Here is a 908,531-nt window from a genome sequence, read left to right as displayed (position 1 = left end):
GGTCATAGTTTCGGGGGGCAAACCTTGCGAAAGTAATCCCGATATTGTCAGGGAGCTTTTCGACCAGATATCCCAAAACGACTTCGGCTCATTCGGTATTGATTAAGCGACGCTCAACCTAGCTGGGTTTTGCTCACAAACCCTATAGACACCCACCCCCAACACTGCTAAACGCTCCCAATCTTGCGGCCTCGGATTCGTTCCGGGGCCTCTGATATTTGTAACCGGGGACCTTCGGGGCCCTATACCCTTGGCACCTACGGGGGCCTATCACATAGCGGGGAAACCCCCTGCACTTGCTAAACGGAAGACAGAAAGCATGGCACTCAAGTCGTACAAGCCGACGACGCCGGGCCAGCGCGGGCTGGTGCTGATCGACCGTTCGGAGCTTTGGAAAGGACGTCCGGTCAAGTCTCTCACTGAGGGTTTGACCAAATCGGGCGGCCGGAACAACACCGGACGGATCACTTCACGCCGCCGCGGCGGTGGCGCAAAGCGTCTCTACCGGATCGTTGACTTCAAACGGAACAAATTTGATGTCGCGGCAACCGTCGAGCGGATCGAATATGACCCGAACCGGACCGCATTCATCGCACTGGTAAAATACGAAGACGGCGAGCAGGCATATATCCTCGCTCCGCAGCGTCTGGCTGTTGGTGACAAAGTCGTGGCATCCGCCAAGGCCGACATCAAGCCGGGCAACGCAATGCCGTTCTCGGGCATGCCCATCGGTACCATCGTCCACAACATCGAGATGAAGCCTGGCAAAGGCGGTCAGATCGCACGGGCGGCCGGTACTTACGCGCAATTCGTTGGTCGCGATGGCGGCTACGCTCAGATCCGTCTGAGCTCGGGCGAGCTGCGCATGGTCCGTCAGGAATGCATGGCCACCGTCGGTGCCGTGTCCAACCCCGACAACAGCAACCAAAACCTCGGTAAAGCCGGTCGTATGCGCCACAAGGGCGTGCGTCCGTCGGTTCGTGGTGTTGCAATGAACCCGATCGATCACCCGCACGGTGGTGGTGAAGGTCGTACCTCGGGTGGCCGTACACCGGTTACGCCTTGGGGTAAGGACACCAAGGGTAAGCGTACCCGCAACAAGAACAAAGCGTCCCAGAAGCTGATCATCCGCTCGCGGCACGCCAAGAAGAAGGGACGTTGATCCATGTCTCGCTCTGTTTGGAAGGGTCCTTTCGTCGATGCTTACGTGCTGAAAAAAGCCGAAGCAGCGCGCGAGTCGGGCCGCAACGAAGTCATCAAAATCTGGTCGCGTCGTTCCACCATTCTGCCCCAGTTCGTGGGTCTGACCTTTGGTGTGTACAACGGCCAGAAACATATCCCCGTCAACGTCTCGGAAGACATGATCGGTCAGAAGTTCGGTGAATACTCGCCGACCCGGACCTATTATGGCCACGCCGCAGACAAAAAAGCGAAGCGGAAGTAAGTCATGGGCAAGGAAAAGAACCCCCGCCGCGTGGCTGAAAACGAAGCAATGGCGAAAACGCGCATGCTTCGCACCAGCCCGCAGAAACTGAACCTGGTTGCGCAAATGATCCGCGGCAAGAAAGTTGAGAAGGCTCTGACCGACCTGACTTTCAGCAACAAGCGTGTCGCGCAGGACGTCAAGAAGTGCCTGCAGTCCGCAATCGCGAATGCCGAAAACAACCATAACCTGGACGTTGACGAGCTGATCGTCGCCGAAGCATGGGTTGGCAAGAACCTGGTCATGAAGCGCGGTCGCCCGCGTGCACGTGGCCGTTTCGGCAAGATCATGAAGCCGTTCTCGGAGATCACCATCAAGGTGCGTCAAGTTGAGGAGCAAGCCTAATGGGTCATAAAGTAAATCCGATCGGCATGCGCCTGCAGGTCAACCGCACCTGGGACAGCCGCTGGTACGCCGACACCAAGGACTACGGTGATCTTCTGCTGGAAGACCTCAAGATCCGTGAGTTCATCAACAAAGAGTGCAAGCAGGCCGGTATCGCCCGTGTGATCATCGAACGTCCGCACAAAAAGTGCCGCGTTACGATCCACACAGCACGTCCGGGTGTCATCATCGGCAAGAAAGGCGCGGACATTGAAGTTCTGCGCAAGAAGATCGCCCTGATGACAGACAGCGAACTGCACCTGAACATCGTCGAAGTGCGCAAGCCCGAGCTTGACGCGCAGCTGGTTGCCGAGTCCATCGCTCAGCAGCTGGAACGTCGTGTTTCGTTCCGTCGCGCCATGAAGCGCTCGGTTCAGAACGCCATGCGCATGGGCGCCCTGGGTATCCGGGTGAACGTCGCTGGTCGTCTGGGCGGCGCCGAAATCGCACGGACCGAGTGGTACCGCGAAGGCCGCGTGCCTCTGCACACTCTGCGTGCCGACATCGATTACGCACATGCCGAAGCGATGACCCCCTACGGGATCATCGGGATCAAGGTCTGGATCTTCAAAGGTGAGATCATGGAACACGATCCGCAGGCACGTGACCGTAAAGCACAGGAACTCCAGGACGGCCCTGCACCTCGTGGTGCTGGTGGCGGTCGTCGCTAAGGAGGGAAAGATATGCTTCAACCAAAGCGTACTAAATTCCGCAAGATGCACAAAGGCCGGATCAAGGGTCTCGCCAAAGGCGGCTCTGATCTGAACTTTGGCACCTACGGCCTGAAAGCTCTTGAGCCTGAGCGTGTAACTGCACGCCAGATCGAAGCTGCACGTCGTGCCATGACGCGTCACATGAAGCGTCAGGGCCGTGTTTGGATCCGCATCTTCCCCGACACTCCGGTCACGGCCAAGCCGATCGAAGTTCGTATGGGTAAAGGTAAAGGTTCGGTCGATCGCTGGGCATGCAAAGTCAAGCCTGGCCGCGTGATGTTCGAGATCGACGGCGTCAATGACGACATCGCCCGCGAGGCCCTGCGCCTGGCTGCGATGAAGCTGCCAATCAAGACCCGCGTCGTGGTTCGCGAAGACTGGTAAGCGATCCGGGGCTTAGGCCCTGTTCGTGATAAGATTGACCCCCGTCGGGAAACCGGCGGGGGTTTTCTGTTGCGCTTGTGAAATTAAGGGCCGCAAAAACCGTCGACCTCTTCTCACTGCGCCCCTAGGCTGCCCGATAGAAATGGGAGGGCCCTATGGTTCAGTTGCGCAAAAAAATGTTCGTCAAGGAAATCATAACCACCGATCAGTTGGGCCAGCCCTGCGATCCGATCAGCCGAGTTGCTGCGCTGGCGGTGTTCACGAACCCTCTGGCCAGCTGTCAGGCGGATGATCTTTCAGAGTTGTTTGAGATTGGTGCGCTTCTTGGCCCGGACCTCGCATCCGAAGCGATATCTCAACTGGACGGTGCGCCTGTATCCTACGGCAAGGCAGCGATCATCGGCATAAACGGCGATCTTGAACAGGGCGGGGCGGTGATCCATCCCAAGCTTGGCGCGCCCATGCGCGCGGCAGCTGGCGGAGGAGACGCCGTGATCCCTTCGAACGCCAAGCTGGGCGCGCCGGGTTGCGCGATTGATCTGCCGCTGGGGCACAAGGACAACCCTTGGTCGTTCGACCATTTCGACACGATGACGTTGAACATCCCGGACGCACCTAAACCGGATGAGATCGTTCTGTGTCTTGCCTATGCCGATGGCGGTCGCCCGATCCCACGCTGTGGCAAAGGGCCCGTCAAAAGCTAATCGACTGGCCTTGCCGAAACCACTGGGGTATGCCCGGCCCATGGCACAGATTGAATCACTCTTCGTAACCCGTCTCTACCGCGCGTCCTTGTCCGAGTTCGATCCTAAGATCGACGCGGAAGAATTGGAAAGCTCTTGCCTTGTCATCGCCGAGGATGATGAGGCCGGGCAGGACTGGTGTGAAGAGAACGGCTATCCCGGCTATACCAGCTATGCTTCGCTGACCGATTTGCCGTGGCGGTTCCCGATTTTTGCCGATCTGGTCAAGTCGCTGGATCAACATGTTGCGGCCTTCGCCAAAGATCTGGAGTTCGATCTGGGCGAGGGCGCGTTGAAGCTGGAAGACCTGTGGATCAACATCCTGCCCGAGGGCGGAATGCACTCCAGCCACTTGCACCCGCACAGCGTGATCTCGGGCACGACCTATGTGGCTATGCCCGAAGGCGCGAGCGCACTGAAACTGGAAGACCCCCGCTCAGGCCGGATGATGGCCGCGCCAACGCGGGTCAAAGGCGGGCGGCGTGATTTGCAGCCGTTCATCTATATGAAGCCGCAAGTCGGGGACGTGCTGCTTTGGGAAAGCTGGCTGCGCCATGAGGTGCCGATGAACATGGCCGAGGAAGAACGCATCAGCGTCAGCTTCAACTACAAGTGGGAATAACGTCGAAAGCGTGACATCCCGCGCTTATTGAAACAGGGGCTCGTCTGATTGGGCGGCTGTTTTCAGTTCTCCGATCATACGGTCGACGAAGGCGACTTGGGTATGGGGTGACAAAAAGGTTTTGCGGCCAATTCCGATGACGTCAAACTCAACGTGCACGGGGCTGCCGTCCCGAAACACCAATCCGGTCTCTAAAATCTGGCGGCGGATATTATCTGAAACGTTGACGATGGAATCAACGTAATGACCATGAGTGGCGATGCCAAAAATTCCACGTCCGAAATAGGTGATCATCGGCGCATGATCGCAAAGTGCGTCTGAGATGCACTCAGCGATGTCGGTCACTTCGTCAATAAATTCCTGTGATGTGCATCTTTCGTAGATGGACGCAATATTTGTAACTGTCAGGATTTGCAGCTTGGTCGCCCGGAACTTCAGCCTGCCAAGATGCGTCAGGTAGTTTTCAAAAGAATGTACTTTTAGAACCCCATCTACATCGTCGATTGTTATTGCGTCGCTGAGAGCAACGGCTTTGGTCATGCTTTGCGAAGTCGTGTCAAGTCGTTCAACACGCGCCGATGACTGCAATGCGTGCTTGATGCGTAGTTGCAGGTCATCGAAGTCCACCGGCTTGTTTACATAGTCTGTTGCCCCTGCGGCAAAGGCATCGTCCACATGTTTCTTGTCCGACATCGCAGTGACCATAATGATCGGCGCATAGCGATAGCCAGGCAAAGAACGAATCCGGCGGCATAGCTCGACCCCGGTCATTTTGGGCATTTGAATGTCCAGAAGGAACAAATCAAACGGACGGTCTGCGTGAGCGATTTTTTCCAAGCCCTGAATCGCGGACGATGCTGTCTCTATAGTGAAACCTCCCTTCGAGGCCAGCCCAAGCGAAAGCACCCTCAAGATGTCCATATCGTCGTCGACTAAAAGAACTCTCATTGCAAACCTCCTGTATGGTTGGCGGTCTTTGGCTGAACTCAAATATTGTTAGTTCTATGTGGTCACAAATGGATGCGACGCTGAATGCTGTTTTGAAAGTTTGTGCAACTTAAAGTGTTGTCGCCTCAAGATGGTATCGTCAAAATTGCCAGACTGAAAAGATGTATTTTAGACATAGCACCTGCCATTGGGGATTTTCTTATCACTATCGGGTGAAAAGGCCATGCATATCGCCGTCGCGACAGACAGGGTGAGTGGGAGATTGAGCTTTCCCTTGCAAGCCATCCGCTAATGCATTGCGCGGCAGCATACTGCGATCTCTTGATGTTATCATGCATCCGCTATCTCCAAGGTGGCATGCTCAGGGGTCGTCTGGTCTTTAAGGTTAAAAGGCAGGCCGTTAGGCCTGCCTTTGGTGTTTATTCGGCGATGATCTCGCCCGAAGGGCGCGGGGTCGTCGCCGTCTCGGCCGGCAGCACCGGATAAGTTACTTCAGGCAAAGTGCCGGTCAGGCTTTCCAGAAAGGCAACGATCTGGTTGGCTTCGTTGTCGCCCAGTTCCTCACCCAGTTGCGACTCGGCCATGATCTGAACCGCGACTTTCAGGTCCCATACTTTGCCCGAGTGGAAATAGGGCGCAGTCAATGCGACGTTCCGCAAAGGTGCTGCGCGGAACACATATTCGTCGTCCACAGTCTCGGTCACGGCAAAGCGGCCTTTATCGCCGACGGGCAGAACATCCGCGCCGGGTTTTTCGATCAGACCGAAGGGGTAGTACCCGCTGCCGCCGACATTGACGCCCGAGTGACAGGCGGCGCAGCCCATGTCCATGAATTGGGACAGACCGGCCAGCTGCTCTTCGGTCATGGCGTTGTCGTCACCGTTCAACCAGGCGTCGAAAGGGGCAGGGGTGATAAGGGTGGCTTCGAATGCTTCGATGGCCTTGGCAAAATTGTCAAAGCTTACCGGGTCTTCTTCACCTTCGAAGGATTCAGAGAACCACTCCACATATTGCGGCATCGAATTTAGCGTTTGCACCAGATTATCCGGTGTGTTGGCCATTTCGACACCGGCCTGAACCGGGCCTTTCGCCTGTGCCGCCAAGTCTTCGGCGCGCCCATCCCAGAACTGCGCTTCGTTGAAAACCGAGTTCAGGGCCGTGGGGGAGTTGCGCGGGCCACGTTGCCAGCCGTGCCCGATCGAGGTTTCAAGGTTGTCGTCCCCGCCAGTCGCCAGATTGTGGCATGAGTTGCATGAGATCACACCCGATGCGGACATGCGCGGATCGAAGAACAAGGCTTTGCCCAACTCGATCTTTTCAACAGTGATCGGGTTATCATTCACTGCAGGTACGGTCGAAGGCAGGGGTTCGAAAATATCAAGCGCTTCGTTGCGCAAGTCATTCGCCTGAGCACCTGTAGCCAGGACCGCGATCATTGCTGCATGAGTGAGGCCGGATTTCAGTTTCATTGTTAGCTCCAATAACTGTAATCTCCCTGCTGAACTATTTAGTTTACTTTGAGTCAGACACTTTGACTTAGATCAATTCTAAATTGGCTGCGGGGCAGAATTTTAGACTTCTTCTAATTTGCTCTGTTGTTTTCTTAGAAACGGGGAAATACCGGTGTCGTGTTCGCCGGTATTCGGGTAGCCCGAACGTGTTAGTTGGGTTAAGGACTCGCCGAAGTCTGACAACTGTCGATAGCTCAAACTTCCTCTTGCCACCTATCCCCCAAACCCTTATACGGCGGCATCCTGCGATCTCCCGGCGTTGTCGGGCGATTCGCATGTCTATCATTCATCCACCAGGTCCAAGGTGACCCTATCAGGGGGCCTTCTGGTGTTTTGAGCAAAGGAAAAAGGCGATGAACGCCCAAGAACTGCGTGACAAGACCCCGGACCAGCTCCGCGAGGAACTGGCCAACCTGAAGAAAGAAAGCTTTAACCTGCGCTTTCAACAGGCCACCGGTCAGCTGGAAAACACAGCCGGCATCAAAGCGGCCCGCCGCAATGCTGCCCGCGTCAAAACCATTCTGAACGAAAAGGCCGCTGCTGCGGCATCCGAGGAGTAATCAGATGCCCAAGCGTATCCTGTCCGGCACCGTAACCAGCGACGCCAACGAACAGACCGTAACCGTATCCGTCGAGCGCCGCTTTACGCATCCGGTTCTGAAGAAAACCATCCGTAAGTCCAAGAAATACCGGGCTCACGATGAGAAGAACGCCTTCAAGGTCGGCGACACAGTTCGCATCATCGAATGCGCGCCGAAATCGAAGACGAAACGTTGGGAAGTTCTGGAAGCGTAAGCCTCCGGGATTTTCCCATTTGTCGAAACCCTGGGGGATCTAATCAGACCAGCCCCCACAGGTCGGGAGAAACCACATGATCCAGATGCAGACCAATCTGGATGTCGCTGACAACTCCGGCGCACGCCGAGTTCAGTGCATCAAGGTCCTGGGTGGTTCCAAGCGTAAATACGCCTCCGTTGGCGACATCATTGTCGTCTCGGTGAAGGAAGCCATCCCGCGCGGCCGCGTAAAGAAAGGTGACGTCCGCAAGGCCGTCGTCGTACGCACCGCCAAAGAAGTCCGTCGCGAAGACGGCACCGCGATCCGTTTCGATCGTAACGCCGCCGTCATCCTGAACAACAACAACGAGCCAGTCGGTACCCGTATCTTTGGCCCCGTTGTTCGCGAACTGCGCGGCAAGAACTTCATGAAAATCATCTCGCTGGCTCCGGAGGTGCTGTAATCATGGCTGCTAAACTCCGCAAAGGCGACAAGGTCGTCGTGCTCGCCGGCAAGGACAAGGGCAAAGAGGGAACCATTTCCTCGGTTGACCCCAAAGCCGGTAAAGCTGTTGTCGAAGGCATCAACATTGCCATCCGTCACACCCGTCAGTCGCAAACTTCTCAAGGTGGTCGTCTGCCTCAGGCAAACCCGATCGAGCTGTCGAACCTGGCGCTGCTGGACAAGAACGGTAAAGCAACCCGCGTTGGCTTCCGCATGGAAGGTGACAAGAAGGTCCGCTTCGCCAAGACCACAGGGGACGTGATCGATGCTTGATTCCGCAAACTACACCCCGCGTCTGAAAGCTCAGTACGCCGAAACCATCCGTGCCGCTCTGAAAGAAGAGTTCGGCTACAAGAACGACATGCAGCTGCCCAAGCTGGAGAAAATCGTTCTGAACATCGGTTGTGGTGCTGAGGCGGTCAAAGACTCGAAGAAAGCGAAAGCTGCTGTCGAAGATCTGACTGCGATTGCTGGTCAAAAGGCCGTTGCAACCAAGGCGAAGAAGTCGATCGCGGGTTTCCGCGTCCGTGAAGACATGCCGCTGGGCGCGAAAGTGACCCTGCGCGGTGACCGGATGTACGAATTCCTGGATCGCCTGATCACCATCGCGCTGCCGCGCGTTCGTGACTTCCGCGGTGTTAAGCCGTCTTTCGATGGTCAGGGCAACTTTGCCATGGGCATGAAAGAGCACATCGTGTTCCCGGAAATCGACTTCGACAAGGTCGACGAGGTCTGGGGCCTGGATATCGTAATTGCCACCACAGCGAAAACCGACGCTGAAGCAAAGAGCCTGTTGAAAGCTTTCAACATGCCCTTCAACGCTTAAGCGCCGCGAGGATTGAGACATGGCTAAAAAAGCAATGATCGAACGCGAAAAGAAGCGTGAACGCCTGGTGGCCAAATATGCCGCAAAGCGTGCCGAGCTGAAAGAAATCGCGAATGACGAGAGCCGCCCGATGGAAGAGCGTTTCAAAGCGCGTCTGAAACTGGCGAAACTGCCGCGCAACAGCTCGGCTACCCGTCTGCACAACCGTTGTCAGCTGACCGGTCGTCCCCACGCTTACTACCGTAAGCTGAAGGTCAGCCGTATCGCGCTGCGCGAGCTGGGTTCTGCTGGTCAGATCCCCGGCATGGTGAAATCGAGCTGGTAAGGGAGACATAGATATGAATGATCCTATCGGCGATATGCTCACCCGTATCCGCAACGCGCAAATGCGCGGCAAGTCCACCGTTTCCACCCCGGCTTCCAAGCTGCGCGGTTGGGTTCTGGACGTGCTGGCGGACGAAGGTTATATCCGTGGCTATGAAAAGACGACCGGTGAAAACGGTCATCCGGCCATCGAAATCAGCCTGAAATACTACGAAGGCACCCCTGTCATTCGCGAACTGAAGCGGGTCTCAAAGCCCGGTCGTCGCGTCTACATGGGCGTCAATGACATCCCGCAGGTCCGTCAGGGTCTGGGCGTGTCGATTGTCAGCACTCCGAAAGGTGTGATGTCGGACCAGAACGCACGCTCCAACAATGTTGGCGGCGAAGTGCTCTGCACCGTCTTCTAAGGAGGTCTGCAATGTCTCGTATTGGTAAAAAACCGGTCGAGCTGCCCAGCGGCGTAACCGCCTCTGTGTCGGGTCAGACCATCGAAGTCAAAGGTCCGAAAGGCACCCGCAGCTTCACCGCCACCGACGACGTTACGCTGTCGGTTGAAGACAACGTGGTCAAGATCGACCCCCGTGGCATGTCCAAGCGTGCCCGCCAGCAGTGGGGCATGAGCCGCACCATGGTTGCCAATCTGGTAACCGGTGTGACCGAAGGCTTCAAAAAAGAGCTGGAGATCCAGGGTGTTGGTTACCGGGCTCAGATGCAGGGCAACACCCTGAAGCTGAACCTGGGCTACAGCCACGATGTTGATTTCACTGCTCCGGAAGGTGTCACCATCACCGCGCCGAAGCAGACCGAGATCGTTGTGGAAGGTATCGACCAGCAGCAGGTGGGCGAAGTCGCGGCCAAAATCCGCGAATGGCGCCGTCCCGAGCCGTACAAAGGCAAGGGCATCCGCTATAAGGGCGAGTTCATCTTCCGCAAGGAAGGCAAGAAGAAGTAAGGACGCAGACAATGGCAAACAGCAAAAGAACCCTGTTTCTGAAGCGCCGCCTGCGCGTTCGGAACAAACTTCGCAAAGTCAACGCGGGCCGCGTACGCCTGTCGGTTCACCGTTCGAACAAGAACATCAGCGTTCAGCTGATCGACGACGTTCGTGGCGTGACCCTGGCCGCAGCCTCGACCCTGGAAAAAGATCTGGGTGTTGTTGGCAAGAACAACGTCGAAGCGGCCACCAAAGTGGGCGCGGCCATCGCCGAGCGTGCCAAGAAGGCAGGCGTCGAAGAGGCCTATTTCGATCGTGGTGGCTTCCTGTTCCACGGCAAGGTGAAGGCAGTTGCCGACGCCGCGCGTGAAGGTGGTCTGAAGATCTAAGACCAAGCGCATCCCGAAAAGTGGGAACCGGTTTTCGGATTATGATGCGCGACAAAAGAACGAGGGCAGCTTGACGGCTGCCCCGATGATCCGGGGGCCCTGACGTTAGTCGGGGCTCACTTGGATTGAAGAAAACGGCGCCGTATGCGCCACATGAGAAAAGGGATGCCAAATGGCAGAACGTGAAAACCGTCGGGGCCGTGGCCGCGACCGTGAAGAAGCACCGGAATTTGCAGATCGTCTGGTCGCAATCAACCGCGTGTCGAAAACCGTAAAAGGTGGTAAGCGCTTTGGCTTCGCCGCTCTGGTGGTTGTCGGCGATCAGAAAGGCCGCGTGGGCTTTGGCAAGGGTAAAGCGAAAGAAGTACCTGAGGCCATCCGCAAGGCGACTGAGCAAGCCAAGCGTCAGATGATCCGCGTGCAACTGCGCGAAGGTCGGACCCTGCACCACGACATCGAGGGCCGTCATGGCGCTGGTAAAGTGGTTATGCGCACCGCACCTGAAGGTACCGGTATCATCGCCGGTGGTCCGATGCGTGCCGTGTTCGAAATGCTGGGCGTGAAGGACGTTGTGTCCAAGTCGCTGGGCTCGCAGAACCCGTACAACATGATCCGCGCCACCATCAACGGCCTGCAGAAAGAGCAGAGCCCGCGTTCGGTTGCCGCACGTCGTGGCAAAAAAGTTGCTGACATCCTGCCCAAGCGGGACGAAGCACCGGCCGAAGCCGAAGCGTAAGGAGAGCGAACCATGGCAAAAACCATCGTCGTCAAGCAGATCGGTTCCCCGATCCGCCGCCCCGCCGAACAGCGCGCAACCCTGATCGGTCTGGGCCTGAACAAGATGCACAAAACCCGTGAGCTGGAGGACACTCCTTCGGTGCGCGGCATGGTCAACAAGATCCCGCATCTGGTTGAGATCATCGAAGAGCGCGGCTAAGCGCGACTCTTTCAAAACTTCTTGAAACGCCCTCGACAGTGTCGGGGGCGTTTTCTTTATTTAATGATTGTTTGCTTTACACCCGGACCCTCTGCACCAAAAAACCTGAAAATCTCTGATACTTCCGACCTTTAGTTGTCGTTGATGCAACTATTGTGAGTGCCTGAAAGATAGGCATTTGGAGATAAGTATCAAAGTGATGCGCAGTGTATTGATTGGATTGAGCTGTGTGGCTGGCACTCTCGTGCTATTCGGGTTTTTTGGCCAGCTTCACAGAGTTCCCGACACAATTTCGATAGGACGGCCGATTTTCGGCCTTTGCTGTGTTGCCGGTATGTTCGCTGCAAGGCCATTTTGGCTTAAGATGGCCTTCGCGTGTGTTGTAGCCGCAGCGTTCTTTACGACGGTAAGGCTTCTTTTACCTCAACAGCCGGGCGACGACCTAAAGGTTTACGCGAAGAATCTGTGGTTCGCTAATACCGAAATTCCGGCTTTGGTGGACGATATCGAAGCAACGGGTGCGGACGCTGTAATGCTGCAGGAGGTTTCTGATAGAAATATAGAAGTTCTAAGGCTGCTGGAAAAAAGTTACCCGTATCAACACCTCTGCAGGTTTTCGAGTTGGAGCGGGATCGCTTTGGTGTCACGTCATCCGATCCAAGGCGAGCCTATTTGCTCGAACTCGCGTGCTATTGCAGCCGTGCCAGTTGTAATTGAGAATTCAAAGGTTTGGTTAGTGTCTGTTCATATCCCTTGGCCCTGGCCCCATGACAGCCTCAATAACGAAGCAGATGCCGAAAGAGTTCTGGCCGAGCTCGATGGCGCTCTCGTCATTGCTGGTGATTTCAACTCCATGCCATGGTCTGGACGTGTTGGACGGATAGCATCGCTAACGAACACACGGCTTACTGGGCCAATTCGACCCACTTTTCAACTTGGACAGATACCGCTGCCGCTTGATTTTGTTTTGGCACCGGGAGGTGGGTCTCAGGAAATACGGCCTTTATTCGGTTCTGACCACGCCGGAGTGTTGGCGAAAATCAGACTTTGGGTACCTTAGATGCTCCATGGAACTAAATTTATTGCAAGACAGGATTGTCATACGCGGGACCGGCTATTCACGGAGAATTTGGAAAAAAGCTGCACGGCCATTCCGCCAACGCATAACGGATAGACCGAAACATCCGTTGTTAGCGATATCCACTCTCCTTATCTGAGCGCTGTCCCAAACAGGAACGCAAACAGTATCCCGAGGAATTCGCCTTGGGCTCAGAAAGGAATCGAACGATGGCTAACACAGCAACCTTTACCCGCGAAGGCTTTGGCCTTAGCGCCCGCATCGCAACACTCGTCGCCCGCGTCAAAGAGGCATATGCCCTGCGCGCCGAGTACAACCGCACCTATACCGAGCTTCAGGGTCTGAGCGACCGTGAATTGAACGACATCGGTGTGCGTCGTTGTGACATCAAGGATATCGCACGCGAACACGCGTATTGTTCCTAACCAAAACGCGAAAGCGCGAAGGCTTTGATCAGGAGGCGCCGGTAGGCGCCTCTTTGCGTTTGGGTGATCAGTTTGACACGATGGCGTTGAATTCGGACTTCGTGCGTTGCAGCCCGCGCAATGATCCGCCAAACACGTTGCGAATTAGGGACGAATGAAGGGCTGTACAGGGTGACGGAATTCCAGATTGGCATGCTGTGGGTCGATGGCCCGCTAAGCTACCTAGAGCAGCTCTGCATCAAGTCTTTCTTGGATGTTGGGCAACCCGTCCGTCTTTACACCTACGGGACAGTTTCAAATATCCCTGACGGGGTCGAGCAACGTGATGCGCGTGAAGTTCTGCACGATCGCGAATTCGTTACCCACGCTCGAACCGGCAGTCCTGCACCTCATGCTGACAAATTTCGCTACAGAATGCTGGCGCAGGAACCTGACCTGATTTGGGCTGACACGGATGCGTATTGCATCAAACCCTTCGAAACAGAGACCGGGCATTACTACGCGTATCTTGAAGGAACGATGGGAATTGGCGTCCTCAAATTGCCGCCAGACAGCGAGGCGCTGGCGTTGCTGAACGAATTCACGCAGGATCCTTTTCTCATCCCGCCCTGGTTACCAAAACGACACAGACAAACGTTGCAGGCCGCACTGGACAGTGGCTCTCCAATAAATGTACCCGAGGAATATTGGGGCGCTTGGGGGCCGGGTGCTGTTTTATGGGCGCTGCACACCTCTGGAGAAATCCGTTACGCACTGCCAGAGCATGTTTTTTACCCGGTCAATTTTACCCGGAGGCGGGCTCTTGCCCGACCAGGTGTTGATCTGTCGCCCTATCTCAAGGACGATACGGTTTCGATCCATTTTTACGGCAGGCGGATGAGGTCGATTTTGCGTAACCGTTTCGGAGGAGTGCCTGATCCGAACAGTTTAGTTGGCCAGTTGGTTGAAAAACACGGCATCGACCCGGCGGCAGCGCCCATTTTAGACACGTGAAATACGGGTTAACCTGACAACAAACTTGCATAGATCGGCGCAACGCTGTATCGGGCTGCGGTGGCCTTGTGGCCATGAGAATCAAAACCAAGAAACGCCGCGTTTGGCCCATCACGCTTCGGGGGTCACATCCGGCTAAGGAGAAGCGAAATGAAACTGAATGAATTGCGCGACAATCCCGGCGCCGCACCGAAACGGACCCGCGTTGGCCGTGGTCCGGGTTCCGGCAAAGGTAAAATGGGTGGCCGTGGTATCAAAGGCCAGAAATCCCGCTCGGGTGTGGCCATCAACGGCTACGAAGGCGGCCAAATGCCTTTGTATCAGCGTCTGCCCAAGCGTGGCTTCAACAAGCCGAACCGTAAGGAATTCGCCGTTATCAACCTGGGCCTGATCCAGAAATTCGTTGACGCCGGCAAGCTGGACGCATCGGCTGCGATCACCGAGGATGCGTTGGTCGCATCCGGTCTGGTTCGTCGCAAGCTGGACGGCATCCGCGTACTGGCCAAAGGCGAAATCAGCGCCAAAGTGAACCTGGAAGTAACCGGTGCTTCGAAATCTGCCGTTGCGGCAGTCGAAAAAGCGGGCGGCTCACTGACGGTCACAAAAGCCGCTGCGGCAGAGTAAGCGCTTGTGAGCGGGCAAAGACCCGCTTACATAGACCTCAGAGTTTTCCAAGACGCCGCCCGAGCCGGAAAACGGTTCCGGGCGGTGTTTTCATAAGAGAGACCGATTTATGGTATCAGCAGCAGAACAAATGGCAGCCAACACAAGCTGGTCTGCCCTTGGGAAAGCCACCGATCTGCGCAACCGCATCCTGTTCACGCTTGCATTGCTGATCGTCTACCGTCTGGGCACCTTCATTCCGGTTCCGGGCATCGACGGCCAAGCACTGCGCGAGTTCATGGAGCAAGCGGGGCAGGGCATCGGCGGTATGGTTTCGATGTTTACTGGCGGGGCGCTGGGGCGGATGGGGATTTTTGCCCTTGGCATCATGCCCTACATTTCAGCTTCGATCATCGTGCAGCTGCTGACATCTATGGTTCCCGCTCTCGAACAGCTCAAGAAAGAGGGCGAGCAGGGCCGCAAGAAAATCAACCAATATACCCGTTTCGGCACCGTGGCGTTGGCCACCGTTCAGGCTTATGGTCTGGCAGTGTCGCTTGAATCGGGCGATCTGGCGACCGATCCGGGCCTGTTCTTCCGCCTGTCGACCATGATCACGCTGGTTGGTGGTACAATGTTCCTGATGTGGCTGGGTGAGCAGATCACCGCACGCGGCATCGGCAACGGTATCTCTCTGATCATTTTCGTGGGCATCATCGCCGAAGTTCCGGCTGCTCTGGCACAGTTCTTTGCTTCGGGCCGCTCGGGCGCGATCAGCCCTGCTGTGATCATCGGTGTGATCGTGATGGTGATTGCCGTGATTACCTTTGTGGTCTTCATGGAACGCGCTTTGCGCAAAATCCATATCCAGTACCCGCGCCGTCAGGCCGGTATGAAGATCTATGAGGGCGGCTCCAGCCACCTGCCGGTCAAAGTGAACCCTGCGGGCGTGATCCCGGCGATCTTTGCAAGCTCGCTGCTGCTGCTGCCGGTGACGATCTCGACCTTCTCGTCGGGCGCAACCAACGGGCCGGTGATGTCGTGGCTGCTGGCCAACTTTGGCCCCGGCCAGCCGCTGTATCTGCTGTTCTTCGCCTCGATGATCGTGTTCTTTGCCTATTTCTACACGTTCAACGTGTCGTTCAAACCGGACGATGTGGCGGATAACCTGAAAAAGCAGAACGGTTTTGTGCCGGGTATCCGTCCGGGCAAGAAAACCGCCGAGTATCTAGAATACGTGGTCAACCGCGTGCTGGTTCTGGGTTCGGCCTATCTGGCGGCGGTCTGTCTGTTGCCTGAAATTCTTCGGGGCCAGTTTGCCATCCCGTTCTATTTCGGCGGCACCTCGGTTCTGATTATCGTCTCTGTGACCATGGACACGATCCAACAGGTCCAGAGCCACCTGCTAGCGCACCAATACGAAGGGCTGATCGAAAAGTCCCAACTGCGCGGCAAAGGCAAGAAACGTGGCAGGAAGGGACCCGCTCGTCGATGAACATCATTCTTCTCGGCCCCCCGGGGGCAGGTAAAGGAACGCAAGCGCGTCACCTGGTTGAAACCCGCGGCATGGTCCAGTTGAGCACTGGCGACATGCTGCGCGAGGCCAAGGACAGCGGCACCGAAATGGGCAACCGCGTGGCCGAGGTGATGGCTAAGGGCCAGCTTGTGACCGATGAGATCGTGATCGGCCTGATCCGCGAAAAGTTGGAACAAGGCGCTGAAGGCGGGTTCATCTTTGACGGTTTCCCACGCACTCTGGCCCAAGCCGATGCGCTGGGTGAGCTTCTGGACAGCACCGGCGAGACCTTGGACGCGGTCATCGCGATGGAAGTGAACGACGACGCTCTGGTCGCGCGTATCACGGCTCGGTCAACCTGCGGCGGTTGCGGTGAAGTCTATAACGACATCACCAAACCGATCCCGGCGGACGGCAAATGCTCGAACTGCGGCAAGGAAGGTGACTTCAAGCGCCGTGCGGACGACAATGAGGAAAGCCTCAAGACCCGTCTGATGGAGTATTACAAGAAAACCTCGATGCTGATCGGCTATTACCACGCCAAGGGCAACCTGTCCTGGGTCGATGGTCTGGGCGAGATTGACGAGGTTCAGGGCGCGATTGCAGCCGCATTGGACGCCTGACCTGACCCGCATTTGAATATGGGCTTGACGGCATCGCCAAAAGCCCATATCGACCCCCATCCCCAAGGGGAATCAAGACCGCGTGCGGGATTCGTCCCAACCGCCCCGACCACCTCGAATAATGCTGAACCCTCTGGCGACACTGCCACGGTAAAGCGTTGTGAAAAAAGGTTCTGGAGTTACGGAACCGCAACGAAAAGGAAAGTGACACGTGGCACGTATTGCCGGCGTAAACATCCCGACTGCAAAGCGGGTACCAATCGCCCTCACATATATCACCGGAATCGGCAACACCTCGGCCAAAGCGATCTGCGAAGCCGTGGGCATTGAAGCGACCCGTCGCGTCAACGAACTGTCCGACGCCGAAGTTCTGAAAATTCGCGAGTACATCGACGAAAACTTCACCGTCGAAGGCGACCTGCGCCGCGAAGTTCAGATGAACGTCAAACGCCTGATGGACCTGGGCTGCTATCGCGGTCTGCGTCACCGCCGCAACCTGCCGGTTCGCGGTCAGCGTACCCACACCAACGCTCGTACCCGCAAAGGCCCCGCAAAGGCCATTGCTGGTAAGAAGAAATAAGGGAGGGTCTGACTGATGGCACGTGATAAGACTCGCGTTAAGCGCAAAGAGCGTAAGAACATCGCATCGGGCGTTGCCCATGTGAACTCGACCTTCAACAACACCAAGATCCTGATCTCGGACGTACAGGGCAACGCCATTGCATGGTCGTCTGCCGGTACCATGGGCTTCAAAGGGTCGCGGAAATCGACACCCTACGCCGCTCAGATGGCTGCAGAAGATGCAGGCAAAAAGGCGCAGGAACATGGCGTCAAGACGCTGGAAGTCGAAGTTCAGGGCCCCGGTTCGGGTCGTGAATCGGCTCTGCGCGCGCTGGCTGCTGTGGGCTTCAACATTACGTCGATCCGCGACGTGACGCCGATTGCTCACAATGGCTGCCGCCCGCCGAAACGTCGCCGCGTCTAAGCGATTTTGAATTGAGCTGGGGCTGTGTTTTTGCACGGCCCCAGCACGTCATTTTGAACCTCGGGCGTCTGCACCTTGTTGGTCATGGGGCGCGGACAGGAATGGAGGGATTACATGATCCACAAGAATTGGGCAGAATTGATCAAGCCAACCCAGCTGGATGCCAAGCCGGGAAACGATCCTGCGCGTCAGGCAACGCTGGTTGCTGAGCCGCTGGAGCGTGGCTTTGGTTTGACTCTGGGTAACGCACTGCGCCGCGTTCTGATGAGCTCGCTGCAAGGTGCGGCCATCACCAGCGTCCAGATCGACAACGTTCTGCATGAGTTTTCGTCGGTCGCAGGTGTCCGCGAAGACGTCACCGACATCATCCTGAACCTTAAAGGCGTGTCGCTGCGCATGGAAGTCGAAGGCCCCAAGCGCCTGTCGATCAATGCCAAAGGCCCCGCCGTTGTCACCGCAGGTGACATCAGTGAAAGCGCCGGTATCGAGGTTCTGAACCGCGACCACGTCATCTGCCACCTGGATGATGGCGCCGACCTGTTCATGGAACTGACCGTGAACACCGGTAAGGGTTACGTCTCGGCTGAGAAGAATAAGCCCGAAGATGCACCCATCGGCCTGATCCCGATCGACGCGATCTATTCACCGGTCAAAAAGGTAGCCTATGACGTTCAACCGACCCGTGAAGGTCAGGTTCTGGACTATGACAAGCTGACCCTGAAGATCGAAACCGACGGTTCGATCACACCCGAGGACGCGCTGGCCTATGCGGCTCGTATCCTGCAGGATCAGCTGTCGATCTTCGTCAACTTTGACGAGCCGGAATCGGCTGGCCGCCAGGACGAGGACGATGGTCTGGAGTTCAACCCGCTGCTGCTGAAGAAAGTGGACGAGCTGGAACTGTCGGTCCGTTCGGCAAACTGCCTGAAGAACGACAACATCGTTTACATCGGCGATCTGATCCAGAAGACCGAAGCCGAGATGCTGCGCACCCCGAATTTCGGCCGCAAATCGCTGAACGAGATCAAAGAAGTGCTGTCCGGCATGGGTCTGCACCTCGGCATGGATGTCGAGGACTGGCCGCCCGACAACATCGAAGATCTGGCGAAAAAATTCGAAGACGCGTTCTAAGCGCGTCTTCCCCAATGCCCGGGCTGCCGGGGACTGTATGGGCGATGATGCCCCAAGGAGAGCCGGTGACACGCATCGCCGGCCAGACAAAGCAAAAACGCAAGATAGGAATTGAACAATGCGTCACGCACGTGGTTACCGCCGCCTGAACCGTACTCATGAGCACCGCAAGGCTCTGTTTGCAAACATGGCTGGCTCGCTCATCGAGCATGAGCAAATCAAAACAACTCTGCCCAAGGCAAAAGAACTGCGCCCGATCATCGAAAAGCTGGTCACTCTGGGCAAGCGCGGCGACCTGCACGCCCGTCGTCAGGCCGCAGCTCAGCTGAAAGAAGACAAAGACGTCGCCAAGCTGTTCGAAGTTCTGGGCCCCCGCTACGCCGAGCGTCCGGGCGGTTATGTCCGCATCCTGAAAGCCGGTTTCCGTTATGGTGACATGGCTCCGATGGCGATCATCGAATTCGTGGATCGCGACGTCGACGCCAAAGGCGCAGCCGACAAGGCTCGCGTTGCCGCCGAAGAGGCCGCAGACGAAGAATAAGAAAGCTTCGCTTTCTGACTTTGGCCCCTGCGTCCCAGACGCGGGGGTTTTTCTTTTTATTGCGCGATAAACCTAGCAGGTTTGCTTCCTGCGCTAAAACCGGAGCTTTTCGTGTCCGTTCGCATGTCCGTATTTGATGTTCAGGGCCTTGCCTTTGGTATCGTCATGACAAGCCTTAGCGTCGTTTTTCTTAAAGCGGCTGGTTTGGTGACAGGGCAAACTGCGGGTCTTGCGCTTTTGCTTTCTTATGTTTTGCCGATTGGATTTGGCCCTTTGTTCTTCTTAATCGGTATCCCGTTTCTGATACTGGCTTGGGTAAAACGCGGCCCAGTTTTTGCTATTCGGACGATTGTCGTGGTGATCGGGATTTCGACGCTTTCACAACTGTTGGGAAAGATAGTCATCTTCGAACGGCTTGACCCGTTGATCGCCGCTGTTCTTGGGGGTGCGTGTAGCGGCATGGGATTGATTGCTATTTTCCGCCACAATGCCTCGGCGGGCGGGATGACTATTTTGGGGATTATTCTGGAACATAAGACCGGCCTGAAGGCTGGGTGGTTCCAACTTTCGGTCGATGTGATGGTATTTTTGGCCTCGGCCTTTGTGCTTAGCCCGTCGCAACTGCTGTATTCCTTCCTTGGGGCTGTGATCACCAATATGGCAATCGTATGGAACTTCGACGTGGCCCAAAGCGGCACCGGGCGTCCCGGTTATGGTCGGTCTGCAAACTCATAGCGATCTTGCAAACGGTCGGTGTTGCGGACATATCAATCCGTAAACATCCATGAGGGTCACATGCTCCGCGCGCTTTTGCTTTGTCTGCCTTTTGCCCTGTTGCAAACCCCCGCCCATGCTGAAACCAAAGTGCCGCAATCGCAGGCCGAAATCAGCTTGGGCTTTGCGCCGGTAGTCAAAGAGGCGGCGCCTGCGGTGGTCAATATCTATGCCAAGATCGTGCGGCAGGGGCGGGCGAACCCGTTTTTCTCGGACCCGTTCTTTCAGGATTTTTTTGGCGGCGGGTTCAACGAGCCACGACAACGGGTACAGAACTCGCTGGGGTCGGGGGTGATCCTGTCTGATGATGGCTATGTGGTGTCAAATTACCACGTGGTCGGCACGGCGACGGAAATCCGGGTTGTCACCACCGATCGGCGAGAGTTTTCGGCGCAGGTGGTGCTGGGTGACAAGGAAAGCGACATCGCCATTTTGCGGTTGGAGGACGCCGAGCGGCTGCCCTACCTGTCGCTGCGCGACTCCGATCAGGTTGAGGTGGGCGAGCTTGCGCTCGCCATCGGCAACCCGTTTGGCGTGGGGCAGACGGTGTCTTCGGGCATCATCTCGGGTCTGGCGCGGACGGGCACGGCCACCGGCAATGCGCGGGGCTATTTCATTCAGACCGATGCGGCGATCAATCCGGGCAATTCAGGTGGGGCGCTGATTGATGTGAATGGCGATCTGATCGGGATCAATACCTCGATCCTGACGCGTTCGGGCGGGTCAAATGGCATCGGCTTTGCGATCCCGGCCAATCTGGTGGCTGAATTCCTGCGGCAGGCGCAGGCAGGTAATGACCAGTTCGTCAGCCCTTGGGCTGGGATCTCGGGTCAACACATGAGCGCAGATATCGCGGAATCTCTGGGTATGGCGATCCCACTGGGCGTGGTGATTTCCAACCTTCACCCGCTCAGCCCCTTGGCTGAGGGCGGGTTGCGTGTAGGCGACGTGGTGACGCATGTGGACGGGGATGAGGTCAATTCCCCTGCCGAGATGAAGTTCCGCATGGCTGTGGCCGGCGTTGGCGGCACCTCGGTTTTGACCCTGTTGCGCGGTGAGGCGCAGGATGAGGTCGAGGTTGCCCTGATCCCGGCGCCTGATATGCCGCCGGCGGACGAAACCACTTTGGATGACCGGACGGTGATGCCGGGGCTTGTGGTTTCACGCATCAACCCGGCGGTGATTTCCAAGATGGGCCTGCGGCTGACGGAAACCGGAGTGGTTGTGTTGGATGCCGGACGGTATGGGGGGCGCTCGGGGCTGCGCGTGGGGGATGTTCTTCACAGCATCAACGGCGATGCGATTGACCATCCCGACGATGTCACACGCGCGCTAACCGATCCCGGCCGCCGGGTTCAGTTTGAATTGCTGCGTGGTGGGCGCTCGGTGTCCCTGCGGTTCCGGCTATGAGCGATCTGTTCGACACCGGGGCCGACCGACCTGCGCCAACTGCGCATCGCCCTTTGGCTGACCGGCTGCGCCCGCAGACACTGGCCGAGGTGATTGGGCAGGAACAGGTGTTGGGCCCTGATGCGCCTTTGGGGGTGATGCTGGCCTCGGGCAGCTTGTCCAGTCTGGTGTTCTGGGGGCCGCCGGGCGTGGGCAAGACCACCATCGCGCGGCTTTTGGCGCAGGAAACCGATCTGCATTTCGTTCAGATCAGTGCGATTTTTACCGGCGTTCCCGATCTGCGAAAGGTGTTCGAGGCCGCGAAAATCCGCCATCAGAACGGGCAGGGTACGCTGCTGTTCGTGGATGAGATTCATCGTTTCAACAAGGCCCAGCAGGATGGCTTCCTGCCTCATATGGAGGACGGTACGATCCTGCTGGTGGGGGCGACAACCGAGAACCCCTCGTTCGAGTTGAACGCCGCTGTGTTGAGCCGCGCGCAAGTGTTGGTGCTGGAACGCCTTGATTTGGCCGACCTGGAACGTCTGACGCAGCGCGCTGAAAAAGAGCTGGGCAAGGCGCTACCTTTGACCGGCCCTGCACGTGAGGCGTTGCACGAGATGGCTGATGGCGACGGGCGGGCGTTGTTGAACCTGATCGAACAGATTGCGGCGTGGAAAGTCGATGCTCCGCTGGATCGTGAGGTGCTGGCAACCCGCCTGATGCGGCGCGCGACGAAATACGACAAGTCGGGGGACGAGCACTACAACCTGATCTCGGCCCTGCACAAATCGGTGCGTGGCTCAGACCCGGATGCGGCGCTGTATTGGTTTGCCCGAATGCTGGAAGGGGGCGAAGACCCTCGCTATATCGCGCGGCGCCTGACCATCATGGCGGTCGAGGATATCAGCCTGGCCGATCCGCAGGCACAGGCTTTGGCGCTTCATGCGTGGGAAGTCTATGAACGGATTGGCAGTCCCGAAGGCGAATTGGCGCTGGCGCAGGCGGTGGTCTATTTGGCCTTGGCACCCAAATCGAACGGGGCCTATGCGGGCTACAAGGCTGCTCGCGAACTGGCGCGAAAATCGGGGAGTGAGCCTCCACCCAAACATATCCTGAACGCGCCGACTTCGTTGATGAAAGAACAGGGCTATGGTGCGGGCTATGCCTATGACCACGACGCCGAGGATGGGTTTTCGGGGCAGAACTACTTCCCGGACGGAATGGACCGCCCGGACCTGTACCAACCGGTTGAGCGGGGGTTCGAGCGCGAGTTGAAGAAGCGGCTGGACTATTTCGCCAAGCTGCGGGCGCAGCGCAACGGCTAGTGCCGCCGCGTCAGGGGCGACAGGGCGACAAAATCGCGCTTGGCTAAGGTCATGAGAGTTCAGGGAGGAAGCTCATGACCGTATCCATAGACAAAACCGATGACGTTTGGACCATCATCCATGACCGCCCCGAGGCCCGGAATGCCGTGGACACTGACCATGCCGAGGCGCTGGTCGATGCCTTTCTGGAATTTGAAGGCAGCCCGGCCAAGGCGGCTGTGTTCTGGGGCAAGGGCGGGAATTTCTGCGCTGGATGGGATCTGAAATTGGCAGCTACGCTCTCTGACCCGGACTTGCGTGAGGTATATTTTGACCGCCTGTCCTTTCCCATCGGCTCTGCGCCCTCGACGGTCGGGCCATTGGGGCCATCAAGGCTGGAGCTGTCCAAACCCGTCATAGGCGCGGTTGAGGGCGCGGCTGTGGCTGGCGGGATGGAGCTTGCGCTGTGGTGCGATATCCGCGTGATGGCCGAAACCGCATACCTGGGTGTCTATTGCCGTCGCTGGGGGATATCGCAGATGGATGGCGGCTCGGTCCGATTGCCGCGCCTTGTGGGGCAGGGCAAAGCGTTGGAAATCGCTCTAACCGGTCGCAAGGTTGAGGCGCAGGAGTGCTACAATATCGGATTGGCCGAAAAGATCGTGCCCCATGGACAAGTCCGTGCCGCAGCCGAGACCATGGCGCATGAAATCGCCCGCTTTCCGCAAGAGGCGGTGCGAGCCGATCGCCGCTCGATCATCGAAACGCGGGGGATGCCGGTGCGTGAGGCGCTCAAGGTCGAATGGACCAACGGGCTGGACGCGATCCGCCGCGAAGGCACCGCCGGGGCGGGCCGGTTCCGGGATGGGGCCGGGCGCGGGGGTGACTTTACCAATATCTGACCGGGTTGACTCTGCCGGTAAGTCACGCCACAGACGCGCATGTTTTCAATGGCACTGAATGGCACACAACCCGCGCGGATCCGGCGCGCGAAAGGGATATCGGCATGAGCGGCGTACAAATGATCACCGTGGCAGAGGGTGACGGCGACCAGCGGATCGACCGCTGGCTGCGCCGCCTGTTTCCGCATGTCAGCCAGGGCCGCATCGAAAAGATGTGCCGCAAGGGTGAGCTCCGCGTGGACGGCGGGCGGGTGAAGGCTGCGACCCGGCTTGAGATCGGACAGGTTGTGCGCGTGCCGCCGCTGCCGGATGCCGACCACAAACCGGCCGAGGTCAGGCACCGTATCTCGGATGCGGATGCCAAGATGATCCAGTCCTGTGTGATTTACCGCGACGATCACGTGCTGGCGCTGAACAAACCGCACGGTCTGCCGGTGCAGGGTGGCAGCGGCCAAACCCGCCATGTGGACAGCCTGTCCGAAGCGCTGCGCTTTGGCTATGATGAGAACCCGCGCCTTGTGCATCGTCTGGACAAGGACACATCCGGCGTTCTGTTGCTGGCCCGCACGCGCGAGGCCGCCAAGGGCCTGACCGCCGCGTTCCGTCACCGCGACACGCGCAAGATCTACTGGGCCTTGGTCGCCGGTGTGCCGACCCCCTATCTGGGTGAAATCAAAACCGGTCTGGTCAAGGCCGCCGGTCACGGCAAGCACGGCGAGGGTGAGAAAATGATCCCCGTCCATCTGAACGAGGTGAACGACACCCCCGGCGCGAAACGGGCGCATACGCATTATGCCACGCTTTACCGTGTGGCCGGGCGGGCGGCTTGGGTTGCGATGGAGCCGATCACCGGCCGCACGCATCAGCTGCGGGCGCATATGGCCGCGATTGGTCATCCGATCATTGGTGACGGCAAATACGGCGGCTCGGGTCAGGAGAATCTCGGCGATGGCTGGGGCGCGCAGCTAGGCGGGATCATCAGCAAAAAGCTGCACCTACACGCGCGGCAGGCCTCGTTCGAACACCCGGTGACGCGCAAGACGATTACCGTGAAAGCCCCCTTGCCGGATCACATGAAACACAGCTGGGACACGTTCGGCTGGACCGAAGATCTGGCCGCCGACGACCCGTTCGAGGAACTGCAATGAGCGCACCCCTGCGTCTGGTGCTGTTCGACGTGGATGGCACTCTGGTTGACAGTCAGGGCAGCATCGTTGCCGCGATGACGTCCAGTTTCGACGCGCTGTCCTTGCCGGTGCCGGATCGCTCGGCGATCCTGTCCATTGTTGGCCTGTCGCTGCCCAAGGCGATGGCGCAGCTTGCGCCGCAGCATTCGGATGCGGATCAGGTGCGGCTGGTCGAGGGGTATAAACAGGCGTACCACGCACATCGGCTGGAACAGGGTATGGCGGGATCGCCGCTCTATCCCGGTGCCCGCGAGGTGATTGAGGCGTTGCACGCCATCCCCGAAGTTCTGCTGGGCGTGGCCACCGGGAAGTCTCAGCGCGGATTGGATGCGTTGATCGAAGGGCACGGGCTGCAGGGTTATTTTGTCACGCGGCAGGTGGCGGATCATCACCCCTCGAAACCGCACCCGTCGATGATCGACACCGCGCGGGCCGAGACGGGGGTTGAGGCCGCCGATACCGTAATGATCGGCGACACCCGGTTTGACATGGACATGGCCACCGCTGCGGGCGTGCGCAGCGTTGGCGTCACCTGGGGTTATCACGCGCGCCCCGCGCTAGAGGCCGCGACAACCATCATTGAAACCTTTGACCAGTTGCCCAATGCGCTGGAACAAATCTGGACCTAAGACGATGAGCGACTGGAAACCCAAACGATTCTGGACCCAAAGCGCAGTGGTCGAGGCTGAAGGCGGCTTTACCGTCGAGTTGGATGGCCGCCGGGTGAAAACGCCTGCCAAGGCGGGTTTGATCGTGCCTACGCAGACCATGGCGCAGGAGATTGCCGCCGAGTGGGACGCGCAGGAAAAAGAAGTCGACCCGACCACCATGCCCTTCACCCGTTCTGCCAATGCGGCCATCGACAAGGTGCAGCATCAGCACGCCGAAGTTGCAGACATGTTGGCTGATTACGGCGATTCGGACCTGCTATGTTACCGTGCCACGCACCCGCAAGAGTTGCAGCAGCGGCAAGCCGAGCAATGGGACCCGGCGCTGGATTGGGCGGCAGAGAAACTCGCCGCGCGTTTGGTGCCCGTTGCTGGTGTCTTGCACAGACCTCAGGACACGTCGACCCTGCAGAGCTTGAGGCAGCGTGTCCATGATTTCAATGAGTTCCAGCTTGCAGCCTTCCACGATTTGGTCAGCCTGTCCGGGTCGCTGATCCTTGGGTTCGCCGTTTCGGCCAATTGGCGCGCGGTGGAAGACATCTGGGAAATTTCGCGGCTGGACGAACTTTGGCAAATTGAACAATGGGGCCATGACGACGAAGCGCATGCGGCGTCCGAAGTCAAACGCGCCGCGTTCCTACACGCCAAACGGTTCTTTGATCTCTCGGTTTGAGCCCTGACGCCTGAAATTCCGCCAAAGACGCGGACATCTGCAAGGTGATCCATCGTTTTCGCTGATCCGACCCTTGACGTTTGTTTATGAATGCGACCAAACTCAAGCCCACTAAAGGGGAGACACCTTTGGGGAAACCTTTCCGGTGCCAAAGGTGCCGGACAGAACCGTCTCTGGACAGGGGCGGAAAATCAGGAAGAGGTAAAAATGAAAAAATCCGTAATTTTGGGCGTGGCGACCGTTGCAGGCCTGGCTGCAGGCGCAGCGACAGCGGGGACTGTCGATGATGTCAAAGCGCGCGGTAAGCTGAACTGCGGTGTGACCACCGGTCTGGTTGGCTTCGCTGCACCCGATGCAAATGGTGAATGGAAAGGCTTTGACGTTGCGGTTTGCCGTGCTGTCGCTGCAGCCGTACTGGGCGATGCAAGCGCCGTCGAGTTTGTCCCGACAACTGGTAAGACCCGCTTTACTGCGCTGGCCTCGGGCGAGATCGACATGCTGGCCCGTAACACCACATGGACGTTCAGCCGCGACGTGGACCTGAAGTTCGAATTTGTGGGCGTAAACTACTACGACGGTCAGGGCTTCATGGTTCCCAAGGCGCTGGGCGTCAGCTCGGCCAAGGAGCTGGACGGCGCAACCGTCTGTATCCAGACCGGCACCACCACCGAGCTGAACCTGGCGGACTTCTTCCGCTCGAACAACATCAGCTACGAGCCGGTTCCGATTGAAACCAACGCTGAAGCGCAGCAGCAGTATCTGGCTGGCGCATGTGACGTTTACACCACCGACGCATCTGGTCTGGCCGCAACCCGCGCCACATTCGAAGATCCGTCGGCGCACGTCCTGCTGCCCGAAATCATCTCGAAAGAGCCGCTGGGCCCGCTGGTCCGTCACGGCGATCACGAGTGGGGCGACGTTGTCCGCTGGACTCTGAACGCGCTGATCTCGGCTGAAGAGCTGGGCGTGACCTCGGCCAACATCGACGAGATGGCCGCTGGCACCAACAACCCGGAAGTGAACCGTCTGCTGGGTACCGAAGGTACTCTGGGCGAGATGCTGGGTCTGGATGCTGACTGGGCTATGAAGGCGATCAAATCGGGCGGCAACTATGGCGAAGTCTTCGCGCAGAACATCGGCGAAGAAACTCCAATCGGTCTGGCACGCGGTCTGAACGCACAGTGGACCGATGGCGGCCTGCTGTACTCGCCGCCGTTCCGCTAAAATCCATTGAAAAGGGCGCGGGGTTAACCTGCGCCCTTTTTCCAAAACAGAATGCTACGGACTGCTCGGGAGCAGGGAAAACCCTGCCAGGAAGGAAGCGTCCGAAAAGCACGGGGATCCCATAATATGTCGACTATGACTGACCCACCGAAAGCTGACTTTCGGTTGTCTATGCTCATAAACGATACCCGCTATCGCTCACTTACTTTCCAGGTGATTGCGGCAATCGTTATTGCGCTTTGTATTTGGTATCTGGGTAATAACCTGATCCAGAACCTTCGGGCCGCGGGCCTGAATATCTCCTACACATTCTTAGGTGACTCGGCCGGGTATGACATCAACCAGAGACTGATCGAGTATGACAGCCAGTCTTCGCACGGAAGAGCGGCTGTTGTCGGTATTCTGAACACCCTTTTGGTTGCGTTTTTGGCATGTATTACGGCCACAGTGTTTGGCGTAATCGCAGGTGTGCTGCGTTTGTCGAACAACTGGCTCGTTTCCAAGCTGATGGCGGTGTATGTCGAGATATTCCGGAATATTCCGGTTCTCATCTGGATCATCATCATTTTCACCATCATGACGGCAGTTTTGCCGGGGCCGCGGGCTTTCCGAGGCGACAACCCGACTTCAAGTATGCTGTTTGATTTGTTCGCCTTCACCAACCGTGGCGTCTATATTCCCCGCCCAGAATTTGCGAACGGCTTGTTTGGCGCGACGGTCTTGAATTGGCTGCTGGTTGTCGTGGTTCTGATCGGATCCTGGTTCGGATCTCGTGAAATCGAGAAACGTGCCGCTTTGAAACAAGAGCAAACCGGCGAGCGTCCGAAAACCTTGGTCGTCAAGCTGGCAGTTTGGCTGGTACCGGTTGCTCTGTTGATGGTTTTGATGGGATTGACTTGGGATGTCCCGGCGCTGAAAGGCTTTAACTTCAGCGGAGGAATTAAGGTCGGTGGTCCGCTCATTGCGCTTTGGTTCGCATTGTCGATCTACACCGGTGCCTTCATCGCGGAAAACGTCCGGGCGGGTATCCAAGCGATATCGAAAGGTCAGACAGAGGCCGCCGCCGCGCTGGGTCTGCGTCAGGGTCGGATCATGAATCTGGTCATCCTGCCTCAGGCTTTGCGGGTCATCATCCCGCCGCTGATTTCGCAGTATCTCAACATCACCAAGAACTCGTCTCTGGCGATTGCGGTGGGTTACGCGGACATCACTGCGACGCTGGGCGGTATCACGTTGAACCAAACGGGCCGTGCGATTGAATGCGTCTTGCTGCTGATGCTGTTCTACCTGACGGCTTCGCTGACGATTTCGATGGTGATGAACATCTACAACGCATCCGTCAAGTTGAAGGAGCGCTGAGTAATGGCTGATCAAACAACGAACCCAATTGCCTTTGTGGCTGAGGGAACCATCCCTCCTTCTCCACCGCCGGCAAACCAGACGGGTGTTGTAAAATGGCTCCGCGAGAACTTGTTCTCGGGCGTCACGAACACGATACTGACAGTTCTATCCATCTTGCTAATTTATGTGCTTCTCAAGAACACGTTGCCATGGATTTTGAACGGCGTGTGGAACGCGGACTCGCTTGCTCAATGCCGCGAGATTCTGGATGGTAAAACCGGTGCGTGCTTTGCTGTTCTGACCGAACGCTGGCATCAGTTGATCTATGGGTTCAAATACCCTGCAGAAGCTTATTGGCGCCCAAATCTGGCCTTTGTGCTTATGCTGGTGGCGCTGGCGCCGGTTCTGTTCTTTGACCTGCCGCGCAAACTTCTGGTGTTCACGGCGCTGTATCCCTTCATCGCCTTCTGGCTGATTTGGGGTGGCAGCATTCTGGTTCCAATCGTGGCGCTGCTTGGTTTTGTTGCCGCGGGTGTCGTTTTCCAGAAACTTGGCCGCAACAGTTTCGCTGCCGGGTTCTTCGGCGCGATCATAGTGGCTCTGATTGTCTGGAAAATCGGAGGGGCTCTGATCCCGGAAGGTGCCAACGAAGGTGCTATGCTCAGCGCCGTTCCAAGCCGTGATCTGGGAGGCTTTATGCTGAACATGATGCTGGGCTTGACCTGCGTATCACTGTCAGTGCCGCTTGGGATCGCTCTGGCGCTGGGTCGTCAGTCGTCGATGCCGCTGATCAAGTGGGTCTGCGTCATTTTCATCGAGTTCATCCGTGGCGTGCCTCTGATCACGCTGCTGTTCGTGGCTTCGGTGATGCTGGCCTATTTCTTCCCGCCTGACAGCACGGTCGACCTGTTCCTACGCGTTGTGATCATGATCACCATGTTCTCGGCCGCCTATATCGCCGAGGTGATCCGGGGCGGTCTGGCAGCGCTTCCACGTGGGCAGTACGAGGCGGCAGACAGCCTTGGTTTGGATTACCCGCAGGCGATGCGTCTGATCATCCTGCCGCAGGCCCTGAAGATCTCGATCCCTGGTATCGTGAACGTGGCCGTTGGTCTGTTCAAGGACACCACACTGGTTTCGGTCATTTCGATGTTCGATCTGGTGGGCATGATCCGGGGCCCCATCCTGGCGTCGACCGAATGGAACGGCGTCTATTGGGAGCTTCTGGGCTTTGCCGCGCTTCTGTTCTTCGTCGTCTGTTACGGCATCTCTCAATATTCCCAGTGGCTCGAGCGTCGCCTTGCCACGGACCATCGTTAAGGAGTTCAACACATGTCTGAACTTGCAATTGAACGCGAAATCGACCGCTCGAAGATGCAGGTGAGCGACGAGGTCGCCATCGAAATCAACGGCATGAACAAGTGGTACGGGTCTTTCCACGTGCTGCGCGACATCAATCTAACCGTCAATCAGGGCGAGCGGATCGTGATCGCGGGGCCATCAGGCTCGGGCAAATCCACGCTGATCCGCTGCCTGAACGCGCTGGAGGAACACCAGCAGGGCACAATCGTCGTGGACGGGACCGAGCTGTCGAATGACCTGAAGAACATCGACAAGATCCGGTCCGAGGTTGGGATGGTGTTTCAGCACTTCAACCTGTTCCCGCATCTGACCATTCTGGAAAACTGCACGCTGGCTCCGATCTGGGTGCGCAAGACGCCCAAGAAAGAAGCCGAAGAGCGCGCGATGCATTTCCTGGAAAAGGTGAAAATCCCCGATCAGGCGCTGAAATACCCCGGCCAGTTGTCGGGTGGTCAGCAGCAGCGTGTGGCGATTGCGCGATCGCTTTGCATGATGCCGCGGATCATGTTGTTCGATGAACCGACATCGGCGCTGGACCCCGAGATGATCAAAGAGGTGCTCGACACCATGATCGAGCTGGCCGAGGAAGGCATGACCATGCTGTGTGTCACGCACGAGATGGGGTTTGCCCGTCAGGTCGCCAACCGCGTGATCTTTATGGATGCCGGTCAGATTGTGGAACAGAACGAACCCGAAGAGTTCTTCAACAACCCGCAGAGCGAACGGACCAAGCTGTTCCTCAGCCAGATTCTGGGCCACTGATCCAGTTGAAATTTGGGAAAGGGCGGGGCTTCGGCCTCGCCTTTTTCTATTCCAGCAATTCGCGCGGTGTGGTGAAGCCGACGACATCTCCACTACGCCAGTCGATATCGGCCCAGTCGTTGATGCTAAACTGGATCACGGTGGTTGCACATGTCGGATAATCCAAGAAACGTGGGTGATCTGGGGAATGACGAACGATCCGGCGGGCGAACTCGCATATGCCCGAGTTGTGGCCTAGCATCATGACCGTTGGCTGCGTCGCGCCCGACAGTTCAATCAGCATGTCTTCGGGTTCGGCCAAATATAGCGCGCGGTGAAAGCAAATCCTGTCGGCTTGCAGCCCCATGCGATCCCATGTTTCACGCGTCCGGATTGCCGTCGAGCTGAGCACTTCATCCGGCATCCATCCGTGTTCATTCAACCACCTGCCAATGGCGCGTGCAGATTTCCGACCGCGTTTGTTCAGGGGGCGGTCATGATCCTCGAGCGTTGGATCGCCCCAACTGGATTTTGCGTGGCGGGTAAGGATCAGAGTCAGGCTCATGATGGGTGGAACGCTTTCATATGATGGGCGGACTGCTCGGGGTCGCGATTTGCGCCGGCGCTGACAGGGCAGGACAGACGTGCAAGGCAGCCTCCGGTCATGCAGGTTTGGCCCTCGTCTGTGGACAGGTGCGCATGGCATGCGCCCACGTCATAGAATTCCTGATCGTTCAACGCGCCCACGGGGCAGGTTGAGGTGCAGGGCGCGGCGCAGGTGGCGCACGGCGAGGGTGCTATCGCCTCGGGTATCTCGAACTCCTGCGCGAAATGCAGCGCACCCCGGTATGAGATCAACATACCCACGGTGTCATGCACCAGCGCGCCCACTGGGCTGCTGAAGGTGCGCCCGGATTTCAGCGCCCAGTCGATGAAAGGTGCATAAGGTGGGTCGCCGAAAGGGAAATGCGCATCAGCCCCCAGATCAAGCGCCATTTGTCCAATCACGCGGGTTGACCAGCGATCGACAGGATCGGGTCCGTCCCATTCCGGGGCCGCTTTCAGAACCGGCCAAAAGCCCGGCCCCGCGCCCAACAGTACCAGAGTGCCACCGTCCAGCCCCTTGGCTCCGCTGGTACGGGGATGGGTCGCGCCCATGGTGATTAACCCGGCCTGATGCGCGACACGTCCCACCCAGCCATAGCTGATAGCCGCTTTATAGGCTGAGGCGGGGGCTTGTCGCGTCATTTCTTCTCCGCTGTGGGGGCTCAGTCGGGGCGGATCAGTGACCCTGCGCCGTGTTCGGTAAACAGTTCCAAAAGCACCGCGTTGGGCGCGCGACCGTCCAGAATGACCACCGCCCGTACGCCACTGTGCAAAGCATCCAGCGCCGTTTCAGTCTTGGGGATCATACCGCCTGCGATCGTACCTTCCATCGTCATCTCGCGGATCTGACCGGCCTTCAGTTCGGTTACGACTTCGCCCGCAGCGTTCTTGACGCCCGAAACATCGGTCAGCAGCAACAGGCGATCCGCTTTCAGTGCCGAGGCAATCGCGCCTGCGGCGGTATCGCCATTGACGTTCAGCGTCTCTCCGTTCCGGCCTGCACCCAGTGGCGCGATCACCGGGATCACATCATGCGAAAACAAGTCGTGCAGGATTTTCGGGTTCATGTCCGCCGGAGAGCCGACAAAGCCAAGAGCCGGATCGGCCTGATCGCAGACCATCAGATTGGCGTCCTTACCAGACAGGCCCACTGCCGTACCGCCCTGATCGTTGATCGCCTGGACGATGCGCTTGTTCACAAGGCCAGACAGGACCATCTCGACCACTTCGACGGTGGCTTTATCGGTCACGCGTTTGCCACCTACAAATTCGGACTGGATGTCCAACTTGCCTAGCATTGCGTTGATCATCGGGCCGCCACCGTGGACGACCACCGGATTGACACCGACCTGACGCATCAGCACGACGTCGCGGGCAAAGCTTTCCATCGCTTCGTCACTGCCCATGGCGTGTCCGCCCAACTTGATGACGACAATGGCATCGTCATAACGCTGCAGATACGGCAAAGCGCTGTTCAAGGTGGCGGCGGTGGCGATCCAGTCCCGGTTCATATCTCTTGTCTTCATGGCTGCTGTCCCTCTGGCATTCCGTGTTAGGGCCTTTGCCCGGTGCTGCCAAGGGGCAAGCTATTCCAGGTGCGCAATGATCGAGCGCAGCGTGGGAATCCCGTCGCCCTTTTCGGACGAGGTCAGCACGATTTCAGGGAAGGCGGCAGGGTGTTTCGACAGCGCTCCGCGTACCTGATCCAGAACCTTTTCGCGCTCGTTGGCCTTGACCTTATCGGCCTTGGTCATCACGCATTGAAAGGTCACGGCGCTGGTGTCCAGCAGCTTCATGATCTCGGCATCTACCGGTTTCACCCCATGGCGCGAGTCGATCAGAACAAAGGCCCTGCGCAGTGTTTGACGTCCGCTCAGGTATTGTTTCAGCAGCCGTTGCCATTTTTCGACAACCTTGACCGGCGCATTGGCATAGCCATAGCCGGGCAGGTCGACCAGATACAGCTCGGGGCCTTGGGTGAAAAAGTTGATCTCTTGCGTGCGGCCCGGCGTGTTCGAGGCACGCGCCAATCCCTTGGTGCCGGTCAGCGCGTTGATCAGGCTGGACTTGCCCACATTCGAACGCCCGGCAAAACACACCTCAAGCCGGTCTGGCGCGGGCAAGCCGTTCATGGCGACCACGCCTTTGACAAACTCGGACTCGCCGGCAAACAGTTTGCGGCCACGCTCTTGCGCGAACTCATCCGGTGTTTCGGCTAAGGGAAAGGGCAGGGTGGTCATAGCAGTTGAACCTTGTCACCGGTTTTGACCTCGCCACCCCTTATCACCTCGGCGTAAACACCGAAATCCTGATGATCCCAGGTATTGAGCGCCGCCAAAGTATCGGCATCACGCGCACCTGTATCGGGGTTGGCAGTCGTCGCAAGGCATCGGGTGATACGCTCGCGGACATGCAACACAGCCTGCCCGATCTGTACTTCGCTGCCCAGCCATTCGAATTCTTCCCACAGGGGCAGCCCGTCGAACCAGATATTGCCGCGCCAGCGTACCGGGGAAAGATCTTGCCCCAACTTCTGCTCGACCGCGCGATGCGTGGCCATGTTGCACAGGCTAATCGAAGGGAAATCGCTGTCCGTCATCCCTCGTCCAGGCACTCGGACGATGCGGGCCGAGGCCGCACGATCTGCAGGCATCAGCGGCTTGACCCAATCCAGAAAGGCATCTTGTTGCGTGTCGGGCTGAAAGTGCAGCTCGGGTCGTTCGGGATGGGTTAGTGTGACCGTATCACCTTTGGTACGGGCCGAGATTGCCATCAGCGATGGTGCTATGGCACCGCGGCTGAAATTGACACAAGGTGCCCATTCGGTTCCATCCGTTTTCGACGCTTCATGCGCGACGGCCCAAACACGATCCCCGGGCATGGTTTGCCCGGGGCTCAAAGTGACGGTCTGCACGGCCTCGCGGCCATGGCTTTTGATCGGATGGCGCCAGAGGTTGGTTACTTCACCTGTCATTTGTCATCCGTCTTCGGTGTTCGTTTGAAGCTTGACTTGATGTTTCCGAACACGTCCGGCTTGTAGCCCTGGCTGCGCATGATCAGGTATTGCTGGGTAAATGTAATCGTGTTGTTCGCAATCCAGTAGACCACCAGGCCACTGGCAAAGCTGCCAAGCATGAACATAAAGACCCACGGCATCCACGCAAAGATCATCGCCTGGGTCGCGTCAGTTGGTGCCGGGTTCAGCTTTTGCTGCAGCCACATTGAAACACCCAGCAACAGCGGCAGAATACCGATGAAGATCAGCGCCATCAGTGTATCGGGCTGCGGACCGGCCCACGGTAGCCAGCCAAAGAAGTTCAGTATCGAGGTTGGGTCGGGCGCGCTGAGGTCCTGGAATGGTCCAAACCATGGGGCCTGACGCAGTTCGATCGTGACAAAGATCACCTTGTACAGCGAGAAGAAGATCGGAATTTGCATCAGGATCGGCAAACAACCTGCGGCGGGGTTCACCTTTTCCTTCTTGTACAGCTCCATCATGCCTTGCTGCATCTTCTGTCGATCGTCGCCGGCGGCCTCTTTCAGGGCTTCCATCTGCGGCTGCAGTTCCTTCATCTTCGCCATCGAGACGTAGGATTTGAATGCCAGCGGGAAGAGGATCGCCTTGATGATCAGGGTCAGGCCGATAATGGACCAGCCCATGTTGCCGATCAGAACGTTGATGTTGTGCAGCAGCCAGAAGATCGGCTTGGTCAGGAAATAGAACCAACCCCAGTCGATGCTGTCGATAAACTTCTGTACGCCTTCGGCTTGATACTCACGGATGGTTTCCCATTCCTTCGCGCCTGCGAACAGTTGGGTGGTCACTTCTTCTGTCGCGCCGGGGGCGACGGTCAGTGTGGGCAGGACTGTCTCGGTCTGATAAATCTTGCGGCGGGCGTCGTATTTCGCAGCAGCCTTGAAGGTCGCACCTTCTTCGGGGATCAGAGTGGTCATCCAGTAGTGATCAGTGAAGCCGACCCAGCCGCCTTCTTTGACCTGAAACACCTCGGCTTGCGCGCGCTCGTTCGGGTCGATGTCAAAATCGCGGACGTCGCCATAGTCGATCTCGTCCAGCACGCCGTCGGCCATAACCATGACCCCTTCGTGGAGGATGAAGAAATTCTTCAGGTCGGGCAAGTCACCGTCTTCACCGATGCCGTGGCGGGCCAGAATGCCATAGGGGGCCATGCCCACCTCGGCCTGCGTGTTGTTTTCCACCGATTGGGTGACGTCGAACATATAGTTTTCGTCCACCGAGATTGTGCGGCGGAAGGTCAGGCCGTTGCCATTGTCCCATTTCAGCGTGACCGGCGTGTCGACGCCCAACGTCTCACCGCTTTCCAAAGTCCACAACGTGTTCGGGCCCGGGACATCGGTGCCCGCGACACCTGCGCCAGGCGCCCAGCCGTACAGCGCATAATAGGCCGAATCCGATCCGACCGGGGACAGCAGTTCCACAATCGGCGCGCCTTCTTCGATCGAGACTTTGTAGTCCTTCAGGAATAGCTCATCGATGCGGCCACCTGACAGGGAGAGGCTGCCCTCCAGACGAGGTGTGTCGATCACAATGCGTGGTGCTTCGGCATCGGGCAGCGTTTCTTCTGCAGCAGCTGTTGCCTCACCCGTCGTGCCCGCGTTTGTGGCGCTGGGCGTCTGAACCTCGGTCGCGTCGGTGGCGCTGACTTCAGCCTGATCTGGCAGCGCGGTTTGTTCCGGCGGTGGGAACAGCACGAACCAAACAAGGATCACGAGAAAGCTGAGCGCGGTTGCGAGGATGAGATTCTTATTCTGATCGTCCATCTGGGACAGCCACCTTAAGCAGTGAAACACACCCGGTGGGTTCAACAGAGTGCAGCCCCAAAGGTCAAGCGGATTCGCCCGTCAAACCGTCGCGGATTGGGTTTTTCATGCGGAATTGGCCGATCAAGAGCCAGTTTGCCGCCCTATCTTGGGAACTCCATTCACCTTGTTCTGATGCGCTGCGATCCAGTCCAGCGTTTTTTCGAATGGCATGGGTTTTCCGATCCCAAAACCCTGAACGTGATCGCATCCCAACTGGGCCATCAATGCGTGCTCTCCCGGAGTTTCCACACCTTCAGCCAGAGTTTCCAAATTCAGCCGTTCCGCCATTGTGAGAATGGCACTGACCATTTGCTGCTGGCTGGCGTCCTTGTCCGCCTTTGTCACGAAAGACCGATCAATCTTGATGCGCGAGACGTCAAAACGTTTGATCGAAGCGATCGAGGCATGACCTGTACCGAAATCGTCAAGGTCAATGCAACAGCCCAGCTTTGACATACTTGTCACGTTGCGGGTGATCACGTCATCCGGTCTGCGAGAAAACACTGTCTCAAGCACTTCTACGGCCAATCTGTCCGGGGTCAGATCATTCTGATCCAATTCCCATTTTAGCCGATCAATGAGTGTCGGATCCCGTAACTCGTCCGATGAAAAGTTGATCCCGATCCGCGGCACTATAACCCCGGCGCGATCCCATTTTTGCATCGCTGTGAACGCGTGGTGGCGCATGGCCTGACCAAACCGTTCCATCAGCTCGGCCTGCTCAGCGAAGGGCAAGAAGATATTCGGACCCAGCACGCCCTTTTGCGGATGCTCCCACCGGGCCAGCGCCTCGAATCCGGTCACGCGTCCCGTATCGGTCGAGACTTGCGGTTGGAACCATGGACGGATTTCTCCGCTGTCCAGAGCCGCGTCGAACTCTTTACGTAAATTTGCACGAATGCGCGATCGACGACGCGTTTCGTTGGAATAAGCGCGTATGGTCGAGGGCCCGTTTCTTTGCGCCTCTTCCAGCGCGGATGAGGCTGCGTCGATCCAAGTCTCGAATCCGTCATCGCGTAAAGAGGTTAGCAAGCTGAACCCGATCGAGCATGAGACGTAGATGCCAGAGCCATTGAGGGTCAAGGGCTCTTCAATGGCAGATTGGATACGACCGGACATCTGAATGCAAGCCTCAAGGTCAAGGTGCTTTGACGGCCGCAACCCGATGGCAATCTTGTGCGGATCCAGCTGCGTGGCAATATCCTGCGCACGGATGGCAGATAAAACGCGGGCACAGAATTGTTCTGCCATATGGTTGGCCGCCGCATTCCCGTGCAGATCAACAAATTCGTCGAAGTTGTCTAAAGCGACGATCAGGCAGGCGGATTCTTCGCGAGTATTGCGCGCCGTTTGATAGAACCCCTCGATTTCCGAGGCGAAACTGCCGATAGTTTTAAGGCCGTTGGCTTCGCTTCGGTCTGCGTGTGACTTAGCAGAATCTGCAGCCGTCAGGATGATTGCTACTAGAACCGGTAGGGACAGGGCCACGATGACCAGGGCGCGTTCCCCGCCGATCCAGAAGGCAGCGAGGCTGATCGCAGGGATGAAAGCCAAGGCCTGAGGGCCGCTGAGTACGGTTGTCAGGACATTCAGAACTCTGCTGACAGAGATATTTTTCCACATCAGATTACGGGCCTTTTTCTTGGGCGTCGCACGCTGTGGTCAACCCTAGAAAAGCAATCTGAGTCAGACGTTAACGCAGATGTGGAATTTCGTCAGCAATTTTGCCTTTTTCGCCGGGTTCTAAAGAAAGCCCTGCGAAATCAAACAATTTTGGGTCCAGAAGATGAGACGGCCGCGCGTTTGTCAGAGCGCGGAACATCACTTGTCGCCGACCGGGGCTGTTCTTTTCCCACTGGTCGAGAATCTGTTTCACCTGCTGACGCTGCAACCCGTCTTGACTGCCGCACAGATCGCAGGGGATGATTGGGTAGCTCATTGCGTTGGCGAATTTCTCGCAATCGGCTTCGGCCACATGGGCCAGCGGGCGGAACACGAACAGGTCGCCTTCTTCATTCACCAGTTTCGGCGGCATCGTGGCCAGACGTCCGCCGTGGAACAGGTTCATGAAGAACGTCTCGAGGATGTCGTCGCGGTGGTGTCCCAAAACGACGGCGGAACAGCCTTCCTCACGCGCAATACGATAGAGATTGCCACGGCGCAGACGCGAGCAAAGTGCACAATAGGTGCGGCCCTGTGGTACCTTGTCCATCACGACAGAATAGGTGTCTTGATATTCGATCCGGTGGGGTACGCCCATCCGGTCCAGAAACTCGGGCAGGACGGTGGCGGGAAAGCCGGGTTGGCCTTGATCCAGATTGCAGGCCAGCAGATCGACGGGCAGAAGGCCCCGCCATTTCAGCTCATACAGCACTGCCAGCAGGGTGTAGCTGTCCTTGCCGCCCGACAGACAGACCAACCAGCGTGGAGGCTTGCCGTCTTTGTCATGGGCCGACGGGTCCACCATCCCGTATTGCTCTATGGCTTCGCGAGTTTGGCGCACGATGCGCTTGCGCAGCTTCTTGAACTCGGTGGTCGAGGGCGCGCCGGCAAAGAGCGGGTGGATATCGTCAGCTTCGTCAAACATGCGCAGCCCCTACAATAGTTGGCGCAACCGGGCAAGGGTGACGCTTAGCCCAGCCGCGCGAGCAAGGCATCTGTGTCTAGCCCCCGGACCGATCCGGGTACGCGACCGCTGTCACCTGTCAGGCGCGTCACGATGAACCCGTCGGCCACGGCGGATGGGCCGTGGCGCAACAGCAGCGAAGCGGTCAGCAGCAGAGCGGTGCGTTCAGCAAACCAGCGCGCCTCGGGTTCTGAGGGCAGGCCGGGCCATTGGTCACGATAGGTTTGCAGTGCGGCGTCATAGGCGCGGTCTGCGTCGAGTGCGGCATCCAGTTCGGCCTGCAAAACTTTGGCGGCCAAAGGCTCGCGCGCCAGCGTTCGCAAGATATCAAGGCAGATCACATTGCCCGAGCCCTCCCAGATGCCATTTAGGGGTGCCTCGCGGTAGAGGAGGGGCAGGGGCGTATCCTCGACATACCCCGTGCCGCCCAGAACCTCCATCGCTTCGACCACGACCACGGGGCAGCGTTTGTTGTTGAGGAACTTGGCCAGCGCAACACCGATACGGGCAAAGGCGCGGTCGTCAGGGGTTTGCCCGTCAAACGCCTGAGCGACGCGCATCCCAAGGGTCAGTGCGCCCTCCCAATCCAGAACCAGATCACTCAGCACGGCACGCATCAGGGGCTGGTCGATCAAGCGGCGCTGAAAGGTGTTGCGGTGGCTGACCCAGTGATGCGCCGCAGACAGGGCGGCGCGCATCAGCCCGGCGGGGGCCATTGCGGTATCAAGCCGTGTGTGATGCACCATCTCAAGAATGGTGCGAATGCCCGCGCCTTCGTCGCCCAGTTGATAGGCCAGAGCGTCGTGATACTCGATCTCAGCCGAGGCGTTGGCGCGATTGCCCAGCTTGTCCTTCAGGCGCATCAGGTGGAAGGCATTGCGTTCGCCCTCTAACCAGCGTGGCACTAGGAAACAAGTCAGCCCGCCCGGTGCTTGCGCCAGCGTCAGGAACCCGTCCGACATCGGGGCCGAGCAGAACCACTTGTGCCCGCGCAATCGCCAATGATCACCGTCCCGCGCGGCCAAGGTGGTATTGGCGCGGATATCCGATCCACCTTGTTTTTCAGTCATCGCCATGCCCAGCGTGGCGCTGTGTTTCTGCTCGATGGGTTGGATTTCTGGATCGTAAGCACGCGCGGTCAGTTTAGGCACCCAGCGCTGGGCAATATTGGCGTCAGCTTTCAACGCAGGCACCGCCGCATAGGTCATCGTCAGAGGGCAGCAATGGCCGGGCTCGATCTGGCTGGCCATATAGACCATTGCGGCGTGGGTCGCGTGGCCGCCGGGCTGACGATCCCACGGCAGCGCGGCGTATCCGGCGCTTTGACTCAGCTGCATCATCTGGTCATAGGCGGGGTGAAAGCGAACCTCGTCCAGCCGCCGCCCTCCGGTATCAAACAGGCGGAGTTCCGGGGCATTCCGGTTCGCATCGCGCGCGGCCTTTTGCGATTGCGCCGACCCGAGTTCGCGACCATAGGCTGTCAGCGGGTCAGTGCGCCCCTTGGCACGGTTCACGCACCCTTGCAGTACCGGGTCCGAAGTCCAGAGGTCGATATCGCCGCGCTCGGGCGGTTGGTTCAGAACGTCATGTGTCGGCAGGGTGTCGCGGGCGCGTGTGGTCATGGGCCGAGTGTCAGGCCGGGGTCGCGCTCGGTCAACCCTCGTCGGTATTGTCGGGCACCGGGTCATAGCCCGTGCCACCCCACGGATGGCATCGGCCAATGCGGCGCGCGGTCAGCCATGCGCCCTTGATGGCGCCGTGCTTTTCCAACGCCTCCAACGCATAGGCAGAACAGGTAGGTTGATAGCGGCAATTATGCCCGACCCAAGGGCTGAAGATCAGACGGTAAGCCTTGACTGGCAGGGCAAAGACACGCGCCAGCAGGGTCATTTCCGGTCACTATGGATTTTGCGCAGCGCATAGCGCAGATCGCCCAGCAGCGCCTCAAAGGCGCGATCCGCCGTGACCTCGGCCCGGCCAATCAGGACGTAATCCCAACCGTCGTGACCTTGTACGGGTAGAACGGCGCGCGCAGCCTCGCGCAGGCGGCGTTTGGCACGGTTGCGGGCGACGGCATTGCCGACCTTCTTGGAGCAGGTGAAACCGACGCGAATCCCAGATCCTTCGTCCGGGGCGCGTTTGCGGGCCTGTACCATCATCGACGACGTCCCCTGCCGTCGCGCGCGGGCGGCCTTCAGGAAATCGGATCGCTTCTTGAGGATGATCAGAGGTTCAGGCACACAAACGGACGCCGCCGGAGGCTTGCTGGGTTGGGGTGAACCATCCTCAGGGGCCTCCGGCGGCGTCATGTTCATAACCTGAAAGGTCGAGCGGCTTACGCGCTCAGCGACTTGCGGCCGCGTGCGCGACGTGCGTTCAGGATTTTGCGGCCGGCCTTGGTGGCCATGCGCGCGCGGAAACCGTGGCGGCGTTTGCGAACCAGGTTCGAAGGCTGATAGGTGCGTTTCATCGCTCCGTCTCCAATCTATAGCGGTCGGGTGCGGCGCAGATTCGCCTTGCCCTAGTGTTCGAAGCCCGTCCTCTACTGGGTGGCGGGGGGTAAGTCAAACCCTTAGGTGGGGGTTTTGCCGCCTTTTGCAACAATTCTGTAACCGCCACAGTTGAAAAGTTTCAATTTGACGGTTTTGCCGCCTGAAACCCTCACATTCCCTTCCGTAAACATCAAGGCGGCGTGAGGCCCCTGTTGCAGCGCTGCGCGACGTCGCATGTTGAGCGTAGATGAAACGCACAAAACCGGACACAGACATGAGCGATACAACTCAGGCCCCGCGCAGCGGGCTTGCGCGCCATATTCCATTGTTGGTGATTCTTGCCGTAGCCGTGGCGGGGTTCTTCACTTTGGGCGACTACCTGACCTTTGAGACCCTGCGCGACAATCGCGAATCCCTGCTGGCGTGGCGGGATGCGAATTATTGGGCCATGGCAGGTGCATTCGTGGCGATCTATATCGTGATCGTCGCATTCTCATTGCCCGGTGCCGCCGTGGCTTCGATGACAGGCGGGTTCCTGTTTGGCCTGTTTGCGGGTACCGTGTTCAACGTTTTCGCGGCCACCATCGGCGCATCGGCGATCTTTCTGGCGGCGCGCTGGGGGTTGGGGGTGTCTCTGACAGCGAAACTGGAATCCTCGGAAGGAACGGTCAAAAAGCTGAAAGACGGGCTGCGCGAGAACGAAATCTCGGTTCTGTTCCTGTTGCGCCTTGTACCGGTGGTGCCGTTCTTTGTGGCCAATCTGGTGCCTGCGCTGGTGGGAGTGAAGTTCCGCAATTTCCTGTTCACCACCGCGCTGGGCATTATTCCGGGCGGCATCGTCTATACTTGGATCGGCGTTGGCCTGGGGGGTGTGTTTGACCGGGGCGAAACACCGGATGTGTCCTTGTTGTGGGAGCCGTTCGTGATTGGGCCTATCATTGGCTTGTGTGTACTGGCGGCATTGCCCATCGTGATCAAAGCTGTGCGCGGCAAAAAGGACGCCTGATCTTATGCAAGAATTGAAGACGGATATCCTGGTGATTGGCGCCGGGTCGGGTGGCCTGTCGGTTGCGGCCGGGGCCAGCCAGATGGGCGCGGATGTGATCCTGCTGGAGGGTCACAAGATGGGCGGCGACTGCCTGAACTTTGGCTGCGTGCCCTCGAAGGCGCTGATCGCCAGCGGTAAGGCGGCTTACGGGCAGGCGCATTCATCCACGCTGGGGGTGGCCGATGTGGTGCCGCAGGTGGACTATGCCGCCGCCAAGGATCACGTGCACGATGTGATCGCGCAGATCGAACCGATGGACAGTCAGGAACGGTTCGAAGGCTTCGGCGTCAAAGTGATCCGCGAATATGGTCAGTTCGTCTCACCCACGCAGGTGCAGGCGGGTGACAATCTGATTACTGCACGGCGGGTGGTGATTGCGACCGGCTCGTCGCCGCTGGTGCCGCCGATCCCCGGTTTGGATCAGGTGCCGTATTATACCAACGAGACGATCTTTGACCTGCGCGACAAACCCGAGCATCTGTTGATCATCGGCGGCGGCCCGATCGGGATGGAGATGGCGCAGGCCCATATCCGTCTGGGCTGCAAAGTCACCGTGATCGAGGGGATGCAGGCGCTGGGCAAGGACGACCCCGAGGCGGCAGAGATCGTGCTGGACTCGTTGCGCACTGAGGGTGTCGAGATTCACGAGCAAGCCATGGTCGCACAGATTCGCGGCGCGGACGGCAAGGTCGAGGTCGTGACCGAGACCGGCCAGATCCATTCGGGTTCGCACCTGTTGTTGGCCGCGGGGCGCAAAGCCAATACTGACCGGTTGAACCTTGAGGCGGCGGGGATCGAACCTACGCGCACCGGTATCAAGGTGGATGACGCGCTGCGCACCACAGACAAGAGAGTTTATGCCATCGGCGATGTGGCGGGCGGACTGCAATTCACTCATGTGGCGGGCTATCACGCGGGCATCATCATCCGCTCGGCGTTGTTCGGTCTGCCCTCCAAGGCGAAAACCGCGCATATACCATGGGCCACCTATACCGACCCCGAGCTGGCGCAGGTTGGTCTGACCGAGGCGCAGGCGCGCGCGCAGCACGGCGACAAGGTGGAAATCGCGCGCTTTGATTATCACCACAACGACCGCGCCATATCCGAACGCAAGACGAAAGGCTTCATTAAGGTCATGGTCGTAAAAGGGCGCCCGGTGGGTGCGACAATCGTGGGCCATCAGGCGGGTGAATTGATCAACTTGTGGTCTTTGGCATTGGTTAATAACCTCAAGATGGGACAGATAGCCGCGATGGTTTCGCCTTATCCGACGATCGGAGAGCTTAACAAACGCGTTGCGGGTGCCTATTTCTCGCCAAGGCTGTTTGAGAATCAGACAGTTAAACGAGTGGTCAGGTTCGTCCAGCGCTGGATGCCCTGACCGGGAGGAGAGTGCATAGTGAACTCGCTGTCGGGCCGATTTCTGATCCTGACCACGGTCTTCGTCATGTTGGCCGAGATCCTGATCTTTGTCCCCTCGATTGCGCGGTTCCGCGAGGACTTTCTGCTCAACCGGCTTGAACGCGCCCAAATTGCGTCTCTGGCGCTGCTGGCAGATGACATGCTTGCGGATGATCTTGAGGCCGAATTGTTGGCCAATGCGGGTGTCTACAACGTGGTATTGCGGCGCGACGAGGTGCGGCAACTGATGCTGTCCTCGCCAATCCCCCAACAGATCATCAAGACTTTTGATCTGCGTGACGCGACCCCCTGGGTTTTGATCCGCGACGCCGTGGCGCGCCTGTTCACGCCGGAAAACGAGATCATCCGAGTGATCGGAGAGCCTGTCAAAGGGGCGGGGTTGTTGATCGAGGTGACCACTGACAGCAAGCCGTTACACATGGCGATGACAGATTACGGCCTGCGGATACTTGGCCTGTCCTTTGTAATCTCAATCATTACTGCGTTTTTCTTGTTCCTTGCCGTGCGGGTGGTTCTGGTGCGTCCGATTAAGGGCGTCGTCGGATACATGCAGCGCTACGCAGGTGCGCCCGAAGATGCGCGGGGGATCATTTCCCCCAACTCCAAGGTAACCGAGCTGCGCGAGGCGGAAGAGGCGCTGCAACAGTTGCAGACCGAACTGACCCAGGCTCTGAAGCAACGCGAGCGCCTTGCTCAACTTGGCGGTGCGGTGGCCAAAGTCAGCCACGACCTGCGGAATATCCTGACGTCGGCTCAGTTGTTCACGGACAGGATCGAATCCAGTGATGACCCACTTGTGCGCCGTATGGCTCCTAAACTGGTAAATTCGATTACGCGTGCTGTCTCTCTCTGTGAAGGGACGCTCGCGTTTGGCCGGGCTGAGGAACCTGCGCCGACTTTGACGATGGTCCCCCTGCATAATATCGCCGATGACGTCGTGGCCAGCGAACAGCTGGCTGTGGCGGACGCTTGCGTTGAGATCCGAAACGACTTGCCCGAAGATTTGGTTGCGCGAGCAGACCCAGAACAGATTTTCCGAGTCATAATGAACCTAGTCCGCAATGCCCGTCAGGCACTTGTGGCGTCGGGCAAGCCCGGGAAAATCACGATTTCGGGCTGTGAGTATGAGAACAGCTGGTGCGTCGAGGTCAAAGATACCGGTCCCGGTCTTCCGCCCAAGGCCCGTGAAAACCTGTTTACACCCTTTCAGGGGGGCGTGCGCAAAGGAGGATCGGGGCTTGGTCTGGCGATTTCGCAGGAGCTGGTGCGCGGACACGGTGGAGATCTGCTGTTATCCGAAACCGGACCGATGGGAACGACCTTTGAAATCCGTCTCCCGCGGGGCGACGTGACTTTTTGATTTTTTTTTGCAGAATCGGCTTGCACGTATCTGACGCCGGGTCTAAACACCGCCTCACCAACGCGGACCGATAGCTCAGCTGGATAGAGTACTTGACTACGAATCAAGGGGTCGGGGGTTCGAATCCTCCTCGGTCCGCCACTGGTATCTTGTTGAACGTCACACGAACCTGACCCAACCGTCATAGTTGGACCAGAAAAGCAGTGAACGTTCGACATCAGAAGGCGCCCCCAAAAGTTGGACATCAGTTGAATTTGATCTTTGCGTCATCTGCTAACACGCCGCCCCCAATTTCATACTGCCGCAGACAGTTTGGTTTGATCTGACTTCCCTTTCGGAAAATCAGAGCTGATTTGTAGGTCAGACAGCGAAGCTGCCTGTTCCTGCTAATCTGCCACGTGGCGAACGCGGGAGGGGGCGAGGCAACGCTATTCGACAGGGGTGGTGCGGCCCGCAGGCACAGCCGAGGACACGGCCCTGTCTAAAAGGGTTGCCCGAGGGGGAGGGCCGTGTCCTCACCCTGACGGCCAGGGGCGTTTGGCTTGTCCAAATCCCGCTGGCCCACGAAAGGAAAGTGGTGGGGAAGAAAGCCCACCGCAATTTGCGATTGTATCATTCTGTCGAACTGAAAAAGTAACAGTCTGGCCACCAATCAGACCTTCACTGCGGTTGCGGCATCGGTACCCCTGAAGGTGGCCATGCGCAGGAAGCGGACTTTGCAAACGATTCCTCAGAATAAAACACTGCCGCTCTTACGCTGCCAAGTATGATTTGAGCTGAACCCTGTTGTCGAGGGCATCACCAAACATTCTCATCAATCCTATGGTTTTGCCCGCTAATTCATCCAAGTCACTTTTAGCGACGAAAGTATCTTCGCCGTGGGCAATAGCGTTGCGTCGCTTCAGTAGGATCGCGTCAATGAAACTCTCATGCTCATCAAATTCTTCGCTCGATATCTCGCAAACTAGGCAAATTTCACGGAGCACTTCCGAGTTCAAATTGGACTTTGTGTTCACTAGGTCATCATTCACACGAGAAAATTGTTTGCTCGAAGCCATTAGAATTTCATCCAACAACGCACATTTGGACGCCAAGTTACTCTTGCTTGTTGAAAGTGCCGACAATCTTGGCAGGAAATAGTTTTTCAGGAACTGCGGACTAAGGTTCGCGTACTGAAATTTGCGCAAGGCTATATGAGTTAAATACAACCTTGCCGAATTTCTAACATGTCCTTCCCAATGAGCGTACGAGACAGTTACCAATGCTCGAAGAAGTACTTTTTCTAGAGATTGGTCGGCTCGCCGGATTGCAGTCTTGAGGTCAGATATCTCCCGGATTCGCCATGTCCTGTCGGAAATGACAAGCTGTGAGAAGTCGTTGGCAGAATATGGTTTGCTCATGGTCTAAACCAATGGTTCCCGAATGGGACTGTCTTCTGAATCCTTGTTGTCCCGCGCATCCCTGGCGAGACAAAATCCGTAACCTCAGGCTGCGACCAAAAGGCTCGTGATTTATCTCGAACGAATTGAACAGGATCTTGTTCCTGAAGAATTTCTCCAAGATTGCGCGCAACACCTACTGCGATGGCTTCTAACCCAACCAAGCCGACGCGCCCGCTATATGCTCCTTGATCAAATCTTCGAAGCACATCACCTCCCGCGGCTTGATAAAGTAAATTAATGGTCGAGTTTATGGTCTCGGTGGCTTCAGCGATGTTTCCTGTCGTGGCGAGCGAAACAATTCCTTCGTCAATGTACTCGCCGACATCGAGTTTGCCATCGTAGTCTACGAACGTGTGAACCAGCAGTCTTACGGCCATTTCGATATGCCGTTGCTTCTCGGTTTGGCTTTCTTTGAGGCCCGTTACTGAAAGAAAATTGCTAGTCTCTGCCGCGGCTTTTAAACCCCGGAAGTAATCAGCATTGACCATCAGAATTATGCAATTTCTGATTTCTTGTTCGTTAGCCGCGGTGCCTCCAGCATTGAGTCTTTGAAACAAATCAAACTTTGTCATGCTGTCGCTCGGCCGCTTGAGGATTTCCACTCCGATCCGTGATCGCTTGATCGCTAGTTGAAGCCTTGTATCCAATTCAACTTGATCGCCGGGTGTGACTCCGTCAATCGCCTCACTTTTCGCCCACACTGCATTGTGCAAGGATGGTAGGTACTTGGTCGACTCTAGGACCGAAGGTGGGGTGACAACCCCGTTCTCATCCTTGAGCTTCCCCATAAATTCAAGGATGGAAGACAGTCTTTGCAGACCATCAACCAGCTCCCACTTCCCGCTTTCGAGCTCGTACACAAAAATGGATGGCAACGGGATACCGAGCAGAAGGGATTCAATAAGCTTGGATTTTTGGCTAATCTCCCAACGAAAGAGCCTTTGGAATTCAGGGGCAATAATAATATCACCGTCATCATAGAGGTTTACCAACTCTCCAATTGACATCTGGAAAGCATCTGTTCGTACATTCCGTTGGGCGGTATCAATTTCGTCTAAAAGCGTTTGCGTCACTTGTACTTTTCTCCTACGCGCAGACTACGTGAAGTTGCGCTTTTGGTGGAACTCTAGTGCAGCATTGAGGCTGATCCAATCACCTATGTGACACTCTACTTCGACAACTTGCGTCTCGGACCAGTTGCGTCATCTTGCGCGCGTAGCTCAACCCAAAATTGCAGCGAACATCATGAATTCGTCCAACCTAACAAATCGGAATGCCCACTTTGGGCTGTGGGTATGCTTAAACCCTCTTGGATATTGGTGGCGCTCGTGGAGCGGTTTTTCTTAAGCTCAGTTCAGCCTTCAAAGTCCTCAGCATCTTCGGCAATCGCATCTATCGATACATCTTCAGCAGTTGGTTTTTCCTGTTTGATCCTAGGCGCAGCCTTCTTCCAGATGGACAGATTTGCACCTACTTCGCCGTAAAATAGAGGAACGACTTCTTCCAAGTCAGATATGAAATTGGCCTGTTGTGTGAACCGACCACCGAGGCGCTTGGATAAAAATACATGGAAGCCGTGCGTAACCAAATGGTCCTTGCCTTCTTGGCAGATATCAATGTCTTCCCGGAGTTCTGAGACTAAGTGCTGCGTCGGCTCGCTGGCACCAGGCCAAAGCAAGCGAATATACAGCCCATCCATGTTGTCGACCTTGATCTGCCGAAGAAGCCAATTCAGTCTGGCTTTTGTCGATTTCTTATCTTCAGGTGCTCGGATGGTCATACCGACGTCGACGCACCGCCGCTTCAGGTCTGCAGTGACTTCGATAGGGGCTGCCGTATCCGGAACATCCAATGTGCATTGGAGCTGGTGGTGTTCGCGAAGCATCAACAGCTCATCCTTTTTTCGCTGAGCCGGATCATTGATGTGCTTGCGCGACAGTTTCTCACTGACGGATGTTTCCACCAATCGGCTCAAGATCAACGACAGGTCTCGGGTCTCCTGGTGCCAAGCATCGACTACGATCTGCGCCTCCGGCGATCGTGCTGGAACGACACCGCCAGACGACACCAGTTTGTTGAGATCGCCCCATTCTTTGGGCATCCTATGGAAGCCCTGCACACCAGCGCTCTCGTGGTTGAGGAAACGCCTAAGCTCATTCAGCAACAGTAGTTGGTCCTTGTCCTCGACCTGCTCATTGCTGATCAGCAACTCCGCAGTCGTGACCACATGCATCCAGGACCAGTGATACACGGGTATCTTGGACCTGCTTCTCCTGACTTCCTCAACAGGGTGCGCGGTCGGCGTAGTCGCGAATTGATTGGATATCGTGATGACGCAATCGACGCCGTTCTCTTTGGCAAGAGCACGGTATCTTTCAATTTGCTCAGCATCGAGGGTGTTGTTCCCAACTTTGGTTTCGACAAGAGCCTTCCACTCGCGGGAGCCAACCTTCAGGACAATCAATCCGTCGGGCCGATCCTTGATTGTCTTGGATTGGTTCTTGAACACAACCTCGGTGAAAGCATGAACCTGTGCCCGTTTCCCGCGCTTCTGGCCTATTGATTGCAGCAGCGCGGCTCCCAGCTCTTCAATCTGAACCATACAGGCCAGCACAATGGACGTTGTGCGGCCTTCCTTTGACGTGGTTGAGAGAACGGGGAACAAACGGGCAGCTTCGCCTTGAGCCAGGTAATCTGGCAACTTTTCAGTCATCTATGCGCCTACAACTTGAAATTGAATGTCATGTCTCAAATAGACAGCCGCCGCAGCTTTCCGTCAAGTTTTCAATGAGGTATCGTCCACAAAACGTTGAGGGATACCGCTTCTCGCGTCGTTGAGTGACTACAGTTTTCAAGGAGTAGCGTATTTCAATGAAGTTCCATTCTGATTGGAAACTCACGCAATGGCATTCAGTTGAAAGAGTTGCCAACAATGACTTAACGCGTGTCGTCGCGTTGGTGCCGATCATTGGGTATCTGATCCTGTTCAACGACCAAATCGCGGAAATAGCTTCATTTCGAATGATAGCTGGAGTTGAACCGGGTGTGGAAACACCGTTCTACCTAACTGGTATAGCCAAGATGAGGCTGGTCTTCTTTGGTAGTCTGCTTTTGCTGATTTCAAACTTAATTTTTAAGGCCTTTCGTCCACAGGTTTTAAGGCTTGCCAAAGGTGACATTGAGTTTGCCGCCAGAGTTGGAGAACGTTACAGCGTCCACGAGCTTGCGGACATGGAAGCACATGTTTTTTCCGACCATTGGAAGCCCAGATTACCTTTGTTCTGGAAAGTGCACGACAAGTTCAGGAGCAAGAAGCCGTTGGTTTCAGGTTACCGGCCAGATGTGCGAACGTTCATGTTCAACAAGCATGGCGACTACATCAGCTACCTTTCACGAGAATGGTGGACCGGTGAGATGCATACATTCCGTTTAGCGCGCTTCGTGTCACTAAGCCTGGGCGTCACCGGAACTTTCCTACTGGCAATTCCGACGCTAGATATCACGCAAGCCGTTTTCCGAGACGTTCTTCTGAAACTTTGGTGATTTGTTTGTCAGCTGGATCTGAAATCTGCTAAAAAACGAATGGCTGCTATTGGCTGCGAGCGGATCAATGCTAAGGCAGCAATGGGCTCTCACCCCCTCGCCGACGCACCCAACTGATGCTGACGGGATCTACTCCAGTTGCATTGCGGTGGTGGGCTAGCGTTCTCCTGCCACATCGGCCAAAGCCGCCTTTAGCACTTGGAAACAGACCTTGGCTGTATGTTGGTCAGGGGTGAAACCTGAGGCAAGCTGCTGGTACGGGTGGATGTAGTTACGGAAATCGCGAAGCCCGTGCCCAAACTTTTTGACATCGGTTTTTAGCACCCCAATCTCGCAGGCTACGTCGATGAACTGAGCAAGGCTCCATTCGTGAAACTTCTTCACGTTCCCCGCGCTGTTGGTCGGGCTGGCCTTTGCATTGTTAAACTTAGCCGGGCGTTTTTGCGCAGCGCCTAGAAGAACAGCCTCCAACACGCTGCCACAGAGGAAGATCACAGAGAGATTTGCTCCGACCTTTAATGCAGTGCGCGCTTCTGCAAGGCGCTTCTCGATGACAGGTATGACGGGCGCGTCGACAGGCAACTTACCGAGGTTTGGAATTGAATACTCAGCGTCTAGGAAGCTGCTCTCGGTCGGTGCTGCTCTTGGCTTAGCTTTTTTACCCAAGAGTCGATCAACGGCAACTCGCCCTTTTTCGAGTACGGGTTTGTCGATGTTGGCCCCGTCAAGCTCACAGGTTGCTACATAGGAATCCAACATCTCTGATAGGACCTTACCGACAATTGCATCCGGCTCTTGCTCCCAAAAAGCGCGCATCTTTTTGGCCTTTGATGTTCCGTAGGTCTGGTACTTCTGCCCATGGATGTTGATCCGATGCTTTTTGAAGAACTCGCCATAGGTGTTGTCGGAATAGTCCAAGACATACCCGCCACCCATGTCTAGCAAACGCTCCAGATATCGTTTTTCAATGTCCGTAAGACTGCTCATTGTCGCTTTTACTTTGCTTTGATTTCCAGAAATCAAAATCTGAAGTCGAGTGATTCTGCTTTGACTGGTTTGGTTAGATTAGAGAACTTCCTACCATCAGTCCTCACTTCTTAGGTGTTCGCTATTGCTTTTGCTTTGGCCCATGAAATCCGCAACCTTCTGCTCAATTCGTTAACTGAAGGACAGTCTTGAAGCGCTTTTTGAACTTCAGTGCAATCGAGTTGAATTGGAGGTCTTCCTGAGCGAATTGGAACTCCTCGATGCTTCAGGCCGTCAGAAAGTGTCGTTGTCTTCAGCCCATGGCGTTTTGCTATCTGCGCTAAAGGTATACGAGATTCATAGTCCTTGATTGCGCGTTCCCATGGATCCAAACCCAGCTGATCAAGCAGCCTCCAAAGAGACTTGCGAGAGCAATAGTACCTTGCACGTAGATCCTTGAGCGTTTCTACGGCATGAAAGTCTGAAATGAGATACTTAGACGAGAACTGAAAAGGCAACCCTCTAGTGTCTTTCAGCCAGACCGTCGTAAAGAGATCACCATCTTCGACCAAACGAATAACGGAGCGGTCTACCGCTGCCGGGTCAATTTTCCGGAAAGTTCTGTAGTTGTTCTGAACCTCCCACATGTCGTGGGCGAGCCTACAGGCGACTTTCTCCTTAGCTCGCATTTTCCATACCCATTCTTCCAAGAAGGTGCTTTTGCAATTTGGGGCAGCGTTTAAAAGATTTGACTGCCGTGCGCGCGATCAAATCTATTTGGGATAGTTGAAAAATCGACTCCATTCGCGAGGTCAATTCATGAGACACAACGATATCCCTATCGACCGAGCAAGGCACGCGCGGATCAAGTGTGAACTAGAAATCAGAGGGTTGAAGCTCACGGACCTAGCTCAACGGATCGGTGTCGGAGCCAGCGCCGTCAGCTCTGTGTCGCTTGGGAAAAGCCGTTCAGAGAAAATCGAAAAACACCTGGCTTCTGTGTTAAATCAGCCTGTTGAGGAGCTGTTTCCTGAGCGCTACGCCCAATCAGAGGTGGCTGAGGGGCAAAGCCCGGGAAGGTCGTAAATCCGAGATTCTGGAAAGGTTGTGGCGTCGCGATGGGACCCATTTGTGAGCCAGAAAGGACCGAAATCCTGTGTTTCAGGCAGAGGCCAGACAACGGTCTGCTGGGTGTGGGCTCGCCAGTTTACGCAAACTACTGAATTCGCGCATCGAGCAATCCTTAGTTGATGTCATCAATGCACTTGTCTCAGTGCTGTTCTAGCCACTTCAAAGAAAGGAGGATGACAGATGAGCCCCTAGAAAAAGCAAAGCCCCCGAGAGCTGGCACTCTCAAAGGGCTTGGTGCAAATGAATAGAACCCGTTTGCACCTCATTCATGACCCAAAATTTGTGACCCGTCAACCGCGCTGATCGTTTCAGCAGGCGGGTCGCCTTTTGTCTCCACAAATGAAGAGGAGCCGAATGGCGCGGACAAGACCCGCTGCCACGGCAAGAGATATGTCTAAAGATGACGACGACGATTTCTATCGTCCCCCCGAGCCTACCACGGCTGGGCTGATGTTTCCTGCACGTTCAAAATTCACTGTGCGCGGTTTTACCTTGGCCATGACCCCTGCCGAAATGTACTGGCGGCAGATTATTTTTGCCAGCCAACATGAGCGGGCAACCTGCCTTCTTGCGCTGGCAGATCCCAATCTTTGGAACCTGCATGATCAGCCTCGTCCCGTCAGCTACATTGACGCTGTTGGTCGACAGCGTTCGCACCGTTTTGACTACCTGGCCGAGTATCGGGACGGATCCAAGATTGCGATGGCCGTCAAACCTGCGGAACGGGTCGAAAAGCTAAACTTCCGAAGCACGCTGGCAGCTATCCGTCGTGATCTGCCGAAGGGATTTGCCGACAAAGTCTGCCTCATCACCGAGCGCAACCATCACCCAAAAGAAGTCCAAAACGCAGAGCTTTTGAACTTCTTTCGGCGCTGCCCGGACGATGAAGCCGATCTTCTAGTTGCCGAGTTTGTTTCGGGTCTCACTGACGAACTCTCGATCAGTGATCTCATAAATCCTCTGGGCCTTGTTGCGCGCGGGTTCCGCGCGGCTTTCCGAGCCATCTACGCGGGGCTTCTTAAGGCCAACACGCGTGAACTCATCTCCATCAACACAATCGTTGCCCCCGGAAAGGACATGCCATGAAAGATATCCAGTTTCAGCTTAACATTAGCCATGAAGACGCGGTGCTCGGAAAGGGTGAGCTTCACTTTGTTCAAAAGGTAGCGGACAACACCGTGACACTGCTTGCAAAGCAAGCGGGTGCTGTACCTCTGACGTTTACCCATGCGGAGCTCGCGAGTTTGCTCGAAGATGGGCATTTCTCAGTCCAATATGGCTACTTCTCCGATCGTCAGGCTGCACGCCGTGCGCGGGCTGGGCGTGCGCTGCTGTCGCGGTTGTCTCTCAAAACCCAGTTCAAGGCGTTTCTTGGCGAAGCCTGGTGTGAATCGATGAGTGAGGGTGAAGCCGAAGAGTGGTTCAACAGATCATCAAAGCGGTGGTCTGAATTTCTGCCGAAGCTGCAGGAGCGCGTACAGCAGAAGCTCCGCGATGGGCTGCTCAAAGGCATGAATGGCGAGGGGGTCGATCCCGCATTGCTCTCCTATGTGCCCGGTCGCAGCAGCATCATGAAAAAATACCGTGAGTGGGAAAAGACCAGAGATCCGATGATCTTTGTCAAAAAGTCGATCTTTAACGGTCAAAACGGAAAGCGCGTCCAGCCGCAGGTTGAAGCGATTATTCAGCTTGAGCTGTCAAACTACCTTCACCCCAACGAGATCTACCCTTCGCAAGTGTTGGAAGCCGTAAATGCTGAAGTGCGGCGAAAGAACACCGCCCTTGGCTTTGCTGGCGAAGATCTTCTTCTGGAAGCCTCACAGAGCACGATTGAACGGCGCATCAACGAGTTGGATCGGTTTGAAGTCGAGGCCGCGCGCAATGGCGTCGCGTATGCCAAGAACAAGCTGGGCGCCCATGCGGGGGGCATCAAACTTCACGCACCATTGCTGCGTGTCGAAATGGATGAGTGGGAAATTGATCTCATGTCGATCTTGCAAGCTGCAGGGGCCGATATCACCCATCCGAGCCTGCGCGATCTCGAACTTGGCCGCTACTGGGTATGCGCCGCCATTGATGTCGCCAGCCGCTCGATACTCGGTCTCAAACTTTCGACCAAGCCAAGTGCCGAAGATGCGAAAGCAGTTGTCCGGATGGCCATGCGAGACAAGACCATGCTCGCGTCCCAGTTGGGGTGCGAAACATCCTGGTCGCAGCATGGACATGTCTGTCACGTTGTCGTCGACAACGGACCGGCCTTTGTAAACGCAGACTTCAAGGCTGCGCTTTCCGATTTGGCGATCGACTATTCCGTTCTACCTGCTGGGGTTCCCAAATTGAGGGGAGTTATCGAGCGCTTGTTCCGCTCGATGGCGACTTTGTTGATGCCTTATCTGACCGGGCGCACCTTTTCCAATCCACGAGAAAGAGGGGATTATCCATCGGAGAAATATGCGGTGCATACCGCCGAGAGTATCTTGGAGTTGCTGGTGCGGTTCACGGTCGATGTCTACCACAATCGCAATCACCGGGGATTGGAGTACGCAACACCAAACAACATGTGGGGCAAGCTGGTCACCGAATTCGGCTGGTCTGCACCGATGAGCAAGCACAAGCTTCGTCATATCCTGGGGCTGAAATTCAATCGTGAGACTGGCCCACATGGCGTTTTGATGAACGGCGTGAACTATCATTCCAAACGTCTGGCGGAACACTTTCAAAAATACGGCCAGCAGAGTGTCGAAGTCAGTATCGATCCCGAAGATATGGGGCACATTTCTGTCTGGTTGGAGCGCGGCAAAGACAGTGGGTGGTCCACGCTGGGTGCAAGGATTGAGGGGCTCGAAGGGGTATCTTTCGCCTCCTGGGAGCGGTCAGTCTTTGAATTGCGTCAGAACAATCGCGCAGCGGCAAGCTTGACGCAGGGTGTGGTGGACCGCGCTATTCGGCGGATCAAGGAGATCGACGCTGAGCAATGCGCAGCGCGGCAGCTTGGCCCGATCAAGCTCACCAGCGATCAGATCAGACGTGCGCAGAAAGAGACGTTCTGGGGTCTGTCTTTAGGATCTGCACCGGACATTGCGTCTGACAAAAAGACAGCAATCTCTGATCCGGACGTTGGTTTCCTTTCAGATGAAATTCCCTACCTTCCCGGTCCGCTGCCCGAGGAGGAACCTGTGCTGCCGGAGGTGAATGAAGACGAGTGGTTCTTCAGCGATGAACTGGAGGATGAAGACGGCGACCACGGCATGGCCAGAGACGCAGATCAAGGCGAGGAGGAGGACGATGAGTAAGGACCCTCAAAACTTCCGGTCTGACAAAGACATCCGCAAAACCGTGCAAAACTTGAGAACTCTCCACATCCCGCGTCCGGAATTCAACAAGCTAGACGCGCGCTTTGGCAGTCTCCTTGAGCAGCGGCGTGCTGACGATGCCGACGGTGTCGTCTTCAAAGCCAGGAGCATTATGCTGGTGGGACAGTCGGGCAGTGGCAAGACCACAGCGGTAAGACATCTCGTTCACAAATATAGGCGTTTGATGGCCACAGACCCAGGTGAGGAAATCTGTGAGTATATCGGGCTTCAGGTGCCAAGCCCGGCTACGATGAAGTTCGTTGGTGCAGCTACGCTACGGGCGCTGGGATATCCCTATGCCGGCAACAAACAAGGACCGGCGATCTGGGATCAGGTCAAGGAACAACTCAAACGTCGCCATACGCTCTTTCTGGGCTTTGACGAAGCGCAGGATTTGGCTCGATACCAAACCGAGAAAGAGCGTCAGTCCGTCGTGAACACACTTAAGTCGATGATGGAAAACTCTGTCTGGCCTGTAAGTCTGCTGCTGTCTGGGATGCCGGGTCTCAAAGATATTGTAAACCAGGATGCTCAGTTGGCACGGCGGGTTGACCCGGTGGAAATCGGTCGATTGCATTCACTGCGCGATGTCGGTCCCGTCATCAAGATCGTTCAAAAATACGCTGATCGGGCGCAGATCAATGTAGCGGCCTCGGTTAAAAACGAAGCCTTTGCCATGCGGTTGATTCACGCAGCGGACTATCAGTTTGGGCTTTTGGCCGAGATTGTTGTCCTCGCGGTTTCACATGCGCTGTTTACAGAGGGGTTCGAAGCAAATCTGGGCATTCGGCATTTTGCAGCGATCTACAGCGAAAGGAATGGAGCAGAGACCTGGATGAATGTCTTCATCGCTGAGGACTACGGTCGCATCAATCCAAGAAAGCTCCTGGACGACGGAGACGGGCCTGAAGACGGAGAAGACGCATGAAGCCCCTGCTGAACCCAATTCTCCCCTTCACAGAAGGGGAGACCCCGTCAAGCTATGTTGCTCGGTTGGCTCGACTATACACGAGCACGCCCCGTGATTTCTGCTCGGATCTTGGAATGCGATGGCCACATATCTGCTCAGCGCATTTGAACCAGTTGGAGACGTTGTCCCTGCTAACCAGGGTGCCTCTGACCAAGCTGGAACATGGAGCGGCCAGGTTGATTGGCCCCTGTCGCTATCGCGTCGGGCTTTCATCAGCGACCAACGGTACGCTACGCCGTGCGACCATCCGCATTTGTCCACGATGTATTTTGGAGACCATGGAGGCTTCTGGTCCTGAGAACGCGTTTCAACTTGTTGAGTGGTTGGTGCTTCCGATTGGGACCTGCGCAAAACATGGCGTTCCGCTGCTCCAGCTTCCCAACGCGTCATACGTACATCGCACCTATGATGTGGTTGAACAAGTGACGCGTCACCAAGATCTGATCTTTGAAGCCGCTCAAGACGCGACATCGCTTGGGCGATCCTCGTTTGAAACCTACCTGAGCCGTCGTATTGAGTTTGGGGTCGCCGGTGATTGGTTGGACTCGCTGGAGCTAACGCATCTTCATCAGGCTGCTCTGACATTAGGTATGGCGATTGCCATGGATCGCGGCGTCGGCCGCTCGGATTTGGACTTCGAACAAGAGCGTACTTCCATGTCAGCTGGTTTCGAGGTTCTGAAGAGTGGGCCGGAAGCCCTGAAAACTGAGTTGGAGCGTGCAAGGCGCCGGTCTTCCTCAAAGCGGTCTTATTTCACGACCGATATGGGCGAATTCTATACCTGGCTGAAAGAAACTGAAGAGGACCCGGCGACAGCAGTGCTCAGGGCTTGTGTGCAGGATTTTGTACGGGAGAACTATCCGCTGCAGACCGGCGCGAAAGTTCTGGGTGCGGAAATCTCAGCACCCAAACTTATCACGCTTGAACGCGCGCGAGAGCTACATGGGGTCGGCGAGGTTCGGGTGCGAGGCATTCTCGCCCATCTTCGCGGTCAAAACGCGAGCGACCTGTCAGATATAAAAGATGTCAGCCATGAGGATCTGGCTGCCGTGCTCGACTTCTGGTCTGGGTTGCAGAATATCAAATCCACCGCGGTCCAGCTGAATATCCTTCCGGTCCATGTTAAGGCACTGATCCGGCATAATGTTCTGGAAGCCTATCGTTTTGGAACGTCTCTGCGCTATGTTCCATCCTCCTCGGTACAGACCTTGCTGATTAGGCTTGAAGGCCTACGCATTGCCTCTCGGGCACGTCATAGGTTGCCTCTCTCGGAGTACAGCCGACAGAGCGGGGTGGCCCTGGCTCGCGTTGTCGCCGATTGGGCGGCAGGCCGACTGACCGGCGTTTGCAGAGATCCGGACGTAGAGGGGTTGGCTGGAGTTCTTATCGACTGCGCTGAGATCCTGGAGAAATCGGAGCGCGTGTTTTCTGGTGATCTGTCGCTTCTGGATGCGGCGGCGCGCTTGAGAATTAGCATCGGGTCAATCCGGCTGTTGCGAGATGGTGGATACCTGAATCAGATAAAACTGCGAAACCCGGACACGCAGCATTATCGCTACTACATCACTGAAGAGAGTATTCAGGCTTTTGAAAAACACTATGTAACGCTGGGCCAAATGGCAGAGCAGTTTGAGATCGCCGCGATCCATTTGGCTCCGGCACTGGATCGCAGAGCAGTTGAGACAATCCCCTGCGAGGCTGGGTTTATTCGTGCCTACCCGATCGAGACACGAGACGTGGTTCGGGAACTAGCGACCAGAGTAACGAGTTAATCTGATCCGACGGTTTCAGTAGCCACAGCGCCGCGGTTGCTCCCCCAGGTCTTGTTAATAAAACCATGATGTACCGTTCCAGATGGCCGTCTTGATACTGTGAGAAACCCAATGAACCGTCTAACTTTCGCGTCCAGCGTTTCGCCTGAGAACGAGCAGGTCATCCAATCTAAGCTTACCGCTTTAGAAGCGGATCATGATGTCCGAGTGCTGTTCGCCATTGAAAGCGGTAGCCGTGCATGGGGTTTCCCGTCTCCCGACAGTGATTACGATGTACGCATCATCTATGTACATCGGCCAGACTGGTATCTGAGTATTGAGCCCGGTCGCGATGTCATCGAACTGCCCATCGAGGGCGATTGGGACATAAACGGGTGGGATATTCGCAAAGCGCTTGGTTTGTTGATCAAACCTAATCCAGTGATGTTGGAATGGTTATCCAGTCCTATCAGGTACAGATGGAATGATGCGATATGTGAACGGCTGATTGCCTTCGCAGCCAAGACGACCTTCGGCGAATCCTGTCTGCACCACTATCGCAGCCTGGCACAGAAACAGTGGGACAAGCATGTTGGTGAGAGCCTGGATGTGAGCTTCAAAACGTATTTCTACATCCTGAGACCCGCTTTGGCGATCTCGTGGATCCGGCAGATACCCGACACGCCACCGCCCATGAACCTGCATGATCTCATGAAAGATCAGGATCTGTCTCCCAACCTAGTAGGGCACATTGACAGGCTTTTGACTTTAAAAAGCAAAACCAAGGAAATGGGTCGTGGACAGCGCATAGCGGTCATTGATGAATTCATACACGATCAAATGGCGTGGGCATCCGTAGTGAAAAAGAACGAAGATCGCCACGACCTCATGACCGAGGGCAATAACTTGCTGCGGCACATAGTGAGAAAAGACGCGGGACTCGGTTCGTGATCTAACGATGGCCGCAACGGGCCAAACTGCTTCGGTCGTCTCAACGGCCACCTGAGCCAAAGTGCGCGGCAGAGTTATGGAATGCTTCCGCCGCACAAACTCACCAATAATAGTGGTGGGGCTTGCGCCCATCGGGCCAGACTAGGTCGTCAGGATCAGCGCCTTTCAGGATGCCGGACGCAAGAGCCTTGGATTTGCGTCTCGTTGGACGCGTGTGACAGGTGATGTCGTGATAGCGTGGCCAATTGCCAAGCCACCGGACATCATCCGGGTCTTTTCCGAGACGACGGCTCAGACCTAGGCGTGAGTACCCGTTCCCAAGCACGGTACGGGGACGTTTGCGTTTGTAATGGGCCATGTCATTGGCCTTTAATGCAGTTTCTGAACTACATGGCACCCTCCGTCGGTTGGCTCGCTGGTTTTGGGCTGGGCTCGGATAGACGGCCGAAAACGCAGCCGGTCTGAATATCGGACTGGGCGAACAAGATCAATGGGGCGGGAAAAAGCCGCTCAATGTGGTGTTAGGTGATTGGGCCGGTAGGCTGTGGACGGACGGACCACTCAACCGGAGAGCGCTTCACATAACACCCGTTCAGCGACGTTCTCGGTTCGTATCGGGAGCGCCAAACATCCTTGGGTTGGGAAATTCCCGGCGCTGTGACGGACCTTCAGCGCCCGGACTGACGTTAAATTTCTAACCGTCATCCTCCCTCTCGGCGAGTGACCTGTTCAAAGCCTCGAACAGGAGACGCTCCTCGCGGAGTGGCGTTTCACAGATGCTCCAGGCCCGCCTCGGGTCTGGCCAAAGCGTGTCGAACAGTTCTTCGGTCATTACGACGTGGGTCACCCTCCCAGCGTGGCGTAGGAATGTCGGACCCTCATCCGCCTGGTTCATCAGGCTAACGACGTTGTATTGGAGCGTTTCGATGTCGAAGCGTTTGCCTTGAATCGGGGGGAGATCTCGAAGTTTCATGTTTTCCTTTCATAAGCGCAACCCAACGGTCACGGAAACGCCCGCGTTGAGTGCGAATAGATGGAGAACATTCAGATCATGGCGTCAGCTAACACATCGACACTTCGCTGTCACCATCTTCACAGAAATCTGGAAACACGCCGTTCGATGCAGGTTAATGAGATCATCGCTATGCGGGACAAAGTGGAAGTTTGCGGTGTGGCTGCCAAAGTCTGCTATTGTTCCGGGCAATCAACAAACAATAACTTTGGATGGTGTTGCATTAGTCAAGAAATAGCATTCTCTGAGTTTTAGAGACGTTTTCCAGTAGGCTTGGCTACATTCTCTGACAAATGAAATCATTTCGCTTGAAAATAAGCTAAGCGCGCAGCGCCATCACCACTTGTTGATACAGCATCCAAAATCTGCCAGCATACTTTGAAATGTCCTACTTCGAACATCATGTGAGTATTTTTGCGAGTTTGATGTGTACAAAAACTCAAAGCGACTATTGACGATATTGGCGGCAGATGTTGCTGGGTTTACGAAGCTCGTTTCTGAGGATGAAGAGGCTACCCTACATCGTCTCGCAGAGCTTCGTTCGATTATGGATCCGATTATCAAGTCTTACGGAGGCAGGATCGCAAACACGGCAGGCGATAGCGTGCTGGCGTGTTTTGACAATCCCACCGGCGCGGTGGAAGCCGCTATTTCCATTCAAGAACAACACAATGCTAACAATGCTCAGCTTAGAACAAGCGACCGCATGAGGTACCGGATCGGTATCAATATTGGTGAGGTCGTTCAGCAACCCAACGGTGATTTGTTGGGTCACGGAGTAAATGTAGCATCCAGGCTTGAGACGATTTCGGAACCCGGTGGAATCTGTTTAGCCGAAAACGTTATTGAGCAAGTCAAAGGAAGCTTGGATTACCGCTTCACAAAAATCGGCGAGCATTTTGTCAAAAACCTTGATCAACCATTGAAGGTGTACAAAGTAGGTGAGGCCACCCTGCCAACCTACGAGAAAGCCGCGCGACGACTTCAGGCTTGGGTTCGTGGGCAGTACTTTTTGCCCCTCTTGTTCGCAGTTGTATTAATATCTATTGGCTTTTCAACCTTTGTCCTTCTGTCAAACAAATCCGACGAAGCCAAAAGTTTTGACCCTGAATACCTCGAGGACTTTCTGACCTTAGATCCATCTCCCGAAGAATTGCTCGAATTTTTTGATTTAGTAACCGTCGGCGAATACGAGGATTCGACTTACTACGTAATCAGAACGTGGGGCGCAGAATTTGAGATTCTTGAAAAGGTTTCCGAAGCCTTGGGTGGACACCTCGTTACCATCACTGACGGAGAAGAAAACGACTTTGTGTATCAACTGACGCTGGAAGATGATGGGCACTGGGCGTTTGAAGGAAACCTCGCTCTGGGACCATTAATTGGCTTGGTGCAGGACCCCGAAGGCGCGGAGCCTGATGGTGGCTGGGGATGGGCAAATAATGAGCCCATGAATTTCTCCAATTGGAAGCGGGGTAGTCCTGACAATAGCAGCGGCAATCAGGATTTCGGGAATTTTCAAGGTCCTAATGTTCCCAAAACCAGCCCTCTTTGGAACGACACAACAATATGGAAGCGTTCGTTTATAGTTGAGGTTCCCAAACCCTAATTCCGAGATGTACCAGTCACAGTTTTGCGGAAGGTTCATAATTCAAGCGTGGTGCTTGACTGAATCCAGAACACCTCACTAGCATCAGTGAAAAGTATTCTAGTGGAGTATTGGTGAAATGCGATCCTTTTTCGTTTTAATTTCAATATGTTGTGTTGGATTTTTGGACGCAAAACCCGTAATGGCCGATTTCGCAAACGCCCCAAAAAGACTGGAATTCTTCTCCGCGAATAGTTCCTACCGAAATGCCTGGTGCCCTGAACGTAAGCCTTCCAAATTCACAACCGCACCAATCACACAACCCTTCAAAACAGCATCCGGAAAAGACCGGCCTCCCGCTGTTTTCATGAATGAACTCGGCGCGGCAAATTCCCATCTACTCCGTACCGGTTCCAAGGCGGACGCCAGCCAGATCGCCGATCAGCTTGCGGCAGCCGCTCAGGCCAGATCATTCGAAAAACAAGGTTTGTACGATGGCGTGAAGATAGACGCAGCCTGGTGGCAAGCGAACATCCTGCTCAACTTGTCGATGGTGCACAGTTCACTAAGCGCACTTTTGGGAAAAAATGACCCAAGAGTTGTCGCAATTGCGGAGTGGGGAGATCGGCTTGCAGCAAGGGCAGGCTCAGTAGGCGGTTTCGAGCAGATGTACGGTAAAGAAGGCCATGCCGCCCGTGCGGCTGGGCTTTTGGCATGGGGTGCAGAAACAGGTAATCGAAAAGCGTTCAAAAAAGGTGAAAGAGATCTAGCATATCTAGCGCGGCAAATGCGCCCGAATGCCCCTTTGGCCGGTACATTTGACCAAGCTCGCAACAAACGTCCGGCCAAGCGGCAACTACACTACACGTTTATCACATACGGGTACCTCGTGCTTGCGATGGATGCATCGCGGCGTGGCGGTGGAAAAGGCTTTCGACATAAGAGCCGTCAGACAGATATCCATGGAGCATTGGTATGGCTTGTTCAGTCATCAGCTGCGCCGAATAACCCAGTTGGCTTAAGCGGTCCCCAAGATACATTTTTCTGGACTACGCGAAGCGATAGGTACCACAACCTTGCTTGGGCGGAGGTTTATCTTCGCAACTATCCCAGCACCGAAGCAGGACTGCTTTTGAAAAGAAAGCTCAAAGGCCAACGTTCGCGCGGTGTGTTTGCCGGGTGGTACGGTGGCAACCTGACCTGTTCTCTTGGCCCGGGCAGTTAGGGCCAACCAAATATCGTGAGTACCGCTTGTTTACGCTCGAATATGGGCGCGACAAAACGGGGAACCTATCATCACGTGCTATGTTCATTAAATTCATGGTGTAGCGTAGTGTGCAGGAAACACCGCCACCAGTGAGCTTGTGGTGCCAACCTCTCGGACAACGCGGTACAATGTTGATTGGTTTATTAGTCGTGGATGGAAACAAAGCCGACGTTCGTGCACCATGCAGTATCAGGCACTATGGGCTCTATTGAGACCTTAGCCGCAGCGTTGATGAAGGACCACTATTCAGATTGGGTCAGAAATGCTTGACGTTTGGGCCAGAATTAAATGACGCGATTTGCAGATTTATTGAGGTTTTGACTGTCGATTGAGTCAAATATCAGTGACGTTCCACAGTATCTTTGTCAGGCGACACATAGTTCTGCCACCAGCGACAGAACCTTGCCATTTTCGCCTCACTTCCTTCATCCAGAACCTAGACCGATTTCAATGATCCTGACTTCCCTTTTGGGAAAATCAGGGCTGATTGGCAGATCAGACGCCGAAGGCGCCTGTCCCTGCTGATCTGCCACGTGGCGAACGCGGATGGGGGCGAGGCAATGCTATTCGACAATGGTGGTGCGGCCCGCGGGCGTAGCTGAGGACACGGTGTTGTCTAATAGGGTTGCCCGAGGGGGAAGGCAGCGTCTTACCCCTGATGGCCGGGGGCGTTTGGCTTGTCCAAATCCCGCGGCCCAAAAACAAGTGCGGCAGTGCAGGCTGCGCCGGTATTTGTTGCGCCAGAACACGTTGCTTTTCAGAATATTGGGCGGGAATTCTACTGGTGACGGTCGCCGCCTGAATGGTCAGCGCGCCCGAGCCGCGGTTGTCTGCTTCGATCGCGTTCTGACGGCTCTGAACTGAGTCAGTGACTGTGACAGACAAATCCGTGCCGCTGCCAAAGATTAATGCGTTAATGCCAACAGAATTTGCGCTGGAGACTGCTGCAGTGTAGATGGTCAGGGCCCCGCTGCCCCGATTAGCCGTAGATATTCCATTATTTAGGGCATTGATGGTCCCGGATGAGGTGATCGAAAACGCGCCGCTTTCTCCGCCACTGTTGGCCGAAATGCCACTGCCACGGTCGCTTGCAATATCGCCCACATTTACGGTCAAATCCCCGCTGCCGCCATTGTAAGCGTTGATGCCATCATTGATGCTTGTGATAGCACCTGAAGCGATCATGGTGGCTCTTTTGGTTATCGCACCGGTGTTTGTGTTGTTTCTTGCGTCACAGAAATACGTGCGTTCGGGAACTCTGTCGGGGGCGGAAAAGGGCTAAACAACGCGATATGTGTGTCGCCAAGGGTGCTTTCGTTGATCCGCGCTATCCCTGTAGGCCGTGCTTCTTGATTTTGTTGTAAAGCGTGCGGGTGGTCATTCCAAGTTCCTGCGCAGTTTGTGCCCGACGGAAGCCGTTGCGCGCCAGCGCTTCAGCGATCCAGTCGCGCTCGGATGCCGGTGTGTTTGTCAGAGACTCCGGGATACTGATTTTCGAACCCGAGACGGGTTTCCGTCGCAGGAATTCGACATCTTTCAGATTGATTGTAGCTCCATCTGATTTGCGTACCGCCCGCTGGACCGCAAAGTACAGCTCTCTGACGTTGCCGGGCCAGTCATGTTCCAGCATCAGACGCAGCGCAGCGTTCGAGAATTTCGGCGTTTCACTGGTCACCTGTCGTCCGATATGCAGCGCGAGTTCAGGAATATCGTCGATGCGTTCGCGCAGGGGTGGCAGAGTGATCTCGTGACCAGAGATCCGGTGATACAAATCCGGACGAAAGGTTTTGTTCTCGACGGCGTCCAAAAGGTTTGGTGAGGACGTGGCAATGATCCTGGCCTCTGCCTTTCGCAGCGTGTGATCCCCGATCCGCTGGACCATCTTTTCATCGGTGAATTTCAGAATTTTGCCCTGATGATCCGGGCCAAGGGCCGTGATCTCGTCAAAGACAATGGTACTGCCGGACGCCTGCTCCAAAGCCCCGCGCTGACTGCTTGTGCCGCCAAATGTTCCCGCAGCCTTGCCAAGCAGATGAACGCCACCTTCCGGCCCGTCCAAGGCCGGGCAGTCCACGACCACAAGCTGCCTCCGGGCCGAGGGACCCGCCGCGTGCAAACGCTGAGCCGCCCGGCTTTTGCCGGTGCCGGTTTCGCCAATCAGCAAAACCGGGATGTCTTCATAAGCCAGATCGTCTAGTTCCTCGCGGATCATCTGCATCGTGTAGGAGGACCCAACCAGATCATGCGCGCTGCTTGAGGCGACGGTGGCGATGCGCGACAAGCTTGGAATAGCCGTAAAGCCCTTGGTCACTTCGTTGAGCGTTTGTTCGACCGGCAACCGATCCAGTGTCGATCCGGCCACGAAACCTTGCACGCCGCAAATCCGAGTGATCGCCAACGCCTCTTCGGGCGAGGTGATTGGCCCGCCGTGGCAGAGTTTGTCGACCGAAGCTGGAACACCCTCCAGCACACGCTCGATCTGTGCGGCCGCGGATTCCAGCGTCAGATGGGTGTTCACGCCAGTATCGCCGCTGGTAAAGCCGATATTCACGCAAATGGCAGTTGCTCCAACCTCGACCATTCTGCGGGCCTGCGCGTTGGTCTGAACGTAGACAAAGGACTCCATTCCGGCTTTTACGGCTTCTTCGACCAACGAAATTTCACGTTCAAGCCCCAGCCCTTCACGTTCGATCAACGCGCCCAAACGGCCATCAATCAAAGTGGTCGAAGGGAAATTACACACGCCGGCAAAGCCCAGATCACTGGTGCGCTGAACCAGCTCGGCGACATCCTGATTGGGATCACTTACGGAAAGACCCGCGAAAAGAGGTGCCGAACACCGCCCCAGCATTTCACGCTCGGCAAACTCAAAAACCCAGTCATTGGCGGCGCGTACCGGCAGGAAGCTGACCAGCGATGACGCGCCCTGCACCCGAAAACGGCCGGCATTGAGCGCCAGAAGATAATCCGCACCGGCTTTGTCAGCCGCTTTCGCTGTCAGCCCTGAACCAACAACCGCACCAAACAGGAAGCTTTTGGGGTGTTTCATGATGTGCCCGCCTCCAGCCAGACCAGACCGTCCACGGCCAGTGTGCTAAGCGGAACCGAATCTTCGTGCCAGGCAGAGGTGTAAGCAAGGATCGAAACGTCCTTGGCCTCGGCCCGGATTGCATCGATCAGACGCTGGAGCGACCCCAGCACCATGGCGCCACTTTCTTCACTCCTGACGTCAAGGATACCGGGATGTAACACCAACCGTGTCAGCCCTGCCCTAAGGGCGGTCCGGGCCTGATCCAATGAAAGAAAGAAAGCCATCGCCTGAAACCCGGCCTCCTGCGCCCGGGCGAGGAAATCATATTCGAATTCGGGGGATGCGGGGATCGTCGACATGGATTGCCGAAGTGTGCCGTCCAGTAAAATGGATGACGGCCAGTTTGTAACTCCCAGATACCCGATCTCGTGCAATCGCCCGAACATCGTCGCCTCGGAGCCAAAGGGATCGCTAGCGAGAAGAGCAGCCCAGTCGCCCTGTCGATGATTTTCGCGAACCTGGCGGTTGTGATCCATGCGGGGCATCACAAATGCCAAATCCGTCTGCGGAGGGGTCAGCCCATGCAGTGCCGGGCAGAAGATCCGGTTACTTTGATCTGGGGCTTCGGTTCTTGAACCAGTAAGTGCCATTTTGATCATGCGGTCATTTAGGAAGAAATCGCCGGAAATGAGAAGCATTTTCTGTTTTTTTCTTATTGAGGTGCGTACCTAGCGAATCGAAAAATTATAAAGCATTGATTATAAACATTTATTTTTTCGTGCTATCACTTATAGTATTGGCCGCTTTTCCGAAACTCATGTCATGGTTTCCGTCAACGGGAGGAATCATGACACTTTTTTTAATCGTCACCCTGAACGGGTTGACGCTTGCCGCGCTCTATTTTTTGGCGGCCAGCGGCTTCAGCCTGATCTTCGGGTTGATGCGAACCGTAAACATGGCGCATGGGGCTCTGCTTATGCTGGGTGGCTATGTCGGTTACAGCATCGTTGATGCGACAGGGTCGTGGGGCTTGGGCGTGGTCGGCGGAGGGCTGGCCGCCGCATTGGCCGGGGCCATCGTTCAGGCCGGAGTGCTGGGGTGGATGCAAGGCGATGAACTGCGTCAGACGCTCGCGTCTATAGCAATCTCGATCATCATGGCGGATTTGATGCTGTGGTATTGGGGTGGGCTGACATATCAGGTCGAACTCCCCGAGGCTCTGGCGGGCGGTCAACGCCTGCCGGTGCTGGGGGTGGGATACGCAAATATCCGACTGGCGCTGATGGCGTTTGCCTTGGCGACCGGATTGGCCCTTTGGTTCCTGATCCAGCGAACGCGTTTTGGCGCGGTGATCCGGGCGGGCGTGGATGATCAGGACATGCTGCGCGCGTTGGGATATCCGATCAACCGCATCTTTGTGCTGGTTTTCGCGCTGGGTGGGATGCTGGCCGGAATGGCAGGCGTCGTGGCGGCCAGCGCGTTGTCGATTGCGCCGGGTACGGATCTGCAGTTCCTGCTGTCCTCGCTGGTGGTGGTGATCGTCGGGGGCATGGGGTCGATCGGCGGGGCCGCTCTGGGTGCGCTGCTGGTGGGTCTGGCCGAGCAATACGGGCTGGCCTATGCGCCGACCTATGGCGTGGTCTTCACCTTTGCGATCATGGTTCTGGTGCTGGCGGTACGGCCGCAGGGCTTGCTGGGAAAGGCCGAGCTATGAGGCACGCGCTGATCCTGATCCCGCTGCTGGCTTTGCCCTTGGTGCTGAACGATTTCTGGCTGACGCAGGTGGCCACCCGGTCGCTGATCCTGGGCATCATGGCGCTGAGCCTGAGCTTTCTGGCCACCTATCTGGGTGTCGTGTCCTTTGCGCAGGCCACCATGGCCGGGATCGCGGGCTATACCATCGCCTATTTCGGCCCCAATAGCGTGGGGATTGGCGTGCAGCTGCCGTCCTGGGTCTCGATCCCGCTGGCGCTGTTGCTGGCCGTGCTGTCCGGGGGGCTGATCGGTCTGATCGCGCGCCGGTCGCGGGGGATCTATGCCATCATGATCACGTTGGCGATTGGGGTGGCGTTCTTCTACTTCACCCGCCAGAACTATACGCTGTTCAACGGTTGGACCGGGTTTTCCGGTGTCCGCGCACCCGAGATCGGCAGCCTCAGCTTGCGCGATCCGCTGGCTTTGTACCTGCTGTCGCTGGGTACGGCTGTGCTTGCGTTGGCGCTGGTCAGCAGCTTTGTCCGCTCGCCTCTGGGCCTGACCATTCAGGCGGTGCGTGATGCGCCGGGGCGGGTGCTGGCGCTGGGGATTTCCGTCACAACGCCCATCGTGGCCGCCTTTGCTTTTTCCGGTCTGCTCGCCGGGGCTGGGGGCATTCTGAACGTCTGGTATCAGGAGCGGATCTCATCCTTTTCGGTGGGTTTGGGGCCGATCATCGACATCCTCATCATCGCCGTCATCGGCGGTCTGCGCCACCCGGCAGGTGCGTTTATCGGCGCTGTGGTCTTTGTCCTGCTAGACACGTTCGCCGTCGACCTGATCGACCGGGAACGGTTCAACACGCTGATCGGCGTTGTGCTGCTGCTGATCGTGATCGTGGCCCCGGGGGGGCTGCAACAATTGGCAAGCGACTGGATGGCTCGGTTGTGCCGTCCAGAAGTCAAAGAAAAATCAACTGTCTGAGCACACTCATAGGGAGGAACCTAAGAAATGAATAAGCTCAAAATGGCTGCATCCGCGCTCGCGCTTTGCGCAATGGCGGTCCCGGCATCTGCCGAGGAAGTGAAAATCGGCGTGATCTCAATTCTCGAAGGCGCGTTTGCCGCCTTGGGTCAGGACGGGATCCGCGGTGCGGAACTGGCGGTTCTGGAAACCGGTGGAGAGGTCGACGGCAACACAATCGAAGTCATCACCATGTCGTCCGACGCCAGCCCCGACAGTGCCGTGAACGCAGCCCGCAAACTGATCGAGCAAGACGGGGTGGACATCATCGTTGGCCCGCTGTCCGGGTCCGAGGGTCTGGCCCTGCGCGATCTGTCGAAATCCTATCCCGGCGTGACTTTCCTGAACGGATCGAGCGCGGCACAGGATACAACCCTGCGCGACAGTTCTGACGACTTCTACCGCTTCGGCGGCGACGGCGCACAGTGGATGGTCGGCGTGGGCGACTATGCCTATAACGACATGGGCTATAAAACCGTGGCCGTGATCGCCGAGGATTATTCCTTTCCCTACACGCAGGTTCTGGGTTTCATGACCGAGTTCTGCGAGGCGGGCGGCAAGGTGCCCGAGAAATTCTGGACGCCGATTGGCAACAAGGACTATTCCTCGGTCGTCTACTCGATCCCGCAGGATGTCGATGCGCTGTTCGTGGCGCTAGGTGGCGCGGATGCGGTCAACTTCCTGACGCAATACAGCCAGGCGGGTGGCGACAAGCCGATCATCGGCGGCTCGATCACCATCGACCAGTCGATCCTGGAATCCAAAGGCCCGTTCAAGAAACTGCTGGTCGGCGCCCCCGCAGGCACCCCGACGGTCAGCGATTTTGAAGGCGACGAATGGAAGGCCTTTACCGCCAGCTATACCGAAGCCTTCCCCGATGGCTTCTCGGCCCCCTCGCTGTTTGCGCATCACTACTACATGAGCGCCAAGGCCGCGATGCTGGCTCTGGACGAGGTGGATGGCGACCTGTCCGACAATCAGGCGGCCTTCCGGGCGGCGCTGAACGACCTGACCTTTACCACTCCGACCGGCGGCACCATGCGGCTGGACAAGAACCGCAACGGCGTGATCGACAACTTTGTCACCGAGGTTTACGAGCGTGAAGACGGCACGCTGGGCAACCGCGTGGTCAAGGTTGTGCGCGACGTGGATCAGCTGCTGGGACAGGACGAAGAGACGTTCCTGGCATCCGGTCCGGTCAGCCGGGACAACCCTTCGTGCCCGTAAACCACTCACATACCAATGCCAATGCCCTGGAGGTCCGGGGCATTGGCAAACGCTTTGGCGGGTTCTGGGCGGTGCAGGATATCGACCTGACCGTCCGTCCCGGCGAACGGCGCGCGATCCTCGGGCCAAACGGGGCGGGCAAGACCAGCCTGTTCAACGTATTGACCGGGGATACCAGCGCCACGGCCGGCTCGATCACGCTGTTTGGCGACAGCGTCACGCGCGAGCCGATCAACAAAAGAATTCAACGCGGGCTGCGCCGCACCTATCAGCACGCCCATCTGTTCAATGGCCTGACCGTGCGCGACACGCTGTTTCTGGCGGTGGCCGGGGTACGCGGCGGATGGCGGCAGGTGCTGCCGCTGCGGGCGGGAGATGACCGGCTGGCCAGCGCCGAACAGCTGGCCGAAACCGCAGGTGTGACCGATGTGCTGGACCGCGAAGTGTCCGAGCTCAGCCACGGTCAGCGCCGCCAGCTGGAGATCGGCATCGCGCTGGCCGAGAACCCGAAAATCCTGCTGCTGGATGAACCGGCGGCGGGGCTGTCACCGGCCGAACGGCCGAAACTCAGCGCCTTGCTGATGTCGCTGCCCAGGGATGTGACCGTGGTGCTGATCGAACATGACATGGATATCGCGCTGCAAACCTCAGAAAGCGTTTCGGTACTGTATAACGGGCGCATGCTGGCCGAAGGCTCGCCCGATGACATTATGCGCAACGAAGAGGTGCACCGCGTCTATATTGGGGGTGCCCATGGCCACTGACGCTCTGCTGAAAATCCGCAGTCTGGACCTGCGCTATGGCTCCAGCCATGTGCTGCACGGGGTCGACCTGCAGCTTGGGGACCGGCCGCTTGGCATTCTGGGCCGCAACGGCATGGGCAAAACCAGCCTGTGCAACGCGGTGATGGGGCTGCATCCGCATTCGGCCGGGGAAATCCGCTTTGATGGCACCGATATCTCGGGGCTTGCGCCCGAACACCGGGCGCAGATGGGGATCGGATATGTGCCGCAGGGGCGGCGCGTGTTCCGGTCGCTGACGGTTGAGGAACATCTGAAGATCGTCGAACGCAAGGGCGGCGCGTGGTCGATTGACCGGGTGTACCAGACCTTTCCGCGCCTGAAGGAACGCCGCCGCAATCTGGGCGACCGGCTGTCGGGGGGCGAACAGCAGATGCTGGCGATTGGCCGCGCGCTGCTGCTGAACCCGCGCCTGATGGTGCTGGATGAACCGACCGAGGGGCTGGCCCCCGCCATCGTCTCGGATGTGATTGACCTGATCGAGCTGATCGCGGGCGAAGGCATTGCGGTGTTGCTGGTCGAACAGAACATGCATGCGGCGCTGGCCGCCGTGCAGGACGTGGCCATCATGGTCGGCGGAGAAGTTGTCGAGCGGATGACGGCAGAGGCGCTGGAAAACGATCCGGCGATGCAGAAACGCCATCTGGGGCTGGAACCCGGACAATCGGGCTGAGGGAGGGAGAGACGATGACAAAAAGAGCTTACATTGTCGGAACCGCCGATACCAAAAGGCCGGAACTGCGCTATGTGCGCGACCTGATCGATGCGGCGGGGATCGAAACCGTGCTGGTCAATGTCGGCACCAAAGGCGGCGAGGCCGGCGTGGATGTGACCGCCGCCAGTGTCGCCGCGTGTCATCCTGACGGTCCCGCGGCGGTGTTCGTGAATGATCGCGGGCAGGCCGTGACCGAGATGTCGCGCGCGCTCAGCGCCTTTGTGCTGGGCCGCGACGATCTGGGTGGCATCATTGGGCTGGGCGGCTCGGGCGGCTCGGGGATCATCGCGCCTGCCATGCAGGCTTTGCCCATCGGCGTGCCCAAGGTGCTGGTCTCGACGCTGGCCTCGGGCGACGTGTCGGCCTATGTGGGCGCGTCGGATGTGAACATGTTCCACCCGGTGACGGATGTATCGGGGCTGAACCGCGTCTCGCGCCGGTTGCTGGGCAACGCGGCGCACGCGCTGGCGGGGATGATGGCCAACCCGGTGCCCGAAGCCCCCGATGACCGGCCCGCTCTGGTCCTGTCCATGTTCGGGGTGACAACCCCGGCGGTGCAGGCGATCACCGACGGTCTGTCCGATGACTTTGACTGTCTGGTCTTTCACGCCACCGGCAGCGGTGGCCGCTCGATGGAGCAGCTGGTCGATCAGGGCGATGTGGCCGGGGTGCTGGACATCACCACCACCGAAATCTGCGACCTGATCGTGGGCGGTTTTCTCAGCGCGGGCGAGGACCGGCTCGACAGCATCGCACGCACGAAATTGCCCTATGTGGGTTCGTGCGGGGCACTGGACATGGCGAATTTCTGGGCGCCTGACTCGGTGCCCGCGCAGTTCAAGAACCGGAACTTCTATCACCACAACGCGCAGGTCACCCTGATGCGTTCGACGCCCGAAGAATGCGCGCAGATCGGCACGTGGATCGGCAACAAGCTGAACGCCTGTGACGGCCCGGTCCGGTTCCTACTGCCGCTGCGCGGGGTCTCGGCGCTGGATACCGAGGGTGGGGCCTTTCACGACCCAGCCGCAAACGAGGCGCTGTTTCAGGCGCTGCGCGATACGGTGAACCAGACCCCCAACCGGCAGCTGGTCGAGCTTGACATGCACATCAACGATCCCGCCTTTGCCGAGGCCGCGATCAGCAATTTCAAAGAAATCTACACCAAGAAGGATACCTGATATGGCAGTCACGGGACGCGCAGACATCCTCGGCCGCTTGCGGGCAAAGATCGCCGCTGGCAAGGTCATCACCGGCGGCGGGGCAGGCACCGGCCTGTCCGCCAAATGCGAAGAGGCCGGCGGCATCGACCTGATCGTCATCTACAACTCGGGCCGTTACCGCATGGCCGGGCGCGGATCGCTGGCGGGCTATATGTCTTACGGCAATGCCAACGAGATTGTCGTTGATATGGGGCGCGAGGTACTGCCCGTGGTCAAGAACACGCCTGTTCTGGCCGGGGTGAATGCCACTGATCCCTTCTGCATCATGGACAAGTTTCTGGACGATCTGGCCGCGATGGGCTTTGCCGGGGTGCAGAACTTTCCCACCGTCGGCATCATTGACGGCCGCTTTCGGCGCGAGCTTGAGGCGACCGGTATGTCTTATGACATGGAAGTCGAGATGATCGCCAAGGCGCATGAGCGCGACCTGCTGACCACACCCTATGTGTTCAGCGCAGACAACGCGGCAGAAATGGCCAAGGCGGGCGCGGATGTAATCGTGGCGCATTTCGGTCTGACAACCGGTGGGGCCATCGGGGCCGGAGACAGCGCACCTGACATTGCCGAATGCGCCCGGCTTTACAATGAATGGGCCGCCGCTGCGCGGGCCCATCGCGACGATCTGATCTTTATCTGCCACGGCGGTCCTTTGGCCGAGCCGGAAGATGCGCAGAAATTCCTGAACCTCTGCCCCGATTGCCACGGCTTCTATGGTGCGTCATCCATGGAGCGCCTGCCGACTGAACGCGCAATCACCGAACAAACCAAGGAGTTCGGAAGACTGACCCGTGGTGCCGTACGATCGGAAGGCGCCGCCTGAAGACCTGAACCTGCGCTGCGATCGCATAACTGAAAAACATCGGAGAACATTGATGACCGGAAAATTCATGCTGTCCGCGGACACGCCGCAAGAGGTGCTTGACTGGGGCAAATTGCGGTGGATGAGCAACCCGCCGTCAACAGGCGCGGGTCAGCTTACTGTGCTTGAAGTCAGCGTCGAACCCGGACAGGGCCACAATTTCCACAAACACCCAGATCAGGAAGAAGTCATCTATTGTGTCGCCGGAAAGGTTGAACAATGGCTGGGCGAAGAAAAGCGCGAAATGGGACCGGGGGATTCAGTTTTTATCGGTGCGGACGTGGTCCATGCGACGTTCAATATTGGCGACAGCGATGCGACGCTGTTGGCCATTTTGGGGCCATGCGTCGGAGAAATGGGGTATGAGATTGAAGATGTCGCCGATCAGGCCCCCTGGAACGGGTTGCGGTAGATATCCGCAACCGACGTGCCGTGCTCGTCCTTTTTCAGAATGAGCGCCTTCGGTCCTTCTTCCAGCCGGAAACACCTGGCAGAAAACTCCGGCTTACAGCACACCGGTTTTCAGGAGGCAGAGCAAACGAAACCCCACACCCTATAGCTCCGACGAAAGCAGATGCTTCGCGTTGTTACCCAATACAAATTGGGGTACATTTTTTCTTGCAGGGGAGTCCCACCGAGGGGACTGAGAGGCTGACGGGGCATTGCCCGGCGACGCGACCCTTTGAACCTGACCCAGTTGATACTGGCGTAGGAAGCTAGGGTACGCAGGCCAGGGATTCGGGCAGGCGTTCTCCGAATAAGGGGGCCATACACCCCCTCGTTTCCCCAAGCCACAACTCATCTGGTCTCTTTTTGAGTTGAATTGCTTGAGGAGCACCAACATGAATGGCCCCAACCCCAAAATCACTACGGGTGAATTGCCCGCTTCGAGAAAGATCTACGTGAATGGAGCGCTGCATCCGGAAATCCGCGTCCCCATGCGTGAAATCTCTGTCCACCCGACAGCGGGAGAACCGCCGCTGCCCGTCTATGACAGCTCGGGTCCTTACACCGATCCGAGCGTTGTCACCGACATTCGTCAGGGCCTGGCACCGCTGCGCCGCAAGTGGATCGAGGCACGCGGTGACGTCGAAGAATATGATGGCCGCGAGATTAAACCTGAGGATAACGGATTTGTCGAAGGAGACCGGCTGACTCCGGAATTTCCGGTGCGCACACGGCCTTTGCGGGCAACAGATAGCAAGGCGGTGACGCAGCTTGCGTATGCTCGCGCCGGTATCGTGACACCAGAGATGGAGTTTATTGCGATCCGTGAAAACCAGTTGCGCGAGGCTGTGGCTGAACAACGCGAAGGCAATGATTGGGGTGCCAATATCCCGAATTATGTGACCCCGGAATTTGTGCGGGATGAGGTCGCCGCAGGTCGTGCAATCATTCCCGCCAATATCAACCACCCCGAAAGCGAACCTATGATTATCGGGCGCAACTTTCTGGTCAAAATCAATGCCAATATGGGCACATCTGCAGTGACCTCCTCGATGGAAGAGGAGGTGGATAAGATGGTCTGGTCAATTCGCTGGGGTGCCGACACGGTGATGGACCTGTCGACTGGCCGCAACATCCATAACACCCGTGAATGGATCATCCGCAACTCGCCGGTTCCGATCGGCACAGTGCCGCTCTATCAGGCGCTGGAGAAGGTGAGCGGGATCGCCGAGGACCTGACGTGGGAGGTGTTCCGCGACACATTGATCGAGCAGGCCGAACAGGGCGTGGATTACTTTACCATTCATGCGGGCGTTCGTTTGCATATGGTTCCGATGACCGTGAACCGTGTGACTGGCATCGTCTCGCGTGGTGGGTCGATCATGGCCAAGTGGTGCTTGCATCATCACAAGGAAAGCTTCCTGTATGAGCATTTCGACGAAATCTGCGACATTTGCCGCACCTATGACGTATCGTTCAGCCTCGGGGACGGTCTGCGTCCCGGCTCTATCGCGGATGCCAATGACGCGGCGCAATTCGCCGAGTTGGAAACGCTGGGCGAGTTGACCAGGATCGCCTGGGCAAAGGATTGTCAGGTGATGATCGAAGGCCCCGGCCATGTGGCGATGCATAAGATCAAGGAGAACATGGACAAGCAACTGGAGTGTTGCCACGAGGCACCTTTTTACACGCTTGGGCCCCTGACCACCGACATCGCGCCGGGCTATGATCACATCACAAGCGGCATCGGCGCGGCAATGATCGGTTGGTTCGGTTGTGCGATGCTTTGCTATGTCACGCCCAAGGAACATCTGGGTCTGCCGGATCGGGATGATGTGAAAACCGGTGTCATCACCTACAAGATTGCTGCGCATGCGGCGGATCTGGCCAAAGGATTGCCAGGCGCGCAACGTCGCGATGACGCCTTGTCGCGCGCCCGGTTCGAATTCCGTTGGGAAGATCAGTTCAACCTGTCGCTCGACCCCGACACCGCGCGCGAATTCCACGACCAGACCTTGCCGAAACAAGCCCACAAGGTGGCGCATTTCTGTTCAATGTGCGGGCCAAAATTCTGCTCGATGCGCATCAGCCACGATATCCGCTTCGAAGCACAGAAAGAAGGGATGGAGGCAATGGCGGCGCGTTTCCGAGAAGGCGGTGATCTCTACGTTCCATTGGAACCTAAACAGAGCTGAAAACTGTCGCCGGAGCCGAGTCTAGGCTCCGGCGACACCTGCAAACTGCGGACCGAACCCGAGTCAATCTGGCGATGGTGTCGGCAAATGCGCATGGGGGCATAAATCATCATCGTCCAATACTTCAGTGGATTCTACAATCCTAGACGAGGGCACTCAGCCTTGAGCTGAAAAAGATTGGTTGCCCTTGGGATCTGTTCCAGCTGGGGCCCCAATGACACCTTAAGATCGGATGTCATCAGATTTTCACCTGTATTGGCTCTGTCGCTAACTTCGCGCCTACCTATTGCTGGCGGTGATCATCGCGGTGGGTCTGTCCGGCATCCGATCCAAAGCGGATCCAGGCAAGCACTGGGACATCGACATGTATGCCGAAGGCCGCAGTGTACACGTGGTGCCCAAACTGCCACCGTACACGCTAGACGCCCTGCGTGAATACGACAAGGACAAAGAATTGAAGGCGATGATGGAGGCCGAATTCTCATCCGCGCACCTGTATATGAAACATCTGGTATGGAATTCGTTCTTGTCGCATTATTCGCGTTGGGAAAAAGACAACACGCTGGACACTTGACCGAGCAGGGCGCCCTGTTTTTGCCCTGCTGCCGATGGGGTAGGGGTCTTTGGTGATGTCCGTCGCCTCTGGCCGACACCGCGATTCTGCAGATACCCCAAACCTCCTCTCGAAATTGATAGACGTGACCCGGCTGCCCTAAAGCATCTGGATCACTCCTTTGTGAGGATAGTACGAAATCGACAGATCAATGATCTAAATACGACATAAAATTGTCTTTACGTCAAAAACGCCTAATGAATTCGTAAAAATAAGTGGACAGAGTGAATATTTCGCAGTTCACTTCCTGACAGCCGCATTGGACACACACTCGCAGCCCACCCGCGATTTTGGTTTTGAAACCCTACGTCAGGAACTTGAACGATGAATACGATCACTTCGTTGCTTGAGTCTTTTTACGAAGAAACCACACCCAAACGGGGCTTGCCTGCGGCGGCCTACAAGGATGCGGAATTCTGGGAGGCGGAATGCGCCTCGGTCTTTACCCGCAACTGGGTCTGTGTCGGGTTTGTCCATGAATTGCAGGCCGCCGGGGATGCGGTGCCGGTCACGCTGGCCGGGCATCCGCTGCTTTTGGTCCGCAATATGACGGGCGAAATCCGGGCGTTTCACAATATCTGTCGCCATCGCTGCCTAACGCTGGTGGATGCGCCCAAGAATGTGGGCAAGCTGATCCGCTGCCCATATCACGCCTGGGCCTATGATTTGGACGGGAAACTGCGCGCCGCACCCCATTTCGGCGGTGTAAACGAGCATCAGGCTGAAGGGTTCGACGCGTCGCAAAACAGCCTTGTGCCGGTGCGCAGCCATGTCTGGAACGATTGGGTTTTTGTTAATCTCGACGGCAACGCACCGGATTTCAATGCCTATTCCGCCTCGATGCAGGCGCGTCTGGAGGGCATCGACTGGGACAAGGTCGATTGTATTGGAACGCTCGATTTCGGAGAGATCGCATGCAACTGGAAGTTCGTCATGGAGAACTTCATCGAACCCTATCACGTGCAGTTCGTCCATGCCTCGACCACGGATCAGCCGCTTGCCGACCACTATACCATCGTTGACGGCAACTGCCTTGGCAGTGCGGTCGATCTGGATGAAGAGATCGGGACATCCGGCAGTCTGGGGGTCAGCTCGCGCTATCTGACGCTGTATCCCAACTTCATTCTGGGTCGGTATTTTCCCGACCAGATGGGGGTTTACCTGAACATTCCAACTGGTCCGGGGACGATGGTCCAGAAAAGGGCGCTTTACACCACCGAGGGTCAGACCCTGACACCCGACGCGATCGAAGGCCTCAAAAAGCTGTGGTGGGACGTGCACAAGGAAGATCACGAGATGACCGAGCGACTGCAACTTGGTCGGTCATCGACCGTTTCCAAGGCCGGGGGCGTGTTGTCGCCCGCGTGGGAAGACAGCGTGCGCGCCTTTCAGGAACTGGTGGCGCAGGATGTGACCACACTCGAAAAACACTGAATCGAGGAGACCAAAGTGAGCGAGAATATCAGCAGCGGGTTCCGTCTGGCGCATACCATGATGCGAGTGATGGACATGGAGAAGTCGCTGGAATTTTACTGCGGCATTCTGGGCATGCAGGTCCTGCGACGCACCGATTACCCCGAGGGTAAATTCACCAACACCTTCATCGGCTACGGCCCCGAAGCCGAGTTCCCGACGTTGGAGCTGACGGCGAACTGGGATCAGGAAGACCCCTATGAAAAGGGCAATGGCTGGGGCCACATCTGCATCGAGACACCGGATGTCTACAAGGCCTGCGAAGAACTGGCGGCCGCAGGCGTGAATATCACCCGCCCGGCCGGTCCGATGAAGAACGGCACCCGCGTCATTGCGTTCTGCGAGGACCCGGACGGCTACAAGGTCGAGCTGAACGAAAGCATTCTGAAACATCTGGCCAAGGAAGGGTCGTGACCCATGAGCAATGCACCAAGACTTATGAAATGGGATCTGGTCGAGGATCGCTATAACGCAATCGGTGAAAGCGACAGCGACACCTATATCAAGCCCATGGTCACAAGCGAATTCAGCAAGACCATGTGCGGTGGGATCAACGTTCTCAAGAACATCAAGGTGCCGTGGGATCTGACCTGTGATGAGATCATCTATGTGCTGGAAGGTACGTTCCGGCTGGTCTGCGATGGGGAAACATACATCTGCAACCGCGGCGACGTGCTGTATATCCCCAAGGACAACCACATCTCTTACGAGGCGGATGAACGCTGCGTAATCTTCTATGCCGCCTATCCCCACAACTGGAAACAGCTGGCCGGTATCACACAGGTGCCCGGCATCGACCCCGACGACTTTGTGCCCGGCTAAGTGCCGGGGCCCCGGCCCGCTGACAGGAGGACGCCCAGATGCCAAAAGACAATCCCACTGCCAAAATCTATTACGACAGCTTTCACGATGCGGTCGAACGCAACCGGCCCAAGATCCCCGAGGTTAAAAAGCGCCTTGAGGATGCGGGTGTCAAATATGTGATGGGGGCTTGGATTGACCTGCACGGCATCCCAAAGACCAAACCCGTCCCCATGAGCGATTTTGAGGCGCTGTGTCTGGGCAAGGGGCCGCAATTCGCCGTGCATTCGATCTCTTACGTCCCCGAGCTGAGCCCCGCTGACAGCGATCAAGTGGTGGTTCCCGATTTGGACGCGGTCTATGTCTGCCCGTGGGACACATCGATGGCGATCATATTCTCGGACCTCTACTGGGAGGACGCACCCTACAACGTCTGCCCCCGTCAGGCCCTGAAACGCGCCATGCACGAGGCCGCGCAGGCAGGTTACATTGGCTATGCCGGGGTCGAGCCCGAGTTCATCGTGATGAAATACGATGAAAACGGTCAGCCGGTGAAAGCCTTCGATGACGACCCGGCACTGGGCCTGCGCCCGCGCCGTCAGGCCTTTGGCTATGACGTGGAATATTCGGTGGATTCGATGCCCTTCCTCAAGGACATGATCGACATTATCGAAGGGCTGGGCTGGAACCTGCACGACGTGGTGGCCGAGGGCGCTTATTCCCAGTTCGAGCTGGATTTCCACTATACTAACATGCTGGAAATGTCCGATCGGCTGGCCTTTCTGCGCATTGTTTTGAAAGAGGTTGCCAAGAAGCATGGCTGCTTCGTGACCTTTATGCCCAAGCCGACAGTGGGCGACTGGCGCTCGGGCGCGCATATCAACATGTCGATGCAACATGAAAGCCGCCCCGGTGAGAATATCTTTGAAACCTCCGAAGGCGACTGGTCGGATGAAAGCCGCTGGGCTGTGGGCGGCCTGATGCAGCACGCCGAGGCGATCACCGCCATCACCTGTCCGACGGTGAATTCTTATAACGGTCTGGTCCCGCGCGTGGGTGGGTTCGAGGGTGGCACCGTGACCTGGGCGCCGACCAATATCACCTATGGGTTCAACAACCGCTCGGCCCAGTTCCGTCTGCCGCAAAGCCGCCACTGCATCGAGAACCGCGCTTGCGATATGACCATGAATGTCTATCTTGCGATGGCGATGCATCTGAGCTGCGCGGTGAAGGGCATCAAGAACAAGATCGATCCGGGCCCTGCGACCGATTTCGACCTGTATTCTAAAACCGAAAGCGAACTGGCTGATCTTGGCATTCGACGCCTGCCGCGTACCTTGTGGAACGCTATTCAGGCGCTGCGTGGTGACGACATGGCCGCGCATGTGATGGGACCGGTGATGCGCAACTCGTATCTGGAATACAAAAACGACGAGTGGGAGCGATACCACCAATCCGTCACCGATTGGGAAGTGCAGGAATATCTACGGCTCTATTGATTTCCACCTCGGGCGGCCCTGGGGGCGCGAGGATCCAACACCCGGAGAAGGGCATGACGCAAGATTATCAGATCCTTGAGCTAGGCGATTTTCCACTGTTGTCCGGCGCAGTGCTGCGGGGTGCGAAGCTGGCCTATCAGACCTATGGAACGCTTGCGCCCGAACGTGACAATGTGATCGTTCTGCCCACCTTTTACACCGGCACCAATTCCCGGAATGAGGGGTTCTTCGGCCCCGGTCGCGCGATTGACCCGGCGCGGCATTTTATCGTCAGCCCGAACCTGTTTGGCAACGGGCGATCTTTGTCCCCGTCGAACGCGCACGTGCCACAGGACGGACCGCGTTTTCCGCTGGTTCAGATGTGGGACAATATCGCGGCGCAGCACCGGCTGATCCATGATCATCTGGGCATCAACCGGATTGCGCTAGTGGCCGGTTGGTCGATGGCCGGGTGCCAGTCTTATCAATGGGCGGCACAGTACCCCGACATGGTGCAGGCGATCCTGCCATTTTGCGCCTCGGCCCGGACCTCGCCGCATAATTTCGTCTTTCTCGAAGGGGTGAAGGCCGCTCTCTGTGCTGATCAGGCATGGAACGGGGGCGACTATGACAACCCGCCCAAAGCCGGACTAAAAGCCTTTGGCCGTGTTTATGCGGGCTGGGCGTTTTCGCAGGCCTTCTACCGCGAGGGGCTGTATAAACAGCTGGGGTTCGACACGCTCGAAGATCTGCTACTGGATTGGGAGGTTGATCATGTCGAAGGTTGGGATGCCAACAACCTGTTGGCCAAGCTGGCCACGTGGCAGGCGGGCGATATCGCGGCGGGGCCATTGTATAGAGGCGATTTCAAGGCCGCGTTAGGGGCCATAAAGGCACGCGCCATCCTGATGCCCTGCACGCAGGACCTCTATTTTCCGCCCGAAGACAACGAGATCGAGGCCCGGCACATGCCAAACGCCCGGTTTCGACCATATGACTCGCCCTGGGGCCATTGCGCGGCCAATCCTGGCAACGATGCCGGTTTTACGGCGGCTATTGATAACAATATCCGTGCGCTTTTACAGCAATAGGCGGGGATAGGATGCATCGTGCCGGAAATTGGTTTGCTGTCCCGGCAGGTTGGACCTTATGATCGAGGTTCACAAAACGGGCCGTTGGGCCGACAGACACAAGAAGGACGCGCTGTGAACTTATCGCGCAAATCAGAAGCGGATAGACCCTTGCGTCAGCGCAGCACGCATTCGGTGGATGAGCGTTTAAACAGTGAGATTGTCCGTATGCTTGAGGAAGACGGCCGCATGCCGTTTTCCGAGATTGCCCAAAAACTCGATGTGTCCGAGGGCACCGTGCGTAATCGCGTCAACGCGATGAAAGAGGCGGGCCTGCTTCGGATTGTGGCGATCACGGACCCGACGGCCTCGGAATACAAGGCAGATGCGATGGTCGGCCTGAAGGTGGCACCGGGTACGACCCCGCACACCGTGGCAGCGCGTTTGGGGGCCGTGCCCAGCGTTGTATATATCCTGTGGGTCACGGGGCGGTTCGATCTGATGGTGGAACTGGTTTGCGACGAACCGGATGATCTTGCGGCCTTCCTTGAAGAGTACATCCATGGGGTTGAGGACATTTTGGATTCGGAAGTGATGCTAGGCCTCAAGAACTTCAAAAACCAGTTCTTGCTCAAGCGAAACTGGGAACAGACAAGCAGAGACTGACTTATCTGTTCCTTGGCTTACGCCACTTCTGACCGTATCAAGCCGTCAATTCCCCTAATTACAAGCGCCAGTCGTTCCAACCGATCATATCGTCAAGTAGCTTCTACATCCTTGTCCGATCTGGTGGCCAATTAGCGGAACTTCGTCAATAGGTGTTTCCCGCAAGGTCTTGCAAGGATCGGGAGGCACGGATTTATGCCTCCCGAGAGTTGGTTTCTACTGCGACATTCCACCTTCGGTCGAGATTTGTTCTTCGACGTGAGACTGATTGGTTACGTCCGAACCCCGCGGAGGATAGTCCCTGAACGTAGAGAGGTGGTTTTGGACGATTTTGGCCGCCGGCCCAAAGGCCCACATCTTGTTGCCCATCCAACGTGTATACATCCCCGACTCTTCGGCCGCTTTTTCGTAGGGATCGCGACGTAGGTTGAACAGCAAAGGGGCGTTCAGCTCCTCTTTTGGCCCTGCCCAACCTTCGGTCTGGATCGTGAAATGTGCTTTCCAATCGCCATGGCGCACGGCTTGCAGATCGGGGCCCTCATAGTAGATGATCTCTTCCCGGTTACTCTCCCCCTCACCAGTAAGGAACGACAGTTGGTTGTACCCATCCAGGTGCACCTGATAGCCCTCGTAACCCTCCAGCAATGAACCAGTCAGATCATTGGGCCCGCCAGCAGCGGCAACAAGGGTGGGCATCCAGTCAAGACCGGCAAAAATACCGTTGCTCACAGTTCCGGCAGGGACTTTTCCGGGCCAACGGATGATGGCAGGGACGCGGAAGCCGCCTTCCCATGTTGTGCCCTTTTCACCATGGAACGGCGTTGTTCCTCCGTCCGGCCAGGTCATGGTTTCCGGTCCGTTGTCAGACGTAAAGACAACAATAGTGTTTTCTGAGACGCCCAATTCTTCCAACCGCGCCATGACTTTGCCCACGTTGTCGTCAAGCTCTTTCATCACGACATCCTGCAAACCGCGCCCGTCGCCCAGCATGGCCTCGTATTCGGGGCTTAGATGAGTCCAGACATGCGCGCGCGCCGGTGCCATCCAGACAAAGAACGGCGTTTCGCTGTCGACTGCGCGGTTGATGAAGTCCAGCGTGTGGGCTGTCACTTCGTCGTCCAGCGTTTTCTGCCGTTCGGGCGGAGCGGGGCCATCGTCAACAATACGTTGTTTGCCAACCAGACCCCAACGCGGGTCTACGGTTTCATCAACTGTATCAGCCGCATAAGCGTGAATAATGTTCCGAGGGCCAAAAGTCTCGTTGAATTTCTGATCTTTAGGCCAGTCCGGATCAGATGTGTATTCCATCGCGTTCAGGTGGTAGAGCCAGCCCCAGTACTCATCAAAACCTTTCACCGTCGGCAGGAATTTATTCATATCCCCCAGATGGTTCTTACCAAATTGCCCGGTCGTATAGCCCAGAGATTTCAGCATATTGGCCAGGGTTGGATCATCCTCGCTCAGACCTTTTTCAGGGTCCCCGGGCAGGCCGACCGTGTGCATTCCGGTACGTACCGGCAACTGTCCGGTGATGAAGGCGGATCGCCCGGCAGTGCAGCTTGGCTGCGCATAGTAATCCGTCAGACGCATACCGTCGGCGGCCAGTTGATCAAGATTTGGGGTTTGGATGCTTTTCACACCCTGATGATAGCTGCCAAGACTGGCCCAGCCGACATCGTCGGCCATGATGACAAGAATATTGGGCTGGTCGGTTTCGGCCAATACCGGCAGGGCACAAACCGCCGCCGTGGCTAGTGTGGCGGATACCGCAATAGATCGAAGAGCGAACATTGTTACCTCTGTGGACTTAGAAAAAGATCTCGATGGTGGAAATATCGAAGGGTCCGTCAGGGATAACGATTGAGACTTTGTTGTCGCAACAGAGCTTTACCATGATTTCATATTGTGAAATCTAAAACACGAAACTTGAAATGAAATTGGCCGCACGATGAACGAAAACGCATTGACCGCCTTTCTGGTATTGGCTGAAACCGGCAGCTTTCAAAATGCGGCTCGTTTGATGGGTGTCTCCAACGCGTCCTTGTCCCGCTATGTCGGGCAGGCTGAGGATCAAACGGGCCTTGTTTTGTTCCATCGCAGCCGCAACAGCAGCACATTGACACGCGCGGGGCAAGAATTTCTGCCAATTGCGCAGGCGCTCCGTGAAGATTTGAACCGCTATGCAACTCGCGTGGCTGGATTGCGTGAATCCGGGCCGGGCACTTTGCTAATTGGGTGTGGGCCGCTCACCACAAGAACTTTGATCCTGCCTGTCTTACGCGTCGTGCGACGGGCGATGCCTGACCTGCGTTTCCGAATTCTGGTTAGTGCCTATGCGCGTCCACTCGACTTATTGCAGGCGGGCGAATTCGACGTGTTCGTGGGCGATCTGACTTACACACCCGAAGCCGAAGATGTCGAGATCATGGTGATGGAGAAGCAACCCATTCAATTTGTCGCTCATCGAGATCACGAGATTCACCAGCGCGGTCCGCAAACCATGGCGGGCATATTAGATTATCCCTTTGCATCACCGCATCTGCACAAACACTGGAAAGCCGCTTTGACAAAAGCACTAGGTGGCGGCGCTGAGGCCGTCGAAAAGGTCAATTCACAGCCGCTTATCGAATGCGACGATTACAACCTCCTGACCGGGCTGTTGACGGGGCCTGACTTCGTTGTGGGAGGGATGCCCGACACATTCGCGGAGCTGATCCGGGCAAACACAGTCAAACCCGTGTTGATGAAGCAGAAGTTGACCTGGAACATCTGTGCGGCGCGCAAGTCGCAGAACGCGTCCGCCGCAGTTGAATTGTTTTGGAATAAGCTTGCCAATTATAAGGCGTGATCGGAGGTTGGAGGCACAAAGAGACCTGTAACTGAAGCAGTTCCTTACCCATATGAGAGTCGTTCTTTTATGCCCGGTAGATTTGCCGAGTTTCCGCTTGGGTCCCGAGAGCAGCTTTTGGATGAAAATGACCAATAACAGCGAATTCCGGTTTGCGTCAGTTTAGCCAGTCTCTGACATTGCGCTTGCAGCGAATGGCCGGAAAATAGGCTGAAAACGCAACATTCGAACAAAGCGCTAAAGGTCCGCTAAGGGCCGCGAGAAACAGCAAACCGACGCGCACAAAGTTGGAACTAAGTTCTAGCTCCAGCAACTGGTCTGCAGCTCAGGATCTAATTTCGTTTCCAATAGAAGAATTTTTTGGAGCGCCTTCCAGTGTCGAACGTTCGCCACTTTTCTGGTCCAACTATGACGATTGGTTCAGGTTCGTGTGACGTTCAACATTTACTGTGGAACGTCACTGATATTTGGCTCAATCGACAGCCAAAATCTCAATAAACCGGTTAATCACGTCATTCAATTCTAACCCTAACGTCAAGCATTTCTGACCCAATAGTGATAGCCGCCATTCATTGACACGGCGGCTAGGATCGGCTGCGAGCCCAACCCGGTCACGTCGATTTCATACTGCGCGCACTTGCAGCGAAAGAATTGCTGTGTGTGCGACGCGGGATACCTCTGTGTGGCAGAAGAACCAGCCATTGATGACTGGAGCAGAAAAGACCGATTGGGCAATTCACAGGTCGCGGACCAAACCGCACTTGTATGAATTAGCTCCAAGATGCGCTTTTGCGTTTGCTCAAGTGGTTTGTGGTGGTGCAACCTAAATGGACTTCGGCGACTGATAATTGGCTACAATTGTTTGATTGGGGCGAAAAGCAATGAAAGAACTAAGTTTTTCGGAACATCTCGACCTTCCATGCGGTGTGAGGTTGAAAAACCGCTTCTCGCGAAGTGCCATGACTGAAGCGCTCGCAGATGTTCATGATGCTCCAACCGAAGGCCATCAGACTCTCTATAAGCGTTGGTCTAATGGTGGCATGGCCATGCAAGTAACTGGCAATGTCATGGTCGACAAACGATACCTTGAGCGGCCCGGAAATGTCGTTGTTGAAGACGAGGGCACATTGGATTCTCTACGAGAATGGGCGACCGCCGCGAAATCCGGTGGCAGCCAAATCTGGATGCAAATCAGCCATCCGGGGCGCCAATGCCCTATTGTAGTGAATACACGGCCATTGTCCCCGTCCGCAGAAAAGCTGCGCATTCTAGGCCTGTTTGGAAAACCGAAGGCAATGAGGTCAGAAGATATTCTGGATGCGATCCAGCGCTATGCCAAGACCGCCGCGATCGCGAAGAAAGCAGGATTTGATGGCGTGCAGCTACATGCCGCGCACGGGTATCTCGTCAGTCAATTCCTGTCGCCTATCACCAACCGTCGCACGGACGAATGGGGCGGGTCGCTTGAAAACCGGGCGAGGTTTTTGAGGACGACTTACAAAGCGACGCGCGCCGCCGTTGGCAAGGACTATCCTATTGCAGTCAAGTTGAACTCTGCAGATTTCCAGAAAGGTGGTTTTACAATAGAAGAAAGCTGCCAAGTTGCGCGTTGGCTCGAACAAGACGGCATCGATCTCATAGAATTGTCCGGCGGAACCTACGAACAGATGAGCTTTGTCAATGGTACTGAGGAAAAGCAGCGCGACAGTACAGTTAAACGCGAGGCCTATTTTTTGGAGTACGCACGAGAGGTGCGCCGAGCGGTAACTGTACCCCTTATGGTGACAGGCGGATTTCGCAGCGTCGCTGCGATGAAACGCGCGATTATTGACGATGGGATCGACATGATCGGCCTTGCACGCCCCCTGTGTGTTCAGCCGAGTGCGGTGACGGGGATGCTGGACGGCTCCATCGAAAGGATTGGCATTGAAGAAGATGGTCTGGTTATCGGGCGCGGACGGTTCGGAGTAAATGCCCAAAACTGGTTCATTAATCTAGTCAACACTGTATCACGAGTCGAATATTATGCTTGGCAAATGAACCGGATGTCACGCGGCTCAATGCCTCAAACCGACGCCCGCAATAACGCAGTTGGTTACTTTTTGTGGTACCTCAACCGAACAACCTATCTAGGACTGCGCCGAAAGTTTGTTCGCCAATCCTAGGTTCCAGATAGAAGCGGCCTTGAAAGCTACCATTCAGTCGAGCAGATCCAATGCCCGCTCTGTCCCGTCCTGCCGCCATTAACTAGCTTTGCAGCTAAGGTCAGGAGCGAGCCCAATTCGACCGATGCTGCAGCTTGCACCAACGACCTCTTCCTAAGAGCGACCAATAACGTGCCAAAATCAACGGTGGTTTTGCCAAGGGTTTGGGGCACAAGATTTTCAACTGCTCCGGCGTCAGCAACGCCTTTGGCAAAAACGACCGTTTTGGCGCGAACAATGGGACAGCGACCACCCTAGGGTTGAAGATGTGCCTTTCTGGCAAAGTTCGGGTGGGAGCCCCAACCAGACTTCCAGCCACAAACCGCTTTCACCGCGTGACGGCGCTTGCTACCTTCAAGCGCATCCCGGAAGGAACGGCGAAATGGTTAGAAACACACCACTTATCGGTACATGGGAGCTGGTGGCCTGGTACAATGAAACGCATGGCGGCGAGCGCATTTACCCTCTCGGTGAGCGAGCAACTGGCTACATAAGCTATTCGAATGACGGCTTTGTTTTCGTACATCTCAGTGCGGCGGATCGGGCGCTCTACGTTTTGAATGATCCCTTCGGTGGCACCGCGGACGAAGACGCCGCGGCCATCAAATCTCAGATCACTTATGCTGGGCCGTTTGAATTTTTTGGTGACCACGTGATCCATCGAGTCACGCATTCCTCGTGTCCGAATTGGGTCGGAACCGAGCAGAGGCGCATGGTCGAGTTCAAGGGCGAGGGACTTCGCCTGAGTGCAGCAGGTGCCCTTTTTCAAGGTGAGGAAGTAACTGCAACTGTAGACTGGCAGCGTGCGACACAGTGAAAGCCAGGTTTCCCACAGGTTGAGTGCTCAAATTCGGGCGCAAACGATCGTTTTTGACATGGCGGTCATGTCTGACCGTTCTTTAGATTGATCCCGTAAGCAGCCATTGGCACCGTCGCTGCGAAAGCTCACTATGTCCCGCGATCGGTTAGTTTACCGACGTCTTGACTTCGCACTTGCAGCGAATGACCGCAAAGCGGGCTGCGACTGCAGCATCTTGAAGGTAGGTCGAAGGTCCGGAAAGGGCCGATGGCTAGGAAGTGGAATTCTGGGTAGGCGCTTATGCTGCGTCTGCTCCGAGGTAAGCAAAGAGCCCAAACTTCCCAAATTCTGCGCCAAAGACCAATAACCGCTTATTGGCAAGGAGCAGGCAGAGGTCAGTCTGTAACCTCCGCACTAAAGGATCACTTGTTGAAGAATTCAGCGGCAGCGTCACATGACGCTTTCACGGCTTCTGGCTTCCAGTAGAAGTCAACGTGGCTGAACTCATCGAAAGCCCGAACATCTGGGTTGTTCGTCAGCCGATCAATGAAGTTCGTAGAACAGATTGCAGTCGCTGCGCTTGTTCCATAGATGACCATCGTCGGTTGCGTGATCTTGTCTGCATAATGCTCGGCAATGGAAATCAGCGACTGCATGGGTTGATCACCAATATGTTCAGCGGTGAAGTTCTCGACCTTGCCATGGCCAGCAACGCCATCCTTGCCGTAGTAGTTATAGGTATCGTCTGACATTGGAATGCCCAATGCGTTGAACTCTTCCCGTGTCATGGTGTCGTTCAGGACAATTGGCCAAGTGTAGTCTGCCTCTCCCGTTTCATACATCTTCTGTTTCGAAGCATTGGCCGCCGCGATTGTCTGGTCGGCAATGCCACGATCCCCCCACTGGAACGCATCGGCTGCCATCATGCCGGACACTGTGACGATCTTCTTGATCCGATGATCGGTAACAGCGGCGGAGGAAATGATCGAACCGCCCTGACACACCCCGAGACCATAGATTTCATCGACGAATGGAAGGGTCCCAAGGTAGGAGACTGCATCCCATGTGTTCTCGATCAGCCGAAACATATATCGGCTTTTCTTGTACTCACCCGGCAGGGCCGGAGAGTCGCCCATACCCAAGTAGTCAAAGCCCAAATAAATGAAGCCGCGCGCTGCCATCTCCGGGCCGTAGGTCGCAGGGATTTGCCCTCTGACTTGAGGGAATGGGCTTGCGCCAACGAGCGTCATATATTTTTTGTTCGGATCAAAGTCTTCGGGAAGGTACAGGTCACCAACCAAATTCACACCGAATGATTTGAAGGTTACTTGGTTTTTGCCTGCGCTAAGAGTTTGGGTTGTCATGGTCTTGGTCCTGATCTGGGTTGAAGGCGGTTTGCCTTGCAAAAGTAAATCATACAGTTTACTTATTGATGGACGAAGATTTTGTAAACAACTCTTTTTACTTATTGAGGCGAAATCCGTGAAGCGTACTGAAAAGAAAAGAAAAGATATCATCGACGCAGCCATCGATGAATTCAGAGAACAGGGATTTCTGGGGGCGAAGACCACTTCCATCGCCAAAAAGGCGAACGTATCGAGTCGCACGCTCTACAATCACTTTGAAAGCAAAGAGGCTCTGTTCGACGCAATCTCAGAGATCATGTTAGAGCAGAACCGGAGCATGGAGCCGGTGTCCTACAACTCAGATCGAGACTTCGTTGAGCAATTGAAGGACGCTCTGTGGCGGTACATCGCGGTCATAACGGATGAAACGGCCATCGGCTTAAATCGCATGGTCTTGTCGGAACTGATCCGCGACCTTGACCGGTCCCGAAAGTTTTTCACAGAGACCGAAACCCACGATTACCCTATGACACGGTTGATCGGCGAAGCCATGGACGCAGGTGTGATCCGCAAAGCTGATCCGGTTTTTGCGACCAACCAGCTTCTGGGGCTCGTGAAAAACTTCTTCTTCTGGCCGGAGTTTTTTCTCGGCGAGAACACGACGCCCAAGGACGTACTGGACGATTGCGTCGCCATGTTTCTGGCGCACTACAAAGCGGGCGTTTGATTGGCGAAAACGAACGGCAGGAAAGTCCGCAGGACGTTAGTTCGTCGGCGACCAAATCTCGTAGTTGCAGCGAAAGTCTCTTTTGATGGGCCGCAACGCAGCAATAACTGGCTCCGACCAATGGCAGGTAAAACTATGGTCGGCGACAAAGCTCTCCGTGGGCCGATATCGCGTGGGACAGACACATTCATCCACTGGCGTGTTTCGCCGAACTGCCCTCCGGTTTTGCCCGCAATGCGTGTTGGAGGCTCGGGAGCGGTTCGAGGATCACGGGATTTATGAGTTGCTCGAATGAAAAGTGTTCAGCCTGCATCGCTGCGAAAGACACGGAACGATGCTACGAACACTTCCGCCAGCGGGTCACTCCCATGAAGCCTACGATTTTGCAACCCAAGCGCTCAGGCATTGGGCGTATATCGAGGCGACTGCTTCCGAAGGTAAGGTTCTGCCACCGACGCGCTACGAGTATTATGTGCGTGACCGCATCCGCAAGGGTGAACAAGATGACTGGCTCCGAGACGTTGATCTAGCTGCATTGAATGGAGCTTGTTTGTCGCTTGGAGCTGCCATTGATGGGTGCCGTGGAAAAACCGCCAACAGCCTTGCGCACCCGGAAGCAAATCAATTGGCTGAACTTGGCTTCTCCTACCTAACAGATGGGCCAGACGGGTTGTCACGAACACTTCACCTGCTTCACGAAGAGAGCAACAGCGACCGCCCATATTTCAGCACTGATCTGGGGCCATTTTATGATTGGCTGCATAAGGCGCAGGACGATCCAACTATGCGCGACATACTAACCAAAACACGTGACCACATCTTTGAGACGTACCCAGTTCCCTTGGATAAAGACGTCCTTGGGCAAACGCCGCCGCGTGAAATCTGGCTCACCATCGAGGAAGCCCGCAAGCGCTCGGGCTTCGGCGCTGTCTTCTTGAAAAAGCTGTTAGGGTACCTCGAAGGGATCAGTGCCGACGAAGCCATGAAACGCGCAGATATTCGCGTGTCCGAGCTTTCGCGGGTTCTTTCGTTTTGGTCGGGTCTCATGAACTTGTCACAAGCAGCGAAGGAGTTGTCCATTCGGGCTGAGCAGGTCAAGGCGCTTGCCGGCAGTTGCGGACGCAGCCTGCATGCTGCAATCGCAGCCCGCTTAAGGCGCCGCTCCCGCACTGCCGATCACTCAACGCGAAACTTCTCCTTGGCCAGATCAACGAAGGCGCGCACCTTCGGTGCCAAATACCGGGTTGAAGGGAATACAGCGTGTACTGGAACGGGGGACGGGCGCCATTCCGGCAGCACGATGTCCAGGGTGCGGTTGCGAACAGCTGCAGCAGCCATGAACGACGGAAGCAGGCAAACACCCATCCCTTCGATCGTCATCCCGAGGGCGGCTTGATTGTTGTCAACTTGATACTTTGGCTTTGGGGTAACGGTCTGTTTTTCCCGCTCGCGAAATACGGTCCATTGCGGCGCTCCACGAGGCGTGAAGGCCACGCTAGCGTGATCTTCCAAGTCTTCCAGATGAGCTATTGCACCTTTTTCCCGCAAGTAGCTAGGGCTCGCGTAGAAGTGGTACCCGACCTCTCCGAGCTTTCGCGCTGACAGCTCTGAATCAGAGAGACGTCCAACCCGAATGGCGACATCAATGCCTTCGTGAATAATGTCTGCAACACGATTGGAAAACTCAGCTTCCACGCGGACACCCGGATGTTCTCGGAGGTAACTCGAAATCCACGCGTTGACGACGAGTACCCCGAACTCCGGTCCGGCCGTCAGCTTGAGGGTTCCTGTCGGTTTCCCTTGCGACTGGGCCACGCTGTTTTCGGTCTCTTCGAGCGCCTGAAGAATCCCGGTGGCTCTTTCATAGACCTCGCGACCAATCTCTGTGACACTGAGGCGACGGGTTGATCGTTCCAGCAGTCGCGCGCCGAGCTTTTTCTCAAGACGCGTCACGATCCGGCTCACATGGGCCTTGTCTGTCCCGAGGGTCTCGGCCGCAGCTGTGAATGTCCCGCTGGTGACCACGGCGACCAATGTTCTCAACTCCAGGATTTCTATTGTTGTATCCATAGACAACATTTTGTCTCAAGCGAGCGTATTTTTCAATGCACCGTGTCGATGCATCTTAGGTTCATCAACTGAGACATGAACCAAGGAAAAGACATGACCGACACAAAGAACATCGCCGCCGTTTAGGGGTTTTTGGGCGCTCAATACGAGGGAGACTTCGACACGGCCTTTGCCAACTACGCGCAGCCAGCGTTTCGCTGGATCGTAGGAACCGCTGACAACGCTTCTGTTCTCCGAGTTTGAAGCACTGGAGTTCGATGCACAGCAATACACCGATGCCGGCGACAACGTCTTTGTCGAGGGCCGGTTCGTCTTTCGGCACCGCGAGACGGCGAAGATCGCCGTCAGTGACTTCATCGCGCGGTTCGACATGCGCGACGCGCGGATCACCGGCGGCCAATTCTATGAGAACACGGCCGGTGTCGCTGACGCGCGCCGCGCCGCCTAACCCCGAACACTATTAGAAGGAGAAAAGAGATGAAAATCGGGATCATTAACGCAGGAAACATTGGCGGGCGTCTTGCGCGTGCCTGGGCCAATGCCGGTCACGATATCATGCTGTCAAAGGATGGCGAGATCCACAAACTCGACCCGGTGCTGGCCGACATCGAAGCGGCGGGTCATGGCGGGTCCGTGAGTACCGGTTCCTTGCGCGAGGCCGCGGCCTTCGGGGATGTGGTACTTTTCTCAGTCTACTGGCCGCGCCTTGATGCGGTGCTGGCAGAGATCGGCGACGCCCTGGACGGCAAAACCGTAGTTGAGACGATGAACCCCCTTGGCGTCACGGAGGACTTCGTGCACTACCACGATACCGAGTTTATGACCGAGAATTCCACGACTGAGCAGCTTCAAGGCAAACTGCCGAACGCGCAGGTGGTCAAGGCGTTCAGCACCATCGCAGCCCCTGTTCTGGAAGCCGCTGCCTGGAGTAATCGCGGAGACCGACAAAGCGTCTTTTATGTCGGCGGCGACGCGGACGCCAAAACGGTGACGCGCACCCTGATCGAAGACGCTGGTTTCCGGCCCGTGAACGCGGGGCCCATCTCGGCAGCGCGCCAGCTCGAACAGATCGGCGTTCTGCTCCACCACGTAGCTCACAACGAGTTCGGTGGGGATGAGGACCTGATCCGCATCGGGTTCCGAATGGTCGAGTCAGACCCTGGCCCCATCGCCCGCGCGCGGGTGGCGTGAAGCAACCGCACCGGGCGGCTGCAAAAACCGCCCGGGCCTGCTTATGACAGAACGCGTAGACGGCGCAGGGCATGTGACCGCACGCAATGCGCCCGAGATCCACGCCCGCGCCGCCATCACCTTCCTGAAACAGGTCTATGCCAAGCAACTGCTGCCGAAGGTTCTGAGTGATCCCAAGTCGGTCGAAGCAGGCATGAAATTTGCTCTGCCGCTCGCGGCGTGAATTTAATCAGCGTTGGCGGCGTTGCGACGCCGTCAACCAATGAACTTAGCTGTTGGAGAGAACGATGCAGAACTCGATACTGATCGGCGCCGCGTTGGCCACTGGTGCATTGGTGCCATTTCAACTTGCGTTCAACGCGCAACTTGGAGCAGTGACGAAGAGCCTCTTTACCGCTGGACTGATCGTTTTTCTTGTTGGTGCCGCCGTGTTGGGGATCGTCGTAGCCGCGCTTCGCCAACCCCTGCCAGAATTCGGGGAACTCATCCGGGCGCCCAAAACCGTTTGGCTCGGAGGGCTCATCGCGACGCTTTAAATCTTGGCCATCGTTGTTGTCACATCGCGCCTTGGCATCAGGACAACTGCGCTTCTGGTGATCGCGGGGCAAATCCTGATGGCGATTGTGCTGGACCATTTTGGTGCCTTCGGATATCCGCAGATCGCCATCAATCCGCAGCGAGTGATCGGTGCAACCCTGGTGATTGGTGGTGTGTTTCTCATCCGCTTTCCGTAGGTTAGAGCTAGAAGCTTCCGGCCCCAACCTGCCGTTGATCAAGGCCCCCATCGCTGTAGTGCGGTCCGCCAAACCGGCCATTCACTGCACGAACAAAACGAACCGTTATACGAATTCACAGATCACGGGACTTTACCGTCATTCAAATTTCCGTCTTCGCTGGCGCAACATCCGCTCACTAATGCAGCATTGTTTCCATCGCGCTACGGCAAGTGCCACAACAGCGACCGTTCAAACGAGGTTCGACAATCCAAACGGAGATAAGTCCATACACGTTTACATTGCCATCGGTCATACCTGTCATCAAAAGGTAGTGAATTCGCCTACGACACTTTGCAATCTGTAAAAAACACTTGATAGACGTTGACTCGGACCCTCTCGGGTAACGCTAAAGCGGTTTTAACATACAGCAATAATAAAACGTGCCGGGGCCAGATACTTAACTTGGACTTTGAGAATACCGTACGCAGGCATCGGCTGGAGTTGATCGGCCTTGAACTTATCTCTGCCCTGACCCGCGCTGGGTTTTCGCGCAACAAGTGTATCATCGAGATTTACCTCAAGGTTTTTTCCGATGCGCCCTGGACGATCTCAAGCCTGGCTCATGCGTCACGGATGGATCGGGCGATTATCCGTGATCATATGAACCGCGGTCTGAAAAACGGCGAGTATGAGCGAACTGGAACTGGGATCACCCTGACCAGACACGGCCAGGTCATGTTCATGCGCAGAATGCGGCTGTGGCAGCGCAACATTCGTCCGGATATTCGCAGATTCCTCTATACGTTTTTCAAAGCAACCGGCGGCGATCGTTCCTGGCGTAACTACCTGATGTTCCTTCTGTCTTTGGACCGGACTGCGCGCCTTGTGAAGATGGAGTACTCGTACATCGCCGCCTATGTGGTGATTGAATGGGAGGCCGGCCCCAAAGGAGCGACGATACGGGACACGGCCAAGCGCACCGGGTTCTCCTATAGCGTCATACACAAGCAATTCTCAAAGCTGGTCGAAGACAAGATCATCGAACGTCGGGATGGCAGATATGTCATGACGCGTGCCGGTCGACGCTATAGCTTTTTTCAGTTCATTTGGTCGTGGCGTGCGGTCACCATGAAAGAATGGCGCATTGCGTCCAAAATGATGACGTTCCAGCCCTGAGATTCCACGATCCCCCACCCTGATCCGCGAGAATTCCACGATCCCCCAGGTTTCCTGCTCAAGAAATCAATCGACGCTGCTAGTCACAAACTAGGCGCGCCGGTGCAAAAGTTTTCCGTTTCTTTGTTACCGAGTTTGGATGCTCGGCGAGCCAAACAAACAAAAGCCTGCGCGTCCTTCAGGGGACGTCGAAAGGCAACAACGAAGCGAGCAGTCATACTTTGAAGTTGAGTGCCTTAGCGCGGCCAATGCATTTGGCCGTACCCGTTTTTGCATTCTGCGAAACGGGTCTGAGGCCCGGTAAAACAGCAACGGAGATGGCCGCGAAACAGTAAGTGCGAGCCGTGACCGTCAAAGACAAGCAGCAAGACCCACCGGCAGCGGAGGACCCGCTGAACCTGAACCGCAATGCCGGCGATAAAGACACTCAGGAGGTCAAGTTCTCGGCGTCTGCGGGGCTGGCGACACGGCTGTCCGGCCTCGGGACCGGGCTGACGTTCTCGTCCTACCAGTCGAACCTGCTGTACCTGGTGGGGATCAAGCCGGGCGGAGGGCTCAATATCCATCAAATGGCGATGCCGCGTCCGATGGGGGTGCATCGCCACGGGGCGCATGGCCTGTCGATTGCGGCCGATGACCAGATTTTGCACCTTCAAAACGTGCTGGACCCGCATGAGCGGATGAACCAGGTATTCGACGCGGGCTTCATGCCCCGCCGCAGCGAGTTTACCGGGCGTCTGGACCTGCACGATCTGGGCATTGACGCGGATGGGCGCTCGGTTTTCGTCAACACTCGGTTCAATTGTCTGGCGACACCTGACCCCCGCCACAGTTTCCGCGAAATCTGGCGACCGCCCTTTATCTCGGGCCTTGTGGATGAGGACCGCTGCCACCTGAACGGTCTGGCCATGCAGGACGGCCAGCCCCGCTATGTGACGGCGGTTAGCCGGTCCGACACGGTGGATGGCTGGCGCGACCGGCGTGCCGATGGCGGGATCGTCATGGATGTTCAGACCAACCGGATCGTCTGCACCGGCCTGTCGATGCCGCATTCGCCGCGTTGGCACGACGGGCGACTGTGGGTCCTGAACTCGGGCCGGGGTGAGCTGGGCGAGGTCGAGTTTGACGCCGAGGGCACGGGCCGCTTTGTCCCCCGCGTTTTTTGCCCCGGCTTTGCGCGCGGGCTTGCGATACAGGGCAAATACGCTTTCGTCGGGCTGTCGAAACCCCGCTACGAGCGGTTCGAAGGGCTGGAACTGGACGCGCGCCTGACCAAGGCCGACAGCGACCCATGGTGCGGCATCCAGATCATCGATCTGGACAACAAGACCTGCGTGGACTGGCTGCGCCTCGATGGCCCCGTTGCCGAACTTTACGATCTGGAACTTTTGCAGGGCCATCTTTGCCCGCTGGCCATCGCCCCGGGCACGCCCGAGGCGAGCGGCACAATCACACTCTCGAAGCCGGACCAACCGGACGAAACACCAAAATCAGAAGGACAGGAATAGAAACCATGACAACAGGTGAAATGAAATACGGCGCAGTGCTGCGCGGCGGTCGGATGACCAAGCACAAGGGGCAGGTCGCCAGCTTTGCGCCGATGATGGGATGGGCGCTGTCTTGCGCCTCGACCTTGGCGCTTGGGGTCGCGGCCAGTTTGGGCGGCAGCGCGGCGCAGGCGGGCAGTTGTACCGAACAACTCCCCAACACTTTCGTATGCTCGGGCCCAGCTATACAGGCAGGCCCGGCGGAGGACAGGACGCAGACCTTGACCGCCGCAGATATGCTGACCGTCTTTACGAACCCGGGGTTCGGGCTGATTGTCGATTCCAGCGACGGCCTGATCCTTAGCGGAGAAAGCGTCGAATTCACGGACACAAACGACTCAACGATCTTAACAAGAAATGGGACTGCCATTGGCGCACAAGGTCAGACCGGAGTGTTAATTCGGACCAACGGGACCGTCGGTGGCACGACAAACGGTATATACGCACAAACTCAGACCGGCGACGTGGTGATCTCGTCCACGAATGACACCTCTGGCTCGGTTACGGGCATATCGGCCAGAAACGTCGGCGGCAATGCGATTACTGTGATAGCAACCGGGTCGGTCACAGGTGGCACGACCGGGATTGATGCGGATAACAGGGGTTCAGGGGCGCTGACAATAGACGTTGAAGATGTCACCGGAACGACGGGATATGGCATCCTCGCCACGAATTACGGCACGGATTTATCCATTACATCTACGGGGAACGTCACCGGCCAGAGAACTGGCATTCGCGCACTCAACAACGGTTCGGGCGCGCTGATCATTGATGCGGCAACAGTCGATGGCGGGATTGATGCGCGCACCGGCTCTGATAACACAGACCTGTCGGTCACCGCGTCTGGTGCTATCACAGGCAGTACTACAGGTGTCAGTGCCAATAATCGCGGCAGTGGGAATCTGACCGTGGATGTGGCCAACGTCACCAGCACCACAAGTTCAGGAATTGCCGTCAGCAGCGCTAGAGGAAGCGGCGCGGCAACAATCACGTCGTCCGGTGATATCAATGCTAGGGGCAATGGAATCGCTGCGTCCAACCGGGGCATTGGGGCCCTGACCATCAACACCGTAAATATTTCAAGCGCAACGGATTCCGGCATTCTCGCATCGAACTCGAACAGTGGAACTGACCTGATCGTTACGGTAACAGGAACGATCCAAGGCAATATAGGAGGAATAGATGCAGAGAACGAGGGCTCGGGCGCTCTGCGCATAGATGCGGTGAGTGTAAACGCCACGGGAGACACCGGAATCGCAGCCGAAACCTCAGCCTTGGGTTCGGATCTGTCAATTACGGCGTCAGGTTCTGTCAACGGGGGACTCAGAGGCATCGTCGCATCCAGCGAAGGCAGCGGCACGGTGACCGTGGATGTTGCCGATGTCTCGGGCGGGCGATATCGAGGCATTCAGGCAACTGGTGGAGCTGCCGGGATGTCAATCACATCTTCGGGCTTGGTTCGCGGCCAAACTGATGGGATTTTCGCCTCAAACCAGTTCGGCGAGGCCCTGACTATCGACGTCGTGGATGTGCAGGGCGTTACGGGTGCAGGCATCAACGCACGCTCTGGTGCCGAGGTGGTTTCCATCACTACCACTGGCAATGTTGTCGGCGCGACCTACGGGATCAAAACCGAAACCAGCGGGGCGGGAACGCAGCAGATTACGGTCTCGGGTGAGGTATCCACCACGGGCGGCAATTTGGGTGAGGCGCCGTTTGCCGGCGTTGCCATTCAGATCGACACCTTCGGTCAATCAGGACAAACCGTGATCGATCTGCAAGACGGTGCGCAGATTCAAAACGAAAGAACCGATCTCGCCATCCGCGAACAGGGCGGCGGAGACACCTCGTTGATCCTGCGCGACGGGGCCGCTTTGGCAGGCCGCGTCGACCTTGGGTCGGGTGACGATAGTGTGACCATCGAAGGCGGCGCGGACATCTCGCTGGTCAGTCGAATTGAAGGCGGTTTCCTTGACGAGGATGCGCTGATTTTTTCGGGCTTTACCGGCGTGTTTAAGGCCGAGAAATTCGACAATTTCGAAAGCCTGACGGCGCAGGATGGCGGCAATCTGACGGTCAACAATGGTGACCTGGGCGGGTTCACCTCGATCCAGATCAATAGCGGTGCTGCGATCACGGCGCAGAACCCGGGGTTCTCGTTTGCCAATGATGTCTCAATCGGCGCGGGCGGGCGGTTCCTGGACGGAACCCTCGAACAGAACACCATTTCGCTGGGCGGCAATGTACTGAACGACGGGCTGATCTCGCTTGCGGATGGCGGCATCGGGGATGGTTTGACCGTTGGCGGCAACCTGTCGGGTTCGGGCACGATCGGACTGGACGTGAACCTGACCACCGGCACCCACGACCAAATACAGGTCAATGGCGACACCGCCGGGGCCACTCAGGGGCTGGACGTTGACGCCACCGGCAGCACGGTCGACACCGCACAGACTTTCACGCTGGTCACGGTCGCGGGCAACAGCACTCAAAGCGATTTCCAGCTGGTCAACGCCGATTTCGTCACCAATGACGGGGCGCAGGCGATCAGCGACGGAGACCTTGCCTATCGGCTGGTCTATGACGCCACAGCGGGCACCTATGTGTTGACGCCATTCAGCACTGATCCGGGCGCGGGTGATGGTGGTGATGTCACCGAAAACCCCGGCGGTGCGTTCTTTGCCGCTAGCGTGCAGCAGGTCGCGGATCAGTTGACCTTCGGCTCGACCCTGCAACGGGTCATGGGCGCAACCCAGCGCGGCGCGTCCGATGCCAACACGGTCAGCCGCGCGCTGAGCGAACTGACATCGACGACCCGCCCGCTGGTCTGGGTGCAGGGCGAAGGGCGGCGCGACAGCTATACCGTTGACGACCGCGACGTGGAAACCAACAGCGGCGGCCTGCGTTTTGGCGCGGCGCTGCCCCTGACCGAGTTGACTAACGGTACCCTGATCGGCGGTCTGGAATTCGGCATAAGCAGCCTGTCCACCGATGTGACCACATCGCTGACCGGGGCCGATATCAACTCAGATGCCTATGACGTGACACTCAGTGCTCTGTGGGTGGCGGACAGTCTTCTCTATGTAGACGGGCAGATGCGCTATGGCGATTTCGACAGCACGACTCGTCCCAATGGCGGGCAATCGGTGGACACAGACAGTGACGGCTATGGCCTGTCGATCGAGGTCGGCAAGCCCTTTGCCCTTGCCAACGGGCTGACTTTGGTGCCACAGGCGCAGCTGATGTACAGCGATATCGGCGCGGATAATGTGGTCGATCTGGCCGGTGGCGGTCAGACCGGATCGCTGGAGGACGGCGACACGCTGACCACCCGTCTGGGCCTGCGCGCCGAGCATACGCTGACGGGCAATGCGGTGCTGTTCGGGCAGGTGGACTACTACCACGCGTTTGACAATGAAACCGCGGTGGCCTTTGGCCAGAGCACCGTGCTGACCGAACGCGGGCAAAACACCGCCGGGCTGACCCTGGGCGGCAACGTGGCCCTGTCCGATCGCACCAATCTGTTTGGCGAACTGACCGGCGAGACCGGGTTCGGCAGCAATGCCAGCGACTATGCCTTTGGCGGCAATATCGGGTTCGAATTCCGTTTTTGATACAATAAAACACGTGACCCGCCGGTGAAACAGCGGGTCACAGTCTTGCGACAATCGTCACGGATTGTGATCCGAAACCACAGACAGGCGTCGGGCGTTTTTGAGCTACTCAGTATTGCAATCCAAGCTGCCATGTTCCGAAGCTTTGTCCATACGCGCCTCTCGCAGCAGCCGACAGAATGGGCTCCTTCCAAACTTCGGAGGCAACGCAGGATTTCTTCTTTTTTTCCTTTGGCCTCGCCGCTCGCGGCCCAGAGCCGACTTTGAGCATGGTTTTCGAATGCTGCGGGTGCAGTCCGCATAGCAGAACCGGGTTCTGCGTGTGCTGCTTTGTCTAGTGTTGGGTTTTGGTCTTGTGTCGGGCAGTGGCTAACGGAAATAATAAATGCCGTGTCTGGATAGTGAGAAGTACGCATGCAGCTTCATTTTGTGTCACACCTGTGTGTCACACCGCTCTAATGCTTGCTATCTAGTTGTATTGTTAGGTTTTGGTGGAGCCTAGGGGAGTCGAACCCCTGACCTCTTGCATGCCATGCAAGCGCTCTCCCAACTGAGCTAAGGCCCCATCTAGGGACTGCCGAAGCAGTGGACGGACGTTTATGAGACGGCGGCAGCGAGTGCAAGTCCAAAAATGGATTCGGGCAAAATCTTTCCGCTCATCGTCCGGGAAGGTTCGAGGCGGCGCTGGGCCGCCTCTGAACGGTATTAGTTTTCGTCTTCAGACGACATGTCTTTGATGTCGTCCAGAGAGACGTCATCGCTGTTGTCGTCATCATCATCCAGCAGGTCATCTTCCAGATCGACATCGACATTGTCGTCATCGTCCAGAACAATATCCTCGCCCGACGCATTCTCGCGCGCTTTGGCCGAGGCCGCATCTTCCGCGTCAGCCGCAATCATCCGGCTTTTGCCGGTGTCCAGCTCAACGATCTCGCCGGTATAGGGGCTGACGATCGGGTCCTTGTTCAGGTCGTAAAACCGCTTGCCGGTTGTCGGGCAAACGCGCTTAACGCCCCATTCTTCCTTGGGCATGTGAAATCCCCTTGATATCAGGTGAGTCGTAATAACGATTCAGGTCACGTGCCACATGCAGCGGGCACTGTCAAAGCCTTTGCACAGGAGAACATAACCAATGGGAGATCACGCACTGCCCGGCACACCCCGTGTGCGGCTGACATTGCGCAAATCAGCGCGTGCCAGGCGGATCAGCCTGCGGATTTCCCAATTGGATGGACGTGTTACACTAACTTACCCCAATGGTGTGCCTGAGTCTGAGGCGCTGAATTTTGCGCATCTCAAGGCCGACTGGATACGCCAACATCTGCAAGATCGTCCGGATCCTGCAGTTGTGCAATTTGGTCAGATGTTACCAATCGAAGGAACCGAACGGCGAATCGTCCCAGCAGAAGGGCGGCGTGTGCTTCTAAGAGGCGACGAAATCGCCGTGCCCGAGGGCGCCGAGGCAAAGCGTTTGGCCCGGTTTCTGAAAGAGCTCGCTCGCGACCGATTGACCGGTGCCTGCGATGACTACGCGGCGATGTTGGGGCGCGGTTACTCTGGCTTGACTATTCGCGATACGCGGTCGCGTTGGGGGTCATGCAGCTCGGCCGGTGGTTTGATGTTTTCATGGCGGCTGATCCTCGCGCCGTCGGAAGTTCTGCACTATGTCGCTGCACATGAGGTGGCCCATTTGGCCGAGATGAACCATTCCCGAGCGTTCTGGGCTCAGGTTGAGCGGATATTTGGTGACTACCGTGAACAGCGGCGTTGGTTGCGCGACAACGGGGCGCAGTTGCATCAGTACAGATTTGACGCTCCTGTGAGTTGACCCCAAATCAATTTGTGATCACATGGTCGAATGTTAAGCACGCGTCCTTCCGACTCGCAGACAGCTACGCATGACAGGGTGTATCGGACCCTGCGTGCGCGGATCATGCATGGGGAAATCGCCCCGGGGCATGCGTTGACCCTGCGTGGGATCGGTAAAGAATTCGGGGTGTCCATGACGCCCGCACGCGAAGCTGTGCGGCGTCTTGCGGCCGAAGGCGCCTTGTTCCTGTCCTCATCCGGGCGGGTGTCGACACCAGAGCTGACCAATGACCGTATCGAGGAACTTGCCGCTCTGCGCGCGCTTCTAGAGGTCGAGCTTGCCAGCCGGGCCCTGCCGCGCGCGCACATGGCCCTGATCGACCGATTGCAGAGCATCAACATGATCGTTGCCGAGATGGTTACCAAGCGCGATGCCGTCGGCTATATCCGCACAAATCTCGAATTCCACCGCACTTTGTACCTGAGGGCGCAGGCTCCAGCGATGCTGGCGATGGCCGAGACTGTGTGGCTGCAACTTGGGCCGACCATGCGAGCGCTTTATGGGCGGCTGCGGCGCACAGAACCCCCGCAGTATCACAAACTGATCATCGCCGCGCTCAAGGCCGGGGATGAGCCCGGTTTGCGTCTTGCGGTTCGTTCGGACGTGACGCAGGGTCTGCGGATGCTGGTAACTTAAGCGGCGATTTGCCGACATTGCCGCGTGTGTTTGTTTCGATACAGCAGTTCTGGCTTGGACGGATGGTCTGGGTTACTCTGATCCCAAATCACAACAAGAGCAGATTTTAAACATGATCAATCGTCGGGTATTTTCTGTCGGTCTTGGATCGACCCTCTTGGCTGCCTGTTCAGGGGGCACGCAAACCACAGCTCCGGCATCGCGGATGCGGCCGGTTCCGAATGCCGGGTGGGACGCTTGGGTGGCCGGTTTCAAAACCCGCGCCGCATCGCAGGGGATTTCGCAGACAACTCTCAACCGTGCGTTCCAGGGGGCAGGCTATTTGCCCGGAGTAATCGAACGTGACCGCAATCAGGTCGAGTTCAAGCGATCGCTCGAGGATTATCTGGCTATCGCAGCCTCGGATGAGCGGATCGAGACAGGCCAGCAGATGATGGTTCGGCACGCCGCAACTCTGTCGCAGATCGAGGCGCAATATGGTGTCGACAAAGAGGTTGTCGTCGCTGTCTGGGGGTTGGAGAGCCGATATGGCGCGCGGCGCGGGGATGTGCCGGTGGTTTCGGCAACGTCTACATTGGCCTATGACGGGCGACGCGGTGCGTTTTTCGAAAAACAGCTGATCGCGGCGCTTCAGATCATTCAGGCGGGGGATACGACCCCGGACAAGATGACCGGCAGTTGGGCCGGTGCAATGGGGCATACTCAGTTCATCCCGACCTCTTATCTGGCCTTTGCAGTGGATCACACCGGCGACGGGAGGCGTGACATCTGGTCCGAGGACCCCTCGGATTCGCTCGCGTCGACAGCGGCCTATCTGGCCCGTTCGGGATGGGAGCGTGGGCAGCCCTGGGGGGGTGAGGTCGGCACGGTTTCCGGTACGCCCGTCGCGGTGCTGCAGCCGCAGGTGCCGGGGCCGCGCATTGCCGTGTTCCGCAATTTTCAGGTGATCAAGCGGTACAACAACTCGGATAGCTACGCGATTGGCGTCGGACACCTGTCTGACCGGATCGCGGGGGGCGCGCCGTTTCAGGCCTCATTCGGGCCGGATGCGACCGGGCTGACGCTGGAGGACCGCAAAGAGCTGCAGCGCCGTCTGACCGCTGCGGGTTACGACACGCAAGGCGCGGATGGGGTGATTGGTAACAACACCAAATCCGCCATCAGCGGTTATCAGCGCGCCAATGGCCTTCCGGTGACCGGCGAACCCTCGGTCGCGCTGTTGCGCAGGTTGGGCGGCTAGGCGCTTTAGGCCGCCAGACCTTTCGAACCGATATCCAGAAATTTCTGGCGGCGGTCGCGTATCAGGGCTGCAGGGTCTTTGCCGTCGAGCTCTTGCAGCATCGCGGCAATCGCCGCACGCACCGATTCAACAGTGGCCGAGGGATCGCGATGGGCCCCGCCCTTGGGCTCGGTGATGATCCGGTCGCAGACGCCCAGCTTATACAGGTCTTGGGCGGTCAGACGCAGCGCCTCGGCGGCCTCGCGCATCTTTTCGGCATCTTTCCACAGGATCGAGGCACAGCCCTCGGGCGAGATCACCGAGTAGACCGAATGTTCCAGCATCGCGACACGGTTAGCCGTCGCGAACGCAACCGCACCGCCTGATCCGCCCTCACCGATGATCACGGAAACCAGCGGCACACCGATCTTCAGGCACATCTCGGTTGACCGCGCGATGGCCTCGGACTGGCCGCGTTCCTCGGCCCCTTTGCCGGGATAGGCACCAGCGGTGTCGATCAGGGTGATCACCGGCAGGCCAAAACGTCCCGCCATTTCCATCAGGCGAACGGCCTTGCGATAGCCTTCTGGGCGGGCCATGCCGAAATTGCGCTCGATCCGCGATTTGGTGTCTGATCCCTTTTCGTGGCCGATCACCATCACGGGCTGATCGTTGAACCGCGCCAACCCGCCGATCACCGCGAGATCGTCGGCAAAATTGCGGTCGCCGGCCAGAGGAGTGAATTCGGTAAACAGCTCTTTGACATAGTCCTGACAATGAGGGCGCATAGGGTGCCGCGCCACCTGGCATTTGCGCCACGGGGTCAGATCGCCATACAACTCATCCAGCAGCTTGGCGGCCTTGGCATCCAGCGCGGCGGCTTCTTCGGCCACGTCCATTTCTTCGTTGGCGCGGGCCAGCGCGCGCAGTTCCTCGGCCTTGCCTTCGATCTCGGCCAGCGGTTTTTCGAAATCCAGATACTGGGTCATGACGCCTCTCAACGCGGAAGTTCCCTGCTATATGACCTGACGTCGCCTGGGATGCAACTCAGCAAGATTTGTGGATCGGCAATATGCTTGTGTGAGGGGGCAAGGAAGAAGGACGAAACCGGATGGCAAACAGCTATGAAACCCGCATCCTGCGTGTGCTTGAATACATCCACGACAACCCCGCAGGGGATCTGTCATTGGATGCACTTGCGGATGTGGCGGCGATGTCGCGATTTCACTGGCACCGTGTGTTTCGGGCAATAACGGGCGAAACCTGTGCGCAGGCAGTGCGTCGGATCCGTTTGCACCGTGCCGCCAGCCGGTTGGTGCAGACCGACGTGCCGGTTGCGCAAGTGGCCAACGACGTGGGCTATCCGAACCTGAACTCCTTCGCGCGGGCGTTCTCTGACGCCTATGGCACCAGCCCAGCCGCCTTTCGAAAGGCCGGTATGTTCCTGCCAGCACATCCACATTTCAAAACAGGAGACTACCCGATGCACCCCGTTGAAACCCGTACCGAACCTGCCCGTCGGATTGTCGCGTTGAAGCACTGCGGCAACTATGCCGAGATCGGTAGGAGTTTTGAAACCTTCGGCGCGTTGTGCGAATCCCGTATGCTTTGGCCTCAATTAGGCCCGGTCATTGGTCTTTACCTTGACAGCCCCGACGAGGTACCCGAGCAGGACCTGCGCAGCTACGCGGGCGCGGAATATCGTGGAGACGCGGCCCCGGACGGGATGGAAGACCTCAGTATCCTCGGCGGTAAGACGGCAGTCTTGCGCTACAAAGGTCCGTATTCCGGTATTCACGCCGCCTATCACAGCCTGTTCGGCAATTGGCTGCCGGACTCAGGCGAAGAGCCTGCGGATCAACCCTGCTATGAGATTTACCTCAACGACCCACGCGATACGCCGCCCGATGAATTGCTGACGGAAATCTGCCTGCCGCTCAAGTAAATCAAGTGGGCCAAAGGACCGGATAGAGCGACGCAACCAGCAGCGTGGCCATGGTCCAATTGAAAACCAACAAGCGGCGCGGGTTCGTGAGGACTCGTGCCATTTGCTGTCCAAGTACCGTCCATGTGCTGACCGAAGGCAGATTGACGGCGCCAAAGATCAGCGCCACGAGCAAAATGGCCTCGGGCGTGCGGCCCGGTGAGTATGCCGTGGTCGCTGTCAGGGCCATGGCCCACGCTTTGGGATTAACCCATTGAAATGCGGCAGCTTGCAGAAACGTCATGGGCGTTCCAGCCTCGGCCGCTTGACCTGAAGGTGCGGCATTGGCGATTTTCCAGGCCAAGAATAGCAGATAGATTACGGATGCGATTTTCAGAACCGTGTAACTGGTTGGGTATTGGTCGAAGACAGCCGCCAAACCGAGCCCAACCAAAACAACCATGAAGGTGAACCCCAGCCCGATCCCAAGCATATGAGGGATTGACCGGCGGAACCCGAAATTTGCGCCCGAGGCCATCAGCATCAGGTTGTTCGGTCCCGGTGTAATTGAAGAGACAAAGGCAAAGGTGATCAGGGCCAGAAGCAAGTCATAGGTCATGGCGCGCAGCATTGCCCAGAAAACGGCAAATGAAATTGCAAAATTGTGCGTGTATCTTTATTTCTAGCAACAAATGTCGAAGATAGATCAAATAAACCAACATATATTGCGCGAATTGACCCGAGATGGCCGTATCAGCAACTTGGAATTGGCCGACCGCGTGGGCCTGTCCCCCTCGGCTTGTTTGCGCCGGGTGCAGGAGCTGGAGCGCTCAGGCGTAATTTCAGGTTACCGCGCAGTGTTGAACCCTGCGGCGTTAGGGGTGGGCTTTGTGGCCTATATCGGAGTGGGGCTGGGCGAGCATACAAAAGCGGCGCAGGAAGGGTTCGAGCGCGCACTGCAAAACGCACCCGAAGTGGTTGAATGCCACAACATCACCGGGACGATCGAGTACCTGTTGCGCGTAGAGTGCCAAGATCTTCCCGCCTACAAAACATTCCACACCGACGTTTTGGGAACACTGCCGCATGTCACCTCGATCACGTCATACGTGGTGATGGGTTCTCCCAAAGACATGCGCGGATGACTGCGAAAATGTGATTGTTAACTCTCTTGCCGGGTAATTTCCGACGTCCTAGTGTTGAACAAATGTCCCAACCAAAATGGGGAATAACCTCAAAGGGACCGTATCAGGGAGAAGACCATGAACCTCGTTCGAACCGGAGCACTTGCCGCTGCCTTGGCGATTTTCGCCGGGGGTGCGTTGGCTGCACCCTTGAAACTGCAACCGGCAAACCCGCAACCCAATCCCAAACCCGGATTGGATGTGAAATACGCATGGGAAGGGAATCCTCCTCGCAAAATTCAAAACTTGGCCAAAGTTGGTTTTCTTCTGAAGAAAGCCAAGTCAGGTAAACCACTGCGTGGCTTGGATTATCGTGATACGACCGAAGGCGATCCGGTTTTGACATTCAACGAGGCGTTCAACGTCGCAGCCGAAGTCACTGGGTATATCAAGTTCGATTCACCGGGTGTCTACGAGCTTGAGACTTGGTCGAATGACGGTATCGACGCTTGGGTCGGGGGGCAGCAGATCGGCTATGTCAATGGGCGGCAAGGCTGCGAAGCCAATCAGAGAACCGAGGTCGAAGTGCCACAAGCCGGGTGGTATCCGCTGAAGATCACATATTTTCAGAAATATGGCACATCCTGCCTGATGATGAAATCGGGCAAGAAGGGCGAGCGTTTTACATGGACGCCCAACGACGTCTTCGGTCGGTAAAGAAAAAGGCGCCCTGGGGGGCGCCTTGCTTCGTTAACCGTTGGCGGCGATCAGTTCGGCCTGTGCCACGATCACCTCGGCCTGTTTGATCGAGGCGATATCGACCAGACGCCCTTTGTACACGGTCGCGCCCTCGCCATTGGCTTTGGCCTGTTCCATTGCCGCCAGGATCTCGCGCGCCTCGGACACCGCTTCGTCCGACGGGGTGAAGACCTGATTGGCCAGCGCGATCTGCTTGGGGTGGATCGCCCATTTGCCCACCATACCCAGGGTGGCCGAGCGTTTGGCCTGTGCGATAAAGCCCTCATCATCCGAGAAATCGCCGAACGGACCGTCAACCGGCAGCACGCCATGAGTGCGGCAGGCGGCGACGATGGCGGCTTGCGCCCAATGCCACGGGTCGGACCAGTGCTTTTCGCCTTCGCGCAGCATATAGTAGTTTTCCTGCGTGCCGCCGATGCCGGTGGTCTGCATCCCCATCGAAGCGGCGAAATCCGCAGCGCCAAGGCTCATGGCCTGCAGGCGCGGGGACGCGGCGGCGATGGCCTCAACATGGGCGATACCGGCGGCGGATTCGATGATGACCTCAAAGCTGATGGGCTTGGTGCGACCCTTGGCGCGCTCGATCGCGGTGACCAGCGCGTCGACCGCGTAAACATCCTCGGCGCAGCCCACCTTGGGGATCATGATCTGGTCCAGACGGTCGCCGGCCTGCTCCAGCAGGTCAACCACGTCGCGATACCAGTAGGGCGTGTCCAGGCTGTTGATGCGGACGGACATGTATTTGCCGCCCCAGTCGATGGTGTTCAGCGCCTCGATCACATTGGCGCGGGCCACGTCCTTGTCAGTGGGGGCGACGGAATCCTCAAGGTCCAGGTTAATCACGTCTGCGGCCGAGGCTGCCATTTTCGGGAACAGCTTGGTGTTCGATCCGGGGCCGAACAGCTGACAGCGGTTGGGGCGGGCAGGGGCGGCGGGTTGAAGGCGAAAGCTCATCTGGACCTCGTGCGAGTAAGGAAATTGCGATTTTCTTGCCTCATTGGGTATTAAATTGCGCAAGCCTGCGCAAGCGCCTTTGTGCAGATGCGGCATTGCATTCGCAGCATTCACCAAAATACGCTGCGCCCCCGGTGGTTAAAGTTTAATCGGTTTATGAACATGAAAGATTTTTGCGGAAATTCGGATAGGTGTGCAAAAATTTCCCAACCAGCCTTATGTTGCCCAAGGAATTCGCGAAACTCTCGCCTGCCGGCTCCACTAGCCTGCGTCGGAATCAAAGGAGTGCACCGCAGTGATCGAGACACCGTATCTGTTGTTTTTGGGCGATGCGCCCGACCAGCTGGCCGCAAAAGTTGCCATCGGCATCCGGGACTGGCGTCCCGAGAACGCTGTGGGCCAGTACCGGATGGAGGGTTGCAAGGCGGATCTGGGCATGACTGACCTGACCCTGGCCGAGGCCAAAGCTGCCGGGGCGAAAACGCTAGTCATTGGCGTTGCCAACCGGGGCGGTGTGATCAGCGCGGCGTGGAAAAAGGTGCTGATCGAGGCGCTTGAGATGGGGTTTGATCTGGCCTCTGGCCTGCACAACCTGCTGCGTGATGAGGGCGATCTGGTTGCCGCTGCGCAGACCCATGGTTGCACGTTGCATGACGTGCGGGTGCCGACTGTTGGGTATCCGATTGCCAATGGTCGCAAGCGCGCAGGCAAGCGGTGTCTGGCCGTGGGAACCGATTGTTCGGCGGGTAAGATGTATACCGCCATGTCGATGGACGCCGAGATGCGCAAGCGGGGCATGAAGTCCACTTTCCGCGCCACGGGGCAGACGGGCATCCTGATCACCGGGCAGGGGGTTCCGCTCGACGCGGTCGTGGCCGATTTCATGGCCGGGGCGGTCGAATACCTGACGCCCGAGAATGACGCGGATCACTGGGATCACATCGAAGGGCAGGGATCGTTGTATCACGTGTCCTATTCCGGTGTGACCATGGCGCTGATCCATGGTGGCCAGCCCGATGCGCTGATCCTGTGTCACGAACCCACACGGACGCATATGCGCGGCCTGCCGGAATATTCGTTGCCATCGCTGCCGGATCTGCGCGACACGGCCCTTCCGCTGGCACGGATCGCCAATCCGGACTGCCAGGTTGTTGGCGTCTCGATCAACACGCAGAACCTGAGCGAAGAAGACGCGCGCGCCTATATCGTCGAGGTCGAGGCCGAAATGGGTCTGCCCGCAACAGACCCGTACCGCTTCGGCGCGGGTAAATTGGTCGACGCGCTAGCTGCGCTGTGATCAAACAGGGCCTGCCGAAGAAACCCTTCGGCGGGCACTATTGGACAAGAAAAAGGAGCAGGCACGTGCAGATTGATGTCTCTCGTGATGTGTTTCGGTTGGCGCAGGTGTTCACCATCTCGCGGGGGTCGCGGACCGAGGCCAAGGTGCTGACCGTTCGGGTCTCGGACGGGGTGCATCAGGGCTGGGGCGAATGCGTGCCCTATGCGCGGTATGATGAAACGCTCGAGTCGGTCGAGGCCGAGATCGCGGGTCTGCCGGCAGACATCACCCGGCAATCGCTTATGGACCTGCTGCCCGCCGGGGCGGCGCGAAATGCCGTAGATTGCGCGCTGTGGGATCTGGAGTGCAAACGTGCGGGCAAACGGGCGTGGGACTTTGCCGGTTTGCCAGTTCCGGGCCCCGAGATCACCGCATATACCCTGTCGCTGGACACGCCCGAGGCGATGCAGGCGCAAGCTGCGGCCAATGCGCATCGCCCGCTGCTAAAGATCAAGCTGGGCACACCGGACGACATGCCCCGTCTTGAAGCTGTGCGCGCGGGCGCGCCGAACGCGCGGATCATCGTCGACGCGAATGAGGGTTGGTTGGCCGCTGTTTATGCCGACCTTGCCCCGCATCTGGTGCGTTTGGGTGTGGCTCTGGTCGAGCAACCCTTGCCTGCCGGTGAAGATGACGCGTTGATCGGAATGGAGCGTCCGGTGCCCGTGTGCGCCGACGAGTCCTGTCATGATCGCAGCAGCTTGCCCGGCCTCAAGGGCAAATATGATGTGGTCAACATTAAGCTCGACAAAACCGGCGGTCTGACCGAGGCTCTGGCGCTGCGGCAGCAGGCGCTGGCCGAGGGCTATAAGGTCATGGTCGGTTGCATGGTCGGCAGCTCGCTTGCGATGGCCCCTGCGACCTTATTGGCGCAGAGTGCGATGGTCACAGACCTTGACGGCCCGCTTCTTCTGGCCGAAGACCGCACCAACCCGCTGATTTTTGATGACGCCGGAGTGCATCCGCCAAAAGCGGCGCTCTGGGGCTGAGGAGAGTGACATGACCCGCACCGTTTACGTGAACGGAGAGTATCTGCCCGAGACCGAGGCCAAGGTCTCGATCTTTGACCGTGGTTTCCTGATGGCCGACGCCGTTTATGAGGTGACCAGCGTATTGGACGGCAAGCTGATCGACTTTGAAGGCCACGCGGTGCGTCTGAAACGCTCGCTGGACGAGCTGCAGATGTCCGAACCTTGCAGCAAGGATGAACTCCTGGAGATTCACCGAAAGCTGGTCGAGCTGAACGGGATCGAAGAAGGTCTGATCTACCTACAGGTCTCGCGTGGCAGCGACGGGGATCGGGATTTCGTGTTCCCTGCGGCCGATACCAAGCCGACGCTGGTTCTGTTCACCCAGAACAAGCCGGGATTGGCCGACAGCCCGGCGGCGCAAAAGGGTGCCAAGATCATCTCGATTGACGACATTCGCTGGGGCCGCCGTGATATCAAGACAGTGCAGTTGCTGTACCCGTCGATGGGCAAGATGATGGCCAAGGCCGCCGGATGCGATGATGCGTGGATGATTGAGGATGGCTATGTCACTGAAGGCACCAGCAACAACGCCTATTTCGTAAAGGACGGCAAGATCGTGACCCGCCCGTTGTCCAATGACATCTTGCACGGGATCACCCGCAAGGCTGTGTTGCGTATGGCTGCCGAGGCGCAGATGGAAGTCGAAGAACGCCTGTTTACGATCGATGAGGCGAAAGAGGCGGATGAAGCGTTCACCACCTCGGCCAGCGCCTTTGTTATGCCAGTGGTCGAGATTGACGGTGTCGCGCTGGGCGATGGTACGCCGGGAGCGATTGCCAAACGCCTACGCGAGATTTATCTGGATGAAAGCCGCAAGGCGGCGATCTAAGGAAAAGGCCCGCCAAACCGGCGGGCCTTTTTGATTTCAGCGTTCAACCTTTTTTGGTGACGTTTTCGTCAAAGGCGACCTCGAAGGCGGCCTGTTTTTCGGGGCTGGCTTCGGTCTGATAATTGGCTTTCCACTCATCCATGGTCATGCCGTAGAAAATCTGACGGGCTTCGTCCTTGCCCATCTCGATGCCTTTTTCGTTTGCGGCTTCCTGATACCAGCGCGACAGGCAGTTGCGGCAGAACCCGGCCAGGTTCATCATGTCGATGTTCTGCACGTCGGTGCGGTCTTCCATCAGGTGCTTTTGCAACCGGCGGAAGGCTGCGGCCTGAAGTTCGATTTCGGTTTGCTTGTCCATGTGCTGACTCCGGATGACAGTATCGTTGTCCTTGACCTAGCGGCCCGGAGGCGATGTTTCAACAAACAGGACGTCAGGCCAGTTTCAAGGCCAGCCAAGGCACGATGCAAAAGATCAATGTGAGGACCTTGTAGTTGGCCAGATACCGGAAATACGCTCGTTTCACTTCCGACCGCTCCATCTGGAATAACTTGCTGTGAATGCCCGCAATCTGCTCCTGCAGCAGCAGGACCATTAATGTTGTGAACAATAGCACTGCGATGTTCAGCGCGGCCATCCAACCAAACACAGAGGTTGCGAATTCATGGGTCATGGCGATCCCCTTTCGACGAATATATGGGGATCAGGTGGTATCCTCACAATGGCGTGTGATCAAAGGTCGCTGGAATCCAGCGCGTCCTGTAGCACAACGGCCAAACGTTCCGCCCAAGCCCGTTGTCCCGCGTGATCGGCGATCAGATCATTGCGCAGCTCGATCAGAGCATTGGGGCGGCCAAAAGCGGTGCAGTGCTTGTCGATGGCATCTCCGGGCAGGACACCGGTATAGGGTTCGTTTACGCCGACGCACAGGTCGTCTTCTGCCTGCAACCGGGTGATCAGCGGGCGCGCAAAACGCTCGTCCGGGGTGTGCAGCACGCCAACATGCCACGGACGCGGCTCGCGCCCCCGCAGCTGTCGGGTAAAGGAGTGCATGGACACAATCACCGCATGGGGTAAGGCCGCCAGCTCGGCCAGAGCATTGTGATAGGGGCGATAACACATGTTCAGCCGCCGTTCCCGCTCGGCCGCATCGGCGTGACGATTGCCGGGGATGATCGACCCATCATACAGCTTCATCAGCAGGGTCGGGTCATCCTCGCCCCGGTTCGGGTCGATGACAAGACGCGAGAAATTGGCCGCCACCACAGGCGCGTTCAGGATTTCCCCAAGATGTTTCGAGACCTCGTACGCCCCCACGTCATAGGCGATGTGACGCTCCATATCCTCGCGCGGCAGGCCGAGGTCTCCGCCATTGATGTCGTGTGGGACGGTGTTGGTGGCGTGGTCACACGTGATCAGCCAACGCGAAGGGCGATCTGCGCCGTGGATAAAAAACGGAGAATACGTCATAAGCCTGTCATCTGGTTCGTCGCAGGTGTAGGGCAGTTGCTAATAAAAGGGAATTGCGCAATAAGCAGCTTGAAGCAATGTTTGCGGTAACATTTGCGCGACGCCCAGAGAATACGTGAGGAGAGCACCAACAATGCGACGCCTGAGAAATGTGAAAATCGTGGCGACGCTGGGTCCGGCGTCGAATGACTATGACATGATCCGAGCCCTGCACGAGGCTGGGTCCGATGTGTTCCGCTTGAACATGAGCCACGGTAGCCATGATGAAATCCGCGAGCGGCACCGGATTATCCGTCAGGTTGAAAAGGATCTGGACAGCCCGATTGCCATTCTGGCCGATTTGCAGGGACCGAAACTGCGTGTCGGCGTCTTTGCCAGCGACTCTGAGGAATTGGAAGAGGGGGCGGCGTTCCGGCTGGACCTTGATCCCGAGGCCGGAGACATCAATCGCGTTTGCCTGCCGCATCCCGAGATTTTCGCCGCGTTGGAACCCGGCGCACGCCTGCTTGTCAATGACGGTAAAATCCGCCTGATCGTGCAGGAGTGCGGTCAGGATTTCGCCAATTGTACCGTTGAGGTGGGTGGCACGATCTCTAACCGCAAAGGCGTAAATGTGCCTGATGTGGTGCTGCCGTTGGCGGCCCTGTCGGCCAAGGACCGCGACGATCTGGAATTTGTTTGCCAATTGGGTGTCGACTGGCTGGCGCTGAGCTTTGTGCAGCGCGCCAAGGACGTTTTCGAGGCGCGCGCGCTGGCCGATGGTCGGGCGGCGATCCTGTCCAAGATCGAAAAGCCCGCCGCAGTCGAGGCGTTTGACGACATTCTGGATGCGTCTGACGGGATCATGGTGGCGCGTGGCGATCTGGGGGTTGAACTGCCGGTTTCGGCCGTGCCGCCGATCCAGAAACGTCTGGTGCGCAAATGCCGGGGTGCGGCCAAACCGGTCATTGTCGCGACGCAGATGCTGGAAAGCATGATTGAAAGTCCAATGCCCACTCGGGCCGAGGTCTCGGATGTGGCCACCGCGATCTATGAGGGCACCGATGCTATCATGCTCAGTGCCGAGTCAGCTGCGGGTTCCTACCCGGTCGAAGCCGTGCAGACAATGAACAAGGTCGCCATCGAGGTCGAGGCGGACCCGACATATGGCCAGATCATTGCCTCGTCTCGTACGGCCAAGGGGACAACGATTGCCGATGGGATCGTTGCCGCTGCGCGCGAGATTGCAGAAAAGACTGATATCAAGGCGATCTGCTGCTTCACCCAAAGCGGGACTACTGCTTTGCTGACTGCCCGAGAAAGGCCCGAAGTGCCGATTATCGCCATGACCCCGGCCACCGGCACTGCGCGGCGACTATGCCTGAGCTGGGGGTGCCATTGCGTGATGACGCCCGAGCTGGAGCGTTTCAAGGGCGCGGTTGTGAATGCAGCCCGTGCAGCTCGTGCTGGGGGCTTTGCCGCTGAAACTGATCAGATCGTTGTGACTGCTGGTGTGCCGTTTAATGTGCCGGGCACCACCAATATCCTACGTATCGCGCCCTGTGATGAGCGTTTGATTTACAACACAGATCCGGGTTGAGGTCCTGAATTGCTCAATAAATAGGCAAAATATACACTTTAAAAACATATATATAGATGAAATTTGAGGGTAATCTGCAGTTTCCCCTCTGTTTTTCGCTGTTTTTCTCGGATACTGATTTTCACGGGTAGTCTATTGAATTCGTTCCAGACTCCGGCTGCCCGCCCGGGGGCACGGGCCCCGGTATAATCAACAATATTGGAGAAACGTCATGACAACCAAGATTGTCATCGGACTGGACGGGACAGAAACCGGAGAGCGCGCGATCGCCTTTGCCAAAGACCTGGCTGAGCGGATCGGAACGTGTGAATTACTTGTGGTTTACGTCATCGAATGGTCCCCTTTTACTTTTCAGACACCGGAAGAAAACGCCCAGCGACACAAGCGGCGCGAAGAAGAAGTTGCATTGGCGACTTCGCGCATCGTTACGCCTGCGGTTGATGCTTTGACCTCGGGCGGGTTCACGGCCCAGGGCATCGTGCGCCACGGCGACGTGGCTGAAACGCTGAACGCGATCACGGTCGAAAATGGCGGCACCCAGATCATCGTCGGGCGCGCCTCGGCGGATGGGTTCAAGAAACGGCTGTTCGGCAGTTCGACCCAGAATCTGGTCATGCATGCCGATGTACCGGTCACTGTCGTGAACTGAGGAGAGCGATGAAAATGAGTATCTATCAGAAAACAGCGCTGGCCGCCGCCGTGATGCTGGGCGCAAGCCCCGCAATGGCCCAAGAGGCCACGGGTCTGGACGACAGGATCAATCAGGCTTTTGCCGATTTTACCGGCCCGTTCGTCAGCTTTATCTTCGCGCCGTTTCCCGGCACGGATTTCCCATGGATCGTGGGGTGGCTGGTTGTCGCCGCGACGGTCTTTTCACTGTATTTCGCTTTTGTTCAGTTCCGGTTCTTTGGCCACGCCGTTAGCCTTGTAAAGGGCGACTATTCCGACCCCAATGATGCGGGTGAGGTCAGCCACTTTCAGGCGCTTGCAACCGCGCTGTCGGGAACTGTTGGTCTGGGCAATATCGCCGGTGTTGCGGTGGCCGTCGGGATTGGCGGGCCGGGAGCGACTTTCTGGATGATCGTCGCGGGCCTTCTGGGTATGGCCTCGAAATTCACCGAGTGTACGTTGGGCGTGAAATACCGCAACGAATACGAGGATGGCACCGTGTCCGGTGGTCCGATGTATTACATGTCCAAAGGGTTCAATGAGCTGGGTCTGCCGGGCGGTAAAATACTGGCCGTTCTGTTCTCGATCTTCTGTATTCTGGGCGCGCTGGGCGGGGGCAATATGTTCCAGGCCAATCAGGCGCATCAGCAGATTGCGGACATAACCGGAGACTATCCCGGCTGGATCACCGGTTTGGTTTTTGCTGGTATCGTGTTTGCGGTAATCGTCGGTGGCTTGAAATCCATCGCGCGCGTGACGGAAAAGGTCGTGCCGTTCATGGGTGTCATCTATGTGCTGGCTGCGCTGGCCATTATCCTAATGAACGCGGATCAGATCGGTTGGGCTTTCGGCCAGATATTCGAAGGTGCTTTTACGGGCCTCGGCGTCGCCGGCGGTATGGTCGGTGCACTGATCCAAGGTTTCAAGCGTGCCGCTTTTTCGAACGAAGCGGGGGTGGGCTCTGCAGCGATCGCACACTCTGCCGTGCGGACCAAAGAACCGATCACCGAGGGCTTCGTCTCGCTGCTTGAGCCGTTCATCGATACGGTCGTGATCTGTACCATGACCGCACTGGTGATCATCATCACCCAACAATTGATAATCGACCCGCAAACTGGCCTTTACATGCTGACAGAAGACGGCAGTGGCATTGCCACTGTTGATGGAAATGCAGGCGTCACCCTGACTTCGGCTGCCTTTTCCAGCACCTTTGGCTGGTTCAAGTATGTTCTGGCGATTGCTGTAATTTTGTTCGCTTTCTCGACCATGATCAGCTGGTCCTACTATGGCCTCAAAGCCTGGACCTATCTGTTCGGCGAAGGCCAGACCAAAGAGCTGATCTTCAAGATCATCTTCTGTGTGTTCGTGGTGATCGGTGCGGCGGCCAACCTTGACCCGGTCATCGATTTCTCGGACGCGGCGATCTTTGCCATGGCGGTTGTGAACGTCTTTGCGCTCTACTTCCTGATGAAAGTCGTGCGTGAGGAACTGGCCAGCTATGTGGCCCGGCTGAAAAGCGGTGAAATCCGCAAGTTCGGCCACTAACCCCCTACACCGGGGCGGCCTACGTCGCCCCGGTGCCTGACCCGCCTGCGAAAAGCGCAGATTCTGGTCAAAACCCCCTTGCCAGTATGGCCGAACTTGCGTAAACGGCGCTTCTGATCGCGTGACCGGCCGAGATGGCATGCCGAGTCGCGTCTGAAACCGAACCCTGGAAGGAGACGGAAATGCCTAAGATGAAGACCAAGTCGAGCGCCAAGAAGCGCTTTAAGGTGACTGCGACCGGTAAGGTCCTTGCTGGCCAGGCCGGCAAACGGCACGGCATGATCAAGCGGACCAAAAAGTTCATCCGCGACGCCCGTGGCAACACCACCCTGTCCGCCCCCGACGCCAAGATCGTCAAGGGCTACATGCCCTACGACCGCTAAGAGGAGATACCAACATGTCCCGCGTTAAAGGTGGAACCGTAACTCACGCCCGTCACAAGAAGGTCATCAAGGCCGCCAAAGGTTACTATGGCCGCCGCAAGAGCACCTTCAAGGTTGCCCGTCAGGCCGTCGACAAGGCCAACCAGTATGCAACCCGCGACCGCAAGAACCGCAAGCGTAACTTCCGCGCGCTGTGGATCCAGCGTATCAACGCTGCTGTCCGTTCGCATGACGAGGCTCTGACATATTCCCGCTTCATCAACGGCCTGAACCTGGCCGGTATCGAAGTGGACCGCAAAGTTCTGGCCGACCTGGCCGTGCACGAACCGGAAGCGTTCGGCGCGATTGTCGCCCAAGCTCAGGCCGCTCTGGCTGCCTGATCCTCTGAATACAGAGACAGTGAATGAAAGGCCGTCCCGCTTGGGGCGGCTTTTTATTTTCATCTATCGGTTGTAACTTACCATCGTTCTCAAAATTTGGTTTCGAATGGTTGTTATTTTTTTCATAGGCTACTTGGCTTTTTTCATCGCTTTTTCGGTTTCTTATTCGCTTGGAAAAGGCCGCCCGCTTAAAGGTGGGCTGTTCTTTCTGGGAATACTTTTAGCAGTTGTTGCGGGAGCAATAGCCTTTGGCATGACGCGTAGCGTTCCCAACGATCTCAGTACCCAAATTTCGCAGTTGGCCACGGCGTATTTTCTTTTGGTTCCCGTTTCTAGCGTTGGACTTGGAATGGCGGTTGCGAGTTTGGTTGGGTACTTTGAGGGAAGTAGAGTCACTCAGGTGGTCATTCTCTCCGTGGCTGCGTCCCTTCCGATTGGTGTGGGCTTGATAATGTATCAGCAGAACGAGAGCGTTGAACGCACGAAGGAGCGTTTCCGGGCTGAGATGGAGCTAACGACCGTGTCTGGAGCATTTGGTTCGAATGTAGTTACGATACCAGTATCCCCCATCGTTTCCATTGGAACGCGGTGCAAAGTCGCGCAGGGCCAAAGCCCTAACACTTGCAATGCCAGCTTTGGCCAGCCGAATACCTATGAGTTTTTCCAAGGATTTGAGGCGACGGACCTGGACTTTTCTTGGTTGGTCATTCGGAATCCCGGTAATGATTGTTGGGTCAAGGCCAATTGCGAGCAGTTCGAGGAATGGTGTTCGCGACGTACAGATTTGGCTGATAGCGCTTGGTGTTGGGGCGAGCGCGAAATCGCGGTAAAAATGCGAAGCGACCCTAAACAACAAAATGAGGAAGATCTCGATGTTCCGCTCTTAAAGCTGTCCAGCCCCATTCCTGACCTACGCGCTCGTTGCCGATACCACCCAAAAACCGTGAATTGCAAAGTTCACTTTCTAGTCGCGCATGATATCCGAACGATCCTGTCAAAAAGCGAAATTGTGCCGGGGCGTGAAGAGGCAGCTGTCCTAGAAGCAAAGGCTTATGTAGATCGTTTATGGTCGGAAATGACGGGTGAATAAAAAAACCGGCGCGAGATACGCCGGTTTTCAAGTATTCCGAACAGTAGGGTGTTACCCGAAAACCCGCCCGAGCGCACCGTCCACCGCGTCGGTGATTTGGTCAATATCGTCCGGAGTGGCAATCAGCGCGGGTGAGAAGCACAGCGTGTTGTTCTTGCCCGGGACCGAGCGATTGGTCACACCGATGATTACGCCCTGCGCCATGCAGTCGGCCACAACCGCTTGTGCCATCTTTTCGTTCACCGGCTCGCGGCTTGCGCGGTCCGAGACCAGCTCAGCACCAAGGAACAGGCCCTTGCCGCGCACGTCGCCGATGACCTTGTGCTTTTCCATCAGCTCTTGCAGGTTGCCCATCATGCGCGCACCCATGTCGGTGCAGTTTTGCAGCAGGTTTTCATCTTCAATGATCCGCATGTTCTCGATCGCCGCCGCCGGGCCGGCGGTGCAGCCACCAAAGGTCGAGATGTCGCGGAAATAATTCATCGGGTCGTCGACATTGTCTTTGAACATGTCAAAGATTTCCTCGGTCGTGACCATGCAGGCGATGGCGGCGTAACCCGAGGCGACGCCCTTGGCCATGGTCACAAAGTCAGGCTTCACGCCGTATTGCTGATAGCCAAACCATGTGCCGGTACGACCAATGCCACAGACAACTTCGTCGATATGCAGCAGGATGTCATACTTGTCGCAGATCTCCTGCACGCGCTGCCAATAGCCTTCGGGGGCCTCAATCACACCACCGCCAGCGGTCACGGGTTCGAGGCAAAGCGCGCCGACAGTATCGGGGCCTTCGCGCAGGATGACCTCTTCGATCTGGTCAGCCGCCCATTCGCCAAAGTTTTCTTCGGGGGCGCCGTCCAGCTCGTGCTTGCGGTATTCCATGCAATGCGGCACGCGCACGAAATCCGGCGCGAAGGGGCCGTATTGCGCGTTGCGTTCGTCCTGACCGCCCGCTGACATCGCCGCCAGGGTCGAGCCGTGATAATCCCGGTCGCGATACAGAATCTTGGTCTTCTTGCCGCCGTATTTCTTGTGGGCGATCTGGCGGACCATCTTAAAGGCTTTCTCATTCGCCTCAGAGCCTGAGTTCATATAGTAGACCCGGCTCATCCCCGGCATTTTGCTGATCAGCTTTTCCGCAAAGATCGAGCCCGGAATCGACCCGGCCGACTGGGCGAAATAACACAGCTTCATCAACTGGTCATAGACCGCCTTGCAGATCGATTCGCGGCCATAGCCCACGTTGACCGTCCAGACCCCGCCCGAGACGGCGTCCAGATGTTCCTTGCCGTTCTGGTCCCAAACGCGCATGCCTTTGCCTTCGACAATGATACGCGGATCATTGGTTTCAAACGGCTTATGCTGGATCAGATGATGCCAGATATGGGCGCGGTCGGCCTCGACCACGCGGGAAAGATCGTTTTCGTTGAACGTGCCGTCCATGACATGTCCTTTCACAAGGTATGGGTGCGCAAGGTGCGGGAACTGGGTCCCGGCCTGTGTGTTCTTGATGGCTCAGATCACCGCGAATGGCCATCCGTAGATAGGGCCAGATTGCATCATCGCGTATCGCCAGTCCATGACTGTGCGCGTATTTCTACGAATTTGTCTTGCCCGCAGGATTGTGATCAAGTCCCGTGCAACAAGGGAGGGGTAGCTGATGACCGAAGCCAATATCTATGAGCGTCACCTGGGGAGGAACCGGGCAAATTATACGCCCTTGTCGCCGCTGAGTTTCATAGAGCGGACTGCGCAGATTTATCCCGATTATCCATCCGTTGTTTACGGCGCGCGCCGGTACACATGGGCCGAGACATATACCCGGTCCCGCCAAATGGCTGGCGCTTTGGCCGCGCGCCGGATCGGCAAGGGCGACATCGTCTCGATCATCGCCGCCAACATCCCCGAGATGTACGAGGCGCATTTCGGTGTCCCAATGTCCGGGGCGGTGCTGAACGCCATCAACACGCGACTGGATGCACCGATCATCGCGTTTATCCTGAATCACGCAGAGTCCAAGGCCCTGCTGGTTGACCCAGAATTCTCGGGCGTCGTCAAAGAGGCGTTGAAACAGGTCGATCACGACGTGCTGGTGATTGACATAGAAGATGACAGCTTTGAAGGCGGTGAGAAGCTTGGGGCGCTGACCTATGACGCGCTGCTGGCTGAAGGCGATCCAGAGTTCGCGTGGTCTTTGCCAGATGACGAATGGAACGCAATCACCCTGAACTATACGTCGGGTACAACGGGCAATCCCAAGGGTGTTGTGTACCATCACCGGGGTGCGATGCTGAATGCGCAGTCGGATCTGTTGGATTGGGATATGCCCAAAGACTCGGTCTATCTGTGGACCCTGCCGATGTTTCACTGCAACGGTTGGTGTTTCCCGTGGGCGATGGCGGCGAATGCGGGGGTTTCGGTCTGCTTGCGCGCTGTGCGGGACGAGCCGATCTATGCCGCTTTCCGCGACGAAAAGGTCACGCATTTCTGCGGTGCGCCGATCGTTCTGAACATGCTGGCGAACGCGCCGGATCACCTCAAGGATTTCGATCACCAGATCAAAGTGATGACCGCTGGTGCTCCGCCACCTGCGGCAGTTATCGCGAATATGGAAGGGATGGGGATCGAGGTCACCCATGTCTATGGGCTGACCGAGACATACGGCCCTTCGGTTGTCTGCGCTTGGAAAGACGAGTGGAACACTAAAGATGCAGACGAACGCGCTGCGTTGAAGGTACGGCAGGGTGTGCGGTACACGGCCTTGTCTGGGCTGATGGTAGCCGACCCTGAAACGCTGGCCCCTGTGCCTGCCGATGGCGAGACCATGGGCGAGATATTCATGCAGGGCAATGTCGTGATGAAGGGGTATCTCAAAAACCCAGATGCGACCGACAAGGCGTTCAACGGCGGATGGTTCGCCTCGGGCGATCTGGGAGTGATGCACCCCGATGGTTATATTGCGCTCAAAGACCGGTCCAAAGACATCATCATCTCGGGGGGCGAGAACATTTCATCGGTCGAAGTGGAAGATATCCTGTATAAACACCCCGCCGTGATGGAGGCTGCCGTGGTCGCCCGGCCCGATGATAAATGGGGCGAGACGCCCTGTGCATTTGTCGAACTCAAGCCCGGCACGCAAACGAGTGAGGCAGACATCATTGCATTCTGTCGCGATCACATGGCCCATTTCAAAGCGCCCAAGACGGTGGTGTTCGGGCCGCTGCCCAAGACGTCGACCGGCAAGGTCCAAAAGTTCAAGCTGCGGGATCAGGCTAAAGCGCTGGGCTAAGCACCCATTCGGTCAAAGATCGACAGGTCCAGCTTCAGCATCTCGCCCATCCAGATGGCGCGATCCCGGTGGTCCTCAAGATGTTGGCCGGTTTCGGGATGCGTAAAGATGGTCAATCCTTGCCGGTTCACCATCAGCCATGGAATGACCTGATCGAAGGCGTCCGGGGCAAATGCCAATTGGCAACTCCACCGCGGATGCGGGCCGACATTTTTGGCGTGCATCCGACCTATCTCGACGGGGAACAGGCGACCTGCTTCTTGGCAAAGCTGTTGCGCGAGTGTTTGAGTATCAGCATCGAAATAGACATGGGCGTGATAGCCGGTGATCTCGGGCATAGGGGCCTCCATCCTTGCTGAGAAGACTTTATGCCACCGCGGTTCTATTTCCTACTAACGTGCGCACACAGACCCTGTGCGGTCATTCAGGCGCGTGCCGGTCCGGGTGCGCCTGTGTAAAAGCAGGCAGGTCTGCGCAGGCCGCGTCGACACTCAGGATACGGGGTAGCCCGGTCAGATCGACCTGCCAGCGACGTGCGTTGTATAGCTGAGGTATCAGACACAGATCGGCCAAACCGGGCTGTGCGCCTGTGCAGTAGGGGGATTGTTCAAAATCGCCCAAAAGGGTTTCGAACGCCAAAAGGCCGGGGCGGATGAAATGGCGCATCCAGTCGCCGGGCATATTGTCGGCATCGTGGCTCAGCGAGGTGGCGTGGCGCGCAACCGAAAGGTTGCAGACCGGGTGCAGATCCACCGCGATGGATTGGGCCAAGGCCAATGACTGTGCGCGGGCTGCGGGTTCAGCGGGCAACGGACCCAGCCCCCGCGTGTTGTCCAGATAATCTATGATCGCCAGCGATTGAGTCAGCCGCAGGCCGTCAATCTCAAGCACGGGAACCAACCCTTGCGGATTACGTGCCAGATGCGTGTCAGACTTTTGGTCACCACTGGCCAGATCGACAGAAACCGCGCGATAGGCGACCCCAGCCAAATTCAGCGCGATGCGCACGCGGTAACTGGCTGAAGAGCGCCAGAAATCATACAGTATGACGCTCATCCTTACCTCCTGTCAGTTTTGGTCGTCAGGTAATTCTGCCGTTTTCAAAGCTTGAGACAAGACGTCGGCGTCGCCGATATGGTTGGCCAACACCAGGACCAGTCGTGCGTTGAGCGCGTCGCTGTCTGGCTTGTCCAGCCCGTCATGCAGGGCCAGCAGGTTGGCATAAAAGTCGTCCGCATTGTCGAAATTCGGTGTGAGGATCAAGTCAGCCATCCTACTTACTCCTTTCCAGTGGCACGGCGCATCGCCTGCCGAAACGCGTTTTCTTCGAAAGTGTCCCGCCGGGCGGCCACATGCTGGTCGGGGCGGATCAAATAGACGGCGCTGTCCGCATCCCCCAGATAGCGACGCTTTAACTCCAGCGTCAGGTCATCCTTCACGGACAATGCCAAGCGCGTGGCCTGGATACCGCCTTCTTCCAGGCGCTCAGGCGCTTCGGCGTCTATCGTCAGCAGCGTAAATTTTCCGGCCAGTTTCGGCAGCAGGAATTCGTCGCCCAAAGGCGCGTCTGGACAGGCTGAACCCGGGCATGTGATATCTGGGCCATTCAGTGCGTCCGCCGAACTGAGCGATGATCCCTTGTACGTGCAGGGCGCGCTAAGACGCCCGGAATTCACCAGAGGGCGTGCGAATTCGTATTGCTCGCTCAGGTCCAGTACCGCGTCGCGCAGCAAACGGGACATTTCGGATTTGGGCGTTATAAAATCGGTCGAGCGGGTCGACATAGTGATGTTCTCATCTGCTGCCTGAACGCGCTCGCGGCTATAACTATCCAGTAGCAGTTCAGGTGCTTTCCCGTCGATCACCAGTTTCAGCTTCCAGCACAGGTTGTCGGTGTCCTGAATGCCCGAATTTGCCCCGCGCGCGCCGAACGGGCTGACCTGATGGGCGCTGTCCCCGGCAAATAGGACACGTCCATGGCGGAACCTCTCCATCCGGCGGCACTGGAATGTGTAGATCGAGACCCATTCGAGTTCGAACTCCACATCCTCGCCCAGCATCGCCTTGAGGCGGGGGATGACGTTTTCGGGGCGTTTCTCGCGCTCTTTGTCGATGTCCCATCCCAGTTGCAGGTCAATGCGCCATACATTGTCAGGCTGTTTGTGCAGCAGCGCGGACTGGCCCCGGTTGAAGGGCGGGTCGAACCAGAACCAGCGCTCGGACGGGAAATCGGCCTCCATCACTACATCGGCGATCAGGAAATTGTCTTCGAATACCCGGCCGTCGAAATCCAGCCCCAGCATCCGGCGGGTCGGAGAATGCGCGCCATCGCACGCAATCAGCCAGTCGGCTTCTACGTTATAGGGGCCTTCTGGCGTCTCGACCTCAAGCTTGACGTGGTCGTCATGGGTGCCGATCGCCTCGACCTTGTTGCGGCCGCGAATTTCGATCGGTGCACCTTCGGCCTGCAAAGCGCGGACACGGTCGACCAGAATTTTCTCAAGATGATATTGTTGCAGGTTCACGAAGGCGGGGTTGGCAAAGCCTTTTTCGGGCAGCAAGTCGAACTCATAGACTTTGCGGTCGTCGAAAAAGACCTTGCCCGCCTCCCATTGCACCCCGGTTTCGGCCATCGGATTGCCGCACCCCAACCGGTCGGCGATATCCAATGTGCGTTGCGAAAAACAGATCGCCCGGCTGCCAAAGCTGACCTTGTCGTTGTCGTCCAGAACAACGACCCCAACACCTTGCTGGGCCAGGTCGATGGCTGCGGTAAGGCCGACTGGACCGGCACCAACAACGATGACCTTGTGGCGTACAGGTGTCGCAGTGTCCTGATCCGGGCTGCGCCCATAAGCATAGAGCGGTGTTTCGAAGATCTTGTTCATGGTTTCTCTCCCCGATGCGTTGACGCAACTGCTTGCCTCTGGCGAGGCTAGGCCAAGGCCCTATGGGAATGGTTCCATCGAATACGCCGACGAAAAACGATCTGGATCAAATGCGACGGTTTGTCCTTAACCTTGCAGGGCCTCCCACATGTCCAGATCGCGTTGGGCGGTCCAGATGCGTGGCGTGTCAATACCGCGCGCCTCGTCATAGGCGCGGGCTACGTTGAAGGGCAGGCAGTGTTCATAGATCGCGTAATCCGCGAATTTGGGGTCACATTCGGCGCGCACGGCGTCCCATGCTTCTTTCAAAGAGCCACCACGTGCCGCAACCTTTGCTGCAGGGCGATATGTGCTGTCGACGAAATCACGGGTGCTTTCAATAGCTGCATTCACCATCTCTTTGCCGATCAGGGCGTCTCCGCGTCCCGGAGCGATGGCGTCGACGTCGAACAGGCTGATTGCATCCAAGGTATCGCCCCAATCGCCGAAGTGCCCGTCGCCGCAGTAGCAGGCCGAGTGGTATTCGACGATGTCGCCGGTGAACATGACGTTCTGATCGGGTACATGAATGACGATATCACCCGCCGTATGAGCGCGGCCCAGATGCATCAGGTCAACCCGGCGATTGCCCAGGTAGACCGTCATTGTATCGCTGAAGGTGGTGGTGGGCCATGTGAGGCCCGGAATGCTCTCGTGCCCTTCAAACAGGCGAGGGAAGCGTTGGAATTCGCTATCCCAATCCTCCTGCCCGCGTTCCACGACCATCGCACGGGCCATGTCCGACATCAGGATCTGCTGTGCTCCATACGCGCTGGCGCCCAGCACACGCACGGCGTGATAGTGGGTTAGCGCAACGTGGGTGATTGGCTTGTCAGTAACCGATCGGACGCAGTCGATGACTTTTTGTGCCAAACGCGGTGTCGCTTGGGCCTCGATAATCATGACGCTGTCATCGCCGATAATGACGCCGGAATTCGGGTCGCCTTCGGCGGTGAACGCATAGAGCCCGTCACCGATCTCGGTAAATGAAGTCTTCTTCTCGGACATGTCCCCCTGGGACGCGAATGCTTTGGCCATGTTGGGTTCCTTATCGTGCGAATGGGTTTTCTAGTGCGGGCAATACTGTTCCTACGCAATCGCCAAAGCCGATCGAATAACCGTCGCCTTTTGCCGCGCCGGTCAGGGTCATGGTGTCGCCGTCTTCGATAAAGCGGCGGGTCTCGCCCGTGTTCAGCGTCAGCGGTTCCTTCCCGCTCCAGCTGAGTTCCAATAGCGAGCCGCGTTCAGGTTTCCTTGGCCCCGAGATGGTGCCTGAGCCCAGCAAATCACCAGTATTCATTGGGCAGCCCGACGTCGTGTGATGCGCCAGTTGCTGCGCGGCAGAGTAATACATCTCACGGTAATTGGTGCGGGCGATGATGCTTGCTGGTTTTCCGGACGGAGCCATCGTGATGGAAAGGTCGATGTCGTACAACATTGGGCCGCAATCCTTGAGGTGATCTAACAGCTCATGCTCGCGCGCGGGTGTGTCACAGCGAAAGGGCTCAAGCGCTGCCTTGGTCACGATCCACGGGCTGATCGACGTGGCTGTAGCTTTGGCCTGAAACGGTCCGAGCGGTTGGTACTCCCACGCCTGGATATCGCGCGCGGACCAATCGTTTAGCAGAACATAACCAAAGATGTTGTCGTCCGCCTCTTGGACCGAGATCGGACCGTCCGATGGTGTTCCAACGATGGCGCCCATCTCAAGCTCAATGTCAAAGCGGCGGCTGGGCAGAAAGGCGGGACGGTCATGATCGGGCGATTTCAGCTGGCCCCAAGGACGGCGAATATCTGTCCCTGACACAACGACAGAAGAGGCGCGGCCATTATAGCCGATCGGAATGTGCAGCCAATTGGGGGGCAGGGCATTTCCTGACCCGCGGAACATGGTGCCGACATTTTGCGCGTGGTGACGACCTGCATAGAAGTCTGTGTACTCGCTGACCGCGAAGGGCATATGCAATACGGCGTCGCTCTGCGCCACAAGCAGGGGCTCAACCCTGTTTTGCTCTTCTGATCCCTCGGCCAAAAGGCTGGTCAGGCGCGCGCGAAGGGCAGCCCAGACGGCGGGTCCTTGCTCCATCAACGGGTTCCAGAAGGGCAGGTCGAACAGGGGTTCGTCAATCAGGTTAATCAGACCTTCGGCCTCGGCGCTGGTGATGTCGAAAATCATGTCCCCGATTGCAACGCCACAGCGCGGCTCGGCACCTTCTGTCGCGAAAACACCATAAGGTAAGTTGTTCAGCGGAAAGGGGTGGGTCGCGTTATTGGCCGAGGCGATCCAGGATTTCAAAAGGGTCATTGGCGTTCCTTGTCGTCTTTATCGGCGCGACTCGTTAAGGGGCGCGCCGTTTGTGCCTGTTTCTGTTGATCAGTCGCTCAAGTCGGTTCCGCCGGATGAGCCGTCCTGCCGGTGGCCGGGCATTGGATTGTGGTTGTAGTGGTCCCGCTTGCCGTTCCAGCGCGCACGCCGACTCCAAAGAAACAAGCATACAAAGCCCAGGAAAACAGCAATTACTATGTAACCAGCATCCATCACTTTTTCCCTGCCGTTCCGTCGAACTTTTTCTCAAGAGAGGTCCAACAGTCAATGTAGTCGTCCTGCAGGGGCGCTTCGTTTGCGGCAAACGGGGTCAGGTGCTGCGGAAAGCGGGTTTCGAACATGAAGGACATCGTATTGTCCAGCTTGTCCGGCCCGAGGTTTGCATTCGACGCCTTGTCAAAGGCTTCGCGGTCTGGCCCGTGTGGCAGCATCATGTTGTGCAGGCTCATCCCGCCGGGAACAAAGCCCTGCGGTTTGGCGTCGTATTGACCGTAGATATTGCCCATTAGCTCGGACATGATGTTCTTGTGATACCAGGGCGGGCGGAAGGTGTCCTCGGCCACCATCCAGCGTTCGCGGAACAGGACAAAGTCGATATTGGCCGTCCCCGGCTGACCTGATGGGGCCGTCAGCACGGTAAAGATCGACGGGTCGGGGTGATCAAACAGGATCGCGCCGACTGGGCAATAGGTGCGCAGGTCGTATTTGTAGGGCGCGTAATTTCCATGCCATGCGACCACGTCCAACGGGCTTTGGTCGATTTGCGTTTTATGGAACTGCCCGCACCATTTGACGGTGACGGTCGAGGGCACTTCTCTGTCTTCAAACGCCGCGACCGGGGCCTTGAAGTCACGCGGGTTGGCCATGCAGTTGGCGCCGATCGGGCCACGTCCCGGCAGTTCGAATTTCTGCCCGTAGTTTTCGCATACAAAGCCGCGCGCAGGACCGTCCAGCACTTCTACGCGATACACAAGACCGCGCGGTAGAATCGCGATCTCTTTGGGTTCCAAATCAATTATCCCCAGCTCAGTTGCGAAACGTAGGCGGCCTTCCTGTGGCACCACCAGCAGTTCGGAATCGGCCGAGAAGAAATACTCGTCCACCATGGAATCTGTGACCAGATAGATGTGGCTGGCCATGCCCACTTGCGTGTTTACGTCACCCGCCGAGGTCATGGTGCGCATACCTGACAGCCATGTCAGGCCCTCGTCGGAATGCGGCACTGCATCCCAGCGATACTGCCCCAGGCTGATCACATCGGGATCAACGCAAGGGGCAGATTTCCACAATGGCAGATCGACCTTCTCATACCTGTGTGAATGCTTGACCGAGGGCCGGATGCGATAGCACCACGTCCGTTCGGGCGGGTTTGCAGTAAAGGCCGTTCCGCTCAGCTGTTCGCCATAGAGGCCGTAGTTGCAGCGTTGTGGGCTGTTCATGCCTTGTGGCAACGCGCCGGGCAGGGCCTCGGTTTCAAAGTCGTTCCCGAAGCCGGGCATATAGCCTGCATGTGTGCCAATAGTGCTGCTGGCTTGCGTCATCTGGTGTGGATCAGTCGGACGGTTCATCCTGTACTCCTCCTCATTGCTGCTTGTGAATTAATAGTTGTTTTTGTAACTAACAAGCATGACCGACACTGACCCCGCAAAAAATGATGCATTTGATCTGCAGGATTTCCTTCCTTATCTGCTGAACAGAGCGGCCGAGGAGTGTTCGCTGGAGTTTCAACGGGTCTACAAAGAACGGTACGGGATGCTTCGCACCGAATGGCGGGTGTTGTTTCATTTGGGTAACTACGGTGAGATGACGGCCAAAGAAATTGGTGAGCGGGCTCGCATTCACAAAACCAAGATCAGTCGCGCCGTCAGCAAGCTTGAGCAACGGCGATACTTAACGCGCACACCCAGCCAGAACGATCGCCGGGTCGAGCACCTGACGCTGACCTCGACGGGGCAGTCGGTTTACCGGGACCTGCGCGAGGTCGCCAAGCGATACGACGCCAGATTGGCGAACATGATAGGGCTGGATGACGCCTCTCAGCTCCGCGGGATGTTGAGAAAGCTGGCGGATATGGGGTGACCTCTGGTAATTGTCGTCCATTGCCCCCAGATGACGTGCAGAGCGGACATAGGATAACAATAAATGACAGCCCCGGACCCCAACGCGGCGAAATCAACCGATTTGATCAACTGGATAGTGACACGCGGCCTTGAGGGCGCGGACAAGGAAGAATTGCTGGATGGGTATTGCACCCGTCTGGTCGAACTTGGCGTGCCATTGATGCGGTTTCACGCGGCCCAATCGGCCCTGCACCCTGTCTATGGCGGTACTGGCTATAGCTGGTATCAGGGACGAGGTGGAGATTATCAAAAATTCAAGTATTCCGAAGACGTCAGCGAGGATTGGCAGAACAGTCCTTTGTTCGCGATCCTCAATGACGACATCGACTATGTGCATGAACGCATCGTCGATCAGAACGAACCCAGCAAATACCCTCTGATCAATGAGCTTCGAGAAGTTGGTGCAACTGATTACTATGCCACCAGCGTGGCTTTTGACGTGCCAACGCACAACATGCCGCCCGATGCCAAAAAGACGGTGGACGGGGTGCTTTTGTCCTGGACGTCAAACGCGCCGGAAGGATTTCGAGACAGCGATCTGGAACTGATCCACACCGCGTTGCCTCATCTTGGGTTGGCGCTGAAATCGGCTTCGAATGCACGAGTCTCCAAAGATCTTATGCGTGTTTATCTGGGCCGCGATGCCGGCCGCCGCGTGCTGTCCGGCGAAATTCGACGCGGGTCATTGCAGCAAATCGACGCTGTGATTTGGAATTTCGACCTTGAAGGGTTCACCAGCCTGTCCGAAGAACTGCCGGGAAACGAGATCATCGACATGCTTAATGATTACCTCGCGGTTGCGGTGGGCGTGGTGCATGACAATGACGGAAATATCCTGAAGTTCATGGGCGACGGGTTGATGGCCATGTTTGATGTTGGCGATATTGACGCGGACGCGCGGGCTGCGCTTAAGGCTGTGCCGATGCTGCAATCCCGGATCGAAGAGTTGAATGCCGCGCGCGAAGCAGATGGTTTGCCGGTGGCCAATTACACGCTGGCCCTGCATTCCGGCGAAATTCTCTATGGCAATATCGGGTCGGAAAGCCGGTTGGATTTCACTGTCATTGGCCCGGCGGTGAACCAGACTGCGCGTATTGCCGGGATGCATCGGTCTTTGGGTCAGCGCATTTTGATCTCGGATGACGTGGCTCGGGCTGCTCAGCCTTGCGGCAAGGAATTGATCTCGGTCGGGCGCTACATGCTGCGTGGCGTGCCCGAACCGAAAGAGCTGTTTACGGTCTACCGGCCAGGAGATTAGGCGTCGGCTGCGAGCGCACCGCAGCCGGTTCCGCTTAACATCAGAAAACTGCTACTGACGAAAGGTTGTCAATGAAGGCGTCGATCCAGTCGATCTGCTGGCATGACAGTGAACGTCTCTTGGATGATTAGCGACGCATTCGATTATTGAAAACGGCCATCATCGAATTTCTCAATCGAGACACGTCTTCGTCTACTGAAGCGGATGGGTCGCATTCGAATGGCGGCAGAACCTCGACCCGGATCGTTCCACTTTTTGGGAGGTGTTTGCCGCGTGGCAACAGGCGGTCGGAATCGTGGATGACGATGGGTCGGATTGTCCGGCCCGTATTGCGCGCGGCCAATACAGCTCCCGCCTTGAACGTGCCAAGACTTTCGGACCGGGTGCGTGTGCCCTCAGGGAACAGCACGACAGAGCAGCGTGCGGGCATTGCTTGGATAGCAGCGGTAAGTGTTTCAAGCGCTACACTGCCGCTCTTGCGGTCAACCTCAACAAGCCCGGCCCCCTTGAACCCACGGCGTAAAAGGGCCGCGTCGCAGAGTTCTTTCTTGGCGGCAAAGGTGATCCACTTGGCCTCTGGCAGAGCATCCATCAGGGCGAAGCCATCCAGATGGCTGCGGTGGTTGATCACAATGATGCTGCCGGTGTCAGCGGATAACATTGCCACTTCTGCCTGTGTCATCTCGGTCCGGATGCTCAGCAACCATAAAAGCCGCGAACAAGCACGTTTGACCAGTCGCCAGTACCAGCCGCGAAAGCCCCGCCGTTTACTGCAGAGTAAGGGCACAAACGCAACGAAAAGGAAATAAACCGGGCCCAGCAGGAACAGCGCCATGCGCTTGATGATGCGCACGCCGGTTGAGTCTATTGCCGCAGGTGCGGCTCGTTCTTCCGGACGTTGGAGTGACATGGATTCCGTTGCAAGTGTTGCTGTCGTGGGGATGGCCACAAGGGTCCTTCGTCTGGCTTTCGCTGCCTGCCCTCTGGGCGCGTGGCCTGACAAACACCCAGCGCACTGCCTCTATGGGGCAATGGCGAAGACACATCAACAAAAAGTCGCGCACAGACTAGACTTCAATGATTGGTTCGGACTTCAAAAGCGGATACTTCGCCGGGCGCGAATGTCCATTAGTACAGTTTGTGACAGTTCGACCCGAGGGCTTGGGCGGCAGAAAACTCCGAAAATTTGACTTGCGAGAGGGACCTAAAAGTCGATTTCGACGCCCGGCAGGTTCAGCTCTTTCATCATGTCTCGCAGTTCCTGACGGGCCGCGATGTTCGAGATGTTGAGCTGTTTGACCCCGATATCCTTGAGGTCTAGCAAAGTCAGGCCGCGTGGGAAAAGTTCGCGAAAGACGACTCGCTCGGAAAAGCCCGAGGCCACGCGGAAGCCGATGCGTTGCGACAGCATCTCGATCGCGCGCTGCATTTTTTCCTTGTTGACCATGCGCTGGGTTCCGACACGGTTTCTTACGACGACCCAGTCAATGGGCTTCAAACCTGCCTGTGCCCGCAACTGGCGCGCGTTCCATACCATCTCGGAATAGACCGAGGGACCAAGGATTTTCTCGCCTTTCGAGTCAATGCGGGCCAGCAAGTCAAAGTCGATGAAACTGTCATTCAGCGGCGTGATCAGCGTATCGGCCAGAGAATGCGCAACCTGACTGAGGCGGGTATGCGAGCCTGGGCAGTCAATCAGGATGAAGTCACTGTCGCTTTCCAATTCTGCCACTGCAGCTGAAAGGCGGTGGTCATAAATGTTTTCGCCCGGTTTCAACTTGGTCGCGTCAATCTCGGGCAGGTCATGATGGCGGGGGCTGGGAAGAGACAGGTCCGAGTTTTTCAGGAAATTGGCACGGTTTTCGAAGTACCGGCCGAGGCTGCGTTGGCGCAAATCCAGATCCAGAGTGCTGACCTTGTGACCCAGCCGCGCCAGCGCAGTGGCCACATGCATCGAGACGGTCGATTTGCCCGCGCCGCCCTTCTCGTTCCCCACTACGATAATGTGTGCCATGCCTGTATTCCCAAGTCCCGCCGTGTTTGACCACACGTTGTTGAACACCACTATATGTTGTGGAAACGTGGAAGGGAAGAACCCGAAACGCCATTCTGAAAGCCTGTTGCGAATTCACAGACCCAAGAAAGGACGTGTTGCTTGCCAGTTTAGCACCCTTGTCTCACTGTGGGCCTGAGGCAGCAGCGGGAAGGGCTTGAGATGGAACAGATATTCCTGAATGTGCTGAATGTGGTGCTGCCTGTACTTATCTGCGCGGGGATCGGTTACGTTTTGGCCATCACTCGGGCACCTTTCGACAACACAGTTGTTGGCGGGATCGTTTCTCGGGTCGGGTATCCGACGCTGATTATCTCGCATCTGTCGACAACGAATATTGCCGTTGGCACATTTGTCGACGTCATGGCTGCCGCGGCTCTGGCGATTGCGGGCTTCGGCATCTTGGGATTGGTCGCGCTTAGGGCAATGCAGTTGCCGGTGCGGGCATTTCTGACGCCGTTGATGCATGGGAATGTCGGGAATATCGGTCTGCCGATTACTCTGCTGGCGCTGGGCGATGCCGGGATGGCCTATACGATGGCGTTCGTGGTCGTTGTGTTGATCAGTATCTTTACCGTAGGCATGTGGATACCGGCCGGAGCGTTCTCGGCCAAAAAGCTGGTAACCTCGCCTATTATCTACGCTGTCGCCATTTCGCTGGGCCTGATGGCGACTGGGTACAGCTTGCCTGCACCCGTGGCCAAATCGTTCAACATCCTGGGCGGCCTTTCGATCCCACTTATGCTTTTGACGCTGGGCCACACGCTGGCTGGTCTACGCGTTCAAAGCTTGGGCCGGTCAGTGGTTCTGACCATGCTGCACCTTGGGATGGCGGTACTGATTGCCTCAGTGTTGGTTTGGACCTTCGGGTTCACAAGGGCTGAACGTGGGGCGGTCATCCTGTGTTGTCTGATGCCGTCATCGGTCGCAACTTATCTGTTCATTGATCAGCACATGCCCGAATACAGACCGGACGTTGCGGGGTTCATTCTGGTTTCGACATTGGCAACCATTCTCGTTTTACCGCTGGCGTTGTCTTACTGGATCTGACCTTATGTCGAAGGATGAACTCTGCTAAGATTCTGATGTGGCGGGTAAATACCCAGCGGATACGAGGGCTTGGCGATGTCGGATGCGAAATCACCTCAGCACAAAGCGCGTGTTGTTTTGGCAATGACGGCGATTTGTATGATGGTGGTTGGTTTCAATACGACGGCTGTTGCCACGATCTTGCCCAACCTCAAAGCCGAGTTTGACCTTACTCCCGCAGGGCTTCAATGGGTGATGGCGACCTATACCGTCGCTAGTGCTTCGCTTGTTACAATTGTTAGCCGACTGGGCGATATAACGGGCAAAATGGGCGTGTTCTTCTTTGGAATGGTCGTGTTTGCCATTGGTTCAGCGACTGTTTTGTTCGCGCAAAATGGGACGATGCTGTTGATCGGACGCGCTGCGCAAGGTGCAGGGGCAGCGGCTTTGTTCGGAACGTCTCTGTCCTTACTTACGGCTGCAACGCCCGAAGATCAGAGGGCAAGCGTCACCGGGGCCTGGGGCGCAATTGTAGGGTTGGCGATTGGCGTGGGCCCTATCTTGGGTGGGGCATTTGCTCATTACATCAGCTGGAGAGCCGTTTTTGCCACCGACCTGATCTTGCTGGCCGGCGCTTTTGCCATAGGTCTAACGGTCAGCAGGCGGGGTTATGTACCGGACACGCGGCTTGCGGGCGCAAGATTTGACTACGTTGGCGCAAGCGCTGTTCTGTTGTTTCTTGGGCCGTTGTCTTTTGCACTCAGCAATGGCGAAAGCGCTGGATGGGATACGCCTTCGACATTGGTGCCGCTGGCGGTCTCCGCATTCGCAATGGTTTGTATTGTCATCGCTTCGCGCCGCAGCCAAGACCCTCTGATCGAACTGCGATACTTTCGCCATCCGCGTTACTTCATGGCTGCGGCTGGCATGTTTTTGACCGGGTTTACCCTGTTCGGATTTTTCGTCTATTTCAACACGTTCGTACAGTCACCCGACGCCTTCGGATATACGTCGGTCGAGGCCGGGTTGGCGATCATGCCGCTTAGTCTAAGCATGTTTGTCATCTCGGTCACCGCGCCGCGTTTCCTCGCGCCCTACAGTTTCCAATGGCCTGTTGCGATAGGGTTGGGGTTGATGGCGGTTGGGTTCCTTTCGCTGACCGCAACTACGAACACAACACAATACGCCGAGATTTGGTGGAAACTTATGATTGTCGGCATTGGTCTGGGCATCTGTTTTTCATTGCTGCCACGCCTTGGGTTGCGCCTGCTACCCGAAAAGCACGTGGGGCAAGGTTCCGGTGTGATCAATGCGTGTTTGTATTTCGGCGCTACGCTTGGTGCCGTCGTTTGTGGCCTGGCCGAAGCTCTCACGACCCGTAAGGGACTGTCAGAAGTAATCAATGCCTTGCCTGTCGGATCGGCCCCGCGCGAGGATCTGGCACATGCGCTCACCCATGGCTCACCCAGTCAGATCCAGCAGATTCTGGCGGATCTGAAGCCAAATGCCGGAAGCGCACTGGCCCAGGCCCTTCGGGATCTTCAGGACAATGCCTTTGACAGCGCCATGGTCTTTACTGCGATGGCAGCCTTGTTGGGGATGGCGTTGGCGCTGCTGTTGCTGCGTGGACCAATTCCACCACTGCACAGCGCTGCCGATCTGACAGCCAATTAGACTAGAGCCACTAGCGTCGAGGAGCACCCAAGTGGGATGTTCACTTGGGAAATAGGGATCAAACTAGGATGTGAGCATTGGCTGTTGAAGGCATTTCCCCTGCTGTTAGCTTTCCCGAAATTGGGACTGTAGAAAGCCCCGCTGTTTTCTATGACGGGCGGACTGTATTTTTGTCTTACGAAATTGCACCGGTGTCGGGCGGTGGGGTCGCGATACTGAAATTTGATGATGTGATCGAATTTCGGATAGACCCAATGAATGTCGACGGTTTGCGGGCCGCCGAGTTCCCTGTCAAACCATGGGACTTTCAAGAGGTCACGGGATCAGAAAAAACCGAACGCTGGAAGGCTTTGAAACCCCGCTTTTGGACGATCTCCTTCAACGATGAAACGATAGAAGTCGTCTTCAAGCAAGTTGAACTGATTAACCGAACACATGAAGCCACAGCTCCTGATGCGGCTTTGAGGAAGCTGCTCGCATCGAACAAGGCGGATCGATTCCTACCGTAGCCAGCGCCACATGCCGCTGAGACGATAAACAAAAAGGCCGCCCCTTGGGACGGCCTTTCGCATCTGAAATGGATCTGGCTTAGAAGCCCAGACCTTCGTATTTCTTCTTGAATTTCGACACGCGACCGCCGGCGTCCATCAGGCGGGCGCCGCCACCGGTCCATGCGGGGTGCACGGAGGGGTCGATTTCCAGGGCCAGCTGGTCGCCTTCGGCGCCCCAGGTGGATTTCATCTTGATCACGGTGCCATCGGTCAGTTTGACGTCGATGAAGTGATAGTCGGGATGGATGTCTTTTTTCATCTTTCCGCTCCTTACGCCTCGGCGCCAGCCTTGGGCTTGTAGTTGGTGACTTCGGCGATACGCGCGGACTTACCACGGCGCGAGCGCAGATAGTACAGTTTGGCGCGACGGACGCGGCCACGGCGGACAACGGTGATGCTGTCGATGTTGGTCGAATGCAGCGGGAACACACGCTCCACGCCTTCGCCGAACGAGATTTTGCGGACGGTGAACGAACCGGCGATGCCGCTGCCACCTTTGCGCGCGATGCAGACACCTTCGTAGTTCTGCACACGGGTACGCGACCCTTCGGTCACTTTAAAGCCGACACGGATGGTGTCACCGGCTTTGAAATCGGGGATGTCTTTCCCCAGGGCGGCAATCTGTTCCGCCTCAAGCTGTGCGATCAGGTCCATCGCATTCACTCCTATCTGCTCGTGGTTGGTCCACGAAGTTTGGGCACGGGCTGAGAGCTCTTGGTCTTCACCGGGTCCTGCATGCAGCCCGCCAGAGGTCAGATCGAATGTTCCTTAGTCCAGTTTGCTCCGCCGCGCCGTGGCCGAAGAAAGCCGGGCGTCACGACATGGACCAAACCAAAACACCGGAGTCGCATGACGCGGCACCGGATTGCGGTCGTATAAGGGCATTATGTGCAGGGATCAAGCCCAAAATGCTGCGAAACGGTGGGATTCCGCCGCCTCAAAACAGCATCGTTGCTTTGATCCGTCGATCAGGCATTCTGAGGGCAATTACAAGAGCAGTCATTTCAAACAGGAACAGATCATGCGCACTGCATTGGTGCTTGCTGTCGCGGCTTTTGCCATCCTGTCCTGCGGTCGCAGCAGCCCGCCGCCGCAACAGGTCGCGGCCAACGCGTTTCTGGACACGACCTCACCTTCGGTGATTTTCCCGGCTTTCAGCGATGCTGATCCGCACCCGTGGGAGGGGCGTCATCCGGGCCATTATCCGGTGCACGGGCTGGACGTGTCGCGTTGGCAAGGGCCGATTGACTGGCAAAAGGCCAAGGCATCTGGGGTTAGCTTTGTGTTCATCAAGGCGACCGAAGGTGGTGACGTTGCGGATCCGATGTTTGCAAGTCACAGCAGCGGAGCAAAGGCCGCCGGGGTGCCTTGGGGGGCATATCACTATTACTATTTCTGCCGCCCAGCGCGCGAACAAGCCCGGTGGTTCATCCAGAATGTTCCCAAAGGATCGGACCTTCCGCATGTTCTGGATATGGAATGGACGCCTTATTCCAAGACCTGTACTCTGCGCCCAGACGGTGCGGCCGTTCGTGCCGAAGCTCAACGGTTTCTCGATATTCTCGAACGTCACTATGGGCGGCGGCCGATTGTCTACACGACTGTGGACTTTTATGCTGACACAGACATCGGGCGCCTGCCCAAGACAGAGTTCTGGCTGAGGTCCGTCGCCGGGCATCCAAGGAACGTTTATCCCAATGCGATTTGGCGGTTCTGGCAATACACGGGCACGGGGCTTGTGCCCGGTGTGCAGGGACCCGTGGACATCAACACCTTCAACGGCCCTCCCGAGATTTGGGCGCGATGGAAGAACGGCTAGTCTTCGGACTTTGCTTTGGAGTAGGCGTCCCACAAGTCGGGGCGGCGTTCCTGTGTGATCCGCTCGGACATCTCATGCCGCCAATTGGCAATACGCCCGTGATGGCCAGACATCAGAATGTCCGGGATCGGGCGGCCCTTCCATTCGGCGGGGCGTGTGTATTGCGGGTGTTCCAGCAGGCCCGAGGAAAAGCTCTCCTCCTCAGCCGAAGCCTGATTGCCCAAAACGCCGGGGATCAGCCTTACGGTGGCGTCGATCAGAGCCTGCGCGGCAATCTCACCGCCGGTCATGACGAAGTCGCCCAAGGAGACCTCTTGCACACCGTAGTGCTCCAACACCCGCTCATCTACGCCTTCAAACCGGCCACACAGCAGGGTCATACCGTCGCAGCGCGCCAGATTCTGCATCATGCGCTGATCCATCCGGCGGCCACGCGGGCTGAGGTAGATCAGCGGCCAATTACCCCGCACCCCCGCCATCGTGTGTTCAATCGCCTCGCCCAGTACATCGGCGCGCAACACCATGCCCGCGCCGCCGCCGGCGGGCGTGTCATCCACATTGCGATGCTTACCGACGCCGAACTGGCGCAGATCGACGGTTTCCAACTGCCACAAACCCTCTTGCAGCGCCTTGCCGGTCAGGCTTTCGCCCAACACACCGGGAAAAGCTGAAGGGAACAGAGTGATGATCTTGGCCTTCCACACCCCATGCAGGTCGGGCGTTGGGGTCAGCAGCTCACGCGGTTTCAGGGTCGGGCGGATCGCCTTGCGCCCATGAGATTTCGATGGTTTTTCGGTCATGTCGCACCCATCAGCGCCTGCTGCGCCCGTTCAACTACGGCGGCCTTTTGCGCGACCAAGGCGGCTTCGTCCAGACGTGATCTGTTCAGGTCCAGCAATTCGACCAAAACGTCCTCGGGCAGTCGAGTGTTCGATTTGGAGGGCGGAACCAGCTGTTGCGCCTTGTCATGGGGCAAGTCCAGATACTCGGCAAAAGGCGCACCCGGCCCGAATTGACGCAATTGCAGCTCTTCCAGCCAGTCCGTGTTCACGGTGACGGTGGGCAGCTTGTCACGGATCTGGTCCACGGTCTCTTGCAACGAGGGCAAATGGTCGATGCTGTCGCGGAATGTATCGAAATCCTGCACTTGTCGCATTCGCTGCAAATCATGCGCCCATAGGCTGCGCAACCAACTGCCCCGCTGACGCAAAGACAGGTAAAGCGTGATCTCGACCTCTTGCCCGGAAAACCTCTGGTGGATCGAATCCACAAGACAGGCGGCCAGATCGGGGGCTGCGGCGTAGCCCTGTTCCAGATTGCGACTGGGACGGAGACCCGCGAAGTTTTCCTCGCTGAGGATCAAACCGCGCTTTTCCCCGAAATCCAGCGTGTCGAGGAAGTCGCGCATCTGGCTGCCGAACTCGGACAAGGTGCCGACGGTGCCATAAACGGAATGGTTGGTCGCTGCCCGCGACAGGCCCGAGTTGCGCGTGCGATAAGGCAGGACCAACGCGAAATGGGGCCAGATCAATTCGCGATTTTCATAAAGGAAAGATTGCGCCGCAGTGGTGCCGGTCTTGTGCAGGCCCAGATGCAGCAGGACGCGGCGCATCAGATCAGCCCTTCGGGCGGGTCGGCGATGATGCGGCCTTGATCCAGATCGACCGTGGGGACGGCCTCAAGCGTGAAGGGCAGCAGAACGGTGGCCTTCAGCCCCGGCCCGTGCAGTTCCAGAAGGTCCGCCGCGCCGTGGTTTTGCACAGACTTTACACGGCCCAGCAGGGTGCCGCCGGTGTCATAGACCTCAAGTCCGATAAGGTCGGTGTGATAGAATTCGTCATCGGGCAACGAGGGCAGTTGATCACGCCGCGCAAACAGACGCAGACCTTTCAGCGCGTCCGCCTGTTCTTTGGTTTCAACTCCGCCCAGACGCGCCGCAAAGCCGTTCTTGATCGACCGAGTCAGGACCAGTGGATAGCGTTCGCCGCCGGCCTCATCGGTCAGGGGGGAATAGGCTTCGATATCCTCGGGGATGGCGCAATAGCTTTTCAGCCGCACCTCACCGCGCACGCCATATGATCCCGCAATGCTGCCGACGCAGATCAGATCACTCATTTGCCCCATCCGTCACACATAGACCGTCATCCCATTGTCCGATCCCTTCGCACGCCTCGCGCTGGTTCGAGCGTTCGAAGAACACGCCGACAATAAAAGCGATCATCAGCAGGATGGGAAGGCGTAACAGTCCAAACATCTGCCTATCGCACCTCGATCGGCAGGCTGTCGTCGCGGTTTTCCCAACCGACCTGTTCCAGTTCAGGCGTGTCCGATTGCGTTTCCGGCAGGCCAACGCAGAAATAGCCGATCAGCCGCCAATCCTCGGGTACGTCCAGATCACGCGCCATCTGGTCTGGGTCCAGAATGGATACCCAACCCAACCCCAGACCCTCGGCCCGCAAAGCCAGCCAGAACAGGGTGATGGCCGAAACCACCGAATAGCGCCGCATCTCGGGCATCGTGCCCGCGCCCAGACCTTGCCCCTTGTCAGTGGCATCGTCGCAGAACACGGCCAGTTGCACTGGGGCCTCTTGCATCCCCGACAGTTTCAGGCGGCTGTAAAGCTGCGCCTTTTCGCCGGAATACCCGTCCAACGCCTGCGCATTGGCGGTTTGAAAATTTCGCAGCGCCGCGTCACTCGCGGGCTGACTTTCGACGCGGATCACGCGCCAGGGTTCGCTCAGCCCCACCGAAGGGGCCAGCCGAAACGCGTCGAGGCAGCGCGTCAGCACTGCCTCGTCAATCGCGTCGGTGCGGAACCGACGCACATCGCGCCGGAGCCGCAACAACAGGTCAAACTGCGCGCGAAAATCGTCAGTGAATGTCTGATCCCGCACGCGCTTGCCTGCTTATTCTTCTGCAGCCGCTTCTTCAGCCGGTGCAGCAGCAGCTTCTGCCGCCTCAGCAGCCTTGGCCGCTTTCTCTTCAGCGCGCTCCTGGGCTTTCTTGCCCGGAGTACCCTTGTTGGGGTTGTTGCGCTCGGCCTTGTCGCGGGCGCCAGCTGCTTCCAGCATACGTGCGATCCGGTCGGTGGGCTGGGCACCCTGGTCCAGCCAGTACTGGATACGCTCCATGTTCATTTTCACGCGCTCTTCGCTGTCTTTGGGCAGCAGCGGGTTGTAGGTGCCCAGTTTCTCGATGAAACGGCCGTCGCGGGGCATACGGCTGTCAGCCGCAACAATGCGATAGAAAGGACGTTTTTTCGAGCCGCCGCGGGCGAGACGAATTTTCATTGCCATGGTGGTATCTCCTTAAGATGGCGTGACCGGTCACGGACCGGGTATTCTATGGGTGGAAACGACGGGTTATTCCTGATGTTTCCGGTGGTGTCGGATGACTTCCTGAATGATGAAATTCAGAAAAGCCTTGGCGAAGTCGGGGTCCAGATCGGCCTCTTTCGCCAGGTCTTCAAGCCGAGCGATCTGCGCAGCTTCGCGCGTGGGATCGGACGGGGGAAGGTCGTGCTCGGCCTTGAGCTTGCCCACGGCCTGCGTGTGCTTGAACCGCTCGCCCAGCGTATAGACAAGGATCGCGTCCAGCCGGTCGATGCTTTCGCGATGCCCTTTCAGCAGCGTGGCGGCTTGTGCTACGGGGTCGGTCATTGGGCGGTCCTCTCAGCCGTCAAAGCAGGGTCGGAAATGTCGAGCTTCGGGTGACGCCAGACCTGGCAGGGTGTGCCAACGACTTCGCCTTCACGCTCATAAGTGGCACCAAGCCGTTTCGCCAGCGCGCGCGAGCGGTCGTTGTCATGGGCAATATACGAGATCGGAGCGTTCACGCCGTTGTGGCGCGCGGCATAGGCGCGGGCGGCAGATGCAGCCTCAAACGCGATGCCTTTGCCTTCGAACCCACCCAGAACGACCCAGCCGAGTTCGGGTTCATCCCAGCCAGGCGCGTTAATGATGCCAGTCCAGCCTGCAAACGCATTGCTGGCTTTGTCGACGATATGCCAGCCGCCATAGCCCAGAACCGCCCAGTGACCGAACCGACCCATGAACGAGCGCCAAGTTTCCAACGCCGTTTTCGGCCCACCGACCATATGGCTGCGCTCTGTTTCAAAGAACGCTGTCATGGCGGGCAGGTCATCAGCCTGCGGCGCACGCAGGATCAGGTTTTCCGTCTCGACAGTCGGGATCGTGTAGGAGGTCATGCGTAAGCCTCCATCCCGCCATTCACCAGATCGGCAGGGGCAGGGTGCCGCCAGACCTGCATCGCGCCAAAGGCTGGGTGGTCATAGGTGTAGTCAAACTTGGCGCCCAATCGGTCTGCGACGGACTTACTGGCAGTGTTTTCCGGGGCAATCATGGAAACGGCTGTTTCCCATCCCAAGACATCGTAGGCATGAGACCGAGCAGCCAGCGCCGCCTCGGTCGCATAACCTTTGCCGGTTGCGTCGTTCATCAAGGTCCAGCCGATTTCGGGTTCCGGCCAACTATGCGGAAACCACAGGCCAACGTGACCGACATATCTGCCCGTCTCTTTTTCTTCGACACCCCAGAACCCGTAGCCACGTATGACCCAATGCCCCAAAAGCTGAGCCAACAAGCGCCAGGTTTCATCCGGCCGCTTCGGTCCGCCCAGAAATTTCGACGCATCCGATGCGAAAAATTCCGCTTCGGCGTCGAAATCAGCCTCGGACGGTGCGCGCAATATAAGGCGCTCAGTCTCTAGCTTGGGGATATGAAGGGTCGGGGTTGTCACGTCATCGGTCTCTAGACTGCGGGGCATTCATCCAGACCAAAGACAAACGCACTGCGCGCGCCGCCCGGAATCTGCTCGATATCATCGCTCAGGATCGTCACATCCCGACAGCCTGTCACACGCCGCAACTCGGTGTCGGCCAGCGCGAACAGCTTGCCATATCCAATGCTGCTGCCGGTTTCGGTAAAGTTGACCTCAGCCTCATAGGCCCGAGCGGTGACGTCTGCAGGGATGCCGCTTAGCACGGTGCGATACTCGCCCCGTACAGGACCGTCCGGAGCAGTGTCCAGGTCAATGGTTACAAGATCTCCGCAGCCGGCAAGTGCGACACAGGCGATCAAAGGAATGTATTTCATAGTGCGGCTCATTTTTTCTTCCCGAACCCGCTAAGCCCCGGAGGCAGGGCCATGCCGCCGCCCATTCCGGGCATGCCGCCGGGCATCTTGCCCATAGCCTTTGCCGCCTGTTCCAGCGCTTTGGGGTCCATGCCTGCGGCCATGTCCTCAGGCGACGGGCCGCCTTTGCCGAACATGCCCTTCATGGCCTGTTTCAGCATCTTGCCTTTGCCCATCTTGCCCATCTTCTTCATCATGTCCGACATCTGCCGGTGCATCTTGAGCAGCTTGTTGAGGTCGCTGACCTCCATCCCTGAACCGGCCGCGATCCGTTTCTTACGGCTGGCCTGCAACAACTGAGGATTGGCGCGCTCACGTTTGGTCATAGACTGGATCAGGGCGATCTGCTGGCGCAGGATCTTGTCGTCCAGCCCGGCCTGATCCATCTGCTTGGCCATCTTGCCCATGCCCGGCATCATGCCCATCATGCCCTGCATGCCGCCCATCTGGATCATCTGTTCCAGCTGCATTTTCAGGTCGTTCATGTTGAACTGACCTTTGACCATGCGCTTCATCATGCGCTCGGTCTGTTCGATCTCCATCGTTTCCTGGGCTTTTTCGACCAGGGCAACAATGTCGCCCATGCCCAGAATACGTCCCGCAATCCGGTCCGGCTCGAAGGTCTCAAGCGCGTCCATCTTCTCGCCCAGACCGACAAAGCGGATGGGCTTGCCGGTGACTGCGCGCATCGACAGGGCCGCACCGCCGCGCCCGTCACCGTCCATCCGGGTCAGAACCACGCCTGAGATGCCGACCTTGGCGTCAAACTCCTCGGCGACCTCAACAGCGACCTGACCGGTCAGGCCGTCGACCACCAACAGGGTCTCACGCGGATCAACCACGTTGCGGACCTGCTCGACCTCGTCCATCAGGACTTCGTCGATATGCAGACGGCCCGCGGTGTCGAGCATATAGACGTCATAGCCGCCCAGCGTCGCCTGCTGCTTGGCGCGCTTGGCGATGTCGACCGGCTTCTGGCCGGGCACGATCGGCAGCGTGTCCACACCAACCTGCGTGCCCAGTACGGCCAGCTGATCCATCGCCGCCGGGCGATAGACGTCGAGCGAGGCCATCAGAACCTTCTTGCCCTCTTTCTCTTTGAGGCGTTTCGCCAGCTTACCGGTCGTGGTCGTCTTGCCCGAGCCCTGCAGGCCGACCATCAGGATCGGGGCAGGCGGGTTGTCGATCTTCAGCTTGCCGGGGTCTTCCTCGCCGCGCAAGGTATCGACCAATGCATCGTGTACGATCTTGACGACCTGCTGGCCCGGCGTGATCGATTTGGTGACGGCCTGACCGGTTGCCTGATCCTGCACTTTCTTGACGAAGGCGCGTGCCACCGGCAGCGAGACATCGGCCTCAAGCAGAGCAACGCGAACCTCGCGCAGGGCGGTTTTCACGTCTTCTTCGGACAGGGCGCCTTGCTTGGTCAGCCGATCAAAGACGCCGGAAAGGCGTTCGGATAGATTTTCAAACATGCCTTCGGCCTCCTTAGCCGGTTATCTGGTGGCGCCTCCTAGATAGGATGCGTCGGTTAAATGCACAAACGCCCCCTCCCACTGAATTAGACGTGGGGGTCATGCCAAATGGCATTGCCCCCACGGGCGAAACTCGCTGGTGGGGGGCGATCCCTGAACGAATCAAGGGACCGGAAGATCAGAGGCTTCCGGATGTTTGAAGGGGCTTTAGGCCGATTGGCTGTCAGAGTCAACCGCTCGCGCCGGAAGCCAGTCATTGACCGCATCCACCAGCCGCTGCGCCCCGTGCCCGCTTACATAGGCTTCGACAATCGGGTGTCGGCCTGCACTCATGCCCTTTTCCAGGATCAGAACGGGTCGGTGCATCTTGGACGTGGTTCTGTCGCGGGTCGATGTGGTGGTTTCCATCTCGGCATGGGACAGGTTCGACAACTCATGTTCCACGGTGTCATAGCCAAAGACGGATTGGCGGCGGATCAAAACGCTGTTGCTGGGTCGATCCAAAATCACCTGTACGCGCCGCACAAAGACGCAGAAAGCGCCGATGCCCATCCCGCCGCCAAACACAGCAAAGAACAGACCGAACAGAATGCCCTCGCCGCCTTCGGTTGCCATGAACAGACCAGCGCCGACAAAGGCAAGGATGAAGAGGATCAGTGAGATGCCGATGAACCAGGGTGTATTAGAAAGGATCAATTGGTTCGGAGTATTGCGCGTGACTTTCATGGCGGTACGGTAGCACTGAATTCCGACGCTGTCTGGCTTGAATTTGTCCGCACGTTGCGCGATGAGCACGCCAAACAGGAGATACCCATGGACGCATCATCCGCCTTTCAGGACACATTACCGCTGAGTTCCGACGCGCTGCTGGCGCAGCTGGACGATTGGGGCCTGACTTATACGCTGCACAACCATGTGCCGCTGCGCACGGTTGAGGATTCAAAGGCGGTCGAGGATCAGTTCATGGTGCCCGGCGAAAACGCGTTGCGGGTCAAGAACCTGTATCTGCGCGACAAGAAAAAGCGGAACTATCTTGTAACGCTGGAGCAGAACGCCGAGATCGACCTTAAGGCGTTGGGGGCTGAACTGGGTGTCGGTAACCTGTCCTTTGGGTCGGCGGATCGTTTGCTGCAGAACCTTGGTATCCGTCCCGGCGCGGTGAGCCCTTTGGCGATGATCAACGGGGTGCAGAACGAGGTACGGTTCTTCATGGACGGCGCAGCCAAGCAGGCGGATGTCATCTATATGCACCCGCTGGTCAATGACCGCACCGTTGCAATGCCACGGGACGATCTGCTGGCGTTTTGTGATCGTATCGGGGTCGAGATTAACTGGTTGCCCTGATCAGTCCCCTAGCGCTTGGGCCAAGGCGGCCGAGACATGTGCTGCGGAAGGGTTGATGAAAAGATGCCCGTCTGCCTCAAACACCGGATCGTCCAGATGATTGGGGAAGGCTAACGGCAGTTCGGTGCAGGCCAGCAGGATCGCGGTGCCAGTGCGCGCATGTTTGTTGCAGAACGCAAGCAAACGGGCATGCGCTTCGTCGGACGCCCCACCGTAAAAGTCGCTGTCGATCATCGCTTGCATCTCGGCGATCTCGGCGTCGGGCAGCCGCTTGTTGGCGACAACGCCATGTTCGGCCAGCTTTTCGGCATAGTTGGTCGCTTCCATCGTGACGGTTGTTCCCAGAACCAGCGCTTCAGAGGCTTTGGTGCGCGCTGTCACCTCTGCAGTGGCGTCGAAAATACTGAGAATCGGCATCGCCACGCCTTGTCGTATCGAATGAAGTCGAGCGTGGGGGGTGTTGGACGCGATGATGCCGAAATCACATCCGGCCCGCTCCAACGTCAGCAGTGCCTCGCGAAAGACTGCGTCGAAGGCCGACCAACTCTCCTCGTCCCCGGCGATACCGCGCAAAGCGCGCGTTTTGGCCTGCGTGACGGATTCGATGGTCATCGGAGGGATGGGCAGCGGAGATATATGACCCCGTTCAGCGAAATGGCGGCTCGCGCCCTCGGCAATGGCGCGGTAGTAGTCCACGGTCGAGGCCCAGCCCACACCGCCCAGAATTCCGATTTTTTTCATGCCCGGTGTCCAGTCTGCAATTGTCTGTTCAGGTGCAGACTGGACGTTTTAGGGCGTAACGGTCAATCAGGCCGCCAATTCCGAAACAGCCTTTTGCGCGTTGCTAAGGGTCGTTTCAGCGTCCAGTGCCATTTTATCGGCTGCGATGACGTCGACATTATGAATGCCGATGAAGCCCAGAACATGCTTGGCATAGTCGGTGGCAAAGTCGATCTCGGACCCGACTGCGGTGCCGCCAGAAGCGATGGCCAGAACTGCGCGTTTGCCATCCAACAGTCCCTTTGGGCCGTTTTCACTGTAGGAAAAGGTCAGTCCGGCGCGGGCGACAAGGTCGATCCACGCCTTGAACGCCGCAGGCACCGAGAAATTATAGATGGGCAGGCCGATCACGACCGTATCGGCCTCTTGCAGTTCCGACACCAGAGCGTCGGAAAGGGATAGAAGGTCACGCTGGACCGCGTCGCGCTGATCAGCGGGAGTGAAATTGGCATTGATCCACGCTTCGGTCAGTAGCGGTAGCGGAGTCGCTAGGTCGCGGCGGATGATACGGCTGGCACCGAGGTGCTTGACGATACGGTCAGAAAGGTCACGGGTCGTTGACCCTGTTCGGCGGGCCGAGGCGTCAATGTGCAGAACTGTCTTGGTCATGATGGCCTCCTTCAGGCGGTGAATTCTGTGTCTGGTCCCAATATGAATGTTGCGTTGATGAACAAAACTCTGATATCCCAACAGCAAGTGTTAAAATTTGCACAATGGACAAGATGCAATGGACAATTGGGATGAAGTGAGAACCGCGTATCAGGTGGCGCGCATGGGGACGGTCAGCGGTGCCGCCGAAGTGTTGGGCGTTCACCACGCCACCGTTATCCGCCATATCGACGCGATCGAGGCGCGGCTGGGGGTCAAACTGTTCCAGCGCCACGCCCGTGGATACACGCCGACCGAGGCGGGCGACGACCTTCTGCGCGTGGCGCAAGCGACCGAAGATCAGTTCAACCAGTTGGTTGGGCGCATGAAAGGCCGCGGAGATGACGTATCCGGAGAACTGGTGGTGACTTCTCTGTCCTCTTTGGCGCCGTTGGTTGTGCCGGTGCTGAGCACATTCCAGCGCCTGCATCCTGATCTGATCGTCCGCTATCTGACCGGTGACCGTCTGTTCCGGCTGGAATATGGTGAGGCACATGTGGCGATCCGCGCCGGGTCGGCGCCGGATCAGCCCGACAATGTTGTGCAGCCATTCATGAAACAAGAGGTCGGCTTATACGCGAGCACGGCTTACATCGAACGTCACGGCAAACCAGCCGGGGTCGAGGGTTTTGCCAGCCATTTCTTCGTCAGCACCGATGATGAAACCAGTCGCGCGCCGTTTTCGCGTTGGTTGCGCGAAACGGTCCCTGCTGATCGCATCACTTTTCGCTGCACCAACAATTTCTGCATCCGCGAGGCCGTTCTTTCTGGAGCAGGCATTGGTTTCATGGCGCGGTGGGAGGCTGCCCGTGACCCCAATCTGATCGAGGTGATCCCGCCGCTGTCCGAGTGGTTCGGCAACCTTTGGCTGGTGACGCATGTGGATTTGCACCGCACGACCAAGGTGCAGTCGTTCCTTTCCTATCTGAAAGAGCAATCCAAAGGCTGGCAGCCATGACCCCTCAGGCGCGTGGCCATTTGGCCATGCTGGTTTTTTCTGCCTTGGTCGCGGGCAGTTTCTCACTGGGCTCAATGATTGCCAACCAGATCTCGCCCGAGGCGGTCACTGCCGTGAGGTTTGCAATTGCGGCCATCGTGATCGGGGCAACAGCGTTGATGACCACAGGCTTGCCGCGCAGCGCTGCGCAAGCTCCTTGGCGTTACCTGGTGCTGGGCGGACTTTTTGCGACCTATTTTGTTCTTATGTTTCACGGGCTGAAAACCGCCCCTCCGGTCAGCGCGGCTGCGGTTTTCACCCTGACTCCGGTTTTGTCAGCGATCGCCGGATGGTTTCTGTTGCGTCAGGTCACCACGCCAAGGATGGCACTGGCGCTAAGCATTGGTGCCGTTGGGGCGCTTTGGGTGATCTTCCGGGCGGATTGGCAAGCGTTCATGGCTTTTCAAATCAACAAGGGCGAGGTCATTTATTTCTGGGGGTGTATAGCTCATGCTGTTTATACGCCGATGGTGCGTAAACTGAACCGCGGCGAACCCGCCGTGGTGTTCAGTTTCGGAACCATGGTGGCAGGTTGCCTGCTTTTGACGATCTATGCGTGGTCCGACATTCGCGACACCGACTGGGCCAACCTGCCCATGATTGTGTGGGTCGGGTTGCTGTATCTGTCGATCTTTGCGACCGCCGCCAGTTTTGTTCTGGTCCAGTTTTCGGCCCTGCGTCTGCCGTCGGCCAAGGTTATGGCCTATACTTATCTTGTCCCCAGTTGGGTAATACTCTGGGAAATCGCGCTGGGTAATGGAACCCCCACCGCGTTAGTTCTGATAGGTGTTGCCTTGACTTGCGTCGCTTTGCTGATGCTGCTCAGGCCCGAGGAGCAGCCAGAGGGAAATCAGAGCATTGAGGCAGATCAAAGCTAATACATGCAATTTTCCCTATGCTTAAGTAGAGGAGGGTTGGATCATGTACTCACACATCATGTTTCCTGTGGATCTGCATTTGCCGCCAGAGGTTCGCAAAGCTGCGGATGTCGCCGCAGAAGTTGCAAAATGGCAGGCCGCCAAGATCACGGTGGTCAGTGTTACGGGAACCCAGCCCGGCGATCTTGTACAAACGGACGCCACAGTAAACCAAGAACTCAAGGCTTTTGCCGAACAACTGTCGACAAACAGCGGATCCGAAGTCGCATTTCGCAACATTCATTCAGTTGACGTGGCGGCTGAGGTGGATGGTGACTTGGCCCGCGCAGCTGAAGAGATCGGTGCCGATCTGATTGTCGTGGGCACCCATGCGCCACGTATCACGGACTATATCTTTTCCAGTCACGCCGGGTATCTGGCCAATCACGCAAAAATGTCGGTCTTTGTAGTCAGGTAAGTTACGGCTCTTCAGAAGCGGGCAATTGGCTTTCCAGAAACCGTTCGAATGCATCCAGATTGACCGGCTCGAATTGTCCGAACCCCTGCATCCAGACCGAGGCCGACCGTAGCGCGTCGGGTTCCAGCTTGCACCATTTTACCCGGCCGCGTTTTTCCTGGCTGATCAGTCCAGCCTTTGTGAGGATCATCAGATGCTTCGAGATTGCGGCCAGTGACATCTCGAACGGTTCGGCAACATCGGTGACGGCCATGTCATCCTCCAGCAGCATCGCAAGGATGGCGCGGCGGGTGGGGTCGGCAAGGGCCGCGAAAACGGTATCGAGATCACTGGACATGCTTCCGCTCAATCACAGCGGTATGCTTTGGTCAACCATTTGGTTGAATATGGAAGATCCGGTCCATTCAAGCCCCCGCAGGATCAACGGGTGCGTCTACGGAGGGGCAGTGGAAAATTTTAGCAATTAAAATCAAGGCATTAAACATAATTTGAGTGCGACCTATACACCGTTGACTCTATGCCCGCATCGCCTTAGCACCCTACCCAAGACTGTGCGAGGGAAACGCCCGTGACCGATGATGACCAAAAGCAGCGTATGGCGCAGCTGGAGGCCAAGATCGACGCGGCAAAAAAGGCCAAACAGCCCCCCAAACGCGCAGACGGTGACATATCCGGTGGCGAGCTTGCCTGGAGGATGGTCATCGAAATGGTATCCGGTCTGGGGATCGGGTTTGGCATCGGATACGGGCTGGACAGCCTGTTCGGGACGATCCCGATCTTTCTGGTGCTGTTTACATTGCTGGGCCTTGTCGCGGGCGTGAAGGTAATGCTCCGCAGCGCGAAGGAGGCTCAAGAGAAACAAACGGCGGCGACGGCCGCCGAGAAGGACGAGAGGGACTGAACGTGGCAACTGAGACCACCGCAGCAGAAGGCAGCAGCCTGGTATTCCACCCGATGGACCAGTTCATCGTCAAACCGTTGTTCGGCGACGGTGCGGTGGGCATGTTCACCATTACCAACGTGACGCTGTGGCTGTTCTTTGCGATCGTTGCGATTGTTCTGCTGTTGATCGTTCCGACCTCGAAGCGTGCGATTGTTCCGACCCGGATGCAGTCGGTGGCCGAACTGGCCTACGGCTTCATCTACAAGATGCTGGAAGACATCTGCGGCAAGGAAGGCGTCAAGTTCTTCCCCTATGTCATGACCCTGTTCATGTTCATCGTGACCGCGAACTTCCTGGGCCTGATCCCGACCTCGTTCACCACCACATCGCATTTCGCCGTGACCATCCCGCTGGCGCTGGCTGTCTTCCTGACCGTCACCATCCTGGGCTTTGTAAAGAACGGCGCGGGCTTCCTGAGCCTGTTCTGGGTCTCCAGCGCGCCGATGGCGCTGCGTCCGATCCTGGCGATCATCGAGCTGATCTCGTACTTTGTGCGCCCGGTCAGCCACTCCATTCGTCTGGCCGGTAACGTCATGGCGGGCCACGCGGTGATCAAGGTGTTCGCAGGCTTTGCCGCGATTGCCGTGATCTCGCCCGTGTCGGTTCTGGCGATCACCGCTATGTACGGTCTCGAGGTCCTGGTGGCCTTCATTCAGGCCTACGTATTCACCATTCTGACCTGTGTTTACCTCAAGGACGCTCTGCATCCGCATCACTGATTGGGTCTTGCACCCAGCACAGGAACGATAACCCAACATCGAAACTTCCAATTCGTAAGGAGAAACATCATGGAAGGCGATCTCGCACACATCGGCGCAGGCCTGGCAGCAATCGGTTCCGGCGCAGCCGCAATCGGGGTGGGCAACGTGGCAGGCAACTTCCTGGCCGGCGCCCTGCGCAACCCTTCGGCGGCTGCTTCGCAGACCGCAACCTTGTTCATCGGTATCGCATTCGCAGAAGCTCTGGGGATCTTTGCATTCCTGGTCTCGCTGCTGCTGATGTTCGCCGTCTAATCTGCGGAACCTGATCCTTACGCGCAGGTGGGCCCAAGCCATAGCGGCCCACCTGTTGTAAAGACAACGTTCCGACGGAGGACATCATGGCGACTGAACCCCTAGCCAAAGAAGTAGCAGGCACCTGTGTTGACTCGTATGGGTCGGCCATCGGGATGCCGCAGCTCTGCTTTGATTGGTTCCCCAACCAGATTTTCTGGCTGGTCATCACGCTGGTCGTCATCTTTCTGGTCCTGTCCCGCGTGGCTCTGCCCCGCATCGCGGCAATCCTGGCTGAGCGTCAGGGGACCATTACAAATGACCTGGCTGCGGCCGAAGATCTGAAGGCCAAGGCGGTCGAGGCCGAAGAGGCCTATAACAAGGCGCTGGCCGATGCCCGTTCTGAGGCACAGCGTATCGCAGCGGAAGCCCGCGCCGAAATTCAGTCTGGTCTGGATGACGCGATTGCCAAGGCGGATGCTGAAATCGCTGCAAAAGCGGCTGAATCGGAAAAGGCAATTGCCGAAATCCGTGCCGGTGCGCTGGAAAGCATTCAAGTGGTTGCCAAGGATACGGCAGCTGAACTGGTTACAGCACTGGGTGGTGAGGCGGATGCCAAAGCCATCGACGGTGCCGTTGACGCGCAGACGAAAGGATAAGTGACATGCGGAATACTCTTGCCCTTATCCTGACCCTCGGCGCTGCCAGCCCCGCGCTGGCCGCAAGTGGCCCGTTCTTCTCGCTTGGCAACACCGACTTTGTGGTTCTGCTGGGCTTCATCGTGTTCATCGCGGTTCTGTTCTACTTCAAGGTGCCCGGCATGATCGGTGGCGCGCTGGACAAGCGGGCGGAAGGCATCAAGTCCGAACTGGACGAAGCCCGCGCCCTGCACGAAGAAGCGCGTAGCTTGCTGGCCTCATATGAGCGCAAGCAACGCGAAGTGCAGTCTCAGGCGGATGCCATTGTGGCCGCTGCCAAGGACGACGCGGTACTGGCGGCCGAACAAGCCAAGGTCGATCTGGAGAAGTCCATTGCCCGTCGTTTGGCGGCAGCACAGGACCAGATCGCATCGGCGGAGGCTTCTGCCGTGAAAGAGGTGCGCGATCAGGCCATCACCGTTGCTGTTTCCGCAGCCAACGCGGTTCTGGCAAAGCAGATGACGGCTACGCAGGCCAACAAGCTGATCGACGCGGCCATCGCGGATGTTGGCGAAAAGCTGCACTGACCGCTGAACATAATTCGAAACCTTGACCCGAAAGCCCGCTTTCGGGTCAAGGCGCTTTGAAAGACCCCTCGCCTGAATTGCTGGAATTTTGATGAACATTCTCGGCATTGTTCGAAATGGTGGAGAATCTCTGACCGCAACGCTCTTGCGCATTGAACAGCTGCGGGCACACCTTGAGAGCAGTCGCGTGATCATCGCGACCAACGATAATAAAGACAATACCGACGATATCCTACAAGACTACGCGGCTAAGAACGCGGGTGTTGATGTGCTCTTTCTGGACAGTATGTCGGACCTGTTCGATGAACGCGTCGAGCGTATTTCCGTCGCCAGAAATGCAGTTCTTGAACATCTTCTTGCCACTAATCCGGTCCATCGTTTGACACTGGTTCTTGATATGGACGGGCCCAATACGCAGATGGAACCAAGTCAGGTGTTGAACGCGGCGGCGCGTCAGGTGCCAGAATGGGACGCTGTGTTTGCCAACTCATTGCCTGCCTACTATGACCTATACGCGCTGCGATGTGCGGGCTGGTGCGATCAAGACCCATGGCGAGAGCTTACGGCGCTAAAGCGACCACGGATGTTGCGCAGTGTCTGGTGGCGACGGATGCAGCGGAAAATCATCTATAATCGTCAATACTCAATACCAACCGACGCGCCTCTGATTGAGGTGGAGAGTGCTTTCGGCGGGTTGGGCTTGTATAAGACCGAAGCTTTGCGCGGTGCGACGTACCAGCCACGGGATGAGACCGGTCAAATCACCTGCGAGCATACGACTCTGCATCATTCGCTGCGAAGCGCGGGAAAACGTCTTTTTATTGACCCCGGTCTTATGACTTTGGCACAGACCGAGCATATGGGCCCCGGCAGCGGAAAGCGCATTCCAAAGAAGCTGTTGCAATGATCAGATTGTCAGAAATGATGCAGTCGCACAGAAACCCTTTTGCTGCACCAATGTTGCTTGGTCTTGGGTGGTAGGATTACGCATGACGAATATGCCCAAGATAAGCCTGGTCGTTCCAAACCTGAACTGCGCCGAATTTCTTGAGCAGACCATTACGTCAATTGTCAGCCAGTCTTACCCCAATCTTGAGTTGATCTTGTCGGATGGGGGAAGCACAGACGGGTCGCTTGATATTGTCGAAAAATATCACGGGGCATTCACACACATCATATCCGAGCCGGATACAGGGCAGGCCAACGCGGTCAACAAGGGGTTTGCTCTCGCCACTGGCGAGGTCATGGGATGGATCAATTCCGATGATGTCCTAATGCCGGGTGGGCTCGGACTTGTTGGGTCTCTTTTTGCGCTAAAGTCAAAGTTGGACTGGGTGACGGGCAAGCTCACGACGATAGACGAGGCAGGACGTATCTTGGCCTCTCGACGCCCAAGACCAATTTCATATCAACGGTTTCTTGCGGGCGACTATCAGTGGGTGCAGCAAGAGTCGACATTTTGGCGACGCAGCCTTTGGGACAAAGCCGGAGGACAACTTGACGAGCGCCTGTCCTTGGCTGTGGATGGCGAACTTTGGCTGCGGTTCTCACGCTACGCTGAACTGATCCCCGTTCACGACAAGATCGGTGCGTTTCGGTTCCGCACAGGCCAACGTTCAGAAGCAATAGACGCCTATCATGCAGAAATGCTGGCTGTAATAGCCAATGAAAAGCAGAGTGCAGATAGCCTTGACGCCGTTACGAAATCCGTTCTGGCCGCGCCTACCAAGCTGCGGAGTTTGTCCGAAGCTGATAGCAGTTTTCCCGGACTGACCGATTGCGATCCAAAACCGATAAAGAACGTGAGTCTTTGGAAGCACAGGTTTGCACGAGCTATTCGCAAGCTGTGACCATTGCTGAAACTCAGGCGGTGCGGCGTACCAGGTCAGCGTGTTTCGTGATCCAGCCGTTGCCTTGCGATTTCTTCGTTCCGTAAGGCTTTTTGGTGATCCTGTGTGCATTGCTGAACGAAACTCAAGTGTCTTTGGACGGCTTCGCGGGCACCTTCTGGGTCACGCGCCTGTAGCGCGGTATTGATCGCTCGATGCTGGTCCAAGATGGCTTCTCGGGTTGTGCGCTGATTGAACATCATTTGGCGGTTGTAAAAGACGCCCTGTCGTAACAGATCGAACATCGACCGCATCATATGCAGCATCACGACGTTGTGGCTGGCCTCGATGATGGCCATGTGGAATTGGGCGTCCAGATTAGCCTCATCTTCCGGCGCATTGCGGGCATGGGCGGCCTCCATCTTTTCAAAGATCGTCTGGACGACTTTCAAGTCGCTTTCAGATCCCATTCTCGCTGCGCGCTCAGCTGCCAAGCCCTCCATATCCCGTCGGAATGAGAGATAATCGAAAACAGCCTCTTCATGGCTGCCGAACAATCGGATCAGAGCAGGGGAAAACGCCGAGCCCAAGACCTCGGCGACGTATATCCCCGAGCCTGCTTTGGCCGTCAGCAACCCTTGTTCTTGCAGTTCCGATATCGCATCCCGCAGCGACGGTCGCGACACGCCCAGCCGCTCGGCCATTTCACGCTCGGCAGGAAGTCGTTCACCCGGACGCAGGATACCCCGAAGGATCAGCAGTTCGATCTGTCGAACCACCGCGATCGATAGCTTTTCGGTCTGAATTTTTTGAAAGGGCATCGGGACACTTTTCCAGATTGGTCAAATCATATGACCACGGATTCAGGCCCGATTCAAGAATGCCTAGAAAGGACATAACATTACTAGGTCAGCAATATTGACATTAATGCATTATCTATTACGCTGCCTCTAAACGGAGGAGCCTTATGTCAACGCCAGATTTGTTTGCGACCAGGGCCTCACGGATGAAAGCCTCAGAGATTCGTGAATTGCTGAAGCTGCTGGATCAGCCGGGGATCATCTCGTTTGCCGGGGGTATTCCCGACCCGGCTTTGTTTCCTGCCGATGCCTTTGCCAATGCGTTCCAATCGTGCCTTGGGGATGGGTCTCATGCGCTCCAATACTCGGTCAGTGAAGGATATCTTCCCCTTCGTGAATGGCTTGTCGGACATATGCAGCAGATCGGAATCAAATGTTCCGCGGAAAACATCCTGATCACCTCGGGTTCGCAGCAAGCGCTGGATTATTTAGGAAAACTTTACCTGTCCCCCGGAGATACGGCTTTGGTTGGCTGGCCGACCTATCTGGGCGCAATCAATGCCTTCGACGCATATGAGCCCCGTTTTGATCGGTTGGACTTGAAGGCGAACCGCCGGGCGGCTGAATATGCGGCTGCATCCGGTGATGGTGACGTCAAATTCGCTTATTTGTCCCCAGATTTCGCAAACCCGACGGGTGAAACTGTTGACCGCGCTGCACGTGAGACGCTGCTTGATCTGGCTGAAGACCTGAATATCGCAGTGATCGAGGATGGCGCGTATCAGGCCTTGCGCTATGACGGTGAAGATATTCCGCCGGTTCTTGCCTTGGAGCTTGCCCGAAAGGGAACGATCGAGGCGTGCCGGACAGTCTATTGCGGCAGTTTTTCGAAGACACTGTCGCCCGGTTTGCGCGTGGGTTGGGTTGTTGCTTCGCGAGAGGTCATTTCGCAGTTGGTTTTGATCAAACAGGCGGCCGACCTGCATTCGCCAACGATCAATCAGATGTCGATTAACGAAGTAGCACGTGCTTGTTTCGACACGCACATCTTGCGTGTGCGCGCAACGTATCGCAGGCGGCGCGATGCGATGCTGGACGCTTTGCGGCGGGAAATGCCCGAAGGGGTGCAATGGACCAAGCCCGAAGGCGGAATGTTCGTCTGGTTGACCTTGCCCCAAGGACATGACGGAGCCGATCTTTTGTCACGGTCGTTGGAAACGGTACAGCTGGCTTTTGTACCTGGGCGCGCATTTTTTCCTGATGGCTCGGGTCGGAATACAATCCGGTTGAGTTTTTCCAACTCGGACGAGGCCACGATACGAGAGGGTATTAAACGTCTGGGTCAGGTTCTGCGCCACTAGTGGAAAGGGTTTGTTAACCATTCCACCTCACCATAGAGAACATGATCCGATACTTCGCCCTGCTGGTCCTTGCTGCATGTTCGGCGGGCACGCCTCATTTCCGCGATGTGCCCGCGACGCGTGTGGCGGTGAATGGTAGCGTCTTTGATGTGCGCGTGCGCGATGATCTGGCCGAAGCAGTACGGGTGAACATGCAATACGCCCCGCGGCTCGGGCCGATCCGTGGTCGCGCTGCTCAGGCGATGGCACAGGTGTCGGGGTGCCCAATTCTGGATGTGCTGGGCGATGCAGCTGTAACGGTTGGGGTGTTGGGTTGTGACCGAGAGGCGGGTGAGCGCTTGCTGCAGACTGCGGTGGCCATCCCGAACTACGAATGCGTGGACACAGGTATTTTCGATCACATCGGCGATGGCTACGGTTATCAGGTGTTCGAGTGTACTGCCTACTGACATACGCGAATTCCTGCGTATTTTGCCAAGATATTGTGGATAACTCGGGCTGATATCCCATATCCTGCGCAAGTTCGTTGACTCGACCCCAATCCGTTGCGCAGACTTCCAGCGTATAGGAATCACGGGACTCATTGCCTTTGCGTTTTAGCAAACTCAAACTCACCGGCTTCAAAAGCTTTGTCGATCCGACCGATCTGATTATCGCGGACGGGCTGACCGGTGTGGTGGGACCGAATGGTTGCGGCAAGTCCAACCTGTTAGAGGCGCTGCGCTGGGTGATGGGCGAAAACCGCCCCAAATCCATGCGCGGCGGCGCGATGGAAGATGTGATTTTCGCTGGGGCGGCCACGCGGCCCGCGCGCAACTTTGCCGAAGTGGTCCTGACCATGGACAACTCGGAACGGCTGGCGCCTTCGGGGTTCAATGACACCGATCAGTTGGAGATCATCCGCCGGATCACCCGCGATGTGGGCAGTGCCTACAAGACCAACGGCAAGGATGTGCGGGCGCGCGATGTTCAGATGCTGTTCGCGGATGCCTCAACGGGGGCGCATTCACCCGCGCTGGTAGGGCAGAACCGGATCGCCGAGCTGATCAACGCTAAACCTCGCGCTCGTCGCCGTATTCTGGAAGAGGCCGCCGGGATCTCGGGTCTCTATCAACGTCGGCATGAAGCCGAGCTGAAGCTGAAGGGCACGGAATCCAACCTGACTCGCGTTGATGACGTGTTGGAGCAATTGGGCACGCAGCTGGCGCAATTGGCGCGTCAGGCCCGTCAGGCTGCGCGCTATCGCGAGATTGGTGAGCTGTTGCGGCAGGCCGAAGGGATGCTGCTGTACCGCCGCTGGAAAGAGGCTGACATGGCCCGCCAGCAGGCCGAGGACAAGCTGCGCGACCGGATTACTGAGGCCTCGCGCGCCGAGGCCGAGGCGCGCGCCGCCGCCGCCAAACGTGCCGAGATTGAGGAAGCCCTGCCGCCCCTGCGCGAGGAAGAGGCCATCGCTGCGGCCGTGCTGCAACGTCAGCAGGTGCAGCGCGATCAGCTTTCCGATCAGGAAACCCGCGCGCGTCAGACGATCGAAACCCTGACCAACCGTATTCAACAACTTGGCAATGATATCGAGCGTGAAAGCGGTTTGAACCGTGACGCGGGCCAGATGATCGAACGGCTGGAATGGGAAGCCCGCGAGCTGGCCAAGGCGGCTGAAGGTCACGATGACAAGGTGGCCGAGGCGGCGGAAATCGCGCGTGAGGCGGCTTCGGTGCTGCAGGATCGCGAGGATCACCTCTCGCAGCAGACCGAGGATATGGCCCGTCTGGTCGCCCGTCACCAATCGGCGCAGCGTTTGGTCGAGGACAGCCGCAAAACGCTGGCCCGGTCCGAGGGCGAAGAAGAAAAGGCGCGCGGTGCCGTGAATGAGGCGCGTGAGGCGTTGACCCGCGCAGCCGAGGCGTTCGAGGCCGCGCAAGAGGGTGAAGAAGAAGCCCGCGAGGCGGCCGAGGTCGCCGAAGAAGCGCTGGCTGCCGCGGATGAGCTACGCAGCGAAACGCAGGCACGTGAGGCCGAGGCGCGCGCGCAACGGTCCGAGGCAGAGGGTGAGTTGGGGGCCATTCGGGCTGAGACCACCGCTTTGGCCAAGCTGGTTGAACGCGACACCGCTGAGGGCGGGCAGGTGATGGACCTGCTGCGCGTCGCTCCGGGCTATGAAAAGGCGCTGGGTGCCGCGCTGGCGGATGATCTGCGCGCGCCTTTGGTCGACGGTGACGGGCCGTCGGGCTGGGTGGAGGTCGTGGGTTACGACGCGGATCAGCCCTTGCCTGAAGGAGCTGAGCCTCTGGCGCTGCATGTGTCGGGGCCGGACCGCCTTAGCCGTCGGATCGCGCAGATCGGATTGGTTGACGGGGACCAAGGCGCGCGGTTGCAGGCCGCGTTGAAACCCGGCCAGCGGCTGGTGTCGCGCTCGGGCGATCTGTGGCGCTGGGACGGGTTCCGCGCCTGGGCCGAGGACGCGCCGAGTGCAGCCGCGCTGCGGCTTGAACAGCTAAACAAGCTGGAAGCGTTGAAACAGGAACTCACCCGGACCGAGGCGCAGGCCGATGGCGCGCGGGCGGCACATGAGGCCCTGTCGCAGCAACTGGCCGACGTGACCGAGGCTGACCGCCGTGCGCGCGACGCCCGACGGTCCGCCGATCAACGTATGGCCGAAACTGCACGCGCGCTCAGTCGGGCCGAGGCGGATCGCAACCTGGCGCAGGGCAAGCTGGAAACCCTGACGCTGGCCGTCGACCGCCACAAGGAAGACGCCATGTCCGCCCGCGCCCAATTGCGCGAGGCCGAGGGCGCGCTGGCTGGTTTGGGCGATCTGGACAGCGCCCGTGCGCAGGTCGAAGACATCAAACAAACGGTCGAAGCCGCTCGGATCACCATGCTGACCCATCGCTCGACCCATGACGAATTGCGCCGCGAGGGCGAAGCACGGACCCGTCGCAGCCAGGAGGTCAAGAAAGACCTCAGCGGCTGGAAGCACCGGTTGGAGACGGCGGAAAAACGCATCTCGGAACTGGCTGAACGCAAGGAAAGCTCTGAGGAGGAGCTGACCGACGCGATGGCCGCCCCCGGCGAAATCGCTGAGGCGCGCGAGGAACTGAACGAGCTGATCGAAACCGCCGAAGCGCGCCGGGCAGAGGCTGCTGACAAGCTGGCCCAAGCCGAGGCTCAGCAGCGCGAGTGGGTGATGGCCGAACGTGATGCGGAACGTCTGGCCTCGGAAGCGCGCGAAAGCCGGGCCGCCGCCGAGGCGCGCTGTGACGCCGCCAAGGAAAGCGTGACCGCCGCTGCGGAACGCATCGCCGAGGATCAGCAGCTGACCCCGAACCAGTTGTTGAATCAGCTGGACGTGAACCCGGACCAGATGCCCGCCGCCGATGCGCTGGAGGCCGAGGTCAACCGCCACAAGCGTCAGCGCGACGCGATGGGTGCCGTGAACCTGCGCGCCGAAGAGGATGCGAAAGAGGTTCAGGAAGAGTTCGACACTCTGAACACCGAAAAGGCCGATCTGGAAGAGGCGATCAAAGCCCTGCGCAGCGGCATCGCCAGTCTCAACCGTGAGGGGCGCGAGCGGTTGCTGACCGCATTTGAACAGGTGAACTCGAACTTTGCCATGCTGTTCAAACACCTGTTTGGTGGCGGTGAGGCCAATCTGGTCATGGTTGAAAGCGACGATCCGCTGGATGCGGGGCTTGAGATTATGTGTCAGCCACCGGGCAAGAAACTCTCGACGCTCAGCCTGCTCTCGGGCGGTGAACAGACTCTTACTGCAACCGCGCTGATCTTTGGTGTGTTCCTTGCCAACCCCGCGCCGATCTGTGTGCTGGACGAGGTCGATGCGCCTCTGGACGATGCTAACGTGACGCGTTTCTGCGACCTGCTGGATGAGATGTGCCGCCAGACCGACACGCGGTTCCTGATCATCACCCACCACGCGGTGACGATGGCGCGGATGGACCGGCTTTTCGGTGTGACCATGCAGGAACAGGGCGTTAGCCAGCTGGTTTCGGTCGACCTGAAAAAGGCCGAACAGATGGTCGCCTGATCTGTCACTGCAACGTTATGCCTGTTGCAGAGCAGTTCGGTCTAGACTGACTTTATGACGCGCTTTTTGATCCTCGCCTTGCTGAGTGCTGGCCCCGCCCTTGCCGCCGAATGGCCCACCAAACCCGGAGACGTCCCCCTGTCGCCCGAGGAACTGGACGCTTTGGCCGGACGCACGTTGACATTTTTTGATGACGGTCAGGCCAAATTCTCGGCCGGAGGGGCCTATTCCTACACCTACGCCAGCGGAGACGCCGCTTTTGGCACCTATTCCATCGCCGAGGACGGCAGCGTCTGCATCGCTTACCGCAACGGGTTCGGTCGCTGCGATCTGTACGTGCGCAGCGGCGACCGGCTGATCCTGATTGACGAAAAAGGGGATCGATATCCGGTCCGGCCGGAATGAACCGGATCGGGTGTATCCCTGTTCACATGCCTTTCGGCCACGAAACAAACGAACAAGACGCCCTTGGCGGATACTCGGTCTGAAGGAAATCGCTTCATAGGTATCGGTTGACCCGAAGCGCAGGGACTTTTTTCCAAGTCGTTAGTGCTTGTTGAACGAACCGCTGTCGGAGGCCCTGGTTTCCGCGCATTGCAGCTCCAAACCACGCTTTCAGCTGAGCATTATGCTTTTCAGCATAATTGGGTGGGTTTCAGGTGTGGATATGATGCGCGCTGTGTGTTGAATTGGCATTTCCCGCGCTGTTCTACTCAACAGGCTTTGCGAGAGCTAACCGTTTTTCTTAACTGGTTATATCTTCGCGGTAGTAAATGTCGCGCCCGATATCAATACAAACAAAGTCATCCGGAACCGGAATCATCGCGCGTAGAAACGAATGTGGGTAAGCGAAGAAATTGAAGTGTGGATTGAAAGTATACAGGTATTCTCGTTCGCGCGGAACGATTATAATCAGTCTCTTTCGCGTGATGCGACGTAGTTCGGCAATTGCTGCGCGGTAATCCAGAATATGTTCGATGACATGCGTGCAAACCACGTTGTCGAATTCACCGTCCTCAAAAGGCAGTTCCTCGATGCGAGCTGAAATGCCTTCGATCCCTTCCAATGCGGCGGCATCATCTACAACGAAATCTACGCCAACCTTACGGGTCAGGCCGGGGCGACGCTCAGCCAGTCTGGTCAGTAGCGCACCGGTGCCACATCCGACATCGCAGATTGATCCTTCGACCAGTTCTTGTGCAATCTTGTTGATACACTTGTCAGAGCAGTCAGTCTCGTCATGAACCCTTGGATGTTCGCGGTAGAGTGCTTCGTACTCATCATTGGTCAGAAAAGGGGCGCGACTACGGAAATCGGCAAGACGCGATATGTGCTTTCCCCAGGCTAATTCGGCCAGAATGCGGAACAAAGCGGAGTCTCGAACAAACGCGGGAAGGATGTCCTCGAGAACGAAGCGCAGTTTGTTGGTTGTTTCTCGTCGCATTGGGTTTCGGCTTGGATTTGGTCAATTACCACATCCGTTATACGTCCGATCCGAAGTGGGTCCAGAGGCTGGCGATCTTCATGGACAGAAGAGGAAGCGATCGAATGCATTTGCTGCGATTAGGCAACATTCTTCCGCGACGGGAGCCTGCTAGCGGCAAACGTCTTGCTGAACAGCATTGCCAGGCCCAACCTGCAACCGCATTTGGACACGGGACTTGTTGTTTTGAAAACTGTAGAACCCGAAAGGACTCTGCCTGCCAGCTTGCGAGTGGCGGTGATATTGCCAAGTTACAATGAAAGTGTGGCCATCGGTCCGACAGTGTCAGCATTTCAGGATGCTTTGCCAGATGCTACCATTTATGTCTTTGACAATAATTCTACTGACAACACGGCGCAGGTGGCCAGAGAAGCAGGCGCCGTTGTAGGGTTTGAAGCCAGTCCGGGGAAAGGAAGCGTTGTCCGCCGGATGTTGGCCGACATTGACGCGGACGTATATGTCATGGCTGATGGCGATGCCACCTATGACGCGGCCAGCGCACCGGCCCTGATAGAGCGGCTCGTGTCCGGGAATTTTGACATGATCACCGGAAATCGGAGCAGTACAGAGCAAGCGGCCTACCGTCCAGGTCATCGGTTCGGAAATCGAGTTTTAACAGGTTTGGTTGAATGGTTATTCAAATGTAAGGTCGGAGATCTGCTTTCAGGATACCGCGTGTTCAGTCGCCGCTTTGCAAAGACTTTTCCTGCTCATTCCCGTGGTTTCGACATCGAAACCGAATTAACGGTTTTTGCGTTGCAACTCAGGCTTCCGATTGATGAGATGGACACTCCCTATCGGGCTCGCATGGAGGGTTCGAACTCCAAACTATCCTCTGTTGCCGACGGTTTTAGGATTCTGCGAATGATCGGGCTGATGCTGAAGGAAGAAAAGCCTATGCAGTTCTTTTCAGTGATCGCAGCGTGTGCATTTCTGCCGTCTCTGGTGGTTTTTGCCTCGGTCTTCCGGGAGTTTCTGGAGACTGGCCTTGTCGAACGAATTCCGTCACTGTTTACGGCGCTTTCAGGTTTCGTGATCGCAGTTTTGTCCTTTGTTTGCGCTGTGCTTCTTGACACTGTTGCGCGGGGGCGAAGGGAAGCGCGACGCATTGCTTACCTTAGCTATCCGCCACCTTGGAATTCTTCTGCCTCGACGTGGTCGGACCTTACCGAAACAAGATCAGACGCGGGGCAATGAAATTGAACGCCAATGCTGAAATGGCGGCAGGTGTCAGGGGGAATTCTGGAAATAATAATTTAGTATCAATTTGTTGAGCCGTCATCCTGTAAGCGGAAAAACTGATGGCAAGGCCAAATGACATTGACCTAGGTGATAGCGCGTCAAATACCGCCTACCCTTGTGCGATGATCCGAACAGGTGAGGATATGCACGAAAAACAAAAAGCAACTGACGCCTCAGGTGTAATCGCATTTGTAGTGTTTTTTTCACTCGTTGCGGTGCGGCAGATATTGCGCGCGCCCGAAGCGACAGAGTTGTTGCTGGATCTCGACAACGATGCCGCCATGCGTCTTGTCATAGTGCGCGATTTTTTGGCAGGGCAGGGATGGTTTGATTTGGTGCAATACCGTCTTGGGGTTGATGGCGGTACGCTTATGCATTGGTCGCGCTTGGTCGACTTGCCGATTGCCGGATTGATTTTACTTTTCGAAGTTTTTTTTGATCGCGCCTATGCCGAGTACCTCGCTTTGCTCATTTGGCCACTTGTCACACTTGCGGCGGCTATGTTGGTATCCGCAAAGATCATGTTTGCTTTGGCTGGTGGTTCCGCGCTTTTTTATACTGCCGTTTTGTTCAGTATCATTATCGGCTTTGACGGAAGGTTCCAGCCGGGAAGTATCGACCACCACAACGTCCAGATGGTTCTATTGCTGACTGCACTTTTGGCAATGGTCTCACCATTTGGAAGTATCAGGCGTTTGATTGCCGGCGGCTTTGCGATTTCGGTCAGCCTAGCCATTGGTATCGAAAACCTTCCTCTGCTAGCCGTGATATGTTTTTGCATTGCCGGTGCTTGGGTTTACCACGGTAAATCCCGACAAAGGCAGGTCATGTACATATGTGCGGGAATTGGCTTGGGCATGTGCGTGATTTTCCTGCTGTCAGCTCCTGCTGCGGCTTATGCGGGCGGGTTTTGTGATGCGTTGTCGCGCGACCTTGCAGCCCCTGTCATTCTGAGCAGTGGTACTCTTTACATTCTTGCCTTTAAAACACCCGAACGTGCATGGCAAAGGGTGTTGTGTCTTGCTTTTGCCTTTGCAGCTGTAGGGTTAGTGTCAATCGCGTTTTTTCCAGCGTGCACACAAAACCCATTGGATGGGCTTGACCCAGACCTAAAAGTATTTTGGCTGGACCATGTCTCTGAAACAGGCGGCCTGCTCGATATTATCAACGGTGTCGCTGGGTATAACGATGTCTATACCGTGTATTACGTCGCAGGGTTCTTTGGTCTGCTGGCTAGTCTATTCCAAATCAAGGCGGATCGGACCAGGCGCACAGAGTGGATATCATTTTCTATCCTGCTCGGCGTAGCTTTGGCGATTACTGTGTATCAGATTCGTGGTTCTCTTGGCCTGTTGGTACTTTCGGTGTTCCCGTTGGTGAAATGTGTTACCCAAGCGCGTTGTGTCTTACGACGCCGTTTTGGCGAGTTTTCTCTTGTACTGATATGGGTTCCTTTGCTTGCGATCTTGCCGGGGGTTTGGGGGTACGGTTTTTCGGTTTACGTCCGACTTTTCCCGACCACTGATTATGCGTCAGTACCTGAATACGGTGGGAACGTTGCTTTGGGCGAATGCTGGACGCAGGAATCAGTCGCTGCACTAGCCGGATTGCCGAAAGGTACGGTCGCGGTCAGTTGGGACTTTGGAACCAACGTTCTGGTCAACACACCCCATAGGGTTTTGGCGGCACCATATCATCGAAACGGTTCGGGAATACTGGCACAAACCCGACTTTCGATTGCCAAGGATGCGGAAACAGCCAAAGAAATAATTGAAGAACATGGCGTGACCTACGTTGTGACATGTGGCCATGACTCGGTATTGTTAGGGCTGTCTCGAATTGGGTATTCGGGATTCAGCCTGGATTTAAAATCGGGAAGTATCCCAGACTTTCTGGAGCTGATCCGAATGCCGGAAACTTCTACGATGACTGTCTATCGCGTACGCTAGCACTGCCCGGTGGTCATTTTCAAACTCCTAGAACCGCTTCGACCTTGTCCAAAGTTGCTGTGCTGACAGCTACGCCATTTGCCTGCGCTGTGGCGCGGTTGGAGGCTCGGCCGTCTCCTGGAAGGTGAGCGCCGTCCTGGGATCGGATCGCGTCAACCAATTCGCCAAGACCAGAGGCAAATGCGCCTTGCGACGTAGCCGCTGGATCAATGGCGATGAAAAACTGCCCGGTTTTGGGTGGTCCGCCAACAGTACCTGAAAACGGAGATGCGTTAAGGCCAAGAGTGGCACCCGTAAGCGCGGCAGCCAAAACCTCGGTCAATAGGGCGACGCCCACACCCTTGTAACCTCCGGACGGTGCCATCGACCCTTTCAATCCAACTGCAGGGTCTGTTGTTGGATTGCCGTCTGCGTCCAGCGCCCAGCCTACCGGGATCGGTTTGCCTTCGCGGGCGTGTTTCATGACTTCGCTTTTCGCAATGGTGCTGGCGCTTTGGTCGATCACCAGCGTAGGTTGCCCGTTCTCGCCCGGAGCCGCGATCGAGAACGGATTAGTCCCGACCACAGGTTTTGATCCCCCGGAAGGAGCGATCGAGGCTGGCGCGTTGGTGAATCCCAACCCGACCAGACCAGCCTGTGCAATCCGGAAGGTGTGATACCCCAGAACACCGCAATTATAGCTGTTGCGAATGGCGAGCGCTGCTATTCCCTGTTCGCGGGCGGCGGGCAGCAGCGCCTCGAACCCCAAATCAATCGCGGGATGCGCAAATCCCGTGGCGGCGTCCACGTTCACAACGCCCGAACGTGGGTGTGACAGCACCGGTTGGGCGGCACCATCGACTTTCCCGCATTGAACATGCTCGCAGTAGATCGGGATGTAGGCAAGCCCGTGGCTGGAGACGCCGTCTGCTTCGGTTGCAGCAGTTGCAACCGCCAAGGGGCGCGCATTTGCTTCGGTCGTACCAGCGGCAACGAGGGCGCGAAAAGCCAAATCTTCGATCTGGGTCAATGTCAGGGTGCGGGTCTCGGTCATTTTGGGTCTCATCAATCGTTGTCAGACAGACCCGCTCCGGCCCCGCGCAGGCGGGAGTCTTCGGTTGCGGGGGCATAGGTGAAGTGGGCAAGGCGATTCAGCTCGGACCAGTCTGCAGGGTCGGGCGTGGCACGTGTGCACTGAGGATGGGTTTGGATCATTATCCCGCCCCGCTTTATTGTGATCTGGCTTGCCTGTTCGGGGACCGAAAAGGCCGTGGTGAGGGCAAACCCATCGGTCACAAACTGTGTCTTATCCATTGTCACGGAAACGGGGGTATCCAAAAACCGCGCCACGTTGGCTGCGAAGGGCAAAAGTAAAACCGGGAAAACAATGTCCCGCAACGCGATGTCTTCTTTGCGCAACTCAGCAGCTTGGTCCGAAAGGTGTGCTCCGGCGGCAATTGGGCAGTCTGCTGCGGGCAAACTTGGTTGCGCGCTTTGTAGTTTCGCCAGTTTTGCTAACGCCCCGATCCCGTCCATGCCCTGAGCACAAAGCCAGCGAGTAGCCTTGGCGGCCTCTTCCGCGGGACCCCAGCTATGTCCGACACCGCGCATTGCCCGTTTGGCAGTGGCTTCGACCTCGTTCAGTGACAGGCTCATTGTAGCGCCTCGGGGTAAACCCAAAGATCTGCGTTTTCTGTGTTCAGTTCGTCCGGGTAGGGCGCGCCCGAATACATGCAGATGCGAACCCACCGGTCCGAGCGCGGGTCGAACTGTGTTGCTCCAAAGAATGATAGTTTTGCCCTTAGCATGTCGATGGGCAACACGTTTGCACTGATTGTGTTGTCGCGGATTTCTCCGTACGGGGCGACGCGACCGATCTGCGCGCGTCTTATGGTGTGGCGATGTTCCGGATGGCGCAGGAGAAACGCAGCGATCTTGTCTGTGTCCGCCCAACCCTCAAGGGTGCGATAAGCAGCGGCTGCATCCCGTGCAGGGGCCAGAGGTTGTTCGTACTCCGCGATGGGCTCTTCGAAACGTTCGCCAAGGCGGGGTTCCAGCTTTTCTTCGGACACGTACCACGCGCGGGCGCAATTGGCTTGTGCCTGCCAGTCAAGATCAAGCGCCCAGTCAAAACTCTGCCGGATCAGTGCGCGCACCTGTGCGACGCTCATACTGCCGTCGATCATCTGCGCGCCTGCGTTGCTGTCGGCCATGCAATCGACCAGACCGTCGACTAAATCGCCATAAGGTTCCAGAATCAGCGAGGCCAGCAATTCTTGCCCCTCTTCACTTAGATGATCTTCGGACCAGCGGATAAGAGCGTCCCATGGGTGGTGTTCGGTCAGGTTGCGCTGGGCCAGCTCGGCAGTGAGTGTGTCCAGATCAGTTCTGAGCGCGGCCAGTTTGTCGATTTGAACCAGATGATCCGAGCGCCACCACGACACTGACAGCTTACTGCGTTCGAAAATCGCGCGGAACTGTGCGATGCGGTCAGGTGTGGCTTGCGGCACGGACCGCACCCGCGCGATGGCCTCTTCGCGCACCATGATCCAGTTGTTGAACAGCACGGGATGGTTGACGATGAAGGGCGCCATTCCCAGACCGGTCGAATTGCCGATGCCCAGCCATTGCGCAATCGTCGGGTCCAGACTGGCGGTTTGGTCCCCCCCTTTGGCCTGCGCCATGTGCTGCACCAGATCGCGCACGAAGGTGCGAGTCAGATAGACCGACAGCATCTCGGTCTGGAAAGGCGCGCTTAGTTCCGGGCGGTCGGCGGTTACCTCACGATCAGCCGCCCCGAACTTGCCCGAGCCATATACGGCCGTGGTGCGCATCAGGTAGCCCACCTGATAGATCTGCTCGGGGTCCGGCTGTTTGCCTGCTGCCAGAGCGTCGACCACATGCGCCCAAAGCCGGACCGAACGGTTGGCGCGGGACAGCGACAACTCGTTTTCGCTGATCCGCCCGGCCTCTTGCAACGGGACGTTTTGGGACAGGCGGTCAATGTCTTCGGCCGTGGGGATGCCATCGAACAGGGTAAATGTGGCGTCCCAAGCCTCGGCTATCACGCGGTCGGAGCGTTGCTCGGGCGGCAGATCATGGGCGAAAGCCACCAGCGAATAAGCGCGTTCAGGGCCCTGCGCGGTATAGACCGCATGACCCACCCCGTTCGTGTCGATGTCAAAAATGGGCCGGGTAAAACGCCAGTTCTCGCGGGCCATCCGCCGGGTCAATTGCCGCATGAAACTGAGGCGACATTGGTGCAGCGACCCCAACCGCGACAGTCGCATGACCTGCGCGGGGTCTCGGCGTGCAATATCGCGCTGCAGATTGGTCATGCGCGTGGTCCGAAGTTTTCAGCAAAGAAACGATACCAGTTGCCGCCCATGATACCTGAAACCTCATCTTCGTTCATACCCACTGAACGTAGTCCGGATTCGATATTCCCAAAATCGCGGTTGTCCTGAAACCAGCTGGGCATGGGTGGAAATCCGGGGGCCGAAGCCGAACCTTCGCCATAGTCGATCTCTTTCGTCCAACGGCCCACGCGCATCCATTCGACCACGCTGTCGGGTTGATCCTGACACAGATCGGTGCCGATCCCCAGATGCTGAACACCGTATTTGTCGGCAGTGCGGGCGATCATCTGACAGAAACTATCCAGCGTGCAGGCGGATTTGTCCTTCAGATGATGCGGGTAGACCGAAAAGCCGAGCATCCCGCCATTTTCCGTCACCGCGCGGATCACTGCGTCGCGCTTGTTGCGCAGCGCAGGCGACCAGTCATGCGGATTGGCGTGAGTGATGGCGATGGGACGCTCGGACAGTTCAGCGGCCTCGATTGTGGATCGGTCAGCCGAGTGACTCATATCCACGACAAAGCCGACGCGGTTCATCTCTTTGATCACCTGCTTGCCCATGCGGGTGATGCCGGTATCTTCGGCTTCATAGCAGCCGGTGGCCAGCAGGGATTGGTTGTTATAGGTCAACTGCATGAATCGGGCGCCCAGATCGTGCAGGATTTCGACCAGACCGATGTCGTCTTCGATGGGCGAGGGGTTCTGAAAGCCGAAGAACACAGCCGTGCGCCCGGTTTCGCGTGCTTTGTCGATGTCGCTGGCCCAACGGCCTTTCATGATCAGGTCGGGGAATTGCTCGAACCAGCGGTTCCACTTTTCAAAGTTCAGGACGGTTTCGCGGAAGTTCTCATGATATGAGATGGTGACGTGGATCGCATCCACGCCACCTTCGCGCAGTTGCCGGAAAATCTTTTCCGACCAGTTGGCATATTGCAGCCCGTCGACACGCATCAGACCGGCGTCCCGGCGCTGATGTACGCGGTTTTGACAGTGGTGTAGAACTCAGCTGCCGCCGTACCCTGCTCGCGCGGCCCGTAAGAGCTGTCCCCGCGTCCGCCGAAGGGCACGTGATAGTCGGTGCCAGCTGTCGGCAAGTTCACGGTGACCACGCCAGTGCGAGCATTTCGGCGGAAATGGGTGGCACGGGCGAGGCTTTGGGTCACGATGCCCGAAGTCAGGCCGAAGTTGGTGTCGTTGACGATGCTCAGCGCCTCCTCATAGCTGCCGACCTTGATGACGCTGGTCAGCGGCGCGAACATTTCTTCGCGGTTGATGCGCATATCGTTGGTGGTGTTCAGGAACACACCCGGCGACATGTAGAACCCGTCATGAGGCAACTCCAGCCGCGCGCCGCCACAGGCCAACTCGGCGCCCTCAGATTTGCCCAGATCTACATAGGCGAGGTTTTCCTGCAATTGCTGCTCGCTGACGACCGGCCCCATCTGGGTGCCATCTTCCAGCGCGTGACCGACTTTCATCGCTTGCGCACCTGCGACCAGTTTCTCGACGAACGCATCATGGATACCCGCATGAACAACCAGCCGCGACGAGGCAGTGCATTTTTGTCCGGTGCCGCCAAACGCACCACCCAGCGCCAGCGTCACCGCCAAATCAAGATCGGCGTCGTCCATCACGGCCAGCGCGTTCTTGGACCCCATCTCCATCTGTACCTTGGTCAGGTTCTGGATGGCCGCTGCCGCAATCCCTTTGCCCACCGGCACCGATCCGGTGAATGAAATCGCGTTCACCTTGGGGCTTTCCACCAAACGCTGACCGATGCTGCGCCCCGATCCCATCACCAAACTGAACAGGCCCTTGGGGATATCCTGCCGTTCAATGATCTCGGTTAAAGCTACAGCCGATGCAGGGGTGATGTTCGCAGGTTTCCACACCACCGCGTTGCCGTAGCACAGCGCCGGTGCGATTTTCCATGAGGCGGTCGCGGTGGGAAAGTTCCATGGGCTGATGATGGCGACGACGCCCACGGGTTCGCGCCGTACGTCAATCTCAACGCCGGGGCGGACAGAGTCGGCATTCTCACCGATCTGACGCAGACACTCGGCTGCGTAATAGGTAAAGAACTGTCCCGCGCGATAAACCTCGCCTTTGCCTTCGGCCAGCGGTTTGCCTTCCTCACGCGACAGCAGCGTGCCCAACTCCTCGGCGCGGGCCATCAGCTCGTTGCCGATGGCGTTCAGAACAGCTTGCTTGCGTTCAGGCAGATACGTTGCCCACTCAGCCTGCGCAATGCGCGCGTGCGCTAGCGTTGCGTCCAGCTGGTCCACGCTGGCTTGGGCGAACATGTCGACAAGATCGGTCAGATCCGACGGGTTGCGGTTCTCAATTTCGGATTCACCCGCCAGCCATTCGCCAGCGATCAAGTTCAGTTTGGTCACACCACGCCTCAGAGATAACAAGAGTTACACAAAGCATGGCTTTTTCGTTTACCATCAGTCAAATTCAAACAGGTGAAGAAAACTTCAGGGAATTTGAAGTATGGCGATTAAGATCGAAACCCTGCGATGTTTTTGTACCGTGGTTCAATCCGGAAACTTGACCGAGGCTGCGGACCGACTGGGGCGAACTCAGTCAGCCGTTTCCATGACGCTTAAGCAACTGGAAGGCCATTTGGGTCGCAAACTGTTCGAAGGCGAACGCAAGAATCGTCTTTCCCCTTTGGGAGAGCAAGTTTTTGAGCTTGCGTTGAGGCAGGTGCGTCAGTTCGATCAAGCCGTAGGTGACATTGAAGCCGTAGCGTCGGCCGAGCAGGGGTTGCTGCGAATCGCATCGGTGCCATCAGTCGCCGCGCTGGTGTTTCCGCGTGTTCTGAGGCACCTGATACAACGCTTTCCTGGGGCGAAGGTTGATCTGCGGGACACTGACACGCAGCAGGTCCTGGATGCATTGGTCGAAGGGAAGGCGGATATCGGAATTGCCTCGGGGCATCACGCGCTGAACGGTTTTCATACCAAGCCTTTGTTACAAGACCGGTTCGGACTGGTCTGTGCTGCCGGTCACCCGCTGATCCAGCAGGTTGAACCCCCGTGTATTGCCGATCTGGGGACCGTGCCGTTCATTCGAAACAGCCTGTGCGACCTGATCACGTCGCCGCAGTTTCACGAGGCGATTGGTCAGGCTGACATCACAATCCGCAACACACATTCTTTAATTACGATGGTCAGGACGGGCAATTGGGCGACGGTCCTGCCTCAAACAGTGGCAGAGTTCATTCCTGAAGCCACCGCCTTTCGCGAAATAAAAGACCTGCCGGATCAAAGGCAGGTCTTTTTGTACGTCAAAGAGCGGTCACGCTTTCCCGAGCTGACCGAGGCCGCAGAGCACCTCATTCTCGCATATGATGCTTAGGGCTTCTATTTTTTGACGTCGCCTGCAAACCGAGCGGCGTTTTCTTTGGCAAAGGCCGACGCATCGGCGCTTGCGTCCCAGAATTGGGGGTTTGCCTTGGGAATGGTCAATGCTTTCTGAACGGCGGGCCGGGCGTCGATGCGTTCGAACCAGGCGTTCAGATGAGGTAGATCGTCCACCTTGACCCGTGCCCAGACATAGGCCCGCGCCCACGGGTAAAGCATCATATCCGCGATGGTGTATTCATCTGCAGCGATCCAGTCGCGCCCTTCAAGCCGTGTGTCCATAACCTCTAGCAGGCGGCGGCTTTCATCGACGTAACGGCGGATCGAGAACGGTTCGTCGTGCCCATTGGGGGCGGCGATATGTTGGAAATACATCGCCTGTCCCATCATGGGCCCGATATGACCGACCTGAAAGAAAACCCATTGCATGACTTCGGATCGTTTGATCGGGTCTTCCGGCAGGAACTTTCCGTATTTTTCGGCCAGGTGCCACAGGATCGCGCCGCTTTCGAATATGGCGCGCCCCTCGGACCGGTCATAAATCGTCGGTATTTTACCGTTGGGGTTCAGCGCCAGATAATCTGGCGCTTTTTGTTCTTGTTTGGAAAAGTTGATATGGGTGAGGTCGTAAGGAATTCCGGCCTCTTCCAGAAAAATGACCGGCTTATAACCGTTCATCGTTCCTGCGGTGTACAGGTGAATATCAGGCTGCGACATTGTCTGCCTCGGCGAATGTAGAATTCAGATGCGTCTGGAACCGGGCAAAATCTGCCTCGATCGTCGGGTTCTTCATTACATCAAACGCTGCAAAAGTCGGCAGAGGCTTCATCGCCATGAATTTCGCCGTTAGGTGCAGCGGTTTCAGCAGGTCATCTACGCTATCGCCGGCAAAGAAGGGCTCGGTCGGGTTGTCGAACGCTTCGACCGGGGCGTTGAACGTGACTGACAGCATATAGCTTTTATCGTGTAACACGCCGCCCATACCGTAGTTGGATTTAGGGGCGTCACTGGTGCGACCATCGCCATGTGCAAATCGTCCATCCATGGCCGAGGTATAGACCTCGTCCATGTATTTCTTGAAGACCCACGGCACGCCCATCCAGTTCACCGGGAATTGCATGATGACAGTGTCCGCCCACAAGTGGTTTGCGACTTCTGTGTCGACATCATAGCCTTCAGCGACCGTAGTCACTCGGACATCATGGCCCAGCGTGCGCAACTGGGTGCTGGCTTGTTCGGTCAGGCTGGCGTTCAGAGCACCGGGGGCCGCTTCATAAGGCTGTGTGCCGTTGAGGATCAGGATATTGCTCATGTCTATGCCCTTTTTCCAATCTTGGGAATGTCGTGTCGAAGCAGTTGGGGGTGGCGGAGATGAAAAGCAACTAGTATACTTTTAGTAACCTTCTTTTTCATAAGGGATATGCCATGCGTGCAAAGGTCAGTCAGGATAATCGGGGGCGAAAACAAGTGGCAGAAGCCTGCCTCGAGCCTTGCTCGGTCGAGCGCGGGATGCGGATCATCGGCGGTAAGTGGACGGGTTCGATCCTATGGCACCTGAAAGACGGGCCCGTGCGCTTCAATGACTTGTCCCGCATGATTGCAGGTGCCAGCAAAAAGATGATCACCGAGCGTTTGCGTCAGCTTGAGGCACAAGGTTTAGTGAGGCGACACGTGCTACAGACATCGCCCGTTTCGGTCGAATACTCTGTCACCGAGCTTGGCCGCAGCGCGCTGGGCATTCTGGACGATTTGAGCAAGTGGAGCGAGACTTTGCCCGCGGCTGTCGTTTCAGACATTGGTTAATAGTTCGGAAATTTTCGAAACTAATATACGATGATATCAAATACATGTATTTGTCCTCCGTAGGGCTTGATGGGTGTTGCGTCACCATGCTTCACTTTTCTGGCCAATCCGGCGCGTCGAGCCGCTGGCCAAAAAATCCGGGGAGTTAGAGCTTCCCGAGACTGTTTGTAAGGTGCGGGACCGGCATTTGCCGACAGAACAGCATCGCGAACGCCCAACATGGAGATATCAGATGAAGAAACTCACCACACTTATGGGAAGTGCAGCAGCTCTTGCCGCAGGTCCCGCGCTTGCCGCAGATATCGTGATCGGTGTGCCGAACTGGGCATCGGTGAACGCCACGGCGCATATCCTTGAAGTTGTGATCGAAGAAAACCTGGGCTTGGACGTAGAGCTTCAGAACGGCACCAACCCGATCGTGTTCGAGGCGATGGATTCTGGCGCGATGCATGTCCACCCCGAGGTTTGGATGCCGAACCAGCAGAACCTGCACGACACCTATGTCAAAGATAACGGTACCGTGGTTATGAACGAAAACCCGGTTCAGGCCGAGCAGGGCATGTGTGTGCCTACGGCGACAGCTGAAAAATATGACATCAAGTCCATCGACGATCTGAGTGATCCGGACAAGATGGCAATCTTTGACACTGACGGCAACGGAACGCCCGAGGTTTGGATCGGTGCGCCGGGCTGGGCCTCGACCGTGGTCGAAAAAATCCGGGCCAAGTCATATGGCTATGACCAGATTTTCGATCTGACCGAGTACGAAGAAACCATCGCCTATGCGAATCTGGCCAACGCCGCCAAGGCAGGCGATCCGTGGATCGGCTTCTGCTACAGCCCGCACTACATCTTTGTGACACAGGACCTGACCGTTCTGGAAGAGCCCGCCCATGATCCGGCGACCTGGACCATCGTGCAGCCCACAGATGATCCCGACTGGCTGGATAAATCCGAGGCATCCTCGGCCTGGAACGGCGCCACGCTGCACCTTCACTACGCCAAGGAGCTGGAAGACGCCTACCCCGAGGTGGCCGCTCTGTTCCGCAACTACCAAATGCAGGGTGACGACCTGAGCGCGATGGGCAAGGCCCTTGCTGTGGACAACGTGGAAGCAGCAGACTTTGCCCGCGATTGGGTGGCCAACAACGAAGATACCGTTCTGAACTGGCTGACCAACTAAGACGCATTCCCAGGGGGCCGTCGCGACCAGTTCGCGGCGGCCCTTTGCATATAGATCGGGGAAAACCCCGCATATGAGGGGCAAATGGACGAACCTGTCGTAAAACTTGAAAATGTCTGGAAAATCTTTGGCGCGCGCGCCGAAGAGGCCATGGCGGCTGTGCGCAGCGAGGGTATTGGAAAACCCGAGGTGCTTGAACGCTTTAACTGTGTCGTAGGTGTGCAGGGCGCAACCTTCGAGGTGCCACGTGGCGAGATTTTCTGCATCATGGGCCTGTCAGGGTCCGGCAAATCCACTCTGGTTCGGCATGTGAACCGCCTGATTGAACCGACTGCGGGCAAGATCGAGATCATGGGGCAGGATGTCTCGAAAATCTCGGAGTCCGAATTGCGTCGCATTCGCGCCCAGCAGATCGGAATGGTGTTTCAGCATATGGCGCTGATGCCGCACCGCTCGGTCCGCGATAACGTGGCTTACCCGCTAGAGATTCGGAAGGTGTCGAAATCCAAGCGCTGGGCGGTGTCGGACCACGCGCTGGGTCTGGTGGACCTGACAGGCTATGAGGATCGCTTGCCCAAAGAACTGTCGGGCGGGATGCAGCAACGTGTTGGCATCGCCCGCGCGCTGGCTTCAGACCCCGAAATCCTGTTGATGGATGAGCCGTTCTCGGCCCTAGACCCATTGATCCGCTTGCAGTTGCAGGATCAGTTCAAGGCGCTGGTGGCGCAACTGAAAAAGACCACGCTGTTTATCACCCATGACTTGGACGAGGCCATACGGATCGGCCACCGCATTGCCATAATGAAGGACGGTGTGATCGTGCAGATCGGCACGCCCGAAGATATCGTGATGAACCCCGCTGACGATTACGTGCGCGAATTTGTGCAGGGGATTTCCAAACTGAAACTGGTCAAGGCTCATTCGATCATGGAGCCTCTGGCCAGCTATTCCGGCCCGACCGAGGGCGCGCCGCGTGCCGATGAAGGTGCTGATCTGGACCAGTTGATTGATCTGGCCGTTAACACCGAACTGCCGGTGATCATCACGGATGGTGGCAGCGACGTGGGTGTCGTGACCAAGCCGCGGCTGCTGCGCGGTATTCAGGGGGGCAAGAATGACTGACGCAACCACCGAACTGAAAGTCACTGCCGCCTCGGATATCGAGGTGGATCGAGACGCACTTGACCGCTCGATCCATGAATTTGCGGGTCCGAACGGGGATTACTACGTCAACGCCTTTCACAAGATCCACGATGCGACCAGTGCGGTTCCAAACACGTTCAATAAATGGGCGGCGGCGCTGGGTCCGTTCTGGTCCGCCTCGCGCGCGATTTGGGGTATGTTCTGGACCTTCCTGATTCTTGAAATCATCGCGTGGGTGCAAATCGGACGCGGGGCCTGGGGCAATCCTGGTGCCGACATGGCCGAACGCGCCGAGCGCCAACAAGCCCGCGCGAACGAGCTGCTGGAACGCGCCGCTGCTGCGACCGAGCAGGGGGATATCGACCGGTTCACCAAATTGGCCGAGAATATACAGAGGGCAGCAGACAGCAGTTTTGAAAAAGCCGCGGCCGCCCAGTCGGAATCGCTGGGGATCATGTTGACCGGCTTGGTGATGTTGCTGGTGTTCAAGCTTGTGCAGGGGCTTTACGCGGACCGCATCTACGAAAAACAGTATTCGCGCTGGCGGATTGATCCCGACAGCACTGAAAGCGGGCGTTCTACGCGCAACACGGTTCTGGGCGCCGTTCTGGTGGCCGCAATCGGGCCTCTTATCGTCTATAAATTCACCGTCAACGCTTCGCTCGCGATGCTGGATGCGTTCCCGGAGAAAGAGGTCTCGGCCTTGTTTCTGGGCGAGGATGGCGGCACGCTGTTCTCAAGCCTCGCCAGTTGGATGGAGGCCAAGATCGACGCCGCAGCCCTTGCGGGCGGGGACGTGTTCGACGGGATCGTCGCCGGGGTGCGCTCGGTCCTGGATGCGTTGACGATTGCATTGATTGGATCGCCTTGGCCAGTCGTGATGCTGGTGATCTGCGTTACCGCGTGGCGTGCGGCGGGGCCGCGTGTGGCGATCTTCACCGCCGCCTCTTTGGCTTACATCGCACTTCTGGGTTACTGGGATGTCGCAATGGAGACTGTGGCCTTGGTCGGTGCAGCCGTGTTGCTATGCGTGGTAATCGGCATTCCTCTGGGTATTTGGTTCGGTAAATCGGCGCGGGCCTACCGCGCGGCGGAACCGGTGCTGGACCTGATGCAGACGCTACCGGCCTTTGTCTACCTGATCCCGATCATCGCCTTCTTTGGCACCGGCAACCCGCCGGGCATTCTGGCCACGATCATCTTTGGGATGCCCCCGGTGATCCGCCTGACGGCGCTGGGGATGCGGGGCGTGCCCGACAGCATCAAAGAGGCTGCGGTCGCCTTTGGTGCATCGAAATGGCAGCTGCTTAAGGATGTGGAGATCCCGCTGGCGCTGCCTTCGATCATGACCGGGGTGAACCAGACGATCCTTATGTGTCTGTCGATGGTGGTGATCATCTCACTGATCGGCGGCGGCGGTCTGGGCAAGGAAATCCTTGAGGCGCTGCAATATGCGGCCAAGGGTCCGGGTCTGCTGGGCGGCTTTGCCATCCTGTTCTGCGCCATGGTCATCGACCGGATCGTGCAGGGGGCCTTCCGGCGAGAAGACGAGAAAATCTGAACACAAACGCCCCCGCCAGCCGGGGGCGTTTTTCATTTAAGGGGATGCAGATGGCCGACCGCTATGAACAGTCGATGATGGATAACCTGTTTTGGTGGGGTATACCGACCCTGTTCCGCTGTCCCAATACCGGCCCCGAGGGGCAGGACATCGCGCTTGTCGGCGTCCCGCATTCCACCGGAAACGGCACGACCGAGCGGGATCAGCACTTGGGCCCGCGTGCGCTGCGCCATGTCTCGGCTGTGCAGAGGCGTGTGCATTCGGTGTTCGAGATCGACCCGTGGAGCAGCGCGAAGATCGCCGATGTGGGCGACGTGCCCTTTCCGCGCGCCAATGACAACGAGGACTGCATCGAGCGTATCACGACCTTTTACAAAGACATCGACGCTGCAGGCGCGCGGCCTGTGTCGGTGGGCGGAGATCACTCGATCACCGGCGGCATTGTGCAGGCGCTGGGGCGCGGTCGACTGGCCGGGGGAGAGCCCGTCAGCTTCCTGCATCTGGATGCACATACGGATGTGTTCACCAAGGTCGATCACTTTCTGGGTGCCAAAAAATCCGCCGCCCATTGGGGCGCGTATCTGGCCGATCAGGGGCAGGTTGATCCGAGGCGATCCATGCAGATCGGTCTACGGGGTCATCCGCGCAGTCTGGACTGGCTGCAGCCGTCTTATGACTATGGCTACAACATCGTCACCATGCGCGAGTTCCGTCAGCGCGGGCTGGAGGACGTGGTGGTGCAGACGCGTGAAGTTTTGGGCGACAGGCCGGTCTATATCACATTTGATCTGGATTGCCTCGACCCGACTGTTGCGCCTGCGGTGTCCAATCTGGAACCCGGCGAGAAGGGGTTCGATATTGACGAAGCCGTGGGGATTTTGCGCGCCGCGCGCGGGCTGAATATCGTGGGCGGAGACGTGGTGTGCATGATGCCCACCAAGGACAGCCCCAACAACATCACCGCCCTAACGGCAGCGGCGGTGATGTTCGAGATGATCTCGATGATCGCCGAAAACGTCCGTTAGCGGCGCGCGTCTACGGCCTGCGCCAGCACGCAGAGCAGTTCGAACATCAGCGAAATCCCCAGCCACGCGGTGCCGCCCGAGGCGTCGAAAGGCGGTGAGACCTCGACCAGATCGGCGCCCACCAAGTTCACCCCGGCCATCTGGCGGATCACCTGCTGGGCCTGAAAACTGTTCGGGCCACCGATCTCGGGCGTGCCGGTGCCGGGGGCAAATGTCGGGTCCACAAAGTCGATATCATAGGTGCAATAGGTCGGCGCGTCGCCGACAATGCTGCGCACCTCGGCCATGACAGCGTCGATACCCCGGTCGAACAGTTCCTCGATACGGATGATGCGGATGCCCTGCGCTTCGCCCCACTCGATATCCTCGGTGTTATAGGCGGTGCCGCGAATGCCCACCTGAACAAAGCGTTTGGGATCGACCAGCCCTTCTTCGACCGCACGGCGGAACGGGGTGCCGTGCGTAAACTTGTGCCCGCCGAAATAGCTGTCGAACAGGTCGGTATGGCTGTCGAACTGGATCAGCCCCAGCGGGCCGGATTTGGCCAGCGCGCGCAGGACGGGCAGGGTGGTCAGGTGATCCCCTCCGGCGGTCAGGGGGGTGATGCCGCGCGAGGTCAGGTCGGCGTAGAACGACGTCACGCGGTTCAGCGTATCTTCGATATCCACAGGGTTCGGGGCCACGTCGCCCAGATCGGCGCAGTTCATCATCGCAAAGGGCGCAATCCCGGTCACAGGGTTCATCGCGCGTATCATGGTCGAGTAATCCCGCAACTGGCGCGGCCCGTGGCGCGCGCCGGGGCGGTTCGTGGTGCCCCCGTCCCAGGGGATGCCGACCAGCCCGATATCAACCTCAGTGATCCGCGCGTGATCCAGCGTCATGCCCGGCAAGCGCATAAAGGTCGGCACGCCGGCAAATCGCGCAAGTTCCATGGCCGAGACGGGCTGAAAGAAAGGGTCGGTCATCGGGGCCTCATTCCTGTGTATTTAAGCCGACCCTAGCCGCCGGGGGAGGCTTGGGGAAGGTCAATCAAGGATATGAAACCGGGCGCGGATTGCTTCATCCTGTTCGGGGGTCAGGTATTGGGGGTGGTGGGTATTCAGGATTTCTTTGGCACGTGAGCGGGCAGTGGTCCATGCGTCGCTGGCGCCTTCATCTGCCCAAGTGCGGGGCTCGGACCGGTCTGCAAGCTCGGGGTAGTAATAGTCGCGCTCCATGGCGTCATAGGTATGGGCGCTGCCCAGAAAATGCCCGTCGCCCAGAACCGACTGGCAGATTGCGTCGAACCCAAGGTTTTCCTCGGTCACTTCGATCCCGCGCAGGGCGCGATAAGTGTGGGCGTGCATCTCATTGTCCAGCACGAAGCCCTCGAAACTGGCCCCTAGCAGAGACGCCGTCATGCCCGAGCTTTCATAGATCAGGTTCCCGCCCGCCAGCGCTGCCGCTAGTGAGGTGATGCCCTTTTCCGTCCCGTATTGCGCGTCAATCGCCTTGGCATCCGTCATCGAGGCCGCCACACCCGAGGGCAGCCCCAACCAGTTGGAAATCTGCGCCGAGGCCGCGTTCAGGATCGCGGTTTCTCCACTGCCGCCCGCAAAAGACCCGGTTCGCAGGTCTACAATGAAGGGCCAGTTTGAAAACACCATCGGAAAGCCCGGTTTGATCGTGTTGACCATGACAAGGCTGGCCAATGTTTCGGCCAGCGACTGCGCCAGAAACCCGGCCAGCGTGGCCGGGGCGGTCGCGCCCGCTTGCGCTGCGGTGATGCAGGACATGGGGATGTTATGGGAAATGCATTCATAGACCACGTCCACCGCGTCCTCGCCATAGCGCAGGGGCGAGATGACCGGGCTGATATGCGCCTTCAGGAACGGGCGCGCAGCGAATGCGCCGGGTTCTCCGGCCACGATATCCAACATGTCGACGATAGGCGCGACATGTTCGGCCAGCGTAAAGGACGTGGCAATCGGCTTGGTGGTGTTCCGGATCAGCGCATAGGCGGTGTTCACGTCCAGATCGAAATTGTCGGGCACGTCGGTCGCCACGCAGCAGCGGGTGAACCAACTGACATTGGGCAGCGTGTCCTGCAGCCGGGCGAAATCATGCAGATCGGTCAGGGTTGAGGGACGGTAGAGCCCCGTTTCAATATCCAGCGTCTGAACCGCCGCGCCGCCGGTGCCGAAATACACCCGGTCTCCGCCCACCTCGATCGACCGCGTGGGATCGCGGCCGTGAAAGGTGAACTGTTTGGGGGCGAATTGAATGGCCTGTTTGACCATGGCGCGCGAGAACAGCAATCGGTCGTCAGGGCCGGGTTGCGCTCCAGCAGCCCGCAGGTCGTCGGCCAGCCGATCCGGCACCTCGCCCATCCCGAGGGTTTCCAGCAGGCGCAGGGCGGTGTCGTAAATTTGCGCGATCTCGACGTCTATTAGCGGCTTGAAGGCCCCGCCGATCTGGCCGGGCGGGCAGGGATCAATCACGGGGGCGGCCGCGCGCTGCGCGTGCCGGGCGCGTCTGCCGCTTCGTTTGCTGCCCGTGCTCATCCGGTTCCTTTCCCGTTGCTTTTCCCGAAACCTAAGCGCCACATTGCGCCCCACGCAAAGGCGAAGTGCAATTTGCAGAATCCGCAATCGCGGTTTCGATTTTTCAATACAAGCGCCGGGCGACTTGTCGTGCGCGCGCATTGTTCCGCAAGACTTGAGCGAAACAAAAACAGGAGCCGCGCCATGAAATCTCGCACCAAGGTCGTTGTCATCGGAGGCGGGATCGCGGGCTGCTCGACCCTCTATCACCTGACGCAAGAGGGGTGGAGCGATGTGGTTCTGGTGGAGCGGAACGAGCTGACCTCGGGCACCACGTGGCATTCGGCTGCGCAGGTGACGAATTTTGGTATGAACCAGACGATGGTCGGGCTGAAATCGCACTCGATCCGGCTGTACAAGGAGCTGGCCGACGACCCGGATTATCCGATCAATTACCATCATGGCGACGGCGGCATCCGGCTGGCCAATACCGAAGCGCAGATGCAGGGCTATCACCATTTCGCCTCTATGGCCCGCGGAATGGACGTTCAGTTTGAGGTAATAGACGCCGAGGAATGCGCGCGTCGTCACCCGCTGATCTCGACCGAGAACCTGATCGGCGGGCTTTGGGATCCGATGGATGGGGATATCGATCCCGCGCAGCTGTGTCAGGCGCTGGCGCGGCGGGCGCGCAAGGCGGGGGCCGAGGTCTATCGCAACACGCCGGTCATCGGGTTGAAACAACACGCTGACGATACATGGACCGTGCAGACCGAAAAGGGCGATATCGATTGCGATATTGTCGTCAACGCGGGCGGCTATCGCGTGAATGAGGTGGGCGCGATGATGGGGGTGCATCATCCCGTCGCCTCGATGGAGCATCAGTATTTCCTGACCGAAGAGATACCCGCCATTCGCGATGCGGGACACAGGATGCCGCTGCTGCGGTGTCCGATCAGCGACTATTATTGTCGGCAGGAAAAGAACGGGTTGCTGCTGGGGTTCTATGAGCAGGACTGCAAGACATGGGGCATGGACGGGATCGACCCGAATTTCGTCAACGCGCTTTGCCCTGACGATCTGGACCGCGTAACGGATGTGCTGGAGGGCGCTTTTGCCCGGATGCCTGCACTGATGGAGGCGGGCGTGCATACGGTGGTCAATGGCCCGATCACCTATACGATCGACGGTGCGCCTCTGGTCGGGCCGATCCCGGGCAAGCGCAATGCGTTTTGCATCATCGGTCTGCGCGCTGGTCTGGGCGAGGGCGGAGGCCACGGCTGGCTGTTGGCGCAACAGATCGTGCATGGTGAGGCGTGCTATGACACGTGGTGCCTTGATCCGCGTCGGTTCACGGGGCACGCGAATGTGGAACTGACGGCGCTGAAGGCTATCGAGGATTATCAGAACGAGTTCCGCTTTCACTTCCCGCATGAGCATCGCCCCGCTGGACGTCCCGCCAAGACGACGCCTCTGACCCCGGTTCTGGCGGCGGAGGGGGCCGAGTTCACTGTCGTGAACGGGTGGGAGAGAGTGGATTACATCAAGCCATCGCCTGATTTCGCGCCCACTCACAGTTTCGATTTTGACGAAACCTTCGATCTGGTGGCTGCCGAGGTTGCCAATGTCCAAACCAATGTGGGGCTGGCCGAGGTGAACGGTTTCAACCGGATCGAGATCACCGGCGCGGACCGCCATGCGTTTCTTGATCGGATGTTCTGTGGGTCTGTGACAAAGCGCGACGGGCGCGTGGGGCTGGGCTATCTGCTGAACCATCAGGGTATGGTCAAGGGTGAGGCGACCGTGGCCAATCTTCCCGCCAGCGACCGGGGGCCAGCGCGTGTCTGGTACGGCTCGGCAGCAGCCAGCGAGTTCCACGACATGGACTGGCTGACCCGCCATTTGCGGAGCGACGAGGACGTCCAGCTGCGCAGCCTGACCAACGACCAGACGATCCTGATTTTGGCGGGCCCAAAAGCACGCGACGTTCTAGGCGCTTGCGCGCGTGGGGACTGGTCGGCTGAGGCGTTCCCATGGCTTAGTGTGCGAGAGTGTTTCATCGGCATCGCCCCGGCGACTGTGATGGGTGTCAGTTTCTCAGGCGAGCTGGCCTATGAAATCCACGTTCCCAATGCCTCGCTTTATACAGCTTATCTGGCATTGCGGCAGGCGGGCGAAGCATATGGACTCAAGTTGTTCGGCGCGCGCGCGGTCGAGTCAATGCGCATGGAAAAGAGCTTTCTGCATTGGAAGGCCGATCTGATCACTGAGTTCGACCCGTTCGAAACCGGGCTGGATCGGTTCGTCAGGCTGGACAAGGGCGATTTCATCGGACGCGATGCCTTGCTGCAGCGACAGGCCGAGGGCCCGCGCCGGAGATTGGTGGCGCTGCAGGTTCACGCGGATCAAGGCCCGGCGCATCCCGGCGCTTCTCTGATGCGGGGAAATGAGGCCATCGGAACGATCACTTCGGGTGAATGGGGGCATCGGATTGGACAGAACCTTGCCCATGCTTTTATTGATCCCGGGCTGGTAGACGTCGGGTCGGAAATGGAGTTGGACCGATGCGGTGAGCGTGTGTCGGCGGTTGTGATTGCACCGTCGCCTTACGATCCGGATTTCGGTCGGATCAAATCCTGAACGCGATACAAGCTCAACTTCCGGATTGCTCTGGGGATCATTCTCTGGTTCGATAGTTTCGAAGTAATCGAAACTGTAGGTGGTCCTCGTGTCCAAATCCTTGAGCTTGCGCTGGCTGGAAGTCTTTCAGTTGATCGCCAAATCCGGATCTATTCAGCAAGTTGCGTCGGAAACCGGTTTGTCGATCAGTACTGTGTCAAATCACTTGCGCAGTCTTGAAAAGGCATTGGGTATCGAATTGGTTGATCACGGTCGACGTCCGATGGGTTTAACCCCGGCTGGTGAGGTCTTTTCGCGTTATGTGCGCGACGGGCTTACCACGTTGAAACGAGGTGAGGCTGAAATCCGCACAGGAAACTGGCGGCACGCTACAGATTTACGGTTGGCACTGATCGACGATTTCGACAATCAGATCGCACCAGATCTGTTCCGGTTTCTGGCGCAGGCCCTGCCGCGTTGCAACTTCCGCCATTTCACCCGGCCCAGCCATGAGATCATCGCGAAGCTACAGGAACACAAGCTGGATGCAGGGGTTGCAACGCGCCCGTCCGAGCGGACGGAAGGTTTGATCGAATACCCTCTGATGCGGGATCCGTTCATCGTTATCCTGCCCGCTGGTTTTGAGGGAACGGCGAGCGATTTGTTCACGCCGGATGCGCAATTGCCCCTTTTACGCTATTCGCGGGATTACATGATCGGCAAGCAGATCGAAATCCAACTGGCGCGAAGCAAGTACAACTTACCCAACCGTTTCGAGTTGGAGTGCAACCAGTCCATCATCGGTCTGGTCGCGGAAGGGGCAGGGTGGGCCATTACGACCGCCGCGTGTTTCCACCGCGCCCAAAGGTTCCACGATAGCGTGAAGGCAATGCCGTTCCCGGGGCGTAACTTTGTTCGTACGGTGTCACTGTTCACAACCGAAGTTTACCCTGAAACCACATCGGCACTGATCCAAAAGGCCATGGGAAAACTCATTCGTCAGCATTTCACCGATCCGATGTGTGCCACCCACAGTTGGCTCAAGGATGATTTCCGTACAATGGAGGTCGAGGCCGCTTAGCCTTGGGGTGGCGGTCCAAGTGATCCGCCCGATACTATGCTGGTCGCCAGTTGCTCGCCTTGTCCGGGGCTTTGCGTTTCAACCATCTCAACCAGTTGTAGCGCCGCTTTGCGCCCCATTTCACGATGTGGCACATGCACTGTCGTCAATGCCGGAGAGACGATCCGGGCCAGTTCGATATCGTCGAACCCTGTGACGGATACATCCTGAGGGACACGCAGGCCCATGTCTTGTGCGCGCCGCACAGCCCCCACAGCCAGAACGTCATTGCCGCACAGGATTGCGGTCGGTGGGATAGGTTGTGCCATAAGTTCAGCAAACGCCGCTCCACCGTTTTCGATTTCGTAAGGTGTTTCGACTATCGTGAAACCATCTGGGTTTAGACCGCGCGCGTTGGCGGCGTCATGAACGCCCTCAATTCTCAGCCGGGCGCGATCATTGCCTTCGCTGATCCCCGAAATCATCCCGATTCTGGTGTGACCCGCCGCAATCACGCGCTCTGCAAGGTTGCGCATTGCCTTACGGTTATCGAAACCAATAGACGGTGCCAGTGCATTGGGCCGGTAAGACCACGCGATCAGCGTCGGAATTCTGCGGCTTTCCAGATACTTGTAAATCTCTGGGTCACGGTCATGGCCGATCAACAAAAGGCCATCTGCACCCCGCGCAGCCAGTTTTCGTATTTGTTCTTCTTCAATGTCAGGTTTGTAGGCGGAACTGGACACAAGCAGCGTGTAACCGCGCAGATGCAACTCCTCCTGGAATGCCTGCAGGCCCCTTGCAAAAATAGCATTCTCCATGGTCGGAATGATCGCCCCGATGGTGAAACTGCGCTTGGCCGCCATAACCCGAGCGGCGAAGTTGGGGGTATAGCCCAAAGCGTCAACGGCGGCCTGAACCCGTTCGCGGGTTGTGGCGACAACGCGATCGGGGTTGTTCAGGCATCGTGACACCGTCGCGGTCGAAACTCCGGCCATTTTGGCGACATCATCCAGCGTCGGGGCTGAGCGCGGTTTCGACATTTCCAAATCCGTAATTCACCTTTGCCAATGAGTGTACATCTATGGAGGTGATATGGAAAGCAGATATGTAAGCGCTTGCATTTTACATGTAAGCGCTTACAAGAGAGGTTGAGCCGAATCCACCATGGGACCCGGAATATGTTTCTGTTTGCCTCTATCATCGTGTTCGTCATCTATTTCGCGAATGTTGCGATGGGCGCGTTTGCGAGCGGCGCATTCCTAGGAGACGTGGGCGAGATGTTGGTTCTATTCGCGGCGTCGATCCTGTTCGTTGTCGCAATTCTGAAAAAGGAGGCTGACCGCAACGCAGAACGCGACAGCTGACTTTTTTGCTTGGGAGGGCAATCAATGAACAAGGACAAACTGGAACTGGCGTCGGCCGAGCGTCGCAATTTCCTGAAACTCAGTGCCACGGGCGCATTCACTGCCGCGCTGGTCGCTGGGGCCGGTGGGGTGCTGTGGTCATCCGAGGCCGCCGCGCAGACCGCCAGGGAAGAAAACGAGCGTGAGAAGGCCGCCGACCATGTGATGACCATCGCCACGGCCTATGTGCTGGGCGCGTCGCGCAGCTATCCAATCATGCAACTGGACCTGAAGGAAAACATCCAGAACGCTACAAACGGCAAGGTCTATGTCAAACTAGCCCCCGGCGGGCAGTTGGGTGCGGGCGGATCGCTGGTGCAGAAGGTTCAGGGTGGTACAATTCAGGCTGCACAGCACTCGCTGTCGAACTTTGCACCGTTTGCCTCGACCGTTGACCTGATCAACATGCCGTATCTGTGCGGCTCGAACCAGAAGTTCACCAATCTCGTGACCTCAGATACCTGGAAGAACGAGGTGCATCCCAAGGTCGAGGCCGCCGGCTTCAAGGCGCTGTTCTACGTGGTGATCGACCCGCGCGTGGTTGCGGTGCGTCAGGGTGGCAATGCGATCATAACGCCGGGCGACATGAGCGGTGTGAAGTTCCGCGTTCCGGGCTCAAAGATGCTGCAGCAATATTACCGCATGGCGGGCGCAAACCCGACGCCGGTTGCTTGGGGTGAGACCCCCTCGGCCATCAAACAGGGCGTGGCGGATGCGCTGGACCCGTCAGTGGGCGCACTGTTCGTGTTCGGCTTCAAGGATATCCTCAGCCATGTGACCTTCACGCAGGCGGTGCCGGACAGTCAGGTCTATTCCTGTAATCTGGAATGGTTCAACTCGATGCCGCCTGACGTACAGGAAGGCATCATGTGGGGTGCCGAAATGACCGCGCATCAGAATCTGGCCAAAGTGCCCTCGGCCCGCGCCTATGCCATGGCCGAGCTGAACAAGGCGGGGGTCGAGTTCCACTCGCTCAGCTCCGATCAACTGGCCGAATGGGAAAGCGTCGGCGGCTATCAGAACGCCGAATGGGACCCCTTCAAGACCGAGCTTGCCGGGTCGATGGACGCGTTCGAAAAGCTGGTCGAAGCCGCAGGCACGCAGGGCAAATACTACGTCCACGACGCTTAACAGACAGGCGGCGGGCGCAGCGAGTGAGCCCGCGATCTTTCAAAGCAGCCGGACCTGAAGCAGGCCCGCACAAGAAGGCTATGGCCCGGTTGCTCTTTTGCCGAGGGAACAGATGACCCTACTTCAAAACATAGACCGCAACGCCGAGCGCTGGCTGCTGCTGGTGTTCTACGTGATGCTGGTCATCACCATGGCCATCGAGGTTCTTCGGCGTGAGATTTTCGCTTTCTCGTCGATCTGGGGCGAAGAGATCGTCCGCTATTCTTTCATCTACCTTGCGTGGATCGGTGCGGCAGCAGCCGTAAAGGAACGCGCCCATATCCGTATCGACGTGATCATGCACTACCTTGGACCGCGTCCCAAGGCGCTGCTGTATATCTTCGGCGATCTGGTGATGTTCGGCGTGGCGGTCATCGCACTCTACTGGTCGTACGAGGCGGTGCATGTTTCGGCCAAGTTCGGTTCGGTGACGGACGGGCTGCGGGTATCGAAGGTGTGGTTCCTGATGGCCGTGCCCACCGGTTTTGCGCTGATGATCTGGCGTCTGATCCAGTCACTGATGCGCGATCTGAAATGCCTGAGGGACGGCACGCCCGTCTTCGAAGGCGACAAGCTGTTTGACTGAGGGGACACGCAATGCTTTGGGGTTCTCTCAATCAAACTGTTGAACTTGGGTGGGATTTCTACCTGCCTGTGATCCTGTTCGTTGGTCTGATTGCCTTGGCTGTGCCCGTCTGGGCGGCCATCGGCACCGCCGCCATCGTGATGCTGGTCATGTCCGGCGACCTGCCGTTGAGCCTTGTGGGCGAAAGCCTGTTCACCGGCATCGACGCCTTTGCCCTGACCGCCGTGCCGCTGTTCATCCTGACCGGCGACGTGCTGGTCCGCACTGGGTTATCGCGAAAGTTTCTGGACGTGGCCGAGGCGCTGACCTGTTTTGCCAAGGGTGGCTTTGGCTCGGCCACCGTTCTGGTCTGCGGCATGTTCGCTGCCATCTCGGGCTCGGACGCGGCGGGCGCTGCTGCGGTGGGCCGAATGACGATCAACCGGCTGGTCGAAAGCGGCTATCCGCGACCCTATGCCTGTGCGCTGGTGGCGGCCGGGGCCTGTACCGGCATCCTCATCCCGCCCTCGATCGCTTATATCATCATTGGACTTGTGCTGGGGATTTCCGCATCCACGCTGTTTCTGGCGGCCCTTATCCCCGGTCTGGCCATTCTGATCTCAATCCTTGTGACCAACATCATCATGAACCGTCTTTACGCCTATGAGGGCGGCGGCATGATGACCATGGGCGAATGGCTGGCCAATCTGGGCAAGGCGCTGAAATCCGGCTGGTATGCGTTCATCGTGCCGGGGATCATTTTCTACGGCATCTTCTCGGGCCGTCTGACACCTACCGAAGCGGGCGCGACCGCTGTTGTCGTCACCATCATCATGGGCTTCATCCTGCGCACGCTGACGCTGGCCGATTTCCCGTCGATGCTGGTCAGTTCCGCCAAGGTGAACGGGGTGATCCTGCCGATCATCGCCTTCTCGGCTCCACTGGCCGAAGCGCTGGCGATCATGGGTGTGCCCCAGGGGTTCGTGACGGCTGTGACCTCGATGACCGATGACCCCTATCTGCTGATCCTGCTGATGATCGGCATCCTGATCGCTGCAGGCTGTGTCATGGAGACGACGCCGAATATCGTGATCCTCGCCCCGATCCTGAAACCGCTGGCGGACAATATCGGCATGAACGAGATACAGTTCTGCATCATGATGATCACCGCCTTGGGTGTGGGCTTTATCACCCCGCCGTTGGGTCTGAACCTGTTCGTCGTTTCCGGGATAACCGGAGAGTCAATTCTAAAAATTGCGGCGCGCGCCGTGCCCTTTGTTCTGACCATGCTGATCGTGGTAATCCTGATCGCCTATGTACCGGCGGTTTCGACCACCTTGCTTCCTGAAATCTACCAATAGGACCTGCTGACCATGCCCCGTGACTATTTGAAAAAGGCGACATTGACGGCGCAATCTCATGCGTCCGAAGTGCACGACACGGTCAAGACAATCCTGGCCGATATCGAGGCAGGCGGGGATGCCAAAGCGATGGAGTACGCGGCCAAGTTCGACAAGTTCGACGGCAATGTACTGATGACGCAGGCCGAGATTGATGCGGCCATCGCGTTGGTGCCCGAAAAGCTGAAGGCTGATATCCGCTTTGCCCATGACAATGTGCGCCGCTTTGCAGAGGCTCAGAAAGCGACCGTATCAGATGTCGAGGTCGAGATCGTGCCGGGCGTCATCGCCGGGCAAAAAGCGATCCCGGTGGACGCGGCGGGATGCTATGTGCCGGGCGGGCGGTATAGCCATATCGCCAGCGCGATCATGACCGTGACCACGGCCAAAGTGGCGGGTTGTCGTCATATCACAGCCTGTTCGCCGCCGCGCCCCGGTGAAGGCGTGGCGCCAGCCATTGTCTATGCCGCGCATATCTGTGGGGCAGACAGCATTCTGGCCATGGGCGGTGTGCAAGGCGTGGCGGCGATGACCTATGGCCTGTTCGGCCTGCCGTGCGCGAATATTCTTGTGGGCCCGGGCAATCAGTTCGTAGCCGAGGCCAAGCGTATCCTCTATGGCAAGGTCGGCATCGACATGATCGCCGGTCCCACAGACAGTCTGATCCTTGCCGACAGCAGCGCTGACGCGCATGTGGTCGCGACCGATTTGGTCAGTCAGGCCGAGCACGGATACAATTCACCCGTCTGGCTGGTGACGGATGATCGACCATTGGCCGAGAAAGTGATGCAACTGGTTCCTTCACTGATCGAAGACCTTCCGGAACTGAACCGGGAAAACGCCTCGGCCGCGTGGCGCGACTATGCCGAGGTGATCCTGTGCGCCGATCGCGAAGAAATGGCCGCCTGTTCCGACGCATATGCGCCCGAACACCTGACTGTGCAGGCCGAGGATTTGGATTGGTGGCTTGCCCGGCTGACCTGCTATGGGTCTCTGTTTTTGGGCGAAGAGACGACCGTGTCTTATGGCGACAAGGCCACCGGCACAAATCACGTCCTGCCGACGTCCGGCGCGGCCAGCTATACCGGGGGTTTGAGCGTCCACAAATACATGAAGATCGTCACGTGGCAACGTGCAACGCGCGAGGGATCGAAGCCCATCGCCATCGCGACCGCCCGCATTTCCCGGCTGGAAGGGATGGAGGGCCACGCCCGCGCGGCCGATGTGCGGTTGGCGAAGTATTTCCCCGATGAGCAATTCGACCTGTCCGCAGATGGATGACCCGCGCGCGTTGTTTGACCTGACCGGGCGGGTGGCTTGCGTCACCGGTGCAAGCTCGGGCCTGGGCCGACGGGCGGCGCAGGCTCTGGCCGCCGCTGGGGCACGGGTAGTGGGCGTCGCGCGCCGGGCCGAGGCGTTGGCGGGACTGAAAGCCGAACTTGGCGACAAGGGCGCGACTGTGACAGCGGATGTGGCCGACCGCGCGGGGCTTGGAAGGCTGGTTGAACAGATAAGCTTGGCATTCGGCGCGCCTGACATCGTCATCCATGCTGCTGGGATCAACACCCGCGAGGTGGCGGATGAAGTCACGCCCGATGGTTGGGAGGCGACGCTGGCGCTGAACCTGAGCGCGCCGTTTTTCCTAAGCCAGGCATTGGTACCCGCCATGAAGGCGAAAGGCTGGGGGCGCGTTGTCAACTTTGCTTCACTGCAGACCACGAGGGCTTTTCCAGGGGGGATTGCCTATGGGGCGTCAAAGGCCGGGATCGGGCAACTGACCCGTGCCATGGCCGAGGCATGGTCGCCTCATGGTATCACCGCCAATGCCATCGGACCGGGGTTCTTTCCGACCGAGCTGACTCAGGCGGTGTTCGACGACCCCGATCGCGCCGCGCGCAACGCCGCGCAGACCTGTATCGGACGTAATGGGCGGGTGGAGGATATAGACGGGCCGATCTTGTTCTTGTGCTCAGAAGCGTCCAGCTACGTCACCGGGCAGGTGCTGATGGTCGATGGGGGGTTTACTGCGAAATGAAAGCTCTGGTTTATGAAGGGGTTGAACACCTGGAATTCCGGGATGTTCCGGACACAGTTCCCGGACCAGAGGAACAGCTGATCCGTGTCGAAGCCGTGGGTATTTGCGGATCGGACATGCATGCCTATCTGGGACATGATGCCAGACGTCCTGCGCCATTGATCCTGGGGCATGAGGCGGCAGGCGTGATCGTTGGAGGACCACGCGACGGGGCGCGGGTGACGGTCAACCCTCTGGTCACGTGCGGAAATTGCGCGGTCTGCGAAGCGGGGCGGGAAAACCTGTGTCAAAACCGCCAGATCATTTCAATGCCGCCACGAGAGGGCGCATTTGCCCAATTCATCTCAATGCCCGAAGGCAATTTGGTCGATGTGCCAGATGATATTCCTTTGTCGCGCGCGGCTTTGGCCGAGCCGTTGGCGGTCAGTTGGCATGCCGTGCGGCTGGGGTTGGAAGCCTTGCACCCAGCGATGGAGCGTCGCGCTCTTGTTGTGGGCGGGGGGGCGATCGGACTGGCCGCAGCTTTGGCCCTGCAGGCGATGGGCCTGCAGGATGTCGTCATTGTTGAACCGAACGCGCTGCGACGGGCATATTTGCTGAATTTGCGGGCATTCGACGTAGTCTCTGAAACGTCAGAAACCTTCCCTCTGGTGATCGATGCAGTGGGGTTTGCGGCAACGCGCGCTACTGCGTCGGCGTTGACGCAACCTGGTGGGGTCATGGTCCATGTCGGACTTGGCGAGGGTGCCGGAGGTTTGGATATTCGCCGCATGACCTTGCAGGAGATCACATTTATCGGCACCTATACCTATACGGCTGAGGATTTTCGCCAAACGGCTGCAGCTATTTTCGATGGACGGCTGGGTGCTTTGGACTGGGTTGAGGAGCGGCCGATGTCAGAGGGGGGCCGGGCGTTTCGGGATCTGCGTCGGGGAATGGTCGCCGCGCCGAAAATCATCCTCGCACCGGAGCACTGACCGCGCCAGAAAGAGAGGTAATATGTATCGCAAAATTCTTGTACCCATGGCTTTGGACCACGGCATATCGCCACATACGCTGGAAGTCGCGCGGGCCTTGTCAGCGGAAGGCGCCGAGATAGTCGCGCTACATGTCTATGAAATGCCGCAGGGATCGGTCAGCGCATATCTCGACAAAGATATGGTCGCCGAAGGGTTTCGCTCCGCCCGTAATTTGTTGCGTGACAAGGTTTCGGGGCTGGACGGGGTCAAGCCCGAGATCATCAAAGGGCATACGGCCCGAACCATCATCGATTTCGCCAAGGATAACGACGTTGATTGCATCGTCATCGGTTCGCACAAGCCGGGCCTAAGTGACTATTTTTTGGGATCGACCGCGTCTCGGGTCGTTCGTCATGCTGGCTGCGCGGTCCACGTGCACCGCAGGCCATAACACTTCGAACTGCGCCTTTTGCGCCAAAACAGGACTGACTGACAGGATATGAACATAGACAAGAAGATCACGGACGATCTGGTGGCCAACGATATCTCGTTCGTCACTACCGTTCCTTGCAAACAGCTGGCCGGCGTTATTGCCGAGATCGACGAACGCGAGGGTATTTATCACATCCCTTCGAACAAAGAGGACGAAGGAATGGGCCTGTGCGCGGGTGCCTGGATGGGTGGCAAACGCCCCGCGATTATCATGCAGAACACGGCGATCGGAGTGACGATCAATACGCTGGCCACGCTGATCCAGTATTACAGAATGCCATTGCCCATGCTGATTTCGTACCGGGGTGAGCTGCGCGAACCGATCGCCTGTCAAGTCGAAATGGCCGTTCACACAAAGGCACTGCTGGCGCAGCTGAATATCCCGACCTATCACTTTCATCACAAGTCGGACGTAGAAGAGCTGGACGCGATCCTGAAATACACGTTCATGTGCAACAAACCGGTCGCCATCCTGACCGACGCCAATTTTTGGGGAGGCTATGGCGACCAATGATCCGTTCTGAAATCCTGAAAGAAATCGCCCCGATTCTGCGTGATCAGCTCGTTGTCTGTAACATCGGTATACCCAGTCAGGAACTGCATGCCATCGATGACCAGCCCTCTAATTTCTACATGCTGGGGACCATGGGGTTGGCGTCGTCTATAGGTCTTGGCCTTGCGCTGTCACAACCCAAACCGGTCATCGTGATTGACGGGGATGGGTCGGTTCTGACCAATCTGGGTACGCTGCCGACAATCGCAAACAACGTGGCCGACAACTATATTCTGCTGATCGTTGATAACGGATCATATGGTTCTACCGGCGACCAGCCTACTTACGCAGGACAGAAAACCTCTCTTGCGAAAATGGCAGAAGCGGCCGGTTGCGACAGGGTGATCGAGTGTCAGGCCGAAGACACTGGTCGGGTTGTGCAAGAGGCGTTGGAGGCGCGAAAGATGACCATCATCGTTGCCAAATGCCAAAGCGGAAACGCTAAAATGCCGCCGATTACCATGGATCCAGTCGTCATCCGGGATCGTTTCATGAAGGCAGTGCAAGCCTGACTTTGCGGTTTTGATATGTGACCTTGCACGCGCGCCGCCCCGGCCAATGGGGCGGCGCTTTTGAGTCGGTTGTGGCGAAAATTTCGCGAAATTTTGTGATCACGGTTAGTTGACATTAAGTATTAATACTGTAAACATGATGCAAAACATGGGGTATGTCCTCCTGGCAGGAACGGGTTGGACAAGCGGTATCCGGCGATGGGGAAACAGTGCCGGATGTGGTTTGCAAAACCTCAGAAAGGTGAAAAATGGTAACGGCTTACACAATCTCTGGCGTCAATCCTCGCGATGTCATGACGGCCTTTGCCCAATACGGTTTTCGCAAAACTTCGATGGAAGATATCGCCCGGGCGGTCGGGTTGTCGCGGCAGTCGATTTACAAGAAGTTCGGTTCAAAAGACGCGTGCTATTCGTGGTCATTGGTCACGTATATGCAGGCGTTGTACCAAAACGTCTTTGGAATTCTGGATGAGGCAAATGGCGACCCTATCGACGTTCTGGCCACGGTTTTAACCTCGGTGGTCGGAGACTCGGTCGAGCTGGCCAAAACACGACATGGGTCAGAGCTTTTGGAAGATGCCCTGAAGCTGTCGGCAGACCAGCCGGAAAACTGGCCCAAGGTCTACGTCGAAAACCTTGCCCGGTTCATATCAGAAAATGGTTTGGCGGCGACGCCGGACAGGGCGCTCGATTTGGCGCATTTGCTGGTCACATCGACCCGAGGAGCCTTGGTTGTTTCGACTTCTCGTGACGAGTTTTCAGACGACATCCACCGCATTCTGCGGACTGTGTTCTTGGACTCGTAAGCAGCGCGCCGAGGCTCAGCTGCTGTTCGGAAATCGCCAATTGTGCAGCGCGTACGCAATGGCTGCATAACCAACAGCAAGCGCAAGCTGCAGCTTCACGATTGGTATGATCATTGAAAGCGACGCGCCCATTTGGTCGACGCGGATGATGGCGGACATAGCCGAAGTTGAGGGCACTGCCATCGCCAGCCAGCGAATTGGATCTGGCACACTTTCGATCGGCCATGAGACGCCGGTTATGAAAAACAGCGGCAATCCCTGCACGACAAGAAAGAAGATCATTCCTTCCCGGGTAGGGATCACCTGAACAAGCGCAAAACCCATTGCGGTCACGGCCATTAGAAACGGCACCGCAATGGCAAACAGCGTTATGGGGTGGCCGACCTGAGGCAGCCCATAAATCACTGGCAGCAGCAACTGTGTCACCGCGACCCAGAATGTATACACAAGAATGTAGGCGGTGGGTGTCGCCACCCTCGCTATGCCCGGTCTAGCCGGTTTGCCTGCGTGCATTATTCCTATTCCGATCAGCAGCGTTTGCTGGATTATCAGAACAAACGCGGCTGGAACTGCGAAACTGGCGTATCCTCCGTTCGGGTTGAACTGAGGAACCGAAGTAATCACCACCGGCGAAACAAGAGCTGCAGCCGTGCCTGCGTCAACGCCCAGAGCGGTCAGACGGCTTACACGGATTTCGGCCCCAAGACTGTTCGCAGCAGATGACACAGCCGAGGAAATCGCTCCATAAAGAAGGAAATAACTGCCGTCTCCGAAGGCTGCGATTGGGGATTGGCGCCCGTGCAAAAGATCTTGTTCGAAATCGGGCGGTATGATCAGGACACCATAGACCTTTCGTGCGTTGAACATCTCTTGCGCGGCTGGTAGTCCGTCGGTGTGTGCGACCACTGCGACCTGATCCGAATTGTCGACACGTCGGCGCAGTTCTCGACTGGCGGTTGATCCGTCTTGGTCAATTACGACGACAGGGACATCCCGAACCACTTCGCCTGTATAGGGTTGGGGGTAGAGAAACGCATAGATCAGGATCGAAACGATCATTGTCATGCGCGCACCCTTGTCGGCAAACAGCCTGAAGATCGAGTCCAAAACAGCGTCGAGAAAGCGTCTCATAATGCAGTGCTCGCCTGTTTAGCTGGCACTTGCGCCGAGCGGGCCACCAAAAACACCAGAACTGAACCGTAAAGCAGTACCTGCCCCAGCAACCAGCCAAAGGCAGGCAGAGATACTTCAATCGGCGCGCCGCGCAGTACCTGATCCGTGCGAAGTTGCAGATAGGCGGTCAGCGGCAGCAATCCACCCCAAATCCATGCAAAAGTGTTCATTGTTATGCGCGGAAAACTGATGCCGGCAAAGCCGAAGGCTGGGCCGGTCAGCACGCCGGTCAAGCCCAGCGCGCCCACGGTTTCTCCGGCGATCATCGCGAGCATCCCGCCCAGACACAGGCAAGCTAAAACAAAGCCGGCCGAGTAAGCTCCATGCAGCCAAATGTTTCCGTTGAACGGAGCATCAAATGCCCCAAAAATGATCACGTCTGCAAAGATAAGTGTCAGCAAATAGGCTAACCCGTAGGGTGCCAGTTTTCCCGCGATACCCGTGATCGACGAGCCGCCAATCCGGGTCAGCCGTGCCATGCCATTGGGGTGCTGGACGTCGCTGCCGATGGTCAGTGCTGCGCTGGCTGTTATGAAGATTTGCAATACAGTGGGCATAAGGGCGGCAAGCAGGAACTGGACATAGTCCAGAGCCGGATTGAACAGAGGACTGCGCTGAACCGGGATCGGTACGACCGCTTCAACTGCGGCCTCGGGGACAGCCCCGTTTGCGACCAGAGCCTGGGTTGCGACACCTGCCGAAAAGGTCCCCATTGCCTGCCTGCTAGCCCTTGAAACGATGCCTCCGACGGTCAGGAATTGGTTGTTATAGAAGGTAACAAGCTCGGGCCGGTTGCCTTGCAGCAAGTCGCGCCCCATGGACTGGGGTATGAAGATAACGGCGTACACCGCGCCCGAGACGAGAGCGTCCTGCGCCTCGGCCAGAGACGTCGCGCGGACAGTGACCGCAAGGTCCGCAGTGGCGTCGATCATGCGAACAGCCTGGCGCGACAGGGTTGTCCCATCCTGATCGACAACGGCTACGGGCAGGTTCGAAGGAAGCCCGGGCGCGAAGACCGCAGAAAGCAACAGCATGAGGATCAAAGGAAATGGCCCCAGCATAAAAGCCAGGCGAGGTTGGTGGGCAATCCGGCGCAGCTCTCGACGAAAGGTGCGCCGAAAACCGGCTGGTAGCGGATGCGACATGGCCTAGCGTGCCGCCCAATCCACCAAAGCGCTCATACCCGGCCGCAGGGCCGCATCGTGCGCGACCGGTTCGGCCCTGATCGAGAATGTGCGCAGATCGAAATCACCCGTGGCTTTCGTGGCGCGCCAATTGGCATAGCTGCCTTCGGCATTGATGGCAGTAACGCGAGCAGGGATCACCAGATCACCTAGGGCCGGTACGCGCACATTCAGTTCCTGACCAATTTCCAGCCCGTTCAGCAGGTCTTCGCGCAGGTTGAACGTGAACCAGGCGTTATCAATATCCACTATGGATAACAAAATAGCCCCGGCCGAGAAAAGCTCGCCAGGTTCTGCAAGCCGGGCGGTGACCTGGCCGCTGATAGGTGCTGCAATTTGCAGCTCTTCAAGATCAGTTTGCGTGCGCAGCAAGGCGGCCCTGGCTTCTTGGATCTGAGCCTGAGCAACGGCTTTTTGTTCTATGCTGTTGCCGTTTTCGGCGAGTTCGAGATTGGCCTGCGCCGCGTCGACCCCACGTTGGGCGGCCGCCAAAGTGTTCGAGGCCTCGTCAAGCCTTTGCAGCGACGCAAACGAGGTTTCGCTGAGTTTTTCGATCCGGTCATAAGTCTTTCGTGCCAACACCTGATCGGCTTTGGCGCGCGCAAGCTCGGCCCGGCGCGCGTCTATGACTTCGGGTCGGGTTGCGAAAACCAGATCACGATTGGCAATCGCCACGTCGACAGCGGCTTGTGCCGTCTTCAGACCCGCTTGCAATTGCGGGCTGCCCAAGGACACGACCACATCGCCCATCTGTACGGTGTCTCCGAAATCGACATTCACAGCGGCGACACGACCGCCGATTTTTGCGGCCAGGTCAATGCGGGTCGCCTCGACTTCGCCTTGAACCACCAGTGCTTTTGGCACTGTCGCGATCCATACAAGGGCGCCACCTGCGACCATTGCACTTGCAATGATCGCAACGAATAGCTTGGGTTTCGACATGGGGCGCTCCGTTTCAGTTGATAGCCAGAGTTGCGCTTCAGCTCGTGAACTTAGGTGTCTTCGGTTTCAGGAGGACGGATGCCGTGGAAAAGGGCGTAGTAGACCGGAACCATCAGCATGGTCACGACTGTTCCCAGGGTCAGACCCGCGGCGATTGTGGTCGCCATGGCCACCCAGAAGATGTCCTGCAGCAGTGGCAACACACCAAGGATTGTCGTGGCTGCCCCAAGGAATACGGGATTCAGACGCGAGACTGTTGCCTCGACCAGCGCATCATAAGGCTTCATACCTTCTTCCAGATTGACGCTGACCTGATCCAGCAACACGACCGCGTTCTTGATCATCAGGCCGACAAGGCTCATCGCGCCTAACAGGGCCATAAACGAGAAAGGTTGATTGAACAGCAGCAGGCCACCAGTGATCCCAATCATCGCAAAGGGAACGACCGTAAAGACAACCAGCGCCGGACGGAAAGCGTTGAACAGCGCAACCACCAGGAAGACCATGATCACCAGCGCTGGGCCGGACCCGGGTTTCAGCGAATCCTGGGCATCTGCTGTGCTGAAAGTCTCACCTCTCCATTCGATCCGATATCCGGGAGGCAGCTCGATTGCCTCGATGTCAGCGCGGACCTCATCAACCAAAGAGGGTAGGGTAACGCCGTCCGAGCTGGCCTGAACCGTAACCGCGCGCTGACGTTGCCAACGGACGATAGTCGGATCCTCCAATTCGATCTCGACCCCTTGCGTTACAGAAGACAATGGCAGCGACTTGGTCGAGAAGGCCGGCTGGATTTGGATTTGCTCAAAGTCACGCCCGACGGTCTGCCGTTCGTCTTCGGTCCGACGTAAGATGATGGGCAGCAGATCCTCATTCTCACGATAGAGACCAACCGGCAGCCCGTCATAGGCAAAGCGCGCGGCGCTGGCTATGTCGTTGCGGGACGTGCCCGTCCAGATGCCGGTTGTCTGATCATACTCCGGAACCAGTTTGGCGACGCGGTTTCGCATATCGCTTCGGATGTCCTTTGCATGGGGGGAAGCGCGTAAGACATCCATCGTTTGTTCAGCCAGGTTGCGCAGTACTTGCGGGTCCGCATTGGCCGGGCCGCTAAAGCGAACCTCGAACGGCCATGTATTGCCAGGCCCAGCCGTGTACTTGCGCACCCGCGTCATCGCCTCGGGGATTGCGCCTTCGATCCATGCGTCCAGTTCTGCGACAAGGTCGTTCACGACCTCAAGGCTTTCAGTATTGACCACAAGCTGCGCGTAGCTGGCATAAGGAAGCTCGGGGTCGACCGGCAGATAGAACCGGGGGCCGCCTGCACCCATGAAGGTCGATACGCCTTTCACACGCGGATCGCCATTCAGTTTATCCTCGACTCTACGTGCCAATTCCGAGGTCTGGTCAATCGTACTGCCTTCCTCGGCCCAGACATCGACCATGAATTGCTGCCGTGTGGCGTCGGTAAAGAACAGGCGGTCGACATAGTTGAAGCCGTAGATCGCGCCGCCCAGCAAGGCCAGAAACACCATCGCGGTGATGCCACGGTGGCGCAGGCAACGCCCCAATACAGCACGGAACCCCGAGGTAAAGGCGCTTTCGGTATGCGTCGTCTCGACCTTGGGGGTGGGCAACATGTCAATACACATCAGCGGCGTAATCGTCATGGCAATGATCCAGCTGATCAGCAGCGAAACGGCCACAACTACAAACAAAGATCCCGCGTATTCCCCGGCGGCTGCCGACGAGGCGTAGATAGGAAAAAAGGCCATCACTGCCACAATCGTGGCCCCCAGCAAAGCCATGCTGGGCTGGCCTGCGGCTTCGATCGCTGCTTCGATCTTGCCCATGCCCTTTTTCATGCGTGCGGCCATTCCATCGGCTACGACAATGGCGTTGTCCACCATCATCCCCAGCGCGATCACCAACGCACCCAAAGAGACCCGCTGCAGGTCGATCTTGAGAACGACCATTACCATGAACGTGGCCAAAATGGTCAGAAGCAGTGCACTGCCTATGATCAGGCCCATGCGCCATCCCATGAATACAGCAACGACAATCAAGACGACCAATACGGCTTCGAGAAGGTTGACCATGAACGAGTTGATCGACTCGGTCACCAGATCGCTTTGCCAGGCAACTCGGTGCATCTCAATGCCGACGGGGAGGCGGGAAGAGATTTCTTCGAGCGCCGCATCGAGGTTGCGCCCGGTATCCACGATGTTTCCTCCGGATACGTTTGCAATCGACAAGCCGATTGCAGGCTGTCCGTCATAGCGCATCTGGGTCAGGGCAGGTTCCAGATATCCTTGCCGGATGTCCACGATATCTTGCAGTCGGATCACATCGGAGTCGCGTGACACAGGTAGTTGGACAGGTATGTCGGCCCCCTCTGCCACATCCAAAACCCGGTCTGTCAGGCCGGGGCGTAGTTGCAGGTTGCCGATATCCTCGGGTGATTGAAATTCCCCTGTCGGCGCGATCCGCAGCCTGCGATCTCCGATTGTGAGCGCGCCGGAGTCGACCACCTGGTTCTGCAAGTTCAGGGTTAACAGAAAGTCTTGCGCAGACACGCCAAGATCCAGCAGTCGCTGCTCGGAGGCATCCAGATAGATCACCTTGGGCTGCAGGCCCCAGGTCTCGACACGGGATACGCCTTGGACCAGACTCAGCTCCTTGCGGATGGCTTTTACGTGTTCCTCAAGCTCTGCATAGGTGAACCCATCTCCGGTCACGGCCAGAACGAACCCGTAGACAAAACTAAAGTCGTCGATAACGTTCGGTGCAACAGCGCCGGGCGGTAGGCTGCCTTGCAAATCGCCTACTTTGTTACGCACTTTGTCCCAGACCTGGGGTAGGCGGTCGGCCCAATATTCCTGCTGAATTTCGACTTTTACGATGGACAGACCTGCATGAGAATACGAGGTTAGGAAACGCAGTTCCGGCAGTTCTTGAATGGCAGTTTCAATCTTGTCAGTAACTTCCAGTTCGACCTCGGTCGGGCTGGCGCCGGGATATTGGGTTACGACCAGCGCCGTTTTAACCGTAAACTCAGGGTCTTCCAGCTGACCCAGTCGAAAATAGCTGAGCGTCCCGATCACGAGGATCAGCGCCAGCGCAAAATAGGTGACCGTGCGGTTCTTGACCGCGACCGAAGCGAGCGACATCAACTTATTCTCCGCCTGTGATCAGAGTGACTTTCTGACCGTCCTTCAGAGTGTTCGCGCCGGCAGTCGCGATCCGCATACCGGCCTCAAGGCCGCTGACCAAAAATCCCCGGTCGTTGAATGCGTTAACGGTTACGGGTGTGGCGGATACGGTCAGGTCTTCGGGGTCGATGACCCAGACAAATGTTTCGTCCGGCGATTTCTGGTTGGGTGAAAACACGGCGCTTGAAGGGACGTGAATGCCCTGATCGCTCCAGCTATCCGGCAGATGTACCTTGGCTGTGGCGCGACCGGCCATTCCGGGTTGAATAACGCCACCCTCTGGCTGTTCCATGATGATCGTCACCGGATAAGTCCGGGTGGCTGAAGACGCTTCGTTCCCGACATGTGCGACTTGAGCAGGTATCTTCAGGCCAGGCAGGCTTGAGAATTCCACTTCGATACCTTCGACAAAGGGCTCAAGGTTGATGAAGTTCTCAGGGACTGCAACCTCCATTTCGATGCGCGAGGTGTCGAGCACCCGAACAATGGGTTGGCCGGCGATGGTGTTTTGGAACTGTTCCACATAGGTTGCGGATATCGCACCGTCAAAAGGGGCGACCAGTGTCGTATAGCCAAGGTTCAGCCGTGCTTCATCCAATTGGCCTTGGGTGGCTTCGATATTGGCTTCGGTCGCCCTGACGAGAGCGATCTGATCGTCAACGCGTGCTTGGGCAATATGATTGTTTTTCACCAGCTGCTCGCGCCGCTCCAACTCGATCTTCGCATTGGTCAGATTGGCTTTCAGCGCGTTGCGCTGTCCTTCCAATGCGCGCACACGCGCTGCGTAAGGGTCTGAGTCCAAAGTGGCCAAAACATCACCAGCCTCGACCTGCGATCCCACATCGACGGGACGTGCAAGAACCTTTCCGGGAACTTCGAAAGCGATGTTGAGCTCGCGTACAGCTTTGGCCCGACCCGGATAGCTAGCTAACCGAACCGCATCCACATCCGCAACGACCGTTGACAGAACTGGTCTGACTTGGATCTGCGTTGTCTGTTCTTCTTTGCATCCTGCGACAACGATCATCGCTGTCAGGGCGAACACGGTAACTGGGAACTTTGCTGTCAGCATCTTTGATGGCCTTTTCGAACTGAAGCCCATTGGAAATCACACGAGGCGTTATTTACATCTTTAGTATATTTTGTCAACTTTGAGTTTACTGTGTTTGAAAATGTGACCCAACGGCACACATTTGGCGTTTCCCTGCCAGTATTGATGATAGTCGTGTGAAATTTCATTAAACTCTTCTTGAAGCGGGGTGTCTTTGCCTCAGGTGAAGCCTCTGACCGCGGGTCAGCTCTCCAAGAGTGACAAGTCACAAGGCTTACCACCGGCATTGAAAACAGAGGTGACGTAAGGTAAAGCGCGTATTACACTACGGTTTTTTGCGAGCATGTCACACCGGGGAAATGAAATGCGATCCAAATACACAGACCGACTCGGTGGTTTCGGCGGCGGTTTGGTCGGCGCATGCCATCGCATCTCGGGTGTTCTCTCAATCCGTGCGAAACTGCGAATGAGCCTCCGGTCAGTAAATCTGTGCTGTGTGAACAGAAGCGGTGACGATTGCAGAAGATTCCGATTTACTTTGGAGGCTATTTAATAATGCAGCGACCCCAGATCATGACGGGACTTGCCGGGCTGTTGGTCCTGATCATAGGCGTCTGGGCAATCCTGGCCTCGCGGGATGTCCGGGACAAAACGGTGACGTTGACCTTTCAGGCGCAAATGGGTGGTGAGCCTTTGGTCTACGACCAGTTCATCTACGACAACCCCGGCGGGGAAGGGGTGTTTGAAATTCACGACTTCAAGTTCTTCATCAGTAACCTGAGCCTGTCGCAGGGCGGCGAAACGTATGTCGTGCCTGACAGTTACCATTTGTTGCGTTTCGATAACGAGTCGTTGTCGCACTCGATCACTTTGACAGATGTGCCACTGCGCGACGTTGAGTATCTGCGTTTTCTGGTGGGATTGGATGCGCAAGCCAATACGTCGCCGGAAATGCGGGATAAGCTTGACCCCGAAGGCCAGATGGCTTGGAGTCGAGAAGACGGCTACAAGTTTGTAGTTTTCGAAGGTGCGCTTCGGATTGGCGAAACTGTGTCGCTATTGACCTATCATGTCGGCTTTTCGGAAAACACGAGAGAGATTTCTGTGTCTTTGCCTGCACAACACGACACAGGCGGCAAGACTGAAATTGCACTGACTGTAGATCTGTCCAAATTGTTTGCAGGGTCGTACGAAGTCGACATGGGGGCATTGCCTTCGGTCGATTTCGATCGCGATGACGCAAGGATGTTGGCGGACAACTACGCGACAATGGTCTCGTTCGGGTTTTGACAGACGTCCCGGCCGAAATTCGGTTCGCAATCGCCCATAAAGTCAAATTTCCGCCCTTTTTTCGTCAGACCAACCGCAAATTCAACGCCCAGAAAGGTTCTGGGCATTGGGCAGAGGGTCTTTGTGGTGAAGCGGATCTTTACACATTTCGAGCAGCAAAAGCGCAGGCTTTACTCGATCGCTTTTCTCGCCTTCTCTGCTGGTTACGTTCTTTATTCGCATATTGACGTGATGCGTTATGGAATGCCGGTGCCGGTGTTGACCGGGTTGATCTATATGGGCGCGATTGTTTGCGCCACTATGCTGACCACCTACTTTCTTCCGGGCTTAACCAAAGTGACCGACGCCGTCGCAGTGACGCGGCTTGGTTTTGCGCTTTGGATCGCCGCCACGCAAAGTCATGAACTGGCGGCATCGCCTGTACTTGGTGCTACCATCGTGGTCGGCGGTGCGATTGTGTTGTTGCAGGTTTCAACATGGGCAAAGGCAGTGTCACAAGTACTGTCAACCGATATGCCGGGCCCGCTTTGGACATCCCCAACGCCGCAACCTGTCGCTGTGCGCAGCGCCTGATTATCTAGACGGTTCGTATTTCAGAATCGGTAGGTTGCTCCAATCAGGGGGCCGGACTGATCGAATTTGAATTCATTCCCATCTATGTCGTGCTCAAACGAAATGTAGCGATAACCGCCGCGGATCATCCATCTGTCGTTGATTTCATAATCTGCAGTCAGCAGTACCTGCCATGTTTCACTGCCGCTTCTGAACTCACCGTAGTCGAAAAATGCTGTTCCCGACCACTGGTCAGCCAAGTCGAACCGAGCCCTGATCCCGATAAGAGGATCCGTCCAGCTTTCGTTGACATTTACAGAGCGACCGGGGGCCGCACCCGGTAGAACCGTCAGATCGGTTTCCGTCTTGAACCAACGAAACCCGGCAGCAAGATCCACGATAGACTTTTCTGTGCTCAAAACCCGGTACCCCAAAAAGCCGCTTAGAAACTGCGTCGTCAACGACGTCTCCAGCCCTGAGCTGTTGGGAGTCGGGGCGCTGTTGCTGAACGACAAGTCCGTATAGTTGTAATCCCCCAATATGGACCATTGGCCGTTGGTCGCCGCGAATGTACCCATAAAGGCCAAATCAAGGTTTTCCAGCGCGTCCGAAAACGAGAGTGTCCCTTCTAAAGTACCAATTGCCGTTTCAGTCGATACGTTTGTTTCTGGCGTAAACAGGTAGATCGTCGCCTGATATGACCAATCCGACTGTTGCGCCAGCGCAGAGATTGGAGCGCAGGCGGCAAACATCAAGCCTGCGGTTGTGTTCCTTAATCTTGTAATCCGGCCCATTTGTTTCCTCCTGTCGTTCAAACACTAGTCGATGTGCTTTAAGCTGCGGTGCTGGTATCCTGCTTCTGTCCTAGGCTGACGCGGTTGATATCAGTGCTTGGAAAGAACTCGGCCCAGACATGCCAAAAGACACCTGCGCGCAGCGTCTCGACACGTCGTAGCCTGCCCTGATCCGACATGCCCCAGAAATCGCACCGGGTTACAGGTACGCCACTGTCGTTGTACCAAATCCCCAGGCTTTCATACTTGGGGTCCAAGCTCACGACCACATCGCGCCCGCCGACATTCGCATTCACGATCCAGTTGTTGTCTATCACAAAGTCATCGGTCCAGCAGGCGGCGTCCTTACCGATCGTAATTCCCCAGACATAGGTTTTATTTGGCAAACGCGCGTCCGAGCGGTCCATATTGTCCATAACGGGCGCGTCCTCTTGGTGTTGGCGTCCGATCCCCCATCCGAAAGTGATCTCGGTGACCATGTCCAGCAGCCGAAGCACGGGATTGGGGGAGGGTTTGTTGAGAAAAACCTCTCCGGTAGGGAATGCCTTTTGAAAGCCGCGAAACGTCATTCTGTAGGTCGGCCAGGGTGTCATCTGTGCCTCGGGGTGCAGAGGGCAGGCTGGGCCTTCGGCGTATTTGTCGTGATCGGCTTCGCGAAACCCATAGATATGCTGGATTGGCTCACCAGATTCGTTATCCCGCAGGATCAGGTTGTTGCCGTGCTGGGCCAAGACCTCAAGGTTCAGCCGTTTGCCTTCGATCCTTGGGATGTAACCCTGCCCAAGGTTGGCCATCGCGCAATAGGTCATCACGATATCCTCGCCCCCTAGACCGTCTGTATTACCTGCAAGATGCGGCCGCATGATCTGTGCGTCCGGGTGCGCGCGGGCAAAGCCGTTATTTTCGATCACGATGACAGGAGCAGTTGGACCGACGTACTTGCGGGCTTCGTCAATCGGGAAATAGGCGGCGTCGTTTAGTTGGTTCCTTAGTCCCAAATGCACCCACACATAGGGAAAGCCATAAAGGAAAACCGTCAGCAATGCTGCAATCACCCACAGCCAGAACGGTCCGCTGCCCGTAATGAAATGCGCCAGAGTGGCGACCACGAAACCGCCAAGGCCAACTGCGATCAACCGATATTCATGTCGGATAAATCGTATCATGTTCTTGCGTTTTACGGTCAGCACCATCTGGGATACGTCGCCCAGATCGCGAAAATAGACAAAGCCGATGCCCAGCGAAATGACTAAGCCAAGCGCAAATAGAATGCTTCCGACCATCTGCTTCTCCTGAATTGAAACCAGTTACCGAGTTATTGCTGAGGTGACGCGCGTTTGATCAAGAACGCGTCGACGGCTTTCTGAGTTTCGGGGCGAATGTTCTCGATCCCCTCATATGGCGGGCCATAAGCGGGTGGGGTGTCGGGGAACTTTTCCTTGCGGGCCATGTGACGCCCTAAAATCCGCGCGAATTCCTGCCCGCCCCAGGCGCCTACTTCGGTCGAAACTGAATATTCTTCACGTGTGTCGCGGTAGAGATCGAAGAACTTTGCCAGAATCGCGCTTTCACCTGGGCCAGGAAGTTTTAGTTTTAGCTGATCTTTTACGACCGCCTCAGGTTTGTTGACCGAATAGATAATGACGTGGTCGCGGCGCGCCTTGGTTTCATCAGCAAACAACAAAGCAGCAGACTGATCGACCCCGTCCACCAGCCGATCCCGAGGTATGTACTGATCGGCCCCTGCGAAACGCGATAGTGTCGTATAGAGGTCTGAAACATGGATTATGCTGTTCAGCAGACCGTCAGCTTCGATCATGCCGGGCCAGCGGATAAAGGCATCGACGCGGACACCGCCTTCGGTCGTGTCGCCTTTCCCTCCTGCATATATCAGCGGCGTGAACCCGGATTGCGGCGCGTATTTAGTGAAATGGCCGTTGTCGCCCATGACGACTACAACAGTGTTTTCGGACACGCCCAGGTCATCCATTCGCGTGAACAGTTCGCCCAGCCACTGGTCCAGCAACTGCATCTTATCAACGTAGAGGCCACCGTTCACACTTTCGGGGCCTGATCGTCCGGCGCGGGTATTGTCCAGCGGTATCATTGGCCAATACTGCAGAAAAAATGGCTCATCGCCTTCTGCGAGGCGTTCGAGTTCTTCCAGAGTCTTGTCTTGGAAGGCCTGATTCATTTCGTCGTATTTCTCCGCGTTCCACCGTTCGCCGGGCTGCATTCGGATCTCGCGGATCGGTCCGCCGGTTTCTCCCTCGATGACGGTCATCATCGCAGCTGCATCGGGACGGAACCAACCGTCCAGGGTGTACTTGTCATCAAAGTCCCGGATCGCGACCGAGACCTGTTCCTTAATCGCATCGTCATTGAAGATTGTAAGCTGGCCCTGTTGATGGATCGCATGTTGGGCGTAGTCGAACCCTTGGTTCATAGCCCAGCTTTCAGCGATATCGCCCATGTGCCATTTCCCGACATGGCTTGTGGCATATCCGGCTTGCTTGAGCACTTCGGCGAGCGTGACTTCACCATCAGGCAGCCCGAACCCGGCAATGTCGACGGTTGTGTCGCCCATACCCATTCGCACTGGCAAGCGTCCTGTCATTTGCGCCACGCGGGTTGGGGTGCATGATGGCTCGGTATACATCCGTACCATCCGTAGGGCCTGATCCGAAAAATCATTGATATTCGGCGTTTCATAACCACGAACTGCATTCAGTTCGGGGATTCCCATGTCACCAAATCCCATGTCGTCGATCAATACGCTGACGATATTCGGGGGTTTACCACCGTTCCGGTCTTGAAAGGCTGCCAATGCCGCATCGACCACAGAGTTGTCCTGCGCCCATTGATCGGCGTGTTGGGCGCGAAGAATATAATATTCAGCATCGTGTTGAATCGCTTCGTTTTGCGCAGAGGCGAATGAAGCGCTCAAACTTGCTGTCAGGACAAGAATGTAGGACAATCTCATTAGTTTCCCCTTGTTTTTAAATGAATCTCCGGGTGAGACAGGCAATCGCATATCACATTGAAACATCAGAATGTGACGCAGGCAAGAGAAATGCCTAAGACGGAACGGTCCTCAGGTACTGGGGATTTGAGATCGGGAAGGTGGCTGTTCGTTCAGAAATTGTGAACAACGACCACAAGGTCTCAGAATTATCTTCGGTCAAGCGCCAAAAAAAGGGTGATTTTAGTGTAAAATGCCCGGTTAATATTGGGTTAAAGTTGCGCGGGTAATTTGTATTCGTGGTTAAAGTAACGAGTAGAATATGTTTAAATCTATGATGAGAGAGCCGTTCCCGGCACACTGGAAAACTGCCATCGCCACGCGTCTGGGGAACGGCTCTTCTAAGCAGAACAAAGAACTGCTTGAACTGGCTCTGCCAGCCGCTGCGTGCGCATGCCTGCTGCTGTACTGGCTGAAAAGCGCCTCCGTCGAAAGCTATGTTTCGGTCCTGATGTAAATCGGGTGGCTACAACCTTGGTATTGCTTCAAGTCCTCGGTATCAGACCGCAACAGTGGTTAGAAATTCTGATGCATGTCGGCAGCGCTTTGAGTAAGCTGCAGAGCCCCTCATACGAGCCTTAAAATGCACCCTTAGGGCCGGACTGCGACGCTTTCTGGTGCCTGTCAAAATTGAAGTCTTCCGCAAAATGACAGGCTACGAAATGATCTGTATCCAGTTCTCGCCACGCCGGAGCTTCGGTTTTGCAGCGATCTTTTGCAAACGGGCATCGGGTGTGAAACCGGCACCCTGACGGCGCAGCCAGCGGGTTCGGTATTTCCCCCTTCAAACGGATAGGGTCATAATCTGCGTCGGGGTCCGCTGTGGGAATCGCGCTAAGCAGCGCGTGCGTGTAGGGATGTTTTGGCGCAAAAAACAGCTTTTCAGTCGGGGCATATTCCACGAATTTCCCGACATACAATACCGCCACGCGGTGCGACATCTGTGCGACGACACTCAGATCATGGGCAATAAACAGAAACGAGACACCCATCTCATCTTGTAAATCTTTTAGCAGATTCACGATTTCTGCCTGAATCGACACATCCAGGGCCGAGACGCTTTCGTCGCAAACTACAAACTTTGGCTTGGACACCAAAGCCCGCGCGATACAGATTCGTTGCCGTTGCCCGCCGGAAAAAGCATGAGGAAAACGGCGCAGGTGTTCGAGGTTCAGTTTGCATCGTGCGGCTATTTCACGAACGCGGGCGTCGATTTTGGCTCGGTCTTTGAACTTGCCTGACGCCACCAACGGTTCGGCAATGATATCGCGGACTGTCATGCGTGGATTTAAAGACGAGTAGGGGTCCTGAAACACGAGGCTCATTTCAGGTCGAAAGGCGCGCAGAAGGTCGCCAGCAAGGTTGTGGACGTTGATCCCTCCTTCTCGGAAGGCCATGTTCATTTTCGACCTTACCTTGCGCAGCTCTGCCTCGGATGCGTGGGCCAGATCGATGTCACCCTTGTTTTTGCGGTGAAATATCACCTCGCCATCCGTCGGATCAATCGCGCGCAAGATCGCGCGGCCGACGGTTGTTTTACCCGATCCGGACTCTCCGACCAGTCCGACAGTCTCGCCACGTTTGATATCGAAACTGACACCGTCCACTGCACGCAGCATCTGCACTTCCGTTCTGAACAGCTTGCGCGTTTTGATCGGGAAATGGACCGAAAGGTCTTTCACCTCGATCAGAGTATCGTGTTTCGGGGTCATGCGGCGTTCCGATCTTTGTCGCTGTGCAACCAGCAGCGTACTGCGCGGCCGGGAATGGTTGAGACCTCGGTCGGCGCTGTCACGTCGCAGGTCCCCGCGATCGCTTGGGCGCATCGGGTATGAAATGGACAGCCCGTTGGGCGCGCGGTCGGGCTGGGGATATCTCCTGGCACCGGTTTGAGGCGGTCGTGCAGGTGTTCGACGCTGGGGATCGCGTCCAACAAACCCTGAGTATAAGGATGCTGCGGATTTCTGATCACGTCCCGGGCGGGGCCGCGCTCGACGATAGTTCCCAGATACATCACGGCAACGTCGTCGGCGATCTGGGCGATCACGCCAAGGTCATGAGTGATGAAAATCATGCCCATGCCAAGATCGCGTTGCAGATCGCGCATCAGGTCCAACACCTGAGCCTGAATAGTCACGTCCAGCGCCGTAGTCGGTTCATCTGCGATTAACAGGGCAGGGCCGGCAGACAGGGTCAGTGCGATCATGGCGCGCTGTCGCATCCCGCCAGACAATTCGTGCGGGTACTGGTCAACCCGTGCAGAGGCATTCGATATGCCGACTTTGTTCAGCATCTCGATTGCATATTCCCGCGCGGCACGTTTTTTTAGCCCGCGATGCAGCATGATGGCTTCCATCATCTGATTGCCGATCGTGTAGACAGGCGAGAAACTGGCCATTGGTTCCTGAAAAATCATCCCGATCTCGCCGCCTCGAATGCGGCGCAGTTCCTTGCTGCCGGTTTTCAAGCGGCCAAGCGCGATCTCTTTCCCGGCCTTGTCTGTGTAAGTCATCCGGGTTTCACCGCTCAACGAGGCGTTGCCGGGCAAAAGCTGCATCAGGGCCTTGGTCGAAATCGACTTGCCCGATCCGGACTCCCCCACCAAGCCCAGCGTTCTGCCCGCCTCGACCCCAAAGGTGACGTCGTGCACTGGGGTGATGACACCTTCGCTGGTGCGAAACGAAATCGACAGGTTTTCTACAGTCAGCATTTTCGGCATTTCAGTGCGCCTCCGAGTACGGATCGGCGGCATCGCGCAGCCCGTCGCCAATCACGGTAAAGGCCAGTACGGCAACAACGACAAAGATCGCGGGGATGAACAGCCAGGGTGTCTGTTCGATTGCCCGCACCGATTGCGCTTGTTGCAACAGCACCCCCCACGAGACCGAGGGTGGACGCAGACCCAGCCCAACAAAGGAGAGCGCCGTTTCCGACAGGATCATGTAAGGAAAGCTGATCACCAGATCGACGATGATGAAACTGGTAAAGCTGGGCAGCATGTGTTGCGCGATAATCCGACGGGGCCGCGCACCTGCCAGCCGCGCGGCGATCACATAATCCTCGTTCCGGATCGACAACAGCTGCGACCGTATCCGCCGCGCCAGCGTGGGCCAGCCAAACAGGCCCAGGATTAGCGTCATGGCGAAATACACCTGCGTGGTCGACCATTCCTTGGGCATGGCGGCAGCCAACCCCATGTAAAGCGGGATGATGGGGACCACGCGGATCACCTCGGTCACGCGCTGGATGATGTTGTCGATCACGCCCGCGAAGTACCCCGCAATGCCGCCGATGATCAGCGCCAGAACAAAAGAGATCATCACACCTATCACCCCGATCGACAACGAGGTTCGGGTGGCATAGATCGTCCGGCTGAACACGTCGCGGCCCAGATCGTCCGTGCCCCAGAAATGGATTTTCTGGTCAACATCTGGGCTTAGCCCCACCAGATGCCGGTCCGTCGGAATAAAGCCCAACAGCTTGACTGGTTCACCTTTGACAAAGACATGCAGATAGTGCCGCACTTCGGGATCAGGGACCGAGATGGCACGCAGGGTGACCGGATCACGCTCGGTCTTGGTGCCGTTTACAAAGGGAAAAACGGAACAGCCCCGCGCATCGCAGAACCGCGGCACCTGCGGTGCGCCTTCGATATAGTTGGTATCCCGCGTCACTGGTCCGTAGGGGGCAACAAACTCGGCGAAAATCCCGGCCAGAAACATCAGACCCAGCACCGAGGCTGCCATCATGGCGGCGCGGTGACGGCGGAACCGCCACCAGATCAGGGTCCATTGCGAGGCCGAGTAATATCTGAGCCGCGCTTCCTCGGCGGTAGTATCTGTTTGATGTGTTGCATCGGTCATGGATCAGGCCCCCAGTTTGATGCGCGGGTCCAGCCACGCCAGCAACAGATCGGACACGAAGTTCATGAACACGATGGTGAAGGTCAGCATCAGCAAGATGGCCCCCGCCACGTTCATGTCCAGGTCCAGATAAGCACGCAGCAACAGCTCTCCCAGTTCGGTCAGGCCCAGCACCACGGCAACGATGGGCAATTCGGAAAAAATGCGGTTCACGTCGAACCCGATGGTCGAGACCACGGGGTTGATCGCCAGCCGAGCCGGGTATTTGATCAGCAGCCGTAACTCGGGCACGCCGCGCGCGCGGGCGGCTGTGACGGACAGCTTGTTAAGTTCGTCCGACATGGTGGCCCGCACGGTCTGTATCTGGATCGCCACCGCCGACCAGGCCAGTACGACCGCGGGCAGCCACAAATGCTTGATCAAATCCCAGACTTTGCCAACCGACCAGGGCGCATCGCGGTACTGGTCGGAAAACAACCCTCCGATATCGGTGCCGAACCAGCGGTTTGCGAAATACAGCATCACCAGGGCAAGCAGGAAGTTTGGCAGCGCCAGGCCCAGGTAGGAGAACACTGTCAAACCATAATCGACCGCTGACCCACGTCGCACCGCAGCAAAGATGCCGATGGGGATCGACACGATGTAGGTCAGCAGCAGGGTTGAGAACAGGATACCGGCCGTCAGCCAGACCTTGTCCCCAATCACTTTGGTCACCGAAGTTTCAAACGCAAAAGCCTGCCCGAAATCGCCACGCAGAACGATTCCTCCGATCCAGTCGAAGTATCGTAGCAGCATGGGCTTATCCAAACCCAGATCGCGGCGGATCGCCTCGATATCTGCCTCGGTGACGTTGACGCCGGTGCCCGAATATTTGCGGAACGCATAACGGTCAGCATAGTCGCCAGGCGGCAGTTCCATGATCAGAAAGACCATCACCGATACCAGCAGCATCGTGATGACCATCCCGACGAGACGTTCCAGAGTGAATCTCAGCACTTAAAAATCCCCTATCCGGCCCCACAAGAGGGGCCAAAACCGGAGCGCAGTCATCCCGCGCTCCGGTCCGGTTTTCAGACTGTGGTCTGTGTTACTGCTCCAGCCACCACTGCGAGGGGCGGTAAGGATAGGTCCAGTAGAAGTCGTAGGTTTTCGACTTGATCGGCTTCACGTTCTGCAGGTCGTTGCGATACAGGAACGGGGCGACGATGTCGCCGACAGTGCCGATTTTCAACATGTTGTCGGTGTGGATCTTGACGATCTCTTCGCCCAACTGGTTGCTTTCGTCGGTGCCCATTTCGACCTGAATGAACTTTTCGCTCAGATCCCATAGTTTCTGGATATCCGCCGGCGGCTCGATACCTTCGCTGCCATTGCTGGTTTTCCAGGCGGCCCAGCCGAAACCCGTACCGGGGTTGAAAAAATCGCCGAACGGCGGGACAAAAACCGTGACGTCCTGGCTGATGGTCGGGCCGGCATTGCCGTCATATTTCCAAACTGTCAGGTCCAGGTCGTTGTTGTTGCCCGAGGCGCGGTATTCGTCCGAGGTGACCTCTTTCAGGTCAACCCGCACACCCACGGCCGACCAGTAGTCGCGCACCAGTTCCTGCATCTTTACCGGCGCACCCTGCGAGGAATACACCAGACGCACGACCAGCGGCTTGCCGTCAGGGCGTTCCACGGTGCCGTCGCCATCTGCATCGGTCAGGCCCATTTCGGCCAGCAGAACTTTGGCGGCCTCGGGGTCATATCCGATGTCGCGGTTCAGCACATCGTCCGAGACGAAGGACACGGTTTTGGGCTCGGCAGGCACGCCCTGCATCGGGGTGCCCTGACCCAGATAGACGATCTCGTTGATCTCATCGCGGTTCATCGCCAGCGACATGGCGCGGTTGAAACGAACGTCCGAGAAGATGTCGCGCAGGACCGGATCCTGATGGGTGCGGTTGAACGAGTAGAACACGTTCTCGCCAAAGGTCGGGGCAAAGTTGATGGTGTACCCACCATTGGCCTCGTTTTCCTTCAGCAGCGGGAAATCTTCCAAGAAGACCGCCTGCTGTTTCCAGACCACATCCCCATTCATGATCTTGAGGTTCTGGACTTCTTTGTCGCCCACATATGTCTCAACGATTTCGTTGATATAGGGCAGCTGGTTGCCTGCGGTATCGACCTGGTGGAAATAGGGGTTGGCCACCAGTTTACGGCCCTCGGCGGTCTCTTCGACAACAATATAGCTTTCCAGCGTCGGCACCACGGCACGACCGATCTTGGCAGCCTTGTCAGCATCTTTCAGCAGGGGGCTGGGCACGTCTTTCCAGTCGGAACCGCCGTAATAGAAGTCAACGGCAGCAGCAGCGTTTTCAAAACCGTATTCCTGCGCCAGTGCTTCGGCGTTTTCGTTATGCTTGGCCATGAACTGGCCCAGGAAATGCTTGGGTTGGAACGGCTGGCCGTAATCCACGGCAAAGCGGTTCAGAATGCCAGGGGTCGGCACCGGGAAGGTGAATTTAACGGTGGTGTCGCCAACGGCCTCGACATTAGCCTGTTCACCTGCGAACAGCCACCGATCCGGTGTCTTCTCGTACACGTCGGGATTATAGATGATATCATTCATCCAGAACTCGACGTCCTTGGCAGTAAACGGCGCGCCGTCAGACCATTTGTGCCCGGCGCGCAACGTGATGGTCAGCTGGGTATAATCGTCATTCCACGACCACGCTTTTGCTATATTGGGAACCACGGTCTGCAGATCATCAGCATAGCGCACAAAATTCACATGGCGCACCGACAGCAGGTCCGAAGTGCCGGACTCGGTCGCTTTGGACAGGCCGGTGATGGCTCCACCATACTGACCTATTGAGTCGTAGGGCATAACGACCAAAGGCTCGACTGGCAGACGATCTGCCACTGGCCCAAGATCCGCGTTCCCCAAAATCCGGGCGTTCAAATCTGCGATCGCCGGGTTTTGTGCAAAACCCAGCTCGCACGAGGCGGCGGCCTGCAGCTCGACCAGTTCCAGCTGCTGCGGGAATACGGGTTCCAGACCCATCGGGTCGGCTACGGTTGCAACGGGGCAGTTGGCCAGAACCGGGGTTCCCAATGTGGCCAATGCGGTGAATGAAAGGAGAGAGGTGCGAAGCTTCATAGCCATCCCTGCGTTTGTGTGACGCCAGAGCGCTAGAGATGAAAGTTAACAAATTTATGATGGTTTGGTGGGTATAGTGAAAAGCTATGCCGGATCAGTTGACATGAGATCGTTACAAATGACGCTTTCCTTCGGCAATCTGGAAAAAGTTTGATACCGCAGATGTATGGCGCATAGCTGGCAGGCAGGCCAGAAAGTGGCGCGCCGTCAGGTTCTTGTCTGCAACCGGAACGAAAGCGACCCCAGATTCATTTTGGCATTCCTGCGCAAAAGCGACGCCAACGCCTACGCCTGTGGTTACGAGTGTTCGGATGGATCCCCATGATCCCAGGCCCAGAATCGTGGTCAGTTTAACCCGTGCAACCTGGGCAGCGGCATCAAAAATTTGCCGTGTCGAAGAACTGGGTTCACGTTGAATCAGCTTCAATGAGGCGACCTCGGCCCAAGAGACGGGTCCGTTGTCTGCCAACGCATGATCTTTGGGAACAACCAGCCCGATTCTGGTTTCAGATATTTCTTTGCCCGAAAGATCGGGTGGCAATTCCTTGGCAGTGATTAAACCCACGTCGAATTCACCGGTGTAGAGTAGGGGAAGCAGGTCATGCGAGGCCAAAGCGCGGGCTGTCACGTCGACCGCTGGGAAGGCACGGACAAACTCGGATATAAAGGGCATTGCTATCTGGTACGTGGAGTAGCCTATCTGGAAGGTTCCAGAGTGCAAATTCCGAGCTTCCGTCAATCGATCGTCAATGTCATTTCGCAAGGCGATCAGCGCTTTGATGTCACCTCGTATGCTGTTCAACAAAGGTGTTGTACTGATAACCGACCCTGACCTGTCTAGCAGTCGGCACTGATAGTGTTGCTCCAACGAATTGACGAGGTTTGACACCGTGGGCTGGGACACCCCAAGCTCTTTTGCCGCCAGGGTAAAGCTGCCCAGCCGCACGACGGATTCCAGTGCTTGTAACTGTTTGAGGCTGATCTTTGACTTCATTCGACAGTGTCGTCCTATACATCTGACAGGCGACCCAAAGTTGGATCACCAATTCTGACCATTCGTGGGTCAGCGGAAACAGCTGAGATCCAATCGCCGACTCTGGCATGTGAGTAGCATAGTGGAATTGAGTATTCCAAAAGCAACTCGGACAAAAGCTACTTACAACTCTCACTCGATTTGCAAGGCGCGAGTGCTACAGATTTTTGTAGACGTACAAAAAAATTCAATAAACACTATGTATTCATGAAACACTTGATACTGTAGTAATATGAATTCACTAACCAGAATAACGCGAGGTATCCGCGTTGCCCTTAAAGATGGCAGGGTGAAGGGCCTTCTTGCCTTTACAGCCGGTATGATCCTATGGGCGTCGGTGTTTTACCGCTATGTCGAAAGTTGGAGCTGGTTAGATTCTATCTATTTTTCTGTGGTGACAATTTCGACTGTGGGGTACGGCGACTTTTCTCCTGAAACCGCGACAGGGAAAATCTTTACTATGTTTTACATCATTGTGGGGCTCGGTATTTTCGTAACCGCAGCGACCACTGTCGCGGATACAATTCTTTCCCAGGATGACAAGAACGAGGACAACTAGGTTTTTGTCTCGTTGAGCCGATGTGATTTCATGCGCAGGCCATAATCTGACCGACTAGCCCCTCTGAATTCTGAATTTACGAGAGATTTCAAATTTCTGCAGAGCTGCTCGGAATTTTTAAAATTTATATATTAAGTTTTTTGAGTATAATGATCAAAAAACAAATGTCGGAGGGATGGTATGGAAAAGACTCAGGATGCGAGGATCGTCGATCTCGCAATTAGGTTACTATTTCTAGGGCTATTCCTTTATAGCGCTTTGGCGATGGTGGCCCCACTGGCAAGCGTGGTCATCTGGGCTACGATTCTATGCGTAGCGCTGTACCCAGCTTTCGATTGGTTGCAGTCCAAGTTGGGTGGGCGGAAGAAACTTGCCACGACAATACTGGTATTGTTGGGCCTCGTTCTGACTTTGGGGCCGGTCGCTACTGCTGTATCCGGCGCGGCGGAACTTGGGTCTGAATTTGCGGAACAAGCAGACAAAGGCGAGCTTAAAGTCCCACCGGCACCCGATGGTCTACGAGAGCTTCCGCTGGTTGGAAACAAGATTGCTGAAGTCTGGGGCTTGTTTGAACGAAACCTCGATAGTGCACTTGCAAAATACGGCGCGCAGATTCTTGATATTACCAAATCACTGTTCGGAAGGGTGTTAAGCATCGGGCTTGGGCTCTTGGCGCTGGCCCTGTCCGTTTTGATCATGGGGGCCTTGTTCAGCCCCGGTCCAAGCCTGGTGCAAGGCCTTCAGCGTTTTGCCAACCGTATCTTTGCGCCTCGCGGTGGCGAGTTCGTGACACTGGCCGGCGCGACAATCCGCAATGTGACAAAGGGTGTTATTGGCGTTGCTGCGATTCAGGCGGTCGTTGTTTGGGTATTGCTGGCGCTGTTCGGGATTGGCTCGGCCGCAACGCTGGCGTTCATTTGCCTGATCCTCTCGATTATCCAGATCGGCCCCGGCTTGGTTCTTCTTCCAGTGGTCATCTACGCCTGGAGCACCATGTCCGGTGGCACAGCGCTGATCTTCACCATACTGGCCGTTCCCGTGGCGATAATGGACAGCTTCCTGAGACCTGTATTCATCTCAAAGGGCCTCGAAACTCCCATGCTGGTTATCCTTATTGGTGTTCTCGGTGGCATGATGGCGTATGGCTTGATCGGTATTTTTATGGGCCCTGTTCTGTTCGCCGTCTTCTATGAACTGTTCAAGGTCTGGATCGATGCGCCCGAAAATGCCGAAAGCGCGGCTGAAGGAGCGGCGGAATGAGAAAGACGATTTGGACCACCTTGGCCGTCATTCTTGTTTTCCTTGTCTGGTACCTTGTCGCTGACCGAAAAACGCCGTTTACCGGTAATGCCAGAGTAAAGGCCATTGCGACCCAGATCGTTCCACAGGTCACCGGTACAGTGACCGAAGTTCTTGTTGAGAATGGACAGGTCGTCTCGGCAGGTGATGTTCTGGTTCGGATTGACCCCAGGCCCTATGAAATCCAACGCGACAAGGCAGAAGCTGATCTCGAAGCTGCTACGCAGGAGGTCGGTGCATCCTCGGCAGAGGTGAGGGCCGCGCAAGCTAAATTGGCACGGGCCCAGAGCGATCTTGATACAATGCGTCTTCAAACAGAGCGTGTGTTTGCGTTGGAAAAAAAAGGCTTGATCGCCGTTTCAAAAGCCGATGATGCCCGAGGACAACTGACAGAGTCAGAGGCCAATTATGAGAATGCCAGAGCGGATTTGGAAAAAGCAAAGCAGAGGTTGGGCGAAGACGGAATAGAAAACCCAAAAATTCAGCGCGCATTGGCAGCCTTGGCAGATGCCGAGCTAAACATCGAATGGACTGAGCTGCGTGCCCCGGCAACGGGTGTCATATCCAATCTATTGATCGCCCCTGGTACATATGCACGGTCCGGTCAGGATCTTTTGACGTTCCTAGATGCAACCGACGTTTGGATCGAGGCGTATTTTACTGAAAACAACTTAGGTCGGGCAGAGTTGGGTTCACCTGTTGATGTCGTATTGGATATGCACCCCGGTCAAATCATTCCAGGTGTCATTGAGAGCTTTAGCGCGGCTGTATCTTTGAGCGGTGGCGATGAGCCTGGCCAATTGGCAAGCCCGCCCAGTTCCAAAGGGTTTCTGCGTGAACCAGAACGATTCCCCGTTCGGATCGTGTTGCCGGGTTATGAGGCCGGAAGCGCCGAAGACGATCTGCGCTTTCAGCTCAACGGGCAGGCCGACGTGATTATGTATCTCAGCGACAATGGGTTCCTGAACCTCGTGGGTCGAACCTACATCCGCGTGGTTTCCATTCTGTCCTATGCGTACTGACGACCGCCAAGCCGTTCTTCGCCTTGCGCTGGGCGTAACCGGTGTTTTTTCGATGGGTTTACTTCTGGGGTGGCCGCTTGCTGTGGTGGGGGCGGTGTTTACAGCTCTGTTTTTGCAAGCCCCTGCTGCGTTGCCCTTGGCAGCCTTTGGCAAACTGTTCGTGTTCTCGATTGGGCTGATGTTCCTATCCTTTGTGCTGTCGTCAGTTTTTGCCCCATATCCTGTTGTGTTTCTGATCCTCGTGGCCATTGGAATCATTCTGTCGTTCACTTGGTCCGTTTCCGGTGCTGGGGTTTTGCCCGGTGTTATTGCCCTAATGGGAGCATTGATGATCCCAAACCTTGTGCTTCAGTCACAGGATCTGGCATTGGTCTTGGTGTTTTGGATTCCTCTGAACCTGCTGTTCGCCGGGTTTGCAGCAACGATGATGTTTGTGCTCATACCTGCTGAACCACCGACAGCTGCCCAGCAAAAAGCCGCGGTGGCTCAGGATTTCGATCCCCGTCGGCGCATTGTCCGCATGTCACTTGTCACCGTTCCATTCGCCTTGGTTTTCTTTGTGTGGGGTGCTTCAGCGCTGCTTGTCCTGTTCTTTGTTGCACTTCTCAGCCAACAACTTGCTGCAATGCCTGCTGCGGGCAAAGCCGTAGCCAAGGCGATGTTGACGGCCAACCTGCTGGGCGCGGCGGTGTCGATCGTTTGTTATGAAGCGAATGTCATCGCACCGGTCATTTTGACGCCCATATTGCTGTGCTTTTTCTTTTGCCTGACACTTGGGGCGCTTGGTAAAACCCAAACGCCTTTGGCCGCAGCTGCCGGATCTGCTATTACAACGACCCTGATTGTCTATGGCGGATCAATCGCACCTTTTTCGGACGAGGCAGATGTCAAAAGCATTGTCCGTGTTTTGCAAGTTGCCAGTGCGGCATTCTTTGTGATCGCCGCATATATCGTGGTGGATGAGTTCTGGCCCGAAAAGAAACGCCAAAATGCCCCGCAAATTCCAGGTGTCAAAAGCCACTGATGCGTTCGACAAGCCAATAGATTGACACCGCGCCGATCACGTAGCCGGTGGTTGGCGTCGCTATCATGTGGAGGCGCGAACTTGCCGCCGGAGCTAGCATTCGCCAGATAAACACCGCTAAGGATAGTGCCGCAATAAACGCCAGCTGGCCTCCTTCGACACCAAGATTAAACGCAAGCAGCGCCGCCGGAATATCCTGAGCGGGCAACCCAATTTCGGACAGAGCGCCAGCAAAGCCCAGCCCGTGTAACAGGCCAAAGCAGAAGCTGACGATCCATGGGTATTGTTCCGCCAATCTGATCTTCCCTTCTTTGCGTTTGAGTATTTCAAGGGCCAAAAAAACGATGGATAGCGCGATTATCGCTTCGACAGGCCCAGAAGGGACCCGCAGAACCCCCAGGGTTGCCATCGCAAGCGTCAGGGAATGAGCTACGGTGAAAGCCGTTATTGCCCCCACCAATCGCCACGGATCGCGCACGAGTATGAACAAGGCAAAGACAAACAAAAGGTGGTCGACGCCTTCCAGGATGTGTTGGAAACCTAACCAGAAATAGGTGCTCATGGTCGACCAGGTGGAGGGGCTTTCCGGGATTGTCAGTGCCGTTGTGTCGGGCGTGAACCGCATGGTTTTGGATGCACCGTTCAAAGGTTGTATGCGTAACAGAACATCATTTCGCTGTCGGCCTAACCCCTCGATAGAAACGACCTGACCCGCCAACGGGACATCGCATTCGGCAACCCAAGTGGATACCCAAGCGACATTGTCTGCGGTCAGACCGGTACTGCGCGCCGGAGAGCATTGTCCGGGTAAGACAGCATCAATTTCCATGGGCTGACCATTCACATCCGGAACGCGCCAGAGGATTTGCCATGTTTCCGGACCCAATTGGCGAAGGTCCAGAAACCCCGGGTCAAGCGCGTGTGCGTTTCCGCGCTGCGGTACAAAGCAAAGCCAGAGGGCGAACAGGATGTACAGGCACAGCTTCACTGACCAGCCTCGTGGTCAGGTGGCATTTCCACTTGGTATCCAGCGGCAAAGCTCTCGTATTGGGCTTGTGTCAGTTTTTCACCAGTTTCGCGGCGCCACTCCCTCAATACAGCATCACGTATTGCTTCCAGAGGCGGTACCTGGCCGGCCTCAGACGCGGTAACCCGGACAAAATGCAGCCCATACCCCGATTGTACCGGACCGGACCATACCATTGGCTCCAAATCTTGGATAACTGCAGAAAACCCGTGGCCAAAGGTGGCGTCTACCACATTCATTGCTGACAACGGCATCGTACTGAGCAAAAGAGAAGAGATGCCAAGGCTTGACCAATCCTCTTTGGCATTCAACGCAGACAGGGTCTGGGCGATCTGGCTCTGTTCAGGGGATTCACCCAAAAAAACCTGATCGAACGCGATCATGGAAGGGGTTTCGAAGCGGGTCGAATTATCCGCGAGATAAGATCGCAGTACGGCGTCTTCTGGCGTCACAGACGACGCTATGGCCCCGGTCAGGAAGTCCATCTTTTGCACAAGCCGCGCCCGGATCACCTGATCGCCACGATCCAATCCAAGCTTTCTTGCTTCGCGCACAAGTACCTCTTCCCGGACCAAAGCGCCTATCAACACCTGTAGTTCGGCGTCGTCGGGTGCCCGTTTTCGCCTTTGTTCAAATCGTGTGGCCAGTAGGGCGACGTCTTCCGCGCCAATCGTGATCGTTTCGACGTCCTCGGCTGTTCCCTCTTCCGGAGACACCCAATAAAACCAGCCAAAGATAGCTATTCCAATCAGAATGAAGTGGAATAGAGGCTCTCTCATTACCCGCATAGGCAACCTTACTTGAACTGTTGTCCGGCACCGGTTAGGCAACCCTTACTAATGGGCTTGGCAACCGCGCCGCTGCCCATTCCAAGCGTCAAAAATGCTTGTGGTGCAGAAATTTCTGCCCTTGATACAAGAAACTCAGCCAAACTTGGTCATTCGCTAGGTGTGTACCAGATTGGTGAAGAATACGCCCGCTCCTGATGGGTCAACTGGGCGTTTTCTGGCAGATCAGTTCCAAAGCGAACTTTATCATACAACACCCAGCGTGGCGTTGGAATTTCGATGGCGCGAACATAGTAGAACGACCGAACATCCGGGTCGAAGTCCGGATCAGTCCAGACAGTTACCAGTTCAGCTGATCCGATCGTGTTAGTCCAGCTTGCCGTGTCGATATCCACCGTGTTCCCAACGGCAGGTATCTTGCCGCTGTCATCTGCGGTCCGGTCATCCGACCATACGACATCATAGACTTTCTCGTGCAGCTCTCCTTCGGAACCCAGCCAACCCTTGATTACCTGGGCCCGGTCCAGATTGGCGCCGATTGGATCGCGCAGTGCTGCAATCAGGAAAGAGGGCGCCGTCTCGCCTTCGCGCGGTCTAAGGTCCGACCCCATCGGAACACCCTTGGTATAGCCGACATCAGCAAGGAAGCGGGTTTCGATATCGGAATCGTCGAACGCCCAACCGCCAAAGAACCGCAGGCCGATCCGAGGGCCGGTGGTGGCATAGGTCTCGCGCCGCTTGAATGCATCGAAGATCGCTGCGCGCGTGTTTTCAGTGGCCCAGACGGCTGTATATCCCGAGGCCACAAGAAGATCACCGGGAATTTCGCCCAAATCATTGGCTATAAAGGGATGCTTGATCCGTTCCGCTGACGGTTCGACACTGACGGATTTGCCGAAAAAATTGTCCTCTTCGGCGGTCGCTAGTGAAGTATGGCTGTCGGTCGCTCCACCCATTCCGAACTTATAGGGGTTCACGCCGAACTTCTCTTCCAGCATTAAGCCGCGCTTCAGCGCCTCTCTGGCGTATTCACCAGCCAGCATATCGTCTGTTTTTAGTTCGGTGATATCCAGATTTCCGACGTCCCAGTTCTCATAATCGGCGAACTCATCATCCGGGCTTAGGAACGGGTGCGCTTCACCGTCGCCCTTGATCTGAGTGACTTCATAGTGGGGCTCCCATTTTGCACGAGCCTTCACGTATTCCTCATCAACCTTGCCGCCGTGATAGGTGTCTTCGGTGGGGAACATCCAGCCATTGGACAAATTTCCGTTGTGGGCAAAGGCAACAGCGCGGCCGCCAGTTTTCGCCTGATACTCCTCTAACCACGAATAGAGCGCTTTTGGGTCGGTATTCCCATAAGGCGGCTGCGTCACTGGTGGCACCATTTGAAGCGCCCGAATTGGTCCGTCGCGCAGCATGACATTCCGATGTAGATTGAACCCCTTGGGTACCGAGGTCCATTCAAACCCAATAAAGGCTGTAAAGGTGCCGGGATCATTATGTCTTTCTGCCGCCAGAACGATGTTCTCCCAGGTAAATGCAAATGCGTCAGCGCCGGGGCTGTACGATTCTAGGAGGATTTCGGGCAGGGTCATCTGCGAGAAATTGGTGATGATGTCGAAGGCGGTTTTTCCGGCTTCTTCTCCTCCGGCTTTGTAACCTTCGTACCATTCCAGTCCTTTCGGATCGGAAATCACGCCGGGCTTTCCGGCCTGCAGGTCGGGCGCAAATCCCATCAGATCGGTATGATCGGTCAGAACCATCCAATCCAGTGGCCGTGCCAACCTTACGGGCTGACCTGTCGAGGAAATGACTTGTTCACCCTTTGCAAACCGCCAGGCCTCATCAGGCAGCAGTGTATTTCCAAAGGCACCTGCATCTAACGACAGGCCGGTATGCAAATGCGTATCCCCCCAAAGTGGCCGTTCAGGGAACGAGCGGTTGGCATATGGGGAAAACGGTCGTTCCGCAAAGGTCCCTTCGGCGGCCTCTTTCGTGGGTATGGCGTCGGCCCATGCACTCAGCGGAACACCTAACAAAGTCAGCAAACAAGCATAGCGCCCAAGCATATGAACCTCCCATTTCAAGATTATTGAACACGCAAGAAGTGTTGTGTTAATAAATATTCACGTTTTACTATATCATTTTGCAGATACCCTCTGTCAAAAACTTTCTCAATTGCATCCTGATGCAGCGATGAAAAACGCGAATTGCCACTTAGGGTCAGGACACGTTGTTGTTTCATAGCCAGAATATGACAGTGGCTGCGAGAGCGATGGCGGAAAGGAATACCTTTGGGCACCTGTCATAGCTGGTTGCCATACGCCGCCAATCCTTGAGCTTGCCGAACATAATCTCGATCCGATTGCGCCGTTTGTAGCGGCGTTTGTCATATTTTACGGTGGCCTTGCGTTGCTTCCGACCTGGGATACATGCGCGTATCCCTGTGTCTTTCAAGGCTTCTCTGAACCAATCAGCGTCGTAACCTCGATCTCCGAGCAGCCAGTCGACATTGGGCAGACTGCTCAAAAGGGCCTTTGTCCCGATGTAATCACTCACCTGTCCGGCGGTAACAAAGAGGTTCAAAGGTCGCCCTTTGCTGTCACAGATGGCGTGCAACTTGGTATTCATACCGCCTTTGGTTCCGCCAATCAGGCGACCGCGTCCCCCTTTTTGACGCCCAAACTGGACGCTGTTCGGTGGCCCTTCAGATAGGTGGCGCCCGCTGCCCGGCAGGGCATCACGAAGTGATGTCCCGAGAGGGGATCATGATCGTCTTCTCTTCGCCATGCTCAGCGGCCAGACCGACCATCATCTGGGCAAATACGCCTTTGTCACTCCATCGTTTCCATCGGTTATAAAGGGTCTTGTGTGGCCCGTACTTCTTGGGCGCATCCCGCCACCGTAGACCATTGCGATTGATGAAGATAATCCCACTCAACACACGCCGGTCATCGACACGAGGCTTGCCGTGGGACTTTGGGAAATAGGGCTCCAGGCGCGCCATCTGCGCATCGCTCAGCCAGAAAGGGTCAGACATGTCACCTCTCGTTTTTCGAACGGTGAATCATGCCGAAAAGCGGAAATCAATGGGTCCTGACCCTAGCACCTCTGCATATGAGATTTGCCACTCGAGGTAGCGCCTCGAGCCCATGGAAAGCGGAAAGCAGCTCGGCATCTTGTCCTCCGGCAGAACTCGGCAATCCGAGTTCTGGGGCTGTATCTTCAAGTTCTCGACTTGAGACGTCCTGCGCGCTGAAAACCGTCCCCGACAGGGCAATCGCAGTGGCAAGTGCAAGCAATCTGATCGCTTGGCTCCATTTCCTAAACTGCTTCAGCTACAGGGTGTTTCTCCACATTTGGTCTTCGGCGCTGCGGGCTTTCGAGCTGTTATGTGTTGGACTTTAAGAAACATACGCAAACAAGTTTTGTCGAGCCTGCCGCTATACATTTACCAGCAACGCATCGGAAAGCTCATATTCCGAAAGGGCTCCCGGCGCACCAATTGCCACAAGCCTCGTTTCGGGCTTTCGGTGACCCCATGCGCCATCCCTTGCGATGTCCATACGTTTTCCAACGACCTGAACAAGAATGCGATGATCCGGATCCTCCTCACTGAAGACAAATCCCTTGAGGCGATAGACATCACCGGGAAGCTTTCGAATTGCACTCCGAAGAGAAGACAAGCTTATTGGGCTTTCAGCTTTCATCATAGTTGTTGAGAAGCTGTCCGAGTGATCAGAGTGGTGACAACCACAACCCGGTCCATGCTCGTGATGATCGGGTACTTCTGTTTCTAGCTGTTCGGCGGCAAAGCGGCCAACAGAAAGAAGAATATCCAGTGGGACATCCGCGTTGACCGCTTCGACAAGACGATACCGACGGAAGCGAGACCCAAGCCAATCGTGCACCCTTTGAACAGCCGCCCTGTCGACGAGGTCGACCTTGTTCAAAATAACCATGTCCGAGAACGCGATTTGACGGAGTTTCAGTTCCATTTGTTCTGGCGCAGAAAAGAGCTGTTCCGCATCGACCAGACACATGAGGCTGTCCAAGCGGATCATGTCCCGAAACTTTTGATCGGTGAATGTCATTGCAATTGATGACGGGTCCGACACTCCGCTTGCTTCAAGGACGATGTATTCCGGTTTCTCAGGCCGGGCTAGAACGGCCTCTACCGTTTCGATCAGGTCATCTCGGATCGAGCAGCAAACGCAGCCATTTGCCAAACTCATCACATCATCTTTGAGACCGACGACCAAGTCGGCGTCAACGTTTATTGATCCAAAGTCATTCACCAAAACCGCAACCCGCAACCCGTGATTGCCGGTGAGGATGCGGTTCAAAAGTGTTGTCTTACCGGCCCCGAGAAAGCCGGTAAGGATCGTTACAGGGATCGCATAAGTCGAGCCGAATTCAATCATGATTGGATCTCCTCTCAGTCTTCATCGCGCGAGCCGATTACGTCCGAAACTTTAATGGTAAAGTTCTGCGGCCAGTCTCCACCGGGCGCGCGGAATACGTCATTTGGGTAGTACTCGCGAGGATCGATCTCCATATCTCGGTATTTCTGATCTTGCTGATCTGCGCGAGTGAGCCTCGGATTGGGTAGTGTGATTTCATCCGGCAGCTCAATACGTCCCGCCTCGGCAGCCGCAGCCAGTTCGCGAAATGGCGGGACGGTTCCGGATTTACCGGGCAACGCAGCTTTCCGGTACCAAATCGCATCCTTGGTCACGTTCACAACAGCCACATCGAGACCCCATTGGAACAGACCGTCATAGTGGGCGCGAATACCCGCTAGCATCTCGGCGTCGATATCTTCATCCTGTGTGTAGTGGGTCACCATTCCCAGACGTGGACGTGTGTCTGCAAAGAGCTTACCCACAGCGTAATGAGAGGTATGGTGCGTATCGATTGTGTAGTTGAACAGGTCCTGCGGGATGCCGTATTTGTACGTCATCAACTGACCAATATCCTGTCCCGACATTTCGGTTACAAAGACATCAACGCCTTCGCCGTATTTCCGTGAAAGCTCGTCTGGTCGACCGTCGCCTGTCCATACAAAGCTCAGGCCGTTCCAATCGAGCCGATACCCAACTGCACCGTCCTTGGCGTGGCTGCGCGGCCAGGACCGAACAGTCACACCGTCTTGGTCATAAACGATGCCGCCTTCCTGGCGGAAATCGAACTCGTTGACCTCAATCTCATAGCCGTCACCAATCGGGAACACGTCGAATGCTTCAAGATGCCATTTGAGCATCTGCTGCATGCCTTTAACCATCCCGGCTGTGCCCAACTCGGGTGTCCGACCTGAGGGACCATGAATTCGAAGCGGAGTATACCCGCCTGACCAAGCCCGGAACGGGTAAATGTAAGGGATATCGGCATAGTGGTCGACATGTAGGTGAGAGATGAAGATGTCGTTGATCAACTGCCCCGGTACTTGCATCGCAATAATGTTGCGAACACAACCGGATCCAAAGTCGAAGAAAAAGCGTTTTCCATTGCCCAACTCTACCATGATACAAGTACCCGCCTGATCTTCGCGCGGCGGATACGGCGTCGAGCCACAGAATGAGATGCGCATCTCATCTGGGCCGAGTTCTTCGCTAAGCGGAAAGTAGTTCGCGTTTGAGCCAGTCATGTACTTCGTCGGGCGGAAATACTCTGGCAAAGATATGCCGCCTGCGGGTCGACCACCGTATGGGTTCTTGAGTGTTTCTCCCAGTGGGCCGTCTCCTTCGTGAGCGTCGGCACTTCTTGCCGCAAACCCAGCCGCACCCGTCGCAGCTGCTCCAGTTGCTAAACCCTTGAGAACACTCCGTCGCGAGGGGTCTTCAATTTGGTCTGTCATTTGAACCGGTTTGTTCTTCAGGTCTTTCCCATTGTCTTCCTTGGTCATGGATAGGTCCTCTGTTAGGAGTGTTATGAAGGTTGCGCTTCACCATCCGGCGAAGCTCGTTTACGAGTTCGGATTTGATGTGGGCCCATTCCGCGCGCTCCGAGGCTGCGATCGATGTGTCATCCAACAGCGCAGCAACTTTCTTTAGGTCTTCGATTGCCTCGCTAAGCAACGCATCCTTTTCGATACGCCCTGAAAGCGCATCGGAAAGCTCTGGAAGCTCGTCACTCAGTTCCCAAGTCACTGGAAAATCCCCGGTTCCCACTATCTATTCTCACATCAAGATGCGTGCGGTTGACGGCATGCGCCAAGTGAGTCACCGTGAGTTGGGGGTGAGTTTGCTTTGAACCAAGCTAATGAATTGTCGATAGATCAAGATGTTGCGCCGCCATCGCCGGAGCTTGTCCGACAAGCACTTCAGAGCGTTGTTTCCAGCGTCGCGTTCCAAGCTTCGCCTCGACTTCAGCAGTTTCTTACTTACGTGGTAGAAGAAACTCTTGCTGGTCGTGGTGCTCAGATTCGTGGCAAAGCAATCGCGGTCGAAGTCTACGGTCGGAGTATTGATGGCACAGGTGGTCGAAACCTTGTCCGTGTCGAAGCCAGACGGCTGCGGCGACTGCTGCATGAGTTTTACGAAGATCAATGGGACGGTGAGGGAGTTCGAATTTTTGTTGATTCCGGCGGATATAAGCCGCGGTTTTCGCAAGCAAGAAAGACAGGAAGCGACGACTCAACCGCTCAGGACAGCGATCCGATTGGCGGGAATCGACGTCTGGTACAACTGCTGCCAATTGGGCTGGGTTGCGTAGTGTTGATTGCGGTGACAGGCTTGTGGTTCACGCGGGATAACAGCGCGGTTTTGCCCACAACTCAATCCATCGAACAGGCTGAGCGAACTGCTCTTGGCGAGCAGTCTTTGACAAGGCTTCAAGCGGCTAATCTTGCGGATCAGGCCCGAGGCATGTTTTTTCCTGTTTTTGACGTCAAACGCCAGCAAATAGCACTGGGAATGTTTCAACATGCCGCGGAGCTCGACCCCGCACTCTCGGACGGTTATGCCGGATCGGCACAGGTCCTGGCGACTTTGGCCATGCTGTCCCCTGATAATGCACAAAGAGATGACCTCTTTAGCCAAGCTTCCGAAATGTCGGAAAGAGCGCTTGATCTATCTCCCACTGATGCGTGGGCAAACGGTGCAAATGGTTGGGTATTGGCCACCCAAAACAATCCAGTCGAGGCTATGAAATACGCAAGACTGTCGGTCGAGCTTGCGCCGAATGATGGTCATATTCTGGATCTTGTTGGCATCACCGCCATCTTGGCGGGCGCCCCAGAACTTGCGGCTGAGGTTAGCGATCCAGAAAGATCAAGGTCAGGATCGGGCCGCTTTGGCGCACGAAACATTCGGGGTGTATCGCAACTGATGCTTGGGAACTACGAAAAAGTTGTCGAAGCTTTTAAAGGAGCACCCGCTGCTGGTGCACCTGTAAGTGCTCCTTCTCTCCTCTTCCAAGCCGTTGCGCACGACCAGTTGGGGCATTCGGAAGAAGCACAAAGACTAGTTATGGAAATGCGAAAGACATGGCCGGAGTTTCCATCTGAGTTTCTTGCCGGCAGGATATTCCACAATGATGATGCAACGCGGCAAGCGATCCTGGATACTCTGAATGGATACTGATGAAACTCGTCGCATGATTGTCGACGCAAAGTCTGTTTTCCGCGCATCGCAGTCATTCGGACATAGCGCAGCATCGATTAAAGTGGGCTCAGAACGGACTTTCTCTACGGTTTCGCGCAAGCAATCAACTCAAGATGTCCAGATGTGCAACTCAGGGCTCTAAACTTGAATGGCTGATTAGGGTCAGGATTCATAACCAGTATATGACGGTTTCCGCGAGTGTGATGGCTGATAGGAAGACCTTTGGGCAACGGTCGTAGCGTGTCGCCACGCGCATCCAATCCTTGAGCCTGCCGAACATGATCTCAATCCGGTTACGCCGTTTGTATCGGCGTTTGTCGTATTTGACCGGCGTCTTGCGTTGCTTTCGACCGGGGATGCAAGCGCGTATTCCCTTGTCTTTCAACGCGTCTCGGAACCAGTTGGCATCATAGCCGCGATCCCCGAGCAGCCAGTCCACATTTGGTATGCTGCTGGGCAGTGCCCGAGCACCGAAGTAATCACTAACCTGGCCAGCGGCGACAAAGAGGTTCAATGGCCGCCCTTTGCTGTCACATATGGCGTGCAATTTTGTATTCATGCCGCCTTTGGTTCTGCCAATCAGGCGGCCACGCCCCCCTTTTTGACGCCCAAACTGGACGCTGTACGATGGGCCTTTAGATATGTGGCGTCGATCATAGCCGTTTTCTTTTCACCGTGCTCAGCAGCCAGACCGGCCATCATCCGCGCAAAGATGTCTTTCTCGCTCCAACGCTTCCACCGGCTGTAGAGCGTTTTGTGAGGTCCGTATTCCTTTGGGGCGTCCCGCCAGCGCAACCCATTGCGATTGATGAAGATAACCCTGCTCAACACCCGTTTATCATCGACCCGTGGCTTGCCATGCGACTTCGGGAAGAAAGGGGAAAGCTTGGCCATCTGCTCATCTGTAAGCCAATAAAGGTCGCTCATTTCAACGCCCCGTTTTCGGAGCTGTGAATCACGCAGCGCAGCGAAACTCAATGCACCCTGACCCTAATTTATCTGTCTGACAAATTTCTCGGGGGTTTGGGCATCCAAACTTCTGAAGTTGCCGATGCCATCGAACCCGCCCTAGTAGCCAAAGTAGAAGGAAAGCTTTGCGCTTCTCCGAAAACAGTCATCTTGCCCAACGACGGGCGCTACGCAATGTCTACCTTAGCAATGGGAGATGATGGTTTCATCGTGACCAAGCAGGTCACAGTGTGTCCGGAAAATCAGGCAAGTGGTCTTCCCGCGATTAACGGTGCAATCATGGTTATGGATGCGCAAACCGGACTACTTCGCGCGGTCTTGGGAGCGAATTGGATTACAGCAGTCAGAACAGCGGCTCTGTCAGTGGTGGCGGCGCGTAGGTTTGCTGAACCTCATGCCGAGACTGTGGCTTTTGTGGGAGCGGGTGTGCAAGCGCACGCCCATCTTGCTGCGTTTTCAGATCTATTTCCCTTGAAACGAATCCGCGTGTTCGGGCGAGGTAAGGAGAATGCCGACTAGCTTTGTCGTTATGCACGAAGCCTGGGACTGGACGCTGAATCATGCACCAGTGCAAAAGGCGCCCCGAATGATGCCGATCTGATAGTGACATCGGTAACTTTGGACTACTCAATCGAACCCTTTTTGGACGGCCGATGGCTGAGACCGACTGCCTTCGCAGCGATAACGGATGTCTGCATTCCGTGGATTCCAGCAGGCATGGTTGCTTTCGAAATGGTAATTGTGGACGACCGGCTACAGGAATTGGAAAGCGACAAACCGATGTTGCAACACAAGCAAATCGCTGGCGATTTGGCGGAATTGGGCACCGGTAAAGTCGACATTCGCCTGCGCAACAAACCGGCCGCTTTTGCATTCAGAGGGATTTCATTGGGGGATTATGCTGCTTCGGTTCTCGCGGTTCGCCGGTCCTCCGAAATGCCTGTGAAGTGATACCAAAGACATAAATATGCACTTTGGAATTAAAAGTTGAAAGGCTCGCTTTGGCGGTCGTTGTCAGCAATCTGACTTGTACAGCGAATTCACATTTTGTACCTTTGATCTAGTAGACAAGATCTTTCGTAAACCGGTGGCGGCGCATTGGGGAAACAGGCCAATCGCGTCGCATTCGCTTTGGGTAACTGGTGTCCGGTCCGTGCTGACTTCGGGTCTTGGGGACAGATGCAAACCCAAAGAAAATTGCGTCGAGCGAACCGGGTAGCTGGCAAATGCGACGTGACATTGTAGATTCCTTTTTTTGTGTATGCATCGAGTTTGGCTCGTCTCAGGGAACTCGGCCACGGACGTGATCCGCCTGAACCCGTAAGTCATCCGTAAGTCGCTTGGGTAATCACCCAATTTCAGGCATATTGATACGCAGCGGCACGACCATTTCGGAGACAACATGACCGCCCCTTCGTCCATCTTCGCCGACAAGCTTCGAAGCCATCGAGCTCGAAACGGTATCGACGGCCGCATGTCACAGGAACAATTGGCTGCTTTGCTGGGATTAAGTGTAGATGCGGTCAGCAAATATGAGCGATCACTGTCGTACATCCGAGGTGACCTGGAGCACCTTTTAGTAGAAAAACTCGGATGGACGCGGGATGAAGTTGTGGCTTGCCGTGAGGATTGGGAAAGCCGTTCGAGTGGAACGCATGCGTCCTACCGGGTTCTTCGCGAACATGAAGTGGCGCTGGAATACGGATCTATCGAGTTTGCCGATGCCGCCGTTCAGGCCTTAGAACTCGAAAGTGCTCATGAGTTTCCCGACGGGTTTTCCGCCTGCGACCCCATCTGGGCGGAGATCTTAAAGGATGGGGCGATGTCCGGCGTATATGTCATGATTGGAGATGAGTTGGCCGCTCATATCTCGCTTGTTTTCCTGGATGAAGACTTGGAAACCAAGTTCCGCGAGTGCCGGCTGGTTGAAGCTGAATTTAGTCTGGAATTCCTTCGACGCCCGGTTCTTCCTGGCGACTATTTCGGCTATTGCGCCGGCGTCTACATCGCGCAGGGGCATCAAAATTCTGCGCTTCATCTGCTAAATGGGTTTGTGAAAGTACTCGAAGATCTCGTGATAAGAGAAGTCTATCTAAAAGATCTAGCCGCCATCGCCGCAAGTCCAATAGGGCATCAGCTGTGCAAGGATCTGAGTTTCCAATTCATCGGCCCACACGTTGACGCAACAGGTCTCGAATTCTGGCACCTCGCCGGGGAAAACATACCCTATTCTCTCTTTGCTCGACGCAGCCCTATGCTCAAGAAGGCATATGCTGACCGTTTCGAAAGTACTTAACTACCGTCTGACAATTTATCATATGCGATGAAGTCCAGCTCAACGGTTCAACGCTAGGTGTTTCGTGAAACAGCATTTTGTGAAACGCTACGTTGATGTGGCCAAAAAACCGAATGTCCGGTTCGGGCTGACTGCGTGCGTGGGTCGCCGTAGGCCCAATGTCAGGTTGTTCGCGGTCCAGACTTCGTTTGGCCTTCCTGCTTTGCGCTTGCGGCGAATGTCTCCTTCTGACTGTCCGCACTGCAGCATCGCTAATCCTCGGGCAATGGCAGCAATTAGCCGGAGCCTTTTTGCATCAGGCATCCGTCATATGCTGGACCAGTGAGGTCAACTGTCTGTCGCCGTGGCCATCGTGCCAAGCCGTTTTGGTGCGGTCATGCATCAACTGGATGAAATCAGCGGGAGCATTAAGTGAGAGATAGGTCTTCAAAGCATCCTCTTGCGCCATCGCGTAAACTTTCAACGAGGCTTCGGCATTGTCGTAATCTTCGGTCGGAACAGTTCTGGCAAAAAGGTCATGGTAGTCATTGACCAATTTGATCGTGGCAGGGAGTTGGTCGGCATAAACCTGCATCGGGATGCCCGCTTTTTGGCAGACAAGTGCACCGTAGATCATTCCGAACATGAACCCCTGTCTAACCGTGAAAAGGCCGGCAAAGAGCGCGGCAAGTGCCGTTGGTTTCTCTCCAACATGGGCGGACTTTCCACCCAGTTCTCTGATGATACTGCCATAGCGGTCCCAGGTTCCGGCACTGCCCACCGTAAGGATTGTGGTTTCGTCACCACCAATGCCGGAAGGGTAGGCATTGATCATGCCCAGCATGTAGCCAGCCCCCTGTCCCTCAAGGATGGCGACCAGTCTATCGGCATCCGAGGTATCGCCCGTGCTCATGTCACAGACGGTCTTACCCTGTAGCGAAACACTCAGCCTGTTGACCAGTTCAACAGTTTCCTTGTGGCTCTTGATACAGATTATGACAAATTCAGACGCCGCAATAGCATCATTCGGTGAAGAGCAGATCGTGGCTCCAGCCTCAGCAAAAACTTCTGCCTTTTCCGATGTGCGGTTCCAAACGCTGACTTCGTGGCCTGCCCTGAGCAGGCAATGCGCCAGCGCTGAGCCCATATTGCCCAGTCCCAAAACAGCAATTTTCATGATGTTTGTCTCCAGTGGTCGCCAATGAATTACTGCACCAGCATGCGCCGGCATCGGGGGATCACATAGTTGTAAATTTTTCTATGTTGTTAGATCATCTTACTTATGGATTGGCGCACACTTCCTTCTTTGACATCTCTCAGAGCCTTCGCCGCCGCTGCCGAGTGTCGAAATCTGACCCGGGCGGCAGAGGCACTGAACGTGACCCATTCCGCAATCAGCCAGCAAATCCGCGGACTCGAACAACATCTAGGCACTCGGCTTGTCACCCGTACCCGGCACGGTATTTCTCTGACATCGCAAGGCGAATTCCTGTCGGTTGGCCTGCTTGAAGCCTTCGCTGAAATGGCCTCCGTGACCGAGAGCGTGTCGAGTGCAGAGTCGGTTCGACCGTTGGTGGTTAGCGCGACTCCGATGCTTTCAAGCGCGTTCCTTATGCCGCGTCTGTCTACGTTTATTGACGAATTCCCCAATATCGAGTTGAGGATCGATTCAACTATACAGGCTGTCGACCTCAAGCCGGGCGGAATTGATATGGCCATTCGATATGGAACAGGTCGCTGGCCAGGGCTTGTCTCGCAGATGCTGCTGCCAGGCTGTCTGACGGTCGTCGCGTCCCGCGAACTAGTCGGAAACCGGGTGCTCACGAATCCTGCAGAATTGCTTGATTTCACGCTTCTTCAGGAACAAGCGTCAGTCGAGTTTGACCTGTGGTTAGAAAAGGTCGGAATTTCGACCGACGCCGACCGGAGAGTTGTCCGCGTGCCGGGCAATATGCTGCTGGATGGCATCCGGCGCGGTGATGGTATCGGGGCGACGGTACCGGCTTTTGTTTCTGACGAGTTGAAATCGGGGCAACTCGTAGCACTGTTCGACGATCCAATACCGCAGATCGGCTACTACCTTGTCACGTTGCCGGGCCCGGTTCGACCAGCAGCAAAGCAGTTCATGCGGTGGCTCTCGAATTCAATTACTGAATACGAGAAAAGCCTTTTCCGATGGACGCCCTCTCACTTGCTGTAGGCAGTAAAGAGCACCGACTACAGTCAAATTGGGTCTGACTTACCGTATACGACTGTGCGTACAGGGCGCTAATTGGCGCCGGATATGATCATGTTCCCGCAACTTGGCGTTCGTAATCCACACCATCATACCAACCGAGCGATTTGGTGACGTTCAGGTTGTCGTCTAAGTCCCATTCTTCCCAACCCGAGAAACGAACATGGTTGCCAGTCTCTTTATGATGGCCTTCAAAAGTCCACGCGTAGACCATATGGTGATCGGCGACGAGAACCGCGTCGAGGCTAAGAACGAGGTCGGGGAAGTCAGCCATAAATCCCGCCGCCATGTCGCCAATCTCCGTCCGGCTCTCCATTGGGTCGCCACCGTTCATTATCATGATTGTATGTTCAGCATATCTTCCGGCGACATCGCCAGGTGCCCGGTTTGTCCAAGCAGCGCAATGGTCTTGAGCTATGCGGTGGGCGGTTTGTACATCAGGTGTCATCTATATCTACATGTCCTAAAAATCGCGAAAAATATGGCTACAGAAACGTTAGTCGGGTCTCCAAAAGCAATCAAGTTTGCTTAACAGCGCTTCTCAACGATGGCAGGTTTGATCGTCTCGCGGCCATTCGCTTGTTGAAATTTCTGCGCTTTGAACGAACGGCAGTTCTCGGAAAGCCGATGGGTGAACTCTGAGAGATATCGAATTTAGGCTGGGGCCGCCACTGAAGGCGAACCAAACGCGCTAGATTTCTATGGCTTCGGTGATGGCCAGCGCATCCTCGAGTTCAACTCCCAAGTACCGGACCGTGCTGTCCATCTTGGTGTGGCCAAGAAGAAGTTGAACGGCGCGAAGGTTGCCTGTCTTCTTGTAGATCTGGGTTACTTTTGTTCGTGCATGGAGTGCATACCATATGCGCTTGCCTAGAGACCAATTGACGTTACCCAATCCCGAACGATCCTCGCGTACTGTCGAGTGGAGATATGCAGGCGCTCATGGAAACGGCCGGGCCAAAGGTATTCCGAGCCGACCATAAGTTCGTCTTCCATCCACTTTTCGACAGAGGCGCGTGTGCCTTCGGACATCTCAAATCGCACGGGTTTCTGCGTTTTGCTTTGCAGGACAGAGGCACGTTCTTTGATCTGACTTGATGCCATGACATCAACGACTTTCATCTTCAGCAGGTCACAGCCACGAAGCTTGCTGTCGATCGCCATGTTGAAGAGTGCGAGGTCGCGATGGTTCTCTGCCAGTTCCAGTCTGACGCGGATTGCCCAGACATGCTTTGGCTTCAGCAGTCGTTTTTGTCCAACGATGCGGCCCTTGTTTCAGGCCGGCCGAAGCGCACGAACGGCAGGTAAGTTTGGTGTTTCCATGACTGATCCTCCGATCCGCCATGCCCTCCCAAAACGACAACTCGATGTTGACCCGAGCATCCTATCACAACATGCCGCGCCGCATCTGATGGCGGCAACGAGCCCAATTTCACCGGTGCTGCACACCGAATGCATGTCGGCTACGCGGTTTCTGTTAAGCCGAACTCTCGTCATCAGCCGTCACGTAAGCGTTTGAGCCAAGCTCTTTAATTGGTTTGCTTCCTGCGGGCGTAGCTGCGGGAGGCTTTGGCTCTGTTTCCACAGGTTTCCATGATGCACCACTTGCGGCGAGCGTTTTTTGTTTCGTCAAGGAACAGCCAACCGCAATCTGTACCGGGGCACTTCTTCACGCGCGTCAGTTCGCGCGCATCGCTCAATATCGACAGCGCCGAGATTGCGATCAGCCCTAGCAAAGGCTGACAGCGTAGAAGTTCTATGGACCCGCTAGGCGGGACATCGAAACTTTTCAGGTGTTGATCGAGGTTCAGATTTTTTGTTTGTGCATGGTCCAGAAACGCAGATCGCAGGTTTGATCTAAACGTATGGATGGCCACGACTGACGAAGGGTGAAGCGCATTGGGTAGCCCAAGCGTCTGCGCCCACAGGTCCAAATCAGCCGTCGTTTCAATTTTTTCGTGCAGGACCTGATTGTCGTCCGTCCAGTTTGCCGTGTTCAGGAAATCCAGTGCCAGCCTGCCTGCAACCGGTCGAACGATGGAGTGTGTACTATAGGTCATGCACCTTTCTAACCGTTGTAGGGGTTGACTGGCAATGCGCCCCATAACTAACCTTTGTTATGGTTAGAATCGCTGCGCCCGATATTCCTCCCGAAGACGGAAAGTTTGTTCTGACTTGGCGAGGTATCCTGCGCGGTGTGCTGCGGCTGGCCCCCATATCCATCTTTGTAATTCCGTTTGGCGTGGCCTTCGGAGTGGCGACCATCGAAAACGGGCTAAGTGTCCTTCAGGCCATGGTGATGAGCGCTTTGGTCTTTTCGGGTGCGGCGCAGTTTGCGTCGCTGGATTTCTGGCCTGAACCCGTTGATCTTGTTTCGTTCGCACTGATCATGTTCGCTGTCAATGCGCGCCACATCATGACCGGGGCGGCTCTTTCACCCTGGCTCAACCAGTTTTCTCTTCGGTCCAGATGGTCCTCGCTGGCTTTGCTCAGCGATCCGAATTTTGCCGACAGCAGACCCGCCTTCCAATCTGGCGAGAAGGATGCAGGTATCCTATTGGGTGGAGGGCTGATCCTGTGGTTGAACTGGGTGGTCGGAACAGCTTTTGGCGCTGTTGCTGGTGCCAAAATAGGTAACTTACAGACCTATGGGTTCGATGTCGTCATGGTCTGCTTCTTTGCTGCATCGATCACGGGGCGACTTAATCAGCGTTCAGCTATCATTCCGGCGGTTCTGGCTTCCGGTATTGCTGTTGCAACATTGAACTGGCTTCCAGCGGGTTGGAACATCATCGTTGCAGCCTTGGCCGGAGGAATTTGGGGAGTGGTAGCTCATGGCAAATGAACTGACACCATGGGCTGCTATTCTGGTGATAGCATCGGTCACGTTTCTTAACCGGATCGCGGGCCCGATCATGATGAAGCACATAGAAACATCGGCCAGAGTGGAACGGTTTCTCGATGCAATGTCGGTATCCGTAGTGGCGGCGCTCGTTGCATCCATCCTCGCGCAGGGCGGCTGGCGTGAGGTGGTGGCCGTAGGGCTTTCTGTTGTGGTCATGATGCGATCCAGAAGCGCGGTCTGGGCGATGGTGGCTGGGATAGGCGCTGCGGCAGCTTGGTCTGCTGTATTGCAATTACAACTATAGAAACTGTGTTCGTGGGCTGCACCCGGACGTTGACGCAAGCGCAGCGAATGACGGGATTGGTCCGCGTAGCGGACAAAGGCGCTGTGCAAAAACATCCGAAGGAATAGAATAAAGATAAAAGCGCCCGACTGTTCAGGTCGAGCGCTTGACCGTTTGCTGGGCGAGATTTCTCACCGATTGGTCAGTTCGATAACCCGCATGCCCGCTTTGCTTTCTCGACTGAACGCGATGTTCACACCCTGACGCCGCAATACGGGCTGAACCCCGCGCAGCGCCGCGCCAAACCGCGCCTCAGACCGGGGAAAGCTCTGACTATCTTCGGTCGGTGCCGGGAAGCGATCCCGCAGGATTTGCTTTGGATCGGTTGCCGTGCCGCTCCAATGCTGACGCCCATCCATCAGTGACAGAATTGCCAGTGCGCCTGGGTTGACCTCAACTGCAGCCTGATCGCTGCGAGCATGATTGGCCGCGTAGGAGTCCAGAAACGCGCCCTGAGTCCACCCAAGGGGTTCTTCGGCGGCTACCACCCATTTTGAAAATCCGCCAAAATCGATGATGTAGCCCCCCGTGCGGCGACAGAGCTGTTCACGCCTGATGACCGCACCAACAATGGATGCGTTCCGCCAACAGGCTATCCAGATACACCAACCGGATAGCTGAGCTCTCATAGGTACTTGAACGCCTATACCTCCGACTACGATACAACTGCTAATCACCGAAACGATCCGACAACGGACAGGGCGCGAGCAGCTGGATTTGCTGCAAATGTCCAACACTCAACGGGATTATTTAGCTCGGGCTTGACGCCGGATTGCTCGGAATGTTCTCTCTAATTCATATAGATTGGAAACAGTATTCAAGGCCACTTCGCTTGTATCAAGAGTTGGCATTGGGTCGCATACGAACGCGTCAAAGATAATGAGATTACTTTGCTTTGTCAGCCTTTCAATCGTTTTTCTTTCAGTGTTGCGGGCGTTTTCAGGGCTGGAGCACGCCTCTTTGTGGACGGACGAACTGTTCACCGCATATTTTGCCGACCCAAAGCTGGCGAATTTCGATAATTTGCTGGCGCGCGCGACCGAAGATGGCCACCCACCTGGGTACTACATTATCCTCTGGACGGTTTTGCGCGCAGTAGACGGTGAATTCGTGACCGTCGCGCGCGGCTTTTCCGCGCTAACTGCGACAATAGCGCTTCTCCTAGTGTACCTAGCTCCACTCTCGGCCGTCAGATGGCAAGCCCGCTTGGTATCCGTTGCAATTGCAGTCACTTCGTGGAACTGGTGGTATTTTGCTGATGAGGCCCGCTCTTACGGGTTCGTTTATTGCCTTGTCGCGATTGCAATATTAAGCGGCCTTCGGTGTCGTCGCAGCTTTTTAGACAACCTGCCTTTTGCTGTTTGGCTCTGCGCGTTAACTGTCACTTCCATATTGACGGTTTTTATTCACTATTATTCGATTTTACTATCCGGGGCGATTTTTGGAGTTTTACTTCTAAGCTGCTCTAATTGGTCACAACGGGTTATGGTTACCTGCTCAGGAGTTGCGGTTTTAGTCTTTGCAATCTGTCTTGTGATTTGGCACATGCCTAAAATTATCGTTGACGTGCAGAACACTTGGTTCGAAGCCAGCGTGCCGTTTATCTTGGAACACATCGCGCGGGGAGTAAATATATCGGGCTCGCCAATGGTGGTCGCGATCTTTGCTCTACTCATTTGCTTGACTACAATTTTGATTGCAAAATCTTGGAATCTGGCGTCACTCAAATCAACTTTCACTCCAGATCTATCTTCGGGGGTTTTATTCGTATTTTCCGTAATTGCGTTAACGATTGTTTTTGGAATAATCGTTTCTGTTCTCTTTTTGCCCGTGTTTTCGTTTCGGCTCTTTCTCATTTTTGCGCCGATAATTTGGATTTCCGTCGCTTATTTCATGGAATGGATTTACCGCATGATCTCCCTGCGCGACACTCCACGAATACTTGAAATCACAACAACCTTGGCTTTATCGACTGCGTTGATCATTGTGACCGCACATAACATGATCGGGAGCACACCTCTGAAGGAACCATGGAAACGATCAGCACGTTACATCGCATCTCTGGACAGCTGTTCGTCTTCGAAAATTCCGATTTCATGGTTTGAACAAAAGCATTTTTCGGAAGACGATCCAGAACGATTTTACGGCTTCTACCTAGAACCAAATGCACAAAGAGAGTGGTTGAAAATACCGCGTCAGAAATCAAATATTGCGCCTGAAATGCTCGCGCTAAAAAACCATGTCTTGCGCGTGGCTGGAGACCCCGAAACCTGCCCCGTTCTCTTTTGGAGCATCCATTTCTTCAAAGACGAGCGGTTGGCTGAAATGAAGACCTTTCTGGATGAAACTTTGAAGTCGAATGGCCATGGAGAAATGTGGGTTGAAGTATTATTTTCCAAGAAGGGGTCATACTCTGCCCTCATGATGCTAGCGTCTGAGTCAAATTCTCATTTAAAATCGGTTTGTTCACCCCCCATCGCCGATACTGTTTGCCAGCGCTGGTTTGAGAGCTAGAAACAAAAATCTGTTGAAAGTGGCAACTTCGCGCTATTCGATGCTGGCTGATTAGGGTCAGGATTCATAACCAGTATATGACGGTTTCCGCGAGTGTGATGCTGATAGGAAGACCTTTGGGCAACGGTCGTAGCGTGTCGCCACGCGCATCCAATCCTTGAGCCTGCCGAACATGATCTCAATCCGGTTACGCCGTTTGTATCGGCGTTTGTCGTATTTGACCGGCGTCTTGCGTTGCTTTCGACCGGGGATGCAAGCGCGTATTCCCTTGTCTTTCAACGCGTCTCGGAACCAGTTGGCATCTTAGCCGCGATCCCCGAGCAGCCAGTCCACATTTGGTATGCTGCTGGGCAGTGCCCGAGCACCGATGTAATCACTAACCTGGCCAGCGGCGACAAAGAGGTTCAATGGCCGCCCTTTGCTGTCACATATGGCGCGGGCCTGGTGGCCCTCGGCACGGATCGAGGCGGCCAGCTTTTCCAGGGCGTCGGCATGGCGCTCGCGGCGTACAACACAGGCCGTCAGACCTTCGCGGGCAAAGGCACGTGCAATGGCTGAACCGGTGTCGTCCCCGGCCCCAATTATCAGACAAGCACCATTGGGGTTCTGCATCTTGTTCTCCTTAGTAGTTCAACGACCGGTCAGCCGTGACCGCGAAACAGCTCCCGCAGCAGATTCGTCGTGAAACGGACCTGGCTGGGCAGATAGCCGCTGGATTTCGGCAGATTGTCCTGCGCGTCGCGAACCCGATGATTGTAGAAGATGTGGAAATCGGGTGAAGGCAGGTCTGCTTGCTCGACGATCCGGGCCGACGGCACCAGCATCAGTTTCGGCAACAGCGGTATGTTTAGCTTTTCCAGTGCCGGATTGCGGCAAGTTGTGCATTTGCCACGCGCCAGCAAAGGCGGCTGTTTCAGGCTTTCGTAGGCAATCTCACCGCATCCGGCCTGATCCACGTCTGCGGTACGAAACAGCAGGATATCGCCGTACTCGGCATCGTTGAACCGCTGGCAGATGGAACAGTGGCAGATCGCCCGGAACAGCGGGCGACCATGCGTTTTGAAATGAACCTGCCCGCAGCTACAGGTGCCGTTGGAATGCGTCATCTAACTTTCCTAATTTGCGGGCAACGTGCCGTGAGATCAGGCGCGGACCTTCTTGACTGCTTTGCCGTTTTTCCAGAACCGGTACATCACCCGCAGCGCCGGCCAGACGCCGTCCGCTTTGGTCTGCACCTTCTTGCCTTGCGAGATGCGTTCGATCTGCATGGTGTACCAGCTGATCTCCATGATCGCCATGGCGTCGATCTTCTTGAGACCCGAACGGATTGGCGCAACATGTGACACGTGCCTGGGGTTCTGAAGCACATGGGTGCCGAACTTTGGGTCAACGGCGAAGGGGCGTGCGACACCGGCCATGTCCAGTGCGCCAGTGGCCAGAGCTTCGCTCATGCCTTCCGAAGACCGGAAACCGCCTGTCACGACCAGAGAGGTCGAGATCTGGCTTTTGACCTTTTCAGCATATTCCAGGAAATACGCCTCGCGCTTGAGGGTGCTTTCCTTTTTGACTTCTTGTTTGCCCTTGCGATTGACGGGGTTTTCCCAGCTGCCGCCCGAAATTTCGATCAGGTCGATGCCCAGACTGTCCAGACGCTTGGCCACTTCGATCGAGTCTTCCTCGGTGAAGCCGCCCTTCTGGAAGTCGGACGAGTTGATCTTGATGCCCACGTTGAAATCGTCACCGGTGCGGGCGCGGACGCGATTATAGACCTCTTCGACAAAGCGGAAGCGGTTGTCAAAGCTGCCGCCCCATTTGTCTTCGCGGCGATTGTGATGCGGCGACAAGAACTGGCCGATCAGATAACCGTGCGCGCCGTGGAGCTGAACACCGGTAAAGCCAGCCTCTTCCAGACGGGCGGCGGCCTCCGCAAAGCGGTTGATGATGTCTTCGATTTCGGCATCGGTCAGCACGCGCGGGGGCACGAACATCTCGTTTGGGATCGGCACGACCGACGGCGCGACGGGCGCGTCGTTGACCATTTTTGGCGACTGTTTACCCGGGTGGTTTAGCTGCGGCCAGATATGGGTGTTCGTGCGTTTGCCGGTGGCAGCCCATTTGCGCAGCAGATCCATATTGGCGTCCAGCAATGCGTCGACGACCAACGGTTCGTTCATGTGCTTTCCGTCAACCATCATGTTGCCGGTAATCAGCAGGCTTGCGCCGCTGTTGGCCCAGGCTTCATAAAGCGACACATGCGCTGGAGTGACTTTGCCGTCGGGCGTGGCCAGAGCTTCGTTCATAGAAGCCTTGCAGATCCGGTTCCGCAGAACCGTACCTGATTTCAGCGTCAGGGGATCCCCAAGCGTTGCCATTTGCGAGTTTCCTTGAGTCAGTTCGGTCGGTTGAATTTTCTGAGCAGCAACCATGGGTCTTACTCCTTGATTTTGCGGCGCTTGAAGCGCATCGCCTGAAGCTTTTTCAGGCTGTTGAACATGAAGTTGTCCCAGGGCGGGGCAACGAAAGCGGTGGCGTTGATATGGCCCTTGCGGACCACGCCCTTGGCCTTCGAGAAATTGCGGAAACCCTCTTCGCCGTGATAGTGGCCCATGCCCGACGGGCCGATACCGCCGAACGGGATGTCATCGGCCATCACATGGCTCATGGTGTCGTTGATGCAGGCACCACCCGCATGGGTTCGCGCCAGAATGTTGTTGACCCGGGTCTTGTCCCAGTCGAAATAGTAGAAGGCCAGCGGACGCGGGCGATCGTTGACGTAAGCGACAGCTTCATCGATCGAATCGTAGGGGATCACCGGCAGGATTGGGCCAAAGATTTCTTCACGCAGAACCAGCATCTCGTCGGTCGCGCCCAGGATCAGGGTCATCGGCATCTTGCGGGTATCGTTGAAATGCTCACCCTTGGGGTTGATGGTGATCAGCTCGGCGCCTTTTTCCTCGGCGTCTTTCAGATACCCCTCAAGACGGGTCTTCTGACGGTCGGTGATGATCGCCGTATAGTCCTGATTGTCACGCAGCGTCGGGTAGGCTTTGCTCATCGAATCCACAAACGCAGTGCAGAACGCGTTGACCTTGTCGCGTGGGCACAGGATGTAATCGGGCGACACGCAGACCTGACCGGCGTTGATGCCCTTGCCGAACGCAATCCGGCTGGCGGCTTCTTCGACCGGGAAGTCCTTGTGGATGATAACCGGCGACTTGCCGCCCAGCTCCAGCGTGACGGGTGTCAAGTTGTCAGCAGCGGCCTTCATCACAATCTTGCCGACCTGAGTCGAGCCGGTGAGCACCAGATGGTCGAAGGGCAGCTTGGTGAATTCGGTAGCAACCTCGACACCGCCGGTGACAACGGTCACTTCGTCCTCAGAGAAAATGTCGGCGATGATCTCTTTCAGCAGATCGCCCGAGGCGGGTGCAAATTCCGATGATTTCAGCATCGCGCGGTTGCCGGCGGCCAGCGCACCGACCAGCGGCGACAGGGCCAGGAAGATGGGGAAGTTCCACGGCACCACGATACCGACCACGCCCACAGGCTGATATTGCACCTGAATGCTGGCAGGCATCAGGGTCAGCGGCGCGTGGCGGCGCTGCGGCTTCATGAACTTGCGCAGACGCTTGCGGTAAAAGGCTATGCCGTCGAGTAGCGGCATGATCTCGGCCAGTTCAGTTTCAGCCGCCGAGCGGTTCGAGAAATCCTTGCTGATCGCCGCGATGATACGCGCCTTGTTGTCGATCAGCGCGTTGTGGAGCTTGTCCAGACGCCGCACCCGCGCCGCCCGGTCAGGCATGGGATCGGCCAGATAGGCTTTCTTCTGCGCCATCAGCAGCGCTTCGAGGTCAGGTGTTTCCGTCGTAACGGGTGTCAGATGCGGTGCAGACATTGTCAAACCCTCCGGGATTCAAACGTAATCAGTGACGGGGCCGATCCCCATTGCGGCATGGGTGGCGTTCTTGCGCTCCAACCAATCGGCTTCGTTGCCGGGGAAGGGCAGGACCATGCCGCCTTCGACCACCCAGTTGGATTCGATGCCGATCAGCGTGACCAGCACCTTGCTTTTGTGCAGCTGAGCCGCCTCGGAAACACGCATGTGCATCTGCTCATTCAGTTTTTCATATAGGCCAGCGGTTCGATCCCCGCCCATACGGACGTTGCCATTCACGCCCAGAGTGGTTCCGCGGCGCATACTGTAACCGGTCATGAAAACGACGTTCACGAACTCGGATGGCGCGCCGGTCAGACCACAATGCACGTCGGTGATGACCTGCGCGATGTCGAACCGGATCTGTTCTGGGAAAGGTTTTTTGGATGCAAGTGTATAAAGCGGCATTTCAATTCTTCCCCTATTGATTGAACTGCGTGATCAGCACGCCGTGGCGCATCTTCGAGATCATTGCGCGCGAGAACAGCTTGAACAGATAGGTGAAGCGCCCCCAAGGCGACAAACGCGTCAGGTTGCCCTTTAGAATGTCGCGATAGCGGGACTGATCGAATGCGCCCACGGACACCTGATCAGGGTGCTGACCGGTAATCTTGCGCCAGCATTTGTCGACTTCCAGCATGAAGGCTTCGCGGCGTTGCGTTTCAAACCCGTCCGGGACTTCCATCGAAACGGTCGATGACCGCGACCAACGGCGATCCGTAATTGTGTGCTGCTTGGCCGCGATATTCCAGATGATCGTCAGCTTGTCGTCGCAGATATGCTCTGCATACAGTCTCCGCAAAACGTCCTCGAGCGCTCTGATCTGCTCGATCGAAGTCTGACCTTCCTGAATGGCAATGAGTGATCGCATGATGTCCTCCTGACCATAATTTCGTGATCTTCGGGTCAAAATGCGATGATGGCAGCGGACATCTTTTTGACATTTCCGGCCATGGCATTTAGCGTTCGAACATGCAAAATATGTCCTTGAAACGGTCTCCAGGCAGCATTCGCATCCTGTGTGAAGAAGCGCCAACTTACGGTGTGACGCCTGAACAGTGCTTGGAAGGCACAGGGCTTGTCACGTTCGACCTTTACCAGAACGAAGCGACGGTAACTCTTGGCCAGGAAGTTGCGGCGATTGCCAACTTTATCAGATACGCACCCGACCGTCCCGGAATCGGAATTGAGATCGGTCGCCGATACCGGCCCGAAGTGTTTGGGATTTGGGGATATGCGATCCTAAGCAGCCCAACACTTCGCGCCGGAGTGAAAACAGCTATAGATTTTGCAAACTTGTCATTCTTGATTGCCCGTTTGCAACTGAATGAGATGAAAGAGCCGCCGGTTCTGAATATGGACATCAGCGGTTTGCCAGAACCGGTTAAGAGCTTTGTTTTGGAAAGGCATTTAACGGTTCTCAGCAACTTCACGTCGCAGTTTCTGCCAAAATTTTCACTGTCCAAAGTAACGTTTGAAACGACCCTGGATAACTCGGAATTTGCGGATGCAATCAAGTCCATGTTGGGCGTCGATGTCAGGCTGGGATGTGAACGAAACGCAATTTTGCTCTCCAATAAGCTCTTGGATATGCCTTTGCCTCAGCACAACCCCGCCACGATGGAAAGTTGTCTGCGACAATGCCGGAGCCTGTTGAACCTGGAGCGTTCGGATGTTCCCGAGCTTACGGCGCAGGTCCGTGAAGCAACGCTACTGGAGTTGAACAACGACCCGACTATTGTCTCTATTGCTTCCAAATTGGGAACCAGCGAACGTACACTGCGCCGCCGCCTTGCCCAAGAAGGCACCAGTTTCAGAAAGATCCACACTGAGGCCAAACTGGCAATTGGACATGAGTTGCTGCGCACGGCAGGTTTGGATGTTTCCACCGTCGCATGGCGAACCGGTTATTCTGAAGCTTCCAGCTTCGTAAGGGCCTTCACCAAGAAATACGGGTATTCTCCCGGCAGTTTGAAAACCTCTACGCGTCGTCCGGAAGAAAAACTGACCGGCTAAGACCAACAGCGTTAGATTCTGGTTTCGACCATTGTCGCCGCTGATCGAGCCAACAAATTGACCACCCATTCGTGGCCTTGATCGGTGTTTCGGCTTTTGTGCCAGTACAGGCGCACTTCAATATCGGGATATTCAAAGGGAAGGCTGTGCGAAACCAGTTTGCCGGCATCCACCAAGGGACGCGCCAGGCGTGTCGGAACAACGGCTATCAGGTCGGTTGCGGCCACAACCGGCGGAATGGAAACAAAGCTGGACATTTGCAAAGCGATATTTCGGTGTGGCAAGGAACTTCCCAACAGGAACTCCAAAGGCGTCGTTCTTCGACTATTCTGATCGCGCACCATGCCAGACCTGCGCACCAACGAAACCTGAGCCAGCGTTTGAAACTCTTCCAGTGATACACCGGATGATGCGCAGGGATGATCGACTGCACTGATAAGTGTAAGAGACTCCCGCAAGAGCAGCAGCGAGTCATAGTGTTCTTCCGGCATGGGCGTGTATTCCACCGCGTAGCCCAGCCTTCCATCCTTCAAACGACCCGGGATGTCGTCCAGGTAATCAGGATGAACCTTCCACTTCAGATTAGGGGCCTGACTACGGGCTTCGTTCATCAATGCTGGTCCCCAGATGTGCTCGACTGCGTGATTCATCGAAACATCGATGGTTCGCGAGAATGTCTCTGCGGAAAACTCCTGATCCTCAAAACTGCTTCTGATCTGAACGAGCGCAGGTGCAATCTGTTCATGCAAATCAAAGGCTCGCTGCGTCGGTTTGATCCCGCGCCCGGTACGTACAAACAACTCGTCATCGAATCCAAGTCGCAGTCGTTTTAGCGCGTTGCTAACCGCTGGCTGGCTCATGTTCAGACGCTCCGCGGCTTTAGACAAGTGCTGTTCGCGCATCAAAACATCGAAGATTGGAAGCAGATTCAGGTCATAATTTCTGAGCATTAGCCTCGTTATTCTCCAAGGTGATAATGTTCTTAAGTAATATAAATTAGAAGCTATATCAAATCTGCATATCCTGACTGGCAACTTTTGGTTTGGGAGGAGCCAGTTATGAATGACGAGGCAAGAGAGAAGTTTCGTGCCAAATATCGTGCCAGCATTAGCCCGAACTACAGCGGCTTTTTGCACCTGTCCGTAGTGGTGATTGGCGCCGGGTCGCTCATTTGGTGGGGTACGACCAAACTGGTCGATTTCAAACTGTACCAGCTATGGTTCGTTGTGATGACATACATCGCTTACAATCTGGGCGAATGGGCGTCTCACAATTACTGGGGGCACCACAAGACAAAGCTCTTCAAACTTTTCTATCAACGCCATACCGGCGATCACCACACCTTCTTCGTAGACACGGACATGGAGTATCAGATGGTGCTGGACTGGCGTGTCGTGATCTTTCCGATCTACCTGTTGGTCCTGACTACTGTGGCAGTATCAATCCCCGGCGGTCTGGTTTCCTACTACATCTTCGGCGGCAACTACGGATATCTGTTCTTTATCACGATGACGTCCTGCTACCTGTTATATGAAGTCCTGCATTTCAGCTACCACCTGCAGCGTGGATCGTTGACCGAACGCGTATTCCGTCTGATACCTGGTTGGACGTACCTACGCTTGTTCCATACCGTGCATCACAACCGTGACCTGATGGTCGAAGGCAACTTCAACATTACTCTTCCACTGTTCGACTGGATTTTCGGCACGCTCTATTTCGGTGCGGATGACGAACAAAAATCGTCGAAGGGTGGCGCAAAAGCTCAGCCTCAATAGCCAGTCGCACACGTTTCGGTCGGACGGCGTTGCGTGCAGCCCAATAGTGCCGATCGGCAGAGAAAATCAGGAAAACCAATGAGCAAGTCAGACCCTCGGCCCTTCGGCCAAAAAATGGCCATGCGGCTAATCAAAAGTCCTCTGGGCCTCAAAATCTCTGCGCGGGGCAGAAAAAAAGCGGCCAACAAACGACTGGAAAACGCGATTAACGAAACGATCTTGATCCCGCGCGGGAACGGTGCCGGCGAAATGCGGGTCCGTGTCTATAAGCCAGCCAATACCACGGGTCCGCTGCCCATCGTTGTGTTCTTCCATGGTGGTGGATACGCGACCGGTTGGCCGGAGCGACATCACGCCTTCTACCAGCGCCTTATGGAGTCGCGCCCTTGCATAATTGTCGCTCCCGCATTCCGACTATCGATCGAGGCACCTTACCCTGCCGGGCACGATGATTGCTATGATACCTTGCTCTGGGTACGTGATCATGCGGAGCAATTGGGTGGCGACGCGGACAACCTCATTCTGGCCGGGAATAGTTCGGGTGGTGGGTTGGTTCTGTCAACTGCTCTGCGCGCGCGAGATTCCGGAGACGTAAAAATTGCGTTTTTGATGCCTCTCTATCCAATGATCGACGACCGTACATCCAACTGGAAAACGCTGCCAAAGAACAAGATCACCTGGACGCGCGAACATGGGGTCCTGGCTTGGCACCTGCTGTTGCGAGAGTTGCGGTCGCAAAAGCGATACGACATCCCACCCTACGCTGTTCCAGCGTTGGCTGACGATGTTTCGGGGCTGCCGCCTTCACTTGGCTACGTTGGCGATCTGGACATCTTGCAGGCCGAAGCCGAGGCCATGGCCAAACGTATGAAGCAGGCGGGTTGCGGCGTCACCTACCGCACATTCCCAGGGGTTTTCCATGCAATGGAAGACAGCGCCCCGGGAACGCGTCAAGCGCACGAAGTCAACCAATGGGTTTCCACTGAATTCGCGCGCATGGTCGATAGCTACTGCACGGTGTGAACGGCAAGCTCAATTCCGCGAATTGCGGGCTGGACGCCTGATTGGCCGAAAATGTCAAAAATTTGACCGATGCGACGCTATTGCAAAGGGAGCCCTTTGGCCATTTTGGCGACAGGGAGGACAACAATGCAGTTTGACTATGTGATAGTTGGCGGCGGCTCAGCGGGATGTGTGCTGGCCAACCGTCTCACGGAAAATCCGGACGTTTCTGTTTGCCTGCTTGAGGCAGGCGGCGGCGGGGATAGCATCCTTGTCCGGATGCCAGCTGCCGTCGTTGCGATGCTCCCGGGTAAACCTGCCAAGATCAACAACTGGGTTTTTGAAACCGTCGAACAGCCCGGACTGAACGGTCGAAAAGGCTATCAACCGCGCGGCAAGGCTCTGGGTGGGTCCAACGCCATCAACGCCATGCTGTACGTGCGCGGCCAGCGCGAAGACTATGACGAATGGGCAAATCTGGGCTGTGAGGGCTGGGATTGGAACAGCGTCGTTCCCTATTTCAAGAAATCCGAGAACAACGAACGAGGTGGCGACAACGTGCATGGCGACTCGGGTCCGCTGCAAGTGTCGAACCAGAAAGAACCCCGCCCCGTCACGCGAGATTTCATCGAGGCCGCCAAACAGCTGCAGATCCGCGAGCGGTCCGATTTCAATACCGGCGACAATGAGGGCGTAGGTTTTTATCAGGTCACGCAGTTCCACGAAAAGGTCAAGAATGGAGAGCGCTGCTCCGCTGCTGCGGCCTATCTGTTCCCGGTTATGAACCGCCCGAACCTGACCGTGATCACCAAAGCCTTTGCAACCGGCGTGACCTTTGACGGCAAACGCGCAACCGGCGTGACCTACGAGGAAAACGGCAAAGGCCGTCAGATCGAAGTCAAAGCCAAGCAAGAAGTGCTGCTGTGCGGCGGCGCGCTAAAGACGCCTCAGCTGCTACAGCTGTCCGGCGTTGGCGATCCGGAAGATCTGAAGAAACATGGGATCACCGTGCGCCACAATTTGCCGGGTGTAGGCAAGAACCTACAGGACCACATGGATTTTTCCTTGGTCTACAAATCCGCCGATACCGACAATTTTGGCATCGGCCTTGTGGGTGGGATGAAGCTGATGAGGCACATCAACCGCTGGCGCAAGACCGGCGTGTCGATGGCAGCCACTTGCTTTGCCGAAGGCGCGGCCTTTTTGAAAACATCGTCCGATCTCGACCGCCCCGACATTCAGCTGCATTTCACCATCGCACTGGTCGATGATCATTCGCGCAAGCTGCACTATGGTTATGGATTCAGCTGCCATGTTTGCAAATTGCGCCCCGAAAGCCGGGGTACGGTCACACTCAACAGTGCGGACCCTATGGCGATGCCTGCCATTGACCCGGCTTTTCTGACCGACCACCGCGACCTTGAGACAATGATCAAGGGCGCAAAACTGACGCGCCAAATCCTCGAGGCGCCAGCGCTGGCGAAATACCGCAAGAAAGAGATGTTCGGTACCGAAACCGCCAAATCGGACGCGGATTGGGAACACCACATTCGATCGCGCGGCGATACGATCTATCACCCGGTGGGCACCTGCAAGATGGGCACTGATGAGATGGCCGTGGTCGATCCGGAGCTGCGGGTACGTGGGCTTGAGGGGCTGCGCGTAGTTGATGCGTCGATCATGCCGAACCTGGTCTCGGGCAATACCAACGCGCCCACCATGATGATCGCCGAAAAAGCCGCCGACATGATTAAGGCTGCAAGCTAAACCGCAACCACGAACCTATGCACCCTGCCTGATGCGCAGGAGCAAGAGGAAAGAGTATGAGCACCAATGTCGTTCTGAAGAACATGGATGAGGTTCTGTCGTTCGAGCAGACCCCTTTGCAGGATCGAAATCTGCCCCAAACCACCTATGAGGCGCTGCAAAAAGGGGCGGCTATCAATCCGGATGCACCCGCGCTCAGCTTTTTTCTGAGTGCCGCCACGATGCGGACGCCCTATACGCTGTCCCACGGGCAATTGCTGGGGCGTATCACCCAGACCGCCAACGCGCTGCGACGGTTGGGCTTGGGGCGCGACGATGTGGCAGCTTTCATCCTGCCCAACATGCCTGAGACCCATTACGCCATCTGGGGCGGCAGTGCTGCGGGCGGTATTCTTGCGATAAACCCGCTGATGGAAGCCGATCAGATGGCCGATCTGCTGAAAGGCGCTGGTGCCAAGATCCTGATCACGCTGGAGCAGACTCCGGGGGTCGATATTTGGGAAAAAGCCAGTGCTGCGGCCAAGGATGTGCCCTCGCTGGAACATATCCTCTTGGTCAACTTCGCCACCTATATGAAAGGCGACGGCGTGTGGCCCGAGGCTCTGCCGTTGCCGCCCGTGTCGGCCACAATCGAAGACCGCGATGACATTACCCTGACCCGTCTGCTGGACGAGATCGCAGGCGAAAACACGAGCGTTCTGGAATTTGAAGGTCCCGGTCCGAACGACACCTCGACCATACTGTGTACCGGAGGCACCACTGGCCTGCCCAAGATCGTGCGCCGGACCCATTTCGGCGAGGTCTATAATTCGTGGTGCCCCAGCTTATTTGTCGGGGCCGAGAACGTCGGCCCAGGTACGGCCGCGCTGTGTGGGCTGCCACTGTTTCACACCAACGCCATGCTGGTGACGGGCCTGCTGCCCTGGATGCACGGCGGCCACGTCGTGCTGGCCACTCCCTCCGGTTATCGCGGCGATGGGGTAATCGCGGGGTTCTGGGACATGGTCGAACACTACGGCATTAGCTCGTATTCGGGCGTTCCGACAATCTATGGCGCGTTGCTGCAAGTTCCCCACGCAGGCAAAGACCTCAGTTCCTTGCGTTTCGGGGCCTGCGGTGCAGCACCGATGCCAGTGGAGCTGTTCAACACTTTTGTCGCTGAGACCGGCATCAAGATCATCGAAGCTTACGGCATGACCGAGGGTGTTCTGGCCTCGTCCATGAACCCAATCACGACTGATAATCCGCGCATTGGCTCGATCGGCCTGCGCTTCCCTTATCAAGACATGAAGATCGGCATATTGAACGAAAAGGATGAATTCGTTCGTTGGGCCGAAGTTGATGAGGCCGGCGTGATCTTTATTTCCGGACCGAACGTCTTCAACGGGTACCTGATTGAAGAGCAGAATAAAGGCATCTGGCTCGAGCAGGACGGTAAGCGCTGGTTCAACACTGGCGACCTCGCTCGCTGCGACGCCGAAGGTTATTTCTGGATGACCGGGCGCAAGAAAGAGCTGATCATCCGGGGTGGTCACAATATCGACCCCAAGATCGTCGAAGAGGCGATGCACAAGCATCCCGCAGTTGCCATGGCCGCTGTGATCGGTCGTCCTGATGCAAAAGTCGGTGAAGTTCCAGTGATGTACTACCAGAAGGCATCAGGGATCGAAGTGGATGAGGCCGCGCTGGCCGCATTTGCTCGGGAGCATGTCTCAGAGCGCGCTGCCATCCCGAACGATTTCGTTCTCTTGGATGCGTTGCCGGTGACGGCTGTGGGCAAAATCCACAAGGTCACACTTAACATGATGGAGATCGACCGCACCATCCGTGAATTGGCCAACCAACACGCTGCAGAAATCGGGTCGCTTGAAGTCCTACAGGACTCCAGTCGTGGCATCGTCGCGAGACTGTCGCTGCATAGCGGCCAGGAAGCCATGCGTCACGCCCTTGGTCAGTTCAGTTTCACTGTGGATCTGTAACACCTACTCGCCAAAACCCGCGGGTCCGTCACAGCGTCGTGGGAGGCGACAAAGGCGGGCTCCTTTTCCTAAAGAGGGAGGAAAACAATGGACTTCGCTATAAACGTAGTGGTGCCTGCAGCGCAGGCCTTCATCATGTTCTCACTGGGCCTTGGCTTGGAGATCGACGATTTCCGTCGCGTGTTCCGTCGCCGGACCGCCTTCGCCATCGGAGCTTTTTCGCAGATCGTTCTGCTGCCGATAGCTGCATTTTGCGTCATCATGGCATTCAGTCTGCCACCAGTCATGGCTGCCGGCTTGATGTTGCTCAGTTTCTGTCCTGGTGGTGTCAGCAGCAACGTGATTACCAAACTGTCACGCGGCGATCTGGCCCTGTCGGTTTCGATGACGGCCGTCACCAGTGTCATGGCCTTTATCACCGTACCACCGCTGGCGACATGGTCGGTTCTGTACTTCATGGGCGAGAGCGCTCCCGAATTCTCGTTCTTCGAGATTGCGATCTTCACCTTCCTGGTTACTACTTTGCCCGTTATCACCGGCATCATCGTGCGGCACTTTTTCAACAGAATTGCACGTCGGTTGGAGCGTCCGCTGCAAAACACAGCTGTCGTCTTCTGGGCACTGCTGATCCTCGCGCTGTTTGTGGCAAATCGCGATCTGATCCTCACCTACATGCCGACCCTCGGCTATTCGACCATGACCCTGCCTTTCGTTCTGATGCTGATCGGTCTCGCCTTTGGCAAAATCCTGGGGCTTAGCAAAACAGAAGGTAAAACGGTTGGTATTGAAACCAGCGTCCAAAACTCACCGCTGGGTATAACGTTGGCAATCGTGATAACAGGCACGAGTTCTTCGCTTGCTGAAGTTCCAATGGCGCTACCTTCCGCGCTGTATTCAATCACGATGTACCTGATTGTTCTGCCCTTCATGTTCTACTTCCGCTGGAGAAGCAGAGAAGACGCGGTGCATGGCGTAGCTGCAGAGTAATCCACCAGCCAGAAGCTATGGACTAAGGTAAGAAAGTTCACCGGAAGCCTGTCCGTAAGGGACAGGCTTCCGATGAGACCAAAGCTAAATGCTCGGGCTTCTACATGACGTCAGCATTTGTTGAGCCTGAAAACTACGAAAACTGAGGTTCCGGGAGCCCACGATATGAAGACAGCAATTACAGAAGTGTTCGGCATTGAGCATCCGATCATTCAAAGCGGCATGCACTATGTGGGCTTCTCTGAACTGGCCGCTGCCGTGTCCAATGCGGGCGGCTTGCCCTGGGTGCGGGGCAATCGGGATGCCCATCCCAAAAACTCTTTATGTCTTTCTTTCGTGAGAGAAGCGACCGGGATGTCGCCGAGACATTCCTCCATCAGCCGGTAGACGGAGGTGGTTATTTTCTTCATGTCATTGGAAGGGTAGTTTTCGTCGGTCCTTGCCCGCGCCTGGGAAAGTAAACTGGTGCCTGAACGAACTTGTCGAAGTCATCCAGCCCGTGTTCAGCCAAGAGATCCGAACTGGCATAGCGCACGTCGTCGCCTTCTTGCGCGGCAATTTCCACTTCATTTAATCGACGTTGCAAAGCTGTCGCACGTTTGCCCAGATCGTTCGAAATCGGTGTTGGAAGATTTAGGGCAACGCGGTCTCCAGCGGCGCGCAGCAAAGGCTCGACGTCGGTCCATTGTCTGTTCCTTGCGGCCTGCCGGAGACGGCGGTTTTCTTCCTGCAGCGCTTCGATCCTCTGATCGACCTCGCCAGCGCTCAAGACAGTGTCTTGGTTTTGCTCTTGTAGCATGCCCTCAAGTGCTGAGCGTAGCATCTCAGTCAAGACGGCTTTGGCGGTCTCGGGGTTCAGCGAGTCTTTAATCAGTGCGTCCACGTGTGTTTTCTCCATCTGCTCGAGGACGGTGAGCAGCGCGGCTGAGCGCTTCACGGCGTCGAGCGGGAGATCGGTTCGCAGCGACAGGCAAAGAAACTGGTTTGGGACCTGGTTTGATAGTCTTTTTGGCAGGCGTTTTCGGAAATAGAAAATACGGCCGCGGCGCATGAGGTAGGGGCCGGCATGGTAACGGGGTTTGCGCAACCGACCGCCGGGTCGGTTACTGGCCGGCTGTGTCACAGTTTCCGAATGCTGTGACACATCTGATTTTCCGGAGGCTCTGTCGCCTCTTATTTTCCTGGCTTTTCTGGAAAAGGTGGCTGGGGTGGTAGGATTCGAACCTACGATACACGGTACCAAAAACCGCTGCCTTACCACTTGGCTACACCCCAACGGTGAGGCGCTATCTACGATTGTTGTTTGGGGGGTTCAAGTCCTTTCAGACAAAAAATCAGCTCAGGTCAAAATATTTTTTCAAACCTAAGCAGCCGTCATACTGGAGCTTTCAGGACGGCATTCAAGGGATCGCTTTTTAGGGTTCGTAGCCCCCAAGCTCTAGAAGATCGTCACAAAAGCGGTGTGCTCGGAAACCGCTGGTAGGCATTGTGATGTGACAGGCGACCTAAGTGCGTGCCATTCATTTAAATAGCCCATCAAAAAAAGTAGGTGAAAGATGAAATATCTGCGCACACCAGACGAACGTTTCCAAGCGTTGTCGGACTACGATTTCACTCCGCATTATACACAGATCGACGACACTGAAGGCGGGTTTATGCGGCTCCACCATGTCGACCAAGGACCGCAAGAGGCCGCGCCTGTCTTGATGATGCATGGTGAGCCAAGTTGGTCATACCTGTACCGACATATGATCAAGGGATTCGTCGCGCAGGGTCATCGGGCGATTGCACCGGATTTGATTGGCTTTGGGCGGTCGGACAAACCGACCGAGCGCGACGATTACACCTATGCGCGCCATGTGGCCTGGATGGGAGAATGGCTTCGTAAAACAGACCTGCGCAACATCACTCTGTTCTGTCAGGACTGGGGCGGTTTGATCGGCCTGAGACTATGGGCAGAAATGCCGGACAGATTCGCACGTATTGTGGTTTCGAATACGGCTTTACCCACTGGTGATCAGCCAATGGGTGAGGCGTTCGAAAATTGGCGGACATTCAGTCAGACTGTCCCGGTTTTTCCGGCAGGTGGCATCCTTCAAGGCGGAACCGAGACGAGCTTGTCCGACGAGACATTGGCAGCCTATGACGCGCCGTTTCCCGATGAAAGCTACAAAGCCGGTGCGCGCCAGTTCCCCATGCTTGTTCCCGCGTCACCGGACGATCCGGCTGCTGGACCCAATAGGCAGGCTTGGGAGGTGATACAGGGACTTAAAACACCGGTTCTTACGGCCTTTGGTGCAGATGACAAAGTCATGGCAGGGATCGATCAGATATTCCAAAAACTGTGCCCCGGCGCTGCGGGACAACCTCATGTCGTGCTGCCCAAGGCAGGCCACTTTCTGCAAGAGGATGTCGGCGCTGAACTAGTAAAGCTGACCTGCGATTTTATTGAAAGGACGTCCTAGTTACCGGAGCAAGCCGATCATTCGCGAACTTCACCGGCGTCTACACCCCAAAGATTCGACTTGAGTGTCCAACCTTTGTAACCACCGGCTGAGATCCGACACCAGTCAATGGTGCAACTGCCCAGCCGGGCAACAACTCCGGCCTCGAACTGGGCGCTGACCGGTGAGTTCGGATCGGGGTTGGTGTATACGGGCAGCATTTCGGATTCGATCAAAACCGTCCGTACGCCGGACAACAAAGCATAGTGTACCCAGCCACCGGCTCCGTCGCGATCCTGAACCTTCCGCCAGTTTCCGAATTCGGCCGTCACCTGCAAGGGCATCCCACGCCGTTTGAAGACCCAGTCGATTCGATGTGTCAAAGACGGGCCGCGTCGCACATTTCCCTCGGCTGCCTTCATCGAGACGAAACGCGGCAGCGGCAAGTTCGTGACTTGGCCGCGTTTATCCTGTGCAGCTGCACTTGACGCGCAAATTCCTATCAGGATCACGCTTATCAGCGCCGTTATTCGGCGTTTTGCGGGTAGAATACCACTCACTGACGGTCTGCTCTTGTGCCTGTTGATCTTGTTTCGAAAAAAGGTGGTTTCAATGCCCTTGGGGTTCTTGTGCCCCGCCTTTTCCTGCGCCACGATGCCATGGCGCGCGAAGTTTTGCAAAGCAGTGGGAGTGCACAGGTGCCAAGAGAACGTCTGAGTGTTGTCGTTACGCGACGGTTGCCCGAGGCGGTGGAAACGCGATTGAGCGAACTGTTCGATGTTCAGCTGCGTACAGACGATGCCCCCATGACCCGAGATGAGCTTGTCGCCGCGGTCAAAGAGGCAGATGTGCTGGTTCCCACCATCACCGATACAATCGACGGCGGGCTGCTGGGGCAGGCGGGTGAGAACTTGCGCCTGATCGCCAACTACGGTGCAGGGGTCGACAATATTGATGTGGCAACCGCCCGCCAGCGGGGCATCCTAGTGTCCAACACGCCGGGGGTGCTGACCGATGATACCGCCGACATGACCATGGCGCTGATTCTTGCAGTAACGCGTCGTATCCCCGAGGGGCTTTCTGTGATGCAGAAATCCGAATGGGATGGATGGGCTCCTAATGCGTTGTTGGGCGGCAGAATCGGTGGGCGCCGTCTGGGCATCCTTGGTATGGGTCGGATCGGGCAGGCCGTAGCGCGGCGGGCCAGCGCCTTTGGGATGCAGGTGCACTACCATAACCGCCGCCGTCTGCGGCCTGAAACGGAACAGGAGCTTGAGGCAACCTATTGGGAAAGCCTTGACCAGATGGTTGCGCGGATGGATGTGATATCTATCAACTGCCCGTCGACACCGTCTACTTTTCACCTGATGAACGCGCGGCGGCTGAAGCTGATGAAACCCTCGGCGGTGATCGTGAACACTTCGCGCGGCGAGGTGATCGATGAGAACGCTTTGACCCGGTTGATCCGCTCGGGCGAGATCGCCGGGGCAGGTCTGGATGTGTATGAGCACGGCACCGATGTGAACCCACGCCTGCGGCAATTGTCCAATGTCGTGTTGCTGCCTCATATGGGGTCCGCGACGTTGGAAGGCCGGATTGAGATGGGCGAAAAGGTCATTATCAATATAAAAACATTCGAAGACGGCCACCGCCCACCGGATCAGGTGGTTCCTGCCATGCTCTGACGCATCACGCAGGCAGGTGGCTTTTAATTTTTAGGAGGACACTATGAAACGAAGTCTGATTTCAGGATTGCTATTGTCCGTCATGGCCTTTGCTGGCCCGGCCATAGCGCAAGAAGCAGCCGACGCCGTCGCACCCGAAGGTGGTTCGACCGGACAGGTGCAGGGCCTGACCGAAGAGGTCATCGCCGCACTGGAAGCCAAGCTCGCGGGCGAGCCGGTCACTTCGGAAAACTGGATGGTCGCAGCAGCGAACCCGCTGGCAGTTGAAGCTGGGGCCAAGGTTCTGCGGGCCGGAGGATCAGCAGCCGATGCGATGGTTGCCGTTCAGGTTGTACTGGGTCTGGTTGAACCTCAGTCGTCGGGCCTTGGGGGCGGTGCGTTCCTGGTCTGGTATGATGCCGCAACCGGTCAGATGACCACGTTGGATGGCCGTGAAACGGCTCCGTTAGAGGCAAATCATCGTCTGTTTCAGGATGAAAACGGCGAACCTCTTAAGTTCTTCGATGCTGTTGTCGGTGGCTTGTCTGTCGGAACACCAGGCACCCCGGCACTGTTGGAAGAAGCGCATCGCCGCTGGGGCCGCAGCCCATGGCCGAGCCTATTTGCAGACGGGATCACACTGGCTGACGACGGATTCCTGGTCTCGCCCCGGTTGGCAAGCCTTGTTGAAAAGGACGCCGAGCGACTGTCACGTTTCCCGGTAACGGCCTCGTATTTCCTGCCGGATGGCAAGCCGCTTGAGCAGGGGCAGCGTCTGGTGAATCCGGACTATGCTGACACGCTGCGCACGCTTGCCAGCGAAGGCTCGGCTGGCTTCTATGGCGGAGAGATCGCCGCCGGGATCGTTAGCACCGTTCGCGGGGCCGAAGGCAATCCCGGTGTATTGTCGGGTATCGATCTGGCGCTGTATCAGGTGATCGAACGCGAACCGGTCTGCGCGACCTATCGCGCCTACGAGGTCTGCGGCATGGGGCCACCATCTTCGGGCGCGCTGACAGTTGGGCAGATCCTGGGCATGTTGGACGGATATGATCTGGCCGAGTACGGACCAGAAGATATCAATACCTGGCGTCTGATCGGAGATGCCTCGCGGCTGGCTTTCGCTGATCGCGGCCGCTACATGGCCGATCACGACTTTGTCCCGATGCCGACACAGGGGCTGGTCGACCCCGGCTATCTGTCCGAACGCGGAGAGCTTTTGAACACGGATGGTGCTTTGATCGACGCGAAACCGGGTAACCCGGCCTTCGATCATGCATCAAACTGGGCAGATGACGTGTCGATCGAGCTACCATCGACATCGCATATCTCGATCGTGGATCAATACGGCAATGTCCTCTCGATGACCACGACCATTGAGAATGGGTTTGGATCCCGTCTCATGACCAACGGGTTCTTGTTGAACAACGAATTGACGGATTTCTCGTTCAAGACCCACAAGGACGGTGTGCCAATTGCCAATCGGCTTGAACCCGGCAAGCGGCCCCGGTCGTCGATGAGCCCGACAATCGTAATGCAGGACGGCAAACCGGTTCTGGCCATCGGCTCACCCGGAGGCAGCCGGATCATCGGCTATGTCGCCAAGTCGATCATCGCGTGGGCAGACTGGGATATGGATGTCCAGCAGGCCCTGTCCTTGCCGCATCTGGTCAACCGGTTCGGCACCTATGACGTGGAACAAGGCACCGCAGCCGAAGGGTTCACGGATGGGCTTACCACGCTGGGGTACGAGGTTAATCCGCGCGACCTGACCTCGGGGCTGCACGCGATCGAGATCGGCGACGTTCTGATTGGTGGCGCGGATCCAAGACGTGAAGGCATTGCGCTGGGCGAATAACCCGGCGCCTAAATAAGGAGCAGCATGGTGCAGGCAGTTGCGTTGCCTCGGAATGAAAACGGGATACAAACGGTTGTCGGAATTCTGAAACAGAAATTCGGCGACCGGTTGCAAACCGGTCAGGCCATTCGTGAACAGCATGGCCACACGACGACCTGGATTGAAAACCAAAGCCCCGACGCCGTTGTTTTTCCGCATTCTACCGACGAAGTGGCGGAGATTGTCAAAGCCTGCGCCACACACAAGGTTCCGGTGATCGCCTTTGGCACCGGAACCTCGCTTGAGGGGCATGTGAATGCGCCTGCCGGAGGAATTTCGGTTGATCTGACACAGATGAACAAGGTGCTGGCCGTGAATGCCAGTGATCTGGACTGTGTCGTGCAACCCGGTGTCACGCGCGAAGATCTGAATACCCATCTGCGCGATCAGGGCCTGTTCTTTCCAATCGATCCCGGCGCGAATGCGTCGCTGGGTGGAATGGCAGCCACGCGCGCCTCGGGTACGAACGCGGTGCGCTACGGTACGATGAAGGATAATATCCTCAGCCTTGAGGCCGTGATGCCCGACGGGCAGATCATACGTACCGGCCACCGGGCCAAAAAATCCTCGGCGGGGTATGACTTGACCCGTTTGCTGATCGGCGCCGAAGGCACGCTGGGCATCATTACCGAGATCACCTTGCGACTGCAGGGCATCCCCGAGGCAATCTCCTCGGCGCGTTGTTCTTTTCCAACCGTCGATGCGGCCTGTCAGGCTGTGATGATGACCATTCAATACGGTGTGCCTGTTGCCCGCATAGAACTGCTGGACGAGATGTCGGTGCGCGCCGCTAATGCCTATTCCAATCTGGCCTTGCCGGAAACGCCGCTGTTGTTGCTTGAGTTTCACGGCTCGGAACACGGTGCCGTCGAACAAGCCGAGACCTTCGGTCAAATCGCTGAAGAGTTTCAGGGTACCGATTTTACTGCGACCACGACCACCGAAGAGCGGAACAAGCTGTGGCAGGCCCGGCACGATATGTATTGGGCAAGCCTGCAGCTTCGGCCGGGCGCGCGCGGAATCTCTACCGATGTTTGCGTTCCGATCTCGCGACTGGCCGAGTGCGTCACGGCCACGCAAGAAAAGGCGCAAGAGCTGGGCTTGATGGCCCCCATGGTTGGGCATGTCGGAGACGGCAACTTTCATACCTTGTTGCTGATCGACATGGACAATGCCGATGAGGTCGCGAAAGCCGATGGTTTTGTGGGTTGGCTCAACGATCTTGCGATCTCGATGGAAGGCACCTGCACCGGCGAACATGGAATCGGGCAGGGCAAGCGTCCGTATCTGGTCAAAGAACTGGGTGAAGCCACCCGTTATATGGCAGCCATTAAGGCGGCGCTGGATCCCGACAACATCATGAACCCCGGCAAAATTCTGTAGCTGCTTCACTTCCATTTGAGTGAATGCGCCACCAAAGGTCGGTTTTGCCCTTTTTTGCGTCGGCTGGACTTCGCGCTAAGACGCAGGCTTGGGCATAAACCTTGCCAAACAGACTCAATCCGGAGAGCGGGCGAATGAAAACCCAAGTCAAAGCACTGGTTGTCGGCGGCGGTGCCGTCGGGACCTCGATTGCATACCACCTTGCCAAGGCAGGCTGGGACGATGTGATGCTGATCGAACGGGACGAGCTGACATCTGGTTCTACGTGGCACGCGGCGGGCTTGTTGCCGCTGTTCAACATGTCTTACGCGACCACCCACATCCACAAATACTCGGTCGATTTCTACAAGACGCTTGAGGAAGAGACCGGCCTGAACGCAGGCTTTGCTGTGGTCGGCAACCTTCGCATGGCGCAGACGCAAGAGCGTATGGACGAATACATGCTCTATGCCTCGACCGCCGAGACCTGTGACGTGGCTTATGAATGGCTGACACCCGAGCAGATCAAGGAACGCTGGCCGCTGATCGAAACCTCGGACCTGAAGGGCGCGATCTATCACACTGAAGATGGCTATATTAACCCCGCCGATGTGACTCAGGCGATGGCCAAGGGTGCCCGTCAGCGCGGAGTTGATATCGTCCGTAAACTGCAGGCCGATGCTTTCCACTGGAACGGCACCCACTGGGAAGTCACCTGCACCAAGATGGTCGAAAAGGGCGGCAACCTTGTCGAAAGCGACGAGCAGGTGGTCATCACGGCCGAACATGTCGTGACCGCATCGGGTAACCACGCACAGCGCACCGCCAAGATGCTGGGCATCAAGATGCCTGCGATCCCGGTCGAGCATACGTTTATCGTCATGGACAAAGACCCCGAACTGGTCAAATGGCGCGAGGCTGGCAACCCCGAGCACCCCGTTGTGCGCGACGCCGACAATGAATCCTATGCGCGCGAAGAGCGCGGCGGCTGGATTCTGGGTATCTATGAACACGGCGCTCCTGCGCGCTTTGAACATGGCGTGCCTGATAGTTTCCGCGCCGATCTGTTCCCGTTGGATCTGGACCGGATCGCCGATCAGTACATGGCGATGGCTGAGCGCGTGCCGTCCTGCGCCGAATCCGGCCTAAAAGACGATTTCAACGGCCCGATCTGCTATACTCCCGACGGCAACCCGCTGGTCGGTCCGGCTCCGGGCCTGCGCAATATGTGGCTGGCCGAGGGCTTCTCGTTCGGGATCACTGCTGCAGGCGGCACCGGCTATTATCTGGCGCAGTTGATGGTTGATGGCGAAGCCGAGATCGACATGGCCTCGTTGGACCCCAAACGGTATTCGTCGAACTGGATGACCACCGAATTCGCGGCGCGCAAGAACGAAGAATGCTATGAGCACGTCTACATCCTGCACCACCCCGACGAAGAGCGTGAAGCCTGCCGTCCGCTGCGTACTGTTCCGGCCTATGACCGCCAAAAAGCGCGTGGCGCACAATTCGGCTGGGTGAACGGCTGGGAGCGTCCGAACTATTTCGGCCCCGTCGATGCGCCTGATAATTTCGACAAGGAAAGCCGCAGTTTCCGTCGCGGTGGATGGTGGAAACACGCCGTGGAAGAAGCCAAGGCGATCCGCGAAGGCGTGGGCCTGATCGACGCGTCGGTCTTCACCAAGCATGTCGTCAAGGGCCCCGGTGCGACTCAGTTCCTGGATTGGTTCACCTGTAACAAGCTGCCCAAGGTCGGTCGTATCAACCTGACCTACGCGCTGACCTCGCATGGGACTACCCGCACCGAATACACCATCGTTCGCAATGGCGAGAACACCTACTACATCGTCTCTGCCGGTGCCTGGACCGAGTATGACGCGGATTATCTGCGCAAGGCGGCCGAGGACAAGATGGAGGAGTTCGGCTACATCGAAATCCAGGACGTGACCACCCAGTGGGGCGTCTTCGCAATCGCCGGACCCAAGTCGCGTGACGTTCTGAAAGAGGTCATCAAGGACGCCGATCCGGAAACCGCGCTGTCCAACAAGCGCTTCCCATGGCTATCGGCCCGTCAGATCGAACTGGGCATGTGCCCCGTGAACGCAATCCGCGTGGCTTATACCGGCGAACTGGGCTGGGAATTGCATCACCCGATCGAGATGCAGAACTACCTGTTCGACCTGCTGGAAAAAGCCGGCGAGAAGCACGGTATGAAGTTGGTCGGCGCCCGCGCCCAGAACTGGCTGCGTCAGGAGAAATCCTATCGCGCCTTCGGCACCGAACTGGGTCGCGATGCGACCCCGCTGGAAGCCGACCTGCCGCGCTTTGTCGACCTGTCGAAAGACTTCTACGGCAAGGCCAAGCTGGAAGAGACCGGTGTGCGCGTGAAGTGCTGCACTCTGCTGATTGAGGGGCCGGACGATGCGGACCCGTGGGGCCGCGAGGCGCTGTATACGCCGGAAGGTGAACGCGTCGGTCGTCTGACCTCGGGCGGTTATTCGGTCGCGTTCGAGAAATCCATCGGCATGGGCTATGTGAAACCTGAGCTGGCGGTCGAAGGCACCAAGCTGCAAGTTAAAATACAGGACAAGCTGTGGGATGCGGTTGTGACCTGCGACAGCCCATATGATCCAAAGAACGAAACCATCCGAAAGGACGGTTGATACAGAGTATCAATTCAGGCGGCGCAAAAATGCGCCGCCTGAAAAAGCCGATTTGGCAGATCAAGCGTTTTCGATCAGAGGCCAGGCTTTTCCACCACAAACGCCAAATTGTTCGCAGGCATCTCAATGGTGTTCACAAGGCTCAGGCCCTGTTCCAGCATACACCCGATAACGTCTTGATCGTTCTTGTACCCGATTTCCGCATCTTGTTGCACCAACGCGTTATGGAACCGTTGGTCACCATCACTGGTCAGTTGCCCTGATCGCATGAAAGGCCCGTAAAGGACAAAGCGTCCGCGTGGGTTCAGGGCCTTTGCAGCCTCAGTCAGAATGGTTTGAGTTTCCTGCCAGCTGATCAGATGCGTCAAGTTGATCAGGACAATCAGGTCGCGTTCACCATACTTTTTATGCCACCCCGCTGCCGTTACATCCAATTCCACAGAGTTGGCAATATTGGCATGCTCGGCAGCATACGTGTCGATGCTTGAGCGGCGCTCGGGCTCAATTTCAGTCGGTTGCCACGCCAAACCTGGCAGTTTTCGGGCGAATGCGCTGACGTGCTGCCCTGTGCCACTGGCAAGCTCCAGTGCATGGCCAGCGGTCGGAGCCCATTCCGCAAGCAGGTCTGATAAGGCTTCGGCGTTGCGGGTGGCCGCCGGGGCGATCATTCGGGCGCCCTCGGCCTGCGTTGCAACACTGGCGTTTGCGGGAAGGGTGCGTTTGCTCATTATCGGAACCTGCAGGGCTTTAGGGCGTTTACACTGTCTGCGTCTAAGTCAGAGGTCGCGCCAGTTACCAAATCTGCAACCAGTTTAGACGCGGCGGGCGATGTCTGGAACCCATACCCGCCCTGACCGGCAGACCAGATAAATGTCGGCTCGGACGGTTCCGGCCCCAGAACCAATGTGCCGTCCGGGGCAAAGCTGCGTAGCCCAGCCCAGTTGGCCTCAAGCCGGGTAACGGGTTCAGTCATCATTTCTTCGTACCGGGCCAGCCCTTCGGCAAGGATCATGTCTTCCGCATAGGCGTCATGTGGCGGCACAGGGGTCGCCTCGGACGGAGAGACAATCAGACTGCCTGCGTCTGGTTTGGCATACCACCCTTCGCCTGCACCCAGCATCATGGGCCAACCTCGCACATCGTAGCCACCCGGAGCTGGAATGCGTGCCATCGATCGTCGCCTGGGACTGATACCAACCGGCGCAATCCCGGCCAAAGCAGCGACCTCGTCGACCCAGGGTCCAGCGGCATTGATGACAAGGCGCGCTTCGTAACGATGTTGGCCGTCAACCACCCAGTTCTTGTGTTTTTTCAGGGACGTGACACGGTTTTTTGTCAGAACCGCTCCGTCATTGCGGCGAATGGTTCGGGCAAAATCCTGCATCAAACGGTCGGTGTCGATGTCGAATGCGGCGTCGCTGATCGCCGCGTGGCTCAGGACCTCTGGGTTCAGGATAGGCACACGCGAAACTGCGTCCGAGTTGGAGATAACTTGCATCGAAAGATCGCTGACATCGCGGTCAAAGGCCTCTTGCTGCGATGCGTTGGCGACCAACATAAGGCCGCGAGGGGTAAGATACCCACCTTCGTGCAGAAACCCGGCGCTGGCCCGGTTCAAAGCAACGACCGATGGAGGACCATAGCTTTCCTCGAACAAGGCGGCCGAGCGGCCAGAGGCGTGGTACCCAAGGGCGTCTTCGGCCTCAAGCACGGCAACTTTACCGAAAGCAGACAGGCGCGCCCCGGTGCTGAGGCCAGCTATCCCTCCACCGATGATGAGGAAATCTATCATGCCGCTTGAATCCTTGAAAAAATACCGCACAGACGAGGCAAGCCGCGCAGCGCATACTAAGCAGGCTTGAATTTGGGCATCAACCCATCCAAACACGTCATATACAATTATAGGAGGGCAGGGTGACAGCCGCAGATTTACACCCAATGGCCACGGGACATATTCCCCACTACGTGGTCCAGGCGGATGGCAGTGATTATCTTTTGACATTCATGTTCGTGTTTACGGTCGGCGTGATCATCTTGATCGGTGTGGGGTATTTCACACTGCATTCGATTCCGGAAAAAATTGCACACGAATCCAATCATCCCCAGTTTCAACTGGTTGGTATTCTTGCCCTGCTGGCCTTGTTTACTCATAACGGCTTGTTCTGGATTGCCGCCATTTTGGTCGCCGGTTTTCAATTCCCCGACGTAGGTGCGCCATTGCGTGCGATTGCCGATGCGATCCGATCTTTGGGTCCGCAGCGTCAGGATCCACCCGTGCCCCCGTCGCCCGAACATCAGGAGCAATAAGATATGCTTGAAACGCTGATGTGTGCACTGGTCACGGTGCTACCGGATTACCTGTTCCGCCGCTTTGTCCAAGGCAAACGGATCGGGCACGAGATCACTCTGTTCACCATGTGGTATGAGCTGCGCTGGGGTCTGACCACCTGCGCCATTCTGGCGCTGACCGTGATCACTACGCTGTTCTATTTTCACCCTGCCAGCAAGACAGCAGCGTCTTACTTTCGTACGGTGACAATCCTGCCGCAATTGGGTGGACGCGTCGCCGAGGTTTATGTGACCAACAACCAGCTGGTTGTTGCTGGGCAGCCCATTTTCCGAATGGAAGATTTCACCCAAACGGCAATGGTCGAGGCTGCCCATGCGCAGATCGCGCAGGTTCAGGCCTCGTTGAAAGTGGCCGAGACCGATCTGGCCGAAGCGACTGCCGGAATTGCAGGCGCCAAGGCCTCGCTGGATCAGGCGATTGAGGACCTTGAGCGTAACACGACTCTGCGCGACGAAGGGTCCAGCGCCGTGCGTCTGGCCGAGATTGACCGGCTGGAAAACATCGTCGCTGAACGCGAAGCCAAACTTGTAGCTGCAGAGGCGAAACGAGCCGCTGTTGTTCAACAGATCGAAGAGCTTATCCCGGCACAGCTTGCCAGTGCGAACGCGCAACTGGACGCGGCCCTGACCGAGCTGGACAAGACCGTTGTTGCCGCAGGTGTGACAGGCCGGGTCGAGCAATTCGGCTTGCAAGTCGGCGATTTCGTAAGCCCCTTGTTGCGCCCTGCGGGCATTCTGGTGCCGTCGCATTCAGGTCATGACCGGTTTCAGGCGGCCTTCAACCAGATGTCGGCACAAGTCATCAAACCGGGCATGGTCGGTGAACTTGGCTGTATGACCAAACCCTTCACCGTTATTCCAATGGTTGTGGTGGAGGTGCAGGATGTAATCCCTTCGGGACAAATCCGTCCATCCGATGAATTGCGTGACGTGCAGGCCAACACCTACCCTGGCTCGATCCTTGTTTACATGGAACCGCTCTACAAAGGCATGGCTGACGACATCCCTCCGGGCAGCAACTGTTTGGCAAATGTCTACACCAGCAATCACGAGAGGCTGGAGCATGAAGATCTGGGCTTCTGGCATGCAGCGTTCTTGCACGTGGTCGATACGATCGGTGTGGTGCACGCAGCGGGTCTGCGCTTGCGGTTGATCCTGATGCCTGTGAACACGCTGGTTCTGAGCGGGCATTAACGACAAATTAGCTACATGGTTACAGAGACGCCCCAAAACATCATAGTTTTGGGGCGTTCTCGGCGCGGGTCTTTCGTTCAAGTGACAGAATATCTTGGGCAGGAAGCAAAGACAGGTTGACGTGTGCTTCAAGCGGGATCAGGCCGCGTAGTTGCAAATCAAGATACCGCAAACAACAGACCCGCAAGAATGACGTAAAATTACCTACATCATGCCCTGCATCCAGGCTTTCATTGTATAGCCTGTGCAACAGTTGGGGCACGGTAAGCTCATCCCTCTCGCTGACGGTTTCAAGCGTACGCCAGAAGAGCTCTTCCAGGCGCACGCTGGTGACCATACCTTCCATTCGGAATGAACGGGTGTGAGAAGCCCAAAGCGCCGGATCGGCATCGATAAACAACTGGCACATTGGCTTCCCCTTCGCTTCAGCGTCCCAGCCGCTCTTTGACGTCGGCCGCGAAGTCTTCGTATCGACGCAATGACTTCACCTCGACCTTAACATGATGACCCATTTTCTGCATGATGGGCAGATCGAACAGAATCCTGTCCAGAGTATCTGGATCTTCGACATCGACGATCGCCGTCACTTTGCGTTCACCGACAACCTTCCACAAGTCTTTGACGACGCCCGCCGACTTCGCGCCCAAGGCGGCTTCGGCCTCTTCTGCCCAGACACCCAGCAGACCTTGCTGGGCCATCGTAGCATCGTATTCAACGTTGAAATTCAGTTGATAAAGCATGTTTTCCTCCGAGTTTTTTGACGCGTTCAGATAAAGCGACCACCTTTTTCGATCACTTCGATTTGATAACCGTCGGGGTCCGACACAAAGAAAAACCGCGCTACGCGCGTTCCTCCGGGACGGAAATCCACGATGTCTTTGGGATAGGCTCCTAGATCACGGATGTGACCATGCATGGCGTCCAGGTCATCGACGACAAAGGCGATGTGACCGTATCCATTACCCAGATCATAAGGTTCACTACGATCTTTGTTTATGGTCAGTTCTAGCTCGAAATCGGAACCTTCCGAAATCATGTAGATCAGGGTAAAGCTCTCAAAGTCGAGCCGATCCTTAACCTTCAGATCAAAAGCTGTCTTATAAAACGCCACGGCCCGGCCTTCATCGATAACCCGGATCATGCTGTGTGCAAGTTTTGCCATCTGCGCACCTCCTGCGGCTTTGTACCGGGCAGAGAACGCGAAGTGGTATTATAGGACTAATACAACCCTGAATTTTTGCTGGGGAAGGCGTGCAACTCGGTTGATGGTTGCCGCCATCAAGGCCAAGGTACACGCAAAAGCAGACCAAGAAAAAAGGCCCGCAAACTCTGCGGGCCTTACAAGTATTAGCTGAGATACTGGTTTACTGCGGAATTTCGCCTTCCAGCCCTTCAACGTAGAAGTTCATGCCAGCCAGGGTACCGTCATCGGCTGTTTCGCCGTCTGCCAGCCAGTCGCTACCGTCCTGCTTTTTGATCGGGCCGGTGAAGGGGTGGTATTCACCTGCAGCCATTGCGGCTTTCAAAGCCAGCGCCTCTTCCTTGACATCAGCAGGTACCGCGTCGGAAATCTCGCCGATAGCGACCATGCCTTCGCGGATACCGTCCCAGGTGTTCGCGCTTTCCCATGTGCCGTCCATCACAGCCTTGGTCCGTGCGATGTAGTAAGGTGCCCAGTCATCAATGATTGACGACACGCGCGGGAAGGGGGCGTATTCGCTCATGTCAGATGCCTGACCGAAGGTGACCACGTTGCCCGCTTCTTGTGCCGCGGCCTGCGGTGCGGTCGAGTCAGTGTGCTGCAGGATCACGTCAGCGCCCTGTTCGATCAGAACGGTGGCGGCGTCAGCTTCTTTCGCGGGGTCAAACCAGGTGTAGGCCCAGATGATCTTGAACTCGACATCCGGATTTACGGCTTTGGCGTGCAGATAGGCCGAGTTGATGCCGCGGATCACTTCAGGGATCGGGTAGGATCCAATATAGCCGATAATGTTCGATTTGGTCATCTTACCCGCTATGTGACCCTGAACCGCGCGGCCTTCGTAGAAACGCGCCGAATAGACCGAGACGTTTTCGGCGGTTTTATAGCCGGTCGCGTGCTCGAACTTCACGTTCGGGAATTTCTTGGCAACGTTGATGGTCGGGTCCATGTAACCAAACGAGGTGGTAAAGATCAGGTCTGCGCCTTCCAGCGCCATCTGCGTCATTACGCGCTCGGCGTCGGGGCCTTCTGGGACGGACTCGACAAAAACGGTTTCAACCTTGTCGCCAAACTCTTCTTCAACGGCCAGACGACCTTTGTTGTGTTCGTAGGTCCAGCCGCCATCGCCGACTGGGCCAACGTATACGAAGCCGACCTTTGTCTTTTCGTCGGCCATCGCTCCCGAAGCCAGCCCGAGCGCCATGGCGGCGCTTGCCAAAAGTGTAGTGAATTTCATGTGGTACTCCCCAAGTTGGTTCAGTTGGCCCCGTCTAGTGCGAGGCATGGAAGGTCCGGCCCAGTGAGGCAGGTGCGCTGCTCTTGTCGGCCGAAAGGATCACAAGCACAAGGATCGTGATGATGTAGGGCGACATTGCCAGATACTCGACCGGAATGGCAACGCCCGCCGCCTGCAAATTGAGCTGCAAAACGGTGATACCGCCGAACAAGTAGGCACCCAGCAACGCACGCCACGGCTTCCAACTGGCGAACACCACCAGTGCAAGGGCGATCCAGCCAACCCCGGAGGTCATGCCCTCGGTCCATTGGGGCACGCGGATCAGGCTGATGTAGGCTCCGCCCAGGCCCGCACAGGCTCCGCCGAACAGGATCGCCATGACGCGAATCTTGATGACCTTGTAGCCAAGCGCGTGCGCGGCATCGTGGTTTTCCCCGACCGCGCGCAGGATCAGACCTACGCGAGTGTACTTTAGCGTAGCCCAAACCGCTGCAGTCAAAGCGATGCCGACATAAAGGATAGGGTCATGCTGGAACAGGATAGGACCGATCACCGGAATATCGCTGATCACCGGGATATGGATATCTCCCATGCTCGGGGGTTTGCCGCCTACATAGCTTTGCCCCATCAGAGCGCTAAAGCCGAGTCCGAACAGGGTCAGGGCAAGACCGCTGGCGACCTGGTTGGCCAAGGCCACCTGTGTCAGCACCACAAACAACAATGACAGAACCGCGCCGCCAATGGCTGCCGCGATAAAGCCCAGCCAAGGTGACCCGGTCTCGACCGAGATCGCAAAGCCACTGATCGCGCCGACGATCATCATGCCCTCGACGCCAAGGTTCAAAACGCCTGCTTTTTCAACAACCAGCTCTCCGATCGCGGCCAGCAGCAGGGGGGTTGCGGCCACCATCAAAGAGGCGACCAGAAGGACGGGGTTAATTTCACCAAGGTCCATTACGCCACCTCGCTACGTGCCGCACGGATGCGGTAGTTTGTCAGAAGATCGAAAGCCAGCAGGAAGAACAGAAGCATCCCCTGGAACACCTGAATTGCAGCGGCGGGCAGGCCCAACTGAGACTGCGCGATTTCACCGCCGATATAGGTCAGCGCCATCAAGCCGCCGGCCAACAGGATACCCACCGGGTGCAGGCGGCCAAGGAAGGCTACAATGATCGCGGTAAAGCCATATCCCACGTTGAAGTCGATGCTAACCACGCCCGACGGGCCTGAGACCTCGAACATCCCCGCCAGACCGGCCAGAGCGCCGGACAGGCCCAGACAAAACAGGATCAGACGGGCTGGGTTCACACCGGCAAACTTCGCAGCGCGCGGAGCTTCACCGGTCAAACGGATGTGAAAGCCCAGCATGTGCCGGTTCAGAAGGACATAGGAAAAGATCACTGCGATGAGGGCTGTCACGACGCCCCAGTGCATCCCAGATCCCGCGATCAACTCGGCATTATGCGCACTGTCATAGGATTGCAGATTACGCGATCCGGGAAAGCCAAACCCCTCGGGGTTTTTCAACAAGCCAAGCGACATCGAAGCCAGCATCTGCTCGGCAACGTAGACCAGCATCAGAGAAACAAGGATTTCGTTGGTGCCAAAGCGAACCTTCAGAAAGGCCGGGATCATCGCCCAGAGCCAGCCACCGAATGCCCCCGCGATTACCATGATCGGAAAAATGTAAAACGCGTCCAGAGGGTAAAAGGCGAGACCCGCACCGGCCCCAAATATGGCGCCCATGATATACTGCCCCTCGGCCCCGATATTCCATATGCCGGCACGGAAACCCAGCGACAGACCAATGGCGATCAGCACCAAAGGCGCCCCTTTCACCAGCAGCTGCGGGCGGTAATAGAATGCAAACTCACCGAACAGGGGTTCCCAGAAAATGGTGCCGATGGCCTCGACCGGGTTCTTCCCCAGAATGGCGAACAGCAGCCCTCCGAATACCATTGTCGCCAACACCGCGACCAAAGGGGTGGCATAAGACCACGCCTTGGACGGCTGTGGCCGTTTCTCCAACACAATCATCCGCTCATACCCCTGTTTTCGTATTTTTCTGTAATAGCTTAGACATGGGCTACCTCCATGCCATGCGCGCCGCCCATCATTAGGCCTATCTCATCCACGGTAAGGCCCGTAGTTGGTCGAGGCGCGCTGAGGCGACCTTCGTTGAGGGCGGCGAAACTGTCGGAAATCTCCATCAGTTCATCCAAATCCTGACTGATACAGACAACCGCCGTGCCCTTGGCTGCTAAATCCAGAATGGCCTGCCGGATCGACGCCGCAGCTGCCGCGTCCACGCCCCAAGTCGGTTGATTCACCACTAGCACATCCGGGTTTTGTAGCACCTCGCGCCCAATCACGAATTTCTGCAGATTGCCGCCGGACAACGAGCGCGCGGCGTTTTCCGGGCCTGGCGTGCGCACGTCGAAGGCGCTGATGATCTTTTCAGCGAAACTTTTGGTCTCGGCCCATTTCAGGAAGCCATTGTTTTCTAGACCTTCCCGAACCGATCCAGTCAGTAAGGCATTTTCCGTAAGGCTCATGTCCGGTGCTGCCGCATGACCCAGACGTTCCTCGGGCGCGGTTAGAACGCCCAGTTTGCGACGCGTAGTTGGCCCTAGCAAGCCGATGGGCTGACCGTTGAACTTGATCGCATCAGCTGCGGTGGTGATTTCGCCCGACAGAACGCCCAGTAATTCATCTTGCCCGTTGCCTGCGACACCGCCGATGCCCAGAACCTCGCCCTTGCGGACTATCATATGAACGTTGCGCAGCGCAGTGCCGAACTCGGACGGCGAAGGCACAGATAGCCCGCTGACATCCAGCGCGACTTCTCCGAAGTCACGCCCCGACCGTTCGGGCGTTTGCAGGGTCGAGCCGACCATCATCTCGGCCATGTCCCGCGCTGATGTCTCGGCCGGTACGCATTCGCCCACATTCTTTCCCAGACGCAGAATTGTGGCGTGGTCACAAAGTGTGCGGATTTCTTCCAACTTATGAGAGATATACAGGATTGAGGTGCCTTCGGCCCGCAATTTGTTCAGCGTTTCAAACAGGATTTCGACCTCTTGCGGGGTCAATACGCTGGTGGGTTCGTCCATGATCAGCAGCTTGGGGTCCTGCAGCAGACAGCGGATGATCTCAACTCGCTGGCGTTCACCTGCCGACAGGTCGCCGACGGTGCGATACGGGTCCAGCGGTAAGCCATAGGTCTCGGAGACTTCGCGGATACGCGTGGCCAGATCGCTCATCTTGGGCGGGTTTTCCATCCCCAGCGCGATGTTTTCGGCCACGTTCAACGCGTCAAACAGCGAGAAATGTTGGAACACCATCGCGATCCCGTCGGCCCGCGCCGCGCGGGGTTCCGCCGGAGCAAAAGGCTGGCCGCGCAGCAGCATGGTGCCGCTGTCGGGTTTCACCAGCCCATAGATCATCTTGACCAGCGTGGACTTGCCCGCGCCGTTTTCGCCCAACAGGGCGTGTACTTCGCCTTCGCCGATATCAAAGGACACCTGATCATTGGCCACGACGCCGGGATAAGCCTTGGTCAGCCCTTGCAGACTTAAAAGTGGAGTGGTCACGCGCTCTGGTCCTTCTTCAGTTCGTTCTGCCAAGCCGGGCGCAGTAGTTGCGCGGCGACGCCAATGGCGATCATCTGCGGGTGTTTGCCCAGACCGGGATCGCCAATCGGGCAGGTGATCTGCCTGATCCGTTCGGGGGAATGGCCAAGGGCTGTCAGCCGCGACCGGAATCGCGCCCATTTCGTAGCCGAGCCGATGAGGCCAGCAAAGCCAAAACCATGCGTCAAAAGGCGATTACACAGTTCCAGGTCCAGATTATGTGAATAAGTAAGCACAAGATGCTCGGCATCGGGTGGGGCGTGCCGGACTAGAGCGGTGGGTTTGGGCGTTGGAAACGGGGTGACACTGGTCGGGATCTGAGTCGGAAAGCGTTCAGGGCCGGTATCGACCCATGTGATTGCAAGATCGGGCAGGGGCGACAGCACATCAACCAGCGCCCGCCCCACATGGCCTGCGCCCCAAATCCATAGCTGCCGGGTCGGTTTGTGAACGGGTTCGACCATCCAGCCGTCGATCAATTGCGGCTCGGGCGCGATGCCCTGCGCGCGGGCTGCGGCCAGCAGGCGCTTGACCGAAAGGGGCATATCGCCGCCTGATGGGGCACGTGCGATGACTGTCTCATCCAGCGCATCCAACGCGTGTTGGTCGTAAACCTCGCTCAAAAGCGAGACCGCCCCTCCGCAGCATTGGCCCATATCGGGGCCAAGCGCATGGTGGGTCAGTCGCATTGGGGCGGACTGCGCCCGTGCGGCGAGCGCCGCCTGATGCTCCAGCGTACCGCCACCGATCGTGCCGGACTGGCCGTCCGCCCAAACCAGCATGGCGGCGCCGACCTCGCGCGGGGACGAGCCTTTGATGGCAGCGATGACCACGCGGGTCACGCGCCCGTGGGTTTTGACCGCCTCTCGCAGAGCTTCAAGGTCAAATCCCATCAGCTGCCGCCTTTCATGCGCTGGACACCGTGCCAGAGTTCCTCTGCCGTGGCGGGCGCGTTCAGGGCCGGGTAACCGTCCCCGCTGGCCGCCACTGCGTTCGACAGGGCTAACCACGCAGAAATACCTAGCATAAAGGGCGGTTCACCAACCGCTTTTGACCGATAGATCGTGTCCTCGCGGTTCTCGCCGCCCCACAGCGAAACGTTGAAGATATCGGGCCGGTCGGAACAGGCGGGAATTTTATAGGTCGACGGCGCATGGGTGCGCAGGTTGCCCTTGCCGTCCCAGACCAGTTCCTCGGTCGTCAGCCAGCCCGCGCCTTGCACATAGCCGCCTTCGACCTGCCCGATATCCAGCGCGGGGTTCAGCGAGGCCCCCGCATCATGCAGAATATCGGTGCGCAGAATGCGGTTTTCGCCGGTCAGCGTGTCCACCGCGACCTCGGTGACAGACGCGCCGTAGGCAAAGTAAAAGAAAGGTCGCCCCCTGCCTGCGATCCGGTCCCATTCGATCTTGGGCGTTTTGTAGAAGCCGGTCGCCGACAGGCTGATGCGGCCCTGATAGGCCAGAGCGGCGGCTTCGGCGAAGGTATAGCGTTCCTCGCCAACTAAGACATGCCCATCCGTGAAGGTCACAGTCGCGGGATCGGCCTGGTGCCGTTCGGCCAGATAGTCCGTCATCCGGTCGCGGATCGTGTCACAGGCGGCTTTCACAGCCATCCCGTTCAGATCGCTGCCCGAGGACGCTGCCGTGGCCGAGGTATTCGGCACTTTGGCGGTATCGGTGGCGGTGATCTTGACCATCTCTAACGGGATGCCGAACCGCGACGCGGCCACCTGCGCGACCTTCTGGAACAGGCCTTGTCCCATCTCGGTCCCGCCATGGTTAAGATGGACCGAGCCGTCCTGATACACATGCACCAGCGCGCCCGCCTGATTCAGGTGGGTCAGGGTGAAGGAAATCCCGAACTTGACCGGAGAGAAGGCGATACCCTTCTTGATCACCCGGTTCTTTGCGTTCCACTTGGCGATGGCGGCCTTCCGCGTGGCATAGTCGCTGGACTTCAGCAGCGCTTCGGTCATGCCGTGCAGCTCGAAATCGCTGACCTCCATGCCGTAGGGCGTGGTGTTGCCTCCGGCAGGCAGGGGGCGCACGGGGGCATTCCCGGTTTCCACAGCACCCCGGCTAGTCAGGTCTTCGTGCGGGTCGGGATGACCCAGTGGTTTCTCGTGCAGCGGCTGATCGGCCACTTTGTGCGCGGGCTCATAGTAGTTGCGGCGGCGCAGTTCGACCGGGTCCAGCCCAAGCGAATGCGCGGCGTGGTCCATGACACGTTCGATCCCGACCATGCCCTGCGGCCCGCCGAACCCGCGGTAGGCAGTCGCAGATTGGGTGTTGGTCTTCAGGCGATGGCTTTCGATCCGGGCATTCGGCAGCAGATAGGCGTTGTCCGAGTGCAGCATCGCGCGGTCTGCGACAGGCAGCGACAGGTCCTGCGCCCAACCGCATATGACGTAGTGATGGAACGAGACACCTTGAACATGGCCGTTCTCATCAAACCCGGCTTTATAGGCGATACGGAAGGCGTGGCGCTTGCCGGTGATGATCATGTCATCATCGCGGTCGTATCGCATCTTGCAGGCCTTGCCGGTGGCGCGGGCGGCGATGGCGCAAGCTACCGCCAGAGCGTTGCCCTGACTTTCCTTGCCGCCGAACCCTCCGCCCATCCGACGGGTTTCGACCCGCACTGCGTGCATGGGAACGCCCAAAGCATCAGCTACTTTGTGCTGAATCTCGGTCGGGTGCTGGGTCGAACTGTGGACCAGCATGTCCGCGCCTTCATTGGGCACGGCCAAAGCGGCTTGGCCTTCCAGATAGAAATGTTCCTGCCCGCCCAGTTCAAAACTGCCTTCGATCACGTGGGACGCCCTGGCAATCGCAGCCTCCGCGTCGCCCTTTGTATAGATGCGCGGGCCGTCCTCGAACCGGCTGTCGGCGGCCAGCGCCTCTTCGATGGTCAGGATCGGCGTGTCTTCGGCATAGTCGATTTTGCCCAGCCGTGCGGCCTTGCGGGCGGCCAGATGGCTGGTCGCCACCACCAGAAACACCGGCTGGCCGATATAATGGACCGTGCCGTCCGACAGCAACGGCTCATCATGGATCGAGGGCGAGACATCATTGGCAAAGGGCAGGTCATCCGCCGTCATCACCTGCACCACACCCTCGGCGGCTTTCACCGCCGACAGGTCCATCGCGGTGATCGTGCCCTTGGCAATCGGGCTGAGGCCAAAGGCCAGATGCAGCGTGCCTTTGGGCGTTGGGATATCATCCACGTATCGCGCAACGCCTGCGACATGCAGCGGGGCTGCGTCATGGGGGAGGGGTTTGGTCACGCTCATGCCGTCACCTTCAGTACGTCGGTCACTTCGCCTTGATCTTCGAGGAAATACCGCTCCAGCATCGCCTTGGCGGTTTCCAGACGATAGGTGGCCGAGGCGCGCATATCCGTGAGTGGTTGGTAATCGTCAGCAAAGGTGGGCAGCGCGGCCTGAATGGTCGCAGCGGTCCAGGGTTTGCCGATCAATGCGGCCTCGACATGGGTGGCCCGCTTCGGAATGCCCGCCATGCCGCCAAACGCAATGCGCGCCTGGCTAACGAGGCCGTCCGTGACGGTGATGTTGAAGCAGCCACACACGGCTGAGATATCCTGATCGAACCGCTTGCTGAGCTTGTAGCATTTCAGGTGATCGGGTTGGCGTGCGAAGCTGACGGCCTCGACAAATTCGCCGGGCGCGCGGTCCTGTTTGCCGTAGTCGAGGAAGAAATCTTCTAGCAGGATCTGACGGCGCGTATTGCCTTTGCGCAAGTGCAGAGTTGCACCAAGGGCGATCAACGCGGGCGGGTTGTCTCCGATGGGGGAGCCGTTGGCGATATTGCCGCCCACGGTGGCGGCGTGGCGAACCTGCACGCTGGCATAGCGGCGGATCATTTCGGCGTATGACGGGTGGAGATCGGCCAGCGCCGCGCCCATCTGGTTCATGTCGACCATGGCCCCGAAGCGGATCTCACCCTCGGTTATAGTGATGTTCTTGAGGTCGTCGCAGCGGTTCAGGAAAATCACCGGGTCCAGATCGCGCAGCTGTTTGGTGACCCAGAGGCCCACATCGGTCGCTCCGGCAATCAAGGTGGCCTCCGGGTGATCTGCGTAGATAGCAGCCAGTTCGTCCGACGACGTGGGCAGCATTGGTTGGGCAGCGGCATCCACGGGCGCGTCCTTGACCCAGACTGGTACAGGCATTGCCTCGATAGCCGTGGCAGCGCGGATGATCGGGGCATAGCCCGTGCAGCGGCACAGGTTCCCGGCCAGTTGGGTGTCATGGTCGGTCGCGCCATTCGCGTGGCTGGCGACCATCGACATGACGAAGCCCGGTGTGCAGAAACCGCATTGCGATCCGTGCAGATCGACCATCGCCTGCTGCACAGGGTGCGCCTCGCCATTCGGACCGCTTGCGCCTTCGGCGGTGCGCACGGCCTTACCGTGCAACTGGGGCAGGAACAGGATGCAAGCGTTCAAAGCCTTGGCACCGCCCTCATCTGTTACCATCACGGTGCAAGCGCCGCAGTCGCCTTCGTTGCAGCCTTCCTTGGTGCCGGTCAGGCCGCGATCCTCGCGCAGCCAGTCCAGCAGGGTGGCGGTCGGATCGATATCCGACAGCTCCACTGTCTCTCCGTTCAGAAGAAACGTGATGTTCATGCGTGAAACCCGTCGCCTTACCCGGTTGCGCCCCTGCGGCCCTCCTTCGATGCGACGTAGAAAGAGTGGCGGGCGAATAGCTTGCCGTCAGATGTTAGAAATAGCTCACCCGATCTGGCAAGAAAAACTGCCTGTGGGATGTACCATTACACCGGACGGCGATGAATTTGAAATTGGCGTCTACCGCACAGAGCTTTGAAATTAAAGTGTTTTGCCTTCTTGGGCCGTTGCTGCTGCCGAAGCACCTTCTGGAAAAGCCGAATAATCCAAGCTGATTTTTTAGGCATTCCATCTATGCGGTTCCCGCTTTTGCCGCGCGCCTGGCTGAGATAGCTTGGGCTTTATGAGCAACACCCCCCGATTCATCCACCTTCGCGTTCACACTGAATATTCCCTGCTGGAAGGGGCCGTGCGGCTGAAAAAGCTGCCTGGCCTGTGTGAAAAGGCCGATATGCCCGCCATCGCCGTTACTGACACCAATTCGATGTTCTCGGCGTTGGAATTTTCCGTGACCGCCAGCGGGGCCGGCGTGCAACCGATCATGGGCTGTCAGGTCGATCTGACCTACCTGCAAGCGCAGCCGGGGGAAAAGCCCAAAGCGCCCGCGCCGCTGGTTCTGCTGGCGCAGTCCGAGGCCGGGTACGAGAACCTGATGAAGCTGAGTTCCTGCCTTTACGTGGACAAGGGCGGGCAGTTGCCGCAGGTCACGTTGGAGGAGCTGGCGGAACGCTCGGACGGGTTGATCTGTCTGACCGGTGGGCCGGACGGGCCGGTGGGGATGCTGCTGCAACAGGGCCAGCGCCCAGCGGCTGAGGCTTTGGTGGATCGGCTGGCCGGGATGTTCCCGGATCGGCTGTATGTCGAATTGCAGCGCCACCCGGGCGAGGGTGGCCAGCCCGAGGCCGAACGTCTGACCGAGCGTGGCCATGTCGAGATGGCCTATGCCAAGAACTTGCCTCTGGTCGCCACCAATGACGTCTACTTCCCGACCACCGACATGTACGAGGCGCATGATGCGCTGATCTGTATCGCCGAGGGCGCCTATGTCGACCAACAGGACGGTCGCCGCCGCCTGACCGCGCAGCATTATTTCAAGTCGCAGCAGGAAATGGTGACGCTGTTCGCCGATTTGCCCGAAGCGATTGAGAACACGGTCGAAATCGCCAAGCGTTGTGCGTTCATGGCCTATCGTCGCGATCCGATCCTGCCGAAATTTGCCGATGATGAAGTGGCCGAACTGCGCCGCATCGCCAAAGAGGGCCTGCAGAAACGTCTGGCCGTGATTCCGCATGCGGTGACGCCCGAGGAGTATCAGGAACGGCTGGATTTCGAGCTTGGGATCATCGAAGGCATGGGCTTCCCCGGCTATTTCCTGATCGTTGCGGACTTTATCCAATGGGCCAAGGATGAGGACATTCCGGTGGGGCCCGGGCGAGGCTCGGGCGCGGGTTCGCTGGTGGCTTATGCGCTGACGATCACCGACCTTGATCCGTTGCGTTACAGCTTGCTGTTCGAACGGTTTCTGAACCCCGAGCGGGTCTCGATGCCCGACTTCGATATCGACTTCTGCATGGATCGTCGCGAAGAGGTGATCCGTTACGTGCAGCAGAAATATGGCCGCGACAAGGTGGGGCAGATCATCACCTTTGGTGCGTTGCTGTCCAAGGCCGCCGTGCGCGATATCGGGCGTGTGTTGCAGATGCCCTATGGGCAGGTGGACCGCCTGTCCAAGATGATCCCGGTCGAGGGCGTAAAGCCTGTTTCCATCGAAAAGGCGCTGAAAGACGAACCCCGCCTGCGCGAAGAGGCGCGCAACGAAGAGGTGGTGGACCGGCTTCTGACCTATGGCCAACAGGTCGAGGGGCTGTTGCGGAACGCTTCGACCCACGCGGCGGGGGTGGTGATTGGCGACCGGCCTCTGGACGCGCTGGTGCCGCTGTATCAGGATCCGCGATCCGACATGCCTGCGACCCAGTTCAACATGAAATGGGTGGAACAGGCCGGGCTGGTTAAGTTCGACTTTCTGGGCCTGAAGACGCTGACCGTGATCCAGAACGCGATGGATATCATCTTCAAGTCCGGGCGACCTTTGCACATCGCGGCGGATGGCACGGAACTCTATGAACCCGCCGATGGGGCCGAGAACCAGATCAATGCCATCCCGCTGGATGATGAGGCGACGTACAAGCTCTACTCGGCGGCCAAAACGGTGGCGGTGTTCCAGGTGGAATCCTCGGGGATGATGGATGCGCTCAAACGCATGAAACCCACCTGTATCGAGGATATCGTGGCCCTTGTGGCGCTGTATCGTCCCGGCCCGATGGAGAACATCCCGACCTATTGCGAGGTCAAGAACGGGCTGCGCAAGATCGAGTCCGTCCACCCGTTGATCGACCACATCCTTGAGGAAACGCAGGGCATCATCGTTTACCAGGAACAGGTGATGCAGATCGCGCAGGTCATGGCGGGGTATTCGCTGGGCGGCGCGGATTTGCTGCGCCGCGCGATGGGTAAAAAGATCAAAGAGGCGATGGATGCCGAACGCCCCAAGTTTGAAAAGGGCGCGGGCGAAAACGGCGTGGATGCCAAAAAGGCCAGTGAGGTGTTCGACCTGCTGGAGAAATTCGCCAATTACGGCTTCAATAAATCCCACGCGGCGGCTTATGCGGTGGTCAGCTATCAGACCGGCTGGCTGAAGGCGAACCACCCGGTCGAGTTCATGGCTGGTGTCATGAACTGCGATATTCACCTGACCGACAAACTGGCCGTCTATTTCGAAGAGGTCCGCAAAGGGCTTGAGTTGCCCTATGTGCCGCCCTGTGTGAACCGGTCGCTGGCGACCTTCGATGTGGTGAACGGAGAGCTTGTCTATGCGCTGGGCGCCCTGAAAAACGTGGGCGTCGAGGCGATGAATCTGGTCGTTGAAGGACGCGCGAAAAAGCCCTTTGTGAACCTGTTCGATTTCGCCCGCCGGGTTGATCTGAAAAAGGTCGGCAAACGCCCGCTGGAAATGATGGCGCGGGCTGGTGCGTTCGATCAGTTGGACAAGAACCGACGCCGCGTGTTCGAAAGCCTTGATCCTCTGGTGCAGTATTCGGCGGCGATCCACGAACAGAAAAACTCGAACCAAGTGTCGCTGTTTGGTGAGGCGGGCGATGACCTGCCCGAACCGCGCCTGTCGCCCACGCCCGATTGGCTGCCCGCAGAACGGCTGAGCGAGGAATTCAAGGCCATCGGCTTTTACCTCTCGGGCCATCCGCTGGACGACTATATGCCTGCGCTGAAACGCAAGCAGGTCATGACACTGGACGAGGTGACGGAAAAGGCACGTTCGGGTCCGTTCATCGCCAAGATGGCCGGTGTTGTTGCCGGTCGACAGGAGCGGAAATCGGCGCGCGGCAACCGGTTTGCCTTTGCGCAGCTTTCGGACCCCAGCGGTGCGTATGAGGTCACGCTGTTCTCGGAAACGTTGGAGAAATCGCGCGAGTATCTGGAAACTGGAGCGCAAGTTGTATTAACCGCCGAGGCCACAATGGAAGCTGATCAGCTGAAACTGCTTGGCCGCTCTGTCGGCCCGGTGGATACGGTCGTGGCCGAGGCGGGTGCGACCGGCCTGCGCATCTTTGTGGACGAGGAACAGGCCCTGCCTACCGTGGCCAAAGTGCTAGAGGACGCGGCTGGCGCGGCCAAAAACGCCGCGCGCGGGCCTATCCAATTGCTGCTGATGGCGCCCGGATTGCCCGGCGAGGTCGAGATGGATCTGGGCCAGAACTTCCCCATCAATCCGCAAATTAAAGGCGCGATCAAATCGCTGGAAGGCGTGATGTCGGTCGAGGAGTTCTGACCCGCCTTTTGTTGCCAGACACAGCCCCTCGGGCTAGGCTGACATTGGTCGGTTTCGGGCCAAAGGAGGATTTGACATGGTGATTTTAGGTCTCGGGTTCAGAACTGTTGCGCTTGCTGCTGTGGCGTCGTTGGCATTTGCCTCGGCAGGGGTGGCTGATGACAAGAAGAAAAAGAAAACGATCGAAGGCGCCGTGATCGGGGCCGGTGTGGGCGCGTTAATTGGAGACGGCAAGGGCGCCGCGATCGGTGGTGTGGCCGGTGCGATTGTCGGGCATAACTGGAAGTGAATGTTATGACCTCAAAACCTTTGAAAATCGTAGTTTGCGCCGCGTTATTGGGTGTTCCGACAGGTGTTATGGCGGATGAGGCCGCAAGGCGAATGGTGCAGGATGCCTTGCCGGTGATGCATTACACATGCGCTTCGATTGCTGAAGAAGCGGATGAAGATGAAGCCTTTGTCGTCACCGTGGTCGAGAAAATGACTGCGCTTTCGCTGCATAACAGGCAGGTCGATATCGCGGATCATGCGACCACGGACGAGGAAAAAGCCCAGTTGCGCGAGGCTTTTATCGCCGCCCTCTCTGCAGGCTGCGCGGCAGACAAGAACGCCCTTTTGGGCGGTGTGGTCGATAACGCAGTGAAAACGACGTTGGGGCTATAAGCAGTCAGTAATGCGGCGGGCGTTCGTCTCCGAACACAACTCCGCCGGAGCCTTCCTGCGCCCGTTCAGCCTCGCGCTGCAACAGCATCTCGACGCGCCGGGTCAGGCGATCGATCTCGCTTTGTTGGGTTGTGACGACCGTGTTCAGCTCTTCGACCGTGCGGGTCAGGTGGGCGATCTGTTCTTCCAGATGCTGCATGGGGCTCTCCTTTGGGCGTGGTCATAGCGGCATGGGCGGGCCATGACCAGTGAAAGCGCGCCTTGCCCCGATGCGGGCCATGGGATAGACCGCGCGCGGAACATGAACCGCAAGGACGCCCCACATGGCCAAGCCCAAGAAACAGCCCCGCCCCAAGGCCGTCACGCCGAAAGGGTTCCGCGACTATTTCGGCCAGGAAGTCTCGCAGCGCACCGAGATGCTGCGGACCATTGCGGATGTCTATCATCGCTATGGGTTTGACGCGCTGGAGAGCAGCGCGGTTGAGACGGTCGAGGCGCTGGGCAAGTTCCTGCCCGACGTGGATCGCCCGAATGAGGGTGTGTTTGCGTGGCAGGAGTTTGACGAGGGCGGGAACGGCGACTGGATGGCCCTGCGCTATGACCTGACCGCGCCGCTGGCCCGTGTCTACGCGCAGCACCGCAACGACCTGCCGACGCCTTACCGCCGCTATGCGATGGGTCCGGTCTGGCGCAATGAAAAGCCGGGGCCGGGGCGGTATCGTCAGTTTTATCAATGCGATGCGGACACGGTGGGCACGGCCTCAATGGCCGCGGATGCCGAGATCTGCGCGATGCTGTCGGATACGCTGGAGACCGTGGGTATCCCGCGCGGCGACTATCTGGTGCGGGTCAACAACCGCAAGGTTCTGAACGGTGTGCTGGAGGCGATGGGTCTGGGCGAAGACGCCGCCGCCCGCGACAATGTTCTGCGCACCATCGACAAGTTCGACAAGGTCGGCGAGGCCGGTGTGCGCGAGCTGCTGACCAAAGGCCGACTGGATGCCTCGGGCGCGTTCATCGACGGTGTGGGCCTGAGCGACGATCAGGCCGAGCCGGTGATCGCCTTCCTGACCTCGAAGGCTGCGGATACCGCCGGTACACTGGCCAACCTGCGTGCTGCCGTGGGCGACAGCAAGATCGGCGCGGATGGGATTGCCGAGTTGGAACAGATCGGCGCTCTGCTGGATGCGGGCGGCTATGGTGCGGACCGGATCGAGATTGACCCCTCGGTCGTGCGGGGGCTTGGGTACTATACCGGGCCGGTTTATGAGGCCGAGCTGACCTTTGAGATTTTCGACGAGAAGGGCCGCAAGCGGCAGTTCGGGTCGGTCTCGGGCGGCGGCCGCTATGACGATCTGGTCAAGCGCTTCACCGGGCAGGAAGTTCCTGCGACTGGCGTGTCCATTGGAGTTGACCGGTTGCTGGCCGCCCTGCGCGAGAAGGGCCGGATTGCGGCGCAAGCCACCGGTCCCGTCGTTGTGACCGTGATGGACCGCGACCGTATGGCGGATTATCAGGCGATGGTGGCCGAGCTGCGCAATGCAGGCATCCGGGCCGAGGTCTATCTGGGCAACCCCAAGAACTTTGGAAATCAGCTGAAATACGCGGATAAGCGGAACTCTCCCATCGCGGTGATCGAGGGTGGAGATGAAAAGGCGGGTGGGATCGTGCAGATCAAGGACCTGATCCTTGGGGCCAAGATCGCCGAAAGCGCCACGCTTGAGGAATGGAAAGAACGCCCCAGCCAGTTCGAAGTGCCGCGCGGCGATCTGGTCGCCAAGGTGCGTGAAATTCTGGACAGTCAGGACTGACCCATGCCCAACCGTTCCCAGATACAAGCCCGCGCCGCGATGATGCGCGTGAGGTTTGAGGCCGCAGGAGCGCAGATCGTAGACCCTCCGCTGCTGCAACCGGCTGACATGCTGCTAGACCTTTATGGCGAGGATATCCGCGCGCGCGCTTACGTGACCTCGGACGCGCTGCGGGGCGAGCAGATGCTGCGCCCGGACTTCACCCTGCCCGTGGTGCAGATGCATATGAGCGACGGGGCCGAGCCCGCGCGCTATACCTATTCCGGCGAGGTGTTCCGCCGTCAGGAGCATGACCCGGATCGCTCGAATGAATACATTCAGGTCGGGTACGAAGTGTTCGACCGCAATGATCCCGAAGGCGCAGATGCCGAGGTCTTCTCGCTGCTCGCGTTGCAATTGCGGGGGCTGCCTCTGCGGGCCGCGACAGGGGATATAGGCATCCTGACCGCTGCCGTCGCGGGCCTTAAGACCACTGACCGGCGCAAGGCAGCGCTGATGCGGCACTTGTGGCGGCCTCGTCGATTCCGGGTGCTGCTGGATCGTTTTGCCGGTCGCAAACCGGGACCTGAAGGGCGCAACAGCCTGTTGGATGCGGAAAATCCACTGGATTCGGACATTCCAATGATCGGCAAGCGCCGTGCCTCCGAGATCGAAACGCGGATCGCTGCCTTGCGCGAAGATCGCGACACACCGCCCATCTCCGACAACGAACTGGTTGGGTTAGAAACCTTGCTGAACGTGCGTGAGACCATGCCCTTTGCGCTGGAACAGCTGCGCGACGTGGCGGTGGATCTGCCGCAGATCACTCCGGCGCTGGACCGGCTTGAAGCGCGGATCGCCTCGCTGCAAGCCCGTGGCGTGGATGTGGAACGTCTGGATTTCGAGGCCGCCTATGGCCGTACCTCGATGGAGTATTATGACGGGTTTGTCTTTGGCTTCTATGCCGAAGGCCGCCCCGACCTGCCCCCTATCGCCACCGGCGGGCGCTATGATGCGCTGACGCGGCAGTTGGGGAACGGAGCCGAAATTCCGGCCGTGGGTGGCGTCATCCGCCCCGACCTGATGCTGGAGATCGAGGAGGACGCGCAATGAGCCTGAAACTGGGCGTGCCCTCGAAGGGCCGGTTGATGGACAAGACCTTTGGTTGGTTCGAAAAGCGCGGCATCACCCTGTCGCGCAGCGGATCGGACCGGGAATATGCGGGCAAGGTCGAGGGCATCGACGGGGTCTCTCTGATCCTGCTGTCTGCTGGGGAAATCCCGCGCGAACTGGCCGCCGGGCGTATTCATCTGGGTGTCACCGGCATTGATCTGGTGCATGAGAAACTGCCCCGCTGGGAACAACAGGTTGAGGAGATCTCGCAGCTTGGGTTCGGCAAGGCCGACCTGATAATCGCGACACCTGCCTGCTGGGTCGATGTAGACACGCTGGATGACCTGGACGCGGCGGCAGCGGCGTTTCGCAAGACCCACGGGCATCGGCTGCGGATTGCCACGAAATATCACCGGCTGGTGCGCGAGTTTCTGACCGATGCGGGAGTTGCCGATTACACTCTGGTCGACAGCCAGGGCGCGACCGAGGGCACGGTGATGAATGAGACCGCCGAGGCGATTGCCGACATCACATCCACAGGGGAAACGCTGCGGGCGAACCACCTGAAAATCCTGACCGATGGGTTGATCCTGCAGTCGCAGGCAACACTGTGGCGCAGCCGGGTGGCGAAATGTGACCCCGAGACAAAGGCCACGCTGAACACATTGCTGGATCGTCTGCGCTAAAGCACGCCGATCTCGGCCAGCGCACGGTTCAGATCGTCGGGCAGGGCATCGTCCTGTTCGCGCCCTTCCGGCAGGTCGGCGGGGGTGTCCTCGGGTTTGAGATAGCGCCAGCCTTGGAATGGGCGTTTGAGTGCGGTCTGGGTGCGATGGACCTGCGGGTCCAGCACGATGGCGCAGCGGCGAACGCCGTCTTCGCCCCGGACCTCATCCAGACGCAGGATGCGCTGACGGCATTGGATTACGCCCTTGATCACCCAATAGATTGATCCGCCATTCAAAATCTCAGCCTCGCGCTTGGGCCACATGCGGGTGACATGGCGCGGGCAGCCGTCCTCGTAAAGCGGTCTGCGACTGTCCTGCCACGCCATCAGCGTATCAACGCTTTCCGATCCGACGGACAGTTTGATGAGGTTTACATACTTATCCACAGCTTTCCCACAGAGTCGTCCCAAGGCCCACCTTTATATTGTAGCTCGCTATGCGACGTCATCAAGGTGTTGTGGTTTGGATGTGAATTGCGGTAATCTGGATACCTCTTTCAAAACAGGGAATCACCAATGAGCCGCTTTGCCGCCCCCATCGCCGAGCAGATCTGGGACATGAAATACCGCTTTAAAGAAGCGGATGGCACGCCCATCGACCAGACGGTCGAGGATAGCTGGCGACGCATAGCCCGCGATCTGGCGCGAGTCGAGGATGACGCGGCCCATTGGGAAGATAAGTTCTATGATGCGCTGGAAGATTTCAAATACCTGCCCGCCGGTCGCATCACAGCAGGCGCGGGCACAGCGCGGCAGGTGACTCTGTTCAACTGTTTCGTGATGGGCACCGTGCCCGACAGCATGGGCGGTATCTTTGACATGCTGAAAGAAGCCGCGCTGACCATGCAGCAGGGTGGCGGGATCGGGTATGATTTCTCAACCATCCGTCCGCGTGGGGCCGATGTTAAGGGCGTGGCGGCGGATGCCTCTGGCCCATTGTCGTTCATGGATGTGTGGGATGCGATGTGTCGGACGATCATGTCCGCAGGCTCGCGTCGTGGGGCGATGATGGCGACCATGCGCTGCGACCACCCTGACATCGAGCAGTTCATCACCGCGAAATCTGACCCGGCCCGCCTGCGCATGTTCAACATGTCGGTTCTGGTCACGGATCCGTTCATGGAAGCGGTCAAGGCCGATGGCCCGTGGGAACTGGTCTTTGGTGACAAGATTTATCACACAGTTCAGGCACGCGATCTGTGGAACAAGATCATGCAGGCCACCTATGACTATGCCGAGCCGGGTGTGATCTTCATCGACCGCATCAACAAGGCCAACAACCTGAGCTATGTGGAAACCATCGCCGCGACGAACCCGTGTGGCGAGCAACCCCTGCCGCCTTATGGCGCGTGCCTTCTGGGCTCGATCAATCTGGCGCGGTTGGTGACAGACCCGTTCGAGGATGCAGCGCGCCTGAATGAGGCCGCTTTGCAAGAGTTGGTTGCGACCGCTGTGCGCATGATGGACAACGTAGTAGACGCGTCGAAATTCCCGCTGGCCGAGCAGGAAGCCGAAGCACAGGACAAGCGCCGCATCGGCTTGGGAGTGACCGGGCTGGCGGATGCGCTTTTGATGCTGGGTTTGCGCTATGGATCCGAGGAAGCGGCGCGTCAGACGGAACGCTGGTTGCACGCGATCGCCCGCGCCGCCTATCTGGCGTCGGTCGATTTGGCAAAGGAAAAGGGCGCGTTCCCGCTGTTTGACGCCGAGAAATACCTGGCCAGCGGCACCATGCAGCAAATGGATGAAGACGTGCGTGACGCGATCCGCGAACATGGTATCCGCAACGCGCTGCTAACCTCAATTGCGCCGACTGGGACGATTTCGCTATATGCAGGGAACGTGTCTTCGGGGATCGAGCCGGTCTTTGCCTACGCCTACACGCGTAAGGTATTGCAAAAGGATGGCTCGCGCACCGAGGAAGAGGTAGTGGACTATGCCGTGCAGATGTGGCGCGACAAGTTCGGCGATGTAGCTTTGCCCGATTATTTTGTGAACGCGCAGACGCTTTCCCCGTCTGACCACGTCAAGATGCAGGCGGCGGCGCAGAAATGGATCGACAGCTCGATCTCGAAAACCATCAACTGCCCTGAGGACATCAGCTTTGACGCCTTTAAAGACGTCTATATGCAGGCCTGGGATCAGGGCTGCAAAGGGTGCACGACCTACCGCCCGAATGACGTGACCGGCTCGGTCCTGACAGTGTCCGAAAGCGCCGACAAAGCCCCCGGCGAAAGCGCCGATGCCCCGCATCAGGTGGATGGCGGCGAGGTTGTCTATATGTCTGAACCACTGGACCGCCCGCAATCGCTGGAGGGATCGACTTACAAGTTGAAATGGCCCGATAGCGAACACGCGATCTATCTGACCATCAACGATATCGTCATTGGTGGCCGTCGCCGTCCGTTTGAGGTGTTCATCAACTCGAAGAACATGGAGCATTACGCCTGGACGCTGGCGCTTACGCGGATGATCTCGGCCGTGTTCCGTCGTGGAGGAGATGTGTCCTTTGTGGTCGAAGAGCTGAAAGCCGTCTTTGATCCACGCGGCGGTGCGTGGGTTAAAGGCAAGTACATCCCCTCGATACTTGCTGCGATTGGCGGCGTGATCGAGCAGCACCTGATCAATATCGGTTTCCTTGAAGGCGAGGGCATGGGGCTGAAATCAGATCCGCAGGCGCAGGTCGTCAATATGGATGCTCCGCGTGGCAAAGCGTGCCCGTCCTGCGGGCAGTTCGACATGGCGATGATCGAAGGCTGCATGACCTGCCGCAGTTGCGGCCACTCTAAGTGCGGATAAGAGTTAGATTAGAAAGCGATGACAATTCAGGGTTTGCCGGTGGGATAGTTTCTCGCTGGCCCTGAAATTATGATTCTCAATAGCAACAACTTTATGAACGTTACATTAACGTCTCTTTTCTGCCCGATTTATGGCTGATAAGAACGTCCACGTGAGCAGTGATTTGTTTCTAAGTGCAGGCGGTAAAGATGAGAACCGGACAAAGCGGTCGTGTGGCCATTTCGTGGGCGCAAACAGAATTGGATGGTCTTGAAGGGGCGCCATTGTCGTTCATGGCTGTAGGGGCAGTGTGGTCCTGGCGGGGACATATTCTCTGCGTGGAAGATTCCACAGACACGGCGAAGGACTTGAGTTCTCGGCTGCCGGATCACTTTATCTCTGAACAAGAGCTGGATGGTGACGCGTTAGGCGTAATTGTTCTGACAAATGGTGCGCAACAGTATTCAGCTTTATTGCACAGCGTTGGCACCCTGGGTGATCCAGTTCTTGTGTTCGAAAACGGATTGCCTACCCGTGAACAAGAATTCTGGGTCGACGAGGTGATCGAGATCAGGGTTGCCAATGATCATGCCACGAGTACAGCGGATACCGTCATTGCATTTCCGACGCGACCCAGCATGGCTTCTGACATTCACCCAGTCCCGCGCTTGCCAGCGGTAAATGCTGCTCAGGCAATGGACTGAGCGACATCGCAATTTTGCGTCCGAAAAATCGCATCTTCTCATGCTCCACGTGTTGACTCTGCCTGATCTGGGGATATAAGCGCGGCTTCATTGGTGTTGGTGGCCCCCGCAAGGGGATGCCTGTCATGGGGGAAACCTCAAGAGGACAACGCCCTTCATAGTAGGCGTCTACTCCCTTCACGGGGGAACGCCTTCGACCACAAAGAAGGAGATCAGCCGTGACGAAACGCACGTCTGCCAAGCACAAAATCGACCGCCGGATGGGCGAAAACATCTGGGGTCGTCCGAAATCCCCGGTGAACCGTCGTGAATACGGCCCCGGCCAGCACGGCCAGCGCCGAAAGGGCAAATTGTCGGACTTCGGTCTGCAGCTGCGCGCCAAGCAGAAACTGAAGGGCTACTACGGCGACCTGACCGAGAAGCAGTTCCGTCGCATCTACGCCGAAGCCGAGCGTGTTAAGGGCGACACCGGTGAAAACCTGATCGGCCTGCTCGAGCGCCGTCTGGACGCCGTTGTATACCGCGCCAAATTCGTGCCGACCGTGTTTGCCGCACGTCAGTTCGTGAACCACGGCCATGTCAAAGTGAACGGCAAGCGGGTCAACATCCCCAGCTACCGCGTCAAAGAAGGCGACGTGATCGAAGTGCGCGACAAGTCCAAACAACTGGCTGTTGTTCTGGAAGCTGTTGCACTGGCCGAGCGTGATGTGCCCGACTACATCGACGCCGACCATTCGAAAATGACCGCGACCTTCGTGCGCGCCCCGGGTCTGAGCGATGTACCTTACCCGGTCATGATGGAACCGAACCTGGTTGTCGAATTCTACGCGAAGAACTAATCTTCGCCGATACAGTTAATAGAAAAGGCCGCGATCTCCGCGGCCTTTTTTGTTTCCTACACTGTTCTTGTTCAGAACGTGTCCGCTATCAAACGATGTGCATGAAGAAATCGGCAGCGGATACTTCGACGTCTGCTTTGGCAGAAGTGCCGGTGTCAAAAGTGTCATCGGTAATTACGTCGATGTATTCACCTTCACCTGGCCCGAACTCGCCCCCGTTGTTGCCCGCCTTGATTGTAAGGCCGAGTATGTCGCAATCACCAAAGTCGGTCTTGTCGAGATATTGCTCCAGCTCTGCGACAGTGATTTCGTTAACACCATCGCCAAAATCGTCGATCTTGAACTTGATGACGTCGCCCTCGCAATCGAGGTAAAGGACAATGTTAGAGATGTCCTTGTCGACAGTAATACACTGTTCGATCTCATACATCAGGTCGTCGACGGCACCGCTTTCGTCAAAAGTGACCACAAGCTGCGATACATCTTCGAATTGGCTAAGATCAACAGTGCCGACTTTCCCGTCAGAGCCGTCGCCTTCGGCCGCAATGACGATGACCCCAAGCGAGTTCCCCTCGCTATCAAAGGCTTCGAATTCCGCACCACCTTCGAACGCATCGACCAATGCGATACTGGTCAGGTTCACTGGTGTGTTGAAATCAAACGTCAGCGTTCCGCCGCCTGCTTCGTCGTCAGGATCCGAGGAATCTCCGTCTTCGGAAACGATCAAAAGATTCCCCTGAGAGACTGTCGCCAAGTCAGTGTCGCCACCAGTTGGATTGGCGCTGTCAAAAATCATGGCTTCGTTTGAAATCCCTGACGGAGAGTTTGAAACACCCGTTACTGTGAAATCGGCAAAAACAAATTGATCTCCGGTATCACCAGCCATCAACGGGCCGTTGTCATCACTTTCAAAGTCGATTGTCCGGGTCTTGGTGGACGACATGATCGTCGCCATAGAATTAGGGTTACTCTTCTTGGGCATGGCCCCCTCCACATTTAACCAATACAAGTCCTCGCGCAGAGACAAAGGACAAAAAGCCAAACAGCCTTACTGTCCACCCACGCGCGGCATACGCCCAAGAGGTTCTAGCCTTTAGGAAATCGCCCCCAATTCCCAGTGCGAATTCTCGCTTCTATCTTTTGGTCCTGAAACGCCGATATCATACACGAGTTTGTGATATTCTCAAGAAAATGGGTTTTTTACTTAATTTGACTGCATTTAATGCGTCGAATCTGCCGCGAAGTTTGCTTTTTTACAGCGAATAGTCCGCTGCCCTAGATCGGTAACGGCCGTCCCTCGGCAATCGCTTCCATAGCGAAATAGGACGTGACACTGTCCAGCTCGACCTTTTCGATCAGGCGCTGATAGACCTTGTCGTACGACGCCATATCTTGGGTTACGACTTTCAGCTGATAGTCGTAGTCCCCTCCAATACGATGAAAATCTACAACTTCAGGAATTGTAAGTACGTGACTGCGAAATGCTTGCAGCCAGTCTGCTGAATGATGCCGGGTGCGCAACATAACAAACACCACAAGGCTTAGGCCCAGTTTTTCTCGGGCGATCCGTGCTGTCGACCCAATGATGACACCACTTTCGTTCAACGCTTTCAAGCGCCGCCAACACGCGTTTTGGGACAGCCCGACGCGATCGGCCAGCTCTCGCTGGGACAGCGTGGCATCTTTCTGTAGTTCGCGTAGAATGCCTTGATCAATCTGATCTAAATTTTTCATCATTATTAATCATATGACACAATATTAGACGAATAAATCCAAAAATTTGTGAATTTTATTGATCAAATACCAATCATATTGATGGCACAACTAAGGAGCCTGATCTATGACCCTGTCCCATTTCCGCTCGACCATTCAATCCGCCAACTGCATCTCGACCCTGCAAGGCGGATTGATTGGTGAGAACGTTATGATCCCGGGTCTGAACGGGGACGTGCCGCTTGTGTATGCGGATTATGTCGCGTCGGGCCGCGCATTGCGGCAAGTCGAGGACTTTGTGGCCGAGCATGTGTTGCCGTTTTATGCCAACAGTCACACCGAAGCCTCCTATTGTGGGTCTTACATGACCCGCCTGCGCCGTGAGGCGCGGGCCGAGATTGCCCGTATCATTGGTGCCAAGGAAGAGGATGCGGTGATCTTTACCGGATCCGGCGCCACCGCGGGCCTCAACCGGCTGGTCAGCCTGATGGGAGTGAACGAGGCAGACCGGCCGGTTGTGTTGTTAGGACCGTACGAGCATCACTCAAACATCCTGCCATGGCGCGAAAGCAAGGCGCGGGTGATTGAAATTCCCGAAGCGCCGGGCGGTGGTGTCGATCTGGAAGTGCTGGAGCGTATTCTGTGTGACCATGCCGCGTCCGATCTGATCATCGGGTCGTTTTCGGCCGCCTCCAATGTAACAGGCATCATTACCGACCCTGATCCGGTGACACGGATTCTCAAGGCGCATGGCGCACTTGCCGTATGGGATTATGCCGGAGGCGGGCCTTACCTGCCGATGAGCATGGGGCAGGGCGATACGTGCAAGGATGCAATTGTGGTCTCTCCGCACAAGTTTCCGGGCGGGCCGGGGGCCTCGGGTGTTTTGGTTGTTAACCAGAATATGGTGACGCGCCGCAGTCCAAGTTGGCCGGGCGGTGGGACTGTCAGCTTTGTCTCGCCATGGCGGCATGACTACAGCACAGATCTTGCAACACGTGAGGAGGCCGGAACGCCGAACGTCATTGGTGATATCCGCGCGGCTTTGGCCTTTATCGTCAAGGACGCGGTTGGAGAAGATGAAATCGCCGAGCGCGAGGCGCGCTATAACCGTATGGCGATCGCGGGTTGGGGGAATAATCCTAACCTGACGCTTCTGGGTTCCGAAGACGCGCACCGGTTGCCTATCTATTCATTCTTGGTGCGAGATTACGCGGGGGATCCGGTACACCAGCAACTCTTCACGCGGATGTTGAGCGATATCTATGGTATTCAAGCGCGCGGTGGCTGCGCTTGCGCTGGACCGTATGCGCACCGTCTTTTGGGAATCGACCAATCGACGTCGGATGAGCTACACGCGGCGCTGTCTGCTGGGGAAGAGATGAAAAAGCCCGGCTGGGTACGTCTGAATTTCTCGTATTTGATGAGCGAGGATACGGTTCGCTTCATCATCGACAGCGTCAATGATCTGTCACGGCGCACGTCAGAGTTTGCCCCATTCTACAGCGCCGACCCGGCGACGGCCCGCTTCAAAGCGGCGTGACGGAATTGCCGCTTTTCTCAACGCGTTGAGACAGGTATGAGGGGCTCCAATCAACGGAGCCTCTTATGACCAAGATTACCCCGCAACCCGGCATTATGGACATCGCGCTTTATCAGGGCGGTCAGTCGCATGTGGCGGGGGTTGCGCATGTGATCAAGCTTAGTTCCAACGAAAACCCCTTTGGTCCAAGTCCCAAGGCGATCGAAGCCGTGCGCGACAGTGCCGCCAATCTGCATCGCTATCCCAGTACGGACCACGCGCCTCTGCGCGACGCAATCGGTGCGCGCCACGGGCTGGACCCGGCACGGATCATCTGCGGTGTGGGCAGCGACGAAGTGCTGCAATTCGTCGCCCAAGCCTATGCCGGGCCGGGGGATGAGGTCATCTATACCGAGCACGGGTTTTCCATGTATCCGATCATCGCGCGGATGGCTGGCGCGACACCTGTGATGGTTCCTGAAAAGGATCGCCACGTGGACGTGGACAACATCCTTGCCGCTTTGACCGGTCAGACACGGATCGTGTTCGTAACCAATCCGGGTAACCCGACCTCGACCATGATCCCTGAAAGTGAGCTTGTGCGGTTGGCCGAGGCTCTGCCCGACAGTTGCCTGATGGTGATCGACGGGGCTTATGCCGAGTTCGTCGATGGTTTCGACGGTGGTGCGTCCATCGTAGATCGGTTCGACAACGTGATCATGACCCGGACGTTCTCGAAAGTGTACGGTCTGGGTGGGATGCGCGTGGGCTGGGGCTATGCTGCGCAGTCGATCATTGATGTGCTCAACCGAGTGCGTCAGCCGTTTAACTTATCGCTGACCGCTTTGGCGGCGGCCGAAGCTGCGGTTCAGGACGAAGAGTTCCTGTCTCACTGTCAGGCCGAAAACGCGCGCCTGCGGAAGTGGTTGTCCGACGAACTGGCCAAGATCGGCGTGCCTTCGGACGCGTCCTGTACCAACTTTATTCTCGCCCGGTTTACCGATCAGGCCGAGACTGAGGCTTGCGATGACTATCTGAAAACCCAAGGTTTGATCGTGCGGCGTGTGGCGGGATACAACTTACCAAATGCGCTGCGCATCACCGTTGGCGATGAAGACGCGTGTCGCCGGGTCGTTGAAGCCATCACCGCATTCAAAGAGGGCGCAGCATGAGCCAGGTTTACGATCGTGTTGCCTTGATTGGGTTGGGCCTTATTGCTTCATCTATGTTTTGGGCGATCAAACGCGCGGGGCTTGCTGGCGAGGTGACGGGGTATGCGCGGTCTGCCGAGACGCGCGAAACCGCGCGGAAAATCGGCCTGTGCGATCGGGTTTGCGATACAGCGCAAGAGGCGGCCAAGGGCGCCGATCTTGTCGTTCTTTGTGTGCCGGTTGGTGCGATGGGGGCAGTTGCTGCAGACATCGTGCCTGTTCTGAAGCCGGGGGCGACCGTGTCGGATGTAGGCTCGGTGAAACGACATGTGATCGAGGCGGTATCGCCCCATATTCCTGATGGCGTGCATTTCATTCCTGCCCACCCGTTGGCCGGGACCGAGCATTCCGGGCCCGAATCCGGTTTTGCTGAACTGTTCGACAATCGTTGGAACCTGCTGGTGCCGGTCAAGGGGTCTGACCCTGACGCTGTGGCGCGGTTGCGCGCCTTGTGGGAGGGCATGGGCGCCAATGTCGATGAGATGGATGCCGATCACCACGATTTGGTGTTGGCGGTGACGTCTCATGCGCCGCACCTGATCGCTTATACTATGGTTGGTGTGGCTGATGATCTGCGTCGCGTGACGGATAGCGAGGTCATTAAGTACTCGGCCGCAGGTTTTCGCGATTTCACGCGCATCGCGGCCTCGGATCCGACCATGTGGCGCGACGTGTTTCTAACCAACAAAGACGCGACGCTGGAAATCCTTGGACGTTTTACCGAGGAGTTATTCGCCCTGCAACGCGCCATCCGAACCGGCGATGGAGAGCAGCTTTTCGACTATTTCACCCGTACTCGGGCGATCCGTCGTGGAATTATCGACGCTGGCCAGGATACTGATGCGCCGGACTTTGGGCGAGGAAAGACAAGCTCATGACGCTTAAGGTATTGCTGATCGGATTGCTTGCGTTCAGCGCCACGACGGTTCCTGCAGCGCCTTTGGATCAGTCCCTGGTCCCCCTTTCGCGCCCTGCAGAAAGTATTGTTTTAGCCTATGCGCAGCCGACCAGATTGCGCCCTGCCATGCGTCCGGAATCCGCTCAGGTTATCGCTACCGCTGCGCGGCCACTGGATTTGCCGTCGCTTGGACCGGATACATCGTTGATGCCTTACAAGCGGCCCAAGGCGGTCGAACAACAGGCGTTGTTCAAAAAGCGCAAGCTGCGCAAAGGCTCGGTCTGTGGTGATATTGCGATTCAGGGCAAGGCCGTTGGCAAGGTTCCGGGTAGGATCAAAGCCTGTGGGATTAAGGATGCCGTGCAGGTCACGTCGGTATCGGGGGTTGCGCTTAGCAGACCTTCTACGATGGATTGCGGCACGGCAATCGCTTTGAATGAATGGGTGGACAAATCCGTCAAGCCGACGTTCCGGCGTCGCGGACCCGTGGTCGAGCTGCAAGTTGCTGCGCACTACGCTTGCCGGACGCGGAACAATCGCACGGGTGCAAAAATCTCGGAACACGGCAAGGGGCGCGCGATTGATATCTCTGGCTTCAAGATGGCCGATGGTGAGGTGGTGACGGTTTTGAACGGGTGGCGCAAGAACCCTTCAAAAAAGCAGTTGACCAAGATCTGGCGCAACGCGTGTGGGCCGTTTGGAACAGTGCTTGGTCCGAATTCGGATCGGTACCACCGCGACCATTTCCATCTGGACACGGCCCGGCACCGGCGTGGACCTTACTGCCGCTGACCGAGCTTATTCTGTTTTGTTGAACACCAGAAGGTCCGTCTGACCCAGTATTGCGTCGAACGACTGTGCCGTCAGTGGTGTAGGTTGACGGCCAAAATCGACGACGTATTCATAGTGGTCGAACAGAAGGTCACGCAGTTTTTTGTTGTGTGCAGAAGACTCTGAAGGGGTGTATTCGAGGAACACGGCCGGGCGACAGGTTTCCAGCGTCTTCAGTGCTCCTTCCAGCACTTCAAGCTCGTGCCCCTCGACATCAATCCATATCAGGGAAAGATCTTTGAAAGGCTCACTGTACTGTTCAAACAAGCGGTCAACCGTGGTGATATCAACTACTATCGCCTCATCGGAATGATCGCCAATCCTTGATCCGCCCCTATTCATTTCGTTTGAAACAAAAGGCAATTGGCCGGAGGTGCTGGATGCACCCAATTGGAGGTGCGTGACGCGGTCGCCCAGATTGTTGAGTTTCACGTTCCGCGTCAGCAGGTCATAGTTTTTTGGATCAGGCTCCAACGCAATGACATGCGTGCATCCAAGGTCGCGGAAGAAATAGACAGTATGCGTTCCGATATTTGCGCCAATTTCAAGAACCGTACCAGCGCTCAGCGCAGCGCCTTCCTGTTTCAAGTAGTTTGAAAGCGCGCTTACAACCGCCCGGCCGTATTCACCGCCTTGGGTGATTTGTTCTCCTATGACATCATGTGGATAGTAGATCAGGCAGTGATCCTGCATCTGGCGGAAAAAAAGGACATCGTCTTTCCAGAGATCGCGCAAGATGGCGCGTCGAACCTTTTTGGTTTTCAGCGCCCAACGGGACAGTTGGTTGGACAACGCGGTTTTCAGACCCATATTCGGCGCCCCTTGGACAGATTTAAAGCAGAAGTTGTTAGCGTAGGATCAAACGCGGTGCAGGCCCGATTGGCAAGGGGCCGAGGGCGACAAAGCCGTCGCGGAAATTAAGCTGCAAGTCCAGTGCGTTGGGGTTGCCACCTAGGCCCGCCATGAAGTTTAAGGCACGGGTTACCGGATCAACCGCCTGATCGGGCAGGGCGCCTGCTGCATTGGCCATCGCAATCATATCGCGCCAGTTTTCTGCCTTTATCGCGATCTCGCCGGTGGGGATGCCTTGGGGGTCAACGTCCAACTCTCCGGCAGCGAACAAGCGCAGCGCGCCCCATTTCATCTCGGCCAGACGGAGTTCAATGTTCACGGGTTGCGGTCTGCTCAGTTCCAGCGCGGACCGGTCCCAGGGTTTGTCGAAAGTTGCACGCATGTCCAACTCGAGCGTTTCGAAGGTCTGCGGCAATGTGGTGGCTGATCGCATCAGCGCGCGCAGCTCATCCCCGGGCATGAAGGCATCAATGCGAGCGCTGATCATGTATGTTTCGGGCGCCTCAGTCTGCTCCATTACAAGCGCCAGGGTTTCGCCTCCGGCCAGGGCCTCGGAATTGTCGGCGACTGACCATGCTCCGGCTGTCAGGGCCATCTTTTCCAGGACCAGCGCAACACCGGGCTGAAGCTGTAGCTCAGCTTGCATATCAGCGGCTTGAATGGTCGATGTCTGATCAAAATAGGACAGCCGTTGCGGCGTGTCGGCAAAACGCAAAACCTGTCTGCCGGGCCAGATCGCGGGGCTTTGGAATTGAATCCAATCGGCGCTCCAGGCGGTGCCGTTGACCGGGTCGGCAAGCGCGGGACTGCTCAGGCGTGTTACGTGGTTGAACGGGTATCCGGCTGTTGTGACCTCGGCGAACTCGGCTTGCCAGCCCTGTTCTTGCTGCGTGTCGAACCAGGTCGTGATCGCGTTTCGCAAGCCGATGCCCGCGACGAACCAGTAAGCGGTCCAGATCACAGTTATGACAATGATGACTCGTATCAGCCCGCGCATGGCAGTTGGCCCTTTTTCCCACCTCAAATTTGATGTTTATAGGCGCAAACGGGCAAGGACCAGAGTTATGACGATGTGGGTTTTCGGATATGGGTCGCTGTTGTGGAATCCCGGCTTTCCTGTGGCCCGCAGTGAACGCGCGACTTTGATCGGCTACGCACGCTCATTTTGCATGAGTTCGATCCACCATCGCGGTACCGAGGATGAGCCGGGCCTTGTTCTGGCGCTGGATGAACAAGACGACGCGCAATGCAAAGGGTTGGCTCTTGCGGTCCAGCCGGGCCATGAAGATCGCACCTTACAAGAGCTGCGAGAGCGCGAGTTGATTTCTTCCGCCTATGTCGAAAAGATACTGGATGTGCATTTGGAAACCGGTGACACGGTCAATGCAGTCACTTACGTGATCGAAAAAGACCATGTGCAGTATTGCGGTGGAATGCCTTTGGAAGAGCAGGCCCAGATCATCGCACACGCCGTTGGTGGTCGGGGGCCAAACACCGAATACCTCTATAACACTGCCGAACATCTGGCCGAGATTGGCCTGCACGATGCCGATCTTGAGTGGTTGGCGCAACGCGTCCGTGACATTACCGCATAAACCCTTGGCGTAACCGGCGGATTTTCGCTAGATTTATCCTCAGAGCAGCTAAAGACCGGGAACCACGCGCATGGCGCAGGCACATCAAAGCGCGAGACCGCATTTCTCGCAACCTATTCGTCAGATCGTAACGATGTTGGTTGCGATTGCGCTGGCGGGTGGCGGAGTTTTTATGGCTCTGCCCTATGTTTTGCCTGTTTTCTACGCCAACCCTTACCTGAACGGGTTCATCCTGCTGGTATTTGGCATCGGCGTATTGGCCTGTTTTTATCAGGTGACACAGCTGATCGGCTCGGTTCGTTGGATCGAAGCCTTCGTCGGTGGCGTCGTACGCGAAGACGCCCGGACCCCGCAGCTCTTGGCCCCTCTGGCGTCGCTGCTGCGGGAACGTGGGGCGCGGTCTCAGATCAGCTCTAGCTCGACCCGGTCCATTCTGGATTCGGTAGCAGAACGGGTTGAAGAAGAACGCGAGATCACGCGTTACATCACCAATGTTCTGATTTATCTGGGTCTGCTGGGCACTTTCTTTGGTCTGGCGACAACTGTTCCGGCCATCGTTGACACGATCCGCAGCCTAAACCCCCAAGAAGGGGAAGAAGGGCTGGCTGTCTTCAACCGCCTTATGGTCGGGCTCGAGGCGCAGCTGCAGGGTATGGGCGTGGCCTTTGGGTCATCGCTTTTGGGTTTGGCCGGATCGTTGATCGTCGGACTGCTTGAACTGTTTGCAGGTCACGGGCAAAGCCGGTTCTACCGCGAGTTGGAAGAGTGGCTGTCGTCAATCACCCGAGTCGGGTTCGCTTCTGGTGACGAAGGTGGGGCTGAACTGGCGGTTCTTACCCCTGTTCTGGATGCAATGTCCGAACAGATGAATGCGTTGCAGGATCTTTTCGAAGCGCAAGAGGCCGACCGCGCATCGGTGTCCGCTAACCTGAATCAGCTGGTCAGTTCGATAGGTGAAATGAACATGCGCCAGTCCGAGGCCGAAGGGGTCACAGCCGCGCTGGAACGCGTTGCTCTGGGACAGGATGCACTGTTGGACCACATGCGCGAGCAAGGCACAGGCGACGGGATCGACGCCGAAAGCCGTATGCGCCTGCGGTCCATGGATGTTCAGTTGCTTCGTATTCTCGAAGAAATCTCGGCAGGTCGCCAGGAAAGCATGAGCGAACTGCGCAAAGATATTGAACTGTTGGTCAAGGCTTTGACCTTGCCACGGGGCGCCGTTCGCACCACTCCGGACGGAGAATAACCCATGGCCCTGTCACGCCGCACAGGTCAACGGTTTCAGGGCTCTGTCTGGCCAGGCTTCGTGGATGCGATCACTGGGCTGTTGATGGTGCTGACCTTTGTCTTAACCATTTTCATGGTCGTGCAATTCGTTCTGCGTGAAACGATCTCGGGTCAGGAAGATGAGCTGTCCGCCTTGTCTGGCGAGGTTGCCGCGTTGGCCAACGCGCTGGGTTTGGAAGAGCGTGAGAACAGTCGGCTTGAGGCGCGGTTGGGAGCTTTGAATTCGACCTTGTCCCAAGTCGAAGGCGAACTTGTTGATGCTCAGTTGCGTCTCACTAATTTTGAAGATCAGGTCGCGGCGCTTCTTGCAGATCAGGAACGCGCGCGCGGGGCCATTGCGTCGCTGGAGGCGGAACGTGAGACCCTGTTGACCGAACAAGAAGCGTTGAACCTTGCCCTCGCCCAAAGCCGTTCGGAAATTGACGCACAGGCCGAGGCCGCGCGTCTGGCAGCCGCGCGCCGCGAGGCGCTTGAGGCACTTGTTGCTGATCTCGAACAAAGCGGCACGGCGCAGGAGGCATTGATTTCCGAGCTCGAAGATCAGCTAAGCGCAGAAGAAACCGCCCGATTGGCCGAGGCAGCAGCGGCAGAAAATCTGCGAAACCGGCTTCAGGATGCGGATGCGGAACTGACGGCCATGACGCTTGCGCTAGAGGCGCAAAGGAAAGAGGCCGAGGATACGCTTACCCTTCTTGCGGCTGCGCAAGCCGCCAAAGCAGAGTTGGAGCGTCAGTTCGGCGAGTTGAATACTGAGGAGTTGCAAGCCCAGCTTGAAGCTGCCTTGGCTGCGCGCACGCAGGCCCAGACCGAGGCGCAGGAGCAGCGCACGCTGGCAGAGGAAAGAGCCGCGCTGCTGGCCGTCGCGCGCGAAGCGTTCTCGGCAGAGCAGGCGGTTTCCGCAAAAGCGCAGCGCCAAACCGCGCTGCTGAATCAGCAGATGGCCGCCCTCCGTAACCAGCTGGGCGGTTTGCAAGCCTTGCTGGACGACTACGAAGAGCGAAACGCTGCCGCCGACATCCGCATTCAGACACTGGGGCAGGATCTGAACGCTGCACTTGCCCGCGCGGCCTCGGAAGAGAGGCGCCGCCGCCTTCTGGAAGAGGCTGAGCGCGCCCGGTTGGAAGCCGAAGCCGAAAAGCTGTCGGGTCAGAACGAAGAACTGGCTGCTCAGGCTGAGGATTTGCAGCGCTATCGCTCGGAATTCTTCGGCCGGCTCCGGGATGTTTTGGGGGATCAGGAGGGTGTTCGGATCGAAGGCGACCGCTTTGTGTTTTCGTCCGAGGTTTTGTTTGATACCGGCTCCGCCGTCCTGTCCCCTGCAGGCCAGCTAGAGGTCGCAAAGGTTGCCAACATCCTGCGGACCGTGGCAGCCGAGATCCCAGAAGGTCTGAACTGGGTTATCCGGGTCGATGGTCATACCGACAACGTCCCGCTGGCAGGATCAGGTCGTTATCGCGATAACTGGGAACTTAGCCAGGGCCGCGCGTTATCGGTCGTGCTGTACATGGTCGAAGCGCTGGGTATCCCACCGAACCGCCTGGCGGCCAACGGGTTTGGTGAGTTTCAGCCTGTAAACCCGGCGGACACGCCAGAAGCCCGCGCCCAGAACCGCCGGATCGAGCTGAAATTGACCGAACGCTGATTGTGTATCTCTGATTTGGGACGGTCTGAACTTACGCTAAAATAGCGGCGTAGTCGCATGGAAAAGGTCACGCGCATCCCTATATATGTACCCTAGGTTGAACGGGTAGGGATCGTGAAAGCAGGCGTTTCGGAACTTCGCTATATTGTTGAAAACACACTGCGTTCGCCTTACCGACGTGTAACAAGGTGCGAAATGCGCTGTGGGGCCGCGGTTTGGCTCAAACGGATCGAGCGTTCAGGTCCACACCTTTGGGTTGTGAAAGGGCTGCCCGGGCAAGCTTTTGATAGGGATCGACGATCGCTTCGCTTCCTGCACAGTTGCGGAGTTCCAGTTCCGGCGGTTCTTCTGGAAAGCGACAGCTATTTTGTAGTCGAAGACGCAGGGCATAGTTTGAGCGCCTTATGCGGCGATCCGCTTGTAACCACGGTGGAGAAATTGGCAGCCTGCAGTGCGGCCGGGCAAGCACTTGCGCGTTTGCATGCAGCGGATCTGGCGCATGGGCGCCCTGCATTTCGGGACATGTGCTGGGACGGGCGCAGAATACGCTTTATTGACTTTGAGTATTTCGTTCCAAGCCAGGCCGGACCGATTAGAAAAGCCCGAGATATTAGCGTCGCGCTTTTGTCTGCCCTTTCTCAAGGCGGCGAAGGCTTACGTTTTGCCCGTTCGTTTTTGTCAGCGTATCGCTTGGCGCGCAGGAAGAGTTCGAAGCCGTATTTCGCTCCGCTATGGGATCAACCGAGATAACGGTGCAATGAAAAACCCGCCGTATTAGGCGGGTTTTTGTTTTCTCATCGATCAGTCAGCTGTGAGCAAGGGTGGTTTGTCGCCCGGTATGCGCGGCTGATCGGGGCCCAGAATTTCCAGGTTCAGATCGCCTTTCTTGACCGAAACCCGGACCACGCCGCCCTTGGCCAGCTTGCCGAATAGCAGCTCCTCGGCCAAAGGCTTCTTGATGTGTTCCTGAATGACGCGGCCCAGCGGGCGCGCACCCATCTTGTCGTCATACCCTTTGTCCGCCAACCATTCGGCGGCCTTGGGTGTCAGGTCAAAGGTCACATTGCGGTCCATCAACTGTGCCTCGAGTTGCAGCACGAATTTCTCGACAACTTGAAGGATGACCTCTTTCGGCAGCGGCGCGAACGAAATCACCGCGTCCAGACGGTTGCGGAATTCCGGTGTGAAGGTCCGTTCAATCGCAGCGGTATCTTCGCCTTCGCGACGGTCGCGTCCAAAGCCGATCGCGGCCTTGGCTTGCTCCTGGGCGCCCGCGTTCGAGGTCATGATCAGCACAACGTTGCGGAAATTCACCGTGCGGCCGTTGTGGTCCGTCAGCTCACCATGATCCATAACCTGCAACAGGATGTTAAAGACGTCCGGATGCGCTTTCTCGATCTCATCCAGCAGCAGCACGCAATGCGGATGCTGGTCAACGCCGTCAGTCAGAAGACCGCCCTGATCGAACCCGACATAACCCGGAGGCGCACCGATCAGACGAGAAACGGCGTGTTTCTCCATGTATTCAGACATGTCGAAACGCAGCAGTTCTACACCCAGCGTATCTGCCAGCTGTTTCGCCACTTCGGTTTTACCTACACCGGTCGGACCTGCGAACAGGTAATTACCGATGGGCTTTTCAGGTTCACGAAGGCCCGCGCGCGCCAGTTTGATCGCGCTGGACAGCGCGACAATGGCGTCGTCCTGACCGAAGACCACCCGTTTCAGCGAGGTCTCAAGGTCTTTCAGAACCTCGGCATCGTCCTTGGTGACATTCTTGGGCGGGATACGCGCGATCTTGGCGACCACGGCCTCAATCTCTTTCACGCCGATGGTTTTGCGACGCTTGCTTTCCGCGACGAGATGCTGAGCAGCACCGGCTTCGTCAATCACGTCGATCGCCTTGTCAGGCAGTTTGCGGTCATTGATGTAACGCGCCGACAATTCCACCGCCGTTTTGATCGCGTCGGCAGTGTATTTGATCGCGTGATGCTCTTCAAAATACGGTTTAAGGCCGCGCAGGATTTTCACGCTGTCCTCGACCGAAGGCTCATTCACGTCGATCTTCTGGAACCGACGGCTGAGCGCGCGGTCCTTTTCGAAATGCTGCCGGAACTCTTTGTAGGTGGTCGAACCCATCGTGCGCAGTTTACCGCCCTGTAGGGCAGGTTTCAGAAGGTTCGACGCATCCATTGCGCCGCCCGAAGTGGCTCCTGCGCCGATGACCGTGTGAATCTCGTCAATGAACAGCACGGCATCGGGATGCTCTTCCAGCTCAGTTACGACTGCTTTCAGTCGCTCCTCGAAATCACCGCGATAACGCGTGCCCGCCAGCAAAGCGCCCATATCCAGCGAATAAATCGTGGTTTCGGACAGCACATCGGGCGCTTCGCCCCCGACGATTTTATGGGCCAAACCTTCGGCGATGGCGGTTTTCCCCACGCCCGGATCACCCACCAGCAGTGGGTTATTCTTGCGGCGACGGCAAAGCACTTGAATGCAACGTTCAACCTCATCCGCGCGCCCAATCAGCGGATCTACATCCCCTGCACGGGATTTGGTGTTCAGATCAACGCAGTATTTGCCAAGTGCGCTTTCCTTCTGCTCACCTTCGCCAGCAGAGGGTTGCGTTTCGTCCTCGACCTGATCCGCGCCCGAGACCGATCGGCTTTCGCCGTAAGCTGGGTCTTTGGCGACGCCATGTGCGATGAAATTCACCGCGTCATACCGTGTCATGTCCTGTTCTTGCAGAAAATAGGCCGCGTTGCTTTCGCGTTCAGCAAAGATCGCAACCAGCACGTTTGCGCCCGTGACCTCGGTCCGGCCCGAGCTTTGAACGTGGATGGCGGCGCGCTGGATCACGCGTTGGAAAGCGGCCGTTGGCACAGCCTCGGACCCGTCGATATCCGTAACCAGATTAGACAGGTCTTCGTCGATGAATTCGACCAGAGTGCTGCGCAGCTCATCCAGATCAACGCTGCAGGCTTTCATAACTCGGATCGCGTCCGGTTCTTCCAGCAGCGCCAGCAGCAGATGCTCTAGCGTGGCGAATTCGTGTCGCCGTTCATTCGCAGCCGCAAGGGCCGCGTGAATGGCTTGTTCTAATGTGCTCGAGAATGAAGGCACGCGGGTGCTCCTCTGTCTTGGGTCGGAAGGGGCGCGGGCTTTAGGCCGGATCCCCATCCCAACCGTGTCCTCATACTATTAGAGTTTGGTTGATCATGGCCCGGCTTCAAGGGTTTTCTTTCACTTGACAGTCACATTTATTGTGACCGTGGCCGTGAAGCGGGTGAAATAGGCATCAAAACCTGTCTTTTCTAGCCCGAATTTCTGCAAATACCGCAGCGGGTTCAGCGGCCGACATCCCTAAATGCGCTTGAATCGCCGGATCAGCGGCGCGCAGAAACGGATTTGTGGCCTTTTCCAGCGCCAAACTTGACGGCACCGTAGGTTCGCCAGCGGCACGGGTGCGGTCGATATCCGTCGCGCGTTCGCGCAGCGCGGCATTGTCTGGGTCGACGGTCAGAGCGAATTTGGCGTTGGATTGCGTATATTCGTGACCCGAACACACCAGAGTATCGTCGGGCAAAGCGGCCAGCTTGGATAATGAGTCCCACATCTGTGGGGCGGTTCCTTCAAACAGGCGACCACATCCCAAAGCCATCAAACTGTCGGCGGTAAATACAACGGCGCTTTGCGGCATATAGAATGCGATGTGTCCAACTGTATGGCCCGAGACATCCAGCACTTGCACCGTCTCTCCGCCCAACTCAAACGTATCGCCTTCGCTGACTTGTTGGTCCAAAGGGGGCAAACGATGCGCGTCCGCAGCGGCCCCTATGACTTTGGCGGGGTGCTTTTCCAGAATTCCGGGCAACCCGTCCACATGGTCAAAGTGGTGATGCGTCAGTAACACGTGGCTGAGTTTCCAGCCGCGCTGGTCCAGCTGGGCCAGAATGGGGGCAGCCTCTGGCGCGTCGATCAATGCGGTGTTGCCGCTTGCGGCGTCATGCGCCAGAAAAGCGTAGTTATCGCTGAGACATGGGATGGTGACGATCTCAAGAGGCATGGCCTTTTGCCCTTTCGTTGCTAGACTGCGCCGAAGCTAAGCCGATTGACCGGGTGTCCGCAATGCATCTTGATGTGCAGGATCTTAGGAATTTCTACTACCGCAGCACATTGGGGCGTGCGGCGCAGGCGGCGATCCGGGGTCGGTTGATCGAACAATGGCCCGAAGCCAAGGGCCAGACGGTCGCTGGGTTTGGCTTCGCCGTACCCTTGCTGCGCCCCTATCTGGCAGATGCCCGACGGGTGATTGGGCTGATGCCCGGACCGCAAGGTGTGATGCCGTGGCCCGCAGGGATGCCCAACGTCTCGGTCCTGACGGAAGAGACGATGTGGCCGATTGAGACCGGGCACGTGGACAAGCTGGTGGTGATGCACGGGCTTGAGACCTCACAGCGGCCGAGCGAGCTGTTAAATGAATGCTGGCGGGTTCTGGGCCCCGGAGGGCGCGCGTTCTTTATCGTGCCCAACCGCGCGGGGTTGTGGTCGCGGACGGACCGGACGCCGTTTGGCTTTGGACGCCCTTATTCAGCGACGCAGTTAGAAAACCAGCTTCGGGCGCATCATTTTGAACCGGAAAGCCATTGTTCAGCATTGTATCTGCCGCCGTCATTCCGCCGGTTTTGGCTCAAGTCTGGCAGTTTGATTGAAAAGACGGGTCAGCGGATTCCCACGGTCATGGCTGGTGGCGTCTTGATGGTCGAAGCAACTAAACACATCCGGCCTCCCAGCGGGAGCGTCACAAAGGATCCTGTTCGTCGGCCGATCAAGGCGTTGGACGGTTTGCTGAAGCCCGCCTAACTTTTGTCCACTTTTTGAACTCCGCCAAGCGAAGAGAATGCGGGAAAATGGTCACAGGAATCGCAAAAACCTACACTTTCGTAACATTTTTAGTCCTCTCCAACCGGACAAAAGGGTCGCACCCTGCGTAACCCTATGAAATCAAACATTTTGTGGATAAGGCTGCCCCCGTGATAATATGTTGCGAGCTGGGTTCGGCTCTGCTACATCCCCGGTGATTTTGATCCCCGACCGTATGGCCGGGGTTTCTTCACGCCCCCGGGGTAGCTGCCGCAACGCGAATTCGGGGCCTCAAATATCGGAAGGGTGGACGTGTCCGAACCAGCTTCGATTTCCACAGGCATTGCCGAGCGCTATGCCACTGCGATTTTCGAGATCGCGAAAGAGAATAAAGACCTCGCAGGTCTGGAGACCGGAATTAACGATCTGGCAGCAGCATTGGGCGACAGCGCCGAACTGCGTAACCTGATCGCTTCGCCTCTGGTTTCGCGCGCCGAACAGGAAGGCGCCATTACCGCTATCGCTGACAAGATGGGCCTGAACGCCATCCTGCGCAACACGCTGGGTCTGATGGCGCAAAAACGCCGCCTGTTTGTCGTGCCGCAGCTGGTGCAGGTTCTGCGCGACATGCTGGCCGAAGAGCGTGGCGAAGTGACCGCCGATGTCGCCTCGGCCAAGGCGCTGACCAAGACACAACTGGATAAACTGTCCAAAACGCTGTCCGAGCGTGTGGGCAAGACCGTGACAATCAATGCGACCGTGGATGAAAGCCTCATCGGCGGTCTTGTCGTTAAAGTGGGCTCGAAAATGATCGATAGCTCGATCCGTTCGAAGCTGAACTCCCTACAGAATGCAATGAAAGAGGTCGGATAAATGGGAATCCAAGCTGCAGAGATTTCTGCAATCCTGAAGGACCAGATCAAGAACTTTGGTCAGGAAGCAGAAGTGGCCGAAATCGGCCGCGTGCTGAGCGTCGGTGACGGGATTGCCCGTGTATACGGCCTGGACAATGTGCAAGCCGGTGAGATGGTCGAATTCCCCGGTGGCATCATGGGCATGGCGCTGAACCTGGAAAGCGACAACGTTGGTGTCGTTATCTTCGGTTCCGACCGTGACATCAAAGAAGGTGACACTGTCAAGCGCACCAACTCGATCGTGGACGTTCCGATCGGTGACGAGCTGCTGGGCCGCGTTGTTGACGGTCTGGGCAACCCGCTGGACGGCAAAGGCCCGATCAATGCTTCCAAGCGTGGCGTTGCAGACGTCAAAGCCCCCGGCATCATCCCGCGTAAATCGGTGCACGAGCCGATGGCAACCGGCCTGAAATCGGTTGACGCGATGATCCCGATTGGCCGTGGCCAGCGTGAGCTGATCATTGGTGACCGTCAAACCGGTAAAACCGCTGTGGCGCTGGACACCATCCTGAACCAGAAAGTTTACAACGAGGCAGCAGGCGACGACGAGTCGAAGAAACTGTACTGCATCTACGTGGCTGTTGGTCAGAAGCGTTCGACCGTTGCGCAGCTGGTGAAGAAACTGGAAGAGTCCGGCGCGATTGAATACTCGATCGTTGTGGCCGCAACCGCGTCCGACCCGGCGCCGATGCAGTTCCTGGCGCCTTACTCGGCGACCGCGATGGCCGAATACTTCCGCGACAACGGCCGCCACGCGCTGATCATCTATGATGACCTGTCGAAACAGGCTGTGTCCTATCGTCAGATGTCCCTGCTGCTGCGCCGTCCGCCCGGACGTGAAGCCTATCCGGGTGACGTTTTCTACCTCCACTCCCGTCTGCTGGAACGTTCGGCAAAGCTGAACGAAGACTTCGGTGCAGGCTCGCTGACCGCTCTGCCGGTGATCGAAACGCAGGGTGGTGACGTATCAGCCTTTATTCCGACCAACGTGATTTCGATCACCGACGGTCAGATCTTCCTGGAAACCGAACTGTTCTATCAGGGCATCCGTCCTGCTGTGAACACCGGTCTGTCGGTTTCGCGTGTGGGCTCGTCGGCTCAGACCAACGCGATGAAATCGGTTGCTGGTCCGGTTAAACTGGAACTGGCTCAGTACCGCGAAATGGCTGCGTTTGCGCAGTTCGGTTCGGACCTCGACGCCGCAACTCAGCAGCTGCTGAACCGTGGTGCGCGTCTGACCGAGCTGATGAAACAGCCGCAGTACTCGCCGCTGACCAACGCGGAAATCGTCTGCGTCATCTTCGCGGGCACCAATGGCTACCTCGACAAGATCAACGTCTCGGATGTTGGCCGCTATGAGGCCGGTCTGCTGGCGCACCTGCGCGGCAAGCACGCCGACCTGCTTCAGTGGATCACAGACGAAGATCCCAAGATCAAGGGCGAGGCTTCCGACAAGATCAAGGCTGCGCTGGACGAATACGCCGCAACCTTCGCTTAAGGGAGAGGCGGGCATATGCCAAATCTTAAGGACCTTAAAAACAGGATCGAGTCGGTCAAATCGACCCGCAAGATCACCAAGGCCATGCAGATGGTCGCGGCCGCAAAACTGCGCCGCGCTCAGGAATCTGCCGAAGCCTCGCGTCCCTATGCCGAGCGGTTCAATGCCGTGATGGCGGGGCTGGCGGCTTCGGTCGGGGGCAGCGACAGCGCCCCCAAGCTGCTCCGTGGTACGGGCAGTGAGGATGTGCATCTGCTGGTTGTGATGACAGCTGAACGCGGCCTGTGTGGCGGCTTCAACTCCAACATCGCCAAGCTGGCCCGCCAAAAGGCGGAAGAGCTGCGCGGCAAAGGCAAGACGGTCAAAGTTCTGACCGTTGGCAAGAAAGGCCGCGACGCGCTCAAGCGCGATTTGGGCGATCTGTTCGTTGGACATGTCGACCTGAGCGAGGTCAAGCGCATTGGCTATGCCAACGCGCAGGACATCGCGAAGGACATCCTGTCCCGCTTTGACGGGGCTGAGTTCGATGTTGCCACGATCTTCTACTCGAAGTTCGTCAACGTCGTGACCCAGATCCCGACGGCACAGCAAATCATCCCCGCCTCGTTCGAGGACGACGCGGCAGGTGACGACAGCGGTGCCATTTTCGACTACGAGCCCAGCGAAGAGGCCATTCTGGCCGACCTGCTGCCCAAGGGGGTTGCGACCGCGATCTTCTCGGCTCTGCTCGAAAACGGAGCGTCTGAACAGGGTGCACGGATGTCCGCAATGGACAACGCGACACGCAACGCGGGCGAAATGATCGACAAGCTGACGATCCAGTTCAACCGCTCGCGTCAGGCCGTGATCACCAACGAGCTGATTGAAATTATTTCCGGCGCCGAAGCGCTGTAGAGACATACCGGAGACGAAACATGGCGAATGCAAAAGGCAAAGTCACACAGATCATCGGGGCCGTCGTCGACGTGCAGTTTGATGACGCGCTGCCTGAAATTCTGAACGCGCTGGAAACCACCAACAACGGCAAGCGCCTGGTGTTGGAAGTTGCTCAGCACCTGGGTGAAAACACCGTCCGCACCATCGCGATGGACGCGACCGAAGGTCTGGTCCGTGGCGAAGTTGTGACCGACAGCGGCGCACCGATCTCGGTTCCGGTTGGCAATGCCACCCTGGGCCGCATCCTGAACGTGGTCGGCGAGCCGATCGACGAAAAAGGCCCGGTTGAAGCAACTGAAGCTCGCGCGATCCACCAGCCCGCGCCCGAGTTCGCGGAACAGTCGACCGAGTCGGAGATCCTTGTGACCGGCATCAAGGTTGTTGACCTGCTGGCCCCCTACGCCAAAGGCGGTAAGATCGGCCTGTTCGGCGGTGCCGGCGTTGGTAAAACCGTTCTGATCATGGAACTTATCAACAACATCGCAAAAGTGCACTCGGGCTTCTCGGTGTTTGCGGGTGTTGGTGAACGGACCCGTGAAGGCAACGACCTGTATCACGAGATGATCGAATCGAACGTCATCAAGCCCGACAACCTGTCGGAATCGCAGGTTGCTCTGGTTTACGGTCAGATGAACGAACCTCCCGGAGCGCGTGCGCGTGTTGCTCTGACCGGTCTGACCCTGGCCGAGCAGTTCCGCGACCAGTCCGGTACCGACGTTCTGTTCTTCGTCGACAACATCTTCCGCTTTACGCAGGCGGGTTCCGAGGTTTCGGCTCTGCTGGGTCGTATTCCTTCGGCGGTGGGCTACCAGCCGACGTTGGCCACCGACATGGGCGCCCTGCAAGAACGCATCACCTCGACCAAGTCGGGCTCGATCACCTCGGTGCAGGCCATCTACGTTCCCGCGGACGACTTGACCGACCCCGCGCCGGCAACATCGTTTGCTCACTTGGACGCAACCACCGTTCTTAACCGTGCGATCTCGGAAAAGGGTATTTACCCGGCTGTTGACCCGCTCGACTCGTCCTCGCGTCTGCTGGACCCCGCGATTGTGGGTGAAGAACACTACACGGTTGCGACCGACGTTCAGCAGATCCTCCAGCGCTACAAGTCTCTTCAGGACATCATCGCCATCCTCGGCATGGACGAACTGTCGGAAGAAGACAAACTGACCGTGGCCCGTGCCCGTAAGATCGAACGCTTCATGTCGCAGCCGTTCGACGTTGCACAGGTCTTCACCGGCTCGCCGGGCGTTCAGGTCCCTCTGGACGTGACCATCGCTTCGTTCAAGGCCGTTGTGGCTGGCGAATACGATCACCTGCCCGAAGCGGCCTTCCTGATGGTTGGCGGCATCGACGACGTGATCGCCAAAGCGGAAAAGATGGCCGCAGAAGCCGCCTAAGGAGTATCCCTGATGGCAAACACAATGCAATTCGACCTCGTCAGCCCCGAGCGGAGCCTTGCTTCGCTTGAGGCCACTGCGGTCCAGCTACCCGGCGCGGACGGGGACATGACGGCAATGCCTGATCATGCCCCCACGATCACCACGCTGCGTCCCGGTCTGCTGAAGGTTGAGGCACCTGCAGGGGCCAGCGAATACCTGGTCACCGGCGGGTTTGCCCAGATCAACGGCGACGGCCTGTCGGTTCTGGCCGAAAAGGCCATTCCGGTTGCCGAAGTGACCCGGTCGCATCTGGACGACCTGATCGCCGAAGCCCGCGCCTCGCACGAGGCCGCAAAGTCTGGTGACGATCAGTCGATCGTAGACGATGCAGCCAAGCTGCTGGCCGACATGGAAGCGCTTGGGACGCATATGAGCCTGTAACGGCTTGTTGCAAATGGATCATTAGAAACGGCCCTGCGACAGTAGGGCCGTTTTTTTGTCGTGATTTCAACATGAGACCGAATTAGGTTTTGAGGATTGATAAATAAAAGACAACAAAAATGAAGACGTTTCGAACCCATCCTATTGGCATCGACCAAGGCGAGACCGTGGTGTTTTCCGATTTCTCCAATGGCGGTGACATGTGGACCGGCAACGGTACGCGCGAGAGACGCTCGGCTGTTAGGTTTCACCAACCATTCCGGTCTGCACCGGTTGTTCAGATCGGTATATCCCTATGGGATGTGGACACAACCTCGGCGTTGCGGGCCGAAGTGAAGGCCGAAAACACTACGAACGAAGGATTCGACGCAGTGTTCCGCACTTGGTCAGACACGCGAATCGCACGAATTAGGGTGACGTGGACAGCGATCGGCGAGGTTGCGCATGAGGATGATTGGGACATCTCCTGATGCCCGTGTTCAAGGGTCAGTCAGTTGATGCTTCGATCATCCCGACGCGGGTCGCGTGACGGCCACCTTCGAACTCGGCACCAAGGAACGCGTCGACAATGTCGAGGGCCTGACCCTCACCGACGACACGCGCGCCGATGGACAGCATGTTGGCGTCATTGTGCTGACGGATCATCCGGGCCGAGAACGCGTCGGAACACACGCCGCAGCGAATGCCTGGCACTTTATTCGCCGCCATCATGATGCCCTGTCCGGTGCCGCAAAGGATGATACCCAGTGCGCAATCACCCGAGGCAACGGCGTCAGCGGCGGCTTTGCCGTGGATCGGATAATGCGTGCTTTCGGGCGTTTGAGGTCCGATATCCACGACCTCCCATCCTTGGTCCGCGATATGTTTGGCAACCGCGTGGCGCAGCTCGATGGCGGCGTGGTCGCTGGAAAGAACGATGCGTTTGGGGGTGGTCACGGAAAGCTCCTGCCTTAGAGGGGTCACGAAAAAGGGCGACTACAAGGCCGCCCGTTCAGATCAGTCCATGTGGTACATGGATTCGTAGATCGGGGTCAGGGTCTTGTCCTCGAACAGCGACGATACCGAGGTGCCGTTCCAAATGTTCAGAATGGCCTGCGTAAAGATGGGCGCGGTCGGAACGATCCGGATATTCTTGGCTTTGGCGACCTCGGACGTGGGCTGGATTGTGTCGGTCAGAACCAGAGACTTCATGACTGAGTTAGTGACACGCTCGACCGCAGGTCCGCTCATGACGCCGTGGGTGATATAGGAATGCACCTCTTTCGCGCCGTTATCCAGCAGCACTTGAGCTGCCTTACACAGTGTTCCGGCGGTATCGCACATGTCGTCCACGATCAGGCAGATCTTGTCTTTGACGTCGCCGATGACAGTCATTTCGGCCACTTCGCCGGCCTTTTCGCGGCGTTTGTCGACGATCGACAGCGGCGCTTCGATCCGTTTGGCCAATTCGCGCGCGCGGGCTACGCCGCCCACATCGGGTGAGACCACCATGATCTCATCCATCTGGTCCTTAAACTGGTTTTTCACATCCAGCGCAAAGATCGGCGAGGCATAAAGGTTGTCCACCGGGATATCAAAGAACCCCTGAATCTGCGCGGCGTGCAGGTCCATGGTCAGAACCCGCTCGATCCCGGCGCCGGTCAGCATGTTGGCAACCAGCTTGGCGGAAATCGGCGTGCGCGCCTTGGTGCGACGGTCCTGACGGGCATAGCCGAAATAGGGGATCACGGCGGTGATCCGCTGCGCGGACGAACGGCGCAGTGCGTCGGCGATGATCAGAAGCTCCATCAGGTTGTCATTGGCGGGGTTCGAGGTCGGCTGGACGATGAACATATCCTCGCCGCGCACGTTCTCGAACACTTCGACGAAAATCTCACCGTCGTTAAAGCGTTCGACGCGCGCATCGACGAGGCCCTGATCGACGCCGCGATACAGGCTCATGCGGCGGGCAATGGATTCGGCAAGCGGAAGATTGGCGTTCCCAGCGATCAGCTTGGGTTCGTGGAGTGTCGGCATCGGCTGAAGTCCCCGGGCAGCAATGGCAAATGTGACAGATTCGTGATGTTGACACCGCTTACCACGGCCTTACCGTCCAGCAAAGACAACGCAGCGGAGAAAGTGAACATGGCCACCATTGACTACTATTTTGCGACAATTTCGCCCTTCACCTACTTGGCCGGAACCCGGCTTGAGGAGGTCGCGGCAAAGCACGGCGCGACGATCAACTACAAACCGCTGGATATCATGGCGCTGTTCGGGCGCACCGGGGGAACTCCACCGAAGGACCGGCACATTTCGCGCATCGAATACCGGGCGCAGGAACTGCAGCGGCAATCCAAAAACCTTGGGATGGAGTTCAATCTGAAACCTGCTCATTGGCCCACGAATATGGCACCGTCCTCTTACGCTGTGATCGCAGCGGCCAAGGACGGCTCGGGTGATGTCGGACAGCTGGTCCATTCCATTCTTCGCGCCTGCTGGGCCGAAGAAAAAGACGTCGCGCAGGACGAAGTGATCCGTGAATGCCTGTCTTCCGCGGGGTTCGATCCCTCTCTGGCCGATAGCGGCTTGCTGGTCGGGGCCGATACCTATGCCGCCAACCTTGAGGAGGCGGTGGACAAAGGCGCGTTTGGCGCGCCGTTCTATATCACCGAAGATGGTCAACGGTTCTGGGGACAGGACCGGTTGGAGAACCTGGACCGTCACCTGAGCGAGATGAAAGGGTGAAGGATCTGATGCCGTCGGTTCACGTCAGAACCTTGGGGCAGGGCGAGCGCAAAGTGCTGGCCCTGCATTGCACGATTGCTCACTCTGGGGCGTGGGCAGGGTTGGCGAGCGTGTTGGGGGATGACGCGACATTTATCGCACCCGATATGCCCTCACACGGTAAGAGCCCCGATTGGAACGAACAGGGCGATCTGTTCGATTTGTTGACCGAACTGACTGTTGGGCAATTAACAGAGCCGATGGATGTCATCGGTCATTCCTTTGGTGCGATGATCGCGCTGCGCCTGGCGATGGAACACCCTGATCTGGTCCGCAGTGCGGTTCTGATCGAGCCGGTATTCTTTGCCGTTGCCAAGCAGGACGTGCCTGATTTGCTGGCGCAGCATGACCATGAGGCGCAACCTTATGCAAAGGCTTTAGCTGACGGTGATATGAAACTGGCCGCACGCCTATTCAACAGGATGTGGAGCACTGATGACAGTCCCCGATGGCCGGACATACCCGAACGAACCCGCGCCGCGATGACTCGTGGAGTGCATCTTGTGCCTGCGGTCGAGGATGATTTGTTCGAGGATAAAAAGGGCTTGCTGGCCCCCGATATGATGAGCCGCGCAAATATGCCCCTTCTGTTGGTCAACGGGTCACGTACACATCCCGCGATGCCCGCGATCTGTGAAGGGCTGCAACAACGCCTGCCCAATGCCTCGGGCTGTGTCATAGAAGGGGCAGGGCACATGGCCCCGATCACGCATCCTCGGGACATGGCGCGCGTGATACGGGATTTCTGGGATGGGCAGCCTTAGGAAGTGCTGACCTTACAGTAGTGCGATGAACTGGTCGATCTGTTCAGGGCTGATCGACCAGTCGCAGACCAGACGACAAGCAAGCGGCTCTGCGTCATCGGCCCCGTCCAGCTCTCCGCCCCACAGATGATAGACTGCACCCGCGTCGTGCAATTGCTTGTGCCGCGCGCGCGAGAATTCGGCGAAGATCATGTTTGCCTGCGGTTGATGCAGGAAAGAGGCCCCCTTGGCCCGCAGCCCGTCAGCCAGACGTGCGCAATTGTCATTGGCCTGACGCGCCATCTGCAACCACAGTTCATCCTGCAGATAGGCGGCCATCTGAGCCGACAAGTACCGGTGTTTCGAAAACAGATGCGCGCCACGTTTCCGGCGCAGCTCGAACTCCCAGGCTTTGGTCTCGTCGAAAAAGACGACCGCCTCGACCCCCATCAGTCCGTTCTTTGTGCCGCCAAAGCTGACCGCATCAACACCCGATTTCCATGTCATCTCGGCCGGAGAACAGTTCAGCGCGACCAGCGCATTGGTGAACCGCGCACCGTCCAGATGCACTGGCAGGCCGTATTCCTTGGCAACACCGCACAGCGCCTGCAACTCTTCCAGCGAATAAACCGACCCTCGCTCGGTCACCTGCGTGATCGAGACCGGTCCGCGTTGCGGTCCATGCACGCCGCGAGTTTCTTCGGCCAGAATGGTGCTGCGCAATGCGTCTGCCGTCATCTTGTCACCGCCGGGCACCAGCGTCAGCTTGGCGCCGCTGTAGAATTCCGGCGCGTTGCACTCGTCCTCGTGAATATGCGCAACGGGGGAACAAAACACGGTGTCCCACGGGTTCGCCAGCGTCGACAGAGCCAAAGAATTCGCCGCCGTCCCTGTCGCCACCAGATAGACAGCTGCCCCCGGCGCTTCAAAGATACCACGGATACGGTCGCGCACCTCGTTCATAAGCGTGTCGGCCCCGTAGGCCATCTGATAGCCCTCATTCGCGGCGCTCAACGCGGCCATCACTTGCGGGTGAACCGGCCCGGAATTGTCAGAGGCGAAAAACATCAGTTGGGCTCCTCGATGATATAGTCTTCCCACTCTTCGATGGGGGTTTCGAACTCGGACACCGTGCGCCCCTGAACCGAGACCCCGGCGGCGTGTACGCTGTCGGGCGTACCAGATATCAAAGGATGCCAGTCGTAAAGGGGCTTGCCCTCCCACAACAACCGATAGGCGCAGGTCTGGGGCAGCCAATAGGCGTGCTCGTTGATATTGCCGGGCGTCATCACGATGCATTCCGGCACGAATTGGTGGCGGATGTCGTATTGGGTGCAACGGCAGGTCTCATCATCCAGCAGGCGGCAGGCAACGCAGGTCAGGGCGACTTCACCCGTGTCTTCGTCTTCCAGCTTGTTCAGACAGCACTTGCCGCAGCCGTCACACAGCGCCTCCCATTCGCGCTGGTTCATCTTGGTCAGCGGTTTGCGCTCCCAAAACCGGGCGGACAGGCCGTTGCGGTCAATCGGGTCGGTGGTCATAGCGCCGCCAGTAGCGCACGGGCCTTGTCGCAATCGGCATCCATCTGGGCGATCAGCCCGTCCAACCCGTCAAAGGTCATCTCGGGGCGCAGGTAATCAACCAGACCAACCGAGAGCGTCGCGCCATAAAGATCACCCGAGAAATCGAACAGGAACGTCTCGATATTGGGGACTTCGCCGTTAAACATGGGGCGCGTGCCCACCGAGGCCGCACCGTGATAGCTGCCCTGATGCGGGCCATCCAGCACATCAACCAGCACCGCATAGACGCCGAACTTCGGAGGGTGTAGCCCCTCGATCGACATGTTGGCGGTGGGATAACCCAGCTCGCGTCCGCGCTGTTCGCCGCCAATCACCTCGCCCTCGATCCGGTGCCAGTGGCCCAACATCGCGGCGGCATCCCGCGGGCGACCTTCCAACAGCGCAGTACGGATCGCGGTCGAAGACACGACGTTTTCCGACCGCTCCATCAAGGGGGCGATGGTGACGCCAAAGCCCATCTGGGCCCCGAACCGCACCAGATCGTCGGCGGTGCCGCTGCGGCCTTTGCCGAAACAGAAATCGGCCCCGACCACCACATGCGACAGCCCCAGCCCGTCACAGATCACATTGCGTGCGAATTCTTCGGGCGTCAGCCCGGCCAGCGCCGCGTTGAAGGGCAATTCATAAAGCTTCTGCACTCCTAGTTTCTGCAACCGATGCGCGCGGGCATTGCCGCGCATCAGGCGAAAGGGCGGGCTGTCGGGCGCAAAATATTCGCGCGGGTGCGGCTCGAACGTCATCACACCCAGCGGCGCGTCGGGCGCGGCGTTACGTGCCAGCTCGATCACTGAACGGTGGCCGATATGAACGCCATCAAAGTTGCCGATGGCCACACTGGCACCACGGTCCTGAGGCTCGACAAACTGGAAATCCCGGATAATGCGCATAGCGCCTGCCTAGCGGGACTGCGAGGCAGGTTCAAGGGTCTGAGACGTCAGTCGAACTTGCGCGATGGTGCCAGCACCATAGCCTCGCCCATCAACACCTTTTTGCCGTCCACCGCACAGTGGCAATCCAGCTTGACCCGTCGCTTGGCAAAGTCGATGTCGATCACCTTGACCTCGGCGTAGACCATGTCTCCGGGGCGAACGGGGGCCAGGAATTTCAGCGACTGCCCCATATAAACTGTGCCGTGGCCCGGCAGTTGTTCCCCGATCACGGCCGAGATCAGGCCGGCCGTCAACATCCCGTGGGCAATGCGCCCCTCAAAGATCGTGTCGCGAGCATAATCATCATCAAGATGCACCGGATTACGGTCGGTCGAGACCTGCGCGAACATTTCGATATCCTCGTTCGTCACCACTTTGCGCAGGTGGCGGGTCATGCCCATTTCGATGTCTTCAATACAGATCGTGCCGCGCGGAAGATTGTCCAACATGTCACCCTCACTCGATTTCAGTGGGCAACAAAAAAACCAAAGTCACCCAAGTTGGGTAACTTTATTACTTCGCAACTGCAGAAAATCAAGCCTTTTCTGACTAACGCAGCCGTCCGATCGTATAGGTGGGGTTGATGTTTTCCCTTGCGATATAATCGGTTAAGGACTCGGGGTGCGGGTGGTGCGACGTTTTGGTTTCCGCCGCTGCCAGTCCGCCCGAGATGAACAGAGAATCAATCCCCTCACCCATGCCCCCCAGAATGTCGGTATGTGGGCCGTCGCCGATGACCAGAATGTCCCCATCTGGGATATCGTGACCCAGCTCCTGCAGCCGCCGACGCGCCAGATCATAGATCGGCGGATGCGGCTTGCCGAAGTAAAGGCTCTCGCCCCCCATCTCGGTATAGAGCTTGGCCAAAGCGCCCGCACACCATTCCCGGACCTCGCCCCGGTCGACCACGATATCAGGGTTGGCGCAGAGAAGTTTCATGCCCTTCTGCTTGGCATAAAGGAAATCAGCGCGGTTGACGTCAGGGTCGGCCATCGGATCGAATGGTCCACAGCAGACAATCCCTTCGGCCTGATCCAGTGGCACACGCTCGATCTGAATTGGGTGGTGCAAAATCTTCAGCGGCTCGAAAAAGCCGGCATCGCGCGCCCATTCTCCCATGAAGTAAACTTTTTCGCCTACAGCGCCTCGAAACATAGCTGAGCGCGCCGAGTCTCCGCTTGTGGCGATCGTATCATAGGCGTCGTTGGGAACGTTGAATTGTTCCAGTTGCTCGGCCACCCCTGCGCGGGGCTTGGGCGAGTTGGTGACCAGAACAACAATGCCCCCTTTGGCGCGATAACCTTGAAGCGCTGCCACGGCTTCGGGATAGGCGGTTATGCCGTTGTGTACACAGCCCCAGAGATCGACAAACAGCGCTTTGTAGCGATCGGAGATTTCATCAAGTTTGTGAATAATCTGAGTCATTGAGCTGCCCCCGAGGGTCTGGAGTCGAAGTTGTGCCAGCTATGTCAAAGCTTCGGTCTTTTGACCATCCCAGCTGCAACTTTTCTGAATGAATAGCCGTATGCGTTCAGTTGTCTTCACTGATTTCCTCGACGTCTGGTGCCTGTTGAACGTTTTCAGTGCCTAGAATGACCTGGGCGCCGATCCTGTTCTGAAAGCGAACGACAACCAGATAACCCGGCCCCAACTCGTTGCGCAGTACGTCGACTAGGGGGGTCTCGCGCAGACTTTCCGGCAGGAGGCCTGCGATTGAAGACACCTTGAACGCGGCTTCAATTGGCAGGTCAACGATCAGCCAGATATCGGCTTGCTTGCGTTGAGCGTTGACGTCGACGCGAACAATCTCGACCGAGACTGGGTCAGCCCAATCGCGAATTGTCTGCGCCAATTGCGCTTCGGTCCGGGTTTCCAGATAGCGGTTATATGTCGACTTGCCCAATTGAATGACAACGAAGGTCAAGAACGCCAAGGTCACAACGACGCTGGCAGTAAAATTCAGCTTGCGACGCCCCTTGCTGAAAACCACCGAACGAGCAGCGTACACGATGTAAACCGCGCAAGCCGATAGGATGATCGCCCCAAGGTTTGTTGCGAACAGCAAGCCGGCCTCATAAGCTTCAGCCGCTTCTTCAAAATACATCAATACCCCCGAGGCGGATAACGGGGGCACCAAAGACACGCCGATCGCAGCACCTGGCAGCAGGCTAACTTCTGATCGATTTATCTGCACATACGCCCCGGCGACGCCGGCTGCCAAGGCAACGATCAGATCTTCAGTCCCGGGATCGGTGCGCGCCAGAACCTGATCAGGGATCAGAATTCCGCGGGGAACATCGGCGATATAGACAAGAAACCAGGCCAGAAAGACGCAGATAACTGCCGCCCCGCTTACAATCAGGGCAAGCTTGAACGCACGTCCCAGCCACCCCATGACCATCGAGGCAGCTATGCCCAGTATCGGTGTCATCAACGGTGCGACCAACATGGCGGCAATCACCACGGCGCCTGAGTCGCGAAGCATCCCCATGGTCGCGATCACCACCGACAATGTCAAAAGCATCGCAAATCTGCGCCAGTAGGCCGCTCGGTCATGCCCTTCGAACCGAAGGATATCCCTGGTGGTGCTGAATTTTCGTTTACTCATTTCTGCGACCAAGACCCAAGCAAGACTATCCGCACCAGATTATCAACGGATACGCTCTATGCAAATTCTTGTGTCTTAACGAAAAAAGGCGCCCCGATACGGACGCCTTTTGTTTGTGGTGTTAGGAAGATCACACTTTGAGGTTGGGGATGATCTGCTTTTTCCGGCTCATGATTCCGGGCAGAACCACGGCGTCACCATCTACTGACGCACCAAAGCTCTTCTCGGCCACGCCTTTCACAAGGTCATTGGGCACAAGCAGGGTGGCTTCTTCGTTGAGGATGTCGACGACAAACAGCAATACCTGATCTACGCCGTCTTCCTTGGCAACATCCACCATTGACGCGGCCAGGCTGTCTTTGCGGTCCAGAACGACGCCCGGAGCGGTGGTTTCTAGGACCGAGACGCGGAATTTGATGCCGTCGACTTCGTATTCCTTGCTGTCCATGCGGATTAGTTCGGCGTCCGAGAACGAGGATACGTCCGATTTTGCCGCGAACATGTCAGCGGCATAGGCCGAGACGTCCAGACCCAGCTCAGCCGCCAGTTTCTCGGCCACTGCGCGGTCATGCGCGGTGGTGGTGGGCGAGCGGAATTCCAGCGTGTCAGACAGGATGCAGGTCAGAGCTGCGCCTTTGACGGCGTCGGGCATCTTGGCGGCGTCGTCGCCCATCAGGTCAACCATAATGGTCGCGGTGCAGGCCAGCGGGCGCACGGTGATGTCGATCGGCCCTTTGGTTTCCAGACCGCCGACCAGTTTGTGGTGGTCGATGATGGCGCGGATGTCGGCGCTGTTTACGCTGGCGGGCAGTTCGGCGGGGTTGTTGGTGTCAACGATGACAACCGGCGCGTCCGCGTCCACGTCTGCGATGATGCGCGGCTTGGGCAGGTCCCAGCGCTGCAGCATAAAGGCGGCCTCGGTGTTGGGTTCACCTAGCAGCACGGGTTCGGCCTGTTCGCCTTTGACTTCGTTCAGGTACCAAGACCACAGGATCGGAGAGCCGGTGGAATCGGTGTCGGGGGATTTGTGTCCAAATACGAGGGTTGTCATGTCTGCGTCCTGAGGAAGGTAAATTTGCGCGCCTTATAGGGTGGTCCGACGCGCTTGTCACCCGCCCCTGCGTAAACTGCGACGAAGGGTAAATTTTGCCTTAGAACGGCGCGCGTTCCAAGGTGTAGCCAGCTTGTTGCAATTGGTTCAGAAGGCCGAATTCGTCGGCAAGATGCCCCGCGCCAACGGCGATGACTGCTGTTTGGTCCTGAATACTCAGAATATGCTTCATCCAGTTGTTGTTGCGCCCGACGAGCAGCTGATCTTCGAAGCTGCCCCATTCCTCGTCAAAGACATCCTGTGACAGGCCCGAAGTCTCGAGCCCCTGTAGGCGAGCAAAGTGAAGAATCTCGCCGTGTTTTTCCTCGATATACGCGTTGACCATCGTGGCAAGCTGATCTTCGCTGCTTTCAAAAGCGCTGGCCATTCGCACCAGGGACTGAACCTGTTTTTCCAGCGGATGTTCATTGAACATCGCCATCAGGTCTTCGATTTCTTCCAGTGAGTACTGAGGTTTTCCGAGTTCGACAGCCAGATCAGTCAGGCGTGCATCCATGCCGTAGCTGGCATCTTCGTCCTGGGTCATACATGGCGGAACACCCAACATCATGCTCAGGAACCATGGGCGCATTTTGGCGGCCATCCAACCGGGGATGCCTCGATCGGCCAATCCGGTGGACAGGGCGGCCCAGTCTTCTTCAGACATCAGGTCAATCAGAGTTGGGCCCGAAGTTATCAGAACAGGGCTGAGGTCTTGGGCAAGCTGTTGTTCGAATCCGTCCATCTTGTCCTTGGTAACTTCGAAATAGAACGCGTCCGCGTCTGAAAGGGCAGGGGCCAGACGCTCCATAACGGCGTCCATGCGTGGATCATTCGTGTGCAGTGTTCCGATCAGGTGCAGTACTGTGTCGCCTTTGGTCGCGATCCAGTGGTTGCCCTCAGAAAACGGGGTGCCGCTTACCGCCTGATCAAGCTGCGCCCGCATGTCCACAGAAAGATCTGGCCGAAGGTCTCGCCCTTCGCAGGCCGCATGGGCTGCGAAAGGAAAAAACAAAAAAGCAACAAAGAACAAGAAACGCATCAGGATCATCCCGTATTAACTCGGTACGTATATGTGAAGCGACCTTGCCTTGGCCAAGTGTTGGGTTCAAGCAAGTTGAACAATTGTCGGCGTTTTCTGTGTCTGGCATTCCACAATAAATCACTTAGCATGGCGCCATGGACCGTGAGCAGGATCTCTATCCCCCCATAAAAGCGCTGTTGGAGCGTCAGGGTTATACCGTCAAGGGTGAAGTGGGCGCGGCCGATATCGTGGCTGTGCGCGCAGGTGATGAGCCTGTTATTGTCGAGCTGAAACTGCGATTTACTCTGGCCTTGTTTCATCAGGCGGTGGCGCGGTTAAGGGTTACAGATCAGGTCTATCTGGGCGTGTGCAAGCCAACCGGGCGCAGTGCGCGTCGGGCACTGAAGGATAATCTGGCTATGTGTCGACGTTTGGGGCTGGGCTTGATCACCGTTCGCGCGGATGGGGCAGTCGAGGTGCAGTGTGATCCGGGTCCTTATGCCCCGCGCAGGAACAAAGCCAAAGCGGCGCGACTGCTGCGCGAGTTTGATCGGTTGGAGGGTGACCCAAATGCGGGCGGGGCTACGCGGCATGGGATTGTCACTGCCTATCGTCAGGATGCGCTGAAATGTGCGGCTCATCTGGTGGAATGCGGAGCGACCAAAGGAGCCGAGGTTGCCAAGGCGACGGGTGTGACCACCGCCACCCGCCTGATGCGAGAGAACCATTACGGCTGGTTTGAAAAGGTCGACAAGGGTGTTTACGCCCTGACCGATGCCGGACAAGAGGGTCTGAAACACTGGGCCTACAGTTGGGATCACCCCGAATAGCGACTACTGTTCAAAAAATCCTTCACGGCTTGTTGACTCGGGGAATTGCACCCCCTAGCTATGCGTCGTTATCACTCGGCAAGCATGAGTGCTAACGCCCCGCCAATCGGCGAGGGGAGGATTAACAACTTTGAGCCCAAGGAGCTGCAAAGATGGCATTGAAACCGCTTCATGACCGCGTGCTGGTTCGCCGTACCGAAAGCGAAGAAAAAACCTCAGGCGGCCTGATCATTCCTGACAGCGCAAAAGAAAAGCCCAGCGAAGGCCAAGTGGTCGCAACAGGCGAAGGCGCACGCAAGGACAGCGGCGAGCTGATCGCAATGGCTGTAAAAGCTGGCGACAAGATCCTGTTCGGCAAATGGTCGGGCACCGAGGTCACCGTCGACGGCGAAGAGCTGCTGATGATGAAAGAAAGCGACATCATGGGGATCATCGAGTAAGCCGCTGCGCTTCACTCTGATCTTCATTTACAACTAATTCCTCAAGGAGAAACGACATGGCTGCAAAGGACGTCAAGTTCGACACCGATGCCCGTAACCGTATGCTGGCAGGCGTAAACATCCTGGCCGATGCTGTTAAAGTGACCCTGGGCCCCAAAGGCCGCAACGTGGTTCTGGACAAATCCTTCGGCGCACCGCGCATCACCAAAGACGGTGTTTCGGTTGCCAAGGAAATCGAACTGGAAGACAAGTTCGAAAACATGGGCGCGCAGATGGTGAAAGAAGTCGCCAGCCGCACCAATGACGAAGCCGGCGACGGCACCACCACCGCGACCGTTCTGGCCCAAGCCATCGTGCGCGAAGGTCTGAAGCAGGTTGCAGCTGGCCTGAACCCGATGGACCTGAAGCGCGGCATCGACCTGGCAACTGCAAAGGTTGTTGAAGGCATCAAAGACGCGTCGCGCGAAGTCAAAGATTCGGCAGAAGTTGCTCAGGTTGGCACCATCTCGGCCAACGGCGAAGCCGAAATCGGCCAGCAGATTGCAGACGCGATGCAGAAGGTTGGCAACGAAGGCGTTATCACCGTTGAAGAAAACAAAGGTCTGGAAACCGAGACCGATGTTGTCGAAGGTATGCAGTTCGACCGTGGCTACCTGTCGCCTTACTTCGTGACCAACGCAGACAAGATGATCGCAGAGCTCGACGACTGCATGATCCTGCTGCACGAAAAGAAACTGTCCTCGCTGCAGCCGATGGTTCCGCTGCTCGAGCAGGTGATCCAGTCGCAAAAGCCGCTGCTGATCATCGCGGAAGACGTTGAAGGCGAAGCGCTGGCGACTCTGGTTGTCAACAAACTGCGCGGCGGCCTGAAAATCGCTGCTGTCAAAGCACCGGGCTTCGGCGATCGCCGCAAAGCCATGCTGCAGGACATCGCGATCCTGACCGGCGGTCAGGTCATCAGCGAAGATCTGGGCATGAAGCTCGAGTCCGTCACCATGGACATGCTGGGCACCGCCAAGAAGATCGAAATCACCAAAGACGAAACCACCATCGTCGACGGTGCTGGCGAGAAAGCCGAGATCGAAGCACGTGTTGCTCAGATCCGCACTCAGATCGAAGAAACTTCGTCGGACTACGACCGTGAGAAGCTGCAAGAGCGCGTTGCCAAACTGGCAGGCGGTGTTGCTGTTATCCGTGTCGGCGGCATGACCGAAGTGGAAGTGAAAGAGCGTAAGGACCGTGTGGACGATGCTCTGAACGCGACCCGTGCTGCTGTGCAGGAAGGCGTTGTCGTTGGCGGTGGTGTTGCTCTGGTTCAGGCCGGTAAAGCGCTGGAAACTCTGGAAGGTGCAAACGCTGACCAGAGCGCGGGCATCAACATCGTTCGTAAGGCAATCGAAGCGCCGCTGCGCCAGATCGCTGAAAACGCAGGCGTTGACGGCGCGGTTGTTGCGGGCAAAGTCCGTGAATCGGGCGACGTGACCTTCGGCTTTAACGCACAGACCGAAGAATATGGCGACATGTTCTCGTTCGGCGTGATCGACCCGGCCAAAGTTGTCCGGACCGCTCTGGAAGATGCAGCATCGGTTGCTGGCCTGCTGGTCACCACCGAAGCGATGGTTGCCGACAAGCCGCAGAAAGACGCACCTGCTGCAGGCGGCATGCCCGACATGGGCGGCATGGGCGGCATGATGTAAGCACGTCGAATTCGCCCCGGCGAATTTTGACGAGCCCGACAGGCGCTTGGCTAATAGGCCAAGCTGCCGGAAGGGAAGCCGCAGAGCTTACGAACGGGGTCGCCTTTGGGCGGCCCCGTTTCGTTTCAATCCTCGCGCCAGATTGTGAATGTGCAAACGGCCCTAAACCCATTATGCGGTTGTTATGAAACTGTTCCTGTTGACGGCCCTAACCATGGTTGCCTTTGCGGCCAACTCGATCCTCAACCGGCTTGCCATCGACAGCGGGGCAAGCGATCCAGCCGGATTTGCCACTGTGCGCGTACTGGCCGGGGCGTTGGTTCTGGCCGCGCTTGTTTTCCTCAAAGGGGGCCATCTGCCACTTCGGAATATGCGGCGGATCGCAGGGGCAGGGTCATTGTCATTATACATGATCGGGTTTTCGATTGCCTATCTGACGCTGGATGCGGGATTGGGCGCGTTGATCCTGTTTGGCGTCGTGCAGATCACGATGTTTGCCGTGACCTCTGTTACCGGGGCCTTGCCTACCGTGCGCCAGATCGCTGGCGCGGTGATCGCGCTGGCAGGATTGGCCTGGGTGCTTTGGCCCACAGATCAGGTGCAGGTCAGTCCGGTTGGTGCGACGCTGATGACAGCCGCCGGGATTGGGTGGGCGATCTATTCGCTGGTCGGCCGGTCCGAGCCGGATGCTCTGGCCGGGACTGCGGCGAATTTCGTGGTCGCCCTGCCGGTGACGGCGTTGGCCTTGCTGACCGTCGGGGGCGATTGGCAGATGACTGGCACGGGATATGTGCTGGCGGCTGTGTCGGGCGGTGTCACCTCGGGGATGGGCTATGCGCTGTGGTACCGCGTGCTGCCGCAACTGGCTCCGACCACGGCGGCGGTGGTGCAGTTGAGCGTGCCAATCATTGCCATTCTGGGCGGTGCGGTTCTGTTGGGTGAGGTCGCCAGCTTGCGCCTGATCTTTGGTGCGGCACTTGTGCTTGGCGGTATCGCGCTGGCTGTTCTGCGCCTGAAACCGCGCTAGGGGTTTCATCACTCGCGCTTAGGGCTTATCTGGCCGCTATGAGAGTTCTGCTGACCTTAATTCTGTTCCTTCTGCCGGTTGCGGCCCAAGCGAAATGCGTGGTGCTTTTGCACGGGCTTGCGCGGACCGAGGCGTCTTTTACCGTAATGGATCAGCTGTTCAAGGCGCATGGTTATACGGTTGTGCGACCGGGCTACCCCTCGACCGATTTGCCAATCCCGGACCTTGCGAATCAGACCCTGCCGGATGCGTTCGCGGCTTGTGGCGGGGATACGGTCAACGTGGTGGCCCATTCGATGGGCGGCATCCTGCTGCGCTATTGGCTGCAGGACAACATGCCCGAAAATCTGGGCCGCGTGGTCATGCTGGGCCCGCCCAACCAGGGCAGCCAATTGGTGGACGAACTTAGCGCCTATGAGGTGTTCGGCATGTTGAACGGCCCCGCCGGCCTTGCGCTGGGTACCGGCCCCGAGGGCCTTCCGCGCATGTTGCCGCCGGTGGATTTTGAACTTGGCGTGATTGCGGGCAAAGACACACTGAACCCACTATTTTCCTCGATGATTGATGGGCCGGATGACGGCAAGGTTTCGGTCGAAAGCACCAAGGTCGCGGGCATGAAGGACCATATCGTCCTGCCGGTGACCCATACTTTTATGATGAACAACCCGCGCGTCATGGCACAGGCGCTGCACTTCATCGAATTCGGTCAGTTTGATCCTCAGATCACGTGGCTGGACGGGGTGCAGGATATCATCGACGAGATCTGCATCGGGCAGGATTGCTCCGAACCCGAGTCGGAGCGTTCCGAATGAGCACATTGAACCTGACCTTGACCGGCGCAGAGGTTCTGCTTCCGGAGGATGGCCTGATCCCGACCGACCTGTCTTTGGCCGACGGTATCATTCAGGCCGACGCCACCGGGCGCGCCATTGACCTGTCCGGATACCTCGTGCTGCCGGGTATCATTGACCTGCACGGCGACGGGTTCGAACGCCACATCGCCCCGCGCCGGGGTGCGATGAAACAGATGGACGAAGGCATCCTCTCGGTCGAGTCTGAACTCGCCGCCAACGGCATCACCACCGCCGTTCTGGCGCAGTTCTACAGTTGGGAGGGCGGCGTGCGCGGCCCAGCATTCGCGGGGCAGGTGTTTGATGCAATTGCTGCGGTCAAAGGCCGCGTCGTGACCGACCTGTTGCCGCAATTGCGGTTCGAGACGCATATGCTGGACGACTACGCCGGTCTGCCAGATAAGATCGCTGCGTGGCAGGTGCCCTATGTGGTGTTCAATGATCACCTGCCGCATGACCGTCTGGCCAAGGGGCGCAAGCCACCGCGCTTGACCGGACAGGCGCTGAAAGCCGGGCGCAACCCGGACAAACATTTTGAGATGCTGCTGTCCATGCATGCCCGTGGCGCCGAGGTGCCCCCAGCGCTGGACGACCTGTGCGCGGTGCTGACGGGGCAGGGCGTACGCATGGGCAGCCATGATGACGCCACAGTCCAAACCCGCGCTGATTGGCGTGTGCGGGGGGCACACATCTCGGAATTCCCCGAAACGCTCGAGGCCGCCGAGGCCGCACGCTCCACAGGCGACCATATCATTCTGGGTTCACCCAACGTGGTGCGCGGCGGATCGCATAAGGGCAATGTCAGCGCGCTGGACCTGATCACGATGGGGCTGTGCGATGCGCTGGCCTCGGACTATCACTACCCAAGCCCGCGCCGCGCCGCGCTGATGCTGGCCAAATCCGGCCTGTTGGATATGGCCGGGTCCTGGGCGCTGGTTTCTTCGGGGCCCGCGAAGGTGTTGGGCCTGACCGACCGTGGCACGCTGGCCCCCGGAAAACGCGCCGACCTGACCATTCTGGACAAATCCACCCACCGGGTCGCCGCCACAATGGCCGGAGGCCGGATCAGCTATATGGCCGGGGATATCGCGACCCGGTTCCTCAACTGATCCTCGCTTCATCTGGCTAAAAATACCTCCGCCGGAGGCATCGCGCGCCAGCGCGATTTCTCAGCGGACGATACGGTTGAAATGCCCCATCTTCCGGCCTGCCTTGACCTCGGCCTTGCCATAAAGATGTAGCGCCACGTCCCGTTCCTGCGCCAGTTTAGGCACACGGTTCATGTCGTCGCCGATCAGGTTCTCCATCACCACATCCGAATGCCGCTGACCGTCACCCAAAGGCCACCCGGCCACCGCGCGGATATGCTGCTCGAATTGATCCACCGCGCAGCCATTCTGCGTCCAGTGGCCCGAATTATGCACCCGTGGCGCGATCTCGTTCACGATCAGACTCTGCGGCGTCACGAACAGCTCAACCCCCATCACGCCCACATAGTCCAGTGCGTTCAGGATATTGGCCGCCAACAGCACCGCATCCGTGCGTTGCGCCGGACGCAGACGAGCGGGCACCGTCGTCGTGTGCAGGATGCCATCGCGGTGCACGTTTTCGCCGGGGTCAAAACAGGCGACCTGCCCATCCGGCCCGCGCGCGGCGATGATCGAGACCTCGTGGCTGAACTCCACAAACCCCTCAAGGATTGCCGGTGCACCCGCCATATCGGCCAATGCAGCCTCGGCATCCTCAGGGGTGCGCAGCCGGGCCTGCCCTTTGCCATCATACCCAAAGCGGCGGGTTTTCAGGATTGCAGGCGTGCCGATCTGATCAATCGCGGCCTTCAGGCTGTCGAGATCGGTGATATCTGCGAAAGGCGCGGTTTGCAGGCCCAGCCCTTGCAGAAAATTCTTCTCGGTCAGGCGGTCCTGACTGACCCGCAGCGCCTCGCGGCCCGGATGGATAGGGCGATAGGATTCCAACAGGTCCAGCGCTTCGGTGGGGATGTTTTCGAATTCATAAGTGATGACATCGACGGATTCGGCAAAAGCGCGCAGGGCGTCGGCATCGTCATAGGCTGCTGTGGTCACCCGGTTGGCCACCTGACCGGCGGGCGGGTTGGCACCGGGTTCATAGATATGGGTCACAAACCCCAGTCGAGCTGCCGCGACGGACAGCATCCGCCCCAGCTGTCCACCACCGAGGACGCCAATCGTGGCTCCGGGTGCAAGCATGTCGGTCATTGTTCAGGTCTCCAACCGTTTGCCGATTGCCGTCAGGGCGTCGCGCAGCGCCTTGTGGGCCTTGTCCGTTTGCAATGCCTGCGTCATCTGCAAGCTCAGAGTTCCCTCTGTTGCCAGCGCATCGCGTTCTGCAGCAAGCCGACCCGCCCGATCCTTTTCCGTGGACGCAAGAAATCCTGCTATCAACTGGGTCGTATAGAACTCGGCTCCGTCAGCGTCACCAGTCTGTTCGGCTAGCCATTTCGAGCCGGTTGCCAACAAGTCCAGAACACCGGGAACCATCGCGCAGATCGCAAAATGGGCATTTAGCGAGGCTTCATTTGCCACTTTAACAACCGGGTTCTCGGGTGAGACCAGATTGGCCAACAACTGATCGTTTCCAAAAGCTGCCATGGGGCAGCCGCCTTTTTCCAAGAAGCCCAGAGGGATTGTTTGCACGAAATCCTCCGCCGGAGTGCAAAGTGATCTGAGGTCCGCTTCGGACACCGCCGCCATAACCGATACGATCCGATGATCGGGGCGAAAGCTCAGAGGTTCGAGCACATCAAGCGCGGCTTGAGGCCGAAGGCACAGAAACACGACGTCGGATTGGTCGATCACTGATTGCGGGTCGCCGACGGTTGCGTTGATGTCGGCCTTCAGCGCTGCCGACACGGTGGCGTTACGCTCGGTGACATAAATCTCATGCCCCTTGCGTGCCAGCAGCCGTGCAATCGGCGCTGCTATATGGCCAGTCCCAATGAACCCGACCCGGCTCATCCTTGCGGTTCTTCCGGGATCGAGGCTGACAGGGCATCGCGCCACGCGTCCAGACGGCCCGCCAAAGCGTCGTCCTGCAGTGCCAGAATACCGGCTGCCATCAGGCCCGCATTGGCCCCGCCGGCGGCGCCAATCGCCATGGTTGCCACCGGAAACCCTTTGGGCATCTGGACGATGGAATAAAGCGAATCGACCCCGGACAGCGCCCGCGTCTGCACCGGAACACCGATCACGGGCACGCGGGTTTTCGACGCCATCATACCGGGCAGATGTGCTGCCCCTCCGGCACCGGCGATGATCACAAGCAGACCACGCGATACGGCGGTCTTGCCATAGTCCCACAACCGGTCCGGGGTGCGGTGGGCGGACACGATACGCTTTTCATAGGCTATGCCCAATTCGTCCAGAATAATTGCGGCTTCTTTCATAGTGGGCCAGTCCGACTGGCTGCCCATGATGATCCCCACTTTCACGTCGCTCATCCGCTTATGTCCCTGCCTTCTGAGAGAGCGCGCACTATAGCCAAATCCGCATTCGTGGCAATGTGTCAGGCGATGATATCGGGGGTCAGGCGGTCTTCGATCAGGCGGATGATGTCTTTCAGCCGCAATTTCTGCTTTTTCAAGCGCTTGATGGTCAGTTGGTCGGCCGTACCGGTGCCTTGAAGTGCCTCAATCGCTTCGTCCAGATCACGGTGCTGGCGGCGAAAAACCTCCAACTCGACCCGCAGAACGTCATCAGTTTTCATCGAAAGATCGGTGGGGGCGTTCATGGTCGACTCAGTGGTTATTGTGGTGCTTGTCACACAAGATAGTGTGTCAGGGTTTATCCTGCCAGACCTTGTGGACATCTGGCTACATTCCCATATTCTATTCTACGCGGTTGCCAGAACGGGGCCGAACCACACGTCGCTTTGACAATAAAGGACGAAATACGTGTCTAAACTTACCTTGGGCTCATACCCGCATCTTTTGGGGTTCGAGCAACTGGAACGCCTTCTGGAACGGTCTGCAAAGGCCGGAAATGAAGGATATCCGCCCTACAATATCGAACAGACCTCGGACTTTTCGTATCGGATCACGCTGGCCGTGGCCGGGTTTGCCGAGCAGGATCTGTCGATCACCATCGAGGATCGCCAACTGGTGATCCGGGGCCGTCAACGCGACGACAGCGAGGGGCGCATATTCCTGCATCGCGGCATCGCGGCGCGTCAATTCCAGCGTATGTTCGTGCTGGCCGACGGAGTCGAGGTGGGCGAGGCGATCATGGAAAATGGTCTGCTGCATGTGGATCTGACCCGCGCCGTGCCCGAAACCGTGGTGCAAACGATCAACATAAGAAAGGGGTAAGAGCAATGAATACACCGATTGAACTGAACGCCGAGGGCGACCGGATCGTCTATGTCAAAACGGTCGAAGTCGCCGATTTGCCAGAAGAAATGCGCGAGCAGGCAGGCGATCTGGATCAGATATATGCCGTCCATGATTCGGATGGGCAACGGCTGGCTTTGGTCGCCGACCGTAAGCTGGCCTTCAACCTCGCGCGCGAGCATGACTTCTCGCCGGTGGCCGTGCACTGACACGGCCCTTTAGGCGTTTTCCTCGTGACATCCGACGCTGACCGGGCGAAATATGCCCTGTAAAGCAAAGGGTCCGAGGAATGAGCTGGTTTGATTTTGACTGGGTAGATGCCTTTACCGATCGCGCTTTTGGGGGCAATGGGTGCGCAGTGGTGCATGGCGGCGCTTATTTGTCGAATGCAACCTGCATGGCCTATGTGCAAGAGACGTCTTTGGTCGAATGCACCTTTACCGGGCCTTCTGACATCGCTGATATCCGGGTTCGCTACTTTCTGGCCAGCCGCGAGATCCCCTTTGCCGGGCACCCAACCATTGCGACCGTGGCCGCTATGCGGTCGCGCGGGATGATTGACGGCGACAGCCTGACGCTTGAGACGGGCGCGGGCCTCGTCGATATCCGCCTGAACGGTGACGAGATTGAGATGACTCAGGTCGCACCGCAATTTGGTGCCGAGGTTCCGGCTGATTTGGTGGCCTCCGCGATCGGCCTGTCCGCAGATGCCATCACTTCACCGCCGCAATTCGTGTCTACCGGCTTGCCGTTCTGCATCACCGTCCTGCGTGATCACGCGGCGCTGCGGGCCGCGAAACTGGCCGAGGGACCGCTGCGTGAGGTCGCGGCTATGGCTGGGTTCTCGGGTTCGGATATGGCCGAGCCATTTCTGGTTACGCTGCAAGGCGCGACCGAAGGCGGGGACACGTTTTCGCGCTTGTTGCTGGCGCCGCCCAGCCCGCCCGAGGACCCGTTTACCGGGTCCGCCACCGGTGCAATGGCGGCCTATCTGTGGAAGCACGGTCTGATGGCGAAAAACAGCTTTGTTGCCGAACAAGGCCATGACATGGGCCGTCCGGGTCAGGCCACCGTTACGCGTGTTGGCCCGCCGGAGGCAATGACCGGTATCAAGGTGGCCGGGCGCGGCCACGTGCTGATGCGTGGGCAGGTCAATCTGCCGGAGGGAAATTGATGTCTGAGCCCGCTATTGCGATTCTGCCCTATGGGCACCGGTTGGGGCCGAAATTGAGCTCGGTTCTCCTCAGCGATCTGATCTGGCCCGAGGGTTGCCCGGATCGTCTGACTGGCAAAACTGTCGGGGATCTTGAACCAACCGATCACCTGATCATGTATCCCAATTCCACCGTGCATCTGCGGTTGCGTCGGGGTACCCGCGCGCAGATTTCGCTGATGATGGGGGAACCCTCGGCCATCCACGCAAAACACGACCGGATGCTGCGCTGGACATGGCGTCGGTTCTTTCGTGTGCTGACCTTCCATGACGTCCTGCTGCAAGGCATCCCGAATGCGGTCTTTCTGCCCTATGGCGTCACCATGGTGCCGGACTGGCAGGAGTTGTCCGTCGAAAAGACCAAGTCCTGTTCGTTGATCGCCTCGGCCAAGCGCGATCTGGAAGGTCACCAATTGCGTCATGCGGTCATCGACTGGGTGCGCGAGACCGGCGCAGATGTCGATATCATGGGTCGTGGGTATATGCCGTTTGACCAAAAATCCGACGGGTTGGCGCCGTATCGCTATTCTGTTGTGATCGAGAATGTGCGGGAACGGAATTATTTCTCGGAAAAACTGACGGATGCGATCCTGTGCGCCACTGTTCCGATCTATTGGGGCTGCCCGAATATCGGGGATTTCTTCGACACATCCGGCATGATCCTGTGCGAATCCGAGGCCGATATTCACCGCGCCATTCAAACGGTCTCACCCGAGGACTACGCTGCGCGCCTGTCGCATCTACAGGCGATCCAGCCCAAGGCGGCTGAATACGGTGATTTCGAAGCCCGCGCCGTTGCGGCCATTCGCGCCGAGCTCTGATCACAAAAAAGGCCCCCGCAGCGCGAGGGCCTGTTTCATGTGGCGGTCAGGTTAAGTCGCTGCAATCAGACCCATGCTTTCAAGCTTGAGCAGCACCTGATGGGCGCAGTTGTCGACCTCGACATTCTCGGTCTCGACGCTCAGCTCCGGGTTCTGGGGCACATCATAAGGGTCCGAGATGCCGGTGAATTCCTTGATCTTGCCTTCGCGTGCCAGCTTGTACAGGCCCTTGCGGTCACGGCGCTCGCATTCCTCGATGCTGGTCGCAACATGGACTTCGCAGAAGGCACCGAATTGCTCGATCTCTTCGCGAACGGCACGACGGGTGGTGGCATAAGGCGCAATGGGCGCACAAATGGCGATGCCGCCGTTTTTGGTGATCTCGGACGCTACATAGCCGATGCGACGGATGTTCAGGTCGCGGTGCTCTTTCGAGAAACCGAGTTCCGACGACAGGTTCTTACGAACGATATCACCGTCCAGCAGGGTCACGGGGCGGCCGCCCATCTCCATCAGCTTGACCATAAGCGCGTTGGCGATAGTCGATTTGCCGGAACCCGAGAAGCCGGTGAAGAACACGGTAAAGCCCTGCTGGCTGCGCGGTGGTTTGGTCTTGCGTAACTCGGCCACAACCTCGGGGAAGCTGAACCATTCGGGGATTTCCAGACCTTCGGCCAGACGGCGGCGCAGTTCGGTACCCGAGATGTTCAGGATGGTGACGTCATCCTTGTCCGCTATTTCGTCATTGGGTTCGTATTGGGCGCGTTCCTGCACATAGACCATGTGTTTGAAGTCGACCATCTCGACTCCGATCTCGTCTTGGAACTGGCGGAACAGGTCCTGCGCGTCATAGGGGCCATAGAAATCTTCACCAGCCGAGTTCTTGCCGGGGCCCGCGTGGTCGCGGCCCACGATGAAGTGGGTGCAGCCGTGGTTGGCGCGGATCAGCCCGTGCCAGACCGCCTCGCGGGGGCCTGCCATCCGCATGGCTAGGTTCAACAACGACATCGAGGTGGTCGAGGCCGGATACTTGTCCAGTACCGCCTCATAGCAGCGTACGCGGGTGAAGTGATCGACGTCGCCCGGTTTGGTCATGCCGACCACCGGGTGGATCAGCAGGTTGGCCTGTGCCTCTTTCGCGGCGCGGAAGGTCAGTTCCTGGTGTGCGCGGTGCAACGGGTTACGGGTTTGGAACGCAACGATGCGGCGCCAGCCCAGCTTGCGGAAATATGCGCGCAGCTCGTTCGGAGTATCCCGGCGGCCACGGAAATCATAGTGGACGGGCTGCTGGATGCCGACCACAGGTCCACCAAGATACACCTTGCCTGCGGTGTTGTGCAGATAGTTCACCGCCGGATGCGCGTCGTCATCCGCGCCGAATACCTTTTCAGCCTCTCGGGATTTGTTCGGGGTCCAGCGGTCGGTCACGGTCATGGTGCCGAGGATGACGCCTTCCTGATCACGCAGGGCGATGTCCTGACCCAGCTCGAGTGACTGGGCGAAGTCTTCGCTGACATCCAGCGTGATGGGCATCGGCCACAGGGTACCATCGGCCAGACGCATGTTTTCAACGACGTTGTCGTAATCGGCTTCGGACAGGAAACCCTTAAGCGGGTTGAACCCGCCGTTCATCAGCAGTTCAAGGTCACAGATCTGGCGCGGGCTCAGGTCCCAACTGGTCAGCTCGGCGGCTTCTACTTTCAGCTTCTGCGCCGAGTCGTAGGAGACATAGAGTTCTGAGATAGGGGCCAGATTGCTTAACATCGTCATCGGAATACTCTTGTGTAAGGGCAGTTTTGCCCGTGATTCATAGGTGTTTGAGGGGCATTTGCCCCGATGATCAGGTGAAGTCCATATACATTCATGAAACAAAGGACGATATGCGCGGTTTTCGCTCGGATTGGAAGAATTTTCCATATTCAGGTGCAAATACCGACTGTGGTTCTTCGAATTGTCGGCAATTGGGCTAGTTCTAGGCCATGCGTTCTTAAGCAGCTATCCTAAGCGCCAGTAAGGTGGCGGTCCTTACTGGCAACGCAGGAATTGGGCGGGAAACCCCCCTTAGTTTGAAAGACTGTAGCCCCGTTTGGTCGCCATCGTATCCGGCCGCGCGCAGAAGGTCCTCTGAGACCAAAAGCTCGACGCCCAGAGTTTTGGTCTCTGCCTCTAACCGGCTGGCAACGTTGACCGCGTCCCCGATAATGGTACGGGTTGCTGTTCCGGCGGCACCGATTTCGCCCAGAACCAGATCACCCAGATGCAACCCCATGCCTATGCGAATATGCGAGCTGCCTTCTGCGTTGAGTTGCTTGTTGAAGCGTTCCAGTGCGCGGCTGACATCGGCTGCGGCCATCAAACCAGCACGGGCGGAACTTGCGGGGTCGGCGGTTTCGAACACGGCCAAAAGGCCATCGCCCATGTATTTGTCGACTACCCCACCTTCGGCGGTGATCGCAGGAACGATCGCGTCAAAAAAACGGTTCAGAAGGAAGACAATATCATAGGGCAGCTGTCCCGTTGTGCGCGACGTAAACCCACGCATGTCCAGAAACAGAACGGCAAGCTGACGTTCCTGGCCTTGGCTGGCATGTGCGCGGTTTCGAAGGCCATCAGGACGAAACATTCGAAAGGCCGTAATCGGCTGAGTCGGGCGGATTTGGCAAGCCAGCCGCGCGCCTTTGGGCGCCCGGACTGCGGCAAGGCTGCGGGCTTCAACTTCGCTTGGAACCGGAAGCTGTGCCGCACCGTCTTCGACAATGACTCGGCACGTGGTGCAGCGGCCTTTGCCACCGCACAGGGCCGTATGTGGGATGCCATTGGCCTGCGATATCTCAAGCAGGGTCATGCCTTTTTCAGCGACGACCTCTGGTCCTTCGACATATGTAATGCGGACCGAATGTCTGCGCCGTAGAAGTTTGCGTCCTGCAAACACCGCCAATGAAACACCCAGAGCGATCCAGAAGGCCAATAGCGCATTGTCCTTGACGCTAAACAGAGCCTGAAATTCTTCGGGCGACGGCCAATTATAATGCTCGATATATTGGTCGCGCAGAAACGGGTCGCCGAAATCGGCCCAAATCCGCCGCCCCTCTGTCAATAGTCCCGCCATCGCAAATGACGGGACGAACACTGCCAATCCGATCAGATAGGGGACTGTTTTGGGCCACCATTTGGTCAACCGGAGCCACATATGAAGACCAATGCAGCTGTGCACCCAAACGACCAGCAAGAGCATGCTTTGCATCCAGATCGCCGAGCTGGGCCACATCAGCGCGATGATATACCCCATCTCGTCGTTCACGTTGAACACCTCATGCGCGTAACGTGTGTGAACGATATGCGCGATCAGTTGCAGCGGGATCAGCAATCCCAGAACAATCTGCAATGCCATGCTCAGCGGCATTTTTAGTGTTTTGCGTTGACTGATCGAATAGAGCGCCAGGCCCGAGTGAATGAACAAAGCGGCATAGAGCAAGGCGCTGCCGATGTCGTGACGGGTGACAGCGTGGCGGCCGTCTTGCATTCCGTGCAGGTAATCGGTGTGGAACAGGCCCAAGCCGATATTGATGAAGTGCAGGAATGCAAACGCGAACAGGATCAGGCCACTGCCAATCCTCAGCCGGGTTATCCACCCGCCTTGCCACAATACGCTCTTCACTTCAGGTCACCTGTGAATTCTTGCCTTGTGCCCCGAGTCTGATACGGGCGCGCGGGCGGGTCAAGAATAAGCAGGCACCCATGTTTCTGACGGGGCATCGACGCAAATAAGCCGGGCACTGGTACGGAACAGAACCACATGGCTGAGCTGGGGCCGTGATCGAGAGCTATAGATCATGCCATCGGCACCTAAAGCTCGGGCCTTGTCCGAGAATTTCCAGGTTGGAGAACGCCCGCAGGCCTTTGCAATGTCTTGCCAAACGATGGATGCTTCGGGTTGACTTCTGAGGTCGACAAGACGTGCCTCTGTGATCCTTGCACGTTGCAGGATTCGCGGTGGGTCATCGCGCGATACATAGCGACGTATCGCGACTTCGGCCCCTTCGGCGCTGAGAGATGCGTAAAGCGCGGTCTGACCTGCATAGTGAAAACGCCCCTCTGGCGCCCGCGCGGGGGCCAAAGGGGCGTCTGAATGTGTTCGAAACAGAATTCTCCAGACCGGGCCGGAGAATTCTATCATTGGCTAGTCCTGCTCCGCCAGGAACCGCTCGGCATCCAGCGCTGCCATGCAGCCCATACCAGCGCTGGTAACGGCCTGACGATAGATGTGGTCAGTCAAGTCACCGGCGGCGAATACGCCTGGTATCGAAGTCTCGGTAGAACCTGGCTTGGTCACGACATAGCCGCCCATTTGGGTTTCAAGCGTGTCCTTGACCAGCTCGTTTGCAGGGGCGTGACCGATGGCAATAAACACCCCCTTACAGGGAATCTCAGAGATTTCACCGGTTTTCACGTTCTTGACGCGCACGCCCTCAACGCCCAAAGGCGCATCGGTGCCAAGCACCTCGTCCAGCTCGTGGAACCAAAGCGGTTCGATCTTTTCGTTTTTCATCAGGCGGTCCTGCAGGATTTTCTCGGCCCGCAGTTCGTCACGACGGTGGATCAGGGTGACCTTGCTGGCAAAATTCGTCAGAAACAGAGCTTCTTCCACGGCCGTGTTGCCGCCGCCAATGACAACGATTTCCTGTCCACGATAGAAGAACCCATCGCAGGTGGCACAGGCCGAGACACCAAAGCCCTTAAACTTGTCCTCGGACGGCAGCCCAAGCCATTTTGCGCGTGCGCCGGTCGCCAGAATGACCGCATCAGCTGTATAGGTCGTGCCGCTGTCGCCTTTGGCAGTGAAGGGGCGTTTGCTGACGTCCAGATCGCTGATGATGTCACCGATGATCTCACATCCCATTGCCTTAGCATGGTCCTGCATACGAACCATCAGGTCGGGGCCTTGAACCTCTGTGTCGCCGGGCCAGTTCTCGACCTCTGTGGTGGTGGTCAACTGACCGCCGGGTTCAATACCCTGCACCAGGATCGGTTCCAGCATTGCGCGGCTGGCATAAACGCCCGCCGTGTATCCGGCGGGCCCCGATCCTATGATCAGAACCTTGGTGTGTTTCGTTTCGGCCATGGTACCCCCAACTCGATCTGCCTGATGCGGGCGCGTGGCCCCTTGACGTCTGGATATAGCGACCCGATGGCGGTGCTTAAAGCCCTTTCCTGACAGAGAACCGCTATGCATTACGCGAATGGCGCCCATAAATAGGACGTTTAAAATAAAGAATATTGCGCTAACGCGAAAGATTATTGCGCATCTTCTGGGTGCTGATATAACAACCGAAAAATCAGGAGCATTTTATGGTCGCGACACGGCTGGATGAGATTGACCGCAAAATTCTGGCGGAATTGCAGGCAGACGGTCGAATGACCAATGTCGAACTTGCGAAACGTGTCGGCATTTCTGCGCCTCCGTGTTTGCGGCGCGTTCGTACGCTTGAGGAATCCGGCCTGATCCGCGGCTACCACGCCGAAGTGAACGCGCGAGAGCTGGGATTTGAGGTTCAGGTCTTTGCCAGCGTTGGTTTGGAAAGTCAGGCCGAGACCGAACTGAGCGCCTTCGAAGAGCGGTGCCGCGACTGGCCGTTGGTCCGCGAATGCCACATGCTGAATGGCGAGGTTGATTTCATCCTGAAATGCGTCGCCCCTGACCTTAGCAGTTTTCAGCGGTTCCTGACCGGCGATTTGCTGACCACCCCAAATGTGGCCAGTGTTAAGACATCGCTTGTGATTCGAGGCGCTAAGGACGAGCCCGGTGTGCCGTTCGATGTTCTGGAAGAACGCATGAACCGGATGGCCTGAAGCGCATCCGTTTATGTGCGGAACAACATGGCGGAAGAATCGCTGTAACGATCAGGAACAGCACCCAACCCAAAAGAATCTGCATAAAGCCCCCACTCTGCAGCACTGACAAAAATTTACGCTGTGATCGCGTCCACCTCTCCGTCGCCAGCACGCGGCATCAGCAGCGGACCAAAATCATTCAGCGAATCGGCATGCGCGAACAGGTTCAGGTAGATCGAGCGCAATGAATGGCTGATCATCCGAACTGCATTGACGCCGGGATGATACGTCTCGAACTGCAGCCCGTCGATTTTGATCACCGAATGGCGCTTGAGACAGATATGGAACAATTCGATAGGCGTTGGCGGCAGGGTTTCGACCACGCTCATTCCGTCCTGAAACTCGTGAACCGGGGTCAAAACGGTCTCATTGCCGTGCAGATGGCGCAGGTGGGACGGGGTTCCAACCAACCGAGCCGCTGGGCCCGCGATAACGCCTGAAAGAGGTTTCTGCATCCCGAATGTGTCGGCCATTATCCGCGTCAGGGGGCGGGTCCGACCTCGGGAATCCTCGCGTCCGGGAACCAGGGTCACAGAGCCTTTCCATAGCACAGTCTGAGACGAGCCATCCTGCGTCAGCACAGTATCACCGGGCAGCAGGTCCTCAATCGCGAGAGGGCCGGTTTCCGTCTCAATTAAAGATCCTCGGGTAAAGGCGCAGAATGCGTCTTCGAACATCGGCAAAGCGGGCGCGATATGGCGGGTCTGAGAAATATCGCCATTTGGCAGCAGCGCGCTCACTTCATAGCGCCGCAGTTGCGCCTTTGGTTTGTCCCTTGGCGCATCCCGCAGCATCGCCGAAGTATCGACGGCGTTTTTGGCCGCGCGCGAAAGCGAATGTGGAATAGGCATTTTATTCCGTCCCTTCTATCATCCGTGCAGACAGGTTGAACCCTCCGTACAGGCCCGTCTGACCGATCTTTTTCTTTGTTTTGAATGAAAGGGCGACCTCAGGGCGAGCGTCGAACCGACGTCGCAACGTGATGGTATTCAGCACACCTTTGGTCAACATCTTGACCCCCCAGACAAACTCACAACAACGCCGGCGAAAATTGCCCACGCACACAACACCCCTGAACCTGACCGCGGAAAATACCTGCGGCAGGTCACGCACCGGGCCGGAGCACCCCTCCGATGCGCGTCTTGGCCCCTGGAACCGGCAGCTTGGTACCCTGGGCGTCACGATCAGACCCGTTCCGCCAAACGACGGGCAACCCTGACCGAGTCGCTGGAAATGCTTTTCCACGGCATCTCCGGCGTCTTTTCGTTGGTCGCCGCGACAACGGCGCTCAGAAAGCGAGATTTTACCTTCATAGTCTGGTCCTGCTCCTCTGGGGTTTTTGGGCCCCATTTCCCTTTGAGATGCCAATCTGACGCCATATTGAGGCAGCGATAAGGCTGATCCGGGATCAATTCAGGACAAAATGAAGGTTAGTAGCTCCTCTTTCTTCATACTGTCTCACACTGCTGGAGCATCGGCAGATAAACACCTGAGAGCGGACAATAAAACTCAACTTGTTACGACTCAGGTAGACACAAAGAATGTGGCGAAAAAGCGGCGAAATCGCCACAATTCAGTCTAGGTCTACAATTTGATTGCAGAAATAAGGCGGCCATAGTCCGCTTCTTTGGCGTGCGTAGATCGCCGGTAGGAATAGAATCTGTCGGGGTCTGAATAGGTGCAGTGCCGGGTCCATTCAGCTTGGCCTACGCCTGCCTGTCGGAGGCGATGCAAACCGTAAGCGGGAAGGTCAAATTGCAATCTGTCGCCTTCCCCATTTGCGAAGAAACGCAGATTTTCTGGCGTTTCTGCGACGAAATCTTCCAGGAACTCAGGCCCGACCTCGTATGCTTGTTGCGAAATCGACGGGCCAATTACAGCGACCGTGTTTTCGCGCTTTGCCCCAAGTTCTTCCATGGCGTCCAGCGTTGATTCGAGAACGCCGTCCAAGGCTCCGCGCCACCCTGCGTGGGCCGCGCCGATAACATTTGCGTGGGTGTCGGCAAAAAGAACGGGCTGGCAATCCGCTGTAAGTATGGTCAGGGCCAAGCCCGGAGTGGCTGTGACCACTGCGTCCGCGCGTGGACGCTCGCCGTTCATCGGGGCGTCAACCTTAACCACGGTCGGAGAATGCACCTGGTGTACGCCAATAAGCGCCTCGGGCTCGACCTCCATCGCCCGAGCTACACGCGCCCGGTTGATCGAAACAACCTCGGTCTGGTCTGACGAGCCGTAGCCGCAATTCAAGCCGGAAAACACCCCTGATGACGCTCCGCCACGGCGGCTGAAAAAGCCGTGGCGTACGTCTGACAGCATGTCCGAGGTCAATATTTCCAGTGTCATGGTTCCAGTCCCGGTGGAGGTGCCGCGTAAGAGGGGTAGAGCCCCAGTACTTTGAACAGGTTTCCCATTTCCTCGGGATGCGTCAACCTGCGATGTGCGGCCACCAGCGTATCAAGCTCGGACCCGCCGAGCGGATTGGCCAAAGCCTGCGCGCGGGCGGTAATCCCCAGCCGTTCCAGAAACACGCCTTGGGGGGTCAGGCGGGAATGGGCGCAACCGGCGGCACGTGCTGCCAGTGCAAGCGGCTCGAAATCCACATGCGCGGTCAGATCGGCCTGGCCAGGCGTATCCAGCGGATCTACGCGGTCATGCGCGCGTAGGGCTTGAAACGTGTCGCCCAGCGAATGCCAGTCTCCGTAATCCACGATCAGACCGGCACCGCCGTGGCTGGCGATTCGACCTGCGATGACGGTCAGGATGGGGATTGCCGCCGCGCAAAGCTCAACCAGATCTCCATCTTTCGTGTCCTGCAATCGATCCGTCAGCGCAACCTGATCCGCCCGAGCACCCAGTCCGAAGGTCAGCGATTCGCCCTCGGCCCCGATAAGGCGCTCGCGCCACGCAGGACCGTCGCGCAGGAACTGGCGGATGGGCAGGGCGTCAAAGAACTCGTTGGCGACCAGAAACAAGGGCGCGTCGGGCAGTTCGGTGAGCGTTGTGACCCAGCGCGGTGCAAAATCCTTTAACGTTTCTGCCTGAATGTCGCGCAAGGTCGGTGAGGCTTCGAGTAACACGATTTCAGCCGCATCATGGAACCCGTGGACCCCGCGTGTGGCCCGGAGGATGTCCGCCATCAGTGTTCCGCGGCCCGGCCCAAGCTCGGCCAGAACGAAGTGATCGGGGTGCCCCTGATCCATCCAGCTTTGCGCCAGACTTAGGCCGATTAATTCACCGAACATCTGACTGATTTCAGGCGCGGTGACGAAATCGCCCTGCGCGCCGAAAGGATCGCGGGTGGTATAATAGCCATAGGTCGGGTGCAGCAGGCATTCGGTCATGTAGTCGGCCACGGTCATCGGGCCGTCTTGCGCGATGCGCTCTAGCAGATGGTCGGTCAGGCTCATCGCGCGTGTCGCGCCCGCAGGGCGAACCATAGGCCAAGCGCGATCATTGGTAGCGACAAGAGCTGCCCCATGGTCAGGCCATACCCGCCAATATGCCACGCCAGACCCAGAGGGTTCCCGATCGAGATAAACTGTGCGTCCGGTTGCCGAAAGAACTCAACGATGAACCGGGACGCACCATACCCGGCCAGAAACACACCCATAACCAGTCCGGGTTTGCGCAGCGCGCCCTTGCGGTAGACCAGCCACAGCAGCGCGGCCCCCAGCAGCAACCCCTCCAGCGCGGCCTCGTAAAGTTGCGAGGGGTGGCGTGCGCACATGCCCACCAGCACGCCGGGGCAGTCTTGCGCCGCAGGGCCGGGGAAGATCACCGCCCATGGCACCTCGCTGGGGCGGCCCCAAAGCTCGGCGTTGATGAAGTTGGCCAATCGTCCCAGTAGCAGCCCCGGCGGAACAGCGTGGGCAATGAGATCAGCCAGCGGCAGAACCGATATCTGGTGACGGCGCGCATAGATGTAAGAGGCGACAATCACGCCCAGTAGCCCGCCGTGAAATGCCATGCCACCTTGCCAGACTTTCAAAATGTCCGCCGGGTTCGCAAGGTAATAGGCGGGCTGGTAAAACAGCACGAACCCAAGTCGACCACCCAGAATCACCCCAAGAATGATCCAGGTGATCAGATCCTCAAGCTGCTGGGGTTTCATCGGCGGCGTGTTATCCGCCCAAAGCGCGGGGCGTTTCAGCGCCGCTGAACCCAGCCTCCACGCGATCAGGATGCCCGCGATATAGGCCAACGCGTACCAACGCAGCGCGAACTCCATCCCGAAGAGTGAGATCGAGAACAACTCGGGCGACAGATCGGGGAAATTCAGAACAGCCTGCATGTGCGTCTCATTGCCCGTGCTTTGCAGGGCAAGTCAACCTTGAGCCTGACGCAAAGTTTACCCATATAGAGAACAACCGCGATTTCGGAGAAAAACCATGCAGACCCGCAACAAGATCCTCGACGATGTATCCCAACTGATGACCAACGCCATGGGCGTGGCGCAGGGCGCGCGGGACGAGGCCGAGAATGCGATGAAGTCAATGATCGACCGCTGGCTGGCCGACCGCGATTTCGTCACCCGCGAAGAATTTGATGCCGTCCGCGCCATGGCGCAAAAGGCGCGCGAGGAAAACGCAGCCTTGGAACAGCGTATCGCCGCACTTGAGGCAAAGCTGGACAAGTAACGTCTCAGCACAGATTCGAATATAAAGAGAACGCCGCGCAATCTGACGCCAGATTGAGCGGTGTTGTGCATTTTGCTGCCCTGCAGAAGTAAATCAAGACAAAGCTGTACTCGGCGCCAATATTTTGACCTCCGTTGCTATTCGTCCACAACTTATTGCTGTTATCCCCAATAAATAGGGTTGCCAGATGGGTGCGCGCGGCGCACCATATTTAGTACAGGCACATGGGGAAAGCCCGGCTTGTAGAGCAGGCAACTAGCGCTGGGGCGCTGCCAGCCCCGAATTGCTAGAGATAAGTGAGGTGGCATTATGGCCCTATCCGAGCAGTTTCTCGAAGAAGACCTTCATCCGATTGATATTGTTGAACACCTGGCCGAACATCACGACTGGGATTTTGATCGCATCGGCGATGATCAGATCGCCATGGCTGTCGAAGGACAGTGGCGCACCTATTCCATCACTCTGGCCTGGTCGAACTATGACGAAACCCTGCGCATGGTGTGCTCGTTCGAAATGGACCCGCCATCCGAGCGGGAAAGCGAGCTGTACGAGCTGCTGAACAAGATGAACGATCAGTGCTGGGCCGGGGCGTTTACCTATTGGGCTAACCAGAAACTGATGGTCTACCGCTATGGTCTGGTTTTGGCGGGCGGTCAGACGGCCAGCCCGGAACAGATCGACACGATGATCACAGCAGCTGTCCTGAGCGCTGAACGCTATTACCCGGCGATCCAATTGGTCACATGGGGCAATCGTGATCCCGAAGATGCGATGCAAGTCGCCATTGCAGAGGCTTACGGCCGCGCGTAAAGCTTTGCCCCAAGCCAGTTAATGGGGAGGGGCAATCATGGACATGTCGCGCGTCGCGGAACAGGGGCTGGTGCTTCTGGGATGCGGTAAGATGGGATCGGCCATGCTGGCGGGTTGGCTGGAACACGGCCTGCCTGCGTCATCGGTCTGTGTCGTGGATCCGTACCCCTCGGACTGGTTGAAAGCACAAGGCGTCAATATCAACACACCGTTGCCGGAAGCCCCAGCCGTGGTGCTTGTGGCCGTCAAACCGCAGATGATGGGCGAAGCATTGCCCGCGATCAAAGCGCTGGGCGGGGGCGGCAGCCTGTTCGTCTCGGTCGCTGCGGGGACGTCGATTTCCACATTTGAATCCGTGTTGGGCGCGGGCACGCCGATCGTACGAGCGATGCCGAATACGCCTGCAGCAATCCGGCAGGGCATCACGGCGCTGATCGGCAACGTACAGGCCTCCGAGGCCGACGTGACCCTGGCCGAAAACCTGCTATCCGCGATTGGTGAGACTGTCCGGCTGATGGATGAGGCGCAGATGGACGCAGTGACTGGTCTCAGCGGATCGGGCCCGGCCTATGTGTTCCACCTGATCGAAACGCTGGCCGCCGCGGGGCAGGCGCAGGGCTTGCCGCATGAACTGGCAATGAAGCTGGCCAAATCTACTGTTGCAGGGGCAGGCGCGCTAGCGATGGCCGCCGACGAAGACCCCGCGCAGCTGCGGATCAACGTGACCTCGCCCAATGGCACCACGCAGGCAGCGCTTGAGGTGCTGATGCACGAAGAACAGGGTTTCCCAGACCTGCTGCGCCGCGCCGTCAAAGCTGCCACCGACCGATCCAAGGAGCTGTCCCGTGAGTGAGATTTCCTTCGACGATTTTCTCAAGGTCGACATCCGCGTGGGTGAAGTGATCCGCGCCGAGCCGTACCCCGAGGCCCGCAAGCCGGCGATCAAGATGTGGATCGACTTCGGCGATGAGATCGGCGAGCGAAAGACGTCGGCCCAGATCACCGCGCATTACGATCCGGCTACGCTGGTGGGCAAGCAAGTTATGGCCGTGGTGAATTTCCCGCCGCGCCAGATCGGCAAGTTCATGTCCGAGGTGCTGGTTTTGGGTCTGCCCGACGAAAATGGCGAGATCGTTCTGATCGGACCGGATGGAGAGGTTCCGACCGGCGGGAGGATGCACTGATGAAATTATTGATTACACGCCCCATGACCGACGCTGTAATGGAGCGCGCACGAACGGAGTTCGATGCGGAGATTCGCAAAGAAACGTCGCCACTGACACCGGATGAGATGCGGCGGGCTTTGACGGAATTCGACGTGGTAATGCCAACGCTTGGCGATCTTTTTTCGGCGCAGGTATTCGCGGATGTGTCCGATCCGCGCTGCAAACTGCTGGCCAATTTCGGCGTCGGCTACAACCATATTGACGTGGACGCGGCCAGCGCGTCAGGTATTGCGGTCACCAATACGCCGGGTGCCGTTACGGATGCCACAGCCGATATCGCCATGACTTTGTTGCTGACAACCGCGCGCCGTGTCGGGGAAGGAGAGCGCATCGTCAGGGCTGGGGGCTGGCATGGCTGGCATCCCGCGCAAATGCTGGGCCACCACGTCACCGGCAAGCGGGTGGGTATCGTTGGCATGGGTCGGATCGGACAGGCCATTGCCCGGCGCTGTCACTTTGGGTTTTCCATGCAGGTTGCCTATCAGTCGCGTAGTGCGAAGGAATTGGAGTTCCCGGCAGAGTTCGTACCCGATCTATCCACTTTGGCCGCGTCGGTCGATTTTCTGGTGCTGGCCGTCCCCGGTGGAGCGGAAACTCAACATCTGATCAATGCGCCGGTACTTGAGGCGATGAACCCCAATGCCTTACTGATCAATATCGCGCGCGGAGAAGTCGTGGACGAGGCTGCCCTGATCGCAGCCCTTCAGTCCGGGCAGATCGCAGGGGCGGGCCTGGATGTATACGAATTCGAACCCAAGGTTCCGCAGGCGCTGATCGACATGGAGAACGTGACCCTGTGCCCGCATCTGGGTACCGCCACTGACGAGGTACGCACCGATATGGGTTACCTGGCGCTGGACAATGTTGCGGCCTTTATCGCAGGCCGGGCGCTGCTGACGCCGGTTTAACCGCCCATCGCCTCGCGCCAGTGTCGGCGGCAGAGCGAGACATAGGTTTCGTTCCCGCCGATCTGAACCTGTGCTCCTTCGGTGATCGTATTCCCGTGCGCGTCCTGACGGATGACCATTGTGGCCTTGCGCCCACATTCGCATATCGTTCGAACCTCGCGCATCTCATCCGCCAGGGCCAAGAGGGCTGCAGAGCCGGGAAACAGCTGTCCCTGAAAATCTACCCGTAACCCATAGGCAAGAACCGGTACGTTCAGATCATCCACGGCACTGGCCAGCTGCCAGACCTGATCGCGGGTCAGAAACTGTGCCTCGTCTACGAATACGCAGGCCACCTTACTCTGCTCCAGACGGTGCTTGATCATGTCGAACACATTGTCTTCTGCCCCGAACGTGTCGGCATCTGCAGATATGCCAATGCGCGAGGCGATCTTGCCCACGCCCGCGCGACCGTCAAGCTGTGCGGTCATAAGATAGGTGTCCATGCCGCGTTCACGATAGTTGTGCGAAGCCTGCAACAACACGGTCGATTTACCCGCGTTCATGGTTGAATAGTTGAAGTACAGTTTTGCCATGTGCCCGGGTCTAAAACGCCTGATCCGCGTGGGCAAGTAACCAAATTCTAAGAAATAAGCGACGTCGCCGTTGTCGTTGCAAGGGTCGAGCGAAAGCTCATTGGGGATGGATACCCCCACGTCAACAACAGCGACGCCGTCGGCCATCATGCGGCCAAAACAGAGCAAGACCAGAAAACCGCCTTGCAAACACTCATTACCGGCTGGAAACGCCGCCACTCACTCACAAAATCCCTGCATATCTGAGGGATAGTCAATTTATGGCATTTCAATTATGACTCGAGTATGGGAAATTTCCTTACCCTTTCCCCCATAGTGGCAGATGTCGTGGGAAAGCCAGGCAGTAAAGGTTGAAACATGGCAGATATCGGGGCTTATCTGAAAAAACATACCGAGGCGTTGGTAAAAGACGTCGGCATTGAATCGGCCTGCGAGATTACAGGCAAGTCCAAGGCAACATTGGGTCGGTACTACTCGGACAACGCGGAACATGCGGACCGTTTTATGCCAGTCGATGCGGTTGCTCGGCTCGAGGCGGTCTCGAACTTTCCGCATGTGACCTCGGCCCTGGCGGATCTTAAAAATATCACGCTGTCCTATGATGGCCGTAATACGGATACCCCCAGGACCGGAGGTGTGAATTCGGATGTCATCGCCTTAAGCCAACGGTTCGCAATGCTGATGACCGAATATCAAGCTGCTATTGAAGACGGCATCATCACCGTCAACGAGGCCAAGCGCTTGTTGAAGGAGACCAGCTTGTTGCAACAGGTCCTGATCGAGATGAAGCTGCATCTGGAAGAAGAAAGCGTGAGCTAGGACTAAGCGCCAACCTTCTGGTTGCGGATACCTTCTGACACGGGATTCAAAGGTCTGAATTGCGGACAAAGCGGCCGTTCGCTGCACTTGCGCGAGCGGCAACTTTGCAGAAACATGCTCGAATGAAGCGAGCTTTAATATCTGTATTTGTTCTCCTGACCGTTTGCTTGGCGGTTTCTGGAAATTTGTCAGCGCAAGGTCTTGATAGTCCTTTTGACGCCTGCTTGCCGCCAACTTCAGCTGGCAACGTCAACGCTGAAGACTGCCCTCTGACCTATCGCCAACCGCAACCAATTGGGCAAAGCATTGACGTAAGTGAGTGCCGTTTTCTGCCTGAACGGGCAGAAGTACTTGGCAAAGTTCTTTTAACAATGGGGTGCTCCATTTCGAACCGCTCAGAGGAGCGTGTCGCATCCTTCAACTATGGTGTTCGTTACTTGGCCGGGGGCAGTTTGACAGTTCTGAAGGAGGTTGGTTTCGAAGGCGAACAACGCTTTGGTACGGCTCTTTTGGTGCCAATTGTACAACCACAGGAAACACAGTCGCTCAGACTTGTCGCCCCCGACTTACCACCCAATGTTATCAAATCCGATTTAGACATTTCCGTGGAAGTTATAAGCGTACGTACGCCGGATGGTCGTATCCTAAGATAACCCCAGGAAGCAGCCATTTCTGCGCCCCGTAGTATTGGTTACTTTGGGCTCAAAGCAGACAGTCGAAGACTCATTCCCGCGAGTTCTGGAAACAACCCACTATCCGTGCCGCCGCACGATCACCGAACCCACGGAATACCCCGCCCCGAAGGAACAGATCAGACCGACTTCTCCATCCGCGAAATCATCCGAGTATTTCGAGAATGCGATGATCGACCCCGCTGAGGACGTGTTGGCGTAGTCCTGCAAGATATTGGGTTGTTCGTCGGGTTCGGGCTCGCGGCCCAGAACTTTTTTGCCTATGAAATCGTTCATCGTCTTGTTCGCCTGATGCAGCCACAGGCGTTTCAGGTCAGAGCTGTTTAGCCCTTCGGAGTCCATATGGTCGGCAATGTGCTTGCTGACCATCGGAAGCACTTCCTTGAAGACTTTACGGCCGTTCTGCATGAACTGCATGTCACGCCGGTCGACCACGCCGTCGGGGCGCGAACGGCGCAGGTAGCCGTTGTTGTTGCGAATGTTGTTCGAAAACTCGGTCGCGCAACGGGTGGAGAGGATTTCGAAATAGGGACCGTTTGCGTCTTCAACGCGTTCGATCAGGGTGGCGGTCGCAACATCTCCGAAAATGAAATGGCAATCGCGGTCGCGCCACTCCAGATGGCCCGAACAAATCTCGGGATTGACCACCAGCGCGGATTTCACTGACCCTGACCTGATCATGTCAGCGGCCGCCTGAATACCGAAAGTGGCCGAGGAACAGGCGACATTCATATCAAAGCCAAAGCCCTTGATCCCCAGCGCCTGCTGGATTTCGATCGCAATCGCCGGATAGGCCCGTTCGTGGTTCGAGGCGGCGCAGATCACAAGATCCACATCTTCGGGTGCGCGCCCGGCCTGGGCCAGTGCCTTTTTGCACGCATCCACAGCCATCTCGGTCATGATGCCGGGTTCATCGTCACTGCGCTGGCGCAACAAGGGGTGCATCACGTCGGGGTCCAGCACGCCGGACTTGTCCATCACATACCGGTTCTCGATGCCTGACGCTTTGAGAATGAACTCTTCCGATGAATGCTGCAGCGGTTCCACTTCACCCGAAGCAATCGCGTCGGCATTTTCGGCGTTCACCTTGTCGGCGTATGCATTAAAGGCGGCAACAAGTTCCGCGTTGGTGATGACATAGTCTGGCGTGAACACACCGGTTCCGGTGATTGCTGGCGTATACATTGCTGCCCCTGCGTTTTTCGGATTTGCCCAAAATGCAGTCAACGCAAGGTTAGTTCAAGAGAGATTGACCCAAGGGAACATCAAAGTTGCGGCGTCAATGCGCTTCAAATCTTGAATAGTTCATTTTTTGAAGTATATGACGCCCCGTGAACGGCAACGGATTCGGCACATGACATTCGACGACAGCGCACTGGTAAAGCGACTAAGCCCCGAAATGCAGGCCATGATGGGGGTCTATGCTCTCTATTGGAAGCTGGAAGAAAGCTTTGATTTGATGGAGGTCGAACTGACCCATCAAGAGTGTCACATGGTGATAAAGTTGGACCAACCCAAGCGTATGGGCGTTTTGGCGGCGGATATGCTGACGGTGCCATCTACAATCACGTCTACTGCTGATGCTTTGGAAACGGCAGGTTACCTGACGCGAGAGCGCGATCCGGACGATCGTCGAGCCTGGCTGTTGGTGTTGTCCGACAAGGGGTTGGCGATGCGCCAGACTTTGGTGGCCGAGGCCGGGGCGCTGTTTCAGCGCGCATCCGGTTTGACGACTGATGAAACGGCCGAATTCGCCCGGCTTGCCCGGAAAATCCGGGAAAACATTCTGAAAACGGGAATACCCGAGGGGTTGAAGAAATGAAATTGATCTCTGTTTTGGGCCTCGCCCTGACCATGCTGGCCACCACGGCCATGGCAGAAAGTGCTGCCAAGCCGGTCAAGCTGATGGTTGTGCAAGAAACCGCGCCCGGGTTTTCGCGGCAGTTCTTTGGCCGGGTCGCAGCGCGACAGACGGTTGATCTGGCTTTTCAGGTGGCGGGGCAAATCGTTGATATGCCGGTAACCGAAGGTTTCGTGATTCCCAAAGGCGAATTGATTGCTGAACTGGATCGTGAACCATTCCAGCGTCGCTACGACCGGGCTGTGCTGCAGAAAGATCAGGCGGACCGAACGCTGGCGCGCTTGTCCCGTCTGCGGGGAACTGCAGCAAGTCAAGTTGCCGTGGATGATGCCGAGACAGCGGCTCAGCTGGCGGATATTGCGGTGCGCGATGCGCTATACGATCTAGAGCAGGCCACGCTGACGGCCCCCTTTGATGCCCTCGTTTCAAGCCGGGCAGTGGAATCCTTTACGACCGTCTCGGCGGGGACACCGATTGTGCGTATCCATGACATGTCCGAGCTGCGCATCGAAGTGGACGTGCCCGAGATTTTGTTCCAGCGCTCGGGCCAGCAGGATGACATCACCATCACGGCTAAATTCCCCGTCAGTGACGAAGTATTCCCTCTGCAAATCCGGGAATTCGACGCCGAGTCGTCGAGCGTCGGTCAGACGTTCCGCATTCAATTCGGCCTGACACCGCCAGAAGGTCTGCAGATTCTTCCGGGGTCATCGGTAACGGTGAATGTGCAGGTACAGGACCAACGTACAGGTATCGTCGTTCCCGCCACAGCAGTTGTTGCAGATGCTGAAGGTGTTTTGGGTGTCTTTGTCTTTTCGCCCGTCGGCGCGGATGAAGGCAGTGTCAAATGGGTCCCCGTAACCATTGAACCCACGGCATCCGGTGACGTCAGCGTCCTGTCCGGGCTGGAGGATGGCGATGAAATCGTGGTTGCCGGAGGCGGAGCGCTGACCGACGGGCAAGCCGTACGCCGCTTTGCCGGCTTTGCGAACTAAGGGGCGGACGCATGAATATCGCACGCGCATCCATAGACCGGCCAATCTATACGTGGTTGATCATCCTGATCGCCTTGTTCGGCGGCATCTGGGGTTTTCTGTCGCTTGGGCGACTGGAGGACCCGGCCTTTACCATCAAGAATGCTGTCATCGCCACGCAGTATCCCGGCGCAACGGCCGAGCAGGTGGCTCTGGAGGTATCGGAGCCACTGGAATCCGCCATTCAGCAGATGGGAGAGGTCAAAACCATCACCTCGCTCAACCAGCCGGGGTTTTCGCTGATCGAGGTTGAGATCAAGTCGACCTATGACGGTACCGAGCTGCCCGAAGTCTGGACCAAGCTGCGCGCCAAGGTACGGGACGCCGCCCGGGCGTTGCCGTCCGGGGTCGGCCAGCCATTGGTTAACGATGGATTCGGCGACGTGTTCGGCCTGTTCTATGCAGTCACTGCGGATGGCTTTTCGGACGCTGAAAAACACGAATTATCCACGTTTCTGCGGCGCGAATTGCTGACGGTCGAAGGGGTGGCCGATGTCGAAGTCATGGGCCTGCCGCAAGAGGCGATTTTCGTCGAACCGGACTTGGCGATCTCGGTCAATCAAAACGTGCCGCTGCAGGCAATCAACGAGGCGATCGCAAATGCGGATTCGGTGAACGCATCAGGCTCGTTGCGGTCTGCAGATGACCGAACAACGGTCCTGACCGCCGAAGGCTCGGACACTGTTTCGGCCATTGCGGGTCTGTCCGTTGGGTCGCAGGGGCAGGTGATCAACCTGTTTGACATGTCAAATGTGTACCGCGGCCGCCAGACCGACCCGGATGTCATCATCCGCTTTAACGGGGAAGAAGCCTTTACGCTGGGCATTGCAGGGCTGTCGACCGAGAACATTGTCGAGGTTGGCAAGCGCGCAGACGAGAAATTCGCCGAACTTGACGGACAAATCCCCTACGGTGTCGAAATCCTGCCGATCTATCAGCAGCACGTGGTCGTCGAGCAAGCCTCGAACGATTTTCTGGTGAACCTTGCGATGTCGGTGGCAATCGTCGTTCTTGTCCTAGCTGTGTTCATGGGTTGGCGGGCCGCGATTGTCGTCGGCTCGACGCTGTTGCTGACCGTTGTCGGGACGTTGCTGTTCATGGCGCTGTTTTCCATCGAGATGGAACGGATTTCCCTAGGGGCCCTGATTATTGCGATGGGTATGCTGGTCGACAACGCCATCGTGGTCGCCGAAGGAATGCAAATCGCAATGTTGCGGGGTAAAAACTCGCGCGATGCAGCAGACGAGGCCGCGTCCAAAACCCAAATTCCGCTTTTGGGCGCGACCATCATCGGCATCATGGCTTTCGCCGGGATAGGCTTAAGCCCGGACGCGACCGGAGAGTTCATGTTCTCGCTGTTTGCCGTCATCGGAATATCACTTTTGCTGAGCTGGATTCTGGCCCTGACGGTTACTCCGATGCTGGGACATTACTTTTTCAAGCAGGGTAAAGCTGGTGCAATTGATGCCTATGGCGGCATCATGTTCCGCGTCTACGGAGCGATCCTAAGATGGGCATTGCGGTTCCGCTGGTTGGTGATTGCCTTGCTGGTGTCTGTCACCGTGGCGTGCTTTGCCGGGTTCGGGCTGGTGAAACAGCAGTTCTTTCCCGACTCGAACACGCCGCTGTTCTTCGTCCATTACAACCTGCCGCAAGGAACGCCGATCGCGCGGACCGCTGAGGATATGGCGGTTTTCGAAGAGTGGCTGGCCAACCGGGATGATGTCGTGTCCGTCGCCACCTTTGTCGGGCAGGGCGCGACCCGTTTCCTGCTAACTTATGAGGCAGAGAAACCCAATCCAAGTTACGGCCACCTGATCATCCGTACCAGGACGCTGGAGGACATCCCCCCGCTGCGTGCCGAGCTTGCGGAATTTGGTCAGGCGCAATTCCCTGAAGGAAAGTTCCGTACAAGGCGTCTGATCTTTGGTCCGGGCGGAGGCGATCCAATCCAGGCCCGCTTCTCGGGCAGTGACCCGGTTGTGCTGCGCCAGCTTGCGGATGAGGCTGTGTTGCGGATGCGGGATGCGTCGCAAAACGCGCTACACGTTCATCATGACTGGCGTGAAAAGGCGCTAGCCGTCCAGCCGATCTATGCGACCGAACGCGCGCAGACGGCGGGTGTTACACGCGAGGATATTGCAGCCACGCTGCAGTTTTCAACCGATGGAATCACGGGCGGTGTTTTCCGCGAAAGGGATCGCCTGATCCCGATCATCCTGCGTCGACCGGCGGACGGAGATTATTCGATCGTGGACCAGGTCGTGTTTTCGGACCAATCCGAGCGCTTTGTTCCTATCGAGCAGATGGTGGATGGGTTCGAATACAAGGCGTTGAACACGCTTGTGCACCGAAGGGACAGGGTTCTGACCATCACAGTTGGCGCGGATATTCCGGCGGGATTCACGGCGGCTCAGGTCCATTCCGAGGTCCGTGAGGCCATCGAAAGCATGGACCTTCCTGCAGGGTATCGGATGGAATGGGGTGGTGAGTTCGAAAATGCCGGCGAAGCGAATGAAAGCCTTGGGCGTCAACTGCCGCTGAGCTTGCTGATCATGGTGCTGATCTCGGTGCTGATCTTTAACGCGATCCGTCAGCCGATCATCATCTGGTTGCTTGTGCCTATGTCGGTCAATGGGGTGGTCTTGGGCTTGCTGGGCACCGGATTGCCCTTCACGTTTACGGCGCTGCTTGGGCTGCTGAGTCTTTCGGGGATGTTGATCAAGAACGGAATCGTTCTGGTCGAAGAGATCGATCTGGTACGCGAAACCGGCAAAGGATTGCGCGAGTCGATCATTGAAGCCTCGGTCTCGCGTCTGCGTCCTGTGATGCTGGCAGCGATCACCACCATTCTTGGGATGGCGCCGCTGTTGACGGATGCATTCTTCAAATCGATGGCGGTGACGATCATGGGCGGACTGGCTTTTGCCACGATCCTGACCATGGTGGCGGCGCCGGTGTTCTACATGGTGTTCTTCCTGCCGGAATACCGGCGAAAGTCCGCTCCGCAACCTGTTGTTTAAATGAAAAACCCCCGGTCATCGACCGGGGGTTTTGCCTTATTCTGGTGCGGGGGTCAGCCCTGAAGAGATTTGACCTCGACATCCCCCTCGGCCTGCGCCTTGATCGCCAAAGCTGCTGCATGGCTGGCGGCCGCTGTGGTGAAATAGGGGATCTTGTCATAGAGCGCGATCGACCGGATGGCTTTGCTGTCTTCGACCGCCTGCGCACCTTCAGTGGTGTTCATCACCAATTGTACCTGACCGTCTTTCAACATGTCTGCCACGTCCGGACGACCTTCATAGACCTTGTTGACTACGTCGCAGGCCACGCCCTGTTCCGCCAGCCACGATTGCGTGCCGCGCGTGGCAACCAGCGTAAAGCCCTGTGCCGTCAGCACCTGCGCCGCCTCAAGCATTGAGGGTGTTTTGTCGGCATCCTTGATCGAGATAAATGCGCGGCCCTCAGACGGCAGAACCATACCAGCGCCCATCTGCGCCTTGAGGAAGGCACGCGGGAAGTCGCGGTCCCAGCCCATGACCTCGCCGGTCGAGCGCATTTCCGGGCCCAGAATGGTGTCGACGCCAGGGAAGCGGGCGAAGGGCAGCACCGCCTCTTTCACCGAGAACCACGGCATGTCCGGGTCGGCCAACGTCATCTGGTCAGCAATCTTGGTGTCCTGACCTTCTTTGTACGCGGGGCGCATCGGGAAGGTCGAGAGCTTCTCACCAGCCATGATACGCGCTGCGATGGACGCAATCGCGCTGTCGGTCGCCTTGGCGACGAACGGCACGGTGCGTGAGGCGCGCGGGTTCACTTCGATCAGGTAGATCTCATCGTCCTTGATCGCGAACTGCACGTTCATCAGGCCCACGACGTTCAGCGCTTTGGCCAGTTTGAACGCCTGATCCTTGATCTGGTCGAGGATATCGTTGGACAGCGAGTAAGGCGGAAGTGAGCAGGCCGAGTCGCCCGAATGCACGCCGGCCTCTTCGATATGCTGCATGATGCCGGCCACATGCACATCAGTGCCGTCGCACAGCGCATCAACGTCCAGTTCAACCGCGCCGGCCAGATAGCTGTCCAGAAGAACGGGGCTGTCGCCCGAGACGACGACGGCCTCGTTGATATAGCGCCGCAGCTGCTCCACATCGCGCACGATTTCCATCGCGCGGCCGCCCAGAACGTAGGAGGGGCGGATCACCAGCGGGAAACCGATCTCGTCCGCGATCTCAAGCGCCTGTTCATCGGTCGAGGCGATGCCGTTTTTCGGCTGTTTCAGGCCCAGATCATTCACCAGCGCCTGGAACCGCTCGCGGTCTTCGGCCAAATCAATCGCGTCAGGCGTGGTGCCAAGGATCGGAATGCCTTCGGCCTCAAGCGCATTGGCCAGTTTCAGCGGCGTCTGACCGCCGAACTGAACGATGACCCCGTGCAGCGTGCCGTTTTCCTGTTCCTTGGTCAGAATTTCCATGACGTGTTCAAAGGTCAGCGGCTCAAAGTACAGGCGGTCCGAGGTGTCATAGTCGGTGCTGACCGTCTCGGGGTTGCAGTTGATCATGATGGTTTCATAGCCCTGATCGGTGAGCGCGAAACAGGCGTGGCAGCAGCAATAATCGAACTCGATCCCCTGACCGATCCGGTTGGGGCCACCGCCAAGAATGACAACCTTTTTGCGGTCGCTTGGGCGGGCTTCGCATTCGACCTCGCCCATCATCGGGGCCTCATAGGTCGAGTACATATAGGGCGTCTGCGCCTCAAACTCGGCGGCGCAGGTGTCGATGCGTTTGAACACGGCGTGCACACCCAGATTGCGGCGGGCGCGGCGGATGTTGGCCTCGTCCCGGCCAGTCAGGTTGCCCAGACGCGCGTCGGTGAAGCCCAGCATTTTCAGCTTGCGGATGCCGTCCTCGGTGACGGGCAGGCCGTCTTTGCGGACCTGACGCTCGGCGTCGATGATCTCGCGGATGCGGGCAAGGAACCACGGGTCGAACTTGGTGACGCCGAAAATCTCATCGTCGGTCAGACCATGGCGCATGGCTTGCGCGATGGTTCGCAGGCGATCCGGCGTCTGCTGGCTGATCGCTTTGATGACGGCGGCCTTGTCGTCGGCTTCATCCCACAGGCCGACGTTCAGGCCGGGGATTTCGACCTCATCAAAGCCGGTCAAGCCCGATTCCATCGAGGCCAGCGCCTTTTGCATCGATTCGTGGATCGTGCGGCCGATGGACATGGCCTCACCCACCGACTTCATCGCGGTGGTTAGGTAGGGTTCCGAGCCGGGGAACTTCTCGAACGCGAATTTCGGGATTTTGGTGACGACATAGTCGATGGTCGGCTCGAAGGACGCAGGCGTGACCTTGGTGATGTCGTTGTCCAGCTCGTCCAGCGTATAACCCACGGCCAGTTTTGCGGCGATTTTCGCAATCGGGAAACCGGTCGCCTTGGACGCCAGCGCAGACGAGCGCGACACGCGCGGGTTCATCTCGATCACGACCATGCGGCCATCGACGGGGTTGATCGCCCATTGCACGTTCGATCCGCCGGTCTCGACCCCGATCTCGCGCAGCACGGCAATCGAGTGGTTGCGCATGATCTGGTATTCTTTGTCGGTCAGCGTCAGGGCCGGGGCCACGGTGATCGAGTCGCCCGTGTGCACGCCCATGGGATCGACGTTTTCGATGGAACAGACGATGATGGCATTGTCGGCGGTGTCGCGCACCACCTCCATCTCATATTCTTTCCAGCCCAGCAGGCTTTCGTCGATCAGGATCTGACCCACGGGGGACGCATCCATGCCTGTGCGGCAGATATGAATGTAATCCTCGCGGTTATAGGCCACGCCGCCGCCGGTGCCGCCCAATGTAAAGGCGGGGCGGATGATGGCGGGCAGACCGACGGTCTCCAGTGTCTCAAGCGCCAGCGCTACGCCCGCGTCCAGATCTTTTTTGCCGTCCGCGTCCTTGGGGGCGGTTACAATCTCGGCTTTGGGGTTTTCGATGCCCAGCCTGTCCATCGCCTCGCGGAACAGTGCGCGGTCTTCGGCCATCTCGATGGCGTCACGCTTGGCACCGATCATCTCGACGCCGAACTTGTCCAGCACGCCCATCTCTTCCAGCGCCAGCGAAGTGTTCAGCCCGGTCTGTCCGCCCATGGTAGGAAGCAGGGCGTCGGGGCGCTCTTTCTCGATGATCTTGGCAACAACTTCGGGGGTGATCGGCTCGATGTAGGTAGCGTCGGCCAGACCTGGGTCGGTCATGATCGTGGCGGGGTTCGAGTTCACCAGAATGACCCGGTAGCCTTCTTCGCGCAGCGCTTTACATGCCTGTGCGCCGGAATAGTCGAACTCGCATGCCTGACCGATGACAATGGGCCCCGCCCCGATGATCATGATCGACTTGATGTCGGTTCTTCTCGGCATGGCCACGTTCCTTCAATTGTTCGCGAGTCAGGGCACCCCCAAGCGCCCAAATTGTCCTGCGTTATAGGGACAGCGCGAAAAGGTTCAAGGGGTATCGGAAACAGGGGTGAAATTGCCGCTTTCCCCTCTTTCCCTCGGCACCGTATTCTCTATACCGCGCAGCACGGCAAATGAGGATGCAGGTGCGTATTCGTTTCGATCAGGGCCCGGCCGGGCAAGGGACCACTTTTGACCGGCCCACGCAGGTGATCCGCGCCGACCGCGCGGAGGACGTGCCCCACGCGTTGGAGGCGCTGGATTCCGCGCGCGCGGATGGTGCGTGGTTGGCCGGTTATGCCAGCTATGAGCTTGGTTATGCGCTGGAGCCGAGGTTGTCCGCGCGGATGCCCGAGGGCCGTCGCCTGCCATTGCTGTGCTTTGGCGTCTTTGACGCGCCAGCCCAAAGCGACTTGCCTGCGCCTGCGGGCGGAGTGACCGGTTTCGCGCCTCGCTGGGACGAAGCGCGTTATACTCGCGCCTTCAACCGAGTGCACGAGGCCATCGGCGCGGGCGATATCTATCAGGCAAACCTGACCCTTCCGATTGACCTGATGCTCGAAGGCGCCAGCGCTGCGCTTTATGCCGCGCTGGCGGCGGGTCAGCCCGTGGGCCACGGCGCGCTTGTACAGCAGGACGGGTTGCCTGACTTGCTCAGCCGCTCGCCCGAGCTGTTTTTCCGTACCGATGCCGACCGTTTGATCGAAACGCGCCCGATGAAAGGCACCCAACCGCGCAGCGAAGACTTGGCCGAAGACGCCCGCCGCCGCGATTTCCTGTCGACCGATGCAAAGAACCGGGCCGAGAACCTGATGATCGTCGACCTGCTGCGCAACGATATCAGCCGTGTGGCGCTGCCCGGTTCGGTCAACGTGCCCGAACTGTTCAAGGTCGAAACTTATGCGACCGTGCATCAGATGATCTCGCTGGTGCAGGCGCAGCTGCATCTGGGGGCCGAGCTTTCGGACATTCTGATGGCGCTTTTCCCCTGCGGCTCGATCACCGGTGCGCCCAAAATCCGCGCGATGGAGATTCTGTCCGATCTCGAACCCTGGCCCCGCGACATCTATTGCGGTGCCATCGGCTGGGCCGCGCCGGATGGGCGGTCGGAATTTAACGTTGCCATCCGCACGCTGATGGTCGAGGGCGGCAAAGCCACACTGAATGTGGGCGGCGGCGTGGTCTGGGACAGCACCGCCCCATCCGAATATGAGGAGGCGCTATGGAAAGCCCGCTTCGCCCGCCAGATGATCCTGACTTCCGCCTGATCGAAACGCTGGCCTTCCGGCCGGGGCAGGGGTTTGTGCGCCGTGATCGCCATTTGGCCCGCATGGGTCGCTCCGCTGCGGCGCTAGGAGTGCCGTTTGATCGGGACCGAGCGATTGCCGCATTGGAAGGCGTCACGGGTCCATCCCCTCTGCGCTGTCGCCTGACGCTGGACACAGCGGGCGCTGTAGAGGTGACGACCGGCGCACTGGCCGAGAACCCGCCACTCTGGCGGGTGGCAATAGCGGATCAGCTTCTGCGGGCCTCGGATATGTGGTTGCAGCATAAGACCACACAACGCGCTTTATATGATACTGCCCGCGCGGCGCTGCCGTCGGGGATTGACGAACTGCTGTTCCTGAATGAACGCGACGAACTGTGCGAGGGCACGATCACCAATCTGTTTTTGCACATGTCCGACGGTCGTCGCCTGACGCCCGCATCGTCCAGCGGATTGCTGCCCGGTATCCTGCGCGAAGAATTGCTGGATAATAAAGAAGTTACTCAGGCCGCGCTAACCTTGACCGACCTGCACAATGCGGAAAAGATTTTTGTCGGGAATTCCTTGCGGGGCCTGATCCGGGCTGAATTGGTGTCAGAGTGAGCAATCAGAGCGACTGGGCAGAAACAGCTCCACAAACCACGCGGCTTTGGGTTGAGTTTGCTCTGTTCTTTGTTGCGGTGCCCGTGCTGATCGCGGTGTTCTTTCCTCCCAACTGGATGTTTCCGGCGCTGTTCAGTTTCACTGCACTGGGCATCGTGCTACTGCACATCACGCCGGGCTTTGCCTGGGCCGAGCTGCGGTACAACTGGCGCAACTGGTCGTGGGCCGAGGTTGCCGTTTTCACGGTGGCGATGACGATCTTTTGTTCAGCCCTTGTGATGTTGACTCGCTCCGAGGCCGCATTCTTCCTGCTGCGCAATCGGCCCGAGTTTCTGATTGTCATCTGGACTCTCTACCCGTTGCTCTCGGCCCTACCGCAAGAGCTGCTGTTCCGCGTTCTGTTTTGCCGCAGATACCATGCGATCCTGCCAGATGGCCGCGCCTTTTACCTTCTGAATGCGTCCCTGTTTTCATTGGCCCATCTGATGTACTGGAGCTGGATCGTCGCCATCATGACTTTTGGCGGTGGGCTGATCTTTACCTGGGCCTACCGCAAGCGAGGTTCGTTTTTCTACGCGGTGCTGTTGCACGCTATTGCGGGGAACATCATCTTTGCGGTCGGTCTGGGCATCTATTTCTACTCGGGCAACGTGCAAAGGCCGTTTTGAACGGGATACCTGCCTTGACTTTCGCGGCCTGACGGGGTGTATCGGCGCGACGAATTCTGCGCCCGAAGGGATATGATCCATGCACGCCTATCGCAGCCACACCTGCGCCGCTCTGACCGCCGCCAATGTCGGTGAAACCGTCCGCCTGTCTGGCTGGGTGCATCGGGTCCGCGACCACGGTGGCGTGCTGTTCATCGACCTGCGCGATCACTTTGGCGTGACCCAAGTTCTGTGCGACGGAGACAGCGCCGCCTTTGCCGAGCTGGAAAAAGTACGCTCCGAATGGTGTATCCGTATCGACGGCACAGTCAAAGCGCGCGACCCGGAACTGGTGAACCCGAAACTGCCCACAGGCGAAGTCGAGGTCTACGTGCGCGAGCTGGAAGTGCTGGGCGCGGCCGACGAACTGCCGTTGATGGTCTTCGGTGATCAGGAATACCCTGAGGAAACCCGCCTGCGCTATCGCTATCTGGACCTGCGCCGCGAGGCCATGCAGCAGAATATGACCCTGCGCTCGGACGTTGTTTCTTCGATGCGCAAACGTATGTGGGATCAGGGGTTCCGCGAGTATCAGACGCCGATCATCACCGCCTCGTCCCCAGAGGGCGCGCGTGATTTTCTGGTGCCTTCGCGCCTGCATCCGGGCAAGTTCTATGCGTTGCCGCAGGCCCCGCAGCAGTTCAAACAGCTGATCATGGTGTCGGGCTTTGACAAGTATTTCCAGATCGCGCCGTGCTTCCGCGATGAAGACCCGCGCGCTGACCGTTCGCCCACCGATTTCTACCAGCTGGACCTTGAGATGTCCTTTGTCGAGCAGCAGGACGTGTTCGACACGATCCAGCCTGTTCTGACCGGTGTGTTCGAGGAATTCGGTGGCGGCCGCAAGGTCGATCAGGACTGGCCGCAGATCTCCTACAAGGACGCGGCGCTGTGGTATGGCAGCGACAAGCCCGACCTGCGGAACCCTATTAAAATGCAAGTGGTCTCCGACCACTTCCGCGGGTCTGGCTTCGCGATTTTCGCGAAGCTGTTGGAGCAGGACGGCACCGAAATCCGCGCCATCCCGGCGCCGACTGGTGGCAGCCGGAAATTCTGTGACCGCATGAACGCGTTTGCCCAGAAAGAGGGCCTGCCGGGGATGGGTTACATCTTCTGGCGTGATCAGGGCGAAGGGATGGAGGCTGCAGGTCCGCTGGCCAAGAACATCGGCCCCGAACGCACAGAAGCGATCCGTCAGCAGCTGGGTCTGGGTGTCGGCGATGCGGCGTTCTTCCTGGGCGGCAAGCCGAAAGCCTTTGAAAAGGTTGCCGGTAAAGCGCGTGACGTGATCGGTGATGAGTTGGGTCTGACCGAAAAAGACCGCTTTGCCTTTGCCTGGATCGTCGATTTTCCGATCTATGAACAAGACGAAGAAACCGGCGCGATTGATTTTGAACACAACCCGTTCTCGATGCCGCAGGGCGGGATGGAGGCGCTGAACGGCAACCCTCTGGACGTGCGCGGCTATCAGTACGATCTGGCCTGTAACGGGTATGAGCTGGTCTCGGGTGCGATCCGGAACCACAAGCCCGAGATTATGTTGAAAGCCTTTGAACTGGCCGGTTATGGCGCGGATGAGGTGAAATCCCGCTTTGGTGCGCTGTTCAACGCGTTCCACTATGGCGCGCCGCCGCACGGTGGCTGTGCTGCAGGTATCGACCGGATCGTGATGTTGCTGGCGGATGAAGCCAACATCCGCGAAGTCATGATGTTCCCGATGAACCAGCGCGCCGAAGACTTGATGATGGACGCTCCGTCCGATCCAAGCTCGGATCAGTTGATGGAACTGGGTCTGAGGATCATCCCGCAGGAATAACAAAAACCCGTCGCATCCTTTGCGGCGGGTTTTTTCTGTACGCCAAGCTACATCCGTCCGGTCTTTTCCAGCGGATCGCTGACCTCGTTGCGGGCTGCCCTAATATTGCGTGCTGCAAGTCTTGTCTGGCAATAAGCCCACAGGCAGACCAAACCTGCGGTTACAAAATAGGCGGTTGCCATCTCAGATAGCCTCGCGCTGTTCAAGTCGGGCCTGAACAATGCCGACAACCTGAGCCGCAAGTGCCGTTACCGGAGTGCCACTCGCGCGTGACTCAGCAAGTTTGCTGGCAGCTTCAGCCAGAATCGTGTCTTCGGCATCGCGTGCAACGCCACGCAAGAACTGCGCCGCATAGTCCAAACTGCGGTGATCGTTCGGCCCGGCAAGAACATCAGCGATATGGGCCATATCGTCCTGATAAGCCATTGGGTCCGGGTGTATAACTTCGTCCCGGACAGCGTGCAGACTGTGAGGGCGGCGGTCCGCGGGCAGACGCTCTAAAATCGACTTTTGAAAATAGGAAAGGGATTTTAGGGGTTTGGCCAGAAACCCATCGGCCCCTGCGGTTTGCGCATCCTTCTTTGCGTAGTCATCCCCGGACATACCCAGAATGGCACCGATCCGCGGCACAGCTTCGGTTAGTTCTGCGATCAAATCAGCGCCGGACCCGTCAGGCAGGCCCATATCGACCAGAATTACCGAGGGGCGATAAATCTGCAGGTGTCTGCGGGCCGATTTCAAGCAATCTGCGCGTCGAATACGCGCGCCAGAGTGCAAACACATCAGGCGTATCGCATCGCAGGCATAGCGGCTGTCTTCGACAACCAAAATCGTTTGACCCAGCAGCGGCCGCGTCGCCGTTGGCTGCGCGGGCGAGGTGAAGGGGTTCGAATCGTCCATGGCAGAACTCCTATTCAGCAGATGCCTTCAGGCTAGGAACTTCTGGCTAACACGACGTTAACGGCAATTTGGCGCACTTGTTCTTTGCCCGGACACGCCCCATAACCGCTGCAACGCAGAGAACAGAGGAGAGTTCCATGATTGGTCGTCTGAACCACGTCGCCATCGCCGTGCCTGACCTGGAGGCCGCATCGGCGCAGTACCGCAACGCGCTGGGCGCCAAAGTCGGTGCACCGCAGGACGAGCCCGATCACGGGGTGACCGTTGTGTTCATCGAACTGCCAAACACCAAGATCGAACTGCTGTATCCGCTGGGCGATGACAGCCCGATCAACGGATTTCTGGAAAAGAACCCCGCTGGCGGCATCCACCATGTCTGCTATGAGGTCGAGGATATCATCGCCGCCCGTGATCATCTGAAAGAAACTGGCGCGCGTGTGCTAGGATCGGGCGAGCCCAAGATCGGGGCGCATGGCAAGCCGGTGCTGTTTCTGCACCCCAAGGACTTTAACGGCTGTCTGGTCGAGCTAGAACAGGTTTAACCAAAGCGAGGATGTCATGACCATTACTGCTGCACTCGTCCTGTTTGCCGTCATCTGGTTCATGACGTTGCTGATCGTGCTGCCGATCCGTATCAAGACGCAGGGGGATCTGAACGAGATCGTGCCGGGTACCCACGCAGGCGCGCCGGAAGTCCACCACATGAAAAAGAAGATGTGGATCACCACCGGGATTTCCGTGGTGCTGTGGGCGATTATCGCCGGGATCATCGTTTCCGGCGTGATCTCGGTCCGCGATTTCGACTGGCTGAACCAGTTGGAACCCAGGGGATAACTGTCAGGGCGTCGGCCCTGACAGCTTGTGATAGATGTGGGTGAATGTAGCCGCACCGATGATCGGAATCACAAGGTTCACTAGCGGTACTGACAGCGGGATGGCCATCAGTGTGCCGGCAAGCCAAATAGTTGACGTGTGTTTTGCGCGCAGCTTCCGCGCTTCTTCGCGCCCGATCCGGCGCATTGCGGCCAGAGTGAAATATTCCCGCCCGAGCAAGAAGCCATTCATGGCCCAAAAGATAAACGGAGCCAAAGGCGTGAAGATCACATACAGGATCAACGCCAGAAGGTTGGCCGCAATCAGCACGCCCATAAAGCTGAGCGCATCTCGGACACCGTCGCTAAACGGGATGCCGGGTACGGCGGGCAGCGTGGGATAATGCTTGTCTTCGACCGCCTGCGCGACCTCTTCGAGAAACATCGAAATGATGGCCGAGGCGACGGGCATCATCAAGAATACCGGCAACACCAGAATGACAAAGATGCCCGAATAGTTCAGCACGTCGTTCAGCCACGAGACTGTACCGATCCAAGGCAACGAGATTTCACTGCTGGCCAACCAGTTAATCAACCAAATCGCCGCTGCGCAGCCCGCGATCAGAAGAATGATCGTTAACCCGACACCGCGCAAAAGGACCGAGCGGAACTTCGGGTCGCCGATCTGACCAAGCGCCGCGAAGAACGCGTTGAGTATCATCATTCGGACACCCATTCGGTCAGCGCGGCCACGTCGGGTCGAGGGCGTTCAGGCGGTGTGACAGATTCTGTGGCGATGTGGACAAAGCCTGCGATCCGTTCATTGTCCTTTAGCCCCAAAGCTTCGCGACAGAACTCGGGGTCATGCGATTGCCAGCCAGACAGCCAGTTTGCCCCCCAACCGGCCGCCAAAGCCGCGTTTAGCAAGCCAAGGCAAACCGTGCCTGCCGAATACGTCTGCTCGATAGAAGGCACCTTGTCAGACGGTTTTTGGACCTCAACCACGGCGACAGCTAACTGACCCATGTCGAATTGGCTGCGGGTCTTATTGATATCTTCTGGAGTTTTGCCCAAACGCTCGCCGCAGGTCTGTGTCAGGGCAGAAAGCCTGGGCATCGCGCCTTTCTCGATCACAATAAACCGCCACGGTTCCAGCTTGCCGTGATCGGGGCTGCGAGCGGCGGCTGTCAGCAAAGGCAACAGCTCTTCTCGGGTCGGGGCAGGGGCGACCAGCGTCTTTGCGGGCCGGGACCGGCGCGTTTGCAGAAACTCAAGGGCGGCCGGGTTCTTCAAGGACATATGTTAACTTCCTTCACATAGGCAGATTGTATCTGGTTGACCATCTGGCAGGTTTCAAGAGCAAACGGCTGGACTGTGAGGATCATTTCCATCCCACGCCATAGGGTGCAAGAGTGTTTGGGGACAGGAGATCCGTATGGCAAAGCCAAAAATGCGAAACGTGCCGGATTTAACCGGGATTGCTCTTCCGGGGGCTGAGATCAATGTAAAGGTAACACCCAAAGCTGCCTTGGACCGTATCGCGCTTGATGGCGGTTTAATTCGCGTTTACGTCACCGCCCCACCCGCCGAAGGTAAGGCCAACGACGCAGTGCGCCGGGTTCTTGCGATTGCGTTAGGCGTTCCGGCGACTTCACTGACACTAAGGCGGGGGCAGACATCGCGGGACAAGCTGTTTGTCTATGACCCTTGATCCGGTGTTTCGTGGATCTGGTAAACCCCCTCGGGCAGGTCAAGGGCAGCAGCCAGATCGCGAACCTGCTCGGGCGATAGTGTGATTTTCTGCACTGTGTCGGTCCGTGGATCCAGTTGTTCCAGCGTGACGCATTCGGCAAAATTGTTGATGATTACGTCCTCTTGCAAAGGCTTTTGGCCCTCGTCCACCAGAGTAATCACTGTCGAGTCGAATTCATGCTCAATCGAAAACATGTGATCAGATTGCCGGGCGTTTAACGCCATTGCAACCCGTTCAAACGCATTCAACCAGTGGCGGTCTTATTCTGGGCGCGCTATGGTCGAAAAAAGCGGCAGGACCGTTTAAAGGGATGATGAATGCGCCGTCTGATTGCTTTGATTTTACCTGTGGTGTTGGCAGCTTGCACAGCCGATACCCTGCGTGTTCAACCCGTTGAAGACTGGCAACAGGATTCTGCCGGTTTTGCGGTTCAGGCAACCGCTTTTCAGGAGATCAGCCGGAGGGTGGGCCGACAGGCTCGCAGTGAATGCCTGAAACGGGAAGGTGTCAGGAATTGCGACTTTACCATTGTTGTTGACCTGAACCCCAAAGCCCCCGCAAATGCCTTTCAAACGCTGGACGATAAGGATCAGCCGGTAATCATCTTTACAAGGGCCATGATTCAGTCGGCTGAGAATGCGGATGAATTGGCCTTTGTTATGGGGCATGAGGCCGCCCATCACATCCTGCGGCATATTCCCCGGCAATCAGTGAATGCCCGCGAAAGTGCTGCCATTTTTGGTGAGCTGGCCCGGCTTGGCGGGGCGCAAGGTGCAGATGTGGAAGAGGCGCAGAAGCTAGGTGCTCAGGTTGGGGCGCAAGTCTATATCAAGGACTTCGAGCTTGAGGCCGACGCGCTTGGTACCGTTATCACTTACAAGGCAGGTTATAACCCACTTGTCGGGGCCAAGTACTTCGATCGCATTCTAGACCCCGAAGACAGTTTTCTAAGCACTCATCCGCCCAATGCAAAACGGGTTCAGGTTGTGGTGGATACAGCGCGCCAGCTTGGGTTGACGCAATGACCGGGTTGAAATGCTTGGGGGTGGTTCTGACTGACCGGGGATCAAAATACGCCGTGTCGGGTGCTCCGGTCGCATCGCGGGCCGATGTGGAAGCCGTTCTGAAGACGCTGAAAGCGGATAAGAGTTATGCCAAGGCAACGCACAACACTTGGGCTGCGACACTGCCGACGGGTGCGTTAAAGGCGGATGACGGTGAAGCCGGGGCTGCCATGGTTATTCTGCGGATGATGGAACGTGCGGCTCTGGACGGGCACGTTATCATCGTAACGCGTTGGTATGGTGGTAAAAAACTGGGCGGAGACCGGTTCCGCCGCGTTCAGGATGCAACACGAGCCTATCTGGACCAGATCGTTGCAGAGTGTTGACCTGAGTCAAGGGCGTCGCAGCAGCTTTCGGATACTCTGATCAAAACGTATCAGGGAAAGGATGCCGAATGCCCAGCCGAGAAACGTTGAAGCAGCACGCAAGTCTGGTTGATCGAATGGCAACGCGGGTCGGTATCGACCTTGAAGATGCGGCGATCCGGGGGGATGTGTCGATCGATCAGATATCAGAGGCGGTGCTGCGCTGCACGGAATGCGGAAATCCCGGACATTGCAAAACCCTAATGGAGCAAGACGCTACATCGCCGTCGGCACCAGAATATTGCCGCAATAAGGATCTGTTTTCTCAACTGGTCTCGTCGGTGGCTATGTCATGCAAAAACTAGGGAACGTTATGTCTCATCTGCGGCTGGTACTGCGTATGGGAAAGGCGACAGGCACAGATGTGACTTCGGCTCACCGACAAGGGCGTCTTAGTCAGCAGGATTGGGCAACAATGGTGAGATCCTGTCAGGGGTGCAATTGGGCCGAACGATGCTCAGACTGGCTGTCTGATGCCCAAAATGCGGTATGCGCGCCGCAGATCTGCCCAAACCGAGAGCGGTTTGCAGAACTAAAGGTGCAGCAAATGCAGGAGACCCAATAATGCGGGACGTTCTAGGCGAAGTGGAGATGCATTTCTGGCTTACGCGGTCTATGGCCAGATGTATCGACCTATCGCTGTCCGAGGCAATGGCAGAGGGCAGGCTCAGTGCAGATGACTACGCGACAATGGTGACGCGATGCAGGGCCTCGAAATGCAGCGGTCAATGCGCCGGATGGCTTGCGGACCAGCAAGCAGGGGCCGACAAGGCCCCCGGCTTTTGCGCCAATGCCGAGACTTTGAACGCCTTGAAGGCTTAGAGCTTTGAATGGGATCCGTCGCAAAGCGGCGGATTAGCGCTGTGTTTGCATCCGCAAAAAAACACCTTCTTGGTGCTTTCCGCGGTGTATTTTACTGGCTCAATACCGCTTCCCTTGTGAGACCCATCGCAGAACGGTTGGCGCTTGGACTGCCCGCACGCACACCAGAAGTAGTTTTTGCCCTCGGTCACCTCGACCGGGTATGGGGCTTTCTGAGCGATAATTGGCGCATCTGACATTTGGCTGATCCTTTTCTTGGCGTGTGTTGTCCGATGGTTCTAGTTCAAATCCTCTGAAACTCTAGCAACGGTCGGAACTTCCGCCACAACGGCGTAGAATTGCTGGCCTCACATTTTTGTGATCGGATTTGTTGCAAATTTGCCAGCGAAGTCGTATTTTGAGACTGGCCCCGAATTTCTGGGGAATATCAGGAAATTAATAAAGGAATGACGGACATGAAATTGAAATTCGCTACAGTTGGCGCGTTTGCATTGATCTTGGGCGCGTGTTCGCAACAGGAAGAACCGGCACCGGTTTATATCACTCCTGAATACGACAAGGTTGGAAACCCAAGCTGCCCTGCGGGTACTCAGCTGGCAACGACCGAAGCAGGTCAGACAGTTTGTGACCCCGTCGCACAATAACCATATCGCGGGCGACCTTCGCGGGGTCGCCCGTTTCCAGAAACGTGCCGCCCTTTGGGCGGTTTTTTCTTGCCTGCATCCCCCGGATTGAGGTTTTGTCCGCTCTACTGTTATGCAGAGGGCGCATGAGAAACTTTCTGATCCGATTAAAACACCGCACAGTCTGGAGTTGGCAAGGACTGGCCGCCACGTGGCGCGACGAGTATTCGTTTCGTGTTTGGGGCTGGGCTAATCTCATTTCCGCTGGGCTTGCGGTTGCTTTGCCTCTTACAGGCAGTCTGCGCGCGCTAATCATCGTGCTGGGCATATTGGTTATGGTCGCCGAACTGTTCAACACGGCGATCGAACGGGCTGTAGATCACACATCCACCGACCACAGCATATTGGCTGGTCAAGCCAAGGACGCCGCCAGCGCGGCGGTTGCGCTGACAGCCGTTGCCGCCGGGGTTGTATGGGTCATTGGCCTGATCACACTGATCTGACGCGAGCTATTTGATTCGATATCTTGCAAACCCGCGATGGAATTTATGATGCCGAAACCCATGGCGTCGCGGCGTATAGTATTTCTTTTTGTGCCGCTTGAACGACGATCGGTGGTGCTTTTTTACCGGTTTCGCGTGATGTAATTTCGCTTTTGCAGCAGGTTTATGCACTTTCGGCGCGATAAAATGCCGATGTACCCGCGCTTTTCCGCGATGCGAAATGCCGAAGGATTTCACCCCGGAAAGCGTAACTTTGGCCGAACTGCCATGTCGGTAGTCAGCGGCGGCAGGGGCCGCAATCAGTTGAGTGGCAAGCACCGCCACTGCTAATTTCGCCGCGAAGGGACGTAGTTTAGTCATGATAACCCTCCTTCTTGCGTGTTGAGGTCTCATGTCTATGTGGGGCGCCGAGTGGTTGATCTCCAATAAACTCGGCTCACGCTTCGACTATAATCAGTGACCGATCAGGCCAGTTTGCCCCAGAGATCGTATTCCCCCGCTTCATCCACTTCGACCGAGACAATATCGCCGGGTTCGAGATCCGCGAACTCTTCGTCAATGAACAAATTGCCATCGATCTCGGGCGCGTCGGCCTTGGTGCGGCAGGTGGCGGCCTCGTCATCGACCTCATCCACGATCACGTCCAGCGTTTGTCCGACCTTTGCGGCCAGCTTTGCCTCGGATATCGCCTGCGCCTTTTCCATGAAGCGTTCCCAGCGGTCCTGTTTGACCTCGGCCGGAACATGATCAGGCAGATCGTTCGAGCGCGCCCCGTCCACGTTTTCGTACTGAAAGCAGCCAACGCGATCCAGCTGCGCCTCGTCCATCCAATCCAGCAAAGTCTGGAACTCGGCATCGGTCTCACCGGGATAGCCGACGATAAAGGTCGAACGCAGGGTGATGTCGGGACAGGTGGCGCGCCATGCGGCGATCTCGTCCAGCGTTTTGGCAGCCGCCGCCGGGCGTGCCATACGTTTCAGAACGTCCGGATGGGCGTGTTGGAATGGAATATCCAGATAAGGCAGCACGTTACAGCCTGCATCCGCCATCAGCGGGATCAGCTCCCGCACATGCGGGTAGGGATAGACGTAATGCAGGCGTACCCACGCATCGAGCTGCCCCAACTCGCGCGCCAGATCGGTGATGTGGCTGCGGACCTCGCGATCTTTCCACGGGTTCACGTCATATTTGCGGTCCAACCCATAGGCCGACGTGTCCTGAGAGATCACCAGCAGCTCGCGCACGCCATTGTCGACCAGCTTTTCGGCCTCGCGCAGCACCGCATGGGCCGGGCGGCTGGCCAGCTTACCGCGCATGTCGGGGATAATGCAGAACTTGCACTTGTGGTTACAGCCCTCGGATATTTTCAGATAGCTGTAATGGCGCGGGGTCAATTGCACGCTGGCGGCGGGCAGCAGGTCTACGAACGGATCGGGATCCGGTGGGACCGCCTGATGCACGGCGTCCAGCACCTGTTCATACTGATGTGGCCCGGTGACGGCCATGATGCGCGGATGATGCTCGCGGATGTAATCCGGCTCGGCCCCCAGACAGCCCGTGACGATAACCTTGCCGTTTTCGACCAGAGCTTCTCCGATTGCGTCCAGTGATTCTGCTTTGGCGCTGTCAAGGAACCCGCAGGTGTTCACGATCACGGCATCCGCCCCTGAATAGTCCGGAGAAATACCGTACCCTTCCGCCCGCAGACGGGTCAGGATGCGTTCACTGTCCACCAAAGCCTTGGGGCAACCCAGCGACACCATACCAATGGTCGGCTGGTTCGCGCGGGGCGCTTCGGTGATCCGGGCGGCAGGCGCCAGGTCGGGGCGGAGGTTCGGCGGGTTTGTACTCATGGCGCGGCATATAGTGGGGAACGCTTCCCCTTGCAAATGCACTGAAGGCCAAGAATGATCATTTCCAAACAAGCCGAAGGGCGGAGAGCAGAAAAATGAAATGGCTGTTGCGCATTGTTTTCCTTTTTATAGCGGTGCTTGGGCTGGTAATGGGCGCTTTGCTACTGATGCCAGGTGACAAGTTGGCATCCATACTGGCTGAGCAGGTCAAAGCGGAAACCGGGCGCGATCTGAACCTGTCGGGCGATGTCCGTTTATCGTTCTGGCCTGTCTTGGGAATGGAAACCGGCCCCGTTGCCTTTGGCAACGCGCCTTGGGCAGGCTCCGATCCGATGCTGAGCGCCCAAAGCCTGGCCGTGGGCGTTGACGCGGCGGCGCTGATGGGGGGCGATTTGCGGATCAAACGGATCATTGCCGAAAACCCGACACTGCGGCTGGAATTGTCGGATGGGCGCGGGAACTGGGAGTTCACTTCGGCAACCCCGACTGAGGGCACCACCAGCGCAGCAGCGACCCCAGCGCAAGGGCAGCAAGGCGCGGTGACATTGGACCGTCTGCAGTTAACGAACGCGCGGCTTGTCTATGTCGAGAATGGTTCCACTCGGTATGATTTCGACAATGTCGATCTGGCCGCAAGTTGGCCGGACCCAAGTGCACCTATGACCCTCGAAGCCCAAATGAAGGTGCCGGGTGGCGCTGTGGACGTCGATCTGACGATTCCTGACCTTCCCACCTATGCTTCGGGTGTCGCGACGCCTTTGACCGTGACGTTGACTGCTCCTGGCGGAGACGTGCGATTTGAGGGCCGCGTTAACCTCGCTGGTGAGATGGACGGCAATTTCCACGTCAGAACGCAAAACACCGAGCGGATGCTGGCAGCCTTCGGTCAAGCTGGCGTTGGCGTACCACTGGGGTTGGGGACGGCGGCAGACATATCGGGGCATATGACTTACACGCAGGATGGTCGCATTTCTGTTCGCGATATGATTGCTCAACTGGACGAAAACCGAGTGACCGGCGAGGCGGATATTCTGATCTCGGATCCTCCACAAATCACGGCGCGGCTGGACGCTGGTGACTTGGACCTGTCGAAATATAACACGGCCCCGGCAGGCCCGTCAGGCGGAACAAGCACAGGTCCGGTTAACGACAAAGGGTGGTCCACCGATCCTATCGACGCATCGGCTTTGGCACTGGCGAACGGGAAAATTCGGCTGAAGGCCAGCTCGATTGCAGTTCCGGGACTGACCCTGGGCCCCAGCGATCTGACGCTGAACCTTGATCGGTCGCGCGCAGTTCTGCAGATGAATCCGGCCAGCTTGTTTTCGGGTCAGTTGACCGGGCAGGTCGTGGCCAATAACCGAAGCGGATTGTCGGTCGGCGGTGACCTCAAGGCCGAGGGCATCGACATCGAACAGGCTTTGACTGCGCTTGCGGGTGTCGATCGCCTGTCAGGGACTGGGACAGGTTCGTTCAAGTTCCTCGGTGTTGGCCAAACCGAAGATCAGATCATGCGGTCGCTCAGCGGCGATGGGCGGCTGGATGTTGGTGCCGGGGTCATCAGCGGATTTGATCTGGACCGTCTGATGGGACGCAGCTCGGAAACGGGTGGGACAACCGTCTTCAACAGCCTTTCAGCAAGTTTCACCTTGGATCAAGGCGTGCTTAGGAACGACGACTTGTTGATGTCACTCAAGAATTTCCGTGCGGATGGTGAGGGGCGTGTGGGCATTGGCGCGCGTGACATTGATTATCTTTTCACCCCTACAGCATTGCGGGCTAACGCAGGTCAGGGGCTTTCGGTACCCGTCCGCATTGTCGGCCCCTGGAGCAATCCATCGATCCAACCTGACCTAAGCAAAGTGCTTGAAGCGGCAGCAGAGGGCAAAGTCAAAGAGTTGGAGGATGATGCCAAGCAAAAAGTTCTGGAAAAGGTTGGCGATGAGCTTGGAGTTGCGGTGACCGACACGGAAAGCATCGAAGATGCGGTAAAAAACAAGCTGCAGGAAGAGGCCGCAAAAGGGTTATTGAAACTCTTGGGCGCAGATTGAGAGGGCAGGGGGCGCAAAGTGCACCCCATGCCGGTTCAGATGGTTTGGTCGTAGTCGCCGACGCCAGGTTCCGTTCGAATAACGGCGTCGATATCAGCGAAAATCGCACGCATCTCTTCTTCGCTTTCGCTGCTTTCGCATACGACAACCAGATTGGGCGTGTTGGACGATGCGCGAACCAATCCCCAGCTGCCATTGTCCAGAATGACACGGGCTCCGTTGACAGTGACCACCTCTTTTATGTTGCGCCCTGCGAAAGTCTCGCCAGCTTCGGATTTGGCGACCAGCTTGTCGACCAGACGCTTTAGGATGTCGTATTTTTCGGTATCCGCTGCGTAGGGTGACATGGTCGGGGTCGACCAAGTCTTGGGGAGGGCCTTGCGTAGATCAGACATGCTTTTGTCGGGGTTTCGATCCATGAGCTTGCAGATCTCAACCGCTACGCGCATCCCGCAGTCATAACCACGCCCGATGGGTTCAGCCAGGAAGTAGTGGCCCGACTTTTCGAAACCAGCTAGCGCATTGATTTCCTTAACCCGCCGTTTCATATGGCTGTGGCCCGTCTTCCAGTAATCCGCTTTGACGCCGTGGGCCTGCAACTCGGGGTCACTGGCAAACAGGCCGGTGGATTTCACGTCGGCCACAAAGGTTGAATTCGGGTACAGCTTGGCCAGATCGCGAGCCATGATCACACCGACCTTGTCGGCAAAAATTTCCTCGCCCTCGTCATCGACAACGCCGCAACGATCGCCATCACCGTCAAACCCCAGCGCCATGTCGGCACCGCTTGATTTCACGCTGTCGGCCATGTCGTGCAACATCTCCATGGCTTCGGGGTTGGGGTTGTAGTTGGGGAAAGTATAATCCAGCCTGTTATGACTGGGCACAACCTCGACCCCCATCCGTTCAAAGACCTCGGGTGCGAAGGCCGACGCCGTTCCATTGCCCGTCGCGCAGACGACTTTCAGCGGGCGGGACATTTTGAAATCGCCGACCAGATCGTCGATATACGCCTCTTTCACCCCGTCGACAAATTCATACGAACCGCCTTCGTGCGGCTGACCTTCGCCGTTCAGAACAATGTCGCGCAGCTCGGACATTTCATCGGGACCATGGGTCAACGGACGCTCAAACCCCATTTTGACCCCTGTCCAGCCGTTCGGGTTGTGGCTGGCCGTGACCATCGCAACCGCAGGCACATCCAGATGGAACTGCGCGAAGTAAGCCATCGGGCTAAGTGCCGGGCCGATATCCTTGACCTGTATCCCCGCCTGCATCAGCCCCAGGATCAGCGCGTTCTTAATCGCAAGAGAGTAGTCTCGATAGTCGTTGCCAACCGCGATCACCGGCGCGATTCCGCGGCGACGCATCTGTGTTCCTAGACCCAGACCCAGCGCTGTCATGCCCGGCAAGTTGATCTCTTCGGGGTATTTCCAACGCGCGTCGTATTCACGAAAACCCGTTGGCTTGATCATCGCGTCGCGAAGAAATGTCCAGGTGTTCGGGGTCACCTCGGGGAGTGGTTTGGTCATCAAGAATCTCGGTTGTTAAATCTGAATCGGATTGGCTTTGGCAAGCGTATCAAATCGCATCAATGTATCAATCAGTTGAGGCATCTGATCCAGGTAAATCATATTCGGGCCATCACATGGCGCATTGTCGGGATCCTGATGCGTTTCCATAAAGACGCCAGCAACGCCAACAGCAACGGCCGAACGCGCCATAACAGGCGCAAATTCGCGCTGGCCACCGGATGCGCCGCCCAAACCGCCGGGTTGAGCCACAGTGTGTGTGGCGTCCATGATTACCGGATACCCGGTTCGCGCCATTTCCGGTAGCGATTGCATATCGACCACCAGACGGTTGTAGCCAAAGCTGACGCCACGCTCGGTCAACATGATGTTGTGGTTGTCGGTGCTTTCGATCTTGGCAGCAACATTTTGCATGTCCCAAGGGGCCAGGAACTGTCCTTTCTTGACGTTCACCACCGCGCCTGTTGCGCCTGCCGCCTTAAGCAAGGCAGTCTGGCGACACAGAAACGCAGGGATCTGAAGGATATCGCACACCTCGGCCACTGGGGCGCATTGTTCTTTCTCATGTACATCGGTGGTAACTGGCACCCCGATGCTGTCCTTGACCGATTGCAGAACGGACAACCCCTTTTCCAACCCCAATGCAGGGGCGGCATTTATCGAGGTGCGGTTGGCCTTGTCGAACGAGCCCTTGAACACGTATTGCGCGCCCGCGGCATCGCACGCCTCTTTCATTTTACCGGCGATCATTTGGGCATGATCGGCGCTTTCAAGCTGGCAGGGGCCGGCAATGATTGTCAGAGGCAGATCATTGCCGACCGTGAGATCGGAGATTTTTACATGTTTCATGTGTTTTACGAGGATACCTGTTCACGAAGGACCGACGCGGTAAGCGAGATCAACAGGTAGATACCAGCAAACAACAGGAATGCCAAAATCGTATTTTCGAATTTGCGCGGGTAAGTGGGGTCCTGACTGGGCACAGGATTAACCGAGACTGTCAGATATCTAACCTTACGGTTTGCCTCGGTCCGGGTGGTTTCCATTTGCTGCATGGCGTTTTGCAGCATCATATCCCGGGCAATCAAGTCGGCCTGAGCCATTTGAAGGCGCACGCTAAGCTGGGCAAGCGAATTTTCGCCTGCCGAGACATCCAGCATCTGTGCATTAAGCTCATCCAGGACTTGTTCAAGACGACGGATATCTGCACGCGCGCCATCGACCTTGGCTTGGTTGGGCCGCAGGTTGTCCAGCAAAGCAGCCAATTGCAGTTCTTTGTCTTGAATCTCGGTTTCCAGCGCGTTGATGCGCCCGCGCAGACCAGCGATCACGTTTTCAGGGTCCAGCAAAGCACCTTGCAACTGCAACTCGATCAAGTCTTCCTGCGCTTTTCGGCGCTCGGCCTGGGCCAACTCGAATCCGGCGCGGGCCTCGCGCATCTGGTCTTCGCGTTTCAACTCGGTCAGTCCGTTGATCGTTTCTTCAGCATAGGACAACAAGCGCTCGGACAGACCGACGGCAAGCTCGGCCGATGGGGCGGCAACCTCCATCCGTATGATCCCGTCGCTTGGGTCATATCCGATCGTTATCATCCGTTTGAACAGCTTGTAGGTTTCTTCCAGACTGGCATCAGGCGACAGGCGCTGAATTGGATCAATCCACTCCTGTTTGAAGATGTCGGCGAAGCCCATGTCCCGATCCAACCGAAGAAGGGCATCTTTGGATTCCAGGAACTCCTGCGTCGCCACCGAGTCCTGCGCTGTGGCATATTGCGTACCGGCCAAAAACCCACGGAACGATGCGCCTCCGCCATCGGCCTGAAGAATCGAGAAAGCCGAATCGCTGGCATACATTGGGGTCGCGTAGCGATAGAAATAGATGCCCACGATTAGCGTCGGAAGCAGAACAAACGCAGCGAGTCGCGCGAACAATGCCAGCAGCTTGCGCCTGCGTCTGCGGGCAATGTCCCTTTGGATCTCCTTGATCTCAATCTCGCGACGCTCTGCCGGGTTCATTTCGGGGCCAGGCAGGGTTTGAGCGGCTTCAGAAAACGTTTGTGGCAGTTGGATGGTGATTTTGTCCTTGGCCTCACCCTCAGTGTGTTTCTTTTCAGCGGCCAGATCTAAAAGGTTAGCCCGTTCAAACGGGTCGATACCTTTTTTCCGCAAAAGGCGTACAGCATCATAATCCGAGGTCGCGGCTAGCCCGTTTTTCTGAGCAAGACGTCGTGCCACCCTAAGCTGCCGTCCGGTCAGCCCTTCGCGTTTGATCTCGTCGATTTCAGTAGCAGTCTGCGACTCGTTTGCGGCGGCCGGAGCCTGCGTTGCCTTGCGAATACGCGATATCGCCTCAGCGCGCGCTTCAGGGTCGCCAGAGCCTTTGCGTTTGCGGCGCAGGTTGTAGATGCTAGCCTTGGGTTTGGTAGTCATATAGCTGCTTAGCCTCTTCCAAGGTGTCAAACATGTAAAGCTGACCGTCCACGAGAACGGCAGCCTGACGGGCGAATTTTTCCAGCACTGCAGGGCTGTGGGATACGATGACCAATGTGGTCGTGCGCAACCTTTCCCTCAGAATGTCACCGGCTTTCCTGTTGAACTCGACATCCGTGGTGGCGGGCATGCCTTCGTCAATCAGATACATGTCGAAATCAAGTGCCAGCATCAAGGCAAAGGTGAAACGGGCCTTCATGCCTGATGAATACGTGGCCATTGGCTGATCAAAATACTCGCCCAGATTGCACAGCCATTTACAATAGGCTTCGACGTAGTCGGGATCCATGCCATAGATTTTCGCGATATATCGCGCGTTTTCCAATGCCGAAAGCTTGTTCGCAACGCCACCGGTGAACCCCATCGGAAACGAAATCCGGCAGGATTTGCGGATCACGCCTTCATCCGGTTTCTCTAACCCGGCCATCATGTTGATCAGTGTTGTTTTGCCGGTGCCGTTCGGGGCAAGCACGCCCAGAGATTTCCCAAGCTCAACCCGGAACGACACCCGGTCCAGGATCACCTTGCGGCGCGTCCCGGTCCAGAAAGACTTACTGACGTTCTCAAACTCAAGCATACTGGGCCTGCTACATATGTCTTTTTATTGCACCGACCAAGCCGGTGATGCCGCGTTCACGCGTGCTGCATTATGTCGAAAAATGAGGGGGGGGATCAATGCGTTCGCTTGCATGCTGTTGCTATTGTGACTTTTCCATCTGTTGGCGTCCAAAGGCGCGTTGTCTATCCTTTGATCTAACCGTCACTCATTTTGATGCAGGAAACCTTGCGATCTGATGAATACACTCGAGAAAGACATCGCAGCCTGCAGGATCTGCGCCGATAGGTTTGCCGACACGCACACTGCGCACGAACCTCGACCGGTGGTCTGGTTCCGCAAAGGGACTTCGGTTCTGATTGCAGGGCAAGCACCCGGCGCACGCGTTCATGAATCCGGTCGCCCTTTTACCGACCCCTCGGGAGATCGCCTGCGGGATTGGTTGGGGCTTGATGAACCGACATTCTATGACCGCTCAAAAGTATCGATTGTGCCAATGGCATTCTGCTTTCCCGGCTATGATGTGCGCAAAGCCGATCTGCCTCCACCGCCGATCTGCGGGCAAACCTGGCATGACCGGGTGATGCAAGCGCTGGGCGAAATGCCGTTAACGGTTCTGGTCGGGGGCCATGCGCATAAATATCACCTGGGAACCAAAAGCTCGGTGACGGAAACGGTGCGCAACTGGCAGGACCATGCGCCGCGCGTCTTTGCCTTGCCTCATCCGTCTTGGCGGAATACGGCATGGATGAAGAAAAACCCCTGGTTCGAGGCCGACCTTCTGCCGGTCTTGCGTGCGCGGGTGCAAGAGGTTCTGAATGACTGACACAACAGCTCTGGATGCCGCCCATTCCGCGATGGAGGCTGCCCCACTGGACGATGCTGCCCGGCTGCGCTTTTTTGAACGGCTGGCGGATAGTGAGTTGTTTCTTTTGCTGACCGAAGAGGCGAAAGGCGAAAACATCTCGCCTGAATTGTTCGATGTGGCTGACGGCCGGTTCGTTCTGGCCTTCGATCGGGAAGATCGGCTTGCCCGATTTGCGGAACGCCCCGTGCCTTATGTTGCTTTGTCGGGGCGGATTTTATCCAACATGCTGGCCGGTCAGGGGATTGGTCTGGGCCTGAACCTTGAGGTCGCGCCATCGTCCATGCTTATCCCGTCCGAGGCCCTTGGATGGTTGGATACGACTTTGCAGCACGCGCCGGAGGAAGTGCAGCAACACCTGTCCGAATTTCTGCCCCCCGTTGGGTTGCCCGACGATCTGTTGACGGCCCTGGATGCCAAGCTGGCAACAGCCGTTGGTCTGGCGCAGGCGGCATATCTGGTCAGCACAAAGACGGCTGAGGGCGGCACCGGTCATCTGCTGGGTTTTGTCGGAGCGGTGAGCGGGGCTGAGGCTGCGCTGGCCAAAGCTGCGTCCGAGGCGTTGACCTTTTCGGGTATCGAAGCTGGGGCCATGGATGTCGGCTTTTTTGCAGCGCACGACCCGGCTGCTGCAGCGTTGGCCCGCGTTGGGCTAAGGTTCGATTTGCCCCAGCCCGAGACGTCCGAATATGCACAGATCACACCGGGCAGCGACCCGGAGAAACCACCAATTCTGCGATAATCAGGCCCCGCAGATTAAGCTGCGAGGCCCAATGCGTTATTCTGCTACAGGTTCCAGTTTGTCCTGAGTGCGGGTCTCAAAGTCGCTGGCCTCGTGGCGTTCGTGAAGCTGCATGTGCTTTTCGCCGAAGGGACGATTGACCATGCGGCCGCGCAGTACTGCGGGGCGTTCGTCGACTGCTTTGGCCCAACGCATAACGTTTTTATAGGATTCGACGTCCAGGAACTCGGCGGCGTCATACAGACGTCCCAGAACCAACTGACCGTACCAGGGCCAGATGGCCATGTCGGCGATACTGTAATCTTCGCCTGCAATATAGGCATTTTCCGCCAGTTGCTTGTCCAGAACGTCTAACTGGCGCTTGGTTTCCATGGCAAACCGGTTGATCGGGTATTCCCACTTCTCGGGCGCATAAGCATAGAAATGGCCGAAGCCGCCGCCCAGATAAGGTGCGCTGCCCATCTGCCAGAACACCCAGTTCATCACCTCAGTCCGTTCGGGACCGGATTTCGGCAGAAAGGTGTCGAATTTCTCGGCCAAATGAAACAGGATCGAGGCGCTTTCGAACACGCGCACAGGTTCATCCCCCGACCGATCCCAAAGCGCGGGTATCTTTGAGTTCGGGTTTGCCCCGACAAAGCCTGAACTGAATTGATCGCCCTCGCCGATATTGATCAACCAAGCGTTATACTCGGCCTCTTCATGGCCAAGGGCCAACAGTTCTTCCAGCATCACCGTGACTTTGACACCGTTTGGCGTTGCCAGCGAATACAACTGGAACGGATGGCGTCCTACAGGCAGGTCTTTATCATGCGTCGCGCCGGAAATGGGGCGGTTGATATTAGCGAATTGTCCGCCATTCTGACTGTCCCAAGTCCAAACCTTTGGCGGGGTATAGGTCGATTGCTCGCTCATTTCTTGCCTTCCTCAGCAAATCTGGTGTGCATTGTCTGTCCGCAACAACAGCTAATATTGCAAAGCGCCGAGTCCAACCCCGCATCTGTGGTTCATTTTGTAACATTCGGCGCCAATACTCTCACGTTTCTTCATCGGACGTCACAGCGCCGCGAGCGGGACTGCTCTGCGCCATGAAATCGCTTATTGTCTGTTCAGACCCGGAATGCGGGTGACCTTGAAACCTGAGGACAAGAGGATTGACCTATATGAAACGTTTTGCCCTGACCCTTGCAGCAACGCTGGCATTCGCTGTCCCGGCATTCGCTGGCGATCAGTATGTTGATGGAACTGGTTTTGCTGTTTCAGGCTATGATGTTGTGGCCTATCGCAGCCTGGATCAGTCACCGGTTGGTAAGGCGCAACCGGCGGGCGTTCGTGGGCGTTCCGACATCACCGCTGAATACAATGGCGCAACCTGGGCATTCTCGACCGAAGAAAACCGCGACAAGTTCTTGGAAAATCCCGCGTACTACGCGCCGCAATATGATGGCCATTGCGCCTATGGCGTGTCACGCGGCGGCAAGGTTCCGGCCAACCCGAACCTGTGGCGCATCGTTGATGACAAGCTGTACCTGAACATCACGGACGTGGTTGTTGGTTTCTTTGAGGAAGATATCCCGGGTAACATCAATCTGGCAGAAGGTAACTGGCCGGGTATCGAGCCTGCGAATGCTTCGACCGCAGTTATCCCGAAATTTACCTCGGATGCTCCGATTTCAAACTAATTGGAATCTGACAAACGAAAACCCGGCTGGCATCAGCCGGGTTTTTGCATTTCAGGTCTCAGCTTGCCAGTTCAAAGGCATCCTGCATGGCCTGATCCGCATCGAACCGTATGCGAACACTTTTGGCGCCAGGAAATTTTCGGGCCATGATCTCGTCAGGGACAACGACTTCGCCGGCACCTGCGTTCTTGGATTGGAAATTCAGAACTTCGGTTTCCGTTTTGCGAAACCCGACCAGAACAGATGTGGGCAAAGCAACGCGGTTCGCACCTTTGCAAACCGGAGATTTCACGAAGTATATCAGATTACGACCAAAACACTCGATAGCGCTGGGGATGTGGTCCGAGTCAGCAACGATTTGGTCGGCACCGTCAGTTGGCGCAATGTTGCCAGAATGGGCCAACGCCCGAGCAAGAAGATCACGACAGGCGCTGACTTCGGTATCTTTCAAACGGATCACGCGTTTGCGCAGCTTGGGCCTTTTGGGCTTGCCATGCATCGAGCTCTTGGTGGTCAGCCCCTCTTGCCGCAGAAGATCATAAGCGTCTTTGGCGCGGACAAAATCCGAGCAATCATTGTCAGCGCGGTCAGGATGTGCGCTGAAGGCAATCTTGCGCCAAGCGTTGCGGATGTCGTCGGAACTGGCACTGTGGTTCAGCCCAAGCGCATACAAAGCATCTGTCCGCGCCTTGATCTTTTCAACTGCTTCCATACCCAAATCACTCACTAAACAACAACATGTCCTAGTGTTGTGACGGTCGCAATTTTGTCAAATTTGGTGAGTTTTTAGGGGGTTTATGGGAACAATCTTGCGCTGACCATTTTGATTGTTCCCATTGCTGCGTTTGATTGGCCGGGTATGGTCCGGCCTTTCGCTAGGCCACGTTCTGCAACGAGGGCTTTGGTGTGATCCCAAGGGCAAAGCAAACATCGCGCGTCAGTTCCGGTCGGTTCAGTGTATAGAAATGCAGTTTGTCCACACCGCCTTCTATCAGATCCGAGCACAGTTCGGTGCACAATGCAGTAGCCAGCAAATCCTCGCGGTCATCCCGGAGGGCCTTGTCGAATGCTTGCTCGATCCAGCCGGGAATGCGTGTGCCACAACGTTTGGCAAAGTTGCGCGCGCCTTTCCAGTTCTCGATCGGCAGGATGCCGGGCACGATGGGCTTGTCGATCCCAGCCTTTTCGCAGGCGTCGCGGAAGCGGAAAAAAGTCTCGGCCTCAAAGAAGAATTGCGTCAGCGCTTCGTCTGCGCCAGCGTCCAGCTTGGCTTTCAACCAGTCGACATCGGTGCGGGCGCATTGCGCTTCGGGGTGGATGTCTGGGTAGGCGCCCACGCGGATATTGAACGCGCCGGTGTCCGAAAGCGCTTCGATCAGTTCGACCGAATTGGAGAACCCGTCTGGGTGAGGGACGAACCGGTCCTGTCCTTTGGGGGGGTCGCCACGCAGTGCCACGATGTCTTTCACTCCTGCCTTGGCGAAGGAATCCGCTATTTGCAGGGTCTCAGCGCGGGTCGCATCGACGCACGTCAAATGCGCGGCCACGGGAAGACCCGAAGACTTGTGCAATGTCGCCACCGCATCGCGGGTCAATTCCCGCGTGGTGCCACCAGCGCCATAGGTGACTGACACAAAGCGCGGGTCCAGCGGAGCCAGCGTCTGCACGGTGTCCCACAGGCGGAACGAGGCCTCGAGCGTTTGGGGCGGAAAGAATTCGAATGAAATCTCAGGTTGTGTCATCTCGGCCTCGTAAATACTGGTTGCAGGCCTTGTGCCATGACCTGCATTGTGAGACAAACTCATATTCCTCAAGAACAACATGAGCTCCATTGAATGCACATCGAATTCCGGCACCTGCGCACGATCAAGGCGATCCATGAATGCGGCGGGTTGGCCCGCGCGGCGGATCAGCTGAACATAACCCAGTCTGCGTTGAGCCATCAGATCAAAGGGCTTGAGGATCAGGCCGGCGTGGAATTGTTCCTGCGCCGCTCCAAACCGATGAAACTGTCGGCGGCGGGGTTGCGCCTGTTGCGGCTGGCCGAACAGATACTACCGCAGGTCGAAGCGACGCAGCACGAATTTTCTTCCCTGCGTGACGGGCGCACGGGCCGGATGCATATCGCGATCGAGTGTCATGCCTGTTTCGAATGGCTGTTTCCGGTTTTGGAGGCTTTCCGTAAATCCTGGGGCGATGTGGATGTCGATATCCGCCCCGGTCTGGCCTTTGACGCCTTGCCCGCGCTGCAGAAGGAAGAGGTCGATCTGGTCGTGTCATCTGACCCAGAAGACTTACCGGGGGTCGAGTTCATCAAGCTGTTCGACTATGACGCGGTGTTTGTTGCGGCCTCGGCCCACCCATTGGCACAAAAGGATTTCATTGAGGCCGAGGATTTCCGCGGTCAGACTCTGATCACCTATCCGGTCGAACGCACGCGGTTGGACGTGTTCAGCCAGTTGCTGATCCCCGCGCGGGTGGAACCGGCTGCCATCCGGCAGGTAGAGCTGACAGCGGTCATCCTTTTGCTGGTCGCCTCGAACCGGGGGATTTCGGTGCTGCCTGACTGGGTGGTACGTGAGGTTAAATACAATTCAGACTATGTGACCCGGCCGTTGACCAAAGACGGGATCACCCGCAGCCTCTATGCGGCGGTGCGCTCGGAAGACCTTGAAAAACCCTATGTGCAGGAACTGATCGAACTGGCCGGGACCGAGGCGCGCAAGCTGCAATCGCAATAGGCGCGAAACGGGCGGCTGCTATGCGCATCAAGCCTCTTGGCAAGGGCGCATTGCATCAGTATACGCGCGGTTTGACCGAACAGGAGCCTTGGGACAATGGTAGGCAGTGCAAACCTCAACATCATGATCAAAGCCGCGCGCAAGGCGGGGCGGTCTCTAGTCAAGGATTTCCGCGAAGTCGAGAACCTGCAGGTCTCGATGAAGGGCGCGGGTGACTTTGTCTCCAAGGCCGATATCGCCGCCGAGGCGATCCTGAAAGAGGAATTGCTGGGCGCGCGCCCGACCTATGGCTGGCTGGGTGAAGAAGGCGGCGGGCAGGCGGGTGAAGACCCAACGCGCCGCTGGATTGTCGACCCGTTGGACGGCACCACCAACTTCCTGCACGGGCTGCCGCATTGGGCGATTTCCATCGCTCTGGAACACAAGGGCAAGATCGTTGCCGGCGTGATCTATGACCCCGCCAAGGATGAGATGTTCTTTGCCGAAAAGGGCGAGGGCGCGTGGATGAACGACACCCGCATCCGCGTTTCGGGCCGTCACCGTATGATCGAATCGATCTTTGCGACCGGTTTGCCTTTTGGTGGCCGTTCTGACCTGCCTGCGACCTTGCAGGATCTGGCCCGTATCATGCCCACCTGCGCTGGCGTGCGCCGTTGGGGATCGGCAGCGCTGGATTTGGCTTATGTCGCTGCAGGGCGTTACGAAGGCTATTGGGAACGTCGACTGAACGCGTGGGACGTGGCAGCCGGGATCATCATCGTGAAAGAGGCTGGCGGATTTGTGCAAGCCATCAACCCCGAAGGCAATGTATTGGAAGACGGCGAGGTGCTCTGCTCGAATGAGCCGATCTTTGACCAGTTCTCGAAGGTGATCCGGGGCTGATTTTTTAAGTAGTGTCTTCAAATTGTGTTGGTCTGTTTATAGCATCTTGTGGCTTCGTGGCGTTTGACTAATTTGATACACGATAAACCAGATTTCGGGCGCAGTTGGCACGGAAGACAAGGATGACAGGGTTTCCACATCTCTCGCCCTAATAGTTGTCCTTTGGCCGGCTGGCCTTTGGCTCATTGGCTTCTTCGTCGCTCAACTTGCCCGGCTCAATGGCTGTAAGATATGGGCAAGAGGCCCTGAAGAATGCCTATTCTTAGGAATGGACGTCGGCGAATACATCTACCCGCTTTGGTCGCTGGGATTTTACTTGCTGGGTGTTTTCCTGTGGTTTCCAATCGGGCTTATCCTTCTTGGGGTCATACGCTTCATCCGTCGTGAAACCTGAACCTGGCCGATCACCGCAATCGTTATCCAAACCGAAGGCACCTCACCGCAATGCCCGTTGCATGGCGTCCGAAGGGTTAATAATATTGGCGCGTGCAAGGAACCATTGAATATAGCCTGCGAGATTCTTGGTTGCTGGGCCGCGAAATGGGCGAAGAAAATCTTTGAAGCGCGAATGTAGAGAATTGACGTTCTGGATGTGATATGAGGCCGACATGGTCTTTTGACCTGGTTTGCTTCTAACGATGAAGTGCTCGAAGCCTTGGGCCTTTGAAAGCGCCTTATAAGCGGGATGAGCGTCAGTGCAGAGAACCGCATCGGGAGCCAGCATCGGAGACAGTGCTCGCTTGATGTTAGAATGATTGCGGTTGGGGATGCGCTCGAAGCAGCGGGCACCGCTACGATCTACAACAGTGAGAATGGGCAACCACCACTTGGAGAGACCGCGCAGCATGGGCACCCCTTTCTTGCCGTATTCATACCAGCGCATTCTGGGAAGCTTGGGGTAGTTGAGAGGATCGCGCTGATGTCTGACCCACTCACGACTGCCTTTGCGGGATTCCTTCTGGTATGTTTCGTCGGCCTCAACGATGCCTGAAAAGGCCGTATCGGCTATGCCAGAAGAAGCGGAAAGTGCAATCAAACGCCAGCGCCGTACTGTGTGTTTGTTGAGACCAAGGCGTCTTGCCAGCACGCGAACGGATGATGGCGGGCATGGCCCCAGCATATCCTTCAACACATCAAAGAACAGCCCTGGCCGATGAATGCGCGCAATTCGTGTGCCAATGCGTCCACTGAAGGTCTTTTTTACAGCTTCCACAATGGTAGCGCTGCACATTCGTGCGCGTCTTGCCCCATTTTTGACGCTTGCCACTACCGCAGTGGGGACATTCACGAGCACCGCCACCCTCGATTTGAGCGAGTGCTTCCTTTCTCCTGCGAACATTGGAAATCCGAGCTCTGGCTTCTTCAATCTGCGCAGGGTCCAGCAAATCAAAGTGCTTGAGGAACTGGGTAAATTGGTGCTGATGGATTTTCGGTTCCTTTCAGAAAGTCGAATAATATTGGCCGCTTACGCCCAAAACGAAGAGGGGCAACACGATTTACGGACACTACTATTTTTTTAGCCAGTGCCGAGCAAGCGCGCCCCGTACGAGGCGCGCTTTTTTGTTTATAACGCAATGCGTTGGGCTAACCCGCAGTCCTCAGCCAACCGTGCGGCGACGGATGCGACCGCCAGATCTTGCAGGCCGACGCCTGTTCCATCGAACAAGGTGATCTGATCCACCGAAACCCGGCCAGGATGAACGCCATTGATCACAGCGCCGATGGGCGTAATCGCCTCCTCTGTAAGAGCCCCGTTGCCGACGGCGTGCTGGGCTTCACCAATCGAGACGGATTGCGCCACCTCATCCGTAAAGACCGAGGCCGCAGAGACCAGTGCCGGGTCGACCTCTTGCTTTCCTTTGGTGTCGGTGCCCATGCAGGCCAGATGGGTGCCGGGTTTGATCCACTCCTTCATCAGCAGGGGCTCGAAAGCCGAGGTGATGGTGATGATCACATCCGCCTGTGCGCCCAACTCCTGTGGGCTGACGCTTTCGAATTCCAACCCGATCTCGTCAGCGACGGAGGCCAATCGAGGCAGCATGTCCGGATGTGGATTCCACGCCACGACCTTTTCGAACACGCGTTGCTCGGCGGCTGCGCGCAGTTGAAAGGTGGATTGATGGCCAGCCCCGACCATGCCCAGAACCTTGGCGTCCTTACGGGCCAGATGAGCGATGGACACAGCAGATGACGCCGCAGTGCGCACTGCCGTCAGATAGTTGCCGCCAACCAGTGCCGACAGTCGCCCCGTATCCGGGTCGAACAGGAACACTGTGGATTGATGGTTGGTCAGGCCGCGATCTGTATTCCCTGGCCAATACCCACCGGACTTCACACCCAGCACTTGCCCTTCGCGGTCGAACCCGGACTTGAACCCATAAATCGCATCTGCGTGGCCCAAAGCCTCGCGGATCACGGGAAAGTTTCGCGCCCCGCCGCTGGCCATGGCGCCAAAGACAGCCTCGACAGCATCAAATGCTTGTTGACGGCCCACGAGTTGGGCACATAAATCCTCGGTCACGATCAGCGGTCCGTCTTGAGTAATCATGGCATCCCTCATCGCTTAATACGCCTTTCCGCGCGCCGACACTGGCCACAACGCTTCGACTTTGCCGCCGCGTACGCCGACATACCAGTCATGGACATTGCAAGTGGGGTCGCAGTGACCAGGCACCAGCCGTAGCTTGTCATTGACTTTCAAAACCCCGTCCGGGTCGCCAATCACGCCATGTTCGTCCGAACATTTGAGGTATTCCACGTCGTCACGCCCATATACGAAGGGCAGGCCGCTATCGACAGACTGGGCTTTGAGACCCGCATCGCAGACTGCAATATCAGGTTTGGAATGGCTCATGACACTGGTCAGAATGAACAGCGCGTTCTCCCATTCACCTTGGTCAATCCGGTTGCCGTCCTTGTCCAGAATGCGTCCGTAATCAGCATCCATGAACGCGTAAGACCCGCATTGCAGTTCATTGTAAACGCCTGACTCGCTTTCAAAATAGTACGACCCAGTTCCTCCGCCCGAGACCAGTTCGCAGTCTATCCCTTCGGCTTTCAAACCCTCGACCGCGTCTTTGACCATCGCGATGGCGACGTCCAGTTTTTCCTTGCGGGCTTCATAACTGTCCATGTGCTGCATCGCACCCTGATAGGCCTGTATTCCTGTGAACTTAAGATTTGCGGCGGCGTGAACCGCTTGGGCGATTTCAACGACTGCTGCGGTCGAGGTCACGCCGCAACGTCCTGCGCCGCAGTCGATTTCGACAAAAACCTCCAACTCGGTGCCGTGCCGCATGGCTGCCGACGACAGCTCGGCGATGTTGTCCACGTCATCTACGCAGACGATTGTGCGCGCACCCAGTTTGGGCAGACGCGCCAAGCGATCAATCTTGGCTGGGTCGCGCACCTGATTGGATACGAGGATGTCTTTGATACCACCACGGGCAAAGACTTCGGCCTCGGACACTTTCTGACAGCACACGCCGACCGCGCCACCCAGTTCTTCTTGTAGCTTGGCGACGTCCACGGATTTGTGCATTTTGCCATGCACCCTATGCCGCATCCCGTGCGCTTTGGCGTAGTCACCCATCTTCTTGATATTTCGTTCAAGCGTATCAAGATCCAGGATCAGGCTTGGCGTCTGGATATCGCGCTCGTCCATCCCAATGGCGGCAGGGATGTCGAAGCCGACCTCGTGATCGTCAAATTTCGCGGATTTGTTCATATTCTCTCTCCTCATCCTTGCAACCATGGCAACTTGTCTAGATCGACGTTCCCGCCTGTTATGATCACGCCCACACGTTTGCCGCGGAACACGTCTTGGTTCTTCAAGATGACCGCCAATGGCACCGCCGAAGATGGTTCCATCACCACCCGAAGGTGCTTCCACGTCAATTTCATAGCGGCGATGATCTCGTCATCAGAGGCTGTGAAAATGTCCGTCACATGGTTCGAGACAAAGTGCCATGTGTTCTCTTTCAAGGGCACCAGCAAGCCGTCAGCGACGGTCTTGGGTGCGTCGTCGGCAATTATGTACCCAGCCTTGAAGGACCGAAACGCATCATCTGCCTGCTCGGGTTCGGCCGCGTAAATCTCTGTACCGGATGCAAGGTTCGAGACGGTCAAGCAGGTGCCTGAAACCATGCCGCCGCCGCCAATCGGGGCGATAACGGCGTCAACGCCGCCGGTTTGATCCAGCAACTCAGCCGAGCAAGTGGCTTGCCCTGCGATCACACGCGGATCGTTGTAGGGGTGGATGAACTCACCACCTGTCCGGGCCTGAACCTCGGCAAAGGTAGCCTCGCGCGATGAAGTTGAAGGATCGCATTCCGTAATGGTACCGCCATACCTGCATACCGCGTCTTTCTTGGCCTGAGGCGCGGTGCGGGGCATAACGACGTTGCACGGGATACCCCGGCGACCCGCAGCGTATGAGAGCGACAACGCGTGGTTGCCGCTGGAATGGGTGCACACCCCCTTGACGGCCTCTTCTTCGCTGAGGCTGAAGACCGCGTTGCAGGCACCGCGCACTTTGAAAGCACCTGCCTCCTGAAAGTTCTCGCATTTAAAGAACAACTGCGCGCCGGTCAGGTCATTCAGGTAGTCCGACGTCATCAGCGGTGTGCGTCTGATATGAGGTGCGATCCGCCGTTGCGCCGCGCGCATGTCCGCGATCGTCAAGTTGGCGGCTTGTGAATGATCCAACATCTCAACCCTCCTCACGCGGCTGCCTTGGCGTGGTCCGGCGACCCCTTGCGATAGAAATCCTGTGCGGCGGCGACTCCGCTGCCCAAGTTGATCGGATAGTGCAGATCGGCCATCGCCATCTCAATCGTCGACAGGCCGGACAGGACCATCGCATCCGTCAGGCTACCCAAATGACCAATGCGAAACGCTTTACCGTCAAGCTGGCCCAGGCCGATGCCGAATGACACCCCGTATGCGTTGAACGCGTGATCTGTCAGCGCATTGCTGTTGATACCGTCCGGCACGTAGATCGCGCTGACAGTGTCGGAATAAAGCTCAGGCGACTCGGCAACCAGTCGCAGGCCCCAGGCATCAACGGCGCGCCGAATGCCTTCAGCAAGACGGGTGTGGCGGGCATAGACATTCTCAAGCCCTTCCTCGAACAACATTTTCAGGCTTTCTCGCATCCCGTAGATCAGTTGCAGCGGTGGGGTATAAGGAAAGCCGCCAGACGCGTTGGCTTGCATCATGTCGCGAAAATCGAAGAAAGTGCGCGGTAGCGTCGCCGTTGCCGAAGCCGCCAGAGCCTTGGGGCTGACACAAAGGATCGCCATGCCGGTTGCCAGCATGAACCCTTTTTGCGACCCGGAAACTGCGATATCGACACCCCATTCGTCAAACTCGAACGGCATAGAAGCTAGGGAACTAACACAATCCACGAATAACATCGCGGGATGATTGGCGGTGTCTATTGCGCGCCGAACTGCACTGATGTCCGACCGAACGCCGGTTGCGGTTTCGTTATGGGTCACCAGAACTGCACGGATTTGGTGTGCATTGTCCTTGGACAGGGCGGTTTCGAACTGCTCGGCAGGGGCACCGCTGCCCCAAGGGCAGTCGATCACCTGAACGTCCAGTCCATGCCGTTGGCACAGGTCGATCCAACGGTGACTGAATACGCCATACCGCGCCACCAGCACCTTGTCACCGGGGTTGAGCGTATTGGTCACCGCAGCTTCCCACCCGCCAGTTCCGCTGGCGGGGTAGGTGACGACCTGACCAGAGGTGGTGCCAAAAACTTTCTTTGTGTCTTCAAGAACGGGGGCAAAGGTTTCGATGAAATCAGGGGCGCGATGGTCCTGAGTCTGGACCTGCATTGCAAGACGCAGCCTGTCCGGGATGTTAGTCGGGCCGGGAATGAAAACAGGGTTTTGGTTGGACATGACGTGTTCCTCCGCATTTGAGGTCAGTGTCCGGGAATGCTCGGTTCCGTGCAATTTTCTTGAAAAATATTTTCATTTTTGCAAGTTTATTACTAAGGCGCTGATTTGATTTGAGTTTCTTTTTTTCATTTCTTGGGAAAGAAAAACGGGCCAAAAAAATTTGGCGGCGCAAACCGGAGAAAATGGGATGGAATCTTCAAAAAGACAGCGCGGTAGACCGAAGTCCTTGTTCAAGGAAAGCACGGCCGGGACGATGCAGTCGCTGGATCGCGCGCTAGGTGTTTTGACCGAAACTGCCCGGTTGGAGCGCGCAGCATTAAGCGATCTGGCACGTGAGACTGGTGTACCTACGGCCACCACCCACCGCATTCTGATGACTTTGCAGAAACACGGGTTCGTGGCCTTCGACGAAGAACGACAGGAGTGGATGATCGGGATCGAGGCTTATCGGACCGGGGCCTCGTTCCTGCGCCGTAATAGTGTGATCGAGATTGGGCGGCCAGTCCTGCGCAGATTGATGCAAGACAGCGGAGAAACGGCCAATCTGGCGGTCCCGGACGGGGCGCAGGTGGTGTTTGTCGGTCAGGTTGAAACAGCAAACCCGATCCGGGCGTTTTTCCCACCGGGGGCGCGGACGCCGATGTATGCCTCGGGGACGGGCAAGGCGATTCTGGCCGCGATGGGAGAGGTCGCGCTGACCAGATTGATGACCGGGGCCAAATCGGAACGCTTCACGCCTTATACTTTAATAGACGACGCCCTGTTGCAGGCAGACTTGGATCAAACCCGCGCGCGGGGATGGTCATTAGACCGGGAGGAGCGATATCAGGGAATGTCCTGTATCGGAGCAGCCATATTCAACGACCGGGGCGAGCCTTGTGCAGGTATCTCGGTGTCTGGTCCAACGGTCCGGTTCAACGCTGAACGCGCGCCGGAACTGGGGGCGCTGGTTCAGGCCGCCGCGCAAGAGGTAACGCGGCAAAGCGGTGGTCACCTACCGGCGCGGGATGCGGGGAATGCGGGATTGTGACAGCTTGTATTCGTGCTCGGGGTGCGGCGGGTGGCCGTGGGTGCGGTTCCAATAAGACATCGCGCCGCGCCTTAGCCACAAGGGGACGCATAGGATCAGGCCGACGAGGAACCCACCGGTATGTGCCCAATAGGCGACACCGCCCTTGTCAGGATCGCTTGCCAGGCTGCCGAGGAACTGCATTCCCAACCACACCCCCAACATGACAAAGGCCGGGATAGTAAATACGCGGAAATAGACGACTAGGATCAACAGGATGTCGACGCGGGCTTTGGGGAACATCAGAAGATACCCGCCCATGACGCCAGCAATGGCACCAGACGCGCCAATCGTGGGGATCACTGAGTCAGGAGCTGTCACGACGTGGATCAACCCTGCTCCGATACCGGCCAGTACATAAAACAGCAGAAAGGGTAGATGCCCCATTTCGTCTTCAAGGTTGTCTCCGAAAATCCACAGAAACAGCATGTTGCCCGCAAGATGCATCCAGCCGCCATGCAAAAACATCGAGGTCACAAGCGTTTCCAGCGCAAATCCATCCGTGATACGGGCCGGGATTACCGCGTAATCGAAGTAAAGTTGATTGAGTAACCGCGCGTTATCCATGATCCCCACATAGCTGAGGAAGATCACGATATTCGCCGCCATCAGCAGATAGACGACATACGGTGTGCGCCCCGAGGGGTTATGGTCACGGATCGGAAACATGGCGCGACGCTGGGCTTTTCGCGGCCCAGCGTCAAGGTCCGGTTACGCCGCACCCCCAAGCAGAGCGGCGTTGCCTCCGGCGGCGGTGGTGTCGACGCAAACGTGACGTTCACCCAGCACCCGCGCGCGGTCAGGCAGGCCGGGGATCAGCGGCAGGATCGGGCCATGGCGACGGGCCAGATGTTGCTCGATCTGCCGCGCGGTGACCTCATCGCCCCACCACAATACGCCTGAGATGTTCGCGATGTTTTCCAGTCGGTGCAGGTCGATCATGCCGGACGCACGGATCGCGGCGCCGCCATGGGCTTCGACCGCTTGGGCCTGCGCCTGAACGGCATCCGCACCCGGCCCCATGCACAGCAGCGGCGCGCGGGGGAATTCGCTGAGCCGGTTGGATTCGCCGGTAGGGCCGGGTAGGGATTGGGTGCGCTGGGGCGCTGGCAAGCCGGTGGGGTCGGGCAGATCACTGGCGGTGCTGTCCCATGTGTCGCGGGTGTTCTGCCGATCCGGCGCACAGAACCGGGCCATATAGTTCGGCCCGCCCGCCTTGGGTCCGGTGCCCGAAAGTCCCTCGCCGCCAAAGGGTTGCGAGCCGACAATGGCGCCAATCTGGTTGCGGTTCACATAGATATTGCCCGCGTGGACGGCCTCGGTGATGTGCTGCACGCGGTCGTCGATGCGGGTGTGCAGGCCAAAGGTCAGGCCATAGCCGGTGGCGTTGATATCGGCGATGACCTGATCCAGATCCGAGGCTTTGAACCGCGCCACATGCAGCACCGGGCCAAATATCTCCCGCTTCAGCGCCGCAATGCCGGGAACCTCGATCAGGGTGGGGGCGATAAAAGTGCCCTCGGGCGGCGTCGCCAGTTCCTTGAGCACCCGGCCCTCACTGCGGGCTTGTGCGATATGCTCGGCGATGCCTTGCCGTGCGTCCGGGTCGATCACCGGGCCGCAATCGGTTGCGATCAACCACGGATTGCCCACCACCAGCGCCTCCATCGCGCCGGTCAGCATTGTCAGCAGATCGTCGGCGATATCTTCCTGAACATAGAGGCACCGCAGGGCCGAGCATCGCTGACCTGCCGACTGGAATGCGCTTTCGATGATGGATTGCACAGCCTGTTCGGGCAGGGCGGTGCTGTCAACGATCATTGCGTTCAACCCGCCGGTTTCCGCGATCAGCGGCGTGCCGGGTTGCAGATGATCCGCCATCGCCGCGCGGATTTTTAACGCCGTGCCGGTCGAGCCGGTGAAAGCTACCCCCGACACGCGTGCATCGGATGTCAGCGCGGCCCCTACGTGCGGGTCACCCGGCAGCAATTGCAGCGCATCGCGCGGCACACCCGCCTCGTGCAGCAGTTGCACGGCCCGATGTGCGATCAGAGGTGTCTGTGGTGCCGGTTTGGCCAGAACGGCATTGCCGGTGGCCAAGGCTGCCGAAATCTGCCCGGTGAAAATCGCCAGTGGGAAGTTCCACGGGCTGATACAGGTGAAAATGCCCGCGGGGTCGGCATTGGGGATATTGGCGGCGTAGTAGCGCAGGAAATCCACGGCCTCGCGCAGTTCTGCCACTGCGTCAGGCAGCGACTTCCCGGCCTCGCGTGCCAGCAGTGCGAACAACTCGCCGAAATGCGCCTCATACAGATCGGCAGCTGCGTTCAGCACCTGCGCGCGCTGGGCGGATGGGGCTTGCCACGGTGCGGAAGAGGCCAGCGCCAGTTCCACATCTGCGGTACTGGCCGGGGCGACCGCTCCGGGGCGGTCTTGTGGCTGGGCGGGGTTGGTGACGGGCTGATCGCCTTTGGGGCGCGCATCGTCTGACAGCAGGGGCTGCGCGTACCAGTGATGTGCACGAAAGGCATCGCGCGCGGCGTCGATCCGATCCAGCGTGGGCGTGTGCTGCAGGTCGAACCCGCGCGAATTCGGGCGCTCGGGCTGGAACAGGTCGGGGCCGGTGGGCAAGGGGCGGGCGGCGTCGATGATCGTGACAAAGGGATCGGCGGCGACCTCTTCGGGCGGGACCGTCTCATCGACGATCTGGTTCACGAAGGAGGAATTCGCGCCATTTTCCAACAACCGCCGCACCAGATAGGCCAGCAGGTCACGATGGGCACCCACCGGCGCATAGATGCGGCAGCGGGTGGCGTTCTGGTCCTTGACCAGCCCGTGCAGCGTCTCGCCCATGCCGTGCAGGCGCTGGAATTCGAACGGCTGTCCCTCGGCCATATGCAGGATCGCGCTGACCGTATGGGCGTTATGGGTTGCGAACTGCGGATAGATCCGATCGGTCATGCCCAGCAGTTTGCGCGCATTGGCGATGTAGGAAATATCGGTCGCCGCCTTGCGGGTGAAGACGGGGAAGCCATCGACGCCTTCGACCTGCGCGCGCTTGACCTCGGTGTCCCAATAGGCGCCTTTCACCAGCCGCACCATCAGCTTGCGGTCGTGGCGTTGCGCCATGTCATAGAGCGTGTCCAGAACCACCCCGGCGCGCGGGCCGTAGGCCTGCACCACGATCCCGAACCCGTCCCACCCGGTAAGGGCGGGCTCGGCCATCACCTCTTCGATCACCTGCAGCGACAGAGACAGGCGGTCGGCCTCTTCGGCGTCCACGTTCAGGCCCATCCCGGCGGCTTTGGCCAGCAGGCACAAGGCGCGCAGGCGGGGAACAAGCTCATCCATCACGCGCTGTTCCTGCGCCAGCTCATAGCGCGGGTGCAGGGCGGACAGCTTGACCGAGATCCCCGGATTGGCGCGAATGTCATCATGCGTGCAGGCATCGGCAATGGCCGCAATCGCGCGCGAATAAGATAGGTGATAGCGGGCGGCGTCAGCCTCGGTCCGGGCGGCCTCGCCCAGCATGTCATAGGAATAGGTATAGCCTTTGGTTTCCATCCCTTTGGCGCGGTCCATGGCGGATTGGATCGTCTCGCCCAGAACGAACTGACGGCCCATTTCCTTCATCGCGCGGCCCACTGCGGTGCGGATCACCGGCTCACCCAGCCTTTTGATCGCCCCGCGCAGGGCACTGACCGGTGAGGCTTTGCCTTCGTCCAGAACCTTACCCGTCAGCATCAGGGCCCAAGTCGAGGCATTGACCAGCGAGGACGAGGATTGCCCCAGATGCTTGCCCCAGTCCGAGGGTGCGATTTTATCCTCGATCAGCGCGTCAATCGTATCGGCATCAGGCACCCGCAGCAGCGCCTCGGCCAGACACATCAGCGCGACGCCTTCATCGGTGGAGAGGCCATATTCGGCCAGAAACACCTCCATCATCCCCGGCGAGGTGCTGGCGCGGATGTCGCGCACCAGTTGGGCGGCGGCGGCGCAGATGGCGGCACGATCCGTGTCGCTAAGATCGGCCTGCGCGATGAGGGTGTCCAGAACGGCCGACGGGTCGGCATAGGTTTGGGCGTCAATATGGGTGCGCAGGCTGTGTGCCATGAATCCTCCAGTGCTTTGGTTAAATATAGGGTCGCTTTGGCGGTCTGATTGCCCTAAATTTCGCAAGACACAGTCGGTTGAACTGATTTGAGGGGTAAATGCGATGCAAATGGACTTTCCCGACTTGGACCGGTTCGACCGGGCCATTCTGGCGATTCTGTCCGAGGATGGGCGCATCTCGGTCGCGGACCTTGCGCGGCGGATCGGGCTGTCGAAATCGCCCACTCAAGCACGTGTGAAGAAACTTGAGGCAGACGGGATCATCACCGGATACCGCGCCCTGCTGGATCCGATCCGCCTTGGACTGGATCATGTGGCCTTTGTAGAAGTGCGCCTGACCGACACCCGAGAAAAGGCACTGGCCGAGTTCAATGCCGCTGTACGGAAGGTGGGCGAGATCGAGCAAGCCCATATGATCGCGTCGAATTTCGACTATCTGCTGAAAATCCGCACCGGGTCGATGTCGGAATACCGCGCGGTTCTGGCCGAGAAAATCTCATCCTTGCCGCATGTGGCCAGCACCTCGACCTTTGTGGCGATGGAGGCCGTGAAGGAAACCGGCGTCTCGGGCGGGATCGATGCAGTGGGTTGACGAACGTGTATGGCGCGTCACCATTGAGACATGAAACAGATCGTTACAGCTTTTGCATTTCTGGTCTCGGGCACGATTGCGGCCCAGTCCGAGGGGTGCCCCGCTGCGCCGGACCACTCTGACGGAGTTGCCGGGATCATCACGCAAATCCAGCAAGCCGAGAATGAGCGCGCCGCGCAAATCCTTTCAAACCAGCTGTGGGAATTTTGGGCCGACGCACCGGACGACAGCGCACAGGCCGTGCTGGATCGTGGGATGACCCGCCGCAGCCAATGGGATCTGCTGGGCGCGATCGAGGATTTCGACAAACTGGTCGAATATTGTCCCTCTTACGCTGAAGGCTATAACCAGCGCGCCTTTGCGCATTTTCTGCGACAGGACTATCAGGCGGCGCTGCCTGATCTGGACCGTGCGATCGAACTGTCGCCCAACCATGTGGCTGCGATCAGCGGTAAGGCGCTGACCTTGTTGGGCTTAAAGCGGGTTGATGAAGCGCGTGAGACTTTGCAACAGGCGTTGAGGCTGAACCCGTGGTTGTCCGAACGTCATTTGCTGGACGCCGGGGGGCCACTTGCCCCGAAGGGCGAAGACATCTGAAGATCAACGCCCCCGAAAAGAACTCCGGGGGCGTTGGTGCGTTAGTTAGCCGACAAGACCGTTATCAGCGCGCTTGATCGCGATGACAGACGAGCGTGGCGTACCACCATCAGGCCAGTTGCTGCCGGGGTGCTGGATGCCAACAAACATGGTACGCAGGTCTGTGGACCACGCCAGACCGGTCACCTCACAGCCGTTCGGGCCGGTCATGAAGCGTGCAATTTCACCGGTCACGGGATCACCAACCAGCATCTGGTTGTTGCCGTTGCCTGCGAAATCTTCCTCGTTGTCGTCATTCCCGTCTGTCTGGATCCAGATCAGACCGGTCGAATCGATCACCATACCGTCGGGCGAGTTGAACAGGTTGCCCTCGTTCACGTTGGGCGAACCGGCGCGGTCATCGGAATGCACGGTGGGGTTGCCTGCCATGACGTACAGGTCCCAATCGAACGCTTGGGCGGCGTGGTCGTCATTGGCCGGACGCCAGCGAACGATCTGACCATACTTGTTGGCTTCACGCGGGTTGGCCGCGTTGACCGAGGTATCATCACCACCGGCGTTTGGCTTGACGCCGCGGTTCTTGTTGTTGGTCAGGCAGCAATAGGCCTCGACCGCGACCGGGCTGGAGGCGACCCATTCGGGGCGGTCCATGGTGGTGCCGCCCGCTTTGGAGGCCGCCATGCGGGTAAAGATGCGAATCTCGGCATCGTCCATTCCGGTGGTTTCCGGGGTCAGGGCCAGCCATTCACCCTTCATGTCGTCGTTGAACTTGGCGACATAAAGCGTGCCGTCGTTCAGCAGGCTCTCGGTTTCAGCGCCGGGCTGATAGGTGCCGTTCGAGACGAACTTGTACAGATATTCGCCACGTTCATCGTCGCCCATGTAGACAACTACACGACCGTCGGCAGCCAGAGTGACCTCGGCGTTTTCGTGTTTGAAGCGACCCAGACCGGTGTGCTTGACAGGGGTGCTGTCAGGTTTGGTCGGGTCGATTTCAACGATCCAGCCCGCACGGTGCGGCTCGTTGGGGTTTTTCGATGTGTCGAAACGGGGATCAAAGAACTCGTAACCGTTCCAGCTTTCGGCCTTGATACCGTAGCGCGCCATACCGTCCGCGACCTTCTGGTCGTAGGATGCATTCTCGTCCGAGGAACCGAAGTAGCCATTGAAGTTTTCTTCGCAGGTCAGATAGGTGCCCCAGGGCGTTTTGCCCGCACCACAGTTGTTCATGGTACCCAACGAAGTGGTGCCGGTCGGGTCAGCCTCGGTTTTCAGCAGGTCATGACCGGCTGCGGGGCCAACGATTTTCATCGGAGTGTTGTGATGAATACGGCGGTTGAAAGGGCTGTCTTTGACAACCGACCAGCCCTCAGGGCCTTCGGTGATTTCCATGACGGTCACGCCTTGGATGTTCTGCAGTTTCAGAACATCGTCTGCGTTTGCCGGAACACCTTCCGCAGCGGCCGGCAGGTTGATCTTGCGATTGGGGTATTCGTGGTTGATTGCGATCAGTTCGTGACCCTGGAACGAGAAGGTTTCCATCCCGTCTGTGTTCTCACCAAAGATACGGTCGGATTTTTCGACCGGACCGCCATCGGCGATGTCATAGCCGTCGGCATCCGAAAATAGCGGATCGCCCCAGCGCATCATAACTTTCCACTCGTACCCTTCGGGAACGTGAACGGTGCCATCGGTCTGGGCTGCGATAGGGGTGAAGGCAAAGCGCGACGCGTCAGCAGCCTGCGCCGAGGTCGAGCTGAGCAGACCTGTGCCCATTGCAGCAGCGCCCGATCCGAAGGCCACCACACCGGCCAGAAAACCACGGCGGGAAATGGCGCTTTCGACCACGCGGTCAAAGTCGTTTTCCTCGGCGCGGGGGAAGTGCAGCTCGTCCCAGTCGTCTGCGGAAAGTGTGGTGTTGTCGACGTCTTTCATGGATGGCTCCTGGCTAAAATGAAAGTTGATGAACGGGATTTAAGAGGTCTTTGTGACAGGTTCTTAACAGCGCCATTAAAGCCGCTGTATTTCGGCCTGAAAATAGATTCATTTTTATTGCGCCAAATCGCGCCGAAGCCCTGCCTGCGCGACGCAGACAGGGCTTTTACAATCATCAGAATTGGTTGATCACATCGCCGTGATAGGGTTAACGCAGCCGCTGCCCATCAGCATTAAACCGATACGCTTTTTCGGGCGCGAACCCAAGACGCAGGTCTTGGCCTTCGGATATTGCATGTTGCCCGAACAAGCGCGCCGTCACCGAATGGTTCTGAACGGTCGCAATGACGTTGGTATCACCGCCCAGCTTTTCGACATGGCTGACCCGCGCTGACAGGGGGCCGTCATCGGACAGAAACAGGTCTTCGGGGCGAATGCCGAGGGTGTCTGATCCCTGATCCAGCAGGCTTTCGGGCAGGAAGTTCATCGAAGGGGATCCAAGGAATCCCGCAACAAACTGGTTGGCGGGGTTGTTATACAGCTCCATCGGAGAGCCGATCTGCTCCACCCGCCCATCGCGCAGCACGACGATCTTGTCGGCCAGTGTCATCGCCTCGGTCTGGTCGTGGGTGACATAGATCATCGAGGCATCCAGTGCCCGGTGCAGGTTCGCGATCTCAATCCGCGTGTTCATCCGCAGTGCCGCGTCGAGGTTCGAAAGCGGCTCGTCAAACAGGAACAGTTTCGGCTCGCGCACGATGGCGCGCCCGATGGCAACCCGCTGGCGCTGACCGCCGGACAGCTCAGATGGGTAGCGATCCAGATATTCCTCAAGGTTCAGCATCCGGCTGGCGGTGGAGACGCGCTCCTCGATCACCGCTTTGGACTGCTTTTCCTGTTTCAGAGCCAAGGTCATGTTCCCACGCACGTTCAGATGCGGATAGAGCGCATAGCTTTGGAACACCATTGCAATCCCGCGCTTCGAAGGCGGCACCAGATTGACCTGCTGGCCGTCGATATTGATCTCACCCGAGGACGCATCCTCCAACCCTGCGATTACGCGCAGCAGGGTGGACTTGCCACAGCCCGAGGGGCCGACGAAGACGACGAATTCGCCTTCTTCGACCTCAAGCGAGATGTCTTTCAGGACATGTACCTCGCCAAAGGACTTGTTCACGTTGGTCAGGGTCAGAGCGGTCATGATGCGGATTCCTGCAGGGAAACGGGCTGGCCGGTGCGGATGCTTTCATCTGCGGCCAGACAAATGGCAAGGGATTGGACAGCGTCATTCATATGGCGCGTCAGGTCGATATCGTCTGCAATGGCGCGCAGCATATACGCCTGCTCGGCGTCACAAAGCTCCTGATGGCCGGGCTCATCTGGCATCTCGACGGTACGGTCGCCGCCCGGCGTGTGGATCAGTAGACCACCAACCTTGGTGTGGCCATCGATATCCGCCGACGCGCCCTTGTTGCCGTCGGTGATCGAGACCGAGCCGTTGGGCGAGACGATGTCTTTCACGAAAAACGCGGTTTCGGACATCATCGGGCCCCATCCGGCCTCATACCAGCCGACGGAACCGTCCTCGAAGATCACCTGAAACTGGCCGTAATTATACATGTCCTCGGCGATTTCGTCCGACAGACGCAGGCCCATGCCATGCACGCGGACGGGTTGCGCGTCGGTGATCTGGCACATCACATCGACATAGTGCACGCCGCAATCGACAATAGGCGAGGTGGTCTGCATCAGCGCCTTGTGCGTCTCCCACTCCGCCCCCGAGGATTGCTGGTTCAGGTTCAGACGGAACACGTAAGGCCCACCCAGATCGCGCGCCTCGGCAATCAGGCGCATCCACGAGGGGTGATGGCGCAGGATATAGCCGACCACCAGTTTGCGGTTCAGGCGAGTGGCGGTTTCGACCACGCGCCGTGCATCGGCCACGTTGGTGGCCAGCGGCTTTTCGACAAACACATGCGCGCCAGCCTCCATTGCGGCGCAGGCAAAATCGGCGTGGCTGTCGGAATAGGTGGCGACGACCACCAAATCGGGTTTGGTCTCGGCCAGTGCGGTGTGGAAATCCGAATAGGCGGGGTATTGGCTCAGCTCGGGGTGATCCACACGGCCCGACCGGTTCACCAGCCCCACGATCTGCGCGTCCGCGTGGTGGTGATGAGCCAGCGCGTGGCTGAGACCCATATTGCCAAGGCCAGCGATCAGAACTTTGGTCATTTGACAGCTCCGGATGTGATGCCGCGGATCAGTTGGCGCGAGAAGATGACGTACAGCACCAGCACCGGCAGGATTGCCATCGACAGCGCCGACAGAACCGCGTTCCAGTCGGTGACGAATTGCCCGATAAAGACCTGACTGCCCAGCGTGAGGGTCTTGGTTTCCTCGGCCGGGGCAAGGATCAGCGGGAACCACAGGTCGTTCCAGATCGGGATCATGTTGAACACCGCCACGGTCGCCATCGCCGGCCGGACCAGAGGCAGGACCAGCCGGAAAAAGATCGTGTATTCCGACAGCCCGTCGATACGGCCTGCGTTCTTCAGATCGTCACTAACCTGCCGCATGAATTCAGACAGGATGAATACCGCCAACGGCAGACCTTGCGCCGTGTAAACTAGGATCAGCGCCCAAAGCGTGTTCACCAGCCCGGTCGCCACCATCATCTCAAGGATCGCCACAGTGCCGATGCGGATCGGGATCATGATCCCCAGCGCCAGATACAGCCCCATCAGCAGGTTGCCCTTGAACTGATATTCCGACAGCGCATAGGCCGCCATGGCCCCGAACAGCAGGATCAAGAACAGCGATGCAACGGTGACGATCATCGAGTTCTGGAAGTAGAGGAAGAAATCCCCCTGCTTCATTACCGTCTCGTAGCCGATCATCGAGAAACTGTCGGCATTCGGCAGCGCCAGCGGCTCGCGGAAGATCGCGCGGCGGGATTTGAAGCTGTTGATGATGATCACAAAAACCGGGAACAGGGCGATCAGCGTGTAAATGATCAGCGCCCCGTGCATCGCGGCGGTATTCAGCGGGTTATGGCGTGCTTTGTTCATCGCTGGACCCTCACAACTGATACCGGCGCATCCGGGTCTGGATGCCGAAGAGGTAGATGCAAACGCCCACAAGGATGATCGCGAACATGGCCCCTGCGATGGCTGACCCCATATGCGGATCGCCCAGTTGCAGTTGGAAGCCAAAGAAGGTGCGGTACATGAATGTGCCCAAGATATCGGTCGAGAAATCCGGCCCGGCCAGCGCGCCCTGGGCGGCATAGATCAGGTCGAACGCGTTGAAGTTCCCCACGAAGGTCAGGATCGAGATGATCCCGATCGAGGGTAGGATCAGCGGCAGCTTGATCTTCCAGAAGGCCGAGGCCCCGGTGATGCCATCAATCTCTCCGGCCTCAAGAATTTCCTCGGGGATGGTCAGCAGGGCGGCATAGATCAGCATCATCGGGATGCCGACGAACTGCCAGACCGAGATCAGCGCCAGCGTGGTGAGCGCGTATTCCTCTTTCCCCAGCCACGGCGCGAACAGGGATTTCAGGCCCACAGCGTCCAGCATCGACGGCGCGATGCCCCAGATGGGCGACAGGATCAGCTTCCACGCAAAGCCCACGATCACGAAACTCAGGATTGTCGGGATGAAAATCGCCGACCGGTAGAGCGCCGAGAACCGCAGGCGCGGGTGGCTGAGCAGGGCCGCCAGTGCGATTCCGATGGGGTTCTGGACAAGCATGTGGATCAGGAAGAACCAGAAATTATTGCCCAAAGCGTTCCAGAACTGCTCGGACCAGATGGGATCGAAAAACAGCGTTTGAAAGTTCTGCAAGCCCACGAACACGCGGCTCTGATCCACCTCGGAATAGAGCGCCAGCCGCAGCGTGTTGAACAGCGGGAAGATCATCACCGCCGTATAGACCAGCACGGCCGGGGCCAGAAACACGACGATATGCCAGCGGAAGCGGGGGCGGTTCATGGGTCAGCTTTCAAAGGGGTGCAGGGTGTTACCCGGGCGGGTGTTTTCCGCCCGGGTAGAGATCAACTTACTGATGCGGAGCGTACCAGGAGGCAAGACCTTCCTGCAGCTCGGCGCCCAGTTCTTCGGGCGATTTGGCACCCTTGATGGCGGCAACAGATGCGCCCCAGGTCTCATTCTCAAGGTTCGGCGTGCCGCGCGACAGGATCTGATAGGTCGAGCGGATGGTCGATTCACACTCATCCCGCCAGCCGACGATTTCCTTGGCCAGCGGATCCTGCAGCTCAACCGGTGTGCTGGATAGCGGGAAGAAGCCGGGCAGGGCGTTGCCGAAGATTTCCGCGAACTCGGGGCTTGCGACCCAGGACAGGAAGGTTTCAGCCGCTTCGGGGTTCTCGGTTGCGGCGTTCATGCCGATGCCGATATCGGTGTGATCCGAGATATAACAGGTGTCGCCCGCATTGCGCACTGGCGGCTTGAACGCGCCCATTTCGAAATCGGCCAACCCGTTGAAACCCGAAATCTCCCACGATCCGGCGGGATAAATCGCCGCGCGCCCCAGTGTGAAGATGTTCTGGCTGTCGGGATAAGTCTGCGCCTCATACCCGTCGCCCAGATACTCACCCCAGCGGGCCAGCGTGGCGTAGGGGGCAGTCCAGGCCTCATCGGTCAGCTTTTGCTCGCCTTTGATCAGCGCCTGACGGCCTTCTTCACCCTTCCAATAGTTCGGGCCGATGTTGTTATAGCCCATCGTGGCGGCTTCCCACTGGTCGTTGGTGCCCATCGCCATCGGAAGATAGGTGCCGTCTTCCTTGATCTTGTCGAGGGCGGCAAAGAACTCATCCTCGGTGGTCGGCACGTCGATGCCCAGCTCGTTGAACGCGTCTTTGTTGTAGATGAAGCCGTGGATCACCGACGCCATCGGAACACAGAAGCTGACCGCGCCATCATCGGTCTGCCACGCCGATTTGGCGACATCCGAGAAATTGCCCATCGCGTCGACGCCCGACAGATCAGTCAGGTGCCCGGCTTCGTATAGCGCCAGAGAGGCGTCAAAAGGACGGCAGGTGATCAGGTCGCCAGCCGAGCCCGCGTCCAGTTTTGAATTCAAAACAGCGTTGTATTCCGCAGGGGCGGAGGGGGTGAATTGCACCTTGATGCCGGGGTTTGCGGCCTCAAATGCAGGAATGATCTGATCCTGCCACAGGGTCAGGTCATCGTTGCGCCAGCTTTCAATGGTCAGCGTGACATCTTCGGCCATGGCAGCCGTACCCATTAGGGTTGAACCCAGCAGAGCCAGCTTCAGACTTGTGCGTTTCATTTCATTCTCCCAGTTGGTTAGCAGTTGTTATTCATGTTTAGTGCGGTGCTCAGGATGCCGTTGGTTTCCTCAAGTCGCGCCACCGCGTCGCCCTTTGACACGCCAAGGGCAGCGATCAGGATGGCGGGTTTCACGTCGCCGTTCGTTTGCGTCAGCGCGGCCTGGGCTGCATCGGTGTCGACCTTGGCAATCCGTGCCACGATCCCGGCCGCGCGCGCACGTAGCTTGTGATTGTCAGCGCGCAAATTCACCATCATGCCGCCATGCACATGCCCCAGATCAAGCGCCATGAGCGAAGACAGCATATTGAGCGCGATCTTCTGCGCCGTCCCAGCCCCCATGCGGGTTGAGCCCGAGATCAACTCGGGTGGCGTGGCGAGCAGAATTGGTATGTCAGCGGTTTGAAGAAGAGGGCTTCCCGCGTTATTGGCGATGCCGATCAAGGTTGCCTTTTTGGCGCGCGCGATGTCACCCGCTGTCAGAGTATAGGGCGTGGACCCGCTAGCCGACACCGCGATGACGGTATCGGTAGGCTTTAAGTCGGACAGAGCTTCGGCAAGTCCTACGTCCGAGTCCTCTGTATCGCCGGGCATTTCAACACCAGTCGGTAAGCCGCCTGCCATGTGAATGCGTAAGTGACTTGGAAGGATCGAGAATGTACCGCCCAGTTCCTGCGCATCCGCTGCAGCCATCAAACCAGATGACCCGGCGGCGACGTAGTGCAGCACGCCACCGGTGCGGAGTGTTGCCGCCATTGCAGCAGCTCCCCGCGCGATTGCGGGTGCCGCGCTCTCAACAGCCTGTGCAGCAGCGATTTGACCAGCAGCCAAGGCGCGGGCCGAGTTGGCCAGATCGCTCCGGTCAAGTTGGGCGGCATCAATGTGCAGTTGTTCAGTCGACGGCAGCGTCAAGAGAATCCCCCTTACAGTCCTTTTACAATACCTATGTAATACCACTTGTCTATAACTTTATTTTTGCAAGCGATATTTGGGTACTTTTGCGCTATACTCCTGAAATTCGCGATTTGCGCCCGAATTTTGGTCTTTTCTGTGAAGCAAAGGTATTATAATGGTATTGTTATGACTGAGTCTCAAAACACCGCGTTTCTGGCCGTTGACGGTGGTGGAACCCGATGCAGGGTCGCTGCTGAGGTCGGTGGCGTCGTTTATTCGGTCGAGACCGGAGCGGCCAATGTATCAACAGATTTCGAGGGCGGGGTTCGTCAGATCGCTGCCGGTTTGTCTGAATTAGCAGCGGGGCTGGATACCTCTGTAGCAGAATTGGTGCGCTGGCCCGCCTTTATCGGGTTGGCCGGCGTAACGGGTGACAGCGTCGCTGATCGACTGCGAGTGGCGTTGGATATGCCCAACGCGCGGATCGAGGATGATCGACCTGCAGCGGTAAGGGGCGCATTGGGTTCCTCAGATGGCCTAATCGCGCATTGCGGGACCGGGTCATTTCTGGCTGTTCAGATCAACGGTGACATCCGTCTTGCTGGAGGGTGGGGGCCTATCTTGGGCGATGAAGCATCCGCGCAATGGGTTGGTCGACGTGCGCTGTCCGAAGTGCTGAATGCGGTGGATCATATCCAAGCGAAGTCGAGCTTGACGCAAGAGTTTTCTAACCAGTTCGGCGGTGTTACTGGAATTGTCGAATTTGCGGGACAGGCCGCGCCGGGGGCGTTCGGCGCATTGGCACCTCAGGTCACAGCCGCTGCCGCCGATGGTGATCACGTCGCGCGTCAGGTCATGCAGGCGGGTGCCGATTACATCGGTGGAATGGCGAAACGCCTTGGGTGGAAGGCGGGGTTAACCCTGTGTTTAACAGGCGGAATTGGCCCGCATTATGCCGATTATCTGCCTGCAGACATGCAAGCTGCGCTAAGACCAGCACAGGGCGAACCGCTGATCGGGGCCTTGGCCTTGGCAAAGGAGGGCGCTCATGAGCATTGCTGATTTCTTGCGCGCAGAAGCGTGGCTTAGCCCCGAGAACGGCCCGCGATATGTTCAGCTGCGCCGCCGCCTTCAGGAAGGGATAGATACGGGCGTGCTTGCACCGAATTCATCTCTTCCGTCCGAGCGGGAATTGGTGGACATCACTGATCTGTCCCGCGTCACGGTGCGAAAGGCTATTCAAGAGCTGGTGCAGGAAGGTGTGATCGAACAACGTCAGGGTTCAGGCTCGTTCATCCGCGAGCGCGTGCCCCGGGTCGAACAATCGCTGACACATTTGACGTCTTTTACCGAAGACATGTCGAGCCGCGGAATGCAGACCACGTCAAAGTGGTTGGAGCGGGGCGTATTTGCGGCGACGTCTCAAGAGATAGCTGCGCTGAACTTGCCGGAAGGCGCGCAGATTGCCCGCATCTATCGTCTGCGCGAGGCAGACGGCCGCCCTCTGGCGCTTGAGAAGGCAGCGCTGCCGTTGGACATTCTGCCGAACCCGATTGAGGTGACTACCTCGCTCTATGAGGTTCTGGACGGGTTGGGGCGTCGTCCCGTTCGAGCGGTCCAGAAAATCTCGGCACTTAATCTTGCTGCGCGCGAGGCTGAGTTGCTGGATGTGCCGGAAGGGGCGGCAGGGTTGAACATCGAGCGTCTCTCATTTCTCAAAAACGGGCGGGTCGCGGAATTAACCCGCTCTCTCTATCGCGGTGACGCTTATGACTTCGTCGCCGAGCTGCGGCTCTAACCGGAAGGATCGAAGGCCGATGTCCGAACAAACATCCAAGATGCGTCAGGAAATTCTGGAAATTCCCGACGCGGTTGACCGGCTGCTAGGCAGTGGCGCGGCCAGTATTCAAAACGCGGCCGCGCTGGTCCGGGAAACCGACCCGCGGTTCCTGATCACGGTGGCGCGCGGGTCATCCGACCACGCGTGTAGTTATCTGAAATATGCCAGCGAGCTATTGCTTGGGCTGCCTGTGGCCTCGGTTGGGCCGTCGGTTAGTTCGATCTATGGGGCCGACTTGATGGCGCGGGGCGCTGTATGCCTGTCGGTGTCTCAATCTGGCCAAAGTCCCGATATTGTCGGACTGACACGCTCGCTGCGGTCATCTGGGGCTGTTGCGGTGGCGATCACCAACAACTCGGAATCTCGATTGGCAGACGTTGCGGATGCGATGCTGCCGCTGCACGCCGGCCCCGAGTTGAGCGTCGCTGCCACCAAGACATTTGTGACTTCGCTGGTGGCAGGGTTGTGGTTGCTGGCCGAAGTCAAGGGCGATGCTGAACTGTTCGGGGCGATACGGGCGCTTCCCGCCCAGTTGGAACGTGCAGCGCAGTGCGACTGGTCTGCAGCGGCGGCCACGATTACTGGGCGTTCGCTGTTTACTTTGGGCAGGGGGCCATCTTTTGCGATATCGGGCGAAGCGGCGTTGAAGATCAAGGAAACCTGTCAGATCCATGCAGAAAGCTATTCAGCTGCCGAGGTGCTGCATGGACCGGTCTCAATCGTCGAGGACGGGTTCCCAACCATCGTCTTTGCGGCTGGGGATGCGGCGGAGGACACGACGGCGCAGGCCGCTGACGCGCTGGCCGATAAGGGGGCCATAGTTTTCGCCACCACGGATCGCGTCACGCGGGCGCAGCAGTTGCCAGTAGAGCGTACGGATCATTGGATCACCGATCCGATCACGACGATCACCGCGTTTTACTCTATGGTCGAATCCGTCGCCAGTATGCGCGGCATTGACCCGGACGCGCCGCGTCACCTCAAGAAAGTGACCGAGACGGTATGACAACAGACAGAGTGATCTTTCGAAACGGTGCAATCTTTGACGGCAAGCGGTTGCTGAGTGATCATGCGCTTGTATTCAGCGGCGGTCAGAGTGTGGAAATCGTAGCTGACGCAGAGGTAGCGGCTGTTGGGGATCACATTGATCTAAACGGAGATATCGTCAGTCCGGGTTATGTGGACTTGCAGGTGAATGGCGGCGACGGTGTCATGCTGAACGATGACCCTTCGGTTGAAACGATCCGCCGGATCGCGCAGGCCCATCGCCGGTTGGGGGTCGCGGCTTTTCTGCCGACTTTGATCACGGATACCAGCGAAAAGACTCGGGCGGCGATCGCAGCGGCCATTCAGGCAGTGAAAGAGGGCGTTCCGGGTGTCGCGGGATTGCATTTGGAAGGCCCCCATCTGTCGATTGCCCGCAAGGGGGCGCATGACGGTGATCTGATTTGCCCCATGTCTGATACCGACCTTTCCATGTTGCTTGAGTCGGCGCAGCATTTACCTTGCCTCAAGGTGACTGTGGCACCTGAAACGGTCTCGGAACAGCAAGCTGGGGCGCTGAGTGATGCGGGCATTCTTGTCTCGCTCGGGCACACGGATGCAGATTTCGCGACCTGTCAACGTTACGCAGCAGCCGGGGCACGCTGTGTCACCCATTTGTTCAATGCCATGAGCCAATTGGGCAACCGTGAGCCCGGTTTGGTTGGCTCTGCTCTTGCTAACGGCGGTCTTTCTGCCGGGCTTATTGCGGACGGCATCCACGTCCATCCCGAAACGATGCGAGCCGCGTGGGCTGCAAAATCCGGCCCGGGCCAGATCTATCTTGTTAGCGATGCAATGGCCGTTGCAGGCACTGATTTGTCCGAGTTCAGATTGGAAGGTCGTCGGATCACGCGAACCGATGGGCGACTGACCCTGGAGGATGGCACTTTGGCTGGGGCCGACCTGGATTTGACGACAGCCATCCGCGTGCTGGTGACGCAGGTGGGTGTTCCCTTGCCAGATGCTCTGACAGCTGCCACGACCTATCCTGCCCAGTTGATCGGGCAAACGCATGGACCGTCGATGAAGCGCGATCAGATGATCCGCATCAGTGCAAACCTTGAAAAATGCACGTGGTTATTTCCTACTGAATGAACTGCTTGGGCAGGACTTGTAGGTTGCGCAATTTTTCGGCGCTGAATTTGAAAACAGCGACCGAAGGGCGCTTGACGCCATCTGACGCATCGCTTAAACCGACCTCCGCTGAGCGGGCGTCGTATACTGGCTATTACCTCAGCCTTCCAAGCTGATGAAGCGGGTTCGATTCCCGCCGCCCGCTCCAAGTCAGCCCCAAAATTCTGCGTCAAAAGGCCCGTTTGGTGTTCGATTTTACCATGGCAGCTTGACCCCACGCGCTGTCATCGCCAAGAAGCGCTGTAATAAACGCGAACAGCACTTAAGGGCCAGTCATGGCAAGAAACGCCTCAGCCAGTCCATCGGCAAAATCCGCGCCCGGCGCCAGCGAAGAGCGCGCGGGTTCTAGAAAAATCGGCGTTCTGGGCTCGTTGTGGCCGTTTATGAAGCCCTATAAGCTGTTGATGATCGGCGCGACATTGGCATTGATCCTGACGGCCAGCATGACATTGACTCTGCCGTTGGCCGTGCGCCGCGTGGTGGACAACTTCCGCATCGAAGATGGCGAGTTGCTGGATTGGTACTTTCTAGCTGCGCTGGGCATCGCCGGTGTCTTGGCCATCGGAACAGGTATTCGCTATGCACTGGTGACACGGTTGGGTGAGCGCGTCGTGGCCGACATCCGCAAGGCCGTGTTCGACCGCGTCATCGGGATGAGCCCCGAATTCTATGAACGCATCATGACCGGAGAAGTCCTGAGCCGGATCACTACTGATACGACGTTGATCCAGTCTGTGCTGGGTTCGTCCGTTTCGATTGCGTTGCGCAACATGCTGATGTTCATTGGCGGTTTGGTACTGATGCTGCTGACCTCGGCCAAGCTGACTGCGATGGTCCTGCTGCTGATCCCGCTGGTCGTGGTGCCAATTCTGGTACTGGGTCGCCGTCTGCGGGCCATCAGCCGCGAGAATCAGGACTGGATCGCCGCCTCATCCGGCAATGCAGGCGAGGCACTGGGCGCGGTTCAGACCGTTCAGGCATTCACTCACGAACAGGCAAGCCGCGGTCAGTTCGGAGAGATGACAGAAACTTCGTACGAAGTTTCTCTGCGCCGCATCCAGACTCGTGCGGTGCTGACGGTGATCGTGATTTTTCTGGTCTTCTCCGGCATCGTGGGCGTTTTGTGGATGGGCGCGAATGACGTTCGCAACGGTGTGATGACCGAAGGCGTTTTGATCCAATTCGTGATCTATTCGATCATCATGGCCGGTTCGGTCGCGGCCTTGTCAGAAATCTGGAGCGAACTTCAACGTGCAGCCGGCGCAACCGAGCGTCTGGTCGAATTGCTGAACGCGCAGGACACTGTGAACGACCCCACGCAAGCCAAGGCCCTTCCCGCGCCCGTGCGGGGCGAGATACGGTTCGACGGCGTCACGTTCCGCTATCCTGCGCGGCCGGATGTGGTCGCGCTGGATCAGATGACTCTGACAGTCAGCCCGGGCGAAACGGTCGCCTTTGTCGGGCCTTCGGGGGCGGGCAAAACGACTGTCATTCAGATGATTCAACGTTTTTACGACCCGGATGCCGGTGGGGTAAGCCTGGATGGCGTCAACCTGCGTGACTTGGACCGATCTGGATTTCGACGTCACATGGCGCTGGTCCCTCAAGACCCCACGATCTTTGCCGCTTCGGCGCGTGAGAACATCCGCTTTGGCCGATTGGACGCAACGGATGCCGAAGTCGAGGCCGCCGCCCGCGCTGCCGCCGCGCATGATTTCATTTCGGTATTGCCGGAAGGCTATGACAGTTTCGTAGGCGAACGGGGCGTCATGCTTTCGGGTGGTCAGAAACAGCGTATTGCCATCGCGCGCGCGATCTTGCGGGACGCTCCGGTTTTGTTGCTGGACGAGGCGACCTCGGCGCTGGATGCGGAAAGCGAGCGGGCGGTGCAGGGTGCTGTGGATCAGATGCGTGCGGGACGCACCACGTTGATCGTCGCACACCGGCTGGCCACTGTGAAAAAGGCGGACCGGATCGTAGTGATGGATGCAGGTCAAATTGTGGCGCAAGGTACTCATGATGATCTGGTGGCGCAGGATGGTCTGTATGCACGTCTGGCGCGGTTGCAGTTCACCGATGGTGTAGCTGCCGAGTAGTATGACGTTAGGGAAACGGATTTTCGCCGTAGCGTAATTTAGTTTTTTACCCCCTCCCTCTCTAACCCGTTGCTTGAACCCGCGTGGTTTTACTTCCATCCTGTGATGGAAAAAGCCGCGCGCAGAGTGCGAAATAAAACGGGAGGAGACGCATGTCGTTTGTTGGCATCGACGATAAGAAGAAACTTGAACAGGAAATGCCGTGGGAGGATCGGGACATTCCGGTCACATTCCACCAGTTACTGTCGCGAACCGCGACCAAGTTTCCGAACAACAATGCGATCAGCTTTCAGTTGTTTTCTGGTCCCACAGACAAGGCCGAGACGCTGACATGGTCGGACCTGCTGGGCAAGGTCAATCAGGCCGCCAATCTTTTCCGGTCGTTGGGTGTCGGGGAAAAGGACGTAGTCGCCTATATCCTACCCAACTGTAACGAGACGCTGATCACCATGATGGGTGGCGCGGTTGCAGGTATCGTCAACCCGATCAACCCTTTGCTTGAACCCGAACAGATTGCAGCCATTCTGCGTGAAACCGGTGCCAAGGTTGTTGTCACGCTGAAATCCTTCCCCAAGACGGATGTGGCCCAAAAGGTCGAAGAGGCCGTGCGGCATGCGCCCAAGGTCAACACAATCCTCGAAATTGATCTGAACCGCTATTTGACCCCGCCCAAGTCATGGATCGTGCCTCTGCTGCGTCCCAAGATGGGCGACAAGGAACATCTGGCGCATGCGGATTACAAAAGCTTCAGTAAAGAGCTTGCCAAACAGCCGACCACTCTGACTTTCGAAGACAGTAAGGAAGACCGCGTCGCCTGCTATTTCCACACCGGTGGTACAACGGGTATGCCCAAAGTGGCACAGCACAAGTACTCGGGCATGATCTATAACGGCTGGCTGGGCGACACGCTGCTGTTCTCGGACGAAGACGTGGTTATGTGCCCGCTTCCGATGTTCCACGTCTTTGCCGTACATGTGATCATGATGGCGGCGGTGTCGTCGGGTGCGCATGTGGTATTCCCGACGCCGCAAGGCTATCGCGGCGATGGCGTGTTCGACAATTTCTGGAAGCTGATCGAGCGTTGGAAGGTGACATTTATCATCACTGTCCCAACGGCGATTGCCGCCAAGATGCAGCGCCCGGTAGATGCCGATATCTCAAGCGTGAAAACTGCGTTCTCGGGCTCGGCCCCGCTGCCGGTCGAGCTGTTCCGCCGCTTTGAAGAGGCCACGGGCGTCACGATCATCGAAGGTTATGGCCTGACCGAGGCAACCTGTCTGGTGTCGTGTAACCCGACGGATGGTGAGAAAAAGATCGGTTCGATCGGGATTCCGTTCCCCTATACGGACGTAAAAATCCTCAACGACAGCCCGGACGGCCCGGTCGAGTCTGCTGCCAACGAGATCGGCGAGATCTGTATTTCGAACCCGGGTGTCTACGCTGGCAATACCTATACCGAAGCCGACAAGAACGTAGATCTTTATCATTTCGACGAATACCTGCGCACAGGCGATCTGGGCCGCTTTGACGAGGACGGATACCTGTGGATTACGGGCCGGGCCAAAGATCTGATCATTCGCGGTGGTCACAATATCGACCCGGCCGAGATCGAAGAGGCCCTGCTGGGCCATGAAGCAGTCGCGTTCGCGGGTGCCATAGGTCAACCCGATGCTTATGCGGGCGAAGTGCCGTGTGCCTTTGTCGAACTGGTCGATGGAGCGAAGGTCACCGAACAAGAACTGATGGAATACTGCGACGTCCACGTTCACGAACGCGCCGCACAACCCAAGCACATGACCATTTTGGACGAGCTTCCCAAGACCGCCGTCGGAAAAGTGTTCAAACCCGAACTGCGCAAACAGGCGATCACCCGTATCTACAACGGTGCGCTGGAAAAAGCCGGTGTCGAGGCTCGTGTTGTCTCGGTGATTGATGATAAAAAACGCGGTTTGGTCGCACAGCTTGACGCGAACGGTTCCTCGGACGACGATGTCAGTAAAGTGCTGGGCTCATTCACCCGGCCATGGGAATGGGCTGCCTGATTGCGGAGGACACATGGATTATGAACGCCTGATCGACGAAGAAACTTGGGCGTTCATAAGACGTACCGCTGAAAGCTATCCGGATGATGCGGTTGATCTTTCCATCGCGGATCAGCGCAACGTGTATGACGCCATGTGCCGTGACTTTCGCCAACCGCGCCCGGTGGGCGTTGAAACAGAAGACAAGCACGCCGAGGGCGTGCCTGTTCGCATTTACACTGCCGGTGATCCGACACGGACGGTCGTCTATCTGCACGGCGGTGGGTTTGTTGTCGGAGGACTGGACAGCCACGATGACGTCTGCGCTGAAATTTGCGCGCAGACCGGGTACCGAATTGTTGCCGTAGATTATCGGCTCTGCCCCGAACATGTGCATCCAGCGCAGTTTCAGGATGCGTGGACCGCAGTGCAATGGGCCGCGCGTGAATTCGGTGACCCGCTTGTGCTGGCCGGAGACAGCGCCGGGGGCAATCTGGTCGCCGCTGTATCTCATCACGCGCGGGGTCGGCTGGATGGGATTCTGGGGCAGGTTCTGATCTATCCGGGATTGGGCGGGGACCGCGCCAAAGGGTCATATATCGAACATGCCCACGCGCCGCTTTTGACGTTGGAAGACATAGTCTTTTACGAAAAGGTGCGTTGCGGTGGCACGCCTCCGCAAAGTGACCCGACCTACGCGCCTTTGCAGGATACGGATTTCGCCGGGCTGCCGCCCACAGTGATTGTGACGGCGGATTGCGATCCGCTGCGGGATGACGGGCCAGACTATTGCGAACGGATCAAAAAGGCCGGAGGGAAGGCACATTGCATCAACGAAGCGGGGCTGGTGCATGGCTATCTGCGGGCACGAAGCTCGGTCAAACGTGCCGCAGATAGTTTTGAGCGGATTTCGATCGCGATTGAAGCGCTGGGCCAGCAAATCTGGCCCTATGACTGATCACTTCAGAAAAGGTTGCGCCTTCATGGTCTCGGCCACCGGTGCGCCCATCCTCGTCAGGATCGTAGGTGCCAACTGAAGCTGGTCTATGAACGTATCCGCCTCGGGGCCTTCCGCGTCGCCGAAGTAATACAGCGCCGTTTCCTGTTGCAGTGGACTGCGCCCTCCGTGGTGGCCGCGGTCGTCCTGACCGTGGTCGGCGGTGACGATCACCTCGTACCCCAACTGACGCCAGCGGGGGATAAATGGGGCCAGCATTTCGTCCATGACAAAACAAGCGTGGTCCATTTCTTCGCTTTCGTGAAAAAAACGGTGTCCCATGCTGTCCAGAGTGCAAGTGTGCAGGATGCCGTAATCCAGCCCGAACCGAAGGCACATGTTGGTGAGCTGGGCAAACAGATCCACATCGCAGGGCGTCATCTGATTGGCTTTGCCGTAGCCCGTCATGGTGTGGAACCGGCCGTGGTTGATCGTCTTGCTGTTGGGTTCGTCATATTCCACGTCGCGCACATAGTCGAAGGGATGGCGGTTGAAGAACTGCGACCAAAAACTATGAGTGACTGCACCTGTGACGCCTCCGGCCTCTCGTACCTGGCTGAACACATCCTTGTGGCCGAGGCGGAAGACATTGCCATTGCCGGTGCAGCCATGTTCCTGCGGTGAGACACCTGTGTGGATCGAAGCGTAGCAACTGGCTGAGATTGACGGCAGCACCGCGCGGTGTTTCCACACGCGCGCCTCGCCGCTGTCGACCCACCCTTCGAGGTTGCCAAACAGGCGGCGGAAATTACGCCAAGGGACACCGTCAAGGATGATGAGAAGAAGTTTGCGGTCCATGGTTCGGCCTTTTCATGGGGTCTTTCGGCGACCCTACGAGATTCGCAGGGCAGGGGCAGCATTTTCCCGCCCCAAATAGAAAAATCCCGACACCTGTTTGTGACAAGCGCCGGGATTTTAGGATTGTTTTGCGTTCGATCAGTTCCCAGCGCTCTCCATCTTGCGGTGGGCGACAACCTCTTCCAGCCAACCCAGATGCATCTCGGGCACCGAGCTGAGCAGAAGGTCGGTATAGTCGTCGAACGGCGGGCTCAGAACCTGTGATTTCGGGCCGTAGCGGACCACACGGCCCTGATACATCACCGCAATACTGTCGCTGATCGCGCGGACCGTCGCCAGATCGTGAGTGATGAACAAATAGGCCACATCCTCGATCTTTTGCAGGTCCAGAAGCAGCTTCAGGATGCCGTCTGCAACCAAGGGGTCCAGCGCCGAGGTGACCTCATCGCAGATGATCATCTTGGGTTTTGCCGCCAGTGACCGCGCGATACAGACACGCTGTTTCTGTCCGCCGGACAGCTCGGCCGGATAGCGGTCGATGAACTTCTCGCCCAGCTCGATCTCGTCCAGCAGTTCCACAATCCGCTTGCGTTTTTCAGCGCCGCGCATGTTGAAGTAGAACTCCAACGGACGTCCGATGATGGTGCCCACGGTTTGACGAGGGTTCATCGCAACGTCTGCCATCTGGTAGATCATCTGCAATTCACGCAGGTCCTCGCGTGTGCGTCCCTTGAGGTCGGATGACAGCTTGCGCCCGGCAAACGTGATCTCACCATCGCGCGGCGGCAGCAGGCCGGTGATCACCCGCGCCAGCGTGGACTTGCCCGAACCGGACTCGCCCACAACCGCCAGTGTCTGCCCTGGATGCAGCTCGACATTGACGTTGTGCAGTACGTCGAAATTCAGCCCCTTGTAACGCGCGGTGATGCCGTCGACTCTGAGCACCGGTTCAGGTGTGGGCTGCTTTTCCTCGTGTTCGATCGAACGCACCGAGACCAGGGCCTTGGTGTACTCTTCCTGCGGGTTGTTGATGATCTGGTCGGTGGTGCCGTATTCGACCGTATTGCCCATGCGCAGAACCATGATGTCATCACTGACCTGCGCAACGACCGCCAGATCGTGCGTGATATACAGCGCGGCAACGCCGGTATCTGCAATAGCCTCTTTGATGGCCATCAGAACGTCGATCTGCGTGGTCACGTCCAGCGCCGTAGTGGGTTCGTCGAACACCACCAGATCTGGCTCGGGGCATAGCGCCAGCGCTGTCATGCAGCGCTGTAGCTGACCGCCCGAGACCTGGTGCGGATAGCGCTCGCCGATATTGTCGGGGTCGGGCAGACCCAGCTTGGCGAACAGCGCGCGCGCGCGGGCTTCGGCCTTTTTGCGGCTGAACTTTTTCTGTTCGACCGCAGCCTCAACCACCTGATCCATGATCTTTTTGGCGGGGTTAAAGGACGCCGCAGCGGACTGAGACACATACGTCACCTCACCCCCGCGCAGCTTGCGGATATCGCCATAGGACGTCTTCAGGATATCACGCCCGTTGACCCAGACTTCCCCACCGGTGATCTCAACACCACCCCGGCCATAGGCCATCGAGGCCAGACCGATGGTGGACTTGCCAGCCCCGGATTCACCGATCAGCCCCAGCACCTTGCCGCGTTCAAGGTCAAAGCTGACCCCGTGCACGATTTCGATGTCATGGGGCTTTTCGCCCGGCGGATAGACGGTCGCGCCGATCTTGAGGTCGCGGACCTTGAGAAGGGTATCACTCATCCCCGGCCTCCTTTCAGCGATGTGGTTCGGTTCAGGACCCAGTCAGCCACTAGGTTGACCGAGATTGCCAGCGTCGCGATAGCCACAGCGGGGTAAAGCGCCGCGCCGATGCCGTAGACGATGCCGTCCTTGTTTTCTTTCACGATCCCGCCCCAATCGGCCAGTGGCGGTTGAACGCCCAGCCCCAGGAACGACAGAGTCGAGACGAAGAGAACCGCAAAGATGAAACGCAAGCCCAGTTCCGCCACCAGCGGTGACAGAGCGTTGGGAAGGATTTCGCGGAAGATGATCCACGACTGCCCCTCACCGCGCAGCTTGGCGGCCTCGACATAGTCCATTACGGCGATATCTACCGCGACCGCGCGAGCCAGGCGATAGACGCGGGTGGAATCCAACAGACCCATGACGATGATCAGAACCGGAATGGTCACTGGCACCATCGCCAGCACCACCAGCGCGCTGATGAGCGTCGGGATCGACATGATCAGGTCAACTGTTCGGGACATGACCTGATCGGCCCATCCCCCCAGAACAGCGGCCAAAAATCCAAGGATCGAACCGGTCACAAAGCTGAGGATCGTCGCAGCCGTCGCGATAAAGATCGTCGTCCGCCCGCCATAGATCATGCGGCTGAGAAGGTCGCGCCCGATATTGTCGGTCCCAAGCCAGAACTGCGAACTTGACGGTTCCCAGACGTCGCCCACGACCTCGGCCATACCGTATGGGGCCAGCACAGGAGCCAGCAGAGCAATCAGAAAGTAGAGGGCTGTAAAGGCCAGCCCGATCATTGCAGAGATAGGGATGTTCTTCATTTCGGATGCCTCAGCCTTGGGTTGGCCAGAATGGCAACGATATCTGCAACCATGTTCAGTCCGATATAGATCGCGGCAAAGATCACGCCGCAGGCCAGAACAACGGGAACATCTCGCTTGGTTACATGGTCCACAAGGTACTGCCCCATGCCGGGATAGACGAACACCACCTCAACCACGACAACGCCGACGACCAGATAAGCCAGGTTCAACATCACCACATTGACGATAGGCGCGACTGCATTGGGCAGCGCGTGGCGGTAGATGATTTTAAAGTTGGTCAGACCCTTCAGTTCAGCCGTTTCTACATAGGCCGACTGCATCACGTTCAGAATAGCGGCGCGCGTCATACGCATCATGTGCGCCAAGACAACCATGGTCAGCACCATGACGGGCAGTGCGATCGAGTTCAGCTTTTGCCCAAGTGACATGCTGTCATTGATCATTGCCAGCGGCGAGAACATGCCCAGTTTTACGGCAACGAAATAGACCAACACATATCCGATCAGGAACTCCGGGATCGAGATTGTGGTCAGCGTGACAGCCGAAATCAGCTTGTCCGGCCACCGGTTGCGGTAGCGCACTGCCAGCAGGCCCAGAAAAATGGCCAGTGGAACCGAAACCAGCGCCGCCCAGAACGCCAGGAACAGAGTGTTGCTCAGACGGCCGCCGACAGATTCGGCGATGTCCAGCTTGTTTGTCAGGGATTGGCCCAGATCGCCTTGCACGATGCCACCCAGCCATTCGAAATAGCGGGTCAGGGCAGGGCGGTTCAGACCCATTTCTTCGCGTAGGTTAGCCAGAGCTTCAGGGGTTGCGGACTGCCCCAGGACGGCTTGCGCGGCGTCTCCGGGAAGGGCTTCGGTCAGGCCAAAAATCAGGGCCGAAGCGCCGAGCAGCAATAGGAGTCCCAGCGCCAGGCGCTGGGAAACCAGTTTCAGAATAGGATGCATTCGTCCGTGATCCGTATCAGGCGAACCACATCTTACGAGACATCTGGCCGTTCATCAGCTCTTGAGTCGGGTCTGTCTCCCAACCTTCCAGCTGGTTGCTGACGCCTTCGACAAAGTCGTTGAACATCGGGCAGATCAGGCCGCCTTCGTCGCGGACCATCTGGCCCATCTGGCTGTAGATGTTTTTGCGCTTGTCATTGTCCAACTCGGCACGGGCCTGGAACAACATGTCGTCAAAGCTGGAAACCTTGAACCGCGTGTCGTTCCAGTCAGCGGTCGACAGATACGCGGTCGCGTACATCTGATCCTGAACCGGACGGCCACCCCAATACGAGGCGCAGAAGGGCTGAACGTTCCAGACTTCGGACCAGTAACCATCGTTGGGCTCACGCTTGATTTCCAGCGGGATACCGGCCTGAGCGGCGGTTTGCTGGAACAGAGCGGCGGCATCCACGGCACCCGGGAAGGCACCATCTGCGACGCGCAGGATGATGGGCGATCCGTCATGGCCGGACTTCTTATAGTGCTCGGCAGCTTTTTCGATGCTGAATTCACGCTGTGGGATCGAGCCGTCGAACAGAGGATATGCCGCGTTGATCGGCATGTCGTTCCCGATCGAGCCATAACCACGCAGGACCTTGTCGACCAGTTCCTGACGGTTGATCGCATATTTCAGTGCCAGACGCAGTTCGTTGTTGTCGAACGGTGCCGTATCGCAATGCATGATGAACACATAGTGCCCACGACCGGCCGTTGAATGCACGGTCAGGTTGGGGGCGCGGCCCAGCAGGTCTGCCACTTTGGGTTCGACCCGGTTGATCGCGTGAACCTGACCCGACTGCAATGCGGCTGTACGGGCGGTTGCGTCGTTGATGACGACCACTTCGACGCTGTCGAAGTTGCCAAAATCACTGTTCCAGTGGTTGGCGAATTTCTTGAACACATGGCGTACGCCGGGCTCGTCGACCTCCAGCTGGTAGGGGCCGGTGCCGATACCGGCGCCTGGGTTGTCCATGCCGCCGTCTGGCTGGATGATCAGGTGGTAGTCGGCCAGCAAATAGGGAAGGTCGGCATTCGCTTCGGTCAGTGTGACCTGGAAATACTCGCCATCGGCCTTCATGGACTCGATGCCCTTCATGATGCCCAGAGCACCGGACTTGGAGTCTTCGTTCGAATGGCGCTCCATGGTTTTCAGCACATCTTCGCTGGTCATGGTCTTGCCGTTGTGGAATTCAACGCCTTGACGCATTTTGAAGGTCCAAACCTTAGCGTCCGCGCTGCCTTCAACGCTTTCGGCGACGCGGGGTTCGATCGAGCCATCGGGCGCGACCTCGACCAGAGTGTCACCGAACTGCTTGCCGTTCGCAAACGGAACCGAGCTGGCATAGGTTGCCGGGTCAAGCGAGTTGGTGGATTCGCCGCCCTGAAGGCCCAGCTTAAGATCGCCGCCCTTTTTTGGTCCCGCTGCGCGAGCTGCATCTGCAAACATGGTGCTGGCCATCGCTGCCGAAACACCCAATGCCGCCGCTTTTCCCATAAATTCGCGGCGGGTCAGTTTCCCGGCTGTGACCTGTTTGGTCATGTGAGTGAGTTGTTCGTTCATCCAAAGATCTCCCAGTTGATTGGATTCCAGCCCTTGCGCGGGCTTTTTATTGACGCATGAGTCAAAGTTGGCTGATTTTTGCCCACCGGGCAAGTTTTATTGTCATACATTTGCATCGCACTGAGTCACATCTGCTCGCGCGGGATCGAATCCTCCGTTTCCTTTGAAAAAACCTCTGTCCCGTCCTCATAGGCGGTCAGTTTGGCTTTCAGGTAAAAGGTGTTGATATCCGACCACATTTCACAAGTGGTCACGGTGCGCAGGTGAATGTCATCCCGGCGCATTTCCTGTGTCCAAACACATTGACCGCGCGCTGAAAGTGGATCTTCGGGGTGAATAGACCATTTTTCAGTGGCCGTGCCCCCGTGTGTCAGACCGTGGTGTTTATCTGTGATCAACCCAAAATCATCTTCGATGATCAAGTGCGTTTCGCCCGTGTTCATGTCTGTTTCTACACGGCGTTTGTTGCTGTCTGCACGCAGAGTGTCGACATCGCGAGGGGTTTCAGAATCGGCGGGTTCGAACACCCATTCGTCCCCGGATGACGGGCGGAGAGGGATATCGATCTCACCCTTGGTCATATGAAGCTCGGTCGCCTCGGGCGAGGGCCAGATCAGCGGCCAGTAAGCGCTTGAGATTGCGACACGCAAATGATGCCCTTTGGGAACGCGGTACGCGATATGGTCGAGGTCTAATTCTATCTCGAAGGGTACGTTGGGTGTCAGGGCAGACGGGGTCGCGTGGCTGTCTCGGTGTGACAGATTAAGGACACCATAGGTGATACGCGTCGACGCACCGTCGGGGTGCACGTGGTTCAGGCGCACGGCAATCTGTGCTTGTGGTTTGTCAGCGCTGACGCGCAGCCGTAGTCGAGGTGCGCCAACGATATCCAAATCATCGGACAGTACTGCGCCGTCGAAACAAGCAGACAACGCGTCATCCCCCCGCTGATCACCGGGCATGTCCGGGCCGAGCCAGATGGCGCAATACTCGCCGCCTTCCATCCCGCAGGTGTGCGGCGACCGGATGCGAGCGTCCAACGCGCCTGACGCGCCCAACCCGTCCTCGGTCAGCGCCAACGTCTGAACAGGCAAGTGCGTGGTCGCGCCCTTTTCTTCAGCGATCCAGCGGCCGGGACGTTCGGTGTACCAACGTTGCGGGCGCACCCCATCCATCAGATAAGCGCGATAGTCCGGGTCCTGGTCCACGCCGGTATCCGCACCTTTCAACCAGTGGTCCCACCAGCGCAGCGCCTCTTGCAGGAAGCCAATCCGGGGCTCGGGGATCGCGAAATGCGGGTACTTGTGCACCCATGGTCCCATGATCCCTTTGGCTGGGGCGTCAAGTTGTTCGACCAGCAGAGGAACAGTGTTTTTATAGGCGTCACCCCATCCTCCGACAGCGAGGGTTGCGGCCCGGATAGCACCGAAATCCTCGCAGACCGAGCCGTGCTGCCAATAGGCATCCCGAGTCTGATGCCGCAGCCAGACCGACGGCAGGAACGGTTCCTTTTCCAGTCGATCCAGCCATAGTTCGCGCCAGTTCGGGCGCAGTACCGGATCAGGAGCGCGTGACGAATACGACCACATCGTTGCCCCCCAGCCGAGGTTTTCATTCAGCAGGCAACCACCCTTGTAGTGGATGTCGTCGGCATAGCGGTCCGCGGTTGAGCAGAGGGTGATGATCGCCTTTAAGGCCTCGGGCTGCATGGCAGCGACCTGCAACGAATTGAAACCGCCCCAGCTGATCCCCATCATCCCAACTTGGCTCGAGCACCAGGGTTGGTCGGCCAGCCACCGGATCGTCGAGACGGCGTCGTCCAGCTCTTGCTGGGTGTACTCGTCCTCCATCAGCCCTTCGCTGTCGCCATTGCCGCGCATATCGACCCGGATGCAGGCGTAACCGCGCTTAGCGAACCAAGGATGTGTCAGGGCATCGCGCGTCGCGGTGCCGTCGCGTTTGCGGTAAGGCAGGAACTCCAGAATGGCGGGGACAGGATCGTCCTGCGCATCCACCGGTCGCCAAACGCGGGCAGACAGGCGGCACCCATCTGGCATGTGAATACCGATATCTGGCAGGTCTTCGATCTCGCGCAGCGCATTGGAGGGATGAGTCATCGGATCAGTCTCGTGGTCTTGTGCGTTTCGGGTGAGATAAAAATCGTCAATTCAAGAGCGAATTGCGACAAGCAGATCCATCACGTTTGTTCCGGTGGGGCCGGTCACCAACAAAGCATCTGCACGCTCAAGGTAACTGCCGCTGTCGGCATTCTGCAGCGCTTGCTCTGCGCCGTCTGCCCAAGTGGATCCATCGACAATACCGCCCGCCGCCTGCGTCGGACCGTCGGTGCCGTCAGTGCCGCCTACGACCACTGTCAGCCCTTCGACACCAGCGATTTCCTTGGCCAATGCCAGCGCCAGCGCCTGATTGCGCCCGCCGCGTCCCGGATCGTCCGGCAGAACAACCGTCGGTTCGCCCCCAAAGATTATAACTCCCTTTGGCATGTCGCGCAGGCGTGGGCCGAGGGTCGTTGCCACGGCAAGAAAATCGTCGTGCAAAGCTTCTTCATCGGCGAACACCGCTGCGCCTTCGATTTCGGCTTGTCGGACAGCGGCCGCACGGGCGTGGGCGTTTGAGGCGACAATCTGTGCCGATGCCTCGAAATCACGGGTATCGGGAAGCGCTCCAATCCCCGAGCCGATGACATTCAGATCATCCCCAGGCACATCCGAGATCGCCAGAACCGTTGCTTTGCGCCCTTTGAAATGGGACAGCAATCCGGCCCCCTTGATCCGGGATATCTTGCGACGTTCGACATTCATGGCAGTGATATCAAGCCCTTGGGACAAAAGCCGTTTGTTCAATCGCTCAAGATCATCCAGCGTCTGGCCCGGTACCAGATCTTCCGCCAGCGATGATGCGCCGCCTGACACGAGCAGTAGCAGGTGCGACGAAGCTCCCATTCCTTCCACGGTTTGTCGCAGCGCACGCCCACCGTCCAGACTGCGCGCGTCAGGAACAGGATGAGACGCCTCGATCACCGTTACATGATCAGGCAGGCCCCGTCCGTGATCGTCCTTGGTGACGACAAGGGTTGGCACCGGGCCGAAATGCTCAAGCGCGGCGAGGGCCATTGCCGCTGCAGGTTTTCCCACTGCCAGAATTTGGTCGGGCGCTGGGATATCACCAAGGGCTGTCTGCGTTGCGGCGTGGCCGCCAACGGCATCCACGCCTGCTTGCCAGATGCGTATTGCCTTTTGCGTTTGATTCATCAGTTCTCTACCCAGATTGTGACCGGCCCGTCATTTACCAGTTCCACGGCCATATCCGCACCGAATTGCCCGGTTTCGACAGGTATGCCTTGCGCGTCCAGAAAGCGCGCGAATTCTTCGTACAGGTGCTTGCCAATCTCAGGCGGGGCGGCTTCTGAGAAACCGGGCCGGTTTCCTCGTGTCGTATCTGCCGCCAGCGTGAATTGGCTGATCACAAGCGCCGAACCCCCGATATCTAGAACAGACCGATTCATCTTGCCAGCGTCGTCCTTGAAAATTCGCAGTTTTGCGATTTTGGTCGCCAACTGCTCTGCTTTAACCAAGTCATCGCCCTGCATGGCACAAACCAGAATCATCAGGCCGGGACCGGTCCGCCCAACGACAACACCATCCACGCTGACCTTGGCTTTGGAAACTCTTTGTAAAACGGCCCGCAAGTGCTGCTCCTTTGGTTAATCGGCCCAGGTGATAAATTCACTTGGTGCAGCGCGTGTCGTGCGAAATCCATTTGCCGGATGCTCTGAATCCGCATAGCCGAAGGAAATTGCGCAAAGGATCAGCCGGTCGTCAGGGATGTTGAAAAACCGGTGCAGGAATGGGCCATAGCTGGCTACAGCTGCCTGCGGGATGGTCGCCACGCCCAAAGCCTGCGCTGCCAGCGTAAAGGCGGTGACAAAGCCGCCGCAATCCATTGCACCATATGGGCCCAGTTCGGCTGGGCTGGATACAATCGCGCAATGGGGCGCACCGAAAAGGGTAAAGTTCTGCATCATCTGTTTTGCGGAGGCGGATCGGTCTCCGCGTTCAACGCCCACCGCTTCGTATAAGGCCCAGCCACATTCGCGGCGACGGTCCTTGTAAACGCCAGAATATGACGTCGGAAACGGCAGATCAGGCACAGGCGCGCCAGTGGTCGCCTCTTCTTGTAGCGCTTTTCGGAAGGTGTCGGTTTGGGCACCGCTGGTAACGACAACGTCCCATGGCTGTGCGTTGCACCAACTTGGCACACGTGCCGCGCTTGTCAGTATTTGCTCGATCTGGTCTTTTGGAATCGGATCAGGGCGAAAAGCGCGACAGGAATGGCGCTCGTCCAGCAATTTGTTCAATTCGGATAGCGTCACACTGGCCTCTCCCCTCGGCGTTGACGACGCGCAGGATGGCGTCTGACCAAAGGATGTTCAAGCAGTTATCCGGCTTGTAGTGTGTCTGTCTATTGCTGACCGGTCGCGATCAGATAGCCAACCCCCGCGGCAACCAGCAAACCAAGCGCAACGGCGATGGTGATCTTGATAGCAGACCATGGGCGTTCGCCCTGCACCCGACCCGTTCGGCCATTCACCACGAACCGATAGGTCTGACCGCGATACTTGTAGGCCGCCATCCAGACGGGCAACAGGATGTGTTTGAAGGTGACATTCCGCACATCGGTATCAATCGCGTGTATGCGCTGACGGTCGCCGCCAATATCAAAGCGCACGTCCCGCTCGATCACGCGGGCCATATGGCCGCGCGCCTCGGTATAACCATCCTTTAACTCGACCGAGTACGCCTCGGCCCGGAACCCGGCCAGATATTCGGGCTGATAGGGTTCTAGCGCAGGCAGATCCCAAGGCTCCAGCGCGTCGGTATAGGTTTTGGGCAAGGACCGAGAGGCCAGCACCAGCACATCGTCAAAGAAACGCGCCACCCGCCCGGATTTGGGCGACCATCGCACCTTGGGCACCTGCTGCTGCACCCGCTTGCCATCGCGCATGACAGTGCGGGTTTCGTAATAGACCGTGCCGCGCTCACCTCGGTAGCTGGACTGGGTGTCGGCATCAAAGGTCCAGTAGGGCACATAGATACCCTGCATTTTCCGGCCCTTGCGGGCATAGTCCTTGAGCCCGTTGGGCGCAAACCACAGCCGGCCCAACCAGTCGCCCATCGCCTTATGCGCAGCCCGCTCATCCAGCGCAAAAGGCAGCACGCCGCGCGGTTTGATGTGCCGGTTGACTCCGGTATCCGTCACCACGGGCGTAGCGCAGAATGGGCATTCTGCGGCATGGGTGGCTGGGTCGAATTCGACCTGGGCCGCACAATTGGGACAAGAAAGAACGCGTGTTTCCTCGATCTCGGTATCTGGCAGCCGGTCGGCGATGGCGGTGTCGAAATCCAGCTCTTTCAGACTGGCCCCGCCCCACGGACCTGCGCCGATGGGTTCCGAATGGCCGCAATGGTCGCAGGTCAAAGTGCCATCGCCCGGGTTGAAACGGTAATCCGCGCCGCATTGGTCACAGGGGAAACGGTGTTCTTCGGTCATAGCTTGGCCTCTGTGGTCGTGGCGCTGCTCCCGGGGCCAATTATCAAACGAACAACCAAGGCCGAGAGGATACAGATTGCGACGAAATTCAGAGAGTTCTTTGCAAACACCCACCAACCATAGTCGGTGTAGACACCGTTGATCGAGATGGTGCCGGTCCCGTCGCCATAGCTGGATGTACTTTTGGGATCCTGTGACATCCGCCAGCTTCTGAAGAACCTGATGGCTAGCCGAATGGCAATGAGGTTAACCGCAATCCCTGCGCCCCAAATGGCCGCACGTATATAACTGATCCGGCGGCGCATCATGAAGCGCAGAAAGGGTTTGACTAACAGCCAGCAAATAAAAAGCGATATTGGCAGGCCAAACAACGCGTACCAAAATACGAGGAACACAGAGTCCATGTCCAGAGCTTCACGGCTCAGGTTGGCAAACAGCGGTACGCCGATAACGCCCACCCAGCCCAAGAGCGCAGACAGTTTCACCGCACATCCCAGATCGCGCTGAGAATACGGGGACCCCGCCTTGACGTCGGTCACCGATTACGCCCCCGGCGGAGGCGGCGGTAGGATGGTGAACAGCTGTGCCAGTTCCTGCACCTCGCCCGCCTTTTTCCAGCCGTCCTGACCTGCGGTCCAGACATGGGTGTCACGGGTTAGCTCTCCGTCAGTGGCCATTCGGCCCATCTTGGCCTTGGAAAACGGCCCGCTGGTCTGCCCGTCGACGGCGATATGCCAGACATGTTCGACCGGGGGCGGAGGCGGCGGGGCCGCATGCGCCGAGGGTTGCGGGGCAGCGGGGGCGGAACCGCCCCACGGGCCGCTCGGTTGACCCGCTGCCATGTTCGCCATCTGCTGCGCCATCGCCATTCCCATGCCCATACCAAGACCCGCGCCCATGCCACCGCCCTGTCCGGGGTTGTTGGCGGCTGCGGTCATCGCCTCGGCTGCAGAATACTGGGTGAACTTGCCCAAATCACCGGCCAGACCCATGGATGTGCGTTTATCCAGCGCCGCCTCGACCGCCGGCGGCAATGAGATGTTTTCGATGTAAAACTCAGGCATCTCCAACCCGTACCCATCCAGCACAGGCGAGACCTCCGCCGCGATCAGTTTGCCCAGATCGGCGGTGTTGGCCGCCATGTCCAGAACCGGAATGCCCGATCCCGCAATCACGCGGCTGAATTCCTGCACGATGATGTTGCGGATCTGAAAGCTGATCTCATCCATGGTGAATTCGCCATCGGTGCCGACGATCTCAACCAGAAACTTCGCGGCATCCTTCACTCGCACCGTATAGGTGCCAAAGGCCCGAATGCGGGTTGGCCCGAATTCGGGATCGCGCAGCATGACCGGGTTCTTGGTGCCCCATTTCAGATCGTTGAACCGGGTCGTGTTGACGAAATAGACCTCGGATTTGAACGGAGACTGAAAACCGTGATCCCAATGCTGCAGGGTCGTCAGGATCGGCATGTTGTTGGTTTCAAGCATATAAAGGCCCGGCGTGAACACATCCGCCAGTTGCCCTTCATGCACAAAAACGGCGGCCTGACCTTCGCGCACGGTCAGCTTGGCACCGTATTTGATCGCATGGCCTTCACGCTCGAACCGCCAGACCATTGTGTCACGGGTGTCGTCGACCCAGTGAATGACGTCGATGAATTCTCCGGTCAGAAAATCGAAAATACCCATTGGGGCCTCCTTATCCTTGGGCCTATAGCGGCTGGCCCATCAATTCACGTGCCAGTATCCGCACCACGGGGCGGGCATCCTGTGCCGTCACGCCCGGTTGCAGGCGCGGATCGTAAAGCATTGAAAGCAGTTTCTCGTCATGGCTGGTCAGCAGAGCAAACTCGTCATCGTCGTTAAAGATCGAAGGCCGTGCGGCCGGACTGTCGTTGGACAGGCCAAGACCCTGGGCCATTTCTTCATGGATGCAACTGCGGCGCAGCAGGTCCGGCAATTCCGTTCGGATGAGTACCACGGCCCGTACGAACTGGTTCGGCGCCCGGTTGGTGGGCGACGCAATTACAAAGCAATCAATATTGGCCCGAGGGTTTGCGACCAGTTCAAGAACCGGTTGGCTGATCCCCGGCGCGAGCTCCTTGAGGCGTGACACCACGTATGCGCTGTCGTCTTTGCCTGCAAAAAAGACATGAAAATTCGGCTTTCTTGTGACGACAGAGATCGGGTGGCTGGTAAGTCTCGCTAACCTTTCGGTGTAGGCGTTGACCTGAGCGGTATCCTGTTCGCGCAACTGTGGTTCCACGGTGGGCGCAAACTCAATTTGGACACGAACCGGGGTGGTCCAGCGGCTGAGTTGCCCCTCGGTGCTGTACGTCGTCGCGGTGACGGCGTGGTCGGGATATTCGTTGTAAAACGCAATCACGTCGAAATTGCGCTCAAGGTCGCTGGCGTCGTAGGGCGTATCTGGCCCCCCGCCATCTGTGCGCAGCAGGCCGCGCGTGACCAGATCGCGCTCGACCCGCTGGTAAAACCGCGCAAGATCCTGACTGGCGGCCGAGGGCGCGACATAGGCGTTGGGCGCGGGCGCTGCCGGCGCAGGGCGGGGTTCAGGCACTGCAGACGCGGTCAGGGTTTCGTCGCAACTGGCCAAGGCCCAAAGCGCAACGCACCCCAACGCATATCTGAGTTTCCTTAGTCCTGCCACCGTATCAGTCCGGAACAGCGGTGCCGGAATTGTCGCCGATGCCGTCCTTGCGGGCCTTGGCGGCGGCCAGCGTGTCGCGCAGCTCGGCCTCCATCTTTTGCAGCTCTTCTTCGGCGGCGGCACGTTTGGCTTTGCCCTCATCGGCAATAGCGAGGCTTTCATTGATCGTTCCGATCAGATCAGCATTTGCCTGTTTTACAGCTTCGATGTCGAACACGCCGCGCTCCATCTCTTCGCGGATCATCTTGTTCGACTGCCGCAGATTGGCCGCGTTCGAGGTCAGCAACTCATTTGTCAGGTCGTTGGCCTCACGCACGGCCGAGGCAGCCTCGGCACTGCGCTGGATAGTAACCGCCTGCGCCAGTTGGGTTTCCCACAGCGGTACGGTGTTCACCAATGTCGAATTGATCTTGGTCACCAGCGACTTGTCGTTTTCCTGTACCAAGCGGATTGAGGGCAGCGACTGCATCGTCACCTGTCGGGTCAGTTTCAGGTCATGCACGCGGCGTTCCAAATCATCCCGCGCAGCGCGCAGGTCGCGCAATTCCTGCGCTTTCATGACCTGATCATCTTCGGGGGCGGCCTGAACAGCGGCCTCTTTTTCGGGGATGTCGTGGCTGTCCAGTTCGGTCAGCTTTTCCTCACCTGCCGCGATATACAGCGCCAGCTCGTCGTAAAAACCCAGCGTCTTTTCATAGAGCATATCCAACGATTTGATGTCTTTCAGCAGCGTATGCTCATGCGCCAACAAATCGTCAGTAATGCGGTCTATCTGGCCCTGTACTTGTTCGTATTGCGCGGTGAACTTGGCAAATGGCGCCGCGCGGCCCATTAGTTTTTCCCACCAGCTTCGTTCGCGCCGTACGTCCAGCTCGCTGACCGAGAAACCGCGAATGGTGGTCACGATGTTGCGCAGGCTGTCTCCGGCTGGTCCAACATCCTTGTTGCGTACGTCGGCCAACATGGCTTGGCTTATTTCCTGCAGTTCGGCTTGTGCCGAAGACCCGAACGCGACGATCGAGTTGGTGTTGCCCATGTCGATCTCGTCCATCCGCTTGCGAATTTCGGCACTGACAGGCTCGTCGGCATCCTCCAGCGTGATGACCTCGGCGGTGGGGTCGGGAAGGGCAACTGCAGTAACTTCCTGCACCATCGTTTCGGCTTCGACCGCCTTATTCTTGATTTCGTCGGACATGGGGAAATCCTCTCTTGCAATAGTGGCCGGTCAGTCCAACCGGACGCCTTCGCGCTGCAACCGTTCGCGCAACACGTCAATTTCAACCGTCAGATCACTGCGGTCATCCAATAGCATCTTGCGGGTTCGAGCCGCGAAATTCTGCTCCAAATCGTCTAGCAATTCCGAGTAACCGGCAAGGGCTTGTGCGTCCCGCGTGCGGGCATAGACATCCGAGAATTTGACGGTCGCATCACGTGCACCTTGCAGATAGACGGTCAGGTATTTGCGCGCACCCGCGAGATCGCGCGGGTCCTCTTCGACCGTACGAAATAACTCGCGCGCAGTGTCCTGAAATCGTTCAACGCGGGCCTCGATCTGTCGGTCGCCTGCGCGTTTGATTGCATCCGTCATCTCGGCCAGATGGGTCTCGGCATCTTCGATCACGCGGGCCACGCGGTCCTGTTGAAAGGTGTCGATGCCCTCCATTCCCTTGTCTTTCATCGGATCCAGTCCGAAAGACACGGAATGCAGCGCCGCGGCAGCGAGACCAAACAGAACAGGCGCGATGATACCGGCGTCTGACGCCGCTGCTGCGTCCAGAAATTCCACTCTGTAAGACGCCAACGCCGTGCCAAGCCCCGTGAGAACACTGGCAAAGATCTTGCGCGGAATAGCGGGCCGTCGCGCCGTTCGACGGGCGTTATAAGCCGCTTCGGCGCGCAGACCCTCGCGCAGAAGAAACGCCGCACCGGTCAGCAGCGCCGCTGCAATCAGGCCAATGGTCATGCCAAGTGCGCCATCGTTCAGCGACAGAAACACCAATGGTATCGGAGGGATGAACAGAATGTTGGCGCGGGCACCAGCAGGTTCTACCCGGACGCCGTCGAACTGACCACGCGACGGCTGTTCGGTCGGGTCGGCTTCACCGTGTGGGCTATATTTTCCGCCATAGCGTTTGGCCATGCTTCTACAAGCCCCCCAGAAGGCCGGTGCAAACGCCAAACAACAGCACCACCAGGGCCGCGTAGGCCAGTTTCTGCACTCCGGTTCCGGACATGATGCCCCCCAAAGACGATCCTCACGTAAAATTTAGGGCATGAGGGGCGTGTACGCTAGGGGGAAGGTTGCCTAACCCGCGTCACTTGCGAGATTTCTTGCCGATCGGTGCCCGTTTTCTTTGCGGTCGAGCCTTGGGTTTGGCTTGCGCTTCCGGGGCCGCGTCCAAACCCAATTGGTCGCGCATCACGCGGCGGCGAATTTCTTCGACCTCGCCGGGCTTCAGGCTGCCCAGTTGAAACGGCCCGTAAGACACACGCAACAGGCGGTTCACGGCGTAACCGATATCCTCCATCGCGCGGCGAATTTCGCGGTTCTTGCCTTCGCGCAAGCCGATGGTCAGCCATGCGTTCGCGCCCTGTTGACGGTCCAGCGAGACGTCCATGGGTAAAAACCGCTCGCCTTCAATAACCAGCCCTTTGCGCAAGGGGGCAAAATCCTCGTCCTTGGGGCGGCCATTCACCCGCACGCGGTATTTGCGCAGCCATCCGGTCGAGGGCAGCTCCAGCTTGCGCTTGATGCCGCCATCGTTGGTCAACAGCAGCAACCCTTCGGAATTTAGGTCCAGCCGCCCGACGCTCATGACTCGGGGCATGTCCTCGGGCAGGTTGTCGAAGATCGTCGCGCGGCCCTTTTCGTCCCGCGTCGTTGTCACCAGACCAGGGGGCTTGTGATACAACCACAAGCGCGACGGTTCCGGTTCGGACACCGGCTTGCCGTCAACGGTGATCCTGTCTTTGCCGGTGACGTTCAGGGCGGGGCTGGTGATAGCCTTGCCGTTTACGGTCACACGACCGGCTTCGATCATACGTTCGGCTTCGCGGCGCGAGGCGACGCCCGCGCGGGCAAGCACTTTGGCGATCCGGTCGCCGGGAGGAGGGGTTTGTGTCATCCGCAGCCCATAGCGCATCCCGCCGCCTTGCGAAAGACAGGTTTCTGATGCAGTCAGGGGCATGGCATTCAGGTCTTACATGAATATCGCGCTAGATCAGGCGCGCGCCGCGGCCGAACGCGGCGAGGTTCCCGTGGGCGCCGTCATTGTGCAGGGTGGCCGGGTGGTCGCAGCAGCGGGAAACCGAACACGAGAACTGAATGACCCGACTGCACATGCCGAGATACTCGCTTTGCGCGCAGCCTGCGCCGAGGCTGGGTCCGAACGTCTGCCCGAGCATGACTTGTACGTCACGTTGGAGCCCTGCGCTATGTGTGCTGCGGCCTTGTCTGCTGCGCGTATACGTCGGGTGTATTATGGTGCAGGCGATCCCAAATCGGGCGGCGTGGCGCATGGCGCGCGGGTGTTTTCGCATCCACAAGCGCATCACAAGCCCGAAGTATTCGATGGTATTGCTGCGGCCGAGTGTGAAGATCTGTTGCGCCGGTTTTTTGCTGAAAAAAGAGAGCAAAAGTAACTTGGTCTTTGCTTCAATTCGCAGACCAATCCAGTTGATAGACAACTTGCTGCCCGCCGAATCCTTTCAGCGAAACTGACGCAGGTGGTCTGAATACTAAGTTATCCTCTGCCCCGACCAAAAGGCGCGTTACGTCGGTGACGTGAATTTCGTTTGGCCCGCTGATATCGGTGACGCGGGCTGCCTTGTTGACGACCGATCCGAAAAAATCCTCGTTCCGCTGTATGACATCTCCGGTGTGAATGCCGATCCGCAGCCCAAATGGTGTGTCGGAAGCTGCCGCAGCGTTTCGGCTTTGGATTTCGATCGCCGCCCTTAACGCGTTTTGAGGAGAGGCGAAAATCGACATGGTTCCGTCTCCAAGCGATTTGATCATCCGGCCGCGATTCGCCTTGATCATCTGCGAGGTCAGGGCAAAATGGTCAGCAATAACCTCTGCCCATCTGCGATCACCCAATCGCCGGGTGATCATTGACGAGTTCGCGATGTCAGTAAACATGACCGAAGCGGTGCCTTCGGTCTGATCATGTTGAAATTCGTGACGCGCTGCGTCGATCAGAGCGTTCAGCGCAGTGTGCTCGATCCCGATTTTTTCCATGTTCGAGGTGGGATTGGATACATGCGCCTGCACGACTTTCCAGACGCCGTCCTCAAGATGCAAAACAAATGTAAACCGGTGAAATGCAGACTTTCCATTCGAGGCAAAGGTCAATGTCGCGGTGCAATGCGCCCAGCCCGCGCTGCCGCATTCAAACGCTTCCAGCGAGTGTTCATCCCACTCAAAGTCGGGGATTTCTTTCGTGTGATCGGCAAACCCTCGGCGAAAAACCTGCCCCGACCACTCCTCGTTTTCCGCTGATCCCTGATACCGCAGATGCTCAGAAGACGAGAGCATGTTGACCAAGGTCGCGCGGTCCTTGAGGCGTACGGCATCGTTCCACCGTCTGACAACGGAGATCAATTCGGGGGAAGGAACGATGCCTTGGCTCATTCGTGCGCTATAGATTGATCGGCTGCATCACCACGGGCTCGATCACATCTACGCCGGGCAGCCCGTCGATCAGCGTTTGCGCGGATTGTTCCAGGATCGGGAATGTTTTGTAGTGGCAGGGAATCACGGTTTTGAAATTGAAATACCGCTTGGCAGCGTATGCAGCCCCCTTCATATCCATGGTGAAATGCCCGCCCGCCGACAGGATGCCGATATCGGGTTTGTAGTAGTCGCCCATCCAGTCCATGTCGGCCATTATGTCCGTATCCCCAGACACATATAGCATGTGCCCATCACCCGCGATCATGAACCCGACTTCGCTGCCACCGGTGCGCAAACCATCGGGTGTAGAGAAGGTCGAGCTGTGCGATGCGGGAACCATCGACACCATCACGCCGTTCAGGTTTACCGTGCCACCTTTGTTGAAGCCCACGGTCTCGATCCCTTCGGATTCGCTCCAATACCCCATCAGATCGTATTGGCCGACGACTGGAACCTTAAGGTGCTTGGCCAGTGACACAACATCCGCGACATGGTCGAAATGTGTGTGCGTCAACAGGATGTGGGTTGCCCCCTCAAGGGCTGCGTCGTGCTGGTCTTCGGGCAAAACCGGGTTTCCGGTCAGCCACGGGTCGATCAGCAACACTTGCCCTTCGGTCTCGACGCGAAAGCTGCCGTGACCCAGCCAGATGATATTCATGAAAAAACCTCCCAATCAGTCTGTTGGCTTTAACCTAGCATCGGCTATGTAAAAATTCATGGACTGGTTTCAGGAAATTGACGGGTATTGCGAACGGTTGTCGCCCGCTTATTGGGCCGAGCCGATAAATGCGGTCACGAACGCGGCCTTTCTGGTTGCCGCGTTGATTATGTGGATGCGCGTTCGGGGGCAGGGGATGCCGCTGGCCGTGGTTCTGGCGGCGATTCTGGCGGCGATCGGCGTGGGCAGCTATCTGTTCCACACACATGCACAGGTCTGGGCAGCGCTGGCGGATGTCGCGCCTATCCTGCTGTTTATTCTGGTCTACATTTTCGCGATAAACCGTGATGTCTGGCAGATGCGGCCGCTTTTTGCCGCCATCGTTACGGCGTTGTTTATCCCGTATGCAGCCGCGACCATACCTGTGTTCCAACTCGTGCCCGGTCTCGGCGGGTCGGCGGCCTATGCGCCGGTCCCGTTGCTAATCCTGATCTACGCCTTCTTGTTGCGCACGCGCGTTCCAGATACGGCCAAAGGGCTGGCCGTCGGCGCGATAATCCTGATCGCCTCAATTACATTCCGGGCGCTGGATGAACCGATCTGCGGTCATCTGCCGTTGGGTACACATTTCATGTGGCACATCCTGAATGCGACCATGCTGGGCTGGATGATCGAAGTTTACCGCAGGCACTTGACCCGCACGACTTAATCCTGAAAGGCGGCGGCAAGGTCGGCGGGCAGGTCGAATTCGTCCAATACGCGCGCGCGCCCTTCGGACGACATCTTACGGGCGGTCTTTTCGACGATGCTTTGGATTTTCTCGGCAGAGTGCTTTGCAGCGAAGGGTGCAAAATACCACTTTAGAAACACGAAACAGATCACATCTTCCAGCGCCTGAACCTCGTCGTCGCGCTTGATGCCCTGTTTGCGCAGCATTCGCTCAGCCGCTTCGATGTCGCCGGCGCCATATTCACTAAGCTCCATCAACCCGGCGACGACTTCGGCGTGGTGAACCGCTTGCGCTTTGCGCCATGCCAAATAGCCCGCGCGCCCTTCGGGGTATTCGCCGCGCGCAAGCTTCCAACGTTCCACATGTTGACCGCGCGCCGCGATTTGCAGCGGATCCGAGGCGTTTGGAAACAGCCGGTCCAACTCGGCGGTCATGCGCTGACCGTAGAGCAGGGCGGCAGGTTGGCCATCTTCCAGATTGGGGTCTTGTGCGTTGGCCGCGTCAATCGCGTCCAGAACTGCTTGTTTGCGCGGGTTCATCTTGTGCTCCGTCGAATGGCTGACTTTGTGTCCATCCTAGCGTGTCATCAGACTAAGCGCAGCAGGCGATTGTATAAAATCCGGGTCGGGGAGAGGGGAACCCGACCCGGACGAAGGGGGTCACATCACTTACCGACCTTCGTTTTATCTTGCGAGACAGGTTCCGAGACCGTTTCGGGGAAGGTCAGGTCGCGGGTCAGGCTGCCCATGGTCGGCCCGAATGCCTGTGCCTGCGCTGCCAGAAGGGTCGAGGTCAATACAAGGGCGGTCATGAACGTTTTCATCGTCTTACTCCGATTGTGCGTTTCCGTGAGTATGAAATGAACAGTTCAGTTCAGTTTTTCAAGAGGCGAAGTGAACTAATCGGTTTATTTTTTGCATAACGGCTATGCTTCATTTGCAGTCGGCTTGGGTCGCCGGGGCGAAAGGCGGGTAAATCCGCCCCCTGCCGCTCTTGCGACCGGGGCGGCAGACAGGTAAACGCCACCTAACGCATATGAGGTTTTCCGATGTCGATTGACCAAAGCACCGCCGCCAAGGTGGCCAAACTGGCCCGGATCAAGGTCGAGGATGACGCGCTGCCCGCGCTGGCATCCGAATTCAACACCATCCTTGGGTTCATTGAGCAACTGAACGAAGTAGATGTTGAAGGTGTCGAGCCCATGGTCTCGGTCGAGCCGATGCGCCTGAAACGGCGCGAGGATGTGGTCACCGACGGAAACCAGCAGGACAAGGTTCTGGCCAACGCCCCCGACGCGCGCGAGGGCTTTTTCGCAGTCCCCAAAGTGGTGGAGTAAGACATGAGCGATCTGAACAAACTGGGCCTGGCCGAGGCCCGCGATGCGCTGCGCAAGGGTGACGTTACCTCGGTCGAGCTGACCGAAGCCTGCCTGAAAGCCATTGATGACGCCGAGGCGCTGAACGCTTTTGTCCACAAAACGCCCGAGATCGCGCTGGAGCGCGCCAAGGCCGCGGACGCGCGGATCAAGGACGGCGACGCGCCTGCCATGTGCGGTCTACCCATCGGTATCAAGGATCTGTTCTGCACCAAAGGCGTGCCCTCGCAGGCGGCCTCGAAGATTCTGGAAGGCTTCAAGCCCGAATACGAATCCACAGTGTCGCAGCAACTGGCCGATGCTGGTGCTGTTATGCTGGGCAAGCTGAACATGGACGAATTTGCCATGGGTTCGTCCAACGAAACGTCCGTTTATGGCAATGCAGTTAGCCCGTGGCGTCGCGGCAATGACGATGCGCAGCTGACACCGGGCGGTTCCTCGGGTGGTTCGGCTTCGGCTGTTGCGGCTGACCTGTGTCTGGCCGCAACCGGCACCGACACTGGCGGTTCGATCCGTCAGCCCGCCGCGTTTACCGGCATCACCGGCATCAAGCCGACCTACGGCCGTTGCTCTCGCTGGGGCATTGTGGCCTTTGCGTCCTCGCTGGATCAGGCTGGTCCTATGACCAAGAACGTGCGCGATGCGGCGATCATGCTGGAAACCATGTGTGGCCATGACCCCAAGGATTCCACCAGCGCCGAATTGGCTGTGCCGAACTTTGAGGCGATGCTGACCGGCGACATCAAGGGCAAGAAAATCGGCATCCCTAAGGAATACCGTATGGACGGTATGCCGGCCGAGATCGAAAAGCTCTGGGCGGATGGCGCTGAGATGCTCAAAGCTGCTGGGGCCGAGATCGTCGATATCTCGCTGCCGCACACCAAATACGCGCTGCCTGCATATTATGTGATTGCCCCGGCCGAGGCGTCCTCGAACCTGGCGCGCTATGATGGCGTCCGCTATGGCCGCCGCGCCACGCTGGCCCAGGGCGATGGCATCACCGAAATGTACGAGAAAACCCGCGCTGAAGGCTTCGGTCACGAAGTTCAGCGCCGCGTGATGATCGGCACCTATGTGCTGTCGGCTGGTTTCTACGACGCCTACTACAACCGCGCCCGCCGCGTACGTACCCTGATCAAGAAAGACTTCGAAGACGTCTTTGCCGCAGGTGTCGACGCAATCCTGACGCCCGCCACCCCTTCGGCGTCGTTCGGGCTGGGTGAGATGACCGAAGCCGATCCGGTGCAGATGTATCTGAACGACGTCTTCACCGTCACCGTGAACCTTGCGGGCCTGCCCGGTGTCTCTGTCCCGGCAGGTCTGGACGCACAGGGTCTGCCGTTGGGTCTGCAGTTGATCGGACGTCCTTGGGAAGAGGGCGATCTGCTCAACACGGCCTACGCGCTGGAAAACGCCGCCGGGTTTGTGGCCAAGCCGGGCAAATGGTGGTAGGTCTGGGCGCAGGCAAGACAACACGGAGCAGCCGGATGCGATTTACGTTTCTGATCCCCGCAATCGGGTTTGTGGCCGCCTGCAACACGGTGGCCCCGATACAGGGGACCGACTTCAACACGCCGTCTTATCAGGCGCAGCGTGAGGCCCAATTGGCTGGCCAAGGCTACACGGGCAACCCTCTGGTCGGCCCGGTAGACGTGTCAGAGCAGGCGCTTGGCGCGCCGGGTACAGCACTGCCCCCATCAGGAGACAACGCGGACCTGGCCTCTGCTACTGCGGCGGCATTGGCTAGTACATCTGCCTCTGGTGCACCTTTGACGGCTCCGGTTGCGACAGAGCTTCCGAGCAACAACGCCATCTCGGATGAGCAGGATTTCGGGGCTGTATCTGACCGCCGTTCCATCGAGTCAGATGCGGCACGGATCGAGCAGAATCGTCAAACCTATGAGGTGGTTGCCCCAACAGCGATCCCTCAGCGGGGCACCGATGGACAGCCCAACATTGTGCAATACGCGTTGAGCACTTCAAATCCGGTTGGTACGCAGCTCTATAGCAGGGCAGGGTTCAACCTACAGGCCAAGGCGCAAAGGAATTGCGCAAAATTCCCGTCGGCGGATCAAGCACAGATCGAGTTCCTGTCCAATGGTGGCCCGCAGCGCGACCGTAAGGGGTTGGACCCGGACGGAGACGGGTATGCCTGCGGCTGGAACCCCAGCGCGTTTCGCAGTGCCGTCAACAACTGACCTGACTCCGATCTGGCACCCTTCCCCCAATTTCGGCTCACGCAGGGACGGGTTGGCGCCGTCGCTTGTCGTTCTGCACTACACCGCAATGAACAGCGCCCAGGCGGCGTTGGATCGCCTCTGCGACCCGCAATACGAGGTGTCCGCCCACTACCTGATCGGTTGTGGCGGCACGCTCTGGCAGATGGTGCGCGAAGAAGACCGTGCCTGGCACGCCGGGGCAGGCGAGTGGCACGGCCAGACTGATATCAACTCGCGCTCGATCGGGATCGAGCTGGACAATCGCGGCGACCACCCCTTTTCCGAGCCGCAACTGGCGACACTCGAAACCCTTCTGCCCGCAATCCTGTCGCGCTGGAATATCCCGCCATCCGGCATGATCGGTCATTCCGACATGGCTCCGGGTCGCAAGATCGACCCCGGCCCGCGCTTTCCTTGGTCTCGGCTGGAACACCAAGCCCTTGCCGCCCAATCGGGCGCAGGCGATTGCCCGCAAAACCTCACACAAGACGCGTTCCGCGCTGCTGCCCGCGCCGCAGGCTATACTGCCCAAACCGACGACGATACGCTGCTGGCAACTGTGCGCCTGCGTCACCGTCCAAGTGCAAAAGGCCCTTTGCACCCTGACGATTTCGCCGCGCTTATCCCCTAGAACCTGATCCGCCCTTCATCTGGCCAAAAATACCTCGGGGTTGAATTGGCCGCAGGCCAAGAAGGGGCTGGCCCCTTCTACCAACCAATCCACTCTTGACGCCGCCTGGCCCAAAGCCTACCCAGCCCATGCGCGGAGGGCCGGATGGCCGCTGGGGTCGCAAGACCCGAGAGGAAAGTCCGGACTCCACAAGACAACGGTGCCGGGTAACGCCCGGGCGGGGTAACCCGACGGAAAGCGCCACAGAAATCAGACCGCCACACGCGTGTGGTAAGGGTGAAACGGTGGGGTAAGAGCCCACCGCGCCGCTGGCAACAGCGGCGGCACGGCAAGCCCCACCGGGAGCAATGCCAAATAGGGTCCCCGCGCGGGCCGGTCGGCGCCCGCCGATACCGCCGCTAAGCCTGTCTTGGCCCAGAGGGACCGGGTTGGCAGCTTGAGCCGCGCAGCAATGCACGGCCTAGAGGAATGGTCATCGAAGGGGGTAACCCCGGAACAAGATCCGGCTTACAGGCCCTCCGCGCATATTCCCTGCTCACTTGCCCGGAGGTGAATAGGCTCCGGCAAGTTTGGCAGCTTTTTTCTGAATCGCGACAAAATCTTTGGCCTTCCATGCGCGAACAGTCTCGACCTTGGAAACCGCGCCCGAGGCTGCGACGGCCATGCCGACCGCGACCGCATCAGTTCCGTCAGGTGCTTCGCTGATAACAACCACGTCGTTTTCGCCAGTTGTCACATAAAAAGCCAATAACTTGCCTCCGACTTTCTTTAAAAGAGCTTTCACCGGTCCCGTCCGATCCGCCGGCTTCTTAAGCATCCCACGGACACCGCCCTGCGAATAAGTGGCGTAAGTAATGAAAATTGGCATGTCTACCTCCTGAAAAAATGAAGGGGACCCTTAAGTTGGCCGGCCCCGAAAGCCGAGTATCTTGATCACGTCACCGGAATCGAAAGCCCTGCCATCAACCAACCACCGAATACGATCAAGGCAATGCCGGTCAGGGGAACCAGCCATCTTGCATGCGGGATAAGTTTTTCCAGCGCGACATACACGGCGATCCCGACAATCCAATAAAGGTTCATAACGCCGCCAACAAACAGCAGCAGCATCAGCGCCCAGCAGCACCCAAGGCAATATGCCCCATGCAGTGCGCCGGTACGAAAGGCGCCAACTGCACGCGGTCTGCTATGGTCGGCCAAAAAATGCGCAGGGTTGCGGCAATGACGCAGGCATGCAGTTTTCAGGCTGGACAGTTGATAGAGCCCGGCCGCCAACAGAATAATCCCGGCAAAGGTTCGGGATCGGATCGTCATCATCGGTCCGTCGGATAACCCGACCTGTTCCAACCCCCATTGCGCTCCTGTTGCCAATGCGCTGAAGACCGCCCAAGTCACCAGATACCCGCCCAGAAACACCATGCTCAGGACAGCGGACCGGGCCTTTTCAGGCCCCATGCGTTTGATCGCGCTATAAAGCAAAACGGTAGGAGCAGCGCTGGGTGTCATCATGGCGATCATCATCACCCACCACATTAGAAAAATAAGGATGGCGTAAGGCAGGGTCCACGTCGTTTGACCTGCCATTGTCATTGGCTTTCCGATCGGTTCGGCCATGCGGGTCATGTCCACTGCGGACATGTTCATACCAATGCCAACTGTTGTGTACCACGCAGCGCCAAGGACGACTGCGAGGACACTCAGCAACACGACTAGTCGGTCATGGCGTAAGACACGATCAATGGCTCCGGCCGAAGCCGCTTTGTTCTTGGACGTCATGATCGCACCTGTTCACGCGCCAAGAACGCCGTGGCCTGATATGTTGAGATGCGCCAAATGCGCATGGGTGGCGTCAAAGCTCAGGCTGATCTCGCCACCCGTTGTCCGTGCTTTCCCCGAGGCGGCCTCGGCCTGACGGTATTCAAATCCATTCGGTAATTGAATGGATGCCCGATGGGGAAGACCCGATACGATATGAGGAATCGGATTGACCTCAAGATCGAAGACACCATGAACCTTTGCGTGGCCTGTGCGGTCTTCGCGGGACCAGCTCAACTCGATCGGTACATAGAGTGTTTCGTGTTTGTTTGGTGCCATGGCGCTATAGACGAACCAGAATGTCGCCATTTCATCCGTGTCCTGACCAGTCATGATAGCTTGCATCGCCGCCCGCTGATCGGCCGAGGCCGAGACGTCGATCACCAATTGCATTTGGCCGTTGCCTTCGTGAATCGGGCCCGGCCAATAGTAGACGCCTGCCGCGCGGATTCCCGCAAGATCGGTGTCTCCGTAGTGGCCGCTTTGGATATCATAAACAACAACCGCTTCGCAGTTGCCATGCGTCGGCAAAACGCTGAATTGGCACGGGCAACCGAAGTTGCAGTTGCAATTGGCCAATTCCTCGGCCTGAAGTTCCCATTCTGTCATAATAGCCCCCCAAGTGTACGGCATGATAAAACCGCGCTGCCCCAGGGTTTTGCCTGTGATCCGATGCCTCGTGCATCCCGCCGGAATGCAGCCTTTTGGTCTGCTCCGACCACAGAACTGTATCACGGAACCGTGATCCCACCAAATCGACACAGTCCGGCTGTCGCGCGTCAGATGGAATTGTGCGGAAAAGACACCGATTCAGGTTGACTCGGCTGTGCGACCGGGTAAAAGCGCACGCTCATAGGAATTCAACCGAAAGGCCCCTGCCTTTTCGGACGCAGGAGATAACCATGGCGAAGCCGACGACAATCAAGATCCGTCTGAACTCGACCGCGGGCACGGGCCACTTCTACGTGACCAAGAAAAACGCGCGTACCATGACCGAGAAAATGACCATTCGTAAATACGATCCGGTCGCTCGGAAACATGTCGAGTACAAGGAAGGCAAGATTAAGTAATCTGCCGTCCCTCTTGGACAGTTTGGAAGGCCTCGTGTTTACGGGGCCTTTTTTCGTTTGAAACTGGTCAGATGGTGCATCTCGGGCGACCTTGTGCTGCATCTGTGCCGTTGCAACGGCGCATCAGCCCTAAAGCTATTCGCTACGGCTGCGGGTTGCTTTTTGGAACGCCTTTCTCATACGCTTCAGCTAATCGTTCCAAAATGTTGGCCGTCATGAAAAAAATCTTGTTATCCACAGCTACCGTTCTGGCCCTTGCGGCCTGTGAGGACCCTTACAACCGCTCAGGTGTCGGCTTTACCGGCATTGATGGTGAGCCCCGGACAATTGCGGATGTTCCGGGTGCGGTCGCCTTCTTGCCTGAGGCGACGAACGTACCCGCAGAACTCGCCGTCTTGCCGGCGGTGCCCGTGACGACAAGCGAAACCGACCCGCAGAAAATCGCGCGGATCGCGATTGACAATGGCGGCCGCAGTGACACCAATTCAGTCGTGCTGACCGGTTCAGACACAAACCTGTTCCTTAGCACAGTCAGCGTAAACGGAACGCTGTATGGTGTGTTGCGCACCGCGAATAACTCGACCCGTATCGACAACGAAATCGGAGCAGCCTTCGGTCGTAACGCCGAACAGTTCACTGGTTGTTTGCCTGCGGGCAATGTGTTCCGCAAAGGGTCGTCGCAGCGCAGCTCGGGCTTTGCTGTTCCTCTGAACTGCAGCTGATCTTTTCTTTAAGCCGTCCAAGACGAAAGGCCCTCACCGGATAGTGGGGGCCTTTTTGGGTGTACTAAATAGCCGGCGAAAAAAAAGGGCGAGCCATTGGCTCGCCCTGAATTGCGTGGTCTGAAGACCGCTTTACTCGCGGTTGCCGAACAACTGCAGCAGGAACATAAACATGTTGATAAAGTCGAGATACAGGCTCAGTGCGCCCATGATCGCTGCTTTACCCAACCATTCCTGATCACCCGAATGGGCCATTTGCAGGTAAGTGGTTTTGATGTTCTGCGTGTCGTATGCGGTCAGTCCAGCGAAGATCAGCACACCGATGACCGAGATTGCAAAGGCCATGGCTGAGGATGCAATGAAGATGTTCACGATAGATGCTACGATCAGACCAATCACGCCCATGATCAGGAACGTGCCCATCGCCGACAGATCTTTCTTTGTCGTGTATCCATACAGCGACAGCCCCGCAAAGGCGATGGCAGTGATAAGGAAGACCTGAATGATCGACTCGCCGGTAAAGACCAAGAAGATCCAGCTGATCGAAACGCCCATAACGGCTGCGAACAGATAGAATACCGTCTGTGCAGCTGCTGCCGACATACGGTTGATCCCAGCGCTAAAGCCAAAAACAAAGGCCAGCGGCGCGAACATGATCACCCATCTCAGCGGCGATGAAAACAGGGCGGCACCCAGCGATGTCAGGTATTTGTCAGCGCTCAGTTGCGCCGCTGCCGCCGATGGGTCGGTTGTTGTTGCCAGGCCGGCAATTGCCCAAGCCGCCGCAAATGTTATCAGCATGCCGACGGACATGGTGCCGTAGACTTTATTCATGTGGGCGCGCAGGCCCTCGTCAATCTGGGCAGCGCGCGCGCCGGCCGCTGTCCGGATCGTGTCAAATTGTGCCATAAAAGGGTCTCCCTTCGTTAATTCTTAGCGCGCCCGCGAGAGGGCGGCGTTCCCCGCAAATATCGGCAACTGCGGGCAAGCTTTCAAGGGTTTAGCGCAGGATTCCGGTTAAAACTGACAACAAAAATGGCGACCTGCTGATGCGGATCGCCATTCCAGGAAAAAAGATCAATTTAAAAATCATCTTTGCCAGAATTCCGGCGCATCCCAGATTTTGCGCGAGGCCTCTGCCTGGGCCTGTTCGCGGGTGATTCCGATGTCTTCCAATGCGCGGGCATCCAGCCGAGCCAGGGTACAGCGCTGGCGATACAAAGACACGGCGTCCATCAACGTTTTCAAGCCAAACCGGCGGCGCGGTGGACAGGGGTGGTGGAGTGCAACTTGGGTCATAATTTATGTCCTTTCCTTTGTTTGCGATGAATATCGCCCGTCTCATCAACTTCCTTGATTTATATGGCGTGGTATGACACATTTTAAAAATGAATGTTTTTGATCTGATCCATAAGGAATCGTGAAGATGCGAAATCTCGATGTTACGACGCTGCGATCCTTCGTGGCCGTAGCCGACCAAGGCGGAGTGACCCGCGCCGCCGGGTTCCTGCATCTGACGCAATCTGCCGTCTCAATGCAGCTGAAGCGTTTGGAAGAGCTTTTGGGTCTGGATCTGTTGGACCGCAGCGGTCGGACCATTGCGCTGACACCCTCGGGCGAACAGCTGTTGGCGTACGCACGGCGTATGGTCGCTTTGAATGATGAGGTGATCTCGAAGCTGACGGACCAGGCCTATGAGGGAGAAGTCGTGCTTGGTGTACCGCATGACATTGTATACCCGGCCATTCCGCGTGTCTTGAAGCAGTTCAATGCAGATTTCCCTCGGGTGCGCATCCAACTGGTGTCGTCTTTCTCGTTGCAGCTCAAGGATATGTTCAAGAAAGGCGAATGTGATTTGATCCTGACGACCGAGGGCGGGGCGTCCGATGGTGCTGAATCGATCGCAGAATTGCCTTTGCGCTGGGTCGGTGCGCCGAATGGGTCTGCTTGGCGTAAGCGTCCATTGCCCTTGGCCGAAGGGCGCCGGTGCCTTTTCCGACCCAAGGTGATCAGCGCCCTTGACGCACAGGACATTCCCTGGGAACTGACCGTCGACGCCGAAGATGATCGTACAATCGAGGCAACGGTCAGTGCCGACTTGGCTGTAAGCGCGATGCTGGAAGGGACCGAGGCCGCACATCTCGAGCTTATCGACTCCGGCGGTGCTTTGCCCGATCTGCCTGTGCAGATGATCAACTTGTACGGTGGAGAGGCGGGCCGAGGTGATGTGGTCGAGGCCCTGGCTGCTTTGGTCCGTCAAAATTTCCGCATGTTGGTCGGCACGCCCTTGAAGGCGGTCGCGGGGTAGGGGGTTCAGATAGTGATCACGACTTTTCCGGTCGCGGTCCGATCCCGTAGCATCTGCAAACCTCTGGCTGCTTCGGTCAGCGGAAACGTATGACTGATATAAGGTTTTATGCGCCCTTCGGTATGCCACTGGAACAGGGTTTGAAAGCTCTTTTGCACGATTTCCGGGCGGAAGTTCAGATACCCACCGATATAAAAACCTATGACGGTCAGGTTTTTGACCAGCAGATGATTCGCTGGGATTTGCGGGACTTCGCCGCCGGCAAAGCCGATTGGCACTAATCTTCCTTCGGGGTTTGTGGCGCGAAATGCGGCTTTGAACACATCGCCGCCGATTGCATCATAGACGACATCAGCGCCGCCCAATTCCTTGACCCGCATGCGAAGGTCCTCAGAGCTATCAATCAAGTGATCCGCTCCCGCCTTGCGGGCCACCTCCAGCTTTTCAGAGCCACGTGCCTGCGCGATGACGGTAGCCCCCATAAGTTTGCCGATTTCAACCGCAGTTAAGCCAACGCCTCCGGCGGCGCCGGTGACTAAAAGTGTTTCGCCCGGTTGCAGCTGCGCTCTGTGATCCAAAGCCATATGCCCTGTTCCGTAGGCAATCTGGATGGCGGCGGCGTCTTCAAAGCTCATGCTGTCTGGCATCGGGATCGCCCGCGCAGCCTCGAATACACCATACTCGGCTAGCCCACCTTGGCCTGAATAGATGGCGATGCGATCGCCCGGATTAAGGTGCGTGACGTCGGGCCCGCAGCTGTCGACAATCCCAGCGATTTCCATGCCCTGGGTGAATGGGGCCGGAGGCGTGTCCTGATACGTGCCCTTTTGCATCAACAGATCGGCAAAATTCAGGCCACAGGCTTTGATGGCAACGCGAATCTGTCCTGGACCGGGCTCGGGTATGTCCAGATTGCACAGCCGGGGTTCGGCCCCGATGGTTTCGATTCTAAAAGCCTGCATCAACTCGCTCCGTGTTTGCGGCATAGATTCGGTTTGTCCGGCCGTTGTCAATTCATTACCGGGCGAGACAACCTAAGGCAGCGCAGTGATTACATAATATTGCAATGCGTGTATGCGTTTATGTCTATTGCGATTGCACAACCGTAAACCATTGTTGGGTAATCTCGATTCAACCCGCTTGAAAAAATCAACAAAAGGCGCAATATTGCGCTATGGTGCTGATTTGGGGGCATGTTCCAAATTAGGGAGTGGTTAAGCGCGACTCGCTAGTGATGCGGTGGTGGTGTACGCCGTGCGTCCCTGGAAGTTGTGTGTAGTAGAGGAGAATACCGATGACCCATCACGTCGATGTCCATGTGGGCAAGCGCGTACGGCATCGCCGTTGGCTGATTGGGATGACTCAACAGCAGCTGGCGCAGCAGGTTGGTATCAAGTTTCAGCAAATCCAGAAGTATGAAACAGGGGCCAACCGAATCAGCGCATCCCGCCTGTGGGACATTGCCGAGGCACTAGATGTTCCGGTCAGCTTTTTCTTTGAAGGTCTGGAAGAGGCTGAGAAAGAAACCGCTGGCAAGAAATCGGTTCCTGCGGATCTGATGGGGGACAAGGAAGCACTGGATCTGGTTCGCTCGTATTATGCGATTCCTGAAAACCAGCGCCGCCGTCTTTTCGAACTGGCTCGGGTTCTCAGCGACGTCGCTTGAATTAGCGGGTTGACTCTGATGCCGGTGATCCTCACGGGTGTCGCATGCAACAGATCTCGCTCAGTGACATAGAAGTAGCACAGGAAATGGCCGACGCCGCGCGCGAGGTCATTCTTCCTTTTTTCCGGAAACCGGATCTGGAAACCTCGAACAAGCTGACTGACGGTTTTGACCCGGTCACTGTCGCGGACCGGGCGGCGGAACAGGCCATGCGGGCGGTTCTGGCGCGTCACCGTCCAGACGATGGCATTTTTGGTGAAGAATATGGGCAGGTCGAGGGTCTCAGCGGTCGCACCTGGGTGTTGGATCCGATCGACGGAACCCGAGGCTTCATCAGTGGCACTCCGACTTGGGGGGTTCTGATTGCCCTCAGCACTCAGGACGGACCCGTCATGGGGGTGATTGATCAGCCCTATATTGGCGAGCGTTTCATAGGGTCGGCGGATACTGCCGAGGTCTCAGGTCCGACTGGTACGCAACCTTTGAAGACGCGCGCGACTGAAACGCTGGACCAAGCCGTTTTGTTTACCACGTTCCCCGAAGTGGGAACTTCGGAAGAACGCGCAGGATTTGAATCCGTAGCGCAGCACGTACGCCTGACACGTTACGGCATGGATTGTTATGCCTACGCGTTGTTGGCAGCGGGGCAGGTCGATCTGGTGATTGAATGCGGCTTGAATGCCTATGATATTCAGGCACCTATCGCAGTGATCGAGGCTGCAGGCGGTATCGTGACTGACTGGCAAGGTGGCCCGGCACATCAGGGTGGACGCGTGCTTGCTGCGGCGAATGTTGACCTGCATGCCAAGGCGCTGGCCATTCTGCACGACGTTTGAAACGGGTTGATGCGGGGGCGATGGTCAGGTAGCGTTCATCCCGCTGGTTCTTGAGCCCGTTTTCCGCCAGCTATCGCACTCCATGCATGAAACGGGCATGTGCAAGGAGGGCGAAGTGACAGAATTCCTTATCAAAAACGCAGACTCAGTCCTGACCATGGATGACGCGCGCCGTGAACTGGCGGGTGCGGATATCTTGGTCCGGGGCGGTCAGATTACTGCGATTGGCCATGGGCTGACAACGCTGGGGGACGTGCACGATGCAGCCGGATGCGTCGTCACGCCAGGTCTGGTTAATACGCACCACCACCTCTATCAGACCCTTACGCGTGCTGTCCCAAATGGGCAGAATGCATTGCTGTTTGGGTGGTTGCAGACGCTCTACCCGATCTGGTCACGATTTGGGCCGGAAGAGATGTTTGTCTCGGCTCAGATCGGGCTGGCCGAGCTTGCTTTGTCGGGCTGCACCCTGAGTTCGGATCACCTGTATCTTTACCCCAACGGCGCAAGATTGGACGATACCATAGCCGCGGCGGCCCAGATTGGCCTGCGTTTTCACCCGACCCGAGGCGCGATGAGCATTGGCGAAAGCGACGGAGGCTTGCCACCGGACGCTTTGGTTGAAAAGGAACAGGCAATCCTAGACGACATGATCCGCGTTGTGGACGCCTTCCATGATCCGTCCGAAGGCGCAATGTGCCGCGTTGGGTTGGCCCCCTGTTCGCCGTTCTCGGTCAGCCGGGATTTGATGCGGGATACAGCTGTTCTGGCGCGCGACAAGGGCGTGATGCTGCACACCCATCTGGCCGAGAATGACGAGGATATCGCCTATTCTCAGGCCCAATTCGGCTGCCGTCCGGGGCAATATGCCGAAGATCTGGGCTGGACGGGTTCGGATGTCTGGCACGCCCACTGCGTCAAACTGGACGGGGCCGAGATTGACCTTTTCGCCCGCACTCAAACCGGCGTCGCCCATTGTCCCTGTTCGAATTGCCGTCTGGGGTCGGGGATTGCCCCGGTCCGAGCGATGCGAGATCGCGGCGTTCCGGTGGGTCTGGGTGCGGACGGCTCGGCCAGCAATGACAATGGCAGCCTGATCCTTGAAGCCCGGCAAACCATGCTGCTGCAACGGGTCGCAAACGGAGCCGATGCGATGTCTTCCCGCGAGGCACTGGAAATCGCCACGCGCGGCGGTGCGGATGTGTTGAACCGCCCTGATTGTGGCCGGCTAGAGCCCGGAAAACGCGCCGACATTGCCATCTGGGACACGCGCGGCATCGAAAGCGCGGGCAGTTGGGACAAGGCCGCGCTGCTGTTGTCCGGCCCGATGAAGGTCAAACATCTGTTCGTTGAAGGCCGCCAAATCGTGCGTGACGGACAGATCACAACGCTGGACCTGCCCAAAATCATCGAAACTCAAAACCGCCTCGCTCGCGCGTTGGCAGGTTAGGCGCGGGTCCGCTCTTCATCTGGTCAAAAATACCTCCGCCGGAGGCATGGGCCGCAGGCCCATCAAACTGAAACAGCCCGCCCCCCGATCCAGACCTCTGCAATGGCGCGGTCGTCACCCATCATGATGGTGGGGAAGATCGCCTCCCATATATCGTCCGCACAAGCTTCGCGCTGGGCGATAGCAGGGGTTGAGGCCAGATCGAGCACAACCAGATCCGCTTCCATACCCGGCTCAACATTTCCGATCCGGTCGTCCAGCCGCAGCGACCGCGCTGACCCGACAGTGCCCAGCCACAACAGCTGCGCCGCGTGCAAAGGCGCGCCGCGCAGCTGGCCGATCTCATAGGCCGAGGCCATCGTGTGCAGCATTGAAAAGCTCGACCCGCCGCCCGTATCCGTGGCCAGCCCTACCCGGTGCCCGTCGCGCATCAACCCGGTCATGTCGAACAGGCCCGAGCCAATGAAGGTATTCGAAGTCGGGCAATGGATCAGCGCCGCGTCCACCTCGCGCAGACGATCCCGTTCGCGCGCCTCCAGATGGATGACGTGGCCGTAGACGCCATGCGATCCCAGCAGGCCGAATTTCTCGTAGGTATCCAGATAATCCCGCGCTTCGGGAAACAGCTCGCGGACCCATGTGATCTCATCGGTTTGTTCGCTCAGATGGGTCTGCATCAGGCAATGGGGGTGTTCGGCCCAAAGCGCGCCCATCGCCTCCAGCTGCTCGGGCGTCGAGGTCGGCGAAAAACGCGGCGTGATCGCATAAGACAGACGGTCGATGCCGTGCCATTTCTCCAACAGCGCCTGCGACTGGTCATAGGCGGTCTGCGCCGTGTCCCGCAGCGCCTCGGGCGCGTTGCGGTCCATGCAGGTCTTGCCCGCGACCACCCGCTGATTGCGGGCCTGCGCTGCGGAGAAAAACGCGTCCACACTCTCAGGATGAATGGTGCAGAAACTGCACATGGTCGTTGTGCCGTGCGCTGCCGTCAGGTCCAGGTAACGGTTGGCGATCTTAGCGGCATAGGCGAGATCGCCGAACTTCATCTCTTCGGGGAAAGTGTAAGTGTTCAGCCAGTCGATCAGGCGTTTGCCCCAGCTGGCGATCATCGCCGTCTGGGGGTAATGCACATGCGCATCCACGAACCCGGCCATGATCACGTGCTGTCCGTGGTCGACCACTGCCGCCTCGGGGTGTTCTGCGCGCAGGCCGGTGGCGTCCCCAACGGCCGCGATGCGGTTGCCGTCGATCAGTACCGCCTCGCTGATCTTAACCGCATCGGTGGGGTTGCCCTCAAAGGGCGAGCCCTCAAAGCTTAGAACACGGCCTTTCAGCAGCGTTTTTTGCGCCATTTTTTATCATCTCCGCCTGTATGGGGTGTGGAAACACCATAGGGCGGCTAAACTTGTCGGTAAATCGGCGCATTGTCATTGTTTTCCGATAGCTGCTTCTTCTAATTAGAGGCCAATGACCAGAACACGGGGGCAGACATGACCACAGGCTTTGATGAACCCGTAACCGATGCGACCAGCGATGATGACGCCTATGCGCTGGACCGGCGGACAGTAGCGGCGATCCTCTACGCCGTTGACATAGATGACCGCGACAAGCTGGTCGAGCTGATGGAGCCGCTGCACGCCGCCGACATCGCCGACCTGCTGGAGCAGATCAACCCTTACGACCGTGCCCGCCTGATCCGTCTGTATGACAAGGAATTTGACGGTGACATCCTGTCGGAACTGGATGAGGCGATTCGTGAAGAGGTGATCGGCGTTCTGCGCCCGGACGTTCTGGCCGACGCTGTGCGCGACATGGAAAGTGACGATGTTGTCGACCTGTTGGAAGACCTGGAAGAGCCGCAGCAGGAGGCGATCCTTGACGCGTTGGAGGATTCCGAGCGTGTCGCCGCTGAACAGGCGCTGTCCTACCCCGAGAACTCGGCCGGTCGCCTTATGCAGCGCGAGGTGGTTATGGCCCCGGAGCATTGGTCGGTAGGGCAGGCCATCGACTTTATGCGCGCCAATGATGATCTGCCCGAGCAGTTCTATCACGTGGTGCTGGTCGACCCGCGCCTGAAACCTGTGGCGCAGGTGACTTTGGGCAAGCTGATGGCGACGCGGCGCGATGTTCCTCTGCATGACATCGCCGAAGAAGAGTTTCATACCATCCCCGTGGATCAGGACGAGGAAGACGTGGCTTATGCGTTCAACCAATACCACCTGATCTCGGCCCCGGTGGTGGATGAAGATGGGCGGTTGGTCGGCGTGATCACCATCGACGACGCCATGGTCGTGCTGGATGAAGAACACGAGGAAGATATCCTGCGTCTGGCTGGGGTCAGTGACGAAAGCTCGATTTCGGACAGTGTCGCGGCGACCAGCAAGCGGCGTCTGCCTTGGCTGGCGGTGAACCTGTGTACGGCGATCTGCGCCTCGCTGGTGATTTCGCAGTTCGAGGCGGCGATTGATCAGCTGGTGGCGCTGGCGATTCTGATGCCGATCGTGGCCTCGATGGGGGGCAATGCGGGTACGCAATCGCTGACTGTGGCGGTGCGGGCGCTGGCCACGCGCGACCTGACGGCGGCCAACGTGATGCGGGTGATCCGGCGGGAATTGCTGGTGGGGATGCTGAACGGGCTGTGTTTTGCCGTCGTGCTGGGCACGGTGGGGATGATGTGGTTCGATTCTCCGATGCTGGGTGTCGTGATCGGGTCGGCCTTGGTCGTGAACATGATCATCGCAGGCTTTGCGGGTACGGTAGTACCGGTGGTGCTGGACCGTCTGGGCGTTGACCCTGCGCTGGCGTCGGGGACTTTTGTGACCACCACTACGGATGTCATGGGGTTCTTCATCTTTCTGGGGCTTGCCAGCGTGGTGCTACTGTGACCGATCTGATCGAAATCAAAGCCGCCGCGCGTAAGGCGGCTTTTGCGCGCCGCAAAGCCGCGTTTGACACGCGATTGCCCGGTGCGGCCGGACGTTTATCCGAAGTGCTGGCAGGGCACCGGGGCGTACCGATCTCGGGCTATATGCCAATCCGCACCGAGATTGATCCACTGCCCGCCATGGCCGAGGCTTCGGCCTATGGCCCCGTCGGTGTGCCTGTCATTCAGGCCGCCGCGCAGCCGCTGAGGTTTTCCCGCTGGACGCCCGAGGGGGCGCTGAAAGACGGCCCGTTCGGTGCGAAAGTGCCCGAGGTCGACGACTATTTCGACCCCGAGATACTGATCGTGCCGCTGGTGGCGTTTGATGCACAAGGCGGGCGTCTGGGCTATGGGGGCGGGTTTTATGACCGCACGCTAGAAGGGCTGCGCGCCCAACGCCCGACGCTGGCCATCGGGTTCGCCTTTGATGCTCAGGAAGCGGAAGGGCTGCCGCTGGAACCGACAGATCAACCGCTGGATATGGTGATCACCGAAAGCCGGGTTCTGACGTTTTAAACTAGCCCATGTTTTCTGCGCGGAAGAACTCCCACGCGTCTTGTTTTGACCCGTCGGGCAGGGTGCAGGTTCCGGTCTGTCCCTCGGCGCCGTCCACGATTTCATATGTGCCGCCTTTTTCGACGCAGAACGTAGCCGCAGGATTGGCCAGTCCGACCTCAGGCCCGGGGGTGGGGTCACAGGCGGCCAACGGAGTCAGTAAAGCGGCCGAGAGGATGTAGCGGGTCATGAATGTCTCCTGATGCAATATGTTTCCCTGCGTTATGGCGGCAGTTTAACCACTTGTGCTTGGCCGAGGCCACACTTAGGACGGTTCGTATGAGAATATTGTTTCTGGGTGACGTTATGGGCCGTGCAGGACGCACGGCCATTCAACAACATTTGCCACGTCTGCGCGATGAATGGCGGCTGGATTTTGTTGTGGTCAATGGCGAGAACGCGTCGAACGGGATGGGGCTAACCGGCGATCACGCCAAGTTGCTGCTGGATGCAGGGGCCGATTGCCTGACGCTGGGCGATCACGCGTTTGACCAGAAAGACATGCTGCAATTCATCGAGAAAGAGCCGCGCGTCGTGCGCCCCGTAAACTTCGCCAAAGGCGCGCCCGGGCGGGGGCATCGTTTGTTCAACGCGCCGGGGGGGCGCAAGGTGCTGGTGGTGCAGGTGCTGGGGCAAGTCTTTATGAAGCGGCCCTTTGATGATCCGTTCTCGGGTGTTGAGCCGATCCTGAAATCCCACCCGCGCGGCGGGCAGGCGAATGCGATCATTGTCGATATGCATTGCGAGGCGACGTCGGAAAAGATGGCGATGGGTCACTATTGCGACAAGCGCGCCAGCCTTGTGGTCGGCACGCACACACATGTGCCTACAGGTGACGCGCAGATTCTGCCCGGCGGGACGGCTTATCTGACCGATGCGGGGATGTGCGGCGACTACGACTCGGTCATAGGTATGGATAAAGTCGAGCCGATGCGCCGCTTTATCACCGGGATGCCCAAGGCGCGGTTCACCCCCGCCAATGGTGAGGCCACCTTAAGCGGCGTGTTTGTCGAGACCGATGATCGCGACGGGCAGGCAAAATCTGTGCATATGGTGCGTGTTGGCGGGCGATTGCAGCAGGCGGGGCCGCAGTAAGGCTTGCTCTGTCTCGCGCAATGCGTGAAACTGACCGCCGGGCCAGAGGTCGGACACACCAGGAATGCAATTCATCCAACTGACAGAGACGGGCAGCGCGATACTGGCGCTGATGGTTGTCGCGGGCATGTTCATTATGTTCCTGCGCGAGATATACCCAACTGAAGTGGTGGCTATTGGCGGCGTGGCCGTCATGCTGCTGACCGGTATCTTGCCTTACCAAAGCGCGCTGGTCGTGCTGTCCAACCCCGCGCCGTGGACCATTGCAGCGATGTTCATCATCATGGGGGCGCTTGTGCGTACCGGCGCGCTGGATGCGTTTACCTCCACCGCGCAAAAGCAGGCGCAGGTGAACCCGCGCTTTGCTATCGGTCTTCTGATGGCTTTTGTCGTTTTGGCTTCGGCCGTGGTGTCGAATACGCCCGTGGTCGTGGTGATGATCCCGGTCTTTGTGCAGATTGCACGGACGCTGAACGTGCCGGCCTCAAAGCTGCTGATCCCGCTCAGCTATGCGGCGATTCTGGGCGGAACGCTGACCCTGATCGGCACGTCGACCAACCTGTTGGTGGATGGTGTGGCCCGGTCGCAGGGCATGGCCCCTTTTACCATCTTCGAGGTCACGCCATTGGGCATCGCACTGGTGATCTACGGCATGGTCTATCTGCGGTTCATTGCGCCGCGCCTGCTACCGGATCGCGACAGCATGGCTTCACTTCTAAGCGACCGCTCGAAGATGAAGTTCTTTACCGAGGCAGTTATTCCCCCAGAAAGCAACCTGATCGGGCGCGAAGTGACAGGCGTGCAGCTGTTCAAACGTCCCGGCGTGCGTCTGATCGACGTGGTTAGGGGCGATGAATCGCTGCGTCGCAACCTCAAGGGCGTTGAGCTTAAGCTGGGTGACCGCGTGGTTTTGCGCACCGAGATGACCGAGTTGCTGAGCCTTCAGAGCAACAAGGAATTGAAGCGCGTCGATCAGGTTTCGGCGGTCGAAACCAAGACGGTCGAAGTTTTGATCACTCCCGGTTGCCGAATGGTGGGCAGAACTCTGGGCGCGATGCGTCTGCGTCGGCGCTATGGTGTGTATGTGCTGGCTGTGCATCGTCGGAACCAGAATATCGGACGCCAGTTGGATGATCTGGTTGTGCGCGTAGGGGATACGCTGCTGTTGGAAGGCTCGCCTGAGGATGTTCAGAAACTGGCCGCAGATATGGATATGGTAGACGTCTCGCAGCCTTCGGCTCGGGCTTTCCGTCGCAGTCACGCGCCTATTGCGATCGGGTCACTTGTTGGTATCGTCGTGCTGGCGGCGCTTGGCGTTGCGCCGATCCTGCTGTTGTCGATCATCGCGGTTGCGGCGGTGTTGCTGACGCGCTGCATCGACGCGGATGAGGCGTTTTCCTTTATCGAAGGCCGTCTACTTGCGCTGATTTTCTCGATGCTGGCGATTGGCGCAGCGCTGGATAAATCTGGTGCGGTGTCCCTGATTGTCGAAGCGGTTGCGCCCGGCTTAAGCTCTCTACCGCCCTTCCTGATCATTTGGGCCGTGTACCTGCTGACCTCGGTGTTGACCGAGCTTGTGTCAAATAACGCGGTGGCCGTGGTCGTGACGCCGATTGCCATCGGTCTGGCGCAGGCGGTGGGCATTGATGCGCGCCCGCTCGTGGTGGCGGTTATGGTGGCGGCCTCGGCCTCTTTTGCGACGCCAATCGGGTATCAGACCAACATGATGGTCTACGGCCCCGGCGGGTATCGGTTCACCGATTTTCTGAAGGTGGGTGTGCCGTTGAACCTGACTGTGGGGCTTCTGGCGTCGCTACTGATTCCGCTGATCTGGCCGCTGTAACGACGGCACGTAATTGCCGAATAAAATGCCTGGGGCTTGTAAACGCTGATCAAGTCACGATCTTTTTATCAAATAGGAATGTGAAAGGATTGGAACATGCCTTTTCCGAAGCTCGGCCAGGCCATCGTCGTTGGCGCAGTTGCGCTGACCATTCTGGGAAGTCAAAGCCATGCGGGCACCGTTACCGGGACCGCCACATATCGCGAGCGGATCGCAGTGCTTCCAGACGCGACTCTTTACGTCGAACTGCAGGATGTTTCTCTGGCTGATGCGCCTGCCGTGACGCTTGCGTCTCAGCGCTATGCGTTGACCAGTGTCCCTGCCGACTACCAGCTGACCTATGATGACGCGCTGATTCAAGATGGCCGGACATATGCCGTCCGAGGCTCAATCTACCATGGCAACAAACTGCTGTTCACAACAGATACGGTGAACCCAGTGCTGACGCGAGGAGCCGGGGATACGGCGGACCTTTTGCTGGTGAAAGTGCCGTCACAACCAGCCGCAAGTCTGGATGGCACCAACTGGACAGCAATCGGCATCAACGGTGAAGTAGTGGACGCAAAACGCCCGCCGCAGATTACCTTTGCGCAGGACGGTGCGTTCGGCGGTACTGGCGGGTGCAACAGGTTCTCGGGCCAGGCCGAAATCAGTGGTGACAGCCTGAATTTCCCTGACAACATGGCTGCGACCCTGATGGCATGCCCGCCCGAGCTTGAAGAGGTCGAAGATCAATTCCTTGCCGCGCTCCAGACTGTGACCCGCTATGCAATGGCCGGAGACAGCCTTGTGCTGTTGGACGCGGCAGGAGAGCCCGTTCTGAAATTCGTCCGAGCGCAGTAGTCAGGCCACAGCGCGCGACCGTCCGGCATTGCGGCCCGAGAAGATGCAGCCGCCCAGAAACGTGCCCTCAAGCGCGTTGTATCCGTGGTATCCTCCGCCGCCAAAGCCCGCGACTTCTCCGGCCGCGAACAGGCCGGGGACGACCTGACCATCCGCCCCGATCAGTTGGCTGTCTAGGTTGGTCTGCAGCCCGCCCAACGTTTTGCGCGTCAGAACGTGCAGTTTGACCGCGATCAGCGGACCGTTGTTCGGGTCAAGGAACTTATGCGGCTTGGCGGTGCGGATCAGCCGGTCGCCACGATAGTTGCGCGCGGCCAGAATAGCAGCCATCTGGGCATCTTTGGTGAAGGGGTTATCAACCTGTGAATCCCGCGCTTCGATCTGGGCGCGCAGATGGTCCTCGTCGATTGGGGCGTCGCCCATCTGGTTCATGCCACGCACCAACTCGCTGAGCGTATTGGCGACAATGAAATCCTCGCCATGCTGTTTGAACGCCTCGACCGGGGCGGTGGCTTTTGATCCGGTCAGTATCCGCTGCAACAGCACTTCGCGCCAACCGCCTTCGGTCATGTCGGGGTTCTGTTCGGACCCAGATAGTGCGAATTCCTTCTTGATCACCTTCTGGGTCAGCACGAACCAGCTGTATTCATAGCCGGTTTTCAGGATTTCCTTTAGCGTACCTAGCGTGTCAAACCCCGGCAGGCAGGGCGGCTCCATCCGGTTTCCGGTCGCGTCAAACCACATAGAGCTTGGTCCGGGGAGGATGCGGATGCCATGCGATGGCCAGATCGGATTCCAGTTCCGCACGCCTTCGGTGTAGTGCCACATCCTATCGCCATTGATCACGTGACCGCCCGCCTTCTCGCTGATGGCAATCATACGGCCATCCACGTGAAAGGGGACACCTGCGATCATATCCTTGGGCGGTTCTCCCAGCCGTTCACGGGGCCAGTTCTTACGTACCATCTCGAAATTGCCGCCAATCCCGCCGGAACTGACGATGATCGAGGGCGCGTAGACCTCGAACTCGCCCACTTCGTCGCGGTTGGTCTTGGCCCCTTGCTGAGCGGTGTCATCGGCCAGAACCTCGCCCGAGACACCCTTGGCGCAGCCGTTCTGCATGATGATATGGCTGACCTGATGGCGGAACTTCATCTGGATCAGCCCGTTATCCTCATGTTCGCGCACGCGGCGGATAAAATGTTCCAATACGCCCGGCCCGGTGCCCCATGTGATGTGGAACCGCGGGACCGAGTTGCCATGCCCATCCGCATATGACCCGCCGCGCTCGGCCCAGCCGACCACGGGGAACCAGCGCAGACCCATATCGTGCAGCCACGGACGCATCTCGCCTGCGGCGAATTCCACATAAGCCTCGGCCCATTTGCGCGGCCATGCGTCCTCATCCCGGTGGAACTGCGCGCTGCCCATCCAATCGCGCAAGGCCAGGTCGTGGCTGTCGCGGATACCCATGCGGCGCTGTTCCGGGGTGTCGATCATGAACAGCCCGCCAAGGCTCCAGAACGCTTGCCCGCCCAGAAAATGCGCGGGCTCCTGATCGACGATGATGACCTTTTTGCCCCGGTCGCCCAGCTCGGCAGCGGCAGCCAGTCCGGCCAGCCCAGCCCCCACAACGATGGCATCTGCAGTGTTATTGGTCATGCGACGTCCTTTCGGCGGAACCATAGGAGGAAGGGCACGGCCACGACATACATCGTGATCCCGTAAACGGCCGACGGAAGGGCCAGCGGGCTAAATCCGCTTTCGGTGCCAGTGATCAGCGCAGCTAGCGTGATGCCCAGGGTCGAGTTCTGAATGCCGGTTTCGATGGAAACGGTTTTGGCCTCATCCCAAGACAGGTTCGCGGCTTTGGCGATCCCCAGACCGATCAGCAGTAGTGCGATGTTCAGGGTGATCAGGCCGCCGCCCATGATCCCGAGATTTTCGGTGAATGTTTGCCAATTGGCGGCCAATGCAGCCAGAACCACGAGCACGAACAAGATGGTTGCCAACCTGGACAAGCCGCTTTCGATCCGGTTTGCAAATCCAGTTGCGAAATGGCGGATGCTAATACCGATTGCGACGGGCAGGGTGGTGATCAGGAACATGGCGATTGCCAGCCCGGTGATCGAGACCTCGGGGGCGTCGGCCCCCATGAAATGCGCGATCGACCAGGCGGCCAGAAACGGTACTGTCAGCATCGACAACAGGCTGATCACTGCCGTCAGGCTGACCGACAGGGCCACGTCCCCCTTGGCCAGTTTCGACAGGATATTGCTAGTCACACCGCCGGGGCAGAAGCTGAGGATCATAAACCCCACCGCAATTTCGGGCGGCAGCGCGAACAGTTTGACCGTGGAAAAGGCCGCTATTGGCAGCAGCACGACCTGACACAGCGCGCCGATAGCAAAGGGGTAGCCGCGTGTCAGGACGCGGCGAAAATCTGCAATCTCAAGTCCTACGCCCAGAGATAGCATGATAATGGCCAGCGACAGCGGCAGGCCGACAGATATGAGTAGATCCAAGAACAACTCCTCCCAAAGCCGTTCCGGTCAGCCTATGCGAGCGGTCCGCAATTGCGCAACCGCGCCGTTGGGTCAGCCATAGCGTTCCGCAAAACGGCGCAGGATCAGTGCCGGCTGGGTGACATCGGCCGCGTGGCAGATGTCGATCAGGCGCTGGGCATCCTCTGGTGGAAAATAGCCGTGATGCTTGTAGATATTGATACGTTCCTCAAAGTCCTTTGCCTCGGCCTCGGGATGGAACTGCGTCGCATAGACGTTCTGGCCGAAACGGATCATTTGAAACGGGCAGGGGTCAGAAGCCAGCAAGTGCACGCATCCTTCGGGTAGTGCCTGAACCGCCTCTTTGTGGCCGACAAACGCGTCGAAAGTTACGGGCAGCCCTACCGTTAGCTGGTCCTGCATACCGTCCTCGGTCACGTGGCAGGTCGAAGGCCCGACGGGTTCACCGTATTTTTCTTTACTGACCGCCCCGCCAAGGTGGGCGGCCAGAATGCCTAAGCCATAGCAACACCCCATGAAGGGATAGTCCTGCGCAGTAATCTGCGGCATCAATCCCATGATCGACGCTTCGACGCGGGCATCTATGTCAGATTTCGTTGCGGGGTCATCGCTGACGCAGCCGGGGCCTCCGCCGACGATCACGCCTGCGTAATCGGTTACGTCGAGCCCCTCAGGCAGAGTTTCGCAATCCAGACGGATGCGATGCGTTCGCTCGGGCGTCAGCCCGGTTTTGTCCAGGATCGAGGTATACTCAGCATCCGAGGCGTCCGTCTCAGGGCGCAATTGCAGGATCAGAAATCGTTTCATACGCAGCCTTTACCCGTCACAGCGGCCAGAACACAAGGATCGAGGGGATCGAGACCGCGATGATCAAAATCTCAAGCGGCAGCCCCATGCGCCAGTAATCGCCAAAGCGATAGCCGCCGGGGCCCAGCACCAGCGTGTTGTTCTTGTGGCCAATGGGTGTCAGAAACGCTGCCGAGGCTGCCACGGCCACCGTCATCAGGAACGGATCGGGCGAGACCTCCAGCGTGCGCGCCATCTGGATGCCCACAGGAGCGGCGACAATGGCGGTGGCGGTGTTGTTCAGCACATCCGACAAGGTCATCGTGACCACCATCAGCACCGTCAGAATGGCCCATGCAGGCAGGCCGTTGGTCAGCTGGATCAGAGCATTGGCGATCAGTTCCGTGCCGCCCGAGGTCTCAAGCGCGCTGCCCAGCGGGATCATCGAGCCCAGCAGTACCACGACGGGCCATTCGATATGGTTGTAGATCTCGGCAATAGGCATGATCTTGGTCAGTACATAGGCCACCACCACCAGACCCAGCGCAATCGGCAGGTAGATCAGCCCGATACTGGCCGCCAGCACGGCCGCCCCGAACAGACCGATCGCCAGCCACGCCTTGTCATTTGCGGTCACGTTCAGGCCGCGCCCAGCCAACGGCAGACAGCCCAGCCACTCGGTCACGTCCGCACTGCGATCACGCGGACAGAGCAGCAACAGGATATCGCCTGCTTCGACCTCGGTCTTGCGGACCTGCTGGGTGATCTGGCGACCTTGGCGCGAGATGCCCATCAGCACCGTGCTTTGGCGCCATGCCAGCCCCAACCCTTGGGCGGTGCGCCCGGTGATACGGGCGTTTTCGGTTGCGACGACCTCGATCACTTCTAGTCCGTCACCCTCGGCGGTCAGCAATTCCTGCCGTCGCGTGTCCGAGAAATCCAGGTTCAGCGCCGAACGGAATTCGTCCAGCGCCTCGGGTCTGGCCTCCAGCACCAGCGCATCGCCCGCGTGCAGGGTGGCATGGGCTGAGCGCCCGTAGCGACGCTTGCCGTCGCGGATCAGGCCGATGATGGCGACGTCGGATTTCTCGGCCACCTCGTACAACTCGCTGACGCGTTTGCCGATCTGAGGGGATTCCGGCGGGATGGTCAGCTCGGCGATGTATTCGGCCAGCGCCTCAGAGCTTTCGGTTTGCGGCCCGCGATCGGGGATGAACCGCCATCCGATCAGCGCGACAAAAGCCAGACCGGCAATGGCTGCGATCCCGCCCACGGGGGCGAAATCGAACATATGGAACGGCTCACCCAGAGTTTCGGCTCGGATCGAGGCGATGATGATGTTGGGTGGCGTACCGATCAGCGTGACCATGCCACCCAGAATGGTAGCGAAACTCAACGGCATGAGTGACAGGCCTACAGACCGTCCGGCCTTGCGTGCGGTCTGGATATCGACCGGCATCAAAAGCGCAAGCGCCGCCACGTTGTTCATGAAGGCCGACAGGACCGCTCCGATCCCGCCCATCAGCGCAATGTGCGCGCCCAGCCCGCGCGAGGCATCGACCAGCGAGCGCGTAATCAGGAATACCGCGCCCGAGCGCACCAGCCCGGCAGACACAACCAGAACCAGCGCCACGATGATGGTTGCGGGATGGCCGAACCCGGCGAATGCGTTGTCCACGGGCACAACGCCCAGCACAACACCAATCATCAACGCCGAAAAGGCAACAAGATCATATCGGAATCGCCCCCATAGCAGCATTCCAAAAACTGTGGCGAAAAGGGCAAAAAGAATAATTTGATCACTTGTCATGTCGCCACCATACCCGTGACGGGATATCGGGCAAGCCGCTCTCTTGATCCTGCCCCCCGCAACCGTCTATATGAGCGCCGAACACGCAATCACGATGACGAGGACGCACTATGGCAGGCCATTCCAAATGGGCCAACATCCAGCACCGCAAGGGACGTCAGGACGCCGCGCGGTCCAAACTGTTTTCCAAACTGTCGAAAGAGATCACCGTGGCCGCCAAGATGGGTGACCCCGATCCTGACAAGAACCCGCGCCTGCGTCTGGCGGTGAAAGAGGCCAAGTCGAATTCGGTCCCCAAGGACGTGATCGACCGCGCGATCAAGAAATCGCAAGCCGGTGAGGGCGACGACTACGAAGAAATTCGGTATGAAGGCTATGGCCCCAACGGTGTCGCGGTCATCGTCGAGACGATGACCGACAACCGCAACCGGACAGCCTCGACCGTGCGGTCTACCTTCTCGAAGAATGGCGGTAATCTGGGCGAGACTGGCTCGGTCGGGTTCATGTTCGACCGAAAGGGAGAGGTTGTCTATCAAGCGGACGCGGGCGACGCGGACACGATCTTTGAAGCCGCGATCGAGGCGGGTGCCGAAGATGTCGAAAGCTCGGAAGACGGTCACATCATCTGGTGCGCTGATACCGATCTGAACGACGTATCCAACGCGCTGGAAGAGGCCTTGGGCGAATCCGAATCCACCAAGCTGGTCTGGAAACCCACGACCACGACCGAGCTGGGTCTGGAAGATATGCAAAAGCTGATGAAGCTGGTCGATGCGCTGGAAGACGATGACGACGTACAGCGCGTGACGACCAATTTCGAAGCGACGGATGAGGTCATGGCTCAGCTGTGATCCTGTCGTTAATCGAGCAGGAAAACCCGGCCTCTGGTCGGGTTTTTTTATGCGCCTTTTCAGTGTGCTTGGCGGAATGCGTTAAACTCGGTAAACTGTTCGTAAAACAGCAATGAGAGCATGACGGACAGTCCCCCGATCCCTGCGAAACGAAACCTGCCTGTGTTGACCGGGCAAAGCATCCTGTCGCAAATCGCCTGGACGCTTGGCAGCCCCTCTATCGTGCTGCCGTTTCTTGCTGTCTCACTGGAATTGCCGATGTTCATTGCAGGCGCGCTGGTCTCGGTTCGCATGGTGGGCAGCGTGATCGCGGATGTGTTCTTGGCGCGTTCGATTTCGGCCCATGACCGCAAGAAACGTGGCATTGCGCTGACCGAAGTCGCAGTTGGCCTCTGCCTTCTGATCGCGCTGGGGGTAGCGACGACGGGTTATGTGCCACTGATTGCGGCGGCGTTTGTCCTTGTTTTCTTCATCATCGGGTTGGTCGATGAGACGCAGATGCTCATGTATACGGATTTATTGGGCGATCACGTTCAATCCAAATCCCGCATGATCATGCGTTATCTGCAACTAGGGGTTGGAGGGCTTGGCGCCATCGGTCTGGCGCTTTTGGTGCATGAGATCGTCAAAGAAAACCCGCCTTTCTCGCGCCATTCAGCAATCATCTTTGTGTCCGTAGGCTTTTTCGTCCTGTCTGGTCTGGCCATTCTGGCGATGTTCGAAGGCGCGCGCAGTGGTGAAAGCACCCGCGATACCGCGCCTGAGGCGAAACGCAAGTTCATCACCTATTTCACCGACATCATCGCGATGTTCAACGAGGCGTGGTTCCGGCGTTACATGATCATGCGCTTGCCTCTGGTCGCTGCCACGCTTTCAGTGCCCTTTTTCGCCCTGATCGCGGCCGAAGCGCATCATGCCTCGGCCAAAGGGCTGACGGCCATGATCGTTTCCTCGGCGTCTGGATATCTGGTTTCTGCTCCGTTGTGGCAGGTGGTGAACATGAAATCCCATAGGGCGGTCATGGTGACGGGGAACCTGATGGTTGCTGCTACTGGCGCGACGCTTTTGGCCTTTCACTTCTTGCACTTGGATCATGATGTTCATCTGCATGCCATCGCGCTGTTCATCGTGACGGTGGCCGTGACCGGCATCAGCAGCGCACGAAAACTGTATTATCTGGACGTGGCCCCAAAGGATCAGCGGGTCAAGGGTGCGGCGGCGATCAAGAGCATCAGCCGCCTGGTTGCGGTTATTCTTTCCGCCGCGCTGGCCGCGGTGGCGCATATGCACGAGGTCGCCTGGGCCATTGCCTTTATCGTTGTGGTGGCCGTATTCGCGGCCTTTGCCTGCTATCGCCTGGTTTTGCCGGTGGCGGAAAGCTCGGCTTCGGCTTGACCTATGCCGGCTGCAACGCCTTGCTTGCGCTGCGTTTCACCGCTTGGGTCAACGGGTGCAGGGCCGGGGCCAGAATGCGCCCGACTTGCCAGGTCAGGGGAACATCGTAAGGCGCATCCGGAAGCAACAGGGACAGGCTGCCATCGCGCAACGCTGGCTTTACAAGGCTTTCGGGGTTCATCCCCCATCCCAGCCCGGCAATCGCGGCTTCGACAAAGCCATGCGAAGAAGCCAGATAGTGAGAGGGTGGTGAAAGGCGCCGCCCGGTTTGTTGAGTGATCCAGGCCGTTTGCAGGCCGTCTTTACGATTAAATGTCAGGTTTGGCGCTTGGCCAAGACTGTCGATGTTTACCCCTTTCGGAAACCACCTTTGCATGAATGCCGGACTTGCTGTCGCCAAGTACCTTAACGACCCGAGCGTGATTGCATCACAGCCCGCGACAGGCTGACCTCCGATAGTGACGGCAGCGCTGACCTCTCCGCGCTTTAACCAGTCAGCGGAATAATCCTGATCGTCGATCACAAGATCAAACAGCATGTCGTCCACCTGCGCCATGGCGTCGATAAACCAAGTTGCCAGCACGTCGGCAGGCACTGCAATCCGAACGCGCGTAGGGTTCGTGTTTTGGTCCAGCGTCAATTCACGTGCCAGTTGGGCCTCTAGCAATCCGATGTCCTCGGCGTGTTGGGCGATGCGCAGACCAGCCGGAGTGGCGGTGCAGGGTGTGCCGCGAAGGATCAATGCGGCACCGACCCGGTCCTCTAACGCTTTAATTCGCTGGGAAATAGCGGAAGGAGTGACCGATAGCTCGGACGCGGCGGCCTCAAAGCTGCCATGACGCAGAATGGCAGACAAAGCGGACAGGTGATTGGGGTCGAGCAGCATTAGTAAAACTTAATCGGGATAAACATCTTTAATTTGATAGGCAGCCTTGGGCATCGTAGTCAACGGGCCAACAGCTTAAGGAGTTCTCATGCCCACGTCTCTGATTGCCGGTTTTGCGCTCGGCTTTAGCCTGATCCTTGCTATTGGGGCGCAGAATGCTTTTGTTTTGCGGCAGGGCTTGCGGCGCGAGCATGTATTTCCCCTGTGTCTAACCTGCGCGGTGTCGGATGCGATCCTGATCGCAGCCGGTGTGGCCGGTTTCGGATCGCTGGCGCAGATGGTTCCCTGGTTCGAAACCGCGATGCGGTATGGGGGCGCGATTTTTCTGACCTGGTACGGGTTGCGAAGCCTAAATTCCGCGTGGCGCGGAGGGGCAGTGATGGAGGTAGAGGGCGGTCAACGATCTAGCTTGCGGTCTGTGCTGCTGACGGTGCTGGCTTTCACCTGGCTTAACCCGCACGTTTATCTGGATACGGTTGTGCTAATCGGGTCGATTTCAGCTCAATACGAGGACCGTTTGGCTTTTGCTGTTGGTGCGATGACCGCAAGCTTTGTCTTCTTTTTCTCGCTCGGCTACGGGGCAGGGTTTTTATCTCCGATATTCGCCCGTGCCAGGGCGTGGCAGGTCTTGGATATGATTATCGGTGTGGTGATGTTGGCGATCGCGGCCAAACTTGTCGTGATCTGAGGGCTTGTCCCCAAGCGGTATTCAGTGTTGAACCGTTAACATGACAACTCTCACCGCCCCCGCTCGGCCTGTTGCCGGCATGTTCTGGATGTTCTCGGCAGGGTTGTCTTTTGTGGTCATGACGGCGTTGGTCAAGTCGTTGGGGTCTAGCATGGATCCGATACAGGCTGCTTTTCTGCGGTTCGTTTTTGGGTTGGTCTTTCTCTTGCCCGCGCTGCGCCTGATCGTCTCGACACCGTTGTCGCGCAGGCACTTAACCCTGTTCGGCATACGCGGGATCGTTCACGCGGTGTCGGTGATGTTGTGGTTCTATTCCATGACCCAGATACCCTTGGCCGAAGTCACAGCGATGAACTACATGACCCCGGTCTACGTGACACTTGGTGCGGCGCTGTTTCTGGGCGAGCCACTGGCGTTTCGCCGCATCGCTGCCATTGGAGTAGCCCTGATTGGGGTTGCCATCATCCTCAGGCCCGGCTTTCGAGAGGTTTCGCCGGGACATATCGCTATGCTGATGACCTCGCTGACGTTAGGGGCGTCATATTTGCTGGCCAAACGGCTGGTGCAGGACCTGCCGCCCTCAGTCGTAGTGGCGCATATGTCGATCTGGGTAACACTCGCGCTGATCCCCTTTGCGGTGGCCGTCTGGACGCCGCCTAGTCTGTATGACCTCGGCGTGTTGTTTCTGGTCGCCAGTTTTGCCACGCTGGGCCATTACTTCATGACGCTGGCACTGCAGGCGGCACCCGTGGCGGTGACGCAGCCGGTCACGTTTCTGCAACTGATCTGGGCGACCCTCATGGGTGCGCTGGTGTTTCACGAAAGCGTCGACATCTGGGTCGTTGCCGGAGGCACTCTGATTCTGTCCGCCGTCAGCTTTATTGCCTGGCGCGAAGCCGTTCTGAACCGCAGCAGCCTGACGACACCCAGTATCGCTCCGAAACTGTAGCTGTTTCCGATGGAACAAGGCGTTATTGATTGACGGGTCAATAAAAACCTCTTAGCGTTTTTTCATCTTGCGCAGTGGAGGGGTAACGATGCCAAAACTCGGAATGGAGCCGATCCGTCGGGATGCGATCGTCAAAGCCACGATTGCCGAATTGGGGGCGAAGAAATCCCTTGATGTCACTGTTAGCCAGATCGCCAAACGGGCCGGTATGTCCAGCGCGCTGGCGCATCACTATTTCGGGGGCAAGGACCAGATTTTTCTGGCCGCCATGCGCCGTATCCTGTCCGATTTCCGGGCAGAAGCGCTGGCCGAACTGAAAGGGGCTGCCCCAGAGGAACGGGCACAAGCGATTATCCGCGCTTGTTTTGCACCGTCCTGTTTTACACCCGATGTGATCGCGGCCTGGATGACGTTTTATGTTTTGGCGCAAACCAACACTGAGGCTCTGCGCCTGTGGAAGACGTATCAGACGCGTATCCGGTCAAATCTGGTCGACGCTTTGCGTCCGCTGTTGAAAGATCCTGTCGAAGCTGCGGATGACATGGTGGCGCTGATCGACGGGTTGTATATCCATGCCGCGCTGAACGCGCCTGAAGAGCCTCAGCTGGCGGTGAACCATGCGATGCGTATGCTGGACACGTTTCTCGAGGCTGAAAAATGACACAACCCAACATCCTGATCCTGATGGTGGATCAGCTGAACGGGACCCTCTTTCCGGATGGTCCCGCAGACTGGCTGCATGCACCTAACCTCAAGAAACTGGCAGCGCGGTCCACGCGGTTTGTCAATGCCTACACAGCCTCACCTTTGTGTGCGCCGGGCCGGGCCAGTTTCATGTCCGGGCAGTTGCCTTCGCGCACCGGCGTCTATGACAATGCGGCCGAGTTTCGCAGCGACATCCCCACCTATGCGCACCACTTGCGCCGGGCCGGGTACTATACCTGTTTGTCAGGCAAGATGCATTTCGTCGGTCCCGATCAATTGCACGGGTTCGAGGACCGCCTGACCACTGACATCTACCCCGCCGATTTTGGCTGGACGCCCGATTATCGCAAACCGGGCGAGCGGATCGACTGGTGGTATCACAACATGGGTTCGGTGACGGGTGCCGGCGTGGCCGAAATCTCCAACCAGATGGAATATGACGATGAGGTTGCATATAACGCCAAAGCCAAGCTCTATGATCTGGCGCGCGGCAAGAACGGTCGCCCATGGTGCGTGACCGTCAGCTTTACCCATCCGCATGATCCCTACGTGGCGCGCAAGAAATACTGGGATCTGTATGAGGATTGCGAGCATCTGCTGCCCGAAGTTTCGGACCTTGGCTATGACAATCAGGACGCGCATTCCAAACGGATTTTCGACGCGAATGACTGGCGTAGCTTTGACATTTCCGAGGACGATATCCGCAAGTCCCGCCGGGCCTATTTCGCCAATATCTCGTATCTGGACGATAAGATCGGCGAAATCCTCGAAGTGTTGGAAACCACCCGGCAAGAGGCAACGATCCTGTTTGTCTCGGACCACGGCGACATGCTGGGTGAGCGGGGCCTGTGGTTCAAGATGACCTTCTTCGAGGGCTCGTCGCGGGTGCCGCTGATGATCTCTTCGCCCGATTTACCAGCAGGTCGGATTGAGGCACCGGTCTCGACCATCGACGTCACGCCGACGCTTGGCGCGCTTGCAGGTGTCGACATGGCCGAAATCGCACCATGGACCGATGGCGAAGACCTCGTGCCGCTGGCTAAAGGCGCCGAGCGGACTGCGCCCGTGGCGATGGAATACGCCGCCGAGGCGTCATACGCGCCGCTGGTTTCGCTGCGGTATGGCAAGTGGAAATACAACCGCTGCGCGTTGGACCCCGACCAGTTGTTCGACCTTGAGGCCGATCCGCATGAGTTGGAAAATCTCGCCGAAAAACCTGAACATGCAGGCACCTTGCAAACCCTGCGTGCCAAATCCGAGGCGCGTTGGGATCTAAACCGGTTCGACGAAGATGTACGTGCCAGTCAAGCCCGCAGATGGGTGGTGTATGAGGCGCTGCGGCAGGGGGGGTACTACCCTTGGGATTATCAGCCCCTGCAAAAGGCATCCGAGCGTTACATGCGCAACCACATGGACCTGAATGTCGTCGAGGAAAGCCAACGCTTTCCCCGCGGAGAATAACAGACTGACTTAGTAATACCCCCTTCGGTTCAGCCAAGGTTTGTCGACGGAAAATCTTGGTGCACCGGTGGGAAACGGAGACCCGAAAATGGAAGCAGATTTCGTCATCGTCGGCGCAGGTTCCGCAGGCTGCGCGATGGCATATCGGTTGAGCGAGGCAGGGGCCTCGGTTCTGGTGATCGAGCATGGCGGAACGGATGCTGGACCGTTCATCCAGATGCCGGCTGCGCTGAGCTATCCGATGAATATGTCGCGCTACGACTGGGGCTATCAGTCCGAGCCCGAGCCGCATCTGAACAACCGTCGTTTGGCCTGTCCGCGCGGCAAGGTGATCGGGGGATCGTCCTCGATCAACGGCATGGTCTATGTGCGCGGCCACGCGCGGGATTTTGACACCTGGGCCGAGATGGGGGCGGATGGGTGGTCCTATGCGGATGTCTTGCCCTACTACAAACGGATGGAGACTTGGCACGACGGTGGGCACGGGGGTGACACGGCGTGGCGCGGCACCGATGGTCCGCTGCATGTGTCGCGTGGACCGCGCGAAAATCCGCTGTTCAAGGCGTTTGTCGATGCGGGTCAGCAGGCAGGGTACGAGGTCACGGGCGACTATAACGGCGAAAAGCAGGAAGGCTTTGGCCCAATGGAGCAGACCGTCTGGAAGGGGCGGCGCTGGTCGGCGGCGAATGCGTATCTGAAGCCTGCGCTCAAGCGTGACAATTGCGATATTGTGCGGGGTTTGGCCGGGCGTGTGGTGATCGAGGATGGCCGGGCGACCGGAGTTGAACTGGTGCGCGGTGGTAAGACTGAGGTCATTCGCGCCCGGCGCGAGGTGGTGCTGGCGGCGTCGTCCATCAACTCGCCCAAACTGTTGATGTTGTCAGGGATTGGCCCGTCGGCGCACCTGGCCGAGCATGGGATTGAGGTGGTCGCCGATCGTCCGGGTGTGGGTGCGAACCTGCAGGATCATCTGGAGCTTTATATCCAGCAGGCGTCGCTTCAGCCGATCACGCTGTATAAACACTGGAACCTGATCAGCAAGGGCTTGATCGGCGCGCAGTGGCTGTTCACGAAAACCGGGCTGGGGGCTTCGAACCAGTTCGAAAGTGCGGCATTCATCCGCTCGCAGCCGGGTGTCGAATACCCGGATATTCAATACCACTTCCTGCCGATTGCCGTACGCTATGACGGGCAGGCGGCGGCCGAGGGGCATGGGTTCCAGGCGCATGTTGGGCCGATGCGGTCGCCGTCGCGAGGTGCTGTGACATTGCGATCCAACAGGGCCGAGGATGCTCCTGTGATAAAGTTCAACTACATGAGCCACGAGAAGGATTGGGAAGATTTCCGCACCTGTATTCGCCTGACCCGCGAGATTTTCGGGCAGGAGGCGTTCAAACCTTACGCCGGCAAGGAAATCCAGCCCGGTGCTGACGTCCAAACAGATGATGAATTGAACGCTTTCATCGCCGAACATGCCGAGAGCGCCTATCACCCATGCGGAACTTGTCGGATGGGGCGTGCGGATGATCCAAGCGCGGTTGTTGATCCTGAAGGCCGCGTGATCGGTGTGGATGGGCTGCGGGTGGCCGATAGTTCGGTTTTCCCTCAGATTACCAATGGCAACCTCAATGCGCCTTCCATCATGGTCGGAGAGAAGGTCTCGGATCATGTGTTGGGGCGTAACCCGTTGCCCAAGGCCAATGACCGACCATGGATTCATCCTCAATGGGCGACAGCACAGCGGTGATTTGATCCGCGTCAAAGCGGGGTAGCGCAGACATCTATAAACCTGAATCGCAACGACTAATCTAAGGAGCGAACAGGAATGTCCAACACCCCGCATGAACTGGCCGAAGAATTTCCGGACAAGGTTGAGGTGATGAGCCAGCTCAAGCAATCAGACGCTCACTTTGCGCGGCTGGCAGAGGAGTACCATGAGATCAACCGCGTGGTGCACCGAGCCGAAACCAATGTCGAGCCGATGGAGGATTTGGCCGAAGGAGAATTGCGCAAGAAGCGCGCGGTTCTAAAAGATGAGATCTGGGCGATTTTGTCCAAAGCATAAGCCAAAAGGGCGGGGGCTCTGCCCCCGTCGCGGCACGCCGCGCCTCCCCCGGGATATTTCAGGCCAGGTGAAGTTCAGGTAACTTCGTAAGGCAAGGTATTGCGGGTATGGGCGTCGATGGTCAGGCGACGTTCGAGTGGTGGAACCGAACGCTGATGGCAGTTCTGCCTTTCACAGATACGGCAGGATATTCCGATAGGTTCGTAGGCGCTGGCGTTATTGATATCCAGATTATCTGCATAGACGAGCGCTTCGGCGTGCCGGACTTCACATCCAAGCGCGATGGCGTAGCGACGCACAGGCGCGCCGAAGGATCCCCCGGATTTCGAAACGTCCCGCGCCAACGAGATGTATTGAACGCCATCGGGGGTTTCCGCCAGTTGCCGCAGGAAATGGCCCGGTGTTTCAAAGGCGCGGTGTACGTTCCAAAGGGGGCAGGCGCCGCCAAAGCGGGCGAATTGCAGGCGTGTGGCCGAGTGGCGTTTGGTGATTGTACCGGCCTGATCGACACGGACAAAGAAAAACGGAATACCCTTGGCACCGGGACGTTGCAGTGTCGAAAGGCGGTGAGCGACCTGTTCGATTGAAGCCCCAAAGCGGTTGCTGAGCAGTTCCAGATCATGGCGGTAGTCTTGCGCGGCCCCAAGGAATGCGCTGTAGGGCATCAGGGATGCGCCTGCGAAGTAGTTGGCGAGGCCGATCTTGGCGATGGCGCGGGCTTCATCCGTTTGGAATTTGGCAAAGTCCAATGTCGCTTCCAGCAGCTTGTCCTGGTTTATCAGGGCGACTTGCAGCAAAAGCTGGAACACCTGCGTTTGAGGCGCGCTGCGCGAGGACAGAGACAGGGTTTTGCTGTCAGCGTCATACCGTCGGGTTTCTTTGATATCAGCAATGTGTACCCGAATATCCCTTTCTCGCAGGCTGCTGATCGCGGCATCGCGAATGCCGCCGGTTTCCTGTGCGATTGACGCGAAACGCTCGGCCGCGCGATCCACGGCGTCAATGTAGTTGTCGCAATAGTGGAAGAAATCTCGGACCTCTTCCCAAGGGCTGGCCTGAATTTGCGCATCTTCACGTCCCAATGCTTCGTCCAGCGATGCGAGCCGTTCGTGGGTCTGCCGATAAGTGCGGTGCAAAGCGATAAACGCGCGGGCCAACGCAGGCGCATTTGATGCCGCCAGTCGCAGATCGGCCAACGGGGGCATTGCATCGTCAAAAACCGGATCGGCGAGTGCTTCGCGCATGTCTGACACAAGGCGTTCGCTGTCGCCGGTGCTTAACTCGGTCACGTCCATGCCGAATTCCTGCGCCAATGCCAGAACAACCGTGGTCGAGATGGGACGGTTGTTGTTCTCCATCTGATTAAGATACGGGAGCGATACCCCCAGCTTGGCGGCGAATTCCTTTTGGGTCAGGGTCAGGCGCGTGCGCATCTCGCGCAGTTTCGCGCCTGCATAGAGTTTCTGGGTCGCCATGGCGCGCCTTTGCAACTATTCCGTTGTGGGAAATTAACTTTGCAAATCCCGGGGCGCAAGCATTGCTAGAGTCCCAGGCGACGCTCCCGCCGGATTACAGATGTAATTGCAAAGACAGCCAGCAAGGCGGTTATCAGCATCAGCCACAGCAAGGGCATCGCCCCTGTTTCGCGGGTCAGCAACGACCCGGCCAGTGCGCTGAGACCAGCCCCACCCGCCAGCATGATAGCGCCGCTCAGGCCCGCGGCCGTTGCCGCCAGATGTGGGCGCACTGACAGAGCGCCCGAAGTGGCGTTCGGGATCGTCATGCCATTTCCAAGGCCGACGAATGTCATAAGCCCAAAGAAACTAAGGGGTGTGCCTAGCCCAAACAGGAACAAAAGCGCCGACAGAAAAACGCCAGCGGCATTCAGGATGCAGCCCCGCAGGACCATTCGGTTGACACCAAATCGGACGGAATACCGACCGCTTAGGAAATTACCGGCAAAATACCCAATCGCAGGCGCGCCAAAATATACGCCAACTTCTGCGGCTGACATTCCGAATATCTCGGTCCCGATAAATGGAGCTCCGCCGAGGTAGGCGAAGAAGGCACCTGACGACAACGCAGAGGACAGCGAGTACCCCCAAAAGCGCGGAGACGTCAGCAGTTCAGGATACTCCCGAAACTGTTGCAGCAGGGTCTTCCCGCTTTTGGCTGAGGTTTCTCCGAAGTCTTTGAAGCAAAGGATCAGCGTCAGTGCGCCCAAAACGAAAGGCAGCCAGAAATTAGCCTTCCATCCGAGGGATTCTTCCAGCAGCCCTCCGATCGCGGGGGCAATCATCGGAACGACCGCCATCCCCATTGTCACGTAGCCAATCATCGATGCAGCCTGATCCTGATCGTAAAGATCCCGCACGGCAGCCCGGCTAAGCACCATGCCGACGACTATTATCGCCTGAGACATCCGAAACGCCAGAAAGACCGTGGCGTTCGGCGCGTAGATGCAGCCCAATGTCACCACCAGGAACAGGGCAAGGCCGTACAGCAAGACTGGCCTGCGGCCGGCCTTGTCTGCGATCGGTCCGATAAGAATCTGCAGCACCGCGCTGACCATCAGGTACAGGGCGATCGAAAGTTGCATGACCTTATAGTCTGTCTGGAAATACACAGCCATGTTTGGCAGGCTGGGAAGATAGAGATTCAGACTAAGTGCCGACAGCCCTGACAATAGCACAAGCGTGGCAATAGATGGGGGTGAGCGTCGAGTGGAAGATGATCTGAACTGCATAGTTCAATTGTATAGTCCGCGATTATGGGATTGGCATTAGTATTGTGATCTCAGCGTTGAAATTTGCTGATTTGCATTACGCAGCTATAAAGTGTTCAAAGGTTTGCAAATTTGCCGAAAGTTGCTTTGGGCTGGCAAGCATAACGTATAGTGTCCCGCCAGATTACATTAGGGGATCACTGTCATGAAAGACATCCTGACCGAGCTTGAAGGCCGCCGTAACAATGCCCGTTTGGGTGGTGGTCAAAAACGGATTGACGCTCAGCATGCGCGCGGCAAGCTGACTGCGCGGGAACGTATCGAACTGCTGTTGGATGAAGACAGCTTTGAAGAGTTCGACATGTTCGTCAGTCATCGCTGCACCGATTTTGGTATGGAAAACCAGAAACCTGCGGGCGATGGCGTAGTCACCGGCTGGGGCACGATCAACGGTCGGATGGTTTATGTGTTCAGCCAGGACTTTACTGTTTTTGGCGGGTCTCTTTCGGAAACGCATGCCCAGAAGATTTGCAAGATCATGGATATGGCGATCCAGAACGGTGCGCCAGTGATCGGCGTCAACGACTCGGGCGGCGCGCGGATTCAGGAAGGCGTCGCCTCGTTGGCGGGCTATGCCGAAGTGTTCCAGCGCAACATCATGGCCTCGGGCGTGGTGCCGCAGATCAGCGTGATCATGGGCCCGTGCGCGGGTGGCGCAGTGTACAGCCCGGCGATGACCGACTTTATCTTTATGGTCAAAGACACGTCTTACATGTTCGTAACTGGCCCTGACGTGGTGAAAACTGTCACCAATGAGGTTGTCACCGCGGAAGAACTGGGCGGCGCATCGACCCACACCAAGAAGTCCTCGGTTGCGGATGGCGCCTTTGAAAACGACGTTGAAGCGCTGGCCGAAGTGCGTCGTCTGGTCGATTTCCTGCCGCTCAACAACCAAGAGAAACCTCCGGTCCGCCCGTTCTTTGATGAACCCGACCGGATCGAGACCTCGTTGGATACCTTGATCCCGGACAATCCGAACACGCCCTACGACATGAAGGAACTCATCACCAAAGTGGCAGATGAGGGCGACTTCTACGAGATTCAGGAAGACTACGCCAAAAACATCATCACCGGTTTTATTCGCCTCGAAGGGCAGACCGTCGGTGTTGTCGCCAACCAGCCGATGGTTCTGGCCGGGTGTCTGGACATCGACAGCTCGCGCAAGGCGGCGCGGTTCGTGCGGTTCTGCGATTGCTTTGAAATTCCGATCCTGACCCTGGTGGATGTTCCGGGCTTTTTGCCGGGTACGTCGCAGGAATATGGCGGTGTCATCAAACACGGTGCAAAGCTGCTGTTTGCCTATGGTGAGGCGACCGTCCCGAAAGTCACCGTGATTACCCGCAAAGCCTATGGTGGGGCCTATGACGTTATGGCGTCGAAGCACCTGCGTGGTGATTTCAACTATGCGTGGCCGACGGCCGAGATCGCGGTGATGGGCGCCAAGGGCGCGACCGAAATCATCCACCGCGCCGATCTGGGCGATGCCGAGAAAATCGCGCAGCACACGCAGGATTACGAAGATCGTTTCGCCAATCCATTCGTTGCTGCCGAGCGGGGCTTCATCGACGAGGTGATCATGCCACAATCGACGCGGCGTCGCGTTTCGCGCGCTTTCGCAAGCCTGCGCAACAAAAAGCTGAAAAACCCCTGGAAAAAGCACGACAACATCCCGTTGTAAGTGCTTGGGCGGGGTCGGTTTCTAGTCAACTCGACCCCGATTGTCTTTTGCAGTCCAAGGTAACGAAGACCTGACGGGGACTTGAGTTTGACATTGAGGGCAAAGCTGATAAATGAGTGCTCTTACCAGATATAGAAAAGCGCGGGCCAAAAGCCATGCGCGCGCGATCCCGGAGAGAGGAGCTCACCTTTGGTGGGTCCGGGGTCGCGCCTTTTGTCTGGGTTTTCTGACCCTGTCATCCCCTGTAGTTGCGGAAACCAATTTGGCTGTCCCTTCGGGTCAGCCCGTGCATCTGAGCGATGTTCTGTTGGACAACAACCCCGGCGAACTTTGGGTCCGTTTCCGCTTTGTTGCTCCGAAGATCGGTTCCGACGTAGGCCGTATCGGCTATGATGTCGCCTCGGTCGATATGGAGCACCTGTGCCATACGCTGGCCGTCGCCTATGTTGCAGAATACGATTTGGAACCGGCACGCGTAGTGATCTCGCTGTCTGACAGGCCAACGGAATTTGGACAAGCCGCACCAGACGCCACGCAGTATTTCGAAGCCTACCGGTTGGAGCAGGCGCAGTGTATCTGGGAGGGGCTCTGATCATGAGACCCGGTTTTCAGATCGTCAGAGCGTTTCTGACCAGCAATGCGGCTTTGGAGGTGCGCAAGATGAACTCATCCATCACAGGATGCGATTTCGATGTTTTTGGGAACGTTTATGTCAGCGGAGGAGCAACATGCTGAAGCACCGCGGATTTCCCGGTCGTTTGGCCGGAACAGATTTCCAATTCACAATCCGCCGGGCCAATCCCAAGGGTGTGACGCCGCTAACCAGACGTGAACGGTTCCGGGACCGCAAACCAGCCGACCGCCGCGCGGATGCGGGTTTTATGGAGGCGCTCTGGCAACATTTCGGCGACCAGCCTTTTGAAAGGGGCAATCTGGATGCTGGTCGTCTTAGCTGGTTGTTCGAGCGTGAAGTCATTCCAGCCGAGGATCCTTTTGATCCGGCCAGCTATGACGCATTGCTGGTGATTGATCCTGACGCTGCAAGGCTGTCATTTCCGGATATTTTCGACGGACTTCGCTGATCGTGACCTATCAGGCCGTATATCCTCACGCGGGCAACGCTCCGTGGAAAACCCTGCCCCGATGGGGGCAGGGTCGTGATATGCGATCAGAAGTTCAACTGAGCAGCAAGTTGAATGCGATCAGCGTCAAAATCTTGTCCCGAAATCACATCGTTGCGTTCGCCATATATGTATTCGGCGCTAAACGTCAGCGTTTCTGTTGCCTGATAGAAGGCGTTGACGTGGATCGTTTCAAGCTCAGTGAAGGCCAGTGTACCCGTCGACGTCGGCAGGTCGTAGTCTTCGTAGCCGTAGGCGATACCTACGTTCCATTTCTCACCGATTTGCTGCCGCAATTCCACGGTGAACGCATCAACATCGTTGGCTTCACCATCGACCAGAACTGCGCCAGCGCCGATCAGATAGGAACCAAGAGCTTCGCCGGTGGTGTAGTTGAACTGGAAAAGTCCACCTTCCCAAAGACGAGCAGAGCCGGATATCACAAAACCGGTTTGATCAACTTCTTCTTCGTCAAGCCTGGCTTGGCCGTACAACGCCGCGACACGGGCAATGTAGGTACCATCGTTGTATTGCGCTGCTGCTGTGAGAACCGGATCGTTCGAGTCGCCATTGCTATCTTCAATCGACAACGAGAACTCGGCGTTTTGAGCAAACGAGTTAGTGTAGCGAATCTGAGGAACACGAGCAAACGCGATACCGACAGGACCGTTGAATTCCACCGAAGTTGGATACGTGTCCAAAGGTTGGAAATTGCTCCAGAACTGACCAATCAACCATTGATCGTTGATGCGAATGTTTGCATGACGCAGGCGCAGTTCGGCGGCACCACCACCTGCAAACAGATCAACTTCCAACTGGCCGCCAATGTCTCCAATAGCGCTAGGAGTGCTTGTCAGCAAACCGATGCGCGATTGACGAACGGTAGCGTCGAACGTCCCGCTGGTCGCATTGGCCGGCTCACCAATTGCATTTGTGTCGGACGTTTCACCTTGTTCGAAGTCGAAATCGTAGAAGAAGTCGGCTTTGACATAGCCGTAGACGTCCAGCGTCGTGTTCCCAATTCTGAATTCACCGGGGGTGGATCCTGGTCCCTGAGATTCCAAGGCTTCGATCCGGAGGCGCAGTTCCTCCAGTTCGGCCTGCGTGTTCGCATCCTGGGCATAAGCAAGCGTGCCAGTCACACTAAGCGCAGTGGCAGCGAGCAGAGATGCCGTTTTTCTCTTTGTAATCATTTGGATGTTTCCTTGTGTGCGAGTGTGCACGCGCAACGTTCCACGCCGACGATTTTCAGGGAAATCACGAGATTGGGACAATCATGCGCAAAAATCTCAAGAAAAGTTGTGCAAGAAGCGGGACGGGATCACAGTGAGGTGAACCGATCGGTTAACCTTATGAACGTAGTGTTTTTTTTCGTCGCTATCGCGTGCGCAAAACGTGATGCTGCAAGTGCAAAGCTTGTTTTTCGGGTCAACGTTTGTAACGGAATTGTGACGAACATTCGCGTGAGTCCCCGTGAATATGCGCGAAACAGCGTCGGCGCAAAATTGCGCGGCTTTTCTTTGAATGGGCAGATTCCAGCCGGAAAAATTGCGACTCGTGAATCACAGTTTGCAGGTGCAACCACACCGTGCATGGTGTCCAAGCCGTGCGGCTCTACTTTGCCTGCGCCGCACATGCACCTACTATTCCGTACCCCTTCCTTCCGCGGGCAGGCTTGTGACTTTCACAAATCCCTGCCCGCGTTTTTCTTTGCGCACACAGCGGGGATTCGACGGCATAAAGCTGCGCATATTTGGCCTAATACCTGTCTGTTATTGAATAGCGGTACACGAACCGCGCATCTGTCTTCGACTGATTCAAACCAACAGATGAGGCAGAATTCATGCGACTCTCGAAACTTGCGCTTGCATTGGCGACCTGCGCCGGGCTTGCAGCCTGTGGCGACACCACGGGCGAACAGGCGATCCTGGGCGGTGGCGCCGGCGCAGTCGGCGCGGCGGTGCTGCAATCTGACCCGCTCTTTGGGGCCGTTGTCGGCGCGGCCGGCAACGTGCTGTATTGCAAGACGCAAAACAACTGTAGCTAACGAAGTCATCGGGGCTTACTCGGCCCCGACCGTCATCGCTGATCACGCCGTCGTGGGGTTAAGTCCTCGCGGCGGCGTGTTACGTTTTTCGAACACCAAGACAAAGGACGTTCCATGTTCAACAAGATACTGATCGCCAACCGGGGCGAAATCGCCTGTCGGGTCATCAAGACTGCGCGCAAGATGGGTATCGGCACCGTTGCCATTTATTCGGACGCGGACCGCAACGCGCTGCACGTATCGATGGCGGATGAGGCCGTTCATATCGGCCCGCCCCCTGCGAACCAGTCCTATATCGTGATCGACAAGGTCATGGACGCGATCCGTCAAAGCGGCGCGCAGGCGGTTCACCCCGGCTATGGCTTCCTGTCGGAAAACTCCAAGTTCGCCGAAGCGCTTGATGCCGAAGGCGTGGCTTTTGTCGGTCCCCCGGTCGGCGCGATCGAAAGCATGGGCGACAAGATCACCTCGAAGAAAATCGCGCAGGAGGCAGGCGTTTCGACCGTGCCCGGATACATGGGTCTGATCGAGGATGCCGACGAGGCGGTGAAAATCTCGAACGAGATCGGCTACCCGGTCATGATCAAGGCCAGCGCCGGTGGCGGCGGCAAAGGCATGCGGATCGCGTGGAATGACGACGAGGCGCGCGAGGGTTTCCAGTCGTCCAAGAACGAGGCCGCGAATTCCTTTGGCGATGACCGGATCTTCATCGAGAAATTCGTGACTCAGCCCCGCCATATCGAGATTCAGGTTCTGTGCGACAGCCATGGCAACGGCATCTATCTGGGCGAGCGTGAATGCTCGATCCAGCGTCGGAACCAGAAGGTTGTGGAAGAGGCCCCGTCGCCCTTCCTCGACCCCGAGACACGCAAGGCGATGGGTGAACAGGCCGTCGCGCTGGCCAAGGCTGTAAACTATGCCAGCGCCGGGACGGTCGAGTTCATCGTGGATGGGGACAAGAACTTCTATTTCCTGGAAATGAACACCCGCCTGCAGGTGGAACACCCTGTGACCGAGCTGATCACCGGTGTCGATCTGGTGGAACAGATGATCCGCGTAGCCGCAGGTGAGAAACTGACCATCACCCAAGATGACGTCACCCTGACTGGCTGGGCGATTGAAAACCGTCTTTATGCCGAAGACCCGTATCGCAACTTCCTGCCCTCGATTGGTCGTCTGACCCGCTATCGTCCGCCGATGGAAACGGCGGCTGGTCCGATGTTGGTGAATGGCAAATGGCAGGGTGACGCGCCCGAAGGTGAGGCCGCAGTGCGCAACGATACCGGCGTCTATGAGGGCGGCGAGATCAGCATGTACTATGACCCGATGATCGCCAAGCTCTGCACTTGGGCGCCGACCCGCGAAGCCGCGATCGAGGCGATGCGTGTGGCGCTGGACAGCTTTGAGGTCGAAGGCATCGGCCACAACCTGCCATTCCTGTCGGCAGTGATGGATCATCCCAAATTCATCAGTGGCGACATGACCACCGCTTTCATCGCCGAGGAATATCCCGACGGTTTTGAAGGCGTCACCCTGCCAGAAGAAGACCTGCGCCGTATCGCTGCGTCTTGCGCGGCCATGTACCGCGTGGCCGAAATCCGGCGTACCCGCGTCTCGGGCCGTATGGACAACCATGAGCGCAAGGTCGGTGCGCATTGGAATGTTGCGCTGCAGGGTCAGGAGTTCGACGTCAAGATCGAAGCGGATAAAGAAGGCGCGACGGTCGCCTTCTCGGACGGCACAAACCTGCGGGTTGCCTCGGATTGGACGCCGGGCGATCAACTGGCTGTTTTGGATGTCGACGGAGAAGCGCTGGTCATGAAGGTCGGCAAAATCTCGGGTGGGTTCCGTATCCGCAACCGGGGTGCAGACCTGAAAGTGCATGTGCGCCGTCCGCGTCAGGCGGAGCTGGCCAAGCTGATGCCCGAGAAGCTGCCGCCCGATACCTCGAAAATGCTGCTCTGCCCGATGCCCGGCCTGATCGTGAAGATCGACGTGGAACTGGGCCAAGAGGTGCAGGAAGGTCAGGCGCTATGCACTGTCGAGGCGATGAAGATGGAAAACATCCTGCGCGCCGAGAAGAAAGGTGTGGTCGCCAAGATCAACGCAGGCCCCGGCGACAGTCTTGCCGTGGACGATGTGATCATCGAGTTCGAGTGATCATGATGGCACTTTTGTCATATCCCATAGCTCTCCCGGCGTTCTGCGCCGGGGGTTTGGGGCGTGGCGAAGGTAATCAACCGCCTTCGCGCCGTTCGCGAATCTCGCGTTCGCGCAGAGGGGTTTTGTCGATGGATCGACCGATCTCACGCACGCTCCACGGGGACGGTTTGCGCAGTTTGACCACGCCGTCCTTGTCGACGAACACCATCTGGAAACCACGCGGGCGCAATTGCGACCGTATCGGGGATTTTGCCGCCGGGTCCGTGTCGGTGATGACAATCACATCGCGGTCACGCATCGCGGCTTCGCCTTCGATCAGCATGTCGATTTGTTGTTGGAAGCGGGGGTCTGCGGGCGTGTCGGCAAAGACGACAATGGGTCTGTTGACCCATAAAAACTCGCTCAACTCGCTGTCACCTGCGGGTCGGACAAATTCATCCTCATCCGGCGCAGACCCGTCGGCAGCCATCGCGGCCAGCGGGATTAGTGCCAAGAAAACAAGGGCAAGCGTTCGTGTCATGGGGCCTCCTGTTCAATCGAATATAGCCCCTGTTCAGATGAATGCGACCAGTGAAATGCAATGCGCGCTCAATTTGTTGCGCGCAGCCCGGATTGGCCGGGCACTTCGAAACATAACTGCGTGCGGGTTCCTCTTCGCGCGCGACCCGAAATAGGAAAAGGAAATCGCCATGACCGATACCAAAGACTGGCAGGCACTGGCCGAGAAAGAGCTGCGCGGGCGTCCGCTGGACGATCTGACCAAAGAGACGCTGGAAGGCATCGACGTCAAACCGCTTTATACGGCGGAAGATACTGCGGACCTGCCGCATATGAACACGCTGCCGGGGTTCGGCCCGTTCACGCGCGGGGTGAAGGCCACGATGTATGCAGGCCGCCCATGGACGATCCGTCAATATGCGGGTTTTTCGACCGCCGAGGAATCGAATGCCTTCTACCGCCGCAATCTGGCCGCGGGTCAGCAGGGCGTGTCGGTAGCCTTTGATCTGGCCACGCATCGCGGCTATGACAGCGACCACCCGCGCGTGGTGGGCGATGTGGGCAAGGCTGGTGTGGCCATCGACTCTGTCGAGGACATGAAAATCCTGTTTGACGGCATCCCGCTGGACAAGGTTTCGGTCTCGATGACCATGAACGGCGCGGTGATCCCGATTCTGGCGAATTTCATCGTGGCGGGTGAGGAACAGGGGCACGACAAATCTGTGCTGTCCGGCACCATTCAGAATGACATTCTGAAAGAGTTCATGGTGCGGAATACCTATATTTACCCGCCCGAGCCGTCGATGAAGATCATTTCGGACATCATCGATTATACGTCTAATGAGATGCCCAAGTTCAACTCGATCTCGATCTCGGGCTACCACATGCAGGAGGCCGGTGCGAACCTGGTGCAGGAGCTGGCCTATACGCTGGCGGACGGACGGGAATATGTGCGCGCTGCGACGCAGGCCGGGATGGACGTGGACAAGTTCGCGGGCCGTTTGTCGTTCTTCTTTGCAATTGGTATGAACTTCTTCATGGAGATCGCAAAACTGCGTGCCGCCCGCACCCTGTGGCACCGCGTGATGACCGATTTCGGGGCGAAATCCGAGCGGTCCAAGATGTTGCGCACTCATTGTCAGACCTCTGGCGTATCGCTGCAGGAACAAGACCCATACAACAACGTGATCCGCACGGCCTATGAGGCGATGAGCGCGGTTCTGGGGGGTACGCAAAGCTTGCACACTAACGCGCTTGATGAGGCGATTGCCCTCCCCACCGATTTCTCGGCCCGCATCGCCCGCAACACACAGTTGGTGCTGCAGGAAGAGACCGGTGTAACCGATGTGGTCGATCCGCTGGCGGGGTCGTATTACATCGAAAGCCTGACCAATGAGCTGGTCGAAAAGGCCTGGGCCCTGATGGAAGAGGTCGAAGAGATGGGCGGGATGACCAAGGCTGTTGCCTCGGGCATGCCCAAGCTGCGCATCGAGGAAAGCGCCGCGCGCCGTCAGGCGATGATCGACCGGGGCGAAGAAGTCATCGTCGGCGTCAACAAATACCGCAAGGAACAGGAAGACCCGATCGACATTCTGGACGTCGACAACGTCGCCGTGCGCGAAGCGCAGGTCGCGCGCCTGGAACGCATCCGCGCCACCCGTGATGAGGCCGCATGTGAACAGGCGCTGAATGCGTTGACCAAAGCCGCCCAGGAGGGCGGAAACCTGCTGGCTGCTGCGGTCGAAGCCGCCCGCGCCCGCGCATCCGTAGGAGAGATCAGCATGGCAATGGAGAAAGAATTCGGCCGCCACCGCGCCGAAGTGAAGACACTGGCCGGTGTCTATGGTGCCGCCTATGAAGGCGACGAAGGCTTTGCCGCCATTCAGAAATCCATCGAAGAGTTCGCCGAGGCCGAAGGCCGCCGCCCGCGTCTGTTGGTGGTCAAGATGGGGCAGGACGGGCATGACCGGGGTGCCAAGGTGATCGCGACCGCCTTTGCCGATATCGGGTTTGACGTGGATGTGGGCCCTCTGTTCCAGACTCCGGCCGAGGCCGCGCAGGATGCGGTCGACAATGACGTTCATGTGGTCGGGATTTCGTCTCAGGCCGCGGGACACAAAACGCTGGCCCCGCAACTGGTCGAAGAACTGAAAAAGGCCGGAGCTGAAGATATTATCGTCATTTGCGGCGGTGTGATCCCGCAGCAGGATTATCAGTTCCTCTATGATCACGGCGTCAAGGCGATCTTTGGACCGGGCACGAACATTCCCGAGGCTGCACAAGACATCTTGCGCCTGATCCGAGAAGCCAAAGGGTAAGGCTAAAGATTTTTCGACGAAAAACCTTGTGATCCCGGCGCTTTGACGGAAACATGCGACCAGACCCAAAAGGTCTGGTCGCACTACGTTGGAGGCACTCATGTTACTGGATCATCTGGCCGTCTCAGGCGAAACCGTAGAGGAGGCTGCAGCCCATATAGAAGACGCGCTGGGTGTGACCCTTCAAGAGGGTGGCAAACACGAAGCCTTCGGAACACATAATCGTCTTCTAGGGTTGGCCGATGGATTGTATCTCGAAGCCATTGCAATCGATCCGACCGCGCCAAATCCAGAGCGAACACGCTGGTTCGATCTGGATCGGTTCGAGGGCCCTCCGCGTTTGACCAATTGGATTTGCCAGGTGCCGAATATTGACGCGGCGCTGGATGTGTTCCCCGATGGTGTTGGACATCCAATCGACTTGGCCCGAGGTGCGTTGCGGTGGCAGATGGCGGTCCCACCGAGTGGTCGTTTGCCTTTCGACAACCTGTTTCCGGCTCTTATTCAATGGCATGGCGATCTGCACCCGGCGCGGATGTTAACGCAAAGCGGTTGCCGATTGCGCCGCTTGGTGGTCTCGCATCCGGAAGGTCTGGAGCTTGCGAAACTGTTGGGCCAGATGGAGGGCGTGGTTTTCGACAGCGGTGCTGCGGCATTGCGGGCGGAGTTTGAGACACCGCATGGACCGCGCGTGTTGGAATGAAAATTCGTCAGGCTCAGGTGGCGGATGCCAAGGCAATCGCGGACATTGCGAATACTATCATTCGGGACACACTGATCACCTTTACGACGGCTGAACGCAACACCGACAGCATTGCAGAGGATATCCGACAACGGGACCGCGCCTATCTGGTGGTTGAAGACGCCGCTTTGGTTCAGGGATTTGCCACCTATGGCCCGTTCCGATCCGGCCCCGGATATGCCCAATGCCGCGAGCATTCTGTTCAGTTATCAGAGCAAGCACGCGGCAAAGGCGCGGGGAGGGCCCTGATGGCTGCACTGGAAGAAGTCGCGCGGCATGAGGGCGTTCATGTGTTGGTTGCCGGCATCTCATCGGCCAATCCGGGGGCTGAGGCGTTCCATGCAGCGCTTGGGTTCCAACATGTCGGACGGATGCCCGAGGTAGGATACAAATGGGGCAAACGGCTGGATCTTGTGCTAATGCAGAAAATTCTTGCCCCCAAGCCACTCGTCGCACCTGACACCGGCGTTTTCAAAGGCTAGGGTGCGCTCATGTCGATCTGGACTCGCATATCCGACGCGCTAAGCGCGCTTGCCAAGGGCGAAAGCCTGACTGCTGTTTTCGAAAAGCTGCGTACGCCGCCTGAACGGTCGGTGGCCTTTACGATTGCGGTGATCGCGCTGGGCGCCAAGATGGCCAAGGCCGATGGGCAAGTAACCCGCGATGAAGTCACCGCATTTCGTGATGTCTTTCAGATCGCGCGCGAAGATGAGGCAGACGCCGCCCGTGTGTTCGACATGGCCCGAACCGACGTTGCGGGGTATCAGGAATATGCCCGCAAGATCGCGGGGATGTTTGCCGATGACAGCACCACCTTCTGCGACCTGATGGAGGGGCTGTTCCACATCGCCATGGCCGATGGGTTCTACCACCCTAACGAAAACGAATTCCTGGAAGAGGTCAGCCGCATCTTTGGCCAGACCGAGGCGCAGTTTCTGGCCTTGCGTGCGCGGTTTGTCCCGGATGCGCCTAATGATCCCTACATTGTGTTGGGTGTTCCGCGAGATATGCCACTACTTGATATCCGAAAGGTCTGGCGGCAATTGGTGCGCGAAACCCATCCCGACGCGATGATGGCGCGTGGCGTCCCCGAAGAGGCGATCCGACTGGCCGAGAAAAAGATGATCGACATCAACCGCGCATGGGATGAGATCAACGGCGCTCGGGCCTGACCGCAATGCGGCTGGCGACCTACAATATCGAGTGGTTCGCCAATCTTTTTGATCGTCAGGACAAGCTGATTGTCGACGACAGTTGGTCCGGCAGGCACAACATCACCAAGGCGGAACAGGTTGAGGCGATTGCCAAAGTTTTGACGGCCGTAGATGCGGACGCGATGCTCATAGTCGAAGCGCCTAACACCGGTAAGACCCAGAACACTGTGCGCGCGTTGCAGCGCTTTGCTGAGGCATTTGATCTGCGCGCCAGTCACACGGTAATGGGTTTTGCCAACGACACGCATCAAGAACTTTCGCTGATGTATGACCCGATGGCCCTGACCGTAAATCACGACCCGAAAGGGGCGGGTGACAAGAACGCCCCTCGGTTTGACGGCGTGTTTCATATTGACCTCGACATCGACGCGACTGAAGACCGCGTTCGGTTTTCAAAGCCTCCGATGGAGCTATTGGTGCGGACACCGGCGGGTGGGCGCTTTCGTCTGATCGGCGCGCATCTGAAATCAAAAGCCCCTCATGGGGCCGAAAACCGGGACGAGGCTATACGAATCTCGATCGCCAATCGACGCAAGCAATTGGCTCAGGCGGTGTGGCTGTCGCGGCGGGTAGGGGCCCATTTAGAAGCGGCAGAACCCGTGATCCTGATGGGCGATCTGAACGATGGGCCGGGGCTGGATGAGTTTGAAAACCTGTTCGGCCGATCCTCGGTCGAGATTTTGTTGCAAGCGGGCCTGTTCGACCCTCACGCGGTCGAGGCCTATGCGGATCAACCGGGTAGTTTGTATTCGACGGCGCGCTTTGCGCGCCCGACCGAAGGTGAGTATCTTGAGGCTCTGCTGGACTACATCATGATCAGCGAGGAATTGCGGGCGTGCAGTCCGCAATGGCGCATCTGGCATCCTTTTCATGACCCGGCCTGCCTGGCAGTGACGGACTTGCATCAAGCGCTTTTGACCGCATCCGATCATTTCCCCGTCACACTGGATATTGATCTGTGACCTTACATGACCGGCCTGATGGCTCTATATTGCCAGTATGAGACATTTCATCACGATCTGCGCGATTTCCGCAGCCTTGACCCACCCGGCCCACGCTGAAGATGACAGCGGCCCGTCGCTGATGGAGCAGGGCGCCGAACTGTTCTTTGAAGGTCTGCGAAAGGAAATGGAACCAGCGTTCGATGAATTGCTGGGGCTGGCTGATCAGTTTGGACCAGCGATGCAATCCTTCATGGCCGAGATGGGGCCAGCGCTTGCCGATCTGGCTGCCGAGATCGAGGACTGGAGCACCTATGAGGTCCCGGAAATCCTGCCCAATGGCGATATCATTATCCGCAAAAAGCCCGAAACACCCGAAATCGAACCGGTACAGCCGCAGGACGCGCCGGAAGGTGAGATTGATATCTAAGGCTCAGCCTTTGATCACAACGCGGGTTTCCGACCTCAGTGCAGACGCCAGTGAATTCAGGCGCGCTTGGGCCACTTCGCTGAAGAGCGAGGCAGCGGTTTCAGGCAAAAACAGTTCAAGCTGTCGCTTTTTGGGATAAAAGCGCAACTTACCCATCGTGGCGTCGTTCTGCATCCAAAGCATCGCGCCGAACCGCATGGCTTTGCCCAGAATCTCGGCCTGTTTCTGGCCGCTTTCATCCAACAGCTCATAAAGCGGCGCAAACCGGTTATCTTCGCGCTTGTTGCGGTATCGGTGCTGCAATGCAAGCCCAATGAATACCCGCTCGGAGTGTTTTAACCCCCCCAAATTGGCGCGTGTGACATAGTCAAAGCAGGTTTCGGCCCGGTAGTCGGGATGCGCGCGCCAACTTACATCATGCAGCAGGCAAGCCGCCTTGATCAGACGCACCCGTGCGTCGGGGGCGGATTTGAACAGGGGCATCACGAAGTCAAACAAGTGTTTGCTGAACCCGGGCAAGCGGGCATCTTTCGCCTCATAAAATCGACTGGCTTCGATCAATGGATCGCGGTCGCGCAGGATTTGCGGCATCTGTTCGTATAGCAAGCCTTCACGGATACCATAGCTTGAGATCGCGATATCCTTGGGTTTGAACGTCCGCACCAACCGGGCCAGCACATCCATCGCAAAGGGCATCAACGCCATACGAGAGCCAGACACACCAGCAAGGCTTCGCAGCTTGTCCGGTTCGCCCTTTTCAACGAATTTTATAGTCTCGTGAACCTGCTTGGTGGTCATGCGGTATTCATGCAGAACGTTCAGCGGATAGCCCCGGCGCAACATGTCCAACCGTGCAAAAGCACGCCAACTGCCACCGACCAGAAACAGCCGGTCACGCTGCGGCCCCATTTGATCGCGCAGCTCTTCCATCGTGGCTTTGATATGTGCTTTGCGCGCCCGTCGCCCACCTTTGATATCGCGCAGCTTGAGCGGACCAAGGGCCGAGGTCACGCGTCGGCCCACATCGCCGCCTCCGATCTCGGCCAGTTCCATTGAAGACCCGCCGATGTCGCAGATCAAGCCATAGGCTCCGGGCCAGCCCAACAGGACGCCTTGCGCAGACAGGCGCGCCTCTTCACCGCCGTCGATAACCGAGACGGTCAGGCCAGTTTCGGCAAACACCTCTTTGCAGAAGGCAGGCCCATCTGTGGCTTCGCGCACCGCAGCCGTCGCGACAACATGCAGGCCCGGAAGCCCCAAATCCTGGGCCAGTTGCGCAAACCGACGCAGGGCAGCCAACGCGCGTTCCCGTCCGCGTGGGTTCAGACGCCCGGTCTCGGACAGGCCTGCGCCCAGTTCGCACATAACTTTTTCGTTGTAGAAATAGGCTGGCGACCGTGCTGCACCGTCAAAGATAACCATTCGGACCGAGTTCGATCCAACGTCGACCACTCCGACACGCGACAGGGCGCGGGCCTCGGGGTTGTCGAATAGCGGTTTTCCGAAAGGCCCCCAGTCGGGGATGTCTGTGTCGACGGTCTGATCCATGTCTCTTCCAGATATTCCGTGCTTAGAATGCGAAATCGTCGGGTTTGGGTCAATCGTCAGATGCGACATCACCCACGTCCGAGTTCAGGACACGCACAGCCAGCGAGCGGGTGATGTCACGTTTTTCAGCCAAAGCCACCAAATCCAACTGCGCAACAACATTTGCGGCGGTCTCGAATCTACGATCCATGTGTTTCACGAGGTAGGATATCACCTCGGGGCCCGGGTTTAGCTGTCGGTCCAGAAACAGTTTAGCCAGAACCGCCCCCAAAAGGGCGTCGTCTGGCGGGTCCAGTGCTACATGGTGTGCCCCCTCGATCCGGCTTTGAAGGTCAGGCAGCGGCAGTTCCCAGAACTTCGGAGCCATGCGCCCTGTCATCAACAGAGCGTTGCCTTCCGCCAGCGTCAAGTTGTGCAAATGGAACAACGTCTTTTGGAGGTCGGGATCACCGGCGATCATCGGCACGTCTTCCACAGCAATCGGCGTGCTGGCCAGAGCGGGTACATCGTCATAGCGCAGATCACGGGCCTGAATAATCCGGCCTCCGGTTTCAGCTGCCCAGACATGGGCCAGGTGAGTCTTTCCCGCGCCCGCCGGGCCGCTTAGCACCAGTTTGTTGCCGGGCCACGAGGTCGCTGAAATCATCGCCACCGCCAGCGCATTGGCAGGCGAGACAAAGAAATCCTCGCGGCCCAAGGCGGTTTTGGCCGGCAGGTCAAAGCTCAGTTGGCGGGGCATTTATTCGTCGTCCTGTTGAAGCCCTTCAAGGCCCGTATACAAGCGGCTGTCCAGATAAAGCGAAGTCATGAACCGGGCCACAACACCCAGTGCCGCCGCGACCGGAACCGCCACCAGCATCCCGACAAATCCGAACATGGCGCCAAATACCGATAACGCCAGCAAAAGCCAGACCGGGTGCAAACCTACCGAACTGCCAACCAGCTTGGGGGTCAGGAAATTGCCCTCGGTCACTTGTCCCAGCGCGAAGATCCCGGCGACCAGCCCGATCTGCGCCCAGTCGCCCCAGAACTGAAACAGGGCCAGCCCGATTGCCAGAGATCCACCGATCAGTGCGCCCAGATAGGGGATGAAGGTCACGAGCCCGGCGATAAAACCCACGATCAGGCCAAACTGCAGGCCCACCGCCATCAGCGCCACGGCATAATAGGTGCCAAGGATCAGGCAGACCGTCCCCATACCGCGCACGAACGAGGCCAAAACGGCGTCAATCTCGCTGGCCAGGCGCTTTATGGTGGGGGCGTGGTCGCGGGGCAACAGCTCTCCGACACGGGCGATCATACGGTCCCAGTCCAACAGCAGATAGACAGCGACAACTGGGACGATCACAAGCAGTACCACCACATTGATCGCGGATCCCAGCGAGGCCGCCACCGATTGCAGCACATCCCCGGTTTTGGATTGCAGCGTCTCGCCCAGCGAGACAAGGAATTGGTGCGAGCTGGATTCGCGGTCCAGCAGCGAGGGGAATTGTTGCTCGACAAACCCGCGCAGCTGTTTGATCAGGCTGGGCATAAACTCGACAAGGTCGATAAGCTGCGTGACCAGCGCGGGCACGACCATCAGGATCATCAGGACAAAGCCCAGAACTCCGACAACGGTTATTATCGCGGTTGCCGCCATGCGTGACAGCCCCAGATTTTCCAGCCGGTCGGCAACCGGGTCAAGAAAATAGGCAATTGCACCGCCAATTACGAAAGGCAAAAGCACATCGCCTAGCGCCCACATCAGGAACACGAAGACAACAGCGGCAATGCCCCAGTATCTGAGTTGGTCCTTCACTGGCAGCGCCATGCCCGTCCCCTTGTTGCCGGTTCTTGCATATGTTCTTGGCGTATGCGGCGCGGCGATGCAAGCGGTTCATGGGGCTGTGGATTTCTGCCCCTCAATCGGCAAGCGTTCCCAGTTCCGGCGTCGCCTCATCGGCATGTTCATCTGGCCAGTTGGTGCGCCATATCTCGGCCGACCAATGGCCGCAATGGACCGAAGGGCGGTCGAACCCGTCCAAAGGCTCCAGCAGCGGACGCACAACAACATCATGACGAGGTACAGCGAAATATGGGAAGGAATAGCGCTCTTGCCCAGATCGGTTGACAACCCGGTGTGGCGTAGATTTCAGGCGTCCACCGGACCAAAGCTCTAGCATGTCACCGATATTCACGACAAACCCGCCCGGCGGGCAGTCCGGCGTGATCCAGCCGCCTTCGTGGGTCTGAACCTCCAGCCCGCCGACGGGGTCGGGGGCGATGATGGTCAGGGCGTCAGTATCCTTGTGCGGGTGGATACCATATCCACCCTCATCCGGTGCCTGCGGAGGATAGTGCAGCAGGGTCATGTTGGTCATCGGATCGACAAATGCGTCACGCAAGGTGCGAGCGGGCAGGGTCAACCCGGCCTCAAGCGCGCCCAGCAACTGATCTGCCACCGTGTCCAGTCGCGACCAATAGCCCAGTATCGTGTCACGCGCGCCATCCACGCCCCTTGGCCAGAGGTTCGGGCCATAAAGTGCGCAGTCCCGCCGGATCGGTGCATCGGGGGCCACGTCAAAGTGCAGCTTGTAGCCTTCGTATTTGTCGGCCTTTCCCGATCCGTCATTCGGGGTAAAGAACCCCATCGGGATGTATCCACGGTAGTTCTCGCGCGTGATAGCCTGATCCCATTTGGCGCTTTCTTCGACCGCAAAGATATCGCGTACGCAGGCGCGCACGGCGTCGACCGTCTCGGGGGCAATACCCGTACCGGTGATCGACAGAAAGCCGATATCGGTGCAGGCGCCCATGATCTGCTGGACGGTGCGGGCGTAGTCCGGGTGCGCAGGATCGCGCAGAGGTGCAATGTCGATGGTCGGGATATGCTGCATCAGTGAATCCGCACGCCCTGACGGTCGAGTTCTTTGTGGACGGGGGCGAGATTCATCGTGTCGACTTCCTGATTGCTTTTCAGCGACAGCGCAGCGGCGATGCCTGCGCCTTGGCCCATGACAGCGCAGCAGGCCATGTTGCGTGTGGCGGCGTGGGCCACTTTGTCGGCTCCGTGGGAGCGGCCCGCGACCAGCAAGCCCTTGATTCCCTTGGGGAGCATTGAGCGATAGGGCACCTGCATATACCGCCCCGTGGTGGGTAGGATCAGGATGCCGTACCCGTCGATGAATTCGGGGTAGATGCCGATCGTATCTTCGAACCGGCCCTGATGGCGGGCGTCATCCTCGGTCATGTTGTAGACCGCGTCGATCTTGCGGGTATCGCGGATGCCGATGGTCATTCCGAAATTCCGCAGCCGCGCGTTTTCGCAGCCCGGCATGAAGCGCCGCAGCGCCTCAATGGCCAGCATCGACTGACGGCGGCCCTCGATCTCGCCCCGCGTCAAGCTGTCGGGATCGGTGCCGTCAATCTCGGCCAGATGGATGAGGTTCATATAGGTCAGCTCACCGGTGTCATGCATCGCGCCCCATGTACCCGCGATGGTGTTCAGGTGCGGCGGGATCATCCCTGCATCAATCGCCTGTTGGAAGGGCTTGTGAACGAAGGGCGAGAACATGTCGTCCTCTTTCCCCGAGGTCTCGATATTCCACTCACCGCCGCCGCCCCAGTCCTTGTAGGTTTGCGGGTCGGCCTTGACGCCCTCCATGAACGCGCGCTTGTCGACACCGGCCAGATGAAACATGACCGAGGCCGCCATCATATCCTCGCGCGCGGTTTTGTGGGTCGGGGCACCGGCGCGGTGGGCGACATCTGCGTCGCCGGTGGCGTCGATCACCACGCGGGCCAGAATCGCCTCGCGCCCGGCTTTGGATTCGGTGATGATGCCGGTGATCCGGTTGCCGTCCTTGATCGGGGCCACGAACTGACGGTGCAGCATCGGATGCACGCCGGCCTCCTGCACCAGCTTGTCAGCCACCAGTTTGAACCCCTCGCTGTCCAGCTCATAACTCAGCGACTGGCTTTCGGGCACCGCCGCGCCCATGTCCTTGGCGCGGGTCTCGAACTCCATGCCGATGCCGCCTGCCTCGACCGTTTGTTCGTGGCGATACCATGCGAACCCTTCGACCCCCACGGCGGTGATATTGCCGCCCATACAGCCGAAGCGATCAACCAGTGACACCTCGGCCCCAGCGCGCGCGGCGGCCAAAGCGGCGGCCAGCCCGGCGGGGCCAGAGCCTACGACCAGAACATCCGTCTGGTGAACAACAGGAATTTGACGGGCGGGTTCCGAGATTGTCTGCATCGGGGCCTCATGTTTTTACATTCCTGGCACATTTGAGGTTCCTGACTGGTGGGTCAATAAAAAAATGCGACGGGCCGGGGGTCGCAAAAACGCCATTGCGTGATTGCCCCCGGCGAGGCTTTGGCATAATCACCTTGCAGCGAAATTCTCACCTTTGAAGGTCCTCCCATGCGCCTGAGCCGTTACTTTCTGCCCGTTCTCAAGGAAAACCCCTCCGAGGCTCAGATCGTCAGCCACCGGCTGATGCTGCGCGCGGGGATGATCAAGCAGGCCTCTGCCGGGATTTATTCGTGGCTGCCGATGGGCTTCAAAGTTCTGCGCAAGCTGGAAAACATCATCCACGAGGAACAGGCGCGCGCGGGCCACATTGCGATCCAGATGCCGATCATCCAATCGGCGGACCTGTGGCGCGAATCCGGGCGTTACGACGATTACGGTCAGGAAATGCTGCGGATGAAGGACCGGCATGACCGCGATATGCTGTTCACACCGACCGCCGAGGAACTGGTAACGGATATCTTCCGCGGTCACGTCAACAGCTACAAAGACCTGCCGCTGACTCTCTATCAGATCCAGTGGAAGTTCCGCGACGAAATCCGCCCGCGTTTCGGCGTGATGCGGGGGCGCGAGTTCTATATGAAGGACGGGTATAACTTCGACCTGACCAAAGAAGACGCGCTGCACGCTTATAACCGCCATCTGGTCAGTTACCTGCGTACCTATGAACGTATGGGCCTGCAAGCCATCCCGATGCGCGCCGATTCCGGCCCCATCGGTGGCGATGACACGCATGAATTCCTTGTGCTGGCCGATACGGGTGAATCCGAGGTCTTCTATGACAGCGCCGTCACCGACCTGAGCTTCGGCGACCGTCAGATCGACTATGACGACCGCGCGCAATGTCAGGCGATCCTCGAGGAGTTTACTTCGAGATATGCCCGCACCGACGAAACCCATGACGAGGCGCTGTTCAATCAAGTGCCCGAGGATCGTCGCCGCGTGGCGCGCGGGATCGAAGTGGGGCAGATCTTCTATTTCGGTACCAAATATTCCGAGGCCATGGGCGCAACTGTCCAAGGCCCCGATGGCAAGCCGACGCCCGTGCACATGGGCAGCCACGGCATCGGCGTCAGCCGCCTGATCGGCGCCATCATAGAAGCCAGCCATGACGATAAGGGCATCATCTGGCCCGAAGGCGTAACCCCGTTCCATTGCGGCATCGTGAACCTGAAGCAGGGCGATGAAGAGGCAGATGCGGCCTGTGACAAACTCTACGGTGCGCTGACTGCGCTGGGGCTGGAGCCGCTCTATGATGACCGCAACGAGCGGGCAGGAGGCAAGTTTGCCACCATGGACCTGATCGGTTTGCCCTGGCGCATCACCGTTGGCCCGCGCGGGTTGAAAAACGGTGTGGTCGAACTGACCTGCCGCCGCACTGGCGAGAGCGAGGAACTCAGCCCCGAGGCCGCCGTCACTAAGATCGCCGAGATCTATGAGCAAATCGGCTGACACCGACGCGCCGCTGATCTCGGTTGTCACGGCGACGCATAACCTGCTGTCCCAAGGGCGGCAGGATAGCTTTCGCGAGGTAATCGCGTGCATGGCCCGCCAGAACTGCTTGAGGGCCGAGCATATTATTCAGGACGGTGCCTCAACGGATGGCACCGTTCCGTTTCTTCAGGACGTCACTGCCAATTCAGAACAGACTCGCGTGATCAGCGAACCGGACCGCAACCTCTATGATGCGATGAACAAGGGGGCGGGGGCCGCGCGTGGTCAATACCTTTTGTTCCTGAACTCGGATGACTCGCTCGCTTCGGATGACATCCTGAACACGGCGGCTGACCGTTTGACCGCAACCCGGCCCGACTTCCTGTACGGGTCTACATTGCGCCGGTTCGAGGATGGGACAGAGAGTCGCGAAAAACGCATGTCTCTGACTGCGATCCTTCAGCGTATGCCGTTCTGTCACAACTCGGTCCTGATCCGAAGCGACGTGTTCAAGGCGCTGGGCGGCCATGATCCGCAATTTCGCGTGGCGGCTGATTATGACCTGATGCTGCGCATGATATCTGCCGGGTATCAGGGCGAACGTATGGACGAGCCGATTTCGATGTTCTGGGGGCGCGGTGCAAGCAGTGATACGGATCTGACGGCGCGGGACTATGCGCGCGTTTGGATGAAATACTACGATAAGCTGAAGGCCGCAGATGGTTTGACCGAAGATGACTTCTGTCGGTTCTACCATCGCGGACACATGCCCGCGAAACTGGTCCTTGGGCTGATGCTGCAACCTGGCACTTGCACCGGTATCAAAGCGGCGGCGCGCCACAGTTTGTGGAAGTGCACGCGGCGCTCAGTTCAGTTTTGGCGCAGCTTTTAGGCGTTACCCACAGACGGGCGCGAAGCCAAAAGATCACCGGTTTCGCTGTCGCGAGCCACAACGATGGGACGCCCCATACGCTGCACCAGGTCGCGGAACTCCAACCCCAGGAACCTCAGCCCACACACCCGCTTTGCCGTTGCGATGTCGGTAATGCACAGGCGTCCTTGCCGGAAGGCAAGCTGGTAGCCTTTGTCTTTCAGGATGTCTGTAAGGCCATTCCAATTGGCCGCACTGGCAAACAAAGGACGTATCGCGGCCCTCAGCAATGCCGCTGTTTCGCAATCCAGTTGTGTCGATGCCTGCCGGGCCGAAATCGCGCCCGCTTTTTCTTTGTTTAGTCGAATACTCATGAGCGACCCCCGCTCTAAAAATTGTATTCCCCCAAAGTCAGGGTGACAAAGTTTCGAAAAATAATCAAAAAGCGAAATATTATTCCAACGAAAATGTTGCATTTTAAGTTCAGTCAATCACGCGAACCCGGCATTGACTACATAGCTGAAACAGTCGCCGCTGGTCTGTGAACGATATCACAACCTTTGGTTTTGAGAGGTTCGACTAAATCATCCTTACCTCGAATAGCGGTTTGCCGGAACCGACGACTGATTCGTGGTGTGGTTCGCTTGGACAGGTCGGCAAATGCTGCTACATGAGCGGAAAAACGCAAAAAGGTCCGCGCTGTGCTGAGTTTCGCAACGGTTGTATATTCCAGGGACTTTCCTTTGCTGGAACTTCAGGCCCTTTCCTTCGCCCGGTTTGTTGATCCGGCGCAGGTTGGGTCGATCCATGTGATCATGAACGACGTTGATGAAGGTACGTTGCGGCGGCGGATCGAGCCGATTCTACCTGCCTACGGAGCACTGCAAGACAAGGTGCGCGTCCTCAGTGGGGACGATGTTCTACTAGGTGAGGGTCATTGTGCGCGACGCCCGGCGCTGGATCGTGTGCTGATCGAGAACCGCTTTCGCATTCCGCTGATCCGCAAGGGCGGGTGGCGTGGCAACAATGGCTACCGCAATCAACAGATTCTGAAACTGGGCGCGGCGCGGGTCGCAGCCTCTGAGAATATGGTCATTCTGGACACCAAGAACCTGTTTCTGCGCCAGTTTGATGAGGCTGAGTTTTTTACGCCCGGTGGCGCGGCGCGCATCCCGTTCATTGACATTGAAAGTGATTTCCATCGCAACTGGCTGCTGGAAAGTTTGGATGCCCTAGGTGCGCCACGGTCTGATCCGGGGCAGATCAAGACGACAACCTTTGCCACGCCGTACCCGGTGCGCCGGTCGCTTGTCCTGTCTCTGCTGGATGAAATCAGCGCGCGCTACGGCTCGGTTCAGGCCTTGTTCGCGTCGCGCAGGCGGCCCTCAGAGTTCATGCTGATCAACGCGTTTTGCCTGAAATCCCACGACGGTTACGCCCCATGGTTCGAAGAAGCGGAGTCTACAGCCATCGGGCTCTGGCCCACCTATTCGACCGAGGTGCTGACGCAGTTACTGGGACGGCTGGATGACCCGCGCAGTTTGACGCTTGGGTTGCACAACCGTGCCATCGCGAACCTGCCACAGGATCTGCGCGACCGTGTTTTTCAAGAGCTTGAGGCGCGCGGCATTTGCGACCGGAACCGGGCCGAGGCCGTTTTGCAGCAAACCGCAGCCCTGTCGGGATAACGCGCGGCTTGACCATTCGGCCAAATGCCGAAAGGGTCACGTCCAACAAAAACACCGGAGCAGGCATGGCCAAAACACCCCCGCCCTTTGCACCTTTTGAATGGAAAATCGCCTGGCGATACCTACGCGCGCGCCGCGCCGAGGGGGGCGTCAGCGTGATGACCTGGATCTCGCTGATCGGGATCACCTTGGCCGTGTTCGCTCTGATCGCCACGTTGGCTGTTCGATCGGGGTTCCGTGCCGAGTTTGTCGGCACCATTCTGGGGGCCAACGCGCATGTGACGGTTTATTCGGCTGGGAATTTTGATGCGCAGGGGCGCGTAGATCGGACCATTGAAAACTACGATCAGGTGGCTGACAGGATCGGGCAGGTGCCGGGCGTTCAACGGGCGGCACCTTTGGTCAAGGGGCAAGTGCTGATCACCAACCGCGACCGCAGCAGCGGTGTCGAAGTTTTTGGGATACAGCCGGACGACTTGTTGGACCTGCCGGGCATCGCCGAAAGCGATCAGGCGGTGGGCGATCTGTCAGAATTCCAGAACCAGGAATTCGTTATTGCGATCGGTTCGGGCGTGGCGCGCAGTATCGGCGCTACAGTAGGGGATACAGTCAAGCTGACCTCGCCTAACGGGGTAAAGACGGCTTTTGGCACCTCGCCCCGCGTCAGCGCCTATCGGGTGGTTTATGTGTTTTCGGCCGGGCGCTATGACATCGACCGCACCCGTGTCTACATGCCGTTCGAACAGGCGCAGACCTTCTTTAATCGAGAAGGTGTGGCCGATGAGATCGAGGTTATGGTGGATGAACCTGAAAATCTGACACCCATTCTGATCCCCATCCTGGAAGCAGCAGGCGAACGCAGTCAGATCTGGACCTGGCAGGATGCTTCGGGCGGGTTCCTGCGCGCGCTCGAGGTTGAGGACAATGTGATGTTCATCATCCTGTCGATCCTTGTACTGATTGCAGCGATGAACATCGTCTCGGGGCTGATCATGCTGGTCAAGAACAAGGGGCGCGATATCGGCATCCTGCGCACCATTGGCCTCAGCGAAGGCTCGGTCTTGCGCGTATTCTTCATCTGCGGGTCATTTACGGGCATTATCGGCACCACGATGGGTGTGGTTCTGGGCTGCCTGTTTGCGATCTATATCGACCCGATCTTCAGCTTTGTGAATTTTGTCATGGGCGGCGGGGTCTGGGACCCGTCGATCCGGGGCATCTATGCGTTGCCAGCCGAATTGCACCTGTCCGATGTGCTCAAAGCTGTGGGGCTGTCGCTGGGCTTGTCCTTCTTTGTCACCTATTTCCCTGCCCGCCGCGCGGCGCGGCTGAACCCGGTCGAGGCGCTGCGCTATGAGTGATGTGACATTGCGGCTGAATGGCCTGACCAAAACCTATCTGCAAGGAACGCCGGGCGAGGTGCAGGTGCTGCGCGGCGTCGATCTGGAATTGCGCGCGGGCGAGGCGGTCGCACTGGTTGCGCCCTCGGGGGCGGGCAAGTCGACGCTGCTGCATATTGCCGGGCTGCTGGACACGCCCGATAGCGGCACCGTTGAGATCGCGGGGCAGAGTATTGCGGGCAAAGGTGACCGCACCCGCACCGCCCTGCGGCGGCAGGATGTGGGCTTTGTCTATCAGTTCCACCATCTACTGCCCGAGTTCACAGCGCTGGAGAACATCACCCTGCCGCAACTGGCCAATGGTGTCTCTGAGAAAGCCGCACAGGACAGGGCGATGGCGCTGCTGGATCGCGTCGGTGTTGCGGCGCGCGCGGATCACCGCCCGGCGGCCCTGTCTGGCGGCGAGCAACAGCGGGTCGCCTTTTGCCGCGCGCTAGCCAACGCGCCGCGCGTATTGTTGGCGGATGAACCGACGGGCAATCTCGACCCCGAGACCTCGGATCAGGTGTTCGATGCGCTAATGGCATTGGTGCGGGACGAGGGGCTCTCGGCCCTGATCGCCACGCACAATATGGATCTGGCCGCGCGGATGGATCGCAAGCTGCGGTTGGATGGGGGCGTTCTTAAGCCAGTTGAGTGATCGCCACCCCGGCGGCCATCACGGCAATACCGCCCGCGCGTATCCATGTCAGCGGCGTGACTTGCGCACCGAACAGGCCGAAATGGTCTATGGCAGCGGCGCTGATCAACTGTCCGATCAACACGAAGAACACCGCGTTGCCCACACCGAAATGCGGGGCGACGTGGGTGATGGACAGAACGTAGAAGGCGATAAGCACACCCGCAAGCAGCAGGTGTCTTGGTGCCCCGGCGATTTTCGATAAGGCTCCGAACCCCGGAAATAGCACCATGACGACCGCCGAAGATGCAAAGGCGATGGCGAACAGAACCACTGCGGCGGTCGTAGGGGAACCGATCATCTTGCCCAAAGCCGCGTTCAATGCGGCGAGGATGGGAACTCCGATTCCGGCGGCCAACATGATGGCTGCATATTGCGTCATGGCCCGTATCCTTTGGTTGCGTTGATCTGGATCATTGCGCCATGCTGCCCAACGAGCAAGTCTGCAAATGTCAGTCGTGACAGGAGGATGCGATGATCAGACGGGTACTCGGGCTTGTTTCGATAGGGTTAGCAATGGGGTCTCAGGCCATAGCGCAGGATGTGCAAGAGGGTGCGAAACTGTACCAGCACTATTGCGCGACGTGCCACGGCATTGATGCTACCGGGCAGGGTCCTATGGCCGGGGTGCTGGTGATCCAGCCGACAGATTTGACCACATTGGCCAGCGCGGATGGCACTTTCCCGGTCGCACGTGTTGTCGCGCGGATTGACGGGCGCGATCCCTTGGTCAGTCACGGCAGCCCTATGCCGGTCTACGGGCCATATTTCGATGGTCAGGATACTTCGATGAAAACACCTCAAGGGCAGCCAATTCTAACAAGCCAGCCAATTGTGGACTTAGTGGCGTACCTGCAAACGTTGCAAGCGAAATAGCCTTAACGGCAAATTTCCTCGACCTCAGCATCGGCCCAAGGGATCACCACGTCCCGTTCGCGGCGTTCGCCGGGTAGCGCTGCTAGGTCAAAGTGCTGTCCCAGCATTTCATGCAGCCGTTGAGTGCGCGGTGCTGTCGGATCCAGTGCACGACAGCAGATGTATTCCTCGACAATGGCGCCCTGCTGCTCGAACCCGTAGGACAGGAAATCGGGCGAGGTCGTCAGATCAAATTGATAAGGATCCGTATTGCCCCCATGCTCGGCCGCTGCACGCAATGGGTGATAGCCCGTGGTTTCCCGGTTCTGCCACTGCCACACGTGGGTCAATTCATGGGCCAGCAACATGGCGGCGATCAGGTCCATCTGTTCCGGAAACTCGGACATATAATCCTCGAGGTACCAGTCTTTCGTGAAGTAGACTTTGTTAAACAACGCGACGGCGGCAGGTTTTGCAGTGACCACGCCTTCTTTGGTTGGCGGCAGGATGCGCTCGCGGCAGGCCAGACGCGGACGGTCTTTGCGATAAAAGGTGATCGGCACGACCGGGGCGCCTTCGACCAAACGAACGTTCTTTAGGTCCAGCGTGTTGCCCTGAACAGCGCTTGCAAAGGCGACCTCGTTTTCCGTAAGGGGACGGCCGCACGAGTAAAGAAACAACAAAGACGTCATCAAAATGAGGCGCAACATGTTCCGACCTTAATCCCTGACCTTCAACCTGCAACCTGTTTTCAAATGCTCATAGCCAGAACGCGGCTGATTTCCGTGAGCGAACGCCCGGATTGATCCATCCACGTATTAAAAGCAGCCTGCACAGCGTTCATGGCTTTCTTTGAGGTCGGCGCTTTGTCTACGACGCCTTCGGCAATCAACCGTGCTGTAACATCCTGCGAGAGAATGAAGCTGTCACGGCCTGCAAAGCGCATTGCGATCTGCGCCGAGGTACCACCCAAGCGCGCACCACGCTTACGCAGCATCTCAAGCAGACCGACAAAGTCGGTCGAAGGCCAGCCACCCAACACCCGGCCTGCACCACCTTCTTCACGCAGTTCCAGCAGAAAGGCTGCGTTGTCACGTACGGCGGCGATCTTGGTGCCGTTGCGCACGATTCGGGTATCTTGCAGGAGGGAGTCGAACTTTTCGTCGTTCATGAAGGCGCATCGGCCCACGTCAAAACCGTCGAACGCAGCCTCAAACCCGTCCCATTTGGACTCGATCACTTTCCAACTGAAACCGGCCTGAAATATGCATTTGGTCATCACCGATAGCCAGCGGTCTTCTGGCAGATCCGCCAGTTCTTCAGGGGATTTGGGTGTCTCGAGCTGCGAATTCAGGGCGTCGGCGCCGCCATGTCGGTTGGCGGCCATCCGAAAGATATCATCAAAATGGTGCATAGCGGTGTCCTTTTCTGATCAGCGTTGCTTGTCAGGCCCGGGGTTTCAAGGCCCCGAATGCAGGGCAAGGCCTAAACGTTTCGGGGAAAAAGTTGGGAAATTGGAAAGAAACACTCGACAAATCAGGTGATTCTGGTTTGTGATTGACTGGTCAATCAATGTCCGAACCCAGCGAAATGTGAAAACATGTGGGGGCGGGCTTTCGGTGCATGCCGGCAGGCGGGGGACATTTAGGTCGGTCGAGCGTATGATTTCCGCGCTGGACCCAACTGTTTGCTTTCCCTTTCCGGCTTTAATTGTGCATGTTGCGGCATGGTAATGTCGTAAGACAGCCCCCGAGGCGCGTGCTTGTGCCGGGGCGGGCGAAGCAAAAAAGACAGGGAGAATGTCGATGAAAAAACTCAGTGTAAGCCTTTTGGCGATGACCGTTGCGGGCTCGGCTTTTGCGGCCGATATGGGCGCCGTGGATGAACCGATCAAATTGGCGATCAACGAGTGGACTGGTCAGCATGTGACCACCCATGTGGCCGGTGAGATGCTGAAAGCCGCAGGGTACAACGTGGAATATGTCACGGCTGGCATGATGAACCAGTTCCAGGCACTGGCCGATGGCGATATCGATGCGACGCTTGAAATCTGGTCGTCGAACGTTTCCGACGAATATGCCAAGAAGGTAGACGAAGGCACCGTTGTGGAAATCGGTGATCTGGGCCTGAACGCCAAGGAAGGCATCGCCTATCCTGCCCACGTGGCCGAACTGTGCCCGGGACTGCCCGCATGGGAAGCTCTGAAAGACTGCGCGCAGGTTTTCGCAACGGCTGAAACGCTGCCCGGTGGTCGTTTGGTCGATTACCCGGCGGATTGGGGGACTCCTGGCGCGGACCGCATGACCGGTCTAGAACTTCCGTTCAAAGCCGTGCCCGCTGGTTCAGAAGGTGCGTTGATCGCCGAGCTGCGTGCCTCGACCGAGCGTAAATCACCGCTGCTGATTACCTTCTGGCAACCGCATTGGGCGATGTCGGCCTATGACGTGCAATTCGTTGACCTGCCTGTTGGCGAAGAGGCCTGTTTCAACGATCCCGCATGGGGCCCCAACCCCAACGCGGTGAATGATTGCGACTTTTCGCCCTCGCGTATCTTCAAGGCAAGCTGGAGCGGCATGGAAGACAAATGGCCCGCAGCTTATGAAATCCTGACCAACTATCAGCTGGCGGTCGAAGATCAGCAGCCGATGATGGGCGCGATCGACGTCGATGGCGGCAAGGTCGAGGAAGTCGTCGCTGCTTGGATGGCGGAAAACGAAGGCAAGTGGCGTCCGGTTGTTGACGCGGCAACGCAGTGAGCCAGCCTAAGTGACGCAAGCTAAAACGCCAGCCATTGCCTGCCAGAATCTCTGGCAGGTCTTTGGCCCCGGTGCAGACAAGGCCCTGACCGACGCGCTGTCTCGGTCAGGGAGTGACCCGGACAAAGCCGCCTCCGATCTGCGCGAACGCGGGTTCATCCCTGCCGTGCAGGACGCCAATTTCGAGGTCAAAGAGGGCGAGCTTTTCGTTATCATGGGCCTGTCGGGCTCGGGCAAATCGACGTTGATCCGCTGCATCTCGCAGCTGCTGCCCGGCACGGGCGGGGAAATCCGCGTGGATGGTGAGAACGTCATTGGAGCTTCGAAGAAGGTACTGACCGACCTGCGCCGCAAAAAGCTGGGCATGGTGTTTCAGCATTTCGGCCTTTTCCCGCATATGACCGTCGCCGAAAACGTAGCCTATCCTCTGCGCGTGCAGGGTGTTGGCAAAAAGGAACGTCTGGCCCGCGCGCAAGAGGTGATCTCATTGGTCGGTCTTGAGGGGCGCGAAGACAGCTTCCCTCGGCAGCTTTCGGGCGGTCAGCGGCAACGTGTGGGAATCGCCCGCAGTCTTGCCGTAAACCCCGACATCTGGTTTTTGGATGAGCCGTTCTCGGCCCTCGATCCCCTGATCCGTCGTCAGTTGCAGGACGAATTCCTGCGCATTCAGGCGACGTTGAAGAAATCCATTGTCTTCATTACCCACGACATTCAAGAGGCGCTGAAACTGGCCGACCGCATTGCCATCATGCGCGACGGCAAGATCGTGCAGATCGGCACGCCCACCGATATCGTGCTGCGGCCGGTCGATGACTATGTGCGCGAATTCTCGAAAGACGTCGCTAAGGGGCAGCACGCCAAGGTCGCCTCGGTCATGCGCGACGAATCTGAGCGTGGCCCAGACGATCCCGGCCTGACGACCAGTATGACATTGGATGCCGCGCTGGCGCATTGCATGGAGCTGTACGAACCCGTGCCCGTGCGGGATGAGGCGGGCAATATCGTCGGCACGGTTCACCCGTCCGATCTGGCAGCGGCGCTGCAGGTGGATGAGACATGACAGCGATCACGGACATCCCTGCACAGACGCGCCTGACGATCGGAGCCAAAGCGGCACTGATTACTGTTGTCGTCGGCGCGCTGTGTCTGGCGCTTGAGGGTATTGCCCCGTGGCTGGTCAAATGGCCCGCCGCTTGGGAGTTGCCTGCGACGCAGTGGGTCGGAGCTTTCCTCGACTGGTTCCTGAACGGCATCAAACCGGCGATGCGATTGTTTTCTGACCTGATGACCTATCCGATGGATGCGGCGAATTTCGTTCTGGCAAATACGCCATGGCCGATCCTGATCGGGTTTGTCACCGCGCTGGGCTGGTATCTGGGCGGGCTGCCAATGGCCGCGCTGGGGTTATTCGGCCTCAGCTTCGTGCTGGCCTCGGGTTATTGGGCTGAAAGCATGAACACTCTGGCGCTGGTGGCCGTTTCGGTCCCTGTGGCGCTGGTTGTGGGTGGAGGAATCGGCATTCTGGCCAATGAGATCCCTCGCGTGAAAAACTTTGTTCAGGCCGTGCTGGACGTCATGCAGACTGTGCCAACCTTTGCTTATCTGACGCCCTTGCTGCTGCTCTTTGGTTTTGGCCCGGTGGTGGGTCTGATCGCCTCGGCCATCTACGCGGCACCGCCCATGGCACGCAATGTGATGCTGGGGCTGGAGCGGGTCGAGCCCGAGATCAAAGAGGCCGCCATCATGTCCGGTGGTACGCGGTTCCAGCAACTGTTTCAGGTGGAAATCCCAGCGGCCGCGACCCAGATTATGGTCGGCGTGAATCAATGCCTTATGGCGGCTTTGTCGATGGTGATCATTGCGGCCGTAATCGGTGGCTTCAACGATATCGGCTGGGAGGTTCTGCTGACCATGCGCAAGGCGCAGTTTGGCGAATCCCTGATGGCCGGTCTTGTGATCGTGGTGTTTGCCGTCGTCATTGACCGGATGAGCGGAACGCTAGCTACAGAACGCAAGAGCTATGACCAGCGTGTCGTCTGGGCGGTTCTGGGCTTTACCGTGCTGTTCACCGCGGCCTTCTGGCTGTGGCTGCCGAACCCCTCTGAACTCACCCTACTGGACCCGCTGGCCGGGGCCATCGACAGCGGTCTGACCGCCTTTACACAGGCCAACGGCCTGTGGCTGGATGCGCTCAAGAACAACTCGCTGTTCTACGTGCTGCTGCCATTGCGGATTGGTCTCGACCAAGCGGTACTGCCGTTCACGTGGGGCTTTCAGTGGACACCGGGCATGAGCTACGGCCTGTTCGCTGCGGCTGCCGTCGTCGCGGCGCTGATGGCATGGCGCGGGCATCTGACCGGAGGGCTGGTTTTACTGATCCTGATCGGCATGTTGGAAACTGGCATTGCAAATCTGCCATGGCCGTTTGTCCTGACTGGTGCCGCTGCGCTCAGCTATGTGGCGGGGGGGTGGCGACTGGCGGCGCTGTCGGTGGGACTGCTTTGCACCATTCTCGTCTCGGGCCTTTGGGAGCGCGCCTTGCTGTCGCTCTACCTCAGCGGCGCGGCGGTGTTTTCCTGTGCCGTGGTCGGCGGGCTGATCGGTCTGGCTAGTGCGGTTTGGACGCCTGTCTGGAAAATCGTCCGCCCGATCTGTGACATGCTGCAGACGATCCCTCTGTTCGTGTTCCTGATCCCGGTGCTGATGGTGTTCCAGATCGGCGAGTTCTCGGCGTTTCTGGCGATCTGCGCCTATGCGATCGTGCCGATGATCCGGTACACCCGCCATGGTCTGGTAAACACACCCGAGGAAATGATGGAGGCTGCAATCTCTAGCGGCGCGACCGAGTGGCAGATCATGCGCGACGTGCGCGCGCCCTATGCCGCGCCGACTATCCTGCTGGGGCTGAACCAGACCATCCTCTATGCCTTTGCGATGCTGGTGATCGCGGCGCTGATCGGCACCACCGGTCTGGGCCAGTCGATCTATCTGGCGCTGGGGCAGGCGGATGTGGGGCTTGGTATCTCGGCCGGCGCGGCGATGGCCATTCTGGCACTGATCGCCGACCGCATGGTGCAGGGCTTTGCCGAGGAACGCCGCAAAGCACTGGGCCTGTAACTCAGGGCAGGGGCGGCGCGACCGCCCCGCCTGATTTGATTTCGAACAAAGACGGTCCCAACCCACAGGGCTAAACCGGGCGCAACACGTTCGGAGACTCTGATGACTGGTTGGGTACTATTCCTTGCAGCGCTGATCACATTCATGCTGACGCACGCTATTCCGGCGAGTCCCGCCTTGCGTGGGCAGTTGATCACAGCGTTGGGGCGCAAGGGATATTTCGCAGCTTATTCGGCTTTGTCATTGCTGGTTCTGGGCTGGCTGATTGTCGCGGCAAGTCGTGCGCCCTATGTCGAGGTCATCCCACCTTGGCCTGTTTTCCGCTGGGTGCCATTGTTGGTCATGCCCATCGCCTTGTGGCTGGCCACCGCCGGTGTGGCGATACAGAATCCGTTCTCATTCGGTGGATTGGGTCGACGCCCGTTCGATCCGGAAAAGCCAGGCCTCCTTCGCGCCACTCGACATCCGGTGCTGGCGGCGCTGATGTTGTGGGCCATCGCGCATCTGCTGGCCAATGGCAGCCTTTCGCACGTGATCCTGTTTGGCTTGTTTGCCGGGTTCGCGACGATGGGAATGGCCCTGATTGACCAACGCAAATCCCGCGAGATGGGTATCGAATGGATTCGCCTGTCCCGTAACACCGCGCGCTTTTCCCTGCGCGCCCCGCATCCCTGGCCACCCCTTTGGGTCTGGCTGGTTTCACTTGCCGCATATGCGGTTCTGCTTCACCTGCACGCAGCTGTGATCGGGCTTTCTCCTTTACCTTAGGGTAAAGGAGTGGCCGGAGCGTATCTTGCGTGCTATCTGAAATGTCACAGTTTTACGACGAGGGTCTCTGAATGTACCTGGGCTATGTAACCACCACCGACCGTGGCGCGACCGATCTTTTGCTGGCCGCAGCTGCTGAACAACTGTTGAAATCTGGCGCTCGGCTTGCAGGCGTTGTGCAAACCAACACTGAATGCGTTGACAGCACCAAATGCGATATGGACGTGCGCGTTCTGCCCGAAGGTGACACCATCCGCATCTCGCAGTCACTGGGTACGCAATCCCGAGGATGCCGGTTGGACCCAGCCGCGCTGGAACAGGCTGTGGGGTATGTGACCGCTTCGCTTGCCGACAAGCCGCAATTGTTGATCGTCAACAAGTTCGGCAAACATGAGGCTGACGGGCGCGGGTTTCGCCCATTGATCGCCGAAGCATTGGCGCAGGACATCCCTGTTTTGGTTGGCGTGAACGGTCTGAACATGGAAAAGTTCCAAGAGTTCACGGGCGGCGCAGCAGAAGAAATCACGCCGAAACGCGATGCCATTCTAGAATGGTTTGACCGTATCACAGCGCAACGAGCAGCTGCTGCGTAACGCGGGCTCTTTCATCGTAAAAAACAACGCCTTTGGTATGCCAAGGGCGTTTTTTTAATATGAAAACTCGCGACGTCACCCAGAGATTCAATTTCGCGAACGAAGTTGATGCGCTGCACATTACGCAACCTGTTGCGCTTTTTTACCATCTGAGGAAGATGGTGGGCGACCCTGGAATCGAACCAGGCGTGCGTCTCCGCGAGGGAGTTACAGTCCCCTGCCACACCTTGCGGCCTGTCGCCCACTGTCAGGCGTTGCACCTGACGTGGAGGCGTGATTACTAGCGCCTTAAACGAGCGTCAACAGGAAAATACTGCTTTGGCGCAGGAAACCGAATTCCCGGCCAGGAGGCCCAAGAAATGAAGAAACCCAAGTGGGTCGTTGAAAAGGAACAGGCGCGCAAGGCGGCCGCTTCTGAAACTGTATGGTTGTTCGGCCTGCACGCAGTGCGCGATGCCCTGATGAACCCCAAACGGCAGAAATTGCGCCTGATCGTGACCCGGAATGCCCGCGACAAGCTGAACGAAGCCATTGAATTTGCAGGGATCGAGGCTGAAATGGTTGATCCGCGAAAGTTCACGGCTCCGATTGACCCCGGCTCGGTGCATCAGGGGGCCGCGCTTGAGGTAAAGCCGTTGGATTGGGGCGGACTGGCCGAAAACTGTATCGGGCGTGAACATCCGCGTGTCATCCTGCTGGACCGTGTGACCGACCCGCATAATGTCGGGGCGATTCTCCGCTCGGCCGAGGTTCTGGGGGCCAGTGCGGTCATCGGCACCCGTCACCATTCGGCGCCGGAAACCGGTGCCTTGGCCAAAACGGCCAGTGGAGCGCTAGAGCGGCAACCTTACCTGCGCATGCGCAACTTGGCCGATACAATCGTTGAGCTGCAGAATATGGGTTTTCTGGTCCTGGGCCTGGACGGTGAGGCCGAGCAGACGATTGAGACGACGCTGGATGGCAAGTTCGACCAACCGGTCGCCTTGGTGCTTGGGGCCGAGGGGCCGGGGTTGAGGCAGAAAACCAAGGAAACCGTTGACCACTTGGTGAAAATTGACGCGGCAGGCGGCTTTGGATCGCTGAATGTCTCAAATGCGGCCGCAATTGCCCTATATGCTTCAAGGCATAGATAGACAGGAGAGCGCCATTTCCACCCCTTCGAAAATTGTCACCTGCTGCTATTGCGGCACCCGAGCTGCGCTGGTCCTGAAAGGTAAGCAACGCCACGAGCTAAGCTGTTCAAGCTGCGGCGCACCGTTGCACGACCTCAAAATGGTGCCGAAGCGCAAGCTGTCCGACATAAAGCCGGACCGCCGAATCGAAAAACAGCGAAAGACCAAAAAGAAGAAGAAAAAGAGCGTCTTTTCACGCGTGTTCGACGAAGCATGGGATGTGATCGAGGATATTTTCGACTAGGGCGTTTATTCACCCACGCGCGATCACATCCGCGTTAATTGGGGTTTCAGCGGCGTTAATCAATTGCATCTTGATACTCTGACTTCCTAATGAAGACATCATGAAGATGAACCGACGTTTCCTATTGGGCGCGATAGCCGCCTCTATGCTTGCTCCTGCTGCGTTCGCGCAGCACTTACCCGTGTTTTACAAGACGGATGGCGCAGCTATGGCTGGGTACGATGCGGTGTCGTATTTCAACGGCGATGCCCCTGTTCGTGGCCGCCCAGAGTATTCTGTGGTGTGGAAAGGGGCCGAGTGGCACTTTGCGACACCTGAAAACCGTGATGCGTTCGAAATGAACCCGCGTGCGTACGCGCCTCAGTTCGGAGGGTACTGCGCTTATGCAATGGCTCAGGGGGAATTGGTCAGTACAGACCCGAACCTGTGGCAGGTGATCGATGGACGCCTTTACCTGACGCACTCGCCAGCGATCGAGCGTATGTGGGAACAGGATACTAGCGGATTTATTCGAATGGCCGAGGCAAACTGGCCTGTTATCCTTTTCGAAAACTAGGCGAATTTCCGCTTTTCGTGATCTGTCATCACAAAAATGCGCGCCCCCTCTTTTTTTTAACCGGGACATGCTTAAATGTCACAGTGACCGCGGAACGGAACTGCCGCGGGTCATTTCACTGTCCCTCGTTCCAACACCTTGCGCCCGGGTTATCACCTGGGCGCTTTTTTCTTTGATGGACTGCGCATAGGGTGGCGGCATGACTGAATACACAGACGCATTTCTGTCGAACATCCTTAAGCGCACGAAAACTGTGGCCGTGGTTGGTGTTTCGATGAACCCGGTCCGGCCCAGCTATTATGTTGCGCGCTACTTATCGCTCAAGGGGTACACGGTTATCCCGGTCAATCCTGGGCATGCGGGAAAAGAGCTGTTTGGCACCAAGGTTCGGGCGTCTTTGTCAGATGTTCGGGAATCGGTCGATATGGTTGATATTTTTCGACGGTCCGAGGCTGTCCCTCCGATCGTTGATCAAGCACTGGATGCGTTTCCGGAATTGGGAACCATTTGGATGCAGATCGGGGTTGAACATGCCGACGCTGCAGCAAAGGCGCAGACGCGGGGTGTTGATGTGGTGATGAATCGCTGTCCCAAGATCGAATATCAGCGCCTTTTCGGCGAGCTGCGCATGGGTGGGTTCGCGACCGGGGTGATCTCGTCCAAGCTATAAGCTATTCGCCTGTATACGCGAGGAGCTCGCCGTATTGTTCGATACGCCTTTGTGCCAACACAACCTCGCGCGGGACCCAGTCATATCGGGTGTCCTCGCTGAAGGGTGACCAAAAAAGAGTTCCGCCGTACCGCCAGGGGTCCAGAATGATTCCGTCCTGCATCCCATCCTCTAAACGACTGATAATCGCGGTACTGTGGTCAATTCGCAGCGGGTTATCCGCATTGGCGATGGCCCGGTGCATCTTGAGGGTTTTGAAACCCTCTTGGTTCAGACGCTGCTCGATATCCTCGGCCCAGTGCCAGCACAGTCCGCGCGGCCTTAGGCCCTTGTTGACCTTGGCATTGTGGATCAGCGGGGGATCGGTGATCTGGTATTCCTGCGCCAGCTGCGCGGTATAGGCATAGGTGATACGTGCGGCGCGGTCGGCCTCGGATGGATCAACGCCGGGCCCCAGATTGCGGATTTCGGTGGCCAGACGTTGCACCTCGTCCCCGGTCTGGGGCGGAGGGCTGGCACAAGCAGTCAGCGCCACAAGGGCCAATAGGGTGGCCAAGGTTTTGATCATCTGCGGGCCCTTTGATCCGTTCGGTGTTGAAACCCGATCATAAAGGCACGTCGGCGAAAGCCTAGCCCTTTGGCCTTGCAGCTTTTTCGGAGATGCCGCTGATACCTTGACGGCGGGCCAGTTCGGCCAACACATCATCCAGCGCCACATCGCGCGCGGCCAACATGACCAGCAGGTGATACAGCACATCCGCTGCCTCGGCTGTCAGCCCGGCTTTGTCGTTCTTGACCGCTTCGATGATGGCTTCAACGGCCTCTTCGCCGAATTTCTCGGCGCATTTCTCGGGGCCTTTGGACAACAGCTTGGCCGTCCAGCTGCTGTCGGGGTCCGCCCCCTTGCGCGAGTCGATCGTGGCGGCCAGATCGTGCAGGATACTCATGTCAGCCTCATGGGGATGCCGGCGGCGGCCATATGCTCTTTGGCCTCGCGGATAGTGTATTCGCCGAAATGGAAGATAGAGGCCGCAAGAACCGCGCTGGCCCGGCCTTCTGTGACGCCTTCTACCAGATGGTCCAGATTGCCGACCCCGCCCGAGGCGATTACCGGCACGTCCACCGCGTCGGAAATGGCGCGGGTCAGAGGCAGGTTAAACCCCGCCTTGGTGCCGTCGCGATCCATCGAGGTCAGCAGGATTTCACCGGCACCTTTGGCAACGACGGTTTTGGCAAACTCGACTGCGTCGATACCGGTGGGCTTGCGGCCGCCATGGGTGAAAATCTCCCATTTGCCAGGACTGACAGTCTTGGCGTCGATGGCGCAGACAATGCACTGGCTGCCGAACTGATCTGCCGACTCGGCGATCACGTCGGGGTTGGCCACAGCGGCCGAGTTGAAGCTGACCTTGTCCGCCCCTGCCAACAGCAGGGCGCGCACGTCATCCTTGGTGCGCACGCCGCCGCCTACGGTCAGGGGGACAAAGCATTGTTCTGCCGTGCGCTGGACCACATCGAACATGGTGCCTCGGTTTTCATGGGTGGCGTGAATGTCCAGAAAACAGATCTCATCCGCGCCAGCCTCATCGTAAGCCTTGGCCGATTCCACCGGGTCGCCCGCATCACGCAGGCCAACAAAATTGACGCCCTTGACCACGCGGCCATCAGCGACGTCCAGACAGGGAATGATGCGTGTTTTCAGCATGTCGAAGTCCTTTGTTGGCGCACCTCTAACGGCAAAGCCCCGCCGATGCCAGACTTGTGATTGTGATCTGCCGCGAAGCCGTGGAAATTAGGGATGAAATTCATGAAAAGGATTATCGAGATGCGACATCTTATTCTTGCTTCAATACTTACATTCGGAGGGGCACTGTCCGCCATGGCAGACGACATCATCAAAGTTGAAACAAATAAATCCGTGGCCGAGGCGCTGGACGCGCTCGAGGCTGCCGTCGGCAATGCAGGCGCGACCGTCTTTGCCCGCGTCGACCATGCCGCCGGCGCCGAGAAGGTGGGTACACCGATCCCGGCCAATCAGGTGCTGATCTTCGGCAACCCTGCACTTGGTACACCCGCCATGCAGATCGACCCGCGCGCCGGGCTGTTCCTGCCGCTGAAGGTTCAGGCTTACGAGGACGCCGACGGGCAGGTCTGGTTGGCCTATGAAGACCCGAAAGAGACCTTGGAGGATCTCAATGGTGTCTCTGACGCGCCGGTCATCGAAAAGATGCGCGGGGCACTGGCCAAACTGACTGCAGCGGCCGCGCAATAAGGTTCCGCCACGCCGGCGGGTGCGTGGCGATACCTCTCAAGTTTTGGGATGGCGGCGATTTGTGATAGAATTGCCGCATTTCAAAGTACATATTGGGAGGTTTTTATGAAAATTGCCTTACAAACAATCAGCGCAGCAGTGATGTGTGTCGGGGTGTTTACCACCGGAGCGTTTGCGCAAGATTTCATGTCCAAGTCAGAACTTTTGGCAACCCTACCCGGGTCAACAGTCCGGTCTATTTCTAATCAGGATGACAAGACCCAGTGGGCACAGGCATACAGCACTGGTAGCAAAAAAGGTAAACTTGCCGGTAATTTTGGGGGAAACTCCTACGACGGCGAGTGGTATGTTGATGGCGATAAGTGGTGCGAAAAGACCGGAGACTGGACCGGTTGTTTTCAATTCGTAAAAATCAGTGAAACGGAGCTGCAGCCATACAAAGATGGGCAGCCCCGGAAACACACATGGAAGCTGGAATAAGCGCCGGTCGGCTTGATTACGCGCCGAGCGTGGCCAGCGCTTCTTTCAGATCAAGCGCCCCATCGTACAGCGCACGGCCCGAAATCGCGCCATTCAATTCCACGCCACAATCGCGCAGGGCGATCAGATCGTCCAGCGAGCTCACTCCGCCCGACGCGATCACCGGAATGGACACCGCGCGGGCGAGGGCGGCTGTGGCTTCAATATTCGGGCCCTGCATCGCGCCGTCGCGGTTGATATCGGTGTAGATGATGGCCGCGACGCCCGCATCCTCGAAGCTGCGGGCAAGTTCGGTGACCTCGACATCGGTTTCCTCGGCCCAGCCTTTGGTGGCGACCATGCCGTTGCGGGCGTCGATGCCTACGGCGACTTTGCCGGGAAACTCACGCGCGGCTTCGCGGACCAGATCGGGATTTTCGACCGCAACGGTACCAAGAATGACGCGGGCGAGCCCTTTGTCGATCCAGGTTTCGATTGTGGCCATATCGCGGATGCCTCCACCTAGCTGGGCGGGGACTTTGCATGCCGACAAGATCGCCTCGACCGGGGCGGCGTTGACCGGCTCGCCGGCGAAGGCACCGTTCAGGTCGACCAGATGCAGCCACTCGCACCCGGCTTCGACAAATGCTTTCGCCTGGGCGGCTGGGTCGTCATTGAACACAGTCGCCTTGTCCATTTCGCCACGCAACAGGCGCACGGCCTGGCCGTCTTTGAGGTCGATGGCGGGGTAGAGGATCATGATCGGCGGCCCTATATCAGTGTTACACGCGGGGGATATCGCACAAGCGGGGCAGGGGATGCAACGCGACGCGGGGTCATTCTTGCCCGACGACATAAGGCGCGACAAAGTGGCCTCATAAAAGGGAGAAGATCATGAAATCTACATTCATTGCAGCAGCGGCCTTTTCTGTTCTTTCTACGGCAGCGCTGGCAGACCCGGTCGACGGTCTTTGGAAAACCGAACCCGGAGATGAAGGCAACTATCTGCACGTTTCGATCCAGCCCTGCGGCAGTGCGATCTGTGGAACCATCGACAGCGCGTTTGACGCCGCGGGCAATCAATCGTTGAACTATGAGAATCTGGGTAAACAGATGATCTGGGACATGGTGGCCGACGGGGATGGCGCGTATTCCGGCGGAAAAATCTGGGCGCCCGATCGCGACAAGACCTATGGCTCAAAAATGCAGTTGGACAGCCAGAACAAGCTGACCGTCAAAGGCTGTGCTGCGGGTGGTCTGATCTGCCGCGGCCAGACCTGGACCCGCGTTCAGTAAGGGATCAGGGCTTCCACGTCAGGAAGTTCCCGATCATGCGCAGCCCCACATCCTGGCTTTTCTCGGGGTGAAACTGCATTCCAACCATCGTGTCACGGCCAATCACGGCCGTGACGTCCTGCCCATAGTCCACATAGGCCAGACGCTGCGCTGGGTCCGCGACCCGGAAGTGGTAGGAGTGGACGAAATAGGTATGATCGCCGGATTTCACCCCGTCAAACACCGGGTGATCGCTTTCCAGAACCAGATCGTTCCAGCCCATGTGCGGTACTTTCAGCGCGCTGTCTGAAGGCTCAATCCGCACCACATCGCCCGCAACCCAGCCCAGACCATCAGTGTCGGTGTATTCGTGGCCCGTTGAGGCCATCAGCTGCATCCCGACGCAGATGCCCAGAAACGGACGGCCTTTCTGCTCGACCGCTTCGACCATGGCGTCATGGATGCCCTTATGGCCGCGCAGTTCGGCGGCGCAGGCCGGAAACGCCCCGTCTCCGGGCAGAACCAGCCGATCGGCGCGCGCGACAACATCCGCGTTCGAGGTCACGACGACCTCACCCGCATCCAATTCCCGCGCCATGCGCTGAAACGCTTTTTCGGCCGAGTGCAGGTTTCCGCTCTCGTAGTCAATGATCGCCGTGAGCATTTACAGCGCGCCTTTCGTGGACGGAATCGCATCCGCCTTGCGCGGGTCGGTTTCGACCGCCAAGCGCAGGGCGCGGGCGACGGCCTTAAAGGCAGCTTCGGCAATATGGTGGCTGTTGAAGCCGTGCAACTGGTCGATATGCAGGGTGATGCCGCCATGGGTGGACAGCGCCTGAAAGAACTCACGCACCAGCTCGGTGTCGAACGTACCGATCTTGTGCGTCGGCAGGTTCACGTTCCAGATCAGGAACGGACGGCCGGACAGATCCAGCGCACAGCGCACCTGTGCGTCATCCATCGGCAAGTGGCATTCGCCATAGCGCCGGATGCCCTTCTTGTCGCCTAAAGCCTGCGTCAGCGCCTGCCCCAGCGCGATGCCGGTATCTTCGACCGTGTGGTGGTCGTCGATGTGGTAATCGCCCTTGGCGCGGATCGTCATGTCGATCAGCGAATGACGCGCAAGCTGGTCCAGCATGTGATCGAAGAACCCAACGCCGGTCTGATTGTCATAGGTGCCGGTGCCGTCCAGATTGACCTCGACCGAGATCTCGGTCTCGGCGGTCTGACGGCTAATCTTTGCGCTGCGCATGGGCGAATTCCTTTTGCTACAGGCGGCCTTATAGACGGGGAAGGGCGCGCATATCCAGACCGCAAAGGCGCATTCGCCGTAAACTGTTGCAGGGGATTGCACCCCGGCGCGGCCCATGCCAGCCTGCGGGTAACACGAACCAATAAGGCCCGGCCCATGTCCACCTGTGTTTTCATCCAGATCCGCTGCAAACCCGGCACTACTTACAAGGTCGCCGAAGAGATCGCTCTGCGCGAAATCCACTCCGAGCTGTACTCGACCAGCGGCGAATATGACCTGCTGTTAAAGCTCTACATCCCCGAGAACGAGGATGTCGGTCATTTTATCAATGAAAACCTTTTAGTGATTCCCGGCATCGAACGATCTTTGACCACAATGACGTTCAAGGCTTTCTAGGGTCAGGCTAGAGTGTCGCCCGCTGTGTCTGACAGGATGGTTCCGGCAAGAAACGCGTGGTTATGGGACCGATGGTCTGATGCTCCGGCACGCAGAAACCGCTGTGCCCCGAAAAGCAGCATTAGAGGCAGGACCAAGGAAATCAGATGGTTTTGCCCGATAACAAGGGTCCAGACAATTCCGACTGCGCACAAGATCAGCAACAGGCCTGAGTGGTTGCGCATCTGTTTCTGGCAACGGGTCTCATAGGTCAGAAAGCCTTTGGTCGTGCAGCAGGTCAGAATTACTCCGGTCGCGAAAATACTGCTGAGAACAAGCGAGTCGATATTTTCGATTAACATGTTCGCAGCACCGCGAGAGCCGGAAAAAACCAATAGTTCGATCAGCGGAGTTATAACGACCATGAACACATTGATACCAAGTAATATAGGCTGAGGGCGCAGGATATTCCCAGCATACAAGACGCAGACACAAACTGCCAAAACGGCTCCGACCCAACCCGCCAGACGCTGATCTTCCAGTGCGCGCGCGAGGATCAGAAAACTGAGGCCCGGTAGATTTTCGAATATTTCCAACAGCAGCCATTTTTGATGGTAACTCAACATAGGCCTAGCCCTTCCAATCTGTAGCCCGAAGTGGCGGGCGAAAATACTAACCCAACTCAAACGTCGTTACCCCGAAAATCCTGCTTAGATCGATATCTGGCTCGTGATCAGAATACATCCGTGCGGTTTCGAACACTTTTTCCAATCCCAACTGTTCGGCCATCGCGAAGGCCGCCGCATTTGGTTGCGGTATGTCTACAAAGACATCGTGATCGCGGTGATCCACGGGGATAGCCGCCAAGAGGCTGGCCAACAGCGCCTGCGCTATTGCGGCGTCGTCGGCAAATAGCGGACCCACCTTATATCCCGTCTTGCAGGGACGAAGGGTGGCATATCCTCTGATCTGACCATTTTCGGTGTAGACGCGTGAGATGTGGGAGTAGGCGCTTAGCCAGCTTTGCAAAAATGCGTCCCGCGCTGCCGGGAATAGCTGCCGATCGTAGGCTTTAAGGGCGTCGGTGGCTGTCTTTATGGGCGCAACCCCATTGCCCAGAACTTGACCCAGTTTGGGCAAGACCTGTCGAACGGGGGCGCCGAAGCGGAAATTGTTGTAGGCAAAGGTGAACCCTGATTTCCGGTAATTATCCTGTTGTTCGACTACGCCATCCAGCCCCATGTTGCGGCCTTCACAATGGGCAAGTGCGTGTCTGGCTATCTCGAGACCGTGGCCGTGATGTCGAAATTCGGGCCGAACAATGTAAAAGCCAAGGAATGAAAAAGCGTCGTCATAGTTCACGGCCGAGACCGACGCGATCATCTCACCATCCAGAAAGCCGCCCAGAAATCCATTTGGGTCTGTTGGGCGAAAACACTGAGCGTCGTGTACGCCTGGGTTCCACCCTTCGCGGCCTGCCCAGTCAACGGCGTGTTGTAATTCATCTGCGGTCAGTGACCTGATACTATATCCTGACATGTTAAAATCCTGAAACTTGTAACGATAACACCTACAACGCCAACAGAATGGCGCAACAATTTGCAGGTTGCCAGAAAAGTTTCAAGAATTTGGTATCTGGAGCGGGCGAGGCGATTCGAACGCCCGACCCTAACCTTGGCAAGGTTATGCTCTACCCCTGAGCTACGCCCGCATCAGATACTATGTTGGTCCGAAGACCTCTCAATGGAGCGGGCGAGGCGATTCGAACGCCCGACCCTAACCTTGGCAAGGTTATGCTCTACCCCTGAGCTACGCCCGCGCCGTTGAGTGAGGAGGGATGTATAAATTCCCGCGCAGGGCTGCAAGCAGAAAAGCACAAAAAGGTGCAAAAATATTTCGACGGAAATGCGCGGCTGAAGTGTTCAAGACATAGAGCAACGTAAAACAACAAGGATGGAAACGAGGAAATGAAGCGGGTGGCAGACATTAAGACGGCTCTATTGGCCGGTTTGATCGTTTTAAGCTGTGCACTGAGCGTGCGGGACGAGGACAGGCTTGGAAAGGCCGAGCCTGACCTCGGGCAATTGCCTAGGGTTGAAACACGTGTTTTGACCGGCTGACCCGTGTTGCGGTGATCAAAAGGCCAATATCAGATTCGAGATAGCCGCCACCAGAAGGGCAGTGAACGTCAAAACCATACCGAGTTGGCGTAGGATAACGATCTGAGGCGTTTTACCGAATCCATAGGCATGCAGCATGCGTCCGGAAAGCAAACACAGCCCCAACAGATTGACCAACAGGCCGCTCGCCCCCTGAAGCTCGACCATGGCGATCAGCAGCAACCCAAACGGAGCATATTCTGCAAAGTTGGAATGGGTTCGTACCGCTTTAAGCATCTCGCTGTTGCCCGAGTCGCCATACGAGATCTTTTGGCTCCGGCGGGTACTAATGACCCAACCGCTGAGAGCGACGTAGATGATCGCCAGCAGCGCAGCGTAGATAGGTGTGATAGACAGCATGTTTTCCCTCCCGTTTGCAAAGCGACGGGCCGCCCGCATGTCCGAGCGGCCCGAAGGTTGGGAATTAAACTAGATCGTTCACTCAAGTTCGACCAGTAGGTCCTTAGCGTCAATCTGGCCGCCGGGCTGCACGTGGATCGCCTTAACGGTCGCGTCACGCTCTGCGTGGATGCCAGTTTCCATCTTCATAGCTTCGATGGTCAGCAACAGGTCGCCTTCCTTCACCTCTTGTCCGGCAGTAACGGAAACGGTTGCGACGACGCCGGGCATTGGTGCACCGATGTGGCCGGGGTTGCCGGTTTCAGCCTTGGGGCGCGTCTGTGTCGACGACGTGACAAGACGGTTCGGCACTCGAATTACACGCGGTTGGCCGTTGAGTTCAAAAAAGACCTTCACTTCGCCTTTTTCGTCGGTCTCACCAATAGCCTGACACCGAATTTCCAATGTCTTGCCGGGGTCGATCTCGGCCGTGATTTCTTCGCCCGGTTCCATTCCATAGAAAAAGGTGCGCGTGGGCAGGGTGCGAACCGGACCATAGGTACGGTGGCGGCCCATATAGTCCAGGAAGACCTTGGGATACATCAGATACCCGTTCAGATCCTCGTCATCGACCTCTTTGCCTTCCAGTTGCTTCGACAGCTCGGCGCGGGTGGCTTCAAGATCGACGGCAGGTACATCCTTGCCGGGGCGGTCCGTATTGGGGGCCTCGTCCTTCAGCACCTTCTGGATGATGGTGTCAGGGAACCCACCCGGAGGCTGACCCAGGTTGCCGCGCATCATGTCCACGACTGAATCGGGGAAGGCCACATCCGTATCCGGGCTTTCCACGTCATCGCGGGTCAGGCCCTGGCTGACCATCATCAGCGCCATGTCACCAACCACCTTGGACGAGGGCGTTACCTTCACGATATCGCCGAACATCTGGTTCACGTCGGCATACATCTGAGCGACCTCATGCCAGCGTTCTTCCAACCCCAAGCTGCGCGCCTGCGCCTTGAGGTTGGTGAACTGACCGCCTGGCATTTCGTGCAGATAGACCTCGGAGGCCGGAGCCTGCAGGCTGGACTCAAACGCCGCATACTGGCCGCGCACGGCCTCGAAATAATCGCTGATCTCGCGGATGGCCTTGATGTCCAGCCCGGTGTCACGCTCCGTGTGGCGCAGCGCCTCGACGACGGTGCCCAAGGTGGCCTGAGAGGTGTTGCCCGAGAAGCTGTCCATTGCACAATCCACCGCGTCCACGCCCGCCTCGGACGCGGCCAGAATGGTGGCGCTGGCGATGCCCGCGGTGTCGTGCGTGTGGAAGTGGATCGGCAGTCCGACCTCTTCCTTCAACGCGCGGATCAAGATCTTGGCCGAGGCCGGTTTCAGCAGACCCGCCATGTCTTTCAGGCCCAGAACATGCGCGCCTGCGTCGCGCAATTCTTTCGCCATGCCGACATAGTATTTCAGGTCATACTTCGAGCGATCTGGGTCCAGAATGTCGCCGGTATAGCAGACGGTGCCTTCACAGATTTTGCCGTTCTCGACGACCGCATCCATGGCCACGCGCATGTTTTCAACCCAGTTCAGCGAGTCGAATACACGGAAAACGTCGATGTTTTGCGAGGCCTGACGGACAAATTCCTGCACCACGTTGTCAGGGTAGTTGGTATATCCAACGCCATTGGCCCCGCGCAGCAGCATCTGGGTCATCAGGTTCGGCATCGCTTCGCGCAGGTCACGCAGACGCTGCCACGGGCATTCCTGCAAGAATCGATAGGCCACGTCAAAGGTCGCACCGCCCCAACATTCGACCGAGAACAACTGCGGCAGGTTGGCCGCATAGGTCGGTGCCACCTTGATCATGTCGATCGAGCGCATCCGCGTGGCCAGCAGCGACTGGTGCCCGTCGCGCATGGTGGTGTCGGTGATCAGCAACTGGCGCTGCGCTTTCATCCAGTCGGCCACGGCCTGCGGGCCTTTTTGCTCTAGCAGGTTGCGGGTGCCCATCTTGGGTTCACCCTTCAGAGCGGGCGGTTTGGCCTCTTTCAGGTCAGCACGGGGCTCGGGCCGGTCCTTGGTTTCAGGATGCCCGTTGACGGTGATATCCGCGATATAGGTCAGAACTTTGGTGCCCCGGTCACGGCGACGCTTGAAGGTAAACAGGTCCGGCGTCGTGTCGATGAACTTGGTGGTGTATTCATTCGACAGGAAGGTCGGGTGTTTCAACAGGTTGATGACAAAGTCGATATTGGTGCTGACACCGCGAATACGGAACTCGCGCAGCGCCCGGTCCATCCGGGCAATCGCAGCCTCAGGCGTGGGCGCCTTGGCCGTAACCTTGGTCAGCAACGAGTCGTAAAAACGCGTGATCACCCCGCCCGCATATGCGGTGCCGCCATCCAGACGAATGCCCATTCCGGTGGCCGAGCGATAGGCGGTGATGCGACCATAATCGGGGATAAAATTGTTCTGCGGATCTTCGGTCGTGATCCGCGTCTGCAGCGCGTGACCGTTCAGACGCACGTCGGACTGGCTGGCAGCACCAGTTGCTTCGGCCAGAGTTTTGCCCTCGGCGATCAGGATTTGCGCCTGCACGATGTCGATGCCCGTGACCTCTTCGGTGACGGTGTGTTCGACCTGTACGCGGGGGTTCACTTCGATGAAGTAGAACTTGCCGGTCTCCATATCCATCAGGAATTCGACCGTGCCCGCGCATTCGTAATTCACATGGGCGCATATTTTGCGGCCGAGTTCACAGATTTCCGCGCGCTGTTCGTCAGACAGATACGGGGCAGGGGCGCGTTCAACGACCTTCTGGTTCCTGCGCTGGACCGAGCAGTCGCGTTCATACAAGTGATAAATCTCACCATGCTTGTCGCCCAGAATCTGCACTTCGACATGGCGGGCGCGGGTGATCATCTTTTCCAGATAGCCTTCGCCATTGCCAAAAGCGGCCTCGGCCTCGCGGCGGCCTTCCAGTACCTTTTCTTCCAGCTCGGCCTCGGATTCGATGGGGCGCATCCCGCGTCCACCGCCGCCCCAGCTGGCCTTAAGCATCAGCGGGTAACCGATCTCGGCGGCCTCTGCGCGGATCGCGTCCATGTCATCGCCCAGAACCTCGGTTGCAGGAATGACCGGAACGCCAGCTGCAATCGCAACGCGGCGGGCGCTGGCCTTGTCACCAAGGGCGCGCATGGTTTCAGCTTTCGGTCCGATGAAGGTGATGCCGTTCTGCACACAGGCATCCACGAAATCGGGGTTTTCCGACAGCAGGCCGTAACCCGGGTGGATCGCGTCTGCGCCGCATTCCTTGGCGACGCGGATGATTTCATCAATCGAAAGATATGCAGCCACCGGGCCCATGCCTTCGCCAATGCGATACGCCTCATCCGCCTTGAAACGGTGCAGGCCCAGCTTGTCCTCTTCGGCGAAGACAGCGACGGTGCGTTTGCCCATCTCATTGGCTGCGCGCATCACGCGAATGGCAATCTCGCCGCGGTTGGCGATCAGGATCTTTTTGAAGTCGGTCATTTGCGGTCCCGGTCTTTATGGTTTGGCCGTGTTCATAAGCGGACAATACGCGCACGTATATCAGTCGTTCTGGGTAGAACCGGCATGTTAACGCTCGCAAACGCCCTATGTTGGCGCTAACATATTACACGTGCCGCGCCGCAGCATCAATCTGAGATATTGCAGGTGGCAAGTGATCCAGAGATTCTGCCCCCAGCTGACCCATATTCGCCAGCAGATCTTGCCGCAGAATGTCTATCGCATGGTCAGGGCCATCGACACCTAGGGCTGCGAGAGCATACATGAAACCACGCCCAAGCATGACCAAATCTGCGCCCAGTGCTTTCGCGCGCAGAATATCCAGCCCCCCTTCGATGCCGCTATCGAGTATCAGTGGCAGATCTGTCGCGGCGCGAATGGCTGGTAGCGCCTCGATACTTGCGGGGGCGGCGTCGAACTGTCGACCACCGTGATTGGATATCCACAAGGCGTCGACACCCGCCTGTTTCAGCGGTTCAGCATCTTCGGCACGCATGACCCCTTTAACTATGAAAGGACCATCCCACGCATCGCGCAGCCATCTGACATAGTCCATGTCCGGCGACGTGCGCAGTAGATACCCAACATGCGCTGTCGGAGGGAGATTGCTTGAATCGTCGGTGTATTTGTCCAATGTGCGCATCCGCGGTGGCCCACTACGCGCCATGGCCAGGGCCCATGCAGGCCGTTGAATGATTTGTGCCAGCAAGCGGGGGGTCAGCCTGGGCGGGTTCGTAAGCCCAGAACGGGTTTGTCTTTCCCGTCGAGAGGCCACCGGCACGTCCGCAGTCATTACCAGCGTGGAAAACCCGGCAGCTTTGACCCGGTTGAGCAAATCCATGCGGATGTCTGGGTCCTTAGGGGGATAGAGTTGAAACCACGCGTCATCCCCGATGTGGCCGTCCAGGTCTTCGGGGCTTTGGGTCGCAACGTTTGATAGGGTGAAAGGCAGGCTTGCCGCCGCGCAGGCCCGTGCCAAAACCCCCTCGGCGTCGGGCCAGATCAAGCCCGCCATTCCGATCGGAGCTACACCAAACGGGAGTGGGTAACGTTTCCCCAAAAAATCGGTGCCGGTGTCGCAAGATATCGTTCCGTGCAGGATTGAGGGCAAAAAGCGAATACGATCCAGGGCGGTGCGGTTTCGGTTCAGTGTCGCTTCGACTCCGGTACCGCTGTCCAGATATTCCCACACGAAATGGGGAATTCTGGTTTTAGCCCGATGCTTCAGATCTTCGATGCTGGGGTATCTGCTGTGCAAATCCATACGGATTGATCGTGGTTGGCGTCTGATTCGGCAAGAAATTTAGGACTTTGCGCTAATTTTGGCGATGGAAGGCGTTGTATTGCCAGTCTGATCCCCGCGCCCAGAGCTCGGATCAACCTTGCCGGCCACCTGAACCTGATTGCGGCCCTTGTCCTTGGCCTCATACAGAGCATCATCCGCCGAGCGCATAAGATCCTGCGGCATGGTTCCATGCGCCGGGTAATTGGCGACACCCACAGAAATCGTTATGCGGGGTAGCGATTTTTCACCGTACCGCACGGTAATACCCTCAACCGCCTGGCGCAGCTGTTCAGCGCGGGTCATGGCATCTTCCGGAGTATTGTCGGGCAGGATCAGCATGAATTCTTCCCCGCCAATCCTGCAGGCGATCTCATCCCTGTCACACCCTTGTTCCAACGCCGATCCAACGGCGCGCAAAACCATATCTCCGGCGTCATGCCCATGAGTGTCGTTAAACTTTTTGAAGTGATCCACGTCCACTGCAATCAGGCTGAGCGGAGCACCTGTCTGCTGGCTGCGGCTAATGGACTTGCGCAACGTCTCGGTCATATGGCGCCGGTTGAACAAGCCGGTCAGCGGGTCCCGCACTGACTGGTCATGCAACTGGTCGCGCATCCGAACGTTGGCGATTGCCATACTGATTTGCTCGGCACATAGCTGCGCCAGTTTGCGGCTTTTGTGAAAGCACGTGTCGCGGCCTTCCAGCGCCCGCAGATGCAGCAAGCCAACCGTTTCGCCGTGGGCCAGAATCGGAAAGCAGAAATAGGGCCGTCCGTCATGGGGCTCGGCATGTTCACAGACAAAGTCGATCTCGGACGCACCGAATTCATAGGTTCGCCCCCGACGCAGGCCCCAGCATCCTTCGGGGTGGATGTGAGACTTATGCGTGCCGCCATTCCAACTGGCACACCCATCCAGCACATCGCGTGAGTTCGAGTATACATACACACTGCCCTCTGCCTCGGGCAGGATGTGGGTCATGAAACGCGAGACCAGGTCGAAAAGCTCGTCCAGAGACCGGCTGGATTGCAGCCATTCATTCAACTCGCCCAGCAAACGGACTTCTCGGGCCAAACGCAGTTGTTCGTCCATAAGCTCACGTTCCTTGGCTGCGCGCCCGCGAAGGCTTTGAACCTGGCGGCGGTTAGAGCGGAACACGACCAGTGTCACGACACTGAAAGCAAGAAGGGCAACAGTGCTAAGAATAAACAGAGACAGTCGCACGCGATCTATGAACAGGTTCCTGACATCCGTAATGTCCGAATAGAACTCAATCGCGCCCAGAAAACGACCGTCTCGAATGATCGGAGTGTAGATTTCGGCAACGTGGCGTGTTTGCGGGCCCGAGGCGTGAATAGCGTCGCCATCGAAATCCTCGACCTCGGACAAAGGTTTTTCTTCGTGTTTATAGTAGATATTGCCTTGTTTGATTACGGCGTCAAAGTACGGTTTGGAATTCACTGACCCTAGGTCGGAGGACCGTGAAGACCAGAAGACGCGACCATCTGCGTTGAACAGTTTGAAACGATAGATGTCTGATGTTGCAGGCAAAAGCTCAAGAAACTCCTGATCATGGCCGCCGACGAATCCGGTTTGGAACGTGGCTTGAACATCCTTCAGGTGCGATGTCACTTGTTTGCCGAGCTGCGTGGCTTCTTTTCTCAGGTCCGCTTCAAGCATACGGTCCACGACCGGAGCAGGCACTGCGTATATTCCCCAGCCAGAAAACGCGGTCAGGGACAAAAGCGTCAGCACAATGGCCGCCAATTTCAGCCGATATGACCAGCCTGGTTTAAGTTTTTGTTCCATGATCGCGCTCCCACAGCTTTGAATTCACTATCGAGTGCGCTTTTTGAGCAAAGGTTAACGCGCGTCGGCAAACTGCAGAGCTGTTGAATAGAATTTCTTATAGTTCAAACGGTAATTCTTGGCGAACAAGGGGTGAACAAACCCTTTCCCTCGGGCCTTATTCGGCGTAGCTTGGCACGATGAGCAGTTTCGATGAAATGGACGCCTTTGAAGGCGCATCCCTGTCCCAGCGCGCCATGGTTGCGCGCCCGGCACCCTATCTTGATGATCTGAACCCGGCGCAGCGCGAAGCGGTTGAGCGTCTGGATGGGCCGGTTCTGATGTTGGCCGGGGCAGGGACCGGCAAAACCAAGGCACTCACGGCGCGGATTGCGCATCTTCTGACCAAGGGGCAGGCGCGGCCGAATGAGATTCTGGCCGTGACATTCACCAACAAAGCCGCGCGCGAGATGCGTGATCGCGTGGGTCGCCTGTTGGGTCAACCGGCCGAGGGGATGCCGTGGCTGGGCACGTTCCATTCGATCTGCGTCAAGCTGCTGCGCCGCCATGCGGAACTGGTGGGTCTGAAATCAAACTTCACCATTCTGGACACGGATGATCAGCTGCGCTTGCTCAAGCAGTTGATCAAGTTGGCCAATATCGACGAAAAACGCTGGCCCCCGCGAATGCTGGCCGGGATCATCGACGATTGGAAGAACCGCGCGCTAACACCCGACAAGGTGCCTGCCGCGGATGCAGGGGCGTATAACAACAAGGGTATTGAGCTTTATGCCCAATACCAGACCCGCCTGCGCGAGCTGAACGCCGTCGATTTCGGCGATCTGCTGTTGCACATGGTCACGATCTTTCAGCAGCACGAGGACGTGTTGCAGCAATATCAACGTTGGTTCCGCTACATTTTGGTGGATGAGTATCAGGATACCAACGTCGCCCAATACCTGTGGCTGAGGCTGCTGGCCGGGGCGCATAAGAATATTTGCTGCGTGGGCGATGATGACCAGTCGATCTATGGCTGGCGCGGGGCCGAGGTTGGCAATATTCTGCGGTTCGAAAAGGATTTTCCCGGCGCGTTTGTGGTGCGGCTTGAGCAGAACTACCGATCGACTCCGCATATTCTGGCCGCTGCCTCGAATGTCATTAGGGGCAACGAAAACCGTCTGGGTAAGGAACTGTGGACGGCCGCAGAAAATGGCGAAAATGTTCGCTTGATCGGCCATTGGGATGGCGAGGAAGAAGCGCGCTGGATCGGCGAGCAAATCGACGACCTTGTTAACGGGAGTTCTCCTGTTGCTAAACGAAGACAAAACTCTCGATCAGATCAGATGATGAGGGAGGTTGAGCGTCTCGATGAACTGGGTGCATTGAAGGGGCTCAATAGAAGAGAGGATGTCCTCGATAGGTTGAAGCAGAATAAGAGCTTTTTGGCAGACGATCATCGGAAAAGTCTTATCTGGGAATTGACGATGAGGCAGCAAGAAGGTCGATCACTGGAAGCGGCTTTCCCGAGATTCTATCTGGATGAGATCGCCATCCTTGTTCGTGCCTCGCACCAGATGCGCGCGTTCGAGGATCGGTTTCTGACCATCGGTCTGCCTTACAAGGTGATCGGTGGCCCTCGGTTCTATGAGCGGATGGAGATCCGCGATGCCATGGCCTATTTCCGGCTGGTGGTCAGCCCCGGTGACGATCTGGCGTTCGAGCGGATCGTGAACACGCCCAAGCGCGGCCTTGGCGACAAGGCGCAACAGACGATCCAAGTGACCGCGCGCGAAAATGGCGTGTCGCTGGTCGATGGCGCGCGGATTGCGGTCGATAATGGGCTGATCAAGGGCAAAGGCGGCAAGGCGCTGCGTGAGCTGATCGAAGGGCTGGCGCGCTGGAATGCGATGACGCGCGGGCCGCGGATCGAGGTCGAGGATGAGTCGGTCATCGACGACGGCGCACCCCTGCGGTTTGGTGAGCCTGAGGTTTCGCATATCGAACTGGCGCAGATCATTCTGGATGAATCCGGCTATACGGCCCATTGGCAGAATGAAAAGACGCCCGAGGCGCCGGGGCGGTTGGAAAACCTCAAGGAACTGGTCAACCAGTTGGACAATTTCGAGAACCTGCAGGGGTTCTTGGAACACGTCAGTTTGGTCATGGACAATGAGCAGGATGGCGACGGGGCCAAGGTCTCGATCATGACGCTGCACGCGGCCAAGGGGTTGGAGTTTCCCGCCGTGTTCCTGCCGGGGTGGGAGGATGGCTTATTCCCCTCGCAACGCTCGATGGACGAATCCGGCCTGAAGGGTTTGGAGGAGGAGCGGCGGCTGGCCTATGTCGGTATCACCCGCGCGGAGGAGGTCTGTACGATTTCCTTCGCGGCCAATCGGCGGGTGTTCGGGCAGTGGCAAAACGCGATGCCATCGCGATTCATCGACGAATTGCCAGAGGATCATGTGGAGGTGCTGACACCTCCGGGGCTTTATGGCGGCGGGCAGGCTACGGCCAGCATCGAAACACGCGCGGCCGAAGCGAATGTCTATAACTCGCCTGGCTGGAAGCGGATGCAGGCACGGCAGGGACAGTATGGGATGTCTCAGCCCAAAGAAAGCCGCAATACGGTGATCGATGCGACGGCACTGGCGAGTTTCACGCTGGGTGAGCGGGTATTTCACCAGAAATTCGGCTATGGCGCGGTGATCGACATCGAAGGCGACAAGGTCGAGGTCGATTTCGACAAGGCCGGGGTGAAGAAGGTCGTATCGCGATTCTTGTCGGCTAAGGACGACGTACCGTTTTAATCAAATGGAATGTGCCTGACGGCACATGCTCGACTCTGCAAGGGCGCCCGGTTCTGACCGCGGCGCCCTTTATGCGTTCAGAAAAAGAAAAACGGCGGTTTCCAGGGAGGAGGAGAGGAAACCGCCGTTCTTTGCAACATCGAGACAGGGAGGAGGAGAGTCCCGATGTATCCGAACCCGGGTTTGATCCCGGTATGTGTAAGTCGCGACGACACCAGGGAGGAGGAGAGGTGTCGTCGCGCTCTTTCAACATCAGGGCAGGGAGGAGGAGAGCCCCGATGTATCTGTTTCCGGGTCTGATCCCGGTATTTGTAAGACGCGGCGACGTCAGGGAGGAGGAGAGACGTCGCCGCGCGCTTTCAACACCGGGAAAGGGAGGAGGAGTACCCGGTGTGTCGCGTTCCGGCGTTCAGGGCCGGTATAATCTGCGGCGACACCAGGGAGGAGGAGAGGTGCCGCCGCTGAAATACAGGTCCTAAAGGGAGGAGGAAGGACCTGATCTCGGTTATGTCGGTGCGCTTAACGTGCGCTGTATTCTTCTGCCGCCTGCATCGCGAGGCGACGGATCATCGACCGGTGTAGGCCAAGATCAGCCAGTTCGCGGTTCGACAGCTGGGACAGCTCGTTGACCGTCTGGCGATAGATGCGATAACGGGCGTACCGAGTTTTTGCGGCTTCAATCAGAGAGGCCAGGCCGGTTGCCGGTGCGCCCTTGAGCGCGGTCTGATGTGTTACTGCTGCCATTTGCTTAACCCGATATGTCTCGTTGCTGCCGGATCGTTCCGGCGTTTGCTTGAGACTGAAGATAGGCGAATGCTGCGATTGCACAATAGCTCACGTCGTCAATGCTGCTATGCGGCAAATGCATAGATATCAAAGCGTTGTAAGATATCCGCCAAAAGTGCCTTAAAAATAAGGGTTTTCACGATTTACAGTTTTCGCCACAAGTGTCACCTTGATTTCTTGCGCATAAAGTTTGCCCCAACTTTCATCGCCATTTCCTGAAATTTGTGCGCTTTGAGAGCGCCCTCGCTCATTGAAAAAGAGAAGAATCTTTTGGGGGAGGGGTAAATGGGAAACCATGGGTCTTTCTGCAGACGATGATAATCAGCTCGTTTTCAGACGCTGATTCGCGGTTTTTAGGGTGTGTTTGAATGGCGATTACCCAAGAATCCGCACATTAAGAAAAAAAGTTGGGAAATCGTGGGACATAGTGGGTTCACCTCATTCTTGTCTATATGTTGTAGCAAATCGCGATTCGGTTACTTTTTGTGGTGCACTTTTCCTGTTTGCGTCTATTGAGATTCTCCTTATATTGGGCTCTTCGCGATGACGTGTCGGAATTTTTTATTTGATTTCCATGAATTCCCATGGCATCCCTTATTCATCCGATGAGGACGAGGCACATGGGGCACCAAACGACCCCGAACCAATAAAATTCAGGTTTCATACAGGCATCTCGCTTTCATCAATCAAGAGATCCGGCGCGCGGGCGAGCAGACATCCCCCCAGGTGGCGCGCGCAGCTGGACTTCCCGCTCAGCGGGCCAATGCGGCGGGTTGATCAGTGGCAGCAGATCAACCCGCCGTTTTTCATCCGGGGGGAACGTGAAGTTCAAGTGGGGCGCAAGCGAAAGGGACAGTCGTCTTGGCGCGCAGGTTCAGAGGTGAAAGCCACCACAAGGTGGATACGAAGGGCAGGGTGTCGATCCCGGCCTCATTTCGCCGTGTGCTTGAAACTTCGGACCCGAACTGGCAACCCGGTGATAACCCTGAGCTTGTGATCGTCTACGGCGATCATCGTCGAAAATACCTTGAATGCTACACAATGGAGGCGATCGACGAGGTCGACGCCAAGATTGATGCTTTGCCGCGCGGATCTATGCAGCGCCGGATGCTGCAACGCATGTTCCACGGTCAGTCCCATCCGACCAACGTTGATGAAACGGGTCGTCTGGTACTGCCCGCCAAGCTGCGCAACAAGATCGATCTGGACGGCGAGGCTTTCTTCATAGCGGCTGGCGATACCTTCCAGATTTGGAAGCCCGAGACCTATGAGGCCGAAGAGCTGGCAAAGGCCGAAGAGTGGTTGGACGATCTGCCCGATGACTTCGACCCGATGGTCTATCTTGATGGCGTCGAGGGGGCGTAGCGGCATGGCCGACGCTCTGACCCCTTCGGACAAACCTCATATCCCTGTTTTGTTGCGCCCATTGCTGGCGGCTGTGGCCCCTGTTTCGGGCGTCTGGCTGGATGGCACGTTCGGCGCCGGTGGGTACACAAAAGGCTTGCTTGAGGCGGGGGCTGAGAAGGTTATCGGTGTGGACCGCGATCCGTTGGCCTTTGAAATGGTCGCGGATTGGGTTGGTGACTACGGCGACCGATTGGTGATGCAACCCGGTGTGTTCTCACGCATGGATGAATATGCACAGGATTTGGATGGGGTTGTGTTGGACCTGGGCGTGTCCTCGATGCAGCTGGACCAGGCCGAGCGTGGGTTTTCCTTCATGAAGGACGGCCCGCTGGATATGCGGATGAGCCAAGAAGGCGAAAGTGCCGCTGATTTGGTCAATGCCGCGTCCGAGGCGCAGTTGGCTGATATTCTGTTTCACTTTGGAGAAGAGCGCGCCAGCCGCCGCATCGCCAAGGCCATCGTCAAGGCACGTGCGGAGGAGGCGATCACGACCACGCTGCGTTTGGCCGATATCATCGAATCCTGCCTGCCGCGCCCAAAGCCGGGTCAATCGCACCCGGCAACGCGAAGCTTTCAGGGCCTGCGAATTGCAGTAAATGCGGAATATGAGGAACTGTTTCAGGGTCTTATGGCCGCCGAGCGGGCTTTGAAACCCGGCGGACAACTGGCAGTGGTGACGTTTCACTCCATCGAAGACCGCATGGTCAAACGGTTCTTTCAGTCGCGCGCGGGAAAGACCGGGCGCGCCAATCGTTACGCGCCTGAAATCGCGCAGGACTTGCCGCAATTCACCTTGAAAACGCGCAAGGCGGTAGGGCCGGACGATCAAGAATTGCAGGAGAATCCGCGTGCGCGCTCGGCCAAGTTGCGTGTTGCTGTGCGGACCGAGGCTCCGGCGGGGGAAATTGAGGCCCGTGCCATTGGGATGCCGCAAATTGGGGGAAGGGCAAAATGAAGAGTGTATTGTATGTGATGACTGCGCTTTCGGTATTTGGGTTGGCTTTGTGGGCCTATCAGGAAAACTACCGCACGCAGCAGGTTGTTAAAGAGACACAGAAGCTGCAGCGTGAGATCGGCATGGCGCAAGTTCGGCTGGCGGTTCTGAATGCAGAATGGGCCTATCTGAACCGCCCGGACCGGTTGCGTGAACTCGCCGACCTGAATTTCGAGCGTCTGGGCCTGCTGCCTCTGCGCGCAGAACAGTTTGGGCGGGCTGACCAGGTCTCTTATGCCGAAGATCCCGATCTGCCGATCGTTGATCCGATCGAACTGCAGGCGATCACGAACATTCAGGCGTTTGGCGAGGTGCAAATCCCATGACCCGGACACCGCTGCGCCCCTTAGCCCGTATCCTTGACGCCCGCGCCCGCGGCGAAAACCCCAAAGCCATCGAGCGCGAAAATATCCGCCAGCGTCACGAAGACATGAAAGACCGCGCCCGCGCCCGTGCTGAAGGGCGCCTTTTGGTTTTGGGCCTGTTCTTTTTCTGTGCGTTTTCGGTAGTTGGTTTTCGCATGGGGATGCTCGCCACCTCCGAGGCGCAAGAGCCGCTGGCCAGCGCGCCCGGTGCCGCCATTGCCATGCAGCGCGCCAATATCGTCGACCGTGAAGGACGCATTCTGGCGACCAATCTGGACACATACTCGGTCTATGCGCAGCCGCCCTTGATGATCGACCCCGAAGCCGCCGCTGATCAATTGGTTGCGATCTTCCCCGATCTTGAAAAAGAACGTCTGGTCAAGGATTTCACCGGCAATCGTAAATTTCTGTGGATCAAGAAACGCATCTCGCCCGAGCAGAAGCAGGCCGTCCATGACATCGGCGACCCCGGCATCCTTTTCGGCCCGCGTGAGATGCGACTTTATCCCAACGGCAAGCTGGCCGCGCATATTCTGGGTGGCTCGGGCTTTGGGCGCGAAGGCGTCAGCGCCGCCGAGGTAATCGGTGTCGCGGGCGTTGAAAAGCAATTCGACGACTATCTGCGTGACCCGGCCAACGGCAACAAACCTCTTCAACTGTCTTTGGACCTGACTGTTCAGGCGGCGGTCGAACAGGTTCTGTATGGTGGCATGAAAATCATGAACGCCAAGGGAGCCTCGGCCGTTCTGATGAATGCACATACGGGTGAGGTGGTATCGGCGGCCTCATTGCCGTCGTTTGACCCCAATGACCGACCGCGCCCGCCGACCTCGGGGTTCGATCCCTCGGACAGCCCCTTGTTCAACCGCTATGTGCAGGGCGTGTACGAGCTGGGCTCGGTCTTCAAGATTTTCACGGCGGCGCAGGCGGTGCAGCTTGGGCTGGTGAATTCCGAGACGATCATCGACACCTCGGGCCCGATGCGGATCGGGCGCTTCCCGATTGGTGAGTTCAACGGCAAGAATTACGGCAAGATCAGCGTGGCGGACGTGATCGTCCACAGCTCGAACCGGGGAACGGGGCGGTTGGCGCTGCAGATCGGCGCAAAACGGCAGCAGAATTTTCTGCGTGCGCTGGGTATGTTCGATCCGACCCCGTTTGAAATTGTCGAGGCCAAGGGCGGCGAACCTTTGAAGCCCAAGAAATGGGGCGAACTCAGCACGGTTACGATCTCTTATGGCCATGGTCTGTCGACAAGCCCGATGCATCTGGCGGCGGGCTATGCAGCGATTGCCAATGGCGGGCACTATGTCAGCCCGACGATCCTGCGCAAAAATGGGCCTCAATACGGGCCACGCGTGATGTCTGACAGTGCCGCGCAACAGGCGCAGCGGATGTTGCGCAAGGTTGTCACCGACGGCACCGCCAGCTTCGGCGATGTTGCAGGCTATGACGTGGCGGGTAAGACCGGCACGGCTGATAAGCCCAAACCACGTGGCGGCTATTATGATGACAAGGTGATTTCCACCTTCGCGACAATCTTCCCAGCCTATGATCCAAAATACGTGCTGATCGTCACGCTGGATGAACCATCGATCGTCGCCTACGGCGAAAAGCGCCGGACGGCTGGCTGGACAGCCGTGCCCGTTGCTGCCGAGCTGATCGGGCGCATTGCCCCGTTGTTGGGGTTGCGACCTCGGCTTGAGCCTGAAGCGCGCGCTGCTATAACGCTCACCTCAAATTAGACCGTCCGACAGAGGGTAGGGCATGGGCACAAGACCAAAAACACTCAGCCAACTGGCCCTGACCGCACGCAGAGGCGCGAATCCCGAAATCACCGGTCTGGCCGTGGACAGCCGCGAGGTGCAGGAGGGCTTTCTGTTCGCTGCCTTGCCCGGCACGCGGGTTCATGGCGGCGCGTTCATCCAATACGCCCTGCGCATGGGCGCGGCGGCGATCCTGACGGACGCCGAAGGGGCCGAGATTGCAGCCGATGAACTGGCCGCATCAGACGCGGCCTTGGTCGTTGTCGAAGACCCGCGTCAGGCGCTGGCTGGTTGTGCCGCACTATGGTTTGGCGCGCAGCCGCAGACCATTGTGGCCGTGACCGGGACCAATGGGAAAACCTCGGTCGCTACATTCGTGCGCCAAATCTGGATGGAGTTGGGCCACGCCGCTGTTAACCTTGGCACCACCGGGGTCGAGGGCGCATGGACTGCTCCTCTGGCCCATACCACGCCCGAGCCGATCACCCTGCATCGCTGTTTGTCCGAGGCCGCCGCAAATGGTGTGACCCATGCCGCGATGGAGGCGTCCTCGCACGGGTTGGAACAGCGTCGTTTGGACGGCGTGCATCTTGCGGCTGCGGGTTTCTCGAACTTCACGCAGGACCATCTGGACTATCACGAGACGTTCGAAGCGTATTTCGCCGCCAAGGCTGGACTCTTCGACCGGGTTCTGCCCCAGGACGGCACAGTCGTGGTCAATATGAGCGACCCCAAAGGAGCCGAGGTCCGCAAGATCGCCAAGGCGCGCGGACAGGAGGTTCGGACCGTTGGGCTGGGCGATGCCGATCTGTGTCTTATGAACCAGCGTTTTGACGCGACCGGGCAGGATTTGCGGTTCTCGTGGCAAGGCAAGGTCTTCCAAACCCGCCTGAACTTGATCGGAGGGTTTCAGGCCGAAAACATCCTTCTGGCCTGTGGTCTGGTGATCGCGGGCGGGGAAGAGCCTGAACGCGTGTTTGAAACTCTGCCGCATCTGACAACTGTGCGCGGTCGGATGCAGCTGGCCGCCACGCGCCAAAACGGTGCGGCGGTGTTCGTCGATTATGCCCATACGCCGGATGCTGTGGCCACTGCGCTCAAGGCATTGCGCCCGCATGTGATGGGCCGCCTGATTGCCATTGTTGGCGCAGGCGGTGACCGCGATGCGACCAAGCGGCCTTTGATGGGGCAAGCGGCTGCAAACCATGCCGACGTGGTTTTTGTCACCGACGACAACCCGCGTAGCGAAGACCCGGCCACCATCCGCGCCGCTGTTCTGCTTGGCGCGCCCGAGGCGACTGAAGTTGGCGACCGGGCCGAAGCCATTCTACGGGGTATAGACGCGCTGCAGCCCGGTGATGCGCTCTTGATCGCGGGCAAGGGGCATGAGACCGGCCAGATCGTTGGCGATCAGGTTCTGCCCTTTGATGATGTGGAACAGGCCAGCATCAGCGTGGCCGCGCTGGACGGGAGAGTGGCATGACGCTCTGGACTGCGGCTGAGACCGCCGAGGCAACCGGCGGGCGTGCGACCACCGATTGGGCCGTGAACGGCGTGTCGATTGACACGCGCACTTTGCAACCGGGCGATCTGTTCGTGGCGCTGAAAGCGGCGCGGGATGGGCATGATTTCGTGGCGCAGGCGTTGGAAAAAGGGGCAGGGGCAGCTTTGGTGTCCCGCATCCCTGAGGGCGTGGCCGAGGATGCGCCGTTGCTGATCGTCGACGATGTGCAGACCGGGTTGGAAGCGTTGGGCCGGGCCGGTCGCGCCCGCACGGATGCGCGTGTGGTTGGTGTGACAGGAAGTGTCGGCAAGACTTCGACCAAGGAAATGCTGGCCAATATTTTTGAAACGCAAGGAAAAACCCACGCCAGCGTCGCCAGCTACAACAACCATTGGGGCGTGCCGCTGACCTTGGCGCGGATGCCACGCGACACCGAATTCGCCGTGATCGAGATTGGCATGAACCACCCCGGAGAGATCGCTCCGCTGGCGCAACAAGCCCGCCCGCATGTGGCGCTGGTGACGACCGTGGCGGCCGTGCATCTTGAGGCGTTCGAGTCGGTCACGGGCATCGCCCATGAAAAGGCTGCGATTTTCGAGGGGCTGGAGCCCGGAGGCACAGCCATCGTGAACGCCGACATTGACGACGCGGATGTGTTGCGCAGCTGTGCGCAGGCGCAAGGGGCGGGAATCGTCGAATTTGGGCGGAACGCTGCGGATTATGTGCTGACGGATGTGGCGCAGACCGCCGACTCGGTCCATGCTTCTGCGGCGCTGGACGGGGTGCCATTAAGTTTTGACGTAAGGTCGGCAGGGACGCATTTCGCCATGAACGGGCTGGGTGCTTTGGCGACATGCGTTGAGCTGGGCGTTGATCTGGAACAAGCCATTGCCGGGCTGCGCCGGTGGTCTCCGGTCGCGGGTCGCGGCGTGCGCGAGACGCTGCCGCTGGCGAGCGGTGGGAAGATTGAGCTTCTGGATGACAGCTATAACGCCAACCCGACCTCGATGGAGGCGGCCTTGGACGTTCTGGCCGCCGCGCAAGGCCCGCGTAGGATTGCGTTTTTGGGCGATATGAAGGAGTTGGGCGCGCAGGAAATCGCCATGCACGCGGCCATGGCCGATATTGCAGCGATGGCGCATGTGGATCAGGTGCATTGCATCGGTCCGTTGATGCAGGCGCTGCATCAGGCGTTGCCCGAGGAGAAACGCGGGCTTTGGACGGAAACCAGTGCCGAAATGACCTCGCATCTGCCGGATCTGATCCGTGCGGGTGATATCGTGCTGGCCAAAGGATCTTTGAGCATGGCGCTGGCGCGGATTGTTGACGGTTTACGGAAAATGGGGCAAGGGGGCGCGCTTGAGCCATGATCGCCGCACGAGAAAGGTGTTAGAATGCTTTATTGGTTGACCAACCTGTCCGATGGCGGGGATTTCTTTAACCTCTTTCGCTATATCACCTTCCGCGCGGGCGGTGCCTTTATGACGGCGCTGATTTTCGGGTTCCTGTTTGGCAAACCGCTGATCAATGTGCTGCGCCGCAAGCAGGGCAAAGGTCAGCCGATCCGAGATGACGGGCCCGAGGGGCATTTTTCAAAAGCGGGAACGCCGACGATGGGGGGGCTGCTGATCGTGGGCGCTCTGGTCACGTCGACGCTGGTTTGGGCGCGGTGGGACAACCCCTATGTCTGGATGGTCTTGTTCGTGACGCTGGGCTATGCGGCGATTGGCTTTGCGGATGACTACGCAAAAGTGTCCAAACAGAACACTAAGGGCGTGTCGGGCAAGATGCGTTTGGCTTTGGGCGTGTTGATCGCAGTGCTCGCTTCGGTCTGGGCAACACTGCACCACCCCGAGGCGTTGCAGAACCAACTGGCGGTGCCTGTGTTCAAGGATACGCTGGTCAATTTGGGTATTTTCTATGTCCCGTTCGCGATTGTTGTAATTGTTGGCGCTGCGAATGCTGTGAATCTGACCGATGGGCTGGACGGTTTGGCGATCATGCCTGCGATGATCGCGGCCTCGACTTTGGGTGTGATTGCCTATGCGGTTGGGCGGGTCGACTTTACCGAGTATCTGGATGTGCATTACGTGCCAGGGACTGGCGAGATTTTCATCTTTACATCGGCCTTGTTTGGCGCAGGGCTTGGGTTCCTGTGGTACAATGCACCCCCGGCTGCGGTGTTCATGGGCGATACTGGATCATTGGCTTTGGGCGGTGCCTTGGGAGCCATCGCGGTAGCGACCAAGCACGAACTGGTGCTGGCCGTGGTCGGCGGCCTGTTCGTCGTTGAAGCCCTGAGTGTTATCATTCAGGTTCTGTATTTCAAACGCACCGGACGGCGGGTGTTCCTGATGGCGCCAATCCACCATCACTATGAGAAAAAGGGCTGGGCTGAGCCCACCATCGTGATCCGGTTTTGGATCATTTCGCTGATCCTGGCGATGATCGGGTTGGCGACACTTAAGGTCCGGTAACGCTCCCGCCAGGCTCGGAGGGCCTGCGGCCCGCCTGCCACCTGTTGGGCCCGGCTCGCGCTGACGCGCGAGCTTTTTGCGTCTCTTGCCAAGGCTTGTGTCTTCTGCGCAGGGTGGCCGCGACATGTACGACAGAACAAGGTGGGCAGGATGATCCCGGTCAAAGGGTTTTCGGGGCAGAAAGTAGCGGTGCTTGGGCTTGGTCGCTCGGGTCTGGCCACGGCGCGTGCGCTTAGGGCAGGCAAGGCACAAGCCGTCTGTTGGGATGACAATCCCGCTGCCCGCGAAAAAGCCGAGGCCGAGGGGTTTGCCTGTGCCGATTTGCGCCGCCAAGGGGCGTTCGATCAGATCGCTGCGCTGATCGTCTCGCCCGGTATCCCTCATCTCTACCCTGTACCAAATCCCGTCGTCGCAGCCGCGCTTGATGTCGGCGTGCCAGTCGACAATGATATCGGGCTGTTTTTTCGATCGTTTGCGGGCCCCGAGTGGGATAATTTCGACACACCCCCACGTGTTATTGCGGTCACGGGCTCTAACGGAAAATCAACCACGGCGGCATTGATCCATCACATTCTGACCGAGGCAGGCCGAGAGGCCCAGTTGGCCGGAAACATTGGGCGTGGGGTTCTGGATATTGAACCCGGTCGGGATGCTTCAGTCGTCGTGCTGGAGCTGTCGAGCTATCAGACCGAACTGGCGCGAGCGTTAACGCCGGATATCGCGGTGTTTACCAATCTGTCTCCGGATCATCTGGATCGGCACGGGGGTATGGGCGGCTACTTTGCCGCCAAACGTCGCCTGTTTGCCGAAGGTGGCCCGGACCGGGCAGTGATTGGCGTCGACGAAAATGAAGGCGCGTTTTTGGCCGGGCAATTGGCAGAAGGCCCAACGGATGACCGGGTGATCCGGATCTCGGTTGCCCGAAAACTGACGGGACCCGGGTGGCAGGTTTTTGCCCGCAAAGGGTTCTTGTCCGAATACCGCAAAGGTCGACAAGCAGGCGCGATTGACTTGCGCAACATCAAAGGGCTGCCGGGCGCGCACAACCATCAAAACGCCTGCGCTGCTTACGCGGCATGTCGCGCGCTTGGGCTGGCCCCGCGCTTGATTGAGGATGCGTTGCACAGCTATCCCGGTCTGCCACACCGCAGTCAGATCATCGCCGAAGCGAATGGGGTGACCTTTGTGAATGATTCGAAGGCCACCAATGTAGACAGCGCGCTCAAGGCGCTAAGTGCGTTTAAGAAGGTCCGGTGGATCTGCGGCGGCCTTGAGAAGGAAGGCGGTTTGTCTGCCTTGAACACAGCCTGCGAACAAGTCGTCAAAGCCTACGTCATTGGGCGGGAGGCCGCCGGTTTCGCCATGCAGCTCGAGGTGGAGGCGCAGGTCTGTACCACAATGGCCGAGGCCGTCGCGCAGGCTGTGGCGGATGCGGCGCCGGGGGACACAGTTTTGCTGGCCCCAGCTGCGGCCAGTTTCGATCAATATGACAACTTCGAGCAACGCGGAGAGGATTTCGCAGCGCAGGTTCGTCTGAACCTTTCGCTTTAGAAATTTGCAATAGATTGCCGGTTGGGCCAAGCTGCGGTGCTATGTGCTTGACGCCCATAACTAATTGGTCTTGCTTGCCTGTAAATTCAACACGAGGTTATCATTATGACTTACCGTACGTTTTCTCTGGTCCTGCCTGCGCTTTTGGTGGCCGGGGCCTGCACAAACACTGGTGCGAATTATCAGCCCGTCGTCGATGGGCCGGTCGGCCCGAATTACAACGTCGACCTACAACAATGCCAACAGCTGGCAGCTTCGCAGGCTTCGGTTGATGGGACTACGGCCGGTAACGCGGCAATCGGGGCGGCGGGGGCCGCGGCAGTTACCGGGATCGTTCAGGACAGCAGCGACAATCTGGGGCGCGCCGCAGTCGCAGGTGCGCTGGTAGGTGCCGGTGCCGACGTGATAAACAAAAACCAGAACAAGGAAGTTCTCGTGCGCAACTGTATGCGCGGCCGTGGCTATAACGTCGTAGGCTAACCTGCAGCTATGGCGGTTCCGGCGGCATGGCCCGAGGACCACGCCCACTGGAAATTGTAGCCACCCAGCCAGCCGGTGACATCCACCGCTTCGCCAATCGCATAGAGGCCGGGGACATCCCTGGCCTCCATCGTTTTGGACGACAATTCATCCGTGTTGATCCCGCCCAAAGTAACCTCGGCGGTGCGATACCCTTCGGTGCCAGAGGGGGTGAGGGACCAGTTGGACAGCGCCGTCACCAAATCGTTCAGGGCGGCGTCGGACTGGTCGGCCAGATTACCGCGCATTGGTATTTGGTGTTTCAGGTAGTCGACCAGCCGCGCAGGCAGGTGCCGTGCCAGTTCGGTGGTCAGGGCCTTGCGCCCTCCGGCCTGACGCTGATCGCGCAGCAGGTCGAACAGGGGCAGGTCGGGGATCAGGTTCGCGCGGATCGCCTCACCTTCATGCCAGTACGACGACAGTTGCAGCACCGATGGCCCGCTAAGTCCGCGATGGGTGAACAATAGCGCTTCGTCGAAGCTGGTGCGATCGTTTGACAGGCGGGCGGGCAAGGACACACCCGAAAGCTCCTTGAACCGGCTGTCCGAAAAGGTGAATGGCACCAGCGCCGCGCGCGTATCCGTCACGCCCAGGCCGAATTTCTGCGCGATGTCATAGGCCAGCCCGGTCGCGCCCATCTTGGGGATCGACTTGCCGCCCGTGGCCAGCACCAGATTTCGGCAAATCAGGTTTTGGCGCTGGCCTTCGCGCTCGACCTCGATCGCAAAGCCGTATTCGGTTTTGCGCAGATCACGTACCGAGGTTTGCAGCCAGAGTTCAGCCCCGGCGCGGGTCATCTCGTCCAACAGCATCTGGACAATCTGCTTCGAAGACCCGTCGCAGAACAATTGCCCCAGAGTTTTCTCATGCCACGCGATTCCGTGACGCCCGACCAGATCGATAAAATCCCATTGCGTGTATCGCGCCAGTGCGGATTTGCAGAAATGTGGGTTTTGCGACAGGAAATTTCCGGGGCCCGCATACATATTGGTAAAGTTGCAGCGCCCTCCGCCTGAGATGCGGATTTTCTCTCCGGCTGCTTTGGCATGATCGATCACCAGAGCGCGCCCGCCGCAGTGGGAGGCACACATCATACCGGCTGCACCGGCACCTAGGATGATCGTATCAAAGGTCATGGACGAGGGGATGGCGCGGATCGCGTCGGAACGCAAGAGCATGCCGTCGTCTAGCTCAAGGTGTGCTGGTAAGTGGGCAATCCCGATTGCCAGCCGCTGAAAGCACTGCCATCCTGCGGCGATAGTTCACCCGAGGAGAAGGAACAATTCATGCATTACCCGGACTTCATAACGGCCTTTCCGAAACTGGACGTTCCTTTCCCTGAAGATGTGGTGCAGACGGCTGTCATTCGCTCGGACGCAGGTCTGGTGGCGTTCTTCACTTTTCTGAAGGATATGGAGCTTCCGCTTCATTCGCATGGTGCGCAATGGGGCACGGTCGTTGAAGGTGAGATTGCACTGACGATCGGAGACCAGACGAAAACTTACCGTCCGGGCGACAGCTACTCGATCCCGGCGGGGGTCGAACACGGAGGCCAGATCAAGGCTGGTACGCGCGTGATTGATGTCTTTGAGGAACCGGACCGGTACCCAATAAAAGCGTGAGGCGTTATTTAAACTCTGGGGCTGATCGAATTCCGCTTATGCCCCTCATTTCCCTAGCCCCAAGGCCAAAATCGCTGTAGAGTCTCAATCAGACCCCGAAAACGGGGCGTGAACGAGGCAGATAGTGGCGGTATCTCATGACTGAGATGGTGTATGGCGCGGTCCGGGACACGCGCGGCGAACCGATTCTACCAAAGTGGTGGCGCACGATTGATCGCTGGACCATGTCCTGCGTGCTGATCCTGTTTGTCATCGGCTTGCTACTGGGGCTGGCTTCATCGCCGCCTTTGGCCGGGCGCAACGGGTTTGATCCCTTTCATTATGTCGAGCGGCAGGCGCTGTTTGGCGGGCTGGCGCTGGTGGCAATGCTGCTGACCTCAATGATGTCGCCCACATTGGTGCGGCGTTTGGCGGTGCTGGGCTTTCTGGGCGCGTTTGTGGCGCTGGCCTTTCTGCCGGTCTTCGGCACCGATTTCGGCAAGGGTGCGGTGCGGTGGTATTCCTTGGGATTTGCCTCGCTGCAACCCTCAGAGTTTCTAAAACCCGGCTTTATCGTTGTGGCCGCGTGGCTTCTGGCCGCGTCGCAAGAAATTAATGGCCCTCCGGGGCGGTTGTGGTCTTTTGCGCTGTGCATGGCGATTGTGGCGATGCTGGTGCTGCAACCTGATTTTGGGCAGGCCTGTCTGATCCTGTTTGGCTGGGGCGTGATGTATTTCGTGGCCGGTGCGCCGATGCTGTTGCTAGTCGGCATGGCCGGGGCCGTTGTGCTGGGCGGGATGTTCGCCTATTCCAATTCCGAACACTTTGCTCGTCGCATTGACGGATTCCTCAACCAAGAGGTCGATCCGACCACGCAGCTAGGCTATGCCACCAACGCCATCCGCGAAGGCGGGCTGTTCGGCGTCGGAGTAGGTGAGGGGCAGGTGAAGTGGTCTTTGCCCGATGCTCATACCGATTTCATCATCGCCGTCGCGGCCGAGGAATACGGGCTGATTCTGGTGCTGATCATCATCGCGCTCTACTCGCTGATCGTGGTGCGTTCGCTGCTGCGGCTGATGAAGGAACGGGACATGTTCATCCGTCTGGCCGGAACCGGTCTGGCCTGTATGTTCGGCGTTCAGGCGATGATCAACATGGGCGTCGCGGTGCGTTTGCTGCCCGCCAAGGGTATGACGCTGCCGTTCGTCAGCTATGGCGGCTCGTCTCTGATTGCGGGCGGTATCGCAGTTGGCATGTTGCTGGCGTTCACCCGCACCCGACCACAGGGCGAGTTGGGCGATATTCTGCGCGGACGGGGTTGATGAACAAACCGTACCTATTGATTGCGGCTGGCGGCACCGGGGGCCACATGTTCCCGGCGCAGGCGCTGGCCGAGGCGATGCTGCAGAAAGGCTGGCGCGTGCGCCTGTCCACTGATGCGCGCGGTGCGCGCTATACCGGCGGCTTTCCGCATTCGACCGAGATTGTCGAGGCGACATCGGCCACTTTCGCGCGCGGCGGACTGGCGGCCAAGGCGATGGTCGGCCCCAAGATCGCGGGGGGCGTGACAAGTATGGCAATGCAGATGATGCGCGACCGGCCCAATGTGGTGGTTGGGTTCGGAGGCTACCCTTCGATCCCGGCGCTGGGTGCGGCGACGCTGTTGAACATTCCACGCATGATCCATGAACAGAACGGTGTGCTGGGCCGCGTGAACCAACTGTTTGCCAAGCGCGTAGCGCAGGTGGCCTGTGGCGTCTGGCCCACGGATTTGCCCGACGGCGCAAAGGGTGTCCATACTGGCAACCCGGTGCGCGGTGCGGTGTTGGAACGTGCCGCAGCAGGCTATATCCCGCCTGGAGACTACCCAATGTCAGTTCTGGTGATGGGTGGCAGTCAGGGCGCACGCATCCTCAGTGATGTGGTGCCCGGTGCGCTTGCGGCCTTGCCCGATGGTCTGCGCGACCATATCCGCGTGGCCCATCAGGCCCGCGATGAAGATGGTGAACGTGTCACCGCCTTTTACGCTGACCATGGCATCCGGGCCGAGGTTCTGCCCTTTTTCGATGATGTCCCTCGGCGCATGTCCGATGCGCAGCTGGTGATCAGCCGCTCGGGCGCGTCTAGTGTCGCCGATATCTCGGTCATCGGGCGGCCCTCGATCCTTGTCCCCTTTGCCGCCGCTGCGGGCGACCATCAAACCGCTAATGCGCGCGGGCTGGTGCAGGCGGGTGGCGCGATCATGATCCCGGAAAACCTGCTTGACGTTGCCGCGCTGACCGAGCAAATCACCGCCGTTCTGACAAACCCCGAGGCCGCACAAAAGATGGCCCGTGCCGCCCTATCGACCGGAGCCCCGGACGCGACCGAGCGCTTGGTTCACCTTGTCGAAGAGCTGGCGCAGAAGGAGACCCCATGAATCCAGCCACCAAACTGCCGCAAGACGTAGGGCCGATCCATTTCGTTGGTATCGGCGGGATCGGGATGTCGGGCATTGCCGAGGTGCTGCTGAACTTGGGCTACCGGGTGCAGGGCTCGGACCTGAAAGCCTCTAAGATCACCGACCGTCTGGCTGGTCTAGGGGCCGAGATTTTCGTGGGCCAGCGCGCCGAAAACCTTGAAAACGCAGCCGTTGTTGTGGTGTCTACCGCGATCAAGCCGGGTAACCCGGAACTGGATGGCGCCCGCGCGCAGGGCCTGCCGGTGGTACGCCGGGCCGATATGCTGGCCGAGCTGATGCGCCTGAAATCCAACATCGCCATCGCCGGAACTCATGGCAAGACCACCACGACCACCATGATGGCCGAGCTTATGGTGGCGGGCGATTTCGACCCCACCGTGATAAATGGCGGCATCATCCATGCTTATGGGTCCAACGCGCGGATGGGGCAGGGTGAATGGATGGTGGTCGAGGCAGACGAATCCGACGGCTCGTTCAACCGCCTGCCTGCGACGATTGCCATCGTCACCAATATCGACCCAGAGCATATGGAGCATTGGGGTGATTTCGACCGGCTGCGGGATGGGTTTTACGAGTTCGTCTCGAACCTGCCCTTCTACGGTCTGGCAGTGTGCTGTACCGACCATGCCGAAGTGCAGACGCTGGTGGGCCGCATCAGCGACCGCCGGGTGCGCACCTACGGGTTCAACGCGCAGGCCGATGTGCGGGCCGTGAACCTGACTTATAAGGGCGGTGTCGCGCATTTCGATGTCCACCTGCAATACGAAGACACGGTGATCGAGGGCTGCACGCTGCCTATGCCCGGCGACCACAATGTCTCGAACACTTTGTCCGCCGTCGCTGTGGCCCGCCATCTGGGCATGAAAACCGCTGAAATCCGCGAGGCGCTGGCCAATTTCGGTGGCGTAAACCGCCGCTTTACCAAGGTCGGCGAGGTCGATGGCGTTACCATCATCGACGATTACGGCCACCACCCGGTTGAGATTGCCGCCGTGCTAAAAGCCGCTCGTCAGGCGACCGAGGGTCGCGTGATCGCCGTGCATCAGCCGCACCGCTACTCGCGTCTGGCCAATTTGTTTGACGATTTCTGCACCTGTTTCAACGATGCCGACGTGGTTGCCATCGCTGATATCTTCGCCGCCGGAGAAGACCCGATCGAGGGCGCATCCCGCGATGATCTGGTGCAGGGCCTGATCCGCCACGGTCATCGTCACGCCCGTGCTCTGCTGGATGAAAACGATCTGGAGCGTCTGGTCCGCGAACAAGCCCGTCCTGGTGACATGGTTGTTTGCCTCGGGGCCGGGACAATCAGCGCCTGGGCCAACGGTTTGCCCGACCGTTTGCAACGTAAACAAGCTGTGTGACGCAGGGAACCAACTTGACGCTCGACTGATTTGAGCGTTTGCAGCCGCGAAACAACGTCCTCGGAGGGGCGCATGGTAAATTCAGTGGTGTTTGCGGGGCTGTGGGTCATTGCCTCGACCATCGTGGCGATGTTGCCGATGCGTCTGCAGTTTCCGCCAGGCGTGGTGCTGTTTGTCAGTGCACCCGCGCTGATCGTCTGGTTGGGTCATGACTTTGGCTGGTTCATTTCGGTGCTGGCCTTTGCCGCTTTTGCATCCATGTTCCGCAACCCGATCCGTCACTACTGGCGCCGTTGGACCGGGCAGGAGGTTCAGGAATGAATTGGTCAATCGCTCTGGCTGCGTTGTGGGGTATCGCCGCGAATGTGCTGGCGATGATCCCCAGCAAAGACAACCACTGGACCCGCGCCTATGTCCTGATCGCGGTGGGGATTCCGATATTGGGCTATGTCACCCTGCAGAACGGCCCCTGGATCGGACTGCTGGTGCTGGCGATGGGTATGTCCGTGCTGCGCTGGCCGGTGATCTATCTGGGGCGGTGGGTGCGTCGGATGCTTGGTTCGGCTCAGTGACAGTTACGGCTTGCGCGGAGGAAGTAAATCCGCGAAGGAACCGGAATGACATCTCTTCCTGAACCCCGTGGCAAACTGACCCAGAACCGAGCGTTGAACGACCTGACATGGCTTCGTGTCGGCGGTCCGGCGGATTATTTGTTCCAACCTGCAGATATTGACGACCTGAAAGCGTTTCTGCGCGACCTGCCCGAAGATTTCGACGTTTTCCCCATGGGTGTCGGATCAAACCTGATTGTTCGTGATGGTGGCTTGCGCGCCGTGGTGATCCGGCTGGGGCGCGGGTTCAACGGGATCGAGGTCGCAGGCAACACCGTCACAGCGGGTGCCGCGGCGCTGGATGCGCATGTGGCGCGCAAAGCGGCAGATGCAGGAGTAGATCTTACGTTTTTGCGAACCATTCCGGGCTCGGTCGGTGGGGCGGTGCGGATGAACGCGGGCTGCTATGGCAGCTACACGGCGGATGTATTGCGCAAAGCCACCATAGTCACGCGCCAGGGTGAGGTCGTGGGCATGACACCGCAGGACCTGAACTTCCGCTATCGTCAATCGGATTTGCCCGACGGGGCGGTGCTGATCTCGGCCACGTTCGAGGGGCCCGCGGGTGATCCACAAGCGCTGCATGACCGGATGGCGGCGCAATTGCAAAAACGCGATGAAACCCAACCCACCAAAGACCGCAGCGCAGGTTCGACCTTTCGCAACCCGGCCGGGTTTTCCTCGACCGGACGGGCAGATGACGTGCATGATCTGAAGGCGTGGAAAGTGATTGACGATGCCGGAATGCGCGGGGCCACCAAGGGTGGCGCGCAGATGAGTCAGAAGCACTCGAATTTCCTGATCAACACTGGCGGTGCCACTGCCGCTGACCTTGAAGGTCTGGGTGAAGAGGTGCGAAAAAAGGTTTACGAAACAAGCGGCATCACGCTAGAATGGGAAATCATGCGGGTCGGTGACCCGTTGAAGGAATAAAGCCCTAACCGTCAGACCAAAACAGGCAAATTCAGGCGACGGATCAAAGGCATAAACGCAGTACGGACCACCGCATAAGGTCCGGGGACATTGAGGCGCTAAGTGGGTAAGTCGAGCAGGACACACCCCAAAGTGGCGGTATTGATGGGCGGCCCCTCGGCGGAACGCGAGGTGTCACTCAGCTCTGGGCGCGAATGCGCAGCCGCCCTTAAGGGAGAAGGCTTTGAAGTGGTCGAACTGGACGCAGGTCCCGACCTCTATGCGCGTCTTTTGGACATCAAACCGGATGTGGTTTTCAACGCTCTGCATGGGCGCTGGGGGGAAGATGGCTGTGTGCAGGGCCTGCTGGAGTGGATGCGCATTCCGTACACGCATTCTGGCGTGCTGGCCTCGGCTTTGGCGATGGACAAACAGCGCAGCAAAGAGGTGTTCGCCGCCGAAGGTTTGCCTGTTGTTCCCAGCGTGATCGTGCCCAAGCCCGATGTATCCGCCGCACATGTGATGGATCCGCCCTATGTGGCCAAGCCCAATAACGAAGGGTCCAGTGTCGGGATCTATATCGTCCACGAAGGCTCGAACGGGCCACCGCAACTGTCCGACGACATGCCAGATTACGTGATGGTCGAGAAATACGTGGCCGGGCGCGAGTTGACCGTGACCGTGATGGGCGATCGCGCTCTGACCGTGACCGAGATCATGACTGATGGCGGATGGTATGACTATGATGCCAAATACAAGCCCGGCGGCTCGTGGCATGTCCTTCCTGCCGACATCCCGCAGGATATTTTTGATCGCTGCATGGAATATGCGCTGAAAGCCCATAACGCATTGGGCTGTCGCGGTGTGACCCGTACTGATTATCGTTGGGATGACAGCATGGGCGCAGATGGTCTGTTTTTGTTGGAGACCAATACCCAGCCCGGAATGACACCGACCTCATTGGTGCCCGAGCAAGCGGAACATTGCGGTATGACCTTTGGCCAGCTGTGTGCCTGGATGGTGGAGGACGCCTCATGCGACCGTTAAAGGCCACGCGCGCACCTGTCATTCATCGGTCCAAGCCATTGGCGGGTCCGGATGCCGATTTCGCGTCAGGCGAACGCCACGAAACAGAACCAAAACTGCGGTTGGGCGGCGTGAAACTGTTCGGCCGCAAATCGCAGCGGTTCGACCCGGCTCCGTCGCGTCTCAGCTACCGAATACAACGTTGGATGCTTACGCCTGGCATACGCCGCGGTCTGAAATATGGGTTGCCCATCCTGGCCATTTGCGCGGCTACGGGGCTGTATTTTAGTGCAGAGGACCGGCGAGAGGCGGTTGTGGCTTATGTCAATGACATCAAGACCTCGATCCAGCAAAGACCGGAATTCATGGTTAACTTGATGGCGATTGATGGCGCAGGGCCGAACCTCTCGGAAGACATTCGCGAGGTTGTGCCACTGGATTTCCCGATCAGCTCCTGGGATCTGGACGCCGAACAAATCCGCGACACGATTACAGGTCTTGATCCTGTCAAATCTGCGACGGTTCGGATTCGCCCCGGTGGAATTCTTCAGGTTGATGTTGTTGAACGCCAACCCGTAGTGGTCTGGCGCACGCGCAGTGGAACCGAGTTGCTGGACGAAACCGGCGCGCATGTTGAGCGTGTCGCCTCCCGCAAGGACCACGCGACTCTGCCGCTTATTGCAGGAAAGGGCGCGGACGAACATGTCGCTGAGGCACTGCAACTACTGACAACAGCGCGCAGCCTTGGGGCGCGTGTGCGGGGTCTTGTTCGAATTGGCGAACGCCGCTGGGATCTGGTTCTTGACCGAGGTCAGCGCATCATGCTGCCAACCGATCGGCCCGTGCGCGCACTGGAACGCGTCTTGGCGGTTAATGAGGTGCAGGACCTGTTGGAACGTGACGTGGCCGTTGTGGATATGCGGCTCGGACAACGTCCAACCATAAGAATGACCAAAGCTGCCAGCGAAGACTGGTGGAGTACAAAAACAGACGTGAGTAGCAGGCAGTAACGACCATGATGACCGATCTCTATCAGTCCCAACGGGCCATGCGGCAGATGCGCAGACAGGCGATGCAACGCGGTGTTGTTGCGATTCTGGATGTGGGAAGTTCAAAGATTTCCTGCTTGGTGCTGCGTTTCGACGGAACAGGGCGGTTAAGTGAGGACAACAGCATCGGGTCTCTGGCCGGTCAGACCGGGTTCCGGGTTATCGGCGCTGCGACCACACGTTCGCGCGGGGTACAGTTTGGCGAAGTCACTGCGATGCAGGAAACCGAGCGCGCCATCCGGACCGCTCTGCAAGCTGCGCAGAAGATGGCCGATATTCGGGTCGATCACGTGATCGCCTGCTTCTCGGGCGCGAACCCCCGGTCTTATGGGTTGGATGCGCAGGTCGATCTGGAAGGACAGGTGGTCAGCGAAGCCGAGGTCGGACGTGTGTTGAACGCCTGCGACGTGCCGGACTACGGCGCGGGTCGCGAGGTACTGCACGCACAGCCGGTGAACTTTGCGTTGGACAATCGCTCGGGCCTTATCGACCCTCGGGGGCAGATGGGTCAGACCCTTGCGGTCGATATGCACATGCTGACAGTTGATGCGGTTGCCATTCAGAATATCGTGCGCTGCATCAAGCGCTGCGATCTGGAATTGGCCGGGATCGCGAATTCGGCCTATGTCTCGGGCATTTCCGCTCTGGTTGAAGATGAGCAAGAGTTGGGCGCGGCTTGTATTGATATGGGTGGCGGCACGACAAGTGTGTCTATCTTTATGAAAAAACACATGATTTATGCCGATTGCGTACGCATGGGCGGCGATCATGTGACGTCGGATATCTCGATGGGGCTTGGCGTTCCTGCGAATGTGGCCGAACGCATCAAGACCTTCAACGGCGGCGTGCATGCTACTGGAGCGGATGACCGCGACCTGATCGACATCGGCGGCGATACCGGAGATTGGGAACATGACCGGCGCACCGTCAGCCGCGCCGAGTTGATCGGCATCATGCGTCCTCGTGTAGAAGAGATTTTGGAAGAGGTCCGCATTCGACTGGATGCTGCCGGGTTCGATCATCTGCCCAGCCAGCAGATCGTTCTGACCGGTGGAGGAAGCCAGATTATGGGTTTGGACGGTTTGGCGACTCGTATTCTGGGGCAGCGCGTTCGTCTTGGCCGGCCCCTGCGTGTTCACGGGTTGCCGCAATCGGCGACTGGTCCGGGATTTTCTTCTGTGGTGGGGCTCAGCTTGTTTGCGGCGCATCCGCAGGACGAATGGTGGGACTTCGAAATCCCTGTCGACACCCATGCCGCACGCCCGTTCAAGCGGGCTGTCCGTTGGTTCCGTGACAATTGGTAAAGCACTGGTCGCGGCACTTTTTGTCGCGATTCCCGGCTTGGTTCAGGGTCAGACCCTGATCACACCCGAGGCTTTTCTGGGTGCCGTTGTAGGCAAGACCGTCAAATTCTACGATTTCCATAACGGTGGCTTGGTTGGCGCCGAAGAGTTCCTGAGCCCGAGTCTCTCAGTCTGGCGCATGGAGGGTAGGGGTTGCGTTTACGGAAAAATTACAACCCCTGATGGCCAGCTTTGTTTCCTGTACGACGACGATGCCGATGGATTTCCCGTGTGCTGGTGGTCTTTCGTGCACAATGGTAGTTTCATGGTTCGCCTGGCGACATTGGCGAATACCGAAATCCAGATTGTGAGAGAGATTTCTGATGAGGGACTGAACTGTCCAAGTACTCCTATTGGTTGAAGAATTCCCTTGCGGATGAACGTCGAATCCAGCAAGATATCCACAAGGTCCGACAGAGGCCATGCGTGAGGACCCGAGCAGTTTTCCGCGCCTTGTAAAGACGATAAATCCGTATGTGACATGCTCGTAATCTACGGCGCGGCGGTCGCATCTGTTGTGCTGGATTGAGTTCGTTCCGCAACATCTGGCAAACAATACGAAATACTGGCGTGGAACGCCTTATTTCCTCCATATTTTGTGGATTCTGGCGATTTTTGGCGTGACGTTTGCGGTTTCGGTCGGTAGAATTGTGGCAGGATAGGTAAGAAAAACACCGCGTTGGCGGAGCATATAAACAGGCGGACAGAAGCATGACATTGAATCTTTCGATGCCCGGGCACGATGAATTGAAGCCTCGGATTACGGTATTTGGCGTAGGCGGGGCAGGCGGCAATGCCGTCAATAACATGATTGAAAAACAGTTGGATGGCGTGGATTTCGTGGTCGCCAACACCGACGCCCAGGCGTTGCAGCAGAGCCAGTCGTCGGCTCGTGTGCAACTGGGCGTGAAAGTCACCGAAGGCCTGGGCGCAGGGGCGCGTCCGACCGTAGGTGCCGCAGCCGCCGAGGAAAGCATCGAGCAGATCGTGGATCATCTGGCTGGCGCGCATATGTGTTTCATCACCGCCGGTATGGGCGGGGGCACCGGAACGGGTGCAGCGCCGATCATCGCGCAAGCCGCGCGCGAATTGGGCGTGCTGACCGTGGGCGTTGTGACCAAGCCCTTCCAGTTCGAAGGCGCCAAGCGGATGCGTCAGGCCGAAGACGGCGTTGAATCGCTGCAAAAGGTCGTCGACACGCTGATCATCATCCCGAACCAGAACCTGTTCCGTCTGGCCAATGAAAAGACGACCTTCACCGAGGCGTTCTCGATGGCTGATGATGTCCTGTATCAGGGCGTCAAAGGCGTGACTGACCTGATGGTGCGTCCGGGCCTGATCAACCTCGACTTTGCGGATGTTCGCGCCGTGATGGACGAGATGGGCAAAGCCATGATGGGAACAGGCGAGGCCACCGGCGAGGATCGCGCGGTTCAGGCTGCCGAGAAGGCGATTGCCAACCCGCTGCTGGATGAAATCAGCCTGAAAGGTGCCAAGGGTGTCCTGATCAACATCACCGGGTCGCATGATCTTACCCTGTTCGAGTTGGACGAGGCGGCCAACCGTATCCGCGAAGAAGTCGACCCCGAGGCGAACATCATCGTAGGCTCGACCCTGGACACGGCCATGGAAGGCGGAATGCGGGTTTCGGTCGTTGCCACTGGCATTGACGCGACCGAGAAATCCGAGGACGTGCCGGTTGCGCGTCGCTCGATGTCAGCCCCGTTGACGCGCACTGTGTCGGCGGAAGAGCCTGCGCAGGAAGACACCTATCTTTCCGCGCCCGAACCTGCAGAGGCCGAACCGGCTCGTGAGCCTTCGCTGTTCGAAGCGGCTGAAGAGCCTCAGTTCCAGCCGCGCGCCGAACAGGATGACGATGACCTGCCTCCTCCGGCTTATCAGCCGCGTGTAGCTGAATTCGAGCCGACGCCTGATCCGGTTGAAACTGCGACCGACAGCTATGTCGCGCCTCAACCGCAGCCAGCTGCTGGGACACCATCACCGGAAGCGCTGCAGCGTTTACAGGCAGCGGTTCAGAATGTTCCACCGTCTGATCGTGGGTACGCGGCACCGCGGCCTCAGCCAACGGCTGCGCCGGCGCCCGCACCTCAATCTGATGCGGATCGTCCCCGGTTTGGGTTTAACCGGCTGATCGACAGAATGACCGGCCACGCGGCCGATACGCCGGCACAGCCCCAGCGCCAACAGCCCGTGATGCGCCAATCTGACGCTACGGCGCCGGCGCATGACGAGGCAGACCCCGAGCAAGATCGGATTGAAATTCCGGCCTTCTTGCGGCGTCAAGCCAACTGATCGCGGTAACAAATTGATTAAGAAGGGCTGCTGTTTGGCGGCCCTTTTTCGTTTTAAATCAATTGTGTAACCGGGTGTAAGCAGGCTTTTGCCGATCTGTTACATTCATGTTTCATTCGGTTACAAAGAGTGAGTTGAGCCTTTTGCCCGCGTTCCTTAACTGAGATGTCAACACGGCCAAACTAGGTCGGACACCACTCACCGAGGCCCAAATTGCAACATACGCTCAAATCTCCGATCACGTTTACCGGTGTCGGGCTGCATAGCGGCAAGCCTGCGAATATGGTGCTGAAACCGGCGGCAGCTGGCCATGGCATCTGGTTTAAACGTACGGATATTGAACTGGGCAATGCACTGGTCCCTGCTATCTATGATGTGGTCGAGCGGACTCCGCTCTGCACCCGGCTGATCAATGATGCGGGCGCTTCGGTGTCGACGGTTGAACATATAATGGCTGCGCTGGCCGGATGTGGTGTCCACAACGCGCTGATTGAGATTGATGGTCCCGAAGTTCCGATCATGGATGGATCGTCAATCGAATTTGTGCGTGGGATCATGGCCAAGGGCGTGCGTCGTCAGGCCAGCCCGGTTCTGGCCTACGAAGTATTAAAGCCCGTGACTGCTTCGCGGGAAGGAGCGAGTGCTTCGATTGCGCCTGCCGACGGTCTGATTATCGACTTCCACATTGATTTTGAGGACAGCGCCATCGGACGCCAGACCAAAACTCTGGACATGCGTAACGGCTCATTTGCGCGGGAACTCAGCGATTGCCGCACTTTCTGCCGCCGCACAGATGTTGAAGCGATGCGCGAAAACGGTTTGGCCCTTGGTGGAACGCTGGAAAACGCGGTCGTCGTGCAAGGGAACGAAGTTCTGACACCCGGCGGGTTCCGTCACTCTGACGAAGCCGTGCGCCACAAAATGCTGGACGCACTAGGCGATCTTTATCTGGCAGGAGGTCCGATTCTCGGCCACTTTACCGGTGATAAGTCGGGACATGCGATGACCAACACTCTGCTGCGCAAGTTGTTTGAGACCCCCGGCGCAGTTCGCCCGATCCTGTGCACGCCGGAACAAGCTGCGCGTCTGCCAGGGCAAGGGTTGGTTTGGAACGAAATTCCCGAAGTCGCTTGATTGGATCAACTCTGTCGACAATTCCGACAGTAGGCAGACTAAGGCGTTTTGCCCCGGAATTATATGTGATAGACCAAGCCTCAAACCGGGGCGTGCCTCGACAAGCAAGACGACAAGGATAGGCGGAATGGGTGGCACCAAGGCGGCAGTCAGATTCGCGGGCGCGTTACTTCTGACAGCAGTTTTGACAGCATGCGGAGGCCAGGGGGCTGACCGCAACCAGAATCTTGAGGGGTTCACTCCTGAACAGATATTCACGCGCGGCGAGTTCGAGCTGTCGCAGAATCGGCAGGACGACGCGGCGTGGTACTTCTCTGAAGTCGAGCGCTTGTACCCTTATTCCGATTGGGCCAAGCGAGCGCTGATCATGCAGGCCTTCTCGTATCATTCCGACAAAAATTATGAAGAAAGCCGTGCTGCGGCACAGCGGTTCATAGATTTTTATCCGGCGGATGAGGATGCAGCTTATGCCCAGTACCTTCTGGCGCTTAGCTACTATGACCAAATCGACGAGGTTGGACGAGATCAGGGGCTGACGTTCCAGGCGTTGCAATCGTTGCGGACCGTGATCGAAGTCTATCCTGACAGCGAATATGCAACTTCTGCCGTTCTGAAGTTTGATCTGGCCTTCGACCATCTGGCCGGCAAGGAGATGGAGATCGGGCGCTATTATTTGCGTCAGGATCACTACACTGCGGCTATCAACCGCTTCCGCGTTGTGGTTGAGGATTTTCAGACTACCTCCCACACCGCCGAAGCGCTCTATCGTCTGATCGAAGCGTATCTGTCGCTGGGTCTGGTAGATGAGGCACAGTCGGCCGGGGCAATATTGGGATTCAATTACCAATCTTCCGAGTGGTATGACGCGGGCTACAAATTACTGACGTCGCGCGGGCTTGACCTTAAGAGCCGTGGCAACAACTGGCTTAGCACAATTTACCGCCAGACCGTCAAAGGTGAGTGGTTGTAATCGCATGGCCAAAGCTCCGGGACGCTAGGATCCGATGCTGCGCGCCCTTGATATCCGCGACATGCTGATCATCGACCGGTTGGAGTTGAATTTCCAACCGGGCCTGAACGCGTTGACGGGTGAGACGGGTGCGGGCAAGTCGATCCTTCTGGATTCGCTGGGTTTCGTGCTGGGCTGGCGCGGTCGGGCCGAACTGGTCCGTCAAGGGGCCGCCCAGGGCGAGGTGGTGGCCGAGTTCGAGCTGTCCGAAGATCACCCCGCCCATGCGATTCTGGCCGAGGCCGGGCTGCCGGGCGGCGAGGAACTGATCCTGCGCCGGGTGAACACCGCCGAGGGGCGCAAAACCGCGTGGGTCAATGACCGGCGCTGCTCGGGCGAGGTGTTGCGGGCGTTGTCCGAGACCCTGGTGGAGCTGCATGGCCAGCATGATGACCGGGGTTTGCTGAACCCGCGCGGGCATCGGGCGATGCTGGACGATTATGCCGGCGTTTCGGATGATCTGGCTGCGGTACGCACCGCTTGGACTGATATGTCGCGGCTGCGCAAAGCGCTGGCTGAGACCGAAGCAGCGCTGGCCGCTATGCGCGCAGAAGAGGAATTCTTACGCCACGCTGTGGCTGAGCTGGACAAGCTGGACCCGCAACCGGGCGAGGATGCCGATCTGGACGCCCGCCGCCGCATGATGCAAGGGGCTGAGCGCATCCGTGATGACGTGGCCCGCGCGTTTGATCTATTGGGCGGGAACGGTGCCGAAACGGCCATGTCCGATGCCGTGCGCTGGCTGGAGGGCGTGTCTGACAGCGCCGGCGGTCAGTTGGAGGAGCCGATCGCCGCCTTGGGCCGGGCTCTGATTGAGTTGGGCGAGGCGCAGGACGGTGTGAATGCTTGCCTGCAGGCGCTGGAGTTCAATCCGGCGGAGTTGGAACAGGCCGAGGAACGTTTGTTCGCAATCCGCGCTCTGGCCCGCAAACATGACGTTGCCCCCGACGATCTTGGCGCCTTCGCTGATACGCTGCGTGACCGCCTGAACAAGCTGGACGCAGGCGATGCCGATCTGGCCGACCAGCGCGCGGCGGTTGCAGTTGCGCAGCAGGCCTATGATCAGGCAGCGGCCAGACTCAGTGCTGCACGTCAACAGGCGGCGGGGCAGTTGGACGCGGCTGTTATGGCGGAACTGGCACCGCTGAAAATGGAACGCGCAGTATTCCAGACCGAACTCACCTCCACCGATCCGGGCCCCGAAGGGATTGACGCGGTGGCCTTCACCGTCGCCACCAACCCCGGCGCGCCCTCCGGGCCGCTGAACAAGATCGCCTCGGGCGGGGAACTCAGCCGGTTTCTGCTGGCGCTCAAGGTCTGTCTGACCGGCGATGACAGCGCCCGCACCATGATCTTTGATGAGATTGACCGCGGCGTCGGCGGCGCAACTGCGGATGCGGTTGGGCGGCGTCTGGCTTCTCTGGCGCAGGGCGGGCAGGTGCTGGTGGTGACGCATTCGCCACAGGTCGCGGCCCGCGCGGCTCATCACTGGCGGGTGCAGAAACAAGTGACCGACGGGCTGACCCTGTCCACCGTCATCCCGCTGGCCGAACCGGACCGCGTGGATGAGATCGCGCGCATGGTCGCGGGCGACACGATCACGGATCAGGCCCGCGCCGCCGCCCGTGCCCTGTTGGACGCATAGCGCCTCACAGACGCGCGATCCGGCTTTTATCTGTGCCCTCCGTGGCTTAGTAAGGGATATCTTCTGATCCCCGAGGGCACATGACCCAGTCAACCCGCACCGTTCTGCGCAACCAACTGCATCAGGCTTTGGCCGCGATGAAGGATGGCTGGCGGGTAATGCGACGGCGGGGGCCAAGCCAGATCCAGTTCTGGTTCATCGCTCTGGCCATCGGCATCGCCGCCGGGTTCATGGCGCTGGGGTTCCGCAAGGGGATCCGGGCGCTGCAGGCGTGGGTCTACGACACCGAAGATATCCTGCTGCTGCATTCCCATGTCGAGAAACTGCCGTGGTTCATCGTGCTGATAACGCCGATCATCGGAGGTCTGATCGTAGGTATCATCCTACACAAGTTCACAGATGACGGGCGCGTGCGTTCGGTCGCGGATGTGATCGAAGGCGCGGCGCTGACTGATGGCCGGGTCGAAGGCAAGGCAGGGATCGCATCCCTGTTCGCCTCGCTGATCACGCTTAGCACCGGTGGGTCCACGGGGCGCGAGGGGCCGGTGGTGCATATGGCCGGGGTGATTTCGACCTGGGTGTCGAACCGTATCCACGCGGATGGGATAACAGGCCGCGACTTGTTGGGTTGCGCAGTGGCGGCGGCGGTTTCGGCCAGCTTTAACTCGCCCATAGCAGGCGCGCTGTTCGCGCTTGAGGTGGTGCTGCGCCATTTCGCGGTTCATGCATTTGCGCCGATCGTGATCGCCTCAGTTGCGGGAACAGTGATCAACCGGCTGGAATATGGCGACGTGACCGAGTTTACCCTGGATACCCCCGGATCGCTGCAGTTCTATGTCGAGTTGCCGGCCTTTCTGATCCTTGGCCTGATCTGCGGCCTGGTGGCGCTATTGCTAATGCGTTCGATCTTCTTTGCCGAAGACATCGGCAATCACATCCAGACTCGCCTGTCCTTGCCGGGTTGGCTGCGCCCGGCCGTGTCTGGGGCGATGCTTGGTCTGATCGCCATCTGGTTTCCCCATATCATCGGTGTGGGCTACGAAACTACGATCCGTGCCCTGACCGGAGATTTGGTTCTATCGGCAGCCATCATGTTTGCCGTGATTAAGACCGTGGCTGTAGCGATCACCATGGGTGGGCGTATGGGGGGCGGGGTGTTTTCGCCGTCGCTGATGGTGGGGGCGCTGACTGGGTTGGCCTTTGGCCTGATCGCCACTGGGTTGCTGCCGGATGTGTCGGGGACACATACTTTGTATGCTTTCGCCGGAATGGGGGCGGTGGCCGCTGCCGTTCTGGGCGCACCGATCTCGACTACAATGATCGTTTTTGAGCTGACCGGAGACTGGCAGATCGGGTTGGCCGTGATGGTCTCGGTCTCGATGTCGACCGCGCTTGCCTCGCGATTGGTGGACCGGTCGTTCTTTTTAACCCAGCTAGAGCGCCGTGATGTGCATCTCGCCGCCGGGCCGCAAGCGTATCTGCTGGCGATGCTGCGTGCTGGGACGGTGATGCGGCCCTTGGGGGATGCCCGATCGATCAGCCGCGATGAGGCACAGGCGCTGATCGAGCAGGGCTTGTGTGTGCAGGCCAGCGCGACGCTCGAGGCCGCGATGCCCTATTTCGACCGCGAGGATATCCCTTGTATCCCGGTCGTAGTGATCGACGATGACGGGTGCGAAAACCCGGTCGGCGCACTTTATCACATAGATGCGCTTAAGGCTTATAACCGTGCGCTGGCGGCCACAGCCGCCGAAGAGCATTCCTAGCCGCGATAGACCGTTGCCGCGTCGCCCAGATAGTTGTCCCATGCGAACCAGTACGAGATATGCCCGGCCACGCGCGGCAATTCCGTACCGTCCGGTCCGATCAGTTTTTCCTCGGTCAGGCGCCATTTGCGGCCCTGCTGATCAACCAGCCCGCCCTCTGATGCGGCAAAGCGGTTTGACCCGCGCTCATAAGCGCGCACGGCGCGTTTGTCGGGATTACCGATCAGAACCAGCGGACGGTTGGCAATCGCGTCATTGATCACGCGCGTGTTGTTGAACGCATCCAGCGGCCAGGCCCGTGCCGCGCCGAACTGACGGATTGCAAAGATATAATCCTTTTGTCGGTGCTGCGATTGATCCACCAGTGCCGGGAACATCAGCTCGGGCGACGCAAAATACTCGCGATAAACCACGCCCGAGCCATAGTTCCGACGATGCCCGGTGTTCAGGGACAGGATTTTGGTATCGGGGTGCGACCCTTTCCAGCTTTCCCAAGTGGTGATCACCACGGGGCGCTGTTTCAGCTCGATCCCGCTATCGACCAGCGGGCCGACGACGGGTTTGCCAGTATATTGGTTCCACAGCGAATGGGTCTCGCGATCGAACATCAGCTTGTTGGACCGATAGAGGAACCCCGACGAGCCAAAGACCAGCGGTTTGCTGCGCCCCGACACCTGCGTTTCAAACAAAATGCCTGATCCGCAGAGCGTGCAATAAGCCAACGCCAGAGGCACCCCACCGATCACGTCGTTGAACATCTCGTGCCAGCCCATGATCCGCAACGGATAGGCACGCGAATCTCCGTTGATCGAGACGCCAAAAACCAGGTCATCGTCTTTCATGTAGTCCGCGCGCGCAGCCGGGATCAGCGTCGGATTGTCCAGCGAGGGGATGCCGTCTTTTTGGACGCCGCCCCATGTGATCTCTTCCAGCCGGATCTTCATTTTGCCGGGTTGCAGGTATTCAGGGCGCAGGAAATCGTCAAAATTCGAGTCTATCCCTAACAGCACCTCGCGCTTGAACGGGATCAGCGATGGGTGCGGTACGATCTGTGGATTGCGTTCTTGCCAGATCATCCAGTCGAACCAATCCACACCGATATTCTCACCAGCCAGGGTTTGCATGACTTCCGTGATTTCATCACTGCGCCGACGTCCATAACGCATCGCCGTCAGCAGCGCCGGAATTACATCTGGCTTTCCGCGTTTGACAAGAAACGCCATGCCTTCTTCAAATTCAGAACTGCTTCCGTAAAGTGTCGTGCGGATGGCATCCAGGACAGGATCGCTCTGAGCCCAAAGCGGGGCGGGCAGCATTGCAGCGGCCCCCAGAATTCCAGTGAAACTACGGCGAGTGATCGACATTGCGTCCTCCGGCTATGGTCGCACGTATTTTGCACCGGATCGTACCAGAAATCATTCAACAGCCGCGTGATCTCATCGTGAAGGCTGCAAGGGTGCAACGCGAGCGATCTTGTTGTGCGCGGCACGACCCGGTCGGGTTGATACCGGTTGTGTTTCAGGGTTCTATGTGGCCGAGCAGCGCCAGATTGCACGGCGAAAACAAAAATATTTTGAGGTCAGGGAATGAATTTTCTTAAATGGGTACTGGCGAGCCCGGTGATCGTACCCGTTACCCTAATAACACTTGTTGTGTCCGTCGTGCTTTTGATGCTTGAGGTGCATGAATTGCGCGGCCGCCCCGTGGCCGCGCCACACTCTGCGCCTGTTGTTGCGCTGGATGGGGCCGCACAGATCGAGACAATCTTCACTGCCTTGAATATGCAAGAGACCGAAATCCCCGTCGAACGTGTCGGTAGCGGCGGCGCGTTAGCCAGCTTGGGAAACGACCTCATCGTTATGACCCACGAGGGAGGTTTTTTTGAAGCGGGCGGAGCAGAGGCCAAACAACTGCAAATTGCCCCACCCCCGAACGGTTGGAGCGCAATGTTGGCGTTTGCTGAGGCGAACCCCGACTATGAATTCGCGCATTTCTTTTTTCGATACAATGATGTGGATGTTGTGGACGATCAACTGATCGTTTCTTTCACAGAATGGGTCGAGGGCGAGAACTGTTATCGCACGGCAATCTCGACCGCGCCATTGCAAGGCGCGTCTGCTGAAACTGCCTCAATCAAAGCCGAAGACTGGACGGTGCTGTTCGGGACAGAACCCTGCCTTGCACCCAACTCCGAAGGTCGCGCGATTCAGGGCCATATGGCGGGCGGACGGTTTCGTGTAGACGCGAATGGCACATTGTACTTGGCTGCAGGTGACTATGCGCAAGACGGAATTTATGCTCCGGTGCCATTGTCGCAAATCCCGGACCAGATGTACGGCAAGGTGATCGCAGTGGATTTGGCCACCGGCGATAGCCGTGTTGTCAGTCAGGGTCATTCGAACATGCAGGGAATAGCGCTGGACCAGGACGGCAAACTGTGGACGGTCGAACATGGCCGGCGCGGCGGGGATGAGCTGAACCTGATCCGCGAAGGCGAGGACTATGGATGGCCACAGGTCTCGCTTGGAACGAGATACAACAAATTGCCGTTACCTGATACGCTGGACTATGGTCGCCATCCCGACTTCCAGCTGCCGGCGTATTCCTGGCTGCCCTCGGTGGCTGTTAGTTCATTGATGTACGTTGATGACTTCCATCCTGCCTGGGATGGGGATTTGATTGCCGGATCGCTGGCCGGGAACAGCCTGTTTCGAATTCGTACCAACGGAGAGAGCATTCTGTTCGCAGAACGTATCCCACTGGGGCTGCGGATACGATATGTCCATCAACATGGGAACGAGCTCGCCTTGTGGACCGATCAGCGAAAAGTGGTTCGTTTGACAGTTGGCGAGTTCGATCCCAGCTTTCAGTTTGCGGTTTCAAAGATCACTGATCTGGAACTGCCGGAACGCAAGGCAAGTGCAGTAGAAACGGCCCTGGATGGCTGTGCGGAGTGTCACGGATTCGGCGTGTTACCCAGCACCAGTGCCCCGTCTTTGGGCGAAGTCTTCGGTCGTCAGATCGCGGGCCTGACCGATTTCGACTACTCGCAGTCATTGTCTGAAGTGGGTGGTAAGTGGACCCGAGACCAGCTTGTTGCGTTCCTTGATAATCCGCAATCCATCGCTGCTGAAACGTCGATGCCCGATCCGGCTCTGGACGACCCCGAAGTGGTAAATGCTATTGTGGATATCCTTGTCTCGCTGAGGGAGCAGGCCGAGTGACTTGATACTCTCGCTTTTTGGTTTCAACCGCTGAGTGTCGCACCCTGGCCATGGTTACAGAACGCCATGGCCCAGTGTTTTCGTTGATTGCCCGAAGAAAATCGACGTTTCACGGGCTGAAACACACTTTGGCTCAACTTTTCTTGATCTAGTTGTTAACTTTCGGTTAATATTAACCAAGAGCATTCTGCCCGAGTTCCGCGCTGACTACCTATTGCAACTTTGATTATGTGCATGGTGTAAGGCTGCTCGGCTTTCATATTTTTGAACGACCAAACGAATAACGAACTGTTTTAGCACCAGAACTCATGTGAATGGGAGTGGTTGGTAATGTATTTAAAGAGTTTCGTTCAGCGTCTCTGGCTAGGTTCGAGGGGCGCGGGTTGCGCGCTGCCAGTGCTGGGGTCTGACGCAGATTTGCATGTTGCCAGAAAAGAGTTGGCACCATGACCTTCGCTGAGACTACAACCTCGATGGGCGAGTATCCGCCTGCGGTACGAATTGCGCTACGCCTGCCTGTCATGGTGAGCCGGTCTGTAAAAACGTTTTCAAGTTCTGACCGTCTCTTAAATGGCGATGTGCAACGTGCGGCTGTGCTGGAGACGGGGCTGAGTCATGCAAAGCTTTGATATTGCATTGGTCGGAGCAGGGCCCGCTGCATACGCAGCACTTACAGCTATGCGGGGCTTCTCTGGTTCTGTGGCTGTGGTGACGGGGGCCACCTCCAAGCCTTCTCAGGGTGGGCCGGTCAAGATTGTCTCGGTTGCGTATGAAAGACAACAGCCCGCGTGTCTGGCCGACCGCACCGAAGTATCAGGAGACGCACCGCCGATGTTTGCTGCCGCCGAAGTCGGTGGGCTGGCCAATTACTGGGGTAAACAGCTTCAGGTTTACGACTGCGATGACCCTTGGGGAAGGGGACAGTTTCTGGAAACATGGTGGGACTATTGTGCCGCGTGCGAAGCTGTGCAGCGCGATCTGAAAGTGGTCGGCGGTGCCCGGCACGAACTTTTAGAGAACGGACTGGAAAAAAGTGTCCCACGTTTGCTGAACGGAACTTCAGAAACTCCCAATGCCGGGCTTCGGACCATGGCTCGCGCGGTCGAGGCGCGCCTCAAAGAGATGCCGAACGTCTCGGTCCGAGCGGGGCGTGTTAGCCGGATCTTGTCGGGGCAGGGGATGGTACGCTTGGACCTGGATGACGGAACTCAACTGCGAGCGCGGCATGTGTTTCTGGCATCGGGAGTACTTGGTACAGCGAACTTGCTAGCGCGCAGCCTCCCACAAGCATCGCAGATCGGCTTTCGCGACCACGCACCGTACATCATGAATTGCCTTTGGTTAAGCCGTGCTTTGGGATCGCCGCGCGCTTATGCTGAGGCAGGACATTTTAATGCCCTGACGCTGAAACATAAGGTAGGTGGGCGGTGCGATCTTTTCGCCTCGGTCTATGCCGTCTCACAGGCTCCGATCAGCTTGATAACTGCCACATTTGGTTTGGGCCCCCACTTGCGCGGGCGTCGTATCGGGCGACTTGTAGATTTTGTGCAGCCCATTCGGATCTGGACGCCGACAACTATGGTGCAGCTCAGGCATTTGCCGCGCGAGGGCCGGATCACAGCAAATAAAGTGCCGGACGCGGATCAGGACATTGGCCTGCGCAATTTGTTGGACTGGTTAGCATCGCATGGAGTGCGGCACACGCTGGGCGTCACCGCCCCAGGTCAGGGCTTTCATTATCACAAACTGACAGTCGGGGATCGAGATGAGCCTGTAGATCAGGTCGTCGAGTCGGCTTTCGATGGTCGAGTCCGCGTGATTGACGCCTCTTGCCTTCAAGAAATTGGCTGCCCGCCGCACACATTGACAGCGATGGCGCAGGCTTACGGTCGGGTCAGTCAAGATCTGGCGATGGTCGACCTGATGAAAGAGGCGATGTGAGTCCCGCTCAGATTTGTTCAACTTTGACTGAATCGAGCCGATAAAACGCGATATAGCCTTTGATATCGGCGACTTCGGGGATCGGGCTTTCATAGCTCCACGCCGCGTTTTCAGTCACAGATGACTTATTGACGATCGAGAAATGTACGGCGTCACCCTTATGGGGGCAATGCGTGGCTTTGTTGGTCTGGTCCAGAAACGCCATCGCAATATCATTGCGGGGGAAATAGATCACCGGGTCCAGATCACCTTCAAGCAGTTCAAGCGCATTTGTGCTTTCACCCAAAATGGCGCCACCGGAACGGACGCTCCATTTACCCGGTGCTTTGCGAATAGTGATCTTGGTCATCTTGCCTCCTTAACCCTTACTGATGTCGGGCTTTTCCTCTGCCTCCGGAATGTAACAGCTGGGTGTCAGATCGGAGCGGTTGCGGCATCCAACCACAGTTGCGCGTCCGCGCCCAGCCTTGGTCGTATTTTTTCCGCAACGTCGCGTTGATACGCATTCAGCCAATCACGTTGAGCGTGGGTCAGCATGTCGGGAACAATCAATCGACGGTCAATTGGCACGAAGGTCAAAGTGCGCCAATTCAGCATTGCGCGTTCGGCATCGCCACCGGGCAAGTAAGGGGCCTGCTGCACCACGACCAGGTTTTCGATGCGGATTCCAAAAGCACCTTCACGGTAATAGCCAGGCTCGTTCGAAAGGATCATACCGGGTTGAAGGGGGACATGGCTGACCTTCGACAGACGCTGAGGGCCTTCGTGCACGCTCAGGTACGCGCCGACGCCGTGACCGACGCCATGGTTGAAATCCTGCCCTGCCGCCCACAGCGGGGCCCGAGCCACGCCTTCGATATCGCGCCCAGCCAAGCCTACGGGCCAGCGCAGCATCGACATGTCGATCATACCCTTTAGGACACGGGTGAAACAGGCTTTTTCTTCGTCACCTACCTCACCAATAGCGATTGTACGGGTAATATCTGTGGTGCCATCAAGGTATTGACCACCGCTGTCGAGAACCAGAATGTGCCCGTCTTCCAGAAGGCTATCGGTCTCTTCGGTGACGCGGTAATGCATGATAGCGCCGTTAGGACCGGTGCCTGCGATTGTATCAAACGAGATGTCCTGCAGCGCGCTGTCCTTGCGCCGGTTCTCTTCCAACCTTGTGACAACCTGCGTTTCAGTGACACTGCCGGGGCGTTGGTCATCCAGCCAGCAAAGCGTCTCGATCACCGCCACTGCGTCGCGCAGGTGTGCCTCGGCGCTGCCTTCGATTTCGGCAGGGTTTTTGCAGGCTTTCGGCAGGGCGCAAGGGTCGCCGGCATCGACGATCTTGTCCTGCAAAACGTCAGCTACGATTTGGGGCAGGGTTCCAAGATCAACCTGAATTGCCCCCTGTAACGCGGCAAGAGCATCAAGGAACGTTTCAGGCGCGTGAACGCGAACCTGATCACCCAACGACACGCCCAGCTTTTCTTGTGCCATGAACAAGTCAACCTTGGCGTCCGCGTGCAAAATGGCAAAACCGTGCGCCACTGGGTTGTACCCGATATCCGAGCCCCGAATGTTCAACAGCCACATGATCGAGTCCGGCAAGGTGATCACGGCAGCCGAGTTGCCAGCAGCAGCCAAAGCATTGGCCAGACGGTCGATTTTGCTGGCGGCGCTTTCACCGGCGAATTCCAGAGGGTGCGCTTTAACCGGGTTCATTGGTGGGGCAGGTTGATCGGGCCATATGCGGTCAACCAGATTGGGGCTGCGAACAAGGTCTATACCGCTGCCTGCAAGGTCTTTGCGTGCGTTGGTGATCTGGCCAGCAGCGTGCAACCAGGGATCAAATCCGATCTTGCCGCCGTCGGGCAGATTGTCTTTCAGCCACGCGCCCAAACTGACCTCGGGCCACGGCACAGGGGTAAAGTCCTGAGCGACCTGAGCCTTGACCTGTGTTCGGTATCGCCCGTCGACAAACACACCGGCTACGTCTGGCAACACGGCACAAAAACCTGCCGACCCGGTAAAGCCTGTTAGCCAAGACAAACGTTCGTCCCGCGGGGCGACATATTCGCCCTGATGCGCGTCTGAGCGCGGAATAAGAAACCCGTCCAGCCCGTCTTGGGCCAGCTCTTTTCTGAGAGCGGCCAGCCGCGGAGGTCCCTGTTCCGGTCGTGCGGTCACGGCAAAGGACTGAAACATTTCATACCTCATCGGTTCAGGGTCTTGCTCATTATGTGTTGAGTTTCACCCGAAGCGGCATTAGCCCGCCTTCTTCATCCCCATGATGCGGGCGCGGGCGCGTGGGTCGCTGTCAAACAAGGCGGCCAGTTGTTCGGTCATCGCACCGGCCAGTTGTTCCACGTCTGTAATCGTAACCGCCCGGTCATAATAGCGCGTTACATCGTGGCCAATACCGATGGCCAGCAGCTCGACCATATTGCGCTTTTCGACCATCGCGATCACGTCCCGCAGGTGTTTTTCCAGATAATTCGCCGGGTTCACGCTGAGCGTTGAGTCGTCGACCGGAGCCCCGTCCGAGATCACCATCAGGATCTTGCGCTGTTCGCGCCGCATCATCATCCGGCGATGCGCCCATTCAAGCGCCTCGCCATCGATGTTTTCTTTCAGCAGGCCTTCTTTCATCATCAGGCCCAGATTTGGGCGCGCACGACGCCAGGGCGCATCGGCTCCTTTATAGATGATGTGGCGCAGATCGTTCAAACGCCCCGGTTGCTGCGGGCGGCCGTCATTCAGCCAGGCTTCACGTGCTTGCCCGCCTTTCCAGGCGCGGGTGGTAAAGCCCAAAATCTCGACCTTGACGTTGCAGCGTTCCAGCGTTCGCGCCAGAACATCGGCACAGATTGCCGCGATCGAAATCGGTCGTCCGCGCATAGACCCCGAATTGTCCAGCAGCAAAGTGACCACTGTGTCGCGGAATTCGGTGTCTTTTTCCATCTTGAAGCTTAGCGGCGTGGTCGGGTTTGCCACCACGCGGGCCAGACGGCCCGCATCCAGGATGCCTTCTTCCAGATCGAATTCCCAACTGCGGTTTTGCTGTGCCTGAAGACGGCGCTGCAGTTTATTGGCCAAGCGGCTCACAGCGCCTTTCAGCGGCTCCAACTGCTGGTCCAGATAGGCCCGCAGGCGTTCCAGTTCGGCCGGTTCAGCCAGGTCCTCGGCTGCGATTTCTTCATCATGCGTGTTCAGATACACTTTGTAATCAGGATCCGCATCCGAGGCAGGTGGCGGGGCCGGTGGTTCAAGCGGAGCCTCACCTTCCGGCATTTCGGCTTCGTCGCCCATCTCGTCATCGGCCATCTCGTCCATCGAGACCTGAGCCTGAGACTGGTCCTGCTGTTCTTCCTGCGACTGTTCAGGCGTGGCGTCGGCGTCCTGCTCTTGCTGGTCGTCGTCGCCTGTACTGTCCGGATCGGGCTGCTCTTCGGCGTCTTCTTCGGCCTGATCTTCCTGCTCGTCGTCCAGCTCGTCGGGGTCGTCACCCAACTGGTCGCCATATCCCAGATCCTTGATCACCTGCCGCGAGAATTTGGCAAATTCAGCCTGGTCCGAAAGGATATCTTTTAGGTTTTCCAGCGATCCCCCTGCCTGTTCCTCGATAAAACCACGCCACAAATTCATGATGTTTGCGGCGGCGGGGGGCAGGTCACGACCGGTCGCCAAGTGGCGGATCAGATATCCGGCGGCAACGGAAAGAGGCGCGTCCGCGGGTTGTTTACATTGGTCATAACCGCGCCGTATCGCTTCGTGGCTGATCTTGACGTCGATGTTGCTGGCCGTACCCGGCATGTCCCGCGCACCCATCGCCTCGCAGCGGGCGGTCTCCATCGCTTCGTACAGGTCCCGCGCCATATCCCCCGGAGGCGCATAGCGCGCATGCGTCGCGTCATCGTGGTATCGGCGTTGCAGGGCCAGAGCATCTGCTGTTCCGCGCGCCAGCAAAACCTCTTCTCGTGTCATTCGGCGGCTGACTTGGGGCAAACGCATCGACTCGCCCGACATGCCTGACGGATCAACGGTGTACGAGACGTTCAGCTCGGGGTCGTCGGCCATAACCCGCGTGGCCTCGGCCAAGGCTTTTTTGAACGGATCAGCGGGGTTGTCGTTTGGTTTGCTCATCGGCGGCGGGTCCGGTCTTGTTCTGCCCCGGCAACCTAGAGCCATTCCGGGGGCTTGACCATAGGGGCGATCCGCTTTTCAACATCGCGATCCTAAAGCAATACGGCCCGACACTCCGAGATTCTGCGCGCCAACTGCTGTTCTGCCCCTTCGGCGATGCGCGCGTCGAAGCTATAGTCCATATCGGCCAGCAGGTAGGCGACTTCAACCCATCCGCGCACACGCCACCGTTTGGGCTGGTGTTCTTCGATACCCTCGGACAGCGCCCACGGCAGAACCGCTTCCAGCATTTGGTCGAACTGTTGCTGCAGATTTGCGGCAGGCGCATCTTCGTCCCCGATGCGGGCCCGTTGGCGGGCCGCTAGCGCTTCTAACCGGCCAGAGCAGACAGCAAACAGTTCAGCCCTGTCAGACGTCGTTGTCGGCAATGCGGTCACAGGAGAGGCGAATGCCCAGACAGTTGTTGTTACAATAAGAGGTGTTTTCCAATGTACCATGCATAGGATATAATATAGATGTAATTTGTATAATCAAGGTATATACAAATTACGGTTTCGCCAGTGACCCATCCGCCACAACCGATGGTCATTGATCTCTTTTGGTACAGCATTCATCGGGCGAGGCTACTTGCCTTTTAGTCATAGGTGTTCTCGGCCGGTTGATTGCTGCAAGTCCCATCTGAGTTTGGCAAGTTCGGTCCTGAACGGGTCCGGGTGGTGCCTGCGAAAAGCCAGTAAAGACAGGTTCGGGTATTTCAGACAACACTTGCGGCATCATATCGACCATTTTGGTGGGCGGCAGAAGCACTACGGCCAGCCTGAGACTTCAGGCTGGCCGTATCTGAATCGTTTGTTCTTTTGTGGGGTGTTAGCCCAAGCTCGCGCTTGCCGCGCTCTCTGGAAGTTCTTCATCAAAGCAGCGCTGATAGAACTCGGCCACGGTCTGGCGTTCCAATTCATCGCATTTGTTCAGGAAGGACAGGCGGAACGCGTAACCAACATCACGGAAAATCTCGGCGTTCTGGGCCCAGTTGATCACAGTTCGGGGGCTCATCACCGTGGACAGGTCGCCGTTCATGAAGGCGGTTCGGGTCAGGTCGGCGACGCTGACCATCTGGCTGACGATCTTGCGACCTTCAGCTGTGTTGTAATGCGGGGCCTTGGACAGAACGATCATCGTCTCGGCGTCATGGCTGAGGTAGTTCAGCGTCGCGACCAGCGACCAGCGGTCCATCTGAGCTTGGTTGATCTGTTGCGTGCCGTGGTAAAGGCCTGTCGTATCCCCAAGGCCAACGGTGTTGGCAGTGGCGAACATGCGGAAATACCGGTGGGGTGTCAGAATCTCGTTCTGGTCCAGCAGGGTAAGGCTACCGTTGGCTTCCAGTACGCGCTGCAGCACGAACATCACATCTGCGCGGCCGGCGTCGTATTCGTCGAACACGATCGCGACCGGGTTGCGCAGGGCCCAAGGCAAAATACCTTCACTGAATTCGGTGATCTGCACGCCATCACGCAGTTTGATCGCATCCTTACCGATCAGATCGATCCGGCTGATATGGCTGTCGAGGTTGACCCGCACCGCAGGCCAGTTCAGACGCGCGGCGACCTGTTCGATATGGGTCGACTTACCCGTGCCGTGATACCCTTGGATCATCACGCGACGGTTGTGGGTAAAGCCCGCCAGAATTGCGAGGGTCGTCTCAGGGTCAAATTTGTAAGTCGGATCAATCTCGGGGACCCGTTCGGTCACTTCATAAAAGCGTTTGACCTGCATGTCGGTGTCGATGCCGAACACGTCGCGAACCGAAATCTCTTCTGAGGGATGTGCATTTGCGTCAATCGGCCAATCCATGCCTGTCGTCCTTATTCCTGGTACCGCAGCCACGTGCGGGTTTTCGAACCTGTGTTTGGTGCAACATATTGCGGGCAAGGGCAAGGGAAAGAGGTATGAGTTTGAGCTGAGGGGGATGTTTCTTTGAAACTGGCCTTATTGATATGAAACGAAGTCTCACTCAGTCTTTTTCTGCCCAGAGCTCAATCTTCAAGTTGCTAAAATATGACTGTAAATCTTGGGTCAATGCTCACATTGCAATAGAATTATGTGATGGTTTAATATCACTAAAAGCCTGCACATAACGAGTTCCCAGTTCAACGTTTCCCGTTTGAGGTTCAAATGGCACTGACAATTCTAGGCCCAACTTCGCTTTCGATTCCCAGTGGGTCGACCTCTGTCGCTCAGCAATACATAGCAACTAAAGCCGGAGCTTCATGGAGTGTTGTCGTTTCGGGGACCGGCGGATTAGACCCGTCCGACTACACGGTTTCGATTTCATCAAGCGGACTTTTGACCGTCGAGTTAACTCCGGGAGCCGATATTCCGCCAAACACTCAACTTACTCTCGAAATATTTGCCTCCACGGGGCCCGGTAACGGCAATAACGATTCCCTTATCGTGACGGTCTCGCTTCCAGAGGGGACAGTGCCTTGTTTCGTTAAGGGTACTTTGATCGAAACCGAAACGGGCCGCTGCCTCGTTGAAGAACTGTCCGTTGGGGACAAGGTGCGCGTTTCTAGCGGCGATTTGCTACCCATTGAATGGATCGGTGAAAAGACAATAAGCGTCGAAGAATTGAATCGGGCCCCTCGATTGCGTCCTGTTTGCATTAAAAAAGGAGCGATTGGGAAAGGCTTACCTGATCAAGATTTGTATGTGTCGCCGCAACACAGAATTGTTCTGGAAGGATGGCGTGCAGAATTCTTGTTTGGTGAGCCCAAGGTTTTCGTCGCAGCTATTCATTTGGTGAACGACAAAACCATTCGCCAGGTGAACGCATCTGAATCCGTAACCTATTTCCACATTGCATGTCATCGGCACGCGATACTGATGTCGAATGGTTTGCCGACCGAAAGTTTATTTCTGGGAGATATGGCGCTGCAGTCTTTTGGCCGTGAAGACGTGGAAGAGCTCTGTATGATTTTCCCCGAAATACGTAACTCCGCAACCGCGAAGGAACAAACGCGGCTGCGTTGCCTCAAGCGACCAGAAGCAGCGGCTCTACGCAATATGTTCGTGTATTAATTCAGTTATTTAAAGTTCCGGCTGTCCTTGATTTGATCCCAGGCCCAGACGACCTCCTGCAACTGCTCTTCCTGGCTGCGGTCACCGCCATTCATGTCAGGGTGCAGCACCTTGATCAGTTTTTTGTAGGCTTTGCGCACTTCAGCTTTGGTCCAGCTGTCATTGGCTTCCAGAATTTCAATCGCACGGCGCTCGGTGGGGGGCAGGCGGCGGCCGCCGCTGCCTGCGGTGCGGCCTTTGTTTTGCGTGCTGTTTGCACCCAGAACCTGATGTGGGTCTTCAATACCAAGACGAGCCCAGGCGCGAGCTTCGGGGTCACCCATCGGTTTTGTTTCGCGTTCCCAGACCTTGTCTTTGGATCGCTGCGCGTTCAGCTCGGCCTCGGTCGTGCCGTCGAAGAAATTCCATTTCTGGTTATATTCGCGCACATGCTGCTGACAGAACCAAAAGAAATCATCCAGCACATCCGGCGCTTTGGGCGCGCGGAACTTACCCGGCTCGTCACAGCCTTCATGGTCACAGATTCGGACCGAGGTCTCGGATGCGCCCGACATCCCCCGACGCCCGCGCGGGTTCTTTTTCTTGGCGCTAGAGACGGACATATCGAATCCAAAGGGGTCTGATTTCGTCATTCTGTGATCCTTAAGAACGCATCTTCTCGACTCGGAGGCAGCAGTTTAGTCTAAGCAGCCGAAAGTAGAAGAGGGGAGGCGGTAAAATTTTTGCCGCTGAGCGTAAAAATGACTGTGACCGACGAAATCCGGACTGCCTTGCAATCCGCCTTTGACCCGCATGAGCTGGAAGTAGTGGATGACAGCGAAAGCCACCGGGGCCATGCGGGCTTTCAGGAAGGCGGCGAGAGCCATTTCAACGTCCGCATCCGTGCGGCTGCATTCAAGGGCCAATCCCGCGTCGCCCGCCACCGCGCCGTTCACAAGGCGCTGGTGGACATCGTCCCGCGAATCCACGCGCTGGCGCTGGATATAGGTGTATAGTGATTTGGCTTCGACCGCGCGGGGCGCTTGGAATTCGAGATTGGGTATCCGGCTGAATTCGACTTCGTCAATTCACAGTTACCATGCAAACATCGTGTTTCAACTTCCGCTCTTCAGAGAGATAAACTCTTCGGACCAAAGACATCTTTCCCGGTCTTGAAGCGATTACTTCGAACTCTTCCACGTCAGTTAAGCCAATTTTTAATGGCGTGGTTATTTCAATCGGCGGCAAGTTCTGCGTAAATCCGCCTGAAGAAAAGTTGATGTTGTTTCTGTATTTTGACAGCTCTAATCGTGCTTTGCTACCTTGGCCCAAGGTAAGATTTTTACCCTCAATATCTTTGCAAACTTCAATGAGCTCTGTCTGGTAATCTTGTGTGGTCGAGGTAGTTTTAAACACCTCCACATTGCATATTCCCCCTATTCCTCCAAACTTTGATTGATCTTCTGGGTGCCACACATAGTTCGCCCAGCCCGGGGATTGTCCGCGCAATTGAATCAGTTCAGTGGTAACTGGAGCGACGGCCAATACAGTCTTGGGAACGCCACTGATTTCGACAAGGTCGTAGGGGGGCTCAAATATCTGAACGTGCCCCGGCGTCAGCGTCTCGACACCTGCAATCTGTTTTAGATCGCATTCGCCAACTTGCGAAGCTATAGGGTCATAAATAGTTGGGTCGAATTGGTTGGCTTTGACCATGCAAATGTGCACAATCGAGCCATCATCCTGTTTGAACACGAGTTCGGTCTCTGTGCCCGACTTGTTAACAGTTTGGCCGGGTCCCCCTGCCGAATAAACCCCCCGATAAATGCCCGCATAGACGAGCGCACCGTTCCCATGCCGGATGGTTGGGTAAACCGTTAGGTCACCTCCTCCAGTTTCGATTGAGGAATAAGGGACCGGAGGAGTCACCAAGCCAAAGAAGCCAGCAATAACTGTCCCCTCAGCATCAATATTTGTCACGCAGTTAGGAGGGGTGTTCGCGTCCGCATCAGCGTGCAGCTGACCGGTGAACATCAAAGTGAAACAAACGCAAAGTGTTGAAATAAAAGAATGTGAAATCAAAAATGTCCGATTGGCAATGCTGTTCATTATTTCTCCGGTGGTGCGTCGTCCGAACTGGGAACTGTTTCCAAGCCCTTCAATGACAGCGGCGGCTCTTGCACCTCTTCCGCAATCGGGGCAGGGGCTACGACCATTTCGGGGCCCGGAACAGGCTGGGCCAAGGGTACGCCTTCCGGCGTTTCTGTCGGGCCGCGTGTGCTGACAAAAGTCACATCGATTTCGCGCCGGAACACCAGCACGTTGCGCCAGTTCACGGTCGAACTGGTGAAGCCCGCGCGTTCTTCACTGGGCAGCAATTCCGCACGTTGATATTCCCAGCCGTCCTGTCCCATTTGGTTTAGTACCTGTTCGATCGAGGTCGCAAACCGGTCTTCGGCGGTTTTTGCGCCCTTTGATTTGCCGCTTTTCTGCGGGGCGGGGACGACTTTGTATTCGTAGCGCGGCATTAGATCTTCCTACCTGTTCGTTCCCGGCAATCTAGCATGTTGAGGCCATTGGGAAAGTCTCCTTCGCGCCGTGCCCGGCGTGTGTTGCCCGGACACAGCGCAAAAGAATAGCGGCAGAGGGGATGCCCTCTGCCGCCTTTGCATCAAATTCAGTTGGTTCAGTCGCCTAGTTTCTTGGCAACCAGCTCGTTCACGGCCTTGGGGTTGGCTTTGCCGCCGGTGGCTTTCATCACCTGACCAACGAACCAGCCCGCCAGTTTCGGGTTCACCTTGGCTTTTTCCACCTGCGCGGGGTTGGCGGCGATGATCTCGTCCAAGGCGGCTTCGATCGCGCCGGTATCGGTGACCTGTTTCATACCGCGCTCTTCGACGATCTGCGCCGGGTCACCGCCTTCGGTATAGACGATCTCGAACAGATCCTTGGCGATCTTGCCTGAGATGGCGTCTGAGGAAATCAGGTCGATGATCCCACCCAACTGCGCGGGCGACACCGGGCTGTCGGTGATGTCATGGTCTTCTTTCTTCAACCGGCCGAACAGCTCGTTGATCACCCAGTTCGCAGCAAGCTTGCCGTTGCGGCCTTTTGCGACCTCTTCGAAATAAGCGGCGCTTTCCACTTCGGCGGTCAGGACCGATGCGTCATAGTCGGTAAGGCTAAACGCCTCAATGAACCGCGCTTTTTTGGCGTCAGGCAGCTCGGGCAGGTTGGCGGCAATGTCATCGACCCACGCTTGTTCAATCTCCAAAGGCAGCAGGTCGGGGTCGGGGAAATAGCGGTAATCATGCGCCTCTTCCTTGGACCGCATCGAGCGGGTTTCGCCCTTGTCGGGATCGTACAGGCGGGTTTCCTGATCGACGGTGCCACCACCTTCGACGATGGCGATCTGACGACGGGCTTCGACCTCAATCGCTTGCTGGATAAAGCGCATCGAGTTCATGTTCTTGATCTCGCAGCGCGTGCCCAGATGCGAGAAATCCTGCGTTTCCTGGTATTTCTCATACGCGCCCGGCAAACAGATCGACACGTTCACGTCCGCCCGCAGGTTGCCGTTTTGCATGTTGCCGTCGCAGGTACCCAAGTAACGCATGATCTGGCGCAGCTTGGCGATATAAGCGGCGGCCTCTTCGGGACCACGGATGTCGGGGCGAGAAACGATCTCCATCAGGCAGACGCCGGTGCGGTTCAGGTCGACAAAGGACATATGCGGGTCCATGTCGTGGATCGACTTGCCCGCGTCCTGCTCCATATGGATGCGTTCAATGCGGACCATGCGCGCGGTGCCGTCGCCCATCTCGACCAGCACTTCGCCTTCGCCCACGATGGGGTGGTACAGCTGGGAAATCTGGTAGCCCTGCGGCAGGTCAGGATAGAAATAGTTCTTGCGGTCAAAAGCCGATTTCAGGTTGATATCCGCCTTCAGCCCCAGCCCGGTGCGCACCGCCTGTTCAACGCAATATTCATTGATGACCGGCAGCATGCCCGGCATCGCCGCGTCCACGAAGGCCACGTTCGAGTTCGGCTCGGCCCCGAACTGGGTCGATGCGCCGGAAAACAGCTTGGCGTTGGATGAGACCTGAGCGTGCACCTCCATCCCGATCACCAGTTCCCAATCGTGCTTGGCACCAGCAATGGTTTTGATTTTGGGCATTTCGTATGTCAGGTCGAGCATGGCGCGCCTCTAATTTCCGCAGAAGTCTAGGCTTGCGTATTAGGCCCGGCGCGCCAAAGGGGCAAGGGGGAATCAGTGGCTGGACAGGTGTAAGCCCGTTGAGGTGAAAGTCACATCCATACCGTTGCGCAATTCTTCGCTGAACAAGTTGCCGATTGCCCGCAAAGCGTCGCGATGACCGCGTGCCGCAAACCGTTCGGTCGAGTTGACGCGCGCCGCGTTGTTGAATCCGTTGGCCGCATGTGCCCAGATCAGCGGGTGCAATTCGGTCAGGTGATCGCGGATCAACCAGTTTGCGGCTTCGTGGATCTGAGCGCGAACAGCGTCCGCCTCTTCATTCCGGCCAATGCCACGCTTGATCGTGATCGCGCAGTATGCCGCCAGCATATTTACCATTTCTTGATCGGGGCGGTTGCTCAGAATGTCATGAAGACCCTGCAGAAAGTATTCGACATCCAGACGCGCACAGGCTTCGTCATCCAGCACGATCGCGTCGAACTGCGCCCAAGTGTAACCACCTGCGCCCCAGATATCATGAGTTCTGGCGGCGTTGCGCAGGGCTTGGACCTCAAGCTCTTCATAGCTGCCGAACCAGCGCGGCAGCAGATGCGTGCCCATAGCTCGCATATGGCGTTGGTTATGGGGATCCAGCGTAATCAGGCGTTCGTATTTGTCGGCCACACGGACATGCGTCTTGCGCTGTCCGGCCAGCAGAGCACAATCGGCCGCTGCAACTAAAGGGCTGTCCGGCGCGGCCTCGCGGCATTTCGGAAGGATCGCGGCGGCGCGGTCAAAATGAGCTGCGCAACGCGACTGATGCAAAGAGGACAGCTTGTCCTCCGTGGTCGTCCCACGCCATGCCCATGCGATGTCGATATGGGCCAAAGCAACGACAAGAGCGATCATCGCATCGTCCGCGTTGTCGCGCATTTCGTCTTCTAACTCCGAAATACCACCCAACAGGTCGTAATCGCGCACCTCTTGTAGATCCGACAAAGCGTGCTCGACCGCCAACACCACGTCTGAACGGGCACCAAAGGCCAACAGATCTGCAACGGGCATACCGTCAGGCGCGCTTTCGCGAGCGTCGTCGGCTGCTTTCATTTTCTGGGACAATTCGGACCACATCCCCTGACGGGCCAAATAGCGGCCACGCTCAATCGCATCGTGGCCTGCTATGTCCTCGGAGCGAGCGTCAACAACGGGAATATTCACTTGGCCACGTTGCGGAAACACCGCAGACACATCTGGCGCCAGACACAACTCCGGGTGGATTTGGGGGACAGATGCGCTGGGCGCGTTGGATTTGAAGAACCGCAACATGGTAAAACTCGGTAACTGTAAAAACTGGTAACGTTGGACTTAATCTTTCTTCTGATTTTGCTCAAATTCAAGATTCAGGGGTAGTTTGGCGCTAAATTCGTGAACAATCCGGGTGGGGTATCCGGATTGCCCCTAGAACACAGTAAAATGATGCCGTTCAACCCGCAGCCCGGTGGCCTGCAGGACCTGCTCAAACACGCGGTGCGGAGGGGTTGATTCATCAGGCAGGCGAATCTTTTTCTCGGAATTCAGGACCAGCGATACACGCACTGAGAAATCCCAGCGCGTGTCCATTCGAACGTGGTCAATATCGGCAAGATTGACCTCGGCCTTGCGCGGTCCGGTGAACCAGCTCATCGTATCCTGCCCCACTGACAATCCGGCTTTGGTACCCTGCACAAAGTCCCAAACAGCGGGCAGAGTCGTCAGGGCTAGCGGAGCGATCAGCCACCATACCGCGTCAAACCACACGACCAGAGCGATCAACCCGCCGTAGATGCAGAGCAGGATCGCCAAAACGCGCGGCGTCCTGTTCTGACGTGTGAACGTATAAGGCGTCATGCGCCCAGAATGCGCGAGACCATCTCGGTCGTGTCCCGCGACAGGTCGGGCGTTTCTGCGATGCGGGTCAACTGCGCGCGGATCAGGGCCTGACGGTCGGAGTCATAGCGTTTCCATGTCTGGAAGGCCGAACACATCCGTGCCGTGGTTTGCGGGTTCACCGGGTCCAGTTTGATCAACCAGTCCGCTAGCAGGGCATAGCCCGCGCCATCAGCCCGGTGGAACCCGGCATGGTTCATCGCAAGCGCACCCATAACCGCGCGGAAGCGGTTGGGGTTTTTCCAGTTAAAGTCCGGATGCTCGGTGAGTTTTCGCGCCACATCCGCCGTCGCATCCGGGGAGGCCATCGAGACCTGCAGGCCGAACCATTTATCCATCACCAACCGGTCGTGTTGCCATTGGTCATAGAATGCGGCCAGTTCAGCCTGTCCCTTACCTGCGCGCAGAAGGCAGGACAGGGCGGTCAGTTGCAGGGTCATGTTGTCGGCCGTCTTGTATTCCTCGGTAGCCTTGGCACCTCCGTCCAGTCGCGAGGTCAGTGCAAGGGCGGCCCCGCCCAAAGCGCGCTTGCCCGATTGATCGGCATCCGGGCTGTACGGAGCATCAATCACGGTCTCGCTGTGCAGACGTGGCAACAGGTCTTGCACGTGTTGAGCGGTGACTTGCCGCAGTGTCTCGACTGCGGTCCAGATCGCCATCGGATCGGGCGTTAAGCCTTTCTCGTGCAAGGCGGCAACCAGTTCAGATTGTGTCGGCAGGCCTAACACCAAAGCGCGGTAGGCCGGGTCCAGATCACCATCGCGCAGCACAGCAAGAAGGCCATCCAGATAGTCGGCATCAGGGGCTGCGTCGGACTGAATCATGTTCAACAAAGTGTCTTCGGCCAGCGAGCGCCCGGCTTGCCAGCGGTTGAACGCGTCCGTGTCATGGGCCAGCAAAAAGGCGCGTTCGGCGCTGCTTTGATCCTGTTCCAGAATAACCGGGGCCGAGAAATCCCTCAGCACTGAGGCTGTTGGTTTGGCCGCAAGCCCTGTGAAGGTGAAACTTTGGCTGGCTTCGGTCAGTTCCAGCACCTCAGTCACGCGGACTTCATCACCGTTGGGGCCCAAAAGGCCAACGGCCACCGGGATCACCTGCGGCAGCTTTTCGTCCTGACCCGGCGTGGCCTCGGTGCGCTGCGACAGGGTCAGGGTGTAGGTGCCGTCTGCCCATTCTTCGGCCATCGTCACGCGCGGAGTGCCGGATTGGCTGTACCAGCGTTTGAACTGGCTCAGATCGCGACCGGTCGTATCCTCGAATACCTTGATCCAGTCTTCGATCGTGCAGGCTTGCCCGTCATGGCGGTCAAAATACAAATCCAGCGCCTTGGTATAAGCTTGATCACCCACCAGCCGTTTCAGCATTCCAATAATTTCTGCACCTTTTTCGTAGACTGTGGCGGTGTAGAAATTGTTGATCTCTTGAAAGCTTTCGGGGCGAACCGGGTGAGATAACGGCCCGTTATCCTCGGGGAATTGCCGTGCGCGCAGGTCGATGGCGTCGTGGATGCGTTTCACCGGGGCCGAGCGCATATCGGACGTGAACTGCGCATCGCGGAAGACAGTCAGCCCCTCTTTCAGGCACAGTTGAAACCAGTCGCGGCAGGTGATGCGGTTGCCAGTCCAGTTGTGGAAATACTCATGCGCAATGATCGCCTCGATCCGTTCAAAGTTCATATCGGTCGAGGTCTCGGGGCTGGCCAGCACGGCCGAGGAGTTGAAGATATTCAGCCCCTTGTTCTCCATCGCGCCCATGTTGAAGTCATCGACAGCCACGATGTTGAACACGTCTAGATCGTATTCACGGCCATAGACGTCCTCATCCCATTTCATCGACTTTTTCAACGCCTCCATGCCAAAGGCGCATTTGCCCTCGTCACCGGGGCGGACCCAGAGGTTCAAATCGACATCGCGCCCGGACATGGTGGTGAACTGGCCGGGATGGGCGATCAATTCGCCCGCGACCAGAGCGAACAGGTAGGCAGGCTTGGGCCACGGGTCGGTCCATTCGGCCCAGCCTTCGCCTTTGCCGCTTGGGTTGCCGTTGGACAGCAGGACCGGCAGATCGCCATTGATGCGCACGGTGAAGGTGGACATCACATCAGGGCGATCGGGGTAGTAGGTGATCTTGCGGAATCCTTCCGCCTCGCACTGGGTGCAATACATGCCGTTGGACATATAGAGCCCCTCAAGCGCGGTGTTGTTGCCGGGGTCAATCTCGACCTCGGCCTCCCATATGAAGGGCGCGTCGGGGGCGGGGGCGGTCAGGCCCTTGTCGGTCACCTCGGGCGTGATCTGCACCCCGTCAATGGAGGCGCGGATCAGGGTCAGCTCTTCGCCATGCAAGAAGAATGTGCGGTCCGTGGCATCGGGGTTGGGGCGGAAAGCAATGCGCGATGTTACGCGGGTGGCGTGCGCTGCCAGATCGAAGGTTAGATGCACGCTGTCCACAAGATAGCCAAAGGGCGTGTAATCTTTCAGATAGATCGTCGTAGGGGCAGCGTCGCGCATCGGGGCCTCGCATCGGTTGGAGTTTTAGGCGACGTTATGGTCTGTGGCAATGGGCTGCAAGCGGTGTCGGAGCTCAACCAAAAGCTGGTCACGCAATTTTGGTAAGTTTTTTTTACCGAAATTGTTGCGGCACGTTGCCTATCGGAAACTTTCACTCTAAATGCTGGCTGCACACAGTGGTGCACAAAAAGGCGGGAGGAACACTATGACCAGCAGACAGACACGCAGCGGGCTTCAAGTTGATACGGTTCTGGCCGAGTTCATCGAAGACAAGGCTTTGCCTGGCACCGGTGTTACTGCCGATGCGTTCTGGGATGGTCTGTCGCGGATGGTGTCCGAGCTGGGCCCAAAAAACCGCGACTTTCTTGCCAAGCGTGAAAAGATTCAGAGCCAGCTGGACGCATGGCATCAGGACCGCAAAGGTCAGGACCACGACGCCAGCGCCTATCAGGCATTCCTGCGCGAGATCGGCTATCTGGTCGAAGAGGGTGACGATTTCCAGATCGAAACTGCCAATGTCGATCCCGAGATCGCCTCGACACCCGGCCCGCAGCTAGTTGTGCCGATCACCAATGCCCGTTTTGCACTGAACGCCGCCAACGCACGTTGGGGCAGCTTGTACGATGCGCTGTATGGCACGGACGCGATGGGCGATCTGCCTGCCGCCGGAGGATATGACGAGGCGCGTGGTGCCCGTGTGATTGCATGGGCCAAAGGTTTTCTGGACGATGCTGTACCGCTGGCTGCAGGCTCGTGGGCCGATGTGTCCGAACTGCGGGTCGAAGGCGGTGCGCTGGTACCTGCGCTTGCCGACGCTGCGGCATTTGTTGGCTTTGGCGGTGAGGCTGAGAAGCCTGATTTCGTACTGCTGAAGAATAAAGAGCTGCATGTGAAAATCGTTGTCGATGCCTCTAGCAACATCGGCGCGACCGACCCGGCTGGGATTGCTGATGTTCATCTGGAATCGGCGCTGTCCACGATCATGGACTGCGAGGACTCGGTGGCCTGTGTGGATGGCGAAGATAAGGTTGTGGCCTATAGCAACTGGCTGGGTCTGATGAAAGGCGATCTGGCCGAAGAAGTGACCAAAGGCGGTTCCACCTTCACCCGGAAACTGGCCGATGATCTGACCTATACCACCGCAGGCGGCGAGCGAGGCGTGCTGAAAGGCCGCTCGCTGATGCTGATCCGCAATGTGGGCCACCTGATGACCAACCCCGCCGTTCTGGATGGTGAAGGCAATGAGATTGGCGAGGGCCTGATGGATGCGCTCTGCACCACGCTGATCGCGATGCATGATCTGCAGCGTGAGGGCGGGAACTCGGTCAAGGGTTCGGTCTATGTGGTCAAGCCCAAGATGCACGGGCCTGCTGAAGTCGCGTTCGCGGTCGAGATTTTTGATATGGTCGAGGACATCCTTGGTCTGCCGCGCAACACCGTCAAGCTGGGTATTATGGATGAAGAGCGCCGCACCTCGTCCAACCTGAAAGAGTGCATCCGTGCCGCGAAATCGCGCGTGGCCTTTATCAACACCGGTTTCCTTGATCGGACCGGGGATGAGATTCATACCTCGATCGAAGCAGGTCCGATGCTGCCCAAGGGGGACATGAAAGTGAAGCCTTGGATTACATCGTATGAGGATCGCAATGTCGATATCGGTCTGGCCTGTGGTCTGAAGGGCAGGGCGCAGATCGGCAAAGGCATGTGGGCGATGCCCGACCGGATGGGCGATATGCTGGATCAGAAGATCGGCCACCCGAAATCTGGCGCGACTTGCGCGTGGGTGCCGTCGCCGACCGCTGCGACCCTGCACGCCACGCATTATCACAAAGTTGACGTTTTGGCCCGTCAGGACGAACTGGCCGCAAGTGGCGCGCGCGGAACGCTGGACGACCTGCTGACCGTGCCGCTGCTGGGTGGCCGCAACCTGAGCGAGGACGAGATCACCCGCGAAATCGAGAACAATGCGCAGGGCATTCTGGGTTATGTCGTGCGCTGGATTGATCAGGGTGTGGGCTGTTCGAAAGTGCCGGATTTGAACGATATTGGCCTGATGGAAGACCGCGCAACCTGCCGGATTTCGTCGCAGGCGCTGGCCAACTGGCTGCTCCATGACGTGGTGAGCGAAGAACAGGTGATGGCGGCGATGCAGAAGATGGCCGCCGTGGTAGACCGCCAGAACGAAGGCGACCCAAGTTATCGCCCGATGGCCCCCGGCTTTGATGGTGTGGCGTTCCAAGCGGCCTGCGATCTGGTGTTCAAAGGCCGCGTTCAGCCTTCGGGTTACACCGAGCCGGTTCTGCACGCGCGCCGCTTGGAGCTGAAGGCTAGCCTGGGGTGAATGAATGGGGTTGTAGCGAGGGGGCTGTCTGCCCCTTCCCGCTCCCCCGAGGATATTTTAGCCAGATGAAAGGGATCAGGCATGGCTGTTACATTGCGTAAGGCGCGCACGATTGTGCGCAAGGCCTTGGAAAAAGGCCGCGAGCTGGAGCTGAAACCTCTGTCAGTTGTTGTTCTGGACGCCGGTGGTCATGTGATCGCCTTTGAGCGCGAAGACGGTGCCGCGCCTGGTCGCTTTGCGATTGCGCAGGGCAAAGCCTATGGGTCGGTCATGCTGGGCATGGCAGGCACCGCGCAGATGGCGCGGGCCGAAGCGCAGGCTTACTTCATGGCCGCTGTGAACGGTGTATATGGCGGGCAGGTTGTGCCTGTGCCGGGCGGCGTATTGTTGCGCGACAAGAAAGGGGCTGTGATCGGGGCTGTTGGCGTGACCGGCGACACCTCGGACAATGACGCGATCGCGGCGATGGCGGGGATCGAAGCTGCCAGCTTGATCGGCGAGATTTGATGAACCTGTCGAAGGGCCCTTGGGCCCTTTGACTTTCGGTGTTCGTGGAATGCCTCACAAATGGTCATTTGACTGTTGCTTGTTCCCCTTGTGCATAAGTGAACAAGTGCCTGCGCTGCCACACAGGGGCTGTGCTATTGCGCGCTGCTGTGACGGCGGCTAGCTTTCCCGAAACGCAAAAACAACCGGGAAAGAAGAATGCCTCGACCTATTGTGGGTATTATCGGCAACTCATACTTGTTGGATGATCAATACCCGACCCATGCCGGTGGGACCATGAATTCGGACGCGGTTGCGAACGTGTCAGGCTGTTTGCCGATGCTAATTCCGGCTGATCCCCGCTATGTTTCAGTGGAAGAATTGCTGGACGTTTGTGACGGCTTTTTGCTGACCGGCGCGCGCCCGAATGTGCACCCCGAGGAATATGGTGAGTGCGCAACCGATGCGCATGGCGATTTTGATCGGGCGCGGGATGCGATCGCACTGCCGTTGGTGCGGGCCTGTGTCGAAAGGGGCCAGCCGTTCTTTGGCATTTGCCGCGGGTTTCAAGAGGTCAACGTGGCGATGGGGGGAACACTTTATCCCGAAATTCGCGATCTTCCGGGGCGGATGAACCATCGCATGCCACCGGATGGGACGTTGGAAGAAAAGTTTGCGCTGCGCCATATCGTGACACTGTCCGAAGGCGGCGTATTTCACCGTTTGATGGATGCGACCGAAGTCATGACGAATACTCTGCACGGGCAGGGGATCAAGACGGTCGGGCATCGGGTTGTGGTGGATGGCCACGCGCCGGATGGAACGCCAGAAGCGATCTATATAAAGGACGCCCCGGGTTTTACGCTTTCGGTGCAATGGCACCCGGAATGGGATGCCGAGAACGACCCGGTCTCGCGCCCGCTGTTCAAAGCATTCGGAGAAGCTGTTCATGCATGGTCTGCTGGCTCTAAGGCCGCGACCCTGCAGCAATCGGCATAGAAGGCGTGCGCCGGTCCGGGAGAGAAGAACCAGACCGGCGCATCGCGATCAAACCAGCAAATCGAACTGATTGATCAGTGGCAGGGTGCGTGCGCGCTCGCCCGTGAGGTCGAACAACGCGTTTCCAAGTGCAGGCATTGACGGAGGTGTGCCAGGCTCACCCACGCCTCCCAGGCGCGGGTTGGTTTCGAGGATGCGCACCTCGGTCACCGGAGCGTTGTGCATGCGCAGCGCGTCATAGTCGGGGAAGTTGAATTGCTCTACTTCTCCGTCCGCAAACGTGATTTCACCCATAACGGCGGCCGACAAGCCGTACATCATGCCACCAAACATCTGCGCCTCGACCGTGCCCGGATCCAAAGCGATGCCCACGTCGCAGGCGATCCACGCTTTAGCGATGCGAATTGTGCCGTCCTCGTCGACCACTTCGATGACCTGAGCAACCGGTGTGCCAAAGCTGTAGGTCATGGCGACGCCCCGTCCGACACCGTCTGGGGTTTCTCCGGTCCAGCCGGACATCTCTTTCACGGCTTGCAGAACACCTGCAGCTGGGGCGAATTCGGCATTGGCCAGCTCCAGCCGGAACTCCAGCGGGTCACGACCTGCGGCATGGGCCATTTCGTCCATGAAAGTTTCGTGGAAGAACCCGTTATGGCTGTTGCCGACCGAGCGCCAAAAGCCTACTGGCACGGCCAGATCGGCGATGTGGCCGCTGATGCGGTAGTTCGGTACTGCGTAGGGCTGGTTGAACAACCCCTCGACAAGAACCTTGTCGGGGCCGCCGCCCGGCAGGCCAGTATAGCGTTCAACTGCTTGCTGCGTGCTGGATTGCGACGCCACCTTACCGTCGATCAGAACGGCAGTGCCATCCTTGACCGCTCCGCGCATCCGGGCGATTGCACCGGGGCGGTAGTAATCGTGACGCATATCCTCTTCCCGGCTCCAGGTCGTCTGAACCGGAACACTGGGTACCGCCATCGCAACTTTGGTGGCGATTTCTGCAAAGTCCAGTTCACCACGGCGACCGAAACCGCCCCCTAGATAGGTGGTATGAATATCGACCGCCTCGGTATCCAGATTGGCCGTATTCGCGGCGCGGATCTGGATTAATGTCGGTGCCTGGTTGCCACACCACAGGTCCAGCTTGGTGCCAGTGAACAGGGCCGTGGCGTTCATCGGCTCCATTGTGGCGTGGGCCAGGTACGGCACTTTGTATTCTGCCGAGATTTCTGTCGCGCCGTCGGGCAAAACGTCCACGTCGCCATCATCGCGCATGGTCGAGTTTGGCGCGTCGTCAAACGCTTCGGCAATCTTGGCAAACAAGCCGTCGGTTTCGGGGGGGTAGGGGGCGTCACCCCAGTCGATGTCGATGGCTTCGACCGCCTGTATGGCAAGCCAGGTGTTGCTTGCGACCACCGCGACACCGTTGCCCAGATTGACGATCTTTTCGACGCCGGGCATGGATTCGGCTAAACTGGAGTCATATCCCTTCATTGCGCCGCCCAGCCTCGGGTTCATTCGAACGGAAGCGAACTTCAAACCCTCGGGTCGCACGTCGATGCCGAACTCAGCTGTGCCGGTGGATTTTCCTACCACGTCGACGCGGGGAAGGTTCTGACCCAATAGGCGCCAGGTCGATGGGTCGCGCAATGCAACGTTGGGCGGTTCGATCTGACCGGCGGCTTCGGCGAGCTCGGGATAAGAAATGCGCGTGCCATCCGGCGCGATCACTGCGCCGCGTTCGGTTTTCAATTGTGCCCGGTCCACGCCCAGCCGATCAGCGGCGACCTGCTTGAGCGTCTCACGCGCGGTGGCACCGGCTTCACGCATCCGCTCGAACCCGTCTTTCATAGAGGTCGAGCCACCCGTGACTTGAAGGCTCAGCGGTTTGCCAAGCACGCCAAGGGCCTCGCCCAGGTTGTGCTGGAACTCGGTGGCGTCATAACCCTTATTTGGCAGCCCCTCGGCCATCAATGCCGAGTTGTAATAGGCAGCAGCTGCAGGACCGTGCAAAACGCGGATGTCGTCGATCTCAACATCAAGCTCTTCGGCAATGAGTGCGGCCCACGTGGTCATAACGCCCTGTCCCATCTCAGCACGCGGAGCAAACAGGGTTACTCCCTGCTGGTCGATCAGGACAAAGGGGCTAAGGGCGGTCTCTCCTTTGCCGGGTCGCAGCGGGTTCGCGGCCGGACGCGTGACGTAATAAGCGCCAAAGGCGACACCGCCGACAACGGCGGCCGAGCCGATAAGGAATGTACGACGGAGGATTTTTCCAACAGATGCCATGGTTTATGCCTCCTTCAGTTTGGAGGCCGCGTCATGGATTGCAGCCCGGATGCGCGGGTAAGTGCCGCAACGGCACAGGTTTCCTTGCATTGCGTCATCAATATCGGCGTCCGTGGGCGTTGGATTTTCGGCCAGCAGCGCCGCGGCCTGCATGATTTGACCTGACTGACAATAGCCGCATTGCGCAACCTGATGATCGACCCATGCCTGCTGGATCTTGGCCATAGCGGTTGGTGTGCCAAGCCCTTCGATCGTGGTGATGTCGCCCCACACATCTGACAACGCAACTTGGCAGGACCGAACAGCCTCGCCGTCAATGTGAACGGTACAAGCGCCGCACGCTGCAACGCCGCATCCGAACTTTGTGCCGGTTAGTCCAAGCTCATCTCGCAGGACCCACAAAAGAGGCACGTCTTCAGGCAGGTCGACCTGATGTGACGTTCCGTTGATCTTCAGATTGGTCGCCATTGCGCTTCCTCTTGCCTTGTAGCTGTCGTTACTTTCTGACATAGTTAGTTGAATATGTCAGATGGTCAACTGACAAAATGGGTAAAAAATGTCAAAAGCTACACTGGAAAATTATGTTTTGGATGATAAGTGCCTGACTATATTGGATTCGGCGCTTCAAGCCTTCTCGGCTTATGGGTTCAAAAAAACGTCAATGGATGACATCGCCAAAGGCGCGGGTATGTCCCGACCTGCCCTGTACCTGCATTTTCAAAACAAAGAGGCCATCCTGCGCCAACTGACACATTTGCACTACGAGCGTAAAACGGCCGCCGTTGCCGAAGCGCTGAATATGGAGGGATCAGTTTCACAAATCATCGGAAATGCGATCCATGTGCAAACGGATGGCATGGCCGAGATCATGTCCTCGCCGCACGGGCTAGAGCTGCTGGATGCCAGCGTGTCCACTGCCGCCGATATCGTGACACAGGGTGAGGCGCAGTTGATGGCGCTTTATGCTGACTGGCTGCGGCGTGAGGCAGAAAAGGGGCGGGTACGTTTGTTCGATGGGCCACGGGAAACGGCCAAGATGATCGCCTCAGCGCTGCGCGGGATAAAAACCTCGGCCAGCGATTATCAGGAATTCATCCGCTCAAACTCTAATCTTGCCACGGTTATAGGAACGGGAATCGAGGTTACGTAACCCGCTGGCGCGTTTTGTACTCTGGCGTATCCCATAGTCGGTTCGTCATTATGTCGGCCAGAATTGTGACAGCGTTCTCAACGTCCTGCGCGTCTATATAGAGCGGGGTGAATCCGAACCTCATGATGTCAGGGGCCCGGAAATCTCCGATCACACCGCGTGCGATCAAGGCCTGCATGGCGGCATAGCCTTCGGCAAACCGGAAGGAAACCTGACTGCCACGTTGGGCCGGATCACGCGGGCTTGCCAAGGTCAGGTCGGGGCACGTGGCCTCGACCCGAGTGATGAACAGCTCGGTCAATTCAATAGATTTCGCGCGCACATCCGCCATATCGGCCATGTCCCAGATATCCATCGCCGCTGACAGCGCCGTCATTTGGATGATCGGAGGAGTGCCGACGCGCATCCGCTCGATCCCGTTACCGGGGCGGTAGTCCAGATCAAATGCGAACGGGGCTTCGTGCCCCAGCCAGCCTGACAGGGCCGGGCGCACGCGATCCGTCAAACGGGGCGCGACATATATGAACGCGGGCGCGCCGGGGCCGCCATTGAGATATTTATAAGTGCAGCCCACCGCGAAATCCGCGTTGCAACCGGACAGGTTCACCGGAATTGCGCCGGCGGAATGGGCCAGATCCCAGACCGTCACGGTACCCTTTGCATGGGCCAGTTCGGTCAGTGACTTCATGTCGTGCATCCGGCCGGTGCGGTAATCGACCTCGGTCAGCATCAAAACCGCTACGTCCTCGGTGATGTGTGCGGCGATATCTTCGGGGGAGACAACGCGCAACTCATAATCCGACCCAAGCGAGCGCAAAAGGCCGTCGACCATATATAGATCCGAGGGAAAGTTGCCGCTGTCTGACAACACTACCCTGCGATCCGGGCACAGCTCCAGCGCCGAGGCGACGGCCTGATACACCTTGATCGACAGCGTGTCGCCAGTCACGACACTGCCCGGTTCCGCTCCGATCAGCCGCCCGATGCGATCGCCCAGACCTGTGGGCAACCCCATCCAGCCGGCCTTGTTCCAGCCAGTGATCAGCATCTGACCCCACTCATCCTCTATCATGCGGGCCACGGTTTTCCCGGCGGCTTGGGGCAGGGGGCCCAGAGAATTCCCGTCCAGATAGATCACTCCGTCGGGTAGCTCGAAAAGGGCTTTGGTCGCGGCAAAATCGGTCATCGCAGGGAGTGGCCTTGTGTTAAGAATGCGTCTTTTTCAATGGCGTAACCGATCCTGAATTCTCTGTCCATTGATGCGACATCCCGCGCTTTTGCGAATCCGGCCTTAAAACGGTACGAGGACTCGCAGAAGCGACGTGCCTTTGCATGTCGTCCGCTGCGGAGGCTGCCAATGCGCTGGGTCGATATACCACCTGTCTGGCTAGTCGGGTTTGCATGTGTCGCCTGGCTTCAGGCGCGCCATTTCCCGATGGGGTTGTCTCTGGACAGCGGCCTGACCGATTTGCTGAGCGGCATTTTAATCGGTGGCGGCATCTTGCTGGCGGTTCTGGCCGTGGCCGAGTTTCGTCGTTTCAAGACAACAGTCATTCCGCACGAAACGCCCTCGTCTTTGGTGCAGTCGGGCATCTATTCACGCAGCCGAAATCCGATCTATCTGGGCGACGTGTTGATTCTGGCCGGTCTGGTTCTGCGCTTCGATGCAGTGCTGTCGCTGGCCCTGATTCCGATCTTCGTCTGGTTGCTAGAGCGGCGCTTTATCCTGCCGGAAGAAGATCGAATGCGGCGGAGTTTCCGCACTGATTTCGCCCGTTACGAACGTAAAACCCGCAGGTGGATTTAGAGTGGCCAAGGCAGTGACACCGCGTCACGGATGCTGCGCTTGCGAAATAATGTTGCGTCAGCTACACAGCGTGCTTATCAAACATATCCGACGAACCGCTCGGACCGAGTGAAACTTAGGGGGACTGCCAGTGAAGCTAGGCACACCAAAGGAAATACTGGACGGTGAGAACCGGGTCGCGATGACGCCCGAGTCCGCTTTGCAGTTGCAGAAACTTGGCTATGACTGCGCCATTGAGAAGGGGGCTGGTCTTGCGGCAGGTTTTTCGGATGCTGCCTATGAAGCTGCAGGGGTTGAGGTTATCAAGACCGCTGCTGCGCTGTGGAAAGACTGCGATATTGTCGCCAAGGTGCGTCAGCCCACCGAGACCGAGTTGAAGCGTCTGACCAAGGGCAAGACGCTGATCTCGTTCTTCAACCCTGCGGGCAATGAAGACGGGATGGAGCTGGCCAATTCCAAAGGCGCGAACGTGATCGCGATGGAGATGGTGCCGCGTATTTCCCGCGCGCAGAAGATGGACGCGCTGTCGTCGATGGCCAATATCGCGGGCTACCGTGCCGTGATCGAGGCGGGCAACAACTTTGGCCGTTTCTTCACCGGTCAGGTGACGGCGGCGGGTAAAGTACCCCCTGCGAAAGTTCTGATCGTGGGGGCCGGTGTGGCCGGTCTGGCCGCGATCGGGACGTCCACGTCGCTGGGCGCGATCACCTATGCGTTCGACGTGCGCCCCGAAGTGGCCGAACAGGTCGAGTCGATGGGTGCCGAGTTCGTCTATCTGGACTTTGAAGAGCAGCAGCAGGATGGCGCGGCCACTGGCGGGTATGCGTCGGTTCAGTCCGAAGAATTCCGCAACGCGCAGTTGGCCAAGTTCCGTGAACTTGCCCCGAGATGGACATCGTGATCACCACCGCGCTGATCCCGAACCGCGAGGCGCCTGAGCTTTGGACCAAGGATATGGTCGAGGCGATGAAGCCGGGCTCGGTCATCGTGGACCTAGCGGCGGAAAAAGGCGGCAACTGTAAGCTGACCGTCGCGGATGAGAAGATTGTGACCGACAATGGCGTGACCATCATCGGCTATACCGACTTCCCCAGCCGGATGGCGGCGCAATCGTCGTCTCTGTACGCGACCAACATCCGTCACATGATGACTGACCTGACGCCCGAGAAGGACGGTCAGATCAACCACGACATGGAAGATGACGTGATCCGCGGCTCGACCGTGACCTTTGAGGGTGAGATCACCTTCCCGCCGCCGCCGCCGAAAGTGCAGGCCATCGCGGCGCAGAAGAAGCCCGAGGTCAAGGAACTGACCCCGGAAGAGAAAAAGGCGCAGGAAATCGCTGCGTTCAAGGCGCAGACCAAGCAGCAGTTCACCCTGCTGGGTGTGGGCGGCGCGCTGATGCTGCTGGTGGGTCTGGTCGCTCCGGCCAGCTTCATGCAGCACTTCATCGTGTTCGTGCTGGCCGTGTTTGTGGGCTTCCAGGTGATCTGGGGCGTGGCGCACAGCTTGCACACCCCGCTGATGGCGATCACCAACGCGATCTCGTCGATCATCATTGTTGGGGCGCTTATGCAGATCGGGTCGGGCTCGTTCCTGGTGATCCTGCTGGCGGCGCTGTCGGTCTTTATGGCTGGGATCAACATCTTCGGCGGCTTTCTTGTCACCCGGCGCATGCTCGCCATGTTCCAGAAATCTTAAGGAGGCCGGGTAGATGATTGGCTTCACCACTGCCGCTTATGTTGTTGCGGCTGTCCTATTTATCCTGTCTCTGGGCGGGTTGTCGAACCAGGAAAGCGCCAAGCGCGCCGTCTGGTACGGTATTGTCGGTATGGCGCTGGCGGTCTTTGCCACGCTTGTGGGCCCCGGTTCCGGCCTGTGGCTGCTGTCGCTGCTGTTGATTGCAGGTGGCGGTCTGATTGGCTCTTACGTCGCCAAGCGCGTGCAGATGACCGAGATGCCGCAGCTTGTGGCCGCGATGCACAGCCTCGTGGGTCTGGCGGCTGTGTTTGTGGGCTTCAACGCGCATTTTGAGATCGGCAACGTCGCGCAGGTCATGGCGATTGCGGATGCGGCGAACCAGGCGGACCTGTCGGATCTGGGCGCCTTTGCCAAGCTGATCGCCAAGAAGACGGCGGCCGAGCTGACGATCCTGCATGTGGAACTGTTCCTGGGCATCTTCATCGGTGCGATCACCTTTACCGGTTCGGTCGTGGCCTATGGCAAGCTGGCGGGTAAGGTGACCTCGGCGGCGACCAAGCTGCCCGGCGGTCACGCGCTGAACGCGGCGGCGGCGGGTCTCTCGCTGATCTGCCTGATCTGGTACACTGCGTCGGGTGGTCTGTTCCCGCTGATCCTGATGACACTGGCGGCGCTGTTCATCGGCTATCACCTGATCATGGGTATCGGTGGCGCAGACATGCCGGTGGTTGTGTCGATGCTGAACTCGTACTCGGGTTGGGCTGCGGCGGCCATTGGCTTCAGCCTCGGCAACGACCTGCTGATCGTGGTGGGTGCGCTGGTGGGCTCGTCGGGTGCGATCCTGTCCTACATCATGTGTAAGGCGATGAACCGGCACTTTGTCAGCGTGATCCTGGGCGGCTTTGGCGGCACCTCGGGCCCGCAGATGGAAGTCGAGGGCGAGCAGGTTGCCATTGACGCCGATGGCGTTGCCGCAGCTCTGAACGACGCGGACAGCGTGATCATCATTCCGGGCTACGGAATGGCGGTTGCACAGGCACAGCAGTCTGTCTCTGAACTGGTCCGAAAGCTGCGCGCCAAGGGCAAAGAGGTGCGCTTCGCGATCCACCCCGTTGCCGGTCGTCTGCCGGGTCACATGAACGTGCTGCTGGCCGAGGCCAAGGTGCCTTATGACATCGTGCTGGAGATGGACGAGATCAACGATGACTTCCCGGAAACGGATGTGGCCATCGTGATCGGGTCAAACGACATCGTGAACCCTGCGGCGCAGGAAGATCCCAACAGCCCCATCGCCGGGATGCCGGTTCTGGAATGCTGGAAGGCCAAGCAGGTGTTTGTGTCCAAGCGCGGTCAGGGTACCGGCTATTCGGGCATCGAAAACCCGCTGTTCTTCAAGGAAAACACCCGCATGTTCTATGGCGACGCCAAGCAGTCGCTGGACAAGCTCCTGCCCATGATCGACTGATCCAAGGCACATAAAACTCAAAAAGGCGCCCAAACGGGCGCCTTTCCGCGTTTCGCGGTAGGTTGAACAGCAGGAGGTATCCCATGGAGACTGTAAACGGAATTGGCGGTGTGTTTTTTCGTGCCCATAACCCCAAAGCTCTGGCCGAATGGTACGAAAAGCACCTTGGCGTAAACCAGCTTAACCCTCTGCCGTGGAAACAGCGTGAAGGCTATACTGTCTTTGCGCCATTCGCGCAGGAAACGGAGTATTTTGGCAGGCTTGAGCAACAGTGGATGATTAACTTTAGGGTCGATGATCTGGCTGCAATGACGGCTCAGTTGGAGGATGCGGGAATCGCTGTTGAGACCAACCCGGAATGGAACAGTGAGGTGGGGCTTTTTGCCCGGATCCACGATCCTGAAGGCAATCCCATCGAGCTGTGGCAACCAAATCAATGAGATAGGTCCAGTGTATACCATTGCATTCACGTAAGTATATGAAATAAAAAGATAATTGATGTTGGAAAATTGTGTCGTATAGTGCGTCGGATGAGACGGAGCCCTAAATGACACCGATTGACGACCATCCACTGCGATACGCATTGGCCAATGAGCTGCACGCCCGACCATTTCCTGTGGCGAACAGTCCGTGCACGGTCGCGTTTCTGGCGATCAAGAAATCGGAAGTCGCTGTTGGGCGGGATCGCCAAGAGGATATGGCGCATCTTGTGAATTTGCTGGACCGCCACGGTGCACAGCACCCGCAGCCTGCTGCCACGCATTTTGCCGGGCAGATCGGCCGTCATTGGCTGAAGTGGGAGCAGCACACGGAATTTGTCACCTATACTGCGATCACGCAGAATGTCAGTGACCGCCCGTTTAACCCCGCTGATTTTGAAGTATTCCCACAGGACTGGCTGGCCGCCAGCCCCGGTCAGCGCGTGACTTCGGCGATGATCCGTGTGATTGACCGTGCGGATGATGGTGCGGTGAAATCTGCTTTGGCGGATTGGTTCGAGCCCGAGAGCCTTGCGGTATCTCGTATGCTGGACAATACCGCCATTTGCGCCAGCGATTTTCGCATCGACCCAGCCGGACATATGAGATTCGCGTTGTTTATCTCGAAAGGTACAGGTCAACGCAGGATAGGGCGCATCATTCAGCGTATGTGTGAGATCGAGACCTACAAGGCAATGTCGATGTTGGGATTTGCCCGGGTCAAGGAATTGACGCCCCGCATTGGCGAGCTGGACGGGAAGCTGACAACGTTGATGCGGCAAATGACAGACAACTCGGCCCATCCGGATGAGTTGTTGCCCGATCTGCTGCACACCTCGACCCAGCTTGAAACTCTTTCGGCGCAATGTTCGTTTCGGTTTGGTGCGACTGGGGCATATGAAGCCATTGTAAACCAACGGATCGAGGTTTTGCGCGAGGAACGGTTCGAAGGCCGCCAGAGCTTTGCCGATTTCATGATGCGTCGCTACGATCCCGCAATGCGTACTGTGAAGTCCACGGAACGTCGTCTGCAAGCTCTGTCCGATCGGGCCATTCGTGCAGGAGAGTTGTTGCGAACCCGTGTGGATGTCGAACGAAGCGCGCAGAACCAAGCGTTGCTTGAAAGCATGGACCGACGCGCCGATCTCGCCCTTCGGTTACAACACACGGTCGAGGGCTTGTCGGTTGTTGCCATCAGTTATTACGCCGTGTCTCTGGCCAGCTATCTTTTGTACCCATTGACCAAGGCCGGGATCAGCAAGGGGATGCTGACAGCTGCAGTGACCGTTCCTGTTGTTCTGGCAGTCTGGGTGGCTGTGCGAAGGATCCGCAAGCGGTTGGAATAGTCGCCGATTGCCAATCCGTCCCACGCCTGTAGTACTGGCGGGGTTGAACTGCGGAAAGGGGATTGCGTGATTGGCATCGTAACCGCTTGGCGGGCCGTTGCCGCCATGTTCATTCTGAACGGTGCTTTGTTTGGCATCTGGGCCTCTCGTATTCCTGCCGTGCGGGACCGGCTGGACCTCACGCACGAGGCATTGGGGCTTGGCTTGTTATTCATGGCTGCGGGGGCGGTGTGTTCCTTTCCCGTAACAGGCCGACTAACCGACAGGTTCGGTGCGGTGGCCATCACGAGGGTGATTGCCGTTTTGTATACGCTGTCGCTGATCCTGTTGGCCTTTGCGAATGGGTTCTGGTCACTGGCGGCATTTCTGTTTGTCTTCGGCGCGTTTCACGGGTCGATGGATGTCGCCATGAACGCCTGGGCCGCCGAGGTCGAGCAAGCTTACGACAAACCTGTGATGTCTTCGTTTCACGCGATGTGGAGTCTGGGCGCAGGCCTTGGTGCGCTCAGCGGCTACGGAGCGGTTCAACTTGAGTTGACGGTTATGCAGCACTTTCTATTGGCGGGGGGTGTTGTTGTGGGGTTGGCTTTGGCGTTGTCCATGGTGCGTTGGACGTCACGTCGTACTGAAAGCTCAAGTGGTAAGGTCTTTGCGCTGCCATCCGGGGCATTGGTTCTGGTCGGCTTTACGGCGTTGTGTGGCGCATTGGGCGAAGGAGCAGTGGCGGATTGGAGCGCGATATTCCTACGGGATGTGACAGGCGCTACCGAAAGTGTTGCAGCCTTGGGATACGCCGTGTTCTCGGTGACGATGGTCGCCTTTCGTCTGGCCGGAGGGGTCGTCATTTCACGTTTTGGTCCAGCCGCTACAGCTCGATTTGGCGGGATATGCGCGGCACTAGGGGTGCTAGGAGTTGTGACCGCCTCAGAGGCTGCAATAGCGCTGTCTGGATTCGCCTTGATGGGGATTGGATATGCGGTGATCATGCCACTGGCTTTCAGTCGGGCAGCCAACGACCCTGATGTGCCGCCCGGGCAAGCCATCGCAAGTGTGGCAACGCTGGGCTATGGCGGGCTGCTCATTGGCCCTCCGCTTATTGGGTTTTTGGCAGAGATGCTTACATTGCGTCTGGCGTTTACTGCTCTGCTACCGCTGGCGGTGCTGATCGTCTTGTTGTCAGGGGCCTTGCGTCCCGCCAGCACAAAAAATAACTGAACCGGGAGAAACACATGCCGATCAAAAACCGCTTCGCCGAATTGCAAAGTGAAATCACCGAATGGCGTCGGGATATCCACCAGCATCCTGAGATCCTGTTCGAAACTCATCGGACCAGTGCATTGGTCGCTGAAAAACTGGCCGAATTCGGGTGCAATGAGGTTGTGACCGGGATCGGCCGGACCGGTGTTGTCGGTGTGATCAGGGGCAAAGCGGATACCAAGGGCAAGGTCATCGGGTTGCGCGCTGACATGGACGCTTTGCCGATCCTTGAGGCAACCGGGCTTGACTATGCCTCGAAGACCGAGGGCGCAATGCATGCCTGTGGTCATGATGGACATACGGCGATGCTGTTGGGCGCGGCCAAATACCTGTCTGAAACGCGCAATTTCGATGGTACTGTCGTGGTGATCTTCCAGCCCGCTGAAGAAGGCGGCGGCGGCGGTCGCGAGATGTGCGAAGACGGGATGATGGACCGTTGGGGCATTCAAGAGGTCTATGGGATGCACAACTGGCCCGGTCGCCCTGTGGGCAGCTTCTCCATTCGCCCGGGCGCGTTTTTTGCTGCGACGGATCAGTTCGATATCGTTTTTGAAGGCAAGGGTGGCCACGCAGCCAAACCGCATGAGACCGTGGACACGACTGTTATGGCCGCGCAGGCGGTCTTGGCGCTGCAGACGATTGCGGCGCGCAATGCAGATCCGGTTGATCAGGTGGTGGTGTCGGTTACCTCGTTTGAAACTTCTTCGACCGCCTTCAACGTGATCCCGCAAACGGTCAAACTGCGCGGTACAGTGCGCACGATGAGTGCTGACATGCGCGATCTGGCGGAAAAACGGATTGGCGAGATTTGTAACGGGGTCGCTGCGACCTTTGGCGGGGCTGTAGACGTGACCTATTACCGGGGATATCCGGTGATGGTAAACAGTGATGAGCAGACGGATTTTGCTGCCGAGGTCGCACGGTCGGTTTCTGGCGACTGCGATGACGCACCCTTGATTATGGGCGGAGAAGACTTCGCCTTCATGCTCGAAGAGCGTCCGGGGGCGTATATTTTGGTGGGCAACGGCGACACTGCTGCGGTGCACCACCCGGAATACAACTTCAATGACGAGGCGATCCCAGCCGGATGCAGCTGGTGGGCAGAAATCGTTGAACAGAGGATGCCAGCGGCTTGACCGTTTGCGGCAGCGAGGGGCCAGCCCCTCGCGCTCCCCGAGATATTTTTAGCCAGATGAAGAGGGATCCTGCGCGCCCAGTTCAAGTTGATCGCAGAGAGTGTCAACGATAGCGCTCAGCGCATTTTTCTGGGTGTTGACGCAAGATTGCGCGGCCTTACGGGCGGTGGTCAGTGCAGTCGGATCGGACAGCCATTCGGTGACGGCTGCGGTCAGGTCGGGTGCGGACTGGACCTGTATCGCGCCGCCGGTTTCGATCAGGGGGGCGAAGGTTTCCGCGAAGTTGAAATAGCCAGGGCCGGTGATCACGGCAGCGCCCGCCTGTGCGGGTTCGAACGGGTTGTGGCCTCCGATCTCGCGCAGCGAGCCGCCCAGAAAGACGATGGGGCAGAGCGCGTACCATGTGCCGGTTTCGCCCAGCGTGTCGGCCACATAGACCTGAGTTTCGGGGGTGATCTGGTCATTAGCGGACCGAAAGGCGGCTTTTTGTCCGGCCTGGTCGATTAGCTCAGCAACGTCGCCGCGGCGTTCGGGATGGCGGGGAATCAGCAGCAGAAGCAGATCGGGCCAGTGTTTCAACAATTCGGCATGGGCGGCCAGAACGGTCTCTTCTTCGCCGGCATGGGTGGAGCTGGCAATCCAGACGGGGCGGTCAGCGATCTGGGTTTTCATATCGCCCAGGGTTGCTTGATCTACCGGCAGCGGGTCGGACATCGCTTTGAGGTTGGTTCCGGGTTGCACGCGTGTTTCCGGCGCGCCCATCTGGATAAGGTTTTGCGCAGTCCGATCATTCTGGGTCAGGAAAAGGCGGAAGTGATTCAGAATGAATCGCGCTGTTTTAGGCCGCTTTTTCCAACCTGCTACTGATTTGTCTGAAAGACGCGCATTCAGCAGGGCCAGTGGGGTTTCGCGTTTTCCAGCCTCGATTATCAGTTGTGGCCAGATCTCGCTTTCGACAAAGATGCCCGCATCGGGGCGCCAATGGTTAAGAAAACGCTTCACTGGGCCGCCGGCGTCAAGCGGGGGGTATTGGTGACGCGTGCGGGGCGGCATCCGCTTTTCAATCAACGAAGCCGAAGTTGGCGTGCCCGAAGTGATCAGAAACTCGGCGCTTGGCAGTCGTTCGCCCAAGCGTTTTATGAGGCTGATGACCGACAAAGTCTCACCCACACTTGCGGCGTGGAACCAAATGAGTTGCCCCTTTGACCGTCGCTGGCTGGCATGGCCGAGGCGTTCATGCTGACGAAGTGTTGGAACGTCAGCAGCAAGCAGCTTTTTGCGAACTGCCCGCCAGACAAACGGTGCCGCAACTGCGGTCAGGCTGCAATACAGGTGGTAGAGCAGTGTCGGTCGGTCAACAGGGGCAGGCACGTCAGCCGCCGGTATGGCTCATGTGGCGGCTCATCTTGCCGTCCACCGCCTGGCGGGAGTAGTCGAAGTCGTGCCCTTTGGGTTTGAGGTTGATCGCTGCACGGATCGCCTCTTCAAGTGGTTGCTCGGTGTCCGGATGGTCACGCAAAGCGCCGCGTAGGTCCGCCATATCTTCTTGTCCAAGGCACATAAACAGCTCTCCGGTACAGGTCAGGCGCACGCGGTTGCAGCTTTCGCAGAAGTTATGCGACATGGGCGTGATAAAGCCGATTTTCTGATCCGTTTCTTCCAGCCGCACATAGCGAGCGGGTCCACCGGTGCGTTCGGCAAGATCAGTCACGGTATAGTGATTTTCGTATTCCTTGCGCACGTCTTTCAGGGACCAGTACTGATCCAGGCGGTCTTCGTTGCCGATATCGCCCATCGGCATGACCTCAATCCAAGTCAGGTCCATATCGCGCTCGGCGCACCATTTTGTAATGGTCGGCAGTTCTTCCTCGTTGAAGCCCTTCAGGGCCACAGCGTTGATCTTGATCCGCAGCCCGGCCTTTTGCGCGGCATCAATGCCGTTCAGCACCTGTTTGAGGCGTCCCCAGCGCGTGATCTGCGCGAACTTGTCTTCGTCCAGCGTATCCAACGAGATATTCACCCGGCGCACGCCCGCAGCATAGAGGTCTTCTGAGAAGCGATGCAGCTGCGAGCCATTTGTGGTCAGGGTCAGCTCCTTCAGCGCGCCGCTATCCAGATGGCGGGTCATGGCGTTGAAAAACGTCATGATGTTGCGGCGTACGAGCGGCTCACCCCCGGTGATGCGCAATTTTTCAACCCCCATGTTCACGAAGGTTGAACACATGCGGTCCAATTCCTCGAGCGTGAGCAGGTCTTTTTTGGGTAGGAATTTCATGTCCTCGGACATGCAGTATACGCAGCGGAAATCACAGCGATCCGTGACGGAAACGCGGAGGTAAGTGATGGCACGAGCGAACGGGTCGATAAGTGGAGCTGTCATGCTTCTTAACTAAAGCGGCGCAAGGCCTGCGGCAAGGGCGAACTGCGCTTTGCGCTGGTGCAGATGCGCGCAGGACGATAGGGTTCAGGGATGAAATATGCACTTTTGGTTTTCTGGGTTTTCCTGGCAGGATGCGAGACGGTTCGGTCGACGTCCGATCGTTTGTTGAAGCGTGGCGATTCAACTGCCCAGCCTGAACCAGTTTCAGCAGATGAAACCCAAGTTGAAGAGGCAGCAGCCGACGACGAGCCTTTGCCCGCGACTTCCGCTGGGTGGCTTGGGGCGAAAACGACCATTGCCAGTTTAGGCGATCCGACCACGCCGGGCCGGTGGTTGCGCACACCTCTGGTCGATACCGAGTTTACCGGACGGGTGGTCGTTCCACGCACCGGGGCACAAGCCTATATCACTCTGGTTCCCGTGCCGGGACCGGAAGGTGGGGGCAGCCAGTTGTCTCTGGATGCCATGCGGGCCTTGTTGCTGCCGTTTGACGAATTGGTCGAGTTGGAAGTCTATTCCAACTGACCCCTGAGGTATTTCCCCGCTTCGCGACGAGCAAAGGGCTTCATTGCTTCTCCGTGCGCGTCCAGAAAGGCAACGACCCTGGGTGCGTCGTGTTTCGACAGATCACGCAACCACCATGCGATTGCTTTTTGTATAAACCACTCCCGATCCGGGACATAGCCTGCGGCCCATTTCAGAATGCGGTCGCGGCGGTGCAGATCATCGACTTTGGGGTGGTTTTGCTTGGTCCACGGCAAAGTGGCCACTAAAACCGCGCGGCGCGTCCACATGTGCTCGGAGGTCGTCCATGCCTCGACCTGATCCAGCCGAGATGGCTCTGCGGAAAGGCGTTTTTGCATCGCCATGCAAGCATGATCGGCGATCGCCCATGCGTCGAAGTCGGGCAACCAGCTTTGCAGCAAGTCCCAAACCGCGTCGTCTGGTCGGATGCGCGCCTGTGTAAGCAATTTCGCGGCAGCAATGCGGGCTTCGTGAATATTCGTCTGCCAAAGCGCATCTGCCAGAGCGACGCGATCCGACACATCCAGTTCTTGTCGCCAGCTTTTGGTCAGATCATTCAGAACCGGATTGGGCACGCCCAGATATGGACGGTCCGCCTTGTGATAGGCGGCGGCCTGCTGCGCGCGTTCGGTATCTGCGTGCGCCTTGATCTGGTCCAGATATGTGGCGGCTTGCATCATTCGACGGTGACGGATTTCGCCAGATTGCGCGGCTGGTCCACATCCGTCCCCTTTGCCACGGCTGTGTGATAGGCCAGCAGTTGCGCCGGAACCGAATAGAGGATGGGCGCAAGGCTTGGGTGAATATGCGGCATTCGAATGGTGCTTTGCACCCCGTCCTTGGCCTCGGCGATGCCGTCATCGTCGGAAACGAGGATGACTTTACCTTTGCGCGCCATGACCTCTTGCATGTTCGAAACCGTCTTGTCGAAAACCGCATCGCGCGGGGCCATCACCACCACAGGCATATGCTTGTCGATCAAGGCGATGGGCCCATGTTTCAGCTCACCCGATGCATAACCTTCGGCGTGTATATAGCTGATTTCTTTCAGTTTCAGCGCGCCTTCCATTGCCAATGGGAACATGAGGCCGCGACCCAGAAACAGAACGTCGCGCGCCTCGGACAGGCGTTGGGCAGCGGCGCGAATGGCATCGTTTTGCTCCAGCGCGGTGTTCAGCACTGATGGCAGGCCACGCAAGGCGGCGGCGTGATCCGCCAGTTCCTCGGGCGCCAGAGTGCCGCGATCAGCGGCCGCTTTCAGCGCCAGCATTAGCAACACGCTCAGCTGGCAGGTGAAGGCTTTGGTCGAGGCGACGCCGATCTCGACCCCCGCATGGATCGGCAGAGCCAGATCACTTTCCCGCGCGATCGAGCTTTCGGGAACATTGACCACCGAGACGATCTTGTCGGCCTTGCCCTCGCAATATCGCAACGCGGCCAGCGTGTCGGCGGTTTCGCCCGACTGGCTGACGAACAGCGCTGCTGTGCGACCGGGAATGGGCGGTTCGCGATAACGGAACTCGCTGGCGATATCGACCTCGACGGGGATTTGCGCCAGTTGTTCAAACCAGTATTTCGCGGTCAGACAGGCGTAGAAAGCGGTGCCGCAGGCGACCATAGTCAGACGGTCCAGCTTGGTGAAGTCCAGATCGCCGGGCAGGGTGATCCCGTCCCCGCCGGTGCGCAGATAGGACCGGATCGCCTGGGCCACGACGACGGGTTGCTCGGCAATTTCTTTGGCCATGAAATGCTTGTGTCCGCCTTTGTCGGCGCGGGATTGGTCGATCTTGATCTGGCGGAGCTCACGATTGACCAACTCACCGGCTTCGTTGCGGATCTCCAGCGAGGTGCGGGTCAGCACGGCGCGGTCACCCTCTTCAAGATAGGTGATACGGTCGGTCAGCGGGGCCAGCGCGATGGCGTCCGAGCCTACGTACATCTCGCCATCCCCGTGACCAATGGCCAGAGGCGAGCCCTTGCGCGCCGCGACGATCAAATCCTCCTGACCGTCGAACAGAAAGGCCAGCGCAAAAGCGCCGTCAAGCCGGTCAATGGTCTTGAACGCGGCTTCAACCGGCGAGAGGCCGGATTTCAGGTAATGCTCAGCCATCAGGGCGACAGTTTCAGTGTCGGTCTCGGTGGCGAAACCCACACCATGTTCGGCCAGCTCAGCCCGTAATTCGCGGTAGTTTTCGACGATCCCGTTATGCACCACGGCCACGGGGCCCGCCTGATGCGGGTGCGCATTCGTGACTGAGGGCGCGCCATGGGTGGCCCAGCGGGTATGGCCGATACCCGATTTACCGGGCAGGGGGTCATGTACCAGCAAATCGCTGAGGTTCACCAGCTTGCCCACTGCCCGTCTGCGTCCCAACGCGCCGTTGTTCACGGTCGCAATCCCGGCGCTGTCATAGCCGCGATATTCCAGACGCTTCAGCGCCTCAACCAGAATGGGGGCAACTTCGTGTTCGCCCAAAACGCCTACGATACCACACATGGGTCAGGCTCCTTTATCGCGGCGAGCCTTTTTCGCCTTGAGCATGTCAAACAGTTTGCGCGCATAGCCGGGTTTGTTGTCCTGCTTGGCGCGCGCCACGGCCAGCGCGTCGGGCTCGACGTTGCGCGTGACCACCGTGCCGGTCGCCGTCATCGCCCCGTCACCCACGGTCACTGGGGCAACCAGCATGGTGTTTGATCCGATGAAGACATTCTCACCAATCGTCGTCTTGTGCTTCATCACCCCGTCATAGTTACAGGTGATCGTACCCGCGCCGATATTTGTTGCGGCGCCAACCGAGGCGTCTCCGATATAGCTGAGGTGGTTGACCTTAGCCCCTTCGGCGACCTCGGCATTCTTGATTTCGACGAAATTCCCGATGTGTGTGTTCTCGGCCAATTCCGCGCCGGGGCGCAGGCGGGCATAGGGGCCGACGATAGCTCCGCGGCTGACATGGCAGCCTTCCAGATGCGAAAACGCTCGGATCGTCGCGCCACTTTCGACGGTGACGCCGGGGCCGAAGACCACGTTGGGCTCGATCACCGTGTCCCGCCCAATGATCGTATCGGCGGCCAGATAGACGGTGTCGGGGGCCATTAGTGTGACGCCCAGATCCAGCAGCTCAGCGCGGGCACGAGCTTGGAAGACCGCATCGGCGGCGGCCAGATCCGTGCGCGAGTTGACGCCCAGCGTCTGCGCCTCATCACAGGCGACGGCGGTGACGTTCAGGCCCCGTGCGCGGGCGATCTCGACCACGTCGGTCAGGTAGTATTCTTCGGACGCGTTGTCATTGCCTACCGCGTCAATCAGTGAGAACAACGTCTGAGCGTCACAGGCCAAAAGTCCCGAGTTGCAGAAGCTTATCGCGCGCTCCTCATCCGAGGCATCCTTGTATTCCACGATACGCTCAAGCATTTCGCCCTGCATCACCAGACGACCATAGCGGGCGGGATCGGCGGCTTCGAAGCCAAGAATGACCAGATCATTCTGTGCGCGTGCCTCGATCATGCGTTCCAGCGTGTCGGGCTGCAGAAACGGCGTGTCACCGTAAAGGATAACCACGTCGCCTTCGAACCCCTCCAGCGCGGGGCGGGCCTGGGCGACGGCATGGGCGGTGCCCAACTGCTCTTCCTGCTCGGCGATCTGCGCCGTCTCATCCTCGGCTGTGGCGACTTTGGCGACGGCCTCGGACCCATGGCCGGTGACGATCACGGTGCGTTCGGGCGACAGCACGGCCCCCGCGCGCATGGCATGGACTAGCATCGGGGTTTGCGCGATGGGATGCAGAACTTTGGGGATATCCGAATTCATCCGGGTGCCTTTTCCGGCGGCAAGGATGACAAGGGCGGTGCTCATGAATTCGTTTTCTCTTTGTGTTTTGTTGGCGACCGTTTTATCCGCTGGGGGCAAAGGCGCAAGCGGTTCGGGCATCAAACTAGATTGCCGTTTGCAACACGACGTGGCGAAAACCCGCCGAGGCAGGAGGCATTATGCGTACGGTAATCTTCGATCTGGATGGAACTTTGGCGGATACATCCGGCGATCTGCTAGAGGCCGCGAACCATTGTTTCCGTCATATGGGTCATGGCGATGTGCTGATCCACGGGCAGGACGCGGGCGTCGCGCTGCGGGGGGGTCGGATGATGCTGACCCACGGGTTGAAGCGGGTCGGTGCGTTGGATGAGCAGACCATTTCGGACTACTACCCGATGTTGTTGGAGGCCTATGCGCAGGCCATCGACACCCACACCACCTTCTATCCCGGCGCGCTGGACGCGGTTGAGGCGCTGAAGGTGGCCGGTTACGGCGTGGGCATCTGCACCAACAAGCCCGAGGCGCTGGCGCATCAGTTGCTGTCACAGATGGGAGTGCGCGATCAGTTCGCCGCTTTGGTGGGGGCGGATACGTTGCCTGTGCGCAAACCCGACCCCGAACCGTTGCGTGAGGCAGCGCGGCGGGCAGGTGGCCATCCAGACCTGTGTGTTCTGATCGGCGACTCCGATACCGACCGGAATACGGCAAAGGCGGCGGGTGTGCCTTCGGTTCTGGTCACATTCGGCCCTTCTGGTGACGATATGGCCGCGCTGGAGCCCGAGGCGTTGCTGCATCATTTCGATGATCTGCCCCGCGTGGTCGAGGGTTTGATCGGTGCGGCGGCTTAGTCTCTTGACCCAAGCGGGCGTGAGGACCAGAACAGAGCCATGACCGAGATATTCACTGGCAGCTTCACCCAGCAGGAATCCATCCCCGAAGAGGCGGTCGAGGCCGCGCTCGCTGTACTGCGCCATGGGCGGTTGCACCGATATAACGTGGTGCCCGGAGAACTGGGTGAAACCGCGCTGCTGGAGCAGGAATTCGCGGCGCAGATGGGGGCGAAATACTGTCTGGCGGTATCCTCGGGCGGATATGCGCTGGCCACCTCCCTGCGCGCAGTCGGCGTGCAGCCGGGCGATCCGGTGCTGACCAATGCTTTCACGCTGGCGCCGGTGCCGGGGTCAATCGCCTCAGTCGGGGCGCGTCCGGTGTTCGTGGGCGTGACCGAAGGGTTGGTGATTGATCTGGACGATCTTGAAGCCAAGCTGGATCAGGCGCGAGTGCTGATGCTCAGCCATATGCGCGGGCATCTGTGTGACATGGACCGGCTAATGCAGATGTGCGACGCCGCAGGAGTGATCGTGATCGAGGACTGCGCCCATACGATGGGGGCAGCGTGGCGCGGGCAATTGTCTGGGCGGCAGGGGGCCATCGGGTGCTATTCCTGCCAGACCTACAAGCATGTGAACTCGGGTGAGGGCGGCTTGCTGGTCACCGATGATGAGGAACTGGCGGCCAAGGCCACGATGCTGTCGGGATCCTATATGCTCTATGAACGTCATCTGGCCGCGCCGGGGCCGGAAGTGTTCGAGCGGATCAAATATACCACTCCCAACGTTTCCGGGCGGATGGACAATCTGCGGGCGGCGATTCTGCGGCCTCAGTTGCAGGATCTGGACCGGCAGGTTGAGCGCTGGAACGAGCGCTATGCCGAGATCGAGGCCGGACTGCGCGACACACCGGGCCTGACGATTGTCGAACGGCCCGAAGGTGAGACCTATGTCGGCTCGTCCATTCAGTTCCTGCTGCTGGACTGGTCGCCCGAGCGTATTGCCGAGGTGATCCGCCGCTGCGCCGCGCGCGGGGTCGAGTTGAAGTGGTTCGGCGGGGCCGAGCCCACCGGGTTTACCTCGCGCTATGACAGTTGGCGCTATGCGGACAGCGCGCCTCTGCCCGCCAGTGACCGGGTCCTGGCGGGGATCATGGATATGCGGGTGCCGCTGACATTCTCGCTGGAAGATTGCCGCCTGATCGCGCGGATCATCCGGGCCGAGGTCGGTGCAGTCTATCAGTCGTAATCCAATCGAGTGCGCGTGCCGCGCACGCTTTATGTAAACACAGCGCCGCCCTGACGGGTCGGCGCTGTGTTTGTGTGTGTGCCGTCGTTGACGCTGAAAGGATTCGCTGATAGTTATTTGAACAACCGTTCATTAATGCGAGGGGAGGAAATCGCAGATGTTCACGGCCACCATGCAGTTTGACCTGGGCGAGGATGTAAACGCCCTGCGGGAATCGGTACATCGCTGGGCTCAGGAGCGGGTCAAGCCGATGGCCGCCGAGATTGACGCCACGAATGCCTTCCCAAATGCGCTATGGCGAGAGATGGGTGATCTGGGGCTGCTGGGGATTACGGTGCCCGAGGAATATGGTGGGGTGGGGATTTCCTATCTGGCGCATACCGTCGCTGTTGAAGAGGTGGCGCGGGCGTCGGCCTCGGTTTCGTTGTCCTACGGGGCGCATTCGAATCTGTGCGTCAATCAGATCAAGCTGAACGGAACCGATGAGCAAAAGGCGAAATACCTGCCGCGTCTGGTTTCTGGCGAGCATGTGGGGGCGCTTGCCATGTCCGAAGCGGGTGCCGGATCGGATGTGGTATCGATGAAGCTGCGCGCGGAAAAGCGCAACGATCACTACCGGCTGAATGGCAGCAAATACTGGATCACCAACGGGCCGGATGCAGATACGCTGGTCGTCTATGCAAAGACGGACCCCGAGGCCGGGTCGAAGGGAATCACTGCCTTTCTGATCGAGAAGGAAATGACCGGGTTCTCGACCTCTCCCCATTTCGACAAGCTGGGGATGCGCGGATCGAACACGGCCGAGTTGATCTTTGAAGACGTCGAGGTGCCCTTTGAGAACGTCCTGGGCGAAGAGGGCAAGGGCGTCGCGGTTCTTATGTCGGGTCTGGACTATGAGCGCGTTGTGCTGGCCGGGATCGGGACGGGCATCATGGCGTCCTGTCTGGATGAAATCATGCCCTATCTGGCCGAGCGCAAGCAGTTCGGCAAGCCCATCGGGTCGTTCCAGCTGATGCAGGGCAAGATCGCGGATATGTATACGGCGATGAACTCAGCCCGGGCTTATGTTTATGAGGTCGCCAAAGCCTGTGATCGGGGGGATGTGACGCGGCAGGATGCGGCGGCGTGTTGCCTCTATGCGTCCGAGGCGGCGATGACGCAGGCGCATCAGGCGGTGCAGGCGATGGGCGGGGCCGGATTCCTGTCTGACTCAGCCGTCAGCCGGATTTTCCGCGATGCGAAGCTGATGGAGATCGGTGCAGGCACCAGCGAAATCCGCCGGATGCTGATCGGCCGCGAAATGATGAGCGAAATGCAGTGAAAGAAAACGCCCCGCAACAGGATGCGGGGCGCCGTAGTGTCGGATCAGAAACGATGGACGTAGGAAACGCCAATCAGCCAGGGGTCGATCTCGGCTTCGCCGATATCGGCACCATCAAGCGTGACGTCCGAGTCGATGTCGAACCAGCGCACGTTCAGACGTACGGCACCTTGTTCGGTGACGGCGTAGTCCAGACCGGCTTGCAACGCGATGCCGACCGAATTGTCCAGCTCAAGATCGCCCAAGGCAGAGCTTTCATCAAAGAAGATCGTGTAGTTGATGCCAGCGCCGACGTAAGGTTTCCAGGCAGTGCCTGTGTCGAAGTGGTAGTTCAACGACAGGGTGGGCGGCAGATGCTTGAGGCTGCCTGCGTCGACGCTGCCCCCCAGCGTGACTTCGTGGCTGAATGGGGTTGCAGCCAACAGCTCGATGCCCAGATTGTCGCGGACAAAGTACTCAACGGTGAAGATTGCGCTGACGTCGGAATCGACTTCGGCGTCCAGCCCGGCCAGCGTACCGTTATCGGATTTGGGCTCCAGATACCCCGCACCGATACCAACGGTCCAGTCACCCTGGTTCTGAGCAAGAACAGGAGAAGCAAGCGCCACAAGCGCAGTGGAAAGTGTCAAAGCGGCGAGTTTTTTGGTCATTTTACAGCCTTTGAATTTGTTGATGAGGCGTTCTTGCCCGCCTTTCCCGGCGCAAACTCTGATCTGTGTCAAATTTCTGTGACCCGCGAAAATTCGCGACGTCGGGTAACTTCGTTGAAAACAAAGGATGATGAATATGCGTCCCGCTGAGCGCATACCTGGGTTGCTGACAGAAGGGGGGTGGGACGTGCCTCAGCGCCTCAACATGGCGTTGCAATGCTTTTCGCAACCCGACGACCAAACAGCTATCATCGACCTCACCGCCGCAGAAGGCCAAGGTGTCAGTTTTGGGACGCTGCGACAAATGACGGATGGTTTGGCCCGGGTTCTTGCGCAGCAGGTGCAGCCCGGCGATCGCATAGGGGTTTTGCTAAGCCAGTCGCCATGGTGTGCAGCGGCGCATCTGGCGGTGTGGAAGCTGGGTGCGATATCCGTGCCTTTGTTCAAACTGTTCCAGCAGGACGCGTTGGCCTCGCGCATTGGCGACTCAGGCGTGCAGATCGTGCTGACGGATGAAGAAGGCGCGGCGCTGCTGGCCGATCTGGCGCGGCCCATTCTGGTGGATCAGATTGCGCCCTCGGACGACCCACTGCCTTTTGCTGATACCGGACCCGAAGACCCTGCGGTGCTGATCTATACCTCGGGCACCACCGGCAGCCCTAAGGGCGCGCTGCACGGGCATCGGGTACTGACGGGGCATCTACCGGGCGTCTCGATCAGTCACAACCACCTGCGCGACGGGGACTGCCTGTGGACCCCCGCTGACTGGGCGTGGATCGGCGGTTTGTTCGACGTGCTGATGCCCGGTCTGGCGCTAGGCATCCCCGTGGTCGCCGCGCGGCTTGAGAAATTCACCCCCGAGGCCTGCGCCGATGTGATCGCGCGCGGCGGCGTGCGCAACGTGTTCTTCCCGCCCACGGCGCTGCGGATGCTGAAAGCGGCGGATCAGGCCATCCCCGGCCTGCGCTCGGTCGCCTCGGGCGGGGAGCCTCTGGGGGCCGAGATGCTGGCCTGGGGTAAGCAGGCGTTTGGCCTGACGATCAACGAGTTCTATGGCCAGACCGAATGCAACATGGTCGTGTCTTCTTGCGCCGAGGATTTCCCTGTGCGCCCCGGCTGTATCGGTAAGCCGGTGGCGGGGCATGAGGTGGCGGTGATCGACGCGGATGGCAATCCGACCGATGACGAGGGCGACGTGGCCATCCGGCGCGGCTCGGCTTCGATGCTGTTGGAATATTGGAACCGACCTGAGGAGACTGCGCAGAAATTCCGCGGTGACTGGCTGATCACCGGAGACCGAGGCGTGTGGGAGGGCGACTACCTGCGTTTCGTGGGTCGCGATGATGATGTGATTACGTCTGCCGGATACCGCATCGGCCCCGCCGAGATCGAGGATTGCCTGCTGACCCACCCGGCAGTGGCGACGGTGGGCGTGGTCGGTAAGCCCGATCCGCTGCGGACCGAGATCGTGAAGGCTTATGTGGTGTTGAAGCCGGAGGCCGAAGCGTCGGGCACAGAGCTGCAGGAGTGGGTCAAGGGCCGTCTGGCACAATACTCCTACCCGCGCGAGGTGGCGTTTTTGGAGGAACTGCCGATGACGGTGACGGGGAAGGTTATTCGGAAGGAATTGAAGGCGCGCGCGGCGGGGGAGACAAGGAAATGACACCGAAAGAGTCATCAAGACTGATATCTCATCTTCTCATGTTTGCGTTCGGCATAATTACTCTGGCTCAAACTTCGCACGCGTATGAGATCGCTTCTGAACAAAACGGCAGCTATTGGATAGAAACTGAAACCATTGAGGAATGCTTGGGCAATGCGCGGCAGGGACTCCAACGGAAAAGGTCTCAACGAGCAATCCCAGACGCGGTTTATGAGTGCATAGGGATCGCCGCCGAGGATTGCATGGATCGGACCAATTTCTCGACCTATGGCATGATCATGTGCTTTGATGCCGAAACTGTGTTTTGGGACAGAATGCTGGACCAAAACTACTCAGATTTGGCGGAATGGGCTGAAAAAGTTCACGGCCATATCCCCCCAGATGATCATGCTTTCAAATGGACCGCATCTGAGACTCTCAAAAAGATGCAAGCCGAATGGAGAGTGTATTCTGAGGCTGTTTGCCGCTTTCGAGCCAGTGATTATTGGGGGGGAACCGCTGCCGGCCCGACCAGAGGTGCGTGTTGGATGCGCAGAACCGCCGAACAGGCTCTAAAAATGGAGCGAGAGATACTTGGCACCTGTAGTTGGCAGCAAGGCAGCATTATACGAGAAATTTGTGAAGCACGCGGAGTAGCTGAACGATGAAACTTACATCCAAGACCATCCCTACCTCCGAGGGTTTCAAGGCCAACCGAACCGCCCATCTCGACGCGCTGGCGCAAATCTCAACCGCTGCAGAGGCCGCCCGAATGGGCGGCGGTGAGAAATCCCGTGCGCGGCACGTCTCTCGGGGCAAGATGCTGCCGCGTCGTCGGGTGGCGAACCTGCTGGATGCTGGGTCGCCGTTTCTGGAAATCGGCGCAACGGCGGCGCATGGGATGTATGGCGATGCCGCGCCCTGTGCCGGGGTGATCGCGGGCATCGGTCGGGTGCAGGGGCGTGAGGTCATGGTGGTGTGCAACGATGCCACCGTGAAGGGCGGCACCTATTATCCGATGAGCGTCAAAAAACACCTCCGCGCGCAGGAGATTGCCGAGGAAAACCATCTGCCCTGCATCTATCTGGTGGACAGTGGCGGTGCGAACCTGCCCAATCAGGATGAGGTATTCCCCGACCGCGATCACTTTGGCCGCATCTTCTATAATCAGGCGCGGATGAGCGCCAAGGGGATTGCTCAGATCGCGGTGGTGATGGGGTCATGCACGGCAGGCGGGGCCTATGTGCCCGCGATGTCGGATGTGACGATCATCGTCAAAGAACAGGGGACGATCTTTCTGGCCGGGCCGCCTCTGGTCAAGGCCGCGACCGGCGAAGTGGTCAGTGCCGAGGATCTGGGCGGTGGTGACGTACATACCCGCCTTTCCGGCGTGGCGGACTATCTGGCCGAGGATGATGCGCACGCACTGGCTTTGGCGCGGCGGGCTGTGGGGTCGCTGAACCTGCGCAAACCGCAGACGGTGGATTGGGCCAGTCCCGAGGATCCGGCCTATGACCCCGAGGAAATCCTCGGGGTTGTGCCTGCCGATCTGCGCACGCCCTATGACATCCGCGAGGTGATTGCGCGGCTGGTCGATGGCTCGCGCTTCGATGAGTTCAAGCCGCGCTTCGGGGAAACGCTGGTAACCGGCTTTGCTCATGTCAAAGGCTGCCCAGTGGGGATCATCGCCAACAACGGCGTGCTGTTTTCCGAGGCCGCGCAGAAGGGCGCGCATTTTGTCGAGCTGTGTTCTCAGCGTCGCATCCCGCTGGTGTTCCTGCAGAACATCACCGGGTTCATGGTTGGTCGCAAATACGAAAACGAGGGCATCGCGCGGCACGGAGCCAAGATGGTGACGGCGGTAGCGACGACCTCGGTTCCGAAGGTCACGATGCTGGTGGGCGGGTCATTTGGCGCTGGTAATTACGGTATGGCCGGTCGGGCGTATCAGCCGCGGTTCCTGTGGACATGGCCGAATTCGCGGATCTCGGTGATGGGCGGCGAGCAGGCGGCGGGCGTTCTGGCCACCGTCAAACGCGACGGGATCGAGCGGCAGGGCGGCACCTGGTCGGCCGAGGAAGAAGCCGAATTCAAACGCCCGACCTTGGACAAGTTCGAAGAGCAATCGCATCCACTCTATGCCTCGGCGCGGCTCTGGGATGACGGCATCATCGACCCGCGCAAATCGCGGGATGTGTTGGCCTTGTCGCTGAGTGCGGCGTTGAATGCCCCGATCGAGGAGACACGCTTTGGCGTGTTCAGGATGTAAAATGGTCGATCTGGAAAAACTGAAATCCCGCTACCCCGGTGCGCAGAGCTTTAAGTTTGGAGACAACGCAACGCTGAGCGCCGAGTTGTTGGCGTTGGTGCGCGCGGGAAAGAAAACCGCGACCTGCGGCGCGTTGCGAGACTATCCTGAGGGCAGCGCGGACACTCCGGTTGTGGGGCGGCGCGATATCGCTCTGGATTGGGATGATCGCCCAGCTTTGGTCATCGAAACGGTCGAAGTTTCGATCTGCCGCTATTCCGATGTGACCGAGGAGTTTGCGTTGGCCGAAGGCGAGAATGAGACGCTTGAGGGGTGGCGCGAAGATCACCGCCGGTACTTTGAACGAAATGGCGGGTTCGAGCCCGAGATGGAGCTGCTCTGCGAGCGGTTCCGGTTGGTCGAAGATCTGACGGTTGAGGGGTAAGTCATGTTCACCAAAATCCTGATTGCCAACCGGGGCGAGATCGCCTGTCGTGTGATCGAGACCGCTCAGAAGATGGGTGTGGCCTGTGTCGCCGTCTATTCCGACGTGGATGCCTCGGCCAAGCACGTCCATCTGGCGGACGAGGCTGTGCATATCGGCGCTGCGGCCCCTGCGGAGAGTTACCTGAAGGGTGACGTGATCATTCAGGCCGCGCTGGACAGTGGCGCGCAGGCCATTCATCCCGGCTATGGTTTCTTATCCGAGAACCCCGATTTCGTGGATGCGGTCGAAGCGGCAGGCCTTACCTTCATCGGGCCTTCGGCGGATGCGATCCGCAAGATGGGCCTCAAGGATGCTGCCAAAGTCTTGATGGAACAGGCGGGCGTGCCTGTGGTGCCGGGCTATCATGGCGACAATCAGGACCCCGAGCATTTGGCCGGTGCCGCGGACACAATCGGCTACCCTGTTCTCATCAAAGCTGTTGCAGGTGGCGGCGGAAAGGGTATGCGGCTGGTTGAACGTGCCGAAGATTTCGCAGACGCGCTGAACAGTGCGCGAGGCGAGGCGCGCACGGCCTTTGGCAATGACGCCGTTCTGGTCGAGAAATTCGTCTCCAAACCGCGCCATATCGAGGTGCAGGTGTTTGGCGATGGTACCCATGCGGTTCATCTGTTCGAACGCGATTGCTCGTTGCAGCGGCGGCACCAGAAGGTGATCGAAGAGGCTCCGGCACCCGGTATGACGGCTGAAATGCGCGAAGCGATGGGGCAGGCCGGTGTACGCGCCGCCGAGGCGATTGGTTACAAAGGCGCGGGTACGGTTGAATTCATCGTTGATGCCTCGGACGGGCTGCGGCCGGATCGGTTCTGGTTCATGGAGATGAACACGCGCCTGCAGGTGGAACATCCTGTGACCGAGGCGATTACAGGGGTTGATCTGGTCGAATGGCAGTTGCGCGTGGCGGCGGGCGAGACGCTGCCGAAACAGCAGGGTGACCTGTCTATCTCGGGTCACGCGTTCGAAGCGCGGCTGTATGCCGAGGATGTACTCAAAGGCTTCCTGCCTGCCACGGGGACGTTGACGCATCTGCACTTCCCTGCGCACTGCCGCGCCGATAGCGGTGTGCGGGCAGGGGATACGATCAGTCCGTGGTATGACCCTATGATCGCAAAAGTCATCGTCCACGGCCACACGCGCGACATTGCGCTGGAACAGTTACACCGTGCGCTGCGTCAGACCGAGGTCGCTGGCACTGTAACCAACCTTGCCTTTCTGGGCGCGCTGACGCGCCATCAGGGGTTCGCGTCGGGTGACGTGGATACCGGTCTGATCGGGCGTGATCTGGACGGGTTGGTACAGACCTCGGCAACCTCAACGCGTGCTGCAGTTGCGGCGGCCATGACCGCTGCGGGTTTGGTGGACACATCCGAGGAGACTGGGTTCTGGCTGTGGGCGCCTCTGCACCGTGCCGTTCAGCTTATGGTGGATGATGTGATTGATCTGGATCTGCAGGTCGAAGGTCCGAACCGGCAGGTTTGGCACATCGGCGACGAGGCGATTCTGGCCGAACGCACTGCGGGCGACTGGACCATCGGCGGTGCAGCTATGCCGCGCGTTTCGGTCGCTGGTTCCAAGATCACGGTATTCGAGAGTTATGGCCAGGTGTTCGAGATGATCGACCCGCTGGACCGCGATACCAGCGCCATAGGTAATACCAATGTGATCGAGGCCCCGATGCCCGGTCTGGTAAAGGCGGTCTTTGCGCAGGCTGGGCAGGCTGTGGCCGAGGGCGACCGGTTGGCCATCCTTGAGGCAATGAAGATGGAGCATTCGTTGCTGGCAGCACGCGATGGCGTCGTGGCCGAAGTGCTGGTCGAGGCGGGCGCTCAGGTCGAGGCCGGGGCGGCTCTGGTTCGGCTGGAGGAGGAATGATCTGTTCCTGCCGCCTCAGCCGTGGCACAGTCGGATCAACAGCTTAGCGGAGGAACAAGATGGGTGATCGGGTCGAGATATTCGAAGTGGGGCCGCGCGACGGGCTGCAGAACGAGCAGCGGGAAATCCCAGTTGAGGAAAAAGTCGCTCTGGTCGATTGCCTGAGCCGGGCCGGGTTCAACCGGATCGAGGTGGCCAGCTTTGTCTCGCCCAAATGGGTGCCGCAGATGGCAGGCAGTGCCGAGGTGCTGGCCGGGATAAGCCGGGCCGATGGTATCCGCTATGCTGCGCTGACACCAAATATGCGCGGGTACGAGGACGCGCTGGCCGCCAAAGCTGATGAGATTGCGGTGTTTGCCTCGGCGTCCGAGGGGTTCTCGAAGGCAAATATCAACGCGACGATTGCGGAATCCATTGAACGCTTTACACCGATCCTGGAAGCCGCGCGCCATATCGACCTGCCGGTGCGGGGCTATGTGTCCTGCGTGACCGATTGCCCCTATGACGGTCCGACCTCGCCCGAAAAGGTGGCCGAGGTGGCCGACACATTATTCGCGCTGGGCTGCTACGAGATTTCGCTGGGCGACACGATCGGGCAGGGGACGCCTGACACAATTGCTCATATGCTTTTGGCAGTGCGCGAACGGGTGCCTGTGACGCGTTTGTCGGGGCATTTTCATGACACCACGGGACGTGCCATCGACAATATCGACGCAGCTCTGGCGCTTGGTGTGCGGACATTTGATTCGGCGGTCGGCGGTCTGGGAGGGTGCCCTTATGCGCCGGGGGCGGCAGGGAATGTCGCCACTGAATCTGTAGTCGCCCATCTTGATCGGCTAGGATATCAGACGGGCATTGATGTCGCGATCGTGGAAGAGGCCGCCCAGATGGCGCGCGCTATGCGAGCGGAATAAACGATGTTCGAAACGATTTCGGTCACGAATGATACGCGCGGTGTTGCCACTCTGACGCTGAATCGCCCCGACAAGCATAATGCCATGTCGGCGCAGATGATCTCCGAACTGACGCAAGCAGCAGGGCAGTTGGGGGCGGACGACTCGGTGCGGGTTGTGGTCCTGACTGGCGCGGGCAAGAGCTTTTGTGCCGGTGGTGATCTGGGCTGGATGCAGGATCAGATGGCAGCCGACCCCGAAACGCGGTTCACCGAGGCGCGCAAGCTGGCCGAGATGCTGCAGGCGCTGAATACACTGCCGAAACCTCTGATCGGGGCGCTGCAGGGCAATGCGTTCGGGGGCGGTGTTGGGTTGGCCGCGGTCTGTGATGTGGCCATCGGGGTCGACACATTGACCATGGGGCTGACCGAAACGCGGCTTGGGCTGATCCCGGCCACGATTGGTCCGTATGTCATCGCGCGCATGGGCGAGGCACGGTCGCGGCGGGTTTTTATGTCTGCACGCCATTTCGATGCCAGTGAGGCGGTTGAGCTTGGCTTGTTGGCGAAAGTGGTTGCAGCCGTCGATCTGCCCGATGCGGTCGAAGTCGAAGTGACCCCCTATTTGTCCTGCGCGCCGGGGGCTGTCGCTTCGGCCAAGGGATTGGTACGTGATTTGGGGCCAAGAATAGATGACACGGTAATCGACCAGACGATCCGCGCTTTGGTTGGCCGTTGGGAAACCAACGAGGCCAAAGAGGGAATCGCCGCCTTTTTCGAGAAACGAAAACCAACCTGGATTAGTAAGGATTAGACGATAGCCGCCGTGCCGCGGCGATTGGAATCACTCTTCCGGAATAACCTTTGATGGCAAGCAGATATTTCACGCCCTGCGCGTTTGTGTTCGGTTGACCCTCTGACCCGGCAGGGATAGAGAATGTCCAGTCAACACGCCAATTGACGGCGCACCCTTTGGGGGCATGCGCAGGAAAGGAGCTTTACGTGGAAGACCTGCTGCGGGAGTACCTCCCGATTCTGGTGTTTCTGGCCGTTGCCGTGGGCCTTGGAATCGTCCTGATTCTGGCTGCTGTGGTTCTGGCTGTCCGCAATCCCGACCCCGAAAAGGTCAGCGCATATGAATGTGGCTTCAACGCCTTTGACGATGCGCGGATGAAGTTTGATGTCCGGTTCTATCTGGTCTCGATCCTGTTCATCATTTTCGATCTGGAAATCGCGTTCCTTTTCCCATGGGCCGTGGGCTTTAAGGACATCAGCGATGTGGGCTTCTGGTCCATGATGGTGTTCCTGGGCGTTCTGACCATTGGCTTTGCCTATGAATGGAAGAAAGGGGCCTTGGAATGGGAGTGATGACGGGTGCAAACACCGCCGGCGTCGACAAGGAAGTCGCCACTCAGGCCCTGAATGCCGAGTTGCAGGACAAAGGTTTCCTGCTGACCTCGACCGAGGACATTATCAACTGGGCGCGCACTGGATCGTTGCACTGGATGACATTCGGTCTGGCTTGTTGTGCTGTTGAGATGATGCACACCTCGATGCCGCGCTACGATGCGGAACGGTTTGGCATCGCGCCGCGTGCCTCCCCGCGTCAGTCGGATGTGATGATCGTGGCCGGGACGCTGACCAACAAGATGGCGCCCGCGCTGCGCAAGGTCTATGACCAAATGCCCGAGCCGCGTTATGTGGTCTCGATGGGCTCCTGCGCCAATGGGGGCGGGTATTATCACTATTCTTACTCGGTCGTGCGTGGCTGTGATCGGGTTGTGCCCGTGGATATCTATGTGCCTGGCTGTCCTCCGACCGCTGAGGCGTTGCTATATGGCCTGATGCAGTTGCAACGCAAAATCCGCCGTACCGGCACGATTGTGCGCTGAAGGAGAGGGTGAATGAGCGAAGCACTCAAAGAACTCGGCGCACAGCTGGAACTCAAGCGCACTGATTGCGTTCTGTCCTGGGACGTGACTCATGGCGAACTGAACGTGGATGTGGCCCCGTCGAACCTTGTGGAATTCGTCGAATTCCTGAAATCCGACCCGAACTGCAAGTTCTCGTCTCTGGTCGATATCACCGGCGTCGATTACCCGGAACGCGCCAAGCGTTTCGATGTGGTTTATCACTTCCTGTCCATGTACCAGAATCAGCGGATCCGCCTGCGGGTGTCGATCCGCGAGGAAGACATGGTGCCTTCGATCGTGGATGTTCACCCCTCGGCCAACTGGTTCGAGCGTGAGGTGTTCGACATGTTCGGCGTCCTGTTCTCGGGTCACCCCGATTTGCGGCGCATCCTGACAGACTACGGTTTCCGCGGCTATCCGCTGCGCAAGGATTTCCCGACAACGGGCTATACCGAGGTTCGATATGACGAGGCTGAAAAGCGCGTCGTTTACGAGCCGGTGAGCTTGGTACAGGAATACCGGCAGTTCGATTTCATGTCCCCATGGGAAGGTGCGAATTACATTCTGCCGGGGGATGAAAAACAGGAGTAACCGTCATGTTTGAGTTCCTGATCTGGATAATTCTGGTGGTCGCCACGGTCGTACCGATGATCAAGCTGCTGCCGCATTTCGGGATCAACAAGAACTGGGCGTTTGCCTGCATTATCTCTCCGGCTGTGATTGTCCTGTTGTGGATGATGGCCATGAAGCTGCAAGAGATGGAGCGACGCTGACATGATGGGCGAACTGATCATTTTGGGCGCTTTGGGCGTCTTGCTTGCAGGGGCCGCAGCCAAGGCGGCTGAGGCCGAAAAGGTCCGGGTTCGGGCCGAGGCAAAGAAGAAACGAGGGCGTTGATGGACCCGACAAGCTTTATCCAAGGTATTTGGAGTTTCGGGGACTTTAGCCCTTGGTTGCTCTGGGGGCTTAGTCTAAGTGGCGTTCTTGGAATGGCGGTATGTCTGCGTGAGCTGAAGTATCCTGCGTGGTGGGCGTTCTTAGGGTTCATGCCGATGTTTGCAGTACCAGCTTTCTGTATGATTGCGATGTTGATGCTTCATCGAAAGCGAATTGAGAGGCTATGATGGACGGCTCAAGATACGATGACGGCAGCACGGACGCGCTGAGCGGAGAACAGAAGATCCGCAACTTTAACATTAACTTCGGCCCGCAACACCCTGCGGCGCACGGGGTTTTGCGTCTTGTGCTTGAGTTGGACGGCGAGATTGTCGAGCGCTGCGACCCGCATATCGGCCTGCTGCACCGTGGTACTGAGAAACTGATGGAAAGCCGGACGTACCTGCAGAACTTGCCGTATTTCGACCGTCTGGACTACGTGGCGCCGATGAACCAGGAACATGCCTGGTGTCTGGCCATCGAAAAGCTGACCGGCGTGGAAGTGCCGCGCCGGGGCTCGCTGATCCGGGTTCTGTATTCCGAGATCGGGCGCATCCTGAACCACCTGCTGAACGTGACCACGCAGGCGATGGACGTTGGCGCGCTGACGCCGCCGCTGTGGGGCTTTGAAGAACGCGAAAAGCTGATGGTGTTTTATGAGCGTGCCTGTGGCGCCCGCTTGCACGCCGCTTATTTTCGCCCCGGGGGCGTCCACCAGGATCTGCCACCCGAATTGCTGGACGATATCGAGGCGTGGAGCCATGAATTCCCAGCTGTGCTCGACGACATTGACGGGCTGCTGACCGAAAACCGCATCTTTAAACAGCGCAATGCCGATATTGGCGTCGTGACCGAGGACGACATTCAGAAATATGGCTTTTCGGGCGTGATGGTCCGTGGCTCGGGCCTCGCATGGGACCTGCGCCGCGCGCAGCCCTATGAATGCTATGATGAGTTCGAGTTCCAGATCCCCGTCGGCAAGAACGGCGACTGCTATGACCGCTATCTGGTGCGCATGGAAGAGATGCGTCAGTCACTGCTGATCATCCGCCAAGCCATCGCCAAAATCCGCGAATGCCCCGGTGACGTGCTGGCACGCGGAAAGATCACCCCGCCGAAACGCTCGGACATGAAGACCTCGATGGAGAGCCTGATCCATCACTTCAAACTGTATACCGAAGGCTTCCACGTCCCTGAGGGCGAGGTTTACGCCGCCGTCGAAGCCCCCAAGGGTGAGTTCGGCGTCTATCTGGTCGCCGACGGCACCAACAAACCCTACCGCGCCAAACTGCGCGCGCCGGGCTTCCTGCACCTGCAAGCCATGGATCACGTCGCCGGAGGGCACCAACTGGCCGACGTCGCCGCCATCATCGGTACCATGGATGTCGTATTTGGAGAGATTGACCGCTAATGCTCCGCCGTCTTCACCCCGAACAACCCGATGCTTTCGCCTTCACGGCTGCCAACCAGCAATGGGCCGAAGCACAGATCACCAAATACCCCGAAGGTCGTCAGGCCAGCGCGGTGATTCCGCTGCTGTGGCGCGCGCAAGAGCAGGAGGGGTGGCTGTCCCGCCCGGCGATTGAATCCGTCGCTGACATGCTGGGCATGGCGTATATTCGCGTTCTTGAGGTCGCCTCGTTCTACTTCATGTTCCAGCTGCAACCGGTTGGATCGGTGGCGCATATTCAGGTATGCGGCACGACGTCGTGCATGATCTGCGGGGCCGAGGACTTGATCGCGGTCTGCAAGGACAAGATCGCCGCCAAGCCGCATGCTTTGTCCGCAGATGGTAAGCTGAGTTGGGAAGAGGTGGAATGCCTCGGCTCTTGCACCAACGCTCCAATGGCGCAGATCGGCAAGGACTATTATGAAGACCTGACCGCCGAGAACTTTGGCAAGATCATCGACGATCTGGCGGCGGGCAAAGTGCCGACACCGGGCCCGCAGAACGGGCGTTATGCGGCGGAACCGTTGAGCGGTTTAAGCAGCTTGACCGAGTATGAGGCGGGCAAGCCTAAATACAATGCGAGCGTCGAGCTGGCTTCTGATCTGGGGGACACTGTCAAACGCATCGACGGAACCGAGGTGCCCATCCTGACCCCTTGGCTGGGTAAGGATGGAAAGGCGGCGGCAACACAGACTGCTCCGAAGCCCCCGAAAGAACCCGAGACACCAAAGTCTGCTGTGAAGCAGGCCGAAGAGGCGAAAGCCAAGGCCGAGACGGATGGCGAAGAACAACCCGAGACTTTGACCGAGCCACGCGGTGGCAAGGCAGATAACCTCAAGCTGCTCAAAGGGGTCGGACCGAAGTTGGAAGAAACGCTGAACGGGCTGGGCTTCTATCACTACGACCAGATCGCAGGATGGACACCCGAACATGTGGCCTGGGTCGATGCGCGGCTGAAGTTCAAAGGCCGGATCGAACGCGACGGCTGGATTGAGCAGGCGAAAAGCCTGGCCTCGGGCCAAGAGACAGAATTTGCTAAACGTGCCAAGGAAGATGGCACATACGAAGACTAGATGACGGTGCCCATTCGGGCATCAGGGTAAGATGGATAAGGACAAGGAACTGGCCATAGCCCGAAAGGGTCGACATATCGGCATTGTCATTGCGGTGACGATGGTGATTTGGCTTTCCATGAACCTGTTCATCGGTCCCGCGCTGGGTTTGACCGCTCGGTATGCGCTGCTGTTTGATTTCGCCGCACTGGCGGGTTTCATCTATGCGGGCGTCAACATATTTCAACTCTGGCGTATGCGTCAGGACAGCTGAAGGTAACACGCGATGCTGAAGGATCAGGACCGGATCTTTACCAACATCTACGGGATGCATGAGCGCACATTGCGGGGCGCACAGGCGCGCGGGCATTGGGACGGCACGGCTGGCCTGATCGACAAGGGTCGCGACTGGATCATCCAGACGATGAAGGACTCGGGCCTGCGGGGTCGTGGTGGCGCGGGCTTTCCGACCGGTCTGAAATGGTCGTTCATGCCCAAGGAAAGCGACGGTCGTCCTGCCTATCTGGTTGTGAATGCGGATGAATCCGAGCCCGGAACCTGCAAGGACCGCGAGATCATGCGCCATGATCCGCACACGCTGATCGAGGGCTGCCTGATCGCTTCTTTCGCGATGAATGCGCATACTTGCTACATCTACCTGCGCGGCGAATATATTCGCGAGCGTGAGGCCCTGCAGGCAGCGATTGACGAAGCATATGATGCGGGCCTGTTGGGCAAGAACGCCGCAGGCTCGGGCTGGGATTTCGACCTGTTCCTGCATCACGGTGCCGGGGCCTATATCTGCGGCGAGGAAACCGCCCTGATCGAAAGCCTTGAGGGCAAGAAGGGCATGCCCCGAATGAAGCCTCCGTTCCCGGCGGGCGCTGGCCTCTATGGCTGCCCGACGACCGTGAACAATGTGGAATCGATCGCCGTTGTGCCGACGATCCTGCGCCGGGGCGCAGATTGGTTTGCGGGCTTTGGTCGCCAGAACAATGCAGGCACCAAGCTGTTTGCGATCTCGGGCCATGTGAACAACCCCTGCGTCGTCGAAGAGGCGATGTCGATCTCGTTCGAAGAGCTGATCGAGACCCATTGCGGCGGTATTCGCGGCGGCTGGGACAATTTGCTGGCGGTGATTCCGGGCGGCTCGTCAGTACCATGTGTGCGCGGCGAGAATATGCGCGACGCGATCATGGATTTCGATTACCTGCGCAACGATCTGGGCTCGGGGCTTGGGACGGCTGCGGTGATCGTGATGGACAAATCCACCGATATCATCAAGGCGATTTGGCGGCTGTCGAAGTTCTACAAGCACGAAAGCTGTGGCCAGTGTACGCCGTGCCGCGAAGGCACCGGCTGGATGATGCGCGTGATGGACCGTCTTGTGCGCGGCGAGGCCGAGCTGGAAGAGATCGACATGCTGTTCGATGTGACCAAACAGGTCGAAGGTCACACAATCTGCGCCTTGGGCGACGCGGCCGCTTGGCCGATCCAGGGTTTGATCCGCAACTTCCGCGAAGAGATCGAGGATCGCATAAAGGCGCAGAAATCCGGTCGCACCGGCGCGATGGCGGCGGAGTAACTTTTGATGGAGACCTTTGCAGAATACGGTCATGCTGTTGCATCGGTGGTGATTTTCACCCTGGTCGTGCTGTTTATGGCTCCGTTCACAGCCCTGGCAAAGCAGGGCAAAGGACTTGCGCCCGGTGCAACGCCTGAACAGGACTACTCGGATAAGGCGTATCGTCTGAACCGTGCCTATCTGAATGGGACCGAAACACTGCCTGCCTATGTGGCCGTAACGTTCGCCGCTATTCTGATGGGTGCCAATCCATTCTGGGTAAATCTGTTGGCTTCGCTTGCCTTGGTTGCACGGCTGGTAATGCTGTTTGTCCATATTCGTGGATTTGGTCGTCCAAACAGTGGCTTAAGGTCCGTTCTCTACGTGATTGGCTGGGCTTGTATGGTCGTAATGGGCATCATTGCACTGGTGGCGGCGTTCTGATGGTGGCAAGGCGGATGCATCGGAACAAGACCCTTGGGGCAGGCGTAGTCCGGTCGGTCGCCGTTGGGGCGTTATTTGCGGTCTCGGCCTGTGGACTGATAACCCCATCTTCGGATCAGGTTAGGTTTGATGGCCAGTATTTCCGCACCAAGGTGAAGCCGGTCGACAAAAAAAGGTCACCTACAGAATTCACAGTGGTGGTCAACGGCGTCTCTGCTTCCTTGGACGGGGCCCGTGAGGCAGGACGCTTTGAAGGAACAAAGTTCTGTATCACCAGTTTTGGGTCATCTCGCATTGACTGGGCTGTTGGTCCGGACACCGAGCCTGAAAAGTTGCGCGTGGTAGACGACAAATTGACCTTTGCAGGGCGGTGTCGCCGTCCATGATGCAGATGCAGACATATCATGCTGGGTTGCGGCGGGCGTTATTGCATAACGTCCAGTCCGCAGGTCGTCTTGGTGGAACCAAGACGAAAGGATGTGTCATGCAAGGACTAAAAGCTCTGACGGTTTTCGCAGTATTGGGCATGCCTGCCCTGGCTGAGGCGAAACCGCCTTTGCGCGAAGTCAAAGAGATTGACGACGAACTCTATTACATCGCGATCGCAAACGAGATTTCGGAACTCTGCCCGTCGATCAGCGGACGCCGTCTGAAAGCGATTGGTGTGATGTGGGACCTTAGGTCCAAAGCGAACAAACTGGGGTATTCGGACACGGAAATCCGGGCCTATGTGGACTCGGACGCCGAAAAGGACCGTATGCGCGCTAAAGGCGAAGCGTATCTGGCCGCCAATGGCGTATCTTACGACAACCCCACTTCCTTTTGCTCGTTGGGCAAAAAGGAAATCGATAGAAACAGCGCCATTGGCGTGTATTTGAGGGCGAACTGAAAGCCATGTCTGACCTCCGCAAAGTGAATATCGACGGGCAGGAAATCGAAGTTGATGGCTCGATGACCCTGATCCAAGCTTGTGAAGAGGCCGGGGTCGAAGTCCCGCGTTTCTGCTACCACGAGCGTCTTTCTATTGCCGGAAACTGCCGGATGTGTCTGGTCGAAGTCGTCGGTGGGCCGCCGAAACCGGCGGCGTCCTGCGCGATGCAGGTGCGCGACCTGCGTCCGGGGCCGGAAGGTCAGGCACCGGTGGTCAAGACGAACTCGCCCATGGTTAAGAAGGCCCGCGAAGGGGTGATGGAGTTCCTGCTGATCAATCACCCGCTGGATTGCCCCATCTGCGATCAGGGTGGCGAATGTGATCTGCAGGATCAGGCGATGGCCTACGGTGTTTCGGGCTCGCGCTTCAAAGAAGCCAAGCGCGCGGTTGATGATCTGGATTTGGGGCCATTGGTCGGCACCGCGATGACGCGCTGCATCAGCTGCACGCGCTGTGTGCGCTTCACCACCGAGGTTGCCGGGATCACCCAGATGGGCCAGACCGGGCGCGGTGAAGACGCCGAGATCACCTCGTATCTGAACGAGACCCTGCAATCGAATCTGCAGGGGAACATCATTGACTTGTGCCCGGTTGGGGCGCTGACCTCGAAGCCCTATGCCTTTACCGCCCGTCCGTGGGAGCTGACCAAGACCGAAAGCGTCGATGTCATGGATGCTCTGGGCTCAAACATTCGCGTAGATACCAAGGGACGCGAAGTGATGCGGTTCCTTCCGCGCAACCATGATGGCGTGAACGAGGAATGGATCAGCGACAAGACGCGGTTTGTCTGGGATGGGCTGCGTCGCCAGCGTCTGGACAAGCCTTACGTGCGTGAGAATGGCAAATTGCGCCCGGCGACCTGGCCCGAGGCTTTGACCAAAGCCGCCGAAGCGCTGAAAGGAGCCGAGAAACCCGCCGGTATCGTGGGAGATCTGGCCCCGGTTGAGGCTGCGTTTGCCCTGAAACAGATGATCGAGGGGCAGGGCGGTGTTGTCGAATGCCGTACCGACGGTGCCAAGTTGCCTGCGGGCAATCGCGGGGCTTATGCCGGCACCGCCGCGATCGAAGATATCGACTCGGCAGAGCGTATATTGCTGATCGGCACCAACCCGCGCGACGAAGCGCCGGTTCTGAACGCGCGTATTCGCAAAGCGTGGGCGCATGGGGCCGAGGTGGCCCTGGTCGGGCCCGCCGCCGAACTGACGTATCCCTACCACCATATGGGTGACGACCGCGCCGCCCTGCAGGCTGCGCTGGATATGGGCGGTGATGATGAGATCAAGGGTAAGCCGTCACTGGTGATCGTTGGTCAGGGTGCGTTGCAAGAGGCTGACGGGGCCGCCGTTTTGGCCGCGGCTCAAGCCATTGCCGCCAACACCGAAAGCGGCCTGATCGTTCTGCACACCGCAGCATCGCGTGTCGGCGCAATGGACGTGGACGCGACGAACGACAGTGGCATGGACGCAGTCAGCGCTGCAGACGTGATCTACAACCTCGGCGCGGATGAGGTCGAGATTGGTGAGGGTGCCTTTGTCATCTATCAGGGCAGCCACGGAGATCGGGGTGCACACCGTGCCGACGTGATCCTGCCTGGCGCGGCCTACACCGAGGAAAACGGCCTGTTCGTCAACACCGAAGGCCGCCCGCAACTGGCCATGCGTGCTGGCTTTGCGCCCGGTGAGGCCAAGGAAAACTGGGCGATCCTGCGTGCGCTCTCGGCCGAGCTGGGTGCCACATTGCCTTTCGACTCGCTGGCGCAATTGCGCACCACTCTGATCGAGGCGGTTCCACATCTGGCCCGCGTTGATGAGGTGATCGAGAACGAAGCTCAGGTGTTGGATGCAGGTCCGCTAGGCAAGGCAACCTTCCGATATGCCGTCAAGGATTTCTATCTGACCAACCCGATTGCCCGGGCGTCGCAGTTGATGGCCGAGCTCTCGGCGCAGGCGCTGGCTCTTAAATCCGAGAAGATTGCAGCGGAATGAACCAGAACTGTTTCATATCGCAGGGTAAGGCGACTGCCGGGCGGCAGTACGCCGCGCCTGATTTGTGTGTGAAACTCAAGATTAAGGGTGGCGCAATGGCGACAGATGCTGTTTACACCAACGCGCCGACCCAGCCGCTTAATGCGCAGGCATCTGGCCTTCGTATCGCGCGCGTAAAACGGAATACCCACGGTGTGAGGACCAATGGCTGAATTCTTTAACACCCCAGGCGGAATAGCCATCATCATTCTGGCGCAAGTGCTTGCAGTCGTTGCCTTTGTGATGATCTCTCTGTTGTTCCTCGTCTATGGCGACCGCAAGATTTGGGCAGCGGTCCAGATGCGCCGGGGGCCCAACGTGGTGGGTGTCTATGGCCTGCTGCAATCGGTGGCGGATGCGCTGAAATACGTGGTGAAAGAGGTTGTCATTCCAGCCGGCGCCGACCGCACGGTCTTTATGCTGGCGCCGCTGACATCCTTCGTGCTTGCGATGATCGCCTGGGCGGTGATCCCGTTCAACGATGGCTGGGTTCTATCCGACCTGAACGTGGCGATCCTTTATGTCTTTGCCGTATCGTCGTTGGAAGTTTATGGCGTGATTATGGGTGGTTGGGCGTCGAACTCAAAGTACCCATTCCTTGGGTCACTGCGGTCTGCGGCGCAGATGATCTCGTATGAGGTCTCGTTGGGCCTGATCATCATCGGCGTGATCATCTCGACCGGGTCGATGAATTTTGGAAACATCGTCGAGGCACAGGACGGTCGGTTTGGCTTCTTCAGCTGGTACTGGCTGCCACATTTCCCGATGGTGTTCCTGTTCTTCATCTCGGCGCTGGCCGAAACCAACCGACCACCCTTTGACCTACCCGAGGCGGAATCGGAACTGGTGGCAGGCTATCAGGTCGAATACTCGGCCACACCCTTCCTGCTGTTCATGGCAGGTGAATACATCGCCATCTTCCTGATGTGCGCGTTGATCTCTCTGCTGTTCTTTGGTGGCTGGCTGTCGCCGATCCCCGGCCTGCCGGATGGCGTTTTGTGGATGGTCGCCAAGATGGCGTTCTTCTTCTTCCTCTTCGCGATGGTCAAGGCGATCACGCCCCGCTACCGCTACGACCAGCTGATGCGTCTGGGGTGGAAGGTGTTCCTGCCATTCTCGCTGGTATGGGTGGTTTTCGTGGCCTTCGCGGCGAAATTCGACTGGTTCTGGGGCGCGTTCGCCCGTTGGAGCGTAGGAGGCTGATATGACCCAAATCGACTATACCCGCGCCGCCAAATACTTTCTGCTGCAGGACTTCTGGGTCGGGATGAAGTTGGGGTTGAAGTACTTCTTTGCCCCCAAGGCCACCGTGAACTACCCGCATGAAAAGGGACCGCTGTCCCCTCGTTTTCGTGGTGAACACGCTCTGCGTCGTTATCCAAACGGCGAAGAACGCTGCATCGCCTGCAAACTGTGCGAGGCGATCTGCCCGGCTCAGGCCATCACCATCGACGCCGAACCGCGCGAAGACGGCAGCCGCCGCACCACGCGGTATGATATCGACATGACCAAGTGCATCTATTGCGGCTTCTGTCAGGAGGCCTGCCCGGTCGATGCCATTGTCGAAGGTCCGAATTTCGAATTCGCCACGGAAACCCGCGAAGAGCTGTTCTACGACAAGGAAAAACTGCTCGACAACGGTGAGCGCTGGGAAGCCGAGATCGCCCGCAATCTGGAAATGGATGCGCCGTACCGATGAATGACACGCCGACAAATCCGTTCGAGCTGATGATGCGTCAGGCTCAGGACATGGCCAAAGCCATGAACCCGGCGATGGAGAACTTCTCGCCCAAAGGGTTCGAGGCGCTTTGGCCGACCATGCCCAAAGAAATCATGGAGATGATGTTCGGCAACACCGTCAACAAGGACGGGCTGGACGCCAAAACCCGCCTGTTGCTGACGCTGGCCGGGCTGACCTGTCAGGGCGCGCAGGCCGATACCGCGGTGCGTCAAACCGTGCGTCACGCTCTGGAAGCCGGGGCCAGAAAACAAGAGATCGTGGAAACGATCGGTCAGATGTCGGTGTTTGCTGGCATCCCGGCCATGACCCGCGCGCTTGATCTGGCGCAAGAGGTCATGGACGACAACAAGGATGAGGATCAATGACCGTCTTTGCCTTTTATCTGTTTGCCATCAGCGCCATCACCGGCGGGCTGTTCACGGTGATCAGCCGCCAGCCGGTTCACTCGGTGCTGTGGCTGATCCTGTCCTTCCTGTCCTCGGCGGGGCTGTTCGTGCTGCTGGGGGCTGAATTCGTGGCGATGCTGTTGATCATCGTCTATGTGGGCGCGGTCGCGGTGCTGTTCCTGTTCGTAGTGATGATGCTGGACGTGGATTTTGCCGAGCTCAAGGCCGAGATGGCGCGTTATATGCCGTTGGCCCTGCTGATCGGTCTGGTCATTCTGATGCAGTTCGTCATGGCCTTCGGGGCATGGGACAGCGCGCAGGGTGTTGAGGCCAATCTGGCGCAACCGGTTCCGACCGACCGCCACAATACCGAGGCTCTGGGCGTCATCCTGTACGATCAATACTTCCTTCTGTTCCAACTGGCGGGCTTGATCCTTCTGGTGGCAATGATCGGTGCCATCGTGCTGACCCTGCGCCACCGTCAAGACATCAAGCGTCAGGACATCATCGGCCAGATGATGCGCGACCCGGCCAAGGCGATGGAGCTGAAGGACGTGAAACCGGGGCAGGGGTTGTGAGATTGGCGATGGCTTTTTCTGCACTAATTAGCTCGGTTTCGATGTTAAGCGCCGAAGATACCGAAGGTTTGGAGCCGCTTCCTCCTGAAGTGTGCATTGGCTTCGATGGTTCTTTCGATTTCAGTGTTCCGGGTGTCTACGATTGGTGGATTGCTGAAGAGGTTGGTTGCCCGAACCCAGGTTTCCATTGGACCGTAATGTCATGCACATCGGGTGAAACACTGGATGTCAGAGTTAGCGGTAAGCGATCGGACGGGCAGCAGATTGATTTCAATCCCGAGATACAAGAATTGCGGGAAAAATATGCCAATCTAGATACCCCGCCTGACATCAACATTGTTTTTGATGATCTTACGGCTCTTGGCGCGGAACCGATTGTTCGCGGAGAGAGACTCGATCCGGGGAAATTCTGTAAAACGGGAACAGTCTCAGACGAAGGCGAGGCGAAGCTATGATCGGACTTGAACACTATCTTACGGTCGCGGCGACGCTGTTCGTCATCGGCATCTTCGGTCTCTTCCTGAACCGCAAGAACGTCATCATCCTGCTGATGAGCATCGAGTTGATGCTTTTGGCGGTGAATATCAACCTCGTGGCGTTTTCCAGTTTCCTCGGCGATCTGGTCGGGCAGGTATTTACCTTGTTCGTGCTGACCGTTGCGGCGGCCGAGGCGGCGATTGGTCTGGCCATTCTGGTCTGCTTCTTCCGCAACCGTGGCACCATCGCGGTTGAAGACGTCAATATGATGAAGGGCTAAGAGAACTATGGAAACCACCATCCTCTTTGCCCCGCTGGTGGGCGCATTGATCTGCGGCTTTGGCTGGCGGTTCATTGGTGAGAAAGCTGCCATGTGGACGGCCACGGGCCTGCTGTTTCTGGCCTGTCTTCTGTCGTGGATCGTGTTCTTCACCTTCGACGGCGTGACGCAACAGATCGAGATCATGCGCTGGATCGAGAGTGGCTCGTTGTCGACAAGCTGGGCCATCCGTCTGGACCGTCTGACCGCGATCATGCTGATCGTGGTGACGACCGTCTCAGCGCTCGTGCACCTCTATTCCTTTGGCTACATGGATCACGACCCGCAGTGGCGTGAAGGCGAAAGCTATAAGCCGCGTTTCTTCGCCTATCTGTCCTTCTTCACCTTTGCGATGCTGATGCTGGTGACGGCGGACAATCTGGTGCAGATGTTCTTTGGCTGGGAAGGCGTGGGTGTCGCTTCATACCTGCTGATCGGGTTCTATTATCGCAAGCCATCGGCCAATGCGGCTGCGATGAAGGCATTCATCGTCAACCGGGTCGGAGATTTTGGCTTTGCGCTGGGGATTTTCGCGCTGTTCTTCCTGACGGACAGCATCAACTTCTCGGACATCTTCGCCTCGGCGCCCGCCTTGGCCGAAGAGAAACTGCACTTCCTGTGGGGCGAATGGACCGCTGTTGAGGTCATCTGCGTGCTGCTGTTCATCGGCGCGATGGGGAAATCGGCGCAGTTGATCCTGCACACATGGCTGCCGGACGCGATGGAAGGCCCGACGCCCGTTTCGGCCCTGATCCACGCCGCGACCATGGTCACGGCCGGTGTGTTCCTGGTCTGCCGCATGTCGCCGCTGATGGAGTTCGCTCCGGGTGCGACCGGGTTCATCACCGTGCTGGGCGCAACGACTGCGTTCTTTGCCGCGACCGTGGGTCTGGTTCAGACCGACATCAAGCGCGTTATCGCCTATTCAACCTGTTCGCAGCTGGGTTACATGTTCGTGGCCGCAGGTGTCGGCATGTATTCGGCGGCGATGTTCCACCTGTTCACACACGCGTTCTTCAAGGCGCTGTTGTTCCTTGGGGCAGGCTCTGTGATCCACGCCATGCATCATGAACAAGAGATGACCGAATACGGTGGGCTGCGCAAAAAGATCCCCTATACGTTCTGGGCGATGATGATCGGCACGCTGGCCATCACAGGTGTCGGCATCCCGCTGACGCATTTCGGTTTCGCTGGCTTCCTGTCGAAAGATGCGATCATCGAGAGCGCCTATGCCGGTGGGTCCTCCTACGGCTTCTGGCTGCTGGTCGTAGCGGCGGCGTTTACGTCCTTCTACAGCTGGCGTCTGATCTTCCTGACCTTCTACGGCACGCCGCGCGGCGACAAGCATACGCACGACCATGCGCATGAAAGCCCGATGGTCATGCTGGTGCCGCTGGGCGTTCTCTCGCTGGGCGCGGTCTTTGCGGGCATGATTTGGTACGGCAACTTCTTCGGCCACGCGGACAAGGTGGGTAAGTTCTACGGTATTCCGGTGGCTGAGGCGTCCGAGCATGCCGAGGCTGGTGATCACGGCACAGCCGACGCGCATGGCGATGATAGTCACGCTGATGCAGGCCACGGCGACGATCACGCGGATGAAGGTCATGGTGAAAAGGATGCTCATGGCGATCATCACTATGTCTTCGCGGGTGAGCCGGGCGAGGGCGCGCTGTATATGGCGCCGGACAACCATGTGCTGGACGATGCGCATGCGGCGCCTAAGTGGGTCAAGTTTTCACCCTTTGTGGCCATGCTGTTGGGCTTTGCGATGGCCTATTGGTTCTACATCGTGAACCCATCGCTGCCAGGACGCCTGGCTCAGAACCAGCGGCCGCTGTACCTGTTCCTGCTGAACAAATGGTACTTTGACGAGATCTACAACGTGATCTTCGTCAAACCCACCGTGGCGCTTGGCCGGTTCCTGTGGAAACGCGGTGATGGCAACACCATTGACGGCTTCCTGAATGGTATCGCGATGGGCGTTGTTCCCTTCTTCACCCGCCTCGCAGGCAAGGCGCAGACGGGCTACATCTTTACTTATGCCTTCTGGATGGTCTTGGGGATTGCAGCCCTTGTCACCTGGATGTCGATCGGCGGAGGCGCACACTAATGGATAATATCCTCTCGATCGTTACTTTCATCCCCGCTGTGGCAGCGGCCATTCTGGCCCTGTTCCTGCATGGGGATGACGATGCCGCGCAGCGCAACGCGAAATGGGTCGCGCTGGTGGCGACCACGGTGACGTTCCTTGTCTCGATCGGCATCTATACGGGCTTTGACTCCTCAAACACCGGCTTTCAGATGGTGGAAGAGGGCGAGTGGCTGCTGGGCCTGAAATACAAGATGGGCGTGGACGGCATCAGCGTGTTGTTCGTGCTGCTGACCACCTTCATCATGCCGCTGACGATTCTGGCCAGCTGGAATGTGACCGACCGGGTCAAGGAATACATGATCGCCTTCCTGCTGCTGGAAACGCTGATGCTGGGCGTGTTCATGGCACTGGATCTGGTGCTGTTCTACCTGTTCTTCGAGGCCGGTCTGATCCCGATGTTCCTGATCATCGGTATCTGGGGCGGGGCGAACCGCATCTATGCCAGCTTCAAGTTCTTCCTCTATACCTTCCTCGGCTCGGTGCTGATGCTGGTGGCGATGGTTGCGATGTATGCGGATGCGGGCACCACGGATATCGAGGCGCTGATGAGCCATCAGTTCTCGTCTGAAAGCTTCAGCGTGATGGGTGTCTATGTGGTCGGCGGAATGCAGACGCTGATGTTCCTGGCCTTCTTCGCGTCCTTCGCGGTGAAAATGCCGATGTGGCCGGTGCATACTTGGTTGCCGGACGCGCACGTTCAGGCCCCGACGGCGGGGTCGGTCGTGCTGGCGGCGATCCTGCTGAAGATGGGCGGCTATGGCTTCCTGCGGTTTAGCTTGCCGATGTTCCCAGTGGGCTCGGCGGTGATGACCGATCTGGTGCTGTGGATGTCGGCGATTGCGGTTGTCTACACCTCGCTGGTGGCGCTGGTGCAGGAGGATATGAAAAAGCTGATCGCCTATTCCTCGGTCGCGCATATGGGTTTTGTGACCATGGGTATTTTTGCGGCGAACCAGCAGGGGATTGATGGCGCGATCTTCCAGATGATCAGCCATGGGTTCATCTCTGCTGCACTGTTCTTGTGCGTCGGCGTGATCTATGACCGCATGCACACCCGCGATATTGACGCTTATGGCGGCTTGGTGATCCGGATGCCCGCTTATGCGCTGGTCTTCATGCTGTTCACCATGGCGAATGTCGGCCTGCCGGGAACCTCGGGCTTTATCGGCGAATTCCTGACCCTGATGGGCGCCTTCCAGGTAAACACATGGGTAACGGCAGTGGCTGCGACCGGGGTGATCTTCTCGGCCGGCTATGCACTGTGGCTATACCGTCGCGTGGTCTTTGGCGATCTCATCAAGGAAAGCCTCAAAGCGATGACTGACATGACCTCGCGCGAACGGCTGATCTTTGCGCCGCTGATCGTGATGACAATCCTGCTGGGCGTTTATCCGTCGCTGGTGACCGATGTGATCGGCAACTCGACCGCCGCACTGATTTCGAACTATGACACGGCTCTGGCCGCGGCTGAGGCCGTGATCCAGACAGCCGCTTCGCATTAAGGGAGCTTCGGAGATGATCCAAGCTGATCTGACAATCATCCTGCCAGAGATCGTGCTGGCCGTATATGCGATGGCGGCGCTGATCGGGGCTGTCTACACCACAAAGGACGGGCTTGCCCCGGTTCTGATCTGGGTGACCTCGGGCCTGATGGCGCTGCTGGCGATCTGGATCGCCACCAATGGCGACGGTGTGAACGTGGCCTTCAATGGCATGTTCGTCGATGACGGTTTCTCGCGCTTTGCCAAGGTTGCGATCCTGCTATCTGCGGCAGCCGTTCTGTTGATGAGCCAGGATTACATGTCGCGTCGCGGGCTGTTGCGGTTCGAATACCCCTTGCTGGTGGCACTTGCCGCCGTGGGTATGATGATGATGGTCAGCGCCGGTGATCTGATGTCCCTTTACATGGGGTTGGAGCTGCAATCGCTGGCGCTGTACGTCGTGGCCGCTCTGCGCCGCGACAGTGCGAAATCGACTGAGGCCGGCCTGAAGTATTTCGTTCTGGGCGCGCTAAGCTCGGGCCTGCTGCTGTATGGAGCGTCGCTGGTTTACGGCTTCACCGGGACCACGCTGTTCTCGGGCATCATCCAGACGGTCCATCACGGCGACGTCTCGGTTGGCCTGCTGTTTGGTCTGATCTTCCTGATCTCGGGTCTGGCCTTCAAGGTCTCGGCGGTGCCGTTCCATATGTGGACACCGGATGTGTACGAAGGCTCCCCCACGCCGATCACCGCCTTCTTTGCCACTGCGCCCAAAGTGGCCGCGATGGCGCTGTTTGCGCGGTTGCTGCATGACGCGTTCGGCGGCGTGATCAAGGACTGGCAGCAGGTGATCGTTCTGCTCTCGGTCCTGTCGATGCTGTTGGGTGCGGTGGCTGCGATTGGGCAGCGTGACATCAAGCGACTGATGGCGTTTTCGTCGATTGCGCATATGGGCTATGCGTTGATCGGTCTGGCGGCGGGTACTGAAATGGGCGTCAAGGCGATGCTGATGTATCTGGCGATCTATGTGACCATGAATATCGGCACCTTTGCGTTCATTCTGATGATGGAGCGGGACGGTAAGCCCGTCACGGATATTGACGCGCTGCGGCAGTATTCCAAACGTGACCCGGGCAAGGCGCTTGCGGTTCTGATCCTAATGTTTAGCCTTGCCGGCGTCCCGCCAATGCTGGGCTTCTTCGCCAAGTTCGGCGTCTGGCAAGCAGGTGTCAGCGCGGGCCTGACGGGTCTGGTGATCGTGTCGGCCATCGCATCCGTCATCGGTGCATTCTATTACCTGCGGATCGTGTTCTACATGTATTTCGGAGAAGAAAACGAAGACCCGATTGAAACGCGGTCGACGCCTGTTCTGTGGGTCGCCCTGATGGGGTCGGCTGCTTTGATGCTGGTGGGAATTTTCTATCAGTTTGGTGTTGAAGGCGCGGCAGCTGCTGCTGCGGCGACGCTTGTCAATTAACCCTGAAATCACACAAATCAGAGGGGCTCGGTCGTTGGACCGGGCCTTTTTGACATGACGGATTGGCCGCAAGGTTACGGTTTGCATGTGTTGCAAACGGTTGACAGTACGTTGAACGAAGCTGCTCGCATCGCACCAACGGCGACGGGGCCGGTATGGATCATGTCCTATAACCAAACCGCGGCGCGTGGACGTCGGGGTCGTGCATGGGCCAATCCCGTTGGAAACTTGGCTGCCACTTTATTGATGCGACCAAGTGGTAATCCCGAACAGGCAGCGTTGCGGAGCTTTGTTGCAGCCCTCGCTCTGTTTGATGCCTGTGTTGCTGTCTCGGGGCGGTCCGATGGGCTGTCTTTGAAATGGCCAAATGATGTGCTGCTGAACGGCGGAAAACTTGCGGGGATATTGCTGGAGGGTACGGGCCAAGGGCGCGACCTGTCTCACTTGGCGATTGGGATCGGGGTCAATCTGTCTCAGTCCCCACCAACCGACGCGCTGGAGGAGGGTGCGGTCCGACCCGTTTCGCTTTTGTCCGAGACCGGCGCAGACGTCATGCCCGAGGATTTCCTGACAGAATTGGCCGCCGCGTTTGCTCGCTATGAGACGCAGTTCGTGACTTATGGGTTCGAGCCGATCCGTACGGCATGGTTGGATCGGGCCGCGCGTTTGGGCGAAGTGATTACTGCCAAAACAGCGACATCCGAAACGGTGGGCACTTTTGAAACGGTGGACGCCAGCGGCAACCTTGTCCTAAACACCGCCAAAGGCCGGGTCGCGATCCCAGCCGCCGACGTGTATTTCTGAGAGGAACGCAAATGCTTTTGGCTATCGATTGCGGCAACACAAACACTGTTTTTTCGATCTGGGATGGCAAGCAGTTTCTGTGCACCTTGCGCACCTCGACCCATCATTCCCGCACGGCAGATGCCTATTTCACATGGTATTCGACATTGGTGAAACACTACGAGATCGAGGCGGACATCACCGATGTAGTGATCGCCTCGACCGTGCCGCGCGTGGTGTTTAACCTTCGTATTTTCGCGGATCGGTTCTTTGGTTGCCGCCCGTTGGTCGTTGGCAAACCTGAATGCCTTTTGCCGGTGGCCCCGCGCATTGATGAGGGCACTATTCCAGGACCGGACAGGCTGGCCAATGCGGTCGGGGCTTTCGACAGGCATGGCGGAGACGTTGTGGTGGTCGACTTCGGGACTGCCACCAATTTCGATGTTGTGGCCTCGGATGGTGCCTACGTTGGGGGCATCATTGCGCCGGGCGTGAACCTCAGCCTTGAGGCGCTTCACCAAGGTGCTGCGGCGCTGCCGCATATTGATATCACGCGCCCCGACAAAGTCATTGGTACGAATACAGTTGGCTGCATTCAATCCGGCGTGTACTGGGGGTATTCCGGCTTGATCGAAGGACTGATTGCGCGGATCAAGGCTGAGTACGGCCATCCGATGAAGGTTGTCGGAACCGGGGGGCTTGCCCCACTGTTTGATCAGGCGGATGTAGGGTTTGACGCGATCGAAGATGATCTGACGATGCACGGACTGACCGTGATCCATCGCTATAACAAGGAAAATGGCTCAACATGAGCAGTGAACGACTGATCTATCTGCCGCTGGGCGGTGCAGGTGAAATCGGCATGAACGCCTATGTCTACGGCTATGGAAAGCCGGGGCAGGAAAGGCTGATCCTCGTCGATCTTGGCGTGACCTTTCCGGATATGGATACGACGCCGGGCGTCGATTTGATCCATGCCGATATCTCTTGGCTGCAAGAGCGGGCCGACCGGCTGGAAGCGGTTTTTGTGACCCACGCGCATGAGGATCACGTCGGCGCAGTGGCCCATTGCTACGAGGCTTTGGGTGCCCCGGTTTATGCGCGCGCTTTCACCGCCAATATTGCACGCCGCAAAATGGAAGAGCATGGCCATCCCGAGGATGCGGTTCAAACGGTTTCGCCCTGGCCCGAGCAGGTTCAGGTGGGGCCGTTCTCGGTGGGTTTCCTGCCGGTCTCGCATTCGATCCCGGAAAGTGCGGCGTTGGTAATAGATACGCCAGCGGGACGGATCGTACATTCAGGTGACTTCAAGCTGGACACCAACCCGGTGGTGGGTGAGCCTTTCGACGCCGATTTGTGGGCCGAGATTGCCAAACCGGGCGTCAAGACGCTGGTTTGTGACAGCACCAATGTATTCTCGTCCCATGACGGACGATCGGAATCCGAGGTTGGCCCCGAGATCACCAAGCTGGTCGAAAGCGCCGAAGGGATGGTTGTTGCAACCACCTTCGCGTCCAACGTTGCGCGAGTGAAAACCCTGGCCGAGGCGGGGCAGCGGGCTGGACGCTCGGTTGTGTTGCTGGGCCGCGCGATGCGCCGCATGATTGAGGCAGCGACCGAAACGGGTATCCTGTCGGATTTCCCCAAAGTCATCAGTGCAGAAGAGGCGGCGGATGTACCGCGTCAAAACCTGATGCTGATCGTGACCGGCAGCCAAGGTGAGCGCCGCGCCGCAAGCGCGCAGCTTGCACGTGGCAAGTATCGCGGTCTGGAACTGAAAGAGGGCGATCTGTTCCTGTTTTCGTCGAAAACCATTCCGGGCAACGAGCGGGGCGTGATCTTCATCATCAACCAGCTTAGCGAAAAAGGTGTGGATGTTGTCGATGACAGCTCGGGTCTGTATCACGTGTCGGGCCATGCCAACCGTCCCGATCTTGAGAGGGTACATGCACTGATCAACCCGCAGATCGTGATCCCGATGCATGGTGAGCATCGTCACCTGCGCGAGCACGTCAAGCTGGCTAATTCTGGCGGCCGAACAGGTGTTTTGGCGGTGAACGGAACCATGTTGGACCTGATTGGCAACGCGCCGAAGGTGGTCGACTATGTGGAAACGGGGCGAACGTATCTGGACGGCACGGTGAAAGTCGGCGCGCTGGACGGTGTTGTTCGTGACCGTATCCGCATGGCGCTGAATGGCCACGTGACTGTGACGGTTATTCTGGACGAAGAAGACGAGCCGCTGGGCGAGCCGTGGTGCGACACGATGGGCTTGCCCGAAGTGGGATCGTCTCGAGCCGGGTTGGTTGAAGTTCTCGAAGAAGATCTGAACCAATTCCTGATGCGCGCGGATACCAAAACTCTGCGTGACGATGACAAGCTGGAAGAAGCCATGCGCCGCATCGTGCGTCAGACTGCAAAAGCTGAGATTGGTAAAAAACCCGAAGTCACGACTGTTATCAGCCGGATGAAATAAGCCCGACCTCAGTCGGTCAGAGGCATCGGATAGCCTTTGAGTTTCAAGAACAGACTTTCCTCTTCCTGATTTAGCAGGAAGGGGACTGATGTCGGCGGCGCTGGGTCTGATACGCGCGCTGCAATCTCGGCCAACACGACCTCGGTGATAAAGGGCAGATCAAACTCGCGCGCGCGATCCAGCGGCACCCATTGCAGGTGAGACAGCTCATCCGAGGCGCGTGAGAAGTCGTCCAGGTCGCCCTGTACCGCCGAAGCATCGACAAGGAAAAACCGCGCATCGAACCGCCGAGGGCGACCCGGAGGCGTCACCGCGCGAAATACGAATTGCAGCGTTTGGGCCGTTGGGCGAAAACCTAGCTGGGCAAACTCGGCCCAATCTTCCGGTGGCTGTCCGGGCCATGTGCCGGGTTGACCCAGAACCAGGCCGGTCTCTTCCCACAACTCGCGGATTGCGGCGGCGGCAAGCGCATTTTGCAGACCCGCCTCCGCCCGCTCGGACAGGCGGTCATGGCACAAGTCGGATAGGGCTGTCGCCAATTCGACATTGGCGTCTTCGGCGTCAACCGCGCCGCCCGGAAAGACAAACTTGTTGGGCATGAAAGCGGCTTTCGCGCCCCTTTGCCCCATCAGGATCGAGGGGTTTGACAAACGGTCGCGCAGAACAATGACCGTTGCCGCGTTGCGGATGGCGGTCTTGTCCTGGGTCATGTGCGGATCAATCCGGCGGGAGCGTTCATTACGCGTTCTCAAATCCATGCATGCGGCGCGCCCATTGATAGGCCACAACGGCCCCTTTCAGGCGCGGCAGCAAGAACAGCGACAACGCCGTACAACCGATCGCAAAAATCAGGAACATGGTCAGCGGTTCAGGTCGGAACTCGACATAAGTCACGTGCAACGCAGGGGCCAGAAGGTGACCGACCAGTAGGATCGTCAGATAGGCAGGGCCATCGTCGGCGCGGTGATGAAACAGCTCTTGCCCGCAATTCGAGCAGCTATCATTCACTTTCAGATAGCCGTGCAGCAGCTTGCCCTCACCACATTTCGGGCAACGGCCGCGAAAGCCTTTCAGCAGTGCCGGTTTGGTGGCGCGTTCCGCCTCGGGCTGGGCGTCTATCGTTTGATCTGTCATTGAGAGACTCATGAATTTGAATGGACGGATATTGCGCATCTTTTGTGCAACTTAAAAGGGGGGTGCGTCGCTTTGCATCGCTGTTTTTTTCTGGGAATTTTAAAAGTTTCGCGACGGAACCCGGGCGCCGCATCGTTTGAACCCATGTAAGCAGCGGCAAAAGGGCCGCGAAATCAAAGGAAAACGATATGAAAACCGCCAAATTCATCCCGGTAGTCCTGATCGCGGCTGTGGCCGTCACCGGCACCTCTGTACTGGCCGCAGGGTCGCGTGATCGCGAACCTGTGACTTTCCAGGAACTGGATGCCAACAGCGATGGCCAGGTGACGAAGGAAGAAATGCTGGCCCATCGCAGCAAACGCTTTACTGATGCGGATACAAACGGAGATGGGCAGTTGACCATTGAAGAGATGCAGGCCGCTGGCCAGAAAAGGGTCAATGACCGTGTGACCACGATGTTCGAGAAGCATGACGCCAATCAGGACGGGTCTCTGAGTCAGGACGAGTTGCCGAAACCGCGCCGCGCTGACAAGATGTTTGATCGTATAGACGCGGATAGTAATGGGTCGATCTCGGAACAGGAATTTGCCGATGCGAAGGACAAGATGGGTCGGCACCACAAAAAGCGGGCAAAGTCGGACACTGACGACAGCTGATGCAGGATGGAGGCTCTGACGTCCTCATCCACTTCCATCCGCAGCCAGTCACGTGCTGCGGATATGCCCAGCGACGATACGTTGCTGGGCCTTTTCGCACAGGGTGATGCCGCAGCTGCTCGTATTTTGACGGACCGTTTGGGGCCGCGGTGTTTGTCGGTCGCAATGCGCATGCTGGGCAACCGAACCGAGGCTGAAGATATCACTCAAGATGCGATGATGCGGCTGTGGAAAGTTGCGCCGGATTGGGTATCGGGGCAGGCGAAAGTGTCGACGTGGCTGTATCGCGTGACGATGAACCTGTGCGTTGATCACTTGCGCAAGAACAAACCTGACCGGCTTGCTGACGCGCCCGAGCCAGAAGATGGCAGTCCGAGTGTAGCGGACCTTATGCAGGACGAAGCCCGCAAGGATGCGCTTCAGCTGGCACTGGAGCAGCTGCCCGAACGGCAACGTCAGGCAGTTATTTTGCGGCACATAGAAGAGCTGCCAAACCCCGAGATCGCCGGTGTCATGGGGATTTCGGTAGAAGCGGTTGAAAGCCTGACCGCACGTGGCAAGCGGGCCTTGGCCGGGATTCTGGCAGGGCGTCGCGAGGAATTGGGGTATGACGATGACCGAAGATGAAAAAAATCTGGACGAGATGTTTGCGACGGCCCGTGAGAACCGGCCTTTGCTTTCTGATGATCTGACGGTTCGTATCCTGACAGATGCAGAGCAGGTACGCCTAAATCAGATCAAAGCTGCTGACAGGCCCCGACGTTCTTATTGGGCTAGGGTGTTAGATGGTATCGGCGGCTGGCACAGCTTTGGTGGTTTGGTGGCGGCCAGCGCCGCCGGCGTTTGGATCGGCTTTGCTGCGCCCGACTTTTTGCCGGACCCTGCGACCTATATCTACCAGCAAGAAGCCGGGCTTGCTCTGGCCGATTTGGACACTTCATTTCTGGAGGGCGCGGAATGAGCGACAATCCTAAACCAAAACGCAGATGGGTGAAGGTTCTGTTGGCCGTATCTTTGGGGTTCAACCTTCTTGTGGTTGGTGTCGCCGTAGGAACTGTGCTGCGGGTAAAGGGCGGAGATCATGCCAAGGCGCCTCCGGGATTTGGATCGGCGCTGTACCGGGCCTTGCCGAAAGAGGACCGAAAGGCACTGCGTGGGCAACTTTCAGCGCGCCATAAAACCGGATCGAAGGATCGGGTCCGGAATTTCGAGATCCTCAGTGCTACCTTGAGGGAAGTCCCTTTTGACCCCGAGACGGTGCAAGATATCTTGTTGCAGCAGTCACAGTCTTTGGCGGAGTTGCAGTCAAACTTGCAAGGTCAATGGCTAGAGCAGGTCACCGACATGACTGACGCGGAACGCGCGCTTTACGCCGACCGCCTTGACGAGGTTGTGCGTCATGGTCCTCATGGCAAGAAGAGGAAGAATTAGTGCCTCAGGCCGCGCATTGCCTGACCCTGACCTGGTTGCGCCCTGCCTTTTTGGCAGCATAAAGCGCCGTATCGGCGGACTTGATCAGGTCATCTAGTGGCTCAGTTTGAAATGGAGTGGGCAGGGTTGTGATTAGACCGATACTGATAGTGACTGGAACGGGTTCTGTATTGTCCGGTAGCGAGAACGGTTTTTGTCTGATGCAATTACACAGTGATCGCGCAACATTGACCGCTCTCGTTTCAGTGGCATGAGGTAGCCCGATCATGAATTCTTCGCCACCAATCCGCGCGACAAAACCATTGGATCCGATTGCACGTTCCATCCGGGTTCCCGCCTCGGTCAGAACGATATCCCCGCCGGCGTGGCCATACCGGTCATTGATGGATTTGAAATGGTCTAGATCAGCCAGCATAACGGCAAAACCCTGACCTAGCTGTAACGACTTGCGCGCGATCTGATCCATAGCCCGCATGGCGTATCGGCGGTTGTGCAGACCGGTCAGAGGATCAATCCAAGATTCCGCAATTCCCCTGTGAAGCGATGCGCGCATCTGATCCATCTGGGTTTTGCGGGCAAGCCTGTTGGTCAGTCGCTGCCTAACCTCCTCAACACAGAAGCCTCCCATGCAAACCGCGTCAGCCCCACGGTCGAGTGCTTCGGCGGCGAGCGTCGCGTTATTACGGTCAAGTACCGCGATCAATACTGTGCGACGTGTGGCCGCTCGGGACTTCAGATCCGCCAGAACATTGAGCCCCGCCAGTGTTGTGCCGACTTCTATTACAATTGCGTCTGGGACCGGCCCTGATAAAACGCCCTGCAGGTTCGAAGAAGTGTGCGCGGAGACGTTATGTCTTGTCTGATCCGCAAGCAAATTTCGCCACGCGGTACCAGATCGCGCAGTTCTGGCCAAAACGGCCACGCGAGACGGTTTGGGTGGCGCGATCAGACTTACTGCGGGCTCGGCGAAACCCAATGGTTGAACGTTTGTGGTTAGCTTCAGATCCTGAGTCTCAGCACGAGCGCGCAACAGACTGCGGACCTGCGCCAGCAGAAGCGAATCCTTAAAGGGATGCACCAGCACATCGTCCAGCCCGTCCGAAAGGGCTTTCAGCCGGGCGGCTTTGTCGTTTTGCGCCGCTATCGCAACAACAGGGACATCGGCTAAGTCCGGATCAGCCGCAAGAAGCTGTTTGACATCAGCAGCTGTTCCATCCGGCAGAGTCTGGGCCGTGAGAACCAGATCAGGCCGTGTTCGCCGTAAAAGCCCAGCCAGCCCTTCCAGTTTTTCACCTTGCACGACGTGGTACCATGCTGCGGTCAACTGAACCTTCAGCATGATGCGATTGGTCGAGGTCCCGTCGAGGACAAGGATAGTTCCCTGCACGGACATATCTGTCACCGTTGATTGCATGCGTTGCCAAAGTGTTTATGAGTCTGGTTAACAAACCCTTTCCAAGATCAATCCCGGGGTCTCTTTATGCCAATCTCTGCTGAATCTGCCGAAACGCTGGCGCTGAATGTTCTGGCTTGGCTTGCTGGAAATGAGGAACTGTTGCCTGTTTTTCTTGGGTCAACTGGCGCTTCGGCTGAGGATCTGCGCGACAGGGCTGCAGAGCCGGAATTTCTTGGTTCGATTCTTGAATTCCTCATGCTTGACGATTCGTGGGTTGTGGAATTCTGTGACGCCAATTCTGTGCCTTATGATCTTCCCGGACAGGCGCGTGCGGTTTTGTCCGGGGCGGCCGACATGCATTGGACCTGATGAAAACACTTCTGGAGCTTGAGATGCCGATAGACGCACTTCTGTTCGACAAGGACGGAACTCTGTTCGATTTTGCCGATACCTGGGGTGCTTTCGGGCGCAATATGTTGCTGCGCCTGACCGATGGGGATCATGGCAGGGCAAGGGTGCTGGGTCGTGTGATCGGCTTCGATCTGGATCAAGTCACATACTCGGAAGACAGCATCGTGATTGCAGGAACAGTCGAAGAAGTGGCCGAAACGCTGGCACCACACTTGGCGGAGATGCCACGAGACGCCCTGATCGACCTGTTGAACGCAGAATCCGCCTCGGCTCCACAGGCGCAAGCAGTGCCGTTGACCCCGTTTCTTGACGGGTTGCGGGAGGCGGGACTCAAGCTGGGTGTTGCAACAAATGACGGCGAAGCGCCAGCGCTGGAGCATTTGGCATCAGCCGGTATTCGAGATCATTTCGATTTTGTTGCTGGTTATGACAGCGGCCATGGGTTCAAGCCGGGTCCGGGGCAGTTGCTGGCCTTTGCCGCGCATGTGAATCTGCCGCCTGAACGCGTCGCTATGGTTGGTGACAGTCTTCATGATCTTCAGGCGGGTCGGGCAGCGGGTATGACGACGATCGGTGTGCTGACGGGCTTGGCTCCGGCTGAAGTTCTGCAACCCATGGCGGATGTCGTATTACCAAATATCGGCCACATACCGGACTGGTTGACACGAAACTGATCGCCTAAGTTCCAGAATCGGCGCATCGGACCTCAAAACCGACAAGAGGTGTCGCAGACAGAGCGGCCACATGCCTTGCTTCGAGGCTTGCTTGACAAAAGACAAGCTCGCGGAGGATTCAATGGCAGAGGCGAAAACACGCAAACGTCGCAGCGGCGGGCGGGCAGGAGCAGCCGAACGCAGGGGCAGCGCGGTTATTGACCAGATGCCGTGGAGCCCACCGATCAATATCGACAAGCCGACCGAGCCGCTGGACGAGGCGGGAATTCAAGCGATCCACGAGGGCGCAATGCGCATTCTCGAAGAGATAGGTGTCGAATTCTACAATGAAGAAGCTATCGATATCCTTCGTAAGGCCGGTTGCACCATCGAAGGGGATAACGTCCGTATGGGGCGGGATTTTGTTATGGAGATGGTGGGCAAGGCACCATCATCTTTCACGATCACGCCGCGCAATCCGGATCGCCGGATCGAAATCGGCGGTCGCAACCTGTTGTTTGGTAATGTGTCATCGCCTCCGAATTATTGGGATATGGAGATCGGTACCAAGGTTCCGGGAAACCGTGAAATGTGCCGAAATCTGCTGAAACTGACTCAGTATTTCAACTGTATTCATTTCGCAGGCGGATACCCGGTCGAGCCTGTGGATATCCACGCAAGTGTCCGGCATCTGGATGTGCTCTATGACAAGTTGACCCTCACCGACAAAGCGATGCATGCGTATTCGTTGGGTAAGGAACGTGTCGAAGACGTCATGGAAATGGTGCGGATCGCTGGTGGGCACAGCCACGAAGAATTCGAGGCAGAACCCCGGATGTACACCAACATCAACTCGACCTCGCCGCTAAAACATGACCACCCGATGATCGACGGCTGTTTGAGGTTGGCGCGACGAGGGCAAGCGATTGTTGTAACTCCCTTCACGCTGGCCGGAGCGATGGCCCCGGTAACAATGGCGGGTGCGGTGGCGCAATCGCTGGCCGAGGCTCTGTGTGCGATTGCTCTGTTCCAGTACGTCCGGCCGGGCATACCCTGCGTAATCGGGACGTTCACATCGAATGTAGACATGAAATCCGGTGCGCCCGCGTTTGGAACGCCCGAGTACATGCGTTCGACGCAGATGACCGGACAAATGGCGCGGTTTTATGGCCTGCCCATGCGGTCATCTGGGGTCTGCGCAGCCAACGTACCCGACGGTCAGTCGGTTTGGGAAACCTCGAACTCGCTTTGGGCGGCTGTGCAGTCCGGCACAAATATGGTGTATCACGCGGCCGGGTGGCTGGAAGGGGGGCTGATCGCCAGCCCCGAAAAGTTTATCATGGATTGCGAAATTTTACAGCAAATCCAACGCTATATGCAGCCCGAGATCACGGCGACGGGACCGGATGAGATCGCTTTGGACGCGATCCGCGCGGTCGGGAATGACGGTCACTTCTTTGGCATTCAGCACACTCAGGATCGCTATACCACAGCGTTCTACCAACCGTTTCTGAGTGACTGGAAGAATTATGAAGGCTGGGACGTTGCGGGCGGTATTTGGACGGCGGAACGAGCCCATCACATGTTCAAGGAAATCATTACCAGTTTTGAGCCCCCGGAAATAGATGAGGGCATTCGTGAAGAACTTGCAGACTTTGTCGAGCGTCGTAAAGCCGAAGGGGGCGCTCCGACTGATTTTTAGTGCAAAGCCAATGACTTCCACTTTGAGACTTATGCGTGTTTTGCATCTCGGAACTTGCATTTTCGCGTTTTGTTAAGGATTTCTGAGTCACAGTGCATCGGAAACCAAACCGAGGCTTCCCATGCATGGTCTGATAAACCGGGCAGTACAGTCCTTTGTAAGCGCGACATACGGGCAATCTTGCTGGATGCGGGTGACCGATGCCGCAGATCTTGGTTTTACCGAGTTCGAGGCAATGCTGGTTTACGATGACGCGATGACCACGCGGGTTCTGGATGCGCTTTGTGCCGAATTAAACCGCCCACGAGCAGAGATTCTGGAAGATCTGGGAACTTATTTGGTTTCGCACCCCAATATGGAGGATTTGCGTCGTCTACTCCGATTCGGCGGTGAAACGTATGTAGAGTTCCTGCATTCTTTGGATGATCTTTCGGACCGGGTCAGATTGGCGGTATCCGATTTGCGCTTGCCTCTTCTGGAGCTGCGAGAGGTCTCTTCGTCAGAGTATCACTTGCACTGCTATTCGGGTTTGCCGGGGTATGCCAGTGTCATGGTTGGGGTATTGCGCGCTGTGGCCGACGACTACGGGGCGCTTGCCTTCCTTACACATGAAGGACAGCAAGGTGAGGTCGAAGTCATCACGATTGCACTCGTTGAAAGCGCATTTTCCGCCGGGCGGAATTTCGATCTGGGGGCCAGGAAGCCATGATCGAAATCGATGATCTTGCAGGTATGCTTGGGACTTTGTGTCCGATGTTTGTTCTTGTGGATGGTGAGGGTAGAATCGCTCAGGTCGGTCCGACCTTGCAGAAATTGCGTCCAGATCAGCCAATGCCTGGAAAAGACTTTTTGGAAGTATTCGAGCTTGTCAGACCTCGCAAAGTGTCGACGCTCGCAGCGCTCGTGTCCTTGGCCGGAGCGAAGTTGCACCTGAAAATAAAGGGTGAGCCACACACAGCGCTCAAGGGGTTGATCGCTCCTTTGCCAAACGGGCAGGGGGCGGTGATAAACCTGTCCTTCGGAATTTCTATTTTGGATGCGGTTCGTGACTATGCGCTGACCAGTGCGGATTTCTCAGGAACGGATCTCGCGATCGAGCTACTTTATCTGGTCGAGGCTAAGTCTGCCGCGATGGAGGCGTCGCGATCTTTGAACCTGCGCCTGCAGGGCGCGATGCTGGCGGCCGAGGAACAGGCATACACCGATATGCTGACCGGGTTGAAAAACCGCCGGGCCATGGATGTGTTGCTTGGGCATTTGGCTTCTGGTGACGCGCCATTTGCCTTGATGCATCTGGATCTGGATTTCTTCAAGTCAGTGAACGACAGATACGGTCACGCGGCGGGCGACTATGTCCTGCAACAGGCGGCTTGTATTATGGTCGAAGAAACCCGAAACGACGATACTGTCGCAAGGGTTGGTGGCGATGAATTTGTCATCATCTTCAAACACCTGATCGACGAATCTGTTCTGTCCGCAATTGCGTCCCGCCTGATTGACAGGTTGCGACAACCCATGATCTTTGAGGGGTCCGTGTGTCAGATATCAGCTAGTATTGGCACTGCGTTGTCGACGCAGTTTCAGGCGCCGAAAGCAGCCGAGATTTTGAATGCGGCAGATCAGGCCCTCTATGAAGCCAAGCGAATGGGGCGATCAAGGCATTGCCTGTATTCGTCATTTCTGGGTCAGCGCATACAAATCGCGCCGTCGCAAGCCTCGCCGCACTAAGCGTTCTCGACTTAAACTTTTTCGAAAGCCTGTGCCAGAACAGCCGCGATGTGGCGTTTTACTCCGGGCAGTTCGCCTATTACAGGTATGACCTTCCCTTGAAATCCAGCTTGTTCCAATTCCTGAGGTACATCTTCCAACACATGACCGCCGCGGCACGCGAAGAAAGGCAGGCAAAGCGCGATTTGCCCAGAGTTTGCTGCCGCCTCAGAAATCGAAGGGGCCTCTTCAACGAATCCTACCCGGATGGACTTCAGCTTGATCCTCTCACTCAAGAGTTCCGCGAACTGATTGGCGACAGCCGAAGGATTGCGGCTGCGACCCGATCCATGTGCAGCGAGGATCAAGTTGCACTGGTCTGTTGACCATGTGTTTGTTTGAGTGGCAGATCCTATCGCCTCGGCAGCGATGGCTGGAAGGGCTTTATCAACGCCAAGAGGATCGAGGATGCGCAATTCTCTTCCCCCCAGCCGTTTTGGCAAAGCGCTAGTGACAAACCAACCTTTGGCCATGAACAATGGGTAAATCACCGTGTCGTCAGGTAAGTCGTCCAGGCAGTGTTCTAGTCTGCTTGGCGCAGCGAGCGTTGCAGAAGTGACATTCACCCCACCGCACATTTCATTCACCTCGGCCGCATAAGCCGCCAGGGCCGCTTCGGCTGGCTCGGGGTCAGACGGTTGACCGTGGGCGACAATTACAGCGTTTGGCATAGGTGCGATCCTGCTTGCTTCTGCCAAAGGTGGCGTGTGTTTTGGCGAAGTCAATGCGCCTTGCGAACGTATTAACCCAACAACGTAAGCCACAGCCAGACCGTCAGGATTGAGGCCCCGGTGCCGACTAAAACGGAGGAGGCCGCGACCCGTTTGGCGCGGCCATACATGTTCGCGAATATATAGGCGTTAAAGCCGGGTGCCATGGCAGCGTTCAGTACGCCTGAGCGGAACAAGTCTTGCGGCAATCCCACAGTCGAGCCGAACAACCAGACAAGGCTGGGGTGCAGCATAAGCGAAACGCCGCAGACATAAGCAATGGTGCGCAAATCACCCTCGGGTCGATATTTGACCAGTACGCCGCCCAAGGCAAACAACGCGCCGGGCAGTGCCGCACGGGTGATCAGGCCAAGAGCGTCATCGACCACTCCGGGCACACCGATCCCGGATAGGTTTACGATAAACCCCAAGGCTATCCCAAGGATCAGTGCATTGCGAAACATAGCTGACAAGACCGAGCGCACCATCCGCGCGCTGCCCTGACCTCGGCTGCGCATGACCTCCATCACGGTGATGCCGATGCCGTAACAGAAGGGGGCGTGAAAGGCGATGATTGCATAGTTCCCCGCGAGGTTTTCAGGGCCATAAGCGCGCTCGGTAATGGGCAGCCCCAGCAGGACTGAATTCGAGAACAGGCAGCAAAAGCCGATGGCCACGCAGTCTTCCCACTCACGTCTGAAAATCAGGCGGGCGCCGAACAGACCTGCGCAGAAACACAGGCCCGCGGCCGTATAGAAGCTAAATAGCAGGCGTGGGTCGAAACTGGCGCTGAGGTCCAGATTGGCGATAGCCAGAAACAGCAGGCACGGGATGGCGAACCCCTGAGTGAACTTCATCAGCCCGTCGATATGGGCCTCTTTGAAATAGCCCAACGCGGTGGCTGTGTACCCGGCACCGATCACCAGAAATACTGGCAGGATGACGTCGATCAGGCTTTGCAGCATGGTGCCATCCTGTGGAGTATTGCGGCAGGCACCATGGGCAATTTAAAGGGCCTGATGGATCACCATGCCATCATAGGCAGGGGTGATGTGGTCGGCGGTTTCAGCCTCGACCGTCGCGTAGTCCAAATCGATGTGCATATTGGTCAGCACCGCGCGCTTGGGCTGGAGCTGTTCGATCCAACCAAGCGTCTTTTCCAGATGCGCGTGAGTTGGATGCGGCGTGCGGCGCAGCGCGTCGATGACAAGACAGTCCAGCCCTTGCAGCGCAGGCCATGCGTCGTCATAGATCTCGGCCACGTCTGGCAAATAGACCAGTCCGCCAATCCTAAAGCCCAACGCGTCGATCGAGCCGTGATTAACCTTAAACGGCTGTAACGGGATCGGGCCGCCGGGGCCGTCGATCTCGAACGGGCCACTGATGGTTTTCAGATCAAGGATCGGCGGGTAGGGCGAGCTGTCAGGCTGGATGAACGCATATCCGAACCGCCCGAGCAGGTCGTTCTGAGTGTCGCCATCGGCCCAGACGGGCACACGGGTGCGCATGTTGAACACGATCATGCGCAGGTCGTCGATGCCGTGGACGTGGTCGGCATGGCTGTGGGTGTAGACCACCCCGTCCAGCCGCCCGGTGCCCGTATCCAGTAACTGACTGCGCATATCCGGTGTTGTGTCGATCAGGACTGAGGTTGTGCCCTCGGACCCGCCCCGTTCCACCAGCATCGAGCACCGACGGCGGATGTTCTTTGGGTTCTCGGGATCACACTCGCCCCAGTGCCCGCCCAGCCGAGGCACGCCGCCGGAAGACCCGCAGCCCAGAATGGTGCAGCGCAGCTGGGTCATGCAGCCGCCTTGTAGGTCGCGGCTTTGGTAAACAGCCGCTCGAAGTTCAACTGGGTCTGCGCGGCGAAATCGGCATAGTCCATGCCGAACACCTCGGCCCCTTTGCGGGCGGTGTGGGCGGTATAGGCGGGCTCGTTGCGTTTGCCGCGAAACGGGGGCGGGGCCAGATAGGGCGCATCGGTTTCAACCAGAACGCGGTCGACCGGGGCGGTGGCGAAGATATCGCGCAGCTCCTGGCTTTTGGGGAAGGCCGCGATGCCGGACATGGACAGGTAAAAACCCAGATCCAGCGCGGCTTTGGCCAGTTCCGCCGATGAGGAAAAGCAGTGCATCACGCAGGTATAAGGCGCGTTGCGATATTCCTCGGCCAGAATGCGGGCCATGTCCTCGTCCGCAGCGCGGGCATGGATGATCAGCGGCAGTCCAGTGCGCTGGGCCGCCTCGATATGGATGCGCAGCGATTGCTTCTGCACCTCGGCGCTGTCGGCGGTGTAGTGGTAATCCAGCCCGGTTTCACCAATACCAACGAACTTGGGATGCCGGGACAGTGCGACCAGTTCGTCTACGGTGACCATCGCCTCATCCGCAGCGCTCATGGGGTGGGTGCCGGCGGCGTAGAAGACGGGGGCGTGGGCCTCGGCTATCGCGCGGACACTGGGTTCGTTGCGCAGTTTGGTGCAGATCGTGACCATTCGGGTCACACCCGCGTCAATCGCGTTGGCGACGATCTGGTCCAGCTGGCCTTCGAAATCGGGGAAGTCCAGATGGCAATGGCTGTCGGTGATTTGGGGGGTGTCGCTCATCTGCTCTGACCGGCGGTTTCCTGTATCTTGAACACCGTATCTAGGACCAGAGCGGCAGGGTCAAGGTTCACCGCCTGACCATGTCGTGCGCGGGCGGTGATTGTCGCAGCCACCTCGGCCCATTTGCGGGCCTGATGGGGGGATTGAGACAGGCCCGACAGGATTTCGGCCTCATTTGGGGCGGCTTCGGGCAGGGGGGCTGCGCCGGTCGCGCCGGTCAGGGCAAGGCGTGATAGGGCCACGTCGATCAGGGTTAGCAGCAACTCGAACCGCTCAGCCGCGCCGCGCTGGGCGGCGGCCTCGGCCAGTTTCAGGGCGCGTTGACGGTCCATGCGGGGCAGGGTGCCGAGGATGGCGATGAATTCGGCATAGATCTCGAGCCCGCCGAGGTTGATCAGGCGCACCGCGTCCCCGACCGAGCCAGCGGCGAGGGCAGCCAGATGATCCGGCTGCGCGGGCAATTCGGCCCCGGTTTGCGCCAGTGCGGACTGAATGTCTTCTGCCCCTAACGGGGACAGGCGCAGGGTTCGACAACGCGACCGGATTGTTGGCAAAAGGCGTGAGGGCTGGTGTGAGATCAACAGCAGCGTCGTACGCGCGGGCGGTTCTTCCAGCATTTTCAACAAGGCGTTGGCAGCGCTGACATTCATCTCATCGGCTGAATCCACGATGACCACGCGCCGCCCGCCATCGGCCGAAGACAGACCGAAGAATTTGCCCAGCTTGCGGATGTCATCGACCACGATCTCATTGCGCAAGCGTCCCTGATCGTTCAGAGACCGTGTGATGGTGGCAAGGCCGGGCTCGGCCCCGGCCTGAATGCGGTGGGTGACGGGGTGGTCGGGGTCGATCGCGAGCGTATTAGGGGGCGGGGGTGCACCGAACAGCCCGTCATCCTCGGCCGGAGGGGTCGCCAGCAGGAACCGTGCGATCTGCCAAGCCAGAGTCGCTTTACCCACGCCGCGCGGGCCGGTGAGCAGCCAGCCGTGGTGCAGACGGTCCGAGTTATAAGCGTTCAGAAACGCCTGTTCAGCCTCGGACTGCCCGAACAAGGTCGCGGTTTCGCGCGGGTGCGGGGCACCGGGGGCCTGATCCGGGGTGGGGGTGTCGTCGCTCATGGGTCGTCCGTCACAAGGATTGCAGGACGATATCTGTCACATCGCGGGCTACACTGTCCATGTCTCGGTTGCCATCAATCACGCGAAAGCGGTCCGAGAACTCTTCGGCCAGCGCCAGAAACCCGGAGCGCATTTTCTGTTGCAATTCCAGTCCGAAATCCTCGAACCGTTCTTCTGTGCCTTGCCGCCCTTTGGCGCGGGACAGGCCGATTTCCGGGTCCATGTCGATCAGGACGGTCAGGTCGGGTTCGCGCCCGATCATCAGCTTGTGCAACTGATCGACCAGAGGGCGCAGATTGCCGCGCGACATGCCCTGATACATGCGGGTGCTGTCGGCGAAGCGGTCGCAAATTACGACCTTTCCTGCCGCCAGCGCAGGCTCAATAGTGCGCTCCAGGTGGTCGCGGCGGGCGGCGGTGAACAGCAGCAGCTCGGTCTCGGCAGACCAACGGTCCGGATCACCTTCCAGTACCAGCCGGCGAATTTCCTCGGCCCCGGCTGAACCGCCGGGTTCGCGGGTCAGAACAACGTCGCGACCCAATCCGCGCAAGTGATCGGCCAACATACGCGCCTGCGAGGACTTGCCCGACCCATCAATGCCTTCAAATGTCAGAAACACGCGGTGCCCTTGTCAAAAAGCGTCCAGAGGGTTGCCGATCACATCGGTCAGAACGATCCCTCCGACGGTCATCATCCGAACCAGAAAACCACCCGCGGCCACATCCTGTACTGCGACCAGAGAGCGCCGAATTTCGGGCAGACCTTCAGGCTTGATGACCAGTTCGGCCAGTTTCTGACCCTTGGCAATCGGAGCGTTGATCGGGCCGTCATAGACGACCTCGGCAGCTACGTTTTCGTCGCCCAGAACCGGCAGCAGGATGTTCAGATCGTCTTCGGGTACAAGGCCAACCGTCTTTTGCGCCCCCATCCAAACCTCTGCCTCGGCTATCGGCGCGTCTTTGTTGGCAATTGTCCTCTCGACAAAATTTCGAAACGACCAGTTAACCACGGCCTCGGCCTCCTCTGCCCGGGCGCCGGTACTGTCCAGGCCGGTGAGCACAAAGATCACCCTGCGATCACCCTGCTTGGCCGAGCCAACAAGTCCGTAGCCGGCCTCTTGCGTGTGGCCGGTTTTCAAACCATCCGCACCGATCCCCAGCTTCAACAACGGGTTGCGGTTGCGCTTGTTCGAAGGCGCGCGGCCATCGAATTCAAACTCTTCCTCGGCGAACAGGGGATAATATTCTGGGAAATCTGTGATCAACCGATCGGCCAGTATGGCAAGATCGTGAACCGACATCATGTGCCCGGCTGCAGGCCAGCCGTTCGAGTTGGCAAAAGTGGAATTGTCCATACCCAACTGTTCCGCGCGCTGTGTCATATACCGAGCGAAACCTGCCTCGGTTCCGTCAGGGCTGAGCGCCTCGGCGATGACAACACAGGCGTCATTGCCGGACAGAACGATGATGCCGCGCAGTAAGTCCTCGACTGACACGCGGTCTTGTGTGTTCAGGAACATCGTCGAGCCGCCATAGCTCATGGCGTGTTCAGACACGGGTAGGGTTTCGTTCAGGGTAAGACGTCCATCCCGCAACGCCTCGAACGCGACATATAGGGTCATGAGCTTCGACATTGAGGCAGGGGGCAAGGGTTGTTCGGCGTCTTTCGACAAAAGCACAGTGCCTGTTGTCTGGTCCATCACATAGGCTGCGCGGGCGGTTGTATCAAAGGCGAAGGCGGGCAGAGCGGTCAGCGCCAACCCCATTGCCAGAACGGATGATCGCAAAGTGGACAGCACAGTAACCTCCTGCTTTTCAGTTCTTGACGACGAAAGCGTCGGTAAAGCCCAGATCCTTGACGTCGCGCTGCAAAGCGGTGCGTTCGCCCCGGGTTTTGGCGGGGCCGACAAGAACTCTCCAGACTGATTTCTCGCCGGTTTTTAACTCGCGTACTTCGGTTGTCAGGCCATTGCGGCGAATTTTCCGGGCAGCGCTTTCAGCATTTTCTTCGACGCTGAATGTGCCAACCTGAACATATGGTTTGGATACCGAAGCAGTATCGGATTCTGCCGATGCCGCAGCGGAGGGCGGGGTTGGTTCAGATGCCTCAATCGCCGCCGCAGCCCCTTCAATCGGGTCTAGCGATGTCTGGGTGATTTCGTCAGAAGATTTCTTTTGCCACCATTTCTTCTTGGTGGACGCGTCCGCAGGCGGGGTGACTTCGGGATCAGACAGAGTGGAAGTCGCCACCTCAGTCGCAGCTTCAACGGCAGTCTCGGCAACTTCGGTCGTGGTCTCGGCGGCGGCATCCGCTGCCACAGCGGCAGTGCCCGCAGCAGCAGCGGCGGTTTCCTTTTTCTGCCACCACTTCCGCTTGGGTTTATCTTCTGCCTCGGCGGTTTGATCTTCGGTCGGAGTGTCGCCTGTAGCCGGTTCTGCGACCTCGGGTTCCGGAGCGGTTTCCGGTTCTGCTTTTGGCGCAGGCTCGACGGGTTTACGCCGCAGGGCGACGACCTCGACCCGTGTTGGAGAACCGGCGAGAATGCCAAGCTTTACTGCTGCGTCAGACGACAGCTGCAATGCAGGGCCCGGCAAGTTGCGTTCTCGCCGGAACAAAGCGCCTGTGACTGTCTTGTTGTTTGCGGTGTTCTTGATGCGGACGCGCTCTGGCTGGGTGACATCAGGATGTGCGATCCAGATTCCACCAAGGGACGGACGGCCATCCCACAACCCGGCCTCGGTCAATGCGAACACCTCGGGTGCCTCGACATCGTCACGGGGGTTTCCGGTCGCTTCGGGGAAAATCTCTCGTTTTGCTGAGTTCTGCGCGCTGTCCGAAGACGCCTCGGTCGCTTCGTTTCCGGTTTCAAGTGCTTCTTCGCATCCGGCCAGAACCAAAGACATCACGGCCAGAAGCGCAAACGCCAGAGGCTTTGCGCGTGTTTCGGTCGCTCGATCCATCGTGTTATCCCTTGCCTGTAAGGGGTCTGTTTTCTGAACCCCACCGCGTTTCGCCGGTTCTGCAACGCCGGTCTGATACGGATTGTGGCCCGATCATAGCGTGAGCAAGGTATCAAGGAAAGACCGCTGCGACAGCTTCGGCAAGAATTCCCTATTTGGTCTTGCCACCGGTTTGCGTTCGCCTTAGACCCAGCTTCACGCGGGGAGGTGGCAGAGTGGTCGAATGCGGCGGTCTTGAAAACCGTTGAACGTGAGAGCGTTCCCAGGGTTCGAATCCCTGTCTCCCCGCCACTTGCGCACATAGGTTGAAGCGTTGGTCAAACGCGCGCCTATTCGCAATCTGCACACCTTGTAATTAAGCCACTCTGATTTCTGATTAACCGCAACATCCAATGCGGCCCGATTTCGCGCGATTATAACGCCGTTGGAAGTTGTGTGGCGATGTAAGGTATCGGACCAACCGGTCATTCCACGGTCTTTTCCAGACAGCACAGACCGGTCGCCTGCATCGGTTATGACCAGCTTGTCTATGAAAACACTGGACGAACCATTCTTGGTGACCAATGATAGCGCTTACAGTCCATCGGCAGAGATCAGGGTGACGATGTCATTTTTGCTTTGAAGCGCCCGCCGTTCAGAAGCGGAGCCTGATGGATCAAAGTCTGGTTGAATTGACCTCATAGGGCCAGTCAGACGCGGGAGGGACAGCGGACATGACTTGTCCGTTTTGTCTTCGAGGTGAGTTGGGCGACCCTTCGTCCCGGCGATGTCTGGGACAGTTGGGTAATGCAAAACGCAAGACAAAGGGCCTGCAAAAGGTCCGTTCAACGATATCGCATTTAGGGAGGAAACAAGAATGCGTAATCTGCTTAAGACGAAGTCTCTGATTGTGGCAGGGCTACTGGCTACGACCAGCCTGGCGCAAGCTGAAGAGGTCGAGGTTCTGCACTGGTGGACCTCGGGTGGTGAAGCTGCCGCGCTGAACGTACTTAAGGACGACCTGTCCGGGCAGGGTATCGGATGGACCGATATGCCGGTCGCCGGTGGCGGCGGTGAGCAGGCTATGACCGTTTTGCGCGCCCGTGTCACGGCTGGCAATGCACCGACTGCCGTTCAGGCCCTGGGCTTTGATATTTTGGATTGGGCCAATCAGGGTGCCTTGGCAGACCTGAACGATGTCGCCGCGAAAGAAGGGTGGGACGATGTGGTCCCGGATGCGCTGAAAGCCTTCGCCAAGAGCGACGGCAAATGGGTTGCGGCCCCGGTGAACGTGCACTCGACCAACTGGGTCTGGGCGAACAAGGCGGTTTTGGATGCAAACGGCATCGCGCAACCCACCAACTGGGATGAGTTCGTTTCGGCGGTTGAGACCCTGAAAGCGGCCGGGGTCACTCCGATCGCGCATGGTGGTCAAGCGTGGCAGGATGCAACTGTGTTTGACGCGATTGCAATGTCCACTCTGGGGCCCGACGGTTACAAGGCGGCCTTCATTGATCTGGACGAAGACATGCTGGGCGGCGATGCCATGAAAGAAGCCTTCGACCGTATGGCCTTTGTCCGCGACAACGTGGATGAGAACTTTTCGGGACGCGACTGGAACCTTGCCACCGCCATGGTCATCAACGGTGAGGCTGGTTTCCAGATGATGGGTGACTGGGCCAAAGGTGAATTCCTAAACGCCGGTAAGGTTCCGGGGCAGGACTTCTTGTGTTTCCGTTTCCCAGGTACGCAAGATCAAGTCACCTTCAATGCCGACCAGTTCATGATGTTCGACCAAGGCGGTTCGGTTTCGGCCGAACAGGCCGCGTTGGCCAGCGCCATTCTGTCGCCAAGCTTCCAGATTGCGTTCAACAAGGTGAAGGGTTCCGTCCCGGCCCGGACCGACGTGGATGGCAGCGATCTGGATGCTTGTGGTCAGCAAGGCATGAAAGATCTGGCTGCCGCAGCGTCTTCTGGCAACCTGTTCGGTTCGATGGCGCACGGCCATGCAGCACCTGCATCGGTGAAGAACGCGATCTATGACGTGGTGACCGCGCATTTTAACGGTGAATATGACAGCGAAACGGCTGTGACCGAGCTGGTTGACGCTGTCTCGATCGCCAAGTGATCCACCTGTGATCCTTTCGATAGGGCGGCCTGAAAATCGCCCTGTCGTTCCGTGGGTGCCAAACCCCCGGTTCCCCAATACGCCAAGCAGGAGGGCGCGCCATGGCTTCACCGGCCGACGCGGATTTCAAAACTCGTCTGCAGAATTGGATACCCAAACTGGTCTTGTCGCCGTCGCTGGCGATGATGCTGGTCTTTGTCTACGGGTTCATTCTGTTCTCGGTCTACCTATCCTTTACCGATAGCCGTATTCTGCCGAGCTTTGGCTGGGTCGGATGGGAGAATTACGACAAGCTGTGGCGGCTGAGCCATTGGGAAATCTCGTTGAAAAATATGGGGATTTTCGCGGGGCTTTATATCGTGATCTGCACCTGTATAGGGCTTGGGCTGGCGATTTTCCTTGATCAGAAAATCCGCGGCGAAGGGTTGCTGCGCCCGATCTACCTGTACCCCATGGCGCTGAGTTTCATTGTCACCGGCACCGCGTGGAAGTGGTTTCTGGACCCCGGTATCGGGCTGGAAAATGTCATGCAAACATGGGGCTGGACCAGTTTCGAGTTTGACTGGATCAAGAACCGCGACTTTGCGATCTATACTGTTGTGCTCGCCGCTGTCTGGCAAACCAGTGGATTTGTTATGGCGATGTTTCTGGCCGGTCTTCGAGGCATCGACAATGAAATCCTGCGCGCGGCGCAGATGGACGGGGCCTCGAATTGGAACCTCTATCGCCGGATCATCATCCCGCAATTGCGCCCTGCTTTCCTGTCGGCCTTCGTGATCCTCAGCCACCTGGCGATCAAGACCTTTGACCTTGTGATTGCCTTAACCGGTGGCGGGCCGGGGAGGGCGACCGAACTGCCCGCGACGTTTATGTATTCCTACACTTTCACGCGGAACCAGATGGGCATCGGCGCGGCTTCGGCCACGATCATGCTGATGACCATTGCGGCGATCATGATCCCGTATCTGTACGCTGAATTGCGGGAGAAACGCTAATGAGCCAAGCCTCGCAAGACACCGCAATCCGCACGGGCCGCGTCACGCGTACTCTGATCTATCTGGTGCTGCTGCTGTTTGGGTTGTTCTACCTGCTGCCGCTTTACGTGATGCTGGTGAACTCGGTCAAACCGCTGGAAGAGATCACCGGCGGCGGCATGATGAACCTGCCGCAAGTCTTCACGCTGGAGCCCTGGTTCAAAGCGTGGTCCTCGGCCCAGATCGGGGTCGATCCGACCGGGTTGAAGCCGTATTTCTGGAATTCGATCAAAATGGTGGTACCGGCGGTGATCGTCTCGACCATTTTGGGGGCGCTGAACGGCTATGTGCTGACCAAATGGCGGTTCAAGTATGACACCATCCTGTTCGGACTGATGCTGTTTGCCTGTTTCATCCCGTTCCAGATCGTGCTGATCCCAATGGCGCGGATGCTGGGCCTGATGGGTCTGGCTGGCACCACATGGGGCCTTGCTCTGGTGCATGTGGTATATGGTATCGGCTTTACCACGCTGTACTTTCGCAACTACTATGCCGTTTTCCCGACCGAACTGATCCGGGCGGCACAGATCGACGGGGCGGGGTTCTTCCAGATATTCTGGCGCATCCTGCTGCCCAGTTCAGGCCCTATCGCGGTGGTGTCGGTAATTTGGCAGTTCACCAATATCTGGAATGACTTCCTGTTTGGCGCGTCATTTGCCGATGCCAACAGCCAGCCTATGACCGTGGCATTGAACAATCTGGTGCAGTCATCCACGGGGGTAAAGGAATACAACGTTCATTTCGCAGGGGCCATTTTGGCGGCCCTGCCAACTCTGCTCGTCTATATCGTGGCTGGTCGGTATTTCGTCCGCGGCCTGATGGCGGGTTCGGTGAAAGGATAAGACCTCATGGGTTTTCTGGATATAGACAACGCGACCAAATCCTATGGCGCGGTCGAGGTTTTGCACAAGGTCGATATCTCGGTGCAAGAGGGCGAGTTTCTGGTGCTGGTTGGCCCTTCGGGTTGCGGCAAGTCGACCCTGCTAAACATGATCGCGGGGTTGGAAGAAATCACCAGCGGTGAAATCCGCATCAAGGATCAGGTGATGAACGGCGTCCACCCGTCGAACCGCAACATCGCCATGGTGTTCCAAAGCTATGCTTTGTACCCGAACATGACCGTTGGGCAGAACATCACCTTTGGGCTTGAGATGCACGGCGTGCCCAAACCTGAACGGGAAAAGGCCATGGCCGAGGTCGCCAAGCTGTTGCAGATTGAGCAGTTGCTAGACCGCAAGCCCGGCCAATTGTCGGGCGGTCAGCGTCAGCGCGTGGCCATGGGGCGGGCTTTGGTGCGCAACCCTGATGTGTTCCTGTTCGACGAGCCTCTGTCCAATCTGGACGCCAAGCTGCGCGTCGACATGCGGACCGAGATCAAGAAACTGCACCAGAACCTTGGCACGACCATTGTCTACGTGACCCATGACCAGATCGAGGCAATGACGCTGTCCAGCCGCATCGCGGTGATGAACGGCGGTTACGTGCAACAATTGGGTACGCCGCAAGAGATCTACGACACACCCGCCAATATCTTTGTAGCAACCTTTATGGGGTCGCCCGCGATGAACGTGGTGCCGGCCAAAGTGGCGGTGCTGAACGGGCGACCCCATGCCGAGGTGGCCGTCCATGACGGGTCCATGACACAGCTACCGTTCAGTCAGGATAATCTTGCGGCTTGGGACGGGCGTGACATCCTGCTGGGCATTCGCCCTGAGACGATCACTGATATCGATGGCGCGGATCGCAAGTCCTCGAACATTGCACAGATGGGCAATCGGATTGTTGTGACGGAACCGGCGGGCTCGGATACGTTCGTATCGATGCAGTTGGGTGGGCGGGACGTAATCGCTCGTATGCGGTCGGACGCCGAGGTCGCGCCGGGGCAGGATTTCACTTTTGCAGTGAACATGGAAAAGGCCGTGGCTTTCGATCCCGAAAGTGGGATGCGGATCACGCCGTGATGCCCGAAGGGTATGATTTCATAGTGGTCGGCGGGGGCTCGGCCGGGTCGGTGATAGCGGCGCGTTTGTCCGAAGAAACCTCGGCCACGGTCCTATTGCTTGAAGCTGGATCGTCGGATCGGCACCCGCTTTTTCATCTGCCTGCCGGGTTTGCCAAGATGACCAAGGGCATAGGCAGTTGGGGATGGACCACTGTGCCGCAGAGGCACATGCAGAACAAAGTGTTTCCTTACACCCAAGCCAAGGTGATCGGGGGCGGCTCCTCCATTAACGCGCAGATATACACTCGCGGCGCGGCGCAGGACTATGATGATTGGCGACAAATGGGCTGCGTCGGTTGGAGTTACAACGACGTTTTGCCGTATTTCCGCAAGTCCGAAGACAACGACAGTTTCGAGGATGAGTTCCACGCTAAAGGCGGGCCGCTGGGGGTCTCCAGGCCTGTCGCGCCCTTGCCGATCTGCGATGCCTTCATCGAGGCCGCCGGGCAGGTTGGTATTCCCAAAACGTACGATGTTAATGGCGATCAGCAGGATGGGGCAGGCTATTACCAACTGACCCAGAGGAATGCACGTCGGTCTTCGGCGGCGATGGCGTTTCTTGCTCCGAACCGCAACCGTCAAAACCTATCAATTCGTACCGGCGCGCAGGTTCATCGACTGGTGGTCGAAAATGAACGGGTGGCCGGGATCGAGATGATGGATGGCTCAGTCCTGACCGCGGCGCGCGAGGTGATCCTTTGCTGCGGGGCCATTGGATCACCGCGTCTTCTGCAACTGTCCGGTATAGGCCCCGCCGATCATTTGGAGTCTTTGAGGCTAAAAGTCACATACGATCAGCCACAGGTTGGTGCGAACCTGCAGGATCATCTGGATCTATACGCAATCTGCGAGGTCACTGGTCCGCATACGTATGATCGATTTGCCAAGCTGCCCTTTTCAGCTCTGGCTGCGTTGAAATACGTGGTCACGCGAAATGGTCCTGTTGCGTCGAGCCTGTTTGAGACCGGAGGGTTTTGGTATGCTGATTCACAGGCTCGTTCGCCCGACATACAGATGCATCTGGGCCTGGGGACAGGGATTGAGGCTGGGGTTCAGGCGATGCCGAACGGGGGTGTCACGCTGAACGCATGTTTCTTGCGTCCGCGATCACGCGGGACAGTGCGTTTGCAAGGCGCGGACCCATTGGCGATGCCCTTGATCGACCCGAACTATCTGGCGGATCCTTATGATCGAGAGATGTCGATCCGTGGGTTAAAGCTGGTGCAACGCATCCTCGCCCAAGACGCTTTGAAGCCCTTTATTCAGGCCGAGCGACTGCCAGGGCCGGATGTTCGAACAGAACAGGATTATTTCGACTTTATCTGCGTGCATTCAAAAACATCGCACCATTGTGCCGGGACGTGCCGCATGGGGGTGGATGACAGGGCGGTTTTGGACCCACGTCTGCGATTCAATGGGATCGATGGCTTGCGGGTTGCGGATGCGTCAATCATGCCCACGGTGAACTCATCGAACACCAATGCCCCTTCAATCATGATCGGTGAGAAAGCTGCCGACATGATCAAACTGGATCACGGTATGTCCCTGTAACCGCCCGCGCGGCTGCGAACGCGCGAACTTTTAGTGCGTTTTGGAAATGGCTTTCCCTGGCTCGGCCTGGATTAGCCGAACCGGGCAACCGGAGTATTTGGAATGTCTGCCAGTTCAACGGCCTTGTCGATCAGGAACAATGCTTCCATCTTTGACGAGGCGCGCAATGCGACCACTTCGCCAACATGATATGAGAAATCCTGCCCCGACACACTGCCATGTGAGCCTTTTACAAAGCGATTGGCAAGTTTGTGCTGCAACTCGGCAGCGGAAACACCTGGCTTGCTTTCATGTATCAGCAGGAACACGCCATTGCCCCAATAGGTGGCAAAGTTCCGACCTTCCTGCGAGACAGTCAGTAGTTCATTGCCAGCGGCCGCCATGGCTTCGCGGAATTCCACCGAAGTTGCGGTTCGGAAGATGTCTTCGACCTCAGCCACTTTCACGGCCATCATCTTGGACGCGCGTGAATGCATTGTCGACAACTGTACAACATAATTCTCAAACTCGGCCAAGCCGATACAACCGGGCAGATCACCGAAATAGAGCGGGTCGCTAAGGCGGAAATTGGTGTTAATCTCGGAATCGTTGACGGCATACACATCCGCTTCGATCACTTCGATGGCTGCGCGCCGTTCGGCTGCCAGCCTGTAGGCGTCGGAAAGCCGTTGTTTCAGATCGGCAAACTCAAACGGTTTTGTCACGTAGTCCGTCGCGCCGACCTCAAACGCTTCGTCGATATACTGCTTTTGCACCATCGCGGTGATCATGATGATCGGCGTAAACTGATAGTCAGGAAGATTGCGCGCATGCTCGCAAAGTGTGATGCCGTTCATTTCGGGCATTTGGACGTCAAGCAAAAGACAATCGAAAATCTCGGTCGTTTCCGCAAGGATGTGGAGCGCCTCTTGACCGCTGCGAGCAGTCACTACGTCTTCGTACCCAAAAGCCCCCAGAACGCAAGTCAGAAGCTCCAGGATGCTGGGGTCGTCATCTACGGCAAGTATACGCATGAACAGTCACCAATCTTTGCCACCATGCTGACCTTGAGGACTCAAAAAGTGCCGCTCAAAGGCAGGAGGGGCGTTGAATATCGCTTACACGCAGGCTGTCCGAGAAAAACGGCAAAAGGATGACGTACGCTGGGCGTGGAAGTGACCGAATATTTTTTTCGGGTCCAGTCATACTAGCCGCAGAAACTGACATGTTCGGCTCGTTAGGGCCGGTCGCGGCAATCATAGGTTGGGCGCCGAAGTGATGCAGAATGACAGTTTCACAGTCACCAGCCCGCGAGAGGTCAAATTTTACGATGGTGTAAGCTCTGAAACTGGAGAATTGAGGAATGCGATGATGATTCAAGGCGTTGTCTAATTAGGTTGAAACCACGGTGCAGTGCATTTTTCGCAAAACCGCATGCTAAATATGCCAAAAACTCGCCCTATATGCTCAATGTTTTGTATGGGATGTGAATTCGCCACACAATGACGCGATTACCGGAAAAAACATCATTTAGTTGTAGACGCAGCGATTCATATCTTGTCATAAGTGTGTCTAAAATAAGAGCAAAATATGGACCGACCACTCAGGTATGAACAGGCATACTCAGCGTCCAAGGTATTTCCGGACCTGGAGCCAGCCAATACGGCCCAACCCGTGCCCCAACCGTCGGCACGGCGTAAGCTATTTGCGTTCAAGCGCGACACGCCTGATCGCAAGCGCGAGCTAGGGAATGTCCGTGCGACCGCAATGAGCTTTCGCAACATGCACGAGCACGGCACATTGTTGGCAAAATATCTCGAGACTCGAAAAACGATCTTCATCGATCGCCTGCACTGGAATGTAGGTGAGGCGGATGGGATGGAGTTTGACCAATATGACACACCGGCCTGCCGATGGGTCGTTCTGCATGAATTCGGCGAGGTTTTGGCGGGCGTTCGCCTTTTGCCGACGAACGCGCGGTGTGGGGCCTACACTTATATGCTGCGGGATGCACAGAAAGGGTTGTTGCGCGATCTTCCGACGGACATCCTGTTTTTCGAGGCACCGGCGAACCCAAAGATCTGGGAGGCGTCCCGGTTTTTTGTCACCGAGAGCGTACCGGCATCCCGACGGCTGGCTGTGCAGCAAGAGCTGTTTTTCAGGATGACCGCTACGGCAGAAGAAAACGGCGCGACACGCATCCTGGGCATCGTTCCTTCAGTCTGGGCACGTTGGTCGCGCAGATTGGGTGTTGGGGCTGCTCCGGTCGGGGCAAAGTTCTCGATCGACGGTACGGTGAGCCAGTCAGTTTTGTTCAATATCCACAGTACGTCGTAACACTGATCCGAGCCCTCGATCGTAGGACCGGTAAAACAACTTGAGCGATTTGTCCGCGAGTGGTAGATTTTGTCAGGGTTTATTTTAACCCAAAGCGGGACGACATGCTGCCAAATCGTTAAGAATAAACATAAAAACCCAAGAAATTTCGGTGCTGGGCGACCTTCGATCTGAGAAATGCCGCCAAAATAACGCCTAGAAAAAGCCCAATTTACCCAAGGTTTTTGCGATTCTTGCCGCTGTTTCGTCCTAGTCGTTTTCTATTCTGAGCCTGTTTAACAGGTTGAAAGCGGTTGACTAGTCATGAAGCATACGACTCCGACAAGTGATGAATTCCAGCGCAAATTGGACATGCGCGCGTTGAAGCGGACGCCTCTGAAAGTGCTGGCTGTTGACGACGAACCCGGAATTCTTGAGCTGTTGCAAACAGCTTTGGCCGAGTTTGAAAGCTGTCAGGTCTCTGTTGCCAGTTCCGCCAGCCAAGCGCTGCAGGTTATTAAAGAGGCGGAAACACCGTTCGATTGCCTTCTATTGGACATTCAGATGCCCGGTACCAACGGGATCGAATTGCTGCGACAGATACGGAACACACCCGGAAACTCGGAAACGCCTGCCATAATGCTGACCGCCATGAGCGACCGAAAACATGTCGAGGACGCTTTTGCTGAAGGTGCGTTTGACTACGTTACAAAACCGTTTGATTTCTTTGAGTTGCGCAGTCGCATGAATGCGGCTCATCTGTTGATGCAGGAAAGGGTCCGCAGCCGGATTTCATCGGTTTCGGTCAAGAACCTGCAAAATGTTCTCGACTACAACCAGCAGTTCAGCTTTGAGGACCCTCTGTCTGTCGACGGTCTGAAACGGTGTTTGCGTTATGTCGAATTCGACAACTATATCGAACAACTGGGCCGGAGTCGTTTGTTTGACTCGTGGGTGACCGCCATCAGGTTGCAAGATGCAGCCTTTCGCTTTGATCTGAGCGACTTCGGAGAGTTTCGTCGCATCATCGCAGATCTTGGAAAAAGCATTCAAGCGGGAACAGCCGAGGCCGAAGCTATTTTCTCATATCGTGGCAGCGGCATCTATTTGGTCGTGACGCATGGACGGTATTGCGCAGCGAAACTGCCAAGTGAAGATCAACTCAATCAAGAATTCGCTCAGATTTTAGCGCAGCGGAACGTATCAGGCGATATCCGCACGGTCATGAGTACACCAATCTCAATGAGGGCGTTGTCTAAATCGGGTGCTCTTGCTGCGTTCGACAAGGCCGTCGCGAAGCTGGAACTGCGCGAAAAGGGCGCTCCGGCCGGGCAGCAGGCGACGCAAGAACAGGCGCCACATTCGTCCAACAAGACCAAGCCACGAGGCAGCTTGTTCGAAACGGTGTTGCGAGAGATGTACGGTAGCCAGACTTACCTGAACCGGGGTTGAGCCAACAATGTCCTGCCTAAACAGGTGAGGCATTCAAAATAAGCGGGCCGCTTGTGCGCATCGTGAAAGTCAAAACCGGTTCTGGCAAAGGTTCGTCTGACAGCGAAAACGCGACTTTGCGCAGAACTGAGGCCATGAGAACCATGATTTCCGTCTCGGCGTATTGAGCGCCAATACATATGCGCGGTCCGGCACCAAAAGGTATATATTGCCCTCGGGGTATGGTCCCGCCAAGAAAACGTTCAGGACGATATTGATCAGGTTCGTCCCACAGTTTCTCATTCCGATGTAACGAGTATACGGGGAAGAACAACGCGTCACCGTCTTCGATCTTAACACCGTTTATGTCCAGTTCAGCGCCTGCGTCCCTGGCGAAAAAGGCGGCTGATGGATACAGCCTAAGCGTTTCTTTGATGTGGGCCCTCAGCAGCGGCATGTTTTCCAAATCGGAATACTCCACAGGGCCATCCGGTCGAACCGACATGATCTCGTGTCGGACGCGGTTTTGCATTTCTGGGTGCAGCGCCAGCAGGTAATACCCCCATGCAAGCGCATTGGCCGAAGTTTCGTGTCCCGCGACCACGAAGGTCAGAAGGTTGTCCACTGTCGTCTCGGCATCTTCGAAATCCGACTTTAAAGCCTCAATCATCAGGTCCAAAAAGTCTTCAGGCTCATCGCGGCTTTCAGCACGACGCAGGTCGATCACCTGGCGGGCCAGATCGCGCATAGTGGTAACTGGCGCCTTGCTGCTGAGCCATTTCTTGCGCGGCAACCATTTCGGAAGGCCCATTAAGTCAAACAGGGAAAGGTCTGAAATATAATTAAAATATGCGATCAGCCCAACGCGGATCTGCTCAGCGCTGACTTCTTCATTGCCCGAAAAAATGACGCGAGAGATATTGGTCAGTGTTGAGGCAGGCGCAACCTGGGCAACGTCGACTGGTCCGGGATGCTCGGCCAATGAATCCGCTACTTCAATCCCAGTTGCGGCAAAATGGCGGGCCAGAACCGGCAAGTTGCGTGCCGCAAATAAGGGCGAGTAGCGATGCCGCTGCTTCCGCCATTTCTCTCCTTCGGACAGGATGAGACCGTTCCCGACGGCTGATCCGATAATGTCCTTGGTAAATTTCGCTTTGGGGAAAGCACGCCCCTGGCCGACCAGCAACTCGGTGATCATTTCGGGTTCGCAGATATAGTGGATATTCAGCGGACCCCGGACGTAAGTTTCGCGCAGCGTTTCTGCGGGAATGACCTCAAGCATGTTGCGCCCTGCCGAGCGGGCGAATTGAAGCAATGTGACCGGCTCTTCGGCAAGCCGTGCCGAAACGGGTGTCACACCCTTGTGATTGGCTTCTATCTTTCCAATAGCGACCACAACCCCACCTCTTTGTTTGTCTCGCTAGCCTGTTCCTGCATTAAGGGGTAAGGGGGTCAAAAAGGCAATAAAATCGTTAATTTATAACGCACAGTGTTGTGTCTTTACCGGCATAGGCCAGCGAAGGTATTCGACAATAATTCGGCCCGATGAAAACTATTGCCAAACTGTGAACGAAATTCCGACCAACTACGTCCTCATTGTGTCGTTAAACCTCCTCTAACTGATCAGCAAAAAAGACTTTACGATGACCGCCATCGAAGCACCCCAACTAGACGGGGCACCCCAAGACAGCGACAGCAGGCTGCTACAGAATATCAAGGATTACACTGCCATGAGCTTTGCGCTGCTTTGGCAGCGGCAGGCCATTTTCCTTGCAACCACGATCCTGACAGCGTTTTTCTTCAATCCGCTGAACGCACTGTTTTTCTACGGGACAATATTGATCTGCGAGGCGCAAGACCTTTACCTGGCTAAGCGGGTAGCGCGCCTCACGCCCAAGGAACGCCGGTCTATCGCGATGATGGTGGCGTGGCTTTTGTTCAATACGATCCTCAGTTCTACCGCTATCTGCCTTTACGCGGTGTCTGTTGCGCTGAAACAACCAACAGGCGGTCACTTCACCCCGCTTTTTTTCCTGTTCGCCGCCGCTCTGTTTGCGGCCATGAACAACCACCAATTCGTTTGGGCCATGATTGTGCGCCTCGCCATGTATGGAATCTCGTTCATGGTGATCGTGGTCAAAGACATCTGGATCGAACAGCCCGACCTTTCATCGGACTTGTGGCTGCATTTCTTTACCGTCGTTTTCGTGATGTACTTTCTGATCGATTGCTCGCTGGTGTTTCTCAAACTGTACCAGACCAACTTAGAGCAGCTGGAAAAGCTCCGGGAAGAGCATGAGCGGACCAAAGCGGCCTATATTGCGAAGACTCAGTTTATCTCGACAGTCAGCCATGAGCTGCGTACGCCATTGACGTCAATCAAGGGTTCTTTGGATCTAATCAAGTCAGGCGCCATGGGTGAGGTGCCAGACAAGATGCAAAACCTAGTAGATCTGGCGAGTAAGAACAGTGAGCGTTTGGCCTCGTTGATAAACGATGTTTTGGACATCCAGAAAATGGAAGCCGGCGAGATGGTCATCAAAGAGACGCGGATCAACGTGAACTCGCTTGTAGATGAGGCAATCGCTTGCAACCTAGGATTTGCCAGCGCCCATAATGTCGAACTGGTCGAAGAACGTTTGTCCGAACAAGATCTGTTCATCAAAGGTGACGCCTCGCGGTTGATCCAGGTTCTGACCAACATGATCTCAAACGCGGCAAAGTTTTCGTTTGACCGTGGTGTCGTCACTGTAGGGTGCGAGGTCGTCGGGTCGCGGGTGCGGGTATACGTGAAAGATCAAGGGATCGGCATCCCCGAGGGCAGTCGCGACAAAGTGTTTGATCGTTTTTCGCAGATTGATTCATCAGATGAACGGCACGCCGGAGGAACCGGCTTGGGGATGAGTATTTCGAAGGAGATTGTTGAGCATTTCGGCGGGACAATTGACTATGAAAGCACACTAGGTGTCGGCACCGTGTTCTTTGTTGAATTCCCGTTGCTGGAGGTTAGCAAGAAAAAGGCGCTGTCTGAACAGCGCCTTTCACTGGGAAAGAATGCGCTGGCCGGAGAGTAGGGACTGTATTCTTAACTCGCTCGGCCATATTCGGGTATCACCAGTCTACACGCTCGTAGGCGTCGCTTTGAATGCTGGTGATCTCAGCTTCGGGTGAGGTCTGGACAGTCTCGGCCATGACATCGGTTTCGGCGCCATCGTCCGCAGGAGAGGCCTGTGCATCCCACGCCAGTAACTCGTCTGTTTCGCTTTGCAGCAGGTTAGACAGATCTTGCCCCTGCTGCATCGTCGCGCCTTCTGTATCGTTAGCTTGCCCGACAACAAGATCAATCTGAGTTTCAGAGGAAATATTTGCGCCATTGAAACCTATGTCTGAGACAGTGATCTCGGCATTTATCGTGCCCTCAAACCCTGGCGGAGGCGAAATCTCAAGCATGTCCAGGTTCCACCCCTGAAGCTCTACCGAGCCACCATCTGACAGGGCTGCGTCTTCGCCACTAAGTATCATGGTGTTTGGCGGCAAACCTTCCAGCGAAACGGATGCTGTCGGACTCGCGTGGCTAAGGTCTATCCCTAGCTCGAAACTGCCATCTTTCTCGATGGTCGTCCCGGCATCGGCTTGAACGAATTCCCGCCCGTTGGTGTCGGGACCTTCCCATTCCAGTTTCAGACCAGCTCGGCCACGGTTCTCGAAATACCGGACTTCGATGTCATACGTTCCGGTCTCGAGTTTGATCTCACCGGAACGGGTCCGAAACCCATGGCGACCGTCGTTGTCAACTACCTCGACGCCATTGATATAGACAGCGACACCGTCGTCCCCTCCGGCAAAAAAGGTGTAGGACCCGCCTTCTTCGATCGTAATTTGTCCTTCGAACTGGGCGCCAAAAGTGTCTTTTGACCCATCTGCCCAGAATGAGCCTTTGGTGGTTTCGAAATTTATTTCCGATATCAGCTCTTGATGGCTGGGATCTGCGGACCAGTCCACGTCGTCCAAGTTTTTCAGTTTATGGTCCACGTCAATATAGCGCGCAGTGAAACCGCCGAATACTTGGGCCGATGGAAGGGTTTGCTGTGCTGCATTAACGTCGAAAGCAAGCGTTTCCAGGCCATCATAGCTGGCGTCGCCACCCGTTGGGGTGGAATGGTGCAACGTTGCCTGCACTGGTCCCGTAAACTCTGCAGGAGGCGTGATCGTAAGAGCTTGCACATTCCAGCCGCTCAGTTCGACGGTGCCGTCAGGGCCTGCAATCACTGATCCGGACTCTGTCTCGACCTGTGTGCCCTCTGGCAAATCACTCAGCGCCAAGTGAGACTCTTCCGTAAAGCCGACGGCGCCTGCGCTGATTTCAAAGGTAATCGGCATTCCCGATACAGTCTGTGCATCCACTAGGTCCGGCGCCGTGACTGGCTGTCGCCCAACAAGACCGGGGCCTTCCCATTCCAGGGTTGGCCCTGCGGCACCGGGTGTGCCGACATTTCGAACTTCAATTACATGCGTGCCGGGCGCAAGGTCGATTTCGCCTGTTTGCGCAGAGCCATTCGGAATGACTGTCACGCCGTCGACAACCAGTGTCGCTGAGTTGTGGTCATCCAGATGGAATGTAAAAAGTCCGCCTTCTTCAACGTCAATATTGCCAGAAACTTCGATGCCGAATGCATCGTTTGACCTGCTGTCCTGGTGAAGGACCTGTCCAAAGTCGGTGGTCGAAACAACTTCTGTATGGACCGGAGCAGCGTTCCAGTCGACGTCCCTCAGACCGTCTTGGGAGGTGGTTCCAAAAAATTTAACGCTGAAACCACTGGATACCGAGACGTCGGGCATATCGGCGACGTTCACTTGATAGTTGACGGTTTGGCTCAGCCCTCCCGCGTCAATCACTGTTACATCGACACTAACAGAGGCGGCTTCCTCGAAATCCAACGAAACACCTGGTTTTAGGCGCAGAAGGTTGTCGACGACTTCAAATCGGTCATCCGATACTTCGAACCGGTGAGTGTCCCCTTGATCGGGGTCGTCAAAACTGATTTTTCCGACAATGGCTCCGGCGACATTTTCGGCAACCGTTTGCATGGCCGCCGTCAGGGTGATGTTGTCGATCAAGGCCCCGTAGCTGTCGTTCTGACCCTCGGGTTCGCGGAGCTCTAACGTATCCTGCCCTGTTCCGACGACCTGTAGTTGAAACGTCTCCCAATCCGATGACTGGGGATCCAACTCGGCAATGAGGTTTCCGTTCCAATAGACTTCGACCGTATCGGTGCCGCCGGCAAGCCGCTCGCGAAGGTCCAGCCCCAGATCATAAAGCTGGCCGTCCACTGTTTGGATCACTTGCGAAATACTGTCTACGCCGTGACCGTGGTCCAATTCCATCAATTGGTCGCCATCCGAGGCTTTGGTGCCGCCGAACTGGTCCCAGATTTCGATGCCATGTGAATCCGTCCAAGACCCCGACGGGTCATTGTTAAATCCTCGCCACCTTCCATGATCGAGGTCGAATTCTTCAAAGCTGCCGTTGGAAACCAGATTGTCCGTGTTGATGCTGAGGGTCAGGTTTTCCGGACCTTCATTCACGTTCTCAATGGAGATGACGAAGTCTTTCGCAGTACTCAGGCCACCAGAATCTGTAGTTGTGATTTGCAGCTCGATCTGGTCAGTCTCTTCGTGGTCGAACTGTGCGTCTGGTTTTAGCCGAAGCTCACCATCGACCACCTCAAACCGGTCGTCCGAGACGTGATAAGCATGGTCGTCGTTGATGTCGGAATCCAGCGTTGATAGATTTCCAATCACAGCCCCAGCGGCGTTTTCTGCGACCGAGTGGTTGTCCAGGGTCACATCTTGGGGTGCTTCGTTAATGTCTTGAACGTCGATTGTGAAGCTCTCGGTCAGGCTTAGCCCGCCGGTGTCCGTCGCCGTCACGTTGACTTCGACCTGGGCGGCGTCTTCGTAGTTCAATGAAACGCCGGGCTTCAATTGCAGATATCCGTCGACCACTTCGAATCTGTCATCGGAAACACTAATGTTGTAGTTATCACCCGCATCGGGGTCGGTAACCGTGAGGGCTCCAACAATTGCGCCTGCCGCGTTTTCCACGACAGCAACGCCGTCTAACTTGATAGTGTCGGGCGCTTCGTTGACGTCCAATACGTCGACGGTAAAGCGTTCTGTGAATGTCAGGCCGCCTGAATCAGTCACGGTGACGTCGACTTCGATCTGGGCTGCCTCTTCGTGATCCAAGGTCGCTTCGGGTTTCAGTTGTAGCTGTCCGCCCACAACCTCGAACCGGTCGTCGGACACATGAATTGAATGCGTGTCTGATGTATCAGGATCTACGACCGTCAGTGTTCCCACCACAGCACCGGCGGCGTTCTCACTGACTTCTAGGGCATCCAACAGGATTTCTTCGGGGGCGTCATTTTCATCCTCAGTGGAAGTGACGAAGTTATCACTCGGAGTGCCCGGATCTAAGGGGGAGGGCACGAAGGGAGTTGGTCCTGAATCATACTGGACCGTTTGTTGTGTTTGGTGCGTATTGCTTTGAATTTCGAACCGCGCGGTGTGATCCCCGGTATCAGGCCCAAGTTGCGCTTCGGCCTTTGGTTTCGTTTCGGCCGTTGGCCCGGTTGCCAAAGTTTGATCCACGGTTTGTTCTGTTTCGGGTGCGGCATTGTTTTTGTAAGACGCCTGTTCTTGCTCGGAATGAACCCGCCCAGGCTGGCCGCCCGGTGCGCCATCTGGTCTGAGCCGCGTCTCAAGGGAACCTGCACGGTCTTCGCCCGTGTGCAGTGCGGTTCGGGTGGGATCACTCGAAACCTGAGGTGTCCCACGGGAAAACTGCGCCGCGAATTCCTCTTTTTCTTCCGTCTCTGACAGCTGGGATTGCGCGAAACTTGAAATGTCGTGGGGGGATTTGTTCATTGCGCTACCTCTATTCACCTGTCGGTCCGACCGAATAGATATCATGAATTTTGCTACAGAAAGGTTTCATAAATATCTGCAATTTAAAGGAAATTATTCACGACGTTATTTAGGTTCTTTACCTTTCCTAAAGCGGCGGTCGCGCAACCTTCTGGGACAGGAAAGGGTGATAGTGCATCATGGAACCGCAACCGCTTGCTGGAAATTTGTCCCGATCTGGATTTGGATTGCCAATCTGGGCTGCATCGTTTTCGTTGAATGTTCTGGCGCTTCTGATGCCCTTGTCCATTCTGATGATCTTCGATCGGATTATTCCGTTTCAATCCACCGATACGTTGCGGGTACTAACCGTCGTATTGATCATCAGCGCTGCGGCAGAACTTGTTCTGCGCCAGTGCAGAACAATTATGCTGACCAGCACTGCCGAAGGCGCGGCGATACGCAACCGTCGACGTTTTTTGAAGCAGGTTCTAAATGCGAACACCCGGTCATTTTCGCAAAACCCTGACAGCACGTATTTTGAACGGTTTGCCGCCATTGATCAGTTGAGGGATTATCAATCAGGGCAAAGCCAGACGCTTTCTATTGATTTACCCTTTACTGTCTTGTTCGCAGTGTTGATCGGGTTAATCGGAGGTTGGCTGTTTCTTGTTCCTCTCGGCGCGTTTTGCATCGTGCTTGGTTTTGCGTTTGTGATGAAGCGCGCTCAGTGGGTGTTGTTCGAACGGCGTAAATCTCTGGACGCCCGAAGATACGCCTTTTTGTTGGAAACTCTGTCCAACGTGCAGACTGTAAAAGCTAACCGGATGGAACCGCAGATGGCGCGCCGGTTTGAAATGCTCGAAGAGCAAACCGTGAATATTAGTAACAAATTAATCCAATTTGCAGGGATTGCGCAGAGTTTCGGAGCGATTTTTTCACAAATGATGGTCGCGGCAATGGGGCTTTGGGGGGCCTGCCTTGTCATCCAGAACCATATAGGCATTGCCGAGCTTGCAGCCTGCATGTTGTTGAACGGTCGTATCATCCAGCCTTTGACCAAGTTGATGACATTGTGGGTTCAATCCGAAAATGTCTCGGTTGCACGAAGGCGGTTGAACGACATGGAGGAATTGGAAGTCAACGAAATACCTTCTGGTCAAGTGCGGGAAATACTGGGGGAAATTTCGGTGCGCGAGATGACTATCGAGCGCACGGATAGTGCAGGCACGCTCATGGCTCCGGTAAGTTTTTTGGTACCGCCCTCTGGCTGCGTTTTGTTGGAGGCCGAACAGAGTTGGATGGTTGACTCCGTTTTTGATGCGATCTCTGGTCAACGGCTTCCCTTGAACGGAGAGGTTTTGATCGATGGTTTTTCCGGGGCCAAACGTGTCAATCAAACTGGGCAGGGCGCGACGATCGTGCTTGAGGCAGACCCTGCAATGTTTTCAGGCACTTTACTTGAAAACCTGAGCGCATTTGGGGACGCGCAAGTCGTTGAGAGGGCGAAAGAGTTTGCTGCTGCGCTGGGATTGGAAAAACGCATTCACCGGCTCCCCGCTGGGTACAACACCGTCATGACTGCGCGAACAAGTTTCGAGAAAGATCCAGTCAACCGTCACTTGGTTTCTTTGACACGGGCATTGGCGTTGCAACCTAAAATTTTGCTCATGAATGAGCCGTCGGCGGCTCTGGACACACCAGAACGCCAGGCTTTGGCGGATTGTTTAAGAACCCTTGCGCCGCGGCCGACTATTGTTTTGTCCAGTCCGGACCCGCGCTTACGACAACTGGCAGATCAGGTCGTTCATCTGAAAGCAAAGCTGTCTGACGAGATCACGTCTTGGAGGGATGATGCAGAGCTGGATCGCCAGGACGCGCTGCTTAAACAACGGGGGGCGGCATGACAAGTCTAAGCACGCAAAGCGCAAGGGGGCTTCTCCAACGACTTCTATTGGCGGAGGGGTGGAAAAATGGAAAGGACACTATTGCCGAAGCGTTCCCTCATTTGTCGTCCGAACTGCACCGCGACGACATAATAGAAGCGCTAGGCAACCTGAATATTCCCTTCTCGAGAGTCAGGTGCAGGGAAAGCGAGATAACTGATCAAGAATGTCCCGCGCTTGTCTTTCCCAAGTCCGGCGGGTGTTACATTGCCCTTGGGCGTTCCGCGCGGACGATCAGGGTCGGTGACAGTCAAAACCCCGACCTGCGTCACTATCTTCCAGGTTCAGACCTTTGCACTGTAATCAAGTTGCAAACCGCGACACCAGGGATATCGGAGAAGAAATTTGCATCTGTACGTTCGGCTTTCGCGGGTATGCGCGCGATGCTGCCTTGGTTGTTGGTTACGTCGCTACTGACAAACGTTTTGGGCCTGCTGACTCCATTGTTGATCATGGCGATCTATGATCGTGTCATTCCGTCGGGATCCATTGATATGTTGGTTTCATTGGCAGTCGGTGTCGCCATAATCGGAATATCGGATTTCGCCTTCCGTCTTGCGCGATCTCGCGCGCTTGCTTACGTCGGATGGCACGGTGAGCGTCAGTTGATGATCGCCCTGTTTCAAAAACTGATGTCCCTTCCGCTGAGCCAGCTGCAAAAGTCAGATGTGACTCAGCAATTGGCTCGATTTCGCCAATTCGAATCTTTGAGAGAAGTTTTCACAGGTCAGGTGATGGCAACCGTTCTGGATTTGCCATTTGTGTTGATTTTTCTGACCCTTCTGTTCTTTATCGCACCCAAAGCCGGATTGTTGTGTCTCGGCATGGTTGTCGTGTTCATTTTGGTCGGTTGTCTTACCATTCCGCGTCAGCGCAACTTGGACCGCGCCGCTGCCGAGGCCGCAGAAGTCGGCCAGTCGTTGGCTCAGGATGCGATCGTTCATCAAAAAGTAATTGCAAACCTGGGCTTGCAGGAAAGATGGATGCGACGTTCGACGCCAATGATCGAACTCGCCGAAGCCGCAGCCCGTCGCGCGCGCCAATTTCAGGCGTTTACCCAGTCGCTTGCGCAAACTCTGACCGCTTTGACGGTCGTCGGCTCAATCATCCTGAGCGCCCACGGGGCGGTAACTGCCGATCTGAGTTTTGGCGCTTTGATTGCGGCCATAGCCCTGGTTTCCAAGGTGCTGACTCCGGTGCAGACTTTGTATGCCAGCTTCCCTCAGATGTTAAATTCAGTTTCCAGCCGAGCGCAGGCGGACCGGGTCCTGGGATTGCAGGAAGAATTGGAACTGGGGTTGGCCCAATCGCATCGAAAAACACTTCGTGGAGCGATTTCACTGTCCTCGGTTACGTATCGACCGGACCCGCTGAATGGCCCGATTTTGTCGCAGGCCAGTTTGAATTGCGAACCGGGTGAAATTGTTTTGCTCATGAGTAGTGATGCTACCAGCCGGACTGCGGTTTTGGATCTGATCGACGGGCTGCACACACCATCGGCCGGTACGATCGAACATGATGGCATCGACATTCGTCAGATTGCGCGGGATGAGCTGCGTAAGTCAGTCACCTACGCCCCTTATGAGAAGTCTCTGTTTTATGGGACGGTCGCGCAGAATTTCCGTCTTGCATGTTCGTCGCTTTCGGATGCCGAAATCGTTGCTGCCCTGGATCATATGGACTTGTTGAATGACACTGGGTTGTTAACAAAGGGTCTGGAAACGCGACTGACGGACGTCACACTGGCGCAATTGTCAGATGAAACTGTCAAAGCGCTGACCTTGGCGCGCAGTATCGCGCGCCCGTCTACTGTCTATCTGTTCTCCGAGCCTACAAACGGTCTTTCGGACATGCGCCGCGACGGATTTAAAAGATGGGTTTGGGAGCAAAGAGGGCGAAAAACGATACTCATTTCCAGCGCGGACCGTTCGTTCCTCAACATTGCGGACCGTTTCGTTTTTCTGAACGGCGATAGGATCGTTGTAAATGCAACAGGGGATGCCGGGTTTAAGAAAATCCAAGCTGCTCTGAAAACTGCTGAGGGTCGATCATGACACGTATGGGACACACCAAGACCAAGCCGGGACCGATGGCCAGGGCGGTGGAAAGAAGGCGAAAGAAACCTCCTCGGTTTGCGGCTTTTTTAACGTTGGTCCTTTTTTTGATGATCTGTGGTCTGGTGACGGTAGCCGGGCGAACAATGATGCCACAGATCACACGCGCCCCGGGTACGATCATGCCAATTGGGGATTACCCGCAGATCGAAACTCTACATGGTGGAATCGTAAAAAAGGTCCACGTCCGAAACGGTCAAAGAGTTGAGGCAGGCGATGTACTGGTAGAGTTGGAGCATCCGGATCTGACGCAGGAAGGGGATCTGGCTGCAGAACAGATCGAGGCGATCCAGCGAGATCTGGCAAATGCGATGACCGTACTCGCGATGCTCAACAGGGCTGTGCCTCCAAGCGTGTCCGAGATCAAAGCGCTCGAAGCTCAGGGGCTTGTGACGGCGTCATCCAGATTGCAGCTGTTCTTTGAACGTCAGAGGATCCAACAAACAGCATTGGAGCAGCAAAAGGAAACGCTGGATATTTTGCGGCAGGCGGCGGACCTTGCCAATAGGCGTGTGGTCAAGAAAGAGGAGCTTCTGGCGAAGTATGCTCAGCTTCAGGCTCAAGGTCTCAAGTCGCTTAGCGATTATCTCGAAGAGGAAGACGAAGTCGACGCGGTACGCTCAGCCGCATCTGCAGCTTCGGTGCGTCTTGCCGAGTCGCAAAGCGCGTTCATCTTGGCAGGTTCGACATTGCAAGAAGAGACACTGTCTTTGCGTGATGACGTTCTCACCCGGATTTCCGAATTAGAGCAGGAACGAGATCGTCTGCGTGTGTCCCAACAGATCGTAGCGGGCAAACTCGCTGGGCTCCGCATAGTTGCGCCAGCGCGTGGAGTTATTCAATCGGTCGCATTTCCCAACCCAGGCGAAGTGATCGAGCCCGGCGAAACCATCTTTGAGATCCTACCAACCAGACAGGCGCTGATAGTCGAGGCACGTATTCCGAATGCCGAGGTCGGGCATGTCAACGCCGACGATCCGGTATCGATCAGCGTGGACACATTCGACGTGCGCCGTTTTGGCAAAGTCGAGGGGCAATTGAACTCGATTTACCCCTTGCCATTGACGGATGAAAAAACGGGTGAAACCTATTTCCGCGCCTCTTTGGCGTTGGCGCAGGCGTCGGTCGGAACTGGGTCTTTCGCTCGACCACTGCAGGCCGGGATGACCGTGGTTGCGGAAATGAAGACCGGAGAACAGACGCTGCTGGCCTATCTTCTCAAGCCGGTCCAGACGACATTGGATCGCGCATTTAAGGAAAGATAACCGGCTGACATCGAAATGGGGCTGTAAGGCTGTCGCGATCCATCGCTGCGGTGGGCGCGGCGCAGGGGCCTTGCGCTGCGGTCACAAAACCCATCATGTTCGAATTTAGGGAATATGATGCGGGAACTCCTGAATGGCTGATACCATGCTGCAAGAAACGCGGGTTTTGGTCGTCGTCGCGCCCAGTTTCAACATCGCGACAACAATGGGTTTTATCGATCCGCTGAGGGCTGCGAATTACCTCGACGGCGCGAGTCATTTCAAATGGGAATTTGCGTCCGAAGCCGGAGGATCATGCACGTCCAGCAATGGGGCTGCAATCTGGACCCTTCCTTTGAACGAGGTCGCTGCATCCGAAGTGGACATCGTTGTCGTATCGGCAAGTTGGGCCCCGGAAAAGCATGCGACGGATCGCACCGGAAAGGTGCTTAGGCATTGGGCGCGTCGAGGCGCGAGTATGATCGCGCTGGATACTGGAGCATTCATTCTTGCCCAGGCAGGGTTGCTACGGGGGCGTAAGGCGACAGTGCATTACGAACATATCGACGCGTTCCAAGAACTTTTCCCCGACGTGGAAGTTGTGGAGAACTTGTTTGTTTTGGACGGCAACCGGATCACATGCTGTGGTGGCGGGGCTTCGGTCGATCTGGGGTTGCAAGTGTTACAGGGTCTGCATGGAAGCGCGCTTGCCAATGCGGCGGCCCGGTACGTGTTCCACGACACACTACGGGGCCCGGCCAACAGGCAGCAACCCGACGGCGCCGAGCCGCTGGGGGCAACGGTTCCAGCGAAACTGCGTCTAGCAATTCAGGCTATGGAGGCCAATTTGGAAGACCCATTGCCTGTGCCCGAAATATGCAAAGTCGTCGGTATCTCGCATCGGCAACTCGATCGCTTGTTTGCGGTCCATGTCAGCAAGACACCAGCCTTGTATTACCGGGATATCCGTCTTGATCGGGCACGGGGCCTTGTGACGCAGACGCGCCTTCCCTTGGCCGAGATTGCCATTGCATCAGGCTTTGCCAGCCAGGTGCATTTCAGCAGGTCATACAAAGACAGGTTTGGCTTGCCACCCAGCGTGGATAGGGTCGAAGGCAGGGTGCCATTTGAATTTCGCGCTTGGCCAATGCACAGAAATCCCAAGGATCGTGATGGCTGAAAAAATAAAAAATGTGGCGAATAAAGTTAAGTAAAAAATGTTTTTTCCACGGATCATGAGCCCGATGACCCAATTGGCGGGCCAATGAACGGTCCGGTTTCGCGGAGAGAACGATGAGCGAGCTACCCTCAAAAGCGCAATTTGATACGATTTGTAAAGGCTTTAGCCCCGATCCGCTCAACTCAAGCTCGCTCAAAGCTGACGCCTATGTTGATCCTCGTTGGTATCAGGCAGATGTGGCAGCGATTCTTGCGAAGACATGGCAATGGGTGTGTCATGTCGAAAAGCTGCGCCGACGGGGATCTTATTTGACGACTGAGATCGCAGGCCGACCGATTGCGGTGGTTCGGGATCGTCAGGGGGTATTGCGTGCGTTTTATAACGTCTGCAAACACCGGGCGCATCACTTGTTAACCGGCGAAGGCGAAACGACGCGCATCATGTGCCCATATCATGCATGGGTCTATAAACTGGACGGTCAGCTTGTTCGGGCGCCCGAGACCGAGAGCCTGACAGGTTTCGATACTGCGGATATCTGCCTGGACCAGGTTGGAGTGGAAGAGTTCGCCGGTTTTATCTTTGTGAACCTCGACCCCGAGGCGCGCCCGTTATCCGAGGTCTCTGGCGATCTGCAGACTGAAATCCGCCATTGGGCGCCCGATATCGATAATCTTACTTTTGGTCATCGACTGACCTATGACATCAAGTCGAACTGGAAGAATGTCGTCGACAACTTTCTTGAGTGTTATCATTGTCCGACTGCACACAAGGATTTCTGTGACCTGGTCGACATGGACACCTACAAAGTCACGACCTACGGGATCTATTCCAGTCATATGGCAGAGGCGGGCAAGGACGCAAACTCGGCCTATGACGTGTCCAACGCGACCGTTCGTACGCATGCGGTCTGGTGGTTATGGCCCACGACCTGCCTGATGCGCTATCCGGGAAGATCGTCGATGATTGTCTTGAACGTTATCCCGGTAGGCCCTGATCGCACGCTGGAAACGTATGACTTCTTTTTGGAAACTCCTGAGCCTGACGATATGGAGCTTGAAGCGATCCGCTATCTTGACGAAGTACTACAGCGCGAAGACATAGATATTGTTGAAAGTGTGCAGCGCGGCATGAATACCCCGGCTTTCACGCAGGGGCGGATCGTTCACGACCCCAGCGGATCGGGAAAGTCCGAGCATGCTGTTCACCATTTTCATGGTCTTGTGCTGGACGCTTATGAAAAGGTTGCACCGTGAGGCGGCCCAATATCGTCGTTATCATGGCCGATCAGCTAGCACCGCATTTTTGCGGCGCTTACGGCCATCCGACGGTGAAGACACCTCATATTGATGCGTTGGCAGCTCGGGGGATGCGGTTTGATGCGGCGTATTGCAATTCTCCGCTGTGTGCGCCGTCGCGGTTCGCATTCATGTCGGGACAACTGATCAGCCGGATTGCAGCCTACGACAATGCCAGCGAGTTCAAAGCTTCGGTTCCTACTTTTGCGCATTACCTCAAGGCGCTGGGATATCGGACTTGCCTGTCCGGTAAAATGCACTTTGTCGGCCCTGACCAGAAACACGGGTTCGAGGATCGGGTGACGACCGATATCTATCCGGCTGATTTCGCCTGGACCCCGGATTGGGAGGCTCCGGATGAACGGATCGACAAATGGTACCACAACATGCAAACCGTCAAAGAAAGCGGCGTGGCTATCGCAACCTTCCAGACAGACTATGATGACGAGGTCGAATTTGCAGCTCGTCGATGGTTGATTGATCGGGGCAGGGATCGGGCTGCGGGGGATGCCGCGCCGTTTTGTATGGTCGCAAGTTTCATCCACCCGCACGATCCCTATGTGGCAAAACCCGAATGGTGGAACTTGTATTCAGACCGGGACGTTCCGATGCCGGATTACACGCTTACACCAGAGGAGCAGGATCCGTACTCACGCCGTGTGATGGACGGGATCGAAGCAAGCTACGTGCCGTTGAGTGATGAGGAGGTTCGTCGTGCACGCCGCGCTTATCTGTCAAATGTCAGCTATTTCGACAGCAAAGTCGGTGCCATCGTCCAAGCCCTAGAAGATATCGGAGAACGCGACAACACAATCGTCATCGTGACCGCAGACCACGGCGACATGCTGGGCGAGCGCGGGCTTTGGTACAAGATGAACTTCTTTGAACACTCGGCACGGGTGCCGCTGATCATGGCGGGGCCAGAGATCGCTTGCGGGGCGGCCGCGAGTGCGTGCTCGCTGGTGGATCTGTTGCCGACCTTCATTGATATTGCCGGTGGAACAGATGCCATTCTGGGCGAACCGATTGATGGCCGATCGTTGATGCCTCTGGCGGAGGGGCAGGTCGACACGGTGGATGAGGCCATCGGCGAGTACTGCGCCGAGATGACGCCCTATCCTGTATTCATGATCCGTCGGGGGGCGCTCAAGTACATTCATTGCGACCCCGATCCGCCGCAGTTGTATGATTTGGAACAGGATGCCGGTGAGCGGACGAACGTCGCGAATGACCCTGCCTACATCAAGCAAGCCAGGGCTTTTGCGGCTGAGGTCGCCCAACGCTGGGACAGCGAGGCGTTGCGCAAGGATGTGATAGCAACCCAGAAATCGCGACGTGCCCTACACGCCGCAATGGAGGCCGGCGCCGGCGAAGCGTGGGACTATACGCCTCGGCGCGACGCGACGCAGGAATATGTTCGTAATCATATGGATTGGACTGCGGCCGCCGCAAGATATCGGTACCCGCCCCGAAAGGAGAACAGTGAATGATGCTGAAAGGCAAAACCGCTTTGGTCACCGGTGGACGCGGTGGAATCGGGCGCGCCATCGTTTCGCGTTTCCTGCGCGAAGGGGCCCGCGTTTACGCTGCAGATCTTTCACCCGAGGGGTCGCTGGCGGAACATAATGAAGATGGCAGCATCTTCGTAAAACTCGACGTCACGCAAGAGGCTGACGCGGTCGCGGCGATGCAGAAGGTCGGGGCAGAATCTGGACAGTTGGACATTCTGGTCAACGCGGCAGGGATCGAGATTGAAAAGACGATCGAGGAAACGACACTGGAGGAATGGAACCTGTCGTTTGCGGTTAATGTCACCGGGACATTTTTGACATCGAAACACGCGCTGCCGCTGATGCGTAAGGCAACACAGGGAACCACGGCGTCTGTCATCAACTTCGGCAGCTATGACGGATTTATCGCTGACCCCGGTCTGGCTGCTTATTGTGCGACCAAAGGCGCGGTTCATGCGTTGACGAGGGCCATGGCCTGCGATCACGGCCCTGAAGGCATTCGTGTGAACGCGATTTGCCCGGGCTATGTCGACACTCCGATGTTGCAGAGCTTTTTCTCGGGTGACGGTTCAGGCGGAGGTGGCAAGTCGATCGACCAGTTGCAGCAGGCGGTTCGCGACGTCCACCCGATGCGGACCTACGGCACACCTGATGATATCGCAAACCTCGTGAATTGGCTGGCCTCGGACGAGGCGCGTTACGCCAGCGGACAGCTTTGGGTCTTGGACGGGGGCTTGAGCGCTCAGGTCCAGCAGATGAAGCTATGACGGCCCTTGATCATAGGGACAAACCGGGCATGCCGTCGACAAGCGGGGTTGCGGCAGGGATAGACGCCGCCTTGCAAAACAGGTCAGGAGAATAGTGATGCGTTTGGCTGGTAAAAGAGCGCTGGTGACAGGCGGTCGGCAGGGTATCGGGCGCGGGATCGTCGACGCGTTTGGACGCGAAGGCGCAGCTGTCACCACGTGTGGTCGCGGTTCCCGTCCGACAGATCTGGGCAAGGACGTGATCTGGTACACGCTGGACGTAACCGATGCTGCTGCGGTTGCGGAACTGGCCTACACAACCGACGGTACGGATATTCTGGTCAATAATGCCGGTGTGCAGGTGGAAAAGACTGTAGCGGACAGTACGGACGCGGATTGGGAGGCGGTCATAGGGGCAAATTGCCGGGGCGTGTTCAATCTCTGCCGCGCTTACATCCCCCGCATGCCCGACGGCGGTTCGATTATCAATATTGGTTCTATCTCTGGCCATGTCGCTGATCCGTCTATGGCGCTGTACAATGCGTCCAAGGCATTTGTGCATGGGCTGACCCGGTCCATTGCTGTGGATCACGGCCCGCGCATTCGTTGTAATGCGATTTGCCCGGGGTGGATTGAGACAGGAATGCTCGACGCTGGTTTTGATTTGGCTGGCGATCCGGATGCCGCGCGAAAAGATGCGCTGACCCGGCACGCGATGCGCCGTTTTGGCAAACCAGAAGATATCGCATCCATGGCCCTTTGGCTGGCCTCGGACGAGGCCGGGTTCGCAACAGGGCAATTGTTCACAGTGGACGGCGGCATGACCGCTGCCTCCCCATTCAATCCGGGGCTGTTTTGATGGATGTTAAACATACGGCTTGTCTTGGCGGTGGCGTCATCGGTGCCAGTTGGGCGGCGCTTTTTCTGGCCTCTGGCCGCTCGGTCGCGATCTATGATCCCGCCCCGGATGTCGAAAGCAAGGTACGCGCCTATATCGAAGAGGCGTGGCCGACGCTGGCTGCGCTTGGCTTGATCGAAACCGGCGAGCCTGACGCGATCACCTTTTGCACAGACCCGGCAGCAGCCGTTGAAGGCGCAGATTTTATTCAAGAAAACGTCCCCGAAAGGCTAGAGGTCAAACACGCGACCTTTGCCAGTATTGAACCTTCACTGTCCGCGCATGCAATCGTTGCCAGCTCGGCGTCCGGTTTGACGTTAAGCCAGATGCAATCTGGCTGGAGAGACCCCTCTCGGTTTGTTCTGGGGCATCCGTTCAATCCTCCGCACTTGATCCCCTTGGTCGAGGTGCTGGGAAATGACAGGACGACACCGGGCGTGGTCGAAACCGCCCAGCGGTTTTACGAGAGTTTGGGCAAGACCACCATTCGTCTGAACAAGGAAGTCCCGGGTCACGTCGCCAATCGCCTGCAGGCGGCTTTGTGGCGCGAGGCTATCCATCTTGTGATATCGGGCGTCGCGTCGGTCGAGGATGTGGACAAAGCTGTTTGGGCTGGGCCGGGCCTGCGATGGGCGGCGATGGGGCCGACAATGCTGTTCAACCTTGGCGCAGGCGATGGTGGGTTGGATGCATTTTGCGACCATTTTTCCCAGACCTTCAACGGGTGGTGGGATGATCTGGGTCAGGTCTATTTGACAGATGAAGTAAGGCGCGAGCTGACCGCAGGCATAAAAGCGCAAACACGGGGAAAGCCGCCTTCAGTCCTGTCGTTCGAACGCGATGCACTGATCGTCGCGTTGCAAAAGTCGGTTTCGGATGTGCGCCGAAATCAGTCTTAACGACAGGCACACCCTCCGACTTTTGCGCATGCAAGGACAGGTTTGCCAGATATGCGCGCCCTCCGGGAAATTGAACACTCCGGCGTAGTATTGAAATATTTGAAATTCTAGCGTGTTCCGCCTAGCATCGATGACACATGGCCCTCGGGTGTTTTCTTTACCCGTGTCCGGTCTTCGTAGTGTGAATGAGTATTCTAGTTTGCGGTGACTGAAATGAGTGTATTTTCCAGCCGTCGGCGGGTCCTTGCGACGCTTCTTTCTGCAGTTGCGGTGGTGCCAGTCGCGCGGATCGGCTTGATGAAACTTAAAGATAATCCCCTTCCACAGGTGCCAGAGCCGCGACTGGCTCTGGTCGACGGATGGTTGCTGGATGAAAGTGACCCCGGCGTAGGGGAAGTGTCGTGATCCTTGATGCGCGCTCTGAAATTCCAAGCCTGGACGGGACGTATGATTGCTGTGTCATAGGTTCGGGGCCTGCGGGTTTGTCGCTGGCGTTCAAAATGGCCGAGGCGGGCAAACGGGTGCTTGTACTAGAGGCCGGTGACAGGGACATCGAGTCGGAGTCGCAAGACCTTTACGAAGGTCAGGATCTGGGTGTTGAGTATCGATCGCTCTCCGCGACCCGCATGCGGGCCTTGGGTGGATCGACGTCTGCATGGTTTGGCCGTTGCCCTATGCTTGATCCCTTTGACTTTTTGCCTCGTGAAGATGTGCCACTGAGTGGTTGGCCCATCCGCTTCGAAGACTTGCAGCCTTATCAGTCGGGCGCAGAACGTATGTTGGGCACGGGTAAATTCGGCCCTCGACTTCGCAAACCAGCCGACGAAACCGGACAAATCGACATCGTCGAGCAAAGGTTCAGTTCGGATCGCGAATTTTATGACGTTCGTGATGACGAAGCAGCCCGCTTTGGAACCAAATACTTGTCGGATCTGGAGACTTCGGAGAACATTGATCTGGTCCTGAATGCCAACGTCGTAGGCTTCACAGTTGATGGCGACAGCGGCAACGTTACCCAAGCACATGTTCGTAACTATGCCGAAGGTGAAGGAAAGGTTCAGGCAGACACCTTCGTGCTGGCGATGGGTGGCGTTGAAAACAGCCGTATGTTGCTGCATTTGAATGCGCAGGAAGACAACCGGTTTGGCAATCAGAATGACATGGTCGGCCGCTGTTTCATGGAGCACCCGATTGTCGTGTTTGGTGCCTACTTTATCACCAAGCGCCTATACTCTCATTCAGCGTCATGGGAGTTCGAACGCCTTCTGCGTCGCTCGGTTCCGGAACTGATGTTAAGTCCCAGCCAAGAGACAATGATGGCAAATGGCTGGTTGAATTCCAGCGTCAGGCTGGAACGTCTGAAACAGCGTCCGATTGCCAAAGCGCTGGTAGGGGATTCTGAGTTCATCAAGGGGCTGACCTACGATCAGGACTATTTCTTTACGGGTGATTGTTTCGTTACGGGCGAACAACAGCCCAATATGGACAGCCGTATCGTTCTGACCGAACAACGTGATCGCTTTGGGCTGAATGTTGTTGGGCTTGATCTGCAATTCACTGACAAAGATATCGAAACCATGCGCGGTTCGGCAGGTGAGGCGGCTAAGTTCCTGATCCGAAATGGACTGGGGCGGATGCGGATGGTGCCTGAGCTTTGGGACTTAGCGCCAGTTGAAGAGATCGGGCTGGGCTATTCAAACCATCACATGGGCGGGGCGCGGATGTCTGCGACGGCTGAAACCGGGGTCGTGGATTCTGATTGCAAAGTGCATGGGGCCACTAATCTCTACGTCGCGGGTTCTGGTGTATTTCCGACATGTGGACAGGCGAACCCCACTTTCACCATTGTGCAATTATCGCTGCGTCTGGCCGACCATTTGATCGCACGGAGTTAACGGGCACTGTTTTCAGCGATGCAACGGTCAATTTCGGGTTGCTCAGATCGGTTGTGCGTTGTCTCTGTAAGACAACAAATGGGGGCGGGAAATCCAATGGCAAATCAAGCGTCCGGTAGGGCGGTCTTTTTGACAGGCAGCCTCATGCGGCATGTGACACGCATGTCCTTGACCACAAGTATTGGCTTGATGGCCATTTTCGCTGTCGATTTTGTGGATATGGTTTTCATCGCGATGCTCGGGAATGATGCGTTGGCTGCGGCGGTGGGATATGCGGGAACGCTGTTGTTCTTCACCAATTCCGTAAACGTGGGCCTGTCCATCGCGGCCGGGGCGCTTGTCGCTCGCGAACTTGGTGGCGGGCGGGGCGATCGTGCCCGCCATTACGCCACCAGCGTCGCCATGCTGGGGGTCGTGTTCGGGATTCTGGTATCCGGGATTGTCCTGTTCAATCTCAGCTTTTTCCTCTCACTGCTGGGGGCAGAGGGCGAGGTCCTACGGCTGGCTGCACGCTATGTTTCGATAATTTTGCCAACGATGTGGGTCATGGCTTTGGCCATGGCGGGTATGGCTGTTCTGCGTGCCCATGGAGATGCGCGTCGTTCCATGATGGCGACGATTTATGGCGGAGTAGCAAATGCCGTGCTGGATCCGATTCTGATCTTTGCTGTCGGGTTGGGACTGGACGGTGCGGCTATTGCCTCGGTGATCGCCCGTCTCTGTATGTTGGTTTTTGCGCTTGGGCCGGCGATCAGGGTACACCGCGCTTTTGCGCGACCTTCGATGCGGCAAGTCGCCCAGGATTTCCAGGCGGTGCGCGGTATCGCCGTTCCTGCGGTGCTGACCAATATCGCAACACCGGTGGGCAACGCCATTGTCATACGCGAAGTCGCTCAATTCGGAACAGATGCCGTGGCGGGCATGGCAATCATCGCGCGGCTGATGCCGGTTGCGTTTTCAGTCGTGTTTGCGTTGTCGGGGGCCATTGGTCCAATCGTCGGTCAGAATTTCGGGGCCGGGCAGTACGATCGCGTCAAGGAAACTTTTCTGGCGGGGGTCAAATTTACCGGCGTCTACGTCCTGTTGATGGCCGTAGTTTTGTTCGTGCTGCGCGCGCCCATCGCCGATCTGTTTCAAGCGCAAGAAGAGACGCGGTCTTTGATCTACTTGTTTTGTGGGCCGTTGGCGCTGGCGTCGTTTTTCAACGGCGTGATCTTTGTCGCAAATGCCAGCTTTAACAATCTGGGGCACCCCATTTATTCCACTTGGGTGAATTGGGGACGGCATACACTGGGGACGTGGCCGTTTGCAGTCGCGGGCGCATATTTTGCCGGAGCACCGGGAGTGTTGTTGGGCCAAGCCTTTGGTGGGGTCATATTCGCTTTGGTCTGTTGGGTGCTTGTGCGCCGCGTTGTGTCCGGCCTGAAAGCGCCACAGCGTGTTGATCCATTTGCAGGGCAGAACCGCCTGCAGGCCCTGTTTGGCCGCCGGGGGTGGTAGCCCCCCGGATCAGTTGCCAGCGTTGCGGGCCTCAAGACGCTCCAGATTGACGACCGTGGACAGCATAAGCCGGTCGTGGCTCCAGTCTTCGGTCTGCTGGACAGAAGCAGCGCCCAAGCCCAGAACGGCGGCGAATGTCAGCGTTAGGACAAGGAAAACGACCGGTGCAGTGGATTGCACCGACGGGGCCTCAGTCAGGGCCAATACACGTTGGCGCAGGACTCGCTTGGCTTTTCCACCGGTCACAAGCGCGACGTTCAGAACACGCGGGCTGCCGCGGCTGATCGTTTTGGCGCAATAGTCCAGCAGGCAGTTCGTATAGTCGCGCGCGTCGATACCCCTGCGGGAAACCACCGACTGGTCACAAGCCAGTTCGCGCAAGCGGTCGAATTGATATTTCAGCGCAATATACGCCGGGTTCCAGAACAGCAGGGGGCGAAGCAGTTCAAAACCCAATTCCCATTCCACATCTCCGGCGCGCACGTGCTGCAGCTCATGCGCAAGGGCAAATCGCAGCTCGCGCGGAGTGTCCAACAGGTGGCTGGGCAAAACGACATGACGGCGGAACAGGCCACGAACCGCAAAGGGCACGGTAATCCGGTCCGACAGACGAATGTCTACTTTGGCCGAGCGACGCCAAAGAAAGCTGTTTTGAATAGTTTGGCGGATCGCTATCCCGTCGCGAACGGCCCGCAATAGATACACAACCGCCATAACCGCCAAAAGGGACAGAGCAGCAGACGCCAAGGGATAGGCACCCGAGAGCAATATTTCGACCCAGCGTTCACGCGTGTTCAGAAGCGCTTCGAACTGGGTTGCAGGCATTGCGATTTCTCCGCGCAAGTAGGCCGCTACGGCGATGTCGCCTATTGCGACTGTCCCGTGAGACGACGTTTGCGCCGCAAGCGCGCCTATGCCCACAGCCAACACTGGGCTGATCAAAACGCACAGGCACAACGCTTTGAGCGCCCTCAACTGCGCAACAAATCCATATTGCATCGGAGTTTTGGTCAGAGCCACCCGGGCTGCCATCCAAATTAGCGCCGCAAGACACAGCACGATGTTTAATTCCAGATATACGTCGAGAACCGGTTTAACCGCTGTCATTTTGCAGTCTCCTCTCTACCAGTGCCCGAATATCCTCCAGATCGGCTTCGCTCAGGCCCGCATCGTCCACCAGACGCGCCACCAAAGAGGCAGGCGTGTCATCGAACAATGTACGCGAGAGGTTCTGCAACGACCGTGCCTGATATTTGTCTTTCTCCAGCAGCGGCGTATAGATCAGCGTCTTGCCGTCCTTGCGGCTTTCGACAAAGCCTTTCTCGTCGAGAATCCGCAGGATGGTTGCGCCAGAGGTATAGGCCAGATTGCGTTCTGGTGGCAGACGATCAAGCACGTCGCGGACCGAGCCCTGACCAAGTGCCCAGAGCTCATTCATGAACTCCAGCTCTACCTCGGTCAGAAGGTTTGTTGTCTTTTTCTTTCGCATCGGTCTTTCGTGTCGCATTTTTTAGTATGCCTGACAGACAAGCATCCTTTCGCTGTTTCGCAAAGCTCAAACTTTCCAGAAGACGAAGATGCCCCAGCCGATCGACAGGAATAGCGGGGTCCAGACGGGCTGGCCCACGATCCCAAGCCACGCGAGGAAGATATAGGCGGACCCCAACAGGGTGATGAACAGTCGGTCGCCCAGCGTGGTGGTCAGGCCCAGAACGCCGCGCCGTTCGATCCCGTCGCGGAACTTGAACCCCTCCAGAACGCCGATCAGCGCGATGGCCGAAAAGATGCCGACGAACAGCGCCAGCGTCGCGGGCGTCCACGCCATCCAGAAATCGGGCCACAGCGGATCGGTCCAGGAAAACCCTTTTTCCTCTTGCTGGCCAACGCTGCCCCAACCGGCCTGCTGGGCCGCCGCCATCGACGGCAGAAAGGGAAGGGTGAGAAGTAGTTTACGCATATCGAACCTCACACACGGCCCATCGCGAACCCACGCGCGATGTAGTTACGGACAAACCAGATGACGATGGCACCGGGTATGATGGTGAGCGTACCGGCCGCAGCCAGCAGGCCCAATTCGTACCCCGCGCTTGAGGCGGTACGGGTCATTACAGCGGCGATGGGTTTCGCCTCGACCGCTGTGAGCGTTTTGGCCAACAGCATTTCCACCCACGAGAACATGAAGCAGAAGAACGCCGCCACGCCGACGCCCGCCTTGATGTTGGGCAGGAAGATGGTCACGAAGAAACGCGGGAAGGAATAGCCGTCCACATAAGCGGTTTCGTCCAGTTCCTTGGGGATGCCGCGCATGAAGCCTTCCAGAATCCACACCGCCAGCGGGACGTTGAACAGCGTATGCGCCAGCGCCACGGCCAGATGGGTGTCAAACAGCCCGATCGAGGAATAGAGCTGAAAGAACGGCAGCGCGAACACCGCCGCCGGGGCCATCCGGTTGGTCAGCAGCCAAAAGAACAGCTGCTTGTCGCCCAGAAACCGATAGCGCGAGAACGCATAGGCCGCAGGCAGCGCCACACAGACCGACAGCACCGTGTTCAGCGTCACGTAGATGATGGAGTTGATATAGCCCCAATACCATGTCGGATCGGTGAAGATGGTGATGTAATTCTCCAGCGTGAAGGTCTGGGGAAACAGGGAAAAGCCCGACAGAATTTCGTTCGTGGTCTTGAAGGACATCGCCACCAGCCAATAGATCGGCAGCATCAGGAACGCGATATAGAGAATCGGGATGATGGAGCGCTTTTTCATTCTGCGTCATCCTTTGTCATCAGAGTGTAGAAGACCCAGCTGACCAGCAGCGTGATGGCGAAATAGATCAGGCTCATCGCGGCCGCAGGGCCAAGGTCGAACTGTCCCAGCGCGATCTTCACAAGGTCGATCGACAGAAGGGTGGTTGAGTTACCGGGGCCACCGCCGGTCAGAACGAAGGGCTCGGTATAGATGTTGAAACTGTCCATGAACCGCAGCAGAACGGCGATGGTCAGGACGGTTTTCATCTTCGGCAGTTGGATATAGCGGAACACCGACCACGGGCTGGCTCCGTCGATCTTGGCGGCTTGATAATAGGCATCGGGGATCGACACGAGGCCCGCATAGCACAGCAGGACAACCAGCGAGGTCCAGTGCCAGACATCCATGATGATGACGGTGATCCAGGCCGACAGGGGCTGCTGCGTCATGTCGTAGTTGATGCCCAGAACGTCATTCAAAAAGTACCCCAACAGGCCGATTTTCGGCAGGGTGAAGATGTTCCACATCGAGCCCACGACATTCCACGGGATCAGCATTGGTAAGGCCATCAGCACCAGACAGACCGGCACCCAGAACCCTTTGCGGGGCATAGACAGGGCGACGATAATGCCCAGAGGCACCTCGATCAGCAGGATCAGGAAGGTGAACAGGAACTGCCGTCCCAGCGCGGCCTGAAAACGATCCGAGCGCAGGATTTGCTCGAACCAGCCAAGGCCTTCCCAGAAGAACTGGTTGTTGCCAAAGGTTTCCTGCACCGAGTAGTTGACCACCGTCATCATCGGCACCAGCGCGTTGAACGCGACCAGCGCCAGCACCGGCAGGACAAAGAACCACGCTTTTTGGTTTTCCGTTCTCATCAGCTGCGCTCCTCGGTTGCGATCCAGCCGTCACGGTAGACGCGGGATTGTTCAGGTTTGAATTGCAGGAAGACCTGTGATCCGGGCTCGGGCACACTGTGTTCGGTCACGGCTTTCAGGGCGGTATTTCCGACCATGGCGCTGACCACATAGTGGCGACCAATATCCGAGACCTTGGTCACATGCGCAGGGATGCCCGTATCTCCAAAGCCCACATATTCGGGGCGGATGCCCAAGTCGGTGCGGCCTCCGTCGCCGTGGGTGGGGCCTTCCAGCATCACCTCGTGGCCTTCGAACACCGCGCGGTCGCCTTTGGCTTCGCAGGGCAGGACATTCATGCCGGGTGAGCCGATGAAGTGGCCAACAAATGTGTGCTGAGGACGCTCGAACAGTTCAACCGGCGTACCGATCTGCACCACTTCGCCATCCTGCATCACCACGACCTCATCGGCGAAGGTCAGCGCCTCAGTCTGGTCGTGGGTCACGTAAATCATCGTGGCTTTGACGCGCTGGTGCAGCTCTTTCAGCTTGGAACGCAACTTCCATTTCAGATGCGGGTCGATCACGGTCAGCGGTTCGTCAAACATCACTGCGTTCACGTCATCGCGCACTAGCCCGCGTCCCATTGATATTTTCTGTTTGTTGTCCGGGCTGAGCCCGCTGGCGCCGGTGCTCAGCATATCCGTGACATCCAGCATTTCGGCGATCTCATCGACGCGGCGTTTGATCGTTGCCGGGTCAACCCCCCGGTTTTTCAGCGGAAAAGCCAGGTTTTCGCCCACAGTCATCGTGTCGTAGATCACCGGGAACTGGAACACCTGCGCGATGTTGCGCTGGTCGGGGGGCAGGGCGGTCACGTCCTGACCGTCGAACAGAATCTGCCCCTCGGACGGGGTCAGCAGGCCCGAGATGATGTTGAGCAAGGTGGACTTGCCGCAGCCCGACGGCCCCAGTAGTGCATAGGCTCCACCATCACGCCATGTGACGTCGATTTCCTTCAGCGCATAATCTTCGGGGCCTTTCGGCGAGGGCATATAGCTGTGTCGCAGGTTCGAAAGTTTGATCTGTGCCATGTCAGGCCACCCTTTTGCCGTCTTGGCCGAAATACCGGCAATGCGCCGGGTTCATGTAGAAACTGTGATCTTCGCCAACTTGGTAGGGATGCACCCCCGCCGCCAGCGAAACCCAATCATCCGATCCATGGCGGAAATGCGCGCTGGAATCTGATCCCGACAGCTCGGTCACAATGACCCGGCCCGTCAGTTCAACATCCGCATCCGATGTGCGGAACGGCGTCACCCGGTGCGGGCGCACGGCGACCATGTAGTCTCCATCGGCCATGTCCGAGACGGCCCAGCCTCCGCCACCTGCCAGTTGCGCTTGAGCGCCGGACACGGTGATGTGGGCCACGTTGATCGGCGGGTCCGAGAACACACGCGCGGCGGCGATGTTTTCAGGATTGCGATAGATATCTGCTGTGGGGCCGAACTGTGTGACGCGGCCGTCCTCCATCAGGGCAGTGTAGCCACCCAGCAGCAGCGCCTCTTCGGGTTCCGAAGTCGCATAGACCACGACGGCCCCGCGCCCCGCGAACAGATCGGGCAGTTGCTCGCGCAGTTCTTCGCGCAGTTTGTAATCGAGGTTTGCCAGCGGTTCATCCAGGAACACCGCGCGGCTTTCCTTGGCAATCGCCCGGGCCAGCGCGGTGCGTTGTTGTTGCCCGCCCGACAGCTCATGCGGGCGGCGGTGCAGCATGGGGCGCAACTGCAGCAGGTCGGCGGCCTCTTCCACGCGGCCTTCGATCTCGGATTTCGCCATGCCCGCCACGCGCAGGGGCGAGGCGATATTGTCGAAAACAGTCATATGCGGGTAGTTAACAAAGAACTGGTGCACCAGGCTGATCTGCCGCTTTTGCGTGTTCAGCCGGGTCACGTCCTGCCCATCCATCAGCACTTTGCCCGAGGCCATCGGATCCAGCCCGGCCATCATCTTGATCAGAGAGGTCTTGCCCGATCCCGTAGCGCCCAGCAGCACATTGAAATGGCCTGTCTGCAGCTTCAGGTTGGTAGGCTTGATATGAATAACGTTGCCAACCCGCTTGGTGGCGTCTTGAAGTTCGATCATGTCCGTGGGTTCCGGTCCTTCAGTGCGGCGCACTGGTCGTGGGGTGGGGATGCCGCGCACGGCACCCCCGGTTGCATTGGCTTAGTTGGCCTGCCAGCGCGCAACCAGCTCGTCATAGTTGACGGTCTGGCCCTGCGGCTTTTCGTTGTCCAACTTGGCCTTAGGCGAACCGGCTTTTTCCAGCCAGAAGGCAGGGTCCTGCGGCTCGTTCAGGCGCGGGCCACAGCCGCCATAGACGTTGGCGGCCTCATCGGCGGCCTGCATTCGGGCCATGGTGATGTCCATTTCCTCGGCCAGACGATCCATCGCCTCTTGCGGGGTGAAGGCGCCCGAGTTCACGTCACCGATCTGCTGCCACCAGATCTGGGCCAGCTTCGGATAGTCCGGAACATTGATGCCGGTCGGCGACCATGCCACACGATCAGGCGAGCGGTAGAACTCGACCAGACCACCCAGCTTGGGTGCGCGTTCGGTGAAGGACTCGTGATTGACCGAGCTGTCGCGGATGAAGGTCAGACCCACGTGGGACTTCTTCACATCAACAGTCTTGGACGTCACGAACTGAGCGTACAGCCACGCGGCCTGGGCACGATCCGAGGGGGTCGATTTGAGGAACGTCCAGGAACCCACGTCCTGATAACCAACCTTCTGACCTTCTTCCCAGTAGGGGCCATGCGGGCTGGGCGCCATCCGCCACAGCGGCGTGCCTTCGTCATCCACGGTGTTGTTGCCTTCGGACTTCGGCTTGACCATGTCGGCGGTAAAGGCGGTGTACCAGAAAATCTGCTGGGCCACGTTGCCTTGGCTGAGCGCCGGCAGTGACTGGTAGAAGTCATAAGACGCGGAACCCGGAGGCGCATAGTTCCGCAGCCATTCGTCCCATTTGCGGATCGCATAAACCGCAGCCGGGCCGTTGGCCGCACCACCGCGCGACACAGACGCGCCGACCGGGTTACAGGTGCCCGCTTCCATGCGGATGCCCCATTCGTCGACCGGAACACCGTTCGGCTCGCCCACGTCACCGGCACCGGCCATCGAGAGCCACGCGTCCGTCATACGCCAGCCAAGATCCGGCGCGCGCTTGCCGTAATCCATGTGGCCGTAGATCGCTACACCATCAACTTCTTTCACGTCATTGGTGAAGAATTCGGCGATGTCCTCATAGGCCGACCAGTTGACCGGAACACCCAGATCATAGCCATACTTCTCTTTGAACGCAGCCTTATTGGCCTCATCATCGAACCAGTCCTTGCGGAACCAGTAGAGGTTCGCGAACTGTTGGTCGGGCAGCTGATACAGGTTACCGTCCGGGCCAGTGGTGAACTGAATGCCCATGAAGTCATCCAGATCCAGCGTCGGCGATGTGGTCGCCGCCCAGTCACCTGCCATCTGTTCGGTCAGGTTATAGGCCAGTTGCAGGCGCGAGTGCGTGCCGATCAGGTCACTGTCGTTGACATAGCCATCGTACAGGTTCCGGCCGGTCTGCATCTGGGTCTGAACAGCTTGAACCACTTCGCCTTCGCCCAGGATCTGGTGGTTGACCTTGATACCGGTGATTTCCTCGAATGCCTTGGTCAGAACCTCGGATTCATACGAGTGCGTGGGGATGCCTTCGGACAGAACGTTGATTTCCATCCCGGCATAGGGTTGTGCAGCTTCGATGAACCACTTCATCTCGCCCATCTGTTCGTCTTTCGACAGGGTCGATGGCTGGAATTCGTCGTCGATCCAACGTGTTGCTGCGGCTTCGTCGGCCCAAGCAGAGCCGTGGCCCGCAATGACGGCCGCCGCCGCCACTGCGCAAAGTAGATGTCTCCGCATCTGTCTCCTCCCAAAGATTATGTGATCCGGTGCGGACCGGATGACGAACAGCATCAGCGATTTTTTGCATACGTGTCAAACTAAATTTTTAGTAATTGGGATTGGTCACCTTACAGCCCTAAAAACATGCGCTTTTTGGTGATGCAGGGTCTTTGACGGACGGATTCGCGCGTCTTGTCGGGCAACTCATTCGTTGATCGGCATCTATCCTTGCCAAGTTGTTGATTCTTAGTAAGCTGCTTCCACGTACAAGCCCTGAAGCGGCGCGCGCCCGGGCGACAAATTTCATTTTGATGACTGAGGATGTTTCATGTCCCAAAGTCTTTTGAAGTACACACGCGTTCTGGAAATTGTCGGTGACACCATCAAGGTTCGGGTGCCGCTGGACGGGTCGGCTGACGCCGTTGTGCGGTTCAACGATCTGGCCGTGATCGAAACGGTTGATGGCCACAAGACGCTGGCTCAAGCGATTTTCATCGACCGGGATGTGGTTACGCTGCAGGTGTTCTCGGGCACCAAGGGTATCTCGACCGAAGCGACGGCAACCTTTCTGGGTCACCCGATGCAGACGCCGTATTCGGCGAATATTCTGGGCCGTGTTTTTGACGGGGCAGGGGTGGCAATCGACGGTGGGCCGGACCTTTCGTCCGAGCCGCGGATCGAGATTGGTGGGCCGACGGTGAACCCCTCGGAGCGGGCCGTGCCCAACAAGATGATCCGCACCGATGTGCCGATGATCGACGTGTTTAACACGCTGGTGGAAAGCCAGAAAATCCCGATCTTTTCGGTCTCGGGCGAGCCGTTCAATGCCTTTCTCAGCCGGATCGGCATTCAGGCGGATGCCGATATCGTGGTCTTTGGCGGACTGGGGCTGATCTTTGACGACTATCACACGTTCCGGACGTCGTTCGAGGATGCTGGCGTGTTCTCGCGTACGGTGATGTTCGTCAATCAGGCGATGGACCCGCTGGTGGAACGGCTACTGGTGCCGGATATGGCGCTGGCGGTGGCCGAGAAATTCGCGGTTGAGGAAGGCAAGCGGGTGCTGGTTCTTCTGACCGACATGACCGCCTATGCTGATGCGATGAAGGAGGTGGGGATCAGTCAGGAACGCGTGCCCTCGCAGCGCGGCTATATGGGCGATCTCTATTCCCAGCTGGCGCGGCGGTATGAGAAGGCGTGTGATTACGCCAAGGGCGGTTCGGTCACGGTGCTGACCGTGACGACGATGCCCGGCAATGATGTGACCCACCCGGTGCCTGACAACACGGGCTATATCACCGAGGGGCAGTTTTATCTGCATTCCGGGGTGATTGACCCGTTCGGCAGCCTGTCACGCCTCAAGCAGAACGTGATCGGTAAGACCACGCGCGAGGATCACGGGCAGATCATGAACACGATGATCCGGTTTTACTCCGAAAGCCGCGATGCGGCGCAGAAACAGGCGATGGCCTTTGACCTGTCGGATTACGATCACCAGTTGCTGAAGTTCGGCGCGCTGTTCAGGGCGCGATTCATGGATATCAACGTGTCGATCCCGCTTGAGGACGCACTGGATCTGGGGTGGAAGACGCTGGCCGAGTGTTTCCAGCCTGAACAGTTGCTGATGAAGCAGGCTTTGGTCGACAAGTATTTCCCAAAGGATACCGATGGCGCGGTTGCAGCTGAATAAATCGTCGCTGGCGCGCCAGCAGTCTCAGCTGAAAAGCTATGAGCGGTTTCTGCCGTCGCTGGGCCTCAAGCGCCAGCAATTGATGGCGGAACGTGCCAAGGCCCGCGAAGATGTGCAGCGACTGCAGCAAGAGGTGCATGATCTGGCGCAGCAGGTCGGGGAAAAGCTGCCGATGCTGGCGCAGCAGGGGGTCGATCTGGACGGGCTGGTTCAGCTGAAGGATTGCCAGTTGAAAGAGGTCAACGTGGTCGGCGTCAAGATGCCCGATCTGGACCGGATCGAGGTTGCGGTGCGGCCCTATTCGCTTTTGGCCAAACCCCATTGGGTCGATGCCGCCGCCAGCCTGTTGCATGACATGATTGAGGCACGTCTGCGTGTGACGGTCGCCGAGGAACGGGTACGTATTTTTGACAAGGCCGTCGCCACGATCACGCAGCGGGTGAACCTGTTCGAAAAGGTTCTGATCCCGCGCGCGAAGGCCAATATCAAGAAAATCCGCATCTATCTGAGCGATGAACAGATGCAATCGGTTGTGCGTTCGAAAATCTCCAAGCGCAAACATGCGCAGGAGGCGCTGACATGAGCGTCGCGCGGCTGAAGAAACTGTCCCTCGTCGGACCTGCCGCACTAAAGGGCGACACGCTCAAGGCGTTGCAGGAGCTGGGCTGTATGCATGTACTGCCGCTGGCGCCTCCGCCTGCCGAGCCCGAAAAGATCAGCGAACGTGGTGCGCATGATGCCTATAAGGCGCTGCGCTTTTTGACCGATGTGGCCGACCCGCGCCGCCAGATACAGCGCGATCCCGCGTTCGATATGGACCAGTTCGTGCACGACGTGCTGGACTTGATGCAGCGCACGCGCGAAGCGACGGATCGGCGGGATTTTCTGGCACACCGGATTGCACAGGTGCGCCCGTGGGGCGATCTGGATTTTCCGCCCAATGACGTGCTGGCGGGCAATCGGCTGTGGTTCTACCAACTGCCGGTGAAACACCGCGAGGCGTTGTCCGAGGTCAAACTGCCCTGGGCCATTCTGGAACAGGATCACCGCTATATCTATGCCGTGCTGATCGCGCCCGACGATCCGGGCGACGATATTCTGCCAGTGCCGCGCACCCATACCGGATCGCTGCCGATACATGAGCTTGAGGCGCAGCTGGAAGAGGCCGAGATCGCCATTGAGGCGCTTGAGGCGGAACGCATCGCCCAAACCCGATACCTGACCCTGATGCGCCGCAACCTGTCGGCGGCGGAAAGCGCGGCGGAACTGGCCCACGCCACGCAGAAGATCCGCGACGAGGGCCCGATGTTTGCCCTGCAGGGCTGGGTGCCCGAAGATCGTGTGGATGCGGTGCTTGAGATGGCGCAGGCGCGAGACGGTGCTGTTCTGATCGAGGAGCCGGGGCCGGATGATGCCCCTCCGACGTTACTGGAGCAGCCCGAGAACCGCAGCGCAGCCGTCGATCTGGCGCTGTTCTACCAGATACCGGGCTACAGGGATTGGGACCCCAGCATCATCGTTGCGGCCTCGTTTGCGATCTTCTTTGCGATGATCGTGGCGGATGCGGGTTATGGCGCGGTGATCCTGCTGGGCCTGCTGGCCTTCTGGAAAAAGATGGACAAGACCCCGGCGCAGCGGTCGTGGCGGCTCTATGGTGTGATCATCGCGGTCGCGACGGTGATTTATGGGGTCATGGTCGGCAGCTATTTCGGCGCGTCCCCGGCGGAGGGGTCGATCTGGGCGCGGCTCAAGATACTGGATCTGAACAATTTCAACGCGATGATGATGATCTCGATCGTGGTGGGGGTGTTCCATCTGGTGCTGGCCAACGCATTGGCCGCTCGGGCGGCGTGGGGACGGCGCAGGGCGGTTGCCAATTTGGGCTGGATCGCCGTTCTGATCGGCGGATTTGTCTTGTGGCTGGCCTACATGAACGCAGGCGTGACCCTGCCCGGAGCGGTTCTGATGATCGCAGGCCTTCTGGCGATCCTGCTGTTTACCAGCGAGCGTCAGATCACCAAACCAACCGACTGGCTGTGGCGTCTGATCGAAGGGCTGCAGGGGCTGGCGGGTGCGATGGGAGCCTTTGGCGATGTGCTGAGCTATATGCGCCTGTTCGCGCTTGGTCTGGCCTCGGCCTCGCTGGCGATCACGTTCAACGATCTGGCCGTGTCGGTGATGCATGCGATGAAAGGGCCGGGCATCCTGTTCGGGCTGCTGATCCTGATCGCCGGGCATCTCCTCAATTTCGCCCTCGCGATGATGAGTGGCGTCGTCCACGGGTTACGTCTGAATTACATCGAATTCTTTAAATGGGGTCTGCCGGATGAAGGCATCGTCTTTCGCCCGTTCGCCCGCAAGGAGGTTCAGGAATGAATGAGCTTGTACTGACATTGGGTTGGCTGGGAATCTACGCGCCTATGGCTTTGGGGGCGGCGTCCAGCGCCATTGGTTGCTCAATCGCGGGCATGGCCAGCATTGGCGCGATGACCGAGACCGAAGGCGGTTATGGCCGGTTTATTGGCGTCTCGGCCTTTCCGTCGACCATGGTGATCTATGGCATCGTGATCATGTTCACGCTGAACCGCGATGTGACCCCGGACAACGCGGGCGGGCTGTTCGGCATCGGCATCCTGTCGGGGATTGCGCTGATGTATTGCGGCATCTGGCAGGGTCGCGCCTGTGCGGCGGCGATCAACGCCACCAAGGAGAAACCGGAAATCTTCGGCCTGTCGCTGGCCCCTGCCGCGATCATCGAAGGGTTCGGCGTTTTTGCTTTCGTCTTTGCCCTAGTCATTAGCGCGGGGATCAGCTGATGGCACAGGACGGGATGATCTCGCACGGGGTCGATGCGCTGATCGACAAGCTGCGCAGCGATGGCGTGGCGGCGGGGCAGGCGGATGCGGACAAGCTGCGTTCTGAGGCCAAGGCCGAAGCGGCGAAGATTCTGGCCGATGCAAAGCGCGAAGCGGATGAGTATCAGAAAAACGCCCGCACCGAATCTGACAATTACCGCGCCGCCGGGGAAGAGGCGCTGAACACCGCCATGCGTGATGCGGTGCTGACCATGAAGGCGGGCCTGACGGACCGGTTCCGCGAAGATGTCGAACGCCTTGTCACCAAGGAAATGGCCGACCCCGAGATGTTGAAACAGATGATCCTTGAGGTCGTCGGGCGTGCCGCCGAAGGGGTCAATCTGGATGGCAAGGTGCAGTTGATCCTGCCCGCCAAGGTCGCCACGCAGGAAGATATCAAGCAAAACGCCGACGATATCCAGTCGGGCAAGCTGACGAAATACGTGATGGGCCTGACTGCCGACATGCTACGCGAACAGGTGGAACTGCACGCTGCAGACAGCACGCAGGATGGTATCCGGGTGCGCGCCGAGGATCAGGGCGTGGTGCTGGACCTGACCGACAAGGCTGTTGCCTCCTTGCTAATGGAGCATCTGCAACCCCGGTTCCGCGCCGTGCTGGAAGGGGTGATCCGCTGATATGTCGGACCCCGACGCCTATATCGCGCTGATCAGCAGCCTGCCGGGCTCGGAGCGGTTGTTTGTCGCCAAACAGCCGCCGATCTCGCGGCTGCGGCTGGACCGGCGGTTGCGTGCGCTGACACCCGAGGATGCGCGGGTGCTGCATGTGTTGGAACACGCGCTGAACTGGGGCGACTACGATATGGACGTGACAGACGTGCAGGCCGTCGAACGGTGCAAGGCCGCGCTTGCTGATATTCTGCAGCCGACTTTGCAGAAGCTGTTTCTGGAGCGGATGGATTTGCGCACCGCCGTGGCCGCGTTGCGGCTTCGCAAACAGGGCGGCAGCCCGCCCACCGGAACCTTTGGCATGGGCCGCTGGGCCCGCCACATCCCAGCCAATTGGGGCGATCCGACCTTTAAGCTTGAGACCTCGATGCCGTGGCTCAAGGAAGCGCATCAACTGCTGGAGGCCGAAGACCCGCTGGGTCTGGAACGGCTTCTGCTGTCGGTCAGTCACAAGCAGCTCAAACGCCACGCCGCCCGCCATCTGTTCGATTTCGAGGCTGTGGCGATTTACGTGCTGATCTGGAATATTTTCGACCGCTGGGCGCAAAGCAATGCGCAGGACGCGGCCACGCGATTTGAGAAACTGGCGCAACAGGCCATGGCCGACATCGCCGATATCGACTTTGAGGGAGCCTCCGCATGACCGCCCCAACCCCCGTCACCCAAACCGCCACTGCCCGCGTTGTCTCGGTGCAAGAGGGGCTGGTGCAAATTCAGGCCAACGCAGATGCCTCGGGCGCGCCGGGGCAATTGGTTAAGAACGAGGTGGTCTTCATCCTGCCCACGCGCCCCGGCCCCGGTGGTCGTCAGGAGCGATTGAAAGCCGAAGTGTTGCGCGTGCGCGGGGATACAGCGGATGTGCAGGTCTATGAAAGCACCGACGGCGTGGCCGTGGGCGACCCGGTGGAGCAATCTGGCCAGCTGTTGTCGGTTGAACTGGGGCCAGGTCTGCTGGGTCAGGTGTTTGACGGGCTGCAATCGCCCTTGCCCAAGGTCGCCGCTGAGTTTGGCACTTTCCTGCCGCGCGGCGCGGACGTGGCCCCGCTGGATACGCTGGCGAAATGGTCGTTTACACCTTCGGTCAAGGTGGGCGACACGGTGACAGCGGGCGACAGCATCGGCACGGTGCCCGAGGGGCGCTTCGAGCATAAGATCATGCTGCCGTTTAACTGGGTGGGCGATTACAAGGTCGTCTGGGTCCAAAAAGGGGCTGCCACGATCCACGACATCGTGGCCCGGCTTGAAGATGAGCAGGGCGGCGAACACACACTGACATTGTCGCAGAAATGGCCTGTCCGGCGGGCGCTACCAGAAAGCATCCTGAAACGCGCCTTGTCTGAACGTCTCTATCCGACCGAACCGGTTCTGACCTCGCAACGCCTGATCGACACTTTCTTTCCCATCGCCCGCGGAGGGACGGCCTGTATTCCCGGCCCGTTCGGTGCAGGTAAGACGGTCTTGCAGAACCTGATCGCGCGGAACTCGAAGGTCGATATCGTGATCGTCGTAGCCTGCGGCGAGCGCGCGGGCGAGGTCGTGGAAACCATTGCTGAATTCCCCAAGATGACTGACCCGAGTTCGGGCGGCAGCCTGATGGACCGGACGATCATCATCTGCAACACTTCGTCCATGCCGGTTGCTGCGCGCGAGGCGTCGATCTTTACCGGCATCACGCTGGGAGAATATTATCGCCAGATGGGCTATGACGTGTTGCTGATTGCCGACAGCACCAGCCGCTGGGCGCAGGCCATGCGCGAGACCTCGGGCAAGCTGGAGGAAATTCCGGGTGAGGAGGGCTTCCCCGCCTATCTGGAAAGCTCGATCAAGGGGCTGTACGAACGCGCGGGCGCGATGAAGACCAATGACGGCGCGTTGGGCAGCCTGACGCTGATCGGCACCGTGTCCCCCGCCGGGGGCAACTTTGACGAACCGGTCACGCAGTCGACCCTGTCTACGGTCAAGTGTTTCCTCGGCCTATCATCCGAGCGTGCCTACAAGCGATTCTACCCGGCGGTGGACCCTATGCTCAGCTGGTCGCGCTATCTGGATCAGCTGTCTGACTGGTATGACAAGAACGCCGAGGCCGGTTGGACCGGCAAGGTTCGCGATCTGCTGGCGCTGATCGAAAAAGGCGAACAGGTCGACCAGATGATGCAGGTGACGGGCGAAGAGGGCGTCACCATCGAGGACTTCGTCACCCAGCAAAAGGGACTGTTTGTGGATATGGTCTATCTGCAGCAAGACGCATTCGATCAGGTGGACGCGACCGTCCCGCTGGAGCGGCAGAAGATGACTTTCAAGCTTGTCTATGGCGTGACCCAATCCACCGCCGAATTCAAAGATAAGGCCGAGGTGCGGCGGGTCTTCACGCAGCTGACAGGGTTGATGAAAAACTTCCACTATGCGGCGGAAAACACGCCAGAATTCAAAACCACGTGGGGGCAGATCGAAGACCTGTGCCGCGAGAAATTCGGAGTGTAAGGAAATGGTAGCCCGTAGGGGAATCGAACCCCTCTTTCCAGGTTGAAAACCTGGCGTCCTAACCGATAGACGAACGGGCCATTTAGGCAAAACAAGCACAAGTGGTAGCCCGTAGGGGAATCGAACCCCTCTTTCCAGGTTGAAAACCTGGCGTCCTAACCGATAGACGAACGGGCCACGCTGGCTTGTGGAGGGCCTTTTACGGTTTACCTACCACCCCCGCAAGCCGAAAAATGCAGGGAGGGACAAGTTTTTTGCCGGGGCCGGTCGCGGGTTCAATTTGCCTCGGCGGCATCTTCCAGCCGAAGCTGCACGGATTGCCGTCCGCCCCATGTATTGACCTCGAGCCGACCGGCGAAATGGAACCGCGCGCCGCCGTGATTGGACAGCTTTTCGCCCATTGGTCCGTCGAACGCACCGAAGGCGATGGCGTCCAGACCGCCGCCCACGCCATCGGACAGGGACAGTTTCAAATGAGATTCGCCCACACGTTTGGCAAAACGCACCTGTAGATCGGGCAGGGCATAGCGCGGGGCAGGGGCGCTGGCCCCGAACGGCCCCGCTTTTTCGATCTGTTCGATCAGGTCCACTGTGGCCGCACCCGGCATCAATGTGCCGTCGAGTTTCAGATCCGCCGGACCGCCTTCGCCCGCGCCTTGTTTGGCCAACAAGTCCGACAACCGCGCCATGGCCGGTTCCAGCTGATCGCGCATCACTGTCAGCCCGGCGGCCATCTTGTGCCCGCCACCTTTGACCAGCAGCCCCTCGGTAGCCAAACGCTGGGTCGAAGCCCCAAGATCGACACCTGTCACTGACCGGCCCGAGCCCTTGCCCTCATCCCCGTCAAAGCCGATCACAATGGCGGGGCGGTTTGCGGCTTCTTTCAGGCGCGAGGCGACGATGCCGACTACGCCGGGATGCCAGCCCTCACCGGCGGCCCAGACAAGGGGGGCGTCCAGCCCACGTTCCTCGGCCTGTTCCATGGCGGCTGCACGCACGGCGCTTTCGATATCGCGGCGCTCGGTGTTCAATTCGTCCAGCCGCTGCGACAGGGCCTCGGCTTCGTGCACGGAATCGGTGCTGAGCAATCGCGCCCCCAGATCGGCCTGACCGATCCGCCCGCCTGCATTCACGCGGGGGCCCAGCAGGAACCCCAGATGATAGCTGTTCGGGGCCGAATCCATCCGCGCCACATCCGACAAGGCCACCAGACCGGGCCGCTGCCGCTGGGCCATCACTTTCAGCCCCTGCCGCACCAATGCGCGGTTCGCCCCGATCAAAGGGGCCACATCCGCCACGGTCGCCAGCGCCACCAGATCCAGCAGTGAGATCAGGTCCGGTCCCTTAACCCCGGCCTCACGCAGTTGCCGCCCGGCCTCGACCAGCATCAAGAACACCACGCCAGCCGCACACAGATAGCCCAGATCGCCGCTTTCATCCTGCCGGTTCGGGTTCACCACGGCCACGCATTCGGGCAGGGTTTCGCCGCCCAAATGGTGATCCAGCACGATCACATCCGCACCCTTGGCTGCCGCAATCGGCTCGTGGCTGAGCGTGCCGCAATCGACACAGATGATCAGGTCGTGCCGGGCGGCCAAGTCCTGCATGGCGGGCACGTTGGGGCCGTACCCCTCATCAATTCGGTCGGGCACGTATAACGTCGCCTGCAACCCCATCTGCCGCAGCCAGACCAGCAACAAAGCGGCTGAGCTACCGCCGTCCACATCATAATCCGCAAAAACGGCAATCCGCTGCTTGTCCCGCACTGCCGTCAGAAACCGGGTGGCTGCAGTTTCCATATCCTTCATGTCGCGCGGATCGGGCAGCAGTTCTTTCAGCTTTGGCTCCAGAAAACCCGGGGCTTCCATCGCCGGAACGCCGCGCCGCGCCAGAACCTGACAGACCGCGCGCGGCAGGCTTGCCTGTTGCACCAGCATCTCGGTTGCGCGTTCCACATCCGCCGAGGGGCCGACCCAGCGCCGCCCGGACAACGATTGTTCAACCCCTAGAAAGCTCATGACCTGCCCCTGATATGCCAAGGCCGGACCCTCGCGGACCCGGCCTTTGTGTCTGTATGGATCGGCTTGCGCACGCAGTTACGCGTTGTCGTGCGACCACATCGGCGTGCGGTAGGACATGCGCCGGACCGAGCCGGTTTTCGACCGCATCAGCAGGGTGGTGGTCTCCAGCCAACCGGGCTCGCGCTTGATGCGCGGCAGCAGCGACCCGCCGGTCACGCCGGTTGCGGCGAAAATCACATCTGCAGTCACCATCTCGTCCCGTGCGTAAACCCGGTCCAGATCGGTGATGCCCGCCTTGGCGGCACGTCCACGTTCGTCATCGTTGCGGAACAGCAAACGGCCAAAGATCTGACCACCCATGCATTTCAAGGCAGCCGCCGCCAGCACACCTTCGGGTGCGCCGCCTTGGCCCATATACATGTCGATGCCGGTCTCTTCACTTTCGGCGCAATGCATGACACCGGCCACGTCACCGTCGGTGATCAGACGGATCGAGGCGCCGGTCTCGCGTACTTCGGCGATCATCGCCTCGTGCCGGGGGCGTTCCAGAATGCAGACGGTGATATCGGCGGGGTTGCAGCCCTTTGCCTTGGCCAGAGCTTCCACACGCTCGCGCGGGCTCATGTCCAGATTGACGACGCCCTCGGGGAAGCCCGGACCCACGGCCAGCTTGTCCATGTAAACGTCAGGCGCATGCAGCATCGAGCCGCGCGGACCCATCGCAATCACGGTCAGGGCGTTGGGCATGTCCTTGGCGGTCAGGGTGGTGCCTTCCAGCGGGTCCAGCGCAATGTCCACGCCGGGGCCATTACCGGTACCGACCTCCTCGCCGATATAAAGCATCGGCGCTTCGTCCCGCTCGCCTTCACCGATGACCACGACGCCTGCGATATCCAGCAGGTTCAACTGTTCGCGCATCGCATTGACCGCCGCCTGATCGGCCGCCTTCTCGTCACCGCGTCCAACCAGCGAGGCAGAGGCCAAAGCAGCCTGTTCCGCAACCCGCGCCAGGCCGAGCGACAGCAGTCGGTCGTTGAAATCAATCTTGGCAGCACTCATTTTCACTATCCTCAGGTCAGTATAGGCGTTTTCTTGGGCATAGCCTGCGGCCTAGGCAGGCCGCAAGGGTCAAACCTCTTCTATGCGCAGCGCGACCGGTTCGCCCGAGACCACATCGGTGTCGCGGAACCCGTCCAGCGCCACGTCTAAAGTGGCCCGTGTTGTTTTATGCGTGACGATCAGGACAGGTGCGGTGCTGTCCGAGTGACCATATTGGCGCATCCGGTCGATCGACACACCGGCATCACCCAGAATAGCTGCTACTTTCGCTAGCGCGCCGGGTTTGTCGAACAGCGCAAGACGCAGGTAATAAGGAGCAGGCAGGCCGGTGATTGCCGGTGCCGCATCCTGCAAAGAGGTCGCGGGGCGGCCAAAGGTTGGGATTTGCAACCCGCGCGCCAGATCGCAGACATCGCCCATCACGGCACTAGCCGTTGGGCCTTCGCCCGCGCCGGGGCCGCGCAGAACGACTTGGTCAACTGCGTCGCCCTCGATCACCACCATGTTGGTGCCGCCTTCCAACTGTCCCAGGGCCGAGCCACTGGGCACAAGGCAGGGCTGCATCCGTTGGACCAGCCCACGCGCGGTTTTCTGCGCCACACCTAGCAGCTTGATGCGATAGCCCATGTCGTCGGCCTGATGGATGTCATCGAGGCTGATCTGTTGAATGCCCTCAATCTCGATCCCGTCGAAATTGGGTTTGGTGCCGAAGGCAATTGACGATAGCAGCGCCAGTTTATGTGCCGCGTCAATGCCGCCGACATCCAGATTGGGATCAGCTTCGAGATACCCCAACTCAGCGCATTCTTCGAATAGGGCGTTATAGCCCAGCTCCTGCGATTGCATCCGGGTCAGAATATAGTTGCAGGTGCCGTTCATCACGCCCATGACGCGGGTGATTTCATTGCCTGCAAGACCTTCGGTCATGGACTTGATCACCGGGATACCGCCTGCAACGGCGGCTTCGAACCGGATCACGCGCCCGGCGGCCTCGGCCTTTTCGGCCAGCTCTTGCCCGTGGATCGCCAGCAGGGCCTTGTTTGCGGTGACAACATCCTTGCCACTGGCCAGCGCCGCCTCGACCGAGGCTTTGGCGGGGCCGTTTTCACCGCCCATCAGCTCGACATAGACGTCGATATCGTCGCGCTGTGCCAGGGCGACAGGGTCGGTTTCCCAGGCATAGCCTGACAGGTTCACGCCGCGATCCTTGGACGCGTCGCGCGCTGACACGGCGATAATTTCGATTGGGCGACCAGTGCGCGCTTGCAGCAAATCCGCATGTTGCCGCACGATCTTGACGACACCCACGCCGACCGTTCCCAAGCCCGCAATTCCAAGCCGCAGCGCCTGTGTCATCCCGTGGGTTCCTTTCGCTCGAATTTATCGCCTTTTGGGCCTTGCCCATTCCCGGGTGCCTTACCGGGTTCGGCGCATGGGCGCAATGCGTTGCAGGCCGGCCTGAACCGGGAAATGCAGACGGTCAGTTAATTTCTTCGCTTTGTAGCTTGTCCGCCTTTTTCTGCAGCGCTTCTCGTCGGGCAGACAGGTCTTCTTCGACCTCTGCAGCCTCGCTCACTGGGTCGATCGGGGGGCCAAGATTCCCTTGCAGAGGGATCAGTTTTGGATACCGTGTGTTTTTCAGGCTTTCAGGCTCGCTGCCTTCAAGTTCAGGAAAGTCGACGCAGCTGGCGCAAAGACTCAAAACAATCAGCAATGGCAGGGGTTTCATGCCGAACCCTTTCGATGGCGGTTCTGCATGTGATGCACCTTTTGAATAGCGCATTCAAGCGGGGTTCTATCTGAACGGACGTTCAGATACATTTGCAATATGGCACGGACACAAGGTTCACATTCCGATATCACTGGCCCCCGTATTCGCAAGGCGGCCCTGTCGTTGTTTGCGCGCCACGGCTACGCGGCGGTTTCCATGCGCCAGATCGCGGCCGAGGTCGGGGTGCAGGCTGGCGCGCTTTACAACTATACGCCGGACAAGCAGAGCTTGCTGTATCGCCTGATGAACGACCACATGCAGGAGCTGCTTTCTACATACGCGAAATTGACACCCGCGGACTCGCCAGTCGAAGCCTTGCGGCAGTTCGTGGGCTTTCACATTCGATTTCACATGGAGCGCCCGGACGAAGTCTTTATCGCCTATATGGAACTGCGCAATTTAAGCCCCGAGAATTTTACGGAAATTGAAGCGGTGCGGCGCACATATGAAGACTCGCTAGAGGCCATTTTGAAAGCCGGACAACAGCAAGGGCTGTTTACTGTTGCCGATACCAAGATCGCCACACTTGCGGTGATCGCCATGTTGAATGGCGTGATGACTTGGTATCGCGCAGGGGGGCGGTTGTCGCTGGACGCCGTCGAACAAATCTACTGGGACATGGTTCTGAGATCAGTGACAGCTTGATCAATGCGCGGGGCGGATAAAGGTGCCGTTCCGCAATTCTCGAAACGCCTGTTCCAGTTCAGCGCGGGTGTTCATCACAATAGGGCCGTGCCACGCGACGGGTTCATCAATCGGCGCGCCCGAGATCAACAGGAACCTGACGCCACCGGGACCGGCCTGAACCGTGACCTCATCGCCCGTTCCGAACCGAACCAGAGTTCGATCCCCCGACATGTCACGAATGTTGACCTCTTGCCCTGCAACCTCTTTCTCTAGCAGTACCCCTGTGGGTTGCGAGGCGTCTGCGAAGGCGGCCTGGCCCTGAAAAACATAGGCAAAGGCACGGCGATACGTGTCAATGCGGAACGTTTTTTTCACGCCGGCCGGGATCGAGATATCCAGATATTGCGGGTCTGCAGCGATGCCGTCGACTGGGCCGGTCTTGCCCCAGAACTCGCCAACGATGACTCGGACAGTTGTGCCGTCGTCATCGGTTATTTCCGGAATGTCCCTGCTTTGAACATCCTGATACCGCGGTGCTGTCATCTTTTGACTGGACGGCAGGTTACCCCAAAGCTGGAATCCGTGCATTTGACCGGTCGCGTTTCCTTTTGGCATCTCTTGATGCAAGATGCCGGACCCGGCCGTCATCCATTGAACGTCTCCGGCACCCAACGTGCCAGTATTGCCAAGCGAATCTGCATGTTCGACCGTGCCAGACAGTACATAAGTTATCGTCTCGATGCCGCGATGAGGATGCCAAGGGAACCCCGCCATATAGTCTTGCGGGCGTTCGTTTCGGAAATCGTCAAACAGCAGGAACGGGTCCAGCTCGGACGGATCCTGAAATCCGAATGCGCGATGCAGTTTGACCCCTGCGCCTTCCATTGTCGGGACAGCGTTCCGGGTTTCCAAAGTGGGTCTAAGGGACATGAGGGCCTCCTGCTTGCTTGGGCCATACTTAGCCGGTGGATGACATGCGTCAATTTGCGGAGAGGCACCGCCTATGTGCAAAAAATTGCAGGTCGCGCCCCTCTGTCTTTCAGCGGGGAAAGGCGCTAAACCCGGACCACATCGAACGGGGAGAGAAGATGCAGGAAGAAGTACTGGCTCGGGTCAAGGCTTCGACACCACGGCGGTGGCTGGGTGTCGGAATGTTGACGGTTGTAGGAGCGATGGTTCTGTATGTGGCCATGGCAACGCCGCCCGAGCCTGCGTGGCTTGTGTTTTTGCTGGTCGTTGGCGCTGCAGCATTCTGGCTGGCGCATCGAATGTGGAATGCCACGAGCGACAGCATCGAATTGACGGATACAGTGGTTCGAACCGGGGCAGGGCGTGTGATCGCCCGGGTTCAGGATATCGAAGCCGTAGATCGCGGAGTGTTTGCGTTCAAACCGTCAAACGGTTTCTTGATCCGCACGCGGACCAAGGATGCAAATGCCTGGGCCCCGGGGCTATGGTGGCGCCTCGGTCATCGGGTGGGCATCGGCGGCATGACAGCCGCCGCTGAGACCAAGTTTATGTCGGAAATGCTGTCGGTTAAGCTTGCGAACAGGACTGAGGACCAAGGTTCTGAGCAATCTCATTCGTAAATCGTGGGCGAGTAAACACGAAATTACGGAATGTGTGATCTTCGGAAACCCACGATCCGACCACCCAGTTCGACCCGAAAATAGGCTGATACCTATTGGAGGTCTCGACAATGATCAGCGTGTCCTGATCGGGCATCGGGGGCAGGTTATCCCGCATGTTGCCGATATTATCATTGGTCCAGGCTTCACAATAGCCGCGGATGGCTGACCATCTTACGTAGTGCCGATCATCTTCGGCATCGTAGACAATCAGCGAAATACGCAGTTGAATATCGTTTCGGCTGTTGACCATTCGATCCAAAAGCTCATGCATGGAGTCGACGTAGGTGTCGGTCACAGTCCCGGTTTCACGCGAGATGAGGTCGCCGACCGTGTAAGCAGCCTTTAGGTTAGACGCACTTTGCCGGAAACCATCGAAAAAGGCAAAGGCACCCGTGATCGTCCAAACCAGCATTGGGAAAATCAGGATTGCTTCGACAGTTAGTATACCGCTTTCATCCCGCTTGACCGAGCGAAAGAGATTTCTGAGTCTATGGATAATAGTCATAGTCTTACGAAGGCTCCTGAACGAAGGCTGTGGTCGCCGTTAGTGCGATCTGTCCGGTATCATCTACCAGCGCCCGCCCCATGGCCGAAGTCGGAAACAGAGGATCAACCCTTGCGCACGCGCGCAGAATCATAAGCTCATTCGACAGACCGTTTTGGAAGGTACGAACAGGGCGTACTTCTTCAGTGTTGTCGGTGCAGTCTACGGTTTCGGGCAGATTGACACCGGCGAACGCGCTCTGCTGGATCATTTCCAGCCGCAAATTTCGCGAGCAGTTACGGACCAGCAGCGTATTCTCACAGATCGAGTCCTTGATTGTATCGTGGTCCGGGTTTGTTCCGGTTCCCAGTCGAATCTCGCGAACTGTTATGTCCACCGCGCGTTCCAGCATTGATTGCTGGACCGTAACCACCGCGTATTCCATTGCGCTGAGGATAAAGAACATGAAAACCGGGAAAATGAGGACAAATTCCACAACGACGTTGCCGTCCTCAGATGCCTTGAGTTTTCCTAGGTATGTTCGAAGATTTTGGATCATTGAGTCAGCCTCAGCTTCTTGATCGACGATGCGATTGACGCAAATGCGTCTTGCAACGAGATGCCTTCGGGGTCATCGAACTCGTCCACTTCGTAGACGTGGCTGTCCGAACTTGCACAGTTCTTGATGGTCGTCAGGCCCGCATTGGGTGCTTCGAACGCAATTCCATAGATGATCACACCATTATTCTTTGCAGCGCCGCAAATGCTGGTTGTGCGTGAATTCTTGGTCGTTGGTCCGACACTAATTCGAGGGTTCTGGAACCAGTTGAACACGTGATTGTTCTGCCAGAAGTAGTTGTTGGTCGCGTTCCAGTACAACGAGGCCTGATTGAACAGCTGAGGGAAAGTCATGCGCGTCGCTGTTCCCGGCTCATTGTTAAAAGAGTTCTCGTTCGGAGGGTTGCCGTAAGGATAGTCAGCAGTAATGAATCCCCCGCCGAACTGCGCGCCGTTTTCGATGCTTTGTTGCATCCACACGTAGCGGTCCGGGTTGCGCCGGAACCGAACGCTATATTCCCCTGTGGACCCATCGTCGCGGACGTATTCCGGGTTGAACCAAATGTCCGAAAAGCCTGAGCGGTACTGGTCTTTCAGCATGTATTGAGTGGTGTTCTGTCCGTCGGTCATGACGATAGCGACCTTTAGCACCTCTGAGTCATAGGCTTCGGGTCGATCTTTAAACTTATCCGGAACAATGTTCTCTCTGGCCAGTTCTCCGACAACGTTCTGGAATTTGGGATCCAGCATGCCGACACCCCATTTCATGCCCACGTCGATCGAAGTGTTGCCGTTGGCCGTAAGCGCATCGATGCGGTTGTGCAGAACATCGATGTCGTCGGTCACAGCGGTAATGTCACTGCCTGCGCGGACAGGACAAACAGGGAAGCGGGGGAATTGCTCTGCGTTGTTGGTGTATTGGAAGGGGTCGAACGGAGCGGTGCGGTCATAGGAAATCGTGGGATCCAATGCCGAACTACCATACTGCGCCGAAGTAAAGTTGATACAGTGAGAAAAATCATGCTCGGACGATACATTGCTGAAGTGCTTCAGTATGTCGTCACCCGCGCTGACTTGGGTTGCGTAAGGAATGATGGACATCGAAATTTGACTTTCGCCCGGCTTGTCCAGCATCAGGGTCACGAACTCTTTGGCGGCAGAGCGCAAGACCTCAATTTTCGTTCTTCCTGCTTCCGCAGACGCGCGGTTCATCGATCCGGACATGTCGAGCACGAGCGAGATTTCGACTGATCCAATCGATTCCTCCGCTGTACTTGCCGCTTGTGCAGTCAAGGTCTTGTGACCCGAAAAGCGCATGAAGTTGGTGTTCACGATCGTTTCTGCAGTTGCAGACACGGTCCGGGATCCAAATCCTTCCTGCACGTTGACCGATTTCAGTTTGTCACTGAGGCCAGCTTTGTCCAAGTATGACTCGACCACCTGTCGCGGCGGGAGCGTTTGGTCAAGGTCGGCAGCGGCAAGAACAGCGCGGTCCAAGGTAGACTGCAACGTCGCACGGTCGCGTTCAAAGTTCATGACGTCGACCCCAATACCTGTGGTCGCAAAAATCACCAGCACGCCAAGCAGTACAAAAATGGTGAACGACCCGTCTTCTTCGCGCTGGAAGACCTGGGGTGTTGGTAGTTTTTTAAAGCGTTTAGTTATGCCGCTTTTGAAACCGCGGTTAATCATATTGCCGTCCTCGCTGAACAGTCATCCACTACTGCTAAGGAAAAGTTAACGTTGAGAAATTAACGCTCAAACGTGGCGGGAATTGGGCGAAATGGCCTTGGATCAGGCCCATTTCTTGTCAAACGGGGAATAATATGATCCGCGCTCAGGTTCTGTTGTCTTTTTGTTGACAATGCACGCGCGCGTGATCGCGTTCGGCGACTCAGTTTTTCGAAATTTATTTTTGCTTAAATATTGATCGTTTATCCAATGGGTGCGACAAAACGACAGAACGCAAGTCGTTCGTTGGCACGGAGGTATAGATGACGGCCACAAAAGAACCCAGCTTTCGCGAAAGTGTTGACCTGATGTTCAACAGGGCGGCGTCCCTGATGGATCTGCCTCCGGGGCTGGAAGAGAAGATCAGGGTTTGCAACGCCACTTACACGGTGCGGTTCGGTGTTCGCCTGCGCGGTGATATTCATACGTTCACCGGCTACCGGTCGGTTCATTCCGAACACATGGAGCCCGTTAAAGGTGGCATCCGCTACGCTTTGGCCGTAAATCAGGATGAAGTTGAAGCGCTGGCAGCGCTGATGACCTATAAATGTGCGCTGGTTGAAACACCTTTTGGCGGCTCGAAAGGCGGGCTGTGTATCGACCCGCGACAATACGAGGATCATGAGCTTGAGCAGATCACCCGGCGCTTCGCCTATGAACTGGCCAAGCGCGACCTGATCAACCCGTCCCAGAACGTTCCAGCCCCCGACATGGGGACCGGCGAGCGTGAGATGGCATGGATGGCCGACCAATACGCCCGGATGAACACGACGGACATCAATGCGCGGGCCTGTGTGACCGGCAAGCCGTTGAACGCGGGTGGTATCGCCGGGCGGGTCGAGGCAACCGGTCGTGGTGTTCAATACGCGCTGCGAGAGTTTTTTCGCCATCCTGAAGACATTCAGAAAGCCGGGCTTACTGGAAAGTTGGACGGCAAACGCGTGATCGTCCAGGGATTAGGCAATGTGGGCTATCATGCCGCAAAATTCCTCAGCGAAGAGGATGGCGCGATTGTCACTGGCATCATCGAATGGGATGGCGCGCTGTATAATCCCGAAGGAATCGACGTTGAATCCGTTCGGCAGTGGATCGTCAAGCATGGCGGCGTCAAGGACTATCCTGACGCGACACATGCGGCTGACGGTGCGACTGTGTTGGAGGAAGATTGCGATATCTTGATCCCGGCTGCGCTGGAAGGTGTGATCAACCTGACCAACGCGGATCGCATCAAGGCCCCGCTGATCATCGAGGCTGCCAACGGCCCGGTGACGGCGGGTGCGGATGAGATATTGCGCAAAAAGGGTACGGTGATCATTCCTGACATGTATGCAAATGCTGGCGGTGTGACGGTGTCGTATTTCGAGTGGGTCAAGAACCTGAGCCATATCCGCTTTGGCCGGATGCAGCGTCGTCAGGAAGAAGCCCGGCATGAGCTGATCGTCAGCGAGTTGGAGCGTCTGGATCGGTATCTGGGCGATGCGTGGTCGATGTCACCGGATTTCAAGGCCAAGTACCTGAAAGGTGCGGATGAGTTGGAACTGGTGCGCTCGGGCCTCGATGACACGATGCGGATTGCGTATCAGTCCATGCGTGAGGTTTGGCACAGTCGCGATGATGTCGAAGACCTGCGCACAGCCGCTTATATCGTGGCGATCGACCGGGTCTCGAAAAGCTATCGGGCCAAGGGACTTTGAGAAAAATGCAGGGGCGGAGATTGGTCGCCCCTGCGCAACACGAAGGCGCGAGGTTCAAAACGGCAATGGCCGGTTGGCTTTGCGGCGGATAAGCTGCCGCGACAGAAACGAATCCCGGAGACCCTCATGTTGCGTATCGCCATAGCGGCCATTGTTCTGGCCACTCCTCTGGCCGCTCAAGAAACCAAGGAACAGAGCTGCAAATTCCAGTCAGACGTCGTGGCTGCCGTCCAGCAGGCAAGGCTGGACCGGGTAAAGGAACGGGACGTGGCACAGGCGGTGGCAGAGTCAGGGCCGACATGGCCCGAGAACTACAACGCGGCGATTCCCCTGATCACTCCGTGGGTCTATGAGCAAAAGATGCGCGATGTGAGGAAAAAAGACCTCGGCGCTGCTTGGCTGGAGCTGTGCCTGCAGCAGTAATCCACATCCATTGCATTTCGCTGTGGATAAGCGCAGGCCCTCCCCTTGGCCTGCGTTTTCATTTCTGGCAGGTTTGTCCCCATGTCTTTGCCCCCCGGATTTCTTGACGAATTGCGCACGCGCCTCAGCCTGTCTCAGGTCGTCGGCCGCAAGGTCATGTGGGACGCGCGCAAGTCCAATCAGGGCAAGGGTGACATGTGGGCACCGTGCCCGTTTCACCATGAAAAGACCGCCTCGTTCCATGTGGATGACCAAAAGGGGTTCTACTATTGCTTCGGCTGCCACGCCAAAGGCGACGCAATCAGTTTCGTGAAAGAGACCGAGAATGTCTCGTTTATTGAAGCGGTCGAGATTCTGGCCCGCGAGGCCGGGATGCCGATGCCGCAGCGCGACCCCAAGGCACAGGAAAAACAGGATCGCCGCACGCAACTGGCCGAGGTGATGGAGCAGGCGGTGCAGTTCTTCCGTCTGCAGCTGAAGACCGGGGCAGGGAGTGCGGCGCGCGATTACCTGACCCGCCGGGGGTTGGACGCGCAGGCGCTGGACCGGTGGGAGATCGGCTTTGCCCCCGATGGTTGGCAGGCCCTTTGGGATCATCTAACTGGCAAGAATGTGGCCGAGGATCTGATCCTTGGGGCGGGGCTGGCCAAGCCGTCGAACAAAGGCAAAAAGCCCTATGACACGTTTCGAAACCGGATCATGTTCCCGATCCGCGACCCGCGTGGGCGCTGTATTGCGTTTGGCGGCCGGGCGATGGACCCGAATGACAATGCGAAATACCTGAACTCACCCGAGACCGAGCTGTTTGACAAGGGCCGCAGCCTCTATAACCACGGCCCCGCGCGGCAAGCGGCGGGGAAGGGGCAACCGCTGATCGTGGCCGAAGGCTATATGGATGTGATCGCGCTGGCCGAGGCAGGGTTTGGCGCTTCGGTGGCGCCGCTGGGTACCGCGATTACCGAGCATCAGTTGCAACTGCTTTGGCGGATTTCCAACGAGCCGATCATCGCGTTGGACGGTGACAAAGCGGGTTTGCGCGCCGCGATGCGCGCGGTTGACTTGGCCTTGCCGCTGCTTGAGGCTGGTAAATCCCTGCGTTTCGCGTTGATGCCCGAGGGCAAAGACCCCGACGACCTGTTGCGCGGCGAGGGGCCCGGGGCCGTGCAAGCGGTGTTGGAAGGCGCAATCCCTATGGTCAAGCTGCTGTGGCAGCGCGAGACCGAGGGCAAGGTGTTCGACAGTCCCGAACGCAAGGCCGCATTGGACAAGGGGCTACGCGAGAAGATCAAGCTGATCCGCGACCCCTCAATCCGGTCGCATTACGGGCAGGAAATCAAGGACCTGCGCTGGCAGTTATTCCGCCCGCAGCGCCAACCGCAGAACCGCCAATGGCAACCGCGCGGCAAATGGCAACCCCAGCCGACGGCGACACCGGGCGCGCGCGCGTCCTTCCTGGCGTCGTCCGAAGGTGCGGAAATCCAACTGCGCGAGGCAGCGATTTTGGCAATTGCGGCGTTGAACCCGCAAGTGGTTGTGCAGTTCGAAATTCAGTTGGAAGAGATGGAGTGCCGTGACCCTGACCACGCCGCCCTGCGCCACGCCATTCTGCGTCATGCGATTGACGACCCCGAGAACCTGAAAGGCCACATTGCGGAAACTTTGGGCCCCGAAGCCCTTGAAAACCTGCTGGCCCTTCGCCATGTCGCAGTGATCCCTTGTGTGCATAAACCGGGCGATGTCGAAAAGGCCGAAATGACGCTGGCCGAGGAACTCGCAAAGATCAAAGCTCTCAGGGGGTTGGACGCAGAGATTGCCGAAGCGGAGGAGGAGCTGTCGGATCTGGCAGATGAGGCGTTGACATATCGGCTGGCTCAGGCCGCCGAAGAGCGCAACCGCACAAGCCGTAGCCAGAACGAAGACAGGGCGATATTCGACGTGGCCGACAATGGCGCGCGAATCAATCGTGACGAGAAAGACGCGTTTGAGGCAATCACGTCCGGGATCAATTTTGAGCGGAAACGCCGGTAAACTGGTGTTTTCGTAAGGCACTGGAAAAGAAAAACGGGTAAACGGGTAGCCGAATCACTTCTACGCGCTAATGATTCGGTTCAATCGAATCACCCATCCCTGCAGGAGCATTGAATGGCCGCCAAGGATACCAACGAAGACCGCAAATCCGACGAGCAGGAACAGGAAATCTCGCTGGACATGAGCCAGGCCCAGGTCAAGAAGATGATCGCCGAGGCCCGCGAGAAAGGTTACATCACCTACGACCAGCTTAATCAGGTGCTGCCGCCGGATCAGGTCAGCTCGGAACAGATCGAAGACGTGATGTCGATGCTGTCCGAGATGGGCATCAACATCATCGAAGATGAAGAAGCCGAGGAAGAAGAAAACAAAGGCTCGACCGAACTGACCACGACAGAAAGCAACCGCGAGGTTGCGCTGGCCGGGGCGGGGACCGAAAAGCTGGATCGTACCGACGACCCTGTGCGCATGTACCTGCGCGAGATGGGCAGCGTTGAACTGCTGAGCCGCGAGGGCGAGATTGCCATCGCCAAGCGGATCGAGGCTGGTCGGAACACCATGATTGCCGGTCTGTGTGAAAGCCCGCTGACCTTCCAGGCGATCACTATCTGGCATGACGAATTGCTGTCCGAAGACATTCTGCTGCGCGACGTTATTGATCTGGAGGCCACCTTTGGCAACCAGATGGACGAAGACGGCGATGTCGAGGAACCGGTAGTCGATACCTCGAACGTGCAGGCCGCCAAGCCTGAGAAAGAGGATAAAGGCCCCGAGCTGGATGCTGACGGCAACCCGCTGAACAACGACGACGATGATGACGACGATGATCAGGCCAACATGTCGCTGGCCGCGATGGAAGCCGCGCTGAAGGATCAGGTTCTGACCACGTTGGAACGCATTTCGACCGACTTCTCGATGCTGTCAGAAATGCAGGACAGCCGGATTTCAGCCACACTGAACGAAGACGGCACCTTCAGCGAGCAGGACGAAGCAACCTATCAGAAGTTGCGCGCCGAGATTGTTGAGCTGGTGAACGGGCTGCACCTGCATAACAACCGGATCGAAGCGCTGATCGACCAGCTTTACGGTATCAACCGCCGCATCATGTCGCTGGACAGCTCAATGGTGAAGCTGGCGGATCAGGCGCGGATCAACCGCCGCGAGTTCATCGACGCCTATCGTGGCCGCGAACTGGATCCGAACTGGCTGGCCGATATGGCTGAAAAGCCGGGTCGTGGCTGGCAGATGTTCATTGAACGCTCGACCGCCAAGGTTGAAGAATTGCGCAACGATATGGCTCAGGTCGGTCAGTATGTCGGTCTGGACATCTCTGAATTCCGCCGCATCGTGCAGCAGGTTCAAAAGGGCGAAAAAGAGGCGCGTCAGGCCAAGAAGGAAATGGTCGAGGCCAACCTGCGTCTGGTGATCTCGATCGCCAAAAAATACACGAACCGTGGCCTGCAATTCCTTGATCTTATTCAGGAAGGCAACATCGGCCTGATGAAGGCGGTGGACAAATTTGAATACCGCCGCGGTTACAAATTCTCGACCTATGCGACCTGGTGGATTCGTCAGGCGATCACGCGAAGCATCGCGGATCAGGCGCGCACGATCCGTATTCCGGTCCATATGATCGAAACGATCAACAAGCTGGTCCGGACCGGACGCCAGATGCTGCACGAGATTGGTCGCGAGCCGACGCCGGAAGAACTGGCCGAAAAGCTGCAAATGCCGCTGGAGAAGGTTCGCAAGGTGATGAAAATCGCAAAAGAGCCGATTTCTCTGGAAACGCCAATTGGCGACGAGGAAGACAGCCAGCTGGGCGATTTCATCGAGGACAAGAATGCCGTGCTGCCGCTGGACAGCGCCATTCAGGAAAACCTCAAGGAAACGACCACACGGGTTCTGGCCTCGCTCACCCCGCGTGAGGAACGGGTTCTGCGTATGCGGTTTGGCATCGGCATGAACACTGACCACACGCTGGAAGAGGTTGGCCAGCAGTTCAGCGTGACCCGCGAGCGTATTCGCCAGATCGAGGCGAAGGCGTTAAGGAAGCTGAAACACCCAAGCCGGTCGCGCAAGTTGCGGTCATTCTTGGATCAATAGACAAATAGGCGCCTCATCTGAGGCGCTTATTTTTTGCACGGGTCGTGAAAGTGGCCGGTCCAAAATTCAAATTGGCAGAAAGTCACAAGTGTCATCTGGCTTGGTCGCCTATTTCCGTTTTGTCCACTCATGGGACGGGCCGGGGAGAGGCGACGGTGCCGATGACCCCCGGTCTCAGGCCCCGGAAGTAAAGTCCAGCCTGCTGCGGAATGTGCTGGGTGCCTGACCTGTCCAGCGTTTGAATGCTGTCGAGAACGCTGGTTGATCAGCGTAACCAAGTGAAAATGCGATCTCTGACAAGGGCATGCCGTTTGTGATAAATGTTTGCGCCAGATCGCAACGCAGGTCATCGACTATCTCGCGATAACTGGTTCCTTCGTCTTTAAGACGACGTGCAAAGGTGCGCGCGCTGAGGCCAAGGTTGGCGGCAGCGTCATCCGCCTGAATGATCGCTCCGGGCAGAGAGCGGGTGATCAAGCCTTCGACCCGAGCACGTAGTTTTTGCTTGGGCTGTCGGTGTTCTGCGATGACTCGGTCTCCGTATTCCAACAAGTGCGCGCGCAGCTTGGGGTCATAAGTCGGGACAGGTAGATCAAGCGATGATAGTGCCAGCACGATTTCAATTCGTTCCGCCCCAAAGATGACTGGAAAACCCGCAAGCTTTTGGTACGCGGTTCGGTTGCCTCCTGTTTCATGTTGAAAACGTATTTCCATTGGGAAGAAATCAATCTGAGTCAGGTTTCGCATCCGTGCCAGACCTGCAAATACCAAAAACTCTGTGCGTCTGTGGTATCGAGCAAAGCTGGCATCTTTCCATTCAGCCTCGATCGACGCGAAATTCCCTGCGACGCGCAAACTGAACATCAGAGCCGGGTCAATGATCCCGTGAAAACGAGACGTATTTTCTAGAACTTGTTTCAAATCTCGCGAGTATTTGCTGATGTATGCGGTTAGGCTTGAGGAAGATCGGTATTCTAATCCAGCCGCTGCGGCAAAAGTCGGGTCCTCAAGAATATCGCAGGCATATCTGGCAAAGAGGGCTTCTGTGTGGGCGCTACAAGTGCCCGCAGAAACCGTGATGTCATCGCGCTGTATGTTACATTTTTCCAAAACCCGATCTGTGACAGCGGGATTCTGTGTCTTGTGATCAAGCATGCGCGTCAAAAGCTGAATACGTGAGATATCGACGTCCATGCTGTATCTTATCGCGATATCAGTTTGTTTGCACCCTTGCTGAGAGGTGTGGGACGCATCCGCCGTGACATAAATCCGAAAAACGTTGGCAAAAAGTCACATGCGTTTTGGGCGGCAAACCCGTATTTCTGTCACGTTGCCGGGTCAGCGCCTTTTTGGGGATGGGGCCAGAGCCCAGACGATAATTCGAGCAGGCATACTGTGGCTCCCCGGCACGCTCATTCCTGCTGTTGCCTGTGTCGCATTGTGGCGTCGTGTTTGCGGTGCCACTTTGGTGGAAATTACGGCAAAGGCGATTTTAAGATGCACGACATTGCATTGGACGAATTGGTTAGGAGCCAAGATTTTATTGTGTTTGACGGCGAATGCGCGCTGTGCACCGGCTTTTTTCGTTTCATGCTGAAACGGGATAGGGCGCAAAAGTTCAAGTTTGTAACTGCGCAATCCGAGCTTGGGCGAAATCTCTATTCAGATCTTAAATTACCGACACAGGATTTTGAAACGAACCTCGTCGTGTTGAACGGTCAAGTTTATCAACGGTTGGATGCAATTGCTGCAGCCATGCAGGCTCTGCCGGGGATGTGGCCCGTCGTGTCCCTGTGCAAATATCTGCCTGGGGCGATTAAGGACCCGATATATCACGCTTTGGCGCGCAACAGATATGCCGTGTTTGGTCGGGCTGATACCTGCTTGGTTCCGGACCAAGATCTGATGTCGCGCTTTCTTCCCAAAGGGTACTAGATGCAACCTGATCCGTTTTGGCAGGCGTTGCCGGCGCAGTCAGTTTTGCCCGACGCCTTGCGGCACCTGCACGGCAGTCAGGGAACCTATTCGGGTTTCTGTGATATTGAGCGTGGCCGCGGCCTGTTGGTGCACTTGGCTTTGTGGCTTGGAAGGTTCCCCACTGGTGGTCGCAATGTTCCTGTCTCTTTATACGTAACAAAACGGGACAGGGAATGGATATGGGTCAGGAATTTCAACGGCCAGACGACCAGGTCGCGGATCGGCTACAGATCAGGCTACGTACTCGAGCGGATGGGCCCATTGACCTTGTGGCTGAAACCCGTGCTTTTCGATGGGCAGTTGTCCATTCATCTTCACCGGTTACGCTTGTGGGGAATCCCGTGCCCAAAGCTCATAGTACCCAGGTCTAATACGTTTGAGTGGCAGGATGACGAAGAGCGCTTTCGGTTTGATGTGTCCGCTCGGATGCCTGTTTTGGGGTTGCTGATCCGATATCACGGATGGCTAACGGCTGATCACGCAAAACAGGACGTAGGCTGAATTGATCGTGAACCCGCTTTGCCGTTGGGCGGGTTATACTATTTCCAGTCTTACCTCGTAACAGGAAAGAGTATGATTATGAAACAGGTTATGACTTACGCTGCGCTTGCCGCAGTTGTTCTGACTACACCGCTTTCGGCCGCTGGCTTTGCGCGATTTGGGTTTCAGACGGTCTCGGTCAATGCCAACGTCTACGAAGTGATCCCGCGTGGGCGCAACGATGTTGATGGGTATTGGTGTGCCGCTGCCGATTATGCCCGCAGGACTTTGGGCGCAGGTTGGAAACAGCCGATCTATGTAGTGCGCGGTTATGGACCCAGCGAAGCAACTGGACGCCGGACTGCTGTGCAGTTTTCCGTCAGTCCTCCGCCTGGTGTTGATTTGAACGTCAAGTCAATCAACGTCGGCTTTGTTGCTGGTCAAAGCAGATCGGTTCAGAGTGCGAACGCACTGTGCTATCGTCGGCAAATCTTTGACGACTAAGCGAGAATGAGCACCTGTTGCAGACCGAGTTTATTATTTCGACACGCGGACCGGGGTTATATGAATTCACCCCGGACGTAGGTAACTGGCTAAACTCGGTCGAACGCGACGGGCTGCTGACGTTGTTTGTGCGCCATACGTCCTGTTCTCTGGTGATACAAGAGAACGCAGACCCCGAGGTGCAAACTGACCTGAGTGCTTTCTTTGAGAGGCTGGTTCCGCCCTCGGATCATCCATCGATGTCCTATTTACGGCACACTTATGAAGGCCCAGATGACATGCCAGCACACATAAAGGCTGCCTTGCTGCCGGTATCATTGACGATCCCAGTGGCAAGTGGCCGTCCGGCTCTGGGCACATGGCAAGGGATCTATTTGTTTGAACATCGTTCAGCGCCCCACCATCGAAAGGTCGCTGCGCATTTCGCGTGACCCCTTTATCTTGCGGTGAAAAATTCCGACTACCCAAATCCTAGCGGGTGTCCTATAGTTGTGGATAAGTAAGCCACAGCGCTTACAATAAGAGGCGGAATTAGGGACGAGGAGACGGCGGATGCGCTGCCCGTTTTGCGGAAATATTGACACTCAGGTGAAAGATTCACGCCCCGCAGAGGATCACGTCGCGATCCGCAGGCGCCGGTTCTGTCCTGCGTGTGGCGGTCGTTTCACGACCTATGAACGGGTGCAGCTGCGCGATCTGGTTGTGATCAAAACCAATGGCAAACGGGAAGACTTTGACCGCGACAAACTGGAACGGTCTATCCGTATCTCGATGCAGAAACGCCCAATCGACCCCGAACGTATTGATCAGATGATCTCGGGGATTGTGCGCCGTCTGGAAAGCATGGGTGAGACCGATATCCCGTCGAACAAAATTGGCGAGATCGTCATGGAAGCGTTGGCGCGCATTGACACGGTTGCTTATGTGCGCTTTGCAAGCGTGTACAAGAATTTCCAGGCGGCCGATGATTTCGAGGAATTTGTCCACGAACTGCGCCCGCCGCAGCCTTCGTCTGACGAGTGAACGACACAGATAAACGATACATGGCGTTGGCCCTGTCTTTGGGGCAACGCGGTCAAGGCACGTGTTGGCCAAACCCCTCGGTGGGATGTGTTATCGTGCGCGATGGTCGGATTATTGGGCGAGGTTGGACCCAACCCGGCGGACGACCGCATGCGGAAACCGTTGCGTTGGCACAGGCTGGTGAAACGGCCAAAGGAGCGACGGCCTATGTCTCGCTGGAGCCTTGCGCACATCATGGGAAAACCCCTCCCTGCACGGATGCGCTGATCGCAGCGGGGATTGCGCGGGTGGTTTCACCGGTCGAGGACAGTGATCCGCGTGTTGCAGGGCAGGGCTTCGCCAAATTGCGCGAAGCCGGAATCGAAGTCACGACAGGTGTTTTGGCCGCGCAGGCCGAACGTGACCACGCAGGGTTTTTCTTGCGGATGGAGCAGGGACGCCCTTTCATAACCCTTAAATTGGCGAGCAGTTTCGATGGCCGGATCGCGACGGCCAGTGGTCACAGCCAGTGGATCACCGGTCCGCAGGCGCGGCGAGAAGTCCATGCGATGCGCGCGCGTCACGACGCGGTTATGGTTGGCGCAGGTACTGCGCGGGCCGATGACCCTTCACTGACCGTCCGTGATCTTGGTGTGGCGCAGCAACCTGTCCGTATCGTTGTCTCGCGCCATCTTGATATCCCATTGATGAGCCAACTCGCCCGATCCGCCAAGCAAATCCCGGTTTGGCTGTGCCACGGCCATGCCCCCGATGCCGAGCGGGCCCGGGCATGGGAGGGGCTAGGGGCCACATTGATCCCTTGCGCATTGCAAGATCACCAGATTGATGCTGCGGATATGTTGCAACAACTGGGGCAGGCGGGGCTGACACGTGTTTTCTGCGAAGGCGGCTCGGCGTTGGCGGCGTCTTTGTTGGCGCAGGATCTGGTTGACGAACTGGTCGGATTTAGCGCGGGTCTGACCATCGGTGCAGAAGGTTTACCGGGGATCGGAGCATTGGGACTGGAGACGCTGGACGCAGCCCCCCGGTTTGAATTGATGAAAACGCGCGCTGTTGGCCCCGACGTCATGCATCGCTGGCGGCGGTCACTGCGCTAGCGTCGCCATGGATGCGCATGTGTCGCAAAGGCGCCCTGCAGCTTAGATAGCAATCGTAACATCGGCGGCCCTTTGATTCCTTCACGATCGGTCAGGCGCTGCAGCGCGACCTCGACCGGGCAGGGGGTGCCTGTGATCGGGTCCAGATACCGCGGGTAGTCGATCAACGCGGCATGGACCAAACCCAAAACCGTGGGACGTGCGCCACGCCGGGCCGGGACGGTGCCAAGGTCTTGCGTCAACCCCCAACCCGCATAGAAGGGGGCGCCGACAGTGGTCACAGGCACGTTGCGGATCAGCGCCTCGAATCCAAGCAAAGACGTCATGGTCCAGACTTCATTGACCTGCGGCAATAGCTGCGCCGGATCCGTATCGCGTATGATGACATCAGCGAGGCCGTCGGCATCTATCGCGCCGTCACGTAAACTGGCCTCGACATCCGGGTGGGGCTTGTAGATCAAAACAGCGTCCGGGTTCTTGTCCCGTACCATCTGTAACAGTTCAAGGTTGCTACGGATCGTTCCGGTCCCTAACAGGATCGAGGCGTCGTCCTCTACCTGTCCGGGTACAAGAATGCGATGCCCCTTGGGCAAGTCCGGTACTTGGCCGCCGATATTGTATTTGCTGATCTGCCCCGCGGTGATTTTCTCAACCAGCCTGTCTGCGCGCAGCTCCTGATCCGGGCGCAGAGTTTCCCGTTGGGCGATCAGCTGTTCAAGCCGACTAGCTCGCGTGGGATCGTAATATATGCCCAGATCATCGGCGACCAGCGAGACGGGCGGAACCAAGGCAGCGCCCAAACCACGGGACCGCAGGAAACCATCCTCGATCCTAACAACACTCTCTTGCCCTTCGGCTCGGCTGGCCCAAACCATATGTGGTTTTTCGGAAGACGCAGGAGCGCTTTTGGTAAAGCGAATTTTGGTCTCGTGCCCAAACATCCTTTGAAGATGACCACGTTTCCACAAACGCATCCCCGAGGCGGTCCAGCCCGCGTGATCTTGACGCCATGCGCGTGTCTGCGCCTCTAACGTATCCAGAACCATTTCCAATTCGCAAAGTTGATCCCTGTAGGGGTCATACCAAGTAGGATAAAGGATCATGGCGGCCGCAAAAAGCTGGGCTGGCGTCAGGCTGCGCTGACGGCGGGGCAGGTATTCTTCGTCCTGCGTCAGGCCCCAGCCGGCATAGAAGGGTTGACCAAAGACGCGCGGCTTGTGGCCTGCCAAGATGGCCTCGAACCCGAATTGCGAAGACAGGGTGTAGACGCCCACTGCACCTTCAAGCAAGTCCCACGGGCTGATCGGTTCTTCAAACAAGGCGACACGACCTGATTGGTCCAGGTCAGAGAAATACCCACTGCGATGGCCACTAATGGTTTCGGGGTGGGTTTTGATCAATACGCGCGCGCCTGGGTGCTCTTCTTGCGCCATGACCAACATTTCGCGGAACCGAGCCGCGTTGCCCTTGCTGGCAGTAACCGATGCATCGTCTTGGGCCTGATCGACAACCAACACATACCCCGGCGCCGGCAGAGACTTAGTGACTTCAAACCCCGAATACTTGCTGAGATGCAGTTCCTTCATCCGTGCAATTGCACCGCGCGCCCGGTTCAGCAGGGCCGTATCATCCAAAGGGTGCGTCGCCAGCAAAGTCTCAAGATCGGATGGGCGCGTAGGGTCGAAGTGCAGACCGGACCGGTCCAGCAATAGGCCTAGCGGCGGTTCGCCACCCCGACCAGGATGCAAAGATCGCAGAAAAGCATCTTCGACACGCAAGACAGGGGATTTGTGTTTTTCTGCGATATTCAAGCCGCGGTGGGCAGTTGGACTGTTGCCCCATATGGCAACGGTGTCACCGTCTTTGGGTAGACCCAGCCGAATGTCGTAGCCCGCCAAGTTCAGAATGCGGCGAATACGGCGATTGGTCAGGAAGCCGCCATTGTAGACACGCAGGCGGGTACGCTGTTCCTCGGCCATCGCCGCAGCCGACATCACCCGCCTGTCAGGGTCGTGACGTTGGCCAGCGGTGTAAGCCCGCCTGCGATCAGCGATATCGACTTGCTCCACTGTGCATAGGGCGCTTCGGTAACGTAGATCGTGTCGTCGTCGCGGATGACGAAATCACGGGCTACGAATAGGCCGTTTGGTGCAGTAAGGTTAAGCAGGTAAATCACCCGCTGTTCGCCCTGCAAGTCCGAGCGTCCCATGACCGAACGGGCAATGTCCTGTCGTTCGTTCCGCAGCACGAAGATGCCGGTAGGGTCCGAGGACAGGGACTGTAGCCCTCCGACTTGGGCCAAAGCTTCGAGTGCAGTCAAATCTTGACTGTCGAACGCAACACGCGACTGTCCGGTAGCCCCTAAGGCGACATAAGACCGACTGTCGGCCTCAACCAATATGCGGTCACCGGCGCGCAGTGCGATATCCAGCTTTGGATTGGTGAACAGGTCATTGTACCAGACCGTTCCCCGTTGATTGCCCCGAATAACGGTAACAAGCGCGATGTCAGACCCGACTGAAACGCCTCCGGCTTGGGACAGCATGCCAGCCAGAGTGCGGGTCGGGCTTTCGATAGGGTATATACCTGGCGAGCCAATCTCGCCGTTCAGCGTAACGGTTGAACCGTTTCCGGCTGTCCGCCGGACCTCGACCTGTGGATCTGGTGTTTGGTCTTGCAGTTTGCTTGTGATCAGTTGGCGCAGCTGTTCGGGGGTATTCCCAGAAGCCCTGACACGACCGGCATATGGAACAAATATAAACCCTTCACTGTCCACTTGAATTTGATCCAGCGTCGTCGCGCCGCCGATATCGGAAGAAAGCAGCCCGTCATCGACGTTCTCCCAGACCGACAGGCTCAGAGAGTCACCGGGACGCACTGTATCGGCGGTCAGGTTTGGCGCGTTGAGGAAAGACTGCGAAAACCCGAATTGGGGAACAGCGGACGTGACCTCGGTGATACGATCATCCACTTCGACTATGAACGCATTGCCACCATTCTGAACTGAGCCAGCCAAAATTTCGTTCTTGCTCGGGCCAGATTTGGGAAGCTGACACCCGGCCAAAAGGCCAAAAACGGCAACAAGGAAAAATCCCCGAGCCCATTGGAGCGGAAAGCACTGCACTGCCGAATATCCTCAGTCTTCTTTTGTTTGTCTTAAGTTAGCTTGTCATTGCGTTGACTTCCAGCATCAAGCTGTTTGTTTCCTTCAACGATCTTCAACTGTGGCGTCTGCGCCGCGTTACCCGACAGCAGTGTCTCATAGGGGTCGCACTGCGCAAGCAACATATCCGTTACACGCCGCAGCAACTGCCGCCGACCGCGTCTGGAGTAAAACCCTCCGGGCACCTGGCAGGTTTTAAGCAGGAACTGGCGATAAGCCTGATACGCGGCCGTGTCAGGAGGGGTGGGGTTGCCAAAAAACTGGGCAAATGTCTGTCCCGAGATGAACTCGGGCTTGTTGTAGACAGACCGCCCGAAACTGCGCAGCGGAATTCCGCGCCACAAAACTTGCTGTCCGGCGGTCGAGTTGATGGTAACAGCGGAATTCGCCTCGTTCAACAGCCGCGCAAGTTTTCCACCCGGCACATAGTGGACACGGTCGCCGACACCGTGGGCGTTGGCGATTTGACGGGTTCTGCGGTTCAGGGGTTCTCGGTGGTTTTCAAGTGGATGTTCTTTGATGACAAGCTGGTGGTGACGCGGCGCCCCATCAGCAAAGCCTTTGATGGCCTGTTCCAGAAACTCTGACATGTTGGAATAGTCGGAATGCGATTGAACCGAGCTGTCATGCCCCAATTGCAGCAGCACAAGATGATATGGCATACCACTGCCGCGCGCGCGAAACGTCGCCCAGCGTCGTTGCAAGCGGTGAAAGGGCATCAGCATAAGCCGTTTGAAATACAGCGTAAATTCCTTGGAAACTGGCAGCTCTCTGTGCCGCTGGAAGTTGCGATACCTCTGATTGAGGAACAACAAAAACCAGTGATATAGCGCACCATAAAAGATGTGCTGTCGCATGTCGCCCCAATGTGAGGGCGGCGGGGGATCCTGAGTGTCCGAGCGTTCGAGGGCTTGTTCCATTTGCGGGATCGTAAGCGACATCAGGCGAGAGTTCCCGTTCGATCCCATGCGTTCATAAGTGACCCACCACGGACGCAGATAACCTTCTTCGAACACATGCACGGTTATGTTTCGTTCGCTGGAAATCTTGATTGCTTGGGCATGTATTGGGCGTGCGTCGCCGTATAAGACGAGGTCGGTCACACCAAGCGTCTCAGTCAGCCCGCGGAAACTTTCAGGCCATTGCTCAGGACGGTCGGTAAAGGGAATATAGCTTGCACGGTCGAACCAGAACGCGTGGTCACCGGCATTGAAGCCCACACGCCGAACCTCAGCACCTGTTTTGCGCAGCACGCGTGCGAGCGAATTGAAAAACGGTCCGTGCGGTCCCTGTAGAAACAGGAAAACACGGCGCTCAGAGCCTTTTGTGAGTGGTGGCATTGGTGCTGCTCTTGCTCGTTGGTGCGAAATTTATGCCTTTTTGTGCTGCGTCCGGCAAGGCGGGCCTTGCCCGGAACCGCCGATACGCTTACCTCGGCAAGTAGACTGGATGTAATATTAGGAACCGAAGGGTAAAGGAAATGTTCACAGGTATCGTCACCGATGTTGGCACCATTGCCGAACTTGACCAACAGGGCGACCTGCGGGCGCGGATCAAGACCGCCTATAAGACATCCGGCATTGATATAGGTGCCTCAATCGCAAGCGATGGGGTGTGCCTGACCGTCATTGCCTTGGGGGACGACTGGTATGATGTTCAGATCAGTGCCGAGACGGTATCCAAGACGAACCTGTCTAACTGGTCGGTCGGCAAACATGTCAATCTGGAACGCGCCCTTAAAGTCGGGGATGAGTTAGGTGGCCATATCGTGTCTGGGCACGTGGACGGAGTCGCCGAGGTCGTTGCTATCGAGGATGAAGGCGACAGTACCCGTGTGACCTTGCGCGCGCCCAAGGACCTTGCGCGCTTTATCGCCCCCAAGGGTTCGGTTGCGCTGAACGGGACGTCTCTGACCGTCAATGATGTGGACGGCAGTGACTTTGGTATCAACTTCATTCCTCATACCAAAGAGGTGACGACATGGGGCGATGTTGGGATTGGAGACAAAGTCAACCTCGAGATCGACACCCTGGCCCGCTACGTTGCCCGCCTGGCCGAAATGTCCTGAGTCAAACGCCGCGTTCTGACCGGTTCGGGACGTTTGCAGACTGGCCTTTGCGCGCGGGGTGGTCTATCCACCCGTGCAAACATGCTCTGCGAAAGGCTGCCCAATGAGCTTTGAAACCCCCGGACCCGTCGAGGCGCAACTGCGCGACGCGATCAGCCCGATTGAAGAGATCATCGAAGAGGCGCGCAAAGGCCGGATGTATATTCTGGTCGACCACGAAGACCGTGAGAATGAAGGCGATCTGGTTATCGCCGCCGAGTTTGCGGATGCCGAGGCGATCAACTTCATGGCCACCCATGGGCGCGGCCTGATTTGCCTGCCGATGACCGCGGAACGGGTGGATGCGCTGGGCCTGCCGATGATGGCGGTGAACAATTCCTCGCGGCATGAAACCGCGTTCACCGTGTCAATCGAAGCACGCGAAGGTGTGTCGACCGGGATTTCTGCCGCTGACCGCGCCCTGACTGTTGCGACGGCCATCAATGAACAAAACACGATGGCGGCGATTGCCACCCCGGGCCATGTCTTCCCCTTACGCGCTAAGCGGGGCGGGGTGCTGGTGCGCGCGGGTCATACCGAGGCTGCGGTTGATATCTCGCGCTTGGCCGGGCTGAACCCTTCGGGCGTGATCTGCGAGATCATGAAGCCCGACGGCACAATGGCGCGTCTGCCCGATCTAGTGGAATTCGCACAAACCCATGACATGAAAATCGGTACGATCAGCGACTTGATCACCTACCGATCCCGCAATGACAATCTGGTGGTCGAGACGTCTCGTGAAACCGTCAATTCGGAATATGGTGGCGAATGGGAGATGCGGCTGTTCACTGACCAGCTTCATGGCATCGAACATGTGGTCATGATCAAAGGCGACATCACCACGCCCGAACCCGTTCTGACCCGCACCCATGCTTTGCACGAAGCGCCGGATATCTTGGGCCTCGGGCCTAAGTCTTCGCGCGAACTGCCGCGTGCGATGGAGAAGATCGCCGAAGAGGGGCGCGGCGTCGTCTGTCTGTTCCGCCAACCGCGCAACTCGCTTTATGCGGTCGAGGATGAAGGCCCTCGGACCATCAAACAAACAGGACTGGGGTCTCAGATCCTGTCCAAATTGGGCATCCACGAGCTGGTGCTGCTGACCGACTCGCCCGAAACCGTATATCTGGGGCTCGACGCGTTTGGCCTGTCCATCGTCGGCACCCGCTCAATCCTCAAGGAAGACTGATCGTGGCTGAACAAGACAAACACGGCGTCCTGCCGACTCCGACATTCGACAAGCCGGTGAAACTGCTGCTGGTGGTGGCCCCGTTCTATCGTGCCATTGCCGACAACATGGTCGCCGGTGCCAAGGCAGAGATCGAAGCCGCAGGCGGCACTTGTGACGTGGTCGAGGTTCCCGGCGCGCTGGAAATCCCGACCGCCATCGCCATGGCTGACCGGCAGTGCAACTATGATGGCTATGTCGCGCTGGGCTGCGTTATTCGCGGCGAGACCACGCATTATGAAACGGTGTGCAACGATTCCAGTCGCGCCATTCAGTTGATGGGCTTGCAGGGCCTGCTGATCGGCAATGGCATCCTGACAGTCGAGAATGACGAACAGGCCGAGGTCCGCGCCAACCCAGAAAAGATGAATAAAGGGGGTGGGGCAGCCGCTGCGGCCTTGCATCTGATCGCGCTCAGCCGTAAGTGGGGCTCTTCCAAAAAGGGCGTGGGCTTCAAGCCACCGTCCGAGTCCATCCTAGTGGCGGGCGACAGCAACGGACCCACGACAGCATGACCCAGACAGACGCGCCGAAACCGGCAAACCAGAAACGCCTGATGAAATCCGCCGCTCGGCTTTACGCCGTTCAGGCGCTGTTCCAGATGGAACAGTCAGGCCAGACGACCGAAGCAGTCGTGAACGAGTTTCTGGATCACCGGTTTGGTGCCGTTTATGAGGGCGAAGAAATGTTGGACGGCGATATCCGCCTGTTCCGCAAACTGGTCGAGGACGCCGTAAACTATCAGGCCCCGATCGACCAGATGACAGACCGTGCGTTGGTGGCCAAATGGCCCATCGGGCGCATCGACCCGACCCTGCGCGCTGCGTTCCGCGCCGCAGGCGCCGAATTGACCCAAAGCGACACGCCGCCCAAGGTCGTCATCACCGAATTCGTCGACGTGGCCCGCGCCTTCTTTCCCGAAGGCAAAGAGCCGAAATTCGTTAACGCTGTACTGGACCACATGGCGCGCGAAGCCCAGCCCGAGGCGTTCTGACGCCTTTACTAGGTGCTCTGGCAGACTAAGCTTCTTGCAGAACAAGGAGTGCCGCTATGCCCAAGCTCATCCGTCTTTATATTATTCAGGTTATCTGGGGATTCGTAATCTCAGCCGTGTTTGTCGGCGTGCTGTTGGCGGTGAACGTAGCCAATCTGCGCGGGCTGATCTGGGGTTCGGACGTTGGGCTGGTGGCGTTGGTCATGATCTGGTTCATGAACGGGATTGTCTTTGCAGGCGTCCAGTTCGCTTACAAGATCATGAGCATGGCAGAGAAACCCGGTGGTCCGCGTCGTGGAACGCCAGTTTTCTACGGTGTTCGGGCTGCCGTGGCCCCGCAGGAAATCAAGAATAAAAGCCAAACTCAGAAGACCTTCCAAGAGACTGTCAGAAAACGGAGCTGAACCTTTCAGGGATGACGAACGTACTCTGACCGCTGAATTTCGCGTGCTTCCAGATCTGGCGCTTTTCTTCGAATCTCCATTTTTTCTTTATTTTCTTGCGCAAGTGCTCGAACGAAAAGTCATTCGTTTCTGGAGGCCCATAGTCGGCGAAGCCCTGAAGTTCCGCGCTCACCTGCTCGACCGATTGCGCCCAACCGGCTCCAGCAACACCCTGCACAATATCCGAGTTATCATTCGTAATGTGGAGATAGCGTTGTTTCTGACGCTCTAACAAAATGTCGCGATCAAAAAAACGAAGGTGAAACAGAAACAGATCAGAGGACAAATTCAGGCGTGGGTGGTTTGAATAGTGTTGCCCAAGGCTCCAACGTATTGGCGCGCGGGTGATGCAGGGCTTGCAATAAAACGCGTTTGTCCGGCCGTACCTGCGTTGTTCCAGAATGGGGCGTTGAGCGTCCAGAGCGGGTTCGAGGTCGACGCGTTGCACAACTTCTATCGCGAACGGGGAAATTACCTGTGCGTTTGTCTGCTGCAAAATGTACTGGACAGGATCGTTGCCCACCAAAGGGTCAAGGACGATCAACTCATCGACGTCGCCGCCTATCACCACATCAAATCGGTAAGTCAGGGAGCTTGCGAACTGAGATAAAAAGTTCCAACGTTTTCGGTCCCACCCTCGGCCGGGTTGGTTTTGGGGAAATGAAATAACCTGGCAGCCTCGCAGAGTATCGGGTAAGGCACTGTCATCGCCGTCGACCAAGATGTACATGTTTTGGCGCGGCACGAAGCGCGCGTAGTAATCGACCCACAGCTTCAGAAAGAACTCGTCGTTTCGGACCATTGTCCAGATAGCTACGTTTTGGGACATGATAGTTCGTTCAACTTAAAAACCATTTCAAAACCGCGGCTTGAAACAGGATGGGTAACCACAGGTCTATTGGAGCCGACTTGTTCGGGCTAAAAGGCAATCTGAAATGTGGCGGGACCACCAGTCAACCGTGCGGTGTGATTCCCGAGGACCTGTATGTACAGGTGGGCGCCAGGTAATCAGGCCAGGACCTGAACAGAGCCAGCCCCCTCGGAATTTCTTAAGGCCACCAGAATGCTACCAGTCACAAGAAGGGCAGAACCCGCCAAGCGCTTAGTTAGGGCGTCTTACTGGCTGGCACAAGGGGTTAAGCGTCAACAGTCTCGTGCAGGGCCTTGCGCATCTTGCCGAAATGCTCGTCCCAACCGTTGTCCAGGGCCAGGATCAGGCCGAAAGCCTCTGCGCCTTGTGGCAGGCCTTCGTGCTCCAACGACAATCGCGTTCCGCCGTCTATGGGTTCTAACGTCCATTTGACCACGCTGACAGCGTCCCCCATCGGTTTCACCGTGAAGGTATATTCAAGATACTGCGGCTTGCGCGCCTCACGCACCTCTCCCCAGATCAACAGATCGCCGCTTGTGGTCCCGAACATCTCAAGCTTTTGTCCTGCTACCAGCGGGCGTTCGGGCTTGTGAAACCATTCGGCAAGGCGTTCCGGTTCGGTCAGATAGGCCCAGACAGTGTCCGGTTCGGCGCGCAGGAAGATGGTCTTTTGCAAAACTGCTTTGGTCATGTCTCTTTCCTCTCAATGGCTTCTTTCAAGTTACGCAGGCGCTCGTCCCAGAACTGATCAAAGAAGCTCAACCAATCCAGAACAGGGGCCATTCCCTCGGGTTCAAGACGGTTGATGCGTTCTCTTCCCCGAGCTTCGACCTGGATGAGGCCCCCGTCCGACAACACGGTCAGGTGTTTTTTGACGGCCGCTCGGGTCATGTCGAAGCAATCTGTCAGTTGCGCGATTGTCATATCCTGCGATGCAAGCATTTGAACGATGTCCCGGCGCGTGGGGTCCGCAAGCGCGCGAAACGCGTTTTGGATTTGGTCAGGCATCCGTTTCCTCATATTCGATACTATTTGGTTTCATATTTATCCAATACCATATGGTATTATGTCAACAGCCATCTCACCCTTGCAATTTGTTCACGAATTGTTCACATTTTCCCAATGACATTGGACCTACAACCCGGCCAGAAGCTAGCACGCGGCGTGGCGCGCCATCTCAGCGCGCACGGTTTTGTTTCTGTTGAGGAATTCGTGCCGGCGCGCGGGTTGCGTGTGGACGTTATGGGGTTGGGCCCCAAGGGTGAATTGTGGGTAGTGGAATGCAAATCCAGCCGGGCCGATTACCAATCGGACTCCAAGTGGCAGGGCTATTTGGAGTGGTGTGATCGGTTTTTCTGGGCCGTGGATACAGATTTTCCGACCGAGCTGTTGCCGCCTGAGACGGGGCTAATTATCGCCGATGCCTACGATGCTGAAATAATTCGAATGGCACCCGAGGATAAACTGGCACCAGCACGTCGCAAAAAGATGATCCAGAAATTCGCCACAGATGCGGCCCGGAGACTACACGCGTTGCGCGATCCAAGGCTTTGATACTTCAGCCTTTAACAGCCAGAGCAGCCTGAGCAGCAGCACGGATTTCTTCCGCAATCTCTTCGGCTTCGTCCGGTTCAAAGTCCATCGGAATCTCGACGCCATCCGCCTCAATGAACAGGCGTACCATACCTTGATCGGTTGGGCCGATCTGCAGATTTGCCTGAATGTCACGTTCGGTATTGATGCTCATTTGCGCCTCCGGGGATGAGGGTCTGTGCTAGCGCGCAAAGACTTGAGAATCAAGACAGAGATGCGCTGAGATACAGTATGAACGATGTAGAAATCAGACCCTTTCGCGCGTCAGATGTGCCTTGGTTGGTCGAGCAGCACGCAATCCTATACGAGCGCGATGAAGGGTTCGACAAAAGCTTTGCCCGGTTGGTGCACCAGATACTTGACGAGTTTGTGGCCAGTCATGATCCCAAATGCGAACGCGGTTGGGTGGCCGAGCAGGCAGGTGATCGCCTTGGGAGTATTTTTTGTGTCCGGCCAGATGAGGACACAGCAAAACTGCGGCTTTTTTTCCTGGTGCCAGAGGCGAGGGGGAAGGGGCTTGGCAAACGCTTGTTGCGCACCTGTATGAACCACGCGCGTGCTGTTGGTTTCACACAGATGTCGCTATGGACCCATGAAAGCCATAGGGCGGCTTGCGCGCTTTATAAAGCTGAAGGGTGGCATTTGACGGACAGCAAACCAGTGCATTCCTTTGGGGTCGATCTTGTCGAACAAAGCTGGAAAATTCGGCTTTAATCCTCTTGCATTCCCCCGGCGCGTTCGGTAAATCGCCCCTCACGAGTGCCGCCTTAGCTCAGTTGGTTAGAGCGCTGGATTGTGGATCCAGAGGTCCCCTGTTCAAGCCAGGGAGGCGGTACCATTTCCTCGAAAAACGCGAAAAAAGAAACGCACAGGGCAGAGCCGTGCGCGTGTTGTGTTGCGAAAAGGTGCGCCGGGGTCAGCGCACCAGATTCAGCCTCAGCTTCATTTTACTGCGTTTGGCAACCGGAAGATGCCGGTTCAGATGCTTGTTGACGCGGCCAAATCCCCAGATCACGGCCAGTGTCAGCAGGATGAAGTAAAAGGCCAGAATCGGGTAGGGGACAAACGGATTGAAAGTCTTGTCCGCGAAATATCCCGCGTAATACAGAGCGTCCCCGCGCTGCTGCCAGACCGGGAAGGCCGAGAAGAAGACCAGCGTGGTTGCGTGGAACAGAAAAATCGCCTCGTTGGTGTAGGCAGGCCAGGCCAGCCGCAGCATGGTGGGCCAGATGATGCGGCGGAACCTTGGCCAGCCGGTCATGCCATAGGCGTCTGCGGCCTCGATATCGCCCTTGGGGATCGAACGCAGCGCGCCATAGAAGATCTCGCCCGAATAGGCGGCCGTGTTGAAGAACAGCACGATCAGCGCGCCCAACCAAGCGGATGTCAGGGCGTCGAGAAACGGAAAGCTCTGTTTGAGCGACAGGAAGAAGAAATAGGCAAAGAAAAACTGGATAAAAAGGGGCGAGCCCCGGAACAGGAAGATGAACCATTCCGAAGGTTTGCGCAGCCATTTCTTTGTCGACGCTTTTCCCATGGCCAGTGCAGTGGCCAGAAAGAACCCGGTGATCAGCGCCATGATGCCGAAATAGATATTCCAGATCATGCCCGAGCCAATCAGGGTAAAATGTTCGCATAGCGTGAAACCATCGCGTGGCAGCAACCGCTCACCAATCCCGATCGAACGCAGGCCGTAATCCTGAATAGTCTGAAGACAACTCATGCCGTCGTCTCCTTACGCAGCAACTCTCCGCCTGAGGTGGCCTGACCGTGGGACAGTCGGCGCATCAGGCGTTCCAGGCCAATCTCGGACACGCGGGTCATTCCGAGGTAGAACACCAGCAAAGCAAGGAAGTACCACATACGCCAGTCACCATGGGGGTATTGGGTGAATTTCGGGTTCTTGATCGCGCCCAGCTCACGTGCCCAGTAAACGATATCTTCGATGCCCAACAGGAACAGAAGTGGCGTGGCCTTTATCAACACCATCCATAGGTTGGATAAGCCGGGCAGGGCATAAACCCACATCTGAGGAACCAGAACGCGCCAAAAGGTCTGGCGATTTGTCATGCCATAAGCAGCGGCCGTCTCTAGTTGTGCATGGGGAACCGCGCGCATACCGCCAAACAAGACGTTCGCCGCAAAGGCACCAAAAACGATCGAAAAGGTAATAACGGCCAGAAAGAACCCATAGGTTTCGTGGACCCATTCAGGGGATGTGCCCAGCGGCAGTTTTGCCGCCTGACAGACGATAAAATCATTGCCTTGCCTGATCGGATCCGTCCATTCGGGGCACAGAACTTTGTGTCGCGTCCATTCGAACGCCTGATCCAAAGCGATTACGAAGAACATGAAAAAGGCAATGTCAGGGACACCGCGCACGACGGCGATGTAGCCTTTGCCAAGCCATGCCAGCGGCAAAAAATGAGATCGGGCCGCCATCGCCCCAAGAAAGCCAAACCCCAATGCCACAGGCGCGGTGATCGCCAACAGCAGCAGAACCTTGAAGAAGGACAGGTAGAACAGCCAATGGACACCGTTGGTCAGGTAACAGGAGAACCAACGGACCGTGCCGAGCGTTTCGGGGTCAGTGCAGAACGAAAAAATGGCGGGCCTCTTTGACTTGCAAGGGCTCAGATGCGGCGCGCCCTGTGATCGGGCGCTCCGCTGAGGTTTGGATTAGAAGGTCGAAGACACTTCCCATTTGGTGATAAGCGCGTTCAAGCTGCCGTCATCCTTCATGGATTGGATCGCCGTGTTGAACTTTTCTTTCAGCTCACCGTCGGATTCGCGGATGCCCATACCGACACCGCCGCCCAGCGGCACTTCGTCACCAACGAATACCATGCCCGAGCCGTCTTCGGTGAAGGGCGCCAGGAAGGATTTATCCGCCAGGACTGCATCCGCCTCACCATTCTGAACGGCTGCGATTGTTTCTTCGGGGCTGGCGAATTCGACCAGAGTCGCGCCGGAATCAGCGACATAGCCCGCCTGAATGGTGCCGGTCTGCGCAGCGATCACACCACCGGCAAGATCAACGCCATCGGACATCGCGACATAAGCAGACGGATCCGGCGGCGTGTAGTTTTGGGTGAAGTCGATGACTTCGTCACGTTCGTCGGTGATCGACATACCGGCGATGATGGCATCGTAGTTGCCCGACACCAGGTTCGGAATGATCGAATCCCAATCGTTCTTGACCCATTCACATTCCAGGTTGGCGCGTTTGCACAGCTCGTCGCCCAGCTCACGCTCAAACCCGTCGATTTCGCCTGCATCGTTGACGAAGTTCCACGGAGCATAGGCGCCTTCCGTGCCAAGACGGACGGTGTCCGCCATTGCCATACCAGCGCCGAGCGCCAGGGCTGCTGTGGTCAGAATCAGTTTTTTCATTGGTTACTCCCCAGTTTGGTCCTGTCCGTTTATTAGGCCGCCTGTGTGGCGGATAGAAAGCCCTGAAGCCTCTTGGATTCAGGGGTGGTGAAGATGTCCTCCGGCAGACCTTCTTCTTCGATGAGGCCCTGATGCAGAAAGACGACATGGCTTGAGATATCAGCCGCCATCTTCATGTCGTGGGTCACAATGATCATAGTACGCCCTTCGGCGGCCAGATCCTTGATCACCTTAATTACTTCTTGCTCCAACTCGGGGTCCAGCGCCGATGTCGGTTCGTCAAACAACAGGGCTTCAGGCTCCATGCACAGCCCGCGCGCGATAGCAGCGCGCTGTTGTTGGCCGCCAGAAAGCTGGGCCGGGTAGACGTCGCACTTGTCGCCAATGCCCACTTTTTCCAGATACTTGCGGGCGCTGTCCTCGACCTCGGCCTTGTCACGCCCCAAAACGGTAACAGGGGCTTCCATCACGTTTTGCAGGATGGTCATGTGAGACCACAGGTTGAACTGCTGGAAAACCATCGACAGGTTTGTGCGGATACGCAGAACCTGCTTAGGGTCTGCGGGTCGGCGGTGATGGTCGCTACCTGTCCAGCGCACGGGTTCGCCCTTGAACAGAATCTCACCCTGCTGACTGTCTTCCAACAGGTTGCAGCAGCGCAGCAAAGTGGACTTCCCGGACCCGGACGAACCGATAAGCGATACGACGTCGCCCCGTCTTGCCGTAATATCCACCCCTTTCAGCACCTCAAGATTGCCGAAACTCTTATGTAGGTTTTTGATCTCGATGACCGGAGTGGAATCTGTCACGGGCGACCTAAGTGTTGTTGGTGTTGGTGCGGTACTAGGACTTAAATTTTAGCTCAATGCAATGCGCAAATGACACGATTGGGGGGCGAAACCGTCAAATTGACCAGACGTTCTGGTCAAATCGGTCAGGGAATAAGCTGCTTGACCATGTTCGGAGAGGGGTTTGGAGTAGCAAGATAGTCTTGCGCAGGTATGGTGATCAGGTCCAGCAGATGCAAAGCATTGCGGTCGCGGGGCGGCAGAGCGTTGATTGCGTGTCGGACAGCATTGGCCACAGCGGTCGCGTCCTGTGTGCCCGAGGTGACATAGGGCAGGGCAGGGGTAGGTTCTGTCGCGTCAACATCACGCAGTTCCGTTCCCAATTTTGTATGTTCTTTCAGAATCAACCACGTGAGCGCATCCAGTGCCGCAAAATCAGCTTCGCCTTCAGCCACTGCGCGGGCCGACATGGCGTGAGATCCGGTTTCCAGACCGGACAGGGGACACAATCCCATTCTTTCAAGATGAACCAAGGGGCCTGCCCAACCGGACTGAGACGTCGCCTCGTTATAGGCGAAGGTGCCTCGGGAAAGGTCAGCAAGCCCGCGTGAATCCCGGGCGCGTGCCACAAATACCGATCGATAATGACCCGGCGGACAGCCAGACAGGCCATAATCGGGCGTACCAACCAACTGAACGTGACCATATAGCCGCGTGCGAAAAGGCATCCCGCAGGTCTGCGCGAACAACAAGGCAGGGTTTAGCCAGATATCCCAGGGTTCCGCATCGCGTGTAAGTTCAACCGGGCCGTAACCCAAAGTTGAGCGAATCAACGACCAGTAGCGGTCGTTGGCAGGCCGCAAGCTGGGCAAGTCGTACATGCCCAGCGCAGCGATCACGACTTGGCGGCCTTCTGTCGGGCCAGTGCCGAGTCTACGTCACTGACGCCCAAAAGACTTACCACAAGCCGTAAGAGCGAATCTTCTTCACCCGTCCGGTGTCCATCCGCCAAAGCAACCGACCACAGGGCCTGAACGACCGCGAGACGGTCATCATAGGCAACGGCTTCTTTAATGGCACGTGTAAAACGCACAGTGTCCGGTGCCTCGGCTTCAAGATCTTCGGCACGGGCGCGCAAACCGGCGGCCTCGAAAGGCGACAGGCCATAGCGTTCCATGGATATCCGGTCGATACGGGACATCTCGCTATCGGCATAATCATTGTCAGAACGTGCGATCCGCACCAAAAGGGCCGTAAGCGCCAGGCGCGCATCATGATCGGGCAGCGGATCGGGCTGCGGGTTTGTCAGGCGGGACAGAAAATCACTAAACATGCGCCAGATATAAAGCGCCGTCAGGTCTCTTCCAAGCGTCTTTGCACGCGGCCACGGGCGGCTTGACTGTCATTATAGCTTAGACCCATCGCAATCCGGGCCTCTTCGACGATTTTCATTTCGCCTTCGTCCGAGCTGCCATCGGCCAAAACGACTTCCCATAGTGCGTCCAAGGCGGCGAGACGTTCATGCAGATCGGTGGTCTCACGGATCAGCTTGCCGAAAGTGTCCGTCTCAGGGGCGGCGGCGTGCAATTTCTCGCAGGTTGCGCGAACCTTGGCGGCCTCGATCGCGTTGTGCTGATATAGCCGCGCCAGAATGCGGTCGATCAGGCTGATTTCTTCCAGCTTATAGTCCCTATCCGCCTGCGCCACGCGCACCATCAGCGCCCCTAGCGCAAGCTCTGCATCAGGGTCAGGCAAATTGTCGTGTTGAGGCGGTCGGAACGCCTGAAAAAACTTTTTCAACATATCGCGAGGTTATTCTATATTTGGTAGCCCGCCAAGCACGGACTACCTGTCATAGCCATCCGTGATCATCAAGCCACCATTGACGAAAACAATACGCGAAAAAGCGCCAACAAAGCTCGGTTTTCAACCGCCTTGCTGTAATGCCGCGCCTGCTTGTTCCTGCAACCAGCCCAGCATTTGGCGATAGGGTACGGGGCCGTAGCTGATACGTGCCACACCAAGCGAGGCCAGAGTCGCCGTATCAGGCGTTCCGGGCAATGCGATAATGTTCACCGGCAGTTCGGTCGATTCGCAAAGCCGAGCGATCAATCCTTCGTCCTTAAGACCCGGCGCGAAGAACCCGCTTGCCCCTGCATCTGCAAAGGCGCTGGCCCGTGCAATGGCCTCATCCAACATCGCATTGTCATGCTCTTCTGGCTTGGCCTTCAAAAACAAATCTGTGCGGGCGTTGATGAAAGCCGGAACGCCTGCCACGTCGCTTCCTTCACGCATCGCAGCCACCCGCGCGGCCTGGGTTTCAATGTCATAAAGATCATTGGTTCCAATAATTTGATCTTCGAAGTTAAAGCCGACGATTCCAGTCTCCAATGCACGCTGGACGTTGGCCGCAATTGCTACAGGGCTTTCGGCATAGGCACCTTCGAAGTCCAAGGTCACAGGCAAATCGACAGCTGAGACGATGCGACTGACATTGTCCAGCGCAAAGTCCATCGGGATATTCTGACCATCGCCGAACCCTTGAGCCATTGCGACCGGTGCACTGCCTGTCGCAATTGCCTTGGCACCGGCATCGCGCACGGCACCGGCGCTACCCGCGTCCCAGATATTGTAAAGGATCACCGGTGTGCCTTTTTGGTGCAGGGCAGCGAAACGTTCCGCTTGTTTGATCTGATCGGTCATGGCCGGTCTCCTGTCTCGTGTTCCACGGACAGTTAACCCTGTAAACAGGTGTTTCGAACAGAAAAATCCGAAACACCTGTCACGTTAAGGTGACTTAAACCAAGCGCGAAGTGTCCTTAGCGGCGCGGACGAAATCGCGAAACAAAGGGTGCGGATCAAACGGCTTCGACTTGAGCTCGGGGTGGTACTGAACGCCGATGAACCATGGGTGATCGGACCATTCGACAATCTCGGGCAGACGGCCATCGGGCGACATGCCCGAGAAGTTCAAGCCCGCTTTTTCAAGTTGTTCGCGATATTTGATGTCGACCTCATAGCGGTGACGGTGACGCTCCTCGATATTTGTGCCGCCGTAGACTTCTGCCACCTTCGAGCCCTCGGCCAGAACCGCATCATAAGCGCCCAAACGCATGGTGCCGCCCTTGTCGTCACCCACTTTGCGTTCGACCTTGTGGTTGCCCTGCACCCATTCTTTCAGGTGATAGACAACTGGCTCAAAACGCTTTTTCCCGGCCTCATGGTCGAATTCCTCGGACCCGGCCTCAGTGATGCCGGCAGCGTTGCGGGCGGCTTCGATCACGGCCATCTGCATTCCCAGACAGATACCCAGATAGGGCACTTTGTGCTCGCGGGCATATTGCGCCGCCTTGATCTTGCCCTCGGTGCCGCGCTCTCCGAACCCGCCAGGGACGAGGATGGCGTGGAACCCTTCCAGATGGGGCGCGGCGTCTTCGGTATCGAATACCTCGGCATCGACCCACTCGACCTTGACGCGGACACGGTTCGCCATGCCGCCATGGGTCAGCGCCTCGGCGATCGACTTATAGGCGTCTTCCAACTGAGTGTATTTACCTACAATGGCGACTTTGACCTCGCCTTCGGCGTTATGGATGCGGTCGCTGACATCTTCCCATTTCGCCAGATCGGGCTTGGGCGCAGGGCTGATCTGGAACGCATCCAGAACCGCCTGATCCAGACCTTCGCGGTGATAGGCGAGCGGCGCGTCATAGATGGTCGACAGGTCCTGCGCCGCGATCACGCTGTCGGGGCGCACATTGCAGAACAGCGCCAGCTTCTCACGCTCTTTCTTCGGGATCGGGCCTTCCGAGCGGCAAACCAGAATGTCGGGGGCCAGACCGATCGAGCGCAGTTCCTTGACCGAGTGCTGGGTCGGCTTGGTTTTCAACTCGCCGGACGCTTTGATGTAGGGCAGCAGCGTCAGGTGCATGAACATGCACTGACCGCGCGGCTTGTCCTGGCTGAACTGGCGGATGGCCTCGAAGAAGGGCAGGCCCTCGATATCGCCCACGGTGCCGCCGATCTCACACAGCATGAAATCGACCTCATCCTCGCCAATGGCGATGAAATCCTTGATCTCATTGGTGACGTGCGGGATCACCTGAATGGTCTTGCCCAGATAATCGCCACGGCGTTCTTTCTCCAGCACGTTAGAGTAAATCCGGCCTGAGCTGACCGAGTCGGTCTTGCGCGCAGCAACACCTGTGAAACGTTCATAGTGGCCAAGGTCCAGATCGGTCTCGGCGCCATCGTCGGTGACGAACACTTCGCCATGTTCAAAGGGCGACATCGTGCCGGGATCGACGTTCAGGTAGGGATCCAGCTTGCGCAGGCGAACCGAGTAGCCCCGCGCCTGCAACAAAGCGCCCAAAGCCGCCGAAGCCAGCCCTTTGCCCAAGGACGAAACCACACCACCGGTGATGAAAATAAAACGCGCCATGTTGTTCGGCTAGCTCCCGTGAGACGTCAAAATCAGCTGCCCGACGGTTTACGAAAAACCGCTGCATCACGGGACTTCACACATAAAGGATTCGCGCCCAAAGCGCAAGAGAACCGCAAGATGCTGTTGCAGTTCTCTTTCAGATTTCTAGGTTTTGTGGATCAGTTCGCTTGCGGGATCAGCGGCGCATTGTCGCCCTGTGCCGGAGGCAGCAGATCATCCGCCGACGGAACTGCCGGTGTGCTTTCCTCGACCGGAGCAGGGGCCGGAACGCCCAGACGGTCGATGACCGAACTGCCCGAGGATTTTTGCGCGGCCAGAATGGTCAGCGTGATCGAAGTGACGATAAAGCACGCCGCCAGAATCCATGTGACCTTGCCCAACGCAGTCGCTGCCGCGCGACCGGTCATGGCGCCGCCACCGCCGCCACCCATACCTAGGCCACCGCCTTCGGACCGCTGCATCAGAACAACGGCGATCAGGCCCAGAGCCAGAAGAAGATGGATGATGAGAACGACGTTTTCCATGGTGGTCCTGTACAGCGTGGCGTGTATCGCGTGGTACTTATGCAAGTTTGGTTCCGGGGGCAAGTCAGGACTTTGCATCACACCCCATGATGTGTCCTATCACAGCAAAGGGACTGGACAGATCGGCGAAAGCTGGCGCACCCTGCCGCCATGCCTCATGACGATCACGACCACCCGCACGCCCTTTTGCCACCCGAACCCGCCCTGCGCGTCAAGGCGCTTGAGACGATTCTGACCCGCAAAGGGTTGATCGATCCGGCGGCGCTGGATGAGATCATAGATACCTACCAAAACAAGATCGGCCCCCAGAACGGGGCTCGGGTTGTTGCAAAGGCTTGGCTGGACCCGGATTTCAAACGTGCTTTGATTGAAGACGCCACGCCCGTTGTCGCCGATCTGGGATTCTATGGCCGTCAGGGCGAGCATATAGTCGTGGTCGAGAATACACCCGAACAGCACAATATGGTCGTTTGCACGCTATGCAGCTGCTACCCGTGGCCCCTACTGGGAATCCCTCCGGGCTGGTACAAATCCGACGCCTACCGCGCCCGCGCGGTGCGCGAACCGCGTAAGGTGTTGGCCGAGTTTGGCGTTACCCTGTCGGCTGAGACAGCCGTGCGGATCTGGGATTCAACGGCCGAGATTCGCTATCTGGTCCTGCCGATGCGCCCCGACGGCACCGAAGGGCTGGACGAGGATGCCCTTGCCGCGCTCGTGACCCGTGACAGCATGATCGGCACCGGCTTGCCCAAGGTGTCGACATGACCCGCGTACATGACATGGGGGGCCGCTTTGGAGATGGCCCGATCAACCCCGAGCCTAACGACGCCCCGGTCTTTGCCGAGGATTGGCACGGTCGCGCGCTGGCGGTGACGCTGGCCGCCGGGTTTCTGGGGCAGTGGAACATTGATACATCGCGGCACGCCCGAGAGAGGTTGTCGCCCAAGGATTATGCTCGGTTCTCCTACTATGAAAAGTGGATCTCCGGCCTTGCCGATCTGTTGGTGGAAAAGGGCGTTCTGACTCGCGAGGATTTGTCAGAGGCGGGCTCAGACGATCCGCACCCGCTGGCAACACGGATGCTGAAGGCTGAGGCAGTGTCAGCCGCGCTTTCCAAAGGCGGTCCGGCAGATCGCCCATCGGACGTGCCGGTCGCGTTCGGGATCGGGCAACAGGTGCGCACCGCCCACCCTACGGCCAATCGCAAGGTCGATGGTGGGCACACGCGCCTACCGATTTATGCCTCTGGCGCAACAGGGCGCATTCTGCGTCTGCACGGCACCCATGTGCTGCCCGATTCCAGCGCGCATGGTTTGGGCGAAGCGCCCGAGCCGCTTTATGCGGTGGTTTTCCCGGCATCAGAATTATGGGCAGACCCGGAGAACCCAAGTGATGAGGTCGTGCTGGACCTGTGGCAAAGCTATCTGGAGCCCGCATGACCGCTTGCCCAACCCTCAGCGCCCCTGAACCCGCTTTCTCAGCACCCTGGCACGCACAGGTTTTTGCCGTGACCGTGGCGCTGAACGAGGCCGGACGATTCGACTGGCCCGATTGGGCAGATCGGTTTTCGCGCACCCTTAAACAACACGGCCTCGAACGAGAACTTGACGGGGGCGATGACTATTTCAACGCGTGGCTGGAGACTCTTGAAAACCTGCTTGCCGATCAGGGCACGGCGGCATCTGATGAGATATCGAACCTGCAGTCCGCATGGGAAGAGGCGTATCTGACAACGCCGCATGGGCAACCTGTGCATTTACGGCAAAGCGGGTAGGGGGCTCTGCCCCCGCCGCCCGGTCCGGGCGACTCCCCCGAGGTATTTGGGGCCAGATGAAGCAGGGGATCCGCTCTTCATCTGGCTATAAATACCTCCGCCGGAGGCAGCGCGCGCAGCGCGGTTCAAAACTGCGGCGAATTATCGGTTTCCCTGCCGCGTTCTCCTCGCTATACGAGCGAGGTTTGATAATTCAGCGCAAAAGGACCGGGTATGGCCAATGTGGTTGTTGTCGGCGCCCAGTGGGGTGACGAAGGAAAAGGCAAGATCGTCGACTGGCTCAGCGAGCGGGCAGATGTGATCGCGCGTTTTCAGGGCGGGCACAATGCCGGGCATACTCTGGTCATCGAAGGCGAGGTCTATAAGCTGCACGCGCTGCCCTCGGGCGTTGTGCGGGGCGGTAAGCTGAGTGTGATCGGCAATGGCGTGGTGCTGGATCCGTGGCATCTGCTCAAGGAAATTGGCACCATTCGCGCGCAAGGTGTCGAGATTTCCCCCGAAACCTTGATGATCGCCGAGAACACGCCGCTGATCCTGCCGATTCATGGTGAGCTGGACCGGGCGCGCGAAGAAGCCGCCAGCAAAGGTACCAAGATCGGCACCACCGGCCGTGGTATCGGCCCGGCCTATGAAGACAAGGTGGGTCGCCGCTCTGTCCGTGTTGCTGATTTGGCCGATGAGGCGACGCTGGAAGCCCGAGTAGATCGTGCGCTGCAGCATCATGATCCGTTGCGCAAAGGACTGGGGATCGAACCTGTGGACCGCGACGCGCTGATTGCGCAATTGAAAGAGATCGCGGCGGCAATCCTGCCCTTTGCGGCTCCGGTCTGGAAGGTACTGAATGAAAAGCGCAAAGCCGGTAAGCGCATTCTGTTCGAAGGCGCGCAGGGAGCCCTGCTGGATATCGACTTTGGCACCTACCCGTTTGTGACCTCTTCCAACGTGATTGCAGGTCAGGCTGCCACGGGTGTTGGTATCGGCCCGGGTTCGATCGACTTTGTTCTGGGCATCGTGAAGGCCTATACAACCCGCGTGGGCGAGGGTCCGTTCCCGACCGAGTTGGACGACGCAGATGGGCAACGTCTGGGTGAGCGTGGACATGAGTTCGGCACCACCACCGGGCGTAAGCGCCGGTGCGGCTGGTTTGACGCCTGTCTGGTCCGCCAGACCTGCGCGACCAGCGGTGTGAACGGCATCTCGCTGACCAAGCTGGATGTTCTGGACGGGTTTGAGACGCTGAAAATCTGCGTCGGTTACGATCTGGATGGCGAACGTCTGGACTATCTACCCACCGCCGCGGATCAGCAGGCACGCTGCACACCGATTTACGAAGAAATGCCGGGTTGGAGCGAATCCACCGAAGGCGCGCGCAGCTGGGCCGACCTGCCGGCGAACGCGATCAAATATGTGCGCCGGGTCGAAGAACTGATCGAATGCCCGGTTGCCCTTTTGTCTACCAGCCCGGAGCGGGATGACACCATTCTGGTGACCGACCCGTTTGCCGACTGATGAGCGATAACGAGAAAACCGGCCTCAGCTATAAAGCCCGGCGGCGGTGGTCGCTGGTGCTTTTGCTGGTTGGATTGCCACTGTACATCGTCGCAGTTGTGACTGTGGTCAACTGGTTGGACCGCCCACCGATTTGGCTGGAATTCCTGATCTACGTGGTGCTCGGTATTCTTTGGGCGTTGCCATTCAAATTCGTATTTAAGGGCGTCGGAAAAGAGGATCCGGATAATCCGTCTGAATAGGGCGGTTCTAACGGCCGCCCCTGACCTCAATTCTCGGCCAGGTCAGGATGGCCCGAGCGAGGGCGTGGTATTCACCCGAGATTTCTTCGACCAGGCTGAAAGGCGTTGGCCATGGGGGGGTCAGGGTTGCCTCAACCTGACCCGTGACCAGCTTTAGGTCGGCTTTGTGTTTAGACGCCAAGCGGCGCATTCTTTGGTTGGTCGCCAAACACATCATGTGAACTTCGCGAAACCCGCGATTTCGGGCGGCGGCAATGATCCGGGATAAAAGCGCGTCGCCGATGCCTCGGTCCTGCCAGGCGGTTTCTACGGTAAAGGCTAGCTCAGCCACCTGATTTTGGCGGTCTGGTACTGTTCGCAATTCCCCAACGCCGCGCAAACAGGAATCGGGAAAAGCACCGTATACCAAAGCACCGTCATCAAAGATCCGGCTTAGATAAGCGTCCAGGAAGGTGCGACTAACCGGAGCACCAAATCGCGATGCGAGTGCATCGGTGTCCAGGCTGTTGAAATGGCTTGTAACTTTCGGCGTATCGTAAATTCTTAGTCGTCGAATTGGTAGTTCATACATGGCTTGGCCTCTGCTTGAACCGTGTCTATAGGACTAGTTTCTACGTTTTCGATACTATCGTTTTTCTGCGCTGCAGCATAGCTGACGTATCGTCATTCCCGCATTAATCCGCCGAGGATTGGAAAAGGCATAAAAAAGAGGCCCGAGAAAACTCGGACCTCTTTAATCTGGGTGTTTACTGGCCGTCAGCCGGCAGCGCGCTCGTCATCATCGGGCCGGAACCCGATCTGAGTAGAGGCCGCGAACCGACCACCCCCGGCTTTTTCGATTTTGCCGTCGCGCAAAAGCTGCCCAAACGAGCGTAGGCTCTCTTCGCGATTGAACTCATCCTGCTTCAATGAGCGAATTTTGTTCATAAGCTGCGGACGCGAGAATTGCTCCTGACCTTCGACAAAGGACAAGTAGGACGCTGCGGCCTCTAGAAGGTCCGGCAGGGATTGGGCCCCCTGTTCCTGAGCATAAAGGGCAAATCCGCCTTCTTCGGTCGCGTTGTCTTGTTCCTGCGCTCGGACGCGGCGTGGGGTTACAGGGTCGTCAGATGATTCTTGTGTATCAACGCGCTGTTCAGCGACCAGTTTCAGTGGGGCCAGTGCCTCGGGCTGCGGACGCGTGCTTGTTACCTCAACCTCAGGGCGGCGGGGGCTGATGGACGAGGTCATATCCCGGTACTCGTCCTCATCGGAGTCCGCCAGAGTGCTTTCAGGTGCTTTGCCACTGCGTTCGGCTTCAGTGGCCGCGACGGCAGCGCGTAAATGCGAATAGGTCTCGCGTTGGTCGCTGGATGCGGGGTCGTCCATTTGGACGTCGGCTTTGTCCATCAACCGCGACACGTCCTGGTCCATTCCGGATACGTCTGCGCCAGAGTCTGCAGCGCGCCGTGCCAGGAACTCTTCAACGTTCGAAATTTCGCTCAGTAGGTCTTCTTCGTCGTTTGCCGTCAGGAAACCTTCGGGAAGTACTTCTTCGTCTTCATCCTCGGTCGCGGCCTCGTCATCCATGGCGTAATCGCTGAGGATATTCACGATTTCTTCGTCTTCCTCAGGTGCATTGTCTTGAGAGGACGGTTCGTCGCGAAGATCGGTTTGTTCGAATCCGACGGCTAGTTCGGTCTCTTCTTGTGCCTCTAGCGGTTCCTGCGCTACGGGCGGTTCGTTCACCCCAGCGGGTTTATCCATCGCAGGTTTCTGGTCTGGTTCCGCATGATCTCCGAAGCCCGGTTCTTGTTGGAAAGCGGTGGGGTCTTCCTGTTTGGGTTCTTCCAGGGTTTCCTCGAAATTGGCGCCTTGAAAATCAGAGGCTTCAGTCTCAAGAGTCGGGGTGTCTTGAACCTCTTCTTCGAAATCCGAAGAGCTTAGGGTTCCAGCCGCAAACGCGGCGTCGACAGCGTCGCTGGGGCCGGCATCGGCGTTCATCAGCGACGTTTCTTCGTCCTCGGCGTAGATGACTGTGTTTTCGTCGGTATGAGAAACCACGGCTCGAATGCGCTGAAGCTTGGCGGCAATACTGTCTGCTGCGAGTGGCTCTGCGTTTGATGACGGGTCAGTTTCGGGCACAGTTGGTTCTTCCGCATGTGCCGTGGGCGTTGGGAGCGGGGCAGAAGCGATAGGTGCGGGCGCGGGCTGATCTGTCGAGCGTAATACAAGCCCGTGATCGTCATGGCTGGCTTCGATCCGCCGCGCGGCATCACGCTGCGCAATACGCGCCAGCATTTCCGCATCCGGCTGAGGGGGCTCCGATCCGAAATAGCGATCTTCCGCAGCCAGATCGCGGAAGTACTCTGCAATCGCCTTCATCGTCTCGAAAGAGTCGTCGAAGCCTTCCAATGTGCATGAGAAGGTGCCGTAGGAAACGGTCAATACCTTGTTATTCTGTACCATCAGACGCACGTCCTTTACAAACTACGAGAGCCAACCCACCCGTCAGAAGGTATAGCTGTTGACCCAGAACTATGCCCATGAACCTATCATTTTGTGGTCTCAATGTGTCCAAATCCGGGAAAAATGATCAATCTAGGAAAAAATATACCGATTGTGCGTACAAACGAGCCAGTTTTGTTGGTCGGCGGTGGACAAATCGGGCCGGAGGATCTGAATCAGACGCTGATTCGCGCCAATTGCGTCGTCGCTGCTGACGGCGGGGCAAATCACTTGATGCGATCTGGGCTGGTTCCCGATGCCGTAGTCGGGGATTTTGATTCGCTTGAAGCCGTTGCAGAGGCTCAGATTCCACCAGATCGACTGTTTCGGATTTGTGAACAGGATAGCACGGATTTCGATAAGGCCCTACGCAGCATTGATACGCCTTTGGCGCTGGGCGTCGGCTTTCTGGGAGGGCGACTGGATCACCAGCTAGCAGTGCTTAACACTTTGTCTGTCAGACAAGATCGGCCTTGTATTTTGATCGGATCGCATGAAGTCGTATTTCATGCGCCGCCTCAGATCTCGGTCAATTTAGGATCGGGCGATGTGGTTTCATTGTTTCCATTTCGGCATGTAACGGGGCGGAGTCAGGGGTTGGAATGGCCCATAGACGGTTTGCAGTTTGCTCCGAATGGGCAGATTGGGACGTCCAATCGTGCGGAGTCTGATGTGGAGTTGCAGATGGACGGGCCGGGTATGCTTGTGATGCTGCCGCGCGACGCTTTGGATCAGGTCATGCAGGCGTTTCTGTCGGGGCAGACCGGGCGCTGGCCCGCTCTCTTAGAATGACGTAAAGCCCCGAAACGATCGTTATGGAGATGCCAACGGCGGCGATGCCGTTGGGCAGATCACGGAAGATAAACCAGCCGAACAGGGTGGCCACCGGTATCTCAAGATATTGCATTGGGGCCAGTGTGGCCGAGGGCGCATAGCGCAGCGACCACGTCATGAACAGATGTGCCACCGTACCCAGCAGTCCAATGGCCCAAAGCAACACATACGTGTTGCCGGTCGGTGCGATCAAAGACAGTTCCCATGCACCCGCGGCGGTTCCGATCAGAAGAAACGGTAACATCATCATCGAGGCCATAACGCCAGAAACCGCTTGCAGGGAAATCGGATCGGTCTGTTTGGCGATTTGCCGGGTGACCAGCATGAACAAGGCGAAGACAACGGCAACTACAAGCGGCAGCAAAGCCGCTGCGCCGACTTGCGCAAAGCTTGGCTGGATGACAAGCAAAGTACCAATGAACCCTACGATACACGCAATCAGGCGGCGCAGGCCCACTTCCTCTCCCAGCACGTATTTACCCAGCAAAAGCATGATGAAAGGCATAACAAAGACAATGGCGACCGCGTCCGCCAAAGGCAGGTATTGCAGAGACGTAAACATCGCGCTGATGCCGATGATGTGCAGAATTGTCCGCACAACCGTCAGCCGCAGCGCGCGGCCGTGCATCTTCCAAGCACGTCCAGTCAACGCAACCAGAGGTGCCAGCACCAGCGCCTGAACGGCAAACCGGACGAAGACCAGCATGGCGACCGGCGTTGTCTCGCCCAGCAATTTGGCCATCGCGTCGCCTGCAGGGGCGAGGATGCAAAAGCCAAGCATCAGCATGATGCCAAGAACGGGGCGATCGACTGTCATATCGATTACGCTAAGCCGTTTAAACGGCCGATGAAAGCCGAAGCGTCAGCAGTTCGGTACGTTCACAGCAAGACCGCCCAACGAGGTCTCTTTGTATTTCTCGTGCATGTCATGGCCGGTTTGGCGCATGGTCTCGATCACCGCATCCAAGGGCACAAAGTGATGACCATCCCCGCGCAGCGCCAGTGACGCTGCCGAGACGGCCTTGATCGCCCCAAGCCCGTTGCGTTCGATGCACGGCACCTGCACCAATCCTGCGACCGGGTCACAGGTCATGCCCAAATGGTGCTCCAGTGCGATCTCGGCGGCGTTTTCTACCTGTTCGGGCGTTCCGCCCATAACCGCGCACAACCCTGCAGCGGCCATGGCAGACGCACTGCCCACCTCGGCTTGGCATCCGGCTTCAGCCCCAGAAATCGAAGCGTTGAACTTGACCAGCCCTCCGATGGCCGCAGCAGTCAGAAGAAAGTCTTCGATGCGGCTTTCCGAGGCGCCCGGCACGTGGTCCAGGTAATACCGCAACACGGCAGGCAGAACTCCGGCAGCGCCGTTGGTTGGGGCGGTGACCACCTGACCTCCGGCGGCGTTTTCCTCGTTCACGGCCATGGCGTAAACGCTCATCCAATCGTTGATTGTATGAGGCGCGTTCAGGTTCATGCCGCGTTCGGCCTGCAGCGCATCGTGGATACCCTTGGCCCGGCGACGCACATGAAGACCGCCGGGCAAAATGCCGTCGGTGGTCAGGCCGCGCTCGATGCAATCATTCATCACTTGCCACAGCCGCGCAGTGCCTTTGGCAAAACTGTCTGCACAGCCGCGCGAGATTTCGTTGGCGCGCTTCATTTCGGCGATGCTTTTGCCGCTGGTCTTGGCCATGTCCAGCATCTCGACCGCCGACTTGAACGGGAAGGGCACAGGAGCACCTTCGTCAGTCGCTTTGCCCTCGGCCAGTTCTTCTTCGGTCAGAACAAAGCCGCCACCGATCGAGTAGAAGACCTGGCGCAGGATGACGTCGCCTTGTGCATCGGTGGCCATCAGGATCATGCCGTTTGCATGGCCCGAAAGGTGATGTTCATAGTCAAAGATCAAGTCAGTCTTAGGATTGAACTCAAGCGTGGGTAGCCCCTCGGGGGAAACACTATGCGTCTCATGGATCTCGGCCAGCGCAGCCTCGGCCATGTCGTGGTCGTAGGTATCGGGTACAAATCCAGCGAGGCCCAGAATGGTTGCCCGGTCAGTTGCGTGTCCGACGCCGGTGAACGCCAGCGAACCATGCAAAGACCCACGCAGCCCCGTAAACTCGAAGGGCGACGCCCGCATCTGGTCTAGAAACCGCGCAGCGGCGACCATCGGCCCCATTGTGTGCGACGAAGATGGGCCGATGCCCACTTTGAACATATCGAAGACTGACAGGAACATATCAGATAGCAGAGCCTTCCGGAGGGTTAGCGTATGTGGGTGAGGTAAAGGGTGTGACCCCCAACCCCTCGGCCGCGATTGCGGCGCGCGTTGCAGGGCGGGTTTCCAAGTTCATCAGGATGTGCTGCAGGTGCGGTGTATCTGCCAGTTGGTACCAACTGTGATCCGAGCCCGTAGGATACAGCGCCATCCATCTCATCATACATGCAATGTAATAGGTCAGGGCAGATGGTGCGTCTGCCCGAAACCACTGGGGCGCGCCTGCGGCCACGGATTCAAGCAGTTTCAGGTGATGGCGCAGGCGAGGCCGGATGCCTTCGCGCAGTGTTTCAGCCTGAACTGCATCAATGTACTTGTCCGCGTAGAACAGAATCCGCATGTCGGCATGCAAGGTGTTCGAAGCAAAGAATAGCCATTTCAGAAACGCGGCGCGGTCCGGACTGTCGGGGGCGGGGGCCATCTGTTTGTGCGTGTCAGTCAACCACAGCAGAATAGCGGCGGTTTCAAAAACCGGCCCTTGGGGCGTTTCTAGAACAGGGATCAACCCGTTGGGATTAAGCGCAAGATACGCGCTGCTGGCTTGCTGATTTCGGGCGCGGTCAACCAATATGGTATCGAAGGGCAGTCGCATCTCCTCCAGCACCAGCCGGATCACCAGCGAGGCGTTGTCAGGGGCGTAGTGAAGGCGATATCGCGTGTCCATGAAACCTATCTATACCGTACATCAATTCCCGAAAGTCTCGATTGCGACGTTTCCCATAGGAAACGCGTAGTTTGGCATTGCTTCGCTTAGGAATTGGCGGATTCGGTCTCGCAGTTGGTGCAGTCCTTCCGTATAAGTTTCGGCAGCAAAACAGGGGGATGCTGCAATGACCGTAGGGATGTCACCCATCGACACGGCAAAATACGTCGCCGCGCGCCGTGCAGCCGACATGGTTCAGGACGGCATGCGGGTTGGGTTGGGCACCGGGTCGACAGCTGAATGGATGGTCCGCCGGTTGGGCGACAGGGTGCAGAAAGTGGGGTTGAAGATCAAAGGAGTTCCAACTTCGACCCGGACAGCCCAACTGGCGCGCGAGGTCGGGATTGAGGTTGTCTCGCTGGATCAGGCTGGATGGCTGGATATGACGATCGACGGTGCCGATGAGTTTGATCGGGAATTAAACCTCATAAAAGGCGGCGGTGGCGCGCATTTGCAGGAAAAGATCGTGGCGACCGCCAGCGACCAGATGGTGGTTATTGCGGATGCGGGCAAACAAGTCGAAACGCTGGGCGCTTTTCCTTTGCCCTTGGAAGTTATCCCCTTCGGCTGGCAAACGACCCGAACTTTGGTGGAGGAGGTTTTGGACACGATGGACGTCCTTGGAACCTCGACGACCCTGCGTCTCAATGGTGAAGCTCCGTTTGTTACAGATGAAGGCAACCATATCCTTGATCTGCACCTGCAACGTATCGGAAACGCCCGACAGTTGGCGTTGGTTCTGAACCAGGTGCCGGGCGTCGTCGAGAACGGGTTGTTTATTGATATCTGCGACAAGGTTGTAGTCGGGCATGGAAATGGCCGAGTAGAAATCCGGGATATCAATGAAGGAACGGTCGAGACCGAGCATTCGCCAGACAACAGCGAGAACCTATTTCTGGATATAGCGGACTAAACTTGGCCCGATGACGGATTTTTTGGGCGACCAAGGGTTGGCAGTGCGGTATTCGACCCCAGATACTCAACGAATTTTGGCCTGACAAAAAGGAACTCAGGATGAGCTTTGACTATGATCTTTTCGTCATCGGAGGCGGCTCGGGCGGGGTCCGCGCAGCGCGTGTGGCGGCGGGCGAAAACGGGGCTAAAGTAGCCTTGGCCGAAGAAGATCGCTATGGCGGCACCTGTGTCATTCGGGGCTGTGTGCCCAAAAAGCTGATGGTTTTTGCCAGCGAGTATTCGGGCATGGTCGGTGACGCGCAGGCCTATGGTTGGGATATCCAGCCCGGCGCGTTTGACTGGGATACGTTCCACGGCAAGCTGGTGACTGAACTGGACCGGCTGGAAGGTATCTACCGTAATATCCTGAAAAACAACGGCGTCGAAAGCTTTGACCAGCGCGCACATATCGTTGATGCGCATACGGTCGAACTGGCCGACGGTACCCGCAAGACCGCCAAGCACATCCTGATCGCCACCGGCGGTCGCCCGGTTGTGCCGGACTTCCCTGGGTCAGAGCTTGCGATCACATCGAACGAGATTTTCCACCTGCCGAAACTGCCCGAAAGCATTCTGATCGTTGGCGGCGGTTATATCGCCAGCGAATTTGCCGGGATCATGAACGGGTTGGGCGTGAATACGACTCAGTTCTATCGCGGCGCGCAGATTCTGCGCGGCTTTGACGAAGAGGCGCGCGGTCTGATCTGTGAAGAGATGCGCCAGAACGGCATCGACGTGCGTCTGGGCACCAATGTGCTTGAGATGACGAAAGAGGGCGACAAGATTCGCGTCAAGGCCACCGACGGCACCGAGGATCAGTTCGACGTGGTCATGTACGCCACCGGTCGTGCGCCCAATGCAGATAACCTGGGGCTTGAGGCCGTTGGTGTTGAGCGTGGCCGTAAGGGTGAGATCATCGTTGATGAATACAGCCAGACCGGCGTGCCCTCGATTTATGCCATCGGGGATGTGACTGATCGTGTAAACCTGACCCCGGTTGCGATCCGCGAGGGCATGGCTTTTGTGGAAACCGTGTTCAAGGGCAACCCCACGCCCGTGGACCACGACCTCATCCCCACCGCCATTTTCACCCAGCCCGAAATGGGCACTGTGGGCCTGAGCGAGGAAGATGCCGCCGCGCAGGAACCGATTGAGGTGTATGCTACTTCGTTCAAGCCAATGCAAAAGGCGTTTGCAGGTGGTACTCAGAGGGTTCTGATGAAGCTGATCGTGTCTCAGGCGACACGCAAGGTTCTGGGCTGTCACATTGTCGCCCCCGGCGCAGGTGAAATGATCCAGCTGGCCGGAATCGCCGTAAAAATGGGCGCGACCAAGGAAGATTTTGATCGAACGGTTGCGGTTCACCCGGTCATGGCCGAAGAGCTGGTGACAATGCGGCAACCTGTGCGCACTGCTTGATTTGCAACCGCGCGCACACAAGTTACAAGGGAACCCGTGATCACACGGTCCAACACAAGGGAATAGATACACATGGCGGGCAACAGCGGTGGCCCCTGGGGGGGCGGAGGCTCATCCGGCGGCGGAGGAAATCGGGGTAACAACGGGAACGGGCAACGCCCGCCCGAAGGCGATGGCCCGCAGATCCCCGAGATCGACGAGCTGATGAAAAAAGGGCAAGAGCAGCTGCGCGTTCTGATGGGCGGTCGTGGTGGCTCGGGCCGTGGCGGCAATGGTCAGGGCAGCGGGGGCGGCGGTCCCATCTTTACCAAAGGGACCATAGCAATTGGCGCGCTGGTCGCGGCCGGACTATGGGCGGCTGCAAGTTTTTACACCGTGAAACCAGAAGAGCAGTCGGTAGAGCTTTTCCTGGGCGAGTTCTCCTCTGTCGGGAATCCCGGTCTTAACTTTGCCCCGTGGCCCTTTGTAACTGCCGAAGTCATCCCGGTTACGCGAGAACAGACCGAGGATATGGGCGGTGCACGCGGTAGCGATGATGGTCTTATGCTGACCGGCGACGAAAACGTTGTAGACATCGACTATCAGGTTGTCTGGAACATCAACGATCCGGCGAAATACCTGTTCAACCTGCGTGATCCCCGCCAAACCATCCAGGCTGTGTCGGAATCGGCGATGCGTGAGATTATTGCTCAAAGCGAGCTGGCACCGATCCTGAACCGGGATCGTGGTATCATCGGTGAACGCCTGCAAGAGTTGATCCAGTCGACGATGGACAGCTACGATTCGGGCGTAAACATCATCCGTGTGAACTTTGACAAAGCCGACCCGCCGCAAGACGTGATCGCCGCCTTCCGTGACGTTCAGGCTGCCGCACAAGAGCGGGATCGATTGCAGAACGTTGCTGACGCCTATGCCAACCAAGTTTTGGCGGAAGCCCGTGGTGAGGCCGCGCAGGTTCTGGAACAGGCCGAGGCGTATCGCGCTCAACAGATCAACAGCGCACAGGGTGAGGCCAGCCGTTTCAGCGCGGTTCTGGAAGAATACAGCAAGGCACCTGAAGTGACGCGCAAGCGCCTGTATCTGGAACGGATGGAGCAGGTTTTGGGAGATGTCGACAAGATCATCCTTGATGAGAACTCGACCGGTTCGGGGCAGGGGGTTGTACCTTACCTGCCGTTGAACGAACTGCGCCGCAACTCTGGGCAGGAGAGCAACTGATGCGTAAATCACCCATTATCCTCATCATCCTTGTAATTATCGGCGTCCTTGGACTGTCTTCGATCTTTATCGTTGATGAGCGCGAACGTGCTCTGGTTCTGCGGTTTGGCCGAGTTGTCGATGTCAAGGAAACGCCGGGCCTTGCCTTTAAACTGCCGATCTTTGATGAGGTCGTGCGCTATGACGACCGCATTCTGTCGATCGACGTACAACCGCTTGAGGTCACGCCTCTGGATGATCGACGTCTGGTGGTCGATGCCTTTGCCCGGTACCGGATCGCGGACCTGAACCAGTTCCGTCAGGCTGTTGGTACTGGTGGCATCCCGGTTGCCGAAAATCGTCTGGATAGCATCCTTCGTGCCGAGACCCGTGAGGTTCTGGGTTCGGTGTCGTCCCGCGATATTCTTAGTTCGGACCGGGCCGCACTGATGCTGCGCATTCGCAACAGCGCGATTGCCGAAGCACGCGCGCTGGGTGTGACTGTTATCGACGTACGTCTGAAAGCAACAGATCTGCCGCAGGCCAACCTTCAGGCGACTTTTGACCGGATGAAAGCCGAGCGGGAGCGTGAGGCCACCGATGAGCGCGCTCGTGGTAACGAGGCGGCGCAGCGTGTGCGGGCGCAGGCTGATCGTACTGTGGTTGAACTGGTCTCGGATGCAAACCGCGAGGCCGAGATCATTCGTGGTGAAGCCGACGCCGAACGCAACGCGATCTTTGCCGAGGCCTATGGCGTGGATCCTGAGTTCTTTGAGTTTTACCGTTCCCTGTCGGCCTATGAACGGGCGCTGCAGGGGGGCAACAGCTCTTTAGTTCTGAGTCCGGACTCTGAATTCTTTAACTATCTGAAATCGCCTTCCGGCCAAGGCGGTCGGTAATGGGCATGATCCTTCTGGCCTTCGGGCTGGTGTTGATTGTCGAGGGGCTGGCCTATGCGCTGGCCCCTTCGCTTATTGAGCGTATGCTTGATGCGCTGCGTGCGCTGCCCGAACAAGCACGGCGACTGGCGGGGCTGCTCTGTGTGGTCAGTGGATTGGTGCTGCTGTGGGGCGCGCATCAGGTCGGGTTTTAACACAGGGTTTTCACTTGCCGGTGATTTCTCCGCGATCCTCAGTTGCGGGCTTGGCCAAACCGACTACATTGGTTGCCAAGGAGGAACGCCCAAGGGCGATCCAGTTAGAGTTGACGACAAGGAGTTCCCAAGTGCAGGCACAAGCGCGCAGTATTTCCGTCCGGCGGGACGAGGTTGTTGGTTTCACGCGGCTGATGTGGTTGGCCTTTGTCGGTATGCTGTTGGTGCTGGCGCAGACCGTCGCCGCGCAAGCACGGGGCGAAAGCCTTGCTCCTCTGGCCGAAAAGATCAGCCCGGCGGTGGTCAACATCACAACGTCAACTCTGATCGAAGGCCAATCCGGTCCTCAGGGGATCGTACCCGAAGGGTCTCCGTTTGAGGATTTTTTCCGCGAATTTCAGGACCGCGGGAATGATGGTCAGAACGCCCCGCGCCGCAGTAATGCGCTGGGCTCGGGATTTGTGATTTCTGAAGATGGGTTCATCGTAACCAACAATCACGTCATCGCAGAAGCCGATGAAATCCTGATCGAGTTCTTCCCCGGCGATGGTCAGCCTGTAAAAGAGCTACCCGCTAAGGTGATTGGCACCGATGAGAAAACCGATATCGCGCTTCTTAAGGTCGAGGCGTCGGGGCCGCTGCAATATGTGCAGTTCGGTGACAGCGATGTGGCCCGCGTGGGCGATTGGGTGATTGCAATGGGTAACCCGTTGGGTCAGGGATTCTCGGTCTCGGCCGGTATCGTATCTGCGCGCAACCGGGCGCTCAGCGGATCGTATGATGACTACATTCAGACGGATGCCGCAATTAACCGGGGTAACTCGGGCGGTCCGCTTTTCAACATGGAGGGCGAGGTCATCGGAGTGAACACCGCGATCCTTTCGCCCAATGGCGGCTCGATCGGGATTGGTTTTTCGATGGCGTCAAACGTCGTGATCAAGGTCGTGGACCAGCTGCGCGAGTTCGGTGAAACGCGCCGTGGTTGGCTGGGTGTGCGCATCCAGGACGTCACCGAGGATATGGCCGAGGCGATGGGTCTGGACAAACCGGGCGGCGCGCTGATCAGTGACGTGCCGGATGGTCCGGCCAAGGACGCCGGGCTGCTGGCAGGCGACGTGATCCTCAGCTTTGATGGGGTCGAGGTCGAAGATACCCGTGGTCTGGTCCGTCAGGTTGGAGAGACCACAGTTGGCAAAGCAGTCCGTGTTGTGGTGCATCGCGACGGCGGAACGCAGACCGTTCTGGTGACGTTGGGCCGCCGCGAAGACGCTGAGCGGTCTGAGAGCAGTGAAGAAGATGCGCCCGAAGCGCCGGTTGAAGAAAACGCCGATATTCTGGGCCTGACCATCTCACCACTGACGGATGAGCTACGGTCAGATTTGGCCTTGGATGCAGAGGCCGAAGGTCTTGTGGTGACCGAAGTTGATGAAGCGTCGGAAGCCTATGCCAAAGGTTTGCGCGCTGGTGACCTGATCACTGAGGCCGGGCAGCAAAAAGTGACATCGATTGAAGATTTCGAAACGCGCATGGTGGAAGCAGGCGAAGCAGGGCGCAAATCGCTGCTTCTGCTGGTACGCCGCGGCGGAGATCCTCGCTTTGTCGCGCTGAGTCTGGAACAGTAATCAACTTGCAAAAAACAGTGGAAGGCCAGAGCAAGCGCTCTGGCCTTTTGTTTTCCGCACTTTTTTGGGACTGGCCAATAGAAAGAGCCACGCGCCGGGGAAGGCACGTGGCTCTGATACAGGGAGAGGTCAGTGGACAGATATCGGGGATGATTCTCTGACCTCCTACGGTAACAGTTATTAAGATAGTCTTAACGACTGGGAGAGTATGTGAAGCAGGTCACAGCCCGTCAGATCAAATCAGAATCTGCAAGTTCCCGCAGCGCGTCAAAGTCGTGGATCTCAAGACCACCGCGCGATGCCTCGACCACTTTGTCCCGCTTCCAGGTCGAGATCGTCTTTGACACCGCCTCTCGCGTTGCGCCAACGAATTCAGCCAGTTCGCTTTGCGACAGAGTGATGCGATTGCTTGCGTCGCCTTGCAGGTCAGACAGGTGCAGCAGTTTACGTGCCAGACGGATCGGCATCGGCAAAAAGACCTGTTCGTTCAACTGAGAGCCCATCCAGCGCATCCGCAATCCGGCCAGCCTGATCATATCAACCGCAAGGTCGGGGTGCTGACGAATCTGGTTCATGACGTCCTTGCGTCGGACGCGAAGAACACGAGACGGCTCGGCGGCGGCAATGGTGGCGGTGCGTGGGCCGTTGTCGAACAGACCGATCTCACCAAACACTTCTCCGGGTTTCATAAGGGTCAGAGACAGCTTGCGGCCGCTCATCGCCAGAAAGGAGACTTCAAGCGTTCCTTCAAGGATCGCATAGAGAGCGTCGCCCTCGTCCCCCTGTTCAAAAAGTACATCTCCTTGGGTCAAGGAGATCTCGGTCGCCTGAGCCGACAGCATGGTTCTCAGCCGGTCAGATGCCTCGGCCAGAAAGCCGGTGTTTGGAAAGGGCGTCATATTGGTGGTTTAACCCGAGGGATTGTGAGTGGTCCCACAACTTTTCACAGCAAACGCCTTTAGCCAAGGTTTTTGTGCATTTATTTTATATCAGAGCGACGTCCGTGACCTTCTGAACCTTCAGCCGTCCTGATTTTCATTTTGGTCGGGTTCTTCCATGTAAGCCTGCAACATGCTGAATTGCAGCATTAAAAACGCCATCAGCGCGATTGGAAACGCGAAGGTTTCGATTTTCACCCATAGATCAGTCGACAGGGTCCGCCACACCAGTTCATTCGCCACAGCAAGAACTGCGAAGCACCCGCACAGACGGCGGGTTAGTATCATCCACCCTTCGTGCCGCATCGGCAGCATCTCATCCAGCACATAGGCCAAGTAGGATTTGCCCTGCAGCAGGCCTATGCCAAGGATCGCGGAGAAGAACCCATAGACCAGCGTGGTTTTCATTTTGAAAAACCGCTCGTCGTTGAACCAGGCCGTCAAGCCACCGAAGAAGATCACCATGAACGCGGTGAATATCTGCATTCGGCTGAGTTTCCCGGTCAGTACCCAAAGAACAGCCATTGCCCCTAACATAAGCGGGACAAAGATAATGGTGGCCACGATGAACCCCGAGTATTCGGTTCCCGCGAATTCAAAGCTGTCGTCGCGCAGACGCAGGTAAATGAAGAAAAAGGCCAGCGGGGGCCCAAGCTCCAGCGCCTGTTTCAGGAAAGGGTTGATCTCTTTTTTGCCTGTCATCACGGATTCCTGCTGCTTACCCGCCCATTTCAACTATTACGGCGCCAAGTGCAATCAATGCCATCAACGCAATCCGTCTGGGGCCGACGGTTTCTTTGAGGATCAGCCAACCGATCAGTGCAGCAAATACTGTTGAGGTTTCACGCAGCACAGCTGCTTCGCCGACCTTGTCCAGTCGGGTGGCCAGCATGATCGAGCCAAAAGACAGCGGCGCGATGATACCTCCGGCGAGTCCGCGCAGCATCAAAGGTCCAAGAGCCGGACGATGGATCATGGCCCGCCATCTGAGAAATGCGTAGAAGGGCATCGCAGCCCCGTCGATCATGAAGAACCAAGCCAGAAACGTGAAAGGGTCCGCCGTGGCGCGGATGCCATAGGCGTCATAGGTTGTATAGAGCGCCACGAACAGCCCCGTCGCGATGGCCAGCGCAAGGGCAATGCCCAACGTCTCACGATTTGTTTCGAGAAATTTGAAGTTGTAGGCGGCCAGACCGAAGATACCGGCAAGAAGGACGGCGACTCCGAACCATTGGGTTCCGGTGAAGGTTTCACCGAACAAAAGATAAGCGCCGATGACGGTGAACAGTGGGCCGGTGCCACGGACCACAGGATAAACGACCGTGTACGATCCCTTGGTATAGGCCAACGCCTGCAGCGTTTTGTACAAGATATGGATCACCCATACGACGGCAAAGATGGGCCACATGTAGGGTTCAGGCCAGGGCACGACAAAAAGCGCAAAGGGGGCAGCCATCAGGCAATAGCAGGCGTCGATAGCCCCGCGCGACATCCAGGGGTCGTGGCGTCCCTTTTGTAACGCTCCGAAGGCTGCGTGCAGAAAGGCAGCCATAAGCGCCAGCGCCAGCGCCAACTGGTGACCTGCTTCGGTGCCTTCCAGTGATATCAGCCAGTCGCTCAATACAAGTGCTCTTTCACGGGTGGTGAGGCCGGGGGGTTTTCCACCCCCGGACCCCCGAAGGATATTTTTAGCCAGATGAAGGGGCGGATCAGTTTTCCAGCCCAGTCAGGGCTGCGGCAAACTCTTCGGGATCGAAAGGCGCGAGGTCGTCGATCTGCTCACCAACTCCGATTGCGTGGATCGGAAGACCGAACTTGTCGGCCAGCGCGACCAAAACCCCGCCCTTGGCCGTTCCGTCGAGTTTCGTCATCACAAGCCCCGACACATCCGCCAGCTTGCGGAAGGTTTCAACTTGGCTGAGTGCGTTTTGCCCGGTGGTGGCGTCCAGTACCAGAAGGGTGTTATGCGGAGCGGTTTCGTCGACCTTGCGGATGACACGGACGATTTTGGCGAGTTCTTCCATCAGGTCTGTGCGGTTTTGCAAACGACCCGCCGTGTCGATCATCAGAAGATCCGCGCCTTCCTTCTGTGCTTTGGTGAGTGCGTCAAAGGCAAGAGAAGCAGGGTCCGAGCCTTCCGGAGCAGTCAGGACCGGCACTCCGGCGCGATCCCCCCAGACCTGCAGCTGTTCAACTGCGGCAGCGCGGAAGGTGTCTCCTGCGGCAATGACGACCTTTTTCCCGGCGGTTTTGAACTGGCTTGCGAGCTTGCCGATGGTTGTGGTCTTGCCTGATCCGTTAACGCCCACGACCAACACCACCTGCGGGCGTTTTGGGTAAATAGGAAGGGGTTTCGCCACCGGCTCCATGACGCGGGCGACTTCCTGCGCCAGAAGCTGTTTGATTTCTTGCGTCGAGAGTTTGCGACCGTACCGCCCCTCGGCCATGTTCGAGGTTACGCGCAAGGCAGTGTCGACGCCCATATCCGAGGCGATCAGCAATTCCTCGAGCTGTTCCAGCATGTCGTCATCCAGCGCGCGGCGGACAACGGTCTTTGGTTCACTTCGGCCGAACAGACGCCCCAGCACGCCTTTGGAAGACGTAGCTTCGGGAGGGGGTGGCGCGGGTTGTGGATCGGCAGGCGACGGGTCGGGCGTTTCGACCGGCTGCGGCGTGGGTACAGGGGCGGGTGTTGGTTGTGGCGCGGGTACTGGTTCCGGTGTTGGTTGAGGTACTTCCGGAACGGGTTCAGGCTGCGGTTCGGGCTCTGGTATGATCGGGTCCGGGGTTGTTGTTTCCTCGCCGCCATCCTCGACGATTGCGTCCAGCCCCTGTTCAAGGCGGGACGAGGATTTGAAAAGCTTGTTCTTTAGCTTTGAGAAAAACGCCATTTTTGGTCTCCGCAGGTGTTCCCCTCACCTAATGCGGATTCGCAGCGGTTGCAAAGGGTCAGGCAAACGCCAGCAGTAACCCCACCTGCGCCCCCCAGTACAATATCCAAATCGGATAGGGTGTAAGTTTCCGGGATGGGTGGTTAGCGGGCAAAAGGAATTTCTCGGTGGCCAGGATCAGGTCTGAGGCGATGAAGGCAAGGGCAGCGGGCAGGGCCAACCACAGCGCGTCTGTATCTGGTAGGGACAAAACAGCGATCCCCATTCCCAAAATGATCGGGATATAGGCAAGCACCGGGCCTTTCAGGTCACCTGCGCGCGGGGTCAGCAACGTGGCGGCAACAATACCCAAAACAATCAACGACCAGAACATGGCAGGTCGGTCCCAAATCAGGGCCGGGTCGCTGGACGGATGCGTGAGAAACAACGCAATATAGGCCAGATGCCCGGCGGCAAACGCTCCGATACCGGCCATGAAGGTCTGGTCCGTTTCGCGTGACAGTAACGCATCCCCGATTGCGCAAAGGGCAAGTGCCGTCGACAAGAGCAATGGCGCAACGCTGAAAACCGCAATGACGGCCAGTGTGCCAACTGAAGCGGTCTTAAAAAACGTTCTCGCCGTGCTGACAGGTTTTGGGGCCATTGGCATGTAAGCCAGCGCACAGGCGGATGCGAAAATCAGCAGAACAGTGGTCACGCGTTGGTCTCCGGGTTGGTGATCAAACCAGAACGCCATGATCATGCGGTCAATTCAACGGGTTACGTCAGGGCAGGGTGGTCTGACGCAATGGTAATTGGCCTTGTCTTCCGGCTTCTGACAGAATGACTGCATGCTGAGACACATCGTGATTCTTTTAGCCCTTTCCGCGCAGGCGGTGGGTGCCCAGACGGCCCTGTCCGGATCCGAGTTCGATGACTATACGCGCGGTAAAACCCTGTTTTACGGGTTTCAGGGCGAGGTTTATGGTGTCGAACGGTACCTGCCGAACCGTCGGGTGATTTGGTCCTTTTTGGATGGCGACTGCAAAGAGGGCGTCTGGTATGAGCAAGAGGATCAGATCTGTTTCCTCTATGAAGACAGGCTTGATCCACAATGCTGGCGCTTTACCCGGTCTGGCGCTGGGTTGATTGCTCAATTTGAAGGAAATCCCGACCAGACCGAATTGTATGAGGCCGAGGACATCGACGAAGAGATGATATGCCTCGGGCCAGAGGTCGGAGTTTAAGTGTCACTTAGAACAATGAGCCTTGATCCGGTGCGTCTTTTTTAGGCGATTTTTTTGGTGCAGGTCGCGGCGCCTGCGGCTGTCCTGTGGTGAGCATGCCATCGGCAAATTCGATCTCTAGCGCGTTGTGTTTTGCAGCCTGTTTCTTCGTGGTTATCACTTGATCGTCGGCTCGTACCACGGCGTAACCACGTTGCAACGTCGCCTTGTAGCTGAGCGTTTCGCGCAGGCGGTCCGTTGCCTCTAGCTGTTGCCGCATTCGGTCCAAACGCAGGGTGTGGGCCGCGCTCATCCGTTCGCTTAACCTCGAGAGAGTTTGGCGCTGCACCTCGATCTCACGTTGGATGGGACGCAGTGACAGGCGCGAGGACAGGTTGCGCACCGCCTCTTGTCGGCTGCTTACCAAGTTGCGCAGGGTTGAGGGCCGCAGATGGGCAGAGAGCCGCACCACTTGCAACTGGCGGTTTTGCACGCCGCGCTCCAGCGCTGGGGTTAAGCGATCTGCAATAAAATCAAGTCGTTGGCGTGGAGAGTTCAACAAGCTGTCCGGGCGCGGCAGGGCGCGGGACAAGTCGCGCAGGCGTTGGCTGCGGCGTTGCACGGCATCGGTCGCGGCGCGGGACAGGCGCGCGCCTTGCTCTCCGGTCCAGGCCAGTAGCTCCATTCGAACGGGCACGGCCAGTTCAGCGGCTGCAGTGGGTGTGGGGGCGCGGCGGTCCGAGACATAGTCGATCAACGTCGTGTCTGTTTCATGCCCCACGGCCGAGATCAGCGGGATGTCCGAGGCCGCAGCGGCCCGCGCGACGGCTTCTTCGTTGAAACCCCACAGGTCTTCGATCGACCCGCCACCACGCGCGACGATGATCAGGTCGGGGCGCGGTAGGGCACCTCCGGGGGTGAGCTGATTGAAACCGTTGATCGCATTGGCAACTTCGGGGGCGCAGTTCGATCCCTGCACGGCCACCGGCCAGATCAGCACCTTGCGCGGGAACCGGTCGAGCAGCCGGTGCAGGATATCGCGGATCACCGCGCCGGACGGGGAGGTCACCACGCCGATAATCTGCGGCAGGTAAGGCAGGGGCTTCTTGCGCTCGGGGGCGAACAGCCCTTCGGCCTCAAGTTGTTTCTTGCGCTTTTCCAGCAGCGCCATCAGTGCGCCTTGACCGGCGACGGCGACCTCATCGACGTTTAGGTTGTATTTCGATTGCGCGCCGAACGCGGTCAGGCGGCCGGTGACGACGACCTCAAGCCCTTCTTCGGGCACCACGGACAGGCCCGAGACTTGCCCCTTCCATGTGGTGCAGGCGAGTACGTTCTTGTCGTCTTTGATGTCGTAATACAGATGACCCGAGCGCGCCTTGAACACGCGACCGACCTCGCCGCGCACACGGATTCGGCCAAACGTGCCTTCCAGCGTGCGTTTCACCTCGCCCGAAATGTCAGAAACTGTATATTCCGGGGTGTTTTGGCCGGGAATGGGGTCGTCAAGCAGGTCGGACATTTCAGCGCCTTGTGTCAAATGCCCACCCAGCTTAGAACGCGCGGAAGGCGAGGCCAAGCAGATCGGAGAGCAGTCATGAATATCCTCATTCTCGGAAGCGGTGGACGCGAACACAGCCTGGCCTGGGCGGTGATGCAGAACCCCAAATGTGACCGTCTGATCGTGGCACCGGGCAATGCCGGGATCGCGCAGATCGCCGAGTGCGCGGCGCTGGATATTGAAAATGGCGGCGCGGTTGTCAGCTTTGCCGAGGAAAACGCGATTGATTTCGTGATTGTCGGCCCCGAGGCCCCGCTGGCCGCTGGTGTAGCAGACCGCCTGCGCGAAGCGGGTGTGCTGGTCTTTGGTCCCTCAGCCGAGGCTGCGCAGTTGGAGGCATCCAAGAGCTTTACCAAGGAAATCTGCGACGCCTCGGGTGCGCCGACCGCCGCCTATGGACGCTTTACCGAGGCCGAGCCCGCCAAGGCCTATATCCGCGAACAGGGCGCGCCGATTGTGGTCAAGGCCGATGGTCTGGCGGCAGGCAAGGGTGTGATCGTGGCGATGGACGAGGCCACCGCGCTGGAGGCCATCGACGACATGTTTGGTGGTGCTTTTGGCGGGGCCGGGGCCGAAGTGGTGATCGAGGAATTCATGGAGGGCGAGGAGGCCTCCTTGTTTGTGTTGTGTGATGGTGAGGATATTCTGTCCGTCGGCACCGCGCAGGATCACAAGCGTGTGGGTGAGGGCGATACTGGGCTGAACACGGGCGGGATGGGGGCGTATTCTCCGGCCCCGGTCCTGAGCGCCGAGGTCGAGGTCCGCGCGATGGAAGAGATCATCAAACCCACCGTGGTCGAGATGAACAAGCGTGGGATGCCGTTTCAGGGCGTTCTCTATGCGGGGTTGATGATCAAGGACGGTCAGCCGCGACTGGTGGAATACAATGTGCGCTTCGGCGATCCTGAATGTCAGGTGCTGATGATGCGTCTGGGCGCGCAGGCGATGGATCTGATGCACGCCGCAGCCGAGGGCCGTTTGGGCGAGGCGCAGGTGAACTGGGCCGATGATCACGCGCTGACGGTTGTGATGGCGGCCAATGGTTATCCCGGTTCTTATGAGAAGGGCAGTGTAATCGGTGGCCTGGACGCGTTGCCCGAGGACAGCAAGAACATGGTCTTTCATGCCGGGACCAAGGCCGAAGACGGGCAGGTATTGGCCACGGGTGGCCGGGTCCTGAACGTCACGGCCCGGGGCGAGACATTGCAGGACGCGCGCGACCGTGCATATGCGATGGTTGACGGGGTCGACTGGCCCGGTGGGTTCTTTCGCCGCGATATCGGCTGGCGCGCTTTGTGATCTGATTGCCGGGCTGCGCCCGTCTCGATTTTTTTTGGGCGAGGGGCCAGCCCCTCGCGCACCCCGAGGTATTTTTGGCCAGATGAAGGGCGGATCAGCAGTTTAATGCGTCGGTCAGGTCGCTGCGTTTTCTGAGCGGGCCAAGGTCGGTGCTTTGCCAACCATCTTGGAAATAGACGCCTTTGATGCGGGACCAATCTGCACTGGCCACAACGAGTGCCGAACGTGTACCGCAGGTGCGGATGCCGCCTGAAATGAAGTCTTCTCCGATTTTGTGGTTTGTCAGGCCGGGAAGCGCGGCAATTTCAGTAAGAGCACCATCCTTGAATCGCCAGATGCGCAGGGTTTTGGCCAGATGAGGGCGGTCGATATAGGCGATTTCGACATGGCCGTCGCCGTCCAGATCAGCTGCGCCGATAGGGGCGAGCCAGCGGAAACGGGTGCCTATATGCGGGGTGGCGGCTATCTTTTCTCCGCGCGCGTTATAGATGGCGAGTTGTGCGCCTTCGTGAACGCTGGATTCGACAACGATCACCTCGTTCGTACCGTCAAGATCAACATCGGCAAGTCGAGGCTCGAGGTCTTCGAATACGCGGTCCGGGGGAAGCTTGATGGAGTGTGTCGTCCATTCGTATACCGGTTGCAAGCGGAGTGGGGCTTGCGATGAGGCGTCTTCGATCCGCATCTCCAATCCGCCATATTCGACGAAATCGCCCAGGACACCATGGGCATAGCGAGTGGTGGGATCGGTGAAATGGGCCCTTGTAACCGTGTCTGCTGCTGTAAGAGGCATTGCCCCTGCCAGCCACAAGCTCACCGTCAGCAGCGCGCCGCGAGACCTGCCTTGCCAGAGGCGAGAGGGCCGGCGCGGCGCTTTGGAGATCATCAGATCTGCTTCTCAGGCATCTGAACGACCAGACCGTCCAATGCGTCGGTGACTTTGATCTGGCAGGTCAGGCGGGACCGCGCTGGGTCGGGCTCAAACGCAAAGTCCAGCATGTCCTCTTCCATGTCGTCTTTGGCGGGCACTTTCTCGACCCAATCAGGGTGGATATAGACATGGCAGGTCGAGCAGGCGCAGGCGCCGCCGCAATCGGCCTCGATGCCGGGGATGTTGTTGTCACGGGCCCCTTCCATGACGGTCAGTCCGTTGGCGACCTCGACGGTGTGCTCGGTACCGCCATGCTCGACATAGGTGATCTTTGCCATTGCGTGCGTCTTCCTTTTACGATGTTCGAAACCTTCCTTAGTCAAGCCATTTAGGTCTTTCCACCCTCATTTGCGACTCGGGATGCCGCGACTGGACATTCCTGTTATATGTTCTATTTTTGTTCTCATGCTTGTTGCCCCTGTTCGCCGTGCAGTTCCAAACCGAGACTGGCCGCGCCCACCCGCTTGCCTGCCAGCCAATCGGTTGGACGATCCCCCCGATAACGCCCGTGTGACCGTGGCCGGGCTGGTGATCTTGCGGCAGAGACCGGGAACCGCCAAGGGCGTGATCTTTCTGACGCTTGAGGACGAGACCGGCATCGTGAACGTGGTGGTCTGGCGCGCGATGTACGAGGCGTTCCGTCGCGCGGTGATCTCGGGGCGGTTGTTGCGGGTTACAGGGCGGATGCAACGGGCGCATTCCGTGACCCATGTGATCGCGGAAGAGATCGAGGATATCTCGGGGATGTTGGACGTGTTGGTACGGGGGGAGGGAGCCTAGGCGCTGCCATGCACTCCTGCCTTGTCCAAACGCCAGCGCTGATGCACAATTTCATCATTAGATGTTGGGCGCGCCGACAGACCACCACGCCACGCTTTGGGAGGAACGTGTCATGCCATCCAAAACCGCAGATTCCACACCGCCAGAGGACCTGACGCCCCAGCAGCAGGACAGGGCCGACGTCAATACAATCACTGTCGACGATATAACCGCCTCGTTAAAAGCTGGCTTCTCTGACTTTCTGGCGCGCCCGGTCATGAGCGGCTTTTTCGGTCTGTTCTATGCGGTGTTCGGAATTCTTCTGGTTTGGGTCATGGTCTGGCTGGGTAAGATCTGGATGATCATTCCGGCCATTGTCGGCTTTCCGTTGATTGCACCATTTGCAGCCGCTGGGCTGTACGAAATGTCACGCCGGTTGCAAAACAGAGAGGACTTCGGATGGTCAGAAATCCTGACCGTCATGGCTAATCAGCGAAAGCGTGAGATGGGCTGGATGGCCTTTGTTACACTGTTCATATTCTGGGTGTGGGTTTACCAGATTCGGCTATGGCTGGCGATTATCCTACAGGACGCTTCTTTTTCGGACTTGGACGGGTTTCTGAACACCGTATTTTTCACTCCGCAGGGCTGGACGTTTCTTGCTGTCGGCACGGCCATAGGGGCATTTCTGTCAGCGGTCCTGTTCTCGACAACTGTCGTTGCCATGCCCATGCTGCTGGATCGCGAGACCAATTTCGTCTCTGCCATGCTCACATCAATCCGGGTTGTCACCGAGAACCCCGTAGTGATGCTGAGCTGGGCTGCGATCATCTCGGTCACGATGCTGCTGTCGCTGGTTCCGGCGTTTTTGGGCCTGATCTTTACACTGCCGATTCTGGGGCACACGACGTGGCATCTGTACCAGCGGGCTGTCCCGCCGGTGGCGGATAATTCGCCCGCTGTCAGTACAAACCACGCATCATCCGCAGGTTAGCAAGGCTTTTGACCTAATTTACCGCTTGAACAAATTGCTCTGCGACTGCTTGTCTCGATGGTCCCCGCGCAATTCGGCATGTAGCGCCCGACCGGCCTGAACACCGGGGCGGGCACTGACGGTTTCCAGCCAGCGGGTGAAATGTGGCTTGTCTTCCAGCACCTGTTGCTGGCCTTCCCACAGACTGGCCCAGCCCCAGATCGACATGTCTGCAATGGAGTAGAAATCGCCCGCGACATATTCGTTCTCGGCCAGCCGCCGGTCGAGCACGCCGTAAAGCCGGCCAACCTCGGTGCGATAGCGATCCTTGGCATAGGGCAGGTCTTGTGGCGGGTCCAGTTGCGGGGCGTATTTCAAAAAGTGGTGCGCCTGACCGGCCATGGGTCCGACCCCGCCCATTTGCCACATCAGCCATTCCTCAACAGCGATCCGGTCACGCTCGGTCTTGCCGTAGAACCGCCCTGTCTTTCGTGCCAGATACATCAGGATGGCACCGCTTTCGAAAACCGAGATCGGCCTTCCATCCGGGCCGTCGGGGTCAACGATGGCGGGCATCCGGTTGTTGGGTGCGATTTTCAGGAATTCTGGGTCGAACTGGTCACCTTTACCGATATTGATCAGGTGGGTGGTGTAGGGCAGGTCCATTTCTTCCAGCGCTATGGACGCCTTCCAGCCATTCGGCGTCGGCCAGAAATACAGATCGATCATAATGTCTCCTCAGCTTGAGGGGATCATGAGGCTTTCTGCGCAAAGGGCAAGAGGGCGTGTGGCCGGGGGAGCGCAAACAACCGTGACCAGCGTGGCGCTGGCAGGTCGGGCAGGCCAGTTCGCAGACTATTGAGGCACAAGCGATCATGGTTGCGCAGCAACGCGTTATACAACCGCAGAACGCCCGGTCGAGTATAGCTTGACCAATGACAGATGCGACGCCGGGGCATGCCAACTGGCTGTACGACGCGGGACAGATGGGCCAAAGTTTGCGGACAATCCAGTTGTAGCGTGACTGCGTTTGGGGCCTGCAGCCCTGTTCCTATGCTACGGTCTCCACCTCGGGGTGGCTGGATCAGCCATTCATAAGCCATGTCAAACAGATCGTTTTCCCGGCTGGTCACATTGACGAATTCCGCAGATCGACCGGCCGGTGTGTCCAACGCACAAAGCGCTCGGCTTTGGTAGGCTGCCCCCGTCAACGAGATAATGCGGTTCAACGCCCCGGATCCAGAGTGGTGCAAAGCCTCAAGCGCCAGTTCGACACCCATGGAATGGCCGATGAAATGTATCGGTCTTCCGGGGTTCAACCGACGCAAATCGCGGATCAGCCCGGCCAATGCGCGACCGGCCTCGACGGCGCGACGACGCGCCGCCCATACTGGCCCCTGGGCGTTCCAGCCAAATGCGATCCCCAGCCCTTCATCAGCGAACCCCGCGCCAAACCCAAGCTGCTGTGGCCAGCTTGGACACCCAAAGGACGTACCATCCGGTTTCAGGGCCAAAATATGTCGATGTGGGCAGGCTTTGGCGTCGTTGGGACTGTATTTATACCCGTGGGTCATGATGACGACAGGGCCCGATACATCCCTTGTACGCCGCAGCACGCTATAGACGGGTCGGGGGCTGCGATGGAGGGAAATCTGGTCGTCTTCGACGTTGATCCTGACTATCGGCATCTGCTCAGCCTCACACAAGATGTAGTGGTGCTCGTCTGTCATGACGCTATGACGATTGGGTGAAAGACAAGTTACAGAACCGTGACGTTGCACCGGTCAGGGTTGACGCCTTTGCAACTGCGGCGTAATGGCATCAAGACCACGTGGCGATTTGATACCGGATTGCGGGCCACGCTAAACAACACCGCTAAAAGGTCAGGATGAAGGGCCCCTTTCGCTTGACCGCGTCTGGGGTTTTTTATTTGCGCGCCCAAACCGGGCCGGAAGGAATGACATGAGCGAGAACTGGAACAAACGCACACAAGCCGTCCATGGTGGCATCCGCCGCAGTCAGTATAACGAGGTGTCCGAGGCGATCTTTCTGACGCAGGGCTTTGTCTATGATACCGCCGAGCAGGCCGAGGCCCGTTTTATTGAGACCGGCCCGGATGAGTTCATCTATGCCCGCTATGGCAACCCGACCGTGTCCATGTTTGAACAGCGTATTGCCGCTCTGGAAGGGGGCGAGGATGCTTTTGCCACCGCATCGGGCATGGCGGCTGTGAATGCGGCGCTGACCTCGATGCTGAAGGCGGGCGATCATGTGGTGTCGGCCAAGGCGCTGTTCGGATCATGCCTTTATATTCTGGAAAACATCCTGACCCGTTTCGGAGTCGAGGTAAGTTTTGTAGACGGCACCGATCTGGACGCGTGGCAGGCTGCGATCCGTCCCGATACAAAGGCGGTGTTCTTCGAATCTATGTCGAACCCGACGCTTGAGGTGATCGACATCGAGGCCGTCGCCAAGCTGGCACATGCGGTTGGCGCAACAGTCATCGTGGACAATGTGTTCTCGACACCCGTGTTCTCGCGCGCGATCCAACAGGGTGCGGATGTAGTGGTGTACTCTGCGACCAAACATATCGACGGGCAAGGCCGGGCGCTGGGCGGCGTTATCATCGGCACCAAAGACTTCATCCGCGGCACCGTTGAACCTTATTTGAAACACACCGGCGGCGCGCTTAGCCCGTTTAACGCCTGGGTGATGCTGAAAGGGCTTGAGACGATGGCCCTGCGCGTCAACGCGCAGGCTGAATCCGCGCAGATCATCGCCGAGGCGCTTGAGGGGCATCCAGCGCTGGAACGCACTTTGTACCCTGGTTTGAAAACCCACGCGCAGAATGCGCTGGTGCAGACGCAACTGGGGGGCAAGGGCGGCACGGTTCTGTCGCTGGATATCAAGGGCGGCAAGGATGCGGCCTTCAAGTTCCTGAACGCGCTGACGATCCCGGTGATCTCGAACAATCTGGGTGATGCCAAATCAATCTCTACGCACCCGGCGACGACCACGCATCAGCGTCTGAGCGATACGCAAAAGCACGAGTTGGGCATCACACCGGGTCTGATCCGTTTTTCGGTCGGGCTTGAGGATGCAGATGACCTGCTTGCCGATATCGGGCACGCATTGGACGTTTCTCAACAATAGCGGTGCGTCAAATCAGGTATTCCCGGGTCAAAGAAATGTGTGCGGGGTAGTAAATCGATCATTCCGCACCAAAATTCGATCCGGGCTGTGTTTTCCGGCGTATACGGATAAACTGGAAAACGCGCCGAGCCCGTATATACTCCGGCGACTAACCCCGAGGAACTCTGATCGATGAACGTGCATCCCCGTGACATTGACGACGCCCCCAACCATGATCAGGCCGAAGCCGCGCTGAAAGTGCTGCGCAAATGGGCCGAAAGCGCGACGGAGGCCGAAATCAGCCAGCTTGATCCGGCGATCGCACGTCTGGTTCCGGGGCTGGTGCCGGTGAACTATCCGTCGCTGTCACGTGAGTATCCAGAAGGGTTCGAGGTGGATGCTGCATATCGCGCCACGCTGCCCGACCTGCAAAACGGCCCCTCCAGCCTGATCCGGGGGGCAAAGCAGCAAATTCAGCATGTGGGCATTTCCAATTTCCGCCTGCCGATCCGCTTTCATCGCAAAGAGGGCGAGGATCTGACCCTTGAAACCTCGGTCACCGGGTCAGTCAGCCTTGAGGCGGAAAAGAAGGGCATTAATATGTCCCGCATCATGCGGTCCTTCTACAAACACGCCGAGCGCACCTTCAGCTTTGAGGTGATGGAAGCCGCGCTGGACGATTACATGACCGATCTGGACAGCTTTGATGCACGTATCCAGATGCGGTTTTCCTTCCCTGATAAGGTGCAAAGCCTGCGTTCGGGTTTGGAAGGTTATCAATACTACGACATCGCGCTGGAACTGGTCGAACAGAACGGCGTGCGCCAGAAGATCATGCATCTGGACTATGTCTATTCCTCGACCTGCCCTTGTTCGCTGGAACTCAGCGAACATGCGCGCTCGACGCGGGGGCAGTTGGCGACGCCTCATTCACAGCGCTCGGTCGCGCGGATTTCGGTCGTGGTGGACTGCGACGCCGATTGTCTTTGGTTCGAAGACCTGATCGCTCTGTGCCGTCGCGCAGTGCCCACGGAAACGCAGGTCATGGTCAAGCGCGAGGATGAACAGGCTTTTGCCGAGCTGAACGCTGCCAACCCGATCTTTGTCGAGGACGCCGCGCGTTTGTTCTGCGCCGAATTGCTGGCCGATCATCACGTCGGTGATTTCCGCGTGGTCGCCAGCCATCAGGAAAGCCTGCACAGCCACGATGCGGTTTCGGTCCTGACTGAAGGCCCGACCTTCGTATCCGCCAGCATTGACCCGAAATTGTTTGCGACACTTTTCCACGTAGGGTGAGGTCAAAAAGTCTCAACTTCAAACTTACGGCACGTTTTTGCCGCAGTGCAGCAAAAAATGCTGCAAGCGCACGGTCCTTCATGTAGACTGAGGCCGAATGCAGCCGTGACTGCGCCGTTTGATTGCGGCAAAGGTCACTTCTGAAGGAAGCCGACACGTGCAACGCCTGAATCTGAGCGACACCGAAGGGTGCCCGAAACATCGCGGCGTCTCTGGCTTCTTACCGTCATGCAGGCTGCGTCGTTTTCAGAGGAGTAACTACGTATGAATCCGATTACCCAGCCGCTGGAATTTCAGGCTGCCGCCATTCGGATGGCGGGCTATGCGGTCAGCAACCAGATGAAAATCATGCACATTCTGGCGTGCTCGGCGATGGAGCTTCCTTTCGTTCCCGTTCAAGCTTTGCATGCGTCTTCATCGGTGCCCGCACCTGTTGCGCCGAAACCTGTGACCAAGACCACAGCACCAGCTTCCAAGGCAACTGCAGCTCCGGTTGCTAAGCCGAAACCGGCTGCAAAGGCCAAACCCGCAGCGAAGGCAGCGACCGAATCACCGAAACGTGTTGTCTCAAAACCGGCCCCTGCCAAGGCGGTGAAACCCGCTCAGACACCGGCCAAGCCTGCGGTTGCGAAAACAGCTGCAGCTAAGGCTCCTTCCGCCGCCAGACCTGTGACGAAATCTGTTGCGCCAAAATCTGCGACAGCGAAACCGGCGGCTACCAAGCCTGCGGCTGCGGCATCCAAGCCGGCCGCGCCTAAAACAACAGCCAAAGCAGCACCGGCCAAATCGACTCCGGTTAAAGCCCCGGCGCCCAAAACGGCCCCGACCAAAGCGGCGCCAACAAAGCCGACTCCGGCCAAAGTAGCCCCCAAAGCTGCGGCGCCGAAATCCGTGGCCGCAAAACCCGCTGCTGAGAAACCTGCGCCTGCTGCGCGCCGGCCTCGTGCCCCTTCGAAGCCGCCTGCGATGCCGGCTGCTGCCAATAAATCCGAAAAGTAAATCGGGGCATCCGCTTGACACAGTCGTGCAGGCGCGCCAACGCTGCGCCTCATGACGGATATACGCCCGGTTGGATATGTGATTGGCCTATTGGTCGCCATTCTTGGGGCGACCATGGTGCTGCCTTTGATCGCGGACCTGATTGAAGGGCGCGACGAATGGCATGTTTTCCTTGAAAGTGGGATCATTACGGTCCTGACCGGCGTTATTCTGGCGATGAGCTGCTCGAACGGTGTGGGCGAAGGTCTGACGATCCGTCAGACCTTTTTGCTGACAACAGGGGTTTGGGTCGCGCTGCCGTTCTTTGGTGCCATCCCATTTTTGTTTGGGGCGACCGAGCTTCGTTTCGTCGATGCTTATTTTGAGGCGATGTCGGGGCTGACGACCACCGGCTCGACCGTGATCACGGGGTTGGATGCTCTGCCGCAGGGATTGCTTTTGTGGCGCGGCGTCCTGCAATGGCTGGGTGGCATCGGGATTATCGTTGTGGCCATGGTGTTTTTGCCCGAGCTCCGGGTGGGCGGGATGCAGATTTTCCGCTCGGAAGGGTTTGAGACCATGGGGAAAATCCTGCCTCGCGCGCAAGAAATCGCAGGGCAGATATCGCTGATTTATGTGTTTCTGACCTTTGTCTGCGTTTTGGTCTACGCCGGTTTTGGAATGAGCTTTTTTGACGCCGTTGTGCATTCGATGACAACGATCGCAACTGGCGGGTTCTCGAACTATGATGCGTCCTTTGCAACATTTTCCGGGCCTACCGAATACGCAGCATCGGTATTCATGATTTTGGCAGCACTGCCGTTTGTGCGCTATGTCCAGCTGGCGAACGGCAATACAAGCTCATTGTGGAAAGACAGCCAGATCCGCACGTTTCTTGCGACCATTCTGGTGCTGGTCGCTGTGATGACGGTCTTTCTGCTTTTGGTCTTTCCGCATCATTGGGAACAGGCATTTCGCGAGTCGTTGTTTAACATCACCTCCATTATCTCGGGAACCGGATACGCCAGCGTCAACTACATGACATGGGGCAGCTTTCCGGTGATGGTGTTCTTTCTGATCGGTCTGATCGGGGGTTGTGCGGGTTCGACAGCCTGTTCGATCAAAGTCTTCCGCTATCAGTTGCTATTTGCATCCATCAAAACACAGATTCGCCGGATCCGGTCTCCGCACGGGGTCTTTATGCCTTTATATGATGGGCGCCCCATCAGTACCGATGTTCTGACCTCGGTCATGAGCTTTTTCATGTTCTTTGTGCTGTCGATGGGCGTTCTGGCTTGGGCCCTTGCATTGACCGGGTTGGACTTTATCACCTCGGTTTCAGGTGCTGCGACTGCATTGGCGAATGTTGGACCGGGTTTGGGGGACCAGATCGGCCCGGCGGGTAATTTTGCTGGGCTCAGCGATACGGCCAAGTGGCTGCTGTCCATCGGGATGTTAGTTGGGCGGCTTGAGCTGCTGGCCGTTTACGCCCTGTTCACTGTTCAATTCTGGAGAAGCTGATGAAAAGACCCCTCGGCGCGCAAATCTCGCATATGCTTCGGGATCGCGGTGTGGATGTGATTTTTGGCATTCCCGGTGTGCACAACCAGGAAATGTATCGTGGGATCGAAGAAGCAGGCATAACTCATGTTCTGGCCCGGCACGAGCAAGGCGCGGGCTTTATGGCTGACGGATATGCCCGTGCAACAGGCAAGCCGGGGGTGGCCTATGTGATAACCGGGCCGGGCTTGTGCAACATCATGACACCGATGGGGCAGGGGTATTCGGATTCTGTTCCGATGCTGGTTCTGTCCTCATGTCTGGACGAGACCGAGGCGTCAAAGGGCCAGTTGCATCAGATGAAGGACCAGCGTGGGGCCGCCGATACGGTTGCGGATTGGTCGGTGCAGGCAAATTCGGCCCAAGCCGCTTACGGGCTGGTCGAGCGCGCCTTTGAGGAATTCGAACTGTCGCGCCCGCGTCCCAAGCATATTCAGGTGCCGATCAAACAGCTTGAGGCCGAAGCAGATCCGGCCCCGTTTCCTAACCAGCCGGGGCTGCGCACCAAAGCCGCGCCGCCGGACGTCGCGTCGGTTTTGTCGATGTTGAACATCGCCCGTAGGCCCTTGTTCATCCTTGGGGGCGGGGCGCGGTCCAACCTGTGGCGGCAGATCCTGACCCAACTGGGGGCAGCCTGTTTCACCACCTATGCGGGGCGTGGCATGGCCGGGTTGAACTATGCGCTTGATTTTGGTGCCTATCTGCCCCGACCCAGCAGCGCCGAGGTCATTGCCTCGGCCGATCTGGTTGTCGTGGTTGGGGCCGAGCTGGGCGAGGTCGATCTGTGGCGCGACGATCTGGGGCATTCTGGCAATCTAGTGCGCGTCGACCTTGACCCTGCTGTCTTGTCCGACCGCCACCGTGCGGCGGTCAAATTGCAAGCAGATGGGGAAAGTTTTGCCCATGCACTTTGGGCGGCGATCGACCAAGTGAAAACGGCAACTGGCTGGACCGAGGATGAAGTGGCGCAAGCCCGCGCGAAGTGGCGGATCGAAGTGGACGCCGAACGCCCCGGCATTGTCCCCGTGCTGGACGCGCTGCGCGAGGCGATGCCGGTCGAGACAATGATCTATTCGGATATGACCCAGCTTGCCTATGTGGGCAAAGAGGTCTGGGATATGACCTTCCCTTACCATTGGCACCACCCCACCGGGTTTGGGACGCTGGGCTATGCCCTTCCCGCCGGGATCGGAGGCGCAGTGGCACGGCGCGGCAAACCTACGTCGGTACTCGCAGGAGATTACGGGTTTCATTACACGATGATGGAGCTGGGTGTCGCAGTCGAACTTGGCCTGTCTCTTCCCATTATCCTTTGGGACAATGGCAAGCTGAGAGAGATCGAAGACAGCATGGTCCGCAGCCAGTTCGCGCCGAATGCGGTCGTGGCGCGGAACCCCGACTTTTGCAAGCTGGCCGAAGCCTTCGGTGCCCGGTCCGCAGAGCCAGTCAGTCTTGAAGACATGCAGACTGCTGTCCGCGCTGCTTTTGATGCGCAAGGCCCTACGCTGATCCGGATCACGCCAGATATTTTGTAACTAAAAACGCCGCCTCTAAAGGCGGCGTTGAATTGATTGAGGCGGGATCAGTCCCAACAGTGAACCAGCACCGTCATTCCGGTTGCTCGACGGTTCAGCTCATTAGGTGTGACCTGAGAGGACGGTTGACCGGATACGCCGGATACGCCCGCTTTGTCCAAAATCTGGTTCAGGCTGGATACCGTCGCCGCCAGACTGACCGAAGCGGGCAGGGTGCGACCGTCGGATGGGGTCGGCAACAACATACCAACCACTTGACCGTTCCCGTCGAATACAGGGCCTCCGGCGTCACCGGGCTGAGCCGCGAGGGCTAGGCGCTTCACGCCTTCTTCCCCGTTCAGCCCGCGCACATCGGCGATCTGGCCGAAAGTCAGCGTGGGCGCGCCCAATGCGCCTTGGTACGAAAAGCCAGACACTGCTACTTCAGCCTGAATACGGGGGGCGATTGCGCTGAATTCAGCAACGCTCAGCGGGGCCAATGCGCTGCGCGGTTGCAGAACTGCGATACCTAGGTCGGAATCCCGCCAGGCGACCTGAAGTTCCTGATCTCCGTCCAGCGTCACGCGGGCGCAGCTGTCTGCCGCCTCGGCCACAGTAAGTACGGTGCCATTGGTGTCGGCAAAGAACCCGGACCGTGACAGGCGAGGCTTGCGTATCTGAAGGCCAGACACAAGATCGATCCGCTGTTCAGCATCTGCGCCAGCCGCGGCGTCGAGAACGGCGTTGTTCGTTGCAAAGCTGGCTTTCATCGCGGCCAGTACCCGCATCCGCCGGGCGTCATCTCCATCAGGCCAAACCAGCGTGAAGCCCTTGATCTGCCCATTGTCCAGACGCGCCTCGGTATAAGAAACGACGCCGTTTCCACGCCCTTCTAGGGTAAAGCCATTGCCACTTAGTTGACGCGGCCCATCCAAAGGGACGATCTCTAGCGACTGCATGACTTCGTACAAAGCGCGCAGCGTGTTCTTGTCGCCGGTCTGGCTGATCAGCAGCGCCTTTGCGCCCAGATCGGTACTGTTCGTGAAATGCACGAATGGCGCCTCGTAGCGGTCAAACGAGACCACGCCTAACGGCAGATCCAGATCAATCCCCGCCTTCATATCCGAATGGCGCGCCATCCCGACGTTGATCAAAGGTGCGTTATAGGCGTCCATCAGGGCTGCGCGTTGTGTCGTGGTTAGAACGCCCGTCGCCTCGAAACCATTGAAACGCTGCCAATCGGCCATCGAACGCCGGGTGCCTTGCCCGAATGCGCCGTCGATTGTTGCGTTGTAGAAACCGGCGGCCTGCAAAGCGGTCTGCAGATTCCTGCGTTCCTGAGCCGTCAGACGGCGCTCTGATTGCAATGCCTGTGACCGTGTTTCGTCCGAGGCTTGCGGCGTCAGCCCGGCCACGGGCTGATCGGGCTGTTGTTCGACTGGTGGCGCTACAGTTTCCGGTTCTGACAGGGCCGCATCGGTGGGCCAGAACTGCTGCCCCAGAACGTTCGAGAACGTGATGTAGCTGTCCGCGGGGATTTGCCCTTCGGACCGGTAAACACTTAGAACCTGCTCGGCGTCGCCGCGCAAATAAGGTCCAATTACAATGGCATACCATCCAGAATTCAAGCGAAAGCCGTTCACATCAGGTAATACTTCTGCGTACGCCCGCGCGCGCTCTTGTGCTGCGGCCAAAGTCGGGCGGGCTTCAACCTGAACCCAGACCCCAGTGTCTTGTTGCGCGTATGAGGCGCGAAGGCCGAAGAGAATTAGAAACAGAATTGCCGTAAATATGCGTGTCATTGTCTGCCCATGTCCGCAGTGTTTTTCTGCGCCGCAGACTACGCGATCAGGGGTGTGGATTGCCATGCCCCGAATACGGGGAATTTACAGTGTGGCCGCTCAGTGACAGGCGAGACCACTTGTGCCGTTGACGCCCCCCGGCCCCTTGCATAGGAAAGGAAAAACCCACCGGAACCGGCGCCCAAGCGTCCAAAGGGAATGTCATGACCGATCAGTCCAGTACACTTCGTTCTTTTCAAGAGATTATTCTGCGGCTTCAGACCTATTGGGCCTCGAAAGGCTGCGCGATCCTGCAGCCCTACGATATGGAGGTCGGTGCCGGCACCTTCCATCCGGCGACCACATTGCGCGCCTTGGGGTCCAAAGCTTGGGCAGCGGCCTACGTTCAACCTTCGCGCCGCCCGACCGACGGGCGATATGGAGAGAACCCCAATCGATTGCAGCACTACTATCAGTATCAGGTGTTGATCAAACCTAGCCCACCGGACCTGCAAGAGCTGTATCTGGGTTCGCTTGAGGCGATCGGGATCGACATGGAGCTGCACGACATCCGTTTTGTCGAGGATGACTGGGAAAGTCCCACGTTGGGCGCATGGGGGCTGGGCTGGGAGGTTTGGTGCGACGGTATGGAAGTCAGCCAGTTCACCTATTTCCAACAGGTCGGCGGCCATGATTGCGCGCCTGTCTCGGGTGAGCTGACCTATGGGTTGGAGCGTCTGGCAATGTATGTGTTGGGCATCGACCATGTAATGGACATGCCGTTCAACGATCCGCAGTCGCCCAGCCCGTTGAAATATGGCGATATCTTCAAACAGACCGAGGAAGAATACGCCCGCTGGAATTTTGACGTTGCCAATACCGAGGTCCTGCTGCGCCACTTTGAAGAGGCCGAGGCAGAATGCGCCACTATTCTGGCGCAAGAGCATGATGATCCAAAGACCGGCAAGCGCATCGTGATGGCGCACCCAGCCTACGATCAGTGCATCAAGGCCAGCCATATCTTCAACCTGCTGGACGCGCGCGGGGTGATTTCGGTCACGGAGCGGCAGGCCTATATCGGGCGCGTCCGGGCATTGGCCAAGCAATGCGCCGATGCGTTTGTCATGACCGAGGCTGCCGGGTACGAGGCCTGATGCCGGGCTCAGGCCAACCCGGGCAGCAACACCTTCAGGCCATCGGCGATCATGCTGATGGCGATAGCCGACAGGATCATACCCATAAAGCGGCTCATGATGACGCGTGCGTTGCTGGACAGGTGTTTAGCCAGTGCCGAGGCGTTCCAGAAGGTAATGAACAACAGAAACACCACCACCAGAAAGACGCCCGAATAGATCATTGCGTCCACGGGCTTCGCGATGTGATGGGCATAGAGGATAAGCGTGGTGATCGTGCCCGGCCCAACCAGAATGGGGAAGGCCAGCGGGTAGAAGGCCACGGTGTCGGGTTCGGGGTAGGACTGCTTTTCATCCTCGGTCCCATGATGGGTCGTGCTTTGGTTGCCGCTCAGCATGTTGAGGCCGATCATCAGAACGACCAGCCCACCCGCGACGCGCAGGTCATCGACCGAAATGCCAAACAATCCCAACGCCTGATTGCCGATGGCAGCAAAAGCTCCGCCCAGGATCAGGCAATAGACCGCGACCTTCGCGGCCACTTTGCGTTGGTCAGAGGGCGTCAACCCTTCGGTCACACTCAGAAAAACTGGCAGGTTGGTGATCGGGTTCATAATTGCGAACAATGCGCCGAAGAATCCGACGGCAAGGGTGGAGTCCATGCGATAAGCCTCGTATCAACCTGTTGTGGTTCGGACCCTGTCCGATTTCCTGAGCGTTTGAAAGAGGCTGCGTAAGCGATGACCGGAAAACTGCTTGCTCTTCTGTTGCTTGGCTCGGCCGTTTTGGCCGGGGCGGGGATGTACTACCTTCAGGTTTACGGGTTTTATTACTCGGTCGAGCCCCAACCCGGCCAGGATGTCAGTCTGGTATCTGAGGGCTCTGATCAGGCCGAACCCATCGCGTATTCTGGGTTTCAGGCGATTGATGCTGACAGCTCGCCAATCCGGTATCGCGCCTGCTTTGAAACCAGCCTGACCTTCGCGGACTTGGCGGCGTTTGCTCCAGTGGATAACGCCGAGCCCTTGACCGCGCCGGGTTGGTTCGACTGCTATGACGCCGTCGCCATCGCCGAGGCGCTGGAGGCTGGGCAGGCGCAGGCATTTATGGGGCAGAAGAACATTCATTATGGCGTGGACCGGATCGTCGCTATCACGCAGGACGGTAAGGGGTATGTCTGGCACGCGCTGAACAATTGCGGTGAAAAAGCCTATGACGGGACGGTCGTAGGCGAGGAATGCCCGCCGCGCCCGCAGGAGTGATGCAATGATCCAGCAGATGTTGCAAGTTCCCGACTTTCTGACAGCTACGATGGGGTTTGCCGTTTATCTGATCGGGGCCGAGATCAACGCCCGTGTGGCGGTGCTTCGGCAGTTCAACATCCCCGAGCCCGTGACCGGAGGGTTGCTGGCGTCGGTCTTTCTGTTGGCGCTGTATCTGGTCTTCGGCATCGAGATGTCATTCGGACTGGCTGCGCGCGATTTCCTGTTAGTTGTGTTCTTTGCCGGAATTGGGCTGAACGCCAGACTTTCTGATTTAATTGATGGCGGTAAGCCGCTGTTTTTGCTTTTGATTCTTACGCTGATCACAATAATTCTGCAAAACGGAATCGGCGCTGTTGGCGCAGCGATCTTCGGCTATCCGGTACAGGCTGGAGTCTTGTTCGGGTCGGCGGCATTGATTGGCGGGCATGGGACTGCCATCGCCTGGGCACCCGAGGTTGGCGCAGTGACCGGTTTGGAAGGTGCAACTGAACTGGGTGTTGCCGTGGCTACTCTGGGTCTTGTTCTGGCAGCTTTGGTCGGCGGTCCGATCGCGCGATTTCTGGTCGAGGGCAAGAACCTGACACCAGAACGTCCCGACGAAGAACATACGGTCGGTTTGCCCGACAAACCCACCGAGGCAGAGGCAAAGGTGGATCACCTGACCATCATGCGGGTGATGCTGTATCTGAACATCGCGATCGTTGCGGGGTACTTCCTGCACCAGGCGATCAGTGCGGCGGGGCTCAAGCTGCCTTTGTTCGTCCCCTGTCTGATCATGGGTATCGTCATTGCCAACTTACGCTCGGCGCTGTTTCCAAACGCGAATCCTGTTGCGCGTACGCCTTCGCTTGCTTTGCTTTCGGAATTCTCGCTGGGTGCGTTTCTGGCAATGTCATTGATGAGCCTGCAGCTATGGACGATCGCTGAGCTGGGGCTTGCCATTGTAGTGATCATGACGGCGCAGACACTTCTGGCCGTTGTGTTTGTAATCTGGGTGCTGTTTCCGGTCATGGGCGGCAACTACCGGGCAGCTGTTCTGGCCGCCGGGTTCGGCGGGTTTGCCCTGGGTGCGACCCCCACCGCTATCGCGAATATGACCGCTGTCACCAAGCGATATGGCCCTTCGCCTATTGCCTTTATCGTGCTGCCCCTTGTATCCGCCTTCTTTGTGGATATTGCCAATGCCATCGTCATCCAGACGATCGTGAACTTCTAAGGACCGACCATGCCTGACCTGCTGATCGAACTGTTTTCCGAGGAAATCCCCGCCCGCATGCAAACCCGTGCCGGCGAAGACCTGAAAAAGCGGATCACCGATGGTCTGGTCGAGGCCGGTCTGACCTATGCCGGGGCTGCCGCTCTAACCACGCCGCGCCGCCTGACGCTGGCGATCGAGGGCCTGCTGGCGGAAAGCCCCACCATCCGCGAAGAACGCAAAGGTCCCAAGGTCGGCGCGCCCGACAAAGCGATCGAAGGCTTCCTGCGCGGTGCGGGACTGACGCGCGATCAGTTGGAAGAGCGCGAAACGCCAAAAGGCGCGGTTTATTTCGCCACCATCGAAAAAGCGGGCCGTCCAGCGTCCGAGATCGTGGCCGACGTGCTGGAGGCCACCATCCGTAACTTCCCCTGGCCCAAGTCGATGCGTTGGGGCAGCGGTCCGTTGCGCTGGGTTCGCCCTTTGCATTCAATCCTGTGCATCCTGTCGGATGAGACGGGCGCGCAGGTCGTACCGCTTGAGGTCGAGGGGATCAAATCCGGGGATACCACGGGGGGGCACCGTTTCATGGCCCCGGATCGGTTCTCGGCCACGTCCTTCGAAGACTACGCTGCCAAACTGAAACGCGCCTTTGTGGAACTAAACCCCGCGGATCGGGCCGAACATATCTGGAACGACGCACAGAACATGGCCTTTGCCGCCGGTCTGGAAGTTGTCGAGGACAAGGGCCTGCTGGCCGAGGTTGCGGGTCTGGTCGAATGGCCAGTGGTGCTAATGGGCAAGATCGACGACGAATTCCTGGACCTGCCGCCCGAGGTGCTTCAAACCTCGATGAAAGAGCATCAGAAGTTCTTTTCGGTGAAGAACCCCAAGACCGGTCGGATCGAACAATTCATAACCGTCGCCAACCGCGAGACCGCCGACAATGGCGCGACCATTCTGGCAGGGAACCAAAAGGTGCTGTCCGCCCGGCTGGCAGATGCTAAATTTTTCTGGGAGAACGACCTGCGCATTGTCAAATCCGACGGGTTCGAGCCGTGGGTCGAGAAACTGAACTCGGTGACCTTCCACGCAGAATTGGGCTCGCAGGGTGAGCGGGTTCTGCGCATCGCCGCGCTGGCGCATGAACTGGCCTCTGCGACCGGTGCAACGCCAGCCTTGGCGATGATGGCGGCGCAAGGATGCAAGGCGGACCTATCATCCGAGATGGTGTTCGAATTCCCCGAACTGCAGGGCCTGATGGGCCGTTATTATGCTGATGCCGCCGAACTGCCTGCGGAAGTAGGGCAGGCAAGTCAGGAACATTACTCGCCGCTGGGCCCGTCGGATGATGTGCCGACCGCGCCGGTTTCCGTGGCTGTGGCGCTGGCCGACAAGCTGGACACGCTGACCGGATTCTGGGCGATTGACGAAAAGCCCACTGGCTCGAAAGACCCGTTTGCGCTGCGCCGTGCGGCGCTTGGGGTGATCCGGTTGATCCTGACCAACAATCTGCGCCTTTCGCTGAATGACACCTTCGCATCAGCATTGGGAAGCCTACTGAAACTGCCCGAATGGCAGGCAGCACTGCTGGAAGCCAAGGCGAAGCAAGCCAAGGTCGAGGATGCCGAGGCTGCCGCGCAAGAGGTTCACGGGCTGGCACATCAGGTCGAAGCTGCGACTGCGATTGTCACTAATGCTCCGGCGGACTTGCTGTCCTTCTTCCATGACCGCCTTAAGGTGTTCCTGCGTGATGAAGGCATCCGCCACGACATCATCGACGCCTGTATCGCGATGGACGGCAATGATGACCTCAACCTGTTGGTCAAGCGCGCTCGTGCTTTGAACGCAGTGATCGCAACCGAGGATGGTGAGAATCTTGTTCAGGGCTTCAAGCGCGCCAACAACATTCTGACTCAGGCCGAGGAAAAAGACGGGGTCGAATATTCCTATGGTGCCGACGTGAAATTCGCCGAGACCGACAGCGAAAAGGCGCTGTTCGCGGCGCTGGATGCTGCGCAAGGCCAGATCGAAGCCGCGCAAAAATCCGAGGATTTCCCCGCTGCCATGACCGCCATGGCCGGACTGCGCGGTCCGGTGGATGCGTTTTTCGAGGATGTTCAGGTCAATACCGACAATGACATCCTGCGGCGCAACCGCCTGAACCTGCTCAGCCAGATCCGACAGGTTTGCGCGCGCGTGGCGGACCTCAGCAAGATCGAAGGCTAAGCCAGATGGCCCTTGCGCCATTGGTGCAGGGGCTTATGCTGCGGTCAAACCAAAAGGTGCCGCAGTGCAGAATAACCCGCATACCACGCTGATCACATCCACCGCGCCTGTCACCACGGCGTCGCATGGTGGCCGCGCGAAATGTCTACAACGGCTTGTCCGTCTGGAATTACCGGTGCCGCGCACAGTGGCGTTATCCTTTGATGCTGTTCAGGCAATCGCCAAGGGACAGGTCCCTGATATCGACGCTATTCTTGAGCAGTTCGACCAATCGACACTGTTGTGCGTGCGACCCAGCTCCGAGGACCCTGATTGGGGCGGTCCAGGTGCGATCCTGAATATCGGAATGAATGATGCGCGATATGTGGACCTGTCGGATTCGATGGGCGTCGAGGCTGCGGCCGCCCTGTATCTGCGTTTCGTGCAAAGCTACGCGGTTCACGTCGCGCGGTTGGATGCAGACGTGTTCGACGATATCGACGCCGATGGGCGCGAAGGTCTGCAACAATCGCTGCGTGCCTACGAAGATGAAACGGACGAAACCTTTCCGCAGGATCGCGGCGAGCAACTTGTCGCCGTTTTACGGTCGATGGCACGAGCATGGGATGGGACTTCGGCACGCCTTCTGCGACAGGCTAAAGGTGCGCCTGTGGATGCCGGATTGGGCCTTGTCATTCAGGAGATGATACCGGGTGTCGGTCAGGGTGAGTGTGGCTCGGGTGTTTTGCAATTGGTGGAGCCTACGACCGGGATGCCTCAGCTGACCGGGCGATACCTGAGCCAGAGCCAGGGCCGTGATGCGTTGGGCGAGGGTGTTGCCGCGCTCTATCTGGAAAAGGATCCGCGCGGTAAGTCGCTCGAGGAAGTGGCGCCCGAAGCCTTTGCGGAGCTCAAGGCGCATGCCGCGCTGATGCGGATCAAGCTGCGCGAGGAAATGCAGGTCGAATTCGTAATCGAAAACGGCCATGTCCACATTTTGGACGGTGTTCGCGTGCAACGCAGCGCGCGGGCCGCGATGCGGATTGCGGTGCGACTGGCCGAAGACGGTATCATTCCACCGCAAGAGGCGGTGATGCGGGTTGATCCGCATTCGCTGAATGAATTGCTGCACCGTCAGGTCCACCCCGAGGCGAAGCGAGATGTTCTGACGACCGGAATCGCCGCCAGCCCCGGTGCCGCGACTGGCAAGATAGTGTTTACCGCCGCCGAAGCGCAGGCCAGCGCTGCACGGGGCGAGCCGTGTATTCTGGTGCGACGCGAAACCGCGCCCGAGGATGTACGCGGGATGCACGCGGCCGTCGCGGTTCTGACTGAAAAAGGCGGGATGACCAGCCACGCCGCCGTAATTGGTCGGGGTCTGGGTCTGCCTTGTATTGTCGGTGCGTCCGAGATGCGTTTTCAAACCAAGAAACGGATGTTGACCGCACCTGACGGACGTGTGTTCAAAACCGGAGATACGCTGACTATCGATGGCAGTTCGGGGCAAGTCCTTGCTGGGAAACCTGCGATGCTGGAAGCGGCGTTGGATGATTGTTTTCAGACACTTATGGCCTGGGCCGACGCTGAACGCGACATTGCCATTCGCGCGAACGCCGATACGCCTGCCGACGCGCAGACGGCGCGGAACTTTTTGGCGCAGGGCATTGGGCTGTGCCGGACCGAGCATATGTTCTTTGATCCCGGCCGCCTGATTGTCATGCGCGAGATGATTTTTGCGCAAACCTCATCGGGTCGCGAGGCGGTTCTGGAACGTCTATTGCCGATGCAGCGCGAGGATTTTGTCGAACTGTTCCGCATCATGGAAGGGCAGCCCGTCTGTATCCGCCTGTTCGACCCGCCTTTGCATGAATTCCTGCCCACCACACGCGGCGGTCAACGCGAATTGGCCGAAGCGCTGGACCTCCCGGTCTCGGATGTTGAACGTCGCGTGGCGGCGATGACGGAATACAACCCCATGTTGGGGCTGCGCGGTGTCCGCTTGGGTGTCACTGTACCCGAGATTTATGACATGCAGGCCCGCGCGATCTTTGAAGCGACGATCGAAGCCAGCAAAAACGGCGAACCCGTCGTGCCCGAGGTGATGATCCCGCTGGTTTCCGCGAAACGCGAAGTCGAGCTGGTCAAATCGCGGATCGACTCTGTTGCGGCTTCGGTTGCGGCCGAGCGTGGGCAGGAGTTCGAATACAGGTTGGGTGTGATGGTCGAAACACCGCGCGCCTGCCTGCGCGCAGATGAGATCGCTCCACAGACCTCGTTCCTGAGTTTCGGAACCAACGATCTGACCCAGATGACCTACGGGTTGTCGCGCGATGACGCGGGGCGGTTTATGTCCGCCTATGTCCGGCAAGGTGTCTTTGCCGAAGATCCGTTCCATGTATTGGATGCGGACGGTGTTGGGGAACTGCTCAAGCTCGGGGCCGAGAGGGGACGGCAATCGCAACCTAACGTGACCTTGTCTGTGTGCGGTGAACACGGTGGAAACCCCGAATCAATCGCCGTTTGTCGAGATCTGGGATTCGACTATGTCTCATGTTCTCCCTTCAGGGTGCCTGTGGCTCGGCTGGCTGCCGCTCAACTGGCGATTTCGTCCAGACTTGGGGGTTGACAGCCCTCTGAAACCCCAAGAATAGTAGGAAACAACAAGCATCGCCGTGGGTTATTTTTGACGTAACGGCGATTTTCCACTTGCTTTTTCGACAAAACTGGACGTTTCCGATTCAATTCGGTATGAGCCTCGTCGCGCCCGCCGGGGGAGGGTTTGGCGCATCATGTGCCTATGCGAGGTTATCTGAATGCTACGTTACATAATGGCTGTTGCCACGATGGCAGCAACCGTGCTGCCAAGTGTTTCCGTCGCTGAGAGGGAAGCCACCGATACTGCCAAGCGTGAACTTGTGGCCCGGACTGAACTGCCCGGTCAAAACTTCCGCGATTACCTGAATTTGTTCAAGCCCCGAAAGGCGGCTGAACCACAAAAAATATCTTACTCGAAGGACTGGCTGGACCAACAGCCCAAGGCCACTGGGGACGAGCACTTCAAGTGCCTGGCCGAAGCACTGTACTTTGAGGCGCGTGGCGAAAGTGTGCGCGGACAGTTTGCGGTGGCCGAGGTCATCCTGAACCGAGTCGACAGCGGACGTTTTCCCGATACGCTGTGCGGAGTGATCAAGCAGGGGACAGGTAAGAAATACCAGTGCCAGTTCACCTATACCTGTGATGGCCGAAAGGAAGTAATCCGCGAGAAAAGAGCCTATGAACGTGTTTCGAAAGTCGCACGTGCGGCCATCGACGGTGACGTGCCTACGTTGACCGAAGGTGCCACTCACTACCACACAACAGCCGTTCGGCCCTCTTGGGCGCGTGTCTATACGGAAACCGCACGGATCGGCGTGCACATTTTCTACCGGCACAAACATCGCACGGCGAGTAACTAACTGACGCACCCGCGCTGGAAGCTGAATGGCGCGGGGCGTTTTTTGATCTATGTTGCGCGCCAGGAGGCCCGCAATGCTTTTAAATCGTCGACAATTCCTGGGCGCGTCTGCCGCGCTATCTGTGTTTCCCAAAGTGGGTCTGGCCGCTTATCCCGAGCTGGTGGCGCGAGAGGTGGTGCAGCAGATCGCACCGTCCGAGTTCCCGGAAACACCGGTTTGGAGCTTTGGCGGGACTGTACCGGGCACAGAAATCCGTGTGCCGCAGGGTGGGCGTGTGCAGCGCCAGCTCTCGAATGCTTTGCCTCAGGCCACGTCGGTTCACTGGCACGGCATCCGGATTGACAATGCGATGGACGGTGTGCCGGGCCTGACGCAGGACGTTATCGAGCCCGGATCAACGTTCGACTATGATTTTGCCGTGCCTGACGCCGGGACGTATTGGTATCATTCCCATAACCGCACAATCGAACAGGTGGCGCGTGGACTTTATGGCCCGCTGATCATCGAGGAATCCGATAAACCCGACGTGGACCGTGATCTGACGCTGATGCTGGATGACTGGCGGCTGGACGCTGAAACAGCCCAGATCACCAATGATTTCGACAACGGGCATGATCTCAGCCATGCCGGACGATTGGGCAATATCGTTACGGTCAACGGTCAGTTCGACCCTTCGTATAAAGTCAGAGCTTCCGAGCGTCTGCGCCTGCGCCTGATCAATGCATCCAACGCCCGAATATTTGATCTGGGCCTAGATGGGCTGACCGGTTGGATCGTGGCGCTGGACGGTATGCCGCTGGAAACTCCGCTGGAGATAACCGATCGTTTCCCACTGGGTCCGGCGCAACGGGCGGACATGATCGTGGACGTGCGTGCCTCCGCGTCCGAGACCGCCAGCCTTGTGAGTTTTGAGCGGGACGGGGGCTTTGGCCTTGTGCGCTTTGATGTATCTGGTCCAGGCCGGGCGGTGCGAACCGGTATCGTGGCGCTACCACCCAATCCGCTGCCTGAAATCTCTGTCGAGGATACGCCTTTGCATAGGATGTCGATGCAAGGCGGCGCGATGCGTTGGTTAAGTTCAGCCAAACTGGGCGAGACTGAGTTGTCAGGGCAGGAACTGGCGCAGCTGGGTCGTTTCTGGGCGCTGAACGGGTATGCCGAGCGCCCCAAGGATCCGTTTTTGGACGCGCGATTAGGCGAAACGCATCGGATTGAGTTTGCCAACGAAACTGCCTTTCCTCATGCGATGCACATGCACGGTCATCACTTTCGTATCGTTCTGTCGGATGGCAGCCTTGGTCCGTGGCGCGATACGGTTCTTTTAGGGCGCGGGCAATCGCGCCAGGTTGTTCTGGTTGCAGACAATCCGGGCAGCTGGCTGTTGCATTGTCACATGCTGGGTCATGCCGCTTCGGGTATGATGAGTTGGTTCCGCGTGACCTGACGACGCATTCGATGGCTGGAAAGGCGTTTGTTGCGGTGCTATACGCGCCCGCAACGTCTAATTTGGGCAGATCAGTCCCAAAGCCCGAAAAGGTCCGACCTATGAGTTCTGAAATCCGCCTTGCCTTCGCGCATCCTTCGGAGCGTTCCGAGGCTACCGCGACCCGAGGTCCCTTGGATCGCATTTCGTTGCGGGATCATATTGTCGAGGTCGAGATCGGTGCCTTTCAGGCTGAACGCGGCACAACACAGCGGGTTTGTTTTAACATTGTGGTTGAGGTGCGGCCACTGACAGACCCGATTGATGATGATGTTGACCGCATCTTGTCTTACGATCGTGTGACCGAAGCGATCGCCTTTGAACTGGCTGCTGAAAGGTTGAACCTTCTGGAAACACTGGCCGACCGGGTGGCAGAACGTATTTTGCTTGAGCCACAGGCTGTAAGGGCTTTTGTGCGCATCGAAAAACTGGATCGGGGCCCCGGTGCTTTGGGGGTCGAGATTGTGCGCGGCAAGGATGCAGTGCACCATGATGTGGTCGAAGAAGAACGCCCGCATCCCCGTTTGGTCTTTCTATCGAATGAGGCGATTGCGTCGGGCAACCTGACGGGATGGATCGATCAGCTGGAAAATCGTCAGCGCCCGCTGATCCTGTGTGTGGGTGCAGCTGACATGGCTGTTCCGCAAACGGGACATGCGATGACTCAACGCCGGATTGACTTGCTGGCGATCGAGCAAAACGCCTGGGTTCTGGCTGCACGGGATCACCGCTGCGTCGTCGTCTCGACGCGGACGGAATTGGATTGGGCGATGAAAAACGGGCAGATTTGCGTCTGGGCACCGTCCAAGATCGTTCTGGACGCGGTTGATGGTCCTTCGGCTGCGCCATCGGACGCCGTGGCGCTGGCGGCTTGGTTTGCAGCGACGTTCGAAGCCAGCGAGATGATGGTCATCGGTGGTGCGTTGCCGGGCGATCCTGAAACACCACTGCGAGCAATCTCTGTGGAGCAGGCGCAACTGTGACAACCTATTACCGTCCGCTGGTCCAGAACGGCGCGCGGCGTCCCGATGGCGCCGTGTCTTTGGCGGGGCAGGCGCTTTGGTTTACCCATGCGGAACGGCTGAGTCGCTCAGAATGCTCTTCCATTGTCGCGGCACAGGACATGCCCGACGATATCCTGGAATCTCTGTCCCATCCTCGCGCGCCGATAGCGGGGTTGGACATGAATCGGGCTCAGATCATGGGTATCCTCAACGCGACACCGGATAGTTTCTCGGACGGTGGGATGCATAACTCAGTCCAGTCTGCATGCCGTGCGGCCGAACAGATGGTCGCGCAGGATGCGACGATCCTGGATATTGGTGGCGAATCCACCCGGCCCGGGGCTGCTTTCATCCCGGAAGATGAAGAGATCGCCCGGACGGAGCCTCTGATCCAAGCGATCCGAGAACAAACGCAGGCACTGATCTCGATAGACACGCGCAAAGCGAGCGTTGCCAAAGCGGCGTGGCGGGCAGGCGCGGGGCTGATCAACGATGTCTCGGGCTTTACCTTCGATCCAGATCTGGCCCCGTTTTGTGCGCGGGTTGGCGCGCCGGTCTGTGTCATGCATATGCAGGGCGATCCCGCCACGATGCAGGATGAACCACGCTATGATGACGTGCTGCTGGACGTGTATGATTTTTTGGGCCAGCAGGTACAGAACCTCGAAGTCCTCGGGCTGCGTCGAGACCAAATCATCGTCGATCCCGGCATTGGTTTTGGTAAGACTGAGGCCCATAACCTGACGCTGCTGCGCAATCTCAGCCTGTTTCACGGGTTGGGCTGTCCGATACTACTGGGCGTATCGCGCAAGGGGTTCATCGGACAGATCGGCAAAGAGACGCGCAAGGACGCCCGTGCGCCGGGTTCGATTGCAGTCGGGTTGGCCGGTCTGGCACAAGGGGTGCAGATCCTGCGGGTTCACGACGTGGCTGAGACCGCTCAGGCCTTGCGTCTGTGGGCTGCCGTCCGGTAATCCGGTCGCAGGCAAGAAACGACGGAGACATATCAATGCGCAAGCTGTTCGGAACCGATGGGGTGCGGGGCACTGCCAATACTCATCCGATCACGGCCGAAATGGCCCTGCGCATTGGCGCAGCCGTAGGTCGGTATTTCCGTCGTGACCAGTCTGGCGCACATCGCGTCGTGATCGGCAAGGACACGCGTCTGTCAGGCTATATGCTGGAAAATGCGCTAACGGCGGGGCTGACTTCGACCGGTATGAACGTTTTGCTGCTGGGGCCGGTTCCGACCCCTGCGGTTGGGTTGATGACCCGGTCGATGCGGGCGGATCTGGGCGTGATGATCTCGGCCAGCCACAACCCGGCCGAAGACAACGGAATCAAGTTTTTTGGCCCCGATGGGTTCAAGCTGTCGGATCAGGCCGAGATCGAGATCGAGCGTCTGATTGAAGAAGGTGTCAAACCCGCGCAAGCCCAGAACATTGGTCGTGCGCGCCGCGTAGATGATGCCCGCTTTCGATATGGCGAGCGGGTAAAGTCCTCTCTGTCCCGCGATCTGCGGTTGGACGGCCTCAAAGTGGTGGTCGATTGCGCCAATGGTGCAGCCCACCGAACAGCGCCCGAAGTGTTATGGGAATTGGGGGCGGACGTCATCCCTGTCGGGATTGCGCCAAACGGAAAGAACATCAACCTGAATTGCGGCTCGACCAAACCTCAGTTGGCGGCAGAGACTGTGGTGGCCCATGGCGCGGATGTTGGCATCTGTCTGGACGGCGACGCGGACCGTGTGGTGATGGTCGACGAACATGGCAAGGTGGCCGACGGCGACCAGTTGATGGCGCTGCTTGCTGGCAGTTGGTCAAAGGCGGGACGCTTGCAGGGCGGCGCGCTGGTTGCGACGGTTATGTCGAATCTGGGGCTGGAACGGCACTTGACCACGTTGGGTCTGCGCCTTGAACGAACGGCGGTCGGCGACCGCTATGTTGTTGAGAGGATGCGTGAAGGCGGCTTCAACTTGGGCGGAGAACAATCGGGCCACATCGTCATGAGCGACTATGCCACCACGGGCGACGGGCTGATGGCCGGGCTGCATTTCCTGGCCGAGATGGTGCATTCGGGCCGTAAAGCTTCGGAATTGGCCGTACAGTTCGAAACGGTTCCGCAGCTGCTGAAGAATGTGCGTTATGGTGAGGGTCAAACTCCGCTGGAAGTCGCCAGCGTGCAGGCTGCCATTGCTGATGCCGAGGCGCGGCTCAACGGACAGGGCCGTTTGCTGATCCGTAAATCAGGGACGGAACCCTTGATCCGTGTGATGGCCGAGTGCGAGGATGACGCGCTGCTGGCGCAGGTCGTCGACGGCATCGTGGCCGAGGTCGAGGCTGTGGCTGGTTAACGCCCGATCAGCATTCGGCGCAGGCTGAACCATTGGCTGATGGCCAACCCGGTGAGGATCATGGCCAGCGCTATGAAGAATCTCAGTGGCAACGCCTCGGACAGAATCCACGCACCAAAGACCATCGACCAGATGGGCACCTGATAGTTGACCAGCGTCAGGAACACTGACCCCGCGCTGCGGATGATGGACACGCGTAAAAGGGTGGCGAAGGCGGTGGGTAGCAGACCAAGCGCGATGATTGCCAGGCCAGGGCGCGTGCCCTGCCATTGTGGGACGCCCTCGGTCAGTAGCATGACGGGCAACAATAAAACCGCCCCGACCATCAGCGACAACGCCGCCAACGCGACCGGATCAATCGGTGGACAACGTCGGGTGAAGATCGACGCGCAGGAATAGCAGAGTGCTGCCCCGATACAGGCCAGTTGCGCCAGTGGTTCAGCCCCTTGTCCGATCTGCGCCAGACCGGGGCCGATCAGCACCAAAGCCCCGGAAAAACCCAGCGATACGCCTAGAAATCTGCGCAGATTCAACGGCTCGTCCGAGAAGAAATGCGCTAGTGGCAGTACCATGAGCGGAATCGCTGCCATCGACAGCCCTGCAAAGGCCGAAGGTACATATTGCTGCCCCCAACTCAGCAGCAGAAAGGGCAACGCGGTCGATAACAGGCCGATGATCGCAATAAAAAACCACAGCTTGGTATCGCCCGCAGGCAATTTGCGACCAGTCACAGCCATCATTGCCAACAAAGTGACTGCCCCCAAAGTGGTCCGTGCGGTTGCAACCGTGACGGGGCCGTACCCTTCCAACGCCATAGCCACGACCATGAAGGTGCCACCCCATATCAGGCCAAGTGCGATGACGCCGCTCCAGTCGCGGGATGTGGGTTGATCGACCATGCGCGGCCTCCGATGGGGACAAAAAAGGCGACCCGAAGGCCGCCCTTTCGCGTAATCCCGTGGGGATCAGTTCTTTTCTTTGTCGACCATTTTGCCGGCCGAGATCCAGGGCATCATGGCGCGCAGTTTTGCACCGGTTTCCTCGATCATGTGCTCGTCATTGGCGCGGCGCGACGCTTTGATGGTCGGCTGGCCAACGGCGTTTTCCAGCATGAAGTCGCGAACGAATTTACCCTGTTGGATGTCGTTCAGAACTTCTTTCATACGCGCTTTGGTCTCGTCGTATTTCAGGATACGCGGGCCGGTGACGTACTGGCCGTACTCAGCCGTGTTCGAGATCGAGTAATCCATGTTCGCGATGCCGCCTTCATAGATCAGGTCCACGATCAGCTTCACTTCGTGCAGACACTCGAAATAGGCCATCTCGGGCGCGTAACCTGCTTCGACCAGTGTTTCAAAGCCGCAGCGGATCAGTTCGACCAGACCACCGCACAGAACGGCCTGCTCACCAAATAGGTCGGTTTCGCATTCTTCACGGAAGTTGGTCTCGATGATGCCCGAACGACCGCCGCCGATGGCCGAGCAATAGGACAGACCGATTTCCAGCGCCTTGCCGGTTTCGTCTTTGTCGACGGCTACCAGGCAGGGCACGCCGCCGCCTTTGACGTATTCGCCGCGCACAGTGTGGCCGGGGCCTTTGGGGGCCATCATGATGACGTCGACGCCTTCTTTCGGCTCAATCAGGCCAAAGTGGACGTTCAGGCCGTGGGCGAACGCGATGGCCGCGCCGGGCTTGATGTTGTCATGCACATATTTCTTGTAGGTTTCGGCCTGCAGTTCATCGGGCATGGTGAACATGATCAGGTCACACCAGGCGGCGGCTTCGGCGATACCCATTACGGTCAGACCCTCGGCTTCGGCTTTCTTGGCCGAGGCCGAGCCTTCGCGCAGCGCCACAACAAGGTTCTTCGCACCCGAGTCGCGCAGGTTCAGCGCGTGGGCGTGGCCCTGCGAGCCATAGCCCAGGATTGCCACTTTCTTGTCTTTGATCAGGTTGATGTCGCAATCGCGATCGTAATAGACGCGCATGTCGCCGGTCCTTTCTGTTTTCGATTGCGGTTGGTTCTACTGGCTTGCGATGGGGAATGCGATGGCATTTTTCTTGAAATTCGTACGCTCAGATGAGAATTTATTCGCAATTAGTAAGATAATGGAAAAAATCATGCTCGATGACATCGACCGGCGTCTTCTGCGTCACTTGCAGGCGGACCCCAGTCTGGCGACTTCGGAATTGGCCGAGCGAAGCAGGATTAGCGCCAGCCTCTGCTGGCGACGTCTGGAAAAAATGCACGAGGCCGGGATAATTCAAGGGCAAGAGGCCGTGATCGACTGGGCCGCGCTTGGATATGCAGTTGAAGTGTCTTTGCGGGTTACTCTGGACAAGACGCAATCCCGCGCCTTTGATGAATTCACTGCGGCAGCTCGAGGTGTGGCAGAGGTCATCGAGATACAGACCTTTCTGGGGCGCGTTGATGTACGGCTCTCTGTTTTGGCGCGGGATATGTCGCATTACCAGCAGGTCTATCGGGAACAGATTCTGACGCTGCCGCATATCGCGGATATCGAAGCGCTGATGCATATAGCGCGCGTCAAAAGTGATCTGGTGTTGCCGGTATGATTGAACTGGACGAACTTGACCGCAAGATCCTGCGGGCACTGGTACAGGATGCCGGTCAGAGCGCCGGAGCCCTTGGGCGAAAGCTGGGCCTGTCTCAGCCAGCGACGTGGCGCCGTATTAGACGACTGGAGCAGGCCGGTGTGATCAAAGGGCGTCGGCTACGCCTGAACGCCGAAGCCCTTGGGTTCGGGGTTACTGTTTTTCTTGGGGTAAAGCTGGCTCGAAAAGGGCAAATCAGCTTGGAGGATTTCGAACGTGCCGTCAGCGCCATCCCCGAAGTGCAAACGGTCGAGCACGTGCTGGGGCTTTACGACTATCGCCTTCGAGTCGTCGCGCGCGATCTTGCCGATTTCGAACGCGTGCTGCGTCGCCGTATCATGACTCTGCCGGGCGCCGGGGATGTCGAGGCCAACGTTCTGCTCAGCGAAGAAAGGTTGCCGGGTCCGATTGGCTGATCAGTACTTGGTACGGATGCAATAGCCGGGATGATGCGTCATGCGCGCAAAAGTCATCGGTTGACCATCCCGCCATGTCGTACGCTCAAGCTGTATCATTGACACCCCGGTCGTGGTCCCCATGAATTCGGCAAGGCGACCATCCGCCGAGACGGCGCAAAAGGCGACCTCGGCCTCGGTAAACGGGGCGGCCTTCAACAGCCATTCATGCGGGCCATGCTCATTCAGGTCTGCAAACTCGACCTCTGGTACCGCGGCGATATTGATCCAGCGTTCCTCTAGCTGAAAGGGACGGTTGTCGGCGTAATGCATACAGATCACGTGCAGAACGCGTGCATCATGAGCCACGCTCATTTGCGATGCCAGCCAACCCGGGCTATCGACCACGTTTCGTTCTACCAGCGAATATCTGTAAGTGGAGTTTTGTCTTTCGACCGTTTGGCGGGCCAGTGAAAACTCCAGTTTGGCATGTTTGCTGGGTTCTTTCTTAACCCGCGTTCCACTTTTGCGCTTGCGTTCCACAAAGCCTTGATCGGCCAGTTCTCGCAACGCGCGGTTGACGGTCGCGCGCGCGCAGTTGAATTCCTCGGCAAGCTGCGTTTCGGTGGGCAGCAACGCTCCCTGCGGCCAGATGCGGGTTTCTATCCTCCGCTTCACCTCGTCCCGAACAACTTGAAAACTGATCCGCTTAGGCGCCGTCACGTTAGGAAATACCTTTCTTCCGTAAAGTGAATGTATCTGGTCAGAAACACGTATGAGTGTAAAGAGCTGGTGACACTAATTGGCGTCATTTATTGATCTATTGCCACCCGAAAAAGTAAATTTTTTGTTGAAGTTACTGGGTTCCCTTGGGTCAATTTTGAAGGTTACATTGCCGCTGATCCGAACTGGCCCAACTGGTTGGTCAGCTGGTTTATTTGAAAGGAACACTCATGGCAGCGCTTTTGGACACAGTTGACCCAGATGGGTTTGAAGAGTTTTCAGTGGTATTCACCGATCGTTCGCTGAACCATATGTCGGCTAAATTTCAACGGGTCATGCTGGATATTTCTGACATGCTGAGGAACGTCTACAAGGCGGATGGCGTGGCAATCATCCCCGGTGGCGGCACCTACGGGATGGAGGCTGTGGCGCGGCAGTTTGCCCGCAACGCCAATGTGGTTGTCGTACGTAACGGCTGGTTCTCGTATCGCTGGAGCCAGATCATCGAGGCCGGAGGGTTGACGGCCTCGGCCACCGTGCTCAAGGCGCGGCAAACCGGGAATTCCAGCCCATCCCCTTTCGTACCTGCACCGATAGACGAGGTTGTGGCGACCATTCGTGATCAACGCCCGGATGTGGTTTTTGCCCCGCATGTGGAAACCTCGGCGGGGGTTATTCTGCCGGACGATTATGTGAAGGCCATGGCTGAGGCGGCGCATGAGGTCGGTGCTTTGATGGTGCTTGATTGTATCGCTTCGGGGTGTGCTTGGGTCGATATGAAAGCGACGGGCGTGGATGTATTGATCTCGGCTCCGCAAAAAGGATGGAGCGCGTCGCCCTGTGCCGGTCTGGTCATGTTGTCAGAGCGCGCCGAGGCGCGACTGGAGGAAACAAGCTCTGACAGTTTTGCCGTGGACCTCAAGAAATGGCGGCAGATCATGCAAGCGTACGAGGCGGGCGGGCACGCCTATCACGCCACCATGCCCACCGATGCGCTGAAGGAATTCCGCGACACGATGGTCGAGACCCGCGACTATGGGTTTGAAAAACTGCGCGAGGCCCAATGGGCACTAGGAAATAGTGTTCGGGCAATGCTGAAGGACAAGGGCATTGTCTCGGTCGCGGCGGACGGGTTCGGAGCGCCCGGCGTTGTTGTCAGCTACACTGACGATGCCGAAGTGCAGAACGGCAAGAAATTTGCCGCAATGGGCATGCAGATTGCGGCGGGCGTGCCCCTGCAATGTGATGAGCCCGAGGGGTTCAGTACTTTCCGTCTGGGTCTGTTCGGGCTGGACAAGCTCTATGATGTGGACGGCACGATCGCGCGTTTGAAGCGGGTGCTTGATCAGGCGATCTAGGTGCTGATCAGCGCACACCCAGGCCCATCTGCATAAGCGTCTTGCGCACCGGCGGCAGGGAATAAAGCGCATTCAACCCCATCGCCCGCGCATCACGCAGCGGCCGTGCCTCGATCATCGAGGCGCGGTTAAGTAGATCGATGCCTTTAACACGCATCTCGATCTCGGCGTGGCGTGACTTGTGATAGGTGTCCTGCATCTGCGCGTCGCCCAGCCCCTCGGGGCGGGCTGTCGCGAGATCCAACAGGCTGCGCAGATCACCCAGTGACATGTTCAATCCTTGCGCGCCGATGGGTGGCACGACATGGGCAGCCTCGGCCATCAGGGCGATGCGTTCGCCGGACAGACGCTCGGCCGATTGGCTGATGATTGGCCAGATCGTCCGGCGCGAAGCCAGTTTCAGCGGCCCGAACAATCCGCACGAACGCTCGGTCATCAGCGCCTCGAACGCGTCGGGTTCAGTGTTCAGCAATTCAACTGCGCGCGGCCCACGCTCCATCCACACTATCGCCGAGGAAGGCTGACCCTGCCAGTCGGGCAGGGGGACCAGCGTGAACGGCCCGCCCGAGCGGTGGATCTCGGTCGAGACATTTTCGTGCGGGACCGGATGCGTGACGGCAAAGGCCAGCGCCTTTTGGCCATAGCGGGTGGTTTGGACACCGATCCCCGCCGCCTCGCGCATGGGGGAGCTGCGCCCGTCCGCGGCCACGACCAGCTTGCAGCGGACGCGGCTGCCGTCGCTCAGGCCCACGCGCGCCTCATTGGTGCGAGTGAACAGGCTGATAGTGCCGGTGCCGGCGCGGAAATCCACGTTGGGCAGATCGGCCAAACGCGCCACCATCTCGCGCCGTAGCAACCAGTTGGGCAGGTTCCAGCCAAACGGCTGGTCCGAGATATCGGCGGCGTTGAAATCACGCACGACGCGGGGTTCGGGCACATCGCCGCCCGCGTCCACGATGCGCATGATCTGCAGCGGGGCGGCATGGGCATCCAGCCGTGCCCACAAACCGCATTGGTCCAAAAGCCCGTGCGCCGGTTGCAGGAAGGCCGTGGTCCGCATGTCGGAGCCGTCCACGTCGCGTTCTGTCACCGGAGGGGTAGGGTCGACGCAGATCACGTCGAACCCGGCTGTTCCGAAAGCCGCCGCAGCGGTCAACCCGGCGATTCCGCCGCCGGAAATCAGGATGTCACAGCTATCTGTCATGGGCTTGGCCTCCGTTTGGGCAGAACCTAGTGCGGTTCCGTGCGGGGTGCCAAGTGACATCCTGTCCCGTTTCTTACCCGCGTGAAATCAGGATGAGGATCAGGAACATTACCGGCACCATCATCACGGCAGGGATGTAGAGACCCGGTAGGCCAAACAACAGGATGGAACACCCCCACATGCTGAAGATCGCCAGGGCGGTATAGCCCCAATCCTCGGCCTCACCATGGGCGGCGTCCTTGGCCATCCAGCCAAACAGGGGAATTGCAAACACCAGGCGCTGCCAGATGGGCAGGCGCCGAGGGGCCTCGATCGCGTTCATGGGTTTCTCCAATTCTGTTCGTCGCTGAGGTGCATATAGGGCTGATGCTGCACCTGCAAAACGAACAGAAGGTCGCAGTGTGACAGCCTATCGCAGGCGAGCCAGAAATGACGTCAGGTCGTCGGTGTGGTGGTGGATGTGATCGGCCTTGTGCGGCTCGGGCGCGACGTGGACAGTGCGCATTCCCATCGCGTGTGGCGCGGCCAGATTGCGCGGGTCATCCTCGAACATGGCGGCTTGCTTGGCGTCGATTCCGTCTTGGGCAAAAATTGCCTCGAACGCGGCCTGTTCGGGTTTGGGGCGATAGCCCGCATGTTCGACCCCGTAGATCGCGTCGAACAATCCGCTGAGGCCACGGGCCGCCAGCACCCGTTCCGCATAAGGCGCGCTGCCGTTGGTATAGACGATCCGGCGGCCGGGCAGGGACCGAATGTGATCAGCCAGCTCGGCGTCGGGGTCCATATGGCTTAAGTCAACTTGATGCACCGCGTGCAGATAAGGGTCGGGGTCCAGATCATGCTCGGCCATCAGGCCGGCCAGCGTGGTGCCATATGCGCGCCAGTAGTGCGACCGCAGCCGATCCGCCTCGGCCCGGTCGACGCCGATGGCCTGCACCACATAGTCGGTCATCAGCACCTCGATCTGATCGAACAGGCGCATATGAGGCGGATACAGGGTGTTGTCCAGATCGAACACCCATTGGGTGACGTGGGAAAAGGCGGGTTTGACCATGGGGTTGGGTTTAGGGCGTGGCGAATTGGTTTTCAATGCCGCACTTGATCCGAAGGGCCGGAGGCGGATAGACATGTCCGAACCAGGAGATGAACCGCCCGATGCCACAATCCAGACAGCCGTCCAAAGACGCCTATAGCCTGATACTCGAAGCGATTGATGTGGGCGTTTACAAGCCTGGCGACCGGCTGGTCGAAAGCGAGCTTGCCGAACGGTTTGGCGTGTCGCGCACCCCCATCCGTGAGGCATTGCAGCGGCTAGAGACGCAATCGCTATTGGAACGGGACGGGCGTTCGCTGATCGTAGCTTCGCTGGACCATAACCAGATGGCTGAACTTTATGTGGTGCGACGCGAGCTGGAAGGGCTGGCCGCAAGCCTGGCCGCCAAGCATGCGACCGAAGAGGAAATCCGGGTACTACAGGATATGGTCGCCGCCGATGATGCGCTGGTCGATGATCCCACCGCGCTGTCGCGCGCCAACCGTCGGTTCCATGAGCAGATCCATTTGGCCTCGCATAACCGCTATCTGGTGCAGCAGTTGGACCTGGTGCATCGCACTATGGCGTTGATGGCAACGACTTCGCTGGCTGTTCGCGGGCGCGGAGAGATTGCCCAAAATGAACACAAGGCAATCGTCGAGGCTATCGCTGCGCGCGACGAAGAGGCCGCCGCACGCGCGTTGAAGGAACATATCTCGGTCGCCTTCATGACTCGTCTGAAACAGGATGCCGTTCGGCGTGAAGCCTAAGCGTCAGGGCAGTTTCACGTCTTCTCCGGCCTGTCCGTGCTGTGTTTTGTCCCAGAAGAAAGGATTGCTGACCAGCTCCCACAGGGCTTTGTAGGCCGCCAGAACGCCCAGCGGAAAATACAGGGGCATGGTGGGAACCCAGGGCAGCAGAAAACGTCTTTCCTTGGCTGCTACAGCCAGAATTCCGACGACCAGACTGGTGATCTCGGCGGCGACGAAAAGACAAACAAGACCGAAGATGACATTGTTTGACAGGATCTGATCCAGCGGGCCGGGCTGACCCAGGGTTGTCAGCCAGAACAACCACAGGACCGGGGCCAGTAGAAACTGTCCGACTGTACCCAGAAAGAACGCCTGCACGCCCAGAAACCGTTTTACCCCCAGATCATTAAGCAGGCGCAACGGCGCGCGCATGTGCACAAGATAAGTGACCATGAACCCCTTGAGCCAGCGCGACCTTTGCTTGACCCAGGGCCAGGCGCGGAAATTCGCTTCTTCAAATGTGGTGGTGTTGACCATCTCGGTCCGGTATCCAGCGCGGCTGAGCCTTACCCCAAGGTCGGCATCCTCGGTGACGTTATGCGCGTCCCACCCACCCAGTTCGACCAGCTTGTCGCGTCGAAAGAAAAAGGTTGTGCCCCCCAACGGAACGACCAGACCCATGCGGGCAATCCCTTGCAATATGACGCGGAACCAGCTGCTGTATTCGATCGTAAAACAGCGCGAGCGCCAGTTTGTTCTGGGATTGTAATAATCCAGGACGCCCTGAAGGCAGACTACGTCCTCGTCCATGCGCGCGAATGTGGAAACGACGCGTTCAAGTTGATCGGGCTGCGGCGCATCTTCGGCGTCCCAAACCCCCAGGATTTCACCTCTGCAAAAATCCAGCGCGTAGTTCATGGCGCGAGGCTTTGTCGTCAGCCCGTTCAACGCGGGTACTTCAACTATCCGGATCCAACTGGGCAGGTCGACACTGGAAAGCGCAGTACGCGTGACCTCGTCGGATTCCTCTAGCACAAGAATGACGTCCAGCAGCGCTTTGGGATAGGTCAGACGATGCAACCGTCTGATCAGAGCATTCGCGATTTCGCGCTCCTTGTACAGAGGGACTAGGATCGATACGCAAGGCCGTTTGCCAGCTGACATATGTTTGTCGGCCGTGTCGTGGTCGTTTTGAGGTTTCGTTAGAAAGGCTATCAATCCCGCGACGCGAAGTACCATGAACATGATAAGCGAGAGCGTCGCTAAGGTGACTAGAAGTGCTAGTCCACTGGCGGGGAAGACTGTGAAAAAGAACACAATGGTGATCACGCCGACAACAGGCCTCATCCGCGCGTTTAACGTCCATGAACGGCAGCTTTGTTCAGCGGGGACACGAACCTCTGCGGCTTGTGCAAGGTGGCTTGAATGTACACGAGCGATTTCCCGGTCAATGTGTTCGGCCGGCGCTAGGACAGGTATTACGGTGTAATCTGTGTTTTTGAATGCGGCGCGTACCGTATCAAAATGGTCGGGCCGAGATGTCGCTATCAAAAGGATCGGACCAACGTGTTTCCATGGGACGACATTGTTCTGTAGCCAGAAATCCACGGGTTTCAGGCGGCACGCGTCACTTTCCGCGGGAAAAAGATCCAAATCCGCGATTTGCAGCCCGGACTGTTCCGCCAGTGCATGTAGGACATCCTGCCTCTCCACCCAACCTTCGCCAACCAGTATTTCGCCCAGCGGAGCGTTCTGCCGGGTCTGAAGGTGCAACGCTTTTTCCAACTGATTGTGGGTAATCAACCCACGATCCAACAGGCAGGCGCCCAAGGGTTTCCTGACCTTCGGAGGTATCGGTCTTGCCCGCGCAAAATGCTGCCGGTTCAGTGCGACCATGAAAAAACCCTGACACGTTTGACCGCTGTCAGGGTTCATCTATTAAGGTTAACAACCGGTTAACCTTGTTCAATGCAGGCTTATGCCTGTGCTTTTTTGTCCGCCATTGCCGTGGCGAAGCGCTCGAACAGGTAAAAGCTGTCTTGCGGTCCGGGCGAGGCTTCGGGGTGGTATTGTACCGAATAAACGGGCCGGTTGGTCATGCGGATACCGCAGTTGGAACCGTCGAACAGCGAACGATGCGTTTCAACCACGCCCTCTGGCAGTGTCTGCGCGTCGACAGCAAAGCCGTGGTTCATCGAGGTAATCTCGACCTTGCCGGTTTCCAAATCCTTGACCGGGTGGTTTGCGCCGTGGTGGCCGTGGTTCATTTTGACCGTTTCACCGCCCAGTGCGAGGGCCAGCATCTGGTGACCTAGGCAAATGCCGAAAACAGGCAGATCTGTGGTGTCCAGAACCTCTTTGATCATTGGTACAGCATATTCGCCCGTCGCTGCCGGGTCGCCTGGGCCATTGGACAGGAACACACCGTCAGGATTGTGGGCCAGTACTTCGGCAGCAGTGGCTGTAGCGGGTAAAACGGTCACGTCACAACCGACCGAGGCCAGACACCGCAGGATGTTGCGCTTGGCACCAAAATCCAGCGCCACGACCTTATGGGCAGGCGCTTCTTGCCGTGTGTAGCCATCGGGCCAAGCCCAACGCATTTCGTCCCAACGATAGCTTTGGGCGCAGGTGACATCTTTGGCCAGGTCCATTCCTTCCAGCCCGGCAAAGCCACGGGCAGCAGAGACTAGTGCTTCAATATCGAAATTGCCGTCGGGATCATGCGCCAACGCAACATGAGGGGCGCCTTGCTGCCGGATTGCGCGGGTCAGGCGGCGGGTATCCACGCCACCGATTGCGATGCGTCCACGGCGGGCCAACCATGTCTTCAACTCTTCCGCCGAACGCCAGTTCGATGGTTCGGTCGGATCCCATTTTACCACCATGCCAGCGGCGACAGGATCGCCGGTTTCGTCATCCTCGGGGTTAACGCCGACATTGCCGATATGCGGGAAGGTGAAGGTAACGACCTGACCTGCGTAAGATGGGTCGGTCATGATCTCCTGATACCCGGTCATGGCAGTGTTAAAGCACAGTTCAGCCACGGTTTGACCTGTGGCACCGAAACCCGTCCCGTAGAACAGTGTGCCGTCGGCCAAAGCCAGACATGCGGTGGGCTTGGACGGGACGTTCTGGGCCATGGCGCGACTCTCCTGCAAGGTAAACCGGCGCATACCTAAGAGGGTTAAGCGCTTGGGTCAAGCCTGTTCAAATTTTGGGCTATATATAAAAATCAATAACTTAGCGATATTCACCCCCTGTTGTATCACGCTTTTTGTTTCGATATGGTCGGGGTTCCTTTTCCATGGGGATGGACAGATCATATGGATATGCGATCACGGGTGAACTCTGCCCTGAAGCAAGCAATGAAAGACAAGGAGGCCGAGCGTCTGTCGACGCTGCGGTTGATCAATGCTGCAATCAAGGACCGCGATATCGCATCGCGCGCCTCGGACAACGAAGAGGTCAAGGGCTGCGGTGATGCCGAGGTTCTTGAAATCCTTGGGAAAATGACCAAGCAGCGCAAGGAAAGCGCCCGTGCCTATGAAGAGGGTGGGCGGCTGGACCTGGCTGAACGTGAACTGCGTGAGGTTGAGGTCATCGAAGAATTCCTGCCCAAGCAGTTGGATGATGATGAGGTCTCTCAGGCGATTCAGACGGCGATCACGACCACAGGTGCTGGCTCGATCCGGGACATGGGCAAGGTGATGGGCGAGCTCAAGACGCGTTACACCGGACAGATGGATTTCGGAAAGGTCGGACCGATGGTCAAAGACCATCTTTGTGCGGCATCAAGCAACGGCTGCTGATCTTCTTCTGGTAGACAGCAACACTTACTGCGCGACAGGTTCGCGCAGTTTTTGCGTCAGATCACCGTACAGCGCTATGCGCTCTTCCTCTGAGAGAAACGAGCCGATTTCCACTTCTCTACCGTCGCCTGTCAGGGTTACGTAGTTCGGAACCGGGCCGCCGTGTTTGTGCATCTCTGGCCGGGCCCAATACCGGTTGCAAACCCATTCCTGCTGGCCGGTGCGGGGGTTGTGGTGAACAAGACGCGCCTGAGTTCCCGTCAGAGTGAACACTTCGAACACACTGCGAGATGTGTAGTTCGCCTGAATAGCCAGCCAAAGCCCCAAAACCGTCACCAATAGGAACGGTAACAAGCCCCACAGCACCGCTGAGCCAAGCACAGCCATTAGCGGAAGCAGTCCGAATATAAAAAGCGAAAACACAACTCGGATCGCCCAGCGAGGCGGCAGAGAGTTATGTGGCCAAAGTCGCAGCTCTTGTTCGGTATTTGAGGTTTGATTCCACTGGTAAGGCATAGATCGAAAATAGCGCGGCAGCTTTTGGTGTCGACGGAAAATGCTCAGGTCACGTGCCCGACGCGGGCCCATGACAAAGCGTCGTCCAGGCGATCATCACCCCAGAAAACCTCACCGCGGACAACGAGGCTTGGGGCACCGAAAATGCCGAGCCGAAGGGCCTGATCCGTTTCAACTTCTAGCGCGGACACGATGTCCGGACTGCGCGCACGGGCCAGAACGATGCGAGGATCCTGCTGGCATCTGTGCAGGGCCTCGGTCATTGCGGCTTCGCTGCCAGCTTCGATGCCGCCCTCGAACCAGATACGGTAGATGTTCTGTGCAAAGGACTTACCCCAACCATCACGCATTCCCAGCAACGCAACCTGATTGGCCAGCGCCAGATCGGAGACGGGATAGGGCGCGGGCAGGTTGGCATGCAAACGGTACTTGGCTGCACGACGCTCGATATCGCGCCACATATAGGCGGATTTTGCAGGTTTCCCGGCGAAGGGGATGTTCTTCTGTTCGGACATAATGGCGCGTACATTGAATGGACGCCAATTGACTGTCGTGTTGTTTTCAACGCACCAGTCATCCATCCGCATGATGGTTAGAAAGCTATATGTACTGCCAATCGAAAACCAGAAATCAATCTTGGACATTGGATTCCTCCGGACCTGTTGGATAAGGAGTTGCCCCTAGAATAGCCTGTCCTGCAGGTTCTGGCGAATATTCTGAAAACAAGGGAATGCAAAATGAAAAGCCCCGCCAATTTGGCGGGGCTTTCTTTAGATCTTATGGGATCAGTGGGCGTGGCCCTTGTCCCAGTCTTCCTGCTTGGGCAGCTGCTCGAACGTGTGTTCGGGCGGCGGGGTGGGCAGGGTCCATTCCAGCGTATCCGCATATTCGTTCCACGGGTTGTTCCGCGTTTCCTTAGCGCCACGGAACAGGGCGTAGAACACGATGCCGAAGAACAGCAGGAACGAGGCGAACGAGATGAACGCACCAATCGACGATACAAAGTTCCACTGGGCGAATGCCTCGGGATAGTCGATATAGCGACGCGGCATGCCCTGACGACCCAGGAAGTGCTGCGGGAAGAACGTCAGGTTAGCGCCGATGAAGAACATCCAGAAGTGGATCTTGCCCCAGAACTCGGAATACTGACGACCGGTCATCTTGCTGAAGTAGAAGTACACGCCTGCAAAGATCGCGAACACAGCCCCCAGCGACATCACGTAGTGGAAATGAGCAACCACGTAGTAGGTGTCGTGATAGGCGCGGTCAATACCGGCCTGCGACAGAACCACACCGGTCACACCGCCGACGGTGAACAGGAACAGGAAGCCAAACGCGAACAGCATCGGTGTCTTGAACTCGATGGAACCGCCCCACATGGTCGCAATCCACGAGAAGACCTTAACGCCTGTCGGAACCGCGATGACCATCGTGGCCAACATGAAGTAGGCCTGCTGACGCAGCGACATGCCGACGGTGTACATGTGGTGCGCCCACACGACAAAGCCCAGAACACCGATCGCGATAATCGCCCAGACCATCGGCAGATAGCCGAAGATCGGTTTGCGCGCGAAGGTCGCTATCACGTGGCTGATGATGCCGAAACCGGGCAGGATCACGATATACACTTCCGGGTGGCCGAAGAACCACAGAATGTGCTGATACAGGATCGGATCGCCGCCACCGGCCGGATCAAAGAAGGTGAAGCCAAAGTTGCGGTCCATCAGCAGCATGGTGATTGCGCCTGCCAGAACCGGCAGGGACAACAGAATCAGCCACGAGGTGACGAAGATCGACCAGCTGAACAGCGGCACCTTGAACAGGGTCATGCCCGGGGCACGCATGTTCAGGAAGGTGGTGATCATGTTGATCGCGCCGAGAATCGAGGAGGCGCCCGATACGTGTACGGCAAAGATCGCAAGGTCCATGGACATGCCGCCCTCGGTCGTGGACAGCGGCGGATACAGAACCCAGCCAACACCCGAACCGAGCTGATCGTTACCACCGGGGCTGAGCAGCGAAGCCACACCCAGCGACGTACCAGCGACGTACAGCCAGAAGGACAGGTTGTTCATCCGCGGGAACGCCATATCAGGCGCGCCGATCTGCAACGGCATGAAATAGTTGCCAAATCCGCCGAACAGGGCCGGGATGACTACGAAGAACATCATCAGAACACCATGGTAGGTGATCATCACGTTCCACAGGTGACCATTCGGGGTACACGGATCAGCCATGAACCCTTCGAGGCACATATACTGCACACCGGGGTGCATCAGCTCGAGCCGCATATAGACAGTCATCAAAACCGAAATCAAACCGGCCAAAGCCGAGAAGATCAGGTAAAGAATCCCGATATCCTTGTGGTTGGTCGACATGAACCAGCGCTGGAAAAAGCTGCGCTCGTCTTCATGATCATGACCATGAATGGCTGCGTCTGCCATTAGGTGCCTCCTGTTACAATTCTACCGCGCAGCCGAAAGTCTCCGACGCGCGGGATTCCTGCTGGTTTTAGATTGCGAATGGGGCGCCTTCAATGGTCGAGTTTGATCTGGATCAAGAATAATTGTCGCGGGTCGCGGGGCCACTCGCTTATTTTCGACCAAAATCAGCTGTTAGCTGGGTATCACGTCAGGATTTTCAAGGGCTCGGCCTTGGGTTTCAATTCGTCGCTTGACCCGCGCTGGGGCGCACAGCAGAACTGGTGTCGATATCGCGCTTGGAGAACAAACATGACCGCTTACGATACCGACAACATCTTCGCCAAGATCTTGCGTGGGGAAATCCCTTCGACACGTGTGTACGAGGATGACGAGAGTTTGGCGTTCATGGATATCATGCCTCGGTCTGACGGGCATTTGCTGGTGATCCCAAAAACTCCGTGCCGCAATCTTCTGGACGCGACGCCTCAGCAGCTTGCGGCAGTCATCGCAACAGTTCAAAAGCTATCGAACGCTGTGGTGAACGCATTTGAGGCTGATGGCGTCACCGTACAGCAATTCAACGAAGCCGCCGGAGGGCAGGAAGTCTTTCACCTACATTTCCACGTTCTGCCACGTCACGAAGCCGTGCCGTTGCGTGCGCCGGGAAAAATGGGGGATTTCGATCTGATCGCGCAGCATGCCGAAAAGATCAAAGCCGCATTGGGTCAATAAATCGACCGAGGAACTGCAAGCGTCTGACCGTAGAACAAAACCGTCGCTGGAATAGAATTGCCGTTCCGATTTGGGGTCGGAACGGCAGACTCGTTACCAAGAACTTTTCCGATGCACTGGGGGCTTCCGGTGCTGACCGGTTAACACACCACTCACTCTAGAACGGTGAATACACCTTACTCTTGAAACGGTCTCGTGTATTCAGTTGAGTGGTTTTTGGGTAAATTTTAGCTTTTGCACCGGGCTACGCCCTAAAGATCAAACTTCTTTTGGAAACAGAGACTCTGTCACGATACGGATTGTTCGCGATCTTCCCAAGTATTGCGCGATTCGCGTCTCTATGGGATTGGCGCGATCGGCTCGAACACGCGAGCAAAGGTTTTTTGCAGCGCAATGTCCACGTCAGCTGTTGTAACGGGCAGCCCTAGATCGACCAGCGAGGTGACGCCGTGCTCACTGATGCCGCAGGGAACGATGCCTGAGAAGTGTTCGAGGTCGGGTTCGACATTGATCGAAATACCGTGAAAGCTAACCCATTTGCGCAGGCGCAACCCAATGGCGGCAACCTTATCTTCGGCAGGTTGACCAGTCGGGGTCAGCGGTTTGTCATCCCGACGCACCCAGACACCAACACGCCCGTCGCGGATTTCACCGGTGACATTAAACTCGGCCAAGGACGCGATAACCCATTCCTCAAGCTGCTTTACAAAGCGCCGCACGTCCTTGCCGCGCTTGTTCAGGTCAAGCATCACATAAGCAACCCGTTGGCCAGGGCCATGATAGGTATATTCGCCGCCCCGCTTTGCCTCGTAGACAGGGAACCGGTCGGGATCGGTCAGATCACTTGCTTTGGCCGAGGTGCCAGCCGTGTAAAGCGGCGGGTGTTCCAGAAGCCAGATACACTCATCCGCGTCGCCGGCTGCGATAGCCGCAACGCGCTTTTCCATAAAGGACAAAGCCTCGTCATAGTCGGTCAAACCGTCTGTGATCTTCCATTCCATGAGGGCCTCATACCCCGCAGACGAAGCGTTGAAAAGAGGTCAGGCGGCCTCGGTCAGGCACCGCTGTAGTACTTGGGAATAGGTCTCGGAGCCCTGAGCGCCTGTTAGCAAGTATTTACCCCCAAAGACCATGGATGGCACGCCCGAGATTCCACGGCTGGTCCAAAACTGCTGCTTTTCGCGTACCGGCCCCACATGCGCACCCGATGCAAGCGCTGCCTGTGCTGCGTCACGATCCAACCCTACAGCTTGCACCGCATTCAGCAGTACCTCGGTGTCTGATACATCCAGGCCATCCGTGAAATAAGTTTTGAACAGCGTTAGTTTCAGCGGGTGTTGTTTGCCCTGTGACTCAGCCCAATCCAAGAGTTGGTGAGCTGCGAATGTGTTAACGATCCGGCTGTCGTCGTTGAAGTTAAAGGTAAAGCCAAGTTCGCCCCCGATTTGAACCAAGCGCTCGCGGGCCTGTTGGCTTTGTTCCGCCGTCGAGCCGTATTTCTCGGTTATGTGCTCGCGCAGGTTTTGGCCCTCGGGGGGCATATTCGGGTTTAACTCGAACGGGTGCCACCGGAGGCGTGCCAGAACGTTTTCCTGTTGCAACGCGATGTCCAATTGCCGAAATCCCACGATGCACCAGGGGCAGACCACATCTGATACGATATCCACCTGAATGACGGGGCGTGGGTCTGGTGTGGTCATGTCGGAGGGCTCCTGTTCAGGGCGATATGCAAAGAATTCACCGGTACAGATATGAGCAGAAAAAAGGAATTCAATCCGGCGTGTTTTTGAGTCTTCACATCCCGTTCCGCACCGTCTATACGCCCCTTTACCAAGTCACATACAGTGCGGTCGTGGCGGAATTGGTAGACGCGCAGCGTTGAGGTCGCTGTGGGGTAACACCCGTGGAAGTTCGAGTCTTCTCGACCGCACCATCCCCCCTCAGATGTCAGTCTTTTCTTAAAGAAACCTTGTGTAGAGATGCACCAGTTCGGACCGGACTGTGCAAACCTCTATTTCCTGTCTCGCCCGTGAGGCTAGGGATGTGTATGAGTCGGAGGCTAGACCATTCGGGAAAGGTGCAGATGTCTCAGGCCATTACCGTCTTCACGACAATGAAAAACGAAGGCCCCTATATGTTAGAGTGGGTGGCCTTCCATAAATCCCTTGGGGTGGAACACTTTGTGATCTTCACCAACGCCTGTGAAGATGGCACGGACGACATCGCGCGCAGGCTTCAGGATCTGGGCATTGCCACACACGTTCCCAACGAAGTGAAAGAAGGCGGGAACCCTCAGCATCAGATGTTGCGGCGTGCGCGGCGCCAACCCAAGGTCAAAGAGGCTGATTGGCTGTTGTGCCTCGACGTGGACGAGTTCTGGAACATCAGATGCGGTGATAATGGATTCGGGGCTTTGATCGCCGAGGTTGAGGACAGGGCTGGTCAGCCCGTCGATGCTATTTCGTTTGCCTGGAAGCTATTCGGCAGTTCAGGGAATATCAGCTTCGAAGATAAACCGGTGACCGAGGCGTTCTCGATGGCGGATCAGCCTTATCCGTACCATTCGGGTCGGGCGTATGGCCTGAAAACCCTGTTTCGAAACAATGGAAAATTCACGCGTTTTGGGCCGCACCGCCCAAAAGGGTTCGAAGACGAAGCGGCGGCCGACATTGCGTGGTCGGATGCTGGTGGCAAGCTGTTTCCGGCGGATAAGGTGGGGTGGCGAGCCTGGCGGGGGTTTGACCATTCGCTTGGGCGCTTGCACCATTATTCGGTTCGGTCTTTGGACGGGTTCCTGATCAAGCGTGATCGGGGAAGAACTAACCATATCCGCGTGGACCAAGGGCAATCCTATTGGACGGACATGAATGCCAATAAAGAGGTCGACCAATCAATCCTGCCTGCCGCTCGCAAGTCTGCTCCGGTTCTTGGACAACTGAAAGCGGATCCTGAATTGAACAGGCTGCACCAACAGGCCTGCGACTGGCATCGGGCCAAGATCGCGGAAATCAAGCTGCGCCCCGACTGGGTCGAGTTTCGCGGCTGGCTGGCTGAGAACCTGATCTGATAGCCATGGCGGACGACCTTTCAAAAGAACAGCTTCAACCCGAACATCCCGAGCGTAAGACGGGGTATGAGCGGATCCTTACAGATCCGCCGCCACCGTGGTTTGTCGAGCTTTACCCGGGTGGAGACGGAACGGGGTTCTTGCAGAAACTCGACCGTCATTCGATCCTGTTTCACCAACGCTCGGCGTCACAACTGGTGATCAGCTTTGACAATATCGCTAACGCCAACGACCTGTCTTTTGCGCGCGAACCCTGGGGTTGGAAGTTCTTCCGGGATGAAGGGTGGTCGCATATGGGGGTCTTTGCGCGCTCTAAGGCGTGGTACCGCGATCCTGAAATCATCGGATATTTTCAGGGTAAGGCGGCCGAAGGCTTCTTTGACAGGTTCGACAAGGTTGTCTTTGCCGGGGCGTCAATGGGCGGGTTCGGGGCGCTGACCTTCTCCGCTCTGGTGCCCGGCGCGACGGTTATTGCCTTCAATCCTCAGACCTCGTTGGATGAACGTCTTGTACCTTGGGAAACCCGATACCGGTTTGGTCAGGTGCAAGATTGGGATTTGCCACTGGGGGATGCTGCGCAAACGGTGGCAAGTGCAGGTCGGGCCTACGTTTTCTATGATCCGTTCTTCGACCTTGACCGACGGCAGGTCGAACGGCTGCAGGGCGACAATGTTTTTCTACTAAAAACGTGGTTTTCAAACCATTTTGCCGCGCCGATGTTGCGCAAGCTGGACATCCTGAAACCTGTTATGCTGGGGGCGATGGATGGATCGTTAGAGCCCGCGGCTTTTTACAAGATGATGCGCGCGCGTCGCAGGCTACCGATGTTTATGCGGGGCATCGAGGGTATGGCAGGCGACCGTCATGACATGTTGGTTCGGCAAGCGCGTCAGCGGTTTCGCAGGCTTCGCCGGGCTGCAATGGCTGCGGCAGACGACGCATCATGAGCGCTGCGCGTGGTGTCTTCATCGGTCAGCGCCGCGACCGTATGGGTGCGCGCTTACTGATGATGCTGACCTGTATCCGCCTGGCCGAGGATTATGGTACCGACTACCGTGTCAACTGGTTCCCGCAGGGGGCGGACGCGCCAGAGTTGGACTACCCGCACGAGCTGTTCACGCAAGAATGGCTGGATGTTCATTTTGCAAACGCCGACGACTTTGACGCGCTGAGCAAAGACGCCAAACCGATCTGGGCATTTCAAAGCGATGCAACCCCGGACAAGTTGATCGCGCATCTCGACGCAGGCCGCTCGGTGCTTGTGGAAGAAGGGTTTGAGGTGCTCGCCTTCCCGTGGGAGGATATCGAAGCGATCCGCCCGCGCTATCGTGACTTCATTCACCGGATTGGCTTCACGGATGAACTCCGAAAGGTCATGGATCGGGCAGATGAGCGGTTATCGGGGCAGGGGGTTTCAGCCTATCATATCCGGCGTGGTGATATCCTGAATGGCCTACCGTGGAAGCACACGACCTGGCCTGCCAAGATCGAACCCGAGGAGTTCTACGAGGCGCATCTTGAAAAAGCGGCTGGTCGTGCGGCGATCATGTTCTCGGACCAGCCAGAACTGATCACGCGGTTTCAAAGGCGGTTTCCGAACCTGTTGCAAATGTCGGATATCGCGGACGTCTCGGGCATGACACGGGCACAGCGCGACTTTCTAGAGCTTTACACGATGTCGCGCGCAGATCAGGTGGTCGCACCCGTAATCAGCGCCTTCTCAATGGCGGCCGCGCGCATTTCAGGGCGACAGCGCAAAGTGTTTCGCGACGTCCTGACCGAGGGCGAGATGTCCGAAGCCTATGAGGCTGCGATTACCCGATTGAAAGGTCCATTGGACAAGTTTTTGAACCCGTCCGAGGCGGCGCATATCTATTCCAAAGTGTTATTCCACTTTAATCGCCTGAATGCCGAAGATCGTACTAAAGAGGCGTCCAGCTTGGGCGATAAGCTATTACACGCAGGCGCCGATAACGCATTCCTACCGCTTTTGCAGGCCCTGAACCTGTTCTACCAAGGACAATGGGATGCCGCTTTAGGACTTGTGGACGCTGTCTTGCAGGATCCAAATGTGTGGCCCGAAGACCATGCCGTTCTGTGCGCTCTTAAGGCTGCTGCGTTGGGTGAAAAACGCAAGCGTTGGCAGGCGGCGCAAGCGTTCAGCCAGGGATTTTGGGCAAAGCCGATCCGGCCCGACGTTTTGGTGTTTGGGTCGAGGGTGGTGTACCGGGATCACATTTCACTTCGGCTGTTCCCTCCGACCGATTGGGAGTTGCAGAAGGTTATTCGCAGGCCATGGTTCAACTTCAACGCTCACGTTGCACAACGAAAAGTCCTCGTACGGTTGCCATGTAACTTCGATTTTCTGCTTATGGACTGGTGGGATTTGTCGCTGGACCAGAAAGCCCGCAGATTGTTCAGCAGCACACCGCGGTTGCAGCGCCTTGTGGATGGTCTTGCCCGCATGACGGATTTTCCGAACACAGACGTCCGAGTGCAGAGCTTTCGAACCGTGCTGAGCGTGCATACAGGGGAAATCACCGCAACCAAAGCGGTCGACTTGATGCGTCGCGTTGTTGCCGAAGCGCCCGAGAACCCTTTGTATCACAAACGACTGGCCGGGCTCTTTGAAGCCGAAGGAGACGCGACCAACGCACGTCTCGCAATGGCAGATGCATTAGCTTGTGATCCAGGTAACCTGTTTCTTGTCTTTGCGATGGGGCGCTGCCTTGAACGGATTGGCGCAACAGAACAAGGGCACAAACAGATTATTCAAGCCGCAGACATGGACAAGAACACGGCAGCTATTCAGGGCGAAGCCGGGCGCATTCTTCTGCAAAGGGGCGACAGGAAAGCGGCCCGGCTTTATTTGCGGGCTGCGAAAGACTTGTGTCCGGCATATCAACGCTTTTCCAACCAACTGCAGCGCGCAGGAGGAGGAGCCTCTTGATTTTGCTTGGTTACACTCGGAATTGAACGTAGGAAGTTTGTAAGATCAAAAATGATATGTTCAGCCAGAACAAGGTATCGACAGGGCGATTGGGACACCCAGGAATGAGCGACGAAGAATCACGGTTTATCAGCATCACCCCCATGAAAAACGAGGGGCCCTTCGTGCTGGAATGGGTGGCGCATAATCGGGCGATTGGCGTTGATCAGATCGTCGTGATGACCAATGATTGCACCGACGGTACAGATGCTTTGTTACAGAGGCTTGATGAGATGGGTGTGGTGACCCATGTCGACAACAACTCTCGTCGCCGGACAAGCCCGCAAAAGCGCGCTTATAACGCGTTTCTTAAGATGGAGATTGCACGCCCGCAGGACTGGGTGATCGTGATCGACGCGGATGAACATATCAACGTCAAGACGGGCGACAACACTCTGCGTGCGCTGACACAGGCTATTCCGGATGCCAAAACGATTTCGATGACATGGCGGTTGTTCGGAAATGCGGGAATTGTCCGATATGAAGATCGGTTCCTGTCCGATCAGTTCCGCAAAGCCGCGCCCGAAAGGATTATCCGCCCGCCACAGGCATGGGGCTTCAAGACGATGTTCCAGCGCGGGCTATGGGACGCGCTGGGCGTCCACCGGCCGAAACGCGCGACCGTCGAAACGATGGAAGAGTGTCACTGGTACAACGGTTCTGGCCAGAAAATGCCCGAGCATTACTATGACAAAAGCTGGCGGTCGACACGCGCGTCTGTTGGGTATGAATATGTTCAACTTAACCATTATGCCCTTAAATCCTGTGAAAGTTATCTGGTCAAAAAGATGCGCGGGCGGGCGCACCACTTGGGCGAGAGTCTGGGTCTGGAATATTGGAACATGATGAACCAGAACGCGACGACCTGCACATCCATTGACGCTGTTCTGGAGCGTAAGCGCGCGCTGTATTACGAGATGCTGGCTGACCCGGAAATCGCGCGATTGCACCACATGTCTTGTGATCTCCACAGGCAGCAGATCGCGCAGCTACGCGAGCAGCCTGAAATGCAAGAGTTGATGCAGCAAATGACGTCTGTCTCGGCCGAGAATACGGCCTCATGATGCAGTTGTATCCTGACGCCGGAGACATATGATGCTGTGGCTGCATTTGGGTATGCCCAAAACCGGAACAACAGCGCTGCAGGGGTTCTTGCGCGGCAACCAGCCCGTCCTTGATCAGATCGGCTTGCGTTACATGGAAACCGGCCGACGCAGGCTGGACGGTAATCCTCGACTTGCGATCAGCCATAACATCATCGCGTTCCACATGAACCAAAGCGATCAGCCAATGGATCCTTTCCGGGCAGGGATGACCTCGGAATTTGATGCGCATTCAGGGCAAACCTGTGTCGTGTCATCCGAGATGTTCTATTCCTGCGATTTCGAGAAGCTGGCGCAGGTCTTTGCTGAAATTCCGGCGCGCGACCTGCGAATTGCATTTTACTGCCGCCGGTACTCGGATTTTTTCGAAGCCGATTACAAACAACGCGCCAAGAACGGACGCTTACCCGTTGTCGGTACTGATTACATCCGTTCCCAATTGTCCCAAATTGAAGCGGACCCTGCAGCCTTTAGCTTCACGTCGCGGGTTGAGCAAATCCGAAAGGCGTTTCCAGGCGTGACGATTGTTCCCTCGGTGTATGAGCGCGAGCAGATGACCAATGGCCATGTCGTGGACGATTTTCTGTCGCGGATCGGAACGCCATTGCCAGAAGGATATGCTACAGGGTCACCATCCAACCCGTCGCAATCGCGCGCCGCCAGCGAAGCCTTTGGGGTCGTCACGCGGGCGCTGGGGCGCAAGAAAAGTCGCCAGATCAGACGATTGATATCCGAAGACCCCGTCATGGTGCGGCGCCACGATGTTTTGGAGCCGGACGAACGGGAATGGTTGGATACCCTTATGTCAAAGCAGGATGTTGCGTTTCAGCAGGAGTTCTTTCCCGATGCGCCGCAGGTGTTCGCACCGAAACAGCTCAACGCGAGCGAACTTGAGTTCCGCCGGGACACTCCGCAGGAATATCAGGCGTTCAGCAAAGCGTCCGAGATCGTCTTTCGAATGGCGCTGGAGAGCTGATCGCGACCTAATCCAGCTCAATTTCCTGACGCTGGCGTCCGGTCGTCTTGTCAAAAATCAGAATGCGGTTGTCATTTGTCACGACGGCGTACCAGTTGCTGCCGATTGTCAAAGCTTGGGCCTTGGCGCCATCGGGCAAGGCGATCTCGTCAGGAAGGGTGGGGGTTCTGTCCGTTAGCCGGATGACAATCAGTGCGAATGTCACTAGAACGCCGCCAATCATCACCGCGGTCAGCAGCATGACCATCCGCCGCAGCAGTCGAATCTGCGGCGTTTCCAGCGGTTCTTGAGGTTCGGAAGGGACAGTCATGGGCACTCGCCAGATTGAATTTCACATCGCGGACGATCCGCCGCCTCGTCTTGATAAGGCGCTTTCGCGTGATGTTCCACCCGAGGAAAACCTGTCTCGCACCCGTTTGGGCAAATTGATCGAAGAGGGCGCTGTCCTGATCAACGGGTCCGAGGTGCGCGACCCCAAGGCCAAGGTGTCCGCCGAGGCGGTTGTGGTGATCACAGTAGCCGAAGCCGAAGACAGCCATATCGGCCCCGAGGATATCCCGCTGGACGTCGTTTACGAAGACGCCGATTTGATTGTTGTGAACAAGCCCGCAGGCATGGTGGTGCATCCGGCCCCGGGATCGCCCAGCGGAACTTTGGTAAACGCGCTGCTGCATCATTGTGACGATGACTTGTCCGGTGTCGGGGGGGTAAAGCGCCCGGGGATCGTACACCGGATAGATAAGGAAACCAGCGGCTTGCTGGTTGTTGCTAAATCGGATGCTGCACATCATGGGTTGGCGGCCCAATTCGAAGCCCACAGCGTCGAGCGTTATTATCGTGCGGTGTGTTACGGTGTACCCGACGCAAACGACCCGCGTTTGCGTGGCGTAAAGGGCGTGAGTTTTGAGCCCGGCAATGTCATGCGTCTGACTACGCAACTGGCGCGACACAAAACCGACCGTCAGAAACAGGCCGTTCTGTTCCACGGAGGCCGCCATGCGGTGACACGGGCTCGGTTGGTTGAAACTTTTGGCACTCCGGCTGGTTTGGCGTTGATTGAGTGCTGGTTGGAAACGGGTCGTACGCACCAGATTCGCGTGCACATGGCCCATGCGGGCCACGGTCTGGTTGGCGATCCGGTCTATGGCGGTAAGCGTAAACTGGCCGCTAAGGCGTACAGCGCGGAAACCGCAGAGCTTGTTCGTGCGTTCCCGCGACAAGCGCTGCACGCCGCTGTTTTGGGTTTCGAACACCCGGTTTCGGGCGAAAACCTGCGGTTTGAAGCGGATCTGCCCGCCGATATGGAAATTCTGATTGAACAGCTGCGCAAGCCGTTGTCATAATGCGCAAACACCTGTGAGTAACACGTTCTTTTCTTTCCTTTATCAATCGTTAATCCCAAACTGTTAACGGTACCTCTTGAACGGATGGGGATGACCTCCCATATCCTATGTTAACAACTTAAACATTTGTCGGAGGGACATGAATTATGGCAAATTACGCAAATCTCCCCGCGCCGACGCCGGAAGGCGGACTGAACCGCTATATGCAGGAAATTCGCAAGTTTCCCCTGCTTGAGCCAGAAGAAGAGTACATGCTCGCCAAGCGCTGGGTTGAAGAGCAAGATACTGAATCGGCTCATAAAATGGTCACGTCGCACCTGCGTCTGGCGGCCAAGATCGCCATGGGCTATCGCGGCTATGGTCTGCCGCAGGCCGAGGTGATTTCCGAGGCCAATGTCGGGCTGATGCAGGCCGTCAAACGGTTCGACCCGGAAAAAGGGTTCCGTCTGGCGACCTATGCGATGTGGTGGATTCGCGCCTCGATTCAGGAATATATCCTGCGGTCGTGGTCGCTGGTGAAACTGGGCACGACCTCGGCGCAGAAAAAGCTGTTTTTCAACCTGCGCAAGGCCAAGGCACGTATCGGCGCGCTGGAAGAAGGTGACTTGCGCCCCGAGAATGTCGCTCAGATCGCCAATGATCTTGGCGTTACCGAAGCGGAAGTCATCAGCATGAACCGCCGGATGTCCGGTGGCGATGCCTCGCTGAACGCGACCGTTGGGTCCGAGGGCGAAGGCACCATGCAATGGCAGGACTGGCTTGAGGATGAAGACGCCGATCAGGCAGGCGACTATGAGGCGCGCGACGAGCTGGACGCTCGGCGTGAACTGCTGGCGGCCGCGCTGGAGGTGCTTAATGACCGCGAGAAGGACATTCTGACCCAGCGCCGCCTGATGGATCAGCCTGTGACGTTGGAAGAACTGAGCACGCAGTATAACGTCAGCCGCGAACGCATTCGTCAGATTGAGGTACGAGCATTCGAAAAGCTGCAAAAGAAAATGCGCGATCTCGCGCGTGAAAAGGGAATGCTGGGCCAGATGTAATCAGGCCGGTATGAATAAAAGCCCGCCTGCCTGGGCGGGCTTTTTTATTGGGCCAACTGCTGGCGAAATACGCGAACCATGTTCTCGCCCATCACCTTGCGGATTTGCGCCTCGGTCAGACCTTCGCTCAACAGGCCCGAGGTCAGCGCCGCTAGTTCAGATGTGTCAAACGCGGTCTCGACCGACCCGTCGTAATCCGACCCAAGCGAGACGTGATCTTCCCCAACAGTATCGACTGCCGCGTTGATCATCTTGGCCACGCCTGCAGGGGTGATATCCCCGCAGGTTACGTCCGCCCAGTATCCCATGCCGATTACGCCTCCGGTGGCCGCGATCTCTTGCATCAGATCATCGGGAAAGTTCCGTTTGACGGCGCAGAAGCCGTGTAGCCCGCCATGGCTGACGATCAATGGAACGTCCGTCATCGCAATTACATCCCGTGCAACCAAAGGGCTGGAATGCGCGAGGTCGATGACGACGGGCATTTCGGCTAATTGGGCAACAACGTCGCGACCGAATTCCGTCAGTCCGGTGTTCGCCTGTCCGTGCAAGGATGCGCCCAATTCATTGTCAAAGAAGTGCTGAAGGCCAAACACCCGATGACCGGCGTCAAACAGGGCATCCAGATTGGTCAGATCCCCCTCAAGCGCGTGGGCCCCTTCGATGCCGAGGATACCCCCAACAACGGCTTGGCCGCTCGCACGAGCGGCCAGCACGTCTTCCAGATCACTACGGGATTTGACAACTTTCAGTTTTCCGTCCGAGGCCGTCTCGAACTGATGCAGCTTTTCAGCTTGATAGACTGCGCGCTGCATGAGGCTGTCCCAGGTTCGAAGCGGCCAAAGCTGCCCGATCGCCAGGAGGGTGATATTGTCGAACGCATCGGCCGAGTTGGCCTCATAGTTCTGACCAGCAGGGGATTTCGTGACCGCGGTGAAGACCTGCAGGGCAACGTTTCCTTCGATCAGTCGGGGGATGTCCACCTGTCCGCGCGTCCCGCGTTCGGTCAGGTCGCGACTCCATAGCAGGGGGTCAGCGTGCAGGTCGCCTACGATCAAAGTTTCGTGTAACGCGGCGGCTGCATCTGTCACCGGGTACGGCGCGTGGTCGATAACATTGTTGCGTTTGCCTTCGATATAGGACGGCAAAAAAACAAAGAAAATCAACAAGCCAGCGACCATTGCTATTGCTGTCAGCCCGCCGACGCATTTAAGAAATCTGCGCATTCCCGTTTCCTTTCAGTATGCGATGTCAGCTTACGTTCGATTGAAGCAGATAAAAGCCTGACTTCGCGTCCAGACGTTGCTAGAACAGCAGAGATTTTGCCGTTAGCGATAACGATGTTGCGAGAATGTGGGAGGGATCAATGCAAAAACCTGTTCAATGGGGTGTACTGGGCGCCGCGAATTTCGCGCGTCGGTTCATGGCACCGGCCATTCATGCAGCGGACGGGGCGCGGTTTGCCGGATTGGCGACGTCCAGCCCGGAAAAGGCCGAACCTTTTCAAGCGTTTTGCCCGGATCTGACCGTTTACGACAGTTATGATGCGATGCTGGCTGATCCGCAGATCGCGGCGGTTTATATTCCATTGCCGAACCACATGCATGTAGATTGGTCTTTGAAGGCGCTGGACGCTGGTAAACATGTGTTGTGCGAAAAACCGATGACAATGCAGGCACATGAGTTTGACGCCTTGATCGCAAAACGGGATGAAACCGGGTTGCTGGCGGCCGAGGCTTATATGATCGTGCATCATCCACAGTGGCAGTTCGCGCGCAAGCTGATCGCGGATGGCGCTATTGGTAAGCTCGTGCATGTGACGGGGTCGTTCAGTTTTGACAATCGTGAGGAAACCCAAAACATCCGCAATCGTGCGGAAACCGGTGGCGGAGGGCTGCGCGACATTGGTGTCTATGTGATTGGCAGCGCACGGTTCGCTACCGGACAGGAACCGGTTTCGGTACAATCTGCAATCCGGTGGGAGAACGGTATTGATGCCTTCACCGAAATTCGTGCTCAGTTCCCTGATTTTACATATTCCAGTTACGTTTCGATCCGTATGCATCCCCATCAAGAGATGGTCTTTCACGGCGAGGGCGGCGTTATCCGACTGACGACACCGTTCAACGCGCGAGTCTTTGGCGAAGCACGCGTCGAACTGCATCGTCCGGGGCTTGAGGTTCAGGTCACACGGTTCCCCGGCGACGATCACTATAAACTGCAGGTCGAAGCATTCTGTCGTTCAGTGCGTGAAGGGGCGGATTATCCTTGCGCGCTTGAGTTTTCACGAGGAACGCAAGAGGTGATTGACCGCGTGTTCGAAGGTGCAGTGCCGCTCTGACTTGCCACACATGGGCCCCGTGACTTAATCTGGTCGCCACCCAAACAGGAGGCGACCAATGGCTGGCGGCTGGGCGCGTGACGGCGCGGTGAGTGAACAGATCGAGGCGTCGATATCCGACGAACTGGCCCGGATGCAGGCGCAAAAGCGCCCTCAGGGCGAAAGCCTGACCCATTGCGCAGAATGCGAAGAGCCGATCCCCGAGAAACGCAGACTTGCCTTGCCGGGGGTGAAACTCTGTCTGGATTGCCAGCAGGATAGGGACGGTGCGTTTAAAGCGCGGTCCGGGATCAATCGGCGCGGGTCCAAGGACAGTCAGTTGAAATAGCCCATGCCAAAACAGCCCCTGTTGCAGAATGGATTGGTTCTTGGGTTCCTGGCTGCGTTCTTGTGGGGCACGCACAGTGTCATCGTGCGCTATCTGACCAGCGATCTGGGCGGGTTGCAGATTGCCGTTTCGCGCCTGTTCATTGCGGCGTTGGCGATCTATTGCATGTTGCGTCTGATGCGGGTTTCCGTCTCGATCCGGTTGAGTGACTGGAATTTCCGTCTGGCCGTATTGTCGACCGTTGTGAACTATATCCTGTTCCACATCGGGCTTGAACATACCGGCGCGGCCAATGCGATGGTTTTGGAGAACACAGCGCCCTTTTTCGTGTTGGTTTTTCTTTATTTCTTTGCGGATACACCGGTCACGCGAACCGATGTTCTGGCCACAGTTTTGGCCATTCTGGGCGTTTTCCTGACCGTCTTCCGGGACTTTCAGGGAGGTGGAGAGCCCTTATTCGGAGACCTTCTTGAAATCGGGGCCGGGCTAAGCTGGGCGGTCTTCCTGATCTCAAGCAGTCGGGCTATGCGCAATTCGAAATCGACCGGAGAGCGGCTGAACTTCCTGTTCGGCATCTTCTTGTGTTCCGGGGTTCTTCTGCTGCCGCTTGCCGCATTTTCGATGCAGGTTCCAATGGTGAATGACGTCGTGTTCCTGATCCTGCTGGGCGTGCTGCCGACCGCCTGCGCCTATTACCTGTGGTACGAGGCTGCTGCGCGGGTTTCGACCTTGACCGCGACCTTGATGTTTGCGGCCTCGGTCGTGTTCACCTTTGTCAATTCGGCGCTTTTTCTGGGGGCCGCAATCACGCCGATTGCAGCCCTTGGGGGTGTGCTGATCGTGCTGGCCGTGTTTCTGACCACCAAAAACCAGAAATGATCAGCCTTCCATCGCTTCCAGTTCGTCGATAAAGCCCGAGATCATCGACAGGCCCTTATCCCAGAACTTGGGATCGCTGGCGTCCAGCCCGAATGGGGCCAGCAGTTCCTTGTGGTGCATCGAACCACCGGCGCGCAGCATGTCGAAATACTTGTCCTCGAACCCATCGGACCCGCTTGCGTAGACGGAATAGAGCGCGTTCACCAAGCCGTCGCCAAACGCATAGGCGTAGACGTAGAAGGGTGAGTGGACGAAGTGTGGGATATAGGCCCAGAAGGTCTCGTACCCGTCCATGAACTCGAATGCCGGGCCAAGGCTTTCAGCCTGAACGCTCATCCACAGGGCGTTGATGTCGTCGGGCGTCAGCTCACCTTCGCGGCGGGCGGCGTGAAGCTTGCATTCGAAGTCATAGAACGCAATCTGGCGGACGACCGTGTTGATCATATCCTCGACCTTGCCCGCCAGCAGCACTTTGCGCTGTTCGGGGGTTTCGGCCTGATCCAGCATTTTGCGGAACGTCAGCATCTCACCAAAGACCGAGGCCGTTTCGGCCAGTGTCAGCGGGGTAGAAGACAGCATCTCGCCCTGACCGGCGGCCAGTACTTGGTGGACACCATGACCCAGCTCGTGCGCCAGGGTCATCACGTCGCGCGGTTTGCCCAGATAGTTGAGCATCACGTAGGGATGCACGTCGGTCACGGTCGGGTGGGCAAACGCACCCGGCGCTTTGCCCGGCTTCACGGCCGCATCAATCCAGCCCTTGTTGAAGAAGGGGGCCGCGATTTCGCCCATGCGCGGGTCAAACGCGTTATAGGCATCCATCACGGTCTTTTCGGCCTCGTCCCAGCCGACGATGCGCGTGTCTTCCATCGGCAAGGGCGCGTTGCGGTCCCAGACCTGCATAACGTCCAGCCCCAGCCATTTGCGTTTGAGCTCATAGTAGCGGTGGCTCAGCTTGGGATAGGCGGCGACCACGGCTTCGCGCAGAGCCTCAACCACTTCGGGTTCCACGTCGTTCGACAGGTGGCGACCGGTTTGCGCGGTCGGCATATTGCGCCAGCGATCAACAATCTCTTTCTCTTTCGCCTGTGTGTTGTGAACACGGGCAAAGGTTTTGACGTTGTCCTGAAACACCCGCGCCAATTCGCGGGCTGCAGTTTCGCGTTTGCTCCGGTCCTGCTCGGTCAGCAGGTTCAGGGTGCCTTCGATGTTCAGCTCTTCGCCTTCGATGTCAAAAGTCAGACCGGCGATGGTTTCGTCAAACAGACGTTCCCATGCATCGCCGACAACGCCCAGATCGTGCAGGAATTTCTCCAACTCATCAGATAGTTGATAGGGCTTCATCGCGCGGATGCGGCGGAAGACGGGTTCGTACCGGCCCAGATCCGCGTTGGCGTCGAACCGGGCTTTCAGCGCGTCATCGTCGATACGATTGATCTCGAGCGTGAAGAAGACCAGCGGCGTGGTGAAGATGGTAATCTTTTCCTGCATATCCGACAGGAACTTGGCGCGGTCCGCATCGGTGGTCAGCTGGTAGTACCGCAGACCGGCGAAGGACATGATCCGCCCGGCAATGGCGTTGATCTGTTCGTTACGCAGGACGCATTGCAGCAGTCCATCGGCATCCAGATCGGCCAGCTTGCCCTCGTAGTCTGCGGCAAAGGACGCACATTCGCCCTCCAGCCAGTCCAGATCGCGCGACAATTCCGGTGCCTCTTCCGAGCTGTACAGGTCCGTCAGGTCCCATTCCGGCAGGTTGCCAAGATTGTCGGAGCCGCCGACTGCGTTTGCGTCACGGACGGGGAAGGGAAGGTCGCGCATGGATCACCTCGAAATAACAGCTTTCGCCAACATCTAGGCGTGCCGGGCAGGGATCACAAGCGGGGTGTTAGTCAGACAGGGCCGGTTCGCGTTCGGCGGCCATGAAATGCGCCGCCAACTGGTCGAAAACGGGGCCGCGGACCTCTGGCCCTTCCATCAAAACCTCGTGTTCCCCATCAGGGATTTCCACCAGCGTGCCGCTGGGCCAGTTGGCCATGCGGGCGCGGATCGCCTTGCGGTCCACGATCTGTTCATGGGTTCCAAGGAAAGTCAGGCACGGAATGGTGGGGGCGGTCTGCTCCATCAACCAGGCGCATTCGTTCAGCGCTTCGCGCAGCCAGATTGTTGAGGGTGCGCCTAGCACCAACTCGGGGTGGGCGTTCAGCTGATCCTGCATCATCTGATACATCGCTGGATCACGCGTTAGCACGTTGCCTTCAAACGGTTGCGACAGGACGTAGCTTTCCAAAGATGTCGTGGGCGGCGTTTTCTCACCCAGCCCGAACCGAGGGCCCCAATAGGCGGTCAAACGGCTCAGCGGTTTCATCAGCGGCGTGAAGAAAATCCCCCACATCGGTCCGGTGAAGGCGCAGGTGGCAAAATTGTCAGTTTCAAATACAGCCCGCAGGCCAATGGCACCGCCCATCGAATGACCGATGACGTGCCACGGTTTGGGTAGGTCCAGCTCTGTGGCCAGCGCAAAAGCGGCCTGAGCATCCATCTGATAATCCGGTATCGTATCGACATGTCCGACACGCGGGTCGTCCAAAGGGCGATCGGCCAGCCCCTGACCACGCCAGTCGATCGCCAGAAATGCAAATCCACGCCCGACGAACTCGGTCGCGGCATTGCCGTATTTCTCAATATATTCGGTACGGCCGGGAAACATGAACACAGTCCCGACCGCGTCATCCTTTGGCAGCCAGTGAGCCACTCGGATGCGAACCCCGTCAGAGGTCGTAAGCCAATGGGCCTGTCCACCGACGGGTGCGCCGGCCACATCTTCGAACAAAGGGGCCGACGACATTTCCATCAGGCCAGCGCCGATGCCAGTTGCATGGCGACACCCATGTCACCATCGACGGTCAGCTTGCCGGACATGAAAGCACCGGTCGGGTTCAGCTCACCGCTAAGGATTTGTTCGAACGTGTCGACATCCGCGTTCATGGTGACGTCAGCATCTTCGTCGCTGACACGCGCGCCGCTGCCGTCCAGAACAATCGACCCCACACCTTCAATGGCGAACTTGGCGGATGCGCCAAAGCCGCTGTCGGCCAGTTTTTCGTTCAGCGCCGCTGCGGCTTTTTCCAGAGTGTCGCTCATGGTTCTCCTCACTTTGATTTGAGCACAGGGAATGGACATCCTCCTGCGCTACGCTACACTGACCGTTGTTATGAGCATTGCAAGCACCAATCTCAAAGGTATCGTCGCGGCAACCGCGCTGCTAGTCACGTTTTCCATCCCTTGTCTTGCACAGCAGGCAGATTCACGGGATGAAGCCGAGCTATTGCAGCAACTGGCGCAATCAACACCCGATCAAGCGATTGGCATTGATCGTCAACTCAAGTCTCTGTGGTCGCTATCGGGTTCAGCCTCGGCTGATCTTTTGCTGGAACGGGGACGTGAGGCGCTGGATGACGGTGATACAAAGGCGGCTATCGAACATCTGACGGCGCTGACCGATCATGCGCCTGACTTTGCAGAAGGGTGGCACGTACGCGCGTCGGCATTTTTCGGGGTTGAACGGTTTGGCTTGGCCGCCGCTGATCTGGAATATGCGCTGACACTTAATCCGAACCATTACGAAGCGATCTACGGTCTTGGCCTGATCTTTGAGATTGTTGGCCAACCGGACAAAGCGCTGGCTGTCTACGAGCGTGCATTGGCTATACATCCCCATCATGAAGAAGTAACCAATGCGGTGAATCGACTGAAGCCTCAGGTCGAGGGCTCGTCCCTCTAAGGGGCAGGGGGCAAGAGTGAGCGGGTCATCCCGAATCGTGGCCGTACTGGGCCCGACGAACACAGGCAAAACCCATTACGCGATCGAGCGGATGCTGGGCCACCGGACCGGCGTGATCGGCCTGCCGCTGCGTCTGCTGGCGCGCGAGGTCTATGACAAGATCGTCGCCATTCGCGGTCCGTCCGTCGTGGCATTGGTTACGGGTGAGGAGCGGATCGTGCCGCCGCGCACCCAATACTGGGTCTGCACGGTTGAGGCGATGCCCGAGGGGATGGGTGCCGATTTCGTGGCCATTGACGAAATCCAGCTCTGTACCGACCCCGAGCGCGGCCATGTCTTCACCGACCGCCTGCTTCGGTCGCGCGGCACAAGCGAGACATTGTTCCTGGGCTCGGACACCATGCGTGGCCCCATCGCGGCGCTGGTCCCCGAGGCACAGTTCGTCCGGCGCGAACGCATGTCTCAGCTGGTCTATGCGGGGTCGAAAAAGATCAGTCGGATGCCCCCGCGCAGCGCCATCGTCGGGTTCTCGGTCGATAACGTCTATGCCATCGCGGAACTGCTGCGTCGTCAAAAGGGCGGGGCGGCCGTGGTCATGGGTGCGCTCAGCCCGCGCACCCGTAATGCGCAGGTGGACCTTTATCAGAATGGCGAGGTCGACTATCTGGTCGCAACCGATGCCATTGGTATGGGGTTGAATCTGGACGTAAACCACGTGGCGTTTTCCTCGCTGACCAAGTTTGACGGTCGGCGGATGCGGCCCCTGGCCCCCAATGAGCTGGCACAGATCGCAGGCCGGGCCGGGCGCGGCATGTCGGACGGCACGTTCGGTGTCACGGGTGAGGCTCCGCCGCTGGACGAGGGCGTGGCGCAGGCCATCATGGACAGCCGCTTCACGCCGATGAAAAAGCTGAACTGGCGGAATGCTGCCTTGCGGTTCGGATCCATCGAGGCGCTGATCGACTCGCTAGAAGTCAGTCCCGACAACGAAAACCTGCTCAAAGCACGGCCCGCCGACGATCTGAACGTGCTGAAATCGCTGTCACAAGTGACCGAGGTCATGGCCCGCGCCAGCGATCCTCAATCCGTGCGCCTGCTGTGGGATGTGTGCCGAATCCCCGATTTTCGCGGCATCAGCCATTCGGAACATGCCAGCCTGCTCGAGGTGATCTACGGTCATCTGCACGAACGCCAGTCGATCCCTGATGACTTCATGGCGCGGCAAATCCGCCGGATCGACCGGACAGACGGAGATATTGATGCGCTGTCCAAACGGCTGGCATATATTCGCACCTGGACATATGTTGCGCAACGAAACGGTTGGGTGCGTGACGAATCCCATTGGCGTGAGGAAACGCGCACTGTAGAAGACAGGCTGTCGGACGCTCTGCATGACCGTTTGACCCAACGATTTGTGGACCGGCGCACGTCCGTGTTGCTGCGCCGGCTCAAACAGAAGGAGGCCCTTTTGGCCGAAGTAAATGACAAGGGTGAAGTGACCGTCGAAGGCGAATTCGTCGGTCGTTTGGAAGGGTTCCGGTTTAGCCCGGACAAGGCTGCGCAGGGGACCGAGGCGAAAGCTTTGAAATCGGCGTCCTTGCAGGCCCTCGCGCCGCAATTCCATCTGCGTGCCGATCGCTTCTACAACGCGCCCGATACCGAAATTGATTTCACCGAACAAGGTGGCCTGATGTGGGGCGAATATGCCGTTGGCAAACTGGTTGCCGGGGCAGAGCCGCTCAAACCGATGGTCGAGGTCTTCGTGGACGAGGCCGCAGGCCCTGATGTCGAACAGAAAGTGCAGCGCCGCTTGCAGCACTTCATCGACCGTAAGGTGGCCGCGCTGTTTGAGCCGCTGCTGAACTTGTCACGGGACGAGGAGCTGAGCGGTCTGGCCAAGGGCTTCGCCTTCCGCATGGTCGAGGCATTGGGCATTCTGCCTCGCGCGCAGGTCGCGCAAGACGTTAAGGATCTGGATCAGGACGCCCGCGGCGCGCTGCGCAAGCACGGCATCCGGTTCGGGCAGTTCACCATCTTCATGCCGCTGCTGCTGAAACCCGCGCCGACGCGCCTGCGTCTGGTGTTGTGGGCGCTGTCCAGCGGTTTGCAGGAATTCCCCGAAGCGCCGCCTCCGGGTCTGGTCACGGTGCCGGTCGCCAAGGATGCGCCGCAAGGGTATGACACCATGTGCGGCTACCGCGACGCCGGTGAGCGTTCGATCCGCATCGACATGCTGGAGCGTCTGGCCGACATGCTGCGCGCCGAGGACAGCCGGGGCGGGTTCGAGGCCAAGCCCGACATGCTCTCGATCACGGGCATGACGCTGGAGCAATTCGCCGACCTGATGCAGGGGCTGGGCTATAAGGCCGAGCGTGGCGAGCGCGAAAAGGTCAAAGCTGCGCCGGCTGAACAGCCTGCGGCAGACGCGGCAGACCAACCTGTCGCTGAGGAAACCCCGGCCGACGCAGGTGCGACGGATGAGGCCGTCGCACCCGCCGAGGCGCCAGCCGAGGCCACCGAAAGCACCGAGGCGGCAGCCGAGGCTCCGGTCGCGGAACCCGTAAGTGATGAGCCCGAGGTTGAGGTGTTCTACACCTTCACCTGGGGTCGCCAGCGCCAGCAGAACCGTGGCCCGCGCCGCGAACAGGGGCAGGGCAAGGGCAAGCCGCGTGGCAAACCTCAGGACAACCGCCGCCCGCAGGGCAAAAAGGGTGGCAAGCCGCAAGGCGCGAAATCCTTTTCGGCCCGCCCACCCAAGAAAGAGAAAGCCATTGATCCCGACAACCCCTTCGCCGCTGCGCTAATGGGTCTGAAGGACGGCAACTAAACGCGCATGTCCGAGCCCAAGCTGCGGATCGACAAATGGCTATGGCAGGCGCGGTTCTTCAAGACCCGCAGCCTGTCGGCCAAACAGGTCAGCGGCGGCCACGTACGCGTGAACGGCAACCGGGTGCTGAAACCGGCGACAGCCATCAGCCCCGGAGACGTTCTGACCTTTCCGCAGGCCCGCATCGTGCGCGTTGTGCGGGTGGAAAAACTGGGCGAACGCCGCGGCCCGGCCCCCGAGGCACAAACGCTGTATACGGATTTGACCGAAAAGCAGGACAAGCCGCCGCGAAATCCAAGCTTTGAAGGAAAAGGTCGTCCAACCAAGAAAGATCGACGCGCGCTTGATCTTTCTCGCAATCTCGATAGCTGATCCTATCTTGAAGCTGACGCCATACTGATTTAGCTAGACGTCCAAAGCGCAAACGGGAATCCGAACATGACCTACGTTGTCACTGAAAACTGCATTGGCTGCAAATACACCGACTGTGTCGAAGTGTGTCCGGTGGATTGTTTCTATGAAGGTGAAAACACGCTGGTCATTCATCCGGACGAATGCATTGACTGTGGCGTTTGCGAACCCGAATGCCCCGCCGACGCCATCCGCCCCGACACCGAGCCGGGCATGGACCAATGGGTCGAGTTCAACCGGAAATACTCGGAAATGTGGCCGGTTATCATTACTAAAAAAGACCCACTGCCCGAAGCCGAAGAACGCGACGGTGAAGAGGGTAAAATGGAGAAGTATTTCTCGGAAGCACCGGGTGAAGGCGGTTAAGCGATTCGCCGCCTAAACTCTTTAGTTTAAGAGCAAGAAATCCTCTTAACATTTTGTTTTTAGTCAAATTTAATGCTTTAGCTATCCACGCTGCTTTCGTGTGTCGCATTTTTGTGATATAATCGGTAGCTGAATGATGACTGAGCTGGGGATGACTCCGTAAGTATGTACGCTTTGGAGTTTTGATTTTTAGACAAACAAACCGCCTGACCGGGCCAGAGTGGCGCGGGTTGGGGCGTATTGTTGTCTGTTGTCCAGCTCATTTAACCAAGGATGAACCTGTATGTCTAAGTCGAAAAAGCTTGAGTTCCGCCCGAACGATTATGTTGTCTACCCAGCCCATGGCGTGGGACAGATCATCTCGATCGAGGAGCAGGAAGTCGCGGGATATTCGCTCGAGCTGTTCGTGATTTCTTTTGAAAAAGACAAGATGACCTTGCGCGTTCCGACCAACAAGGCAACAGAATCTGGCCTTCGGTCGCTGAGTTCACCGGACGTCATTAGCCAAGCGATGAAAACCTTGAAGGGTAAGGCCAAGGTCAAGCGCGCAATGTGGTCGCGTCGGGCGCAGGAATATGAACAGAAAATCAACTCAGGCGACCTGATCTCGATCGCCGAAGTTGTCCGCGATCTGCACCGCACCGATGATCAGCGCGAACAAAGCTATTCCGAACGTCAGCTGTACGAGGCTGCGCTTGAGCGTCTGACCCGTGAAGTTGCCGCCGTTTCAGGGGCAGGCGAGGTGTCTGCGGCCAAACAAGTGGACGAAGTCCTGACATCGCGCGCCGCCTAATCGACCTACTACAAATTTCGATGGGCCGCCTGTGTCACAGGCGGCCTTTTCCGTTTGAAGGGCTTGGTGAACTGAGGAAAATCCGCTAATTTCCGTTTGGGTAGAGGCGGATAGATGGCAAGGATAAAGAAAACTCTCAGGTATCTATATATCGGCCACGATCCGGTGTCGGTCTGGTTCCGATATTGTCTGATCCTGTTTGACGCCGGAACTATCGTATTCTTTATTGCCACGGCGCATATTCCTCATGGTCCCGGAATTTCAGCCGCCAGCATGATCGTGGGCTTTTTGATCCTGTTGGATTTTTCTGCCCGTCTGTGGATCGCAAAGAAACCCTGGCAGCTTTTCTTCAAGGTTTACACACTGGCGGATGTGGTAGTCATTCTGTCTTTAATGCTTGACCCCCTGATCACTGGTAATCTGGCGTTTTTGCGTATTCTCAGGGCTTTGCGCTTGATTCATTCGTATCACTTGCTGCGAGACCTGCGCCGTGACAGCTCGTTTTTCCGCACACATGAAGATGCGGTGATCGCGGCGATCAACCTTTTGGTTTTTGTGTTCGTGACCTCGACAGCTGTTTTGGTATTCTTCATCCCTGAGAACAGCCAGACAGCCTATATCGACGCGCTGTATTTTACGATGGCGACGCTGACCACCACTGGCTTCGGGGACATCACATTGGCCACTCCGGGTGGTAAACTCTTTTCAGTTTTCATTATGGTGGTCGGTGTTGCGCTATTTGTGCGTCTCGCGCAGGCAATTTTCATGCCGCAGAAGGTGCGCTACAAATGCCCGAGTTGCGGCCTATTCCGTCACGACCCCGATGCAGTTCATTGCAAACACTGCGGCGAGGTGCTGCGGATTGAGACAGGTGGCTCGTCCTAAAGCAAAGTAACCAATGTCAGCAGCATAGCGATTTCAGAGATTTGCTGAGTCGCGCCCAGTACGTCGCCTGTCTGACCGCCGATCTTGGACCTTGCGACCATTGCCAGAGCCAAAACTGCCAGCGCGCTCAACAGAACGGCCGCTAAAGCGGAAATCCCGATCAGAACCGCGCAAATCCCGAACGCCAATCCGACGCCGCCTGCGACAATGGATATCTTTGGGGCGCCAACCGATTGGCTCAGCCCCGACCCTCGTGCATTCGGTAAGCTGGCCATAACAGGGGGCATCATCGCGCGCGACCAGACAGTTGCGGCCAAAATTGCCGAGAAATACTGGGCCGCGATCAGCGTCTCAATCAAGGTGGCGCGTAAGAAAAGTGACAGGATCAACGCCAAAACGCCATACGTGCCAATGTGGCTGTCCTTCATGATCTCCAGCCGACGTTCGGGGGTGAAGCCGCCCCAAAACCCGTCAACTGTATCTGCCAGTCCATCCTCGTGCATGGCGCCAGTGGACAGAATTAGTGCGGTTATCACCAAAATGGCGCTGGCAGTGGCGTTCAGCCCGATCGACATCGCAGACCAACCGACACAGCAGGCCAAAGCGCCAAGAATGGTTCCGACGAAAGGAAAGGCCCATGCAGCGTTGGCCTGTCGCGCAAATACCTGCGAAGGCAGTTTGGGGACGGGCAAGCGCGTCAACAGGACCACAGCCAGCGGAATATCCCACAAGGAAATGGGCACCGTGTCGTTTTTTGCCATTTCCACGCCTTTCAGGGTCTTGTTGGATGGATAGCTTCGGTTAAACACACAGGACCACTCTGATGCAACGAGGCTTTGGATGCTGCCTGAACTTAAAGACCTTAATTCCTTTCGAGATGCCCTTCTTCGTGCGCCGGGTCCTGATCAGGACGCTGTGAACGGAGCCGCAGACCGAAATGGGCAACTGACCAAGCCACCCGGCGCATTGGGGCGGCTTGAGGATCTGGCCATCTGGTATGCGGGTTGGCGCGGGGATGCGCGGCCACAGATTTCGGCACCGCAGGTGATCGTTTTCGCCGGAAACCATGGCGTAACGGCGCAGGGTGTGTCTGCGTTTCCACCGGAAGTCACCGTTCAGATGGTGATGAACTTTGAGCATGGCGGAGCGGCCATCAACCAGCTTGCCAAGTCGGCTGGCGCGACCATGGATGTACATGCGCTTGAGTTGGACCGTCCAACAGCGGATTTCACCGCGGGTCCTGCGATGTCTGAGGCCGAGGTGTTGGCCGCGCTTCGCACAGGGTGGAACGCGGTAGACGCAGCCGCCGATCTGTTGGTGGTTGGCGAGATGGGAATTGGCAACACCACCCCGGCTGCCGCAATTGCCTGCGCCTTGTTTGGCGGTGTCGCTGCGGACTGGACGGGCAGGGGCACCGGTGTAGACGACGCTGGTCTTGCGAATAAAACCCGTGTTGTGGCCGAGGGCGTTGCGCTGCATGGCGGCACGGGTGATGGGGTCGAAATTCTGCGCCGCCTCGGCGGACGCGAGATCGCTGCCATGGCTGGAGCGATCGCGGCAGCGCGAGTACTGCGCATCCCAGTCATCTTGGATGGTTTCATCTGCTCGGCCGCCGCTGCGTGTTTGGCGGATGTCGCCGACGGCGCGTTGGATCATTCCGTCGCTGGACATCAAAGTGCCGAAGGTGCCCATGGCGCAGTTTTGGCAAAGCTGGGCAAACAGCCGCTGCTGAACCTTGGTTTGCGACTGGGCGAGGGGTCGGGCGGCACTCTGGCGATCAATATCCTCAAAAGCGCAGTGGCCTGTCATTCCGGCATGGCAACTTTTGCCGAGGCGGGCGTGTCAGACGGTTGATCTTATGGCCTGACCCTTTGGGTCAGGCTGACTTTTTGGCGTGTTTTTCAGCCAGTTCCAACAGCTCGGTTTCGAGATCCTTTTCGAACTGGCGGGCCCGTTCAATGTATTTCTTGTTCTCGGCTGTCGGCATTCCGGGAATCCAAAGCTCGGCCAACTCGCGTACCGACATCCTGTCGTGATGATAGAAGGTCTGTTCGGCCTGCGCGGCCTCGTATTCGCTCAGGCCGATGTTTTCCAGAACATACCGACCAGCACGCAGTGATCCGTCAAACATTTCGCGCACGATATCATTGGCGCCAGCCTGATACAGTTCATAGACATGGGTTCTGTCCCGGGCGCGGGCGATAATGTGCAAATCGGGTCGCTGACGACGTGCGAACCCAACCAGACGAGTAACTTGTTTGGGATCGTCCATTGCGGCCACCAAAACAGCGGCTTTTTCCAAGCCCGCTGCGCGCAGCAGTTCAGGACGGGTGGGGTCGCCCAGAAACCCTTTGACGCCGAACCGACGCATCAGTTGGACCGTCTCAATGTCGTGGTCCAAAACGACCGTCTTGGTTCCACTGGCCTGAACCAGCCGGTTGACGATCTGACCGAAACGGCCAATCCCGGCAATTATCACAGGGCCTTTTTCATCTATCTCATCGGGTTCGGGTGTCGGAGCGCCGTCGCTCATCCGGCGCGACAACAGATCATAGATGATGAACAGAAGCGGCGTGATCAACATGGTCAAAGCGATGATCATCAGCAGCTTTTGTGACAAATCGGGAGGGATGACGTTTTGCTGGGTCGAAAAGGCAAGTAGAACAAACCCAAACTCGCCCGCTTGCGCCAGCCCCAGCGTGAACAGCCAATGATCGCGACCACGTAATTTAAACGCGCGGCCGACCAGAAACAGAATGATCCCTTTGACGAGGATGACTAAAAGGGCCAGCCCGATCAGATCGAACGGATCATTGAAGAAATAGGCAACGTCAATTCCGGCCCCGACGGTGATGAAGAACAGGCCCAGAAACAAACCCTTAAAGGGTTCCAGATCGCTTTCCATCTCATGCCGGAATTCCGAGCTGGCCAGCACTACCCCCGCCAGAAACGCACCGAGGGCCGGGGAAAGGCCGACCAACGTCATCAAAAAGGAAATCCCGACAACGATCATCAATGCCAATGCCGTATACATCTCGCGTAGGCGCGTAGCATGGATAAAGCGGAATAGGGGGCGGGTCAGGTAGACACCAGCCAGAATGACAAAGGCAATGGCACCGATAGTGACCAATGTGACGGCCCAGCCCGGCAGGCCTTCGACCAGTGACAAGCTGTGATGCGCCTTGTCGTGAAGGTCCGTTGCGGCCCTGTTTATGGAACCGTCATTCTGAATTTGCGGAATCGCCGGCAGGGCCAGCAACGGTAGCAGCGCAAGGATCGGGATCACTGCAATGTCTTGCGTCAAAAGCACCGAGAAAGTCGCGCGCCCTCCGTTCGTTTGCATCAAGCCTTTTTCGGACAAGGTTTGCAAAACGATCGCTGTTGAGGACAAAGACAAGGTCAAACCGACTGCCAGTGCCACGGACCACGGATGATTGGCGTAGATGGCAACGCCCGCGATCACTCCGGTAGACAGCAAAACCTGAAGGCCACCCAATCCCAGCAAGCGCTCGCGCATGTCCCACAAAGCGCGGGGTTCCAGTTCCAGCCCGATCAGGAACAGCATCATGACCACGCCAAACTCAGCCACATGCTGCAGGCTTTCGGTTTCGGCGCCGACCAGTCCAAACATAGGCCCTATGACGATCCCTGCGGCCAGGTATCCCAAGACCGAACCAAGCCCCAGGCGCGCCGACAGCGGCACAGCGATCACGGCGGCAGCCAGATAGATCGAAGCCTGGTAAAGGAAATCGTCCATATTATCCTCTTTGGGTCAGGTAGGCAGGGGCGCGTCGCGCTTGAGTTGGTCCATAACGATCTGGCTTTGCACACGTGCTACCGCAGGATGCGGCAGTATCACCTGATGAAGCAAGCGATTGAGGGCGGATAGATCGTCGCAATAGACATGAAGGAGGTAATCTGCCTCACCTGTCATCGTCCAAGCGCTGGTGATTTCGGGCCGGGTGTCGACCATGCGGGCAAAGCTTTCGGATTGTTCCGGACCGTGAGTGCCGAGGTGGACCTGAACAAAGCCTTGTACCTGCAGCCCCAGCTTCAGCGGGTCCAGACGGGCGGCGTAGCCGGTGATGTATCCTTCAGCCTCCAGCCTTTGACGACGGCGGCCGGCTTGACTGGGCGACAGGTTCAGCATCTCACCCAGCTGATGCGCAGTCAGATGCGCATTTGTCTGAAGTGCTGATAAAAGTCGCGTATCGGTGGAATCCAGCATATGCGGACTTCTTTCGTAGAAATCTGTTTTGGTGCGGACATCGCGCGTTTCCGCCTAGTTTACTCGAAAACAATGCGCAGAAACAGCGCCGAATAAGGCGTATTTTGGAATCAGCAAAGAAATTCCTGTTTTCACGGAGACGCGCCATGGGACCCTTCCCGCATAACGCCCCGAAATCTGCCATCAGCAACGAAAACCCGGCCGGAACCGACGGTTTCGAATTTGTCGAATTTGCCCATCCCAACCCGCAAGAGCTGCGTGATCTTTTCACCAAGATGGGCTTTGAGTTGGTCGGTCACCATAAGACGAAGCCATCGGTGGAACTTTGGCAGCAAGGCGATGTGACTTACATCCTCAATGCAGACGCGGACAGTTTTGCAGCTAAGTTTGTTGCAGAACACGGTCCCTGTGCACCGGCGATGGGGTGGCGCGTCGTGGATGCGCAAAAAGCCTATGAACACGCGGTCAGCAAGGGCGCCGAGCCCTATGATGCTGCGGACAAAACGATGGACGTACCTGCGATCAAAGGGATCGGCGGGTCTTTGATCTATTTCATCGACCAATATTATGAGACGTCTCCCTACAACCAAGAGTTCAAGTGGACCGAACAGTCCAAGCCGCGGGGTGACGGGTTTTATTACCTCGATCACCTCACCCACAATGTCTACAAGGGAAATATGGACAAGTGGTTCAAGTTTTACGGCAATTTGTTCAACTTCCGTGAGATCCGCTTTTTCGATATTCAGGGTAAGTTCACGGGCCTCTACAGCCGTGCGCTGACATCGCCCTGTGGCCGTATTCGCATCCCGATCAACGAAGATCGCGGCGAGACCGGGCAGATCGTCTCTTATCTGAAAAAGTACAAGGGTGAGGGCATCCAGCATATCGCCGTCGGCAGCGAGGATATCTATGCGTCGACGGATGCGATTGCCGAAAAGGGGTTGAAATTTATGCCCGGCCCAAACGAAGCGTATTACCATATGTCCAAAGACCGCGTGGTTGACCACGAAGAGCCACTGGATCGGATGATGAAACACGGCATTCTGATTGACGGCGAAGGCGTTCTGGACGGCGGCGAAACGCGGATCTTGCTTCAGATTTTCTCAAAAACAGTGATCGGGCCGATATTCTTCGAGTTCATCCAGCGCAAAGGTGACGATGGATTTGGCGAGGGCAACTTTCAGGCGCTGTTCGAATCCATCGAGCGCGAGCAGATCGAAAGTGGTGAAATATCAGCGGCCTGAGCTGTAAATCTAACGCGTATATTGGGCGGCGCATCACCTGTGCCGCCTTTAACTTCTGGGCATTTTCAGCGTAACGTTCTGACCGCGTTTTTGATATCGCAATTCGCTGTCACTGATCGCGACAACGTTGCCGCCATCCAGACGATCCCCAACCTTCAGCTTTTTGTAGCGTCCGCTGGGCAATCGCACCAACGCGCGACGGTTTGCCGGGGTGCCATACACGCCTATGAGATTCAGTTTTCGCAGGTTGATTGCGTTGTCGATCGTTGCCTGACGCGCAACCGACGCCGATGACGGGATTTTCGGAGCCACCGCCCGCGGTTGGAAGGTGTCAGGTTCGTTGGTGCTGCGCTCTATCGCGGCGGTCGACCCAAGACTGACTGCGGTGGTGCTTGCAGGTCGGTTAACACCGGCAGGGCGCGGTTTCGGGCGTGGGACGCGAACAACCGCCAGCGCGGTTGGTGTTTCGTCTACCTGTGGGCTTTGTTGCAACGACACCGGACGTAGCTTGGGCCGAAGAACCGCCAATTCGGCAAGAGTTCGACCGCCAAGTTGCTGCCGTTCGAACCGTTCTATCAGATCGGATGGGCGAGGGTTGGGCCGCAGCTCTGCCAGTCTGGTCGTTGGGTCTTCTTCAATTGGTTCCTGTTCGAAACGGACTGGTACTTCTGGCGGGACTTTTGACGGTCGGCCAAGGAAAACTAGAACACCGTCCGGATTCAGCGTGCCTTCTGCTGTTGCGCTCACAAGTCCGCGTTCGTCCAGATCAAACCGCGTCCCTGAGGCGCTGGGTTCGCTGGGTTGGGAGTATACGTCTCCCATCGCAAAGCTGGTCACCAATGGCGGAGCCACGGCATCGCGCGACAGGTCTGATCGATCGGTTGAAGCTATGAATTGGGCATCCGGCGATTCCAACGCAGGACCAGATAGCGGCTCAACCGAGCCTATTTGCGCGCCAGCATGCAGCTGCTCTGGTTCGGGGGTTGATTCAATCGGCTCGACTTCGGTGGGTGCAATCTTCAAAGCCTCAAGAATGGCGGCATCGGTCGGCGAAACCTTGGGCGCTTTGGGATCGGTGTCTTCAACTGAGGTTTCTGGTGCCGGTTCGACAGCGGTCAATTCCGTTGGCTTTTCAGCTGGTTCGGGTTCGGCTGTGATTGGGGACGATTCCGGGGTTTCTGCTTCAGACACGGCGGTTTTGGGTGGTGTCTCCTGCGCTGCTTCTTCGACAAGTGCCGTTTCCGGTAGAGTGGCATCATCATCACCCGACCCAAGGAAGGCCCACATCAAAACGGTGGCGATACCAAGAGCTGCCGCGGCGCCGATAGGTATACCGTATCCTTCAAGACGGTTTGAAAGTGACACCTCGTTGTGCTCTGCAGCCGCCGCTGCGCGGAATTCCATTGGCTTTTCTTCGGCCGCGATCGCGTGCACCGGAAGCGTCGAAACGGGAGTCTTTTCTGCAGGGGCCGGGTTTCTTGGTGTCAGGAATTCAGGCTCGGACGGGTAGTCCTGCCCGTCGGTGTCGGTCGTGACTTGGGTCGGAACAAAGCCATAGTCGTTGGCGAATGCCATTGCCTCATCCAACGTCTGCCGGGCGATCGCTGCCACATGTATCACCGCGCCGTCGGTTGCGGTGTCGTATCTCAGGTCTTCAAGCGTATAGGGCGTGGCATCCGTTAACGCGGTCTGAACCAATAGGGTTTGTCCTTCGGCATCTTCATCGCCGGTTTCAAGGCTGAGGAACCGAACCTGATCGGCCGGCAGGACCAGCTTGCAGTTCAGGTCATTTTCCAGCGCGAATCCTTTGTCGCGCAGTGCTTTGACCTGATCTGAAAAATCCGGGGCATCCAGCGAGACATCACCAACGCAGAACCAGTCACCATCCGAAAAGTGGTGCAAAGAAATTCCGGCAGTAGAAAAAGACAGCGCAAAAGCGGGTTTCATAATCCGGAAGAACCATAATTGTCATCGTCTAAGCAGACAGTCATTCTGTCCGCAGACTGACATTAAAGCAGGATCTTGCCGAGGGAAAGAAAAAGCCGGGTTTCCCCCTTGTTCGGCAGACCGTTGCCACCCCATGTTTATGACAAAGAGATCGGAGGGAAGACCTTGAAGAAATACGCTTTTTTAGCGGCTTTGATGGCTGCAACGGCGGCAGGGATGGCTCATGCGGAAGAACGTCGCATTACTGTCGACGCCCTTGGGACCGCTCTGGCGGTGCCCGATATGGCGACCATAACACTAGGAGTGACACATGAGGATGCCGAGGCCGCGAACGCGATGCAGGCCACGTCTGACGCAGTGTCGGCAATATTGGCGCGTCTGGAGCAGATGGGCATTGAAGCACGAGATGTCCAGACAAGGGATCTGTCGCTCTCGCCGGTTTGGTCGGGCCGAAATAATCCCAATGGCGACCGACCCGAGATTTCGGGCTTTTCGGCATCAAACCGAGTATTCGTACGGGTTCGAGATCTAACACAACTGGGTAACGTAATGGATGCCGTCATCCAAGATGGCGCAAATGATTTCGGGGGGCTGAGCTTTGGTGTTCAGGACCCAAAACCGCTTGAGGCGCAAGCCCGCGCCAAAGCTGTGGCCGAAGCAACCGCCAAGGCAGAGCAACTGGCGCAGGCTGCCTCGCTGACTTTGGGACCTGTGCAACAAATCAACGAGAATGTCGGAGGTATCCGCCCTGCCGCGCAGATGCGCGAATTCAAAGTTGCGGATTCGGCGGGGGTTCCGGTGGCAGGCGGTGAGATTTCAGTCTCGGTCAATGTCACCATGGAATTTGCGATATCCGAATAAATACTACTCTGCCGCACGGGCCTGCAGTGTGTGACGCTGCTGGCCCGATTGGTCGAAGTTTTCTGGCGATAGCCAGGTTTCGAACGCAGTCCGGATGCGCGGCCATTCACTATCCAGAATTGAATACCACGCGGTGTCCCGGTTGCGCCCTTTATAGTGGGTTGCCTGGCGAAAAATGCCTTCGAAGGTAAAGCCCAACCGCTCGGCCGCGCTGCGCGAGGGGGCGTTCAGGGCGTCGCATTTCCACTCATAGCGCCGATAGCCAAGCTCATCAAAGACGCGGCGCATCATCAGATACATGGCCTCGGTGGCCAGAGGGGTGCGCTGCAACAAGGGTGAGAAATGGATGTATCCGACCTCGATGACCCCGGCGTCGGGCTGAATGCGCAGAAATGTGGCATGCCCAACCGGAACTCCGTCGCCGTCAAGCACCGTGTGAAACAACGGGTCTGCGCTGTTCTCAGCCCAAATCATCCATTCGGCGAAAGCCGCTTCAGATGTGATTGGTTCTTCGGGCAGATAGGTCCAGTTTCGCCCGTTCTTGTCTTCGGCAAACGCCCGGTACAGACCGGACGTATGCTGTTTCACGTCCAAAGGCACCACTGAACAGAACCGACCCTGCATGCCCGTGCGAGCTGGCGTCGGGCGAGGAAACTCACCCGAGACCGGCCTGCCCACGGGTTGGCCAAGTGCGTTCACCGTGTGCTTCGGCATGGTTTAGGCAGTCGCCTTTGCCAAAGCCTGGTCCAGATCCGCGATCAGGTCATTGACGTCTTCGATCCCGATCGAAACGCGGACAACCCCCGGACCGGCCCCTGCGGCCTCTTGCTGTTCGGGTGTCAGCTGACGGTGCGTGGTCGAGGCCGAGTGAATGATCAGCGACCGCGCATCGCCAAGGTTCGCGACGTGGCTGAAGATTTCCAGTGCGTTCACAAGTTTGACGCAGGCGTCATAGCCGCCCTTTACAGCAAAGGTGAACAGGGCACCGGCACCCTTGGTGTATTGTGCCGTGACCCGATCGTGATAGGGCGACGAAGGCAGGCCCGCATAGGTCACATAATCGACGCGGTCGTCCGCCTCGAGCCAAGCCGCGATCTTTTGTGCGTTCTCGACATGACGCTCCATCCGCAGCGACAGGGTCTCGATCCCCATCAGCGTATAGTGGGCGGCTTGCGGGTTCATGGTCATGCCCAGATCGCGCAGACCGATTGCGATGCCGTGGAAGGTAAACGCGAGCGGGCCAAAGGTTTCGTGGAATTTCAACCCGTGATAGGCTGGCTCGGGCTCGCTGAGCGAGGGGAACTTGTCATTCGCTGACCAGTCGAATTTGCCCGAATCCACGATGCAGCCGCCGGTGACGGTGCCGTTCCCGGTCAGGTATTTGGTGGTCGAATGCACTACCAGAGTCGCGCCCTGTTCGATGGGGCGGCAAAGGTAGGGCGTGGCCGAGGTGTTGTCGACGATCAGCGGAATGCCCGCCGCGTCCGCGACATCTGCCATCGCACGGATATCGGTGACGTAGCCACCGGGGTTCGAAATGGATTCACAGAACACAGCGCGGGTGTTTTCGTCAATCGCGGCCTTCACCGCCTCGGCGTCGTCCATATCGACGAACTTGGCCGACCAGCCAAAGCGTTTGATGGTCTGGCTAAACTGCGTGACCGTGCCGCCATACAGGCGGGTCGAGGCCACAACGTTGCAGCCCGGTCCCATCAGCGGGAACAGCGCCATGATCTGCGCGGCGTGACCCGAGGAACAACACACAGCCCCAACGCCGCCTTCCAGCGTGGCGACGCGTTCTTGCAGAACGGCCACGGTCGGGTTGGTCAGACGCGAATATATAAAGCCCACTTCTTGCAGGTTGAACAGCGCAGCGGCGTGATCGGCATCGCGGAACACGTAAGCGGTGGTCTGATAGATTGGCGTTTGACGCGCACCTGTCGCCGGATCGGGACGTGCGCCTGCATGAATCTGAAGTGTGTCGAAACCGTAGTTAGGGCCGTCAGACATTCTGGAAATCTCCCGTTGGTTTTTTGGTTGAAGACTCTGTAGGCGATTGACGGGCTGCGCACAACAATCCTGTCAGCGCATCCATAGGCCCCTTGCCTTGATTTTGTTGCGTATGGCCTGCTCGCGTTGGGGCAGGTTGTCTCGGTCGAACATCTCGCGGATCTTGTGACCTTTTCGCTGAATGACCAGCTTGCGGATCGGCTCATACCCTTTGAGCACTTTTTTGATGCGGTTTGGCGCCACCACCGTCTCCAGCAGCTCGACCACATGGTCGCTTTCACGTGCGTAAAGCAGTGGGAACAGGCGATAGTGACAGCTCACGGTGCCATCCAACAGGCCGTGGGGCAGGGCGTCTCGCCCCCCGCCAAGGGAATGGATCACCAAGGGCAGAGCGATCTGGTCAAGCCAGGGGTCCAATGTCTGGCCCGCCAGCTCCGGGATATCTTCATCCCGGATAGTGCGCGCATAGTCACGGAACCTGTCGCCAAAGATGTGGGGGCAGGAATGGAAGAAATAGCCAGCGTTAAAGTACAAATACCGCCGCCAATAATCATGCGGTTGGCTTGTGTCGACCGAACTTTCGAAATCAAGACCGAACCTGTGATAAAGCGCCTTCCAGATGCCATCATATCCGGGCCCATAAAGCGTTGGGCGTGGCCATGTCCCCTCGACTTTCAGCGATGCACCGGGGTGGGCAAAGTCGAAGGGAACGGCGTTCAAATCTCCGGTGATCAGCGTGTCACTGTCGAAGAATACAAACGGCTCGCCTTCTGGCAAAGCCGACAACGCCTCAATCTTGTTCCCATGCGGGTAAGTCTGGCCAAAGACCTGATTTTCAAAAGGCAGCAGCTCGGCATCCAATTGGCGCAGCGCTTTAAGGATATCTTCGTCCTGGATGCTGGGATCTTGTGACCAATGTTGGCTGTGTTGTGGAACAGCGACAAACAGGCGGCCGGCGAAATTGGGGCTGCTGTGGCGCAAAGAGGCGGCAAACAGCAATGCCTCGTATTGCAGCCGGTTGTTCTGGCCAATGATGACAATATTGAATTTCGAAGGGGTGGCCTGCATCGGTCGGTGGTCGTCGCTCGTATTATCTGTTGGCGGCACAGTACGCAGGGTATGCAGACAAAACCAGATGTGAAGACGATCGCATGATGCAAAAATTGAAAACCGGCGTGATGCCCCCATGTTAGGCTGAGATGTCCAGAAGGAGATACCGCATGAGGGTCAACGCAGATTTCACAAAGCGCGTCGCCGTCCACTTTGATCAGAACGAATGGGTCGCGTCCCCCGCAGCCGGGGTCGAGCGAAAAATGCTGGACCGTATCGGTGAAGAAGTTGCCCGCGCCACTACAATCGTCCGGTTTGCGCCGGGCAGCGCGTTCGCTGCGCATACCCATGATGGCGGTGAGGAGTACCTGGTTCTGGATGGAGTGTTTCAGGACGAAACAGGCGACTTTCCGGTTGGCAGCTATGTACGCAACCCGCCGACGTCCTCTCATACGCCCTCGGCCAAGGACGGCGCGACGATTCTGGTCAAGCTGCATCAGTTCGACCCTGCAGACAGAACCGAAGTGCGCCGGTCCATCGAGGGGGCGGAAAAACTCCAGCTGTTCAAGGATGACCTTGAAGATGTGCGGGTTCTCAGTTTGGCGCCGAATGAAGCGCTGGGTTTGAATGCCGAAAAGGGGCTTGAGCTGTTTGTTATCGAAGGCACTGTTCGGGAATCGGATGAGGCGTTTTCCGATTGGGATTGGCTTCGCTTGCCACCTGGCACCCACTCCGTCGCCACGGCAGGAGAGGCCGGCGCACGGGTCTGGATCAAGTCCGGGCATCTATCGCAGATGGTTTGAATTTCGCCGCTGCATCAAAAACAGGCATATTTTTCCGAAAACCGGGCCGTTGAGCCAGGTTTTTTGATTTTTTGACCATTTGGCAAATTTTACCAATTGATAAAATTTCAGACTGTGGCAAGCTGATCCCATAACAACCATATCTACAGGGAGTAGAGCGATGGCACAGGGCCAGATGGCCCCCGGCATTGTCTCCGGGCGGCTTTCCAGCGATGAGCTGACCTCGAATTTCACGGATTTGCATCCACCATTGGCCCCGCATGAGGCCGCCGTGGCTGCTGATCGGTGCTATTTCTGCTATGACGCGCCATGTGTGGCGGCCTGTCCGACCGAGATCGATATCCCGCTGTTCATGCGGCATATTCAGGCCGGGCAGCCCGAAGCAGCGGGCGAGACCATTCTGGCGCAAAACATTCTGGGCGGTATGTGCGCCCGCGTATGTCCGACCGAGACACTATGCGAAGAAGCCTGTGTGCGCGAAGCCGCCGAAGGGGCTCCGGTCGAGATTGGGCGCTTGCAGCGTTATGCAACTGATAGTGTGATGGCGGGCGGGGCGCATCCGTTCGACCGTGCCGCGCCGACCGGAAAGACTGTCGCGGTGATCGGGGCAGGGCCCGCTGGGCTGGCCTGCGCGCATCGGCTGGCGATGCTCGGGCATGACGTTGTCATTCACGAAAGCAAGCCCAAGCCCGGCGGCCTGAATGAATACGGGATTGCGGCCTATAAATCGACCAACAACTTCGCGCAGGCCGAGGTAGATTGGCTGATGCAGATCGGTGGTATTACGATTGAGACGGGATCGGTTCTGGGCGACACGATCTCGCTAGATGGGCTGTCCACGAATTACGACGCGGTGTTCCTGTCGATCGGTCTGGCAGGGGTGAATGCCCTGCGCGCCGGTGGCGTCGACAAAGACGGCGTGCGCCCGGCGGTCGAGTTCATCTCGGACGTGCGGCAGGCCAGTGATCTGGCGACGCTGCCCGTGGGACGCAATGTCGTTGTCATCGGTGGTGGCATGACCGCTGTGGACGCGGCGGTGAAGTCCAAGCTGCTGGGGGCCGAGCATGTGACCATTGCCTATCGCCGAGGGCGCGACGCCATGGGCGCCAGCCGGTACGAGCAGGACTTGGCGGCCTCGCATGGGGTCAAGATCATGGCCAATGTGCAACCCGTGGCCGTGCATGGAAATGGCGCAGCGGCTGAGATCGAGCTGGAGTATACATCCAGCGAAGGTGGGCAACTGACCGGCACGGGCGAGGTGATCCGCTTGCCTGTAGATCAGGTGTTGAAAGCGATTGGTCAGACGCTGGAGGGCGCGCCCGAAGGGCTTAAGCTCGACGGAAATAAGATCGCTGTCACGGGCGCGGGTCGAACCTCGGTAGTTGGAGTCTGGGCCGGAGGCGACTGCGCTGCTGGTGGCGAAGACCTGACCGTGACCGCCGTAGCCGAAGGCCGTGATGCGGCAATGGATATCCACGCGAACCTGACCGCGTGAAAACTGGATTTTGGATGCTGAATGGCATCAGGAGGGCCGGATAAATGGCTGATTTAAAAGCAAACTTTCTGGGCATCGAAAGCCCGAACCCGTACTGGCTGGCCTCGGCGCCGCCCACCGACAAAGAATACAACGTCCGCCGCGCGTTCGAGGCCGGATGGGGCGGTGTGGTCTGGAAAACGCTGGGGTCCGAGGGGCCTCCGGTGGTGAACGTAAACGGGCCTCGCTACGGTGCAATCTATGGCGCGGATCGGCGGTTGCTGGGTCTGAACAATATCGAGTTGATCACCGATCGTCCGCTTGAGGTGAACCTTGAAGAGATGGCACGGGTCAAGGCCGATTACCCGGATCGCGCGCTGATCGCTTCGATCATGGTTCCGTGCGAGGAAGAGGCGTGGAAAGCTATTCTACCACGGGTCGCCGAAACCGGGGCAGATGGGATCGAGCTGAACTTTGGCTGTCCCCACGGCATGAGCGAGCGCGGTATGGGCTCCGCCGTCGGCCAAGTGCCGGAATATATCGAGATGGTCACCCGGTGGTGCAAAAAATACTATGACCGCCCGGTGATCGTGAAGCTGACGCCAAACATCACGGATATTCGCAAACCTGCCGAAGCCGCAAAGAATGGCGGCGCTGATGCGGTGTCGCTGATCAACACGATCAACTCGATCACCAGCGTCAATCTGGACACGTTCAGCCCTGAACCGTCGATCGACGGCAAAGGCAGCCACGGAGGGTATTGCGGCCCAGCGGTGAAACCGATTGCCCTGTCGATGGTGTCCGAGATTTCGCGGGCTCAAGCGACGCATGGCCTGCCGATTTCCGGCATCGGGGGCGTGACCACATGGCGTGATGCGGCCGAGTTTATGGCGTTGGGTTGTGGTACAGTTCAGGTCTGTACTGCTGCGATGACCTATGGCTTTAAAATCATCGACGAACTGACCGCCGGGCTGTCGAAATGGATGGATGAGAAGGGGTACAAAGACGTCTCTGAAATCGTCGGTCTGGCTGTGCCAAACGTGACGGATTGGCAGTATTTGAACCTCAACTACGTCGCGAAAGCAAAGATCGATCAGGACCAGTGCATCAAATGCGGCCGTTGCTACGCTGCGTGCGAAGACACCAGCCATCAGGCGATTTCAATGTCTGAGGATCGTGTTTTTGAGGTGATGGACGACGAATGCGTTGCCTGCAATCTGTGTGTGGATGTGTGTCCTGTGGATGGGTGTATATCTATGGAGCCGATGGCCGCGGGAGAGGTTGACCCGCGCACGGGTCGCGAAGTGCAGCCCACCTATGCGAACTGGACGACGCACCCGAACAACCCGATGGCCAAAGCGGCTGAGTAATCACAAAAAAGGGGCCGGCAATCGGCCCCTTTTATCAGGGCGTCAGAAGTTTGCGATACAGTGTATCGATAAAGGGTTCAGCGCCCTCGAACGGGTCTTCATCAGCCAGTATCGCACGGACCTGAACATCAAAATCCGCATAATGCTGCGTCAATGCCCATATCGAAAAGATCAGGTGATAAGGATGCAGTTTTGCTATTTTACCCTGATCCATCCATCTGACCAGAATAGCGGTCTTTTCATCGACCAGCGACTTGAGGTCACTCGACAGAGCCGCATGAATTCTGGGGGCACCCTGAACCAGTTCGTTGGCAAACAAGCGGCTTTCTCGCGGCAGGTCACGGCTCATTTCCAGCTTGCGGTGGATGTACGAGAGAATCTCTTGCATCGGATCGCCCGCTTCGTCCAAATCGTGCAAAGGGGCCAGCCAGACGTCTAGCAGGCCGGACAGCAGGGCGGTATGAATCGCTTCTTTCGAAGGGAAGTAATATAGCAGGTTTGGCTTGCTCAGACCCGCTTCGGACGCGATTTGATCCACGGTTGCACCCCGGAATCCGTGCGCTGAGAACACGTTCAATGCGGCCTCAAGAATCGCGGCGCGGTTCTTTTTCTGAATACGGGTCGGGGCGCGGTCTTTGGGCATGTTTTCAGGCTGTCTCTTTTTCCGGCATTCGGGCGTGAAATAGGTCAAAAAATCTGGCGGTGTCCTGCAATTTCTTGACTGATCTCGAACCCGTGATAGCGTGAGTTTGACCAGATGGTCAAATCAAGACACCAAAAGCGAGCCAAATCGCAAGCGACAGGGAAGAACAAGATGGCAGCTCCGGCGCAGAACCTACGGATTAATGGCGACAGGTTGTGGGACAGCCTGATGGAGATGGCCAAAATCGGCCCCGGTGTAGCCGGTGGCAACAATCGTCAAACCTTGACGGATGAGGATGCCGAAGGCCGCGCCTTGTTTCAAAAATGGTGCGAGGATGCGGGCTGTTCGATGGGGCTCGATCAGATGGGCAACATGTTCGCCAGGCGCGAAGGGACAGACCCGGACGCGCTGCCGGTTTACGTAGGCTCGCACCTGGATACGCAGCCGACGGGCGGCAAGTATGACGGTGTGCTGGGGGTTCTGGGCGGGCTGGAGGTCATCCGCACGCTGAATGATTTGGGGATCAAGACGAAACATCCCATTGTTGCAACCAACTGGACCAATGAAGAGGGCACCCGGTACGCGCCAGCCATGCTGTCATCGGGCGTGTTTGCCGGAGTGCATACGCAGGATTGGGCGTATGCGCGCGAAGATGCCGAAGGCAAGGCGTTTGGTGATGAGCTTAAACGGATTGGCTGGCGTGGAGACGAAGAGGTTGGCGCGCGCAGGATGCATGCGTTCTTTGAGCTGCATATCGAACAGGGCCCGATCCTTGAGGCCGAGGGCAAGGATATCGGTGTGGTCACTCATGGTCAGGGCCTCAGCTGGACGCAGATCACAGTGACAGGCAAGGATGCACATACCGGTTCGACTCCGATGCCCATGCGCAAGAATGCAGGGCTGGCGATGGCTCGCATTCTTGAAAACGTGGATGAGATCGCGTGGTCCCATGCGCCTCATGCCGTTGGAGCGGCGGGGCATATCGATGTGTTCCCGAACTCGCGCAATGTGATTCCGGGCAAAGTGGTGTTCACGGTCGATTTCCGCTCGCCCGATCTGGAGGTGATCAGGGATATGGAGGCGCGTCTGCGGGTCGCGGCTGAGGATATTGTGGATGAAATGGGCCTGCAGATCGAGTTCGAGAAGGTGGGTGGGTTCGATCCGGTGCAATTCGACGAAGGGTGTGTGGCCGCAGTGCGCGATGCGGCTGAGCGGCTGGGCTATTCACATACGGATATCATCTCGGGCGCGGGGCATGATGCGTGCTGGATCAATCGCGTTGCGCCGACGGCCATGGTGATGTGTCCTTGCGTGGATGGGTTGAGCCATAACGAGGCCGAGGAGATCAGCAAGGACTGGGCAGCAGCCGGGACGGATGTTCTGTTTCACGCGGTCGTTGAGACGGCGGAGATCGTGGAGTGAAGTTGGGTATTTTTCTGGCAGCATTGCAGATGACTGCAATGCCATTGACAGCGGAAACCTGGGAGGTTCGCCATCTGGCTTACAAGGGCGGTACCAGAGCGTTAACGGTGCCCGAACAAGAGGCACAATTTTCGGTTGCTCATTTCGGAACTTACGAAAGTGGACAACAGCTTCAGGTCGGGTGCAACGTGACGTCTCTGCCCTATACCGAAAACGCCATTCGTGGCTTCATTAGGGTTTGGGTCGGTGGCGATCCATTGTTTGGCAGTCAAATGAAATTTGTTGCCGAATTTGATGGGAATGAAGCGATACCTCTCGGCAAATTTAGCTATGCGCGCAGTAATTACTGGGGTGAGTTGCCGCCGGGTTTTGTTTCGCTGGGTGCCAGCCGCGAGCATCTTGTGCTCACCGATGATGAGAACGATTTCGTTTTCGATGTTCCACTGAAGAACGCAGCGGATGCGATGTCACACATAAAGTGTTTGGGAGATGAGCAATGAGCACTGTTATCAAGAACGGCACGGTCGTGACGGCGGATTTGTCTTACAAGGCGGATGTGATGGTCGAGGGCGGCGTGATCACCGAGATCGGGATGGATCTGAAGGGCGACAAGGAGTTGGACGCGACCGGGTGTTATGTCATGCCGGGCGGGATTGATCCGCATACCCATCTGGAGATGCCGTTCATGGGCACCTATTCCAGCGATGATTTTGAAAGCGGCACGCGGGCGGCTTTGGCCGGGGGCACCACTATGGTGGTGGATTTCGCGCTGCCCAATCCGGGTGAAAGCCTGCTGGATGCGCTGAAGCGTTGGGACAACAAGTCAACGCGGGCGAATTGTGATTACTCGTTCCACATGGCGGTGACCTGGTGGGGTGAGCAGGTGTTTGACGACATCAAAACCGTGATCGAGACGCGCGGGATCAACACGTTCAAGCATTTCATGGCTTATAAGGGCGCGTTGATGGTCAATGATGATGAGCTGTTTGCCTCATTCAAGCGGCTGGCCGAGCTGGGTGGCACGGCCATGGTGCATGCCGAGAATGGGGATGTGGTGGCTGAGCTGAGCGCCAAGCTGCTGGCTGAAGGGAATACGGGCCCCGAGGCGCATGCTTATTCGCGTCCACCGCAGGTTGAAGGTGAAGCGACCAACCGCGCCATCATGATTGCCGACATGGCGGGTGTGCCTTTGTATGTGGTGCATACCTCCTGTGAGGAGGCACATGAGGCCATTCGGCGCGCAAAGATGCAGGGCAAGCGCGTTTGGGGCGAACCTTTGATCCAGCACCTGACCCTGGATGAGAGCGAGTATTTTCACCACGATTGGGAGCACGCGGCGCGGCGGGTCATGAGCCCTCCGTTCCGGAACAAGCAGCATCAGGATAGTCTGTGGAACGGGTTGCAGTCGGGTACGCTGAGCGTGGTGGCCACCGATCATTGTGCCTTTACCACCGAGCAAAAGCGCTATGGCGTGGGCGATTTTACCAAGATCCCCAACGGGACTGGTGGGCTGGAAGATCGGATGCCGATGCTGTGGACCTATGGGGTAAATACCGGGCGTCTGACCCCGAATGAGTTTGTGGCTGTTACTTCAACAAATATCGCCAAGATATTGAATTGCTATCCGAAGAAGGGTGCCATTCTGGTCGGTGCGGATGCGGATATCGTTGTCTGGGATCCTGAGAAAACCAAGACGATCAGCGCCGAGACGCAGCAATCCTCGATCGACTACAATGTGTTCGAGGGCAAAGAGGTCAAGGGCCTGCCACGCTTTACCCTGACACGCGGTCAGGTGGCGGTGCATGACGGGAAAATCCGCACGCAGGAGGGTCATGGCGACTTCGTCGCACGTGAGCCGAACGGGCATGTGAACCGGGCATTGAGCACGTGGAAAGAGCTGACGGCTCCGCGTCCGGTCGAGCGGACGGGTATACCGGCGACAGGGGTTTAAGAGTTGACGCAAAGCACAGAATACCCAACTGCGATTCAGTTTATTGCGTTCGCGGTTCTCGCCACGCTAATCGCTGTGCTCGCGTTTTGGGTAATTGTTGCAATGCTCGCACTGCCCGAAATTGGGCTAGCGAACTTGCTTTCCAGCCTGCTGTCGATGTTAACGCTTACTTTGCTGCTCGGATGGCCAATCTGGGGTCCGATACTGCTTTGCGCGCTATTCCCGGGTTGCGTTGTTTTTGTGGCGATGCGTCGCGTTGCTACCAGACTTCCAATCGGTCGCCGCGGGCCTACACTGATCGCGGCGGCAGCTGTATCCGTGTGTTCCTGGACTGGCGCTGGCATACTGTTTTGGGCTTTCAGTTCAGCTAGTCAGCCCTTTGGGAATGCCTTCCTGTTAATTTTCGGAGTCCCTGCCGCAATGATTGCGGCGTGGGTCACACTGCCTATTCCTGAGTAAGAAATGCCAACCGATCCAAACAACAATTCGGCAGTCGTAGAAGCTGCCAATCTCGACCTCACCTTCCAAACCAATGATGGCCCGGTTCACGCGTTGAAAGATGTGAACCTGACCATCGACAAGGGGGATTTCGTCAGCTTTATTGGCCCCTCGGGCTGTGGCAAGACCACCTTCCTGCGCTGTATCGCGGCGCTTGAGACGCCGACCGGCGGCACGCTGACCGTCAATGGCATGACCCCGGATGAGGCGCGGCGGAAGCGCGCTTATGGCTATGTGTTTCAGGCGGCGGGGCTGTATCCGTGGCGGACCATTTCCAAGAACATCAAGCTGCCGCTTGAGATCATGGGCTATTCGGCGGCCGAGCAGGAGGAACGGGTCAGCAAGGTTTTGGAACTGGTTGATCTGGCGGGCTTTGGCGGAAAATTCCCTTGGCAGCTGTCGGGCGGGATGCAGCAACGCGCCAGCATCGCGCGGGCCTTGGCCTTTGACGCCGATATCCTGCTGATGGACGAACCCTTTGGCGCTCTGGATGAGATTGTGCGCGATCACCTGAATGAACAGCTTCTGGCACTGTGGGCGCGGACGGGCAAGACCATCGGATTCGTAACGCACTCGATCCCCGAGGCGGTCTATCTCAGCACAAAGATCGTAGTCATGAGCCCTCGGCCCGGGCGGATTACGGATGTGATCGACAGTCCTCTGCCCAAGGAACGCCCCTTGGATATCCGCGACACGCCCGAGTTTATCGAGGTCGCCCATCGCGTGCGTGAAGGGCTGCGGGCGGGGCATTCGGATGACTAGCGGCCTGAAAGCCTTTTGGGCGGTGTTGACCGTCCTGACCGTGATCGTTGCCTTTTGGTACGCGGCCTGCGTGCCGATGAACATCAAGGGCGTGCTGACCGAACAAGAGCGGGCAGGGGCCGAAGTGCAGCCGCCCTCGGCCAAGGATCGGCGCGACATGTCCGAGCTCGGTCTGGTGCTGAACAACAGCTTTGCCATCCCCGCCACGTGGGCGCAGGATCGCCCCCGTCTGCCCGCGCCGCATCAGGTCGCCATTGAAATGTGGGAGACGACGGTGCAGAAAAAGATCACCTCGAAACGGTCGCTGATCTATCACGGCTGGGTCACGCTCAGCGCGACGATGCTGGGGTTTGCCATCGGCACCGGGCTGGGCATTTTGCTGGCCGTTGGGATTGTGCATAGCAGGGTGATGGACCTGTCGGTGATGCCATGGGCCATTGTCAGTCAGACCATTCCGATCATCGCGCTGGCCCCGATGATCATCGTGGTGCTGTATTCCGTGGGTATTCAGGGGATCATTCCCAAGGCGGTGATCTCGGCCTATCTCAGCTTTTTTCCGGTGGTCGTGGGCATGGTCAAAGGTCTGCGCAGCCCTGATGCGATGCAGCTGGACCTGCTGCGCACATATGGCGCCAGCCGGTCGCAAGGGTTCTGGAAACTGCGCCTGCCAGCCTCGATGCCGTATCTGTTCACCTCGCTGAAGATCGGTATCGCCGCCTCGCTGGTCGGGGCCATCGTCGGAGAGCTTCCGACCGGGGCCGTCGCTGGGCTGGGTGCGCGTCTGCTAGCGGGCAGTTATTATGGACAGACGGTGCAAATCTGGTCAGCCCTGTTTGCGGCGGCCATTCTGGCGGCCGGTCTTGTGGCGCTGTTGGGCGTGATCGAGCGGACGGTGTTGAAACGGATGGGGATGGCGCAATGATCTTGGTTATTGGTGCAATCCTTCTGTGGCTGCTGGGCTGGTGGGTGAATGGCCGTTTGGCCAGTGGGCCTTATGCTGACACGCGCATTGTGGGCGTTCTGGCACCGCTGATTTTTGGCCTTACAATCATCGGCATGTGGGAGCTGCTGGTGCGGGGGCTTGAGGTGCCGCTGGTCATCCTGCCCGCACCTTCGGTGATTGCGGTACGCTTTGCGGACAGTCTGCCGATCCTGTGGGCAGATTTCGTGCAGACCATCGTCAAAGGGGCGCTTAGCGGCTACATCATCGGGTGTGGTGCCGCGTTTCTGATGGCGATCGCCGTGGACCGCTGGGATTTCCTGCGTCTGGGTCTGCTGCCCGTGGGGAATTTCGTGGCTGCGCTGCCTATCGTTGGAACGGCACCCATACTTGTGATGTGGTTCGGGTTTGACTGGCATTCCAAGGCTGCAGTTGTGGTGGTGATGGTGTTCTTTCCGATGTTGGTGAACACCGTTGCCGGCCTGCGCGAGGCGACGGCAATGCAGCGCGACCTGATGGAGACCTATGCCGCAACCTATTGGCAAAGCTTTCTGAAACTGCGCCTGCCTGCGGCGATGCCGTTTGTTTTCAACGGGTTGAAGATTTCCACCACATTGGCCCTGATCGGCGCTATTGTGGCTGAATTCTTTGGCTCACCGACCCTGGGAATGGGCTTTCGGATCTCCACCAGCGTCGGTCAGCTCTCGCTGGATATGGTCTGGGCCGAGATCGTGGTAGCCGCACTAGCCGGAACTGCATTCTATGGCGCGGTCGCGATGATCGAAAAGGCGGTGACCTTCTGGCACCCGTCACAAAGAGGATAACACTTCAACAGACCCCGAAAACGGGGCACCAACAGCAACTAGGAGACATGAAGATGAATAAGCTACTTAGCGGGGCGCTGGCTGCCTTTGGACTTACAGCCGGTGCGGCATGGTCGGCGGATGAGGTGACATTGCAGCTGAAATGGGTCACGCAGGCGCAGTTTGCGGGTTACTACGTGGCAGCAGATAAAGGGTTCTACGAGGAAGAGGGGCTGGACGTCACCATCCTGCCCGGCGGCCCCGATATCGCGCCCACGCAGGTGATCGCAGGGGGCGGCGCGGATGTAACCGTCGAATGGATGCCCGCCGCGCTGGCCGCGCGCGAAAAGGGGCTTCCGCTGGTCAATATCGCCCAGCCCTTCAAAAGCTCGGGCATGATGCTGACCTGCTGGAAGGATGCGGGGATCACCTCGCCCGAGGATCTGAAGAACCGTACGCTAGGTGTCTGGTTCTTTGGCAACGAATTTCCGTTCATGAGCTGGATGAGCCAGCTGGGTATCGACACCAGTGGCAAAAGCGAAAGTGGGGTTGAAGTCCTGAAGCAAGGCTTCAACGTCGATCCTTTGTTGCAGCGTCAGGCCGATTGCATCAGCACCATGACCTATAACGAATATTGGCAGGTGATCGACGCGGGCGTCAGCCCTGATGAGCTGGTGACGTTCAAATACGAAGATCAGGGCGTCGCGACGCTGGAAGATGGCCTGTATGTGCTGGAGGAAAACCTCAGTGATGCGGCCTTTACCGACAAGATGGAGCGTTTTGTCCGCGCCTCGATGAAAGGCTGGAAATACGCCGAGGAAAACCCGGATGAGGCGGCCGATATCGTGCTGGAAAACGACGCGACCGGTGCCCAGACCGAAGAGCACCAAAAGCGCATGATGGGTGAAATCGCCAAGCTGACCGCTGGTTCGAACGGTGCGCTGGACCCTGCGGATTTTGAACGCACGGTGGGCACTCTGCTGGCTGGCGGGTCGGACCCTGTGATCACCAAACAGCCCGAGGGCGCTTGGACACATCAGATCACGGATGCAGCCCTGAACTAAGCCGTCTGTCAGACGCATTTGACGCGGTCCCTTCGGGGGCCGCGTTTTGCGTTTGAGATGCCGGAAAAGTGTGTGCCATTCGTTGAAAAATGCCTTAGTATTCCTTTGAAAATAAACGCATTTGGTTCCGATTGCGTTGATATGGGGAGAATATGCAGGGATTTGCATCAGAATTCACATCGGCTTTGGCTCTGATCCTGAACGGGGATGCCGAGTTGTGGGCGATTGTTCTGTTGTCCCTGAAAGTTTCGATTTTTGCCGTACTGATCGCTGCGTTGATCGGGATGCCTGTTGGGGCAGCGCTGGCCGTTGCGCGATTTCCCGGTCGGCGGGCGCTGATTGTGTTGATGAACGCTTTGATGGGGTTCCCTCCGGTCGTTGTGGGGCTGTTGGTTTATCTGATGCTGTCGCGCTCAGGACCATTGGGTGTGCTGGAACTGCTGTATACGCCCACGGCCATGATCATCGCACAGGTCGTGCTGGTGACACCGATCGTAGCTGCTCTGACACGACAGGTGATTGAGATGCTGGCCGAGGAATATTCGGAACAGTTGCGATCGCTGGGCGTGTCGCGTCTGGCCTCGGTTCCGGTTCTGCTATGGGACGCGCGGCTGGCGTTGATCACGGCGCTGCTGGCCGGGTTTGGCCGCGCTATCGCCGAGGTGGGCGCGGTGATCATCGTGGGCGGCAACATCAATCACGTGACGCGGGTGATGACCACGACCATCGCGCTTGAGACCTCCAAGGGCAATCTGGCGCTGGCATTGGCGTTGGGCGCGATCCTGATCGGAATTGCAATCGCGGTAAACGCTATGGTCAGCGCAGTCAGCTTGCGGGCGGAACAAGAGGGGCTGCGTCATGCGTGATCTGCTATGTGATACAGCCAGCAGCCTGTTGGTGCGAAATTTGCGCGTTGTTCGAAACGGCAAAGCGCTGCTTAATGTTTCGCGCCTTTCGCTGGACGGGCCGGGGCCGACGCTGATCCTAGGGCCGAACGGTGCTGGTAAAAGCCTGCTTTTGCGTTGTTTGCATGGCTTGATCGAACCAGATCAGGGACGGGTTGAGCAGGACGGGACTCCGCTGACCGATAGGCACAAAGCGCAACAGGCGATGGTGTTTCAACAACCTGTGCTGCTGCGCCGCTCGGTTTCGGCCAATCTTGATTTCGTTCTGAAACGTCAGGGGTTGCCGCGCGGTGCCCGCAAGCTACGGATCGAAAGCCTGTTGGCTGAGGGCGGGCTGGAAGGCAAGGGGCGTCAGCCCGCGCGATCCTTGTCCGGGGGCGAGGCTCAGCGGCTGGCCATCCTGCGCGCGCTGGCGCTGGACCCCGAGACGCTGTTTCTGGACGAACCTACCAGCGCGCTGGACCCAAGCGCGACCCAGATGATCGAGCGGATGATCCTGCGAGCATCAAGTCGCGGCGTGCGGATTGTCATGGTGACCCATGACATTGGGCAGGCTCGCAGACTGGCTGTGGATATCGTCATGATGCAGGGTGGGCATGTGGTTGAACATGGGCTGGCTAAACAGGTCTTAAACGCGCCTCAAAGTGATGCTGCACGCCGCTATCTGGCGGGCGGGCTTGTGACTTAATCAATAAGACGGAGATCGAAATGATCCGGAATTTTCTTCGGGCAGCATTGCTTTCGCTTGGCCTGGCCGCACCTGCGTTCGCCGAAGAGCCCTTTATTGTCGTGCAATCGACCACGTCCACGCAGAACTCGGGGCTTCTGGACTATATCTTGCCGGGGTTCGAGGCCGAAACTGGGATAGACGTGCGTGTGGTGGCTGTGGGCACCGGGCAGGCGATCCGCAATGCGGTCAACGGGGACGGAGACGTTCTGCTGGTCCATGCCAAACAGGCCGAGGATCAGTTCGTCGCCGATGGTTGGGGCGTCGAACGCTTTGACGTCATGTATAACGATTTTGTTCTGGTTGGGCCGAAATCCGACCCGGCCAAGGTTAAAGGCGGCGTGGATATCGTGGCGGCTTTGACCGCTGTGGCCGAGGCCGAGGCCCCCTTCGCCTCGCGCGGGGATGACAGCGGCACGCATAAGGCCGAGATGCGCCATTGGACTGTGGCCGAGGTTGATCCCACGGCTGCATCGGGCGCATGGTATCGCGAGACGGGCTCGGGCATGGGGGCGACGCTGAATGTGGCCAGCGGGATGGATGCCTACGTGCTGACCGACCGCGCCACGTGGCAATCCTTTGGCAACAGGGGCAATCTTGAGGTGATGGTCGAGGGCGACCCGCGTCTGTTCAACCAATATGGCGTTATTCTGGTGAACCCGGATAAGCATCCGCGTGTTCGGGCTGCAGCGGGTCAGCGGTTCATCGATTGGCTGACCGGACCGGACGGGCAGGCGGCAATTGCGTCTTACAAGCTGGACGGCCAGCAGTTGTTCTTTCCCAACGCCAGCGGGTCTTAACCGCTGGCACCGTTGTGATGGATCGTGCACAGATGGGTCAGGTCATAGCCGCCAAACTCTGCTGAGCGGGCGGCAAATCGGTCGGATTGCACAAAGGCCAGCAGTTTGAGCATCGGTTCGTCGAAATAGGCCCGCCGCCAGATGGCCAGGTCCAACCGTTCAGCATGGGTCGGGCGGAAGCCCAGATCATACAGTCCCGCCAGCGCGCCCAGACCAAACCCGGCGTCGGCTTTGCCGTCATGCAGGGCGATCGCCAGCTCTTCCTCGGTACGGGCGCAGGTTGGCAGGGCGTCCAGATCCGCGCGGGTGAGGCCATGTGCCTCCAATTGCCCGTCAAACAGGCGCTGGCTGGCGGCCGACTCCTGCCGCAGGATCACGCGACGGCCTTTCAGGTCGGTAAATCCTGAGATGTCACTCACACCCGGAGCCAACAGCAATCCACGCTGACGCTGCGCAACTTCATACAAAACCACCGGCGCCTCGCCCAACGCACCGCGCAGAGCCCCAAGGTTGAACCCGCCGTCTTCGTGAATATGCAGCGCGGCAGCCTGCGCAGTCCGGTCTTTCAACCGGTTCAGGCCATCGAACGAGCCGTCATAGTACGTCGCCAACCCCGAACCGCTTTCGCGCAGCGCCCAGTCCAACAACGGATCATGGCTGCCCGCAACGATCGGAGGCAAGGGCGGTTCTGCCACCTGCGGGCCACTGCGCGACGCGTTCAGCCAGGCGATGACCTCGGCGCGGGGAAACAGCAGCTTTCCCATGGCGCGCACGCAGGGCACCTCGCCCGACGAGGCCAGATCATAGGCTTTACGCTCGCCGATACGCAGCAGGTCGGCCAGTTCCTTTGTGGTCAGGAATTCAGGCATTCAGTCGAGGCGCACCGCAGACCCGGTGCCCGCATCGGCGGCACTGAATCCGATCTGATTCAGCATAAAAGGCGCAGCTATTGCAATGACGACCATGGCGGCCACGGCGGCAAGGAAGGCTTTCATCTGTCTCCTCCGGTCTTTTTAGTTTTCCGGTGCCGTGGCGCGGCGCAGAAAGGCGATCAAATCGTCCCGGTCGCTGGGCTGCGTGATCCGCTGCATCGGCATTTTCGACCCCGGAATGTAGTGGTCTGGCCCCTCGTCGAAAAGGGCATTTATGGTCTCGTCATTCCAAATGATATCAGAGTCTTGCAGCGTATCCGAGTAGAAATATCCCGGCAGTGACCCGGCCTTGCGTCCGAACACCCCATGCAGCGTCGGCCCGGCGCGGCGCTGGCCGTCCGGTGTCAGGCTATGACAGATTGAACACTTGCGGGCAAACTGCCGCTCACCATTGCTCATCTGATCGGGGTTTTTGAGGAAGCTGGGCTCGGATGCAGCCATCCGTTCTTGTTCGCGCAGATTGGCGACCGGCCAACTGTACATCGCCTCATCAATACCACCGGCGTGGATGTTTTGACCATCGGGTGAAAAAGCCAGCGCCCAGACCGGACCGCGCAAAGTGGCGCGGAAATCCTGTGCGATGCGCCACTCGACCGTGTCGATCACCATGATGAAGCCTTCGCCGTCGCCGACGGCCAGCATGCTGTGATCCGGGCTGAGTGCCAGCGCCAGAATAGGGCGACGGTCGAGGGTGAAATCTCGTTCCTCGCCCGTGGTCAGATCGCGAATGCGGGTCACTCCATCGACCGCACCATAGGCGATCCAGTTGTCTTGCGCGTTCAGGACCAGTTCGTTGATGCCAAAGCCATGCTCGACCACACGCAGAGATTCCTGCCCGCTGGCGACATCCCACAGGCGCAACGCCCCGTCGACCCCGGCGGAATAGAGCTGTGATCCGTCGGGCGTAAACACAACCGCATTGACGCCGCCGCCCGCAGACAGAACCGTGGGGTCCGACCCATCCGCCGGCCAAAGGCCAATTGTGCCGTCCCAACTGGCCGTCGCCACATGTGTTTTTGACGCTGCGATATGGACGATCTTACCCTTGTGCTGGCCCACAACCTCTCCGCCCGGCCAGCGGCGCAGGGTGAAATCATCACCTGCGGAATAGATCGCAGTGCCGTTGAAGGCGACTGCGTTTACTGCCGCCTCGTGGCCTTCCAGCCATTCGGGCATCTGGTCGAACCAGAGGCCGACCGAGTTGTCGAAGCTTGCCGTGGCGATCCGCCCATCCGGGGCCGTGGCGATCCCCATGATCGGCCCGCCATGGCCTTTTAGCGTAAAGAACTCGGCCCACGCGGGCAGGGGGATCAGCGCAAGGATCAGCGCCAGTACGCGCATCTATTCAGCAGGCGAGGCTGCGCCCTTGGTAGCCTCTTTTTCCTGCACCTCTGCCAGCCACAGCGAATGGTGTTCACGCGCCCACTGTTCTTCGACCTCGCCGGTTCCCATGGCGTCAAATGCGCCTTCCATCCCGACCGAGCCGAGGTAGATATGGGCGATGATGATGGCGATGAAGACATAGGCGATCATCACGTGCCAGACCTGCGCGTATTGCATTTCCTCTTGCGGCGACATTTGCACCGGCAGATTCAGGCCCATTGCCTGAGGCAACCCGGTTGCGTTGGCGATCTGGAATGTTTTGGCAAACAGGGGCATTTCGAACGGAAACAACAGTGACAAACCCGACAGGCTGATCGACACGCCCAGCAAAATGCAGGCCCAGAAAATGACCTTTTGCCCTGCATTGAATTTCTTGGCCGGAGGGTGGCTGTTTTTGGTGAAAAGCCCACCGCCAGCGGCCAACCACTTTAGGTCGGTACGGTTTGGGATGTTATGGGCGATCCAGTTTACAGTGACGATGATAAGGCCCAGCATGAAGGCCCATGCCAAGTTGTTGTGAAGCCATTTGCAGGCTTGCGCGATCGTCGCAAACCCTTCTTTTCCAAAAATTGGGATTAGAAAGTCTCGACCGTAAAGAGTCAGCAGGCCAGTGAGCCCAAGAATCAAAAACGATCCGGCAAAAAGCCAGTGGCCAAACCGTTCGAAACTGTTGAAACGCGTGACTGTGCGCCCGGTTTTCTCACCATCAATGCGGATTTTGCCGCGGATCAGGAAGAACAGAAGGATCACGGCGGCCATGCCGGCAATGATGTAGGTGCCGTATTCGCGCAGCGGTCCTGTGCGGAAAGCCCACCACCACATGCCGCCATCCTGTATCAGAACACTGGCTGCGGGCCCCTGAGACGACACGGTAACATCCGCCGACCCATAGCGCAGCGCGCGATAGACATCACTGTCCGAGGCCACACCGGCAGTACCAAACTGCCCCAGCAACCCTTCGACATTGCCTTGACCTGTGTTTTCCGAGCGATAGGCGTTGTCTACCTTCTCGCCCCGTTGACGGGCCAGAATATCCTCAAGCGTCGTGGCCCCTCCGGTGGCCGAGCGATCCGGTGCCGGGGATTCCGGGGCGTCCTGCGCCCATGCGGCTCCGGTCAGGAAGAGTGAGACGAGCAGAAATTGGATCAGGCGCATGGGTTCTCTCCCTATTCTTGGTCGTGTCAGCGGTCAAAGCCGCCGATTTGCGTGTGAAAGACGGCTCCGACAGGGGACAGGGCCGCCTGAAGCTCGTCTTTCGCGGGGCCGTAAACATCAAGCTGCACCGGCGTAAGCAAAGACATAAACCGATCCGCGAAGTTTGCCCCGAAATTCTGCATATGACTCATCGCATCTTCTGAACTTGCGTACCGTTCATAGATGTGAATTGCGTTGTCGCTTTGGTGCCACTCATAGGTTTTGGCACCTGTTTCCTTAAGGGTCGCGTCGACCATTTCTGCCATCAGGGCCTCGAACTCGGACTGTTTTTCCGGGTTCAGGTCCAGCTTCAACAGCCAGTAGATATCGTTGGTCATGGGCGTCCCACCTTCGTCAGGAAAGGCGGCGACCGACAGGCGGCCACCGTCAAGAGAAAGACAGCCCCCGGCCTAGCGCGGGGGGCTGTCGGGCTTTGGTTAGACCTTAGCCGTCTTTCTGGTCGTAGGCGGTGCCCCAACCCCATGCGCCCGAGCCAAACCCGCGCGCCACAACGCGCTCGCGGTAGATGGCCGAGACCACGTCGCCGTCACCGGCAAGCAGGGCCTTGGTGGAACACATCTCGGCGCAGATGGGCAGTTTGCCCTCGGCGATCCGGTTGCGACCATATTTGGCGAACTCTGCGGTCGAGTGCGTTTCTTCGGGGCCGCCGGCGCAGAAGGTACATTTGTCCATCTTACCGCGCGATCCGAAGTTGCCCGCCTGCGGGTATTGCGGCGCGCCGAAGGGGCACGCGTAGAAGCAATAGCCGCAGCCAATGCACAGGTCCTTGGAGTGCAGGACGACCCCTTCTTCGTTCTGATAGAAGCAGTCGACCGGGCACACCGCCATGCAAGGCGCATCCGAGCAATGCATACAGGCCACCGATATCGAGCGTTCGCCCGGGTTGCCGTCATTGATCGTCACCACCCTACGGCGGTTGATGCCCCATGGCACCTCGTGCTCGTTCTTACACGCGGTGACACAGGCGTTGCACTCAATGCAGCGTTCAGCGTCGCAGAGAAACTTTGCTCTAGCCATTTTCGTCCTCCTTTACGCTGCCGAGATCTTGCAGAGAGTACACTTGGACTCCTGCATCTGGGTCACTGAATCGTAGCCATAGGTCTGGGCGGTGTTGGAACTTTCACCCAAGACATAGGGGTCTGCACCTGCGGGGTATTTCGACCGCAGATCATCGCCCTGGAAATGGCCGCCAAAGTGGAACGGCATAAAGGCCACACCAGCGCCGACCCTGTTGGTCAGCATCGCCATCACCTTGACCTTTCCGCCCTCGGGCCCTTCGACCCAGACCTGTTGCCCGTCACGAATACCTAGGTTGTTGGCATCGCGGGGGTTGATCTCGACGAACATGTCCTGCTGCAGCTCGGCCAGCCACGGGTTCGACCGGCTTTCATCGCCGCCGCCTTCGTATTCGACCAGACGACCAGACGTCAGGATTATCGGGTAATCCTTTGAAAAGTCGTTCTTCTGGATCGAAGCATAAAGGGTGGGCAGGCGATAGGCCTGACGGTCCTCGTAGGTCGGATAGTCCTCCACCAGATCGCGACGCGGCGTATAAAGCGGCTCGCGATGCAGTGGGATCGGATCCGGGAAGGTCCAGACGACCGCGCGGGCTTTGGCGTTCCCGAAGGGCGCACAGCCATGCTTGATCGCAACCCTCTGGATACCGCCGGACAGGTCGGTCTTCCAGTTGGTTTCAGGACCCGCAACAGCGTCGATCGCCGCGCGTTCCTCGGCGGTCAGATCGCCGTCCCAGCCAAGGTCCATCAGCATCTGCATCGTGAATTCAGGGTATCCGTCCTGAATTTCCGATCCAACGCTATAGACCCCTTCGGCCAGCAGGTTGTCACCGTCGCGTTCCACACCGAAGCGGGCGCGGAAGGTCAGGCCACCTTCGGCCACCGGTTTGGACATATCATACAGGTTTGGTGTCCCCGTATGCCCCATCTCAGCCGTTCCCCAGCAGGGCCAGGGCAGACCGTAGTATTCGCCGTCGTTTGGTCCACCGATGGCTTGCAGCGTGGTTCTGTCGAACGTGTGCTGGTTGGCCATGTGGCTTTTCAGACGTTCCGGCGACTGACCGGTATAGCCGATGGTCCAGAGGCCCGAGTTGAATTCACGCGTGATGCTTTCAACATTCGGGGTCTCGGCATCTTCCATCTCGATATTGCGGAAGAAGCGGTCCGCCCAGCCGAACTTGTTGGCGAACTTGGCCATGATGACCTCGTCCGGCAAGCTTTCGAACAGCGGATCAACAACCTTGTCGCGCCACTGCAGAGACCGGTTCGATGCCGTGGCCGAGCCACGTGTTTCGAACTGCGTGCAGGCGGGCAACAGGTAGACACCATCGGTGCGGTCATGAAGCACCGCCGAGACGGTGGGATACGGGTCGATCACGACCAGCATGTCCAGCTTCTCCATCGCCGTCTTCATTTCCGTCATCCGGGTCTGCGAGTTGGGCGCGTGGCCCCACAGAACCATGGCACGGACGTTGTTGTCCTGATCCATGTTGGCCGGGTCTTCCAGAACACCATCAATCCAACGAGAGACCGGGATGCCGCGTTCGTTCTGAAGCGGCTTGTCCTTGCCTTCCTTGTCCTTGATCGTGGCGAACTGACCCGCCAGCCATTCGGGATCTTCGCCCCAGACACGGGCCCAGTGACCCCAAGCACCCTTCGACAGGCCATAGTAGCCGGGCAAGGTATGGGACAGAACACCAAGGTCCGTCGCGCCCTGCACGTTATCGTGGCCGCGGAAGATGTTGGTGCCACCACCCGATGTGCCCATGTTGCCCAGCGCAAGCTGAAGCACGCAGTAGGCGCGGGTGTTGTTGTTGCCGTTGGTGTGCTGAGTGCCGCCCATGCACCATACGACAGTGCCGGGGCGGTTGTTAACCATGGTCCGGGCAACGCGGCGCAGCTGCGAACCGGGCGTGCCGGTGACGCGCTCAACCTCTTCGGGGTTCCACTTGCGCACTTCTTCCTGAATCTGGTCCATGCCCCAGACACGGGTGCGGATGAACTCTTTGTCCTCCCAACCATTGTCGAAGATGTGCCACAGGATACCCCAGACCAGTGCGACGTCTGTACCGGGGCGGAAACGGACATATTCATCCGCATGGGCCGCGGTGCGCGTAAAGCGCGGGTCGCAGACGATCAGAGGCGCGTTGTTCTGCTCTTTAGCACGCAGGATATGCAGCAACGAGACGGGGTGCGCCTCGGCCGGGTTACCACCGATGATAAAGATGGCCCGGCTGTTGTGCATGTCGTTATACGAGTTGGTCATGGCGCCGTAGCCCCATGTGTTCGCAACGCCCGCAACAGTGGTCGAGTGGCAGATACGGGCCTGATGGTCCACATTGTTCGTGCCCCAGTAGGCGGCGAACTTGCGGAACAGATAGGCCTGTTCGTTATTGTGTTTCGCGGATCCCAGCCAGTACACGCTGTCCGGCCCGGATTCCTGACGGATGTTCATCATGCCGTCGCCGATCTCGTCGATCGCCTGTTCCCAGCTGATGCGCTTCCACTCTCCGCCTTCCTTTTTCATAGGGTACTTCAGGCGGCGCTCACCATGGGCGTGCTCGCGGACCGAGGCCCCCTTGGCGCAGTGCGCACCCAGGTTGAACGGGCTGTCCCAGCCGGGTTCTTGCCCGACCCAGACGCCGTTTTGCACTTCGGCAACGACTGTACAGCCGACCGAGCAGTGGGTACATACGGATTTGATGTTTTCTACGGCGGTGTTTGCCGCTGTCTGGGCGCTGGCTGGCGTCACGGTTCCACCCGTGGCGCTGATCGCGGCAAGGCCGCCGATCGTCAGGCCCGAGCCACGCAGAAATGCGCGGCGATCGACGGTTTTCTCGCCGACCTGGGACAGGATACTTGTCCGCTGGGGGCGTCTCGCAACCCCGTTGGTCTTTTTCCTAAGCATTACTTTCCTCCCTTGCGTGCCGTGTCAGCCACGGCTGCTTGGTACTTCGCAAAACCGACGTCAGGGCCAATCGCAACCGTCTGTCGGGTGTTGAAAACGTCCGATCCTAGAACCGGGTGCTTTCCAGATATGCGCGCGTATGCGCGGTGTCCTGCATCCGGGTTTCGTCCGTGGGCAGCTCGGCTGCTTCGGCCTGTCCGGTCAGGCTGGCGGCGGCGACAGCAGCAGGCGCTGCGGTTCCGGCCAGTTTGAGGAAGTCGCGGCGCGTTGCACCTTCTTCCTTGGTCTTGCTCATGGGGTTCTCCTTTCCCATTTGCAGTTTAACGCCCCGCTAGGGACGCTGGCGAATGACAACGTCTCACGCTGCCGACATTCGGAAAGCTTCACGCTCGATCTCCATGAAGACCCGACCGGCAGTGCCGACCGAGGCATAGAGGACCGAGTTCTCGGCGCCTTCCAAATCCGAATAGAAATGCGTGGCCCAAGGGCCGATATGTTTGTTCCAGAACGCTTTCTGGTCGTCCAAAGACGCGGGCGTACCGAACCGGCCGACGATCATGCCCGCCATCATCTCCATCAACGAGGCGATGTTGTCTTCGGGTTCATAGACGTTTTGCGCCCGCGTAATACCGCGCACGGCCATGTCGTTGCGCAGCTGAGCCAAGGGTTTCTCGTTCAGGAACCCGGTCAGGTAGAAGCTGGCATAGGGTAAAAGCTCTCCGCGTCCCAAACCAATGAACAGTGCGTTGAACTCACGTTCAGCAGCCGCAGGTTTGGTGACTTTGGCCACCCGCGACATCGCTTGGATGGCCTGACCCAGATCGCTGTCATCGCCGCTGAGGCCCACCATTTGGTCCAGAAGCATCTGATCTGGCGGACCGGCCAGCAGCAGGCCCAGAAAGTTGTAGAAATCCGCGCGCAGGCGATCCTCGGCTGAGACATCCATCTGTTGCGCTTCACTTGCGGTCATTCGGTTATCCTTCGAATTCAAATTTCATGCGGCGCGGGGCAGGGGCGACTTCCGCCTCCTCCGGCGCGTCTGGTTCTATTTCAGCCACGAGAACGGGCTCTGGGTCGGGCAGGTCGATCTCTTCGGGTTCAGGCTGAGGTTCCTCGGCCTTGACCTCGATCTCGGTTTCTTCCGCCTCGGCTTCGGCCTTGGCGGCCAGCGCTTCGACATGAGCAAGCATACCCTTGCCGACCTGATAGGCGGTCTGCAGATTTTCGATCACACAGGCCGCGTCGGTGTAGTCCTCACCATAATCCACCAAGCCGTCTATATTGGCCAATACCGGGTTCAGCCGCCACAACCGGCGCAAGGCGCGGCGGCGCAGACGGTCGGGAACGGCTTTGGCCATAAAGCCCGAGACGTCATCGCCCGCTTGCAACTGATCGGGATCGGGCAGGTTGAACTCGGCCAGAATCTCGGCGTCGGTCTTTTCCTCAAGCTCGGCGCGCTGGTCCGCGATCACCTGTTCTTCGGCTGCGATTACTTCGGCCTCAACCTCGGCCTGTACGGCGGCTTTGCGGCGGGACCAGAAATCGCGGGCTTCGGTCATTGGATGATCCTCCGCGGGGCGCGGTAAACATCGGACTCTTGCCGTATGCGCGCATCGCCTTTGCCATCTTCGACCAAATCAGTGCGTTTCTTGTCGCGCTTGCGTTTGACAAAAACCTCATCGCGGTGATGTTCCAACGCAAAATCCCGTACCCAGGCGATCAGCCCGTCGGTCATTGGAATTTTCTCGACAATCTCTTCACCGGTATCCGCGTAGTCCTGTCCTTCATAGGGTGAGGCTGTAACCAGCACAGCATCCATCGGGCGTTGCCCGTCCAGCGCATCACGCAGCACAAGGTATATCGAGGGCGTGCCGTCGGACAGGTTGACCATATACGCCTCGGTCTCATCCTCCCACAAAGTGAGGGGCAGGGTGGCAGCGTGGTATTCCACAGCTTCGCCTTCCCGGCGCATTTCGTGCCAATCGGCAGGGCCCGCACCGGGCAACACCGCAATCGCACGCCAGTTCCATTTCGCCCAGCGAGTCACACCGGGTGTTTTGCGCACAACAACGCCTATCGGCATTTCAATCTGAGTAGCGGCCTTCGCCACGTAAATCCTCCCCGGAAGACTCTCCCCTGCCTTCCCCATGTCCACTATGGTACACAAAGTGATCTTCTGCCAAGTCCAAGCACTACGACTTTAGTCGCATACGTCGATAGCGAGTTCGTGAGGGGCCTTGTTCCCGAGTAGAAAAACAGGGTTGTGTAGCGCGTCCGGGGTTTGGATTTGGCGTGTTTGCGATGGGGTTTACATTGCCGTCCCCCGAATACAGCTTACTGTGCTGTGAGATGGCGCGACATCCGGGGAGGGGATATGAGCACCAAGATTTTATTATGCGACTGCGCGGGCACTCAGCGCGTGGACGCAGACAAGATGGCATCCGCCTGCGATGCGACCTGTTCCAAGGTCCACACGGCCCTGTGTACGCGCGAGTTGGAGACAGCTGCCAAGTTTATGCTGGACGGTGACGTGATCGTCGCCTGCGGGCAAGAGCAGGAAGTTTTTCGCAACCTGGCCGATGAGCTTGGGGTCGAGGCCCCCGGTTTCGTCGATCTGCGTGACCGCGCGGGATGGTCGGATGAGGGCGCGCATGCAGCCCCCAAGATGGCAGCGCTGGCGGCCGAGGCGCTGTTGCCGCAGCCAATCACGCCCAGCGTCGATGTCGTCAGCGAAGGCACGTGTTTTATCATCGGCCCCGGTGCAGTTGCGTTTGATCTGGCCCAGCGTCTTTCGTCGACCTTGGCCGTCACGGTCCTCAGCACCGACGACAGCGAGCCGATGTCGCGCGCCTACGATGTGGTGCGCGGGCGTGTTCGGTCGCTGACCGGTGCTTTGGGCGGATTTTCTCTGCGGCTGGATGCACTACAACAGTTAGAACCCGGCGGGCGCGGGGCGTTTGCATGGTCTGAACCGCGCGATGGGGCGGGCTCATCCTGCGATATCGTGCTAGATCTGACCGGGGATACGCCGTTTGTGCAGGCCCCCGCCAAGCGCGAGGGGTATCTGAGGGCCGATCCCAAGGATACGGTCGCTGTTGAACGTCTGGCCTTTGAGGCCGCGCAACTGGTCGGCACGTTCGAAAAGCCGCTTTATGTGCGGATGGAGGAAACCCTCTGCGCCCATTCCCGCGCCGAACAGGTAGGGTGTTCGAACTGTCTGGATATCTGCCCGACTGGTGCGATCACCTCTGCGGGTGAACATGTAGCGATCGACCCTATGATCTGTGCCGGATGCGGTGAATGCGCGGCGGTTTGCCCCTCGACGGCGATCACCTACGAAGACCCGCCGGTTGCAGCACTTTTGTCTCGTATGCATATTCTGGCGCGCACCTTTAGACGGGCCGAGGGTCACGCGCCCCGGCTGCTGGTTCATGATGCCCACGGGGCTGAGATGATCCGGCTGTCCGCCCGCTTTGGTCGCGGTTTTCCTGCCGACGTGATCCCATTGGAACTGAACGTGATCTCTGGCTTTGGCCATTCCGAAATGCTGGCCGCGCTGGCCCATGGGTTTGCCCGTGTGGATGTCTTGCTGGCACCAACGACCGAGCGGGACGCGTTGGATCGTGAACTGGCATTGGCCGAGGCCATCGCAGGCGCGGGCAAGCTGGGCCTGATTGATCAGGCCGATCCGGATGCGATGTCTGACGAACTATACGCACAGGACGTACCAGAGCCTTTGGCCGACCCGGTGCTTCCCTTGGGCAACCGGCGTCAAATCGCACGCTTGGCCGCGCAGGCGCTCAACCCTCAGGCCGAAGCTCCGCTGCCATTGCCCGAAGATGCGCCTTACGGGGCCGTTGCAGTCAATACCGACAGTTGCACGCTGTGCCTAAGCTGCGTGTCGCTCTGCCCGTCGGGGGCGTTGATCGACAACCCCGACATGCCGCAATTGAACTTCCAGCAGGATGCCTGCTTGCAATGCGGTATGTGCCGGACAATCTGCCCCGAGGATGCGATCACTCTGGTCCCGCAACTGGACCTGAGCGATGCGGCCCTGTCTCAGCAGGTGTTGAACGAGGAAGAGCCCTTTGCATGCGTCGAATGTGGCGCGCTGTTTGGTGTGAAATCTACGGTCGAACGGATCATGGAGAAGCTGTCGGGCACGCATCCGATGTTCGCCACCTCGGACAAGGCGCGGATGATCCAGATGTGCGACAACTGCCGTGTAAACGCGCAGTTCCAGCAACAGGACAACCCGTTCCAGTCTGCGCCGCGTCCCAAGGTTGTTACGACCGAGGATTATTTCTCAAAGCGCAAGGATCACTGAAGCTGCAACGGTGCGCCCAGATCCGCGGCTTTGATGACCGAAACAAAGGCCAGTATCGCCTCCAACTCGTCCAGCGTCATCTGGACGGGGTGGATGGGCGAGGGGCGTTCGGGGTCAAAGGGCAATGTCAGCCCGTCGATCTGGGTAAAGGCGGGGTGTGGGTTCAGGGCAAAGAAGGCTTCGAATCGTTCCGACCAGTCGGGCATGGCGCGCAGGACGGCAAAGGATGGCGTCGAGCCCAGCCCATTCATGCGGTTTTGCGGGCCGATCACGTGGCAGCGCCCACAATGGGTCATCGACAGCTCTTCGCCCCACGCGGCGTCGCCATCAACCACGACCTCTTCCTGAACCGCCGCAATCTCAAACTCCGCCGAGAACGACGCGCCGGTTTCCGGGGCAAACCCTTCAACCGTGCGCTTGCCGATATCGGACAGCAGCCAGTCGCGGAACCGTTCGTGTTTGGCATCCTCACCGATCCTGAGGTGATAGATCACACCGTCGCGGGCAAAGACCGGTTCACCCGGCGGGCCGCTTTCCAGCACCAAAACGCCCGTATCATCCGCAATAACGCGTATCCCGGTCTTGAGCGAGAAGCGTGGAAGAATATGTTGCAACAGACCAGAGTCGGCAACCTCGGGCGGGGCAGCCAGCCCCAACGCCTCTTGCGACCAAGAGGGGCTGGCGGTGAGCGTCAGGCTCAGGCACAAAAGGAGTACGCGCATGAGGTCAGCCTAGCGGCAGCGCCCCGATTGCGTCAAATAAACAGAATGAGACGGAGACACATGCAATGAACAGCAGCCACACGGTTGGGAAAATCAAAGGGTTACAGGCATGAGTGTTCGTGACGCGGTTCTGGCGAACCTTAAAAAAATTACCGATCCGGTGTCCGGTCAGGACATTGTCAGCGCCGGTATCGTGCGCGCGCTGAACGTCGAAGGCGACGCCGTACGCTTTGTGATGGAGATTGACCCAAAGCACGCCGACAAGATGGAGCCCGTACGCGCCACGGCCGAGCAGGCCGCGCAGATGGTGGATGGCGTTACCAAGGCTTCGGCCATGCTGACCGCGCATTCCGACAAGGCGCCGCCGGATCTGAAACCCAAGCCGAAACCAGCGCAGACCGGCCCTCAGCCGGTGGCCGGTGTGGATCGGATCATCGCTGTTGCTTCGGGCAAGGGCGGGGTCGGTAAATCCACCGTATCCGCGAACCTCGCTTGTGCGCTGGCTGCCGAGGGGCGGCGCGTGGGTCTGTTGGATGCGGATGTCTACGGCCCGTCGCAGCCCCGGATGCTGGGTGTCTCGGGGCGTCCGGCCAGCCCGGATGGCAAAACGATCCTGCCGCTGCGCAATCACGGCGTCACCATGATGTCGATGGGGCTGATGACCAACGAAGGGCAGGCGGTTGTCTGGCGAGGCCCGATGCTGATGGGCGCGTTGCAGCAGATGATGAACCAGGTGCAATGGGGCGCGCTGGATGTGCTGATCGTCGACCTGCCGCCCGGCACTGGTGATGTGCAACTGACACTGAGTCAAAAGTTCCAGGTGGATGGCGCCATCGTTGTGTCGACCCCGCAGGACGTAGCCCTGATCGATGCCCGCAAGGGAATCGACATGTTCAACCAGTTGAAAACGCCGATCGTCGGCATGATAGAAAACATGTCGACCCATATCTGCTCGAATTGCGGGCATGAGGAACATGTGTTCGGCCATGGTGGCGTGAAATCCGAGGCTGAATCGCTGGGTGTGCCGCTGCTGGGGGAAATCCCTTTGCATCTGGATATACGCGTGGCAGCAGACGGAGGCGCGCCCATCGTGGTCAGCAAACCCGACAGCCCGCAGGCCGACGCGTTCCGCAAAATCGCCCGCGACTTGATCGCCAAGGGCAACGCATGAGCGAGCCGGTTTTTCCCCCTCTGTTGGTCGGTCACCCGGTGCAGGGGGGACAAGACCCGTTTCAGCGCGCGCAGGCCATGGCCGCGCTGGGATGCGATGCGGGTACCGTGGTTTACAACATTCAGGCTGACCGCTTACGCGTGGCTATCGTCTTTGCACCCGAAGTTCCGCTGCAGGACGCGATGGCGATGCTGCCCTTGTGCGCTGTGGGGTTCCAGAACGCGCTGGGCGCGCTAGCCCCGCCCGAGGTGGCAGTACACCTAGATTGGGACGGTCCGATCTGTGTGAACGGGGCTAAATGTGGGATGTTTCGGGTCGCGGCCTCAAGCACTGCGCCCGAGGAAGAGCCCGATTGGCTGATCGTTGGCTGGGAACTGGCACTGCTGCAAACCAGCGACGCGCCGGGCGAAAATCCAGAAATTACAGCGCTTTATGATGAAGGCTGTGCCGAGGTGTCGCCGACCCAACTGGTCGAAAGCTGGTCGAGGCATATGCTGACATGGCTCAACCGCTGGCAAGAGGACGGAAATGCGCCGCTTCATGCCGAATGGATGGGGCTGCTACGCGGGGTGGGCGAACCCTATGACACAGGTGTCTTTCTGGGCGCCGACGAGCGGTTCGGCATGCTGATCCGCGACGGCGCCGACACAACCCTGCGCCCCTTGACGGATCTACTGGAGAACTAAAGATGAAACTGGCCCGCGCGATCCATTTCGACGAAAGCGACATGAACGTATTTCATTCCCCGGCCCGCACGGGCGAGTGGTGCATCTCGGGCGGGTTCGAGTTTTCGAACTGGGGCGAGGGCGATCTTGAGGGCAAGGCCCGGCAGGCTTTCGCGAACGGATGGCTGGGTGTCGAGACCTTCGGCCGGGTGACATTCGTGGCAGTGACGCAAGTGGAACCAGCCGAGATCGACCAGATTGCGCAGAACCTGGCTGAGCATTTCGTACAAATCTACGGCGCGCCTTCGGTTGAGGCGGCGATGGGCGTCGCGCAAGCCGAAATCACTCATATGTCCGAGCTGTGCGAAGAACATGCGCCCAACACCCTGCTGACCGTCGCCCGTGAACTATCCGAGACGGGTGTGCATGAGGCTTTCCGCATCATCACCCCGCAGGAAACCCAGCTTGAGGCACTGGCCGTGCATGGGTCGCTGGACGAGTAACTAAATTGGTTTCAGCTTAGGGTGCTTCAGCAACTCCATCGGGTCTATGGATTGGTTATTCGGATCAGTGCTGTAGCCTAGTAAGTTGAAATCCGCGCGGAACGTTTCGACGACAATATCTATCATCTCGGAGTTGTAGTGATCCGCAACTACCCTTGATCTATTGGACTTGTTTTGGTGGCTTAAACTGGCTTGGATGTCGACTTTCGCGCAAAAACTCTGGAAGTTGGTGCCTAGGTTTTCCATTCGGCCAACATAGCTGACAAGACATCGGTTCTGTTCGTCCAACAGGAAACTTGTTTGTCTGTAAGGTGAAAGCTCGCCTCCGCAGCGCGTCAATATAAACTCTTTAAAAGAAATGCCTTTGACCGCCTGGTGGTCATGATGAATTTCGGTTTGTTGGATGTAGCTATATAGAGAAATCAACAAGTCGAATGGATTACGAACGAAGGCGACCGAGCGCATTGTCCAATACACTGGACCCAAGCGTTCCAGATAGTCTATCGCCTTGGCATGATCTGGAAGTGGCTGGAACCGCGACTTTTGGTAGATGCCCCTGTTTAACGTTCGACCGTCCAAGCTTTTTAACATCCGCTGCAACGGATTCGGCCGATCAAATTCCTTACGTAACGCCCATGCGACCGAGCTTCCGCCGGTTTTGGGTATGTGGACGAAGACTATTTTATTCCTGGTGCCGATCATCGCATTACATTGCTATATTATTCATATATAGCAATGTAATTGACGCTTATTAATCTATATTAGATCGGCAAAACCCCCAAATTGTCCACGCTTGAAAATCAACCCCTTGCCTGTGCGGTACATCACCTTTTCGACCTGGCCAATCAGGATAAGGTGATCTCCGGCATCGTGTTGGGCGTTTAGCGTGCAATCAAACCGAGCAAGGCAACCAGACAGGTGGGGGCGCTTGGCATGGTCAGCTATCCAATCTGCGTGCGAGAAGTCTTCGCCATTTTCGGCAAACTTCAGTGCTTGATCCTGCTGATCTTCGGCCATGACATGGATCGAATAATGCTGGCAGTTATGGAACGCGCCGAACCGGTTTGAGTCCTTTGCAAGGCACCAAAGAACCAGAGGCGGATCCAGCGAGACCGATGAAAACGAATTCACCGTGATCGCCCGCGGCCCCATTTCGGTATGCGTTGTCACAACGGTGACCCCTGTTCCGAAACAGCCCAAGGCTTCGCGGAAAGCGATGCTTTGGTCGGGGGATGGGGTGAAAGTGGTCTCGGTCATCACGCGCTCATTCAGTGGCCGCGCCTCAGGTGCCACGGCCCAATGAAATTGTCCACGAAAAGCTGCGCTTGAAACTGTATTTTTCCAGCCTAGTTCAGATCTTCCAGTAAGCGTCCGTGCTGACGGGTCGCCTCGATCACCGCGCCAAAGGTGGTCATGCCGCGCGCCTCAAGCATCGGTAACATACGAACCAGCGCCTCGGCCGTTGCGACCGCATCCCCCAGCGCCGTATGTCGCAACTCTGGCGGGATAGTGATGTCGAGCCTATCACATACGGCGTCCAACGTGTGTGTGTCACTGGCGCCGAACAGAACGGCGGATAGTAGGACAGTATCCAGAATTGGGTGGTTCCACTCAACGCCCATCCGGTTGGCATGACGGCGCAGAAATGCCATGTCGAATGGCGCATTATGGGCAACTATCACCGCGTCCTGCGCAAATTGGTGAAAGACCCGGCCAGCCTCGGCGATTCCAGGCGCGCCCGAGACCATATTGTCTGTGATCTTGTGAACCTTGGTCGAGGCAGCAGGGATTGGCATACCGGGGTTGACCAATATATCCAGCCGTTCGCCTTCAATTATCCGGCCATTTACGACACGCACTGCTCCGATCTGAACAATTTCGTCCCTATGTGGCAGCAGTCCCGTGGTTTCGGTATCGAACACAACAAAGCAAAGCTCACGCAGATCAAGTGTACGCAGTTCCTTATTGGCAGCCGAGTTCAATAGGGCAAAGTCATAGACCAGCGGCCGCGCGGCCTCGGGCGCGATGTTTGTGGCACTGTCGTCAAAAATCAGCATGTAACCTGGCGCGTCGCCCAACGGTTTCATGCGTGCCATATAGGTTTGTGTGCCGTCGATATTTGTCAGCGTGCAACCGACCTCAAGCCCTGTTTTGGTAAGTTTGGCAAAGGCTTGCTCCAAGGGACCCATCTGAAAATACTCGGACATCGACGCATTCAGGCGGGGATGTGAAATCTGCGCCAGAACTTCGGCCGCCTGACCATCATAGAGCACGATCTTATGCGTCGGGCTGGCCAGCAGCATGGCGACCGGAATGTCGGTCAGCAAGGCTGTCAGCTTCTGCTTTTCGGCAGCCAGATGGGCGGTTTCAGCAGCGACGGCTTCGGCTACGCTCATAGTCTTCTCTGACAGTTGGTCGGCCAGACCAGCCGCAGCAGGGGCCAGATCACCCAGGTAACGCGCGGCCTCAACATCCATTTCCCTATTGACGCCTGCGTGTGCGCGCGCGCGCAGCTCAGCCGAAAGACGCTCGATCGGCTTGGCGACGTTGTCATCAAACAGCAACCAAACGGCGGCTATCAGTGCCACAAAACCAAAAGCCATCAGGATTTCAGCAAAGATGAAGGCGTTGACCAATGCAGGATCTGCAACGCGCCGATAACTGATCCACAAGGCGAGAGAACTGACAGCTAACCCGCCTACAGCCAGCAGGCAAAAAAACAGGAAAATGCGTAAGCGCAGGCTTAACCGGGTCAGCATGTTACACTCCGCAGGTGGCCTCGATGATGGGGTCGTTGGCTTCCGCGTTGATCCAGTCAGCGTTCAGCAGCTGACCTTCGGATCCGAATTCGGCCCCGTCCGCCAGATTGGCGCGCTGGTTCTGTGCGCAATCCACAGCGACCGGCAGCTTGGAAACCGGGGACCAGCGCCCAAAAAAGTAAAGGTCTACCAACCGTTGCTCGGGTACCTGTTCGTTGGTCCGAACCGAGGCTGTGTCAATCGCGGCAAAACGTTCAACAAACGGGGCCGCATAGGTCCAGGGGCGGTAAAACGCGCGGCTTTCGATTTCTTGAATAACCGCCATACCTTCGGGCAGAGTATCTTTGGTGCGGTCATACCAGGAATATTCGCTGGAAATGGTCATTCCGATCATCCCCAAACCGGCCGCAACAGGGGCAGCCCACTTTGGCAAGCGACCGCCCGTCACCTTGTTCACCAGCATCACGACGCCAGCAAAAGCGACGCCTGCGAAGATTGTGGCGATCAGTTCCAGGAACATTGCGTTTCTCCCAATTTCGGCCGGTTCAACCCAGCATACCTTTTCCGTGTCCCACCGCCGATTGCATCGTCTTGATCACGACGAACGCGTCCCGAAGATGGCTGCGTTCGAAATCGGACAGGGCCGAGGGTGGCATGAAGTTGTCCGGCTTTTCGCCACTTTTTACAAGCCGCACCTGGTGTTCCAGCCGGGTTTCAGCAATCAGATCATATGCATCCAGCAGATCTCGCGCTCCGGACTCGCTTAGTACACCTGCCGCTCCAGCCGCGCGTAAACGCGCGCGCGTGTTCGCCTCGGGAAGCTTGCCTTGCAAGCTGTATATCCGGGCCAGATCGACGACGGGAACGACACCGTTGTGCTTTAGATCCAGTGTATTGCGGTGCTCACCTGACCGGATCGTCGCAAATCCCCGTAACAAGCCAAGCGGAGGCGTGTGTTTCAATGAGTTTGAAATCATGTGCGCCACAAAGATCGAATTCGCCCGGGCCGCAACCAGCGTATCGGCTTGCAGCTTGTCGAACAGCTCGAATGCGCCACCGATCGGGCGTAGGTCAAACATGACGGATGCCAGCATTTGTGCTTCGGGATTTGGCTTGGCGATCCAACTTTTGAAATAGTCGCGCCACACCTGTACCGGTTGGCACCAGCGCGGGTTTGTCGCCATCATGTCGCCGGGGCAATAGAAGTACCCGCATGTGTCCAGCCCGTCCGATACAAACTGTGCCAACGCATGGAAATAGGGCATGTCACTGTCGGTCACGCTGTCGTCCAGCATCAGGCAATTGTCCTGATCAGAAACACCAGTCTGTTCCTGCCGCCCTTGCGATCCGCAGGCCAGCCACAGATAGGGAACGGGGGGCGGGCCAAGCTTGGCTTCGGCCAAGGCTAACAGTCGACGGGTGGCTGTGTCAGCGATATCCGTGATCAGGCGCGTGACGATCTCGTGCCGGTTTCCTGCGGCAACAAGCTGTACCAGAAGCTGCGGGATTTCGTCGGTCACCGCAGCCATCTGTTGCGCTGTCTCCGCGGCTGCGATTTGGCGCACAAGTTCGGCCGAATTGACGGCCTGATAATGGGTCAGGTCGGTTTGTGTGACGATACCGACTAACTGCCCACCTTCGGAGATAGGGACATGGCCAATCCCCCGTTCCATCATGATATGTAGAACATCCGAGCCGATATCGGAAGGTGACAGGGTAATCGGGTTAGCGGTCATAATCGCGGCAACGGGCGTGTCCGCTGGCATTTCGTCCGCGACAAACTTGCCGGAAACGTCGCGCAGGGTTGCGATGCCAAGCAGAGTGTCCTGATCCGTCACGCACAGCGATGAGATATGCTTGTCGCGCATCAGCTGCGCGGCTTCGCGGACTGGTGTGTCAGGCGGGCAGGTGGCTGGGTTGCGCGCCATGAGAACGTCGATCGAACTGGTGGCCAGACTCTGTGGTCCCGCGCGTGTGGTGCGGCTGCGGTTGAAGAACTTTGCGACGACTTCATGTCCGGCGATCAATTCGCGCACCAGATCCGGAGGCAAAAGCAACAGTACCGATGAGGCGTCGGCGCGTGCCTTGGTGATTGCCTTGCCATCCTTCAATAGCCCGCGTTCACCGAATGAGTTTCGTAGACCAAGATGCGAAACGACGACATCGTTTCGGTCTTTGATCTCAATCTGTCCCTCATAGATCACAAAAACACCGGGTAAAGAATGACCCAGTTTGTAGACCGTGAAGTCCTCTTCGACCTCCCACACCTCGATCTGGTGTGCGATGGCATCCAAGACATTCGCTGGTAGGGCATCGTACGGGTGTACGGATTTCAAAAACCGGGTGATCTCATCATGGGACAGGGGCATGGAATACTCCTCGGTTTCCGGTTTAAAAATCCCGCCCGGTGGAGTGCCGGGCGGGAGTAGTCAGTCGAAAGACGCGGCCTTTGGCAAGTAGGCTTTGGGCCGCATCATGCTCATTTATTCTGAGCTGCACCCGCGCCACGGGGAATGCGGACGCTTTCGACCAGATCTTTGATCTCCTGCGGAGTTTCCTTGGTCGCACCGGCCACGAAGTAGGCAACGGCAAAGTTGACCATGGCACCGATCGCCCCGAACGAGGTCGACTTGATCGGACCCAGCAGCGGATCAGCATCTGTGAAAGAGTTGGTGCCCGGAATGAACAGCCAGCCCTTATGCAGGAAGATGTAGATCAGCGTCACGGTCAGACCGGCCAGCATACCCGCGACCGCGCCCGCGTTGTTGATGCGGGTCGAGAAGATACCCATCATCAGCGCCGGGAAGATCGAGGCCGCCGCCAGACCGAAGGCCAAGGCCACCGTCTGCGCCGCGAAGCCCGGAGGATTCAGGCCCAGCCATGTTGCCACAGCAATCGCCACGGCCATTGCAATACGCGCCGACAGAAGCTCGCCTTTTTCCGAGATCTGCGGGTTGATCGCACCCTTGATCAGGTCGTGGGACACCGCCGACGAGATCGCCAGCAACAGACCCGCAGCGGTCGACAGAGCAGCCGCAAGACCACCAGCCGCGACCAGACCGATTACCCAACCCGGCAGGTTGGCAATTTCGGGGTTGGCCAGAACCAGAATGTCACGGTTGAACTTGGTCAGCTCGTTTCCAACCCAGCCTTTTTCCTCGGCAATTGCCTGCAGGTCGGCATTCGCGTCGTTATAGTACTGGATTTTACCGTCACCGTTCTTGTCTTCCCAATCCAGAAGACCGGTTTTCTGCCATGTCTGCATCCAGTCATAGCGCGGGTCGTTGTCGATGTCCTCGACTGAGACAGCGCCACCTTCGATGCCACCATTGGGCCACATCATGTCGGTGATGTTCAGACGCGCCATTGCACCAACAGCCGGAGCAGTCAGGTACAGCAGGGCGATGAACACCAACGTCCAACCAGCCGACCAACGTGCGTCAGACACTTTGGGAACGGTGAAGAAGCGCATGATCACGTGCGGCAGACCGGCAGTACCGATCATCAGCGACAGCGTGAACAGCACCATGTTCAGCGTGTTCGAGTGGTGCGCTGTATATTCGGCAAAGCCCAGCTCGGTCACGATGGCATCCAGCTTGGTCAGCAGGGGCTCACCGCCAGCGGTGTCACCAAACAGACCCAGCGCCGGAACCGGCGTACCTGTCAGCTGCAGCGAGATGAAGATCGCCGGGATGGTATAGGCCATGATCAGCACGCAGTACTGAGCAACCTGGGTGTAGGTCACACCCTTCATCCCACCAAACACCGCGTAGGCAAAGACCACACAGGCACCGATCAGAAGACCGGATGTGTTCGACACCTCAAGGAAACGACCAAAGGCCACGCCAACGCCGGTCATCTGACCGATCACGTAGGTCACCGATGCAACGATCAGACAGATCACGGCAACGACACGTGCGGTTTGGCTGTAGAAACGGTCGCCGATGAATTCCGAGACGGTGTATTTGCCGAACTTACGCAGATAAGGTGCAAGCAGCAGAGCCAGAAGCACGTAGCCACCGGTCCAACCCATCAGGAAGGTCGAGTTGTCATAGCCTGTAAAGGCAATCAGGCCCGCCATCGAGATGAACGAGGCCGCTGACATCCAGTCCGCTGCTGTCGCCATACCGTTGGTGACCGGGTGAACGCCGCGACCGGCGGCGTAGAATTCCGATGTAGACCCCGCGCGGGCCCAGATCGCGATGCCGATGTACAGCGCAAAAGACGCGCCGACAAACAGCAGGTTGATGGTAAACTGGTCCATGCTGTTACTCCTCGTCCACGCCGTATTCAGCGTCCAGCTTGTTCATGCGCCAGGCGTAGTTGAAGATCAGCACCAGAAAGACCAGGATCGAACCCTGCTGTGCGAACCAAAAGCCCAGATCTGTACCACCCACGGAAATACCCGAAAGCAGCGGACGCAGCAGAATGCCGAATCCAAACGACACCAGCGCCCAGATCACAAGGCTGATGTAAATTAGGCGCAGGTTGGCCTGCCAATAGCCCTTGTCGGACTCGGCAGCCTGCGCGGAGTTTGATGATTGATCCGCCATTGCGGGTTCCTCCTTCGCTTTTTCGCCGTACGGCCTGGCACACAACTCCTCAAGTGCGTCAGGTCGCTTTGCGATTGTGCCCAACGCCCCGTGACGTCAGGTAAAACTTCTCGGTTCTGCCAAGGCAGTTCCTTCGAAGTATTCTGATTTAGGATTAAAGCCCTGTGCTTTGATCCACCCTTTAAGTCATGACCTCTTGCACATACCCTTGCAGGTCGATTGAGATGTCATCTATCTGGCCCATTGCGTCGATACCCTTCAGCACACCCTGGGCCTGATAGTAGTCAATCAGCGGTGCCGTCTGCGCGTGATAGGCCGTCAGCCGGGACGCAACAGTTTCAGCGTTATCATCTGCGCGCCGTTTGAACTCTGAGCTGCCGCATTTGTCGCATTTTCCTTCAACCGCGGGCAGTTTGAACGTGTCGTGGTAGCCTTCACCGCACATGCCGCAGGTGTAGCGACCCGAAATCCGGATCACCATTTCAGCGTCTTCTACCTCGAGGCTGATGGCCGAATTGATCTTTTGCCCAGATTCGGCCAACACAGTGTCCAGCGCCTGTGCCTGAACCGTGGTGCGAGGAAAGCCGTCAAGGATGATTCCTTTCGCGCAGTCCGGCTCGGCCAGTCGATCGCGCAGGATCGCGATGACAATATCGTCGCTGACCAGATCTCCGGCCTCCATCACGGCTTTGGCGGCCAAACCTGCTTCAGTCCCGGCCGCGACGGCAGCACGCAGCAAGTCTCCGGTACTGAGTTGAACCAAACCGAACTTCTGTTCAAGCATACGAGCCTGTGTACCCTTCCCGGCACCCGGAGGGCCGAGAAGGATAAGGACGACGGGTGTGGTGATCGTGGCAGCGTCCATCACATCCTCACTTGTTCGCGCGGTTTTCAATCAGGTCTTCGACCACCGACGGATCGGCGAGCGTCGAAGTATCCCCCAGCGCGCCAAAGTCATCCTCGGCGATTTTGCGCAGGATGCGGCGCATGATCTTGCCCGAGCGCGTTTTCGGCAAGCCCGGTGCCCACTGGATCACATCCGGCGAGGCAATCGGTCCAATCTCGGTCCGCACCCAGGTGCGCAGTTCTTTCAGCAGCTCATCCGAGGGGGTGCGATCATTCATCAAGGTGACATAACAATAGATGCCTTGTCCTTTGATTTCATGCGGATATCCCACCACGGCGGCTTCGGCCACAGCGGCGTGGGCAACCAGCGCGCTTTCAACCTCGGCGGTGCCCATGCGGTGGCCCGAGACGTTGATCACGTCATCGACGCGGCCTGTGATCCAGTAATCGCCATCTTCATCCCGACGGCACCCATCACCTGTGAAGTAGTAGCCTTTGTAATCCGAGAAATAGGTCTTTTCGAACCGCTCATGATCACCCCAAACGGTACGCATCTGACCGGGCCAGCTATCCTTGATGCACAGCACGCCTTCGACCCCGTTGCCGCTGATTTCCACACCCGATTGCGGGTCCAGAACCACTGGCTGAATGCCAAAGAACGGCTTCATTGCCGCGCCGGGCTTCATAGCGTGCGCACCGGGCAGGGGGGTCATCAGATGACCGCCGGTTTCGGTTTGCCACCAAGTGTCCACGATAGGGCATTTGCCCTTGCCGATCACCTCATTATACCAGTTCCAGGCTTCTGGGTTGATCGGTTCGCCGACAGTGCCCAGAAGGCGCAGGTCGCTCAGGTCGTGCTTCTCGACAAACTCGTTGCCCTGACCCATCAGCGCGCGGATCGCGGTGGGGGCTGTATAGAATTGGTTGACCTTGTGCTTCGCGCAAACCTCCCAGAAACGGCCCGCATCGGGGTATGTCGGGACGCCTTCAAACATCAGCGTTGTAGCGCCGTTGGCCAGCGGACCGTAAACGATGTAGCTGTGGCCTGTGACCCAGCCGACGTCCGCAGTACACCAGTAAACATCACCCTCGTGATAGTCGAATGTTACCTCATGGGTCAGCGCGGCGTAGACCAGATAACCGCCGGTCGTGTGAACGACGCCTTTGGGCTGGCCGGTCGAGCCAGAGGTGTAAAGAATGAACAGCGGGTCTTCGGCATTCATCTCGGTGGGGGCGCAATAGTCGTCGGCCTCCAGCGCCATTTCGTTGTAGTCGTAGTCGCGACCGTTGATCCATGTGGTTTGACCGTTAGTCCGCTTGACGACGAGGCATTTCACCGTGTCCTTACAATGCAGCAGCGCCGCATCTGCGTTGGATTTCAGCGGGGTCTTGCGGCCGCCACGCGGGGCTTCGTCCGCTGTGATGATGACCTTGGCGTCACAGCCATTGACCCGTGCCGCCAGCGCATCGGGCGAGAAGCCGGCAAACACGATCGAATGGATTGCGCCGATACGGGCACAGGCCAGCATTGCGTAAGCAGCCTCGGGGATCATCGGGAGGTAGATGACAACTCGATCACCTTTGCGCACACCCATTGATTCCAGGATGTTGGCCATTCGGCAGGTGCGACGGTGCAGTTCGGCATAGGTAATGTGCTGAGCGGGATCAGTTGGATCATCCGGCTCCCAGATGATCGCGGTTTGATCTCCACGGGTTTTCAGGTGGCGATCCAGGCAGTTGGACGAAACATTCAGAGTACCATCGGCGTACCAGTTAATACCGACCGAGCCGAAATCGTAGCTGACATCCTTGACCTGGGAATAGGGTTTGATCCAGTCGATACGCTTTCCCTGTTCGTCCCAGAAGGCAACAGGATCGTTGACGGAGGCTGCATACATCTCGTTGTATTTGTCGGCATCGACATGTGCACGGGCAACAGTGTCTGCTGATGGCGGATAGGTTTTGGCATCTGCCTGGGCAGCGGTTGTCATTCTGAGGCTCCTCCCTCTGGACTAAATTTCGTGGGGCCGAATTTTGCCTGCTAAACTGACAATGTCGACCCGCTTCCTCCCCATACCGAATAATACGGAGAACAGAAAACAAGGGAATAAATTACCGGAAACTATGGATTAGTTTGTAAAAAAATTTCTCTAAATGCCGTTGAGATGAAAACATTTTTGGATCATGTTGATAATAATCTATTAATAACAAGATGATAATTGTAACGGATTTCCATCTTCGTGTTTGCGTTGGCTGGGCCCAAAAATGGCATCGGAAATTCATCTTTAGCGTGTTAGCGGTCACTTGATCTGATGATCTTGGTTCCGCGAAATCTTCCGGGGGTTGGCACACTCAGATGTTGGCGCTAGCTTTGACATCAAGCGCTTCGACAAGGGGCGCAGACAAGGGAGAGATCATAATGAAAAAGATGCTGAGCGGTGCCGCTGTCGCCGCCCTGACCGTTGCCTTCGCATCCGAGGCCGCGGCAACCGAATGGAGCGCCTCGGTCTGGGGTAAACGCCGCGCCTTTACCGAGCACGTTGAAAAGCTGGCCGAGCTGGTCAGTGAAAAAACCGGCGGTGAATTCACTATCAATGTAAGCTACGGGGGCTTGTCCAAGCCGCGTGAGAATCTGGACGGCATTGAAATCGGCGCGTTCGAGATGGCGCAGTTCTGCGCTGGCTATCACCGGGACAAAAACCGCGCCATCACTGTGCTTGAACTCCCATTTCTGGGCGTAAGCAACCTTGAAGAAGAGGTTGCCGTCAGCCACGCGGTTTACGATCACCCGGCGGTGAAAGATGAGATGGCACAGTGGAATGCGCGCATCATCATGACCTCACCCATGCCACAGTATAATCTTGTCGGCACGGGTGACCCGCGCGACAAGCTGGCCGATTTTGACGGTATGCGTGTGCGCGCCACCGGCGGTCTGGGTCAGGCGTTCGAAGCGGTTGGGGGTGTCCCGACCTCGGTTCCTGCGACTGAGGCGTTCAATGCGATGGAATCGGGTGTTGTAGACACTGTGGCCTTCGCCCAGCACGCTCATCTGTCCTTCGGCACCATCAACGAGGCGGATTGGTGGACCGCGAACCTTAATCCCGGCACGGTGAACTGCCCGGTCGTGGTGAATATCGACGCTTATGAAGCGCTGCCTGCCGAGCACCGAGAGGCGCTGAACAGCTCGATTGATGAGGCGATTGACCATTACCTCGCCAATTATGGTGGCCTTCTGGAGCAATGGGACAGCGTCCTGTCCGAGAAGGGCGTCGCCAAAGTTGAAATCGACGATGCCGTAATCGAGGAGTTCCGCACAAAAGCGGCTGATCCGATCCGCGAGCAGTGGATTTCGGACATGTCAGCACAGGGTCTGCCTGCGCAAGACCTCTATGATCTGGTTCAGGCAACATTGAAGCAACAGCGCGGCGGTAACTGATCACTAAGTCCGGGTGCCTGTTCGGCGCCCGGACACCTATAAAGACAACAGGGGAACACCGGCATGGCAGGACAGGCCACGGTGCTTGAAGACGGCAGCCGTCTCAGCCGTCTGGATCATCATCTATTGCGATTGGAGAAGTTCCTGGCGCTCATCAGCGGGGTTGCTGTCTTTGGGCTGATGGTTCTGGCGGTGGTATCCGTAAGTGGGCGCAATGCGTTTAACGCACCTTTGCCCGGCTATGTGGATTGGATCGAACAGGCCATGCCGCTGATCGCGTTCCTTGGCATATCCTTTGTCCAGCGGGATGGCGGGCACATCCGCATGGATATCGTCATCTCACGCCTGCACGGGCGTGCGCTGTGGCTCTTCGAGCTGATCTCGGTCGTATTGATCCTTGTTCTGATGCTGGCCCTTGTCTGGGGCAGCTGGTCCCATTTCGACCGCTCGTTCGATTTCGGCGCACCGTTGTGGAGCCGCGACAGCTCAATCGACATCAGTATCCCGCTGTGGCCTGCGAAACTGTTGGCTCCGGTTGCGTTTTCGGTCCTGTGTCTGCGGCTGATCCTACAAATCTGGGGCTATGGTCGCGCTTTTGTATTGGGGCTGGAAAACCCCGTAGCTGTACCTCTGATACAGGATGTCGCCGCCCAGGCGGCTGCCGAGGCCGAGCAATTCGAAGGGCAGGACTAAATGGACACGATCGATATCGGCCTGTGGGTCACAGGCGGCCTTCTGGTTCTGGTCGTCACTGGGATGCGCGTGGCCTTTGCGGCAGGCTTGGCAGGTTTGGTTGGGCTGGTCTGGATTTTCTGGGCCAAATTCGGCTATGACCCCGACCGCTTTGGCAAAGCACTGACCGTGGCTGTCAAAACGGCGGGACAAGTGCCCCATTCCAAGGTTGCCGCCCATACGCTCAGCCTGATCCCGACCTTCATCCTGATTGGCTATCTTGCCTACTATGCAGGTCTGACCCGAGCGCTATTTGAAGCTGCCAAACGATGGGTCGCCTGGGTGCCCGGCGGGTTGGCGGTGTCCACCGTCTTCGCCACGGCTGGCTTTGCGGCAGTGTCGGGCGCTTCGGTCGCCACTTCTGCCGTGTTTGCGCGCATCGCCATCCCCGAGATGCTGAAGGTCGGCTATAATAAGCAATTCGCGGCCGGCGTGGTCGCTGCTGGCGGAACGCTGGCCTCGCTGATCCCGCCCTCTGCGATTCTGGTGATCTACGCGATCATCGTTGAACAGGATGTGGGGAAACTGCTGTTGGCGGGTTTCATTCCGGGCGCATTCTCGGCAGTCATATACGGCCTGCTGATTGTGGGTATCGCGGTTATTTTCAAATCTGTCGGTCCGCCCGTAACCGGGTTCACCTGGAAACAGCGCTTTGCCGCTTTGCCCGGCGCGTTCCCCATCGTCGCCGTGATCCTCATCATCATCTGCTTCGTCTACAACCCATTTGGCGACAAGGCCTGGGGCACCCCCACCGAAGGCGGCGCTATCGGAGCCTTCATCGTCTTCTGTTTTGCCCTGTTTCACGGAATGCGTTGGACTGAGCTGAAATCCGCGCTGCTGGAAACAGCCAAACTGACGGCGATGATCTTCTCGATCATCTGGGGCGTTCTGATCTATGTTCGGTTCCTCGGTTTCGCGGATCTGCCCGGCGCATTCTCGGATTGGATCACATCGCTTGAGATGTCGCCCATGTTGATCCTGATCTGCATCCTGTTGGCCTATGCGGTTTTGGGAATGTTCATGGACGCCATAGGGATGCTTCTGTTGACCTTGCCGGTGGTTTACCCTGCGGTGATGGCCTTGAACGGGGGCGAGACAGTCAGCGCGGCTGACAGCGCTTTTGGTATGTCTGGTCCAATGTGCGCGATCTGGTTCGGGATACTGGTTGTAAAAATGGCAGAGTTCTGCCTGATCACGCCGCCTATTGGTCTTAACTGTTTTGTTGTCGCTGGCGTACGACCAGATTTAAGCGTTCAGGATGTATTCAAGGGCGTAACACCGTTTTTTATCGCGGACGCAGTCACTATCGCGCTTCTGGTCGCGTTTCCCGGTATCGTGCTCTACTTACCATCGTTGGCGGGATAGAAAGCTCTTTGCGAGGCTCTGCCTCGCGCTTCGGGATATTTGCTGCCAGATGAAAATAGGATCCCTTGCTTCATCTGGCCAAAAATACCTCGGGGGAGTCGCCCGCAGGGCGGCGGGGGCAGCGCCCCCGGTTTAGCCAGCGCGCATCAACATGCCGAACAGATCTCTGGGGTCGTCCGGGTCCGCCAACATGTCCAACGGTTCATAGAAATTCGTGCCTTCGATGGCGGTTTTGATAAACCTTAGCGCCGAGAAATCCTCGATTGCGAAGCCAACACTGTCAAACAGTGTAATCTGCCGGTCGTCTTTACGGCCTGTGGCTTGACCGGTCATGACCTGCCACATCTCGGTCACGGGATGATCCGAGGACAAGGCCTGTATTTCGCCTTCAATCCTTGTCTGCTCGGGATACTCGACAAAAATCTCCGAGCGGAGAAGGATATCTCGGTGGAGTTCGGTTTTTCCGGGGCAATCTCCTCCGATTGCGTTTATGTGAACGCCGGGCCCAACCATGTTATCTGTAAGTATGGTTGCGTATTTCTTGTCTGCTGTGCAGGTCGTAATAATCTGCGCGCCTTCGATGGCATCCTCGGGCGTTTTGCAGAGAACAACGGTCAGTCCTGAATTCTTGAGGTTCGCGGCGCATTTTTCGGTGGCGTTGGCGTCAGTGTCGTACAGGCGAACGGTGTTGATGTTGCACATCGCCTTGAAGGCGAGGCATTGGAACTCGGATTGCGCACCGTTTCCAATCATGGCCATCGTTGTGGCGGATTTGGGGGCAAGGTAACGACCCACAAGGGCCGACGTGGCCGCTGTTCGCAAGGCTGTCAGCAATGTCATTTCCGTCAGCAGGGTAGGGTACCCGGTGTAGACATCTGCCAGCAGTCCAAATGCTGTGACGGTCTGAAGGCCCTCAGATGTGTTTTTGGGATGGCCGTTGACGTATTTGAACCCATACGCCTCGCCGTCAGAGGTGGGCATCAACTCAATAACCCCATGCGGGGAATGGGCGGGAATGCGCGGTGTCTTGTCGAAGCTTTCCCACCTTTTGAAATCAGCTTCGATCTGCGCCGCGATCTGAGTGATCATGTGTTCCACGCCGATGTGGTGCACCAGTCGCATCATGTTGTCGACAGATACAAATGGAACGAGGGCTTTATCGGACGGTTGGGTCATCAGAAACTCCGGGTCGGTCGGTCGAAGATGCGCCGTCCCAGAAGGGACGCGGCCAGATCGACCATCAATTTTGCAGTGCGGCCGCGCTCATCGAGAAACGGGTTGAGCTCGACCAGGTCAAGCGAACAGACAAGGCCGCTTTCGTGCAGCAGCTCCATGACCAGATGCGCTTCGCGTTCGGTCGCTCCACCGGGTACGGTCGTTCCCACAGCTGGTGCGATGGAGGGGTCCAGAAAGTCGACGTCCAGCGACACGTGCAGCATCCCGTTTGCGGTGCGAACGCGTTCGAGAAAGGCCATAAGTGGTGCTTTGATGCCGTGTTCGTCGATGCTGCGCATGTCTGCCAACATGACGTGATCTTTTTCCAGCTGGGCCCGTTCGGCAGGGTCGACCGAGCGCAGCCCAATCATGCCAACTCGGTCCGTCGGGACTGGTGCAGTGATCGGTGGGAAAGCCTCAAAGCCCGATTGGCCGGTGAAATAGGCAACAGGTGTTCCGTGCAGGTTGCCACTGTCGGTACTCTGCGGTGTGTGAAAATCGCTATGTGCGTCAAGCCACAGTACAAACAGGGGGCGGCCAAGCTTCTGTGCGTGTTCGGCCATACCAGAAACGGTCCCCATCGACAGGGCGTGATCTCCGCCCATGAATATCGGCATGCCCTTTTGGGCCGCGTCTTGAGCAGCCCGGTTCAATGCACGGGTCCAACCGATACATTCAGGCAGCGCGAATAGGTGCGAATTTTCAGCCACATCCAATTGGTCGGGGACGACGTCGCCAATATCCTGAACAGCATGCCCAAGACTGTTGAGAGCGGTCTGCAACCCTGCGACCCGATAGGCGTCGGGGCCCATCCGACAGCCCTGTCGGCGTTTACCCGAATCCATAGGGCTGCCAACCAGTATGATATTTGTGTTTTTCATGTGCTTATTTACGCAGTCATAGTGGGTTGCGAAAAGTCATCAAAATGCTCAAAAAGAACTTTGATATCTCGAAATGGAAAGCTGACGTGGACGAACTGGACAATCGACTGTTAAGTGCACTGCATCGCGATGCGCGCGCATCCCTGTCTGAACTTGCTGAAACGCTTGGCGTAACACGCACGACTGTTCGCAGTCGGTTGCAGCGGCTCAAGCAATCGGGCGAGATCGTGGGTTTCACAGTCCTGACCCGACAGGATGTGGCCCAAAGTCCGGTTCGTGGCTTAATGATGCTTGAGATCGAGGGCCGCGGCACCGAGCGTACGATGGCCCGTATATCAGCCATGCCCGAAGTGCGCGCCGTTCATTCAACCAACGGTAGCTGGGACCTCATAGCCGAGATCAGCACAGATACCTTGGCCGACTTGGACGTAGTCCTGTTTCAAATCCGCCGGATGGAGGGGATCACCCGATCAGAAACCAATCTGCTTTTGTCCACGCGTAAGGGCCGAATGTAAGAGCCGTAGTGCTTTGAGGTTCAACGAATTTGTGTAAAACTGTTGCAGCACGCAAGCAATCAAAACCTAAAGAGCAGAGAACAGACATGACCGATCAGGATACCGGCCAAGACCTCTGGGCTGTTCGTTTGGCTGAACGTGTGGCCGGGTTTCTGGAACGCCCCTGGATTAAAATCCTGGTCCCCGTTCTGGTCATGCTGGTGGCTTTGACTGTCCTGCACGAGTTGTCTTCGCACGTAAAATGGTCCGATGTGCAGTCGGATGTAGCTAACACTTCTTGGAAGTTGATGCTTTTTGCGCTGTGCTGGACGATGGTCAGCTTCCTGTCGCTGTCGCTTTATGACGTGTTCGCTGTGCAAAGCGTGGCGGATGGCGAAGTGCCATTGCCAGTGGCGGGAATGGCCGGGGCTTGCGGATATGCCGTGTCGAACTGCCTAGGGTTCTCGTATATTACAGGGACCGCGATCCGGTATCGGATCTATGCATCTTTGGGTCTGGATCTGAGCAGAGTTGCGGGGGTCATCGCGACCTCGTGGATTGCGTTCTGGTCAGGCATGGTGCTTCTTTTGGGCATCCTTCTAACGCTGCATCCTGATGGGATATCCAAGGTTATTCCGATAAGTGACACAACCGAGACGGTGATCGGCCTGTGTATGCTTGCCGCATTGCTGGGTCTGTTCCTGTGGCTTGCCAATGGTGGGCGACGTCTGGCCTATGGGGGCGTGGGCTTCAACCTGCCAAACGGCAAGTTAGCCAGTCTTCTGACGCTTGCTGCGCTGGGGGATTTGTTTGGCGCGTCGATGGTGCTTTATACGTTGATGCCCAGTGATCTGGGCGTCGGGTTCCCGTATTTCTTCACCATATTCATTGCGGCAATCGCGGTCGGTATTGTTAGTCACGCTCCAGGCGGTATCGGCGCGTTTGAGGCCACCATGATCGCAGGTTTGGGGGCCTCGGGTCGTTCGGATGTGATCGCCGCATTGCTGCTGTACCGTCTGGTTTACACGTTTCTGCCCTTCGTGATCGCCAGCCTCTCGATTGCGGTCGCCTCGGCGCTGAGTCATCGGCACCACATCACAGGTGCCGCCACGTGGGTGTATCGCGTTATCCGACCCATCGTTCCAATGGTCGCAGCCGGCGTTGCTGCGGTTGCAGGTGTCGTTTTGCTGGTGTCGGGTGCTCTGCCAGCCAGCAGTGAAAACCTTGGGGTTTTGCGGGATGTCCTGCCGCTGTCATTTGTTGAGGCATCGCATCTGGTCGGTAGCGCGGTGGGCGTATTGCTTTTGCTGGTGTCGCGCGGCCTTTTCCGCAAGCTGTACCGCGCGTGGGTGGTTGCGATGTTGCTTATGGTGGCTGGCTTTGGGGCCTCGATTGCGAAAGGGTTGGATACGCATGAAGCGATCAGCATGTTGGCCACGATTGGGGTGTTGGCCATGTTCCGCGATGCCTTCTATCGGGTGAGCGGCGCGTCGATTTTTCGTTTGAATATTCCGTGGCTGGTCAGCGTCATGGCCCTGTTGGCCGTGATTTTCTGGATCGGTCTGTTTGCCTATTCCCATGTCGAATATCAGAATGCCCTATGGTGGGAATTCGCGTGGAACGGCGACGCCTCGCGGTTTTTGCGCTCTAGTCTTGTGGTGGCATTAATCCTTGGGGTCGTGGCCGTGACCTCTCTGTTCGGACGCGAAATTCCTGTGCCGGAACGCACCGAGATCCCCCCAGTTGTTGAACGGTTGGTGATGGAGAGCGAGGATACTGAATCCCAGATTTCCCTGACCGGGGACAAGCAGTTCCTGATCGCCCCCGATGACAGCGCGTTTCTGGCCTATGCCGATACCGGCAACGCACTGATCACCAAGGGCGAGCCGGTGGGAGATGAAAAAGCCGGGCAGCAACTGATCTGGCAGTTGCGTGAGATGGCGGATCGCGAAGGCAAGCTGTGCGCGTTCTACAGCGTCTCGACGAAATACCTGCCGACTTTTCTGGATCTTGGCCTGTCGATCCTGAAAATCGGTGAGGTCGCCCGCGTGCCACTCAAGGATTTCTCGCTGGATGGTAAATCGCGCAAACGGTTCCGGCAGGCGAAAAACCGAGCTGAGCGTGAGGGCTATGTCTTTGAGATCATTCGCAAGGAAGACCTTGCGCCTATTTTGCCAGAGCTGCGGAAAATCTCGGATGACTGGCTGGCCCAGAAGGCCGGAGAGGAGAAGGGGTTTGCGCTTGGCGGGTTCGATGACGACTATCTGTCCTATTTCGACCACGCCGTGTTGCGTGAAAGCGAAGGCGGGCGGATCGTGGCCTTCGCCAACCTGTTTCAGGGCGGCCAAAAATCGGAACTCTCACTGGACTTGATGCGATATGAACCTGACAGCGCCAGCTTCGTCATGGACGCGCTATTTGCCGAGATGATGGCATGGGGTGCCGAGCAGGGGTTCCAGTGGTTCTCATTGGGCGCTGCACCGTTTTCAGGGATCGAGAACCGGCAACTGGCGTCATTCTGGAACCGGGTCGGCGGGTTCGTCTATGAACATGGCGAGCAGTTCTATCACTTTGAAGGGCTGCGCAGTTTCAAACAGAAATTCGACCCGGAATGGAGCCCGAACTATCTGGCCAGCCCCGGTGGGCTGGCGGCTCCGCGCATCTTGTACGAAGTGAACATCCTGATCTCGGGCGGGTTGCGAGGGCTGACGAAATAGCCCTTAGTTCAGGCTGGCGCGCGTCGGGTCTTGTTCCAGCAGGTCGCCCCAATCGGTGCGATAGGCCATCTCAGCTAGTACCGTTTCAGGCAGGAATTCCTGATTTTGTCGGATCTGCCAACCGCCGCCCAGACCTTTGTAAACAGCAACCAGATTGCTGGACACCTGCTGGCGCGCCTCGATCAGATTGGCTTGCGAATTCAGCAATGCCGTCTGCGTGTTCAGGATGCGAGAATAATCCACGATGCCGTCCCGGTATTGATCCACAGCAATCTCGGCCGCGCGGCGCGAGGCAGCGACGCTGTTTTCATAAAACCCTACCTGCTTGCGCGATTGGGTATAAGCGACCATGGCGCTTTCAACCTCGGAATAGGCGGTCAGGACGGTGTTCTGATAGTTCGCGATCAACGCCTGATAGGCGGCGTCCTGCGCGCGGACATTGTTCTTGATCCGGCCATAGTTCAGCACGTTCCACACCACGCCCGCATTGGCCAGACCGGTTGAACTGGCTGATGTGAACAGGTCACGCCCACCGGACGCCTGCACGCCGATCGAGCCTGACAGGATGAATTGCGGATACAGGTCTGCGATCGCGATCCCAACCTGCGCCGATTGGGTGGCTGCGGCCAGTTCCGCTGCGCGCACGTCGGGACGGCGGCGTAGCAGTTCGGCAGGAACACCTACGGCGACGTTTGACCGGGCCGAGGGGATACGCCCGGAATTGCCCAACAGACTGGTCATGCGCGAGGGTGTCGTGCCCAGCAGAACCGCCAGCGCATTCTTGGTCTGTTGCAGATCGCTTTCCAGCTCGGGCACCAGTGCCTTGGTGTTGTTCAGAAGGGCAGTGGATTCCTGCACGTCCAATTCAGTCGTGACGCCATTGTTGAAGCGCAACTGGGTCAGGTCGGCCGATTCCTGTTGAAGTTGTATATTGTCCCGTGCGACCGCCAATGACTCCTGCAGGGCGCGGATATTGACATAGAGCGCGGCCACATCGCCCGTCAGCGTCACCAGCGCGTCATCGTAATTGGCCACCTGCAACGCAAGATTGGACCGCGCCGCCTGCACGCCGCGCCGTTGCTGGCCCCAGACGTCCAGTTCCCATTGTGCGTCAAACCCGGCTTGCGATGTCGAAAACTCGGTGTCCAGCGGGATGATCTCGCGAATATCGGCAATTGGGCCAAGGTTTTCGCTGACTTGCCGCCGCTCGATCGAGGCGCCGATGGCTTGGGACTGGGGGTAAAGCTCGCCAAACGCGATGCCCAACTGCGCACGGGCCTGCAATACGCGAGCCCCGGCAACTTGCAGGTCGAGGTTCTGAGCATAAGCCTCGTTGATCAGCCTATTGAGAGTGGGGTCATTGAATGTCTCCCACCATTTGACCACAGGCGCGCTGCGCGAGGTCAAACCGCTGGGGCCGACACTGGGGCTGTTAACCTCGATCCATTCCTTCACGACCGGCGAGTTCGGGCGCACGAAATCCGGACCTACCGGTGCGCATCCGGCCAACAGGGCGGCGCATAGCACGGTGCCCATCAGTTGGCGGGTCAGGCGGGTTCGTTTCATGCGCTATGTCCTCAGATATCCAGCGGGCGGATGAAGTTCGCAAATGAGTAGAGGCGAATGTTGATGCGCCGCAGGAACTCAAAGCTTTTGCCCTGACCGGTATAGATCGCAACCGCCGCGTGGCCGCCTGCGGGGAAGGTGTGACCATCAGGAATATCGACCGAGATTTGCACCGCAATGCGGCCCGGCAGCTTGGGCAGCTCAAAGCCGGGCAGGCGGCCCGAAGGTAGATATTGCCCCTGACGAGTGGCCCACCAGATCGCCTCGACCTTGCCGGTGAGGATTTCACCGGGATAAAGGTCCAATGCCACCTCAACCTCTTGCCCCGGTTCAACGAATTTCAAGTTCTGTTGGCGGTAAGTGGCCAAGATATATGGATTATCCGTGGTGACGAAGCTGGCAATGGCGCCCAGCCGGATTTCCCCCACAACCATGCCGGGACGTGCCTGCTGTGAGACGATCATGCCGTCTTCAGGGGCGTAAATCGTCGTGTTGTCCAGGAAATACTGCGCTTTATCCAGCTGCGCTTGTGCTTGCAGAATACCTGTGTTGACCCCGTTAATTTGGGAATCCAGCGCCAGTTGTGCTTTTTCCAGATTGGCCTCGGCCTCTTTGATCTGGGCCTGATCCTCGGTCACCTGTTCATTCCAACGGTCCAGCTCATCCTGCCGTGCGCCACCTGCGGGCACCAGGTTTTCATAGCGGGTCTGCTGCGTCAGTGCATAAGCCAGCTGCGCGTTTGCGCGCTCGACATTTTCGGCGGCGACGATCACGTCCTGTTCCAGAATTTTCGCATTTTGCTGGGCGGCGACCAATTGCGCTTTGGCTTCATCGACCTCAAGCGAAAAGACAGTATCGTCAAAGCGATAGAGTGGATCGCCTTTTTTGACCTGCGTATTGGGCTCGACCAGTACCTCGGTCAGGATGGTCGGTTGCGTCAGGCGGGGGACGATCTGAATGGTCGAGCGGATCACATGGCTGTCGATGGAAAACGGCTGAAAGAACCGCAGGGCCACCAGAAAGATCAACAGCAGATGCGCCCCCACCCAGAACGAGACGATCCCCCAGGCAATATTGAATTTGAGCCATTGCAGTTTGAAAAAGATCAGCCAAACAAAAATGAGGTAAAAAAGCGTAATGCCTAGGGCGACAAACATAGTGTGAGAGTTCCTTTGGCCTTAGCTTTTCTGACTGTCTTCAGGATCCAGCGGGTCGCGGTATTCTTCGGTCAGAGTTCCGCCTAACCGTTTGATTTCCTTGCGCACCGCATCGCGTTCGTCATCGGGCATACGGCGGATATCGACAGTGGTGCCATCGTGGAAGGCCCAGATAAACGCGTGAACCCAAGGCACGATCGCCAGAAACCCCATCCACCCCATGATCTTAACGGCCTCGGCATGGGGGTGGTTGCGCTTGATCGCGATGCGCCCCGGCAGTCCCATGATGAACAAAAACAGTGCCATCACTGCAGCCAGCAGCAAAATGAGCGCGACAAATGTCAGGTAGTCATAGTAGCCTAGTGGCTGCCCCAATAATCCCATGCTCGTGCCTCCTTATGGGAAGGTTGACCCATCCTCATTTGTTAGCATCCACTTCGTCAATCAATTTATAGCTTGTCGGAGGGTCAGCGCAGATACCGGGACCACATTCCAGCAGGGCCGACACTGTGTTTAGAGCTCCGAGGCCCAATAGGGTAAAGAATGCGACTTTCGCCAGTATATTGCCGCCAAATCGGGGTTGCTCATTCGGCACGTCGGTGTATTGGCGCGAAAACAACAGCATAATGGCGGTTCCCAGCAGGATCAGGAAAAAGCAGACCGCGGCCCATGTGTAGTAGTGATAGCCGAGAACGGGCGAGCCGTAGTGGCCGGTTCCCGGCACGATGTGCAGAAAGATCTGTCGGATCGAAACACTGATTCCAAACAGCGCCGAGATCAGCATTAGCGCATAGTGTTGCGGTTGCGCGCCGTATATCAGGTTTAGCGCCAAGCCGACCCCGACCGCCATGAATCCCACGCGCTGCAACAGGCATAAAGGGCAGGGCAGTTCGTACAAGGCTAACTGATAAACGAAAGCCAGCAACAGTATCAGGCTAACCGCTAGGCCCCCAATCGCGTTTAGGCTGCGAGACAGTTCGGGCGTCACTGCCGTCTCCTAAAGCTGAATGGTCAATTGACTGGTCGCGTGATAACGAAACCAGTAGACGCTCAGCGCCAGGGTTACGAAAAAAACCGCGTTGGCAGCCTTTTTCATCCGATAGTAGATCAGCCCTATAGCTGTTGTAAGCAGCGCGAATAGTAGTGCGATCATGTCTCGCACCCCTCTAATCATAAGAATTGCAATATGTTTAAATATTGTCAGCTTAGCTCGCGTCTGGCAAGAACTTGAGGGTCAAAGTTCGCCTAAAGTGGAGGTCAGGTGCAGATTTCCAATCGCGTGCCCCAGTCAGCGCATTTCTGGACCAAGCTGCGTTGTAGCTGAGCATCGGTATAGAAGACATCCACGTCAGACAGCGATGCGATGCGCGCTGGTGCTGAGCGCTGGAATTTCGAACTGTCTGCCGCAAGCATGACATGCCGCGCCTGTGCTATGATCGTTTGACTGACATGGACCTCTTGAAAGTCGAAATCCAGCAAGTCGCCCTCGGCGTCCAGCGCAGAGCAACTGATCACAGCGTAGTCAAATTTGAATTGCTCGATCGTCGAGGTCGTAAGGTTGCCAATCAGCCCTCCGTCCGACCGGCGCAGCACGCCACCTGCAACCACGATCTGACAGTACGGGTTTTCGACAAGTATGTTGGCCACGTTCATGTTGTTCGTCACCACCATGAGGTCTTTGTGAGACAAAAGTTGGCGCGCGACCGCCTCGGTCGAGGTTCCGATGTTCATGAACACCGATGCACCGTCTGGAATGTCACGCGCGCAGGACTGCGCGATCCGGGTCTTGATCTCGGCATTTAGGGCGCGTCGATCCTCGTAGCCGATGTTTGACACGCCGGACCGCAACACGGCGCCACCGTGAACGCGATCCAGTTTTCCCATGTCTGCAAGATCGGACAGGTCGCGTCGGATGGTCTGAACAGTGACCTCAAAACGCGCGGCAAGGTCTTCAACCGCGACACGGCCATCTTGCTTGGCGATTTCCAGAATATCGGATTGTCGAAACGAAAGGGACACGTGATCCTCCGGTTGGAATGCTTTTTCGGTTTTCTTCTCTTTTTGAAAAATATCAACCTATGAAACAGGTGAATGTGCAATTTGTACAGAAATGCGACAAATAAGAGCGAGCTAAAGCGAACATAAACGAAAAATATCGTTGACGACCCAAGGTCTCACCGGGTTAATGGCGGCAGATTTTCAACATCGGGACTCACCGGGTATGACAGTGCAAACAGACGATGTGGCCGACCTTTTCATTATCGGCGGAGGGATCAATGGCTGTGGCATTGCCCGCGACGCGGCCGGGCGTGGATTGTCGGTTACCTTGGCCGAGATGAACGATCTGGCGTCGGCCACTTCGTCGGCCTCGACCAAGTTGTTTCATGGTGGTTTGCGATATTTGGAGTACTTCGAATTCCGCCTTGTACGCGAGGCGCTGATTGAACGCGAAACACTGCTGCGCGCGATGCCGCATATCAGTTGGCCGATGCGCTTCGTCCTGCCGTATCACGAGGACATGCGGTTCGACTCGGACACACCGACTTCGCGGCTGTTAAGCACCGTAATGCCATGGATGCGGGGGCGTCGTCCGGCCTGGCTGATCCGGCTGGGCTTGTTCATGTATGATCACCTTGGCGGGCGCAAGATTTTGCCCGGTACCTCCTCTTTGGATCTGCGATCTGCGCCTGAAGGTGCCCCGCTGAAAGACAAGTTTGAAACAGCCTATGAATACTCGGACTGCTGGATCGAAGATTCCCGGCTGGTTGTATTGAACGCCCGTGACGCCGAAGCCCGAGGTGCAAATATCATGGTGCGGACCGAGGTTCTTTCGGCCGAACGTGTTGCGGACCTCTGGCACGTCACGATCCGCAAAAAAGGGACCGATGAAACCCGCGTCGTCCGCGCGAAGATGTTGATCAATGCGGGCGGGCCGTGGGTCGGGGATATCATACAGACCAAGATACGTGTGAACTCTCGTGAAGGGGTTCGTCTGGTCCGAGGCAGTCATATCGTAACGCGCAGGCTGTTTGACCACGATAAGTGTTACTTTTTTCAGGGCGAAGATGGCCGCATCATCTTTGCCATACCGTATGAGAGGGATTTTACCCTGATTGGAACCACTGATCAGGACCACCCCAATCCATCAGAGCCGCCGGTCTGCACCGAGGTCGAGCAGGAATACCTCTGCACCTTTGCGACGAAGTATTTCGAGCAGCCTATCACGCGGGATGACGTCGTCTGGACCTATTCCGGCGTGCGGCCTTTGTATGACGATGGGGCCAGCAGCGCCACTGCTGCGACCCGTGATTATACGCTTAAGGTCGATGCGACAGGTGGTGCCCCGATTTTGAACGTGTTCGGGGGAAAAATCACCACCTATCGACGGCTGGCTGAAGGCGCGATGGAGAAGGTGGCAGAACATTTCTCTGATCTGCCGGGGCCATGGACGGCTGGTGTGTCCCTGCCAGGAGGTGACTTTCCCGTTGATGGTGTGCAGGATTTGATAGCAGGTTTGGAAGCTGATTATGCGTTTCTGGATAGGGCATGGGCAGAACGTTTGGTGCGCGCGTATGGCACCGAGGCTCGTACAATTCTGGGTGACGCACAAACTGCCGAGGATTTGGGAGAAGACTTCGGCGAGAATTTGACCTCGAAAGAGCTGGAGTGGCTGGTCGAGAAGGAATACGCGCGCAGCGCCGAAGACATCGTCTGGCGGCGCAACAAACTGGGCCTAAGGCTGACGCAGGATCAGATCGCCCGTATCCAAGACTGGATCGAAAACCGCTAGAAAAAAAGCCCCGCTCAAATGGCGGGGCTTTTGGGTTCAGGCGGTTTCCTCAGCGGGGCCAGGATCATCCTTGGTGCCCTTTATCCATTCTCGCAAGCCTTGCAGCAAGGCGTATAGAACTGGGACGAGGATCACGCCGATGAGGGTAGCGGCCAGCATTCCGCCGAACACAGCCACACCAATCGCTTTCTGGCTGGCTGCACCTGCTCCGTTAGCGGCCAATAGTGGAACGACCCCCAAAAGGAACGATAGCGCTGTCATCATCACCGCGCGGAAACGCTGATGCGCAGCTTCGGCGGCGGCTTCTTTAACCGATAGTCCTTTGGCGCGCTGTTCCATCGCGAATTCAACGATGAGGATACCGTTCTTAGACGCCAGCCCCACAAGCATGATCATCCCGATCTGCGTATACAGGTTGATGTCGCTGCCAACGATAGCCACGGCAGCGACCGCTCCGAAAAGCGCGACAATCACAGACAGCAGAATGGAAACTGGAAGCGACCAGCTTTCGTATTGTCCGACAAGGAACAGGTATCCGAACAAGATCGCCAGTCCAAGGATCACGATCACCAGACCGCCCGAGGCCAGCTGCTGCTGGGCCGTACCGGTCCATTCAAACGCGTATCCGGGGGGCAGGGCGCTTGCAGATTCTTCGGTCATGACAGAGATGGCGTCGCCGGTCGATAGCCCCTCGGCCGGGACAGCCGTGACCGTGGCCGAACGGAACAGGTTGTGACGTTTCAGCAAAACAGGGCCCAGTACGTTTTCAACGTCGATCAGAGTGCCCAGAGGAACCATTTCGCCCTTTTGCGACCGCACATACAGGTTCGAGATATCGTCGACATTGTCCCGATACGTCCCATCGGCTTGGATCATCACACGATACACCCGTCCGAACAGGTTAAAATCATTGACGTAGTAGGATCCCAATTGCGCTTGCATGGTCTGGAACACTTCGGCGACTGACACTTGCAGTGTCTTGGCCTTTTCACGGTCCAGATCGACGAACAGCTGCGGCACGTTCGCCCGGAAGGTTGTGTAGGCTTGCCCAATCTCGGGGCGCTGGTTCGCGGCATAGACGAACGAGCCAACGGCCGAGGCTAGGTCCTGTGGGGTGCCCCCACCGGTTTGCTGGACTTCCATCTCGACCCCGGCCGAGTTGCCAAGGCCCTGAATGGGGGGTGGGTTAAAGGCCACTATGGATGCAGCGGTCTCGCCATATGCAATGGCCAGCACCTTCTCCAGAATGGCATTTGCGCTCAGGTCGTCTTCCTGACGCTCGTCCCAGTTGTCGAGGTTCACAAAGATCGCGGCACCGTTGGTCGACGTCCCGTTCAGGATCGAGAAGCCGTTAATCAGAACCGTGTTGGCCACACCCGGAATTTCCCGGATTTGGTCATCCACGCGCTTGGTGACAACTTCGGTACGTTCCAGAGTTGCCGCATCGGGCAATTGCACATCGACGAACAAGTAGCCGTTATCTTCAAGCGGCAGGAACCCGCTGGAGGTTTTGGACATGATTGTCCCGGTCCCCATCGCCAAAGCTACGATGATCCCCAGCGCAACGATCGGCAGGATCAGCAACCGGCGCACGATGGCGACATAGCCTGAACGCACCGAACCGATGAACCGCTCGAACACAGCCAGCAACCCTGTTGGTGGACCAGATCGTGCGCGCAGCACAAGACCACAAAGCGCGGGCGACAGCGTCAATGCGTTGATTGATGAGATCACAACCGCGGTCGAGATCGTCACGGCGAACTGCGAGTAGAGCCGCCCCGAGATGCCGGGCATGAAGGTCACGGGGACGAAAACCGCCAAAAGAACCAGCGTCGTCGCGATGACGGGACCGGTGATCTGGCCCATCGCCTTGCGGGTCGCCTCGGCCGGAGGCAGGCCTTCTTCTGCGATGATACGCTCGACGTTTTCGACCACCACAATGGCGTCATCGACCACGATCCCGATGGCCAAAACCAAGGCGAACAGCGAAATCGTGTTCAGGGACATTCCAAATAGCAGTAAGAAGGCAAAGGTCCCGATCAAAGACACGGGGATTGCGACCGCTGGAATGATGGTTGCCCGCCAACTGCCAAGAAAGACAAACACCACCGAGATCACCAAAATGAATGTCAGGATCAGGGTGGAGACCACATCGTTCAGCGATTGTTCAACAAAGTCGGTGGTATTGAACGGCACAGCATATTCTACATCTGTCGGGAATGACCGAGACAGCCGGTCAAGTTCAGCCTGCACCCGTTCAGAAACTGCCAGCGCATTCGCGCCGGGGGCCTGATAGATGCCTATTACGGTCGCAGGTACGCTTTGGAAATAGCCCGAAGCGGCGTAGTACTGTGCCCCAAGCTCGACCCGGGCGATGTCTTTGACACGCACGATGGCGCCTGCATCTCCGGTGCGAATGACAATCTCACCGAACTCGTTGGCGGATGTCAGGCGTCCTTTGGTTTTGATAGTATATTGAAACGTTTGCCCTTCAGGCACCGGAGGTGCGCCGATTGAGCCTGCCGAAACCTCGACGTTTTGTTCTCGAATGGCGCTGATCACGTCGCCGGGTGTGATGGACAGGCCGGCCATTTTGTCAGGGTCCATCCAGATGCGCATCGCGTATTCCAGATTGGTCAGAACATCCGCTTTGCCTACCCCCTGAACCCGCGCCAGCGCGTCTTTGAGATTGATTGAGGCATAGTTGGAAAGGAAAACACTGTCATATGTCCCGTTTGGCGACGTCAGTGTCACCAACAGCAGCATATTGGTGGATGCCTTCTGGGTCACGACACCGGACGAGGTCACTTCCGTCGGCAACGACGACATCGCTTGCGCCACGCGGTTCTGCACGTTGACAGATGCGATATCGGGGTCGGTGCCGACCTCGAATGTGACATTCAACGAGTAGGAGCCGTTATCCGATGAAGTCGACGTCATATAGATCATGTCGTCCACACCATTGACCTGAGCCTCGATCGGCGCGGCGACGGTGTTTTCTACGGTTTCGGCATTGGCGCCGGTGTACGTGGTCGAAACGCTAACCACGGGCGGTGTGATGTCTGGAAATTGCGCAACTGGCAGAACCAGATAGCCGATACCGCCCATGATGGTCAGCACCAACGAAATAACAAGTGCCAGCTTGGGCCGGCTGATGAACAGGGCAGAGAACATTCTTTACTCTCCCGGCTGCTCAGAGGCGACTACAGCATCTACAGCCACGCCGGGACGCACCCGCTGCAGGCCCTCAACGATCACGCTTTCACCTTCACGCAGACCATCCTTTACAATGATCGCTGTCCCTTCGGTCGTGCCTGTGGTGATGTAGCGTTGTTCAACCATTTGCTGGTCATTCACCACCAGAACAAAGTCACCACGCTGGTCGCGTTGCAGTGCAGCTTGCGGAACCAGAACTTCCAGGGTGGGTTCGAGTGCTTCAATCTGTACGGACAAGAAAGCCCCATCCACGATCAGACGTTTATCATTTTGAAATTCGGCGCGCATCGTGATTGCGCCGGTGAGTGGGTCGATGCGGTTGTCAACGAACACGATCTGGCCGGTCTCGTCCAACTCTGATCCGTTGGGCAGGATCAACTTGACGACCGGACTTTTGTTGCTTTCGGCCAGAGTGGCTGCATTTTCGCCAACCGTTTCCAAAACCGAGGTGAACTGTTTTTCGTTCAGCGAGAAATTGACGTAAATCGGCGCCTCGCTGACGATATTAACCAATGGCGGGTTTGTGGGGCCAACGACGTCGCCGACACTGATAGCGACGCGGCCAATGCGGCCGGTAAAGGGGGCGTGTATCTGGGTATAGCTCAGATCCAGTTCAGCCTGCTGGATCGCTGCCTTTGCGGATTTGACTTCGGCCTCGGCGACCAGTTCGTTGGCACGCGCGATATCACGCTCAGATTCTGGTGTGGCATCCCGTTCATAGAGTTCCTGTTTACGAGCCAGTTCGACCTTGGCCAATTCCAAGTTCGCTTCAGCGCGGTCCAGATCCGCATTCCTGGCGTCCAATGTCGCTTGGTAAAGGTCTGGTTCGATTGTGAACAGCAGATCGCCTTCTTGTACCAACGCCCCGTCTTCGACGTTCTGGCTGTCCAGAAAACCGCTGACGCGGGCAACAATATCGACTTTGTCCAGCGCCTCGGCGCGGCCGATAAACGTCGCTTCCTCGGTTATTTCCTGAGTGTAGGCCGCTGCAATAGAAACCTTGGGCGGCGGGGCTTCGCTTTGGTCTTGCGCCGTGGCTGTTGATGCCACCCCGATCAAAGCCGCCGCGGTCGTGCGCCGCACGAAAGCCGGCGTCACGCTGGATAGGCAGAGTCTGGAAATCGTCTGTGAAAGGGGCATTGCAATCGCCTCACTGAAGTAAACTGTACGCGCCTCGGCACTTGCAGGGCGGCCGAGTCGACTAAACTCTCTGTGAGGATGGCGGTTTTAAGTTGATTTCTCAAGCATGTTGAACGCTGCGAGACGGCTTTTGGTTGCGGAAATTATGCTGATGATCCTTATATTTACTCACTGATGTGCTGAATTGAGGCGACCCTAAACGAAAAAGGGGCCATCAAGGCCCCCTGTGTTCTTGTGATGTCGTGAATCGTCAGTCGCGGGTGCCAGCAAAACGAGTTTGCCAGTCTTCGCGCTGTTCATCGGTAATCTTGGCGAAAAGAACATCTGGAACAGCAAATTCATGACCAGCGGGCAGAGCGTTCAACGCGGCTGCAATGTCTTCTGGCCACTCGGTGTCCAGCGTGTTCATCGCGCTCAGCATCCGAGCCGAGGTGGTGGGGATGAACGGTGCGCTTAACACGGCGTACAGTCGGATCAGGTTCAGACCAAGGCGTACTTGTGCGGCAGCCTGTGCCGGGTCTTCCTTGAAGGTTGACCACGGCGCGGCGGATTGCAGGTATTCGTTGCCCGCGACCCAAATCGCACGCAGTTCTTGCGCTGATTTGCGGACCTCCATCGTTTCCATAAAACCTTCATAGGCGCGGACCCGGCGGGTGAGCTCTGCGATAAGTTCCTGTTCACGCTCACCAAAAACGCCACCCTCAGGCACTGCCTCACCAAATTTCGAACGGCAGAACTTGGTGATCCGGCTGACAAAGTTGCCCAGCACGTCGGCCAGGTCCTTATTCACCGACTGCTGGAAATTTTCCCATGTGAACTCGCTGTCGCTGCTTTCGGGTGCATGGCTCAGCAGCCACCAGCGCCAGTAATCGGCGGGCAGGATCTCAAGCGCCTGATCCATGAACACGCCACGACCCTGAGAGGTCGAGAACTGGCCACCATCATAGTTCAGGTAGTTGAAGGACTTCAGGTGATCGACCATCTTCCACGGCTCGCCTGATCCCAGAATGGTGGCCGGGAAGCTGAGCGTATGGAAGGGTACGTTATCTTTGCCCATGAACTGCACATAGCGCACGTCATCTGCGCCTTTGTCGGTGCGCCACCAACGTTCCCACTCGGCATCCGGTTTGCCGCTGGCATCGGCCCATTCCTTGGCACAGGCAATATATTCGATCGGCGCGTCGAACCAGACATAGAAGACTTTGCCTTCCATCCCCGGCCAGTACTGATCGCCTTTCTTGACCGGAACGCCCCAGTCCAGATCGCGGGTGATGCCGCGATCTTGCAGGCCGTCTCCGTCATGCAACCATTTCTTGGCAATCGAGGTGGTCAGGATTGGCCAGTCAGCTTTGCTGTCGATCCACGCGTCCAGCTGATCTTTCATCGCGGATTGACGCAGATACAGGTGCTTGGTCTCGCGGACCTCAAGATCAGTCGAACCGCTGATCGCGCTGCGCGGCTCGATCAGGTCGGTGGGGTCCAACTGTTTGGTACAGTTCTCGCACTGATCGCCGCGTGCGCGGTCATAGCCGCAATTGGGGCAGGTACCCTCGATATAGCGGTCGGGCAGGAACCGGCCATCGGCGTTGGAATAGACCTGTTTTTCGCTGACCTCACGGATCAGCCCGGCCTCGTCCAGTTTGCCCGCGAAATGCTGTGTCAGGTGCTTGTTCTGATCGCTTGACGAGCGCCCAAAGTGATCAAAGCTCAGTCCGAACCGGTTTGCGATATCGGCCTGAACGCCATGCATCTCGGCGCAGTATTCGGCCACAGGCTTACCCGCCTTGGCGGCGGCCAGCTCGGCCGGGGTGCCGTGTTCGTCGGTGGCGCACAGGAACATCACCTCATTCCCGCGGCCACGCTGATAGCGCGCGTACAGATCAGCCGGCAGCTGCGAGCCGATCAGGTTGCCGAGGTGCTTGATCCCGTTGATGTAGGGGATCGCCGAGGTGATGAGAATCCGAGCCATTTTGCGTGTCCACGTAACTGTCTGCGCGCCCGTCTACCTTATGTAACCGGGCAGCAAAAGCCCGGCTTTTGCGTGTGGCGTTAATTGTTAACTCAATTCGCCCGGTTCAGGGGTTGTTTTTGTCTGCCTCACGTGACCGTTTCAGCAGCCGCCCAATCGTGAAGGATGTTCGCGGAGCGTAGACATAATTTGTTCGCTCATCCGGTGTCGGACGCGACCGCATTCGTGCCAGGCCAAATACGATCAGGAAGACATGACCCAAAGCAACAAAAGCAAACAACGCGCCGGGGCCGAACTGCTGAATCAGGTTAGACGATACATAGGGTGAGGCAATCGCACCCAGCGCAAACCAGAACATCAATGCGGCAGAAAGCTCGACCCGTTCTTCGGTTGTGGCAAAGTCGTTTGCGTGTGCAGACGAGACGGAGAAAATCGGGAAAGTCGTCAATCCAAAGATACCCGCAGCCAGCATCACGCCTATGGTTCCCGCCCCACCGGCTGCCATTGTGATGCCGCAACTCAGAACCGCTGCGGCAGACAGCCAGATCAACACCCAGCGACGGTCATACTTGTCGGCCAACCAACCCACCGGGTATTGCGCCAGTGCCCCGCCCAGAACGAAGGACGCCAGAAAGAAAGCAATCTGGTCGACGCCAAGTCCGACCTCTTGCCCATAGACCGGCCCGACCATACGGAAGGATGCCGAGCTGAGCGCCGCGACGATCACGCCCGCCACAGCCAGTGGTGAACTGCGCCATGCCAATTTAGGACGCAGGCGAGGCGCGTCGGGTGTTTTAGGTTGGCTGGCCTTGGTCAAGGTCAGCGGCAACAGCGAGGCACAGCATAAAATGGCCAGCAAGTTGTATGAGACATAAGATGCGGGCGGCAGCACGGCGATGATCAACTGGGCACAAAGCGACGCGCCCAGATCGGCGATGCGGTAACTGCCCATGACACGGCCACGCGACTCGTTGGTGACCTTGGCGTTCAGCCAGGCCTCGATCACTGTATAGCACCCAGCGACACAGGTGCCTGACGCGATCCGTAGCACGGCCCAGACGTTCGGGTTTTCTGTCAGAGTATGCCCCAGCAGCCCCATGGCGCCCAATGCCGTACAGACAGCAAAGGCGCGGGAATGCCCCACGCTGCCCATAAGACGAGGCGCCCACCAGCAACCCACAAAAAAGCCAATGAAATGAGCCGATCCGAGCATACCAATCTGCTCGGTTGAAAAGTCCAGCGTCAGTCCCGAGATGGCGTCAAGCGGCCCCACGCCGCCGGTCGACAACTGCAGCAGTATAACCGAAAGAAACAGGGCGGCAAAAGAAATCATCGTGCGCATAACGACACCACCTTGGGACATCCGCAGCTAGATGCGCGCAGCTTATCGACCTTGACGCGTCGTTTTTCGGCTATTGTGAGCTTTGGATTTCCGCCCGGATGTCCAAGCCTACGGTGTCCTGTACAAGATCAGCATAGCCTGACGCTCCGAAATCGTGCCGGTTCAACTCTCCGGTCAGGCGGATGGACAGATCGTTCAGATTGTCAGCGGCACTGCCGGGTGGGCGAAACAGATCGGCTTTCAACTCGATCGGGCGGGTGACCCCACGAACGGTCAAATCCCCGCTGATCTTGGCACCCTGAGAGATGCGGCCGCTTTCACCAAGTTGTACGCTTGTTGACACAAAATGGATGGTTGGAAACCCTTCGGCATCTAGGACGCTCTCGCTCAGCATGGGTTTGCGGGCGAATGGCAGCTTGGTCCGCGCTTTGGCGACGTTCAGGATCACGTCCACACGGCTGTTCAGCAGGTCGTTCAGGTCGATCCGAATGTCGGCGGATTCGATGGGCATGGTGCCGGATTGTGAGATGCCGGAAAGGTCAAAGGTGAAATCGACCGATGTTCCATCCGGCACCAATTGGTACGTGCGCGGCGCAGCCAGTGCTGAACCCGCAAGGGTCAGTACAGCCAAGCCTGCCAGCACGGCGCGTCGTGTTACTTGGGTCATGCCATGACCTCCTGCCTGCGGGGGCGCGAGCGCTTCAGCAACATCAGCAGGATTGCGATGTTCAGCCCGTTCCATAGAATGCCGTTGATAAAGGCCAATTGATAATTTCCGGTTACGTCGTAAATCCAGCCTGACATCCAGCCGCCCAGAGCCATCCCCATGATGGTCATCATCATCACAAAGCCCACGCGGGCTCCGGCCTCTTGCGGGGGCATGTATTCGCGCACAACCAGCGCATAGCTGGGCACGATCCCGCCCTGTGCCAGTCCGAACATGAGGCTGATGATGTAAAGCGAAACCATTCCGTCATAGGGCAGGAACAGAAACAGGGCGATGCATTGCAGTATTGACCCGATCAGCAGGGTCATCAGCCCGCCCAGCTTGTCGGCCACCATCCCGGAAATCACGCGGCTGACCACGCCGCCTAGCAACATCAGTGACAGCATCTCGGCCCCGACGGCGGGCCCATAGCCCAGCCCGACGCAATACGAGACGATGTGAACCTGCGGCATCGACATCGCCACGCAGCACCCGATACCAGCCAGACCCAGTATGTACTGCAACGCGCGTGGTGAGATCCCGACGCTGCTTGCCTTGATGCTGGCGCTCGCGGCTGCGGTTTGATGCGCCTCGGCCGGAACCTGACGTCGCAGCAATAGGGACAGGGGGATGACGATCACCGGAGTTATTAGGGCCAGCGTCAGATAGACCTGCTGCCAGCCGTCGCGCGCCAGAATATCCGACAGAAGGGTCGGCCAGATCGCGCCCGACAGGTAGTTGCCGCTGGCCACCAGTGCCACGGCAATGCCGCGCCGCTTCATGAACCAGTGCGATATATCGGCGATCAGCGGACCAAACCCGATCGAGGTGCCTAACCCCACCAACAGATGTGCCAGCGACAGCATGACCATGTTCGGAGCAAGGGTTGCCAGCACATAGCTGACGGTGCTGAGCACGGCCGCTCCGATCAACGCTTTGGTCACACCCAGCCGATCGACCAGTTGCCCCAGCCACATGTTCCCCAGCGCAAAGCCGATCATGGTCAGAACGTAAGGCAGCGAGGCTTCGGCCCGCCCCGCGTCGAACTGTGTCTCGATCGCGGGCATGACCACGATGACCGCCCACATGCCCACATTCGCCACCATCGCGATGGCAAGTGTGATTGTAAGGCGTAGCCAAGAATAGCGGCTGTCGTGGATTGCGTGGCTCATTCCCGGAACGCTAGGGCGCGGGGTGGGGGTTGGCTAGTCACTTCTTTCGTGATCACGCTGTGGTGTCACGACAATACCTCGTCGGTTGCCGTTCTTTGCAGGTTCAATCCGGCGCGCGGTTTGGTCTGCGTAGCGTGCCACGTGATCGGGGGCAGGGCGCGGGCACGGCGGCGGGTTAGGGTCCAGCGGCGCGCTTCTTGGGCATGATCAGCGGCCATGTGCCAACGCGTCTCAACCCCCTGCGCGCCGCCATCACCCGGTGTCAGCAACAGCCCCAGCGGAGCCCGCCCCAGCGTGCCCCCCTGTTCGGCGGCCAGATGCATTCGGCGCACGGGTGTCAGGCTGGGCGCACCAGGCAGGTCACCGATGATCAGCGGGATCGCCCCGCTGCGCAGGGCCTCTTCCAGACACCATAAAATATCCTCGGCGCGGGTTGGGTGGACAAAGATGAAGCGGCCGGGATCGACAAAGGGCATCATGCCGTCAGGGTTCAACTGGCCCGGCTCCCACGCGGGGGAAATCCACAGCACGGGACCTTGCGTCTGACCGGCCAGCCAGGTGGCAAAACTGCGTCGAGCAGGGCCACAGGCTTCGTGCACGCGGCCCAGTTGTAAGGTGATCTGAGGATGCAGTGCCAGGCCCGCTGCTGTGCGTTTGGCCTTACGATCAAGAAGATGTGCAGACATGCATTCAGGTTAGCATGTTCTCACTTTGTTCTCAACGGAGAATTGAGGTCAGCGAGACAGGATCATGCGCCCATCCGCAAACTGGATGTTCGAGAAAAGATGCAGATAGTCCATGCCCAGCAGTGACTGGAACAGCTCTCCTTCATTCACCCAGGCCGAGACATTGCGGTCTGTAACCGGGCCCAGCGTCAGCGTATCCAGACGCACCGGCGCCGTCCGGACCTCGCCATTCGCCGTTGCGGCGCGGCCGATATAGTTCAACTGATCAGGATCAATGCCCAGACGTTCGGCATCGCGCTGGGCCAGCACAATCTGGCTGGCTCCTGTATCAACAAGAAAGGTGATCGACTGGCCGTTAACCTCGACCGGCAGATAGTAGTGACCATCATACGCACGGGGGACCTCGATCACCTCGCCGGTTACGGTCATCTGAGGAGAAGGACCAACAGTTGAGCGGATGTCTTCCCATAGGCCGACCACGGCGATAACGCCAATAAAAATGAACACCCAGGCCATCGCCTGTTGCAAGGTTTTGTTCAGGGATTGCCGGTTTTGCGAAAAAAACCACGCCACAACAGCCGCGCCAAGCAGGCTCAAATATGCCAAACGTGCAAAGCTGTCGCCGTCCATACCATCATCCTATCCAATTCTATTGAAAGATATATGGGGGTCAGGACGCAAAACCAAAGGCTTTGAGACCATCCAATATGAACTGAACAGACAGAGCCGCCAGCAGCATTCCCAACAAACGGGTCAGCACGTTCAAACCGGTTTTGCCCAGAATGCGCGCGATCACGCCACCCGACAGGAAAAAGGCGAAAACAACGGCCATGACGGCCAGCATGACGATGCAAGCCTCGACGATACCCAGAACGCCGGGGTGCTGCCCGGCCAGCAGGATGATCGTGGCAATCGAGCCCGGTCCCGCGATCAACGGAATGGCCAGCGGGAACACGGACGGGTCGGGGTGTTCCTCTTCCTCGGCCCGGTCCTCACGCCGTTTGGTGCGGCGGTCGAACAGCATGTCCAGCGCGGTCAGGAACAGCAATGCGCCACCAGCGACGCGGAACGCCTCCATCGAGATGCCAACAAAGCCAAGCACTGCCTCGCCAAAGGCAGCAAAGGCGATCAGGATGCAAACAGCGGTCAGGCAACTGCGGATCGCGGTTTTGCGGCGTGTTGCGGCATCCATATCCTGTGTCAGCGCCACGAAGATGGGCGTGGTGCCAAACGGGTCGATCACCACGAACAGGGTGGTGAATGCGGTGACGAAAAAGGCTAGGTCGATCATTCTGTGGCACCGCCCTGAAGTTCTGTCAGGATTGCCACGGCCTTATCGGCCTGATCGCTGGGAACATAAACATGGTCATGGTGATACCCCGCAACCATGTTTGCCGGAATGTCAGCTTGCGCAAGCGCACTTGAGACGGCAGCGGTGAGGCCGACACCTTCAAGCGAGGAATGCACCTGCAGGGTAATGCAGCGCATAGGTACAGCGACGTTCTGCGCTGCCTCGAATGGAACGATCAGCGAAAGGCCCTCGGCCTCGATGCAGCTAGCCCGCGTGCCATCTGGCCATTCTGCGTCGGGCGGCCAGACGACAAAGGCATATTCACCGGGCTGAAGCGCGGGGCGCATACCGGCAATCATGTCTTTAGTTTCGGTGACTGGGGAAGTCATGACGCTTCGGCTTCCTCCAGACGTTCTGCGGCGGACACCCAAAGGGCTTCGGCTTTTTGCATCGCTTCAACCACCTCAGCGAATTTGCGGTTCCAGGTTTCCAGATCGTTGATCCGATCGTCTTCATACAAGGCCGGATCGGCAAGTTTTGCAGACAGCTTTTCATGCATATCCGTCAGCTTCTCAATCCGGTCTTCGCATTTGCGCAGATCGGCGCGAAGGGCCAGCATCGCATCCCGCGAGGGGCGTTTTGTCTTCGCGACGGCTGGCTTTTCCTTGACCGGTTTATCGCGGGCCAGCAGCATGGCGCGATAGGCTTCCAAATCGCCCTCGAACGGTTTTACCGACCCGTCCGAGACAAGCCACAGCCGATCCGCAACCAGTGACAGCAGGTGCATGTC

General features: G+C 57.7%; 899 protein-coding genes, 12 tRNA genes, 1 other RNA gene, 8 pseudogenes and 2 riboswitches (2 of these 922 running past the window's edge). Of the genes and pseudogenes, 514 read left to right on the top strand and 406 right to left on the bottom strand.

The window, feature by feature from the left end; all coding sequences use genetic code 11:
* The 8 genes from ACR3EG_RS16935 to ACR3EG_RS16900 form a co-directional block, all read left to right on the top strand.
* Positions 1-106 carry the end of a hypothetical protein gene (locus tag ACR3EG_RS16935; RefSeq protein WP_480497492.1) on the top strand. The gene continues 983 nt to the left of window position 1, outside the view, so only the last 106 of its 1,089 coding nucleotides appear in the window; its start codon lies beyond the left edge, outside the window; it ends in the stop codon at positions 104-106.
* A 213-nt stretch (positions 107-319) separates the two neighbouring features.
* Positions 320-1,162 (top strand): 50S ribosomal protein L2, encoded by an 843-nt coding sequence (gene rplB / locus ACR3EG_RS16930; protein WP_008757664.1) that lies wholly within the window; start codon positions 320-322, stop codon positions 1,160-1,162.
* A gap of 3 nt (positions 1,163-1,165) precedes the next feature.
* Positions 1,166-1,444, top strand: coding sequence for a 30S ribosomal protein S19 (gene rpsS / locus ACR3EG_RS16925; RefSeq protein WP_005980699.1), 279 nt, complete (start codon positions 1,166-1,168; stop codon positions 1,442-1,444).
* 3 nt (positions 1,445-1,447) lie between these two features.
* Positions 1,448-1,828, top strand: coding sequence for a 50S ribosomal protein L22 (rplV, locus tag ACR3EG_RS16920; RefSeq protein WP_039538267.1), 381 nt, complete (start codon positions 1,448-1,450; stop codon positions 1,826-1,828).
* A complete protein-coding gene (rpsC, locus tag ACR3EG_RS16915) occupies positions 1,828-2,538 on the top strand; it encodes a 30S ribosomal protein S3 (protein WP_170356687.1) in 711 nt (236 codons plus the stop codon). Before rplV ends, rpsC begins: the two co-directional genes overlap by 1 nt.
* Positions 2,539-2,550: 12 nt before the next feature.
* Positions 2,551-2,964, top strand: coding sequence for a 50S ribosomal protein L16 (gene rplP, locus ACR3EG_RS16910; protein ID WP_058283513.1), 414 nt, complete (start codon positions 2,551-2,553; stop codon positions 2,962-2,964).
* 176 nt (positions 2,965-3,140) lie between these two features.
* Positions 3,141-3,668, top strand: coding sequence for an amino acid synthesis family protein (locus ACR3EG_RS16905; RefSeq protein WP_480947417.1), 528 nt, complete (start codon positions 3,141-3,143; stop codon positions 3,666-3,668).
* 40 nt (positions 3,669-3,708) lie between these two features.
* Positions 3,709-4,329, top strand: a complete 621-nt coding sequence (locus ACR3EG_RS16900; RefSeq protein WP_480497488.1) for a 2OG-Fe(II) oxygenase family protein — start codon at positions 3,709-3,711, stop codon at positions 4,327-4,329.
* A 24-nt stretch (positions 4,330-4,353) separates the two neighbouring features.
* Here the strand turns inward: ACR3EG_RS16900 and ACR3EG_RS16895 are convergent, their stop codons facing one another.
* Positions 4,354-5,277, bottom strand: coding sequence for a response regulator (locus tag ACR3EG_RS16895; protein ID WP_480497487.1), 924 nt, complete (start codon positions 5,275-5,277; stop codon positions 4,354-4,356).
* A 419-nt stretch (positions 5,278-5,696) separates the two neighbouring features.
* Positions 5,697-6,746 (bottom strand): cytochrome-c peroxidase, encoded by a 1,050-nt coding sequence (locus ACR3EG_RS16890; RefSeq protein ID WP_480497485.1) that lies wholly within the window; start codon positions 6,744-6,746, stop codon positions 5,697-5,699.
* Positions 6,747-7,141: 395 nt separating this feature from the next.
* Here ACR3EG_RS16890 and rpmC point away from each other — a divergent pair, with 395 nt between their 5' ends.
* The 32 genes from rpmC (at position 7,142) to ACR3EG_RS16730 (ending at position 30,963) form a co-directional block, all read left to right on the top strand.
* A complete protein-coding gene (rpmC, locus tag ACR3EG_RS16885; protein WP_010437082.1) occupies positions 7,142-7,348 on the top strand; it encodes a 50S ribosomal protein L29 in 207 nt (68 codons plus the stop codon).
* Positions 7,349-7,352: 4 nt separating this feature from the next.
* Entirely contained in the window at positions 7,353-7,583 is a 231-nt protein-coding gene (gene rpsQ, locus ACR3EG_RS16880; RefSeq protein WP_008757253.1) for a 30S ribosomal protein S17, read from the top strand.
* 76 nt (positions 7,584-7,659) lie between these two features.
* Positions 7,660-8,028 carry a 50S ribosomal protein L14 gene (rplN, locus tag ACR3EG_RS16875; protein WP_008757934.1) on the top strand — a complete coding sequence of 123 codons (369 nt, stop codon included), beginning with the start codon at positions 7,660-7,662 and terminating at the stop codon, positions 8,026-8,028.
* Positions 8,029-8,030: 2 nt separating this feature from the next.
* Complete coding sequence (gene rplX, locus ACR3EG_RS16870; RefSeq protein WP_068340764.1) at positions 8,031-8,342, top strand: 50S ribosomal protein L24; 312 nt, start codon at positions 8,031-8,033, stop codon at positions 8,340-8,342.
* The gene (gene rplE, locus ACR3EG_RS16865; protein WP_480497483.1) at positions 8,335-8,895 is read left to right on the top strand and encodes a 50S ribosomal protein L5; all 561 of its coding nucleotides are present in this window, start codon (positions 8,335-8,337) and stop codon (positions 8,893-8,895) included. The genes rplX and rplE overlap by 8 nt, the downstream gene beginning before the upstream one ends.
* Positions 8,896-8,914: 19 nt before the next feature.
* Positions 8,915-9,220: a 30S ribosomal protein S14 gene (gene rpsN / locus ACR3EG_RS16860; RefSeq protein ID WP_068340744.1), complete on the top strand. Its 306-nt coding sequence runs from the start codon at positions 8,915-8,917 to the stop codon at positions 9,218-9,220.
* Positions 9,221-9,233: 13 nt separating this feature from the next.
* Complete coding sequence (gene rpsH / locus ACR3EG_RS16855) at positions 9,234-9,626, top strand: 30S ribosomal protein S8 (RefSeq protein ID WP_039523381.1); 393 nt, start codon at positions 9,234-9,236, stop codon at positions 9,624-9,626.
* 11 nt (positions 9,627-9,637) lie between these two features.
* Positions 9,638-10,171 carry a 50S ribosomal protein L6 gene (rplF, locus tag ACR3EG_RS16850; protein ID WP_170373361.1) on the top strand — a complete coding sequence of 178 codons (534 nt, stop codon included), beginning with the start codon at positions 9,638-9,640 and terminating at the stop codon, positions 10,169-10,171.
* 11 nt (positions 10,172-10,182) lie between these two features.
* Positions 10,183-10,542: a 50S ribosomal protein L18 gene (rplR, locus tag ACR3EG_RS16845; protein WP_170356678.1), complete on the top strand. Its 360-nt coding sequence runs from the start codon at positions 10,183-10,185 to the stop codon at positions 10,540-10,542.
* Positions 10,543-10,714: 172 nt separating this feature from the next.
* Complete coding sequence (gene rpsE, locus ACR3EG_RS16840; protein ID WP_170356677.1) at positions 10,715-11,278, top strand: 30S ribosomal protein S5; 564 nt, start codon at positions 10,715-10,717, stop codon at positions 11,276-11,278.
* A gap of 12 nt (positions 11,279-11,290) precedes the next feature.
* Positions 11,291-11,479 carry a 50S ribosomal protein L30 gene (gene rpmD / locus ACR3EG_RS16835; RefSeq protein ID WP_008757946.1) on the top strand — a complete coding sequence of 63 codons (189 nt, stop codon included), beginning with the start codon at positions 11,291-11,293 and terminating at the stop codon, positions 11,477-11,479.
* Positions 11,480-11,678: 199 nt separating this feature from the next.
* Positions 11,679-12,539: an endonuclease/exonuclease/phosphatase family protein gene (locus tag ACR3EG_RS16830; protein WP_480497480.1), complete on the top strand. Its 861-nt coding sequence runs from the start codon at positions 11,679-11,681 to the stop codon at positions 12,537-12,539.
* Between the two features lie 227 nt (positions 12,540-12,766).
* Positions 12,767-12,982, top strand: a complete 216-nt coding sequence (locus ACR3EG_RS16825) for a DUF1127 domain-containing protein (RefSeq protein WP_209194636.1) — start codon at positions 12,767-12,769, stop codon at positions 12,980-12,982.
* A 120-nt stretch (positions 12,983-13,102) separates the two neighbouring features.
* A complete protein-coding gene (locus tag ACR3EG_RS16820; protein WP_480497478.1) occupies positions 13,103-13,975 on the top strand; it encodes a hypothetical protein in 873 nt (290 codons plus the stop codon).
* Positions 13,976-14,125: 150 nt separating this feature from the next.
* Positions 14,126-14,599: a 50S ribosomal protein L15 gene (rplO, locus tag ACR3EG_RS16815; protein WP_170356674.1), complete on the top strand. Its 474-nt coding sequence runs from the start codon at positions 14,126-14,128 to the stop codon at positions 14,597-14,599.
* A 109-nt stretch (positions 14,600-14,708) separates the two neighbouring features.
* A complete protein-coding gene (secY, locus tag ACR3EG_RS16810) occupies positions 14,709-16,073 on the top strand; it encodes a preprotein translocase subunit SecY (protein WP_170356673.1) in 1,365 nt (454 codons plus the stop codon).
* Positions 16,070-16,717, top strand: coding sequence for an adenylate kinase (locus ACR3EG_RS16805; protein WP_170755581.1), 648 nt, complete (start codon positions 16,070-16,072; stop codon positions 16,715-16,717). Before secY ends, ACR3EG_RS16805 begins: the two co-directional genes overlap by 4 nt.
* Positions 16,718-16,928: 211 nt before the next feature.
* Positions 16,929-17,297: a 30S ribosomal protein S13 gene (gene rpsM / locus ACR3EG_RS16800; protein WP_170332212.1), complete on the top strand. Its 369-nt coding sequence runs from the start codon at positions 16,929-16,931 to the stop codon at positions 17,295-17,297.
* Positions 17,298-17,312: 15 nt separating this feature from the next.
* Positions 17,313-17,702 (top strand): 30S ribosomal protein S11, encoded by a 390-nt coding sequence (rpsK, locus tag ACR3EG_RS16795; protein ID WP_093965380.1) that lies wholly within the window; start codon positions 17,313-17,315, stop codon positions 17,700-17,702.
* Between the two features lie 114 nt (positions 17,703-17,816).
* Complete coding sequence (locus ACR3EG_RS16790) at positions 17,817-18,833, top strand: DNA-directed RNA polymerase subunit alpha (RefSeq protein WP_480497475.1); 1,017 nt, start codon at positions 17,817-17,819, stop codon at positions 18,831-18,833.
* Positions 18,834-18,951: 118 nt separating this feature from the next.
* Positions 18,952-19,374 carry a 50S ribosomal protein L17 gene (gene rplQ / locus ACR3EG_RS16785; protein ID WP_170356670.1) on the top strand — a complete coding sequence of 141 codons (423 nt, stop codon included), beginning with the start codon at positions 18,952-18,954 and terminating at the stop codon, positions 19,372-19,374.
* A 123-nt stretch (positions 19,375-19,497) separates the two neighbouring features.
* Complete coding sequence (locus ACR3EG_RS16780) at positions 19,498-20,109, top strand: YitT family protein (RefSeq protein WP_170755582.1); 612 nt, start codon at positions 19,498-19,500, stop codon at positions 20,107-20,109.
* Positions 20,110-20,169: 60 nt separating this feature from the next.
* Positions 20,170-21,558, top strand: coding sequence for a trypsin-like peptidase domain-containing protein (locus ACR3EG_RS16775; protein WP_480497473.1), 1,389 nt, complete (start codon positions 20,170-20,172; stop codon positions 21,556-21,558).
* The gene (locus ACR3EG_RS16770; RefSeq protein WP_480497471.1) at positions 21,555-22,865 is read left to right on the top strand and encodes a replication-associated recombination protein A; all 1,311 of its coding nucleotides are present in this window, start codon (positions 21,555-21,557) and stop codon (positions 22,863-22,865) included. The genes ACR3EG_RS16775 and ACR3EG_RS16770 overlap by 4 nt, the downstream gene beginning before the upstream one ends.
* Before the next feature lie 74 nt (positions 22,866-22,939).
* Positions 22,940-23,746: a crotonase/enoyl-CoA hydratase family protein gene (locus ACR3EG_RS16765; protein ID WP_480497469.1), complete on the top strand. Its 807-nt coding sequence runs from the start codon at positions 22,940-22,942 to the stop codon at positions 23,744-23,746.
* A gap of 104 nt (positions 23,747-23,850) precedes the next feature.
* Entirely contained in the window at positions 23,851-24,894 is a 1,044-nt protein-coding gene (locus tag ACR3EG_RS16760; RefSeq protein ID WP_480497467.1) for an RluA family pseudouridine synthase, read from the top strand.
* The gene (locus ACR3EG_RS16755; RefSeq protein WP_480497465.1) at positions 24,891-25,562 is read left to right on the top strand and encodes an HAD-IA family hydrolase; all 672 of its coding nucleotides are present in this window, start codon (positions 24,891-24,893) and stop codon (positions 25,560-25,562) included. The genes ACR3EG_RS16760 and ACR3EG_RS16755 overlap by 4 nt, the downstream gene beginning before the upstream one ends.
* Positions 25,563-25,566: 4 nt before the next feature.
* The gene (locus ACR3EG_RS16750; protein WP_480497464.1) at positions 25,567-26,274 is read left to right on the top strand and encodes an ATP12 family chaperone protein; all 708 of its coding nucleotides are present in this window, start codon (positions 25,567-25,569) and stop codon (positions 26,272-26,274) included.
* Between the two features lie 207 nt (positions 26,275-26,481).
* Entirely contained in the window at positions 26,482-27,498 is a 1,017-nt protein-coding gene (locus ACR3EG_RS16745; protein WP_170356663.1) for an amino acid ABC transporter substrate-binding protein, read from the top strand.
* Between the two features lie 126 nt (positions 27,499-27,624).
* Positions 27,625-28,857 (top strand): amino acid ABC transporter permease, encoded by a 1,233-nt coding sequence (locus tag ACR3EG_RS16740; protein WP_480497462.1) that lies wholly within the window; start codon positions 27,625-27,627, stop codon positions 28,855-28,857.
* A gap of 3 nt (positions 28,858-28,860) precedes the next feature.
* Positions 28,861-30,159, top strand: coding sequence for an amino acid ABC transporter permease (locus tag ACR3EG_RS16735; RefSeq protein ID WP_480497460.1), 1,299 nt, complete (start codon positions 28,861-28,863; stop codon positions 30,157-30,159).
* 12 nt (positions 30,160-30,171) lie between these two features.
* Positions 30,172-30,963: an amino acid ABC transporter ATP-binding protein gene (locus tag ACR3EG_RS16730; RefSeq protein WP_269149621.1), complete on the top strand. Its 792-nt coding sequence runs from the start codon at positions 30,172-30,174 to the stop codon at positions 30,961-30,963.
* A 46-nt stretch (positions 30,964-31,009) separates the two neighbouring features.
* Here the strand turns inward: ACR3EG_RS16730 and ACR3EG_RS16725 are convergent, their stop codons facing one another.
* From ACR3EG_RS16725 to rpmH, 12 genes are all read right to left on the bottom strand, one after another.
* Positions 31,010-31,507 (bottom strand): SixA phosphatase family protein, encoded by a 498-nt coding sequence (locus ACR3EG_RS16725; protein WP_480497458.1) that lies wholly within the window; start codon positions 31,505-31,507, stop codon positions 31,010-31,012.
* Complete coding sequence (locus ACR3EG_RS16720; RefSeq protein WP_480497456.1) at positions 31,504-32,190, bottom strand: ferredoxin; 687 nt, start codon at positions 32,188-32,190, stop codon at positions 31,504-31,506. The genes ACR3EG_RS16725 and ACR3EG_RS16720 overlap by 4 nt, the downstream gene beginning before the upstream one ends.
* Positions 32,191-32,210: 20 nt before the next feature.
* The gene (gene argB, locus ACR3EG_RS16715; RefSeq protein ID WP_170755592.1) at positions 32,211-33,074 is read right to left on the bottom strand and encodes an acetylglutamate kinase; all 864 of its coding nucleotides are present in this window, start codon (positions 33,072-33,074) and stop codon (positions 32,211-32,213) included.
* Positions 33,075-33,134: 60 nt separating this feature from the next.
* Positions 33,135-33,788 carry a ribosome biogenesis GTP-binding protein YihA/YsxC gene (yihA, locus tag ACR3EG_RS16710; RefSeq protein ID WP_170356657.1) on the bottom strand — a complete coding sequence of 218 codons (654 nt, stop codon included), beginning with the start codon at positions 33,786-33,788 and terminating at the stop codon, positions 33,135-33,137.
* On the bottom strand, positions 33,785-34,522 hold the full coding sequence (locus tag ACR3EG_RS16705; protein WP_480497454.1) for an MOSC domain-containing protein: 738 nt from the start codon (positions 34,520-34,522) through the stop codon (positions 33,785-33,787). The genes yihA and ACR3EG_RS16705 overlap by 4 nt, the downstream gene beginning before the upstream one ends.
* Positions 34,519-36,348, bottom strand: a complete 1,830-nt coding sequence (gene yidC / locus ACR3EG_RS16700) for a membrane protein insertase YidC (RefSeq protein ID WP_480497452.1) — start codon at positions 36,346-36,348, stop codon at positions 34,519-34,521. The genes ACR3EG_RS16705 and yidC overlap by 4 nt, the downstream gene beginning before the upstream one ends.
* Positions 36,349-36,471: 123 nt before the next feature.
* Positions 36,472-38,013, bottom strand: a complete 1,542-nt coding sequence (locus tag ACR3EG_RS16695; RefSeq protein ID WP_480497450.1) for a putative bifunctional diguanylate cyclase/phosphodiesterase — start codon at positions 38,011-38,013, stop codon at positions 36,472-36,474.
* A gap of 70 nt (positions 38,014-38,083) precedes the next feature.
* Positions 38,084-38,977, bottom strand: a complete 894-nt coding sequence (gene ttcA, locus ACR3EG_RS16690) for a tRNA 2-thiocytidine(32) synthetase TtcA (RefSeq protein WP_480497448.1) — start codon at positions 38,975-38,977, stop codon at positions 38,084-38,086.
* Between the two features lie 44 nt (positions 38,978-39,021).
* Entirely contained in the window at positions 39,022-40,638 is a 1,617-nt protein-coding gene (locus ACR3EG_RS16685; RefSeq protein WP_480497446.1) for an acyl-CoA dehydrogenase family protein, read from the bottom strand.
* A 31-nt stretch (positions 40,639-40,669) separates the two neighbouring features.
* Complete coding sequence (gene yidD, locus ACR3EG_RS16680) at positions 40,670-40,906, bottom strand: membrane protein insertion efficiency factor YidD (RefSeq protein WP_480497444.1); 237 nt, start codon at positions 40,904-40,906, stop codon at positions 40,670-40,672.
* Entirely contained in the window at positions 40,903-41,325 is a 423-nt protein-coding gene (gene rnpA / locus ACR3EG_RS16675; RefSeq protein ID WP_480497442.1) for a ribonuclease P protein component, read from the bottom strand. The genes yidD and rnpA overlap by 4 nt, the downstream gene beginning before the upstream one ends.
* A gap of 26 nt (positions 41,326-41,351) precedes the next feature.
* Positions 41,352-41,486, bottom strand: a complete 135-nt coding sequence (gene rpmH, locus ACR3EG_RS16670; RefSeq protein ID WP_005980833.1) for a 50S ribosomal protein L34 — start codon at positions 41,484-41,486, stop codon at positions 41,352-41,354.
* Positions 41,487-41,782: 296 nt separating this feature from the next.
* Here rpmH and ACR3EG_RS16665 point away from each other — a divergent pair, with 296 nt between their 5' ends.
* The 4 genes from ACR3EG_RS16665 (at position 41,783) to ACR3EG_RS16650 (ending at position 45,479) form a co-directional block, all read left to right on the top strand.
* Positions 41,783-42,514: a TVP38/TMEM64 family protein gene (locus ACR3EG_RS16665; RefSeq protein ID WP_480497440.1), complete on the top strand. Its 732-nt coding sequence runs from the start codon at positions 41,783-41,785 to the stop codon at positions 42,512-42,514.
* Positions 42,515-42,518: 4 nt separating this feature from the next.
* Positions 42,519-43,937: a dihydrolipoyl dehydrogenase family protein gene (locus ACR3EG_RS16660; RefSeq protein WP_480497438.1), complete on the top strand. Its 1,419-nt coding sequence runs from the start codon at positions 42,519-42,521 to the stop codon at positions 43,935-43,937.
* A 15-nt stretch (positions 43,938-43,952) separates the two neighbouring features.
* Positions 43,953-45,338 (top strand): sensor histidine kinase, encoded by a 1,386-nt coding sequence (locus tag ACR3EG_RS16655; RefSeq protein WP_480497504.1) that lies wholly within the window; start codon positions 43,953-43,955, stop codon positions 45,336-45,338.
* Between the two features lie 64 nt (positions 45,339-45,402).
* Positions 45,403-45,479, top strand: a tRNA-Arg gene (locus ACR3EG_RS16650).
* A gap of 611 nt (positions 45,480-46,090) precedes the next feature.
* On the opposite strand, the gene ACR3EG_RS16645 is transcribed toward ACR3EG_RS16650, so the two are convergent.
* The 3 genes from ACR3EG_RS16645 to ACR3EG_RS16635 all read right to left on the bottom strand — a co-directional run bounded on the left by ACR3EG_RS16645 (position 46,091) and on the right by ACR3EG_RS16635 (position 49,493).
* Positions 46,091-46,738, bottom strand: a complete 648-nt coding sequence (locus ACR3EG_RS16645; RefSeq protein ID WP_480497437.1) for an MAE_28990/MAE_18760 family HEPN-like nuclease — start codon at positions 46,736-46,738, stop codon at positions 46,091-46,093.
* On the bottom strand, positions 46,735-47,853 hold the full coding sequence (locus ACR3EG_RS16640; RefSeq protein ID WP_480497435.1) for a GmrSD restriction endonuclease domain-containing protein: 1,119 nt from the start codon (positions 47,851-47,853) through the stop codon (positions 46,735-46,737). The genes ACR3EG_RS16645 and ACR3EG_RS16640 overlap by 4 nt, the downstream gene beginning before the upstream one ends.
* A 281-nt stretch (positions 47,854-48,134) precedes the next feature.
* Positions 48,135-49,493 (bottom strand): hypothetical protein, encoded by a 1,359-nt coding sequence (locus tag ACR3EG_RS16635; RefSeq protein WP_480497433.1) that lies wholly within the window; start codon positions 49,491-49,493, stop codon positions 48,135-48,137.
* A 158-nt stretch (positions 49,494-49,651) separates the two neighbouring features.
* Here ACR3EG_RS16635 and ACR3EG_RS16630 point away from each other — a divergent pair, with 158 nt between their 5' ends.
* Positions 49,652-50,323, top strand: a complete 672-nt coding sequence (locus tag ACR3EG_RS16630) for a hypothetical protein (protein ID WP_480497431.1) — start codon at positions 49,652-49,654, stop codon at positions 50,321-50,323.
* A 156-nt stretch (positions 50,324-50,479) separates the two neighbouring features.
* On the opposite strand, the gene ACR3EG_RS16625 is transcribed toward ACR3EG_RS16630, so the two are convergent.
* A complete protein-coding gene (locus ACR3EG_RS16625; protein ID WP_480497429.1) occupies positions 50,480-51,310 on the bottom strand; it encodes a hypothetical protein in 831 nt (276 codons plus the stop codon).
* A gap of 110 nt (positions 51,311-51,420) precedes the next feature.
* Complete coding sequence (locus ACR3EG_RS16620) at positions 51,421-51,999, bottom strand: hypothetical protein (RefSeq protein ID WP_480497427.1); 579 nt, start codon at positions 51,997-51,999, stop codon at positions 51,421-51,423.
* 109 nt (positions 52,000-52,108) lie between these two features.
* Here ACR3EG_RS16620 and ACR3EG_RS16615 point away from each other — a divergent pair, with 109 nt between their 5' ends.
* From ACR3EG_RS16615 to ACR3EG_RS16590, 6 genes are all read left to right on the top strand, one after another.
* Complete coding sequence (locus ACR3EG_RS16615) at positions 52,109-52,375, top strand: helix-turn-helix domain-containing protein (protein ID WP_480497426.1); 267 nt, start codon at positions 52,109-52,111, stop codon at positions 52,373-52,375.
* A gap of 372 nt (positions 52,376-52,747) precedes the next feature.
* A complete protein-coding gene (locus tag ACR3EG_RS16610) occupies positions 52,748-53,506 on the top strand; it encodes a hypothetical protein (protein ID WP_480497424.1) in 759 nt (252 codons plus the stop codon).
* Positions 53,503-55,713 carry a Mu transposase C-terminal domain-containing protein gene (locus ACR3EG_RS16605; RefSeq protein ID WP_480497422.1) on the top strand — a complete coding sequence of 737 codons (2,211 nt, stop codon included), beginning with the start codon at positions 53,503-53,505 and terminating at the stop codon, positions 55,711-55,713. The genes ACR3EG_RS16610 and ACR3EG_RS16605 overlap by 4 nt, the downstream gene beginning before the upstream one ends.
* Positions 55,649-56,701 carry a TniB family NTP-binding protein gene (locus tag ACR3EG_RS16600; protein WP_480497420.1) on the top strand — a complete coding sequence of 351 codons (1,053 nt, stop codon included), beginning with the start codon at positions 55,649-55,651 and terminating at the stop codon, positions 56,699-56,701. The genes ACR3EG_RS16605 and ACR3EG_RS16600 overlap by 65 nt, the downstream gene beginning before the upstream one ends.
* Positions 56,698-58,515 carry a TniQ family protein gene (locus ACR3EG_RS16595; RefSeq protein WP_480497418.1) on the top strand — a complete coding sequence of 606 codons (1,818 nt, stop codon included), beginning with the start codon at positions 56,698-56,700 and terminating at the stop codon, positions 58,513-58,515. Before ACR3EG_RS16600 ends, ACR3EG_RS16595 begins: the two co-directional genes overlap by 4 nt.
* A 111-nt stretch (positions 58,516-58,626) precedes the next feature.
* Positions 58,627-59,445, top strand: a complete 819-nt coding sequence (locus ACR3EG_RS16590; RefSeq protein WP_480497416.1) for a nucleotidyltransferase domain-containing protein — start codon at positions 58,627-58,629, stop codon at positions 59,443-59,445.
* Between the two features lie 100 nt (positions 59,446-59,545).
* On the opposite strand, the gene ACR3EG_RS16585 is transcribed toward ACR3EG_RS16590, so the two are convergent.
* Positions 59,546-59,803 carry a hypothetical protein gene (locus ACR3EG_RS16585; RefSeq protein WP_480497414.1) on the bottom strand — a complete coding sequence of 86 codons (258 nt, stop codon included), beginning with the start codon at positions 59,801-59,803 and terminating at the stop codon, positions 59,546-59,548.
* A 1,081-nt stretch (positions 59,804-60,884) separates the two neighbouring features.
* Between ACR3EG_RS16585 and ACR3EG_RS16580 the strand changes: the two genes are divergently transcribed.
* Together ACR3EG_RS16580 and ACR3EG_RS16575 are read left to right on the top strand one after the other, a co-directional pair.
* Positions 60,885-62,066: an adenylate/guanylate cyclase domain-containing protein gene (locus tag ACR3EG_RS16580; protein ID WP_480497412.1), complete on the top strand. Its 1,182-nt coding sequence runs from the start codon at positions 60,885-60,887 to the stop codon at positions 62,064-62,066.
* Positions 62,067-62,184: 118 nt separating this feature from the next.
* Positions 62,185-63,270 carry a hypothetical protein gene (locus tag ACR3EG_RS16575; RefSeq protein WP_480545937.1) on the top strand — a complete coding sequence of 362 codons (1,086 nt, stop codon included), beginning with the start codon at positions 62,185-62,187 and terminating at the stop codon, positions 63,268-63,270.
* A 537-nt stretch (positions 63,271-63,807) separates the two neighbouring features.
* Here the strand turns inward: ACR3EG_RS16575 and ACR3EG_RS16570 are convergent.
* The 3 genes from ACR3EG_RS16570 to ACR3EG_RS16560 form a co-directional block, all read right to left on the bottom strand.
* Complete coding sequence (locus tag ACR3EG_RS16570) at positions 63,808-64,497, bottom strand: hypothetical protein (protein ID WP_480497409.1); 690 nt, start codon at positions 64,495-64,497, stop codon at positions 63,808-63,810.
* Positions 64,498-64,639: 142 nt separating this feature from the next.
* Positions 64,640-66,361, bottom strand: coding sequence for a phosphoenolpyruvate hydrolase family protein (locus ACR3EG_RS16565; protein ID WP_480497408.1), 1,722 nt, complete (start codon positions 66,359-66,361; stop codon positions 64,640-64,642).
* Positions 66,358-67,041, bottom strand: a complete 684-nt coding sequence (locus ACR3EG_RS16560) for a phosphoenolpyruvate hydrolase family protein (protein WP_480497406.1) — start codon at positions 67,039-67,041, stop codon at positions 66,358-66,360. Before ACR3EG_RS16560 ends, ACR3EG_RS16565 begins: the two co-directional genes overlap by 4 nt.
* A 149-nt stretch (positions 67,042-67,190) precedes the next feature.
* Between ACR3EG_RS16560 and ACR3EG_RS16555 the strand changes: the two genes are divergently transcribed.
* From ACR3EG_RS16555 to ACR3EG_RS16480, 16 genes and pseudogenes are all read left to right on the top strand, one after another.
* Positions 67,191-68,057 carry a branched-chain amino acid ABC transporter permease gene (locus tag ACR3EG_RS16555; RefSeq protein WP_480497404.1) on the top strand — a complete coding sequence of 289 codons (867 nt, stop codon included), beginning with the start codon at positions 67,191-67,193 and terminating at the stop codon, positions 68,055-68,057.
* Positions 68,054-69,022 (top strand): branched-chain amino acid ABC transporter permease, encoded by a 969-nt coding sequence (locus ACR3EG_RS16550; protein ID WP_480497402.1) that lies wholly within the window; start codon positions 68,054-68,056, stop codon positions 69,020-69,022. The genes ACR3EG_RS16555 and ACR3EG_RS16550 overlap by 4 nt, the downstream gene beginning before the upstream one ends.
* A 27-nt stretch (positions 69,023-69,049) precedes the next feature.
* The gene (locus tag ACR3EG_RS16545) at positions 69,050-70,288 is read left to right on the top strand and encodes an ABC transporter substrate-binding protein (RefSeq protein ID WP_480497401.1); all 1,239 of its coding nucleotides are present in this window, start codon (positions 69,050-69,052) and stop codon (positions 70,286-70,288) included.
* Complete coding sequence (locus tag ACR3EG_RS16540; protein ID WP_480497399.1) at positions 70,279-71,052, top strand: ABC transporter ATP-binding protein; 774 nt, start codon at positions 70,279-70,281, stop codon at positions 71,050-71,052. The genes ACR3EG_RS16545 and ACR3EG_RS16540 overlap by 10 nt, the downstream gene beginning before the upstream one ends.
* On the top strand, positions 71,042-71,761 hold the full coding sequence (locus tag ACR3EG_RS16535) for an ABC transporter ATP-binding protein (RefSeq protein WP_480497397.1): 720 nt from the start codon (positions 71,042-71,044) through the stop codon (positions 71,759-71,761). Before ACR3EG_RS16540 ends, ACR3EG_RS16535 begins: the two co-directional genes overlap by 11 nt.
* Positions 71,762-71,775: 14 nt before the next feature.
* A complete protein-coding gene (locus ACR3EG_RS16530) occupies positions 71,776-72,984 on the top strand; it encodes a Tm-1-like ATP-binding domain-containing protein (protein WP_480497395.1) in 1,209 nt (402 codons plus the stop codon).
* 1 nt (position 72,985) lies between these two features.
* Positions 72,986-73,846: a phosphoenolpyruvate hydrolase family protein gene (locus ACR3EG_RS16525; RefSeq protein WP_480497393.1), complete on the top strand. Its 861-nt coding sequence runs from the start codon at positions 72,986-72,988 to the stop codon at positions 73,844-73,846.
* A gap of 52 nt (positions 73,847-73,898) precedes the next feature.
* On the top strand, positions 73,899-74,297 hold the full coding sequence (locus ACR3EG_RS16520; RefSeq protein WP_480497392.1) for a cupin domain-containing protein: 399 nt from the start codon (positions 73,899-73,901) through the stop codon (positions 74,295-74,297).
* 200 nt (positions 74,298-74,497) lie between these two features.
* Positions 74,498-74,617, top strand: a riboswitch (TPP riboswitch).
* Positions 74,618-74,727: 110 nt separating this feature from the next.
* A complete protein-coding gene (thiC, locus tag ACR3EG_RS16515) occupies positions 74,728-76,527 on the top strand; it encodes a phosphomethylpyrimidine synthase ThiC (protein WP_480497390.1) in 1,800 nt (599 codons plus the stop codon).
* Between the two features lie 280 nt (positions 76,528-76,807).
* A pseudogene (locus ACR3EG_RS16510) lies at positions 76,808-77,101 on the top strand (type III glutamate--ammonia ligase); the annotation flags it as partial.
* Between the two features lie 363 nt (positions 77,102-77,464).
* Positions 77,465-78,574 carry an aromatic ring-hydroxylating oxygenase subunit alpha gene (locus ACR3EG_RS16505; RefSeq protein ID WP_480497388.1) on the top strand — a complete coding sequence of 370 codons (1,110 nt, stop codon included), beginning with the start codon at positions 77,465-77,467 and terminating at the stop codon, positions 78,572-78,574.
* A gap of 15 nt (positions 78,575-78,589) precedes the next feature.
* A complete protein-coding gene (gloA, locus tag ACR3EG_RS16500) occupies positions 78,590-79,027 on the top strand; it encodes a lactoylglutathione lyase (protein WP_170717713.1) in 438 nt (145 codons plus the stop codon).
* 3 nt (positions 79,028-79,030) lie between these two features.
* The gene (locus ACR3EG_RS16495; protein ID WP_480497386.1) at positions 79,031-79,435 is read left to right on the top strand and encodes a cupin domain-containing protein; all 405 of its coding nucleotides are present in this window, start codon (positions 79,031-79,033) and stop codon (positions 79,433-79,435) included.
* Positions 79,436-79,473: 38 nt separating this feature from the next.
* On the top strand, positions 79,474-80,913 hold the full coding sequence (locus ACR3EG_RS16490; protein ID WP_480497384.1) for a glutamine synthetase family protein: 1,440 nt from the start codon (positions 79,474-79,476) through the stop codon (positions 80,911-80,913).
* Between the two features lie 53 nt (positions 80,914-80,966).
* Positions 80,967-81,983 carry an alpha/beta fold hydrolase gene (locus tag ACR3EG_RS16485; RefSeq protein ID WP_480497382.1) on the top strand — a complete coding sequence of 339 codons (1,017 nt, stop codon included), beginning with the start codon at positions 80,967-80,969 and terminating at the stop codon, positions 81,981-81,983.
* Positions 81,984-82,133: 150 nt separating this feature from the next.
* Positions 82,134-82,628, top strand: a complete 495-nt coding sequence (locus ACR3EG_RS16480; protein WP_480497380.1) for an Lrp/AsnC family transcriptional regulator — start codon at positions 82,134-82,136, stop codon at positions 82,626-82,628.
* 216 nt (positions 82,629-82,844) lie between these two features.
* On the opposite strand, the gene ACR3EG_RS16475 is transcribed toward ACR3EG_RS16480, so the two are convergent.
* Positions 82,845-84,419 (bottom strand): arylsulfatase, encoded by a 1,575-nt coding sequence (locus ACR3EG_RS16475; RefSeq protein WP_480497378.1) that lies wholly within the window; start codon positions 84,417-84,419, stop codon positions 82,845-82,847.
* 157 nt (positions 84,420-84,576) lie between these two features.
* On the opposite strand from ACR3EG_RS16475, the gene ACR3EG_RS16470 reads away from it, so the two are divergent.
* From ACR3EG_RS16470 to ACR3EG_RS16460, 3 genes are all read left to right on the top strand, one after another.
* Complete coding sequence (locus ACR3EG_RS16470; protein ID WP_480497376.1) at positions 84,577-85,476, top strand: LysR family transcriptional regulator; 900 nt, start codon at positions 84,577-84,579, stop codon at positions 85,474-85,476.
* Positions 85,477-86,357: 881 nt separating this feature from the next.
* Positions 86,358-87,641, top strand: coding sequence for an NADH:flavin oxidoreductase/NADH oxidase family protein (locus ACR3EG_RS16465; protein WP_480497374.1), 1,284 nt, complete (start codon positions 86,358-86,360; stop codon positions 87,639-87,641).
* Positions 87,642-88,062: 421 nt separating this feature from the next.
* Positions 88,063-88,497: a lipocalin-like domain-containing protein gene (locus ACR3EG_RS16460; protein WP_480497372.1), complete on the top strand. Its 435-nt coding sequence runs from the start codon at positions 88,063-88,065 to the stop codon at positions 88,495-88,497.
* Positions 88,498-88,901: 404 nt separating this feature from the next.
* On the opposite strand, the gene ACR3EG_RS16455 is transcribed toward ACR3EG_RS16460, so the two are convergent.
* The gene (locus ACR3EG_RS16455; protein WP_480497370.1) at positions 88,902-89,843 is read right to left on the bottom strand and encodes an alpha/beta hydrolase; all 942 of its coding nucleotides are present in this window, start codon (positions 89,841-89,843) and stop codon (positions 88,902-88,904) included.
* Here ACR3EG_RS16455 and ACR3EG_RS16450 point away from each other — a divergent pair.
* Positions 89,842-90,552 carry a TetR/AcrR family transcriptional regulator gene (locus ACR3EG_RS16450; RefSeq protein WP_480497368.1) on the top strand — a complete coding sequence of 237 codons (711 nt, stop codon included), beginning with the start codon at positions 89,842-89,844 and terminating at the stop codon, positions 90,550-90,552. The two genes, ACR3EG_RS16455 and ACR3EG_RS16450, sit on opposite strands and share 2 nt — an antisense overlap.
* 1,176 nt (positions 90,553-91,728) lie before the next feature.
* Here ACR3EG_RS16450 and ACR3EG_RS16445 read toward each other — a convergent pair.
* Positions 91,729-92,622, bottom strand: coding sequence for a LysR family transcriptional regulator (locus ACR3EG_RS16445; RefSeq protein ID WP_480497366.1), 894 nt, complete (start codon positions 92,620-92,622; stop codon positions 91,729-91,731).
* A 477-nt stretch (positions 92,623-93,099) separates the two neighbouring features.
* Between ACR3EG_RS16445 and ACR3EG_RS16440 the strand changes: the two genes are divergently transcribed.
* The 6 genes and pseudogenes from ACR3EG_RS16440 to ACR3EG_RS16415 all read left to right on the top strand — a co-directional run bounded on the left by ACR3EG_RS16440 (position 93,100) and on the right by ACR3EG_RS16415 (position 100,866).
* Entirely contained in the window at positions 93,100-93,813 is a 714-nt protein-coding gene (locus ACR3EG_RS16440; protein WP_480497363.1) for an NADPH-dependent F420 reductase, read from the top strand.
* 43 nt (positions 93,814-93,856) lie between these two features.
* Entirely contained in the window at positions 93,857-94,036 is a 180-nt protein-coding gene (locus tag ACR3EG_RS16435; RefSeq protein WP_480497361.1) for a hypothetical protein, read from the top strand.
* Positions 94,037-94,100: 64 nt separating this feature from the next.
* Positions 94,101-94,547, top strand: a pseudogene (locus tag ACR3EG_RS16430) (DMT family transporter).
* A 444-nt stretch (positions 94,548-94,991) separates the two neighbouring features.
* Entirely contained in the window at positions 94,992-95,705 is a 714-nt protein-coding gene (locus ACR3EG_RS16425; protein WP_480497359.1) for a hypothetical protein, read from the top strand.
* Between the two features lie 344 nt (positions 95,706-96,049).
* Positions 96,050-97,213 carry a TIGR03032 family protein gene (locus ACR3EG_RS16420; RefSeq protein WP_480497357.1) on the top strand — a complete coding sequence of 388 codons (1,164 nt, stop codon included), beginning with the start codon at positions 96,050-96,052 and terminating at the stop codon, positions 97,211-97,213.
* A 5-nt stretch (positions 97,214-97,218) separates the two neighbouring features.
* A complete protein-coding gene (locus tag ACR3EG_RS16415; RefSeq protein ID WP_480497355.1) occupies positions 97,219-100,866 on the top strand; it encodes an autotransporter outer membrane beta-barrel domain-containing protein in 3,648 nt (1,215 codons plus the stop codon).
* A gap of 489 nt (positions 100,867-101,355) precedes the next feature.
* On the opposite strand, the gene ACR3EG_RS16410 is transcribed toward ACR3EG_RS16415, so the two are convergent.
* Together ACR3EG_RS16410 and ACR3EG_RS16405 are read right to left on the bottom strand one after the other, a co-directional pair.
* Positions 101,356-101,431, bottom strand: a tRNA-Ala gene (locus ACR3EG_RS16410).
* A 140-nt stretch (positions 101,432-101,571) separates the two neighbouring features.
* Positions 101,572-101,898, bottom strand: a complete 327-nt coding sequence (locus ACR3EG_RS16405; protein WP_480497353.1) for a TIGR02300 family protein — start codon at positions 101,896-101,898, stop codon at positions 101,572-101,574.
* 100 nt (positions 101,899-101,998) lie between these two features.
* Between ACR3EG_RS16405 and ACR3EG_RS16400 the strand changes: the two genes are divergently transcribed.
* From ACR3EG_RS16400 to ACR3EG_RS16390, 3 genes are all read left to right on the top strand, one after another.
* Positions 101,999-102,694, top strand: a complete 696-nt coding sequence (locus ACR3EG_RS16400; protein ID WP_480497351.1) for a M48 family metallopeptidase — start codon at positions 101,999-102,001, stop codon at positions 102,692-102,694.
* 30 nt (positions 102,695-102,724) lie between these two features.
* Entirely contained in the window at positions 102,725-103,372 is a 648-nt protein-coding gene (locus tag ACR3EG_RS16395; RefSeq protein ID WP_209194726.1) for a GntR family transcriptional regulator, read from the top strand.
* Positions 103,373-103,484: 112 nt separating this feature from the next.
* Positions 103,485-104,612 (top strand): lytic murein transglycosylase, encoded by a 1,128-nt coding sequence (locus tag ACR3EG_RS16390; RefSeq protein ID WP_480497349.1) that lies wholly within the window; start codon positions 103,485-103,487, stop codon positions 104,610-104,612.
* A gap of 5 nt (positions 104,613-104,617) precedes the next feature.
* Here ACR3EG_RS16390 and ACR3EG_RS16385 read toward each other — a convergent pair whose 3' ends face one another.
* On the bottom strand, positions 104,618-105,580 hold the full coding sequence (locus ACR3EG_RS16385) for an acetyl-CoA carboxylase carboxyltransferase subunit alpha (protein ID WP_480497347.1): 963 nt from the start codon (positions 105,578-105,580) through the stop codon (positions 104,618-104,620).
* Between the two features lie 122 nt (positions 105,581-105,702).
* On the opposite strand from ACR3EG_RS16385, the gene ACR3EG_RS16380 reads away from it, so the two are divergent.
* Entirely contained in the window at positions 105,703-106,536 is an 834-nt protein-coding gene (locus ACR3EG_RS16380; protein ID WP_480497345.1) for an AraC family transcriptional regulator, read from the top strand.
* A gap of 1 nt (position 106,537) precedes the next feature.
* Here ACR3EG_RS16380 and ACR3EG_RS16375 read toward each other — a convergent pair whose 3' ends face one another.
* On the bottom strand, positions 106,538-107,134 hold the full coding sequence (locus ACR3EG_RS16375; RefSeq protein WP_480497502.1) for a LysE family translocator: 597 nt from the start codon (positions 107,132-107,134) through the stop codon (positions 106,538-106,540).
* 73 nt (positions 107,135-107,207) lie between these two features.
* On the opposite strand from ACR3EG_RS16375, the gene ACR3EG_RS16370 reads away from it, so the two are divergent.
* Positions 107,208-107,660: an Lrp/AsnC family transcriptional regulator gene (locus ACR3EG_RS16370; RefSeq protein ID WP_353391571.1), complete on the top strand. Its 453-nt coding sequence runs from the start codon at positions 107,208-107,210 to the stop codon at positions 107,658-107,660.
* A 117-nt stretch (positions 107,661-107,777) separates the two neighbouring features.
* Entirely contained in the window at positions 107,778-108,356 is a 579-nt protein-coding gene (locus ACR3EG_RS16365) for a PA14 domain-containing protein (protein ID WP_170754939.1), read from the top strand.
* 33 nt (positions 108,357-108,389) lie between these two features.
* Here the strand turns inward: ACR3EG_RS16365 and ACR3EG_RS16360 are convergent, their stop codons facing one another.
* Positions 108,390-109,352 carry an L-malyl-CoA/beta-methylmalyl-CoA lyase gene (locus ACR3EG_RS16360; protein WP_480497343.1) on the bottom strand — a complete coding sequence of 321 codons (963 nt, stop codon included), beginning with the start codon at positions 109,350-109,352 and terminating at the stop codon, positions 108,390-108,392.
* A gap of 295 nt (positions 109,353-109,647) precedes the next feature.
* Here ACR3EG_RS16360 and dgcN point away from each other — a divergent pair, with 295 nt between their 5' ends.
* The 3 genes from dgcN to ACR3EG_RS16345 all read left to right on the top strand — a co-directional run bounded on the left by dgcN (position 109,648) and on the right by ACR3EG_RS16345 (position 112,551).
* Positions 109,648-110,649 carry an N-acetyltransferase DgcN gene (dgcN, locus tag ACR3EG_RS16355; protein ID WP_480497341.1) on the top strand — a complete coding sequence of 334 codons (1,002 nt, stop codon included), beginning with the start codon at positions 109,648-109,650 and terminating at the stop codon, positions 110,647-110,649.
* Positions 110,650-110,714: 65 nt separating this feature from the next.
* On the top strand, positions 110,715-111,680 hold the full coding sequence (gene dgcA / locus ACR3EG_RS16350; RefSeq protein WP_480497339.1) for an N-acetyl-D-Glu racemase DgcA: 966 nt from the start codon (positions 110,715-110,717) through the stop codon (positions 111,678-111,680).
* A gap of 10 nt (positions 111,681-111,690) precedes the next feature.
* Positions 111,691-112,551: a D-amino-acid transaminase gene (locus ACR3EG_RS16345; RefSeq protein WP_480497337.1), complete on the top strand. Its 861-nt coding sequence runs from the start codon at positions 111,691-111,693 to the stop codon at positions 112,549-112,551.
* Positions 112,552-112,594: 43 nt separating this feature from the next.
* On the opposite strand, the gene ACR3EG_RS16340 is transcribed toward ACR3EG_RS16345, so the two are convergent.
* The 3 genes from ACR3EG_RS16340 to ACR3EG_RS16330 all read right to left on the bottom strand — a co-directional run bounded on the left by ACR3EG_RS16340 (position 112,595) and on the right by ACR3EG_RS16330 (position 114,019).
* Positions 112,595-112,909, bottom strand: a complete 315-nt coding sequence (locus tag ACR3EG_RS16340; RefSeq protein WP_170754950.1) for a DUF1244 domain-containing protein — start codon at positions 112,907-112,909, stop codon at positions 112,595-112,597.
* A 73-nt stretch (positions 112,910-112,982) separates the two neighbouring features.
* Positions 112,983-113,222, bottom strand: coding sequence for a DUF6868 family protein (locus ACR3EG_RS16335; protein ID WP_480497334.1), 240 nt, complete (start codon positions 113,220-113,222; stop codon positions 112,983-112,985).
* A gap of 59 nt (positions 113,223-113,281) precedes the next feature.
* Positions 113,282-114,019 (bottom strand): N-formylglutamate amidohydrolase, encoded by a 738-nt coding sequence (locus ACR3EG_RS16330; RefSeq protein WP_480497332.1) that lies wholly within the window; start codon positions 114,017-114,019, stop codon positions 113,282-113,284.
* 133 nt (positions 114,020-114,152) lie between these two features.
* Between ACR3EG_RS16330 and pyk the strand changes: the two genes are divergently transcribed.
* The 6 genes from pyk to ACR3EG_RS16300 all read left to right on the top strand — a co-directional run bounded on the left by pyk (position 114,153) and on the right by ACR3EG_RS16300 (position 119,665).
* Positions 114,153-115,598 carry a pyruvate kinase gene (gene pyk / locus ACR3EG_RS16325; protein WP_480497330.1) on the top strand — a complete coding sequence of 482 codons (1,446 nt, stop codon included), beginning with the start codon at positions 114,153-114,155 and terminating at the stop codon, positions 115,596-115,598.
* A 211-nt stretch (positions 115,599-115,809) separates the two neighbouring features.
* Positions 115,810-116,247: a universal stress protein gene (locus ACR3EG_RS16320; RefSeq protein WP_170356081.1), complete on the top strand. Its 438-nt coding sequence runs from the start codon at positions 115,810-115,812 to the stop codon at positions 116,245-116,247.
* A gap of 14 nt (positions 116,248-116,261) precedes the next feature.
* Positions 116,262-117,812 (top strand): alanine/glycine:cation symporter family protein, encoded by a 1,551-nt coding sequence (locus ACR3EG_RS16315; protein WP_480497328.1) that lies wholly within the window; start codon positions 116,262-116,264, stop codon positions 117,810-117,812.
* Between the two features lie 182 nt (positions 117,813-117,994).
* Complete coding sequence (rpmI, locus tag ACR3EG_RS16310) at positions 117,995-118,195, top strand: 50S ribosomal protein L35 (protein ID WP_010443552.1); 201 nt, start codon at positions 117,995-117,997, stop codon at positions 118,193-118,195.
* A gap of 14 nt (positions 118,196-118,209) precedes the next feature.
* Positions 118,210-118,575, top strand: coding sequence for a 50S ribosomal protein L20 (rplT, locus tag ACR3EG_RS16305; RefSeq protein ID WP_298849411.1), 366 nt, complete (start codon positions 118,210-118,212; stop codon positions 118,573-118,575).
* A gap of 106 nt (positions 118,576-118,681) precedes the next feature.
* A complete protein-coding gene (locus ACR3EG_RS16300; RefSeq protein ID WP_480497326.1) occupies positions 118,682-119,665 on the top strand; it encodes a hypothetical protein in 984 nt (327 codons plus the stop codon).
* Positions 119,666-119,716: 51 nt separating this feature from the next.
* Here the strand turns inward: ACR3EG_RS16300 and ACR3EG_RS16295 are convergent, their stop codons facing one another.
* Complete coding sequence (locus ACR3EG_RS16295; protein ID WP_480497324.1) at positions 119,717-121,108, bottom strand: aminotransferase family protein; 1,392 nt, start codon at positions 121,106-121,108, stop codon at positions 119,717-119,719.
* A gap of 217 nt (positions 121,109-121,325) precedes the next feature.
* Between ACR3EG_RS16295 and ACR3EG_RS16290 the strand changes: the two genes are divergently transcribed.
* A complete protein-coding gene (locus ACR3EG_RS16290) occupies positions 121,326-122,954 on the top strand; it encodes an acyl-CoA synthetase (RefSeq protein WP_480497322.1) in 1,629 nt (542 codons plus the stop codon).
* Here ACR3EG_RS16290 and ACR3EG_RS16285 read toward each other — a convergent pair.
* The 7 genes from ACR3EG_RS16285 to hmgA all read right to left on the bottom strand — a co-directional run bounded on the left by ACR3EG_RS16285 (position 122,951) and on the right by hmgA (position 129,775).
* Complete coding sequence (locus ACR3EG_RS16285; protein ID WP_480497320.1) at positions 122,951-123,292, bottom strand: DOPA 4,5-dioxygenase family protein; 342 nt, start codon at positions 123,290-123,292, stop codon at positions 122,951-122,953. The two genes, ACR3EG_RS16290 and ACR3EG_RS16285, sit on opposite strands and share 4 nt — an antisense overlap.
* Positions 123,293-123,374: 82 nt before the next feature.
* Positions 123,375-124,010 carry a maleylacetoacetate isomerase gene (gene maiA / locus ACR3EG_RS16280; protein ID WP_480497318.1) on the bottom strand — a complete coding sequence of 212 codons (636 nt, stop codon included), beginning with the start codon at positions 124,008-124,010 and terminating at the stop codon, positions 123,375-123,377.
* 12 nt (positions 124,011-124,022) lie between these two features.
* Positions 124,023-124,226 carry a DUF2783 domain-containing protein gene (locus ACR3EG_RS16275; protein WP_480497316.1) on the bottom strand — a complete coding sequence of 68 codons (204 nt, stop codon included), beginning with the start codon at positions 124,224-124,226 and terminating at the stop codon, positions 124,023-124,025.
* Positions 124,227-124,231: 5 nt separating this feature from the next.
* Positions 124,232-125,842: an FAD-dependent oxidoreductase gene (locus ACR3EG_RS16270; protein ID WP_480497314.1), complete on the bottom strand. Its 1,611-nt coding sequence runs from the start codon at positions 125,840-125,842 to the stop codon at positions 124,232-124,234.
* Between the two features lie 126 nt (positions 125,843-125,968).
* Entirely contained in the window at positions 125,969-126,919 is a 951-nt protein-coding gene (locus ACR3EG_RS16265) for an MBL fold metallo-hydrolase (RefSeq protein ID WP_480497313.1), read from the bottom strand.
* 10 nt (positions 126,920-126,929) lie between these two features.
* Entirely contained in the window at positions 126,930-128,186 is a 1,257-nt protein-coding gene (gene fahA / locus ACR3EG_RS16260) for a fumarylacetoacetase (RefSeq protein ID WP_480497311.1), read from the bottom strand.
* Between the two features lie 233 nt (positions 128,187-128,419).
* Positions 128,420-129,775 (bottom strand): homogentisate 1,2-dioxygenase, encoded by a 1,356-nt coding sequence (gene hmgA / locus ACR3EG_RS16255; protein ID WP_480497310.1) that lies wholly within the window; start codon positions 129,773-129,775, stop codon positions 128,420-128,422.
* A 58-nt stretch (positions 129,776-129,833) separates the two neighbouring features.
* Between hmgA and ACR3EG_RS16250 the strand changes: the two genes are divergently transcribed.
* Both ACR3EG_RS16250 and ACR3EG_RS16245 read left to right on the top strand, forming a co-directional pair.
* On the top strand, positions 129,834-130,286 hold the full coding sequence (locus ACR3EG_RS16250) for a MarR family winged helix-turn-helix transcriptional regulator (protein ID WP_480497308.1): 453 nt from the start codon (positions 129,834-129,836) through the stop codon (positions 130,284-130,286).
* 63 nt (positions 130,287-130,349) lie between these two features.
* The gene (locus ACR3EG_RS16245; RefSeq protein WP_170754974.1) at positions 130,350-131,585 is read left to right on the top strand and encodes an adenylate/guanylate cyclase domain-containing protein; all 1,236 of its coding nucleotides are present in this window, start codon (positions 130,350-130,352) and stop codon (positions 131,583-131,585) included.
* A 127-nt stretch (positions 131,586-131,712) separates the two neighbouring features.
* On the opposite strand, the gene ACR3EG_RS16240 is transcribed toward ACR3EG_RS16245, so the two are convergent.
* Both ACR3EG_RS16240 and ACR3EG_RS16235 read right to left on the bottom strand, forming a co-directional pair.
* Positions 131,713-132,495, bottom strand: a complete 783-nt coding sequence (locus tag ACR3EG_RS16240) for a lysophospholipid acyltransferase family protein (RefSeq protein ID WP_480497305.1) — start codon at positions 132,493-132,495, stop codon at positions 131,713-131,715.
* Positions 132,496-132,789: 294 nt separating this feature from the next.
* A complete protein-coding gene (locus ACR3EG_RS16235; RefSeq protein ID WP_170356096.1) occupies positions 132,790-133,599 on the bottom strand; it encodes a division plane positioning ATPase MipZ in 810 nt (269 codons plus the stop codon).
* A gap of 201 nt (positions 133,600-133,800) precedes the next feature.
* On the opposite strand from ACR3EG_RS16235, the gene ACR3EG_RS16230 reads away from it, so the two are divergent.
* From ACR3EG_RS16230 to ACR3EG_RS16220, 3 genes are all read left to right on the top strand, one after another.
* On the top strand, positions 133,801-134,688 hold the full coding sequence (locus ACR3EG_RS16230; protein WP_480497303.1) for an AEC family transporter: 888 nt from the start codon (positions 133,801-133,803) through the stop codon (positions 134,686-134,688).
* 75 nt (positions 134,689-134,763) lie between these two features.
* The gene (locus tag ACR3EG_RS16225) at positions 134,764-136,341 is read left to right on the top strand and encodes an MFS transporter (protein WP_480497301.1); all 1,578 of its coding nucleotides are present in this window, start codon (positions 134,764-134,766) and stop codon (positions 136,339-136,341) included.
* Between the two features lie 77 nt (positions 136,342-136,418).
* Positions 136,419-136,850 (top strand): hypothetical protein, encoded by a 432-nt coding sequence (locus ACR3EG_RS16220; protein ID WP_480497299.1) that lies wholly within the window; start codon positions 136,419-136,421, stop codon positions 136,848-136,850.
* A gap of 79 nt (positions 136,851-136,929) precedes the next feature.
* On the opposite strand, the gene rpmE is transcribed toward ACR3EG_RS16220, so the two are convergent.
* Both rpmE and rplS read right to left on the bottom strand, forming a co-directional pair.
* Positions 136,930-137,151: a 50S ribosomal protein L31 gene (rpmE, locus tag ACR3EG_RS16215; protein ID WP_170356099.1), complete on the bottom strand. Its 222-nt coding sequence runs from the start codon at positions 137,149-137,151 to the stop codon at positions 136,930-136,932.
* Positions 137,152-137,162: 11 nt separating this feature from the next.
* Positions 137,163-137,546 (bottom strand): 50S ribosomal protein L19, encoded by a 384-nt coding sequence (gene rplS, locus ACR3EG_RS16210; protein ID WP_170328369.1) that lies wholly within the window; start codon positions 137,544-137,546, stop codon positions 137,163-137,165.
* Between the two features lie 367 nt (positions 137,547-137,913).
* Between rplS and ACR3EG_RS16205 the strand changes: the two genes are divergently transcribed.
* Entirely contained in the window at positions 137,914-138,711 is a 798-nt protein-coding gene (locus ACR3EG_RS16205; protein WP_480497297.1) for a glycoside hydrolase family 25 protein, read from the top strand.
* On the opposite strand, the gene trmD is transcribed toward ACR3EG_RS16205, so the two are convergent.
* The 12 genes from trmD to ACR3EG_RS16145 form a co-directional block, all read right to left on the bottom strand.
* A complete protein-coding gene (gene trmD, locus ACR3EG_RS16200; RefSeq protein ID WP_170356101.1) occupies positions 138,708-139,511 on the bottom strand; it encodes a tRNA (guanosine(37)-N1)-methyltransferase TrmD in 804 nt (267 codons plus the stop codon). The two genes, ACR3EG_RS16205 and trmD, sit on opposite strands and share 4 nt — an antisense overlap.
* Positions 139,508-140,323, bottom strand: a complete 816-nt coding sequence (locus ACR3EG_RS16195) for a hypothetical protein (RefSeq protein WP_480497295.1) — start codon at positions 140,321-140,323, stop codon at positions 139,508-139,510. Before ACR3EG_RS16195 ends, trmD begins: the two co-directional genes overlap by 4 nt.
* Complete coding sequence (rimM, locus tag ACR3EG_RS16190; RefSeq protein WP_170754989.1) at positions 140,323-140,826, bottom strand: ribosome maturation factor RimM; 504 nt, start codon at positions 140,824-140,826, stop codon at positions 140,323-140,325. Before rimM ends, ACR3EG_RS16195 begins: the two co-directional genes overlap by 1 nt.
* Complete coding sequence (locus tag ACR3EG_RS16185) at positions 140,819-140,965, bottom strand: hypothetical protein (protein WP_170356104.1); 147 nt, start codon at positions 140,963-140,965, stop codon at positions 140,819-140,821. Before ACR3EG_RS16185 ends, rimM begins: the two co-directional genes overlap by 8 nt.
* Before the next feature lie 4 nt (positions 140,966-140,969).
* On the bottom strand, positions 140,970-141,605 hold the full coding sequence (bluB, locus tag ACR3EG_RS16180; protein WP_480497293.1) for a 5,6-dimethylbenzimidazole synthase: 636 nt from the start codon (positions 141,603-141,605) through the stop codon (positions 140,970-140,972).
* Positions 141,606-141,617: 12 nt separating this feature from the next.
* Positions 141,618-142,007, bottom strand: coding sequence for a 30S ribosomal protein S16 (rpsP, locus tag ACR3EG_RS16175; RefSeq protein WP_010437590.1), 390 nt, complete (start codon positions 142,005-142,007; stop codon positions 141,618-141,620).
* Between the two features lie 66 nt (positions 142,008-142,073).
* Positions 142,074-142,370 (bottom strand): chorismate mutase, encoded by a 297-nt coding sequence (locus tag ACR3EG_RS16170; RefSeq protein ID WP_480497291.1) that lies wholly within the window; start codon positions 142,368-142,370, stop codon positions 142,074-142,076.
* Positions 142,367-142,918: a GNAT family N-acetyltransferase gene (locus ACR3EG_RS16165; RefSeq protein ID WP_209194762.1), complete on the bottom strand. Its 552-nt coding sequence runs from the start codon at positions 142,916-142,918 to the stop codon at positions 142,367-142,369. The genes ACR3EG_RS16170 and ACR3EG_RS16165 overlap by 4 nt, the downstream gene beginning before the upstream one ends.
* Positions 142,915-143,496 (bottom strand): GNAT family N-acetyltransferase, encoded by a 582-nt coding sequence (locus ACR3EG_RS16160; protein ID WP_480497289.1) that lies wholly within the window; start codon positions 143,494-143,496, stop codon positions 142,915-142,917. Before ACR3EG_RS16160 ends, ACR3EG_RS16165 begins: the two co-directional genes overlap by 4 nt.
* Positions 143,481-143,837, bottom strand: coding sequence for a hypothetical protein (locus ACR3EG_RS16155; protein ID WP_480497287.1), 357 nt, complete (start codon positions 143,835-143,837; stop codon positions 143,481-143,483). Before ACR3EG_RS16155 ends, ACR3EG_RS16160 begins: the two co-directional genes overlap by 16 nt.
* On the bottom strand, positions 143,834-145,339 hold the full coding sequence (gene ffh, locus ACR3EG_RS16150; protein WP_480497285.1) for a signal recognition particle protein: 1,506 nt from the start codon (positions 145,337-145,339) through the stop codon (positions 143,834-143,836). The genes ACR3EG_RS16155 and ffh overlap by 4 nt, the downstream gene beginning before the upstream one ends.
* Positions 145,340-145,546: 207 nt before the next feature.
* Complete coding sequence (locus tag ACR3EG_RS16145; RefSeq protein WP_480497283.1) at positions 145,547-146,065, bottom strand: hypothetical protein; 519 nt, start codon at positions 146,063-146,065, stop codon at positions 145,547-145,549.
* An 87-nt stretch (positions 146,066-146,152) separates the two neighbouring features.
* On the opposite strand from ACR3EG_RS16145, the gene ACR3EG_RS16140 reads away from it, so the two are divergent.
* Complete coding sequence (locus ACR3EG_RS16140; protein WP_480497282.1) at positions 146,153-146,683, top strand: prolyl-tRNA synthetase associated domain-containing protein; 531 nt, start codon at positions 146,153-146,155, stop codon at positions 146,681-146,683.
* On the opposite strand, the gene ACR3EG_RS16135 is transcribed toward ACR3EG_RS16140, so the two are convergent.
* The gene (locus tag ACR3EG_RS16135) at positions 146,684-147,424 is read right to left on the bottom strand and encodes an aspartate/glutamate racemase family protein (protein ID WP_480497280.1); all 741 of its coding nucleotides are present in this window, start codon (positions 147,422-147,424) and stop codon (positions 146,684-146,686) included. It abuts the gene before it with no gap.
* Positions 147,425-147,490: 66 nt separating this feature from the next.
* Positions 147,491-148,072: an FMN-dependent NADH-azoreductase gene (locus ACR3EG_RS16130; protein WP_170755007.1), complete on the bottom strand. Its 582-nt coding sequence runs from the start codon at positions 148,070-148,072 to the stop codon at positions 147,491-147,493.
* A gap of 118 nt (positions 148,073-148,190) precedes the next feature.
* Between ACR3EG_RS16130 and ACR3EG_RS16125 the strand changes: the two genes are divergently transcribed.
* Genes ACR3EG_RS16125 through ACR3EG_RS16115 form a run of 3 tightly spaced genes read left to right on the top strand, consistent with a single transcriptional unit; the run spans position 148,191 to position 150,443 of the window.
* The gene (locus ACR3EG_RS16125; protein WP_480497278.1) at positions 148,191-149,069 is read left to right on the top strand and encodes a LysR family transcriptional regulator; all 879 of its coding nucleotides are present in this window, start codon (positions 148,191-148,193) and stop codon (positions 149,067-149,069) included.
* Positions 149,066-149,986: a DMT family transporter gene (locus ACR3EG_RS16120; RefSeq protein WP_480497276.1), complete on the top strand. Its 921-nt coding sequence runs from the start codon at positions 149,066-149,068 to the stop codon at positions 149,984-149,986. The genes ACR3EG_RS16125 and ACR3EG_RS16120 overlap by 4 nt, the downstream gene beginning before the upstream one ends.
* A gap of 43 nt (positions 149,987-150,029) precedes the next feature.
* Positions 150,030-150,443 carry a universal stress protein gene (locus ACR3EG_RS16115; protein WP_480497274.1) on the top strand — a complete coding sequence of 138 codons (414 nt, stop codon included), beginning with the start codon at positions 150,030-150,032 and terminating at the stop codon, positions 150,441-150,443.
* Position 150,444: 1 nt separating this feature from the next.
* On the opposite strand, the gene ACR3EG_RS16110 is transcribed toward ACR3EG_RS16115, so the two are convergent.
* Positions 150,445-150,780 (bottom strand): ArsR/SmtB family transcription factor, encoded by a 336-nt coding sequence (locus tag ACR3EG_RS16110; protein ID WP_480497272.1) that lies wholly within the window; start codon positions 150,778-150,780, stop codon positions 150,445-150,447.
* A gap of 231 nt (positions 150,781-151,011) precedes the next feature.
* Here ACR3EG_RS16110 and ACR3EG_RS16105 point away from each other — a divergent pair, with 231 nt between their 5' ends.
* The 7 genes from ACR3EG_RS16105 to ACR3EG_RS16075 all read left to right on the top strand — a co-directional run bounded on the left by ACR3EG_RS16105 (position 151,012) and on the right by ACR3EG_RS16075 (position 155,453).
* Positions 151,012-151,344, top strand: coding sequence for an AtpZ/AtpI family protein (locus ACR3EG_RS16105; protein ID WP_480497270.1), 333 nt, complete (start codon positions 151,012-151,014; stop codon positions 151,342-151,344).
* 2 nt (positions 151,345-151,346) lie between these two features.
* Entirely contained in the window at positions 151,347-152,105 is a 759-nt protein-coding gene (locus ACR3EG_RS16100; protein WP_170356118.1) for a F0F1 ATP synthase subunit A, read from the top strand.
* A 69-nt stretch (positions 152,106-152,174) separates the two neighbouring features.
* Positions 152,175-152,399, top strand: coding sequence for a F0F1 ATP synthase subunit C (locus ACR3EG_RS16095; RefSeq protein WP_005981269.1), 225 nt, complete (start codon positions 152,175-152,177; stop codon positions 152,397-152,399).
* 86 nt (positions 152,400-152,485) lie between these two features.
* The gene (locus ACR3EG_RS16090) at positions 152,486-153,037 is read left to right on the top strand and encodes a F0F1 ATP synthase subunit B' (RefSeq protein WP_480497268.1); all 552 of its coding nucleotides are present in this window, start codon (positions 152,486-152,488) and stop codon (positions 153,035-153,037) included.
* 5 nt (positions 153,038-153,042) lie between these two features.
* Positions 153,043-153,603, top strand: a complete 561-nt coding sequence (locus tag ACR3EG_RS16085) for a F0F1 ATP synthase subunit B (protein WP_170356120.1) — start codon at positions 153,043-153,045, stop codon at positions 153,601-153,603.
* A gap of 91 nt (positions 153,604-153,694) precedes the next feature.
* A complete protein-coding gene (locus ACR3EG_RS16080; RefSeq protein WP_480497266.1) occupies positions 153,695-154,510 on the top strand; it encodes a hypothetical protein in 816 nt (271 codons plus the stop codon).
* Positions 154,511-154,601: 91 nt separating this feature from the next.
* Entirely contained in the window at positions 154,602-155,453 is an 852-nt protein-coding gene (locus tag ACR3EG_RS16075; protein WP_480497264.1) for a glycosyltransferase family 2 protein, read from the top strand.
* Positions 155,454-155,488: 35 nt separating this feature from the next.
* Here the strand turns inward: ACR3EG_RS16075 and ACR3EG_RS16070 are convergent, their stop codons facing one another.
* On the bottom strand, positions 155,489-156,253 hold the full coding sequence (locus tag ACR3EG_RS16070) for an FCD domain-containing protein (protein ID WP_480497262.1): 765 nt from the start codon (positions 156,251-156,253) through the stop codon (positions 155,489-155,491).
* A 146-nt stretch (positions 156,254-156,399) separates the two neighbouring features.
* Here ACR3EG_RS16070 and ACR3EG_RS16065 point away from each other — a divergent pair, with 146 nt between their 5' ends.
* The 4 genes from ACR3EG_RS16065 to ACR3EG_RS16050 all read left to right on the top strand — a co-directional run bounded on the left by ACR3EG_RS16065 (position 156,400) and on the right by ACR3EG_RS16050 (position 162,043).
* A complete protein-coding gene (locus ACR3EG_RS16065) occupies positions 156,400-157,593 on the top strand; it encodes an aminotransferase-like domain-containing protein (RefSeq protein WP_480497260.1) in 1,194 nt (397 codons plus the stop codon).
* A 41-nt stretch (positions 157,594-157,634) separates the two neighbouring features.
* Positions 157,635-158,042: a hypothetical protein gene (locus ACR3EG_RS16060; protein WP_480497259.1), complete on the top strand. Its 408-nt coding sequence runs from the start codon at positions 157,635-157,637 to the stop codon at positions 158,040-158,042.
* A 140-nt stretch (positions 158,043-158,182) separates the two neighbouring features.
* Positions 158,183-161,638 (top strand): chromosome segregation SMC family protein, encoded by a 3,456-nt coding sequence (locus ACR3EG_RS16055; protein WP_480497257.1) that lies wholly within the window; start codon positions 158,183-158,185, stop codon positions 161,636-161,638.
* Positions 161,639-161,692: 54 nt separating this feature from the next.
* A complete protein-coding gene (locus ACR3EG_RS16050; RefSeq protein WP_170755031.1) occupies positions 161,693-162,043 on the top strand; it encodes a hypothetical protein in 351 nt (116 codons plus the stop codon).
* 340 nt (positions 162,044-162,383) lie between these two features.
* On the opposite strand, the gene ACR3EG_RS16045 is transcribed toward ACR3EG_RS16050, so the two are convergent.
* Positions 162,384-163,082, bottom strand: coding sequence for a class I SAM-dependent methyltransferase (locus tag ACR3EG_RS16045; protein ID WP_353391630.1), 699 nt, complete (start codon positions 163,080-163,082; stop codon positions 162,384-162,386).
* A 165-nt stretch (positions 163,083-163,247) separates the two neighbouring features.
* On the opposite strand from ACR3EG_RS16045, the gene ACR3EG_RS16040 reads away from it, so the two are divergent.
* Together ACR3EG_RS16040 and ACR3EG_RS16035 are read left to right on the top strand one after the other, a co-directional pair.
* Positions 163,248-164,318, top strand: a complete 1,071-nt coding sequence (locus ACR3EG_RS16040) for a glycosyltransferase (protein WP_480497254.1) — start codon at positions 163,248-163,250, stop codon at positions 164,316-164,318.
* Positions 164,319-164,506: 188 nt separating this feature from the next.
* Positions 164,507-166,312 (top strand): hypothetical protein, encoded by a 1,806-nt coding sequence (locus ACR3EG_RS16035; protein WP_480497252.1) that lies wholly within the window; start codon positions 164,507-164,509, stop codon positions 166,310-166,312.
* A 19-nt stretch (positions 166,313-166,331) separates the two neighbouring features.
* Here the strand turns inward: ACR3EG_RS16035 and ACR3EG_RS16030 are convergent, their stop codons facing one another.
* Genes ACR3EG_RS16030 through ACR3EG_RS16010 form a run of 5 tightly spaced genes read right to left on the bottom strand, consistent with a single transcriptional unit; the run spans position 166,332 to position 172,045 of the window.
* On the bottom strand, positions 166,332-167,345 hold the full coding sequence (locus ACR3EG_RS16030) for an Ldh family oxidoreductase (RefSeq protein WP_480497250.1): 1,014 nt from the start codon (positions 167,343-167,345) through the stop codon (positions 166,332-166,334).
* A gap of 11 nt (positions 167,346-167,356) precedes the next feature.
* Positions 167,357-167,947, bottom strand: a complete 591-nt coding sequence (locus ACR3EG_RS16025; protein ID WP_480497248.1) for a DUF3726 domain-containing protein — start codon at positions 167,945-167,947, stop codon at positions 167,357-167,359.
* A complete protein-coding gene (locus tag ACR3EG_RS16020; protein WP_480497246.1) occupies positions 167,944-169,629 on the bottom strand; it encodes a hypothetical protein in 1,686 nt (561 codons plus the stop codon). The genes ACR3EG_RS16025 and ACR3EG_RS16020 overlap by 4 nt, the downstream gene beginning before the upstream one ends.
* Positions 169,626-170,600, bottom strand: a complete 975-nt coding sequence (locus tag ACR3EG_RS16015; protein ID WP_480497244.1) for a membrane dipeptidase — start codon at positions 170,598-170,600, stop codon at positions 169,626-169,628. Before ACR3EG_RS16015 ends, ACR3EG_RS16020 begins: the two co-directional genes overlap by 4 nt.
* Positions 170,600-172,045: an aldehyde dehydrogenase family protein gene (locus ACR3EG_RS16010; RefSeq protein WP_480497242.1), complete on the bottom strand. Its 1,446-nt coding sequence runs from the start codon at positions 172,043-172,045 to the stop codon at positions 170,600-170,602. Before ACR3EG_RS16010 ends, ACR3EG_RS16015 begins: the two co-directional genes overlap by 1 nt.
* A gap of 100 nt (positions 172,046-172,145) precedes the next feature.
* On the opposite strand from ACR3EG_RS16010, the gene ACR3EG_RS16005 reads away from it, so the two are divergent.
* Positions 172,146-173,015, top strand: a complete 870-nt coding sequence (locus ACR3EG_RS16005; RefSeq protein WP_480497240.1) for a LysR family transcriptional regulator — start codon at positions 172,146-172,148, stop codon at positions 173,013-173,015.
* Positions 173,016-173,020: 5 nt separating this feature from the next.
* Here the strand turns inward: ACR3EG_RS16005 and ACR3EG_RS16000 are convergent, their stop codons facing one another.
* Both ACR3EG_RS16000 and ACR3EG_RS15995 read right to left on the bottom strand, forming a co-directional pair.
* Complete coding sequence (locus tag ACR3EG_RS16000; RefSeq protein WP_480497238.1) at positions 173,021-173,737, bottom strand: glutathione S-transferase family protein; 717 nt, start codon at positions 173,735-173,737, stop codon at positions 173,021-173,023.
* On the bottom strand, positions 173,724-174,332 hold the full coding sequence (locus ACR3EG_RS15995; protein ID WP_209194793.1) for an NAD(P)H-dependent oxidoreductase: 609 nt from the start codon (positions 174,330-174,332) through the stop codon (positions 173,724-173,726). The genes ACR3EG_RS16000 and ACR3EG_RS15995 overlap by 14 nt, the downstream gene beginning before the upstream one ends.
* A 113-nt stretch (positions 174,333-174,445) precedes the next feature.
* On the opposite strand from ACR3EG_RS15995, the gene ACR3EG_RS15990 reads away from it, so the two are divergent.
* From ACR3EG_RS15990 to ACR3EG_RS15970, 5 genes are all read left to right on the top strand, one after another.
* Complete coding sequence (locus ACR3EG_RS15990; protein WP_209194794.1) at positions 174,446-174,823, top strand: winged helix-turn-helix transcriptional regulator; 378 nt, start codon at positions 174,446-174,448, stop codon at positions 174,821-174,823.
* A 232-nt stretch (positions 174,824-175,055) separates the two neighbouring features.
* Positions 175,056-176,006 carry an ABC transporter substrate-binding protein gene (locus ACR3EG_RS15985; RefSeq protein ID WP_170755052.1) on the top strand — a complete coding sequence of 317 codons (951 nt, stop codon included), beginning with the start codon at positions 175,056-175,058 and terminating at the stop codon, positions 176,004-176,006.
* Between the two features lie 84 nt (positions 176,007-176,090).
* Positions 176,091-177,128: a quaternary amine ABC transporter ATP-binding protein gene (locus tag ACR3EG_RS15980; RefSeq protein ID WP_170356140.1), complete on the top strand. Its 1,038-nt coding sequence runs from the start codon at positions 176,091-176,093 to the stop codon at positions 177,126-177,128.
* A complete protein-coding gene (locus tag ACR3EG_RS15975; RefSeq protein ID WP_480497236.1) occupies positions 177,121-178,710 on the top strand; it encodes an ABC transporter permease in 1,590 nt (529 codons plus the stop codon). Before ACR3EG_RS15980 ends, ACR3EG_RS15975 begins: the two co-directional genes overlap by 8 nt.
* Positions 178,711-178,760: 50 nt before the next feature.
* Positions 178,761-179,735, top strand: a complete 975-nt coding sequence (locus tag ACR3EG_RS15970; RefSeq protein ID WP_480497235.1) for an arginase family protein — start codon at positions 178,761-178,763, stop codon at positions 179,733-179,735.
* Here ACR3EG_RS15970 and ACR3EG_RS15965 read toward each other — a convergent pair.
* A complete protein-coding gene (locus ACR3EG_RS15965; protein ID WP_480497233.1) occupies positions 179,732-180,700 on the bottom strand; it encodes an agmatinase in 969 nt (322 codons plus the stop codon). The two genes, ACR3EG_RS15970 and ACR3EG_RS15965, sit on opposite strands and share 4 nt — an antisense overlap.
* Before the next feature lie 60 nt (positions 180,701-180,760).
* The gene (locus tag ACR3EG_RS15960) at positions 180,761-182,278 is read right to left on the bottom strand and encodes a trimethylamine methyltransferase family protein (RefSeq protein WP_480497231.1); all 1,518 of its coding nucleotides are present in this window, start codon (positions 182,276-182,278) and stop codon (positions 180,761-180,763) included.
* 183 nt (positions 182,279-182,461) lie between these two features.
* Here ACR3EG_RS15960 and ACR3EG_RS15955 point away from each other — a divergent pair, with 183 nt between their 5' ends.
* Both ACR3EG_RS15955 and ACR3EG_RS15950 read left to right on the top strand, forming a co-directional pair.
* Positions 182,462-184,897, top strand: a complete 2,436-nt coding sequence (locus ACR3EG_RS15955; RefSeq protein ID WP_480497228.1) for a GcvT family protein — start codon at positions 182,462-182,464, stop codon at positions 184,895-184,897.
* A gap of 88 nt (positions 184,898-184,985) precedes the next feature.
* Entirely contained in the window at positions 184,986-185,957 is a 972-nt protein-coding gene (locus ACR3EG_RS15950) for a LysR family transcriptional regulator (protein WP_480497226.1), read from the top strand.
* Here ACR3EG_RS15950 and ACR3EG_RS15945 read toward each other — a convergent pair.
* The gene (locus tag ACR3EG_RS15945) at positions 185,954-186,979 is read right to left on the bottom strand and encodes a LacI family DNA-binding transcriptional regulator (RefSeq protein ID WP_480497224.1); all 1,026 of its coding nucleotides are present in this window, start codon (positions 186,977-186,979) and stop codon (positions 185,954-185,956) included. The genes ACR3EG_RS15950 and ACR3EG_RS15945 overlap by 4 nt on opposite strands.
* Before the next feature lie 138 nt (positions 186,980-187,117).
* Here ACR3EG_RS15945 and ACR3EG_RS15940 point away from each other — a divergent pair, with 138 nt between their 5' ends.
* The 11 genes from ACR3EG_RS15940 (at position 187,118) to ACR3EG_RS15890 (ending at position 195,834) form a co-directional block, all read left to right on the top strand.
* The gene (locus ACR3EG_RS15940) at positions 187,118-187,303 is read left to right on the top strand and encodes a hypothetical protein (RefSeq protein WP_170356148.1); all 186 of its coding nucleotides are present in this window, start codon (positions 187,118-187,120) and stop codon (positions 187,301-187,303) included.
* A 24-nt stretch (positions 187,304-187,327) separates the two neighbouring features.
* Positions 187,328-188,473, top strand: coding sequence for a TRAP transporter substrate-binding protein (locus tag ACR3EG_RS15935; RefSeq protein WP_480497222.1), 1,146 nt, complete (start codon positions 187,328-187,330; stop codon positions 188,471-188,473).
* 112 nt (positions 188,474-188,585) lie between these two features.
* Positions 188,586-189,098 carry a TRAP transporter small permease gene (locus ACR3EG_RS15930; protein WP_170755068.1) on the top strand — a complete coding sequence of 171 codons (513 nt, stop codon included), beginning with the start codon at positions 188,586-188,588 and terminating at the stop codon, positions 189,096-189,098.
* Between the two features lie 11 nt (positions 189,099-189,109).
* Positions 189,110-190,438 carry a TRAP transporter large permease gene (locus ACR3EG_RS15925; RefSeq protein WP_480497220.1) on the top strand — a complete coding sequence of 443 codons (1,329 nt, stop codon included), beginning with the start codon at positions 189,110-189,112 and terminating at the stop codon, positions 190,436-190,438.
* A gap of 12 nt (positions 190,439-190,450) precedes the next feature.
* Positions 190,451-191,758 carry a histidinol dehydrogenase gene (hisD, locus tag ACR3EG_RS15920; protein ID WP_480497218.1) on the top strand — a complete coding sequence of 436 codons (1,308 nt, stop codon included), beginning with the start codon at positions 190,451-190,453 and terminating at the stop codon, positions 191,756-191,758.
* Entirely contained in the window at positions 191,751-192,512 is a 762-nt protein-coding gene (locus ACR3EG_RS15915; protein WP_480497216.1) for an SDR family NAD(P)-dependent oxidoreductase, read from the top strand. The genes hisD and ACR3EG_RS15915 overlap by 8 nt, the downstream gene beginning before the upstream one ends.
* Positions 192,509-193,489, top strand: a complete 981-nt coding sequence (locus ACR3EG_RS15910) for an alcohol dehydrogenase catalytic domain-containing protein (protein WP_480497214.1) — start codon at positions 192,509-192,511, stop codon at positions 193,487-193,489. Before ACR3EG_RS15915 ends, ACR3EG_RS15910 begins: the two co-directional genes overlap by 4 nt.
* A 22-nt stretch (positions 193,490-193,511) precedes the next feature.
* Positions 193,512-193,922: a universal stress protein gene (locus tag ACR3EG_RS15905; RefSeq protein ID WP_170356154.1), complete on the top strand. Its 411-nt coding sequence runs from the start codon at positions 193,512-193,514 to the stop codon at positions 193,920-193,922.
* A 48-nt stretch (positions 193,923-193,970) separates the two neighbouring features.
* Complete coding sequence (gene comD / locus ACR3EG_RS15900) at positions 193,971-194,477, top strand: sulfopyruvate decarboxylase subunit alpha (protein WP_170356155.1); 507 nt, start codon at positions 193,971-193,973, stop codon at positions 194,475-194,477.
* Complete coding sequence (comE, locus tag ACR3EG_RS15895; protein ID WP_170356156.1) at positions 194,474-195,028, top strand: sulfopyruvate decarboxylase subunit beta; 555 nt, start codon at positions 194,474-194,476, stop codon at positions 195,026-195,028. Before comD ends, comE begins: the two co-directional genes overlap by 4 nt.
* 248 nt (positions 195,029-195,276) lie before the next feature.
* On the top strand, positions 195,277-195,834 hold the full coding sequence (locus tag ACR3EG_RS15890; RefSeq protein ID WP_480497212.1) for a TetR/AcrR family transcriptional regulator: 558 nt from the start codon (positions 195,277-195,279) through the stop codon (positions 195,832-195,834).
* Positions 195,835-195,849: 15 nt separating this feature from the next.
* Here ACR3EG_RS15890 and ACR3EG_RS15885 read toward each other — a convergent pair whose 3' ends face one another.
* The 5 genes from ACR3EG_RS15885 to ACR3EG_RS15865 form a co-directional block, all read right to left on the bottom strand.
* Complete coding sequence (locus tag ACR3EG_RS15885; RefSeq protein WP_480497210.1) at positions 195,850-196,965, bottom strand: ABC transporter permease; 1,116 nt, start codon at positions 196,963-196,965, stop codon at positions 195,850-195,852.
* A complete protein-coding gene (locus tag ACR3EG_RS15880; RefSeq protein ID WP_480497208.1) occupies positions 196,962-198,068 on the bottom strand; it encodes an ABC transporter permease in 1,107 nt (368 codons plus the stop codon). The genes ACR3EG_RS15885 and ACR3EG_RS15880 overlap by 4 nt, the downstream gene beginning before the upstream one ends.
* Positions 198,069-198,155: 87 nt before the next feature.
* Positions 198,156-199,133 carry an HlyD family secretion protein gene (locus ACR3EG_RS15875; protein ID WP_480497206.1) on the bottom strand — a complete coding sequence of 326 codons (978 nt, stop codon included), beginning with the start codon at positions 199,131-199,133 and terminating at the stop codon, positions 198,156-198,158.
* Positions 199,134-199,183: 50 nt separating this feature from the next.
* Positions 199,184-202,303 (bottom strand): efflux RND transporter permease subunit, encoded by a 3,120-nt coding sequence (locus tag ACR3EG_RS15870; RefSeq protein WP_480497204.1) that lies wholly within the window; start codon positions 202,301-202,303, stop codon positions 199,184-199,186.
* 4 nt (positions 202,304-202,307) lie between these two features.
* Positions 202,308-203,417 (bottom strand): efflux RND transporter periplasmic adaptor subunit, encoded by a 1,110-nt coding sequence (locus ACR3EG_RS15865; RefSeq protein ID WP_480497202.1) that lies wholly within the window; start codon positions 203,415-203,417, stop codon positions 202,308-202,310.
* Positions 203,418-203,969: 552 nt separating this feature from the next.
* On the opposite strand from ACR3EG_RS15865, the gene ACR3EG_RS15860 reads away from it, so the two are divergent.
* Positions 203,970-204,686 (top strand): MbnP family protein, encoded by a 717-nt coding sequence (locus ACR3EG_RS15860; RefSeq protein WP_480501845.1) that lies wholly within the window; start codon positions 203,970-203,972, stop codon positions 204,684-204,686.
* Between the two features lie 126 nt (positions 204,687-204,812).
* Positions 204,813-205,259: a hypothetical protein gene (locus tag ACR3EG_RS15855; RefSeq protein WP_480497198.1), complete on the top strand. Its 447-nt coding sequence runs from the start codon at positions 204,813-204,815 to the stop codon at positions 205,257-205,259.
* Positions 205,260-205,279: 20 nt separating this feature from the next.
* Here ACR3EG_RS15855 and ACR3EG_RS15850 read toward each other — a convergent pair whose 3' ends face one another.
* From ACR3EG_RS15850 to ACR3EG_RS15840, 3 genes are all read right to left on the bottom strand, one after another.
* Positions 205,280-205,990: an outer membrane protein gene (locus tag ACR3EG_RS15850; RefSeq protein WP_480497500.1), complete on the bottom strand. Its 711-nt coding sequence runs from the start codon at positions 205,988-205,990 to the stop codon at positions 205,280-205,282.
* 80 nt (positions 205,991-206,070) lie between these two features.
* Positions 206,071-207,315, bottom strand: a complete 1,245-nt coding sequence (locus tag ACR3EG_RS15845) for a DUF3179 domain-containing (seleno)protein (RefSeq protein WP_480497197.1) — start codon at positions 207,313-207,315, stop codon at positions 206,071-206,073.
* Between the two features lie 32 nt (positions 207,316-207,347).
* Positions 207,348-209,015: a sulfatase-like hydrolase/transferase gene (locus tag ACR3EG_RS15840; RefSeq protein WP_480497195.1), complete on the bottom strand. Its 1,668-nt coding sequence runs from the start codon at positions 209,013-209,015 to the stop codon at positions 207,348-207,350.
* A 316-nt stretch (positions 209,016-209,331) separates the two neighbouring features.
* On the opposite strand from ACR3EG_RS15840, the gene ACR3EG_RS15835 reads away from it, so the two are divergent.
* Positions 209,332-209,511 carry a hypothetical protein gene (locus ACR3EG_RS15835; RefSeq protein ID WP_480497193.1) on the top strand — a complete coding sequence of 60 codons (180 nt, stop codon included), beginning with the start codon at positions 209,332-209,334 and terminating at the stop codon, positions 209,509-209,511.
* Between the two features lie 121 nt (positions 209,512-209,632).
* Here the strand turns inward: ACR3EG_RS15835 and ACR3EG_RS15830 are convergent, their stop codons facing one another.
* The 6 genes from ACR3EG_RS15830 to ACR3EG_RS15805 all read right to left on the bottom strand — a co-directional run bounded on the left by ACR3EG_RS15830 (position 209,633) and on the right by ACR3EG_RS15805 (position 217,053).
* Positions 209,633-210,766: an ABC transporter ATP-binding protein gene (locus ACR3EG_RS15830; RefSeq protein ID WP_480497191.1), complete on the bottom strand. Its 1,134-nt coding sequence runs from the start codon at positions 210,764-210,766 to the stop codon at positions 209,633-209,635.
* Entirely contained in the window at positions 210,763-211,773 is a 1,011-nt protein-coding gene (locus ACR3EG_RS15825) for an ABC transporter ATP-binding protein (RefSeq protein WP_234900795.1), read from the bottom strand. Before ACR3EG_RS15825 ends, ACR3EG_RS15830 begins: the two co-directional genes overlap by 4 nt.
* 1 nt (position 211,774) lies before the next feature.
* The gene (locus ACR3EG_RS15820) at positions 211,775-212,917 is read right to left on the bottom strand and encodes an ABC transporter permease (RefSeq protein WP_480497189.1); all 1,143 of its coding nucleotides are present in this window, start codon (positions 212,915-212,917) and stop codon (positions 211,775-211,777) included.
* 3 nt (positions 212,918-212,920) lie between these two features.
* On the bottom strand, positions 212,921-213,913 hold the full coding sequence (locus ACR3EG_RS15815; RefSeq protein WP_480497187.1) for an ABC transporter permease: 993 nt from the start codon (positions 213,911-213,913) through the stop codon (positions 212,921-212,923).
* Between the two features lie 91 nt (positions 213,914-214,004).
* Positions 214,005-216,065, bottom strand: a complete 2,061-nt coding sequence (locus ACR3EG_RS15810) for an ABC transporter substrate-binding protein (protein ID WP_480947366.1) — start codon at positions 216,063-216,065, stop codon at positions 214,005-214,007.
* Between the two features lie 106 nt (positions 216,066-216,171).
* Positions 216,172-217,053, bottom strand: a complete 882-nt coding sequence (locus tag ACR3EG_RS15805; protein ID WP_480497183.1) for a LysR substrate-binding domain-containing protein — start codon at positions 217,051-217,053, stop codon at positions 216,172-216,174.
* Positions 217,054-217,324: 271 nt separating this feature from the next.
* Here ACR3EG_RS15805 and ACR3EG_RS15800 point away from each other — a divergent pair, with 271 nt between their 5' ends.
* The 4 genes from ACR3EG_RS15800 to ACR3EG_RS15785 all read left to right on the top strand — a co-directional run bounded on the left by ACR3EG_RS15800 (position 217,325) and on the right by ACR3EG_RS15785 (position 220,996).
* Complete coding sequence (locus tag ACR3EG_RS15800) at positions 217,325-217,651, top strand: potassium channel family protein (RefSeq protein ID WP_480497181.1); 327 nt, start codon at positions 217,325-217,327, stop codon at positions 217,649-217,651.
* Positions 217,652-217,831: 180 nt separating this feature from the next.
* Positions 217,832-218,911, top strand: coding sequence for an AI-2E family transporter (locus ACR3EG_RS15795; protein ID WP_480497179.1), 1,080 nt, complete (start codon positions 217,832-217,834; stop codon positions 218,909-218,911).
* A complete protein-coding gene (locus tag ACR3EG_RS15790; RefSeq protein WP_480497177.1) occupies positions 218,908-219,972 on the top strand; it encodes an HlyD family secretion protein in 1,065 nt (354 codons plus the stop codon). The genes ACR3EG_RS15795 and ACR3EG_RS15790 overlap by 4 nt, the downstream gene beginning before the upstream one ends.
* Positions 219,962-220,996: a DUF2955 domain-containing protein gene (locus ACR3EG_RS15785; RefSeq protein ID WP_480497175.1), complete on the top strand. Its 1,035-nt coding sequence runs from the start codon at positions 219,962-219,964 to the stop codon at positions 220,994-220,996. The genes ACR3EG_RS15790 and ACR3EG_RS15785 overlap by 11 nt, the downstream gene beginning before the upstream one ends.
* On the opposite strand, the gene ACR3EG_RS15780 is transcribed toward ACR3EG_RS15785, so the two are convergent.
* The 7 genes and pseudogenes from ACR3EG_RS15780 to ACR3EG_RS15750 form a co-directional block, all read right to left on the bottom strand.
* Positions 220,983-221,558 (bottom strand): HupE/UreJ family protein, encoded by a 576-nt coding sequence (locus tag ACR3EG_RS15780; RefSeq protein WP_480497173.1) that lies wholly within the window; start codon positions 221,556-221,558, stop codon positions 220,983-220,985. The genes ACR3EG_RS15785 and ACR3EG_RS15780 overlap by 14 nt on opposite strands.
* Positions 221,559-221,980: 422 nt before the next feature.
* Positions 221,981-222,802, bottom strand: coding sequence for a peptidyl-prolyl cis-trans isomerase (locus tag ACR3EG_RS15775; protein WP_480497171.1), 822 nt, complete (start codon positions 222,800-222,802; stop codon positions 221,981-221,983).
* Between the two features lie 158 nt (positions 222,803-222,960).
* Positions 222,961-224,883, bottom strand: coding sequence for a DUF3604 domain-containing protein (locus ACR3EG_RS15770; protein ID WP_480497169.1), 1,923 nt, complete (start codon positions 224,881-224,883; stop codon positions 222,961-222,963).
* 172 nt (positions 224,884-225,055) lie between these two features.
* Positions 225,056-225,854, bottom strand: a pseudogene (locus ACR3EG_RS15765) (IS5 family transposase).
* A gap of 403 nt (positions 225,855-226,257) precedes the next feature.
* Positions 226,258-227,238 (bottom strand): CobW family GTP-binding protein, encoded by a 981-nt coding sequence (locus ACR3EG_RS15760; RefSeq protein ID WP_480497167.1) that lies wholly within the window; start codon positions 227,236-227,238, stop codon positions 226,258-226,260.
* Positions 227,239-227,252: 14 nt separating this feature from the next.
* Positions 227,253-228,461 carry a guanitoxin biosynthesis MBL fold metallo-hydrolase GntH gene (gene gntH, locus ACR3EG_RS15755; RefSeq protein WP_480501843.1) on the bottom strand — a complete coding sequence of 403 codons (1,209 nt, stop codon included), beginning with the start codon at positions 228,459-228,461 and terminating at the stop codon, positions 227,253-227,255.
* Between the two features lie 193 nt (positions 228,462-228,654).
* Complete coding sequence (locus tag ACR3EG_RS15750; RefSeq protein WP_480497163.1) at positions 228,655-228,963, bottom strand: hypothetical protein; 309 nt, start codon at positions 228,961-228,963, stop codon at positions 228,655-228,657.
* Positions 228,964-229,062: 99 nt separating this feature from the next.
* On the opposite strand from ACR3EG_RS15750, the gene ACR3EG_RS15745 reads away from it, so the two are divergent.
* Positions 229,063-230,397 carry a tetratricopeptide repeat protein gene (locus tag ACR3EG_RS15745; RefSeq protein WP_480497162.1) on the top strand — a complete coding sequence of 445 codons (1,335 nt, stop codon included), beginning with the start codon at positions 229,063-229,065 and terminating at the stop codon, positions 230,395-230,397.
* Positions 230,398-230,587: 190 nt separating this feature from the next.
* Here ACR3EG_RS15745 and ACR3EG_RS15740 read toward each other — a convergent pair.
* Positions 230,588-231,345, bottom strand: a protein-coding gene (locus ACR3EG_RS15740; protein WP_480947360.1) for an IS5 family transposase whose coding sequence is annotated in 2 segments (ribosomal slippage) — positions 230,588-231,024 and positions 231,024-231,345 — 759 coding nt in all. Because the reading frame shifts where the segments join, the coding sequence is not laid out codon by codon here.
* A 96-nt stretch (positions 231,346-231,441) separates the two neighbouring features.
* Here ACR3EG_RS15740 and ACR3EG_RS15735 point away from each other — a divergent pair.
* The 3 genes from ACR3EG_RS15735 (at position 231,442) to ACR3EG_RS15725 (ending at position 233,683) form a co-directional block, all read left to right on the top strand.
* Complete coding sequence (locus ACR3EG_RS15735; RefSeq protein WP_480498648.1) at positions 231,442-231,906, top strand: hypothetical protein; 465 nt, start codon at positions 231,442-231,444, stop codon at positions 231,904-231,906.
* Positions 231,907-232,104: 198 nt separating this feature from the next.
* The gene (locus ACR3EG_RS15730; RefSeq protein ID WP_480498646.1) at positions 232,105-232,338 is read left to right on the top strand and encodes a hypothetical protein; all 234 of its coding nucleotides are present in this window, start codon (positions 232,105-232,107) and stop codon (positions 232,336-232,338) included.
* 451 nt (positions 232,339-232,789) lie between these two features.
* Positions 232,790-233,683, top strand: a complete 894-nt coding sequence (locus ACR3EG_RS15725; protein WP_480498644.1) for a helix-turn-helix domain-containing protein — start codon at positions 232,790-232,792, stop codon at positions 233,681-233,683.
* A gap of 295 nt (positions 233,684-233,978) precedes the next feature.
* Here the strand turns inward: ACR3EG_RS15725 and ACR3EG_RS15720 are convergent, their stop codons facing one another.
* The gene (locus tag ACR3EG_RS15720; protein ID WP_480498642.1) at positions 233,979-234,839 is read right to left on the bottom strand and encodes an NAD(P)-dependent oxidoreductase; all 861 of its coding nucleotides are present in this window, start codon (positions 234,837-234,839) and stop codon (positions 233,979-233,981) included.
* Positions 234,840-234,944: 105 nt separating this feature from the next.
* Between ACR3EG_RS15720 and ACR3EG_RS15715 the strand changes: the two genes are divergently transcribed.
* On the top strand, positions 234,945-235,862 hold the full coding sequence (locus tag ACR3EG_RS15715; protein WP_480552314.1) for a LysR substrate-binding domain-containing protein: 918 nt from the start codon (positions 234,945-234,947) through the stop codon (positions 235,860-235,862).
* A gap of 88 nt (positions 235,863-235,950) precedes the next feature.
* Here the strand turns inward: ACR3EG_RS15715 and ACR3EG_RS15710 are convergent, their stop codons facing one another.
* From ACR3EG_RS15710 to ACR3EG_RS15700, 3 genes and pseudogenes are all read right to left on the bottom strand, one after another.
* Positions 235,951-236,346: a nuclear transport factor 2 family protein gene (locus ACR3EG_RS15710; protein ID WP_480498638.1), complete on the bottom strand. Its 396-nt coding sequence runs from the start codon at positions 236,344-236,346 to the stop codon at positions 235,951-235,953.
* Positions 236,347-236,589: 243 nt separating this feature from the next.
* Positions 236,590-237,161: pseudogene (locus ACR3EG_RS15705) on the bottom strand (tyrosine-type recombinase/integrase).
* Between the two features lie 266 nt (positions 237,162-237,427).
* Positions 237,428-238,003, bottom strand: coding sequence for a CGNR zinc finger domain-containing protein (locus tag ACR3EG_RS15700; RefSeq protein WP_480502206.1), 576 nt, complete (start codon positions 238,001-238,003; stop codon positions 237,428-237,430).
* Between the two features lie 14 nt (positions 238,004-238,017).
* Between ACR3EG_RS15700 and ACR3EG_RS15695 the strand changes: the two genes are divergently transcribed.
* Both ACR3EG_RS15695 and ACR3EG_RS15690 read left to right on the top strand, forming a co-directional pair.
* Complete coding sequence (locus tag ACR3EG_RS15695) at positions 238,018-238,743, top strand: AzlC family ABC transporter permease (RefSeq protein WP_480498634.1); 726 nt, start codon at positions 238,018-238,020, stop codon at positions 238,741-238,743.
* The gene (locus tag ACR3EG_RS15690; RefSeq protein WP_480498633.1) at positions 238,733-239,047 is read left to right on the top strand and encodes an AzlD family protein; all 315 of its coding nucleotides are present in this window, start codon (positions 238,733-238,735) and stop codon (positions 239,045-239,047) included. Before ACR3EG_RS15695 ends, ACR3EG_RS15690 begins: the two co-directional genes overlap by 11 nt.
* 170 nt (positions 239,048-239,217) lie before the next feature.
* Here the strand turns inward: ACR3EG_RS15690 and ACR3EG_RS15685 are convergent, their stop codons facing one another.
* Positions 239,218-239,574, bottom strand: coding sequence for a hypothetical protein (locus ACR3EG_RS15685; protein ID WP_480498631.1), 357 nt, complete (start codon positions 239,572-239,574; stop codon positions 239,218-239,220).
* Between the two features lie 391 nt (positions 239,575-239,965).
* Between ACR3EG_RS15685 and ACR3EG_RS15680 the strand changes: the two genes are divergently transcribed.
* A complete protein-coding gene (locus tag ACR3EG_RS15680) occupies positions 239,966-241,600 on the top strand; it encodes a hypothetical protein (protein WP_480498629.1) in 1,635 nt (544 codons plus the stop codon).
* Positions 241,601-241,664: 64 nt separating this feature from the next.
* Here the strand turns inward: ACR3EG_RS15680 and ACR3EG_RS15675 are convergent.
* The 6 genes and pseudogenes from ACR3EG_RS15675 to ACR3EG_RS15650 form a co-directional block, all read right to left on the bottom strand.
* A pseudogene (locus ACR3EG_RS15675) lies at positions 241,665-242,035 on the bottom strand (IS5 family transposase); the annotation flags it as partial.
* A 206-nt stretch (positions 242,036-242,241) separates the two neighbouring features.
* Positions 242,242-242,706 carry a GFA family protein gene (locus tag ACR3EG_RS15670; RefSeq protein ID WP_480496701.1) on the bottom strand — a complete coding sequence of 155 codons (465 nt, stop codon included), beginning with the start codon at positions 242,704-242,706 and terminating at the stop codon, positions 242,242-242,244.
* A gap of 36 nt (positions 242,707-242,742) precedes the next feature.
* Positions 242,743-243,972 (bottom strand): NADH:flavin oxidoreductase/NADH oxidase family protein, encoded by a 1,230-nt coding sequence (locus ACR3EG_RS15665; protein WP_480597505.1) that lies wholly within the window; start codon positions 243,970-243,972, stop codon positions 242,743-242,745.
* Between the two features lie 59 nt (positions 243,973-244,031).
* On the bottom strand, positions 244,032-245,495 hold the full coding sequence (locus ACR3EG_RS15660) for a coniferyl aldehyde dehydrogenase (RefSeq protein ID WP_480496703.1): 1,464 nt from the start codon (positions 245,493-245,495) through the stop codon (positions 244,032-244,034).
* A gap of 18 nt (positions 245,496-245,513) precedes the next feature.
* On the bottom strand, positions 245,514-245,942 hold the full coding sequence (locus tag ACR3EG_RS15655) for a hypothetical protein (protein WP_480496704.1): 429 nt from the start codon (positions 245,940-245,942) through the stop codon (positions 245,514-245,516).
* Positions 245,943-245,955: 13 nt separating this feature from the next.
* Positions 245,956-246,405, bottom strand: a complete 450-nt coding sequence (locus tag ACR3EG_RS15650) for a hypothetical protein (protein WP_480496705.1) — start codon at positions 246,403-246,405, stop codon at positions 245,956-245,958.
* Positions 246,406-246,506: 101 nt separating this feature from the next.
* Between ACR3EG_RS15650 and ACR3EG_RS15645 the strand changes: the two genes are divergently transcribed.
* Complete coding sequence (locus ACR3EG_RS15645) at positions 246,507-247,550, top strand: AraC family transcriptional regulator (RefSeq protein ID WP_480496706.1); 1,044 nt, start codon at positions 246,507-246,509, stop codon at positions 247,548-247,550.
* 11 nt (positions 247,551-247,561) lie between these two features.
* Here ACR3EG_RS15645 and ACR3EG_RS15640 read toward each other — a convergent pair whose 3' ends face one another.
* Positions 247,562-248,500 (bottom strand): LysR substrate-binding domain-containing protein, encoded by a 939-nt coding sequence (locus ACR3EG_RS15640; RefSeq protein WP_480496707.1) that lies wholly within the window; start codon positions 248,498-248,500, stop codon positions 247,562-247,564.
* 108 nt (positions 248,501-248,608) lie between these two features.
* Between ACR3EG_RS15640 and ACR3EG_RS15635 the strand changes: the two genes are divergently transcribed.
* From ACR3EG_RS15635 to ACR3EG_RS15610, 6 genes are all read left to right on the top strand, one after another.
* Positions 248,609-249,325, top strand: a complete 717-nt coding sequence (locus tag ACR3EG_RS15635) for a sterol desaturase family protein (protein WP_480496708.1) — start codon at positions 248,609-248,611, stop codon at positions 249,323-249,325.
* 78 nt (positions 249,326-249,403) lie between these two features.
* Positions 249,404-250,348 (top strand): alpha/beta hydrolase, encoded by a 945-nt coding sequence (locus tag ACR3EG_RS15630; RefSeq protein ID WP_480496709.1) that lies wholly within the window; start codon positions 249,404-249,406, stop codon positions 250,346-250,348.
* 126 nt (positions 250,349-250,474) lie between these two features.
* Positions 250,475-252,094, top strand: coding sequence for a GMC family oxidoreductase (locus ACR3EG_RS15625; protein ID WP_480496710.1), 1,620 nt, complete (start codon positions 250,475-250,477; stop codon positions 252,092-252,094).
* 56 nt (positions 252,095-252,150) lie between these two features.
* Entirely contained in the window at positions 252,151-254,073 is a 1,923-nt protein-coding gene (locus tag ACR3EG_RS15620) for an acyl-CoA synthetase (protein ID WP_480496711.1), read from the top strand.
* A 111-nt stretch (positions 254,074-254,184) separates the two neighbouring features.
* Positions 254,185-255,060, top strand: a complete 876-nt coding sequence (locus ACR3EG_RS15615; RefSeq protein ID WP_480552259.1) for a bile acid:sodium symporter family protein — start codon at positions 254,185-254,187, stop codon at positions 255,058-255,060.
* Between the two features lie 165 nt (positions 255,061-255,225).
* On the top strand, positions 255,226-255,447 hold the full coding sequence (locus ACR3EG_RS15610; protein WP_480496713.1) for a nitronate monooxygenase: 222 nt from the start codon (positions 255,226-255,228) through the stop codon (positions 255,445-255,447).
* A 19-nt stretch (positions 255,448-255,466) separates the two neighbouring features.
* On the opposite strand, the gene ACR3EG_RS15605 is transcribed toward ACR3EG_RS15610, so the two are convergent.
* Together ACR3EG_RS15605 and ACR3EG_RS15600 are read right to left on the bottom strand one after the other, a co-directional pair.
* Complete coding sequence (locus tag ACR3EG_RS15605; protein ID WP_480496714.1) at positions 255,467-256,111, bottom strand: hypothetical protein; 645 nt, start codon at positions 256,109-256,111, stop codon at positions 255,467-255,469.
* 149 nt (positions 256,112-256,260) lie between these two features.
* Positions 256,261-256,335, bottom strand: a tRNA-Gln gene (locus tag ACR3EG_RS15600).
* Positions 256,336-256,616: 281 nt separating this feature from the next.
* Between ACR3EG_RS15600 and ACR3EG_RS15595 the strand changes: the two genes are divergently transcribed.
* A complete protein-coding gene (locus ACR3EG_RS15595) occupies positions 256,617-257,525 on the top strand; it encodes a haloalkane dehalogenase (RefSeq protein WP_480496715.1) in 909 nt (302 codons plus the stop codon).
* 17 nt (positions 257,526-257,542) lie between these two features.
* Here the strand turns inward: ACR3EG_RS15595 and ACR3EG_RS15590 are convergent, their stop codons facing one another.
* Positions 257,543-258,034, bottom strand: coding sequence for an SH3 domain-containing protein (locus ACR3EG_RS15590; RefSeq protein ID WP_480496955.1), 492 nt, complete (start codon positions 258,032-258,034; stop codon positions 257,543-257,545).
* A 168-nt stretch (positions 258,035-258,202) separates the two neighbouring features.
* Here ACR3EG_RS15590 and ACR3EG_RS15585 point away from each other — a divergent pair, with 168 nt between their 5' ends.
* The 4 genes from ACR3EG_RS15585 (at position 258,203) to ACR3EG_RS15570 (ending at position 265,090) form a co-directional block, all read left to right on the top strand.
* Positions 258,203-259,189: a 2-hydroxyacid dehydrogenase gene (locus tag ACR3EG_RS15585; RefSeq protein ID WP_170353109.1), complete on the top strand. Its 987-nt coding sequence runs from the start codon at positions 258,203-258,205 to the stop codon at positions 259,187-259,189.
* Positions 259,190-259,232: 43 nt separating this feature from the next.
* Complete coding sequence (gene ggt, locus ACR3EG_RS15580; RefSeq protein WP_480496716.1) at positions 259,233-261,026, top strand: gamma-glutamyltransferase; 1,794 nt, start codon at positions 259,233-259,235, stop codon at positions 261,024-261,026.
* 24 nt (positions 261,027-261,050) lie between these two features.
* Complete coding sequence (locus ACR3EG_RS15575; protein ID WP_353393468.1) at positions 261,051-262,448, top strand: FAD-binding oxidoreductase; 1,398 nt, start codon at positions 261,051-261,053, stop codon at positions 262,446-262,448.
* Positions 262,449-262,582: 134 nt separating this feature from the next.
* Positions 262,583-265,090: a GcvT family protein gene (locus ACR3EG_RS15570; RefSeq protein WP_480496717.1), complete on the top strand. Its 2,508-nt coding sequence runs from the start codon at positions 262,583-262,585 to the stop codon at positions 265,088-265,090.
* Between the two features lie 74 nt (positions 265,091-265,164).
* Here ACR3EG_RS15570 and ACR3EG_RS15565 read toward each other — a convergent pair whose 3' ends face one another.
* On the bottom strand, positions 265,165-265,818 hold the full coding sequence (locus tag ACR3EG_RS15565) for a DUF938 domain-containing protein (protein ID WP_480496718.1): 654 nt from the start codon (positions 265,816-265,818) through the stop codon (positions 265,165-265,167).
* A complete protein-coding gene (locus tag ACR3EG_RS15560; protein ID WP_480496719.1) occupies positions 265,818-266,882 on the bottom strand; it encodes an NAD(P)/FAD-dependent oxidoreductase in 1,065 nt (354 codons plus the stop codon). The genes ACR3EG_RS15565 and ACR3EG_RS15560 overlap by 1 nt, the downstream gene beginning before the upstream one ends.
* A gap of 122 nt (positions 266,883-267,004) precedes the next feature.
* Between ACR3EG_RS15560 and ACR3EG_RS15555 the strand changes: the two genes are divergently transcribed.
* Together ACR3EG_RS15555 and ACR3EG_RS15550 are read left to right on the top strand one after the other, a co-directional pair.
* Positions 267,005-267,397 carry a hypothetical protein gene (locus tag ACR3EG_RS15555; protein ID WP_348539078.1) on the top strand — a complete coding sequence of 131 codons (393 nt, stop codon included), beginning with the start codon at positions 267,005-267,007 and terminating at the stop codon, positions 267,395-267,397.
* A gap of 3 nt (positions 267,398-267,400) precedes the next feature.
* Positions 267,401-268,633, top strand: a complete 1,233-nt coding sequence (locus ACR3EG_RS15550; RefSeq protein WP_480496720.1) for an HlyD family secretion protein — start codon at positions 267,401-267,403, stop codon at positions 268,631-268,633.
* A 40-nt stretch (positions 268,634-268,673) separates the two neighbouring features.
* Here the strand turns inward: ACR3EG_RS15550 and ACR3EG_RS15545 are convergent, their stop codons facing one another.
* The 10 genes from ACR3EG_RS15545 to xdhA all read right to left on the bottom strand — a co-directional run bounded on the left by ACR3EG_RS15545 (position 268,674) and on the right by xdhA (position 279,353).
* Positions 268,674-269,042 (bottom strand): ribbon-helix-helix domain-containing protein, encoded by a 369-nt coding sequence (locus ACR3EG_RS15545; protein ID WP_480496721.1) that lies wholly within the window; start codon positions 269,040-269,042, stop codon positions 268,674-268,676.
* A gap of 16 nt (positions 269,043-269,058) precedes the next feature.
* Positions 269,059-269,373, bottom strand: coding sequence for a muconolactone Delta-isomerase family protein (locus ACR3EG_RS15540; RefSeq protein ID WP_170352262.1), 315 nt, complete (start codon positions 269,371-269,373; stop codon positions 269,059-269,061).
* Positions 269,374-269,399: 26 nt separating this feature from the next.
* Complete coding sequence (locus tag ACR3EG_RS15535; RefSeq protein WP_480496722.1) at positions 269,400-269,795, bottom strand: VOC family protein; 396 nt, start codon at positions 269,793-269,795, stop codon at positions 269,400-269,402.
* Between the two features lie 202 nt (positions 269,796-269,997).
* Positions 269,998-271,071: a BMP family ABC transporter substrate-binding protein gene (locus tag ACR3EG_RS15530; RefSeq protein ID WP_170352264.1), complete on the bottom strand. Its 1,074-nt coding sequence runs from the start codon at positions 271,069-271,071 to the stop codon at positions 269,998-270,000.
* A gap of 34 nt (positions 271,072-271,105) precedes the next feature.
* Entirely contained in the window at positions 271,106-272,026 is a 921-nt protein-coding gene (locus ACR3EG_RS15525; protein WP_480496723.1) for an ABC transporter permease, read from the bottom strand.
* Positions 272,026-273,108 carry an ABC transporter permease gene (locus tag ACR3EG_RS15520; protein WP_480496724.1) on the bottom strand — a complete coding sequence of 361 codons (1,083 nt, stop codon included), beginning with the start codon at positions 273,106-273,108 and terminating at the stop codon, positions 272,026-272,028. Before ACR3EG_RS15520 ends, ACR3EG_RS15525 begins: the two co-directional genes overlap by 1 nt.
* 38 nt (positions 273,109-273,146) lie before the next feature.
* Positions 273,147-274,664: an ABC transporter ATP-binding protein gene (locus ACR3EG_RS15515; RefSeq protein WP_480496725.1), complete on the bottom strand. Its 1,518-nt coding sequence runs from the start codon at positions 274,662-274,664 to the stop codon at positions 273,147-273,149.
* Complete coding sequence (gene xdhC / locus ACR3EG_RS15510) at positions 274,661-275,596, bottom strand: xanthine dehydrogenase accessory protein XdhC (RefSeq protein WP_480496726.1); 936 nt, start codon at positions 275,594-275,596, stop codon at positions 274,661-274,663. The genes ACR3EG_RS15515 and xdhC overlap by 4 nt, the downstream gene beginning before the upstream one ends.
* Complete coding sequence (gene xdhB / locus ACR3EG_RS15505) at positions 275,596-277,998, bottom strand: xanthine dehydrogenase molybdopterin binding subunit (protein WP_480496727.1); 2,403 nt, start codon at positions 277,996-277,998, stop codon at positions 275,596-275,598. Before xdhB ends, xdhC begins: the two co-directional genes overlap by 1 nt.
* On the bottom strand, positions 277,995-279,353 hold the full coding sequence (gene xdhA, locus ACR3EG_RS15500) for a xanthine dehydrogenase small subunit (protein WP_480496728.1): 1,359 nt from the start codon (positions 279,351-279,353) through the stop codon (positions 277,995-277,997). Before xdhA ends, xdhB begins: the two co-directional genes overlap by 4 nt.
* Before the next feature lie 343 nt (positions 279,354-279,696).
* Here xdhA and dnaE point away from each other — a divergent pair, with 343 nt between their 5' ends.
* From dnaE to ACR3EG_RS15485, 3 genes are all read left to right on the top strand, one after another.
* Complete coding sequence (gene dnaE, locus ACR3EG_RS15495) at positions 279,697-283,197, top strand: DNA polymerase III subunit alpha (RefSeq protein WP_480496729.1); 3,501 nt, start codon at positions 279,697-279,699, stop codon at positions 283,195-283,197.
* A 76-nt stretch (positions 283,198-283,273) separates the two neighbouring features.
* Positions 283,274-283,486 carry a YMGG-like glycine zipper-containing protein gene (locus tag ACR3EG_RS15490; RefSeq protein ID WP_480496730.1) on the top strand — a complete coding sequence of 71 codons (213 nt, stop codon included), beginning with the start codon at positions 283,274-283,276 and terminating at the stop codon, positions 283,484-283,486.
* Positions 283,487-283,491: 5 nt separating this feature from the next.
* The gene (locus tag ACR3EG_RS15485; RefSeq protein ID WP_480496731.1) at positions 283,492-283,860 is read left to right on the top strand and encodes a hypothetical protein; all 369 of its coding nucleotides are present in this window, start codon (positions 283,492-283,494) and stop codon (positions 283,858-283,860) included.
* Between the two features lie 4 nt (positions 283,861-283,864).
* Here the strand turns inward: ACR3EG_RS15485 and ACR3EG_RS15480 are convergent, their stop codons facing one another.
* The gene (locus tag ACR3EG_RS15480) at positions 283,865-284,059 is read right to left on the bottom strand and encodes a SlyX family protein (protein ID WP_170352274.1); all 195 of its coding nucleotides are present in this window, start codon (positions 284,057-284,059) and stop codon (positions 283,865-283,867) included.
* A gap of 124 nt (positions 284,060-284,183) precedes the next feature.
* Between ACR3EG_RS15480 and hisS the strand changes: the two genes are divergently transcribed.
* The 3 genes from hisS to hisG are packed head-to-tail and all read left to right on the top strand — an operon-like array spanning position 284,184 to position 287,449.
* The gene (gene hisS / locus ACR3EG_RS15475) at positions 284,184-285,671 is read left to right on the top strand and encodes a histidine--tRNA ligase (RefSeq protein ID WP_480496732.1); all 1,488 of its coding nucleotides are present in this window, start codon (positions 284,184-284,186) and stop codon (positions 285,669-285,671) included.
* A gap of 3 nt (positions 285,672-285,674) precedes the next feature.
* Positions 285,675-286,763, top strand: a complete 1,089-nt coding sequence (locus ACR3EG_RS15470; RefSeq protein ID WP_480496733.1) for an ATP phosphoribosyltransferase regulatory subunit — start codon at positions 285,675-285,677, stop codon at positions 286,761-286,763.
* Positions 286,760-287,449: an ATP phosphoribosyltransferase gene (hisG, locus tag ACR3EG_RS15465; protein WP_480496734.1), complete on the top strand. Its 690-nt coding sequence runs from the start codon at positions 286,760-286,762 to the stop codon at positions 287,447-287,449. Before ACR3EG_RS15470 ends, hisG begins: the two co-directional genes overlap by 4 nt.
* On the opposite strand, the gene ACR3EG_RS15460 is transcribed toward hisG, so the two are convergent.
* Positions 287,446-287,877, bottom strand: coding sequence for a DUF1489 family protein (locus ACR3EG_RS15460; protein ID WP_480496735.1), 432 nt, complete (start codon positions 287,875-287,877; stop codon positions 287,446-287,448). The two genes, hisG and ACR3EG_RS15460, sit on opposite strands and share 4 nt — an antisense overlap.
* 129 nt (positions 287,878-288,006) lie before the next feature.
* Between ACR3EG_RS15460 and ACR3EG_RS15455 the strand changes: the two genes are divergently transcribed.
* The 3 genes from ACR3EG_RS15455 to rpsD all read left to right on the top strand — a co-directional run bounded on the left by ACR3EG_RS15455 (position 288,007) and on the right by rpsD (position 291,811).
* On the top strand, positions 288,007-290,289 hold the full coding sequence (locus tag ACR3EG_RS15455; protein WP_480496736.1) for an adenosylcobalamin-dependent ribonucleoside-diphosphate reductase: 2,283 nt from the start codon (positions 288,007-288,009) through the stop codon (positions 290,287-290,289).
* 317 nt (positions 290,290-290,606) lie between these two features.
* Positions 290,607-290,972: a hypothetical protein gene (locus tag ACR3EG_RS15450; protein WP_480496737.1), complete on the top strand. Its 366-nt coding sequence runs from the start codon at positions 290,607-290,609 to the stop codon at positions 290,970-290,972.
* Between the two features lie 218 nt (positions 290,973-291,190).
* A complete protein-coding gene (rpsD, locus tag ACR3EG_RS15445) occupies positions 291,191-291,811 on the top strand; it encodes a 30S ribosomal protein S4 (protein ID WP_170352305.1) in 621 nt (206 codons plus the stop codon).
* 88 nt (positions 291,812-291,899) lie between these two features.
* On the opposite strand, the gene ACR3EG_RS15440 is transcribed toward rpsD, so the two are convergent.
* Both ACR3EG_RS15440 and ACR3EG_RS15435 read right to left on the bottom strand, forming a co-directional pair.
* Positions 291,900-292,793, bottom strand: coding sequence for a hypothetical protein (locus ACR3EG_RS15440; RefSeq protein ID WP_480496738.1), 894 nt, complete (start codon positions 292,791-292,793; stop codon positions 291,900-291,902).
* A 293-nt stretch (positions 292,794-293,086) separates the two neighbouring features.
* Positions 293,087-293,548: an Lrp/AsnC family transcriptional regulator gene (locus tag ACR3EG_RS15435; protein ID WP_170352307.1), complete on the bottom strand. Its 462-nt coding sequence runs from the start codon at positions 293,546-293,548 to the stop codon at positions 293,087-293,089.
* A gap of 103 nt (positions 293,549-293,651) precedes the next feature.
* On the opposite strand from ACR3EG_RS15435, the gene ACR3EG_RS15430 reads away from it, so the two are divergent.
* The 4 genes from ACR3EG_RS15430 to ACR3EG_RS15415 all read left to right on the top strand — a co-directional run bounded on the left by ACR3EG_RS15430 (position 293,652) and on the right by ACR3EG_RS15415 (position 297,947).
* The gene (locus ACR3EG_RS15430; RefSeq protein WP_480496739.1) at positions 293,652-295,067 is read left to right on the top strand and encodes an aminotransferase class V-fold PLP-dependent enzyme; all 1,416 of its coding nucleotides are present in this window, start codon (positions 293,652-293,654) and stop codon (positions 295,065-295,067) included.
* A 65-nt stretch (positions 295,068-295,132) separates the two neighbouring features.
* Positions 295,133-296,218, top strand: a complete 1,086-nt coding sequence (hisC, locus tag ACR3EG_RS15425) for a histidinol-phosphate transaminase (protein ID WP_480496740.1) — start codon at positions 295,133-295,135, stop codon at positions 296,216-296,218.
* Entirely contained in the window at positions 296,215-297,135 is a 921-nt protein-coding gene (locus ACR3EG_RS15420) for a prephenate/arogenate dehydrogenase family protein (protein ID WP_480496741.1), read from the top strand. Before hisC ends, ACR3EG_RS15420 begins: the two co-directional genes overlap by 4 nt.
* Positions 297,132-297,947, top strand: a complete 816-nt coding sequence (locus ACR3EG_RS15415) for an extensin-like domain-containing protein (RefSeq protein WP_480496742.1) — start codon at positions 297,132-297,134, stop codon at positions 297,945-297,947. Before ACR3EG_RS15420 ends, ACR3EG_RS15415 begins: the two co-directional genes overlap by 4 nt.
* A 6-nt stretch (positions 297,948-297,953) precedes the next feature.
* Here ACR3EG_RS15415 and ACR3EG_RS15410 read toward each other — a convergent pair whose 3' ends face one another.
* A complete protein-coding gene (locus tag ACR3EG_RS15410) occupies positions 297,954-298,778 on the bottom strand; it encodes an FkbM family methyltransferase (protein ID WP_480496743.1) in 825 nt (274 codons plus the stop codon).
* 55 nt (positions 298,779-298,833) lie between these two features.
* Positions 298,834-299,835, bottom strand: a complete 1,002-nt coding sequence (locus ACR3EG_RS15405) for a DUF2125 domain-containing protein (protein WP_480496744.1) — start codon at positions 299,833-299,835, stop codon at positions 298,834-298,836.
* Between the two features lie 67 nt (positions 299,836-299,902).
* Between ACR3EG_RS15405 and ACR3EG_RS15400 the strand changes: the two genes are divergently transcribed.
* From ACR3EG_RS15400 to ACR3EG_RS15390, 3 genes are all read left to right on the top strand, one after another.
* Entirely contained in the window at positions 299,903-300,433 is a 531-nt protein-coding gene (locus tag ACR3EG_RS15400) for a gamma-glutamylcyclotransferase (RefSeq protein WP_480496745.1), read from the top strand.
* A gap of 70 nt (positions 300,434-300,503) precedes the next feature.
* Positions 300,504-301,682, top strand: coding sequence for a biopolymer transporter ExbB (locus ACR3EG_RS15395; protein ID WP_170352315.1), 1,179 nt, complete (start codon positions 300,504-300,506; stop codon positions 301,680-301,682).
* Positions 301,683-301,685: 3 nt separating this feature from the next.
* Positions 301,686-303,365 carry a peptidoglycan -binding protein gene (locus ACR3EG_RS15390; protein ID WP_480496746.1) on the top strand — a complete coding sequence of 560 codons (1,680 nt, stop codon included), beginning with the start codon at positions 301,686-301,688 and terminating at the stop codon, positions 303,363-303,365.
* 801 nt (positions 303,366-304,166) lie between these two features.
* On the opposite strand, the gene clpA is transcribed toward ACR3EG_RS15390, so the two are convergent.
* Positions 304,167-306,491, bottom strand: a complete 2,325-nt coding sequence (clpA, locus tag ACR3EG_RS15385; protein WP_480496747.1) for an ATP-dependent Clp protease ATP-binding subunit ClpA — start codon at positions 306,489-306,491, stop codon at positions 304,167-304,169.
* 175 nt (positions 306,492-306,666) lie between these two features.
* Positions 306,667-307,434 carry a hydroxyacylglutathione hydrolase gene (gene gloB, locus ACR3EG_RS15380; protein ID WP_480496748.1) on the bottom strand — a complete coding sequence of 256 codons (768 nt, stop codon included), beginning with the start codon at positions 307,432-307,434 and terminating at the stop codon, positions 306,667-306,669.
* A 62-nt stretch (positions 307,435-307,496) separates the two neighbouring features.
* On the opposite strand from gloB, the gene ACR3EG_RS15375 reads away from it, so the two are divergent.
* The 7 genes from ACR3EG_RS15375 to ACR3EG_RS15345 all read left to right on the top strand — a co-directional run bounded on the left by ACR3EG_RS15375 (position 307,497) and on the right by ACR3EG_RS15345 (position 313,875).
* A complete protein-coding gene (locus ACR3EG_RS15375) occupies positions 307,497-308,231 on the top strand; it encodes a class I SAM-dependent methyltransferase (RefSeq protein WP_353393541.1) in 735 nt (244 codons plus the stop codon).
* Between the two features lie 312 nt (positions 308,232-308,543).
* Positions 308,544-309,104: a F0F1 ATP synthase subunit delta gene (locus tag ACR3EG_RS15370; protein WP_209194907.1), complete on the top strand. Its 561-nt coding sequence runs from the start codon at positions 308,544-308,546 to the stop codon at positions 309,102-309,104.
* Complete coding sequence (gene atpA, locus ACR3EG_RS15365; RefSeq protein ID WP_480496749.1) at positions 309,105-310,643, top strand: F0F1 ATP synthase subunit alpha; 1,539 nt, start codon at positions 309,105-309,107, stop codon at positions 310,641-310,643.
* Between the two features lie 15 nt (positions 310,644-310,658).
* Positions 310,659-311,537 (top strand): F0F1 ATP synthase subunit gamma, encoded by an 879-nt coding sequence (locus tag ACR3EG_RS15360; protein WP_480496750.1) that lies wholly within the window; start codon positions 310,659-310,661, stop codon positions 311,535-311,537.
* 20 nt (positions 311,538-311,557) lie between these two features.
* Positions 311,558-312,982, top strand: a complete 1,425-nt coding sequence (atpD, locus tag ACR3EG_RS15355) for a F0F1 ATP synthase subunit beta (protein WP_480496751.1) — start codon at positions 311,558-311,560, stop codon at positions 312,980-312,982.
* Positions 312,983-312,994: 12 nt separating this feature from the next.
* Positions 312,995-313,405, top strand: coding sequence for a F0F1 ATP synthase subunit epsilon (locus ACR3EG_RS15350; RefSeq protein WP_170753407.1), 411 nt, complete (start codon positions 312,995-312,997; stop codon positions 313,403-313,405).
* Between the two features lie 119 nt (positions 313,406-313,524).
* Complete coding sequence (locus ACR3EG_RS15345) at positions 313,525-313,875, top strand: H-type lectin domain-containing protein (RefSeq protein WP_480496752.1); 351 nt, start codon at positions 313,525-313,527, stop codon at positions 313,873-313,875.
* Positions 313,876-313,891: 16 nt separating this feature from the next.
* On the opposite strand, the gene rpiB is transcribed toward ACR3EG_RS15345, so the two are convergent.
* On the bottom strand, positions 313,892-314,341 hold the full coding sequence (gene rpiB / locus ACR3EG_RS15340; RefSeq protein ID WP_480496753.1) for a ribose 5-phosphate isomerase B: 450 nt from the start codon (positions 314,339-314,341) through the stop codon (positions 313,892-313,894).
* 60 nt (positions 314,342-314,401) lie between these two features.
* Positions 314,402-315,421, bottom strand: a complete 1,020-nt coding sequence (locus ACR3EG_RS15335; RefSeq protein WP_480496754.1) for a ribose-phosphate pyrophosphokinase — start codon at positions 315,419-315,421, stop codon at positions 314,402-314,404.
* A gap of 108 nt (positions 315,422-315,529) precedes the next feature.
* Here ACR3EG_RS15335 and ACR3EG_RS15330 point away from each other — a divergent pair, with 108 nt between their 5' ends.
* Together ACR3EG_RS15330 and ACR3EG_RS15325 are read left to right on the top strand one after the other, a co-directional pair.
* Positions 315,530-316,132 (top strand): DsbA family protein, encoded by a 603-nt coding sequence (locus tag ACR3EG_RS15330; RefSeq protein WP_480496956.1) that lies wholly within the window; start codon positions 315,530-315,532, stop codon positions 316,130-316,132.
* Positions 316,129-316,935 carry an alpha/beta fold hydrolase gene (locus tag ACR3EG_RS15325; RefSeq protein WP_480496755.1) on the top strand — a complete coding sequence of 269 codons (807 nt, stop codon included), beginning with the start codon at positions 316,129-316,131 and terminating at the stop codon, positions 316,933-316,935. Before ACR3EG_RS15330 ends, ACR3EG_RS15325 begins: the two co-directional genes overlap by 4 nt.
* A gap of 12 nt (positions 316,936-316,947) precedes the next feature.
* On the opposite strand, the gene ACR3EG_RS15320 is transcribed toward ACR3EG_RS15325, so the two are convergent.
* The 8 genes from ACR3EG_RS15320 to ACR3EG_RS15285 form a co-directional block, all read right to left on the bottom strand.
* A complete protein-coding gene (locus tag ACR3EG_RS15320) occupies positions 316,948-317,982 on the bottom strand; it encodes a threonine aldolase family protein (RefSeq protein WP_480496756.1) in 1,035 nt (344 codons plus the stop codon).
* Complete coding sequence (locus ACR3EG_RS15315) at positions 317,982-318,455, bottom strand: YcgN family cysteine cluster protein (RefSeq protein ID WP_480496757.1); 474 nt, start codon at positions 318,453-318,455, stop codon at positions 317,982-317,984. Before ACR3EG_RS15315 ends, ACR3EG_RS15320 begins: the two co-directional genes overlap by 1 nt.
* Positions 318,452-319,384 carry a bifunctional riboflavin kinase/FAD synthetase gene (locus ACR3EG_RS15310; RefSeq protein ID WP_480496758.1) on the bottom strand — a complete coding sequence of 311 codons (933 nt, stop codon included), beginning with the start codon at positions 319,382-319,384 and terminating at the stop codon, positions 318,452-318,454. The genes ACR3EG_RS15315 and ACR3EG_RS15310 overlap by 4 nt, the downstream gene beginning before the upstream one ends.
* Before the next feature lie 47 nt (positions 319,385-319,431).
* Positions 319,432-319,875: a MaoC family dehydratase gene (locus tag ACR3EG_RS15305; RefSeq protein WP_170769006.1), complete on the bottom strand. Its 444-nt coding sequence runs from the start codon at positions 319,873-319,875 to the stop codon at positions 319,432-319,434.
* A gap of 100 nt (positions 319,876-319,975) precedes the next feature.
* A complete protein-coding gene (locus ACR3EG_RS15300; protein ID WP_170783796.1) occupies positions 319,976-320,851 on the bottom strand; it encodes a TIGR01459 family HAD-type hydrolase in 876 nt (291 codons plus the stop codon).
* 106 nt (positions 320,852-320,957) lie between these two features.
* Positions 320,958-322,034, bottom strand: a complete 1,077-nt coding sequence (locus tag ACR3EG_RS15295; protein ID WP_480496759.1) for a DUF389 domain-containing protein — start codon at positions 322,032-322,034, stop codon at positions 320,958-320,960.
* 130 nt (positions 322,035-322,164) lie between these two features.
* Positions 322,165-323,085, bottom strand: a complete 921-nt coding sequence (locus ACR3EG_RS15290; RefSeq protein WP_480496760.1) for a manganese-dependent inorganic pyrophosphatase — start codon at positions 323,083-323,085, stop codon at positions 322,165-322,167.
* 100 nt (positions 323,086-323,185) lie between these two features.
* Positions 323,186-324,166 (bottom strand): TraB/GumN family protein, encoded by a 981-nt coding sequence (locus ACR3EG_RS15285; protein ID WP_480496761.1) that lies wholly within the window; start codon positions 324,164-324,166, stop codon positions 323,186-323,188.
* A gap of 137 nt (positions 324,167-324,303) precedes the next feature.
* On the opposite strand from ACR3EG_RS15285, the gene ACR3EG_RS15280 reads away from it, so the two are divergent.
* The 6 genes from ACR3EG_RS15280 (at position 324,304) to ACR3EG_RS15255 (ending at position 330,102) form a co-directional block, all read left to right on the top strand.
* Positions 324,304-324,978: a DUF2161 domain-containing phosphodiesterase gene (locus ACR3EG_RS15280; protein WP_480496762.1), complete on the top strand. Its 675-nt coding sequence runs from the start codon at positions 324,304-324,306 to the stop codon at positions 324,976-324,978.
* Between the two features lie 152 nt (positions 324,979-325,130).
* Positions 325,131-325,418 carry a co-chaperone GroES gene (gene groES, locus ACR3EG_RS15275; RefSeq protein ID WP_480496763.1) on the top strand — a complete coding sequence of 96 codons (288 nt, stop codon included), beginning with the start codon at positions 325,131-325,133 and terminating at the stop codon, positions 325,416-325,418.
* Positions 325,419-325,474: 56 nt separating this feature from the next.
* On the top strand, positions 325,475-327,115 hold the full coding sequence (gene groL, locus ACR3EG_RS15270) for a chaperonin GroEL (protein ID WP_480496764.1): 1,641 nt from the start codon (positions 325,475-325,477) through the stop codon (positions 327,113-327,115).
* Between the two features lie 184 nt (positions 327,116-327,299).
* The gene (locus ACR3EG_RS15265) at positions 327,300-328,142 is read left to right on the top strand and encodes a DMT family transporter (RefSeq protein ID WP_480496765.1); all 843 of its coding nucleotides are present in this window, start codon (positions 327,300-327,302) and stop codon (positions 328,140-328,142) included.
* Positions 328,143-328,180: 38 nt separating this feature from the next.
* The gene (locus ACR3EG_RS15260; RefSeq protein ID WP_480496766.1) at positions 328,181-328,954 is read left to right on the top strand and encodes an alpha/beta fold hydrolase; all 774 of its coding nucleotides are present in this window, start codon (positions 328,181-328,183) and stop codon (positions 328,952-328,954) included.
* Positions 328,951-330,102, top strand: a complete 1,152-nt coding sequence (locus ACR3EG_RS15255; protein ID WP_480496767.1) for an alpha-D-ribose 1-methylphosphonate 5-triphosphate diphosphatase — start codon at positions 328,951-328,953, stop codon at positions 330,100-330,102. The genes ACR3EG_RS15260 and ACR3EG_RS15255 overlap by 4 nt, the downstream gene beginning before the upstream one ends.
* A gap of 60 nt (positions 330,103-330,162) precedes the next feature.
* Here ACR3EG_RS15255 and ACR3EG_RS15250 read toward each other — a convergent pair whose 3' ends face one another.
* The 4 genes from ACR3EG_RS15250 to ACR3EG_RS15235 all read right to left on the bottom strand — a co-directional run bounded on the left by ACR3EG_RS15250 (position 330,163) and on the right by ACR3EG_RS15235 (position 332,761).
* On the bottom strand, positions 330,163-331,230 hold the full coding sequence (locus tag ACR3EG_RS15250) for a 5-(carboxyamino)imidazole ribonucleotide synthase (protein ID WP_480496768.1): 1,068 nt from the start codon (positions 331,228-331,230) through the stop codon (positions 330,163-330,165).
* A gap of 3 nt (positions 331,231-331,233) precedes the next feature.
* Positions 331,234-331,989: an NAD(P)-binding domain-containing protein gene (locus tag ACR3EG_RS15245; protein ID WP_480496769.1), complete on the bottom strand. Its 756-nt coding sequence runs from the start codon at positions 331,987-331,989 to the stop codon at positions 331,234-331,236.
* Positions 331,986-332,471 carry a 5-(carboxyamino)imidazole ribonucleotide mutase gene (gene purE, locus ACR3EG_RS15240; protein ID WP_480496770.1) on the bottom strand — a complete coding sequence of 162 codons (486 nt, stop codon included), beginning with the start codon at positions 332,469-332,471 and terminating at the stop codon, positions 331,986-331,988. Before purE ends, ACR3EG_RS15245 begins: the two co-directional genes overlap by 4 nt.
* 65 nt (positions 332,472-332,536) lie before the next feature.
* A complete protein-coding gene (locus ACR3EG_RS15235; RefSeq protein WP_170352346.1) occupies positions 332,537-332,761 on the bottom strand; it encodes a YdcH family protein in 225 nt (74 codons plus the stop codon).
* A gap of 163 nt (positions 332,762-332,924) precedes the next feature.
* On the opposite strand from ACR3EG_RS15235, the gene ACR3EG_RS15230 reads away from it, so the two are divergent.
* From ACR3EG_RS15230 to ACR3EG_RS15215, 4 genes are all read left to right on the top strand, one after another.
* The gene (locus tag ACR3EG_RS15230) at positions 332,925-333,338 is read left to right on the top strand and encodes an Hsp20 family protein (RefSeq protein WP_058280036.1); all 414 of its coding nucleotides are present in this window, start codon (positions 332,925-332,927) and stop codon (positions 333,336-333,338) included.
* Positions 333,339-333,343: 5 nt separating this feature from the next.
* Positions 333,344-333,568, top strand: coding sequence for a DUF1150 family protein (locus tag ACR3EG_RS15225; protein ID WP_170352348.1), 225 nt, complete (start codon positions 333,344-333,346; stop codon positions 333,566-333,568).
* Between the two features lie 80 nt (positions 333,569-333,648).
* Positions 333,649-334,533, top strand: a complete 885-nt coding sequence (locus ACR3EG_RS15220) for a PhzF family phenazine biosynthesis protein (protein ID WP_480496771.1) — start codon at positions 333,649-333,651, stop codon at positions 334,531-334,533.
* Positions 334,533-335,393, top strand: coding sequence for a hypothetical protein (locus ACR3EG_RS15215; RefSeq protein WP_480496772.1), 861 nt, complete (start codon positions 334,533-334,535; stop codon positions 335,391-335,393). The genes ACR3EG_RS15220 and ACR3EG_RS15215 overlap by 1 nt, the downstream gene beginning before the upstream one ends.
* Positions 335,394-335,444: 51 nt before the next feature.
* On the opposite strand, the gene ACR3EG_RS15210 is transcribed toward ACR3EG_RS15215, so the two are convergent.
* From ACR3EG_RS15210 to trxB, 4 genes are all read right to left on the bottom strand, one after another.
* Positions 335,445-337,163, bottom strand: a complete 1,719-nt coding sequence (locus ACR3EG_RS15210) for a bifunctional sulfate adenylyltransferase/adenylylsulfate kinase (protein WP_480496773.1) — start codon at positions 337,161-337,163, stop codon at positions 335,445-335,447.
* 217 nt (positions 337,164-337,380) lie between these two features.
* Positions 337,381-339,051: an adenylate/guanylate cyclase domain-containing protein gene (locus tag ACR3EG_RS15205; RefSeq protein ID WP_480496774.1), complete on the bottom strand. Its 1,671-nt coding sequence runs from the start codon at positions 339,049-339,051 to the stop codon at positions 337,381-337,383.
* 60 nt (positions 339,052-339,111) lie between these two features.
* Entirely contained in the window at positions 339,112-339,570 is a 459-nt protein-coding gene (locus tag ACR3EG_RS15200; RefSeq protein WP_480496775.1) for an RES family NAD+ phosphorylase, read from the bottom strand.
* A gap of 3 nt (positions 339,571-339,573) precedes the next feature.
* Entirely contained in the window at positions 339,574-340,515 is a 942-nt protein-coding gene (gene trxB / locus ACR3EG_RS15195; protein ID WP_480496776.1) for a thioredoxin-disulfide reductase, read from the bottom strand.
* A 227-nt stretch (positions 340,516-340,742) separates the two neighbouring features.
* Between trxB and ACR3EG_RS15190 the strand changes: the two genes are divergently transcribed.
* On the top strand, positions 340,743-341,243 hold the full coding sequence (locus ACR3EG_RS15190; protein ID WP_170352355.1) for an Lrp/AsnC family transcriptional regulator: 501 nt from the start codon (positions 340,743-340,745) through the stop codon (positions 341,241-341,243).
* 116 nt (positions 341,244-341,359) lie between these two features.
* On the opposite strand, the gene ACR3EG_RS15185 is transcribed toward ACR3EG_RS15190, so the two are convergent.
* The 6 genes from ACR3EG_RS15185 to lgt all read right to left on the bottom strand — a co-directional run bounded on the left by ACR3EG_RS15185 (position 341,360) and on the right by lgt (position 345,576).
* Positions 341,360-342,136, bottom strand: a complete 777-nt coding sequence (locus ACR3EG_RS15185; RefSeq protein WP_170352356.1) for a Hint domain-containing protein — start codon at positions 342,134-342,136, stop codon at positions 341,360-341,362.
* A 1-nt stretch (position 342,137) separates the two neighbouring features.
* Positions 342,138-342,296 carry a hypothetical protein gene (locus ACR3EG_RS15180; protein ID WP_170352357.1) on the bottom strand — a complete coding sequence of 53 codons (159 nt, stop codon included), beginning with the start codon at positions 342,294-342,296 and terminating at the stop codon, positions 342,138-342,140.
* Between the two features lie 173 nt (positions 342,297-342,469).
* Positions 342,470-342,598, bottom strand: coding sequence for a hypothetical protein (locus ACR3EG_RS15175; RefSeq protein ID WP_280635732.1), 129 nt, complete (start codon positions 342,596-342,598; stop codon positions 342,470-342,472).
* A 271-nt stretch (positions 342,599-342,869) separates the two neighbouring features.
* Complete coding sequence (gene pgeF, locus ACR3EG_RS15170; protein ID WP_480496777.1) at positions 342,870-343,628, bottom strand: peptidoglycan editing factor PgeF; 759 nt, start codon at positions 343,626-343,628, stop codon at positions 342,870-342,872.
* Complete coding sequence (locus tag ACR3EG_RS15165) at positions 343,625-344,692, bottom strand: class I SAM-dependent methyltransferase (RefSeq protein WP_480496957.1); 1,068 nt, start codon at positions 344,690-344,692, stop codon at positions 343,625-343,627. The genes pgeF and ACR3EG_RS15165 overlap by 4 nt, the downstream gene beginning before the upstream one ends.
* Positions 344,689-345,576 carry a prolipoprotein diacylglyceryl transferase gene (gene lgt / locus ACR3EG_RS15160; RefSeq protein WP_480496778.1) on the bottom strand — a complete coding sequence of 296 codons (888 nt, stop codon included), beginning with the start codon at positions 345,574-345,576 and terminating at the stop codon, positions 344,689-344,691. Before lgt ends, ACR3EG_RS15165 begins: the two co-directional genes overlap by 4 nt.
* A gap of 97 nt (positions 345,577-345,673) precedes the next feature.
* On the opposite strand from lgt, the gene ACR3EG_RS15155 reads away from it, so the two are divergent.
* The 5 genes from ACR3EG_RS15155 (at position 345,674) to ACR3EG_RS15135 (ending at position 348,866) form a co-directional block, all read left to right on the top strand.
* A complete protein-coding gene (locus tag ACR3EG_RS15155) occupies positions 345,674-345,922 on the top strand; it encodes an accessory factor UbiK family protein (protein ID WP_170753357.1) in 249 nt (82 codons plus the stop codon).
* Between the two features lie 309 nt (positions 345,923-346,231).
* Complete coding sequence (locus ACR3EG_RS15150) at positions 346,232-346,732, top strand: type III secretion system chaperone family protein (RefSeq protein ID WP_170352361.1); 501 nt, start codon at positions 346,232-346,234, stop codon at positions 346,730-346,732.
* 37 nt (positions 346,733-346,769) lie between these two features.
* Entirely contained in the window at positions 346,770-347,585 is an 816-nt protein-coding gene (gene proC / locus ACR3EG_RS15145; protein WP_480496779.1) for a pyrroline-5-carboxylate reductase, read from the top strand.
* Positions 347,578-347,916, top strand: a complete 339-nt coding sequence (locus ACR3EG_RS15140; protein WP_170352363.1) for a tRNA-binding protein — start codon at positions 347,578-347,580, stop codon at positions 347,914-347,916. The genes proC and ACR3EG_RS15140 overlap by 8 nt, the downstream gene beginning before the upstream one ends.
* Complete coding sequence (locus ACR3EG_RS15135; protein WP_170352364.1) at positions 347,916-348,866, top strand: 2-hydroxyacid dehydrogenase; 951 nt, start codon at positions 347,916-347,918, stop codon at positions 348,864-348,866. The genes ACR3EG_RS15140 and ACR3EG_RS15135 overlap by 1 nt, the downstream gene beginning before the upstream one ends.
* Here the strand turns inward: ACR3EG_RS15135 and ACR3EG_RS15130 are convergent.
* Complete coding sequence (locus ACR3EG_RS15130) at positions 348,863-349,441, bottom strand: thymidine kinase (protein WP_480496780.1); 579 nt, start codon at positions 349,439-349,441, stop codon at positions 348,863-348,865. The genes ACR3EG_RS15135 and ACR3EG_RS15130 overlap by 4 nt on opposite strands.
* Positions 349,442-349,798: 357 nt before the next feature.
* Between ACR3EG_RS15130 and ACR3EG_RS15125 the strand changes: the two genes are divergently transcribed.
* Both ACR3EG_RS15125 and ACR3EG_RS15120 read left to right on the top strand, forming a co-directional pair.
* Positions 349,799-350,260, top strand: a complete 462-nt coding sequence (locus ACR3EG_RS15125; RefSeq protein ID WP_068336404.1) for a hypothetical protein — start codon at positions 349,799-349,801, stop codon at positions 350,258-350,260.
* 122 nt (positions 350,261-350,382) lie between these two features.
* On the top strand, positions 350,383-350,913 hold the full coding sequence (locus ACR3EG_RS15120) for a hypothetical protein (protein ID WP_480496781.1): 531 nt from the start codon (positions 350,383-350,385) through the stop codon (positions 350,911-350,913).
* Positions 350,914-351,012: 99 nt separating this feature from the next.
* Here ACR3EG_RS15120 and ACR3EG_RS15115 read toward each other — a convergent pair whose 3' ends face one another.
* Positions 351,013-352,137 carry a beta-ketoacyl-ACP synthase III gene (locus tag ACR3EG_RS15115; RefSeq protein WP_480496782.1) on the bottom strand — a complete coding sequence of 375 codons (1,125 nt, stop codon included), beginning with the start codon at positions 352,135-352,137 and terminating at the stop codon, positions 351,013-351,015.
* A 169-nt stretch (positions 352,138-352,306) separates the two neighbouring features.
* On the opposite strand from ACR3EG_RS15115, the gene ACR3EG_RS15110 reads away from it, so the two are divergent.
* From ACR3EG_RS15110 to ACR3EG_RS15100, 3 genes are read left to right on the top strand one after another with little or no spacing between them, the layout of a single operon-like run.
* On the top strand, positions 352,307-352,774 hold the full coding sequence (locus ACR3EG_RS15110; protein ID WP_480496783.1) for a MarR family winged helix-turn-helix transcriptional regulator: 468 nt from the start codon (positions 352,307-352,309) through the stop codon (positions 352,772-352,774).
* A complete protein-coding gene (locus tag ACR3EG_RS15105; RefSeq protein WP_480496784.1) occupies positions 352,771-353,808 on the top strand; it encodes an efflux RND transporter periplasmic adaptor subunit in 1,038 nt (345 codons plus the stop codon). Before ACR3EG_RS15110 ends, ACR3EG_RS15105 begins: the two co-directional genes overlap by 4 nt.
* Before the next feature lie 11 nt (positions 353,809-353,819).
* Positions 353,820-356,870 (top strand): efflux RND transporter permease subunit, encoded by a 3,051-nt coding sequence (locus ACR3EG_RS15100; protein ID WP_480496785.1) that lies wholly within the window; start codon positions 353,820-353,822, stop codon positions 356,868-356,870.
* A 53-nt stretch (positions 356,871-356,923) separates the two neighbouring features.
* Here ACR3EG_RS15100 and carB read toward each other — a convergent pair whose 3' ends face one another.
* Positions 356,924-360,268 carry a carbamoyl-phosphate synthase large subunit gene (gene carB, locus ACR3EG_RS15095; RefSeq protein ID WP_480496786.1) on the bottom strand — a complete coding sequence of 1,115 codons (3,345 nt, stop codon included), beginning with the start codon at positions 360,266-360,268 and terminating at the stop codon, positions 356,924-356,926.
* 176 nt (positions 360,269-360,444) lie between these two features.
* Between carB and ACR3EG_RS15090 the strand changes: the two genes are divergently transcribed.
* The 4 genes from ACR3EG_RS15090 (at position 360,445) to aspS (ending at position 364,697) form a co-directional block, all read left to right on the top strand.
* Positions 360,445-361,572: an aminodeoxychorismate synthase component I gene (locus ACR3EG_RS15090; protein ID WP_480496958.1), complete on the top strand. Its 1,128-nt coding sequence runs from the start codon at positions 360,445-360,447 to the stop codon at positions 361,570-361,572.
* Positions 361,527-362,174: an aminotransferase class IV family protein gene (locus ACR3EG_RS15085; RefSeq protein WP_480496787.1), complete on the top strand. Its 648-nt coding sequence runs from the start codon at positions 361,527-361,529 to the stop codon at positions 362,172-362,174. The genes ACR3EG_RS15090 and ACR3EG_RS15085 overlap by 46 nt, the downstream gene beginning before the upstream one ends.
* Positions 362,171-362,842, top strand: coding sequence for a CPBP family intramembrane glutamic endopeptidase (locus ACR3EG_RS15080; RefSeq protein ID WP_480496788.1), 672 nt, complete (start codon positions 362,171-362,173; stop codon positions 362,840-362,842). The genes ACR3EG_RS15085 and ACR3EG_RS15080 overlap by 4 nt, the downstream gene beginning before the upstream one ends.
* Positions 362,843-362,921: 79 nt before the next feature.
* Entirely contained in the window at positions 362,922-364,697 is a 1,776-nt protein-coding gene (aspS, locus tag ACR3EG_RS15075; RefSeq protein WP_480496789.1) for an aspartate--tRNA ligase, read from the top strand.
* Positions 364,698-364,744: 47 nt separating this feature from the next.
* On the opposite strand, the gene ACR3EG_RS15070 is transcribed toward aspS, so the two are convergent.
* Together ACR3EG_RS15070 and ACR3EG_RS15065 are read right to left on the bottom strand one after the other, a co-directional pair.
* Complete coding sequence (locus ACR3EG_RS15070) at positions 364,745-364,879, bottom strand: hypothetical protein (RefSeq protein WP_480501785.1); 135 nt, start codon at positions 364,877-364,879, stop codon at positions 364,745-364,747.
* 1 nt (position 364,880) lies between these two features.
* Positions 364,881-365,597, bottom strand: coding sequence for a response regulator (locus tag ACR3EG_RS15065; RefSeq protein ID WP_480496790.1), 717 nt, complete (start codon positions 365,595-365,597; stop codon positions 364,881-364,883).
* 137 nt (positions 365,598-365,734) lie between these two features.
* Between ACR3EG_RS15065 and mce the strand changes: the two genes are divergently transcribed.
* The gene (mce, locus tag ACR3EG_RS15060; RefSeq protein ID WP_170352375.1) at positions 365,735-366,139 is read left to right on the top strand and encodes a methylmalonyl-CoA epimerase; all 405 of its coding nucleotides are present in this window, start codon (positions 365,735-365,737) and stop codon (positions 366,137-366,139) included.
* A 16-nt stretch (positions 366,140-366,155) separates the two neighbouring features.
* Positions 366,156-366,431 carry a DUF1467 family protein gene (locus ACR3EG_RS15055; RefSeq protein WP_170352376.1) on the top strand — a complete coding sequence of 92 codons (276 nt, stop codon included), beginning with the start codon at positions 366,156-366,158 and terminating at the stop codon, positions 366,429-366,431.
* 3 nt (positions 366,432-366,434) lie between these two features.
* On the opposite strand, the gene ACR3EG_RS15050 is transcribed toward ACR3EG_RS15055, so the two are convergent.
* Positions 366,435-367,130 (bottom strand): EI24 domain-containing protein, encoded by a 696-nt coding sequence (locus ACR3EG_RS15050; RefSeq protein ID WP_480496959.1) that lies wholly within the window; start codon positions 367,128-367,130, stop codon positions 366,435-366,437.
* Entirely contained in the window at positions 367,130-367,708 is a 579-nt protein-coding gene (locus ACR3EG_RS15045) for a nitroreductase family protein (protein WP_480496791.1), read from the bottom strand. Before ACR3EG_RS15045 ends, ACR3EG_RS15050 begins: the two co-directional genes overlap by 1 nt.
* A gap of 136 nt (positions 367,709-367,844) precedes the next feature.
* On the opposite strand from ACR3EG_RS15045, the gene ACR3EG_RS15040 reads away from it, so the two are divergent.
* Positions 367,845-368,120 (top strand): DUF167 domain-containing protein, encoded by a 276-nt coding sequence (locus ACR3EG_RS15040; protein ID WP_480496792.1) that lies wholly within the window; start codon positions 367,845-367,847, stop codon positions 368,118-368,120.
* Here the strand turns inward: ACR3EG_RS15040 and ACR3EG_RS15035 are convergent.
* Positions 368,108-368,356 (bottom strand): hypothetical protein, encoded by a 249-nt coding sequence (locus ACR3EG_RS15035; RefSeq protein WP_170352379.1) that lies wholly within the window; start codon positions 368,354-368,356, stop codon positions 368,108-368,110. The two genes, ACR3EG_RS15040 and ACR3EG_RS15035, sit on opposite strands and share 13 nt — an antisense overlap.
* Before the next feature lie 123 nt (positions 368,357-368,479).
* Between ACR3EG_RS15035 and ACR3EG_RS15030 the strand changes: the two genes are divergently transcribed.
* The 5 genes from ACR3EG_RS15030 (at position 368,480) to ACR3EG_RS15010 (ending at position 370,413) form a co-directional block, all read left to right on the top strand.
* Positions 368,480-369,187, top strand: coding sequence for a M48 family metallopeptidase (locus ACR3EG_RS15030; RefSeq protein WP_480496793.1), 708 nt, complete (start codon positions 368,480-368,482; stop codon positions 369,185-369,187).
* Complete coding sequence (locus ACR3EG_RS15025) at positions 369,184-369,552, top strand: YigZ family protein (protein WP_209194954.1); 369 nt, start codon at positions 369,184-369,186, stop codon at positions 369,550-369,552. Before ACR3EG_RS15030 ends, ACR3EG_RS15025 begins: the two co-directional genes overlap by 4 nt.
* A 68-nt stretch (positions 369,553-369,620) precedes the next feature.
* The gene (locus ACR3EG_RS15020) at positions 369,621-369,896 is read left to right on the top strand and encodes a DUF6455 family protein (protein ID WP_480496794.1); all 276 of its coding nucleotides are present in this window, start codon (positions 369,621-369,623) and stop codon (positions 369,894-369,896) included.
* Positions 369,884-370,156, top strand: coding sequence for a DUF6455 family protein (locus ACR3EG_RS15015; RefSeq protein WP_480501783.1), 273 nt, complete (start codon positions 369,884-369,886; stop codon positions 370,154-370,156). The genes ACR3EG_RS15020 and ACR3EG_RS15015 overlap by 13 nt, the downstream gene beginning before the upstream one ends.
* On the top strand, positions 370,156-370,413 hold the full coding sequence (locus ACR3EG_RS15010; protein ID WP_170352383.1) for a DUF6455 family protein: 258 nt from the start codon (positions 370,156-370,158) through the stop codon (positions 370,411-370,413). The genes ACR3EG_RS15015 and ACR3EG_RS15010 overlap by 1 nt, the downstream gene beginning before the upstream one ends.
* On the opposite strand, the gene ACR3EG_RS15005 is transcribed toward ACR3EG_RS15010, so the two are convergent.
* On the bottom strand, positions 370,410-370,652 hold the full coding sequence (locus tag ACR3EG_RS15005) for a CDGSH iron-sulfur domain-containing protein (RefSeq protein WP_170753318.1): 243 nt from the start codon (positions 370,650-370,652) through the stop codon (positions 370,410-370,412). The two genes, ACR3EG_RS15010 and ACR3EG_RS15005, sit on opposite strands and share 4 nt — an antisense overlap.
* 216 nt (positions 370,653-370,868) lie before the next feature.
* Here ACR3EG_RS15005 and ACR3EG_RS15000 point away from each other — a divergent pair, with 216 nt between their 5' ends.
* Entirely contained in the window at positions 370,869-371,057 is a 189-nt protein-coding gene (locus ACR3EG_RS15000; protein ID WP_170352385.1) for a hypothetical protein, read from the top strand.
* Positions 371,058-371,182: 125 nt separating this feature from the next.
* On the top strand, positions 371,183-371,539 hold the full coding sequence (locus ACR3EG_RS14995) for a diacylglycerol kinase (protein WP_480496795.1): 357 nt from the start codon (positions 371,183-371,185) through the stop codon (positions 371,537-371,539).
* Positions 371,540-371,545: 6 nt separating this feature from the next.
* Here ACR3EG_RS14995 and ACR3EG_RS14990 read toward each other — a convergent pair whose 3' ends face one another.
* Complete coding sequence (locus tag ACR3EG_RS14990) at positions 371,546-371,899, bottom strand: hypothetical protein (protein ID WP_480496796.1); 354 nt, start codon at positions 371,897-371,899, stop codon at positions 371,546-371,548.
* 104 nt (positions 371,900-372,003) lie between these two features.
* Positions 372,004-373,392: a 30S ribosomal protein S12 methylthiotransferase RimO gene (rimO, locus tag ACR3EG_RS14985; protein ID WP_480496797.1), complete on the bottom strand. Its 1,389-nt coding sequence runs from the start codon at positions 373,390-373,392 to the stop codon at positions 372,004-372,006.
* 95 nt (positions 373,393-373,487) lie between these two features.
* Between rimO and ACR3EG_RS14980 the strand changes: the two genes are divergently transcribed.
* A complete protein-coding gene (locus ACR3EG_RS14980) occupies positions 373,488-375,443 on the top strand; it encodes an AsmA family protein (protein ID WP_480496798.1) in 1,956 nt (651 codons plus the stop codon).
* 35 nt (positions 375,444-375,478) lie between these two features.
* Here ACR3EG_RS14980 and ACR3EG_RS14975 read toward each other — a convergent pair whose 3' ends face one another.
* Genes ACR3EG_RS14975 through ACR3EG_RS14960 form a run of 4 tightly spaced genes read right to left on the bottom strand, consistent with a single transcriptional unit; the run spans position 375,479 to position 380,041 of the window.
* Complete coding sequence (locus ACR3EG_RS14975; protein WP_209194960.1) at positions 375,479-376,975, bottom strand: phosphomannomutase/phosphoglucomutase; 1,497 nt, start codon at positions 376,973-376,975, stop codon at positions 375,479-375,481.
* A gap of 15 nt (positions 376,976-376,990) precedes the next feature.
* A complete protein-coding gene (kdsA, locus tag ACR3EG_RS14970; protein ID WP_480496799.1) occupies positions 376,991-377,824 on the bottom strand; it encodes a 3-deoxy-8-phosphooctulonate synthase in 834 nt (277 codons plus the stop codon).
* Positions 377,825-377,829: 5 nt separating this feature from the next.
* Entirely contained in the window at positions 377,830-379,404 is a 1,575-nt protein-coding gene (locus ACR3EG_RS14965) for a KpsE/RkpR family capsule polysaccharide export protein (RefSeq protein WP_480496800.1), read from the bottom strand.
* Positions 379,382-380,041: an ABC transporter ATP-binding protein gene (locus ACR3EG_RS14960; protein ID WP_170352393.1), complete on the bottom strand. Its 660-nt coding sequence runs from the start codon at positions 380,039-380,041 to the stop codon at positions 379,382-379,384. The genes ACR3EG_RS14965 and ACR3EG_RS14960 overlap by 23 nt, the downstream gene beginning before the upstream one ends.
* Positions 380,042-380,258: 217 nt before the next feature.
* Here ACR3EG_RS14960 and ACR3EG_RS14955 point away from each other — a divergent pair, with 217 nt between their 5' ends.
* Both ACR3EG_RS14955 and ACR3EG_RS14950 read left to right on the top strand, forming a co-directional pair.
* On the top strand, positions 380,259-380,846 hold the full coding sequence (locus ACR3EG_RS14955; RefSeq protein WP_480496801.1) for a uracil-DNA glycosylase family protein: 588 nt from the start codon (positions 380,259-380,261) through the stop codon (positions 380,844-380,846).
* Entirely contained in the window at positions 380,839-381,627 is a 789-nt protein-coding gene (locus ACR3EG_RS14950; RefSeq protein WP_480496802.1) for an SseB family protein, read from the top strand. The genes ACR3EG_RS14955 and ACR3EG_RS14950 overlap by 8 nt, the downstream gene beginning before the upstream one ends.
* Positions 381,628-381,663: 36 nt before the next feature.
* Here ACR3EG_RS14950 and yghU read toward each other — a convergent pair whose 3' ends face one another.
* Positions 381,664-382,542, bottom strand: a complete 879-nt coding sequence (gene yghU, locus ACR3EG_RS14945) for a glutathione-dependent disulfide-bond oxidoreductase (protein WP_480496803.1) — start codon at positions 382,540-382,542, stop codon at positions 381,664-381,666.
* A gap of 248 nt (positions 382,543-382,790) precedes the next feature.
* Here yghU and ACR3EG_RS14940 point away from each other — a divergent pair, with 248 nt between their 5' ends.
* The gene (locus ACR3EG_RS14940; RefSeq protein WP_480496804.1) at positions 382,791-383,309 is read left to right on the top strand and encodes a YHS domain-containing (seleno)protein; all 519 of its coding nucleotides are present in this window, start codon (positions 382,791-382,793) and stop codon (positions 383,307-383,309) included.
* 58 nt (positions 383,310-383,367) lie between these two features.
* Here the strand turns inward: ACR3EG_RS14940 and ACR3EG_RS14935 are convergent, their stop codons facing one another.
* Positions 383,368-384,021: a J domain-containing protein gene (locus ACR3EG_RS14935; protein ID WP_480496805.1), complete on the bottom strand. Its 654-nt coding sequence runs from the start codon at positions 384,019-384,021 to the stop codon at positions 383,368-383,370.
* Positions 384,022-384,184: 163 nt separating this feature from the next.
* Entirely contained in the window at positions 384,185-385,051 is an 867-nt protein-coding gene (metF, locus tag ACR3EG_RS14930) for a methylenetetrahydrofolate reductase [NAD(P)H] (protein ID WP_480496806.1), read from the bottom strand.
* Positions 385,052-385,144: 93 nt separating this feature from the next.
* Between metF and ACR3EG_RS14925 the strand changes: the two genes are divergently transcribed.
* The 3 genes from ACR3EG_RS14925 (at position 385,145) to ACR3EG_RS14915 (ending at position 387,326) form a co-directional block, all read left to right on the top strand.
* Positions 385,145-386,050: a LysR family transcriptional regulator gene (locus tag ACR3EG_RS14925; RefSeq protein WP_170352400.1), complete on the top strand. Its 906-nt coding sequence runs from the start codon at positions 385,145-385,147 to the stop codon at positions 386,048-386,050.
* A 96-nt stretch (positions 386,051-386,146) separates the two neighbouring features.
* A complete protein-coding gene (locus tag ACR3EG_RS14920; RefSeq protein WP_480496807.1) occupies positions 386,147-386,932 on the top strand; it encodes an inositol monophosphatase family protein in 786 nt (261 codons plus the stop codon).
* A gap of 268 nt (positions 386,933-387,200) precedes the next feature.
* Positions 387,201-387,326: a hypothetical protein gene (locus ACR3EG_RS14915; RefSeq protein ID WP_480496808.1), complete on the top strand. Its 126-nt coding sequence runs from the start codon at positions 387,201-387,203 to the stop codon at positions 387,324-387,326.
* Between the two features lie 42 nt (positions 387,327-387,368).
* Here ACR3EG_RS14915 and ACR3EG_RS14910 read toward each other — a convergent pair whose 3' ends face one another.
* The 6 genes from ACR3EG_RS14910 to bhcA all read right to left on the bottom strand — a co-directional run bounded on the left by ACR3EG_RS14910 (position 387,369) and on the right by bhcA (position 392,844).
* A complete protein-coding gene (locus ACR3EG_RS14910; RefSeq protein ID WP_480501792.1) occupies positions 387,369-388,052 on the bottom strand; it encodes an IS1595 family transposase in 684 nt (227 codons plus the stop codon).
* A 13-nt stretch (positions 388,053-388,065) separates the two neighbouring features.
* Positions 388,066-388,317: a transposase-like zinc-binding domain-containing protein gene (locus ACR3EG_RS14905; protein WP_480496810.1), complete on the bottom strand. Its 252-nt coding sequence runs from the start codon at positions 388,315-388,317 to the stop codon at positions 388,066-388,068.
* A gap of 179 nt (positions 388,318-388,496) precedes the next feature.
* Positions 388,497-389,480, bottom strand: coding sequence for an iminosuccinate reductase BhcD (bhcD, locus tag ACR3EG_RS14900; RefSeq protein WP_480496811.1), 984 nt, complete (start codon positions 389,478-389,480; stop codon positions 388,497-388,499).
* A 15-nt stretch (positions 389,481-389,495) separates the two neighbouring features.
* Positions 389,496-390,659, bottom strand: a complete 1,164-nt coding sequence (gene bhcC / locus ACR3EG_RS14895) for a 3-hydroxy-D-aspartate aldolase BhcC (RefSeq protein ID WP_480496812.1) — start codon at positions 390,657-390,659, stop codon at positions 389,496-389,498.
* An 11-nt stretch (positions 390,660-390,670) separates the two neighbouring features.
* A complete protein-coding gene (gene bhcB / locus ACR3EG_RS14890) occupies positions 390,671-391,642 on the bottom strand; it encodes a beta-hydroxyaspartate dehydratase BhcB (RefSeq protein WP_480496813.1) in 972 nt (323 codons plus the stop codon).
* An 11-nt stretch (positions 391,643-391,653) separates the two neighbouring features.
* A complete protein-coding gene (bhcA, locus tag ACR3EG_RS14885; protein WP_480496814.1) occupies positions 391,654-392,844 on the bottom strand; it encodes an L-aspartate--glyoxylate aminotransferase BhcA in 1,191 nt (396 codons plus the stop codon).
* 187 nt (positions 392,845-393,031) lie between these two features.
* Between bhcA and ACR3EG_RS14880 the strand changes: the two genes are divergently transcribed.
* Entirely contained in the window at positions 393,032-393,874 is an 843-nt protein-coding gene (locus ACR3EG_RS14880; protein WP_480496815.1) for an IclR family transcriptional regulator, read from the top strand.
* On the opposite strand, the gene ACR3EG_RS14875 is transcribed toward ACR3EG_RS14880, so the two are convergent.
* On the bottom strand, positions 393,839-394,582 hold the full coding sequence (locus ACR3EG_RS14875; RefSeq protein WP_353393650.1) for a rhomboid family intramembrane serine protease: 744 nt from the start codon (positions 394,580-394,582) through the stop codon (positions 393,839-393,841). The genes ACR3EG_RS14880 and ACR3EG_RS14875 overlap by 36 nt on opposite strands.
* A 42-nt stretch (positions 394,583-394,624) precedes the next feature.
* Positions 394,625-398,026 carry a bifunctional proline dehydrogenase/L-glutamate gamma-semialdehyde dehydrogenase PutA gene (gene putA / locus ACR3EG_RS14870; protein ID WP_480496816.1) on the bottom strand — a complete coding sequence of 1,134 codons (3,402 nt, stop codon included), beginning with the start codon at positions 398,024-398,026 and terminating at the stop codon, positions 394,625-394,627.
* Between the two features lie 103 nt (positions 398,027-398,129).
* On the opposite strand from putA, the gene ACR3EG_RS14865 reads away from it, so the two are divergent.
* Together ACR3EG_RS14865 and ACR3EG_RS14860 are read left to right on the top strand one after the other, a co-directional pair.
* The gene (locus tag ACR3EG_RS14865) at positions 398,130-398,618 is read left to right on the top strand and encodes an Lrp/AsnC family transcriptional regulator (protein WP_170753285.1); all 489 of its coding nucleotides are present in this window, start codon (positions 398,130-398,132) and stop codon (positions 398,616-398,618) included.
* A gap of 30 nt (positions 398,619-398,648) precedes the next feature.
* Complete coding sequence (locus ACR3EG_RS14860) at positions 398,649-399,215, top strand: tetratricopeptide repeat protein (RefSeq protein ID WP_170352410.1); 567 nt, start codon at positions 398,649-398,651, stop codon at positions 399,213-399,215.
* Between the two features lie 45 nt (positions 399,216-399,260).
* Here ACR3EG_RS14860 and ACR3EG_RS14855 read toward each other — a convergent pair whose 3' ends face one another.
* The gene (locus ACR3EG_RS14855; protein WP_480496817.1) at positions 399,261-401,150 is read right to left on the bottom strand and encodes a PhoX family protein; all 1,890 of its coding nucleotides are present in this window, start codon (positions 401,148-401,150) and stop codon (positions 399,261-399,263) included.
* Positions 401,151-401,168: 18 nt separating this feature from the next.
* Here ACR3EG_RS14855 and ACR3EG_RS14850 point away from each other — a divergent pair, with 18 nt between their 5' ends.
* Complete coding sequence (locus ACR3EG_RS14850; RefSeq protein WP_480496818.1) at positions 401,169-401,339, top strand: hypothetical protein; 171 nt, start codon at positions 401,169-401,171, stop codon at positions 401,337-401,339.
* Between the two features lie 19 nt (positions 401,340-401,358).
* Here ACR3EG_RS14850 and ACR3EG_RS14845 read toward each other — a convergent pair whose 3' ends face one another.
* The 6 genes from ACR3EG_RS14845 to ACR3EG_RS14820 all read right to left on the bottom strand — a co-directional run bounded on the left by ACR3EG_RS14845 (position 401,359) and on the right by ACR3EG_RS14820 (position 407,375).
* Complete coding sequence (locus ACR3EG_RS14845) at positions 401,359-402,351, bottom strand: ABC transporter ATP-binding protein (RefSeq protein WP_480496819.1); 993 nt, start codon at positions 402,349-402,351, stop codon at positions 401,359-401,361.
* On the bottom strand, positions 402,348-403,382 hold the full coding sequence (locus tag ACR3EG_RS14840; protein WP_480496820.1) for a Gfo/Idh/MocA family protein: 1,035 nt from the start codon (positions 403,380-403,382) through the stop codon (positions 402,348-402,350). Before ACR3EG_RS14840 ends, ACR3EG_RS14845 begins: the two co-directional genes overlap by 4 nt.
* Positions 403,379-404,218: a carbohydrate ABC transporter permease gene (locus ACR3EG_RS14835; protein ID WP_480496821.1), complete on the bottom strand. Its 840-nt coding sequence runs from the start codon at positions 404,216-404,218 to the stop codon at positions 403,379-403,381. The genes ACR3EG_RS14840 and ACR3EG_RS14835 overlap by 4 nt, the downstream gene beginning before the upstream one ends.
* Positions 404,219-404,228: 10 nt before the next feature.
* A complete protein-coding gene (locus ACR3EG_RS14830; RefSeq protein WP_170352415.1) occupies positions 404,229-405,143 on the bottom strand; it encodes a carbohydrate ABC transporter permease in 915 nt (304 codons plus the stop codon).
* A gap of 67 nt (positions 405,144-405,210) precedes the next feature.
* On the bottom strand, positions 405,211-406,464 hold the full coding sequence (locus tag ACR3EG_RS14825; protein WP_480496822.1) for an ABC transporter substrate-binding protein: 1,254 nt from the start codon (positions 406,462-406,464) through the stop codon (positions 405,211-405,213).
* Between the two features lie 17 nt (positions 406,465-406,481).
* Positions 406,482-407,375, bottom strand: coding sequence for an N-acetylmuramic acid 6-phosphate etherase (locus ACR3EG_RS14820; protein ID WP_480496823.1), 894 nt, complete (start codon positions 407,373-407,375; stop codon positions 406,482-406,484).
* A 168-nt stretch (positions 407,376-407,543) separates the two neighbouring features.
* Here ACR3EG_RS14820 and ACR3EG_RS14815 point away from each other — a divergent pair, with 168 nt between their 5' ends.
* From ACR3EG_RS14815 to ACR3EG_RS14780, 8 genes are all read left to right on the top strand, one after another.
* On the top strand, positions 407,544-408,419 hold the full coding sequence (locus tag ACR3EG_RS14815; RefSeq protein WP_480496824.1) for a glucosamine kinase nucleotide-binding domain-containing protein: 876 nt from the start codon (positions 407,544-407,546) through the stop codon (positions 408,417-408,419).
* Positions 408,406-409,155, top strand: coding sequence for a GntR family transcriptional regulator (locus ACR3EG_RS14810; RefSeq protein ID WP_170352419.1), 750 nt, complete (start codon positions 408,406-408,408; stop codon positions 409,153-409,155). Before ACR3EG_RS14815 ends, ACR3EG_RS14810 begins: the two co-directional genes overlap by 14 nt.
* A gap of 19 nt (positions 409,156-409,174) precedes the next feature.
* On the top strand, positions 409,175-410,203 hold the full coding sequence (locus ACR3EG_RS14805; protein WP_480496825.1) for an SIS domain-containing protein: 1,029 nt from the start codon (positions 409,175-409,177) through the stop codon (positions 410,201-410,203).
* Positions 410,200-411,336 (top strand): N-acetylglucosamine-6-phosphate deacetylase, encoded by a 1,137-nt coding sequence (gene nagA / locus ACR3EG_RS14800; protein WP_480496826.1) that lies wholly within the window; start codon positions 410,200-410,202, stop codon positions 411,334-411,336. The genes ACR3EG_RS14805 and nagA overlap by 4 nt, the downstream gene beginning before the upstream one ends.
* Before the next feature lie 112 nt (positions 411,337-411,448).
* Positions 411,449-411,523, top strand: a tRNA-Gly gene (locus ACR3EG_RS14795).
* A gap of 127 nt (positions 411,524-411,650) precedes the next feature.
* Positions 411,651-413,471 (top strand): ABC transporter transmembrane domain-containing protein, encoded by a 1,821-nt coding sequence (locus ACR3EG_RS14790; protein WP_480496827.1) that lies wholly within the window; start codon positions 411,651-411,653, stop codon positions 413,469-413,471.
* 152 nt (positions 413,472-413,623) lie between these two features.
* The gene (locus ACR3EG_RS14785) at positions 413,624-415,513 is read left to right on the top strand and encodes an acyl-CoA synthetase (protein ID WP_480496828.1); all 1,890 of its coding nucleotides are present in this window, start codon (positions 413,624-413,626) and stop codon (positions 415,511-415,513) included.
* Positions 415,514-415,526: 13 nt separating this feature from the next.
* Positions 415,527-416,450, top strand: a complete 924-nt coding sequence (locus ACR3EG_RS14780) for an alpha/beta hydrolase (protein ID WP_480496829.1) — start codon at positions 415,527-415,529, stop codon at positions 416,448-416,450.
* Here ACR3EG_RS14780 and ACR3EG_RS14775 read toward each other — a convergent pair whose 3' ends face one another.
* The 16 genes from ACR3EG_RS14775 to ACR3EG_RS14700 form a co-directional block, all read right to left on the bottom strand.
* On the bottom strand, positions 416,451-417,287 hold the full coding sequence (locus ACR3EG_RS14775; RefSeq protein ID WP_480496830.1) for an alkaline phosphatase family protein: 837 nt from the start codon (positions 417,285-417,287) through the stop codon (positions 416,451-416,453).
* 138 nt (positions 417,288-417,425) lie between these two features.
* A complete protein-coding gene (locus ACR3EG_RS14770; protein ID WP_480496831.1) occupies positions 417,426-419,063 on the bottom strand; it encodes an ABC transporter ATP-binding protein in 1,638 nt (545 codons plus the stop codon).
* Positions 419,060-419,875 carry an ABC transporter permease gene (locus ACR3EG_RS14765; protein ID WP_170352427.1) on the bottom strand — a complete coding sequence of 272 codons (816 nt, stop codon included), beginning with the start codon at positions 419,873-419,875 and terminating at the stop codon, positions 419,060-419,062. The genes ACR3EG_RS14770 and ACR3EG_RS14765 overlap by 4 nt, the downstream gene beginning before the upstream one ends.
* Positions 419,872-420,828, bottom strand: a complete 957-nt coding sequence (locus tag ACR3EG_RS14760) for an ABC transporter permease (protein ID WP_480496832.1) — start codon at positions 420,826-420,828, stop codon at positions 419,872-419,874. Before ACR3EG_RS14760 ends, ACR3EG_RS14765 begins: the two co-directional genes overlap by 4 nt.
* Positions 420,829-420,844: 16 nt before the next feature.
* Complete coding sequence (locus ACR3EG_RS14755) at positions 420,845-422,431, bottom strand: ABC transporter substrate-binding protein (protein ID WP_480496833.1); 1,587 nt, start codon at positions 422,429-422,431, stop codon at positions 420,845-420,847.
* A 125-nt stretch (positions 422,432-422,556) separates the two neighbouring features.
* Positions 422,557-424,548, bottom strand: coding sequence for a CocE/NonD family hydrolase (locus ACR3EG_RS14750; protein WP_480496834.1), 1,992 nt, complete (start codon positions 424,546-424,548; stop codon positions 422,557-422,559).
* Positions 424,549-424,599: 51 nt separating this feature from the next.
* On the bottom strand, positions 424,600-425,703 hold the full coding sequence (locus ACR3EG_RS14745) for a DUF4147 domain-containing protein (RefSeq protein ID WP_480496835.1): 1,104 nt from the start codon (positions 425,701-425,703) through the stop codon (positions 424,600-424,602).
* Positions 425,703-426,140, bottom strand: a complete 438-nt coding sequence (dtd, locus tag ACR3EG_RS14740; protein ID WP_480496836.1) for a D-aminoacyl-tRNA deacylase — start codon at positions 426,138-426,140, stop codon at positions 425,703-425,705. Before dtd ends, ACR3EG_RS14745 begins: the two co-directional genes overlap by 1 nt.
* Before the next feature lie 15 nt (positions 426,141-426,155).
* The gene (locus ACR3EG_RS14735) at positions 426,156-426,824 is read right to left on the bottom strand and encodes a nitroreductase (RefSeq protein ID WP_480496837.1); all 669 of its coding nucleotides are present in this window, start codon (positions 426,822-426,824) and stop codon (positions 426,156-426,158) included.
* Between the two features lie 89 nt (positions 426,825-426,913).
* Complete coding sequence (locus ACR3EG_RS14730; protein WP_480496838.1) at positions 426,914-428,002, bottom strand: TFIIB-type zinc finger domain-containing protein; 1,089 nt, start codon at positions 428,000-428,002, stop codon at positions 426,914-426,916.
* Entirely contained in the window at positions 427,999-428,541 is a 543-nt protein-coding gene (locus ACR3EG_RS14725) for a hypothetical protein (protein WP_480496839.1), read from the bottom strand. Before ACR3EG_RS14725 ends, ACR3EG_RS14730 begins: the two co-directional genes overlap by 4 nt.
* A gap of 3 nt (positions 428,542-428,544) precedes the next feature.
* Positions 428,545-429,693, bottom strand: a complete 1,149-nt coding sequence (locus tag ACR3EG_RS14720; RefSeq protein ID WP_480496840.1) for an SPFH domain-containing protein — start codon at positions 429,691-429,693, stop codon at positions 428,545-428,547.
* A 22-nt stretch (positions 429,694-429,715) separates the two neighbouring features.
* Positions 429,716-430,582 carry a DUF2927 domain-containing protein gene (locus tag ACR3EG_RS14715; protein ID WP_480545860.1) on the bottom strand — a complete coding sequence of 289 codons (867 nt, stop codon included), beginning with the start codon at positions 430,580-430,582 and terminating at the stop codon, positions 429,716-429,718.
* A gap of 94 nt (positions 430,583-430,676) precedes the next feature.
* Positions 430,677-431,867, bottom strand: coding sequence for a toxic anion resistance protein (locus ACR3EG_RS14710; protein ID WP_480496842.1), 1,191 nt, complete (start codon positions 431,865-431,867; stop codon positions 430,677-430,679).
* 30 nt (positions 431,868-431,897) lie between these two features.
* Positions 431,898-432,812 (bottom strand): 5-bromo-4-chloroindolyl phosphate hydrolysis family protein, encoded by a 915-nt coding sequence (locus tag ACR3EG_RS14705; RefSeq protein ID WP_480496843.1) that lies wholly within the window; start codon positions 432,810-432,812, stop codon positions 431,898-431,900.
* Positions 432,813-432,987: 175 nt separating this feature from the next.
* Positions 432,988-433,860, bottom strand: coding sequence for a pseudouridine synthase (locus ACR3EG_RS14700; protein ID WP_209195004.1), 873 nt, complete (start codon positions 433,858-433,860; stop codon positions 432,988-432,990).
* On the opposite strand from ACR3EG_RS14700, the gene ACR3EG_RS14695 reads away from it, so the two are divergent.
* Positions 433,859-434,314: a nucleoside deaminase gene (locus ACR3EG_RS14695; protein ID WP_480496844.1), complete on the top strand. Its 456-nt coding sequence runs from the start codon at positions 433,859-433,861 to the stop codon at positions 434,312-434,314. The genes ACR3EG_RS14700 and ACR3EG_RS14695 overlap by 2 nt on opposite strands.
* A 13-nt stretch (positions 434,315-434,327) precedes the next feature.
* Here ACR3EG_RS14695 and ACR3EG_RS14690 read toward each other — a convergent pair whose 3' ends face one another.
* Complete coding sequence (locus ACR3EG_RS14690) at positions 434,328-435,305, bottom strand: adenylate/guanylate cyclase domain-containing protein (protein WP_480496845.1); 978 nt, start codon at positions 435,303-435,305, stop codon at positions 434,328-434,330.
* Positions 435,306-435,312: 7 nt separating this feature from the next.
* Complete coding sequence (locus tag ACR3EG_RS14685; protein ID WP_480496846.1) at positions 435,313-436,005, bottom strand: metal-dependent hydrolase; 693 nt, start codon at positions 436,003-436,005, stop codon at positions 435,313-435,315.
* Positions 436,006-436,063: 58 nt separating this feature from the next.
* Here ACR3EG_RS14685 and ACR3EG_RS14680 point away from each other — a divergent pair, with 58 nt between their 5' ends.
* On the top strand, positions 436,064-436,714 hold the full coding sequence (locus ACR3EG_RS14680) for a ceramidase domain-containing protein (RefSeq protein WP_480496847.1): 651 nt from the start codon (positions 436,064-436,066) through the stop codon (positions 436,712-436,714).
* Here ACR3EG_RS14680 and ACR3EG_RS14675 read toward each other — a convergent pair.
* Together ACR3EG_RS14675 and ACR3EG_RS14670 are read right to left on the bottom strand one after the other, a co-directional pair.
* On the bottom strand, positions 436,711-437,274 hold the full coding sequence (locus ACR3EG_RS14675) for a DUF4202 domain-containing protein (protein WP_480496848.1): 564 nt from the start codon (positions 437,272-437,274) through the stop codon (positions 436,711-436,713). The genes ACR3EG_RS14680 and ACR3EG_RS14675 overlap by 4 nt on opposite strands.
* Before the next feature lie 125 nt (positions 437,275-437,399).
* A complete protein-coding gene (locus tag ACR3EG_RS14670) occupies positions 437,400-437,558 on the bottom strand; it encodes a hypothetical protein (protein ID WP_170352446.1) in 159 nt (52 codons plus the stop codon).
* Positions 437,559-437,783: 225 nt separating this feature from the next.
* Here ACR3EG_RS14670 and gatC point away from each other — a divergent pair, with 225 nt between their 5' ends.
* The 5 genes from gatC to rnpB all read left to right on the top strand — a co-directional run bounded on the left by gatC (position 437,784) and on the right by rnpB (position 441,486).
* Positions 437,784-438,071, top strand: coding sequence for an Asp-tRNA(Asn)/Glu-tRNA(Gln) amidotransferase subunit GatC (gene gatC, locus ACR3EG_RS14665; RefSeq protein WP_170325838.1), 288 nt, complete (start codon positions 437,784-437,786; stop codon positions 438,069-438,071).
* Between the two features lie 3 nt (positions 438,072-438,074).
* Complete coding sequence (gatA, locus tag ACR3EG_RS14660; RefSeq protein ID WP_480496849.1) at positions 438,075-439,562, top strand: Asp-tRNA(Asn)/Glu-tRNA(Gln) amidotransferase subunit GatA; 1,488 nt, start codon at positions 438,075-438,077, stop codon at positions 439,560-439,562.
* Positions 439,563-439,597: 35 nt separating this feature from the next.
* Positions 439,598-440,308, top strand: a complete 711-nt coding sequence (locus ACR3EG_RS14655) for a hypothetical protein (protein WP_170352448.1) — start codon at positions 439,598-439,600, stop codon at positions 440,306-440,308.
* On the top strand, positions 440,259-440,960 hold the full coding sequence (locus ACR3EG_RS14650) for an N-acetylmuramoyl-L-alanine amidase (RefSeq protein WP_480496850.1): 702 nt from the start codon (positions 440,259-440,261) through the stop codon (positions 440,958-440,960). The genes ACR3EG_RS14655 and ACR3EG_RS14650 overlap by 50 nt, the downstream gene beginning before the upstream one ends.
* Positions 440,961-441,092: 132 nt before the next feature.
* Positions 441,093-441,486, top strand: an RNA gene (gene rnpB / locus ACR3EG_RS14645) — RNase P RNA component class A.
* Between the two features lie 9 nt (positions 441,487-441,495).
* Here the strand turns inward: rnpB and ACR3EG_RS14640 are convergent.
* The 3 genes from ACR3EG_RS14640 to ACR3EG_RS14630 all read right to left on the bottom strand — a co-directional run bounded on the left by ACR3EG_RS14640 (position 441,496) and on the right by ACR3EG_RS14630 (position 443,384).
* Positions 441,496-441,828 carry a GYD domain-containing protein gene (locus ACR3EG_RS14640; RefSeq protein WP_480496851.1) on the bottom strand — a complete coding sequence of 111 codons (333 nt, stop codon included), beginning with the start codon at positions 441,826-441,828 and terminating at the stop codon, positions 441,496-441,498.
* Positions 441,829-441,893: 65 nt separating this feature from the next.
* Positions 441,894-442,736 carry a DUF2182 domain-containing protein gene (locus ACR3EG_RS14635; RefSeq protein ID WP_480496852.1) on the bottom strand — a complete coding sequence of 281 codons (843 nt, stop codon included), beginning with the start codon at positions 442,734-442,736 and terminating at the stop codon, positions 441,894-441,896.
* Positions 442,737-442,748: 12 nt separating this feature from the next.
* Positions 442,749-443,384 (bottom strand): DUF1326 domain-containing protein, encoded by a 636-nt coding sequence (locus tag ACR3EG_RS14630; RefSeq protein WP_480496853.1) that lies wholly within the window; start codon positions 443,382-443,384, stop codon positions 442,749-442,751.
* 293 nt (positions 443,385-443,677) lie between these two features.
* Between ACR3EG_RS14630 and rpmG the strand changes: the two genes are divergently transcribed.
* Positions 443,678-443,845 (top strand): 50S ribosomal protein L33, encoded by a 168-nt coding sequence (gene rpmG, locus ACR3EG_RS14625; protein ID WP_010441901.1) that lies wholly within the window; start codon positions 443,678-443,680, stop codon positions 443,843-443,845.
* A gap of 215 nt (positions 443,846-444,060) precedes the next feature.
* Positions 444,061-444,567, top strand: a complete 507-nt coding sequence (locus ACR3EG_RS14620) for a hypothetical protein (protein WP_170753213.1) — start codon at positions 444,061-444,063, stop codon at positions 444,565-444,567.
* A gap of 132 nt (positions 444,568-444,699) precedes the next feature.
* On the opposite strand, the gene ACR3EG_RS14615 is transcribed toward ACR3EG_RS14620, so the two are convergent.
* Both ACR3EG_RS14615 and ACR3EG_RS14610 read right to left on the bottom strand, forming a co-directional pair.
* Positions 444,700-445,476, bottom strand: a complete 777-nt coding sequence (locus ACR3EG_RS14615) for a Bax inhibitor-1/YccA family protein (protein ID WP_170352454.1) — start codon at positions 445,474-445,476, stop codon at positions 444,700-444,702.
* Between the two features lie 180 nt (positions 445,477-445,656).
* A complete protein-coding gene (locus ACR3EG_RS14610) occupies positions 445,657-445,866 on the bottom strand; it encodes a DUF1127 domain-containing protein (RefSeq protein WP_480496854.1) in 210 nt (69 codons plus the stop codon).
* A gap of 127 nt (positions 445,867-445,993) precedes the next feature.
* Between ACR3EG_RS14610 and ACR3EG_RS14605 the strand changes: the two genes are divergently transcribed.
* On the top strand, positions 445,994-446,875 hold the full coding sequence (locus tag ACR3EG_RS14605; protein WP_480496855.1) for a LysR family transcriptional regulator: 882 nt from the start codon (positions 445,994-445,996) through the stop codon (positions 446,873-446,875).
* A gap of 5 nt (positions 446,876-446,880) precedes the next feature.
* Here the strand turns inward: ACR3EG_RS14605 and ACR3EG_RS14600 are convergent, their stop codons facing one another.
* The gene (locus tag ACR3EG_RS14600) at positions 446,881-447,837 is read right to left on the bottom strand and encodes an NADPH:quinone oxidoreductase family protein (RefSeq protein ID WP_480496856.1); all 957 of its coding nucleotides are present in this window, start codon (positions 447,835-447,837) and stop codon (positions 446,881-446,883) included.
* Positions 447,838-448,169: 332 nt separating this feature from the next.
* On the opposite strand from ACR3EG_RS14600, the gene ACR3EG_RS14595 reads away from it, so the two are divergent.
* From ACR3EG_RS14595 to ACR3EG_RS14585, 3 genes are all read left to right on the top strand, one after another.
* Positions 448,170-448,541, top strand: a complete 372-nt coding sequence (locus ACR3EG_RS14595) for a helix-turn-helix domain-containing protein (protein ID WP_170352458.1) — start codon at positions 448,170-448,172, stop codon at positions 448,539-448,541.
* Between the two features lie 44 nt (positions 448,542-448,585).
* Positions 448,586-449,377, top strand: coding sequence for a histidinol-phosphatase (gene hisN, locus ACR3EG_RS14590; protein WP_480496857.1), 792 nt, complete (start codon positions 448,586-448,588; stop codon positions 449,375-449,377).
* 115 nt (positions 449,378-449,492) lie between these two features.
* Positions 449,493-450,827: an 8-oxoguanine deaminase gene (locus ACR3EG_RS14585; protein ID WP_480496858.1), complete on the top strand. Its 1,335-nt coding sequence runs from the start codon at positions 449,493-449,495 to the stop codon at positions 450,825-450,827.
* 62 nt (positions 450,828-450,889) lie between these two features.
* On the opposite strand, the gene guaD is transcribed toward ACR3EG_RS14585, so the two are convergent.
* The gene (gene guaD, locus ACR3EG_RS14580; protein WP_480496859.1) at positions 450,890-452,179 is read right to left on the bottom strand and encodes a guanine deaminase; all 1,290 of its coding nucleotides are present in this window, start codon (positions 452,177-452,179) and stop codon (positions 450,890-450,892) included.
* Positions 452,180-452,317: 138 nt separating this feature from the next.
* Between guaD and mgtE the strand changes: the two genes are divergently transcribed.
* Together mgtE and ACR3EG_RS14570 are read left to right on the top strand one after the other, a co-directional pair.
* Complete coding sequence (mgtE, locus tag ACR3EG_RS14575; RefSeq protein WP_480496860.1) at positions 452,318-453,712, top strand: magnesium transporter; 1,395 nt, start codon at positions 452,318-452,320, stop codon at positions 453,710-453,712.
* A complete protein-coding gene (locus ACR3EG_RS14570) occupies positions 453,709-454,266 on the top strand; it encodes a 5-formyltetrahydrofolate cyclo-ligase (protein WP_480496861.1) in 558 nt (185 codons plus the stop codon). The genes mgtE and ACR3EG_RS14570 overlap by 4 nt, the downstream gene beginning before the upstream one ends.
* A 1-nt stretch (position 454,267) precedes the next feature.
* Here the strand turns inward: ACR3EG_RS14570 and ACR3EG_RS14565 are convergent, their stop codons facing one another.
* Positions 454,268-454,495, bottom strand: coding sequence for a putative hemolysin (locus ACR3EG_RS14565; protein WP_480496862.1), 228 nt, complete (start codon positions 454,493-454,495; stop codon positions 454,268-454,270).
* 89 nt (positions 454,496-454,584) lie between these two features.
* Here ACR3EG_RS14565 and ACR3EG_RS14560 point away from each other — a divergent pair, with 89 nt between their 5' ends.
* The 3 genes from ACR3EG_RS14560 to ACR3EG_RS14550 all read left to right on the top strand — a co-directional run bounded on the left by ACR3EG_RS14560 (position 454,585) and on the right by ACR3EG_RS14550 (position 458,086).
* Entirely contained in the window at positions 454,585-455,400 is an 816-nt protein-coding gene (locus ACR3EG_RS14560) for a TIGR00282 family metallophosphoesterase (protein ID WP_170352465.1), read from the top strand.
* Positions 455,401-455,464: 64 nt separating this feature from the next.
* Complete coding sequence (locus tag ACR3EG_RS14555; RefSeq protein WP_480496863.1) at positions 455,465-457,243, top strand: SLC13 family permease; 1,779 nt, start codon at positions 455,465-455,467, stop codon at positions 457,241-457,243.
* Positions 457,244-457,339: 96 nt separating this feature from the next.
* Complete coding sequence (locus ACR3EG_RS14550) at positions 457,340-458,086, top strand: META domain-containing protein (protein WP_480496864.1); 747 nt, start codon at positions 457,340-457,342, stop codon at positions 458,084-458,086.
* Here ACR3EG_RS14550 and ACR3EG_RS14545 read toward each other — a convergent pair whose 3' ends face one another.
* From ACR3EG_RS14545 to ACR3EG_RS14530, 4 genes are all read right to left on the bottom strand, one after another.
* Positions 458,087-459,748, bottom strand: a complete 1,662-nt coding sequence (locus tag ACR3EG_RS14545) for an FAD-binding dehydrogenase (protein WP_480496865.1) — start codon at positions 459,746-459,748, stop codon at positions 458,087-458,089. It abuts the gene before it with no gap.
* Positions 459,745-460,611, bottom strand: coding sequence for a bile acid:sodium symporter family protein (locus ACR3EG_RS14540; RefSeq protein ID WP_480496866.1), 867 nt, complete (start codon positions 460,609-460,611; stop codon positions 459,745-459,747). Before ACR3EG_RS14540 ends, ACR3EG_RS14545 begins: the two co-directional genes overlap by 4 nt.
* A gap of 72 nt (positions 460,612-460,683) precedes the next feature.
* Positions 460,684-461,418, bottom strand: a complete 735-nt coding sequence (locus ACR3EG_RS14535; RefSeq protein ID WP_480496867.1) for a glutamine amidotransferase — start codon at positions 461,416-461,418, stop codon at positions 460,684-460,686.
* A gap of 16 nt (positions 461,419-461,434) precedes the next feature.
* Entirely contained in the window at positions 461,435-463,207 is a 1,773-nt protein-coding gene (locus ACR3EG_RS14530; RefSeq protein WP_480496868.1) for an SLC13 family permease, read from the bottom strand.
* Positions 463,208-463,317: 110 nt separating this feature from the next.
* Here ACR3EG_RS14530 and ACR3EG_RS14525 point away from each other — a divergent pair, with 110 nt between their 5' ends.
* Positions 463,318-464,058, top strand: a complete 741-nt coding sequence (locus ACR3EG_RS14525) for a YebC/PmpR family DNA-binding transcriptional regulator (RefSeq protein WP_480496869.1) — start codon at positions 463,318-463,320, stop codon at positions 464,056-464,058.
* 120 nt (positions 464,059-464,178) lie between these two features.
* Positions 464,179-465,453, top strand: coding sequence for an MFS transporter (locus ACR3EG_RS14520; RefSeq protein WP_480496870.1), 1,275 nt, complete (start codon positions 464,179-464,181; stop codon positions 465,451-465,453).
* Between the two features lies 1 nt (position 465,454).
* Here the strand turns inward: ACR3EG_RS14520 and ACR3EG_RS14515 are convergent, their stop codons facing one another.
* Positions 465,455-466,339: a LysR family transcriptional regulator ArgP gene (locus ACR3EG_RS14515; protein WP_480496871.1), complete on the bottom strand. Its 885-nt coding sequence runs from the start codon at positions 466,337-466,339 to the stop codon at positions 465,455-465,457.
* Positions 466,340-466,427: 88 nt separating this feature from the next.
* On the opposite strand from ACR3EG_RS14515, the gene ACR3EG_RS14510 reads away from it, so the two are divergent.
* The 6 genes from ACR3EG_RS14510 to ACR3EG_RS14485 all read left to right on the top strand — a co-directional run bounded on the left by ACR3EG_RS14510 (position 466,428) and on the right by ACR3EG_RS14485 (position 472,207).
* The gene (locus ACR3EG_RS14510) at positions 466,428-467,027 is read left to right on the top strand and encodes a LysE/ArgO family amino acid transporter (RefSeq protein ID WP_353393742.1); all 600 of its coding nucleotides are present in this window, start codon (positions 466,428-466,430) and stop codon (positions 467,025-467,027) included.
* 40 nt (positions 467,028-467,067) lie between these two features.
* On the top strand, positions 467,068-467,976 hold the full coding sequence (locus ACR3EG_RS14505; protein ID WP_480496872.1) for a DMT family transporter: 909 nt from the start codon (positions 467,068-467,070) through the stop codon (positions 467,974-467,976).
* 88 nt (positions 467,977-468,064) lie between these two features.
* Positions 468,065-468,637, top strand: coding sequence for a choline-binding transcriptional repressor BetI (gene betI, locus ACR3EG_RS14500; protein WP_480496873.1), 573 nt, complete (start codon positions 468,065-468,067; stop codon positions 468,635-468,637).
* Positions 468,634-470,142, top strand: coding sequence for a choline-sulfatase (gene betC, locus ACR3EG_RS14495; RefSeq protein WP_480496874.1), 1,509 nt, complete (start codon positions 468,634-468,636; stop codon positions 470,140-470,142). Before betI ends, betC (ACR3EG_RS14495) begins: the two co-directional genes overlap by 4 nt.
* Before the next feature lie 88 nt (positions 470,143-470,230).
* Positions 470,231-471,889: a choline dehydrogenase gene (betA, locus tag ACR3EG_RS14490; RefSeq protein WP_480496875.1), complete on the top strand. Its 1,659-nt coding sequence runs from the start codon at positions 470,231-470,233 to the stop codon at positions 471,887-471,889.
* A 78-nt stretch (positions 471,890-471,967) separates the two neighbouring features.
* Complete coding sequence (locus ACR3EG_RS14485) at positions 471,968-472,207, top strand: HP1242/YdcH family protein (RefSeq protein WP_170352480.1); 240 nt, start codon at positions 471,968-471,970, stop codon at positions 472,205-472,207.
* Positions 472,208-472,281: 74 nt separating this feature from the next.
* Here the strand turns inward: ACR3EG_RS14485 and ACR3EG_RS14480 are convergent, their stop codons facing one another.
* Positions 472,282-473,682: a helix-turn-helix domain-containing protein gene (locus tag ACR3EG_RS14480; protein WP_480496876.1), complete on the bottom strand. Its 1,401-nt coding sequence runs from the start codon at positions 473,680-473,682 to the stop codon at positions 472,282-472,284.
* Between the two features lie 65 nt (positions 473,683-473,747).
* Positions 473,748-474,953 (bottom strand): multidrug effflux MFS transporter, encoded by a 1,206-nt coding sequence (locus tag ACR3EG_RS14475; RefSeq protein WP_480496877.1) that lies wholly within the window; start codon positions 474,951-474,953, stop codon positions 473,748-473,750.
* Positions 474,954-475,137: 184 nt separating this feature from the next.
* Between ACR3EG_RS14475 and ACR3EG_RS14470 the strand changes: the two genes are divergently transcribed.
* The 4 genes from ACR3EG_RS14470 (at position 475,138) to ACR3EG_RS14455 (ending at position 477,752) form a co-directional block, all read left to right on the top strand.
* Positions 475,138-476,670, top strand: coding sequence for an acyl-CoA carboxylase subunit beta (locus tag ACR3EG_RS14470; protein ID WP_480496878.1), 1,533 nt, complete (start codon positions 475,138-475,140; stop codon positions 476,668-476,670).
* Positions 476,671-476,932: 262 nt separating this feature from the next.
* Positions 476,933-477,262, top strand: coding sequence for a DUF6497 family protein (locus ACR3EG_RS14465; RefSeq protein WP_353393756.1), 330 nt, complete (start codon positions 476,933-476,935; stop codon positions 477,260-477,262).
* Between the two features lie 2 nt (positions 477,263-477,264).
* Positions 477,265-477,405 (top strand): hypothetical protein, encoded by a 141-nt coding sequence (locus ACR3EG_RS14460; RefSeq protein ID WP_480496879.1) that lies wholly within the window; start codon positions 477,265-477,267, stop codon positions 477,403-477,405.
* Complete coding sequence (locus ACR3EG_RS14455) at positions 477,399-477,752, top strand: hypothetical protein (protein ID WP_480496880.1); 354 nt, start codon at positions 477,399-477,401, stop codon at positions 477,750-477,752. The genes ACR3EG_RS14460 and ACR3EG_RS14455 overlap by 7 nt, the downstream gene beginning before the upstream one ends.
* Before the next feature lie 86 nt (positions 477,753-477,838).
* On the opposite strand, the gene ACR3EG_RS14450 is transcribed toward ACR3EG_RS14455, so the two are convergent.
* Positions 477,839-478,984 (bottom strand): DcaP family trimeric outer membrane transporter, encoded by a 1,146-nt coding sequence (locus ACR3EG_RS14450; RefSeq protein WP_480496881.1) that lies wholly within the window; start codon positions 478,982-478,984, stop codon positions 477,839-477,841.
* Between the two features lie 650 nt (positions 478,985-479,634).
* On the opposite strand from ACR3EG_RS14450, the gene ACR3EG_RS14445 reads away from it, so the two are divergent.
* Both ACR3EG_RS14445 and ACR3EG_RS14440 read left to right on the top strand, forming a co-directional pair.
* Positions 479,635-479,838, top strand: a complete 204-nt coding sequence (locus ACR3EG_RS14445) for a hypothetical protein (RefSeq protein WP_170753160.1) — start codon at positions 479,635-479,637, stop codon at positions 479,836-479,838.
* Positions 479,839-479,952: 114 nt separating this feature from the next.
* A complete protein-coding gene (locus tag ACR3EG_RS14440) occupies positions 479,953-481,998 on the top strand; it encodes an acetyl-CoA carboxylase biotin carboxylase subunit (RefSeq protein WP_480496882.1) in 2,046 nt (681 codons plus the stop codon).
* A gap of 76 nt (positions 481,999-482,074) precedes the next feature.
* On the opposite strand, the gene ACR3EG_RS14435 is transcribed toward ACR3EG_RS14440, so the two are convergent.
* Complete coding sequence (locus ACR3EG_RS14435; RefSeq protein ID WP_480496883.1) at positions 482,075-482,521, bottom strand: DUF4174 domain-containing protein; 447 nt, start codon at positions 482,519-482,521, stop codon at positions 482,075-482,077.
* 169 nt (positions 482,522-482,690) lie between these two features.
* Here ACR3EG_RS14435 and scpA point away from each other — a divergent pair, with 169 nt between their 5' ends.
* The 6 genes from scpA (at position 482,691) to ACR3EG_RS14405 (ending at position 488,144) form a co-directional block, all read left to right on the top strand.
* On the top strand, positions 482,691-484,817 hold the full coding sequence (gene scpA, locus ACR3EG_RS14430) for a methylmalonyl-CoA mutase (RefSeq protein WP_480496884.1): 2,127 nt from the start codon (positions 482,691-482,693) through the stop codon (positions 484,815-484,817).
* A 100-nt stretch (positions 484,818-484,917) separates the two neighbouring features.
* Positions 484,918-485,520, top strand: a complete 603-nt coding sequence (locus tag ACR3EG_RS14425; protein WP_480496885.1) for a VOC family protein — start codon at positions 484,918-484,920, stop codon at positions 485,518-485,520.
* Entirely contained in the window at positions 485,517-486,041 is a 525-nt protein-coding gene (locus ACR3EG_RS14420; protein ID WP_170753152.1) for a GNAT family N-acetyltransferase, read from the top strand. Before ACR3EG_RS14425 ends, ACR3EG_RS14420 begins: the two co-directional genes overlap by 4 nt.
* A 9-nt stretch (positions 486,042-486,050) precedes the next feature.
* Complete coding sequence (locus ACR3EG_RS14415) at positions 486,051-486,731, top strand: molecular chaperone DjiA (RefSeq protein WP_170352493.1); 681 nt, start codon at positions 486,051-486,053, stop codon at positions 486,729-486,731.
* 5 nt (positions 486,732-486,736) lie between these two features.
* Positions 486,737-487,735: an endonuclease/exonuclease/phosphatase family protein gene (locus tag ACR3EG_RS14410; protein WP_480496886.1), complete on the top strand. Its 999-nt coding sequence runs from the start codon at positions 486,737-486,739 to the stop codon at positions 487,733-487,735.
* A 37-nt stretch (positions 487,736-487,772) separates the two neighbouring features.
* Positions 487,773-488,144 (top strand): hypothetical protein, encoded by a 372-nt coding sequence (locus tag ACR3EG_RS14405; protein ID WP_170753148.1) that lies wholly within the window; start codon positions 487,773-487,775, stop codon positions 488,142-488,144.
* A gap of 3 nt (positions 488,145-488,147) precedes the next feature.
* On the opposite strand, the gene ACR3EG_RS14400 is transcribed toward ACR3EG_RS14405, so the two are convergent.
* From ACR3EG_RS14400 to ACR3EG_RS14380, 5 genes are all read right to left on the bottom strand, one after another.
* Complete coding sequence (locus ACR3EG_RS14400; RefSeq protein WP_480496887.1) at positions 488,148-489,692, bottom strand: Ppx/GppA family phosphatase; 1,545 nt, start codon at positions 489,690-489,692, stop codon at positions 488,148-488,150.
* A 49-nt stretch (positions 489,693-489,741) separates the two neighbouring features.
* Positions 489,742-490,431, bottom strand: coding sequence for a P-loop NTPase family protein (locus tag ACR3EG_RS14395; protein WP_209195052.1), 690 nt, complete (start codon positions 490,429-490,431; stop codon positions 489,742-489,744).
* The gene (locus ACR3EG_RS14390) at positions 490,432-491,505 is read right to left on the bottom strand and encodes an AI-2E family transporter (protein ID WP_170352498.1); all 1,074 of its coding nucleotides are present in this window, start codon (positions 491,503-491,505) and stop codon (positions 490,432-490,434) included.
* Between the two features lie 91 nt (positions 491,506-491,596).
* On the bottom strand, positions 491,597-492,571 hold the full coding sequence (locus ACR3EG_RS14385; protein WP_480496888.1) for an isopenicillin N synthase family dioxygenase: 975 nt from the start codon (positions 492,569-492,571) through the stop codon (positions 491,597-491,599).
* Positions 492,571-493,935 carry an FAD-dependent oxidoreductase gene (locus ACR3EG_RS14380; RefSeq protein WP_480496889.1) on the bottom strand — a complete coding sequence of 455 codons (1,365 nt, stop codon included), beginning with the start codon at positions 493,933-493,935 and terminating at the stop codon, positions 492,571-492,573. Before ACR3EG_RS14380 ends, ACR3EG_RS14385 begins: the two co-directional genes overlap by 1 nt.
* A 168-nt stretch (positions 493,936-494,103) precedes the next feature.
* Here ACR3EG_RS14380 and proS point away from each other — a divergent pair, with 168 nt between their 5' ends.
* Together proS and ACR3EG_RS14370 are read left to right on the top strand one after the other, a co-directional pair.
* Positions 494,104-495,444, top strand: coding sequence for a proline--tRNA ligase (gene proS, locus ACR3EG_RS14375; RefSeq protein WP_480496890.1), 1,341 nt, complete (start codon positions 494,104-494,106; stop codon positions 495,442-495,444).
* Positions 495,428-496,318 carry a glycosyltransferase family 2 protein gene (locus tag ACR3EG_RS14370; RefSeq protein WP_480496891.1) on the top strand — a complete coding sequence of 297 codons (891 nt, stop codon included), beginning with the start codon at positions 495,428-495,430 and terminating at the stop codon, positions 496,316-496,318. The genes proS and ACR3EG_RS14370 overlap by 17 nt, the downstream gene beginning before the upstream one ends.
* Here ACR3EG_RS14370 and ACR3EG_RS14365 read toward each other — a convergent pair.
* On the bottom strand, positions 496,315-496,671 hold the full coding sequence (locus ACR3EG_RS14365) for a hypothetical protein (protein ID WP_480496892.1): 357 nt from the start codon (positions 496,669-496,671) through the stop codon (positions 496,315-496,317). The genes ACR3EG_RS14370 and ACR3EG_RS14365 overlap by 4 nt on opposite strands.
* A 324-nt stretch (positions 496,672-496,995) precedes the next feature.
* Here ACR3EG_RS14365 and ACR3EG_RS14360 point away from each other — a divergent pair.
* The 3 genes and pseudogenes from ACR3EG_RS14360 to ACR3EG_RS14350 form a co-directional block, all read left to right on the top strand.
* Positions 496,996-497,985, top strand: a pseudogene (locus ACR3EG_RS14360) (DUF6492 family protein); the annotation flags it as partial.
* A 65-nt stretch (positions 497,986-498,050) separates the two neighbouring features.
* Entirely contained in the window at positions 498,051-499,346 is a 1,296-nt protein-coding gene (locus ACR3EG_RS14355) for a lipoprotein-releasing ABC transporter permease subunit (protein ID WP_480496893.1), read from the top strand.
* Positions 499,339-500,025, top strand: coding sequence for an ABC transporter ATP-binding protein (locus ACR3EG_RS14350; protein WP_480496894.1), 687 nt, complete (start codon positions 499,339-499,341; stop codon positions 500,023-500,025). Before ACR3EG_RS14355 ends, ACR3EG_RS14350 begins: the two co-directional genes overlap by 8 nt.
* On the opposite strand, the gene ACR3EG_RS14345 is transcribed toward ACR3EG_RS14350, so the two are convergent.
* Positions 500,009-500,446 carry a DMT family transporter gene (locus ACR3EG_RS14345; RefSeq protein WP_170352507.1) on the bottom strand — a complete coding sequence of 146 codons (438 nt, stop codon included), beginning with the start codon at positions 500,444-500,446 and terminating at the stop codon, positions 500,009-500,011. The genes ACR3EG_RS14350 and ACR3EG_RS14345 overlap by 17 nt on opposite strands.
* Before the next feature lie 92 nt (positions 500,447-500,538).
* On the opposite strand from ACR3EG_RS14345, the gene ACR3EG_RS14340 reads away from it, so the two are divergent.
* On the top strand, positions 500,539-500,940 hold the full coding sequence (locus tag ACR3EG_RS14340) for a c-type cytochrome (RefSeq protein ID WP_480496895.1): 402 nt from the start codon (positions 500,539-500,541) through the stop codon (positions 500,938-500,940).
* 2 nt (positions 500,941-500,942) lie between these two features.
* Here the strand turns inward: ACR3EG_RS14340 and ACR3EG_RS14335 are convergent, their stop codons facing one another.
* Together ACR3EG_RS14335 and ACR3EG_RS14330 are read right to left on the bottom strand one after the other, a co-directional pair.
* On the bottom strand, positions 500,943-501,629 hold the full coding sequence (locus ACR3EG_RS14335; protein ID WP_480496896.1) for a hypothetical protein: 687 nt from the start codon (positions 501,627-501,629) through the stop codon (positions 500,943-500,945).
* A 41-nt stretch (positions 501,630-501,670) separates the two neighbouring features.
* The gene (locus tag ACR3EG_RS14330; protein WP_480496897.1) at positions 501,671-502,333 is read right to left on the bottom strand and encodes a DNA-3-methyladenine glycosylase I; all 663 of its coding nucleotides are present in this window, start codon (positions 502,331-502,333) and stop codon (positions 501,671-501,673) included.
* Positions 502,334-502,724: 391 nt separating this feature from the next.
* On the opposite strand from ACR3EG_RS14330, the gene ACR3EG_RS14325 reads away from it, so the two are divergent.
* From ACR3EG_RS14325 to ACR3EG_RS14305, 5 genes are all read left to right on the top strand, one after another.
* Positions 502,725-503,675, top strand: a complete 951-nt coding sequence (locus ACR3EG_RS14325; RefSeq protein ID WP_209195063.1) for an ABC transporter substrate-binding protein — start codon at positions 502,725-502,727, stop codon at positions 503,673-503,675.
* A 10-nt stretch (positions 503,676-503,685) separates the two neighbouring features.
* Positions 503,686-504,735, top strand: coding sequence for a quaternary amine ABC transporter ATP-binding protein (locus ACR3EG_RS14320; RefSeq protein WP_480496898.1), 1,050 nt, complete (start codon positions 503,686-503,688; stop codon positions 504,733-504,735).
* Positions 504,732-506,792: an ABC transporter permease gene (locus ACR3EG_RS14315; protein ID WP_480496899.1), complete on the top strand. Its 2,061-nt coding sequence runs from the start codon at positions 504,732-504,734 to the stop codon at positions 506,790-506,792. Before ACR3EG_RS14320 ends, ACR3EG_RS14315 begins: the two co-directional genes overlap by 4 nt.
* A gap of 102 nt (positions 506,793-506,894) precedes the next feature.
* Positions 506,895-507,560, top strand: coding sequence for an NnrU family protein (locus ACR3EG_RS14310; RefSeq protein WP_480496900.1), 666 nt, complete (start codon positions 506,895-506,897; stop codon positions 507,558-507,560).
* Between the two features lie 71 nt (positions 507,561-507,631).
* Positions 507,632-508,153: a DUF2478 domain-containing protein gene (locus ACR3EG_RS14305; protein WP_209195067.1), complete on the top strand. Its 522-nt coding sequence runs from the start codon at positions 507,632-507,634 to the stop codon at positions 508,151-508,153.
* 159 nt (positions 508,154-508,312) lie between these two features.
* Here ACR3EG_RS14305 and ACR3EG_RS14300 read toward each other — a convergent pair.
* Positions 508,313-508,396: transfer RNA gene (locus ACR3EG_RS14300), tRNA-Tyr, on the bottom strand.
* A 116-nt stretch (positions 508,397-508,512) separates the two neighbouring features.
* Here ACR3EG_RS14300 and rlmB point away from each other — a divergent pair.
* The 4 genes from rlmB to ACR3EG_RS14280 all read left to right on the top strand — a co-directional run bounded on the left by rlmB (position 508,513) and on the right by ACR3EG_RS14280 (position 510,795).
* Positions 508,513-509,286: a 23S rRNA (guanosine(2251)-2'-O)-methyltransferase RlmB gene (gene rlmB, locus ACR3EG_RS14295; RefSeq protein ID WP_480496901.1), complete on the top strand. Its 774-nt coding sequence runs from the start codon at positions 508,513-508,515 to the stop codon at positions 509,284-509,286.
* On the top strand, positions 509,267-509,569 hold the full coding sequence (locus tag ACR3EG_RS14290; RefSeq protein WP_480496961.1) for a hypothetical protein: 303 nt from the start codon (positions 509,267-509,269) through the stop codon (positions 509,567-509,569). Before rlmB ends, ACR3EG_RS14290 begins: the two co-directional genes overlap by 20 nt.
* 106 nt (positions 509,570-509,675) lie before the next feature.
* Positions 509,676-510,125, top strand: a complete 450-nt coding sequence (locus tag ACR3EG_RS14285; protein WP_480496902.1) for a YHS domain-containing (seleno)protein — start codon at positions 509,676-509,678, stop codon at positions 510,123-510,125.
* A 199-nt stretch (positions 510,126-510,324) separates the two neighbouring features.
* Positions 510,325-510,795, top strand: a complete 471-nt coding sequence (locus ACR3EG_RS14280) for a CoA-binding protein (RefSeq protein ID WP_209195069.1) — start codon at positions 510,325-510,327, stop codon at positions 510,793-510,795.
* 1 nt (position 510,796) lies between these two features.
* On the opposite strand, the gene ACR3EG_RS14275 is transcribed toward ACR3EG_RS14280, so the two are convergent.
* The 3 genes from ACR3EG_RS14275 to hisF all read right to left on the bottom strand — a co-directional run bounded on the left by ACR3EG_RS14275 (position 510,797) and on the right by hisF (position 512,500).
* On the bottom strand, positions 510,797-511,363 hold the full coding sequence (locus ACR3EG_RS14275) for a hypothetical protein (RefSeq protein ID WP_480496903.1): 567 nt from the start codon (positions 511,361-511,363) through the stop codon (positions 510,797-510,799).
* Positions 511,364-511,424: 61 nt separating this feature from the next.
* On the bottom strand, positions 511,425-511,742 hold the full coding sequence (locus tag ACR3EG_RS14270) for a phosphoribosyl-ATP diphosphatase (protein WP_170352529.1): 318 nt from the start codon (positions 511,740-511,742) through the stop codon (positions 511,425-511,427).
* Complete coding sequence (hisF, locus tag ACR3EG_RS14265; RefSeq protein ID WP_480496904.1) at positions 511,739-512,500, bottom strand: imidazole glycerol phosphate synthase subunit HisF; 762 nt, start codon at positions 512,498-512,500, stop codon at positions 511,739-511,741. The genes ACR3EG_RS14270 and hisF overlap by 4 nt, the downstream gene beginning before the upstream one ends.
* 174 nt (positions 512,501-512,674) lie before the next feature.
* Here hisF and ACR3EG_RS14260 point away from each other — a divergent pair, with 174 nt between their 5' ends.
* Together ACR3EG_RS14260 and ACR3EG_RS14255 are read left to right on the top strand one after the other, a co-directional pair.
* The gene (locus ACR3EG_RS14260) at positions 512,675-513,067 is read left to right on the top strand and encodes a DUF302 domain-containing protein (protein ID WP_480496962.1); all 393 of its coding nucleotides are present in this window, start codon (positions 512,675-512,677) and stop codon (positions 513,065-513,067) included.
* Between the two features lie 105 nt (positions 513,068-513,172).
* Positions 513,173-513,547, top strand: a complete 375-nt coding sequence (locus tag ACR3EG_RS14255; RefSeq protein ID WP_480496905.1) for a hypothetical protein — start codon at positions 513,173-513,175, stop codon at positions 513,545-513,547.
* Positions 513,548-513,563: 16 nt separating this feature from the next.
* Here the strand turns inward: ACR3EG_RS14255 and hisA are convergent, their stop codons facing one another.
* A complete protein-coding gene (gene hisA / locus ACR3EG_RS14250) occupies positions 513,564-514,286 on the bottom strand; it encodes a 1-(5-phosphoribosyl)-5-[(5-phosphoribosylamino)methylideneamino]imidazole-4-carboxamide isomerase (protein ID WP_480496906.1) in 723 nt (240 codons plus the stop codon).
* Between the two features lie 134 nt (positions 514,287-514,420).
* Here hisA and ACR3EG_RS14245 point away from each other — a divergent pair, with 134 nt between their 5' ends.
* A complete protein-coding gene (locus ACR3EG_RS14245; protein WP_480496907.1) occupies positions 514,421-514,822 on the top strand; it encodes a DUF2147 domain-containing protein in 402 nt (133 codons plus the stop codon).
* A gap of 4 nt (positions 514,823-514,826) precedes the next feature.
* On the opposite strand, the gene hisH is transcribed toward ACR3EG_RS14245, so the two are convergent.
* Entirely contained in the window at positions 514,827-515,465 is a 639-nt protein-coding gene (gene hisH, locus ACR3EG_RS14240; protein ID WP_480496908.1) for an imidazole glycerol phosphate synthase subunit HisH, read from the bottom strand.
* Positions 515,466-516,053 carry an imidazoleglycerol-phosphate dehydratase HisB gene (gene hisB / locus ACR3EG_RS14235; protein ID WP_480496909.1) on the bottom strand — a complete coding sequence of 196 codons (588 nt, stop codon included), beginning with the start codon at positions 516,051-516,053 and terminating at the stop codon, positions 515,466-515,468.
* 156 nt (positions 516,054-516,209) lie between these two features.
* Between hisB and ACR3EG_RS14230 the strand changes: the two genes are divergently transcribed.
* Complete coding sequence (locus ACR3EG_RS14230; RefSeq protein WP_480496910.1) at positions 516,210-516,449, top strand: Lrp/AsnC ligand binding domain-containing protein; 240 nt, start codon at positions 516,210-516,212, stop codon at positions 516,447-516,449.
* A 2-nt stretch (positions 516,450-516,451) separates the two neighbouring features.
* Here ACR3EG_RS14230 and ACR3EG_RS14225 read toward each other — a convergent pair whose 3' ends face one another.
* The 4 genes from ACR3EG_RS14225 to ACR3EG_RS14210 form a co-directional block, all read right to left on the bottom strand.
* Entirely contained in the window at positions 516,452-517,054 is a 603-nt protein-coding gene (locus ACR3EG_RS14225; protein ID WP_480496911.1) for a hypothetical protein, read from the bottom strand.
* A gap of 46 nt (positions 517,055-517,100) precedes the next feature.
* The gene (locus tag ACR3EG_RS14220; protein ID WP_480496912.1) at positions 517,101-517,967 is read right to left on the bottom strand and encodes a GNAT family N-acetyltransferase; all 867 of its coding nucleotides are present in this window, start codon (positions 517,965-517,967) and stop codon (positions 517,101-517,103) included.
* Between the two features lie 97 nt (positions 517,968-518,064).
* A tRNA-Gly gene (locus ACR3EG_RS14215) sits at positions 518,065-518,139 on the bottom strand.
* A gap of 33 nt (positions 518,140-518,172) precedes the next feature.
* A tRNA-Gly gene (locus ACR3EG_RS14210) sits at positions 518,173-518,247 on the bottom strand.
* Between the two features lie 157 nt (positions 518,248-518,404).
* Between ACR3EG_RS14210 and ACR3EG_RS14205 the strand changes: the two genes are divergently transcribed.
* The gene (locus ACR3EG_RS14205) at positions 518,405-518,548 is read left to right on the top strand and encodes a hypothetical protein (protein WP_209195080.1); all 144 of its coding nucleotides are present in this window, start codon (positions 518,405-518,407) and stop codon (positions 518,546-518,548) included.
* Positions 518,549-518,563: 15 nt separating this feature from the next.
* Here the strand turns inward: ACR3EG_RS14205 and ACR3EG_RS14200 are convergent, their stop codons facing one another.
* From ACR3EG_RS14200 to ACR3EG_RS14185, 4 genes are all read right to left on the bottom strand, one after another.
* Positions 518,564-518,947, bottom strand: a complete 384-nt coding sequence (locus ACR3EG_RS14200) for an MAPEG family protein (protein ID WP_480496913.1) — start codon at positions 518,945-518,947, stop codon at positions 518,564-518,566.
* A gap of 78 nt (positions 518,948-519,025) precedes the next feature.
* Positions 519,026-522,463, bottom strand: coding sequence for a pyruvate carboxylase (locus ACR3EG_RS14195; RefSeq protein ID WP_480496914.1), 3,438 nt, complete (start codon positions 522,461-522,463; stop codon positions 519,026-519,028).
* A 124-nt stretch (positions 522,464-522,587) separates the two neighbouring features.
* A complete protein-coding gene (locus tag ACR3EG_RS14190) occupies positions 522,588-523,745 on the bottom strand; it encodes an alpha-hydroxy acid oxidase (protein ID WP_480496915.1) in 1,158 nt (385 codons plus the stop codon).
* Positions 523,746-523,784: 39 nt separating this feature from the next.
* The gene (locus ACR3EG_RS14185) at positions 523,785-525,575 is read right to left on the bottom strand and encodes a sensor domain-containing diguanylate cyclase (RefSeq protein WP_480496916.1); all 1,791 of its coding nucleotides are present in this window, start codon (positions 525,573-525,575) and stop codon (positions 523,785-523,787) included.
* A 179-nt stretch (positions 525,576-525,754) separates the two neighbouring features.
* On the opposite strand from ACR3EG_RS14185, the gene ACR3EG_RS14180 reads away from it, so the two are divergent.
* Entirely contained in the window at positions 525,755-528,361 is a 2,607-nt protein-coding gene (locus ACR3EG_RS14180; RefSeq protein WP_480496917.1) for an ATP-dependent helicase, read from the top strand.
* Positions 528,362-528,880: 519 nt separating this feature from the next.
* On the opposite strand, the gene ACR3EG_RS14175 is transcribed toward ACR3EG_RS14180, so the two are convergent.
* Positions 528,881-529,105 carry a DUF1127 domain-containing protein gene (locus ACR3EG_RS14175; RefSeq protein ID WP_480496918.1) on the bottom strand — a complete coding sequence of 75 codons (225 nt, stop codon included), beginning with the start codon at positions 529,103-529,105 and terminating at the stop codon, positions 528,881-528,883.
* Between the two features lie 939 nt (positions 529,106-530,044).
* On the opposite strand from ACR3EG_RS14175, the gene mraZ reads away from it, so the two are divergent.
* The 9 genes from mraZ (at position 530,045) to ACR3EG_RS14130 (ending at position 539,691) form a co-directional block, all read left to right on the top strand.
* A complete protein-coding gene (gene mraZ, locus ACR3EG_RS14170; protein ID WP_480501778.1) occupies positions 530,045-530,512 on the top strand; it encodes a division/cell wall cluster transcriptional repressor MraZ in 468 nt (155 codons plus the stop codon).
* 4 nt (positions 530,513-530,516) lie between these two features.
* Positions 530,517-531,509: a 16S rRNA (cytosine(1402)-N(4))-methyltransferase RsmH gene (gene rsmH, locus ACR3EG_RS14165; protein WP_480496920.1), complete on the top strand. Its 993-nt coding sequence runs from the start codon at positions 530,517-530,519 to the stop codon at positions 531,507-531,509.
* Positions 531,506-531,874: a cell division protein FtsL gene (gene ftsL / locus ACR3EG_RS14160; RefSeq protein ID WP_170352546.1), complete on the top strand. Its 369-nt coding sequence runs from the start codon at positions 531,506-531,508 to the stop codon at positions 531,872-531,874. The genes rsmH and ftsL overlap by 4 nt, the downstream gene beginning before the upstream one ends.
* Complete coding sequence (locus ACR3EG_RS14155) at positions 531,871-533,658, top strand: peptidoglycan D,D-transpeptidase FtsI family protein (RefSeq protein ID WP_480496921.1); 1,788 nt, start codon at positions 531,871-531,873, stop codon at positions 533,656-533,658. Before ftsL ends, ACR3EG_RS14155 begins: the two co-directional genes overlap by 4 nt.
* A 22-nt stretch (positions 533,659-533,680) precedes the next feature.
* Positions 533,681-535,162 (top strand): UDP-N-acetylmuramoyl-L-alanyl-D-glutamate--2,6-diaminopimelate ligase, encoded by a 1,482-nt coding sequence (locus ACR3EG_RS14150; RefSeq protein WP_480496922.1) that lies wholly within the window; start codon positions 533,681-533,683, stop codon positions 535,160-535,162.
* Positions 535,159-536,553 (top strand): UDP-N-acetylmuramoyl-tripeptide--D-alanyl-D-alanine ligase, encoded by a 1,395-nt coding sequence (locus ACR3EG_RS14145; protein ID WP_480496923.1) that lies wholly within the window; start codon positions 535,159-535,161, stop codon positions 536,551-536,553. Before ACR3EG_RS14150 ends, ACR3EG_RS14145 begins: the two co-directional genes overlap by 4 nt.
* A 24-nt stretch (positions 536,554-536,577) precedes the next feature.
* The gene (gene mraY / locus ACR3EG_RS14140) at positions 536,578-537,660 is read left to right on the top strand and encodes a phospho-N-acetylmuramoyl-pentapeptide-transferase (RefSeq protein WP_170753074.1); all 1,083 of its coding nucleotides are present in this window, start codon (positions 536,578-536,580) and stop codon (positions 537,658-537,660) included.
* Between the two features lie 150 nt (positions 537,661-537,810).
* Entirely contained in the window at positions 537,811-539,211 is a 1,401-nt protein-coding gene (murD, locus tag ACR3EG_RS14135; RefSeq protein ID WP_480496924.1) for a UDP-N-acetylmuramoyl-L-alanine--D-glutamate ligase, read from the top strand.
* 105 nt (positions 539,212-539,316) lie between these two features.
* Positions 539,317-539,691 (top strand): glycine zipper family protein, encoded by a 375-nt coding sequence (locus ACR3EG_RS14130; protein ID WP_480496925.1) that lies wholly within the window; start codon positions 539,317-539,319, stop codon positions 539,689-539,691.
* Here the strand turns inward: ACR3EG_RS14130 and ACR3EG_RS14125 are convergent.
* Positions 539,688-540,866: a BaiN/RdsA family NAD(P)/FAD-dependent oxidoreductase gene (locus ACR3EG_RS14125; RefSeq protein WP_480496963.1), complete on the bottom strand. Its 1,179-nt coding sequence runs from the start codon at positions 540,864-540,866 to the stop codon at positions 539,688-539,690. The genes ACR3EG_RS14130 and ACR3EG_RS14125 overlap by 4 nt on opposite strands.
* Before the next feature lie 150 nt (positions 540,867-541,016).
* Between ACR3EG_RS14125 and ACR3EG_RS14120 the strand changes: the two genes are divergently transcribed.
* The 16 genes from ACR3EG_RS14120 to ACR3EG_RS14045 all read left to right on the top strand — a co-directional run bounded on the left by ACR3EG_RS14120 (position 541,017) and on the right by ACR3EG_RS14045 (position 557,964).
* Positions 541,017-541,352 (top strand): cupin domain-containing protein, encoded by a 336-nt coding sequence (locus ACR3EG_RS14120; RefSeq protein WP_209195094.1) that lies wholly within the window; start codon positions 541,017-541,019, stop codon positions 541,350-541,352.
* Positions 541,353-541,489: 137 nt separating this feature from the next.
* Complete coding sequence (ftsW, locus tag ACR3EG_RS14115) at positions 541,490-542,653, top strand: putative lipid II flippase FtsW (protein ID WP_170753068.1); 1,164 nt, start codon at positions 541,490-541,492, stop codon at positions 542,651-542,653.
* The gene (locus tag ACR3EG_RS14110) at positions 542,653-543,750 is read left to right on the top strand and encodes a UDP-N-acetylglucosamine--N-acetylmuramyl-(pentapeptide) pyrophosphoryl-undecaprenol N-acetylglucosamine transferase (RefSeq protein ID WP_480496926.1); all 1,098 of its coding nucleotides are present in this window, start codon (positions 542,653-542,655) and stop codon (positions 543,748-543,750) included. The genes ftsW and ACR3EG_RS14110 overlap by 1 nt, the downstream gene beginning before the upstream one ends.
* Positions 543,747-545,156, top strand: coding sequence for a UDP-N-acetylmuramate--L-alanine ligase (gene murC / locus ACR3EG_RS14105; RefSeq protein WP_480496927.1), 1,410 nt, complete (start codon positions 543,747-543,749; stop codon positions 545,154-545,156). Before ACR3EG_RS14110 ends, murC begins: the two co-directional genes overlap by 4 nt.
* Positions 545,157-545,228: 72 nt before the next feature.
* Positions 545,229-545,477, top strand: a complete 249-nt coding sequence (locus ACR3EG_RS14100) for a DUF2484 family protein (RefSeq protein WP_170352557.1) — start codon at positions 545,229-545,231, stop codon at positions 545,475-545,477.
* Complete coding sequence (locus tag ACR3EG_RS14095) at positions 545,474-545,728, top strand: DUF2484 family protein (protein WP_170352558.1); 255 nt, start codon at positions 545,474-545,476, stop codon at positions 545,726-545,728. Before ACR3EG_RS14100 ends, ACR3EG_RS14095 begins: the two co-directional genes overlap by 4 nt.
* Before the next feature lie 45 nt (positions 545,729-545,773).
* Positions 545,774-546,700: a UDP-N-acetylmuramate dehydrogenase gene (gene murB / locus ACR3EG_RS14090; protein WP_480496928.1), complete on the top strand. Its 927-nt coding sequence runs from the start codon at positions 545,774-545,776 to the stop codon at positions 546,698-546,700.
* A 102-nt stretch (positions 546,701-546,802) separates the two neighbouring features.
* Positions 546,803-547,726, top strand: a complete 924-nt coding sequence (locus tag ACR3EG_RS14085) for a D-alanine--D-alanine ligase (protein ID WP_480496929.1) — start codon at positions 546,803-546,805, stop codon at positions 547,724-547,726.
* Positions 547,714-548,715 (top strand): cell division protein FtsQ/DivIB, encoded by a 1,002-nt coding sequence (locus ACR3EG_RS14080; protein WP_480496930.1) that lies wholly within the window; start codon positions 547,714-547,716, stop codon positions 548,713-548,715. The genes ACR3EG_RS14085 and ACR3EG_RS14080 overlap by 13 nt, the downstream gene beginning before the upstream one ends.
* Before the next feature lie 8 nt (positions 548,716-548,723).
* A complete protein-coding gene (gene ftsA / locus ACR3EG_RS14075) occupies positions 548,724-550,058 on the top strand; it encodes a cell division protein FtsA (protein WP_480496931.1) in 1,335 nt (444 codons plus the stop codon).
* A complete protein-coding gene (locus ACR3EG_RS14070; protein ID WP_480496932.1) occupies positions 550,045-550,458 on the top strand; it encodes a hypothetical protein in 414 nt (137 codons plus the stop codon). Before ftsA ends, ACR3EG_RS14070 begins: the two co-directional genes overlap by 14 nt.
* Before the next feature lie 350 nt (positions 550,459-550,808).
* Positions 550,809-552,410, top strand: a complete 1,602-nt coding sequence (gene ftsZ / locus ACR3EG_RS14065) for a cell division protein FtsZ (RefSeq protein WP_480496933.1) — start codon at positions 550,809-550,811, stop codon at positions 552,408-552,410.
* A gap of 213 nt (positions 552,411-552,623) precedes the next feature.
* A complete protein-coding gene (gene lpxC, locus ACR3EG_RS14060; protein WP_209195102.1) occupies positions 552,624-553,544 on the top strand; it encodes a UDP-3-O-acyl-N-acetylglucosamine deacetylase in 921 nt (306 codons plus the stop codon).
* 127 nt (positions 553,545-553,671) lie between these two features.
* The gene (locus ACR3EG_RS14055; protein ID WP_209195103.1) at positions 553,672-554,514 is read left to right on the top strand and encodes an outer membrane protein assembly factor BamD; all 843 of its coding nucleotides are present in this window, start codon (positions 553,672-553,674) and stop codon (positions 554,512-554,514) included.
* Positions 554,515-554,548: 34 nt separating this feature from the next.
* The gene (recN, locus tag ACR3EG_RS14050) at positions 554,549-556,198 is read left to right on the top strand and encodes a DNA repair protein RecN (protein ID WP_480496934.1); all 1,650 of its coding nucleotides are present in this window, start codon (positions 554,549-554,551) and stop codon (positions 556,196-556,198) included.
* Positions 556,199-556,278: 80 nt separating this feature from the next.
* The gene (locus tag ACR3EG_RS14045; RefSeq protein WP_170352566.1) at positions 556,279-557,964 is read left to right on the top strand and encodes a chloride channel protein; all 1,686 of its coding nucleotides are present in this window, start codon (positions 556,279-556,281) and stop codon (positions 557,962-557,964) included.
* Here the strand turns inward: ACR3EG_RS14045 and ACR3EG_RS14040 are convergent.
* On the bottom strand, positions 557,961-559,328 hold the full coding sequence (locus ACR3EG_RS14040; RefSeq protein WP_480496935.1) for a DUF3179 domain-containing protein: 1,368 nt from the start codon (positions 559,326-559,328) through the stop codon (positions 557,961-557,963). The two genes, ACR3EG_RS14045 and ACR3EG_RS14040, sit on opposite strands and share 4 nt — an antisense overlap.
* A gap of 222 nt (positions 559,329-559,550) precedes the next feature.
* Between ACR3EG_RS14040 and ACR3EG_RS14035 the strand changes: the two genes are divergently transcribed.
* Together ACR3EG_RS14035 and ACR3EG_RS14030 are read left to right on the top strand one after the other, a co-directional pair.
* Positions 559,551-561,188, top strand: a complete 1,638-nt coding sequence (locus ACR3EG_RS14035) for a PQQ-dependent sugar dehydrogenase (RefSeq protein WP_480496936.1) — start codon at positions 559,551-559,553, stop codon at positions 561,186-561,188.
* 615 nt (positions 561,189-561,803) lie between these two features.
* Positions 561,804-563,129 carry a hypothetical protein gene (locus ACR3EG_RS14030; RefSeq protein ID WP_480496937.1) on the top strand — a complete coding sequence of 442 codons (1,326 nt, stop codon included), beginning with the start codon at positions 561,804-561,806 and terminating at the stop codon, positions 563,127-563,129.
* A gap of 7 nt (positions 563,130-563,136) precedes the next feature.
* Here ACR3EG_RS14030 and ACR3EG_RS14025 read toward each other — a convergent pair whose 3' ends face one another.
* From ACR3EG_RS14025 to cobS (ACR3EG_RS14005), 5 genes are all read right to left on the bottom strand, one after another.
* Positions 563,137-563,478, bottom strand: coding sequence for a DUF427 domain-containing protein (locus tag ACR3EG_RS14025; RefSeq protein WP_480496938.1), 342 nt, complete (start codon positions 563,476-563,478; stop codon positions 563,137-563,139).
* A 65-nt stretch (positions 563,479-563,543) separates the two neighbouring features.
* On the bottom strand, positions 563,544-565,325 hold the full coding sequence (locus tag ACR3EG_RS14020; RefSeq protein WP_480496939.1) for an aminopeptidase P family protein: 1,782 nt from the start codon (positions 565,323-565,325) through the stop codon (positions 563,544-563,546).
* A 60-nt stretch (positions 565,326-565,385) separates the two neighbouring features.
* Entirely contained in the window at positions 565,386-567,263 is a 1,878-nt protein-coding gene (gene cobT, locus ACR3EG_RS14015) for a cobaltochelatase subunit CobT (RefSeq protein ID WP_480496940.1), read from the bottom strand.
* Between the two features lie 92 nt (positions 567,264-567,355).
* Positions 567,356-567,700 carry a hypothetical protein gene (locus ACR3EG_RS14010; protein ID WP_170352573.1) on the bottom strand — a complete coding sequence of 115 codons (345 nt, stop codon included), beginning with the start codon at positions 567,698-567,700 and terminating at the stop codon, positions 567,356-567,358.
* 430 nt (positions 567,701-568,130) lie between these two features.
* The gene (cobS, locus tag ACR3EG_RS14005) at positions 568,131-569,114 is read right to left on the bottom strand and encodes a cobaltochelatase subunit CobS (RefSeq protein ID WP_209195112.1); all 984 of its coding nucleotides are present in this window, start codon (positions 569,112-569,114) and stop codon (positions 568,131-568,133) included.
* 321 nt (positions 569,115-569,435) lie between these two features.
* On the opposite strand from cobS (ACR3EG_RS14005), the gene ACR3EG_RS14000 reads away from it, so the two are divergent.
* A complete protein-coding gene (locus tag ACR3EG_RS14000; protein WP_480496941.1) occupies positions 569,436-570,341 on the top strand; it encodes a Hint domain-containing protein in 906 nt (301 codons plus the stop codon).
* A gap of 5 nt (positions 570,342-570,346) precedes the next feature.
* On the opposite strand, the gene ACR3EG_RS13995 is transcribed toward ACR3EG_RS14000, so the two are convergent.
* Entirely contained in the window at positions 570,347-570,973 is a 627-nt protein-coding gene (locus tag ACR3EG_RS13995; protein WP_170352576.1) for a J domain-containing protein, read from the bottom strand.
* Between the two features lie 108 nt (positions 570,974-571,081).
* On the opposite strand from ACR3EG_RS13995, the gene ACR3EG_RS13990 reads away from it, so the two are divergent.
* Complete coding sequence (locus ACR3EG_RS13990) at positions 571,082-571,336, top strand: BolA family protein (protein ID WP_480496942.1); 255 nt, start codon at positions 571,082-571,084, stop codon at positions 571,334-571,336.
* A gap of 67 nt (positions 571,337-571,403) precedes the next feature.
* Here ACR3EG_RS13990 and ACR3EG_RS13985 read toward each other — a convergent pair whose 3' ends face one another.
* The 6 genes from ACR3EG_RS13985 to pepN form a co-directional block, all read right to left on the bottom strand.
* Positions 571,404-572,429: a hypothetical protein gene (locus ACR3EG_RS13985; RefSeq protein WP_480496943.1), complete on the bottom strand. Its 1,026-nt coding sequence runs from the start codon at positions 572,427-572,429 to the stop codon at positions 571,404-571,406.
* Positions 572,429-572,848 carry a DUF4177 domain-containing protein gene (locus tag ACR3EG_RS13980; RefSeq protein ID WP_480496944.1) on the bottom strand — a complete coding sequence of 140 codons (420 nt, stop codon included), beginning with the start codon at positions 572,846-572,848 and terminating at the stop codon, positions 572,429-572,431. Before ACR3EG_RS13980 ends, ACR3EG_RS13985 begins: the two co-directional genes overlap by 1 nt.
* 158 nt (positions 572,849-573,006) lie before the next feature.
* Positions 573,007-574,518 carry an Asp-tRNA(Asn)/Glu-tRNA(Gln) amidotransferase subunit GatB gene (gene gatB, locus ACR3EG_RS13975; protein WP_480496945.1) on the bottom strand — a complete coding sequence of 504 codons (1,512 nt, stop codon included), beginning with the start codon at positions 574,516-574,518 and terminating at the stop codon, positions 573,007-573,009.
* A 72-nt stretch (positions 574,519-574,590) separates the two neighbouring features.
* Positions 574,591-575,841, bottom strand: a complete 1,251-nt coding sequence (locus ACR3EG_RS13970) for a hypothetical protein (RefSeq protein ID WP_480496946.1) — start codon at positions 575,839-575,841, stop codon at positions 574,591-574,593.
* A gap of 132 nt (positions 575,842-575,973) precedes the next feature.
* Positions 575,974-576,402 (bottom strand): hypothetical protein, encoded by a 429-nt coding sequence (locus tag ACR3EG_RS13965; protein WP_480496947.1) that lies wholly within the window; start codon positions 576,400-576,402, stop codon positions 575,974-575,976.
* A complete protein-coding gene (gene pepN, locus ACR3EG_RS13960) occupies positions 576,399-578,951 on the bottom strand; it encodes an aminopeptidase N (protein WP_480496948.1) in 2,553 nt (850 codons plus the stop codon). Before pepN ends, ACR3EG_RS13965 begins: the two co-directional genes overlap by 4 nt.
* A 205-nt stretch (positions 578,952-579,156) precedes the next feature.
* On the opposite strand from pepN, the gene ACR3EG_RS13955 reads away from it, so the two are divergent.
* From ACR3EG_RS13955 to ACR3EG_RS13945, 3 genes are all read left to right on the top strand, one after another.
* A complete protein-coding gene (locus ACR3EG_RS13955) occupies positions 579,157-581,292 on the top strand; it encodes a malate synthase G (protein WP_480496949.1) in 2,136 nt (711 codons plus the stop codon).
* Positions 581,293-581,373: 81 nt separating this feature from the next.
* Complete coding sequence (locus tag ACR3EG_RS13950; protein ID WP_480496950.1) at positions 581,374-581,799, top strand: GlcG/HbpS family heme-binding protein; 426 nt, start codon at positions 581,374-581,376, stop codon at positions 581,797-581,799.
* A gap of 198 nt (positions 581,800-581,997) precedes the next feature.
* Complete coding sequence (locus tag ACR3EG_RS13945; RefSeq protein ID WP_170352585.1) at positions 581,998-582,777, top strand: gamma-glutamyl-gamma-aminobutyrate hydrolase family protein; 780 nt, start codon at positions 581,998-582,000, stop codon at positions 582,775-582,777.
* A 48-nt stretch (positions 582,778-582,825) separates the two neighbouring features.
* Here ACR3EG_RS13945 and ACR3EG_RS13940 read toward each other — a convergent pair whose 3' ends face one another.
* On the bottom strand, positions 582,826-585,066 hold the full coding sequence (locus ACR3EG_RS13940) for a xanthine dehydrogenase family protein molybdopterin-binding subunit (RefSeq protein WP_480496951.1): 2,241 nt from the start codon (positions 585,064-585,066) through the stop codon (positions 582,826-582,828).
* A 3-nt stretch (positions 585,067-585,069) separates the two neighbouring features.
* A complete protein-coding gene (locus tag ACR3EG_RS13935; protein WP_170352587.1) occupies positions 585,070-585,534 on the bottom strand; it encodes a (2Fe-2S)-binding protein in 465 nt (154 codons plus the stop codon).
* Between the two features lie 88 nt (positions 585,535-585,622).
* Here ACR3EG_RS13935 and ACR3EG_RS13930 point away from each other — a divergent pair, with 88 nt between their 5' ends.
* The gene (locus ACR3EG_RS13930; RefSeq protein ID WP_480496952.1) at positions 585,623-586,216 is read left to right on the top strand and encodes a TetR/AcrR family transcriptional regulator; all 594 of its coding nucleotides are present in this window, start codon (positions 585,623-585,625) and stop codon (positions 586,214-586,216) included.
* Here the strand turns inward: ACR3EG_RS13930 and kynU are convergent.
* Positions 586,209-587,402, bottom strand: coding sequence for a kynureninase (kynU, locus tag ACR3EG_RS13925; protein ID WP_480496953.1), 1,194 nt, complete (start codon positions 587,400-587,402; stop codon positions 586,209-586,211). The genes ACR3EG_RS13930 and kynU overlap by 8 nt on opposite strands.
* Before the next feature lie 171 nt (positions 587,403-587,573).
* Between kynU and ACR3EG_RS13920 the strand changes: the two genes are divergently transcribed.
* From ACR3EG_RS13920 to ACR3EG_RS13890, 7 genes and pseudogenes are all read left to right on the top strand, one after another.
* Complete coding sequence (locus tag ACR3EG_RS13920; RefSeq protein WP_480496954.1) at positions 587,574-588,023, top strand: methyltransferase family protein; 450 nt, start codon at positions 587,574-587,576, stop codon at positions 588,021-588,023.
* Between the two features lie 130 nt (positions 588,024-588,153).
* Positions 588,154-589,724 (top strand): annotated as a pseudogene (locus ACR3EG_RS13915) (Re/Si-specific NAD(P)(+) transhydrogenase subunit alpha).
* A 13-nt stretch (positions 589,725-589,737) separates the two neighbouring features.
* Positions 589,738-591,189: an NAD(P)(+) transhydrogenase (Re/Si-specific) subunit beta gene (locus tag ACR3EG_RS13910; RefSeq protein ID WP_170352592.1), complete on the top strand. Its 1,452-nt coding sequence runs from the start codon at positions 589,738-589,740 to the stop codon at positions 591,187-591,189.
* An 83-nt stretch (positions 591,190-591,272) separates the two neighbouring features.
* Positions 591,273-591,629 carry a VOC family protein gene (locus tag ACR3EG_RS13905; RefSeq protein ID WP_480496564.1) on the top strand — a complete coding sequence of 119 codons (357 nt, stop codon included), beginning with the start codon at positions 591,273-591,275 and terminating at the stop codon, positions 591,627-591,629.
* A gap of 107 nt (positions 591,630-591,736) precedes the next feature.
* Positions 591,737-593,014, top strand: coding sequence for a DUF3422 family protein (locus ACR3EG_RS13900; protein WP_480496562.1), 1,278 nt, complete (start codon positions 591,737-591,739; stop codon positions 593,012-593,014).
* Between the two features lie 66 nt (positions 593,015-593,080).
* Positions 593,081-594,229 carry an MFS transporter gene (locus ACR3EG_RS13895; RefSeq protein WP_480496560.1) on the top strand — a complete coding sequence of 383 codons (1,149 nt, stop codon included), beginning with the start codon at positions 593,081-593,083 and terminating at the stop codon, positions 594,227-594,229.
* A gap of 14 nt (positions 594,230-594,243) precedes the next feature.
* On the top strand, positions 594,244-595,407 hold the full coding sequence (locus tag ACR3EG_RS13890; protein ID WP_480496558.1) for a M20 aminoacylase family protein: 1,164 nt from the start codon (positions 594,244-594,246) through the stop codon (positions 595,405-595,407).
* 48 nt (positions 595,408-595,455) lie between these two features.
* Here ACR3EG_RS13890 and ACR3EG_RS13885 read toward each other — a convergent pair whose 3' ends face one another.
* Positions 595,456-596,778 (bottom strand): 3-deoxy-D-manno-octulosonic acid transferase, encoded by a 1,323-nt coding sequence (locus tag ACR3EG_RS13885; RefSeq protein WP_480496556.1) that lies wholly within the window; start codon positions 596,776-596,778, stop codon positions 595,456-595,458.
* A 1-nt stretch (position 596,779) separates the two neighbouring features.
* Positions 596,780-597,787 (bottom strand): GTP 3',8-cyclase MoaA, encoded by a 1,008-nt coding sequence (gene moaA / locus ACR3EG_RS13880; protein ID WP_170352597.1) that lies wholly within the window; start codon positions 597,785-597,787, stop codon positions 596,780-596,782.
* A gap of 90 nt (positions 597,788-597,877) precedes the next feature.
* On the opposite strand from moaA, the gene ACR3EG_RS13875 reads away from it, so the two are divergent.
* The gene (locus ACR3EG_RS13875) at positions 597,878-598,312 is read left to right on the top strand and encodes a hypothetical protein (RefSeq protein WP_480496554.1); all 435 of its coding nucleotides are present in this window, start codon (positions 597,878-597,880) and stop codon (positions 598,310-598,312) included.
* Here ACR3EG_RS13875 and ACR3EG_RS13870 read toward each other — a convergent pair.
* The 3 genes from ACR3EG_RS13870 to glmU are packed head-to-tail and all read right to left on the bottom strand — an operon-like array spanning position 598,300 to position 602,165.
* On the bottom strand, positions 598,300-598,989 hold the full coding sequence (locus ACR3EG_RS13870; RefSeq protein WP_480496552.1) for a DNA alkylation repair protein: 690 nt from the start codon (positions 598,987-598,989) through the stop codon (positions 598,300-598,302). The genes ACR3EG_RS13875 and ACR3EG_RS13870 overlap by 13 nt on opposite strands.
* Complete coding sequence (gene glmS, locus ACR3EG_RS13865) at positions 598,989-600,809, bottom strand: glutamine--fructose-6-phosphate transaminase (isomerizing) (protein ID WP_480496550.1); 1,821 nt, start codon at positions 600,807-600,809, stop codon at positions 598,989-598,991. The genes ACR3EG_RS13870 and glmS overlap by 1 nt, the downstream gene beginning before the upstream one ends.
* Positions 600,810-600,812: 3 nt before the next feature.
* Positions 600,813-602,165: a bifunctional UDP-N-acetylglucosamine diphosphorylase/glucosamine-1-phosphate N-acetyltransferase GlmU gene (gene glmU / locus ACR3EG_RS13860; protein WP_480496548.1), complete on the bottom strand. Its 1,353-nt coding sequence runs from the start codon at positions 602,163-602,165 to the stop codon at positions 600,813-600,815.
* 134 nt (positions 602,166-602,299) lie between these two features.
* Between glmU and ACR3EG_RS13855 the strand changes: the two genes are divergently transcribed.
* The 3 genes from ACR3EG_RS13855 (at position 602,300) to ACR3EG_RS13845 (ending at position 605,522) form a co-directional block, all read left to right on the top strand.
* Positions 602,300-602,971, top strand: coding sequence for an HAD-IA family hydrolase (locus ACR3EG_RS13855; RefSeq protein WP_480496546.1), 672 nt, complete (start codon positions 602,300-602,302; stop codon positions 602,969-602,971).
* 39 nt (positions 602,972-603,010) lie between these two features.
* Positions 603,011-604,201 (top strand): DegT/DnrJ/EryC1/StrS family aminotransferase, encoded by a 1,191-nt coding sequence (locus ACR3EG_RS13850; RefSeq protein ID WP_480496544.1) that lies wholly within the window; start codon positions 603,011-603,013, stop codon positions 604,199-604,201.
* Positions 604,202-604,358: 157 nt separating this feature from the next.
* The gene (locus ACR3EG_RS13845) at positions 604,359-605,522 is read left to right on the top strand and encodes an isovaleryl-CoA dehydrogenase (protein ID WP_480496542.1); all 1,164 of its coding nucleotides are present in this window, start codon (positions 604,359-604,361) and stop codon (positions 605,520-605,522) included.
* A gap of 44 nt (positions 605,523-605,566) precedes the next feature.
* Here ACR3EG_RS13845 and ACR3EG_RS13840 read toward each other — a convergent pair whose 3' ends face one another.
* Positions 605,567-606,172, bottom strand: coding sequence for an OmpW/AlkL family protein (locus ACR3EG_RS13840; RefSeq protein ID WP_480496540.1), 606 nt, complete (start codon positions 606,170-606,172; stop codon positions 605,567-605,569).
* A gap of 136 nt (positions 606,173-606,308) precedes the next feature.
* Here ACR3EG_RS13840 and ACR3EG_RS13835 point away from each other — a divergent pair, with 136 nt between their 5' ends.
* The 30 genes from ACR3EG_RS13835 to ACR3EG_RS13690 all read left to right on the top strand — a co-directional run bounded on the left by ACR3EG_RS13835 (position 606,309) and on the right by ACR3EG_RS13690 (position 635,515).
* Entirely contained in the window at positions 606,309-607,835 is a 1,527-nt protein-coding gene (locus tag ACR3EG_RS13835; RefSeq protein WP_480496538.1) for an AMP-binding protein, read from the top strand.
* Positions 607,832-608,482: a lysozyme inhibitor LprI family protein gene (locus ACR3EG_RS13830; RefSeq protein WP_480496536.1), complete on the top strand. Its 651-nt coding sequence runs from the start codon at positions 607,832-607,834 to the stop codon at positions 608,480-608,482. Before ACR3EG_RS13835 ends, ACR3EG_RS13830 begins: the two co-directional genes overlap by 4 nt.
* On the top strand, positions 608,479-610,083 hold the full coding sequence (locus ACR3EG_RS13825; protein ID WP_480496534.1) for a carboxyl transferase domain-containing protein: 1,605 nt from the start codon (positions 608,479-608,481) through the stop codon (positions 610,081-610,083). Before ACR3EG_RS13830 ends, ACR3EG_RS13825 begins: the two co-directional genes overlap by 4 nt.
* A 1-nt stretch (position 610,084) precedes the next feature.
* Positions 610,085-610,507: an ASCH domain-containing protein gene (locus ACR3EG_RS13820; protein WP_480496532.1), complete on the top strand. Its 423-nt coding sequence runs from the start codon at positions 610,085-610,087 to the stop codon at positions 610,505-610,507.
* Positions 610,508-610,510: 3 nt separating this feature from the next.
* Positions 610,511-612,439 (top strand): acetyl/propionyl/methylcrotonyl-CoA carboxylase subunit alpha, encoded by a 1,929-nt coding sequence (locus ACR3EG_RS13815; protein ID WP_480496530.1) that lies wholly within the window; start codon positions 610,511-610,513, stop codon positions 612,437-612,439.
* Between the two features lie 59 nt (positions 612,440-612,498).
* Positions 612,499-613,353 (top strand): hydroxymethylglutaryl-CoA lyase, encoded by an 855-nt coding sequence (locus tag ACR3EG_RS13810; protein ID WP_480496529.1) that lies wholly within the window; start codon positions 612,499-612,501, stop codon positions 613,351-613,353.
* A 3-nt stretch (positions 613,354-613,356) separates the two neighbouring features.
* Positions 613,357-614,145, top strand: a complete 789-nt coding sequence (locus ACR3EG_RS13805; protein ID WP_480496527.1) for a crotonase/enoyl-CoA hydratase family protein — start codon at positions 613,357-613,359, stop codon at positions 614,143-614,145.
* 188 nt (positions 614,146-614,333) lie between these two features.
* Positions 614,334-614,699 (top strand): NADH-quinone oxidoreductase subunit A, encoded by a 366-nt coding sequence (locus tag ACR3EG_RS13800; RefSeq protein WP_050602775.1) that lies wholly within the window; start codon positions 614,334-614,336, stop codon positions 614,697-614,699.
* Positions 614,690-615,223, top strand: a complete 534-nt coding sequence (locus tag ACR3EG_RS13795; protein WP_170352611.1) for a NuoB/complex I 20 kDa subunit family protein — start codon at positions 614,690-614,692, stop codon at positions 615,221-615,223. Before ACR3EG_RS13800 ends, ACR3EG_RS13795 begins: the two co-directional genes overlap by 10 nt.
* 12 nt (positions 615,224-615,235) lie before the next feature.
* Positions 615,236-615,835 carry an NADH-quinone oxidoreductase subunit C gene (locus ACR3EG_RS13790; protein ID WP_480496525.1) on the top strand — a complete coding sequence of 200 codons (600 nt, stop codon included), beginning with the start codon at positions 615,236-615,238 and terminating at the stop codon, positions 615,833-615,835.
* Between the two features lie 5 nt (positions 615,836-615,840).
* Positions 615,841-616,017, top strand: a complete 177-nt coding sequence (locus ACR3EG_RS13785) for a hypothetical protein (protein WP_170352613.1) — start codon at positions 615,841-615,843, stop codon at positions 616,015-616,017.
* A 350-nt stretch (positions 616,018-616,367) separates the two neighbouring features.
* Positions 616,368-617,591, top strand: coding sequence for an NADH-quinone oxidoreductase subunit D (locus ACR3EG_RS13780; RefSeq protein WP_480496523.1), 1,224 nt, complete (start codon positions 616,368-616,370; stop codon positions 617,589-617,591).
* Positions 617,591-618,703: an NADH-quinone oxidoreductase subunit NuoE gene (gene nuoE, locus ACR3EG_RS13775; RefSeq protein ID WP_480496521.1), complete on the top strand. Its 1,113-nt coding sequence runs from the start codon at positions 617,591-617,593 to the stop codon at positions 618,701-618,703. Before ACR3EG_RS13780 ends, nuoE begins: the two co-directional genes overlap by 1 nt.
* Positions 618,704-618,734: 31 nt before the next feature.
* On the top strand, positions 618,735-618,956 hold the full coding sequence (locus tag ACR3EG_RS13770) for a DUF5337 domain-containing protein (RefSeq protein ID WP_209198550.1): 222 nt from the start codon (positions 618,735-618,737) through the stop codon (positions 618,954-618,956).
* Between the two features lie 12 nt (positions 618,957-618,968).
* Positions 618,969-620,267, top strand: coding sequence for an NADH-quinone oxidoreductase subunit NuoF (gene nuoF / locus ACR3EG_RS13765; RefSeq protein WP_480496519.1), 1,299 nt, complete (start codon positions 618,969-618,971; stop codon positions 620,265-620,267).
* A gap of 6 nt (positions 620,268-620,273) precedes the next feature.
* Positions 620,274-620,690: an MAPEG family protein gene (locus ACR3EG_RS13760; RefSeq protein ID WP_209198548.1), complete on the top strand. Its 417-nt coding sequence runs from the start codon at positions 620,274-620,276 to the stop codon at positions 620,688-620,690.
* Positions 620,691-621,174: 484 nt separating this feature from the next.
* Positions 621,175-621,579: a DUF5333 domain-containing protein gene (locus ACR3EG_RS13755; RefSeq protein ID WP_480496517.1), complete on the top strand. Its 405-nt coding sequence runs from the start codon at positions 621,175-621,177 to the stop codon at positions 621,577-621,579.
* A 5-nt stretch (positions 621,580-621,584) separates the two neighbouring features.
* Positions 621,585-623,606 carry an NADH-quinone oxidoreductase subunit NuoG gene (gene nuoG, locus ACR3EG_RS13750; protein WP_480496516.1) on the top strand — a complete coding sequence of 674 codons (2,022 nt, stop codon included), beginning with the start codon at positions 621,585-621,587 and terminating at the stop codon, positions 623,604-623,606.
* A gap of 204 nt (positions 623,607-623,810) precedes the next feature.
* Complete coding sequence (gene nuoH / locus ACR3EG_RS13745) at positions 623,811-624,848, top strand: NADH-quinone oxidoreductase subunit NuoH (protein WP_170352620.1); 1,038 nt, start codon at positions 623,811-623,813, stop codon at positions 624,846-624,848.
* Position 624,849: 1 nt separating this feature from the next.
* A complete protein-coding gene (gene nuoI / locus ACR3EG_RS13740; protein ID WP_039524264.1) occupies positions 624,850-625,344 on the top strand; it encodes an NADH-quinone oxidoreductase subunit NuoI in 495 nt (164 codons plus the stop codon).
* Positions 625,341-625,751 (top strand): carboxymuconolactone decarboxylase family protein, encoded by a 411-nt coding sequence (locus ACR3EG_RS13735; protein ID WP_170752155.1) that lies wholly within the window; start codon positions 625,341-625,343, stop codon positions 625,749-625,751. The genes nuoI and ACR3EG_RS13735 overlap by 4 nt, the downstream gene beginning before the upstream one ends.
* Positions 625,748-626,350 carry an NADH-quinone oxidoreductase subunit J gene (locus ACR3EG_RS13730; protein WP_170752153.1) on the top strand — a complete coding sequence of 201 codons (603 nt, stop codon included), beginning with the start codon at positions 625,748-625,750 and terminating at the stop codon, positions 626,348-626,350. The genes ACR3EG_RS13735 and ACR3EG_RS13730 overlap by 4 nt, the downstream gene beginning before the upstream one ends.
* 8 nt (positions 626,351-626,358) lie before the next feature.
* The gene (locus tag ACR3EG_RS13725; RefSeq protein WP_480496511.1) at positions 626,359-626,805 is read left to right on the top strand and encodes a hypothetical protein; all 447 of its coding nucleotides are present in this window, start codon (positions 626,359-626,361) and stop codon (positions 626,803-626,805) included.
* Entirely contained in the window at positions 626,802-627,107 is a 306-nt protein-coding gene (nuoK, locus tag ACR3EG_RS13720; protein ID WP_005984024.1) for an NADH-quinone oxidoreductase subunit NuoK, read from the top strand. The genes ACR3EG_RS13725 and nuoK overlap by 4 nt, the downstream gene beginning before the upstream one ends.
* A 7-nt stretch (positions 627,108-627,114) precedes the next feature.
* Positions 627,115-629,256, top strand: a complete 2,142-nt coding sequence (gene nuoL, locus ACR3EG_RS13715; RefSeq protein ID WP_480496509.1) for an NADH-quinone oxidoreductase subunit L — start codon at positions 627,115-627,117, stop codon at positions 629,254-629,256.
* Positions 629,256-630,800, top strand: a complete 1,545-nt coding sequence (locus tag ACR3EG_RS13710; RefSeq protein ID WP_480496507.1) for an NADH-quinone oxidoreductase subunit M — start codon at positions 629,256-629,258, stop codon at positions 630,798-630,800. The genes nuoL and ACR3EG_RS13710 overlap by 1 nt, the downstream gene beginning before the upstream one ends.
* Before the next feature lie 13 nt (positions 630,801-630,813).
* Positions 630,814-632,256, top strand: coding sequence for an NADH-quinone oxidoreductase subunit NuoN (gene nuoN, locus ACR3EG_RS13705; RefSeq protein ID WP_209198530.1), 1,443 nt, complete (start codon positions 630,814-630,816; stop codon positions 632,254-632,256).
* Positions 632,257-632,310: 54 nt separating this feature from the next.
* On the top strand, positions 632,311-633,060 hold the full coding sequence (locus tag ACR3EG_RS13700) for a biotin--[acetyl-CoA-carboxylase] ligase (RefSeq protein ID WP_480496505.1): 750 nt from the start codon (positions 632,311-632,313) through the stop codon (positions 633,058-633,060).
* Positions 633,061-633,071: 11 nt separating this feature from the next.
* Complete coding sequence (locus ACR3EG_RS13695) at positions 633,072-633,851, top strand: type III pantothenate kinase (RefSeq protein ID WP_480496504.1); 780 nt, start codon at positions 633,072-633,074, stop codon at positions 633,849-633,851.
* A complete protein-coding gene (locus ACR3EG_RS13690) occupies positions 633,848-635,515 on the top strand; it encodes a ribonuclease J (protein ID WP_480496502.1) in 1,668 nt (555 codons plus the stop codon). Before ACR3EG_RS13695 ends, ACR3EG_RS13690 begins: the two co-directional genes overlap by 4 nt.
* 8 nt (positions 635,516-635,523) lie before the next feature.
* Here ACR3EG_RS13690 and ACR3EG_RS13685 read toward each other — a convergent pair whose 3' ends face one another.
* Both ACR3EG_RS13685 and ACR3EG_RS13680 read right to left on the bottom strand, forming a co-directional pair.
* Positions 635,524-636,225, bottom strand: coding sequence for an NUDIX hydrolase (locus tag ACR3EG_RS13685; RefSeq protein WP_480496500.1), 702 nt, complete (start codon positions 636,223-636,225; stop codon positions 635,524-635,526).
* A 28-nt stretch (positions 636,226-636,253) separates the two neighbouring features.
* Entirely contained in the window at positions 636,254-636,649 is a 396-nt protein-coding gene (locus ACR3EG_RS13680) for a DUF983 domain-containing protein (RefSeq protein ID WP_480496498.1), read from the bottom strand.
* Between the two features lie 188 nt (positions 636,650-636,837).
* Between ACR3EG_RS13680 and ACR3EG_RS13675 the strand changes: the two genes are divergently transcribed.
* The 4 genes from ACR3EG_RS13675 to ACR3EG_RS13660 are packed head-to-tail and all read left to right on the top strand — an operon-like array spanning position 636,838 to position 638,736.
* Positions 636,838-637,305, top strand: a complete 468-nt coding sequence (locus ACR3EG_RS13675) for an EF-hand domain-containing protein (RefSeq protein WP_480496496.1) — start codon at positions 636,838-636,840, stop codon at positions 637,303-637,305.
* Between the two features lie 6 nt (positions 637,306-637,311).
* The gene (locus tag ACR3EG_RS13670; protein ID WP_480496494.1) at positions 637,312-637,932 is read left to right on the top strand and encodes an RNA polymerase sigma factor; all 621 of its coding nucleotides are present in this window, start codon (positions 637,312-637,314) and stop codon (positions 637,930-637,932) included.
* Positions 637,913-638,266, top strand: a complete 354-nt coding sequence (locus ACR3EG_RS13665) for a hypothetical protein (protein WP_234899558.1) — start codon at positions 637,913-637,915, stop codon at positions 638,264-638,266. The genes ACR3EG_RS13670 and ACR3EG_RS13665 overlap by 20 nt, the downstream gene beginning before the upstream one ends.
* Positions 638,263-638,736: a periplasmic heavy metal sensor gene (locus ACR3EG_RS13660; RefSeq protein ID WP_480496492.1), complete on the top strand. Its 474-nt coding sequence runs from the start codon at positions 638,263-638,265 to the stop codon at positions 638,734-638,736. The genes ACR3EG_RS13665 and ACR3EG_RS13660 overlap by 4 nt, the downstream gene beginning before the upstream one ends.
* 4 nt (positions 638,737-638,740) lie before the next feature.
* On the opposite strand, the gene ACR3EG_RS13655 is transcribed toward ACR3EG_RS13660, so the two are convergent.
* A complete protein-coding gene (locus ACR3EG_RS13655; protein ID WP_480496490.1) occupies positions 638,741-640,129 on the bottom strand; it encodes a diguanylate cyclase in 1,389 nt (462 codons plus the stop codon).
* A gap of 87 nt (positions 640,130-640,216) precedes the next feature.
* Here ACR3EG_RS13655 and ACR3EG_RS13650 point away from each other — a divergent pair, with 87 nt between their 5' ends.
* From ACR3EG_RS13650 to ACR3EG_RS13630, 5 genes are all read left to right on the top strand, one after another.
* Positions 640,217-640,501 (top strand): DUF3572 domain-containing protein, encoded by a 285-nt coding sequence (locus ACR3EG_RS13650; RefSeq protein WP_480496488.1) that lies wholly within the window; start codon positions 640,217-640,219, stop codon positions 640,499-640,501.
* Positions 640,502-640,524: 23 nt separating this feature from the next.
* Positions 640,525-641,217 carry an HAD family hydrolase gene (locus tag ACR3EG_RS13645; RefSeq protein ID WP_480496580.1) on the top strand — a complete coding sequence of 231 codons (693 nt, stop codon included), beginning with the start codon at positions 640,525-640,527 and terminating at the stop codon, positions 641,215-641,217.
* 121 nt (positions 641,218-641,338) lie between these two features.
* On the top strand, positions 641,339-642,898 hold the full coding sequence (locus ACR3EG_RS13640) for a trimethylamine methyltransferase family protein (RefSeq protein WP_480496486.1): 1,560 nt from the start codon (positions 641,339-641,341) through the stop codon (positions 642,896-642,898).
* 121 nt (positions 642,899-643,019) lie between these two features.
* A complete protein-coding gene (locus tag ACR3EG_RS13635; protein ID WP_480496484.1) occupies positions 643,020-643,607 on the top strand; it encodes a heme NO-binding domain-containing protein in 588 nt (195 codons plus the stop codon).
* On the top strand, positions 643,604-644,626 hold the full coding sequence (locus ACR3EG_RS13630; RefSeq protein ID WP_209198472.1) for a GGDEF domain-containing protein: 1,023 nt from the start codon (positions 643,604-643,606) through the stop codon (positions 644,624-644,626). The genes ACR3EG_RS13635 and ACR3EG_RS13630 overlap by 4 nt, the downstream gene beginning before the upstream one ends.
* 11 nt (positions 644,627-644,637) lie before the next feature.
* On the opposite strand, the gene ACR3EG_RS13625 is transcribed toward ACR3EG_RS13630, so the two are convergent.
* The 8 genes from ACR3EG_RS13625 to ACR3EG_RS13590 form a co-directional block, all read right to left on the bottom strand.
* The gene (locus tag ACR3EG_RS13625) at positions 644,638-645,336 is read right to left on the bottom strand and encodes a CbiX/SirB N-terminal domain-containing protein (protein WP_480496482.1); all 699 of its coding nucleotides are present in this window, start codon (positions 645,334-645,336) and stop codon (positions 644,638-644,640) included.
* 71 nt (positions 645,337-645,407) lie between these two features.
* Entirely contained in the window at positions 645,408-646,340 is a 933-nt protein-coding gene (locus ACR3EG_RS13620; RefSeq protein WP_480496480.1) for an AEC family transporter, read from the bottom strand.
* A gap of 42 nt (positions 646,341-646,382) precedes the next feature.
* The gene (locus tag ACR3EG_RS13615; protein WP_480496478.1) at positions 646,383-647,180 is read right to left on the bottom strand and encodes an MBL fold metallo-hydrolase; all 798 of its coding nucleotides are present in this window, start codon (positions 647,178-647,180) and stop codon (positions 646,383-646,385) included.
* Complete coding sequence (locus ACR3EG_RS13610) at positions 647,177-647,983, bottom strand: TatD family hydrolase (RefSeq protein ID WP_480496476.1); 807 nt, start codon at positions 647,981-647,983, stop codon at positions 647,177-647,179. Before ACR3EG_RS13610 ends, ACR3EG_RS13615 begins: the two co-directional genes overlap by 4 nt.
* A complete protein-coding gene (locus ACR3EG_RS13605) occupies positions 647,980-649,101 on the bottom strand; it encodes a DNA polymerase III subunit delta' (RefSeq protein ID WP_480496474.1) in 1,122 nt (373 codons plus the stop codon). The genes ACR3EG_RS13610 and ACR3EG_RS13605 overlap by 4 nt, the downstream gene beginning before the upstream one ends.
* A 10-nt stretch (positions 649,102-649,111) precedes the next feature.
* Positions 649,112-649,720, bottom strand: a complete 609-nt coding sequence (gene tmk / locus ACR3EG_RS13600) for a dTMP kinase (protein WP_480496472.1) — start codon at positions 649,718-649,720, stop codon at positions 649,112-649,114.
* Between the two features lie 12 nt (positions 649,721-649,732).
* Positions 649,733-650,866, bottom strand: a complete 1,134-nt coding sequence (locus ACR3EG_RS13595; protein WP_480496578.1) for a D-alanyl-D-alanine carboxypeptidase family protein — start codon at positions 650,864-650,866, stop codon at positions 649,733-649,735.
* Between the two features lie 49 nt (positions 650,867-650,915).
* On the bottom strand, positions 650,916-652,061 hold the full coding sequence (locus ACR3EG_RS13590; RefSeq protein WP_480496470.1) for an SPOR domain-containing protein: 1,146 nt from the start codon (positions 652,059-652,061) through the stop codon (positions 650,916-650,918).
* Positions 652,062-652,262: 201 nt separating this feature from the next.
* On the opposite strand from ACR3EG_RS13590, the gene ACR3EG_RS13585 reads away from it, so the two are divergent.
* From ACR3EG_RS13585 to ACR3EG_RS13560, 6 genes are all read left to right on the top strand, one after another.
* Positions 652,263-652,352: transfer RNA gene (locus ACR3EG_RS13585), tRNA-Ser, on the top strand.
* Between the two features lie 565 nt (positions 652,353-652,917).
* On the top strand, positions 652,918-654,168 hold the full coding sequence (locus ACR3EG_RS13580) for an ABC transporter substrate-binding protein (protein WP_480496468.1): 1,251 nt from the start codon (positions 652,918-652,920) through the stop codon (positions 654,166-654,168).
* A 101-nt stretch (positions 654,169-654,269) separates the two neighbouring features.
* Positions 654,270-655,163, top strand: coding sequence for a carbohydrate ABC transporter permease (locus ACR3EG_RS13575; protein WP_480496466.1), 894 nt, complete (start codon positions 654,270-654,272; stop codon positions 655,161-655,163).
* Positions 655,163-656,044: a carbohydrate ABC transporter permease gene (locus ACR3EG_RS13570; RefSeq protein ID WP_480496464.1), complete on the top strand. Its 882-nt coding sequence runs from the start codon at positions 655,163-655,165 to the stop codon at positions 656,042-656,044. Before ACR3EG_RS13575 ends, ACR3EG_RS13570 begins: the two co-directional genes overlap by 1 nt.
* A gap of 6 nt (positions 656,045-656,050) precedes the next feature.
* The gene (locus ACR3EG_RS13565; protein ID WP_480496462.1) at positions 656,051-657,163 is read left to right on the top strand and encodes an ABC transporter ATP-binding protein; all 1,113 of its coding nucleotides are present in this window, start codon (positions 656,051-656,053) and stop codon (positions 657,161-657,163) included.
* Positions 657,163-658,755 (top strand): GMC family oxidoreductase, encoded by a 1,593-nt coding sequence (locus ACR3EG_RS13560; protein ID WP_480496460.1) that lies wholly within the window; start codon positions 657,163-657,165, stop codon positions 658,753-658,755. Before ACR3EG_RS13565 ends, ACR3EG_RS13560 begins: the two co-directional genes overlap by 1 nt.
* Positions 658,756-658,826: 71 nt before the next feature.
* On the opposite strand, the gene ACR3EG_RS13555 is transcribed toward ACR3EG_RS13560, so the two are convergent.
* A complete protein-coding gene (locus ACR3EG_RS13555) occupies positions 658,827-659,768 on the bottom strand; it encodes a response regulator (RefSeq protein WP_480496458.1) in 942 nt (313 codons plus the stop codon).
* A gap of 556 nt (positions 659,769-660,324) precedes the next feature.
* Between ACR3EG_RS13555 and ACR3EG_RS13550 the strand changes: the two genes are divergently transcribed.
* Both ACR3EG_RS13550 and ACR3EG_RS13545 read left to right on the top strand, forming a co-directional pair.
* Positions 660,325-661,071 (top strand): acyl-homoserine-lactone synthase, encoded by a 747-nt coding sequence (locus tag ACR3EG_RS13550; RefSeq protein WP_234899400.1) that lies wholly within the window; start codon positions 660,325-660,327, stop codon positions 661,069-661,071.
* A 303-nt stretch (positions 661,072-661,374) separates the two neighbouring features.
* Entirely contained in the window at positions 661,375-662,502 is a 1,128-nt protein-coding gene (locus ACR3EG_RS13545) for a response regulator (protein WP_480496454.1), read from the top strand.
* 16 nt (positions 662,503-662,518) lie between these two features.
* Here ACR3EG_RS13545 and ACR3EG_RS13540 read toward each other — a convergent pair whose 3' ends face one another.
* Positions 662,519-663,877: a cytochrome P450 gene (locus tag ACR3EG_RS13540; protein WP_480496452.1), complete on the bottom strand. Its 1,359-nt coding sequence runs from the start codon at positions 663,875-663,877 to the stop codon at positions 662,519-662,521.
* Between the two features lie 247 nt (positions 663,878-664,124).
* On the opposite strand from ACR3EG_RS13540, the gene ACR3EG_RS13535 reads away from it, so the two are divergent.
* Positions 664,125-665,555 carry a sensor histidine kinase gene (locus ACR3EG_RS13535; RefSeq protein WP_480496450.1) on the top strand — a complete coding sequence of 477 codons (1,431 nt, stop codon included), beginning with the start codon at positions 664,125-664,127 and terminating at the stop codon, positions 665,553-665,555.
* A gap of 37 nt (positions 665,556-665,592) precedes the next feature.
* Here the strand turns inward: ACR3EG_RS13535 and ACR3EG_RS13530 are convergent, their stop codons facing one another.
* A complete protein-coding gene (locus tag ACR3EG_RS13530) occupies positions 665,593-669,411 on the bottom strand; it encodes a PA14 domain-containing protein (protein ID WP_480496448.1) in 3,819 nt (1,272 codons plus the stop codon).
* Positions 669,412-669,590: 179 nt separating this feature from the next.
* On the opposite strand from ACR3EG_RS13530, the gene ACR3EG_RS13525 reads away from it, so the two are divergent.
* The 12 genes from ACR3EG_RS13525 to ACR3EG_RS13470 all read left to right on the top strand — a co-directional run bounded on the left by ACR3EG_RS13525 (position 669,591) and on the right by ACR3EG_RS13470 (position 684,618).
* Positions 669,591-671,297 (top strand): ABC transporter transmembrane domain-containing protein, encoded by a 1,707-nt coding sequence (locus ACR3EG_RS13525; protein WP_480496446.1) that lies wholly within the window; start codon positions 669,591-669,593, stop codon positions 671,295-671,297.
* A gap of 422 nt (positions 671,298-671,719) precedes the next feature.
* On the top strand, positions 671,720-673,390 hold the full coding sequence (locus tag ACR3EG_RS13520; RefSeq protein ID WP_480597046.1) for an ABC transporter transmembrane domain-containing protein: 1,671 nt from the start codon (positions 671,720-671,722) through the stop codon (positions 673,388-673,390).
* Positions 673,387-674,715 (top strand): HlyD family type I secretion periplasmic adaptor subunit, encoded by a 1,329-nt coding sequence (locus ACR3EG_RS13515; protein WP_480496442.1) that lies wholly within the window; start codon positions 673,387-673,389, stop codon positions 674,713-674,715. The genes ACR3EG_RS13520 and ACR3EG_RS13515 overlap by 4 nt, the downstream gene beginning before the upstream one ends.
* A gap of 133 nt (positions 674,716-674,848) precedes the next feature.
* Entirely contained in the window at positions 674,849-675,874 is a 1,026-nt protein-coding gene (locus ACR3EG_RS13510) for a GlxA family transcriptional regulator (protein ID WP_480496440.1), read from the top strand.
* A 113-nt stretch (positions 675,875-675,987) separates the two neighbouring features.
* A complete protein-coding gene (locus ACR3EG_RS13505) occupies positions 675,988-677,127 on the top strand; it encodes an aromatic ring-hydroxylating oxygenase subunit alpha (protein ID WP_480496438.1) in 1,140 nt (379 codons plus the stop codon).
* Positions 677,124-678,659, top strand: coding sequence for a choline-sulfatase (gene betC / locus ACR3EG_RS13500; RefSeq protein ID WP_480496436.1), 1,536 nt, complete (start codon positions 677,124-677,126; stop codon positions 678,657-678,659). Before ACR3EG_RS13505 ends, betC (ACR3EG_RS13500) begins: the two co-directional genes overlap by 4 nt.
* Positions 678,656-679,447, top strand: a complete 792-nt coding sequence (locus tag ACR3EG_RS13495; protein ID WP_480496434.1) for an SDR family NAD(P)-dependent oxidoreductase — start codon at positions 678,656-678,658, stop codon at positions 679,445-679,447. The genes betC (ACR3EG_RS13500) and ACR3EG_RS13495 overlap by 4 nt, the downstream gene beginning before the upstream one ends.
* Before the next feature lie 97 nt (positions 679,448-679,544).
* The gene (locus ACR3EG_RS13490) at positions 679,545-680,285 is read left to right on the top strand and encodes an SDR family NAD(P)-dependent oxidoreductase (RefSeq protein ID WP_480496432.1); all 741 of its coding nucleotides are present in this window, start codon (positions 679,545-679,547) and stop codon (positions 680,283-680,285) included.
* Positions 680,285-681,223, top strand: coding sequence for a 3-hydroxyacyl-CoA dehydrogenase family protein (locus ACR3EG_RS13485; RefSeq protein ID WP_480496430.1), 939 nt, complete (start codon positions 680,285-680,287; stop codon positions 681,221-681,223). Before ACR3EG_RS13490 ends, ACR3EG_RS13485 begins: the two co-directional genes overlap by 1 nt.
* A 213-nt stretch (positions 681,224-681,436) precedes the next feature.
* On the top strand, positions 681,437-681,628 hold the full coding sequence (locus tag ACR3EG_RS13480) for a hypothetical protein (protein WP_480496428.1): 192 nt from the start codon (positions 681,437-681,439) through the stop codon (positions 681,626-681,628).
* Entirely contained in the window at positions 681,625-683,118 is a 1,494-nt protein-coding gene (locus ACR3EG_RS13475; RefSeq protein WP_480496426.1) for a GMC oxidoreductase, read from the top strand. The genes ACR3EG_RS13480 and ACR3EG_RS13475 overlap by 4 nt, the downstream gene beginning before the upstream one ends.
* A gap of 162 nt (positions 683,119-683,280) precedes the next feature.
* Positions 683,281-684,618 carry an MATE family efflux transporter gene (locus tag ACR3EG_RS13470; protein ID WP_480496424.1) on the top strand — a complete coding sequence of 446 codons (1,338 nt, stop codon included), beginning with the start codon at positions 683,281-683,283 and terminating at the stop codon, positions 684,616-684,618.
* A gap of 9 nt (positions 684,619-684,627) precedes the next feature.
* Here the strand turns inward: ACR3EG_RS13470 and ACR3EG_RS13465 are convergent, their stop codons facing one another.
* The 8 genes from ACR3EG_RS13465 to ACR3EG_RS13430 all read right to left on the bottom strand — a co-directional run bounded on the left by ACR3EG_RS13465 (position 684,628) and on the right by ACR3EG_RS13430 (position 692,186).
* Positions 684,628-685,725, bottom strand: a complete 1,098-nt coding sequence (locus ACR3EG_RS13465) for a M56 family metallopeptidase (RefSeq protein WP_480496422.1) — start codon at positions 685,723-685,725, stop codon at positions 684,628-684,630.
* On the bottom strand, positions 685,712-686,107 hold the full coding sequence (locus ACR3EG_RS13460; protein WP_170352711.1) for a BlaI/MecI/CopY family transcriptional regulator: 396 nt from the start codon (positions 686,105-686,107) through the stop codon (positions 685,712-685,714). The genes ACR3EG_RS13465 and ACR3EG_RS13460 overlap by 14 nt, the downstream gene beginning before the upstream one ends.
* A 66-nt stretch (positions 686,108-686,173) precedes the next feature.
* Positions 686,174-686,575, bottom strand: coding sequence for a DUF2160 domain-containing protein (locus tag ACR3EG_RS13455; protein ID WP_170352712.1), 402 nt, complete (start codon positions 686,573-686,575; stop codon positions 686,174-686,176).
* An 8-nt stretch (positions 686,576-686,583) separates the two neighbouring features.
* Positions 686,584-687,381, bottom strand: a complete 798-nt coding sequence (locus tag ACR3EG_RS13450; protein WP_170352713.1) for a carbohydrate ABC transporter permease — start codon at positions 687,379-687,381, stop codon at positions 686,584-686,586.
* Positions 687,378-688,241, bottom strand: coding sequence for a carbohydrate ABC transporter permease (locus ACR3EG_RS13445; protein ID WP_170352714.1), 864 nt, complete (start codon positions 688,239-688,241; stop codon positions 687,378-687,380). The genes ACR3EG_RS13450 and ACR3EG_RS13445 overlap by 4 nt, the downstream gene beginning before the upstream one ends.
* Positions 688,241-689,314, bottom strand: a complete 1,074-nt coding sequence (locus ACR3EG_RS13440; protein ID WP_480496419.1) for an ABC transporter ATP-binding protein — start codon at positions 689,312-689,314, stop codon at positions 688,241-688,243. Before ACR3EG_RS13440 ends, ACR3EG_RS13445 begins: the two co-directional genes overlap by 1 nt.
* Position 689,315: 1 nt before the next feature.
* Positions 689,316-690,365 (bottom strand): ABC transporter ATP-binding protein, encoded by a 1,050-nt coding sequence (locus tag ACR3EG_RS13435; RefSeq protein ID WP_480496417.1) that lies wholly within the window; start codon positions 690,363-690,365, stop codon positions 689,316-689,318.
* A gap of 81 nt (positions 690,366-690,446) precedes the next feature.
* Positions 690,447-692,186 (bottom strand): ABC transporter substrate-binding protein, encoded by a 1,740-nt coding sequence (locus ACR3EG_RS13430; RefSeq protein WP_480496415.1) that lies wholly within the window; start codon positions 692,184-692,186, stop codon positions 690,447-690,449.
* A gap of 310 nt (positions 692,187-692,496) precedes the next feature.
* On the opposite strand from ACR3EG_RS13430, the gene ACR3EG_RS13425 reads away from it, so the two are divergent.
* From ACR3EG_RS13425 to ACR3EG_RS13395, 7 genes are read left to right on the top strand one after another with little or no spacing between them, the layout of a single operon-like run.
* Positions 692,497-693,858 carry a V-type ATP synthase subunit B gene (locus ACR3EG_RS13425; RefSeq protein ID WP_480496413.1) on the top strand — a complete coding sequence of 454 codons (1,362 nt, stop codon included), beginning with the start codon at positions 692,497-692,499 and terminating at the stop codon, positions 693,856-693,858.
* Positions 693,836-694,441, top strand: coding sequence for a V-type ATP synthase subunit D (locus ACR3EG_RS13420; RefSeq protein ID WP_480496412.1), 606 nt, complete (start codon positions 693,836-693,838; stop codon positions 694,439-694,441). Before ACR3EG_RS13425 ends, ACR3EG_RS13420 begins: the two co-directional genes overlap by 23 nt.
* Entirely contained in the window at positions 694,438-696,234 is a 1,797-nt protein-coding gene (locus ACR3EG_RS13415) for a V-type ATP synthase subunit I (protein WP_480496410.1), read from the top strand. Before ACR3EG_RS13420 ends, ACR3EG_RS13415 begins: the two co-directional genes overlap by 4 nt.
* Complete coding sequence (locus tag ACR3EG_RS13410; RefSeq protein ID WP_480496408.1) at positions 696,231-696,674, top strand: ATP synthase subunit C; 444 nt, start codon at positions 696,231-696,233, stop codon at positions 696,672-696,674. The genes ACR3EG_RS13415 and ACR3EG_RS13410 overlap by 4 nt, the downstream gene beginning before the upstream one ends.
* Positions 696,674-697,351 (top strand): hypothetical protein, encoded by a 678-nt coding sequence (locus tag ACR3EG_RS13405; RefSeq protein WP_480496406.1) that lies wholly within the window; start codon positions 696,674-696,676, stop codon positions 697,349-697,351. Before ACR3EG_RS13410 ends, ACR3EG_RS13405 begins: the two co-directional genes overlap by 1 nt.
* Before the next feature lies 1 nt (position 697,352).
* Positions 697,353-698,045, top strand: a complete 693-nt coding sequence (locus tag ACR3EG_RS13400) for a hypothetical protein (RefSeq protein ID WP_480496404.1) — start codon at positions 697,353-697,355, stop codon at positions 698,043-698,045.
* Positions 698,042-699,883 (top strand): V-type ATP synthase subunit A, encoded by a 1,842-nt coding sequence (locus ACR3EG_RS13395; protein ID WP_480496402.1) that lies wholly within the window; start codon positions 698,042-698,044, stop codon positions 699,881-699,883. The genes ACR3EG_RS13400 and ACR3EG_RS13395 overlap by 4 nt, the downstream gene beginning before the upstream one ends.
* 5 nt (positions 699,884-699,888) lie before the next feature.
* Here ACR3EG_RS13395 and ACR3EG_RS13390 read toward each other — a convergent pair.
* The 6 genes from ACR3EG_RS13390 to ACR3EG_RS13365 all read right to left on the bottom strand — a co-directional run bounded on the left by ACR3EG_RS13390 (position 699,889) and on the right by ACR3EG_RS13365 (position 704,746).
* A tRNA-Glu gene (locus ACR3EG_RS13390) sits at positions 699,889-699,963 on the bottom strand.
* A 22-nt stretch (positions 699,964-699,985) separates the two neighbouring features.
* Positions 699,986-700,060: transfer RNA gene (locus ACR3EG_RS13385), tRNA-Glu, on the bottom strand.
* Between the two features lie 98 nt (positions 700,061-700,158).
* Complete coding sequence (recJ, locus tag ACR3EG_RS13380) at positions 700,159-701,901, bottom strand: single-stranded-DNA-specific exonuclease RecJ (RefSeq protein WP_480496400.1); 1,743 nt, start codon at positions 701,899-701,901, stop codon at positions 700,159-700,161.
* Between the two features lie 78 nt (positions 701,902-701,979).
* A complete protein-coding gene (glpX, locus tag ACR3EG_RS13375) occupies positions 701,980-702,963 on the bottom strand; it encodes a class II fructose-bisphosphatase (RefSeq protein WP_480496398.1) in 984 nt (327 codons plus the stop codon).
* Positions 702,964-703,032: 69 nt separating this feature from the next.
* On the bottom strand, positions 703,033-704,319 hold the full coding sequence (locus ACR3EG_RS13370; RefSeq protein WP_480496396.1) for a homoserine dehydrogenase: 1,287 nt from the start codon (positions 704,317-704,319) through the stop codon (positions 703,033-703,035).
* Positions 704,320-704,443: 124 nt separating this feature from the next.
* Positions 704,444-704,746, bottom strand: coding sequence for a hypothetical protein (locus ACR3EG_RS13365; protein ID WP_480496394.1), 303 nt, complete (start codon positions 704,744-704,746; stop codon positions 704,444-704,446).
* Positions 704,747-704,791: 45 nt separating this feature from the next.
* Here ACR3EG_RS13365 and ACR3EG_RS13360 point away from each other — a divergent pair, with 45 nt between their 5' ends.
* On the top strand, positions 704,792-705,379 hold the full coding sequence (locus tag ACR3EG_RS13360; protein WP_480496392.1) for a TetR/AcrR family transcriptional regulator: 588 nt from the start codon (positions 704,792-704,794) through the stop codon (positions 705,377-705,379).
* Here the strand turns inward: ACR3EG_RS13360 and ACR3EG_RS13355 are convergent, their stop codons facing one another.
* Positions 705,380-706,291, bottom strand: a complete 912-nt coding sequence (locus tag ACR3EG_RS13355) for a pirin family protein (protein WP_209196655.1) — start codon at positions 706,289-706,291, stop codon at positions 705,380-705,382.
* A 158-nt stretch (positions 706,292-706,449) separates the two neighbouring features.
* Here ACR3EG_RS13355 and ACR3EG_RS13350 point away from each other — a divergent pair, with 158 nt between their 5' ends.
* On the top strand, positions 706,450-706,950 hold the full coding sequence (locus tag ACR3EG_RS13350; RefSeq protein WP_209196654.1) for a hypothetical protein: 501 nt from the start codon (positions 706,450-706,452) through the stop codon (positions 706,948-706,950).
* Here the strand turns inward: ACR3EG_RS13350 and ACR3EG_RS13345 are convergent.
* From ACR3EG_RS13345 to ACR3EG_RS13335, 3 genes are read right to left on the bottom strand one after another with little or no spacing between them, the layout of a single operon-like run.
* Entirely contained in the window at positions 706,898-707,497 is a 600-nt protein-coding gene (locus tag ACR3EG_RS13345; protein WP_480496389.1) for a TadE/TadG family type IV pilus assembly protein, read from the bottom strand. The two genes, ACR3EG_RS13350 and ACR3EG_RS13345, sit on opposite strands and share 53 nt — an antisense overlap.
* A gap of 4 nt (positions 707,498-707,501) precedes the next feature.
* Positions 707,502-708,035, bottom strand: coding sequence for a TadE/TadG family type IV pilus assembly protein (locus ACR3EG_RS13340; RefSeq protein WP_170352732.1), 534 nt, complete (start codon positions 708,033-708,035; stop codon positions 707,502-707,504).
* Entirely contained in the window at positions 708,032-709,726 is a 1,695-nt protein-coding gene (locus ACR3EG_RS13335) for a pilus assembly protein TadG-related protein (RefSeq protein WP_480496387.1), read from the bottom strand. The genes ACR3EG_RS13340 and ACR3EG_RS13335 overlap by 4 nt, the downstream gene beginning before the upstream one ends.
* Before the next feature lie 302 nt (positions 709,727-710,028).
* On the opposite strand from ACR3EG_RS13335, the gene ACR3EG_RS13330 reads away from it, so the two are divergent.
* The 4 genes from ACR3EG_RS13330 to rpoD all read left to right on the top strand — a co-directional run bounded on the left by ACR3EG_RS13330 (position 710,029) and on the right by rpoD (position 716,016).
* Positions 710,029-711,459: a Glu/Leu/Phe/Val family dehydrogenase gene (locus tag ACR3EG_RS13330; protein WP_480496385.1), complete on the top strand. Its 1,431-nt coding sequence runs from the start codon at positions 710,029-710,031 to the stop codon at positions 711,457-711,459.
* A 126-nt stretch (positions 711,460-711,585) separates the two neighbouring features.
* Positions 711,586-711,882, top strand: a complete 297-nt coding sequence (locus tag ACR3EG_RS13325) for a hypothetical protein (RefSeq protein WP_170352735.1) — start codon at positions 711,586-711,588, stop codon at positions 711,880-711,882.
* Positions 711,883-711,963: 81 nt separating this feature from the next.
* Entirely contained in the window at positions 711,964-713,910 is a 1,947-nt protein-coding gene (gene dnaG / locus ACR3EG_RS13320; RefSeq protein ID WP_480496383.1) for a DNA primase, read from the top strand.
* A gap of 114 nt (positions 713,911-714,024) precedes the next feature.
* Complete coding sequence (gene rpoD / locus ACR3EG_RS13315; protein ID WP_480496381.1) at positions 714,025-716,016, top strand: RNA polymerase sigma factor RpoD; 1,992 nt, start codon at positions 714,025-714,027, stop codon at positions 716,014-716,016.
* Positions 716,017-716,190: 174 nt separating this feature from the next.
* Here rpoD and ACR3EG_RS13310 read toward each other — a convergent pair whose 3' ends face one another.
* The gene (locus ACR3EG_RS13310; RefSeq protein ID WP_480496576.1) at positions 716,191-717,171 is read right to left on the bottom strand and encodes an AraC family transcriptional regulator; all 981 of its coding nucleotides are present in this window, start codon (positions 717,169-717,171) and stop codon (positions 716,191-716,193) included.
* 342 nt (positions 717,172-717,513) lie between these two features.
* Between ACR3EG_RS13310 and ACR3EG_RS13305 the strand changes: the two genes are divergently transcribed.
* From ACR3EG_RS13305 to ribD, 6 genes are all read left to right on the top strand, one after another.
* Positions 717,514-717,951: a thiol-disulfide oxidoreductase DCC family protein gene (locus ACR3EG_RS13305; protein WP_480496379.1), complete on the top strand. Its 438-nt coding sequence runs from the start codon at positions 717,514-717,516 to the stop codon at positions 717,949-717,951.
* Positions 717,952-718,494: a DUF4166 domain-containing protein gene (locus ACR3EG_RS13300; RefSeq protein ID WP_480496377.1), complete on the top strand. Its 543-nt coding sequence runs from the start codon at positions 717,952-717,954 to the stop codon at positions 718,492-718,494.
* Positions 718,495-718,572: 78 nt separating this feature from the next.
* A complete protein-coding gene (locus tag ACR3EG_RS13295; RefSeq protein WP_170352741.1) occupies positions 718,573-718,977 on the top strand; it encodes a hypothetical protein in 405 nt (134 codons plus the stop codon).
* A 17-nt stretch (positions 718,978-718,994) separates the two neighbouring features.
* On the top strand, positions 718,995-719,408 hold the full coding sequence (locus ACR3EG_RS13290; RefSeq protein WP_209196646.1) for a secondary thiamine-phosphate synthase enzyme YjbQ: 414 nt from the start codon (positions 718,995-718,997) through the stop codon (positions 719,406-719,408).
* A 121-nt stretch (positions 719,409-719,529) separates the two neighbouring features.
* Positions 719,530-720,000 (top strand): transcriptional regulator NrdR, encoded by a 471-nt coding sequence (gene nrdR, locus ACR3EG_RS13285; protein ID WP_170352743.1) that lies wholly within the window; start codon positions 719,530-719,532, stop codon positions 719,998-720,000.
* Positions 719,997-721,097: a bifunctional diaminohydroxyphosphoribosylaminopyrimidine deaminase/5-amino-6-(5-phosphoribosylamino)uracil reductase RibD gene (gene ribD / locus ACR3EG_RS13280; RefSeq protein ID WP_480496374.1), complete on the top strand. Its 1,101-nt coding sequence runs from the start codon at positions 719,997-719,999 to the stop codon at positions 721,095-721,097. The genes nrdR and ribD overlap by 4 nt, the downstream gene beginning before the upstream one ends.
* Here the strand turns inward: ribD and ACR3EG_RS13275 are convergent.
* Genes ACR3EG_RS13275 through ACR3EG_RS13265 form a run of 3 tightly spaced genes read right to left on the bottom strand, consistent with a single transcriptional unit; the run spans position 721,094 to position 725,600 of the window.
* Positions 721,094-723,091: a capsular polysaccharide biosynthesis protein gene (locus ACR3EG_RS13275; RefSeq protein WP_480496372.1), complete on the bottom strand. Its 1,998-nt coding sequence runs from the start codon at positions 723,089-723,091 to the stop codon at positions 721,094-721,096. The two genes, ribD and ACR3EG_RS13275, sit on opposite strands and share 4 nt — an antisense overlap.
* Positions 723,091-724,221 (bottom strand): polysaccharide biosynthesis/export family protein, encoded by a 1,131-nt coding sequence (locus tag ACR3EG_RS13270; RefSeq protein ID WP_480496370.1) that lies wholly within the window; start codon positions 724,219-724,221, stop codon positions 723,091-723,093. Before ACR3EG_RS13270 ends, ACR3EG_RS13275 begins: the two co-directional genes overlap by 1 nt.
* A gap of 32 nt (positions 724,222-724,253) precedes the next feature.
* Positions 724,254-725,600 (bottom strand): capsule biosynthesis protein, encoded by a 1,347-nt coding sequence (locus ACR3EG_RS13265; protein WP_480496368.1) that lies wholly within the window; start codon positions 725,598-725,600, stop codon positions 724,254-724,256.
* Positions 725,601-725,740: 140 nt separating this feature from the next.
* On the opposite strand from ACR3EG_RS13265, the gene ACR3EG_RS13260 reads away from it, so the two are divergent.
* The 5 genes from ACR3EG_RS13260 to ACR3EG_RS13240 all read left to right on the top strand — a co-directional run bounded on the left by ACR3EG_RS13260 (position 725,741) and on the right by ACR3EG_RS13240 (position 728,990).
* Positions 725,741-726,328 carry a riboflavin synthase gene (locus ACR3EG_RS13260; RefSeq protein ID WP_480496367.1) on the top strand — a complete coding sequence of 196 codons (588 nt, stop codon included), beginning with the start codon at positions 725,741-725,743 and terminating at the stop codon, positions 726,326-726,328.
* Positions 726,329-726,431: 103 nt separating this feature from the next.
* A complete protein-coding gene (ribB, locus tag ACR3EG_RS13255) occupies positions 726,432-727,553 on the top strand; it encodes a 3,4-dihydroxy-2-butanone-4-phosphate synthase (RefSeq protein ID WP_170352747.1) in 1,122 nt (373 codons plus the stop codon).
* Positions 727,554-727,555: 2 nt separating this feature from the next.
* Positions 727,556-728,107, top strand: coding sequence for a 6,7-dimethyl-8-ribityllumazine synthase (locus ACR3EG_RS13250; RefSeq protein ID WP_480496365.1), 552 nt, complete (start codon positions 727,556-727,558; stop codon positions 728,105-728,107).
* Complete coding sequence (nusB, locus tag ACR3EG_RS13245) at positions 728,104-728,586, top strand: transcription antitermination factor NusB (protein WP_480496363.1); 483 nt, start codon at positions 728,104-728,106, stop codon at positions 728,584-728,586. The genes ACR3EG_RS13250 and nusB overlap by 4 nt, the downstream gene beginning before the upstream one ends.
* 56 nt (positions 728,587-728,642) lie before the next feature.
* Positions 728,643-728,990, top strand: a complete 348-nt coding sequence (locus tag ACR3EG_RS13240) for a hypothetical protein (protein ID WP_480496361.1) — start codon at positions 728,643-728,645, stop codon at positions 728,988-728,990.
* On the opposite strand, the gene ACR3EG_RS13235 is transcribed toward ACR3EG_RS13240, so the two are convergent.
* The 3 genes from ACR3EG_RS13235 to ACR3EG_RS13225 form a co-directional block, all read right to left on the bottom strand.
* Positions 728,974-729,858 carry a glycosyltransferase family protein gene (locus ACR3EG_RS13235; RefSeq protein ID WP_480496359.1) on the bottom strand — a complete coding sequence of 295 codons (885 nt, stop codon included), beginning with the start codon at positions 729,856-729,858 and terminating at the stop codon, positions 728,974-728,976. The genes ACR3EG_RS13240 and ACR3EG_RS13235 overlap by 17 nt on opposite strands.
* 307 nt (positions 729,859-730,165) lie before the next feature.
* The gene (locus ACR3EG_RS13230; RefSeq protein WP_480496357.1) at positions 730,166-730,591 is read right to left on the bottom strand and encodes an SRPBCC family protein; all 426 of its coding nucleotides are present in this window, start codon (positions 730,589-730,591) and stop codon (positions 730,166-730,168) included.
* Positions 730,588-730,908: an ArsR/SmtB family transcription factor gene (locus tag ACR3EG_RS13225; protein ID WP_209196636.1), complete on the bottom strand. Its 321-nt coding sequence runs from the start codon at positions 730,906-730,908 to the stop codon at positions 730,588-730,590. The genes ACR3EG_RS13230 and ACR3EG_RS13225 overlap by 4 nt, the downstream gene beginning before the upstream one ends.
* Before the next feature lie 114 nt (positions 730,909-731,022).
* Between ACR3EG_RS13225 and ACR3EG_RS13220 the strand changes: the two genes are divergently transcribed.
* Positions 731,023-731,454 (top strand): MmcB family DNA repair protein, encoded by a 432-nt coding sequence (locus ACR3EG_RS13220; protein ID WP_480496355.1) that lies wholly within the window; start codon positions 731,023-731,025, stop codon positions 731,452-731,454.
* Between the two features lie 4 nt (positions 731,455-731,458).
* On the opposite strand, the gene ACR3EG_RS13215 is transcribed toward ACR3EG_RS13220, so the two are convergent.
* Positions 731,459-731,647: a DUF6324 family protein gene (locus tag ACR3EG_RS13215; RefSeq protein ID WP_480496353.1), complete on the bottom strand. Its 189-nt coding sequence runs from the start codon at positions 731,645-731,647 to the stop codon at positions 731,459-731,461.
* Positions 731,648-731,724: 77 nt separating this feature from the next.
* Between ACR3EG_RS13215 and ACR3EG_RS13210 the strand changes: the two genes are divergently transcribed.
* Together ACR3EG_RS13210 and ACR3EG_RS13205 are read left to right on the top strand one after the other, a co-directional pair.
* Entirely contained in the window at positions 731,725-732,207 is a 483-nt protein-coding gene (locus ACR3EG_RS13210) for a GNAT family N-acetyltransferase (RefSeq protein ID WP_480496351.1), read from the top strand.
* Positions 732,208-732,254: 47 nt separating this feature from the next.
* Positions 732,255-732,331, top strand: a tRNA-His gene (locus ACR3EG_RS13205).
* A gap of 78 nt (positions 732,332-732,409) precedes the next feature.
* Here the strand turns inward: ACR3EG_RS13205 and ACR3EG_RS13200 are convergent.
* From ACR3EG_RS13200 to secG, 10 genes are all read right to left on the bottom strand, one after another.
* Positions 732,410-733,216 (bottom strand): ABC transporter permease, encoded by an 807-nt coding sequence (locus tag ACR3EG_RS13200; protein WP_480496349.1) that lies wholly within the window; start codon positions 733,214-733,216, stop codon positions 732,410-732,412.
* Positions 733,213-734,100, bottom strand: a complete 888-nt coding sequence (locus ACR3EG_RS13195) for an ABC transporter permease (RefSeq protein WP_209196700.1) — start codon at positions 734,098-734,100, stop codon at positions 733,213-733,215. The genes ACR3EG_RS13200 and ACR3EG_RS13195 overlap by 4 nt, the downstream gene beginning before the upstream one ends.
* A 72-nt stretch (positions 734,101-734,172) precedes the next feature.
* A complete protein-coding gene (locus tag ACR3EG_RS13190; RefSeq protein WP_170352757.1) occupies positions 734,173-734,886 on the bottom strand; it encodes a transporter substrate-binding domain-containing protein in 714 nt (237 codons plus the stop codon).
* A 32-nt stretch (positions 734,887-734,918) separates the two neighbouring features.
* A complete protein-coding gene (locus tag ACR3EG_RS13185; protein ID WP_170750574.1) occupies positions 734,919-735,695 on the bottom strand; it encodes an ABC transporter ATP-binding protein in 777 nt (258 codons plus the stop codon).
* Between the two features lie 125 nt (positions 735,696-735,820).
* Positions 735,821-736,573: a phosphate/phosphite/phosphonate ABC transporter substrate-binding protein gene (locus tag ACR3EG_RS13180; RefSeq protein ID WP_480496347.1), complete on the bottom strand. Its 753-nt coding sequence runs from the start codon at positions 736,571-736,573 to the stop codon at positions 735,821-735,823.
* Positions 736,570-737,007, bottom strand: coding sequence for a tellurite resistance TerB family protein (locus ACR3EG_RS13175; RefSeq protein WP_170352759.1), 438 nt, complete (start codon positions 737,005-737,007; stop codon positions 736,570-736,572). The genes ACR3EG_RS13180 and ACR3EG_RS13175 overlap by 4 nt, the downstream gene beginning before the upstream one ends.
* A 20-nt stretch (positions 737,008-737,027) precedes the next feature.
* Positions 737,028-737,477, bottom strand: a complete 450-nt coding sequence (locus ACR3EG_RS13170; RefSeq protein WP_170352760.1) for a tellurite resistance TerB family protein — start codon at positions 737,475-737,477, stop codon at positions 737,028-737,030.
* Positions 737,478-737,600: 123 nt separating this feature from the next.
* Positions 737,601-738,377 carry an isocitrate lyase/PEP mutase family protein gene (locus tag ACR3EG_RS13165; protein WP_480496344.1) on the bottom strand — a complete coding sequence of 259 codons (777 nt, stop codon included), beginning with the start codon at positions 738,375-738,377 and terminating at the stop codon, positions 737,601-737,603.
* 94 nt (positions 738,378-738,471) lie between these two features.
* Entirely contained in the window at positions 738,472-740,115 is a 1,644-nt protein-coding gene (locus ACR3EG_RS13160; RefSeq protein WP_480496342.1) for a CTP synthase, read from the bottom strand.
* A 161-nt stretch (positions 740,116-740,276) separates the two neighbouring features.
* The gene (secG, locus tag ACR3EG_RS13155) at positions 740,277-740,642 is read right to left on the bottom strand and encodes a preprotein translocase subunit SecG (protein ID WP_170353144.1); all 366 of its coding nucleotides are present in this window, start codon (positions 740,640-740,642) and stop codon (positions 740,277-740,279) included.
* A 150-nt stretch (positions 740,643-740,792) separates the two neighbouring features.
* Here secG and nthA point away from each other — a divergent pair, with 150 nt between their 5' ends.
* The 5 genes from nthA to ACR3EG_RS13130 all read left to right on the top strand — a co-directional run bounded on the left by nthA (position 740,793) and on the right by ACR3EG_RS13130 (position 744,167).
* A complete protein-coding gene (gene nthA, locus ACR3EG_RS13150; RefSeq protein WP_480496340.1) occupies positions 740,793-741,407 on the top strand; it encodes a nitrile hydratase subunit alpha in 615 nt (204 codons plus the stop codon).
* Complete coding sequence (nthB, locus tag ACR3EG_RS13145; protein WP_480496338.1) at positions 741,404-742,081, top strand: nitrile hydratase subunit beta; 678 nt, start codon at positions 741,404-741,406, stop codon at positions 742,079-742,081. Before nthA ends, nthB begins: the two co-directional genes overlap by 4 nt.
* Entirely contained in the window at positions 742,078-742,416 is a 339-nt protein-coding gene (locus ACR3EG_RS13140; protein WP_480496336.1) for a nitrile hydratase accessory protein, read from the top strand. The genes nthB and ACR3EG_RS13140 overlap by 4 nt, the downstream gene beginning before the upstream one ends.
* A gap of 213 nt (positions 742,417-742,629) precedes the next feature.
* Positions 742,630-743,925: an adenylosuccinate synthase gene (locus ACR3EG_RS13135; RefSeq protein ID WP_480496334.1), complete on the top strand. Its 1,296-nt coding sequence runs from the start codon at positions 742,630-742,632 to the stop codon at positions 743,923-743,925.
* The gene (locus ACR3EG_RS13130; protein WP_170352767.1) at positions 743,925-744,167 is read left to right on the top strand and encodes a DUF2842 domain-containing protein; all 243 of its coding nucleotides are present in this window, start codon (positions 743,925-743,927) and stop codon (positions 744,165-744,167) included. The genes ACR3EG_RS13135 and ACR3EG_RS13130 overlap by 1 nt, the downstream gene beginning before the upstream one ends.
* A 7-nt stretch (positions 744,168-744,174) precedes the next feature.
* Here ACR3EG_RS13130 and ACR3EG_RS13125 read toward each other — a convergent pair whose 3' ends face one another.
* Positions 744,175-744,738, bottom strand: coding sequence for a GNAT family N-acetyltransferase (locus ACR3EG_RS13125; protein WP_170750590.1), 564 nt, complete (start codon positions 744,736-744,738; stop codon positions 744,175-744,177).
* 185 nt (positions 744,739-744,923) lie between these two features.
* A complete protein-coding gene (locus ACR3EG_RS13120; protein WP_480496331.1) occupies positions 744,924-746,615 on the bottom strand; it encodes a hypothetical protein in 1,692 nt (563 codons plus the stop codon).
* A gap of 153 nt (positions 746,616-746,768) precedes the next feature.
* Here ACR3EG_RS13120 and ACR3EG_RS13115 point away from each other — a divergent pair, with 153 nt between their 5' ends.
* Entirely contained in the window at positions 746,769-747,446 is a 678-nt protein-coding gene (locus ACR3EG_RS13115; RefSeq protein WP_480496329.1) for a thiamine diphosphokinase, read from the top strand.
* On the opposite strand, the gene ACR3EG_RS13110 is transcribed toward ACR3EG_RS13115, so the two are convergent.
* From ACR3EG_RS13110 to ACR3EG_RS13100, 3 genes are read right to left on the bottom strand one after another with little or no spacing between them, the layout of a single operon-like run.
* The gene (locus tag ACR3EG_RS13110; protein ID WP_480496327.1) at positions 747,391-748,305 is read right to left on the bottom strand and encodes a DMT family transporter; all 915 of its coding nucleotides are present in this window, start codon (positions 748,303-748,305) and stop codon (positions 747,391-747,393) included. The genes ACR3EG_RS13115 and ACR3EG_RS13110 overlap by 56 nt on opposite strands.
* A gap of 45 nt (positions 748,306-748,350) precedes the next feature.
* Positions 748,351-749,724 carry an L-serine ammonia-lyase gene (locus ACR3EG_RS13105; RefSeq protein WP_480496325.1) on the bottom strand — a complete coding sequence of 458 codons (1,374 nt, stop codon included), beginning with the start codon at positions 749,722-749,724 and terminating at the stop codon, positions 748,351-748,353.
* Between the two features lies 1 nt (position 749,725).
* Positions 749,726-750,427 carry a glutathione S-transferase family protein gene (locus ACR3EG_RS13100; protein ID WP_480496323.1) on the bottom strand — a complete coding sequence of 234 codons (702 nt, stop codon included), beginning with the start codon at positions 750,425-750,427 and terminating at the stop codon, positions 749,726-749,728.
* 166 nt (positions 750,428-750,593) lie between these two features.
* On the opposite strand from ACR3EG_RS13100, the gene rpiA reads away from it, so the two are divergent.
* From rpiA to ACR3EG_RS13070, 6 genes are all read left to right on the top strand, one after another.
* Positions 750,594-751,379 (top strand): ribose-5-phosphate isomerase RpiA, encoded by a 786-nt coding sequence (gene rpiA, locus ACR3EG_RS13095; protein ID WP_480496321.1) that lies wholly within the window; start codon positions 750,594-750,596, stop codon positions 751,377-751,379.
* A gap of 101 nt (positions 751,380-751,480) precedes the next feature.
* On the top strand, positions 751,481-752,839 hold the full coding sequence (gene gor, locus ACR3EG_RS13090) for a glutathione-disulfide reductase (protein ID WP_480496319.1): 1,359 nt from the start codon (positions 751,481-751,483) through the stop codon (positions 752,837-752,839).
* Between the two features lie 72 nt (positions 752,840-752,911).
* Positions 752,912-754,057: an FtsH protease activity modulator HflK gene (hflK, locus tag ACR3EG_RS13085; protein WP_170352776.1), complete on the top strand. Its 1,146-nt coding sequence runs from the start codon at positions 752,912-752,914 to the stop codon at positions 754,055-754,057.
* Positions 754,057-754,935 carry a protease modulator HflC gene (gene hflC, locus ACR3EG_RS13080; RefSeq protein WP_480496317.1) on the top strand — a complete coding sequence of 293 codons (879 nt, stop codon included), beginning with the start codon at positions 754,057-754,059 and terminating at the stop codon, positions 754,933-754,935. Before hflK ends, hflC begins: the two co-directional genes overlap by 1 nt.
* The gene (locus tag ACR3EG_RS13075) at positions 754,935-755,129 is read left to right on the top strand and encodes a DUF2065 domain-containing protein (RefSeq protein WP_480496315.1); all 195 of its coding nucleotides are present in this window, start codon (positions 754,935-754,937) and stop codon (positions 755,127-755,129) included. The genes hflC and ACR3EG_RS13075 overlap by 1 nt, the downstream gene beginning before the upstream one ends.
* Before the next feature lie 131 nt (positions 755,130-755,260).
* Positions 755,261-756,751 carry a Do family serine endopeptidase gene (locus ACR3EG_RS13070; RefSeq protein ID WP_480496313.1) on the top strand — a complete coding sequence of 497 codons (1,491 nt, stop codon included), beginning with the start codon at positions 755,261-755,263 and terminating at the stop codon, positions 756,749-756,751.
* A gap of 230 nt (positions 756,752-756,981) precedes the next feature.
* Here the strand turns inward: ACR3EG_RS13070 and ACR3EG_RS13065 are convergent, their stop codons facing one another.
* From ACR3EG_RS13065 to ACR3EG_RS13045, 5 genes are all read right to left on the bottom strand, one after another.
* Positions 756,982-757,650 (bottom strand): Crp/Fnr family transcriptional regulator, encoded by a 669-nt coding sequence (locus ACR3EG_RS13065; protein WP_170352779.1) that lies wholly within the window; start codon positions 757,648-757,650, stop codon positions 756,982-756,984.
* Positions 757,651-757,770: 120 nt separating this feature from the next.
* Entirely contained in the window at positions 757,771-758,391 is a 621-nt protein-coding gene (locus ACR3EG_RS13060) for an inner membrane-spanning protein YciB (RefSeq protein ID WP_480496310.1), read from the bottom strand.
* 16 nt (positions 758,392-758,407) lie between these two features.
* Positions 758,408-759,310, bottom strand: coding sequence for an EamA family transporter (locus ACR3EG_RS13055; protein ID WP_170352781.1), 903 nt, complete (start codon positions 759,308-759,310; stop codon positions 758,408-758,410).
* An 88-nt stretch (positions 759,311-759,398) separates the two neighbouring features.
* Positions 759,399-760,580: a signal recognition particle-docking protein FtsY gene (gene ftsY, locus ACR3EG_RS13050; protein ID WP_480496308.1), complete on the bottom strand. Its 1,182-nt coding sequence runs from the start codon at positions 760,578-760,580 to the stop codon at positions 759,399-759,401.
* A gap of 58 nt (positions 760,581-760,638) precedes the next feature.
* Positions 760,639-761,316, bottom strand: a complete 678-nt coding sequence (locus ACR3EG_RS13045) for a lysoplasmalogenase family protein (protein WP_480496306.1) — start codon at positions 761,314-761,316, stop codon at positions 760,639-760,641.
* 94 nt (positions 761,317-761,410) lie between these two features.
* Here ACR3EG_RS13045 and ACR3EG_RS13040 point away from each other — a divergent pair, with 94 nt between their 5' ends.
* Positions 761,411-761,806, top strand: a complete 396-nt coding sequence (locus ACR3EG_RS13040; RefSeq protein ID WP_170352784.1) for a hypothetical protein — start codon at positions 761,411-761,413, stop codon at positions 761,804-761,806.
* Between the two features lie 7 nt (positions 761,807-761,813).
* On the opposite strand, the gene xseA is transcribed toward ACR3EG_RS13040, so the two are convergent.
* Positions 761,814-763,307 carry an exodeoxyribonuclease VII large subunit gene (xseA, locus tag ACR3EG_RS13035; protein WP_480496304.1) on the bottom strand — a complete coding sequence of 498 codons (1,494 nt, stop codon included), beginning with the start codon at positions 763,305-763,307 and terminating at the stop codon, positions 761,814-761,816.
* A 75-nt stretch (positions 763,308-763,382) separates the two neighbouring features.
* Between xseA and purD the strand changes: the two genes are divergently transcribed.
* Entirely contained in the window at positions 763,383-764,645 is a 1,263-nt protein-coding gene (gene purD, locus ACR3EG_RS13030) for a phosphoribosylamine--glycine ligase (protein WP_480496302.1), read from the top strand.
* Positions 764,646-764,739: 94 nt separating this feature from the next.
* Here the strand turns inward: purD and ACR3EG_RS13025 are convergent, their stop codons facing one another.
* Both ACR3EG_RS13025 and ACR3EG_RS13020 read right to left on the bottom strand, forming a co-directional pair.
* Positions 764,740-765,438 carry an FG-GAP repeat domain-containing protein gene (locus tag ACR3EG_RS13025; protein ID WP_480496300.1) on the bottom strand — a complete coding sequence of 233 codons (699 nt, stop codon included), beginning with the start codon at positions 765,436-765,438 and terminating at the stop codon, positions 764,740-764,742.
* 92 nt (positions 765,439-765,530) lie between these two features.
* On the bottom strand, positions 765,531-765,854 hold the full coding sequence (locus tag ACR3EG_RS13020) for a 2Fe-2S iron-sulfur cluster-binding protein (RefSeq protein ID WP_170482635.1): 324 nt from the start codon (positions 765,852-765,854) through the stop codon (positions 765,531-765,533).
* A 127-nt stretch (positions 765,855-765,981) separates the two neighbouring features.
* Here ACR3EG_RS13020 and ACR3EG_RS13015 point away from each other — a divergent pair, with 127 nt between their 5' ends.
* The gene (locus ACR3EG_RS13015) at positions 765,982-766,356 is read left to right on the top strand and encodes an OB-fold nucleic acid binding domain-containing protein (RefSeq protein ID WP_234899408.1); all 375 of its coding nucleotides are present in this window, start codon (positions 765,982-765,984) and stop codon (positions 766,354-766,356) included.
* 112 nt (positions 766,357-766,468) lie between these two features.
* Positions 766,469-767,329 (top strand): DUF2189 domain-containing protein, encoded by an 861-nt coding sequence (locus ACR3EG_RS13010; protein ID WP_209196604.1) that lies wholly within the window; start codon positions 766,469-766,471, stop codon positions 767,327-767,329.
* Between the two features lie 18 nt (positions 767,330-767,347).
* On the opposite strand, the gene ACR3EG_RS13005 is transcribed toward ACR3EG_RS13010, so the two are convergent.
* Positions 767,348-768,037 carry a glutathione S-transferase N-terminal domain-containing protein gene (locus ACR3EG_RS13005; RefSeq protein WP_170352790.1) on the bottom strand — a complete coding sequence of 230 codons (690 nt, stop codon included), beginning with the start codon at positions 768,035-768,037 and terminating at the stop codon, positions 767,348-767,350.
* 23 nt (positions 768,038-768,060) lie between these two features.
* Positions 768,061-769,038 (bottom strand): alpha/beta hydrolase, encoded by a 978-nt coding sequence (locus tag ACR3EG_RS13000; RefSeq protein ID WP_480496298.1) that lies wholly within the window; start codon positions 769,036-769,038, stop codon positions 768,061-768,063.
* A gap of 91 nt (positions 769,039-769,129) precedes the next feature.
* A riboswitch (SAM riboswitch) is annotated at positions 769,130-769,207 on the top strand.
* 63 nt (positions 769,208-769,270) lie between these two features.
* Here ACR3EG_RS13000 and metZ point away from each other — a divergent pair.
* Positions 769,271-770,461 carry an O-succinylhomoserine sulfhydrylase gene (gene metZ, locus ACR3EG_RS12995; protein WP_480496296.1) on the top strand — a complete coding sequence of 397 codons (1,191 nt, stop codon included), beginning with the start codon at positions 769,271-769,273 and terminating at the stop codon, positions 770,459-770,461.
* A gap of 171 nt (positions 770,462-770,632) precedes the next feature.
* Positions 770,633-771,736: a GTP cyclohydrolase FolE2 gene (folE2, locus tag ACR3EG_RS12990; RefSeq protein ID WP_170352792.1), complete on the top strand. Its 1,104-nt coding sequence runs from the start codon at positions 770,633-770,635 to the stop codon at positions 771,734-771,736.
* A gap of 602 nt (positions 771,737-772,338) precedes the next feature.
* Here the strand turns inward: folE2 and ACR3EG_RS12985 are convergent.
* Positions 772,339-772,788, bottom strand: coding sequence for a hypothetical protein (locus tag ACR3EG_RS12985; protein WP_480496293.1), 450 nt, complete (start codon positions 772,786-772,788; stop codon positions 772,339-772,341).
* Between ACR3EG_RS12985 and ACR3EG_RS12980 the strand changes: the two genes are divergently transcribed.
* Both ACR3EG_RS12980 and ACR3EG_RS12975 read left to right on the top strand, forming a co-directional pair.
* Positions 772,787-774,235, top strand: a complete 1,449-nt coding sequence (locus tag ACR3EG_RS12980; RefSeq protein ID WP_170750632.1) for a TrkH family potassium uptake protein — start codon at positions 772,787-772,789, stop codon at positions 774,233-774,235. The genes ACR3EG_RS12985 and ACR3EG_RS12980 overlap by 2 nt on opposite strands.
* Positions 774,235-775,809: a thiamine pyrophosphate-binding protein gene (locus ACR3EG_RS12975; RefSeq protein WP_480496291.1), complete on the top strand. Its 1,575-nt coding sequence runs from the start codon at positions 774,235-774,237 to the stop codon at positions 775,807-775,809. The genes ACR3EG_RS12980 and ACR3EG_RS12975 overlap by 1 nt, the downstream gene beginning before the upstream one ends.
* Positions 775,810-775,856: 47 nt before the next feature.
* On the opposite strand, the gene ACR3EG_RS12970 is transcribed toward ACR3EG_RS12975, so the two are convergent.
* The gene (locus tag ACR3EG_RS12970) at positions 775,857-777,590 is read right to left on the bottom strand and encodes a serine protease (RefSeq protein ID WP_480496289.1); all 1,734 of its coding nucleotides are present in this window, start codon (positions 777,588-777,590) and stop codon (positions 775,857-775,859) included.
* Between the two features lie 203 nt (positions 777,591-777,793).
* On the opposite strand from ACR3EG_RS12970, the gene ACR3EG_RS12965 reads away from it, so the two are divergent.
* Positions 777,794-778,723, top strand: coding sequence for a glycine--tRNA ligase subunit alpha (locus ACR3EG_RS12965; RefSeq protein WP_480496287.1), 930 nt, complete (start codon positions 777,794-777,796; stop codon positions 778,721-778,723).
* A gap of 8 nt (positions 778,724-778,731) precedes the next feature.
* On the opposite strand, the gene ACR3EG_RS12960 is transcribed toward ACR3EG_RS12965, so the two are convergent.
* Positions 778,732-779,364: a MarC family protein gene (locus tag ACR3EG_RS12960; RefSeq protein ID WP_480496285.1), complete on the bottom strand. Its 633-nt coding sequence runs from the start codon at positions 779,362-779,364 to the stop codon at positions 778,732-778,734.
* A gap of 78 nt (positions 779,365-779,442) precedes the next feature.
* Here ACR3EG_RS12960 and ACR3EG_RS12955 point away from each other — a divergent pair, with 78 nt between their 5' ends.
* The 9 genes from ACR3EG_RS12955 (at position 779,443) to glmM (ending at position 791,665) form a co-directional block, all read left to right on the top strand.
* A complete protein-coding gene (locus ACR3EG_RS12955) occupies positions 779,443-779,964 on the top strand; it encodes a DUF6446 family protein (protein ID WP_480496283.1) in 522 nt (173 codons plus the stop codon).
* A 4-nt stretch (positions 779,965-779,968) separates the two neighbouring features.
* Positions 779,969-781,183 carry a sodium/glutamate symporter gene (gene gltS, locus ACR3EG_RS12950; protein ID WP_480496281.1) on the top strand — a complete coding sequence of 405 codons (1,215 nt, stop codon included), beginning with the start codon at positions 779,969-779,971 and terminating at the stop codon, positions 781,181-781,183.
* 9 nt (positions 781,184-781,192) lie between these two features.
* Positions 781,193-783,391, top strand: a complete 2,199-nt coding sequence (gene glyS, locus ACR3EG_RS12945) for a glycine--tRNA ligase subunit beta (RefSeq protein ID WP_480496279.1) — start codon at positions 781,193-781,195, stop codon at positions 783,389-783,391.
* Between the two features lie 64 nt (positions 783,392-783,455).
* Positions 783,456-785,996, top strand: a complete 2,541-nt coding sequence (locus tag ACR3EG_RS12940; protein WP_480496277.1) for a putative PEP-binding protein — start codon at positions 783,456-783,458, stop codon at positions 785,994-785,996.
* A 187-nt stretch (positions 785,997-786,183) separates the two neighbouring features.
* Positions 786,184-786,825 (top strand): cell wall hydrolase, encoded by a 642-nt coding sequence (locus tag ACR3EG_RS12935; RefSeq protein ID WP_480496275.1) that lies wholly within the window; start codon positions 786,184-786,186, stop codon positions 786,823-786,825.
* Between the two features lie 73 nt (positions 786,826-786,898).
* Positions 786,899-788,269 (top strand): multicopper oxidase family protein, encoded by a 1,371-nt coding sequence (locus ACR3EG_RS12930; RefSeq protein ID WP_480496273.1) that lies wholly within the window; start codon positions 786,899-786,901, stop codon positions 788,267-788,269.
* Between the two features lie 101 nt (positions 788,270-788,370).
* Positions 788,371-789,291, top strand: a complete 921-nt coding sequence (locus tag ACR3EG_RS12925) for a dihydroneopterin aldolase (protein ID WP_353393198.1) — start codon at positions 788,371-788,373, stop codon at positions 789,289-789,291.
* The gene (folP, locus tag ACR3EG_RS12920; protein WP_480496271.1) at positions 789,288-790,286 is read left to right on the top strand and encodes a dihydropteroate synthase; all 999 of its coding nucleotides are present in this window, start codon (positions 789,288-789,290) and stop codon (positions 790,284-790,286) included. The genes ACR3EG_RS12925 and folP overlap by 4 nt, the downstream gene beginning before the upstream one ends.
* A 35-nt stretch (positions 790,287-790,321) precedes the next feature.
* Positions 790,322-791,665 carry a phosphoglucosamine mutase gene (glmM, locus tag ACR3EG_RS12915; protein ID WP_480496269.1) on the top strand — a complete coding sequence of 448 codons (1,344 nt, stop codon included), beginning with the start codon at positions 790,322-790,324 and terminating at the stop codon, positions 791,663-791,665.
* On the opposite strand, the gene ACR3EG_RS12910 is transcribed toward glmM, so the two are convergent.
* Together ACR3EG_RS12910 and ilvC are read right to left on the bottom strand one after the other, a co-directional pair.
* On the bottom strand, positions 791,662-792,564 hold the full coding sequence (locus ACR3EG_RS12910) for a DMT family transporter (protein ID WP_480496267.1): 903 nt from the start codon (positions 792,562-792,564) through the stop codon (positions 791,662-791,664). The two genes, glmM and ACR3EG_RS12910, sit on opposite strands and share 4 nt — an antisense overlap.
* 66 nt (positions 792,565-792,630) lie before the next feature.
* A complete protein-coding gene (ilvC, locus tag ACR3EG_RS12905; RefSeq protein WP_170352808.1) occupies positions 792,631-793,653 on the bottom strand; it encodes a ketol-acid reductoisomerase in 1,023 nt (340 codons plus the stop codon).
* 133 nt (positions 793,654-793,786) lie between these two features.
* Between ilvC and ACR3EG_RS12900 the strand changes: the two genes are divergently transcribed.
* Together ACR3EG_RS12900 and ACR3EG_RS12895 are read left to right on the top strand one after the other, a co-directional pair.
* Complete coding sequence (locus ACR3EG_RS12900; protein WP_170352809.1) at positions 793,787-794,242, top strand: Lrp/AsnC family transcriptional regulator; 456 nt, start codon at positions 793,787-793,789, stop codon at positions 794,240-794,242.
* Positions 794,239-794,697, top strand: coding sequence for an Lrp/AsnC family transcriptional regulator (locus ACR3EG_RS12895; RefSeq protein ID WP_170352810.1), 459 nt, complete (start codon positions 794,239-794,241; stop codon positions 794,695-794,697). The genes ACR3EG_RS12900 and ACR3EG_RS12895 overlap by 4 nt, the downstream gene beginning before the upstream one ends.
* On the opposite strand, the gene ACR3EG_RS12890 is transcribed toward ACR3EG_RS12895, so the two are convergent.
* On the bottom strand, positions 794,698-795,399 hold the full coding sequence (locus ACR3EG_RS12890; protein WP_480496265.1) for a GntR family transcriptional regulator: 702 nt from the start codon (positions 795,397-795,399) through the stop codon (positions 794,698-794,700).
* A 230-nt stretch (positions 795,400-795,629) separates the two neighbouring features.
* Between ACR3EG_RS12890 and ACR3EG_RS12885 the strand changes: the two genes are divergently transcribed.
* A complete protein-coding gene (locus ACR3EG_RS12885; RefSeq protein ID WP_480496263.1) occupies positions 795,630-796,757 on the top strand; it encodes an aminotransferase class V-fold PLP-dependent enzyme in 1,128 nt (375 codons plus the stop codon).
* A 7-nt stretch (positions 796,758-796,764) separates the two neighbouring features.
* Here ACR3EG_RS12885 and ACR3EG_RS12880 read toward each other — a convergent pair whose 3' ends face one another.
* From ACR3EG_RS12880 to ACR3EG_RS12870, 3 genes are all read right to left on the bottom strand, one after another.
* A complete protein-coding gene (locus tag ACR3EG_RS12880) occupies positions 796,765-797,961 on the bottom strand; it encodes a UbiH/UbiF family hydroxylase (RefSeq protein WP_480496261.1) in 1,197 nt (398 codons plus the stop codon).
* A 73-nt stretch (positions 797,962-798,034) separates the two neighbouring features.
* Positions 798,035-798,283, bottom strand: coding sequence for a hypothetical protein (locus tag ACR3EG_RS12875; RefSeq protein WP_480496259.1), 249 nt, complete (start codon positions 798,281-798,283; stop codon positions 798,035-798,037).
* Positions 798,284-798,370: 87 nt separating this feature from the next.
* On the bottom strand, positions 798,371-799,015 hold the full coding sequence (locus ACR3EG_RS12870; RefSeq protein ID WP_480496257.1) for a pyrimidine 5'-nucleotidase: 645 nt from the start codon (positions 799,013-799,015) through the stop codon (positions 798,371-798,373).
* A gap of 101 nt (positions 799,016-799,116) precedes the next feature.
* On the opposite strand from ACR3EG_RS12870, the gene ACR3EG_RS12865 reads away from it, so the two are divergent.
* Positions 799,117-799,764, top strand: a complete 648-nt coding sequence (locus ACR3EG_RS12865) for a GntR family transcriptional regulator (protein WP_480496255.1) — start codon at positions 799,117-799,119, stop codon at positions 799,762-799,764.
* 3 nt (positions 799,765-799,767) lie between these two features.
* Here the strand turns inward: ACR3EG_RS12865 and ACR3EG_RS12860 are convergent, their stop codons facing one another.
* Positions 799,768-801,642: a glycosyltransferase gene (locus ACR3EG_RS12860; protein WP_480496253.1), complete on the bottom strand. Its 1,875-nt coding sequence runs from the start codon at positions 801,640-801,642 to the stop codon at positions 799,768-799,770.
* A gap of 80 nt (positions 801,643-801,722) precedes the next feature.
* Entirely contained in the window at positions 801,723-802,889 is a 1,167-nt protein-coding gene (carA, locus tag ACR3EG_RS12855) for a glutamine-hydrolyzing carbamoyl-phosphate synthase small subunit (RefSeq protein WP_480496251.1), read from the bottom strand.
* A 183-nt stretch (positions 802,890-803,072) separates the two neighbouring features.
* Here carA and ACR3EG_RS12850 point away from each other — a divergent pair, with 183 nt between their 5' ends.
* On the top strand, positions 803,073-803,558 hold the full coding sequence (locus tag ACR3EG_RS12850) for a GatB/YqeY domain-containing protein (RefSeq protein WP_170352819.1): 486 nt from the start codon (positions 803,073-803,075) through the stop codon (positions 803,556-803,558).
* Between the two features lie 24 nt (positions 803,559-803,582).
* Here the strand turns inward: ACR3EG_RS12850 and ACR3EG_RS12845 are convergent, their stop codons facing one another.
* The 3 genes from ACR3EG_RS12845 to ctaD all read right to left on the bottom strand — a co-directional run bounded on the left by ACR3EG_RS12845 (position 803,583) and on the right by ctaD (position 806,518).
* Positions 803,583-804,074 carry a DUF2244 domain-containing protein gene (locus ACR3EG_RS12845; RefSeq protein ID WP_480496249.1) on the bottom strand — a complete coding sequence of 164 codons (492 nt, stop codon included), beginning with the start codon at positions 804,072-804,074 and terminating at the stop codon, positions 803,583-803,585.
* 44 nt (positions 804,075-804,118) lie between these two features.
* Positions 804,119-804,718, bottom strand: coding sequence for a DsbA family protein (locus ACR3EG_RS12840; protein ID WP_480496247.1), 600 nt, complete (start codon positions 804,716-804,718; stop codon positions 804,119-804,121).
* Positions 804,719-804,859: 141 nt separating this feature from the next.
* Complete coding sequence (ctaD, locus tag ACR3EG_RS12835; RefSeq protein WP_170352822.1) at positions 804,860-806,518, bottom strand: cytochrome c oxidase subunit I; 1,659 nt, start codon at positions 806,516-806,518, stop codon at positions 804,860-804,862.
* Between the two features lie 288 nt (positions 806,519-806,806).
* On the opposite strand from ctaD, the gene ACR3EG_RS12830 reads away from it, so the two are divergent.
* Entirely contained in the window at positions 806,807-807,229 is a 423-nt protein-coding gene (locus ACR3EG_RS12830; RefSeq protein WP_209196575.1) for an HIT family protein, read from the top strand.
* 338 nt (positions 807,230-807,567) lie between these two features.
* Here ACR3EG_RS12830 and lipB read toward each other — a convergent pair whose 3' ends face one another.
* Both lipB and ACR3EG_RS12820 read right to left on the bottom strand, forming a co-directional pair.
* A complete protein-coding gene (lipB, locus tag ACR3EG_RS12825) occupies positions 807,568-808,230 on the bottom strand; it encodes a lipoyl(octanoyl) transferase LipB (protein ID WP_170750673.1) in 663 nt (220 codons plus the stop codon).
* A 39-nt stretch (positions 808,231-808,269) separates the two neighbouring features.
* A complete protein-coding gene (locus ACR3EG_RS12820) occupies positions 808,270-808,929 on the bottom strand; it encodes a DsbA family oxidoreductase (RefSeq protein WP_480496244.1) in 660 nt (219 codons plus the stop codon).
* Between the two features lie 146 nt (positions 808,930-809,075).
* Here ACR3EG_RS12820 and ACR3EG_RS12815 point away from each other — a divergent pair.
* The 6 genes from ACR3EG_RS12815 to ACR3EG_RS12790 all read left to right on the top strand — a co-directional run bounded on the left by ACR3EG_RS12815 (position 809,076) and on the right by ACR3EG_RS12790 (position 815,364).
* Positions 809,076-809,162 (top strand) — tRNA-Leu (locus ACR3EG_RS12815).
* A gap of 150 nt (positions 809,163-809,312) precedes the next feature.
* The gene (locus ACR3EG_RS12810) at positions 809,313-810,296 is read left to right on the top strand and encodes a glycosyltransferase family 2 protein (protein WP_480496242.1); all 984 of its coding nucleotides are present in this window, start codon (positions 809,313-809,315) and stop codon (positions 810,294-810,296) included.
* A 5-nt stretch (positions 810,297-810,301) separates the two neighbouring features.
* Positions 810,302-811,243: a hypothetical protein gene (locus ACR3EG_RS12805; protein WP_209196571.1), complete on the top strand. Its 942-nt coding sequence runs from the start codon at positions 810,302-810,304 to the stop codon at positions 811,241-811,243.
* Entirely contained in the window at positions 811,240-813,246 is a 2,007-nt protein-coding gene (locus tag ACR3EG_RS12800) for a hypothetical protein (RefSeq protein ID WP_480496240.1), read from the top strand. Before ACR3EG_RS12805 ends, ACR3EG_RS12800 begins: the two co-directional genes overlap by 4 nt.
* A gap of 104 nt (positions 813,247-813,350) precedes the next feature.
* On the top strand, positions 813,351-814,349 hold the full coding sequence (locus tag ACR3EG_RS12795; RefSeq protein ID WP_480496238.1) for a glycosyltransferase family 2 protein: 999 nt from the start codon (positions 813,351-813,353) through the stop codon (positions 814,347-814,349).
* Positions 814,350-814,380: 31 nt separating this feature from the next.
* Complete coding sequence (locus ACR3EG_RS12790; RefSeq protein WP_480496236.1) at positions 814,381-815,364, top strand: hypothetical protein; 984 nt, start codon at positions 814,381-814,383, stop codon at positions 815,362-815,364.
* A 7-nt stretch (positions 815,365-815,371) separates the two neighbouring features.
* Here the strand turns inward: ACR3EG_RS12790 and ACR3EG_RS12785 are convergent, their stop codons facing one another.
* The gene (locus tag ACR3EG_RS12785) at positions 815,372-815,674 is read right to left on the bottom strand and encodes a DUF6476 family protein (RefSeq protein WP_480496234.1); all 303 of its coding nucleotides are present in this window, start codon (positions 815,672-815,674) and stop codon (positions 815,372-815,374) included.
* Between ACR3EG_RS12785 and ACR3EG_RS12780 the strand changes: the two genes are divergently transcribed.
* Both ACR3EG_RS12780 and rpoH read left to right on the top strand, forming a co-directional pair.
* Positions 815,673-816,707: an RluA family pseudouridine synthase gene (locus tag ACR3EG_RS12780; RefSeq protein ID WP_480496232.1), complete on the top strand. Its 1,035-nt coding sequence runs from the start codon at positions 815,673-815,675 to the stop codon at positions 816,705-816,707. The genes ACR3EG_RS12785 and ACR3EG_RS12780 overlap by 2 nt on opposite strands.
* A gap of 146 nt (positions 816,708-816,853) precedes the next feature.
* Complete coding sequence (gene rpoH / locus ACR3EG_RS12775; protein WP_480496230.1) at positions 816,854-817,750, top strand: RNA polymerase sigma factor RpoH; 897 nt, start codon at positions 816,854-816,856, stop codon at positions 817,748-817,750.
* 44 nt (positions 817,751-817,794) lie between these two features.
* Here rpoH and ACR3EG_RS12770 read toward each other — a convergent pair whose 3' ends face one another.
* Positions 817,795-818,976: a dipeptidase gene (locus ACR3EG_RS12770; protein ID WP_480496228.1), complete on the bottom strand. Its 1,182-nt coding sequence runs from the start codon at positions 818,974-818,976 to the stop codon at positions 817,795-817,797.
* 140 nt (positions 818,977-819,116) lie between these two features.
* On the opposite strand from ACR3EG_RS12770, the gene ACR3EG_RS12765 reads away from it, so the two are divergent.
* The 3 genes from ACR3EG_RS12765 to ACR3EG_RS12755 are packed head-to-tail and all read left to right on the top strand — an operon-like array spanning position 819,117 to position 821,298.
* Positions 819,117-820,091 (top strand): Gfo/Idh/MocA family protein, encoded by a 975-nt coding sequence (locus ACR3EG_RS12765; protein ID WP_480496226.1) that lies wholly within the window; start codon positions 819,117-819,119, stop codon positions 820,089-820,091.
* 58 nt (positions 820,092-820,149) lie between these two features.
* A complete protein-coding gene (locus ACR3EG_RS12760; protein ID WP_170352835.1) occupies positions 820,150-820,419 on the top strand; it encodes a DksA/TraR family C4-type zinc finger protein in 270 nt (89 codons plus the stop codon).
* Between the two features lie 3 nt (positions 820,420-820,422).
* On the top strand, positions 820,423-821,298 hold the full coding sequence (locus ACR3EG_RS12755; RefSeq protein WP_480496224.1) for a DMT family transporter: 876 nt from the start codon (positions 820,423-820,425) through the stop codon (positions 821,296-821,298).
* Here ACR3EG_RS12755 and ACR3EG_RS12750 read toward each other — a convergent pair whose 3' ends face one another.
* The 3 genes from ACR3EG_RS12750 to ACR3EG_RS12740 all read right to left on the bottom strand — a co-directional run bounded on the left by ACR3EG_RS12750 (position 821,299) and on the right by ACR3EG_RS12740 (position 824,442).
* Positions 821,299-823,119: a M3 family oligoendopeptidase gene (locus ACR3EG_RS12750; protein ID WP_480496223.1), complete on the bottom strand. Its 1,821-nt coding sequence runs from the start codon at positions 823,117-823,119 to the stop codon at positions 821,299-821,301.
* A gap of 67 nt (positions 823,120-823,186) precedes the next feature.
* Complete coding sequence (locus ACR3EG_RS12745) at positions 823,187-824,152, bottom strand: alpha/beta fold hydrolase (protein ID WP_480496221.1); 966 nt, start codon at positions 824,150-824,152, stop codon at positions 823,187-823,189.
* Positions 824,152-824,442, bottom strand: coding sequence for an SCP2 sterol-binding domain-containing protein (locus ACR3EG_RS12740; protein WP_170352839.1), 291 nt, complete (start codon positions 824,440-824,442; stop codon positions 824,152-824,154). Before ACR3EG_RS12740 ends, ACR3EG_RS12745 begins: the two co-directional genes overlap by 1 nt.
* Before the next feature lie 70 nt (positions 824,443-824,512).
* Here ACR3EG_RS12740 and ACR3EG_RS12735 point away from each other — a divergent pair, with 70 nt between their 5' ends.
* The 6 genes from ACR3EG_RS12735 (at position 824,513) to ACR3EG_RS12710 (ending at position 830,364) form a co-directional block, all read left to right on the top strand.
* Positions 824,513-825,082 (top strand): tetratricopeptide repeat protein, encoded by a 570-nt coding sequence (locus ACR3EG_RS12735; protein ID WP_480496218.1) that lies wholly within the window; start codon positions 824,513-824,515, stop codon positions 825,080-825,082.
* A 16-nt stretch (positions 825,083-825,098) separates the two neighbouring features.
* Positions 825,099-827,909 (top strand): helicase-related protein, encoded by a 2,811-nt coding sequence (locus tag ACR3EG_RS12730; protein ID WP_480496216.1) that lies wholly within the window; start codon positions 825,099-825,101, stop codon positions 827,907-827,909.
* A 6-nt stretch (positions 827,910-827,915) separates the two neighbouring features.
* Positions 827,916-828,281 (top strand): RNA-binding S4 domain-containing protein, encoded by a 366-nt coding sequence (locus ACR3EG_RS12725; RefSeq protein WP_480496214.1) that lies wholly within the window; start codon positions 827,916-827,918, stop codon positions 828,279-828,281.
* Between the two features lie 66 nt (positions 828,282-828,347).
* Positions 828,348-828,686, top strand: a complete 339-nt coding sequence (gene fdxA, locus ACR3EG_RS12720) for a ferredoxin FdxA (protein WP_170352843.1) — start codon at positions 828,348-828,350, stop codon at positions 828,684-828,686.
* Positions 828,687-828,969: 283 nt separating this feature from the next.
* A complete protein-coding gene (locus ACR3EG_RS12715) occupies positions 828,970-829,479 on the top strand; it encodes a CarD family transcriptional regulator (protein WP_170352844.1) in 510 nt (169 codons plus the stop codon).
* A 114-nt stretch (positions 829,480-829,593) separates the two neighbouring features.
* Positions 829,594-830,364 carry an ion channel gene (locus ACR3EG_RS12710; protein ID WP_170750707.1) on the top strand — a complete coding sequence of 257 codons (771 nt, stop codon included), beginning with the start codon at positions 829,594-829,596 and terminating at the stop codon, positions 830,362-830,364.
* Here ACR3EG_RS12710 and cobS (ACR3EG_RS12705) read toward each other — a convergent pair.
* Entirely contained in the window at positions 830,361-831,125 is a 765-nt protein-coding gene (gene cobS, locus ACR3EG_RS12705; protein ID WP_480496211.1) for an adenosylcobinamide-GDP ribazoletransferase, read from the bottom strand. The genes ACR3EG_RS12710 and cobS (ACR3EG_RS12705) overlap by 4 nt on opposite strands.
* A 79-nt stretch (positions 831,126-831,204) precedes the next feature.
* Between cobS (ACR3EG_RS12705) and cobT (ACR3EG_RS12700) the strand changes: the two genes are divergently transcribed.
* Positions 831,205-832,218 carry a nicotinate-nucleotide--dimethylbenzimidazole phosphoribosyltransferase gene (cobT, locus tag ACR3EG_RS12700; RefSeq protein WP_480496209.1) on the top strand — a complete coding sequence of 338 codons (1,014 nt, stop codon included), beginning with the start codon at positions 831,205-831,207 and terminating at the stop codon, positions 832,216-832,218.
* 22 nt (positions 832,219-832,240) lie between these two features.
* Here cobT (ACR3EG_RS12700) and ACR3EG_RS12695 read toward each other — a convergent pair whose 3' ends face one another.
* Together ACR3EG_RS12695 and ACR3EG_RS12690 are read right to left on the bottom strand one after the other, a co-directional pair.
* Positions 832,241-834,121, bottom strand: a complete 1,881-nt coding sequence (locus ACR3EG_RS12695; RefSeq protein WP_170352848.1) for a monovalent cation:proton antiporter-2 (CPA2) family protein — start codon at positions 834,119-834,121, stop codon at positions 832,241-832,243.
* Positions 834,122-834,136: 15 nt separating this feature from the next.
* Positions 834,137-834,592 (bottom strand): Lrp/AsnC family transcriptional regulator, encoded by a 456-nt coding sequence (locus ACR3EG_RS12690; protein ID WP_170352849.1) that lies wholly within the window; start codon positions 834,590-834,592, stop codon positions 834,137-834,139.
* A 146-nt stretch (positions 834,593-834,738) separates the two neighbouring features.
* On the opposite strand from ACR3EG_RS12690, the gene hppD reads away from it, so the two are divergent.
* The gene (gene hppD / locus ACR3EG_RS12685) at positions 834,739-835,836 is read left to right on the top strand and encodes a 4-hydroxyphenylpyruvate dioxygenase (RefSeq protein ID WP_480496206.1); all 1,098 of its coding nucleotides are present in this window, start codon (positions 834,739-834,741) and stop codon (positions 835,834-835,836) included.
* A 48-nt stretch (positions 835,837-835,884) separates the two neighbouring features.
* On the opposite strand, the gene ACR3EG_RS12680 is transcribed toward hppD, so the two are convergent.
* Positions 835,885-837,783 (bottom strand): hypothetical protein, encoded by a 1,899-nt coding sequence (locus ACR3EG_RS12680; RefSeq protein WP_480496204.1) that lies wholly within the window; start codon positions 837,781-837,783, stop codon positions 835,885-835,887.
* Between the two features lie 195 nt (positions 837,784-837,978).
* Between ACR3EG_RS12680 and ACR3EG_RS12675 the strand changes: the two genes are divergently transcribed.
* Complete coding sequence (locus ACR3EG_RS12675) at positions 837,979-838,644, top strand: SIMPL domain-containing protein (protein WP_480496202.1); 666 nt, start codon at positions 837,979-837,981, stop codon at positions 838,642-838,644.
* Positions 838,645-838,647: 3 nt separating this feature from the next.
* Here ACR3EG_RS12675 and ACR3EG_RS12670 read toward each other — a convergent pair whose 3' ends face one another.
* The 3 genes from ACR3EG_RS12670 to ACR3EG_RS12660 all read right to left on the bottom strand — a co-directional run bounded on the left by ACR3EG_RS12670 (position 838,648) and on the right by ACR3EG_RS12660 (position 841,722).
* Complete coding sequence (locus ACR3EG_RS12670) at positions 838,648-839,358, bottom strand: GNAT family N-acetyltransferase (RefSeq protein ID WP_480496200.1); 711 nt, start codon at positions 839,356-839,358, stop codon at positions 838,648-838,650.
* Positions 839,359-839,361: 3 nt separating this feature from the next.
* On the bottom strand, positions 839,362-840,654 hold the full coding sequence (locus ACR3EG_RS12665; RefSeq protein ID WP_480496198.1) for an O-acetylhomoserine aminocarboxypropyltransferase/cysteine synthase family protein: 1,293 nt from the start codon (positions 840,652-840,654) through the stop codon (positions 839,362-839,364).
* 72 nt (positions 840,655-840,726) lie between these two features.
* A complete protein-coding gene (locus ACR3EG_RS12660) occupies positions 840,727-841,722 on the bottom strand; it encodes a hypothetical protein (RefSeq protein WP_480496196.1) in 996 nt (331 codons plus the stop codon).
* 152 nt (positions 841,723-841,874) lie between these two features.
* Between ACR3EG_RS12660 and ACR3EG_RS12655 the strand changes: the two genes are divergently transcribed.
* The 3 genes from ACR3EG_RS12655 (at position 841,875) to preA (ending at position 845,351) form a co-directional block, all read left to right on the top strand.
* On the top strand, positions 841,875-842,507 hold the full coding sequence (locus ACR3EG_RS12655; protein ID WP_480496194.1) for a cupin domain-containing protein: 633 nt from the start codon (positions 841,875-841,877) through the stop codon (positions 842,505-842,507).
* Between the two features lie 160 nt (positions 842,508-842,667).
* Positions 842,668-844,002, top strand: coding sequence for an NAD(P)-dependent oxidoreductase (locus tag ACR3EG_RS12650; protein ID WP_480496192.1), 1,335 nt, complete (start codon positions 842,668-842,670; stop codon positions 844,000-844,002).
* Positions 844,003-844,046: 44 nt separating this feature from the next.
* A complete protein-coding gene (preA, locus tag ACR3EG_RS12645; RefSeq protein ID WP_480496190.1) occupies positions 844,047-845,351 on the top strand; it encodes an NAD-dependent dihydropyrimidine dehydrogenase subunit PreA in 1,305 nt (434 codons plus the stop codon).
* A gap of 34 nt (positions 845,352-845,385) precedes the next feature.
* On the opposite strand, the gene ACR3EG_RS12640 is transcribed toward preA, so the two are convergent.
* Complete coding sequence (locus ACR3EG_RS12640; protein ID WP_170352859.1) at positions 845,386-845,994, bottom strand: TetR family transcriptional regulator C-terminal domain-containing protein; 609 nt, start codon at positions 845,992-845,994, stop codon at positions 845,386-845,388.
* A gap of 171 nt (positions 845,995-846,165) precedes the next feature.
* Between ACR3EG_RS12640 and ACR3EG_RS12635 the strand changes: the two genes are divergently transcribed.
* The 10 genes from ACR3EG_RS12635 (at position 846,166) to ACR3EG_RS12590 (ending at position 855,866) form a co-directional block, all read left to right on the top strand.
* On the top strand, positions 846,166-847,416 hold the full coding sequence (locus tag ACR3EG_RS12635) for a Zn-dependent hydrolase (RefSeq protein ID WP_480496188.1): 1,251 nt from the start codon (positions 846,166-846,168) through the stop codon (positions 847,414-847,416).
* Complete coding sequence (locus ACR3EG_RS12630) at positions 847,413-847,916, top strand: hypothetical protein (RefSeq protein ID WP_480496186.1); 504 nt, start codon at positions 847,413-847,415, stop codon at positions 847,914-847,916. Before ACR3EG_RS12635 ends, ACR3EG_RS12630 begins: the two co-directional genes overlap by 4 nt.
* Positions 847,913-849,367 carry a dihydropyrimidinase gene (hydA, locus tag ACR3EG_RS12625; RefSeq protein WP_480496184.1) on the top strand — a complete coding sequence of 485 codons (1,455 nt, stop codon included), beginning with the start codon at positions 847,913-847,915 and terminating at the stop codon, positions 849,365-849,367. The genes ACR3EG_RS12630 and hydA overlap by 4 nt, the downstream gene beginning before the upstream one ends.
* Before the next feature lie 462 nt (positions 849,368-849,829).
* Positions 849,830-850,627 (top strand): ABC transporter ATP-binding protein, encoded by a 798-nt coding sequence (locus ACR3EG_RS12620; RefSeq protein ID WP_480496182.1) that lies wholly within the window; start codon positions 849,830-849,832, stop codon positions 850,625-850,627.
* A gap of 4 nt (positions 850,628-850,631) precedes the next feature.
* A complete protein-coding gene (locus ACR3EG_RS12615; RefSeq protein WP_480496574.1) occupies positions 850,632-851,549 on the top strand; it encodes an ABC transporter permease in 918 nt (305 codons plus the stop codon).
* A complete protein-coding gene (locus ACR3EG_RS12610; RefSeq protein WP_480496180.1) occupies positions 851,546-852,391 on the top strand; it encodes an ABC transporter permease in 846 nt (281 codons plus the stop codon). The genes ACR3EG_RS12615 and ACR3EG_RS12610 overlap by 4 nt, the downstream gene beginning before the upstream one ends.
* 53 nt (positions 852,392-852,444) lie before the next feature.
* On the top strand, positions 852,445-853,434 hold the full coding sequence (locus ACR3EG_RS12605; protein ID WP_170724175.1) for an ABC transporter substrate-binding protein: 990 nt from the start codon (positions 852,445-852,447) through the stop codon (positions 853,432-853,434).
* Positions 853,435-853,586: 152 nt separating this feature from the next.
* Positions 853,587-854,300: an ABC transporter permease gene (locus ACR3EG_RS12600; RefSeq protein ID WP_480496178.1), complete on the top strand. Its 714-nt coding sequence runs from the start codon at positions 853,587-853,589 to the stop codon at positions 854,298-854,300.
* Entirely contained in the window at positions 854,293-855,027 is a 735-nt protein-coding gene (locus tag ACR3EG_RS12595) for an ATP-binding cassette domain-containing protein (RefSeq protein WP_480496176.1), read from the top strand. The genes ACR3EG_RS12600 and ACR3EG_RS12595 overlap by 8 nt, the downstream gene beginning before the upstream one ends.
* A 20-nt stretch (positions 855,028-855,047) precedes the next feature.
* Complete coding sequence (locus tag ACR3EG_RS12590; protein ID WP_480496174.1) at positions 855,048-855,866, top strand: ABC transporter substrate-binding protein; 819 nt, start codon at positions 855,048-855,050, stop codon at positions 855,864-855,866.
* On the opposite strand, the gene ACR3EG_RS12585 is transcribed toward ACR3EG_RS12590, so the two are convergent.
* The 11 genes and pseudogenes from ACR3EG_RS12585 to ACR3EG_RS12535 form a co-directional block, all read right to left on the bottom strand.
* Complete coding sequence (locus ACR3EG_RS12585; RefSeq protein ID WP_480496172.1) at positions 855,863-856,735, bottom strand: substrate-binding domain-containing protein; 873 nt, start codon at positions 856,733-856,735, stop codon at positions 855,863-855,865. The genes ACR3EG_RS12590 and ACR3EG_RS12585 overlap by 4 nt on opposite strands.
* A complete protein-coding gene (locus tag ACR3EG_RS12580) occupies positions 856,736-856,861 on the bottom strand; it encodes a hypothetical protein (protein WP_480496170.1) in 126 nt (41 codons plus the stop codon).
* A gap of 18 nt (positions 856,862-856,879) precedes the next feature.
* Complete coding sequence (locus ACR3EG_RS12575; protein WP_480496168.1) at positions 856,880-858,139, bottom strand: c-type cytochrome; 1,260 nt, start codon at positions 858,137-858,139, stop codon at positions 856,880-856,882.
* Positions 858,140-859,336 carry a formate dehydrogenase subunit gamma gene (locus tag ACR3EG_RS12570; RefSeq protein ID WP_480496166.1) on the bottom strand — a complete coding sequence of 399 codons (1,197 nt, stop codon included), beginning with the start codon at positions 859,334-859,336 and terminating at the stop codon, positions 858,140-858,142.
* A 26-nt stretch (positions 859,337-859,362) separates the two neighbouring features.
* Positions 859,363-859,713: a putative quinol monooxygenase gene (locus ACR3EG_RS12565; RefSeq protein ID WP_480496165.1), complete on the bottom strand. Its 351-nt coding sequence runs from the start codon at positions 859,711-859,713 to the stop codon at positions 859,363-859,365.
* Between the two features lie 106 nt (positions 859,714-859,819).
* Positions 859,820-860,413, bottom strand: a complete 594-nt coding sequence (fdh3B, locus tag ACR3EG_RS12560) for a formate dehydrogenase FDH3 subunit beta (RefSeq protein WP_037307340.1) — start codon at positions 860,411-860,413, stop codon at positions 859,820-859,822.
* Between the two features lie 12 nt (positions 860,414-860,425).
* On the bottom strand, positions 860,426-863,320 hold the full coding sequence (locus ACR3EG_RS12555; protein WP_480496164.1) for a formate dehydrogenase subunit alpha: 2,895 nt from the start codon (positions 863,318-863,320) through the stop codon (positions 860,426-860,428).
* Positions 863,321-863,426: 106 nt separating this feature from the next.
* The gene (locus ACR3EG_RS12550; protein WP_170352882.1) at positions 863,427-863,615 is read right to left on the bottom strand and encodes a ubiquinol-cytochrome c reductase iron-sulfur subunit N-terminal domain-containing protein; all 189 of its coding nucleotides are present in this window, start codon (positions 863,613-863,615) and stop codon (positions 863,427-863,429) included.
* A 63-nt stretch (positions 863,616-863,678) separates the two neighbouring features.
* On the bottom strand, positions 863,679-864,290 hold the full coding sequence (locus ACR3EG_RS12545; RefSeq protein WP_480496163.1) for a TorD/DmsD family molecular chaperone: 612 nt from the start codon (positions 864,288-864,290) through the stop codon (positions 863,679-863,681).
* Positions 864,291-864,294: 4 nt separating this feature from the next.
* Positions 864,295-864,891 (bottom strand): annotated as a pseudogene (locus ACR3EG_RS12540) (DUF3306 domain-containing protein); the annotation flags it as partial.
* Positions 864,876-865,430 carry a DUF3305 domain-containing protein gene (locus tag ACR3EG_RS12535; protein ID WP_480496161.1) on the bottom strand — a complete coding sequence of 185 codons (555 nt, stop codon included), beginning with the start codon at positions 865,428-865,430 and terminating at the stop codon, positions 864,876-864,878. The pseudogene ACR3EG_RS12540 and the gene ACR3EG_RS12535, both read right to left, overlap by 16 nt.
* 264 nt (positions 865,431-865,694) lie before the next feature.
* Here ACR3EG_RS12535 and ACR3EG_RS12530 point away from each other — a divergent pair, with 264 nt between their 5' ends.
* A complete protein-coding gene (locus tag ACR3EG_RS12530; protein WP_480496160.1) occupies positions 865,695-867,647 on the top strand; it encodes a 4Fe-4S binding protein in 1,953 nt (650 codons plus the stop codon).
* Here the strand turns inward: ACR3EG_RS12530 and ACR3EG_RS12525 are convergent.
* Positions 867,641-868,369 (bottom strand): c-type cytochrome, encoded by a 729-nt coding sequence (locus ACR3EG_RS12525; protein ID WP_480496159.1) that lies wholly within the window; start codon positions 868,367-868,369, stop codon positions 867,641-867,643. The two genes, ACR3EG_RS12530 and ACR3EG_RS12525, sit on opposite strands and share 7 nt — an antisense overlap.
* Positions 868,370-868,478: 109 nt before the next feature.
* On the opposite strand from ACR3EG_RS12525, the gene ACR3EG_RS12520 reads away from it, so the two are divergent.
* Genes ACR3EG_RS12520 through ACR3EG_RS12510 form a run of 3 tightly spaced genes read left to right on the top strand, consistent with a single transcriptional unit; the run spans position 868,479 to position 870,708 of the window.
* Positions 868,479-869,540, top strand: coding sequence for an Mrp/NBP35 family ATP-binding protein (locus ACR3EG_RS12520; RefSeq protein WP_480496157.1), 1,062 nt, complete (start codon positions 868,479-868,481; stop codon positions 869,538-869,540).
* Entirely contained in the window at positions 869,537-870,226 is a 690-nt protein-coding gene (locus ACR3EG_RS12515; protein WP_480496156.1) for a biotin/lipoate--protein ligase family protein, read from the top strand. Before ACR3EG_RS12520 ends, ACR3EG_RS12515 begins: the two co-directional genes overlap by 4 nt.
* Positions 870,227-870,228: 2 nt before the next feature.
* Entirely contained in the window at positions 870,229-870,708 is a 480-nt protein-coding gene (locus tag ACR3EG_RS12510) for a DUF6505 family protein (protein WP_170750768.1), read from the top strand.
* Here ACR3EG_RS12510 and ACR3EG_RS12505 read toward each other — a convergent pair whose 3' ends face one another.
* From ACR3EG_RS12505 to acs, 9 genes are all read right to left on the bottom strand, one after another.
* On the bottom strand, positions 870,709-871,410 hold the full coding sequence (locus ACR3EG_RS12505) for a sulfotransferase family 2 domain-containing protein (protein ID WP_480496155.1): 702 nt from the start codon (positions 871,408-871,410) through the stop codon (positions 870,709-870,711).
* A 54-nt stretch (positions 871,411-871,464) separates the two neighbouring features.
* Positions 871,465-871,965, bottom strand: a complete 501-nt coding sequence (locus ACR3EG_RS12500; RefSeq protein WP_480496153.1) for a flavin reductase family protein — start codon at positions 871,963-871,965, stop codon at positions 871,465-871,467.
* A gap of 89 nt (positions 871,966-872,054) precedes the next feature.
* Entirely contained in the window at positions 872,055-873,467 is a 1,413-nt protein-coding gene (locus ACR3EG_RS12495; RefSeq protein ID WP_480496152.1) for a 3'-5' exonuclease, read from the bottom strand.
* A gap of 1 nt (position 873,468) precedes the next feature.
* On the bottom strand, positions 873,469-873,987 hold the full coding sequence (locus ACR3EG_RS12490; RefSeq protein ID WP_480496150.1) for a hypothetical protein: 519 nt from the start codon (positions 873,985-873,987) through the stop codon (positions 873,469-873,471).
* Positions 873,988-874,012: 25 nt separating this feature from the next.
* Positions 874,013-875,836 carry a DUF294 nucleotidyltransferase-like domain-containing protein gene (locus ACR3EG_RS12485; protein WP_480496149.1) on the bottom strand — a complete coding sequence of 608 codons (1,824 nt, stop codon included), beginning with the start codon at positions 875,834-875,836 and terminating at the stop codon, positions 874,013-874,015.
* Positions 875,837-875,946: 110 nt separating this feature from the next.
* Entirely contained in the window at positions 875,947-877,731 is a 1,785-nt protein-coding gene (locus ACR3EG_RS12480) for a sodium:solute symporter family protein (protein WP_480496148.1), read from the bottom strand.
* A 4-nt stretch (positions 877,732-877,735) separates the two neighbouring features.
* Positions 877,736-878,020, bottom strand: a complete 285-nt coding sequence (locus ACR3EG_RS12475) for a DUF4212 domain-containing protein (RefSeq protein ID WP_170352909.1) — start codon at positions 878,018-878,020, stop codon at positions 877,736-877,738.
* Between the two features lie 181 nt (positions 878,021-878,201).
* Positions 878,202-878,885: an adenylate kinase gene (locus ACR3EG_RS12470; RefSeq protein WP_480496146.1), complete on the bottom strand. Its 684-nt coding sequence runs from the start codon at positions 878,883-878,885 to the stop codon at positions 878,202-878,204.
* 7 nt (positions 878,886-878,892) lie between these two features.
* Entirely contained in the window at positions 878,893-880,857 is a 1,965-nt protein-coding gene (gene acs, locus ACR3EG_RS12465) for an acetate--CoA ligase (protein ID WP_480496145.1), read from the bottom strand.
* 428 nt (positions 880,858-881,285) lie between these two features.
* On the opposite strand from acs, the gene dctP reads away from it, so the two are divergent.
* The 3 genes from dctP (at position 881,286) to ACR3EG_RS12450 (ending at position 884,399) form a co-directional block, all read left to right on the top strand.
* On the top strand, positions 881,286-882,302 hold the full coding sequence (gene dctP, locus ACR3EG_RS12460) for a TRAP transporter substrate-binding protein DctP (protein WP_480496143.1): 1,017 nt from the start codon (positions 881,286-881,288) through the stop codon (positions 882,300-882,302).
* A gap of 63 nt (positions 882,303-882,365) precedes the next feature.
* Positions 882,366-882,995, top strand: coding sequence for a TRAP transporter small permease subunit (locus ACR3EG_RS12455; protein ID WP_480496141.1), 630 nt, complete (start codon positions 882,366-882,368; stop codon positions 882,993-882,995).
* The gene (locus ACR3EG_RS12450) at positions 882,996-884,399 is read left to right on the top strand and encodes a TRAP transporter large permease (protein WP_209196515.1); all 1,404 of its coding nucleotides are present in this window, start codon (positions 882,996-882,998) and stop codon (positions 884,397-884,399) included.
* Between the two features lie 132 nt (positions 884,400-884,531).
* Here ACR3EG_RS12450 and ACR3EG_RS12445 read toward each other — a convergent pair whose 3' ends face one another.
* Positions 884,532-885,575 (bottom strand): ornithine cyclodeaminase, encoded by a 1,044-nt coding sequence (locus tag ACR3EG_RS12445; protein WP_480496139.1) that lies wholly within the window; start codon positions 885,573-885,575, stop codon positions 884,532-884,534.
* Positions 885,575-886,495, bottom strand: coding sequence for an arginase (gene rocF, locus ACR3EG_RS12440; RefSeq protein WP_480496137.1), 921 nt, complete (start codon positions 886,493-886,495; stop codon positions 885,575-885,577). Before rocF ends, ACR3EG_RS12445 begins: the two co-directional genes overlap by 1 nt.
* Before the next feature lie 86 nt (positions 886,496-886,581).
* Here rocF and ACR3EG_RS12435 point away from each other — a divergent pair, with 86 nt between their 5' ends.
* Both ACR3EG_RS12435 and mprF read left to right on the top strand, forming a co-directional pair.
* Positions 886,582-887,010: an Lrp/AsnC family transcriptional regulator gene (locus ACR3EG_RS12435; RefSeq protein ID WP_480496572.1), complete on the top strand. Its 429-nt coding sequence runs from the start codon at positions 886,582-886,584 to the stop codon at positions 887,008-887,010.
* A gap of 86 nt (positions 887,011-887,096) precedes the next feature.
* A complete protein-coding gene (gene mprF / locus ACR3EG_RS12430) occupies positions 887,097-889,706 on the top strand; it encodes a bifunctional lysylphosphatidylglycerol flippase/synthetase MprF (RefSeq protein ID WP_480496135.1) in 2,610 nt (869 codons plus the stop codon).
* A gap of 3 nt (positions 889,707-889,709) precedes the next feature.
* Here mprF and ACR3EG_RS12425 read toward each other — a convergent pair whose 3' ends face one another.
* From ACR3EG_RS12425 to ACR3EG_RS12400, 6 genes are all read right to left on the bottom strand, one after another.
* Entirely contained in the window at positions 889,710-891,272 is a 1,563-nt protein-coding gene (locus tag ACR3EG_RS12425; RefSeq protein ID WP_480496133.1) for an efflux transporter outer membrane subunit, read from the bottom strand.
* Positions 891,273-891,283: 11 nt separating this feature from the next.
* Positions 891,284-892,429, bottom strand: a complete 1,146-nt coding sequence (locus ACR3EG_RS12420) for an HlyD family secretion protein (protein ID WP_170750796.1) — start codon at positions 892,427-892,429, stop codon at positions 891,284-891,286.
* Between the two features lie 21 nt (positions 892,430-892,450).
* Positions 892,451-892,813 carry a DUF3302 domain-containing protein gene (locus ACR3EG_RS12415; RefSeq protein ID WP_480496131.1) on the bottom strand — a complete coding sequence of 121 codons (363 nt, stop codon included), beginning with the start codon at positions 892,811-892,813 and terminating at the stop codon, positions 892,451-892,453.
* A 34-nt stretch (positions 892,814-892,847) separates the two neighbouring features.
* Entirely contained in the window at positions 892,848-893,417 is a 570-nt protein-coding gene (locus ACR3EG_RS12410; RefSeq protein WP_480496129.1) for a disulfide bond formation protein B, read from the bottom strand.
* 9 nt (positions 893,418-893,426) lie between these two features.
* Positions 893,427-893,582: a DUF5993 family protein gene (locus ACR3EG_RS12405; protein ID WP_170352935.1), complete on the bottom strand. Its 156-nt coding sequence runs from the start codon at positions 893,580-893,582 to the stop codon at positions 893,427-893,429.
* A gap of 104 nt (positions 893,583-893,686) precedes the next feature.
* A complete protein-coding gene (locus ACR3EG_RS12400) occupies positions 893,687-894,448 on the bottom strand; it encodes a DeoR/GlpR family DNA-binding transcription regulator (protein WP_480496127.1) in 762 nt (253 codons plus the stop codon).
* 202 nt (positions 894,449-894,650) lie between these two features.
* On the opposite strand from ACR3EG_RS12400, the gene glpD reads away from it, so the two are divergent.
* Entirely contained in the window at positions 894,651-896,219 is a 1,569-nt protein-coding gene (gene glpD, locus ACR3EG_RS12395) for a glycerol-3-phosphate dehydrogenase (RefSeq protein ID WP_480496125.1), read from the top strand.
* Positions 896,220-896,255: 36 nt separating this feature from the next.
* Here the strand turns inward: glpD and ACR3EG_RS12390 are convergent, their stop codons facing one another.
* From ACR3EG_RS12390 to ACR3EG_RS12340, 11 genes are all read right to left on the bottom strand, one after another.
* Complete coding sequence (locus ACR3EG_RS12390; RefSeq protein ID WP_480496123.1) at positions 896,256-899,393, bottom strand: efflux RND transporter permease subunit; 3,138 nt, start codon at positions 899,391-899,393, stop codon at positions 896,256-896,258.
* Positions 899,394-899,396: 3 nt separating this feature from the next.
* A complete protein-coding gene (locus tag ACR3EG_RS12385; RefSeq protein WP_480947284.1) occupies positions 899,397-900,533 on the bottom strand; it encodes an efflux RND transporter periplasmic adaptor subunit in 1,137 nt (378 codons plus the stop codon).
* Positions 900,534-900,825: 292 nt separating this feature from the next.
* Positions 900,826-902,544, bottom strand: a complete 1,719-nt coding sequence (metG, locus tag ACR3EG_RS12380; protein ID WP_480496119.1) for a methionine--tRNA ligase — start codon at positions 902,542-902,544, stop codon at positions 900,826-900,828.
* Positions 902,545-902,650: 106 nt separating this feature from the next.
* A complete protein-coding gene (locus ACR3EG_RS12375; RefSeq protein ID WP_480496117.1) occupies positions 902,651-903,886 on the bottom strand; it encodes an MFS transporter in 1,236 nt (411 codons plus the stop codon).
* 70 nt (positions 903,887-903,956) lie between these two features.
* A complete protein-coding gene (locus ACR3EG_RS12370) occupies positions 903,957-904,553 on the bottom strand; it encodes a YceI family protein (RefSeq protein WP_353393059.1) in 597 nt (198 codons plus the stop codon).
* On the bottom strand, positions 904,550-905,764 hold the full coding sequence (locus tag ACR3EG_RS12365) for an MFS transporter (RefSeq protein ID WP_480496115.1): 1,215 nt from the start codon (positions 905,762-905,764) through the stop codon (positions 904,550-904,552). Before ACR3EG_RS12365 ends, ACR3EG_RS12370 begins: the two co-directional genes overlap by 4 nt.
* Positions 905,765-905,829: 65 nt before the next feature.
* Positions 905,830-906,450, bottom strand: coding sequence for an ImuA family protein (locus ACR3EG_RS12360; RefSeq protein WP_480496113.1), 621 nt, complete (start codon positions 906,448-906,450; stop codon positions 905,830-905,832).
* 48 nt (positions 906,451-906,498) lie between these two features.
* Positions 906,499-907,080 (bottom strand): retropepsin-like aspartic protease family protein, encoded by a 582-nt coding sequence (locus ACR3EG_RS12355; RefSeq protein WP_209196497.1) that lies wholly within the window; start codon positions 907,078-907,080, stop codon positions 906,499-906,501.
* 40 nt (positions 907,081-907,120) lie between these two features.
* Entirely contained in the window at positions 907,121-907,741 is a 621-nt protein-coding gene (locus tag ACR3EG_RS12350; protein WP_480496111.1) for a MarC family protein, read from the bottom strand.
* A complete protein-coding gene (locus tag ACR3EG_RS12345; protein ID WP_480496109.1) occupies positions 907,738-908,130 on the bottom strand; it encodes an ACT domain-containing protein in 393 nt (130 codons plus the stop codon). Before ACR3EG_RS12345 ends, ACR3EG_RS12350 begins: the two co-directional genes overlap by 4 nt.
* On the bottom strand, positions 908,127-908,531 hold the final stretch of the coding sequence (locus ACR3EG_RS12340; RefSeq protein ID WP_480496107.1) for an ABC-F family ATP-binding cassette domain-containing protein. The gene runs 1,446 nt beyond the window's last position; 405 of the gene's 1,851 nt are visible here — the last part of the coding sequence; its start codon lies off the right edge, out of view — the gene reads right to left on this strand; it ends in the stop codon at positions 908,127-908,129. Before ACR3EG_RS12340 ends, ACR3EG_RS12345 begins: the two co-directional genes overlap by 4 nt.

The sequence above is a fragment of the Ruegeria sp. AM7 genome, from assembly GCF_056535965.1.
The sequence above is the reverse complement of the archived record's forward strand: the minus strand, read 5'-3'. Positions and strand labels throughout refer to the sequence as shown.

Coding starts and splice junctions, on each gene's coding strand:
- rplB (WP_008757664.1), top strand. CDS start 320: ATGGCACTCAAGTCGTACAAGCCGACGACGCCGGGCCAGCGCGGGCTG.
- rpsS (WP_005980699.1), top strand. CDS start 1,166: ATGTCTCGCTCTGTTTGGAAGGGTCCTTTCGTCGATGCTTACGTGCTG.
- rplV (WP_039538267.1), top strand. CDS start 1,448: ATGGGCAAGGAAAAGAACCCCCGCCGCGTGGCTGAAAACGAAGCAATG.
- rpsC (WP_170356687.1), top strand. CDS start 1,828: ATGGGTCATAAAGTAAATCCGATCGGCATGCGCCTGCAGGTCAACCGC.
- rplP (WP_058283513.1), top strand. CDS start 2,551: ATGCTTCAACCAAAGCGTACTAAATTCCGCAAGATGCACAAAGGCCGG.
- ACR3EG_RS16905 (WP_480947417.1), top strand. CDS start 3,141: ATGTTCGTCAAGGAAATCATAACCACCGATCAGTTGGGCCAGCCCTGC.
- ACR3EG_RS16900 (WP_480497488.1), top strand. CDS start 3,709: ATGGCACAGATTGAATCACTCTTCGTAACCCGTCTCTACCGCGCGTCC.
- ACR3EG_RS16895 (WP_480497487.1), bottom strand. CDS start 5,277: ATGAGAGTTCTTTTAGTCGACGACGATATGGACATCTTGAGGGTGCTT.
- ACR3EG_RS16890 (WP_480497485.1), bottom strand. CDS start 6,746: ATGAAACTGAAATCCGGCCTCACTCATGCAGCAATGATCGCGGTCCTG.
- rpmC (WP_010437082.1), top strand. CDS start 7,142: ATGAACGCCCAAGAACTGCGTGACAAGACCCCGGACCAGCTCCGCGAG.
- rpsQ (WP_008757253.1), top strand. CDS start 7,353: ATGCCCAAGCGTATCCTGTCCGGCACCGTAACCAGCGACGCCAACGAA.
- rplN (WP_008757934.1), top strand. CDS start 7,660: ATGATCCAGATGCAGACCAATCTGGATGTCGCTGACAACTCCGGCGCA.
- rplX (WP_068340764.1), top strand. CDS start 8,031: ATGGCTGCTAAACTCCGCAAAGGCGACAAGGTCGTCGTGCTCGCCGGC.
- rplE (WP_480497483.1), top strand. CDS start 8,335: ATGCTTGATTCCGCAAACTACACCCCGCGTCTGAAAGCTCAGTACGCC.
- rpsN (WP_068340744.1), top strand. CDS start 8,915: ATGGCTAAAAAAGCAATGATCGAACGCGAAAAGAAGCGTGAACGCCTG.
- rpsH (WP_039523381.1), top strand. CDS start 9,234: ATGAATGATCCTATCGGCGATATGCTCACCCGTATCCGCAACGCGCAA.
- rplF (WP_170373361.1), top strand. CDS start 9,638: ATGTCTCGTATTGGTAAAAAACCGGTCGAGCTGCCCAGCGGCGTAACC.
- rplR (WP_170356678.1), top strand. CDS start 10,183: ATGGCAAACAGCAAAAGAACCCTGTTTCTGAAGCGCCGCCTGCGCGTT.
- rpsE (WP_170356677.1), top strand. CDS start 10,715: ATGGCAGAACGTGAAAACCGTCGGGGCCGTGGCCGCGACCGTGAAGAA.
- rpmD (WP_008757946.1), top strand. CDS start 11,291: ATGGCAAAAACCATCGTCGTCAAGCAGATCGGTTCCCCGATCCGCCGC.
- ACR3EG_RS16830 (WP_480497480.1), top strand. CDS start 11,679: ATGCGCAGTGTATTGATTGGATTGAGCTGTGTGGCTGGCACTCTCGTG.
- ACR3EG_RS16825 (WP_209194636.1), top strand. CDS start 12,767: ATGGCTAACACAGCAACCTTTACCCGCGAAGGCTTTGGCCTTAGCGCC.
- ACR3EG_RS16820 (WP_480497478.1), top strand. CDS start 13,103: ATGATCCGCCAAACACGTTGCGAATTAGGGACGAATGAAGGGCTGTAC.
- rplO (WP_170356674.1), top strand. CDS start 14,126: ATGAAACTGAATGAATTGCGCGACAATCCCGGCGCCGCACCGAAACGG.
- secY (WP_170356673.1), top strand. CDS start 14,709: ATGGTATCAGCAGCAGAACAAATGGCAGCCAACACAAGCTGGTCTGCC.
- ACR3EG_RS16805 (WP_170755581.1), top strand. CDS start 16,070: ATGAACATCATTCTTCTCGGCCCCCCGGGGGCAGGTAAAGGAACGCAA.
- rpsK (WP_093965380.1), top strand. CDS start 17,313: ATGGCACGTGATAAGACTCGCGTTAAGCGCAAAGAGCGTAAGAACATC.
- ACR3EG_RS16790 (WP_480497475.1), top strand. CDS start 17,817: ATGATCCACAAGAATTGGGCAGAATTGATCAAGCCAACCCAGCTGGAT.
- rplQ (WP_170356670.1), top strand. CDS start 18,952: ATGCGTCACGCACGTGGTTACCGCCGCCTGAACCGTACTCATGAGCAC.
- ACR3EG_RS16780 (WP_170755582.1), top strand. CDS start 19,498: ATGTCCGTATTTGATGTTCAGGGCCTTGCCTTTGGTATCGTCATGACA.
- ACR3EG_RS16775 (WP_480497473.1), top strand. CDS start 20,170: ATGCTCCGCGCGCTTTTGCTTTGTCTGCCTTTTGCCCTGTTGCAAACC.
- ACR3EG_RS16770 (WP_480497471.1), top strand. CDS start 21,555: ATGAGCGATCTGTTCGACACCGGGGCCGACCGACCTGCGCCAACTGCG.
- ACR3EG_RS16765 (WP_480497469.1), top strand. CDS start 22,940: ATGACCGTATCCATAGACAAAACCGATGACGTTTGGACCATCATCCAT.
- ACR3EG_RS16760 (WP_480497467.1), top strand. CDS start 23,851: ATGAGCGGCGTACAAATGATCACCGTGGCAGAGGGTGACGGCGACCAG.
- ACR3EG_RS16755 (WP_480497465.1), top strand. CDS start 24,891: ATGAGCGCACCCCTGCGTCTGGTGCTGTTCGACGTGGATGGCACTCTG.
- ACR3EG_RS16750 (WP_480497464.1), top strand. CDS start 25,567: ATGAGCGACTGGAAACCCAAACGATTCTGGACCCAAAGCGCAGTGGTC.
- ACR3EG_RS16745 (WP_170356663.1), top strand. CDS start 26,482: ATGAAAAAATCCGTAATTTTGGGCGTGGCGACCGTTGCAGGCCTGGCT.
- ACR3EG_RS16740 (WP_480497462.1), top strand. CDS start 27,625: ATGTCGACTATGACTGACCCACCGAAAGCTGACTTTCGGTTGTCTATG.
- ACR3EG_RS16735 (WP_480497460.1), top strand. CDS start 28,861: ATGGCTGATCAAACAACGAACCCAATTGCCTTTGTGGCTGAGGGAACC.
- ACR3EG_RS16730 (WP_269149621.1), top strand. CDS start 30,172: ATGTCTGAACTTGCAATTGAACGCGAAATCGACCGCTCGAAGATGCAG.
- ACR3EG_RS16725 (WP_480497458.1), bottom strand. CDS start 31,507: ATGAGCCTGACTCTGATCCTTACCCGCCACGCAAAATCCAGTTGGGGC.
- ACR3EG_RS16720 (WP_480497456.1), bottom strand. CDS start 32,190: ATGACGCGACAAGCCCCCGCCTCAGCCTATAAAGCGGCTATCAGCTAT.
- argB (WP_170755592.1), bottom strand. CDS start 33,074: ATGAAGACAAGAGATATGAACCGGGACTGGATCGCCACCGCCGCCACC.
- yihA (WP_170356657.1), bottom strand. CDS start 33,788: ATGACCACCCTGCCCTTTCCCTTAGCCGAAACACCGGATGAGTTCGCG.
- ACR3EG_RS16705 (WP_480497454.1), bottom strand. CDS start 34,522: ATGACAGGTGAAGTAACCAACCTCTGGCGCCATCCGATCAAAAGCCAT.
- yidC (WP_480497452.1), bottom strand. CDS start 36,348: ATGGACGATCAGAATAAGAATCTCATCCTCGCAACCGCGCTCAGCTTT.
- ACR3EG_RS16695 (WP_480497450.1), bottom strand. CDS start 38,013: ATGTGGAAAAATATCTCTGTCAGCAGAGTTCTGAATGTCCTGACAACC.
- ttcA (WP_480497448.1), bottom strand. CDS start 38,977: ATGTTTGACGAAGCTGACGATATCCACCCGCTCTTTGCCGGCGCGCCC.
- ACR3EG_RS16685 (WP_480497446.1), bottom strand. CDS start 40,638: ATGACCACACGCGCCCGCGACACCCTGCCGACACATGACGTTCTGAAC.
- yidD (WP_480497444.1), bottom strand. CDS start 40,906: ATGACCCTGCTGGCGCGTGTCTTTGCCCTGCCAGTCAAGGCTTACCGT.
- rnpA (WP_480497442.1), bottom strand. CDS start 41,325: ATGACGCCGCCGGAGGCCCCTGAGGATGGTTCACCCCAACCCAGCAAG.
- rpmH (WP_005980833.1), bottom strand. CDS start 41,486: ATGAAACGCACCTATCAGCCTTCGAACCTGGTTCGCAAACGCCGCCAC.
- ACR3EG_RS16665 (WP_480497440.1), top strand. CDS start 41,783: ATGAGCGATACAACTCAGGCCCCGCGCAGCGGGCTTGCGCGCCATATT.
- ACR3EG_RS16660 (WP_480497438.1), top strand. CDS start 42,519: ATGCAAGAATTGAAGACGGATATCCTGGTGATTGGCGCCGGGTCGGGT.
- ACR3EG_RS16645 (WP_480497437.1), bottom strand. CDS start 46,738: ATGAGCAAACCATATTCTGCCAACGACTTCTCACAGCTTGTCATTTCC.
- ACR3EG_RS16635 (WP_480497433.1), bottom strand. CDS start 49,493: ATGACTGAAAAGTTGCCAGATTACCTGGCTCAAGGCGAAGCTGCCCGT.
- ACR3EG_RS16630 (WP_480497431.1), top strand. CDS start 49,652: ATGAAGTTCCATTCTGATTGGAAACTCACGCAATGGCATTCAGTTGAA.
- ACR3EG_RS16625 (WP_480497429.1), bottom strand. CDS start 51,310: ATGAGCAGTCTTACGGACATTGAAAAACGATATCTGGAGCGTTTGCTA.
- ACR3EG_RS16615 (WP_480497426.1), top strand. CDS start 52,109: ATGAGACACAACGATATCCCTATCGACCGAGCAAGGCACGCGCGGATC.
- ACR3EG_RS16605 (WP_480497422.1), top strand. CDS start 53,503: ATGAAAGATATCCAGTTTCAGCTTAACATTAGCCATGAAGACGCGGTG.
- ACR3EG_RS16600 (WP_480497420.1), top strand. CDS start 55,649: ATGAAGACGGCGACCACGGCATGGCCAGAGACGCAGATCAAGGCGAGG.
- ACR3EG_RS16595 (WP_480497418.1), top strand. CDS start 56,698: ATGAAGCCCCTGCTGAACCCAATTCTCCCCTTCACAGAAGGGGAGACC.
- ACR3EG_RS16590 (WP_480497416.1), top strand. CDS start 58,627: ATGAACCGTCTAACTTTCGCGTCCAGCGTTTCGCCTGAGAACGAGCAG.
- ACR3EG_RS16585 (WP_480497414.1), bottom strand. CDS start 59,803: ATGGCCCATTACAAACGCAAACGTCCCCGTACCGTGCTTGGGAACGGG.
- ACR3EG_RS16575 (WP_480545937.1), top strand. CDS start 62,185: ATGCGATCCTTTTTCGTTTTAATTTCAATATGTTGTGTTGGATTTTTG.
- ACR3EG_RS16570 (WP_480497409.1), bottom strand. CDS start 64,497: ATGATCGCTTCAGGTGCTATCACAAGCATCAATGATGGCATCAACGCT.
- ACR3EG_RS16565 (WP_480497408.1), bottom strand. CDS start 66,361: ATGAAACACCCCAAAAGCTTCCTGTTTGGTGCGGTTGTTGGTTCAGGG.
- ACR3EG_RS16560 (WP_480497406.1), bottom strand. CDS start 67,041: ATGCTTCTCATTTCCGGCGATTTCTTCCTAAATGACCGCATGATCAAA.
- ACR3EG_RS16555 (WP_480497404.1), top strand. CDS start 67,191: ATGACACTTTTTTTAATCGTCACCCTGAACGGGTTGACGCTTGCCGCG.
- ACR3EG_RS16550 (WP_480497402.1), top strand. CDS start 68,054: ATGAGGCACGCGCTGATCCTGATCCCGCTGCTGGCTTTGCCCTTGGTG.
- ACR3EG_RS16545 (WP_480497401.1), top strand. CDS start 69,050: ATGAATAAGCTCAAAATGGCTGCATCCGCGCTCGCGCTTTGCGCAATG.
- ACR3EG_RS16535 (WP_480497397.1), top strand. CDS start 71,042: ATGGCCACTGACGCTCTGCTGAAAATCCGCAGTCTGGACCTGCGCTAT.
- ACR3EG_RS16530 (WP_480497395.1), top strand. CDS start 71,776: ATGACAAAAAGAGCTTACATTGTCGGAACCGCCGATACCAAAAGGCCG.
- ACR3EG_RS16525 (WP_480497393.1), top strand. CDS start 72,986: ATGGCAGTCACGGGACGCGCAGACATCCTCGGCCGCTTGCGGGCAAAG.
- ACR3EG_RS16520 (WP_480497392.1), top strand. CDS start 73,899: ATGACCGGAAAATTCATGCTGTCCGCGGACACGCCGCAAGAGGTGCTT.
- thiC (WP_480497390.1), top strand. CDS start 74,728: ATGAATGGCCCCAACCCCAAAATCACTACGGGTGAATTGCCCGCTTCG.
- ACR3EG_RS16505 (WP_480497388.1), top strand. CDS start 77,465: ATGAATACGATCACTTCGTTGCTTGAGTCTTTTTACGAAGAAACCACA.
- ACR3EG_RS16495 (WP_480497386.1), top strand. CDS start 79,031: ATGAGCAATGCACCAAGACTTATGAAATGGGATCTGGTCGAGGATCGC.
- ACR3EG_RS16490 (WP_480497384.1), top strand. CDS start 79,474: ATGCCAAAAGACAATCCCACTGCCAAAATCTATTACGACAGCTTTCAC.
- ACR3EG_RS16485 (WP_480497382.1), top strand. CDS start 80,967: ATGACGCAAGATTATCAGATCCTTGAGCTAGGCGATTTTCCACTGTTG.
- ACR3EG_RS16475 (WP_480497378.1), bottom strand. CDS start 84,419: ATGTTCGCTCTTCGATCTATTGCGGTATCCGCCACACTAGCCACGGCG.
- ACR3EG_RS16470 (WP_480497376.1), top strand. CDS start 84,577: ATGAACGAAAACGCATTGACCGCCTTTCTGGTATTGGCTGAAACCGGC.
- ACR3EG_RS16465 (WP_480497374.1), top strand. CDS start 86,358: ATGAAAGAACTAAGTTTTTCGGAACATCTCGACCTTCCATGCGGTGTG.
- ACR3EG_RS16460 (WP_480497372.1), top strand. CDS start 88,063: ATGGTTAGAAACACACCACTTATCGGTACATGGGAGCTGGTGGCCTGG.
- ACR3EG_RS16450 (WP_480497368.1), top strand. CDS start 89,842: ATGGTCTTGGTCCTGATCTGGGTTGAAGGCGGTTTGCCTTGCAAAAGT.
- ACR3EG_RS16455 (WP_480497370.1), bottom strand. CDS start 89,843: ATGACAACCCAAACTCTTAGCGCAGGCAAAAACCAAGTAACCTTCAAA.
- ACR3EG_RS16445 (WP_480497366.1), bottom strand. CDS start 92,622: ATGGATACAACAATAGAAATCCTGGAGTTGAGAACATTGGTCGCCGTG.
- ACR3EG_RS16440 (WP_480497363.1), top strand. CDS start 93,100: ATGAAAATCGGGATCATTAACGCAGGAAACATTGGCGGGCGTCTTGCG.
- ACR3EG_RS16435 (WP_480497361.1), top strand. CDS start 93,857: ATGACAGAACGCGTAGACGGCGCAGGGCATGTGACCGCACGCAATGCG.
- ACR3EG_RS16415 (WP_480497355.1), top strand. CDS start 97,219: ATGACAACAGGTGAAATGAAATACGGCGCAGTGCTGCGCGGCGGTCGG.
- ACR3EG_RS16405 (WP_480497353.1), bottom strand. CDS start 101,898: ATGCCCAAGGAAGAATGGGGCGTTAAGCGCGTTTGCCCGACAACCGGC.
- ACR3EG_RS16400 (WP_480497351.1), top strand. CDS start 101,999: ATGGGAGATCACGCACTGCCCGGCACACCCCGTGTGCGGCTGACATTG.
- ACR3EG_RS16395 (WP_209194726.1), top strand. CDS start 102,725: ATGTTAAGCACGCGTCCTTCCGACTCGCAGACAGCTACGCATGACAGG.
- ACR3EG_RS16390 (WP_480497349.1), top strand. CDS start 103,485: ATGATCAATCGTCGGGTATTTTCTGTCGGTCTTGGATCGACCCTCTTG.
- ACR3EG_RS16385 (WP_480497347.1), bottom strand. CDS start 105,580: ATGACCCAGTATCTGGATTTCGAAAAACCGCTGGCCGAGATCGAAGGC.
- ACR3EG_RS16380 (WP_480497345.1), top strand. CDS start 105,703: ATGGCAAACAGCTATGAAACCCGCATCCTGCGTGTGCTTGAATACATC.
- ACR3EG_RS16375 (WP_480497502.1), bottom strand. CDS start 107,134: ATGACCTATGACTTGCTTCTGGCCCTGATCACCTTTGCCTTTGTCTCT.
- ACR3EG_RS16370 (WP_353391571.1), top strand. CDS start 107,208: ATGTCGAAGATAGATCAAATAAACCAACATATATTGCGCGAATTGACC.
- ACR3EG_RS16365 (WP_170754939.1), top strand. CDS start 107,778: ATGAACCTCGTTCGAACCGGAGCACTTGCCGCTGCCTTGGCGATTTTC.
- ACR3EG_RS16360 (WP_480497343.1), bottom strand. CDS start 109,352: ATGAGCTTTCGCCTTCAACCCGCCGCCCCTGCCCGCCCCAACCGCTGT.
- ACR3EG_RS16345 (WP_480497337.1), top strand. CDS start 111,691: ATGACCCGCACCGTTTACGTGAACGGAGAGTATCTGCCCGAGACCGAG.
- ACR3EG_RS16340 (WP_170754950.1), bottom strand. CDS start 112,909: ATGGACAAGCAAACCGAAATCGAACTTCAGGCCGCAGCCTTCCGCCGG.
- ACR3EG_RS16335 (WP_480497334.1), bottom strand. CDS start 113,222: ATGACCCATGAATTCGCAACCTCTGTGTTTGGTTGGATGGCCGCGCTG.
- ACR3EG_RS16330 (WP_480497332.1), bottom strand. CDS start 114,019: ATGACGTATTCTCCGTTTTTTATCCACGGCGCAGATCGCCCTTCGCGT.
- pyk (WP_480497330.1), top strand. CDS start 114,153: ATGCGACGCCTGAGAAATGTGAAAATCGTGGCGACGCTGGGTCCGGCG.
- ACR3EG_RS16320 (WP_170356081.1), top strand. CDS start 115,810: ATGACAACCAAGATTGTCATCGGACTGGACGGGACAGAAACCGGAGAG.
- ACR3EG_RS16315 (WP_480497328.1), top strand. CDS start 116,262: ATGAGTATCTATCAGAAAACAGCGCTGGCCGCCGCCGTGATGCTGGGC.
- rpmI (WP_010443552.1), top strand. CDS start 117,995: ATGCCTAAGATGAAGACCAAGTCGAGCGCCAAGAAGCGCTTTAAGGTG.
- rplT (WP_298849411.1), top strand. CDS start 118,210: ATGTCCCGCGTTAAAGGTGGAACCGTAACTCACGCCCGTCACAAGAAG.
- ACR3EG_RS16300 (WP_480497326.1), top strand. CDS start 118,682: ATGGTTGTTATTTTTTTCATAGGCTACTTGGCTTTTTTCATCGCTTTT.
- ACR3EG_RS16295 (WP_480497324.1), bottom strand. CDS start 121,108: ATGGACGGCACGTTCAACGAAAACGATCTTTCCCGCGTGGTCGAGGCC.
- ACR3EG_RS16290 (WP_480497322.1), top strand. CDS start 121,326: ATGACCGAAGCCAATATCTATGAGCGTCACCTGGGGAGGAACCGGGCA.
- ACR3EG_RS16285 (WP_480497320.1), bottom strand. CDS start 123,292: ATGCCCGAGATCACCGGCTATCACGCCCATGTCTATTTCGATGCTGAT.
- maiA (WP_480497318.1), bottom strand. CDS start 124,010: ATGAGCGTCATACTGTATGATTTCTGGCGCTCTTCAGCCAGTTACCGC.
- ACR3EG_RS16275 (WP_480497316.1), bottom strand. CDS start 124,226: ATGGCTGACTTGATCCTCACACCGAATTTCGACAATGCGGACGACTTT.
- ACR3EG_RS16270 (WP_480497314.1), bottom strand. CDS start 125,842: ATGAACAAGATCTTCGAAACACCGCTCTATGCTTATGGGCGCAGCCCG.
- ACR3EG_RS16265 (WP_480497313.1), bottom strand. CDS start 126,919: ATGGCCAAAGCATTCGCGTCCCAGGGGGACATGTCCGAGAAGAAGACT.
- fahA (WP_480497311.1), bottom strand. CDS start 128,186: ATGACCCTTTTGAAATCCTGGATCGCCTCGGCCAATAACGCGACCCAC.
- hmgA (WP_480497310.1), bottom strand. CDS start 129,775: ATGAACCGTCCGACTGATCCACACCAGATGACGCAAGCCAGCAGCACT.
- ACR3EG_RS16250 (WP_480497308.1), top strand. CDS start 129,834: ATGACCGACACTGACCCCGCAAAAAATGATGCATTTGATCTGCAGGAT.
- ACR3EG_RS16245 (WP_170754974.1), top strand. CDS start 130,350: ATGACAGCCCCGGACCCCAACGCGGCGAAATCAACCGATTTGATCAAC.
- ACR3EG_RS16240 (WP_480497305.1), bottom strand. CDS start 132,495: ATGTCACTCCAACGTCCGGAAGAACGAGCCGCACCTGCGGCAATAGAC.
- ACR3EG_RS16235 (WP_170356096.1), bottom strand. CDS start 133,599: ATGGCACACATTATCGTAGTGGGGAACGAGAAGGGCGGCGCGGGCAAA.
- ACR3EG_RS16230 (WP_480497303.1), top strand. CDS start 133,801: ATGGAACAGATATTCCTGAATGTGCTGAATGTGGTGCTGCCTGTACTT.
- ACR3EG_RS16225 (WP_480497301.1), top strand. CDS start 134,764: ATGTCGGATGCGAAATCACCTCAGCACAAAGCGCGTGTTGTTTTGGCA.
- rpmE (WP_170356099.1), bottom strand. CDS start 137,151: ATGAAAAAAGACATCCATCCCGACTATCACTTCATCGACGTCAAACTG.
- rplS (WP_170328369.1), bottom strand. CDS start 137,546: ATGGACCTGATCGCACAGCTTGAGGCGGAACAGATTGCCGCCCTGGGG.
- ACR3EG_RS16205 (WP_480497297.1), top strand. CDS start 137,914: ATGCGCACTGCATTGGTGCTTGCTGTCGCGGCTTTTGCCATCCTGTCC.
- trmD (WP_170356101.1), bottom strand. CDS start 139,511: ATGACCGAAAAACCATCGAAATCTCATGGGCGCAAGGCGATCCGCCCG.
- ACR3EG_RS16195 (WP_480497295.1), bottom strand. CDS start 140,323: ATGCGCCGCGTCCTGCTGCATCTGGGCCTGCACAAGACCGGCACCACT.
- rimM (WP_170754989.1), bottom strand. CDS start 140,826: ATGAGTGATCTGATCTGCGTCGGCAGCATTGCGGGATCATATGGCGTG.
- ACR3EG_RS16185 (WP_170356104.1), bottom strand. CDS start 140,965: ATGTTTGGACTGTTACGCCTTCCCATCCTGCTGATGATCGCTTTTATT.
- rpsP (WP_010437590.1), bottom strand. CDS start 142,007: ATGGCAATGAAAATTCGTCTCGCCCGCGGCGGCTCGAAAAAACGTCCT.
- ACR3EG_RS16170 (WP_480497291.1), bottom strand. CDS start 142,370: ATGACCGACCCCGTAGCACAAGCCGCCACGCTGCTGAAAGGGCATCGC.
- ACR3EG_RS16165 (WP_209194762.1), bottom strand. CDS start 142,918: ATGACCTCCTACACGATCCCGACTGTCGAGACGGAAAACCTGATCCTG.
- ACR3EG_RS16160 (WP_480497289.1), bottom strand. CDS start 143,496: ATGCCCCGCAGTCTAGAGACCGATGACGTGACAACCCCGACCCTTCAT.
- ACR3EG_RS16155 (WP_480497287.1), bottom strand. CDS start 143,837: ATGAGCCGCACTATGAAATACATTCCTTTGATCGCCTGTGTCGCACTT.
- ffh (WP_480497285.1), bottom strand. CDS start 145,339: ATGTTTGAAAATCTATCCGAACGCCTTTCCGGCGTCTTTGATCGGCTG.
- ACR3EG_RS16145 (WP_480497283.1), bottom strand. CDS start 146,065: ATGAAAGTCACGCGCAATACTCCGAACCAATTGATCCTTTCTAATACA.
- ACR3EG_RS16140 (WP_480497282.1), top strand. CDS start 146,153: ATGGACGCATCATCCGCCTTTCAGGACACATTACCGCTGAGTTCCGAC.
- ACR3EG_RS16135 (WP_480497280.1), bottom strand. CDS start 147,424: ATGAAAAAAATCGGAATTCTGGGCGGTGTGGGCTGGGCCTCGACCGTG.
- ACR3EG_RS16130 (WP_170755007.1), bottom strand. CDS start 148,072: ATGACCAAGACAGTTCTGCACATTGACGCCTCGGCCCGCCGAACAGGG.
- ACR3EG_RS16125 (WP_480497278.1), top strand. CDS start 148,191: ATGGACAATTGGGATGAAGTGAGAACCGCGTATCAGGTGGCGCGCATG.
- ACR3EG_RS16120 (WP_480497276.1), top strand. CDS start 149,066: ATGACCCCTCAGGCGCGTGGCCATTTGGCCATGCTGGTTTTTTCTGCC.
- ACR3EG_RS16115 (WP_480497274.1), top strand. CDS start 150,030: ATGTACTCACACATCATGTTTCCTGTGGATCTGCATTTGCCGCCAGAG.
- ACR3EG_RS16110 (WP_480497272.1), bottom strand. CDS start 150,780: ATGTCCAGTGATCTCGATACCGTTTTCGCGGCCCTTGCCGACCCCACC.
- ACR3EG_RS16095 (WP_005981269.1), top strand. CDS start 152,175: ATGGAAGGCGATCTCGCACACATCGGCGCAGGCCTGGCAGCAATCGGT.
- ACR3EG_RS16090 (WP_480497268.1), top strand. CDS start 152,486: ATGGCGACTGAACCCCTAGCCAAAGAAGTAGCAGGCACCTGTGTTGAC.
- ACR3EG_RS16085 (WP_170356120.1), top strand. CDS start 153,043: ATGCGGAATACTCTTGCCCTTATCCTGACCCTCGGCGCTGCCAGCCCC.
- ACR3EG_RS16080 (WP_480497266.1), top strand. CDS start 153,695: ATGAACATTCTCGGCATTGTTCGAAATGGTGGAGAATCTCTGACCGCA.
- ACR3EG_RS16075 (WP_480497264.1), top strand. CDS start 154,602: ATGCCCAAGATAAGCCTGGTCGTTCCAAACCTGAACTGCGCCGAATTT.
- ACR3EG_RS16070 (WP_480497262.1), bottom strand. CDS start 156,253: ATGCCCTTTCAAAAAATTCAGACCGAAAAGCTATCGATCGCGGTGGTT.
- ACR3EG_RS16065 (WP_480497260.1), top strand. CDS start 156,400: ATGTCAACGCCAGATTTGTTTGCGACCAGGGCCTCACGGATGAAAGCC.
- ACR3EG_RS16060 (WP_480497259.1), top strand. CDS start 157,635: ATGATCCGATACTTCGCCCTGCTGGTCCTTGCTGCATGTTCGGCGGGC.
- ACR3EG_RS16050 (WP_170755031.1), top strand. CDS start 161,693: ATGACGCGCTTTTTGATCCTCGCCTTGCTGAGTGCTGGCCCCGCCCTT.
- ACR3EG_RS16045 (WP_353391630.1), bottom strand. CDS start 163,082: ATGCGACGAGAAACAACCAACAAACTGCGCTTCGTTCTCGAGGACATC.
- ACR3EG_RS16035 (WP_480497252.1), top strand. CDS start 164,507: ATGCACGAAAAACAAAAAGCAACTGACGCCTCAGGTGTAATCGCATTT.
- ACR3EG_RS16030 (WP_480497250.1), bottom strand. CDS start 167,345: ATGACCGAGACCCGCACCCTGACATTGACCCAGATCGAAGATTTGGCT.
- ACR3EG_RS16025 (WP_480497248.1), bottom strand. CDS start 167,947: ATGAGCCTGTCACTGAACGAGGTCGAAGCCACTGCCAAACGGGCAATG.
- ACR3EG_RS16020 (WP_480497246.1), bottom strand. CDS start 169,629: ATGACCAATCTGCAGCGCGATATTGCACGCCGAGACCCCGCGCAGGTC.
- ACR3EG_RS16015 (WP_480497244.1), bottom strand. CDS start 170,600: ATGCGTGTCGACGGGCTGCAATATGCCAACTGGTCGGAAAAGATTTTC.
- ACR3EG_RS16005 (WP_480497240.1), top strand. CDS start 172,146: ATGGCGATTAAGATCGAAACCCTGCGATGTTTTTGTACCGTGGTTCAA.
- ACR3EG_RS16000 (WP_480497238.1), bottom strand. CDS start 173,737: ATGTCGCAGCCTGATATTCACCTGTACACCGCAGGAACGATGAACGGT.
- ACR3EG_RS15995 (WP_209194793.1), bottom strand. CDS start 174,332: ATGAGCAATATCCTGATCCTCAACGGCACACAGCCTTATGAAGCGGCC.
- ACR3EG_RS15990 (WP_209194794.1), top strand. CDS start 174,446: ATGCGTGCAAAGGTCAGTCAGGATAATCGGGGGCGAAAACAAGTGGCA.
- ACR3EG_RS15985 (WP_170755052.1), top strand. CDS start 175,056: ATGAAGAAACTCACCACACTTATGGGAAGTGCAGCAGCTCTTGCCGCA.
- ACR3EG_RS15980 (WP_170356140.1), top strand. CDS start 176,091: ATGGACGAACCTGTCGTAAAACTTGAAAATGTCTGGAAAATCTTTGGC.
- ACR3EG_RS15975 (WP_480497236.1), top strand. CDS start 177,121: ATGACTGACGCAACCACCGAACTGAAAGTCACTGCCGCCTCGGATATC.
- ACR3EG_RS15970 (WP_480497235.1), top strand. CDS start 178,761: ATGGCCGACCGCTATGAACAGTCGATGATGGATAACCTGTTTTGGTGG.
- ACR3EG_RS15965 (WP_480497233.1), bottom strand. CDS start 180,700: ATGACCGACCCTTTCTTTCAGCCCGTCTCGGCCATGGAACTTGCGCGA.
- ACR3EG_RS15960 (WP_480497231.1), bottom strand. CDS start 182,278: ATGAGCACGGGCAGCAAACGAAGCGGCAGACGCGCCCGGCACGCGCAG.
- ACR3EG_RS15955 (WP_480497228.1), top strand. CDS start 182,462: ATGAAATCTCGCACCAAGGTCGTTGTCATCGGAGGCGGGATCGCGGGC.
- ACR3EG_RS15945 (WP_480497224.1), bottom strand. CDS start 186,979: ATGTCGAAACCGCGCTCAGCCCCGACGCTGGATGATGTCGCCAAAATG.
- ACR3EG_RS15940 (WP_170356148.1), top strand. CDS start 187,118: ATGTTTCTGTTTGCCTCTATCATCGTGTTCGTCATCTATTTCGCGAAT.
- ACR3EG_RS15935 (WP_480497222.1), top strand. CDS start 187,328: ATGAACAAGGACAAACTGGAACTGGCGTCGGCCGAGCGTCGCAATTTC.
- ACR3EG_RS15930 (WP_170755068.1), top strand. CDS start 188,586: ATGACCCTACTTCAAAACATAGACCGCAACGCCGAGCGCTGGCTGCTG.
- ACR3EG_RS15925 (WP_480497220.1), top strand. CDS start 189,110: ATGCTTTGGGGTTCTCTCAATCAAACTGTTGAACTTGGGTGGGATTTC.
- hisD (WP_480497218.1), top strand. CDS start 190,451: ATGCCCCGTGACTATTTGAAAAAGGCGACATTGACGGCGCAATCTCAT.
- ACR3EG_RS15915 (WP_480497216.1), top strand. CDS start 191,751: ATGGATGACCCGCGCGCGTTGTTTGACCTGACCGGGCGGGTGGCTTGC.
- ACR3EG_RS15910 (WP_480497214.1), top strand. CDS start 192,509: ATGAAAGCTCTGGTTTATGAAGGGGTTGAACACCTGGAATTCCGGGAT.
- ACR3EG_RS15905 (WP_170356154.1), top strand. CDS start 193,512: ATGTATCGCAAAATTCTTGTACCCATGGCTTTGGACCACGGCATATCG.
- comD (WP_170356155.1), top strand. CDS start 193,971: ATGAACATAGACAAGAAGATCACGGACGATCTGGTGGCCAACGATATC.
- comE (WP_170356156.1), top strand. CDS start 194,474: ATGATCCGTTCTGAAATCCTGAAAGAAATCGCCCCGATTCTGCGTGAT.
- ACR3EG_RS15890 (WP_480497212.1), top strand. CDS start 195,277: ATGGTAACGGCTTACACAATCTCTGGCGTCAATCCTCGCGATGTCATG.
- ACR3EG_RS15885 (WP_480497210.1), bottom strand. CDS start 196,965: ATGAGACGCTTTCTCGACGCTGTTTTGGACTCGATCTTCAGGCTGTTT.
- ACR3EG_RS15880 (WP_480497208.1), bottom strand. CDS start 198,068: ATGCTGGGGCCATTTCCTTTGATCCTCATGCTGTTGCTTTCTGCGGTC.
- ACR3EG_RS15875 (WP_480497206.1), bottom strand. CDS start 199,133: ATGTCGAAACCCAAGCTATTCGTTGCGATCATTGCAAGTGCAATGGTC.
- ACR3EG_RS15870 (WP_480497204.1), bottom strand. CDS start 202,303: ATGTCGCTCGCTTCGGTCGCGGTCAAGAACCGCACGGTCACCTATTTT.
- ACR3EG_RS15865 (WP_480497202.1), bottom strand. CDS start 203,417: ATGCTGACAGCAAAGTTCCCAGTTACCGTGTTCGCCCTGACAGCGATG.
- ACR3EG_RS15860 (WP_480501845.1), top strand. CDS start 203,970: ATGACGGGACTTGCCGGGCTGTTGGTCCTGATCATAGGCGTCTGGGCA.
- ACR3EG_RS15850 (WP_480497500.1), bottom strand. CDS start 205,990: ATGTTTGCCGCCTGCGCTCCAATCTCTGCGCTGGCGCAACAGTCGGAT.
- ACR3EG_RS15845 (WP_480497197.1), bottom strand. CDS start 207,315: ATGGTCGGAAGCATTCTATTTGCGCTTGGCTTAGTCATTTCGCTGGGC.
- ACR3EG_RS15840 (WP_480497195.1), bottom strand. CDS start 209,015: ATGAGATTGTCCTACATTCTTGTCCTGACAGCAAGTTTGAGCGCTTCA.
- ACR3EG_RS15835 (WP_480497193.1), top strand. CDS start 209,332: ATGAGAGAGCCGTTCCCGGCACACTGGAAAACTGCCATCGCCACGCGT.
- ACR3EG_RS15830 (WP_480497191.1), bottom strand. CDS start 210,766: ATGACCCCGAAACACGATACTCTGATCGAGGTGAAAGACCTTTCGGTC.
- ACR3EG_RS15825 (WP_234900795.1), bottom strand. CDS start 211,773: ATGCCGAAAATGCTGACTGTAGAAAACCTGTCGATTTCGTTTCGCACC.
- ACR3EG_RS15820 (WP_480497189.1), bottom strand. CDS start 212,917: ATGACCGATGCAACACATCAAACAGATACTACCGCCGAGGAAGCGCGG.
- ACR3EG_RS15810 (WP_480947366.1), bottom strand. CDS start 216,065: ATGGCTATGAAGCTTCGCACCTCTCTCCTTTCATTCACCGCATTGGCC.
- ACR3EG_RS15805 (WP_480497183.1), bottom strand. CDS start 217,053: ATGAAGTCAAAGATCAGCCTCAAACAGTTACAAGCACTGGAATCCGTC.
- ACR3EG_RS15800 (WP_480497181.1), top strand. CDS start 217,325: ATGAATTCACTAACCAGAATAACGCGAGGTATCCGCGTTGCCCTTAAA.
- ACR3EG_RS15795 (WP_480497179.1), top strand. CDS start 217,832: ATGGAAAAGACTCAGGATGCGAGGATCGTCGATCTCGCAATTAGGTTA.
- ACR3EG_RS15790 (WP_480497177.1), top strand. CDS start 218,908: ATGAGAAAGACGATTTGGACCACCTTGGCCGTCATTCTTGTTTTCCTT.
- ACR3EG_RS15785 (WP_480497175.1), top strand. CDS start 219,962: ATGCGTACTGACGACCGCCAAGCCGTTCTTCGCCTTGCGCTGGGCGTA.
- ACR3EG_RS15780 (WP_480497173.1), bottom strand. CDS start 221,558: ATGAGCACCTATTTCTGGTTAGGTTTCCAACACATCCTGGAAGGCGTC.
- ACR3EG_RS15775 (WP_480497171.1), bottom strand. CDS start 222,802: ATGAGAGAGCCTCTATTCCACTTCATTCTGATTGGAATAGCTATCTTT.
- ACR3EG_RS15770 (WP_480497169.1), bottom strand. CDS start 224,883: ATGCTTGGGCGCTATGCTTGTTTGCTGACTTTGTTAGGTGTTCCGCTG.
- ACR3EG_RS15760 (WP_480497167.1), bottom strand. CDS start 227,238: ATGATTGAATTCGGCTCGACTTATGCGATCCCTGTAACGATCCTTACC.
- gntH (WP_480501843.1), bottom strand. CDS start 228,461: ATGACTGGCTCAAACGCGAACTACTTTCCGCTTAGCGAAGAACTCGGC.
- ACR3EG_RS15730 (WP_480498646.1), top strand. CDS start 232,105: ATGGTTGCTTTCGAAATGGTAATTGTGGACGACCGGCTACAGGAATTG.
- ACR3EG_RS15725 (WP_480498644.1), top strand. CDS start 232,790: ATGACCGCCCCTTCGTCCATCTTCGCCGACAAGCTTCGAAGCCATCGA.
- ACR3EG_RS15720 (WP_480498642.1), bottom strand. CDS start 234,839: ATGAAAATTGCTGTTTTGGGACTGGGCAATATGGGCTCAGCGCTGGCG.
- ACR3EG_RS15715 (WP_480552314.1), top strand. CDS start 234,945: ATGGATTGGCGCACACTTCCTTCTTTGACATCTCTCAGAGCCTTCGCC.
- ACR3EG_RS15710 (WP_480498638.1), bottom strand. CDS start 236,346: ATGACACCTGATGTACAAACCGCCCACCGCATAGCTCAAGACCATTGC.
- ACR3EG_RS15700 (WP_480502206.1), bottom strand. CDS start 238,003: ATGGGGCGCATTGCCAGTCAACCCCTACAACGGTTAGAAAGGTGCATG.
- ACR3EG_RS15695 (WP_480498634.1), top strand. CDS start 238,018: ATGGTTAGAATCGCTGCGCCCGATATTCCTCCCGAAGACGGAAAGTTT.
- ACR3EG_RS15690 (WP_480498633.1), top strand. CDS start 238,733: ATGGCAAATGAACTGACACCATGGGCTGCTATTCTGGTGATAGCATCG.
- ACR3EG_RS15680 (WP_480498629.1), top strand. CDS start 239,966: ATGAGATTACTTTGCTTTGTCAGCCTTTCAATCGTTTTTCTTTCAGTG.
- ACR3EG_RS15670 (WP_480496701.1), bottom strand. CDS start 242,706: ATGACGCATTCCAACGGCACCTGTAGCTGCGGGCAGGTTCATTTCAAA.
- ACR3EG_RS15665 (WP_480597505.1), bottom strand. CDS start 243,972: ATGGCAACGCTTGGGGATCCCCTGACGCTGAAATCAGGTACGGTTCTG.
- ACR3EG_RS15660 (WP_480496703.1), bottom strand. CDS start 245,495: ATGTCTGCACCGCATCTGACACCCGTTACGACGGAAACACCTGACCTC.
- ACR3EG_RS15655 (WP_480496704.1), bottom strand. CDS start 245,942: ATGCCGCTTTATACACTTGCATCCAAAAAACCTTTCCCAGAACAGATC.
- ACR3EG_RS15650 (WP_480496705.1), bottom strand. CDS start 246,405: ATGCGATCACTCATTGCCATTCAGGAAGGTCAGACTTCGATCGAGCAG.
- ACR3EG_RS15645 (WP_480496706.1), top strand. CDS start 246,507: ATGCAAAATATGTCCTTGAAACGGTCTCCAGGCAGCATTCGCATCCTG.
- ACR3EG_RS15640 (WP_480496707.1), bottom strand. CDS start 248,500: ATGCTCAGAAATTATGACCTGAATCTGCTTCCAATCTTCGATGTTTTG.
- ACR3EG_RS15635 (WP_480496708.1), top strand. CDS start 248,609: ATGAATGACGAGGCAAGAGAGAAGTTTCGTGCCAAATATCGTGCCAGC.
- ACR3EG_RS15630 (WP_480496709.1), top strand. CDS start 249,404: ATGAGCAAGTCAGACCCTCGGCCCTTCGGCCAAAAAATGGCCATGCGG.
- ACR3EG_RS15625 (WP_480496710.1), top strand. CDS start 250,475: ATGCAGTTTGACTATGTGATAGTTGGCGGCGGCTCAGCGGGATGTGTG.
- ACR3EG_RS15620 (WP_480496711.1), top strand. CDS start 252,151: ATGAGCACCAATGTCGTTCTGAAGAACATGGATGAGGTTCTGTCGTTC.
- ACR3EG_RS15610 (WP_480496713.1), top strand. CDS start 255,226: ATGAAGACAGCAATTACAGAAGTGTTCGGCATTGAGCATCCGATCATT.
- ACR3EG_RS15605 (WP_480496714.1), bottom strand. CDS start 256,111: ATGCGCCGCGGCCGTATTTTCTATTTCCGAAAACGCCTGCCAAAAAGA.
- ACR3EG_RS15595 (WP_480496715.1), top strand. CDS start 256,617: ATGAAATATCTGCGCACACCAGACGAACGTTTCCAAGCGTTGTCGGAC.
- ggt (WP_480496716.1), top strand. CDS start 259,233: ATGAAACGAAGTCTGATTTCAGGATTGCTATTGTCCGTCATGGCCTTT.
- ACR3EG_RS15575 (WP_353393468.1), top strand. CDS start 261,051: ATGGTGCAGGCAGTTGCGTTGCCTCGGAATGAAAACGGGATACAAACG.
- ACR3EG_RS15570 (WP_480496717.1), top strand. CDS start 262,583: ATGAAAACCCAAGTCAAAGCACTGGTTGTCGGCGGCGGTGCCGTCGGG.
- ACR3EG_RS15565 (WP_480496718.1), bottom strand. CDS start 265,818: ATGAGCAAACGCACCCTTCCCGCAAACGCCAGTGTTGCAACGCAGGCC.
- ACR3EG_RS15560 (WP_480496719.1), bottom strand. CDS start 266,882: ATGATAGATTTCCTCATCATCGGTGGAGGGATAGCTGGCCTCAGCACC.
- ACR3EG_RS15550 (WP_480496720.1), top strand. CDS start 267,401: ATGCTTGAAACGCTGATGTGTGCACTGGTCACGGTGCTACCGGATTAC.
- ACR3EG_RS15545 (WP_480496721.1), bottom strand. CDS start 269,042: ATGTGCCAGTTGTTTATCGATGCCGATCCGGCGCTTTGGGCTTCTCAC.
- ACR3EG_RS15540 (WP_170352262.1), bottom strand. CDS start 269,373: ATGCTTTATCAACTGAATTTCAACGTTGAATACGATGCTACGATGGCC.
- ACR3EG_RS15535 (WP_480496722.1), bottom strand. CDS start 269,795: ATGGCAAAACTTGCACACAGCATGATCCGGGTTATCGATGAAGGCCGG.
- ACR3EG_RS15530 (WP_170352264.1), bottom strand. CDS start 271,071: ATGAAATTCACTACACTTTTGGCAAGCGCCGCCATGGCGCTCGGGCTG.
- ACR3EG_RS15525 (WP_480496723.1), bottom strand. CDS start 272,026: ATGGACCTTGGTGAAATTAACCCCGTCCTTCTGGTCGCCTCTTTGATG.
- ACR3EG_RS15520 (WP_480496724.1), bottom strand. CDS start 273,108: ATGATTGTGTTGGAGAAACGGCCACAGCCGTCCAAGGCGTGGTCTTAT.
- xdhC (WP_480496726.1), bottom strand. CDS start 275,596: ATGGGATTTGACCTTGAAGCTCTGCGAGAGGCGGTCAAAACCCACGGG.
- xdhB (WP_480496727.1), bottom strand. CDS start 277,998: ATGAGCGTGACCAAACCCCTCCCCCATGACGCAGCCCCGCTGCATGTC.
- xdhA (WP_480496728.1), bottom strand. CDS start 279,353: ATGAACATCACGTTTCTTCTGAACGGAGAGACAGTGGAGCTGTCGGAT.
- dnaE (WP_480496729.1), top strand. CDS start 279,697: ATGAGCAACACCCCCCGATTCATCCACCTTCGCGTTCACACTGAATAT.
- ACR3EG_RS15490 (WP_480496730.1), top strand. CDS start 283,274: ATGGTGATTTTAGGTCTCGGGTTCAGAACTGTTGCGCTTGCTGCTGTG.
- ACR3EG_RS15485 (WP_480496731.1), top strand. CDS start 283,492: ATGACCTCAAAACCTTTGAAAATCGTAGTTTGCGCCGCGTTATTGGGT.
- ACR3EG_RS15480 (WP_170352274.1), bottom strand. CDS start 284,059: ATGCAGCATCTGGAAGAACAGATCGCCCACCTGACCCGCACGGTCGAA.
- hisS (WP_480496732.1), top strand. CDS start 284,184: ATGGCCAAGCCCAAGAAACAGCCCCGCCCCAAGGCCGTCACGCCGAAA.
- ACR3EG_RS15470 (WP_480496733.1), top strand. CDS start 285,675: ATGCCCAACCGTTCCCAGATACAAGCCCGCGCCGCGATGATGCGCGTG.
- hisG (WP_480496734.1), top strand. CDS start 286,760: ATGAGCCTGAAACTGGGCGTGCCCTCGAAGGGCCGGTTGATGGACAAG.
- ACR3EG_RS15455 (WP_480496736.1), top strand. CDS start 288,007: ATGAGCCGCTTTGCCGCCCCCATCGCCGAGCAGATCTGGGACATGAAA.
- ACR3EG_RS15440 (WP_480496738.1), bottom strand. CDS start 292,793: ATGCCCAAGAAGAGTAACCCTAATTCTATGGCGACGATCATGTCGTCC.
- ACR3EG_RS15435 (WP_170352307.1), bottom strand. CDS start 293,548: ATGATGAAAAATTTAGATCAGATTGATCAAGGCATTCTACGCGAACTA.
- ACR3EG_RS15430 (WP_480496739.1), top strand. CDS start 293,652: ATGACCCTGTCCCATTTCCGCTCGACCATTCAATCCGCCAACTGCATC.
- hisC (WP_480496740.1), top strand. CDS start 295,133: ATGACCAAGATTACCCCGCAACCCGGCATTATGGACATCGCGCTTTAT.
- ACR3EG_RS15420 (WP_480496741.1), top strand. CDS start 296,215: ATGAGCCAGGTTTACGATCGTGTTGCCTTGATTGGGTTGGGCCTTATT.
- ACR3EG_RS15415 (WP_480496742.1), top strand. CDS start 297,132: ATGACGCTTAAGGTATTGCTGATCGGATTGCTTGCGTTCAGCGCCACG.
- ACR3EG_RS15405 (WP_480496744.1), bottom strand. CDS start 299,835: ATGCGCGGGCTGATACGAGTCATCATTGTCATAACTGTGATCTGGACC.
- ACR3EG_RS15400 (WP_480496745.1), top strand. CDS start 299,903: ATGACGATGTGGGTTTTCGGATATGGGTCGCTGTTGTGGAATCCCGGC.
- ACR3EG_RS15395 (WP_170352315.1), top strand. CDS start 300,504: ATGGCGCAGGCACATCAAAGCGCGAGACCGCATTTCTCGCAACCTATT.
- ACR3EG_RS15390 (WP_480496746.1), top strand. CDS start 301,686: ATGGCCCTGTCACGCCGCACAGGTCAACGGTTTCAGGGCTCTGTCTGG.
- gloB (WP_480496748.1), bottom strand. CDS start 307,434: ATGCCTCTTGAGATCGTCACCATCCCATGTCTCAGCGATAACTACGCT.
- ACR3EG_RS15375 (WP_353393541.1), top strand. CDS start 307,497: ATGCATCTTGATGTGCAGGATCTTAGGAATTTCTACTACCGCAGCACA.
- atpA (WP_480496749.1), top strand. CDS start 309,105: ATGGGAATCCAAGCTGCAGAGATTTCTGCAATCCTGAAGGACCAGATC.
- ACR3EG_RS15360 (WP_480496750.1), top strand. CDS start 310,659: ATGCCAAATCTTAAGGACCTTAAAAACAGGATCGAGTCGGTCAAATCG.
- atpD (WP_480496751.1), top strand. CDS start 311,558: ATGGCGAATGCAAAAGGCAAAGTCACACAGATCATCGGGGCCGTCGTC.
- ACR3EG_RS15350 (WP_170753407.1), top strand. CDS start 312,995: ATGGCAAACACAATGCAATTCGACCTCGTCAGCCCCGAGCGGAGCCTT.
- ACR3EG_RS15345 (WP_480496752.1), top strand. CDS start 313,525: ATGAAGACGTTTCGAACCCATCCTATTGGCATCGACCAAGGCGAGACC.
- ACR3EG_RS15335 (WP_480496754.1), bottom strand. CDS start 315,421: ATGCCGACACTCCACGAACCCAAGCTGATCGCTGGGAACGCCAATCTT.
- ACR3EG_RS15330 (WP_480496956.1), top strand. CDS start 315,530: ATGGCCACCATTGACTACTATTTTGCGACAATTTCGCCCTTCACCTAC.
- ACR3EG_RS15320 (WP_480496756.1), bottom strand. CDS start 317,982: ATGTTTTTCGCCTCTGACAATTCCGGGCCGGTTCACCCGCAAGTGATG.
- ACR3EG_RS15315 (WP_480496757.1), bottom strand. CDS start 318,455: ATGACCACCGACCCGATTGACCGCAACGGCCTGTCCGCCCGGTTTTGG.
- ACR3EG_RS15310 (WP_480496758.1), bottom strand. CDS start 319,384: ATGCGCATTATCCGGGATTTCCAGTTTGTCGAGCCTCAGGACCGTGGT.
- ACR3EG_RS15305 (WP_170769006.1), bottom strand. CDS start 319,875: ATGTTGGACAATCTTCCGCGCGGCACGATCTGTATTGAAGACATCGAA.
- ACR3EG_RS15300 (WP_170783796.1), bottom strand. CDS start 320,851: ATGACTCAGATTATTCACAAACTTGATGAAATCTCCGATCGCTACAAA.
- ACR3EG_RS15295 (WP_480496759.1), bottom strand. CDS start 322,034: ATGAGTAAACGAAAATTCAGCACCACCAGGGATATCCTTCGGTTCGAA.
- ACR3EG_RS15290 (WP_480496760.1), bottom strand. CDS start 323,085: ATGACAACCCTCGTATTTGGACACAAATCCCCCGACACCGATTCCACC.
- ACR3EG_RS15285 (WP_480496761.1), bottom strand. CDS start 324,166: ATGCGTTTCTTGTTCTTTGTTGCTTTTTTGTTTTTTCCTTTCGCAGCC.
- ACR3EG_RS15280 (WP_480496762.1), top strand. CDS start 324,304: ATGGACCGTGAGCAGGATCTCTATCCCCCCATAAAAGCGCTGTTGGAG.
- groES (WP_480496763.1), top strand. CDS start 325,131: ATGGCATTGAAACCGCTTCATGACCGCGTGCTGGTTCGCCGTACCGAA.
- groL (WP_480496764.1), top strand. CDS start 325,475: ATGGCTGCAAAGGACGTCAAGTTCGACACCGATGCCCGTAACCGTATG.
- ACR3EG_RS15265 (WP_480496765.1), top strand. CDS start 327,300: ATGAAACTGTTCCTGTTGACGGCCCTAACCATGGTTGCCTTTGCGGCC.
- ACR3EG_RS15260 (WP_480496766.1), top strand. CDS start 328,181: ATGAGAGTTCTGCTGACCTTAATTCTGTTCCTTCTGCCGGTTGCGGCC.
- ACR3EG_RS15255 (WP_480496767.1), top strand. CDS start 328,951: ATGAGCACATTGAACCTGACCTTGACCGGCGCAGAGGTTCTGCTTCCG.
- ACR3EG_RS15250 (WP_480496768.1), bottom strand. CDS start 331,230: ATGACCGACATGCTTGCACCCGGAGCCACGATTGGCGTCCTCGGTGGT.
- ACR3EG_RS15245 (WP_480496769.1), bottom strand. CDS start 331,989: ATGAGCCGGGTCGGGTTCATTGGGACTGGCCATATAGCAGCGCCGATT.
- purE (WP_480496770.1), bottom strand. CDS start 332,471: ATGAGCGACGTGAAAGTGGGGATCATCATGGGCAGCCAGTCGGACTGG.
- ACR3EG_RS15235 (WP_170352346.1), bottom strand. CDS start 332,761: ATGAACGCCCCCACCGATCTTTCGATGAAAACTGATGACGTTCTGCGG.
- ACR3EG_RS15225 (WP_170352348.1), top strand. CDS start 333,344: ATGAATACACCGATTGAACTGAACGCCGAGGGCGACCGGATCGTCTAT.
- ACR3EG_RS15220 (WP_480496771.1), top strand. CDS start 333,649: ATGAGCTGGTTTGATTTTGACTGGGTAGATGCCTTTACCGATCGCGCT.
- ACR3EG_RS15215 (WP_480496772.1), top strand. CDS start 334,533: ATGTCTGAGCCCGCTATTGCGATTCTGCCCTATGGGCACCGGTTGGGG.
- ACR3EG_RS15210 (WP_480496773.1), bottom strand. CDS start 337,163: ATGACGATGTTAAGCAATCTGGCCCCTATCTCAGAACTCTATGTCTCC.
- ACR3EG_RS15200 (WP_480496775.1), bottom strand. CDS start 339,570: ATGATAGAATTCTCCGGCCCGGTCTGGAGAATTCTGTTTCGAACACAT.
- trxB (WP_480496776.1), bottom strand. CDS start 340,515: ATGGCCGAAACGAAACACACCAAGGTTCTGATCATAGGATCGGGGCCC.
- ACR3EG_RS15190 (WP_170352355.1), top strand. CDS start 340,743: ATGGTCGCGACACGGCTGGATGAGATTGACCGCAAAATTCTGGCGGAA.
- ACR3EG_RS15185 (WP_170352356.1), bottom strand. CDS start 342,136: ATGCCTATTCCACATTCGCTTTCGCGCGCGGCCAAAAACGCCGTCGAT.
- ACR3EG_RS15180 (WP_170352357.1), bottom strand. CDS start 342,296: ATGTTGACCAAAGGTGTGCTGAATACCATCACGTTGCGACGTCGGTTC.
- ACR3EG_RS15175 (WP_280635732.1), bottom strand. CDS start 342,598: ATGAAGGTAAAATCTCGCTTTCTGAGCGCCGTTGTCGCGGCGACCAAC.
- pgeF (WP_480496777.1), bottom strand. CDS start 343,628: ATGACACTGGAAATATTGACCTCGGACATGCTGTCAGACGTACGCCAC.
- ACR3EG_RS15165 (WP_480496957.1), bottom strand. CDS start 344,692: ATGAGCCTGACCGACCATCTGCTAGAGCGCATCGCGCAAGACGGCCCG.
- lgt (WP_480496778.1), bottom strand. CDS start 345,576: ATGCAGGCTGTTCTGAATTTCCCCGATCTGTCGCCCGAGTTGTTCTCG.
- ACR3EG_RS15155 (WP_170753357.1), top strand. CDS start 345,674: ATGCAGACCCGCAACAAGATCCTCGACGATGTATCCCAACTGATGACC.
- ACR3EG_RS15150 (WP_170352361.1), top strand. CDS start 346,232: ATGGCCCTATCCGAGCAGTTTCTCGAAGAAGACCTTCATCCGATTGAT.
- proC (WP_480496779.1), top strand. CDS start 346,770: ATGGACATGTCGCGCGTCGCGGAACAGGGGCTGGTGCTTCTGGGATGC.
- ACR3EG_RS15135 (WP_170352364.1), top strand. CDS start 347,916: ATGAAATTATTGATTACACGCCCCATGACCGACGCTGTAATGGAGCGC.
- ACR3EG_RS15130 (WP_480496780.1), bottom strand. CDS start 349,441: ATGGCAAAACTGTACTTCAACTATTCAACCATGAACGCGGGTAAATCG.
- ACR3EG_RS15125 (WP_068336404.1), top strand. CDS start 349,799: ATGGCAGATATCGGGGCTTATCTGAAAAAACATACCGAGGCGTTGGTA.
- ACR3EG_RS15120 (WP_480496781.1), top strand. CDS start 350,383: ATGAAGCGAGCTTTAATATCTGTATTTGTTCTCCTGACCGTTTGCTTG.
- ACR3EG_RS15115 (WP_480496782.1), bottom strand. CDS start 352,137: ATGTATACGCCAGCAATCACCGGAACCGGTGTGTTCACGCCAGACTAT.
- ACR3EG_RS15110 (WP_480496783.1), top strand. CDS start 352,307: ATGACATTCGACGACAGCGCACTGGTAAAGCGACTAAGCCCCGAAATG.
- ACR3EG_RS15105 (WP_480496784.1), top strand. CDS start 352,771: ATGAAATTGATCTCTGTTTTGGGCCTCGCCCTGACCATGCTGGCCACC.
- ACR3EG_RS15100 (WP_480496785.1), top strand. CDS start 353,820: ATGAATATCGCACGCGCATCCATAGACCGGCCAATCTATACGTGGTTG.
- carB (WP_480496786.1), bottom strand. CDS start 360,268: ATGCCGAGAAGAACCGACATCAAGTCGATCATGATCATCGGGGCGGGG.
- ACR3EG_RS15090 (WP_480496958.1), top strand. CDS start 360,445: ATGCAGGTGCGTATTCGTTTCGATCAGGGCCCGGCCGGGCAAGGGACC.
- ACR3EG_RS15085 (WP_480496787.1), top strand. CDS start 361,527: ATGGAAAGCCCGCTTCGCCCGCCAGATGATCCTGACTTCCGCCTGATC.
- aspS (WP_480496789.1), top strand. CDS start 362,922: ATGCACGCCTATCGCAGCCACACCTGCGCCGCTCTGACCGCCGCCAAT.
- ACR3EG_RS15070 (WP_480501785.1), bottom strand. CDS start 364,879: ATGGCAACCGCCTATTTTGTAACCGCAGGTTTGGTCTGCCTGTGGGCT.
- ACR3EG_RS15065 (WP_480496790.1), bottom strand. CDS start 365,597: ATGGACGATTCGAACCCCTTCACCTCGCCCGCGCAGCCAACGGCGACG.
- mce (WP_170352375.1), top strand. CDS start 365,735: ATGATTGGTCGTCTGAACCACGTCGCCATCGCCGTGCCTGACCTGGAG.
- ACR3EG_RS15055 (WP_170352376.1), top strand. CDS start 366,156: ATGACCATTACTGCTGCACTCGTCCTGTTTGCCGTCATCTGGTTCATG.
- ACR3EG_RS15050 (WP_480496959.1), bottom strand. CDS start 367,130: ATGATACTCAACGCGTTCTTCGCGGCGCTTGGTCAGATCGGCGACCCG.
- ACR3EG_RS15045 (WP_480496791.1), bottom strand. CDS start 367,708: ATGTCCTTGAAGAACCCGGCCGCCCTTGAGTTTCTGCAAACGCGCCGG.
- ACR3EG_RS15040 (WP_480496792.1), top strand. CDS start 367,845: ATGGCAAAGCCAAAAATGCGAAACGTGCCGGATTTAACCGGGATTGCT.
- ACR3EG_RS15035 (WP_170352379.1), bottom strand. CDS start 368,356: ATGTTTTCGATTGAGCATGAATTCGACTCGACAGTGATTACTCTGGTG.
- ACR3EG_RS15030 (WP_480496793.1), top strand. CDS start 368,480: ATGCGCCGTCTGATTGCTTTGATTTTACCTGTGGTGTTGGCAGCTTGC.
- ACR3EG_RS15025 (WP_209194954.1), top strand. CDS start 369,184: ATGACCGGGTTGAAATGCTTGGGGGTGGTTCTGACTGACCGGGGATCA.
- ACR3EG_RS15020 (WP_480496794.1), top strand. CDS start 369,621: ATGCCCAGCCGAGAAACGTTGAAGCAGCACGCAAGTCTGGTTGATCGA.
- ACR3EG_RS15015 (WP_480501783.1), top strand. CDS start 369,884: ATGCAAAAACTAGGGAACGTTATGTCTCATCTGCGGCTGGTACTGCGT.
- ACR3EG_RS15010 (WP_170352383.1), top strand. CDS start 370,156: ATGCGGGACGTTCTAGGCGAAGTGGAGATGCATTTCTGGCTTACGCGG.
- ACR3EG_RS15005 (WP_170753318.1), bottom strand. CDS start 370,652: ATGTCAGATGCGCCAATTATCGCTCAGAAAGCCCCATACCCGGTCGAG.
- ACR3EG_RS15000 (WP_170352385.1), top strand. CDS start 370,869: ATGAAATTGAAATTCGCTACAGTTGGCGCGTTTGCATTGATCTTGGGC.
- ACR3EG_RS14995 (WP_480496795.1), top strand. CDS start 371,183: ATGAGAAACTTTCTGATCCGATTAAAACACCGCACAGTCTGGAGTTGG.
- ACR3EG_RS14990 (WP_480496796.1), bottom strand. CDS start 371,899: ATGACTAAACTACGTCCCTTCGCGGCGAAATTAGCAGTGGCGGTGCTT.
- rimO (WP_480496797.1), bottom strand. CDS start 373,392: ATGAGTACAAACCCGCCGAACCTCCGCCCCGACCTGGCGCCTGCCGCC.
- ACR3EG_RS14980 (WP_480496798.1), top strand. CDS start 373,488: ATGAAATGGCTGTTGCGCATTGTTTTCCTTTTTATAGCGGTGCTTGGG.
- ACR3EG_RS14975 (WP_209194960.1), bottom strand. CDS start 376,975: ATGACCAAACCACTCCCCGAGGTGACCCCGAACACCTGGACATTTCTT.
- kdsA (WP_480496799.1), bottom strand. CDS start 377,824: ATGAAACATGTAAAAATCTCCGATCTCACGGTCGGCAATGATCTGCCT.
- ACR3EG_RS14965 (WP_480496800.1), bottom strand. CDS start 379,404: ATGACTACCAAACCCAAGGCTAGCATCTACAACCTGCGCCGCAAACGC.
- ACR3EG_RS14960 (WP_170352393.1), bottom strand. CDS start 380,041: ATGCTTGAGTTTGAGAACGTCAGTAAGTCTTTCTGGACCGGGACGCGC.
- ACR3EG_RS14955 (WP_480496801.1), top strand. CDS start 380,259: ATGAATACACTCGAGAAAGACATCGCAGCCTGCAGGATCTGCGCCGAT.
- ACR3EG_RS14950 (WP_480496802.1), top strand. CDS start 380,839: ATGACTGACACAACAGCTCTGGATGCCGCCCATTCCGCGATGGAGGCT.
- yghU (WP_480496803.1), bottom strand. CDS start 382,542: ATGAGCGAGCAATCGACCTATACCCCGCCAAAGGTTTGGACTTGGGAC.
- ACR3EG_RS14940 (WP_480496804.1), top strand. CDS start 382,791: ATGAAACGTTTTGCCCTGACCCTTGCAGCAACGCTGGCATTCGCTGTC.
- ACR3EG_RS14935 (WP_480496805.1), bottom strand. CDS start 384,021: ATGGAAGCAGTTGAAAAGATCAAGGCGCGGACAGATGCTTTGTATGCG.
- metF (WP_480496806.1), bottom strand. CDS start 385,051: ATGACACAACCTGAGATTTCATTCGAATTCTTTCCGCCCCAAACGCTC.
- ACR3EG_RS14925 (WP_170352400.1), top strand. CDS start 385,145: ATGCACATCGAATTCCGGCACCTGCGCACGATCAAGGCGATCCATGAA.
- ACR3EG_RS14920 (WP_480496807.1), top strand. CDS start 386,147: ATGGTAGGCAGTGCAAACCTCAACATCATGATCAAAGCCGCGCGCAAG.
- ACR3EG_RS14915 (WP_480496808.1), top strand. CDS start 387,201: ATGGACGTCGGCGAATACATCTACCCGCTTTGGTCGCTGGGATTTTAC.
- ACR3EG_RS14910 (WP_480501792.1), bottom strand. CDS start 388,052: ATGCTGGGGCCATGCCCGCCATCATCCGTTCGCGTGCTGGCAAGACGC.
- bhcD (WP_480496811.1), bottom strand. CDS start 389,480: ATGATTACTCAAGACGGACCGCTGATCGTGACCGAGGATTTATGTGCC.
- bhcC (WP_480496812.1), bottom strand. CDS start 390,659: ATGAACAAATCCGCGAAATTTGACGATCACGAGGTCGGCTTCGACATC.
- bhcB (WP_480496813.1), bottom strand. CDS start 391,642: ATGTTGGATCATTCACAAGCCGCCAACTTGACGATCGCGGACATGCGC.
- bhcA (WP_480496814.1), bottom strand. CDS start 392,844: ATGTCCAACCAAAACCCTGTTTTCATTCCCGGCCCGACTAACATCCCG.
- ACR3EG_RS14880 (WP_480496815.1), top strand. CDS start 393,032: ATGGAATCTTCAAAAAGACAGCGCGGTAGACCGAAGTCCTTGTTCAAG.
- ACR3EG_RS14875 (WP_353393650.1), bottom strand. CDS start 394,582: ATGTTTCCGATCCGTGACCATAACCCCTCGGGGCGCACACCGTATGTC.
- putA (WP_480496816.1), bottom strand. CDS start 398,026: ATGGCACACAGCCTGCGCACCCATATTGACGCCCAAACCTATGCCGAC.
- ACR3EG_RS14865 (WP_170753285.1), top strand. CDS start 398,130: ATGCAAATGGACTTTCCCGACTTGGACCGGTTCGACCGGGCCATTCTG.
- ACR3EG_RS14860 (WP_170352410.1), top strand. CDS start 398,649: ATGAAACAGATCGTTACAGCTTTTGCATTTCTGGTCTCGGGCACGATT.
- ACR3EG_RS14855 (WP_480496817.1), bottom strand. CDS start 401,150: ATGAAAGACGTCGACAACACCACACTTTCCGCAGACGACTGGGACGAG.
- ACR3EG_RS14850 (WP_480496818.1), top strand. CDS start 401,169: ATGAAAGTTGATGAACGGGATTTAAGAGGTCTTTGTGACAGGTTCTTA.
- ACR3EG_RS14845 (WP_480496819.1), bottom strand. CDS start 402,351: ATGACCGCTCTGACCCTGACCAACGTGAACAAGTCCTTTGGCGAGGTA.
- ACR3EG_RS14840 (WP_480496820.1), bottom strand. CDS start 403,382: ATGACCAAAGTTCTGATCGCTGGCCTTGGCAATATGGGTCTCAGCCAC.
- ACR3EG_RS14835 (WP_480496821.1), bottom strand. CDS start 404,218: ATGAACAAAGCACGCCATAACCCGCTGAATACCGCCGCGATGCACGGG.
- ACR3EG_RS14830 (WP_170352415.1), bottom strand. CDS start 405,143: ATGAACCGCCCCCGCTTCCGCTGGCATATCGTCGTGTTTCTGGCCCCG.
- ACR3EG_RS14825 (WP_480496822.1), bottom strand. CDS start 406,464: ATGAAACGCACAAGTCTGAAGCTGGCTCTGCTGGGTTCAACCCTAATG.
- ACR3EG_RS14815 (WP_480496824.1), top strand. CDS start 407,544: ATGACTGAGTCTCAAAACACCGCGTTTCTGGCCGTTGACGGTGGTGGA.
- ACR3EG_RS14810 (WP_170352419.1), top strand. CDS start 408,406: ATGAGCATTGCTGATTTCTTGCGCGCAGAAGCGTGGCTTAGCCCCGAG.
- ACR3EG_RS14805 (WP_480496825.1), top strand. CDS start 409,175: ATGTCCGAACAAACATCCAAGATGCGTCAGGAAATTCTGGAAATTCCC.
- nagA (WP_480496826.1), top strand. CDS start 410,200: ATGACAACAGACAGAGTGATCTTTCGAAACGGTGCAATCTTTGACGGC.
- ACR3EG_RS14790 (WP_480496827.1), top strand. CDS start 411,651: ATGGCAAGAAACGCCTCAGCCAGTCCATCGGCAAAATCCGCGCCCGGC.
- ACR3EG_RS14785 (WP_480496828.1), top strand. CDS start 413,624: ATGTCGTTTGTTGGCATCGACGATAAGAAGAAACTTGAACAGGAAATG.
- ACR3EG_RS14780 (WP_480496829.1), top strand. CDS start 415,527: ATGGATTATGAACGCCTGATCGACGAAGAAACTTGGGCGTTCATAAGA.
- ACR3EG_RS14775 (WP_480496830.1), bottom strand. CDS start 417,287: ATGGACCGCAAACTTCTTCTCATCATCCTTGACGGTGTCCCTTGGCGT.
- ACR3EG_RS14770 (WP_480496831.1), bottom strand. CDS start 419,063: ATGAGTGATACCCTTCTCAAGGTCCGCGACCTCAAGATCGGCGCGACC.
- ACR3EG_RS14765 (WP_170352427.1), bottom strand. CDS start 419,875: ATGAAGAACATCCCTATCTCTGCAATGATCGGGCTGGCCTTTACAGCC.
- ACR3EG_RS14760 (WP_480496832.1), bottom strand. CDS start 420,828: ATGCATCCTATTCTGAAACTGGTTTCCCAGCGCCTGGCGCTGGGACTC.
- ACR3EG_RS14755 (WP_480496833.1), bottom strand. CDS start 422,431: ATGAACGAACAACTCACTCACATGACCAAACAGGTCACAGCCGGGAAA.
- ACR3EG_RS14750 (WP_480496834.1), bottom strand. CDS start 424,548: ATGACTCATCCCTCCAATGCGCTGCGCGAGATCGAAGACCTGCCAGAT.
- ACR3EG_RS14745 (WP_480496835.1), bottom strand. CDS start 425,703: ATGAATCAAACGCAAAAGGCAATACGCATCTGGCAAGCAGGCGTGGAT.
- ACR3EG_RS14730 (WP_480496838.1), bottom strand. CDS start 428,002: ATGACCGAAGAACACCGTTTCCCCTGTGACCAATGCGGCGCGGATTAC.
- ACR3EG_RS14720 (WP_480496840.1), bottom strand. CDS start 429,693: ATGGGTATTTTCGATTTTCTGACCGGAGAATTCATCGACGTCATTCAC.
- ACR3EG_RS14710 (WP_480496842.1), bottom strand. CDS start 431,867: ATGTCCGACGAAATCAAGAATAAGGCGGTCGAAGCCGAAACGATGGTG.
- ACR3EG_RS14705 (WP_480496843.1), bottom strand. CDS start 432,812: ATGGCCAAACGCTATGGCGGAAAATATAGCCCACACGGTGAAGCCGAC.
- ACR3EG_RS14695 (WP_480496844.1), top strand. CDS start 433,859: ATGGCATTCAGGTCTTACATGAATATCGCGCTAGATCAGGCGCGCGCC.
- ACR3EG_RS14700 (WP_209195004.1), bottom strand. CDS start 433,860: ATGCCCCTGACTGCATCAGAAACCTGTCTTTCGCAAGGCGGCGGGATG.
- ACR3EG_RS14690 (WP_480496845.1), bottom strand. CDS start 435,305: ATGAGCCAAGGCATCGTTCCTTCCCCCGAATTGATCTCCGTTGTCAGA.
- ACR3EG_RS14685 (WP_480496846.1), bottom strand. CDS start 436,005: ATGAATATCATCTGGCTGGGTCACGGCAGCTTTCGCGTCGAGACCGAA.
- ACR3EG_RS14680 (WP_480496847.1), top strand. CDS start 436,064: ATGGACTGGTTTCAGGAAATTGACGGGTATTGCGAACGGTTGTCGCCC.
- ACR3EG_RS14675 (WP_480496848.1), bottom strand. CDS start 437,274: ATGAACCCGCGCAAACAAGCAGTTCTGGACGCGATTGACGCGGCCAAC.
- ACR3EG_RS14670 (WP_170352446.1), bottom strand. CDS start 437,558: ATGAAAACGTTCATGACCGCCCTTGTATTGACCTCGACCCTTCTGGCA.
- gatC (WP_170325838.1), top strand. CDS start 437,784: ATGTCGATTGACCAAAGCACCGCCGCCAAGGTGGCCAAACTGGCCCGG.
- gatA (WP_480496849.1), top strand. CDS start 438,075: ATGAGCGATCTGAACAAACTGGGCCTGGCCGAGGCCCGCGATGCGCTG.
- ACR3EG_RS14655 (WP_170352448.1), top strand. CDS start 439,598: ATGCGATTTACGTTTCTGATCCCCGCAATCGGGTTTGTGGCCGCCTGC.
- ACR3EG_RS14650 (WP_480496850.1), top strand. CDS start 440,259: ATGCCTGCGGCTGGAACCCCAGCGCGTTTCGCAGTGCCGTCAACAACT.
- ACR3EG_RS14640 (WP_480496851.1), bottom strand. CDS start 441,828: ATGCCAATTTTCATTACTTACGCCACTTATTCGCAGGGCGGTGTCCGT.
- ACR3EG_RS14635 (WP_480496852.1), bottom strand. CDS start 442,736: ATGACGTCCAAGAACAAAGCGGCTTCGGCCGGAGCCATTGATCGTGTC.
- ACR3EG_RS14630 (WP_480496853.1), bottom strand. CDS start 443,384: ATGACAGAATGGGAACTTCAGGCCGAGGAATTGGCCAATTGCAACTGC.
- rpmG (WP_010441901.1), top strand. CDS start 443,678: ATGGCGAAGCCGACGACAATCAAGATCCGTCTGAACTCGACCGCGGGC.
- ACR3EG_RS14620 (WP_170753213.1), top strand. CDS start 444,061: ATGAAAAAAATCTTGTTATCCACAGCTACCGTTCTGGCCCTTGCGGCC.
- ACR3EG_RS14615 (WP_170352454.1), bottom strand. CDS start 445,476: ATGGCACAATTTGACACGATCCGGACAGCGGCCGGCGCGCGCGCTGCC.
- ACR3EG_RS14610 (WP_480496854.1), bottom strand. CDS start 445,866: ATGACCCAAGTTGCACTCCACCACCCCTGTCCACCGCGCCGCCGGTTT.
- ACR3EG_RS14605 (WP_480496855.1), top strand. CDS start 445,994: ATGCGAAATCTCGATGTTACGACGCTGCGATCCTTCGTGGCCGTAGCC.
- ACR3EG_RS14600 (WP_480496856.1), bottom strand. CDS start 447,837: ATGCAGGCTTTTAGAATCGAAACCATCGGGGCCGAACCCCGGCTGTGC.
- ACR3EG_RS14595 (WP_170352458.1), top strand. CDS start 448,170: ATGACCCATCACGTCGATGTCCATGTGGGCAAGCGCGTACGGCATCGC.
- hisN (WP_480496857.1), top strand. CDS start 448,586: ATGCAACAGATCTCGCTCAGTGACATAGAAGTAGCACAGGAAATGGCC.
- guaD (WP_480496859.1), bottom strand. CDS start 452,179: ATGGCGCAAAAAACGCTGCTGAAAGGCCGTGTTCTAAGCTTTGAGGGC.
- mgtE (WP_480496860.1), top strand. CDS start 452,318: ATGACCACAGGCTTTGATGAACCCGTAACCGATGCGACCAGCGATGAT.
- ACR3EG_RS14565 (WP_480496862.1), bottom strand. CDS start 454,495: ATGACCCGCTACATCCTCTCGGCCGCTTTACTGACTCCGTTGGCCGCC.
- ACR3EG_RS14560 (WP_170352465.1), top strand. CDS start 454,585: ATGAGAATATTGTTTCTGGGTGACGTTATGGGCCGTGCAGGACGCACG.
- ACR3EG_RS14555 (WP_480496863.1), top strand. CDS start 455,465: ATGCAATTCATCCAACTGACAGAGACGGGCAGCGCGATACTGGCGCTG.
- ACR3EG_RS14550 (WP_480496864.1), top strand. CDS start 457,340: ATGCCTTTTCCGAAGCTCGGCCAGGCCATCGTCGTTGGCGCAGTTGCG.
- ACR3EG_RS14545 (WP_480496865.1), bottom strand. CDS start 459,748: ATGACCAATAACACTGCAGATGCCATCGTTGTGGGGGCTGGGCTGGCC.
- ACR3EG_RS14535 (WP_480496867.1), bottom strand. CDS start 461,418: ATGAAACGATTTCTGATCCTGCAATTGCGCCCTGAGACGGACGCCTCG.
- ACR3EG_RS14530 (WP_480496868.1), bottom strand. CDS start 463,207: ATGACAAGTGATCAAATTATTCTTTTTGCCCTTTTCGCCACAGTTTTT.
- ACR3EG_RS14525 (WP_480496869.1), top strand. CDS start 463,318: ATGGCAGGCCATTCCAAATGGGCCAACATCCAGCACCGCAAGGGACGT.
- ACR3EG_RS14520 (WP_480496870.1), top strand. CDS start 464,179: ATGACGGACAGTCCCCCGATCCCTGCGAAACGAAACCTGCCTGTGTTG.
- ACR3EG_RS14515 (WP_480496871.1), bottom strand. CDS start 466,339: ATGCTGCTCGACCCCAATCACCTGTCCGCTTTGTCTGCCATTCTGCGT.
- ACR3EG_RS14510 (WP_353393742.1), top strand. CDS start 466,428: ATGCCCACGTCTCTGATTGCCGGTTTTGCGCTCGGCTTTAGCCTGATC.
- ACR3EG_RS14505 (WP_480496872.1), top strand. CDS start 467,068: ATGACAACTCTCACCGCCCCCGCTCGGCCTGTTGCCGGCATGTTCTGG.
- betI (WP_480496873.1), top strand. CDS start 468,065: ATGCCAAAACTCGGAATGGAGCCGATCCGTCGGGATGCGATCGTCAAA.
- betC (WP_480496874.1), top strand. CDS start 468,634: ATGACACAACCCAACATCCTGATCCTGATGGTGGATCAGCTGAACGGG.
- betA (WP_480496875.1), top strand. CDS start 470,231: ATGGAAGCAGATTTCGTCATCGTCGGCGCAGGTTCCGCAGGCTGCGCG.
- ACR3EG_RS14485 (WP_170352480.1), top strand. CDS start 471,968: ATGTCCAACACCCCGCATGAACTGGCCGAAGAATTTCCGGACAAGGTT.
- ACR3EG_RS14480 (WP_480496876.1), bottom strand. CDS start 473,682: ATGGCGACCCAGAAACTCTATGCAGGCGCGAAACTGCGCGAGATGCGC.
- ACR3EG_RS14475 (WP_480496877.1), bottom strand. CDS start 474,953: ATGCAGTTCAGATCATCTTCCACTCGACGCTCACCCCCATCTATTGCC.
- ACR3EG_RS14470 (WP_480496878.1), top strand. CDS start 475,138: ATGAAAGACATCCTGACCGAGCTTGAAGGCCGCCGTAACAATGCCCGT.
- ACR3EG_RS14460 (WP_480496879.1), top strand. CDS start 477,265: ATGAGACCCGGTTTTCAGATCGTCAGAGCGTTTCTGACCAGCAATGCG.
- ACR3EG_RS14455 (WP_480496880.1), top strand. CDS start 477,399: ATGCTGAAGCACCGCGGATTTCCCGGTCGTTTGGCCGGAACAGATTTC.
- ACR3EG_RS14450 (WP_480496881.1), bottom strand. CDS start 478,984: ATGATTACAAAGAGAAAAACGGCATCTCTGCTCGCTGCCACTGCGCTT.
- ACR3EG_RS14445 (WP_170753160.1), top strand. CDS start 479,635: ATGCGACTCTCGAAACTTGCGCTTGCATTGGCGACCTGCGCCGGGCTT.
- ACR3EG_RS14440 (WP_480496882.1), top strand. CDS start 479,953: ATGTTCAACAAGATACTGATCGCCAACCGGGGCGAAATCGCCTGTCGG.
- ACR3EG_RS14435 (WP_480496883.1), bottom strand. CDS start 482,521: ATGACACGAACGCTTGCCCTTGTTTTCTTGGCACTAATCCCGCTGGCC.
- scpA (WP_480496884.1), top strand. CDS start 482,691: ATGACCGATACCAAAGACTGGCAGGCACTGGCCGAGAAAGAGCTGCGC.
- ACR3EG_RS14425 (WP_480496885.1), top strand. CDS start 484,918: ATGTTACTGGATCATCTGGCCGTCTCAGGCGAAACCGTAGAGGAGGCT.
- ACR3EG_RS14420 (WP_170753152.1), top strand. CDS start 485,517: ATGAAAATTCGTCAGGCTCAGGTGGCGGATGCCAAGGCAATCGCGGAC.
- ACR3EG_RS14415 (WP_170352493.1), top strand. CDS start 486,051: ATGTCGATCTGGACTCGCATATCCGACGCGCTAAGCGCGCTTGCCAAG.
- ACR3EG_RS14410 (WP_480496886.1), top strand. CDS start 486,737: ATGCGGCTGGCGACCTACAATATCGAGTGGTTCGCCAATCTTTTTGAT.
- ACR3EG_RS14405 (WP_170753148.1), top strand. CDS start 487,773: ATGAGACATTTCATCACGATCTGCGCGATTTCCGCAGCCTTGACCCAC.
- ACR3EG_RS14400 (WP_480496887.1), bottom strand. CDS start 489,692: ATGGATCAGACCGTCGACACAGACATCCCCGACTGGGGGCCTTTCGGA.
- ACR3EG_RS14395 (WP_209195052.1), bottom strand. CDS start 490,431: ATGCCCCGCCAACTGAGCTTTGACCTGCCGGCCAAAACCGCCTTGGGC.
- ACR3EG_RS14390 (WP_170352498.1), bottom strand. CDS start 491,505: ATGGCGCTGCCAGTGAAGGACCAACTCAGATACTGGGGCATTGCCGCT.
- ACR3EG_RS14385 (WP_480496888.1), bottom strand. CDS start 492,571: ATGCAGCATATCCCGACCATCGACATTGCACCTCTGCGCGATCCTGCG.
- ACR3EG_RS14380 (WP_480496889.1), bottom strand. CDS start 493,935: ATGCAGACAATCTCGGAACCCGCCCGTCAAATTCCTGTTGTTCACCAG.
- proS (WP_480496890.1), top strand. CDS start 494,104: ATGCGCCTGAGCCGTTACTTTCTGCCCGTTCTCAAGGAAAACCCCTCC.
- ACR3EG_RS14370 (WP_480496891.1), top strand. CDS start 495,428: ATGAGCAAATCGGCTGACACCGACGCGCCGCTGATCTCGGTTGTCACG.
- ACR3EG_RS14365 (WP_480496892.1), bottom strand. CDS start 496,671: ATGAGTATTCGACTAAACAAAGAAAAAGCGGGCGCGATTTCGGCCCGG.
- ACR3EG_RS14355 (WP_480496893.1), top strand. CDS start 498,051: ATGGCCAAAACACCCCCGCCCTTTGCACCTTTTGAATGGAAAATCGCC.
- ACR3EG_RS14350 (WP_480496894.1), top strand. CDS start 499,339: ATGAGTGATGTGACATTGCGGCTGAATGGCCTGACCAAAACCTATCTG.
- ACR3EG_RS14345 (WP_170352507.1), bottom strand. CDS start 500,446: ATGACGCAATATGCAGCCATCATGTTGGCCGCCGGAATCGGAGTTCCC.
- ACR3EG_RS14340 (WP_480496895.1), top strand. CDS start 500,539: ATGATCAGACGGGTACTCGGGCTTGTTTCGATAGGGTTAGCAATGGGG.
- ACR3EG_RS14335 (WP_480496896.1), bottom strand. CDS start 501,629: ATGTTGCGCCTCATTTTGATGACGTCTTTGTTGTTTCTTTACTCGTGC.
- ACR3EG_RS14330 (WP_480496897.1), bottom strand. CDS start 502,333: ATGCACCATTTTGATGATATCTTTCGGATGGCCGCCAACCGACATGGC.
- ACR3EG_RS14325 (WP_209195063.1), top strand. CDS start 502,725: ATGAAAAAACTCAGTGTAAGCCTTTTGGCGATGACCGTTGCGGGCTCG.
- ACR3EG_RS14315 (WP_480496899.1), top strand. CDS start 504,732: ATGACAGCGATCACGGACATCCCTGCACAGACGCGCCTGACGATCGGA.
- ACR3EG_RS14310 (WP_480496900.1), top strand. CDS start 506,895: ATGACTGGTTGGGTACTATTCCTTGCAGCGCTGATCACATTCATGCTG.
- ACR3EG_RS14305 (WP_209195067.1), top strand. CDS start 507,632: ATGTACCTGGGCTATGTAACCACCACCGACCGTGGCGCGACCGATCTT.
- rlmB (WP_480496901.1), top strand. CDS start 508,513: ATGAAGAAACCCAAGTGGGTCGTTGAAAAGGAACAGGCGCGCAAGGCG.
- ACR3EG_RS14290 (WP_480496961.1), top strand. CDS start 509,267: ATGCTTCAAGGCATAGATAGACAGGAGAGCGCCATTTCCACCCCTTCG.
- ACR3EG_RS14285 (WP_480496902.1), top strand. CDS start 509,676: ATGAACCGACGTTTCCTATTGGGCGCGATAGCCGCCTCTATGCTTGCT.
- ACR3EG_RS14280 (WP_209195069.1), top strand. CDS start 510,325: ATGACTGAATACACAGACGCATTTCTGTCGAACATCCTTAAGCGCACG.
- ACR3EG_RS14275 (WP_480496903.1), bottom strand. CDS start 511,363: ATGATCAAAACCTTGGCCACCCTATTGGCCCTTGTGGCGCTGACTGCT.
- ACR3EG_RS14270 (WP_170352529.1), bottom strand. CDS start 511,742: ATGAGTATCCTGCACGATCTGGCCGCCACGATCGACTCGCGCAAGGGG.
- hisF (WP_480496904.1), bottom strand. CDS start 512,500: ATGCTGAAAACACGCATCATTCCCTGTCTGGACGTCGCTGATGGCCGC.
- ACR3EG_RS14260 (WP_480496962.1), top strand. CDS start 512,675: ATGGCAGACGACATCATCAAAGTTGAAACAAATAAATCCGTGGCCGAG.
- ACR3EG_RS14255 (WP_480496905.1), top strand. CDS start 513,173: ATGAAAATTGCCTTACAAACAATCAGCGCAGCAGTGATGTGTGTCGGG.
- hisA (WP_480496906.1), bottom strand. CDS start 514,286: ATGATCCTCTACCCCGCCATCGACCTCAAAGACGGCCAGGCCGTGCGC.
- ACR3EG_RS14245 (WP_480496907.1), top strand. CDS start 514,421: ATGAAATCTACATTCATTGCAGCAGCGGCCTTTTCTGTTCTTTCTACG.
- hisH (WP_480496908.1), bottom strand. CDS start 515,465: ATGCTCACGGCGATCATTGACTACGAGAGCGGAAACCTGCACTCGGCC.
- hisB (WP_480496909.1), bottom strand. CDS start 516,053: ATGCGCAGCGCAAAGATTAGCCGTCAGACCGCCGAGACCGAGATCTCG.
- ACR3EG_RS14230 (WP_480496910.1), top strand. CDS start 516,210: ATGTCCACCTGTGTTTTCATCCAGATCCGCTGCAAACCCGGCACTACT.
- ACR3EG_RS14225 (WP_480496911.1), bottom strand. CDS start 517,054: ATGTTGAGTTACCATCAAAAATGGCTGCTGTTGGAAATATTCGAAAAT.
- ACR3EG_RS14220 (WP_480496912.1), bottom strand. CDS start 517,967: ATGTCAGGATATAGTATCAGGTCACTGACCGCAGATGAATTACAACAC.
- ACR3EG_RS14200 (WP_480496913.1), bottom strand. CDS start 518,947: ATGCTGTCTATCACACCTATCTACGCTGCGCTGCTGGCGATCATCTAC.
- ACR3EG_RS14195 (WP_480496914.1), bottom strand. CDS start 522,463: ATGACCGACTTCAAAAAGATCCTGATCGCCAACCGCGGCGAGATTGCC.
- ACR3EG_RS14190 (WP_480496915.1), bottom strand. CDS start 523,745: ATGGATTTGCACAGCAGATACCCCAGCATCGAAGATCTGAAGCATCGG.
- ACR3EG_RS14185 (WP_480496916.1), bottom strand. CDS start 525,575: ATGGAACAAAAACTTAAACCAGGCTGGTCATATCGGCTGAAATTGGCG.
- ACR3EG_RS14180 (WP_480496917.1), top strand. CDS start 525,755: ATGAGCAGTTTCGATGAAATGGACGCCTTTGAAGGCGCATCCCTGTCC.
- ACR3EG_RS14175 (WP_480496918.1), bottom strand. CDS start 529,105: ATGGCAGCAGTAACACATCAGACCGCGCTCAAGGGCGCACCGGCAACC.
- rsmH (WP_480496920.1), top strand. CDS start 530,517: ATGGCCGACGCTCTGACCCCTTCGGACAAACCTCATATCCCTGTTTTG.
- ftsL (WP_170352546.1), top strand. CDS start 531,506: ATGAAGAGTGTATTGTATGTGATGACTGCGCTTTCGGTATTTGGGTTG.
- ACR3EG_RS14155 (WP_480496921.1), top strand. CDS start 531,871: ATGACCCGGACACCGCTGCGCCCCTTAGCCCGTATCCTTGACGCCCGC.
- ACR3EG_RS14150 (WP_480496922.1), top strand. CDS start 533,681: ATGGGCACAAGACCAAAAACACTCAGCCAACTGGCCCTGACCGCACGC.
- ACR3EG_RS14145 (WP_480496923.1), top strand. CDS start 535,159: ATGACGCTCTGGACTGCGGCTGAGACCGCCGAGGCAACCGGCGGGCGT.
- mraY (WP_170753074.1), top strand. CDS start 536,578: ATGCTTTATTGGTTGACCAACCTGTCCGATGGCGGGGATTTCTTTAAC.
- murD (WP_480496924.1), top strand. CDS start 537,811: ATGATCCCGGTCAAAGGGTTTTCGGGGCAGAAAGTAGCGGTGCTTGGG.
- ACR3EG_RS14130 (WP_480496925.1), top strand. CDS start 539,317: ATGACTTACCGTACGTTTTCTCTGGTCCTGCCTGCGCTTTTGGTGGCC.
- ACR3EG_RS14125 (WP_480496963.1), bottom strand. CDS start 540,866: ATGACCTTTGATACGATCATCCTAGGTGCCGGTGCAGCCGGTATGATG.
- ACR3EG_RS14120 (WP_209195094.1), top strand. CDS start 541,017: ATGCATTACCCGGACTTCATAACGGCCTTTCCGAAACTGGACGTTCCT.
- ftsW (WP_170753068.1), top strand. CDS start 541,490: ATGACTGAGATGGTGTATGGCGCGGTCCGGGACACGCGCGGCGAACCG.
- ACR3EG_RS14110 (WP_480496926.1), top strand. CDS start 542,653: ATGAACAAACCGTACCTATTGATTGCGGCTGGCGGCACCGGGGGCCAC.
- murC (WP_480496927.1), top strand. CDS start 543,747: ATGAATCCAGCCACCAAACTGCCGCAAGACGTAGGGCCGATCCATTTC.
- ACR3EG_RS14100 (WP_170352557.1), top strand. CDS start 545,229: ATGGTAAATTCAGTGGTGTTTGCGGGGCTGTGGGTCATTGCCTCGACC.
- ACR3EG_RS14095 (WP_170352558.1), top strand. CDS start 545,474: ATGAATTGGTCAATCGCTCTGGCTGCGTTGTGGGGTATCGCCGCGAAT.
- murB (WP_480496928.1), top strand. CDS start 545,774: ATGACATCTCTTCCTGAACCCCGTGGCAAACTGACCCAGAACCGAGCG.
- ACR3EG_RS14080 (WP_480496930.1), top strand. CDS start 547,714: ATGCGACCGTTAAAGGCCACGCGCGCACCTGTCATTCATCGGTCCAAG.
- ftsA (WP_480496931.1), top strand. CDS start 548,724: ATGACCGATCTCTATCAGTCCCAACGGGCCATGCGGCAGATGCGCAGA.
- ftsZ (WP_480496933.1), top strand. CDS start 550,809: ATGACATTGAATCTTTCGATGCCCGGGCACGATGAATTGAAGCCTCGG.
- ACR3EG_RS14055 (WP_209195103.1), top strand. CDS start 553,672: ATGGGTGGCACCAAGGCGGCAGTCAGATTCGCGGGCGCGTTACTTCTG.
- recN (WP_480496934.1), top strand. CDS start 554,549: ATGCTGCGCGCCCTTGATATCCGCGACATGCTGATCATCGACCGGTTG.
- ACR3EG_RS14045 (WP_170352566.1), top strand. CDS start 556,279: ATGACCCAGTCAACCCGCACCGTTCTGCGCAACCAACTGCATCAGGCT.
- ACR3EG_RS14040 (WP_480496935.1), bottom strand. CDS start 559,328: ATGTCGATCACTCGCCGTAGTTTCACTGGAATTCTGGGGGCCGCTGCA.
- ACR3EG_RS14035 (WP_480496936.1), top strand. CDS start 559,551: ATGAATTTTCTTAAATGGGTACTGGCGAGCCCGGTGATCGTACCCGTT.
- ACR3EG_RS14030 (WP_480496937.1), top strand. CDS start 561,804: ATGCAAAGCTTTGATATTGCATTGGTCGGAGCAGGGCCCGCTGCATAC.
- ACR3EG_RS14025 (WP_480496938.1), bottom strand. CDS start 563,478: ATGACCAAGATCACTATTCGCAAAGCACCGGGTAAATGGAGCGTCCGT.
- ACR3EG_RS14020 (WP_480496939.1), bottom strand. CDS start 565,325: ATGTTTCAGTCCTTTGCCGTGACCGCACGACCGGAACAGGGACCTCCG.
- cobT (WP_480496940.1), bottom strand. CDS start 567,263: ATGAGCAAACCAAACGACAACCCCGCTGATCCGTTCAAAAAAGCCTTG.
- cobS (WP_209195112.1), bottom strand. CDS start 569,114: ATGGATTGGCCGATTGACGCAAATGCACATCCCTCAGAAGAGATTTCG.
- ACR3EG_RS14000 (WP_480496941.1), top strand. CDS start 569,436: ATGGCACTGACAATTCTAGGCCCAACTTCGCTTTCGATTCCCAGTGGG.
- ACR3EG_RS13995 (WP_170352576.1), bottom strand. CDS start 570,973: ATGACGAAATCAGACCCCTTTGGATTCGATATGTCCGTCTCTAGCGCC.
- ACR3EG_RS13990 (WP_480496942.1), top strand. CDS start 571,082: ATGACTGTGACCGACGAAATCCGGACTGCCTTGCAATCCGCCTTTGAC.
- ACR3EG_RS13985 (WP_480496943.1), bottom strand. CDS start 572,429: ATGAACAGCATTGCCAATCGGACATTTTTGATTTCACATTCTTTTATT.
- ACR3EG_RS13980 (WP_480496944.1), bottom strand. CDS start 572,848: ATGCCGCGCTACGAATACAAAGTCGTCCCCGCCCCGCAGAAAAGCGGC.
- gatB (WP_480496945.1), bottom strand. CDS start 574,518: ATGCTCGACCTGACATACGAAATGCCCAAAATCAAAACCATTGCTGGT.
- ACR3EG_RS13970 (WP_480496946.1), bottom strand. CDS start 575,841: ATGTTGCGGTTCTTCAAATCCAACGCGCCCAGCGCATCTGTCCCCCAA.
- ACR3EG_RS13965 (WP_480496947.1), bottom strand. CDS start 576,402: ATGACGCCTTATACGTTCACACGTCAGAACAGGACGCCGCGCGTTTTG.
- pepN (WP_480496948.1), bottom strand. CDS start 578,951: ATGCGCGACGCTGCCCCTACGACGATCTATCTGAAAGATTACACGCCC.
- ACR3EG_RS13955 (WP_480496949.1), top strand. CDS start 579,157: ATGACCAGCAGACAGACACGCAGCGGGCTTCAAGTTGATACGGTTCTG.
- ACR3EG_RS13950 (WP_480496950.1), top strand. CDS start 581,374: ATGGCTGTTACATTGCGTAAGGCGCGCACGATTGTGCGCAAGGCCTTG.
- ACR3EG_RS13945 (WP_170352585.1), top strand. CDS start 581,998: ATGCCTCGACCTATTGTGGGTATTATCGGCAACTCATACTTGTTGGAT.
- ACR3EG_RS13940 (WP_480496951.1), bottom strand. CDS start 585,066: ATGGCATCTGTTGGAAAAATCCTCCGTCGTACATTCCTTATCGGCTCG.
- ACR3EG_RS13935 (WP_170352587.1), bottom strand. CDS start 585,534: ATGGCGACCAATCTGAAGATCAACGGAACGTCACATCAGGTCGACCTG.
- ACR3EG_RS13930 (WP_480496952.1), top strand. CDS start 585,623: ATGTCAAAAGCTACACTGGAAAATTATGTTTTGGATGATAAGTGCCTG.
- kynU (WP_480496953.1), bottom strand. CDS start 587,402: ATGACCGATTTTGCCGCGACCAAAGCCCTTTTCGAGCTACCCGACGGA.
- ACR3EG_RS13920 (WP_480496954.1), top strand. CDS start 587,574: ATGCGCTGGGTCGATATACCACCTGTCTGGCTAGTCGGGTTTGCATGT.
- ACR3EG_RS13910 (WP_170352592.1), top strand. CDS start 589,738: ATGATTGGCTTCACCACTGCCGCTTATGTTGTTGCGGCTGTCCTATTT.
- ACR3EG_RS13905 (WP_480496564.1), top strand. CDS start 591,273: ATGGAGACTGTAAACGGAATTGGCGGTGTGTTTTTTCGTGCCCATAAC.
- ACR3EG_RS13900 (WP_480496562.1), top strand. CDS start 591,737: ATGACACCGATTGACGACCATCCACTGCGATACGCATTGGCCAATGAG.
- ACR3EG_RS13890 (WP_480496558.1), top strand. CDS start 594,244: ATGCCGATCAAAAACCGCTTCGCCGAATTGCAAAGTGAAATCACCGAA.
- moaA (WP_170352597.1), bottom strand. CDS start 597,787: ATGACAGCTCCACTTATCGACCCGTTCGCTCGTGCCATCACTTACCTC.
- ACR3EG_RS13875 (WP_480496554.1), top strand. CDS start 597,878: ATGAAATATGCACTTTTGGTTTTCTGGGTTTTCCTGGCAGGATGCGAG.
- ACR3EG_RS13870 (WP_480496552.1), bottom strand. CDS start 598,989: ATGCAAGCCGCCACATATCTGGACCAGATCAAGGCGCACGCAGATACC.
- glmS (WP_480496550.1), bottom strand. CDS start 600,809: ATGTGTGGTATCGTAGGCGTTTTGGGCGAACACGAAGTTGCCCCCATT.
- glmU (WP_480496548.1), bottom strand. CDS start 602,165: ATGAGCACCGCCCTTGTCATCCTTGCCGCCGGAAAAGGCACCCGGATG.
- ACR3EG_RS13855 (WP_480496546.1), top strand. CDS start 602,300: ATGCGTACGGTAATCTTCGATCTGGATGGAACTTTGGCGGATACATCC.
- ACR3EG_RS13850 (WP_480496544.1), top strand. CDS start 603,011: ATGACCGAGATATTCACTGGCAGCTTCACCCAGCAGGAATCCATCCCC.
- ACR3EG_RS13845 (WP_480496542.1), top strand. CDS start 604,359: ATGTTCACGGCCACCATGCAGTTTGACCTGGGCGAGGATGTAAACGCC.
- ACR3EG_RS13840 (WP_480496540.1), bottom strand. CDS start 606,172: ATGACCAAAAAACTCGCCGCTTTGACACTTTCCACTGCGCTTGTGGCG.
- ACR3EG_RS13835 (WP_480496538.1), top strand. CDS start 606,309: ATGCGTCCCGCTGAGCGCATACCTGGGTTGCTGACAGAAGGGGGGTGG.
- ACR3EG_RS13830 (WP_480496536.1), top strand. CDS start 607,832: ATGACACCGAAAGAGTCATCAAGACTGATATCTCATCTTCTCATGTTT.
- ACR3EG_RS13825 (WP_480496534.1), top strand. CDS start 608,479: ATGAAACTTACATCCAAGACCATCCCTACCTCCGAGGGTTTCAAGGCC.
- ACR3EG_RS13820 (WP_480496532.1), top strand. CDS start 610,085: ATGGTCGATCTGGAAAAACTGAAATCCCGCTACCCCGGTGCGCAGAGC.
- ACR3EG_RS13815 (WP_480496530.1), top strand. CDS start 610,511: ATGTTCACCAAAATCCTGATTGCCAACCGGGGCGAGATCGCCTGTCGT.
- ACR3EG_RS13810 (WP_480496529.1), top strand. CDS start 612,499: ATGGGTGATCGGGTCGAGATATTCGAAGTGGGGCCGCGCGACGGGCTG.
- ACR3EG_RS13805 (WP_480496527.1), top strand. CDS start 613,357: ATGTTCGAAACGATTTCGGTCACGAATGATACGCGCGGTGTTGCCACT.
- ACR3EG_RS13795 (WP_170352611.1), top strand. CDS start 614,690: ATGGGAGTGATGACGGGTGCAAACACCGCCGGCGTCGACAAGGAAGTC.
- ACR3EG_RS13790 (WP_480496525.1), top strand. CDS start 615,236: ATGAGCGAAGCACTCAAAGAACTCGGCGCACAGCTGGAACTCAAGCGC.
- ACR3EG_RS13785 (WP_170352613.1), top strand. CDS start 615,841: ATGTTTGAGTTCCTGATCTGGATAATTCTGGTGGTCGCCACGGTCGTA.
- ACR3EG_RS13780 (WP_480496523.1), top strand. CDS start 616,368: ATGGACGGCTCAAGATACGATGACGGCAGCACGGACGCGCTGAGCGGA.
- nuoE (WP_480496521.1), top strand. CDS start 617,591: ATGCTCCGCCGTCTTCACCCCGAACAACCCGATGCTTTCGCCTTCACG.
- ACR3EG_RS13770 (WP_209198550.1), top strand. CDS start 618,735: ATGGATAAGGACAAGGAACTGGCCATAGCCCGAAAGGGTCGACATATC.
- nuoF (WP_480496519.1), top strand. CDS start 618,969: ATGCTGAAGGATCAGGACCGGATCTTTACCAACATCTACGGGATGCAT.
- ACR3EG_RS13760 (WP_209198548.1), top strand. CDS start 620,274: ATGGAGACCTTTGCAGAATACGGTCATGCTGTTGCATCGGTGGTGATT.
- ACR3EG_RS13755 (WP_480496517.1), top strand. CDS start 621,175: ATGCAAGGACTAAAAGCTCTGACGGTTTTCGCAGTATTGGGCATGCCT.
- nuoG (WP_480496516.1), top strand. CDS start 621,585: ATGTCTGACCTCCGCAAAGTGAATATCGACGGGCAGGAAATCGAAGTT.
- nuoH (WP_170352620.1), top strand. CDS start 623,811: ATGGCTGAATTCTTTAACACCCCAGGCGGAATAGCCATCATCATTCTG.
- nuoI (WP_039524264.1), top strand. CDS start 624,850: ATGACCCAAATCGACTATACCCGCGCCGCCAAATACTTTCTGCTGCAG.
- ACR3EG_RS13735 (WP_170752155.1), top strand. CDS start 625,341: ATGAATGACACGCCGACAAATCCGTTCGAGCTGATGATGCGTCAGGCT.
- ACR3EG_RS13730 (WP_170752153.1), top strand. CDS start 625,748: ATGACCGTCTTTGCCTTTTATCTGTTTGCCATCAGCGCCATCACCGGC.
- ACR3EG_RS13725 (WP_480496511.1), top strand. CDS start 626,359: ATGGCTTTTTCTGCACTAATTAGCTCGGTTTCGATGTTAAGCGCCGAA.
- nuoK (WP_005984024.1), top strand. CDS start 626,802: ATGATCGGACTTGAACACTATCTTACGGTCGCGGCGACGCTGTTCGTC.
- nuoL (WP_480496509.1), top strand. CDS start 627,115: ATGGAAACCACCATCCTCTTTGCCCCGCTGGTGGGCGCATTGATCTGC.
- ACR3EG_RS13710 (WP_480496507.1), top strand. CDS start 629,256: ATGGATAATATCCTCTCGATCGTTACTTTCATCCCCGCTGTGGCAGCG.
- nuoN (WP_209198530.1), top strand. CDS start 630,814: ATGATCCAAGCTGATCTGACAATCATCCTGCCAGAGATCGTGCTGGCC.
- ACR3EG_RS13700 (WP_480496505.1), top strand. CDS start 632,311: ATGACGGATTGGCCGCAAGGTTACGGTTTGCATGTGTTGCAAACGGTT.
- ACR3EG_RS13695 (WP_480496504.1), top strand. CDS start 633,072: ATGCTTTTGGCTATCGATTGCGGCAACACAAACACTGTTTTTTCGATC.
- ACR3EG_RS13690 (WP_480496502.1), top strand. CDS start 633,848: ATGAGCAGTGAACGACTGATCTATCTGCCGCTGGGCGGTGCAGGTGAA.
- ACR3EG_RS13685 (WP_480496500.1), bottom strand. CDS start 636,225: ATGACCCAGGACAAGACCGCCATCCGCAACGCGGCAACGGTCATTGTT.
- ACR3EG_RS13680 (WP_480496498.1), bottom strand. CDS start 636,649: ATGACAGATCAAACGATAGACGCCCAGCCCGAGGCGGAACGCGCCACC.
- ACR3EG_RS13675 (WP_480496496.1), top strand. CDS start 636,838: ATGAAAACCGCCAAATTCATCCCGGTAGTCCTGATCGCGGCTGTGGCC.
- ACR3EG_RS13670 (WP_480496494.1), top strand. CDS start 637,312: ATGGAGGCTCTGACGTCCTCATCCACTTCCATCCGCAGCCAGTCACGT.
- ACR3EG_RS13665 (WP_234899558.1), top strand. CDS start 637,913: ATGACGATGACCGAAGATGAAAAAAATCTGGACGAGATGTTTGCGACG.
- ACR3EG_RS13660 (WP_480496492.1), top strand. CDS start 638,263: ATGAGCGACAATCCTAAACCAAAACGCAGATGGGTGAAGGTTCTGTTG.
- ACR3EG_RS13655 (WP_480496490.1), bottom strand. CDS start 640,129: ATGTCCGTGCAGGGAACTATCCTTGTCCTCGACGGGACCTCGACCAAT.
- ACR3EG_RS13650 (WP_480496488.1), top strand. CDS start 640,217: ATGCCAATCTCTGCTGAATCTGCCGAAACGCTGGCGCTGAATGTTCTG.
- ACR3EG_RS13645 (WP_480496580.1), top strand. CDS start 640,525: ATGCCGATAGACGCACTTCTGTTCGACAAGGACGGAACTCTGTTCGAT.
- ACR3EG_RS13640 (WP_480496486.1), top strand. CDS start 641,339: ATGGCAGAGGCGAAAACACGCAAACGTCGCAGCGGCGGGCGGGCAGGA.
- ACR3EG_RS13635 (WP_480496484.1), top strand. CDS start 643,020: ATGCATGGTCTGATAAACCGGGCAGTACAGTCCTTTGTAAGCGCGACA.
- ACR3EG_RS13630 (WP_209198472.1), top strand. CDS start 643,604: ATGATCGAAATCGATGATCTTGCAGGTATGCTTGGGACTTTGTGTCCG.
- ACR3EG_RS13625 (WP_480496482.1), bottom strand. CDS start 645,336: ATGCCAAACGCTGTAATTGTCGCCCACGGTCAACCGTCTGACCCCGAG.
- ACR3EG_RS13620 (WP_480496480.1), bottom strand. CDS start 646,340: ATGCTGCAAAGCCTGATCGACGTCATCCTGCCAGTATTTCTGGTGATC.
- ACR3EG_RS13615 (WP_480496478.1), bottom strand. CDS start 647,180: ATGACCCAGCTGCGCTGCACCATTCTGGGCTGCGGGTCTTCCGGCGGC.
- ACR3EG_RS13610 (WP_480496476.1), bottom strand. CDS start 647,983: ATGAGCGACACCCCCCAAATCACCGACAGCCATTGCCATCTGGACTTC.
- ACR3EG_RS13605 (WP_480496474.1), bottom strand. CDS start 649,101: ATGAGCGACGACACCCCCACCCCGGATCAGGCCCCCGGTGCCCCGCAC.
- ACR3EG_RS13595 (WP_480496578.1), bottom strand. CDS start 650,866: ATGGGGTTGGCGCTGACCGCTCTGCCCGCCTTCGCCTTTGATACAACC.
- ACR3EG_RS13590 (WP_480496470.1), bottom strand. CDS start 652,061: ATGGATCGAGCGACCGAAACACGCGCAAAGCCTCTGGCGTTTGCGCTT.
- ACR3EG_RS13580 (WP_480496468.1), top strand. CDS start 652,918: ATGCGTAATCTGCTTAAGACGAAGTCTCTGATTGTGGCAGGGCTACTG.
- ACR3EG_RS13575 (WP_480496466.1), top strand. CDS start 654,270: ATGGCTTCACCGGCCGACGCGGATTTCAAAACTCGTCTGCAGAATTGG.
- ACR3EG_RS13570 (WP_480496464.1), top strand. CDS start 655,163: ATGAGCCAAGCCTCGCAAGACACCGCAATCCGCACGGGCCGCGTCACG.
- ACR3EG_RS13565 (WP_480496462.1), top strand. CDS start 656,051: ATGGGTTTTCTGGATATAGACAACGCGACCAAATCCTATGGCGCGGTC.
- ACR3EG_RS13560 (WP_480496460.1), top strand. CDS start 657,163: ATGCCCGAAGGGTATGATTTCATAGTGGTCGGCGGGGGCTCGGCCGGG.
- ACR3EG_RS13555 (WP_480496458.1), bottom strand. CDS start 659,768: ATGCGTATACTTGCCGTAGATGACGACCCCAGCATCCTGGAGCTTCTG.
- ACR3EG_RS13550 (WP_234899400.1), top strand. CDS start 660,325: ATGGACCGACCACTCAGGTATGAACAGGCATACTCAGCGTCCAAGGTA.
- ACR3EG_RS13545 (WP_480496454.1), top strand. CDS start 661,375: ATGAAGCATACGACTCCGACAAGTGATGAATTCCAGCGCAAATTGGAC.
- ACR3EG_RS13535 (WP_480496450.1), top strand. CDS start 664,125: ATGACCGCCATCGAAGCACCCCAACTAGACGGGGCACCCCAAGACAGC.
- ACR3EG_RS13530 (WP_480496448.1), bottom strand. CDS start 669,411: ATGAACAAATCCCCCCACGACATTTCAAGTTTCGCGCAATCCCAGCTG.
- ACR3EG_RS13525 (WP_480496446.1), top strand. CDS start 669,591: ATGGAACCGCAACCGCTTGCTGGAAATTTGTCCCGATCTGGATTTGGA.
- ACR3EG_RS13520 (WP_480597046.1), top strand. CDS start 671,720: ATGCTGCCTTGGTTGTTGGTTACGTCGCTACTGACAAACGTTTTGGGC.
- ACR3EG_RS13515 (WP_480496442.1), top strand. CDS start 673,387: ATGACACGTATGGGACACACCAAGACCAAGCCGGGACCGATGGCCAGG.
- ACR3EG_RS13510 (WP_480496440.1), top strand. CDS start 674,849: ATGGCTGATACCATGCTGCAAGAAACGCGGGTTTTGGTCGTCGTCGCG.
- ACR3EG_RS13505 (WP_480496438.1), top strand. CDS start 675,988: ATGAGCGAGCTACCCTCAAAAGCGCAATTTGATACGATTTGTAAAGGC.
- ACR3EG_RS13495 (WP_480496434.1), top strand. CDS start 678,656: ATGATGCTGAAAGGCAAAACCGCTTTGGTCACCGGTGGACGCGGTGGA.
- ACR3EG_RS13490 (WP_480496432.1), top strand. CDS start 679,545: ATGCGTTTGGCTGGTAAAAGAGCGCTGGTGACAGGCGGTCGGCAGGGT.
- ACR3EG_RS13485 (WP_480496430.1), top strand. CDS start 680,285: ATGGATGTTAAACATACGGCTTGTCTTGGCGGTGGCGTCATCGGTGCC.
- ACR3EG_RS13480 (WP_480496428.1), top strand. CDS start 681,437: ATGAGTGTATTTTCCAGCCGTCGGCGGGTCCTTGCGACGCTTCTTTCT.
- ACR3EG_RS13470 (WP_480496424.1), top strand. CDS start 683,281: ATGTCCTTGACCACAAGTATTGGCTTGATGGCCATTTTCGCTGTCGAT.
- ACR3EG_RS13465 (WP_480496422.1), bottom strand. CDS start 685,725: ATGACAGCGGTTAAACCGGTTCTCGACGTATATCTGGAATTAAACATC.
- ACR3EG_RS13460 (WP_170352711.1), bottom strand. CDS start 686,107: ATGCGAAAGAAAAAGACAACAAACCTTCTGACCGAGGTAGAGCTGGAG.
- ACR3EG_RS13455 (WP_170352712.1), bottom strand. CDS start 686,575: ATGCGTAAACTACTTCTCACCCTTCCCTTTCTGCCGTCGATGGCGGCG.
- ACR3EG_RS13450 (WP_170352713.1), bottom strand. CDS start 687,381: ATGAAAAAGCGCTCCATCATCCCGATTCTCTATATCGCGTTCCTGATG.
- ACR3EG_RS13445 (WP_170352714.1), bottom strand. CDS start 688,241: ATGAGAACGGAAAACCAAAAAGCGTGGTTCTTTGTCCTGCCGGTGCTG.
- ACR3EG_RS13440 (WP_480496419.1), bottom strand. CDS start 689,314: ATGGCACAGATCAAACTTTCGAACCTGCGACACAGCTATATGCCCTCG.
- ACR3EG_RS13435 (WP_480496417.1), bottom strand. CDS start 690,365: ATGATCGAACTTCAAGACGCCACCAAGCGGGTTGGCAACGTTATTCAT.
- ACR3EG_RS13430 (WP_480496415.1), bottom strand. CDS start 692,186: ATGCGGAGACATCTACTTTGCGCAGTGGCGGCGGCGGCCGTCATTGCG.
- ACR3EG_RS13425 (WP_480496413.1), top strand. CDS start 692,497: ATGTCCCAAAGTCTTTTGAAGTACACACGCGTTCTGGAAATTGTCGGT.
- ACR3EG_RS13420 (WP_480496412.1), top strand. CDS start 693,836: ATGGCGCGGTTGCAGCTGAATAAATCGTCGCTGGCGCGCCAGCAGTCT.
- ACR3EG_RS13415 (WP_480496410.1), top strand. CDS start 694,438: ATGAGCGTCGCGCGGCTGAAGAAACTGTCCCTCGTCGGACCTGCCGCA.
- ACR3EG_RS13410 (WP_480496408.1), top strand. CDS start 696,231: ATGAATGAGCTTGTACTGACATTGGGTTGGCTGGGAATCTACGCGCCT.
- ACR3EG_RS13405 (WP_480496406.1), top strand. CDS start 696,674: ATGGCACAGGACGGGATGATCTCGCACGGGGTCGATGCGCTGATCGAC.
- ACR3EG_RS13400 (WP_480496404.1), top strand. CDS start 697,353: ATGTCGGACCCCGACGCCTATATCGCGCTGATCAGCAGCCTGCCGGGC.
- ACR3EG_RS13395 (WP_480496402.1), top strand. CDS start 698,042: ATGACCGCCCCAACCCCCGTCACCCAAACCGCCACTGCCCGCGTTGTC.
- recJ (WP_480496400.1), bottom strand. CDS start 701,901: ATGAGCTTTCTAGGGGTTGAACAATCGTTGTCCGGGCGGCGCTGGGTC.
- glpX (WP_480496398.1), bottom strand. CDS start 702,963: ATGAGTGCTGCCAAGATTGATTTCAACGACCGACTGCTGTCGCTCGGC.
- ACR3EG_RS13370 (WP_480496396.1), bottom strand. CDS start 704,319: ATGACACAGGCGCTGCGGCTTGGAATTGCGGGCTTGGGAACGGTCGGC.
- ACR3EG_RS13365 (WP_480496394.1), bottom strand. CDS start 704,746: ATGCGCTATTCAAAAGGTGCATCACATGCAGAACCGCCATCGAAAGGG.
- ACR3EG_RS13360 (WP_480496392.1), top strand. CDS start 704,792: ATGGCACGGACACAAGGTTCACATTCCGATATCACTGGCCCCCGTATT.
- ACR3EG_RS13355 (WP_209196655.1), bottom strand. CDS start 706,291: ATGTCCCTTAGACCCACTTTGGAAACCCGGAACGCTGTCCCGACAATG.
- ACR3EG_RS13350 (WP_209196654.1), top strand. CDS start 706,450: ATGCAGGAAGAAGTACTGGCTCGGGTCAAGGCTTCGACACCACGGCGG.
- ACR3EG_RS13345 (WP_480496389.1), bottom strand. CDS start 707,497: ATGACTATTATCCATAGACTCAGAAATCTCTTTCGCTCGGTCAAGCGG.
- ACR3EG_RS13340 (WP_170352732.1), bottom strand. CDS start 708,035: ATGATCCAAAATCTTCGAACATACCTAGGAAAACTCAAGGCATCTGAG.
- ACR3EG_RS13335 (WP_480496387.1), bottom strand. CDS start 709,726: ATGATTAACCGCGGTTTCAAAAGCGGCATAACTAAACGCTTTAAAAAA.
- ACR3EG_RS13330 (WP_480496385.1), top strand. CDS start 710,029: ATGACGGCCACAAAAGAACCCAGCTTTCGCGAAAGTGTTGACCTGATG.
- ACR3EG_RS13325 (WP_170352735.1), top strand. CDS start 711,586: ATGTTGCGTATCGCCATAGCGGCCATTGTTCTGGCCACTCCTCTGGCC.
- dnaG (WP_480496383.1), top strand. CDS start 711,964: ATGTCTTTGCCCCCCGGATTTCTTGACGAATTGCGCACGCGCCTCAGC.
- rpoD (WP_480496381.1), top strand. CDS start 714,025: ATGGCCGCCAAGGATACCAACGAAGACCGCAAATCCGACGAGCAGGAA.
- ACR3EG_RS13310 (WP_480496576.1), bottom strand. CDS start 717,171: ATGCTTGATCACAAGACACAGAATCCCGCTGTCACAGATCGGGTTTTG.
- ACR3EG_RS13305 (WP_480496379.1), top strand. CDS start 717,514: ATGCACGACATTGCATTGGACGAATTGGTTAGGAGCCAAGATTTTATT.
- ACR3EG_RS13300 (WP_480496377.1), top strand. CDS start 717,952: ATGCAACCTGATCCGTTTTGGCAGGCGTTGCCGGCGCAGTCAGTTTTG.
- ACR3EG_RS13295 (WP_170352741.1), top strand. CDS start 718,573: ATGAAACAGGTTATGACTTACGCTGCGCTTGCCGCAGTTGTTCTGACT.
- nrdR (WP_170352743.1), top strand. CDS start 719,530: ATGCGCTGCCCGTTTTGCGGAAATATTGACACTCAGGTGAAAGATTCA.
- ACR3EG_RS13275 (WP_480496372.1), bottom strand. CDS start 723,091: ATGTCGGCTGCGGCGATGGCCGAGGAACAGCGTACCCGCCTGCGTGTC.
- ACR3EG_RS13265 (WP_480496368.1), bottom strand. CDS start 725,600: ATGCCACCACTCACAAAAGGCTCTGAGCGCCGTGTTTTCCTGTTTCTA.
- ACR3EG_RS13260 (WP_480496367.1), top strand. CDS start 725,741: ATGTTCACAGGTATCGTCACCGATGTTGGCACCATTGCCGAACTTGAC.
- ribB (WP_170352747.1), top strand. CDS start 726,432: ATGAGCTTTGAAACCCCCGGACCCGTCGAGGCGCAACTGCGCGACGCG.
- nusB (WP_480496363.1), top strand. CDS start 728,104: ATGACCCAGACAGACGCGCCGAAACCGGCAAACCAGAAACGCCTGATG.
- ACR3EG_RS13240 (WP_480496361.1), top strand. CDS start 728,643: ATGCCCAAGCTCATCCGTCTTTATATTATTCAGGTTATCTGGGGATTC.
- ACR3EG_RS13235 (WP_480496359.1), bottom strand. CDS start 729,858: ATGTCCCAAAACGTAGCTATCTGGACAATGGTCCGAAACGACGAGTTC.
- ACR3EG_RS13230 (WP_480496357.1), bottom strand. CDS start 730,591: ATGACCAAAGCAGTTTTGCAAAAGACCATCTTCCTGCGCGCCGAACCG.
- ACR3EG_RS13225 (WP_209196636.1), bottom strand. CDS start 730,908: ATGCCTGACCAAATCCAAAACGCGTTTCGCGCGCTTGCGGACCCCACG.
- ACR3EG_RS13220 (WP_480496355.1), top strand. CDS start 731,023: ATGACATTGGACCTACAACCCGGCCAGAAGCTAGCACGCGGCGTGGCG.
- ACR3EG_RS13215 (WP_480496353.1), bottom strand. CDS start 731,647: ATGAGCATCAATACCGAACGTGACATTCAGGCAAATCTGCAGATCGGC.
- ACR3EG_RS13210 (WP_480496351.1), top strand. CDS start 731,725: ATGAACGATGTAGAAATCAGACCCTTTCGCGCGTCAGATGTGCCTTGG.
- ACR3EG_RS13200 (WP_480496349.1), bottom strand. CDS start 733,216: ATGAGTTGTCTTCAGACTATTCAGGATTACGGCCTGCGTTCGATCGGG.
- ACR3EG_RS13190 (WP_170352757.1), bottom strand. CDS start 734,886: ATGAAAAAACTGATTCTGACCACAGCAGCCCTGGCGCTCGGCGCTGGT.
- ACR3EG_RS13175 (WP_170352759.1), bottom strand. CDS start 737,007: ATGTTTAGTGATTTTCTGTCCCGCCTGACAAACCCGCAGCCCGATCCG.
- ACR3EG_RS13170 (WP_170352760.1), bottom strand. CDS start 737,477: ATGTTGAAAAAGTTTTTTCAGGCGTTCCGACCGCCTCAACACGACAAT.
- ACR3EG_RS13165 (WP_480496344.1), bottom strand. CDS start 738,377: ATGACCGATCAGATCAAACAAGCGGAACGTTTCGCTGCCCTGCACCAA.
- ACR3EG_RS13160 (WP_480496342.1), bottom strand. CDS start 740,115: ATGGCGCGTTTTATTTTCATCACCGGTGGTGTGGTTTCGTCCTTGGGC.
- secG (WP_170353144.1), bottom strand. CDS start 740,642: ATGGAAAACGTCGTTCTCATCATCCATCTTCTTCTGGCTCTGGGCCTG.
- nthA (WP_480496340.1), top strand. CDS start 740,793: ATGCCTCATGACGATCACGACCACCCGCACGCCCTTTTGCCACCCGAA.
- nthB (WP_480496338.1), top strand. CDS start 741,404: ATGACCCGCGTACATGACATGGGGGGCCGCTTTGGAGATGGCCCGATC.
- ACR3EG_RS13140 (WP_480496336.1), top strand. CDS start 742,078: ATGACCGCTTGCCCAACCCTCAGCGCCCCTGAACCCGCTTTCTCAGCA.
- ACR3EG_RS13135 (WP_480496334.1), top strand. CDS start 742,630: ATGGCCAATGTGGTTGTTGTCGGCGCCCAGTGGGGTGACGAAGGAAAA.
- ACR3EG_RS13130 (WP_170352767.1), top strand. CDS start 743,925: ATGAGCGATAACGAGAAAACCGGCCTCAGCTATAAAGCCCGGCGGCGG.
- ACR3EG_RS13125 (WP_170750590.1), bottom strand. CDS start 744,738: ATGTATGAACTACCAATTCGACGACTAAGAATTTACGATACGCCGAAA.
- ACR3EG_RS13120 (WP_480496331.1), bottom strand. CDS start 746,615: ATGGTACAGAATAACAAGGTATTGACCGTTTCCTACGGCACCTTCTCA.
- ACR3EG_RS13110 (WP_480496327.1), bottom strand. CDS start 748,305: ATGACAGTCGATCGCCCCGTTCTTGGCATCATGCTGATGCTTGGCTTT.
- ACR3EG_RS13105 (WP_480496325.1), bottom strand. CDS start 749,724: ATGTTCCTGTCAGTCTTCGATATGTTCAAAGTGGGCATCGGCCCATCT.
- ACR3EG_RS13100 (WP_480496323.1), bottom strand. CDS start 750,427: ATGGACACGCGATATCGCCTTCACTACGCCCCTGACAACGCCTCGCTG.
- rpiA (WP_480496321.1), top strand. CDS start 750,594: ATGACCGTAGGGATGTCACCCATCGACACGGCAAAATACGTCGCCGCG.
- gor (WP_480496319.1), top strand. CDS start 751,481: ATGAGCTTTGACTATGATCTTTTCGTCATCGGAGGCGGCTCGGGCGGG.
- hflK (WP_170352776.1), top strand. CDS start 752,912: ATGGCGGGCAACAGCGGTGGCCCCTGGGGGGGCGGAGGCTCATCCGGC.
- hflC (WP_480496317.1), top strand. CDS start 754,057: ATGCGTAAATCACCCATTATCCTCATCATCCTTGTAATTATCGGCGTC.
- ACR3EG_RS13075 (WP_480496315.1), top strand. CDS start 754,935: ATGGGCATGATCCTTCTGGCCTTCGGGCTGGTGTTGATTGTCGAGGGG.
- ACR3EG_RS13065 (WP_170352779.1), bottom strand. CDS start 757,650: ATGACGCCCTTTCCAAACACCGGCTTTCTGGCCGAGGCATCTGACCGG.
- ACR3EG_RS13060 (WP_480496310.1), bottom strand. CDS start 758,391: ATGACAGGCAAAAAAGAGATCAACCCTTTCCTGAAACAGGCGCTGGAG.
- ftsY (WP_480496308.1), bottom strand. CDS start 760,580: ATGGCGTTTTTCTCAAAGCTAAAGAACAAGCTTTTCAAATCCTCGTCC.
- ACR3EG_RS13045 (WP_480496306.1), bottom strand. CDS start 761,316: ATGGCGTTCTGGTTTGATCACCAACCCGGAGACCAACGCGTGACCACT.
- ACR3EG_RS13040 (WP_170352784.1), top strand. CDS start 761,411: ATGCTGAGACACATCGTGATTCTTTTAGCCCTTTCCGCGCAGGCGGTG.
- xseA (WP_480496304.1), bottom strand. CDS start 763,307: ATGTCCGACCTGCTTGACGACCCCATTCCCGGCCAAAACACCCCGGAA.
- purD (WP_480496302.1), top strand. CDS start 763,383: ATGAATATCCTCATTCTCGGAAGCGGTGGACGCGAACACAGCCTGGCC.
- ACR3EG_RS13025 (WP_480496300.1), bottom strand. CDS start 765,438: ATGCCTCTTACAGCAGCAGACACGGTTACAAGGGCCCATTTCACCGAT.
- ACR3EG_RS13020 (WP_170482635.1), bottom strand. CDS start 765,854: ATGGCAAAGATCACCTATGTCGAGCATGGCGGTACCGAGCACACCGTC.
- ACR3EG_RS13015 (WP_234899408.1), top strand. CDS start 765,982: ATGCTTGTTGCCCCTGTTCGCCGTGCAGTTCCAAACCGAGACTGGCCG.
- ACR3EG_RS13010 (WP_209196604.1), top strand. CDS start 766,469: ATGCCATCCAAAACCGCAGATTCCACACCGCCAGAGGACCTGACGCCC.
- ACR3EG_RS13005 (WP_170352790.1), bottom strand. CDS start 768,037: ATGATCGATCTGTATTTCTGGCCGACGCCGAATGGCTGGAAGGCGTCC.
- ACR3EG_RS13000 (WP_480496298.1), bottom strand. CDS start 769,038: ATGACAGACGAGCACCACTACATCTTGTGTGAGGCTGAGCAGATGCCG.
- metZ (WP_480496296.1), top strand. CDS start 769,271: ATGAGCGAGAACTGGAACAAACGCACACAAGCCGTCCATGGTGGCATC.
- folE2 (WP_170352792.1), top strand. CDS start 770,633: ATGAACGTGCATCCCCGTGACATTGACGACGCCCCCAACCATGATCAG.
- ACR3EG_RS12980 (WP_170750632.1), top strand. CDS start 772,787: ATGACGGATATACGCCCGGTTGGATATGTGATTGGCCTATTGGTCGCC.
- ACR3EG_RS12985 (WP_480496293.1), bottom strand. CDS start 772,788: ATGAGGCGCAGCGTTGGCGCGCCTGCACGACTGTGTCAAGCGGATGCC.
- ACR3EG_RS12975 (WP_480496291.1), top strand. CDS start 774,235: ATGAAAAGACCCCTCGGCGCGCAAATCTCGCATATGCTTCGGGATCGC.
- ACR3EG_RS12970 (WP_480496289.1), bottom strand. CDS start 777,590: ATGACACGCATATTTACGGCAATTCTGTTTCTAATTCTCTTCGGCCTT.
- ACR3EG_RS12965 (WP_480496287.1), top strand. CDS start 777,794: ATGACCGATCAGTCCAGTACACTTCGTTCTTTTCAAGAGATTATTCTG.
- ACR3EG_RS12960 (WP_480496285.1), bottom strand. CDS start 779,364: ATGGACTCCACCCTTGCCGTCGGATTCTTCGGCGCATTGTTCGCAATT.
- ACR3EG_RS12955 (WP_480496283.1), top strand. CDS start 779,443: ATGACCGGAAAACTGCTTGCTCTTCTGTTGCTTGGCTCGGCCGTTTTG.
- gltS (WP_480496281.1), top strand. CDS start 779,969: ATGATCCAGCAGATGTTGCAAGTTCCCGACTTTCTGACAGCTACGATG.
- glyS (WP_480496279.1), top strand. CDS start 781,193: ATGCCTGACCTGCTGATCGAACTGTTTTCCGAGGAAATCCCCGCCCGC.
- ACR3EG_RS12935 (WP_480496275.1), top strand. CDS start 786,184: ATGCTACGTTACATAATGGCTGTTGCCACGATGGCAGCAACCGTGCTG.
- ACR3EG_RS12930 (WP_480496273.1), top strand. CDS start 786,899: ATGCTTTTAAATCGTCGACAATTCCTGGGCGCGTCTGCCGCGCTATCT.
- ACR3EG_RS12925 (WP_353393198.1), top strand. CDS start 788,371: ATGAGTTCTGAAATCCGCCTTGCCTTCGCGCATCCTTCGGAGCGTTCC.
- glmM (WP_480496269.1), top strand. CDS start 790,322: ATGCGCAAGCTGTTCGGAACCGATGGGGTGCGGGGCACTGCCAATACT.
- ACR3EG_RS12910 (WP_480496267.1), bottom strand. CDS start 792,564: ATGGTCGATCAACCCACATCCCGCGACTGGAGCGGCGTCATCGCACTT.
- ilvC (WP_170352808.1), bottom strand. CDS start 793,653: ATGCGCGTCTATTACGATCGCGATTGCGACATCAACCTGATCAAAGAC.
- ACR3EG_RS12900 (WP_170352809.1), top strand. CDS start 793,787: ATGCTCGATGACATCGACCGGCGTCTTCTGCGTCACTTGCAGGCGGAC.
- ACR3EG_RS12895 (WP_170352810.1), top strand. CDS start 794,239: ATGATTGAACTGGACGAACTTGACCGCAAGATCCTGCGGGCACTGGTA.
- ACR3EG_RS12885 (WP_480496263.1), top strand. CDS start 795,630: ATGGCAGCGCTTTTGGACACAGTTGACCCAGATGGGTTTGAAGAGTTT.
- ACR3EG_RS12880 (WP_480496261.1), bottom strand. CDS start 797,961: ATGACAGATAGCTGTGACATCCTGATTTCCGGCGGCGGAATCGCCGGG.
- ACR3EG_RS12875 (WP_480496259.1), bottom strand. CDS start 798,283: ATGAACGCGATCGAGGCCCCTCGGCGCCTGCCCATCTGGCAGCGCCTG.
- ACR3EG_RS12870 (WP_480496257.1), bottom strand. CDS start 799,015: ATGGTCAAACCCGCCTTTTCCCACGTCACCCAATGGGTGTTCGATCTG.
- ACR3EG_RS12865 (WP_480496255.1), top strand. CDS start 799,117: ATGCCACAATCCAGACAGCCGTCCAAAGACGCCTATAGCCTGATACTC.
- ACR3EG_RS12860 (WP_480496253.1), bottom strand. CDS start 801,642: ATGGTCGCACTGAACCGGCAGCATTTTGCGCGGGCAAGACCGATACCT.
- carA (WP_480496251.1), bottom strand. CDS start 802,889: ATGGCCCAGAACGTCCCGTCCAAGCCCACCGCATGTCTGGCTTTGGCC.
- ACR3EG_RS12850 (WP_170352819.1), top strand. CDS start 803,073: ATGGATATGCGATCACGGGTGAACTCTGCCCTGAAGCAAGCAATGAAA.
- ACR3EG_RS12845 (WP_480496249.1), bottom strand. CDS start 804,074: ATGCCTTACCAGTGGAATCAAACCTCAAATACCGAACAAGAGCTGCGA.
- ACR3EG_RS12840 (WP_480496247.1), bottom strand. CDS start 804,718: ATGTCCAAGATTGATTTCTGGTTTTCGATTGGCAGTACATATAGCTTT.
- ctaD (WP_170352822.1), bottom strand. CDS start 806,518: ATGGCAGACGCAGCCATTCATGGTCATGATCATGAAGACGAGCGCAGC.
- ACR3EG_RS12830 (WP_209196575.1), top strand. CDS start 806,807: ATGACCGCTTACGATACCGACAACATCTTCGCCAAGATCTTGCGTGGG.
- lipB (WP_170750673.1), bottom strand. CDS start 808,230: ATGGAATGGAAGATCACAGACGGTTTGACCGACTATGACGAGGCTTTG.
- ACR3EG_RS12820 (WP_480496244.1), bottom strand. CDS start 808,929: ATGACCACACCAGACCCACGCCCCGTCATTCAGGTGGATATCGTATCA.
- ACR3EG_RS12810 (WP_480496242.1), top strand. CDS start 809,313: ATGTCTCAGGCCATTACCGTCTTCACGACAATGAAAAACGAAGGCCCC.
- ACR3EG_RS12805 (WP_209196571.1), top strand. CDS start 810,302: ATGGCGGACGACCTTTCAAAAGAACAGCTTCAACCCGAACATCCCGAG.
- ACR3EG_RS12800 (WP_480496240.1), top strand. CDS start 811,240: ATGAGCGCTGCGCGTGGTGTCTTCATCGGTCAGCGCCGCGACCGTATG.
- ACR3EG_RS12795 (WP_480496238.1), top strand. CDS start 813,351: ATGAGCGACGAAGAATCACGGTTTATCAGCATCACCCCCATGAAAAAC.
- ACR3EG_RS12790 (WP_480496236.1), top strand. CDS start 814,381: ATGCTGTGGCTGCATTTGGGTATGCCCAAAACCGGAACAACAGCGCTG.
- ACR3EG_RS12780 (WP_480496232.1), top strand. CDS start 815,673: ATGGGCACTCGCCAGATTGAATTTCACATCGCGGACGATCCGCCGCCT.
- ACR3EG_RS12785 (WP_480496234.1), bottom strand. CDS start 815,674: ATGACTGTCCCTTCCGAACCTCAAGAACCGCTGGAAACGCCGCAGATT.
- rpoH (WP_480496230.1), top strand. CDS start 816,854: ATGGCAAATTACGCAAATCTCCCCGCGCCGACGCCGGAAGGCGGACTG.
- ACR3EG_RS12770 (WP_480496228.1), bottom strand. CDS start 818,976: ATGCGCAGATTTCTTAAATGCGTCGGCGGGCTGACAGCAATAGCAATG.
- ACR3EG_RS12765 (WP_480496226.1), top strand. CDS start 819,117: ATGCAAAAACCTGTTCAATGGGGTGTACTGGGCGCCGCGAATTTCGCG.
- ACR3EG_RS12760 (WP_170352835.1), top strand. CDS start 820,150: ATGGCTGGCGGCTGGGCGCGTGACGGCGCGGTGAGTGAACAGATCGAG.
- ACR3EG_RS12755 (WP_480496224.1), top strand. CDS start 820,423: ATGCCAAAACAGCCCCTGTTGCAGAATGGATTGGTTCTTGGGTTCCTG.
- ACR3EG_RS12750 (WP_480496223.1), bottom strand. CDS start 823,119: ATGCGCGACCTTCCCTTCCCCGTCCGTGACGCAAACGCAGTCGGCGGC.
- ACR3EG_RS12745 (WP_480496221.1), bottom strand. CDS start 824,152: ATGGAAATGTCGTCGGCCCCTTTGTTCGAAGATGTGGCCGGCGCACCC.
- ACR3EG_RS12740 (WP_170352839.1), bottom strand. CDS start 824,442: ATGAGCGACACTCTGGAAAAAGCCGCAGCGGCGCTGAACGAAAAACTG.
- ACR3EG_RS12735 (WP_480496218.1), top strand. CDS start 824,513: ATGAGCATTGCAAGCACCAATCTCAAAGGTATCGTCGCGGCAACCGCG.
- ACR3EG_RS12725 (WP_480496214.1), top strand. CDS start 827,916: ATGTCCGAGCCCAAGCTGCGGATCGACAAATGGCTATGGCAGGCGCGG.
- fdxA (WP_170352843.1), top strand. CDS start 828,348: ATGACCTACGTTGTCACTGAAAACTGCATTGGCTGCAAATACACCGAC.
- ACR3EG_RS12715 (WP_170352844.1), top strand. CDS start 828,970: ATGTCTAAGTCGAAAAAGCTTGAGTTCCGCCCGAACGATTATGTTGTC.
- ACR3EG_RS12710 (WP_170750707.1), top strand. CDS start 829,594: ATGGCAAGGATAAAGAAAACTCTCAGGTATCTATATATCGGCCACGAT.
- cobS (WP_480496211.1), bottom strand. CDS start 831,125: ATGGCAAAAAACGACACGGTGCCCATTTCCTTGTGGGATATTCCGCTG.
- cobT (WP_480496209.1), top strand. CDS start 831,205: ATGCTGCCTGAACTTAAAGACCTTAATTCCTTTCGAGATGCCCTTCTT.
- ACR3EG_RS12695 (WP_170352848.1), bottom strand. CDS start 834,121: ATGGACGATTTCCTTTACCAGGCTTCGATCTATCTGGCTGCCGCCGTG.
- ACR3EG_RS12690 (WP_170352849.1), bottom strand. CDS start 834,592: ATGCTGGATTCCACCGATACGCGACTTTTATCAGCACTTCAGACAAAT.
- hppD (WP_480496206.1), top strand. CDS start 834,739: ATGGGACCCTTCCCGCATAACGCCCCGAAATCTGCCATCAGCAACGAA.
- ACR3EG_RS12680 (WP_480496204.1), bottom strand. CDS start 837,783: ATGAAACCCGCTTTTGCGCTGTCTTTTTCTACTGCCGGAATTTCTTTG.
- ACR3EG_RS12675 (WP_480496202.1), top strand. CDS start 837,979: ATGGCTGCAACGGCGGCAGGGATGGCTCATGCGGAAGAACGTCGCATT.
- ACR3EG_RS12670 (WP_480496200.1), bottom strand. CDS start 839,358: ATGCCGAAGCACACGGTGAACGCACTTGGCCAACCCGTGGGCAGGCCG.
- ACR3EG_RS12665 (WP_480496198.1), bottom strand. CDS start 840,654: ATGTCTGACGGCCCTAACTACGGTTTCGACACACTTCAGATTCATGCA.
- ACR3EG_RS12660 (WP_480496196.1), bottom strand. CDS start 841,722: ATGCAGGCCACCCCTTCGAAATTCAATATTGTCATCATTGGCCAGAAC.
- ACR3EG_RS12655 (WP_480496194.1), top strand. CDS start 841,875: ATGAGGGTCAACGCAGATTTCACAAAGCGCGTCGCCGTCCACTTTGAT.
- ACR3EG_RS12650 (WP_480496192.1), top strand. CDS start 842,668: ATGGCACAGGGCCAGATGGCCCCCGGCATTGTCTCCGGGCGGCTTTCC.
- preA (WP_480496190.1), top strand. CDS start 844,047: ATGGCTGATTTAAAAGCAAACTTTCTGGGCATCGAAAGCCCGAACCCG.
- ACR3EG_RS12640 (WP_170352859.1), bottom strand. CDS start 845,994: ATGCCCAAAGACCGCGCCCCGACCCGTATTCAGAAAAAGAACCGCGCC.
- ACR3EG_RS12635 (WP_480496188.1), top strand. CDS start 846,166: ATGGCAGCTCCGGCGCAGAACCTACGGATTAATGGCGACAGGTTGTGG.
- hydA (WP_480496184.1), top strand. CDS start 847,913: ATGAGCACTGTTATCAAGAACGGCACGGTCGTGACGGCGGATTTGTCT.
- ACR3EG_RS12620 (WP_480496182.1), top strand. CDS start 849,830: ATGCCAACCGATCCAAACAACAATTCGGCAGTCGTAGAAGCTGCCAAT.
- ACR3EG_RS12610 (WP_480496180.1), top strand. CDS start 851,546: ATGATCTTGGTTATTGGTGCAATCCTTCTGTGGCTGCTGGGCTGGTGG.
- ACR3EG_RS12605 (WP_170724175.1), top strand. CDS start 852,445: ATGAATAAGCTACTTAGCGGGGCGCTGGCTGCCTTTGGACTTACAGCC.
- ACR3EG_RS12600 (WP_480496178.1), top strand. CDS start 853,587: ATGCAGGGATTTGCATCAGAATTCACATCGGCTTTGGCTCTGATCCTG.
- ACR3EG_RS12595 (WP_480496176.1), top strand. CDS start 854,293: ATGCGTGATCTGCTATGTGATACAGCCAGCAGCCTGTTGGTGCGAAAT.
- ACR3EG_RS12590 (WP_480496174.1), top strand. CDS start 855,048: ATGATCCGGAATTTTCTTCGGGCAGCATTGCTTTCGCTTGGCCTGGCC.
- ACR3EG_RS12585 (WP_480496172.1), bottom strand. CDS start 856,735: ATGCCTGAATTCCTGACCACAAAGGAACTGGCCGACCTGCTGCGTATC.
- ACR3EG_RS12580 (WP_480496170.1), bottom strand. CDS start 856,861: ATGAAAGCCTTCCTTGCCGCCGTGGCCGCCATGGTCGTCATTGCAATA.
- ACR3EG_RS12575 (WP_480496168.1), bottom strand. CDS start 858,139: ATGCGCGTACTGGCGCTGATCCTTGCGCTGATCCCCCTGCCCGCGTGG.
- ACR3EG_RS12570 (WP_480496166.1), bottom strand. CDS start 859,336: ATGCGCCTGATCCAATTTCTGCTCGTCTCACTCTTCCTGACCGGAGCC.
- ACR3EG_RS12565 (WP_480496165.1), bottom strand. CDS start 859,713: ATGACCAACGATATCTACTGGCTGTTGAAGCTGGACCTGAACCCGGAA.
- fdh3B (WP_037307340.1), bottom strand. CDS start 860,413: ATGGCTAGAGCAAAGTTTCTCTGCGACGCTGAACGCTGCATTGAGTGC.
- ACR3EG_RS12555 (WP_480496164.1), bottom strand. CDS start 863,320: ATGCTTAGGAAAAAGACCAACGGGGTTGCGAGACGCCCCCAGCGGACA.
- ACR3EG_RS12550 (WP_170352882.1), bottom strand. CDS start 863,615: ATGAGCAAGACCAAGGAAGAAGGTGCAACGCGCCGCGACTTCCTCAAA.
- ACR3EG_RS12545 (WP_480496163.1), bottom strand. CDS start 864,290: ATGACCGCAAGTGAAGCGCAACAGATGGATGTCTCAGCCGAGGATCGC.
- ACR3EG_RS12530 (WP_480496160.1), top strand. CDS start 865,695: ATGAGCACCAAGATTTTATTATGCGACTGCGCGGGCACTCAGCGCGTG.
- ACR3EG_RS12525 (WP_480496159.1), bottom strand. CDS start 868,369: ATGCGCGTACTCCTTTTGTGCCTGAGCCTGACGCTCACCGCCAGCCCC.
- ACR3EG_RS12520 (WP_480496157.1), top strand. CDS start 868,479: ATGAGTGTTCGTGACGCGGTTCTGGCGAACCTTAAAAAAATTACCGAT.
- ACR3EG_RS12515 (WP_480496156.1), top strand. CDS start 869,537: ATGAGCGAGCCGGTTTTTCCCCCTCTGTTGGTCGGTCACCCGGTGCAG.
- ACR3EG_RS12510 (WP_170750768.1), top strand. CDS start 870,229: ATGAAACTGGCCCGCGCGATCCATTTCGACGAAAGCGACATGAACGTA.
- ACR3EG_RS12505 (WP_480496155.1), bottom strand. CDS start 871,410: ATGATCGGCACCAGGAATAAAATAGTCTTCGTCCACATACCCAAAACC.
- ACR3EG_RS12500 (WP_480496153.1), bottom strand. CDS start 871,965: ATGACCGAGACCACTTTCACCCCATCCCCCGACCAAAGCATCGCTTTC.
- ACR3EG_RS12495 (WP_480496152.1), bottom strand. CDS start 873,467: ATGCTGACCCGGTTAAGCCTGCGCTTACGCATTTTCCTGTTTTTTTGC.
- ACR3EG_RS12490 (WP_480496150.1), bottom strand. CDS start 873,987: ATGTTCCTGGAACTGATCGCCACAATCTTCGCAGGCGTCGCTTTTGCT.
- ACR3EG_RS12485 (WP_480496149.1), bottom strand. CDS start 875,836: ATGCCCCTGTCCCATGATGAGATCACCCGGTTTTTGAAATCCGTACAC.
- ACR3EG_RS12480 (WP_480496148.1), bottom strand. CDS start 877,731: ATGGACCAGTTTACCATCAACCTGCTGTTTGTCGGCGCGTCTTTTGCG.
- ACR3EG_RS12475 (WP_170352909.1), bottom strand. CDS start 878,020: ATGGCGGATCAATCATCAAACTCCGCGCAGGCTGCCGAGTCCGACAAG.
- ACR3EG_RS12470 (WP_480496146.1), bottom strand. CDS start 878,885: ATGGACGCTGCCACGATCACCACACCCGTCGTCCTTATCCTTCTCGGC.
- acs (WP_480496145.1), bottom strand. CDS start 880,857: ATGACAACCGCTGCCCAGGCAGATGCCAAAACCTATCCGCCATCAGCA.
- dctP (WP_480496143.1), top strand. CDS start 881,286: ATGAAAAAGATGCTGAGCGGTGCCGCTGTCGCCGCCCTGACCGTTGCC.
- ACR3EG_RS12455 (WP_480496141.1), top strand. CDS start 882,366: ATGGCAGGACAGGCCACGGTGCTTGAAGACGGCAGCCGTCTCAGCCGT.
- ACR3EG_RS12450 (WP_209196515.1), top strand. CDS start 882,996: ATGGACACGATCGATATCGGCCTGTGGGTCACAGGCGGCCTTCTGGTT.
- ACR3EG_RS12445 (WP_480496139.1), bottom strand. CDS start 885,575: ATGACCCAACCGTCCGATAAAGCCCTCGTTCCATTTGTATCTGTCGAC.
- rocF (WP_480496137.1), bottom strand. CDS start 886,495: ATGAAAAACACAAATATCATACTGGTTGGCAGCCCTATGGATTCGGGT.
- mprF (WP_480496135.1), top strand. CDS start 887,097: ATGACCGATCAGGATACCGGCCAAGACCTCTGGGCTGTTCGTTTGGCT.
- ACR3EG_RS12425 (WP_480496133.1), bottom strand. CDS start 891,272: ATGAAACGAACCCGCCTGACCCGCCAACTGATGGGCACCGTGCTATGC.
- ACR3EG_RS12420 (WP_170750796.1), bottom strand. CDS start 892,429: ATGTTTGTCGCCCTAGGCATTACGCTTTTTTACCTCATTTTTGTTTGG.
- ACR3EG_RS12415 (WP_480496131.1), bottom strand. CDS start 892,813: ATGGGATTATTGGGGCAGCCACTAGGCTACTATGACTACCTGACATTT.
- ACR3EG_RS12405 (WP_170352935.1), bottom strand. CDS start 893,582: ATGATCGCACTACTATTCGCGCTGCTTACAACAGCTATAGGGCTGATC.
- glpD (WP_480496125.1), top strand. CDS start 894,651: ATGACAGTGCAAACAGACGATGTGGCCGACCTTTTCATTATCGGCGGA.
- ACR3EG_RS12390 (WP_480496123.1), bottom strand. CDS start 899,393: ATGTTCTCTGCCCTGTTCATCAGCCGGCCCAAGCTGGCACTTGTTATT.
- metG (WP_480496119.1), bottom strand. CDS start 902,544: ATGGCTCGGATTCTCATCACCTCGGCGATCCCCTACATCAACGGGATC.
- ACR3EG_RS12375 (WP_480496117.1), bottom strand. CDS start 903,886: ATGCGCACGATGATTTCTTTTGCCGCCCTGTTTCTTTCGGTTATACTG.
- ACR3EG_RS12370 (WP_353393059.1), bottom strand. CDS start 904,553: ATGACCCAAGTAACACGACGCGCCGTGCTGGCAGGCTTGGCTGTACTG.
- ACR3EG_RS12365 (WP_480496115.1), bottom strand. CDS start 905,764: ATGAGCCACGCAATCCACGACAGCCGCTATTCTTGGCTACGCCTTACA.
- ACR3EG_RS12360 (WP_480496113.1), bottom strand. CDS start 906,450: ATGTCTGCACATCTTCTTGATCGTAAGGCCAAACGCACAGCAGCGGGC.
- ACR3EG_RS12355 (WP_209196497.1), bottom strand. CDS start 907,080: ATGGACGGCGACAGCTTTGCACGTTTGGCATATTTGAGCCTGCTTGGC.
- ACR3EG_RS12350 (WP_480496111.1), bottom strand. CDS start 907,741: ATGATCGACCTAGCCTTTTTCGTCACCGCATTCACCACCCTGTTCGTG.
- ACR3EG_RS12345 (WP_480496109.1), bottom strand. CDS start 908,130: ATGACTTCCCCAGTCACCGAAACTAAAGACATGATTGCCGGTATGCGC.